Source organism: Anderseniella sp. Alg231-50, from assembly GCF_900149695.1.
GTDB lineage: Bacteria > Pseudomonadota > Alphaproteobacteria > Rhizobiales > Aestuariivirgaceae > Anderseniella.
In genome coordinates this window covers 737088-1659833 of sequence record NZ_LT703003.1, presented here as the reverse complement: position 1 = coordinate 1659833, position 922746 = coordinate 737088, and the positions used below count along the sequence as shown (strand labels likewise).

821 protein-coding genes, 11 tRNA genes, 3 rRNA genes, 4 pseudogenes and 1 riboswitch (2 of these 840 running past the window's edge) are annotated in these 922746 nt (G+C 58.3%); of the genes and pseudogenes, 421 read left to right on the top strand and 418 right to left on the bottom strand.

Features of this window, described 5'->3' with window-relative positions; translation table 11 throughout:
- On the top strand, positions 1-1205 hold the 3' portion of the coding sequence (gene paaK / locus DHN55_RS07770; RefSeq protein WP_108880737.1) for a phenylacetate--CoA ligase PaaK. The gene continues 103 nt to the left of window position 1, outside the view; only the last 1205 of its 1308 coding nucleotides appear in the window; its start codon lies off the left edge, out of view; its stop codon occupies positions 1203-1205.
- Between the two features lie 20 nt (positions 1206-1225).
- Here the strand turns inward: paaK and DHN55_RS07765 are convergent, their stop codons facing one another.
- Positions 1226-1873: a hypothetical protein gene (locus DHN55_RS07765; protein WP_108880736.1), complete on the bottom strand. Its 648-nt coding sequence runs from the start codon at positions 1871-1873 to the stop codon at positions 1226-1228.
- A gap of 13 nt (positions 1874-1886) precedes the next feature.
- Entirely contained in the window at positions 1887-3020 is a 1134-nt protein-coding gene (locus tag DHN55_RS07760; protein ID WP_108880735.1) for an SRPBCC family protein, read from the bottom strand.
- A 110-nt stretch (positions 3021-3130) separates the two neighbouring features.
- Between DHN55_RS07760 and DHN55_RS07755 the strand changes: the two genes are divergently transcribed.
- Both DHN55_RS07755 and DHN55_RS07750 read left to right on the top strand, forming a co-directional pair.
- Positions 3131-3634 (top strand): flavin reductase, encoded by a 504-nt coding sequence (locus tag DHN55_RS07755; RefSeq protein WP_108880734.1) that lies wholly within the window; start codon positions 3131-3133, stop codon positions 3632-3634.
- 25 nt (positions 3635-3659) lie between these two features.
- Positions 3660-4781, top strand: coding sequence for a serine/threonine protein kinase (locus DHN55_RS07750; RefSeq protein ID WP_108881773.1), 1122 nt, complete (start codon positions 3660-3662; stop codon positions 4779-4781).
- Positions 4782-4789: 8 nt separating this feature from the next.
- On the opposite strand, the gene DHN55_RS07745 is transcribed toward DHN55_RS07750, so the two are convergent.
- From DHN55_RS07745 to DHN55_RS07725, 5 genes are all read right to left on the bottom strand, one after another.
- The gene (locus tag DHN55_RS07745; protein ID WP_108880733.1) at positions 4790-6862 is read right to left on the bottom strand and encodes an oxidoreductase; all 2073 of its coding nucleotides are present in this window, start codon (positions 6860-6862) and stop codon (positions 4790-4792) included.
- On the bottom strand, positions 6852-7853 hold the full coding sequence (locus tag DHN55_RS07740; RefSeq protein WP_337660041.1) for a LysR substrate-binding domain-containing protein: 1002 nt from the start codon (positions 7851-7853) through the stop codon (positions 6852-6854). The genes DHN55_RS07745 and DHN55_RS07740 overlap by 11 nt, the downstream gene beginning before the upstream one ends.
- The gene (locus tag DHN55_RS07735) at positions 7850-8524 is read right to left on the bottom strand and encodes a DUF1028 domain-containing protein (protein ID WP_108880732.1); all 675 of its coding nucleotides are present in this window, start codon (positions 8522-8524) and stop codon (positions 7850-7852) included. The genes DHN55_RS07740 and DHN55_RS07735 overlap by 4 nt, the downstream gene beginning before the upstream one ends.
- A gap of 83 nt (positions 8525-8607) precedes the next feature.
- On the bottom strand, positions 8608-9753 hold the full coding sequence (locus tag DHN55_RS22265) for a LysR substrate-binding domain-containing protein (RefSeq protein WP_337660040.1): 1146 nt from the start codon (positions 9751-9753) through the stop codon (positions 8608-8610).
- Positions 9754-9777: 24 nt separating this feature from the next.
- Positions 9778-11298, bottom strand: coding sequence for a 4-hydroxyphenylacetate 3-hydroxylase N-terminal domain-containing protein (locus DHN55_RS07725; protein ID WP_108880731.1), 1521 nt, complete (start codon positions 11296-11298; stop codon positions 9778-9780).
- Between the two features lie 343 nt (positions 11299-11641).
- On the opposite strand from DHN55_RS07725, the gene recQ reads away from it, so the two are divergent.
- Entirely contained in the window at positions 11642-13444 is a 1803-nt protein-coding gene (recQ, locus tag DHN55_RS07720) for a DNA helicase RecQ (RefSeq protein WP_337660039.1), read from the top strand.
- A 21-nt stretch (positions 13445-13465) separates the two neighbouring features.
- On the opposite strand, the gene DHN55_RS07715 is transcribed toward recQ, so the two are convergent.
- Complete coding sequence (locus DHN55_RS07715) at positions 13466-14098, bottom strand: LysE family transporter (protein ID WP_108880729.1); 633 nt, start codon at positions 14096-14098, stop codon at positions 13466-13468.
- Positions 14099-14354: 256 nt separating this feature from the next.
- Here DHN55_RS07715 and DHN55_RS07710 point away from each other — a divergent pair, with 256 nt between their 5' ends.
- Entirely contained in the window at positions 14355-16085 is a 1731-nt protein-coding gene (locus DHN55_RS07710; protein WP_108880728.1) for an ATP-binding cassette domain-containing protein, read from the top strand.
- 149 nt (positions 16086-16234) lie between these two features.
- Positions 16235-17218 carry an NAD-dependent epimerase/dehydratase family protein gene (locus DHN55_RS07705; protein WP_108880727.1) on the top strand — a complete coding sequence of 328 codons (984 nt, stop codon included), beginning with the start codon at positions 16235-16237 and terminating at the stop codon, positions 17216-17218.
- A 33-nt stretch (positions 17219-17251) separates the two neighbouring features.
- Here DHN55_RS07705 and DHN55_RS07700 read toward each other — a convergent pair whose 3' ends face one another.
- Together DHN55_RS07700 and DHN55_RS07695 are read right to left on the bottom strand one after the other, a co-directional pair.
- Positions 17252-17980: a sulfotransferase family protein gene (locus DHN55_RS07700; protein WP_337660038.1), complete on the bottom strand. Its 729-nt coding sequence runs from the start codon at positions 17978-17980 to the stop codon at positions 17252-17254.
- Positions 17981-17985: 5 nt separating this feature from the next.
- Entirely contained in the window at positions 17986-19902 is a 1917-nt protein-coding gene (locus DHN55_RS07695; protein ID WP_108880726.1) for a glycosyltransferase, read from the bottom strand.
- A gap of 466 nt (positions 19903-20368) precedes the next feature.
- Between DHN55_RS07695 and DHN55_RS07690 the strand changes: the two genes are divergently transcribed.
- The 11 genes from DHN55_RS07690 (at position 20369) to DHN55_RS07635 (ending at position 33780) form a co-directional block, all read left to right on the top strand.
- A complete protein-coding gene (locus tag DHN55_RS07690; protein WP_108880725.1) occupies positions 20369-21376 on the top strand; it encodes a glycosyltransferase in 1008 nt (335 codons plus the stop codon).
- 356 nt (positions 21377-21732) lie between these two features.
- Positions 21733-21969: a DUF2493 domain-containing protein gene (locus DHN55_RS22605; RefSeq protein ID WP_108880724.1), complete on the top strand. Its 237-nt coding sequence runs from the start codon at positions 21733-21735 to the stop codon at positions 21967-21969.
- 885 nt (positions 21970-22854) lie between these two features.
- Entirely contained in the window at positions 22855-23205 is a 351-nt protein-coding gene (locus DHN55_RS07675; protein WP_108880722.1) for a hypothetical protein, read from the top strand.
- A 4-nt stretch (positions 23206-23209) separates the two neighbouring features.
- Complete coding sequence (locus DHN55_RS07670) at positions 23210-24457, top strand: hypothetical protein (protein WP_337660037.1); 1248 nt, start codon at positions 23210-23212, stop codon at positions 24455-24457.
- Positions 24458-24516: 59 nt separating this feature from the next.
- Positions 24517-25101: a hypothetical protein gene (locus DHN55_RS07665; RefSeq protein ID WP_108880720.1), complete on the top strand. Its 585-nt coding sequence runs from the start codon at positions 24517-24519 to the stop codon at positions 25099-25101.
- A gap of 126 nt (positions 25102-25227) precedes the next feature.
- Positions 25228-25833 (top strand): hypothetical protein, encoded by a 606-nt coding sequence (locus DHN55_RS07660; protein ID WP_337660036.1) that lies wholly within the window; start codon positions 25228-25230, stop codon positions 25831-25833.
- Positions 25830-28280 (top strand): hypothetical protein, encoded by a 2451-nt coding sequence (locus DHN55_RS07655; RefSeq protein ID WP_108880718.1) that lies wholly within the window; start codon positions 25830-25832, stop codon positions 28278-28280. Before DHN55_RS07660 ends, DHN55_RS07655 begins: the two co-directional genes overlap by 4 nt.
- 552 nt (positions 28281-28832) lie before the next feature.
- Positions 28833-30302: a tyrosinase family protein gene (locus DHN55_RS07650; protein WP_337660035.1), complete on the top strand. Its 1470-nt coding sequence runs from the start codon at positions 28833-28835 to the stop codon at positions 30300-30302.
- A gap of 193 nt (positions 30303-30495) precedes the next feature.
- The gene (locus DHN55_RS22600) at positions 30496-31089 is read left to right on the top strand and encodes a copper chaperone (RefSeq protein WP_443111126.1); all 594 of its coding nucleotides are present in this window, start codon (positions 30496-30498) and stop codon (positions 31087-31089) included.
- Between the two features lie 31 nt (positions 31090-31120).
- A complete protein-coding gene (locus DHN55_RS07640; RefSeq protein ID WP_337660034.1) occupies positions 31121-33091 on the top strand; it encodes a hypothetical protein in 1971 nt (656 codons plus the stop codon).
- 62 nt (positions 33092-33153) lie between these two features.
- On the top strand, positions 33154-33780 hold the full coding sequence (locus tag DHN55_RS07635) for a DJ-1/PfpI family protein (protein ID WP_108880715.1): 627 nt from the start codon (positions 33154-33156) through the stop codon (positions 33778-33780).
- 207 nt (positions 33781-33987) lie between these two features.
- Here the strand turns inward: DHN55_RS07635 and DHN55_RS07630 are convergent.
- The 7 genes from DHN55_RS07630 to DHN55_RS07600 form a co-directional block, all read right to left on the bottom strand.
- Positions 33988-34064: transfer RNA gene (locus tag DHN55_RS07630), tRNA-Met, on the bottom strand.
- A gap of 139 nt (positions 34065-34203) precedes the next feature.
- Entirely contained in the window at positions 34204-34497 is a 294-nt protein-coding gene (locus DHN55_RS07625; RefSeq protein WP_108880714.1) for a hypothetical protein, read from the bottom strand.
- A gap of 253 nt (positions 34498-34750) precedes the next feature.
- Positions 34751-34865 (bottom strand): 5S ribosomal RNA (rrf, locus tag DHN55_RS07620).
- A gap of 167 nt (positions 34866-35032) precedes the next feature.
- Positions 35033-37776, bottom strand: a 23S ribosomal RNA gene (locus DHN55_RS07615).
- A 322-nt stretch (positions 37777-38098) separates the two neighbouring features.
- Positions 38099-38174, bottom strand: a tRNA-Ala gene (locus tag DHN55_RS07610).
- Positions 38175-38266: 92 nt separating this feature from the next.
- Positions 38267-38343, bottom strand: a tRNA-Ile gene (locus DHN55_RS07605).
- A gap of 168 nt (positions 38344-38511) precedes the next feature.
- Positions 38512-39995 (bottom strand): 16S ribosomal RNA (locus DHN55_RS07600).
- Together the 16S, 23S and 5S rRNA genes with 2 tRNA genes alongside form the textbook arrangement of a ribosomal RNA operon.
- Before the next feature lie 612 nt (positions 39996-40607).
- On the opposite strand from DHN55_RS07600, the gene DHN55_RS07595 reads away from it, so the two are divergent.
- The 3 genes from DHN55_RS07595 (at position 40608) to DHN55_RS07585 (ending at position 44893) form a co-directional block, all read left to right on the top strand.
- Positions 40608-41261: a helix-turn-helix domain-containing protein gene (locus DHN55_RS07595; protein WP_108880713.1), complete on the top strand. Its 654-nt coding sequence runs from the start codon at positions 40608-40610 to the stop codon at positions 41259-41261.
- Positions 41258-42754 carry an MFS transporter gene (locus DHN55_RS07590; protein ID WP_337660033.1) on the top strand — a complete coding sequence of 499 codons (1497 nt, stop codon included), beginning with the start codon at positions 41258-41260 and terminating at the stop codon, positions 42752-42754. The genes DHN55_RS07595 and DHN55_RS07590 overlap by 4 nt, the downstream gene beginning before the upstream one ends.
- Before the next feature lie 462 nt (positions 42755-43216).
- Positions 43217-44893: a M23 family metallopeptidase gene (locus DHN55_RS07585; protein WP_337660032.1), complete on the top strand. Its 1677-nt coding sequence runs from the start codon at positions 43217-43219 to the stop codon at positions 44891-44893.
- Between the two features lie 42 nt (positions 44894-44935).
- Here the strand turns inward: DHN55_RS07585 and DHN55_RS07580 are convergent, their stop codons facing one another.
- The 3 genes from DHN55_RS07580 to clpB form a co-directional block, all read right to left on the bottom strand.
- Positions 44936-45901: a S1C family serine protease gene (locus DHN55_RS07580; RefSeq protein ID WP_337660031.1), complete on the bottom strand. Its 966-nt coding sequence runs from the start codon at positions 45899-45901 to the stop codon at positions 44936-44938.
- Positions 45902-45905: 4 nt separating this feature from the next.
- Positions 45906-46538, bottom strand: a complete 633-nt coding sequence (locus tag DHN55_RS07575; RefSeq protein ID WP_108880709.1) for an NUDIX domain-containing protein — start codon at positions 46536-46538, stop codon at positions 45906-45908.
- A 118-nt stretch (positions 46539-46656) separates the two neighbouring features.
- Positions 46657-49311, bottom strand: coding sequence for an ATP-dependent chaperone ClpB (gene clpB, locus DHN55_RS07570; protein WP_108880708.1), 2655 nt, complete (start codon positions 49309-49311; stop codon positions 46657-46659).
- Positions 49312-49539: 228 nt separating this feature from the next.
- Between clpB and DHN55_RS07565 the strand changes: the two genes are divergently transcribed.
- Positions 49540-50313 carry an MOSC domain-containing protein gene (locus DHN55_RS07565; protein WP_108880707.1) on the top strand — a complete coding sequence of 258 codons (774 nt, stop codon included), beginning with the start codon at positions 49540-49542 and terminating at the stop codon, positions 50311-50313.
- Between the two features lie 43 nt (positions 50314-50356).
- Here DHN55_RS07565 and DHN55_RS07560 read toward each other — a convergent pair whose 3' ends face one another.
- From DHN55_RS07560 to DHN55_RS07535, 6 genes are all read right to left on the bottom strand, one after another.
- Complete coding sequence (locus tag DHN55_RS07560) at positions 50357-51157, bottom strand: DUF4167 domain-containing protein (RefSeq protein ID WP_108880706.1); 801 nt, start codon at positions 51155-51157, stop codon at positions 50357-50359.
- Between the two features lie 371 nt (positions 51158-51528).
- Complete coding sequence (gene prmC, locus DHN55_RS07555) at positions 51529-52404, bottom strand: peptide chain release factor N(5)-glutamine methyltransferase (protein ID WP_337660030.1); 876 nt, start codon at positions 52402-52404, stop codon at positions 51529-51531.
- Positions 52388-53470 (bottom strand): peptide chain release factor 1, encoded by a 1083-nt coding sequence (gene prfA / locus DHN55_RS07550; RefSeq protein WP_108880704.1) that lies wholly within the window; start codon positions 53468-53470, stop codon positions 52388-52390. Before prfA ends, prmC begins: the two co-directional genes overlap by 17 nt.
- Before the next feature lie 164 nt (positions 53471-53634).
- Positions 53635-54771: a helix-turn-helix domain-containing protein gene (locus DHN55_RS07545; protein ID WP_337660029.1), complete on the bottom strand. Its 1137-nt coding sequence runs from the start codon at positions 54769-54771 to the stop codon at positions 53635-53637.
- Between the two features lie 250 nt (positions 54772-55021).
- On the bottom strand, positions 55022-57235 hold the full coding sequence (ptsP, locus tag DHN55_RS07540) for a phosphoenolpyruvate--protein phosphotransferase (protein WP_337660028.1): 2214 nt from the start codon (positions 57233-57235) through the stop codon (positions 55022-55024).
- A gap of 126 nt (positions 57236-57361) precedes the next feature.
- Complete coding sequence (locus tag DHN55_RS07535) at positions 57362-58636, bottom strand: aspartate kinase (RefSeq protein ID WP_108880701.1); 1275 nt, start codon at positions 58634-58636, stop codon at positions 57362-57364.
- 210 nt (positions 58637-58846) lie between these two features.
- Between DHN55_RS07535 and ubiG the strand changes: the two genes are divergently transcribed.
- On the top strand, positions 58847-59614 hold the full coding sequence (ubiG, locus tag DHN55_RS07530) for a bifunctional 2-polyprenyl-6-hydroxyphenol methylase/3-demethylubiquinol 3-O-methyltransferase UbiG (protein ID WP_108880700.1): 768 nt from the start codon (positions 58847-58849) through the stop codon (positions 59612-59614).
- A 38-nt stretch (positions 59615-59652) separates the two neighbouring features.
- Here ubiG and DHN55_RS07525 read toward each other — a convergent pair whose 3' ends face one another.
- From DHN55_RS07525 to DHN55_RS07510, 4 genes are all read right to left on the bottom strand, one after another.
- Positions 59653-60093, bottom strand: coding sequence for a DUF1178 family protein (locus DHN55_RS07525; protein WP_108880699.1), 441 nt, complete (start codon positions 60091-60093; stop codon positions 59653-59655).
- Positions 60090-60956, bottom strand: coding sequence for a nitrilase-related carbon-nitrogen hydrolase (locus tag DHN55_RS07520; protein WP_108880698.1), 867 nt, complete (start codon positions 60954-60956; stop codon positions 60090-60092). Before DHN55_RS07520 ends, DHN55_RS07525 begins: the two co-directional genes overlap by 4 nt.
- Positions 60957-61076: 120 nt before the next feature.
- The gene (gene grxC / locus DHN55_RS07515) at positions 61077-61334 is read right to left on the bottom strand and encodes a glutaredoxin 3 (RefSeq protein WP_108880697.1); all 258 of its coding nucleotides are present in this window, start codon (positions 61332-61334) and stop codon (positions 61077-61079) included.
- Between the two features lie 48 nt (positions 61335-61382).
- A complete protein-coding gene (locus DHN55_RS07510) occupies positions 61383-62141 on the bottom strand; it encodes a double zinc ribbon domain-containing protein (RefSeq protein WP_108880696.1) in 759 nt (252 codons plus the stop codon).
- Between the two features lie 110 nt (positions 62142-62251).
- Here DHN55_RS07510 and DHN55_RS07505 point away from each other — a divergent pair, with 110 nt between their 5' ends.
- The 3 genes from DHN55_RS07505 to DHN55_RS07495 all read left to right on the top strand — a co-directional run bounded on the left by DHN55_RS07505 (position 62252) and on the right by DHN55_RS07495 (position 65348).
- The gene (locus tag DHN55_RS07505) at positions 62252-63136 is read left to right on the top strand and encodes an SAM-dependent methyltransferase (protein WP_337660027.1); all 885 of its coding nucleotides are present in this window, start codon (positions 62252-62254) and stop codon (positions 63134-63136) included.
- A 269-nt stretch (positions 63137-63405) separates the two neighbouring features.
- Positions 63406-64395, top strand: coding sequence for a hypothetical protein (locus DHN55_RS07500; RefSeq protein ID WP_108880694.1), 990 nt, complete (start codon positions 63406-63408; stop codon positions 64393-64395).
- Positions 64396-64670: 275 nt separating this feature from the next.
- On the top strand, positions 64671-65348 hold the full coding sequence (locus DHN55_RS07495; protein ID WP_337660026.1) for a hypothetical protein: 678 nt from the start codon (positions 64671-64673) through the stop codon (positions 65346-65348).
- 101 nt (positions 65349-65449) lie between these two features.
- Here DHN55_RS07495 and DHN55_RS22260 read toward each other — a convergent pair whose 3' ends face one another.
- The 4 genes from DHN55_RS22260 to DHN55_RS07480 all read right to left on the bottom strand — a co-directional run bounded on the left by DHN55_RS22260 (position 65450) and on the right by DHN55_RS07480 (position 68566).
- Entirely contained in the window at positions 65450-65587 is a 138-nt protein-coding gene (locus DHN55_RS22260; RefSeq protein ID WP_337660025.1) for a hypothetical protein, read from the bottom strand.
- A 100-nt stretch (positions 65588-65687) separates the two neighbouring features.
- Complete coding sequence (locus tag DHN55_RS07490; RefSeq protein WP_108880692.1) at positions 65688-66095, bottom strand: NUDIX domain-containing protein; 408 nt, start codon at positions 66093-66095, stop codon at positions 65688-65690.
- Positions 66096-66310: 215 nt separating this feature from the next.
- Positions 66311-67555, bottom strand: coding sequence for a bifunctional glutamate N-acetyltransferase/amino-acid acetyltransferase ArgJ (gene argJ, locus DHN55_RS07485; protein WP_108880691.1), 1245 nt, complete (start codon positions 67553-67555; stop codon positions 66311-66313).
- A 162-nt stretch (positions 67556-67717) separates the two neighbouring features.
- Entirely contained in the window at positions 67718-68566 is an 849-nt protein-coding gene (locus tag DHN55_RS07480; RefSeq protein ID WP_337660024.1) for a peptidylprolyl isomerase, read from the bottom strand.
- A 608-nt stretch (positions 68567-69174) separates the two neighbouring features.
- On the opposite strand from DHN55_RS07480, the gene secA reads away from it, so the two are divergent.
- The 3 genes from secA to DHN55_RS07465 are packed head-to-tail and all read left to right on the top strand — an operon-like array spanning position 69175 to position 74935.
- The gene (gene secA / locus DHN55_RS07475) at positions 69175-71901 is read left to right on the top strand and encodes a preprotein translocase subunit SecA (protein WP_108880689.1); all 2727 of its coding nucleotides are present in this window, start codon (positions 69175-69177) and stop codon (positions 71899-71901) included.
- The gene (locus DHN55_RS07470) at positions 71898-73082 is read left to right on the top strand and encodes a L,D-transpeptidase family protein (RefSeq protein ID WP_337660023.1); all 1185 of its coding nucleotides are present in this window, start codon (positions 71898-71900) and stop codon (positions 73080-73082) included. Before secA ends, DHN55_RS07470 begins: the two co-directional genes overlap by 4 nt.
- 59 nt (positions 73083-73141) lie before the next feature.
- Complete coding sequence (locus DHN55_RS07465; RefSeq protein WP_108880687.1) at positions 73142-74935, top strand: SLC13 family permease; 1794 nt, start codon at positions 73142-73144, stop codon at positions 74933-74935.
- A gap of 37 nt (positions 74936-74972) precedes the next feature.
- Here the strand turns inward: DHN55_RS07465 and DHN55_RS07460 are convergent, their stop codons facing one another.
- The 4 genes from DHN55_RS07460 to DHN55_RS07445 all read right to left on the bottom strand — a co-directional run bounded on the left by DHN55_RS07460 (position 74973) and on the right by DHN55_RS07445 (position 78800).
- Positions 74973-75803 (bottom strand): L,D-transpeptidase family protein, encoded by an 831-nt coding sequence (locus DHN55_RS07460; RefSeq protein ID WP_108880686.1) that lies wholly within the window; start codon positions 75801-75803, stop codon positions 74973-74975.
- A 67-nt stretch (positions 75804-75870) separates the two neighbouring features.
- On the bottom strand, positions 75871-76596 hold the full coding sequence (locus DHN55_RS07455; RefSeq protein WP_108880685.1) for a murein L,D-transpeptidase family protein: 726 nt from the start codon (positions 76594-76596) through the stop codon (positions 75871-75873).
- Positions 76597-76730: 134 nt separating this feature from the next.
- Positions 76731-77690 carry an acetyl-CoA carboxylase carboxyltransferase subunit alpha gene (locus DHN55_RS07450; RefSeq protein ID WP_108880684.1) on the bottom strand — a complete coding sequence of 320 codons (960 nt, stop codon included), beginning with the start codon at positions 77688-77690 and terminating at the stop codon, positions 76731-76733.
- A 129-nt stretch (positions 77691-77819) separates the two neighbouring features.
- A complete protein-coding gene (locus DHN55_RS07445) occupies positions 77820-78800 on the bottom strand; it encodes a tyrosine recombinase (protein ID WP_108880683.1) in 981 nt (326 codons plus the stop codon).
- A 427-nt stretch (positions 78801-79227) separates the two neighbouring features.
- Here DHN55_RS07445 and DHN55_RS07435 point away from each other — a divergent pair, with 427 nt between their 5' ends.
- From DHN55_RS07435 to DHN55_RS07425, 3 genes are read left to right on the top strand one after another with little or no spacing between them, the layout of a single operon-like run.
- Positions 79228-79818 carry a shikimate kinase gene (locus DHN55_RS07435; protein WP_337660022.1) on the top strand — a complete coding sequence of 197 codons (591 nt, stop codon included), beginning with the start codon at positions 79228-79230 and terminating at the stop codon, positions 79816-79818.
- Entirely contained in the window at positions 79815-80960 is a 1146-nt protein-coding gene (gene aroB, locus DHN55_RS07430) for a 3-dehydroquinate synthase (protein ID WP_108880680.1), read from the top strand. Before DHN55_RS07435 ends, aroB begins: the two co-directional genes overlap by 4 nt.
- The gene (locus DHN55_RS07425; RefSeq protein WP_108880679.1) at positions 80957-82231 is read left to right on the top strand and encodes a CNNM domain-containing protein; all 1275 of its coding nucleotides are present in this window, start codon (positions 80957-80959) and stop codon (positions 82229-82231) included. Before aroB ends, DHN55_RS07425 begins: the two co-directional genes overlap by 4 nt.
- A 6-nt stretch (positions 82232-82237) precedes the next feature.
- Here DHN55_RS07425 and DHN55_RS07420 read toward each other — a convergent pair whose 3' ends face one another.
- Complete coding sequence (locus tag DHN55_RS07420) at positions 82238-82513, bottom strand: BolA/IbaG family iron-sulfur metabolism protein (RefSeq protein ID WP_108881769.1); 276 nt, start codon at positions 82511-82513, stop codon at positions 82238-82240.
- A 436-nt stretch (positions 82514-82949) separates the two neighbouring features.
- Between DHN55_RS07420 and DHN55_RS07415 the strand changes: the two genes are divergently transcribed.
- From DHN55_RS07415 to DHN55_RS07400, 4 genes are all read left to right on the top strand, one after another.
- Entirely contained in the window at positions 82950-83585 is a 636-nt protein-coding gene (locus tag DHN55_RS07415; RefSeq protein WP_108880678.1) for a DnaJ domain-containing protein, read from the top strand.
- A 126-nt stretch (positions 83586-83711) separates the two neighbouring features.
- A complete protein-coding gene (cobS, locus tag DHN55_RS07410; RefSeq protein WP_337660021.1) occupies positions 83712-84701 on the top strand; it encodes a cobaltochelatase subunit CobS in 990 nt (329 codons plus the stop codon).
- 22 nt (positions 84702-84723) lie between these two features.
- Positions 84724-86607 carry a cobaltochelatase subunit CobT gene (cobT, locus tag DHN55_RS07405; protein WP_108880677.1) on the top strand — a complete coding sequence of 628 codons (1884 nt, stop codon included), beginning with the start codon at positions 84724-84726 and terminating at the stop codon, positions 86605-86607.
- Positions 86608-86666: 59 nt separating this feature from the next.
- Entirely contained in the window at positions 86667-87638 is a 972-nt protein-coding gene (locus DHN55_RS07400) for an esterase-like activity of phytase family protein (protein ID WP_337660244.1), read from the top strand.
- 42 nt (positions 87639-87680) lie between these two features.
- Here the strand turns inward: DHN55_RS07400 and DHN55_RS07395 are convergent, their stop codons facing one another.
- From DHN55_RS07395 to rpmB, 3 genes are all read right to left on the bottom strand, one after another.
- Entirely contained in the window at positions 87681-88238 is a 558-nt protein-coding gene (locus tag DHN55_RS07395; protein WP_108881767.1) for a pyridoxamine 5'-phosphate oxidase family protein, read from the bottom strand.
- Positions 88239-88308: 70 nt separating this feature from the next.
- Positions 88309-88983: an antibiotic acetyltransferase gene (locus DHN55_RS07390; protein ID WP_108880675.1), complete on the bottom strand. Its 675-nt coding sequence runs from the start codon at positions 88981-88983 to the stop codon at positions 88309-88311.
- Positions 88984-89072: 89 nt separating this feature from the next.
- A complete protein-coding gene (gene rpmB / locus DHN55_RS07385; protein WP_108880674.1) occupies positions 89073-89366 on the bottom strand; it encodes a 50S ribosomal protein L28 in 294 nt (97 codons plus the stop codon).
- A gap of 405 nt (positions 89367-89771) precedes the next feature.
- Between rpmB and DHN55_RS07380 the strand changes: the two genes are divergently transcribed.
- The 7 genes from DHN55_RS07380 (at position 89772) to DHN55_RS07345 (ending at position 96540) form a co-directional block, all read left to right on the top strand.
- Complete coding sequence (locus DHN55_RS07380; RefSeq protein WP_108880673.1) at positions 89772-90614, top strand: DUF3108 domain-containing protein; 843 nt, start codon at positions 89772-89774, stop codon at positions 90612-90614.
- A 261-nt stretch (positions 90615-90875) separates the two neighbouring features.
- Positions 90876-93848 (top strand): helicase-related protein, encoded by a 2973-nt coding sequence (locus DHN55_RS07370; protein WP_108880671.1) that lies wholly within the window; start codon positions 90876-90878, stop codon positions 93846-93848.
- 1 nt (position 93849) lies between these two features.
- Positions 93850-94164 (top strand): S4 domain-containing protein, encoded by a 315-nt coding sequence (locus DHN55_RS07365; protein ID WP_108880670.1) that lies wholly within the window; start codon positions 93850-93852, stop codon positions 94162-94164.
- A gap of 96 nt (positions 94165-94260) precedes the next feature.
- Positions 94261-94599 carry a ferredoxin FdxA gene (fdxA, locus tag DHN55_RS07360; RefSeq protein WP_108880669.1) on the top strand — a complete coding sequence of 113 codons (339 nt, stop codon included), beginning with the start codon at positions 94261-94263 and terminating at the stop codon, positions 94597-94599.
- A gap of 518 nt (positions 94600-95117) precedes the next feature.
- A complete protein-coding gene (locus tag DHN55_RS07355) occupies positions 95118-95687 on the top strand; it encodes a CarD family transcriptional regulator (RefSeq protein WP_108880668.1) in 570 nt (189 codons plus the stop codon).
- Positions 95688-95847: 160 nt separating this feature from the next.
- Positions 95848-95924 (top strand) — tRNA-Arg (locus DHN55_RS07350).
- Between the two features lie 58 nt (positions 95925-95982).
- Positions 95983-96540 carry a 2OG-Fe(II) oxygenase gene (locus DHN55_RS07345; protein WP_108880667.1) on the top strand — a complete coding sequence of 186 codons (558 nt, stop codon included), beginning with the start codon at positions 95983-95985 and terminating at the stop codon, positions 96538-96540.
- 128 nt (positions 96541-96668) lie between these two features.
- On the opposite strand, the gene DHN55_RS22255 is transcribed toward DHN55_RS07345, so the two are convergent.
- Positions 96669-96827, bottom strand: coding sequence for a hypothetical protein (locus DHN55_RS22255; protein WP_337660020.1), 159 nt, complete (start codon positions 96825-96827; stop codon positions 96669-96671).
- A gap of 294 nt (positions 96828-97121) precedes the next feature.
- Between DHN55_RS22255 and DHN55_RS07340 the strand changes: the two genes are divergently transcribed.
- From DHN55_RS07340 to DHN55_RS07315, 6 genes are all read left to right on the top strand, one after another.
- Positions 97122-98237 (top strand): twin-arginine translocation signal domain-containing protein, encoded by a 1116-nt coding sequence (locus DHN55_RS07340; protein WP_108880666.1) that lies wholly within the window; start codon positions 97122-97124, stop codon positions 98235-98237.
- A 220-nt stretch (positions 98238-98457) separates the two neighbouring features.
- Positions 98458-99033 (top strand): TRAP transporter small permease subunit, encoded by a 576-nt coding sequence (locus tag DHN55_RS07335; protein ID WP_108880665.1) that lies wholly within the window; start codon positions 98458-98460, stop codon positions 99031-99033.
- 307 nt (positions 99034-99340) lie between these two features.
- Positions 99341-100708: a TRAP transporter large permease subunit gene (locus tag DHN55_RS07330; RefSeq protein ID WP_108880664.1), complete on the top strand. Its 1368-nt coding sequence runs from the start codon at positions 99341-99343 to the stop codon at positions 100706-100708.
- Positions 100709-100733: 25 nt separating this feature from the next.
- Entirely contained in the window at positions 100734-102062 is a 1329-nt protein-coding gene (locus tag DHN55_RS07325) for an amidase family protein (protein ID WP_108880663.1), read from the top strand.
- A gap of 45 nt (positions 102063-102107) precedes the next feature.
- On the top strand, positions 102108-102299 hold the full coding sequence (locus DHN55_RS07320; protein WP_108881766.1) for a hypothetical protein: 192 nt from the start codon (positions 102108-102110) through the stop codon (positions 102297-102299).
- A 36-nt stretch (positions 102300-102335) separates the two neighbouring features.
- Complete coding sequence (locus tag DHN55_RS07315; protein ID WP_108880662.1) at positions 102336-103298, top strand: NAD(P)-dependent oxidoreductase; 963 nt, start codon at positions 102336-102338, stop codon at positions 103296-103298.
- 26 nt (positions 103299-103324) lie between these two features.
- On the opposite strand, the gene DHN55_RS07310 is transcribed toward DHN55_RS07315, so the two are convergent.
- From DHN55_RS07310 to DHN55_RS07295, 4 genes are read right to left on the bottom strand one after another with little or no spacing between them, the layout of a single operon-like run.
- Positions 103325-104227, bottom strand: coding sequence for an NAD(P)-binding domain-containing protein (locus DHN55_RS07310; RefSeq protein ID WP_108880661.1), 903 nt, complete (start codon positions 104225-104227; stop codon positions 103325-103327).
- Positions 104224-104760, bottom strand: coding sequence for a gluconokinase, GntK/IdnK-type (locus DHN55_RS07305; RefSeq protein ID WP_108880660.1), 537 nt, complete (start codon positions 104758-104760; stop codon positions 104224-104226). The genes DHN55_RS07310 and DHN55_RS07305 overlap by 4 nt, the downstream gene beginning before the upstream one ends.
- Positions 104757-106085, bottom strand: coding sequence for an NADP-dependent phosphogluconate dehydrogenase (gndA, locus tag DHN55_RS07300; RefSeq protein ID WP_108880659.1), 1329 nt, complete (start codon positions 106083-106085; stop codon positions 104757-104759). Before gndA ends, DHN55_RS07305 begins: the two co-directional genes overlap by 4 nt.
- Positions 106082-106852 (bottom strand): FCD domain-containing protein, encoded by a 771-nt coding sequence (locus DHN55_RS07295; protein WP_108880658.1) that lies wholly within the window; start codon positions 106850-106852, stop codon positions 106082-106084. The genes gndA and DHN55_RS07295 overlap by 4 nt, the downstream gene beginning before the upstream one ends.
- Positions 106853-107132: 280 nt before the next feature.
- Here DHN55_RS07295 and DHN55_RS07290 point away from each other — a divergent pair, with 280 nt between their 5' ends.
- The 6 genes from DHN55_RS07290 to DHN55_RS07265 all read left to right on the top strand — a co-directional run bounded on the left by DHN55_RS07290 (position 107133) and on the right by DHN55_RS07265 (position 113595).
- Positions 107133-108155: a TRAP transporter substrate-binding protein gene (locus tag DHN55_RS07290; RefSeq protein WP_337660019.1), complete on the top strand. Its 1023-nt coding sequence runs from the start codon at positions 107133-107135 to the stop codon at positions 108153-108155.
- Positions 108156-108281: 126 nt separating this feature from the next.
- Positions 108282-109079 carry a TRAP transporter small permease subunit gene (locus DHN55_RS07285; protein ID WP_108880657.1) on the top strand — a complete coding sequence of 266 codons (798 nt, stop codon included), beginning with the start codon at positions 108282-108284 and terminating at the stop codon, positions 109077-109079.
- Between the two features lie 13 nt (positions 109080-109092).
- Positions 109093-110721: a TRAP transporter large permease subunit gene (locus DHN55_RS07280; RefSeq protein WP_108880656.1), complete on the top strand. Its 1629-nt coding sequence runs from the start codon at positions 109093-109095 to the stop codon at positions 110719-110721.
- Between the two features lie 49 nt (positions 110722-110770).
- The gene (locus DHN55_RS07275) at positions 110771-111844 is read left to right on the top strand and encodes an enolase C-terminal domain-like protein (RefSeq protein ID WP_108880655.1); all 1074 of its coding nucleotides are present in this window, start codon (positions 110771-110773) and stop codon (positions 111842-111844) included.
- 19 nt (positions 111845-111863) lie between these two features.
- Positions 111864-112748 carry a phytanoyl-CoA dioxygenase family protein gene (locus DHN55_RS07270; RefSeq protein WP_108881764.1) on the top strand — a complete coding sequence of 295 codons (885 nt, stop codon included), beginning with the start codon at positions 111864-111866 and terminating at the stop codon, positions 112746-112748.
- A gap of 10 nt (positions 112749-112758) precedes the next feature.
- Positions 112759-113595: a shikimate dehydrogenase gene (locus tag DHN55_RS07265; RefSeq protein WP_108880654.1), complete on the top strand. Its 837-nt coding sequence runs from the start codon at positions 112759-112761 to the stop codon at positions 113593-113595.
- Here the strand turns inward: DHN55_RS07265 and DHN55_RS07260 are convergent.
- Positions 113592-114362 carry an SDR family oxidoreductase gene (locus DHN55_RS07260; protein WP_108880653.1) on the bottom strand — a complete coding sequence of 257 codons (771 nt, stop codon included), beginning with the start codon at positions 114360-114362 and terminating at the stop codon, positions 113592-113594. The two genes, DHN55_RS07265 and DHN55_RS07260, sit on opposite strands and share 4 nt — an antisense overlap.
- Before the next feature lie 80 nt (positions 114363-114442).
- On the opposite strand from DHN55_RS07260, the gene DHN55_RS07255 reads away from it, so the two are divergent.
- Positions 114443-115480 carry an alcohol dehydrogenase catalytic domain-containing protein gene (locus DHN55_RS07255; RefSeq protein WP_108881763.1) on the top strand — a complete coding sequence of 346 codons (1038 nt, stop codon included), beginning with the start codon at positions 114443-114445 and terminating at the stop codon, positions 115478-115480.
- 26 nt (positions 115481-115506) lie between these two features.
- Here the strand turns inward: DHN55_RS07255 and DHN55_RS07250 are convergent, their stop codons facing one another.
- The 4 genes from DHN55_RS07250 to DHN55_RS07235 all read right to left on the bottom strand — a co-directional run bounded on the left by DHN55_RS07250 (position 115507) and on the right by DHN55_RS07235 (position 120807).
- Positions 115507-116136 (bottom strand): glutathione S-transferase N-terminal domain-containing protein, encoded by a 630-nt coding sequence (locus tag DHN55_RS07250; protein WP_108880652.1) that lies wholly within the window; start codon positions 116134-116136, stop codon positions 115507-115509.
- Between the two features lie 77 nt (positions 116137-116213).
- Positions 116214-117473, bottom strand: a complete 1260-nt coding sequence (locus DHN55_RS07245; protein ID WP_337660018.1) for an NAD(P)/FAD-dependent oxidoreductase — start codon at positions 117471-117473, stop codon at positions 116214-116216.
- Between the two features lie 4 nt (positions 117474-117477).
- Entirely contained in the window at positions 117478-119697 is a 2220-nt protein-coding gene (locus tag DHN55_RS07240) for a TRAP transporter fused permease subunit (RefSeq protein ID WP_108880650.1), read from the bottom strand.
- Between the two features lie 96 nt (positions 119698-119793).
- The gene (locus DHN55_RS07235; RefSeq protein WP_337660017.1) at positions 119794-120807 is read right to left on the bottom strand and encodes a TAXI family TRAP transporter solute-binding subunit; all 1014 of its coding nucleotides are present in this window, start codon (positions 120805-120807) and stop codon (positions 119794-119796) included.
- 119 nt (positions 120808-120926) lie between these two features.
- Here DHN55_RS07235 and DHN55_RS07230 point away from each other — a divergent pair, with 119 nt between their 5' ends.
- Positions 120927-121865: a LysR family transcriptional regulator gene (locus tag DHN55_RS07230; RefSeq protein ID WP_337660016.1), complete on the top strand. Its 939-nt coding sequence runs from the start codon at positions 120927-120929 to the stop codon at positions 121863-121865.
- A gap of 14 nt (positions 121866-121879) precedes the next feature.
- On the opposite strand, the gene DHN55_RS07225 is transcribed toward DHN55_RS07230, so the two are convergent.
- From DHN55_RS07225 to DHN55_RS07200, 6 genes are all read right to left on the bottom strand, one after another.
- Positions 121880-123100 (bottom strand): hypothetical protein, encoded by a 1221-nt coding sequence (locus DHN55_RS07225; RefSeq protein WP_337660015.1) that lies wholly within the window; start codon positions 123098-123100, stop codon positions 121880-121882.
- Positions 123097-123933 (bottom strand): hypothetical protein, encoded by an 837-nt coding sequence (locus DHN55_RS07220; protein WP_108880647.1) that lies wholly within the window; start codon positions 123931-123933, stop codon positions 123097-123099. Before DHN55_RS07220 ends, DHN55_RS07225 begins: the two co-directional genes overlap by 4 nt.
- A 131-nt stretch (positions 123934-124064) precedes the next feature.
- Positions 124065-125105, bottom strand: coding sequence for a hypothetical protein (locus DHN55_RS07215; RefSeq protein WP_108880646.1), 1041 nt, complete (start codon positions 125103-125105; stop codon positions 124065-124067).
- Between the two features lie 312 nt (positions 125106-125417).
- The gene (locus DHN55_RS07210; protein WP_108880645.1) at positions 125418-126209 is read right to left on the bottom strand and encodes an SDR family NAD(P)-dependent oxidoreductase; all 792 of its coding nucleotides are present in this window, start codon (positions 126207-126209) and stop codon (positions 125418-125420) included.
- A gap of 98 nt (positions 126210-126307) precedes the next feature.
- Positions 126308-127906, bottom strand: a complete 1599-nt coding sequence (gene ggt / locus DHN55_RS07205; RefSeq protein WP_108880644.1) for a gamma-glutamyltransferase — start codon at positions 127904-127906, stop codon at positions 126308-126310.
- A 40-nt stretch (positions 127907-127946) separates the two neighbouring features.
- On the bottom strand, positions 127947-128780 hold the full coding sequence (locus DHN55_RS07200) for an aspartate dehydrogenase (RefSeq protein ID WP_108880643.1): 834 nt from the start codon (positions 128778-128780) through the stop codon (positions 127947-127949).
- A 136-nt stretch (positions 128781-128916) separates the two neighbouring features.
- Between DHN55_RS07200 and DHN55_RS07195 the strand changes: the two genes are divergently transcribed.
- From DHN55_RS07195 to DHN55_RS07170, 6 genes are all read left to right on the top strand, one after another.
- Entirely contained in the window at positions 128917-129885 is a 969-nt protein-coding gene (locus tag DHN55_RS07195) for a tripartite tricarboxylate transporter substrate-binding protein (RefSeq protein WP_108880642.1), read from the top strand.
- A gap of 94 nt (positions 129886-129979) precedes the next feature.
- Positions 129980-130477, top strand: a complete 498-nt coding sequence (locus DHN55_RS07190; protein ID WP_108880641.1) for a tripartite tricarboxylate transporter TctB family protein — start codon at positions 129980-129982, stop codon at positions 130475-130477.
- 19 nt (positions 130478-130496) lie between these two features.
- On the top strand, positions 130497-132161 hold the full coding sequence (locus DHN55_RS07185) for a tripartite tricarboxylate transporter permease (protein ID WP_108880640.1): 1665 nt from the start codon (positions 130497-130499) through the stop codon (positions 132159-132161).
- Positions 132161-133048 carry a DUF1932 domain-containing protein gene (locus tag DHN55_RS07180; RefSeq protein ID WP_108880639.1) on the top strand — a complete coding sequence of 296 codons (888 nt, stop codon included), beginning with the start codon at positions 132161-132163 and terminating at the stop codon, positions 133046-133048. Before DHN55_RS07185 ends, DHN55_RS07180 begins: the two co-directional genes overlap by 1 nt.
- A 3-nt stretch (positions 133049-133051) precedes the next feature.
- A complete protein-coding gene (locus DHN55_RS07175) occupies positions 133052-134044 on the top strand; it encodes an aldo/keto reductase (protein ID WP_108880638.1) in 993 nt (330 codons plus the stop codon).
- Between the two features lie 28 nt (positions 134045-134072).
- Complete coding sequence (locus DHN55_RS07170; RefSeq protein ID WP_108880637.1) at positions 134073-135023, top strand: NAD(P)-dependent oxidoreductase; 951 nt, start codon at positions 134073-134075, stop codon at positions 135021-135023.
- Positions 135024-135029: 6 nt separating this feature from the next.
- Here the strand turns inward: DHN55_RS07170 and DHN55_RS07165 are convergent, their stop codons facing one another.
- On the bottom strand, positions 135030-135698 hold the full coding sequence (locus tag DHN55_RS07165; protein ID WP_108881761.1) for an FCD domain-containing protein: 669 nt from the start codon (positions 135696-135698) through the stop codon (positions 135030-135032).
- 175 nt (positions 135699-135873) lie between these two features.
- On the opposite strand from DHN55_RS07165, the gene dctP reads away from it, so the two are divergent.
- The 6 genes from dctP to DHN55_RS07135 all read left to right on the top strand — a co-directional run bounded on the left by dctP (position 135874) and on the right by DHN55_RS07135 (position 143394).
- The gene (gene dctP, locus DHN55_RS07160) at positions 135874-136863 is read left to right on the top strand and encodes a TRAP transporter substrate-binding protein DctP (RefSeq protein ID WP_108880636.1); all 990 of its coding nucleotides are present in this window, start codon (positions 135874-135876) and stop codon (positions 136861-136863) included.
- 93 nt (positions 136864-136956) lie between these two features.
- The gene (locus DHN55_RS07155) at positions 136957-137514 is read left to right on the top strand and encodes a TRAP transporter small permease subunit (RefSeq protein ID WP_108880635.1); all 558 of its coding nucleotides are present in this window, start codon (positions 136957-136959) and stop codon (positions 137512-137514) included.
- Entirely contained in the window at positions 137514-138830 is a 1317-nt protein-coding gene (locus tag DHN55_RS07150) for a TRAP transporter large permease subunit (protein ID WP_108880634.1), read from the top strand. Before DHN55_RS07155 ends, DHN55_RS07150 begins: the two co-directional genes overlap by 1 nt.
- The gene (locus tag DHN55_RS07145) at positions 138827-140167 is read left to right on the top strand and encodes a malonyl-CoA decarboxylase domain-containing protein (protein WP_108880633.1); all 1341 of its coding nucleotides are present in this window, start codon (positions 138827-138829) and stop codon (positions 140165-140167) included. Before DHN55_RS07150 ends, DHN55_RS07145 begins: the two co-directional genes overlap by 4 nt.
- Positions 140160-141686, top strand: a complete 1527-nt coding sequence (locus tag DHN55_RS07140; protein ID WP_108880632.1) for an AMP-binding protein — start codon at positions 140160-140162, stop codon at positions 141684-141686. Before DHN55_RS07145 ends, DHN55_RS07140 begins: the two co-directional genes overlap by 8 nt.
- Before the next feature lie 109 nt (positions 141687-141795).
- The gene (locus DHN55_RS07135; RefSeq protein WP_108880631.1) at positions 141796-143394 is read left to right on the top strand and encodes an MBL fold metallo-hydrolase RNA specificity domain-containing protein; all 1599 of its coding nucleotides are present in this window, start codon (positions 141796-141798) and stop codon (positions 143392-143394) included.
- Here the strand turns inward: DHN55_RS07135 and DHN55_RS07130 are convergent.
- On the bottom strand, positions 143357-144358 hold the full coding sequence (locus DHN55_RS07130; protein ID WP_108880630.1) for a GRP family sugar transporter: 1002 nt from the start codon (positions 144356-144358) through the stop codon (positions 143357-143359). The two genes, DHN55_RS07135 and DHN55_RS07130, sit on opposite strands and share 38 nt — an antisense overlap.
- Positions 144359-144424: 66 nt before the next feature.
- On the opposite strand from DHN55_RS07130, the gene DHN55_RS07125 reads away from it, so the two are divergent.
- Positions 144425-145198, top strand: a complete 774-nt coding sequence (locus tag DHN55_RS07125; RefSeq protein WP_108880629.1) for a TIGR00730 family Rossman fold protein — start codon at positions 144425-144427, stop codon at positions 145196-145198.
- A gap of 132 nt (positions 145199-145330) precedes the next feature.
- Positions 145331-146707: a sigma 54-interacting transcriptional regulator gene (locus DHN55_RS07120; RefSeq protein WP_108880628.1), complete on the top strand. Its 1377-nt coding sequence runs from the start codon at positions 145331-145333 to the stop codon at positions 146705-146707.
- 8 nt (positions 146708-146715) lie between these two features.
- On the opposite strand, the gene DHN55_RS07115 is transcribed toward DHN55_RS07120, so the two are convergent.
- Both DHN55_RS07115 and DHN55_RS22250 read right to left on the bottom strand, forming a co-directional pair.
- Positions 146716-147129 (bottom strand): phosphomannose isomerase type II C-terminal cupin domain, encoded by a 414-nt coding sequence (locus DHN55_RS07115; RefSeq protein ID WP_337660014.1) that lies wholly within the window; start codon positions 147127-147129, stop codon positions 146716-146718.
- 300 nt (positions 147130-147429) lie between these two features.
- On the bottom strand, positions 147430-147552 hold the full coding sequence (locus tag DHN55_RS22250) for a hypothetical protein (protein WP_337660013.1): 123 nt from the start codon (positions 147550-147552) through the stop codon (positions 147430-147432).
- A 218-nt stretch (positions 147553-147770) separates the two neighbouring features.
- Here DHN55_RS22250 and DHN55_RS07110 point away from each other — a divergent pair, with 218 nt between their 5' ends.
- The 3 genes from DHN55_RS07110 to DHN55_RS07100 all read left to right on the top strand — a co-directional run bounded on the left by DHN55_RS07110 (position 147771) and on the right by DHN55_RS07100 (position 150881).
- A complete protein-coding gene (locus DHN55_RS07110; protein WP_108880626.1) occupies positions 147771-149393 on the top strand; it encodes an AMP-binding protein in 1623 nt (540 codons plus the stop codon).
- 95 nt (positions 149394-149488) lie between these two features.
- Positions 149489-149944, top strand: coding sequence for a cytochrome c (locus DHN55_RS07105; RefSeq protein WP_108880625.1), 456 nt, complete (start codon positions 149489-149491; stop codon positions 149942-149944).
- Positions 149945-149966: 22 nt separating this feature from the next.
- Entirely contained in the window at positions 149967-150881 is a 915-nt protein-coding gene (locus DHN55_RS07100; protein ID WP_108880624.1) for a c-type cytochrome, read from the top strand.
- A 14-nt stretch (positions 150882-150895) separates the two neighbouring features.
- Here DHN55_RS07100 and DHN55_RS07095 read toward each other — a convergent pair whose 3' ends face one another.
- From DHN55_RS07095 to mtgA, 8 genes are all read right to left on the bottom strand, one after another.
- Complete coding sequence (locus DHN55_RS07095; protein ID WP_108880623.1) at positions 150896-151432, bottom strand: DUF924 family protein; 537 nt, start codon at positions 151430-151432, stop codon at positions 150896-150898.
- Entirely contained in the window at positions 151429-151839 is a 411-nt protein-coding gene (locus tag DHN55_RS07090) for a hypothetical protein (RefSeq protein ID WP_108880622.1), read from the bottom strand. The genes DHN55_RS07095 and DHN55_RS07090 overlap by 4 nt, the downstream gene beginning before the upstream one ends.
- Before the next feature lie 152 nt (positions 151840-151991).
- Positions 151992-152177: a 50S ribosomal protein L32 gene (rpmF, locus tag DHN55_RS07085; protein ID WP_108880621.1), complete on the bottom strand. Its 186-nt coding sequence runs from the start codon at positions 152175-152177 to the stop codon at positions 151992-151994.
- A 207-nt stretch (positions 152178-152384) separates the two neighbouring features.
- Positions 152385-153158 (bottom strand): aldolase/citrate lyase family protein, encoded by a 774-nt coding sequence (locus tag DHN55_RS07080; RefSeq protein ID WP_108880620.1) that lies wholly within the window; start codon positions 153156-153158, stop codon positions 152385-152387.
- Positions 153155-154366, bottom strand: a complete 1212-nt coding sequence (locus DHN55_RS07075) for an NAD(P)/FAD-dependent oxidoreductase (RefSeq protein ID WP_337660012.1) — start codon at positions 154364-154366, stop codon at positions 153155-153157. Before DHN55_RS07075 ends, DHN55_RS07080 begins: the two co-directional genes overlap by 4 nt.
- An 81-nt stretch (positions 154367-154447) precedes the next feature.
- Positions 154448-155302: a universal stress protein gene (locus DHN55_RS07070; protein ID WP_108880619.1), complete on the bottom strand. Its 855-nt coding sequence runs from the start codon at positions 155300-155302 to the stop codon at positions 154448-154450.
- Positions 155303-155317: 15 nt separating this feature from the next.
- On the bottom strand, positions 155318-156802 hold the full coding sequence (locus DHN55_RS07065; protein ID WP_108881759.1) for a SulP family inorganic anion transporter: 1485 nt from the start codon (positions 156800-156802) through the stop codon (positions 155318-155320).
- Positions 156803-156947: 145 nt separating this feature from the next.
- A complete protein-coding gene (gene mtgA, locus DHN55_RS07060; RefSeq protein WP_108880618.1) occupies positions 156948-157652 on the bottom strand; it encodes a monofunctional biosynthetic peptidoglycan transglycosylase in 705 nt (234 codons plus the stop codon).
- A 114-nt stretch (positions 157653-157766) separates the two neighbouring features.
- Here mtgA and DHN55_RS07055 point away from each other — a divergent pair, with 114 nt between their 5' ends.
- Positions 157767-158654 carry a polyprenyl synthetase family protein gene (locus tag DHN55_RS07055; RefSeq protein ID WP_337660011.1) on the top strand — a complete coding sequence of 296 codons (888 nt, stop codon included), beginning with the start codon at positions 157767-157769 and terminating at the stop codon, positions 158652-158654.
- Positions 158655-158816: 162 nt separating this feature from the next.
- Complete coding sequence (locus DHN55_RS07050; protein WP_108880616.1) at positions 158817-159026, top strand: hypothetical protein; 210 nt, start codon at positions 158817-158819, stop codon at positions 159024-159026.
- A 169-nt stretch (positions 159027-159195) separates the two neighbouring features.
- On the opposite strand, the gene ispG is transcribed toward DHN55_RS07050, so the two are convergent.
- Entirely contained in the window at positions 159196-160446 is a 1251-nt protein-coding gene (gene ispG / locus DHN55_RS07045; RefSeq protein ID WP_108880615.1) for a flavodoxin-dependent (E)-4-hydroxy-3-methylbut-2-enyl-diphosphate synthase, read from the bottom strand.
- Positions 160447-160604: 158 nt separating this feature from the next.
- Here ispG and DHN55_RS07040 point away from each other — a divergent pair, with 158 nt between their 5' ends.
- Complete coding sequence (locus DHN55_RS07040) at positions 160605-161402, top strand: maleate cis-trans isomerase family protein (protein ID WP_337660010.1); 798 nt, start codon at positions 160605-160607, stop codon at positions 161400-161402.
- A gap of 214 nt (positions 161403-161616) precedes the next feature.
- Positions 161617-162054, top strand: a complete 438-nt coding sequence (locus DHN55_RS07035; RefSeq protein WP_337660009.1) for a tellurite resistance TerB family protein — start codon at positions 161617-161619, stop codon at positions 162052-162054.
- Here DHN55_RS07035 and DHN55_RS07030 read toward each other — a convergent pair.
- Genes DHN55_RS07030 through DHN55_RS07015 form a run of 4 tightly spaced genes read right to left on the bottom strand, consistent with a single transcriptional unit; the run spans position 162038 to position 166254 of the window.
- On the bottom strand, positions 162038-163846 hold the full coding sequence (locus DHN55_RS07030) for a TRAP transporter fused permease subunit (protein ID WP_108880613.1): 1809 nt from the start codon (positions 163844-163846) through the stop codon (positions 162038-162040). The two genes, DHN55_RS07035 and DHN55_RS07030, sit on opposite strands and share 17 nt — an antisense overlap.
- Positions 163847-163872: 26 nt before the next feature.
- Positions 163873-164832: a TAXI family TRAP transporter solute-binding subunit gene (locus DHN55_RS07025; RefSeq protein WP_108880612.1), complete on the bottom strand. Its 960-nt coding sequence runs from the start codon at positions 164830-164832 to the stop codon at positions 163873-163875.
- A 45-nt stretch (positions 164833-164877) separates the two neighbouring features.
- Positions 164878-165837 carry an agmatinase gene (gene speB / locus DHN55_RS07020; RefSeq protein ID WP_108880611.1) on the bottom strand — a complete coding sequence of 320 codons (960 nt, stop codon included), beginning with the start codon at positions 165835-165837 and terminating at the stop codon, positions 164878-164880.
- A gap of 33 nt (positions 165838-165870) precedes the next feature.
- Positions 165871-166254, bottom strand: coding sequence for a hypothetical protein (locus tag DHN55_RS07015; RefSeq protein WP_337660008.1), 384 nt, complete (start codon positions 166252-166254; stop codon positions 165871-165873).
- A 104-nt stretch (positions 166255-166358) separates the two neighbouring features.
- On the opposite strand from DHN55_RS07015, the gene DHN55_RS07010 reads away from it, so the two are divergent.
- Together DHN55_RS07010 and DHN55_RS07005 are read left to right on the top strand one after the other, a co-directional pair.
- The gene (locus DHN55_RS07010; protein ID WP_108880609.1) at positions 166359-167885 is read left to right on the top strand and encodes an AMP-binding protein; all 1527 of its coding nucleotides are present in this window, start codon (positions 166359-166361) and stop codon (positions 167883-167885) included.
- Complete coding sequence (locus DHN55_RS07005) at positions 167885-168442, top strand: VOC family protein (protein ID WP_108880608.1); 558 nt, start codon at positions 167885-167887, stop codon at positions 168440-168442. The genes DHN55_RS07010 and DHN55_RS07005 overlap by 1 nt, the downstream gene beginning before the upstream one ends.
- A 24-nt stretch (positions 168443-168466) precedes the next feature.
- On the opposite strand, the gene DHN55_RS07000 is transcribed toward DHN55_RS07005, so the two are convergent.
- The gene (locus DHN55_RS07000) at positions 168467-169567 is read right to left on the bottom strand and encodes a TRAP transporter substrate-binding protein DctP (protein WP_108880607.1); all 1101 of its coding nucleotides are present in this window, start codon (positions 169565-169567) and stop codon (positions 168467-168469) included.
- A gap of 374 nt (positions 169568-169941) precedes the next feature.
- On the opposite strand from DHN55_RS07000, the gene DHN55_RS06995 reads away from it, so the two are divergent.
- Positions 169942-171087, top strand: coding sequence for a TAXI family TRAP transporter solute-binding subunit (locus DHN55_RS06995; protein WP_337660007.1), 1146 nt, complete (start codon positions 169942-169944; stop codon positions 171085-171087).
- 228 nt (positions 171088-171315) lie between these two features.
- Positions 171316-172200: an EamA family transporter gene (locus DHN55_RS06990; RefSeq protein ID WP_108880605.1), complete on the top strand. Its 885-nt coding sequence runs from the start codon at positions 171316-171318 to the stop codon at positions 172198-172200.
- 43 nt (positions 172201-172243) lie between these two features.
- Here DHN55_RS06990 and DHN55_RS06985 read toward each other — a convergent pair whose 3' ends face one another.
- Entirely contained in the window at positions 172244-172711 is a 468-nt protein-coding gene (locus DHN55_RS06985) for a cupin domain-containing protein (protein WP_337660006.1), read from the bottom strand.
- 63 nt (positions 172712-172774) lie between these two features.
- Entirely contained in the window at positions 172775-173254 is a 480-nt protein-coding gene (locus tag DHN55_RS06980; RefSeq protein WP_108880603.1) for an ester cyclase, read from the bottom strand.
- A 130-nt stretch (positions 173255-173384) separates the two neighbouring features.
- Here DHN55_RS06980 and DHN55_RS06975 point away from each other — a divergent pair, with 130 nt between their 5' ends.
- Positions 173385-174260: a LysR substrate-binding domain-containing protein gene (locus DHN55_RS06975; RefSeq protein ID WP_108880602.1), complete on the top strand. Its 876-nt coding sequence runs from the start codon at positions 173385-173387 to the stop codon at positions 174258-174260.
- Between the two features lie 11 nt (positions 174261-174271).
- Here the strand turns inward: DHN55_RS06975 and DHN55_RS06970 are convergent, their stop codons facing one another.
- Positions 174272-174886: a TetR family transcriptional regulator gene (locus DHN55_RS06970; RefSeq protein WP_108880601.1), complete on the bottom strand. Its 615-nt coding sequence runs from the start codon at positions 174884-174886 to the stop codon at positions 174272-174274.
- 90 nt (positions 174887-174976) lie between these two features.
- On the opposite strand from DHN55_RS06970, the gene DHN55_RS06965 reads away from it, so the two are divergent.
- Positions 174977-175357 (top strand): hypothetical protein, encoded by a 381-nt coding sequence (locus DHN55_RS06965; protein ID WP_108881757.1) that lies wholly within the window; start codon positions 174977-174979, stop codon positions 175355-175357.
- 13 nt (positions 175358-175370) lie between these two features.
- Here the strand turns inward: DHN55_RS06965 and DHN55_RS06960 are convergent, their stop codons facing one another.
- A complete protein-coding gene (locus DHN55_RS06960) occupies positions 175371-176039 on the bottom strand; it encodes a DNA-3-methyladenine glycosylase I (protein WP_108880600.1) in 669 nt (222 codons plus the stop codon).
- 4 nt (positions 176040-176043) lie between these two features.
- Positions 176044-177225 (bottom strand): ectoine hydrolase DoeA, encoded by a 1182-nt coding sequence (gene doeA / locus DHN55_RS06955; protein WP_108880599.1) that lies wholly within the window; start codon positions 177223-177225, stop codon positions 176044-176046.
- A gap of 81 nt (positions 177226-177306) precedes the next feature.
- On the opposite strand from doeA, the gene DHN55_RS06950 reads away from it, so the two are divergent.
- The 6 genes from DHN55_RS06950 (at position 177307) to DHN55_RS06925 (ending at position 183268) form a co-directional block, all read left to right on the top strand.
- Positions 177307-178419: an FAD-dependent oxidoreductase gene (locus DHN55_RS06950; RefSeq protein WP_108880598.1), complete on the top strand. Its 1113-nt coding sequence runs from the start codon at positions 177307-177309 to the stop codon at positions 178417-178419.
- Between the two features lie 19 nt (positions 178420-178438).
- The gene (locus DHN55_RS06945; protein WP_337660005.1) at positions 178439-180037 is read left to right on the top strand and encodes a 5-guanidino-2-oxopentanoate decarboxylase; all 1599 of its coding nucleotides are present in this window, start codon (positions 178439-178441) and stop codon (positions 180035-180037) included.
- A 5-nt stretch (positions 180038-180042) separates the two neighbouring features.
- Positions 180043-180741 carry an HAD-IA family hydrolase gene (locus tag DHN55_RS06940; protein ID WP_108880596.1) on the top strand — a complete coding sequence of 233 codons (699 nt, stop codon included), beginning with the start codon at positions 180043-180045 and terminating at the stop codon, positions 180739-180741.
- Positions 180738-182015 carry an aconitase X gene (locus DHN55_RS06935; RefSeq protein WP_108880595.1) on the top strand — a complete coding sequence of 426 codons (1278 nt, stop codon included), beginning with the start codon at positions 180738-180740 and terminating at the stop codon, positions 182013-182015. The genes DHN55_RS06940 and DHN55_RS06935 overlap by 4 nt, the downstream gene beginning before the upstream one ends.
- The gene (locus DHN55_RS06930) at positions 182015-182440 is read left to right on the top strand and encodes an aconitase X swivel domain-containing protein (RefSeq protein ID WP_337660004.1); all 426 of its coding nucleotides are present in this window, start codon (positions 182015-182017) and stop codon (positions 182438-182440) included. Before DHN55_RS06935 ends, DHN55_RS06930 begins: the two co-directional genes overlap by 1 nt.
- A 291-nt stretch (positions 182441-182731) precedes the next feature.
- On the top strand, positions 182732-183268 hold the full coding sequence (locus DHN55_RS06925) for a DUF6714 family protein (protein ID WP_108880593.1): 537 nt from the start codon (positions 182732-182734) through the stop codon (positions 183266-183268).
- Positions 183269-183372: 104 nt separating this feature from the next.
- Here the strand turns inward: DHN55_RS06925 and DHN55_RS06920 are convergent, their stop codons facing one another.
- Complete coding sequence (locus DHN55_RS06920) at positions 183373-184917, bottom strand: trimethylamine methyltransferase family protein (RefSeq protein ID WP_337660003.1); 1545 nt, start codon at positions 184915-184917, stop codon at positions 183373-183375.
- Positions 184918-185031: 114 nt separating this feature from the next.
- Between DHN55_RS06920 and DHN55_RS22245 the strand changes: the two genes are divergently transcribed.
- Genes DHN55_RS22245 through DHN55_RS06910 form a run of 3 tightly spaced genes read left to right on the top strand, consistent with a single transcriptional unit; the run spans position 185032 to position 188182 of the window.
- Positions 185032-185271 carry a hypothetical protein gene (locus DHN55_RS22245; RefSeq protein WP_337660002.1) on the top strand — a complete coding sequence of 80 codons (240 nt, stop codon included), beginning with the start codon at positions 185032-185034 and terminating at the stop codon, positions 185269-185271.
- Entirely contained in the window at positions 185271-187175 is a 1905-nt protein-coding gene (cysN, locus tag DHN55_RS06915) for a sulfate adenylyltransferase subunit CysN (protein WP_108880591.1), read from the top strand. Before DHN55_RS22245 ends, cysN begins: the two co-directional genes overlap by 1 nt.
- The gene (locus DHN55_RS06910; protein ID WP_108880590.1) at positions 187172-188182 is read left to right on the top strand and encodes an ornithine cyclodeaminase family protein; all 1011 of its coding nucleotides are present in this window, start codon (positions 187172-187174) and stop codon (positions 188180-188182) included. Before cysN ends, DHN55_RS06910 begins: the two co-directional genes overlap by 4 nt.
- On the opposite strand, the gene DHN55_RS06905 is transcribed toward DHN55_RS06910, so the two are convergent.
- The 6 genes from DHN55_RS06905 to denD all read right to left on the bottom strand — a co-directional run bounded on the left by DHN55_RS06905 (position 188173) and on the right by denD (position 195796).
- Positions 188173-190074 carry a thioesterase, FlK family gene (locus DHN55_RS06905; protein WP_108880589.1) on the bottom strand — a complete coding sequence of 634 codons (1902 nt, stop codon included), beginning with the start codon at positions 190072-190074 and terminating at the stop codon, positions 188173-188175. The genes DHN55_RS06910 and DHN55_RS06905 overlap by 10 nt on opposite strands.
- Positions 190071-190829, bottom strand: a complete 759-nt coding sequence (locus DHN55_RS06900; RefSeq protein ID WP_108880588.1) for a cyclic nucleotide-binding domain-containing protein — start codon at positions 190827-190829, stop codon at positions 190071-190073. Before DHN55_RS06900 ends, DHN55_RS06905 begins: the two co-directional genes overlap by 4 nt.
- A gap of 51 nt (positions 190830-190880) precedes the next feature.
- Positions 190881-191915 (bottom strand): Gfo/Idh/MocA family oxidoreductase, encoded by a 1035-nt coding sequence (locus DHN55_RS06895; protein WP_108880587.1) that lies wholly within the window; start codon positions 191913-191915, stop codon positions 190881-190883.
- Positions 191915-192922, bottom strand: coding sequence for an SMP-30/gluconolactonase/LRE family protein (locus tag DHN55_RS06890; protein WP_337660001.1), 1008 nt, complete (start codon positions 192920-192922; stop codon positions 191915-191917). Before DHN55_RS06890 ends, DHN55_RS06895 begins: the two co-directional genes overlap by 1 nt.
- Before the next feature lie 116 nt (positions 192923-193038).
- Positions 193039-194817, bottom strand: coding sequence for a dihydroxy-acid dehydratase (locus tag DHN55_RS06885; RefSeq protein WP_108881756.1), 1779 nt, complete (start codon positions 194815-194817; stop codon positions 193039-193041).
- Positions 194810-195796 (bottom strand): D-erythronate dehydrogenase, encoded by a 987-nt coding sequence (denD, locus tag DHN55_RS06880; protein WP_108880585.1) that lies wholly within the window; start codon positions 195794-195796, stop codon positions 194810-194812. Before denD ends, DHN55_RS06885 begins: the two co-directional genes overlap by 8 nt.
- 116 nt (positions 195797-195912) lie before the next feature.
- Here denD and DHN55_RS06875 point away from each other — a divergent pair, with 116 nt between their 5' ends.
- Positions 195913-196668 (top strand): SDR family oxidoreductase, encoded by a 756-nt coding sequence (locus DHN55_RS06875; RefSeq protein WP_108880584.1) that lies wholly within the window; start codon positions 195913-195915, stop codon positions 196666-196668.
- On the opposite strand, the gene ggt (DHN55_RS06870) is transcribed toward DHN55_RS06875, so the two are convergent.
- Both ggt (DHN55_RS06870) and DHN55_RS06865 read right to left on the bottom strand, forming a co-directional pair.
- Positions 196669-198285 carry a gamma-glutamyltransferase gene (gene ggt, locus DHN55_RS06870; RefSeq protein ID WP_337660000.1) on the bottom strand — a complete coding sequence of 539 codons (1617 nt, stop codon included), beginning with the start codon at positions 198283-198285 and terminating at the stop codon, positions 196669-196671.
- Positions 198286-198312: 27 nt separating this feature from the next.
- Positions 198313-200130 carry an ATP-binding cassette domain-containing protein gene (locus DHN55_RS06865; RefSeq protein ID WP_108881754.1) on the bottom strand — a complete coding sequence of 606 codons (1818 nt, stop codon included), beginning with the start codon at positions 200128-200130 and terminating at the stop codon, positions 198313-198315.
- A 280-nt stretch (positions 200131-200410) separates the two neighbouring features.
- Between DHN55_RS06865 and DHN55_RS06860 the strand changes: the two genes are divergently transcribed.
- Complete coding sequence (locus tag DHN55_RS06860; RefSeq protein ID WP_108880583.1) at positions 200411-200803, top strand: helix-turn-helix domain-containing protein; 393 nt, start codon at positions 200411-200413, stop codon at positions 200801-200803.
- A gap of 8 nt (positions 200804-200811) precedes the next feature.
- Here the strand turns inward: DHN55_RS06860 and DHN55_RS06855 are convergent, their stop codons facing one another.
- Together DHN55_RS06855 and DHN55_RS06850 are read right to left on the bottom strand one after the other, a co-directional pair.
- Positions 200812-201909, bottom strand: coding sequence for an isocitrate/isopropylmalate family dehydrogenase (locus tag DHN55_RS06855; RefSeq protein WP_108880582.1), 1098 nt, complete (start codon positions 201907-201909; stop codon positions 200812-200814).
- On the bottom strand, positions 201909-202220 hold the full coding sequence (locus DHN55_RS06850; protein WP_337659999.1) for a putative quinol monooxygenase: 312 nt from the start codon (positions 202218-202220) through the stop codon (positions 201909-201911). The genes DHN55_RS06855 and DHN55_RS06850 overlap by 1 nt, the downstream gene beginning before the upstream one ends.
- Positions 202221-202446: 226 nt before the next feature.
- Between DHN55_RS06850 and DHN55_RS06845 the strand changes: the two genes are divergently transcribed.
- From DHN55_RS06845 to DHN55_RS06835, 3 genes are read left to right on the top strand one after another with little or no spacing between them, the layout of a single operon-like run.
- On the top strand, positions 202447-203373 hold the full coding sequence (locus tag DHN55_RS06845) for a hypothetical protein (protein WP_108880580.1): 927 nt from the start codon (positions 202447-202449) through the stop codon (positions 203371-203373).
- The gene (locus DHN55_RS06840) at positions 203370-203660 is read left to right on the top strand and encodes a PqqD family peptide modification chaperone (RefSeq protein ID WP_108880579.1); all 291 of its coding nucleotides are present in this window, start codon (positions 203370-203372) and stop codon (positions 203658-203660) included. The genes DHN55_RS06845 and DHN55_RS06840 overlap by 4 nt, the downstream gene beginning before the upstream one ends.
- Positions 203644-204096 (top strand): lasso peptide biosynthesis B2 protein, encoded by a 453-nt coding sequence (locus tag DHN55_RS06835; RefSeq protein ID WP_108880578.1) that lies wholly within the window; start codon positions 203644-203646, stop codon positions 204094-204096. Before DHN55_RS06840 ends, DHN55_RS06835 begins: the two co-directional genes overlap by 17 nt.
- A 557-nt stretch (positions 204097-204653) precedes the next feature.
- Here the strand turns inward: DHN55_RS06835 and DHN55_RS06830 are convergent.
- Entirely contained in the window at positions 204654-210710 is a 6057-nt protein-coding gene (locus DHN55_RS06830) for an Ig-like domain-containing protein (protein WP_108880577.1), read from the bottom strand.
- Positions 210711-210872: 162 nt separating this feature from the next.
- A complete protein-coding gene (locus DHN55_RS06825) occupies positions 210873-211649 on the bottom strand; it encodes an ElyC/SanA/YdcF family protein (protein ID WP_108880576.1) in 777 nt (258 codons plus the stop codon).
- A 299-nt stretch (positions 211650-211948) separates the two neighbouring features.
- Between DHN55_RS06825 and DHN55_RS06820 the strand changes: the two genes are divergently transcribed.
- Positions 211949-224194 (top strand): VCBS domain-containing protein, encoded by a 12246-nt coding sequence (locus tag DHN55_RS06820; RefSeq protein WP_108880575.1) that lies wholly within the window; start codon positions 211949-211951, stop codon positions 224192-224194.
- 352 nt (positions 224195-224546) lie between these two features.
- Here DHN55_RS06820 and DHN55_RS06815 read toward each other — a convergent pair whose 3' ends face one another.
- From DHN55_RS06815 to DHN55_RS06785, 7 genes are all read right to left on the bottom strand, one after another.
- A complete protein-coding gene (locus DHN55_RS06815; protein WP_108880574.1) occupies positions 224547-226310 on the bottom strand; it encodes an ATP-binding cassette domain-containing protein in 1764 nt (587 codons plus the stop codon).
- 152 nt (positions 226311-226462) lie between these two features.
- Entirely contained in the window at positions 226463-227437 is a 975-nt protein-coding gene (locus DHN55_RS06810; RefSeq protein ID WP_108880573.1) for an NAD-dependent epimerase/dehydratase family protein, read from the bottom strand.
- Positions 227438-227502: 65 nt separating this feature from the next.
- On the bottom strand, positions 227503-228510 hold the full coding sequence (locus DHN55_RS06805; RefSeq protein WP_108880572.1) for an NAD-dependent epimerase/dehydratase family protein: 1008 nt from the start codon (positions 228508-228510) through the stop codon (positions 227503-227505).
- A 183-nt stretch (positions 228511-228693) separates the two neighbouring features.
- The gene (locus DHN55_RS06800; protein WP_108880571.1) at positions 228694-230652 is read right to left on the bottom strand and encodes an asparagine synthase-related protein; all 1959 of its coding nucleotides are present in this window, start codon (positions 230650-230652) and stop codon (positions 228694-228696) included.
- Between the two features lie 144 nt (positions 230653-230796).
- Positions 230797-231972: a nucleotidyltransferase family protein gene (locus tag DHN55_RS06795; protein ID WP_108880570.1), complete on the bottom strand. Its 1176-nt coding sequence runs from the start codon at positions 231970-231972 to the stop codon at positions 230797-230799.
- 81 nt (positions 231973-232053) lie between these two features.
- Positions 232054-233403: a nucleotide sugar dehydrogenase gene (locus DHN55_RS06790; protein ID WP_108880569.1), complete on the bottom strand. Its 1350-nt coding sequence runs from the start codon at positions 233401-233403 to the stop codon at positions 232054-232056.
- Positions 233404-233498: 95 nt separating this feature from the next.
- Positions 233499-234281: a glycosyltransferase family 2 protein gene (locus tag DHN55_RS06785; protein WP_337659998.1), complete on the bottom strand. Its 783-nt coding sequence runs from the start codon at positions 234279-234281 to the stop codon at positions 233499-233501.
- A 159-nt stretch (positions 234282-234440) separates the two neighbouring features.
- Between DHN55_RS06785 and DHN55_RS06780 the strand changes: the two genes are divergently transcribed.
- Both DHN55_RS06780 and DHN55_RS06775 read left to right on the top strand, forming a co-directional pair.
- Positions 234441-237719 (top strand): CAP domain-containing protein, encoded by a 3279-nt coding sequence (locus DHN55_RS06780; protein WP_108880567.1) that lies wholly within the window; start codon positions 234441-234443, stop codon positions 237717-237719.
- 323 nt (positions 237720-238042) lie between these two features.
- Complete coding sequence (locus tag DHN55_RS06775; protein ID WP_337659997.1) at positions 238043-241162, top strand: M10 family metallopeptidase C-terminal domain-containing protein; 3120 nt, start codon at positions 238043-238045, stop codon at positions 241160-241162.
- 25 nt (positions 241163-241187) lie between these two features.
- On the opposite strand, the gene DHN55_RS06770 is transcribed toward DHN55_RS06775, so the two are convergent.
- The 28 genes from DHN55_RS06770 to DHN55_RS06635 all read right to left on the bottom strand — a co-directional run bounded on the left by DHN55_RS06770 (position 241188) and on the right by DHN55_RS06635 (position 268024).
- A complete protein-coding gene (locus DHN55_RS06770; protein ID WP_108880565.1) occupies positions 241188-242120 on the bottom strand; it encodes a glycosyltransferase in 933 nt (310 codons plus the stop codon).
- The gene (locus DHN55_RS06765) at positions 242120-242767 is read right to left on the bottom strand and encodes a methyltransferase domain-containing protein (protein ID WP_108880564.1); all 648 of its coding nucleotides are present in this window, start codon (positions 242765-242767) and stop codon (positions 242120-242122) included. The genes DHN55_RS06770 and DHN55_RS06765 overlap by 1 nt, the downstream gene beginning before the upstream one ends.
- A 9-nt stretch (positions 242768-242776) precedes the next feature.
- Positions 242777-243310, bottom strand: coding sequence for an acetyltransferase (locus DHN55_RS22595; RefSeq protein ID WP_108880563.1), 534 nt, complete (start codon positions 243308-243310; stop codon positions 242777-242779).
- A 26-nt stretch (positions 243311-243336) separates the two neighbouring features.
- The gene (locus tag DHN55_RS06755) at positions 243337-244488 is read right to left on the bottom strand and encodes a glycosyltransferase (RefSeq protein ID WP_108880562.1); all 1152 of its coding nucleotides are present in this window, start codon (positions 244486-244488) and stop codon (positions 243337-243339) included.
- A 25-nt stretch (positions 244489-244513) separates the two neighbouring features.
- Positions 244514-245122 (bottom strand): class I SAM-dependent methyltransferase, encoded by a 609-nt coding sequence (locus DHN55_RS06750; RefSeq protein ID WP_337659996.1) that lies wholly within the window; start codon positions 245120-245122, stop codon positions 244514-244516.
- Between the two features lie 119 nt (positions 245123-245241).
- A complete protein-coding gene (locus DHN55_RS06745) occupies positions 245242-245763 on the bottom strand; it encodes a DapH/DapD/GlmU-related protein (RefSeq protein ID WP_108880560.1) in 522 nt (173 codons plus the stop codon).
- A 117-nt stretch (positions 245764-245880) separates the two neighbouring features.
- Positions 245881-247086, bottom strand: coding sequence for a hypothetical protein (locus tag DHN55_RS06740; RefSeq protein WP_108880559.1), 1206 nt, complete (start codon positions 247084-247086; stop codon positions 245881-245883).
- Between the two features lie 4 nt (positions 247087-247090).
- A complete protein-coding gene (locus DHN55_RS06735) occupies positions 247091-248386 on the bottom strand; it encodes an O-antigen polymerase (protein WP_337659995.1) in 1296 nt (431 codons plus the stop codon).
- Between the two features lie 212 nt (positions 248387-248598).
- Positions 248599-249564: a GDP-L-fucose synthase gene (gene fcl / locus DHN55_RS06730; RefSeq protein WP_108880557.1), complete on the bottom strand. Its 966-nt coding sequence runs from the start codon at positions 249562-249564 to the stop codon at positions 248599-248601.
- On the bottom strand, positions 249557-250624 hold the full coding sequence (gmd, locus tag DHN55_RS06725) for a GDP-mannose 4,6-dehydratase (RefSeq protein ID WP_108881753.1): 1068 nt from the start codon (positions 250622-250624) through the stop codon (positions 249557-249559). The genes fcl and gmd overlap by 8 nt, the downstream gene beginning before the upstream one ends.
- A 49-nt stretch (positions 250625-250673) precedes the next feature.
- Positions 250674-251093, bottom strand: a complete 420-nt coding sequence (locus DHN55_RS06720; RefSeq protein WP_108880556.1) for a hypothetical protein — start codon at positions 251091-251093, stop codon at positions 250674-250676.
- 41 nt (positions 251094-251134) lie between these two features.
- Entirely contained in the window at positions 251135-252490 is a 1356-nt protein-coding gene (locus tag DHN55_RS06715; RefSeq protein ID WP_108880555.1) for a nucleotide sugar dehydrogenase, read from the bottom strand.
- 19 nt (positions 252491-252509) lie between these two features.
- On the bottom strand, positions 252510-253829 hold the full coding sequence (locus DHN55_RS06710) for a sugar transferase (protein WP_337659994.1): 1320 nt from the start codon (positions 253827-253829) through the stop codon (positions 252510-252512).
- Positions 253826-255346 (bottom strand): mannose-1-phosphate guanylyltransferase/mannose-6-phosphate isomerase, encoded by a 1521-nt coding sequence (locus DHN55_RS06705; protein WP_108880554.1) that lies wholly within the window; start codon positions 255344-255346, stop codon positions 253826-253828. The genes DHN55_RS06710 and DHN55_RS06705 overlap by 4 nt, the downstream gene beginning before the upstream one ends.
- Positions 255347-255502: 156 nt before the next feature.
- Positions 255503-256018 (bottom strand): transcription termination/antitermination protein NusG, encoded by a 516-nt coding sequence (nusG, locus tag DHN55_RS06700; protein WP_337659993.1) that lies wholly within the window; start codon positions 256016-256018, stop codon positions 255503-255505.
- A gap of 159 nt (positions 256019-256177) precedes the next feature.
- Positions 256178-257563, bottom strand: a complete 1386-nt coding sequence (locus DHN55_RS06695; protein WP_108880552.1) for an O-antigen ligase family protein — start codon at positions 257561-257563, stop codon at positions 256178-256180.
- Positions 257564-257609: 46 nt separating this feature from the next.
- Positions 257610-258269 carry a hypothetical protein gene (locus tag DHN55_RS06690; RefSeq protein WP_337659992.1) on the bottom strand — a complete coding sequence of 220 codons (660 nt, stop codon included), beginning with the start codon at positions 258267-258269 and terminating at the stop codon, positions 257610-257612.
- Positions 258253-260592 (bottom strand): GumC family protein, encoded by a 2340-nt coding sequence (locus DHN55_RS06685; protein WP_337659991.1) that lies wholly within the window; start codon positions 260590-260592, stop codon positions 258253-258255. Before DHN55_RS06685 ends, DHN55_RS06690 begins: the two co-directional genes overlap by 17 nt.
- A complete protein-coding gene (locus tag DHN55_RS06680) occupies positions 260573-261700 on the bottom strand; it encodes an outer membrane beta-barrel protein (protein ID WP_337659990.1) in 1128 nt (375 codons plus the stop codon). Before DHN55_RS06680 ends, DHN55_RS06685 begins: the two co-directional genes overlap by 20 nt.
- 164 nt (positions 261701-261864) lie before the next feature.
- Complete coding sequence (locus DHN55_RS06675) at positions 261865-262329, bottom strand: hypothetical protein (RefSeq protein ID WP_108880548.1); 465 nt, start codon at positions 262327-262329, stop codon at positions 261865-261867.
- Positions 262330-262508: 179 nt separating this feature from the next.
- Positions 262509-263162 carry a polysaccharide biosynthesis/export family protein gene (locus tag DHN55_RS06670; protein WP_337659989.1) on the bottom strand — a complete coding sequence of 218 codons (654 nt, stop codon included), beginning with the start codon at positions 263160-263162 and terminating at the stop codon, positions 262509-262511.
- Positions 263163-263329: 167 nt separating this feature from the next.
- On the bottom strand, positions 263330-264103 hold the full coding sequence (locus tag DHN55_RS06665; protein ID WP_108880547.1) for a metallophosphoesterase: 774 nt from the start codon (positions 264101-264103) through the stop codon (positions 263330-263332).
- A 166-nt stretch (positions 264104-264269) separates the two neighbouring features.
- Positions 264270-264755 carry a hypothetical protein gene (locus DHN55_RS06660; protein WP_337659988.1) on the bottom strand — a complete coding sequence of 162 codons (486 nt, stop codon included), beginning with the start codon at positions 264753-264755 and terminating at the stop codon, positions 264270-264272.
- 106 nt (positions 264756-264861) lie between these two features.
- Positions 264862-265128, bottom strand: coding sequence for a hypothetical protein (locus DHN55_RS06655; protein WP_108880545.1), 267 nt, complete (start codon positions 265126-265128; stop codon positions 264862-264864).
- 134 nt (positions 265129-265262) lie between these two features.
- The gene (locus tag DHN55_RS06650) at positions 265263-266507 is read right to left on the bottom strand and encodes a D-amino acid dehydrogenase (RefSeq protein ID WP_108880544.1); all 1245 of its coding nucleotides are present in this window, start codon (positions 266505-266507) and stop codon (positions 265263-265265) included.
- Between the two features lie 17 nt (positions 266508-266524).
- Positions 266525-266878, bottom strand: a complete 354-nt coding sequence (locus DHN55_RS06645) for a Rid family hydrolase (RefSeq protein ID WP_108880543.1) — start codon at positions 266876-266878, stop codon at positions 266525-266527.
- A gap of 31 nt (positions 266879-266909) precedes the next feature.
- Positions 266910-267476, bottom strand: a complete 567-nt coding sequence (locus DHN55_RS06640) for a thiamine pyrophosphate-dependent enzyme (protein WP_108880542.1) — start codon at positions 267474-267476, stop codon at positions 266910-266912.
- Positions 267477-267490: 14 nt separating this feature from the next.
- Positions 267491-268024, bottom strand: a complete 534-nt coding sequence (locus DHN55_RS06635) for a thiamine pyrophosphate-binding protein (RefSeq protein ID WP_108880541.1) — start codon at positions 268022-268024, stop codon at positions 267491-267493.
- A 100-nt stretch (positions 268025-268124) separates the two neighbouring features.
- On the opposite strand from DHN55_RS06635, the gene DHN55_RS06630 reads away from it, so the two are divergent.
- On the top strand, positions 268125-268958 hold the full coding sequence (locus tag DHN55_RS06630; RefSeq protein ID WP_108880540.1) for an aldo/keto reductase: 834 nt from the start codon (positions 268125-268127) through the stop codon (positions 268956-268958).
- A 13-nt stretch (positions 268959-268971) separates the two neighbouring features.
- On the opposite strand, the gene DHN55_RS06625 is transcribed toward DHN55_RS06630, so the two are convergent.
- The gene (locus tag DHN55_RS06625; protein ID WP_108880539.1) at positions 268972-269604 is read right to left on the bottom strand and encodes a thiamine diphosphokinase; all 633 of its coding nucleotides are present in this window, start codon (positions 269602-269604) and stop codon (positions 268972-268974) included.
- 59 nt (positions 269605-269663) lie between these two features.
- A riboswitch (TPP riboswitch) is annotated at positions 269664-269777 on the top strand.
- Positions 269778-269802: 25 nt separating this feature from the next.
- Here DHN55_RS06625 and thiB point away from each other — a divergent pair.
- From thiB to DHN55_RS06600, 5 genes are all read left to right on the top strand, one after another.
- Entirely contained in the window at positions 269803-270828 is a 1026-nt protein-coding gene (gene thiB, locus DHN55_RS06620; protein ID WP_443111089.1) for a thiamine ABC transporter substrate binding subunit, read from the top strand.
- A 15-nt stretch (positions 270829-270843) separates the two neighbouring features.
- Positions 270844-272466: a thiamine/thiamine pyrophosphate ABC transporter permease gene (gene thiP / locus DHN55_RS06615; RefSeq protein WP_108880537.1), complete on the top strand. Its 1623-nt coding sequence runs from the start codon at positions 270844-270846 to the stop codon at positions 272464-272466.
- The gene (locus tag DHN55_RS06610) at positions 272463-273176 is read left to right on the top strand and encodes an ATP-binding cassette domain-containing protein (protein WP_108880536.1); all 714 of its coding nucleotides are present in this window, start codon (positions 272463-272465) and stop codon (positions 273174-273176) included. The genes thiP and DHN55_RS06610 overlap by 4 nt, the downstream gene beginning before the upstream one ends.
- 78 nt (positions 273177-273254) lie before the next feature.
- Positions 273255-274436, top strand: a complete 1182-nt coding sequence (locus DHN55_RS06605) for an aminotransferase class V-fold PLP-dependent enzyme (RefSeq protein WP_108880535.1) — start codon at positions 273255-273257, stop codon at positions 274434-274436.
- 5 nt (positions 274437-274441) lie between these two features.
- Positions 274442-276103 (top strand): amidohydrolase family protein, encoded by a 1662-nt coding sequence (locus DHN55_RS06600; RefSeq protein WP_108881750.1) that lies wholly within the window; start codon positions 274442-274444, stop codon positions 276101-276103.
- 3 nt (positions 276104-276106) lie between these two features.
- On the opposite strand, the gene DHN55_RS06595 is transcribed toward DHN55_RS06600, so the two are convergent.
- Complete coding sequence (locus tag DHN55_RS06595) at positions 276107-277054, bottom strand: glutathione S-transferase C-terminal domain-containing protein (RefSeq protein WP_108880534.1); 948 nt, start codon at positions 277052-277054, stop codon at positions 276107-276109.
- Between the two features lie 86 nt (positions 277055-277140).
- On the opposite strand from DHN55_RS06595, the gene DHN55_RS06590 reads away from it, so the two are divergent.
- A complete protein-coding gene (locus tag DHN55_RS06590; protein ID WP_108880533.1) occupies positions 277141-277950 on the top strand; it encodes an enoyl-CoA hydratase/isomerase family protein in 810 nt (269 codons plus the stop codon).
- A 4-nt stretch (positions 277951-277954) separates the two neighbouring features.
- On the opposite strand, the gene DHN55_RS06585 is transcribed toward DHN55_RS06590, so the two are convergent.
- The gene (locus tag DHN55_RS06585) at positions 277955-278872 is read right to left on the bottom strand and encodes an EamA family transporter (protein WP_108880532.1); all 918 of its coding nucleotides are present in this window, start codon (positions 278870-278872) and stop codon (positions 277955-277957) included.
- Positions 278869-279975, bottom strand: a complete 1107-nt coding sequence (locus DHN55_RS06580) for a pyridoxal phosphate-dependent aminotransferase (protein WP_108880531.1) — start codon at positions 279973-279975, stop codon at positions 278869-278871. The genes DHN55_RS06585 and DHN55_RS06580 overlap by 4 nt, the downstream gene beginning before the upstream one ends.
- Before the next feature lie 167 nt (positions 279976-280142).
- Here DHN55_RS06580 and DHN55_RS06575 point away from each other — a divergent pair, with 167 nt between their 5' ends.
- A complete protein-coding gene (locus DHN55_RS06575) occupies positions 280143-281660 on the top strand; it encodes an AMP-binding protein (protein WP_108880530.1) in 1518 nt (505 codons plus the stop codon).
- A gap of 79 nt (positions 281661-281739) precedes the next feature.
- On the opposite strand, the gene DHN55_RS06570 is transcribed toward DHN55_RS06575, so the two are convergent.
- The 3 genes from DHN55_RS06570 to DHN55_RS06560 all read right to left on the bottom strand — a co-directional run bounded on the left by DHN55_RS06570 (position 281740) and on the right by DHN55_RS06560 (position 286260).
- The gene (locus DHN55_RS06570; RefSeq protein WP_337659987.1) at positions 281740-282741 is read right to left on the bottom strand and encodes a hypothetical protein; all 1002 of its coding nucleotides are present in this window, start codon (positions 282739-282741) and stop codon (positions 281740-281742) included.
- 214 nt (positions 282742-282955) lie between these two features.
- Positions 282956-284137 carry an acetyl-CoA C-acyltransferase gene (locus DHN55_RS06565; RefSeq protein WP_108880528.1) on the bottom strand — a complete coding sequence of 394 codons (1182 nt, stop codon included), beginning with the start codon at positions 284135-284137 and terminating at the stop codon, positions 282956-282958.
- Positions 284137-286260, bottom strand: coding sequence for a 3-hydroxyacyl-CoA dehydrogenase NAD-binding domain-containing protein (locus DHN55_RS06560; protein WP_108880527.1), 2124 nt, complete (start codon positions 286258-286260; stop codon positions 284137-284139). The genes DHN55_RS06565 and DHN55_RS06560 overlap by 1 nt, the downstream gene beginning before the upstream one ends.
- Before the next feature lie 347 nt (positions 286261-286607).
- Between DHN55_RS06560 and DHN55_RS06555 the strand changes: the two genes are divergently transcribed.
- From DHN55_RS06555 to idi, 5 genes are read left to right on the top strand one after another with little or no spacing between them, the layout of a single operon-like run.
- Complete coding sequence (locus tag DHN55_RS06555; RefSeq protein WP_108880526.1) at positions 286608-287471, top strand: FAD binding domain-containing protein; 864 nt, start codon at positions 286608-286610, stop codon at positions 287469-287471.
- A 12-nt stretch (positions 287472-287483) separates the two neighbouring features.
- On the top strand, positions 287484-288002 hold the full coding sequence (locus DHN55_RS06550; protein WP_108880525.1) for a 2Fe-2S iron-sulfur cluster-binding protein: 519 nt from the start codon (positions 287484-287486) through the stop codon (positions 288000-288002).
- The gene (locus tag DHN55_RS06545) at positions 287999-290251 is read left to right on the top strand and encodes a molybdopterin cofactor-binding domain-containing protein (RefSeq protein ID WP_108880524.1); all 2253 of its coding nucleotides are present in this window, start codon (positions 287999-288001) and stop codon (positions 290249-290251) included. Before DHN55_RS06550 ends, DHN55_RS06545 begins: the two co-directional genes overlap by 4 nt.
- Positions 290252-290266: 15 nt before the next feature.
- A complete protein-coding gene (locus DHN55_RS06540) occupies positions 290267-290512 on the top strand; it encodes a MoaD/ThiS family protein (RefSeq protein ID WP_108880523.1) in 246 nt (81 codons plus the stop codon).
- Between the two features lie 4 nt (positions 290513-290516).
- A complete protein-coding gene (gene idi, locus DHN55_RS06535) occupies positions 290517-291044 on the top strand; it encodes an isopentenyl-diphosphate Delta-isomerase (RefSeq protein WP_108880522.1) in 528 nt (175 codons plus the stop codon).
- 45 nt (positions 291045-291089) lie between these two features.
- Here the strand turns inward: idi and DHN55_RS06530 are convergent, their stop codons facing one another.
- From DHN55_RS06530 to DHN55_RS06505, 7 genes and pseudogenes are all read right to left on the bottom strand, one after another.
- Positions 291090-291299, bottom strand: a complete 210-nt coding sequence (locus DHN55_RS06530) for a hypothetical protein (RefSeq protein WP_108880521.1) — start codon at positions 291297-291299, stop codon at positions 291090-291092.
- A 208-nt stretch (positions 291300-291507) separates the two neighbouring features.
- Positions 291508-292257, bottom strand: a complete 750-nt coding sequence (locus tag DHN55_RS06525; protein WP_337659986.1) for an ABC transporter ATP-binding protein — start codon at positions 292255-292257, stop codon at positions 291508-291510.
- Positions 292254-292388, bottom strand: coding sequence for a hypothetical protein (locus tag DHN55_RS22590; protein WP_443111125.1), 135 nt, complete (start codon positions 292386-292388; stop codon positions 292254-292256). Before DHN55_RS22590 ends, DHN55_RS06525 begins: the two co-directional genes overlap by 4 nt.
- A 105-nt stretch (positions 292389-292493) precedes the next feature.
- Positions 292494-293012 (bottom strand): annotated as a pseudogene (locus DHN55_RS06520) (ABC transporter ATP-binding protein); the annotation flags it as partial.
- A gap of 12 nt (positions 293013-293024) precedes the next feature.
- Positions 293025-294224, bottom strand: coding sequence for an ABC transporter permease subunit (locus DHN55_RS06515; protein ID WP_108880519.1), 1200 nt, complete (start codon positions 294222-294224; stop codon positions 293025-293027).
- 4 nt (positions 294225-294228) lie between these two features.
- Positions 294229-295251 carry an ABC transporter permease subunit gene (locus DHN55_RS06510; RefSeq protein ID WP_108880518.1) on the bottom strand — a complete coding sequence of 341 codons (1023 nt, stop codon included), beginning with the start codon at positions 295249-295251 and terminating at the stop codon, positions 294229-294231.
- Between the two features lie 115 nt (positions 295252-295366).
- Positions 295367-296716 carry an ABC transporter substrate-binding protein gene (locus tag DHN55_RS06505; RefSeq protein WP_108880517.1) on the bottom strand — a complete coding sequence of 450 codons (1350 nt, stop codon included), beginning with the start codon at positions 296714-296716 and terminating at the stop codon, positions 295367-295369.
- A 339-nt stretch (positions 296717-297055) separates the two neighbouring features.
- Between DHN55_RS06505 and DHN55_RS06500 the strand changes: the two genes are divergently transcribed.
- The gene (locus DHN55_RS06500; protein WP_108881748.1) at positions 297056-297799 is read left to right on the top strand and encodes a helix-turn-helix domain-containing protein; all 744 of its coding nucleotides are present in this window, start codon (positions 297056-297058) and stop codon (positions 297797-297799) included.
- 6 nt (positions 297800-297805) lie between these two features.
- On the opposite strand, the gene DHN55_RS06495 is transcribed toward DHN55_RS06500, so the two are convergent.
- Positions 297806-298294, bottom strand: coding sequence for a hemerythrin domain-containing protein (locus DHN55_RS06495; RefSeq protein ID WP_108880516.1), 489 nt, complete (start codon positions 298292-298294; stop codon positions 297806-297808).
- Between the two features lie 190 nt (positions 298295-298484).
- Between DHN55_RS06495 and ccoN the strand changes: the two genes are divergently transcribed.
- Genes ccoN through ccoS form a run of 8 tightly spaced genes read left to right on the top strand, consistent with a single transcriptional unit; the run spans position 298485 to position 306454 of the window.
- Entirely contained in the window at positions 298485-300113 is a 1629-nt protein-coding gene (ccoN, locus tag DHN55_RS06490; protein WP_108880515.1) for a cytochrome-c oxidase, cbb3-type subunit I, read from the top strand.
- A 12-nt stretch (positions 300114-300125) separates the two neighbouring features.
- Positions 300126-300866 carry a cytochrome-c oxidase, cbb3-type subunit II gene (gene ccoO, locus DHN55_RS06485; protein WP_108880514.1) on the top strand — a complete coding sequence of 247 codons (741 nt, stop codon included), beginning with the start codon at positions 300126-300128 and terminating at the stop codon, positions 300864-300866.
- A 12-nt stretch (positions 300867-300878) separates the two neighbouring features.
- Positions 300879-301046, top strand: coding sequence for a CcoQ/FixQ family Cbb3-type cytochrome c oxidase assembly chaperone (locus DHN55_RS06480; protein ID WP_108880513.1), 168 nt, complete (start codon positions 300879-300881; stop codon positions 301044-301046).
- Entirely contained in the window at positions 301033-301914 is an 882-nt protein-coding gene (gene ccoP / locus DHN55_RS06475; protein ID WP_108880512.1) for a cytochrome-c oxidase, cbb3-type subunit III, read from the top strand. Before DHN55_RS06480 ends, ccoP begins: the two co-directional genes overlap by 14 nt.
- A 24-nt stretch (positions 301915-301938) precedes the next feature.
- Positions 301939-303498, top strand: coding sequence for a cytochrome c oxidase accessory protein CcoG (gene ccoG / locus DHN55_RS06470; protein WP_108880511.1), 1560 nt, complete (start codon positions 301939-301941; stop codon positions 303496-303498).
- Between the two features lie 3 nt (positions 303499-303501).
- Positions 303502-303996: a FixH family protein gene (locus tag DHN55_RS06465; protein ID WP_108880510.1), complete on the top strand. Its 495-nt coding sequence runs from the start codon at positions 303502-303504 to the stop codon at positions 303994-303996.
- A complete protein-coding gene (locus tag DHN55_RS06460; protein ID WP_108880509.1) occupies positions 303993-306317 on the top strand; it encodes a copper-translocating P-type ATPase in 2325 nt (774 codons plus the stop codon). Before DHN55_RS06465 ends, DHN55_RS06460 begins: the two co-directional genes overlap by 4 nt.
- Complete coding sequence (gene ccoS, locus DHN55_RS06455) at positions 306314-306454, top strand: cbb3-type cytochrome oxidase assembly protein CcoS (RefSeq protein ID WP_108880508.1); 141 nt, start codon at positions 306314-306316, stop codon at positions 306452-306454. The genes DHN55_RS06460 and ccoS overlap by 4 nt, the downstream gene beginning before the upstream one ends.
- Positions 306455-306568: 114 nt before the next feature.
- Here the strand turns inward: ccoS and DHN55_RS06450 are convergent, their stop codons facing one another.
- The 12 genes from DHN55_RS06450 to DHN55_RS06395 all read right to left on the bottom strand — a co-directional run bounded on the left by DHN55_RS06450 (position 306569) and on the right by DHN55_RS06395 (position 321905).
- On the bottom strand, positions 306569-307777 hold the full coding sequence (locus DHN55_RS06450) for an MFS transporter (RefSeq protein WP_108880507.1): 1209 nt from the start codon (positions 307775-307777) through the stop codon (positions 306569-306571).
- Positions 307767-309485: a dihydroxy-acid dehydratase gene (locus tag DHN55_RS06445; protein ID WP_108880506.1), complete on the bottom strand. Its 1719-nt coding sequence runs from the start codon at positions 309483-309485 to the stop codon at positions 307767-307769. Before DHN55_RS06445 ends, DHN55_RS06450 begins: the two co-directional genes overlap by 11 nt.
- An 18-nt stretch (positions 309486-309503) precedes the next feature.
- Positions 309504-310940, bottom strand: a complete 1437-nt coding sequence (locus tag DHN55_RS06440; RefSeq protein ID WP_108880505.1) for an aldehyde dehydrogenase family protein — start codon at positions 310938-310940, stop codon at positions 309504-309506.
- 15 nt (positions 310941-310955) lie between these two features.
- A complete protein-coding gene (locus DHN55_RS06435) occupies positions 310956-312854 on the bottom strand; it encodes a thiamine pyrophosphate-dependent enzyme (protein ID WP_337659985.1) in 1899 nt (632 codons plus the stop codon).
- A gap of 5 nt (positions 312855-312859) precedes the next feature.
- A complete protein-coding gene (locus DHN55_RS06430; RefSeq protein ID WP_108880504.1) occupies positions 312860-314392 on the bottom strand; it encodes a tripartite tricarboxylate transporter permease in 1533 nt (510 codons plus the stop codon).
- Positions 314393-314401: 9 nt separating this feature from the next.
- A complete protein-coding gene (locus tag DHN55_RS06425; RefSeq protein ID WP_108880503.1) occupies positions 314402-314899 on the bottom strand; it encodes a tripartite tricarboxylate transporter TctB family protein in 498 nt (165 codons plus the stop codon).
- A 10-nt stretch (positions 314900-314909) separates the two neighbouring features.
- Positions 314910-315881: a Bug family tripartite tricarboxylate transporter substrate binding protein gene (locus tag DHN55_RS06420; protein ID WP_337659984.1), complete on the bottom strand. Its 972-nt coding sequence runs from the start codon at positions 315879-315881 to the stop codon at positions 314910-314912.
- 79 nt (positions 315882-315960) lie between these two features.
- Positions 315961-316977: a xanthine dehydrogenase family protein molybdopterin-binding subunit gene (locus tag DHN55_RS06415; protein WP_337659983.1), complete on the bottom strand. Its 1017-nt coding sequence runs from the start codon at positions 316975-316977 to the stop codon at positions 315961-315963.
- The gene (locus tag DHN55_RS06410; RefSeq protein ID WP_108880501.1) at positions 316974-318872 is read right to left on the bottom strand and encodes a molybdopterin cofactor-binding domain-containing protein; all 1899 of its coding nucleotides are present in this window, start codon (positions 318870-318872) and stop codon (positions 316974-316976) included. The genes DHN55_RS06415 and DHN55_RS06410 overlap by 4 nt, the downstream gene beginning before the upstream one ends.
- On the bottom strand, positions 318865-319782 hold the full coding sequence (locus DHN55_RS06405; RefSeq protein WP_108880500.1) for an FAD binding domain-containing protein: 918 nt from the start codon (positions 319780-319782) through the stop codon (positions 318865-318867). The genes DHN55_RS06410 and DHN55_RS06405 overlap by 8 nt, the downstream gene beginning before the upstream one ends.
- 34 nt (positions 319783-319816) lie before the next feature.
- The gene (locus DHN55_RS06400) at positions 319817-320980 is read right to left on the bottom strand and encodes a zinc-binding dehydrogenase (RefSeq protein ID WP_108880499.1); all 1164 of its coding nucleotides are present in this window, start codon (positions 320978-320980) and stop codon (positions 319817-319819) included.
- 55 nt (positions 320981-321035) lie between these two features.
- Positions 321036-321905: an IclR family transcriptional regulator domain-containing protein gene (locus DHN55_RS06395; protein WP_108880498.1), complete on the bottom strand. Its 870-nt coding sequence runs from the start codon at positions 321903-321905 to the stop codon at positions 321036-321038.
- A gap of 250 nt (positions 321906-322155) precedes the next feature.
- On the opposite strand from DHN55_RS06395, the gene DHN55_RS06390 reads away from it, so the two are divergent.
- Positions 322156-322638, top strand: coding sequence for a BLUF domain-containing protein (locus DHN55_RS06390; RefSeq protein ID WP_337659982.1), 483 nt, complete (start codon positions 322156-322158; stop codon positions 322636-322638).
- A 33-nt stretch (positions 322639-322671) separates the two neighbouring features.
- Here the strand turns inward: DHN55_RS06390 and DHN55_RS06385 are convergent, their stop codons facing one another.
- The 3 genes from DHN55_RS06385 to DHN55_RS06375 all read right to left on the bottom strand — a co-directional run bounded on the left by DHN55_RS06385 (position 322672) and on the right by DHN55_RS06375 (position 324948).
- The gene (locus DHN55_RS06385) at positions 322672-322944 is read right to left on the bottom strand and encodes a hypothetical protein (RefSeq protein WP_108880496.1); all 273 of its coding nucleotides are present in this window, start codon (positions 322942-322944) and stop codon (positions 322672-322674) included.
- Positions 322945-323120: 176 nt separating this feature from the next.
- The gene (locus DHN55_RS06380) at positions 323121-324080 is read right to left on the bottom strand and encodes a Gfo/Idh/MocA family oxidoreductase (RefSeq protein WP_108880495.1); all 960 of its coding nucleotides are present in this window, start codon (positions 324078-324080) and stop codon (positions 323121-323123) included.
- Positions 324081-324168: 88 nt separating this feature from the next.
- Positions 324169-324948 (bottom strand): formylglycine-generating enzyme family protein, encoded by a 780-nt coding sequence (locus DHN55_RS06375; protein WP_337659981.1) that lies wholly within the window; start codon positions 324946-324948, stop codon positions 324169-324171.
- A gap of 249 nt (positions 324949-325197) precedes the next feature.
- Here DHN55_RS06375 and DHN55_RS06370 point away from each other — a divergent pair, with 249 nt between their 5' ends.
- A complete protein-coding gene (locus DHN55_RS06370; RefSeq protein ID WP_108880493.1) occupies positions 325198-325815 on the top strand; it encodes a dioxygenase family protein in 618 nt (205 codons plus the stop codon).
- A 222-nt stretch (positions 325816-326037) separates the two neighbouring features.
- Here the strand turns inward: DHN55_RS06370 and DHN55_RS06365 are convergent, their stop codons facing one another.
- A complete protein-coding gene (locus DHN55_RS06365) occupies positions 326038-326328 on the bottom strand; it encodes a hypothetical protein (protein ID WP_337659980.1) in 291 nt (96 codons plus the stop codon).
- Between the two features lie 142 nt (positions 326329-326470).
- On the opposite strand from DHN55_RS06365, the gene DHN55_RS06360 reads away from it, so the two are divergent.
- Positions 326471-326776 carry a hypothetical protein gene (locus tag DHN55_RS06360; RefSeq protein WP_108880491.1) on the top strand — a complete coding sequence of 102 codons (306 nt, stop codon included), beginning with the start codon at positions 326471-326473 and terminating at the stop codon, positions 326774-326776.
- 35 nt (positions 326777-326811) lie between these two features.
- Here the strand turns inward: DHN55_RS06360 and DHN55_RS06355 are convergent, their stop codons facing one another.
- Complete coding sequence (locus DHN55_RS06355) at positions 326812-327162, bottom strand: thiamine-binding protein (RefSeq protein WP_108880490.1); 351 nt, start codon at positions 327160-327162, stop codon at positions 326812-326814.
- Positions 327163-327225: 63 nt separating this feature from the next.
- Positions 327226-327315 (bottom strand) — tRNA-Ser (locus DHN55_RS06350).
- Between the two features lie 294 nt (positions 327316-327609).
- Between DHN55_RS06350 and rplU the strand changes: the two genes are divergently transcribed.
- From rplU to DHN55_RS06315, 7 genes are all read left to right on the top strand, one after another.
- Complete coding sequence (gene rplU, locus DHN55_RS06345) at positions 327610-328143, top strand: 50S ribosomal protein L21 (RefSeq protein WP_108880489.1); 534 nt, start codon at positions 327610-327612, stop codon at positions 328141-328143.
- Positions 328144-328174: 31 nt separating this feature from the next.
- Positions 328175-328444 carry a 50S ribosomal protein L27 gene (rpmA, locus tag DHN55_RS06340; RefSeq protein WP_108880488.1) on the top strand — a complete coding sequence of 90 codons (270 nt, stop codon included), beginning with the start codon at positions 328175-328177 and terminating at the stop codon, positions 328442-328444.
- 138 nt (positions 328445-328582) lie between these two features.
- Positions 328583-329146 carry a GNAT family N-acetyltransferase gene (locus tag DHN55_RS06335; protein WP_108880487.1) on the top strand — a complete coding sequence of 188 codons (564 nt, stop codon included), beginning with the start codon at positions 328583-328585 and terminating at the stop codon, positions 329144-329146.
- Positions 329143-330222, top strand: a complete 1080-nt coding sequence (obgE, locus tag DHN55_RS06330) for a GTPase ObgE (RefSeq protein WP_108880486.1) — start codon at positions 329143-329145, stop codon at positions 330220-330222. Before DHN55_RS06335 ends, obgE begins: the two co-directional genes overlap by 4 nt.
- Complete coding sequence (gene proB, locus DHN55_RS06325; protein ID WP_108880485.1) at positions 330210-331343, top strand: glutamate 5-kinase; 1134 nt, start codon at positions 330210-330212, stop codon at positions 331341-331343. Before obgE ends, proB begins: the two co-directional genes overlap by 13 nt.
- On the top strand, positions 331340-332632 hold the full coding sequence (locus DHN55_RS06320) for a glutamate-5-semialdehyde dehydrogenase (RefSeq protein ID WP_443111087.1): 1293 nt from the start codon (positions 331340-331342) through the stop codon (positions 332630-332632). Before proB ends, DHN55_RS06320 begins: the two co-directional genes overlap by 4 nt.
- Positions 332633-332642: 10 nt before the next feature.
- Positions 332643-333257: a nicotinate-nucleotide adenylyltransferase gene (locus DHN55_RS06315; RefSeq protein ID WP_108880483.1), complete on the top strand. Its 615-nt coding sequence runs from the start codon at positions 332643-332645 to the stop codon at positions 333255-333257.
- A gap of 92 nt (positions 333258-333349) precedes the next feature.
- Here the strand turns inward: DHN55_RS06315 and DHN55_RS06310 are convergent, their stop codons facing one another.
- The gene (locus DHN55_RS06310; protein WP_337659979.1) at positions 333350-334294 is read right to left on the bottom strand and encodes a hypothetical protein; all 945 of its coding nucleotides are present in this window, start codon (positions 334292-334294) and stop codon (positions 333350-333352) included.
- A 414-nt stretch (positions 334295-334708) separates the two neighbouring features.
- Between DHN55_RS06310 and rsfS the strand changes: the two genes are divergently transcribed.
- From rsfS to DHN55_RS06280, 6 genes are all read left to right on the top strand, one after another.
- On the top strand, positions 334709-335110 hold the full coding sequence (gene rsfS, locus DHN55_RS06305) for a ribosome silencing factor (RefSeq protein ID WP_108880481.1): 402 nt from the start codon (positions 334709-334711) through the stop codon (positions 335108-335110).
- 11 nt (positions 335111-335121) lie between these two features.
- Positions 335122-335604, top strand: coding sequence for a 23S rRNA (pseudouridine(1915)-N(3))-methyltransferase RlmH (rlmH, locus tag DHN55_RS06300; RefSeq protein ID WP_108880480.1), 483 nt, complete (start codon positions 335122-335124; stop codon positions 335602-335604).
- Between the two features lie 74 nt (positions 335605-335678).
- Complete coding sequence (locus tag DHN55_RS06295) at positions 335679-337367, top strand: peptidoglycan DD-metalloendopeptidase family protein (RefSeq protein ID WP_108880479.1); 1689 nt, start codon at positions 335679-335681, stop codon at positions 337365-337367.
- An 89-nt stretch (positions 337368-337456) separates the two neighbouring features.
- Positions 337457-338797: a S41 family peptidase gene (locus DHN55_RS06290; RefSeq protein ID WP_108880478.1), complete on the top strand. Its 1341-nt coding sequence runs from the start codon at positions 337457-337459 to the stop codon at positions 338795-338797.
- A gap of 320 nt (positions 338798-339117) precedes the next feature.
- Positions 339118-340419, top strand: coding sequence for a divergent polysaccharide deacetylase family protein (locus tag DHN55_RS06285; protein WP_108880477.1), 1302 nt, complete (start codon positions 339118-339120; stop codon positions 340417-340419).
- A gap of 22 nt (positions 340420-340441) precedes the next feature.
- A complete protein-coding gene (locus DHN55_RS06280; RefSeq protein WP_108880476.1) occupies positions 340442-340945 on the top strand; it encodes an RNA pyrophosphohydrolase in 504 nt (167 codons plus the stop codon).
- Between the two features lie 38 nt (positions 340946-340983).
- On the opposite strand, the gene DHN55_RS06275 is transcribed toward DHN55_RS06280, so the two are convergent.
- The 6 genes from DHN55_RS06275 to DHN55_RS06250 form a co-directional block, all read right to left on the bottom strand.
- Positions 340984-341592, bottom strand: a complete 609-nt coding sequence (locus DHN55_RS06275) for a DUF938 domain-containing protein (protein WP_337659978.1) — start codon at positions 341590-341592, stop codon at positions 340984-340986.
- Positions 341593-341670: 78 nt separating this feature from the next.
- A complete protein-coding gene (locus tag DHN55_RS06270; RefSeq protein ID WP_108880474.1) occupies positions 341671-342069 on the bottom strand; it encodes a F0F1 ATP synthase subunit epsilon in 399 nt (132 codons plus the stop codon).
- A gap of 32 nt (positions 342070-342101) precedes the next feature.
- The gene (atpD, locus tag DHN55_RS06265) at positions 342102-343613 is read right to left on the bottom strand and encodes a F0F1 ATP synthase subunit beta (protein ID WP_108880473.1); all 1512 of its coding nucleotides are present in this window, start codon (positions 343611-343613) and stop codon (positions 342102-342104) included.
- 29 nt (positions 343614-343642) lie between these two features.
- The gene (locus DHN55_RS06260; RefSeq protein ID WP_108880472.1) at positions 343643-344536 is read right to left on the bottom strand and encodes a F0F1 ATP synthase subunit gamma; all 894 of its coding nucleotides are present in this window, start codon (positions 344534-344536) and stop codon (positions 343643-343645) included.
- Positions 344537-344579: 43 nt separating this feature from the next.
- Entirely contained in the window at positions 344580-346112 is a 1533-nt protein-coding gene (atpA, locus tag DHN55_RS06255; protein WP_108880471.1) for a F0F1 ATP synthase subunit alpha, read from the bottom strand.
- Entirely contained in the window at positions 346112-346672 is a 561-nt protein-coding gene (locus DHN55_RS06250) for a F0F1 ATP synthase subunit delta (RefSeq protein ID WP_337659977.1), read from the bottom strand. Before DHN55_RS06250 ends, atpA begins: the two co-directional genes overlap by 1 nt.
- A gap of 472 nt (positions 346673-347144) precedes the next feature.
- Between DHN55_RS06250 and DHN55_RS06245 the strand changes: the two genes are divergently transcribed.
- Entirely contained in the window at positions 347145-347744 is a 600-nt protein-coding gene (locus tag DHN55_RS06245; RefSeq protein ID WP_337659976.1) for a lytic transglycosylase domain-containing protein, read from the top strand.
- Between the two features lie 61 nt (positions 347745-347805).
- Here DHN55_RS06245 and DHN55_RS06240 read toward each other — a convergent pair whose 3' ends face one another.
- Complete coding sequence (locus tag DHN55_RS06240) at positions 347806-349971, bottom strand: primosomal protein N' (protein WP_108880468.1); 2166 nt, start codon at positions 349969-349971, stop codon at positions 347806-347808.
- A 129-nt stretch (positions 349972-350100) separates the two neighbouring features.
- Between DHN55_RS06240 and fsa the strand changes: the two genes are divergently transcribed.
- Positions 350101-350754: a fructose-6-phosphate aldolase gene (fsa, locus tag DHN55_RS06235; RefSeq protein WP_108880467.1), complete on the top strand. Its 654-nt coding sequence runs from the start codon at positions 350101-350103 to the stop codon at positions 350752-350754.
- 63 nt (positions 350755-350817) lie between these two features.
- On the opposite strand, the gene DHN55_RS06230 is transcribed toward fsa, so the two are convergent.
- Positions 350818-351666: a methyltransferase domain-containing protein gene (locus DHN55_RS06230; protein ID WP_108880466.1), complete on the bottom strand. Its 849-nt coding sequence runs from the start codon at positions 351664-351666 to the stop codon at positions 350818-350820.
- Positions 351659-351991: a hypothetical protein gene (locus DHN55_RS06225; protein ID WP_337659975.1), complete on the bottom strand. Its 333-nt coding sequence runs from the start codon at positions 351989-351991 to the stop codon at positions 351659-351661. The genes DHN55_RS06230 and DHN55_RS06225 overlap by 8 nt, the downstream gene beginning before the upstream one ends.
- Here DHN55_RS06225 and DHN55_RS06220 point away from each other — a divergent pair.
- The 3 genes from DHN55_RS06220 (at position 351966) to DHN55_RS06210 (ending at position 356571) form a co-directional block, all read left to right on the top strand.
- Positions 351966-353855, top strand: a complete 1890-nt coding sequence (locus tag DHN55_RS06220; RefSeq protein ID WP_337659974.1) for a DEAD/DEAH box helicase — start codon at positions 351966-351968, stop codon at positions 353853-353855. The two genes, DHN55_RS06225 and DHN55_RS06220, sit on opposite strands and share 26 nt — an antisense overlap.
- A 97-nt stretch (positions 353856-353952) precedes the next feature.
- A complete protein-coding gene (locus DHN55_RS06215) occupies positions 353953-354915 on the top strand; it encodes a tyrosine-type recombinase/integrase (RefSeq protein ID WP_108880463.1) in 963 nt (320 codons plus the stop codon).
- A 324-nt stretch (positions 354916-355239) separates the two neighbouring features.
- The gene (locus tag DHN55_RS06210; RefSeq protein ID WP_108880462.1) at positions 355240-356571 is read left to right on the top strand and encodes an FAD-dependent oxidoreductase; all 1332 of its coding nucleotides are present in this window, start codon (positions 355240-355242) and stop codon (positions 356569-356571) included.
- Positions 356572-356745: 174 nt separating this feature from the next.
- Here DHN55_RS06210 and lpdA read toward each other — a convergent pair whose 3' ends face one another.
- From lpdA to DHN55_RS06160, 10 genes are all read right to left on the bottom strand, one after another.
- Positions 356746-358143 (bottom strand): dihydrolipoyl dehydrogenase, encoded by a 1398-nt coding sequence (gene lpdA / locus DHN55_RS06205; protein WP_108880461.1) that lies wholly within the window; start codon positions 358141-358143, stop codon positions 356746-356748.
- 26 nt (positions 358144-358169) lie between these two features.
- Complete coding sequence (gene odhB, locus DHN55_RS06200) at positions 358170-359381, bottom strand: 2-oxoglutarate dehydrogenase complex dihydrolipoyllysine-residue succinyltransferase (protein ID WP_108880460.1); 1212 nt, start codon at positions 359379-359381, stop codon at positions 358170-358172.
- A gap of 102 nt (positions 359382-359483) precedes the next feature.
- A complete protein-coding gene (locus tag DHN55_RS06195; RefSeq protein ID WP_108881745.1) occupies positions 359484-362450 on the bottom strand; it encodes a 2-oxoglutarate dehydrogenase E1 component in 2967 nt (988 codons plus the stop codon).
- 99 nt (positions 362451-362549) lie between these two features.
- A complete protein-coding gene (gene sucD, locus DHN55_RS06190; protein WP_108880459.1) occupies positions 362550-363452 on the bottom strand; it encodes a succinate--CoA ligase subunit alpha in 903 nt (300 codons plus the stop codon).
- Positions 363453-363501: 49 nt separating this feature from the next.
- Positions 363502-364098, bottom strand: a complete 597-nt coding sequence (locus DHN55_RS06185; RefSeq protein ID WP_337659973.1) for a hypothetical protein — start codon at positions 364096-364098, stop codon at positions 363502-363504.
- Positions 364099-364106: 8 nt separating this feature from the next.
- Positions 364107-365300, bottom strand: coding sequence for an ADP-forming succinate--CoA ligase subunit beta (gene sucC / locus DHN55_RS06180; RefSeq protein WP_108880457.1), 1194 nt, complete (start codon positions 365298-365300; stop codon positions 364107-364109).
- A 139-nt stretch (positions 365301-365439) separates the two neighbouring features.
- Positions 365440-366402, bottom strand: a complete 963-nt coding sequence (gene mdh / locus DHN55_RS06175; RefSeq protein ID WP_108880456.1) for a malate dehydrogenase — start codon at positions 366400-366402, stop codon at positions 365440-365442.
- A 183-nt stretch (positions 366403-366585) separates the two neighbouring features.
- Positions 366586-367722, bottom strand: coding sequence for a cell division protein ZapE (zapE, locus tag DHN55_RS06170; RefSeq protein ID WP_108880455.1), 1137 nt, complete (start codon positions 367720-367722; stop codon positions 366586-366588).
- Positions 367723-367799: 77 nt separating this feature from the next.
- Positions 367800-369020: a site-2 protease family protein gene (locus DHN55_RS06165; protein ID WP_108880454.1), complete on the bottom strand. Its 1221-nt coding sequence runs from the start codon at positions 369018-369020 to the stop codon at positions 367800-367802.
- A 211-nt stretch (positions 369021-369231) separates the two neighbouring features.
- Positions 369232-370731 (bottom strand): CoA-acylating methylmalonate-semialdehyde dehydrogenase, encoded by a 1500-nt coding sequence (locus tag DHN55_RS06160; RefSeq protein ID WP_108881744.1) that lies wholly within the window; start codon positions 370729-370731, stop codon positions 369232-369234.
- A gap of 255 nt (positions 370732-370986) precedes the next feature.
- Here DHN55_RS06160 and DHN55_RS06155 point away from each other — a divergent pair, with 255 nt between their 5' ends.
- Complete coding sequence (locus tag DHN55_RS06155) at positions 370987-371580, top strand: GNAT family N-acetyltransferase (RefSeq protein WP_108880453.1); 594 nt, start codon at positions 370987-370989, stop codon at positions 371578-371580.
- A gap of 342 nt (positions 371581-371922) precedes the next feature.
- Here DHN55_RS06155 and DHN55_RS06145 read toward each other — a convergent pair whose 3' ends face one another.
- The 9 genes from DHN55_RS06145 to DHN55_RS06105 form a co-directional block, all read right to left on the bottom strand.
- Complete coding sequence (locus DHN55_RS06145; protein ID WP_337659972.1) at positions 371923-372363, bottom strand: hypothetical protein; 441 nt, start codon at positions 372361-372363, stop codon at positions 371923-371925.
- Between the two features lie 36 nt (positions 372364-372399).
- Entirely contained in the window at positions 372400-372828 is a 429-nt protein-coding gene (locus DHN55_RS06140) for a hypothetical protein (RefSeq protein ID WP_108880451.1), read from the bottom strand.
- A gap of 111 nt (positions 372829-372939) precedes the next feature.
- Entirely contained in the window at positions 372940-373926 is a 987-nt protein-coding gene (locus DHN55_RS06135; RefSeq protein WP_108880450.1) for a lysozyme inhibitor LprI family protein, read from the bottom strand.
- Between the two features lie 67 nt (positions 373927-373993).
- Positions 373994-374773: a succinate dehydrogenase iron-sulfur subunit gene (locus tag DHN55_RS06130; protein ID WP_108880449.1), complete on the bottom strand. Its 780-nt coding sequence runs from the start codon at positions 374771-374773 to the stop codon at positions 373994-373996.
- Positions 374774-374798: 25 nt separating this feature from the next.
- The gene (gene sdhA / locus DHN55_RS06125) at positions 374799-376631 is read right to left on the bottom strand and encodes a succinate dehydrogenase flavoprotein subunit (protein ID WP_108880448.1); all 1833 of its coding nucleotides are present in this window, start codon (positions 376629-376631) and stop codon (positions 374799-374801) included.
- A gap of 7 nt (positions 376632-376638) precedes the next feature.
- On the bottom strand, positions 376639-377019 hold the full coding sequence (sdhD, locus tag DHN55_RS06120) for a succinate dehydrogenase, hydrophobic membrane anchor protein (protein WP_108880447.1): 381 nt from the start codon (positions 377017-377019) through the stop codon (positions 376639-376641).
- Between the two features lie 6 nt (positions 377020-377025).
- A complete protein-coding gene (sdhC, locus tag DHN55_RS06115) occupies positions 377026-377421 on the bottom strand; it encodes a succinate dehydrogenase, cytochrome b556 subunit (protein ID WP_108880446.1) in 396 nt (131 codons plus the stop codon).
- A 113-nt stretch (positions 377422-377534) separates the two neighbouring features.
- A complete protein-coding gene (locus tag DHN55_RS06110; protein WP_108881742.1) occupies positions 377535-378584 on the bottom strand; it encodes a MaoC/PaaZ C-terminal domain-containing protein in 1050 nt (349 codons plus the stop codon).
- Positions 378585-378586: 2 nt separating this feature from the next.
- Complete coding sequence (locus DHN55_RS06105) at positions 378587-379465, bottom strand: aldolase/citrate lyase family protein (RefSeq protein WP_108880445.1); 879 nt, start codon at positions 379463-379465, stop codon at positions 378587-378589.
- Positions 379466-379628: 163 nt separating this feature from the next.
- On the opposite strand from DHN55_RS06105, the gene pdxY reads away from it, so the two are divergent.
- The 5 genes from pdxY (at position 379629) to DHN55_RS06080 (ending at position 383508) form a co-directional block, all read left to right on the top strand.
- On the top strand, positions 379629-380468 hold the full coding sequence (pdxY, locus tag DHN55_RS06100; protein WP_108880444.1) for a pyridoxal kinase: 840 nt from the start codon (positions 379629-379631) through the stop codon (positions 380466-380468).
- Positions 380461-381159 carry a DUF429 domain-containing protein gene (locus tag DHN55_RS06095; RefSeq protein WP_108880443.1) on the top strand — a complete coding sequence of 233 codons (699 nt, stop codon included), beginning with the start codon at positions 380461-380463 and terminating at the stop codon, positions 381157-381159. Before pdxY ends, DHN55_RS06095 begins: the two co-directional genes overlap by 8 nt.
- Positions 381160-381235: 76 nt before the next feature.
- A complete protein-coding gene (locus DHN55_RS06090) occupies positions 381236-382153 on the top strand; it encodes a tetrahydrofolate dehydrogenase/cyclohydrolase catalytic domain-containing protein (protein WP_108880442.1) in 918 nt (305 codons plus the stop codon).
- 30 nt (positions 382154-382183) lie between these two features.
- Positions 382184-383110 carry a serine/threonine dehydratase gene (locus tag DHN55_RS06085; protein ID WP_108880441.1) on the top strand — a complete coding sequence of 309 codons (927 nt, stop codon included), beginning with the start codon at positions 382184-382186 and terminating at the stop codon, positions 383108-383110.
- Between the two features lie 110 nt (positions 383111-383220).
- Positions 383221-383508 (top strand): DUF1330 domain-containing protein, encoded by a 288-nt coding sequence (locus tag DHN55_RS06080; protein ID WP_108880440.1) that lies wholly within the window; start codon positions 383221-383223, stop codon positions 383506-383508.
- Positions 383509-383527: 19 nt separating this feature from the next.
- On the opposite strand, the gene DHN55_RS06075 is transcribed toward DHN55_RS06080, so the two are convergent.
- Complete coding sequence (locus DHN55_RS06075) at positions 383528-384298, bottom strand: DUF1223 domain-containing protein (protein ID WP_108880439.1); 771 nt, start codon at positions 384296-384298, stop codon at positions 383528-383530.
- 120 nt (positions 384299-384418) lie between these two features.
- A complete protein-coding gene (gene acnA / locus DHN55_RS06070; protein ID WP_108880438.1) occupies positions 384419-387118 on the bottom strand; it encodes an aconitate hydratase AcnA in 2700 nt (899 codons plus the stop codon).
- Between the two features lie 126 nt (positions 387119-387244).
- On the opposite strand from acnA, the gene ccmA reads away from it, so the two are divergent.
- From ccmA to DHN55_RS06045, 5 genes are all read left to right on the top strand, one after another.
- Positions 387245-387862: a heme ABC exporter ATP-binding protein CcmA gene (gene ccmA / locus DHN55_RS06065; RefSeq protein ID WP_108880437.1), complete on the top strand. Its 618-nt coding sequence runs from the start codon at positions 387245-387247 to the stop codon at positions 387860-387862.
- 1 nt (position 387863) lies between these two features.
- On the top strand, positions 387864-388535 hold the full coding sequence (gene ccmB, locus DHN55_RS06060; protein WP_108880436.1) for a heme exporter protein CcmB: 672 nt from the start codon (positions 387864-387866) through the stop codon (positions 388533-388535).
- Between the two features lie 73 nt (positions 388536-388608).
- On the top strand, positions 388609-389343 hold the full coding sequence (locus tag DHN55_RS06055) for a heme ABC transporter permease CcmC (protein WP_108880435.1): 735 nt from the start codon (positions 388609-388611) through the stop codon (positions 389341-389343).
- 15 nt (positions 389344-389358) lie between these two features.
- Positions 389359-389538, top strand: a complete 180-nt coding sequence (gene ccmD, locus DHN55_RS06050) for a heme exporter protein CcmD (RefSeq protein WP_337659971.1) — start codon at positions 389359-389361, stop codon at positions 389536-389538.
- Positions 389535-390125 carry a DsbE family thiol:disulfide interchange protein gene (locus tag DHN55_RS06045; RefSeq protein ID WP_108880434.1) on the top strand — a complete coding sequence of 197 codons (591 nt, stop codon included), beginning with the start codon at positions 389535-389537 and terminating at the stop codon, positions 390123-390125. The genes ccmD and DHN55_RS06045 overlap by 4 nt, the downstream gene beginning before the upstream one ends.
- Before the next feature lie 60 nt (positions 390126-390185).
- Here DHN55_RS06045 and DHN55_RS06040 read toward each other — a convergent pair whose 3' ends face one another.
- The 5 genes from DHN55_RS06040 to dapF all read right to left on the bottom strand — a co-directional run bounded on the left by DHN55_RS06040 (position 390186) and on the right by dapF (position 395153).
- The gene (locus DHN55_RS06040; protein ID WP_108880433.1) at positions 390186-390653 is read right to left on the bottom strand and encodes a MarR family transcriptional regulator; all 468 of its coding nucleotides are present in this window, start codon (positions 390651-390653) and stop codon (positions 390186-390188) included.
- A 145-nt stretch (positions 390654-390798) separates the two neighbouring features.
- Positions 390799-391428 carry a septation protein A gene (locus DHN55_RS06035; protein ID WP_337659970.1) on the bottom strand — a complete coding sequence of 210 codons (630 nt, stop codon included), beginning with the start codon at positions 391426-391428 and terminating at the stop codon, positions 390799-390801.
- Positions 391421-393025, bottom strand: coding sequence for a signal recognition particle-docking protein FtsY (gene ftsY, locus DHN55_RS06030; RefSeq protein WP_108880431.1), 1605 nt, complete (start codon positions 393023-393025; stop codon positions 391421-391423). Before ftsY ends, DHN55_RS06035 begins: the two co-directional genes overlap by 8 nt.
- The gene (gene mtaB / locus DHN55_RS06025; RefSeq protein WP_108880430.1) at positions 393022-394296 is read right to left on the bottom strand and encodes a tRNA (N(6)-L-threonylcarbamoyladenosine(37)-C(2))-methylthiotransferase MtaB; all 1275 of its coding nucleotides are present in this window, start codon (positions 394294-394296) and stop codon (positions 393022-393024) included. Before mtaB ends, ftsY begins: the two co-directional genes overlap by 4 nt.
- The gene (gene dapF / locus DHN55_RS06020; RefSeq protein ID WP_108880429.1) at positions 394293-395153 is read right to left on the bottom strand and encodes a diaminopimelate epimerase; all 861 of its coding nucleotides are present in this window, start codon (positions 395151-395153) and stop codon (positions 394293-394295) included. The genes mtaB and dapF overlap by 4 nt, the downstream gene beginning before the upstream one ends.
- Before the next feature lie 351 nt (positions 395154-395504).
- On the opposite strand from dapF, the gene ffh reads away from it, so the two are divergent.
- From ffh to DHN55_RS05990, 6 genes and pseudogenes are all read left to right on the top strand, one after another.
- On the top strand, positions 395505-397094 hold the full coding sequence (ffh, locus tag DHN55_RS06015; RefSeq protein ID WP_108880428.1) for a signal recognition particle protein: 1590 nt from the start codon (positions 395505-395507) through the stop codon (positions 397092-397094).
- 55 nt (positions 397095-397149) lie between these two features.
- Entirely contained in the window at positions 397150-397614 is a 465-nt protein-coding gene (gene rpsP / locus DHN55_RS06010; protein ID WP_108880427.1) for a 30S ribosomal protein S16, read from the top strand.
- 15 nt (positions 397615-397629) lie between these two features.
- A complete protein-coding gene (rimM, locus tag DHN55_RS06005; RefSeq protein ID WP_108880426.1) occupies positions 397630-398151 on the top strand; it encodes a ribosome maturation factor RimM in 522 nt (173 codons plus the stop codon).
- A 63-nt stretch (positions 398152-398214) separates the two neighbouring features.
- Positions 398215-398904, top strand: coding sequence for a tRNA (guanosine(37)-N1)-methyltransferase TrmD (trmD, locus tag DHN55_RS06000; RefSeq protein WP_108880425.1), 690 nt, complete (start codon positions 398215-398217; stop codon positions 398902-398904).
- A gap of 192 nt (positions 398905-399096) precedes the next feature.
- Positions 399097-399507, top strand: a pseudogene (gene rplS, locus DHN55_RS22240) (50S ribosomal protein L19); the annotation flags it as partial.
- Between the two features lie 655 nt (positions 399508-400162).
- On the top strand, positions 400163-400441 hold the full coding sequence (locus tag DHN55_RS05990) for a hypothetical protein (protein ID WP_108880423.1): 279 nt from the start codon (positions 400163-400165) through the stop codon (positions 400439-400441).
- An 88-nt stretch (positions 400442-400529) separates the two neighbouring features.
- Here the strand turns inward: DHN55_RS05990 and DHN55_RS05985 are convergent, their stop codons facing one another.
- The gene (locus DHN55_RS05985; protein WP_108880422.1) at positions 400530-401333 is read right to left on the bottom strand and encodes a methyltransferase domain-containing protein; all 804 of its coding nucleotides are present in this window, start codon (positions 401331-401333) and stop codon (positions 400530-400532) included.
- A 77-nt stretch (positions 401334-401410) separates the two neighbouring features.
- On the opposite strand from DHN55_RS05985, the gene DHN55_RS05980 reads away from it, so the two are divergent.
- Complete coding sequence (locus DHN55_RS05980; RefSeq protein WP_108880421.1) at positions 401411-402130, top strand: DUF599 family protein; 720 nt, start codon at positions 401411-401413, stop codon at positions 402128-402130.
- A gap of 61 nt (positions 402131-402191) precedes the next feature.
- On the opposite strand, the gene DHN55_RS05975 is transcribed toward DHN55_RS05980, so the two are convergent.
- Both DHN55_RS05975 and DHN55_RS05970 read right to left on the bottom strand, forming a co-directional pair.
- The gene (locus tag DHN55_RS05975; protein WP_108880420.1) at positions 402192-402404 is read right to left on the bottom strand and encodes a cold shock domain-containing protein; all 213 of its coding nucleotides are present in this window, start codon (positions 402402-402404) and stop codon (positions 402192-402194) included.
- A gap of 244 nt (positions 402405-402648) precedes the next feature.
- Positions 402649-402885, bottom strand: coding sequence for a hypothetical protein (locus DHN55_RS05970; protein ID WP_337659969.1), 237 nt, complete (start codon positions 402883-402885; stop codon positions 402649-402651).
- A 231-nt stretch (positions 402886-403116) separates the two neighbouring features.
- Here DHN55_RS05970 and DHN55_RS05965 point away from each other — a divergent pair, with 231 nt between their 5' ends.
- Together DHN55_RS05965 and DHN55_RS05960 are read left to right on the top strand one after the other, a co-directional pair.
- The gene (locus DHN55_RS05965; RefSeq protein WP_108880418.1) at positions 403117-403554 is read left to right on the top strand and encodes a universal stress protein; all 438 of its coding nucleotides are present in this window, start codon (positions 403117-403119) and stop codon (positions 403552-403554) included.
- Positions 403555-403565: 11 nt separating this feature from the next.
- Positions 403566-405113, top strand: coding sequence for an amino acid carrier protein (locus tag DHN55_RS05960; RefSeq protein WP_108880417.1), 1548 nt, complete (start codon positions 403566-403568; stop codon positions 405111-405113).
- 106 nt (positions 405114-405219) lie between these two features.
- Here the strand turns inward: DHN55_RS05960 and DHN55_RS05955 are convergent, their stop codons facing one another.
- On the bottom strand, positions 405220-405714 hold the full coding sequence (locus DHN55_RS05955) for an anthrone oxygenase family protein (RefSeq protein WP_337659968.1): 495 nt from the start codon (positions 405712-405714) through the stop codon (positions 405220-405222).
- 161 nt (positions 405715-405875) lie between these two features.
- Here DHN55_RS05955 and DHN55_RS05950 point away from each other — a divergent pair, with 161 nt between their 5' ends.
- Positions 405876-406475, top strand: a complete 600-nt coding sequence (locus DHN55_RS05950; RefSeq protein ID WP_108880416.1) for a TetR family transcriptional regulator — start codon at positions 405876-405878, stop codon at positions 406473-406475.
- Between the two features lie 57 nt (positions 406476-406532).
- Here the strand turns inward: DHN55_RS05950 and DHN55_RS05945 are convergent, their stop codons facing one another.
- Both DHN55_RS05945 and DHN55_RS22235 read right to left on the bottom strand, forming a co-directional pair.
- Positions 406533-407246, bottom strand: coding sequence for a hypothetical protein (locus tag DHN55_RS05945; protein ID WP_108880415.1), 714 nt, complete (start codon positions 407244-407246; stop codon positions 406533-406535).
- A 127-nt stretch (positions 407247-407373) separates the two neighbouring features.
- Positions 407374-407547 (bottom strand): hypothetical protein, encoded by a 174-nt coding sequence (locus tag DHN55_RS22235; RefSeq protein WP_337659967.1) that lies wholly within the window; start codon positions 407545-407547, stop codon positions 407374-407376.
- Positions 407548-407705: 158 nt separating this feature from the next.
- Between DHN55_RS22235 and leuC the strand changes: the two genes are divergently transcribed.
- The 6 genes from leuC to DHN55_RS05915 all read left to right on the top strand — a co-directional run bounded on the left by leuC (position 407706) and on the right by DHN55_RS05915 (position 412830).
- Positions 407706-409115, top strand: a complete 1410-nt coding sequence (gene leuC, locus DHN55_RS05940) for a 3-isopropylmalate dehydratase large subunit (protein WP_108880414.1) — start codon at positions 407706-407708, stop codon at positions 409113-409115.
- A 392-nt stretch (positions 409116-409507) separates the two neighbouring features.
- A complete protein-coding gene (locus tag DHN55_RS05935) occupies positions 409508-409933 on the top strand; it encodes a metallopeptidase family protein (protein WP_337659966.1) in 426 nt (141 codons plus the stop codon).
- Entirely contained in the window at positions 409933-410157 is a 225-nt protein-coding gene (locus DHN55_RS05930; RefSeq protein WP_108880412.1) for a hypothetical protein, read from the top strand. Before DHN55_RS05935 ends, DHN55_RS05930 begins: the two co-directional genes overlap by 1 nt.
- A 13-nt stretch (positions 410158-410170) precedes the next feature.
- Positions 410171-410956, top strand: coding sequence for an SDR family oxidoreductase (locus DHN55_RS05925; protein ID WP_108880411.1), 786 nt, complete (start codon positions 410171-410173; stop codon positions 410954-410956).
- Positions 410957-411020: 64 nt separating this feature from the next.
- Positions 411021-411626: a 3-isopropylmalate dehydratase small subunit gene (leuD, locus tag DHN55_RS05920; protein WP_108881739.1), complete on the top strand. Its 606-nt coding sequence runs from the start codon at positions 411021-411023 to the stop codon at positions 411624-411626.
- Positions 411627-411648: 22 nt separating this feature from the next.
- The gene (locus DHN55_RS05915) at positions 411649-412830 is read left to right on the top strand and encodes a lytic murein transglycosylase (protein WP_337659965.1); all 1182 of its coding nucleotides are present in this window, start codon (positions 411649-411651) and stop codon (positions 412828-412830) included.
- Between the two features lie 306 nt (positions 412831-413136).
- Here the strand turns inward: DHN55_RS05915 and DHN55_RS05910 are convergent, their stop codons facing one another.
- Positions 413137-413421 (bottom strand): hypothetical protein, encoded by a 285-nt coding sequence (locus tag DHN55_RS05910; protein WP_108880410.1) that lies wholly within the window; start codon positions 413419-413421, stop codon positions 413137-413139.
- An 831-nt stretch (positions 413422-414252) separates the two neighbouring features.
- Between DHN55_RS05910 and leuB the strand changes: the two genes are divergently transcribed.
- Both leuB and DHN55_RS05900 read left to right on the top strand, forming a co-directional pair.
- Positions 414253-415362: a 3-isopropylmalate dehydrogenase gene (gene leuB, locus DHN55_RS05905; protein WP_108880409.1), complete on the top strand. Its 1110-nt coding sequence runs from the start codon at positions 414253-414255 to the stop codon at positions 415360-415362.
- Positions 415363-415681: 319 nt separating this feature from the next.
- A complete protein-coding gene (locus DHN55_RS05900; RefSeq protein WP_108880408.1) occupies positions 415682-416722 on the top strand; it encodes an aspartate-semialdehyde dehydrogenase in 1041 nt (346 codons plus the stop codon).
- Between the two features lie 67 nt (positions 416723-416789).
- Here the strand turns inward: DHN55_RS05900 and DHN55_RS05895 are convergent, their stop codons facing one another.
- The gene (locus DHN55_RS05895; protein ID WP_108880407.1) at positions 416790-418370 is read right to left on the bottom strand and encodes an alkaline phosphatase D family protein; all 1581 of its coding nucleotides are present in this window, start codon (positions 418368-418370) and stop codon (positions 416790-416792) included.
- Positions 418371-418474: 104 nt separating this feature from the next.
- Positions 418475-420358 carry a molecular chaperone HtpG gene (gene htpG / locus DHN55_RS05890; RefSeq protein ID WP_108881737.1) on the bottom strand — a complete coding sequence of 628 codons (1884 nt, stop codon included), beginning with the start codon at positions 420356-420358 and terminating at the stop codon, positions 418475-418477.
- 528 nt (positions 420359-420886) lie between these two features.
- On the opposite strand from htpG, the gene DHN55_RS05885 reads away from it, so the two are divergent.
- Positions 420887-421288: a DUF2794 domain-containing protein gene (locus DHN55_RS05885; protein WP_108880406.1), complete on the top strand. Its 402-nt coding sequence runs from the start codon at positions 420887-420889 to the stop codon at positions 421286-421288.
- 103 nt (positions 421289-421391) lie between these two features.
- Here the strand turns inward: DHN55_RS05885 and DHN55_RS05880 are convergent, their stop codons facing one another.
- Both DHN55_RS05880 and DHN55_RS05875 read right to left on the bottom strand, forming a co-directional pair.
- Positions 421392-422117 (bottom strand): Bax inhibitor-1 family protein, encoded by a 726-nt coding sequence (locus DHN55_RS05880; RefSeq protein WP_108880405.1) that lies wholly within the window; start codon positions 422115-422117, stop codon positions 421392-421394.
- A gap of 100 nt (positions 422118-422217) precedes the next feature.
- The gene (locus DHN55_RS05875) at positions 422218-422514 is read right to left on the bottom strand and encodes a 4a-hydroxytetrahydrobiopterin dehydratase (protein ID WP_108880404.1); all 297 of its coding nucleotides are present in this window, start codon (positions 422512-422514) and stop codon (positions 422218-422220) included.
- A gap of 47 nt (positions 422515-422561) precedes the next feature.
- Between DHN55_RS05875 and DHN55_RS05870 the strand changes: the two genes are divergently transcribed.
- On the top strand, positions 422562-423041 hold the full coding sequence (locus DHN55_RS05870) for an arsenate reductase/protein-tyrosine-phosphatase family protein (RefSeq protein WP_108881736.1): 480 nt from the start codon (positions 422562-422564) through the stop codon (positions 423039-423041).
- Here the strand turns inward: DHN55_RS05870 and thpR are convergent.
- The gene (gene thpR / locus DHN55_RS05865) at positions 423038-423616 is read right to left on the bottom strand and encodes an RNA 2',3'-cyclic phosphodiesterase (RefSeq protein ID WP_108880403.1); all 579 of its coding nucleotides are present in this window, start codon (positions 423614-423616) and stop codon (positions 423038-423040) included. The genes DHN55_RS05870 and thpR overlap by 4 nt on opposite strands.
- A gap of 76 nt (positions 423617-423692) precedes the next feature.
- On the bottom strand, positions 423693-424337 hold the full coding sequence (locus tag DHN55_RS05860) for an arylesterase (protein ID WP_443111086.1): 645 nt from the start codon (positions 424335-424337) through the stop codon (positions 423693-423695).
- 220 nt (positions 424338-424557) lie between these two features.
- On the opposite strand from DHN55_RS05860, the gene DHN55_RS05855 reads away from it, so the two are divergent.
- From DHN55_RS05855 to DHN55_RS05820, 8 genes are all read left to right on the top strand, one after another.
- A complete protein-coding gene (locus DHN55_RS05855; protein WP_108880402.1) occupies positions 424558-425295 on the top strand; it encodes an ATP-binding cassette domain-containing protein in 738 nt (245 codons plus the stop codon).
- The gene (locus DHN55_RS05850) at positions 425292-427823 is read left to right on the top strand and encodes an FtsX-like permease family protein (RefSeq protein WP_108880401.1); all 2532 of its coding nucleotides are present in this window, start codon (positions 425292-425294) and stop codon (positions 427821-427823) included. Before DHN55_RS05855 ends, DHN55_RS05850 begins: the two co-directional genes overlap by 4 nt.
- A gap of 68 nt (positions 427824-427891) precedes the next feature.
- Complete coding sequence (locus DHN55_RS05845; RefSeq protein WP_108880400.1) at positions 427892-428479, top strand: cob(I)yrinic acid a,c-diamide adenosyltransferase; 588 nt, start codon at positions 427892-427894, stop codon at positions 428477-428479.
- Between the two features lie 14 nt (positions 428480-428493).
- Positions 428494-429183 carry a rhomboid family intramembrane serine protease gene (locus tag DHN55_RS05840; RefSeq protein WP_108880399.1) on the top strand — a complete coding sequence of 230 codons (690 nt, stop codon included), beginning with the start codon at positions 428494-428496 and terminating at the stop codon, positions 429181-429183.
- A gap of 207 nt (positions 429184-429390) precedes the next feature.
- Positions 429391-430140 (top strand): electron transfer flavoprotein subunit beta/FixA family protein, encoded by a 750-nt coding sequence (locus DHN55_RS05835; protein WP_108880398.1) that lies wholly within the window; start codon positions 429391-429393, stop codon positions 430138-430140.
- A gap of 2 nt (positions 430141-430142) precedes the next feature.
- A complete protein-coding gene (locus tag DHN55_RS05830) occupies positions 430143-431084 on the top strand; it encodes an FAD-binding protein (RefSeq protein WP_108880397.1) in 942 nt (313 codons plus the stop codon).
- Positions 431085-431348: 264 nt separating this feature from the next.
- Positions 431349-432224 (top strand): 3-hydroxybutyryl-CoA dehydrogenase, encoded by an 876-nt coding sequence (locus DHN55_RS05825; protein WP_108880396.1) that lies wholly within the window; start codon positions 431349-431351, stop codon positions 432222-432224.
- 65 nt (positions 432225-432289) lie between these two features.
- On the top strand, positions 432290-432928 hold the full coding sequence (locus DHN55_RS05820; RefSeq protein ID WP_108880395.1) for a hypothetical protein: 639 nt from the start codon (positions 432290-432292) through the stop codon (positions 432926-432928).
- Positions 432929-432983: 55 nt separating this feature from the next.
- Here the strand turns inward: DHN55_RS05820 and DHN55_RS05815 are convergent, their stop codons facing one another.
- Positions 432984-433664 carry a redoxin family protein gene (locus tag DHN55_RS05815; protein ID WP_108880394.1) on the bottom strand — a complete coding sequence of 227 codons (681 nt, stop codon included), beginning with the start codon at positions 433662-433664 and terminating at the stop codon, positions 432984-432986.
- Positions 433665-433715: 51 nt separating this feature from the next.
- Here DHN55_RS05815 and argH point away from each other — a divergent pair, with 51 nt between their 5' ends.
- Positions 433716-435095, top strand: a complete 1380-nt coding sequence (argH, locus tag DHN55_RS05810) for an argininosuccinate lyase (protein ID WP_108880393.1) — start codon at positions 433716-433718, stop codon at positions 435093-435095.
- Positions 435096-435112: 17 nt separating this feature from the next.
- Here the strand turns inward: argH and DHN55_RS05805 are convergent, their stop codons facing one another.
- Complete coding sequence (locus DHN55_RS05805; protein ID WP_108880392.1) at positions 435113-436030, bottom strand: metallophosphoesterase; 918 nt, start codon at positions 436028-436030, stop codon at positions 435113-435115.
- 180 nt (positions 436031-436210) lie between these two features.
- On the opposite strand from DHN55_RS05805, the gene DHN55_RS05800 reads away from it, so the two are divergent.
- The 4 genes from DHN55_RS05800 (at position 436211) to DHN55_RS05785 (ending at position 441231) form a co-directional block, all read left to right on the top strand.
- Positions 436211-436837: a hypothetical protein gene (locus tag DHN55_RS05800; RefSeq protein WP_108880391.1), complete on the top strand. Its 627-nt coding sequence runs from the start codon at positions 436211-436213 to the stop codon at positions 436835-436837.
- A gap of 142 nt (positions 436838-436979) precedes the next feature.
- Positions 436980-437129 (top strand): LPS translocon maturation chaperone LptM, encoded by a 150-nt coding sequence (lptM, locus tag DHN55_RS05795; protein WP_108880390.1) that lies wholly within the window; start codon positions 436980-436982, stop codon positions 437127-437129.
- A 130-nt stretch (positions 437130-437259) separates the two neighbouring features.
- Positions 437260-438528, top strand: a complete 1269-nt coding sequence (gene lysA, locus DHN55_RS05790; RefSeq protein WP_108880389.1) for a diaminopimelate decarboxylase — start codon at positions 437260-437262, stop codon at positions 438526-438528.
- Positions 438529-438630: 102 nt separating this feature from the next.
- Positions 438631-441231: a TIGR02302 family protein gene (locus DHN55_RS05785; RefSeq protein WP_108880388.1), complete on the top strand. Its 2601-nt coding sequence runs from the start codon at positions 438631-438633 to the stop codon at positions 441229-441231.
- 425 nt (positions 441232-441656) lie between these two features.
- Here DHN55_RS05785 and hpt read toward each other — a convergent pair whose 3' ends face one another.
- Both hpt and DHN55_RS05775 read right to left on the bottom strand, forming a co-directional pair.
- Complete coding sequence (gene hpt, locus DHN55_RS05780) at positions 441657-442208, bottom strand: hypoxanthine phosphoribosyltransferase (RefSeq protein WP_108880387.1); 552 nt, start codon at positions 442206-442208, stop codon at positions 441657-441659.
- Positions 442209-442396: 188 nt separating this feature from the next.
- Complete coding sequence (locus tag DHN55_RS05775) at positions 442397-443110, bottom strand: MJ0042-type zinc finger domain-containing protein (RefSeq protein ID WP_108880386.1); 714 nt, start codon at positions 443108-443110, stop codon at positions 442397-442399.
- Positions 443111-443306: 196 nt separating this feature from the next.
- On the opposite strand from DHN55_RS05775, the gene ftsE reads away from it, so the two are divergent.
- From ftsE to DHN55_RS05745, 6 genes are all read left to right on the top strand, one after another.
- Positions 443307-443963, top strand: a complete 657-nt coding sequence (ftsE, locus tag DHN55_RS05770; RefSeq protein ID WP_108881734.1) for a cell division ATP-binding protein FtsE — start codon at positions 443307-443309, stop codon at positions 443961-443963.
- A complete protein-coding gene (locus tag DHN55_RS05765) occupies positions 443960-444931 on the top strand; it encodes a cell division protein FtsX (RefSeq protein WP_337659964.1) in 972 nt (323 codons plus the stop codon). The genes ftsE and DHN55_RS05765 overlap by 4 nt, the downstream gene beginning before the upstream one ends.
- 87 nt (positions 444932-445018) lie before the next feature.
- Positions 445019-445642, top strand: coding sequence for an ElyC/SanA/YdcF family protein (locus DHN55_RS05760; protein WP_108880384.1), 624 nt, complete (start codon positions 445019-445021; stop codon positions 445640-445642).
- Between the two features lie 41 nt (positions 445643-445683).
- Positions 445684-446403, top strand: coding sequence for a lysophospholipid acyltransferase family protein (locus DHN55_RS05755; protein WP_337659963.1), 720 nt, complete (start codon positions 445684-445686; stop codon positions 446401-446403).
- Positions 446404-446449: 46 nt separating this feature from the next.
- The gene (locus DHN55_RS05750) at positions 446450-448822 is read left to right on the top strand and encodes an adenosylcobalamin-dependent ribonucleoside-diphosphate reductase (RefSeq protein ID WP_337659962.1); all 2373 of its coding nucleotides are present in this window, start codon (positions 446450-446452) and stop codon (positions 448820-448822) included.
- A gap of 75 nt (positions 448823-448897) precedes the next feature.
- Positions 448898-449326, top strand: coding sequence for a hypothetical protein (locus DHN55_RS05745; RefSeq protein WP_108880383.1), 429 nt, complete (start codon positions 448898-448900; stop codon positions 449324-449326).
- Between the two features lie 24 nt (positions 449327-449350).
- Here the strand turns inward: DHN55_RS05745 and DHN55_RS05740 are convergent, their stop codons facing one another.
- The gene (locus DHN55_RS05740; protein ID WP_108880382.1) at positions 449351-449890 is read right to left on the bottom strand and encodes a gamma-glutamylcyclotransferase; all 540 of its coding nucleotides are present in this window, start codon (positions 449888-449890) and stop codon (positions 449351-449353) included.
- Between the two features lie 124 nt (positions 449891-450014).
- Between DHN55_RS05740 and DHN55_RS05735 the strand changes: the two genes are divergently transcribed.
- Positions 450015-450827, top strand: a complete 813-nt coding sequence (locus tag DHN55_RS05735; protein WP_108880381.1) for a DUF2125 domain-containing protein — start codon at positions 450015-450017, stop codon at positions 450825-450827.
- 25 nt (positions 450828-450852) lie between these two features.
- Here the strand turns inward: DHN55_RS05735 and DHN55_RS05730 are convergent, their stop codons facing one another.
- From DHN55_RS05730 to DHN55_RS05715, 4 genes are all read right to left on the bottom strand, one after another.
- Positions 450853-451806: a prephenate/arogenate dehydrogenase family protein gene (locus DHN55_RS05730; RefSeq protein WP_108880380.1), complete on the bottom strand. Its 954-nt coding sequence runs from the start codon at positions 451804-451806 to the stop codon at positions 450853-450855.
- A gap of 6 nt (positions 451807-451812) precedes the next feature.
- On the bottom strand, positions 451813-452916 hold the full coding sequence (gene hisC / locus DHN55_RS05725; protein ID WP_108880379.1) for a histidinol-phosphate transaminase: 1104 nt from the start codon (positions 452914-452916) through the stop codon (positions 451813-451815).
- Positions 452913-453737, bottom strand: a complete 825-nt coding sequence (locus DHN55_RS05720; protein ID WP_108880378.1) for a chorismate mutase — start codon at positions 453735-453737, stop codon at positions 452913-452915. Before DHN55_RS05720 ends, hisC begins: the two co-directional genes overlap by 4 nt.
- 94 nt (positions 453738-453831) lie before the next feature.
- The gene (locus DHN55_RS05715; protein WP_108880377.1) at positions 453832-454587 is read right to left on the bottom strand and encodes a methyltransferase domain-containing protein; all 756 of its coding nucleotides are present in this window, start codon (positions 454585-454587) and stop codon (positions 453832-453834) included.
- A gap of 47 nt (positions 454588-454634) precedes the next feature.
- On the opposite strand from DHN55_RS05715, the gene gloB reads away from it, so the two are divergent.
- Positions 454635-455363, top strand: a complete 729-nt coding sequence (gene gloB, locus DHN55_RS05710; protein WP_108880376.1) for a hydroxyacylglutathione hydrolase — start codon at positions 454635-454637, stop codon at positions 455361-455363.
- 1 nt (position 455364) lies between these two features.
- Here gloB and DHN55_RS05705 read toward each other — a convergent pair whose 3' ends face one another.
- From DHN55_RS05705 to DHN55_RS05695, 3 genes are all read right to left on the bottom strand, one after another.
- Positions 455365-456306: a calcium/sodium antiporter gene (locus DHN55_RS05705; protein ID WP_108880375.1), complete on the bottom strand. Its 942-nt coding sequence runs from the start codon at positions 456304-456306 to the stop codon at positions 455365-455367.
- A 156-nt stretch (positions 456307-456462) separates the two neighbouring features.
- On the bottom strand, positions 456463-457188 hold the full coding sequence (phbB, locus tag DHN55_RS05700; protein WP_108880374.1) for an acetoacetyl-CoA reductase: 726 nt from the start codon (positions 457186-457188) through the stop codon (positions 456463-456465).
- A 31-nt stretch (positions 457189-457219) separates the two neighbouring features.
- Positions 457220-458407 carry an acetyl-CoA C-acyltransferase gene (locus DHN55_RS05695; protein WP_108881731.1) on the bottom strand — a complete coding sequence of 396 codons (1188 nt, stop codon included), beginning with the start codon at positions 458405-458407 and terminating at the stop codon, positions 457220-457222.
- 288 nt (positions 458408-458695) lie between these two features.
- Between DHN55_RS05695 and phaR the strand changes: the two genes are divergently transcribed.
- Positions 458696-459310, top strand: a complete 615-nt coding sequence (phaR, locus tag DHN55_RS05690) for a polyhydroxyalkanoate synthesis repressor PhaR (RefSeq protein ID WP_108880373.1) — start codon at positions 458696-458698, stop codon at positions 459308-459310.
- A gap of 39 nt (positions 459311-459349) precedes the next feature.
- On the opposite strand, the gene ggt (DHN55_RS05685) is transcribed toward phaR, so the two are convergent.
- Positions 459350-460936 carry a gamma-glutamyltransferase gene (gene ggt, locus DHN55_RS05685; protein WP_108881730.1) on the bottom strand — a complete coding sequence of 529 codons (1587 nt, stop codon included), beginning with the start codon at positions 460934-460936 and terminating at the stop codon, positions 459350-459352.
- 218 nt (positions 460937-461154) lie between these two features.
- Between ggt (DHN55_RS05685) and DHN55_RS05680 the strand changes: the two genes are divergently transcribed.
- On the top strand, positions 461155-462834 hold the full coding sequence (locus DHN55_RS05680; RefSeq protein ID WP_108880372.1) for a formate--tetrahydrofolate ligase: 1680 nt from the start codon (positions 461155-461157) through the stop codon (positions 462832-462834).
- An 87-nt stretch (positions 462835-462921) separates the two neighbouring features.
- On the opposite strand, the gene DHN55_RS05675 is transcribed toward DHN55_RS05680, so the two are convergent.
- From DHN55_RS05675 to DHN55_RS05630, 10 genes are all read right to left on the bottom strand, one after another.
- The gene (locus tag DHN55_RS05675; RefSeq protein WP_108880371.1) at positions 462922-463446 is read right to left on the bottom strand and encodes a redoxin domain-containing protein; all 525 of its coding nucleotides are present in this window, start codon (positions 463444-463446) and stop codon (positions 462922-462924) included.
- A gap of 91 nt (positions 463447-463537) precedes the next feature.
- Positions 463538-466051: an FAD-dependent oxidoreductase gene (locus tag DHN55_RS05670; RefSeq protein ID WP_108880370.1), complete on the bottom strand. Its 2514-nt coding sequence runs from the start codon at positions 466049-466051 to the stop codon at positions 463538-463540.
- 116 nt (positions 466052-466167) lie between these two features.
- On the bottom strand, positions 466168-466776 hold the full coding sequence (locus tag DHN55_RS05665) for an HAD-IA family hydrolase (protein WP_108880369.1): 609 nt from the start codon (positions 466774-466776) through the stop codon (positions 466168-466170).
- Positions 466776-468038 (bottom strand): molybdenum cofactor synthesis domain-containing protein, encoded by a 1263-nt coding sequence (locus DHN55_RS05660; protein WP_108880368.1) that lies wholly within the window; start codon positions 468036-468038, stop codon positions 466776-466778. Before DHN55_RS05660 ends, DHN55_RS05665 begins: the two co-directional genes overlap by 1 nt.
- 4 nt (positions 468039-468042) lie before the next feature.
- Positions 468043-468555, bottom strand: coding sequence for a molybdopterin-guanine dinucleotide biosynthesis protein B (gene mobB / locus DHN55_RS05655; protein ID WP_108880367.1), 513 nt, complete (start codon positions 468553-468555; stop codon positions 468043-468045).
- A complete protein-coding gene (gene mobA / locus DHN55_RS05650) occupies positions 468552-469205 on the bottom strand; it encodes a molybdenum cofactor guanylyltransferase MobA (protein ID WP_108880366.1) in 654 nt (217 codons plus the stop codon). The genes mobB and mobA overlap by 4 nt, the downstream gene beginning before the upstream one ends.
- Complete coding sequence (locus DHN55_RS05645; protein ID WP_108880365.1) at positions 469162-470052, bottom strand: formate dehydrogenase accessory sulfurtransferase FdhD; 891 nt, start codon at positions 470050-470052, stop codon at positions 469162-469164. Before DHN55_RS05645 ends, mobA begins: the two co-directional genes overlap by 44 nt.
- Complete coding sequence (locus tag DHN55_RS05640) at positions 470049-470630, bottom strand: MOSC domain-containing protein (protein WP_337659960.1); 582 nt, start codon at positions 470628-470630, stop codon at positions 470049-470051. Before DHN55_RS05640 ends, DHN55_RS05645 begins: the two co-directional genes overlap by 4 nt.
- A 76-nt stretch (positions 470631-470706) precedes the next feature.
- Positions 470707-473496, bottom strand: coding sequence for a formate dehydrogenase subunit alpha (fdhF, locus tag DHN55_RS05635; RefSeq protein WP_108880363.1), 2790 nt, complete (start codon positions 473494-473496; stop codon positions 470707-470709).
- A complete protein-coding gene (locus DHN55_RS05630) occupies positions 473496-475208 on the bottom strand; it encodes an NAD(P)H-dependent oxidoreductase subunit E (RefSeq protein WP_108881729.1) in 1713 nt (570 codons plus the stop codon). The genes fdhF and DHN55_RS05630 overlap by 1 nt, the downstream gene beginning before the upstream one ends.
- A gap of 185 nt (positions 475209-475393) precedes the next feature.
- Between DHN55_RS05630 and DHN55_RS05625 the strand changes: the two genes are divergently transcribed.
- Positions 475394-475633 (top strand): sulfurtransferase TusA family protein, encoded by a 240-nt coding sequence (locus DHN55_RS05625; RefSeq protein ID WP_108880362.1) that lies wholly within the window; start codon positions 475394-475396, stop codon positions 475631-475633.
- Between the two features lie 50 nt (positions 475634-475683).
- On the opposite strand, the gene DHN55_RS05620 is transcribed toward DHN55_RS05625, so the two are convergent.
- The 4 genes from DHN55_RS05620 to DHN55_RS05605 form a co-directional block, all read right to left on the bottom strand.
- A complete protein-coding gene (locus tag DHN55_RS05620) occupies positions 475684-476028 on the bottom strand; it encodes a Spx/MgsR family RNA polymerase-binding regulatory protein (protein WP_108880361.1) in 345 nt (114 codons plus the stop codon).
- Complete coding sequence (locus DHN55_RS05615) at positions 476028-477206, bottom strand: GTP-binding protein (RefSeq protein ID WP_108880360.1); 1179 nt, start codon at positions 477204-477206, stop codon at positions 476028-476030. The genes DHN55_RS05620 and DHN55_RS05615 overlap by 1 nt, the downstream gene beginning before the upstream one ends.
- Positions 477207-477314: 108 nt before the next feature.
- On the bottom strand, positions 477315-478577 hold the full coding sequence (locus DHN55_RS05610; protein ID WP_337659959.1) for a D-alanyl-D-alanine carboxypeptidase family protein: 1263 nt from the start codon (positions 478575-478577) through the stop codon (positions 477315-477317).
- Between the two features lie 171 nt (positions 478578-478748).
- Positions 478749-478835 (bottom strand) — tRNA-Leu (locus tag DHN55_RS05605).
- Between the two features lie 167 nt (positions 478836-479002).
- Here DHN55_RS05605 and DHN55_RS05600 point away from each other — a divergent pair.
- Positions 479003-479557: a YqaA family protein gene (locus DHN55_RS05600; RefSeq protein ID WP_337659958.1), complete on the top strand. Its 555-nt coding sequence runs from the start codon at positions 479003-479005 to the stop codon at positions 479555-479557.
- A 19-nt stretch (positions 479558-479576) separates the two neighbouring features.
- Positions 479577-480086: a disulfide bond formation protein B gene (locus tag DHN55_RS05595; RefSeq protein WP_337659957.1), complete on the top strand. Its 510-nt coding sequence runs from the start codon at positions 479577-479579 to the stop codon at positions 480084-480086.
- On the opposite strand, the gene DHN55_RS05590 is transcribed toward DHN55_RS05595, so the two are convergent.
- Both DHN55_RS05590 and DHN55_RS05585 read right to left on the bottom strand, forming a co-directional pair.
- Positions 480059-480616 (bottom strand): HNH endonuclease, encoded by a 558-nt coding sequence (locus DHN55_RS05590; RefSeq protein WP_108881728.1) that lies wholly within the window; start codon positions 480614-480616, stop codon positions 480059-480061. The genes DHN55_RS05595 and DHN55_RS05590 overlap by 28 nt on opposite strands.
- A 132-nt stretch (positions 480617-480748) precedes the next feature.
- Complete coding sequence (locus DHN55_RS05585) at positions 480749-481399, bottom strand: DNA-3-methyladenine glycosylase (RefSeq protein ID WP_108880356.1); 651 nt, start codon at positions 481397-481399, stop codon at positions 480749-480751.
- Between the two features lie 73 nt (positions 481400-481472).
- On the opposite strand from DHN55_RS05585, the gene gluQRS reads away from it, so the two are divergent.
- Positions 481473-482321 (top strand): tRNA glutamyl-Q(34) synthetase GluQRS, encoded by an 849-nt coding sequence (gluQRS, locus tag DHN55_RS05580; RefSeq protein WP_108881727.1) that lies wholly within the window; start codon positions 481473-481475, stop codon positions 482319-482321.
- A 16-nt stretch (positions 482322-482337) separates the two neighbouring features.
- On the opposite strand, the gene DHN55_RS05575 is transcribed toward gluQRS, so the two are convergent.
- The gene (locus DHN55_RS05575) at positions 482338-483270 is read right to left on the bottom strand and encodes an AEC family transporter (RefSeq protein ID WP_337660243.1); all 933 of its coding nucleotides are present in this window, start codon (positions 483268-483270) and stop codon (positions 482338-482340) included.
- 75 nt (positions 483271-483345) lie between these two features.
- Here DHN55_RS05575 and DHN55_RS05570 point away from each other — a divergent pair, with 75 nt between their 5' ends.
- Both DHN55_RS05570 and DHN55_RS05565 read left to right on the top strand, forming a co-directional pair.
- Positions 483346-484005, top strand: coding sequence for a class I SAM-dependent DNA methyltransferase (locus tag DHN55_RS05570; RefSeq protein ID WP_337659956.1), 660 nt, complete (start codon positions 483346-483348; stop codon positions 484003-484005).
- Complete coding sequence (locus DHN55_RS05565) at positions 483992-484621, top strand: class I SAM-dependent DNA methyltransferase (RefSeq protein ID WP_337659955.1); 630 nt, start codon at positions 483992-483994, stop codon at positions 484619-484621. Before DHN55_RS05570 ends, DHN55_RS05565 begins: the two co-directional genes overlap by 14 nt.
- Positions 484622-484636: 15 nt before the next feature.
- Here DHN55_RS05565 and DHN55_RS05560 read toward each other — a convergent pair whose 3' ends face one another.
- The 3 genes from DHN55_RS05560 to DHN55_RS05550 form a co-directional block, all read right to left on the bottom strand.
- On the bottom strand, positions 484637-485092 hold the full coding sequence (locus DHN55_RS05560) for a GNAT family N-acetyltransferase (protein WP_108880352.1): 456 nt from the start codon (positions 485090-485092) through the stop codon (positions 484637-484639).
- A gap of 33 nt (positions 485093-485125) precedes the next feature.
- A complete protein-coding gene (locus DHN55_RS05555) occupies positions 485126-487117 on the bottom strand; it encodes a protein meaA (RefSeq protein ID WP_337659954.1) in 1992 nt (663 codons plus the stop codon).
- A gap of 193 nt (positions 487118-487310) precedes the next feature.
- Positions 487311-487649, bottom strand: coding sequence for a hypothetical protein (locus tag DHN55_RS05550; RefSeq protein ID WP_108880351.1), 339 nt, complete (start codon positions 487647-487649; stop codon positions 487311-487313).
- 166 nt (positions 487650-487815) lie between these two features.
- Here DHN55_RS05550 and ccrA point away from each other — a divergent pair, with 166 nt between their 5' ends.
- Positions 487816-489117: a crotonyl-CoA carboxylase/reductase gene (gene ccrA / locus DHN55_RS05545; protein ID WP_108880350.1), complete on the top strand. Its 1302-nt coding sequence runs from the start codon at positions 487816-487818 to the stop codon at positions 489115-489117.
- A 71-nt stretch (positions 489118-489188) separates the two neighbouring features.
- On the opposite strand, the gene DHN55_RS05540 is transcribed toward ccrA, so the two are convergent.
- The gene (locus DHN55_RS05540; RefSeq protein WP_108880349.1) at positions 489189-489926 is read right to left on the bottom strand and encodes a DUF533 domain-containing protein; all 738 of its coding nucleotides are present in this window, start codon (positions 489924-489926) and stop codon (positions 489189-489191) included.
- Between the two features lie 166 nt (positions 489927-490092).
- Between DHN55_RS05540 and DHN55_RS22585 the strand changes: the two are divergent.
- The 5 genes and pseudogenes from DHN55_RS22585 to DHN55_RS05520 all read left to right on the top strand — a co-directional run.
- Positions 490093-490536: pseudogene (locus DHN55_RS22585) on the top strand (DMT family transporter); the annotation flags it as partial.
- Between the two features lie 78 nt (positions 490537-490614).
- On the top strand, positions 490615-491004 hold the full coding sequence (locus tag DHN55_RS22580; RefSeq protein WP_443111124.1) for a DMT family transporter: 390 nt from the start codon (positions 490615-490617) through the stop codon (positions 491002-491004).
- A 102-nt stretch (positions 491005-491106) separates the two neighbouring features.
- Positions 491107-492795, top strand: a complete 1689-nt coding sequence (locus DHN55_RS05530; protein WP_443111085.1) for an acyl-CoA dehydrogenase family protein — start codon at positions 491107-491109, stop codon at positions 492793-492795.
- Between the two features lie 6 nt (positions 492796-492801).
- A complete protein-coding gene (locus DHN55_RS05525) occupies positions 492802-493692 on the top strand; it encodes an SDR family NAD(P)-dependent oxidoreductase (RefSeq protein ID WP_108880347.1) in 891 nt (296 codons plus the stop codon).
- 75 nt (positions 493693-493767) lie between these two features.
- Positions 493768-493956, top strand: coding sequence for a twin transmembrane helix small protein (locus tag DHN55_RS05520; protein ID WP_108880346.1), 189 nt, complete (start codon positions 493768-493770; stop codon positions 493954-493956).
- A 14-nt stretch (positions 493957-493970) separates the two neighbouring features.
- Here the strand turns inward: DHN55_RS05520 and DHN55_RS05515 are convergent, their stop codons facing one another.
- Positions 493971-494756 (bottom strand): SDR family NAD(P)-dependent oxidoreductase, encoded by a 786-nt coding sequence (locus tag DHN55_RS05515; RefSeq protein ID WP_108880345.1) that lies wholly within the window; start codon positions 494754-494756, stop codon positions 493971-493973.
- A gap of 209 nt (positions 494757-494965) precedes the next feature.
- Here DHN55_RS05515 and DHN55_RS05510 point away from each other — a divergent pair, with 209 nt between their 5' ends.
- On the top strand, positions 494966-495367 hold the full coding sequence (locus DHN55_RS05510; protein WP_337659953.1) for a YkvA family protein: 402 nt from the start codon (positions 494966-494968) through the stop codon (positions 495365-495367).
- A 5-nt stretch (positions 495368-495372) separates the two neighbouring features.
- Here the strand turns inward: DHN55_RS05510 and DHN55_RS05505 are convergent, their stop codons facing one another.
- Positions 495373-496470: a glycine cleavage T C-terminal barrel domain-containing protein gene (locus DHN55_RS05505; RefSeq protein ID WP_108881723.1), complete on the bottom strand. Its 1098-nt coding sequence runs from the start codon at positions 496468-496470 to the stop codon at positions 495373-495375.
- 182 nt (positions 496471-496652) lie between these two features.
- Between DHN55_RS05505 and DHN55_RS05500 the strand changes: the two genes are divergently transcribed.
- On the top strand, positions 496653-497519 hold the full coding sequence (locus DHN55_RS05500) for a LysR substrate-binding domain-containing protein (RefSeq protein ID WP_108880344.1): 867 nt from the start codon (positions 496653-496655) through the stop codon (positions 497517-497519).
- A 51-nt stretch (positions 497520-497570) separates the two neighbouring features.
- On the opposite strand, the gene DHN55_RS05495 is transcribed toward DHN55_RS05500, so the two are convergent.
- Positions 497571-498545 carry a zinc-binding dehydrogenase gene (locus DHN55_RS05495; protein WP_108880343.1) on the bottom strand — a complete coding sequence of 325 codons (975 nt, stop codon included), beginning with the start codon at positions 498543-498545 and terminating at the stop codon, positions 497571-497573.
- A 287-nt stretch (positions 498546-498832) separates the two neighbouring features.
- On the opposite strand from DHN55_RS05495, the gene DHN55_RS05490 reads away from it, so the two are divergent.
- Together DHN55_RS05490 and rlmN are read left to right on the top strand one after the other, a co-directional pair.
- Positions 498833-499294 (top strand): invasion associated locus B family protein, encoded by a 462-nt coding sequence (locus DHN55_RS05490; protein ID WP_337659952.1) that lies wholly within the window; start codon positions 498833-498835, stop codon positions 499292-499294.
- Positions 499295-499440: 146 nt separating this feature from the next.
- Positions 499441-500658 carry a 23S rRNA (adenine(2503)-C(2))-methyltransferase RlmN gene (gene rlmN, locus DHN55_RS05485; protein WP_108880341.1) on the top strand — a complete coding sequence of 406 codons (1218 nt, stop codon included), beginning with the start codon at positions 499441-499443 and terminating at the stop codon, positions 500656-500658.
- Positions 500659-500670: 12 nt separating this feature from the next.
- Here the strand turns inward: rlmN and DHN55_RS05480 are convergent, their stop codons facing one another.
- The 8 genes from DHN55_RS05480 to tsaD form a co-directional block, all read right to left on the bottom strand.
- Positions 500671-501276, bottom strand: a complete 606-nt coding sequence (locus DHN55_RS05480) for a DsbA family protein (protein WP_108880340.1) — start codon at positions 501274-501276, stop codon at positions 500671-500673.
- A gap of 313 nt (positions 501277-501589) precedes the next feature.
- Positions 501590-502201 carry a L,D-transpeptidase gene (locus tag DHN55_RS05475; RefSeq protein ID WP_337659951.1) on the bottom strand — a complete coding sequence of 204 codons (612 nt, stop codon included), beginning with the start codon at positions 502199-502201 and terminating at the stop codon, positions 501590-501592.
- Between the two features lie 100 nt (positions 502202-502301).
- Positions 502302-502682 carry a hypothetical protein gene (locus tag DHN55_RS05470; RefSeq protein WP_337659950.1) on the bottom strand — a complete coding sequence of 127 codons (381 nt, stop codon included), beginning with the start codon at positions 502680-502682 and terminating at the stop codon, positions 502302-502304.
- 162 nt (positions 502683-502844) lie between these two features.
- Positions 502845-504794 (bottom strand): acetate--CoA ligase, encoded by a 1950-nt coding sequence (gene acs / locus DHN55_RS05465; RefSeq protein WP_108880337.1) that lies wholly within the window; start codon positions 504792-504794, stop codon positions 502845-502847.
- A gap of 118 nt (positions 504795-504912) precedes the next feature.
- Positions 504913-505617 (bottom strand): class I SAM-dependent methyltransferase, encoded by a 705-nt coding sequence (locus DHN55_RS05460; protein ID WP_108880336.1) that lies wholly within the window; start codon positions 505615-505617, stop codon positions 504913-504915.
- Positions 505563-505997 carry an EVE domain-containing protein gene (locus DHN55_RS05455; RefSeq protein WP_337659949.1) on the bottom strand — a complete coding sequence of 145 codons (435 nt, stop codon included), beginning with the start codon at positions 505995-505997 and terminating at the stop codon, positions 505563-505565. Before DHN55_RS05455 ends, DHN55_RS05460 begins: the two co-directional genes overlap by 55 nt.
- Before the next feature lie 309 nt (positions 505998-506306).
- Entirely contained in the window at positions 506307-507311 is a 1005-nt protein-coding gene (locus tag DHN55_RS05445) for an NAD(P)H-dependent glycerol-3-phosphate dehydrogenase (protein ID WP_108880333.1), read from the bottom strand.
- Positions 507308-508372, bottom strand: a complete 1065-nt coding sequence (tsaD, locus tag DHN55_RS05440) for a tRNA (adenosine(37)-N6)-threonylcarbamoyltransferase complex transferase subunit TsaD (protein ID WP_108880332.1) — start codon at positions 508370-508372, stop codon at positions 507308-507310. Before tsaD ends, DHN55_RS05445 begins: the two co-directional genes overlap by 4 nt.
- Positions 508373-508484: 112 nt before the next feature.
- On the opposite strand from tsaD, the gene hemC reads away from it, so the two are divergent.
- From hemC to DHN55_RS05415, 5 genes are all read left to right on the top strand, one after another.
- Positions 508485-509405: a hydroxymethylbilane synthase gene (hemC, locus tag DHN55_RS05435; protein ID WP_108880331.1), complete on the top strand. Its 921-nt coding sequence runs from the start codon at positions 508485-508487 to the stop codon at positions 509403-509405.
- On the top strand, positions 509405-511657 hold the full coding sequence (locus tag DHN55_RS05430; protein ID WP_108880330.1) for a uroporphyrinogen-III synthase: 2253 nt from the start codon (positions 509405-509407) through the stop codon (positions 511655-511657). Before hemC ends, DHN55_RS05430 begins: the two co-directional genes overlap by 1 nt.
- Before the next feature lie 21 nt (positions 511658-511678).
- Positions 511679-513469, top strand: a complete 1791-nt coding sequence (locus DHN55_RS05425; protein ID WP_108880329.1) for a heme biosynthesis HemY N-terminal domain-containing protein — start codon at positions 511679-511681, stop codon at positions 513467-513469.
- A gap of 56 nt (positions 513470-513525) precedes the next feature.
- Positions 513526-513601: transfer RNA gene (locus tag DHN55_RS05420), tRNA-Thr, on the top strand.
- Positions 513602-514171: 570 nt separating this feature from the next.
- A complete protein-coding gene (locus DHN55_RS05415; RefSeq protein ID WP_108880328.1) occupies positions 514172-515104 on the top strand; it encodes a hypothetical protein in 933 nt (310 codons plus the stop codon).
- A gap of 559 nt (positions 515105-515663) precedes the next feature.
- On the opposite strand, the gene DHN55_RS05410 is transcribed toward DHN55_RS05415, so the two are convergent.
- Both DHN55_RS05410 and DHN55_RS05405 read right to left on the bottom strand, forming a co-directional pair.
- Positions 515664-517259 carry a tetratricopeptide repeat-containing sulfotransferase family protein gene (locus tag DHN55_RS05410; RefSeq protein WP_337659948.1) on the bottom strand — a complete coding sequence of 532 codons (1596 nt, stop codon included), beginning with the start codon at positions 517257-517259 and terminating at the stop codon, positions 515664-515666.
- 101 nt (positions 517260-517360) lie between these two features.
- Positions 517361-518062, bottom strand: a complete 702-nt coding sequence (locus tag DHN55_RS05405) for an outer membrane beta-barrel protein (protein ID WP_108880326.1) — start codon at positions 518060-518062, stop codon at positions 517361-517363.
- 524 nt (positions 518063-518586) lie between these two features.
- On the opposite strand from DHN55_RS05405, the gene DHN55_RS05400 reads away from it, so the two are divergent.
- The 3 genes from DHN55_RS05400 to DHN55_RS05390 all read left to right on the top strand — a co-directional run bounded on the left by DHN55_RS05400 (position 518587) and on the right by DHN55_RS05390 (position 521233).
- Entirely contained in the window at positions 518587-519510 is a 924-nt protein-coding gene (locus tag DHN55_RS05400) for a glycosyltransferase 61 family protein (protein WP_108880325.1), read from the top strand.
- A gap of 158 nt (positions 519511-519668) precedes the next feature.
- Positions 519669-520358, top strand: coding sequence for a sulfotransferase family 2 domain-containing protein (locus DHN55_RS05395; RefSeq protein ID WP_108880324.1), 690 nt, complete (start codon positions 519669-519671; stop codon positions 520356-520358).
- Between the two features lie 218 nt (positions 520359-520576).
- The gene (locus DHN55_RS05390) at positions 520577-521233 is read left to right on the top strand and encodes an outer membrane beta-barrel protein (RefSeq protein WP_108880323.1); all 657 of its coding nucleotides are present in this window, start codon (positions 520577-520579) and stop codon (positions 521231-521233) included.
- A gap of 55 nt (positions 521234-521288) precedes the next feature.
- On the opposite strand, the gene DHN55_RS05385 is transcribed toward DHN55_RS05390, so the two are convergent.
- The 4 genes from DHN55_RS05385 to DHN55_RS05370 all read right to left on the bottom strand — a co-directional run bounded on the left by DHN55_RS05385 (position 521289) and on the right by DHN55_RS05370 (position 524925).
- Positions 521289-521549, bottom strand: coding sequence for an acyl carrier protein (locus DHN55_RS05385; protein ID WP_337659947.1), 261 nt, complete (start codon positions 521547-521549; stop codon positions 521289-521291).
- A complete protein-coding gene (locus tag DHN55_RS05380; RefSeq protein WP_337659946.1) occupies positions 521546-522082 on the bottom strand; it encodes a GNAT family N-acetyltransferase in 537 nt (178 codons plus the stop codon). Before DHN55_RS05380 ends, DHN55_RS05385 begins: the two co-directional genes overlap by 4 nt.
- 73 nt (positions 522083-522155) lie before the next feature.
- Positions 522156-523688, bottom strand: coding sequence for a radical SAM protein (locus tag DHN55_RS05375; protein ID WP_108880320.1), 1533 nt, complete (start codon positions 523686-523688; stop codon positions 522156-522158).
- A gap of 64 nt (positions 523689-523752) precedes the next feature.
- Positions 523753-524925 carry an NAD(P)/FAD-dependent oxidoreductase gene (locus DHN55_RS05370; protein ID WP_337659945.1) on the bottom strand — a complete coding sequence of 391 codons (1173 nt, stop codon included), beginning with the start codon at positions 524923-524925 and terminating at the stop codon, positions 523753-523755.
- A gap of 53 nt (positions 524926-524978) precedes the next feature.
- Here DHN55_RS05370 and mnmD point away from each other — a divergent pair, with 53 nt between their 5' ends.
- Positions 524979-525704, top strand: a complete 726-nt coding sequence (mnmD, locus tag DHN55_RS05365; protein ID WP_337659944.1) for a tRNA (5-methylaminomethyl-2-thiouridine)(34)-methyltransferase MnmD — start codon at positions 524979-524981, stop codon at positions 525702-525704.
- A gap of 3 nt (positions 525705-525707) precedes the next feature.
- On the opposite strand, the gene DHN55_RS05360 is transcribed toward mnmD, so the two are convergent.
- The 5 genes from DHN55_RS05360 to DHN55_RS05340 all read right to left on the bottom strand — a co-directional run bounded on the left by DHN55_RS05360 (position 525708) and on the right by DHN55_RS05340 (position 531242).
- Entirely contained in the window at positions 525708-526733 is a 1026-nt protein-coding gene (locus DHN55_RS05360) for an oligopeptide/dipeptide ABC transporter ATP-binding protein (RefSeq protein WP_108880319.1), read from the bottom strand.
- Positions 526730-527707, bottom strand: coding sequence for an oligopeptide/dipeptide ABC transporter ATP-binding protein (locus tag DHN55_RS05355; RefSeq protein WP_108880318.1), 978 nt, complete (start codon positions 527705-527707; stop codon positions 526730-526732). The genes DHN55_RS05360 and DHN55_RS05355 overlap by 4 nt, the downstream gene beginning before the upstream one ends.
- Positions 527704-528621 carry an ABC transporter permease subunit gene (locus DHN55_RS05350; RefSeq protein ID WP_108880317.1) on the bottom strand — a complete coding sequence of 306 codons (918 nt, stop codon included), beginning with the start codon at positions 528619-528621 and terminating at the stop codon, positions 527704-527706. The genes DHN55_RS05355 and DHN55_RS05350 overlap by 4 nt, the downstream gene beginning before the upstream one ends.
- Entirely contained in the window at positions 528618-529592 is a 975-nt protein-coding gene (locus DHN55_RS05345) for an ABC transporter permease subunit (protein ID WP_108880316.1), read from the bottom strand. The genes DHN55_RS05350 and DHN55_RS05345 overlap by 4 nt, the downstream gene beginning before the upstream one ends.
- 66 nt (positions 529593-529658) lie before the next feature.
- Positions 529659-531242 carry an ABC transporter substrate-binding protein gene (locus DHN55_RS05340; protein WP_108881720.1) on the bottom strand — a complete coding sequence of 528 codons (1584 nt, stop codon included), beginning with the start codon at positions 531240-531242 and terminating at the stop codon, positions 529659-529661.
- Between the two features lie 152 nt (positions 531243-531394).
- Between DHN55_RS05340 and DHN55_RS05335 the strand changes: the two genes are divergently transcribed.
- The 6 genes from DHN55_RS05335 to DHN55_RS05310 all read left to right on the top strand — a co-directional run bounded on the left by DHN55_RS05335 (position 531395) and on the right by DHN55_RS05310 (position 536336).
- On the top strand, positions 531395-531973 hold the full coding sequence (locus DHN55_RS05335; protein ID WP_337659943.1) for a MarR family winged helix-turn-helix transcriptional regulator: 579 nt from the start codon (positions 531395-531397) through the stop codon (positions 531971-531973).
- Positions 531960-532676, top strand: coding sequence for a creatininase family protein (locus DHN55_RS05330; RefSeq protein ID WP_108880315.1), 717 nt, complete (start codon positions 531960-531962; stop codon positions 532674-532676). Before DHN55_RS05335 ends, DHN55_RS05330 begins: the two co-directional genes overlap by 14 nt.
- 5 nt (positions 532677-532681) lie before the next feature.
- Entirely contained in the window at positions 532682-533701 is a 1020-nt protein-coding gene (locus DHN55_RS05325; RefSeq protein ID WP_108880314.1) for a 2-dehydropantoate 2-reductase N-terminal domain-containing protein, read from the top strand.
- Positions 533692-534438 carry an SDR family oxidoreductase gene (locus tag DHN55_RS05320; protein WP_108880313.1) on the top strand — a complete coding sequence of 249 codons (747 nt, stop codon included), beginning with the start codon at positions 533692-533694 and terminating at the stop codon, positions 534436-534438. Before DHN55_RS05325 ends, DHN55_RS05320 begins: the two co-directional genes overlap by 10 nt.
- Positions 534435-535811, top strand: a complete 1377-nt coding sequence (locus DHN55_RS05315) for a dipeptidase (RefSeq protein ID WP_108880312.1) — start codon at positions 534435-534437, stop codon at positions 535809-535811. The genes DHN55_RS05320 and DHN55_RS05315 overlap by 4 nt, the downstream gene beginning before the upstream one ends.
- A gap of 99 nt (positions 535812-535910) precedes the next feature.
- Complete coding sequence (locus DHN55_RS05310) at positions 535911-536336, top strand: cupin domain-containing protein (RefSeq protein ID WP_108880311.1); 426 nt, start codon at positions 535911-535913, stop codon at positions 536334-536336.
- Here DHN55_RS05310 and DHN55_RS05305 read toward each other — a convergent pair.
- Positions 536333-536767 carry a heme-binding protein gene (locus DHN55_RS05305; RefSeq protein ID WP_108880310.1) on the bottom strand — a complete coding sequence of 145 codons (435 nt, stop codon included), beginning with the start codon at positions 536765-536767 and terminating at the stop codon, positions 536333-536335. The genes DHN55_RS05310 and DHN55_RS05305 overlap by 4 nt on opposite strands.
- A gap of 169 nt (positions 536768-536936) precedes the next feature.
- Between DHN55_RS05305 and DHN55_RS05300 the strand changes: the two genes are divergently transcribed.
- Both DHN55_RS05300 and DHN55_RS05295 read left to right on the top strand, forming a co-directional pair.
- Positions 536937-537689, top strand: a complete 753-nt coding sequence (locus tag DHN55_RS05300) for an SDR family oxidoreductase (protein ID WP_108880309.1) — start codon at positions 536937-536939, stop codon at positions 537687-537689.
- A 54-nt stretch (positions 537690-537743) separates the two neighbouring features.
- Positions 537744-538472, top strand: coding sequence for a glutamine amidotransferase (locus DHN55_RS05295; RefSeq protein ID WP_108880308.1), 729 nt, complete (start codon positions 537744-537746; stop codon positions 538470-538472).
- Positions 538473-538687: 215 nt separating this feature from the next.
- Here the strand turns inward: DHN55_RS05295 and DHN55_RS05290 are convergent, their stop codons facing one another.
- The 3 genes from DHN55_RS05290 to DHN55_RS05280 are packed head-to-tail and all read right to left on the bottom strand — an operon-like array spanning position 538688 to position 542789.
- Positions 538688-540628 (bottom strand): CHASE2 domain-containing protein, encoded by a 1941-nt coding sequence (locus DHN55_RS05290; RefSeq protein ID WP_108880307.1) that lies wholly within the window; start codon positions 540626-540628, stop codon positions 538688-538690.
- Between the two features lie 3 nt (positions 540629-540631).
- Positions 540632-541456 carry a FecR domain-containing protein gene (locus tag DHN55_RS05285; RefSeq protein ID WP_108880306.1) on the bottom strand — a complete coding sequence of 275 codons (825 nt, stop codon included), beginning with the start codon at positions 541454-541456 and terminating at the stop codon, positions 540632-540634.
- 19 nt (positions 541457-541475) lie between these two features.
- Positions 541476-542789 (bottom strand): tetratricopeptide repeat protein, encoded by a 1314-nt coding sequence (locus DHN55_RS05280; protein ID WP_108880305.1) that lies wholly within the window; start codon positions 542787-542789, stop codon positions 541476-541478.
- A 253-nt stretch (positions 542790-543042) separates the two neighbouring features.
- Here DHN55_RS05280 and DHN55_RS05275 point away from each other — a divergent pair, with 253 nt between their 5' ends.
- Both DHN55_RS05275 and folD read left to right on the top strand, forming a co-directional pair.
- Positions 543043-543321, top strand: coding sequence for a YggT family protein (locus tag DHN55_RS05275; protein WP_108880304.1), 279 nt, complete (start codon positions 543043-543045; stop codon positions 543319-543321).
- A 118-nt stretch (positions 543322-543439) separates the two neighbouring features.
- Entirely contained in the window at positions 543440-544324 is an 885-nt protein-coding gene (gene folD, locus DHN55_RS05270) for a bifunctional methylenetetrahydrofolate dehydrogenase/methenyltetrahydrofolate cyclohydrolase FolD (protein ID WP_108880303.1), read from the top strand.
- A gap of 20 nt (positions 544325-544344) precedes the next feature.
- Here the strand turns inward: folD and ppa are convergent, their stop codons facing one another.
- Positions 544345-544875: an inorganic diphosphatase gene (gene ppa, locus DHN55_RS05265; RefSeq protein WP_108880302.1), complete on the bottom strand. Its 531-nt coding sequence runs from the start codon at positions 544873-544875 to the stop codon at positions 544345-544347.
- 74 nt (positions 544876-544949) lie between these two features.
- Here ppa and DHN55_RS05260 point away from each other — a divergent pair, with 74 nt between their 5' ends.
- Positions 544950-545540 carry a hypothetical protein gene (locus tag DHN55_RS05260; RefSeq protein ID WP_108880301.1) on the top strand — a complete coding sequence of 197 codons (591 nt, stop codon included), beginning with the start codon at positions 544950-544952 and terminating at the stop codon, positions 545538-545540.
- A gap of 10 nt (positions 545541-545550) precedes the next feature.
- Here DHN55_RS05260 and DHN55_RS05255 read toward each other — a convergent pair whose 3' ends face one another.
- The gene (locus DHN55_RS05255) at positions 545551-547611 is read right to left on the bottom strand and encodes a M3 family metallopeptidase (RefSeq protein ID WP_108880300.1); all 2061 of its coding nucleotides are present in this window, start codon (positions 547609-547611) and stop codon (positions 545551-545553) included.
- A gap of 137 nt (positions 547612-547748) precedes the next feature.
- Positions 547749-549575: a translational GTPase TypA gene (gene typA / locus DHN55_RS05250; RefSeq protein WP_108880299.1), complete on the bottom strand. Its 1827-nt coding sequence runs from the start codon at positions 549573-549575 to the stop codon at positions 547749-547751.
- Positions 549576-549885: 310 nt separating this feature from the next.
- On the opposite strand from typA, the gene DHN55_RS05245 reads away from it, so the two are divergent.
- Positions 549886-550215, top strand: coding sequence for a DUF6881 domain-containing protein (locus tag DHN55_RS05245; protein ID WP_108880298.1), 330 nt, complete (start codon positions 549886-549888; stop codon positions 550213-550215).
- A gap of 34 nt (positions 550216-550249) precedes the next feature.
- Here the strand turns inward: DHN55_RS05245 and DHN55_RS05240 are convergent, their stop codons facing one another.
- From DHN55_RS05240 to DHN55_RS05230, 3 genes are all read right to left on the bottom strand, one after another.
- Positions 550250-551536 (bottom strand): ankyrin repeat domain-containing protein, encoded by a 1287-nt coding sequence (locus tag DHN55_RS05240; protein ID WP_337659942.1) that lies wholly within the window; start codon positions 551534-551536, stop codon positions 550250-550252.
- Between the two features lie 89 nt (positions 551537-551625).
- Complete coding sequence (locus tag DHN55_RS05235; RefSeq protein WP_108880296.1) at positions 551626-552849, bottom strand: argininosuccinate synthase; 1224 nt, start codon at positions 552847-552849, stop codon at positions 551626-551628.
- A 94-nt stretch (positions 552850-552943) separates the two neighbouring features.
- Positions 552944-553129, bottom strand: a complete 186-nt coding sequence (locus tag DHN55_RS05230; RefSeq protein WP_108880295.1) for a DUF1674 domain-containing protein — start codon at positions 553127-553129, stop codon at positions 552944-552946.
- Between the two features lie 116 nt (positions 553130-553245).
- Here DHN55_RS05230 and htpX point away from each other — a divergent pair, with 116 nt between their 5' ends.
- From htpX to DHN55_RS05205, 5 genes are all read left to right on the top strand, one after another.
- Positions 553246-554202, top strand: a complete 957-nt coding sequence (gene htpX, locus DHN55_RS05225; RefSeq protein ID WP_108880294.1) for a zinc metalloprotease HtpX — start codon at positions 553246-553248, stop codon at positions 554200-554202.
- Positions 554193-555545, top strand: a complete 1353-nt coding sequence (locus DHN55_RS05220; protein WP_108880293.1) for a transcription antitermination factor NusB — start codon at positions 554193-554195, stop codon at positions 555543-555545. Before htpX ends, DHN55_RS05220 begins: the two co-directional genes overlap by 10 nt.
- 126 nt (positions 555546-555671) lie before the next feature.
- Positions 555672-557426 (top strand): heparinase II/III domain-containing protein, encoded by a 1755-nt coding sequence (locus DHN55_RS05215; RefSeq protein WP_108880292.1) that lies wholly within the window; start codon positions 555672-555674, stop codon positions 557424-557426.
- A gap of 101 nt (positions 557427-557527) precedes the next feature.
- Complete coding sequence (gene purH / locus DHN55_RS05210) at positions 557528-559108, top strand: bifunctional phosphoribosylaminoimidazolecarboxamide formyltransferase/IMP cyclohydrolase (protein ID WP_108880291.1); 1581 nt, start codon at positions 557528-557530, stop codon at positions 559106-559108.
- A 40-nt stretch (positions 559109-559148) separates the two neighbouring features.
- A complete protein-coding gene (locus DHN55_RS05205; RefSeq protein WP_108880290.1) occupies positions 559149-559469 on the top strand; it encodes a heavy metal-binding domain-containing protein in 321 nt (106 codons plus the stop codon).
- 1 nt (position 559470) lies between these two features.
- Here the strand turns inward: DHN55_RS05205 and DHN55_RS05200 are convergent, their stop codons facing one another.
- Positions 559471-564234: an NAD-glutamate dehydrogenase gene (locus tag DHN55_RS05200; protein ID WP_337659941.1), complete on the bottom strand. Its 4764-nt coding sequence runs from the start codon at positions 564232-564234 to the stop codon at positions 559471-559473.
- A 144-nt stretch (positions 564235-564378) separates the two neighbouring features.
- On the opposite strand from DHN55_RS05200, the gene DHN55_RS05195 reads away from it, so the two are divergent.
- Positions 564379-564954 (top strand): peroxidase-related enzyme, encoded by a 576-nt coding sequence (locus tag DHN55_RS05195; protein ID WP_108880288.1) that lies wholly within the window; start codon positions 564379-564381, stop codon positions 564952-564954.
- A gap of 102 nt (positions 564955-565056) precedes the next feature.
- Positions 565057-566631 (top strand): peptide chain release factor 3, encoded by a 1575-nt coding sequence (locus tag DHN55_RS05190; RefSeq protein WP_108880287.1) that lies wholly within the window; start codon positions 565057-565059, stop codon positions 566629-566631.
- Positions 566632-566665: 34 nt separating this feature from the next.
- Here DHN55_RS05190 and DHN55_RS05185 read toward each other — a convergent pair whose 3' ends face one another.
- The 3 genes from DHN55_RS05185 to DHN55_RS05175 all read right to left on the bottom strand — a co-directional run bounded on the left by DHN55_RS05185 (position 566666) and on the right by DHN55_RS05175 (position 571009).
- Entirely contained in the window at positions 566666-566905 is a 240-nt protein-coding gene (locus DHN55_RS05185) for a phosphopantetheine-binding protein (protein ID WP_108880286.1), read from the bottom strand.
- 66 nt (positions 566906-566971) lie between these two features.
- Positions 566972-568489: an MBOAT family O-acyltransferase gene (locus tag DHN55_RS05180; RefSeq protein WP_108880285.1), complete on the bottom strand. Its 1518-nt coding sequence runs from the start codon at positions 568487-568489 to the stop codon at positions 566972-566974.
- Between the two features lie 78 nt (positions 568490-568567).
- Positions 568568-571009: a hypothetical protein gene (locus DHN55_RS05175; protein WP_108880284.1), complete on the bottom strand. Its 2442-nt coding sequence runs from the start codon at positions 571007-571009 to the stop codon at positions 568568-568570.
- Between the two features lie 242 nt (positions 571010-571251).
- On the opposite strand from DHN55_RS05175, the gene DHN55_RS05170 reads away from it, so the two are divergent.
- The 3 genes from DHN55_RS05170 (at position 571252) to DHN55_RS05160 (ending at position 576050) form a co-directional block, all read left to right on the top strand.
- A complete protein-coding gene (locus DHN55_RS05170; RefSeq protein WP_108880283.1) occupies positions 571252-573237 on the top strand; it encodes a PAS-domain containing protein in 1986 nt (661 codons plus the stop codon).
- 14 nt (positions 573238-573251) lie between these two features.
- The gene (locus tag DHN55_RS05165; RefSeq protein ID WP_337659940.1) at positions 573252-573683 is read left to right on the top strand and encodes a response regulator; all 432 of its coding nucleotides are present in this window, start codon (positions 573252-573254) and stop codon (positions 573681-573683) included.
- Between the two features lie 345 nt (positions 573684-574028).
- Positions 574029-576050 carry an EAL domain-containing protein gene (locus DHN55_RS05160; protein WP_108880281.1) on the top strand — a complete coding sequence of 674 codons (2022 nt, stop codon included), beginning with the start codon at positions 574029-574031 and terminating at the stop codon, positions 576048-576050.
- Between the two features lie 240 nt (positions 576051-576290).
- Here DHN55_RS05160 and DHN55_RS05155 read toward each other — a convergent pair whose 3' ends face one another.
- The 5 genes from DHN55_RS05155 to DHN55_RS05135 form a co-directional block, all read right to left on the bottom strand.
- On the bottom strand, positions 576291-578495 hold the full coding sequence (locus tag DHN55_RS05155) for an amino acid adenylation domain-containing protein (RefSeq protein ID WP_108880280.1): 2205 nt from the start codon (positions 578493-578495) through the stop codon (positions 576291-576293).
- Between the two features lie 388 nt (positions 578496-578883).
- Complete coding sequence (locus DHN55_RS05150; RefSeq protein ID WP_108880279.1) at positions 578884-579969, bottom strand: nucleotidyltransferase family protein; 1086 nt, start codon at positions 579967-579969, stop codon at positions 578884-578886.
- Positions 579969-580676 carry a glycosyltransferase gene (locus tag DHN55_RS05145; protein WP_108880278.1) on the bottom strand — a complete coding sequence of 236 codons (708 nt, stop codon included), beginning with the start codon at positions 580674-580676 and terminating at the stop codon, positions 579969-579971. The genes DHN55_RS05150 and DHN55_RS05145 overlap by 1 nt, the downstream gene beginning before the upstream one ends.
- 3 nt (positions 580677-580679) lie before the next feature.
- The gene (locus tag DHN55_RS05140) at positions 580680-581420 is read right to left on the bottom strand and encodes a glycosyltransferase (RefSeq protein ID WP_108880277.1); all 741 of its coding nucleotides are present in this window, start codon (positions 581418-581420) and stop codon (positions 580680-580682) included.
- Entirely contained in the window at positions 581417-582112 is a 696-nt protein-coding gene (locus DHN55_RS05135; protein ID WP_337659939.1) for a hypothetical protein, read from the bottom strand. The genes DHN55_RS05140 and DHN55_RS05135 overlap by 4 nt, the downstream gene beginning before the upstream one ends.
- Before the next feature lie 69 nt (positions 582113-582181).
- On the opposite strand from DHN55_RS05135, the gene DHN55_RS22230 reads away from it, so the two are divergent.
- Positions 582182-582433 (top strand): hypothetical protein, encoded by a 252-nt coding sequence (locus tag DHN55_RS22230; RefSeq protein WP_337659938.1) that lies wholly within the window; start codon positions 582182-582184, stop codon positions 582431-582433.
- Between the two features lie 83 nt (positions 582434-582516).
- Here the strand turns inward: DHN55_RS22230 and DHN55_RS05130 are convergent, their stop codons facing one another.
- Both DHN55_RS05130 and DHN55_RS05125 read right to left on the bottom strand, forming a co-directional pair.
- On the bottom strand, positions 582517-582942 hold the full coding sequence (locus DHN55_RS05130; RefSeq protein ID WP_108880275.1) for a PqqD family peptide modification chaperone: 426 nt from the start codon (positions 582940-582942) through the stop codon (positions 582517-582519).
- A gap of 194 nt (positions 582943-583136) precedes the next feature.
- Positions 583137-584423 carry a twitch domain-containing radical SAM protein gene (locus tag DHN55_RS05125; protein WP_108880274.1) on the bottom strand — a complete coding sequence of 429 codons (1287 nt, stop codon included), beginning with the start codon at positions 584421-584423 and terminating at the stop codon, positions 583137-583139.
- Between the two features lie 273 nt (positions 584424-584696).
- Between DHN55_RS05125 and DHN55_RS05120 the strand changes: the two genes are divergently transcribed.
- Positions 584697-585293: a class I SAM-dependent methyltransferase gene (locus DHN55_RS05120; RefSeq protein WP_337659937.1), complete on the top strand. Its 597-nt coding sequence runs from the start codon at positions 584697-584699 to the stop codon at positions 585291-585293.
- A gap of 195 nt (positions 585294-585488) precedes the next feature.
- Here DHN55_RS05120 and DHN55_RS05115 read toward each other — a convergent pair whose 3' ends face one another.
- The gene (locus DHN55_RS05115) at positions 585489-586451 is read right to left on the bottom strand and encodes an FkbM family methyltransferase (protein WP_108880272.1); all 963 of its coding nucleotides are present in this window, start codon (positions 586449-586451) and stop codon (positions 585489-585491) included.
- A 74-nt stretch (positions 586452-586525) separates the two neighbouring features.
- Positions 586526-586600, bottom strand: a tRNA-Gly gene (locus DHN55_RS05110).
- Positions 586601-586705: 105 nt separating this feature from the next.
- Between DHN55_RS05110 and DHN55_RS05105 the strand changes: the two genes are divergently transcribed.
- From DHN55_RS05105 to DHN55_RS05085, 5 genes are all read left to right on the top strand, one after another.
- Entirely contained in the window at positions 586706-587221 is a 516-nt protein-coding gene (locus tag DHN55_RS05105) for a prolyl-tRNA synthetase associated domain-containing protein (protein WP_443111123.1), read from the top strand.
- A gap of 81 nt (positions 587222-587302) precedes the next feature.
- Entirely contained in the window at positions 587303-588259 is a 957-nt protein-coding gene (trxA, locus tag DHN55_RS05100; protein ID WP_337659936.1) for a thioredoxin, read from the top strand.
- Positions 588260-588274: 15 nt separating this feature from the next.
- Positions 588275-588964, top strand: coding sequence for an LON peptidase substrate-binding domain-containing protein (locus DHN55_RS05095; protein ID WP_337660240.1), 690 nt, complete (start codon positions 588275-588277; stop codon positions 588962-588964).
- Positions 588961-589194, top strand: coding sequence for a Trm112 family protein (locus tag DHN55_RS05090; RefSeq protein ID WP_108880268.1), 234 nt, complete (start codon positions 588961-588963; stop codon positions 589192-589194). The genes DHN55_RS05095 and DHN55_RS05090 overlap by 4 nt, the downstream gene beginning before the upstream one ends.
- Entirely contained in the window at positions 589187-589561 is a 375-nt protein-coding gene (locus DHN55_RS05085) for a gamma-butyrobetaine hydroxylase-like domain-containing protein (protein ID WP_108880267.1), read from the top strand. Before DHN55_RS05090 ends, DHN55_RS05085 begins: the two co-directional genes overlap by 8 nt.
- A 9-nt stretch (positions 589562-589570) precedes the next feature.
- Here DHN55_RS05085 and DHN55_RS05080 read toward each other — a convergent pair whose 3' ends face one another.
- Positions 589571-590815, bottom strand: coding sequence for an FAD-dependent monooxygenase (locus tag DHN55_RS05080; protein ID WP_108880266.1), 1245 nt, complete (start codon positions 590813-590815; stop codon positions 589571-589573).
- Positions 590816-590860: 45 nt separating this feature from the next.
- Here DHN55_RS05080 and DHN55_RS05075 point away from each other — a divergent pair, with 45 nt between their 5' ends.
- The 6 genes from DHN55_RS05075 to DHN55_RS05050 all read left to right on the top strand — a co-directional run bounded on the left by DHN55_RS05075 (position 590861) and on the right by DHN55_RS05050 (position 598008).
- Positions 590861-591727 carry an acyl-CoA thioesterase domain-containing protein gene (locus DHN55_RS05075; protein WP_108880265.1) on the top strand — a complete coding sequence of 289 codons (867 nt, stop codon included), beginning with the start codon at positions 590861-590863 and terminating at the stop codon, positions 591725-591727.
- Between the two features lie 191 nt (positions 591728-591918).
- Entirely contained in the window at positions 591919-592257 is a 339-nt protein-coding gene (locus tag DHN55_RS05070; protein ID WP_108880264.1) for a P-II family nitrogen regulator, read from the top strand.
- A gap of 11 nt (positions 592258-592268) precedes the next feature.
- Positions 592269-593594, top strand: a complete 1326-nt coding sequence (gene amt / locus DHN55_RS05065; RefSeq protein ID WP_108880263.1) for an ammonium transporter — start codon at positions 592269-592271, stop codon at positions 593592-593594.
- Positions 593595-593880: 286 nt separating this feature from the next.
- Positions 593881-596415: a DNA translocase FtsK gene (locus DHN55_RS05060; RefSeq protein ID WP_337659935.1), complete on the top strand. Its 2535-nt coding sequence runs from the start codon at positions 593881-593883 to the stop codon at positions 596413-596415.
- Between the two features lie 115 nt (positions 596416-596530).
- A complete protein-coding gene (locus DHN55_RS05055; protein ID WP_337659934.1) occupies positions 596531-597193 on the top strand; it encodes a LolA family protein in 663 nt (220 codons plus the stop codon).
- Between the two features lie 20 nt (positions 597194-597213).
- On the top strand, positions 597214-598008 hold the full coding sequence (locus DHN55_RS05050) for an exodeoxyribonuclease III (protein WP_337659933.1): 795 nt from the start codon (positions 597214-597216) through the stop codon (positions 598006-598008).
- Between the two features lie 19 nt (positions 598009-598027).
- Here DHN55_RS05050 and DHN55_RS05045 read toward each other — a convergent pair whose 3' ends face one another.
- On the bottom strand, positions 598028-598510 hold the full coding sequence (locus tag DHN55_RS05045) for a cyclic nucleotide-binding domain-containing protein (protein ID WP_108880259.1): 483 nt from the start codon (positions 598508-598510) through the stop codon (positions 598028-598030).
- Positions 598511-598665: 155 nt separating this feature from the next.
- Positions 598666-599352, bottom strand: a complete 687-nt coding sequence (locus DHN55_RS05040; protein WP_108880258.1) for a response regulator — start codon at positions 599350-599352, stop codon at positions 598666-598668.
- Positions 599353-599438: 86 nt separating this feature from the next.
- On the opposite strand from DHN55_RS05040, the gene DHN55_RS05035 reads away from it, so the two are divergent.
- Complete coding sequence (locus DHN55_RS05035; RefSeq protein WP_337659932.1) at positions 599439-599966, top strand: L,D-transpeptidase family protein; 528 nt, start codon at positions 599439-599441, stop codon at positions 599964-599966.
- A gap of 3 nt (positions 599967-599969) precedes the next feature.
- On the opposite strand, the gene DHN55_RS05030 is transcribed toward DHN55_RS05035, so the two are convergent.
- Positions 599970-600644, bottom strand: coding sequence for a YggS family pyridoxal phosphate-dependent enzyme (locus DHN55_RS05030; protein WP_108881717.1), 675 nt, complete (start codon positions 600642-600644; stop codon positions 599970-599972).
- A gap of 94 nt (positions 600645-600738) precedes the next feature.
- Here DHN55_RS05030 and leuS point away from each other — a divergent pair, with 94 nt between their 5' ends.
- From leuS to holA, 3 genes are read left to right on the top strand one after another with little or no spacing between them, the layout of a single operon-like run.
- Complete coding sequence (gene leuS, locus DHN55_RS05025) at positions 600739-603348, top strand: leucine--tRNA ligase (RefSeq protein WP_108880257.1); 2610 nt, start codon at positions 600739-600741, stop codon at positions 603346-603348.
- A 20-nt stretch (positions 603349-603368) separates the two neighbouring features.
- Positions 603369-603857, top strand: coding sequence for a hypothetical protein (locus DHN55_RS05020; protein WP_337659931.1), 489 nt, complete (start codon positions 603369-603371; stop codon positions 603855-603857).
- Entirely contained in the window at positions 603858-604883 is a 1026-nt protein-coding gene (gene holA / locus DHN55_RS05015) for a DNA polymerase III subunit delta (protein WP_108880255.1), read from the top strand.
- Positions 604884-604903: 20 nt separating this feature from the next.
- On the opposite strand, the gene DHN55_RS05010 is transcribed toward holA, so the two are convergent.
- The 5 genes from DHN55_RS05010 to mnmE all read right to left on the bottom strand — a co-directional run bounded on the left by DHN55_RS05010 (position 604904) and on the right by mnmE (position 610613).
- Entirely contained in the window at positions 604904-605785 is an 882-nt protein-coding gene (locus tag DHN55_RS05010; RefSeq protein WP_108880254.1) for a ParB/RepB/Spo0J family partition protein, read from the bottom strand.
- A gap of 29 nt (positions 605786-605814) precedes the next feature.
- The gene (locus DHN55_RS05005) at positions 605815-606645 is read right to left on the bottom strand and encodes a ParA family protein (protein ID WP_337659930.1); all 831 of its coding nucleotides are present in this window, start codon (positions 606643-606645) and stop codon (positions 605815-605817) included.
- Positions 606614-607300, bottom strand: a complete 687-nt coding sequence (rsmG, locus tag DHN55_RS05000) for a 16S rRNA (guanine(527)-N(7))-methyltransferase RsmG (protein WP_108880252.1) — start codon at positions 607298-607300, stop codon at positions 606614-606616. Before rsmG ends, DHN55_RS05005 begins: the two co-directional genes overlap by 32 nt.
- 6 nt (positions 607301-607306) lie before the next feature.
- Positions 607307-609187 (bottom strand): tRNA uridine-5-carboxymethylaminomethyl(34) synthesis enzyme MnmG, encoded by a 1881-nt coding sequence (gene mnmG / locus DHN55_RS04995; RefSeq protein ID WP_108880251.1) that lies wholly within the window; start codon positions 609185-609187, stop codon positions 607307-607309.
- A gap of 106 nt (positions 609188-609293) precedes the next feature.
- A complete protein-coding gene (gene mnmE / locus DHN55_RS04990) occupies positions 609294-610613 on the bottom strand; it encodes a tRNA uridine-5-carboxymethylaminomethyl(34) synthesis GTPase MnmE (protein ID WP_108880250.1) in 1320 nt (439 codons plus the stop codon).
- 35 nt (positions 610614-610648) lie between these two features.
- Between mnmE and DHN55_RS04985 the strand changes: the two genes are divergently transcribed.
- Complete coding sequence (locus tag DHN55_RS04985) at positions 610649-612679, top strand: DUF255 domain-containing protein (RefSeq protein WP_108880249.1); 2031 nt, start codon at positions 610649-610651, stop codon at positions 612677-612679.
- On the opposite strand, the gene rho is transcribed toward DHN55_RS04985, so the two are convergent.
- The 3 genes from rho to hemE form a co-directional block, all read right to left on the bottom strand.
- The gene (gene rho / locus DHN55_RS04980) at positions 612665-613948 is read right to left on the bottom strand and encodes a transcription termination factor Rho (protein WP_108880248.1); all 1284 of its coding nucleotides are present in this window, start codon (positions 613946-613948) and stop codon (positions 612665-612667) included. The two genes, DHN55_RS04985 and rho, sit on opposite strands and share 15 nt — an antisense overlap.
- A 169-nt stretch (positions 613949-614117) precedes the next feature.
- Positions 614118-614552 carry a CopD family protein gene (locus DHN55_RS04975; protein WP_108880247.1) on the bottom strand — a complete coding sequence of 145 codons (435 nt, stop codon included), beginning with the start codon at positions 614550-614552 and terminating at the stop codon, positions 614118-614120.
- Positions 614549-615598, bottom strand: a complete 1050-nt coding sequence (gene hemE, locus DHN55_RS04970) for a uroporphyrinogen decarboxylase (RefSeq protein WP_337659929.1) — start codon at positions 615596-615598, stop codon at positions 614549-614551. Before hemE ends, DHN55_RS04975 begins: the two co-directional genes overlap by 4 nt.
- Before the next feature lie 382 nt (positions 615599-615980).
- Here hemE and DHN55_RS04965 point away from each other — a divergent pair, with 382 nt between their 5' ends.
- Genes DHN55_RS04965 through dnaQ form a run of 5 tightly spaced genes read left to right on the top strand, consistent with a single transcriptional unit; the run spans position 615981 to position 619576 of the window.
- Complete coding sequence (locus tag DHN55_RS04965; protein ID WP_108880246.1) at positions 615981-616814, top strand: pyruvate, phosphate dikinase/phosphoenolpyruvate synthase regulator; 834 nt, start codon at positions 615981-615983, stop codon at positions 616812-616814.
- 16 nt (positions 616815-616830) lie between these two features.
- On the top strand, positions 616831-617421 hold the full coding sequence (locus DHN55_RS04960) for a Maf family protein (protein ID WP_108880245.1): 591 nt from the start codon (positions 616831-616833) through the stop codon (positions 617419-617421).
- Positions 617418-618266: a shikimate dehydrogenase gene (locus DHN55_RS04955; protein WP_108880244.1), complete on the top strand. Its 849-nt coding sequence runs from the start codon at positions 617418-617420 to the stop codon at positions 618264-618266. Before DHN55_RS04960 ends, DHN55_RS04955 begins: the two co-directional genes overlap by 4 nt.
- Entirely contained in the window at positions 618259-618876 is a 618-nt protein-coding gene (coaE, locus tag DHN55_RS04950) for a dephospho-CoA kinase (RefSeq protein ID WP_108880243.1), read from the top strand. The genes DHN55_RS04955 and coaE overlap by 8 nt, the downstream gene beginning before the upstream one ends.
- Position 618877: 1 nt before the next feature.
- Positions 618878-619576: a DNA polymerase III subunit epsilon gene (dnaQ, locus tag DHN55_RS04945; protein ID WP_108880242.1), complete on the top strand. Its 699-nt coding sequence runs from the start codon at positions 618878-618880 to the stop codon at positions 619574-619576.
- A gap of 41 nt (positions 619577-619617) precedes the next feature.
- Here the strand turns inward: dnaQ and secB are convergent, their stop codons facing one another.
- On the bottom strand, positions 619618-620151 hold the full coding sequence (secB, locus tag DHN55_RS04940; protein ID WP_108880241.1) for a protein-export chaperone SecB: 534 nt from the start codon (positions 620149-620151) through the stop codon (positions 619618-619620).
- A gap of 125 nt (positions 620152-620276) precedes the next feature.
- A complete protein-coding gene (locus tag DHN55_RS04935; RefSeq protein ID WP_108880240.1) occupies positions 620277-620783 on the bottom strand; it encodes an FxsA family protein in 507 nt (168 codons plus the stop codon).
- 182 nt (positions 620784-620965) lie between these two features.
- Here DHN55_RS04935 and DHN55_RS04930 point away from each other — a divergent pair, with 182 nt between their 5' ends.
- Genes DHN55_RS04930 through DHN55_RS04915 form a run of 4 tightly spaced genes read left to right on the top strand, consistent with a single transcriptional unit; the run spans position 620966 to position 623890 of the window.
- Positions 620966-621700 (top strand): Tim44/TimA family putative adaptor protein, encoded by a 735-nt coding sequence (locus DHN55_RS04930; RefSeq protein ID WP_108880239.1) that lies wholly within the window; start codon positions 620966-620968, stop codon positions 621698-621700.
- 20 nt (positions 621701-621720) lie between these two features.
- Positions 621721-622884, top strand: coding sequence for a murein transglycosylase A (gene mltA, locus DHN55_RS04925; protein WP_337659928.1), 1164 nt, complete (start codon positions 621721-621723; stop codon positions 622882-622884).
- Positions 622881-623519 (top strand): Smr/MutS family protein, encoded by a 639-nt coding sequence (locus tag DHN55_RS04920; RefSeq protein WP_108880237.1) that lies wholly within the window; start codon positions 622881-622883, stop codon positions 623517-623519. Before mltA ends, DHN55_RS04920 begins: the two co-directional genes overlap by 4 nt.
- Positions 623516-623890: a helix-turn-helix domain-containing protein gene (locus DHN55_RS04915; RefSeq protein WP_108880236.1), complete on the top strand. Its 375-nt coding sequence runs from the start codon at positions 623516-623518 to the stop codon at positions 623888-623890. The genes DHN55_RS04920 and DHN55_RS04915 overlap by 4 nt, the downstream gene beginning before the upstream one ends.
- A gap of 98 nt (positions 623891-623988) precedes the next feature.
- Here DHN55_RS04915 and hslU read toward each other — a convergent pair whose 3' ends face one another.
- Entirely contained in the window at positions 623989-625296 is a 1308-nt protein-coding gene (gene hslU / locus DHN55_RS04910; RefSeq protein ID WP_108880235.1) for an ATP-dependent protease ATPase subunit HslU, read from the bottom strand.
- A 14-nt stretch (positions 625297-625310) separates the two neighbouring features.
- Positions 625311-625871, bottom strand: a complete 561-nt coding sequence (hslV, locus tag DHN55_RS04905; RefSeq protein WP_108880234.1) for an ATP-dependent protease subunit HslV — start codon at positions 625869-625871, stop codon at positions 625311-625313.
- 158 nt (positions 625872-626029) lie between these two features.
- Between hslV and hisB the strand changes: the two genes are divergently transcribed.
- Genes hisB through coaA form a run of 7 tightly spaced genes read left to right on the top strand, consistent with a single transcriptional unit; the run spans position 626030 to position 630536 of the window.
- Positions 626030-626629, top strand: coding sequence for an imidazoleglycerol-phosphate dehydratase HisB (gene hisB, locus DHN55_RS04900; protein WP_108880233.1), 600 nt, complete (start codon positions 626030-626032; stop codon positions 626627-626629).
- A 4-nt stretch (positions 626630-626633) separates the two neighbouring features.
- Positions 626634-627032: a DUF2628 domain-containing protein gene (locus tag DHN55_RS04895; RefSeq protein ID WP_108880232.1), complete on the top strand. Its 399-nt coding sequence runs from the start codon at positions 626634-626636 to the stop codon at positions 627030-627032.
- A 7-nt stretch (positions 627033-627039) separates the two neighbouring features.
- Positions 627040-627690 (top strand): imidazole glycerol phosphate synthase subunit HisH, encoded by a 651-nt coding sequence (hisH, locus tag DHN55_RS04890; protein WP_108880231.1) that lies wholly within the window; start codon positions 627040-627042, stop codon positions 627688-627690.
- Positions 627691-627705: 15 nt separating this feature from the next.
- Positions 627706-628443, top strand: a complete 738-nt coding sequence (hisA, locus tag DHN55_RS04885) for a 1-(5-phosphoribosyl)-5-[(5-phosphoribosylamino)methylideneamino]imidazole-4-carboxamide isomerase (RefSeq protein ID WP_108880230.1) — start codon at positions 627706-627708, stop codon at positions 628441-628443.
- Positions 628436-629209, top strand: coding sequence for an imidazole glycerol phosphate synthase subunit HisF (gene hisF, locus DHN55_RS04880; protein WP_108880229.1), 774 nt, complete (start codon positions 628436-628438; stop codon positions 629207-629209). Before hisA ends, hisF begins: the two co-directional genes overlap by 8 nt.
- A 27-nt stretch (positions 629210-629236) precedes the next feature.
- A complete protein-coding gene (locus tag DHN55_RS04875) occupies positions 629237-629575 on the top strand; it encodes a phosphoribosyl-ATP diphosphatase (RefSeq protein ID WP_108880228.1) in 339 nt (112 codons plus the stop codon).
- 10 nt (positions 629576-629585) lie between these two features.
- Positions 629586-630536 (top strand): type I pantothenate kinase, encoded by a 951-nt coding sequence (gene coaA / locus DHN55_RS04870; protein ID WP_337659927.1) that lies wholly within the window; start codon positions 629586-629588, stop codon positions 630534-630536.
- Here coaA and DHN55_RS04865 read toward each other — a convergent pair.
- The gene (locus DHN55_RS04865; RefSeq protein WP_108880227.1) at positions 630533-631510 is read right to left on the bottom strand and encodes a PfkB family carbohydrate kinase; all 978 of its coding nucleotides are present in this window, start codon (positions 631508-631510) and stop codon (positions 630533-630535) included. The genes coaA and DHN55_RS04865 overlap by 4 nt on opposite strands.
- Before the next feature lie 141 nt (positions 631511-631651).
- Between DHN55_RS04865 and DHN55_RS04860 the strand changes: the two genes are divergently transcribed.
- Entirely contained in the window at positions 631652-632320 is a 669-nt protein-coding gene (locus tag DHN55_RS04860) for an EI24 domain-containing protein (RefSeq protein ID WP_337659926.1), read from the top strand.
- A 5-nt stretch (positions 632321-632325) separates the two neighbouring features.
- On the opposite strand, the gene nth is transcribed toward DHN55_RS04860, so the two are convergent.
- Complete coding sequence (gene nth, locus DHN55_RS04855; protein ID WP_108880226.1) at positions 632326-632976, bottom strand: endonuclease III; 651 nt, start codon at positions 632974-632976, stop codon at positions 632326-632328.
- Between the two features lie 113 nt (positions 632977-633089).
- On the opposite strand from nth, the gene DHN55_RS04850 reads away from it, so the two are divergent.
- Together DHN55_RS04850 and DHN55_RS04845 are read left to right on the top strand one after the other, a co-directional pair.
- Positions 633090-633557 (top strand): DUF2244 domain-containing protein, encoded by a 468-nt coding sequence (locus DHN55_RS04850; RefSeq protein WP_337659925.1) that lies wholly within the window; start codon positions 633090-633092, stop codon positions 633555-633557.
- An 88-nt stretch (positions 633558-633645) separates the two neighbouring features.
- Positions 633646-634500, top strand: coding sequence for a methylated-DNA--[protein]-cysteine S-methyltransferase (locus DHN55_RS04845; RefSeq protein WP_108880224.1), 855 nt, complete (start codon positions 633646-633648; stop codon positions 634498-634500).
- A gap of 22 nt (positions 634501-634522) precedes the next feature.
- Here the strand turns inward: DHN55_RS04845 and DHN55_RS04840 are convergent, their stop codons facing one another.
- Positions 634523-635143: a 2,3-bisphosphoglycerate-dependent phosphoglycerate mutase gene (locus DHN55_RS04840; protein WP_108880223.1), complete on the bottom strand. Its 621-nt coding sequence runs from the start codon at positions 635141-635143 to the stop codon at positions 634523-634525.
- Positions 635144-635179: 36 nt separating this feature from the next.
- The gene (dapB, locus tag DHN55_RS04835; RefSeq protein WP_108880222.1) at positions 635180-635983 is read right to left on the bottom strand and encodes a 4-hydroxy-tetrahydrodipicolinate reductase; all 804 of its coding nucleotides are present in this window, start codon (positions 635981-635983) and stop codon (positions 635180-635182) included.
- Between the two features lie 239 nt (positions 635984-636222).
- Between dapB and DHN55_RS04830 the strand changes: the two genes are divergently transcribed.
- Positions 636223-636645: an SRPBCC family protein gene (locus tag DHN55_RS04830; RefSeq protein ID WP_108880221.1), complete on the top strand. Its 423-nt coding sequence runs from the start codon at positions 636223-636225 to the stop codon at positions 636643-636645.
- A 107-nt stretch (positions 636646-636752) separates the two neighbouring features.
- Here DHN55_RS04830 and DHN55_RS04825 read toward each other — a convergent pair whose 3' ends face one another.
- The 3 genes from DHN55_RS04825 to dnaK form a co-directional block, all read right to left on the bottom strand.
- Complete coding sequence (locus DHN55_RS04825; RefSeq protein WP_108880220.1) at positions 636753-637040, bottom strand: DUF1330 domain-containing protein; 288 nt, start codon at positions 637038-637040, stop codon at positions 636753-636755.
- A gap of 67 nt (positions 637041-637107) precedes the next feature.
- On the bottom strand, positions 637108-638262 hold the full coding sequence (dnaJ, locus tag DHN55_RS04820) for a molecular chaperone DnaJ (protein ID WP_108881713.1): 1155 nt from the start codon (positions 638260-638262) through the stop codon (positions 637108-637110).
- A 140-nt stretch (positions 638263-638402) separates the two neighbouring features.
- The gene (gene dnaK, locus DHN55_RS04815; protein ID WP_108881712.1) at positions 638403-640328 is read right to left on the bottom strand and encodes a molecular chaperone DnaK; all 1926 of its coding nucleotides are present in this window, start codon (positions 640326-640328) and stop codon (positions 638403-638405) included.
- Positions 640329-640525: 197 nt separating this feature from the next.
- Here dnaK and DHN55_RS04810 point away from each other — a divergent pair, with 197 nt between their 5' ends.
- Positions 640526-641134, top strand: a complete 609-nt coding sequence (locus tag DHN55_RS04810) for an alpha-ketoglutarate-dependent dioxygenase AlkB (protein WP_108880219.1) — start codon at positions 640526-640528, stop codon at positions 641132-641134.
- Positions 641135-641176: 42 nt separating this feature from the next.
- On the opposite strand, the gene grpE is transcribed toward DHN55_RS04810, so the two are convergent.
- Positions 641177-641806 (bottom strand): nucleotide exchange factor GrpE, encoded by a 630-nt coding sequence (gene grpE / locus DHN55_RS04805; protein WP_108880218.1) that lies wholly within the window; start codon positions 641804-641806, stop codon positions 641177-641179.
- A gap of 69 nt (positions 641807-641875) precedes the next feature.
- Positions 641876-642949: a heat-inducible transcriptional repressor HrcA gene (hrcA, locus tag DHN55_RS04800; RefSeq protein ID WP_108880217.1), complete on the bottom strand. Its 1074-nt coding sequence runs from the start codon at positions 642947-642949 to the stop codon at positions 641876-641878.
- A 183-nt stretch (positions 642950-643132) separates the two neighbouring features.
- On the opposite strand from hrcA, the gene rph reads away from it, so the two are divergent.
- The 3 genes from rph to hemW are packed head-to-tail and all read left to right on the top strand — an operon-like array spanning position 643133 to position 645647.
- Positions 643133-643846, top strand: a complete 714-nt coding sequence (rph, locus tag DHN55_RS04795; protein ID WP_108880216.1) for a ribonuclease PH — start codon at positions 643133-643135, stop codon at positions 643844-643846.
- 2 nt (positions 643847-643848) lie between these two features.
- A complete protein-coding gene (gene rdgB, locus DHN55_RS04790; RefSeq protein WP_108880215.1) occupies positions 643849-644469 on the top strand; it encodes an RdgB/HAM1 family non-canonical purine NTP pyrophosphatase in 621 nt (206 codons plus the stop codon).
- 11 nt (positions 644470-644480) lie between these two features.
- Complete coding sequence (gene hemW / locus DHN55_RS04785) at positions 644481-645647, top strand: radical SAM family heme chaperone HemW (RefSeq protein WP_108880214.1); 1167 nt, start codon at positions 644481-644483, stop codon at positions 645645-645647.
- On the opposite strand, the gene DHN55_RS04780 is transcribed toward hemW, so the two are convergent.
- Positions 645631-646875, bottom strand: a complete 1245-nt coding sequence (locus DHN55_RS04780) for a penicillin-binding protein activator (RefSeq protein WP_108880213.1) — start codon at positions 646873-646875, stop codon at positions 645631-645633. The two genes, hemW and DHN55_RS04780, sit on opposite strands and share 17 nt — an antisense overlap.
- A 126-nt stretch (positions 646876-647001) precedes the next feature.
- Between DHN55_RS04780 and rsmI the strand changes: the two genes are divergently transcribed.
- From rsmI to metK, 20 genes are all read left to right on the top strand, one after another.
- Positions 647002-647901 carry a 16S rRNA (cytidine(1402)-2'-O)-methyltransferase gene (gene rsmI / locus DHN55_RS04775; protein ID WP_108880212.1) on the top strand — a complete coding sequence of 300 codons (900 nt, stop codon included), beginning with the start codon at positions 647002-647004 and terminating at the stop codon, positions 647899-647901.
- Entirely contained in the window at positions 647898-648290 is a 393-nt protein-coding gene (locus DHN55_RS04770) for a YraN family protein (RefSeq protein WP_108880211.1), read from the top strand. Before rsmI ends, DHN55_RS04770 begins: the two co-directional genes overlap by 4 nt.
- A gap of 22 nt (positions 648291-648312) precedes the next feature.
- The gene (gshB, locus tag DHN55_RS04765) at positions 648313-649254 is read left to right on the top strand and encodes a glutathione synthase (protein WP_108880210.1); all 942 of its coding nucleotides are present in this window, start codon (positions 648313-648315) and stop codon (positions 649252-649254) included.
- 110 nt (positions 649255-649364) lie between these two features.
- Positions 649365-649907 carry a DUF1993 family protein gene (locus DHN55_RS04760; RefSeq protein WP_108880209.1) on the top strand — a complete coding sequence of 181 codons (543 nt, stop codon included), beginning with the start codon at positions 649365-649367 and terminating at the stop codon, positions 649905-649907.
- Between the two features lie 81 nt (positions 649908-649988).
- A complete protein-coding gene (locus DHN55_RS04755; protein ID WP_108880208.1) occupies positions 649989-651521 on the top strand; it encodes a YifB family Mg chelatase-like AAA ATPase in 1533 nt (510 codons plus the stop codon).
- A gap of 384 nt (positions 651522-651905) precedes the next feature.
- The gene (gene gcvA, locus DHN55_RS04750; protein WP_108880207.1) at positions 651906-652826 is read left to right on the top strand and encodes a transcriptional regulator GcvA; all 921 of its coding nucleotides are present in this window, start codon (positions 651906-651908) and stop codon (positions 652824-652826) included.
- Between the two features lie 96 nt (positions 652827-652922).
- Positions 652923-654815 (top strand): ATP-binding protein, encoded by a 1893-nt coding sequence (locus DHN55_RS04745; RefSeq protein ID WP_337659924.1) that lies wholly within the window; start codon positions 652923-652925, stop codon positions 654813-654815.
- A 73-nt stretch (positions 654816-654888) separates the two neighbouring features.
- On the top strand, positions 654889-657639 hold the full coding sequence (gene mutS, locus DHN55_RS04740) for a DNA mismatch repair protein MutS (protein ID WP_337659923.1): 2751 nt from the start codon (positions 654889-654891) through the stop codon (positions 657637-657639).
- A 50-nt stretch (positions 657640-657689) separates the two neighbouring features.
- Positions 657690-660485, top strand: a complete 2796-nt coding sequence (locus tag DHN55_RS04735; protein ID WP_108880205.1) for a [protein-PII] uridylyltransferase — start codon at positions 657690-657692, stop codon at positions 660483-660485.
- 145 nt (positions 660486-660630) lie between these two features.
- The gene (murJ, locus tag DHN55_RS04730) at positions 660631-662193 is read left to right on the top strand and encodes a murein biosynthesis integral membrane protein MurJ (RefSeq protein WP_108881710.1); all 1563 of its coding nucleotides are present in this window, start codon (positions 660631-660633) and stop codon (positions 662191-662193) included.
- A gap of 83 nt (positions 662194-662276) precedes the next feature.
- Positions 662277-663323, top strand: coding sequence for a tryptophan--tRNA ligase (gene trpS / locus DHN55_RS04725; RefSeq protein ID WP_108881709.1), 1047 nt, complete (start codon positions 662277-662279; stop codon positions 663321-663323).
- Between the two features lie 144 nt (positions 663324-663467).
- Positions 663468-664025 carry a NifU N-terminal domain-containing protein gene (locus DHN55_RS04720; protein ID WP_108880204.1) on the top strand — a complete coding sequence of 186 codons (558 nt, stop codon included), beginning with the start codon at positions 663468-663470 and terminating at the stop codon, positions 664023-664025.
- Positions 664026-664063: 38 nt separating this feature from the next.
- Positions 664064-665236, top strand: coding sequence for a tRNA (adenosine(37)-N6)-threonylcarbamoyltransferase complex dimerization subunit type 1 TsaB (gene tsaB, locus DHN55_RS04715; RefSeq protein WP_108880203.1), 1173 nt, complete (start codon positions 664064-664066; stop codon positions 665234-665236).
- An 80-nt stretch (positions 665237-665316) separates the two neighbouring features.
- Complete coding sequence (gene miaB, locus DHN55_RS04710; protein WP_108880202.1) at positions 665317-666687, top strand: tRNA (N6-isopentenyl adenosine(37)-C2)-methylthiotransferase MiaB; 1371 nt, start codon at positions 665317-665319, stop codon at positions 666685-666687.
- Positions 666688-666841: 154 nt separating this feature from the next.
- The gene (locus DHN55_RS04705; protein WP_443111083.1) at positions 666842-667879 is read left to right on the top strand and encodes a PhoH family protein; all 1038 of its coding nucleotides are present in this window, start codon (positions 666842-666844) and stop codon (positions 667877-667879) included.
- Positions 667876-668343 (top strand): rRNA maturation RNase YbeY, encoded by a 468-nt coding sequence (gene ybeY, locus DHN55_RS04700; protein WP_337659922.1) that lies wholly within the window; start codon positions 667876-667878, stop codon positions 668341-668343. The genes DHN55_RS04705 and ybeY overlap by 4 nt, the downstream gene beginning before the upstream one ends.
- Positions 668344-668403: 60 nt before the next feature.
- Positions 668404-669459 (top strand): transporter associated domain-containing protein, encoded by a 1056-nt coding sequence (locus DHN55_RS04695; protein WP_108880201.1) that lies wholly within the window; start codon positions 668404-668406, stop codon positions 669457-669459.
- Between the two features lie 5 nt (positions 669460-669464).
- Positions 669465-671084, top strand: a complete 1620-nt coding sequence (gene lnt, locus DHN55_RS04690; protein ID WP_108880200.1) for an apolipoprotein N-acyltransferase — start codon at positions 669465-669467, stop codon at positions 671082-671084.
- A gap of 154 nt (positions 671085-671238) precedes the next feature.
- Positions 671239-671664, top strand: coding sequence for a helix-turn-helix domain-containing protein (locus DHN55_RS04685; protein ID WP_108880199.1), 426 nt, complete (start codon positions 671239-671241; stop codon positions 671662-671664).
- 162 nt (positions 671665-671826) lie between these two features.
- Positions 671827-673128: a methionine adenosyltransferase gene (metK, locus tag DHN55_RS04680; RefSeq protein ID WP_108881706.1), complete on the top strand. Its 1302-nt coding sequence runs from the start codon at positions 671827-671829 to the stop codon at positions 673126-673128.
- 58 nt (positions 673129-673186) lie between these two features.
- Here metK and DHN55_RS04675 read toward each other — a convergent pair whose 3' ends face one another.
- Both DHN55_RS04675 and DHN55_RS04670 read right to left on the bottom strand, forming a co-directional pair.
- Positions 673187-673732, bottom strand: a complete 546-nt coding sequence (locus DHN55_RS04675; RefSeq protein WP_108881705.1) for a redoxin domain-containing protein — start codon at positions 673730-673732, stop codon at positions 673187-673189.
- A 132-nt stretch (positions 673733-673864) separates the two neighbouring features.
- Entirely contained in the window at positions 673865-674431 is a 567-nt protein-coding gene (locus DHN55_RS04670) for a carboxymuconolactone decarboxylase family protein (protein WP_108880198.1), read from the bottom strand.
- 171 nt (positions 674432-674602) lie between these two features.
- Here DHN55_RS04670 and DHN55_RS04665 point away from each other — a divergent pair, with 171 nt between their 5' ends.
- From DHN55_RS04665 to pnp, 10 genes are all read left to right on the top strand, one after another.
- The gene (locus tag DHN55_RS04665) at positions 674603-675184 is read left to right on the top strand and encodes a TetR family transcriptional regulator C-terminal domain-containing protein (RefSeq protein ID WP_108880197.1); all 582 of its coding nucleotides are present in this window, start codon (positions 674603-674605) and stop codon (positions 675182-675184) included.
- A gap of 103 nt (positions 675185-675287) precedes the next feature.
- Complete coding sequence (locus DHN55_RS04660; RefSeq protein ID WP_108880196.1) at positions 675288-675989, top strand: tRNA (guanine(46)-N(7))-methyltransferase TrmB; 702 nt, start codon at positions 675288-675290, stop codon at positions 675987-675989.
- 237 nt (positions 675990-676226) lie between these two features.
- Positions 676227-676832 (top strand): ribosome maturation factor RimP, encoded by a 606-nt coding sequence (gene rimP / locus DHN55_RS04655; protein WP_108880195.1) that lies wholly within the window; start codon positions 676227-676229, stop codon positions 676830-676832.
- Positions 676833-676837: 5 nt separating this feature from the next.
- Entirely contained in the window at positions 676838-678472 is a 1635-nt protein-coding gene (gene nusA / locus DHN55_RS04650) for a transcription termination factor NusA (RefSeq protein ID WP_108881704.1), read from the top strand.
- A 17-nt stretch (positions 678473-678489) separates the two neighbouring features.
- Positions 678490-679122 (top strand): RNA-binding protein, encoded by a 633-nt coding sequence (locus DHN55_RS04645; RefSeq protein ID WP_108880194.1) that lies wholly within the window; start codon positions 678490-678492, stop codon positions 679120-679122.
- Positions 679123-679128: 6 nt separating this feature from the next.
- Positions 679129-681783 carry a translation initiation factor IF-2 gene (gene infB, locus DHN55_RS04640; RefSeq protein WP_108880193.1) on the top strand — a complete coding sequence of 885 codons (2655 nt, stop codon included), beginning with the start codon at positions 679129-679131 and terminating at the stop codon, positions 681781-681783.
- A gap of 78 nt (positions 681784-681861) precedes the next feature.
- A complete protein-coding gene (gene rbfA, locus DHN55_RS04635) occupies positions 681862-682269 on the top strand; it encodes a 30S ribosome-binding factor RbfA (RefSeq protein WP_108880192.1) in 408 nt (135 codons plus the stop codon).
- A 15-nt stretch (positions 682270-682284) separates the two neighbouring features.
- Positions 682285-683208: a tRNA pseudouridine(55) synthase TruB gene (gene truB / locus DHN55_RS04630; RefSeq protein WP_108880191.1), complete on the top strand. Its 924-nt coding sequence runs from the start codon at positions 682285-682287 to the stop codon at positions 683206-683208.
- 152 nt (positions 683209-683360) lie between these two features.
- Positions 683361-683630: a 30S ribosomal protein S15 gene (gene rpsO, locus DHN55_RS04625; RefSeq protein WP_108880190.1), complete on the top strand. Its 270-nt coding sequence runs from the start codon at positions 683361-683363 to the stop codon at positions 683628-683630.
- 219 nt (positions 683631-683849) lie between these two features.
- The gene (pnp, locus tag DHN55_RS04620) at positions 683850-685973 is read left to right on the top strand and encodes a polyribonucleotide nucleotidyltransferase (protein ID WP_108880189.1); all 2124 of its coding nucleotides are present in this window, start codon (positions 683850-683852) and stop codon (positions 685971-685973) included.
- A 226-nt stretch (positions 685974-686199) separates the two neighbouring features.
- Here pnp and DHN55_RS04615 read toward each other — a convergent pair whose 3' ends face one another.
- A complete protein-coding gene (locus DHN55_RS04615) occupies positions 686200-687189 on the bottom strand; it encodes an NAD(P)-dependent oxidoreductase (RefSeq protein WP_108880188.1) in 990 nt (329 codons plus the stop codon).
- Between the two features lie 317 nt (positions 687190-687506).
- Here DHN55_RS04615 and DHN55_RS04610 point away from each other — a divergent pair, with 317 nt between their 5' ends.
- Complete coding sequence (locus DHN55_RS04610; protein ID WP_337659921.1) at positions 687507-688082, top strand: SH3 domain-containing protein; 576 nt, start codon at positions 687507-687509, stop codon at positions 688080-688082.
- A gap of 27 nt (positions 688083-688109) precedes the next feature.
- On the opposite strand, the gene irrA is transcribed toward DHN55_RS04610, so the two are convergent.
- The gene (gene irrA / locus DHN55_RS04605) at positions 688110-688505 is read right to left on the bottom strand and encodes an iron response transcriptional regulator IrrA (RefSeq protein WP_337659920.1); all 396 of its coding nucleotides are present in this window, start codon (positions 688503-688505) and stop codon (positions 688110-688112) included.
- A gap of 255 nt (positions 688506-688760) precedes the next feature.
- Here irrA and fabA point away from each other — a divergent pair, with 255 nt between their 5' ends.
- From fabA to fabI, 3 genes are all read left to right on the top strand, one after another.
- Positions 688761-689279, top strand: coding sequence for a 3-hydroxyacyl-[acyl-carrier-protein] dehydratase FabA (gene fabA / locus DHN55_RS04600; protein ID WP_108880186.1), 519 nt, complete (start codon positions 688761-688763; stop codon positions 689277-689279).
- A 43-nt stretch (positions 689280-689322) separates the two neighbouring features.
- A complete protein-coding gene (gene fabB, locus DHN55_RS04595; protein WP_108880185.1) occupies positions 689323-690540 on the top strand; it encodes a beta-ketoacyl-ACP synthase I in 1218 nt (405 codons plus the stop codon).
- 86 nt (positions 690541-690626) lie between these two features.
- The gene (fabI, locus tag DHN55_RS04590; RefSeq protein ID WP_337659919.1) at positions 690627-691442 is read left to right on the top strand and encodes an enoyl-ACP reductase FabI; all 816 of its coding nucleotides are present in this window, start codon (positions 690627-690629) and stop codon (positions 691440-691442) included.
- Between the two features lie 34 nt (positions 691443-691476).
- Here the strand turns inward: fabI and DHN55_RS04585 are convergent, their stop codons facing one another.
- Genes DHN55_RS04585 through ubiE form a run of 5 tightly spaced genes read right to left on the bottom strand, consistent with a single transcriptional unit; the run spans position 691477 to position 696374 of the window.
- On the bottom strand, positions 691477-692286 hold the full coding sequence (locus tag DHN55_RS04585) for a molybdopterin-synthase adenylyltransferase MoeB (protein ID WP_108880184.1): 810 nt from the start codon (positions 692284-692286) through the stop codon (positions 691477-691479).
- 2 nt (positions 692287-692288) lie between these two features.
- Entirely contained in the window at positions 692289-692750 is a 462-nt protein-coding gene (dut, locus tag DHN55_RS04580) for a dUTP diphosphatase (RefSeq protein WP_108880183.1), read from the bottom strand.
- Positions 692747-693994, bottom strand: coding sequence for a bifunctional phosphopantothenoylcysteine decarboxylase/phosphopantothenate--cysteine ligase CoaBC (coaBC, locus tag DHN55_RS04575; RefSeq protein WP_108880182.1), 1248 nt, complete (start codon positions 693992-693994; stop codon positions 692747-692749). The genes dut and coaBC overlap by 4 nt, the downstream gene beginning before the upstream one ends.
- Positions 693995-694008: 14 nt before the next feature.
- A complete protein-coding gene (gene ubiB, locus DHN55_RS04570; RefSeq protein WP_108880181.1) occupies positions 694009-695586 on the bottom strand; it encodes a 2-polyprenylphenol 6-hydroxylase in 1578 nt (525 codons plus the stop codon).
- Between the two features lie 11 nt (positions 695587-695597).
- Positions 695598-696374: a bifunctional demethylmenaquinone methyltransferase/2-methoxy-6-polyprenyl-1,4-benzoquinol methylase UbiE gene (gene ubiE / locus DHN55_RS04565; RefSeq protein WP_108881701.1), complete on the bottom strand. Its 777-nt coding sequence runs from the start codon at positions 696372-696374 to the stop codon at positions 695598-695600.
- Between the two features lie 101 nt (positions 696375-696475).
- On the opposite strand from ubiE, the gene mutM reads away from it, so the two are divergent.
- From mutM to DHN55_RS04525, 8 genes are all read left to right on the top strand, one after another.
- Positions 696476-697369: a bifunctional DNA-formamidopyrimidine glycosylase/DNA-(apurinic or apyrimidinic site) lyase gene (gene mutM / locus DHN55_RS04560; protein ID WP_108880180.1), complete on the top strand. Its 894-nt coding sequence runs from the start codon at positions 696476-696478 to the stop codon at positions 697367-697369.
- Positions 697370-697430: 61 nt separating this feature from the next.
- Positions 697431-698204: an enoyl-CoA hydratase gene (locus DHN55_RS04555; protein ID WP_108880179.1), complete on the top strand. Its 774-nt coding sequence runs from the start codon at positions 697431-697433 to the stop codon at positions 698202-698204.
- Between the two features lie 210 nt (positions 698205-698414).
- Positions 698415-698681: a 30S ribosomal protein S20 gene (gene rpsT / locus DHN55_RS04550; protein ID WP_108880178.1), complete on the top strand. Its 267-nt coding sequence runs from the start codon at positions 698415-698417 to the stop codon at positions 698679-698681.
- Between the two features lie 779 nt (positions 698682-699460).
- Entirely contained in the window at positions 699461-700906 is a 1446-nt protein-coding gene (dnaA, locus tag DHN55_RS04545; protein WP_108880177.1) for a chromosomal replication initiator protein DnaA, read from the top strand.
- A gap of 165 nt (positions 700907-701071) precedes the next feature.
- Positions 701072-702181: a DNA polymerase III subunit beta gene (dnaN, locus tag DHN55_RS04540; protein ID WP_108880176.1), complete on the top strand. Its 1110-nt coding sequence runs from the start codon at positions 701072-701074 to the stop codon at positions 702179-702181.
- A gap of 57 nt (positions 702182-702238) precedes the next feature.
- Complete coding sequence (gene recF, locus DHN55_RS04535; RefSeq protein WP_337659918.1) at positions 702239-703471, top strand: DNA replication/repair protein RecF; 1233 nt, start codon at positions 702239-702241, stop codon at positions 703469-703471.
- Between the two features lie 103 nt (positions 703472-703574).
- Positions 703575-706004 (top strand): DNA topoisomerase (ATP-hydrolyzing) subunit B, encoded by a 2430-nt coding sequence (gyrB, locus tag DHN55_RS04530; protein WP_108880175.1) that lies wholly within the window; start codon positions 703575-703577, stop codon positions 706002-706004.
- A gap of 367 nt (positions 706005-706371) precedes the next feature.
- On the top strand, positions 706372-708351 hold the full coding sequence (locus tag DHN55_RS04525) for a transglycosylase domain-containing protein (protein WP_337659917.1): 1980 nt from the start codon (positions 706372-706374) through the stop codon (positions 708349-708351).
- Positions 708352-708382: 31 nt separating this feature from the next.
- On the opposite strand, the gene DHN55_RS04520 is transcribed toward DHN55_RS04525, so the two are convergent.
- From DHN55_RS04520 to DHN55_RS04510, 3 genes are all read right to left on the bottom strand, one after another.
- Complete coding sequence (locus DHN55_RS04520; protein ID WP_108880173.1) at positions 708383-709144, bottom strand: YgjP-like metallopeptidase domain-containing protein; 762 nt, start codon at positions 709142-709144, stop codon at positions 708383-708385.
- Positions 709145-709238: 94 nt separating this feature from the next.
- Positions 709239-710483 carry a polyhydroxyalkanoate depolymerase gene (locus DHN55_RS04515; RefSeq protein WP_108880172.1) on the bottom strand — a complete coding sequence of 415 codons (1245 nt, stop codon included), beginning with the start codon at positions 710481-710483 and terminating at the stop codon, positions 709239-709241.
- A gap of 133 nt (positions 710484-710616) precedes the next feature.
- A complete protein-coding gene (locus DHN55_RS04510; protein ID WP_108880171.1) occupies positions 710617-711330 on the bottom strand; it encodes an SCO family protein in 714 nt (237 codons plus the stop codon).
- Between the two features lie 138 nt (positions 711331-711468).
- Here DHN55_RS04510 and DHN55_RS04505 point away from each other — a divergent pair, with 138 nt between their 5' ends.
- Both DHN55_RS04505 and DHN55_RS04500 read left to right on the top strand, forming a co-directional pair.
- On the top strand, positions 711469-712863 hold the full coding sequence (locus tag DHN55_RS04505) for an ActS/PrrB/RegB family redox-sensitive histidine kinase (protein ID WP_108880170.1): 1395 nt from the start codon (positions 711469-711471) through the stop codon (positions 712861-712863).
- 95 nt (positions 712864-712958) lie between these two features.
- Entirely contained in the window at positions 712959-713504 is a 546-nt protein-coding gene (locus tag DHN55_RS04500) for an ActR/PrrA/RegA family redox response regulator transcription factor (RefSeq protein WP_108880169.1), read from the top strand.
- 30 nt (positions 713505-713534) lie between these two features.
- Here the strand turns inward: DHN55_RS04500 and DHN55_RS04495 are convergent, their stop codons facing one another.
- The 3 genes from DHN55_RS04495 to DHN55_RS04485 are packed head-to-tail and all read right to left on the bottom strand — an operon-like array spanning position 713535 to position 715763.
- On the bottom strand, positions 713535-713999 hold the full coding sequence (locus DHN55_RS04495; protein WP_337660239.1) for an MmcB family DNA repair protein: 465 nt from the start codon (positions 713997-713999) through the stop codon (positions 713535-713537).
- A gap of 46 nt (positions 714000-714045) precedes the next feature.
- Positions 714046-714840, bottom strand: a complete 795-nt coding sequence (locus tag DHN55_RS04490; protein ID WP_108880167.1) for an ABC transporter permease — start codon at positions 714838-714840, stop codon at positions 714046-714048.
- Positions 714837-715763, bottom strand: a complete 927-nt coding sequence (locus DHN55_RS04485) for an ATP-binding cassette domain-containing protein (RefSeq protein ID WP_108880166.1) — start codon at positions 715761-715763, stop codon at positions 714837-714839. The genes DHN55_RS04490 and DHN55_RS04485 overlap by 4 nt, the downstream gene beginning before the upstream one ends.
- Before the next feature lie 303 nt (positions 715764-716066).
- Here DHN55_RS04485 and crtI point away from each other — a divergent pair, with 303 nt between their 5' ends.
- The 3 genes from crtI to DHN55_RS04470 all read left to right on the top strand — a co-directional run bounded on the left by crtI (position 716067) and on the right by DHN55_RS04470 (position 719591).
- Complete coding sequence (gene crtI, locus DHN55_RS04480; protein ID WP_108880165.1) at positions 716067-717557, top strand: phytoene desaturase family protein; 1491 nt, start codon at positions 716067-716069, stop codon at positions 717555-717557.
- 93 nt (positions 717558-717650) lie between these two features.
- Positions 717651-718457 carry a 1-acyl-sn-glycerol-3-phosphate acyltransferase gene (locus tag DHN55_RS04475; RefSeq protein WP_108880164.1) on the top strand — a complete coding sequence of 269 codons (807 nt, stop codon included), beginning with the start codon at positions 717651-717653 and terminating at the stop codon, positions 718455-718457.
- A gap of 6 nt (positions 718458-718463) precedes the next feature.
- Positions 718464-719591: a glycosyltransferase gene (locus DHN55_RS04470; protein ID WP_108880163.1), complete on the top strand. Its 1128-nt coding sequence runs from the start codon at positions 718464-718466 to the stop codon at positions 719589-719591.
- A gap of 61 nt (positions 719592-719652) precedes the next feature.
- On the opposite strand, the gene DHN55_RS04465 is transcribed toward DHN55_RS04470, so the two are convergent.
- The gene (locus DHN55_RS04465; protein WP_108880162.1) at positions 719653-720780 is read right to left on the bottom strand and encodes a glycosyltransferase; all 1128 of its coding nucleotides are present in this window, start codon (positions 720778-720780) and stop codon (positions 719653-719655) included.
- 259 nt (positions 720781-721039) lie between these two features.
- Here DHN55_RS04465 and pobA point away from each other — a divergent pair, with 259 nt between their 5' ends.
- Positions 721040-722221: a 4-hydroxybenzoate 3-monooxygenase gene (pobA, locus tag DHN55_RS04460; RefSeq protein ID WP_108880161.1), complete on the top strand. Its 1182-nt coding sequence runs from the start codon at positions 721040-721042 to the stop codon at positions 722219-722221.
- Between the two features lie 4 nt (positions 722222-722225).
- Here the strand turns inward: pobA and pyrC are convergent, their stop codons facing one another.
- From pyrC to DHN55_RS04430, 6 genes are all read right to left on the bottom strand, one after another.
- Complete coding sequence (gene pyrC, locus DHN55_RS04455) at positions 722226-723272, bottom strand: dihydroorotase (RefSeq protein WP_108880160.1); 1047 nt, start codon at positions 723270-723272, stop codon at positions 722226-722228.
- 102 nt (positions 723273-723374) lie between these two features.
- Positions 723375-724583 (bottom strand): ABC transporter substrate-binding protein, encoded by a 1209-nt coding sequence (locus DHN55_RS04450; protein ID WP_108880159.1) that lies wholly within the window; start codon positions 724581-724583, stop codon positions 723375-723377.
- A 62-nt stretch (positions 724584-724645) separates the two neighbouring features.
- Positions 724646-725617, bottom strand: a complete 972-nt coding sequence (locus DHN55_RS04445) for an ABC transporter permease subunit (RefSeq protein ID WP_108880158.1) — start codon at positions 725615-725617, stop codon at positions 724646-724648.
- Positions 725617-726522 carry an ABC transporter permease subunit gene (locus tag DHN55_RS04440; protein ID WP_108880157.1) on the bottom strand — a complete coding sequence of 302 codons (906 nt, stop codon included), beginning with the start codon at positions 726520-726522 and terminating at the stop codon, positions 725617-725619. Before DHN55_RS04440 ends, DHN55_RS04445 begins: the two co-directional genes overlap by 1 nt.
- Positions 726523-726525: 3 nt before the next feature.
- Complete coding sequence (locus DHN55_RS04435) at positions 726526-727308, bottom strand: ATP-binding cassette domain-containing protein (RefSeq protein WP_108880156.1); 783 nt, start codon at positions 727306-727308, stop codon at positions 726526-726528.
- Positions 727308-728075 (bottom strand): ATP-binding cassette domain-containing protein, encoded by a 768-nt coding sequence (locus DHN55_RS04430; RefSeq protein WP_108880155.1) that lies wholly within the window; start codon positions 728073-728075, stop codon positions 727308-727310. Before DHN55_RS04430 ends, DHN55_RS04435 begins: the two co-directional genes overlap by 1 nt.
- A 170-nt stretch (positions 728076-728245) precedes the next feature.
- On the opposite strand from DHN55_RS04430, the gene DHN55_RS04425 reads away from it, so the two are divergent.
- The 4 genes from DHN55_RS04425 (at position 728246) to rpe (ending at position 731440) form a co-directional block, all read left to right on the top strand.
- On the top strand, positions 728246-729025 hold the full coding sequence (locus DHN55_RS04425; protein WP_108881699.1) for a methyltransferase domain-containing protein: 780 nt from the start codon (positions 728246-728248) through the stop codon (positions 729023-729025).
- Complete coding sequence (locus DHN55_RS04420; protein WP_108880154.1) at positions 729022-729669, top strand: TetR family transcriptional regulator C-terminal domain-containing protein; 648 nt, start codon at positions 729022-729024, stop codon at positions 729667-729669. The genes DHN55_RS04425 and DHN55_RS04420 overlap by 4 nt, the downstream gene beginning before the upstream one ends.
- 82 nt (positions 729670-729751) lie before the next feature.
- A complete protein-coding gene (gap, locus tag DHN55_RS04415) occupies positions 729752-730759 on the top strand; it encodes a type I glyceraldehyde-3-phosphate dehydrogenase (RefSeq protein ID WP_108880153.1) in 1008 nt (335 codons plus the stop codon).
- 6 nt (positions 730760-730765) lie between these two features.
- Positions 730766-731440, top strand: a complete 675-nt coding sequence (gene rpe / locus DHN55_RS04410) for a ribulose-phosphate 3-epimerase (protein ID WP_108880152.1) — start codon at positions 730766-730768, stop codon at positions 731438-731440.
- A 774-nt stretch (positions 731441-732214) separates the two neighbouring features.
- Here the strand turns inward: rpe and hisG are convergent.
- From hisG to hisS, 3 genes are read right to left on the bottom strand one after another with little or no spacing between them, the layout of a single operon-like run.
- Positions 732215-732907: an ATP phosphoribosyltransferase gene (gene hisG, locus DHN55_RS04405; RefSeq protein WP_108880151.1), complete on the bottom strand. Its 693-nt coding sequence runs from the start codon at positions 732905-732907 to the stop codon at positions 732215-732217.
- Entirely contained in the window at positions 732904-734073 is a 1170-nt protein-coding gene (locus DHN55_RS04400; RefSeq protein ID WP_108880150.1) for an ATP phosphoribosyltransferase regulatory subunit, read from the bottom strand. The genes hisG and DHN55_RS04400 overlap by 4 nt, the downstream gene beginning before the upstream one ends.
- A 9-nt stretch (positions 734074-734082) precedes the next feature.
- Positions 734083-735543, bottom strand: a complete 1461-nt coding sequence (gene hisS / locus DHN55_RS04395) for a histidine--tRNA ligase (RefSeq protein WP_108880149.1) — start codon at positions 735541-735543, stop codon at positions 734083-734085.
- A 160-nt stretch (positions 735544-735703) separates the two neighbouring features.
- Between hisS and DHN55_RS04390 the strand changes: the two genes are divergently transcribed.
- The 5 genes from DHN55_RS04390 (at position 735704) to DHN55_RS04370 (ending at position 740221) form a co-directional block, all read left to right on the top strand.
- Positions 735704-736063 carry a nuclear transport factor 2 family protein gene (locus tag DHN55_RS04390; RefSeq protein ID WP_337659916.1) on the top strand — a complete coding sequence of 120 codons (360 nt, stop codon included), beginning with the start codon at positions 735704-735706 and terminating at the stop codon, positions 736061-736063.
- A 135-nt stretch (positions 736064-736198) separates the two neighbouring features.
- Positions 736199-737734: a benzoate-CoA ligase family protein gene (locus DHN55_RS04385; RefSeq protein WP_108880147.1), complete on the top strand. Its 1536-nt coding sequence runs from the start codon at positions 736199-736201 to the stop codon at positions 737732-737734.
- Positions 737731-738507, top strand: coding sequence for an alpha/beta fold hydrolase (locus DHN55_RS04380; protein ID WP_108880146.1), 777 nt, complete (start codon positions 737731-737733; stop codon positions 738505-738507). The genes DHN55_RS04385 and DHN55_RS04380 overlap by 4 nt, the downstream gene beginning before the upstream one ends.
- A gap of 2 nt (positions 738508-738509) precedes the next feature.
- Positions 738510-739070: a CAP domain-containing protein gene (locus DHN55_RS04375; protein ID WP_108880145.1), complete on the top strand. Its 561-nt coding sequence runs from the start codon at positions 738510-738512 to the stop codon at positions 739068-739070.
- Positions 738992-740221, top strand: a complete 1230-nt coding sequence (locus tag DHN55_RS04370) for a tetratricopeptide repeat protein (RefSeq protein WP_337659915.1) — start codon at positions 738992-738994, stop codon at positions 740219-740221. Before DHN55_RS04375 ends, DHN55_RS04370 begins: the two co-directional genes overlap by 79 nt.
- 26 nt (positions 740222-740247) lie before the next feature.
- Here DHN55_RS04370 and DHN55_RS04365 read toward each other — a convergent pair whose 3' ends face one another.
- Genes DHN55_RS04365 through DHN55_RS04350 form a run of 4 tightly spaced genes read right to left on the bottom strand, consistent with a single transcriptional unit; the run spans position 740248 to position 745479 of the window.
- Positions 740248-741522 (bottom strand): tetratricopeptide repeat protein, encoded by a 1275-nt coding sequence (locus DHN55_RS04365; protein WP_108880143.1) that lies wholly within the window; start codon positions 741520-741522, stop codon positions 740248-740250.
- Positions 741523-741558: 36 nt separating this feature from the next.
- Entirely contained in the window at positions 741559-742182 is a 624-nt protein-coding gene (locus DHN55_RS04360) for a glutathione binding-like protein (RefSeq protein WP_108880142.1), read from the bottom strand.
- Between the two features lie 25 nt (positions 742183-742207).
- Complete coding sequence (locus DHN55_RS04355; RefSeq protein WP_108880141.1) at positions 742208-742633, bottom strand: TerB family tellurite resistance protein; 426 nt, start codon at positions 742631-742633, stop codon at positions 742208-742210.
- Between the two features lie 2 nt (positions 742634-742635).
- Complete coding sequence (locus DHN55_RS04350) at positions 742636-745479, bottom strand: helicase C-terminal domain-containing protein (protein WP_108880140.1); 2844 nt, start codon at positions 745477-745479, stop codon at positions 742636-742638.
- 108 nt (positions 745480-745587) lie between these two features.
- Here DHN55_RS04350 and DHN55_RS04345 point away from each other — a divergent pair, with 108 nt between their 5' ends.
- Genes DHN55_RS04345 through DHN55_RS04335 form a run of 3 tightly spaced genes read left to right on the top strand, consistent with a single transcriptional unit; the run spans position 745588 to position 749611 of the window.
- The gene (locus DHN55_RS04345; RefSeq protein ID WP_108881698.1) at positions 745588-747231 is read left to right on the top strand and encodes a lysine--tRNA ligase; all 1644 of its coding nucleotides are present in this window, start codon (positions 745588-745590) and stop codon (positions 747229-747231) included.
- Positions 747231-748394, top strand: a complete 1164-nt coding sequence (locus tag DHN55_RS04340) for a M24 family metallopeptidase (RefSeq protein ID WP_108880139.1) — start codon at positions 747231-747233, stop codon at positions 748392-748394. The genes DHN55_RS04345 and DHN55_RS04340 overlap by 1 nt, the downstream gene beginning before the upstream one ends.
- Before the next feature lie 41 nt (positions 748395-748435).
- On the top strand, positions 748436-749611 hold the full coding sequence (locus tag DHN55_RS04335; RefSeq protein WP_337659914.1) for an NAD(P)/FAD-dependent oxidoreductase: 1176 nt from the start codon (positions 748436-748438) through the stop codon (positions 749609-749611).
- A gap of 5 nt (positions 749612-749616) precedes the next feature.
- Here DHN55_RS04335 and DHN55_RS04330 read toward each other — a convergent pair whose 3' ends face one another.
- Genes DHN55_RS04330 through DHN55_RS04320 form a run of 3 tightly spaced genes read right to left on the bottom strand, consistent with a single transcriptional unit; the run spans position 749617 to position 752552 of the window.
- Positions 749617-750840 (bottom strand): multidrug effflux MFS transporter, encoded by a 1224-nt coding sequence (locus DHN55_RS04330; protein WP_337660238.1) that lies wholly within the window; start codon positions 750838-750840, stop codon positions 749617-749619.
- Between the two features lie 43 nt (positions 750841-750883).
- Positions 750884-751891: a metal-dependent hydrolase gene (locus DHN55_RS04325; protein ID WP_108880138.1), complete on the bottom strand. Its 1008-nt coding sequence runs from the start codon at positions 751889-751891 to the stop codon at positions 750884-750886.
- Between the two features lie 43 nt (positions 751892-751934).
- Positions 751935-752552 carry a S24 family peptidase gene (locus tag DHN55_RS04320; protein WP_108880137.1) on the bottom strand — a complete coding sequence of 206 codons (618 nt, stop codon included), beginning with the start codon at positions 752550-752552 and terminating at the stop codon, positions 751935-751937.
- Positions 752553-752716: 164 nt separating this feature from the next.
- On the opposite strand from DHN55_RS04320, the gene DHN55_RS04315 reads away from it, so the two are divergent.
- Together DHN55_RS04315 and DHN55_RS04310 are read left to right on the top strand one after the other, a co-directional pair.
- Complete coding sequence (locus DHN55_RS04315) at positions 752717-753061, top strand: DUF952 domain-containing protein (RefSeq protein WP_108880136.1); 345 nt, start codon at positions 752717-752719, stop codon at positions 753059-753061.
- A complete protein-coding gene (locus DHN55_RS04310; protein WP_108880135.1) occupies positions 753058-754152 on the top strand; it encodes a quinone-dependent dihydroorotate dehydrogenase in 1095 nt (364 codons plus the stop codon). The genes DHN55_RS04315 and DHN55_RS04310 overlap by 4 nt, the downstream gene beginning before the upstream one ends.
- A 25-nt stretch (positions 754153-754177) precedes the next feature.
- Here DHN55_RS04310 and DHN55_RS04305 read toward each other — a convergent pair whose 3' ends face one another.
- The 3 genes from DHN55_RS04305 to DHN55_RS04295 are packed head-to-tail and all read right to left on the bottom strand — an operon-like array spanning position 754178 to position 756450.
- Complete coding sequence (locus tag DHN55_RS04305) at positions 754178-755026, bottom strand: fumarylacetoacetate hydrolase family protein (RefSeq protein ID WP_108880134.1); 849 nt, start codon at positions 755024-755026, stop codon at positions 754178-754180.
- A gap of 19 nt (positions 755027-755045) precedes the next feature.
- Complete coding sequence (locus tag DHN55_RS04300; RefSeq protein ID WP_108880133.1) at positions 755046-755675, bottom strand: hypothetical protein; 630 nt, start codon at positions 755673-755675, stop codon at positions 755046-755048.
- A gap of 7 nt (positions 755676-755682) precedes the next feature.
- On the bottom strand, positions 755683-756450 hold the full coding sequence (locus DHN55_RS04295; RefSeq protein ID WP_108880132.1) for an FCD domain-containing protein: 768 nt from the start codon (positions 756448-756450) through the stop codon (positions 755683-755685).
- A gap of 274 nt (positions 756451-756724) precedes the next feature.
- Here DHN55_RS04295 and DHN55_RS04290 point away from each other — a divergent pair, with 274 nt between their 5' ends.
- The 3 genes from DHN55_RS04290 to DHN55_RS04280 all read left to right on the top strand — a co-directional run bounded on the left by DHN55_RS04290 (position 756725) and on the right by DHN55_RS04280 (position 759917).
- On the top strand, positions 756725-757765 hold the full coding sequence (locus DHN55_RS04290; protein WP_108880131.1) for a TRAP transporter substrate-binding protein DctP: 1041 nt from the start codon (positions 756725-756727) through the stop codon (positions 757763-757765).
- A 179-nt stretch (positions 757766-757944) separates the two neighbouring features.
- The gene (locus DHN55_RS04285; RefSeq protein ID WP_108880130.1) at positions 757945-758442 is read left to right on the top strand and encodes a TRAP transporter small permease subunit; all 498 of its coding nucleotides are present in this window, start codon (positions 757945-757947) and stop codon (positions 758440-758442) included.
- 2 nt (positions 758443-758444) lie between these two features.
- Complete coding sequence (locus DHN55_RS04280) at positions 758445-759917, top strand: TRAP transporter large permease subunit (RefSeq protein ID WP_108880129.1); 1473 nt, start codon at positions 758445-758447, stop codon at positions 759915-759917.
- Between the two features lie 74 nt (positions 759918-759991).
- Here DHN55_RS04280 and DHN55_RS04275 read toward each other — a convergent pair whose 3' ends face one another.
- Entirely contained in the window at positions 759992-760375 is a 384-nt protein-coding gene (locus tag DHN55_RS04275) for a c-type cytochrome (RefSeq protein WP_108880128.1), read from the bottom strand.
- A gap of 231 nt (positions 760376-760606) precedes the next feature.
- Here DHN55_RS04275 and DHN55_RS04270 point away from each other — a divergent pair, with 231 nt between their 5' ends.
- From DHN55_RS04270 to DHN55_RS04230, 9 genes are all read left to right on the top strand, one after another.
- Positions 760607-762778: a malate synthase G gene (locus DHN55_RS04270; RefSeq protein ID WP_108880127.1), complete on the top strand. Its 2172-nt coding sequence runs from the start codon at positions 760607-760609 to the stop codon at positions 762776-762778.
- Positions 762775-763665 (top strand): NAD(P)-binding domain-containing protein, encoded by an 891-nt coding sequence (locus DHN55_RS04265; RefSeq protein WP_108880126.1) that lies wholly within the window; start codon positions 762775-762777, stop codon positions 763663-763665. Before DHN55_RS04270 ends, DHN55_RS04265 begins: the two co-directional genes overlap by 4 nt.
- Positions 763666-763670: 5 nt before the next feature.
- Positions 763671-764621 (top strand): agmatinase, encoded by a 951-nt coding sequence (gene speB / locus DHN55_RS04260; protein WP_108880125.1) that lies wholly within the window; start codon positions 763671-763673, stop codon positions 764619-764621.
- Between the two features lie 123 nt (positions 764622-764744).
- Positions 764745-765368: an ethylbenzene dehydrogenase-related protein gene (locus DHN55_RS04255; RefSeq protein ID WP_337660237.1), complete on the top strand. Its 624-nt coding sequence runs from the start codon at positions 764745-764747 to the stop codon at positions 765366-765368.
- Between the two features lie 16 nt (positions 765369-765384).
- Entirely contained in the window at positions 765385-766476 is a 1092-nt protein-coding gene (locus tag DHN55_RS04250) for a 4Fe-4S dicluster domain-containing protein (RefSeq protein WP_337659913.1), read from the top strand.
- Positions 766473-769397, top strand: a complete 2925-nt coding sequence (locus DHN55_RS04245) for a molybdopterin-dependent oxidoreductase (RefSeq protein ID WP_108880123.1) — start codon at positions 766473-766475, stop codon at positions 769395-769397. The genes DHN55_RS04250 and DHN55_RS04245 overlap by 4 nt, the downstream gene beginning before the upstream one ends.
- Complete coding sequence (locus tag DHN55_RS22225; RefSeq protein WP_337659912.1) at positions 769384-769905, top strand: molecular chaperone TorD family protein; 522 nt, start codon at positions 769384-769386, stop codon at positions 769903-769905. The genes DHN55_RS04245 and DHN55_RS22225 overlap by 14 nt, the downstream gene beginning before the upstream one ends.
- A gap of 267 nt (positions 769906-770172) precedes the next feature.
- On the top strand, positions 770173-771429 hold the full coding sequence (locus DHN55_RS04235; RefSeq protein ID WP_108880121.1) for an acetamidase/formamidase family protein: 1257 nt from the start codon (positions 770173-770175) through the stop codon (positions 771427-771429).
- Positions 771426-771968 (top strand): hypothetical protein, encoded by a 543-nt coding sequence (locus DHN55_RS04230; protein ID WP_108880120.1) that lies wholly within the window; start codon positions 771426-771428, stop codon positions 771966-771968. The genes DHN55_RS04235 and DHN55_RS04230 overlap by 4 nt, the downstream gene beginning before the upstream one ends.
- A 61-nt stretch (positions 771969-772029) precedes the next feature.
- On the opposite strand, the gene DHN55_RS04225 is transcribed toward DHN55_RS04230, so the two are convergent.
- The 3 genes from DHN55_RS04225 to DHN55_RS04215 all read right to left on the bottom strand — a co-directional run bounded on the left by DHN55_RS04225 (position 772030) and on the right by DHN55_RS04215 (position 774404).
- Positions 772030-772509, bottom strand: a complete 480-nt coding sequence (locus DHN55_RS04225) for a BLUF domain-containing protein (RefSeq protein ID WP_108880119.1) — start codon at positions 772507-772509, stop codon at positions 772030-772032.
- A gap of 233 nt (positions 772510-772742) precedes the next feature.
- Positions 772743-773564: a hypothetical protein gene (locus DHN55_RS04220; protein ID WP_337659911.1), complete on the bottom strand. Its 822-nt coding sequence runs from the start codon at positions 773562-773564 to the stop codon at positions 772743-772745.
- A gap of 501 nt (positions 773565-774065) precedes the next feature.
- Positions 774066-774404 carry a hypothetical protein gene (locus tag DHN55_RS04215; RefSeq protein ID WP_108880117.1) on the bottom strand — a complete coding sequence of 113 codons (339 nt, stop codon included), beginning with the start codon at positions 774402-774404 and terminating at the stop codon, positions 774066-774068.
- Between the two features lie 312 nt (positions 774405-774716).
- Between DHN55_RS04215 and DHN55_RS04210 the strand changes: the two genes are divergently transcribed.
- Positions 774717-775112 (top strand): GFA family protein, encoded by a 396-nt coding sequence (locus DHN55_RS04210; RefSeq protein WP_108880116.1) that lies wholly within the window; start codon positions 774717-774719, stop codon positions 775110-775112.
- Between the two features lie 492 nt (positions 775113-775604).
- Here the strand turns inward: DHN55_RS04210 and DHN55_RS04205 are convergent, their stop codons facing one another.
- From DHN55_RS04205 to DHN55_RS04190, 4 genes and pseudogenes are all read right to left on the bottom strand, one after another.
- Positions 775605-776207 (bottom strand): sarcosine oxidase subunit gamma, encoded by a 603-nt coding sequence (locus DHN55_RS04205; RefSeq protein WP_337659910.1) that lies wholly within the window; start codon positions 776205-776207, stop codon positions 775605-775607.
- Positions 776200-779154: a sarcosine oxidase subunit alpha family protein gene (locus tag DHN55_RS04200; RefSeq protein WP_108880114.1), complete on the bottom strand. Its 2955-nt coding sequence runs from the start codon at positions 779152-779154 to the stop codon at positions 776200-776202. Before DHN55_RS04200 ends, DHN55_RS04205 begins: the two co-directional genes overlap by 8 nt.
- Before the next feature lie 92 nt (positions 779155-779246).
- Positions 779247-779528, bottom strand: a pseudogene (locus tag DHN55_RS04195) (sarcosine oxidase subunit delta); the annotation flags it as partial.
- Positions 779529-779539: 11 nt separating this feature from the next.
- Complete coding sequence (locus DHN55_RS04190) at positions 779540-780790, bottom strand: sarcosine oxidase subunit beta family protein (RefSeq protein WP_108881694.1); 1251 nt, start codon at positions 780788-780790, stop codon at positions 779540-779542.
- 105 nt (positions 780791-780895) lie between these two features.
- Between DHN55_RS04190 and DHN55_RS04185 the strand changes: the two genes are divergently transcribed.
- A complete protein-coding gene (locus DHN55_RS04185; protein WP_108880112.1) occupies positions 780896-781891 on the top strand; it encodes a helix-turn-helix domain-containing protein in 996 nt (331 codons plus the stop codon).
- A 10-nt stretch (positions 781892-781901) separates the two neighbouring features.
- Here DHN55_RS04185 and DHN55_RS04180 read toward each other — a convergent pair whose 3' ends face one another.
- The 5 genes from DHN55_RS04180 to DHN55_RS04160 form a co-directional block, all read right to left on the bottom strand.
- Positions 781902-782210 (bottom strand): hypothetical protein, encoded by a 309-nt coding sequence (locus tag DHN55_RS04180; protein ID WP_337659909.1) that lies wholly within the window; start codon positions 782208-782210, stop codon positions 781902-781904.
- Between the two features lie 79 nt (positions 782211-782289).
- Positions 782290-783372: a glycosyltransferase gene (locus DHN55_RS04175; RefSeq protein WP_108880110.1), complete on the bottom strand. Its 1083-nt coding sequence runs from the start codon at positions 783370-783372 to the stop codon at positions 782290-782292.
- Complete coding sequence (locus DHN55_RS04170; protein ID WP_108880109.1) at positions 783329-784165, bottom strand: metallophosphoesterase; 837 nt, start codon at positions 784163-784165, stop codon at positions 783329-783331. The genes DHN55_RS04175 and DHN55_RS04170 overlap by 44 nt, the downstream gene beginning before the upstream one ends.
- Entirely contained in the window at positions 784162-784911 is a 750-nt protein-coding gene (locus tag DHN55_RS04165) for a methyltransferase domain-containing protein (RefSeq protein WP_108880108.1), read from the bottom strand. Before DHN55_RS04165 ends, DHN55_RS04170 begins: the two co-directional genes overlap by 4 nt.
- A complete protein-coding gene (locus DHN55_RS04160; RefSeq protein WP_108880107.1) occupies positions 784908-786173 on the bottom strand; it encodes a DUF3419 family protein in 1266 nt (421 codons plus the stop codon). The genes DHN55_RS04165 and DHN55_RS04160 overlap by 4 nt, the downstream gene beginning before the upstream one ends.
- A gap of 261 nt (positions 786174-786434) precedes the next feature.
- Between DHN55_RS04160 and DHN55_RS04155 the strand changes: the two genes are divergently transcribed.
- The 4 genes from DHN55_RS04155 to DHN55_RS04140 are packed head-to-tail and all read left to right on the top strand — an operon-like array spanning position 786435 to position 795380.
- Positions 786435-789707 (top strand): helicase-related protein, encoded by a 3273-nt coding sequence (locus tag DHN55_RS04155; RefSeq protein WP_108880106.1) that lies wholly within the window; start codon positions 786435-786437, stop codon positions 789705-789707.
- Positions 789704-790405: a DUF4391 domain-containing protein gene (locus DHN55_RS04150; RefSeq protein ID WP_337659908.1), complete on the top strand. Its 702-nt coding sequence runs from the start codon at positions 789704-789706 to the stop codon at positions 790403-790405. The genes DHN55_RS04155 and DHN55_RS04150 overlap by 4 nt, the downstream gene beginning before the upstream one ends.
- Positions 790402-792321 (top strand): site-specific DNA-methyltransferase, encoded by a 1920-nt coding sequence (locus DHN55_RS04145; RefSeq protein WP_337659907.1) that lies wholly within the window; start codon positions 790402-790404, stop codon positions 792319-792321. The genes DHN55_RS04150 and DHN55_RS04145 overlap by 4 nt, the downstream gene beginning before the upstream one ends.
- Before the next feature lie 2 nt (positions 792322-792323).
- Complete coding sequence (locus DHN55_RS04140; protein WP_108880104.1) at positions 792324-795380, top strand: restriction endonuclease; 3057 nt, start codon at positions 792324-792326, stop codon at positions 795378-795380.
- Positions 795381-795427: 47 nt separating this feature from the next.
- Here DHN55_RS04140 and DHN55_RS04135 read toward each other — a convergent pair.
- The 4 genes from DHN55_RS04135 to DHN55_RS22220 form a co-directional block, all read right to left on the bottom strand.
- Positions 795428-795504 (bottom strand) — tRNA-Arg (locus DHN55_RS04135).
- Between the two features lie 82 nt (positions 795505-795586).
- Positions 795587-797596: a TRAP transporter permease gene (locus DHN55_RS04130; protein ID WP_337659906.1), complete on the bottom strand. Its 2010-nt coding sequence runs from the start codon at positions 797594-797596 to the stop codon at positions 795587-795589.
- 107 nt (positions 797597-797703) lie between these two features.
- Positions 797704-798873 (bottom strand): TAXI family TRAP transporter solute-binding subunit, encoded by a 1170-nt coding sequence (locus DHN55_RS04125; protein WP_108880103.1) that lies wholly within the window; start codon positions 798871-798873, stop codon positions 797704-797706.
- Between the two features lie 76 nt (positions 798874-798949).
- The gene (locus DHN55_RS22220) at positions 798950-799156 is read right to left on the bottom strand and encodes a hypothetical protein (protein WP_337659905.1); all 207 of its coding nucleotides are present in this window, start codon (positions 799154-799156) and stop codon (positions 798950-798952) included.
- A 33-nt stretch (positions 799157-799189) separates the two neighbouring features.
- Here DHN55_RS22220 and hemA point away from each other — a divergent pair, with 33 nt between their 5' ends.
- The 8 genes from hemA to DHN55_RS04085 all read left to right on the top strand — a co-directional run bounded on the left by hemA (position 799190) and on the right by DHN55_RS04085 (position 810164).
- Positions 799190-800407, top strand: a complete 1218-nt coding sequence (gene hemA, locus DHN55_RS04120) for a 5-aminolevulinate synthase (protein ID WP_108880102.1) — start codon at positions 799190-799192, stop codon at positions 800405-800407.
- 73 nt (positions 800408-800480) lie between these two features.
- Positions 800481-802151: a thiamine pyrophosphate-dependent enzyme gene (locus DHN55_RS04115; protein WP_108880101.1), complete on the top strand. Its 1671-nt coding sequence runs from the start codon at positions 800481-800483 to the stop codon at positions 802149-802151.
- Between the two features lie 100 nt (positions 802152-802251).
- On the top strand, positions 802252-803424 hold the full coding sequence (locus tag DHN55_RS04110; protein WP_108880100.1) for an amidohydrolase: 1173 nt from the start codon (positions 802252-802254) through the stop codon (positions 803422-803424).
- A gap of 20 nt (positions 803425-803444) precedes the next feature.
- Positions 803445-804695 (top strand): amidohydrolase family protein, encoded by a 1251-nt coding sequence (locus DHN55_RS04105; protein WP_108880099.1) that lies wholly within the window; start codon positions 803445-803447, stop codon positions 804693-804695.
- Positions 804696-804798: 103 nt separating this feature from the next.
- On the top strand, positions 804799-806397 hold the full coding sequence (locus tag DHN55_RS04100; protein WP_108880098.1) for an ABC transporter substrate-binding protein: 1599 nt from the start codon (positions 804799-804801) through the stop codon (positions 806395-806397).
- A gap of 92 nt (positions 806398-806489) precedes the next feature.
- The gene (locus DHN55_RS04095; protein ID WP_108880097.1) at positions 806490-807470 is read left to right on the top strand and encodes an ABC transporter permease subunit; all 981 of its coding nucleotides are present in this window, start codon (positions 806490-806492) and stop codon (positions 807468-807470) included.
- A 16-nt stretch (positions 807471-807486) separates the two neighbouring features.
- On the top strand, positions 807487-808428 hold the full coding sequence (locus DHN55_RS04090) for an ABC transporter permease subunit (protein WP_108880096.1): 942 nt from the start codon (positions 807487-807489) through the stop codon (positions 808426-808428).
- Positions 808425-810164, top strand: coding sequence for a dipeptide ABC transporter ATP-binding protein (locus DHN55_RS04085; protein ID WP_108880095.1), 1740 nt, complete (start codon positions 808425-808427; stop codon positions 810162-810164). The genes DHN55_RS04090 and DHN55_RS04085 overlap by 4 nt, the downstream gene beginning before the upstream one ends.
- A 1-nt stretch (position 810165) precedes the next feature.
- Here the strand turns inward: DHN55_RS04085 and DHN55_RS04080 are convergent, their stop codons facing one another.
- Genes DHN55_RS04080 through DHN55_RS04070 form a run of 3 tightly spaced genes read right to left on the bottom strand, consistent with a single transcriptional unit; the run spans position 810166 to position 812544 of the window.
- Positions 810166-810546, bottom strand: coding sequence for a carboxymuconolactone decarboxylase family protein (locus tag DHN55_RS04080; RefSeq protein WP_108880094.1), 381 nt, complete (start codon positions 810544-810546; stop codon positions 810166-810168).
- Positions 810539-811630 (bottom strand): SRPBCC family protein, encoded by a 1092-nt coding sequence (locus tag DHN55_RS04075; RefSeq protein ID WP_108880093.1) that lies wholly within the window; start codon positions 811628-811630, stop codon positions 810539-810541. Before DHN55_RS04075 ends, DHN55_RS04080 begins: the two co-directional genes overlap by 8 nt.
- Positions 811631-811632: 2 nt before the next feature.
- The gene (locus DHN55_RS04070) at positions 811633-812544 is read right to left on the bottom strand and encodes an SIS domain-containing protein (RefSeq protein ID WP_108881691.1); all 912 of its coding nucleotides are present in this window, start codon (positions 812542-812544) and stop codon (positions 811633-811635) included.
- A 69-nt stretch (positions 812545-812613) separates the two neighbouring features.
- Between DHN55_RS04070 and DHN55_RS04065 the strand changes: the two genes are divergently transcribed.
- From DHN55_RS04065 to DHN55_RS04045, 5 genes are read left to right on the top strand one after another with little or no spacing between them, the layout of a single operon-like run.
- Positions 812614-815064 (top strand): FAD-dependent oxidoreductase, encoded by a 2451-nt coding sequence (locus tag DHN55_RS04065; protein ID WP_108880092.1) that lies wholly within the window; start codon positions 812614-812616, stop codon positions 815062-815064.
- Positions 815061-816146, top strand: a complete 1086-nt coding sequence (locus DHN55_RS04060) for an alcohol dehydrogenase family protein (protein WP_337659904.1) — start codon at positions 815061-815063, stop codon at positions 816144-816146. Before DHN55_RS04065 ends, DHN55_RS04060 begins: the two co-directional genes overlap by 4 nt.
- On the top strand, positions 816143-817249 hold the full coding sequence (locus tag DHN55_RS04055; RefSeq protein ID WP_108880091.1) for an enolase C-terminal domain-like protein: 1107 nt from the start codon (positions 816143-816145) through the stop codon (positions 817247-817249). Before DHN55_RS04060 ends, DHN55_RS04055 begins: the two co-directional genes overlap by 4 nt.
- Positions 817250-817255: 6 nt before the next feature.
- Positions 817256-818359: an enolase C-terminal domain-like protein gene (locus DHN55_RS04050; protein ID WP_108880090.1), complete on the top strand. Its 1104-nt coding sequence runs from the start codon at positions 817256-817258 to the stop codon at positions 818357-818359.
- Positions 818360-818369: 10 nt separating this feature from the next.
- Positions 818370-819635: an aminotransferase class III-fold pyridoxal phosphate-dependent enzyme gene (locus DHN55_RS04045; protein WP_108880089.1), complete on the top strand. Its 1266-nt coding sequence runs from the start codon at positions 818370-818372 to the stop codon at positions 819633-819635.
- On the opposite strand, the gene DHN55_RS04040 is transcribed toward DHN55_RS04045, so the two are convergent.
- Positions 819632-822769, bottom strand: coding sequence for an efflux RND transporter permease subunit (locus tag DHN55_RS04040; RefSeq protein ID WP_108880088.1), 3138 nt, complete (start codon positions 822767-822769; stop codon positions 819632-819634). The genes DHN55_RS04045 and DHN55_RS04040 overlap by 4 nt on opposite strands.
- Positions 822770-822776: 7 nt before the next feature.
- Positions 822777-823946, bottom strand: coding sequence for an efflux RND transporter periplasmic adaptor subunit (locus DHN55_RS04035; protein WP_108880087.1), 1170 nt, complete (start codon positions 823944-823946; stop codon positions 822777-822779).
- Between the two features lie 116 nt (positions 823947-824062).
- Here DHN55_RS04035 and DHN55_RS04030 point away from each other — a divergent pair, with 116 nt between their 5' ends.
- The gene (locus DHN55_RS04030) at positions 824063-824686 is read left to right on the top strand and encodes a TetR/AcrR family transcriptional regulator (RefSeq protein WP_337659903.1); all 624 of its coding nucleotides are present in this window, start codon (positions 824063-824065) and stop codon (positions 824684-824686) included.
- Here DHN55_RS04030 and DHN55_RS04025 read toward each other — a convergent pair.
- Both DHN55_RS04025 and DHN55_RS04020 read right to left on the bottom strand, forming a co-directional pair.
- A complete protein-coding gene (locus tag DHN55_RS04025; protein WP_108880085.1) occupies positions 824679-825497 on the bottom strand; it encodes an AAC(3) family N-acetyltransferase in 819 nt (272 codons plus the stop codon). The two genes, DHN55_RS04030 and DHN55_RS04025, sit on opposite strands and share 8 nt — an antisense overlap.
- A gap of 3 nt (positions 825498-825500) precedes the next feature.
- Positions 825501-825800: a hypothetical protein gene (locus DHN55_RS04020; protein WP_337659902.1), complete on the bottom strand. Its 300-nt coding sequence runs from the start codon at positions 825798-825800 to the stop codon at positions 825501-825503.
- A 138-nt stretch (positions 825801-825938) separates the two neighbouring features.
- Between DHN55_RS04020 and DHN55_RS04015 the strand changes: the two genes are divergently transcribed.
- A tRNA-Asn gene (locus DHN55_RS04015) sits at positions 825939-826013 on the top strand.
- 344 nt (positions 826014-826357) lie between these two features.
- On the opposite strand, the gene DHN55_RS04010 is transcribed toward DHN55_RS04015, so the two are convergent.
- Positions 826358-827281, bottom strand: coding sequence for a hypothetical protein (locus tag DHN55_RS04010; protein ID WP_108880084.1), 924 nt, complete (start codon positions 827279-827281; stop codon positions 826358-826360).
- 606 nt (positions 827282-827887) lie between these two features.
- Here DHN55_RS04010 and DHN55_RS04005 point away from each other — a divergent pair.
- Entirely contained in the window at positions 827888-828097 is a 210-nt protein-coding gene (locus tag DHN55_RS04005) for a hypothetical protein (RefSeq protein WP_337659901.1), read from the top strand.
- 20 nt (positions 828098-828117) lie between these two features.
- Here the strand turns inward: DHN55_RS04005 and DHN55_RS04000 are convergent, their stop codons facing one another.
- From DHN55_RS04000 to DHN55_RS03980, 5 genes are all read right to left on the bottom strand, one after another.
- Complete coding sequence (locus tag DHN55_RS04000) at positions 828118-829662, bottom strand: AMP-binding protein (RefSeq protein ID WP_108880082.1); 1545 nt, start codon at positions 829660-829662, stop codon at positions 828118-828120.
- Entirely contained in the window at positions 829659-831092 is a 1434-nt protein-coding gene (gene sauS, locus DHN55_RS03995) for an acylating sulfoacetaldehyde dehydrogenase (protein ID WP_108880081.1), read from the bottom strand. Before sauS ends, DHN55_RS04000 begins: the two co-directional genes overlap by 4 nt.
- A 101-nt stretch (positions 831093-831193) precedes the next feature.
- Positions 831194-832162, bottom strand: a complete 969-nt coding sequence (locus DHN55_RS03990; RefSeq protein WP_108880080.1) for a tripartite tricarboxylate transporter substrate-binding protein — start codon at positions 832160-832162, stop codon at positions 831194-831196.
- A 58-nt stretch (positions 832163-832220) separates the two neighbouring features.
- A complete protein-coding gene (locus DHN55_RS03985) occupies positions 832221-832682 on the bottom strand; it encodes a tripartite tricarboxylate transporter TctB family protein (RefSeq protein WP_108880079.1) in 462 nt (153 codons plus the stop codon).
- Positions 832679-834202 carry a tripartite tricarboxylate transporter permease gene (locus DHN55_RS03980; protein ID WP_108880078.1) on the bottom strand — a complete coding sequence of 508 codons (1524 nt, stop codon included), beginning with the start codon at positions 834200-834202 and terminating at the stop codon, positions 832679-832681. Before DHN55_RS03980 ends, DHN55_RS03985 begins: the two co-directional genes overlap by 4 nt.
- Before the next feature lie 134 nt (positions 834203-834336).
- On the opposite strand from DHN55_RS03980, the gene DHN55_RS03975 reads away from it, so the two are divergent.
- Both DHN55_RS03975 and yghU read left to right on the top strand, forming a co-directional pair.
- Entirely contained in the window at positions 834337-835368 is a 1032-nt protein-coding gene (locus DHN55_RS03975; RefSeq protein ID WP_108880077.1) for a substrate-binding domain-containing protein, read from the top strand.
- Between the two features lie 121 nt (positions 835369-835489).
- The gene (yghU, locus tag DHN55_RS03970; protein WP_108880076.1) at positions 835490-836365 is read left to right on the top strand and encodes a glutathione-dependent disulfide-bond oxidoreductase; all 876 of its coding nucleotides are present in this window, start codon (positions 835490-835492) and stop codon (positions 836363-836365) included.
- A gap of 12 nt (positions 836366-836377) precedes the next feature.
- Here yghU and DHN55_RS03965 read toward each other — a convergent pair whose 3' ends face one another.
- Both DHN55_RS03965 and DHN55_RS03960 read right to left on the bottom strand, forming a co-directional pair.
- Complete coding sequence (locus DHN55_RS03965; protein ID WP_108880075.1) at positions 836378-837883, bottom strand: M81 family metallopeptidase; 1506 nt, start codon at positions 837881-837883, stop codon at positions 836378-836380.
- A 6-nt stretch (positions 837884-837889) separates the two neighbouring features.
- Positions 837890-839308: an amidase gene (locus tag DHN55_RS03960; protein WP_108880074.1), complete on the bottom strand. Its 1419-nt coding sequence runs from the start codon at positions 839306-839308 to the stop codon at positions 837890-837892.
- A 304-nt stretch (positions 839309-839612) separates the two neighbouring features.
- Here DHN55_RS03960 and DHN55_RS03955 point away from each other — a divergent pair, with 304 nt between their 5' ends.
- From DHN55_RS03955 to DHN55_RS03925, 7 genes are all read left to right on the top strand, one after another.
- The gene (locus DHN55_RS03955; RefSeq protein ID WP_337659900.1) at positions 839613-841094 is read left to right on the top strand and encodes an ABC transporter substrate-binding protein; all 1482 of its coding nucleotides are present in this window, start codon (positions 839613-839615) and stop codon (positions 841092-841094) included.
- An 88-nt stretch (positions 841095-841182) separates the two neighbouring features.
- Positions 841183-842127, top strand: a complete 945-nt coding sequence (locus tag DHN55_RS03950) for an ABC transporter permease subunit (protein ID WP_108880072.1) — start codon at positions 841183-841185, stop codon at positions 842125-842127.
- 86 nt (positions 842128-842213) lie between these two features.
- Positions 842214-843023 (top strand): ABC transporter permease, encoded by an 810-nt coding sequence (locus DHN55_RS03945; RefSeq protein WP_337660236.1) that lies wholly within the window; start codon positions 842214-842216, stop codon positions 843021-843023.
- Positions 843023-844651, top strand: a complete 1629-nt coding sequence (locus DHN55_RS03940; RefSeq protein WP_108880070.1) for a dipeptide ABC transporter ATP-binding protein — start codon at positions 843023-843025, stop codon at positions 844649-844651. The genes DHN55_RS03945 and DHN55_RS03940 overlap by 1 nt, the downstream gene beginning before the upstream one ends.
- Positions 844652-844792: 141 nt before the next feature.
- Positions 844793-845923, top strand: coding sequence for a cyclic nucleotide-binding domain-containing protein (locus DHN55_RS03935; protein ID WP_108880069.1), 1131 nt, complete (start codon positions 844793-844795; stop codon positions 845921-845923).
- A gap of 143 nt (positions 845924-846066) precedes the next feature.
- Positions 846067-846909: a hypothetical protein gene (locus DHN55_RS03930; protein WP_108880068.1), complete on the top strand. Its 843-nt coding sequence runs from the start codon at positions 846067-846069 to the stop codon at positions 846907-846909.
- Positions 846899-847417 carry a hypothetical protein gene (locus DHN55_RS03925; RefSeq protein WP_108880067.1) on the top strand — a complete coding sequence of 173 codons (519 nt, stop codon included), beginning with the start codon at positions 846899-846901 and terminating at the stop codon, positions 847415-847417. The genes DHN55_RS03930 and DHN55_RS03925 overlap by 11 nt, the downstream gene beginning before the upstream one ends.
- 31 nt (positions 847418-847448) lie before the next feature.
- On the opposite strand, the gene DHN55_RS03920 is transcribed toward DHN55_RS03925, so the two are convergent.
- The 4 genes from DHN55_RS03920 to DHN55_RS03905 all read right to left on the bottom strand — a co-directional run bounded on the left by DHN55_RS03920 (position 847449) and on the right by DHN55_RS03905 (position 851227).
- Positions 847449-848324, bottom strand: coding sequence for an isocitrate lyase/phosphoenolpyruvate mutase family protein (locus tag DHN55_RS03920; protein WP_108880066.1), 876 nt, complete (start codon positions 848322-848324; stop codon positions 847449-847451).
- 16 nt (positions 848325-848340) lie between these two features.
- Positions 848341-849615, bottom strand: coding sequence for a TRAP transporter large permease subunit (locus tag DHN55_RS03915; RefSeq protein ID WP_108880065.1), 1275 nt, complete (start codon positions 849613-849615; stop codon positions 848341-848343).
- Positions 849616-850119, bottom strand: coding sequence for a TRAP transporter small permease subunit (locus DHN55_RS03910; protein WP_108880064.1), 504 nt, complete (start codon positions 850117-850119; stop codon positions 849616-849618). It lies immediately after the preceding gene.
- Between the two features lie 112 nt (positions 850120-850231).
- Positions 850232-851227 (bottom strand): TRAP transporter substrate-binding protein DctP, encoded by a 996-nt coding sequence (locus DHN55_RS03905; RefSeq protein WP_108880063.1) that lies wholly within the window; start codon positions 851225-851227, stop codon positions 850232-850234.
- A 119-nt stretch (positions 851228-851346) separates the two neighbouring features.
- Between DHN55_RS03905 and DHN55_RS03900 the strand changes: the two genes are divergently transcribed.
- The 6 genes from DHN55_RS03900 (at position 851347) to DHN55_RS03875 (ending at position 857598) form a co-directional block, all read left to right on the top strand.
- Complete coding sequence (locus tag DHN55_RS03900) at positions 851347-852531, top strand: enolase C-terminal domain-like protein (protein WP_108880062.1); 1185 nt, start codon at positions 851347-851349, stop codon at positions 852529-852531.
- Positions 852532-852765: 234 nt separating this feature from the next.
- The gene (locus DHN55_RS03895) at positions 852766-853332 is read left to right on the top strand and encodes a hypothetical protein (protein WP_108880061.1); all 567 of its coding nucleotides are present in this window, start codon (positions 852766-852768) and stop codon (positions 853330-853332) included.
- Between the two features lie 13 nt (positions 853333-853345).
- Positions 853346-854620, top strand: a complete 1275-nt coding sequence (locus DHN55_RS03890) for an imelysin family protein (RefSeq protein WP_108880060.1) — start codon at positions 853346-853348, stop codon at positions 854618-854620.
- Between the two features lie 17 nt (positions 854621-854637).
- Positions 854638-855825: a DUF2325 domain-containing protein gene (locus tag DHN55_RS03885; RefSeq protein ID WP_337659899.1), complete on the top strand. Its 1188-nt coding sequence runs from the start codon at positions 854638-854640 to the stop codon at positions 855823-855825.
- A 5-nt stretch (positions 855826-855830) separates the two neighbouring features.
- Positions 855831-857282, top strand: coding sequence for a di-heme oxidoredictase family protein (locus tag DHN55_RS03880; RefSeq protein ID WP_108880058.1), 1452 nt, complete (start codon positions 855831-855833; stop codon positions 857280-857282).
- Between the two features lie 16 nt (positions 857283-857298).
- A complete protein-coding gene (locus tag DHN55_RS03875; RefSeq protein WP_108880057.1) occupies positions 857299-857598 on the top strand; it encodes a DUF1513 domain-containing protein in 300 nt (99 codons plus the stop codon).
- An 8-nt stretch (positions 857599-857606) separates the two neighbouring features.
- On the opposite strand, the gene DHN55_RS03870 is transcribed toward DHN55_RS03875, so the two are convergent.
- The 7 genes from DHN55_RS03870 to DHN55_RS03835 all read right to left on the bottom strand — a co-directional run bounded on the left by DHN55_RS03870 (position 857607) and on the right by DHN55_RS03835 (position 865358).
- Entirely contained in the window at positions 857607-859337 is a 1731-nt protein-coding gene (locus DHN55_RS03870) for an adenylate/guanylate cyclase domain-containing protein (protein ID WP_337659898.1), read from the bottom strand.
- Between the two features lie 57 nt (positions 859338-859394).
- Positions 859395-859796 (bottom strand): hypothetical protein, encoded by a 402-nt coding sequence (locus DHN55_RS03865; RefSeq protein WP_108880055.1) that lies wholly within the window; start codon positions 859794-859796, stop codon positions 859395-859397.
- Between the two features lie 88 nt (positions 859797-859884).
- Positions 859885-860523: a hypothetical protein gene (locus DHN55_RS22215; RefSeq protein WP_337659897.1), complete on the bottom strand. Its 639-nt coding sequence runs from the start codon at positions 860521-860523 to the stop codon at positions 859885-859887.
- Positions 860524-860710: 187 nt separating this feature from the next.
- Positions 860711-862015: a hypothetical protein gene (locus tag DHN55_RS03850; protein ID WP_108880053.1), complete on the bottom strand. Its 1305-nt coding sequence runs from the start codon at positions 862013-862015 to the stop codon at positions 860711-860713.
- Positions 862016-862063: 48 nt separating this feature from the next.
- Entirely contained in the window at positions 862064-863428 is a 1365-nt protein-coding gene (locus tag DHN55_RS03845) for a TfuA-like protein (protein WP_108880052.1), read from the bottom strand.
- Positions 863425-864639: a YcaO-like family protein gene (locus DHN55_RS03840; RefSeq protein WP_108880051.1), complete on the bottom strand. Its 1215-nt coding sequence runs from the start codon at positions 864637-864639 to the stop codon at positions 863425-863427. Before DHN55_RS03840 ends, DHN55_RS03845 begins: the two co-directional genes overlap by 4 nt.
- 14 nt (positions 864640-864653) lie before the next feature.
- Positions 864654-865358 carry a Crp/Fnr family transcriptional regulator gene (locus tag DHN55_RS03835; RefSeq protein ID WP_337659896.1) on the bottom strand — a complete coding sequence of 235 codons (705 nt, stop codon included), beginning with the start codon at positions 865356-865358 and terminating at the stop codon, positions 864654-864656.
- A gap of 373 nt (positions 865359-865731) precedes the next feature.
- Between DHN55_RS03835 and DHN55_RS03830 the strand changes: the two genes are divergently transcribed.
- From DHN55_RS03830 to DHN55_RS03810, 5 genes are all read left to right on the top strand, one after another.
- The gene (locus DHN55_RS03830; protein ID WP_108880049.1) at positions 865732-867516 is read left to right on the top strand and encodes a tetratricopeptide repeat protein; all 1785 of its coding nucleotides are present in this window, start codon (positions 865732-865734) and stop codon (positions 867514-867516) included.
- 163 nt (positions 867517-867679) lie between these two features.
- On the top strand, positions 867680-868894 hold the full coding sequence (locus tag DHN55_RS03825; protein WP_337659895.1) for a phosphatase PAP2 family protein: 1215 nt from the start codon (positions 867680-867682) through the stop codon (positions 868892-868894).
- A gap of 23 nt (positions 868895-868917) precedes the next feature.
- Positions 868918-871056 (top strand): hypothetical protein, encoded by a 2139-nt coding sequence (locus tag DHN55_RS03820; RefSeq protein WP_108880047.1) that lies wholly within the window; start codon positions 868918-868920, stop codon positions 871054-871056.
- A 119-nt stretch (positions 871057-871175) separates the two neighbouring features.
- The gene (locus DHN55_RS03815) at positions 871176-871874 is read left to right on the top strand and encodes a cyclic nucleotide-binding domain-containing protein (RefSeq protein ID WP_108880046.1); all 699 of its coding nucleotides are present in this window, start codon (positions 871176-871178) and stop codon (positions 871872-871874) included.
- 169 nt (positions 871875-872043) lie between these two features.
- Complete coding sequence (locus DHN55_RS03810) at positions 872044-873066, top strand: hypothetical protein (RefSeq protein WP_337659894.1); 1023 nt, start codon at positions 872044-872046, stop codon at positions 873064-873066.
- 333 nt (positions 873067-873399) lie between these two features.
- Here the strand turns inward: DHN55_RS03810 and DHN55_RS03805 are convergent.
- Together DHN55_RS03805 and DHN55_RS03800 are read right to left on the bottom strand one after the other, a co-directional pair.
- Positions 873400-873476: transfer RNA gene (locus DHN55_RS03805), tRNA-Arg, on the bottom strand.
- A 118-nt stretch (positions 873477-873594) separates the two neighbouring features.
- Positions 873595-874602, bottom strand: a complete 1008-nt coding sequence (locus tag DHN55_RS03800) for a P1 family peptidase (RefSeq protein WP_108881689.1) — start codon at positions 874600-874602, stop codon at positions 873595-873597.
- A 133-nt stretch (positions 874603-874735) separates the two neighbouring features.
- Between DHN55_RS03800 and ggt (DHN55_RS03795) the strand changes: the two genes are divergently transcribed.
- Positions 874736-876490 (top strand): gamma-glutamyltransferase, encoded by a 1755-nt coding sequence (ggt, locus tag DHN55_RS03795; protein WP_337659893.1) that lies wholly within the window; start codon positions 874736-874738, stop codon positions 876488-876490.
- 239 nt (positions 876491-876729) lie between these two features.
- Here the strand turns inward: ggt (DHN55_RS03795) and DHN55_RS03790 are convergent, their stop codons facing one another.
- The 3 genes from DHN55_RS03790 to DHN55_RS03780 all read right to left on the bottom strand — a co-directional run bounded on the left by DHN55_RS03790 (position 876730) and on the right by DHN55_RS03780 (position 880604).
- Positions 876730-878223, bottom strand: a complete 1494-nt coding sequence (locus DHN55_RS03790; protein WP_108880043.1) for an ATP-binding protein — start codon at positions 878221-878223, stop codon at positions 876730-876732.
- Positions 878224-878270: 47 nt separating this feature from the next.
- A complete protein-coding gene (locus DHN55_RS03785; protein ID WP_108880042.1) occupies positions 878271-879701 on the bottom strand; it encodes an FAD-dependent oxidoreductase in 1431 nt (476 codons plus the stop codon).
- An 87-nt stretch (positions 879702-879788) separates the two neighbouring features.
- Positions 879789-880604 (bottom strand): VTT domain-containing protein, encoded by an 816-nt coding sequence (locus tag DHN55_RS03780; RefSeq protein WP_108881688.1) that lies wholly within the window; start codon positions 880602-880604, stop codon positions 879789-879791.
- A gap of 373 nt (positions 880605-880977) precedes the next feature.
- On the opposite strand from DHN55_RS03780, the gene rpmH reads away from it, so the two are divergent.
- The 10 genes from rpmH (at position 880978) to DHN55_RS03730 (ending at position 888983) form a co-directional block, all read left to right on the top strand.
- Positions 880978-881112, top strand: a complete 135-nt coding sequence (rpmH, locus tag DHN55_RS03775; protein WP_108880041.1) for a 50S ribosomal protein L34 — start codon at positions 880978-880980, stop codon at positions 881110-881112.
- A gap of 77 nt (positions 881113-881189) precedes the next feature.
- Positions 881190-881585: a ribonuclease P protein component gene (gene rnpA, locus DHN55_RS03770; protein WP_337659892.1), complete on the top strand. Its 396-nt coding sequence runs from the start codon at positions 881190-881192 to the stop codon at positions 881583-881585.
- Positions 881586-881649: 64 nt separating this feature from the next.
- Positions 881650-883491 (top strand): membrane protein insertase YidC, encoded by a 1842-nt coding sequence (gene yidC, locus DHN55_RS03765; RefSeq protein ID WP_108880040.1) that lies wholly within the window; start codon positions 881650-881652, stop codon positions 883489-883491.
- 21 nt (positions 883492-883512) lie between these two features.
- On the top strand, positions 883513-884148 hold the full coding sequence (gene yihA / locus DHN55_RS03760; RefSeq protein WP_108880039.1) for a ribosome biogenesis GTP-binding protein YihA/YsxC: 636 nt from the start codon (positions 883513-883515) through the stop codon (positions 884146-884148).
- 115 nt (positions 884149-884263) lie between these two features.
- A complete protein-coding gene (gene argB, locus DHN55_RS03755) occupies positions 884264-885163 on the top strand; it encodes an acetylglutamate kinase (RefSeq protein WP_108880038.1) in 900 nt (299 codons plus the stop codon).
- A gap of 7 nt (positions 885164-885170) precedes the next feature.
- Positions 885171-885863 (top strand): pyrimidine 5'-nucleotidase, encoded by a 693-nt coding sequence (locus DHN55_RS03750; RefSeq protein WP_337659891.1) that lies wholly within the window; start codon positions 885171-885173, stop codon positions 885861-885863.
- Positions 885864-885878: 15 nt separating this feature from the next.
- Positions 885879-886724, top strand: coding sequence for a 2,3,4,5-tetrahydropyridine-2,6-dicarboxylate N-succinyltransferase (dapD, locus tag DHN55_RS03745; protein ID WP_108880036.1), 846 nt, complete (start codon positions 885879-885881; stop codon positions 886722-886724).
- Between the two features lie 77 nt (positions 886725-886801).
- Positions 886802-887173, top strand: a complete 372-nt coding sequence (locus tag DHN55_RS03740) for a DUF805 domain-containing protein (RefSeq protein WP_337659890.1) — start codon at positions 886802-886804, stop codon at positions 887171-887173.
- Positions 887174-887258: 85 nt separating this feature from the next.
- Positions 887259-888431: a succinyl-diaminopimelate desuccinylase gene (gene dapE, locus DHN55_RS03735; RefSeq protein WP_108880035.1), complete on the top strand. Its 1173-nt coding sequence runs from the start codon at positions 887259-887261 to the stop codon at positions 888429-888431.
- Positions 888432-888983 (top strand): hypothetical protein, encoded by a 552-nt coding sequence (locus DHN55_RS03730; RefSeq protein WP_108880034.1) that lies wholly within the window; start codon positions 888432-888434, stop codon positions 888981-888983. It begins immediately after the preceding gene.
- Here DHN55_RS03730 and truA read toward each other — a convergent pair.
- From truA to mscL, 5 genes are all read right to left on the bottom strand, one after another.
- Positions 888969-889718 (bottom strand): tRNA pseudouridine(38-40) synthase TruA, encoded by a 750-nt coding sequence (gene truA / locus DHN55_RS03725; protein ID WP_108880033.1) that lies wholly within the window; start codon positions 889716-889718, stop codon positions 888969-888971. The genes DHN55_RS03730 and truA overlap by 15 nt on opposite strands.
- A 5-nt stretch (positions 889719-889723) precedes the next feature.
- A complete protein-coding gene (fmt, locus tag DHN55_RS03720) occupies positions 889724-890665 on the bottom strand; it encodes a methionyl-tRNA formyltransferase (RefSeq protein WP_108880032.1) in 942 nt (313 codons plus the stop codon).
- Positions 890662-891183 carry a peptide deformylase gene (gene def, locus DHN55_RS03715; protein WP_108880031.1) on the bottom strand — a complete coding sequence of 174 codons (522 nt, stop codon included), beginning with the start codon at positions 891181-891183 and terminating at the stop codon, positions 890662-890664. Before def ends, fmt begins: the two co-directional genes overlap by 4 nt.
- 81 nt (positions 891184-891264) lie before the next feature.
- Positions 891265-892464 carry a pyridoxal phosphate-dependent aminotransferase gene (locus DHN55_RS03710; RefSeq protein ID WP_337659889.1) on the bottom strand — a complete coding sequence of 400 codons (1200 nt, stop codon included), beginning with the start codon at positions 892462-892464 and terminating at the stop codon, positions 891265-891267.
- Positions 892465-892590: 126 nt separating this feature from the next.
- Entirely contained in the window at positions 892591-893001 is a 411-nt protein-coding gene (mscL, locus tag DHN55_RS03705) for a large conductance mechanosensitive channel protein MscL (protein WP_108880029.1), read from the bottom strand.
- Between the two features lie 335 nt (positions 893002-893336).
- Between mscL and DHN55_RS03700 the strand changes: the two genes are divergently transcribed.
- Positions 893337-896831, top strand: coding sequence for a NahK/ErcS family hybrid sensor histidine kinase/response regulator (locus DHN55_RS03700; protein WP_108880028.1), 3495 nt, complete (start codon positions 893337-893339; stop codon positions 896829-896831).
- Positions 896832-896845: 14 nt separating this feature from the next.
- On the opposite strand, the gene DHN55_RS03695 is transcribed toward DHN55_RS03700, so the two are convergent.
- The 4 genes from DHN55_RS03695 to DHN55_RS03680 form a co-directional block, all read right to left on the bottom strand.
- On the bottom strand, positions 896846-897514 hold the full coding sequence (locus DHN55_RS03695) for a response regulator (protein WP_108880027.1): 669 nt from the start codon (positions 897512-897514) through the stop codon (positions 896846-896848).
- Between the two features lie 478 nt (positions 897515-897992).
- A complete protein-coding gene (locus DHN55_RS03690; protein WP_108880026.1) occupies positions 897993-898550 on the bottom strand; it encodes an NAD(P)H-dependent oxidoreductase in 558 nt (185 codons plus the stop codon).
- A gap of 56 nt (positions 898551-898606) precedes the next feature.
- Positions 898607-899353 (bottom strand): SDR family oxidoreductase, encoded by a 747-nt coding sequence (locus DHN55_RS03685; protein WP_108880025.1) that lies wholly within the window; start codon positions 899351-899353, stop codon positions 898607-898609.
- 31 nt (positions 899354-899384) lie between these two features.
- Entirely contained in the window at positions 899385-900083 is a 699-nt protein-coding gene (locus DHN55_RS03680) for a pirin family protein (protein ID WP_108880024.1), read from the bottom strand.
- A 137-nt stretch (positions 900084-900220) separates the two neighbouring features.
- Between DHN55_RS03680 and DHN55_RS03675 the strand changes: the two genes are divergently transcribed.
- Entirely contained in the window at positions 900221-901126 is a 906-nt protein-coding gene (locus DHN55_RS03675; protein WP_337659888.1) for a LysR family transcriptional regulator, read from the top strand.
- Between the two features lie 3 nt (positions 901127-901129).
- On the opposite strand, the gene DHN55_RS03670 is transcribed toward DHN55_RS03675, so the two are convergent.
- From DHN55_RS03670 to DHN55_RS03640, 7 genes are all read right to left on the bottom strand, one after another.
- Positions 901130-902587 carry an FAD-binding domain-containing protein gene (locus DHN55_RS03670; RefSeq protein ID WP_108880023.1) on the bottom strand — a complete coding sequence of 486 codons (1458 nt, stop codon included), beginning with the start codon at positions 902585-902587 and terminating at the stop codon, positions 901130-901132.
- Between the two features lie 66 nt (positions 902588-902653).
- Positions 902654-904309, bottom strand: coding sequence for a nickel ABC transporter ATP-binding protein NikE (locus tag DHN55_RS03665; RefSeq protein WP_108880022.1), 1656 nt, complete (start codon positions 904307-904309; stop codon positions 902654-902656).
- Positions 904299-905219 carry an ABC transporter permease subunit gene (locus DHN55_RS03660; RefSeq protein WP_108880021.1) on the bottom strand — a complete coding sequence of 307 codons (921 nt, stop codon included), beginning with the start codon at positions 905217-905219 and terminating at the stop codon, positions 904299-904301. Before DHN55_RS03660 ends, DHN55_RS03665 begins: the two co-directional genes overlap by 11 nt.
- On the bottom strand, positions 905216-906187 hold the full coding sequence (locus DHN55_RS03655; protein WP_108880020.1) for an ABC transporter permease subunit: 972 nt from the start codon (positions 906185-906187) through the stop codon (positions 905216-905218). Before DHN55_RS03655 ends, DHN55_RS03660 begins: the two co-directional genes overlap by 4 nt.
- A gap of 398 nt (positions 906188-906585) precedes the next feature.
- A complete protein-coding gene (locus DHN55_RS03650; RefSeq protein WP_108880019.1) occupies positions 906586-908172 on the bottom strand; it encodes a cisplatin damage response ATP-dependent DNA ligase in 1587 nt (528 codons plus the stop codon).
- 4 nt (positions 908173-908176) lie between these two features.
- Entirely contained in the window at positions 908177-909187 is a 1011-nt protein-coding gene (locus DHN55_RS03645) for a ligase-associated DNA damage response exonuclease (protein WP_108880018.1), read from the bottom strand.
- 32 nt (positions 909188-909219) lie between these two features.
- Entirely contained in the window at positions 909220-910530 is a 1311-nt protein-coding gene (locus tag DHN55_RS03640; protein WP_337659887.1) for an MATE family efflux transporter, read from the bottom strand.
- 71 nt (positions 910531-910601) lie between these two features.
- Here DHN55_RS03640 and DHN55_RS03635 point away from each other — a divergent pair, with 71 nt between their 5' ends.
- Both DHN55_RS03635 and pdeM read left to right on the top strand, forming a co-directional pair.
- Positions 910602-913130 (top strand): ligase-associated DNA damage response DEXH box helicase, encoded by a 2529-nt coding sequence (locus DHN55_RS03635; RefSeq protein ID WP_108880017.1) that lies wholly within the window; start codon positions 910602-910604, stop codon positions 913128-913130.
- A 4-nt stretch (positions 913131-913134) separates the two neighbouring features.
- On the top strand, positions 913135-913800 hold the full coding sequence (gene pdeM / locus DHN55_RS03630) for a ligase-associated DNA damage response endonuclease PdeM (RefSeq protein ID WP_108880016.1): 666 nt from the start codon (positions 913135-913137) through the stop codon (positions 913798-913800).
- On the opposite strand, the gene DHN55_RS03625 is transcribed toward pdeM, so the two are convergent.
- Complete coding sequence (locus tag DHN55_RS03625) at positions 913797-914267, bottom strand: DUF3429 family protein (RefSeq protein ID WP_108880015.1); 471 nt, start codon at positions 914265-914267, stop codon at positions 913797-913799. The genes pdeM and DHN55_RS03625 overlap by 4 nt on opposite strands.
- A 259-nt stretch (positions 914268-914526) precedes the next feature.
- Between DHN55_RS03625 and DHN55_RS03620 the strand changes: the two genes are divergently transcribed.
- Both DHN55_RS03620 and DHN55_RS03615 read left to right on the top strand, forming a co-directional pair.
- Complete coding sequence (locus DHN55_RS03620) at positions 914527-915291, top strand: nuclear transport factor 2 family protein (protein WP_108880014.1); 765 nt, start codon at positions 914527-914529, stop codon at positions 915289-915291.
- A gap of 161 nt (positions 915292-915452) precedes the next feature.
- Positions 915453-916190, top strand: a complete 738-nt coding sequence (locus DHN55_RS03615) for a methyltransferase domain-containing protein (protein ID WP_108880013.1) — start codon at positions 915453-915455, stop codon at positions 916188-916190.
- On the opposite strand, the gene DHN55_RS03610 is transcribed toward DHN55_RS03615, so the two are convergent.
- Complete coding sequence (locus DHN55_RS03610; protein ID WP_108880012.1) at positions 916187-919699, bottom strand: peptidoglycan-binding protein; 3513 nt, start codon at positions 919697-919699, stop codon at positions 916187-916189. The two genes, DHN55_RS03615 and DHN55_RS03610, sit on opposite strands and share 4 nt — an antisense overlap.
- Before the next feature lie 438 nt (positions 919700-920137).
- On the opposite strand from DHN55_RS03610, the gene DHN55_RS03605 reads away from it, so the two are divergent.
- The gene (locus DHN55_RS03605) at positions 920138-920575 is read left to right on the top strand and encodes a MerR family transcriptional regulator (RefSeq protein WP_108880011.1); all 438 of its coding nucleotides are present in this window, start codon (positions 920138-920140) and stop codon (positions 920573-920575) included.
- Positions 920576-920722: 147 nt separating this feature from the next.
- Entirely contained in the window at positions 920723-921880 is a 1158-nt protein-coding gene (locus tag DHN55_RS03600; protein WP_108880010.1) for an acyl-CoA dehydrogenase family protein, read from the top strand.
- A 16-nt stretch (positions 921881-921896) separates the two neighbouring features.
- Here DHN55_RS03600 and DHN55_RS03595 read toward each other — a convergent pair whose 3' ends face one another.
- On the bottom strand, positions 921897-922746 hold the 3' portion of the coding sequence (locus DHN55_RS03595; protein ID WP_108880009.1) for a serine hydrolase. It continues 365 nt past the right edge of the window; only the last 850 of its 1215 coding nucleotides appear in the window; the start codon falls outside the window, past its right edge; it ends in the stop codon at positions 921897-921899.

The following is a 922746-nucleotide window of genomic DNA, read 5'->3' as shown; positions in this document are numbered from 1 at the left end:
CGCAGGCTTATGAAAATGTTGCCCACTACAAGCAGGCATTTGACAAGGCCGGCGTCAAACCAGGTGACTTGAAGGAACTGTCGGACCTGGCGAAATTTCCCTTCACCGTCAAATCCGACCTGCGTGACAACTACCCGTTCGGCATGTTTGCCGTGCCGCAGGATCAGGTTGCCCGCATTCACGCCTCATCCGGCACCACCGGAAAACCCACCGTCGTGGGCTATACCCAGGCCGATGTCGACATGTGGGCCGATGTGATGGCTCGTTCAATCCGCGCCGCCGGCGGCCGGCCAGGCATGAAATGCCACATATCCTATGGCTATGGACTGTTCACCGGCGGGCTCGGCGCGCATTATGGCGCAGAGCGCCTCGGGCTTTCGGTTATCCCGATTTCCGGCGGCATGACCGAACGCCAGGTCCAGCTCATCCAGGATTTCAAGCCCGAGGTCATCATGATCACCCCCAGCTACATGCTGGCAGTGCTCGACGAATTCCGCAGGCAGGGCATTGATCCGCGCAAGTCATCGTTGAAAATCGGCATATTCGGTGCCGAACCATGGACCAATTCCATGCGCGAAGAAATCGAACAGGCTTTTGATATGGACGCCATAGACATCTACGGCCTGTCGGAGGTGATCGGCCCCGGCGTCGCGCAGGAATGCGTTGAGACCAAGGACGGCCTGCACATCTGGGAAGACCATTTCTACCCCGAGATCGTCAATCCGGAGACCGGTGAAGTGCTGCCGGACGGCGAACAGGGCGAACTGGTGTTTACCTCGCTGACCAAACAGGCCTTGCCGATCATCCGCTATCGCACCCGCGACCTGACCAGGCTGTTGCCGGGAACGGCGCGCAGTATGCGGCGCATGGAAAAGGTGACCGGGCGCTCAGACGACATGATGATCATTCGCGGTGTCAACGTGTTCCCCACCCAGATCGAGGAACTGATCCTGCGTACGGAAGGCTTGAGCCCGCACTTCTACATCGAACTGACCAAGTCGGACCGTATGGACGCCATGACCATCAACGTCGAGGCCCTGCCCGGGTCAGCCGCCGAAGAGGTCCGTATCGGCCTGGCGGCGGAACTGCAGACCTTGATCAAGAACAATATCGGTGTGACGTCGATCGTTCATGTTGTCGAACCCGAAACAATCGAGCGCTCCATGGGCAAGGCAAAACGCATTATAGACAACCGCGTCAAGTAACTCAGCCGAACCGTTCGGGGTCAGGCGTTTTCGTTCAGGATGTCCAGCGCCCGCAAAACGCCGAGCCGGGGTGAGCTGAGAACCGGCAGGCCGGTATCGGCCAGCAACGGCTCGGCGACCGCCATGGATCCCTGCGCCAGGACTATGCAGTCTACACTATCATTGCCGAGGCCTGCCTTGACGGTTTCGGCAATCGACCGGGCATAGGCGTCCATATCACCTGCCTCAAAATGCTGCCATGCCGGTTGGCACATGACGACAACCGGTGCCGCATCCATGCCTTGCCCTCCGGCAACATCGCCCAGCAAGTCCAGCGTGGGCGCCTTTGTGCTTTCAAGGCACATGGCCACCAGCGGACGGAGCCCATGTGAAAGGGCCGCCTGCATCAGGGCGCGGTCAATTCTGATCGTCGGTGCGCCGTGGATGCCAGCGGCTTCGGCAACCCCGCCGATCGTCGAGCACGTGCAAACCCCTACCCCGCCGGCTGCCAGCTGGCGCATCGCATCGGTAATCGTATCGGACAGTTCCGGCGACATGCCATTGTCGCGAGCGGTCTCAAGCCAGCTTTCCTCGACCCGGTGCTGGCGCGGCATGCCGGGTGACAATTCATCCAGCAACGCATCAAAGGTCGCCACGTGAACCGGGCTGGTGTGCAGAAACGAAATCATGCCCGCGGGCGTATCACGGAATGCGCGATGAAAGATACTGCGCAAAGTCATAATTCGGGCGTTCCAGATGGGACAGGTGTCCCGGCCTGGCAAAACCGGAACACAGGCCCTTGTAGACCTTTTCCGTGCAGCCGCGATCCTCGACGTTTACATCGTCCAGCAGTTCTTTCAATTGCCCGAAGTGCGCTTGTGCTTCCGGATCATTGACGAATTCCGGCGACATGCCGCCGCCAAAAATGATGCTGACCTGACCGGTTCCCTTCGGATGCAGGGACAGGTACCAGAAATATCCCGGTGTCAGCGTGATCAGCAGGCTCGGGTATATGGCCAGCAGTGTCGTGGTACGCCGCCAATGGCCTTCAAGGCGGGTATTGGACGGATGCGCCAGGGCGATTTTCAGGCTGTCGTCCTTCAGGATGAAATGATAGTTGAAGGCCTCCTTGCCGGGCGGGCAGTCCATCTCCTCCAGCTTCGACAAGCCGCCGATTGTGCCGGCATGGCAGACGGGAAGATGATAGCTCTCCATGAAATTCTCGGCCAGGACCTTCCAGTTGGTGTCCCAGACGTGGGTTTCATGGAACGTTTCGGTATAGTGCTCCATGCCGTACTGGCCGACCAGGTCTTCAACTTCCACCAGACCCTCCGAAGCCGGCTTCGCATCCGGATTCAGCGACATCATGATCCATCCCAGCCATTCCTCGCACCGGACCTGGGGCAGGCAGTAGCCGTCTTTCTTGAACCCCTCGTTCAGGGTCATGGCCGGTGCGCCACGCAGGCTGCCGTCCAGATTATAGGTCCAGGCATGATAGGGGCACACGATGGACCGGGTATTGCCGGCCCCTTCAAGCAGCGTCGACATGCGGTGCAGGCAGACATTCGACTGGGCCCGCAGCTTGCCTTCCGCATCCCGCACAACCATGACCGGCTGGCCTGCCAGTTCAAGCGTGATGTAATCGCCGGGCTGTTTCAGGGAGCTGGCGCGGCCGGCGCAAAACCAGTCTTTCGCGAACACATGCTCGATTTCCTCGGCCAGGAACTCTTCGGATGTGTAGACGCTTTTCGGCATCGCGCGCGCGCGTTCAAACGGCAGCGATGCATTGGCTTTAAGCTCGGCGGTGGCGGATACCGGTTTGCTGTGAACATTCATGGTACATGTCTCTATTGTGTATGACCCAAAGTCTGCTAGATCGTGGGCTCACTTGCAATGTTGATTAGCTGAACCAAATCCTAACCTCATCCGATCCAACAGGAAATCCCATGCCGACTGACACAGGCGAAAGCCCGCTCAGACAACCGTTTCTGGATGCCATGAGCCAGCTTACCAATTCGGTATGCGTGGTCACAACCGATGGCGGGGGCGGCCGTGCCGGCACCACAGTTACCGCCATGTCGCCGGTATCGGCTGACAGCGAAACACCATCACTGCTGGTATGCCTGCATGCCGACAGCCTGACAGCCAAGGCCATAGCGCAAAATGCCGTGTTCGCGGTCAATGTGCTGGCTGAAGGCCAATCCGGCCTCGCGGACGGGTTTGCGGGCCGGCACGGGGCAACGGGCCCGGACAAGTATGACAGTGTGACACATTCATCGGGCGCAACTGGCTCTGCGCACCTGGATGGCGCAGTGGCCATATTCGACTGCCGGTTAAAACTGCAGCAGGCTTGGGGAACCCACATCATTTTTATTGGCGAGGTAGCCGATGTTGTGCTCAATGCGCCGTCGCAAGTTTTGACATACACAAAAAGAAGATATCTGGGCTGAGCACAGCCTGACTGAGGAAATGGCAATGAACTGGACTGCTGAGAAAACCACCGTCAACAGCTGGAATGAATGGGATCCCCTGAAACACGTCATTGTCGGTCTGGCAACCGATTGCCACATCCCGCCGGCAGAGCCTGCCCTGGATGCCAAGGTGCCGGAAGATTCCGATATGCGCGGCCAGTGGGGCAAGCGCCCGCAGGAGATGATCGATCGCGGCAACGAGTTGCTGGACAATTTTGCCCTCCAGTTGCAAAAGCGCGGCATCAGGGTGGACCGCCCGACCCCGACGGATTTCTCACTGCCTGCAACAACACCCGACTTTCACACCGACAGCCAGTTTGGCTGCATGCCGCCGCGCGATGTGCTGCTCACTGTCGGCAGCGAAATCCTCGAAGCAACCATGTCCTATCGCTGCCGCTGGTTTGAATACCTGTGCTACCGGCCATTGATGCAGCAATACTTCAACGAAGACCCCAACTTCAGGCACGAGGCCGCACCCAAGCCGCGGCTTACCGATGCCGATTACCGGGCCGATTACCTGTCGGAGAAAATCGGCATTGAAAAACGGCTTGAATGGACGGCGGACAAGTTCTTCGTCACCACCGAGGAAGAGCCGTTGTTTGATGCAGCGGACGTCCTGCGCATGGGCAAGGACCTTGTCGTGCAGCATGGTTTCACCACCAACCTCAAGGGCATTGAGTGGCTGCGCCGGCATTTCCCCGACCACCGGGTCCATGCGGTGAACTTTCCCGGCGACCCGTACCCGATCCACATCGACGCCACCTTCACCCCGGTTCGACCCGGCCTGATCCTCAACAATCCGAACCGGCGCCTGCCCGATGACCAGCGCGAGTTCTTCCACCGCAATGGCTGGGAAATTGTCGATGCAGCGCAACCGGCACACAATTCGCCGCCACCGCTTTGTTACTCCTCGACGTGGCTCAGCATGAATGTACTGGTGCTCGATCCCAAGACCGTGTGCGTCGAAAAATCCGAAGTCTACCAGGCCGAGCAGTTCGACAAGCTGGGTATCGAAGTCGTCGAAGTGGAATTGCGCGATGCCTATGCCTTTGGCGGCGGCCTGCACTGCTGCACCGCGGACGTCTATCGTGAGAGCAGTTTTGAGGACTACTTCCCGAAAGGCTGATTGCCGGCTCAGTCCGGCGAAAGCCGGGCAATTTCACGCCGGAACGGTATCTCATCACCGGTATCCGGCATGTCCAGCTCACGCGCATAGCGGTGCCCGGCATAGGTGGCCCAGGCTATGGGACCGGGCGCCTGTGCATCTCCGATCACCTTGACGGACGCGATGCCGGCGTCCGCCCAGTCCGGCTCGCGCGCCTGCAGGTCACGCCACAGGCCGTCATTCGCCACCTGTGATGCGACCATCACAACACTGCTTGCCGGCAGCGCCTCTGTCTGCCCGGCATAAACGCAATCGGTCACAACATGATCTGCGGCTATCGACTGCAGACCGCGATTGAGCTGGATTTTCACGCCCAATTCCACCAGACGTTTGTGAATACTGGCCTGCTCCAGCGTGTTGTTGGTCCAGTCCGACACATAAGCCGACGGTGTCACCAGGGTCACTGCGGCCCCGGCCCGCACCAGCAGTTCTGCCAGCACACCGCCCATATAGTAGTGGTCATCGTCATACACGACGACATCACCCGCGGGCACGTTTCCAGCCATCAGGTCATCCGGAGTATAAACCGGCATGTTGTCATCAATCGGCATCGGCACCACGTGCTGGCGCGCAACACCGTCCCTGCGCCAGGTCGAACCGGTTGCGATGGCGATAGTGTCAAAACCAAACTCCAGCACATCCTGAAGCCCCAGTTCACTGTTCAGGTAGGTTTCGACATTGCCCATCTGTGACAACTGGTATTCACGGTAGTCGCGTACCCTGCCCCACGCAGACAGGCCCGGCAGCTTGCATTCCAGGGCAACCCGGCCACCCAGTTCAGTGCCTGCCTCGGCCAGTGCAACATCATAACCGCGTTTAGCCAGTGCATGGGCTGCCTCCAGCCCGGCCGGACCCGCGCCGACCACAAGCACATTCTGCGATTGCCCCTTCTCCTGCATGCGCTCGGGATGCCATCCCTTTCGCCATTCCTCCATGAATGTCGGGTTCTGCGTGCAGCGCGATATCGACATTGTCATGTCACCGGTGATGCAGATATTGCATCCGATACACTCTCGAATGTCCTCTATGCGGCCTTCTTCCACTTTTTTCGGCAGGAACGGGTCGGCTATCGACGGCCTGGCGCAGCCGATCAGGTCCAGCAGCCCGGAATTGATCTGCCTGACCATCACGTCGGGCGACGTGAACCGGCCAACGCCGACCACAGGCCTGGACGTCAATGACTTGATCCCCTGCACCAGGTCCTGCTGCGCTGCCTCCTCCTTGAAGCGCGACGGGCCTGAACAGTCCTCCCAGGCCCCGTGCGCCAGGTCCCACAGGTCGGGCAGGTCCTTGTGCATTTCGACAAAGTCACGCACTTCCGAATTGGCAAACCCGAGATCACCGATCATCTCGTCCAGCGACAGCCGCAGGGTGATGCCCATGCTGTCACCAATGGTGTTGTGCGCATCTTCGACCACTTCACGAACGAACCGGGCCCGGTTTTCCAGGCTGCCGCCATATTCGTCTGTGCGCTGGTTGGTGGCGCGAGACAGGAAGTGCTGGAAAATCCCGAAACCATGTGCGCCATACAGGCATACCAGGTCAAACCCGGCCGTGCGCGATCGCTTCATGGCATTGACGAACCAGCGCCGCAGGTCACGGATGTCCTGCTTGTCCATTGCCCGCGCCTGGACCGGGTCGTTGGTGAAGGTACGGATTGGCAGGGCGGACGGTGCCAGCGGAACTTCTTTGGTATAAAGATTGGGTCCGTTTATGCCGGAATAGGCAAGCTGTATGCCGGCAAGCCCGCCATACTCCTTCATCCGCCCGGCCATTTTGGCCAGCTGCGGAATGTCCTCGTCATCCCACAATCGCAGTTCGATATAGGGCGTAATCTCCGAGCTGTGGTGCATCTCGCACTGTTCGGTAAAGATGACGCCCCAGCCGCCTTCGGCCTTGCTGCCGCGCATGGCGGCAACGGCAGACGGGTCCCGGTAACCGCCGCCATTGCAGTGCGGCACCTGGTAAAATCGGTTCTTCGCTGTCACGGGACCGATTTTCACCGGCTCGAACAGAACATCGTAGCGCGGGTCACGTGCCATCTTTTTCTCCCACGGTCATGCCGGGAATGCCTGTATCGGTAATCAGGGTCCGGCAGTGCTGTTCGAAAACCGTCAGGATCATCGGCTTGCGTTCCTGGGCCAGTGTCGAAATGCCAATCCGCATTGGCTTGTGGTCTCCGGCCAGCTTCACCGGCACCAGCTTGCGGCCATCCAGTGCCGCAGGATTTCGTGGCCGGACATTTGCTATGGTGAAGCCGTAATTGTTGGCAACCATCGTACGCACCACTTCCTGATTGGCCGCACGCGCAATGATGTTCGGTTGCAGACCTTTGCTCTCAAACAGCGAGATGAAGTATTCCCGGCTTCTGGGCAGGTCCAGCAAGACCATCGGTTCACCGGTGAGCTCTTCAAGATCAACCGACGTCTGGCGGGCGAAACGATGGTTCCGGGACACCAGCACATGCGGCGGCAGGGTTGCCAGTGGTTCAAACTGGATGTCGTCGGGCACCTGAAGGTCGTAGGAAATTGCAACATCGATTTCGACCTGGCGCAGTTTGTCCAGCAGGTCCTGATGACTGCCGTCTGTCATTCTCAAGGTCACGCCGGGGTGCTGGCTGCTGAATGCATGTGCCAGTTCCGGTGCAATCATTGGCGCCAGGGTGACCATGCAGCCGACCGACAGGCGGCCCCGCATCTCGTTGTTCAGTTCGCCCGCCATCGTGTACAGGCCCTGGGCCTGCCTGAGCATGAGCTTGGCCTCGCGCAGCATTGTCTTGCCGGCAGATGTCAACGCCAGGCCCTGGGCATGATGGCGCACGAACAGCTGCACGCCGAATTCCCGCTCGAGATGCGAAATGGCCGACGAGATCGACGGCTGGGAAATGTTGATGCGTGATGCGGCAAGTTTGATGCTGCCCATTTCACCGGCGGCAACAAAATACTCCAGCTGCTTCAAGGTGATGCGCATCTGCTTACCGACAACAGCCGCGCAGGCCCCGGCGGCCGGCAAGGGTCTGGAAGTTGTACTCACTCATCGCCGGGCACACCGTAACTTGGCGCTTCACGCGGATCGATCGCGCGCTGCAGATAGGCGTCAAGCTGTGGCTTGTAAACCTGCCACGCGGTTGCAATGTTCTCGATCGGGCAGTCTTCACTCCAGTCACAGCGCAATTCAGCCACCGGCCAGGCGACCTTGTCGACAATCTTCATACCGGCCGAATGGACCGGGCCCTCCTCGCCGCCTTCTGCGACCCCTGCCCGCATCGCCGCGATCAGACGATCACCAATATGGCCCGACGTATTCAGAAAACCGTCGACAATGGCCTGCGGCACCTGTTTGCTTGCCAGCAGGTTGCCGCCACTGGCCACATTTGTCGTCTTGGCTTCGGCCCAGGAACCCAGCGTGTTGGGCCCGGAGTGGATGGCGGTCTCTCCGTTTGTATCGACCGCCAGAACCTGACGGTACTCGATAAAGGCGCTTGAGTTTCTCAGGACCTCGATGGCCTGCGCAGCGCTCGCTCCGGTTTCCATCAGCGTGAGCGCGCGCGTGCCCAGTTGCGGGTCGGTGACATTCTGACTGGCAACGGCACCGACGCCTGCCTGCGCATAAGCGCACCTGGCGGCAACCGCCGGTGACGAAGATGAGACGGCCACACCAAACATGCCGGTTTCAGCACAACGTGCCACCAATGAAAATGTCATTTCCTGCTCCTGTAAGTCCCGCGGGACAATCTTGTTTCCTGGCCAAACGAACGATCGCCAACAGATTGCTCTTGCTTTGTCTGTCAGTCCATATCCAGCCCGAAAATTTGCACGCAGTGCCAGACAAAGGCTTCCGCGGACTTGGTAAGCTCAACATCACGCCGTTGCGACAGCACCAGGCGGCTGGTTTCAACCCTGTCCACCAGCGGTCGCGTCACCAGCGCCTTGCCGTCATAACTCATCGCCGATGCAGGCTTGGTTGCGAGCAGGCTGTAACCCAGGCCGTGCGCCACCATGCCTCTGACCATTTCAAATGTACCGGTGCGATAAGCCACGTGCGGGTCGCCGATACCAGCAAACAGGGACAGGAAATAATCCCGGCTCGGCGATGCATCCAGCAGCACCATGGGCCTGGCAACCAGGTCTGCCAGCGCAACCGCGCCTTGCGCGGCAAGCGGGTCATTTTCCGCCAGCAGCACATAGGTCGGCAGTTCGGAAACCGTCAATGCCGTGACATCTGACCCGAGATCGAAATCATAAACGAACGCAAGGTCGATGGTGCCGGCACGCAGCAGTTCCAGAAGCTCGCGCTGGTCGCCTTCATGCAGGTCCAGATCAATCGGCCCCACTTCATCTTCCAGCTTGCGAATGATGCTTGGCAGCAGGTAGGGACCAAACGTGTGCAGCGTCCCGATCCTGAGGGTGTCCGTTTCGGCGCGCTGCTTGCGCGGTGGCGAGATCGTCACCGGCGAACCGTACATGCGGTTGGCAAAAATCAGCGGGCTGCCGCCCGTCGCCACAAAGATGTCCTGCACTTCACCGATGAACACAAAATGTGTGCCGACGCGCTCGCTGCTTTTCACCGTGCAGTCAAAGGCCGTCAGCGGATCCCTGACCCGCGGTGCGCCGGTTTTCATCGCCACCCAGTCGACGCAGGAAAACTTGTCGCCGTCTTCCGTTTTCAGCCGCCCCGCGAACGTATCGGATATGAAGGACTGGTCATCGCGCAGGATATTGGTGCAAAAACAGCCGTTGTCCAGAATGGTCTGGGCCGCAGCCGACAGGTGGTGCACACACACCAGCATGGTCGGTGCGTCGCCGTCAGCCGAGACGGACGCCATTGCGGAAACGGTCACCCCGGCGCGCCCGGCGGCGCCATCGGTCGTCACCACGTTGACCGTATTGGCGGCGCAGCTCATGGCTTGCAGGAACTGCCCCCTGATATCCATGTCGGCACCGGCTTCCATCAAGGCCTACTCGGCTGCCTTGAGAACGGCGTTGTCCGAGTACCATTTGTTGACCGCGCCATCACCGGCGGCACGGCCGGTTTCCGGCCGCACCCGGTCAGACAGATCAGCCGCTTTCTTCACGAAGTCCAGCGGACCGTCCCAGTCAAAATTACGGTAAATCGCACCCATCTGGTTAAAGCGCGGACTTTGCGCGAACATCTGGAAGGCAAGCCGGTGACCTGCATAATCCGAAGAAATCAGGTCGCGCGCGAAGGCCAGCAGCTTGCGCCGGTCTTCCGCCAGCCAGTCGTCGTTGAGCGTGTAGTATTTTTCCAGCCACGGCTTTGTTTCAGGCGCTTCGAACGCCGCCACATCCGGGGTTACGCAAATCTGGCCGCCGCACAGGTCACGGGTGGTGTTGATGGCCTCATAAAGGTTGGAACAGGCATGCACCCGGCCCGTCATCAGCAATGACTGATTCGGCATCATCAGGCCTGCCGGAGACCGTTCGCCGAGCGTAATGGCAGCGGTCAGGTGCGCGTTGATGGTCTCGCGGTACATGGCAATCTCGGCCAGCTTTTCCTGGACGGCGGGCTGTTTGTCGAGACCGGTCTGGCGCGTATTGTAAAGAGCCGCACCGATCAGCATGTCGGCAAACTTGAGATTGCGCTGTACGAAGGCAAACGCCGAATAGCGGTGCAGGGTCGCGCGAATGAAGGCTGCCGCCTTGGTGTGCCGATAGAACAGCACGTTTTCCCAGGGGATCAGCACATTATCGAAAATCACCAGTGTGTCGACTTCGTCGAACTTGTTGGCCAGCGGATAGTCGCGCGCATCGGCCCGGCCGGAAAACCCGGTCCGGCAGATGAATTTCAGGTTCGGTGATCCAAGGTCGCATATGAAGCCGACCGCATAATCGGAATAGGCGTCGTTGCCCCAGTTGGCGATGGTCGGCTTGGTGAAGGCCTGGTTGGCATAGGCAGCCGCCGTTTCATATTTGGCACCGCGAACAATAATGCCGGCATCGGTCTCCTTGACCACATGCAGCAGCATGTCGGGATCCTGGTCCTGCGGGGCCTTGGAACGGTCTCCTTTCGGGTCGGTGTTGGCCGACACATGGAACGGATCACGGGCCAGGACCGAGTGGATATGGGTTTCGATGTTCTTGGCCCATTGCGGGTCAATCTCAGACAGCACGTCCTGGCCATCGTACAAGGACCACATCTCGCCGACGGTTTCATCACCGACACGGGTTGCAATGCCGCCTATATCTTCCAGGATCGTGTCGGTGGCCCGGCGTTTGGCCCACCAGTCGTCCTGGGTATAGGGCAGTGCGTTGCCGATTGCCTGGCGCTCACCGTCCTTCTCGACGGTCATGATATCGCTGAAGGCCGCGTCGTGCTGCATGTCGTAGATGCGCGCCCTTACATCCACAATCGCCTTGAAGCTCGGATGAGAGGTGACGTCGGCAACCTTTTCGCCATCAATATACACCTCGCGGGTGTCGCGAATTGAGTCCTTGTACTGTTCGCCGGTGCGGATCATGGGCAATATCCTCTGTGGGTTTCGCAGGACAAAACTGTACCCGACTCACCGTCATGAGCCGACCAACCTCATCCCGCCAAGCTGGAACGGAGCATTATCTTGCCCATCAATCCAAGTTTGGCAAATTATTGTTTGTTGAGTTTTTGATTCAAAAAAACCGAATTCACGTTGAATTCGACAGTTTGTCGACGAGCGCCGCAGCAAACAGCCTCGACATGCTCCGCCGCCGGTCTTTGCGGCAGTCTGAGCAATGGTGTCTGCAAGCGATATTGTGTACCTAGGGAATCATCTCGGTAATCCAGTTTTGAGTCGCTTTTTCCACCGCCAGCACGGACCTTGTGATTTGACCCAGACAGCAGCAGCAATTCTCCGGGACGTGTTCGGATTTGATGGTTTCCGACCCGACCAGGAAGCCGTCATTGATCTGTTGTCTCGCGGTGAAAACGCCCTTGTGGTCATGCCCACCGGAGCCGGCAAGTCGCTGTGCTACCAGGTGCCGGCGCTGTTGCTGGATCGTCCCACCATTGTTGTGTCGCCGCTGATCGCGCTGATGGACAACCAGATTGCCGGCCTGCGCGTCAACGGTGTTGCGGCGGCTGCCATCCATTCAGGGCTGTCGCGCGCCCAGCAGGTCGAGAACTGGCGGGCTTTCGCATCTGGTGCCTGCCGGTTGCTTTACCTGTCGCCCGAACGCCTGATGACGGAGCGCATGCTGGAGGCAATCGAGAAACTTGACCCAGCCCTGATTGTTGTCGACGAAGCCCACTGCATTTCCAAATGGGGGGTGAGTTTCCGGCCCGAATACGAGCAGTTGTCGGTCTTGTGCGAGCGCTTTCCGAATGCCGCCATCGGCGCCTTTACCGCAACCGCAGACGATGCAACCCGCAAGGACATTGCACAGAAACTGTTTCGCGGCCGGGGAAAAATCCTGGTGCAGGGCTTCGACCGCCCCAACCTGACGCTGGCGGTTTCCTCCAAGCGCAACTGGAAAACGCAATTGCTGGAGTTTCTCGAGGACAAGAAGGATGCATCCGGCATTGTCTACTGCCTGTCGCGCAAGTTCTGTGAGGAGGTCGCCGAGTTCCTGAGCCAGGACGGGTTCAAGGCCATCGCCTATCACGCCGGGCAGGACGCCGACCTGCGGGTGGCCAACCAGAACAGGTTCATGAGCGAGGAAGCCGTCATCATGGTGGCCACCATCGCGTTCGGGATGGGTATCGACAAGCCCGATATCCGGTATGTATGCCACCTCAACCTGCCGGCTAATATGGAGTCCTATTATCAGGAGATCGGCCGCGCCGGCCGTGACGGCATGCCGGCCGAAACCCTGATGCTCTACGACCTGTCGGACATGCGGATGCGGCGGCAGTTTGTCGAGCAGGATGGTGAGGACGAGGCTCACAAGGTACGCGAGCACAAGCGCCTTGATGCGCTGCTGGCCTACTGCGAGGCTTCCCAGTGCCGACGCCAGGCGCTGCTGTCATACTTCGACGAACCTGCCAGTGCATGCGGCAACTGCGACAATTGCCTGCAGCCTCCCGAACTGGAGGATGGCACAGCCGATGCAAAGCTGCTGTTTACGGCCATCAGGCAGACCGGCCAGATGTTCGGCGGCGCCCACATCATTGATGTGCTGCGCGGTGCCGGGACCCAGAAGATTGCCGATCGCGCTCATGACGCGCTGGATTGCTATGGTGCGGGGTCAGGCCACTCCAAGGAATACTGGAATGCCTTTATCCGGCAAGCCGTTGCCGGCACGTATCTCACCATCAACATCCAGAAATACGGAGCGCTGCAATTGACGCGCCGCGCCGAAGACATTGCAGCAGGTGCCGGAAGGTTCTCCTTGCGCCGGATCGAAGCGCTCAAACCGGCGCGATCAAAAAAACCGGCCAAAGCCAAGGCCGGGGCGATAGAAGTGGCGGATGCGGACCGGGACCTGCTGACGTCGCTGAAGGCCCTGCGGCTCACCCTTGCCCAGGAACGCAAGGTGCCGGCCTTCGTCATACTGCACGATGCCACACTGAACGAAATCGCCCGGACCCGGCCCACGACGCTCGACCAGATGGCAACCATCGGCGGCATCGGGCCACGCAAGCTCGAACAGTTTGGCCAGGCCTTCATGGAGATCGTGACGACCCATTGACTGCACAGGTCAGCGGCACGTTCAGGGCGCTATGGGGTTCCTGCTGTCCGCCAGTATCTTGCCGCCTATGGCGACGAAGCAGACACCGGCTGCCCGCTCAATCCAGTGCTGGGCATTGCGGAAACGCGATATCACCGGGCGCGACGACATGAACACGGCAACGATGGTGTACCATGTCAGCGCACTTGCCATCACCAGACCTATCGTCACCATCATGCCCCACACGGGCATTGTGTCGGTGATCGCGGTGGCAAATACGCTGGTGAACAGAACGATTGCCTTGGGATTTGTGAGGGTAACAAGGAACCCGAAGACAAGCGGATTGCCGCCGTCTTTCACCACTGTGTCATCAATGGCGACAGCCACCGGCCTGGTCAGAATGAGTTTCAGTCCCAGATAGGCCAGGTACAGCCCGCCGCACACCCGGACCGCCCACGCCAGCCATTGGTATTCAAGCAGGATGGCGGACAGGCCGAGCAGGCTTAGGGCGGCATACAAGCCCAGTCCGATTGTCACGCCGACGGTTGTCAGCAGTCCGGCCGCGGTACCTCGCGATATGGACGAGCGCACGACCGCCACAAAATCAGGGCCCGGCAACATCAAGGCGGGAATGAAAATCGCAAACACGCCCACCAGTATTATCGTCCACTCCATCGATACGCCTTTCTGATTGCCAAAAGGTCAGCATGGATCATTTTTGCAGTAGGGGTAAAGTGCGGATGTACGCAGGCGGACAAATCGTATAGACAGGTTCACAATATGTGCATGCCAGACTGGTACAGCGTCGCCTGCAGTGTTCACGGCAGAATATCTTTTTGCGGAATGGGCACCGGCGGAATTCAAAACAAGAGACGCTGGAACAAATGTTTGCAGGGGCTGTAAACCCGCAGAGTCAGGGGGGACTGGGTCAATGAAGGTTATCAAGTCCAGCCAGTTGCTCGAAATCTTTTTCAACGCTCCTGGCGCGAAACCCTGGTCCGTCACGACGTGCATGATGATCGCCGGTGTGCTGGACATGATGAGCATGGGCGCAATCCTGCCGGCCATTGGACAGCTTGGCGGTGAAGGTGTCGCCAGTGATTCAAAACTCAACGAAATCATCACCGGACTTGTGACCTCGATAGGTATTTCGCCGACACTTACCAACTTCATCATGTTGGTCGCAGCCCTGCTGACTCTGAAATCCCTCATCTCCCTGACAGCCATGGGGTATGTCGCCTCGTCTGTGGCGCAGGTGCAGGCTGAAATCCGGCGCAGGCTGTTGTTCGGAGTCATGCGGGCGCGTTGGAACTACTTTGTTGACCTGCGCCCGGGTCACATCGCCAATTCAATCTCCGGGCAAACACTCCATGCAGGCGAAGCCTACTATGCCAGCGCCATGGTGATCGTATCCAGCATTAAGGCAATTGCCCTTATGCTGGCAGCCACGCTGGTATCAGGTTACATGGTGATCCTGACGATAATTGCCGCGATCATCATCTCAATCCCGATGTACAAGCTTATCATGTTCGCGCGCGAGAGCGGCAAACAGCAATGGGAACGCGCCGGTCTTTTGGGATCGAAAGTCCAGGATGCTGTAGGCAACATGAAGGCCATCAAATCGATGAACCGGAGCGACACGTTCTCGACCCTGTTCGACGGACTGGTCGGCGAACTGCGCAAAGCCTATTTCGCCCTGGTATTGTCCCGGCATGCGTTGGGTTACGGGCAGGACATCATGGTGGCAGTCAGTGTCACGGCGGGATTTTATGTCGGCACCCAGATTGTCAAGGTGCCGTTGTCCGACATGCTGGTTCTGGGCATCATCTACTATCAGGTCATCACCCTGGTTAAAAAAATCCAGGAACAGTTGCAGCAACAAGCCATCATGCAAACGGCATATTTCGGGCTGATGGAGATGATCGAGAAGGCAGAGGGCAATCAAGAGCGTGTTGCCGGCGGCAGCGCACCGGGTCTCACTCAGGGCTGCAGGTTCGAACAGGTAGATTTTGCCTATGACAACAAGGCCGTCCTCGAGCAGGTTGACATTGAGATTCCAGCCGGCGGAATTACCGTACTGCTTGGCCCGTCCGGCGCTGGCAAGACCACGATAATTGATCTGCTGACGGGACTGCTGACCCCGAACAATGGCACGATGACAATAGACGGCATTCCTCTCACGGATATTGACGTCAGCAAATGGCGCGACGATATCGGGTATGTACCGCAGGAACTAACCCTGCTGCATGGTACGGTCTATGACAATGTGACACTGGGCGATGACAGTATTCCGCGTGAAGATGTGTGGCAGGCGCTGAAGGCTGCCGGGGCGGACGGCTTTATTGGCGAGTTGCCAAAACAGCTGGACACGGAAGTCGGCAATATGGGCGCAAGGCTCTCCGGCGGCCAGCGCCAGCGCCTGTCACTGGCCCGCGCCCTGGCAAGCAAGCCGAAATTGCTGATTCTCGATGAAGTAACCAGTGCGCTGGACGAAGAGACGGAGGCCGAGATCTGCCGAAACATCACCGGTCTTGGCGGCGACTATACCATTGTAGCTATTACACACCGTCCGGCGTGGAAGGAAATTGCGTCGAAACTGTATCTGGTGAAAGAGGGACATGCAGAACTCGTGGAACCGCCTGTATCCGATGCAGCACAATAGCCTCGTGAACCGAGGTTGTTCTCGTTGTCCAAAAACATCCGTCGGCAAATCCGGGAGCAACAAACTCCTCGCCTCAGTTTGAGAATTAAAGTAAAGTACACGGAACATCTGGCACGTTAACATTCAATATATTTCGGGAAGTTGTGAGTATGAAGACTGCATTGGTTATGGGCGCAGGCGGGTTCATTGGAAGTCATCTGGTGACCCGCCTGAAAGAAGAGGGGTTTTGGGTTCGAGGCGTCGATAGAAAGTATCCCGAGTTCAGCCCTACAACAGCCGATGAATTCATGATCGCTGATCTCAGGCTGCCCGAGCAGGTCGACGCCTGCTTTGACAGGGATATCGATGAAGTCTACCAGCTCGCGGCCGAAATGGGCGGTGCCGGGTACATCTTCACCGGCGAGAACGATTTCGACATCATGTCGAACTCTGCACTGATAAACCTCAACACTGCCCGCTCAGCATCCCGCGGCAGTATCGGGCGGCTGTTCTACACATCGTCGGCCTGCGTCTACAATCAGGATACCCAGAACGATACGGAAAATTACACCTGCAGGGAGAGCACCGCATATCCCGCAAATCCCGACAGCGACTATGGTTGGGAAAAGCTGTTCTCGGAACGATTGTTCCAGGCGGTATCACGCAACAACAAGATACCGACCAGAATAGGTCGGCTTCACAATGTCTTCGGTCCGCAGGGCTCCTGGTGTTGCGGACGGGAAAAGGCACCGGCTGCAATCTGCAGGAAGGTCGCCGAAGCCGTTGATGGCGGTGAAATCGAAATGTGGGGTGACGGCAAGCAGGTGCGTTCATTCCTGTATGTTGATGAATGCCTTGACGGCATACTGCGTCTGATGCGCTCAGATTGTGAGCAACCGCTGAATATCGGATCGGATTTTCCGGTCAGCATTCGCGAACTTGCCGAAATGGTGATCAGCCTTTCAAACAAGCGCCTGACCATCAAGGCGATCCCCGGCCCGCAAGGCGTCCGCGCCCGCAGTTCAGACAATGATCTCATCGAGCAGCAACTGGGCTGGCGACCCACACAACCCCTGCAGGACGGCCTTGAAAAGACCTATGCCTGGATATCCGATCAGGTCCAGGCAACCATGCAGTCCAGGGCATCTGCGTAGGCACGACTTTTCAGTCCGTGATTACGTGTCTACTTACCGGCTGGCGGTGTATGCGAAATTTTCAAAATCCTTGGCAAATATGTCATTTACCAGCTGTCGCGTCGTGGCGTTGTAATACTGGTCCAACTTTGACTGGGCACCCGTAGCTGCGAAACCAACGTCCTTTTGCGACGGAAACTCTCTGTCGCAACCTATCTCTTTTAGAATTCGTGCTGCATCCACGGCCAGGTTTTCGAAGCGACCAATAAAGTCGAAACTGACCTCCGGTTGGTGCAGCAGCACGGATTGCGATGTCCAGTGTTCGTCTTGCGTGTAGACTGACCCCCCTTGCTGCAACCAACGCAAGAACACCTCGAAGTCGATTCGGGGAAACTGCCTTGCGCCCAGTTTCTTGCGTCTGAATGCATCAATGTCCCGAACCACTGTATGAAAATGGTCCTCAAACGGCGCCTCGATTCGGGGCGCTAACCGGCTTTCCACCTTGTTCAGATAAGCTGACAGGACGCGACTGTAGGGATCCCGCACCATCGCGTACTTGCGAATATTCGGGCACGACAGCAGATCGGCATCCGCGCCAGTCAGGTCCAGATAACGCAAACCTCCAGCAACCTTGTCGTGAACGAGTTTTTGGTTCAACCAGTCTTGATGCCCGGCCATGTAACGCAAGAGCGATTTCCAATTGGTGCACGCGACTTTGGGCACGTAGGCAAAGATGATTTCGCTATCTTCGTTGTAGATGAAATTTCTATGGATTATCGCCACCCTACCTAGAAATCCTTCCCACTCATTTCGACCTCTATATTCTGTGCAGACAACCGAATGGCCAATTCCGAAAAAGAACTCCATGTTGAACCCAGCAACAATGGTGCCCTGCCAAGCAGCAACGCATCAGCCAAGGCATACATAAGTTGCTCAGAGGAACGGTCATACAGCTCGCGCGGGAGAAACGCGACACGGCCCCCATATCGCTCCTGAAACTCGACATACGTTTCCAGCTGGTCTGCTGCAAGAAAGATGCGCTCCGCCTGCTTTTCACTTGCCAATCTATCAATGCGCTTCATGAAATTGGAAAAATGGCTTTTTTGCCTCCAGTGGCCAATTTTCTTGTGGCTGCGCTTGTTCCAGTTGTCGCTTGTTTCATACGCAAGGTGTTCGAAACCAGCACCGCCGGTCATGCGCACATGGGCGGCCACGTCATTTGGACTACGGACGCTCGACACAAGATCCAGAACAGCTTCCACAGGCTGCAAACGTTGCAGGAATACGTTTTCTGCTTCATCACTGGTGTAAGGTGAATTCAGCACATAGGCTGTTCGGGCATAAAAATCCGCACCTTCCCTCAGGCGTATGGGTTTATGTTTCCTGGCATTTGCCTCCAGTTCCATGTACGTCACAAAGTTCACTCCACGCGCAGCAGCTTCATCGGCAAAACTCCTGCCCATTACAGCCCCTTCATAGTCGTACAGGTCACCGAATTGACACTCACAGTGCGAATCGGACTCCCAGACTATGACCAGTTCCCGCTCAGTTGCCTCAGCAATGGCGGCACCGGATGCAATCGCCCTCAAACGGTTTCCAAGGCCATGTTGTGCATCAATGTACAGTTTCGGCCTGGGCACGCTGATAGATGGTTTGCCAAGCCTCGCGTTTGCGACTGTCGGCTGCAACCACCGCCACTGAAACTTGTGGTACAGCCAAGCCTTGACCGATTGTTTCGACAGAGTTTCGACAAACGCTTCCAGGTCGCTGAAACTGCCGGACATCAATGAAAAGAATGTGGTGCGGTCAGTGCTTGCCGAAAGTCCATGATTCCAGTTGACCATGTCCTTGAGCGCAAAGTAATCAGCCTCGTCCTTGACGGTTTGCGGAACTTCGTTGCCGCCGGCATCGAGCCGTTTCATCGTTTGATGACCATCTTGTTGGTCAACGACAGAAAAGCTGGCCATCTGGTGGTGCCGGGACCATGCTGGCATCAAAGCGGCAATGTAGTAATTGCGCCGGATTCCAAACTGCGGCGATTTGCGAATTAGTTCACCAACCGTCGCAACCTTATCGGCTTCATCGCTTTTGAAAACCTGTGACCTGGCTTCATCATCGTGAGGAAGGTGATGTATGGTGTCCGGATCAATGTCGCGTCGTTTTAGTCCATTTGCAGTCAAACGGTCGTACAGATCATCATCATCCCAACCATAGGCTGTGATGAACTCATTGAAACCGCCCGCATCTGCCAGATCCGATTTGCGGGTAAGAAAAAAGCCGTTTATGTGGGCCTGATCTTCCGGCACAATTCGCCAGTTTCCCGCCAGGAACTCACCTTTGCGCAGTTTGTTTGTCTGGAAGAAATCCGGGTTCAGCACAATATCGGCGTCAGCTTTCAATATGCATTCATGCGATGCGCAGCGAAATCCGGTATTGTAGGCGTAAGTCAGGATCCAGGATTTTTCTTCTTCGACACGGACAACCCTTATCCGCTCGTCAACGTCGATAAAGTCCTCGAGATCGCGTCTCAACGGAACATCCGACGACCAATCGACAATCACTATTTCACTGATGTCTTCATGCTTCAGCCAGCTTGACAGCGCTGTTTTCAGGTTGTCCGACCTGTTCCGGCAGCATGTGACCAGGCTGACCCCAGGTTCACCATCTCCGGTTAGGCTTTTCAGCGTTGTTTTTAACGGCCTCACCCAATTCGCTCCCGACTATGGCCACGTGGCGACGTCAGACATCCGGGCAAGACATGAAACTTGTCGGCACGGTGAAACCGATAAACAGGTTTCCCCGAAATTGTAACAGGTTCAACAAGCCGGGTTCTGCTACCTGTCGCCGGTCTTCGCAGGTTTGTCCGCGATCGCGCGGTGGAAGGGTCCGGCATGCAAGCGCAATGGAACTGCCCCCCCGTTGGCGGTGATGCATTTTCGTTCGGTTTGCGTTCAGAGCTGTCTGGCGACCGGACCGTGCTGTTGCGATCACTGGTCTGACCTGCTGCAAACCCTGCCTTGCACCAACAATCTGCCGCACAGACAACATCGACACGCCTAACTGCCACAGGTCACTCCCCCAAACACTTCTTGAGCATTATTCGGTATACAAACTTGTAAGTCGAGATAATTTGCTCACACTCTCAATAATTCAACCTTTTCAGCTTTGAATATGCCAAGAGCGATACAACAATCCGGGCAGGTTGAACTCCCACGAACCCACAAGCCTGTCAGGGTAGCGGTAATGCGAATTGTCATAGTCGTTTGTACCCACAATCAGCCTGACAATATGGTTGCAACTCTGGCGTCAGTGGGGCGCCTCACCGTGACATCATCAGTAGCTTGTAGTTTTACTGTCGTAAACAATGCTGCCGCAAACATGTGTTCAAGCGAACTTGAAGCGCATGTCAAAACACTGCCGACCAGCGTGCTGCATGAACCGACACCAGGCCTCTCGATCGCCCGCAACACAGGCGTCTCTCAAATTGACGCCGACTACGTGATCTTCACCGACGACGACGTGACGGTTCCGGCGGACTGGCTTGCCAGATACGCAGCGGCGTTCCGGCGTTATCCGGACGCCGTGTTTTTCGGGTCTGATGTTGTGCCCGTGTTTGCTGATGCGGATGCATCATGGGCCCGGGCGCTGTCCAGGTCGGCCGGAAGCTGCTTCGCCCGCTTCAGGGTCGGTGCGCGGGACCGGAAGATAGACACGCAGACCAATCCCAGGTTCTACCCGTTCGGCGCCAACATGGCATTCCGGCTTGATATGCTCAGGCAGTTCCGGTTTGACGAAAGCCTGGGCCGCCAGCCCGACGGCCTGGTGCTCAGTGGCGAGGAAACCAAGCTGATCGGTGAAATGGTTGCTGCCGGACACCGTGGCTACCTGATAGCGGACAACCCGGTCAACCACTGCATCGCGCCGTCCAGGCAGACCCTGGAGTATGTAAGGCGGTACTATTATGGCCAGGGCTGGCTGCAGGCTTCGATTGCCGTGAGGACACAGGGCTGGACCATGAAGGCCGACCGGGTGTTGTCACCGGTAGTTGCGTACCTGTTCCGGCAGGCCCAGACTGTCGCCGGCAACCTGCCCGGCAAGAACCTGCGCATATGGATTGAGCGCCAGCACGGCCATTTCAGCGGCCGGACCGCGGTGTTTCGCGATCTGCCGCGAACCTAGGTTTCAGCCAGCACGGCAATTTCAGCTGCATGGAAAACCTGAAATTTGCGCTGTGGATACAACGCCTTGCGTCCAGCAGAGCATCACTCCGGAAACCTGCTGGCTCTATCGACATCTTTCAGAGGAAAAATTGGTTGCGGGGGCAGGATTTGCTCAAGCTCCTAGCTGTCCGAAAATAAGAATAAAGGTGTAGATTTTCGGTTAATCTAACAATGTCTGAACTGTCACAAAGACGGGCAACAACTCTCGCAGAAGCTGGATGGTGTTAAAGTTTGATGCTACTCCACTTTGACAAGGCAACTCACCCGAGCCCGGCGTTCGGCGCTCTAAACCGTAAGAAGTTAGGGGGTCATTAAATGAAGGTACTCGTTTGTGGTGGCCGAGATTACGCGGATGCGCGGTTTCTTTTCGACCACTTGGATCGCGTGCATCGTCAAATTGGCATTGCCGAAATCATACATGTAGCCGCGCGAGGTGCCGACACTCTTGTTGGTAATTTGGAAGTGCAAGAAAGATTGCCGTACGCAAATTTCCTGCAGATTGGGAAACACATGGACGAGCTGCGGGGTCCATCAGAAACAAGCAGATGCTAGATGAAGGAAGGCCAGACCTGATAATCGCCTTTCCAGGTGGTCGAGGAACTGCGAACATGGTCCCAAAGGCAAAACAAGCTAACGTTACGGTTGAAGTGGTTCATGCAACCGGTGAAAGCGGCGAGAATTCAAATAAAGCCGGCTGGATTGAAGGCCATAGATTCGCTTGCTGATACCCTAGCCAACGGTATCCAGGTCTCCAAAACTGTAGCCGGACAGTTCAGAAACAACCGCTGAAACGCCTGAAATCACGGGTGCGGCTGAGTTTCGGAAAGCCAAATTTTTCCCATGGGCGCCACAAGCGCTCGTGCAGCCAGCTTATTGGATCGGGCCCAATTGCTCATAGGTTGGAAGGTCGAGGTTTTCAGCTAGCGAATTCCACCCATATGGGATTTTATTTTTGGCATATAGAGGGAACCGACAGCTATGCATCACCAGATGCTGAAGGCTTCAGATATATCGCGGGGTATAATCCGAATGGCGAGTCGCAAGTCGCCGTAATGCCAAGAAACAGTCTCAGCGAACGTACAAATTCGGCATTGCATGTTCGATTGATAGAAGATCAGATCGCGACGCAATTTGGACTGTAATAGCTACCCGCACTTAATCACGTAGCGCTAACTCGTGCCGTTGTTTCCCTGAGAACGAAGATCTTAAAATTTACGGGTGACTGGAATCAGACAATATTATTGAAAACAAATAATCATTGTAATATTTTTTGAGAAAATCACATACTCAATTTTCTTTGCTTTAGGAGTGTATTTCATATGTCACGATCACCAGATCTCAAATAAAAAATTTCATGCCACAATTTTGTAGCGTGGGATATTATTGTTTTTGTATGCATTGCGAACCTTTAGAACTAAAAAGGAGAAAATTGAAAAAATGAAGATTGACCTTGCAACTCTTGAACATGCGAAAGCCGACAACGTCAACGCAGAGCTTGCACACCTGTGGTCGCTACTTCGAAATGATGAAATCACTCGTGAAATCGCCCGTAAAGAGGGCATAGACCTCAGGTCGATTGACGAGATTGGCGATCTGCCATTCGCGGCGACACCCTTGCAGGACGGCAATCGCGCGGATGTCGTGACAACAATTCTTGTTGGCTTAGCGATCAGCTTTGGAACGGACGCCCTAACGGCGGCGGCTAAAGCCGCATGGGCACACATCCTCAAGCCTGAGATTGAGAAGAGGTTCGGAAAAAGCAAAGATTCCTGTGCCGAGGGCACCTGAGCACATGCCCACAGTTGCTTTTGATCCAACCAAACAGCTCGACCTTCCGGCGCGCAAGCTCTTGGCAGCGCGTCTTCTCCGCCTCGTTCATCACGCCAGTATGGAAGCCGAACGTAACGAGTTGAGCAAAGACGATAGGAACTATTTGGATACTGTGAACAATCAAATCGCCGCCACGGTCGAAGAAGACGACGAGACCGACGATTTTTGGAGTCTGCACTCCTTTCTAGAGAAATTTGGGCGCCGCGTTAACAGATTTACAAAGCCCTACAATCATTCGCATATTGTTCGCACTCGAGCTGCCATGATTGGGGAGTTTCGACGCTTCGACTGCGAATCGTGTGGAAATCGGGACGTGATCTGCAAAAACGGGCCTGGTGATAGGTTACTCTTCGGCCACCCAGAGGGTGCACGTTGCCTGCTATTTCTTGCCGAAATGATGAAGATCTTCGTGGATCTCGCCGATGAGCAGTATCGAATGATCGCCGGTGATCGCGCGCCTAAAACTGTCGTGCCCGATATCTCTCTTGAGACACATCGAAAAATTCGCTCGGACGGCACACTGCCCATAGATGGTGAGTTCGTGCAGCCGCCGAACAACGGTAGCGCAGTTGTTCGCGTCTTTTGGCCCATGAACGAGGAGCTCGACCAAGCGATCCTTTCGCTACCCTACCTGGTTTTTCATGAGGTTTTTGTTCACGGGGCACAAGGCGCAGCGCGCAGTGGAGTTCGCTTTTCTGTGGAACCGGACTGCGCGTTCACTGAGGGGACGGTTGATGCAGTGGCCTGCGGGGTTCTCCTCGACAAAGTTCTGCCAAATGATCAAAATTTGCCGGAGGTATTGAGGCCCCTTGCCGAAGGTTTCTATCGCGAGTGCAAAAACTATCACCACGAGCGATTCGATCCACCCGATCCAAAAACCGACGAACCCGGCGACGACATCCGCCGCGCCCGTGCGCGTGGCAGGGATATTGTTGAACGCTTAATGAAGGGTATTGCCGTAAAGGCCAAGAAAGATGACCAATGGGCGCAGCGTGTTGTCTTGTTGCTGAATCTCTATCTTGATGCGCCTTCTCGAATGGAGCTCTACCAGTTGTTCAACCGTGTAAAAGGGCGTTCAGCCATGCATTTGGTCCTTGCTGATCCCTTGAATCAGTTCACACATGACCACGATGCAGACGCCTTAATGGCCCGTTTGCGGTGTTTTGTTAATAATAAAAATGCAAATGACTTAAAAATAATTGACTTTTGATGCAAGTGAATTTATAAATTATGTGTGGGCAGATTTATATGTGAATTGTGAGACGCGTTATGAGCGGTGAAAAATTTAAAATAATAGCGGGAATGCTAGCTCTGCAGCGCTTCACCGGCGCTGAATTGGCTGAAGCATCAGGCGTTAATCCACACACAGTCAACTCGTGGCTTCGACGCAAGGCGCGTGATGGAAAGTTCATATGCGAGGAAAGCAGGCAAGCGATAAAAAAGGGGCGGCCACGAATTGTCTGGAAAGTGCGTGAAGAACATTTGGAAATGTTGCGCGATGAGATCGCGATCCTCAGCGCAATGCCGCACACTCAAAGGGAAGCCTCCACACAAGAAGAAGCCGCCGCCGCATTCGAGGATAACGAGATAAGGGACGGCATCCGCTATCATTTAAAGCGGGCGGCCAAGGCGGAAGATGCTAGCGAACGGGAACGCGAACTGAAAAAGGCATCACTGTGGTATCGGCACGAGAAGGAGCGTTTGCTGGACTGGATCAACATGGGTTTTAACTGCCCCGACGACATTCGGGAGGATATGATTGAGCTTCGCCAAGTGTTGCAGGGTCTAAGCGTGAATGTTGACAAGCTGGGGCTTGACCACAAATTCAGGCGAGCTGAAGGTTTTGCCAAGTGACTCGACGCTGCCATTAACAATTGGTTCACTGCTGAATATCCATCTAGCGAGGCATTTGCGCCTCTAAGTGTCGAACTTACAGAGGGTGGTGATCGGCGCTTATGTTTTGTCCGAAATCTTCTCATTTTGTTGGAAACCGCTGAGAACGTAGCGACCTTGCCGCGCGATCAGCTGCTTTGCGCGCTTCTGATTGTCATACCTCGGCTGAGGGAGCCCGAGGCATTTCAGTCGATCTGCGATGTTTTCGACGAGATTGGTTATGACGCTTTGGCAGCGGCCATCGAATATCGCATGGCCAATACACGCGACGCGAAACGCCAGAAAGCGTTCATCTATCAGGCTTTGGCAGGGCTAAATCAGTATCCCGCTCTGTTGCGAAACCACAGAATTGGGTCTTGGGTCGACAGCCTTTTCACCCATCGATTGTATTCGCCGTTGCACATCGTGCCGCTGCTAGGTTGCCTTGAGCATCGACCCCACTCCGATCCTGAACGAATTTCCACTGAGAAGATCTCCGATTTGAAGCATGCCAAAGACCTCATTGCAACAAACGATGAGAGCTGGCAGCGGGCAATTGATGGGTTCGAACACGCTACCGAGGCCATCAAAACTGATACCGACAAGCTGATTGAGCGGGCAACTATGTTCTCCCGAGTTAGTGAAGAAAGTGCGCATGGCGATCCCGTCGGATGGTTTTCCGCAATGTTTGTACCTTCATTGAGAGCAGCGTGAACCAGCAACACGAACTTGCGGAAGCGCCCGCTTCGGATCCTCATAAGGAGGAACAGGTGCGACAGCGCACAGGGCGATATCTGAGCGGCGCGATCGACCTTCAAAATTCCATTCATTTCAATCGAGAAGACCACATTTTCGCTAACGAACGACATGGCGAGATTCGATACATATTTGATGCCAACGTGGTTAGGTTCTTTTTGAATCCGTTCCGACCTGAGGAGTATGGAAAAGTCGCGCCTTTTGATCGGAACGAACATGAGACATTGCAAGCCCTAGCGGCTGTAACAGCCGAATATCTCATGTCGCGAGAGCTACCTGGTCAATGGGGCGCAGCGCCGCTCATCTCCGAGGGACACGCTCACGAAGTGGCAGCCCGCGGGCGGGCGTTGGGAGATCGGACGCGCGCCGCGTTCGAGAACGATCGCGAGGAGCAGTTGGAGCAGTTTGTCGCCAAGCTGATCGCAGGTGCGAAGAATGTTCGGCGGCTTCGCACGGCAATTGATGAAGTCGCGCAGCCGCTTGCAGGACTAGGCGATCTGCTAAAAGACGAAACCTTCGAGGTTAGCGAATTCGCTCGCATGATCAACGAGAACCTGGTGCGCCCAATGCATCTTGACCCGTTGGCGATGCCAGCCGTCTTGAAGGTACCAGAGCAGGACATGGACGAAATCATGTTTTGGTTGAAACTGCACCGAAATGAAGCGGACCCGACCGATCCGCACAGGTTGAAATCGATCAGACGTGACGCTGAAACGCTGAGCCAGGTCGTTAGATTGAATGAGGCAACCGCAGAGTACAGAAATCGACACAGAACGCTTCGGGAGATTCGATATGTTTTAGTAACGGCCGACAAGAACATCTTCAACGGCGCAATTGATTGGTTAAACAGGGAGGCCAAGGGCAGGTTAGATTTTTTTCCGGTGCGGCGTCTTGGACAGTTTATTCCATATCTAAATATGGTTGACACACCGAACCCAATCAAACCGGAGCAAGTTTTCAAAGATATCCGTGCTACGGTTGCGGCCTTTCTGTCAACTGTGGGAGGCACGTCAAATGCGCCGCCTCCACGTCCTCTCCCTGCCTGGGACCGCAAACTTACTGGCGATACAAACTCCCCTTTCCACGAGCAGATGAGCCATTTTGCAGCCCGGATGTTCGAGCATGCGACTAAGGATGACAACTATCGCATGACGATCGATGAGCTAAACAATTTGTGGTTTCAGCTTTGTCGCGAAACAGTGTTCGTTAATGCGCGGCTCCTTGGCCGCAGAATCAACGCGTTCACATCGCTTTCAACATTCCTAACTGAAGCGCGAGATATCCGCGCTGCAGTGCTTGATATCATTGAGCGCACAGTCGCGAGCGTCGATCGTGCCCATGTCAAGTTCAGTATTCAACACCACCTGGCGGCAATGATCAGAGATTTCGAGGCGCGCGAAGGAGCCCCTGCGCCGCGTCGCGGTATGGCCGTACCTATTACCCGGTTTAGAGATTTGATCGAAGCGCCCCTATCCGAATTTCTAACCGGGCTGGTGAACAATCCCAATAGCATCGAAATGAGCGAACTTCTAAAGAGGATTGAAAAATGCGAAGCCCATAGGGCATTTTATTTTTCGGCTGCCGTAGCTTTCTGGGCATCGCGTTGGGAGAATGCTCAATTTTTCATCGAGCGGGCACTGGAAACATTTCCGCAAGGCAGCGACTCAACGCAGAAGCACGAGAAACCTGATCTGGAGTATTTTTCGGCCGTTGTGAACCGGTACGTTGCAGCAGATCTAAATGTCAAGGGAGCTGAGCGGATTAATGCACTCTGCAACCTCATTGAGCCGGCTCGGAATCTACTTTCTCACGCCCAGAATGCCCGCGTCCCGTTTCTAATCTGCCGTGCTGAGATGGAGCAATGTCTTGTTCATATCCACATTGCTTATTGTAGGCATATTGTCGATGACGAAGTGGACGAAGCTGCGGCCCAGCAGGACTTTCGCCGAGCAAAAGAACACATAATACGTTCATTCGAAGCATTGGTGGATCTTCGTGGAAATCTCGATCCTGATGTGGAGCGGCTGTTGATGATAGAAGCAATGGTAGCTGTGTCAGCATGCCTATTTTATGGCCTATTCTATGTTGAAGAACTCCCCGACGACGAGTTCGACGACTTGCGCCCTTTCACTGCAAATGTGGAAGTGCTCTTTGAAAATACAGGTGATATGCTCCCCAAGATTTACAGACTCGTACCTGATCTTCTCAAAATTGTGTTCACTGAATCTCCAACCGAGAAGAGAGATATCTTCAAAAAGGTCATTGGTAAGATGAACACCTTTACCGGTGAGAGTGAACATACAACCCGCATGGACAATCAAGGCATAGTGGTATTTCAGCGCAAACTCCGCGATTTCGTCAAACGGTCTGAGTTCTCTGTCCGTCCTTCGTTTCATCTGGACTAGGCGATCCAATCCATCCTAATCGAACGGTTGTAAGTAATAATGACGAGAGCGTTGGGACCTGCACCTGAGGGGCAACACAATCTCGCATCGGTATCCGCTAATATAAGACTCATTCAACTGGCGCCGCTGTAGAATTTCGGCACTGCAGACAGTACTCAGCATCTACGAGATTCTTTAACCTATCGCAATTGTTGGTTTTTTGGAAGATCGGCGTACTTATTGGTAGTGCGAGGGTTTGCTTTGGACATATACCTTGAATCAGTTAAACGCAATGAAGCGACTTCTAGAGGTTAAATTGAGCCACAACATCGAAGATGAACTTAGATTTTCACGTGAGCCAGATTTGGCAAATCTTGCACCATCTGCAATTTAGAAAATCCGTTCGATTTCGATCGGTGCTTTAATTCAATCAGCATAATATTCTTTACTTGCAATTCATCGAGGCAGATAGATAATAATTATGATCATATATATTGAATAGATATTTTTGTTTTAAATTTGCGTCAAGTGCCGTCTACGAAGCCAACACGCGATTTGAAGGGAGAAATCATAATGGATAGACAAGACGTCCACCAACTTGGACCAGGGTGGAACAGCACAATGCACCATTTTGCCATGGCAATGGGCGCACTCGATCAACTCGAGGTTTCTAATCGCAACAGTTGGCGGTTTCTCGCGGGAGTTCATGGATGTGATGCTGATAGTTGGGTCAGTGCCGGGGTGGTTTCAAGCGCGGACGAAATTCCGAACGAGATCAAACGCACCGACGGGCCCTATGGCCGCCAGTGCCAGCACGGCAGTTGGCACTTTCTTTCCTGGCATCGGGGCTATCTCTTCGCCTTTGAAGCGATTGTTGCCGCCAAGGTCCGGGAATTGACTGGGGAGGACTGGGCCCTGCCCTATTGGAACTATCTCGACGAGGAGAATCCAAACGCGCGCAAAGTGCCTGACGCCCTGTTGGCACCTTTGCAGCCGGATGGAACACCCAACCCGCTGATTAGGTATCGGAATACGAGTGTAAATGAATTGCCCAGTCCGCCAACGGGAGGCATCAATCTCGAGGCTATGACTGAGGATGACTTTCTTGTTGGAGGTGACGGAACTATCGGTTTTGGAGGATACATCGTCGACGGGTTCGCACATTTTGATCGCTGGCCCGGAGATTTGGAGTTTAACCCTCACAACACCGTGCACCGACAGATTGGTGGCGCTATGGCAGACCCGAATTTTGCGGCGCTCGACCCGATTTTCTGGATGCACCATTGCAACATTGACCGCCTCTGGGAGGCGTGGATGCAGACACCAGGTAAAACGATGGTGAGCGATCCACGCTGGCTTGAGGGGCCCTTTGATCGCACGTTCTTGATGCCAAAGGTGGGCGGGGATGATCCCGGTGAGTCATTTGTGGCGCGTGACACGTTAGCAGGGGGAAAATTCCATCCGAGTTATGATAATCTAACACGAGGAACAGGAGTTACTCCGGGAGTAGTCGACGTGGCACGTGTGAACATGGGTCCGGCATCGCGGCAGAAAGTCGACCCTATTGGCGACAACGGTGCAGAACTGACGCTCGCCGACGCATCGGTTGGGACCCAAGTATCGCTTAACCCTGCAGCAACCCGCGACGCTGTCAGAACAATGGGCGCTGCCCAACCCGGAGAAGATGTGTCTCGGGTCTATGTGGCGCTTGAGGGCGTCCGCGGGAAAGACCCATCCCCTGCAATTGGCGTCTATCTGGGCTTGGGTGAAGACGAGAAGCCTGAAGATCATCCTGAGGCATTTGCCGGCGAGTTGGTGTTCTTTGGGCTGAATGTCGCCAGCGATCCTGAGGGTGTCGAGGCTGGTAACGGCTTAAGTGGCCGGCTTGATGTTACAGATTTGGTTCAGCGGCTGCAGGCTGGCGGTGGGCTTGATAGTGATAGAGTCTCGGTCAAACTATTGCGCGAGGCCGGTGACAACGACCCGCAGCCAATCCAAATTCGAGCAGTGGTATTCTACCGACGTTCCGGCGTCGTAGGGTAAACACGCCTTGCTACGCGCGACGTTTTCTATAAGCAGCACGAGGCTGGCGCTTGCTTGCGCCAGCATCTCGGCGTTTGTTGTCTGGGTTAATGAAGATGGTGCAACACGTCTTGCCGTCCTTTGTTCCGACGCGTCCGCTTATGGTCCGTTTCTAAGAGATCCGGTTGGTGTATTCGCGTGGATTGTGCAGACGATGTCCCCCAGCGCCCTGCTTCTCAATTGGATGCTTATGCTAGGAGTGATGATGCCAATCTTGATCATCGCTCCGGTCCGATATGTCTGGCGTGCGTCTGCACCGCATCGACGCTTCATCCACGCGCTGCTGTTCGTGCTCGGGTATGGCGCGATGTGGGTGGCAACCGCACCCCTTTTCCTCGCACTTGCACTAGCCATCCGCGCGGCATTTCAAATGGACTATCCAGTCCTGATGGCTCTCGTCATCGCCCTTCTTTGGAGCGCATCACCCTTACAAAGACGAACGCTTAACGCGGCCCACCGCGCCCCTAGGCTTGCTCTTACCGGCTTGCGTGGGGCGCGCGACTGCTTTTCCTTCGGGGTTTGCCATTCAGTACTCTGTGTGACCACGTGTTGGGCCTGGATGCTTGTACCCATGATGGTCGCACCAGGCACGCCGCATATCGTGACGATGGTGTTAGTCGGTGCCGTTCTAGTTACTGAACGGGTGGCACCCACTGCCCCGGCTCTTTGGCGCGCTCCTGAAGTCCTTGCCGTCTCTCCTTGGTTGCGCAGCTTTTCTATCCTACGCTTTGGGGTGCGTTATGGGTAGGCGCGTATGTCTTTCTATCGGCGTCGGGTTCGTGAAACCGATTGGCCCAACATCGGCCAAATTTGCTTACCTGGACGGCGCGATCATCTCCGCACAGGCAATTGGACAATGGGCACTGAAATCCGGTTTTGGGGACGATAACGTACGAATTCTATCTGATGACAAAGGTGGCGTCGTGACCGGTGACGCAATCGCTCAAGCTGTTGCCGAACTCTTTCCGGCCGGAGCCGAACAGGTCGACCATATGATCCTTGCTTTCTGCGGCCATGGGCTCACAGACGACCAGGTGGGAGCCGTGTCATGGCTTATGACGGACACGTTCGAAAACAAATACCGCATCAAAGCGGACGCGTTCTACGACGAAATCATGCGCCACGGAATCGAGCGCTTGACAGTGATTTCAGATGCGTGCCGGGAGGCGCCTGTTGACTTTGACATGACGCGTTGGGAGGGACGTCGCGGGATCGCGGTCCATGGCGAAAAAGTTGATTTCCCCAAGATTGACCTTCTGATGTCCTGTCAGGATGGGATGCTTGGCTACATGGTTGGCGACCCGACCACAGCGCTTCCCGGTAAATGCGTGTTCTCCGGTGTTGTCAGCGATGTGCTGTGGGGGCGCGAACCCGACGCAATTAAAGATGGCGAAATCACCGTCGCAGGCTTTGGGAGTTATGTGCGCAAGCGAACTCACCAGCGCGCTAAGGGCTATAAGCTAGATCTACGCCCGGAAGTCAGTGTCGATCCTGAAACAGCCATCATTTACGACGCAGATAGCCCGCCGGAGGGACTCCCTCCGCATCATCCATGGCCCGATGTTGCGACGGCTACGAACTTGGGACCGGAGGATGGGACGCGCGGGCGAGAGCCCCGTGACGCGGTAAGAGGACTCGTGGAGAACGATCAGTTCAGGCGTGCGATGGAGCGTGTTGGATCTGACGCGATCAATTCCATTTCCCCGACCCTTGAAGGTATTGAGCTGATTCCGGAGCCCATTCAGAACACGATTCGTGAAATCGTAGACCTCAAAACCGCGCAGCCTGATGGTCCACTTTTAGATGACACAGCCAAGACACGCGAGGCTCACATCCAACATCGCGTTAGCCAACTAGAAACGGCCGCCTATCAAATGGAACGGCAATCCGAAGCGACTCGCATGCGCCGCTCGTTGAGTCAGGTCGACACAACCAGTGCAGGTTTGAACCTTCACATCATGGATCCAAAAGCCCGGATCTGGTCGCTCGGTGAAGAGGTTACAATGGACGACGGTACGCGGGCACGTGCGAGTTTTTCCGTGCCGCCGAACCCGTCAGGCCGTCCTCTCCTCATCGAATTCAGTGATGGGTACTTTGCGCCGTTCGTGCCTTACGAACAGAGTGTTGCTGTGGTGCGACGCGATGAACAGGGACGTGTTTTCCAGGTCTACGGATCGCGCGCCGATCAGGAAGCCTTCCGAACCACGCTGGAGATGATCTCGAAATACGCTGAGGGCAAACTTGGTCCGGAAGACCTGCAAAGCGTAGGGGCGATATTGCGCTCCGGCAAGAGCGCGGACCCCACACGGGGTGTGCTATCGGCATATCTCTATCAAGTTCTGGCAGATACGGCTTCTGTCCAGCGCACAGCGTTTTTCTACGCGCAAGTGGGGCAACCTGTTCCCTACGACATCGTGCTGCTGGGCGACATGGCCGTCACCGACGACGGAACGGGTCAACTAAGCGTCGAAATTCCTGCGGTCCGCGCTCGACCCGATCATGGGCAATCTGAATTGCCTGATTATGTGACCCAGGCAACCAATGCGACGACAGCAGCCGTTGGGGGGCGTTGCCCGTGGATTGGCTTGGGATGGGACTATGTCAACCTTGTCAGAGAGATTGCGCAACCGCTTATATCGGATCTTGAAGAGATAAGTCGACGGGTGCGTCGCGACGGCTTCACATTGCTTACCCGAGAGGATGGACGTCGTTTGGCTGATGTGTGGGGCCTTTCAAGTCCTCAAGAATGAAGATGCATTGCGGATAACGAAGTAAATTTTGCTTCAACAATAGATAGGGATGGATTTGCAACATGGGCACAATTAGGACGGTTGGCGTAGTGGTATTTGACGGAATCGAGCGATTGGATTTCGAGGGTCCACTGGGTGTCCTGGGATGGGCTGCAAGACACTCTAGGGATCCCACCACGGTGTTGCTGATGTCCAAAGATGGTCAACCGGTGAAAGATCATTTAGCCGGCACAACGATCGAGGCTGAGGGAAGCCTGGTCGACTCCCACAGGTTCGACTTGCTGGTGGTCCCTGGGGGAGATTCACGCCAATTCGCAGACGACGAAGAGCTGATCGCCGGGGTGGGCAAGCAAGGCGCAGACAGCCGAATTGTGGCGAGCGTTTGTACAGGCGCATTCCTTGTGGCTGGAGCGGGCCTTGCAAATGGCAAGTCAATCGCGACACATTGGATGGCACACGCAGGGTTTGAGACCAGATATCCAAATGTCCACCTGGCCAAAGACAAACGCTACATCCGTGATGGCAACCTTTGGTCTTCGGCGGGTATTTCTGCCGGAATCGACATGACGCTCAACTTGGTCACAGCTGAATACGGCGAGATCGTTTCAAAGAAGTGTCAAGGACTACTCGAATATTTCCCGAAGCCACCGTGGACGCGCGAAGAGGTGCGCAAAGCACTACAAGATTGAGCTGCACAAACAACCTATTTATAGAATTTTGACTTGAATTCAGGTCTATGCAATGTGAATTTGGCCACCTAGAATCGTGTGTTTTGCGTGTTCGGTTTGGCCTATGGCGACCTACACATCCGTCTGTGCAAAATTGTGCAAGGTTTGGGTAAGTCCAAGAGGCCGCGAATCTGCAGTCAAGCTTAGCGCTTATTTCATTGGAATTATTGGTTGCGGGGGCAGGATTTGAACCTGCGACCTTCAGGTTATGAGCCTGACGAGCTACCGGGCTGCTCCACCCCGCGCCAACAAATCGAAAGCGAGGGCACCAGCCCTCGCTTCTTGAGAAGTATGTAGCAATTCGGTGACCGGAATGAAAGGGGAAAATGTCACAAAATCAGCACCGCCAGGCACAATGTCTCCCGGCGATGCCTAAGCCCCTGTTCAGGTTTCCTTGACGACCCTCAGTTGCGGCCTGATCCGTTCGCCGGATGCCGATACTGGCGGCTGTGGCGGGTGAACGCCGCCTCTGGCATTCAACGCCTGGGCATTCTTTATGGACCGCACCAGCCCCAGCAACAGATCCTCTGCTGCATCGGACAAATGGGCATGTTCGGGAGTTTCCAGCAGTGAAGACTGTATTTCCAGCATCAGTCCCACGATCGCATCTGGACTCAATGTCACGGCGGACGAACCGGTCGGAATCAAGCCAATTTCTGTTGCAGTGTCTTCAGCCATAATCGTACGCACCCCCGATCTGCCTTGAAATCTTATTTTTCTCACAATTCAGGCTGACATGCCATCCAAGCTGCTTCTGTGAGAAATGTCACACAAGGCCATATATATTCCGCATTCGTCTGTTTCCCAAACACAGGTTCTGGCAACGCAAAACCGCTCCGGCCCATGACAGGTCGAAGCGGTTTCGAGAAAATTGTGAAAGAAGGGAACTGCACATGCTCCTGTTTCAGGAGCCACTTCATGTTTTTTGCAGGCCTGGCAGCGACCTACTCTCCCGTGCCTTAAGACAAAGTACCATTGGCGCAGAGGCGGTTAACGACCGAGTTCGGAATGGGATCGGGTGGGGTCACCTCGCTATAACCACCAGGCCGGCAAAAAACATAAAGACATAACTGGAACTTTTTAGTCACCTAGAGCGATACAGGTTCTGACGAAGTCAAAACCGCGCTCCACAACTTTACTGTCGCATGTCTTTGGTCGCAAAACCGATTACACTTTTGCGAGACATGCTTAAGGTGAGCATTGATTAATGAGAATAATCAAGCCTATCGAGCGATTAGTATTGGTAAGCTTCATGCATTGCTGCACTTCCACACCCAACCTATCAACGTCGTAGTCTACAACGGCTCTCAAGGGAAAACTGGTTTCGAGGTGGGTTTCCCGCTTAGATGCCTTCAGCGGTTATCCCTTCCGTACATAGCTACCCTGCAATGCTGCTGGCGCAACAACAGGTCCACCAGAGGTACGTCCACCCCGGTCCTCTCGTACTAAGGGCAGATCCTCTCAATTTTCCTACACCCACGGCAGATAGGGACCGAACTGTCTCACGACGTTCTGAACCCAGCTCACGTACCGCTTTAATTGGCGAACAGCCAAACCCTTGGGACCTGCTCCAGCCCCAGGATGCGATGAGCCGACATCGAGGTGCCAAACAACCCCGTCGATATGGACTCTTGGGGGTCATCAGCCTGTTATCCCCGGCGTACCTTTTATCCGTTGAGCGATGGCCCTCCTCACGTGGGACCACCGGATCACTATGACCGACTTTCGTCTCTGCTCGACATGTATGTCTCGCAGTCAGGCAGGCTTATGCCATTGCACTCAACGAGCGATTTCCGACCGCTCTGAGCCCACCATCGCGCGCCTCCGTTACTCTTTGGGAGGCGACCGCCCCAGTCAAACTACCCACCACACACTGTCCCGGATCCGGATAACGGACCGCGGTTAGACATCCATGTAGATAAGGGTGGTATTTCATCTTGCGGCTCCACATCAGCTGGCGCCAACGCTTCAAAGCCTACCACCTATCCTACACATGCCGACACGAATGCCAGTGTGAAGTTGTAGTAAAGGTGCACGGGGTCTTTCCGTCTGACCGCAGGAACCCCGCATCTTCACGGGGAATTCAATTTCACTGAGTCTATGCTGGAGACAGTGGGGAAGTCGTTACGCCATTCGTGCAGGTCGGAACTTACCCGACAAGGAATTTCGCTACCTTAGGACCGTTATAGTTACGGCCGCCGTTTACCGGGGCTTCAATTCAAAGCTCTCACCTCTCCTTTTAACCTTCCGGCACCGGGCAGGCGTCAGACCCTATACGTCGTCTTGCGACTTCGCAGAGCCCTGTGTTTTTGTTAAACAGTCGCCACCCCCTGGTCTGTGCCCCCCACACCTGCTTGCGCAAGCATGGGGCTCCCTTCTCGCGAACTTACGGGAGCAATTTGCCGAGTTCCTTCAGCATAGTTCTCTCAAGCGCCTTGGTATACTCTACCTATCCACCTGTGTCGGTTTCGGGTACGGTCTAATGTGGGAGCTATTTCCTGGAACGTCTTCGCAGCATCTCCAATCCGATAAGGAGATACAACTTACAACATCCGTCACTACCCACTGGTGCAGGAATATTAACCTGCTTCCCATCGACTACGCATTTCTGCCTCGCCTTAGGGGCCGACTAACCCTGCGCAGATTAGCTTTACGCAGGAACCCTTGGATTTTCGGCGACAGTGTTTCTCACACTGTTTATCGTTACTCATGTCAGCATTCGCACTTCTGATATCTCCAGGTGTCCTCACAGATCACCCTTCGCAGACTTACAGAACGCTCCGCTACCGCGCATATTGCTATGCACCCGTAGTTTCGGTGCTTGGCTTTAGCCCCGTTACATTTTCGGCGCAAAGACCCTTATTTAGACCAGTGAGCTGTTACGCTTTCTTTAAAGGATGGCTGCTTCTAAGCCAACCTCCTGGTTGTTTTGGGATCCTCACATCCTTTCCCACTTAGCCAAGACTTGGGGACCTTAACTGACGGTCAGGGTTGTTTCCCTCTCCACGACGGACGTTAGCACCCGCCGTGTGTCTCCCGCGCATTACTTCCAGGTATTCGGAGTTTGGTTAGGTTTGGTAATCCGTTATGGACCCCTAGCCCATCCAGTGCTCTACCCCCTGGAGTATTCACGCGAGGCGCTACCTAAATAGCTTTCGCGGAGAACCAGCTATTTCCAGCCTTGATTGGCCTTTCACCCCTAGCCACAAGTCATCCCCGGCCTTTTCAACGGACGTGGGTTCGGCCCTCCAGTGCATGTTACTGCACCTTCAGCCTGCTCATGGCTAGATCGACTGGTTTCGGGTCTAATCCAACGAACTAAGACGCCCTATTAAGACTCGGTTTCCCTGCGCATACACCTATCGGTTTAAGCTTGCTCGCTAAATTAAGTCGCTGACCCATTATACAAAAGGTACGTGGTCACCATTGCAGGCTCCCACTGTTTGTAGGCATTCGGTTTCAGGTACTATTTCACTCCCCTTGTCGGGGTGCTTTTCACCTTTCCCTCACGGTACTGGTTCACTATCGGTCGCTGAGGAGTACTTAGGCTTGGAAGGTGGTCCTCCCATGTTCGAACAGGATTTCACGTGTCCCGTCCTACTCAAGTCTGCATACGATTTCTACCCATACGGGGCTATCACCCTCTATGGCGTGCCTTCCCAGACACTTCCGGTTTAATCATACACAGCACAGGCCTGGTCCGCGTTCGCTCGCCGCTACTAGCAGAGTCTCGGTTGATGTCCTTTCCTCCGGGTACTTAGATGTTTCAGTTCCCCGGGTTCGCCTCTTACACCTATGTATTCAGTGCAAGATACAGCCGAAGCTGTGGGTTTCCCCATTCGGAAATGCGTGGATCAAAGCTTATTCGCAGCTCCCCACGCCTTATCGCAGCGTATCACGTCCTTCATCGCCTCTCAGCGCCAAGGCATTCACCAAATGCCCTTAAGTCGCTTGATCATTCTCATTATCAATGCTCACCCGTCACGCCAACTCGCTTGGAACTCTTTTGAGCCGGCAGGTAAACATTGAGAAAGACCAGTTATGTGCAAGATTTGTTTGACAGTTTGCGGTCAAGCTCACTGACTTGGGTTACAAGTAGACCGTCCAAGCGTTGATGTATACGCTATGTAGGCAGGACAGCCCAAACAAATCCCTTCTTTACAATGTCAAAAGAACAGAGCCGAACAGCTCGAAGCTGATCGGAAACTTTTATATTCTCTGAGGGTCTTAAGCACCACGCGTGTCGCGCCTGGATGGCGAAACAAAACAAACCGAAAAATGGTGGAGGCGGACGGGATCGAACCGACGACCTGAAGCTTGCAAAGCTACCGCTCTCCCAACTGAGCTACGCCCCCGGTATTTTCCGAAAACCGCTGCTTGTGCTGTGTTGCCGCTAATCGAGCACTTAAATGCCGTTAGTAACCACCAAAACCCATCATGTGAAGCATGGTGGGCCTGGGTAGACTCGAACTACCGACCTTACGCTTATCAGGCGTACGCTCTAACCACCTGAGCTACAGGCCCCTTTAACAAAGGAAAAAGGCTCGTGCTCTCGTGTGCGACCCTCGAGAAAGAGAAACGTAGACGGCGAATGTCCCGCATAATACGAGGCTTGAGACCCCGTTTTTTGTTCTATGACGAACCGATATGAAGTCTGGCGGAATGCCAGGTTCGATGAAGGTTCATCCTTAGAAAGGAGGTGATCCAGCCGCAGGTTCCCCTACGGCTACCTTGTTACGACTTCACCCCAGTCGCTGACCCTACCGTGGCCGGCTGCCTCCCGAAGGTTAGCACACCGTCTTAAGGTAAAACCAACTCCCATGGTGTGACGGGCGGTGTGTACAAGGCCCGGGAACGTATTCACCGTAGCATGCTGTTCTACGATTACTAGCGATTCCAACTTCATGCACTCGAGTTGCAGAGTGCAATCCGAACTGAGACGGTTTTTTGGGATTAGCATCTTCTCGCGAAGTAGCTGCCCACTGTCACCGCCATTGTAGCACGTGTGTAGCCCTACCCGTAAGGGCCATGAGGACTTGACGTCATCCCCACCTTCCTCCGGCTTATCACCGGCAGTCCCTCTAGAGTGCCCAACTAAATGCTGGCAACTAAAGGCGAGGGTTGCGCTCGTTGCGGGACTTAACCCAACATCTCACGACACGAGCTGACGACAGCCATGCAGCACCTGTCACCGATCCAGCCTAACTGAAGGAATTCATCTCTGAAAACCGCGATCGGGATGTCAAGGGTAGGTAAGGTTCTGCGCGTTGCTTCGAATTAAACCACATGCTCCACCGCTTGTGCGGGCCCCCGTCAATTCCTTTGAGTTTTAATCTTGCGACCGTACTCCCCAGGCGGAATGTTTAATGCGTTAGCTGCGCCACCGAACAGTATACTGCCCGACGGCTAACATTCATCGTTTACGGCGTGGACTACCAGGGTATCTAATCCTGTTTGCTCCCCACGCTTTCGCACCTCAGCGTCAGTACCGGACCAGTTAGCCGCCTTCGCCACTGGTGTTCTTCCCAATATCTACGAATTTCACCTCTACACTGGGAATTCCACTAACCTCTTCCGGACTCAAGATCTCCAGTATCAAAGGCAGTTCTGGAGTTGAGCTCCAGGATTTCACCTCTGACTTAAAGACCCGCCTACGCGCGCTTTACGCCCAGTAATTCCGAACAACGCTTGCCCCCTCCGTATTACCGCGGCTGCTGGCACGGAGTTAGCCGGGGCTTCTTCTGTGGTTACCGTCATTATCTTCACCACTGAAAGAGCTTTACAACCCTAGGGCCGTCATCACTCACGCGGCATGGCTGGATCAGGCTTGCGCCCATTGTCCAATATTCCCCACTGCTGCCTCCCGTAGGAGTCTGGGCCGTGTCTAAGTCCCAGTGTGGCTGATCATCCTCTCAGACCAGCTATGGATCGTCGCCTTGGTGAGCCATTACCTCACCAACAAGCTAATCCAACGCGGGCCCCTCTATCGGCGATAAATCTTTCTCCCGAAGGACGTATACGGTATTAGCAGTCGTTTCCAACTGTTGTTCCGTACCGAAAGGTAGGTTCCCACGCGTTACTCACCCGTCTGCCACTCCCCCGAAGGGGCGTTCGACTTGCATGTGTTAAGCCTGCCGCCAGCGTTCGTTCTGAGCCAGGATCAAACTCTCAAGTTTGAAACGTTTTGCTCAGTTAACGATTGCTCGTCGACTGTTCAATTATTTGCGTTTGCGTAATTGACGAGTTACCATGTTTTATCACGCCCAATTGCTTGGACGATCAAAGCTTGGCTTCTCTAAACGCAAGTTTAGCGTCTCTTTTGTGTTCCGCTCCACTCCCTTAGATAGGGTGCTTCATCACGAAACCGCCAGGACACGCGCCGCCTGCGTTTCTCTTTCTCTGTTCAACAATGTCAAAGAGCGACGGAAGACCTTGCGGACCTCCACCCCTGAAAACCGGCGGCAGGCGTCTGCGGTTTGCATTAAACCGCTTAATCTGTCGTTAGTCTCAGGAGACAACAAAGAACGCTCGCCAACGAGTGGCGCCCGCTCTTCAGTGAGGCGGTTTATAGTTGCGAGGCAGCCTGACTGTCAAGCGGATTGTCGCAAAAAGTTCGTAAAAGATTCAACAAAATCGAAAACCGCCCGAAAACCCTCTAAAACAACCGTTTTCCGGTTGCTTCTGCACACCTGCAAACAGGCTGGCCGGCCTGCCCTGCACGCTTGCATTTATTAAAGAAACTATTTAGTATCTTTATTTCGGTTTTCAATAGCCTGCCGGAGCCTAAAATGAACGATAGCCGCCAGCAATTGCTGCACATCCTGAAAACACTCGGTCCGCGATCCACATCAAGCCTGGCAAACCGGCTTGAAATGACCCTGGCAGGTGCTCGCAAGCACCTCAAGCTCCTGGAACAGGAAAAGCTGGTTGCGTCGAGCGGCATTGCCGGTGGGGTCGGCAGGCCTGACATGGTGTGGCGGTTGACAAAGACCGGCCACGACCGGTTTCCCGACACTCATGACAGCCTGACACTCGACCTGATCGGCTCGATCCGCTCCGTCTTCGGCGAGGCCGGCCTGGACAAACTGATCGCTGCCCGCGAAAGCGAAACCACAAAGCGCTATGCCCATGCTCTTGGCTCCGCCGGTTCGCTGCGCCAGAAAGTCGAACGCCTGGCCGAGCTGCGCAGCGAGGAAGGATATATGGCGCAGGCCGAACAGATCGATGACCGGACATGGCGGCTGGCGGAAAATCATTGCCCGGTGTGCGCTGCAGCCAGCGTCTGTCAGGGCCTGTGCCGGTCCGAACTGGCCGTCTTCAGGCAAGTGCTCGGTAAATCGGTCACGGTGGAACGCGACGAGTACCTGCTGGATGGCGCGCGGCGCTGCTCCTATCTCATCCGGTCGCTCGTTGCGGCCCCTGCACGGGCTGCGGGCTCGTGACCAAAGTCAACCGTCAAGGCCCGTCACCGGCACAGGCGTCAACAGCGAAGACACCGGCTGCGCGGCCAAACTGGCGCGCATTGTTGCAGTCCGGGGTGCTGTTGCGGTTTATTTTCCTCGGGCTTGGCATCTGGCTGCACGCTGCCGATGAACTGATCATCTCAACTCTGATCACCGATATCGTCGGTGACATCGGCGGCATTGAACTTTTGGGATGGAACCTGGCTCTATACGAACTCGGATCAATTCTGGCCGGCGCCGCCATGGGCCTGCAGATCGCCCGCACGGGATTGCGCACAGGTTTCGCCATGTCGGCCCTCGCCTATGCGGCCGGCTGCACGATATCGGCGCTGGCTCCTGCCATGGAGGTCATGCTACTTGGCCGGCTCGCCCAGGGCTTTGGCGGCGGCGGGCTCGTGGCGGTGGCGTTCATTGCAGTGGAGAAGCTGTTCGACAGGTCCATCTGGCCGCAATTGTTTGCCCTGCTGTCGGCGATATGGGGGGTATCGGCATTCCTCGGCCCGCTGATCGGCGGCCTGTTCGCGCAGGCGGACTGGTGGCGCGGCGCGTTCTGGTTTTTCGGTATCCAGGCAGCAGCACTGGCTGCCGCCGCCTACATTATAATACCTGCACAACACGTTACCGGCGCACCGGACAACAATGGCAGCGCACCGGGGGCCGGCCTCTCATCCGCTCAAAACGGCTCCGCACCCGGCGTTTTTCCGGCCCGCCGGCTGGCCGTTCTGGCCGTCTCGATCATCGCAATTGCCTGGTCCGGCATCACCGATAATCTGACAGCGGCGATCGTGGCCGGGTGTGCTGGTCTGGCCGGTGTGTTTGCCTTCCTGGCGATCGACCAGAATCGCGCTGCCGGTCATATTCTTCCATCCGCAATCCGGACCCGAGGCAGCACCGCCCGCAACTCGCTTGTGATGGTTTTCTGCCTGGCCGCATCGACGGTCTCATTCGCCGTTTTCGGACCTGTACTGCTGCGCGTCCTGCATCAACTCTCAGCCCTGGAAACAGGTTATGTTATTGCTTTGGAATCAATAGGTTGGTCAGTTGCCGCCATTGCGCTGGCGAACCAGCCCGAGCACCGGGAAAAGCTGATCATCAGAACCGGCGCGAGCCTGGTGCTCATCGCGCTGACGGGATTTGCCGTGACGATGGTTTCAGGCCCCGTCTGGTTGATCTGCATGTTTGCTGTCTTGATGGGCGCGGGCTTCGGCATGTTCTGGAGTTTCATCATCCGGCGGCTGGTCGAGGCCGTTGACGAAGACGAACGCTCCATTGCGGCGGCGTCAATTCCGCTGGTGCAGCGAATCGCGTATGCCCTGGGCGCGGCCGTTGCAGGACTTGTTGCCAACTCTGCGGGCTTTTCCGGCGGGCTTTCGGCCCAGACTTCGCAGATTGTCGCCATCTGGGTTTTTGTCGCGTTTATTCCAGTTGCCATAATTGGGGTTTTTGCAGGCTTCAAAATGTCTGCAAGATGACTGATTTGTGTCATAAAAAAGGCACACCTGCGAAACCATGCCATTTATGGCCAAGTTAACCGCCGATAAACCATATTCTTCCAGTATGAGGTTCTACAAGGTTGTCTAAAATTTGCCTTACAACCTCACAGCCGCCAACGTCAACTCATTGTGCAAGCTCAGGTTTTCAGCTTCACGAGGTCTCGAAAGGTTGACACGAAGCGCACTGACAGGCATTGTCCCGTCAGTTGGTGGGGACGGCTGACCAGCAGTTTTACGACTGCGTTCAGCATAGCGTTTGTCAGGTTTGGGTGACTGCGTGACGACAAAGCAGCGCAGGATGGGTGTGTTCGCATCAATCCGGCGTCCAAAACGGGATTTGCAATCTACCGGGCAGGTGGCGTTTGTGATCCGGTCAGGTCAAGGGGTTCTACGGGTTTGAAGTCATTGTTCAAAAAGATGCGGCCGCACAAGGCAGGCTCTTTGACAGAGACCGCTCGTAAACTAAGCATCGATGATCTGGCTGTCGACAACACCGATTTTTTCCTGGTCCCAAAACAGAAATCCAATAATTTCCAGCTGGTTAGCCTGGTGGCGTTTACACTGTTCGGTGGAGCCGCCGCTGCCGGTCTTGCATTGAGCTGGCCGTCTACCACGCAAGGCGTGATCGCCAACAGCTGGCAGATGCAGGGAGCTCAGTCGGCAAATCATTCAGCCCAGCCTGCAAGCCTCATCCAGACATCCACCAAGGGCGATTTCAACGGTGCCATCGCCAAGGCGGTTTCCGCCAGTCCGATGCAGCCATTGTCGGTGGCCTATATCCAGGGCCAGCCGGACACAAGTGGCATCAACGCAACCGGCGATTTGCTGTCGCAGAACAGCTATCCGGCTCCAGGCAACACTGCGCTGACCTATGGCGAGCCAATCATTCTTGAAAACAGCATCGAGCTTGCCTCTTTGCCCGATGCAAGCAATTCCACCAGCGTCTCCAAGACATTGCCGCCGGAACCGGTGGATGAAGAAGTTGTTCTGCGCCGGGGCGACACGCTGATCGGCCGCATGGTCAATCTCGGTGTTACCATCGAAAGTGCCCGCGCGGTCGCAGCGGCAATCGAACCGGTTTTCCCCGGCCGCCTGGTTCGCACTGGCCAGAGGTTCTCCGTAACGCTCGACAAGCAGCAGGATTTCTACGGCAATGAAGTTATCGCGCCGGTGCGGGTATCGTTTACACCGCCGGGTGGCGAGGAACTGATCGTTGAGTCCGACGATGACGGTCGTTACATCGCAACCATTGGCGGCAAGAAAGCCAAGCCGCTGTCGCGTATCGCCAATGCGCCGCACTATCGCGCCAAGGCAAAGGTATCGTCTTCGGTTTACGCGGCTGCTCGCGACAACGGTGTTCCGGGTTATGTAATCAACGCCGCCATGAAGGTGCTTGGTCACAATATCGACCTGCAGCGCCAGATTCATTCCGGTGATCAGATTGACCTGTTCTACGGAAATCCGCTCAGCGGCTCGTCGACAAAGCGTAAAGTTCTGCATTATGCCAAGTTGCGCACATCCGGCCGCGACCACATCTACTACCGGTTCACCGACGCAAAGGGCCACACGTCGTACTATGACGAAAACGGCGTGGGTTCCAACAAATCACTGATGCGCACACCCATTTCCGGCGGCCGCATAACGTCCGGTTTTGGCATGCGGCGTCATCCGCTGCTCGGCTATAACAAGCTCCACACCGGCATCGATTTTGGCGCTGCCCGCGGCACGCCGATCAAGGCAGCCGGTGATGGTGTCGTGGTACATGCCGGCTGGCGTGGCTCCTATGGCCGTACCGTCGTCATCAAGCACGCCAAGAAGTATTCGACCCTGTATGCCCATATGAGCAAGACCGCCAAGCTGAAAAAGGGCCAGAAGGTCCGCCAGGGTCAGGTTATCGGCTATGTCGGTACAACCGGCCGGTCCACCGGTCCTCACCTGCACTATGAAGTGCGCAAACGCGGGCGCCCGATCAATCCTCGCCGCGTGCAGGTGGCATCATCCGGCCGCAAGTTGAAGGGCAAGGATCTGCGGGCATTCAAGCAGCAGAAGAGGAAAGTCCTGGCTCTCATGCAGGAAGCGCCATCCTCGATCCAGATCGCCCAGGTCAACGGCCAGTAGAGCCCGCACCCTCTGACCCGTCTTCCCGCCTAAGCTGAAAAGCTATTCACCCATGGTCCATTGCAACGGTTTGCCGTCGCGCAGGCCCGACAGCTCAACCTGCTCGCCGGGCCGCCTGCCGGCCATGACCGACAGCCAGTCGTGGGGTTTGCGGATACGCCTGCCATTTGCCAGATAGACGGTATCACCCGCCTTGAGCCCTGACTTGTCGCCGGCCAGTCCCGGCACGATTTTCACCACCAGCGCGCCCTGCCGGCCTGCCTCGCCTTTGCGCGGCACAGCGCGCAGCAGCACGCCCGTCCTGGCCGGGACAAACCGGCCGGTACCGGCAAGAGCGTCGGCAATGACCTCGACCAGTCTCGCATCAACCGCAAAGTTCACCCCTATGTTGGCATCCGCCCGCTTGGTGAAGATGGCAGACAGCATGCCTGTAAAACGGCCCTGCATGTCCACCAGCGCGCCGCCCGACATGCCCGGGTTCACGGCAGCATCCGTCTGGATGAAATCTTCAATGGCGTTGAACCCGACGCCAGCGCGATGCACCGCAGATATCCGGCCGCAACTGAGAGACAGGCCGACGCCGAACGCGTTTCCGATGGCGCATACTTCATCACCCAGGCCCGGTTCGCTGCCGCGTCCGGCAATTGCCGGCAATTTCTGATCGATCCTGAGCACGGCAAGGTCACTTGCCTTGTGGCGTGCAACCACGCGGGCACGATAGCTGGTTCCATCATCATCACGCACCAGCACCGGTACCTGGTCCTGAACCGGCCCCAGCACATGATCCGCGGTCACGATTGTGCTGCCATCGCCAATGACAACACCGCTTCCTTCCGGCTCGTCCATATTGGCTGGCCTTCCCGGCCAGACCGGCAGCACTGTCACCACCGACTTGCGCGCTATCTCCATGGGCGAAAGGTCTCGTGCACCGGCGGTTGGTGCGATCAGGCCCAGCGCAAGCATTGCCAGCATCGGCGCAACAAGCTGTTTCTTCATCTCCAGGACCATGTTCTCAACTCCGCGTAAATTCAGGTTGTCCAAGATCACCGACCCGGGTTGACCGGCCATGCAGGCAGACTTCGCGAAACTGGTACAAAAGCGCTGCGGTTGGCGCATACATGCGGTGTCCTATAGTTGGAAACACCGCCGACATGACCGGCTTGCCGCCGGTCTTGTCAGGAACCATTTCAGGAATTGTCGAAACGTCCAGCTCTTGCAGCGGAACCCGATAAAGTTGCGCCACTTCACCAGGATCCGGTTTGAAACCGGGACCGGACCCCGCCCACGCCACCACCGGCGTGATGACGAAGCCGGAGCGGGTCACCATATCGTCCAGCAACCCCAGGACCGACGTCTTTTCAAGCAGGAGCCCAACTTCCTCGTGGGTTTCGCGCAGGGCCGCGTCGATAACGTTTTCACCTTCGTCAAGCCGCCCGCCCGGCAGCGCATACTGGCCGCCATGCCGGTTCAGCCTGCTTGCCCTCAGCGTCACCACGACGTCGCTTGGCGCATCTTGCGACGCGGCACTGATTACCACGGCCACAGCAGCCTTGCGCAGGGATCCGTCGGTAACGGTAACCCGGTCGTGCATTGCAAGATTTTGAATGATGGCTTCACGCAGACCAGCGTTGAGAGAATAGTTCATTCACGCATGGTAGCGTCATTGCAAGTCTGGAAAAAGCAGATACCGGCATTGATCGCGTCAAAACCCGTTTGGTACGCGACGCCAAAGTCAGGCGTCGCGTACCGGATGTGCAGGTTTGTCAGTGAACACTGGCGGGATTGGCAGCATCGTCGCCCGTATTCGGGGCGATGATGGCAGCCTCCAGATCAGCTGCGGTTTCCCCGTTGAAGGTCAGTCCGAGCTTGCCGGCGTCGATGTTGACGGTCTGCTCGTCGTGAATCCGGCCTTCAAGTATCGCTTCGGCCAGCGGATCCTGCACCAGCTTCTGGATCACCCGTTTTAGCGGGCGTGCCCCGTAGGCCGGATCGTAACCCTGAGTTGCCAGGTGTTCCCGCGCCTTGGTCGTAAGATCCAGAACGATCTTGCGATCTTCCAGCAGGTTGGCCAGCCGGGCCAGCTGGATGTCCACAATGGCACCCATGTTCTCCCGCTTGAGCCGGTGGAACAGAATGATCTCGTCAAGCCGGTTGAGAAATTCCGGCCGGAAGTGTGAACGCACCAGGTCCATGACCTGCCCGCGCGCAGCTTCCGCGGCTTCATCTTCCTTGAGCGCAACCAGAAACTCCGACCCGATGTTGGAGGTCATGATGATCAGCGTGTTGCGGAAGTCCACCGTGCGGCCCTGGCCGTCGGTCAGGCGGCCATCGTCAAGCACCTGCAGGAGAACATTGAACACATCGGGATGCGCCTTTTCGATCTCGTCAAACAGGATAACCTGATAAGGCCGGCGGCGCACGGCTTCAGTCAACGCACCGCCTTCATCATACCCGACATAGCCCGGGGGCGCGCCGATCAGCCGGGCAACGGAGTGCTTCTCCATGTACTCCGACATGTCGACACGGACCATCGCCTGTTCATCATCGAACAGGAACGCCGCCAGCGCCTTGGTCAACTCGGTCTTACCGACACCGGTTGGCCCCAGGAACATGAACGAGCCAATCGGCCGGTTCGGATCCTGAAGACCGGCACGCGCACGGCGCACCGCGGTTGAAACAGAGCGGACCGCATCTGCCTGTCCGACGACCCGCTTGGCCAGTTCAGCTTCCATGGTGAGCAGTTTCTCGCGCTCACCTTCCAGCATCTTGTCCACCGGAATGCCGGTCCAGCGCGATACGACGCCGGCGATGTGGCTCTCGCTGACCGCTTCTTCCATCAACGGATTGGCGGGTTTGCAGATCGCTTCGGTGTCGGCCAGTTTCTTCTCCAGTTGCGGAATCGCGCCATAGGCAAGCTCGCCCGCCTTGGCCAGGTCACCGCCGCGCTGCGCCTGTTCAAGCTCGAGCCGGGCCTGATCAAGTTCTTCCTTGATCTTCTGGGCCTCATTGAGCTTCTGCTTTTCCGACTGCCAGGTCTGGGTCAGGGCCGACGATCTTTCTTCAAGATCAGCCAGGTCCTTTTCCAGCTTGCCGAGCCGGGTCTTGGACGCTTTGTCATCTTCCTTCTTCAAGGCCTCGCGCTCAATCTTCAACTGAATGATGCGCCGGTCGAGTTCGTCCAGCTCTTCAGGTTTTGAGTCAACCTGCATGCGCAGGCGCGAGCCCGCCTCATCCATCAGGTCGATGGCCTTGTCAGGCAGAAACCGGTCCGTGATATAGCGATTCGAAAGGTTGGCCGCTGCCACCAGTGCTGCATCGGTGATGCGTACACCATGGTGCAACTCGTACTTTTCCTTCAGGCCACGCAGGATCGAAACCGTATCCTCGACGGTAGGCTCGCTTATGAACACCGGCTGGAAACGCCGTGCCAGGGCAGCATCCTTTTCCACGTGCTTGCGGTACTCATCCAGCGTTGTGGCGCCGACGCAGTGCAGTTCACCGCGTGCCAGGGCAGGCTTGAGCAGGTTTGACGCATCCATTGCGCCGTCCGCCTTGCCTGCTCCCACGAGGGTATGCATTTCGTCGATAAACAGGATGATGTTGCCGGCAGCCGCCTGCACTTCCGACAGCACGGACTTGAGCCGTTCCTCGAACTCGCCGCGATACTTTGCGCCGGCAATCAGCGCACCCATGTCCAGCGCCATCAGTTTCTTGTCGCGCAGGCTTTCAGGCACATCGCCATTGATGATGCGAAGCGCCAGGCCTTCGGCAATTGCCGTCTTGCCGACACCGGGCTCACCGATCAGAACCGGGTTGTTCTTGGTGCGTCGTGACAATACCTGAATTGCGCGGCGGATCTCTTCATCGCGTCCGATGACCGGATCAAGCTTTCCCTCCCGGGCAGCTTCAGTCAGGTCGCGGGCAAACTTCTTCAAGGCATCATAGCCTTCTTCGGCAGACGCTGAGTCTGCGGTACGGCCCTGGCGCAACTCGTCAATCGCCTTGTTCAATCCGGTCGGCGTGACGCCACCTGCTTTCAGCGCATCCTGCGCGCCCGATTTTTCAATCGTCAGCGCCTGCAGCAGGCGCTCAGCCGTAACGAAACTATCACCAGCCTTGCTGGAGATCTGCTGGGCCGTTTCAAACAGCCGGGCGGTTTCCGGCGCCAGATAAAGTTTGCCGGCACCCGAGCCGTCCACTTTCGGAAATTTTGCAAGGCGTGCGCTGGTATCGGCGAGAACCGCCTTGGCATCACCACCGGCAGACTTGATCAGACCCGACGCAAGACCCTGGTCGTCATCGAGCAGCACTTTCAGAACATGCTCGGCAGAAAACTGCTGGTGATTTTCGCGTAGTGCCAGGTTCTGGGCGGCTTGAACAAAGCCCTTGGCACGCTCGGTGTATTTTTCAAAATCCATTACAACCTCCTTCTGGCATATCCGGTTGCACAACCCGCAATTGCAGCGCTGAAATCTGGATATCCGGTTCTGGATTCAGGGCGGTGAGCCCTACCTTTTTGTTGTTTCCCGCCCGGCCAGTGAAGGATGCCGCTATCAGCCAACATTCATGAACCACTGGTCAAACAGGATGCTTCCTGCCAGATATAGTGATCGTTTTTTCCATAACAAGATTCGGGCAGCCCAAATATGGCCAGCATGATTACCATCTGCGCACTGAACACCTATCCCGTGAAGGGCATGACGGTTCAGACCCATGAGTCAATTCAGGTCAGTGCCGGAGAAACTTTTCCATTTGACCGAAGTTGGGCAATCGAAGCCGGCGCGAGGAAATTCGATGTGGCCGCACCGGCGTACCTGCCCAAAATTGCGTTCACCCAGTTGATGAGTCATGAGAAGATTGCCGGCCTTGAAACCAATATGGATGTATCCGGCGGCAACCCGGTTTTCACCATAAACCGCGGCGGCAAGCAGGTTGCGCGCGGTGACCTGTCAACGCCGGTCGGGCGACAGATCATTGAGCAGTTCATGGCCGCCTACATGAAGGACGAACTGCGCGGCAGTCCGCGCGTTGTGCATGCCGATGGTCACCATTTCACCGATGTGCCGGCAAAATTCATCTCGATCCTCAACCTGGCAAGTGTGAGAGAAATCGAACGCGTGGTAGGAAAGCCACTGGATCCATTGCGGTTTCGCGCCAACATTCACATAGACGGCGCACAACCGTGGGAAGAATTCAGCTGGCTGGGCAAGACACTACAGATAGATGGAGCACCGGTATTCCGGGTCGCTGAACGCATTCAACGGTGTGCTGCCACAAGTGTAAATCCGCAAACAGCCGAGCGCGACATGAACCTGCCACGCACCTTGATGTCCGCCTTCCAGCACGATGACTGCGGGATTTATGTCAGCGCATCAGCGGACCACGTTCTGGAAACCGGTCATGAGGTCACTGTCGAATAGGCAACAAGGCGCTTTCGGCGCGCGGCTGAAAAGGTCAGGCCGCCTAGGCGGCACTGATATCCTCAGCCGCTTCATCCTGAGCCGATGCTTCCGCAGATGCCGCAGATGCTTCGTCGCCGGATGAGCCTGCATCGTCTGCCGCATCAGCCGGTTTTGCCTTGCGTGCGCGGGGCTGGCGTTTCGGCTTGGCCTCGACAGGCGCATCGTCGCCATCGCTGCCGGCATTGCCGTCACGATCTCCCGTCTCACGGCGCAGGAAGTCAGGCGCCTGTGCCTGCCAGTTTTCGTCACCTTCCGACGACGAAGCAGGCTGTGCCTCTTCACTGCGATTTGCGGCAGTTTCAGCATCTGCAGCAGGGCGCTGACGGCCATTGCCGCGTTGCCCGCGATTGCTTCTGCGGTTGCTATTCCGGCCGCTGTTATCCTGCCCGCCGTCTTCGCTTGCAGTTGCTTGCTTGCCGTCCGCTTCACCGTCATTGGCGGAAGCTGTTTCAGCTTCGCCGTCACCGTCATCACGGCGCTGCTGGGCTTGTTGAGCCTGCTGAGCCTGTTGGTTTTGCTGATTGAACGCCTGGGCCGCTGCCACGATCCGCAGGTAGTGTTCTGCATGCTGGAAATAGTTTTCCGCGTTTACGTTTTCACCGGACGACACCGCATCACGGGCCAGCTGCAGGTATTTGTCGGCAATTGTCTGGGCATTGCCGCGAACTTTCACGTCCGGGCCATTGCTTTCAAACACGCGATTAAGCGGGTTGGACTGGCGCCCGCCACCGCCGCCGCCACGATTTCCGCCGCCGCCACGTCCGCGTGACCTGTTCTTATTGTGCTGTTGTCCTTGTCTCATTCCGTAATGTCACCTGCAAAATTTACAACAAACCCAGCCTGCCAGCCCTTTCGGGCACAGGAAAACTTTCAAGAAATAGCTTTCAAAGCAAATATGCCTTGCATAACCCCTGCGATATTTAAGCCCCGGACGCCCTGCCCGCCAACAATCCGCAAATGCCACCTTCCAAGCCTCAATGCTCTGGATATCAGTATGGTTTTAAGGTGCCTTGACAAGATCGGCGCATATCTGCCCGCGCCAGCGATCATTCGCTCCAAGAAGTCCTGCGCTCAATGTGATACCACATCGCCGCGCCACATGACTTCGCTGGAATTGAAAATAGCCGCTTGTGCCCGTGTTTCCAAGTAGTTTTTTTCATATGGCAAATTGAATCAACAAACTTTGAAAACCGCACACCGGATTATACTGGCCAGATCTCTTATGAGACCCGCACTGCCGTCTGCCAGCACAAGCCCATCGCGCGCCGCAATCTGCACAACCGCTTCGTGCTGGCCCTGGCCAAATTCAACCAGCATATGGCCGTCAGTTCGCATCAGTCCGGCAGCATCTGAAAAAATCGCCCGATAGGCATCCAGTCCATCCGTCCCCCCGTCCAGAGCCAGGCCGGGATCATAGTTGCGGACATTTGCTTCAAGGCCGGCGATCTCGCCGCTGGCAATATAGGGCGGATTCGCAACCACCAGGTCAAACTTGCCGGTGACACCGTCTGCCCAGTTGGTACAAACAGTTTCAAGGCGGTCATCAACTCCCAGCGCAATGGCATTGCTGCGGCAAACCCCGAGCGCCTCATCCGAAATGTCCGTGGCAACTCCGCTTGCAGACACAACCTCTGCCAGCAGCGAAATGACTATGGCACCGGTGCCGGTGCCGATATCGAGCACCCGTGCCGGCCGATCGCCGCGCAACCCCCGCAGCAGCCGCACACCGGTCTCCACCAGAACCTCGGTGTCCGGCCGCGGATCAAGTGTCGCCGGTGCAACCGAGAATCCACGCCCGAAAAACTGCTTGCATCCGATCAGCCGCGACACCGGTTCGCCCGCCTGGCGGCGATCGATCATCTCTTCAATCACAAGGACATGTTCGTCACACACAGGCGTTTGCGGTCTGGCAATCAGGTCCACATCACTCAAACCTGTCACGTGGCAAATAATCAACCGCCCGTCGAGCATGGCTGTATCGATACCCGCAGCCTTCAATCTGGCGGCAATGGCGCGATGCAACTCCGCAACCTTACGCGGCATATTCATCGCCATCAGCTGCCAGAAGCGTAGCCTGATGATCAGCCACAAGGGCGTCGATGATTTCGTCGAGCCCTTCACCGGCAATTATGGTGTCGAGCTTGTACAGCGTAAGGTTGATACGATGGTCGCTCACCCGGCCTTGCGGATAGTTGTAGGTGCGGATGCGCTCGGAGCGGTCACCGGACCCAACCTGGCCTTTGCGGGCGTCGGAGCGCTCCTGGTCGACCCTGGTTCTTTCCATGTCGTAAAGCCGCGCCAGCAATTCCTTCATGGCGCTGGCCCGGTTCTGATGTTGGCTCTTTTCTGCCCGGACCACCACGATGCCACTGGGAACATGAGTTATACGAACTGCGGAATCAGTCGTGTTGACATGCTGCCCTCCGGCACCTGATGCACGCATTGTATCGATGCGTATATCTTCATTTCGAACTTCGACATCGACCTCTTCGGCTTCCGGTAAAACCGCAACCGTTGCAGCCGAGGTATGTATCCGGCCCTGCGCTTCGGTTTCAGGCACCCTTTGCACACGGTGCACCCCGGATTCGAATTTGAGTTTGGCATAAACACCGGCGCCGGAAATACTGGCTATGATTTCCTTGTAGCCGCCGTGTTCTGCCTCGCTTGCTGACATTATCTCGACCTTCCAGCCGTGCAGGCTGGCATGGCGCTGGTACATGCGGAACAGGTCGCCGACAAACAGCGCCGCTTCATCACCACCGGTGCCTGCCCGTATTTCAAGTATGACATCTCTTTGATCTGCTGCATCTTTAGGCAGCAACTGCAGCCGCAGGTCGTGCTCAAGCGTTTCCAGGCTTTGCTTCAGGCCGTCATGCTCAGCCCGCGCCAACTCTTCCATTTCAGCATCGCCGGAGCGCATCATTTCTTCCACGCCGGACAGTTCTTCGACGGTGGAACGCAAGGAACGGATGACTGAAACCGTTGCTTCAAGTTCGGCATATTCCTTGGACAGCCGCACGAAATCGTCCCCGACAACGCCCGAACCAAGCTCCGCCTCGATAGCGTCGAAGCGTTGCAGGATCTTATCTATTTGCGGACTATCGGAAAGCGACATAATGGCAGTATTGCTTGTGGAACCTGACCTACTTCTACAGCAGCATGAGCAAAAGTATAGGCAGTTTTATCATCTGCAGCACCCTTCGACAGGGGGACAACAGCATGACGATGCAACCGGGCAATGCGGGCCTGGTTGCATCATTCAGGTCCGGAGCGGGAGTATCAGCTGCCGCGGTTGAGCAATTTGTTGATGTCGAGCGTGCGGTTGACAAGAACCTCACCCGGATTGCCGAGGGTTCCGCCGGGCTTTCCGTCGATCTCGAAGGCCAGCAAACCGCCGTCGCGAGCAATCACCACAAGGCCTTCCTGATTGGGCACCTTGAAACGATCGCCAGGGTTCAGGGTGTCGACAAGAATGGTCTTGCCCTTGCCGTCCTCAATGCGCACCCAGACCCGTTCAGATGCACTAAGCACCAACCGGGCGTCGGTGTTGTCGGCACCGAAGATGCGGCCCTTGCCGTCCCGTGTCACAGGTTTGTCGACAGACTTGACGGGCGTGGTGGTTGCCGTTGTCATATTGTCGGCGACGGTTTCTATCTGACCATTGTTCGCGATCAACTTGTCGAGACCACCCAGGCTGTCAGCCGCGCGGTCGGCCTCCGCCGCAAGCAGCGCGCCGATCGGATCGGTTGCCGGATCAATCGCCTCTGCGGTTTTGGACGCTGGAGCAGGCGCATCGCTGAGCGATTGTTCCGCTTTGCTCACATCGGCTGCCACTTCGTTCTTGCTGCCTGTACTGTTGCTGGTTGTATCGCCAGACCCGGCAATCGGAGCCTCTGCAACGGTCTGGCTGGAATCGGACCCGTCGCCGGGCAGCAGCGCGTAACTCACACCACCGAACAGCACGACCGCCGCCAGCACGGAGGCAACGACACCGCCCCCACCGCCGGCGATTTCCTTAAGGCGGCGGCTCAATGGAAAATCTATGATACGGGCGCTGCCGAGCGGCTCCGGCTTGCGTGATCCTTGTGGCCTTGGCGCACTCGATCTCGGCAACAGCTGGGCATAATGCATCATCATCGGTTGTGGATCGAAACCCAGAAACTCGGCATAAGCACCCACCATGCCAATGGCATCGGAGCGATGCGGCATGCGGGTCAGGTCACCACGCTCGATGGCGTCGAGATGGATGGGATGTACTCTTATTGCGCGAGCCACATCACGGAGACTGACCTTGCGGCGTTCACGCTCGCGCTGCAAAAACCAGCCTGCCTCGCCTGCGGGATCTTCGGAACCGTCCGGCTTGGTCCGGTAGCTCTGGAAACTATGATCAAAGTTGCCGTGCGTATGCTGGTTCATCGCCGGGTACTCCTGCTTGATCCGGCGCCTGTGTGCAGCGTGCGCGACCTTCGTGAAGGCACAAAGGTCAAAGCAACTCATACTGACATCCGGAACACTCTAGCCCCGACACAAAATCCGTTCGAAGCTAATGACTATTCGATACCCAGAATGAACAAACAGGGTTAGCAATTCGTGAACGCCACGATACTTTGAGCAAATTTCTGACAACCGCCCGGCAATTTTAACTCACAGGAAGCCGGTTCTCACGCTAAAGCGGTATTCTGTGCTGCCGTGCAAAGCCCACAAGCGGTTCACGCAGCGATGGCGCTTCACTTTCGAAATGATCGCGCAGGAAGGCCCCTGCTTTCACCGAATCGAGTTTCAGGAGCATCTGCTTCACCGGCCCAATCGAAGTCGGCGCCATCGAAATCGACCGGAACCCCAGCGCAATCAGCGCCATGGCCTCAAGCGAACTGCCCGCCATTTCGCCGCACAAGGTCAGCGCCGTGGAATGGCGTTCGCAACTTTCGCGAATGGTATCCATGACCCTGAGAGCCGCCGGCGACAAAACATCATAGCGCCCGGCAAGCTTGGGGTGCTGACGATCGGCGGCAAACATGAACTGCATCAGGTCATTGGATCCGATCGAGACAAAATCCGTGTGCGGCAACAACTGATCAAGCTGCCAGACGAGCGCCGGCACTTCGATCATCGCACCAATCTTGATCTCGCTGGGCAGCTCATACCCGCGATCTGCAAGAAACCGGCATTCCAGGTCCACCAGTTCACGGGCACGCACCATTTCCGATGTTTCCGAGATCATCGGGAACATGACCCGCAGCACCTTGCCTGCCGCGGCTGACAACAAGGCGCGCAACTGCAATCTCAGAAGGGCCGGCCGGTCGAGAGCCATGCGAATGGCCCGCCATCCGATCGCTGGATTCTCTTCCTTTACCGATGTCAGATAAGGCAGCACCTTGTCTGACCCGATATCAAGGGTGCGAAACACAACCGGCCTGTCGCCGGCGCCTTCCAGAATGCTCTCATAGAAGCGTTTCTGTTCGCCAAATCTCGGGAAGCGCCGCGCCAGCATGAACTGCAGTTCGGTGCGAAACAGGCCGATACCCTGCGCACCTGCGGCCTCCAGATGCGGCAGGTCCACAATCAGGCCGGCATTGATCGACAGGTCAATATGACGTCCATCCAGAGTAACAGCCGGTATGTCGCGCATCTTTGCGTATTGTGCCTGGCGTTTCGCATACAGCCGGACCTTTTCGGTGTAAACCTGCTGCACGTCCTGCGATGGGCGCACGTGCACGTCACCCGACCCGCCATCGATGATGATTTCCTGGCCGTCTTCAGCCAGGTCCGACACCGATCTCGCCGACCCGACAGTGGTCACCCCCAGGGCCCGCGCCACGATCGCCACGTGAGAGGTTGAGCCGGCAACTTCCAGCACCAGGCCGCGCAACCTGGACGGGTCATAGTCAAGCAGTTCCGCCGGGCCCATGGTCCGCGCAACAATGATGGAATCTTTGGGCAATTCGGTACGCGAGGCTTTTTCTTCAGCACCTGTCAGAATGCGCAGCAGCCGGTTGGCAATATCATCCAGGTCGTGCAGGCGTTCGCGCAGGTACGGATCGGACTGCCGCGCCATGCGCGCGCGCGTATCTGATTGCACCCGTTCAACCGCTGCTTCCGCGGTCAGGCCCGTGGCAACCGCTTCACGCAGTTTGCGCAGCCAGCCCCGGTCACGGGCGAACATCCGCACCGTTTCAAGCACGTCCTCGAAGTCACTGCTGAACTGGCCGGGCCGCCGGTCTGCAAGCTGATCGACCTGTGCCTGCAACTGGTCTATCGCGACATCAAGCCTGCCGCGTTCTGCTTCGATGTCTTCGGCAATAAACCGGGTCACAATCACCCGCGGCTCATGCAGCACCACATGCCCCAGTGCTACCCCGTCAACCAGACCCTCACCAGTGATGTGATAGGAACCCGTCAGGTGCGCACCGTTGTCAGCCGCTTCAAGTTCGGATTGCACATCGGGCGTGGCTATGACTTCCGCCAGCACCATGGCGACGGTCTGCAGCGCTTCTTCTTCCTCTTCGGTATAACTGCGCTTGACCTGGTTCTGTACAACCAGAACACCGGAAACGACGCCATGGCGCATGATCGGCACACCAAGGAACGAGGAATAAATTTCCTCGCCTGTCTCGGGCAGGTATTTGAAGGCCGGATGGGCCTGGGCATCGGACAATGACAGCGGTTCTGCCTGGTGCGCAATGAAGCCCACCAGGCCTTCACCGGCAAGCAGTGTGGATTTGTGAACCGCGCTGGACTTCAGGCCTTCGGACGCAAACAGTTCCAGATCATTGTTACCCGGGCGTATGACATAGATCGAGCATACCTCGGCCACCATATTGGCCGCGATGAGCGAAACGATCTTGTCGAGTCTTGCCTGCGCAGCTTCCGGTCGTGCCATGACCTCGCGCATGCGTCTGAGCAAAACTCGCGGGCCCTGGACTGGAAGTACCATTAGCGCGCGGTCTCACCTTTCAGCTGTTTTCGCCAATTCATCATCATATTCAAACCTGTAACCATACCAGCTTCATGCCGCTTCCATGCCGTAGGCTTCGTGCAAAACCCGCACGGCAAGTTCAGTATAGTCTTCATCGATCAGCACGGAAATCTTGATTTCCGATGTGGTGATCGCCTGAATGTTGATCCCCTTGTCGGCAAGCGTCTTGAACATGACCGCTGCAACGCCCGCATGGCTTCGCATGCCGATGCCGATTACCGACACCTTGGACACGCCCTTTGACGCTTCAAGCTCCAGAAAACCGATGTCCTGCTTGGCCCCCTCGATCACCTCCATCGCCCGTTCGATGTCCTTGTTGGCGACAGTAAAGGTGATGTTGGCGGTATCTCCGTCTGCCGACACGTTCTGGACAATCATGTCGACGCTGACACCGGCTTCGGCAAGAGGCCCGAACACGGCCGCTGAAACACCCGGCTTGTCCTTGACCCGGCGTATCGACACCTTGGCCTCGTCGCGCGAATAGGCAATTCCGCTGACAACCTGTTGTTCCACAATGTCCTCCTCATCGCAAACTAGTGTGCCGGGGCCGGTACCGTCTTCGCGATTCTGGTTTTCCGACTCAGGGCTTTCAAAACTGGATCGTACCTGCAATGGCACCTTGTGTACCATGGCCAGTTCGACCGACCTGGTCTGTAACACCTTGGCGCCTTGCGAAGCCAGCTCAAGCATCTCTTCATACGAGATGCGACCGACCTTGCGTGCCTTGGGTTCGATACGCGGATCTGTCGTGTAAACCCCGTCCACATCCGTATAGATATCACACTTCGCCTCAAGTGCTGCCGCCAGAGCGACCGCGCTTGTGTCGGATCCGCCACGGCCCAAAGTTGTAATCCGCCCGTTCGACGACAGGCCCTGGAACCCGGCCATGACGGCAACCTGTCCATCCGCCATCGCAGCAATCATGTCGCTGCAGTCAGCGTCAAGAATGCGAGCCGCACCATGTGCGTCACTTGTCAGCATCGGTACTTGCCATCCGGCCCACGAACGCGCTTTCAGTCCCATGGACTGCAGCACGATTGCCAGCAGCCCCGCCGTTACCTGTTCGCCGGATGCCACGACCGCATCATACTCTTTCATATCCTTGGAAACGGTGTTGGCACCGCCGCTGGCAGCAGCTTCGTTGACCCAGCCGACAAGCTGGTCGGTCGTTCCAGACATTGCGGATACAACAACTGCAACCTCATGCCCCGCAGCAGCCTCACGCGCAACATGGCGCGCAACATTGCGGATCCGCTCTATGTCGGCGACAGAGGTTCCACCAAATTTCAGTACAAGCCGGCCCAAGTTCACCCTGCCTTTTCAAAACAAAACCCGCTCGGACCCGGTTGCAGATAACCCGGCACAGCAGCCATTCGACCATCGGTTAGTAGGTAGGGTCAGGACCCTAGTCGCCACCTGACGTGAGAAACTCATACTCGCAAACACTGCCATTGTGCAATATTGACGTTTTGTGCAAGTAACATGACCACAAATTGATCGATAATCGGAATTTCAATGACCAACCCGAAAACAGCAGAAAAACCGCCCGCAGCGTCTGTAGACAGTGCCGAGGTGGAACGCTTTTCGGCCCTGGCTGCCGAATGGTGGAATCCGGACGGCAAGTTTGCTGTGTTGCACAAATTCAATCCCGTCCGCCTCGACTATATCCGGGAACAGGTGACGGCGAGATTGCGCATAGATCCGCATCAGCGCACGCCGTTTTCCGGCTTGAAGTTTCTTGATATCGGCTGTGGCGGCGGCCTGTTGTCTGAACCCATGGCGCGTCTCGGGGCTGCGGTGACGGCAGTGGATCCGTCTGAAAAAAACATCAAGACCGCCTCGGTTCATGCACAGGAACAGGGCCTGGACATCAATTATCGCGCATCGACGGCTGAGCAGCTCGCCTCCGAGGGCGCCCGCTTTGACGTCATCTTGAACATGGAAGTGATTGAGCACGTTAATGACCCGGCCGCTTTTACGGCGACCTGCGCCTCCATGCTGAACCCCGGCGGCATCATGTTCGTCGCAACCCTGAACCGCACGCTGAAAGCCTTTGGCCTTGCGATATTAGGAGCGGAATACGTGCTCGGCTGGTTGCCGAAAGGCACCCATCAATGGGAAAAATTCATCACGCCGGCAGAACTGCATGCCTGGCTGGCAGCCGGTGACTGTCCGGCGCTGGAAACCGTCGGTGTCACCTATTCGCCAATCTCCGGCACCTGGCGCAAAGCGGCAGACACCGATGTGAACTATATGATCGTGGCTCAGAAACCGGCCGGTTGAACAGGCATCTATCGTCTGGAGCTCAACTCCACAACGTTCTAGTTGCCGTCTTCCGGCAGCTTGGGTAGCGGCAGGACTTCCACCCCTTCGTCATGCAACTCGCGCGCCTCATCGATTGTGGCCTCGCCGTATATGCCGCGCTGTTCATCTTCGCCGTAATGAATACGCCGGGCCTGCTCGGCAAACTTGTCACCGACATAATCGGCATTCTCTTCAACATGCGATCGCAATTTGCGAACCATCTCCGCCATTGCCTGTGCCTTGGGGTCGGTCGGCGCATGCAATGCCGGAACCGGTTCATCTTTACGGTTTCCCCTGGCGGGCACACCAGGTGTCATCAACGCTTTCGCAACCTTGTGCGAGCCGCACACCGGGCACTGGACCAGTTGACGCGCCACCTGCTCGTCAAAACTGTCGCTGCTGGCAAACCAGCCGTCAAACCGGTGTTCGGCTTCACATAATATGTCGTAACGGATCATTCTGCGGCTGCCTGTGACACGTCATCAGCAACGCTGAGCACCTTGTCATGCGTGAGTGCCGGCACGCGGCCACGCGCCTGTATCACTTTCGCCGCGTCTATTTCCGCCATGACAATGCCGGTTGTCACCTCACCGGCATCAGCCAGCACCTCGCCCCACGGCGAAACGATGAGACTGTGGCCATATGTTTTCCGTCCCTCTTCATGAGTTCCCGACTGGGCTGGCGCAAACACGAAGCACCCGGTTTCGATTGCCCGGGCACGCAGCAGCACATGCCAGTGGGCTGTTCCGGTCGGCACGGTAAACGCCGCGGGAACCGAAATAAAGCTGCAGCCCTGCTGGGCCAGCGTCCGGTACTGGTAGGCAAACCGCACGTCATAGCAGATGGTCAGGCCCAGCCTGCCCCACGGCAGGTCGGCGAAAACCGCCTTGTCACCGGCAGCAAACGTCGATGACTCGCGATATCTCTCACCGTTCGGCAGGTCGACATCAAACATATGGGCCTTGTCGTAGCGCGCCATCACGGTTCCATCCGGCGCAAACAGCAGTGATCTGTTGGCCAGCTTGCCGCCATCTGCCTGGACCCCCAGAGAACCAGCCAGGATATGCTTTCCGGTCTCGGCAGCCAGCCTGGCGAAGGCAGCAACGCCGTGGCAGTCTTCTTCTGCGGCAACCTTTGCCGCAACTGCTGCGCGAGGGCTGTCGATGATGTTGGTCATCTCCGGTGTCATGATCAGGTCTGCACCGTCGCCGGCAGCCTGGCGCACCAGCCTGCTGGCCACATCGATATTGGCCTGCGGATCGCGGCCCGAACACATTTGAATGCAGGCTGCGGTAAACGACGTTTCCATTTGCTCGCTCATAAGCATCAATATCCCGGAACTCAGGCGTGACCGGCTAAAACCATCAACCGGAACGTTTCCAGTCCATTGTAGCAACTTTTCCCGTTGCCACGAAGCCATCTTACCACAGACCGGTTAATGTCAGCCCTTCAGCATCGGGTCCAGTTTCCCGGCCTGCTCAAGCGCATGCAGCTCGTCGCAACCACCTACATGGGCTTCACCGATGAATATCTGCGGCACTGAGCGTTTTCCGCCCGCGCGCCTGGTCATGTCGGAGCGCTTGCCCGGCGCAAAGGTCACGTCGATCTCATCGTACTTTACGCCCTTGCGGGACAAAAGGTTCTTTGCGGCACTGCAGTAGGGGCACATCATTGTCGAGTAGATCGTCACGGGCTTCATGTCAGTTGATTCCGGTAGTGTTGCGCTCAAGTTCCGGTAGATATGATATCAACCTGCATGGCTGACAAGCGCGAAAACAAGCACATCCACGTGAACGGCACCAGCACGTTTCAGGACTCCAGCGCATTCATTGGCAGTTGCGCCTGACGTCAGCACGTCGTCCACCAGCAATACTCTTTGCCCCAGAACATCTCGAACCCGGGTTTCAGGCACCGAAAAGGCACCCTTTACATTGCGGCTGCGCTGACCTTCTCCAAGGCCCACCTGTGAACGGGTATTGCGCAGTCTTTTGACCAGGTCGGCCATCGTGTCCACACCGGCAATTGCGCCAATTTCACCGGCAAGCAGCGCTGCCTGGTTATATCGTCGCGACCACAACCGCCAGCGATGCAGCGGCACCGGCGCAATCACATCGGCTTCCGGGATCACGTCACGCCCCGCATGGACCATCATTCGCGCCATTGAACGCACCACCTCATGCCGGTCGCGGTATTTCAGGGCGTGCACCAGATGTTGCGAGCAATCATTGAACAAGACGGCGCCACGCGCCCTGTTCCATACCGGCGGATCAGCGATTGCCCGCGCAGATACCGCCCCGTCGCCTTCCTCAAATACAAATGGGGTTCCATACGCGTCACATACCGGCTGCGATATCATCTCCAGTTCCGCCCAACAGGCCTCACACAGTCCGCCTGCACCTGAGACAGGGCGCTCGCAGACCGAACATGTCACCGGCAGCACCATGTCCAGCATGTCAGCGGCAAACCGCCTGCCGGCACGGGCGATATGGGTGACTGCATCTTGCATGGCTCTTGTACCTGACCTCCAGCGTCCGATGCGTTGCCTGAACGGTGATCCCACTTTGACTTCAATTTGCGCACTTGCGCAAACCGCAGCGCTCGACTTATCTGACGCCCATGACAATGCCGGTTTCCGACATACCCGACCTGTTTGACCAGGCAGCGCTGCATCGCAATCTGGCCCGTGCAGCAGCGAAAGGCAATCTGCCAGGGTTTCTGGACGATGTTGCCGCTGCAGAGTTGATTGACCGGTTTGAAAGCATTTCGCGCAGGTTCTCGCAGATTGCGGTCATCAGCCATGATGCATCTCGCATAATTGACGCCATCAAGCCGCACTTGCCCGATGACTGCATCATAACCGTTATTCCCATGTTGACTGAAAATCGGGTGTTTCTGGACAGTCCCGACCTGCCCCGGGAGGCATTTGACTGTATCTTCGCCTGCCCGGGCCTTGAATGGGCCAACGACCTGCCCGGCAGCCTCACCCGCTTGCGCCAGGCCCTGAAGCCGGACGGCGTGCTGCTAGCCGCGATGCTGGGCGGAGAAAGCCTGCATGAACTGCGCGCCAGCTGGCTGCAGGCGGAAACGATGATGATGGCAGGAGCATCACCGCGGGTCGCCCCGTTTTGCGATGTCCGCGATGCCGGCGGCCTGTTGCAGCGGGCCGGTTTCGCCCTGCCCGTCGTCGATACCGACCGGCTCAAGGTTCGTTATGACAATGGCCTTGCGCTGATGAACGACCTGAAGGCGCTTGGACTGTCAAACATCATGGCTGAACGCCATCGCTCGCTGGTGACCCCAGGTCTCATGGCAATGGTATGCGCCCACTATGACCAGACCTTCGCGGACCCCGACAGCCGCGTGCGCGCCACCTTCCAGATGATCTACCTCACCGGCTGGTCGCCGCACGAAAGCCAGCCCAAGCCCCTGCGACCCGGTTCAGCCAAGACCCGACTCGCTGATGCCCTGAAAGTGGACGAGAGAAAGCTGCCGCGGGACTAGAGTGTGCACTCACGAGGCTGGATATCTCCGGCCGCGATTAAATCCATGCTTTCCCTCAATTATTCTATGTCGACGGGAATGGTGACTTCTCAAGTATACTGCGGGATATCAAATATAACTGTGGAATGGCCATACACTTTTGCCGTGGACCATTGCAGCCGTTTGCAATCCAACGTAGAAGTTCGCCATCTGCCAACGTCCTGATTTTCTGCAACGACGTCCCGCCATCGGCAGGAACGGCAACCACAAAATGATGTCACGGTAACAATATGCGCGCCCTTGTCACCACGACCATCAATCCGCCGACAAGTGCAATCCTCGCGTTTGCTGAATTCGTGACCCGCAACAAAGACTGGGTTTTCATAATTGTCGGCGACACGCGAACACCTCATGATGAGTATCGTTCGCTTGCCAGCGAGAACCAACGGCTTGTGTATCTGGACCCGGACAGGCAGGCGGACCTTCTTCCCGAACTGTCTGACATCATTGGGTGGCGGAGCATCCAGCGGCGCAATCTGGGCTTTATATGCGCCTATCATCTGGGGGCTGAACTGGTTGCAACAGTGGATGATGACAACGTGCCGCTGGAAGACTGGGGCCGCGACATCTTCGTTGGTCAGGATGTTGAATTCGACGCATATCGGAACACATCGGCAGACTGTTTCGATCCCCTGTCCATCGCCGGATATGAAGGTGTCTGGCATCGCGGCTATCCGCTCGAATACCGCGACCGGCGGACGGACATCGAATTCCTGGGCAAAAGGACCAAACGCTGTCTTGTGCAGGCTGACCTCTGGAACGGCGACCCGGACATTGACGCGCTGGTTCGCATTGCCCGGGCGCCGGAAGTTGATCTCAGCTCGATGCCCCGGCTCTACGGCTCAGCGCAGATATCCCCGTTCAACTCGCAAAACACATTCATTCACCGCGCGGCAATTCCCCATTATACAGTATTTCCCGGGGTTGGCAGGATGGACGACATCTGGGGTGCCTATGCGCTTCAAGCGGTGTTTCCTGACAGCGTCCTGTACCACCGCTCAACCGTATACCATGCGAGAAACGAACAGAATCTGGTGGCTAACCTTGAAGACGAACTACTTGGCTATCGGCAAACCGGGAACTTCATAAAGGCAGGGACGGAATTCAGCTCGTTGCTGCCCGAGAAGACGCAGCAGTTCTGGCGCCTTTACCGCGAAGCTTATGCTGATGAGTTGTTGAAGGGTTCCATAGTATCGGCGCTGTCCGGCCGGAAACCTTGATGACCGAAGCAACGCTCATAGTTGTCTTATGTGAAACTCGTTCTCATGCGAAAACATTTGCGGGCTTCAAACGGAACCTTCTGGACGTCTTTGACGCCGACCTCGCACTTTGCGTTGCTGAAAATGAACGTGAGGATAAGGGAAACCCGTTCTACAAGCATGCACGATACGTCTGGACCTGCTCCGAACATGAAGATTGGGGCACTGGGTTTGAACAACTCATGCCGGACCTTCATCCGCGTTGGCGCGAATGCGCCAGGATCGGGACACAGTGGATGGGTGGCATCAAGAGCGAACCCATCCAGCCCGGATCTGGTGGAATCATCCTGTTTTTCCGGGTGTTCCTGTCCCGGATGCTGCAACAGTACGGGTTGCTGGACCAGTATGACCGGATCATCGTCACCCGGTCGGATTTCATGTTCGAGGTTCCGCACCCGCCTGCGGAGCTTCTGGACAACCGGTTCATATGGATACCGGATGGAGAGTACTACGGCGGTTACACAGACAGGCATATCAGCTGCCCGTCGTGCCACATCCTTGAGGTTCTCTCGGCTGCCGACCTCTTCAAGGAGGACCCTGACGACGTCGCCCGCCGCATGAAGATTGGTCAATGGAATGTCGAAAAATTACTCAAAGAGCATTTTGAAAGGGCCGGCCTGTCAAAATGGATCCGCATCATGCCCTATGTCATGTTCGCCGTCCGGGAGGAAGGCGGCCATACCTCATGGAGCAAGGGCCGCTATGACGCGCCGATGGGCGTTTATGTAAAATACCCGGAGGAGCTCAGAAAATCGAAGCTCGCAGCGACCTTGCTGGCTGCCGGTGGTTGGAACGTCGCAGTGTTCAACGACCTGCTTCGCCGCGAAAAGCTTCTTCGTACCATACGTAGAATCGTGCGGTCCGTCAGGTGGATTGGCCAGCAGCTTCACAAGCGGCTGGTGCCTACAAAGTGAACAGTTTGTGCCTTGGGCAACCCCGGCGCCTGAACAGGGCCGGGACCGGTGCTACTGCCACAAGCAGGCACCAAATGGACCATCGTTCATCCGAAACCGGATCACATGCTGCCCAGGGTGCCGCCTATGACCGCAAGAGTTGCAATAACCGCAGCTGACATGCCAAGTGCAAGAATCGTGTAATCGCGCATGATTGGCCGGCGGTCAGCCGAAGCTGAATCTGTTTTTGAATTGAACATCTGACTTACTTCCCGTTACTCACTGTACTCACCACATTTGCCCGCCTTGTCCGACGGATCGGTTGTGTTGGAACATTAACGGGTTGCTACCGGTCCCGCGTCACAGCAGGTCGATCAAATGAGCAATCAACGGCTCATCCGCCGGCGGCATGGGAAACTCGCGTAACCTGTTCGGCCTGACCCAGCGAATATCGCTGTGTTCACGCCTTTCAACCTCGCCATTCCACCTGCGGCATACATATACCGGCATGAGCAGGTGGAAATCGTCATAGGCGTGGCTGGCAAACGTTACAGGTGCCAGACAGGCTTGCGTCACGTCGATACCCAACTCTTCCTTCAATTCACGTATCAACGCGACTTCAGGCTGTTCTCCGGGTTCGACCTTGCCGCCGGGAAATTCCCATAGTCCGGCAAGTGTCTTGCCCTGAGGACGCTGGGCTATCAGGACTCTACCGTCCGGATCGACCAGTGCACAGGCAACGACGAGAACGAGCTTCTTTCCGTTCATGTCCGGGAACCACCTTGGCGGATAAGGGTTAACAGGGTTGTTTGGATTTTAGGTTTCGAGGGCTCGGAAATACTGTTTGTGCTGGCAGGGTTACCAAATTGCAAACCAGATCAGGAAGTTTTTTGGTTGCAACAACCAAAAAGCTTAAACCTGATCGTTTTCATAGTATAAGAGCAACTTTATGGGTTCTGCTGAACCCATGTTGCTCTGCCCTCTCAGCTTCGATACGATCCGTTAATATCAATGTAGCCATGGCTCAGATCGCAGGTCCACACGGTTGCCGTGCCTTTGCCGACCCCGACATCGACCGCAATGTCGATTTTCTGGCCCTTCATGTGCGGTACCAACTTGTCTTCGTCATAACCGGGATGAACACTACCCCTGGAAGCGACCAGAATGCCGCCTATCCGGATTTTCAACCTGTCTCGGTCCGCTTTCTCGCCGGACTTGCCGACTGCCATGACAATACGCCCCCAATTGGCATCCTCACCGGCAATAGCCGTCTTGACCAGCGGTGAGTTTGCGATGGCAAGGCCGATACGCCGTGCAGCTGTGTCATTTTCAGCACCTGCCACCGTTATCGACACAAACTTGCTGGCACCTTCACCATCGCGCACCGTCTGATGCGCCAGATCCTGCAACACCTTGTCGAGCGCGCTCCTGAATGATTTGAGGGCGGCATCATCTATGGTGCGGATGCCTTTCGGAGCAGTGCCCGACTTGCCGGTCGCACACAGCAAAAGCGTATCGGATGTGGACGTGTCTCCATCAACCGTAATCGAGTTGAAACTGCGGTCCGCCGCATCCGACAGCATTTTCTGCATCAGCGCGCGCGGCAATCCGGCATCGGTGAACACGAAGGAAAGCATGGTTGCCATATCGGGCGCGATCATGCCGGAGCCCTTGGCAATACCGTTGACGGTCACCGTTTTGCCGCCCAGCCGGGCTGTGGCAGTGGCGAGTTTCGGAAACGTGTCGGTCGTCATGATGGCCCGGGCGGCCGCCATCCACGCCCCGCCCGCCGCTGCATCATTCAGGTCCGAAAGCCTTGCTGTAATCGGCGCCGGATCAAGCGGCTCGCCAATGACACCCGTTGATGCCAGATAAACCTCCGACGCGTCGCAGCCGACAACCTTGCAAGCTTCAGCGACAGTTGCCTCAACTGTCCGCCGGCCTGCCTTTCCGGTAAACGCATTGGCATTGCTGGCATTGACCACTATGGCGCGCACCTTGCCTTTTTGCAGGTTGGCACGGCACAGATCCACCGGCGCGGAACATGTTTTTGAGGTCGTCAGCACCCCGGCGACGGTTGTTCCCCTGTCCAGCACGCACAATAACAGGTCATCCCTGCCCTTGTATTTGACCCCGGTTGCCGCAGTGGCCAGGCGCACTCCTTCAATCGCCGGCAAATCGGCAAAACTCTTCGGCGCAAGTGGTGACTGGGGGAGTGCTTTGGCCATGGCAAGTCGTCCTGTGGAAGCGCTGTTCAGGCGCAAATGGAGTAGTTGAACTAATTACACCAAAGGTATTACCGGCCAGCTTCGGTTGGCAACAAACAAAAAGTCCGCAAAACCTGGCGTGGTTTTGCGGACGTAAAAATCGAATCCGGACAGGTTGTGCACCTATTGGGCGTCACCCTTGTTGGACTTGCCGCCTGTCGACTGCGAAGCGGCCCCGCCAGTGGTAGCCGGCACCTGACCGGAGGCATCAAGTGCCTGGCGCTTCTTTTCCGCTTCTGCCTGCAGGCGTTTGAGGTCCGGGTCGAGAATTTCGATCTGGCCCTTACCGCGCAATTCAAGAACCTTGTCCTGAACCGCTTTGCGCAGCAATACCAGCCGTATCGGGTTTCTGACCTGGTCAAACGGCTGCGCGCCGCCTTCCTGGAGGTCTTCCAGCTTGATGATGTGCCAGCCGAAGTCGGTCTTGACCGGCTTTGAAACTTCACCCTTTTTCAGCGCAAACACGGCTTTGGAAAAAGCCGGTACCATTTCGGCAGCAGTAAAGAAGCCCAGGTCACCGCCATAGTCCCGCGACCCGTCCAGAGACATCTGCTTTGCGACCTCTTCAAATCTCTCGCCCTTCTCGAGACGGCCCATTGCCTTGTTCGCGTCTTCTTCGGAATTAACCAGAATGTGACGCGCGCGCGCGCGCTTTTCCGTGGTGACTTTTGCCGCTTCTTTTTCGTAAGCGGCTTTCACAGCGTCTTCTGTCACCGACGTGGCAAGATTATCTGTGAAGTACGCGTCGCGCAGCGCCTTTGCCTGATAGTATTTCAGCCGCTGGGTATATTCCTCGGTATCAATCGTCTTCGCCTTCACCGCTTCCTGGGCCAGCAGGTGACGCTCAATCAGGTATTCAACCACAAACGCAAATCTGAAATTTGCCGGAACCTTCTCCAACTGCGGGCGCAGATCATCAGATGCCAGCGCGATTTCCTTCGCAGTAATATTGTAGCCATTGACTTTGGCCACGATCTTATCAGTTTCTTGCGCGCCGGCAGCCGTCGAACCCACTACAAATGCAGTTGTTACCAACGCTACGACCAGCTTCAAACAATACGTTCTCATATTACCCAACCAACCTCTTGGACTGCCTGCCGCCTGAACGGCAGAAACAGGATCGTCGTAAATCCAGATCAATTTCACCTGATCATGACAGGTCAATGCTCGCCAATTCGGGCGACATTAAGCCAACTCGACATGACCTCAATACGTCTCGCACTCGCCAAACGCCGTCGATGCGCTGCACAATGCGTTCATTCCTCGCCATATTCAAGAGTGCTGTTGATCCATGAGATGCCTCACCAAATCTTGTTCAGATCGATATTTTCGCCTTGAAACAGCCGCTTATCCACACTATCTGCCGCTGACGCAACCTCTGATGCCGTTTAGTCTGATGTTTCCATACAACATTTTTCTTGCAGACGTTACCCATTTGCCACACCTGTTGCGGCGTGCAGACAAGTTGATTAAACATTACGGCATGGTTCTCGCTTGATAATGGCTACGTAAAAAATGACGGTCGAGGAGCTGAAAACAGCTTTTAGCGGCCTAACAAGACGCAATTCTAAGGACACCAAATGTTCGGACTGGGCTCGATAGCTGCCAAGGTTTTTGGCAGCTCAAATGACCGCAAGGTCAAGAAATACCAAACCCGCGTAGACGCAATCAACGCTCTTGAGCCTGAACTCGCCGCGCTTGGCGATGACGAAATTCGCGCACGCACTGAAACATTCCGGCAGCAGTTTGCCGACGGAACCTCGCTGGATGACCTGCTGGTCCCAGCCTTCGCAACAGTCCGCGAAGCGTCAAAGCGCGCACTCGGCCTGCGTCACTTTGACGTCCAGCTGGTCGGCGGCATGGTCCTGAATGACAACTCGATTGCCGAGATGAGAACCGGTGAAGGCAAGACACTGGTGGCGACGCTGCCGGTCTACCTCAATGCCATCTCCGGCAAGTCAGTGCATGTCGTCACCGTCAATGACTATCTGGCCCAGCGCGATGCGGCCTGGATGGGCAAGGTGTATGAGTTTCTCGGGCTTCGGGTCGGCGTCATTGTGCATGGCCTGGAAGACGACGAGCGCCGTGACCAGTATGCCTGCGATGTGACATATGCCACCAACAACGAGCTCGGCTTCGACTATCTTCGCGACAACATGAAATATGCCGTCGAGGACATGGTGCAGCGCGGACATTACTATTCGATTGTCGATGAGGTTGACTCAATCCTGATTGACGAAGCCCGCACCCCGCTGATCATTTCCGGTGCGCTGGAAGACCGCTCCGACCTGTATACCGACATCGACAAAATCATCCCGCAACTGGTCGAGGAAGATTACGAACTTGATGAGAAGACCAAGTCCGTCACCTTGACCGAAACCGGCAACGAACACATCGAGGAACTGTTGCAGGCGTCCGGATTGATGAGCGAAGGCTCCCTCTATGATGTGGAAAACGTCGCTCTGGTCCATCACGTCAACCAGTCGCTTCGCGCCCACAAGGTTTTCGTCAAGGATCGCGATTATATCGTCAAGGACGACGAGGTGATAATCATCGACGAATTCACCGGGCGCATGATGCCGGGCCGGCGCTACTCCGAAGGCCAGCATCAGGCCATCGAGGCCAAGGAGCACGTCCGCATTCAGCCGGAAAACCAGACGCTTGCCTCGATAACCTTCCAGAACTATTTCCGCCTGTACGAGAAACTCGCCGGGATGACCGGTACGGCAGTTACCGAAGCTGACGAATTTCTGGATATCTACAAGCTGGACGTGGTGGAAGTGCCGACGAATGTCGCCGTCCAGCGTGTCGATGAAGATGACGAGGTTTACCGCAGCGTCCGTGAGAAATTCGACGCCATCGTCGTGGCCGTCAAGGATGCCCGCGAACGCGGCCAGCCGATACTGGTCGGCACGACCTCAATCGACAAATCCGAATACCTTGCCCAGCACCTGAAAGAACTCGGAATTCCACACAATGTTCTGAACGCACGCTACCATGAACAGGAAGCCCAGATCATTTCGCAGGCCGGTGTACCGGGTGCGGTGACCATTGCCACCAACATGGCAGGCCGCGGCACCGACATTCAGCTTGGCGGCAATGCCGACATGCGCATCGAAAATGAGCTTGGCGATATGGCGGAAGGCAAAAAACGCGAAACCGCCATCGAAAAGATCAACGCCGAAATTGCCGGACACAAGCAAAAGGCGCTTGAGGCCGGCGGATTGTTTGTGATTGCCACGGAACGTCATGAAAGCCGCCGTATCGACAACCAGCTGCGCGGCCGCTCCGGTCGCCAGGGTGACCCGGGCCGGTCACGGTTCTACCTGTCCCTGGAAGACGATCTGATGCGCATATTCGGTTCGGAACGCATGGACTCGATGTTGCAGAAGCTCGGTCTCGAAGAAGGCGAGGCGATTGTCCATCCGTGGATCAACAAGGCACTGGAAAAGGCCCAGCAGAAGGTTGAGGCGCGCAATTTCGATGCCCGCAAGAACATCCTGAAGTTTGATGATGTGATGAACGACCAGCGCAAGGTGATCTTTGAACAGCGCATCGACATCATGAACGGCAACGAGATTTCCGGCACCGTGGACGATATGCGCCATGAAGTTGTTGAAACGACCGTCCAGGAATTCATTCCGCCAAGTGCCTATCCCGAACAATGGCGTTCAACCGAACTGCGCGAAAAACTGCGCGAAGTCGTTGCCATTGATTTCCCTGTCGAGGACTGGGCGGACGAAGAAGGTATTGCGGATGAGGAAATCCGTGAACGGGTGATGGAAGCCGCCGACAATCTCTATGGTGAGAAGCGCGAGAAGTACGGCGCAGAAATCATGGAGTACATCGAAAAGGAAGTGCTGCTGCGCTCGCTGGACCAGTTGTGGCGCGAACACATCATTACCCTTGAGCATCTGCGCCAGGCGGTGCAGTTGCGCGGCTACGGCCAGCGCGACCCGCTCAACGAGTACAAAACCGAAGGGTTCACCCTGTTTGAACAGATGATCGTGCGCTTGCGCGCGATCGTGACCGGACAACTCCTGCGGGTCGAGGTCAGCCAGGACGGCGCCGACGAGATGTTCCCCGATGACGAGGAGCTTCCTGACATGTTCATCGAGGATTTCGACGAACATGGTAATGAATTGCCGCCGGGTACTGTTTTGTCTGCCGCCGTCTCCCCGTCGCCGGATCAGCCGGATGGGTTCAATGCGGAAGACCCCGCAACCTGGGGACCCGTGGGGCGCAATCAGGCATGTCCATGCGGATCAGGCAAAAAGTTCAAGCACTGCCACGGGGCCTTTGTTTGAGTAAGCCATCAGGCATAAGCAGGCGGCGCCTTGTTACAGGCGTCACCGCCAGCGCTTGCCTGATGTTGACGGCCGGAACAGCTTTTGCCGCCAGTTCCCCTTCCCACCGCAAGCGGCTGCTGGCAGCGAACCCGAAGCCGGTACCGCCGTTTACCCCGATCCAGGCACCTGCCACAGCTGAAACGCTGCAGGTGCTGATTTCCATCAAGCAGCAGTCCATGCAGGTCTTCTCGGGCCAGCGCCAGATCGGCTTCAGCCCGATTTCATCCGGCAAACCCGGCAAGGAAACCCCGCACGGCATTTTTTCGGTGTTGCGCAAGCACAAGTTTCGCTGGTCCAATCTGTATGTCCGCGAACCCATGCCGTTCATGCAGCGTCTGACCTGGAGCGGTATTGCGCTGCATGCCGGGGAACTGCCTGGGTACCCGGCTTCGCACGGCTGCATACGGATGCCCGACGAATTCGCCAAGCAGTTGTTTGACCTGGAAACCAGCGACCGGCACGTCATCATTGCCGACATACCGGCAAAACCGGTCGCCCTGAAGCATGCCGGCCTGTTGAAGCCGGCGTCCAGGGTGGAAACACGCAAATATGCAACGCTGTCATCAACACCGCCATTGCGGGTTCTTCTCACCCGCCTGACCGGCCGCGAAAAAACCCTCAATGGGCAAAAAATCCTGAACAAGCTCGGTTTCGGGGCCGGTAAACCGGATGGTTATGTGGGGCGCAAGACCTGGCGGGCCATTCACAACTTCCAGAAATCCATTGATTTGCCGGCAAATGGTGTTCTCAACGATGCCACCTATCACGCGCTGCGGTCATCCAACGGCGCGGAAGACTACCCAGAAGGCCATTTGTACGTGCGCCAGGGCTACAAACCGCTGTTCGATATCGCCATCCCGCTCAAAAACGCCGAACAACCTCTGGGCGCGCATTTGCTCACCTTGCCGGAAGAACACGGGGACAGGAGCAAACCGGAATGGCTGTCGGTCAGCCTCGAGCACGACACGTCGAAGGCCGGGCTGGATGCGTTTTTGCGGTTCACCATTCCCGACGATGTGCGCCACCGCATTGAATACCGCCTCGGACCGCATTCTTCCGTTGCCATTTCCGACACTGGTCTCGGGCCGGAAACCGGCAAGGGCACCGATTTCATCGTTGTAACCAAGCACTACAGCTGATGCGCAGATTGATTTAGCTGCTTGGCAAATACGCCACAGTTGGTAACGTGCAGCGAATCATGACCACCGAACAGATAATCCTCTTCATCATCATGGGCAGCGTACTCGGGCTACTGGTCTGGGGCCGCATCCGTTATGACCTCGTGGCGTTTTCAGCTCTGGCGCTGGCCGTCATTCTCGGCGTGGTCGAAAAAGACACCGCCTTTTCAGGCTTTGGCCACCCGGCCGTCATCATTATTGCCCTGGTCCTGATCGTGTCGCGGGCCTTGTCGCAATCCGGGGCCGTTGACCTGTTGACGCGCAATATCATCTCCGCCCAGCGCGGCATGAAGGCACACATTGCCATCATGGGCCTGGTTGGTGGCGCGCTGTCCGCCTTCATGAACAATGTCGCTGCGCTCGCCTTGCTGATGCCGGTGGACATGCAGGCAGCGGACAAGGCGAAAAGAGCGCGGGCAGCGACACTGATGCCATTGTCGTTCGCCACCATTCTCGGCGGCATGGTCACTCTCATCGGCACGCCGACCAACATCGTCATCGCCCAGTTCAGGGGCACCGCTACCTATAACGGCGAACCCATTGGCCCGTCATATTCCATGTTCGACTTCGCGCCCGTCGGGCTGGCCTGTGCCGCTGTAGGCCTCATCTACATTTCATTCATAGGTTGGCGTTTCATCCCGCAGGACAAGGCCCGTTCGGAATCAGCTGCCGAGCTTGAGAACCTGGAAGGCTATGTGATGGAAGTGCAGGTTCCTGAAAGCTCGCCAGCGGTAGGCCAGAAGGTTCGAGAACTGCTGCCGGTGGCCGATGAAAACGAAGTCTACATTCTGGGCCTGATCCGGCGCGGGGAACGCCTGCCGGGGTCTGCACGCGGCGTTGAAATCCGCAAAGGTGATATTCTGGTTGTGGAAGGTGGCCCGGAAAGCCTCGAGCAGTTTGCCAACGCCTTGAAGCTCTCCTATTCATCGTCGTCCCGGCACAAGGGCGTGCTGACCGGTACGCTTGCCATGACCGAAGCCGTCGTCGTTTCCGGCTCCAGGCTGGAAGGCCGCTCGGCCCGCGACGCCAGGCTCCTGAACCGGCAGCAGACCATGTTGCTGGGGGTTGCCCGCGAGGGCCGTCCGTTTCGCGACAGGGTCAGACAGCTTGAACTCAAGGCAGGCGACGTGCTGCTGCTGATGGGCAACAAGGAAGCCTTGCCGGAGGTTGTGCAATGGCTCGGATGCCTGCCTCTGGCGGAACGTGGACTGCAGGTCACACAGCGCGAAAAAGCCGGCTTTTCCATTGCTATATTCGCCATTGCCATCATTGCGGCCAGCCTTGGCCTGGTGTACCTGCCGGTTGCGCTGGCGGCCTGCGTGGCGATTTATGCCCTGCTCAAGGTCGTAACCCTGTCGCAGATCTACGATTCCATTGAATGGCCGGTGATCGTACTGCTGGCATCGCTGATTCCGATCGGTGCTGCGATAGAGACCTCGGGCGGAACGGTACTGATTGCCAATGCCATCGTTGACGTTACCGGCGGCTGGCCGGCATGGGCGGTGCTGCTGCTGCTGATGGCGGTCACCATGACCTTGTCGGACGTGCTGAACAACGTAGCGACCGTGCTGGTGGCCGCTCCGGTGGCGATCAAGATTGCCGAGCAGTTGAACGTCAATCCGGATGCCATGCTGATGGGTGTTGCGGTATCCGCCAGCTGTGCCTTCCTGACCCCGATAGGCCACAAGAACAACACCATTATCATGGGCCCTGGCGGCTATCGTTTTGGCGACTACTGGCCGATGGGCCTGCCACTGGAAATCATTATCCTGGCAGTATCCCTGCCGATGATCCTGATTGTCTGGCCGCTTTAGTCCGCAGCGAACCCGCACAAATCATGCGTACGCGGCCCTACTTCCACTCACCGGCCCGCCAGCCGCGAATGAGCTGCGGCGCGAGCGGGTCTGCGGATGCCTGCTTCACCTCGAATTCCGGCGGCACGTTGATATTGTGCGGCATGAACACATAGCGCTGCTGCTTCACTCCGACCGTTGGCGGCTGGCGCGTCTGCTCGAAATAGTCATAGCCGACTTTCAGGTCGCGCCAGTAAGGTTCGTGCGGGTGACCGGCATAGCGCAGCAGGTTCTGTTCGGTCATGCGAAACGGGAACGCGTGCACCGGAAACTCTTTCTGGCCATACAGGAAGGCTTCACGCGCAAGCGAGAACAGTTCCTTGATATGGTCGTCGGTAATCGCATAACAGCCTGCCGAACGGCACCCGCCATGCACCATCAGGTGAGTACCGGTCCGCCCGAGTGACTTGTCAAACGCGTTGGGGAAACCAAGGTTGAAGGACAGGTAATACTCTGATTTCGGATTCATCTGGCGCTGCGACACCATGTAGAAGCCTTCCGGTGCCTGCCGGTCGCCTTCCTTGTACTTCGGACCCAGTACGCCGGAGCGGCTGCAGATGTTGTAGGTGCGGAACAGCACATGGGGTCCATAGGCCTGCTGCAGCCAGACTTCCATCTGGTTTTCTTCCTTGAACACGCGGACAAACAGCGGCGCGCCGACCTTCAGATTGTTTCTCTGCAGGTCAGCCATGACCTTGGGAGACAAGGGCTCCAGTGCCTTGTCGGTGCTGCTGCATGCAGACAGCGCGACCAGCGACGTAAGGCTCAGGCCGGTGGCACAGAAGCCACGACGCGTCAGTCCAGTCCTGAATGTCGTGTCACTACTCATTTTTGACAAACCCAACTTCCGAAACCGTCCTCGCAATTCCCTATTGTGCAGCACAACACGCTAACGCTCAATTAACCACATAGGATTTGTTTGCAACCCGCACGCGCGGCACTTCGCGCGCCCGTTCAAACGCATCATATCCGGGCTTCAGCATTGACCAGAAATCGTGCCACTTTGCGCCCTTGTGCCGGTCAAGCGCCGTTTGTTCCAGCCGGAACGGGAAAGCATGCACACGCACCGCCTGCTGGCCATTATCAAGAGCTGCTTCAACAAGCCGGTAGATCACTTCGACCTGATGGTCTCGCACCGCATAACAGCCAATGGACGAACACCCGCCATGCACCATCAAAAATGACCCGGTCCGGCCAAGCGAGCGGTCATACCGGTTGGGGAAACCGAGATTGAACGAGAGATGATGCCGGCTGTTCGGGTTCAGCCGGCCCTTGGTGACCGTGTAGAATCCTTCCGGCGATTGCTTGTCGCCTTCTTTCAGTTTCGGTCCCAGGCCTCCCGACCAGTTGCAGATTTCAACCGTCCGGTACAATTCCCATCCCTTTGTACCCCTCAACCACAACTCAAGCTCCGAGCTTTGTTTGAAAATGCGAATGAACACCGGCATGCCGGGCTTGAGTTGCCGGGCATCCAGTTCGGCCCAGGCCTGTTTCCTGAATGTTTGCGGATCAGGATAGCGGAATCGCTCCGCGATACGGTTCATCTCGCCGGTGCGATACAGCGCATAGCCGGTAGATGCCATGATCGCCAGCACCAGAACCAATTTGAATAATCGCCGCATAAATCCACACCGGCCACTGTCATTGTTTCAGGGCCAAGATCGCCGAGCAAAACGGCAAGTTTGCGGCGATTTTGTGCGAACACGGACCTATGTGACGAAGCAACATGTGTCCGGCCACCCGGCAGGGTAAACATTCACGAGCCGAGTGTGCGCCCGATCGCCAGGAATTTGTCGCGCCGCTGCTGGCGCACTTCATCTTCCGACATGTGCTTGAACGGCAACAGCGCCGCTGAAACCGCTTCCCTGACCGACTGTATCGCAGCCTCGCGTGCCCGGTGTGCGCCACCGACCGGCTCCGGCACGATCGTGTCAATGACCCCGAGCTCCTTCAGGTGGGCCGCAGTGATACGCATGGCGGTGGCGGCTTCACTGGCGCGCGCTGAATCGTGCCACAAAATGGATGCAGCACCTTCCGGCGAGATGACCGAATAGATCGAATGCTCAAGCATCAGGACAGAATTTGCCGTTGCAATGGCGACAGCCCCGCCTGACCCACCCTCGCCGATAATGGTCGAGATGATCGGCGTACCAAGGCCGAGACAACAATCGGTTGAACGCGCGATTGCTTCCGCCTGACCACGCTCTTCCGCGCCGATACCGGGATAGGCGCCTGCCGTATCGACGAAAGTCAGCACCGGCAGGCTGAAACGCTGCGCCAGTTCCATCAGCCGGACCGCCTTGCGATAACCTTCCGGACGCGCCATGCCGAAATTGTGCTTCAGGCGGGATTTCGTATCAGCTCCCTTTTCCTGGCCGATGACCACAACCGGGTCTCCGTCAAACCGCCCCAACCCGCCGAGAACGGCATCATCCTCGGCAAACTTCCGGTCACCGGCAAGCGGCGTGAACTCGGTGATCAGGGCATCCAGGTAATCCTGAGTATGCGGCCGGTCCGGGTGCCGTGCAACCTGGGTTTTCTGCCAGGGTTCAAGGTCTGCATAAAGGTCGGCGAGCGACTTCGATAGCTTGCCTTCCAGCTGCGTCACCTCATCGGCAATCGATACGGAGCCATCATCGTCGTTGATGGACTTCAACTCGGCGATCTTGCCGGCAAGCTCGGCAATGCGTGTTTCAAAATCAAGAAATGTCTGCATGTTTCACATGATGGACAACTGCTGGAATCGCAGTGCCTGCCCTCGCCTGAGCCCGATTGGATATAGGCTGCAAACTGGCGTTACGCCGATTGGATGTCAACCTGCTAATTGTTGTGTGCAAAGCGCAACTTACCGGTTGAGCGGGTGATGACTTTCAACCGCCTCGCGCAATTTTTCCGGCATGACATGTGTATAGATCTGGGTTGTTGAAATATCCGCGTGACCCAGCATCTGCTGAACCGACCTCAGATCAGCACCGCCCTGCAACAGATGGCTGGCGAATGCATGCCGTACAACGTGAGGTGACACGGTGTCTGCATCGAGGCCGGCAAGCCCCGCCAGGTGCTTCAGCATCAGCGCGAAATGCTGGCGCGTCAGGTGTCTCTGCTTGCCGCTTGAGGCAAACAGGTATTGCGTCGGCGCAAGGTGTACGACGTCCGCTGCCTGTTTCACCGCATCCAGATAAGCACTGATAGCCGCGCGTGCAGCAGGTGAAAGCGGAACCAGCCGTTCGCGTCCGCCCTTGCCGCGCACCGTGATAAACCTGTCATCTGCCGAAACCACGCCCACCGTCAGGCTGACCAGTTCCGACACCCGCAATCCAGTTGCGTACAGAACCTCCATGAGGCACACCATGCGCAGTGCTTTCAGGTGTGTCTTGCCGCGCGCTTTTATTGCCTGCTCGCGCGCTGCCACCAGCAATTTCTCTGCCTGTCGCACACTCATGGTCTTCGGCAGGGTTCGCGCCTTGCGCGGCGCAGCAATGCCGCCTGCCGGATCGTCGTCCACAATGCCTTCGGCGTAGGCAAACTTGTGCAATTGGCGGGCTGCGGACAGCCTGCGGGCAATGGTGGACTTGGCCAGGCCTTCTGCCTGCAGTTCGCCCAGCCATGCCCGGACTTCACCGCTGCCGGCGGCATCCAGCGCACAGCCGCGCCTTTTCAGGAAACCGGTATAGTGTTCAAGGTCACGGGCATAGGCTGAAAGGGTGTTTCGGGATGCGCCGCGTTCGGCGCTCATCATCTCCAGAAACAACGCAACTGTGCGGTCACTGCTGACAGTTGCATTTGAGCCTGGACCGTTATCCGTGTCAGTTCTCGAAGACACCATTGGAAAGCTGCTTCACCACTTCTTGCTGTTCGGGCGGAAAATTTGCCAGACCCCAGACTGCGCCATACCCGGCACCAGCCAAGCACAGTACGATTAACAGAAAGCGAAGACTGTCGGGCATAGCGGCTAATATGTTCCTCAAACAGATGGTTTTGATTTGCTCTTTGCGATCTGCAATGTGCAACAATCCCGCTTAAATCGCAAAGTGTTTGCGCGCTGCTGGATTGCTGTCGCAACGGCTCTGCATGATCTGGCCGGCAGCATCCTCTGATCCGGACGAACAGGTGCCGGGGCCCGTCCGGGCAGCCATCTCCCCAACACTAATCCGAAATCGCGCATGTTCTATGGCATCAACTGTCATTTTCTCCTAAAACAGGAAAAACAGAGCGCCACGCAAGCTCAATATCTGAATTGGGTTCAAACACCAGTGAACGAAACCAGCAAGTCCAACGGAAACATCACCTCCATCTTATCGCAACTCAACGGTCGCAGCATTGTGCTGATCGGATTGATGGGCGCCGGTAAGACCACCATAGGCAGGCGCCTGGCGAAAAAGCTGAAATTGCCGTTCGCCGACGCCGACACTGAAATCGAGAAAGCGGCCGGCAAGACCGTTCCGGAAATTTTCGAGGAGCACGGTGAGCAGTATTTCCGCGACGGCGAGCGCAGGGTCATTGAGCGCCTGTTGAATGAGCAGCCCCGGGTGCTGGCCACCGGAGGCGGTGCCTATATGAGTGAAGAAACCCGTACGACAATTGCCGACAGGGGAATTTCCGTGTGGCTCAAGGCGGATTTCGACCTGTTGATGAAACGGGTGCGCAAAAGATCGAACAGGCCATTGCTGCAAACCGATGACCCTGAAGCGGTCATGCGCAAACTGATCGCCGAGCGCTATCCCGTCTATGGCCGGTCCAACATCACGGTAGAAAGCAGGGACGTGCCCCACGACCAGATTGTTGTTGCCTGCATTGAAACCCTGGCCGATCACCTGCGCCAGGAAGAAACGGCAGGCGCATGAACCAGACCACCCCAGCACCGGTTGACACAACCAGGGCCGAAGTCAGTGTCGCTCTGGGTGAGCGCAGCTATGACATTACGATTTCCGACGGGCTTCTCGCCCATGCCGGACGCACGATCGCCCCGCTGCTGGCCCGCCCGGTGACAGCGATTGTGACAGACGAGAACGTCGCACGCCATCATCTGAAAGCATTGACCGACAGCCTCGATCAGGCCGGCATCAGATACACTTCCATCATTGTTCCGGCAGGCGAGCAGACCAAGAGTTACGCCCGGCTTGCACAGGTGTGTGATGATATCATCGCGGCCGGCATCGAGCGCAACGATCACATAATTGCCTTTGGTGGCGGCGTCATCGGAGATCTTGCAGGCTTTGCCGCCGCCATCGTCCGCCGCGGTATCGGCTTCATCCAGATACCGACCTCGCTGCTGGCCCAGGTCGACAGTTCCGTCGGCGGCAAGACCGGCATCAACTCCAGCCATGGCAAAAACCTTGTCGGCGCTTTTCACCAGCCTGTCGCCGTACTGGCGGATATCAATGTCCTGAACACCCTGCCCGCGCGCGAACTGGCCGCCGGTTACGCTGAAGTCGCCAAGTACGGCCTGCTCGGCGATGCGGAATTCTTCGGCTGGCTGGAGGACAATGCCGCTCGGGTTTTTGCCGGTGACCCGCAAGCCCGCATCCGCGCCATCCGAACATCCTGCCAGGCAAAGGCAGCCATTGTGGCGCGTGATGAACGTGAAGCCGGCGATCGTGCATTGCTGAACCTGGGCCACACATTCGGTCATGCGCTGGAAAGCGCTACCGGGTATTCAGACAAGCTTCTGCACGGAGAAGGCGTGGCAATCGGCATGGCGCAGGCGTTCCGGTTTTCCGAGCAACTCGGCATCTGCAAGCAGGGCGCCGCGGCACGAATGGAAAAACACCTCAAGTCGGTTGGCTTGCCGACAGATGTGTCAGGAATCCATGCCCATCTTCCCGGCGCGGGTGAACTGGTGAACATCATGCGCCAGGACAAGAAGGCAGAGGCAGGTCGCATTAACTTTATTCTGGTAAAAGATGTCGGCAATGCCTACATCGACAGAACCATAGAAGAGGACGGCCTGGTCAAATTTCTTGAGGCCGAATTAAAACTGAAATGACGCTTGCACTCGGCATTATGGCCGGCGCGGCCTTCGGGCTGGTTCTTCTGTCTGCCTTTTTTTCCGGATCCGAAACAGCGCTGACAACGTCCTCGCGACCCAGGCTCTACGAACTGGAGAAGCGCGGCGACCGGCGCGCGCGCACGGTACTGAACCTGAAAGAGCAGCCTGAACGCCTGATTGGCGGCATTCTGCTTGGCAATAACCTGGTCAACATCCTGGCCTCGGCACTGGCAACATCGGTGTTCTTGACGCTGTTCGGCGAAAGCGGGGTAATCTGGGCGACCCTGGTGATGACGGCACTGGTCCTGGTGTTCGGAGAGGTGCTGCCCAAGACCTATGCAATCGTCTATCCGGAGCGGTTTTCTCTCGCCGTCAGCTCGGTCATATCCCTGTTTGTCAGGATTTTCGGCCCGGTGGTGATCGGCGTCGAGGTCATCGTCAAATACGTATTGTCACTGGCCGGTGTGGACCTGGCCAACGCCGGCAACATCCTGTCTCCGCAAGAAGAGATCCGCGGCGCCATTGACCTGCACCACAAGGAAGGTGCCGTGGTCAAGAACGACCGCGACATGCTCGGCGGTGTCCTGGATCTGTCAGAACTGGAACTGTCGGACCTGATGGTTCACCGGACCAAGATGTTTTCCATCGATGTCGACATGCCAAACGACGAAATCATATCCGAATTGCTCAAATCCGGCTTTTCCCGCGCACCTGTATGGCAGGAAAACTCGGACAACATCATCGGCGTGCTGCATGCCAAGGACGTATTGTCGGCCTTGCAGGCAAGCCAGGGCGATGCATCAAAACTGGACATCAAGGCAATCTGCTCGAATGCCTGGTTTGTGCCGGACACGACGACGGTAAACTACCAGCTGTCGGCATTCCTGCGCCGCAAGTCGCATTTTGCACTGGTCGTGGACGAATATGGCGAGGTGATGGGCCTGGTCACCCTGGAAGACATCCTGGAAGAGATTGTCGGCGAGATCGCCGATGAGCATGACGTCATCAGCGCGGATATTTCACGCGAAGCGTCCGGCTCCATGGTGGTCAACGGGTCACTGCAAATTCGTGACCTGAACCGCACCAATGACTGGGAACTGCCCGATGAGGAAGCCAACACTATCGCCGGCCTTGTCATCCATGAAGCCCAGATGATCCCCGAAAAGGGTCAGGCCTTCACGTTTCACGGCTTCCGCTTTGAAGTCGCCGGCAAGAAGCGCAACCAGATCACCCGATTGCGCATAACGCCGCTGAACAACACCGGCTAAAAGTGGTCAGGCCGGCGGAGCGCTGGCGGAAATCGCCAGGGCATGGACCGGTCCGTTCAACTCTTCTGCCAGAACTTCATTGACCATGCGGTGGCGTTGGATCAGCGACTTGCCGGCAAACGCGTCAGCCTGAATCTTGACCCTGAAATGGGTTTCTCCTTCCGGCCGGGCACCTGAGTGGCCGGCATGAAGATGTGATTCGTCGATCACCTCCAGCGCCTGCGGCACCAGCGCCTGGGAAAGCTTTTCCGTGATTGTCTGTCCGACCTGACCGAGTTGCATGACATATATTTCCTTTTTCCTGCGCAAAACGCGAAGCGCAGGTCCACATTGATGACTTGTTCGTAATTTATGAGCTAACAAGGATCAGGACACACTAATTTTATGCGATTCTGTTTGAAAGAAAACATTCGAATGATGGTGAAAAAGCGCAAGACAAGGCTTTTTGCCTTTTCGAGCATTTTTTGACTTCAGGCGAGTGTTTTCTTTCAAACCCGAAGGGCGGGGTCTATTTTGCCTCTCACGGCGTTGAAAAGTCTTGAAAACCGTATGGTTTCCTGCGACCTTTCGCCTTGTCAGAAGCAAAATATCCTCCCGCAGAATGGATAAAATTAGTTTGTCCTGACCCTTAGATTCCAAATGTCCACCATATTGGGTTATAGTGCTGCGCTGCCAAGGCGGCCTTCACTCTTCACGCACGACAAAAACCAGGCGACAGATGAAACTGAATTCGAAATACTTCGACGGCATCCGCATCAAAAAGGGCGGCAAGGCGGAACCTGAGACATTCACCTGCGAATGGCCGGACTGTGAAGCTGTGGGCAATCACCGGGCACCCAAGGGCCGCAATGCGGAAGGCGAGTACTTCCGCTTCTGCGTCAACCATGTGAAGGCCTATAACAAGTCCTACAATTATTTCGACGGCATGGCGGACAATGATATCGGCGCCTGGATCAAGGCATCGCAAACCGGCCATCGCCCGACCTGGAAACTGGGCGACAGCTCATGGGCAGAGAACAAGCGTGCGCGCGCAACAAAGCCCGGTTCGGGAAAAAGCAAGCGCAGTGGTTACCGCCATGACAGCGACGTCAATGATCCGCATTCGATTTTCGAGGAGGCTGTCGGCACCCAGAGGGCGGCAACATCCAGGCGCCGGGTCGGCAATGCCGAACGCAAGGCACTCGACACACTTGGGCTCGACCCCGGTGTCACCGCGGACGAAATCAAGGCCCAGTACAAACTGCTGGTAAAGCGCTTCCACCCGGACGCAAATGGCGGCAGCCGCGAGACCGAAGACAGGCTTCGCGACATCATCACCGCCTATAATTATCTCCGCGATGCAGGTGTGTGCTGAATTGCAGCAAAGCTGCCCCTTGCTAGGCCCGCATTAGTCGGACTAAAACCTCTTTGTATATGACCCTTGAGCCCCGGTTTTCCATGTGCGAAGACCGGGTATTGATTTCCCGGAGACCGGTTTCCAATGAACGCAAATACAAAGATCGAAGCACCAGGCATGCCTGACAAGACTATTCCGGTGCGGAAGGTCTTCGACATAGACACGGATCTGACAGTTCCAGCCTATTCAAAGAGCAATGAATACGTGCCGGAAATCGATAAGGATTACCTGTTCAACCCGGAAACCACGCTGGCCATCCTGGCCGGGTTCGCCCACAATCGCCGGGTCATGGTGTCAGGTTTCCACGGCACCGGTAAGTCAACGCACATCGAACAGGTCGCCGCCCGGCTGAACTGGCCGCTGGTGCGTATTAACCTCGACAGCCATATTTCGCGTATCGACCTCGTCGGCAAGGATGCCATTGTCATCAAGGACGGCAAGCAGATTACCGAGTTTCGCGAGGGCATTTTGCCATGGGCCTACCAGAACAATGTCGCGCTGGTGTTTGACGAGTATGATGCCGGGCGTCCTGATGTCATGTTCGTTATCCAGCGCGTGCTGGAAAGTTCCGGCCGCCTGACACTGCTTGACCAGGCACGCGTGCTGAAGCCGCACCCGGCATTCAGACTGTTTGCAACCGCCAATACCGTCGGCCTTGGAGATACAACCGGCCTTTATCACGGGACCCAGCAGATCAACCAGGCCCAGATGGACCGGTGGTCGATCATCGTGCAGTTGAACTATCTCAGCCATGAGCAGGAGTGCGGCATTGTTCTGTCCAAGAACAAGCAGTTCGATGATGCTGCCGGCAAGAAGGTGATATCAAACATGGTGCGTCTGGCGGACCTGACCAGAAACGCCTTCATGGTGGGCGATCTTTCAACCGTCATGAGCCCACGCACGGTTATTACATGGGCTGAAAACGCAACCATCTTCAATGATGTCGGCATGGCGTTCCGGATGACCTTCCTGAACAAATGCGACGAACTGGAGCGTGCTCTGGTGGCTGAATTCTACCAGCGCTGCTTCGGCGAGGAATTACCGGAATCGTCTGCTGCCCTGGCCGTGAGCTGAACCGGCGGACGTAAACAAACCAATGGCAAATGATCGTGACGCACCGGCAGAGAACTTCAAGCGCGCACTGACGCTCGCCATGAAGACGATTGCACAGGAGCCGGAACTGACCTGCTCGTTTGGTGCCGAACATCCCGGCATCACCGACAAGCGCGCCCGGTTGCCGCAGGTCACACGCGATGCAACCGCGTCTGACCTGGCGGTTACGCGTGGTTTGTCCGACGCCATGGCAATGCGGCTCGCCAATCATTCGACCAGCGTTCATTCACGCTATCTGCCGCAGGGCCAGCAGGCGCGCACTGTCTATGAGGCAATTGAACAGGCCCGCGTCGAAGCACTCGGCGCGCGTGCCATGCCCGGCATGGCGACCAACCTGAACGCCATGCTGGACAAGCGCTTTGACGAAAAGGTCACAGGTCCCCTGCACAAGCGCGAAGACGCGCCACTGGAAGATGCCCTTGCCCTGATGGTGCGTGAGCGCCTGACCGGGGAAGCTCCGCCGGACTCGGCAAAAAAGCTGGTTGATTTGTGGCGTCCCTGGATTGAAGAAAAGGCCAGTGAGAAACTGGACAGCCTGGATGACTGCATCCATGACCAGATAGCTTTCTCGCGCCTGTCCCGCGACCTGCTGGCGCGCCTGGAAATGTCTGATGAGCTCGGCGACGACCCCGACGATGCCGAAGACAATGACGACGACACCGACGACGATGCCGAGGGCGAACAGGAACAGACTGAAACCGGGCAGGAAGATGCTGAAACTTCCGCCTCCGAAGACATGGAACAAGGTGAAGCCGACCAGGACGAAACCATGGAAGACGCCATGGAAATGGACGGTTCCGAAGACATGGACGACATGCAGGGCGAAGAAGAGCCCGACGGCGACCAGCCCTGGCGGCCGGAACTGCCGTTTGCCTCCATGTCGAACGACAAGTTTTATCAGGTCTACACCAACCAGTTTGACGAGACGGTGGAAGCAGATGAGCTGTGTGACCCGGAAGAACTGACCCGGCTGCGCAACTATCTGGACAAGCAGCTGGCCAGCCTTCAGGGCGTCGTGGCCAGGCTCGCAAACCGGATGCAGCGCCGCTTGATGGCGCAGCAGAACCGTTCCTGGGACTTTGATCTCGAAGAGGGTATCCTGGACGCAGCAAGGCTGTACCGGGTGGTCATCGATCCGATGAGCGCGCTGTCGTTCAAGGTCGAACAGGACACCCAGTTCCGCGACACGGTCGTGACACTGTTGCTGGACAATTCCGGCTCCATGCGCGGCAGGCCGATCACGGTCGCTGCCACCTGTGCGGATATTCTGGCGCGCACCCTGGAACGGTGCGGGGTCAAGGTGGAAATTCTCGGGTTTACAACCCGCGCCTGGAAGGGCGGACAGGCCCGCGAGAAATGGCTGGCAGACGGCAAGCCCGCCATGCCGGGCAGGCTCAATGACCTGCGCCACATCATCTACAAGTCCGCCGATCAGCCATGGCGCCGTGCCCGGCGCAATCTGGGCCTGATGATGCGCGAAGGGCTGTTGAAGGAAAACATCGACGGTGAAGCGCTGATCTGGGCCCATAACAGGCTGCTGGCGCGCCCTGAACAGCGCCGCATCATGATGGTGATCTCCGACGGCGCGCCGGTGGACGATTCAACCCTGTCAGTCAATTCCGGCAATTATCTCGAAAAGCACCTGCGCCAGGTGATCGCCGACATTGAAAACCGCTCGCCGGTTGAACTGATCGCCATTGGCATCGGTCATGACGTGACCCGCTATTACCAGCGCGCCGTCACCATTGTTGATGCCGAGGAACTGGGCGGCGCCATGACTGAGAAACTGGCTGAACTGTTTGAAGAGCGCGCCGTGGCGCCGCCTCCGACCAGCAGGGGCGGTGGCAGGTTGCGCAAAGCCGGTTGAACTGTTTGAAAGAGAAGGCGATGAAGAGCTGCGGATGGGTAATCGGATGTTGCTTGTCTGTGGCTTTGCTGCTGCCGGTCCAACAGGCCGCTGCCGACAAAACCGGCATTTCGGTCAGCACGTCCCCCAGAGGTTTCGGGCGGTTTGGCAATGGCGGCCTGCCTGAGGGCCTGACGTTCCTGGGTGGACTGACCCTGACCAGCGACAACGAGAATTTCGGCGGTTTTTCCGGGCTTGAAATATCGCGCAACGGGAAACGCTTTGTCAGCGTCAGTGATCGCGGACACTGGCTCACCGGCCGCCTGGTCTACGAAGAAGGCCGCCTGAAGGGCGTTGCGGATACCCGCCTTGCCCCGATCTTGAACCGCAAGGGCAGGATCGACGGGCGCAAGTCACGCTCGGACGCCGAGGCCGTTGCCGCCTGGAGTTCCAAAGGCCTGAAGGGCAAGATGATTGTCGGCTATGAACGGCGCGAACGGGTCGAGCTGTTCAATATCTCCAGGCACGGTTTCAAGGCAAAGGCCAGTCGGGTAAGAACCCCGAAAGCCCTCTCCCAGGGACAGAACAATGGTGAACTCGAAGCGCTGGGACGATTTACACAGGGACCGCTGAAAGGCTGGCTGGTGGCGGTATCGGAACGCAATCATGCCAAGGACGACAGCCTTCGCGGCTGGCTCTGGCGCAAGGGCAAGACCAGGGAGTTTCATATCCCGCGCCATGAAGACTACCTGGTTACCGGCCTTGCCATCCTGCCCGGTGGCAAGGAGATCATCACCGTTGAACGCAGTTTCAAGGCACCGGTCCTGGTCGGCATGGCATTGCGCCGGTTCTCGGTACAAGACCTGCAGAAACGCAATACCGGGCCGGGCCAGCTCCTGTTCTCCGGCAAACTGACCTCTTACCAGATTGACAATATGGAAGGCGTTGCCGCCCACGAGGACGAGCGTGGGACGATCATTACGGTGATTTCAGACGACAATTTCAACAAGTCGGTGCAATCCACCGTGATGTTTCAGTTTCGCCTGAACTGACGCGGCCCGCCCGCGCGCACCTCTGGCCGCTGCATGCACATTTCATTCCGGTTCGGCCACAACGGTACCGGTATTTTTTCCGTCAATGCTGACCGCGTTCTTTCTGGCCCAGTAGCGTTCCACGCCATCCGGTCCCATCTCCTGATAAAACGGCAGCAATTCTTCCGGCCCGCGCTGGTCCTGATAGGTCATGACCGGAACCCCTGTGCCACACGACGTCTGGACGAGATCAATGCTCATGTCGAAGATCTGGCGGCTGCCGGCCATCTCCGGAAACAGCCCGGCAAGGTCATTCCAGCCGGCATCACGCGGATGCAGGGTCTGCGCCGTTCCATAGGTCCTCAGGATCAGTGCATTGCCTTCAAACGCGCAGAACATCAAGGTCATGCGGTTTGCTTCACGAAGATGCGCTGCGGTTTCATTGCCGCTGCCCGACAGGCTCATCCAGACAATGCGGTTGGGGCCTAATACGCGCAGGCTGTCGAGGCCTTTCGGTGAAACATTGACACGCCCGTCAGGCGCTGCCGTGGCCACGAAGAACAAGGGTTGGCGTTCTATGAACTTGATGAAACTTCCCGTTAGTTTGCTGCCTGTAGCCATGACCGGACCCTTGTTGTTGAACACACCAACAGTGCCACATTCCTACTGACAACTACCTGTCAGGAGATATTCAGATCTCGATGCCACCATCATGTTTGTCCAGGAACGCCGCGACGTCGAGCCGTGCCATGTCATCCACCGCATCTGCCAGCTGGTCATGGCTCCAGTTCCACCACGCCAGCTTCAGCAGCCGCTGTGCGATGTCAGGGTCGAAGCGCCAACGCACAAATCGCGCCGGCGTACCGGCGACAATGGCATAAGGCTCGACATCGTGTGTCACAACCGCGCCGGCACCGATGACGGCACCTGTGCCGATCGATACCGCCGGCAACACGATGGCGCCATGTCCGACCCAGACATCGTGGCCCAGCACAACCCGGCCTTCATCCAGGCGCTGTTCACGAAACGCATGGTCCAGTTTCTTGCCGACAAAATACTCGTTCGCGCGATAGGTGAACTTGTGCTGGCTCACCCTGTCAATCGGATGGTTGAGCGCATTGAGACGCACGTCGGCGGCAATGGCGCAGAACCTGCCTGTCTGCGTGTAGATCAGTTCTGAATGGCGCTCGACGTAACTGTAGTCACCCAGCGTGGACGAGCGCATGAGGACGCGCTCCTTGACTTCGCAGAAGCGCCCGACCTTGCAATCGCGCAGCGAAGCCGATGGATGGATGGCAGGCTCCCCGTCGCGGCTGGCGCTGGGGGAATGGCGCAACGGCCCATTGTTTCCGGTTTTTTCAGTCATTTCCGAAACCCACCAACAAAAAGGCCGCCCCCTTAAGGAGCGGCCGGAACCTTGTACCAGGTTGAAAGCGTCAGGCGCCGGATGCCGCTTCAGGCAGCAGCGCTGGCCAGTTTCTTTTCAACCTGACGCTTTACCCGCCTGGCCGACAGCGACAACTCCGTGTCACGGGCCTTGAGCAGGTAGGCATCAAGACCGCCGCGATGCTCGACAGAGCGCAATGCGGCAGCTGACACCTTGAATGCGAAATCGCGACCAAGGCTCTCGCTCATCAGGTGCACCTGGCACAGATTGGGCAGAAAGCGGCGGCGGGACTTGTTGTTGGCATGGCTGACATTGTTACCTGCCAGAACACCCTTGCCGGTCAACTCACAACGACGGGCCATGTTAAATACTCCAGTTTGTTCAGTATTTCCGGTTGCCGTACGGGCCTGGATTCAAAGTGGACTTGGCGCAGGCCCCTACAGGGTCCATAAACACAAAGTCCGGCGCCAGCGGGCCGGATCAAATTCATCGCGTGTCTATAGGCAAGCATGCATCAGCCGTCAAGCCCGGTTTTGCCGCACTAGCCCACATGGACCCGGGATTTAAGATCAAACAGAACAGGCAATCCGCTTCAATACCTTGTGAACTGGCCAAGCCATACCATATTCACGGCACAAACAGGCCCTAGGGCCTCAGCAGTTACTGCGTTCATTCAGCAACCGTTCAGGCACGATCATGCAAAAACAGGTCAGACTGGCACGAGCGACAAAAATCGGGGTACAACACGCACCATGAAAACAGCCGTCATGAACACGATCGCAGCGGCAGCGGTCGCAGCAACCACATTCACCGTGGCCTTCACCGCATCGCCCGGTGCTGCGTCAGCAGCGGACACGCTCAAGGTCCGCTATGATCTCTATACCCGCGGGGTCAGGGCCTTTGCACTGAACTATACGGCTGATATCAACCAGAATTCATTCAACGCGTCCGCGAAACTGCGCCCCAAGGGCCTGGCCTCGCTGTTTATCGATCTAAAGATGGACATGGTGTCATCAGGAGCTCTCACCCGCAAGGGCGCCCGCTCGGACAGCTTCACCATGAACGTGACCGAAAAAGGCAGAAAGGGCAGATACGCAGTCAGCTTCGATGGCTTGCAACCTGTCTCCACCAAGCGCAAACCGGCCGTGAATGGCGACACCGAGGCAAAAATCCAGACGGCATCCGCCGCCGGCGCCCGTGACACGCTGGCATCCATCATGGATATAGCTGTAACACCCGCCAAGAACCCCTGCGATGCCAGTTATCGCATCTACAACGGCAAGGAAGTGTTCAAGCTTGCCTTGCAGAAAATCAAGGACGATACATTCGGCAAGAAGGATGGCGGTGTTTATCGCGGCCCGGCCATTGTCTGCAGCATGACCTATTCCACCCTTGCAGGCCTGTCAGCCAGAACCGAAGCGAAGTATCGAAAAAATCCGCCCGTGTTCAGGGTCTGGTTCGCCCCGGTCAGGTCGAAGGCGCTGGGCCGCGACATGAACGTGCTCGTCGCCGTGACAGGCAAGCTCAAGGGGAAGGACTTTGTGGCTTACGCCAATAGGGCAACTCTGTCCGGCAGGCCGCTCAATTCAAAATCCCTGGCCAAAAGGTAGACGCCGACAATTGGTCTCACTTGTGCCCGATGATCACCCGGAACGCCATATATAGGGGGTGAACACAACATGAATCTGATGTGATTCATGATTCGGTCATGACATGTTCCTGTTTGAATCCGATGCCGGCTTGCCCGTCCGTACATCCGGGCAGACTTTCCCGGCACCTGCAAACAGCGATGTTTTGGACCAGATACACGCAATGGATGACATGATACCCTATTCCTTGCTCACCTTTACCGGACCCTCAGCAGAACCTCCATGGATGCCCGCAGAAACGTAACGGCCCTTCTAGGGCCAACCAATACTGGCAAAACCCATCATGCCGTCGAGCGGATGCTTGGTCATCCCAGCGGCATGATCGGCCTGCCGCTGCGCCTGCTGGCGCGGGAGGTTTATGATCGCATCGTTGCCAGCGCGGGCCAGATGTCGGTTGCACTGGTCACCGGCGAGGAAAAACTGATACCGCCGGCACCGCGTTACTGGGTCTGCACTGTTGAAGCCATGCCCAACGATATCCCGGTGTCGTTCATGGCCATCGACGAAATCCAGCTCGCCGCCGACAGCGAGCGCGGCCACGTGTTTACCGACAGGCTGCTGCACGCGCGCGGGCTCAACGAAACCCTGCTGCTGGGTGCTGCAACCATCAAACCGATGCTCGAGCGGTTGCTCAAGGGCGTGAACTATGTGTCCCGCCCCAGGTTTTCAAAGCTCAGCTTCGCCGGCCAGAAAAAAATCACGCGCCTGCCCAAGCGCACCGCAATCGTCGGGTTTTCTGCCGGCATGGTGTACGCCGTCGCAGAACTGATCCGGCGGCAAAGGGGTGGCGCGGCGGTGGTGCTGGGCGCGCTCAGTCCGCGCACCCGCAATGCACAGGTTGAATTGTACCAGTCCGGTGACGTGGATCATATCGTGGCTACCGATGCCATCGGTATGGGGCTCAACATGGACATAGACCATGTCGCCTTTGCCGCAACACGCAAGTTTGACGGGTTTCAGTTCCGCAACCTCACTGCGGCTGAGATGGGCCAGATCGCCGGGCGCGCCGGGCGCTACATGAACGATGGCACGTTCGGCCTGACCGCCGATGCCGGCAGTATTGACGCAGAAACCATCGAACAGCTCGAAGATCACCGCTTTGAGCCGCTGCGTGTCCTGCAGTGGCGCAACCGCAACCTGAATTTCGGATCGGTGGACCGGTTGCTCGGCTCGCTGAACGCCCTGCCCAATCGCGAAGGATTGACCCGTACAAGACCCGGCGCGGACATTGAGACCCTGACGCTGGTCGCGCGCGATCTGGATGTGATTGACCGCGCATCAGGCCGCGCAAGCGTCGAACTGTTGTGGGAAACCTGCCAGTTGCCGGACTACCGCAACATCACCGGCAGCGAGCATGCCAACCTTGTCGCCACCATTTTCAGGTACGTCGCCGACACCGGGCGCATAGACACACAATGGTTTGCCCGGCAGTTGGCGTATTGCGACAATACCAATGGCGATATAGATACCTTATCAAATCGCATTGCCCATGTGCGAACCTGGACCTTCGTTGCCAACCGGCAGGACTGGCTGGACGACCCCGGCCACTGGCAGGAACAGACACGGGCAATGGAAGACAGATTATCGGATGCCTTGCATGAAAGGCTGACCCAGCGGTTCATCGACCGGCGCACCAGCGTGCTGATGAAACGGCTGCGTGAAAGGGAAGAATTGATGTCGAGTGTCGATCAGGAAGGTGCCGTCCTTGTGGAAGGCGAATATGCGGGCCGCATTGAAGGCCTGCGTTTCATTGCTGAACCATCGGACGGCGAGCACTCCAAGGTGCTGATCTCCGCTGCTCTGCAAACCGTCAGCGAGACCCTGGTCGGGCGGGCGCAATCCGTGGTCGCTGCGCCGGATCCGGATTTCAGCCTTGATGCAGCCGGCAACATCATCTGGAAGTCCCATGCCGTCGGCCGGCTTACCGGCAGCGAGAACCTGTTGAAGCCGCGCGTCGAGACCCTGGCTGACGAACAGGTGACGGCACCCGACCGCGAGGCGGTTCAGATGCGCCTGTCGAAATTTGTCTCGCGCCATATTGCCGGCCTGCTGGCACCGCTGGTTTCACTCAGTGAAGCTGAAGACATCACCGGCATCGCCCGCGGCATTGCCTTCCAGATCATCGAGACGCTTGGCGTCCTGCCCAGGGATCAGGTCGCCGAAGAGGTCAAGTCGCTTGGCCAGGATGAACGCGGCGTCCTGCGCAAGCATGGCGTGCGGTTCGGTGCATTTCATATTTTCATTCCAACCATCCTGAAACCTGCGCCAACCTCGCTGCGACTGCTGTTGTGGGCCTTGCATGATGCCGACAAGCGCGGACTGGATGCATCCGCGCTGCCTGATGCCATGCCGCAGCAGGGCCTCACATCGGTGCCGTTCGACAAGACCACACCGCGCGGGTTTTACCAGGTTGTCGGATTTCGTGTCTGCGGCGAGCGCGCCGTGCGCGTCGACATGCTGGAGCGGCTCGGTGACATGATCCGCACCCGCGTGTTCTGGCGCGCGCAACGCGAAGGCGAAGAGCGCCCCGACGGATCGGTCGACGGCGGCGGCTTTACCGTTGTGCCGGACATGATGTCCCTTGTCGGGTGTTCGGGTGACGAGTTTTCGTCGATCCTGAAATCACTAGGGTTTTCCGCTCAAAAGCGAAAGGCCCCGGAAAAGCCCAAGCCCGAAGCAGAAACGGCCGCCGACACTGCAACCGAAGCACCGGCTGAAGCGGCATCCGAAGCACCTGCAGAAACTGCCGTGACCGAAGCACCTGGAGATACCGCGACAGCCGAGGCTGCACCGGTCCAGGCCCCACCAGCCGAGACGGTACCCGAAGTACCAGCGGAAACCGAACCTGCCGATGTTCCTGCACCAGGGTCTTCCGATGACGCCGCAACGACCGGAGTTGCCGCACCTGAAACCGCAGCAGCACAGGACGCCGAACCGGCGGAACCTGAAATGATCGAGGTCTGGTGGCCCAAGGACACAGGCCCGTTCCGCCATCAAAAACAACAGGCGGGCAATCGCTCAAAGGGTGCAAAGGCCAATGCCGGCAAGCCTGATCGCAACCGGCACAAGAAGGCAGGCGCCGGCAAGAAACCCTCAGGACAGCGCCCGCCGGCAAAACGCCGCGAAAAACCCATGGATCCGAACAGCCCGTTTGCGGTCCTGGGTCAGCTGAAACAGGGCTTGACCAAGAAGTAGCATGGCAGATGACGCCGGCAGAGCAGTTCAACGGGTTGATCGGTGGCTGTGGTTTGCCCGCTTCGTCAAGACCAGGGCACTGGCTCAGCGCCTGGTTGTCAAAGGCAAGGTGCGGGTAAACCGCACCAAGATCACCAAGCCGTCCCAAACGGTTTCACCAGGCGATGTGGTGAGTTTCATGAACCGCGATCACATTAAAGTGGTCGAAGTCCTCGCCATCGGTGTACGCCGGGGCCCCGCCCCTGAAGCCCGATTGCTGTATTGCGAGATAAATCCCGACACTTCCGGCTCAGCCACTCGCTCACCCGATGCCTGACATACCTACAAGTACGCTTGACGATCCGCCAAGAAAATGCAAGTTCACCGGCAACCCCGCGACCAAGGCAACAGTTGAGAGTTTGAGAGCCCGCATATGACCTATATCGTCATTGAGAACTGCATCAAGTGCAAGTACATGGACTGTGTTGAAGTATGTCCGGTGGACTGCTTTTACGAAGGCGACAACATGCTCGTCATCCACCCGGACGAATGCATTGACTGCGGTGTGTGCGAACCGGAGTGTCCGGCCGAAGCGATCAAGCCGGACACCGAGCCCGGCCTTGAAAAATGGCTGGAGCTGAACACCAAGTTCGCCGACATCTGGCCGAACATTACCCAGAAGGGTGAATCCCCCGACGATGCCGAAAAGCATGACGGTGAACAGGGCAAGTTCGAAAAGTACTTCTCCGAAGAACCCGGCGAAGGCGACTAGGTCACACCCGGACCGGCATTTGCTGGTAAAGAAATATCACCGCCCTGCGCGAAATTCTTACTCTTTAACGTAATTGCGCGTTAACCATTTCTTTACACTTTGGCCGCATTCGAGCGAATCCGGCACCGGTAAGGCGTTGCGAGGCTTTAACAATAGGTAAATTTGTGTTATACACCTTGTTAATGACATGAAATTCACAGCAACACTTTGAGAACCCGGGCCTGAACAGCTCGGACTTTTTTTCGCCTGATCCAGTTTTTGACACGAAAGCAAGCAATTCACCCGGACCTGACAATCAGCGCAATGTCGCTTAACGCAGGTAATAACCGAACTGCACTTCCTGATCGTATCATCAGCCACTGGCCATCAGCTACGCACCCCTCCACCGGCATAAGGTGGTTTTGCCTTCCGGCAGGGAAGGTCAACCTGGTTGGCGCTTAACGGCAACAGGCGGGATGCGGCGAATTAGGTGTTGCTGAATGAAGCGTTGAACAGGCGAGTTATAAGGGAATTACAAAATGGCCACAGAAAAAAAGACAGCATCGCGGAAGCTCAAGTACAAGATCGGCGAGTTTGTCGTGTACCCGGCCCATGGCGTAGGCAAGATCGTTGCCCTGGAAGACCAGGAAATTGCCGGTGCCAAGCTTGAGCTGTTCGTCATCGATTTTGAAAAGGACAAGATGCGCCTGCGGGTTCCGCTGAACAAGTGCGACAGCGTCGGCATGCGCAAGCTGTCGGACAAGAACATGGCCGAAGACGCCATGAAGGTGCTGACCGGCAAGGCTCGCGTCAAGCGCACCATGTGGTCGCGCCGCGCCCAGGAATACGAAGCCAAGATCAATTCCGGCGACCTGATCTCGGTGGCCGAGGTTGTGCGCGACCTGTACCGCTCCGACCGCCAGCCGGAACAGTCTTATTCCGAACGCCAGCTGTATGAATCAGCTCTTGACCGCATGGCCCGCGAAATCGCCTGCGTGAAGAAGCTCGACGATGCAGGCGCAGTCAGCGAGATCGAAGCCGTGCTGGAAAAGTCATCGCACCGCGGTGAAAAGGCTGCCGCTGCCAGCGCAGAAGAAAAAGCCGCGTAAATCAGGCAACCCGACGGTCCGGAACCCGGACAGTCTGCAATGATATCCACGACCCTGCCCGAGGCCTGCCTCCGGCAGGGTTGTTTTTCGATTGCCCGGAAGCGAATTCCGGTTTGAGTACATCGCTGAAATGGCGCTATAAAGCGTGCGCACCAGCAATGGTCCCGTAGCTCAGCTGGATAGAGCACCAGATTCCTAATCTGGGGGTCACAGGTTCGAATCCTGTCGGGATCACCACTAACCTCTTTAAAGACATGACAGACTGTTTTTTGAATTGGATCGGAAACCAGCAACGATGCAATCCAGTCATTCCAACGCCCAGGCTGTGCAGCTGTTCAGCGATGAAGAATGTGACCGCATAGTTTCCCTCGCACAACGTGTACCAGCATCGTCGGCCGCATCGCCTGGTGCGGGCCGTATCCGTCGCCTCACACAGCGATTGTGCAAGGTAACCCACTTCCCGCAAGATGCCGATAACAAGTGGATCTATGACCGCTTGCGCGACAAGGCCATGGAACTGAACGACGAAGTCTGGAAATTTGAGCTGGACAGCGTCGAGACCCTGCAGTTTGTCTCCTACGGGTTCCTGAACCACTTCGCCAGGCACATGGATTCAGGCGTGCCGAAGTTCAGCCAGCGAAAACTGACGGTCAGCGTGCAGTTGTCCCGGTCATCGGATTATGGCGGTGGCAGCCTCTATGTCTGGTCGCGCAACAAGGACAGGACCGCCCCTCGCACGCGCGGTGCCGCGATGTTTTTTCCATCTCATTTGTGGCACCGGGCCAATCCGATACTGTGGGGCAGAAGACTGGCGCTGGTGGGATGGCTGAAAGGCAAGCACGCACTTCGTTAGCGGTGCTATGTATTTTCGGGTGTGGTCTCAGCTTCTCAGTCCGGGCATCAAGGCTTCGCATCCTGACGGGATTACCATCGTATCCAATCATTTGCCCGACGTGATGCCGCTTCGCAGTCACACGTGACCTATGAGCCGAACCCAACAGGGTTCACCCCGATATCGCGCATGGTGCGCGCATCTATGTGGCTGCTGGCGAGCAGGCCGTGAGGCTTGTTGGTACGCAACAGACGACGTGCGGAGCCCACGATGGTCCTGGTGAAGCTGGTGTGATGTTGCGTGGTCATGGCTTTATTCCTTTGAAGAGAGGATCTGTTCTTGTGCGCCGTTGTGATGACCTTGCGGCAGAACGCGGATTTAAGATGTGCATTTTGTCACCCTGCACGCATTGCGGGTACGGTCCGGAAACGCCGAAGGCTGCCGGCATCGCGACGCGCGATTTGTCCAAATGCCCTGTTTTCAGCCACAAGGCGACAATTTGATCACAATGTGGAAACTTGTCTTGCATGCCGGGGCATACCTTCTAGTCTGAGCCCACTGCCCGTGGGATTGAGTTAGACCGGGCGTTTAGGGAGATCATAATGACTGATATTTCGAAGGCGAAAACCGCCGTCGCGTCGCGCCGCAAGTTCCTGACCGGAGCCGGTGTGGCAACTGTTGCCGGCCTTGCTGCCCCCAGCATTGCGCGTGCAGAACCCAAGGTAATCAAGATGCAGGCCGCCTGGGGCGGTGGTATTTTCCTTGAAAATGCCCAGTCCTACGTCAATCGCGTCAACGCGATGGCCGCCAAGGACCTGAAAATCGACCTGCTGCCGGTGAACTCGGTGGTCAAGACCAGCCAGATGCAGGACGCGGTGCACCGCGGCGTGCTCGATGCTGCCCACTATGTGCCGGCCTACTGGTACTCCAAGTCCAAGTCCGCTTCCCTGTTCGGCACCGGCCCGTGCTTCGGCTGGTCGTCCCAGGAAGTGCTCGGCTGGGTCCACTATGGTGGCGGCCAGGAACTGTTTGACGAACTGATGGGCTCGCTTGGCCTGAACGTCGTGTCGTTCTTCAACTCGGCCATGCCGGCCCAGCCGCTCGGCTGGTTCAAGGAAGAAATCAAGGACGCTTCGCAGATGAAGGGTCTGAAATATCGCACGGTTGGCCTGGCCGCCGACGTTCTGCTCGAAATGGGCATGTCGGTTGTGCAGTTGCCCGGCGGCGAAATTCAGCCTGCCATGAAGTCCGGCCTGATCGATGCGGCCGAGTTCAACAACCCGACGTCTGACCGTGACTTCGGCATGCAGGACGTGTCCAAGCACTATCACCTGGCCAGCTTCCATCAGAGCCAGGAGTTCTTCGAGGTTACCTTCAACAAGAAAATGTTCGAAGGCCTGCCGGATGAACTGAAGGCTATTCTGAAACACGCTTCGGAAGCTGAGAACTCCAACTTCTACTGGAACAACACCAAGCGTTATGCAGACGACCTGGTGAAGTTGCGTGACGACCAGGGTGTCAATGTCTACCGCACACCGGATTCGGTGATGACGGAGCAGTTGAAAGCCTGGGATATCGTGGTTGACCGCATTTCCAAGGAAGATGCGTTCTTCGCCAAGGTAATTGAGTCCCAGAAGGCATACGCCAAGAACGTGATGAATTATCTGAACCTGAACCAGCCTGACTACAAGCTGGCATACAAGCATCACTTCAGCTGATCACACTATGTTCCCGCATCCTTGAAAAAGGGATGCGGGGGCAGCTTCGGCGATTTGAGATTTGCGGCGGGCCTGTAAACAGCTCTCCGAAATACATAATTCTGCGTATGGCATTTCCCGGAACAGTGGGCACCGGATCTTGCGACACAATGCAAAAATGAAAGCAATGAGCGTGGTTCTGGCCTGGCCGGAACCTGTATCGCTGTAGGGAGGCGAACCTGTGATATCAATTATCCACACCATCGAGAGCCTGAGTATTTGGGTCGGCCGCGCCTTCGGCTGGTGCATCCTGATCCTGACCTTCTCGGTGTCCTATGAAGTGTTCGTGCGCTATGTGCTGAATGCACCGACGGTGTGGGCGTTTGACATGATGGTGCAGATGTACGGCGCCCTGTTCCTGATGGCAGGCCCCTACGCACTGGCCCAGGACACCCATGTACGCGGTGATGTCTTGTACCGCCTGCTGCCGGTCAAGACCCAGGCGACGCTGGATTTCGTGCTTTATGTCGTGTTCTTCTTCCCCGGCATGCTCGCCCTGTTCTGGTTTGGCGCGGAAATCGCCAAGGACAGCTGGCGCTATCTGGAAGTCAGCTGGAACTCCCCTGCCCGCATCCAGATATACTTCTTCAAGACGCTCATTCCCCTGGCCGGTTTCCTGATGATCATTCAGGGCATTGCCGAGATATTGCGCTGCTGGAAAGCGATGCGCGAAGGCGTCTGGCTGGAACGGCTGGAAGACGTGCGCGAAACCGAAGACCTGCTCGCTGCACCGGACCCGGTTGCCGACAAATCCTGATCAATCCCTATACCAAAGGAACTAACTATTGACCCTTTTGACCGGTTTTTCGCGTTTGTCGGCTAGGCATGCTTCACGCCTTGGTCTGGCTGACCACAAGTGGAGCATAACGACGTCCGGCGGACGCGAAAAACCGGCCTTCGGTGGGCCAAATCCGTCCATCTGGTGCGTTGCCGCGCTTGCTCGATGCACCACATCGCGCTGCGCACAGCGCCTGCCAGAGTGGTCGGATTTGACTCCATCAAAAAGGTCAATAGTTAGTCCCTTTGGTATAACTCGCGCTGTTGCCGCTGGAGTTCAATAGAAAATGACGAACCCTGAAGTCGCCATCCTCATGCTGTCCCTGTTCATCGTTCTGGTGCTGCTGGGCTTTCCGATTGCGTTTACCCTGATAGCCATGGGGGTCGGCTTTGGCTATTACGCCTATTACAAAGCCGATGCGATCACCACTTTCGGTGACTTTTTCCAGAACCAGATTTTCTATCTGCTGAACCAGAACACCTATTCGGTGATGGAAAACGACACCCTCGTCGCCATCCCGCTGTTCCTGTTCATGGGCTATGTGGTTGAACGCGCAAATATCATCAACAAGCTGTTCTACTCGCTGCAGATGGCAGCCCGGAACCTGCCCGGGTCCATGGCCATAGCGGCCCTGGTCACCTGTGCGGTGTTCTCGACCGCCACCGGTATCGTTGGCGCGGTTGTCACATTGATGGGCCTGCTGGCGTTTCCAGCCATGGCCAACGCCCAGTACAACAAGGAGTTTGCCTCCGGTGTCATCTGCGCCGGCGGCACGCTCGGCATCCTGATCCCGCCGTCCATCATGCTGATTGTGTATGCGGCAATCGCCGAACTGTCGCCACTCAGGCTTTATGCGGCTGCCGTTTTCCCCGGGCTCATGCTGGCCGGATTCTACATCGTTTACGTGATCATCCGTGTCGCCATCAACCCGAACATCGCGCCGAAACCGAAACAGGAAGATATCCCGCCGGTCCGTGAGATATACATGAACCTGCTGATATCGTTCGTCCCGCTGACCGTTTTGATCATGCTTGTACTGGGCTCCATTCTGGGTGGCCTGGCGACCCCGGCTGAAGCCGCCGCCATGGGCTCGCTCGGCGGTCTGGTGCTGGCGCTGATCTACGGCGCGCTCAACTGGTCGATGGTCAAGCAATCGGTTTACCTCACCGCCAAGGCGACGGCCATGGTGTGCTGGCTGTTTGTCGGATCGTGGACCTTTGCATCGGTGTTTTCCTATCTGGGCGGTCACGATGTGATTGCTGAATGGGTCGCCTCGTTCAATCTTGCGCCATGGCAGTTCCTGGTGATGGCACAAGCCATCATCTTCCTGCTGGGCTGGCCGCTGGAATGGTCGGAAATCGTCATTATTTTCGTACCGATCTTCCTGCCTCTGCTCGATCAGTTCGGGGTCAATCCTTATTTCTTCGCCATGTTGGTGGCGCTGAACCTGCAGACGTCGTTCCTGACCCCGCCCATGGCCATGTCGGCGTACTACCTAAAAGGGGTGCTAAAGGGACAGATCGAACTGATGCAGATTTTCCGGGGCATCATGCCGTATCTGGGCATTGTGATATTCACCATGGTGCTGATGTACCAGTTCCCCGGCATCGCCTTGTGGTTCCCTGACTACCTGTTCGGCCCATACCAGAAATAAAGCCTGAAAGGCCTTGAAGCAGGATATGTTGTGTCAACTGACAGCCAGTGAAGCCAGGCGGCAGATCGCCGAAGGCCTTATCACCTCGCAGCAACTGGTCGAGGCCTGCCTGGAACGGATCACCGAAACCGACGCCGGTATTGGCGCATGGGCGCATCTCGATGCCGAGGGCGCCCTGGCCCAAGCCCGCGAACTGGACGACCTGCGCCGCAAGGGCCGCACACTCGGGTTGCTGCACGGCGTGCCTGTCGGGCTGAAAGACATATTCGATGTCAACGGCTTACCTACCGAATGCGGCAGCCCGGCCCGAAAGGGAACCATCGCTGAAATCGATTGTGCGGTGACCGCAAAACTGCGTGAGGCAGGCGCGGTTATCATGGGCAAGACGGTCACCACCGAATTCGCCTTCCTCAACCCGGCCGATACCTCAAACCCGCACAACAATGCCCACACGCCCGGCGGCTCGTCCAGCGGGTCAGCCGCCGCCGTTGCCGCAGGCCATGTACCGCTGGCCATCGGCAGTCAAACCAACGGCTCCACCATTAGGCCCGCCTCGTTCTGTGGTATTTTCGGATTCAAGCCGACCCGCGGCATGATCTCCCGCACCGGCGTGCTGCAAACGTCCGTCACCCTCGATCAGGTCGGCGTGTTCGGCCGTTCGCTGGAAGACGTCTGCCTGCTGGCAGATGCGTTGGCCGGTTATGATCCGCGCGACCCGGCGGGCTTGCCGCGTCCCTTGCCGTCTGCCGCGTCTGGCCTCAACCGCCAGCCGCTGGTCGAACCTGACCTGGTATGGCTTGACATGCCCTATCACGACCGCCTCACCGATGACGCTCGCAGCGGCCTGGAAGAGATAATGACTGCACTCGGCGACCGGGTCGAACGGATACAGTCACCCAAATCCGTCGCCACCCTGGTGGACCACCAGAAAACCGTCCACGAGTATGAAATCGCCCGCCACCTTGCCGATGACTTCGACCGGCACTGGGATATGATCAGCGATACGCTGAAACCCGTCGTGGAACGCGGCCGGGCATATTCGGACGCGCAGTACGCCGAAGCCCTGTCCATGGTCGCCGGCGCGGAAACCTTTTTCGAAGAATTCTTCCATGACTATGATGGCATTATCGCACCGTCTGCGTCCGGTGAAGCACCATTGAAAACCGACGGCACCGGCGATCCGGTGTTTTGTACGGTGTGGACGACAGCAGGCCTGCCGGCCCTGAACCTGCCCTTACTGTCCGGCTCTGCCGGTTTGCCCATTGGCGTGCAGCTGATAGGCTCCGGTGAACAGGATGATCGCCTCATGACCACCGCGCAATGGCTGGTCGGTTCGCTGGCGGCAAGTGAATGAACAAGCATCTCGGCAGATGCGGCACGGAGTAAGACAAAGATGGACATGAAGAATATCAGAAAAATCACCGGCCTTGTCGGCCTGGGCCTGCTGTTCACTTTCATTCTCGGGCTGGCACACAGTATTTCAACCGGCTTTGCCGGGTTCTGGGGCGGCCTGCCGTTCCTGGTAATCGCCATCTCGGTGCTGTCCATGGTGGCTTACGACTACTGGGATGAATGCATCCGCAAGCGCTGACCGACATCTCCTCGCATCCAGTGAATTGAAACATCCATGTCCAAACCGACTGTCTGGATTTCCAGAAAACTATCCGACAACACCCAGGCCCGTGCCGCGCGCGACTATGACGTCATCCTCAATGATGACGATGTGATTTCCAGCGCCGACGATATCGTCGCCATGAGCGCGCGCGCAGATGCGATCCTGCCGTGCCATTCAGAGCTGTTTACCGCCGATGTGGTGGCCAGGCTCTCTGAGCGCACCAAGATCATCGCCAATCATTCCGTGGGTGTGGATCATTGCGACCTCGACGCGTTCAGGCAGAAAGGCATCGTCGTCACCAACACGCCGGACGTGTTGTCTGATGCCACCGCCGAGATCGCCATGTTGCTGATGCTGGGGGCTGCGCGCCGCGCCCCGGAAGGCGACCACATGGTGCGCACGGGCAGCTGGAAGTCATGGAGCCCGTCCTTCATGGTCGGCACCCAGGTGACCGGCAAGCGCGTCGGCATCATCGGCATGGGACGTGTCGGTCAGGTGATGGCGCAGCGTTGCCGCGGCTTCGGCATGGAAGTCCATTACCACAATCGCTCGCAGCTCCCGTCCGAACTGGAACACGGGGCCACATATCATCCGACAGTCGAGACCCTGTTGCCGGTGTCGGATTTTGTATCGCTGCACTGTCCTGCAACGCCGGAAACCACCGGGTTGATGAACGCAGACCGCCTTGCCCTGCTGCCGGCAGGTGCTATTGTCGTGAACACCGCGCGCGGCGCACTGATTGTCGAGGCCGATCTGGTGGCAGCCATCAGGTCAGGCCACATTGCAGCAGCCGGGCTGGACTGTTTCGTGAACGAGCCCGGCGGCAATCCTGCCTTTGCAAACCATGCCAACATTTTCATGCTGCCGCATATCGGCAGCGCGACCCGGGAAACCCGCGATGCCATGGGGTTCAGGGCGCTGGACAATCTGGACGCCTTCTTTGCCGGTTCTGAGCCGCGCGACCGGCTGGTCTAGGACCAGCCAGCCGCTGTCGTTGGTTGCTATTTGTCGAACTTGATGCCGTTCAGTTCGCCAACCACATCCGACATCATCGGCATATGACGTTCACCGTCGCCCTTGGCGACCGCCATCGCATAGGACTGTTTCACCGCCGGCGCGACCATGGCTGCCATGCCCGATGCCTCGATCATGTTGTTGAAATAGCGCTGGTCCTTGAGGCAGTTGCGAATGGCGAATTCATGCGCCTTGGGGTCGCGGCCGATAACCCACTTGCTCATGTTCTCGAAGTTGCCGCAGTACATGCCGCCGGCCTTCACCACGTCGTACAGCGTCTTTTGGTCAACACCGGTCTTGGTGCACGCCGTATAGGCTTCAGCCCACACAGCCGAATACGACATGGCAATGAAGTTGTTGATCAGCTTGATCTTGTGACCGTTACCAAGCGGACCGACATGAATGATGTTTTCAGCCCATGTCTCGATCAGCGGGCGAAGCTCCTTGAGGGTCTTGGCATCGGACCCGACGAATGTGTTCAGGCGGCCTTCCTCGGCTTCCTTCGGCGTGCGCCCGAGCGGGGCGTCGATCAGCTTGACACCAACTGCCTTCAGCTCCCCCGCCAGCTCCAGCGTCGATGTTGGGTCGGATGTCGAGGTATCGACAACTATGGTTCCCTTGGCAGCGCCCGCCGCAATGCCGGACTTGCCGCGAACCAGTTCCTCGACCTGTGCCGATGATGAAACGCACAGAAAAATGACATCGCTGGCCTTGGCCAGCGCGGCGGCGTTCTTTGCTTCCTTGGCGCCGCGTTTGACCAGGTCGGTAACCGGCTTGCGGTTCTTGTGTCCCATGATGGTCAGCTTGTAGCCGGATGCCAGGATATTCTTGGCCATGCCGTGGCCCATCAGGCCGACGCCGATAAATCCGACACGTGGTTTGGTGCTCATGATTGAGTTTCCTTTTGCTTGTTTGAATTTGAAGATGCAGAAAATTTCAGGAATGCAAGCGCGCGCCCGACGATGGCGTCCGGCTGTTCGGCGATATCCAGGTTGACGGCCGCTTCATCCGCCTCGGGCACCTCAAGGGTGGCAAGCTGGCTGTCCAGCAGGCCTGCCGGCATGAAGTGGCCACGCCGTTCGCTCATACGCGTCTCGAGCAGCGATCTGCTGCCGGTCAGGTGCACCAGTTTCAGGTCCCCGCCGCCGTTGCGCAGCCTGTCCCGGTAGACCCGCTTCAATGCGGAACATGACACTACGACACACGGCACACCGGATGAGACCTGCGCCGCCTGCACTGCAATGGCATCAAGCCACGGTTCGCGATCCTCATCGTTGAGCGGAACACCGGCGGCCATCTTTTCCTTGTTGCCGGCGGGATGCAGCTCGTCACCTTCAATGAAAGCGGCATCAAGCCTTGCGGCCAGCATGCGGCCAATTGTGGTCTTGCCGCAACCGCATACGCCCATCACCACCACGATCATGTTTCGCCCTCGTGCCAGGGCCCGTGAAAGGGTTCTCCGGTTTCCCGGTGTTTGAGGCCGTGTGCGCCGAACCTGTCGCGCTGCAACTGCACCAGGGCCGTCGGCAGCTGGTCGGCGGCGCAGGAATCCAGATACGCAAGGCTGGCGGACATTACCGGTACCGGCACGGCCGCTGCCGAGGCTGCAGCCACGGACCGGCGCAGTCCGCTGGATTGCTCCGATGCCGTATCAAACAGGGCCGCAGGATCAGCAAACTTGTCCAGCATGGCCATGCGCAGGATCGAGCCCTGCCGCCACACCCGTGCAGCCTCGGAAAGCTGTACCTTCCAGTCATACTCCTGGCTTGCCACAGTAAGCAGGTGTGCACCCTGGGCCAGGGCCAGCGCCACGGCGCACACCAGTGCGTCATGAACAGCTTCCGTCGTGATCCCGGCATCGGTTTCCGGCCTGTCCTGGGGAAGAACCCGCAACACTTCATGCGACGAAACCTGGCGCATGGTGACAGCCGCCATGATCGACGGCACCGGCACACCAAGGTTGACGGCTTCACTGATACACCAGCCTCCGGTTCCCTTCTGTCCTGCGGCATCATCCACGAGATCAACCAGCAGGCTCCCGGAGGCAATGTCATTGGCTTGCAGGACGTCGCCGGAAATCTCCATCAGGTATCCGGCAAGGGGTCCGCGGGACCAGATCTCAAGTTGTCGGCCGGCGGCAAAGGTTGTCAGACCGGACAGTTCAAGCAATTGCCAGCTTTCGGCAATCGCCTGCATGATGGCGTATTCGATACCGTTGTGAACCATCTTGACGAAGTGTCCTGCTCCGCCTTCCCCAAACCAGCCCAGACAAGAATTCCCGTCATGCCTGGCTGCCACATTGGCCAGCAGCGGTTCCAGCATGATGCGCATTTCAGCAGCGCACCCTAACATCATGGATGGTCCGCTGCGCGCTCCTTCGGCGCCGCCCGATACGCCAAGACCCGCGAAATTGATGCCGTGTTCGCGGCACGCCAGGACATTGGTCTCGGTGTCCAGGTAGTTTGAATTTCCGCCGTCAATGATGACGTCACCTTTTTCCAGCAACCCGGTCAATTGCTCGGTCAATTCGACAACCGGGCGGCCCGACTTGACCATCAGCAAGACAATGCTGGGAACCGGCAGGCTGTTCACCAGCATTTCCATTGTGTCGCACACCTCAACCCCCTCGACACTCCAGCTGCGCGCCTGCGGCCACGGATCCCAGACAACGCACTGGTGGCCGGCATCGCGAAAATTCAGGGCAAGGTTGCGGCCCATGACGCCTAAGCCGATGATCGCCAGTTTCATGATGCTGCCACCTGTTTTGCCGGCGCAGCCCGGTTTGCCGCCCTGAAGAATGCTGTTATGTGCCGCTCAAGGGCCGTGGCACAGCCATCTCCGTCCCTGGCCAGGGCGGCATCGAGTATCGCCTTATGCTCTTCGATGATGCGCAAGCCCCTGAACCCCACTGCGCGGTATTCCAGCGCGACCACTTTTCTGAATTGGTCGAAAGCCGCCTTGTGAAGCTTCGTGTGCAGCTTTGAGCCGCAACCGGAAACCAGCGCTTCGTGAAACTCCCAGTCACACTGGCGCCAGAGCTCGTAGTTTGTCACCGAGCCGGATTTCATTCTGAATTCGATATGCGCCAGGCGATGATGGGCCGCGACCAGGGCGCTTTCCCAGTCCACACCGCCATTGGCGATGGATTTTCGGGCACCATCGGTTTCCAGCAGGATCCTGAACCGGGCAACTTCTTCCAGCCCCTCACCGGCCACCCCGGCGCTCAACATGCCGCTGTGATCAAGGGTCATTGACGCATGGGGGTCCAGTATGACTGCACCGCAGTTCACCCTCACATCAACCAGCCCGAAGACTTCCAGCGCCACAATCGCCTCGCGCACGGTGGCACGCGACACGTTGAACTGTTGCGCGAGCTTGTGTTCGGATGGCAGGCGGTCACCGGGCTTCATGTCCTGCTCCGCCACGAAAGCCGCAATTTGGCGCGCCACGACCGCATACAGGCGCTTTACTTCTGTGCGCTGAACAAGTGATTGATATTGCTTGGATTGGTTCATATTGTCAGACAATTTCCACTACGGCTAACTGTGCACATGCGCCAACCATGTCCGCAACAATGAAAGATTAGTTGGGTTGCCGCCGGAATGCAATTATCGAAAAACCATCAGATTGTCTGACAATCCTATATTGCCAGCCCCCGCTATGCACCCTATCGTTGAAATCAAGAGGGAACCGGCCTAGCCGGTCAACTTCGGCGTTCAGGCATCAAAGATCTGAAATCACGCACAATCAAGATGGCCAGCCAGAGGGGCGGCCATACACATGGAGGAAGTACTTATGTTGATGAAAAAAGCCCTTGCCGGCGTCGCCACAGCGGCCCTGCTGGCCACCGGTCTCAGTGCTGTTGCCAGCGCAGCGGAAACCAAACTGCGTATCCAGACGCACTATGCGCCTGAGACACCATCGGGCAAGCTTGCGGCCCAATATGTTGACGATGTCCAGAAGATGTCGAACGGCGAAATCCAGATCGAGATGTTCTATTCGTCTTCTGTCGTCAAATCGGTTGAAACCTTCGATGCTGCAGCAACGGGTATCCTTGATTGCGACATGACCGGCGGTTCCTACCAGACCGGTAAGAACCCGGCATTCCAGTTTGTCGGCGACATCATGGGTGGCTACGAAACCCCCTACCAGCAGCTGTCCTGGCTGTATTATGGCGGCGGCCTGGACGCTGCGCAGAAGCTGTACAACAAGTTCGACATGGAGCTGATCGGCTGGTGGGTTTACGGGCAGGAGTCATTTGCGTCCGGCAAGCCGATCACCCAGGTATCCGACTTCAAGGACTGGAAATTCCGCTCACCTCCCGGCATGGAAACCAAGATTTTTGAAAAGCTCGGTGCCAAGCCCATCGTGATGGACTTCACTGAAATCTTTACCGCCCTTGAATCAGGCATCATTGACGGCGCGGATGCATCCGGTCTCGCCAACAATGTCGGCCTTGGTCTGTATGATATCGTGAAGTACGCCAACTACCCCGGCTTCCACTCCATGCCGTCGGATCACCTGGCCTGCAACAAGGCCAAGTTCGACGCCATGCCGGCACACCACCAGCGCATCATGAAAGTAGGCATGGAAGCACTGGCGCTGCGCACTGCCCTGACATTCGAAAAGAAGAATGCCGAAGCAGCAGCAAGCCTTAAGGAAAAGGGCGTTACGCTGTCGCAGTGGGCACCGGAGGAACTGCAGAAGTTCCGTGATGCGGCCCAGGCAACCTGGCCCGAGTTTGCGACCACGCCGGAAGCCAAGGACCTGGTTGAAGCGCACCTGAAATACCTGCGCCAGCTCGGCCTGGCCAAGTAACCTGAAACACCGCGGGGCGGCTCCTCTTGGGAGCCGCCTCAATTTCATCTTTCCAACCACCATTGCCGATTGCTTGGCGCTGGTGGTTTGAAAGGGGAAATTCGGGGTTGATGGGAGTTTGGGCAAATGATCGAACATGAACGGACAGGTCCGCTGGACCTGCTCACCTGGAGTTTCAGCCGCATCGCCATGTGGGCTCCGTTCTTCATCGTTCTCATCATCCTGTACGAAGTGGTCATGCGCTATTTCTTTGCCGCCGCCACGCTGTGGGTGAACGAGATGTCGCTGTGGGTCGCCGGCGGTATCTACCTGTCTGCCGGCCTGTATGCCATGCAGCAACGCAGCCACATCCGCATCTTCATCATTTACGACATGGCGCCGCTCTGGCTGCGCCGGGCATTTGACGTTCTGTCAACCGTTTGCGTATCGGTCTTTGCATTTGCGGTCGTGTGGGGCGGGTTCGGTGAATCGAAAGCCAAGTTCCTGCGCTGGGAAACCTTCGGCACCGCCTACGACCCGCCGATCCCGGCAACCATCAAGCCGCTGGTACTCACCATGCTGCTGTTCTTGGCGCTGCAGGCCTGTTCCAACCTCATCCGGGACTGGCCCTCGGCCGCCTGGGTGCGCAAGTCTTTTGATATTTTCGTAACCGTCCTGATAACCGGACTTGCGCTGACAGCTGCCTACAACCTGTTCATAGATCCGCCCGAAGGGCATGTCGTGCCGCTGAAATGGCAGTTCGGTATTGCAGTATTCCTGTTCATGTCCGTGGTCATCGTGTGGCTCGGACTGTTTCGCGATTTCAACAAGACGCCGGTTCCGCATGTGGAACTGGATGAAGTTGCCGAGGAAGCAGCTCAACTCAAAAAGGTGAATCTGCCCGACGAGATACTGTCCGGTAACCCACCGAAGCCGAAAGACTAGGGGCGCTTTATTCATGGATATCGGGACAATCTCGCTGATTCTGCTGCTGGGCATGCTGTTCCTGCTGGCCATCGGCATGCCGCTGGGTTTTGCCTCCGGCTTTCTGGCCGTCGTGGTCATGGTATTGAAATTCGAACCGACCCTGATAACCGATCCGTTCAGCTTCGGCTCCGGCATACTGACCGGCAATTTCGGCAGCGGGCCGATGAACATCCTGGCACAGCGATTGTACGGCATCACGACCAATTATGTGCTGGTTTCGGTACCCTTGTTCATATTTATGGCGACCCTGCTGGAGCGCTCCGGCATCGCCAAGGACATGTACTCGTGCCTCAGCCAGTGGATGTCACGCACCCGTGGCGGTATCGCAGTTGTGACCGCCATCATGGCCATCGTCATGGCGGCAATGTCCGGCATTATCGGTGGCGAGGTTGTCCTGCTCGGCCTGATAGCGCTGCCGCAGATGCTTCGCCTGGGCTACAACCAAAACCTCGCCATCGGGACCATCTGCGCATCCGGCTCGCTCGGCACCATGATCCCTCCGTCAATTGTTCTGATCTTCTATGGCCTGATCACCGAAACCTCGATCCACGCCCTGTTCAAGGCGGCCTTCCTGCCCGGTTTCATGCTGGCCGGGTGTTACATCATCTACATTCTGGTGCGCACCCGCATGAACCCGGAGCTGGCCCCGTTGCCCGACCCCTCCCCCGATGACATGACCGGCAAGGAAAAAGCGCTTTATGGCAGTTCACTTTTGTTTCTGCTGGCCGGTGTCGGTTCTGCCCTGATCGTGGCAAGATGGCTGTACCTGACCATCGGCAGCCAGTTCAACGAGAAGATGATCGACGGCAACACCCGCCTGATCGACAACGCCACCCTTTATCAGTATCTCGCCATCACTCTTGTCTCCGCTGGATTCATCTACTTCGTCGTGGGCATCAATGTCGCAAAAACCGCCTGGGAAAAGGGCAAGGGCATGGTCGCTCCCATGATGGTTGTCTTTGTCGTGCTCGGGTCGATCTATGGCGGCATAACCGGTATTACCGAAGCGGCCGCCATGGGCGCGCTTGCTGTCCTGTTCCTGATCTGGATCCGCGGAGAGTTCTCGATCAACCTGTTGCGCGAAGCCTCCATGCGCACCTTCAAGTCCACCGGCACCATCATCTGGGTAACGTTTGGCGCCACCGCACTTGCCGGCGCCTACACCATTGCCGGCGGGCCGACCTATGTCGCCAACCTGATTGTCGGTTATGACCTTCCAACCATGGGCGTACTGCTGGTCATGATGGTGATCTTCCTGTTCCTCGGCGCGTTCATGGACTGGACCGGCATCGTGCTGCTGGTGATGCCGGTGTTCCTGCCCATCGTCCTGAAACTGCCGATTGAAGAACTCGGCCTGACCGGAGGGCTGGACTCCAGTACCATGGTGCGCGTCTGGTTCGGCATATTGTTCTGCGTCAACATGCAGGTCAGTTTCCTGTCACCACCCTTCGGCCCGGCCGCGTTCTATCTCAAGTCCGTGGCGCCGCCGCATATCACGCTGCCGGACATTTTCCGTGGCTTCCTGCCGTTCATCGTCATGCAGATATTCATTTTGATGATCATCCTGCTGGTCCCGGAAATTACCACGGTGTTCCTGTAAACCGCTTAGCCGTTCGGAGATATTGTTGGAACCAACGTCAATCAGTGCAATGGAAACCGGTCACTACCTGATCAAGCTTGATCAGGTGCTGACCGACAGCATGCACGGCGAAATGCACGGCTTTGAAATCGTCACCGTCAGGTTGTCATCCGCCGATGGCGCGGAAGGCGTCGGCTACACGTTCACCTGCGGGCGTAATGGCGGCGCCATCGCCGACATCCTGCGGCGAGAAATTGCCGGCCTGGTAACCGGCGAAGACCCGGACCGTATCGAGCACCTGTGGAACAAGTTGTGGTGGGACCTTCACTATGGCGGACGTGGCGGGCCTACCGTGCTGGCCATTTCCGCGCTCGACATGGCGTTGTGGGACTTAAAGGCAAAACGCGCGCGCCTTCCCTTGTGGCGTCTGCTCGGTGGCAACGATCCGAAGGTGCCGTGCTACGCAGGCGGCATCGATCTTGAGCTTACCGCGGATGAATTGATCCGGCAGACCGAAGGCAATCTGGCCAAGGGTTTCCGCGCCATCAAGATGAAGGTGGGGCGTGAAAAGCTGAGCGAGGACGTCGCCAAGATTGCCGCCATGCGTGACTTCCTCGGCGAAGAATTCCCGCTCATGGTCGACGCCAACATGAAGTGGAGCGTTGACCAGGCCATCCGGGCGGCGCGTGCCTTTGAACCCTATCATCCGGTCTGGCTGGAAGAACCCATCTCACCCGACGATGTTGCAGGTCACGCCCGCGTGGTGCGCGAAGGCGGGTTGCCCATTGCGGCGGGTGAAAACCTGCGCACCGTCTGGGATTTCCGCCACCTGATTGCCTCCGGCGGCGTTACCTATCCCGAACCTGACGTCACCAATTGCGGCGGCATCACCAGCTTCATGAAGATTGCGCACCTGGCCGAGGCGTTCAACCTGCCGGTCACGTCGCACGGTGCCCATGATGTTACGGTACATCTCATGGCGGCGGCGCCAAACCGCTCCTATCTTGAAGCACACGGGTTTGGACTGGACGAATACCTTGCCCATCCGCTGGTGATCGAGGATGGATTTGCCATTGCACCAGAACGGGTGGGACACGGCATGGAATTTGACTGGAAGGGTTTGAGCAAAATCAGCGTCTCGTAAGGTGAGAGAAAGTGATGTCATGGAAACTCTGAACAAAACCCAGGTGCAGTTTTACCGCGACAACGGTTACCTGATGCTGGAGTCAAGGATTCCCGAGGCCGAGATCGAAAAGTGCATCGCCGAAATCGAAAATTTCCGCGAAGAGGCAAGCCATCTGGATGCATCAAACGACCGGCTCGACCTTGAAGACACCCATACGCAAGACAATCCCAGATTGCGCCGGATCAAGCTGCCGCACACAATCTCAGACGTGTTTGCCGGCCTGATGCGATCAGACCATGTGCTGGCGCCGGTCCGCGACCTCATTGGTCAGAACCTGCGCCTGCACACATCCAAGCTGAACATGAAATCGGCCGAATATGGCGCAGCCGTTGAATGGCACCAGGACTGGGCCTTCTACCCGCACACCAATGACGATGTGCTGGCAGTGGGCATCGTACTCAACGACGTTGGCCCGGATAATGGTCCGCTGATGGTGTTCCCGGGGACCCATCAGGGAGAGGTATTCGACCATCACTCAAATGGCGTCTTTGCAGGTGCCATGGACCTTGCAAAATCCGGCCTCGACCTGAAAGACGCGGTCAAGCTGACCGGGCCGCGCGGTTCCATGTCGATCCATCACGCGCGCACGGTACATGGCTCCGATCTCAACCGCTCGGATCGCGACAGGATGCTGTTGTTGTATGAAATCATGGCGGCAGACGCCTATCCGGTCATGGGTGCCATGACGCCGTGGCCGTCGCTGGCCGAGTACGACGAGAAGCTGCTGTGCGGGTCCGGCACCATAACGCCCAGGCTTGCCGACGTGCCGGTCCGCATCCCCCAACCGCAGCCGGCAAAAACCGGGTCCATCTACGAAATACAGTCGACAGCGCACAAGCGCGCATTCGACACGGTCATGTGACGACCGCTCCATGGACACACTGACCGCCGGCCTGATCGGCTCTCATATTCAGAAAACCCGCCTGCCCCGCGCGCTGGGATTGTTGTGCGATGAAGCCGGCATCCGGCTGCAGTTCGAACTGATTGATACCGACGGCGTTGCCGGTTTTGACTTCGATGCGACCGTAGACGATCTGAAGATCCGCGACTGGTCCGGCGTCACTGTTACCCATCCGCACAAGACGAACGCCGCCCGGTACGCCGGTGAAAGCCTGTGCCCGGAAATCGCTCGGCTGGGCGCTAGCAATACACTGGTCTTCGGGCCGCCCTTGCGGGGCCACAACACTGACTTTACCGGCTTTGTATCTGCCTGGCACACCGGCATGGGCAATACGTCGCCCGGCAAGGTTGCCTTGGCCGGTGCCGGCGGCGTTGCGCGCGCCCTGGCGTTTGCGCTGGCAGACCTCGGCGCAACCGGCATCTCGATCTGGGATATTGAGCCCGGCAAGGCACAACAGCTTGCAGATGAATGCGGGCACCCTGCGCAGGCCATTTCACCGACCAAGGCCAACTCGGCGGTCAGCACTGCCGACGGGCTCATCAATGCAACTGCGCTTGGCATGGAACACGCACCCGGCATGGCGTTTCAGCCGGATCACATAGGACCACAGAGCTGGGCATTCGATGCCGTCTACACACCGACCAACACAACGTTCCTGAAAACCTGCCATGCCGCGGGCCTTGAGTGCCTGACCGGCTTTGACCTGTTCTGTCACATGGCCATCGGCAGTTTCGAAGCCTATACCGGCATCGCGGTCGACAAACAGTCAGCTCTGCGAAAGTTGGCGGCCCTGCGCCCTGAAGACTAAAGGCAGGCGGTTATGCCGCCATCCACATACAGAATATGACCGTTCACGAAACTCGCTGACCCCGACGACAGGAACACCGCCGCACCCACCAGTTCATCGACCTTGCCCCAGCGCCCGGCAGGCGTGCGGTTTGACAGCCAGGCGGAAAACTCCTCATCCGCGACCAGCGCTTCGGTAAGCTCGGTTTCAAAATACCCCGGCGCCAGACCGTTCACCTGCAGGCCGTGCTTGGCCCAGTCCGTGCACATGCCCTTGGTGAGGTTTGCAACCGCGCCTTTCGATGCCACGTAAGGCGCAATGCCGGGCCGCGCCAGCGCGGTCTGCACTGAGCAGATATTGATGATCTTGCCCTGTTTGCGCTCAATCATGTGCCTGGCGACCGCCTTGCCGACATTGAACACCGAGTTCAGGTTGGTGCGCATGAGCGTGTCCCAGGCATCATCGGGAAACTCTTCCAGCGGGGTGCGGTGCTGCATGCCGGCATTGTTGATAAGAATGTCTATCGCGCCGGTCTCCGCCTCGATCTTTTCGACCCCGGCCCTGACTGCATCAGGAACGGTGACATCAAACACCGCTGTCGAGACAGTTGCGCCGGTTTCCCGAAGCGCTGCGGCAGCCTGATCCAGTGTTTCAGCATTTCGCCCGTTGATGACGATTTCCGCGCCTGCGCCTGACAGACCTCTGGCCAGGGCATACCCGATCCCCTTGCTGGAGCCGGTTATCAGTGCCCGTTTGCCGGAAAGGCCAAAAAGGTCTTGTACATTCATCTGCTGTGCCCCTTAGACTTGCATGAGACTTACTAATGACTGCTGTGCACAGGCACGGCAACCCCGGAGGCCGCGCCCAAGTGCAAACACTCACAATTCATTCCGCCAGGGACCTGAGAATAGAAGAGGCCGAGGCAGGCGTGCCGGGCCAGGGCCAGGTGCGCATTGCCATGGCGGCAGGCGGCATTTGCGGCTCCGACCTGCACTATTACAATCACGGTGGTTTCGGCCCTGTCCGGCTGCGCGAACCAATGGTGCTGGGTCATGAAGTTTCCGGTCATGTGGACGCTGTCGGGCCTGGTGTCAGCAAGGTGAAGCAAGGCGACCTGATCGCCGTCAATCCCAGCAGGCCATGCGGGGATTGCGGGTACTGCGACAAGGGTCATTTCAATCACTGCCTGAACATGCGGTTTTACGGATCCGCCATGCCGTTTCCCCACATCCAGGGCGCATTCCGCCAGCAATTGCTGGTCGATGAGGCCCAATGCGAGATTGCCGGGCCCGGTGTGAGCGCCGGCGAGGCTGCCATGGCGGAGCCGCTCAGCGTTTGCCTGCACGCGGTAAAACAGGCGGGCGGGATTGCAGGCGCCCGTGTCCTGATAACCGGCTGCGGACCGATCGGCGCGCTGTGTATCCTGGCCGCCAGACAGGCAGGCGCCACCGAAATAGTCGTGTGTGACCTGACCGATCAGGCGCTTGAATTTGCCGCCCGGCTCGGGGCTGACAAGACAGTCAACGTGTCGGGCGGGCCGGACGCGCTGGCGCAGTTCACAGCAGACAAGGGATACTTCGACACCTGCATCGAAGCCTCCGGCAGTGAACAGGCCCTGCACTCAGGTCTGACAGTGGTACATCCGCGCGGCACCATTGTGCAGCTGGGCCTGGGCGGCGATATGAGCGTGCCGATGAACATGGTGGTCGCCAAGGAATTGCAACTTGTCGGCAGTTTCCGCTTCCACGAGGAGTTTTCTTTAGCCGTGCAGTTGATCAGTTCAGGAGCGGTGGATGTAAAGCCACTGATCTCCGCTACACTGCCGCTTTCCGATGCGGTAGAGGCGTTCGACCTGGCCAATGACCGTTCGCGTGCCATGAAGGTCCAGCTGTCGTTTCAGGATTGAACCCAGCATGCCCCGGCGACGGGGGCTCAGGCCGGGTCTGTGCCGTACACAAGTTGAACGCTGGGCCGTTTCGAAACTGTGCTGGCGATCCGGTGCACATTTGCAAATTCCTCGACACGGGGATGCTCATGTGCCGGTGACAGCCACGTGGTCAGCATGAACAGGTAGATGTCTGCAGCACTGAGGTCTTCGCCGAGCATCCAGTCATTGTCGCCAATGGCATCGTCAACCACCCGCCAGAGTTCGCGCAATCGGGTGATCGAACGGCGTTTCACGCTGGCCTCATCCGCAGCTGTGTCACAAAACCGGTCAGAGTAATAACTCATCTGGTAGGCGTTCTGCACTGAGCTGGAAAAGAAGAACAGCCATTGCAGGAAACGTCCGCGCGCCGGATCGTCAACGCCAGGCGCGAGGCCGGCGTCCGGATGGCGGTCACAAAGCCAGGTGGTAATCGCGCCGCATTCGTAGATTGCGGCACCGTCGCTTATCAGTACCGGTATCCAGCCATTGGGATTGAGAGCCAGCAGTTCCGGCGGCCGCGGTGTATCCATGTCAATGCTTGTTCCAATGAGATCGTATGGCTGGCGCATTTCCTCGAGCAAAACGCGCACGCCCATGGCGGCACTGTTTTCAGCGTAATACAGGGAATATGTCATGTCTGTTGTGTTCCGGGATTGATCGCTTGCTCGAAGACAAGCCCCTTTTGTCACAGCCTGCCCGCACAGGGCAACTGTCAGCCAAACCGGTCCGGTGCATAGGCTGAAGTTTCCGCATTGCTGGACGACCCGTCGATCATGCCGGCAATCAGCCTGCCGGTCACAGGCGCCATGCCCAGGCCGTAGTGGCTGTGTCCGAAAGCGGCGAACAATCCGGCATGACCCCGCAGTTCGCCGATCGCCGGCAGGTTGTCCGGAAACGAAGGGCGTACGCCCATCCACCGCTCATTGGGTTCAATATTGAGCGCCGGCAGCAACCTCCGTGTTTGCGGACCCAGCATGTCGGCCCGCTGGTAACGCGGCGGGGCGCTGTGATGCGCAAATTCCGCCGTACCGGCTGATCGCAACCCGCCTTCCATGCTGCTGACCACGAACCTGCCCTGCACATCCGCCACCGAGTGGTTGAGTGATACGCCCGGATCTGAAAATTCCAGGTGGTAGCCACGCTCCGAGATCAGTGGCAGTTTGACGCCCAAAGACTTGAGCAGGTCCGCCGACCAGATACCTGCTGCAAGAACCAGGCGCGGCGCCGGGAGCCTGTCTTCCGGCGTCACCAGAACAAAACCTCCCTCCGGAGCCTTCTCGATACCCCGCACTTCAGCTTGCACAAACCGTGCACCCTGGGCACGCGCCTTGTCGGCCAGAACCTTGCACAGCCTGCCGGGAGCTGCCGCGCGTGCCTGATCCTTGATAATCACCGCCGTATGATAGTCTTCACTGATGGCGGGCTCGATGTCCCGGATCTGCCCGCCTTTGACGATCTCGACCGGCGCACCTTTTTCGGTACGCAACTTCCACGCAAGGTCGCTCAGCGCCGGATTGGCCTTGCCGCAAAACACATTGACGTACCAGCTGTCACGCAGCAGGTTTTCATGTCCGGTGCCGTTCAGGAAGCGGCGGTAGATGTCGACATTGTCATGCACCAGCCCGGCCATCGCCCGGGAAATCTCCTCAACCTTCGAAGCCCGCGTATTGGCCAGGAAACGCAACGCCCAGGGTATTGTGGTGAGCAGGTCGCGCCAGCGGATACTGACCGGACCGTCGGCACTCAAAAGCCAGCCGGGAATCTGCCGCGCGGTGCCCGGCATGCACTGCGGCACACATGACCAGGGTGAGATCACACCCGCATTGCCATAACTCGCCGCCTCGCCCGGCGGCTGGCGGTCAATCAGCGTGACCGCATAGCCCTTCTCCTGCAGGCTCAGCGCACAGCATACGCCGACAATGCCAGCCCCGAGTATGGTAACCTCTCCGCTTGCCGCAGTTCTCCTGCCCACCGGACTATCCAGCCTCGGCCGGCGCCTGCACATTGCGGCGCTTGGTTATCTGAATGATCAGCGTCGGCGCGGCGATGGCCAACGCCACCAAATCGGCCTGGAAGCTCGGAGCGATCATCACCACACCCGACAGTGCAAACAGCAGGCGCTCCGGCACGCTCATTGGCGTCAGGAAGAAACCGACAACCGCCGCCGACAGGAACAGGACGCCGAGGATACAACTGGTTGCCGTGTAGCTGAAGGTCAGGAGGTCAAAGCCGGTCGATGAGACAATCAGCAAGACCGGGGCATAGACGAACGCCATCGGCGCCACCACTTTGCCAAGCCCGAGCGTGAACGCGGAAATGCCGGTCCGGAACGGGTTGGCGTTGGCTATCGCGGCAGCCGCGTAGGCAGAGGTGCACACCGGTGGGGTGATCTCCGACACCACGCCGTAGTACAGGACGAACATGTGACTGGCGATCGGCGGAACACCAAGTTGCGCCAGCGCCGGCTGTGCTACCGACACCAGCATGATGTACAGTGCGGTGGTCGGAATCCCCGCCCCCATCAAAATGCAGGCGACGGCGACGAACACCAGCGACAGGAACAACTGCAGGTCAGTGACCGCGAACAGTTCCAGTCCACCGACTGTAATCAGGTCATAAAGGCTTGATGCCATTGCGCCGGCGCCCTGGGTGACCATGAAACCAATGCGGAACCCGATACCGGTGGTGTTGATGACACCTACGACAATACCGACCGCGGCGGAGGCGGCACCAACCGCCAGGGCATATTTCACCCCGAGCTGCACCGATTCACTCATTTCAGGGATCATCACCCGCGGCTGTGGATTGAAGGTCCCGACGATCGAAATGGTGATCAGTATGGCGCTCATGACCAGATCGAAGCCGCCGTTTGAATACTTCCACAGCACGAAGGCGATAAACGCTGCCGGCAGCACCAGCGTGACCGGCGCCCGGTGACGTGCCATGCCGACGATCACCGACAGCGAGATACCGCAGAACGCCGACATGAACGGCGTGTAGCCGGAGAACAGGACAATCAGCAGGCCGACCAGCGGGATGATGTTCGCCCAGCCATCACGCCAGACCTCGGCGAATTTGGGCAGCATGTCTTTCGACAAACCCTGCAGGTTCAGCTTGCGGGCCATCAGGTGCACCACGGCGAACACCCCGACATAATGCAGCATGGCGGGAAAGATCGCCGCAATCACAATTGTTGTGTAGGGAAGTTCCAGGAACTCCGCCATGATGAAGGCGGCAGCGCCCATGATCGGCGGGGTAATCTGCCCGCCTGCCGATGCCGCCGCCTCGACCCCGCCGGCAAAATGAGCCGGATATCCGAGCCGCTTCATATTGGGGATGGTCAGCGCACCGGTGGAAACCGTATTGGCCACCGATGAGCCTGAAATGGTGCCGAAAAACGCCGACGAGACCACCGACACCTTGGCCGGGCCGCCCGTATAGCGGCCGGCGAGGATCGTGGCGTTGTCGATAAACAGCGCACCGAGACCGGTGCGCTGGGCAATCACGCCGAACAGCACGAAATGAAACACGATGGTCGACACGACCCACAGCGTCACCCCGAAGATGCCTTCCTGCGGGAAGTACATGCTGGACACGAAGGTGTTAAACTTCACCCCAGGATGCTGCAGGATTCCAGGGAAATAGGGCCCGAGCAGCGCATAGGATATGAACACGCAGATGATCAGCGGCAGCACCCATCCCAGGGTACGCCGCGCCAGATCAAGCACCAGCACGATGATGATCACGCCGAAGAAAATGTCGTAGGAGTTGGGATTGCCCATCCTGAAGGTCTGTTCTTCGATGCCGAGCGCGGGAATGCCGCGCCACGCCACGCCGACATAGAGCGACGCTGCTACGCCCAAAATCATGAAGACCAGGTCGTAGAGCGGAATATTGCCGATCCGCAACCGGCTGACTTTCATGGCCAGCAGGCTTTTGGTCCGGAAGATCGGGAACAGGGCATAGGTGAGAATGAACAGGCCTGTCAGGTGCCAGCCCATGTGCCAGTGATCAGCCGGCAGGCCGAAGCCTGCGGTCAGGTAGTGGTACAGCGCGAAAACCAGAGCCACCACCTTGAGCACCTTGCCCACCGACGGCGAAACCTGTCGCGTCTGGGACGCTTCGTCATACTTTTCCTCGATAGCCGCCAGCTCCTCGGCTGACAATTCGCGATCAGTATCGTTTGATGTGCTCATGATGGCCTCCCCTGCGCAGGTCTTTTGGGTGGCAGGCGACGCTAACTTAAGCGTCGCCTGCCGTTTTTCAGTTCCAGGCTTTAGAGAAAAGCCGCCTTACTTGAGCAGGCCGACTTCCTTGTAGAACTTCTCAGCTCCAGGATGCAGCGGCACACCCAGTGCAGCTACACCGTCAAGAGCCGTTTCCGACGTAATCTGCTTGCCCTTGGCATGACCGTTGTCGAGCAGTTTGCGGGTATTGTCGTTCCACAGGGCTTTGGTGATGCCGTAGACGAGTTCTTCGGACTGGTCTGAAGACACTACCAGCAACGCACTTACAGCCGGTGTCAGCGTTTCAGCATCGACACCTTCATAAACACCTGCCGGGATTTTCGACGGGATGTAGGCCGGAATGATGCCATTGATCTTTTTCAGGTCATCATCGCTGAATGAATGCAGGCTCATGCCCTTGGTCGATGACAGTTGCACCATGGCTGCGACCGGCCAGCCGGCGGCATAGAAATAGGCATCAAGCTGACCGTCTGCCAGGCGTTCCGCACTCTGGCTGTTGTTCAGTTCAGCTTCTTCCATATTGTCACGATTTACGCCCCATGCATCCAGCATCTGGAGCACGGCAACCTGGGTGCCGGAACCGGCCTGTGCGATGCCGACGCGCTTGCCTTTCAGGTCTCCGAGATTGTTGATCTTGGCGCCCTTTGGCATCACCAGATGAAGGTCTTCCGGATACAGGTTGGCAATGATGCGCAGTTTCGGATGGGCTTTACCTTCAAATTTGCCTTCACCCATATACATCGAGCGGGTGACGTCGGCAGCAGCAAGACCTGCCTCCAGCTCGCCATTTTGCACCGCGGCATTGTTGAACACCGACGCGGTGGTCGACTGGGCAATGGCGATCAGGCCGGGCACACCGCACTGACCACCCTTGTCACAGGCACGCGCACCTGGAGGGGCAGAAATACCATTGGCGATTGTGCCGCCGATGGGGAAATATGTACCACCGGCACCACCTGTACCGATGCGGAAAAACTGCGGTGACTGCGCATGCGCAATACCGGCCGCCAATAGCGTACCGGCCGCCATGACAGCCATAAGTGTCTTGTGGAACTTCATACTTTTTCTCCCTTGAACCGGCTTCCCTGTGAAACCTTGAAGCAAAGGTTACGCCGTACAACTCATTTGCACAAATTTTCAATTTCTTTAAAGTCATAGAAAAAATTTGTAGGTGTATCGTGAATTTAAATCAGATGCGCGCCTTCCATGAGGTGATGCTGACCGGCTCGATTTCGCAGACCGCGCGCAATCTCAACCGGACGCAGCCATCGATCAGCGCCACCATCGCCAACCTCGAAAACGACCTTGGCATGAAGCTGTTCGATCGCAAGGGCGGCAGGCTGCACGCGGTTCCCGAAGCCAGGTATCTGTTCGAAGAATGTGGTGAGCTTCTGAAACGGGTCGAGTCGATCACCCAGAACATGCGCCGCATCAGGGCGCTTGAAAGCGGAGAATTGCGCATTGCCTCCATGCCCGGCCCATCGGTGTTCGTGTTGCCGGAAATCGTGTCGAAATATGCCAAGAACAAATCCGACATCAAGACGACACTCGTGTCGCGCTCGACCGAGGCCGTCATCCAGTTGCTGGCTGCCCAGCAATACGATGTCGGCATTTGCGACAATCATTCCAACCTGTCGCGGGAAAGCGGACTGATCGACTCCGAGCTGGTGAAGTTTTCCTGCCTGTGCGCCGTGCCGGCGCAAAGCCCGCTGGCCGCACACAAAGTCATCACCATCGACCATCTGCATGCTGAGCCGATTGGAATACTGATCGACGAGCATCCCGTCAGCATCCAGTTGCAGGACGCATTTGCCGCAACCGCAACGTCCATGAACGTGGCATTCTCGACCCAGTACTTCATTCCCCTGTTGACCTACGTGGAAAACGGCCTGGCCTGTGCCGTGGTCGATCCCGTGACAGCGGAAAGTTACAGGCTCTATCGCAGCGGACAGAGTGCCGGTGTCGTATTCAAGCCGTTTCACCCGGACATCGTTTTCGATCTGGCCATCCTGCGGCCCAACCACCGTCCGATATCACTACTGGCAAAGGACTTTGCGGGCACTCTCATCGAGCATTTTCGCACCATGGCCGCCAATCAGGCGAAACAGGCAACCTGATCCGGGTTGACAGTTCAGGTTCGGGCCAGCCGCTGTGCAACCTCGCTCGGCCACCGCGCGGTTTCGGAACTGCTTTCTGCCAGAAACCAACCGTCCAGGCATGAACGTGTTGCCGGATCGTCTACAGTGGCTTTGTAGGCTTCCGCATCGAAAACACTGCCGGGGATGATGCGTCCGGCAGCTGCTTCGCCCTGCACCGCATCAAGCAGCTCCGCCAATGGCCCGTCGTGGCGCAGAAAGAAACTCTGCATCACCGGGAGCCCGGTCCGCCGTTGCGCCGCACGACCTGCCAACAGCAGCCCTGTGGAACTGTTCGGCCGGAAGTTGAGATCGAAAACCACCGGCTGCCGGTCCGGCACCTCGCCTATGTCAAACCCGGCAATTCCCCTGAAACCGGTCCGGCCCGCGCGTGTTGCAATATCCGCTGCAAGTTGGGTTATGTCGGCAGGAACGTCGTCCGGCAAAAGCAGATTGCCCGTCTGCTGAGCCGGTGCCCTGAACAACTGGACCGAAGCCCCCAGGCTCTCCACCTTGCCGTCCAGAATACAGACCCCGACACACCAGCTTTGTTTGACGCTGCAGTCCTTCTCCAGAACGACCGTATCGTGACAGGTCAGGCGTCGCCTGAATTCCAGCGCCACGGCATCCAGGTCTGATTGTTCGGCACAATACCTGACTGCCGCGCCGCCGCCGGCCGACGCATCTCCTGCAAGTTTCACGAAGACCGGGCCTGCCCAGGGTTTTAAGCTGAGTTCTGAAAGTTCGCCGACCGGGTACACAGCGCGCTGCGGCAGGTGTTGCGGGTCGACAAGGCTCGGCAGGTTTGCCTTGTCATTCATGCGCGCGAACTGCTTCAGCGGCGTTTGCAGGCCTTCGGGAGCCTCCAGTTCTGGCAGAACACCGAAATTGTAGGCCATCTTCCCGCCCTGCCCGATCAGGTCCAGTGCCAGGGAGGCGGCTTCAGCCGCGGTCCGGTATCTGAAAACGCGGCCCGGGCGGGGAAGACCACACAATGCCATGAAATCCGTGATCTCCGGGGTGCTGGCCGCTTCGTGTGCGACAAACGGCATCTGTCCGGCGAACCCCAGCAGCTGGGCCGGTGTGGCGTCCAGCCGGTATGCAGGCAGTTTGCCGACGTCTCTCACGTTCCAGCGCATCATTTCACGCGTCGTTCGTGCGCAGAAAAAGCAGTCGTCGGGATACAGCTGATCCAGTGTCCTGACAGGCAAACTCACGCGATCAGACCTTCAAGTCCGTCGGCGAGGCCGCGCACATAAGCGCCGGGCTGGCCCGATTTGTTCAGGAACACGGTCGGTGTCTTGTTGACGTCAAAGACCAGCGGCTTGCCGTCATGCATCACAAAATCGATCTTGCCGAAGTCCAGGCCGAGTGTCCGGCGGATCTCGCGCACCTGCTCGGGTATATCGTCGACCAGGTCGACACTCACCAGTTTTCGGCTCTTGACGATCGGCAGCTCGCTGCAAACCCGCATGCAGTATTCCTTGTTGCCGAAGAACATCCATAGCCTCAGGACATACAGGTCCCCATCGCGTTCCGGCATGAACCTTTCCACGACGAACCGGTCATCTTGCCATACCCAGCCCGGCACCTGATCAATGCTGTCCAGTATCGGATATTGGCGCAGCGGCAGATCCCCGGTCCACTGCCACGGGATTACCCTGCCTGCCAGTATCTTCAACAGCCTCGGCACATCAAGCCGGTGGTAGGCATATTCTTCGCCGGCATGCGCATTGGCGTTGGTTTTGACGATCACCGGCCCGGTCCACGTGCTGTCGCGGGTAATCAGCATCTGGCTGACCGCTGTCTTCAGGATATTGCGGGCCTTGCTGTTGATCACCGGCAGTCCTCTTTCGACCTTGCTGAAGAAGTCATCCCCGACGACCGAATAATCCGTATGTGAAATCACCACGTCCGTCTGCGGCGGCGGGCGCTCACCGAAAGATATCGAACTGCCGGTCTCGCGCCAGATCGCCGCCAGCACATTCATCAGGTGTATGCGCTGCAAGCGCTCGCCTTTCGATGTCAGAATGTGGATATGCTTGGCCATGAAAATGTCCGGGCAGGCGGTACAGCCGTGAATCGGGAATTGCAGCCCCCGTATTGGATTTGGCAAAAATGCAACTATGCGATGTGATACTAATCAAGAGTTGACCATAGGACCAGTGGCGCTCGCCGTCATCACATTGCGGCCCTGTGTATTTTTCCATCGGCTGGTTGGGCGAACTGCCCGCTTGTCCAGCACAACCACTGCTCCGGGTTTTCCCTGATTTCTGACATCTGACGCTGCGTGGAAAGCAAGGCCATCCGCCTGATATCATCATCTCTTGAAAGGTTCATGTCCGCTTCAAGCGGCTTGTGAAACCGCACGGAAAACCTTTGAAAGGGCTCTGTTTCCAGCACTGTCAGCGGAACAACCGCTGCGTTGTAGGTCCGTGTCATCGTCAATGGTGCGGTTGCCTGCACGAAACATAACTGGTCGTCCAGCCGCGTGCAGGCGAAACGCCGTCCGATGAAGGCATTGTTGGTCATGAAAAGCGCCGTGTGGGTACGGGCTGATTTGGCAAGTTTTCGAATTGCGTTGAAGTGAGTTGTCGGTCCGCTGACTATTCGAGATGCAGTGTAGCGGTTTTCCAATGCGAAGTTCATTCGCTGCGCTGTGAGTTTTCCCAGCCAGGTATGACCGTCGCCATGCACGTGATCGGAGAACTGGGTTGATCTGACACCTAACTGGTGCAATGCCATGCGTCCTAAAAACTCGGCGAAAACTGTATTGTCCGCCCAGTAAACAATCGGTCTTTTTTCGGCCTGCAGAACGGCGTGTGGAACAGCTCCGGTAACCTCAACTTCAGGCTTCCAGCGCGGGTATCGCATCATGACGGCTTTGAGTTGGCGGTCCCGAGCATAGCAATTGATGGCCCTGGCCCGCACCGCTTGCAGTAAAGCCTCGTCCCGTTCCGCCAGTACCGAAGCAGCAAGATCAATGAATTTTCGTGCCGCGCCGCTGACGTAATCGGCCGAGGGAGAAACAGCACCAGCCAAATGCCTTTGGTGCCACTTGCCGGGGTCCGGACCGCCCGACTGAAGCATCCAGCCCAGGAATCGCACAAGGCTCTTGTTTGCACTGACAGAGGTGACATACGGGCGCGTCAGACGGCGAGGCCCGGCCGTTGCAAACGCGACATCCGTCAATTCTAACGTGCGGGTTTCGATACTGGACATATGGAGCAATCTTACCAACACATACCAAAACAAAAGAACCCCGCAGGCTACGGGGTTCCCAAAACGCAGACCGGACCGGGTTACTCTCCCTGCCGGACAAGTGCCTACAGATCAAAAGGCGCAGGCGGTGGCTTTGGCTCAGGTGAACGAGTGTACATGTTGCCCTCCAGCTATGTATTGCGCTTCAAGCGTACCATGATCAACCCGCCGCCACAAATCCATACGCGATGAGCAGTGGATTACTTTGACGATCGCCTGCAGCGCTCGGCAGACACGCACATGAAACCAATGTTCACGTACAACTTGAGACCACTACCTTGTTGTATTGGCCAGAACATCTTCGATCACGCCCATGAGTTTTCCGGATTTCTCCGGGTCAAGCGCATCGGAATGAGGTTCGCCAAACCGGCCGGCATCATTGTCGAAATACTTGCCCGAAGCGGTCGCGAATTCATCCGACAATGCCGCGCGCACCAGAATGTCCGCACCGATGCTCAGATCGTTGCCGGCAACCCCGAAGCCTTCCTGGACCATCTTGCTGGCAAGAAGTGATCCCGGATTTACCGCCACAACGACCGGTCCGTCTGGCAGTTCCTTCGCCAGTTCGCGCGACCATATGGTGATTGCAAGCTTGCTTTGCGCATAGGCATCCATGTCGGACAGCCGGACCTGCCCTGCAAGGGCGTCCAGGTTGACAGGCGCCTGCGCCGCCGATGACAGGTTGATGATGCGCCCGGAGGTATCCATCACCGGCAACAAGCGCCGCGTCAGCACGTAAGGCGCAAGCGTATTGACCACAAAGCGGACATCGAGCCCGATAGCGGTGATCTCATCAGGCACTTTGAAAACACCCGCATTATTGATCAGTACGTCTATTTTCCCGTGCTTCGCGGCCACCGATTTTGCCAGCTCTTCTACATCCGCCATCTCCGACAAGTCGGCGACATACCCCTCCACATCGCCGCCAAGCGTGCGTTTCGCCGCCTCCAGCTTCGCCGGATTGCGTCCGTGCAGCAGGATGTTGTGTCCTTCCGCAGACAGCTTTCTCGCCGTTTCAAGCCCAATGCCGTCGGTCGATCCGGTGATTAGAATGAGCTTCTGCATGTTTCGCCTCCTAAGGCCGCCAGATGTACGTTCGCCGGTGCATGCCAGTCATCGAACCTAACTTGGCCGGTGACATACACCCAGTCACTGTCTCAGGCTCAGTATCCGATAGCGCAGCCGTCCTTGCGCGGGTCGGAACCACCCATCAGCACCCCTTCATCCCAGTCGATCCAGATTGCCTGTGATCCGCCGATCGGTTTGGCCGGGCGCACCAGCTTGTGCCCTTTCGATTCCAGCCCGGCCAGTATGTCTGCCGGAATGGTTCCCTCAACCTCGACCTCGCCGGTGAACGGGTCGGGGAAGAAACGCGGCGCGTCCTGGGCTTGCTGCACGTCCAGGCCATAGTCACACAACCGGGTGAGAAACTGCATGTGGCCGAAGGCCTGGTACTCGCCGCCCATGACGCCATACGGCATCACCACCCGCCCCCCGCTGGCCACCATGCCGGGGATGATCGTGTGCAGCGGGCGCTTGCCCGGCGCGATGCAATTGGGATGGTCTGGATCGAGCACGAAACCCTGGCCGCGATTGTGCAGCATGACGCCGGATTTCGGCGCCATCAGCCCGGACCCGAAATTGTGGAACAGCGTATTGATGAAGCTGCACACATTGCGATCCTTGTCGACGACGGAAATATAGACTGTCGACTTGTGCTGCGGACCGGAAAAGTCCGGCAGCGGATCAAGCGCGCGGGCATCATCAATGACAGCACGGGTTTCAGCCGCGTGCTCTTCCGACAGGAACCAGTCGACCGGCACGTCCGATTGCCCCGGATCAGCCAGAAAAAGATTGCGGTCGCGATAGGCAAGCCTGCCCGCCTCGATCTCGCGATGCACCCGTTCCAGCGTGACCGGGCCGCCCTCGCCCGCCTCGATGCCGCTCATCACATTAAGCAGCATCAGCGCGATCACGCCCTGCCCGTTGGGCGGGCATTGATAAACCGTGTTGCCGCGAAATTCCGTGCTGATCGGTGTGACGTACTCGCCTTTCATGCCGGCAAAGTCGTCCAGCGTATGCAACCCTCCCTTGGACTGCAGGTGGCTGACAATGTCTTCCGCGACGGAGCCGGTGTAAAACCCGTCACGTCCCGTCTCGCCTATGTGCTGCATCGTATCGGCCAGTGCCGGCTGCCTGTGCAACTGGCCATGCGCATATGGCTCGCCATCTTCACGCAGGAAGACCTTTGCCGCGTTTTCATCATGACGAAGATGCTCCCGCTGGCTGGCGAAATCCACGCTGACCCGGGAGGCGATCGGATAGCCGTTGCGGGCAAAATCAATCGCCGGCGCCAGCAGCTCGGCCAGTGGCCTGCTGCCGTGATCGCGCACCAGCGTATCCCAGGCATCAATGGCGCCCGGAATGGTGACCGAATGCGGGCTTTGCTGCTCGATCTCGGTAATGCCGTTGTCGGCATACCATTGCGCGGTGGCGGCACCCGGTGCACGGCCGGACCCGTTATAGGCGACAATGTCCGTGGATGCTTTCGGTGCATACAGGCAGAAGCAGTCACCGCCGATACCTGTTGATTCAGGTTCCACCACACACTGCACGGCGCACGCGGCAACCGCTGCATCGAGCGCGTTGCCGCCATCCTGCAGAACCTTCACGGCAGCTTGCGTCGACAGAGGATGCGACGTCGCAGCCATGCCGTTTGTTGACAGGACCGGCGAACGGCCGGGTTGTTCGAGATCTCTCATGTGGAACGTGCCTTTTCGGACAGGAAACTTGCTGATGCCTTCAGGTGCCGACCACCAGCGGCGATGTCAACCGTTGCAGGGTGGCCAAAGCACTCAGTGCAGTGATTTTTCCGGTAGGTGGGTTTTCAGCCGTGGGAATGTTTTGGATGGTCATGGTGAAATCCGATGAATCCGATTTGGCGGTGATCGAATGCGTATTGTGCTGCACGGTCGGATCGGCCCAGATTTCAACCATGGTGCGATCCGGCCCGATACCGGCAAGACCAAGGGCGGCGGCCACGTTCACATTGGCGGGAAATCCCCTGGCCGCTTCGCGGGCGGTTCCCGAGAACACTTTTAAAGGCTCGCTGACGCTGTCCAGGTCAACCCCGGTTGCTGCTATGTGCGGCGCGCCTTTCAGCCCGCGCGGCGGCTTGCGCGTTTCCATGGTAATGCTGGTGACATTGCCCTGGGCAATTGCCTTGACCGCATCAAGCCCGATCAGGGCGCCGGTCGGCACCATGATCTTTGCACCTGTTGCACGCGCCTGCTCGACCAGTTCAGGCCGGTCCAGCAGGGCGCCCACCGACAGCGGGATGAAGATGCAGCCATTGCTGATCGCCGATGTTGCCAGCTCGTCGAACACCGATCTGGGCGCGCATTCCAGCACCACGTCACAATGGCCTCCAATCTCACCGATCGGCACGATGTCGGGCCGGTGCGTGAAACCGGAGATGTTGTCGGCAGCCTTGCCGGTATCACGCGCCGACACCGCCGATACCACCATGTCGCCTGCTTCACCGGCATCCACGCGCCTGGCCACGGCCAGCCCGATGGTGCCGAGACCGGCAATGCCCAGGCGCAGTCTTCGTGCCGAAGTCACGTTATTGTTCATGCAGCTCTCCCGCCCTGCGGGACTGAATGACGCCCCGTGCGATTGACTCAACCAGCGATACCCTTAGTCTTTTTCGCTCACTCGGGGCAAATGCCACGAGACCAATAATTCAATAGTATCTTACAGGGAGAAGTTCATGCGTTTCGCCAAATCACTTCTGGGCGGCATTGCCATTGCAGCAGCCGCCATCGGAATGTCTGCCCCGGCGCAGGCACTTGATATGGGATGCACCACTGCCAAGCTGATCGTGCCGTGGAAGGCCGGCGGCGGCACTCACATCATCTTTTCACAAATGGAAAAGACCATTCAGGAAATGGATGTGCCGGTAAAGTTTCAGGTTGTGACCGTGCCGGGACAGGGCGGCAACAAGGGCGCCAAGGAAGCCCGCAAGGCCAAGGCTGACGGCTGCACGCTGTTCGCCATTCACCAGAGCGCCATTGTCGGCTACCTGAACGGCCGTGTGGACTTTACCTGGGACGGCTTTGACATGGTGGCACAGGTCACCTCGACGCCCGAAATCATGGGCGCAGCCGGCACAGTGCCCTTCAACTCTGTTGAAGAACTTGTAGCTGCCGCCAAGGCCTCGCCGGAAAGCATCGAGCTTGGCGCAACCTTCGGCTCAACCAGCCAGTTCATGTGGCTGCTGTTTGAAGACCTGACCGGGACAAAGTTCAAATACGTACCGTTCGACGGCACCAAGGAACGCGTAACGGCACTGCTGGCCGATACCATCAAGCTCGGCACCATCAACATCCCGACGGCCAAGAAACATCTGGCGACAGGCGACCTCAAGGCCATGGCGATCGCTTCCGACGAACGCTCGCCCCTGCTGCCGGATCTGCCAACCCTGAAGGAACTCGGTGTCGACATGACCTACTCGCTTGACCGCGGCATCGTTGCTCCAAAGGGCACACCGAAAGAGGTCATCGATTACTGGGCGGGTGTCATCAAGAAGGCTGCGGAAAATGCAGATTTCAAGGCATCGCTTGAAGCCAAGGGTACCCAGATCAAGTACCGCAATGCTGAAGAGTATGCCGCCTGGTTCAAGAACGAGTATGACGCTCATGAAAAGGTCGCCATCAAGGTCGGCATGTACAAGAAGTAGCTTGTCGTAAGTACCAAAAGGACCGGATGCCGATCTGGCGTCCGGTCCGTCTTATATCGTCCCCATCTCACCTACCAGGGTGGCTCCGGCATCCATGCGCGCGCTCAACAAAGACACCATAATCGCAATCCTGCTGCTGCTGTTCTGCGGCCTGCTGGCCTGGTCGTCCCTGCACATCCGGTTGCCGGGATACGGCACGCTCAAGCCCTCCACATGGCCACAGATCATTGTCGCGGTTCTTGCCCTGTTCAGCGCCATCTATTTTGTCCAGTCCCTCAGTTACCCGGCTTCGGACGGCACCAAGCCAGATGACCGCAAACCCGGGCTGCGCGGATTCATCGAGTATTTCCGCAACCCCATCATCTGTTTCGCCATCTACTTCGTGTTCCTTGCCACCCTACCCTGGGCCGGCGCGCTGATCGGCGGTATCCTGCTTGTGTTCGCCCTGCTTACTGTACTGGGTGGCTGGTCGCCGCGCGATCTCCTGCGGCATGCGATTTATGCCACCGTGTCCATGGGTTTCATGTGGACCCTGTTCACCTTTGGCCTGCGAGTGATTTTGCCTGAGGGCGAAATCTTCTCAATCCGATAGAGCCCCGGGGGACCTCGCCATGGAACACATTCTCGCCGCCCTCGCCGAAATCGCCACCGTTCATACCCTGCTGCTGATGAGCGCCGGTGCCATCGCCGGCCTGCTGGCAGGCGCCATTCCGGGATTCACCATCGCCATGGCGGTGGTCCTGACCTTGCCGTTTACCTTCTCCATGACCGCTTCACAGGGCATTGCCACCATGATCGGCGTGTTTGTCGGCGGCTTGTCCGGCGGGTTGATGTCGGGAATCCTGATCGGCATTCCCGGCACGCCGTCATCGGTTGCCACCACATTTGACGGTTTCCCCATGGCCCGTCAGGGCCGCCCCGGCCTGGCGCTCGGCCTCGGGGTATGGTCGTCCTTTTTCGGCGGTGTCATTTCCGCCATCTGCCTGATCGCCATCGCACCGCAACTGGCCCGTATCGGGCTTGAGTTTCAGCCGTGGGATTACTTTGCCCTGGTGTTCTTCGCGCTGACCATCACCGCCAGCCTGGCCGGCAAGAACCTGATCAAGGGACTGATCTCTGGAGCGCTTGGCCTGCTGGTCGCCACGGTCGGTGAAGAAGACATAAATGGCGTGTCGCGCTTTGACTTCGGGTCGGATTACCTGCAGGAGGGCTTTGCGTTCCTGCCGGTTCTGATCGGCCTGTTCGCCTTCAGCCAGTTGATGGGCGACATCCGCAACCCCGGCGAGGCCAGACGCTCTCTGGTCCAGACCGGCGACATCGACATTCGCATCGAACACATGAAGGCAGCCAGGATCGTCCTGTCCCGATGGGTCAACCTGGTGCGCTCCTCGATCATCGGCATCTTCACCGGCATCCTGCCCGCTGCCGGGTCATCGATTTCCAACATCCTGGCTTATGACCAGGCCAAGAAGGCATCCCCGACACCGGAAAAGTTCGGCACCGGAACCGAGGACGGTATCATCGCGCCGGAGGCGTCCAACAACGCTACGGCCGGCGGATCGCTGATCACCATGATGGCGCTTGGGATCCCCGGCGACATTGTCACTGCCGTCATGCTGGGCGCACTGTTGATTCACGACGTGGTGCCCAGCCCGAGCTTCATAACCGAAGCGCCGGTACTGGCATATTCGATCTTCATCGCCTTCTTCTTCGCCAATTTCCTGGTGCTGTTCTTCCAGTCGGTTGCGCTGAAACTGTTCGTGCTGGTGACCAAGGTGAAGATGTATGTGCTGGCCGGCATAATACTGGCCTATTGCGGCATTGGCGTTTTCGCGCTGAACAACATCGTCAACGACATGTGGACCCTGCTGATATTCGGCGTCGTCGGCTACATGATGCGCAATCTCGGTTTCCCGCTGGCGCCGATGATCCTCGGCGTCGTGCTGGGCCCGATTGCCGAGCGCTGGCTGGCGCGCGCCGTCGCCCTTTCTACCGACATGAGCAATTTCATCACCCATCCGTGGTCGGTGTTCTTCCTGACCCTGAGCCTGTTCTCCATGGGCTTCGGGATGTATCAGCGTGACCGCGGCAAGAAAGTGTGGCCGTTCTACTATACGCCCCTGATGGTTCTGGCCCTTGCCCCTGCCATGTTCATGATGGAAGGCTTTATCCGCCCCGGCATCGGCATAATGATGGTGGCCGGTGGCCTGTACACGCTCTACCGGGCCCATCAGAAAGCCGTCTATTTCAAAACTGCCGCCGGAGAAAGCACCTGATGAGCCTGCCTGTTATTGCCATCCTGATGCCTGGTGACATGGGCCATGGTGTCGGGGCCGCCCTGACCGGTGCCGGTCACACCGTGCTGACCTGTCTGGCCGGACGCAGCGAAGCGACCCGTGAGCTGGCAAGCCGGGCCGGAATGCAGGACACCCCAACACTGGAGGATATGGTCGGGCGCGCCGATATCATTCTGTCCATCCTGCCTCCGTCGGCGGCGGTTGGCCTGGCGACGGAAATAGCCGATGCCATGCAGCAAGCCGGCAAGACCCCCGTTTACGTGGATTGCAATGCCATCTCTCCCGCAACGGCACGCGAGGCTGGTGCCGCCATTTCAGCAGCAGGTGCAACCTTCATTGATGCCGGCATCATAGGCCTGGCGCCCGGCAAGGGAGGCGGCACCAGGTTTTACGTATCAGGTGCAGATGTTTCCGCCATGCAGGCTTTGGACGGCAAGGGGTTTCAGGTCATCAGCCTGGGTGAAGAGGTCGGGCGCGCCTCGGCCATGAAAATGGTCTATGCCGCGCTCACCAAGGGAACCTGGACCCTCCAGACAGCCGTCATGCTGGCTGCGGAAAAACTGGGTCTTACCGAAGAATTGACCGCGGAGTTCGACTTCAGCCAGAAACCTGCACTGGATGCCATGCGAGCCCGTATCCCGCGGTTGCCGGCTGATTCCGGACGCTGGATCGGCGAGATGGAGGAAATTGCTGCAACATTTGCGGATGCCGGTGTTACATCCGGTTTCCATGACGGTGCCGCAGACATCTTCCGGGTGCTGGCACAAACCCCGTTTGCCGCTGAAACCCGTGAAACCATTGATGCAAACCGCACTATGGAAGACGCACTCAAGGTCTATGCGCAGATAGAAAACAAGAAGGACTGAACCATGCATAAACGCCAACTGGGCGCCGGCGGCCCGGAAGTATCAGCTGTCGGCGTTGGCTGCTGGAGTTTCGCAGGCGCCTACGGACCGACCACCGAAGCTGAAAGCCATGATACGCTGGCCGCGGCACTTGACCTCGGCATCGACTTTCTCGACACCGCGAATGTCTATGGTGCCGGGGTGTCGGAAAAGGTAATCGGCTCGTTCATCAAGGATCACCCGCACAAGTTCACGATCGCCACCAAGGCGGGGATTTACCGCGACCCCGACACCAATGTGCGTGGTTTCAACAACTCTCCGGAACACCTGCGCGAGGCACTTGAAAAATCCCTGCGCAATCTCGGCGTGGACCATGTCGCGCTGTATTACATTCACCGCCGCGAGGCGGACCGTCCCATTGAGGATGTCATGGAGACGCTGGTGCGCCTCAAGGAGGAAGGCAAGATCGGCGGTATCGGGTTTTCCGAAATTGCACCGTTCTCGCTGCGCCGCGCCCATGCGGTACATCCGGTCATGGCTGTGCAAAGTGAATACTCGCTGTGGACCCGCAGCCCGGAGCTTGGCGTCATACAGGCATGTGAGGAACTGGGTGTCGCCTTCGTGCCGTTCTCGCCGCTGGGGCGCGGCATGTTCGTTGATACGCTGCCGGACCCCGGCACTTTCGCTGACGGCGATTTCCGAAACGGCAATCCACGTTTTGTAGAGCCGAACTTTTCCTGCAACGTCAGGGCACTGGATGCGTTCCGGGCATTTTGCAGAGCCCGCGGCGTATCTCCGGCGACGGTTGCCATTGCCTGGGTGCTGGAACGGGGGCCGCATCTTCTGCCTATTCCCGGCACCCGTTCACGCCAGCACCTGGAACAACTGGCCGCCGGTGAAAGCCTGAATCCGACAGCCGGTGATCTGGCAGAGATTGCCAAATGCCTGCCGCCCGGTTTCGCATACGGCGACAGGTACACTGAAGCGCAATGGCCCGGTGCCGAACGCTATTGCTGAACATGACCTACACCCGAGGACAAGACAAATGACTGACATACTATTGGTCTCCAACATGATGCCGCATATCCAGGAAGCGCTGGAAGCCCGCCACACGCTGCACCGGCTCTATGAAGCTGATGACAAGGACGCTTTCCTGGCATCTGTTGCAGACAAGATCGAAGGCGTCGCCACCATGGGCAAGGCCGACGCCGCCCTGATTGACTCACTTCCCAACCTGAAAATGATTGCAAGTTTCGGGGTTGGCTATGACGGCGTGGATGCGGCTCATGCAGCATCGCGCAATGTTGTCGCCACCAACACGCCCGACGTGCTCAATGATGACGTCGCCAACATGGCCGTCACGTTCGTGCTGACCTGTTCACGCCGCTTCAGTGAGTGGGAAAGGTTTGCCCGTGACGGGCGCTGGCAAAACGAGGGCGATCCGCCGCTTGCCCGCGCCATCAATGGCCGCAAGGTTGGCATTCTCGGTCTTGGCCGCATCGGCAAGGATATTGCGCGCAAGCTGGAAGTGTTCGGATGCGTGATCGGCTATCATGGCCGGAGCCAGCAGGCCGACCAGGCTTATGAGTTTTACGACAGCCTGACTGACATGGCCCGCGACTGCGATTTCCTGATCGCCATTTGCCCAGGCGGCGAGGCCACCAGGGGCATCGTGAACCAGCAGGTTCTCGAAGCGCTCGGGCCGGACGGCACCTTCATCAATGTCGCGCGTGGCTCGGTCCATGACGAGGATGCCCTGGTTGACGCGCTTGCAAGCGGCAGGCTGGGCCATGCCGGTCTGGATGTGTTTGCAGCCGAACCGAAAATCCCGGAACGCCTACGCGCCCTCGACAATGTCACCCTGCAGCCCCACCAGGGCTCGGCAACCGTCGAGACCCGTCGCGCCATGGGCGATCTGGTGGCCAACAATCTGTTGAACTTCTTTGATGGCAAGGGCGCGATCACGCCGGTGGCCGAGTGCGCTGATATCAGGTAGGTCGCTTTAACCGGTCTTCCGCGCGGATGTTTCATCGAGGCCGCGCATCAGGTCGAAGAACTTTTCGCCCTGCACCGTCACGTGCTGGCGCAGCAGCGTTTCGGCGGCATCGCCGTCTCCGTCCTCAACCGCCTGCAGGATTTGCCGGTGCTCATCGAGCGACTGCCTGATGCGGCCACGCACCCATAACTGCAGGCGCCGGAACGGCTGCAGGCGTTTTTGCAATTGCAGGGCCTGGGATTGCAGGAACCCGTTACCGCTCGCCTGGTACAGGACCTGGTGAAAAGTTTCGTTCTCGCGGTAATAGGCATCGCGGTCGCCGGCTTCCTCGGCCTGTTCGCATTTGAGGCAGGCTGAGGAAAACGCCTTGAGCTGCGCATCGCTTATGCGCTTGGCGGCCAGCCTGCCGCACATGCTCTCCAGCTCGCCCATGACTTCGAACATTTCCACAACTTCCACGAAACCGGGCATGCGCACAAACGCCCCTCGGCGCGGCTTCATTTCCAAAAGGCCCGACGCGGTCAGCTGATGCAGGGCTTCACGAACCGGCGTCCGCGACACACCGAAACGGGTGCACAGACGCACCTCATCAAGGCGTGCGCCATCCTCGAACTCACCGGTCAAAATCGCCTGTTCGAGAGTTTCGCGTATACGGTCTGCTGTTCTTTCCGTCATGGTGCCATCGACAGTAACCGCATTCTGATGCATCCAACAAGCAAATTCTTGTATACAATCTGGTTGACTCTTGTACGCAAAGACGTAGGCTGCAGAGGCTGACCGGTTTCGTCAGTCAACGAATTCAACATGAGAAACGTCCGGTTGAGTTACAAGGCCGGACCGGGAGGAATACATGAAACTCAAACTGACATCACTGATAGCCGGCCTTGCCATGGCAACAGCCCTGTCGGGTACCGCCTACGCCAAGGAACTGCGCCTGTCACACCAATGGTCAACCAAGGACGTGCGCCACAAGGTGGCCCAGATCGTGGCCGACGAAGTGGCTGCCGCCAATGTTGACCTGACCATCAAGATTTTCCCGTCCAAGTCACTGTTCAAGCCGCGCGAGCAATACAAGCCCCTGTCGGCCGGGCAACTCGACATGAGCGTATTTCCACTGTCCTATGCCGGTGGCCTGCGCGGCGAATACAACCTGACACTGATGCCCGGCCTGGTGAAAAACCACGACCATGCAGCCCGCCTGAACAATTCGGATTTCATGAAAAAAATTGAATCCATCATGGCCGAAGACGATGTGCGCGTCGTGGTGCACGGCTATCTGGCAGGCGGGTTCGTCGGCAAGGAGAAATGCATTACCTCGCCTGACGATGTGAAGGGCCAGCAGACCCGCGCTGCGGGCAAGGCGTTCGAGCAGATGCTGGCAACGGCAGGCGCATCGATCACCTCCATGGCATCGTCTGAAATCTACTCAGCCATGCAGTCCGGTGTTCTGACAGCGGCGAATACGTCATCGTCATCATTCGTCTCCTACCGCATTTACGAGCAGGTAAAATGCTACACACCGGCCGGCGATGTGGCCTTGTGGTTCATGTACCAGCCAATGCTGATGAACAAGTCCGCCTATGATGGCCTTGACGACAAGCAGAAGGCGGCTCTTGATAACGCCGCCGCCAAGGCTGAAGCCTACTACCTGGCGGAAGCCAAGAAGCAGGATGCCGCCTCGGTTGAAGTCTTTGAAAAAGCCGGTGTCGAAATCAAGAACATGACGCCGGAAGAGTTCAACAAATGGCGCGATATCGCCAAGGCGTCTTCCTACAAGAACTTCGTGGAAAATGTGCCGGGCGGCCAGGAACTGCTCGACATGGCGCTTTCCGTCGAATAATCGAAGCGACATTCTGACCGGAGGCGGTTGACCGCCTCCGGTGACCTATCCAAAACTACTCTTTTTCACCCACATATCTGAGGCGGGCAAGGCATGGCGGCTGACGCAAATTCGAATTTGTCAGGTCCCGGTGAGCGAACCGGCTGGCTGAAAACAGTCGACCGGATTTCCACCGTGTGCGGCTGGGTGTCGGCGGCCATGATCGTGGTGTCCGTCTTCATCACATGCCAGATGATCTTCGTGCGCTTCGTGCTCAACCAATCCACTATCTGGCAAACCGAGGCCGTCACCTTCCTCATGGTGGCCGCCACATTGCTCGGCCTGCCTTACGTCCAGAAACTGCGCGGCCATGTGAACGTCGACCTGATACCACTGATGATGAAACCCGCTGCCCGCAAGACGCTGGCACTGTTCACTCTGTCGGTGTCGATTATCATTGTCGCGCTGATGCTGGTGTACGGATTTGAGTTCTGGCACACCGCATGGACGCGTAACTGGAAGTCGGACACCGTCTGGGGCGTGCGCCTGTGGATCCCCTACCTGGCGATGCCGGTTGGCTTCGGCCTGTTGCTGCTGCAGCTGATTGCCGATCTGGCAGCTGTCATAACCGGTCTCGACAAGCCGTTTAACATCAACAAGGAGAGCCGCTGATGGATCCGCTTTCCCTGGGTGTCATTCTGGCCGTCGTCACGGTTCTCGTGTTGTTTTCCGGCGTGTCGGTGGCCGTTGGCCTGCTGATCGTCTCCGCCGGTTTCCTGCTGATCTTCGACGGTGCCCGCTCGCTGCAGCTGTTGCCGGAAATCTTTTTCGGCAAGCTTGACAATTTCGCCCTGCTATCGATCCCGATGTTCATCATCATGGGCGCCTCCATTGCCTCCACCCGCGCCGGCGCCGACCTATACGAGGCGCTTGACCGCTGGCTGACCCGCGTGCCCGGCGGCCTGGTCATCTCCAACCTCGGCGCCTGCGCCCTGTTTGCCGCCATGTCGGGCTCGTCGCCGGCCACCTGCGCGGCCATCGGCAAGATGGGCATCCCGGAAATGCGCAAGCGCGGCTATCCGGACGGTGTTGCCACCGGCTCCATCGCGGCCGGCGGCACGCTCGGCATCCTGATCCCGCCATCGGTCACCATGATCGTTTACGGCATCGCCACCGAGACCTCGATCGGGCGCCTGTTCCTGGCAGGGGTGATTCCGGGGCTGCTGCTGGTTGGTCTTTTCATGCTGTGGTCCCTGTATGACACATGGCGCTCGGGCTCGGCCGACGCCCTATCGGGCCGGACCTTCTCCTGGAAGGAGCGCTTTGAAATCCTGCCACGCGTGCTGCCGTTCATCGCCATCATCCTGGGCGTGCTGTATGCCATGTATGGCGGACTGGCGACACCGTCGGAAACAGCGGCCATCGGCGCCCTGCTCTGCCTGATGGTTGCCATCATCATCTACAAGCTGTGGAGCCCCAAACTGCTGTGGAACGTGCTTCGCGATTCAACCCGTGAAAGCGTGATGATCCTGTTCATCATTGCAGCTGCCGGGGTGTTCTCCTACATGCTGTCGTCACTGTTCATCACCCAGTCGATTGCCGAATGGATCGGCACGCTCGACGTAAATCCCTGGGTGCTGATGTTCGCCATCAATATTTTCCTGCTGGTGGCGGGCTTCTTCCTGCCCCCGGTCGCGGTGATCCTGATGGCGGCCCCGATCCTGCTGCCCATCGTGATCAGCGCCGGTTTTGACCCATACTGGTTTGCGGTCATCTTGACCATCAACATGGAAATCGGCCTGATCACCCCGCCGGTCGGGCTGAACCTGTACGTGATCAACGGTATCGCACCGGAAATTTCACTGCGCACCATCCTTGTCGGGTCATTGCCCTTTGTAGCCTGCATGGTGATCGCTATATTGCTGTTGTGCTTGTTTCCTGATCTTGCAACCTGGTTGCCGGACAAAGTCATGGGTAAAGCCGTATGAGCCGCATCACATATTTTCAGGACCTTTTGTCGAGCCTGTTTGAGCGCCGGACATCCAGTTCGGCCAAGCCAGATGCACGTGACATCCTGGCCCTGTGCAACTCGCTGCTGGCCGACACCGGCGAAGTGACCGGCCTGCAAACCGGGTCCGCCCTGCTGGCCAAATATGCGCAGGCTGATCAGGAACACAAGCTGGAGTTCTTTCAGAGCCTGGCCAGCGATTTTGACATCGACACCGAAGCACTCGCTGACCGCACCGGTGAGTATGCAAGTGATCGCAGTGCCAGGAATCTCACCAGCCTGCTCGAGGTCGCCGAACCGCGCCGGCAGGAACTGTTGCGCCGCCTGAACGGCGTACCCGGAGGCACCGAAACACTAGTCCGCATGCGTGAAGACCTGTTGGAGATCCTCAATAAGGACGCAGACCTGGCTCGCGTCGATGTTGACTTCGAACACCTGTTTTCGTCCTGGTTCAACCGGGGTTTCCTTGTTCTGCGCCCGATTGACTGGACAACACCGGCCCACATTCTTGAGAAAATCATCAAGTATGAAGCCGTTCATGCCATAGATAGCTGGGACGATCTGCGTCGCCGCCTGCAGCCGGCGGACAGGCGCTGTTTTGCCTACTTCCACCCGGCCATGCCCAATGAACCGCTGATCTTCGTGGAGGTCGCGCTGACGGCGGCCATCGCCGGTTCCATTCAGGCGGTGCTGGCGGAAAGCCGTGATCCAGTGCTGCCGGAAGATGCTGCCGCCGCCATTTTCTACTCGATCTCGAACTGCCAGAAAGGCCTGCGCGGTGTCTCGTTCGGCAACTTCCTGATCAAGCAGGTGGCAACCGACCTGGCCTCCAGCCTGCCCAACATCAAGACTTTCATCACCCTGTCGCCGATACCGGGCTTCATGACCTGGCTGAAGGGCCAGTCGGAAGCAGACCCTGACGGCGCCGCGGCGGCGCTGTACACCGTAGCCAGCGAACTGACACCGGAAAACGCTGACGAGGCAACGCCGGACGAGATTGCCGGGCTGAAATCACTGGCGGCGCGTTACTTCCTGCAGGAACAGCGGGCAAAGGGTGGGCCGGTCGACCCAGTCGCCCGCTTCCACCTGGGCAACGGCGCCAGTCTCAGGACAATCCACTGGCTGGGTGACCGGTCAGAGAACGGCTTGCGCAACTCCGCCGGTATGATGGTCAACTATCACTATGATCTGAAATCCGTCGATGCCAATCACGAAGCCTATTCAAAGGACGGCAAGGTAATCGCGTCGCGCGAAGTTACCTCTCTTCTTGACGCCAGATTCGACGCGCCAACTCCGGGGAAACAGGCCAATGGCTAATCACCTGTTCGACGGCTTGCTGAAGAACGCCAATCCCGAGCGCGCCTTTGCCCAGCTCGATGACGGGCGCTGGTACACCTACAACCACGTCATGGAAGTATCCGGGCGGTTTGCCAACATGCTGGTGAGGTGCGGTCTGCAGCCTGGTGACCGGGTTGCCGCGCAGATTCCAAAATCCATCGAAGCACTGATGCTGTATCTGGGGACGGTTCGCGCCGGCGGCGTGTTTCTGCCGTTGAACAATGCCTACACCGCCAGCGAGGTGGAGTACTTCCTCGATAATGCGAGCCCGAGACTGTTTGTCTGCGACCCCGCGCGCAGGCCTGAGTTTGCAGAGTTGACGGACAGGCTCGGCGTCAGGCTGGAGACCATGGGCGTGTGGAAAAACCCTGAAACCAGCGCCGGATCAATGCTGGATGCAGGTGTAGTCGCGTCGACGGACTTCACCAATGTGGACCGTGGCCCGGATGACCTGGCCGCCATACTCTATACGTCCGGCACCACCGGGCGCTCCAAGGGCGCCATGCTGACCCACGACAACCTGCTGTCCAACGCAATTGTGCTGAAAGACCTGTGGGGCTTCACCGAAGACGACGTGTTGCTGCATGCGCTTCCCATATTCCACACCCACGGACTGTTCGTGGCCACCAACACGCTCATGGTCGCCGGTGGCCAGATGGTGTTTCTGCCCGGCTTCAAGGTCGACCAGGTCATCGAATGCCTGCCGGGCGTGACCGCGATGATGGGGGTGCCGACCTTTTACACCAGGCTGCTGGATGACGACCGGTTCACCCGCGAACTGACCGCCCACATGCGCCTGTTCGTGTCCGGCTCGGCACCTTTGCTGGCCGAAACGCACATCGAGTTTGAAGAGCGCACCGGCCATCGCATTCTGGAACGCTACGGCATGACGGAAACCAACATGAACACTTCCAATCCGTATGACGGTGACCGCCGCGCCGGCACGGTCGGCTTCCCGCTGCCGGGTGTCGACCTGCGGGTCTGCGATCCGGATACGGGAGAGAAACTGGCGCAGGACGAGATCGGCGTTATCGAGGTCAAGGGCCCCAATGTGTTTGCCGGCTACTGGCAGATGCCGGAAAAGACCCGCGAGGAATTCCGCGATGACGGCTTCTTCATTTCTGGCGACCTGGGCAAGATGGACGCAGACGGCTATGTACACATCGTCGGACGCGCCAAAGACCTGATCATCTCCGGCGGCTACAATATATATCCGAAGGAAGTCGAACTGCTGCTGGACGAGCAGGACGGTGTTCTTGAGTCAGCCGTTATCGGCGTGAACCATCCTGACTTCGGCGAAGGCGTGGTCGGCGTGTTGGTACCGGCCAACGGGCAGGACATCAGCGAAGATGCCATCCTGAGCGCCATTGCCGACAAGATCGCCCGGTTCAAGCAGCCTAAGAAAATCTATGTGGTGGACGAGTTGCCCCGCAACACCATGGGCAAGGTGCAAAAGAACGTCCTGCGCGACACCTACGGCAATACCTTCACTGCATAAACCTTGCAGTTTGCTTCATGTATTGTGACACTCATTTCTGACAGTCGGAGCACGGCACCACGAAAGCTGTGAGCGATAATTTGGATTATGCCGCCGGGGAGACCACAGAATGAGCATCGAACTTTCCTTTCACGGGGCCGCCCGAACTGTGACCGGCTCCTGTTTCAGGCTGAAAACACCACACTCCTCCGTTTTGATCGATTGCGGCCTGTTCCAAGGCTCCAAGACCTTGCGGGAACTGAACTACCAGCCGCTGCCCTTCAAACCTGAAAGCATTGACGCGGTGCTCCTGACCCACGCCCATATCGACCATGCCGGTATATTGCCCAAGCTTGTCCGGCACGGATTCAAGGGAAAAATTCACGCCACCGAGCCCAGCATGGACTTGTCATCCGTCATGCTGCCGGACTCCGGCCACATCCAGGAAAACGAGATTGAACGGCTGAACCGGCGCAACCGGCAACGCGGCCGCAAGGAACTTGAACCCATCTACACGATGGATGACGCGCTGCAGACGGTTCAGCAGTTTTCACCCGTGGACTACGAAACCTGGACTCAGGCCACCAGGGACATCCGCGCCAGGTACTGGAATGCCGGCCACATGCTCGGCTCCACCTCCATCGAGGTTGAAGTTTCGCAAGGCGACGGCGAGCAACCTTTAAGGCTGTTCTTCTCCGGCGACATCGGACCCGACCACAAATTGCTGCAACACGACCCGGACGCGCCGTCTGGTTATGACTACCTGCTGTGTGAAGCGACCTTCGGCGCAACCGACCGGGTTGAAACCAACCCGGACGAACGCCGTGCCCTGCTGGCCAAACATGTCAACGACGCCGCAGGCAAACGCGGCGTCCTACTGATCCCGTCCTTTGCGGTTGAACGAACCCAGGAAGTGCTTACCGACCTGATGATGATCATGGCTAACGGGGAAGCGCCGTCAGCCCCGGTGTTCATCGACAGCCCGCTTGCCAGGCGCGCCACGGCGATCTTTGAAAAACACGCCGACCTGCTGGCCAATGCAAAAGCTCTCAAGGCGGCATTGAAGTCTCCTGACCTGAGAATTTCCGAGACCGTGGACGATTCCAAGGCAATCGGAAAGCTGAGTGGCTTTCACGTCGTATTGTCTGCCAGCGGCATGTGCGATGCCGGGCGCATCAAGCACCACCTGAAAAACCATCTGCACCGCCGCAACGCCACCGTGCTGATGGTCGGCTACCAGGCCAACGGAACGCTTGGCCGGGTGTTGCTGAACGGCGCCAAGAAAGTGCGTATTCATGGCGAGGAAATTCAGGTCAATGCAGCCATCGAGCGTATAAACGGCTATTCCGGCCACGCCGACGCGCCGGAACTTGAACGCTGGATTTCCGAGCGCCTGCCGGTTCACCGCAACATGTTCCTGATCCATGGCGAGGAAGAAGGCATGGCCGGTCTCACGTCGCGCATCGCCAAAAAGCTGATGCCCGCTTCGCGCATCCTGCAGCCGGAAATCGACGAGACCTTCCGCCTCGACGGCAAGAAGGCGGTGAAAGTCCACAGTGACCAGCGCCGCTCCATTGACCCGCCCGAAGCGTCCCGCAAGCCTGATTACAACAATGAACTCACACAACTGGTGCTGGACATCAACGAGGCGGTGGAAAAAGTCGCCGGCAACAAGAACCGGTCCAAGCTTATCAGACGCCTGCGCCGGGCACTCGAGAGGGCAAAGTAGCCTCATCCGGCTTCAACACAGATTGCTGCTTGCGTTCACGATGCGCGATGTAGGTGCTGGCCGCCAGGATGACGGCACCACCTGCAAACACCCACACATCAGGTGTCTCGGAGAACAGCAGAAACCCGAACATGGCCGACCAGACCAGTTGCAGGAATGTGACCGGCTGAACAACGGTAATCTCGGCTGCCGCGTAGGATCGGGTCAGGCAGTAATGTCCGGCTGTCGCTGCAATGGTGGCGCACACCAGCCACAACAATTGCGCTCCATCAGGTGTTTTCCAGGTCAGTACGGCAATCGGGGCCAGTACCGCGAGGCAGATAAAATTCAGCATGATCACGATCATCGCCGCACTGTCGGTCTGCGTCAGGCGCTTGACCAGCAACATGGCAGCTGCAAACAGCGGCGTTGCGGCAAGCTGGGCCAGTTGACCGCTCGACAGGGTTTCAAAGCCCGGCCGCAGGATGATGAACACTCCGGCCAGCCCGGCAATGATGGCCCCCATTCTTCGCAACTGGATTTTCTCGGCGAAGAACATCACGGCACCGATTGTCATGAATATCGGTGCCGTGTAGCTGATGGCCGTTACCTCGGCCATCGGAATGCGCGCCATTGCATAAAACCACAACAACACGCCAAGACCGTGAAAAGTCCCGCGCCAGATGTGCAGTTTCAGGTTACGGCCGCGTGGAAACCGGAAATCGGCCTTCATCAGCATCGGCGCCAGCAGAACAATGCCAAACGCGTACCGGATTGCGGCAGACACAGCTGCCGGCAGGTCAGGTCCGACATTGCGGACAGAAATCATCACGGCGGTAAAACACAATCCCGACACCACCATCCAGGCCATGCCATGAACGTTGGAGTTAACTGTTTGTGCGCTGGACGCTGGCATGATCGTGATTTGAAGCCGTGGCAAATTGATCTGGATGGTCGGCGTGAGATCGTATAGGGGATACGCCATTCACACCACGCCAGATACTGCATGGCGCCCATGACGGTACGTCCGTCACCCGTTAGAGGAACTTACATGAGCGAACAGAAGACACCGCATGAGCAAGTGGCATCACCGTCCTTTACCTTGCCGACACTGGACCAGGACTTTCTGCTGGGAGATTCAACCCGCGGCATCCGGTTCATGCTGGAATACATGAAGGCCGAGGAACACCTGCGCGAATGGGGCGTGCGTACAACCATCGTGGCGTTTGGATCAGCCCGCGTGAAGGAAGACGATGAAGGCAAGCGCGGGCACTGGTATCGCTCTGCAAAGGAGATCGGCCGCATCGTGTCGGAACGCGGCGGCGCGCTGGAACACGATGCTGAACTGCGCGACAATGTCATTGCAACCGGCGGCGGTCCCGGCATCATGGAAGCCGCCAACAAGGGTGCCTTCGAAGCAGGCGCACCAACGATCGGGTTCAACATCACCCTGCCCCACGAGCAGGACCCCAATGCCTGGTCAACCCCGGACCTGACATTCAACTTTCACTATTTCGCCATGCGCAAGATGCACCTGGCCATGCGCGCCAACGGGCTCGTGGTGTTTCCCGGCGGTTTCGGCACGATGGACGAACTGTTCGAAATCCTCACCCTCGTTCAGACCGGCAAGATGTCACCCATCCCGATTGTCCTGTTCGACAGGGAGTTCTGGACCAATGTGGTCAATCTGGATGTGTTCGTGGAAGCGGGCACCATCTCGCCCGGCGACATAAACCTGTTTCACTATGCCGAAACGGCCGAAGAAGCCTGGGATCATCTGGTCAAGGGCGGGATTTTGCATGAAACTCCCCGGCAGGCGGACTGAACCGGCACAAAAACCCGCTGATCTAAACTTCTTGTTCACCATATTCCGGCAATCTGGCGGTTCATGAGTTCGGTGCCATGCCACGGCTCGCACAAAGGTGTGAGCGCTGCATGAGTTTAGTCAGGCGTAACAATGTCAGTTTCTGTACCAAGGCGTAATCAGGTCCTGATTGTCGAGGACAAGCCGTCACTTGCCAGTGTGTATCGCGCCCATCTTGAAAAGGATGGGTTCGCCTGCGAGCTGGCGGCTGGCCAGCCCGCTGCGGCTGCCCATCTTGAAAACAGCCATGTTGATGCGATTGTCCTGTCCCTGGAGCTGGACGGTCCGGATTGTATCTCCCTCATCGAGAAATGGTCCGCCGGCAATCCGTCAGCTTCCATCATCGTCATTGCAGCCAACGCTTCGATAAACGACGCCGTTGATGCGGTGCGTGCCGGAGCCTGGGACTACCTGGTCAAACCGGTATCGCGCAACCGCCTGATCACCACATTGGCCAATGCCTGCCGGTCTCCTGCACAGCAGGATGCAACGCGGCCGGCCGGCCCTTCCCTTCCGGTAACCAGCGCACCTGACACGATGATCGGTTCTTCGCGCGCCATGGCTGATACCCGCAGCCAGATCGAGGCCATAGCGTCCTCCAGCGCACCGGCTTTCATTACCGGCGAAAGCGGCACCGGCAAGGAACTGTGCGCCCAGGCCATTCATGATTTCTCGCCTCGAGCAGACCAGCCGTTCATCGCGCTCAATTGCGGTGCCATCCCGCATGACCTGATGGAATCAGAAATTTTCGGACACCTGAAAGGAGCCTTCACCGGCGCCATATCCGACCGCGAAGGCGCTGCTGCGGCAGCCGACGGCGGCACCTTGTTTCTGGACGAAATCTGCGAGATGGAATTGTCCCTGCAGATCAAGTTGTTGCGTTTCCTGCAGACCGGCACCATTCAACCGGTCGGGTCAACCCACACCCGCAAGGTGGATATCCGCATAATCTGCGCCACCAACCGCACTCCGCAAAAAGAAGTGGCCGAAGGCCGCTTCCGGGAAGACCTGTACTTCCGCCTGCACGTCCTGCCGGTGCAACTGAAACCGTTGCGCGAGCGTGATCGCGATGTCGCGGAACTGGCGTCCTGTTTCCTGGATACCTACACCCGCGAAGAGGCGCGCTCGTTCAGCCGCATCGACAATGATGCCGTCGACACCCTGCTGGCCTATCACTGGCCGGGCAATATCCGGGAGTTGCAGAACGTTATTCGCCAGTCCGTGGTCCTGCACGACGGTGAGGCGCTCGAAACCCATATGCTGCCCGATCACATCACCAACGCCAAACCCGCGTGTTCGTCGCCGGTAACCGGCCAGAACGGGCGGTTGCTGTGGCAGATTGAACGGGATGTGATCGAAGCCGCCATTTCCGGTTTCGCGGGCTCCATCCCAAAGGCCGCCGATGCGCTGGGCATCAGCCCTTCAACCATTTACCGCAAGCGCGAAACCTGGGCGGAAAAATCCGCCTGAAGTGCTCGTCACTCCGCTTTGACCATGTCGTCCGCGTCGGAAACCGTATCGCCGAAATGCACTGCCACGATTTTCACGCCGCAGTCACCGGCGGTTTTCAGACCGTGAACGGTGCCGGCAGGAATATAAAGGCTGTCATCCGGCGCGACAATCAGCACATCGTCACCCAGCTGCACTTCCGCTTCGCCTTCCACGATCGTCCAGTGTTCGGAGCGGTGGTCATGATAATGGGCGGGCAGTTCCTTGCCGCGCTTCACGGAAATACGCTCGATCCGGTGTCCGCCGCTGCATGACATGACCTCGACACTGCCCCAGCGGTGCCGTTTGGGTTTTGCCGTTGCCGTGTCGGGATGATGATCGACCAGGCGTGAACCGGCCTCCGGTTTCTGCTTGATCGGAATTTCAGGTACGATACCTGCCATGACACACTGCTCCCTGTTGTTCTGAGGGGCAGTCCTGCATGAGCCTTTACCGGCCTCTTTGAGGTACAAGGCCCCCGGCCTCTGGGGTACAGGCAGCAAATTCCAGGCCATGATGGCGCAGTGTGCGGCAATCATCGATAAATGGCTGTTTGCGGGATTTTGTCAGGTAGCCGGGGTCAGGAAGTTGCAAGCTCGGCAGGGCCGGTTTCCTGCAAGGTGCAAATCATTCTTTGCAAATTGCAAAAATCCATCGTGGCGGGTGTCCCCACCGTCAGCCCGCACGTTGAAACCGGTTTGGACTCAGGAGCCTTTGAGGCCCTGGCCGCTTTCCAGCATCTTCAACAGGTGCATGACTTCTTTCAGTTCAGGAGAAACATCCTGATGCTGTTTTGCAGGTTTGGGTGCGGATTTCTCAGCAGCCATATGAAACTCTTGCTCGCCTGCGCGATTTGCGCTGTACATGTGTCCCAGCCTTTTGCTCAATCAACATGGGTAGTCTACGCCTGTGCTTCCTAACGAAGACCTAAAATTGCATCCTAACGAAGACCTAACATCCACCCGAGAATTTGGCCGCCGTAATAAATCGGCGGTTGATCTAGTCGCGCTTCAAGGCGGAAATTGGACACGGAGAAGACAAAACCATGCTTGAACCAGCGGAAACCTATGAGCAGATTGTCACAGGCTTCAAATGGCAGATACCGGACCGTTTCAATATTGCCCGGGCGGTCTGCACCCGCTGGGCACTTGAGACACCGGACCGGATTGCCATCATTGAGCATATGGTGGACGGTCCGGTCCGCCGGACCTCGTTCTCAGAGCTTGAAGAGATGTCAAACCGGTTTGCCAACCTGCTGGTCAATTCGGGCATCGGGCGCGGCGACAGGGTGGCATTGTTGTTGCCGCAAGCCCGCGAAACCGCCGCAGCCCATATTGCAATCTACAAGATCGGGGCTATCGCTGTGCCGCTGGCAATGCTGTTCGGCGTGGAAGCGGTGCAGTACAGACTGCAGAATTCCGGCGCTAGCGCCCTGATCATGTCCACGGCCTCGCGTGACACCGTATCGGAGATACTGCCCGGTCTTGACGCTCTGCAGGTGGTATTCTGTATCGACGGCAAACTGGATATCGCGCCGCACATTCATGATGAGAGCGGAGCGCTTCCCGCCACCTTCGAGGCCGTCGACACCACGCCTGATGATGCCGCCTTGATGATCTATACTTCCGGCACGACCGGGCCTCCGAAGGGCGCTCTGCACGGACATCGCGTGTTGCTTGGCCATATTCCCGGCATCCAGTTCGCTCACGAGTTCTTTCCGCAGCCCGATGACCTGATGTGGACACCGTCTGACTGGGCATGGGCCGGCGGATTGCTGAACGCGCTTTTGCCGGCGCTTTACTTCGGCGTACCGGTGCTGGCCTACAAGTATACCAAGTTTGATCCGGCAAATGCCTGGGACCTGATGGCCCTGCATAACGTGCGCAATGTGTTCATTCCGCCAACTGCGCTGAAGCTTATGCGCGCCAGCACCCCCACTGATGTCGACAGGCTGACCTTGCGGACCATCTTTTCCGGTGGCGAAGCCGTTGGTGGTGCGCTGCAGGAATGGGCCATCGACAGCCTCGGCATGAAAATCAACGAAGTCTACGGGCAGACCGAATGCAATCTCGTGCTGGAAAGCTGCAATGCCATCGGCGTGTGGAAGAAAGGCGCCATCGGCAAGCCTGTGCCGGGTCACACAGTCGCCATCGTGGACGATGCCGGCAATGCACTGCCCGACGGCGAGGCAGGCAATATAGCCGTGCAGCGCCCCGACCCGGTGATGTTTCTGGAATACTGGGGCAAGCCCGAAGCAACCAGGAACAAGTATGCTGGTGACTGGCTGTTGACCGGCGACCAGGGTTTCCGGGATGCAGAAGGGTATTTTCATTTTGTCGGGCGTGATGATGACGTCATTACCTCATCCGGCTATCGCATTGGTCCCGGTGAGATAGAGGACTGCCTGTCACGCCATCCGGCCGTGAAACTGGCGGCCGTCATCGGGGTGCCGGACCCCGTTCGGACCGAGATCGTCAAGGCGTTTGTGGTTCTGAACGACGGATTTGAGGCCACCGAAGCCGTCCACGCTGAAATACAGGCACATGTCCGCAATCGCCTGTCAGCTCACGAGTACCCGCGCGAGATCGAATTCCGGGACGAGTTGCCGCTGACGACGACAGGCAAGGTAATCCGCCGGTTGCTGCGCGATGGGCCGTCTTCAAATTGACGTGTTCGGCGTCAATTATCCTGACACTGGGGCAATCAGGCACTAGTCTTGCCGTTTGCCCTTGGCACAACCGAAGGAAATTCAGGAGATTACGCATGTACTCTAGGCTCGTTTCATCATCCAGGACTGCAGTCATCGGCCTGGTAGCCGTCATAGGCGTGACAGGCGCCGCATTTGCCGGCCCGATCGAAGACCGTCAGGCCAACATGAAAAACGTCGGCAAAGCCATGGGTGCACTTGCTGCCATTGCCAAAAAGGAAGCACCGTTCGACGCAGGCGTGGTGAAAACCAATGCAACCACCCTGGCGGACAATGTAAAGGAAGCCAAGGCGCATTTCCCTGACGGAAGTGCCAGCGGCGACAAGGAAACCTGGGCCAAGGCTGAAATCTGGCAGAACAAGGCTGACTTTGTTGCCAAGGCCGACAAGTCCGTCGAAGCTGCAATGCAGATGGCCTCGGTAACCGAGGAAGCGAATTTCGGTGCCGCGCTGGGCGCACTTGGTGCCACCTGCAAGGCGTGCCACGAAGACTATCGCCGCCCGAAACAGTAACCGCTGAACAGTAGTAGACGGCATGAAACGGGTATTGGGCGCAGGGATCATGGCAGGTGGCCTGGCCGCCGCTGCCGGTTGGGTTGTGGCAGCGCCCGATCCGCTTCCTGCGTCTGCACTGAAGGCCCACACGGCCAATATTGAAAACGGCAAGCGGCTGTACACAGCAGCCGGTTGCCTGTCATGCCACCTGCCTGCCAAGGACAACAAACAAGCCGATATGTCCTTGCCTTCGGGTGGGAGGGTGCTGAAAACGCCCGCCGGAGCGTTTTATCCGCCCAATATCACGCCGGACGCCAATACCGGCATCGGCGGCTGGAGTGATATTCAGTTCATCAATGCGGTGAAGCGCGGTATTTCTCCGCAAGGCAGGCATTACCTGCCGGCTTTCCCGTACACCTCCTATGCCAGGATGAGTGACGGGGACGTGCTGGATATCAAGGCTTACATGGACACCCTGACGCCCGTCCAGGCGGAGAACATAAGTCCCGACCTGCCGCTCGGCCTGCCTGTCGAAACAGTGATGCGCCGCGGCTTGGGCATATGGAAAATCGCAGCCGGTTTTGGTCCGGTCACGTTCGTCAAGGACGCCTCGAAAGACGATGCCTGGAACCTGGGCGCCTATCTGGTACAGGGACCGGGTCATTGCGGCGAATGCCACACGCCGCGCAACTGGGCCATGGCAATGGACACTTCGAACTGGCTGGCCGGCGGTCCGCATCCTGAAGGTGACGGCAAGGTGCCGTCCTTGCGCGAGCTGAAGTCGCGGGGTCGTTTCAAGGACGCAAAAGATCTGGCGACCGGTCTCGAATTCGGCGAGACGCTGGGCTACGACAAGATGTCATCCGGCGGCATGGGTGCAGTGCAGACAAACATGTCGAAACTGCCTGCTGAAGATCGTGCGGCGATCGCCACTTATATCATGAGCCTTGAATAACCAGCCGGGCCTGTTCAGCCGGAAAACCCGCCTGCATCCAGAAAAGCCTGTTCTTCGCTGCTCGTATCACGTCCCAACATGGCATTGCGATGCGGAAACCGGCCGAACTGGTTGATGATGTCGCGGTGGGTTATGGCAAACGGCAGTGTCTTTTCAAGCCCCGGCTGGCCGCACAGCTCGACGCATCTTTCCTGGTCCGCCAGCGCTTCCGAATGCATCAACGGCATATAATACCAGCGCTTCACAGATACCTCACAGTCCCGGTCATCGCCCGCAGCTATTGCTTTTGCAGCGAGCGCCAGCGCCTTTGCATCGGCAGCAAACATCGCCGCCGTGCCGCGCAGCATATTGCGGCTCATCTGGTCCAGCAGCAGGATCAGAGCCAGCCTGCCGTCACGGGTATCTTCCCACTGGTCCAGCTCGCCGGATACGGCGCGATCATGCGCAGCACCGAATTTCTCGCGCAAACGGTCATCAAACCCCGCATCAGCCACAAAATAGGCTTCTTCCGGCAGCGCCAGCCAGAAATCAATGACGTCGCGCGGCGTCATACCGGTCCGCCGCCGCTGAAGGCCACATCACGGCGGGCTGACCGGATTGAAATGGAATACCCGGCAACGACATCAATGAGGGAGATGGCCAGCAGTGTCACAAACGGGGCCGTTCCGGCCTTCTCCACCAGCAGGAACTCAACCAGTGCGACGATGAACACCGCCGTCGACATGATGTGATCGATAATGGTGAGACTGCCGACACGGGCTGCCTTCAGCACTTCTATGAACAGCAGGAACAGTGCTGACATGATCAGCATGTCGGCCCACTGCAACGACAATGATGCGCCCGACAGCATGTTGAAGCGCATGGCTTCCGCCCACAGCCAGCCCGGATCGGTAAACACCATGACATTGTAGGCAATCAGCACCAGGGCAATCAGCGGAAACGCCAGCAGGTATCTCATTGGATTAATGTCCCCTCGTGAATCAATTCCCGGATTTGCCGGAAAGTTATCACATCAGCGCCAAACGATTAAGGGCCAGTGATGCGGTTGCATCACCAGCCCTGATTTTTGTGTGAACAATGCGCCTGTTACAGCACAGCAAATTGTTCAGATCAGAATTCACCCTTTGGATCGAGAACCTGACGGCCTTTGTACATGCCGGTCTTCAGGTCGATGTGGTGCGGACGGTGCAGTTCACCGGTCTGCTTGTTCTCGACATAAGTGGCTTCCGCCATCTTGTAACCGGACTGGCGCATGCCGCGCTTTGACGGCGTGGTTTTTCGCTTTGGAACAGCCATGACAAACTCCGTAAATGTGGGGCCGCGAAAAGGTCAGTTGCCCTGCAGCCACCTGGAAAAAACGTTCGGATAAACCGGGATGGCGCGGCTTATAGCTCGTGTTGGGCCAAAACACCAGAGTTGTTTTACGTAACATGTTTTAATTGGACATCGGGGGAAAATCTGCAGCGCGGATAGCCCTGCCGATTCACCAACCAGTGACCGATGTCATGCAAGCCCGTCCTTGACCCCGGCCAGCAGGCTGGCGGCACCCTTGGTGAGCAGGGCAATGTCTGAGCCGCAGGCCACGAAGGTAAAGCCGTCATTGAGCAGCTGGGCCGCGAATTTTGCATCAAACACCAGGGTGCCAACCGGCACGCCCTTCGCCATCAGTTTTTTCGCCACCGGCATGACGTGCTCCCACACGGCAGGGTGCATGGGTTGTCCCACATGGCCCAGGTCGGCGCCGATGTCGGCCGGGCCGAAAAACACGCCGGTAATCCCGTCAACCGCGGCAATTTCCTCTGCCTGGTCCATCGCCTGTCTGGTCTCAAGCTGCACCAGCACGGCGGTTTCATCTTCCACCCGGTCGAAATAGTCGCTCACCCTGCCAAATGAATTGGCCCGTGTGGCCCCGCTGACACCGCGAATGCCACGCGGCGGATAGCGCGTTGCCGCGACCGCCTGTTCAGCTTCGGAGACCGATTGAACCATCGGGAACAACAATCCCGGCGCGCCTATGTCCAGCAGGCGTTTGACCTTGACGGCGTCATTCCAGTCCGGGCGCACGATGGCCGTTGTGGAACTGGCCGCCAGCGCCTGCAGTTGCCCCATGACCAGCGGAATTTCATTGGGCGAATGCTCCATGTCCAGCAGCATCCAGTCATAACCCGCAGTTGCCAGCACCTCTGCAGAATAATTGTTGCTCAGACTGGCCCACAGACCGATCTGCTTTTTGCCCTCACGAATGGCCTGCGTGAAGGTGTTGGTCTGCATTTTCATATGACTGCCTTTTCCACAAACGCTTCATTGCGTTCAATCCGGTCATAGTTGAACGGCGACAGGTCGAGCGACCGGTACTCGCCATAGGTAATCAGCTCTGATGTGCCGCGGCCCATGGCAGGCGACTGCTGGAAGCCATGGCCTGAAAACCCGTTTACGAAAACGAAATTCTCGACCTGCGTATGGCGGCCGAGAATGGCGTTCTGGTCAAGCGTGTTGAAGGCATAATGCCCGGCCCAGGAGTTGATCAGCTTGATGGCCTCGAACTGCGGAATGCGGTTGGCGATGGCCGGCCAGGCCTTTTCTTCCCAGATACTGTGGTCTTCCACGAAGTCATCATAGTCCACCGCAGGATCTTCATCGGGCGGGCAGCCGGCCAGGTAATACTGACCGTCCGTGCGCATGTGCACTCCGCTGGGATCAATGGTCAGCGGCAGATCCTGGTCGAGCGGGTTTTCCGCTGCAAAGATAAACGTATAGCGCTTGCGCGGTTCGACCGGAATTTCGATGCCCGCCATGCGCGAGGTCAGCACCGCGCGCGGACCCGATGCATTGACCACGGTGCCGCACGAAATCACCTCGCCGGACTTCAGCGTAACGCTTTCAACCCGTGTACCAGCGGCATTCCTGGTCATGGCCACGACTTCATTGGCAATGTACTCAACGCCCTTCTCGCGCGCCGACCGCTTCCACCAGTCAAACAGGGTGGCCCCGTCAAAATAGCCTTCATCGACCAGGTTGTGATTTGCACCGACAATCCCGTCAAGATTGTAGAACGGATAAGCTGCCGCGATCTCGTCCGCCGTCAGGTGTTTCGTACCGGCCCCGCAGGCCGCCTGGATTTGCTGGTTCTCCTTCAATATACCGGCAAACTCTTCATTGTCCGCCATGTACATGTAACCGTAGCTTTGCAGCACAGGCTGCGGCACACGCGGATCGTTGCCCATGTACTCGCGGAAATTCTTGACGAACTCGGCACCGAATTGCGACACGCGCACATTGATCTCGTTGGAGAACTGCTGACGAATGCAGCTATTGGTGTGCGAGGTGGAGCAGAACTCATAAGTGGGGTCGCGCTCGACGACCAGGATCGAGCCGTCAAAGTCGGGATTATTGGCCAGCCACCAGGACACCGAAGAGCCGTACATGGCTCCGCCCACAATGATCACGTCGTAACTGGCGTTAACCGGAGTTTCCAAAACCTGCATCCTTCCACCGTCTGAACTGGTTGTTGATTGCAGGGATAATGCTGAATTTCAGATGCCATAAGCAAGCACGATTTCTGTCCGTCAACGCACCAGCAGGACCGGTGCCCGCACGGTGCGCAGCACGGTTGTCGTGGTGCTGCCGAAAATCAGGGTTCGCAGTGCAGAATGACCATAGGCGCCCATGACGAGGATCGCATCGCGGCGCGCCGACATGTAGTCGCCGAGCACCTGCTGCGGCGCGCCGTCGGCAATGTGGATAATGCACGACGGTGACCGGTCCACAACCTTCGAATAGGCCTTCACGAACCAGGATTTGTCGGCGGTGCCCTTGGGCCCGGCCGCCACCAGGTGCAGCTGCATGCCAGTGAACAGCGGTGACCCGACAACGAAATCCAGCGCTTTCAATGCAGCCGAACTGCCGTCAAGCGCGACAACGAGAATACCCGGCGGCTGGATTTTTCGCGACGCAATCAGCACCGGTTTGACACTTGCGCGAACCACTCGTTCGATTCTGGATCCGATATGATCACTGTCGAACTCGCTGGTCGCACCGCGCTTTCCGATAACCACCAGGTCAGCCTCTGCTTCGCGTTCAATGATGGTGTCGACAACACTGCCATGACGGTGCAGCCGGTTCACATCGCTGACACCACCGGCAAGCAGCAGTTTTTCCGCCTGCGCCAGCAACACCCGGCCATCACCGATCGCGAGTTTGCCTTCGGCCTCGTCGATCTGCGTCAGTTCCTCCAGCAACTCGCTTTTGACGCCAAGCCCGATGGCGCCGCTGAGATCATTGCGGGCAGCGACCGCGTCCTTGCGCTGGACAACATGCAGCAGCTCGACACTGGCCGACAGGCGCGTCGCCGCCCAGGCGGCCAGCTCGCACACACTGGACGCGTAGGAAGATGCATCAATACAGGCAAGAATGCGTTTCATGATGGCTGTCTCCAATCAGTGACCAGCAGGGAGTTGCGTGGCCCGGGTTGCGTCGTGGGTGGCAAACCGGCCGACCATGCTGGCGCTTGGCTCGTTCATCCCGACAACTTCAACCGATGCTCCTTCACGGCGGAACTTCAGCACGGCCTGGTCGAGAATGGCGACGGCGGAGATATCCCAGAAGTGAGCATCCGACATATCGATAACCACGCGGTCAAGCACTTCCTTGAAGTCGAACGCATCGGTGAACAGTTCCGTTGAGGCAAAAAACACCTGCCCCGAGAACCTGTAGGTCCGGCATGAACCGTCCGCGGACAGATGCGAGGTAACCGTAAACAGGCTTTTGACCTTGCTGGCAAAGAACAGCCCGCTGAGCACCACGCCAGCCAGCACACCCTGCGCCAGGTCATGGGTCCACACAACGACGACAACGGTCGCCACCATGACCACGGATGACTGCCAGGGATGGGTTTTCAGATTCCTGATGGATTTCCAGCTGAACGTGCCGATCGACACCATGATCATCACCGCAACCAGCGACGGCATGGGTATCTGGCTGACCAGCGGCCCCAGAACAACAATCAGGAACAGCAGGAAACTGCCCGCTACAAGGGTGGACAACCGGGTACTGCCACCGGATTTCACGTTGATGACCGACTGGCCGATCATCGCGCAACCACCCATGCCGCCAAGGAACCCGGTGGCAAAATTGGCAATGCCCTGCCCCTTGCACTCGCGGCGCTTGTTGCTTGGCGTGTCGGTTAGCTCATCGACAATGTGGGCTGTCATCATCGATTCCAGCAGGCCGACAATCGCCATGGTCAGGGAGTACGGGAAAATGATGCGAAGCGTCTCAAGCGTCAGCGGCACATCGGGGATGAGCAGATAGGGCATGCTGGCAGGAAGCTGTCCCATGTCTCCGACAGTGTTGACGCCAAGCCCGCCGTAAATCGACACGATGGTCAAGACCACGATGGCCACCAGGGGTGACGGCACCACCCTGGTCAGGCGCGGCAGCAGGTAGATGATGGCAAGTCCCGCCGCCACCATCGCGTATGTCACCCAGGTCACATTGACGAGCTGCGGCAACTGGGCAACGAATATCAGGATGGCCAGGGCATTGACGAACCCGGTCACCACCGATGTGGAGACATACTGCATTAAAAGGTCAAGCCGCGCGAACCCGGCGATGACCTGCAACACGCCCATCAAAATGGTGGCGGCAAACAGGTATTCGACACCGTGATCGCGGATCAGCGGCACCACCAGCACCGCAATTGCAGCTGTCGCGGCAGAGATCATGCCTGGCCGCCCACCCACCAGCGCAGCAATGACGGCGATGGAAAACGACGCATAGAGGCCGACTTTGGGGTCGACACCGGCAATGATCGAAAAGCCGATTGCTTCCGGTATCAGGGCGAGGGCCACAACGATACCGGCAAGAATATCGCCGCGCGGATTGGACAACCATTCGCGACGCAGCGTGGCGATTGAAAACATAAACAGGCCTGTAGAGAAATTGAACTTCGTGCCGGCAACACAGATGTCAGACACCGCACTCCGGCATGAGAACTTGATTTGATTGGTATCCGCCAGTTAGCGGACAAAGCCGGCGCACCGCAAGCGACAACTGGACGCGGGCGCCTCAATCCAGTTTCAGGCAGGCCAGGTACGGCACCGTTGAATTCACCCGCCTGCGGATCGTGCGCGCCTGCTTGCGGACCTTCGGGCCGGGTTTGCCGGCGTTGCGCACAGCCGGATTCGGCAGTGCGGCGGCCAGTTGTGCGGCGTGGGCTTTTGTCAGCGCCTTGCCGGATTTGCCGAAGTGATGGCGCGCGGCGGCTTCCGCGCCATAAACACCGGGCGCCCACTCGGCCGTATTGATGTAAACTTCAACAATCCGGCGTTTCGACCAGACCAGGTCGATCCACAGGGCAAGCGGCAGTTCCAGTGCCTTTCGTACGTAAGAGCGCGACGGCCACAAGAACAGGTTTTTCGCCACCTGCTGGGTGATGGTCGACCCACCGCGTTTTGGCCCACCCTCGTTTTCCAGCGCCTCCATGGCCACGGTCTGAAAAACCTCCCAGTCAATACCGGCATGCTCGCATATGCGCGCATCTTCGGCCGTCACCACCGAACGCACCAGATTTTGCGATGTATCGGCAAGCGGACGCCAGCGATAATCGATCGAGTTTCCCTCAAACGTCTTCCACACCATCATGGTCGTCACCGGAGGCGGCACCACCGTATAGACCAGTGTCAACAGGTATGGCAGCGCCAGCAGGCCGAACAGCATGTACAGCCCATAGCGCAGCCTTGAACGTTTCTTGTATTTTATGAAAGGTGCCATCGCTTGCCGGTTGCGCTCTGTTGCCGCCGGAATTAGAAGATGGCGGTAACAAGACCATTACCCCAGCCGGGCGCAATGCGAAACCGGCATAATGACAGGAGCGGGCGAAGCCAAATGACATTCCAGGCGGCACTGAAGAACACTGCCAATGAAATCGAAGTCATGCTCGACGAGCTTTTGTCGGTCGAGACATCGCTTGCACCGCGTGTGACCGAAGCCATGCGCTATTCCGCATTAGCACAGGGCAAGCGCCTGCGGCCGTTCTTCGTATCGGAAAGCGCCCGCATACTGGGCGCTGATCACCAACAGGCGCTGCGCGTCGGCGCTGCTCTTGAATGCATTCACTGTTATTCGCTGGTGCATGACGATCTGCCTGCAATGGATGATGACGACCTGCGCCGCGGCAAGCCGACCTGCCACATTGCCTATGACGAGGCGACCGCAATACTGGCCGGCGATGGCCTGCTGACGGTGGCGTTTGAGATTATTGCCGACCCGGCCACCCACGCAGATGGCTCGGTTCGCGCCGAACTGACCCTTGAGCTTGCCCGGTCAGCAGGTCACAACGGCATGGTAGGCGGCCAGATGCTCGATCTTGCCGCGGAACAAAAGCACTCCCATGATCTTGATGAGATCATCGCCATTCAAAGCCTGAAAACCGGAGAATTATTCCGCTTCTCGCTGGAAGGCGGCGCCATCCTTGCCCAGGCCGGTTCCGAAGACAGGGCCGCCATGCGGACTTTTGCCGACAGGGTTGGTCTGGCATTCCAGATTGCCGACGATATTCTTGACATCGAAAGTTCGCCGGAACAGCTCGGCAAGGCGACCCAGAAGGACGCAGAGGCCGGCAAGGCAACCTTCATCGACCTGTTTGGCCTGGACGGTGCCAAGCAAAAGGCCCGCGCGCTGGCTGACGAGGCCTGCGACCTGCTGGCGCCCTACGGAGACAAGGCGGAGACCCTGCGCGACGCCGCCCGCTTCATTGTCGAGCGCAAGAACTGATCGTTTCCCAAGCTGTTTCCATCACACCGTCTGCCCTGACAGTTCGTCATGTGAGATTCTACACATCACCGTGATGGGGCATGTGCGAGTGTCGTTTTCATCGAGAGGGCACATCGGGCCCGCAAAGGACAAGCACAGCACAAGAAACGAAGGAAAAGACCAATGAAGTCCCTCCTCATCGCAGCCATCATCGCATCAGGTTTCGCCACCGTCGGCACAGTCACAGCAAACGCAGGCGGCGGAAACAAGAGCTACGCCTACGAATACTGCCACTACTACAAGGCTCGCGCACTGGGCGCGCACAGCCTGGAACGCAAAGATTACATGTGGGCAAAATACCGTGCCTGCCTGCGCGAATACGGCGCCTACTAGGCACCGCGCAAAAAACCGAACGTCGAATAGTTCCGGGACGGCTGGAGCTGGAGCGGGGTGAGCACAGCGAACACAATGGCTTCGCACTCATCCCGTTCAACGCGTTTGGAAGCACCAGACCAAGGTCCGGAGTTCACGTGGCTCCACACTCACTGCAGGCAGGCGAAGATCACTCCGCTGCCTGATTGGCGCCACCGCCCCATTTGTTCACCACATAATCATCAACGATCTGCTTGAACTGATCGCCAATGTCCTCGCCGCGCAGGGTCTTGACCTTCTTGCCGTCAATGAAGACCGGGGCTGCCGGCACTTCGCCGGTACCGGGAAGCGAAATGCCGATATGGGCATGCTTGGATTCTCCCGGTCCGTTGACGATACAGCCCATGACGGCGACCTGAAGCTCCTCAAAGCCCGGATAGGCCTTTTTCCATTCCGGCTGCTGGGCCCGCAGGTAACCCTGGATGTCCTGGGCCAGGTGCTGGAACACCGTCGAGGTGGTGCGGCCGCAGCCCGGGCAGGCAATGACCATCGGTGTAAAATTGCGAATGCCCATGGTCTGCAGGATTTCCTGCGCCACAATAACTTCCTTCGACCGGTCTCCACCGGGATCAGGGGTCAGGGAAATGCGGATCGTGTCGCCGACACCTTCCTGCAGCAGCACGCCGAGACCGGCTGCTGACGCCACAATGCCCTTGGATCCCATTCCGGCCTCGGTAAGACCGAGGTGCAGGGCATAGTCACTGCGGGCTGAAATCTGGCGATAGCATGCGATCAGGTCCTGCACTTCCGATACTTTCACCGAAATGACGATCTTGTCGCGCGGCAAGCCGATTTCCTCGGCGCGCGCGGCAGACTGCAGGCCGGACTCGACCATGGTATCGTGCATCACAAGACGCACATCCCTGGGTTCTGCCAGCTTGGCGTTCTCGTCCATGTACTTTGCCAGCATGGCCTGGTCCAGCGAACCCCAGTTCACGCCGATCCGGACCGGTTTGTTGAACTCGATGGCACGTTCGATCATCATCGAGTAATTGCGGTCCTGCTTTTCCTTGAAACCGACATTGCCCGGATTGATGCGGTATTTTCCGAGCGCTTCGGCACACGCAGGATGATCGCGCAGCAAGGTGTGGCCGATATAGTGAAAATCACCGATCAGCGGTGTATCGACCCCCATCTGATCCAGCCGGTCACGAATATGCGGCACAGCCTTGGCCGCTTCTTCCTTGTCCACGGTGATGCGCACCAGTTCCGAACCTGCGCGGGCAAGTGCTGCAACCTGCTGGGCAGTACCCTCGATATCCGCGGTATCGGTATTGGTCATCGATTGTACAACGACCGGCGCACCGCCGCCGATTTGAATCTTGTCGCCAACCTTCACACCAACAGACTTGCGGCGCGGCTGAACGGCCGAATAGGCCATGGGCTGAACTCCTGAATTGGATAAAATACGTTGTCGGCTTGTTATTGGCATGGGTTGGCCTGCAATTTCAAGCGGCGCATCGGCGCAGCAACACCTTATGATGGAAAGTCCGCCGGTATATGGTAATCTGACGGCACAAAGGCTCAGGAGTAAATGTCATGGATGCAAAGGTTGTGGATGAGAACTCTGGCCAGGCCATGAAGCTGATCGAGAACCTGCCGTTCGAAACCGACAACGGCATTGCCGCACGAGGCCGCGTCGGCCTGATTGTGCTGGCCAGCGACTATACGATTGAGCATGAATGGCGCCAGATATTTGCGCAATTGCCCGGGCTCGCCCTGTATCAAAGCCGGATTTTCAACGACGACCAGATAACGCCCGAGACCCTTCGCGCCATGGAACCGCGCATTCGCGATTGTGCCGACGTGTTTCTGCCCGGCGCGACGATGGATGTCATTGCCTATGGCTGCACTTCGGCCTCGATGGCCATTGGCGAAGACAAAGTGTTCCAGCGCATCCGCGAAGCGCGTCCCGGGGTTGCGTGCACGACCCCGATTACGGCTGCTTTCGCGGCATTCGATGCATTCAAGGCCAAAAGAATCGGCGTATTGACGCCCTATCGTGCAGACGTGAACCGGATTGTCGCCGACTATATTCGGGCACGTGGTTTCGACGTTCCCGTGTTCGGATCATTTAACGAAGAGTCTGATGCAGTGGTTGCGGGTATTTCTCCGGAATCCATTCGCAACGGAGTAAAACGTGTACTGACAGAAACCGAGGTAGATGCTATCTTCGTGTCTTGTACGTCAGTCAGGCTCGTTGAAGAGGCTGCCAGCATTGAACGAGAAACCGGGATTCCGATTACCTCCAGCAACCATGCCATGGCATGGCACACAGCACGGCTGGCAGGAGTGACGGACCAACTCCCTCAGTTTGGCAAGTTGTTTACTCTTTAAAATTCCGACCTGTACAACGACCTCAGTCCGGAGTGGCGAGGCTGACTGTTCATTTACTATTGCAAATGGCGATCACACGTGCTTTTTCGGGCGCGTACAGAACATAACGTAAGGTCATTTTGCCTTTGCTTGACAGAAAATAATGGTGGGGGGCAATTTGTCAGGACCGAACAGACAGAAACGTGCCAGCAAAAAAAGACGTATCAGGCAACTCATGGATTCCATGTACCGGCTTGATGCGATCTATCCCGAGTTGCGTGAGAACGACAACGCCTTTGCCTCACTGATCGCGATCGTGTGGTTGTTTCTGGTCGACAAGCGCATCCATCCGACCGACACCAGGATGCTCAAGCGCCTCTATGATCCCTATATCAAGCTGCGCGGCGACGATATCACGTTTGTCAGCGAAAGACTGACGCTCAATCCGATGGACCAAAGCCACATCGAGTGGCTGGCGTCATTTCTGACGACCAGCATTACCCCTGAACGCAGGGCCGGGTTTATCCGGAAAATGTGGACCATCGCTTACTCCGACCGTGACCTGCACGAAGCTGAACTGGAGGTAATCCGCAAAGCATCGCGCATATTCGCCCTGACGGATCAGGAAGCAGAACAGCTTCACGAAGAAGGCAAGGCTATGGCTGGCCGGTAAACACCGACCACAGCGAAGGACCGAACATCACGGCCAGGCCCGCCAGGCACAGCGCACTTCTGGCCAAAACCGGCATTTCCCGGACTATCAGGCCGGTGCTGACCAGATACAGTGCAAAGGCAATCCTGACAAACGCCAGCAATGCCGGCAGGAGGCTTTGAGACGGCTCGATGAGTGCTGTGTCGGCCACCATTGCAAGCGGGATCAGGTAGAGCCCGACACCCAGCGCCATGGCATGGCCCGCCACCCTCAGCCAGGGCGCGCCGGTCATCCCGGCAGCAATGAAAACCGTGCCGCATACCGGCGGTGTAATGGTGGACAGCAGCGCATACCAGAACACGAACAGATGCGCCGCCAGAAGCGGCACACCAAGCTGTTGCAGGGCAGGCCCGGCCACGGAGATACAAATCACATAGGCCGCCGTGGTCGGTACTTCCATGCCGAGGATCAGGCAGGCAAGCGCGGTCAGCAGCAGGGCCGCCGGCAGCCAGCCGCCCGACAGGTCGACAATCAGTGACGTGATCTTGACGCCCAGGCCGGTCTGCCCGAGCACACCGACGATCAGGCTGGCACACAGGATGATCGAGGCGATCAGCGCAATCTGGCGGCCGCTGGTCACAATCGCCGACGAGAAGCGCTCGACAATCAGCTGTCTACCGGCAACACCGTGGCTGGTGAACATGAGCAGCACGGCAGCGGAAAGGATCGCCAGGGCGGCTGCAAACTGGGCCGTGTACCCGCCGTGGAAAAGGCGTTCCATCAGAACGGTGAACGGCACCAGGAAAAACCCGCCGGTGATCAGCAGCGTTCTGGCGGGAATACGTGCTTCATCCCCCATGCCTTTCAGTTCATACCGGTTGGCAAATCCGTCAACACCAAACCACACGGCACAAAAGAACAGCACCGCCGGCAGGATCGCTGCCGCCATGATGGACGTGTAAGGTGTCGATGTCAGCTCTACCATGACGAAAGCACCTGCGCCCATCAGCGGCGGCATGATCTGCCCACCGCTGGAAGCAACTGCCTCGACCGCACCTGCAAAAGCCGGCGGATAGCCAAGCCTGCGCATCGCCGGCAGCGTGAAGGATCCGGTCGAGGCGACATTGGCAGACGCGGAACCGGAAATGGAACCGAACAGGGCTGAAGCCAGAACCGATACTTTTGCGGCACCGGCCTTGAGCCTGCCGGCACTGGCAAGCGCCAGGTTCATGAACCCCTGACCTGCTTCACCGGCATTCAGAACCGCGCCGAAAATGACGAACACGGCCACCACGGAAACCGACACGCCGGTCAATTGTCCCCACAGGCCGCCTTCGGCAATCACCAGCGTGCCAAGGAAACTTTCCACGGGCAGGCCCGGATGTCCGAGCTCGCCGGGTACATGCTCGCCGAAAAGGCCATACAACAGGGCCACTGCCGCCACGCACGGCAACGGCCAGCCAATGGCGCGCCGGGCCATTTCAAGAACGCACACGATGACGACGGCGCTCGCCGCCAGTTGCCCGTTTCCTGCCAGCGAACCGTACTGATCCGACAGGGACGCTTCATTGAACGCAATCCACAGGCAAACCGCGATGGCACCCAGTCCCAGGCACCAGCCAGTGAGCGTGTCAACCCGCCGGCGCCCGGCAACCAGCATGATCCAGGGCACAGCCAGGGCCATGTGCAGCGGACGCGACACCAGGTTGGGGATCAGGCCGGAAAAAATCAGCCACAGGTGGAACGCGATGGATGCTGCCCCGAGAACCAGCCAGACTGGTCTGATCGCCGGGACAGCGTCTGGTTTTTCCATGAGAACTATCTAGATTCCATGGATCTTCAGCGCAGCGTATCCGGCACCTTTATGGCCTTTTCATCATAGTACTTCAGCGCGCCGGGATGCAGTTTCCCAACCATTGCCGACAGGTATTCAGGTGTTACCCCGTTCCACCATTTTGCGGTCTCGCCCATGCCCGCCTTGCCTTCCCAATAGGTTTTGGTCAGTTCATAGGCTGTTGCCTCGTCCATGGCAGTGTTGGTGTAGGCCATCACCGGCAATGTGGTGGTTGTGACATTCTTGTCCACACCCGCATAGGTGCCCGCCGGAATGGTCAGCTTGTCACGCTTGGTCATGGCAAACTGCTCATCACTCAAAGACAGCACATTGACCGGCGTGGAGGCAGCCGCTTCAAGCACATTCGGCGCCGGATAGGAGCCTGCCGTGGCGAAACCGTCGATCTGCTTGTTCTTCAGGGCAGACACGGCTGATGACAATTCAACTTCGGCCAGCTTGACCTTGCCTTCCAGGCCGAACAGCTTGATGTATTTTGCCGCTTCCCGGGCCCCGAAGCTGCCCTTGCCGATCAGGAAGGTCTTGCCGTTAAGGCCGGCAAAATCGCTTACGCCCGAATCCTGGCGTACGACAAAGTGCATGGTCAGTGACGGGATCGGGAACAGGCCCCTGATCTCGTCGAATTTTGCATTCTTGGGCTCAAACATCTTCTTGCCGGCCTGGGCGAGTTTGACCAGCACGGGTGGCGTCGTGAACACGTAATTGCCACCTCGAGAGGCGGCTTCCTTGACGTTCTGCACGGAGCCCTGTGACTCTTCCACCGTCAGGATGATATTGCCGCCGGAGCCTTTCTTGACTGCCTCGGCAAGCTGCACGCCCATCTGGTAATAGGACGATGTGGACTTGGCGGACTTGTAGGTAACGCGGGTTTCGGCATTCACCGTGACCGGCAGCGCGGCTGCGGCAGTGAGGGTGAAAGCGAAAGCAAGTTTGTTGAAGCGAGACATGGACGTCCTTCCCTGTACGTTTTGGTCGTTGTTGATTGACTGAAATTAAACACGCTCTGCCATGATGCACAACAATTCAAACATCATGGTAACACCGGCAAGCGCTGTATAGCCGGATGCGTCAAACGGCGGTGACACCTCGACGACATCTGCGCCAATGATATTGAGACCGCGCAGCTGGCGCAGCATGGCCTGGGCTTCCCTTGTGGTGAACCCGCCTGCCTCGGGAGTGCCGGTTCCCGGCGCAAAGGCGGGATCCAGGCAGTCAATGTCAAAGGTAACGTAAGTCTCGTCATCACCGACGATATCGCGTGCCCGTTTCATGGTGTCGTCGAGCCCGTTGGCAACGGCTTCCTCGATATCGATCATGGTCACGCCATGCTTTTCACCGAACTCGCGGTCCGACCAGTCGTAGACGCCGCCGCGAAGCCCGATCTGCACGGTCCGCTTGGGGTCAAGAACGCCTTCCTCGATGGCGCGTGCGAACGGTGTGCCATGGGTGAATTTCGATCCGTGGAAATAGCTGTCCCAGAGATCTGAATGGGCATCAAACTGGATCATGCCCACCGGCTTGTTGCGGCCCAGCGAGCGCAGGATCGGCAGTGAGCACAGATGGTCGCCACCGGCTGATAGTGGCCGGACACCTGCTGCCACGACCTGGTCGTAGAATTTTTCGATGCGCGACAGGGCGTCCATCAGGTCTGCCGGATTGACCGGCGCATCGCCGATATCGGCGACATTTGCCAGTTTGAACGGTTCGATCTTCAGATGGTGGTGAACCTTCCGGATCATCGCCGAAGCATCCCGCATCTGGCGCGGACCGTGGCGCGGACCGGGACGGTTGGTGGTTCCGCCGTCCCACGGCACGCCGATCAGCCCGATATCCACCTCGCCTGCGTCTTCGAGCCTGACCTGCGGCAGGCGCATGAAGCTGGCAACACCGGCAAAGCGCGGCACTTCAAGCCCCGGAACGGGTTGGTAGAAATCATTGTTGGGTCTGGACATGTGCGAAACTCCTTCTGCGTCAGGCAGCGGAGACTATCTCGCAATCAGCCTGCCGACCAGTGTCTTGCCGAGCCACCACAGCGCCAGCACATGAATGGCGGAATTCAGCCAGAACATTGGTGACGTATACAGGCCGCTGGACCAGGCATACGGCCACAATGCAAACGGATACATGGCAAGATCACCGGGAATGCCGATCAGGTGCTGCACGCCGTCGCTCAGTCCGAAGCCGCGGCACGCGGTCCACGGCAGGGGTTCCGGCCACAACCATCCGGCAACGCATTTTGGCGGATCGGTAGCCGCCTGCACCAGACCGGCAAACACGCCATAACCCAATTGCCATATCCAGCAGGCGGCAATGATGGCAAAGCAGATAAAGCCGCTGCCGCGCTCCGCTTTTGCATTTGCTTTTGCCATTGTTTCCACCGGATTATGGTTTCCCCGCACGACACCTACTTGAACCCGCACAGCTGATTGGGCAAGTCTTTGATCCATCACTTTTCAGGGAACCGTATCACCACATGAACCTCGCCCACTGGATCGAACGCAATGCACTGGAACACCCCGATGGCTCTGCCGTAGGCAAAGGCAGGGACATCATTCTCACCCATGGTGAGCTGCGCGACCGGGTCGAGCGGCTGGCGGCGGGCCTGCTGGGCCTCGGCCTGATCCGTGGTGACAGGGTCGCACTGGCGATGAAAAACGTGCCTGAATATTTCGAGGTGCTGTTTGCGATCTGGCATGCCGGCCTGGCCGCAGTTCCGATGAACGCAAAGCTGCATGCCTCGGAGTTTACCTACATTCTGGAGAACTCGGGCTGCAAGGCCTGCTTCGTCACCCCTGCTTTGGGCGAGACGATCACAGCTGCAGACGCCAATGGCGTCGACCACATCATTGATGTCACCAGCGAAACCTATGCGGACCTGCTGGGCAGCGAGCCGGTGAAAATCTGCTTTGTCGAGCCGGACGAACTGGCCTGGCTGTTCTACACATCCGGTACCACCGGCCGGCCCAAGGGGGCCATGCTGTCGCATCGCAACATTGTCGCGATGACGCTGAACTATTTCGTCGATTTCGACCGGGTCATGCCACACGACTGCATTATTCACCCGGCGCCCTTGAGCCATGGCTCCGGCATGTGGATGTTTCCCCATGTGTGCGCCGGCGCCTGCAACATCGTGCCTGCGTCAGGCGGGTTTGACCCGGTTGAAATTTATGATCTGCTTGCCCACTGGACCGGCGTGTCAATGTTTGCCGCACCGACCATGGTGCGCCGCCTGACGACCTGGGCAGGCGATGCGGCCATTACCAACCTCAAGCTGATCATCTATGGCGGTGCGCCGATGTATGTCGAAGACTGTATTGCGGCGCTGGACCGGTTCGGCCCGAAACTGGCGCAGCTTTACGGACAGGGCGAAAGCCCGATGACCATCACCCATCTGTCGCGCGAAGACATCGCCGGCCGCGATCATCCGAAATGGCGGCACCGGCTCGGCACCGCCGGTGTGGCGGATGCTTGCGTGCATGTGCGGGTTGTTGGCGAGGACGGGGCTGAAGTTCCGGTTGGCGAGAAAGGCGAAATTGTCTGCCGGGGTGACTCGGTCATGCTGGGCTACTGGAACAATCCTGAAGCTACTGCATCGGCCCTGCGCGACGGTTGGTTGTGGACCGGTGACGTCGGTGTGTTCGATGAAGACGGTTACCTGACGCTGACCGACCGGTCGAAAGACCTGATTATTTCGGGCGGCACCAATGTCTATCCGCGCGAGATAGAAGAAGTGCTTTTGCAGATGCCGGAACTGGCGGAGGTTTGCGTTATCGGCAGGCCGCACCCGGAATGGGGTGAGATTGTCATCGCCTACCTGGTCCGCGAACCCGGCCGGGATTTGCAGGACGAACAGGTCGATGCCTATTGCCTGGCCAACATGGCGCGCTTCAAGCGGCCGAAGGCCTATCGATTTGTTGATGTGCTGCCGAAGAGTAATTATGGCAAGATACTGAAAACGGAAGTCCGTGAGATCGAAAACACCCGCGATTGGATAGACTGATGGCCGTTATTCAGACCCAGGGGGTCCACCATATCACGCTGAACGGCGCCGACCGACAAACCTCGATTGATTTCTGGGAAGGCGTTCTCGGCATGCCGTTCGTTTTTGAACAGCCCAATCTTGATGCGCCCGACACCAACCACCTGTATTTCGACCCCGGCGACGGCAGGCTGATCACCATTTTCACCAACGAAGACTGGCCGGTGGACGCAGGCCCCAACCCAAACGGTGTCGGCAACCTGCATCACCTGGCCTTCATCGTGTCGCGCGCCACCTACACACAGGCAGCAGAACGCCTGGAAGCTGCAGGGTTTTCCAATTCGGGCAATGTCGACCGGGGCTTCATGGACTCTTTGTATTTTCGCGACCCGCTGGGCCAGCTCATGGAACTTGCCTGCTACAAGTTTGATCCGCCGCACGGCTTCACCCACGCCGACGTGCTGCACAGGGCCCACAAGATCCGCATCAAGGCCAAGGACTACAACATCGCCGACAAACACATCGCCGATGCGCTTGCAGTGCTGACACGGAAATCATCCGGGACGCTGAGTGACTAGGCGCGCGAGAGGTCCTTGGCATTCCTACCGTTTGTTGTAGGAGTACAGAAACCGTGACGCGGTAAAGGTTGTTTCCGACAGGCTTGTCCACGCAACCGCTTCGCTGCGGAAATTCTGGATATTGTCGAGAACCTTCCGGCTGAGGGAATCGTTGGAGGCCAGGTCATTCACTACCTGTTCGGACAGGCCCGCAAACCCGCTCAAAACCGACTTGGGGAACTGTTTCAGAATAACGCCGTGATCCTTGATGAGCGTTCTCAGGGAAGAGTTGTTCTTTGCCACAAACTCGCTGAGCACCAGTTGATTGACGGCAACATTGGCCGCCTCAACAACTGACTTGAGATCTGCGGGAAGCTTCTCCCACTCGTTCAGGTTGATGAAATTATCCAGTGTCGTTCCCGGCTCATGCCAGCCCGGATAATAATAGTACTTGGCCTTCTTGTACAAACCGAATGCCAGGTCGTTATAGGGACCAACCCATTCGGTCGCATCGATCTTGCCTGATTCAAGCGCACCGAGAATTTCAGATCCGGGCAGGTTTATCGCCTCGCCGCCGGCAGCCTTGATCACCTCACCGCCAAGACCCGGTATTCTCATCTTCAGGCCGCGATAGGCTTCCAGGTCGTTGACTTCCTTGTTGAACCATCCGCCCATCTGCACGCCCGAATTGCCGGACACGAAGAACTTGCAGCCAAGCTCGCTGTACATTTCATCGGCCAGCTGCTGGCCGCCGCCATACTGGATCCAGCTGTTTTGTTCCTGCGCCGTCATCCCGAAGGGGTAGGCGGACAAAAAGGCAATCGCGGGAATCTTGCCGTGCCAGTAATAGGGCGTTCCGTGGCCCATTTCGACCTCGCCCTTCCTGACCGCATCGAGTGAATCAAACGGCTTTACCAGCTCGCCACCGCCATAAACCTTGACACGCAACTTGCCTTCACTGCCCTGCTCGATGAATTTCGCGAGTAATTCTGCTCCGGTACCGAGGCCCGGGAAATTTTTTGGCCACGTGGTCACCATGCGCCATTCCCTCAGGCCCTGGGAGATAGCTGGAGTTGCCAAGCCTGCTGTACTTACCCCTGCAGCACCCGTTACCGCCGCATTTTTCAGAAAATCACGTCTTTTCATGAGACAGAGCACCTCTATTTAGCTTCGTACCCGGCAGAACGGTACTTTACATATGGTTTTCACGAAATTACTGGCCAGAAGCGCCCGTAATTACGTACCATGCAGTCAAACATCGGGAATTTACTTGATATTTCACCCTGGCATTCCCGTTCCGCCACATTTCTGGTGTGCAAAGGCCCGAAACGACAAATTCTGCAGGGCAACACAAATACTGCTGCCCGATAATTGCCATAGGCAGGACAAAATCTTTTGCACCCATGCATGGCCATCCAACGGCGTAAATGTGGTCAAAGTTGGTAAAGGGTAATCGGGGGCTTCGATTGGGAGCTACATAAATGACTTGTGTCAAAATCTGCCGAACTGCACTCACTCGAATGTTCGTAGCCTTGTTTGGGATCTGCTTTGCGTTTCTGTCTCTCGGGCTGCCTGCCCAGGGACAACAGGTCCTGGAAAAGGTTCGCCGTGACTCCAACGCAGGTACAGTCAGGATCATGACATCAGGCGTCGAGGGCGCGCGCATGATCGATGAGATCGCCTTCACCGTAAACGAACCCGGGAGAATGCGGGTACTGCCGATGATCGGCGATGGCGGTGTTCAGAACGTCAACGACATACTGTTCCTGCGTGGCATCGATATGGGGGTCGTGCACCACGATACCCTTGCTCTCCTGCGCAAGGAGAAAACCTACGGCAGGATAGAAAAGCGACTGCGCTTCGTGGCCAAACTGTTTGATGAGGAAATTCACCTTATTTCGCGCAGTGGTATCAATGATGTGTCCCAGCTGGCGGGGCGGAAGGTAAACTTCGGCAAGGTGGGCTCGGGCACGTATGCGCGCGCGGCCCGGATTTTCAAGGCGATGGGTGTGGAAGTGGTTCCCGTCAATTTCGACCCGACGCAGGGACTTGAAAAGGTTGCCACAGGGGAAATTGCGGCAGCGCTTTATGTAGCGGCAAGGCCATCACCGATCCTGCAGCAGATTGGCGCCGGTTCAGGCCTTCGTGTGCTCTCAATCCCCGCTGTCGGCGAGCTCGAAAAAGCATATCGCAAATCGACCCTGAGTAATCGCGACTACCCCAACCTGATAACCAGCGACCGGCAGGTGGAAACCATTGCCGTTGAATCGGTTCTGGTGGGTTACCTGTGGACTTCCCCCAATGAGAGGTCCGGCAAAATAGCCAATTTCGTGACAGCTTTTTTTGACCGGATCGGTGACATTCAAAAACCTTACAGGTCGGCCAAATGGCAGGAGATTGATGTGCTGGCGGATGTTCCGGGCTGGCGCCGGTTGCAGATCGCACAGGACTGGGTCTCCACCAGGTATGCCGAGAAACGCAAGGCCGACGAATTGCTCGTGGCGTCCTCCACCGAGGCTCTGGAGGAGCAGTTCAGCAACTTTCTTACCACTATCGAGCAAAGCGGCAGTCTTCAACAGGTGCTTCAGGAACCCCCGTCCGAAGAAAAGATGGAAGACCTGTTTCGCGATTTCCTGCAGTGGCGCAGCACTGTGGCCCAGGAATAGGTAACCTTGAAGGGTGATGGCCGCGCCGGGTTGGATTCAACCATGCCGGCCGCTCTTTGCGGCGCCTGGAAGCTGACCTTGACATCGTAGGGCATAGCGGAAATTCTCGTTAAGAACCCGCCCGCTGTCGGCATCGCAAACAACTGAGCGATCCAGGACGGCGTGACGCAAGGCACACAGCGTTGACCCGTCACGGAGGACATCCCCCTGAAAGCCTTGCCATTGGCCATGTTCTGGTTGCTCGGGATCATCTGGGGCAGCAGCTTCATCTACATGAAGATGGCATCGCAACTGGTGTCTCCCATGCAGATCGTACTGCTCAGGGTCGTGTTCGGACTGGTGCCCATAGCGCTTTACGCCCAGTACAAAGGTGCCTTCAAGCGGGCCCACGTGAAACATGCAGGCCACCTTGCGGTCATGGCTGTTGTCGGCACCATCGCCTATTATTATGGGTTCGCCAAAGGCTCGTCCCTGTTGCTGTCAGGTGTTGCAGGCGCATTGAGCGGGCTGACCCCCATCCTGTCTTTCCTTCTTGCGCTGATGTTTCTGGGTGGCGAAAAGGCGTCCGCTTTCAGGGTGCTTGGAATCGTGATTGGATTTCTTGGCGTGCTTTTGATCGCCCAGCCATCCGGCACTGACATCGCAGCCACGAATATCGAAGGCGTACTTTACAACGTTGTCGGATCATTCAGTGTTGGCGCATCGTTTGTCTATGCGAAGAAATACGTCATCCCGCTCGGTATACCGGTCTCAGCCCTCATTACCTACCAGTTGGGGCTGAGTCTCGTTATTCTGCTCGTGGTCACGGACATGAATGGAATTGGTGAAATCTGGAGCAATGCTTATGTTGCAGCCGGCCTGATTCTGGGGCTGGGTGTGCTGGGAACCGGGATAGCATTCATAATTTACTACTACATAATCGATGAACTGGGGGCCGTCTCCGCGGCTTCAGTCGCCTACATCCCGCCCGTCGTTGCCATCATTATCGGAGTCTTCCTGGTTGGCGAAAAAATCGACCTGCGGGAATACCTGGGTGCCGCTCTCATCCTGGTTGGCGTGGCGCTGGTGAACAGGAAACAGGCAGTCAGAACAGCAACTACACACGGCAAATAGAGCGCTGACGGGTATTCGTTTCCCGACACCGCTTATCGCTGACCTAGCTGCGCCCGGGAACATCGCCAAGATTGATGATGTCGTATTTCCGGGCCAGTTCCTCCATTCTGACCGGGTCATCGAGCTCCTCGGCACTCATCTCACCAAGCTCTGCGAGGTAGAGGTCAAACCCGGCCGGCTGGAAGATCATCAGCATCCGTGCGGTGACGCTCGCGTCGTTCACGACACAGGCGTGCGGGACACCGGGCGGGATATGAAGGCAGCTTCCCGGTCCGGCCGTCACCCAGTCCCCGTCCACATGAAAGTCCAGGGCGCCTTCCAGTATGTAGAATGTCTCCGCGTGGTGGTCGTGGCGATGCAGACCCAGCGCGAACGTGGATCTCAGATTGTCTTCCATCAAGGTGAAATGACCATCGGAATCGTGCGCGGACACTTTCACGTAAGTATGATCGGCCGACCATTCGTAGTCAGTGCCGCCGAGCGGATTTACAAAGGAGTACCGTTTCGTCATCCTGTTTGTTCCCTTTTGGAAAACAGCGGCCGGACGCATGCACGCCCGGCCGGTTCGCAAGGTTCATTTGGTTTTCAGTTGGCGCAGTGCACCGGCCCAGTCCTCAACATGGTATGTCCGGACGATCTTGCCGTCTTCAATCGTGTGGATATCGATGGTCAGGATATCAAAGCTCCTGCCCTCGCCATCCACGCCGAACAACGGCCCGGCCGGCGTTCCTGTGGCCCGGCTCCGCACCACGACGCGGTCACCTTCCTGGATCATTTCCTCCACGGCCCATTTCAGGTCGGGAATAAGCTTGCCGAAGCCGCCGACCTGGCCAACGAAGGCATCACGGGTTTTGATTTTCCCTGAATAGTCCCCGATGCTTCCCCAATCGGCTGTGGTTGCCGATTTGAATGCGTCGGCATGTGCATCGGATGCCGGATTGCTCAGGTAATCGTAAAACGTCTGAACAAGCGCCTTGTCATCGGCCATCGCGGCATTGGCCATGGGCATGATCAACAGTGCAAGAGCAGCAAATATCGTCCTGAATTTCATCATCGTGTTCTCCTGGTTTCCTGGATCCGCCGGTCAGAAACGCTCTGATACGGCTTCCTTGCTACACAAGATGGACGAATGCATTTTAGATGATAAGATAGAATAATATGAATTCACTGTTCGGAAATTTTGCATGATAGATCAATTGCGCCAGATGGCGATATTCGCCAGGACTATCGATCACGGTTCATTCCGGGCTGCTGCCAGGGCCATGCGGCTGTCTCCGTCGGTTGTCAGTCACCAGGTATCGGAACTGGAAAAACGGCTTGGCACGGCTCTGATCTATCGCTCGACACGCAGCCTGTCTCTGACACGTGACGGCGAGCGTCTGCTTGCATCCGCGCGCACCATGATCGAGGCGGCAGAAGACGGGCTCCAGTCGGTCTCCGACCAGGCCCGGGAACCATCCGGGGAACTGCGCCTGACAATGCCCGCGGTCCTGGCGCGCTCAAAGCTGGTTGAACAGATCGCCGGATTCACCGTGATCAATCGAAAAGTACAACTGACGATGGACTTTTCAGATAGCCGCAAGAGTCTGATCGGTGATGGTTTCGACCTGGCGATCCGCATGGGCTGGCTCAAGGACAGCGCCCTCATCGCCCGCAAGCTCAGCAGTGTGAAGCGCCGGCTTGTGGCGGCCAAATCCTACCTCGAGAACCGGACGAGACCGGGGTCGCCTGCAGATTTGAACGACTGGGACTGGCTTGAGCTTTCTCCGGTCAGGGCCAAGCAGCCGAAATTTCAAAAAGCCGGACACAAGACCACGACCCTGAAACCGGCTTCCCGCATAAGCGTGAACGACGCACATGCGCTGTACCAGTTTGCCCGCGCCGGGGCAGGGTTGGCTTTCATTCCCGATTTTCTCGCCGAAGACGATGTAACAGCCGGCGTGATGGAATACGTACTCCCCGACTGGCAGGTAGAAGACATCGGGATATATGCCGTCTGGCCCCAGAACGCGCCCAAGCATGGTTTGACTAAGTACCTGGTTGACCATCTTGCAGATTGAGAGGGCGGTGGTCAGTTTACGTCTTCGCCCACCTTCAGCAATATCAGCAAGTTGTCCAGCGCCACAGCCGCACGCCGGTCCGTGCCCGCTTGCGTCAACACCGGCACAGCACCCAGCACCCGCCTGATCTGCAGGTCACCGACCAGCAGGTCCAGATAAAGCCCCACTGCCTCGCCGGCATCGTCAAATGCCAGGATGCCGGCGCCCCGGGCCTTGATGAAAACATCCGCAATCAGGGGCGCGACGGTATCCCTGCCCGCCTGGGTCAGTTCGCGCGCCAGTTCACCTGATGGGTCCGCAGCAGCCGCCCTGTTGAGGGTGATGGCCTTGTCACTGACCAGCAGTCCCAACAGCAGGGGCCCAAGCGCCTTCAAGGTCGCCTCCGGTGGCCGTTCCTGAGCCAGGTCGTTTTCCAGCAATGCTTTCACTTCACCGGCATTGGCCTCGACGAGTGACCTGAACAGTCCCTGCTTGTTGCCGTACCAGTTGTACAGCGTTTCGTTCGAAGCCCTGGCGCGCTTCGCCACCGACAACATCGACGTGGCCAGGTAACCCTTCTCGGCCAACAACTCCAGAGCCGCCGCCTCGATACGCTGCTTGCGCGCTGTCTTGTTTTCATCCCGCACTGTTCAGGTCTCCCGGAGCTGTTGACAATAAACGTACACATCGTTACGGATAATGCAACCGTACATATAATTACGTTTATGGAGATCGCCATGACAACCACACCCCGGACCCGCCAGGCTAACGCGGCCCTGACCGCCCTGATTGTGCTGCAACTGACCATGCTGGGCGCGCTGTTTGCGCAATCCGCCCCGCATCCGCCCGCAACCATACCGCTGTTTGGCATTGCGCCGTTTCTGGCTGCCGCCCTGTCGGCAGCAGCCGCCGCCATCATCATCGGCCCGCTGGAGAGCGCTCCAGGCAAGGTCCTGTCTGTGCTGGCAGCCCTGATGGCGCTGCTGTCTTACGGGCCGCAAAAATACCTGGATGCGCAGTTCGCCCTGATCTGGCCTGCCGTGATTTCCGGTCAGATCGCCGCTTTTGCGGTCATTGTGCTGGTCGGCTCTGCCGCGATGGCGCGTTCAGAAACCTGATCTAGAGCATGCTCTAGCCCACACTCATCGCCAGAATCCGGCTTAGATGGGTGTAGGGTCGGCCGGTTTCCTCATGCCACTGGTTGAAGGCGGCCTGCACCGCAGTCATGTCTTTTTTTGACGACGGAATTTTGGCGACGACCCCCTCACGCATAAGCGCGTTGGTGACATCCGCCGACAGGATAAACCCGTCCTTGCCGATGAAGCGCAGCGCATACTGACCGGTGTTTCCGCCCAGCCGCGACCCCTGTTTCTTCATCAGTTCCAGCAGTCCGATCTGGTCTGACGCGGGCCAGGCGCCGAGGAACTTTGCCGCGGTGCCGTGTTGCCGCGCCAGCTCGACCAGCCAGATGGCATTGTCGCGCACCGACATGATTTTCGCGCCGTGACGGACAATGCGGGTGTCCTTGAGCAGTGCCTCATATTCCTCGTCCGGCAACATCGCCAGGAAATTGGGATTGAAGCCGTGAAACGCCTCCTCAAAGCCCGGCCATTTCTTCTCGATGACCTTCCAGTTGAAGCCGGAATTGAAAATGCAGCGGGCAAAATTGGCCAGCCAGCGGTCATCCGGCAGTGCCATCACTTCCGACTGGTCCGGCACTGTTTGCAGCAGGGCCTGCATGGCGGCTTCTCCGCCCTTGTTGTTGGCGGCGAGGGTCTCGATCTCAGCAAAGTGACGCATATGTTTATCCCTTCACAAACAGCTTGCGCGGCGTGTTGCACAGGCACTCCACGCCGGTATCGGTAATCAGGATCGGCTCGGTGATTTCCAGGCCCCCGTCATCGAGCCACAGCGCCGGCATGAAATGGAAGATCATGCCGGGTTCAAGCACCGTCTTGTCGCCACGCCGGAACGACATGGTGCGCTCGCCCCAGTCCGGCGGATAGCTCAGTCCGATGGAGTAGCCGGTCCGCGAATCCTTGGAAAACCCGTGCCGCTCCAGCGTATCGTAAAACGCAATGGCGATATCCTCACAAGTGTTCCCCGGTTTTGCCTGCTCCAATCCCTTGTCCACGGCCTCCAGCACCGCCTTTTCGGCATCCAGGTACTTTTGCGGCACCTGACCCAGAAACAACGTGCGCGACTGCGGGCAGTTGTACCGCCTGTAACAACCGGCGATTTCAAAGAACGTGCTCTCGCCGGATTTGAACGGCTGGTCATTCCAGGTCAGGTGCGGCGCGGTTGCATCCATGCCCGACGGCAGCATCGGCACGATGGCCGGATAATCACCCCAGTGGCCATTGGCTCCCTCAATCGACACCTTGTACAACTCCGCCACCAGCGCGTTCTTGGGCAGCCCCGGTTCCGCCATGTCGACGATGGTTGCATGCATGCGCTCGACAATACCGGCGGCACGGCGCATGAACCCGGTCTCGGCGGGCGACTTGACGGCACGCTGCCAGTTCACCAGCCCGTTGGCGTCGCTGAAGGTGGCATCGGGCAAATGCGATTTCAGGCTTTCCCACGCGGCTGCGGTAAACCAGTAATTGTCCATCTCAACGCCTATGCGCGCACCCTGCCAGCCGCGCCCGGCAATGACGCCGGACAGGTGATCCATCGGATGACGCTCTGAAGACTGCACGAAATGATCAGGGTATCCGATGATGTTGTCGTGTGCCATGAACGCGGTCCTGTAGGCACCGTTGGCATCCATCGAGCGTCCCCACCACACCGGCTCGCCCTCAAGGCCAAGCAAAACCGCCTGGTGCACGTAAAACGACCAGCCGTCATACCCCGTCAGCCAGCCCATGTTGGACGGGTCCGACACAATGACAAGGTCAAGCCCGCGCGCACTCATTTCAGCGCGGGTTTTCGCAATGCGCGCCTGATACTCGTCATGTGAAAAATGCAATACTGCTTCACTCATTTTGATTGCCCCTCGACGGCGAACGAATTGTCGGACAAGAATGCCGTCAGAAATCGTCCAAACGCAATGCAAGTTGATAGTATGAGCAGAATTTTTGACATCGTGGTAGTTGGCGGCGGCATGGCCGGATTTTCAGCAGCCGCCGAACTTGCCGAAACCCACAAGGTCTGCGTGATCGAGCGCGAACCGCAGGCGGGCTATCATTCAACCGGCAGGTCAGCGGCAACCTTTGTCCCAAGCTATGGCCCGCCGGCCATCCAGGCGCTGGCAAAGGCAAGCGAGGCATTTTTTGAAGCTGCCCCCAATGACTTTGCCGCTGCACCGCTTCTGTCACCGCGCGGCGAGATAATGATGGTCGGACCCGGTGACGAGGCCCACATGGCGGAAGGCGAAGCACTGGGCCTGCGCCCGTTGCCGCTCGACGAGCTGAAACACAGGGTTCCGCTGATGAAAACCGATGCGCTGATCGCAGCCTTGAGCGACGATCATGCCCGCGACCTGGATGTGGACCTGCTGCTGCAGGGCTACATGAAACTGTTCAGGGCGCGCGGCGGCACCGTGGCGACCAAAACTGAAGTAACAGGTTTTACCCGGCACTATGGCGCCTGGCAGGTGCAGACCACCGATGGCGATCTGAGCTGCGCCATGGTTGTAAACGCAACCGGTGCATGGGCCACACCGGTTGCCGAACTGGCAAAAGCACAGTCGATTGAGGTCACCCCCAAGCGCCGCTCTGCTGTCCTGCTTGACCTGCCGCAAAGCGCCGGTGTCGATCAGTGGCCATTGTGCTTTGGCGCCGGTGAAACCTTTTACTTCAAGCCCATGGGCGGCAAGCTGATGCTGTCACCGGCCGATGCGACACCGGTAGAACCGCATGATGCCTGGGCTGATGACATGGCACTGGCCGAAGCGGTCGAGAAATTCCACAACGTGATCGACTTTGAGGTCACCCATATCGGTCATACCTGGGGCGGCCTGCGCAGTTTTGCAGAAGATGGCAACCCGGTCGTGGGCTTTGACGATGAGGTCGACAATTTCTTCTGGCTGGCCGGCCAGGGCGGCTACGGCATTCAGACGGCACCGGCGTTATCCAGACTGTCCGCTGCGCTGATCGACGGGAGACAAATACCCGATGATATTGCCGCTCAGGGGCTTGAACCCGCAACCATATCGCCTGCAAGGTTCGGCACTTGAACAAAAGGAAAATTGCAAAATGAGAGATGGTGGTGTCAGCGTCGGTGAAGCGCTGGTTGGATTGCTGGAAGCTTATGGCGTAACCGACGTGTTCGGCATCCCCGGCGTACACAATGTCGAGATGTACCGGGCCCTGCCGCGCTCTGGCATCACCCACGTCCTGACCCGGCACGAGCAGGGCGCCGGCTTCATGGCCGACGGCTATGCCCGCGCATCCGGCAAGCCCGGCGTGTGCTTTACCATTACCGGTCCCGGCCTCACCAACATCATGACGCCGATGGGCCAGGCCTATTCGGACTCGGTGCCGATGCTGGTGATCTCCTCGACCCTGGACGTGAAGAACTGGGGCCAGGGCCGAGGCAGGCTGCATGAAATGCGCTCGCAACTCAACGCGGCTGCAACCGTGTCGCAGATCGCAGCCACCTGTTACTCAGCCAGGGACGTTCAGGACCGGGTTGCCGAAGCGTTCTCACTGTTTGCTTCCGCCAGGCCCCGGCCGGTGTATCTGGAGATTCCGCTCGACGTGCTCAAGCAGCCGGCCGGTAGAGGCTGGAAACCGCGCGCACTGGCGTCAAAACCCCGGGCCACGCCCGACGAGATCGCAAGTGCCGTTGCCCGGCTGTCGGCTGCGGCCAGGCCGGTCATCATTCTGGGCGGCGGCGCCCGCCGTGCCGGTACTGCCGCAGCCAAGATCGCCGAAAAGACCGGCGCCGTGATCTTCACCACTATAGCTGCCAAGGGCGCCATTGCGGACGACCATCCGTTGCTGGCCGGCTCGTTGCTGCCAAATCCTCTGGCCACAAAAGTCATCATGGCCGCAGACGCCATTCTGGCGGTTGGCACGGAACTGTCTGAAACAGACCTGTGGTACCAGACATTCGACATCACCACGGGTCTCATCCGGGTGGACATCGATCCAGCCTCGCTGGCCCGGCCCTATCCGGCCGACCTGCCGATCACCGGCGATGCGGAAGCAGTATTGTCAGACATCGCGGACAGCCTGCCGGACCAGAATAAGGCCGACGCCCGCGCCGGCCAGGTCAGGGAATTGCGGATTGCCTGTGCTGACGGTCATGATGATCTGCGCCAGACCATCACCACGGTGCTGGACACGGTTCGCGCCGCCGTACCGGCTGACACGATCATCGCGTCCGACATGACGCAGATCGCCTATGCAGCCAATGAAGTGTTGCGGTTTTCGCAACCTGACTGCTACCTGCATCCAGCCGGTTTCGGCACTTTAGGCTATGCGCTGCCGGCAGCCGTCGGGGCACGCGTCGCCTGTCCAGACCGCCCCGTGATTGCCATGGCCGGAGACTATGGCGTGCAGTACACCATCAATGAACTGGGCACTGCTGCTGAGCTGGGCAAGCCCCTGGTTGTCCTGTTGTGGAACAATGATGCACTGGGCCAGATCCGCGATGACATGGTCCACAAGGGCATCCAGCCGAACGCCGTCACCCTGATCAACCCGGATTTCGCCGCCTTGGCCAAAGCCTATAACTGCGACGCCATCAGGCCGCAGACACTGGACGAGTTGTCATCGGCCCTAAAGACCGGCCTGGCTGCTGAAGGACCGGTACTGATCGAGGTCCGTCCCGCAATCGTGAAGGGCTGACGGAGATGACCGCAACCCACAATTGCGCGGTCATTTTTGACGTGGATGGTCCGCTCCTGCATTTGCGGAAGCCGGAGGAAGACGCGTTTTTTACGCCTCTGGAACAGGTATTCGGCATTACCGGCCTGTCGCGCGACTGGGACAGTTACCGGGTTCGCAATGATCACGACATCATTCACCAGGTGCTGAGCGAACACCTTGGCGACAGGTTCGAGCGGGCTCATTACGACGCCTATGTCGACGCCTATGATGCCGAATTGAAAGACGGCTTTGCCAGCGGCAGGCTTGAAGTCAGCATTGTCCCGAAGGCGCCTGACATCGTCACCGCACTTGCCGCCACGCCGGGGATGGCGCTAGGCATCGCAACCGCAAACCTGAGATGTGCCGCGGAAATACGTCTTCGCCAAGCCGGATTGTGGGACAATCTGAGCGCCTATCCCGGCACAGCAGACAAGAGCGGCCACAAGCATCAAGTGCTGGCCCGCGTCATCTCGGACCTGGCGCTGCCTGCCGATCGTGTTGTGTACATCGGCGATAACCTGAACGATCTTGAAGCAGGCCGGAAAAACGGCACCCACTTTATTGGTTTTCATGTGCATGCCGACCGCCGGCAACGGCTGACGGACAATGGTGCCGAGTTTGTCACCGGCGACCACAAAGAGACGCTTGCACTGATAACCAGGATGCTGACACTCGCCCGATGAGCGCAAGCCTGAACCTGAACGATGACTGCGCGGCGATGCTCTCCGGTGACCAGGGTCCGGCGCTGCAGTTCGCCATGCAACTGGTGAAGCGCGCGGCCAACGTTATGGGCGCAAGCGAGCTTGTCCCGGTCACATTCGCCCATATTGACGCCTGCTTTTACGCCGGCCGCGCCCATGTGGACTTTGCCCGCTTCATGCTCGAGGCAGGCGCAAAGTTCAAAATCCCGGCCTGGACCAATAACGGCCTGGTCAGCCTTGCCGATGAAAACATCCGTGATCCGAAAACCGACATGGCCCGTGGCGCCAAGGAACTGATGCAGCTTTATGCCGAGCTTGGCTGCCGTACCGTGTGGACCTGTGCGCCGTACCAGCTTCCCGGCGGACCGGTTTTGGGCGATCACATCGTAGTCGGTGAAAGCAATGCGGTGAGTTTCTACAACGCTGCCGTCGGCGCGCGCACCAACAAGTACGGCGACTATCTCGACGTCGCCTGCGGGCTGACCGGCTACGCTCCCCTGTCCGGCCTGCACACCGATGCAGGACGCCGTGCGCAGATACTGTTTGATACGTCTGCGGTTCCCGACAGCCTGAAACGGCAGGACATCTACTTCCATCTGCTCGGCACCGTCGTGGGCCAGCAGGCCGGCAAGAAGGTTCCGGCAATTGACGCCCTTGACCCGGATGTAAGTGAAGATGCCTTGAAAGCGGTTTCCGCTGCTGCTGCCGCCGCCGGTGGTGTCGAGCACTGGCACGGCATTGGCCGCACACCGGAAGCGCCGGACAGGCAGACGGCGTTTGCCGGTCGCGACCCTGTCAAAACCGTGGCTGTCACTCTCGACACGCTCAGCGCCGCCCGGCGCAGCCTGACCAGCGCCGGCGACGGCCCGGTTGAAATGGTGGCTCTCGGCACGCCGCATTTTTCGTTTACGGAGTTCGCTGACCTCATACCGATGTTGCAGGGGCGCAAAATCAACCCGGCCACGAAACTGTATATTTCCACCAGCCGTCACGTGCGCGATCTTGCGGCGCAGAAAGGCTGGATAGAAGCGCTTGAGGACGCCGGGGCCGAGATCATTGTCGATACCTGCACCTATTTTTCGCCCGCCGTGCGCGGCTGCAAAGGCCGCGTCATGACCAACGCCGCCAAGTGGGCCTGGTATGCGCCCGGCATGCTGGGTGTCGAAGTGTGCTTCGGCTCACTTGCCGAATGCGCCGAAACCGCTGTCAGAGGCGATGTCTGGCGCGATCAAGCCCTGTGGCAGGGGCTGGACTGATGGCAAGGCTGCAGGCAAGGGTGTTGTACGAGGGCGCAGCGGAGGGACCCGTCCTGTGGCTCGACGAGCCGTTGAGTTTCTGGGGCGGTTTTGATCCTGCCACCGGCATCATCGTGGACAATAATCACCCGCAGAGCGGCGTATGCATCAAGGACACAATTCTGGTGCTTCCATCCACCCGTGGATCCGGCGGCACGCCGGGCGGCGTGGCGGAGGCCATTCGCCTCGGCACCGCACCCGGAGCCATCGTCATGGCCACAGGCGATGCAAATGTAATGATCGGCGCTGCGGTGGCCGAGAAGCTGTATGGCTTGGTTTGTCCCGTGCTGGAGCTGACAGGCGACGGGCTCGCTTCACTGCAGCATGCTGAACGCGTGAGTGTCACGCCAGCCGGGCAGATACAGCTTGGGGCCAACACCCGCTGATGATCAGCAATTGCAAATTCTCATCTTCACAAATCGAGACGATTCCAAAAATCTCGCCTGCAGTGCGCTGCCTCCAAAACCTTGTCCGTCAGACTCTGCGTTGGAGATTTCGTCTTTATTGCATCAGTGGTGCTAGCCTCAGGTGGCGACGGCTTCAACATTCCCAGAAAAACCTAAGTTACCAAGGCCGTTTCGATCTCAAGGTTCTTATTAGTTTCCACAAGTTGGGATAGTTTTAGCCATTATTGCGCAGGGCAGTTGAGCCAACTTGGTTTGCACAGGATCGAATTCATGAAAAACTCACGTCACCTCGATGAACATCTGATTGATAAAGTCGAACGTGCATTCGCGGAGGTCGAATATCCCGGTGATGATGACCTGACTGACTCTTCTTATGGTGAAGAACCCCGGGCTCTCGTAAACGACTTTCGCGGAAAGACCGATTGGAAGCAATTGGACGTGGCGTTTCTCAATCAAGCGCCGGACGGGTGGGGAACCGCACTGTCCTTTTTCTCGGATAATGCTCTTCGGTTTTACCTGCCTGCGTACATAATTGCTGACATTCGGGGTGATTTAGACAGTTACGATCCGGTAGCACGCTTGTGTTCATCCCTGACGCCGCAGGGCGAGCGCAAGAAAATAGCAAAGATGTGGGGTGGAGGTACGATGGGCTCGCGGGCAAGGGCTTGCTTCGCAAAGTTCAGTCCTCAGCAACTATCTGCCGTTGTGGCTTACCTCCGGTGGAAACTGGATGCCAGGGCTGGGCACGATCCAACGATAGAACAGGCCCTCGAGAACTATTGGCTTGAGCACGACGTGGTCCCGTAGGGTTGAAACCGCCACATATTATTAGTGTCGTTGGAGCTTGCAGACCGAATGGCAAACAGAGGCTAAAGCGGCCCTTGTGAAGTTCACGACTTGATGGGTCTACCCTAGGGCTGCACATCCTTGAGTTCATGCTTGCGGCGGTTCATGTAATCCTTGAGCGCTTCATCCACCGCCTCATCCATAGGTGGTTCTTCGTAAGCTTCCAGCATTTGCTTCCAGACAACATTGGCGCGCTCGGTGGCGGTTTTCGAACCGGCCTCCTCCCAGTTCTCGAAATTGCGCCAGTCGGACACCATCGGCTGGTAGAACGCCGTTTCAAACCGCGCCAGCGTGTGCTGCTCACCGAAAAAGTGCCCGCCCGGCTCAACCCCGGCAATGGCCTCGACCCCGAGCGCCTCGTCGCTCATGTCCATTGGCGCCAGCGACGCTATCCATTGCCGGATCATTTCAGCGTCGATCACGCATTTCTCCATGGATGCCGACAGGCCGCCCTCCAGCCAGCCGAGGCCGTGATGCACGACATTGGCGTGGCCCATGATCACCGCCCACAGGGACATGGCTGTCTCATAGGTCGACTGCGCATCCACGCAATTCGATGCGTTCACGTTCGACGACCGGTACGGCAGCTTGAAGTACCGCGCGATCTGGCCGCCGATCAGCACCGCCTTGACATATTCCGGCGTGCCGAAGGCAGGCGCACCGGATTTCATGTCCACATTGGAGGTAAACCCGCCGAACAGCACCGGCGCGCCGGGGTTAGCCATTTGTGACAGGGCGATCACGGCAAGCGCTTCCGCAGTCTGCTGCACCAGTGCACCGGCAACCGTCACCGGGCTCATGGCGCCGGCCAGCGTGAACGGCGTCACCGCGACCGCCTGGCCATATTCACCGAAACACAACAGGCCTTCGAGCAGTTCCTCGTCCACCCGGCGAGGGCTGTTGACGTTGAACGACGTCAGCAGCGAGCATTCGGACTTGAGCTGGTCCAGGCCGACATCACGCGCAATGGCCACCATCTCGATGGCGTCCATCGCGCGGAATTCCGACACCGTGCGCACAAACGCCGACCGGTCGGTGTATTTCAAGATGGCATAGGCATTGTCCAGGTGCCGGGTCGGCACCGGCAGGTCCATCGGTTCGACGATGGAACCGCCCATCGTATGACACACGCCGAGCGCATGGTTCAGTTTCACCAGGTCGACAAGCGCCTGGTAGGTGCCCGGACGCCGGCCATCATCCAGGTCATTGATGTTGGGCGGCGAGCCGACGGTATTGAAGTTGATGTAATTGCCGCCCATGACCGTATTACGCTCCGGGTTGCGGCCGTGCACGGCAAAGCTTTCAGGCGCGAGGCCGACAAAGTGCTCCACCGTTGCGCGATCCATCCGCGCCACCCCGGTCTCGCGATCAACTTTGCAGCCGTTCTTCTCCAGTATGTCCAGGCATCTGGCGGACAGGAACTCCAGCCCGGATTCCTGCAACACCCGGAAGGCTGCATCAATCAGCCGGTTGAGATCATCCTGGCCCAGCAGTTCGACCGGCGGCAGCGGATTGCGGAACACCCCGATCGGTTCCGGCAATTGTCCCGAAGACCGGTCCGGCCGGCTGCCGCGCCTCGCTCTGCGTCTTCCACCTTCGCGTGTTGACATGACAGTGTCCTTGTGCTGACAAACAGGGGTGTCGTTCACCTCCTGAACGCTAGGCCTACACCACATTGCCAACATGACCAGTGAGGACAAATTCTTGGCATTGCAGGACAATGATTGACAATTTCTCCAAACCAAGATGAAACCAGCCCACGGCATGACCAACCTGATTTTTCCGAGAGCCGAATGACCCAATTATCCAGACCAAGTCATCTGCAACAACTGAAAGCTGAAAGCATTCACATCATGCGCGAGGTCGCGGCGCAAAGGCCGGTTGTGAAATGTGGGGCTGGCCGGGTCATGGACCGCGACCAGCCCGAATCGATGGAAAACAACAAGCAGGAAGGTTATTTCTGATGCAGACCCCTGACCTCACTGCCGACAATATCGAAGCCTACCTGGCCGGGCAGTCGGCCAAGGACAGGCTGCGCTTCATCACCTGCGGATCGGCGGGTGACGGCAAGTCCACCCTGATCGGCCGGTTGTTGTATGATTCGAAACTGGTCTCTGACGACCAGTTATCGGCCCTTGAAGCAAGCTCCGGACGCATCGGCACGCAGGGTGACAATGTTGACTTCGCATTGCTGGTTGACGGGCTTGCCGCCGAGCGTCAACAGGGCACGACCATTGATGTCGCCTACCGTGCGTTCACCACGCCCGGCCGCAAGTTCATCGTGGCCGACACGCAGGGCCATGAACAATACACCCGCAACATGGTCACCGGTGCGTCAACCGCTGACCTTGCAGTGCTGCTGGTCGATGCCACCAAGGGCATCCTGACCCAGACCCGCCGCCATGCCTACATCGTGACACTGCTCGGCATCCGGCAACTGGTGCTTGCGGTCAACAAGATGGACCTGGTGGACAATGACGAAGCCACCTATCGCGCCATCGAAGCGGACTTTCTCGCGTTCGCCAAGGAGATCGGCACAGACCACGTGACCTGCATTCCGGTGTCCGCACTGACCGGTTGCAATGTTACCAAAAACAGCCCTGAAACACCCTGGTATGACGGTCCGTGCCTGCTGCAGCATCTCGAAACCGTGGATATGGCGCAGCCCGATCATGACCAGCCCGCCCGCCTGCCGGTTCAGTTGGCAAGCCATCCCGACAGCACCTTCCGGGGCTTTGCCGGGACCCTGGTATCAGGCACGCTTAAGCCGGGTGACAAGGTGAAAGTGCTGCCGTCAGCACGTGAAAGCACCATTGCCCGCATCGTTACCCACGGTGGCGATCTGGAGCAGGCGCAAGCCGGTCAGGCCATCATGGTGACGCTTGCTGACGAAGTCGACGCCGGCCGCGGCAGCGTCATTTGCTCTGCCGATGACCCGGTGGAAGTTGCCGACCAGTTCGAGGCCCAGATACTGTGGATGGGTGATGAGCCCATGCTGCCAGGCAGGCCCTACCTGGTAAAGCAGGGCGCCCGCACGGTGTCGGCGCAATTCGCGCAACCCAAATACGAGGTCAACGTCAACACGCTGGAACACACCGCCGCAAAGACGCTGGAACTCAACCAGATCGGCATGTGCAATATCAGCCTTGATGAGCAGCTGCCGTTTACCGCCTATGCCGACAACCGCGATCTTGGCGGCTTCATCATCATTGACCGCATCAGCAATACAACCGTCGGTCTGGGGTTGATCAACTTTGCCTTGCGCCGGGCCAGCAATATTCACTGGCAGGCGCTTGATATCCACAAGGGAACCCGCGCGGCCACCAAGAACCAGCAACCCACGGTGCTGTGGTTTACCGGCCTGTCGGGCTCCGGCAAGTCGACCGTCGCCAACATTGTCGAAAAGCGCCTCACCGCCATGGGCCACCACACCTACCTGCTCGATGGCGACAATGTACGCCACGGCCTCAATCATGACCTTGGTTTCACCGATGCCGACCGGGTGGAAAACATCCGCCGCGTCTCCGAGGTCTCTAAACTGATGGCGGACGCCGGTCTGATCGTCCTGGTATCGTTCATCTCGCCGTTCCGGGCAGAGCGCCGCATGGCACGCGACATGCTGGAGGACGGTGAATTCATTGAAATCCACGTCGACACACCGCTCGAGGTTTGCGAAACACGCGATGTGAAGGGCCTGTATGCCAAGGCCCGCGCCGGAGAGATCAAGAATTTCACCGGTATAGACAGCGACTATGAAGCGCCGGAGAACGCGGAAATCACCATCAACACGGCCGAAAAATCGCCTGAGACAACCGCCGGTGAAATTGTCGACCACCTGGAAAACAGCGGAAGACTGAAACCGGCATGAACAATGAACCTGTGAAGCTGACCTGGCTGAACGGTCCGGACATCGACCGGCTGGCGATGACCGACGAAGAAATCATCGCCGCCGTCGAACAGGGCCTCATTGCCCAGGGCACGCCGGACGGCGCGGTGATTGAACCACGCATGCATTTGACGCCGAACCCTGCCTTCAACGGCCATTTCAATGTCCTGCGCGGCTATGTGGCGCCGCTGGACCTGGCCGGTGTCAAAATCGTCGGTGACTATGTCGACAACTACAAAAAGGGCCTGCCGTCGGAAATGGCCCTGCTCAACCTGTTTGATCCGCAAACCGGCATGCCGCGCGCCATTCTCGACGCGACCCTGATCACCGACGCCCGCACCGGCGCGCTGACCGCCATCGGCGCAAAACACCTGGCACGCAAGGGATCAAAAATCCTCGGCCATGTCGGCGCCCGCGGCACCGCATACTGGAATGTGAGGCTGCTCGATCACCTGTATGATTTCGACGAGATCAGGGTGCATTCGCGCCGTCCGGAAAGCCGCGAGGCCTTTGCAGCAAAACTGGAAACCGATCTCGGCAAGAAGATAACCGTGACCGACAACTGGCGCGACTGTCTGGAAGGCGCCGATATCATGGTGGAAGCCTCCCGGCTGGCTGAACGTGAGGAACTGTTCAGGGCAGACTGGGTGAAGCCGGGCACTTGCGTCATTCCCTACGGTACCGTGTCCGCACTGGACATACGGATGACGGACATCATGGACAAGGTGGTCATCGATGATTTCAGCCAGTTCCGCGCCGGAAATCTCGGGGCACTGCGCCCGCACATCGATGCAGGTCTGATATCGGAAGACACCGTGCATGGCGAGCTTTGCCAGATTGTCACCGGGGCAAAACCGGGCCGTGAACGCGACGACGAAACCATCCTGTTCTGGCACCGTGGCCTGTCATTGTCCGACATTGCCCTTGGCGCAGCTATGCTCGAAAAGGCTGAAAAACTCGGCATCGGACAAAAGCTGGTCTATCGGTAAACCTGCTTCGCCAGCCTACCCATCAGGACCAGTTCGCAGGCAACAGCTTCGACCTCCCGGCCAATGGGCCGGTCGTCGTCAAGAAACCCCGACAGGGCCCTTACCTGCTCATGGGCAGTTGCAATGCGCGGCGCCACGCCCGCCGGACCGGCAAGGTCCAGCGCCTGGGCACCGGCCAGCAGTTCATAGGCCAGCAGATAGCTCAGTTGTTCGCAAAGCTGCATCAGTTTCGATGCCGCCAGCGGCGTGAACGTGGCTGCATCCTCGACTCCACCGGCATTGAAGCTCGGAATGACGGGCACCGGATTGGCAAGGTGAATGATATTGGCCCGTACCGCTTCGACCGGCTTGAGCAACGGCCCGAAACCGGCCCGGTCGGTTGCCGCAGATGACAGCAACGGGGCAAGACCCGACATCTCCGGCGTACACAGCCGGTGGATGCGGGCCACCGCGTCATTGGCCAGGACCGCCAGCGACCGCGCAGTTACATCAAGGGCCTGGCTCAGCCAGGGCGTGTGGTAGTTGCCGGTCGAGACAATCCGGTTTTCGCCCACCAGCACCGCAGGATTGTCGGGTGCATGGTTGATCTCGACGTCAAGCGCGGCCTCCAGCACATCCAGGGCCGCATGCACGGCGCCATGGGTCTGGATGACTGAGCGCAGCGAAATCGGATCCTGCAGCCGGCGCGCAGCACCGTCCTGCATCAGGGCGCTGCCTTCCAGCAGGTCGCGAAAAGCCTTGGCGGTTTCAACCTGGCCGGCCTGCGGCCTGATACCGGCGGCAGCGGAGCTGAGCGGTGAAACATTGGCCCGAAAGCCCTCCATGACCAGGGCTGCGGATATGTTGGCAGCATCCAGCGCGGCGCGGGCAGAGAGCGCCGCAAGGCAGGCTAACGAAGCTGAATGCGCCTGATTGTTGCACAAGACCAGCCCGTCTTTCGGTCCGAGCATCAGCGGTTCCAGGCCTGCCTTTTTCAGGGCATCTGATCCCGGCATGCGTCCGCCGTCGAAAAACGCATCCCCTTCTCCCATCAGGGCATGCGGGACAGCGGCCATAATCACCAAGTCTCCGGCACCAATGGACCCGGTTGCGGGCATGACCGGTGTAACGCCCGAATTCAGCGCATCGCGCAGCGCGTCAGCAACGGCAAGACTGGCACCTGCCGCACCGCTCAACACGGTGTTCAGACGCACCAGCATGGCGGCACGCACCGCCGGCACCGGCAAAGGCTGGCCGATTGCCTGTGCCCGGCCGCGAACCATTTTAGCTGAGAATTCTGCCGCTTCTTCGACCGACAGCATGTCTGTTGCGCGCACGCCCAGACCAGTATTCAAACCGTAAGCGGGGGTGTTGTCGGCAAAATAGCGCTCCACAATGGCTCGCCCGTCGGCCATGCGCTCACGGCACTCGTCGGCGATCTCCACCCGGCGTCCATCGACGGCAACGGCCTCCACGTCGGAAATTTTCAATCCCCGGCCGGTCAGACGCAACGCTGTGTCCGGCGCGTCCGGAACAGCTGTCCCGGCAATGAGCCGGGCCAGATTGACCACCGCGCGCTGATGCGTCCCGGTCATGATCTGCTTGCCGGCCTGGGTCGCTTCCACGGTAAAAGTCAATCTGCGCCCGTCGACCCTGATCAGTTCAGCAGCGAGATCCACAGGCAGGTCCGGCGTGGCGGCACCGACATGCTGCATGTCGAAGCCCACACCCACACTAGCCTCACCTTCCTCAAACAACTGGTCCATTGCATAACAGCAGGCCATCTCGAGATAACCGATGGTGGCAGGCGACGAGACGACGTCGACGCCGGTATTGCCCAGGGCGGATGCCAGGTCTGATGGTTTTGAGTGCACCTGCCCCGTGTATGAGATGCCGGGCGCGGCCGGTTTCATGAAACACTGGCTCCGGGCTTGGGCTCGTCCTTCTTGACCGGATCGCCCGGCGGTGACGGGCTGATTACGCCGCCTGAGTCCTGGATGAACTTGTTCGACCGCACCAGCTTGTCGCGCATGTTGCGGGCGAAGCTGCCTTCGAGCGCCACACCGATTTCGGTATTCTTCCTGACCAGTTCGCGCAGCTGGTCTGCCTCGATGGCCCAGTACCGCGCAGCCTTGTTGACCTTCACGGTTGCACTTGCCGGTTCACCGCGCAAAGCCGTCATCTCGCCGATGAACGCGCCGGGTTCACAAACCGCCACTGCACGCCCGCCGGAGATCACCAGCGCCTGACCGGTTGCAAGATATACAAGATGCCGGACCGGCTGGCCTTCCGTTGTCAGTTCCGTGCCGGTTTCGCCGGATATCCAGATGCCGCGATTGAGCAGTTTTCGGCGATCGGACAATGACAGGCTGGGCAGATGGTTTTTCATGAAAACCGTTTCTTCCTCGGAAAACCGCGCCGACCGGTTCTGGTGCCAGGTGATGGCAAGCTGGACCGCATTGACCACGACCAGCAGGCTTTCCCAGAAGACGCCTATGGGGTCTTTCAGCCAGAACAGTGCATAGGCTATGGCGATGGAGGCTGACAGAATGACGAATATCCGCAGCAGAAACATGCGCCGCATGAGCATCGACACGACCAGCAGCAAATAGGCAAAGTGTCCCACCATTCCGCCGGTGGAGAAGGCTGATTCAAGTGTCAATTCCACGAAACTTACCAGTCAAAGTTACTCTGAACCCAATCAAACGACGATCATCAGTTATAGACAAGACGCCACGTCAATCCAGCACCGTTTTTCCGTTGACTGATAGGCCGCACGCTCGGCTGCCTGCACCACGAGATAATCCGACGCCTCGTTTTCCAGCCCTGTACCGTCCAGCATATGGTCAGCGACATGGGCACACAGGTTGTACACGCAGTCGCCGCCAAACACTGTGTCCACGAAATCACATGGCACTTGTGTCTCTGTCATGCTGCCGTGGCTGCGCAGCCAAAGTTCACCCTGGCCGGAAAGCCGCAAGGTTGCATCCGCCCCCTCGATCAGCATTTCACCCATCGTGCGCCGTGTGTTGTCAGCCGCATGGTCAGCCAGCCGGTTGCCGTCCAGCACGCCACGCACCCCGTCCGGCAGGTCGAATATGACAATACCGGCATCTTCTCCGGCGATGACCGGATTGAGACGCCGCAGGTCCGCAAACACCGCCGTCGGGTCACCGAACAGGTAGCGGAAAGTGTCTATCCAGTGCACTCCGGTCTCATGGATCAGCAGTTTCGGCATCTTCTGGAAATATGGTTGCCGCGCCAGATAGGCATCCGGCCCCTGCCCGTCACCAGGACGCAGGCGATAGGTAATCTGGTAAACCTGGCCGAGCGCGTTTTCATCAAGCAGGTGCCTGGCTTTGCGGTACCAGGGCTGGAAGCGGAAGTTTTCATGCACGGCAATGAAGCAACCGGCCTTCTGCGACAGGGCAACCGCCTCGCTTGCTTCCTCCGGGGTTTGGCAGAACGGCTTCTGGCAGATCACCGCGGTTCTTTCGTCCATGCAGGTCCGGATAAGCTCGAGATGGGACGGAGGCGGCGTGACAATGTCCACCAGGTCGGGCCGGGCGGCGGCCAGCATGTCGGCCACGTCCGAGTAGGCCGCGACACCATTGGCTTGCGCAGCCGCTTCAGCTGCCTCGGCATTCGTGTCGCAAATACCGACCAGCTCGACACGATCCATGCGCGTCCATGCTTCATGGTGCAGTTGCGCGAAATATCCCGCGCCGACCACGGCCACCTTCAAACTGTTCATTACGCCAGGTCCTTGGCCTGCAGCAGGGGCGCGATATCCGCCTGCCAGTGTGGCAGCGGATGGCCGGCAACCGGCATGTCAAACGATGCGACACTGTCACCCAGCAGACATCCGAGATAGGCGGTTTTCAGGTCCGCGCCGCCAAACGCCAGATTGGAGATATTACCCAACACCTGTGATTTGACTCCGTCGAGATGCGGCCGGCCCATATCATTTGCCTGATAGGCTTCTTCAACCCAGGCCAGGTGATCGGGATCAACGTCTTCAAGCCAGATGGTCTGCTCCCCGTCCGCGGCAATGCGGACCAGGCAATTGGAGACAATGGACGTCACCCACGCATTGCCGTCTGCATCAAATGCCAGGCCGTCGGGAAAGATCCCGGCACCGAACTCGCATACTGTTTCGCGCTTGCCGAGCTTGCCCCTGCCCGTCACCTTGAACCGCGACATCCTGCGAACGAAGGTTTCGTTGACATAGAGCCAGCGCCCGGACGGGTGCAGCATGCATTCATTGGTGTATCCGAGGCCATCGGCAGCGATACGGGGCGCGCCGCGGTAGGGAATATGCACGATGAAGCCGTCGTCCACGTCCTTGCGATAGCCGAGCGCGCGCGGCACGCGGCGTGTCGAAACCGTCAGGAACAGCCCGCTTCCACCATCCGAGATCACAAAATTGCAGGGTGGCAGCTTTTCACCATCAACTTCGTCCAGGACGGTTTCGGTCGTCGCGTCCGGTCGCAACCGGAAAAGGCCGCCGGTTTCATCACCAAGATGGGCCAGCAGAATGTTGCCGCCGTCTTCCAGGGCAATCCCGTTCGGCCTCAGTGGATCGCTTTCCGGACGATCCCCGGCAAGATGCCGGATGGACACGCCATGTGGTGCAACAAGACTGACGCCACCGGCACCGGTCCAGTCCGGCACGATCAGCAATCCGGACGAATGTGCCAACACACACTCCGGCCGCTTGAGACCGGAACCCAAAAAGTCGATGTCGGCAAGATCAATCATGCTGGTGCCCTGAACCTGGATCAGTATGGTTTTCGACTGGAACAATCAAAACCATAAAACTGACCGCTTTCAAAGCCTTATAGCAACTTTACGAGATCAACTGAACCCATATTGCGCTAATGGCTTTCGCGCGGGATTTCCGCGCCTGACTTGCCAACCAGAAAATCCAGGTCACAACCGGTGTCGGCCTGCATGACATGGTCTTCATGCAGTTTGGCATAGCCGCGCGCCGGACTTTCCAGCGGCTGCCATTCGGTTTTGCGGGCGGCGAGTTCCTCATCGGACACATCAAGGTGCAGCCTGCGCCCTTTCACATCCAGTTCGATCATGTCTCCCTCGCGCACCAGCGCCAGCGGGCCGCCCGCGGCAGCTTCCGGCGCAACATGCAGCACAACGGTGCCGTAAGCGGTGCCGGACATGCGGGCATCGGAAATCCGCACCATGTCGGTGACGCCCTTTTTGAGCAGTTTTGCCGGCAGCGCCATATTGCCTACTTCGGAAAATCCCGGATATCCCTTGGGACCGCAGTTCTTCAACACCATGATCGAGTTTTCATCGATGTCGAGCTTGGGGTCATCAACCCGTGCCTTGTAGTCGTCGATGTCTTCAAACACCACTGCTCGGCCCTTGTGCTGCATCAGACCGGCGGTCGCGGCAGACGGCTTCAGTACCGCGCCGGACGGCGACAGGTTGCCACGCAACACGGCGATACCGCCGTTTTCCTTGAACGGCTTCTTGAAGGTATGAATTACATCGCGGTTATAGCAGGTCGCGTCCTTGATATTTGCCCATTGCGATTTGCCGTTCACGGTCTTGGCCGACTTGTGCAAAAGCCCGTTTTCCGCCAGTTCCTTCATCACCACCGGCAAGCCACCTGCATAGAAGAAATCCTCCATCAGGTATTTGCCGGACGGCATCAGGTTGACCAGGCACGGTACGTCCTGGCCGAACCTGTCCCAGTCATCCAGCGAGACCTTCACGCCCATGCGTCCGGCAATCGCCAGCAGGTGGACAACGGCATTTGTCGATCCGCCAATCGCACCATTGACCCGGATGGCGTTTTCAAACGCCTTGCGGGTGAGAATCTTCGACATGCGCAGATCTTCATCCACCATCTCGACAATGCGCCGGCCAACCATGTGAGCCAGCACATTGCGCCGCGAGTCAGCCGCCGGAATGGCCGCATTGGACGGCAATCCGAGGCCCAGCGATTCCACCATTGAGGCCATCGTCGACGCCGTTCCCATGGTCATGCAGTGTCCGACCGAACGCGACATGCAGGCTTCCGCCTCGGTCATCTGGTCAAATGTCATGGTACCGGCCTTCTGGCGCTCGACGAACTTCCAGACATGGGTCCCTGAACCAATGGTTTCATCCCCATAACGGCCATTGAGCATCGGCCCGCCCGACAGCACCAGGGTCGGCAGGTTGCAAGATGCCGCCCCCATGATCAGCGCCGGTGTGGTCTTGTCACAGCCGACCAGCAGCACCACACCATCGATCGGGTTGGCGCGGATCGATTCTTCAACATCCATTGAAACCAGGTTTCGGAACATCATCGTGGTCGGCCGCATCAGCGTTTCACCAAGCGAGGTGACCGGGAACTCCACCGGAAAACCGCCGGCTTCATAAATGCCACGCTTCACCCGTTCAGCCAGCACCCGGAAATGCGCATTGCATGGCGTCAGCTCCGACCATGTGTTGCAGATGCCGATCACCGGCCGGCCATCAAACAGGTGATGCGGCAGGCCCTGGTTCTTCATCCAGCTGCGATGATGGAACCCGTCCATGCCCTTCTGGCCGAACCAGTGTTTCGACCGGCCTTTGGGTGCCAGGGGATCCTTGTCAGACTTGGCGGCCAGCGACTTGCCCCGATAAACCGTTTTCCTAGCCATGATCATAATCCTCGATGTAATGACGCACGATGTCGTCCAGTGACTGATCCTTTGGCAGACCAAGCGCCAGCGCGCGGGCATCGTCGGTTGCCACCGGCCATGACCGGACAATAGCCTCGATGAACGGATCAGGCTCCACCGTGATCTCGCCGAGCTTGCGGTTATGGGCCACACGCTTGAGCGCATCCACCATGTCTGCAACGGTCACGTCCATGGACGGCAGTGACACCGCCCGGTCATCGCCCAGCCTGTCTGACGGCAATTCATGCAATGCCAGTATGCCTTCAACAATGTTGCGGTACCCGAGAACCGGCATTACGGTTTCCAGAGTAACCGGCAAGGCACACGGTTCACCTTTCAGCGGTTCCCGGAACACACCGGAAGCAAACGAAGACGCCGCCGCATTGGGTGCGCCGGGACGCACGATGACCGTCGGCAAGCGCGCCGAGCGGCCATCCAGGAACCCTTTTCGCGTGTAATCGTTGATCAGCAGCTCGCAACACGCCTTGGTCACGCCGTAGGTGGTCTGTGGTGTCTGCTTGCCCTCGTCGCCCACCACGCCCGGCATATGGTCGCCCCCGAACACCGCAATGGATGACGCAAACACCAGCCGTGGCGTGGAAGCCCTGGCACGAAGTGCTTCGAAAATGTTCATCCCGCCGGTCAGGTTGACCCGGATCGCCAAATCGAAATCCTTTTCGCCGCCCCCGGACACCACCGAAGCCAGGTGAAACACCGAAATGTCATCGCGGTCGATCAACCCGTCAATGGTTGCCTTGTCGGAAATATCTCCGGTCACCAGTGTCACCTGGCCATCGAGCTGCATCGGCAGGGGATCGGGCGCCATGACGTCAAACAGCACAACTTCATCCACCGGTGTTTGCGTCCCGTCCGGCCCGGCAAGCGTGCCCTTGTCAATAATTCGCCGCGCCAGTCGCGCACCAACAAAGCCGGTGCCGCCGGTGATAACAACTTTCATATGACGTTTGCCTCCAACCGCTCTTTATTCCAGACGAATTGTGTTTTATGCGGATGCAGAAACCTGCCACATTGTTGGCAAGGCTCAAACCACAAATCCCGCAGGGAGGGAATAAAATGGCAGGTAAACTCAAGGGAAAGACCGCTTTGGTCACAGCGGCCGGCCAGGGCATCGGCAAGGCGGCCGCCATCGCCATGGCACGTGAAGGCGCGAAAGTATTTGCAACCGATATCAACAAGGACGCGCTGGCCCAGGTGAAACAGGAACAGCGCGGTATCCGCACCTACCTGCTGGACGTCACCAAGCCCCGGCAGGTGGCGAAAGTCGTCGAGCGTGTCGGACCTGTCGACATCCTGTTCAACTGCTCCGGCTTCGTGCACCACGGCAATATTCTGGAATGTGACGATGCCGCGTGGGATTTCTCCTTCGACCTCAACGTGAAATCCCAGTACCGGATGGCCAGGGCGGTACTGCCCGGCATGCTGGAAAACGGCGGCGGCTCGATCATCAACATGGCCTCGGTGGCATCATCCATCAAAGGCGCCCCGTCGCGCTTCGTCTACGGCGCAACCAAGGCTGCCGTGATCGGCATGACCCGGTCCATCGCCATCGACTTCATCAAGCAGAATATCCGCTGCAACGCCGTTTGTCCCGGCACCATCGACACACCGTCGTTGCGCCAGAGGGTCGAGAAACTGGGGGAGGACATGGGCGGCTATGACAAGGCGCGCGAATGGTTTCTGGCGCGCCAGCCGACCGGCGCACTTGCCACGGCCGAAGACGTGGCCGGACTGGTTGTCTACCTGGCGTCCGATGATGCCACGTTCGTGACCGGGCAGAACCATATCATCGACGGCGGTTGGTCGATCTGATCACACGGCGAGCGCGACCCCGTCATGGCCGGGGTCGGCGCCGCCGTCCATGACCCCGTCAACGATCCGGATGCCGTGCACCGCCGCAATGCCGAATGTCAGGGCAGACCGGATAACCTCGTATCCGTCGTTCTGCAACGGCTCCACGACATAGCCGGGAATGCGGCTGGTAATGTCAATGGCATCGGATGTGGATGAAAACCGCGGTGCGGAAACCGCCTGTTCCATGGTCATGCCGAAGTCCAGCACGTTGATGAGCCCCTGCAGCACGCCCATGGCAATCTGGGTGCCGCCGGGGGCGCCGATGACCACATGCGGCTTGCCGTCCTTGAAGGCGATGGTCGGACACACGGATGAGAACCGGCTTTTGCCGGGCGCGATTGACCCTGCCCTGCCGGGACGCGGATCAAACACACCCATGCAGCCATTGTACATGAACCCCAGACCGTCGGTGATGACGCCGGACGGCATGCCCAGCGAATGGGTCATGGTCACGCAATTGCCGTGCCTGTCCACGACTGCAACGTGGGTGGTGTCTTTCGGTTCCGGCGGCAGGTCCATCCGCTCCACGGACATGCGTTCACCCGCCTTGATGCGGTCGGCAATGGCGGCTGCATGCTGCCCGGATATCAGCCGGTCGAGAGGGACTTCATAAAATGCCGGATCGCCGACAAAATTGTCCTTGTCCGAAGTCGCCGCCTTCATTGCCTCGCACACAATGCGGATATACTCGGTTGTGTTGTGGCCGATCCCGGCCAGGTCGAAATTCTCAAGAATGTTCAACATCTCGACCACCATGACGCCGCCGCCCGGCGGATGGTTGGTGGCGATGTCAAAACCGCGATAACTGCCGCGCAACGGATCGGTGCGCACTGTCTCATAGGCCTTGAGATCGGCAAGCGTCATCAGCCCGCCATGGGCCTTGAAGTCATCTTCTATCTGCTCGGCCATTTCACCGGAGTAAAAAATTTCAGCCCCATGCCGCGCCACCCGCTCCAGGGTGATGGCAAGGTCGGGGTTGGCAACATGATCTCCTATCCGCTTCACCGAGCCGTCGGGACGGAAATAGGCCCGCGCGCCGGTCTTTGAAAACCGCAGCCGGTCGGCAACATCGACCCGGCCGAATTCCGCACCATGGGTCCACCAGTGGTGCACGTGCGGGCGCACATGGAAGCCTGCCCTGGCCTGTGCAATTGCCGGTGCGCAGATATCAGCCCAGTCCATGGTGCCGAATTCGTTGGCCGCTTGCGAATAGGCTTTCAGCGATCCCGGCGTGGTGACCGCCTGATATCCCAGGTCATTGACATTGCCCTCAAGCACGAACCCGAAACCGTCACGGGTTTCGCCTTCCAGCAGGTCAAGCCACATATCCGGTGTTGCCGACAGCGGCGTATTGCCGTGGAAATCAATGTTGGTGTGAACGCCCTTGCCCGGCATGTAGATCTGGCAGGATCCAAAACCGGCAATACCGCACATTTGCGGGTCGACCACGCCCTGGACCAGGGCCGCGGCCATGGCGGCGTCAATGGCGTTGCCGCCGCGCATCAGGACCCGCGCGCCTGCTTCGGACGCTTCTGGCTGCGCGGTGACGATCATTGCCTGTTCGGTCCCGGCCATGGCCTGCTCCCTGTCTGGCGGCACGTCTTATTCTGCGGCATTTGCCTCCACAGCATCTGCACCGGCAATAAAACCACCAGACTGGCGTGCCCAAAGGCTGGCGTAAAGCCCCTTTGCGGCAAGCAGTTCGGCATGGGTGCCCTCTTCTACTATGACACCCTTGTCCATGACGACGAGACGGTCCATGGCTGCGATCGTCGACAGTCTGTGGGCAATGGCCAGAACGGTCTTGCCCTGCATCAGGCCTTCGAAACTCTCCTGGATCACAGCTTCCACTTCTGAGTCCAGTGCACTTGTCGCCTCGTCCAGAATCAGGATCGGCGCGTCTTTCAGCAACACCCGTGCAATGGCGATACGCTGGCGTTGCCCGCCGGACAGTTTGACCCCGCGCTCACCCACATGGCTGTCATATCCGGCGCGCCCGTGCATGTCCTCAAGTCCTGGGATGAAGCCGTCAGCGGCGGCACGGCGAGCCGCCTCCTCGACCTCGTGCAGCGGCGCATCGGGCCGGCCATAGCGGATGTTGTCCGCAATCGAGCGGTGCAGCAGCGAGGTATCCTGGGTCACCATGCCGATATTCGCCCTGAGCGAACTTTGGGCAACCTCGGCAATGTCCTGGCCGTCAATCAGGATACGCCCGCTTCCCAGATCGTAAAACCGCAGCAACAGGGACACCAGGGTCGACTTGCCCGCGCCCGAACGCCCGACGATGCCGAGTTTCTCACCGGGCTTCACCGTCAGCGACAGGTCGTCGATGATGCCTTGGTCAAGTTCTTCGCGGTCCTTGCCGTAATGGAACCCGATACCGTCAAACCTGATTTCCCCCGAATTGACCTGAAGCTTCGGCGCGCCGGGCTGGTCCACGACAGACACGGTTCGCGAGATGGTTTCTATGCCGTCCTGCACCACGCCGATGTTTTCAAACAGACCGGACACTTCCCACATGATCCAGTGCGCCATACCTTTCAGGCGCAACACCAGGCCAATGGCAAAGGCGATGGCGCCCGCCGTGATGGCACCGGTTGACCACAGCCACAGGGAAACCACGCTGACCCCGAACAGGTTGATGGAGTTGAGCACGTTGAGCGTGGTGATCAACAGGGTCGACAGGCGCATCTGCCGGTGCACATTGTCCAGAAACGGCTCCATGCCGGCACGTGCATAGCGGTCTTCAAACTCTGTGTGGGCGAACATTTTCACAGTTGGAATGTTTGTATAACTGTCCACGATCCTGCCCGTGACCACCGAACGCGCATCTGCCTGGGCCTTGGACACCCGCTTCAGCTTCGGAACGAAATAATAAAGCGCTGCGAGATAGCCGATCAGCCATACGACCATGGGCATCGCGAGCCGCCAGTCGCTGGCTGCAAACAGGACCAGCGCCGCCGTGAAATACACAATGACAAAGACAAAAACGTCGGCGGTTTTAAGCACCACTTCGCGCACCGCCAGCGCCGACTGCATCACCTTGGTGGCAACGCGCCCGGCAAAGTCGTTTTGGAAAAACTCCAGCGACTGGCGCAGCACATAGCGATGTGCCTGCCAGCGGATGAGCATCGGGTAGTTGCCCATCAGTGTCTGGTGAATGATCAGCTCGTACAGAAAGTTGAGCACCGGATGCAGTACCAGCACCAGCACCGCAAGCAGGCTGAGCTGCCACCAGTAATCCTGAAACACCGCATCGGGCGTTGTCTTGGCCAGCCAGTCGACAACCGACCCCAGAAACGCAAACAGCGAGACTTCAATCGTTGCCACAACAGCAGCCAGCACCGACGTGGTCAGCACCCACGGCCAGAACGGTTTGGTGTAGTGCCAGACAAAACCGCTCAGTGTCGCAGGCGGCATCTCCGCTTCCTGATCAGGAAACGGCTGCGTCCTCGCCTCAAACCATTTGAACAATCCGTCCAGCACAATTATTCTTTCTACGAATTTTTCAGCCGGTATTGCCTATCAATACAGGCAGAACCTTGACCATGTCTCTTATATTACATTGTTCGGCGAATGCTGCATGACAGCCATGCGTCACTGCGACTGTTGAACAAGCTGCCCCAGGCGTTACAACGCCCCTTCACCTAACGATTACGCCATTAACAGCAAATCCTGAAACCAGGGAAAGCGAGCCCGCATGGATACCATCGGCAAGCGCATCACGCACGCGCGCGAAAGCAAGAATTATGATGTCAACCAGCTGTCGGACCGGGTCGGTGTAAAAGCCGAAACCATCCTCGCCTGGGAAGCCGACGAGCGCGACCCCCGGGCCAACCGGCTGCTGCGGCTGGCAGGCGCGCTGGATGTCAGCTTTGCCTGGCTCATGGTCGGCGAAGAATATGAACCCGAAGATGCAACAAACGGTGGCAGGCTGTCCTCGGTTGAGGGCAAGTTGCAGCGCATCCGCCAGTTATATGCCGAGCTCGGCGGGCTGATCACCAGTCTCGAACAGGACACCCAGTTCATGATGGCACGTGATGAGGAACTGGAGGAGCTGGCAGAAGTCGACGAGGCTCCGGTGAGCCACTGAATTTCTGATCAGTTCTTGAGGATACCGAGAACCCGGTCCGATACCTCGCGCAATCCGGCACTGCCGCCCACTTCGAAAGGCACAAGATTGCCGTCGGAAAATGCTGCACGCACGGCATTGCGGAAGGTTTCCCCGGCGCCGGTCAGTTCCGGCGAGTTCATCGTTTCGCCGAGCCAGTCCAGCATCATGGCGCCTGACAGCAGCATGGCGGACGGGTTGGCCTTGCCGGTTCCCATAATGTCCGGCGCGGTGCCGTGGCACGGCTGAAACAGGCCGTGCCTGTCGCCGATGTCGGCAGACGGCGCCATCCCCATGCCGCCCATCAGGGCAGCGGCCTGGTCAGACAGGATATCACCAAACATGTTTTCGGTGATCATCACGTCAAACACCCAGGGGTTGCGCACCAGCGCCAGCGACGTTGCATCCACATAGGCGTGATCAGCTTTGAGCCCGGAAAATTTCTCGGCACGTTCGTAGAACACCTTGCGCATGAAGGCGAAACTGCCGAACACATTGGCCTTGTCGACACAGGTGACGCGGCCCTGCCCGCGGCCTTGCGCCGTGCGCCGTTCCGCCAGCCTGAGAGCGAAGTCCGACAGCCGTTCGGTGCCCTTGCGGGTGATCACCATGGTGTCGCGGGCTTCATCGTCGCCGGTCATTTCGCAGGCGCCGCGAGACGCAAACAGCCCCTCGGTGTTCTCGCGGATCAATACGAAATCAAGCTGCGCGGCACGCGGGTCTTTCAGCGGTACCGGAGAGCCTGGAAATGTTTCAACCGGCCGGACACCAGCATAAAGATCGAAGATTTCACGCAGTTCTATCTGGGGTGTGATTTCCCTGCCGTCTTCATACCTGATATCGGGCAGGCCCATGGCGCCCAGCAACATGACGTCTGCGGCACCGGCCTTTTTCACGACATCGTCGGGCAGCGCGACGCCGGTGTCGCGGAATACGCCGGCGCCGGCTTCAAGGGTCTCGTAGGTGAACGAGAAACCGCCGGACCGTGCCGCCAGCACGTCGAGGCATTCAAGACACGGCTCCATGACCTCGCGGCCGATGCCGTCGCCGGGAAGAACTGCAACATGAATGGAATTCGAAGAGGTCATTAACGGTTTCCTTTGGTATCAGATGAAATGCGATCAAACCGGCGCACCGACTTGGCCGCCACGAGGTCGGACGTGGTTTCCGAAAATGCCAGGTAATGGGATGTTTCCATGTGCAGGTCGAACGCTGCCTCGTCCTCGTAGGCCTCGTAAAGGAATACAACGTCCTCGCTGTCATTGTGCTCGATGCAGACATCAAACACGAGGCATCCCGGTTCATTGGAGAGCGACTTTTCAGCCTGGATCAGCATCAAGGGCATGAACGCGTTCAGCATATCCCGCTTCAGGCGAAATTCCGCCGTGATAACAAACATGAATTTCAGCCCCAATTTCCGGATCGAACGACTATCGCTGGGGGGTTCTGGCATACTGCCCCGGCAGCAAGCCAGTGAAAAAAACTTTGCGCTCGGGTAAAACTGGCTTGTGAAGAAAGCCTCGACGGCGCTTGTACACTATCCCGGCACAGCTTAAACACCGCAGAACACTTCCGGTTTCCCATCACCACAGCGACATGGTGGTTTTACAGGAACACCTGACCAGATGCCTCAATACTGTGTCCACGGCCTCCTGCTCGAATCAGGCTTTGACATTCCTGAACTGCCTCCCAGACAGGCGCAGCAGGTACTGGATAAGACGCCTGTTGAGATGGTGATGCGGGACCTGCCCGCCACGATCGACCACCATACCGTCACCAAAGACGGATATCTGGTGGGCAGCAATGAAATCCTGATTGCACTGGACAACGGCATTCGTTGCCATATTGAAGCTGGAAACCGGGTCAGCATCGATCCCGGCGGCGCCCACAATGAACCGGCAGCCCGACTGTTTGCTCTTTCGGCCGGCCTCGGATGCCTGCTGCATCAACGCGATTATATTCCGCTGCATTGTGCAGCCGTGGACACACCCAAGGGCAGCGTGGCGTTTTGCGGCAACGCCGGCGACGGCAAGTCCACCCTTGCAGCCAGTTTCCAGATGGCGGGCTTCGGCCTGTTCACCGACGACAGGCTGACCATTCACTCAACAGCTGAACATCCCTACCTGGCTGCACCGTCGATACCGGCATTGCACCTGTATCAGCAATCCGGCGAAATGACGGGGCTTGGTGATGACCACCTGGCAGTGGACTCATACCGGTTCGGCAAGCATATTCACCTGGTGCCTGACGCCTACAGCCTGCTCCCCCGCCCGATGGCCGGACTGTATTTCACCGACTGGCACGACGACGAGACGGCGGAACCGGTCATCACACCCATGGGCCAGCTCAATGCCATGATGCGCCTGCGGCGGGATGTGTCGCTTACCCATCTGATCGAGGCATTGGGCCGGGAACAGCAATTCATGACATGGGCGGCAGGCCTGTGTGGCAGCGTACCGGCCTTCCATCTGGTCAGGCCGCGCAACAAAGACCGTCATGAGCACTGCATGAACTTGATTATTTCACACGTCCGGGACACCTTTGGCACATGAGCCAGCAAAACATAAAATCTGACAGCATCCTGATCCGCACCAGCCAGCTGCCTGCAGCGGAGCTGGGGCCCGATGATACCGTGCTGCTCGACGCCGAGCGCGGGGTGTATTACGGACTGGAGGGCCCGGCCCGGCAGATATGGGAAAAGCTGAGCGAGGAGGTCACGCTTGACGATATTTGCACCTCGCTGGTCAAGGAATACGACGTTGAGCGTGAACAGTGCGAAAGCGACACCCGCGATTTTATTGCCGAGCTGATTGAGAACGGCCTTGTCAAAGTCCGCTGACGGGCTCTGGCAACGCGCAGGCCGCCTGTCCGCCATGCAGTGGAAGGCACTGCTGACGGCGACCTGGCTATTGGCGAGGGCGCGCGGTGAACACCGCCGCAAGCCCATCAAGGCCGTGCTGCAGCGCTTTCAAACAACCAGGTCCGCGTCCGCTGCGACAGCCGCGGAAACCGATCTTATCGGGTGGGCCATAAGTTCAGCCGGCTCACGCGTGCCGTGGCGGTCGGACTGCCTGCTGCAGGCAATGGCGGGGTCGATGTGGCTGGACCGCATCGAACGAAGCTACAAACTCAACATCGGTGTCCGGAAAAATGCCACAGGTGAGCTTGAAGCACACGCCTGGCTGACCAGCGGCGATCTTGTCGTCACCGGCAAGCTGCCCGATCTGGAAGCGTTTTCACCCATGCCGCTGGAGAGCGGCATATCAAGGCTTTAGGCAGCCGAATCGATCAGCCGTACCCGGAGTAGAAAAGGGCGGCCGAGCAACAGCGACAATGACTTCCTGTTATTTTCCCAGCACGACGCAAAAACTGTAAATATATGATATTATGAAATAAACTATGGTTTCAGGGGATCTTGAAAGTAAATCAAGGCTGTACAAAGTGTGGCGCAACAGGTAGAAATCGACTGCTTGAACAGGCATTCAAGACATCCCGGGCAAAGGCAAACCTTCGGCTCTGGAAGCGCTTGTTAGGCGGAATTTCCGGTTTGTATCAATATGAGTTCCAGGCTCACCAACGGATGTGAGCATGCAATGTACACACGCAACGCCGGGTGCGTTGAGGATTGGCACATGAGAGCTTTGAACCGTTTCCGGTTACCGACAGAAAATGCACCGATAGTACGGCAGGTATTTGAACCACGTGAATGGTCCCGGCCGTGCCTTCATATCAATAACATTGCTGCGATCACCCAAGGCGGGTTTGCGTCGGCAGGAGTCGATAACTGCTTCACTCCTGATGGATTCCGTTGCGACCCGTAAGGACGCCAGACTCAAAGAACAAAGTCATTGGCGTGAAGCTGGCTTATGTTGCTAATTCCCCAGAACTGAACACTGTTGTTCGCATCAAGCTGAAGCACCACGTGGCCGTCGACGACACTCATCGCTGATTGCAGCGTGACGAAATCAGCAAATCCATAGTCGGACACATCTACAACATCTCCCAGGCCAGCCCCTGCCGCAAAGTCCATTATTCTGTCATCGCCATCAGCATTGTTGAAGGTGAAAATGTCATTGCCCTCGCCGCCCTGGAGAAGGTCATTGCCGCCGCGACCAACTATGACGTCGTCGCCATAAGAGCCGATAATCGTATTGTCGTTGTTGTCGCCATGGAGATTGTCGTCAAAACTGGATCCCCAAAGCCCTTCAATACTGATGAAACTGTCACCAGCCGCATCTCCGGTATTAGCTCCGGCATTCAGCAGATCGACGGTCACGCCAACAGCAGACTCCATGTACGAGGCGACGTCTCGACCGCTGCCGCCATCGAGCGCATCGGCGCCGGCGCCTCCTTCCAGCATATCGCTACCTGCTTCTCCAAACAGAAAGTCGTTGCCGTCATTGCCGAACAGCCTGTCCAGGCCGTCTCCGCCCTGCATGGTGTCCGAAGCGACTGTGCCCAACCCGATGTCATGGGTGGCTGAACCGGTATACGGGCCCGTGTTCAGGCGCAAGTCGAAGCTGTAAGTCTGATCGACGACCCCGCCATTGCCGTCGTCCACACGGACGATGACTGTACGGCTGGTTATTGTACCGGACACCAGTGAAGCGTCGGCGCGGACCACCAGTTCGTTGTTGACGATCGCCAGATCCGGATCCGTGACAGGACTACCCGTACCATCCACGAAACTGAATGTGTGGGAGTCGTTCACATCACCATCAACCACATTGTCCAGGTCCACCAGCACGGAGCCAGCCAGAACATCAAAACTGCTCCAGATTCCGCAATTGATCAGGGCTTCGCGATACGACTCGGCGTATGATTCCGTGATTTCTGTCGGGATATCATTTTCCCCGTTGATGGTAATAGTGACGGTTGCTGTGTCGGACCCTCCATTGCCGTCAGACACCACGTAGCTGAACGTGTCGGTTGCAGTCTCACTCGCTGCAGTGTCCTCGAACGCGCCGTTCGGATCATAATCATAGCTGCCATCGGAATTCAGGGTCAGCAGCGCGCCGGAGGACAGGGTAATCTGGTTGCCCACGTCACCGGCGCTGCCGTTGACTTCAGTTACCGTCAGCGGCGTATCACCATCAATATCCGTGTCGTTGGTGATAACATTGCCGGAGCTGGCAACGGTGTCATCCTCACCGACTGTCAGGGTGTCGGCGTTGCCCACAGGGTCATCATTTTCCCCGTCGATGGTCACAGTAACGGTTGCCGTATCAGACCCACCATTACCATCGGACACCACATAGCTGAACGTGTCGGTTGCAGTGTCACCGAGAGCTGTGTCCTCGAACGCGCCGTTCGGATCATAATCATAGCTGCCATCGGAATTCAGCGTCAGCAGCGCGCCAGAGGCCAGGGTAACCTGGTTGCCCACGTCACCGGCGTTGCCATTGACTTCAGTCACCGTCAGCGGCGTATCACCGTCAATGTCTGTGTCATTGGTGATGACATTGCCGGAAGTGGCAACGGTATCATCCTCACCAACTGTCAGCGTATCGGCATTTGCCACAGGGTCATCATTTATGGGATTGAGCGTGATGTCCACCGAGCCGGTCACGGACGCGATACCGTCGCTGACCGTATAAGTGAAATCACCTGGATCATCGGTGCCATTGTAGTCAGCCGGCGCATCATACTGCAGGCCGGCAAGCTGGGTCTGGGACAATGTCTGGCCGTCGGAAACAGGCGACCCGTCAGCCAGTGTCACTGTGCCGAGCGTAGGCAGACCGGAAACAGTGATGGTCAGCGGATTGCCGTTGGGATCACTTGCAGACAGGCCAAGAGACGTATCTGCTGTTTCTTCATCAACGGTAATGGAATTCGATGCCACAACAGGCCAGTCATTTACATTGTTGACGGTAATGACCGAGGTGGCGACATTTGAATCAAGACCACCGTCATTGACAGTCACTTCAATTGCGCGATCCGTATAGACATTCGAATAGGTCGAGAACTGAATCTGTTCGATTGCCTGCTCGTAATCAGCGAGAGTAGCAGTGCCGCTCAGCGTCAATTCGCCGGTCGATGCATTATAGGCAGACGCGGTGATGCCGCCCGGCAGCGAGCCAGAAACGGCAAGCAGATCACCCACTTGCGCATTGGTGATGACGATATTGGCGGATTCGATCTGCGTGTCATTCGGGTCCTGGACATCCACATCCGGACTGGCTATGGCAACCTGCGCATTGGTGTTGTCGACGCTTGCCGCAAAATCAACAGGAGGCGTAAATGTTGTCGATATGTCGACATTGTCGATCCAGACCTTGTCACCGCCGTTGTTGAAGTTTCCGGAGGTCTCGAACCGCACGGCAAAATCTGGAGAAACATACGCGCTGATGTCGGCCGTAAAGGTCTGATAGGCACTATCGTTCGCCGGACCGGACAGGACACCAATCTCGACAAAATTTATGCCGTCCGACGACACCATCACGCGAACGAAGTCGTTGCTGTCGTCAAAACCGTCGCGCCGATAGTCAAAGCTGAGAGAAGCCGTTTCAGCTCCCGTCAGGTCTGCGGAGCGGGTCGCCCTGGCACCATCGTCCTTCAGTGTGAGTGAGTTGTCACCGGCGTCCGCTTCGACATTGATATCGCTGCCGTTCGCGCCGCCTATGGATGACTCGGTCCAGTCAGATGTCCAGTTGGACCCGCTGCTCGGGTAGCTGCCGCCTTCAAAATCATCTGACGGGGACACCGGAGCGGCGTTGTCCGCCGCATTGAGGTCAAGACTCGGGGCTTCATTGGTTCCATTGACGACGATGGTCACCGTCACGGTATCCGTAAGGCCGCTTTCGTCGTCAATGGTATAGGTGAATGAATCGGTAATCGAACTGCCCAGCTGTACCTGCTCGAATGACCCGTTCGGATCATAGCTGTAGGTACCGTCCGAGTTGAGTGTCACCAGCGCGCCGGAATCAAGCGTTACCTGATTACCAATGTCGGCAGCAGCACCGTTGATCTCGATGACCGTCAGCACGTCGCCTTCAGGATCATAATCGGGCGAACCGTCGGTAAGGACGTTGCCGGTCGTCGGTTCAGTATCATTGGAGTCTACCGTCAGCAGGTCCGGATTTGCGACCGGAGCATCATTGGCGCCGTTGATCGTGATGGTTATGTCGTGGCTCGTCCCGTCCACCGAAGTGACGCTGATGACGTCGGTCAGTGTTTCACCTGCGTCCAGCGCATCGATCACGGGATTGAGATTGCTCGCCGTGTATGTCCAGCCACCCAGTGGATTGATGGTGACATCGCCGTACGTACCGCCATAGGTGCTGGAGATGAACTGGGCCTGGCCATTGTCAGGATCTGCTATGGTCAGTGTACCGCCGGTGGTCAGGCTGAACGGAGCGGAGTCTTCGGTGACAGATCCCGTATCGGTTCCGCCAATCGTCGCGTTTGGTGATGCAACGTGAACGATGGCTTCACCGACATTGGAGTTGCCGGTGCCATCATTGACAAAAATATCGAATTCACGGTTGCCGAGCGTCGCTGTCGGGCTCGCATTGTCGTAGGTGATTGATGCAATAAGTGCTTCCCAGGCTGCCTGGGAAGCCGTACCGCCGCCCTGCACAGTAATGGAGAAGGCATCTGGTGTACCGCTGACATCATAATCCACCAGGAAATTGACGCCATCGGCAGTAACAAGCGTGCCGGTAACGCCCGTGACCAGTGCAAAATTCACCCCGCCAATGTTCAAGACCTCATCGTTGCCATCCACCACATCGGACACGTTGATGGTCATGGAAGTCAGATTCGGTGAGTTCAGGTCGGTTATGTCAACATCGCTGTCGGCAATGTTTACTGCATCGCCTGTGCTGGTATTGAAAAAGGCGTCAAACCCGCGATTGTCGAACCCGCCGCCGGAATTGTCCGGATCGAGGTTCAGCAACGGCGCTCCATTGGTGTTCATTCCGACGAGGCCGACTGCGGTCTGTCCATCCGGGTCTGTTATCTCGTATGTGAACGTGTCATGCGAGAGGGCATTGCCGTCCGGATCGACGGTCAGTGTCTTGTCGTTATTGAGGGTAACGAGGACCCCTGAGGGCAGAGCAACCTGTTGACCCACAATCACGTCCACACCATTGATTTTCGTGATGGTCAGGTCGGCTGCGGTGTAGGTTTCGCTGAAATCATTGTCCAGCGGGGAAATGACCACACTTGTATTCGGCGTTGTCACGACCTCGTCCTCGAAGGCGGCAAGCACGCTCTCAAAGCTGTTTTCCCGGACAATCAGCCAGGAATCATAAATTGCGTCACCGGTATCTGCGATGCCGATCTTGATGTCTGTCGCGACCCCGATCTGCAGGTTTATGTTGACCGAAATCGTGGTTGTATAGCCATCCATCTGGGTTGGCTCGGTGGTACGGGTAACGTGCAGCGACTGGTTGGCTGATTCATATACACCGTCCGTGGGATCGTGGGTCGAGTTCGGATCGTTTGCATCATCGCTTTGGTTGCTGGTCGGATTAATGGTTCCGGCACTGTTGATCGTGTCGATGCCGACCTGCTGGCCGTCCGTCGTCACGGCATAGTTGACGCCATTGATCCAGATGCCGATGGAATCGTTGAACCCTGCATAGACGTACTCATTGTATTCGTCCGAGCCGAACACAAACTGCAGGGTCAGCACGCCCGTAGTAGACGTGATATTCGCTTCCAGGAAAGAGGCATCGAACGTACTGATACCGTTTTCGAGGGAATTGAAGTCCGGGTCGCCATCAGTGGCACCGGGATCGGTTATGTCTGTGCCGAAATTGCCCGCATCGGCAGTTCCGACAATGCCATTGGCGTTGCCTGTCGAGAAAATCACCCCGGAATCAAACCCGAGAAACTCGGAACCCAACCCATCCAGGGCGCCGGAAAATGTTGCTGCCTGGGATGCTGCGCCGGTATAGGAGGCCGAATTGATGGTGACGCCCGCACCAAAAATGTTCTGCGCCAGAGTATCTGCCTGGTTGGTTGCCGGAACCACGACTTCAGACTGGTCCAGTTCCAGCAGGCCGTCGAACTCTTCAACGGAAATGGTTTCTGTCTCGACACTACCCGTCGACACTTCGAGTTCCCAGTCACCACCAAGCGCGGCAGAACCGGTATCATCATCGGACGCCGCAACATCGGCACCGGTGGCCTCGGACAGGGCTTCGATCGTCAGGCTTCCAAGCCGGCCTTCACCAAAATCACAGCCATAGACCAGTATATCGCCGGTATCTGCCAGGCTGCCGCCAATCTGGGCCCAGGACTGCGCCTGGCCGCCGGCAATACTGTGAGCATCCACCATGGTGCTGCCAAGTTGCAGCTGGCCGGACTGGCCGTGTGAAACGATGTGCACGGCGTCAATGCCGGAGCGGCCTTCCAGAACAGACGCCATGAAGGCAACGCCGTCCTGGTCTGCCTCAATGATGTGAACTTCAAAAGACGGATCAATGCCGTCGATCAGTTGCTGCACGTTGTCTGCGCTGGCGTCGACAAACACCACTTGCAGGCCGGCATCGCCTGCTGCATCAAGCAGCTCAGCCGACACTGCGGCGCTTGTTTGAACGGCCACTGGGTTGGAAGCATTCGAACCGGTTCCCGGCGTCAATTCCGCCTGCTCGATTGATGCAACAGCGGTATCGAGGCGAATCCAGGCATCGTTTACCCCGTGTTCACCAACCGAACGGTTTTCACCGGTCTGAACGTCTACTACTATAGGTTGTCCTGCCGGCGTATCGCTTGCCAGGGTAAATGTCACGGTTTCCCCGGACCCTTCCCCCATAGCGGGAAAGACCACTTCAACCTGCGTCCCTGCTGTCAGGTCCAGGTTTGGAACAAGTGCTATTTCGTCAATGAATTCAGGCGTTTCGCCCAAATCAAAAACATTAAAACCAACGCCGTCACTCATACTAACTCTCCCGCAGCACACGACAATTCGTGCACAGCCATGCGAGCAGTGAATCCTGACCGGGTTAATTTATGTCAAATTTGTTTGAGTGCTAATGTCAATTTGGTTGAAAGAACCTTACAGCAACCTGGCAACCCCATGCCGCGCGCAAACGAGCATCAGTCAGGCCCACCCGCGCAACTGATATACCAGCATACCAATCCACTCCTTGATCGACTGTGTTGAGAAGTCCAGTGCCTTGGAGTTCGGCAGGAAGGCAAAGACCGTCCTTCCCTCGATTGATGATGACAAAGGGTCTATTGAAGCCGGTGAGAATGTAACCCCTGCTTTACGGAACACGGCCGCTGCGCGCGGCATGTGCAGGGCAGATGTAACCAGAATAGCGGATGAGAAGCCGTCCTCCCGCATGCGAGCGAGGCTGTTGACCGCATTTTCGCGGGTGTTTCGAGACTCGCTTTCCAGCACGATATCCGCGTCATCAACACCAAATTCCCGCAGAAATCCGGCAATGACTTCAGCTTCAGACCTGGAATCAAGCCGCGAAACAGGGCGCCCGCTGCTGACCAGTATTCGGTCCACTTTTCCTGCCTTGAGCAGACGCGCTGCATGCAGGATACGATCTGCGCCGGATTTCAGGTCAGTATAAGGGTTGGAGCCCTGCGCCTGAACGGTCACACCACCCAGAACAATCGCTACATCCGCTTTCGGCAGCGTATCGATATTTACAATCGGATATTGTTCTTCGAGCGAATTAATCAGCTTCAACGCCACTATGGGAGTAGCCGCCAGCCAAAGATACAGCGTCGCGAGCGTGACCCAGACCATCGCCTTGCGGCGTCTGCCCAACGCAAATGAAAACAGGCACGCCAGTCCCGCCAGAACGGCAAAGCCGACAGGGTAGACAAACAACGGGATAATCTTGTCGAGAAACAAGGACATGGTAAATCGCAGTTTGGCGCGTGTCGCGTCGATTTGTCGAGCGATTGTTTAAGGCCTGGTGAGTATCGGTATATGCACCACGGATCCGGCATAAATTGGGCTTGCAGGACACGGACTTTCTCAATTTCGATTCCTCTGTAAAGACTCTTTTAGGGCTCTCCCGGTAGTTTTGCGCGGCTGGGATTCCGTTCATGCGGGTTCCTGAGTGCGTAAACCCACTGGAGCGACGGGTAGTTGGTCATGTGTATTGAGTCAGTAAATCGGCGTATCGGAGCCGGTCACAACCGAGATGTCCGATAATGAGTATAGACGGCGACGGCAACGACAATATCCTCGATGGAACATCCGGTAACGACACGATTAACGGATTTGCCGGGGATGACACCATCAATGGCAATGACGGCAACGACATCATCAATGGTGGCGATGACAATGACTGGATCGATGGTGGTCTCGGCGACGACATAATCGACGCCGGCGACGGCGATGACATCGTCATTTACGATGCCAATGACACCACACTGGCGGTTGGCGGCGCCGGCAGCGACATCCTGGCGTACAATGACGGCGAGTTTGACGACACCCGTGATGTTTCCCTGCAGGGTTTCGAATTTTCAGCGGAGCGATACACCGACGGCACGGACGATGTCTATGATGTCTACGATCTGTCCTTCAATTACGTCGAAGAACGCCGATACCACAATGACGGCACATACACACTTACCGTATTCGATTTTGACGACACCCAGACCTGGTCTGAATGGATCCGTATTTTCGATGCTGCCGGCAATGTAACGTACGAGGAATTCGTCGATGACAACAATGGCGGTGGCGGCAATCCCAATACCGCGCCTGAGGATTTTGCCGGGGTCACCGAAGACCTCGTCCTGACCGTTACGGGTAACCTGTTTACCGATGATCTCATCAACAATCCGGCAGGCGTCTATGTGCTCACCGAGGTTGCTGGCGTTGCGGTACCAGGCACCGGCACGGTGTTCATAGTCGGGACGTACGGAACCCTGGAAGTCGCGGCAAACGGCGATTACTCATATATTCTGGACAATTCTCTGGTTCAGGATTTCACAGCAGACGATATCATTCCGGATACCTTTGCCTACAACTTCACTGAAGACGGCAACCCCCTGAATACTGACCTGATTGTCGAAATTACAGGCAACAATGACGCTCCGGTTGCCAGCGACAACACCGCCACCGTGCAGGAAAACATCACACTGTCGGCTACCGGCAACGTTATCACCGATGACGACGGGTTCGGCGTAGACAGCGACATCGAGAACCAGCCCATCGGCATTGTCGAAGTCAACAGCATCAACCTTAATCCGACCGGCACAACACTGGTTGCCGGAACATACGGCACCCTGACCATTGATGGTGTCACCGGCGACTACACTTATGATCTGGACAACAACCTTCCTGCAGTCCAGGCACTGGATTTTGGCGATACGCTGGTTGATTCCTTCACCTACAGCCTTACTGACGGCAGTGTTGTGACGACAGCGGACCTTGATGTCACGATCGAGGGCTCGGACGTAAGTGTTCAGGCTTTCGCAGATGTCAACTCTGTCACGGAAGATGACGTGGTAGCGGCCACCGGCAACGTGCTCGACAACGACTCTGGTGTCGGCATTACCGTCATCAATGTCGACTCTACCGCGGTAGCAACGTCCGGCGATACGGTGATTGCAGGTGCTTATGGTACTTTGACCATCAGCGCCGATGGCAATTATTCGTATCTGGTCGATCCCGCTTCCAGCGCGGCTCAGGAACTCAAGGACGGTGAAACTCTTACTGAGACGTTCACCTACACTGCTGAAAACACCTTTAACAATACCGAAAACTCAAACCTGACCATCACCATCAACGGCGTGAACGATGTCGCTGTCGTGACAGGCGATGACACGGCTGAAGTAACCGAAGATCTCGGTAATCCGCCGTTCGATCTGGGTATCCTGGTCGTAAATGACGCCGATGCCGGAGAATCATCATTCCAGGCCGGAAACTACAACGGCACTTACGGTGTCGTCGCCCTCACCGCCGCTGGCAGTTACACCTATACCCTGAACAACTCCGACCTGCTCGTGCAGTCCCTGGGTGCAGGCATCACTGCAACAGATACGGTTACCGTTCAGGCATTTGACGGATCGACGCATAACGTTACGGTCACCATAACCGGCGTCAATGACGTGGCGGTCGTCGGCGGCGATGACCAGGCAAGTGTTACCGAGGATGACGACCCGCTTACCCTCACCGATTCCGGGGTCTTGACGGTTGCTGATGTCGACACCGGCGAAGCCGAGTTCAACCCCGAAACAATAGCCGGCACTTATGGTTCTCTGACCATAGATGCGCTGGGCAACTGGACCTATTCTGCCGATAATACGCCGCTGGTCATCCAGCAGCTTGGCGCCACCGCAACCCTGACCGAGACCATCACTGTCTCGACCCTCGATGGTACGACCCACAATATCGACGTCGTGATCAACGGTACCAATGATGCCGCGATTATCGGCGGTGTGGATACCGGCAGTGTCAAGGAAGAAGACGACCCGGTAACGCTGACGACGACCGGCACACTGACCATTTCCGACATTGACCTCGGCGAAGAAGTCTTCAATGCCAACACGACCCCGGGCTCATATGGCTCTTTGACCATAGATGCCCTGGGCAACTGGACCTATTCCGCAGACAACACCCTGCCGGCCATCCAGGCACTTGGTGAGGGTTCGTCCCTGATCGACACCATCACAATCCAGTCGATTGACGGCACGACCCACGATGTAACCGTCACCATCAACGGTACCAACGATGCTGCGGTTATCAGCGTCGGCGTTCTGCCGGAAGTGACCGAAGACGACGCGCCTGTAACGTTGACAGGGCTTGGCACGATCAACATTACCGATGTTGACACCGGCGAAGCACAGTTCACGCCCGGAAACCTCAACGGTTTGTACGGAGTACTGACGCTGGATGCTGCCGGCAACGCATCTTACGCCGCAGATAACACACAAACGGTCATCCAGTCACTTGGTGCGGGAAGCACCTTGACCGATACCATCACTGTTACCTCCGTCGACGGTACGACCTTCGATGTGAATGTAGTGATCAATGGCACCAATGATGCTGCCATTATCGCCGGTGTGGACACCGGTGACGTGACCGAAGACGGTGGCTTGGCTGAAGTTGCATCCGGCACCCTGACCATCTCCGATGTCGACACTGGTGAAGAGCTGTTTACGACAGGCGCTGCCGCCGGCACCTATGGCTCTTTGACCATAGACGCTACAGGAAACTGGACCTACACGCTCGACAACGCCAACACCGCCGTGCAGGCACTGCCCGCCGGCGCCACCATTAACGATACCGTGACGGTAGCCGCCATTGACGGCACGACCCATGACATCATCGTCACCATCACCGGCACCAATGACGCTGCCGTTATCGCCGGTGTGGACACCGGTGACGTCACCGAGGACGGTGGTGTGCTTCAGGTCACATCGGGCACCTTGACAATCTCGGACGTGGACACCGGTGAAGAACTGTTCAAGCCCGGCACCTATAGTCCTGGAATCGTTGAATATAATGGCGAGACCCAGCTTTCTGTAAACCAGGACAACGCCTATCAGTTCAGCGATGGCGTCAATCCGCCTGTCGTCCTGACCCAGAGCGGGACCGAGGTCGGCCCTGACCGCTATGCCGGCTGGTCTGCCCTGCAGGTTGAAGCGACGGACACCGGATTTGACGTGCTGTGGCAGGGCCCTAACGACGTCTACGCAGTCTGGCAGACCGATGCCGCAGGCGTCTATATAACGTCCACCCCGTACTCACCCGCGTCCCTGCCCAGCCTGGAGCCGCAGTTTTCTGCCGATCTTGATGGTGACGGCTTTATCGAAGGCGAGACAGCTCCCCAGTTGCATGCCGGTGCCTATGGCTCTGTAACCATCGACGCCTCGGGCGCCTGGACCTACACGCTCGACAATGCCAATGCGACCGTTCAGGCTTTGCCGGTTGGCGCCACACTGAATGACACCGTTACGGTGTTTGCCGTCGATGGCACCGCCCATGACATCACTGTCACCATCACCGGCACCAATGATGCCGCCGTGATCGCCGGCGCAGACACTGGCAACGTCACCGAGGACGGTGGTGTGCTTCAGGTCACATCGGGCACCTTGACAATCTCGGACGTGGACACCGGTGAGGAACTGTTCAAGCCCGGCACCTATGGTCCGATGACGGTTGAATCCAACGGCGAGATCCAGCTTTCCGTCAACCAGGCCAACGCCTATGAGTTCAGCGACGGCGTCAATCCGCCTGTCGTCCTGACATCGAGCGGGACCGACGTCGGGCCTGACCGCTGGGTCGGCTGGTCGGCCTTGCAGGTTGAAGCGACGGATACCGGGTTTACCGTCCTCTGGCAGGGGCCCAACGACGTTTATACAGTCTGGCAGGTCGACGCCACAGGCGCATTTATATCTTCCAGCACCCTGTCACCGGCAGCCCTGCCCGGCCTGGAACCGGTCTTTGCCGCCGACCTTGACGGCGACGGGTTCATCGAAGGTGAAGCGGCTCCCCAGTTGCATGCCGGCACTTATGGCTCGCTGACCATCGACGCTGCAGGTGCGTGGACCTACACGCTCGACAATGACAACGCCACCGTGCAGGCCCTGCCGCTCGGTGCAACCTTGAATGACACCATCACCGTCATGGCCGTGGATGGCACTACCCACGACATCACCGTCACCGTCACTGGTACAAATGATGCCGCGGTGATCGCCGGTGTGGATACCGGCAACGTCACCGAGGACGGCGGCGTGGCCGAGGTCACATCCGGCACCTTGACCATATCGGACGTCGACACCGGTGAAGAGCTGTTCAGCAACGGCAATGCAGCCGGCACCTACGGGTCCCTGACCATCGATGCAGCAGGCAACTGGACCTACACGCTCGACAATGCCAATGCAGCCGTGCAGGCGTTGCCACTCAATGCCACCATGAACGATGTGGTCACGGTAACCGCCATCGACGGCACCACCCATGACATTACCGTCACCATAACCGGTACCAATGACGCCGCAGTGATCGCCGGCGTGGACACCGGCAATGTAACCGAAGACGGTGGTGTGCTTCAGGTTACATCCGGCACCTTGACCATTTCCGACATCGATACCGGTGAGGAACTGTTCACGGCAGGTGGTGCAACCGGCACATTTGGTTCTGTAACCATCGATGCCAACGGCAATTGGACCTACACACTCGACAATGCCAACGCAGCCGTGCAGGCGCTGCCGCTAAACGCCACCATGAACGATGTTGTCACGGTAACCGCCATTGACGGCACCACCCATGACATCACCATCACCATCACCGGCATCAATGATGCTGCCGTCATTGGCGGTGACGACCAGGGCGCGGTCACGGAAGACAACGACCCGCTGACCCTGACTGACACAGGCTTGCTGTCAATTTCGGATGTCGACACCGGCGAAGCCGTGTTCACAGCCGAAACCATTGTCGGCACGCTCGGGTCCCTGACGATAGACGCTGCAGGAAGCTGGACATATACGGCAGACAATACCCAAACTGCGATCCAGTCTCTGGGTCAGGGTGAAACGGCTACCGATACCATCACGGTAAGCGCAGTTGACGGCACCACACACAATATCGATGTTGTGATAACCGGCATCAATGACGCACCGGAAACCGGTGTCGATGACATTGGTACGATAGTCTCGACCGGAACCACGATCCTCATTTCGACCTTGCTGGCCAACGATACGGACGCCGAAGGCGATACCCTGTCGCTGACCGAGATTGACGGCAGTGCCATCGCGCCCGGCGGCAGTGTTGTCGTTCGCGACGGCACGGTCACCATGTCTGCGGATGGGACGACGCTCACATTCGTACCGACACCGAGTTACTCCGGGCCGACCAGCTTCAACTATACCGCGTCTGACGGCATCGATACCGGCGAGGGCACTGTGACGACAGTGGTTGAAGCCGTTGCCGGCGATGACAGCCTGGTGGTCAGCGAAGACGCCTTTGGTACAGTAAATGTGCTGGCCAACGACGACGTGATCATCGAATTCGTCACCGGATTCACCATCACGACGCAACCTGCAAACGGCTCACTGGTCGTAAATCCAGACCTGAGCGTCACCTATACGCCTGATCCAGATTACAATGGTCCGGATCAGTTTGAATACCAGTTCACCGGCATGTCGGCCGGTCTCGAATATGAGTTCTACAGACGCGCGCCTGATGACGATACGGTCCACAACATTACCGACGAAAATCTCACCGCCACCGGGATTGCGACCGAATTCAATGTCAGCGAAATAGCTTTTGATTTCCAGAACAACACCAACACATACGGCTTCAGGTACACAGGCCACATCTACATTGAGACACCGGGCCTCTACACCTTCTCGACCACATCGGATGACGGCAGCAATCTGTCGATTGACGGCAATGAGATCGTTGACAATGACGGCGTACATGGTGCTGTGACCGAGTCCGGCCAGCTGAATGTAGTTGCCCCCGGGTATTATCCCATTGAAATACTGTTCTTCCAGGACAGAGGTGATGACCTTCTGGAAGTCACCGTTTCCGGGCCCGATACCGGTAATGTGGAAATGGACCTGTTCGCTTCCGGCCTGGTGGGTCATTCGCTGCGCACGGACACGGCAACCATCGACATCACGGTAAATCCTGTGAATGACGCCGCAGCGATTGCCGGTGTAGTCGACGGTTCGGTGATCGAGGACGAGACGGCACCGGACTTGACCACATCGGGCACCCTGACTATCTCCGATATTGATGATCCGTCAGAAGAAACCTTTGTTGCAGGTACTTTCAATGGCACGGTCGGCGACATTACAATCGACGCTGCTGGCAACTGGACCTACACCGCGCAGTCCGACAATTCTGCAATCCAGGCACTTGGTGCCGGTGAAACCCTGATAGACACCGTCACGGTGTCATCGGTGGACGGTACCCAGCAGGACATCATCATTACAATTACCGGTACCAATGATGCTGCTGTCATCGGCGGCGGTGATACCGGCGGCGTCATTGAGGACGGCGGTGCGGCTGAAGCCGTATCCGGCGCCTTGACCATATCAGACGTTGATACGGGTGAAGAGCTGTTCACCAACGGCACTGTGGCCGGGACTTATGGGTCGTTGACAATAGATGCCAATGGCAACTGGACCTACACGCTCGATAATGCCGATGCAGCCGTTCAGGCCCTGCCGCTCGGCACCACATTGAATGACACCGTCACGGTATCTGCCATCGATGGCACGACCCACGACATCAACATCACCATCACCGGCACCAATGATGCCGCTGTGATAACCGGCGTGGACACCGGCAACGTAACCGAAGACGGCGGCGTGCTTCAGGTCACATCAGGCACTCTGGCCATTTCCGATGTCGATACCGCGGAAGCGTTCTTCGTAGCCGGTCCGCCCATCGGCACAATCGTGGAGGCCAACGGCGAGATTCAGCTCTCCGTCAACCAGGCCAACGCCTACGAATTTAGCGACGGCGTCGGTGCGCCGGTCACCCTGACATCGGGCGGAACCGACGTCGGGCCTGACCGCTGGGTCGGCTGGTCGGCCCTGCAGGTTGAAGCGACGGATACCGGGTTTACCGTGCTGTGGCAGGGACCCAACGACGTCTACACCGTCTGGCAGGTCGACGCCTCGGGCGCATTCATATCTTCCAGCACCTACTCACCGACAGCCCTTCCTGGATTCGAGCCGGTCTTTGCGGCCGACTTTGATGGTGACGGGCTTGCCGGAACCGAACTTGCAACCCACCATTATGCCGGCAGTTACGGGTTGCTGGTCATTGATTCAGCAGGAGCGTGGACCTACACGCTCGACAATGACAATGCCGCCGTGCAGGCCCTGCCCGCCGGCACCACCATGAACGACATAGTCACGGTATCTGCCAAGGACGGTACGACCCATGACATCACCGTAACCATTACCGGCACCAATGACGCTGCCGTTGTTGGCGGTGTAGACACCGGTGACGTTACCGAAGACGGTGGCGTGGCTGAAGTCACCTCCGGCACCCTGACCATCTCCGATGTCGACACCGGTGAAGAGCTGTTTACGGCAGGCGCTGCTGTCGGCACCTATGGCGCTTTGACCATAGACGCTGCAGGTAACTGGACCTACACGCTCGACAATGCCAATGCAGCCGTTCAGGCCCTGCCTCTCAACGCCACCATGAACGATACCGTCACGGTAGCTGCCATTGACGGCACGACCCACGACATCATCGTCACCATCACCGGCACCAATGATGCCGCCATGGTTGGCGGTGTGGACACCGGAGACGTCACCGAAGACGGCGGCGTGCTTCAGGCCGCATCCGGCACCCTGACCATCTCCGACATCGATACCGGTGAAGAGCTGTTCACTGTCGGCACTACCGCCGGCACCTATGGTTCTGTCGCGATAGACGCTGCAGGCAACTGGACCTATACGCTCGACAATGCCAATGCCACCGTACAGGCCCTGCCGCACGGTACTACACTGAATGACACCGTGACGGTAACCGCCGTTGACGGCACGACCCACGACATCACCATCACCATCACCGGCACCAATGATGCCGCCGTGATCGCCGGCGTGGATACCGGCAATGTCACCGAAGACGGTGGTGTGCTTCAGGTGACCTCCGGCATCCTGACTATTTCCGACGTCGATACCGGCGAGGAACTGTTCAAACCCGGCACCTATAGCCCCACGATTATTGAGTACAATGGCGAGACCCAGCTTTCCGTCAACCAGGACAACGCCTATGAGTTCAGCGATGGCGTCAATCCGCCGGTCGTCCTGACCCAGAGCGGAACCAATGTCGGGCCTGACCGCTATGTCGGCTGGTCTGCCCTTCAGGTTGAAGCGACGGATACCGGGTTTGACGTGCTGTGGCAGGGCCCGAATGACGTCTATACGGTCTGGCAGACCGACGCGGCGGGCGTCTATATAACATCCACTCCATACTCGCCGGCATCCCTCCCCGGCCTGGAACCGGATTTTGCAGCCGACCTTGACGGCGACGGGTTCATCGAAGGCGAAGCTGCTCCCCAGCTGCAGGCCGGAACTTATGGTTCAGTGACCATCGACACTGCAGGTGCATGGACCTACACACTCGACAATACCAATGCCGCCGTGCAGGCCCTGCCGCTCGGCGCCACCATGAATGACACTGTCACGGTTATGGCCATTGACGGCACCACCCATGACATCACCGTCACCATCACCGGCACCAATGACGCTGCCGTTGTTGGTGGTGTGGATACCGGAGACGTCACCGAAGACGGTGGTGTGGCTGAAGTCACAACCGGCACCTTGACCATATCGGACGTCGACACCGGTGAAGAGCTGTTCACCGGCGGCAATGTAGCCGGCACCTACGGCTCCCTGGCCATCGATACGGCAGGCAACTGGACCTACACGCTCGACAATGCCAATGCAGCCGTGCAGGCCCTGGCTGCCAACGCCACCTTGAACGATGTGGTCACGGTAACAGCTGTTGACGGCACCACCCACGACATAACCGTAACCATAAACGGCGCCAATGATGCTGCGGTAGCTGCAGATGAAGCACCTGTGGTTGTCGCGCCCGGCCAGACAGTCAATATCGACGTGCTGGCCAATGATACAGACCCGGACGATGTCAGCCTGGCGGTCACCGGCATAATCGACCCGGCAGATCCGGCGATCGTGTTGCAGTTTGACGGCTCGTCGCAGGTGACACTGGCATCAGGCACAGTCATCGAACTGATGGGCGACGGCACCCTGAACGTCACCGAAGGCGTCATCCCGGCTGACATCGAAACCTTCCAGTATCAACTCACTTCAGGTGACGGTGATATTGCACAAGCCACCGTGACACTGCACATCGACTCCGATGGCGACACGATTGCAAACCTGGTCGATATCGACGATGACAATGACGGCATTATCGACATCAACGAGGCCGTGCAGTCTACCGGTTCCGACAGCGGGATCGACGGGGCGCTTTTGTCCGGTGATGTCTCATTCGGTATTTCAAGCGCCGACCTGAACGACCAGGACGGCGATCATGTTCTGACCTCGGTCACGGTAAACGGCAAGACATTTACCGACTTCGTGCTGCCGGACAGCTATGGCCACAACTTCACCGCCAGCGTTGACCTGACCTACCAGAAAGATGGATCGACCGAAGCGTCGTTCTCCGGATCTGCCGACTGGAACGCAGACATTCTGCCCGCCTTCCAGTCCACTGACCTGAACGATTATCAGGAATCCAGTTCCGACTTTAACGCCGGCGACTATTACGAACTGAACTACAACACACCCCTGTTCGTCACCGCAGGCACTTTTGTCGGCGTAACCGAGCGTGGCGGCAACAACCCGGTCGAAATCAGGGCCTATGATGATCAGGGCAATCCCCTTGGCGACAAGATCCTGGTCAGCGGTACGGATTACCTGGACACCGGGGCCCGGCAGAACAGCACCCAGAATGCCGAGATGGCGATCTATGCACTGGATGACCTGGCTCCTGTGGGTTCGGACATTGCGTCCATCCGGGTATTCATTCCTGACAATTCCGGCGGACCTGACGGCAAGGTTTTTGTCTTCGGTGATGGTGTCGCCTTCGGCGGCGGCAATCGCCTCGACATTGATTCAGACAATGACGGCATCACCGACAATGTCGAAGCACAGGCAACAGACAACTATATCGCCCCGTCCGGCGTGGACCTGGATCAGGATGGCCTTGATGATGCCTATGACGCCAATGTCGGTTCAACCGACGCGGGCCTGAGTGCAGGCCTCACGCCGGTTGATACCGACGGAGACGGGTTTGCGGACTATGTCGATTTCAACTCCGATAATGATGCACTGAACGACGCTGAAGAACGCGGCGACGGCGGACCGACGTCATCCACCTCGACAGCAGATGCCGACGGTGACGGCCTGCTCGATGTCTTCGAGGGCAGCGACGTCAATGACGGCTTCGACGTCAACGATGAAAACATTGACGACGTCAGCGGTGATTTCAACCTGGGCGGCGTTCCCAACCTGCTACCGGACGGTTCCAACGCGGATGCCTCGATCGACCTGTCGTTCCGCGATGTGAACGACGCACCAGTTGCGGAAGACAATGCGGCAGGCGTGAGCGAGGATACAAACCTTGATCACACCGGAAACGTCCTGACCGACGATGACGGTGCCGGTGTCGACAGTGATGTTGAAGGCGACAGCCTGATTGTCACCAATGCCGGCCAGAACCCGGTTCCCCTGTTTGGGTCGCTAACCATCGTTGGTGTATACGGCACACTGCAGATCACCAGAAGCGGCAGCTACACCTATACGCTGGACAATGCCAATGTCGCAGTGCAGGCCCTGGCAGCCGGTGAGACGTTCACCGAGGTCTTCGATTACGAGATCAGCGATGGATCGCTGACCTCTACGGCCAACCTGACCATCACCATCAACGGCACCGCAGATGCGCCGGTGATCACCCAGGGCGACGGCAACGACAACGACTTGTTCGGTGCCGACAACAACGACATCATCGACGGGCTGGACAGCAATGACACCATCACCGGGTTCGGCGGCGACGATACACTGAACGGTGACGGCGGCGACGACATGCTGAACGGTGGCGCAGGCGCCGACACACTCAATGGCGGCAGCGGATCCGATACACTCATCGGCGGCGCCGGTGCCGACGATTTGGACGGCGGCAGTGACTTCGACTGGGTGTCCTACCGCACCGCAACCGAAGCGGTCACCGTCAATCTGGCGGATACCAGCCTGAATACCGGTGATGCTGCCGGCGACCAGTATACCGCAGTGGAAATGTTTGAAGGTTCTGCTTTCGACGACACCCTGACCGGAGATGATACAACCAACTTCCTGGCAGGCGGCGAAGGGGACGACATCCTTATCGGAGGCGCCGGAAACGACGCCCTGATTGGTGGACTTGGCGCCGATGTTCTCAATGGCGGTGAGGGTTTTGACAACATTTCCTACGTGTTCGCCGCATCAGGAGTGACGGTGGACCTCTCCAATTCAGCCAACAATACCGGTGAAGCCTTCGGTGACACCTTCATCGACGTGGAGATGGTTCAAGGCTCCGCCTTCGGCGACACCATTACAGGTGACGCGGGTGTCAACTGGATTCATGGCCATACCGGAAATGACGTCATCGATGGCGGCGCCGGCGCAGATATCCTGTTCGGCAATGATGGATCGGACACTTTGACTGGCGGCACCGGAGCCGACACGTTCTACTTCTTCACAGACGAAACCGGCACCGACACGATTACAGACTTTGAAGACGACGTGGACCAACTCAATCTGCAGTATCTCGGGTTGTTCTCCACAACCCAGCAGGTTCTGGACGCTGCTTCAAGCAACGGCGCTGACACGGTGATTGATCTGGGCGGCGGTGATTCCATCGTCCTGCAGAACTTCGCATTCTCCAACTTCAATGAAACCGACTTTCTTGTATAGGTGAAGATCAGGGTTTTGGCGGGTACAGCTCTTGTTGACTACACATTAAAGGTACCCGCCGCCTGACTTTAATCGTCGATTAACCAGAATCATCAAATCCTTGCCTCACCTTAAAAATCTGGCTTGGAATATTTATCGTGGCTTTCAAGACGAACACCCCAAAGGTTTGGGTCAGACCCAGACTTATGTGCATCAACATTGCCGAACTCACAAAATTCTCTTGCGGCAGTGGGACGGATACAATCAATCCCGGCGCCAGCCAGCCACCAAATTGCTAACTGGCCACCTGACAAGACCGGCAACCAACAACGCTTGCCAATCCCTCAACCAAACGGATACACGCATCCGGCTTTCACGATCGCATCCCGCTGACCAGGTCCGGTTTTTCACCGGCGGTTGATTGCGACGGGACATGGGCTGACAGGCAGCCGTCCTGCAGTGTGTAGAGCTTGTCGGTCCACGACAGCGATGACAGGCGATGCGCGACGACGACAATTGTCGTGTGCGGGCGCAGCCCCTGAAGCGTGGCAACGATAGCCGCTTCATCGGCAGGATTGAGCGCACTTGTGGCTTCATCCAGAAACAGCACGCCGGGTTTCAGGTAAAGCGCCCTGGCCAGCGAAATTCGCTGGCGCTGGCCGCGCGACAGGCGACTGCCACGATCACCCAGCAAGGTATCAAGCCCACCGGGAAGCTTGCGCACAATTTCGGCGGCCCCGGCCATTTCAAGCGCGGCCCAGATCTCCGCGTCACCGGGATCGTCGTCAAACGGCGCGACATTGAACCTGACATTTTCATTGACCAGCTGAGCATCCTGCAAAACGTAGGCTACCGTCTGCCGCCATGCCTTGCGGCGCGTGTCGTCGAGCACCTCGCCATCGACACTAATTCGCCCGCCAGTCGGCATCAGCAGTCCCGACATCAGGTCAAGCAGGGTGGTCTTGCCCGCACCCGACAGGCCGACAAGCCCGGTTGCAGAGCCTGCCGGCAGTTCGATGCAGATGTCCTGCAGAACCTGTGTTTCGCTGTTGGGGTAAACATAAGCCACGTTCTCAAGCACAAGTGAGTCGCGAAACGGCACTGAAATCATGGCACCGGCCGGCAGGTTTTCACCGTGAGCTTGCGCTGCTTCGCGCAAGTCATGAATGCGCCTCCATCCCGGCATCATCGCCAGCAGGTCACGCACCGCGCGCTGCAACTCCCCGGCACGCGGAAACAGGCGGGCAAAGATGATGATGAGCGCCACCGGTTCGACACTCAGTGTTTGTGAATAGGAACTCACCAGCCAGATCAGTGCGGCCAGCATGAAAACCGCCGCGAGATCATGCACCAGGCCTGCCTGGGCACCGTTTTTGGCCCGCAGGATCATCGCCTCAACATATCGCTGCGACAGATCATCGAACCGTTTGTCAGCCTGTTCCTCACCGGCTGCTGACTTGATTGACTTGAGATCGTCAAGTTGATGGCGAAACCGCTTGAACAGGTTTTCCAGCAGTGAAACCGAACGCTCGCTGAGGCGGTAGGCCCTGAAATCAAATCCCAGTATCGGCAGGGCCATTGCCAGTGCCAGTGCCGTAACGATGAGTGTCAGGCGCGCATCGATCAGCAGAGCCGTTGCCAGGCTGATCGCTACGGCAAACAGGCTGGACGCAAGCCGGGCCAGGGCACCGACACCGAATGCCGCGTTTTCCGACTGTATCGACAGCGAATGGTTGAGCACGCCGCTGTCCTGCATGGCAAGAAACGGCCAGTTGGCCCGCGTAACCGCGCGATGTGTTGACGCCCGCAATTCATGGAGAAAACTGTACTGCAGCCGGGCAGCCGCGAGGTTGTATGCAAAACCGACGGCCGCCCGGGCAACCATCAGCCCCACAAAAACCAGCAATACCGAGCGCAGCGACAGATCAAGACCAAGCCGGTCAAACGCGGAACTGAGAACGCCTGTGAACCAGCTCGTCTCTCCCTGCGCGGCAACGCCAACCAGGGCCAGGAGCGGCACCAGCAGGATGAGGCCAAGCCCTTCGGCAAGGGTTCGCACGACAAGCAGCACCACATTCAGGGCCAGCAGGCCCGGGCGGAATTTCCAAAGACTCAAGATGAAGCTTATGAATGACATCCCAGGAACAGTCCGCTGCGAAATAGTCAGGCAAATTCGAAACACCGGCCACCAGCCGATTCGATTGCAATACAGCCTATAGCAACATGCGGTCACACGAACTCATAAAGTTGCTCCAACACACCGCAACCCCTCCGGCCGTACACTGCGGCTCATCGGCTATCGGCAAGTTCCGGCAGCAGCGCCTTGAAATAGTCAATCGTCCAGCCAAGGCCCTTTTCCAGGTCGACCGCCGGTTGCCAGTCGAGGGTCCGTCTCGCCAGCGCAATATCCGGCTGGCGTTGTTTGGGGTCGTCCCGCGGCAATTCGCGATAGACGATGTCCGATTTCGACCCGGTCATCTCGATGGCTTTTTCCGCCAGTTCCTTGATGGTGAACTCGGCCGGATTGCCGAGATTGACAGGTCCGGTGATTTCCGGCCCGGTTGCCATCAGGCGCAGAAGTCCTTCGACCAGGTCATCAACATAGCAGAAAGACCGGGTTTGCGATCCGTCACCGAAAATGCTGATGGGTTCGTCGCGCAGGGCCTGCATGATGAAGTTTGAAACCACCCTGCCGTCGGCAGGATGCATGCGGGGACCGTAGGTGTTGAAGATACGGGCAACCTTGATCTCAAGCCCGTGCTGGCGGTGATAATCGAAGAACAGCGTTTCCGCACAGCGTTTGCCTTCATCGTAACATGATCGCGGCCCGATCGGATTGACATTGCCCCAGTACTCTTCCGGCTGCGGATGCACGACCGGGTCGCCATAGACTTCACTCGTCGAAGCCTGGAACACCTTGCATCCAAGTCGTTTGGCAAGTCCCAGCACATTGATGGCGCCGTGCACGGAGGTCTTGGTGGTCTGAACCGGGTCGTGCTGGTAGTGCACCGGTGATGCCGGACAGGCGAGATTGTAAATCTCGTCCACCTCCACATAGAGAGGGAATGTCACGTCATGACGCATGAACTCGAAACGCGAATGATTGTGAAACTGATCGATGTTGCGCTTGGTGCCGGTAAAAAGGTTGTCGATACACAACACATCGTGGCCCTGTTCCAGCAACCGGTCGATAAGATGGGAACCGATGAAACCGGCTCCTCCGGTCACCAGGATACGCTTGCGGTTGTCATACAGTCTGGCCAATTGGGTTTCTTCTCTTGAAGTTCAGGTTTCCGGATCAGGCTTGCGGGGCCATTGATCCTGTGCCGTTACAGGCCGAAATAATCACGATACCAGCGGGCAAAATACGCGATACCATCGTCAACACCCACCTTCGGTTTGTAGCCGGTCAGCTCTGACAAAGCCGAAACATCACCCCAGGTATCGCGCACATCGCCGGCTGCCATGCCGGTAAAGTTGATCTGCGCCTTAACGCCCAGCGAGTTTTCGAGGCACTTGATATAGTCCATGAGCTCAACCCGTGTGCCGGATGCGATATTGACCAGCCTGTGCGGTGCAACCGGGCTCGTGCCAAGCTGCGCCGCCTGGCCGTCAACGACTGCCACCGGTTCGGGTGTTGTCGGCATCAGCCCCACCACAGCGTCAACCACATCGCTGACATGAGTGAAATCACGGGTCATCTTGCCATGATTATAGACTTCAATAGGTTCATCCTTGAGCATGGCGTCGGCAAACTTGAAAAACGCCATGTCAGGACGGCCCCATTCGCCGTAGACCGTGAAAAACCGCATGCCTGTCATCGGCAGCCTGAACAGGTCCGAATAGGAATGAGCCATCATCTCATTGGATTTCTTGGTTGCCGCGTAGAACGACACCGGATGTTCCACCGGGTGACTTTCCGACCACGGCAGCGTGGTATTGGCCCCATAGACGGAACTTGTTGAGGCGTACAGGAAGTGCATCGGCTTTGCGGCACGCACCAGCTCCAGCATATTGCTGAACCCCACCAGATTGCTGTCTATGTAGGCTTGCGGATTTTCAAGACTGTAGCGGACCCCGGCCTGCGCCGCCAAATGCACCACGATCTCCGGATCGGCTTTCTGCCAGACGTCCTGCAACGCAGCGCTGTCACACAGATCGGCTTCTGCGACCGGAACACCGGCCGTGCGCAGATTCTCCAGGCGCGCGCGCTTCAGCGCGATGTCATAGTAGGGCGACATGTTGTCGAAACCTGTCACCTCATGGCCGTCCGCCTTCAGGCGGCGGGCCAGATGAAACCCGATGAACCCTGCAGTACCGGTAACCAGGACGCGCAATGAAAAACCCTCCTAAAAAATTCCAGCCCCTGCAAACACGACAGGAATGGAACGCGGTCGCGAGTGCTTATAGCGCTCGTTTGGCGGCGTGTCCTGCGTTGTTTTCGAGCAGCCCACGGGTTTAGGGCGCCGGATCCATTAATTATCCATTCTGCGGGAGGACAAGTTTAATGAGTCCTGCCCCTAGCGGTTGGATCCCTTGGTACGCCGTACCAGGCGGCCCGCCGCAATCGCCGAACAGATGCCGACAGGTATGAACGCATAGCCGCGGTCCTTTGAACCGAACGGTGTTTCAGCAGGCCAGTCATCCAGGTATGCCTGGATGAGTTTGACATCGATAAATCTGGCTGTGTCCGGGTCATCCGAGAGTGCTTCCAGCTCTTCGCGAAGGCGCGGCAGGTCCCAGGTTAGACGCGCATGCCAGTCGATTACCTGTTCACCACCACCCGGGTTGTCGAGAACCGATGCAGGCAGCTTGTCTTGCATCATCCGGCGGATCATCCAGCGGTTTTGTCCGAAACGCCGCGACTGGGCCTCCGGCAATCCAAGCGACCACTCGATAAGCCGGCGGTCTGAAAACGGGTCTCTGGTCTCGACATTGTACATGGCACGCAACGCCTGGTGAATATCGGCTCGCTCGTGCGAAAAGCTGCCGGTAAAGAGCTCCCCTCTGACGCGCCGGGTATCGCGCACGGGTGTTGAAAAGAAATCCCAACCATAGTGCGCCATGCGATCTTCGACATGCATTTCCCGGGCAAAGTCGGGATTGATCACCGACCGCCGCCGCCACAGCGGCAAAGAACCCCGATCACCCCTGAGCTGTGCATAACGTCGATGCACCCAGTCCGGTGCAATCCGGAACAGCAGCATGTGAGTGAGCCTGCGGTAGACACCTTTTGCACCTCCGGGGCCTGCAAAAACATCACGCAGCAGGTTCGCGTAATCTCCGTTTTGCCAGCGTTCGAGCAGAACCCCCTCGCCGCTCCAGCTCAACGACATGTTACCCATGCCGCCATCGAGCAGAACATTCAGGCCCTGGTCCCGCGCAGCCATGTTGATGTCGTGGATCCAGCACAGGTTGATCGCGTTGCGCGGGGCGACACCGGAATAGTCCAGAAAATCGTCGAGCTGGTGAAACAGCCCGTGACCTTCCGATCGGACAAAATGCGGCTTGATGCGCGGGTGCAAATTGCAAATATCCTCGATGAACGGGGTTTCATCTCCGTAGGATCCGTCCCGGCAGCGACCGTCCCAGTCCCTGGAAGGCACCCAGGTAAACGCCGGCAAGGCCTGGTTGTCAGACAAATGATCCAGTGCAGTTACCGCAACCGACGATGAATCAAGCCCACCGCTCAGGAACGTGCCGACCCGCGGCTCGCCTGCCACCTGCGACCTGACCGCCTCATTGAACAGTTCAAGACCGGCCTCCACATAATCTTCATCGCGCGCATAGCGCACGTCCGGCACCTCATCGAGACTCCAGTATCTCGTGCTCTCCGTCTTTGCCGGACTGACGCGAAACAAATGCCCCGGCAGGACGCGCCTGATGTCCTTGTAATAGGTGCGTTCTCCGTCATGGAACAGCTGCACAAGCTGGTCGGCAATCTTTTGCTCGTCTATCGCACGCTCGACATCGGGCAGCGAGAGCACGGCTCGCGGCGCCGATGCGACGACAACACGCTGTGGCGTTTCGTGATAACACAGTGCTCTCAGACCGATGTGATCGCGGCATGCCAGAAGGGTCTCCTCATGGGCATCCCAGCATATGAAGGAAAACTCCCCGGACCATTTTTTTACAGCAGCATCGCCGCCCATAAGCCAGGACTGAAATGCCAGATCGGCATCAGATACCCTATCTGACCGGAAGCTCGATCCGCCCAGATCCCGGGCAATTTCCGCCCGGTTGGCCAGTCGGCCATCAAACACAAACAAATGCCGGCCGTCGTTTGCCTGCAGCGGCTGGCTTGCCTTGTCGTCCATGCCGGTTGTGCCGCGCAAGGCAAACACAACACCGCATGAGCCGGACGTGCGGACAGTCTGCGCTGTCCGGCCGTATGGACGCAGTCCCTGGCCCAAACGTTCAATCACTGCGCGTTCGGCAGGCCGTCCATCCTTCCAGAAAATCGCCCCTATCCCGCTCAAGCAATCATCCTCATGGCAGCACTGTTCACTGCTTCTGCAAACCGGCGTCTGCAGGCACAGTAATTCTTGTAGCAGTTGATTCGGGCTTCGCCTGCCTGGTTTTCACCGGAAGATTCCGCAATAAACCAGCAGCGAGCACACCCATTACGGGCGGGTCAGGTAGCGCCACGCCGAAAACGGCAGGCCCAGCACAGCGTACAGCGGCTGCCAGGCCAGCCCCAGGCCCAGCGCGCGGGCATCGCGCGGGTCTGCAAGAACCTGGAAAACATCGTGCCAGGCAGCCTTCAGGGAGCCGCCCAGAACAGCCCTGCGAACCGTTCCGGCAATTTCCCGCGGCAGGTCCGCCAGGCGGCGGGTGTCGTCGCCAAAATCTGCCTCCTCGATCCGGGCTATTGCCCGGGCAACCCCGGCGCTAAGGCGGCGTTCCTGTATCGGCAATCCGGTTTCACCCTCAATACCCGCATACAGGGCGCCAACCAGCTCCTTTGTACGATCAACTGCGGTGACGGCGCCCAGCTCGGACGGTAACCAGTCCGGATCCGGTATCATCTGCTCTGCTCTGGTGACAGCCTTGGCGGCATCATCGATCCATTTCAGGACGAAATAGCTGTGATCAACAGCGTGACAACACATGTAGGCAGCCATGTCAGCCGGGCCGAGTGTGCGGATATTGCCGACCTGCAGGGCAACCTTCTCGGCGGCCTGCCACAACCGGTCAAACCGGACATCAAACCAATATGGATTGTGGGTCAGGCGATGATGCAATTCGACCGCCAGCCCCATGTCAGGCGATACCCATGTGAACGCGTGTGCCAGGTACATCAGTGTCGGTTGCGCCCGCGAGTTCACCTCGAAACCCGGCCAGTCCTTGCGGTAGCCGGCAGCGGCAAGTGCGGCTTCGGCGGATGCCATGTCCTCTGCCGCCACCAGAATGTCGATATCGCTGGACACGCGCTGGTTATGCACATCGCCATGCAGCAGGCGGCCCGCCGCAACTCCCTTGAACGCCAGGGCGCGAACGCCTGCCGCCGCAAGCAACTGGATCACCTGCACTGTGCCCACTTCCTGGGCGAGGTTTCGGGTGACGATGTCACGCCGGTAGCAGTCCAGCATGAGCATTGTTTCTTCCGGCACCATGGCCAGACCTGCCCGGCTGATCCTCGTGGCTGCCAGCGCACCGAGCTTGTGTGCCCGTGCCAGCGAACCGAACCGCTGCCAGTCAATCCGGTCACGCAACCGGTCATGAGCCGCAACAAAGGCCATATCCGATTCACAGGCCGCCATCAGCAGGCTAAGTTCGCAGGAAAGTTGAACCGGCATGGGTTTAGAACACTTTCGCGTTGGTATCCCCAGGTCTGCCGTTCAACCCTTGAACAACATGGAATCCCGGGGTCTGCCTCGTCATGCTTTCACGATATGCGCGCCCGCCAGCCCGCGTCTGGCAAAGGCATTTCGTGCATCCACAATGAGTTTGGCACTGTTCGCGACAAGTTGGTAGTCAATGGCATCATGATCTGTTGAAACCAGCACGGCATTGTACTGCGCAACAGCTTCCGCGGTGAGGTCTGACGACTTGCGCCCGGCCAGATCAGCATGTTCCCGGGTCATGGGTATTTCACCAACGTGGGGATCGTGAAACTCAACCTTGCAGCCATGTTTTTCAAGCAACTCGATGAGCGCAAATGACGGGCTCTCCCTGATATCGGACACGTTTTTCTTGTAGGCTAGGCCGAGTACAAGAATAGCCGCTGCGCCAAGCGCGACGGACTGTTGCTGATCCAGCTCGTCCCGCAGCCTGCCGACCACATACTTCGGCATGGCGACATTGATTTCACCTGCCAGTTCGATGAACCGGGTCGGCAATCCATATTCACGCGACTTCCAGGTGAGGTAAAACGGATCTATCGGGATACAATGGCCACCCAGGCCCGGACCCGGATAAAACGGCATGAAGCCAAACGGCTTTGTCGAGGCCGCGTCAATGACCTCCCAGACATCAATGCCCATCGCGTCGTAGATCACCTTCAGTTCGTTGACCAGCGCTATGTTGACCGCCCTGAACACGTTCTCGGTGATCTTGACGGCTTCGGCAACAGACGGAGTTGACACCGGTACAACCGTATCGACCACCGCACCGTATAGTGCCTTCATCAGGTCTGAGGCCTGCTCACCGTCACCGGCCACCACTTTCGGAATACTGGCGGTATGATACCGGTCGTTGCCCGGATCTTCCCGCTCGGGCGAGAAACCCAACCAGAAATCCGCACCGGAACGCAGGCCGCCTGCTTCCAGGATCGGCTTCAGAACTTCAAGGGTAGTGCCTGGATAGGTCGTCGATTCAAGCACGATCAGGTGCCCCGGCCTAAGCCTGTCAGCTATCTGTTCGGCGGTGCCGGAAACATAGGACAGGTCTGGTTCGCGGTGCTTGGACAATGGCGTCGGGACACATATGACGACAGCGTCACAGTGCTTCAGATGTGCAAAGTCGGAAGTCGCCTCAAAACGCCTGGCGGACACATGACCGGCAAGTTCCTCGGAAGCAACGGCGTCAATATACGATAGCCCCTTGCCAAGTGCCGTGGTCTTGGCTTCATCGATATCGAAACCTGTAACCTTGAACCCGGCACGCGCACACGCGGCGGCCAGCGGCAGTCCGACATATCCGAGCCCGATGACACCGACGGTCGCGGTCCGGTCGGACAACCTGTTGAGGAGTGTCTCAAATACCGGTTCTGGAACAGGCTGGTTCAAGCGTGAAAATCTCCCGAGGAATTTACCGGAGCATTACAGGGACCGGTTGCCGATCGCAAGGCGCAAGGTCACAAAGGCATGGTTGCGCACCGGCATCACTTCGCCCTGAATTGACCCAGCTTGCTCAGGTTCTTCCACACCAGTGCACCTATGCCTCCAACGGCGTTGGACTGCAACGCCCGATAATCTTCACGACTTTTCCGCAAAACCCGTTCAACCGACCGGTTGCTTTCACCGCCCACCCGCATCTTGACGAAAACTTCCGGGACATACGTCGCCTGGATTCCGCCTTTGCCGAACCAGCGCAGAATGGCATCGTAGTCCGCAGCAATCTGGTAGCTGGTGTCATACCCGCCCCAGCGGTCAATCACGGACTTGCGCACATACAGAGAAGGATGCGGCGGCATCCACCCACGTTTCAGCTTCGAGGCCGAGAATTCACCGGCCGTCCAGTGGCGGATTACCCTGTCGGGATCTTTTGCGGATACATATTGCAAATCGCCGTAGACTGCATCCACATCGGCATTCTCAAAGGCACCCGCAACGAGTTCAAGAACTGATGCCGACGCAAATACATCATCAGAATGCATCAGCCCGATCACATCGCCGGTGGCCCGCTTCATCCCCTTGTTGAGCGCATCATAGATGCCGTCATCGGGTTCACTGGTCAGCGACATTCTCGGATCGGCAAGCTGGTTCAAAACCTCCAGGGAGCCATCTGTTGAGCCGGCATCCATGACCACATGTTCGAAATTCTCATGGGTTTGCGCCTGCAGCGACTTCACCGCATCCGCCAGCGTATCGCGGCGATTGTAAACGGCGGTAATGACGGAAATCTTCATGGCTCTGGGGTAAACGATTCTGTCGGGAAGATGCAAGCCGCCCGTTCCTGTGCAGCATCGCCGTCAGTCCAGATTTCGTAAAATTTTAATTACCGGAACCGGCTGAATTTTCATTTTCAGTGCCACGGAACTTTAGGCCGTGTGAGTCATTTTGTACGCCGACGACGACAGATCAATACTTCCGACGAGGCGACAATGTCCGAACCATCGGCTTACGAACAATATGCTCTGGAGCTAATGAATGCGCACCGGCTCAATCCGCAAAGCGCAGTTGATGCCTATGGAAACCCTTCAGGCACATTTTCCGCTACTCAGCTGCAACCGCTGGCGTTCAACCTGCTGCTGAACGATGCGGCTGAAGATCACAGCGCCTGGATACTGCAGACCAACCGGTTTTCCCATACCGGACAGGGCAACAGCAGCCCGGAAGAGCGGATGCAGGACGCCGGCTATCAGTTTACCGGAGATTCCGCGTCCGAAGAAAACCTCGCCTTGAGTCGCACGACCGGCTTTCTGAACGCATTGTCCGCACTGGAAGACAGCATTGAAGCGCTGTTCCTCAACGCAACGACCCGGGCCAGAACATTCGACCCGCAATTCCGCGAGATCGGCCTCGGTTTTGAGCTGGGCCGCTACAGACAATACAATGCAGCCGTATTGAACGAAAACTTTGCTGTATCAGGCGATGACAAGTTCATCACGGGCGTTGTCTACAACGACACCGATGCCAACGATCAGTTCTCGTACAATGAAGGTGTTGGTGGCGCAACGATCCGCATCCAGCCCCAGGGCGGATCGCAGGAAGACTTCGCAAACTATGCATCAGGTGGTTATTCCGCCTCAACCACTGCCTCCGGCCTCGTCAACGTTGAGTTTTCGCTCAATGGGACGACGACCAGCGTGGTCATCGAAATGGGTATCGACAATGTCAAGATCGACTTGCGTGACACCAATTTCATCACGTCATCTGCATCCGCATTCCTTGGAGAAGGCGCGGTTGGCCTTGAACTGCTTGGCATCAACGATACCAATGCAACAGGCAACGATGGTGAAAACACCCTGATTGGCAACTCGGGCGACAACCGCATCGCCGGTGGCGAGGCATCCGACACACTGACCGGTAACGGCGGCAGTGACACGTTCGTATTCGACAATTGCCATGACGGCGTTGACCAGGTGACCGATTTCGTATCCGGCACCGACATCATCGAGATCGGGCGCCTTGGCTTTGCACAAGCCATGCAGCTTGGTGAACTCGGCGCAGATAGTCTCGTGTTCGGTACAACTGCCACCCAGAACCAGGCACAATTCCTGTACGATCAGACGACGGGAAACCTGAGCATCGATGTGGATGGCACCGGCCTCGCAGAAGCGCTGCTGTTTGTCAATCTCGGCGCGGGAACTTCCCTGACGTACAGCGACATCGTCATAACTGCCGGCGGTCGTGCCCACTCGATCGTCAATGAAAATATCGTCGTGATCGAGAGCAACGGGGCTTATGAACTGGCCGTCGATCAGGATGGACGGTATCAGGTCAGCAATGGCGTTGGCATACTTGTCACATTGAGCCAGGGCGGCTCCGATGTCGGACCGGCGCGCTATGCCGGATGGTCCGCCCTGCAGGCTGAGGCAACCGCCACCGGCTTCACCGTGTTGTGGGAAGGTCCCAACGGCATTTATTCGCTCTGGCAGACCGACGCGACCGGCGCTCATCTGTCTTCGCAGGCGATGTCAGCGGCAGAACTTCCCCTGCTGGAACCGATCTTCCTGGCAGACATTAACGGTGACGGGAAAATCGGGGTCGCCGAAACCATTGAGGAAAACGGCGCCCTCCATCTCACCGTCAATCCAACAAATGCCTATCAGATCGGTGATGGCGTCGACACACCTATCACCCTTACGCACGGCGGAACAGCTGTCGGACCCGCGGCATATGCCGGCTGGTATGCCCGGCAGGCCGAAGCGACAGACACCGGATACACAGTGTTGTGGCAGGATTCCAACGGTGACTATTCACTCTGGCAGACAGATGCAACCGGTGCCTATCAGACTTCCAGGGCAGTGACGTCAGTCGAACTTCCCGGGCTGGAAACGGTCTTTGAGGCGGATCTTGATGGTGATGGCCAGATCGGCATTTCCGCTATGATCGAGGACAATGGCGCCTACCAACTCACTGTGAATCAGGCCAACGCATACGAGATCAACGACGGCCTTGGCACACAAGTCACCCTCAGCCAGGGCGGCACCAATGTCGGACCGGCGCGCTATGCCGGATGGTCCGTGCTGCAGGCCGAGGCGACGGATACCGGATACACAGTATTGTGGCAGGACCCCAATGGCGGTTACGCGCTGTGGCAAACTGATGCCACAGGTGCCTATCTGTCCTCCAAGCCGATGACGGCAGCCGCACTTCCCGGGCTGGAAACCACTTTCTCTGCCGACCTTGACGGCAATGGCCAGATCGGCCTTCCGGAAATCACCGAGGACAACGGCGCATACCAGCTCACCGTCAGTCAGGACAACGCCTATCAAATCAGTGACGGGGTCGGCGCACCGATTACCTTGTCGCAATCCGGCGCTGACGTCGGACCGGCTCGTTACGCTGGTTGGTCCGCCCTGCAAGCCGAGGCCACCGATACCGGATTTACCGTGTTGTGGCAGGATCCCAATGGCGGGTACGCGGTCTGGCAAACAGATGCCGATGGCGTCTACCAGTCTTCCAAGCCGATCACGGCAGCTGCACTTCCAGGGCTGGAAACAATTTTCGCCGCAGACCTGGACGGCAATGGCGAGATCGGGCTTCCCGACATCATCGAGGACGATGGTTCTTATCAGCTCACTGTCAGCACGGACAACGCATATCAATTCAGTGACGGGGTCAGCGCGCCGATTACGCTGACGCAGTCCGGTGCTGACGTCGGACCGGCACGCTATGCCGGCTGGTCTGCCCTGCAGGTCGAGGCGACAGACACCGGGTTTACCGTGTTGTGGCAAGACCCCAATGGCGGGTACGCACTCTGGGAGACGGATGCCGAAGGCGTCTATCAGTCCTCCAAGCCGATAACGGCAGCCGCACTTCCAGGGCTGGAAACCTTTTTTGCCTCAGACCTTGATGGCAGTGGCCAGATCGGGCTTCCGGACATCATCGAGGACAATGGCGCTTATCAGCTCACAGTCAACCAGAACGAGGCTTATGAGTTCAGCGACGGGATCGGCGCATCAATCACCCTGATGCAAGGTGGACTGGATGTCGGCCCCACACGCTATGCGGGCTGGTCTGCATTGCAGGTTGAAGCAAAAGGCGCTGGATTTGCCGTGCTGTGGCAGGACCCCAATGGCGGCTATTCGGTCTGGCAGACTGATGCTGAAGGCAACTATCAGGGGGGTTACGGCCTGTCAGCAGACGGACTGGCCGGTGTCGAGGCATTGTTCGCTGCAGACCTCAATGGCGACGGTGGCATAGGACTGGTTTAGCTTTTGATCTGCTCTTGTGGTGTGCAAATACAAGGCAGCCCTTGCGCCAGCCGATCAGACAGGTTTGGCCGTGGCCGGGTCTGTAGCAGCCAGGCGTTTGGCTATGTTTTTGGGCCGCGCCCGACGCTTCCCGCCCACGCCCGCAGCATGGCGCGCGTGGCCACCCGGGGTCACGATTCATTCAAATTTGAACAAATAACATCGGATCAAATTAAATCTCGCATGCCTACTATCCGGCAGGCGTACAGAGTGGTCCGGCCTCGGATTTCAGGGAAATGACTTAAGATATGTGTCAACACTGTTTCGAATACACAAGCGGGTCCATGACAATCTCAAACCTGCTTGACCAGCTGGGTGAGTGGTTGTCCGACAATCCCTCCCCTTTTGGCCAGCCTGGCGAACAGGGGTGGCAACAAGTCGAATTGCCCGGTACCGGATCGTTTGGCCTTGCGTCCCTGTCTGAACTGGACAATTCCTCCAATACCCCGCAGCAAGCCGGCACGGGCGAAGGCGGAACGGCTAACGGGGTTTCGGAAGGCTTCAACCAGGCTCTGGTCGACCAGCTCGACAGTGACTATGATTACGGCGGAGGGTTCACCGCGCCCAATGAATGGCGTGAATTCTCCGGTGAGACCGCGCAGACTATTACCTACGGATTCCCGACAAGCGCCAGTTTCGCATCCGGATTCGGTGAAGCGTCGGGCTGGAGTGAATTCACAGAGGCGCAAAAAACGGCCGCCCGCCTTGCCATGAACATGTGGGATGATCTGGTTGCAACCGAATTGGTTGAAGCCACCGGCAGTGCTGCCAATTCTGCGGATATAAAGCTGTCTAACACCACCACCAGTATCGGCTATGCCCACGCTTGGGGAACCGGCTATGTCGGCTATGAAGGCGGCACCTATGGGGCCATCGACGGATCGGTATGGTTCAATTCCGCCTTCGACAGTTCACAGCAGTCCAATGACCTGATGACACCGACCCTGAACAGTCACGGCTTTGCGACCTTTGTCCATGAAATCGGTCACGCCCTTGGTCTCGCTCACGGCGGAGATTACAACGGCGGCAATCCGCAATACGGCAATACGTCAACCGGATGGGAGTTTGCCGAAGACAGTCAGCAATATACCATCATGTCTTATTTTGATGCTGACAACACTGGTGCCGACTGGGGAAATAACAACACCTGGGCTCCCTATATCTGGGAAAATTCAGCCCAGACCCCAATGGTCTACGACATTCTTGCCATTCAACAGATGTATGGTGCCGATTACACAACCCGCGCGGATGATACGGTTTACGGCTTCAACTCAACCGTTGGCGGCGCCATTTACGATTTCAACAACAACCAGACACCGATCCTGACCATCTGGGACGGAGACGGTGTTGACACGATAGACCTGTCAGGCTGGTCTCTGTCATCGACCCTGTCGCTGGTAGCCGGGTCTTACTCGAGCACCAACGGTCTCGATTACAACCTGGCCATTGCCTATGACGTGGACATCGAAAACGCCATTGGCGGCTCAGGTTACGATGTCTTGACCGGTAATGACCTGGACAATGTCCTGACCGGCAATGGCGGCAATGATACGCTGATCGGCAATCGCGGCGATGACACACTTTATGGCGGCGAAGGAGCCGATAACCTTTCCGGCGGCGAGGGCAATGACTGGCTCGATGGCGGCAGCGGCGGTGACATCATCGATGGCGGAGCCGACAACGACACTATTGTGTTCGATGCCGCAGATAATTTCGCCGATCTGAATGGCGGCGATGGCTGGGACACCCTGTTCTTCTATGACAACTGGCAGGATCTCGATCTCGCTGCCCGGAATTTTGAGCAGTCCCAGGTGCAGGTCACCGACAATGGTGCCGAAGCCTGGGCGACGATCACCGATACCTATGACCTCAATGATAACCTGATTGAACGCCTTACAGTGAACGATGACGGCACGAGTTCACTGACCGTCTATGACTTCTATAATGTGGAGACCTGGACGGAGTGGACCCGCCATTATGACGGCGACGGGGCCCTGCTTTCCGAAGTGTTTGCCAATGACGCAAACACTGTTGAGAGCAATGGTGCCCACCAGCTTTCCATCACTCCATCCAATGCCTACGAAATCAGCGACGGGACCGGCACACCGGTCATCCTGACACAAGGCGGATCCGAGGTCGGACCAGAACGCTATGCCGGCTGGTCAGCGCTGCAGGCCGAGGCAACGGACACCGGTTTTACCGTGCTGTGGCAAGGGCCGAACGGCATCTACACCGTGTGGCAGACGGACGCCAATGGCGCTTACCTGTCTTCCAGCACCCATTCATCTGCCGCACTTGCCGGACTGGAACCGATTTTCGATGCAGATCTTGATGGCAATGGACAGGTCGGGGCCTTCCAGACCGTCGAGGACAATGGCGCCTACCAGCTGTCCGTCACGCCGGACAACGCTTATGAAATCAGCAACGGTATCGGTGCGCCGGTCATCCTGACTCAAGGTGGAACAGACGTCGGTCCTGCGCGCTATGCAGGCTGGTCAGCCCTGCAGGCCGAGGCAACGGACACCGGCTTTTCCGTACTGTGGCAAGGGCCCAACGACATCTACACCGTGTGGCAGACAGACGCCAATGGCGCTTACCTATCTTCCAGCACCCACTCCTCTGCCGCACTCGCCGGAATGGAAACGGTTTTCGCTGCGGACCTTGATGGCAATGGACAGATCGGAAGCTTCCAGGCAGTCGAGGACAATGGCGCCTACCAGCTGTCCATCACGCCGGCCAATGCTTATGAAATCAGCGACGGGGTCGGCACACCGGTCACCCTGACACAAGGCGGAACAGACGTCGGTCCTGCGCGTTATGCCGGCTGGTCTGCGCTGCAGGTCGAGGCGACGGACACCGGCTTTACCGTGTTGTGGCAGGGACCCGATGACATCTATTCACTCTGGCAGACGGACGCTGCCGGCGCCTATCAGTCTTCCAGCATCAAGTCAGCTGCTGCACTTTCCGAACTGGAGACCACTTTTGCTGCTGATCTTGACGGCAACGGGCACATCGGGGCCTTCGAAGTCATCGAGGACAACGGAGACCACCAACTGTCCGTCACTGCTGCCAATGTCTATGAAATCAGTGATGGAGGCGCCACGTCAGTCGCACTGACGCAAAGCGGAACAGACGTCGGTCCTGCGCGTTATGCCGGCTGGTCAGCGCTGCAGGCCGAGGCCACAGACACCGGATATACCGTACTGTGGGAGGGCCCCAGCGACGTCTACTCTGTCTGGGAGACGGACGCGAACGGTGCCTATCTCTCTTCCAGCACCCACTCATCAAACGACCTTGTCGGACTGGAGTCGCTATTCGCAGCAGACCTTGATGGCGACGGCATGATTGGAGTTGACCAAACTCCCCAATTGTCCATCGGACAGGACGACGATTTTCTTGTCTGACGCCGTCGCCTGACGGCGGTCAGCATCAAGGCCTGCCATTCTTGGAAGATTGATCAAGTGTCTGTTTCAGCTTGACAAACAACACCTTGTCAATTGCCGTCACAGCGTCAACATCATGGTTTTTCATATATGTTTTCACCTCCAGTAATTTGGTATCGACCAGGAAGCGATACCAGAAACCCTGCAGGACATGAAATGCCGTTGCTTCGCGCCCGTCCAGAAATCCCAGGCAAATCACATAGCGGTAAAAGAAGTATACAAATGCGCGCATGCCGGCGGGTAGACGGGCATAGACCTTCTCCTTCAGGAACCGCTTCACGCCGACCTGCCGGCCACCTTGAAGACTGGCCACCGTGTCATGCGGCATGAAGTGATATTCGAGATTGAGAAGATCAATTACCTCCCGGCTGGCATATGAATTGTGTTTGTCGGTCCACCAGGTAAGCGGGTTCAGATTATCATCAATGATGTCGCCCTTGAAGTCAGCGGTCTGTCCATCGACCTTGATATGCTCGTCCATCCAGCGGTCTTCACAACGCCCTTTTCCAAATCGGAAAAGTCTCAGGACCCTGATCGGAAAAACGCCGCCGTGCCGGACAGGTTTCTGAAGGAAGGTCATGCGGCGCGATACATACACCCCTTCAACATCCTCGCTAAGCCCGCCAAGTGCCTGCTTGATTTCCGTCGCCAGTCCGGGCGTTACAAACTCGTCGGCATCAAGGCGCAGCACCCATTCGCTGTCATCCGCCAACTGGTCGAGCGCCCAATTGAACTGGGTGGCATAGTTGACCCACTTGTTCTCGTGAACCACCGCGCCGAGAGAGCGCGCGATCTCGCGGGTTTTGTCGACCGAGCCGGAATCCACCACCACGACACGTTCGGCTATGTCCTTGACCGAACCGATCGCCCGCGCCAGATGCTGCTCCTCATTGGCGGTAAGAATGACGACGGTTAACATTACGGCTTACTCGCTATTGCTATCATCGACTTGGCCAGGGGAGGAATTCGCCCGACCCGCAGGAAGCGCACATCGACAAAGCCGACTTCATTCAGGAGTTCCGTCAGGGTTCGCATAGACCAGAATTTGATGTGCCCATGATCCCACAGGGCAGTGAAATGCTTGTCCATGGCCCCGGTGGCGGCCAGCGCCAGGTTTTTCAGATATCCGTGGTACGGCGTGGACACAATGGCCGTCCCGCCGGGCTCCAGCAAGTCGATCAAGGTGGAGGCATAATCTCGCGGCGCATAGACATGTTCCACGACTTCGAGGCTTATCACGACCGGATATCGGCCATGTTCCTTTGCCAGATCGTCATAGGCCGATCCAGACGATAGTTTGAGGTCCGGATAGCTCTTGCGAGCTTCGGCAATGCCCTCAACTGAAGGGTCCACTCCCGTCACATCCCAGCCCCGGGCCTCCATGACCTGGGCGACGCTGCCATTTCCACATCCGAGATCGAAGACGCGTGGCGGCTGGTCGTTGCTTGATGAAGCGGCCTTCAACCGGTCGAGCTCTGCAAGCACTGCCGGCAAAATGTATCCGTGCGAGCAGTTCTGCTCAGGATCATCATATTTGTATCCAGAAATTTCCGATGTGTTTTTCATGATTCCAAATCAGTCCAAGTGGTTGATTTCCCTCGCTGGATTGCCAGCAACGATCGCTTTCGCCGATACATTTTTGATAACCACGGCACGCGCACCGACAATTGCACCATCACCGATACTCACATTCGGGCCAACAAAGGCATCTGCGCAAATCCAGACGCTGTCCCCAATTGTGATCGGTGGTTTTGTAAGCGGCCTGTCGGCGCGGCTGTAGTCATGGCTGCCGGCGCACAGGTGAGAATTTTGCGATACTGTTGTTGCACGACCCAGTGCAATTGGACCCAGGGCATACAATATCACCCTGTCACCTACTGCGCTTCCATCCTCTATCGACAGATTCCACGGTATCGATATCCGGACCGTTGGATATACATGAACATCATTTCCGATTCTGGCCTTGAACAAACGAAGCAACGCCCTGCGCCATCCCCAGAACGGCCTTGGGCTCCACGCAAACAGTGGATGTGCCAGTGCCCACAGCACCCGGCCTGCATTTTCCCGCCTCGTCCACTTTTGGGCGGCCCGGTTAGATTGTACATCCATGGCAGTTACATTCTTGAGTTAGCCAGTTAAGTGATCCTGACACAGGAAGGCGGATCACCGCCCTCCCGGAGCCAGCCATAAGCGTCGATCAGTTTCCGTCCGATGGTTTCCCATCCAAACTCGCTCTTCATCCAGGCGCGGCCACGCTGCCCCATCGCGTCAATTTCGTCTTCCGATGTTTCCATGGCCGCACAAAGCTGAGCGGTAAGGCGGTCTATGCCATGATCGATCCACCAACCGCACTTCTGGGTTTCCAGCCCGCTCCACGGGGCCCCTTTGGTACAGATGACCGGCGTGCCTGCCATGAGGCTTTCCGCCACCGTCATCCCGAAGTTTTCATTGAGGGTCGCCAGCACAAACAGGCTTGAGTCTGCATACAGGCGCTGCTTTTCCGCCCCGAATACGGGGCCCCTCACCTCCACTGTAGTCAGGGACAGCTGTTCGACCAGGCCGGTGAGTTCTTCAGAATGGCCTTTTTCACTTGGCCCGGCGATGACCAGCCGCCATTCCGGAAATCGCTTGGTGACTTCAGCCCATGACTTTATCAACCGGTCCAGGCCCTTTTTGGCATGAACCCGGCCGATCGAAATCACGACCTTGTCGCGCCCGGTTCGCCCGGGTGATCTGGCCGGCACATCGTCGTGAATACCATTTGGCACAACCGCGATCGGTTGACGGTACCCAAGCGCGCGTATCTCATCAGCCTCCGATTCCGCCGTGGCATGGAACATGTCCACCGCATCAAGTGCCCGGTTCTGGAACATGTGCCCGAATACCTTTTTGCGTATCGGGGAAAAGTTCAGGGACGTCGCAGACAGCATGCCACGCGGGGCCGTGACCAGCTTGACGTCCCGGTTCTTCCTGCGGGCCAGGGAGCCATATATGTTCGGCATCATCCAAAGCCCGTGATTGTGGATTATGTCAGCTCCGGGCTCTGCGACACGCTTCTTCAATTCTGAGGAAATATACAGCCTCTGCAAAACCGGTATCGAGCTCAGGTCACGTGGCATTGTTTCAAACACAACGCCACTGTCGTGCGCCTTGCCAGGTGTCCCGACCGACAACAGGGCAACGTCACTGCCCAACCCGGCCTGGGCTTTCGCCAGAGACGGCACGGAGTAGGACAGACCTGACGCTTCGGATTCGATTGAGGTCACAATATGGGAAATTTTCAGCATGTTTTCAGGTGCAGGCCGTGTCTGATTATTTGGCCAGTGTTCCAATTATGTTTGATCTGAAGGAGCGCAGGAGATCTGTTGAATTCACCGTTCGTTCATACGCAACTCCCAACAGCAACGGGACCGGATGAAACTGCAGGTAGGACGGGTTCGGTTCGATAAACTCTATATCGATACCGGAAAAACCGACAGCACCGGCTTCGGTCTCAATAGCCGCTCGCGTGTTCAGGCGGTAAAACGTCGGCCAGGGTTCATGAGCATCCTCTGGCAACTGACGGATGCGGTTGGCGATGAACTCATGAAATGATTGGGGCGTGATCCACGATATCAACGCCACGTAATGAAACAGGTTCGGCGTGCGGAAAAAGTACTTGCCGCCGGGTTTGAGCATCCTCAGCGTTTCGGTGAGGAACTCGCGCGGATTTTCGACATGTTCGATCACGAAGTCAGAGTAGATCAGATCAAAGTGATCGCTTGGAAAATCCACCTTGCCGTCTTCAATCAACACCGCCTTGTCCAGTTCATCATTGGATAACACAACAGGGTCAATGTCAGCGCCGCAAACCTCGCGCACCGATCCTTTGAACTGTCTGATGGCCGCCCGGGTTGCCGGTCCGGCACCAAGATTCAACATGACTGTATCAGGCTTGGTATCAGTTCTGATCAAATCGTAGAAACGTTTGGTTCCATTGTATTTTTCATCGCTGTAAAAATACTCTACCAGTTTTTGAGAGATGGACACTTTGGCTTAATTCACTTCTTGCTGGTTGTGTTGGACTTTACAAACCCGACCTGACGCGCCGGATTCCCGGCCCAGACCGTGTGTTCTGGAATGTTCTTGGTAACGACGGAACCCGCGCCGATCACAGCCCCTGCGCCAATTTCGCTGCAACTCGGCAGGATGATTGCCCGGGCTCCGATCCACACATTCTGACCTATGCATTTCGGGTATCCGGTAGGCCGGGCTCTCGGGTCGAAACCGTGATCATGTGTGTAGACGACAACCGAGTCGGAGATGAGCGCACCTGATCCGATCTCCAGTTCCGCGGAATTGTCGAGAACCACATTGCCGTTGATCTGCACCCCGTCGCCCAGCACAAGAGATGATCCGGCGATCTCGGCGCCAACAATAACCCCTGCTTCGATCACACAATCGGAACCGATGCTGACTACACCGGGCTCGGCAAACCTCACCCGGCGCATGATCCGGGTGCGTGCGCCGACCGCGCGACATGCCAGACGGTGGTATACGGTGGCCGAAATGTCGGCAAGCATCGTAAAAATTTTTCTGGCAAGTCGTGGCACAAAATATACAGGCCCACCCGAATACCTCAAAACAACCTCCAGTCAGCGATCAATTTCTGCAATCTCAATCCATCAAGTCTTCAGTTTTCAGGCGGGCCTGGCATTGCGGAAACTCACCACCGAGATCAAGATTCTGATCATGTAGCAAAGCACATAGGCCGCCGTGATGAAAAACAGCAGGTCGGAGTAGCCAAGCAATACGACCCCGAGCAACACGACCACAAAGGCGATCAAGCTGACCAGGGGCGCGGCCGCGTAGGCGCGGGTTGTCTTGCGCGCTGCAAGGCTTAGCGAGACGAAGCCGGCTGTCGCCACCGGCAGCATGGCAATTGCGGTAATCTCCAGATAGGGAACCGCCTCTGCTGCCTGTTTTCCGATCAGGAGTTCCAGAACGAAGACCGGGGCCACCACAACCCCGACCAGGAACAGCAACGATATGAAAGCACCGATCAGCACGCCACGAACGAGATGCCGGTTCTGGCCTTGCACCTGGTTTTCCCTGGTCAGGCTGGCCGCCTGCGACAGGAACTTGAAACCAAACGCCGATGTCAGCAGCTGAAACGGCCCGTACAGGATATGGGCCAGACCCACAAAGGCAAACTCGACCGTTGGCAGGTAGAAAAACGCTGCATAGCGAAAACTGTTGAACTGCAGATTATCCAGAAGCGGGAAAAACGCCGGCAATGAAGAATGCCTCAGGGCGAAGACAAGTTTCCTGATACCCTCGGTCCACGGCAGTTTTGAACCGGACTGTTTCAGCAGGGGCATCAGGTCAAAATACGCGACAAGCGGAGCGACAATTGCCAGCGTGACGACAGCGGCGGAGAACACGTCAACTCCCCAGAAAGTCAGAGCCAGAAACGGCAGTGCTCCAGCTACCCCTCTCAGCGCAAATGACCTGCCCACCCGATCAAATCTTGCATCACGCTGATAGAACCCGATGGCGGCGTCGGAAAGCTGGTCCACTGCTCTGAGGGCAAGCAGGGCGGATGCGGCGACAGCCGCGGCAACATTGTCTGCCAGAAAACACACGCAGGTCACTGTTATTGCAAACGCACCGCCCACAACGATCGAGCGGAGCAGAATGACGCTTGCAGGAGAGTACTGGGCCTCGTCACCCACCACGACAAAGGTCCGCAGGTTAAAGCTGCCTGCCAGGCACAAAGGTGCGAATATTGACAGGGCGAAACTATAGAATCCTATGATGGAAAACTGCGACTGATGAGACAGGACCAGCACCACAACGGTTTGGCAGATCGCCCATATGATTTGTCCTGTTAAGACCTGCGGCATACGATCAGTGTTGCGGTTGCGTTACATGATTTACCCGTCGAAATCTGAATTTCATCAGGACCTTGACCATGAAATACGAGACAACAAGGCAGACAATCAAAGCGAACAGGTTCGATATTCGCAGGTTTGATATTTTGAAGTTGATGAAAATACTCATCATCAATACGAGGCGGAATGTTGAATTGGGATTTTTCTGGAAGAAAAGGTAGGCAATGGAAAACACCATTCCCTGAATAATCCCGAAAATCACAATCATCGGAATGCCACCGTTCATGTAGGCAGTGCCGAAAGTTTCTCCCGGCCACGATGCAAGCCCTCGCAGGGTGACCGCAGGTGTCCCCGGTTCAAGGTATCCACCCAAAGACGCAGCGCGTATGTAAAGGCCGTCATCCACCGGCGGTTTCAACGGAAAATAGGCGCTGGGGACAAACGCATACAGCAGATCCCTGAAGGTAGCTCCGTAATAGAAGTTGCTGCTGTTGAAAAACTCGACAACGAATATGTACGTATCCAGGTAACTGACTGAGATAAAAATATAGGAAAATGAGTTTACCGACTCATGCAGCAGCGTAGGCAGGTCCTGGATAAACTCATCAAAATTCGAAACTTTCCTGTATGTCAGAACCAGGAAGAAATACACGATTATGACAAAGTAACTGAATGAGATACTCAGGATGGAATTCGGTTTGAATTTCAGAAAATCGTCCCGGTAGACCGAGTAGACGATAAGGCAATAAATGAACAGGTGAATGGCAAATTTCCTGCCGCCAAACAGGGAAGCGAAAAAGACAGACAAGACGAATATGACAACCAGCACCCAGAAGTCGGTCTTGTGACGGGTAAGTGCATGCCTCTTCGCGGCGATGACGCAGGCCAACAGCAGGAAAGTGTCGACAAAATAGTTTAACGGCCCCAGGCCTCTTTGCAGAGAGACCCTGAGGTTTACGTTTTCAAGAATGTACGACAGGCCACCGACAGATTGCAGCTTGAACAGGAACCCCAGCGAGGCGAGTGCAAACAGGATGTATATGATCGATTTGTCTTCCGGCCGCAGTTGAACCTGCTGACTGGATCTACCGGCATACAGGCCGTTAACGAAGGTGTTCGTGCTATAATAGGTAGCAATAATGACTGCATTCAAAATACTGAAAATGAGGAACGTTGATATCAGGGCGGAAGGTATGCCGTCTGCACTGAGCACCCTGACGTCCCGGTGAATCAGTTCCGGGTTGTGTGCAGCAAGAATCGCACCCGGAGCAATCAGCAGCACCTGAAGTGCCGACCAGACTTTTATCGGCACGAATATCTGCTTACTGCCCTCAACAAACCACGGTATCATCGTGATTGTGCAAAACAGCAGCAGTGCTAAATGCGATAGATATACATCAATCATCGTGGATCGTATCTATCTTGCCGGTCGTGTTGGAAATTTGAAATTTGAGTGTGAGGATGGGTTTCTAGAGGTTCGTATCAGGTTGTTCTTCAGAACACGCCAGCCTGACCTTTCGCAGATCAGCGCTGCTGGAAATCTGGCAATCCATTGTCACTGCCCAGTTCCCGGTAGGTACTTTCAAGGCCCTCCTCGAGAGACCGCGCGCTTTGCCAACCCAGTTGGGTCAGCCGCGACACGTCGGCAAGTTTGCGGGGCGTACCGTCAGGCTTGGACGCATCAAACTCCAGTTCACCCTCAAATCCCACAACCTGGCAGACGGCTTCGGCCAATTCCCGGATCGAGACTTCCTCGCCAGAACCTACATTGATGTGGCGGTCACCTGAATAGTGTTTGGCCAGAAACACCACCGCATCGGCAAGATCGTCGACATGAAGGAATTCCCGCAGCGGAGTGCCCGACCCCCAAACACTCAGTGTTTTTGCGCCCGACACCTTGGCTTCGTGTGCTTTTCGCAGCAATGCGGGCAGGACATGGGATGTCGCCAGGTCATAATTGTCACCTGGGCCGTAAAGGTTCGTGGGTTGTGCAGCGATAAAATCGCTACCGTGTTGCCTGCGATAAGCCTGGCACAGCTTGATGCCCGCAATCTTGGCAATAGCATACCACTCGTTGGTCGGTTCCAGCGACCCGGTCAGCAGAGCCTCTTCAGGGATCGGTTGCGGTGCCAGTTTCGGATAGATGCAGGTTGAACCCAGGAACACCAGCTTCTCAACGCCAGCCTTGAACGCAGCGTGGATAATGTTGGCCTCGATCATCAGGTTCTCATACAGGAACTGGGCCGGGTACGTGTTGTTCGCGTGTATGCCACCGACTTTGGCTGCTGCCAGAAACACCACCTGCGGCCGGTTGGCGTTCATCCAATTCTCTACGTCTTCCTGGCGGACAAGGTCCGCATCGTCACGACTGGCGGTCAGGACGGAGCATTTCTCCGACTGCAGCCTGCGGACCAGCGCAGAGCCGACCATTCCACGATGACCGGCCACCCACACGGACTTGCCCGCAAGAGGAAAGACCGGCTCACTCATGCCGGTTGCGGCGATGTTCCTCCGCCACCTGTTTCATGTCTTCCCGGACCATTTCCGAGACAAGCTCGGACAGCGGCGTCGTGGCGCTCCAGCCAAGCTTCTCCTTGGCCTTGCGCGGATCACCGATCAGAATGTCAACTTCCGTGGGTCGGAAGTAACGTGGGTCGACACGCACCAGGATCCGACCCGATGCCTTGTCCGTGCCGGTTTCCTCGACACCTTCGCCGTGCCATTCAATATCGATGCCCACTTCCTTGAAACCCGCATCAACGAATGACCGGACCGTTTGGGTTTCGCCTGTCGCCAGTACAAAATCATCCGGTTCATCATGCTGCACAATACGCCACATGCCTTCCACATAGTCCCGGGCATGTCCCCAGTCTCGCTTGGCATCCAGGTTGCCGAGATACAGAGTGTCCTGAAGTCCGTGATGGATTGCCGCCACCGCCCGGGTAATCTTGCGGGTAACGAAAGTTTCGCCGCGAATGGGGCTTTCATGATTGAACAGGATGCCGTTTGAGGCATGAAAACCGTACGCCTCCCGGTAATTTACCGTGATCCAGTAGGCATAGAGCTTTGCCGCGGCATAAGGCGAGCGTGGATAAAACGGTGTCGTCTCGGACTGCGGTATCTCCTGGACCTTGCCGTAAAGCTCCGACGTTGATGCCTGGTAGAACCGGGTTTTCTCGCCCAGTTTCAACAGTCGCATTGCTTCAAGAATCCGCAAGGCTCCGATCCCGTCGGCATTCGCGGTGTATTCTGCGGTATCAAAACTCACCTGTACATGCGATTGGGCCGCGAGATTGTAAACCTCGTCCGGCTGCACCTCCTGCATCAGGCGGATGAGGTTGGTCGCATCGGTCATGTCACCGAAATGCAGGAACATCTTTACACCCTGCTCGTGAGGGTCGTGATAAAGATGATCAATACGTCCGGTGTTGAATGACGACGACCGCCGTTTAACACCATGTACTTCGTAACCTTTGGCGAGGAGAAGTTCGGCCAGATAGGCCCCGTCCTGGCCTGTAATGCCAGTAATCAGTGCGCGCTTCGTAGTCACGTAAGACCTTTCAAAAGCATGGGTTTTCAGTCGGATTGATGCCGGGGTATCAGGCTGCTCTGGCCAAAACAGGCCGAAGGAACTCAAAGTCCGCTCGCTTCAACATCACAACAAACAGGGCGGCAAGCAAGATGCCCGACCCATTGGCGGCGATATCAGTAATCGACGCCTCGCGAGAGGTTGTCATCCATTGCGCCAGCTCCAGGCCGATGCCCAGCAAAAATATGCCCGACCCTGCCCGAAGCATGGGCCGAAACAACATGAAGACGGGTATCGAAAGACTGCAAAAGGCAAGGCAATGCAGAACCAGATCAAAGCGCGACAGCTCGTGCAGAAGTAACGACAATGGCGGCCTGGAGATGAGTCCGAAATGGACAATGATGCTGAGGTTCACGATTACCAAGGCCCACAAACACGCCATGAACACCTTTGTACGCGGACGCATTTTGTAACCAAGGGACGAATTCACAAGCTCGGCTCACTTCCGGAAGGGGCGATTGCCCCTCCAGGTCAGCTCGACCGAATCAGGGCAATCCTGTCTGTATCATTGGTTTGATCATGTTGTGCTCTGCCTAATGAATGGTAAACAAGCCCACTGTTCTCGACATCCTGCAGCGAAAACAGGTTGCGAAAGTCGACCATCACAGGCGCGCGCATGGTTTTTGCGAGCTGCGCAAAATCCAGGCCGCGAAACTCGTTCCATTCGGTGAGGATGACCACCGCACTGGCATCCAGCGCGGCTGAATAGGCATCTGCACACCACTGCACATCGGCAAACTGGCTTCGTCCATTGTCCATGGCAGCCGGATCATAGGCCGCCACAACGGCGCCACCTGCCTGAAGTTCAGGGATCAGGACCAATGATGCCGCATCACGGATATCATCCGTATCTGCCTTGAATGCAATTCCCAGAACGGCAATGCGTTTACCCCGCAAAGAGCCGCCAACTGCGCTGGTGACCCGTTCAGTCAGGCTGCGCTTGCGCCGCTCATTTGCCTCAATGACTTCCTCCACGACCGTGAATGGCGCCTTTTGTTCCCGGGCCGTCACCATAAGGGCCCTGGTATCCTTCGGGAAACAGGAGCCGCCGAACCCTGGTCCGGGTTGCAGGTAGTGCTGGCCAATTCTCTTGTCGAGACCCATTCCCCTGGTCACGTGAGTGATGTCGGCATCAACCTTTTCACACAGGTCTGCCAGCTGGTTCACGAACCCGATCCGGGTAGCAAGATAGGTGTTGGCGGCATACTTGATGACTTCAGCCGCCTGGCAGGAGGTAAAGACAATCGGCACGTCCTTCTGGGTCAGCGGACGGTACAACTGGCGCAACGGCGCTTCAGCCCGCTCTGAACTCACCCCTATCACGATGCGGTCCGGGCGCAGGAAGTCTTCAACAGCAGAGCCTTCCCTCAGAAACTCCGGATTCGATGCCACTTCAAAGTCCGCTTTCGGGCGCGTTTTCAGGATCAGGTTTTTTAACTTCTCCGCCGTGCCTACCGGCACAGTCGACTTGGTGACCACAACGGTGAAGCCGTCCATGGCGTCGGCAATCTCGGCACCGGCTCCGAACACATAAGACAGGTCTGCGGCATCTTCACCACGCCGTGTCGGCGTTCCCACCGCAATAAACACCACATCTGCATCTGCGACTGCCGACTGCAGGTCGGTGGAGAAAGTGAGACGGCCTGCTTCAAAATTGCTATGGACGATTTGCTCCAGGCCCGGTTCATAGATCGGGATCCGGCCTGCTTCGAGCGCGGAAATTTTCTCGACTTCCTTGTCGATGCAGGTGACGGAAAAACCGAACTCCGCAAAGCACGCCGCCGAGACCAGCCCGACATATCCAGCACCGATGACTGCCAGTTTCATGAAAATACTCTTCCTTGTCTCACTTCGATCCGAACCCGGTCAGAACGGTCCAGATTGTTTTCGCTGTGATAAGCGCATCGAGCCATGGTGAAAAGTGCTTAATGTAATAAAAATCATAGTGCAGTTTGTGGGTTGCCTGTTCGACCTGCGCCACATTGCCCTGGTGCACCTGGGCCCAGCCGGAAAGTCCGGGGCGCACAATATGCCTGTAGCTGTAAAACGGGATGTCACGCTGATACCAGTCAGACAATTCCAGGGCCTCCGGACGAGGCCCGATCCAACTCATCTGGCCTGCAAAGATATTGATGATCTGCGGGAACTCATCGATACGGTATTTGCGCAGGAAACGACCCAGCCGCGTAATGCGGGGATCATTATCTTCGGTAAAGTTGCCGCCTGTCTTGTGCGCGTCCACCTTCATGGTTCTGAGCTTGATCATCCTGAACGGCTTGCCTCTGAAGCCCATGCGCGGTTGCAGGAAAAACGCAGGCCCCTTCGAGTCGAGTTTCACGGCAATCGCCGTGAGCCCAACAATGATCAAGAACAGTGGCGCCAGGATGACAGCCAGTCCAAGATCAACGAGACGTTTCAGCCTGAGATACAACAGCGACGGCAATACCGACCCGAGACTGTTTTCAGACAAATGCTCGATCTCGACCTTGCCGGTCAGCGCCTCGGCCATCTGCTTGACATGGTAAATCGGAATACCTTTCAGCGCACTGGCGGCCAGAAACCTGTTCCAGTCGTCTGACAGGTCGGCCCTGAGGTCGACGACAATTCCGTCCAGCCGCTGATCCGGAAAGGCCGGTGCCTGCAGGCTGAACCATTCCACGGTGTCCAGATCCCGCAGACCCTTGGTATCGCCCACTTCCGCCAGGGCGAAATTCTGCAGAAGGGCCCGCCTTGCCAGGAAAAAGCACGCATAGAACCAGACGATCGCCACTATGAAACTGGCGCCAAACTGGTAGCGCGAATAATCTATTCGCAGGAAAAAGAACATCATGATGATGATCGAATAGGAAATGGCAAAGGCCGGCGCAATGTACTGCGTGGCCTGCACACCGGGATAGGCAATCATCTGGCGCAGCGCCCAGTAACCCAGAAACAGCGCGAGCATGGAGCCCAGCATCGCAGATTGCAGGGATACCATGCCCGACCCCGGAACCAGGCTCGCGGCCGGCCAGCGGGCCAGCCCGGGCACGATGACGGCGAACACCAGCCCGCCGATCAACTGAAACCTTATCCGGGTTACCAGTCGCAGAGGCTGGCGATCTTCGATGCCCTTTCCTCTGGTGGCAACCTGCGCCCGCTCACTCGCTACTCTTGGTGGAGAAATCACTTTTGCCCCCCCTTCCCGGCCGATGTTTGCGCCGGTTTGGATTTTCCTTGCGGTTTTGCCGCAGACGATGCCGGTTTCGCAGAACCTGGTTCGGCTTCGCGGCCGTAAACGTCTTCAACTCTCACGATATCGTCCTCACCCAGATAGGATCCGGACTGCACTTCGATCAGTTCCAGTGTTGTCTTGCCGGGATTTTCAAGCCTGTGAACAGCTCCCAGCGGGATGTAGGTCGACTCGTTTTCACGCAGCAGAAAGGTTTCATCGCCCCGCGTAACCTTGGCGACGCCCTTGACCACTATCCAGTGCTCGGCCCGGTGATGATGGTATTGCAGCGATAGCTGGGCGCCCGGTTTTACGGTGATGCGCTTGACCTGGTAGCGGTCACCCCGGTCAATTCCTTCAAACGTTCCCCATGGACGGGCAACCTTGCGATGATCGGTAAGTTCACTGCGCTCAGCGGTTCTGAGATCGTCCACAACGGTCTTGACCTGCTCCACCTGTTCCCTGCTGGTGACCAGCAGGGCGTCGGGTGTATCCACCACAACAATGTCCTGCAGTCCCAGCACGACCGCGAGTTTGCCGGGGCTGTGAACGAAACAGTTTTGCGAACTGGAAAACCATGCATCTCCTTCTGACCGGTTGCCATCGTCATCAGCTTCATGCACACCCGCAACTGCGTCCCAGGACCCCAGGTCCGACCAGTCACCGTCATAGGGCACAACGGCGACCTCGGGTTCCTTTTCCAGAACGGCATAGTCGATGGAGATCGACGGGCTTGAAGAAAACGCCTCCGGCTGTAACCGGTGAAACTCGTTGTCGACGGTGATGCCTGCAACCGCCTGCTGCACGGCATCATGAATGTCCGGGGCGTGCTTGGCGACGAGATCGGCCGCGGTGCCGGCCTTGACGACAAAAATGCCGGCATTCCAGACGCATCCTGCGCGGATCAGTTCCTCGGCTTTTTTGACATCCGGTTTTTCCAGGAACTGCGACACCCGGGCCGCAGAGCCATGATCCGCAATCACCGGTCCAGGCTCAATGTAACCATACGCAGAAGAGGTTTTTGTCGGGCGTATACCCAGCGTCACCCACCAGTCTTCCTGCGCAAGTTTCGCGGCATCGCTGATGGCGGCGGCAAACTTGCCGGCATCCGAGACAAAATGATCCGACGGCAGGATCACCATGACCGCGTCAGGAGTTGTCTGGGCGATCTGCAAGGCTGCAGCACATAATGCCGGCGCTGTATTCCTGGCCATCGGCTCCAGCAGTATCGAACCCGGCACACCCGCATTGTGCAGCGCTTCTGCAACCATGAAGCGATAGTCCTCCCCGGTCACCGCCAGGCAGGACGCCACTCCGTCAAGCCCGTTGATCCGGGCGAGGGTAAGGTCGAGAAGCGATTTCCGCTCCACCTCAACGGCAAACTGCTTGGGAAACGCCTGGCGGCTCAATGGCCACAGCCGTGTCCCGGCTCCACCGCATAAAACAACTGGCACGAGGTAAGGTTTGGTGTTCATCTGTCTATCGGACACACTTGTTGATCTAACAAATCAGGCAATAGCTACCGCACTCCGGGTGAAATGACTTCCGCCACGGCAGATACGACACATATCTTTTTTCAGCACCAGGTATCGGCGCCTTTCTACTCAATTACCGTAAAGCTACTTTGCCGGTCAGGCTGGCATCAACACCTTGGCGCTGGATGTCACCCTGATTTCCTGCCCCATGACCTCGAGCAGGACTTCCACACGACCGCGCGCATCGCAACGGTTCAGTCGCCCGATCAAACCCGACAGGGGTCCGGACACCATTTGCACACTCATGCCGGGTTGCAGATCAGGAGTAAAATCCACCAACCCATTGCTTTTTGACAACTCGATTATCAACTCAATCACACCCGCCGGAATAAAGGCCGGGCGCTCGCCGGCCATTACAAGGCAGGACACTCCATAGGTCGAGTTGATGCAGCGCCACTGATCCTTTGACAAATCGAGTTCAACAAACAGATAGCCGGGAAACAGAGCAGAGCGAACCTGTCGTATCTTCCTGGCATGGCACACAGACTTTTCGATCAGAGGCAGAAAGGTTCGAAACTGTTGCCGGTCAAGCTGATGTTTTGCGCGTTGCTCCCGGTTGGGCTGCGTGCGCACAGCAAACCATCTCTTGCCGACTACGTCGCCTTTAGTCATCCGAATCATGGCCCCTCAACTTTCAGACAGACTAACTATGTACCCAATGCGCCGCAACACTTGATGTACCATAAACCTGTAGTCAGCCAATATTGAGGACGTTAGGTAAAGTCTTGATTTCAGGCTATTTAATCCCGATCAGCATTCACGACGCGGCATTTAGGCCCGGGTGCTCCACGATTGCGCCAGCCCCACTCCCAACAGCAATGCAAATGCGAGCGCGTTTGCCTGAATCTGCAGGCTGAAATCAACCAGAGAATGCAGCCCGACCAGCACACAGGCCGCTGCCGAAATCGCGGCATAATGTGTGTCGCGGTGCCGCGCAAAAAACCCTCTGGTCACCTTGGAAAACAAGCTGGCAAAGCTCATCAGCACAAGTGCCGCCGCCGGCAGACCCAACCCGAGCAGCAGCTCCAGGTAATCATTGTGTGCCTTGTCCCAGACCTTGCGACCCGCAGACAATTCAAGCCGGTAAGCTGTAAACACATCCTGAAAAGTGCCCAGTCCACTGCCCAGGAACAAGTAATCCCGGACAGCGAGCCATGTTTGCGCATAGACTTCAAACCGTGCACCTGCTTCAAGTCCCTGATCGAGCAATCGGCCGGTGAGCCGGGCGCCTGACAACTCAAAGACCCCCAGCATCAACGCTGCAATGACCAATATGATTGCTATCCACGCAAGCCCGCCCCCGGCAGACCGGCCTCGCATTGTCGCCTTCACGCCGTATAGCAGCAACATGAAAAACAGCGCCAGTATCGTAAAGCTGATGCCGCCGCGGGACCCGGTCGCCAACAGGCAGACAAACATCAGCACAAACAGGACGAGATCGAATCCGAGCATGCCTGCCATGGCCAGAGACAGTTTTCTGACCACTTCACGGCCACTGTCATGCGACGTTGACTGCAATACCGTGCGAACCTTCTGGATCACAAGGCCAAGGCTCGCCAGGCATGCCATTCCGAAATAGGTCGCAGCGCTGTTGCGGTTGATGAAGCCCGACGTGAGATACCCTGTGTCAGGTTCATCAAACCACAGGATTTTGTCCAGCGAGAGAGACAATCGCGTCAATCCGTAAAGCGCCGCAAGCCCGGTCAGAATTACAAATGTCCGCAAGATGGTTTGAGCATTCTGAGCCGAACGCGCGAGAACATAAACACACAACAAGACCGATGCGGCGGTGAGATAGCGCACGATGGCCCAAAGTGTCTCGGATGGATTGATGGATATGGTCGACGGCATGTCACGACCCAGGGCCTCGCCTGCCACCTGCCATGCCGGGTGGCCTGCTGTCGCAGACCCCAATGGGATGATCTGCGCTACTGCCCAGCACATCCCCAGGCCGAACATCACGATAGCTGCCCAGAGCCTTGAAATCATCAGTGCCGGATGGCGTCGCGCTTCCAGCTGAAGTGACAGACAGGTGAACATCAAAAGCCCGCCCACCATGACGGCATTCACACTCCATGCAAGCGGCCTGTTGGAGCCAAGCCAGAAGCTACTAAAGCCGACGACAATCGCAATCAGCACCGATGCAACCGCGCTCATAACACACCCCGGGAACGAGCGGACAAGGATCTATCATCCAGGATCATCAGAGCTTTGCTCCGGCTTTGTGAAGGTATTGACGAAGTTCCGCAGCACGGTCGGGAAAAGTCTGATCAACAATCCTCACGTCATGCCGGACTATGTTTCTGAGGCGGTTACTCAGCAGCGGCCACGCAATACTCATCATCTGCAGCCGCTCCAGCACCAAATCCACTTCCTTGGGTGAATAGGCAAATGACAGTTCAACATGGTGGCCGGTCGTGGCATCAAAACCGAACAGGGTGTTGCGCAGCTTGGCTGACAGAAACCAGAGCTCACCAAGTGCCGGCGCTTTCGCAAGTGCCAATCCCGACGCCTGCAAAATCAACATCTGCAGACGCCGCCGATCTGCAAAACTCAAGCCCATCGCTTCAAAATATCCGGGCCGCGCAATCGCGAGGACCGCGTCACGCCGTTGTGGCAGTGTCATGCTGACAAACCGGTCTGAAAGCCTGGCGGCGTTTTCACGATCTGCCGGATCCAGCGTCGCAAGCCAGACCTGCAGGGTGCCGGGAGAAACTGAGTACAAAACTTCCCTGCGCAGGTGCGTATCGTCCAGCCGGTAAAGCTGATAACCGCCCAGACCGGTCAGGCAAATACCCAGAGAAAGCAGCAGTCCCATGGCGAACGGACTGACACCTCGCGCCACCTTAACCCGATCCGCCATAATAGTACGGGTACTTTTTGGTGTAGTATCCCGACTTGTAATAGTCGTAATACCGCGCTCTCGAGGCAACCACATCGTTCATGACAACGCCGGTCAGCTTGCCATGCGAACCCAGCGACTGCTTCAACGCGGCATCAACGGCATCACGCGCAGTAGTCTCCCATTTCACCACCAGCACCAGGGAATCGACCACGTCGATCAGGGCGCGGCCATCGGTAACCGGCAGCAACGGCGAGGTATCAACAACAATGAGGTCATAAAACCCGCTCAGATGGGTAAACAGATCTTTCATCCGCTTCGACCCCAACAATTCGGCCGTGTGGGTCAGGTCCTTGCGGCGCGGCGCCGGCAATATGTGCAGTCCCGACGCGGCGTCTTTCACGATCACCTGCTTGAGATCGACCTCTCCAAGCAACAGTTCCACCGCCCCGTGCTTGGCATCCGGCGCATACAACGACGTGAGCACCGGGTGGCGCAGGTCGAGATCAATGATCAGCACCCGCTCTCCCGAAGCTGCCGCATGCAGCGCCAGGTTGCTCGCGATAGTGGACTTGCCTTCGCCTGGCAGGGCAGAAGCGAGCAGTACAATTTTCTGCGGGCGATCGACATCTGCAAACTTGATACCCATTCTGAGCGCCCGAACAGCCTCGGTAAAACTCGACAGTGGCCTTTGAACCACCAGCCGGCTGATACTGACCCGGTCGCTTTTTTTCATGCGCCGTTCTGACTTGTCGCCCTTGCTGAACAACCCGGCCAGCAGACTGAACGGATTGTATTTTCGGGCTGTGCGCCCGATTCCGCTGCCGGGCAGCTCATTGTCTGAACGCGGTATGCTGGCAAGTACCGGTACGCCCAATTGTTTTTCAATCTGGATAGTTGTGCGATAGCCGGCATCCAGTTGCTCTATCAGGAAGGCAATTCCAGCCCCCAGTCCCAACCCCAGCATGGCCGCAAGTATCACAAGCGATTTCTTGTTCGGAGCGCTGGGGACGGTTGGCGCAGAAGCTCGTTCAATGACACGTGAATTGTTCGTATTGAGTTTTTCCTGCTCGCTGGTCTGCTTGAACCGCGACAGAAAGGACTCAAACAGAGCCTTGTTGGCTGCCGATTCCCTCTCCAGTTCTCTGAGGATGACCTCTGCCTGGCTGTCTCTTGAAGCTGTTCCCTTGACTTCGGCAAGGCTTGCAGCAATGGATTCTTCGCGGCTGCTGGCAACCCGCAAGGCATTTTCCGTAGAGGTCAGAATGCGCTTGGCCTCGGAACTGATCGAACGCCTGACATCTTGCAGCTGCGCCCGCGCGGAAACCACGGACGGGTGCCGGTTACCGTATTTGGCACTCAGGTTCGCAAGCTCACGGCGTATTTCCGAGGCTTTTCCTTTCAGCGCCGCCAGTGCACTGGATTGCAGGGCATCTGCAAAGGCCGTGATATCCCCGCCCCTTTTGCGGACAGCCTGAACCTGGTCATACTTGGCCTGCGCCTGAGCCGACTCGGCGCGGGCCAGGATCAACTGCTCATTCAGCTTTGCAACCTGCTGGTCGCTCAGGGTGGAGCCGTTGGTCTCGACAATATTGTTCTCCACCTTGAACAGTTCGACGGCACGCTCCGATTCACGAACCTTTTTTCTCAACGCGCCGAGACGCTCACTGAGCCAGTCATTGGCACGGCGGGTAACTTCATAGTTCGCTTCAAGCTGATCAACCAGATATTCGTCCGCAAATGCATTCGCCACCTGCGCCGCCTTGGTCGGACTGTCGGAGGTGTACTTGATGTCAACCACATAGGTCCACCCCTTGCGGTCGACGCTGATGGACTTGGACAGGGAGCGTATGATCCTGTCGGTGCGATTTTCGTTGAAAACCGGTTCAGGGGCAGGCTCACGGCTGAACACCAGAGAAAGCAGTTGCCGGACCGCTGAAATCTTTGCCGGTTCAGCTTTCGACTTGTCATCAAGCTTGAGCTTGCGGACAACCCGCTTGGCCACATCATAGGACCGGATTAGCTCAAGTTCACTTTCCAGTGCAGAGTTGTCTCGTCCAATCCCGGAAACGATGGCTTCGGCATTAATTATGTTCTTCTGATTCGTATCAATCAGCAGTGTGGCCTTCGCGGTGTACACGGGAGTGAGCTGCAGAGCATAGATTGCGCCCAGCAAAGCGGTCAGAAAACCGATCACCGCAACCATCGGGCCACGGCGCCGCGCGATCCGGAAAAGTTCCCTTAAATCAATACCTTCGGACCCACCAAACTCGAAAGGAGATGATGAGTCAGGGTACCCCTCTCGGCCAGCCGGAGGACTGTTATCAGAAGCGCGCTTTAGCATAGACGCCCACAAGGTGACGGTCCCAATCGGTAAGGCCGGGACCTGTGACATCACTGTAGGAGTATTTGTACCTGCTGCCAACAGACATGAAGCGGTTCACCCGGTATTCGAGCTCCGCGCCAGCCTCAATTCTGAAGTCGTCCAGAGATGAATTCTCATAATTATTGTAGGCGAAACCAACCGATGGCGAGAACACCAGCTCGCGCAGTACTTCATAGTCAACGACCAGCTTGGCCGAGTCCTGGACACGCCCGGCCTGATTGAACGTACTGTCTTCAATAGTACGGTCGGCATTGAGCTTGACTGTCATCAACGGTGTCGGATTCCACGTCAGTGCACCATGGTAACTGAATGCGGATGTGGTCGGCGAACCGGCGAAATCATAAGTCTGTTCGTTGTAGCCGATCCCGAGTTCACCTGAAATCAGGCGGGTCACTTCAAATTCAACGCCTGCAAGGGCGCGCCAGCCTTCTGAGTCGACGATGGTACCGCCATTGTAATCGCGCCAATTGTAGCGGAAATCACCGAATATGCGGTAACCGGGCGAGGCAAGATATGAAACACGCCCGCCGGCCGTGGTAACATTGCCGTCTCTGAAGTCCTGGTCGACACCGTCGACATCGTCATAGTCGAAAAAGTCAAAAGCCCCACCCACCGAGACGGACAGCCTGTTGAACGTGTGCTTGATAGAGGCCCAGGAATCGAATTTATAGTACTCGCCGGGCGATGTCGGCACGCCAACAGTCGGGTATTCGAGATCTCCAGGCTCCTGGTTGAACTTCCCGCCTTTCAGGCCGCCCCTAAGCACAGTGTCGCTTGTCACTTCGTACAGGGCATCCAGTTCACCATCAAAATCGGTGCGGCTTTGCGAAGAGAAATCCAGGTATTCGTAGTGATCGAGCCCGGCCTTCAGATTCAACTGGTGGCGGCCAAAATCCGATCTCAATGTCACCGAAGGCGAGACATAGATACCTGAGTCGGCATTTTCGCCGGCTGATTCGCCGAACACGTTGCTATCGTAGAAATATCCGGTTTCAACATCCGGCAGAACCCAGAACTGGCCGGCCCGCAAGCCCAGGCCTTCGAACCGGTCACGGACGGTAGGCATGTTACCTGAACCCGAGCGCGACAGTTCCTGCGCAGATGCCCCCGCTGACGCACCTGCACATGCACAAAGCACCGCAATTATTAATTTTGCCCGCATTTCAGCCGTCACGCCCCATTTCAACTTCGTCTCGTCGCCCGCACGATTAGAAAACCTGTCAGGTCAAATCAGTTTCTGCTAACGCCGTTACCGCCCCCGTCAACATTGATGCTGAACACATCTGGCGGCGACCCCCCACTCTCACCGCGCCATGCGCTTGAACACATGTCACGCTCCAGTGCGCCAATCCCATTTGCAAAGGAGCTCAGGACCTGACCCGGCGTCCTCTCGCAAGTGCACACGGTTAATTTTATACTGCTAGCCCCTGCAGAATCGTTAACCGACAGCAAATACTGATGCGCTCCGGCCAGACCGGCCCCGACATAGACCTGCACCGGCTCGGATGCATCGTCTGCAGCCCGGCAAAACGCTTCCGCTTCCGGATGGTTCGCGCTGACCGCGTCTGAAACGGCAATTGAAAGTGCAGGGTCCTGATTATAGCTGGCAACGAAGGCCTCGACGCTTTGCGCGTGTACGAGACCTGAAAACAGCGCGATTCCCATCGCGCTTGAAATTGCCAGTTTGAATGACATCGCCGTCCACCTTTATTCCAGCCGAATTACAGCCTTGAAACTTGCGCCTGCTAAATTGCGTCAATGCCCAATAGTACCTAATGGTAACTAATGAATTATTTACAACTTAGTCCGCATACGCCTTACTGGAAACAAACGATGAGCACTGGCCGCTGGCGCGGTACCGCTCGCAAACACCATCAGAAAAACCGCTCCGGCACCCGGATTATGTCCCCGGGATTGATCGCAACGCGTTGATTTGTCTGAATTTCCACTTCCCGATCCTGACCCGCACGGCGTACAAAGGCCTTGCCCGTGTTGGCCCGGTAGGTATATCCGCCAGCGATTGCGACAGCATTTTGTATGGTCAGCCCGGCTTTGTAGGGATATTCACCGCCCTTGCCCACTTCGCCTTGAATAAAGAAGGGACGATAGTTCAGGACCGACACCGATACTTTCGGGTCTTTCAGATAACCGCCTGAATATCTCGCCACGACCGCATTCTGAAACTGGGTTACGGTCTGGCCCCGCGCCTGCACCGCGCCGATAAGCGGCAGGTCTATGCGGCCATTGTCCCCGACCAGGAATTCTCCGGACAGATCAGCTTCGCCAAATACATTGACTTTGACCTTGTCACCGGACCCCAGCCGGTATGCCGCCACTGAACTTGTTGCAGCAGCCGCCGGTTGCTGCACCGTTGCGGCATAGCTCGTCGGCGCCGCCGACGGTCCGGAGGACTCAACGCCACCGGAAGAAGACGCGCACGCAGCCAGCAACTGCGCAATCAGGATCATTGCTGCAACTACGCTGAACCGGTTCTGAAAGCCCCCGAGGATCATGATGACCTCTACCATCCGTTTTCTCAGGCAGATCCGGAACTCAGCGGTTCGCCCAAAGAAGTATTAAGCCGTCAACAGCGAATCAGTACGTCATATACGCACCTGACATCACCGTTTCGAAACAACACTAGGTCAGCATTGATTGCCAAATGGTTAACAAGTCGTAAATCTCGGGCATTTCACTAGGTTGAGAGAAACCGCACATCGCTGCCTTCCAGCACCGCGCAGGTCAGACGCCCGGTAATGTAGGCGCCGGTATCTATGCCGATCCGGTGCGCCTCGATCTCAGGCTTTTCCGCCGGTGTGTGGCCGTGGACAATTATTTTCGGCAACGCACTGCCATGGCTCAGAAAGGGTTCGCGAATCCAAAGCAGGTCTTCGGCAACCTGATCATCCAGCGGAATCTGCGGATTTACCCCGGCATGCGCAAAGAAATATTTGCCGGCGCCGGCTGACAGAATACAGTTTTCCAGGAAAACCCGATGGCTCGGCGGCAGAACGTCCAACAAGCCTTTTTGAATATCGGCCCACTGGTCTTCTCCCATCGGCATTCGAAACTTCAGGCCATAGGAATGCAATGTTTCCAGGCCGCCATACTGCCCCCACGCACTGATCACGCCGGGGTCACTGAGAAAGTCCTGCAGATACAATTCGTGATTGCCACGCAGTGTAATCCGTTTGTTACAAACACTGTGGCCCTTCACCATCCATTCCAGCACCTCCCGGGAAGAGGGCCCACGATCAATATAGTCTCCGAGGAAAACCTCCACGCAATGAGCAATCGGCCGTTCATTGCGATCAGCTTCTATCATTGCATACAGGCGCTCCAGCAGGTCGATCCTGCCATGGATGTCGCCGATGACATAAACCCTCACACCATCTGGAAGACGAGGCTCTTCATCCTGCTGCCCGCCCTTGTTTTTCGAAACGAGCTTTTTGAAAATCTGGGTAATCATGTCGACACAAGGCGTCCTGGTTCGGTTGCGGACTCTGCTGCGGTTTCCAGTCAGACGGATACATCAAGCTGGAGAAAACATACATTAGCCCGACATGTTTGAGTAATTCCGTTAGCTACTATGAACGCCTGCCGCTGTTGAACACTTGCCGGACAGTTGTCCCGCTTCAGCGTCCGTCGATAAATTGTCTGCAGGCATCAAAAGTGTCAAACGCCTGCATACCACGCCGTGTATGCACTGCCACACTGCCGTCTGCGTAGTGAAGCACGCGGCGTCCGCGGTAACGTGCACGGCCCACAATCAGGTGCACGCTGTCTCGCAGCAATTGCCTGTATTCCCGTTCCGCCATTTGTTCCCTGATCCGGGGAACGACAACAAGCACCAGCAAGCAACTCAGAGAACCGATCGTTGCCATCAACACCATAACGGTGACGCTCAGACCAAATGCTTCAGTCAACGCCACAGTGGCAACCGTTACACCCAGTAAAGCAAGGATAAAGATCAGGCTTTTTTTCATGACGGCGCCCAATGCAAACGAAAAAGCTGGCATAAAACAACAGATTAATCCTGATTCGGCCAGCCGTGATGTAGTCTGAAGCATATCCCGCGGCGGCACCTGCACGGCACCCGATCCGGCAACAACGAGCTGCATTGCAAACATACCGGAACTGGATTTGCAGGAGTGGATTCCGCAAGGGCAGCAGTGCTCGCTGTTTATCGCCGATAATTAAGCTCGTGACCATCACGAACATCCCGCGCTAGCGGTCGATATACTGCCGATACAGGTCAAAGCTCTCAAATGATTTGAATCCGAAACGGGTTTCGGCCAGAACAGATCCATCACTGTAGTGCATCACGCGATGACCACGATATCTGGCGCGACTGACTTGCCGCGCACCCGACGGCAGATCACTGTCATCATTCCAGCGCTTGTTTTTGCGCATCTGCAGCAGCGTTTGCACAATAATCAAAGTCGCGAGAATCGCTGAAACGCCCGCGAACCAATTCGTCGCTACATCCGACATATCGTCAAGCTCACCCTCGCGCTTAACTACCCCCGTGATCAGGCGCCAATCGATCTTTCAACAGCTTATGGAGCTTTTTTGACGCAAAGCAAGCCCTACATGCCTTTCAACACACAGGTTTGCGTACTTGAAGCCTAAAGCGTCATCCCGTCGAGGGGAATCGCCGGCTTGCGTCCGGCAATAATGTCTGCAACCAGCCTGCCGGTGCCATGGCTCATGGTCCAGCCCATATGGCCCTGACCGGTATTCATCCAGAGGTTCTTGAAGCTTGTAGCGCCCAGGATCGGAGTTCCTTCAGGCGTCATCGGGCGCAGGCCTGCCCAGTATTCTGCCCTGGTGTAATCGGCACCATCGGGAAACAGCCCCTTCACCACGCTCGTCATGTGCCGGAAATCCGCCGGCGAATGCCCGACCCCATAACCTGAGAATTCCGCCGTCGCCGTCACCCGCAGCCGATTCCCCATCGGCGTATAGGCAACCAGGCTCTCTTCGTCGATACCACCGATAGCGGGCGCATTATTGCGCCCCGACACCGGAACAGTCATCGAATACCCCTTGACCGGATAGATCGGCAAATCAATCCCGACCGGCTTTGCCAGATGCGGCGAATACACTCCCAGCGACAATACGATGATGTCCGCAGACAGGTTTTCCTGATCAGTCACGACGCTGCTGACCCGATCCCCATCGGTCTCCAGCGCCTTGACCGTCACCCCCCATCTGAAGTCAACACCGCGCTCGCCGAGCCAACTTGCCAGGTTGCGGGTAAACATCCGGCAGTCACCGGTCTCGTCCCGGCCGCCAAACAGCGCACCGGCAAACTGGTCCCTGCAACCGGCAAGCGCCGGATCTTTCCGCGCTATGCCATCAGCATCGAGAACGCCAATATCAGAGCCTTCCCGGCGCAATATCTCAGCTTTCGTATTCGCCGCTTCAAATGCCGCCTGCGACCGGAACAGATACAGGATGCCGCCGTCATTTGCGTCGTGCGAAACACCTGTATCGGCACGTGTTTCGTGAAACACTGACTGCGCGTAATTGCACAATCTGACTTTCCGCCTGGTGTTGACGGCCGCTCGTTCTGCACTGCACTGGCCCCAGAACTTCCACATCCACCTCAAGAACGCCGGGTCCAATGACGGCTTCAATCGCAGCGCCTGATCATTACGCCATAATGACTTGAGCAGAATTTTCGGTGAAGCCGGAGACGCCCAGGCATAAGCGTGTCCCGGCGCAATCATGCCGGCATTGCCGAAGCTGGTGAATTCAGCCGCACCAGTCTCACGGTCAATGACGGTCACCTCATGACCGTCCCGCCACAGCTCGTACGCCATGGTGACCCCGACAATACCGGCTCCAAGCACCAGCGCCCTTGCCATGGCTGCGGCTCCTCGACCTAGATGGCAGCTTCCACCTGGATTTCCACATCCAGACCCGGTGCGGCCAGCTTGGGTGAATGTACTGCGGCACGGCACGGTGTTTCACCTGCAACAACCCAGTCATCCCACACAGTGTTCATTTCTGCCCAGGTATCCATGTCGGTAAGCCAGATAGTGGCCCTGATAACCTTTGTCTTGTCGGAGCCTGCCTGCGCCAGCATGGCGTCTATCTGCGCCAGAATGTCAGCTGTTTGTGCAGCGACGCTACCCCCGGCTGCCTCGTTCGCCACGAAGCCGGACATGTAAACCTTGTCACCGTGAATGATCGCACTTGTCATCCGGTTGCCAGCGCCAATTCTCTTCAAAGCCATTTGCTTTCTCCATGTTGTCAGGGCCGCGCCCCTACAGTGTTGCAGTTGTCTTGAACCTGTTTCTGATAATGTGCCCGTCGCGTTCCGGCAAAACTCTCGGCAGCTCATCGGATCCCGTCTTGATCACCCCCAACACAGGTCCGGTATCTTCAAGCACGAGTTGTTTTACAGCGCCAAGGTCAGCCTGCTTGTGCGCCGTCGCCACCTGCCTGAATCCACAGGCCAGCGCTACCGCGGCCAGATTGGTGGTCTTTCCGGTGTGGCTGGTCTGCCCACCGGTTTCACCGAAGGCCTCATTGTCGATAACCAGTATGGCAAGGTTGTCCGGTGCCTTGGCCCCCAGCGTCGCGAGAGACCCCAGGCCCATCAGCATTTCACCGTCGCCGGTGACAACCAGGACACGCGCATCGGGCCGCGCCAGTGCAAGCCCCAGTCCCATGGCGGCGGCGCCGCCCATGGCGCCCCATAGATAAAAATTCTGCGCAACATCTCCGGCTGCAGCCACGTCATAGGTTGGTGAACCAAGCCCGCTGATCACCAGAAGGTTGTCGGGCCGGTCCTTCAACACCTCTGCAATAGCCTCGCGTCTTGCAATCATCTCAACAATCCATCCTAGAAATCTTTTGCGCCGATCAGGCGCTGTGACAACAAAACGGCAACCGGGCAATTGCTGTCGTAGGCCAGTCGCATCGCCGATCCGGTCATGGCTGCTGCATCTTCGCCGGTATCGGCCCGATAGACGACGAACCCGGATCGCTTGAACGTGTCTTCCGTTGCTTGTCCCATCGGCATCTGCCACGGATTGAACTCCCCCCATTCACCCCGCATCGTCACCAGGGTGACAAATGGAAATCCGCATGATTTGAGCAACGAGAACATGTTGACGCAATTACCCACACCGGACGACTGCATCAGCATGACACCACGCTGCCCGCCGAGTTCGGCGCCCGCCAACAGGGCAACACCTTCTTCTTCGGTGGTAAGGACTGTGCAGTTGATATCACTGTCAGCCAGGCACGCATTGATCAGGCTGGCATGACCCGCATCCGGCACATAAGCCATCTGCCGCACATCCTGCCGTTTCAATGCGGCGAATATGCCTGCTCGCCAGTCATCTGCCGCAAAGGAAATAGAGTCAGCTTTCATTATTCCCGTCATTATCAATCGTTGTTTACCGCTTGAAACGCACCTTGCGTTTACACCGCATCCTGCGTCAAGCTGCCGAAATGGAATACTGGAGTTGCGTATGAAGCATGTATCCCTTCCCGGCGGAGAAAAAATACCCGCCCTTGGCCTCGGTACCTGGCGCATGGGCGAAAATGCGGAGCTGCTGCAGTCGGAGGCCGATGTGCTGCGACATGGACTGGACCGAGGGCTGCAGCTTATAGACACGGCGGAAATGTATGGTGAAGGAGGCGCCGAGCTTGTCGTTGCCGAAGCGCTGGGAAAACGCCGCGATGACGCTTACATTGTTTCGAAAGCCTACCCTCACAACGCATCTTATGACGGCGTTATAGCCGCTTGTGAACGTTCTCTTGGACGACTGCAGACGGACCGGATCGACCTCTACCTGCTGCACTGGCGTGGCCAGTATCCGCTGGACGAAACCGTTTCCGGTTTCGAGCGTCTCAAGACCGACGGGAAAATCCGCGACTGGGGTGTCAGTAATCTCGACGCCGACGATATGGACGAACTTCTTGGTGTACGCGACGGGCGCAAGTGCGCGGTTGATCAGGTGCTTTACAATTTGTCGGATCGGGGCATCGAATGGGACCTGAAACCGAAGCTGGCCGACAACAGCATCCCGGTCATGGCCTATTGCCCGCTGGGGGAAGGCAGGCTGTTGCGCGACGCAAGTCTCGCAACTCTCGCGGACCGTCACGGGTGTACACCGGCCTCGATTGCATTGGCCTGGCTGATAGCTCAACAACACACAATTGCCATCCCGAAGACATCCCGCGTGGAGCGCATAGACCCGATTGTTTCAGCTCTCGACATCGAGCTGGATGACGATGACCTGGCATTGCTGGACCATGAATTCCCGGCCCCGGACGGACCCTCGGCGCTGTCCATCGTCTAGCTGCTTGATCTACCTAAACCGGATAGGCCAGCACGATTGCCTTGCCGGCGGCAACCGACACGCGCGCAGGTGGCTTCTCCACTTCGTTTGACAGTGTCAGTGTGGAACCCAGCACGACATCCCGGTCCTTCAACGGCCAGCGCACACCTTCAATGGTGATGCGCTCCAGATCGGTAACCGGCAGAATCGACAGGCGCGAGGCCGGCGGCACATCAACTTCCACAGCATCATCCAGCAGAGGCCAGGCTTCCTCATGACCGCTGGACAACATCACCTTCATCCCGCGTGCCTTTAACCGCAGCAGCAGCATTAGGTGGGCGAATGCATGGTCGGCCTGACCGCCAAAACCACCTGCCAGCAACAATTCGGTAGCGCCGAGCCGGATCGCCTCATCGACCGCCAGTTCGCCGTCCGTGGCATTCTTGGCAACCGGATGAGACTGGCGCGGCACGTCGGCGTACCGGGAAACCAGCGCCTCGCCGCTGGAATCAAAGTCACCAAGCCACAGTTCCGGCACTACCCCAAGCATGGACGCATGTGCCATGCCACCATCTGCAGCAATGACCCTGCTGCCGCCAATCTGACTTCTGAGGCGGTCCGTTACGGTCAGCTCGCCCGCCAGCAGTATTGTAAATTTCTGCGTCATGGCCGCTGCAATACCACACAATCTTTCTTGTACAAGTGCTCTGTCGTACCCTATATCTGTAATTGCTCTCGGGGTGCCCGTAATTTTGAAGGGCTGAGAGGCAAGTGTCCTTGCCAACCCTCTGAACCTGATCCGGATCATGCCGGCGGAGGGATACGAGCCAGTTCTCGACGTTTTCCCGTAACCCCCGGCAGCAAGTTGTCATCTTCCAGGAGGAGATTGAAAATGCTGCGACTTTTCACCTTGTGCCTTGCCGTTCTCACTGTTCTGGCTTTACCGGCTGCGGCCAAGGACAAACTCACCATCTATACTTATGACAGCTTCGTTTCCGACTGGGGTCCTGGCCCGAAGATCAAGGCGGGCTTCGAAGCTACCTGCGATTGTGAACTTGAATGGGTAGCCGTTGCGGATGCGGTTGCCACCTTGAACCGCATCAAGCTGGAAGGCGCCGGCAGCAAGGCCGATATTCTGCTCGGCATTGACACCAGCCTGACCGCAGAAGCCGCTGCAACCGGATTGTTTGAAGAACACGCCATCAAGACAGACAACGTCCGCCTGCCTGTAACGTGGACGGACAAGACGTTCGTACCGTACGACTATGGCCATTTCGCCGTCATCTATGACAGCGAGAAGATCAAAACGCCGCCGGCAAGTCTGGATGAACTGGTGACCGGCGATCCCGAGCAAAAGATCGTCATTCAGGATCCGCGCACGTCCAGTCCCGGTCTCGGCCTGCTGTTGTGGATCAAGGCGGTATACGGCGACAAGGCCGATGCAGCATGGACGAAACTGTCAAAGCGGGTCCTGACCGTCACGCCCGGCTGGTCTGAAGCCTATGGCATGTTCACCAAGGGTGAAGCACCGATGGTGCTGTCATATACGACATCGCCTGCCTATCACATGGTGGCTGAAAGCACCGACCGCTACCGCGCCGCTGCCTTCACTGAGGGCCACTATATGCAGATCGAGGTCGCCGGCATGCTGAAATCATCGCAGAACAAGGCGCTTGCCCGCCGCTTCCTCGCTTTCATGACCGGTCCCGGTTTCCAGAACCACATCCCGACAAACAACTGGATGTGGCCAGCCGGCAAGACCTCCGATGCCTTGCCCGACGCATTTGACAAGCTGGTTAAACCGGCAAAGTCACTGCTGCTGTCCGCCGATGAGGTCAAGGCCAGCCGCAAGGCCTGGATAGACGAGTGGCTCAAGGCCACCACCAGGTAATCCGGCTGCAGCAAGATGAAAACCCAGGGAACAGCCGGACCAAAACCAGCCGTCCTTGCCGGTCTTTTCGCATTGGGCTTCATCGGCTTAGCCGTTGTAACTCCGATGCTCGCCCTGATTGTGATTGCGCCTGCCATGCCGGACCTGAGTGCAGATTATCTGGGCTTTGTCTGGTCGATCACCAAATTCACCGTGCTTCAGGCAGGGTTGTCCACATTGCTGTCGGTTCTGACCGCAATCCCGCTGGCCAGGGCACTGGCGCGCCAGGCATCGTTTCCCGGCAGGAACATCATTTTGCGACTGCTCGCCTTGCCCCTGGCGCTTCCGGCGCTGGTGGTTGTGCTGGGCATTGTCGAAGTGTGGGGCCGGCAGGGCTGGGTCAGCACGGTGCTGCAGGGCGCAGGACTTTCCGGGCCTTTGAACATCTATGGCCTTGCCGGCATTCTGATAGCTCATGTGTTTTTCAACATGGCACTGGCCGCCCGCCTGCTGGTGGCCGCGCTGGAACAGATACCGCCGGAGAACTGGCGGCTTGCCGCGCAGTTGAGTTTCACCTCCGGCCACGTGTTTCGCCATATCGAATGGCCGGTGATCCGGTCGGTGCTGCCGGGCATCGCCAGCCTGGTCTTCATGCTGTGCATTGCAAGCTTTGCCGTTGTGCTGGTGCTCGGCGGCGGCCCCGGCGCCACCACGCTTGAAGTGGCAATCTATCAGTCACTGCGGTTTGACTTTGACCCGCCGCGCGCCGTGCTGCTGGCCGTGTTGCAGCTTGCCCTGTGCGCCGGCCTGTTTGTGCTGGGCGGGCGCATGGCCACCGACATTGCAGTCCTGTCAGGCGTCGGCAAGCAGGTCCGGCGCCCCGACCAGGCAACATCGAGGCGCACCGACGGGTTAGTCATAGCTGCTGGCCTGGTCTTCATAGCGCTGCCGATGCTGGCCATTGTCCTGTCCGGCATTACGGCTCCGTTTGGCAGTATCGTTTCGCAATCGGTTTTCTGGCGCGCGCTGGTAACGTCGCTGGTTCTGGCACTTACTGCCGCCAGCCTGTCTCTGGTGATGGCCTGGAGCCTGCTTGCGGCACAGCGCACTATTATGCGCCGTCGCAGACTATCACGCGCAGCTTCAGCGTTTGTATCCAGCATGCAGGCATCAGGTTCCCTGATCCTGGTCGTGCCGCCGATCGTGATAGGAGCGGGATGGTTTGTGGTGCTGCACAGGACTGGACTGGCCACCTCAGCGGCACCCGTCATCGTGGCAATCGTCAACGCGCTCATGGCGCTTCCGTTTGCATTGCGCATCCTGAGCCCTGCCGTGGTCGGCCAGGCACAGATCCATGACCGGTTGTGTGCCAGCCTAGGCCTCGCCGGATACCAGAGATGGCGCCTGATAGACCTGCCGGTGCTGGTCCGGTCACTGGCGCTGGCATTTGCACTTGCAGCCGCCCTGTCAATCGGAGACCTGGGAGCAGCAGCTTTGTTCGGCTCTGCAGACTTCATAACGCTGCCGCTTCTCCTGCTGCAGAAAATGGGCAGTTACCGATCTGTCGAGGCTGCCGGAATTGCGTTGTTGCTGGCCGGATTCTGTCTGGGGCTGATCTGGCTGGCCGAACAGCTGAAACCAGGGGTGCAAACCTCATGACTGGTGCGGCCATTCAGCTCGACGCAGTGGACTTCGCCTATCCGGGCGGGGAACCACTGCATTTTTCGACCACTTTCGAGGCAGGCAGTTTTACCGGTCTCATTGGCCCGTCAGGATCCGGCAAGACCACGCTGATCAACCTGATCGCAGGTTTTGAGGAACCTGCCTCCGGCAGCATATGCTTTGACGGCGCCGACGCGGCCGGAACCGAACCGGCGGACCGCCCGGTGACCATGGTGTTCCAGGACAACAATCTGTTTGCCCATCTGGATGTCTTCACCAACATCGCACTCGGGGTGTCGGCCTCCCTGGACTTGTCCGGTGACGACAGGAACCTGATCGCGACCGCGATGGAAGAGACCGGGCTTTCGGGGCTTGGCCAGAGACTGCCGCGTGAGCTGTCCGGCGGCCAGCGGCAGCGGGTTGCAATCGCCCGGGCACTGGTGCGCGACCGGCCGGTATTGCTGCTGGATGAACCGTTTGCCGCACTTGGCCCCGCCCTGAGACGTGACATGCTGCGGCTCGTCAGTAGCATTCACCAGCAGCGCAAGATGACGGTCATACTGGTCTCGCACGACCCCGCAGACGTGAAGTTTGCTGCAACCCATGCGGCGTTCCTGGATGCCGGGCGGGTTATCGCCAACCGCCCGGTCGATGCTCTTTTCAGCGCATCAGACATTCCCGGTTTGCAGGGCTATCTGGGTACCTGACGTCTTGCCATTGTCCGCAAGCGGTGGAACAGTGTCGCGGTCTAATCTCGTGACAATTTCAATCAACGGACCAGTTTCATGACGCTCGCCAATGGCCACCGGCATCTTGCCATTCCCGGCCCCACGAACATGCCCGATGAAGTGCTCAATGCCCTGCACCAGGCTTCAGTCGACATTTATGGCGGCAGTTCGGAAATCGCATCCCGTGCCTGCATGCAAGACCTGAAAGAGGTTTTTCGCACCAGAGGCAGCATGTACATCTATGCTGCCAACGGTCATGGCGCGTGGGAGGCCGCCCTGACCAATACATTGTCGAAAGGCGACAAGGTGCTGGTGCTTGCATCGGGCCTGTTCCCGATTGTGTGGGGTGAGAATGCGGCCGGTCTCGGCATCGAAACCGAGGTACTCGAGGAGCGGCGCGGGCGCGCCGTCGACCTTGAAGCAGTCGAGGCCCGGCTCGCAGCAGACACGGGACACGAGTTCAAGGCGATACTGATGGTACAGGCAGATACCGCAACCGGCGTTGTCAACGACGTCAAGGGCGTGCGCACGGCCCTGGACCAAGCCAGCCACCCCGCCATGCTGATGGTCGACACCATCGCCTCGCTCGGCTGCATGGAGTTCGACATGGACGGCTGGGGTGTCGATGTAACCGTGGCCGGTGCGCAGAAGGGCCTGATGACACCGCCGGGCCTGAGTTTTACGGCCGTCAGCGCCAAAGCCAAGCAGGCACATAAGACCGCTGGTCTGGTCACAAACTACTGGGACTGGACGTTTCGCGACGGCAAGGACCATTACATGTGGTACGCCGGAACACCACCGGTGCAGATGGTGTTCGCGCTTCGCAAGGCGCTTGAAATGCTGCTCGAAGAAGGTCTCGAAAACGCCATCCATCGTCATGCCGTGCTGGCCGGTGCCACCCGCGCGGCCGTGGAGACCTGGACCTCAAAGGGCGCGACCGGGTTTGCCGTGTCAGAGCCCGCTGAACGCAGCAATTCGGTTACCTGCATGCTGATGCCTAAAGGCGAAAGCTCGCGCGTACTGGAATACTGTGAGCACAAGCTCGGTGTCACCGTAGGCCGCGGCATCGGTCCGCTCGACAACAGGGCAATCCGCATTGCCCACATGGGCCATGTCAATGCCTACAACCAGCTGGGAACGCTGGGCGCAATCGAAACCGCAATGGCAGCACTTGACATCGAGCATGGACCAGGCGGTGTGCAGTCGGCCATTGAGTATATCGCCATCCATGTAAAGTGATTGCCATGACACACGCTGATCTCATTATCCGCAACGCCCGCATCATGACGATGGATGATGGGTGTCCTGCGGCTGAGAGCCTGGCGGTTTCAGGCCACACAATCACAGCAGTTGGCAGCACTGCAGATGTCGCCAGCCTGGCAGGCCCGGCAACCCGCACCATTGATGCCGGCGGGGCCAGCGTCCTGCCCGGCTTCATAGAAAGCCACCTGCATATTTTTTCCGGGGCGGCATCCCTGTCCCGTCTCGATTTGACCGGGGTTGATGGCCAGGACGCGCTTCGAAACGCCGTGATGGCCTGGAGTGTGCGGCAGCCCAATGGTGTCATATTTGCCAATCAGGCCCATTACACAATTCTCGGCTCCGGTACCGTAACCCGCCAGATGCTGGATGAAGTCTGTCCCGACCGGCCGTTTGCCATGATGGCACCGGACGCTCATACGGTCTGGGCGAACACACCGGCGCTGGCAGCAGCCGGCATCCTCAACGGCAGGCAACTAAATCCAGGCAGCGAAATTGTCATGGCGGCGGACGGCAGTGCATCCGGGGAACTGCGCGAAACCGATGCATTTGCCCCGGTTATCGCGCTGACCGAAAATCAGGGCCGGGAAGCGCTTGGCTACACCACCGCGCGCGATCCCGTTCCGGCACCAACGACACAGCAGCGCGCCGCAGACATTGCCACCCTGCAACAGGGCATTGAATGCTGTGCCTCGCTCGGCATCACGTCGATGCACAATATGGACGGCAATCTGTACCAGTGCGAACTGCTGCAGGAAATCCACCAGTCAGGCGGCCTCGACTGCCGCATAGAAGTGCCGTTCCACTACAAGAACGACAAGCAGCTGTCCGATCTGGAAGAAGCGGAAGTGATGCGCCGCACCTGGAACAGCGATCACCTGTGGTGCAACAGGGTCAAGCTGTTCATGGACGGCGTGCTGGATTCCGGCACGGCTTTCGTGCTGGACGGATATCCCGATGACCCCGCTTCAACCGGCGATCCCCTGTTCAGCGCAGAAGACTTCAACGAGATCGCGTCGCAATGCGACAAGCGCGGTTTCCAGATCGCCGTTCACGCCATTGGAGACGCGGCAGTGCGCCGAACGCTGGACGGGTATCAGGCGGCGCGGCAGGCCAATGGCAGGAAAGACAGCCGCCATCGCATTGAACACATTGAAATCATTGATGAAGCCGACATCGGTCGATTTGCCGAACTAGGCGTGATTGCCTCCATGCAGCCCCTGCATGCTCTGGGCACCGGGTCTTATCCAATGGAACCGACGCGCTCGAAAATCGGCGAGGCAAAACTCTCCCGCGCCTTTGCCTGGAACACCTTGCGCGATGCTGGGGCACAATTGTGCTTTGCCAGCGACTGGCCGGTGTCGCCGGTTGATCCGCTCATGTCGATCAAGGCTGCCATGATACGGGAAAAACTGCATCCGTCGCATCCCGACCAGCGTCAGTCACTGCATCAGGCCGTGCACGGCTATACGGCTGGCGGTGCCTATGCCGAGTTCAACGAAGATCGCAAGGGCACCCTGAAGACCGGAACGCTCGCCGACATCGTGATACTGGACGGCAATATCGAAACCACCGATCCCGGCGCAATTGACGAGATGAAGGTCACCACAACCATTTGTGGCGGCGATATCACTTACGAAGCCTGACCCTCACCCGCGCCCATGCGGCGCCATATAGTCTGGCCTCGGCCCGACTGCGACAATCCGGGTCGGGTTCACCGTCTCATGGCTGGCATAATAGTGGTTGCGGATATGCCCGAAGTCCACGGTCCCGGCCACACCGGGCATCTGATAGATTTCACGTGTGTACGCCCACAGGTTCGGATAGTCGACAATGCGGGCGCGGTTGCACTTGAAATGCCCGTGATACACAGGATCGAAACGGATCAGCGTCGGGAACGCCCTGATGTCGGCTTCGGTAAACCGGTCGCCGGCCAGCCAGCGCTGCCGGGACAGAATGTCCTCCATCCAGTCCAGGGTATCAAACAGCGGCAACACCGCCGCCTCGTATGCCTGCTGGCTCCGGGCAAAGCCGGATTTGTAGACGCCGTTGTTCAAGGTGCTGTAGACACGCACATTGACCGTATCGATGTCCCCACGCAGGTCTGCCGGGTAATAGTCACCGGGCTCGGCACCGATCCCGTCAAATGCCGAGTTGAACATGCGGATGATCTCGGCGCTTTCATTCGAGACAATCTGCTTCGTGCTGGTGTCAAGCAGCACCGGTACGGTTACCCGGCCGGTATAGTCGGGTTTTGCAGACGCATAGACATCACGCAGGTGACCGGCGCCAAACACCGGGTCAGCCACAACCCCGTCGCCATCCTCGAATGACCAGCCGTTCTCCCCCATGAACCAGTTGACGACCGAAACGGAGATTTGATCCTGCAGGCCCTTCAACTTGCGCATGATCAGGGTCCGGTGCGCCCACGGGCACGCCAGCGAGACATAAAGATGATAGCGCCCCGCCTGTGCGGGAAATTCGCCATCCGCTGTAACCCAGTTGCGAAAACTGGTTTCACTGCGTTTGAAACTGCCGCCGTCGGCAAGCTCTGCAATAGATTGCATGTGCCACTTGCCATCAATCATCACACCCATGCACTATCCACCTTCTTCTCAAGACCGTTTCGCTGTCACATAGTGACAAGCCATATCATTATCAAAACAACAATTGTTGAGTGACCATGAAAGACCGCTACGCGCACTATTCCTCCCTGAAGTTCAACCGGCCGGCAGACGGCATTCTCGAGGTCATCCTGTCGGCGCCGAAAAAACTCAATGCGCTTGACGCAGGCGGCCATCGCGAGCTTGCGGAGGTGTGGCGTGACATAGACCGCGACCCGGACACCAATGTCGTCTTGTTGCGCGGTGAAAACGGCAACCTGTCGGCAGGAGGGGATCTTGGCCTTGTCGAAGACATGACCAACGACTTCGCCACTCGCGCCCGGGTCTGGAAGGAGGCATCGGATCTTGTCTACAACGTCATCAACTGCTCGAAACCGACGGTTGCCGCCATCGAGGGCGTCAGCGTCGGGGCCGGCTTGGCGGCAGCCATGGTGTGCGACATCACCATTGCAGGCCGCACCGCGCGCATTATTGACGGCCACACCCGGCTGGGCGTCGCCGCCGGTGACCACGCCGCCATCGTCTGGCCCCTGCTCATCGGCATGGCCAAGGCGAAATACTATCTGATGCTGTGCGAACCGCTGGCCGGTGAAGAGGCCGAACGTATCGGCCTCGTGTCACAGGTCGCCGACGATGGCGAGGTCCACGACGCCGCGCTGAAAGTATGCCGCAAGCTCGCCGCAGGCGCACCGACCGCCATTCGCTGGACCAAGCATTCACTGAACAACTGGCTGCGTATGGCAGGTCCGAGCTTCGATGCCTCACTGGCGCTGGAGTTCATGGGCTTTTCAGGGCCGGAGGTGCAGGAGGGACTGTCCTCGATCCGCGAAAAACGCAAGCCGGATTTCCCCACAAAGTCACCATTTTAGGCGGTTAGCCGCCTGCACTTGCGCCGCGCCGCCGGGCGATCAACCGGCCCAGACTGCCGCTTTGCGATACCAGGACGCCGGAAGCGATGATCACCGCAATGCCGACAAAGGTAATCGCGTCCGGTATGTCGGCAAAAAACAGCAGGCCCCAACCAACCGCAGCGACAATTTCGGTATAGGTGAACGGCGCCAGCGCAGGTGCTGATGCACGGGCAAACGCGCTGATAATCAGCAGATGCGACACCGCGTTGATCGCCCCCATGACAAACAGCACGGCGGCCTGATTGAGCGACACCGGCTGCCACCAGGCCCAGGCCAGCGGTGATATCAGCGCAATGGCCACCAGCGCCATGTAGGTGTTGGAAACAAGGGCCGGTGCCGCATTGGCCAGCTTGCGGGTGACAATAATATGAAACGCGTAGAACACGCCGGTGGCGACCGCTGCAATCGTACCGACATTGATCACGCCCAAATCGGGCCGCATGACAATCAGGATGCCGAGAAATCCGCACACCACCCCGAACCAGATGGCCGGGCTTGCGCGTTCTCCCAGCAGCCACGGCGACAGCAATGCCACCACGAACGGATAGATGTAGAGTATGGCCACGGTATTGGCCAAAGGCAGGTAGCGGACGGAAAACACGAAACTCAGCGTGGCGCCCAGGATCAGTGTCGCCCGCAGGAACTGGGTTGCCGCCGCCGGCGGTGCAACCACCTGGCGCCCGTACCGCCAAGCCGCGATCGGCAGCAACACGACCAGGTACCCGGCATAACGGCCGAATGTCATGACCGCGACATTCAGCTCTGCCGCCATCAGTTTCAGGAACGCGCCGGACAGGCTGGCTGTGGCCAGCCCCGCGACCAGCAACAAGACAGCTACGGGCAAGCTTGCCCGGTCAGCATCATCGTTTGCAGATGTCATCTGCCGGCGTCGGCAAGGGCCACCGGCAAGGCCGATTCAAAACAGTCCAGATCATCTTCGCGTCCGGCTGATACGCGAATGCACCGGTTGAGCGGTTCCACACCGGGCATGCGCACAAACACACCCTGGGCCAGCAGCCCCTCCATGACCGCCTTGGCAAAGGCCCCGTCCCGGCCGCAGTCGATCGCAACGAAGTTGGTTGCAGAAGCCAGTGTCTCCAGCCCGTTGTCATGGGCAATCCGGGTAATCCGGTCACGGGCACTGTGAACCCGCATGACCACCGATTCCAGCCAGTCATTGTCCGCCAGCGCCGCCAGCGCACCGGCCTGCGCAATCCGGTTGACACCGAAGTGGTTACGGATCTTGTCGAACGCCTTGATGATTTCCGCTTCACCGATGATGTAGCCGATCCGGCAACCCGCCATGCCATAGGCTTTTGAAAATGTGCGGAACCGCAGCACCTGCGGGTTGTGAACATCCAGGTCCGGCATCGTGCCGGCAGGTGCAAACTCGCCATATGCTTCATCCAGGCACAACACGATCCCTTCCGGCAGGTCCTTGATCATCGCGTCAATCTCGGTGCCCCGCCACCATGTTCCCATGGGATTGTCCGGGTTGGCGAGGTAGATCATCTTCGCATTTTCCCGCTTGGCCAGCGCCAGCAGTGAGGCCGGATCCTCGCGGTCCTCGACATAGGCCGTGGCGACAATGTCACCGCCCGCGCCGGCAACCTGATAGTTGAATGTCGGGTATGCTCCGGTAGAGGTCGCCACCTTGTCACCCGGTTCGACGAACAGCCTGGCAGTAACGCCGAACAGGCCGTCAATGCCTTCACCTATCAGGATGTTGTCAGGTGATACACCATGCCATGCGGCAAGCGCCTGTTTGAGATCATGGCTTTCCGGATCACAGTATTTCCAGGCCTCCATTGCTTCTGCCTGCATGGCTTGAACCACCATGTCGGACGGTCCGAACACGCTTTCATTGGCGCCGATGCGGGCCTTGAATGCGTCTCCGCGGGCCCGTTCCTGCGCTTCCGGCCCGACAAACGGCACGGTTGAAGGCAAGTCAGCCACCAGAGATGAAAGGGGTGGGCGCATCATGACCTGAAACTCCTTGCTTTACTGGCTGGCGGACGAGCGCTCAGCCGTCTAGATCAGTATGATTTTCAATTGAACCAGTTAAAAACAATAAAACTGATCGTGTTCAAAATTTTGGGACAACTTTATAGGTTCAACTGAACCGATGTTGCTCTAGTCTGGATGGCAAGATGACATCGTTTTCACGGATACACCACCTGCTTGAACATCAGGCTGCCCATGCGCCTGACGCAATTGCCCTGACCACGGCCCAGACCGGAGATGTCACGTTTGCCGACTGGCTGGCCGCTGCAAGAAACCTTGCCGACGAGTTGCGGAAAGCAGGCGTCAGACCGGGTCATCGGGTGATGCTGGTGGCCGAGAACTCGTTCAGCGCCGCTACCGGACTGATTGCCGCAAGCCTGCTTGATGCCTGGTCGGTACCGGTGAATGCACGTCTGTCGGCAACTGAGATCGACCGCATCCGCGATCATGCACAACCGGCCGCCACTGTGTTCACTCATACCGCGTCCAACGCAGCACTCGACCATGCACAAACAGCCGACGGACACGAAATAAAAGTCGGGGCCGAGCCGGCCATGCTGGCAATTCAGCCGGGAACCGCCGCTGAGCCCCGTAGCGAAGATGCGGATCAGGTTGCCACCCTGCTGTACACCACCGGCACCACCGGCGATCCCAAAGGTGTCATGCTGACCCACGCCAACCTGATCTACGGCGGGCAGACATCTGCATCGCATCGCGAAATCACATCAGCCGATTATATATATGCGGTGCTGCCCCTGACCCATGTGTTCGGGCTGTCATCGGCATTCATGGCCGGGTTAGCGGTGGGTGCCCGTCTTGAACTGGTGCCGCGCTTTGATGCGGGAGTGACATTTGCCGCCCTGCAGTCGCGGGTCTCCATATTCCCGGCCGTGCCACAAATGCACGCATTGCTGATGGCCCACGCCAGCCAGTGCGGTCTGGAAAAACTCAAGGCGGAACGCCTCAGGTACATATCGTCCGGCGGCGCCCCGCTTGACCTTGCCTGGAAGCAGAAGGTGGAGGCGTTCTTCGGACTACCGCTGTTCAACGGCTACGGCATGACCGAGGGGACTGCCGGTATTGCCGCAACCCGACCCGGTGCCACCCGGGCCGACACGTCAGTCGGCAGAATGCTGGCAGACCAGGAAGTCCGCATTGAACGGCCCGGCCAGGATGGCATAGGTGAAATAGTCATTCACGGCCCGAACATCATGACCGGTTACTATCGCAACCAGGCCGCCACCGATGAGGTTCTTGGCCGCGATGGCTGGCTGCGAACCGGTGACCTGGGCTATCTCGATGACCAAAACAACCTGCACATCACCGGGCGTGCCAAGGAACTGATCATCCGATCGGGTTTCAATGTCTATCCGCTGGAAGTGGAAGCAGCGTTGAACCAGCATCCGCAAGTGGTACAGGCCGCCGTAATCGGCCACAGCGCCAACGGCAATGAAGACATTGTGGCCTTCATCCAGCCACTCAACGTAAGTGGCCTGGTGCCGGATCAATTGAAGGATCACCTGAAAGACCGGCTCGCGGCGTACAAGCACCCGACACGCTGGATCATCTCGGATCAGCTGCCTGCAGCCCCGTCCGGCAAGATACTCAAGGCAAGACTGGCAACGGTCTTCGCTGACGAACTGGCCGCAGTCAGCGAAGGCTGACTTCCACACTGGCCCCTGACGCAAAAAGGCCTTCCAATCCGGAAGGCCTTTTCGGTTCGCAATATCTGCAAGATCAGTATCAGTCGAGGTTTTCGCCGCTTGCCACCCAGCGCCCGAAGTTGGGCAGGTCAAGCGTCGCGCCGACACGGTCGAACTGTTTCATGTTGTCGCCACCGAATGACCAGCGCGTGCCGACCATGATGGTGTGATCAAAATATTCCTCGGTTGAACCCTGACCAGCTTCACCGCCGCCGCCGCCATTGGGATTGCCGGGCGTGTCTTCATTCTCGAATCTGGCGCCTCGGTATCTCACGAAGACTGGTGTGTCACCAATGATCGGCAGACCGGCCAGTACCGTGTCATAGCGGACACCCCACTCCAGGACCGTGTGACTGTCGGGCTCGGTATCCGCATCGCCGTCGGCATAGGACAATTCCAGTTCCAGCCTCGAGCTTTCGCTCATGAACCAGCGCGCGACACCGCGTACAAAGGCTGCGTCGCGGAAGGTGTCGTCCTGATTTTGATTGTTGGTACGTTCACCATCAAGATAACCGGCCTGAACATACAGGGTGAGATCCTCAAGATAGCCCTGCACTTCACCACCGAGAAAATAGTACTCCACGCTGTCGGGATTTTGATTGTTGCCGCCATTGCCATCGGTGTTGCCACCACCCCAGCCGCCGAAGGCACCAATGAGGCCCATGCCCGGATCGCGGAAACTCAGATGGGTGCCCATCTGGTAGGAGTAGATGTAATTGTTGCCGGTCTCGTCCTCGTAGGCGTTGCCTGTGATCTCAAGGTCAACATCCTGCTGAATCGAGAGGCTGTCACCCAGCGGCAAGCTGAGCCGGCCACTGGTCCCGGACACCAGGTAATCGTCATGTGACAAGACGTTTGCCGCAGCGCCACTGGCGGGCGAGTAACCGTCAACGAAGGTATATCCGTTCCAGGATTCCACCACGCCGGAAATCGCAAGTTCCATGGCTCTTTCATAGTCCATGTCGGTCGCGTTCGCAGTGCCGGTCACGGCAACACATGCCACAGCCATACAGCCAATAGCTGATGAATAGAGAGTCTTCATTTTAATAGCCCCTAGCCCCCAAAAAAAAGCCCGCATTTGATTCTTGACCCTAACGGTAGCACGAACGTGGTTAATCGATAAAGCCTCTGCCAACACATTTCGAACACAAAAAAAACATTTTGTACTGACGGTTTCGGCCTTCGTTTCGCCGGGCTGACCAAATTCGCCGCGCGTCCGGGCCCAATCTCACGCAGCATAAGGGTCTGTTTTTACCTCAAAAAATCTCAATCAACCCGGCCGCCCCCTGACCACCGCCGATGCACATGGTCACGACGGCCTTCTTGGCCCCGCGCCGCTTGCCTTCCAGCAGCACATGGCCCACCTGGCGTGCGCCGGTCATGCCGTACGGATGCCCGATGGCGATGGACCCGCCATTGACGTTCAGGATTTCGTCCGGAATGCCCAGCGTGTCGCGGCTGTACAGGACCTGTGACGCAAATGCCTCGTTGAGCTCCCACAGATCGATATCGTCCATCTTGTGGCCCGTGCGCTCCAGCAGGCGGGGCACAGCAAATACCGGCCCGATGCCCATTTCATCCGGCTCGCAACCGGCTACCGTAAAGCCCCTGAATGCGCCCAGCGGGTCAAGGCCCTTGCGCTCGGCTTCCTTGGCTTCCATCACCACCAGGCAAGCCGCGCCGTCGGACAACTGCGAAGCATTGCCGGCGGTAATGTACTTACCCTCACCGCGCACCGGTTGCAGGCCGGCAAGACCCTCCAGCGTCGTGGACGGCCGGTTGCACTCGTCCGCCTCAATAGTCACTTCATGCGTGGTTATTTCACCGGTTTCCTTGTTCTTCATGCCCATTGTGGTGGTAACCGGGATGATCTCGTCGGCAAACCTGCCTGCTGCCTGTGCGTCTGCCGTGCGTTGCTGGCTGGCCAGCGCATATTCGTCCTGCGCCTCGCGCGACACGCCGTAGCGGTCCGCCACGATATCGGCGGTATCAATCATCGCCATGTAGAGTTCGGGCTTGTTTTCCGTAAGCCAGGCTTCGCGGGCAGCACCCTGCGAGGCTGCATCCTGGACCAGCGAAATGGATTCCAGCCCGCCCGCCAGAACCGCCGGCGTTGCTTCTTCGGTAATCCGGTGTGCCGCCAGGGCCAGGGCCTGCAGCCCGGATGAACAGAACCGGTTGATGGTCATGCCGCATGCCGTCACCGGCAGGCCCGACCGTATCGCAATCTGGCGGGCAATGTTGGACCCGGTCGCGCCTTCGGGAAACCCGCATCCCATGATGCAGTCCTCGATCATGTCCGGATCGACACCGGAGCGCGCAATGGCAACCGCCGCTGCAGCACCGCCCATGGTCGCGCCATGGGTCATGTTGAACGAACCGCGAAACGCCTTGCCGATGGCCGTGCGGGCGGTGGAGACAATAACGGCTTCACGCATCACGAAATTTCCTTCTTGTTCAGGCTGTCGAAGGTCTCGCCCCTTTCGACAAGGTCAACCAGCAATTGCGCCGGTTTCCAGAACCAGGCGTCTTCGCTTTCAAACTTGCGGATCGAGCTTAAGATCTTGTCGAGACCCTGCATGTCGGCATATTTCATCGGCCCGCCGCGCCAGCGCGGATGGCCGTAGCCGAACAGCTGCACCATGTCGATGTCCACGGGGCGCAGCGCAATGCCTTCTTCCAGAACCTTGGCGCCTTCGTTGATCATGGCCGCCATGTAACGTTCCATGATTTCGTCTGCGGTAAAGTTGCGGGCATTGATGCCCTTTTCGCGGCGCACTTCCTCGATAATCTTAAGCGTTTCCGGTTCGTGTTCACCCTTTCTTGCGCCTTCCGGATAAGTATAGGTCCCCCGCCCGGTCTTCTGGCCGTAATGGCCCTGCTCGCAGATCCGGTCCATCCAGTCAGATGCATATCGCTCGTTGGGATCACGTGTCGCCGCCTTGCGCTTGCGCGTGGCCCAGCCAATGTCCATGCCGGCAAGGTCCGACATGGAAAACGGGCCCATGGGGTAGCCAAACCCGACGACGGCTTCATCGACCTCATACGGCGTGGCGCCGTCTTCGACCAGCATCTGGGCGACGCGCAGATACTTGCCCATCACCCGGTTGCCGATGAAGCCGTCACATACGCCGGACCGGATACCCACCTTTTTGGCCTTTTTGGCCACCGCAAACGCCGTTGCCACCACATCCGGATCCGATTTCTCCGCCACCACGATTTCCAGCAGCCGCATGATATTGGCCGGCGAGAAGAAATGCATGCCGATCACGTCCTGCGGCCGTTCGGTCATCGCCGCGATTTCGTTGACATCCAGATAAGACGTGTTGGACGCCAGCACGCAGCCAGGCTTGCAGATCTTGTCCAACTGGCCAAACACATCCTTCTTGACGTCCATGCTTTCAAACACCGCCTCGATCACCAGGTCGACCTGCGCCAGGGCATTCATGCTGGTGGTGCCGTGAAACTGGTCCGCCAGCATCCGGTCCCGCTGTTCGCCGGAAACCTTGCCCCGTGCGACACCGCCTTCCAGGGTTTTTTCCACCCTGGCTTTGCCGGCGGCAATGGCATCGTCATCGCGTTCAACCATGGTCACGTGGTAGCCTGCGGTCAGCAGCGCAATGCTGATGCCGGACCCCATGGTACCGCCACCTATGACACCGACCCTGGCCACCTCGCGCGGGTTGCCGGTTTCCAGTTCCGGCACTTTGCCGACAGCCCGCTCGCCAAAGAATGCATGGATCAGGGCTTCGCGCTGGTCCGACGCCATCAGCGTATCGAACAGCCTGCGCTCTTCGGCGAGACCGGCATCAAAGTCCTTGGCCGTTACCGCGGCCTCGATGGCGTCAATGCACACCAGCGGGGACAGTTGGCCGCGCGCCTTTTTTGCCGCTGCTGCCCTGAGCCCGTCAAACAGGCCGTCCTGCTTGCGCGCCTCGTCGAGCTTGTCATTCAGGTCACGGGTCGGGCGTGGCCCCATGTCATTGCCGGTGATCAGTCCGGCAAACGCGACACCGGCGGCGGTCGGATCGGTATCATTGGACACTTCATCTATCAGGCCCAGATCAAGGGCTTCCTGCGCACCGACATGCCGGCCCGATGTGATCAGGCCCGCGGCAGCCTCGACACCGGCCAGCCTGGGGGTACGCTGGGTGCCGCCGGCACCGGGAATGATACCCAGATTGACTTCCGGCAGGCCTACCTTGGCTGACGCGACAGCCACCCGGTAGTGGCATCCAAGTGCCACTTCAAATCCGCCGCCAAGAGCCGTACCGTGCAGCGCCGCGATGACCGGTTTTGAACACGCTTCGATCTCGTTGACCACACCGGGCAGCCCCGGTGCCGCCAGGGGCTTGCCGAATTCCTTGATGTCGGCACCGGCAAAGAATGTCCGCCCGGACCCGACAATCACCGCGGCCTTCGCCTTGCTGTCACCTTCAAACCGCGCGATCGCCTTGCTCAATCCTTCGCGGACCGGTTGCGAAAGAGCGTTGACCGGCGGGTTGTCCACCGTGATCACGGCAATGGCGCCATCATGCGAGTAGGAAATGGGTGAAGACATGGAAACTCCTTGAGGAAACAAACCTGAAACCGGCATCATCCATGCCGCACAATGATTATTGCTGATAGGCGATGACCCTAGTCAGCCGGAACAGCGCTGGCAATCATCTGGGACCGGCATAATCCTTCACAATGTGGAAACCTGATATGCCGTTTCGACAACACAGCCTGTCGCAGGACGGTCTCGACTAACATGCGGCTGATAGAGTAGCTTGGCTGGGGCTAGATCAGTATGACTTTTGATTGAAACAATCAAAAATCATGAAACTGATCGCTTTCAAAGTGCAAGAGCAATTTTACGGGTTGAGTTGAACCCATATTGCTCTAGAGATTTCAGGGAGACTACCGATGCAATATCACGCACCGGCCACTGTAAAAGATGCCGTAAAACTGCTGGCCGGTTCCAAGGGCAGCACGCAAATTCTTGCTGGCGGCACCGATCTGCTGGTTCGCATGCGGTCAGGCTTTTCCGAGCCCGATACCATCATAGACATCAAGCGGATATCGCCGATGTGCAAGATCGCGCGCGACGGCAAGGGCTTCTCCATCGGCGCGGCGGTATCGTCGGCGGAAATGAGTGAAAACGCGGCACTCGCCAAAGCCTGGCCCGGCGTGGTTGAATCAGCCGCATTGATCGGATCGACGCAAGTGCAGGGCCGCGCCACCATCGCCGGCAATCTGTGCAATGCCTCACCTGCCGCAGACAGCGTGCCTGCCATGATTGCAGCGGGTGCGAAAGCATTGATCCGCGGACCGAAAGGCAAGCGCAAGTTGGCCGTTGAGAAAATCTGCAAGAGCCCCGGCAAGACAATCCTGAAAAAGGGCGAACTCATCGAGGCCATTGTGCTGCCGGCAAAACCTGCCAGAACCGGCGATGCCTATCTGCGCTTTATCCCGCGCACTGAAATGGACATTGCCGTGGCCGGTGCAGGCATCTGCGTGACCCTGGATGCCAAGGGCGTGTGCACAGCTGCGCGCGTTTCTCTCGGGGCGATTGCACCAACCGTCCTGCTGGTCGCCAAGGCGGCCAAGGCACTGATCGGCACCAGGATCGACGATGAGGCGCTGGATGCGCTCGCGGCTGCCTGCTCTGCCGCAGCCCGTCCGATTGACGACAAGCGCGGCACCAAGGAGTTCCGCATTCATGTTGCCGGCGTATTGGCCCGGCGTGCCGCCATCATTGCGCGCGACCGCGCACTCGGAAAATCTTGAGGAAAAATACTGATGTTTCAAATCCAGGTTTCAACATCCATCAACGGTGATGACACGGAATTCTCCTGCGAGGCAGACGAGACCCTTCTCGATGTCCTGCGCGACCGCCTCGGCATGACCGGCTCCAAGGAAGGCTGCGGCACAGGCGATTGCGGGGCCTGCTCGGTGATCGTAGACGGCAGGCTGGTGTGTTCCTGCCTGATGCTGGGAGCAGAAGCACAAGACCGGGAAATCCAGACCATCGAAGGCATGGCCGACGGCACCGAACTGCATCCGCTGCAACAGAAGTTCCTGGATCATGCAGCGCTTCAATGCGGCGTCTGCACGCCCGGCTTCCTGGTTGCGGCAAAGTCGCTGCTGGAACGCAATGACGACCCCACGGAAGAAGAAGTCCGCTACTGGCTGGCCGGCAATCTGTGCCGCTGCACCGGCTATGACAAGATCGTTCGTGCCGTTCTCGACACCGCCAAGGACATGAGAAAACCGGCAAAAACAAAGAAACCTGCTGCGAAGAAGAGGGTAAAGGCATGAATTTTCAACCTGGCAAAGACACCCTGAAGCGCAACTTCAAGACAGTCGGGACCCGGACCCCGCGCCCCGATGGTCTGGACAAGATCACCGGACGCGCCCAGTTCGGCGCTGACGTGACGGCGCCCGGCATGTTGTGGGGCCTGGTACTGCGCAGCCCGCATGCCCATGCCCGCATCAAGAAGATCGACACTTCAAAGGCAGAAGCGGTCAACGGCGTCCACGCCGTGGTCACGGCAGCCGATTTCGGGCCCTGCCCGGACGATGTCCTTGATATCCGCGAAAACGTCATGGCCCGCGAAAAGGCTCTGTACGACGGCCATGCCGTGGCAGCCGTAGCCGCCACAAGTCGCGCGGCGGCCAAGCAGGCCCTCAAGCTGATCAAGGTCGACTATGAGGTTTTGCCGCACGTGACCGACGTGGACGAGGCAATGAAACCGTCTGCGCCGATCATCAACAACAAGCTGTTCACCAAGGGTCTCGACAAGACACCGAGAAAACCGTCCAACGTGGCGGAACGCTTTGAGTTCGGCCATGGCGACGTGGAAGCTGGCCTCAAGCAGGCCGATCTTGTCATCGAGCGCACCTTCAAGACCGAAGCCACACACCAGGGTTACATAGAACCTCATGCCTGCCTGGCAAGCATGGGTTCAGACGGCATGGGTGACATCTGGTGCTGTACGCAAGGCCACTTCATGGTGCGCCAGGTCTGTTCGGCCCTGCTCGGCATGGATGCATCGGCCCTGCGCGTGACCGCATCTGAAATCGGCGGCGGTTTTGGCGGCAAGACCACGGTGTTCATCGAACCGGTGGCACTGGCCCTGTCGCTGAAGTCAAACCGTCCGGTAAAAGTTGTCATGTCGCGCTCTGAAGTGCTGCGCGCCAGCGGACCGACCTCGTCAACCTCCATAGATGTCAAGATCGGCATGAAGAAGGACGGCACCATTACCGCTGGCGATGCGACGCTGCGCTACCAGGGCGGCGCGTTTCCCGGTTCGGCGGTTCCCTACGGCGCCATGGCGGCGTTTGCCTGTTATGACCTGAAGGCGGTACGCGCCGTTGGCTATGACGTCATCGCCAATCGCCCGAAACAGGCAGCCTACCGGGCGCCCGGCGCGCCGATGGCTGCCTATGCGGTTGAAAGTGTGGTTGACGAACTGTGCAAGGAACTCAGCCTGGATCCACTCGATGTGCGCCTGAAGAACGCGTCCTCTGACGGCTCCAGGGCGTCATACGGTCCAAACTTTGATGTGATCGGGCTGCGCGCCACGCTGGAAGCGGCCAAGGCCCATCCCCACTACAAGGCAAAGCTGGGTCGCAACCAGGGCCGCGGCGTGGCCTGTGGCTTCTGGTTCAACTTTGGTGGCGAGACCTCGGTATCTCTCAATGTGAGCGCTGACGGCACCATCGGTTTGTCTGTCGGTACACCCGACATTGGCGGGTCGCGGGCCTCCATCGGCAATATGGCAGCGGAAGAACTCGGTGTCCCGCACGACAAAGTACGCTGCATCATCGCCGACACCGCCTCGCTGGGATATAATGACGTCACCGACGGCAGCCGCGTCACGTTCGCGTCCGGCCTTGCCGCCATCAACGCCGCACGCGATGCGATCGGCAAGATGTGCGAACGCGCAGCCGGCATCTGGGGCATACCGGTTGAAGCTGTCACATGGGAAGATGGCGCTGCGCGCCCGTCCAGTCCCAATGCCGGCAAGCATGAACCGCTGACCCTGGCCGATATCGCGGACCAGGCCGGTGCCACCGGTGGTCCCATTTCCGGTCACTGCGAAATCAACGCCGAAGGCGCCGGTGTCAGCTTTGCCACCCACCTGGTCGATACCGAGATCGATCCGGAGACCGGCTACGTCAAGGTCTTGCGCTATACCGTGTTCCAGGATGCCGGCAAGGCGGTTCACCCGTCTTACGTGGAAGGACAGTTCCAGGGCGGCGCCGTGCAGGGCATTGGCTGGGCGCTGAACGAGGAATACATCTATGGCAAGGACGGCACCCTGCAGAATGCCGGCTTCCTGGACTACCGTATCCCGGTTGCCTCAGATCTGCCCATGATCGATGCCGTGATCGTTGAAGTTCCCAATCCGGGCCATCCTTACGGTGTGCGCGGTGTTGGCGAAACCTCGATCGTTCCGCCTCTGGCCGCCATCTCCAACTCGGTTTCAAGCGCTGCCGGGGTCCGCATGACGCAATTGCCCATGTCGCCGCCAAAGGTGCTGAAGGCACTGGGCCGAATCTAGGGTCAGGAAGCCGCTATGGTCAAGGTTCAGGTCTGGGGCTCACTCAAGCCCGCTCTTGAAGGGGCAGACGAGATCGAACTGCAGGCAGCCAGCATCCGCGAGGTGCTGGACCAGCTTTCGGACACCTATCCGGCCATGAAACAGGCCATTACGCGCGGCGTTTCAGTGTCGGTAGACGGGCGCATGTATGCCAACGCCATCATGGTACCGCTGAAACCGGACTCTGAGGTTTTCGTGCTGCCGAAACTGGTTGGGGGCTAGGCCTGTGACATCTGAAATCATCATTCCCGCAATTGCCGAAGACGGCTCGCTGTTTCCCATCGAGAAGATGGAAGCCCACCGCACAGATCAACAGCATCTCGCCATTTCGGTGTTCGTGTTTTCAGGCAGCAGGCTGCTGATCCAGCAGCGTGCGGCGTCCAAGTATCATTGCCCCGGCAAATGGGCCAATACCTGCTGTTCCCACCCACACTGGGGCGAAGCCGTGGAAGATGCCGCATCACGCCGCATCGGCGAGGAACTGGGCATCAGCGTGCCGCTGAGCAAGACAAGCATTTTTGAGTATCGTGCCGATGTGGGCGGCGGGCTGGTTGAGAACGAGCGTGTGCACGTGTTTACCGGTCACGCGGACGAGACCGGTCTGGTGATATCTCTCAATGCAGAAGAAGTCAGTGCAACCAGGTGGGTGGAAGTATCGGAGCTGGCAGGGCTTTTGGAGCAGCAGCCGGACAGCCTGTGTCCGTGGTTCGCCATCTATATCAGCCATTGGAACGAGCTGAAGCTGGGTCAGTAGGCCAGCCGGGTAATTGTGCTGGCGTCGTGTGCTTAGGTATCGCTGTTAGGCTTCAACACAGGCGTGAAGGCTGCACGGATCAACTGAAATCCGGCCCTTGACCGGCCAGTGCACATCAGACTTGTAGATAACCGTTACGTTGGATCCTGCGATTTCGGCAGCTTTGCTGTTAGCAATAGACGCCGCCGCCACGGTCGCAGTTACGCTTGTTGCGGCAATCAGGCCTGCTATCAGTACTTTTGAAAAACTGGTCATCACTCTTGCCTCCGGATACTCGTGAGGGTGTCTTGCTGTTCGTTTGATGAACACAACATGCCAAATAGGCATCCGGAGTGATGTGCAATTGATCACATCATGATTTTCATTTTAAAATCAATAATTTAAAGAGATGAGACTGGACGCGTCGTGGACCGGAACCCTTTCAGATCACTGTGAACAGTCAGTTGTGGCCGGCTTGAGCGCCCTAAATGGCAAGATACTCATGCCGCAGTTGCTTGTTATCGAGCACTTCCTGGGCCGTGCCGTCATAAACGACAGTTCCGGTATCAAGAATGACAGCGCGATCAGCCAGATTGAGTGCAGCAACCGCGTTCTGCTCGACGATGATCGTCGTGATGCCCTGTTCACGGATAAGATGCAGGGTTTTCTCAATTTCCTGCACGATAACCGGTGCCAGACCCTCATAAGGCTCATCAAGCAACAACAGCTTGATGTCACGCGCCAGCGCACGGCCGATCGCCAGCATTTGCTGCTCACCGCCGGAAAGTGTCGTGCCTTCCTGCTTGCGGCGTTCACCAAGGCGCGGGAACAATTCATAAATCCGCTCAATCGACCAGCCGATCGGCTTTTCGATCTGCGCCAGCTTGATATTCTCTTCAACTGTGAGGCCCTGAATGATGCGCCGGTCCTCCGGCACCAGTCCAACTCCGCATTGGGCCGCCTCATAGGACCGCATCAGGTGCAGCGGCTGATGGTCGAGCCAGACTTCGCCATGTGTGAGCATCGGATCGTCGAGCCGCGCAATGGCCCGCAGTGTGGATGTCTTGCCGGCGCCGTTGCGGCCAAGCAGTGCCAGGATCTCGCCCTCGTGGACGTTCAGGCTGACATCCTGGACAATATAGCTTTCGCCGTAATAGGCCTTGATCTCATGGGCTGCAAAATACACCGGCGCATGCGACGCCATATTCGGATTCTGCTTTGTAACCTGCGTCATTCGTGTGCCCCTCCAAGATATGCTTCCTGGACTTTCGGATTGCCTTTGATCTTAGACGGCACGTCCTCAACGATCGGTGTGCCTTGCGCCAGCACCGTGATCTTGTTGGCAAGCGAGAACACGACGTGCATGTCGTGCTCGATGATCACCATGGTAATACCGCGTTTTTCTTCAATTTCCTTGAGCAGTTCAATCGTGTTGTTGGTATCTGCCCGCGCCATGCCCGCCGTCGGCTCGTCAAGCAACAGGAGTTTTGGGTCCTGGGCCAGGCACATGGCCATTTCCAGCCGGCGCTTGTCGCCGCGTGACATGGACGCCGCAATGTCATGGCGCTTGTCGGCCATGTTAACGTCGAGCAGCATCTGCTCGACCTTGTCGTGAATATCCTTTTCGCCCTTGATACTGGTCAGGGGATTGAGCTGGAACGCCCCGTCGCGTTTTGCAAAACAGGCGATCATGACGTTTTCAAACACCGAAAGCGTCGAGAATATCTCCGGTGTCTGAAACACGCGGCTGATGCCGAGCTGGTTGATCTGGTGCGGCTTGAGACCCAGAATTGACTTCCCCTCAAAAGTGACAGAGCCGGTGTCCGGCTCAAGCTTGCCGACCAGCACGTTAAGTAGTGTTGACTTGCCGGCACCGTTGGGACCGATGATGGCGTGAACAGTGCCTTCTTCAACGCTGAGATTGACATCACCGAGAGCCTGCAGTCCGCCGAACCGCTTGTTGATGTCCTTGATTTCAAGAATTCCCATAGACTTAAGGCCTCACTCAGCGGGTTTCGGGTCTGCGATCGGCTCGTCCTGCGTCCGGTTTTTACCGGTTATCCTGTTCCAGATACGCTGGCCGCCATCGACCAGGCCGCCCGGTAGGAATATCACGATCAGCATAAACATCAGGCCGAGAGTGAGGTGCCAACCCTTGCCCACAAACGGATAAATGATCGCAACCAGGAAGTTGTCAATGCTCTCCGGCATGAACGAAAACCAGCCGTGTAGTACGGTATCGTTGATCTTGGAGAAAATATTCTCGAAGTACTTGATGAACGCGGCACCGAGGATCGGCCCGAGCAGAGTGCCGGCTCCCCCCAAAATGGTCATCAGCACGACTTCGCCCGACGCAGTCCACTGCATGCGCTCTGCGCCAGCAAGCGGATCCGTCGCAGCAAGCAGACCGCCTGCCAGCCCGGCGTACATGCCAGATATCACGAAGGCGGCCAGCGTATAGGGTCGTGAATTGAGGCCGGTATAATTCAACCGTGTCTGGTTGGTTTTGATGGCGCGCAACATCAGGCCGAACGGCGAGCGGAATATACGCATGGCGATATAGAATGCGACAATCATAAAGACTGCGCACACGTAAAAGCCCGTATTGAACTGGAAGGCCCAGGCACCAAATTCAAGTGTCGACGTAGCATTCATTTCAAGGCCGAACAGGTGGGTAACGTCTGGTCCATTGCCTTTCAGATACTGCGGATCGCTGGCGTAGACCTGCAATCCAGTTTCCCCGTTTGTCAGGTTGAAGCTGGGGTTTGACAGGACCGAATAGGCCATTGCGAAGCTCATTTGAGCAAACGCAAGCGTCAGGATCGAAAAATAGATGCCCGATCTGCGCAGGCAGATATATCCGATAGCGAGCGAGAACACGCCTGCCACAACGATGGACAGGGCAATCGCCGGGATGATGTTGAAGCTCAACAGTTTGAACATCCACACAGCCGCATACGAACCGACGCCCAGAAACGCCGCATGGCCAAATGACAGATAGCCGGTCAGGCCAAACAGTATGTTGAAACCGATGGCAAAGATGCCAAAAATCACAAAGCGCTGCATCAAATCGGGATAGCCGGCATTGAACTGTGCCAATGCGGATTCGGTGGGAAACGGGTTCAGCAGAAATGGTGCCAGCAGCGTGATGGCAATCACGAACAAGAACATTGTCGTGTCTTTTTTATCAAGTCCGAACATTGCCTTACTCCTCCATCACGCCTTTGCGTCCCATAAGACCGCGCGGGCGGGCAAGCAGGATGATGATTGCGACAAGATAAATGATGATCTGATTGATACCGGGGATCGTCGTTGTGGCCCAGGTCGTGGACGCGAAACTTTCCAGAATACCCAGCAGGAATCCCGCCAGTACAGCACCCGGCAGCGAACCCATGCCACCGACAACAACAACTACGAAGCTGAGAACGAGGAAATCCATGCCCCAGTGGTAGTTCGGCGGATTGATCGGCGTGTACATGACGCCGGCAAGTCCCGCCACCGCGGCAGCAACGCCGAACATCAGCGTGAAGCGACGGTCAATGTTGATCCCCAGGAGGCCGACGGTTTCCCGATCAGCCATGCCGGCACGCACAACCATGCCAAAGGTCGTGAACTGAAGGAACGCAAAAACACCGGAAATGACAATGGCGGCAAACACGAAATACACGATACGCCATGACGGATAAGGTAGGCTCAGGTCCAGCCACGCGCCCAAATTCCATACCCCCGCTAGAATGTCAGGTGCAGGCGTCTGGATGGGGTTGGCACCAAAAATCGCCTTCACGATCTCCTGCATGACAATCGCGAGACCGAAAGTCACGAGTATCTGGTCTGCGTGGGGTCGTTTGTAAAAGTGGCGTATCAGACCACGTTCCATGACATAGCCGATCAGCAGCATGATCGGAATGGCGGCCAGTATGGCCAGCGGCACCGACCAGTTTATGATCGCCTGGCCGGTGGCTTCGCCGAACCACGCCTCCACGTAAGGTGTCTGAATCTGGAGCGGATTGCCCAGAAAATCCTTTTTCTCCGGATCGAGGGTCACAATTGACAGGTTCAGCACCCGCTGCAGGGTTACTGCAACAAATGCACCGATCATGAAGAGCGCCCCATGGGCGAAATTTACAACGCCCAGCGTTCCAAAGATAAGCGTTAGGCCCAAGGCTATAAGAGCGTAAGCGCTGCCCTTGTCTAGGCCATTCAGAACCTGAAGAAGGAATGCATCCATGTTCCCGGTACCACTGAAAATTTAATAATGAAATTGCCCACCAGATGCTGGATATCAGCATTAAATGTGCACCGGTTCAATCGAACCGGTGCACAACTCTTGAAAAATCGAACGATCAGGCGCCCGAATTACACTTGCCAAGTGTAGCGTCATCACCACCGAACATAGGATGGTTTGGCGGATATGTGACATTGGCAACCGGGGTAATCTCCACGATTTCCAGCGTGTCGAACTTCGTGCTTGGATTTTGAGCACCGCGCACGACGAGAACGTCCTTGAAGCACTGGTGATCTTCCTTGCGGTAGCTCGTTGGACCGTTGCCGAGACCGTCGAACTCGAAGCCTTCCAGAGCCTCGACAACCCCACACGGGTTGAACGTTCCAGCACGTTCGCATGCGTCAGCATAGAGCAGAACCTGAGCATAGCAGGTCTGTGCCGAATTCGACGGCGGACGTCCGTACTTTTCACCGAACGACTTGACGAAGGCCTTGGAGCCGGCATTGTCCAGCTGCCAGTTGTAGTTCATCGAACCCAGCACGCCCTTGATGTTGTCGCCGGCACCTGCCGCCATCAGCTCTGAGTAAAGCGGAACGACAATCTTGAAGTCTTTGCCGTTCACTGCCTTGTCCAGCAGGCCGAACTGAATCGCATTGGTCAGTGAGTTGACCATGTTGCCGCCGTAGTGGTTCAGAACCAGCACGTCTGCACCTGCGTTGATCACGGGAGCGATATAGGATGAGAAGTCGGTCGATGCGAGCGGGGTCTTTACCGTGTTGACGGTTTCCCAACCCATGGCTTCGGTGGAAGCCTTGATCGACTCTTCCTGGGTCCAGCCCCAGTTATAGTCAGCCGTGAGGTGATATGCGCGACGATCCTTGCCCATTTCCTTGGCCAGCACAGGTGCCAGAGCGGCACCGGACATGTAGGCATTGAAGAAGTGGCGGAAGCCGTTTGCCTTGCGGTCCTTGCCGGTGGTGTCGTTGGCGTGGGTCAAACCGGCCATGAAGATGACGCCAGCTTCCTGGCACAGTCCCTGAACAGCCACGGCCACGCCTGAAGAAGAACCACCGTTGATCATGACGGCACCGTCTTTTTCGATCATCGACTTGGCTGATGCGCGGGCAGCGTCGGACTTGGTCTGAGTGTCGCCGGTTACGAACTGCACCTTCTTGCCAAGGATACCGTTGCCCTTGAGCGCCTTCGATGTGAACGTGGCAAGGCAACCGCCGTCGCCTTCACCATTGAGGTGTTCGACAGCAAGCTTCTGTGCCAGCAACTCGTCATTGCCTTCGTCGGCATAAGGTCCGGTCTGGGGCACATTGAACCCGAGCGTGACAGTGCCGCCCTTCGGTTCGTTGGTGTAAGAATACGCTGGACGCGTCAGCAGTGTTGGCATGGCAAGGCCGGCGCCAACTGCAGCGCCCGACTTGATCAGGCCACGACGCGTGAAATTAAGTTTTGACATTCAATCCTCCCGTTAGGAAATGCGGCAAGATTGCTTCCCTTGCCGTTCAAGCTAAATTTTAGCCTTGTACAACCAATAGTAGATTAGCGGGCTCCGCTATTCGACGATGGTATAGCTTGAGACCCGCATTCGTCTCAGAACACAACAAATCCCGGCGAATTGACCTGCTTTGGTGGAGATCGGTCAAAACCACGGGTAAATTCAGACGGTTAACCGTCTTCAGGCATTGGACGCGGAATGGACTTGAATGACCGGCACATTGTCCTGCGTCACAATGGTATATTCAGATTGTTGCATGCACGTGATGAACTGCTTATGTGCATATGCGGAGAACAAATTATGCAATCCACCGACCGGCCACAATTTGAGATTGACGAAGCCAACATCCCGGCCGGATGCAAGGCATGCGGTGCACGGCAATTCGGAATCTGCAGCGCCTTGAAAGCGTCCGAGCTGGCTCACTTCTCTACCGTGACACGCCGGCGCAAAATCGTTCACGGCGAGACAATCAGTTTCGAAGACGATGAAGTCGTGGACTATGCCAACATTGTCTCAGGTGCGGTAAAACTGACCAAACTGCTCAGTGACGGACGCCAGCAGATTGTCGGGCTGCAGTTTGCGCCGGAGTTCATCGGCAAGCCGTTCTCCGAAAAAGTGTCGATTTCCGTAGAAGCTGCAACCGATGTCGAGATCTGCGTGTTCCCCAAGGCCGAACTTGAGAACATGCTCAAACAGCAACCGGATTTTGAACATCGCCTGCTTGAACAGACCCTGGTCCAGCTCGACGATGCCAGAGCCTGGATGGTGACACTCGGGCGTAAAACGGCTCAGGAAAAGGTTGCCAGCTTCCTGCTGCTGCTGGCTGACCATATCGGCAAACCGGCTCCTGACAATCCGACCCACAGCGAGTTCATGCTGCCGCTCAAACGAGCCGATATCGCCGACTTTCTTGGCCTGACCCTGGAAACGGTCAGCCGGCAGATGACCAAGCTGCGCAAGATGGGGGCAATCGATATCAGGAAGAACCTTGAAGTAACGGTTCATGATACCGACAGGCTGGTCGCAATCTCCGGTGGTGATTAAAGCCAGTTACTTGCCCCTGGTCTTGTACTCGATCAGCGGTATCAGGCACTCGTGTTCAAAGGCCACATGCCGCCGGATCGAAGAGAAAAAACCACGCAACATGTAGCCCGCGGACTCAGGGTTTGCAGGCCTTCCCGTACAACCGCAGTCGTGCAGCAGGCACGCAATCTCATCTGCAAAGGAATCGTCTTCCAGATGCTCCTGGCGCAGCCGGTCCAGGCTCGCCTGCAGACGCTTGTCGTCCGGATAAGCCTGCATCAACCGCGGGAACAGTTGGGTCTCTTCCATCATCTGGGCATTTCGGACTGTCGGCAGAACGCACCTCGACAAAGCCAGGCAACTTTGCACGTCAACCTGGTTGGGCAGGCAATCGGCGAAGTCCTCCAGCGCATCGCAAAGCTTCATTTTCAGGCGGTGATGTTGCCGGAACTCGGTGAGGCTCTTGCCAAACTCCTGTACGTCGGTTCCGGACGGTTCAAGCAGATAAATCAGCATCGGACGTCACCAGGCCTCAGGACTATAAGTTGACATTCACGCGCATCAGATGTGCACTCAACGCACACTGAGCATGATGTCGCAGGCCTGCCTTGACACAGATCAATGTCCAGACAACGCACTGCGGCCATGTTCGCGATCGGTACACGCCCGCCATTTTAAGAAGGCGCAATGTCTGGGGGCTCCTGACATGAAATACGGTTACGAACTAGCAGCCATGGTCCTGGCAACATTTCTTGCGCTGATGGGCGCAGCATTTGCCGCAGATCCGCTGTTTCAGGCGCATGCCTGGATCCTGTTCTTCATTCTTTCCGGCAGTTCGATCGTGCTGATGCGCAGGGTGCAGTTTGCACCTGCCGGCCAGCCGAAAATTGCCGAAGATACCTCCGGTTACATGGACGACGTGGTGCGCTATGGCGTTATTGCGACAGTGGTCTGGGGTGTGGTCGGCTTTCTGGTCGGCGTTATCATTGCAGCCCAGCTGGCCTGGCCCGTGTTCAATATCGAACCGTATCTGAATTTTGGCCGCCTGCGCCCTGTTCACACGTCTGCGGTAATCTTTGCATTTGGCGGCAATGCGCTCCTGTGCACCAGCCTGTACGTGGTCCAGCGCACCTGCCGGGCCCGGCTCTGGGGCGGCAATCTCTCCTGGTTCGTTTTCTGGGGCTATCAGCTGTTCATCGTCATGGCGGCAACCGGCTACCTGCTCGGCATCACCCAGTCCAAGGAATACGCCGAACCTGAATGGTACGTCGATATCTGGCTGACCATTGTCTGGGTCGCCTATCTGGCAGTTTTCATCGGCACTATCGTCAAGCGCAAGGAACCTCACATTTACGTGGCCAACTGGTTCTATCTGGCCTTCATCATTACAGTCGCCATGCTGCATGTGGTCAACAACCTGGCCATGCCGGTGTCGTTGCTGGGTGTCAAAAGCTATTCGGCGTTTGCCGGTGTACAGGACGCCCTGACACAGTGGTGGTACGGCCACAACGCCGTCGGTTTCTTCCTCACCGCAGGCTTCCTCGGCATGATGTACTATTTCGTGCCCAAGCAGGCTGAACGCCCGGTGTATTCCTACCGGCTGTCGATCATTCACTTCTGGTCACTGATCTTCCTGTATATCTGGGCCGGCCCGCACCATCTTCACTACACCGCACTGCCGGACTGGGCGCAGACACTCGGCATGGTGTTTTCCATCATGCTGTGGATGCCCTCGTGGGGCGGCATGATCAACGGCCTGATGACCCTGTCGGGCGCCTGGGACAAGCTGCGCACAGACCCCATCCTCCGCATGATGGTGCTGGCGCTGGCATTTTATGGCATGTCGACGTTCGAAGGCCCGATGATGTCGATCAAGGTGGTCAATTCACTGTCCCACTACACCGACTGGACCATCGGCCACGTGCACTCCGGCGCACTCGGCTGGGTCGGCATGATCTCGTTCGGCGCGATTTACTATCTGGTGCCGAAACTGTGGAACCGCGACAGGCTGTATTCGCTGCGGCTGGTGAACTGGCACTTGTGGCTGGCCACCATCGGCATCGTGATCTACGCCGCCGTCTTGTGGGTTGCCGGCATCACCCAGGGCCTGATGTGGCGCGAGTATGACGAACAGGGCTTCCTGGTGAACTCGTTCGTCGAAAGCGTAAGCGCCATTCATCCCGAATACGTCATGCGCACGATTGGCGGTGGCCTGTATCTGATCGGCGGCCTGGTGATGGCCTACAATATCTACCGGACCATTCGTGGTGATGTTCGCAAGGAGGTCCCCATGGGGTCCGCCGGCACGGCATCATCAGCGGTTCCAGCAGAATAAGGGGCATCGAAAATGTCTATACTCAACAAACACGGCGCACTTGAGCGCAACGTCACCCTGCTGGCGGCTGGTTCACTGGTCGTAGTCATGATCGGCGGCATCGTTGAAATCGCACCTTTGTTCTATGTGAAGAACACCATCGAGAAGGTCGAAGGTGTCAGGCCCTATTCTCCGCTGGAGCTTGCCGGCCGCGACATATACATCCGCGAAGGGTGTTACCTGTGTCACAGCCAGATGATCCGGCCATTCCGCGACGAAGTGGAGCGCTACGGCCATTATTCGCTGGCTGCAGAATCCATGTATGACCGGCCGTTCCAGTGGGGCTCGAAACGCACCGGACCGGACCTGGCCCGCGTAGGCGGCAGGTACTCAGACGACTGGCACGTTGCACACCTGAAGGACCCGCGTTCCGTGGTGCCGGAATCCATCATGCCGTCATACGGGTTCCTGCTCACAACCAAGCTCGACACCAGCAACCTTGCCGGCAGCCTGAATGCCAATGCCACGCTCGGCGTGCCCTATACACAGGAGATGATCGACCAGGCCGCCGCCGATGCTGCGGCACAGGCTGATCCCGACAGCGACGGGGCCGATGCAGTCAAGGAGCGGTATCCGAAAGCCGTGGTCAGCAATTTCGACGGCGATGCGTCAACACTGACTGAAATGGACGCGATGGTGGCGTACCTGCAGATGCTGGGCACCCTGGTGGACTTCAAGTCCTACGATGCCAATTCGCAAGCCAACCGGCGCTAGGAGGCGAAACCCATGGATTACAATACTTTCCGTCAATTCGCCGACAGCTGGGGGTTGCTCTACCTGACCATCCTGTTCATCGGCATCGTGCTGTTCACCTTCAGGCCCGGCTCAAAGAAAATCGCGGACGATGTTGCACAGATTCCGTTGAGAGAGGACGACGATCATGGCGAAAAATGAAATTGACGACGTCTCCGGCGTCGAAACGACCGGCCATGAATGGGACGGCATCAAGGAACTTAACAACCCGCTGCCGCGCTGGTGGCTGTGGACCTTTTACGCTTGCATCATCTGGTCTGTCGGCTATGTGATCTATTACCCCGCCATTCCCCTTCTGGAAGGTTCGACCATGGGCATCTCAGGTGTGACCAACAGGTCGCTGCTGCATGAGGAACTGGAAAGGGTCGAAGCGTCCAAGGCCGGTCTCGTGTCCAGGATCGACAGCACCGGCCTGGAAGACATTCGCAGCAACGAGGAACTGTTCCGGTTTGCCGTTGCAGGTGGATCGTCCCTGTACAAGGTCAACTGCTCGCAGTGCCATGGCTCAGGCGCCCAGGGCGCACCCGGATATCCGAACCTGAACGATGATGACTGGCTGTGGGGCGGTGACCTGGAGTCGATCTACCTCACCATCAAGCACGGCGTGCGCAATATTGATGATGATGACGCCCGGCAGTCGGAAATGCCGGCTTTTGGAGACGATGTTCTGGAACCGGCGCAGATTGCGGACGTGACTCAGTATGTGCTGCAGTTGTCATCACAGGAACATGATGCCACTGCGGCAAAGAGCGGCGCTGCCATCTACGCCGAAAATTGTGCAGTATGCCATGGCGATGACGGCAAGGGCGGACGCGAATTCGGTGCGCCCAACCTGGCCGATGCCTTGTCGCTTTATGGGAATACGGCAGGCCTGATTTCCGCCCAGATCGCCAAGCCGAAGCATGGTGTCATGCCGGCCTGGGGACTGAAACTCAGCGAGGCTGAAGTCAAGCAGTTGACCGTTTACGTACATAGCCTTGGTGGCGGTGAACAGGCCGCGAGCCAATAACCTGCATATAGGGCATTAGCCGAAATGGCATCTGACACGAACGTCGAAACCTTTGATGCTGAAGCCGTAAACGCCCAGCACAACCGTGAGCTGTACGCGGCACGCCAGAAAATCCACCCGAAACGGGCGAGCGGTTCATTCCGCTCGCTCAAATGGGTGATCATGGCGGTTACGCTCGGCATCTACTACATCACCCCGTGGCTGCGCTGGGACCGTGGTGAGTTTGCCCCCGACCAGGCCGTCCTGATCGACATGGCAAGCCGGCGATTCTACTTCTTTTTCATCGACATCTGGCCGCATGAATTCTTTTTCGTGGCCGGCATGCTGGTGATGGCGGGTATCGGCCTGTTCCTGGTGACCTCCACCGTGGGCCGGGCCTGGTGCGGCTATACCTGCCCGCAGACCGTCTGGGTCGACCTGTTCCTGGTGGTCGAGCGGTTTTTTGAAGGCGACCGCAATGCCCGCATCAAGCTTGATGCCGCCCCCTGGAGCGGCGCCAAAATAGTCAAGCGGGCCTCAAAGCATGTTGTCTGGCTGCTGATTGCGGTGGCGACCGGCGGTGCGTGGATCTTCTACTTTGCCGACGCGCCCACCCTGCTGAAGGATTTTGTGACCGGTAACGCCGCCTTCGTGGCCTACGCCACCGTCGGCGTTTTAGCGGCGACCACCTACATATTCGGCGGCCTGATGCGCGAACAGGTATGCACCTACATGTGCCCGTGGCCACGCATCCAGGCGGCCATGCTTGATGAACACTCATTGACCGTCACCTATAATGACTGGCGCGGCGAACCGCGTACCCGCCATGCCAAGAAAGCCATCGCCGCCGGCGAATTTGTCGGCGATTGCGTTGACTGCAATGCCTGCGTGGCGGTCTGCCCAATGGGCATCGACATTCGCGATGGCCAGCAGCTTGAGTGCATCACCTGCGCCTTGTGTATCGATGCCTGTGACGGCGTGATGGAAAAAATCGGCCGCGACAGGGGGCTGATCTCCTATTCGACGCTTGCCACCTACGAACACAACATGGCGCTGGCGACAGGCGGAACACGGGCTGCAGCAATCCAGCCGCAGCTGGTGCGTCCCGAAGGCCGGCTCATCGATGCCGTGCAACACTTCAACTGGCGCAACGTGATCCGCGTGCGCACCGCGATCTACACGGCAATCTACGCGGCCATCGGCCTCGGCCTGATAGCCGCACTGCTGATGCGCAGTCCGCTGGATGTGAATGTCCTGCATGACCGCAATCCGCAATTCGTGCAGCTCAGTGACGGATCTATCCGCAACGGCTACCAGATCAAGATCCTCAACATGCGAACAGAACCACGCTCGTTTCGTATTGCGCTGGACGGACTGACGGGAGCAACGCTCAAGCTGGAAGCCAGTGACCGGGGTCAAGGCGATGGCGGCACGCTTGATGTTAAAGCAAACCAGTTGCGCAATGTCCGCGCCTTTGTCACCCTGTCGAAGGACGCCATTGCCGCCAAGACAACCGACTTTGCTTTTAAGGTTGTTGACACAAGCAGCGCTGACACGGTGACCGCGAATGTGCGGTTTGAAGCGCCTTCAGGCACAGGACAATAGACCATGCAGACACCGACAACACAGCCCAAGCAGTTCACAGGACGCCATATGCTGTTTGCCATGCTGGCGTTCTTCGGTGTCATCATCATCGTCAACCTGACAATGGCCGCCTTTGCCACCAGGAGCTGGACCGGGCTGGTGGTCAAGAATTCCTATGTGGCTTCACAAGCATTCAACCGCGAACTGGAGCAGGCCAAATTGCAGGCTGCGCGCGGATGGACCGGCGACATCACCTACAGCAATGGTGCAGTTGTCCTGTCGTTGACGGACAAGGCGGGCCAGCCGGTTGTGCTGGACGCATCAGTTGCCCGGATCGGCCGTCCGGCATTTGAACAGGCGGATCACCGGGTGGTGATGGTGCACCAGGGCAATGGCATCTATCACGCCAGGGACAAATTGCAGCCCGGTATCTGGCAGGTATCGGTGCGCGGCACCAGCAGCCACGGCGATTACCGCCTGGACAGCCGCCTGATCGTCAAGCCGGACGCCGGACAATGACCTGTTGCAGCGCAAGCTCGGTGCCGTCATCAGTTGCGTTGAAACACCGGCTTGATCATGAACGCATGCTGGCAGCGTCTCACACCATGCCTGATGGCAGCGTGCAGACGGATTTCATTGTACCCGCCATGCACTGTGTCGGCTGCATTCGCACAATCGAGCGTGGCCTGGCGGAATTGCCGGACGTGAAGAACGCCCGTGCCAACCTGTCCACCAAGCGCGTAACCGTGCAGTGGCAACCGCAGGCCGATCACCACGTGAGCTTTCTGCAGACCCTGTCCGACCTGGGCTTCGAGGCGTCACTGTTCGATCTGGAGGATGTTTCGAACTCGGCGCGCCAAACCGGCCGGCAGTTGCTGGTCTGTCTGGCCGTTGCTGGCTTTGCCGCCGCCAACGTCATGCTGTTGTCCGTATCGGTGTGGTCCGGGGCGGATGCTGAAACCGAGAAACTGTTCCAGCTGATATCCGGACTGATTGCCGTACCTGCATGCCTGTTTGCCGTGCGCCCGTTCCTGCTGTCGGCACTGGGTGCGCTGCGCAACCGGCGCCTCAACATGGATGTCCCCATTTCACTGGCGGTACTGATGGCGCTGGGCATGAGTGTCCACGAAAGCCTCATCGGGCATCACGAAGCCTATTTCGATGCGTCGGTGACCCTGCTGTTCTTTCTGCTGATTGGCCGCTATCTCGACCACATGATGCGCGAACGCGCCCATAGCGCCATAATGCAACTGTCGCGGCTGGTCCCTTCGGGCGCGGTTCGCCTGAGCGCCGATGGCGCACAGTCATATGTATCTCTGGGAGACCTCTGCGAAGGCGACGAGATCATGGTGGCGGCCGGTGAACGCATACCGGTCGACGCCAGCGTCATCGACGGTTTCAGTGACCTTGACCGATCGCTGGTAACCGGTGAAAGCGCAAGCGTGGCAGCCTCGCCGGGACTTGAAATCGAGGCCGGCGTGCTCAACCTGTCAGGGCCGTTGACCCTGCGGGTTGTCCGAAGCGCTGACAAGTCGTTCGTGGCCGAAGTCATGGCCATGATGGAAGCTGCCGAGCACAGCAAGTCCGGCTATGTCCGCATCGCCGACCGGGCCGCGCGTATCTATGCACCCGTTGTCCACATTCTGGCAGCGCTGAGTTTTGCCGGCTGGATGGTTGCAACCGGCGGCGACTGGCACACCTCGATTTACGTATCGATTGCCGTATTGATCATCACCTGCCCGTGCGCGCTCGGCCTGGCGGTTCCGATTGCCCAGGTCGTCGCCGCCAACCGGCTGTACCGGTCGGGCGTGATGGTGAAGGACGGCGCAGCACTTGAGAAACTGGCCGAAGTCGACACCGCTGTATTCGACAAGACCGGAACGCTGACGCTTGGCATGCCGCATATTTCCAGTGTCGAAGGTGGCGGTGATACCGATCACGCACTGGCGAGCCTGCTGGCAGGCCTGTCATCACACCCGGCTGCCAAGGCAGTTGCTGGCTTGCGTGAAAACCGGTCCGGCCTGCTGTTGTCAGATGTGGCGGAACATGCAGGCTTTGGTCTGGAAGCTGTGTGGAAAGCCAAGAAGATTCGCCTTGGCCGGCGCGACTGGGTGGCGGAGATTGCCGCCCCACAGGAGCCTGCTACCGATCATGAATTCAGTGAAGTGTGCTTCGCAGTTGCCGGCGGTGACCTGGTCAGTTTCCGGTTGTCCGATACCCTGCGCGCCGATGCGCCATCTACCATTGCCGCCTTGCGGGCTGCCGGTCTCGACCTGGAAGTATTGTCAGGCGATGCCGACACACCTGTACAAAGCGCGGCAGCGACACTTGGTATTTCAAGGGCCCGTGCTGCCTTGAAACCCGCCGACAAGCTTGCACGCATCGAAGAGCTGCAGCGCGCGGGCCACAAGGTGTTGTATGCCGGCGACGGCCTCAACGATGCCCCCGCTCTGAGTGCGGCCCATGTCTCGATTGCACCTGCCTCCGGGTCTGATGTCGGGCGCGCCTCGTCCGATCTGGTGTTTACCGGCAAGGGGCTGGGTTCGATCATGATCGCACTATCCGTCGCGCGGCGGACCGGCAGGACGGTCCGGCAGAATTTCGCGCTGGCGATCAGCTATAACTGCATCGCCATCCCGTTTGCCGTGCTGGGCCATGTCACCCCGCTCATCGCCGCCATTGCCATGTCGGCATCATCCATCGTGGTGGTTGCCAACAGCCTGCGGTTGAACCTGGTGAACCGTGATGAGATCCTCCCGGCTACAACCGCCAGTGCAGCCCGGCAAGAAACCATGGAGCGCGGACCACGCGCACCGGCCAGGCTGGAGGTCATGAAATGAACCTTCTGATGTTCCTGATCCCCATAGCCCTGTTTCTCGGATGCCTGGGACTGGCAGCTTTCATCTGGAGCCTGCGCAACGGCCAGTACGACGACCTCGACGGCGCGGCAGAACGCATACTGGACGACGAAGACTGACAGCAGTCTTCACCAGGCCGGTCTAGAGCAACATGGGGTCAACTGAACCCATAAAGTTGCTCTAACACTTTAAAAGCGATCAGGTTTATGATTTTTGGTTGATTCAACCAAAAATCATCCTGATCTAGGCCTGGCTGGCTGAATTGCCTGTACCAGCACGCACAACAGCAGCGCTACACACGCCAGCACATAAAGCGAGACATCGTACCCGCCGGTGCGGTCATGCAGGAGGCCGAACATCACCGGTCCCATGACACCGCCGACCTCGGCGAACGAGAAGAAAATCCCGCCCGCTATTCCCGCCCGCTCCGGGCCGACATAGTCCTGCTCTATCAGGGTGAGAATGCTGATCGTCATCATGGCGCCGGAAGAGGCACCGACCAGCACCAGCCCGGCAACAAGCAACGGGTAGGACCATCCCTGCAGCGCAATGCAGCCCATTGCCGACATCACGAACATGGAGATCAGCACCTTGCGCCGTCGCCGGGCCACGGCCATTGCCGGAAACAGCAGGGCACCGGCCACCCCGCACACGACCGCGATGGAGGCCAGATAGCCGGCCTGCGCGGCTGTAAGGCCACTGGCTACCAATATCTCGGGCAACCAGTTGCGAAGCCCGTGGTCTATGGTGAACACGCCCATGCCGACGGCTAGCAGCAACCAGGTGTTGCGATGGGAAAACAGGCCCGCCGCATCGGCCAGCCTGTATGCGCGAGGAGTCTCGCTGCGGGTCGCCTGCTTACGGTCAATTCGCCTGCCCGCCAACCAGATCAGCAACCAGATGACGCCGGCCACCGCTGCACACAGCGCCCACAGCCGAAGCACGGCTCGCCAGTCACCGAGTGCCGGCAGCAGCGTGCTCTGGGTCAGGGAATACGTCACTATGCCGGCGATCGGAGGAGCGGTTATGTAAATGCCCATGGCCAGGCCGCGCTGGTTGCCGGTGAACCATTTTGAAACCGTCTGCGGCACACCGGCAGAAACCACCGGGCCTCCCAGGCCAAAAACAGCAACGGCGGCCAGAAGCGACCAGTGGCTTTCGGCCAGGGACCGGCTGATGCCGGATGCAGCTATAATCACTGCAGCCAGTATCAACATCTTTCCGGCGCCCAGGCGCTGCAGCGCAAAGCCGACCGGAATGGCGAGGAAAATGTAGACAAACTGCCAGGCGCCCAGCACCATCCCCATGTCGGCCCGGCTTAAACTGAGTTCACTTGTGATTTCACCGACCAGCGGCGCAAGGCTGGTGACACTCAAGCCAAACACGAAGTACAGCAACCAGCAGCCGAAAAGCACGACCCACCTGAAGCTGTCATCGGTCATCCTGCACCGGTTTCATGAATGCGAAATCGCAACCTTCATCTGCCTGCAGCACCTGCTCGGCATAGAGCTTGTCGTAGCCACGCAAAGTCGCTGCGTCACGCGCACTGGACTGATAGCTTGCCCGGCGCCGTTCCAGTTCCTCCTCGTCCACCAGCAGGTCAATCGTCTTGTTTTCGACGGACAGGCGAATGCGGTCACCATTCTGCACCAGCGCCAATGGCCCGGCCTGTGCCGCCTCCGGTGTCACATGCAACACAATCGTACCGAAAGCCGTGCCTGACATCCTTGCATCCGATATCCGCACCATGTCCTTGACCCCTTGCGAGGAAAGTTTCTTCGGGATCGGCAGGTAGCCTGCCTCAGGCATGCCCGACGGGCTTGTCGGCCCGGCGTTCTGCAGCACCAGAAAGTCATCCGCCGTCACGTCCAGGTCCGGATCATCGATGCGGGCGGCCAGATCTTCCAGCGAACTGAACACCACGGCGCGGCCTTCCTTCTCGAACAGCGTGTTATCGGCAGCCGACCGTTTCAGAATCGCCCCCCTCGGTGCCAGTGAGCCGAACAGCGCCACCAGGCCGCCCTTGGCTTCGAGCGGTGATCGTGCACTGGAGATAACCTTGCGATCAGCAGGTTCCGCAGGCTGGTCAAGTCTCTCTCCCAGTGTATCACCGGTCACGGTCGCGCAATCCAGGTTCAGCAACGGTTTCAGTTCACGCAGTACCGCGCCAAGGCCACCGGCATAAAAGAAGTCCTCCATGTAGTGCGATCCGACCGGCTTCAGGTTGACCAGCACAGGTGTTGTCTCGGATAGCTCGTTCAACCAGGTCAGCGGGATGTCGATGCCCGCCCTGCCCGCAATGGCCGTGAGGTGGACAATGGCATTTGTCGAGCCGCCCAGCGCCAGCAACACCCGCAATGCGTTCTCTACGCTGTCGCGGGTGATGATCTCGGAAGGCCTGACCGGCCGAGCCATCAGGTTGACTGCCGCAATACCGGTCGCCTCCGCCGCGCGCAGCCTGTCGGCATGCACTGCCGGAATGGCGGCGGTTCCGGGAAACGACATGCCAAGCGCCTCAGCGATACACGCCATCGTCGACGCCGTGCCCATGACGGCGCAGGTCCCGGCGGTTGTCGCAAGCCGCATTTCGACCGTGTTGATCTCATCCGTATCGATCTCGCCGGCACGGTACTTGCCCCAGAAGCGGCGGCAGTCGGTACAGGCCCCGAGGCGCTCCTCGCCGTGGCGCGACGTCATCATCGGGCCGGCAACAATCTGCACCGCCGGCAGGTCGGCAGACACGGCACCCATCAACTGTGCCGGCACCGTCTTGTCGCACCCGCCCATGAGCACCACCGCATCCATTGGTTGCGCCCGGATCATCTCCTCTGTGTCCATGGACATCAGATTGCGGAACTTCAGGCTGGTCGGGTTGAGGAATACTTCACCGAGCGAAATGGTGGGAAACTCCACCGGCAACGCACCGGCAGTCAGGACACCACGTTTGACCGCCTCCAGCATTTCCGGAAAATGCCGGTGGCAGTTGTTGTAGCCGGACGGTGTGTAGGCGATGCCGACGATCTTCTTCGACAGCATGTCGCGCGAATACCCCATCGAGCTGGCGAAAGACCGGCGCAGGTAGATCGAAAAATCACGATCACCATAGTTGGTCAGTCCCTTGGCGAGACCGAATTCTTTGCTGTCTGACATGTTATCGGGGCAACCCTGTTAAAGCTTCATCTTGACATACTTTGGCTCAAGATAGTCATGAATGCCAAGCGATCCGCCTTCGCGCCCCATGCCGCTTTCCTTGATACCGCCAAATGGTGCTTCTGCGGTTGCCAGCAGCATTTCATTGACGCCGACCATGCCAACCTCCATGTCTTCCGACGCGCGGGTCGCCGTGCCCAGATCGTGGGTGAACAGGTATCCGGCCAGACCAAACGGCAATGAGTTGGCCCGGGTCATGACATCATCGTACTCGGTGAATGTCGTCAGCGGCGCAACCGGCCCGAACGGCTCTTCAGTCATCACCATGGCATCGTCCGGCACCCGGCCCAGCACTGTGGGCTCATAGTAGAAGCCGCGATTGAAATCCTTCGGCTGCTGGCCCCCGGCCAGGATTTCCGCGCCCTTGTCGACGGCATCGGCAACCATCGTCTTGATGGTCTCCAGCCCGCGTGAATTGGCCATCGGGCCCATCTGCGTCCCTTCGTCCATGCCGCGTCCCACCTTGATGGATCTGGCGACCTGGGCAAACTTGGCGGCAAAGGCATCATATCTGGCTTCATGGACGTAAAACCGCGTCGGTGAAATGCACACCTGGCCGCAATTCCTGAACTTGGTGCCGGCGCATACTTCCGCAGCTTTTTCAGCGTCGGCATCTTCGAACACGATGACCGGGCCGTGCCCGCCCAGTTCCATGGATACCTTTTTGACGCCATCCGCCGCCAGGTGCAGGATTTCCTTGCCAACCGGCACCGATCCGGTCACCGAAACCTTGCGCACCACCGGCGATGAGATCAGATGCTTTGCGATCATGCTTGAATTGCCGGTAACGAAATTCACCACACCTTTCGGAATCCCCGCATCATGACAGGCCTGGACGATCAGGGCGCAGGAACCGGGTGCTTCCCCGGCCGGCTTGATGATCACCGAACACCCGGCGGCGAGTGCTGCCGCAATCTTGCGCGCCGGCAGCAGGGCCGGGAAGTTCCAGGCCGAAAACGCAGCCACAACACCGACCGGTTGGTAGATCACCGCCAGGCGGCTGTCATGGGTACGCGAGCCGATCAGCTGGCCGTAAATCCGCTTGGTCTCTTCCGAATACCATTCGAACTGGTCAGCCGCACCATTGGTCTCGCCCTTGGCTTCGGCCAGCGGTTTGCCGGTCTCGATAGACATGATCGTGGCAATGGTGTTCAGCCGTTCCCGGATCAGGTCGGCAACCTTGCGGATCTTTGCGGCCCGTTCCCAGGTGCCGGCCTGTTTCCATTCTGCAAAACCCGCCTCCGCAGCGGACAACGCCCGGTCCAGGTCATCGCTGCCGGCATCTGAAATCTTGCCTATCTCGTCTTCGTTTGCCGGGTCAAATACCTGCTTGGTCGCGCCGCCTTTTGCCGAAACCCATTCGCCGTCGATATAAAGCTGAAAGTCCTGATACACGTTGGTTTTCCCTGGTCAGATTTTCTGTTTCAGATAACGGGCCTGCACATCGCCAACCCAGTTACCCACATTCCATGATCCGTAAGCCCCCATGCCGCCAATGGCATCTGTGCCGGCATAGACCGGCACATGCACCAGCGACAGGCCGTCATGCTGGCCTGCCTCGTCCAGTGCCCTGCGCAGGCTGTCCTGGTCATATCCGGCAAACACCGCCTTTACGCCGGCGACCGATGACGCCATCTGCACATAGTCAACCGGCACCTGGTCGTTGGTCCGGAATTCCTCGCCGTATTGCGCTTGCTGCAGGCCGGTAATGGCAGCCATCCGGCGATTGTCAAACAGCACGATCATGCCTTTGACACCATGCTCCACACCGTCAATCAGGATTTGCGGGTTCATCATGAACGATCCGTCACCGGTGAACGCCACGCCGTAACGCGGCTCGTCGGCCGCGCCCGAGGCCAGCAGTGCCGAGACGGAAAATCCCATATAGGACGCGCCGGTCTCGGTGTAGGTATCTCCCGTCCGGTTATCTTCTACGACCTGGAAGCCGTTGGCCTGAACGTCGCCGGCATCGAAAAACTTCGCTGCATCCAGCGCTGCGGCATGGTCTGCCGCAATCTTGATGGCCAGCGGCTGGGTCAGCACGTCCCGTCCCCAAGCCTCGTCTGCAATCGGTTCGGCCGCAAACCGTTCCGCCTTGAACCTGATCCAGGCCTGTTTTTGCGCCGCACAGGCATCAAGCCAATCCGACCTGGCGGCCGGATCGATCGAGTTTGAACCAGTCATCTGTTCCAGCAATTTCGACGTCACTGCGGAAATATCGCCCGGCAGGCCAACCGTGTTGGCATAGTGCATCAGGTCGGACAGGTCGCCGTTGATATTGATCACCGCCTGGGCATTCGGATAGCCGACACCGGAGCAGTCTGCCTGGCACACCGCGCGCGTGCCCATGGCAATCAGCAGGTCGGCATTGTCCATGGCATAGTTGCCGGAAATCGATCCCTTGGAACCACCCACATGCATGTTCTGCGGGTGCGCATCGGGCAGTACGCCGGTTGATCCGGGCGACTGCACCACCACCGCCCCGATGCGTTCGGCCAGCTGCCGCACCACGTCGTCATGCCCGCGCGTGCCGCCGCCTGCCTTGATCACCGGGCGTTTCGAGGCGGCAAGCCTGTCAAGCGCATCGGCATAAGCGATATCGTCGGCAGGTGCCGTGGCCGGAACAGTGAGCGCACCGGGCAAGGTCGCCAGGTTCACCTGGGTCAGTTGCGGCTGGGTGTTCAGCGGCAGCAACACGTAATACGGCCCGGCCTTGTAAGGATGATGCACGCACGCCGTGCCGCGCCGCATGCAGTCACGCAGCGCACCGGGCGTATGCAGCACGTAGGATTGCCCCATCAGTGCACCGATCTGACCGAACAGGCCCTGCTGCTCCTTGGGTATCTGCTGCATGTTGTAGCCTTCGCCCTGCGTCGTCTCGTCACCATAGATGTGGTAGACGCCGACACCATTGGACGCTGCCGCCAGTGAGCCGGCCATGGCCTGCAGGGCGCCGGGGCCGATTGAGGTGACGACGGCGCAGGTTTCACCGTACTGCCAGGAAAGTGCAGTGGCGGCATGGGCCATCTCCACCTCATTGCGGCAATTGACGGTCCGGGTGACGCCTTCTTCATCATAAATGCGCAACACCTCGCCAAGGTCCGTCGAGCCGTGGCCGAAAATCGCGAAGTATTTCCGCACGCCCTGTCTGAGCAGACCCAGAACGAGACCTTCCGACAATGACACCTCGACCATGTCGTCGATGACGCCATCGGCCAGGGCCTTGTCGAGCCCGCCGGCCTTGCTGATCGCCTTGGCCCGCAGCCTTGCCGCATCACCCATATCTGCCTCTTTCGACGTATCGAGCATCTGCTTCAGCCTGCCCCCTGTTGTTGTGCTTTCTTGCCGTTTACCGCATCCCGCGTTTTCTTGGCGTCGCGCATCTGGCCGTAGAAATGGAACCCGATGACGGCGATGGTCAACGCGTAAAAAATGACAGCCGTGGCAGATGAAAAGAATACCCCGAAACTGCCTTCGGACATGATCACTGCGGTGCGGAACTCGCGCTCCAGCGTCGGTCCCAGCACCAGGCCGAGAATGATCGGCGTCACCGGAATGCGCGCCCGCATCAGCAGATAACCGATCAGGCCCACACCGACCATCATGTAGACATCGAGAAACGAATTGCGGATGGCAAACGTCCCGACGCCACACATGATGAGAATGCCCACCGCCATCAGGTGCGGCGGTACTTTCAGCAGTTTCACGAAACCGCGAATGCCGAAATACTGGAACACCACCACCGTGATGTACGAGACCAGTATCGCCAGGTAGATCAGGTAGACTTCCGCTTTGTTGTGGGTGAACAGCATCGGCCCCGGCACCAGTCCGTGGATCAGGAACCCGCCAAGCATGACGGCCGTTGCAGGATCACCCGGTATGCCGAGTGACAGAAGCGGGATCATGGCGCCGCCGGTGACGGCATTGTTGGCCGATTCAGGTGCCATCACGCCGTCCAGCTTGCCCTTGCCGAACCGTTGCGGTTCTTTCGAAAACCGTTTTGCGTGATCGTACGCCAGGAAAGCCGCGATTGGCCCGCCGGTACCGGGGATCGAGCCGACGCCGGTTCCCAGTGCCGAGCAGCGCAACATCAGCCAGAATGAATTGCGCAACTGCTTGAAAGTGGGCAGTTCGCTGCGCACACCCGATGCGTTCAGCCTGAACGCCCGGTCGAGCTTGTAGTCGATCAGCGTCTTCATGATCTGCGGCACGGCGAACAGCCCGACCATGGCCACCAGCAGGTCTACGCCCTGCAGCAAGGGTGTCCACCCGAACGTCATGCGCGCCACACCGTCCATGTCGTCCAGGCCAATGGTCATCAGCAGCAGACCGATGACACCGGCAATCATGCCGCGCACCAGCGATTTTCCAGCCAGTCCGCAGATCGTCGACAGGCCGAACAGCACCAGCGCGAAAATCTCCACCGGCCCGAACTGAATGGCCAGGCGGGCCACCAGATCAACCGAGACGATCATCACCAGCAGGCTGAAGATGCCACCGAACCCGCTGGCCAGAACCGCACCGCCCAGCGCCAGCCCGGCGCGTCCGTTGCGGGTCATCTTGTAGCCGTCAAGCACGGTCGCAGCCGCAGACGGCGTGCCTGGTATGCCAAGCAGGATCGCAGATACAGAACCGCCCGTCATGCCGCCTATGTAAGTCCCCAGCAACATGCCGACGGCGGCGCTGGTGTCAAACTTGAAGGTGATCGGCAGCACCAGTGCCAGTGCCATGGAATAAGTCAGCCCCGGCACGGAGCCGAACACGATACCGATGATCGCGCCGGCCACGATGGCAAGCAGCGTGAACGGGTCTGAAACGGCCCCCAGGGCGCTGGCGAATGCATCCATGCCGCGCTCCTAGAATGCCAGGTTGATAAGTTTGCCGTACGGCAGGTAGACACCGAGCAGCTTGCCGAAAACCAGATAGATGCCCAGTGACAGACCGACCGACATGCCTGCGATCAGCCTCGGCCGCCAGATGCCCAGTACCGGCCCGACAGCCGCTGCCACGACCAGCGCGGTTGCAATCATGAAGCCGGTGTATTCAAGCAGCACCGCGTATCCGACCAGAAGCCCGACCGTGGCGGTGATTGCCCAGACTTCAACACCACTGCTGATGTCCGACGGCTCGGCTTCATCGCCGGCGGTCTCTGCAGATACGGGCCGCAGGCTTTGCAGCAGAATGACCAGGCTCAATCCGCCCAGCAGCAGGCCAAGGCCCAGGGGAAACCCCCTGGCGCCAAGGCGCGAGCCGTCTTCGGCACCGGGAATGGTGGTGACCACTCCCCAGCACCAAAGTGCCGATACCACAAGCAGTATGGTACTCAGTATGATATCGGAGCGACGCGAGACCATGCCGGGCGGCCTATTTCTTCAGGCCCAGCTTGCCCATCAGGTCACTGATCGCGGCATCATCCGAGGCGATAAGCGAACCGAACTCGTCTGCCGGCAGGAACGACGCCTCAAAGCCGATCTTGTCGGCGGCTGACTGGAACTCGTCCGATGCAATCGCTGCCTTGGCTGCATCCTGCAGCTTGGCAACCACATCGGCAGGTGTACCCGCAGGTGCCGCCAGACCGCGCCACATGGTGATGTTCAGGTCCGTCGCACCGGCCTCGGCACATGACGGTGTGTCCTTGAGCTGTGGAATGCGGTCCTTGCCGGTCACGCACAGGATCGACAGCTTGCCGGCCTGCTGGTGCGGGATGAACTGCCCCGGCCACTGCACGGCGGCATCGACACGCTTGGCAAGCAGTTCAACCGGCGCCTTGCCCTTGCCGTACGGCACGTAGACCACCTTGTCGGCAATGCCCATCTTGTCGAACAGGGCTGCAGACGTCAGGTGGGTGAACGAGCCGTTACCGGAAATGCCCACTTTCAGCTTGCTGTCGCCGGCCTTGACGGCATCGGCCATCTCTTTAAGCGATTTCCAGCCGGAATCGGCGCTGACCGCCAGCGCCGGTGTTTCGACGCTCACCCGGGCGATGGGGGTGAACGCTTCATAGTTGAATTTCATGTTGCCGCGATAATGCGACGTGCTCACCGAATTGGAGTTCCACACCATGTTGTAGCCGTCGGCATCTGTCGACTGGACATGCGAGTACCCGACCGCGCCGCCGCCGCCAGTGCGGCTGACTGCAACCACGGGGTTGGCCAGGTTTTTCGACATCAGGTCCGCCAGCAACTGGCCGATGGTCTGTGCCGTGCCACCGAACAACACGGTCATCTCAACCGGTTTTTCAGGGAATTCCGCACGCGCCTGGACATTCAGTCCGGCCAGCAGAAAGACAGATGCAGTTGCCCCCAGCAACAACGATTTCAGGTTCATGTTTCTCATGGTTTCCTCCCAGGGTTACCGAGCCCGCTACGGGCCCGTTGGATATGCCGGTGCATTTTGTCTTCCGGCGGTTTTCACTTCATTCAGCAGCTTCCAGTTGACCGGAAGCCGCTTTGGCTTCCAGCGCCGCCAGCACTTTTTCAGGCGTTGCCGGCAGTGACGTAATGCGCACGCCGACAGCGTCATGGATTGCGTTCATGATGGCCGGTGCGGTCGGCACCAGTGCCGGTTCTCCGATGCCCTTCGCGCCCAGCGGACTCTTCGGATCGGGGTCTTCCACGATAACCGTATTGATTTCGGGAATATCCAGCGCGGTCGGCAGGATGTACTTTGCAAACCCGTGCGTCTTGGTATGTCCGTCCTCGAGCTGGTAATCTTCCATCAGGGCCTGCCCGAGCCCCTGCACGACACCACCTTCGATCTGGCCTTCCACGCCGCGCGGATTGATAGCCCTGCCCACGTCATGCGAGGCCCAGATGCCCAGCACCTGCACTTCACCGGTTACCGTATCAACTTCAACCTCCGCCACCTGGGTGCCGAACACATAGGCCTGCCACGGGCTGCCGGAGCCATCGACCGGATCAAGCCCGGTGCCATGGGCGGTGAACGATCCCGATCCCACCGGCACGACGCCGCGCTTCTTGCAGATGTCCACTGCTTCTTCCATGGACATTTTCAGGTTCGAGTCTTTTGACCAGATTTCACCGTCAAACGCTTCAATACTGTCGGCCTCCACGTCCCAGTGATCGGCCAGTTCCTTGTCCAGCTTGGCGCGCGCATCACGGCATGCCAGTGCAACCGAGTTGCCGATCATGTAGGTTTGCCGGGTGGCGCCGGCATGGGCTGCCTCCGGCGAGCGCGCCGTGTCATTGTCGCCGATGGTAATATCTTCCGGCTTGATGCCCATTTCCTCTGCCGCCACCTGGGCCAGCAGGGTCAGGATGCCTTCACCGATTTCAGTAACGCCGGTGACGATCTTTGCCGTGCCGCCGTCATCAAGCTCTGCCCAGGCCCCGGCCCGGTCGATGGTCGCTGTGCGTGCTATGCCATACCAGCTTGCCGCCATGCCGCGGCCGCGCATTTTACGTTCCATCATGCCACCTCCTGGCGATCATCATCACCCGCTTTGCGGAACCGTGCCCCCAGTGTGCAGGGTGGACGTGTATCATCACCGCCAAGATCAGTGCGCTCCTGGCCGCGCATCCCGGCCGGCCCCGCGTCCCAGCGGCTCGCCTTTTCAGCCTCGTCAAGCACGCGGCCCATCGAAACGGATCCCAGTTTCTGCTGCGTATGGGTGACCGCGCCGTCATGCATCATGTTGATGCGCCGGATTTCGAACGGGTCCAGGCCGAGCTTTTCCGCGCAGATATCCATGTGGGACTCCGTGGCAAACTGCGACTGCATCGCGCCGAATGTACGGAAGGCGCCTGACGGCGTGTTGTTGGTGTAGATGCCGTACACGTCGATCTGGACATTGGGCACATTGTACGGTCCGCACGACAGGATGGCGGCCTTGCGCATGACGCCTTCGGTCGAAAGCCCGTAGGCGCCGCCGTCGCAGACCATCCTGAAGGACACGGCGGTTATGCGGCCATCCTGCTTCAACCCCATCTTGTAGGTGATGCGTGCCGGGTGGCGTTTGGCGGTTGAAATGATGGATTCTTCCCGCGTGTAAACCAGCCGCACAGGTGCGCCCGTCTTCATCGCCGCCAGCGCCAGCATGCCCTGGTAGATCATGTCTTCCTTGCCGCCGAAACCGCCGCCGACGGGGCTCATGATGAACCGGACCTTGTTGATCGGCCTGTCGATGATCTTGGCCAGCATGTGCCGGTGATGGGTGATGTTCTGGCTCGGCGACACGACCGTGACCACGTCGTCATGATCGACATAGGCGATACCCGCTTCCGGCTCCAGGTAAGCGTGTTCAACCGCCTGGGTGTCATAACTCTGCTCGACCACCAGGTCGGCGTCCGCGAAACCCTGTTCAAGATCACCCTTGCGAATGGGAATGTGCTTTACGACATTGTCCGGCGCATACTCATGCACCACCGGCGCCCCGTTCTGCATGGCCTCTTCCGCGTCAAACACCGCTGCAACCGGTTCATACTCGACCTTGATAAGGGATACCGCACGCGCCGCCGTCAGCACGTCATCGGCAGCAACGGCGGCAATGGCTTCACCTACATACCGCACCCGGCCACGCGCCATGATCGGCTGGTCGTGCACAAACACGCCGAAGCCGTCTTCTCCGGGCACGTCGTCAGCGGTAACGACACAGGCCACGCCGGGCAGGCTTTCGGCCTCGCTTGTGTCGATGGACTTTATCAGCGCATGGGCATGCGGACTTCTGAGCACCTGCATGTGCAGCATGCCCGGCATCACCATGTCGCCCGCATAACGCAACCGGCCGGCAACCTTGCTCGGCGCATCCAGGCGGCGGACATTGTTGCCGATATAGGATTTACCCGCACCGTCGGCTTCCAAAACGGTTGGGTTGCTCTCGCCCGACAGCACGTCACGGGCCATTTCGACAGCTTCGAAAATCTTGGTGTAGCCGGTGCAGCGGCAGATATTGCCGCCTAGGCGTTCCTTGATTTCCTCGATGTCGGCTTTCGGGTTTTCGCGCAGGGCCGAGGTTGCCGCCATCACCATGCCGGGAATGCAGTAACCGCACTGGCTGGCGCCGGTCTTGTGAAACGCCTTCTGCACCGGCGTCAGGTCTCCACCCCATCCGGTGAGGCCTTCGATCGTCTCAATTGTCGCCTCGTTGATCTTGGCCACCGGCATCAGGCAGGACTTGACCAGCTTGCCGTCGACGAACACCGAGCAGGTGCCGCATTCACCGGCGCCGCAGCCTTCCTTGGCACCGGTCAGGGCAAGGTCGTCACGGATGAAGTCCAGCAGGCGCTGGTGCGGCTTTGCCCGCCGCTTCATGTTGCGCCCGTTGATCCTGAATTCCAGTTGCAGGTCGGTTTGGGTTTGTTCAGACATTTGCTGTCTCCCTGGTTTCGGCATTTGGCAGGGCTGCTCCGCAGTCAGCCAGCGCATCCTCGATGGCAGCCTCTACAAACCCTCGAACCACAACACGCCGGTATTCGCGGCGGGTGCGCGAGGCCACCAGGTCTGCAGGTGACCGGCTTGCTTCGACAATCATCTCGCGTGTCAGCCGCTTGCCTGTGAGCGCTTGTTCAACACTGCTCAGGCGTAGCGGCACCGGGCTGATGCCGCCGAGCGCCAGGCGGATATCGGCAACGGTTCCGGTCGCTTCGTCCAGCTTGATACAGGCAACCGCACACACCGAGGAGATCACCAGCGAGCGACGCTGGCCGACCTTCTGGAACGATCCGCCATAGCCTTCCAGCGTGTCACAGGTAACGGCAGTGACAATTTCCCCCGGCTTGAGGTCGGTCGCACCTGGCCCCTTGATGAAATCACCGATGGCAACACTGCGACTGGCGACATCGCCGTCGTCAAGACGGGCAATTTCAATCTCGCCGTTCAGCGCCAGGATCGGCGGGGTACCGTCTGCCGCCGGTGAGGCATTGACGATATTGCCGGCCAGGGTCGCCTGTTCGCGAATCTGGTCGTCGGCAAACCACACCGCGCAATAGGGCATGCACGGCAGCAATTTACGCAGCTTTTCATCGCTCAGGAACTGCTGGTAGACGACGTTGGCGCCCAGTCGGATGCGGCCGTCTTTGACCGTATAACCATCCAGTTCAGGCACGCGGGAGAGGTCTATCATGGCCGGCAGGTGAACATCCCCGGCGCGGCCTTCCCGCGCCCACGGCAGAATGTCGGTGGCGCCGGCTACAAGCCTTGTGCCGTCTGCAGCGTCCTGCCACATGGCAAGTGCGTCGGCCAGGCTGGTCGGCATATGGTACTGGTCACATGTCAGCATCGGGCGTCTCCGCTGTTGTACACTGCAGTCGGTGCTACTCCGCCGCTGCGCGCTGGCTTTGCGCATGATCGTTCTTCACCACCACCTTGATGGCATCTTCCACCCGGTCCTTGGCGTAACGCAGCGCTTCAGGCAAATCGCCCATGTCGAACGTGTGGGTGTGGATCAGCGTCGCGTCGAAGCGTTTCTGCCGCATATAGGCTTCGGCCCGGTGGGTGGCGCTTTTGCCCTCGCCACGGATGGAGAAGATATAGATGTTGTTACGCACCAGGTGGGCTACATCCACTGCAGGCGATTCATGCGGGAACGCTGCCAGGCAGATACGGCCACCGCGATTGACCATCTGTGCCGCCTCGTTGATGCCGTTGGGCGCCGCCGAACACTCGACCACATAGTCGACGCCCTTGCCGCCCATGATCTTGTGCACCGCCTCGACCGGGTCTTCCTTGCGCACATTGATGACGTGGTCGGCACCAAGCTGCTTGCCGATTTCAAGCCGGTTGTCGCGCGTACCGGTCAGGATCACCGGTTGAGCGCCCATGGCCTTTGCCACAGCCACGCCCATCAGGCCGATCGGACCGGGTCCGGTCACGACCACGCTTTCACCGGCGACAAGCCCGCCCAGTTCGGTGAGCCCGTACATGGCTGTGCCGGCGGTCACGACGAGGGTTGCCTCTTCGTCCGACATGTTGTCGTCGACGTGCACCAGCGTGTTGATGTTGTTGACCTGGTATTCGCAGAAACCGCCATCGGTGGTGAAACCGTTGGCCCGGTGGCCCTTGTTCACGTCACCATAGTTTTTCCCGTAATTGTGGCACGAGGTGTACATGCCTTCGCGGCAGCGCTTGCACTGGCCACAACCTGCATGAATTTCCACGGTAACCCGTTCACCGATTGCATACTCGTCAACGCCGGGGCCGAGCGCGACCACGGTTCCCATATATTCATGGCCAGGCGTGAAATTCTGGTTGAACGGCAGTTGGCCGTTGATCTGCGCCGGCGGGCCGTGATGGATGATCTCAAGGTCGGTTGCGCAAATGGCCACCGCGTCGATGCGCACCAGCACTTCCGCCCTGGCAGGGGCCGGAACCGGTTTGTCCTGCAAGGAGATGTCGCCGGGATTGCCCAACACCCAGGCTTTCATGGTTTCCGGGATCGGATAGTCGGTGCTGGTCTTTACATCAATCGGCATTGCCATTTTTACGTCTCCTCGTTCGTGTTTTTTCCAGCGCATTTTGTTGCGCTTGCTGTTTTCAGGTGTGGGTTGGCTCCGGTTCCGGGTTGCCGAACCGCGATGAGATTCGCGCCGCGCAGTCCTGCACGGCGTGTTTGACCTTGACCATGTGATCGCCGTCAGCCCGCATGCGCGGCATGGACCCGCTGACCGAGCCGATCACCGCACCGGCGTGATCACGAATGGCGGCACCGACACACACGACGCCGGCCTGGAACTCCTCATTGTCGAGTGAATAGCCGTTGCGGCGCACCAGCCGCAGATCTTCCATCAGCTCCGAGATCGTCAAAATTGTCTTGTCGGTAAACCGTTTCAGCCCGCCCTGCGCAATCACCCGGGCAATTTCAGGCTCCGGCAGCCAGGCGAGGATGGCCTTGCCGGTCGCCGTGGCGTGCGCCGCATCAGCCTTCATGCCGTCATCCGATCCAACCCGGATCGGCAGCTTGGAATCGAGTTTGGCAAAGGTCACCAGTGATGTGCCTTGCAGAACCGCCAGGTGCACGCTTTCCAGCGTCGTGTCGTTCAGGCGCCTGAGTTCCGGCATGGCGATTTCGGACAGGTTGAACTGTTTCAGCCGGCTGTCCGACAGGTCGGTGATGCGGGGGCCGAGAAAATAGCTGCGGGTGCGCGAGGTCTGGCCGGCATAGCCGCGCTTTACCAGGGTGGCCAGGAGATGATGGCAGGTCGACGAATTCAGCTGCGCGCCGGCGGCAAGCTCGTTGAGCGCCAGTTCGCCATCGGCATCCGCCAGGATTTCCAGAATGTCCAGTGCGCGTTCAACCGACTGGATGGTGCGAGGCATTTTCTCCGGCGGCACCGTGTCCGGGCCGTCAGGCGCGCCTGTCTCAACAGGCTCAGTGTTCACTGCCGATTTTGCGCCGGTTGCCATTCGTCAATCCAGTTCACCTTGTCGAAGAAGCTGACACATTCAATCTCAGACGGCCCATCAGAGTCAATAGTATTTCGCATTCTCAAATCAAATTTGATAATGTGAAATAGATAATTGTTCGACAATAGCGACACGATTGACATGGCCATGTTGATCCGCAGGCCGGCCTAACCCGTTACACAGCACTTGTGCCACGCCCACAGATGCGTATATGCCTGCCGGTAATCCACCGGTGCCTGTGCATGGCACGATGTCGATTGAACTACGCATGAAGGCGATAATACCCATGTACCACCTGATTTATGTCAGCCAGGCCGCCCGTCCCATGAGCGAGGACGATCTCACCGCCATCCTGAAAAAAAGCCGTGATTACAATACCGAAGACGGCATCACCGGGCTGCTGATCTACAAGTTCACCCCGTCGGAAAACCGGGCAAACTTCATGCAGCTGCTGGAGGGACCGGAAGATAAAGTACTCGCCGCCTTCGCCAGGATCGAGGCCGACAAGCGCCACCACACCAAGGTCGTGCTGGAACAGGGCGAGATTTCAGAACGGAATTTTCCAGACTGGTCCATGGGTTTCCGCAACGCAGACGCGGCCGATCTGGCAAAATTCGAAGGCTATTCCGACCTCGGCTCCGCGGATTTCTGGACCCGCGCCAGAGGCGGCGACCTGTCCGACGCCCTGGAAATCATGATGTCGTTCTATTCCGACGAATTTGCTGACGACTAGGGTTTCAGTGTTTTTGCAACTACCAGCCGACTGTCATATTGAAACCGCCTGCCGGTGTTCAGCGGTGTAGTAGGGATTGTGTCCGTATATGAACAGCGTGCCGCTGCCGACCCGGTCAAGATGGCTGGTGCGTCCCGGTGCCTCCGCGTTCAGGGACGATGACAGGATCTCGTCGGTACTCAGGTTCATGCACACCAGCCGTTGCAGGACTGATTCAACACGTTTGTTTGACATGTTGCCCGGCAGTACCTTTTCCCATTTCAGGGCATTGCTCTCGTATTTCCTGATTATCCATTTGGTGGCCATATCCTCACCTCGACTGCGGCCTGTTCACAAGCCGCGCAGCAGTGCCGTCACCATTCGATATCTCAACCTTGCGCCACACGGGCAGTTACAATCTTGCCTTTTGTGATGCGCGTGGCAATGCCGGAGTGTGTAAAGCGGTGGACAGTGGAAAACACAATTCCTTAATCAGGGACGCCTCAGCATCCGGCCAGCATGGCTTCGACCAGCTTCTGCACCCTCAGCGCCTCCTGAAGCGTTGCCAGCCGGTTTGGCTGTCCGTCGACAAGCAGTAACAGATCATCAAGCTGCGCTTTCAGGCTCACTGCCCGGGGGTCTCCGGGCTCGGCGGCTACGGCTGAAAACTCGCCGCCGTCCGACATCGCATCGCGATAAAACTCCGTGACCCGGCGGCTGGCGCCAGTCCCCTTGATGGTCAGTTCCTGCCGGTCAGGCTGGGCACCGCCGACACTGGCCATGACCGTGACCGGACGCCCGTCTGCGGTTTCCAGCCGGGCCAGCATGTGGGTTTCGCATAAGGTGCCGTCAGCAGGATATGACGGCTGCGCCCAGACCAGCGACAAGGGTCCGAGAACCCGTTCCGAGAAAAACAGGAAGTGCGAAATGACTTCCCGCGTCATGCCGCCCTCGACCCGGAACCGCAGCCAGTCGGCTGACCTTTGCCACTTCCGCGGCCAGTTGGCATAGGTCACGACAATATCGACACCGACCAGGTCTCCCAGGTCCCCGGCGTCGGCAGCGGTGGAAATCTGGGTCAGGGCGGCCCCTGCGGCCTGGGTGAAGTTGACTGCCACCGGGATCCCGGCATCGGTCAGTTGCCGGACCAGGTCAGTGCTTTCATCGACATCAACCCCCAGTGGTTTCTCCAGAAACACCGCCTTGCCTGCCGCAGCTGCCGCCAGCGCGAAGGCCTTGCGCGGCACCGGCGGGCAGGCAAGATAGACGAGGTCGGCAGCCTCGATGGCGGCGTCGGCACTGGCCATGATCTCACTGTCCGGCGCGATCTCCGCCGCCAGCCGGCAGCTCTCGGCATCCGGGTCCCACAGATACGCCGGTGCAAACCCGTCATGCAGCAGCATGTGCTCCAGCATCCTGCGTCCCATGATCCCAAGCCCGATGATTGCCGTCCTGATCGCCATGCTGCATTCCTTAGGTTTTTAGGATTTCAGTTCAGTGGCAGGAAATATGACCCGTTAATGTATTGCAACTGAAGAAATCAGTGCGCGTTCAATCGGCAGCGCATCTGAACCCCACCATGTCGAGGCCGATATCGGGCGGGTTGCCGTGCCTATAGGCGGCTCGCAGGCAATAGGGGTTGTTGCCCCAGCCACCGCCGCGGATGACACGCATGCCGGGCGAACCCGGAAACCGGCTCGACGTCCACTCCCAGACATTGCCGGCCATGTCATCCAGGCCGAAGGGCGAGCGGCCACGCGGAAAGGAACCGACCGGCGCGGTGCGCAAAAACCCGTCCGCGTCTGACGCGGCACAACACGCATAGGTCCCGGCATTGGACCGTTCAGCTAGGGAAGCAGGCGTCAGCCTGTTTCCCCACGGGTATCGAAGTCCCTGCGGCCCCCTCGCGGCATATTCCCATTCCTCTTCGCTCGGCAGGCGCAGGCCATGGTGCTTGCAGAAAGCCTCCGCATCCCTGGCCGATACCTGCACCACGGGGTGATCCGCAAGGCCGTCAAGACTGCTCTGCGGGCCTTGCGGACGGCGCCAGTTCGCGCCTGATTTCTGGTCCCAGCGGGTCCACCAGACATGCGCCTTGCCTGCCTGTTCGACGGTGGTACGGTATCCACTGGCCAGGAAGAAACGCGAAAATTGCCGGTTGGTCACCTCCGTGCGCATCAGCCGGAAGGCCGGAATTTTGACAGACCGCAGGACCTCGTTGGCATCGCCGCTCCGATCACCAAGCTGAGCCGTGCCGGCAGGAATGGCGACAAGATCAAACTCTTGTGCGGCTTTCGCAGTGCCAGAGGCAAACGCTGCGAGCAGAATCAATATAACTTTCAGACTCGGGTGCATGACTGGCTACAATCGCAAAACGGTCACTCGTTCGGTCCATGGTTTCCGGTATTCCGGCGCGAGCGCAAATCACGTTCCTGACACTTGTGACTGTGCCCGGATCAATCGCTGCCAGCCGGAAAACGAAAAGTTTACCGGCAATCAAGTCGCGCAGAGGTTCAGTCCGGATGCAGGGATACCTACATACTATCCAGCGCGGCACAACCTGATGCGGGAGTACACCAAATGGGCAAAGGCACACGCAGGACATTTCTGAAAACGTCAACGGCAGGCGTTGCAGCGGCTGTGATGCCGCAGGCGGCCCAGGCCCTGGTCGCCACACCGGGCGCAACGGAAGGCCCTTATTATCCGGAACCTGACATGCGGTTCGATGATGCCGACAACGATCTTGTGCGCACAGAAGGCCAGGTGCGCGAGGCCGGCGGCGAGATCATCTACCTGACCGGACAAGTGACGGATGGAGATGGAAATCCGGTATCAGGCGCACGGGTGGAAATCTGGCAGTGCGACGCCAATGGCCGGTACCTGCACACCGGCGATGATCGCGACACACCGCGCGACAGCGCATTTCAGGGGTTCGGCCATCACGTCACCGGCAAGGACGGCCAATACCGGTTCCGCACCATCCGGCCGGTACCCTATCCGGGCCGCACGCCACACATCCACGTCAAGGTGATTACCGGTCAGCGTACCCTGACCACGCAGCTCTACCTTGCCGGTGAACCCGGCAATGAGAACGATGTTCTGTACCGGCGACTGTCGACAACCGAGCGTCAGGCGGTGGAAATGCGGTTTGAAACACGCGACGGCGCGCCCACAACCAAAGTGAATTTGATAGTTTAGGCGTCTGGTAAGCTGCCGTCCGTCGAAGCTTTCCGCGACCGCGTTCTTGTCTGGTTTGCCCGGACGGATGAAGTGAAGTCCAATACTGGTTCTTTTTGCCCGGTGAAACATCGCGATAAACGTGAAATCTGCTCTACTGTCACACTCAATGCCTGGCGGCCTCTATTCAAGAGGCCTCAACGCGTTTCGGCAACTGATCTGCGATGCAAAAAGTGCCCGTGCTCAGAAGCTCACACCGCGTCCCGAGTGCTTGTGGCAACGTGGCGTTCCGCTGCGGCGAAATTCACCACGGCGCTTGGCCCGGTTCAGCTTGCGATTACAACGGCGCTTGGCCCTGCGGCAGGCGGTGGACATTCTGCGTGCTGACCCCTGGGTGGCAACGGCCCAGGTTCCGCCATTGGTGGCTACAAAGATGCATTGGGCACGCGCTTCGGCTGGAGTTGCGGAAAAACCACTGGCTATCATGAACGCGGCAGCTGCAAGACCCAGCATCGTGACCGGTTTGGTATTCATTGTTTTATCCTCACATTCGGGCATCCGTATTCTTGTTTGCTTATCTGCCGGGATGCCTCATTGATTTAAGGGGAAGGTAGCGATGTGAGTCTGAACTCGAAATGAATGCAGTGTTCATAATAAGTGCCAGTTCCAGCCGCTGGTGAACTGGTCCCGGAGCACGGGTGAAGCAATCGCAAGGAGCCGGAGCGCCGAAGCCGGCATCCGGTGCCACTACCGGTTCCGCGCCATCCGCACGGTGCCCTATCCCGGCCGCGCTCCCCACATCCACGTCAAGGTGATTACCGGCACGCGTACACTCACCACACAGTTCTGCCTTGCCGGTGAACCCGGCAATGAGCGCGATGTGTTGTACTGGCGACTGTCGGCAGCCGAACGCAAGGCAGTGGAAATGCGGTTTGAAACACGCGACGGCGTACCCACAACCGCCGTGATTTTGGTTGCGTAGGCGTTTGGTAAGCTGCAGTCCCCGGTTTTGGGAGTTCAGGTCGAACCGTTGTCGACAAACATGTGATTGGCAGGCGTGACGCCGCGATCATAGGTGCAGAATGTATCGGTCGCGTCAGGCGTCTTGTTGTGAATCTTGATATTGGTAATGACTTCGACGGCGCCATTATCAAGACACACTTGCTGCGCGTGCTTGGCGATGTCCAGAAGCTGATCCAGATCACCCTTCATGGTGGTTTCCATGGCGCCCACCTGAAACGGCACACCGGCCTGCTTAACGACCTCGATTGCCTTGTCCACAATCTCGAAATTGTTCCCCTCGCGCACCCGGGGGATGACCTGGAAGGCCACGAAAACTTCATTGCCTGCCTGTTTGGTTTTTGCCATGCTATTGCACTCCTGTCGTTCGCCGCCAAGTGGCCTTCAGAACACACACTTGCATGAAACAACTGGCGGAGAGAGGGGGATTCGAACCCCCGGAACGCTTGCACGCTCAACGGTTTTCGAGACCGCCCCATTCAACCACTCTGGCACCTCTCCTAAGATGCGTTGGCAGGGCGCTGTCGGAAACCTGGTTTCTTAAGGCTTTTTCCCTGCCAGGGCAGCGCTCTGATACAGTAACCGGCGGTTACCTTCAAGCCCGCTTTTGCTTGACTTGCAGGGCCCTTGGATATACCAAACCGCCAGTCGTGAGCGGCAATTGGTGCCGGCTTGCGAGAAATGCGCTGCCTGAGGTTCAATAAAAACCATAAAAATTCAAGCCTGACAGAGGTTTAGACAAACCCCTTTCAGCACCGCAAGGCGCGGCGAGAAAAAAGATAAGGACCTAAAAGAATGTACGCAGTCATCAAGACCGGCGGCAAACAGTATCGTGTTGCTGCTGAAGACGTCATCGAAATCGAGCGCACAGGCGCTGAAGAAGGTGACATTGTAGAATTTCCCGTGCTCATGGTTGCCGGTGACGGCAATGTCGAAATCGGCACGCCGATGATCGACGGCGCCACCGTTGCCGGCCAGGTCATGGCCCTGTCGCGCGGCCCGAAGATCATCATCTTCAAGAAGAAGCGCCGCAAGCACTACCGCCGCAAGAACGGTCATCGCCAGGACCTGATGCAGGTCCAGATCACCGAAATCCTGACCGGCGGCAAGAAGCCATCCAAGAAGGCCGCAGCACCTGCAGCCAAGAAGGCAGCGCCGGCCAAGGAAGAAAAGTCGAAGGAAGACGCCAAGCCTGCGGCCAAGAAGGCAGCGCCGGCCAAAAAGGCTGAAGCCAAGGCAGAGGCCAAGCCGGCCGCCAAGAAAGCGGCTGCTAAAAAAGCGCCGGCCAAGAAGGCTGCTGCCAAGAAAGCCGACACGGACAAGAAGTAAACCGAACACGATTTGTTAAAGGAGCAAACTCATGGCTCATAAAAAAGCAGGCGGTTCATCCCGCAACGGACGTGACTCCGCAGGCCGCCGCCTCGGCGTCAAGAAATTCGGTGGCGAACGCGTCATCCCCGGCAACATCATCATCCGCCAGCGCGGCACCAAATGGCATCCCGGCGACAATGTCGGTATCGGCAAGGACCACACCATCTTCGCTACATCCGAAGGTCACGTGGAATTCCGCGCCCGTGCCAACGGACGCACCTTCGTGTCCGTTGTCCCGATGCCGGCAGCTGCAGAGTAAAGCAACCGGACAACGGGTTTTGCCCGAACCACCGGTGCCCATCGCCCCGGTGAGATGACATCATGAACACCGACGGGGAGATGGAAATTCACCATCTCCCCGTTTGCCGTTTAGGGGGCATTTCAAGGATTGCACGACATGGACCAGATAGAGACAGAAAGGCTGCTGCTTCGCCCGTTGCGCGAGACGGATGCCCCGCGTCTGGTGAAGTTGGCGAACCGCCCCGAGATTGCCCACATGCTGGCATCCATGCCGCATCCATACTCGCTGTCTGATGCAGAAGACTTCCTGGGCGCCGTGCGCAAGCTGCCGGCAAATGCGGCAAATTTCGCCATAACCCTGAAAGGTGCCCCCGACGAGCTGATCGGCGGCACCGGCTACGGACCCGCCAACCGCGACGACAAGCCATCGCACGAGATCGACTTCGGCTACTGGCTCGGTCTCGATTACTGGGGCAAGGGCTATGCAACCGAAGCCGCAACAGCCGTGATCCGGCACGCGTTCGAGGTCAACACAACTGAGCAGATCGATACCGAACACCTGACCATCAACCCTGCGTCCGGGCGCGTCCTGACCAAGACGGGCTTTGTCGACAAGGGCGAGATCACCTGTTATTCGCAAGGTTCCGGCCTGACCAGGCCATCGCGCAAGATGGTGCTGACCAGGGCCCGCTATCTGGAGCAGAAGGCTCAAAGCAAATGAAGTTTCTCGACCAGGCAAAGGTCTACGTGAAATCCGGCAATGGCGGCGCGGGCTGCGTGTCGTTCCGGCGCGAAAAATACATTCAGCACGGCGGACCCGACGGTGGCGACGGCGGTCGCGGCGGGCATGTCTTCGTCGAAGCGGTCAACGGTCTCAACACGCTGATCGACTATCGCTTCCGGCAGCATTTCAAGGCCAAGGTCGGCACCCACGGCATGGGCCGCAACCGCACCGGCGCCATGGGCGAAGATGTCATACTCAAGGTACCGGTCGGCACCCAGGTGCTGGAAGAGGACGGCGAAACCCTGATTGCCGACCTGACCGAGGAAGGCCAGCAGGTGCGCCTGCTGCGCGGCGGCAATGGCGGCTGGGGCAATTCGCGCTTCAAGTCTTCGGTCAACCAGGCGCCCCGGCGCGCCAATCCGGGCGAGGACGGCGCCGACATGTGGGTCTGGCTGCGCCTGAAACTGATCGCCGATGCCGGTCTGGTCGGCATGCCCAATGCCGGCAAGTCGACCCTGTTGTCGGTGGTCTCCGCTGCCAAGCCGAAGATCGCCGATTATCCGTTCACCACGCTGGTGCCCAATCTCGGCGTCGTCGAAGTGGACACCGCCACGTTTGTGCTGGCCGATATTCCCGGCCTCATCGAAGGCGCCCATGAAGGCGTCGGCCTGGGCGATCGTTTCCTCGGCCATGTGGAACGCTGTGCCTGCCTGCTGCACATTGTGGATGCGTCTGAGGAAGACCCTGCCGAGGCCTACCGGGTCGTGCGCGGCGAGATTGAAGCCTACGCCGCCGACCTGGCCGAAAAGCCGGAACTGATCGTCTTCAACAAGGCCGATATCATCGGCGAGGACGAACTGGCGAAAAAACGGAAAAACTTTGAAAAGGTCACCGGACAGGTGCCGTTGCTGATGTCTGCCGCCACCGGCCAGGGCGTGCGCCCTGCCATGGCTGCCCTCTTGCACTTGATCCGCAAGGCCCGTGGCCAGGAAGAACGCGACCAGCAGGAACAGTCTGTTGTGCTTGACGAGAACGGTGAACCCGCCACGGAAGACACGTCATGGCGGCCCTGACCTCACAACTGGAAAACGCCGGCCGGCTGGTCATCAAGATCGGCTCGGCCATGCTGGTCAACGCGGACGGATCGCTGCGCCGGACGTGGGTTGAGGGTTTGGCGCGCGATATTGCCGAGGCGCGTGCCCGCGGCACCCAGGTGCTGCTGGTCTCGTCCGGCGCCATTGCCCTTGGCCGCCGCCGTCTCGGGCTCGGCAGGACCCGGTTGAAACTGGAGGAGAGCCAGGCCGCCGCAGCCGTCGGCCAGATCGCCCTGGCGCAGGGCTGGCAGGCAGCGCTTGCCGATCATGACCTCGTCTCGGCGCAGGTGCTGCTGACGCTTACCGATACCGAAGTGCGCCGCCGCTATCTCAATGCACGCGCCACGCTCAACACCCTGCTGGCGCGAGGTGCCGTGCCGGTGATCAATGAAAACGACACCGTCGCCACATCTGAAATCCGCTATGGCGACAATGATCGCCTCGCCGCCCGCGTCAGTTCCATGATGTCAGCCACCTGCCTGGTGCTGCTGTCTGACGTGGACGGGCTTTACACCGCGCCACCGGACACCGACGGCGCCGAGTTCGTGGCCCAGGTCGACGAGATCACGCCTGATATTGTCGCCATGGCCGGTGCGCCGGTGTCGGGCATGGGATCCGGCGGCATGATCACCAAGATCGAGGCCGCCCGCATAGCCACCAGCGCCGGTGCCTCCATGGTGATTACCTCCGGCCATGAAGACAGGCCGCTGACCCGCGTCCTGAACGGCAGTCGCGCCACCTGGTTCAGGTCCGCCGCAACGCCTGCCACGGCCCGCAAGCGCTGGATTGCAGGTTCGCTTGAACCGGCAGGCAGGCTGATTGTCGACGACGGGGCAGCAATCGCGCTCGGCAAGGGCCGCAGCCTGCTGCCTGCCGGTGTACGCCAGGTCACCGGGCGCTTCTCGCGCGGTGACACTGTCGCCATCACGACGCAAAACGGCCGGGAGATCGCCCGGGGCCTGAGCGCCTATGATGCCTCGGATGCGGAAATCATCGCCGGGCGCAAGTCGTCGGAAATTGAGGCATTGCTGGGTTTGGCCGGGCGTGATGAAATGGTGCATCGCGATGACCTGGTGATGACCGGAAAGGACACCGCATGAACATGGCTGAAACCATCGCCGCCGCTGCAGTTGACCTGGAGCGCGACATGCTGGCCCTTGGCAATCGCGCCCGCGATGCCGCAACCATACTGGCAACTGCGCCGACAGCCGACAAACAGGCTGCCCTGCAGGCCATGGCATCGCGAATCCGGGCCTCGCAGGCACGGTTGCTGGAAGCCAATCAATCAGATGTTGCACGCGCTGAAGCCACCGGCAAACCGGCCTCGTTTATCGACCGGCTGACACTGACGGTCGAGCGTATAGAGGCAATGGCACAAGGCCTGGAAGCTGTCGCAGCCCTGCCCGATCCGGTCGGCGCCGTCATGGCCAACTGGCAACGGCCCAACGGACTGGACTTCACCCGGGTGCGCGTCCCCATCGGCGTCATTGGCATTATCTACGAGAGCCGGCCCAACGTCACCGCAGATGCCGGCGCGCTGGCCATGATGTCTGGCAATGCCGCGATTTTGCGTGGCGGCTCGGACAGTCATGACAGCTCCGGCCTGATCGTCGAGTGCCTGCAGGCAGGTCTTGAGGAAGCAGGGCTTCCCAAAGCGGCGATCCAGATGGTGCCCACGCCTGACCGTGCCGCGGTCGGCATGATGCTGCAGGGCCTTGGCGGCACCGTCGATCTCATTGTGCCGCGCGGCGGCAAGTCACTGGTCGGCCGCGTTCAGGACGAAGCGCGTGTGCCGGTGTTTGCCCACCTTGAAGGCATCTGCCACGTCTATGTCGACAAGGCGGCTGATCCCGTCATGGCGGTGGACATCATCACCAACGCGAAAATGCGCCGCACCGGTGTATGTGGCGCAGCCGAATGTGTGCTGGTGCATGAGGATGTGGTGGCCAGCCATGCGCCCGCCATCATCAATGCTCTGAGGGCGAAGGGCTGCGAAGTACATGCAGATCAGGCGGTCAATGCCGTATCGCAGGCCAGCGTGCCGGCAAGTGACGCCGACTGGGGCATGGAGTTCCTCGACGCCGTCATCGCCATGAAATCGGTGACGGGGCTGGATGACGCCATGGACCATATTGCCCGCTTCGGGTCGCAGCACACCGACTGCATCATCACCGACGACGCCGATACCGCCGTGCGTTTCCTGAACGAGGTGGACAGCGCCATTGTCATGCACAATGCCTCGACCCAGTTTGCCGACGGCGGCGAGTTCGGCTTTGGCGCGGAAATCGGCATCGCCACCGGCAAGCTGCACGCCCGTGGCCCGGTCGGACTCGAACAGCTCACCACGTTCAAGTACCAGGTGCGCGGTTCCGGACAGACCCGGCCGTGACGGACGCTCGATGATTTCCGGCCTGTATTCCGTTTCCGCCATATCGGCCCAGCGCATCGGCCTGTTTGGCGGGTCCTTCAACCCGGCCCATGACGGTCATGTCGCGGTGTCGGAAGAAGCCCTGAAACGGCTGCAGCTGGACCAGGTCTGGTGGCTGGTGTCGCCGCAGAACCCGCTCAAGGACGCCCGAGATACCGGAGATTTCGACGACCGCCTGGCCCTCGCCAAAAGCCTCGCGGCAAATCCACGGCTGGTTGTGACCGGCATGGAAGCAGAACTCGGCACCCGCACCACAGCGCAGACCTTTAACGCCCTGGCGCCGATGTTCCGGCACTCCCGGTTTGTCTGGATCATGGGCGCGGACAGTTTTGCAGGGTTACATCACTGGAACGACTGGCGGCAAATCCCGGCGACCCTGCCACTGGCCGTGTTTGCCCGGCCCGGCTGGACCCGAAAGGCGCTCAGTTCACCGGCCGCGCGCCTGTTGGCAGGCCACCGTCTGGACGCAGCTGATGCCGGTCAGTTGGCCGACAGGGCGGCACCCGCCTGGTGCTTCCTGAACATGCCCCTGCGTCCTGAAAGCTCGACAGCCATCCGCAACGGCAATGCCACCAGTGGCGGCTAGACTCAAAACGCAACGATCTTAGAAAATCACAGGTCGGCTATGCGGACAAAGCTGCCACTGCTGGCTGTTCCCGAGATGTCGGAAACTACCCACTACGGGCACTGAAAGTGTTGTCTGGGTTGCTGACCGCGTTCCCATTGCCAGAGTGTATTGTCGCCCGACAATGCCACGCTGCCGCTCTGGTCCGCCGCCGCTGCAACGACCTTATCCATGATCTTTTCCGGATCGAGGCCGATATCACGTCCCCAACGCCACAATGAGCCATCTCGTCGAATTGCCAAACTGTGGCTGGAACCCGTGGCAATCGCATCAGCGTCCTGAAATATTGAACCCCAGACAATGGCTTTATCGCCGATACCATGCCGTCCGAGAGGACCGTATATGTTTCCACCGGTTCCCATGACGGTGCCATCTCGTTTCAGCAATATGGCATGACCCGTATGAGCCTTGACGGCGGCCACGTCGCCTGCAACGGCAACAAACACTTCGGAAGGCTCCAGCTTTCCATCACCATACTGCCCGCGATGCGCAAACCCCTTTACGAACAGAGTGCCATCGCCGGTTACCAGGTAATTGGCGCTGTCACCTATGCTCGCGGTCACTATGGAACCATCAACCGTTTTTGTTTGGACCAGCTCGCCTTCTCCGAACCAACTCTTAGTTCGGGCCAAATACATCAGGTTCCCGTCTGAACGCGCCGCAATCACGCCGGTGCGACCGGCCGCAAACCAGGTGACCTGATCAAGTATTTCCTGCTTCTCGTCCAATTCTTCACGCCAGGTCAGAAGTCGGCCCGATGTAGTCAGCACATAACTCGCATCACGACCGACGCCGACTTGGACAACGTCCTCTGCTGCGAGCTGCGGGGGGTCGCTCCCTCTCCATTGATAAGCCGTTTGGTCACAAAGCAGCATTTTCAGGTCATAGTATGCGGCCAAACGTGGCGACGTGCTGTCCGCATGGCCCGGTGCTCCACCCAAAACCGAGCACAAAACAGTAAGGACTGCTGTTATTATATTTAAGTTGGATTTCGCCATGCCTTCATGATTTTTTTGAGTGCATTCATCAATTTAATGTAGCACCGGCAGACAGTCAGAGGTAGAGCACGACGTGAATACAGATCGTCTCCTGATGGCAGCTGCTGGAAATGATGTCACGACGAACCGAAGTCCACTTTAGACTCAGAACCGACATCCGGCGTTCTCTCTCGGCTAGTGGGCCCCGGCCCCAAACCCGTCAAAAAGGCGCAAAAGTCATCGTCACGTCACACTGAACCGCTTGAATCGCGACAGAATCGGGCGTAACCTGTTGACTGTTAACGTCCACTCGTTCAACGGAATAGGTCAAGAAGCACATCGTGCAGCCAAACCGTCAGAAACAGATTACTGCAAGGCAGCAAGCCCGCATGCCTTCCAGCCATCAAGAGGACCCGAACCCTGACAAGTCAATCTATGCGTAGCGGCTCGCAAAGCACAGCCGTTAAACCAGCGCCTGCGTCTCGCCGCAAGGCCACGCCACCCCTCCCCAAGATCATCAAGTCATGCCTTAACGATGCCAAGGCCGAAGATGTCGTTTCAATCGACCTCAATGGCAAGGCGGCACTGGCTGACACCATGGTTGTGGCATCGGGGCGGTCGAACCGCCATGTCTCGGCCATTACCGACCAGCTGTCCGACGCCCTGAAGGAAGCCGGCTACAAGAATGTCCGCGTTGAAGGGCTGCCCCATTGTGACTGGGTGGTCATGGACGCAGGCGATGTGATCGTTCACATCTTCCGGCCGGAAGTCCGCACCTTCTACAATATCGAGAAACTCTGGTCGCCGGACGCACCGGCTGACACCGCCGCGTCTTAAAGAGACTTCGGGTGAAACTGACCATAGCCGCCATCGGCCGGATGAAGGCCGGACCAATGGCAGAGCTTGTCGACACTTATGCAAAGCGCACCCGCCAGGCGGGCAGGCAGGCCGGAATAACCGAACTCAACGTTGTTGATTTCCCCGAATCCCGCAAACCCAAGGCCTCCGCGCGAGCCGGTGAAGAAGCTGAATTGCTGGCAAATGCGGCGCCCTCGGGGGCCGCGCTCGTCGTGCTTGATGAGCGTGGCAAGGCGATCAACACGGCCGAATTTGCCGGCATCATCAAGACAGAGCTGGAATCAGGCACCCGGGATCTGGTTTTCGCTGTCGGCGGCCCGGACGGCCATGCGGCGGAAATCCGCAAAAAAGCCCGATATGTAGTGTCATTTGGTCATATGACCTGGCCGCACATGCTGGCGCGTGTGCTTTTGGCGGAACAGATTTACCGGGTGGTCACCATTTTGGTTAATCATCCGTATCACCGGGACTAACGATTCGGCGGATGGCGGGCCGAAAAATCTCCTGATCCGGTGCCTTGGACCATCGAAAATGCTGGAAAGCTCATTTGCTGATACGTGCGTTCCATAATGCAATTCTGCTGTCTGCAACCGCTTTGTGGCTGGCGACAGGCTCTGCCCATGCGCAAGACACCTCGAACCAGGGCAATCTGGATGAGGAAACCGACCGCCTGCGCACCATTGAACGCCAAATCGGGCAGGCAAAGACACGGTCGGCCGCGCTGGATCGCGAACGTGAAGTGCTGGCGGAGGAAATGGCCAGCGTGTCGGACCGGCTCGTCGCACTGGCCGGCAACATCCAGTCACGCGAAGCCCGCATTGCTGAAAGCGAGAAAAAACTGCTTTCGCTGGCGCTGAAGGAAAACACGCTGCGCTCCAGGCTGCGCTCCAGGCGCGGCGTGCTCGCCGAACTGCTTGCCGGATTGCAGAAGCTGGAACGCAATCCGCCGCCGCCACTGGCGGTTGAGCCTGACGATGCAACCCGCGCGGTGCGCGGTGCCCTGCTGTTCGGTGCCATCGTGCCCGACCTGAAAGGCCAGGCTGCCAGCCTCACCCGCGAACTGGCGGAGCTTGAAGCCGTTCGCCAGCGCATAGTGGCGGCCCGGGATGAACTGGACACACATATTACCAATCTCGGACCTGCACGCACCGAGCTGGAGGCATTACTGGTCCGCAAGCAGGCCCTGCTGGCGAAAACCGCCCGCGAACTGGCAGCCGAACAGAAGCGCGCCCTGAAACTGGCGCAACGGGCCAAGGATATTCGCCAGTTGCTGGCAAGCCTTGCCGAGGCGCGCCGCAAGGCCCAGGCCAAGGCGGCCGAAGAAGAGGCACGCAGGATAGCGGAGCAAGAAGCCCGTGAAGCCGAAGCCAGGCGGATTGCCGAGGCGAAAGAAGCCGCTGAGAGAAAGGCACAAGCCGAAAGGATTGCCCGGGCAGCTGCGGAGAAAGCGCGCCTGCTTGCTGAACAAAAAGCCCTCGAAGCTGAAGCAAGACGGTTGGCTGAGCTGAAAGCCGAGCAGGAAAAGAAGGCCGAAGCCGAACGGATCGCCAGGCTTGCCGCTGAAAAGGCGCGCCAGATTGCTGAACAAGAGGCACGCGAGGCAGAAGCAAAACGGCTTGCCGAGTTGAAAATCGCCGAGGAAAAAGCCGCCGAGGCGGAACGGGTAGCCAGGGCAGCAGAAGAAAAGGCCCGCCGCCAGGCTGCTCTTGAGCTGAAACAAAAGCAGGAAGCGGCCGCCGAACGCAGGCGCCGGAAACCTGCTGTGCGGTTTGCTTCGTCCATTGGCAAGCTGGCCTATCCGGCACAAGGCGAACGTGTGCGCAATTTCAACGACAAGGACGGTTATGGCGGGCGCTCGGAGGGCCTGCATATTGCCACCGGGAAACTGGCTCAGATCACCACACCGGCGGACGGTGACGTGGAATTTGCCGGCGAGTTTCGCAGTTATGGCAAGTTGATCATCATAAATGCCGGCGACGGCTACCATTTGTTGCTTGCAGGTCTGGACAAGATCACCGTTTCTGCCGGACAATCACTCGCCGCCGGTGAGCCTGTCGGGACGATGGGCGAACATACGGCTCGCGGAACTTTGATCGGAGACCGCATAGACGATCCAAGGCCAATCCTGTACGTAGAAGTAAGAAAAGGCGCCAATGCAATCGATTCATCCCGCTGGTGGGTGGATCGCGGACAAAAAGCGGTGCTTCGCCGCAATAATGGCGGAAATGAAGGCTAGCGAGAAGTGCGACAGCGCGCTAATCTTTACATTGAATGCTCAGCTAATCAGGATCGTTGATCCAACCCTTGATGGAAAGCCGACACGTAATGCACAAAACAAACCTGAAGATCGCCGGCGCCTTCGTGGTCGGCTTTATCGCAGCCACCGGCGCCTGGCAATCGCTGAACTATGCGAACGCATCCAATCAGGAAACCTATCGCTATCTGAATTTGTTTGGCGACGTGTTTGATCGTGTCCGGGCCGATTATGTCGAAGAGCCTGATTCTGAAAAGCTGATCGACACGGCCATCAACGGCATGCTGTCCGGTCTTGATCCGCATTCCAGTTATATGAACCCGAAACGTTTCAAGGACATGCAGGTTCAGACCCGCGGCGAATTCGGCGGTCTCGGCATCGAAGTGACCATGGAAAAGGAAGTGGTCAAGGTGGTTGCCCCCATCGACGAAACACCGGCTCAGAAAGCCGGCATTCTGTCCAATGACCTGATCACCCGGATCGACGGCAAGGAAATTCGCGGCCTGACCCTGAATGAAGCCGTCGACAAGATGCGCGGCAAGGTCGGTGAGCCGATCACACTTACAATCGTACGCAAGGGCAAGGATGCGCCGTTTGACGTAACCATCAAGCGCGCCATCATCAAGATTCGCGCTGTGCGCTTCAACGTTGAACGCGATGACATCGGCTATATCCGTATTTCGTCCTTCAACGACCAGACCCAGGACAACCTCGAAAAGGCAGTCGAAAAGATCAAGACCCAGCTTGGTGACAAGCTGAAAGGCTACATTATTGACCTGCGCAACAATCCCGGCGGCCTGCTCAATCAGGCCATCTCGGTGTCCGACAGCTTCCTCAACAAGGGGGTTATCGTATCCACCCGGGGCCGCAACGGCTCTGAAACCGACCGCTCGACGGCAACCAATGGCGACCTCAGCGACGGCAAGAAAATCGTCGTCCTGATCAATGGCGGCTCGGCGTCGGCGTCTGAAATCGTTGCTGGCGCCTTGCAGGATCATAAGCGCGCCACCATTCTCGGCACCCGTTCGTTCGGCAAGGGATCTGTTCAAACCATTATTCCGCTCGGATCGGAAGGTGCCATTCGCCTGACGACTGCGCGCTACTACACGCCGTCCAACACCTCGATCCAGGCCAAGGGCATCAAGCCGGACATCAAGATCGAGCAGGAACTGCCGGAAGAACTGAAGGCCCAGGCCAGCCGCACCACCTCGGAAGCCTCCCTGCGTGGCCACCTGACCGGTGAGGGCGAAGGTGAAGAATCCACCGGCTCGTCGTCCTATGTACCGGCAGACAAGGAAAAGGACCTGCAGCTCAAGGCAGCCATCGACCTGCTTGACGGCAAGACGGTCGAACAGACACCGAAGAAGGCTGAAGCGCCGACAACTGCCCAGTCCGGCACCTCAGCAAACTAGACCGGGCCGCTCAGGGAACCGCGAAAGCCCAGACCGGTTTTATACCGGTCCCGATACAGACCGGCGCGAGCAATGCTCGCGCCGCTTTCGTCTGATTTTTGAGTCCTGCGGTTTCTTGATCGCAACGCGTTGCGCCGGCCTGGTGGATGATAGCGCCATCAAAAACAAATCTGACGTTGACTGTGCCCGCGTCCCGGCAACTTCAAATTGTACTTTACTTCGGTACGAATCAGCAATTTCGCGAGTATAGTTTCCGCGCTTGGCCAATAGATTAAGGCAAGTGCTCACAGCAACTCACAGGGAGTTTGGGTAGGCTGTAAATGGAAAATGACCTTCGCCAGCCGTTGAAACGGCGTTCATTGCCGGCACGCATGTTTTCAGCGCGCCCGTCTGCCCTGCGTGCAACATCACTTGCCTGCATAACTGTTCTGGGCGGCATGGCGGGCTGGCTCGTGGTCAGCCATGAACCTTATGGCGGCGAGCCCGTCGTTCACATGCGCATCGACACATCTGATCCGATCATTACGTCGTCTGTCAAAAAACCTGCCGCAACATCGCTGCAGGATGCCGATGCAGGCGATGAAGAACTGTCTCAGGACACCGGTGCCGATACTCCGGTGCTCGATCTCTCCGACCTTGGCAGCAGGCAGCAGGCAGGTGGAGAAACTGACCTGGACAAGCGCCGGCAGCAATTGGCAAACCGCAACACATCTTCAGGCGACGTGGAAAGCCCGCCGGGCGCCCTGTCCATGGACGACCTGGCGCCATCCCGCAATCAACAGGCCCTGATCCCGTCGCGAGCCAGCCTGGCACTGGTGCCGGCACCGGTAGCCAAGATAACCGGCAAGGGCCCGCACGGACCATTGCCCCGGCGTGCCAAGGACGGGTCAAGACCGTCAACCATCTACGCCCGCCCGGTTTCCCGTGAACAGTTGGCATCGGACATGCCAAAAGTGGCACTGCTGATTGGCGGCATGGGCCTGAACGAGAGTTTGACCAGAACGGCAATCAACAGGCTGCCGCCGGAAGTATCACTGGGATTCGCACCCTATGGTGAAAACCTGCAGCAGCAGGCCAATGACGCCAGGTCCCGTGGTCACGAACTGTATATCCATTTACCGATGGAACCGTTCGGCTATCCGTCCATCGACCCCGGCCCGCACACCCTGCTGACCTCGGTCCCGCCGCAGAAAAACCTCGACTCTCTGCGCTGGCATCTTGGACGGTTTGCCGGATACGCCGGCGTGACCAACTACCTGGGCGCCCAGTTTGCCAGCAACAATGATGCCATAAGCCCGGTCCTGAAAGAGCTCGGCAAACGTGGCCTGATCTATGTCGACGACGGCAGCAAGGGCCTGTCACGCGCCACCCAGCTTGCAGGAATTCTGGGCCTGGACGCACGCTCTGCGGTTGTCAGCCTTGACGGAGACGGCTCGCCGGCATCGGTTCTGGCGGCCTTGCAAAGGCTGGAGGCACAGGCCCGCCACAGCGGCATCGCCATCGCAACCGGATCCGGATTGCCGTCCACGATCGAAGCAATCGACCAGTGGGCACAGGGACTTGCCGGGCGCAATATTCTACTGGTGCCGGTGTCTGCCGCTTTCGCTGCCCGCCGCAGTTAGCCGGTTTCTCGAGCACGCTCTCATGACCACCGCACCACTTGACAATCTGCCCTACCGTCCATGCGTCGGTGTCATGCTGCTGAATTCACATGGAAAAGTATGGATCGGCCATCGCATCGTCCAGGAAAACGATGATGAAGCCGCAGGTGTGGGCATGTGGTGGCAGATGCCGCAAGGTGGCATTGATGAGGGCGAGGATGTCCGCTCAGCCGCCATGCGCGAACTGACGGAAGAAACCGGCGTGCACTCGGCGGAGGTGTTGGCGGAAACCGATGACTGGCTCACCTACGATTTGCCCGACCACCTGGTCGGTGTTGCCTGGAAAGGCCGCTATCGGGGACAGAAACAGAAATGGGTCGCTTGCCGGTTTACCGGCGCAGACTCTGAAATCGATATTTCGGGCATTGGCCACAAGCCGGAATTCGACGAGTGGCGCTGGGCCGACATGGACGAGCTTGAAGACCTGATCGTGCCGTTCAAGCGCCAGGTGTACAGCCAGGTCATCAGCGCGTTCAGGCATCTTTAGCCAAACAGGTTCGATCCCACGCCGGTTCGCGCGGTGTCCTAATCCCGTTTGAATACCACAATCAGGTTGTTGGCCGGCACCGGCAGGATGTCAGACAATGACAGCTGGTGCCGCGATGCCTCTTCGGCGACCTCTTCCAGAACCCTGATGCCATAGGCCGGATCCTGGTTTTTCAGCCACACCTCGAAAGCCTCGTTACTCTCAACCGTCTCCACATCACGCTGCCGGAACGGACCGTAGAAGACCAGCAGGCCGCCGGCGCCTAACTTGCGCCCGGCACCTCTCAGCAGCCCGGTGCACGCCTGCCACGGTGTAATATGGATCATGTTGATGTTGACAATAACGTCGGCGCGCCCTGGTTTCACCGTGTCTTCCCACGCGCTGTCCAGCACATCAAGCTGCTGCGCCGGCATCAGGTTGCCGGATGAGGCATCAGCGGCGTAGGCAGCAATGCTGGCCAGCCTGTCCGGGTCGAACTCGGTCGGCCACCAGCGCAGGTGCGGCATTGCCGGCGCACAATGCGCCCCGTGCTGGCCGGTGCCGGATGATACTTCCAGCAGGTCACGCGCCGTTTCCGGTACAATCTTGAGCAACCAGTCACGCACGATGTCCATGTTGCGGTCTGCCGATGGTGATGTCTGTTTCATGTGGGCACAATCCCTTTTCACAAACAAAAAGCCGGGCATTTGACCGCCCGGCTTGAATTCAGTGTCTGCAAGTTCGCCTTAAAGCGCTGACTGCAATTGCGTCAGATGATCGAGAGTTTCCTGCGCCCGGCGCTTTTTCTCAGGATCATTGGCGTCGTTCACGTCTTCCTGCGCATTCTGGATTTTCTGCGCCAGGTCGTCTGCTGAAAGATCGCTCACCGCAACAGCTTCTTCAGCCAGGATGGTCAGGCCGGCAGGATTTACTTCCGCAAATCCGCCACGCACGAAAATCCGTTCTGCATTACCGCTTTCATCGGTGACGGTTACAACGCCGGGCTTGAGTGTCGACAAGACCGGGGCGTGATTGACCAGAACGGTAAACTCGCCTTCGGTGCCTGGCACGACAACCTGCTGCACGTCGCCTGACGACAACAGCCGCTCAGGTGATACCAGTTCAAACTTCAAGAGATCGGCCATAAGGCTCTCCGTTAATCAGTCTTGCAACCGGATCAGGCAGCTTCCGCAGCCAGACGCTCGGCCTTTTCGACGGCTTCGTCGATAGAGCCAACCATGTAGAACGCAGCTTCCGGCAGGTGGTCATATTCACCCGACACCAGGCCCTTGAAGCCCTTGATGGTGTCTTCCAGAGGAACCAGCTTGCCCGGGGAACCGGTGAACACCTCGGCCACGAAGAACGGCTGTGACAGGAAGCGTTCGATCTTGCGGGCACGGGCCACGGCAACCTTGTCTTCTTCCGACAGCTCATCCATGCCGAGAATGGCGATGATGTCCTGCAGTGCCTTGTAGCGCTGCAGCACTTCCTGCACCTGGCGCGCAATGGCGTAGTGCTCGTCACCGACAACCTGCGGGTCCAGCATGCGTGACGTGGAGTCGAGAGGATCCACAGCCGGATAAATACCCTTTTCAGCAATGGAACGTGACAACACGGTCGTTGCATCAAGGTGGGCGAAGGTCGAAGCAGGCGCCGGGTCGGTCAGGTCATCGGCAGGCACATAAACCGCCTGCACCGAGGTAATCGACCCCTTGGTGGTGGTGGTGATGCGTTCCTGCATGGTTCCCATGTCGGTACCAAGCGTCGGCTGGTAGCCCACGGCCGACGGGATACGGCCCAACAGCGCCGACACTTCCGAACCTGCCTGGGTGAAGCGGAAAATGTTGTCCACGAAGAACAGAACGTCCTGGCCTTCGTCGCGGAAATGTTCTGCAACCGTCAGGCCTGAAAGTGCAACACGGGCACGGGCTCCGGGAGGCTCGTTCATCTGGCCATAAACCAGGGCGGCTTTGGACGTTCCGCCGCCGCCTTCCTCGTTCACCTTGGAATCGATCATTTCCCAGTACAGGTCATTGCCTTCACGGGTGCGTTCACCCACGCCGGCAAACACCGAGTAACCACCATGCGCCTTGGCGATGTTGTTGATCAGTTCCATGATCAGAACCGTCTTGCCCACACCGGCGCCACCGAACAGGCCGATCTTGCCGCCCTTTGCATAAGGGGCGAGCAGGTCAACGACCTTGATGCCGGTCACGAGGATTTCGGCTTCAGTGGACTGTTCCACGAACTCTGGTGCGTCCTGGTGAATGCCGCGCTTTGCCTTGGTCTTGATCGGGCCGGCTTCGTCAACCGGCTCACCGATCACGTTCATGATGCGGCCCAGAGTTTCTTCCCCGACCGGCACTTCGATTGAACCGCCGGTATCGGTGACCGGCTGGCCACGCATCAGGCCTTCGGACGAGTCCATGGCGATGGTGCGCACGGTACCTTCACCGAGATGCTGGGCAACTTCGAGGACCAGGCGGTTGCCGCCATTATCGGTTTCCAGCGAGTTGAGAATTTCAGGCAGATGTCCGTCGAACTGCACGTCGACGACGGCGCCCATAACCTGAACGACCTTGCCGGTTTTTCCGCCAACAGCCGATGCTGTCTTGGCAGGCGCCTTCTTGGCAGCAGATTTGGTGGCCGCCTTCTTCGCAGGCGCTTTCTTGGCTGGTGCTTTGGCCATGTTTCGGGTCCTTCCCTTAAGCCTTGTATCTAGACCGCTTCCGCGCCCGAGATGATTTCAATCAGTTCCTTGGTGATCTGAGCCTGGCGCTGACGGTTGTAGCTCATTGTCAGCTTGTCGATCATTTCACCTGCATTACGGGTCGCATTGTCCATCGCGGACATACGCGCACCTTGTTCAGACGCTGCATTTTCCAGCAGGGCCCGGAAAATCTGCACGCCGATATTACGCGGCAGCAATTCTTCCAGAATTTCGCTTTCTTCCGGTTCGTAATCGTAAATCGCACCGCCCAGATCAGCCGCTTCCCCGTTACCGTCTTCTGAAGCAGCCACATTTGCAGGAATGATCTGCAAGGCGGTCGGAATTTGCGAGATCACCGACTTGAACTCGGAATAAAACAGTGTTGCGACGTCGTATTCGCCATCGTCGAACATCGACAACACCTTGCCGGCGATATCATGCGCATTGCCAAAGGCAACCTGTTTGACTTCACGCAGATCCACACGGTCAACGATCAGGTGATCATACTTGCGGCGCAGGACATCGTAGCCCTTCTTGCCGACGCAGATGATCTTGACGGTCTTGCCTTCACCGACCAGCTCATCGGCATGCTCGCGGGCAAGCTTTGCGATGTTTGAATTGAAGCCACCACACAGGCCACGTTCCGCCGTGCACACGATCAGCAGGTGCGTGTCCCGCCTGCCGGTGCCGGCCATCAGCGCGGATCCGCCTTCACGGCCTTCCATGGCGGCTGACAGGTTCGCCAGCACGCCGCCCATGCGTGATGCATAAGGGCGCGCTGCTTCAGCGGCTTCCTGCGCCTTACGCAGTTTCGCAGCCGCCACCATCTGCATAGCCTTGGTGATCTTCTGCGTTGCCTTAACCGATGCGATCCGGTTTCTTAGGTCCTTGAGGCTGGCCATAGTCCCTGATTTTCCCTCAGTTGATCTCTACGAACAGCGCCAATCAGGCTGCGAATGCCTTGGCATAATCGTCAACGATGGACTTCAGCTTGTCGCCGATTTCATCGGTAACTTCCTTCTTCGTCCGCAGCGATTCCAGCAGGTCAGCATGACTGTCGCGCACCAGGCGCAGCAAGCCGTCTTCGAACTCACCGACCTGGTTGACCGCAATGTCGTCGAGGTAGCCGTTTACACCGGCATAGATCACGACAACCTGCTCTTCCGTCTTCAGCGGCGAGAACTGGGGCTGCTTGAGCAGCTCGGTCAAACGTGCACCACGGTTCAGCAAACGCTGGGTAGATGCATCAAGGTCAGAACCGAACTGGGCAAACGCCGCCATCTCGCGGTACTGGGCCAGTTCGCCCTTGATCTTGCCGGCAACCTGTTTCATCGCCTTGATCTGGGCCGAGGAACCCACGCGTGACACCGACAGACCCACGTTCACCGCAGGACGGATACCCTGATAGAACAGGTCGGTTTCCAGGAAGATCTGACCGTCGGTGATCGAAATCACGTTGGTCGGAATATAGGCAGACACGTCGTTGGCCTGGGTTTCAATGATCGGCAGCGCGGTGAGCGAGCCTGATCCATTGTCTTCGTTCAGCTTGGCCGACCGTTCCAGCAGGCGTGAATGGAGATAGAAAACGTCACCGGGATAAGCTTCACGTCCAGGTGGACGGCGCAGCAGCAGTGACATCTGACGATAGGCAACAGCCTGTTTGGACAGATCGTCATACCCGATCAGGGCGTGCATGCCGTTGTCACGGAAATACTCCCCCATGGTGCAGCCGGCAAATGGCGCCAGGAACTGCAGCGGGGCGGGATCGGACGCGGTCGCGGCAACGATGATGGAATATTCCAGCGCACCATTGTCTTCGAGAATTTTCACAAACTGGGCAACCGTGGAGCGCTTCTGGCCACAGGCCACATACACACAGTACAGCTTGTCTTCTTCAGGGCCGTTTACGTGGATCGGCTTCTGGTTGAGCATGGTGTCGAGCAGAATGGCGGTCTTGCCGGTCTGACGGTCACCAATCACCAGTTCACGCTGGCCACGGCCGACCGGGATCAGCGCGTCAACAGCCTTGAGGCCGGTTGCCATTGGCTCATGCACGGATTTGCGCGGGATGATACCCGGCGCCTTGACGTCCACGCGCTGGCGCTGTTTCGCCTTGATCGGGCCTTTGCCGTCAATCGGATTGCCGAGCGGATCAACCACACGTCCCAGCAATTCCTTGCCGACCGGCACTTCCACGATGGCGCCGGTCCGCTTGACGGTGTCGCCTTCTTTGATGTCGCGGTCGGACCCGAAAATAACGATACCGACATTGTCGACTTCCAGGTTCAGGGCCATGCCCATGATGCCGCCCGGGAATTCGACCATTTCACCGGCCTGAACATTGTCCAGACCGTAGACACGGGCGATACCGTCACCAACGGACAAAACCTGACCGATCTCGGAGACCTGGGCTTCTTTGCCGAAGTCCTTGATCTGCTTTTTGAGTATTGAGGAAATCTCGGCGGCGCGGATATCCATCAGCTGACCCCTTTCATGGAAACCTTGAGGTTCTGGAGTTTGGTACGAAGTGAGTTATCGACCATACGGGAACCGACTTTGACGATAAGTCCGCCGAGTATCGACGGATCAACGGTAGTGGCCAGCTCTACATCAGAGCCAACCGAAGCCTTGAGTTCTGCCTTCAGCTTGGAAAGCTGTGCAGCAGTGAGTTTTTCAGCGGAAACGACTTCAGCGGCAATTTCGCCGCGCGCTTCAGCGACCAGGGACCTGTATGCCCCGATCATGTTCCTGACAGCAAAAAGCCGGCGGTTGTTGGCCGCCAGCCTGATAAAATTCGCTGCAATGGATTTGATCCCGGCCTGTGCGAAAACCGCATCCAGCGCCGCAATCTGTTCACCGGCACCAAACACCGGGCTGCGGACCAGCCGGGTCAGATCTTCGGATGAATCCAACATGGCAGCAAAACTATCCAGATCAGCCGAAACCTGGCCGACCGAGTTGGATTCCTGTGCCAATTCAAACAGAGCGGTGGCGTAACGCCCCGGCATGCCTGTTGCTTTTTGTTCTTGAGCCGTCACGTGGAGGTGTACTCACTTTGGCGGTTTTGCGGACTTCAGGCACCACCGAAAACAGTGCAAATACCTGACTTATTTTGGTAATTCCCCGCAACCGGTTTTACCCGGCAAGCCGTGCTTTCCCAGTTGCGCGCTCGATCTAGCACAGGCATATGCGTGGCGCAACTGTGACATGGCGGCGGATTGCCGCAATCTCAGACACATTGTTGCCTTGAAACTGTCCATACAGGTTCCAAATAAAGCCCAAGCTTCTCATTAGAGCTTGCGCCAGACGGCCAGGGACAGTCACGCGGCGGCATTTCCAAGTGACTGTAACCATTGATCAACAAGGGAATTTTTTGCCGACCAACCGTCGGCATGCGTAACCACGGGTGCCTTGTGCGCCCCGACACGGCGAAACTACCGGAGTACATTTTACATGACATCGAGGAAATTGTTCAGCGCGATCGCGCTGGCGGCATCAGTTTGCTTGCCAATGACTGTCACAGCCAAACCACAGGAGTCTGCCAGGGACGTCTCCGCTGCTGCTTCACAGCGTTCTGCAGCGGCACAACTCGTTTACAACCGGATAACCGAAAAGCCAGCCAAAAAGGCTGCCAAGACCATTGCCGGGACACAGCGCACGAAGATAAAGCGGCCACGCCCGGTGATCCTGGCAAAGATTCACGTTCATGCCGAAGGAGCCGATGTACCTATTGATACCGCCCTGGCGGTGGTGCTCCAGGAATCAAGCTTTCGCGCGAACGTTACCGGTGCAGCCGGCGAGATCGGCCTGATGCAGCTCAAATGCCAGACCGCCCGCGGCATCGGCTACAAGGGCACCTGCGATGACCTGTATGATCCCGACACCAACCTGCACTACGGCCTGCGCTATCTGCGCAAAGCCCTGAACCGCGGGTCGGTCGCTTATTACAACGCCGGTATCTACGCCAAGAAGCTGCCCGAAGCGGCCAAGAACTATGCAGACTCTGTCGAGGTCAAGCGCAGCAATTCAGACAAATATCGCCGCGACCGGTTCAGGTCGTCAGCCCCGGGCTTCGGTTACACGGGTCCGTCTGGTCCGGTGTTGCTCTAGAGCCCATCAAAAACGATCAGTTTTATAGTTTCTGACTGATTCAATCGGAAACTATACTGATCTACAGAAAACTGTACGGGTCGACATCGATCGCCAGCCTGAGCGAGCCCCTGGGCTTGATGCCGCCAAGCCACTGGCGCAGATAGGCCTGGATGTCCACATCGCGTGCGCACATCACCAGGTAGCGGAACCGGTGACGGCCACGCACCATGGACAATGGCGCCGGTGCCGGCCCAAGCACCTGCACATCCTTGGCGTCCGGCACGGTTCGCAACAGGCTCTGGGCAAACCGGCCGGTTTCATCCCGGTCACTGCCCGATATGATAATGCCGGCCATGCGCCCGAACGGCGGCAACATGGCGCGCTCGCGAATATCACTTTCATGGGCCAGGAAACCGTCACGGTCACCGGCGGCCAATGCCTGCATCAAGGGGTGGTCCGGCATATAGGTCTGCACCAGGGCACGGCCGGTCTTGTCGCCGCGCCCTGCCCGGCCGGACACCTGGGCCAGCATCTGCCAGGTCCGTTCACCGGCACGCGGATCGGTGGTTTCCAGCGCCAGGTCAGCGTCGATGACGCCGGCAAGGGTCAGTTGCGGGAAGTGATGCCCCTTGGCCACCAGTTGCGTCCCGATGATGAGGTTGTAGTCGCCGCGCGCAATGGCCTGCAGGGTATCCCTCAGCAGCACACCGCGTGACAGGTCCGACGACAGGATTGCAATCTTCGCATCGGGAAATCGTTGGGTTGCTTCTTCCGCCAGCCGCTCGACACCAGGTCCGCATGGCACCAGGGTGTTTTCGCTGCCGCATGACGGACACGCATCCGGTACCGGTTCCTCATGTCCGCAATGGTGACACGCGAGCCTGCCCCTGAACCTGTGCTCCACCAGCCAGCTTGCGCACTGTGGACAGGCCAGCCGGAACCCGCAGGTCCGGCACAGGGTCAGTGGTGCATAGCCGCGCCGGTTCAAAAACAGCAGCGCCTGGTCACCCTTGCCCAGCGTTTCAGCCACGGCCTGCGTCAGGGCCGGCGCCATCCATTCACCGGACGGCATTTTTTCAGCCCGCATGTCGAGCAGGCTGATGTCAGGCAACTGCGCCTTGCCGTAACGCGCTTCAAGCCGGACATGGCCATAGCGTCCCTTGCCGGCATTCCACAGCGATTCCATCGACGGCGTGGCCGAGGCCAGTATCACCGGGAACCCGCCCAGGGAGCCATACAGCACAGCCATGTCACGGGCATGGTAGTTGACGCCTTCGGCCTGCTTGAAGGCAGGCTCGTGCTCCTCGTCCACCACGATCAGGCCGGGCCGCTGCCACGGCAGGAACAGGGCCGAGCGCGCGCCGACCACGATGCGCGCCTCGCCGCTGGCCACACCGCGCCAGACCCGCTCGCGCTCTCGCGGGCGAACTGCTGAGTGCCACTCCGCCGGCGGCACACCAAAGCGCTCTTCCACCCGGCGCAGGAACGGCCCCGTCAGCGCAATTTCCGGCAACAGCAGCAATACCTGCCTGCCTTGCGCCAGGGCTGCTGCCATGGCCTCGAAATAAACTTCCGTCTTGCCGGAACCCGTCACCCCATCCAGCAGTGACACTGAAAATCCGCGCCCTGTGACCTGCTTGCGCAAATCCGCTGCCGCCAGCGTCTGGCTGTCCGACAGCTCGACCCGGTTATGGTTCAATTCCGGTTCTGCAAAAGCTGCCATGGCAGGTAGTGTGACGGCTTCCAGTGCACCTGCCTTGACCAGCCCCTTCACCACTGATGCGCCGACGCCTGCTTCCTGGGCAAGTTCCGGCGTGCGCCGCGCCAGCCCGTCGCTTGCCACTTCGAGAACCCGTGTGCGCTGTGCGGTCATTTTTTGCGGCTGCTGTCCGGATGCGCGGTAGGCGATTTGCTGGCGCGGCGCACCGAGCGCCTCGGGAACCCGCAACGCCATGCGCAGGACAGAACCCGGCTGCTCTAGATAGTACTGCGCTACCCAGTTGATGAACTGCCGGTGCAACTCCGGCATGGCAGGCGTTTCGTATTTTTCGCTGACCGCACGAAGCCTGGCCGTATCCGGTACCTCGCCGCCCGTGTCCCAGACCACGCCGATGACCAGACGCGGGCCCAGGGGCACGCGCACATAGTCGCCGGGGGCGAGCGTCATGCCGTCCGGCACCAGGTAGGTGTAGGCATCATCCAGTGCCAGCGGCAGTAATACCTGAACTGTCGAATCCGTCGTCATATGAAGCCCAAGCTGGCGCAAACGGGTGCGCGGATCAACCACAACACTGTGCGCATCACTTCGCCATTGGCTTGCCTGTACACCGGTGCTAGGTTCGCGCCAACCATCATCATTTAACGGACCCGATCCATGAAATTCTTTGCCGATACTGCCGACCTTGACGAGATTCGCGAACTGGCTTCCATGGGTCTGCTCGACGGTGTTACCACCAACCCGTCACTGGTGGCCAAGTCCGGCGGTGATTTCAAGGAAACCATCGCCGAAATCTGCAAGATGATCCCCGGTCCGGTGTCGGCGGAAGTAGTCGCACTCGACGCCGACGGCATGATTGCCGAAGGCCGCCACCTGGCGAAAATCGCCAGCAACGTCACAGTCAAGGTGCCGCTCACCTGGGATGGGCTGAAAGCCTGCAGCACGCTGACCGGCGAAGGCACCATGGTCAATGTCACCTTGTGCTTCAACGCCAACCAGGCCCTGCTGGCAGCCAAGTCCGGTGCCACCTTCATTTCTCCGTTCATCGGTCGCCTTGATGATATCGGCCTGGACGGCATGGAACTGATCGAGGAAATCCGCGAAATCTACGACAATTACGATTTCCGCACCGAAATCCTGGCCGCTTCGATCCGCACGGTAAACCACGTCAAGCAGGCTGCCCTTGCCGGCGCAGATGTCTCAACCGTGCCGCCGGCCACCCTGAAAGCCCTGGTCAAGCACCCGCTGACCGACAAGGGCCTTGAAGCCTTCACGGCAGACTGGGCCAAGACCGGCCAGAAAATACTTTGAACGCGTGTATCCATAAACCGACACGGCAAACTGTGTCCCCATTGGCGCTGACGCCAGACAAAGTCAGATAGTTTGGTTTGGTACGGTCCCTTCTGCGCAACACACCGTGTACCACAAGACCGCTGAAGAATGCGCTTTCCAGTGCTGAAGCCCGTCCATGCCAGTGTCGAAAGACTCCTCATCCAGGAATGCTTCAGACAGCATTGCGTCTTTGGCTCCCTCAAGGGCACCAATCAGATTGTCAGCGACAGCCTGAAACCTTTCATTTCCTGCGCAGCCCCCAAAAAACACGCAAGTGTTGCGAATGGAGGTTAGCCCGGCATCTCGAAGCAACGAGACGAGGCGACGACCGACATACGGGTCATTGCCAAGCCTCTCATACGAACGTACGTACGCCTGCCAAAGGGCGTGGAAACCGCGAGGTTCGGGCCACGGACGAAAGTTGTCATGATCATCATCAGAGACAAAAATTCTTCCGCCAGGGCGAACCGAACGAACCATCTGTTCAATGACCAGTGCCGGGCGGGGAATATGCTCCAGAAGAAAGCGGGCATGAGCAACGTCGAACGTTCCCAGTTCCGACCCACTCAACGGGAGCTCCAGCGCATCGCCTTTGCGAAACTCCGCAAGCTCCGTTTCCCCCGAACTGTCCGCGAGGCTTTTCGCTTGCATTATTTGATGGCGATCCCGCTCAATTCCGACTACATGCCCCTCGCTGCCCACTGTCCGTGCAATCAGACGGGTAAACTGACCAAGGCCACTGCCAAGATCCAGGACTTTCTCTCCCGGCTGGAGATTGAGCTCTCTCAGGCACGACTCATTCAAAATACCATTAAGCAGGGACAACCGGTGTTGTTCCTCCGGCGAACTGCCATGAATATATTCAGACGACCGTGACACATCATCATTCATAAGCTTCTTTCTCCGCCATACTCAGCAGCACCTGGCTCCCGACCGTCTTGTCCGGACGCGAAGCACAATCGATTTTCGAGCGAATGTACAGAACAACGTCGTCGGCATCCTTACGCTTCAAAAACGCCCTTGATGAGGGTAGGCGGTAGTACAACACCTGACTGGCGATAACTGGACCCTGTACATTCCCTGTGATCGGCGCTATTTGCAGCATATCGCGGCGCTTGGAACCTGGGTGCGCATTGCGGTAATCACGGCTCGCCTTGACTTCAGGTTGGTGAGCCATTTCACCCAGACGATTGCGACAAGTGAACACCATGATCAAGACCCTCGCCGCCGCGCTTGAACAGCGCGGATACACCGACCTTACACCCGTACAGCAGGAAGTCGCCAAACCGGAATTCGACGATGCCGACCTGCTGGTCTCGGCACAGACGGGATCGGGCAAGACCGTCGGTTTCGGCCTGGCCATCGCGCCCACGCTGCTGGGCGACGCCGAGCATTTCGAACCGGCTTCTGATCCATTGGCCCTGGTCATCGCGCCGACACGCGAGCTGGCCTTGCAGGTCAAGCGCGAGCTTGCGTGGCTGTACGGGAAAACCGGCGCCGTCGTCGCGTCATGTGTCGGCGGCATGGACATGCGCAGCGAACGCCAGGCGCTCAACAGGGGCGCCCATATCGTTGTCGCAACACCCGGACGGCTGTGCGATCACATCAAGCGTGGCTCGCTCACCACCGGCAGCCTGCGCGCCATCGTGCTCGATGAGGCCGACGAGATGCTGGATCTCGGTTTTCGCGAAGATCTGGAGTTCATTCTGGGAGAGGCCCCTGCGCAGCGGCGCACGCTGATGTTTTCCGCCACCGTGCCGCGCGCCATCGCGGCGCTGGCAAAGAAATACCAGCGCAACGCAGTGCGCGTGACCACCACCGCCGAAAAGACCCAGCATGCCGACATCGAATACCGCGCGCTAAATGTCAGCCCGCGCGATATAGAAAATGCAGTGATCAACGTTCTGCGCTTTTACGAGGCCCAGAACGCGCTGGTGTTCTGCAATACGCGGGCCGCCGTCAACCGGCTCACGACACGGTTTTCAAACCGGGGATTCTCTGTCGTGGCGCTCTCCGGCGAACTGACCCAGAACGAGCGTACCCATGCGCTGCAGGCCATGCGCGACGGGCGCGCGCGGGTCTGCGTGGCCACTGATGTGGCCGCGCGCGGCATCGACCTGCCCAAGCTGGAACTGGTGATCCACGCCGACCTGCCGTCGAATTCAGAAACCCTGCTGCACCGTTCCGGGCGCACCGGGCGGGCCGGACGCAAGGGCGTCAGCGCGCTGATTGTGCCCGCCAAACTGCGCCGCAAGGCCGAACGGCTGTTACAGGGCGCCAAGGTGCGTGCCGAGTGGAGCGAGCCACCATCGGCAGGCGATGTCCTGGCCCGGGATGAAGAGCGGCTGCTGTCCAATCCTGTCTGGGAAGAAGAGGTCACCGACGCCGAACGCGGTTTCGTCACCAAGCTGGTCGACAGGCACAGCGTCGAGCAGATCGCCGCCGCCTACTTGCGGCTGCACAATGCGAAGGTATCTGCGCCGGAAGAATTGTCCGCGGCCACACCGCATGCGCCGGAACGCGAACGGAAGCCGCGTTCCTCAGAGCCGTTCGGACCAAGTGTCTGGTTCTCGATCTCGATCGGGCGGTCGAAGAATGCCGAGCCGCGCTGGCTGCTGCCGATGCTGTGCCGGGTGGGCAGCATTTCAAGCAAGCAGATTGGCGCAATCCGCATCCAGCAGGATGTAAGCTTTGTCGAGATTTCGGCAGCCAGCGCAGACAGGTTTCTCGAAGGCGTCGGGCCCGATATGACGCTTGAAGCCGGTGCCGTGCTCAAACGCCTTGACGCTGAGCCAGACTTTGACTCGACCCCGAATGATCCTAGACCGCCGCATAGCACCAAGAAGCCTCATGATCGCGCCGCGTCGAAACCAAAACCGAGAGGGAAAAACAAAGAGAAGTGGCGATCCGGGCAAACCACATCCGATTCGTCCAAACCGTCGCGCAGTAAGAACAAAAACAAAAACAAAAACAAAAACAAAAACAAAAACAAAAACAAAAATGCAAAACCGACCGCAAAGTCGAAAGGTAAATCGCCCAAGCAAGGAGCGCCAAATACGTCATCGCCACACAAGAATTAGATCATCTCGGTTTGGCAGGCCGTTTTTGGTGCAGCAAGGCTGCGAGTTCACACACGACATCAGTAACGCATTAACCAGAATCAGCTAGACTGGCCGCATGTCATCCGCCGACCAGCCTATCCAGTTCAATGCTGCTGACGATGCCGCTGCAAAGATAGCCGCATGGGTCGGCCATCTGGGCATTGAGAAACAGGTCAGCCCGCACACCCTGGATGCCTACATCCGCGACATCACCCAGTTCACCCGTTTCCTGGCAGATCACCTGGGCCGCCCCGCCTCCTTGCGTGACCTGGAAACCCTCAAGCCCCTAGACTTCCGCGCCTTCATGGCAGCAAGGCGCAATACCGGTGTTGAAAGCCGAACCATGGCGCGGCAACTGTCCGCCATCCGCACCTTGTACCGCTGGTTCGACAATGAAGGCATTCTGCGCAACCCGGCCGTTGCCACCCTGCGCTCGCCCAAGCTGCCCCATGCCATTCCAAAACCGCTGCATACGGAAGCTGCGAAACAGACGGTGAATCTGGTCGAAAGCAATATGTCCGGTGCTGCAGAAGCCTGGATCATTGCCCGCGACACGGCTGTCCTGATGTTATTGTACGGCTGCGGACTGCGCATATCGGAAGCCTTGAACCTGGACCGGCATGAGGCGCCAGTACCACCCAATGACGACGTGCTGCGTATTCTCGGCAAGGGCAGCAAGACCCGGCTTGTGCCCGTTTTGCCCGCTGCGGCCGACGCGATAAAGAATTATATCGACCTGACGCCTGGCCTTGATCCGGAAGGCCCGCTGTTTGTCGGTAAACGCGGCGGCAGGCTCAACGCCCGCAATATCCAGCTCCTGATGCAGAAACTTCGCTCGGCACTGGGCTTGCCCGAAACCGCGACACCCCACGCCCTGCGCCACTCGTTTGCCACCCATCTGCTAGGCGGCGGTGCCGATCTGCGCACCATTCAGGAACTGCTCGGCCATGCCAGCCTGTCCACCACACAAGTCTATACCGGCGTCGACCGCGAGCACCTGTTATCGCAATACGACAAGGCTCACCCACGCGCCGGTTGACGGCAGTTTAGAGCCTTTGAGATCTAAATAGAAATTCTTGATGGCACCAAATCAGTTTACTCGGCTAGGCGAAAAGCGAAGCGCGATGTGGTGCATCGGGCGAGCTTTTCAACGACGCCGATGGACTGATTTGGTCCACCGAAGGCCGGTTTTTTGCGTCCACTGGACGGCGTTACGGCTCTCTTGTGGTCAACCAGACCACGGCGAGACCCGTGCCTAGCCAGCGAACGCAAAAAAAAATTCGGTCAAGCGTTTCTATTTAGATCTCAAAGGCTCTAATTCCACTTGGCAAGCAAGCCGCGCCGACCATATGCTCGCGCCATCATGCTTCCTTTACCTGAATTCATCGAGTCCGACACAGACCTTCCCGAAGCCGTTGATGTAGTTGTCATCGGCGGCGGCATCATCGGGACCTGCACCGCACTGGAGCTTGCCGAACGCGGCCTGAAAGTCGCCCTGTTCGAGAAGGGCCGCATTGCCGGGGAACAGTCGGGCCGCAACTGGGGCTGGTGCCGTCAGATGGGCCGCGACAGCCGCGAAATGCCGCTGATCGTGGAATCACTGCGGTTGTGGCGCAATTTGAACGACCGCGCAGGCTCTGACACCGGCTTCAAGCAGTGCGGCATCGCCTACATGGAGCTTGACGAAAAGGGCCTGCAGCAGCGTGAGGCATGGGCGGCAAAGAACGCGCAACCGTTCCAGGTCAATTCCCGTATTATCCGCGGTGAGGAACTCGACAAACTGGTACCCGGCGCCAGTGCAAGGTTCGCAGGCGCCCTTTACACCGACAGCGATGGACGGGCCGAACCGCAACGCGCCGCGCCGGCTATCGCCCAGGCCGCCAGGAACATGGGCGCGCAGATTTTCACCGGCTGGGCTGTCCGCGGCATTGAAACCGAGGCAGGAAAAGTGTCAGGCGTCATGACGGAGCGCGGCCCGGTCAGGTGTACGTCCGTTGTGTATGCCGGTGGCGCCTGGTCACGGCGCTTCCTGGGCAATCTCGGACTGGACCTGCCGCAACTCATCACCTTGTCCAGCGTGCAGGCAACCGAGCCGTTGGACCTGCCCTATGCGACGTCGTTTGCAGGCGGCAAATACGCGGTCCGCAAGCGTGCGGACGGCGGCTACACCATTGCCCACAATGCGGTCACCGTATCTGACATCATCCCGGCATCCTTCAAATACCTGAGAGCATTCCTGCCGGCGCTGCGGTCTGAATGGCCGTACCTGAAACTGCGCATCGGCAAACGCTTCATTTCCGAAGCCATGCTGGCTTCGCGCTGGTCTCTTGATGAGATGTCACCGTTTGAGAAGGTTCGCGTGCTGGACCCGAAGCCGGTCGACTGGGTGCTGGATGAATGCCTGAACGAACTGGCCGCCGATCATCCTGAATTCAAGGGGGTCAGGATCACCAACAAGTGGGCCGGCGTCATCGACGTGACACCGGACGCGGTTCCGGTGATTTCCGGTATTGACCGGGTACCCGGCCTGTTTCTGGCAACCGGATTTTCCGGGCACGGGTTCGGCATCGGCCCCGGCGCTGGCGAGCTGATGGCCGATCTTGTTACCGGCAAGACGCCCGTGGTCGACCCTGCCCCGTTCAGCTACACCCGCATGATCGACGGCAGCAGGCTGAAGCCAGAATCGGAAATCTGATTTAAGCGCCCGCGCTGGGATGACGTTGGTGATGAATTCCCTTCCGAAGCACGAAAATGCTGAGGCAAGGCCGACCGGCCGCCGCACGAAGTGCGCCCTCGCGGAGCGCAGCCGCCAGGCTGCTGCGTGAGCGATATAAAACAGCCAGTTGTATGTACCGGCAGGCAGTCTGTCCTATGAATGGATGGCGCGCTTGTCGACGGCAAGGGCTGCTTCCTTGACCGCTTCCGACAGGGTCGGATGCGCATGGCAGGTGCGCGCCAGGTCTTCCGACGACCCGCCGAATTCCATCAGCACAGCACATTCATGGATCAGTTCGCCGGCCTGAGGGCCAAGAATGTGCACGCCCAGCACCTGGTCTGTCTTGGCATCCGCCAGCACTTTCACAAACCCGTCGGTTGTCTGGTTGGCCTTGGCGCGGCCATTGGCCATGAACGGGAATGAGCCCGACGTGTAGGCCACGCCCTCACCCTTCAGTTCGTCCTCGGTTTTGCCTACCGATGCCACTTCCGGATAGGTGTAGACGACGCCGGGAATGATGCCGTAGTTCACATGGCCCGCCTGGCCGGCCAGCAGCTCCGCCAGTGCGACGCCTTCTTCCTCTGCCTTGTGGGCCAGCATAGCGCCGCGCACCACGTCTCCGATGGCGAAAATACCCGGGACATTGGTGGCAAAATGGTCATTCACGATCACGCGTTTGCGCTCATCGAGCGCAACGCCGGCGTCTTCCAGCCCCAGTCCGTCGGTGTAGGGTACGCGCCCGATGGCCACCAGCACGATGTCGGCGTCCAGTGTTTCAGCATCACCGCCCTTGGCCGGTTCGATGGTCACCTTGACCCCAGATTTTGATGTCTTGGCACCGGTCACCTTGGAACCCAGCTTGAACTGGAAACCCTGCCTGCCCAGCATGACCCTGAACTTCTTGGCTACTTCGCTGTCCGTTCCCGGCAGAATGTGATCAAGGAACTCTACCACGGTCACCTTGGCACCGAGCCTGCGCCACACCGAACCCAGTTCGAGCCCGATGACACCTGCGCCCACCACCACCATGTGACCCGGCACCTTGGTCAGTTCCAGCGCGCCGGTGGAAGACACGACCTGCTTTTCGTCAATGTCGATGCCCGGCAGCTGCGCCACGTCAGACCCGGTCGCAATGCAGATGTTCTTGGTCTCGAGAACCTGGGCGTCACCTTTTTCAGGGGTCACCTGGACCTTGCCCGCGCCGAGGATTTTACCAGTGCCGTGGAACGCATCGATCTTGTTTTTCTTGAGCAGAAACTCGATGCCCTTGGTATTGCCGTCAATGGCGTCCTGCTTGAATTTCAGCATCTGCTTCATGTCGACCTTGGGTGCCGACACCTTGATGCCCATGTTCTTGAAAGCGTGCCCGGCCTCCTCGAAAAGTTCCGATGCATGCAGCAGAGCCTTGGACGGTATACAGCCGACATTCAGGCAGGTGCCGCCATGGGCGGCGCGTTTTTCAACGACGGCAACCTTCATGCCCAGCTGGGCAGCACGGATGGCTCCCACATAGCCGCCGGGGCCTGTGCCGATTACAACAAGATCATACATGAGATTTATCCCTTAAACCGAGGGTATTACAGGTCAAGCACCAGGCGCTCGGGGTCTTCCAGCGAATCTTTTACCCGCACCAGGAAAGTCACGGCTTCCTTGCCGTCAACAATGCGGTGATCATAGGACAGGGCAAGATACATCATCGGACATATCTTCACCTCGCCGTTCACCGCCATCGGTCGTTCCTGGATCTTGTGCATGCCGAGGATACCCGACTGCGGGGCATTCAGAATGGGCGTCGACATCAGTGAGCCGTAAACCCCTCCATTGGAAATAGTGAACGTGCCGCCCTGCATGTCCGCCATGGAAAGCTGGCCATCGCGCGCCAGGCCACCAAGCCGTGCAATGTCCTTTTCAACTTCGGCAATCGACATGTCGTCGGCATTGCGCACCACCGGCACAACAAGGCCCTTGGCGGTACCGACCGCCACGCCGACATGACAGAAATTCTTGTAGACGATGTCGGTGCCGTCGATCTCGGCATTGACGGCCGGGACTTCCTTCAACGCATGGCACACAGCCTTGGTGAAGAAACCCATGAAACCAAGTTTCACACCGTGCTTTTTCTCAAACAGTTCCTTGTAGCGCTTGCGCAGGTCCATGACCGCGCTCATGTCCACCTCGTTGAAGGTGGTCAGCATGGCCGCAGTGTCCTGGGCATCTTTCAACCGCCGCGCAATTGTCTGGCGCAACCGGGTCATCTTCACCCGTTCTTCGCGCGGTGCATCGTCGGCTGAAGACGGCGCGCGCGCAGCCGGTGCCGACGCCGGGGCCTTGGCGCCCTTCTCAAGCGCTTCCAGCACATCGCCCTTCAATACCTGTCCGCGCTTGCCGGAACCAGCGACCTGGTCAGCCGACATGTTGTTTTCTGCCAGCATCTTGGCGGCTGATGGTGCTGCTGCTGCAGCCGGTGCGCCGCCGCCGCCGACTTCCGTGCCGGCTGCCGCCGCTGCAGCAGGTTTTTCCGCTGCCGCGGGCTTGGCCGGTGCTGCGCCGTCACCTTCCGCAACTGTCCCGAGCAGGGCACCGACCTCGACCGTGTCGCCTTCCTGGACGAGTATTTCGCCCATGACACCGGCTGCGGGAGCAGGTACCTCGACGGTCACCTTGTCGGTTTCAAGTTCCACCAATGGTTCATCGGCGGTAATTGCCTCGCCTGGTTTTTTAAACCACTGGCCAATTGTGGCTTCGGTTACTGACTCACCCAGTGTTGGCACCCGGATTTCATTCGACATCACGTCCGTCCTTTAAAGACTGTTGCTGCCCGGTCGGAACATGACCGCAACAAAGATACACAAATCAAACTGTCAGGGAGATCAACTTCGCCAAGCCTCACCCTAACCTGCTTTGCCGTTACCAAGCGCCGTTTCAAGGAACGCGGCCAGTTCCTTCAAATGACGGCTCATCAACCCGGTCGCCGTAGACGCTGATGCGGGCCTGCCCGCATAGCTCGGCCGGCGATGCTTCGCTTCAATCCGGTTCAGCACCCATTCCATGTAAGGCTGGATGAATGTCCACGACCCCATGTTGTGCGGTTCTTCCTGACACCACATGATCTCGGCATCCTTGAAGCGCGAAAGTTCATTGACCAGCGCTTTCGCCGGGAATGGATACAACTGCTCGACACGCATCAGGTAAATGTCATTGATGCCACGCTTCTCGCGTTCTTCCAGCAGATCGTAATAGACCTTGCCGGTGCACAGGACGACCCGGCGGATCTTCTCGTCCTTCACCAGCTTGATGGGTGAGTCTTTTTTATACTCGGCATCGTCCCACAGAACCCGGTGGAACGATGAATCAGGCCCCATCTCCTCCAGCGAAGCAACGCACTTCTTGTGGCGCAACAGGGATTTCGGCGTCATCAGGATGAGTGGTTTGCGGAAATCCCGGTGCATCTGGCGGCGCAGAATGTGGAAGTAGTTGGCCGGCGTCGTACAGTTTGCAACCTGCATGTTGTCTTCGGCACACATCTGCAGAAAACGTTCAAGCCGAGCCGAGGAGTGCTCAGGCCCCTGGCCCTCATAGCCGTGCGGCAGCAGGCAGACGAGACCCGACATGCGCAGCCATTTGCGTTCACCGGACGACAGGAACTGGTCAAAAATCACCTGTGCCCCATTGGCGAAATCGCCAAACTGGGCTTCCCACAATACCAGGGTGCGCGGTTCCGCCAGCGTGTAACCGTACTCAAAGCCTAGCACCGCTTCTTCCGACAGCATTGAATTGATGATTTCAAATTCGTTGCTCTTTTCGCCGGTCAGATGTTTCAGCGGCGCATAACGGCGTTCGGTTTCCTGGTCAATCCAGACCGCATGGCGTTGCGAGAATGTGCCGCGCTCGACATCCTGTCCGGACAGCCTGACCCGGCTGCCGTCTTCGAGCAGTGTTGCAAATGCCAGCGATTCAGCCGTCGCCCAGTCCAGGCCAACACCGGCTTTCATCACTTTCAACCGGCCGTCAATCACCCGCTTCAGGGTACGGTGGATGTTAAAGTCAGCCGGCACCGTATACATCTGCTCGCCAAGTTTTTTCAGCGCCTTGGTATCCACGCCGGTCTGGCCCTTGCGCGGATCATCATCAATCTTGGTCGTCTTGAGCCCGGACCAGCGCCCGTCCAGCCAGTCTGCCTTGTTGGGCTTGTAATTGTCAGCCGCTTCGAAATCACCTTCCATCCTGCTGCGGAAAGCCGCTTTCATGTCGGCATAGTCGGCGTCGGTTATGGAACCTTCATCCACCAGCCGTTGCGCGTAAAGCTGTGTGACCGGCACGTGTTTTGAAATCCGCCGGTACATGACGGGCTGGGTAAAGGCCGGTTCATCGGCCTCATTGTGGCCAAAGCGGCGATAGCAGAACATGTCGAGCACAACGGGATGGCCGAAGGTCTGGCGGAACTCTGTAGCGATCTTGGCGGCATAGACGACCGCTTCCGGATCATCGCCGTTAACGTGGAAAATCGGCGCCTCAATCATCTTGGCCACATCGGACGGATACGGCGATGAACGCGCCCAGATCGGGCTGGTCGTGAAACCGATCTGGTTGTTGATGATGAAGTGAATGGACCCGCCCGAGCGGTGGCCCTTCAGGCCCGACAGGCCGAAGCACTCCGCCACCACGCCCTGGCCCGCAAAAGCTGCGTCGCCATGGATCAGCAGCGGCATGACCTTGGACCGGTCCCGGCCAAGCTGGTCCTGTTTGGCGCGTGCCTTGCCCAGCACAACCGGATCAACGATCTCAAGGTGAGACGGATTGGCGGTCAGCGACAGGTGAACCTTGTTGTTGTCAAATTCCCGGTCGGAGGATGAACCGAGGTGATATTTCACATCACCGGATCCTTCGACTTCTTCCGGCGTGGACGACCCGCCCTTGAACTCGTGGAAGATCGCCGTGTACGGCTTGCCCATCACATTGGCCAGCACGTTCAGCCGGCCACGATGCGCCATGCCCAGCACGATGTCACTGACACCCATATTGCCGCCGCGCTTGATGATCTGTTCGAGCGCCGGAACGATCGATTCACCGCCGTCGAGGCCGAAGCGCTTGGTGCCGGTATACTTCACATTGAGGTAGGCCTCGAAGCCTTCCGCCTCGATGAGCTTGTTGAGAATGGCTTTCTTGCCGGAAATCGTGAACTCGATGGACTTGTCCGGTCCTTCAATGCGCTCCTGCAACCATGCCTTGTGGCGTGGATCGGACATGTGCATGAACTCGACGGCCATGGTCGAGCAGTAGGTCGACTTCAGAATGGCCACGATCCGGTTGATGGTGGCACGCTCCAGACCCAGCACGTTATCGATGAAGATCTCGCGATCAAGGTCATCCGGCCCGAACCCGTATGATGCGGGGTCCAGTTCTGGATGCGGTTGTTTTTCACGCAGGTTCAGCGGGTCAAGATCTGCAATCAGGTGCCCGCGCATGCGGTAGGCGCGGATCATCATCAGGGCGCGCACTGAATCCAGCGTCGCCTTGCGCAGTTCCTCGATGTCGAGTGTGTCGCCGGATTTGACGGCTTTTCCCGCCAGCTTGCCGCCGATAGACTGCTCAACTGCGGTCCAGTCACCGTCCAGCACCGACACCATTTCGCCGTTGAGCGGCTGCGGCCAATCCGGACGGGCCCAGCTTGGGCCATCGGCTTTCGCTGTGACGTCCGCCGGATCATCTCCGAGATTTGCAAAGAAGTCCTGCCATCCGGGATCTACCGAATTCGGATCGCGCTCATAAGCAGCTTGCAGTTGTTCGATGAATTGGGCGTTTCCGCCGTAAAGAAATGACGTTTGTTCGAACACGTCGTTCGCGTCTGTCTTGGCCATGTTACCTACTCTGCCGGATGAAACCTGCAGTGAGCCTTTATGAATCTGCCTTGGCGTGAACTCAAAAAAATCCACGCCAATTCAACATAGCCGTTTTTGCTAGGCTTTCAACCGCTGAGCGAGTGTTTTGCCTAACGTGGCCGGAGAATCTGCAATTGCGATACCTGCGCTGCGCATTGCCTCGATCTTGTCTTCGGCACCACCCTTGCCGCCGGAAATCACTGCACCGGCATGGCCCATGGTGCGGCCGGGAGGCGCCGTGCGTCCCGCGATAAAACCTGCAACGGGTTTTGCACGGCCCTTCTTCGCTTCGTCTGCAATGAACTGGGCGGCATCTTCTTCCGCAGAACCGCCGATTTCACCGATCATGATGATTGACTTGGTTTCATCGTCAGCCAGGAACATCTCAAGCACGTCAATGAACTCCGTGCCCTTCACCGGGTCACCGCCAATGCCGACCGCCGTCGTCTGGCCAAGGCCTTCATTGGTGGTCTGGAACACTGCCTCATAGGTCAGCGTGCCGGACCGCGACACAACCCCGACGGATCCCTTTGAGAAGATGTTGCCGGGCATGATGCCGATCTTGCATTCATCAGGTGTCAGGATGCCCGGGCAGTTGGGCCCGACGAGACGCGAATTCGACTTTTCAAGCCGCGCCTTCACCTTCACCATGTCCATCACCGGCACGCCTTCGGTGATGCAGACGATGAGCGGGATTTCGGCATCGATCGCCTCGATTATCGCAGCGCCTGCCCCTGCCGGCGGCACGTACACGACCGACGCGTCAGCACCGGTTACCTGCTTGCCTTCCGCCACGCTTGCAAAAACCGGCAGTGTCTCACCGCCCTGGCCCGTCCATGTCTCGCCACCCTTTTTCGGATGGATACCACCCACCATCTGCGTACCATGATAGGCAAGCGCCTGTTCGGTGTGGAACGTCCCGGTCTTGCCGGTCAGCCCCTGCACGAGAACTTTGGTGGTCTTGTCGATAAGAATGGACATCGCTTCACTTCTTTCTGTCATTCGGCGCTTCCCGCAGAAGCACCAGGCATTACTTTGCCTTTGCCAAAATCGTCACGTTCAACAATCCGGTTTCCCCGGCCGCCGCCGCCTTGGAAATCAGGAACACCTTGAAATTCTCGTTACCGCCGGCCCACGTGGTGGTTCTGAACTCTCCGTCCGGCACATCCTTGCTGGCGGGCTCCTTGCCGGCCAGCTTCTGCATGCCTTCCGACACCTTTGCAGCATCACTGCCGCCATCAAGCACCAGCGTGCATGACGTTGCAGTGCCGTCGGCAAAGTCAGGGAATGTCTGTTTGAACTTGTCGCTGACCGCGGTTCGCACCAGCCCCAGCCGGAAGAATTTCTTGCCGACCTGAACATCCCAGCCTTCCAGCACTTCAGGGTTCGGATCAGGTGAGAACGGTTTCAGGTCGGTCTTTTCCAGTGCCTGCCAGGCCAGCCTGGTTGCCATATCGCGAATGGCGCCGATCGACGGCACCTGGGAATAACAGACCTTGTTGAACACGAAAACCGGGTCGGCTTCATCATCAACCGGACCCTGTGCGTGCACCTGTGACCCGACCGCCTGCACCGCGGCCACGCCAATGGCCGCCGCCAGCGCAAGCCTGCGTAACTTGAATGTCATGTCCGCGATCAACCCTTCACTGCCTTGACGATCTTCTGGGCGGCATCGTCGAGATCATCAGCAGCGATAACATTCAGCCCGCTCTGGTTGATGATGTCCTTGCCCTTTTTCACGTTGGTGCCTTCAAGCCGGACAACCAGCGGTACCTGCAGGCCGACTTCCTTGACGGCGGTGACAACACCTTCCGCAATCACGTCGCAGCGCATGATGCCGCCGAAAATGTTTACCAGAATGCCCTTCACCTGCGGGTCGGACGTGATGATCTTAAAGGCAGCCGTCACCTTTTCAGTGGTGGCACCGCCGCCCACGTCCAGGAAGTTTGCAGGAGATGCGCCATACAGCTTGATGATGTCCATGGTTGCCATGGCAAGGCCTGCGCCGTTCACCATGCAGCCGATGTCACCGTCCAGCGCAATATAGGCAAGGTCGTGTTTCGAGGCCTCGACTTCCTTGGCGTCTTCTTCGGTCAGGTCACGAAGCTCGGCCAGGTCGGGATGGCGGAATTCCGCATTGCCGTCGAACGACACCTTGGCATCGAGCACCCGCAGGTGCCCATCCCCGAGCACCACCAGCGGATTGACCTCGAGCAGGCTCATGTCGGTTTCGGTAAATGCGTTGTACAGGGTTGGAAACAGCGTCTGGCCGTCTTCGCGCGCGGCCCCTTCCAGTTTCAGGCCATCACACAGTTTTGCAACATCCGCATCGGTGATGCCGGCAATCGGGTCAATGGCGACATTGATGATTTTTTCGGGCGTCTCTTCCGCCACCGCCTCGATGTCCATGCCGCCCTCGGTCGACACCACGAAGGCAACCTGGCCAACCGTGCGGTCCACCAGGATCGACAAGTAGAGCTCGCGCGCAATGTCGGCACCGTCTTCGATGTAAAGCCGGTTGACCTGCTTGCCCGCCGGGCCGGTCTGCTTGGTGACCAGGGTATTGCCCAGCATTTCAGATGCGTTCTTCACCACATCCTCGACCGACTTCACCACCCGGACACCGCCGGCGGCATCAGCGCCCAGTTCCTTGAAGCGGCCCTTGCCGCGACCACCGGCATGGATCTGCGACTTGACCACCCACACAGGTCCGGGAAGCGATTTGGCAGCTGCTTCGGCTTCTTCCGGCTTCATGATCGGCACACCGTCGGAGACCGATACGCCAAATGATTTCAACAGCGCCTTGGCCTGATATTCATGAATATTCATCTTGTTTCAGTCCCGTTTGAGTGTCTGGTCGTAAACTGGATCAGTATTGTGGAGCCTAGTGAACAACGAAAACGCAACGCCGCAAAGCCTTTTGGCATTCCGTCTGCCAAAATGGTCGCGGCGTTGCGCCAAAACGTCGTCAGGCCAGATCGGGTGCAATCTGCTTGGCGGCATCCATCAGACCATGCACCGCAGTGATGGAGTTCTTGAGCTCCGCCTTTTCTGCAGCATCGAGCTTGATTTCCACGATCCTCTCGATTCCGCCCGCGCCGATCACCGTGGGCACACCGACATAGAGGTCTGTCAACCCGTACTGGCCGGTCAGGTGGGCCGCACACGGCAGCACACGTTTTTTGTCTTTCAGGAAGCTTTCCGCCATCGCGATCGCAGATGCAGCCGGCGCATAATAGGCGGATCCGGTCTTGAGCAGGCCGACAATCTCGGCACCGCCGTCACGGGTACGCTGGACAATCGTGTCGATCTGTTTCTGGGTCGTCCATTTCATCTTGATCAGGTCCGGCACCGGAATACCGGCCACGGTTGAATAGCGCACCAGCGGCACCATTGTGTCGCCGTGCCCGCCCAGCACAAAGGCGGTTACGTCTTCAACCGACACCTTGAATTCCTCAGCCAGGAAATACCGGAAGCGGGCGGAATCAAGTACTCCGGCCATGCCCACTACCATGTTGGCCGGCAATCCTGAGTATTTCTGCAAGGCCCAGACCATGACATCGAGAGGGTTGGTGATGCAGATCACAAAGGCCTTTGGTGCGTATTTCTTGATGCCTGCACCGACCTGGCTCATCACTTTCAGGTTGATTTCCAGCAGGTCGTCACGGCTCATGCCGGGCTTGCGCGGCACACCGGCAGTCACGATCACCACGTCGGCGCCCTTGATACCTTCATATTTGTTGACGCCGGTCATGTGGGCATCGAAACCGTCAACCGGCGAGCTTTCCGCCAGGTCGAGCGCCTTGCCCTGCGGCATGCCTTCGACAATGTCGAAAATCACCACGTCACCAAGTTCCTTGAGGCCGGCCATGTGGGCCAGCGTTCCGCCGATCATACCACCGCCGATAAGAGCAATTTTGTTACGCGCCATTGTGCGTTCCCCTGTGAGTTGTGCGAATGGGCACCCGATTTTAGTCACACCGGTTCGGTGACCGCAGTGCGAAGAGGCCATTTCGCTAGTGCGAAAGATCGCAGTTTACTAAACCGTACCTGACCTCACCGCAAGTAACTAGCACCTCACAATTGGTATACATTGCCCGGATTGCCCGAAAAGTCAGTCGGCAACCGCGTTTGGGGCCTGTTGCCACCATTGTGCAGACTGCATTTCCGTCAGCCTGGAAACGGTACGGGCAAACTCAATCGGTGTATCGGCATAGCGGTATATGCCGTTAGGCGGCGTATCCGCGCTGATCACCACCCGGGCATGTGCATCATACAGCGTATCGATCAGGTTGATGAAGCGCCGCGCCGCGTTGCCCTGGGCCTCGCCCAGTTCACGCACGCCTTCTATGAACACAACCTTGTAGGCATCCGCGATCACCAGGTAGTCGGCAGCGCCCAGCGGGTTGTCGCACAGCTCGGAAAACGTGAACCAGGCGGCTCCCCGGGCTGTCTGCGGCACCTCCAGCACCCGCCCCTGTACCTGCAATTCACCCGGCGCACCGTTGTCCTGGCCTGTCACCTTGCGCCACAACAGCTTGAGCCGTGCCAGTGAACCGGGTCCCAGCGGACAGAAATAAACCTCTTCACCGGACAGTTTGTCCAGCCGGTAGTCTGACGGCCCGTCCAGTTGGACAATGTCGAAGCGGGACTTGATGAATTCGATAGATGGCTCGAACAGTTTGCGGTTCAGCCCATTGCGATAAAGCTCGTCCGGAGGAATGTTGGAAGTCGCCACGATAACGCACCCGGCCTTGTGCAGGGCCTCGAAAAGGCGCCCCAGTATCATGGCGTCTGTGATGTCCTTGACCTGGAATTCATCCAGGCACAAGACGCCTGCCTCGCCGGCAATGGTTCTGGCAACCGCGGCGATGGGATCTGCATCGGCATCAATCAGCCCCTTGTCCTGGTCCTTGCGGTAGGCGTGGATGTCACGGTGCACTTCCTGCATGAACGCGTGAAAATGAATGCGGCGCTTGGTCTTTGGCGTAATGGCATCATGGAACAGGTCCATGACCAGCGTCTTTCCACGGCCCACGTCTCCCCAGATATAGACGCTGTGCGGAGCAGCACCGGACGACTTGCGCTTGAACAGCCATGCAAGGCCGTTTGCGGGCGCGGGCGGACCATAGCCATCCAGCTGCTGGGCCAGTGCATCCAGCCGCTTGAGCACATCAAGCTGACCAGCATCTGTTTCCAGCCTGCCGTCTTCAATCAGGTTGTTATAGCGGGTAGATGGTCGCCTGGGCATTGTGGTCCGCGGTGGATTACGAAAGCACACCACTGGTAACGTGCTCGTTCAAGCTGTTCAACCCTGCGTAGGAAAAATCATCCAAGGCTCGGCCAGAAGGTGACCGCCGCGGCGCCATGCAACACCACCAGCGACAGGTAGGCCGCGCACATGACGGAGGCCCTGTAGGGTTTCATCAGCGCAACACCGTCCCTTGCCGGGCCCAGCCGGGTACTCTGGAAAAACGCCACCACGGCAATGGCAACCAGTACCGGATTCTGCAGAAACACCCCGCCGATTGCCACGATACCCGCTACCGTGAACATTGCGTTGCGTACATGCTTCGGCAGAAACGACTGCATCACCGCACGCAGCACGCGCCCGCCGTCAAGCGGGAATACGGGCAACAGGTTCAACAGGTTGAGCCCGCCCGCAATGGCAGCCATAACATAGGCCAGTTGCACAACTCCCGGCGATGTAACCTGCCACGCATTGACGATGACAGCCGGCACCAGGGCAATCACAGACAATCCCGCACCCATGATCGCGCAGAACGCATCATCTGCAAGCCGCAGATGCGGCACGCGGGACACCGCCACGCCTCCCAGAAACGGGATGAAGATAATCTTGCCCCATGGCTGGCCGATCATCCGGAACGATATCAGATGGCCGAGTTCGTGCAGCACCAGCAGCCCGACAAAGATCGCACCGATTTCCCAACCCAGCAGCAGCGAAAATGCGGCCGCTGTGGCCAGCAGAGAGGCACACGATATTACCGCCGACGTCCAGCCGTTTGATCCCTTTGGATTGGCATTTCCGGTTTCAACCCAGCTTTTCAGCCGGGCAAGCATCGCCGCGGCATCCATGTGCACCAGGGCAAAACCGGTTATCGTGCGCGGTCCCCAGACTTCGCGAAATGTTACCCTGGTCCCGTTTTCCTGCGGCTCAAGGTTAATCTCCCGCTCCAGCAGACGGTCATTTTTCGACAAATCCTCGATATCGGTGCGCCGCACCTTGATGAACTTGCCGACATTGCGCTCGAGTATTTCAAACTGCAGGTTCCAGCCGACCTTGCTGCCGTCATCGCGCTTCAGCGAATAAACCATCCGGACGTGGCCGTTATCAACCGTTTCGGCATGCTCAAAATGCTGCTGCCATGAAAAATCGCCGGACAGATAGTCGATGGAGGTCCATATCTCCTCCGCAGGCCGGTTTATCAGGACACTGCGGTTCAGCCTGACCGGCCGTCGCCAATTGAACACAAGCAGCATCGACAGTGCCGCCACTACGGCAACAAGAATAAAAACCCAGCTCGCCATGTCTTTTTCGTCCCCAAACCCGGAAATTCAGGAACTGAGCGTCGCATGACGGGTGTTAACGATACGTCACAAAGTTCGCTCCAACCCGCTCTACAAAGCCGCCGGGCGTGTACTGAATTAAAGACATGATAAACAAAGCTTTAAACAAGACAGCCGCGAACTGTTGTCCGCGGCTGTTGTACCGGCAACTGCAATCTCAAGCAGTTCTGCTCTAGTTCATGGTCGGAATGGAGAACTCCGCACCGTCCTTGATGCCGGACGGCCAGCGCGAGGTGACGGTCTTGGTGCGCGTATAAAATCGCACCGAGTCCGGGCCATGCTGGTTCAGGTCCCCGAACGATGACTTTTTCCAGCCGCCGAACGTGTAATAGGCCAACGGCACCGGGATCGGCACATTGACGCCGACCATGCCGATATTGATGCGGTCGGCAAAGTCACGCGCCGCGTCGCCGTCGCGGGTATAGATGGCTACACCATTGCCGTATTCATGGCTCATCGGCAGATCAAGTGCTTCTTCATAATTCTTGGCCCGCACCACCGACAATACCGGACCGAAAATCTCTTCCTTGTAGATGCGCATGTCCTTGGTCACATTGTCGAACAGGCAGCCGCCCATGAAGTAGCCGTTTTCATAACCCTGCATCTTGAAGTCACGGCCGTCCACGGCAAGCGTTGCACCTTCACCGATACCGACTTCGACATAATCGCGAATCCGGTCCAGCGCCTGGCCGGTGACCACGGGCCCGTAATCGGCTTCCCGGTCGGTTGACGGACCAATGCGCAGGTTCTCAACCCGCGGCATCAGCTTGCTGACCAGCCTGTTTGCAGTTTCTTCACCCACCGGAACCGCGACGGAAATCGCCATGCAGCGCTCACCGGCCGAGCCGTAACCGGCACCGATCAGCGCATCGACCGCCTGGTCCATGTCCGCATCCGGCATGATGATCATGTGGTTTTTCGCACCGCCGAAGCACTGCACCCGTTTTCCGGCGGCACAGCCGCGCGAATAGACATATTCGGCAATTGCCGTTGAGCCGACAAACCCGACGGCCTGAATGTCTTCATCGTCAAGGATCGCATCAACCGATGCCTTGTCGCCGTTGACCACGTTCAGGATACCGGCGGGAAGACCCGCTTCCATCATCAGTTCAGCCAGCCGCATCGGTACCGACGGGTCGCGCTCGGACGGTTTCAGGATAAACGCGTTGCCGCATGCGATGGCCGGCGCGAACTTCCACATCGGGATCATCGCGGGGAAATTGAACGGTGTGATGCCGGCGGTGACGCCGAGCGCCTGACGCATGGAGTAAATGTCGATGCCGGGGCCTGCATTCTGGGTGTACTCGCCCTTCAGCAGGTGCGGAATGCCGGTGGCAAACTCACACACCTCGATGCCGCGCTGAATATCGCCGTGGCTGTCGGGTATGGTCTTGCCGTGTTCGGAAGACAGCATCTGGGCAAGCTCTTCCTTTTCGGCGTTCACCAGTTCGACAAACTTTGCCATGACGCGGGCGCGCCGCTGCGGGTTCGTCGCCGCCCATGCCGGCTGTGCCGCCTTGGCGTCTGCAACAGCCGTTTTCAGCTCGGCTTCACTGGCCAGGGCGACTTTCGCCTGAACCTCTCCCGTGTTCGGGTCGAAAACATCGGCAAACCGCCCTGATGTCCCCGCAACCAGTTTACCGCCAATGAAGTGACCGATTTCCTTGACCATACTCAGCACATACCCGTCCGCTGTCGGCGGACAGCTCCCTTGAATTTGTTGTTCCAATCCGGGCGAAACCTAATCAGCCTGATAGGCTTAGGCAAGCATCAGTTTGCGTGCCGTTGCAGCATTATGATTGTGGCGGCTTCGTCATCACTTTTTGTTGCAACGCAGCATTTTGGCCTTCACCATGCTGCAATGCAACACTACATTATCCTGCAGTAGACTTGGTTTTTCAAACGGGGGGCTGAAAAGGATAATACCATGACAATGCATTCCACCGTGTTGGAGACGGCAACCGCCATTACAATCCGCAGGCTTTGGAGTAGCGAGCAGGACTTGTTCAGAAGCCATTTCGACCGGCTTGATCCGGCTTCACGGGCCATGCGCTTCGGCAGCTGCGTCCATGACAGTTTTCTTGATATTTATGCGCGTTCGGCATTCTCGAACGGCAATATGGTGTTCGGCGCCTTCGTAGACGGCGAATTGCTGGGTGTCGGCGAGATAAAGCTGCTTGCAAACAGTTTGCCGGTGCGTGCGGAAGCGGCATTTTCCGTGGTGCCGGAATGGCAGGACAAGGGCGTCGGCGATGCCCTGTTTGCCCGCATCATCGCAGCTTTGCAAAATCGCGGCGTCAGTTCGGTCATGCTGTGGTGCAGGTCGTCGAACCGTCGCATGCGGCATCTGGCCGACAAGCACAATGCCGACCTGAACTTCGTCGACGGCGACGAAGCCTGCGGCGAGGTTCGCCTGCCGTGGCCGATGCCATCCTCCATCATCGAGGAAGTCTATGGCGAGGCCATCTGCTACACGAATTCCCTTTTGCGGAATAAATGGCTCAAGTCAGGCTCGATGTGAGGCGGTACATGCCAAGTTTGCCGTTTATCTAACTCATGAGGATTGATAACCGGCCAGATCGCGATGAATTCAGATTCAATGTCTTTTGAAGAATGCCTCCACTCTACTTTCCTGGACTTTGAAAGTTGGGGCATTGCAATACTCGGCCTTGTCCTTGCTCTTGTACTGAGAAAACTTGGCCGAACAGACGCGGCGATAGTGGCGGCCGTTGCGGCAATCTTTGGTGGCCTGACATGGGCATACGTTTACTACGAGCTCAATTGCGTAGAGTTGAATCTTGGTTAGACGCTGAGAGCTCGGAGTTGCACGACAGTGCTTTCACCCGCTCCATGAACCCCACCCCTAAATCGCCACTCCCGGCACCCAGGCGTAACCGTCGTCATCAAGGATAACCGCCTCGCGCAGCCCGTGCGGCTTATCCATGGCGCCGGCCAGTACCGTCCATCCGCCGGCGCGCGCGGCCGTTTCCGCATTGTCCGGATCCACGCCATAGGCTCTCAGCTCCGCACCGGCGCCGCGGCCCTGCGCCTGGGTGGCAATGCCGTAAAGGACATTGGTCTTGTAGGTATGGTCGGCATGCACCATCCATATCGACCCGCTCAGCGAGAACACCGAAAAATCGTCACTGTGATGCACAACCTTTGCCCCCAGCACCGCAACGGCAAAATCGCGGTGTTTCGAGGTGTCGCTGACCAGCAGGTTGAAGCCGATGCCCGGTCCGAGCGAGTGCCCGAACTCCACTGCATCCATGAACGGTTCTTGCGGAATACTTTCGTCAGTCATTGCCTGACAAGACCACAGATCGCCGGCAAATGCGAATTAGCCGGCCGCGCTGACCCGGCCGCCGTCTTCCGTGCCGTCATAACACACCTCGCAGGGACCAATCTGGTCCGGTGAGGCAACACCGCTCTTGCGCAGTGAAAGCAGGAACAACACCGCCGCATTGGCAACAATATCAGACAGGTCTGCTGACGCAATTTCGCTTTCAAAAGCGCGTGACAGACGCCCTGCCGCACGGCGGCAATAGTCGGCCGCATCCACATCGGAAATCGTCTTGCAGGCCTCCCATTCGCGGTTCAACTGGTCGCGCGGCACTTCCGCCAGCAGGCAATCTTCGATCAATAACGGCACACTGCCCCGCCCGACAATGCTGGAATAGGGGCTGTTTTCACACTGCGCGGATGGGTAGGCCACCGTCACAGGCGGTGTCGGCTTGGCTGTATCTACGGATAAAGCGGCATTTTGCATGGGTTTCGTGTCCTTGACTGACTGACTGCATCAATCCCGAGTCGCGTTGAACTCCTGTTGGGTAAAATTGCAGCAACCAGATTGACATTCAGTTAACCATGCCCGTTTTCATCATTGCGGCAGGTGTTGCGCGGCTTTGGACAGCTTGCGCAACACGGCCAGCGGTAGCCGGCATTCAAAGCTGCCGGCGGCATAAGGCGCCAGTTCATAAGGTGAAAAATGCACCCTGGCCCCGTCTGCCCTGAAGGTCCACGCAGACAGATTGCCAATCGCCGTGAGAACGGTCTTCTCATGCTCAGGAAAAAACATCTCCTTGAGTTGCGCCTTGCCGACAGCCTTGTCCGTGTCATGGCCGTAAAGCCGGTTTTCGCACACATCAGCGAGCTTCGCCTTCGCGTCCGGTGAAAACAGCCTGTCATAGGTCAGCTCGCCGGTGTCGGGACTGACATTAATGGAGGAAAAGACATAATTGCCGTGCGCGCCGCCGTCATAGCGCCATGTCTGCACCAGCGCCGACACCAGGTTGGGCGCGGCATATTCCAGGGTGATGGATTGATTGTAGCTGAGCTGACCTGCCGTCTCGAAATCGATCTTTTCGGTGAACGGCGCCTGGCTGACCAGATCATCCACCACCTTGTTGAATGACGCTTTCCCGGCTTCGGCGGGAGTGGCAAACCGCACCCCGGCGATTTCAACCTCATAGGCCGTCTTTGATCCTGCCTGGGCCCTGGCGAACGGCACCATGGCGGCATCGGATCCCGGCCCGGTCTTCGCTTTCGCCGCAATGATCAATGTGCGCTGTGTGGTTTGCTGCGCCAGACAGGCAATCCGTTCCGCATCACTGCCGTACCCGCAGCGTGCGTCGCGGGTCTTCAGCCAGGCCCGCTGGTTCTGCCGCAGCAGCTTGAACTCCGCCTCGCCGACCAGCCCGCGTGCCTTGCGCCACGCCCGGCCAAGATCATCGTCTGCCTGCTTGAGGCCATCGTCGGAACAGATCAGTTTTTCTGTCTCGGTACTTGCCTTGGCGCAATCAAATGCCTGTGCAGGCGATGATGCCACTATCAACAGGGACAGAAAAAGACTTGAGAGGCATCGCATTTCCGGCACACTCCAGCAAACCAGTGAAGCCGTCAATCTACCGCAGTTTCAGCAAAACCGGAAATGTCTACACCCGGCGCTCGACCATCATTTTCTTGATCTCCGCAATGGCCTTTGCCGGGTTCAAACCCTTCGGGCAGGCCTTGGAGCAGTTCATGATGGTGTGGCACCTGTACAACCGGAATGGGTCTTCCAGATCATCAAGCCGCTCACCGGTCGCCTCGTCACGTGAATCAATCAGCCAGCGGTACGCCTGCAGCAGGATGGCAGGCCCGAGATAGCGATCGCCATTCCACCAGTAGGACGGGCACGACGTCGAACAGCACGCGCACAGAATGCACTCGTACAGGCCATCGAGCTTTTCACGGTCCTGGTGCGACTGCTTCCATTCGGTCCTGGGCTCAGGCGTTTCGGTCTTGAGCCACGGTTCGATCGAGCGGTGCTGCGCATAAAACCGTGACAGGTCCGGCACCAGGTCCTTGACCACCGGCATGTGCGGCAGCGGATAAACCCGAACGTCACCGTCCACTTCATCAATGCCACGGGTGCAGGCCAGCGTGTTGGTGCCGTCAATGTTCATGGCACATGATCCGCAAATGCCTTCCCGGCACGAGCGCCGGAAGGTCAGCGTCGGATCAATCTCGTTCTTGATCTTGATCAGCGCGTCGAGGACCATCGGCCCGCAATCGTCCAGGTCAATCGTATAGGTATCAACCTGCGGGTTGGAGTCGTCATCCGGGCTCCAGCGATACACCTTGAACTCGCGGGTACGGTTTGCACCATCAGGCTTCGGCCACACTTTGCCTTCGCCGACCTGGGAGTTTTTTGGAAGTGTCAGTTCAACCATGTTTTCCTGTCCCGTACCCTGTGACCTAGTAAACCCGCGCTTTTGGCGCGATTTTCTTCGGGTCGATACCGCCTTCGGCCGGTGTCGTCAGGGGCTCGGTGTGCACCGGACGATAATCCAGCTTGACCTTGCCCTTGTCATCAACCCACGACAGCGTGTGCTTGCGCCAGTTCTTGTCGTCACGCCCGTCATAGGGGCCTGCCTTGTAATCCTCGCGCGCATGCGCGCCACGGCTTTCCTTGCGCGCTTCGGCGGAATAAACGGTGGTGATGGCGCTTGCCATCAGGTTTTCCAGTTCCAGCGTTTCCACCAGGTCTGAATTCCAGATCATTGATCTGTCGGTCACCTTCAGGTCGGACATCTTCTTCCATGCCGCATCAAGCCGCTTGCAGCCTTGTGCCAGCGTGTCCTGGGTTCGGAAAACAGCCGCGTCTTCCTGCATGGCGCGCTGCATTTCAAGACGCAGGTTTGCCGTCGGCACCGCACCCGACGCCTGACGAAGGCGATCAAACCGGCCCATGATCTTGTCGACACCGGCTTCATTGATGGCCGGTACAGGTTCGTCACGGTCGACCACCTTGCCGGCCCGTATCGCAGCTGCACGGCCGAACACCACCAGGTCGATAAGCGAATTTGACCCCAGTCGGTTGGCGCCGTGCACCGATGCACATCCAGCCTCACCTACCGCCATCAGGCCCGGCTGGATAGCGTCGGGATCCTTCTTGGTAGGGTTGAGAACCTCGCCCCAGTAGTTGGTAGGAATACCGCCCATATTGTAGTGCACCGTCGGCAGAACCGGGATCGGTTCACGGGTCAGGTCGACGCCGGCAAAAATCTTGGCGCTCTCGGAAATACCGGGCAGACGCTCGTGCAGAACAGCCGGATCAAGATGGTCCAGGTGCAGGTGGATATGGTCCTTGTCCTTGCCGACCCCGCGGCCATCGCGAATTTCCATGGTCATGCAGCGCGACACCACATCACGCGATGCAAGGTCCTTGGCGTTGGGTGCATAACGCTCCATGAAACGCTCGCCCTCGGAATTGGTCAGGTAACCGCCCTCGCCGCGCGCGCCCTCGGTGATCAGGCAGCCGGCACCGTAAATCCCGGTCGGATGGAACTGCACGAACTCCATGTCCTGCAGCGGCAGACCGGCCCGCGCCGCCATGCCGTTGCCGTCGCCGGTACAGGTATGGGCGGATGTCGCGGAAAAGTACGAGCGGCCATAGCCGCCTGTCGCCAGCACCACCATCTTGGCGGCAAACCGGTGCATGGTGCCGTCTTCCAGGTTCCACGCCACCACGCCGGTGCAGACACTGTCGTCGGACATGATCAGGTCGATGGCGAAATACTCGATGAAGAATTCCGCATGGTGTTTCAGGCTTTGCCCGTAAAGCGTGTGCAGGATGGCATGCCCGGTCCGGTCAGCCGCAGCGCAGGTACGTTGCACCGGCGGACCGTCCCCAAAATTCTGCATGTGCCCGCCGAACGGGCGCTGGTAGATCTTGCCCTCTTCGGTCCGGCTGAACGGCACGCCATAGTGCTCAAGTTCATAAACCGCCGCCGGTGCCTCGCGTGCCAGGTATTCCATGGCGTCGGTGTCACCCAGCCAGTCGGATCCTTTCACCGTGTCATACATGTGCCACTGCCAGTGGTCGGGCCCCATATTGTGCAGGCTGGCGGCAATGCCGCCCTGCGCCGCCACCGTATGCGACCGGGTCGGGAACACCTTGGAGATACAGGCCGTCCTGAGGCCCTGCTCGGCCATGCCAAGCGTGGCGCGAAGACCGGCGCCGCCGGCGCCGACGACAACCACGTCAAACTGGTGATCGGTAAACTCGTATGCGTTCGTCGCAGCCATGTGCCGGTCAGCCTCCGAAGGAAATCTTGAGTACGGCGAACAGGCCGGTCAGGGCCACCGCCAGCGAGAAGAACGTATTGCCGAGCAGGCAGATCAGCTTGCTGCCCTCGCCATGCACATAATCTTCAATGACCACCTGCATGCCGAGCCGCATGTGCCAGGTGATCGAGATAATGGTGAACACCAGCATCAGCGCGACCAGCGGGTTGGACAGCGCCTGCGCCATTTCCGCACGATCAGCACCCACCTTGGAAACGCAGAACCAGGCCAGGAAGATCACCAGCGGAATATTGGCAATTGCGGTCAGCCGCTGCTGCCAGAAATGCTCCGTGCCGGACTTGGCCGATCCCAGCCCGCGCACTTTGCCCAATGGTGTTCTCATGCTCATGTCTTGTTACCTCGCCGCATAGGCTGCAATCCAGATCAGCAGCGTCAGGGTGACCGAGCCGGCAATGGTTGCCCGCGCCATCCATTCTATTTTTTCCAGGTCGAAGCCGCGCCCGGTATCCCAGAGCAGATGCCGAAGCCCGCCAAGTGCATGGTGCACCAGCGCCCACGTGAAACCGAACAGTACCAGGCGCCCGAACCACGAGCCGATGAAGCCTTGCACAAAGTCAAAATAGCTTTGTGAATGCGCCGCCGAAAACAACCACCACACGAACAGTGCCATGCCGAAATACAAGCCCGCCCCGGTGATACGATGCACAATCGACATCATCATGGTGAGCATCGGTTTGTAGATACTCAGATGCGGAGAGAGCGGCCGCTCTTTCATTGGTGAATTCGCCATTCGAAATGTCCCTGATGATGTCGTCTGGGCAGGATCGTCCCTGTCATACTATGTGCAGCGTAACGCATGCAATGCGCTGTTGGTTTAATTTCGCTCCGTGTCGGCGCATCCCATTATGATCTGACCGGCATCAGCGCCCAGTAATCGAGATCAAGAATAACGCCGTCGTCGCCGGTTTCCGGGTATGAACTGCACGGTGCATCCTTGGTCGCGACAGTGCGCAAGCGCAGGGCGGCGACATCATCGCGGCCGTCCAGTCTTGCGGTGTCGCGCACCTCGGACCAGCTGAAAACCGTTTCACCGGCAAACAATGGTGCCACGTGCGCACCGCCGTTGATGGCTGCAATATGGAACGCGTTGGCCAAGCCGTTGAACGACAGCGCACGGGCCAGCGAAATCACATGCCCGCCATAGATCAGCCTGCGGCCAAACCGGCCCTGGCCCTCGGTGAACTGGTTGAAATGCACTTTCGCGGTGTTCTGATAGAGCCTTGTTGCCAGCATGTGTTCGGCTTCTTCCACCGTCATGCCGTCGACATGATCAATGCGCTCACCGGTTTCATAATCGTCCCAGAAATGCGCCGAACCGGAAAGACCGGCATCCCACAGTGCCGGATCAATCACCGGACACGCTGAACCCAGATCGGTGGGCGATACATGGTCCGGCAATTCCGGCACGACCGGATCAGGCGCGTTCGATGCCGCATCACGCTTGCGCACCATGACCCAGCGCACAAACTCCAGCACCGGTTCACCGTTCTGGTTCGTCCCCGTCGAACGCACATAGACCACGCCGGTCTTGCCGTTTGAATTCTGCTTCACGCCGATGACCTCGGACTGCGAATGCAGCGTGTCTCCTGCAAACACCGGTTTCAGAAAGCGGCAATCGGCATATCCCAGATTGGCGACGGCATTGAGGGAAATATCCGGCACGGTCTTGCCGAATACAATATGGAACACCAGCATGTCGTCCAGCGGGGCTTCGGCATACCCGATTGCCCTGGCGAAGGCATCCGACGACTGCACGGCGCAGCGCATGCCGTACAGCCCGGTATAAAGCGCGCGTTCGCCCTCGCCCACCGTACGCGGGACCGCATGCCGGATGACCTGGCCGACGGAAAAATCCTCAAAGAAGTTACCAGACGTGGTTTTGGCCGATGCCATGCTCATGATGCTGCCTCCAGTGCCGAGATCGCCTCGCTCATGGCAACCGTCTTTTTCGCGATGTCACAATGTAACAGTTCGACCATCCGGCCATTGAGATTGATGGCGCCAAGGCCGGCATTCTCCGGCAGGGCAAACGCCGCAATGATGTCATTGGCCGCTGCTATCTGCTCCGGCGATGGCGCAAAGGCCGCATTGGCCGGCGCGATCTGGCCCGGGTGGATCAGTGTCTTGCCGTCCATGCCGATCAGGCGGCCCTGCTCGCATTCGCTGGCACAGCCTTCATCATTCCTGAAATCGTTGTAGACGCCGTCGACAATCACCAGGCCATAGGCGCGCGCTGCCGCCACGCAGGTCATCAGCCATGGCAGCATGGCAACCCGATCGCCGCCCAGGCCAGCGCCGGTTTCCTTGGCGAGGTCATTGGTGCCCATCACCATGCACTCAAAGCGGGCATATTCAGACGTCGCAGATGCGATTTCGCGCGCGTTCAGCATGGCCAGCGGTGTTTCCATCATGGCCCAGATGGATAGCGTTTCCGGCGCATCCGCCATTGCCTTGTCGACGGTTGCTATATCAAACGGTGTGGAAACTTTCGGCACCAGGATGGCATCCGGGCCAGCCTGCACAGCGGCTGACAGATCATCCAGGCCCCATTCGGATGTCAGCGAATTGATACGGATGACCAGTTCGCGCCTGCCATAGCCGCCCACCTTCACCGCCTCACACACGAAGCCGCGCGCTTCAGCCTTGGCCGACGGCGCAACCGCATCTTCCAGGTCAAGGATCAGCGTATCGGCGGCAAGCGTCTTTGCCTTTTCCAGCGCGCGGGTATTGGACCCCGGCATATACAAAACACTGCGGCGCGGCCTGACAGTCATGTAAGCTATTCCCCTGCACAATCTCCATGTGCGCCGTTCATAATATATTGCAGCGCACAATAACAAGGGTGGATTGATCAAAGCCATCTAGCCACCCTGCAACCATTCGGACATACTGACAGCTCACAAGTTTCCCGACACCGTTTGAAACCGCACAAACCCCATGGCCATCGTCTCCATCTCCTCGCGCATTTCACGCGGTTATATCGGCAACACGGCGTCCGCCTTTGCCGCGCGCCGTTTAGGCGTAGATGTTTGGGAAGTGCCCACCGTCACCTGGGCGCATCACCCAGGTCATGGCAAACCATCGGGCATGATCACCCCGGCCCAGGCCGTCACCGATATGCTGGCAAGCTTTGAACGGTCGGAGTGGCGCCGTGAGATCGACCTGGTGATGACCGGGTATTTCCGTGACGCGGACCAGGTTACGGCAACGGCCGATTTCATCAAGCGCCTGCAGGATGCCCGCCAGCAGTTTCAGGTCCTCGTCGATCCGGTGTGTGCTGATTCATACGGCACATATGTAGCGGACGAGGTTATCGCAGCGATCAAGACGCATCTTCTGCCGCTTGCCGACATCGCCATGCCGAACCGGTTTGAACTTGATGTGCTGACCGGTGACAAAAGCAGCGACAACACCTCTATGGTGCATGCGGCACGCTCCCTCGGGGCCGACACGGCTATCGTGACATCGGCCTTCCCGGACACGCTCGGCATCGGCAATCTGCTGGTCGAGGCCGGGTCTGCAACCTTGCATGAAACTCTCGCCTTTCCCGACCCGCCACACGGCACCGGCGACCTGTTTGCCGGCATATTCGCGGCCCGGATTCTCAAATCGTCGCCCAGGGATGCACTGCTGCATGCCGGCAACACTGCATTCCGGGTCGTTGAAGCCACGGCGCTGTCTGCAGGCGACGAGCTTGACCTCGCCGCCTGGAACGACCTGATCGACCAGCCGCCTCACACCGGCAACATAACCTCGGTGCGCTCCACCAATGCCTGAGAATTTGTTCGTTGGACTGGATGGCTGCAAGGCGGGGTGGGTGATGGTGTCGTGGTCCGGCAAGGCCGATGCAACACCGCGCGCCAGCATCATTCCGGACATTCGCACTGCACTGGACACTGACGCCACTCACATCGGCGTGGACATGCCGATCGGTTTTCCTTCCGACAGAACGCGGTCCTGCGAGGCTCTGGCGCGCCGGTATATCGGTCCACGCCGATCATCGGTCTTTCCGGTCCCCTGCCGCGATGCCGTCATGACCGATGATTACCGCGACGCCTGCGAAATCAACACCCGGATACTGGGCCGGAAGTTCCCCAAGCAGGCATTCATGCTGTTCCCCAAAATGCGTGAGGTCGATGCAGCCATCACACCGCAATCGCAGTCCCGGGTGTTCGAAATCCATCCTGAAGTGGCGTTTTGCGCCATGAATAACGGGTACGCAGTACAGCACGCCAAGAAAACCGCTGACGGCGCTGCGCTTCGCCGCGCGCTGCTGATGGCCGGCGGATTTCCCCTGGCCAGGCTGCAGCACCCGCAGTGGAAGAAGTCACAGGCCGCAGACGACGACATTCTCGATGCCTGCGCCTGCGCATGGTCGGCATGCCGTATCGCCAGTGGTCATAACATTGTTTTTCCTGCCATACCCGAGCTGGATGCCCGCGGTCTTCGCATGGAGATCAATGCATGACGCTCATGAGCAAGAAGCATGTACACCAAACACCTAATGTCTGTATTCAGTACGCCCCATTCTGACAGGAACCTTCATGACTGCCTTAGCCGCAACCGCCACTCCCGCCCCGCACAATGTCCTGCGCGGCAAGCCTGTAGCAGATGAAATCCTGAGCGAAGTCAGCTCAGGTGTCAGCGAGCTGGCCTCTGCCGGCTGGCCGGTCAAGCTGGTGTCCATGACCATCGGCGACGTGCCGGAAGCGGCACTTTATGTACGCAACCAGGCCCGGGTCGCGGAACGCGCCGGCATCCAGTTCGAGGAACGCAACTTTTCCGCTTCGATCAGCGCTGAGGAAATCACTGCAGCGATCAATGCCTGCAATACCGACCCGCGCATAACCGGCCTCATCCTGCAGCGCCCGGTACCGGAACACTTCAACATGCGCGCCCTGCAGACCGCCATCCATCCCATGAAAGACGTTGAAGGCATGCACCCCGCCTCCATCGGCAATATCGTGTATCGCGATCTGTCGCTGGGTCCGTGCACCGCCATGGCGTCGGTTGAACTGCTGCGCCGCACCGGTTTGAAACTGGAAGGCCTTGAAGCGGTTGTCATCGGCCATTCGGAAATTGTCGGCAAGCCGATCGCGTTCCTGTTGATGGCCGAAGGTGCCACCGTCACCGTGTGCCATCACATGACCCGTTCGGTGGCCATGCATGCACGGCGCGCCGACGCGGTGTTTGTAGCTGTCGGCAAGCCGAAGCTGGTGACCGCGGACATGATCAAACCGGGAGCCGCGCTCATAGACATCGGCATCAACCAGGTTGAGGTGGACGGTGAAATCAAAACTGTTGGCGATGTGGACTTCGATGCCTGCCTTGAAACAGCCGGCTGGATCACGCCCGTTCCCGGCGGTGTCGGCCCTGTCACGGTTGCAATCCTGATGCGCAATGCACTGGTTGCCGCGCGCGCACAAAAGAGCCACTATGACACCGGCTTCTCCACGCTATAGCAATCCTCCTCATCCAATCGCACACAGAACATGATCACCCAAAAAGACATTGAGCTCGCCTACGCACGCATTGCATCGCGCATCTGCCGCACACCTGTCATGCAGGTTGCACTGCCGGACATCGAACAGCCGGTCATCCTGAAACTCGAATGCTTTCAGTATTCCGGTTCGTTCAAGACGCGCGGCGCATTCAATTCGCTGATCGGCAATGATGCGGCGAAAACCGCAGGTGTTGCCGCAGCCTCCGGTGGTAATCACGGGGCTGCGGTTGCCTATGTGGCCCAGGCCCTGGGACTTGAGGCACACATCTTCGTGCCCTCGATATCTGCGCCGGCCAAGGTCGCCCGGATAAAGTCCTATGGCGCTGAAGTCATACAGGAAGGCGCAAACTACGCAGAAGCGCTTGCCTTGTGTGAAGCCCACATCGCCCGCACCGGTGCGGTCTCGGTTCATGCCTACAACGCCGAACCGACCCTTGCCGGCCAGGGCACGCTCGGCCTTGAACTGGAAGACCAGTGCCCCGGTCTCGATACGGTTCTCGTCGCCGTGGGCGGTGGCGGCCTGATCGGCGGCATTGCTGCCTGGTATGGCGAGCGCGCCAACATCATCTCCGTCGAGCCGGAAACCTGCACTGCCCTGCATGCCGCACGTGCAGCAGGCGCGCCTGCCAGGGTCGACGTTTCGGGTATCGCTGCCGATTCGCTCGGCGCATCGGAGATCGGCGCCATGGCTTTTGACATCGCGCAGGTTCATGTCGATGACAGCCTGCTGGTGTCCGATGAAGCTATTGCAGCTGCCCAGATGTGGCTTTGGCACAATCACCGCATCATGACCGAACCCGGCGGCGCAACGGTGCTGGCTGCCTTGCTGGGCGGAATTTACAGACCGAAAGACAATGAAAAAATCTGTGCCGTGATATGCGGCGCAAATGTTGATCCTGCGAAGTTCGCCGTTTAGATCAGTATGGTTTTTGATTAAACCAATCAAAAATCATAAAACTGATCGCTGTCAAAGTTGCTCCAGAGAAATTCACGCGACCCGGTTTTACCCAAAGAGGAGACGTCCAGATGGCTGCCTATATCATCGCGCGCATCGATGTAACCAATGCCGACCAGTATGAAAACTACAAGGCCGCGGCGCCTGCCGCGATTGCCAAGTACGGCGGCACCTATCTTGCCCGCGGTGGCGCGGTTGAAACCGTCGAGGGCGACGACGAAAGCCGCCGGGTTGTTATCCTGCAGTTTCCCGACATGGATGCCGCACGCACCTTCTACAACTCGCCGGAATATACCGCAGCACGCCAGCAACGCGCCGGCGCGGCCAACGGCCAGTTCGTCATTGTCGAAGGACTTTAAGGCGAAAACGCTCCGGCGTTCAGGCTGACATTTCCATCTTGGCACAGCCCAGGATGGGGCCGCCGCCGTCCACCTGAAGAACCACCACACACATGCTGTTCTGCTTGTTGACGATCTGCGCCTTGGGCAGGTTGAACGAGGCTGCCTCGCCCCGCCACATGCCAATCGGTGTCATCTGGCGAACCACGTTATAGTAATCGATGTTCCGGCCGGTGTTTTCACCACGCCTGATGGCCACCGAGACTTTCGGTTCGACCGACATCACCCAAACTGTCGATGACTGGATGATACGGTCCGTCGGGCCGCCGGCCACGTCGACATGCAGTTCGCCGCCTTTTGACGAGACCTTGATCGGCACAAAATAGGTATCGGGAACGCCGGCTTGCTGTTCAACTTCCCGCATCACCGCCTGCTTGTGCGAGCCGACCGCATGGGCGCGGCCATTGATCACCATTTGTGGCGTGTACACCCGGCCGTCACCACGCCGGACGGCGTATTCTCTCTGGCGCCGTGAAAATGCTGCCGAACCCAGGGTGTCGCGCCATCCGAGATAGTCCCAGTAATCGACGTTCATCGACACGCCGATCACGCCCGGGCGCTGGATCAGCTCACCCATGAAGGCGTCGGCAGGCGGGCATGAAGAACACCCTTGCGAGGTGAAAAGTTCCACGAAAACCGGGGTCTCGCGCGATGCCAGAGCCGGTCCGGATACACCTGTCGCAGCGGTCGCTGCGATGGCCGCACCACCGGCAAGCAACCCGCGGCGGGAGATATGTGTCAATTTGTCCATGCGGTGACTTATGACCCAACTACCATTCAACTGCTACTCACGAGTGAGTGAGTAGTTATCGATATTCCTCAAACCGGCGGCGTGACGCGATCATCACGCCGCAAACTCATGCACCTGCGGTCACGCTGCCAACTGGCGCAGCACATAAGGCAGGATGCCTCCATTGGTAAAATAGTCCAGTTCATCTGCAGTATCGATCCGGCTCTTGACCGTAACGGTTCTGGTCTTGCCGCCAGCTGTGATTTCCACGTCGTAAGTCTGCTGTGGCTTCATTTTGCCGTCAAGCCCGTTGATGGTAACGGTCTCGTCGCCCTTCAGGCCTAGCGCTTCCCAGCTGTCGTCGCCCTGGAACTGCAGCGGCAGCACTCCCATGCCGATCAGGTTTGAGCGGTGAATTCGCTCAAACGACTGCGCTATCACGGCCCGCACGCCCAAAAGGCGCGTGCCCTTGGCCGCCCAGTCCCGTGACGAGCCGGTGCCGTATTCCTTGCCGGCAAACACCACCAATGGCACCTCTTCGGCCTTGTACTTCATGGCCGCATCATAGATCGCCATCTGCTTGCCGGATGGATAATGTTTCGTATAACCGCCCTCGACGCCGGACAGCATCAGGTTCTTGATGCGGATATTGGCGAACGTGCCGCGCATCATCACCTGATGGTTGCCGCGCCGGGCGCCGTAGGAATTGAAGTCGATGGGACGGATCTGGTGTTCTGTCAGGTAATCACCGGCCGGGCCTTCCGCCTTGATCGATCCGGCGGGGGAAATGTGGTCGGTGGTGATGGAATCCTTGAACAGGCCCAGAATACGGGCATTCACCACATTCTGGATCGCATCCGGCTCCATCTTCATGCCTTCGAAGTATGGTGGGTTCTGGACGTAGGTAGACGTTGATTCCCAGCCATATGTCATGCCGCCGTCAACCTTGATTTTGCGCCATTGGGCGTCGCCCTTGAACACGTCCTTGTAGCGGCTCTGATAAGCCTTGCGGGTCACGTTCTTGCGCACGAATTCGGCCACTTCCTTGGCATCCGGCCAGATGTCGGCCAGATACACCGGTTCACCTTTCGCTGTATGACCGAGCGGGTCGGTTGTCAGGTTGATGTTCATTGATCCGGCAAGCGCATAGGCAACCACCAGCGGCGGCGAGGCAAGGTAGTTGGCGCGCACGTCCGGGTTTACCCGGCCTTCGAAATTGCGGTTGCCCGACAATACCGAACAGGCCACGAGGTTATTGTCCTTGATGGCCTCGGAAATGTTTTCCGGCAGCGGACCGGAATTGCCGATACAGGTGGTGCAGCCATAGCCCACCAGGTCAAATCCCATCTTGTCCAGGTCCTTCTGCAGGCCGGAAGATTTCAGATATTCCGTCACCACCTGGGATCCCGGCGCCAGCGACGTCTTCACCCATGGCTTCACCTTGAGGCCGAACTTAGCGGCATTGCGGGCCAGCAGTCCGGCGCCGATCATCACCGACGGGTTGGAGGTGTTGGTGCAGGAGGTGATCGCAGCGATAACCACGTCGCCATGGCCGAGATCATAGTTCGCACCGGACACCTCATGGCGCTTTGCCATTTCATCAGCCTGCTTGAACTCGGTTTCCATGGCCGTGGCAAATGCTGATGTTGCTTCCGACAGGATGACCCGGTCCTGTGGCCGCTTGGGCCCGGAAATCGCGGGCACCACATCGCCGAGGTTCAGGTCAAGAGTTGAAGTGAACACCGGGTCCGGCGTGGACTTGGTGCGGAACATGCCCTGTGTCTTGGCGTATTTTTCAACCAGGTCGACCTGGGCCTTGGCCCGCCCGGTGCCCTTCAGGTATTCCAGTGTTTCATTGGATGCAGTGAAGAAACCGCATGTCGCACCGTATTCCGGGGCCATGTTGGCGATGGTTGCCTGGTCTTCCAGCGACAGGTTGCTCAGGCCGGGGCCATAGAACTCGACAAATTTTCCGACCACGCCCTTCATGCGCAGCATTTCGACAACCCGCAGCACCAGGTCTGTCGCGGTGGTGCCCTTGGCCAGCTTGCCGGTCAGCTTGAAACCCACCACTTCCGGGATCAGCATGGAAATCGGCTGTCCCAGCATGGCGGCTTCAGCCTCGATGCCGCCCACGCCCCAACCGAGCACGCCCAGGCCGTTGACCATGGTTGTATGTGAATCAGTGCCCACCAGCGTGTCGGGATAGGCAACTGTTGCCGCCTTGCCGTTGACCTTCTGCTTCTTGGTCCACACGGTTTTTGCCAGGTATTCCAGGTTCACCTGGTGACAGATACCGGTTCCGGGCGGGACAACCCTGAAATTGTCAAATGCGTCCTGGCCCCATTTCAGGAACTTGTAGCGCTCGCCATTGCGGTCATATTCCATGTTGACGTTTTTCTTGAACGCCCCTGCAGTGCCGAAGAAGTCCACCATCACCGAATGGTCGATGACCAGGTCCACCGGCGCCAGTGGATTGATTTTCTTCGGGTTGCCGCCGAGATCAACCATGGCATCACGCATCGCTGCCAGGTCAACGACGGCGGGAACGCCGGTAAAGTCCTGCATCAGGACACGGGCCGGGCGGAATGCGATCTCGCGTTTGGATTTTCCCTTGGCCTTGACCCATTTGGCCATCGCCTCGATATCGGTCTTGGTAACCGTGCGCCCGTCTTCGTGGCGCAGCAGATTCTCCAGCAATACCTTCAGGGACGAGGGCAGCGAGGAAATGCCGTCCAGACCGTTTTTCTCAGCCGCCTTGAGCGAATAATACACATACGCCTTGTTTCCCACCTTGAGGGTCTTGCGGCATTTGAAACTGTCAAGCGACTGATCGGTCATCTGGTATTGGCTCCGTGGAATTTTTGTGATGGCCGTCTTCTAGACAAATCTTTCGTCAAGTACCAGTGGCTCATACCAAAGGACGACACTTTCAACTGCGGTTTGTTTGCGCTACACACCGCTCGCATGAAGATCGTGGGGCAACAACTGGCATGTGAGCGCGGCGGGCGACTGGTGTTTGCCGGTCTGGATTTTGCCGCCAGTGCGGGCCGCATGCTGGTGTTGCGCGGGCCCAACGGTGCCGGCAAGACATCGCTGCTGCGTCTTGTCGCCGGCCTGGCCGAGCCTGCCGGCGGATCTCTGGCTCTTGAACAGTCCACCCTGCCCGCAGATGCACTGCTTGGCGAACATGTTCATTTCATTGCCCACCAGGATGCCATCAAGCTGCACCTTTCGGTCGCGGAGAACCTCAACTTCTGGGCCGGGTTTTTCGGCGGCGGTGATGTGGCCGGCGCAATGACTGCGATGAACCTCAGCGCACTGGGCGAGTTTCAGGCCCAGCGCCTGTCGGCCGGTCAAAAACGCCGGTTGGGCCTGGCCCGGCTTGCCCTGGTTGAAAAGCCCGTGTGGCTGCTTGACGAGCCGACAGTCGGCCTGGACACCGCATCACAGGAACTGCTGGCCGGGATGATGGTCCGGCATCTGGACGCCGGGGGCATCATCATTGCCTCCACGCACATAGAACTGCCGGTCAAGTCCAGCGATATTCTGGATTTTGCGAACCTGCCGAAACGGGCCGGATGAAATGACGTCAGCCTTCAAATCAGTCATTGCCCGTGATTTCACGCTTGCCGTCCGGCAGGGCGGCAGCATCGGCACGGCTATCGGCTTCTTTCTGACCGTCATTGTCCTGCTGCCGCTGGGCCTGGGCCCGGACCAGCAGCTTCTGCAGCGCATTGCACCTGGTGCCTTGTGGATCGCCCTGCTGCTGTCGGTGCTGTTGTCGGCTGACCGGTTGTACCAGGCTGACCATGATGACGGGTCCCTGGAAATCATGGCGCTTTCATCGACACCGCTGGAGATCGTCGTTCTGGCCAAAGCGTCCATTCACTGGCTCACGTCCGGACTGCCGCTGGCAATCGCGGCCCCGGTTCTGGGTTTCCTGCTCAACCTCGATACGGCGCTCATCGCGCCGCTGGGGATTGCCATGGTGACCGGTTCGCTGGCGCTGTCGCTGCTGGCCAGCCTGGGTGCCGCCATCACGGTCGGCCTGCGTCAGGGTGGATTGCTGGTCTCGCTTCTGGTGCTGCCGCTTTATGTGCCGGTGATGATATTCGGCGTTCTGGCCTCGTCGGGCGCCCAGTCCGGCATCGACAATACCGGCACAGCCCTTATCATCCTGATTGCCATTGTCTTGGCGGCTTTGGTTGTTACGCCGTTTGCCTCTGCTGCGGCGCTGCGCAGCTACATGCGCTGATCACCGCTGATTGACCGGCATGTGACCATGTCGCCATTGCGCGCTCTATCGGCTGGTATTACAGATTGTTGTTATGAGTTCGATAGAGAGATTTGCCAATCCTACCCGCTTCATGCGCCTGCAGAACACAGTCCAGCCGTGGGTGTGGATGATCACTTTCGCATTGTTCGGTGTCGGTCTGTTCCTCGGCCTGACACGGGCGCCCGCCGATTATCAGCAGGGTGAAACCGTGCGCATCATGTATGTTCACGTACCCGCGGCATGGTCAGCCCTGATGGTGTACACGGTGATGGCCGTTGCCAGTATCATCGGTATCGTCTTTCGTCATCCGCTTGCCGATATTGCGGCCAAGGCAGCCGCCCCGATTGGCGCGGCATTCTGCTTTCTCGCCCTTGCTACCGGATCACTATGGGGCAAGCCGATGTGGGGCACATGGTGGGTCTGGGATGCCCGCCTCACCTCCATGTTTGTGCTGTTTTTGCTGTATCTGGGCTATATTGCCATATGGCAGGCGATCGATGATCCGCGCAGCGCGTCCCGCATTGCCGCCATCGTCGCTATTGTCGGTTTTATCAATGTGCCAATCGTCAAGTTCTCGGTTGACTGGTGGTATTCACTGCATCAGCCGGCGAGCGTGTTCCGCACCGACGGCCCCACCATTCACCCGTCCATCCTGACTCCGCTGCTGGTGATGGGGCTGGCCTACAGTTTCCTGTTCCTGGCCCTGCACCTGATTTCCATTCGTTCCGAAATCGGCGCCCGCCGCATCCGCCAGACCGAGCTGGCCCGAACCGGCGCGTTGCAGTAAGGAGGTTCGGGACACATGGATTTTTCTGCTCCCCATATGGGCTTCGTTATTTCGTCCTATGCTGTCACGATTGTCGTACTTGGCGCGTTGGCATTGTGGATTTTCTCGCGCGCGCGCTCTGTAACCAGGCGTCTGCAGCAGCTCGAAGACGAAGGTGCTGACCGGCGCCGCAAATCAGGACAGGTTGAGCGATGAGCAATCAGGTCTCCGAAAATCCGCAAAAGCAAGGCCGTTCCTGGGTACTTGTGCCTGTTATGGTGTTTGCTGGCCTTGCAGCCATCTTCATGACGGGCCTGCAAAGCGGCGATCCCTCCAAATTGCCCTCTGCCCTGATCAACCAGCCGGCACCCTCGTTTGACCTTCCGGCCCTGGAAGGCCTTACGATCGACGGAACCGCGGTTCCCGGTCTCGCTTCAAAGAGCCTGGCTCAGGGCAAGATTACTCTGGTCAATGTCTGGGCATCCTGGTGCGGACCTTGCCGTGAAGAACACCCGCAACTCATGGAGATGGCAAAGCGCGACGACATCGATCTCACCGGTCTCAATTACAAGGACCAGCGTGAAAACGCCTTGCGGTTTCTCAATGCCCTGGGCAATCCGTACACAAGTGTCGGTGTTGATGCCAACGGCCGCACGTCCGTTGACTGGGGTGTCTACGGTGTGCCTGAAACTTTTGTGATCAATGGCGAGGGCACGATTGTCTATAAATTTACCGGACCGATCACCGAACGTGCCATGCGTGAGGATGTTATTCCGGCAATAGAAAAGGCCCGCCAGCCATAACTGGCCAGCGGGCCCCTCCATCTTCGCCCCGAGCGTCTCTGTTCACGAAAATGTGAACGGTTATTCAGCTTCGTCAAGCTTTTCCGACAGTAACTGAAGCGATGCAACGAACGCTTTGCGATTGCGTTCCGGCAGCGCTTCCACGAGTGCCTGATCCACCAGCGACACCTGTGGCTGCGCATTGATCAGCATGTCGCGGCCGGCTTCCGTCAACGAAACGAAGTTGACCCGGGCGTCCTTGTCACTGCGCTTGCGGGACAAATAACCATGGGTTTCCAGTCGATTCACCAGGTCAGCCAGCGTTGATCGATCAATGCCGGTTTCCTTCACCAGAGTAGTCTGGCTCTGGCCTTCATTGTGAAAAACTGCTTCTAAAACCGTGAATTGGCGCTGAGTCAGGCCGGATTTTCCACGGCGATCTGAATATAAATCAGCTGAGTATTGAGCGGCACGCTTTAACCAGAAGCTGACGGGCGCAGTGCCGTCCCTGTCATTGGATACATTACTAGAATCTGGACGATCATCCATAATATTAGCCCCCCGGCTTTGTTTAATAGTCACACTACTTTTTCACATGTGCACAATCTGTACACACTTCCTCTTGCATATACTATTCTTATCCGTATGTCTCACATTTTATTGTAAATCTTACCTTACGTAATGTGAAAAACCTTCAAATTTGCTCATCTTCGGGGTCTGGAAGCATGTGTTTCTGCATCAAAGGCAACTGCGCCAGCGCAAAAATCATGGTCAGCGGCATTGTTCCCCACACCTTGAACGCAACCCAGAAATCGGTGGATTGCGTACGCCAGACAAATTCGTTCAGGCCGGCAAGAACAAAGAAGAAAACACCCCATCGAAGCGTCAGCTTTCGCCAGCCCTGATTGTCGAGCGCAAAGGCAGCGTCGAACACATAGGCCAGCAGAGAACGCCCGAACGCCAGGCCGACCAGAAGGACCGCGCCGAAGAACACATTGACGATTGTCGGCTTGACCTTGATGAACGTGTCGTCCTGCAGCCATAGCGTCAGCCCACCCATCACAAGCACAACCACACCGGTGATCAACGGCATGATGGCCAGGTGTCTGCTGAGAATCCAGCTGGCCGCAATCGATGCCAGCATCACCACCATGAACACGGCCGTTGCCAGAAAAATCGGCTGCGGAAACAGGTTTTCAAGCCCGAAGCGCTCGATCAGCGCAGCGCCCTTGGCATTCACAAAAAAGAAAACCACCAGCGGCCCGAGTTCCAGCGCCAGTTTCAGCACCGGATTTATTTTCGGCTTGTCGGCAATCTCACTCAATGTCTTGTCCTTCCTCAGCCCCGGCAATGGCGCGGGCAAAGCCTTCAGCGTCAAACGGCTGCAGATCCTCGATTTTTTCACCAACCCCGATGGCATGAACCGGCAGGCCGAATTTTTCCGCAATCGCCACCAGGATGCCGCCGCGTGCGGTGCCATCAAGCTTTGTCATGATGATGCCGGTTACACCTGCGACCTTGGTGAACACTTCGGCCTGCGACACCGCATTTTGCCCGGTGGTGGCGTCCAGCACCAGCAGCACGGCATGCGGAGCTGCTTCATCCTTCTTCTTGATGACCCGCACGATCTTGTCCAGTTCGCTCATCAGGTCTGCCTTGTTCTGTAGCCTGCCAGCCGTATCGATCATCAATATGTCAGTGCCGTCTGCCTGGGCCTGTTCGAGCGCGTCATAAGCCAGGCCGGCAGCGTCGGCACCGGTCGGGCGTGACAGCACCTTGGCGCCGACCCGTTCGCCCCAGACCGTCAACTGTTCGATGGCGGCGGCGCGGAACGTATCACACGCGGCAATCATCACCTTGAAGCCCTCAGCCTGCGCAATCGCGCCCAGCTTGCCGATGGTCGTGGTCTTGCCCGCGCCGTTCACACCCACCACCAGAATGACGAATGGTTGTGTGTCTGCGTCGAAATTGAACGGTATCTCGACCGGTTTCAGAACCTTGACGATCTCGTCAGCCATGATCCGGCGCACCTCGCCGGGGTCAATCTCCTTGTCATAGCGCCCACGCGACACCTCCTCGGTGATGCGGGTTGCCATTGCCACACCAAGGTCTGCCTGGATGAGCACGTCCTCCAGATCCTGCAATGTGTCCGCATCCAGCTTGCGCTTGGTGAAGATGCTGGTGATGTTTGTCGTGAGCGATTTCGATGACTTCGACAATCCCTCGCGCAACCGGCCAAACCAGCCCTTGGGCTGTTCAGGCTCAGGCTCAGGCTCAGGCTCAGGCTCAGGCTCAGGCTCAGGCTCAGGCTCAGGCTCAGGCTCAGGCTCAGGCTCAGGCTCAGGCTCAGGCTCAGGCTCAGGAATTATTTTTGATTCGACTTCCGCCGCAACATCCAATTCCGGCTCCGGTTCAGTCTCGGCAGCCGGGTCAGGTTCTGTTTCAGGTTCAGCTACGGTTTCCGCTTGAACGATCTCTGGTTCAGGCTCTGCAGCAGGAACCTTCTTGGCTGGTTTTTTCTTGTCAGGCTTCGCCCTGCCCGTCGCTTTCTTGACCGGCGCCTTTACCTTCGGCTCTTCCGCTGTTTCCGGTTTCGCCGCCGGTTCAGGTGCCGCTTCCGGTTCAGGCGTGACCTCCGGTTCAGGTGTCGCCTCCGGTTCAGGCGCAGCCTCTTCCCTGGCGCCTGTAAAGCTTTCCTTCAGACGGCCCAGCAAGCCTTTTTTCTTTGGTGCGGCGTCAACTGCGGCTGCCTCGGCAACCGGTTCCGGCTCAGGCTCAGGCTCCGGGACAACCTCAGGAACCGGTTCCGGTTCAACAACCGGCTCGGGAGCAGGCAATTGCTCCTGCTCTACCTCTTCCGGGGGCTTTTCCTCGTCCTTCTTGCCGCCAATACGATTGAAAAGTTTCTTGAAAAAGCTCAAACAACCAGCTCCCCGGCCAGATCATGTCCGGCTGTCTGCAAAAGGCGCACCGATGCGATCTCGCCGGGTTTCATGCTGCGCCCGGCAATATCGACATTGAGATAATGCGGCGTGCGGCCGCGCGATTCGGTTTCAAACAGGACATCCCTGGTTTGTCCGACCTGTGACGTCACAAAGCCCGACAAGCGTTTTTCACCTGCAGAACGCAATGCTTTGGCGCGCGCCTTGATGTCGGCCCCGTTGACTTGCGGCATCTTTGCCGCCGGGGTGCCGGGCCGGACGGAATAGGGGAAAACATGCAGGAAGGTCAGCCCGCAGTCCTCTACCAGCCTGATCGAGTTTTCAAACATCGCATCGGTTTCGGTCGGAAAGCCGGCAATGATATCCGCGCCGAAGACCACATCCGGCCGCCTGCGCCGAACATCGTCGCAAAACCGGATGGCGTCGTCGCGCAGGTGCCGACGTTTCATGCGCTTCAGGATCATGTCGTCGCCCGCCTGCAGGGACAAATGCAGATGCGGCATCAGGCGCTCTTCTTCTTCGATCGCGATCAGCAGGTCCTCGTCAGCTTCAACCGAGTCGATTGACGAAATCCGCAAGCGCTGCAGCTCCGGCACGGTTTTCAGTATCCGCCGCACCAGGTTGCCCAGGCTGGGCTGGCCAGGAAGGTCTTTGCCGTACGACGTGATATCAACTCCCGACAGCACCACTTCAGGACAGCCCGACGCCACCAGCGTGCGGATCTGGGTCACCACTTCACCGGCACCCACCGAGCGCGAATTGCCACGCCCAAACGGGATAATGCAGAATGTGCAGCGATGGTCGCATCCCGTCTGCACTTGCACGAATGCCCGCGTGCGCTCGCCAAAACCATCCAGCATGTGCAGCGCGGTTTCCCTGACCTCCATGATGTCATTGACCCGTACCGGCGTTTCGCCGGCCAGGCCGAAATCCATGGCGCTTTTGCGCCAGGTGTCTGCCTGGAGCTTTTCCTCGTTGCCGACGACGAGGTCCACCTCGTCCATGGCCGCAAATGCCGGTCCGTCCACCTGGGCGGCACACCCGGTCACGATAATGCGTGCACCCGGCCTGTCCCTGCGGGCCCGCCTGATGGCCTGCCGGGCCTGGCGCTGGGCTTCGGCTGTCACCGCGCAGGTATTGATCACGACTGCGTTGTCCAGACCGGCCGCATCGGTATGAGACCGCATGACTTCCGCCTCGTAGGCATTCAGCCGGCAGCCGAAGTTGACAATGTCGACCGGCTTGTTCACGGCGCTGCATCTTCCAGCACAGACAGGTCACCTTCGAAATCATAACTGACCGGCCCGGTCATCAGGATATGATCGCGCTCATCCCATTCAATCAGCAGGTCGCCGCCCGGCAGCGTAATGGTGACTTCACGGCCGCTCCGCTTGGTGCGCGCCGCCGACACCGCAACCGCGCAGGCAGCCGTGCCGCAGGCGCGGGTCAAACCGACGCCGCGCTCCCAGACCTTCACCTCGATTTGGGCGGGCGACAGCACACGGGCCAAAGAGATATTGGCCCGTTCGGGAAACATCGGGTGATTTTCCAGCAGCGGCCCGGTCTTTGACAGGTCCGTCACGTCGATATCATCCACCCAGAAAATCGCATGCGGATTGCCGACATTGACGACAGACGGCGTATGCAGGATGGGTGCATCAATCGGCCCGATCTGCAGTTCGATGCCGCGGGTATCATGAAATTCTTCGGCCAGCGGGATATCCTGCCAGCCGAATTTCGGCACGCCCATGTCGACGCTCACCAGGCCCGCATCCGCCTTGCGGCAGGCCAGGAACCCGCCCTTGGTGTCAATGGTGGCCGTATCGGCGCCGGTCTCGGAAAACAGGATATCAGCCACGCAGCGCGAGGCATTGCCGCAGCTTTCCACTTCATGGCCTTCGGCATTGTAGATCCGCATGCGCAAATCAGCCACGTCGGACTGTTCCATGACGATGAACTGGTCACAGCCGATACCGGTCTGCCGGTGCGACCAGGCATGAACCTGTTCAGGCGTGAAACGGCGCACCTCGGACCGGCCGTCAACAATGATGAAATCATTGCCCAGCCCGTTCATCTTGCGAAACGGAATATGTGTGTTCGTGCTCATTAAGCGCCTTATATGGTGAAAAGCACCCAACTTGCCAGAGGCAAGACGCCGTGGGCGCTTCATAACGGTGTGAGGCGCGTGCGCAGTGCTTAGTCGCCTACCAGCAAACAGAACGGCGCGAAGCACGAAGTGCTGAGCAAAGCCGTTCGCCGGGATATACAGGATAAGATTGACCTTTGACTGCAATTACCCTATTGAACCGGCCACTCCAGATGCCAAAATGAATTGGCAGGCTTACTGACACATGGAACGGTTTCAACCGCATCCGGGAGGTCAGGGGTCCACATCCGTCCGCGAAGGTTCGTGCACGGGTGCCATTTCGCTTTGCGTAACCGGTTTGGGAAACAACAGATGTTTGAAACACTTCAAGATCGCCTCGGCGGTATATTCGACAAGCTGACAGGCCGTGGTGCCTTGTCGGAGGCTGACGTCGACACCGCCATGCGTGAAGTGCGCCGCGCCCTGATCGAGGCAGACGTCGCGCTTGAAGTGGTTCGCAACTTTATCGAGCAGGTCAGGGAACGGGCAATCGGCAAGGAAGTCATCAAGTCGGTGACGCCGGGTCAGATGGTCGTCAAGATCGTCAATGACGCCATTGTCGACATGCTGGGCAAGGAGCCCGAACCCCTTAACCTGAAGGCGGCACCGCCGGTGCCGATCCTCATGGTCGGCCTGCAAGGCTCCGGTAAGACCACCACAACCGCCAAAATAGCCAAGCGGCTTCTTGAGCGTGACAAGCAGAAGGTCATCATGGCCTCGCTGGACACGAGGCGGCCTGCCGCGCAGGAACAGCTTGCCATCCTGGGCGAGCAGATCTCGGTCGACACGCTGCCCATCGTGAAGGGCGAGGACCCGGCGGCCATCACCAAACGCGCCATGTCGGAAGCCAAGAAGGGCGGCTATGACGTCGTCATGCTGGACACCGCCGGGCGTCTCTTCATCGATGAAGAGCTCATGGCGGAAGTGCAGACGGTTCGCGATATTGCCAAGCCTGCCGAAACCCTGCTGGTTGCCGATGCCCTGACCGGCCAGGACGCGGTCAACCTGGCACGCTCCTTTGATGAACAGGTCGGCATTTCCGGCCTGGTCCTGACCCGTATTGACGGTGACGGCCGCGGTGGCGCGGCATTGTCGATGCGCGCCGTTACCGGCAAGCCGATCAAGCTGCTGGGTACCGGCGAAAAACTCGACGGCCTGGAAGACTTCCACCCCGAGCGTATCGCATCGCGCATTCTCGGCATGGGCGACGTGGTCTCGCTGGTTGAAAAAGCCGCCCAGACCATAGATCACGACAAGGCAGCCAAGATGGCTGCCCGCATGAAGAAAGGGGTTTTCGATCTCGAAGACCTCGCTGATCAGCTCAAGCAGATGCAGAAAATGGGCGGCATGTCGGGCCTGATGGGCATGATGCCCGGCCTCGGCAAGATGAAGAAGCAGCTTGAAGATGCCGATCTCGACAATTCGGTGCTCAAGCGCCAGCTCGCGATAATCTCGTCGATGACGGCAAAGGAAAAACGCAACCCGAAACTCATGAATGCCTCGCGCAAGAAGCGTGTTGCCAAGGGTTCCGGCGTTGAAGTCCAGGAAATCAATCGTCTGCTCAAAATGCATATCCAGATGGCCGGCATGATGAAGAAGATGGGCAAGGGCAAAGGCGGCATGCTCGGCAAGATGATGGGCATGGGCGGCGGTGCCGGCATGCCGTCAGCCGAAGAAATGGAAAAAATGCAGGCCGAGCTTGCCCAGATGGATCCCGATGCAGTGCCGCCGGAGCTGAAGGAACTCGCCAGCGGCAAGATGCCGAAAATGCCGGCTGGACTGCCCGGCATGGGCGGCGGCATGCCCGGGCTTCCGGGCCTCGGCGGCAAGGGCGGATTGCCCGGCCTCGGCGGTGGTGGCGGTTTCAAGGGCCTGCCCGGTTTTGCCAAGAAAAAGAAATGACGACGAATTCGAAAAAATTCAACCAGACATGTGAACACCCAAGGAGAATTTGGACATGGCATTGAAAATCAGACTGGCCCGTGGCGGCTCAAAAAAGCGTCCTTACTACCGTATCGTAGTAGCCGACGTGAATGCACCGCGCGATGGCCGCTTCATCGAGAAGATCGGCACCTACAACCCGTTGCTGCCGAAGGACTCGGAAGATCGCGTCAGTATCGATGTTGATCGTGCAAAACACTGGATGAGCGTCGGCGCCAAGCCAACCGACCGCGTGCTGCGCTTCCTGGATGCGCTCGGTCTCGAAAAGCGCGAGCCTCGCAACAACCCGAACAAGGCCAAGCCGGGCAAGAAGCGTGTGGAACGTGAAGCAGCCGAAGCCGAAGCAGCGACCGCTGCCAAGGAAGCTGCTGAAGCCGAAGCTGCTGCTGCCAAGGAAGCTGCCGCAGCTCCTGCTCCTGCGGAAGAAGTTGTGGCCGAAGCGCCAGCTGAAGAAGCACCGGCCGAAGAAGCAGCCTCTTAAGGGGATGGTGCCTGAATGCCTGAGCATTCACGCATTGTGCTTGGCGTCATAACCGGCGTGCATGGTATTCAGGGCGAGGTGAAGCTGAAAAGCTTCACCGCCGAGCCTGAAGCCATTGCGTCCTATGGCCCGCTGGATACTTCAAACGGCACAGTGCTCAAGATAAAATCACTCAAGGTCCACAAGGACCAGTTTCGTGCCCGCATCGAAGGTGTAACCGATCGCAACACGGCCGAGACCCTGAGGGGACTTGAACTGTCCATTGCGCGCGACCGGTTGCCGGAGCCGGAAGACGACGAAGTCTACCATGCAGACCTGATCGGCCTTTCCGTACTGGATCAGACCGGCACCCGGATCGCGACGGTGGTGGACATCGTCGACTTTGGTGCCGGCGAGCTGCTCGAACTGAAGCTGCACGATGTAAAATCCACCGTGCTGATGCCGTTCAGCCGGCAGACCGTGCCGGACATCAGCCTTGACGCCGGTACCCTGACTATCGATCCTCCGGACGGACTGCTGGGCGACGATACCGAATAACCCGGGCCGGCAACCATCCTCGTGGTTTCCGCAAGAACTCTTGAAGAAGGCCACCGCCTGAACATGCCATTCCTAGCGACAGTGCTGACGCTTTACCCGGACATGTTTCCCGGGCCGCTCGGCCTGTCCATGGCAGGCCGGGGCCTGGAGGACGGTATCTGGTCGCTTGAGGCGCGCGATATCCGCCGGCATGCAACCGACAAGCATGCGTCGGTGGACGACACTCCGGCAGGCGGCGGTCCGGGCATGGTGTTGAAACCCGATGTGCTGGCTCGTGCCATCGACGCGGCAACCACGGCCGAAGATACCCGGCCCCGGCTGCTGATGAGCCCGCGTGGCAGACCGCTGACGCAAGACTATGTACGGGAACTTTCCGCCGGCAGCGGCGTCATGATCGTGTGCGGCCGGTTCGAAGGGGTCGATGAGCGGGTTATCGAGGCGCGCGGCCTGACCGAAGTGTCGGTGGGAGATTACGTGCTGTCAGGCGGAGAGCCGGCAGCCCATGTCGTTCTGGATGCAATCGTGCGCCTGCTGCCCGGCATTATGGGCAATGCCGCATCCGGCCATGACGAAAGCTTCGAGCGCGGACGCCTTGAACATCCGCAATACACCAGGCCTCGTGAATGGGAGGGCCTAGAAATACCGCCGGTTTTACTGTCCGGCGACCATGCCGCCATCACGCGCTGGAAGCAGGAACAGTCGGAAAAACTGACCAAGGCGCGCAGACCGGACCTCATTCGGCCAAAAGACTAGAAACAAATAACCCAAATATGCGGATAGACATTGACTTTTGCACCTTCACACGGGTAAAGACCCGCATCGCAAGATCATCCGGCGGTCCGGCTCAGGCCATCAGATTGCCGAAACATGATTGTATCTGAAAATGTTGGAGCGACTTGTCTGCATTGAAATCGATGCGGGCCGCACCAAAAAGGAATTCGTCCGATGAACATTATCCAGCAGCTCGAGCTCGAGCAGGCGCAAGCCATTACTGCCAAACGCGAGATTCCGGAATTCGGCCCCGGCGACACTGTCGTTGTCGCTGTGCGTGTGACCGAAGGTGAACGTTCGCGTATCCAGAACTATGAAGGCGTCGTGATCGCCCGGGCAGGTGCCGGCATCAATGAAAACTTCACCGTGCGCAAGCTGAGCTATGGCGAAGGTGTGGAGCGGGTGTTCCCGATCTACTCGCCGCTGGTTGAAGGCGTAAAGGTTCTGCGCCGCGGCAAGGTTCGCCGCGCAAAGCTGTATTACCTGCGTGGCCGCACCGGCAAGCGCGCACGTATTGCTGAAAAGAAGCGGTCAATCGTGATCCCGGGCGCCGCTGAAGCAGCAGCAGCCAAGGCTGAGGCAGCAAATGCACCCCAGGTGGTTGATGATGTATCGCTGATTTCCGGCGTTGGTGACGTGCTCGCTGAAAAGCTGGCCGGCGAAGGCGTGACCAGCCTGACCCAGATCGCCAAGTGGAAGAAGGACGACATTGCCGATTACGACGAAAAGCTGTCGCTCGGCGGTCGCATCGAGCGCGACGAATGGATTGTTCAGGCCAAGGAACTGCTGGAAGGCAAGGCACCGCGTGCCAAGGTTGACCAGGAAGCTGCCGAAAAGTCCGCCGACGCAGAATAAGCAGCAGCACTGAGGAATTATAAAGGGCCGGGACCTGTTCCCGGCCTTTTCTGTTGGCCCCTTCAAGCACACAACAAAGCCCGCCAGGCATTTTCTGGCATGGAGAACGGCCTGCCGTAGGCAGATAAGCTGTTCGACCGATTACGTCCTAACGGCCTGCCGTAGGCAGATAAGCTGTTCGACCAGCTACAACCCAAACAGCCCGCCGAAGGCGGGTAAGCTGTTCGACCAGCTAGAGTCCACAACCCCTACCGCAGGCAGATAAGCCGTTCCGATGCCCAAAACCGTCCAAAAATACCCTATTTCAGCCCACGCATCGGCATATTGGAATGTTGGAATACATCATTGAAAGGGCTTGGGGGCCATGAGTAATGGAGTTTTTATCATGGCCACAGATTATCAAAACGAGCATCGCTCATCACACGCACCTGATTATCGCACCCGCTCCGGCGGCTCAAACGGATGGCTCATCGGTCTGGCAGTGGCAATCCTGCTTGCAATGATCGCCTTCTTCTCGTTTGCAGGCTCTGATCGCCCGGCGATAACGACCGGCGCGACCACTGGAACAACCAGTGAGCAGGTCATCGTGCCGCCCGCAACGGAAAGCGCGCCTGCCGCTCAGGAACAGGCTGCACCGCCGGCTACAACCGCACCGGCGCAGTAACCTCTTAAACAGGGCGCGGCGCGCTCTGTGCAGCAGGACGGGTTTGCATAAACCCGCATTGCCTGGTGCGCGCCGCCCCGACCAACGGTCATTTCTTGCGCCACAGCATGTACATCCCCAGCGGTGGCGTGGCTTCGGCGTGCTCAAGGTCGGCGCAGAAGTTTGATATGTTGTGCCCGACCTCGTGCATATGCTGCAGTTCAAGTCCAACCCTGACAGCTGCATTGACGATATCCGACATCTTGTGGGTAAAGGAGTAGTGTGGTTTCGAGGCGTATTGCTCGTGGCCGAAATAATCCAGGCCCGTGGTTTCCACGAATGGGTCGGCCTGAAAGTAGGAATGCTCAAGCCTGGACGGCCCGCCGTTCTCATCCGGCTCATACATGAACAAGACCGGGTGCATTTCTTCCATGACCCAGTGCCCGCCGGGAACAATCAGATCTGAAACCGCAGAGAAAAACCCGTCCAGGTCCGGCATCCATCCGAGCACACCGATTGTGGTCATCACAATATCGAAGCGGCCTTTCAGGTCTGCCGGCAACGCATAGACATCCGCTGCCGCAAAGCTCACATCACTTGCGTGCCCGGCGATTTCAGCCAGCTCGCGCGCCTGTTCCAGAAAGACATCTGCCTGGTCAATCCCGAGGCATGCGCCTGCTCCCATGTTCTTCAACGACAACAGGTCCTTGCCATTATTGCACGCGACCTGAACCGCCGATCTGCCGGTGACGCCGATCCGCTCCAGCATGCTGATGACTTCATCTGCCAGGCAATTGTATCCGCCTTGCGCAAAGCGCTCGCGCAGCTGCGCCTGGTTGTGGGCCGCATGACGCGGAGCCGCCTCGTTCCAGGCCGCTTTGTTGGAGGCAACGAATTTTTCTCGATCACTCATGTGAAAGATCCTTGTCAATTCAGGAGGTGGTCCAAAGCCCCTTCCCCTGTGCCGTGTTCCGCTGTAGCACACACTCCATGTCCTTACCGCCTGATCTTACCAGTCTTCACCTTGTCGCCTTTGCCCTGCTGTTTGCGGCCTGGTGGCTTTATTCGCCAATTCTGTCCTTGTTCGGGCGCGGTACACTGAACGCGCAACTGGGTATCGTACGCCTGCGCTGGATGCGATTGTCCACCCGGCGCGCGCAACGGCCGTTTGATGCCATATTGCTCAACCAGATCATCAGTTCGGTGGCATTTTTCGGCTCTGCGTCACTGATCGTACTGGCGGCACTGCTCGGCACCTTTGCCAATGTCACATCGGTTCACGCCATCCTGTCACAACTGCATTTTGTGGCACCCATGAGCACTGAACTGCTGGCGGCGAACCTGTCCGTCGTCGTGCTGATCCTGGGGATCAGTTTCTTTGCCTTCACCTATTCGCTGCGCAAACTCATCTACACGGTCGCGCTAAGCGGCGGATTGCCGGACCAGGCGGAAGAAACCCCGCAATTCGCCATTCAGATCGACGCCACGGCCACCGTGCTGACGGAAGCCGTCCGCAGTTTCAACAATGGCATCCGCGGCTACTATTACGCGGTGGCCGCCCTGTTCCTGCTGCTGGGGCCGGTGCCGTGCATCGTTGCGACGTGCACCGTCATGGCAATGCTGTTCTACCGACAGACACTGACCACCACGGCGCGTGCCATCGGCACCTATGTGGATGCCGTGAACGAAGAAGAAAAACTGCGCAAATAAAAAACCCCGCAGGCCACGGGGGCCTGCAGGGTCTCGAAAACGTAACTGAAAGTCGCTGGACTTAAGAAGCGTCTTCCAGGTTGTCAGCAGACATCTTGCCGCTGCGCTGGTCGGTAACCAGCTCGAACTTGACCTTCTGGCCTTCGTTCAAGGTGCCCATGCCTGCGCGCTCAACTGCGGAGATATGGACAAAGGCATCCTTGGAACCGTCTTCCGGCTCAATGAAGCCGTAGCCCTTGGTTGTGTTGAAAAATTTTACTGTGCCTGTTGGCATGGTCGTAGTCCCTTCAAGGAGAAACCCGCTCATTCACACCTTGTGACGGCTGGGTCAGTACATTGCTCACATTGTCAGGAATAACGAAGTTAAACGGCGTACCGCATATCGAGGCATCATCAGACAAGTTCGGTCTATACACATCCGTATATGGTCGATTTTCACGTAAATTGCAATTGCTGTCCGAGAATAAACCTGAAAATGGCTAACACCGGAAACAGTTGCGAGCGTGTCCGGAGTTGGTCTAGGCAGCCACTTCGGCGGCTGCCTGTTCCAGAATCATGATCTCTACAATCGCTGTCTTGGCAATCATTGATTCACGGCCATCCTGGTGCCTGAACTCCAATATCGGGCTGTCACCGCTGAGAGCACGCTTGATGTCGCTGCTCATGGGCAGCAGCAGTGTACCGTTCACCGACCGCCCGTCACTGAGCACCAACTGAACATCGAAAGATTTTCTATCGCTTTCATTATTAAACATCGTACCGCATCCCTGTTGTTTTGCGGCCAGCTATACCAGCAGATGTTTTAAGCAACATTGAGCAAATTACTGGCGATTTTATCGATTTCATCAGTACTGCGCATATTTGTGTATTGGGTGGCCGGTACTTGTGCCGACGATGCCCAATACTCTCCGTAGCATGAATAGAACTTCCAGCCTGCGACAAATTGTGCCTTACTGGACGGGCACAAAACAAAAACGGAGGGTGCAATGTCTGCCAAAATAGTAATTGGCCTTGACGGGAGCGGTTCAGGGGAACGTGCCGTTGCCTTCGCCAAGAAGCAAGCAAAGCAAATAGGGACGTGCGAATTAATAGCTGTGTACGTGATCGAATGGTCACCCTACAGCTTCCAGACACCGGAGGAAAACGAACAACGCCACAAACGGCGAGAGGAAGAAATTGCCGCCGCCAACACCCGTGTTGTCTCGCCGGCTGTCGATGCCTTGAAGGCCGACGGCTTTTCCGCGCGCGGCGTGGTGAAGCACGGAGACGTTGCAGACCTGCTGAATGCCGTGGCTGTCGAAGAAGGCGCAGATCAGATTGTCGTTGCACGATCATCTGAAGGCGGGTTTGCAAGCCGCCTGTTTGGCTCATCAACTGCCAATCTCGTCATGACAGCAACTGTACCGGTAACGGTTGTCGGATAAGGAAACGTCTCATGAAAAAACTTACATTGACGACCCTCGCGCTCAGCGCAGCAGGGTCTACATCGGCTTTTGCACAAGAAGCCAGAAGCATTGACCAGGCTGTAAATGAAACCTTCGCCGCCATAACCGGCCCGTTCGTGAGTTTCATTTTCTCGCCCTTTCCAGGCACCAGTTTTCCATGGATCGTGATGTGGCTTGTGATAGCTGCATCATTGTTCACGGTCTACTTCGGATTCATCCAGGTCAGGGGTTTCCGGCATTCCATCCAGCTCGTAAAGGGTGATTATGCAGACCCCAATGACGCGGGCGAAGTCAGTCACTTCCAGGCGCTGACAACCGCCCTGTCCGGCACCGTCGGCCTCGGCAATATTGCCGGTGTGGCCGTGGCCGTCGGCATTGGTGGGCCCGGCGCTACATTCTGGATGATCATGGCAGGCCTTTTGGGCATGGCATCGAAATTCACCGAATGTACGCTTGGCGTCAAATACCGCAACGAATATGAAGACGGCACCGTTTCCGGTGGCCCGATGTATTACATGTCAAAGGGTTTTGCGGAACGCGGCCTGCCGGGCGGCAAGATTCTGGCCGTGGTGTTTGCGATATTCTGCATCCTCGGCGCGCTTGGCGGTGGCAACATGTTCCAGGCCAATCAGGCACACGCCCAGATCTCCAGCATCACGGGTGCCTATCCCGGCTGGATCACCGGCATCGTGTTTGCCCTGGTTGTGTACGCGGTGATCGTCGGCGGTATCAAATCCATCGCCAACGTGACTGAAAAGGTCGTTCCCTTCATGGGCGTCCTTTATGTCGGAACCGCTCTGGTTATCCTGTTGCTCAATTTCGACAAGATCGGCTGGGCCTTCGGCCAGATTTTCGAAGGTGCCTTTACCGGCCTTGGTGTAGCGGGTGGCTTTGTGGGCGCCCTTATCCAGGGCTTCAAGCGCGCCGCCTTCTCGAATGAGGCAGGTGTTGGTTCTGCGGCAATCGCCCACTCGGCGGTTCGCACAAAGGAGCCGATCACCGAGGGGCTTGTATCCCTTTTGGAGCCGTTCATCGACACCGTCGTGATCTGCACCATGACAGCCCTGGTCATCACCATTTCCGGACTGCTGATCGTTGATCCGGCAACCGGTAACTTCGTTCTTAATGGTGAAGGCAATGCCATCTCGACAGTCGGAGGTGTTTCAGGCGTATCGCTGACCTCAGCAGCATTCGCGACCGGCTTCAGCTGGTTCCCGTACGTGCTCGCAATTGCAGTGGTACTGTTTGCTTTCTCAACCATGATCTCCTGGTCATATTACGGTTTGAAAGCCTGGACCTACCTGTTCGGCGAAGGCAAGACCACGGAGCTGGTGTTCAAGATCATCTTCTGCGTCTTCGTCGTCATCGGCGCCTCGGCCAGCCTGGGCCCTGTGATCGACTTCTCCGACGCGGCAATCTTTGCCATGGCAGTGGTCAACATCACGGCGCTCTACTTCCTGATGCCGGTTGTGAAGCGGGAAATGAACTCCTACATGGATCGCCTGAAGTCCGGCGAGATCAAGCGCTTCAAGCACTAGCCATAGCGTATGCACAAACACTGATGCCGGAGCGGTTCCACCGCTCCGGCATTTTCTGTTCGGCAGCATGTTTTGCCGGCTTCCGGGATGATGCTGCAGGCGCGGTTCAACCACCGCCAAGCGCGAGGCAACCGATCAGAAAGCAGGCGGCCGAAGCCGCGGACGCAACTGTCCGGACATGATTCCACAGCGTCCATGAAGACGCATAGACCGTCCAGTAGGACGCCGTTTCAGTGCTTTCATGGTTCATGGCATCAAGCCGCCGGTTCATGGGCACATTGAACACCACGGTTACGATAAACATCCCGACTGCATACAGCACACTTGCCGAGATGATCCAGGCGGATGCGGGGCCTGTCATGTACATCGATGCATAAAAAGCAAGCGCCGCCGAGACCGCCAGCATGGCAACCAGAAGGAACAGGAAAACCGACCCGTATACCTTGCGGTTGATCAGTTGCATGGCCTCGATGCCGCCGGCCGGACTGGCGGCAGCAAGTGACTTCATCAAAAAATCCGAAAACGCCAGAAACACGCCTGCTATGAGACCGCTCGCGATAACAGCAACGCAGCAGGCTATCAGCACAAAATCCATTGTCATACCGGCTCTCCCGTAACGCTCATCATGAGGCTGCAGCACTTGCGCCCGTTCGCTGTGCATGGAGATCCGGCCCCGGGGTGAGCGACCCGGATGAAAATTCGGTTTGCCATGATCGGTTCCTTTCTGCTTGACACCGTGTCAAGTATAAGATACTTTACACCATGTCAAGTGACAATGTCGAAACCCGAATCCGCATTCTGAATGCGACATGGAAACTGCTGGAAGCCAATCAGGGCCAGGGTGTCCGCATGAGCGATATTGCCAGACAGGCCGGCATCAGCCGCCAGGCCGTGTATCTTCACTTCCCGACACGGTCGGAATTGCTCATTGCCACCACCCGGTATCTCGATGACATCAAGGGGATAGACGCACGCCTGGCATCGAGCCGGAATACCGCCACTGGTGTCGACCGCCTCGACGCCTTCATCGAAGCCTGGGGAAACTACATTCCCGAAATCCACGGCATCGCAAAAGCCCTGCTGGCCATGAAAGACACTGACGAGGCTGCCGAGCTTGCCTGGGATGATCGCATGCAGGCTGTTCGCCATGGCTGCGTGGCGGCGATCAATGCAGCCAACAATGACGGCAGCCTGGCGTCCGACCTGCCGGTGAAACAGGCCACGGATATTCTGTGGACACTGCTGTCGGTGCGGAACTGGGAGCAGCTGACCCGGGACTGCGGCCAGTCACAGACGCAATACATTGAAACCCTAAAGCGAACCGCGCATCGCACTTTGCTGGATGGTCCCGTCCGCAGTTAGAGTGCCCGGCTAGCAAACTCGGCCCGCTTCGCGCCGGCATGGGTCATCGGCAATCCGTCAATGCCGCAGGTGCGCAAGCCCCCCGGCGGCGTCAGCCTCACGTCTTGCGCCGATCACCGAGCCTTCCCTCAGAACGGCCATCTGCTCGTCCCAGCTCATTGCAGCCAGCTCCGGTTCAACCGATTGTTTTGCAGCAAGCAGCTGGATGCTTCTTATGCAGTTCATGAATGCAAACAGGCCCAGCCATGCCGCCAGAATGCAAACCATATAAACCGCCAGGATTGATGATACCGGCGTGATGTAGTTCAGGCCGGCCGCCTTACCCAGCACAAACGGCAGCGACCAGGACACCAGTGAGACACTGCCCAGAAATGTCATGCCGGCGATCTGGCGGGTGGTTGTACCGTCAAACAACCTGCTTCCCTTTGATCGGGCCAACAGCGGCAGGATGAGTTTATGCACCGCGATACCATTGATCGTTAACATCACGACCACGAAAATCTTGGCCCAGACTTTGGGATTTTGCATGAAGTCCGGCTGAAGCTGGAGCTTGACCATGATCAGGGCGAAGCCACTGACCCAGAGAACACACAGCCCGATTGCAACGATGTGCGAAAGCAACCTGGTCTGAAAAATCGTATACTCGTCGACAGGGCGGATGACACCGCGCGAGAAGATGGTGTAGTCCGCCAGCAAAGCTCCGCCCAGGCCCATGATGAGCCCGAAAAGGTGTACCAGCCGCAATATGGTAAGGACAGTGAGCGTGGTCATGCAGCAGTTCCTCTCGTGCACAAGGGAGGGTTTCGATTTTCAACATCCTGTGCCGTCGCCTTGCTGCATCTGAAACGGGCAGACCGGTATCGGATCTTCAATCCGAAGAATGATGAACTTCCGTCTTTCATTCCGCTTCCACCTGCACCAGCCATACCGGCTGCGCCTGGTTCAACGGAAAAATCGACCGTTCATCTGAATTGCCCGCAATGATGGGAACTCCTGCGAAGTTCTGAGTTAGCAAACACCAGCGGCGGAAATCAGCGCCAATTATGGTGGATGATGGGTCAAATTTCGGCATTTCAGCTTCTGCTGCCGTGATTCAACGAACCGGCTTGTCGATGCGGGATCGCCCATTTGTTGAATCGTACCGCCGCAAACCGTTTCCAGATGACAAATGCGCCCGGCCTCGCTAGTTTGCCGCAAATTCAGAACACTTCTAAATGACTTGAGGATTTTATGGCTGGCCCACGCACCCTGTACGACAAAATCTGGGACGATCACCTGGTTCATGAGGCTGATGACGGCACCTGCCTGCTCTATATCGACCGCCACCTGGTACATGAAGTGACCAGTCCGCAGGCGTTTGAAGGCCTGCGCATGACAGGCCGCAGTGTACGCGCACCGGAAAAAACCCTGGCCGTGGTTGACCACAACGTGCCAACCACCGACCGCTCGAAAGGCATTGCGGAAGAAGAAAGCCGCATCCAGGTCGAGACACTGGCGAAAAACGCCGCCGAATTCGGCGTGCAGTACTTCTCCGAGACCGACGCGCGGCAAGGTATCGTGCACATTATCGGCCCGGAACAGGGCTTCACCCTGCCCGGCACCACCATTGTGTGCGGCGACAGTCATACTTCAACCCATGGCGCGTTTGGCGCACTGGCGCACGGCATCGGCACCTCGGAGGTGGAACACGTTCTGGCAACCCAGACACTGATCCAGAAAAAAGCCCTCAACATGAAAGTGCAGGTTGACGGCAAGCTGGCCAGGGGCGCGACGGCAAAGGACATCATCCTGGCGGTTATCGGTGAAATCGGCACCGCCGGCGGCACCGGCCACGTGATCGAGTTTACCGGCGAGGCCTTCCGCGACCTGTCCATGGAAGGCCGCATGACCGTATGCAACATGACCATCGAAGGTGGTGCGCGTGCCGGCATGATCGCCCCTGACGAAAAGGCGTACGAATACCTGAAAGGCCGCCCCATGACGCCATCAGGCGCCAACTGGGACGCTGCCATGGCATACTGGGAAACCCTGTTCTCCGATGACGGCGCGCATTTCGACGAGATCATTACCCTGGATGCTGCCGCACTGCCGCCGATCGTGTCATGGGGCACGTCACCGGAAGACGTTATCTCCGTGGCCGGCGCCGTGCCGAACCCGGACGACATTGCCGACGAGGCAAAGCGGACCTCCAAACAGCGTGCACTGGACTATATGGGCCTGGCGCCCGGCACCAGGATCACAGATATCGGCCTTGATGTCGTGTGGATCGGTTCGTGCACCAATGGCCGCATCGAGGATTTGCGCGAAGCCGCCCGCATCATCGAAGGCAAGAAGATCTCCGAGCGGCTGGATTATGCCATGATCGTACCCGGTTCCGGCGTGGTGAAGGCGCAGGCTGAAGCCGAAGGCCTGGACCGGATATTCACCGCTGCAGGCTTTGAATGGCGCGAGCCGGGTTGTTCCATGTGTCTTGGCATGAACCCCGACCAGCTGAAGCCCGGCCAGCGCTGTGCATCCACGTCGAACCGCAACTTTGAAGGCCGTCAGGGTTTCAAGGGCAGAACCCATCTTGTATCCCCCGCAATGGCCGCTGCGGCTGCGATTGCCGGGCATTTTGTGGACGTCCGCACACTAACTTAAGATAACTTGCGCTTCGCCCTTGCGGATCGTTCGCGAATATGTTGCAAACCTTGTTAATCCGGTTTGGGGCACATGCCGGTCAGCACGAATTTGCGTATTCCTTGTGAGCCAGTTCGTCTTATTTTGAGTATTGGGGGACTTATGTCCACGACGACACCTGCTGCCGACACGCGATTCCTTCGCCGTGTGCTGGTTTTTCTTGTTGTAGCAACACTTGCATCCGGCGCCATGATGGCCTATGCCGCTGCAAGCATGTCCTGATTGTTCCTGACGCTTTAAGTATCACTTGCGGTGCTGGAACAGTCGCAACAGTAAACCATACAGCATGATGTAACGATCAGGCCGGACAATCGTTCTGGTAATACGTGCGCCGTGCTGGCATCATCGAACCCATGAATTCACCGTTCCACAATGACAGCCGCTGGTCGCACATGCGTGCGCCGTCAGCCAAGGACCTTTCGCATCTCGCGCGCAAGACCTGGGAACAGGTGCCGCAGACCCTGCGCAAGATGACCGGCGAGATCGCCATCACCGTCGACGAATTTCCCGACGATGAGACCATGGACGAGATCGGCAGTGAGACCCCGTTCGATATTATGGGCCTGTTGCGGGAATCGGACGCCGGTCATCCGGTACTGGTTCTGTATCGCAGGGCGGTTCTGGATTACTGGGTTGAACAGGGCGACGAACTGTCTGCGGTCCTGACCCAGGTCATGGTTCATGAAGCAGCCCACCAGCTGGAACTGTCCGAAGAGCTGGTGGCCCAACTTGAAGCCGAGATAGAGGCTTCAACACCGCAGCCGCGCACGGTACAGTGATGGCGCGCAAACCTGACCGCAATGACGAAGCCGTTCGCAAGGCGCAGGCTGATCTCAAGCGTCTCGGCGAGCAATCGGAAAAACTCCTCGGCACAGGCACCGTTACCGATGAGGAATCCGAAGACAACATAGAAATGTGGGGCAAACGCATCGGACGCACTGTTGCCTACATGCTTGGCGCCTACCTGATCTACTACTTCCTGCGCCGCTACGGCATCATCTAGCCCGGAACGATCAATGACATCTGCAACGTCTCAAGTCTGCCTCGTGACCGGTGCTGCCCGCGGCATTGGCCTGGCCACAGCCAGGCTGTTCCTGGAAAACGGCTGGCGCGTCGCCCTGATCGACAACAATCGCGAAACGCTTTCGGCTGCCGAGAAAACAATCCCCGGCGATACAGGATTATGCATCGATTGCGATGTATCCGACCCGGACCAGGTGCAGCGCGCCATCGATCAGACCGCAGCCCATTTCGGCCGTCTGGACGGCCTCGTCAACAATGCCGGCATTGCCGATTTCGGGCCCATCGCCCAGACCGGCTTTGATATCTGGCAGGCGATCATGGCCACCAACCTGTCCGGCCCGTTCCTGACTGTTCAGTCTGCAGTGCCGGTCATGCTGCGATCCGGCGGTGGAGCGATCGTCAACATCGCATCGATCTCCGGCCACCGCGCCTCGACCTTGCGGGTAGCCTACGGCACCTCCAAGGCCGGTGTCATTCACCTCACCAAGCAGCAGGCGGCGGAGTATGGCAATCAGGGCATCAGGGTAAACTGCGTTTGCCCGGGCCCGGTCGACACCGAAATGGCGAAAAAAGTCCACGACGCGGTTATCCGGCAGAGTTATCACGACTCCATTCCGCTCAACCGCTATGGTGAAGAACGTGAAATCGCAGAAGCGATATATTTCCTGATTTCAGACAAGGCCAGCTACATCAACGGCCAGGTGCTGTCGGTGGACGGCGGTTTTGAAACGACCGGTATCGGCCTTGCAGACCTGCGCGCAAAGCAAGGCAATACTTGACCTTGCCCAAATCACACGGCACACATCACTTAAGCCATTCGATTTCACCAGAAGGACCAGCCTGATGGACAAGTTCACCACACTGACCGGTGTCGCGGCTCCGTTGCCGACCACCAATGTCGATACCGACATGATCATTCCGAAACAGTTTCTGAAAACCATCAAGCGCACCGGCCTCGGCAAATCCTTGTTCTATGAGATGCGCTACAATGACGATGGCTCGGAAAACCCTGATTTCACCCTGAACCAGCCGGCCTGGCGCGATGCCCAGATCCTGGTGGCGGGCGATAATTTCGGTTGCGGCTCGTCGCGTGAACACGCCCCGTGGGCACTGCTCGACTTCGGCATCCGCTGTGTGATCTCAACCTCGTTTGCCGACATTTTCTATAACAACTGTTTCAAGAACGGCATCCTGCCCATCAAGCTGCCCCAGGAAGACGTGGACAAGCTGATGGACGATGCCCGGCGCGGCGCCAACGCCACTGTGACCGTTGATCTGGAGGCGCAGGAAATCCGCGGACCCGATGGCGGTGTGGTCAAGTTTGACCTCGATCCGTTCCGCAAGCACTGCCTGCTCAACGGACTGGATGACATTGGCCTGACGTTTGAGAAAAAGGCCTCAATTGATGCCTATGAAGCAAACATGGCCGAAGCCCGCCCCTGGGCCTGATCATCCTCAGGAGACATCTTACATGATGCGAATTCTACCCGCTGCCCTGGCCCTTACCCTGCTGGCAGGGGTGACCGCTCCAGCCCACGCCAAGGTCTCGAAATCCTGCATTGCCGGCATAAAGAAAACCGTCAAGCGTGCCGGCGTGAAACCGTCACTCGTGGACAAGGCGCTGGACGGCGCCAAGTTCAATGAGAAAGTCGTACGCTTTTCCCGCTCGCAACCGGAATTCAGAACCAGAATCTGGGACTACATGGCCTTCCTGGTGGACCCGGCCCGTATTGCCGACGGCAAGGCGAAAATGTCAAAGCACGCTTCGACGCTGGCTGCCGTGGAGAAAAAGTATGGCGTTGACCGCTACATAATTGCCGCCCTGTGGGGAATTGAGAGCGACTATGGCCAGATAAGAGGTGAGTTTTTCCTGCCCCATGCTATGGCCAACCTGATTTGCGCCAATCGCAAGAAGCGGCTGTTTACCCGCCAGCTGATTGCCGGTTTGAAATTGGTGCAGAAAGGCGACGTGCGCCTTGATGACCTGTATTCATCCTGGGCATCCGCGTTCGGCCAGACCCAGTTCATTCCTGAAACTTACCGGCGGCTAGCCGTCGACTTCGACCGTGACGGCCGCCGCGACCTGGTCAATTCCATACCGGATGCGCTGGCTTCCACCGCCAATTTCATGGTGAAGGCCGGATGGCGGTCCAATGAACCATGGGGTTTCGAGGTTAAACTGCCCAAAGGATACAGGGGCCCCAGCGGCCGCAAGCGCCGCGCATCGGTTCAGACCTGGGCAAAACGCGGCCTCACCAATGTCGATGGTTCACCGCTCAGGAGCAATTACTCCGCCGGCCTGCTGCTGCCGGCAGGCAAATCCGGACCGGCGTTCCTAGTGACGCGCAATTTCAACGCGCTGTATTCCTATAACGCCGCTGAATCCTACGCACTTGCCATCGGGCATCTGTCCGACCGCCTGAAGGGCAAGGGCCCTCTGGTAAAGCGCTGGCCGACAAATGACCCCGGCCTCACCCGGGCCCAGCGTTTGCAGCTGCAGAAGCTGCTGCTGGCCGCGGGCTACGACATTGGCGAGGCAGACGGCAAAATCGGCCCCATAACCACACGCGCCATCAAGAAAGTGCAGGCCAAGGCCGGCATGAAACAGAACGGCAGGCCGTCAATGGCCGTGCTGAAGGCTTTGGGCGGGTAGAGTTGATTTAGCACGACGTGTTTTTTATCGCTCACGCAAGCAGCCTTCGGCTGCGCTCCGCGGGGGCGCACTTCGTGCGACGGCCAGTCGGCCTTGCCTCAGCACTTCGTGCTTCGGAGGAATTCATCACTACGGTTGTGAAGATTTTCCACTAGGCCCGACCGGGCCTCGGGCCGGTCAGGCCCGCCCTAGCGGAGCGGTTGGCGCAAGCCAACTCGCGTGAGCGATATAAACTAATCCCCACGCACAAAAAACACCGCCGGAAATCTCCGACGGCGTCTTCATGTGATCTTCAGCTGGGGTCAATCAGTACCCGCGGCGGTACATGCAGCGCTCCCAGCGGAATGTGTGCCAGCCGAACCGGCGTGCGCAGCGGCGTGCTGAGCGGCGGTAGTGACGTCCGCCACGATAGCCATGGCCGTAGCCATCATAATATCCACCGTGGGCATGAGCACCAGCGATGGCAAAGGCAGTGCCAAGGCCAAGGCCGAGAGCAAACTTGCCCTTCTTGGAAAGGGCCTGTGCAGGTGAAGCCGATGCAGCAGCGATGGTCAGGGCGGCAATGGCGGCAATGGCGGTTTTCTTCAACATGTCTCGTCTCCTAAAGTCTGGTTTGCAGTTCTTGTTTCGTGTGGCGCCCCGTCGCCGGAGCAGCTGGTCTTCAAATCAACTGTCCCCAATCTAGCGACAAGGCCCTGAACCGAACCTGAGCCGGGCGTTCATATGCGGTTCATGTGACATTTATGCTGTTCGAACAGCTTTCTTCGCTTCGCTCAGGCCGTTCTCCGATCCTGAATTGTTGTCTGTTTTTCGAATCGGGATCTGGTTTATATCGCTCACGCCAGCAGCCTGGCGGCTGCGCTCCGCTGGGGCGCACTTCGTGCGACGGCCGGTCGGCCTTGCCTCGGCACTAACGTGCAAGGGTTTATTCCGCTCACGCCAGCAGCCTTCGGCTGCGCTCCGCTGGGCGCACTTCGTGCGGCGGCCGGTCGGCCTTGCCTCAGCACTAACGTGCAAGGGTTTATACCGCTCTCGCCAACAGCCTTCGGCTGCGCTCCGCTGGGCGCACTTCGTGCGGCGCGCAGTCGCGCTTGCCTCAGCACGTTCCGTGCTTCGGAGGAGTTCACCGCTACGGTTGTTCGAGGTCGGAGAACGGCGCGAAGCACGTAGTGCTGAGTAAAGCTGTTCGACCAGAATAACGTCTAAAAGCTCGCATCTGCTTGTATGCTGAACTCTGGAACTAGGCCCGACGGGCCTCGGGCCGGTCAGGCCCGCCCCCGCGGAGCGCAGCCGAAGGCTGCTGGCGTGAGCGATATGGAACCACCTGCCCCCAATTCCATTTGCTTGCCTCTTGCCAATCCCGCCGTCACACAGTACCCAATCGCCAGCAGTTAAATCCCTATCCAGAGGCTCAAGATTATCATGGCAACCCACAAGCTTTTCCTTCTTCCTGGCGACGGCATCGGCCCTGAGGTCATGGGCGAAGTCCGCCGGGTCATTCAATGGTTCCAGGACAAGGGCGTCGCGTCTTTTGAACTGGATGAAGGACTTGTCGGCGGAGCCGCCTATGATGCCCATGGCGAAAGCATTTCAGATGCCGACATGGAAAAGGCCATGGCCGCCGATGCCATTATTTTCGGTGCCGTGGGCGGGCCCAAATGGGACACGGTTCCATATGACCAGCGGCCCGAGGCGGGTCTGCTGCGCTTGCGCAAGGACCTGGCCCTGTATGCCAATCTGCGCCCGGCCATCGTGTATCCGGCCCTGGCTGATGCATCGTCACTGAAAAAGGAACTGGTTGAAGGCCTCGACATTCTCATCCTGCGTGAGCTGACTGGTGGTGTGTATTTCGGCGAACCCAAGGAAATCACAGAGCTGGGCAACGGTCAGAAGCGGGCTGTCGATACCCAGGTTTACGAAAGCTATGAGATCGACCGCATTTCACGCGTGGCCTTTGAACTGGCCCGCACCCGCAACAATGCGGTGTGCTCCATGGAAAAGCGCAATGTCATGAAGTCCGGTGTGTTGTGGAACGAGATTGTCACCCAGACACACAAGGACGGGTTTGAAGACGTCGACCTGTCGCACATGCTGGCCGACGCCGGCGCCATGCAGCTGGTGCGCACGCCGAAACAGTTCGACGTCATTCTGACGGACAATCTGTTTGGCGATATCCTGTCTGACGTCGCCGCCATGCTGACCGGGTCGCTTGGCATGCTGCCATCGGCTTCACTGGGCGCGGCCGATGAGAAAACCGGCCTGCGCAAGGCGCTTTACGAGCCGGTACACGGCTCCGCGCCCGACATTGCCGGCCAGGGTCTTGCCAATCCGATTGCCATGATTGCGTCATTTGCCATGTGCCTGCGCTATTCATTCGGCATGGGCGAATGGGCCGGCAAGATTGAAACCGCCATCGCGGCAACGCTCGACAAGGGCCTGCGCACCGGCGACATCATGCAGGACGGCATGAAGCAGGTAGGCACGGTTGAAATGGGTGACGCCATCCTGGCTGAACTGGACGCCGTCGCTTAAGCAAACACGATACTTCGCATTGACTGTTTTGCGAAAACTGCTACAAGCCGGGACGTCCTCGACGGGACACTTCGCAAGGAAATGATCTGGCTATGCAGATGCAGGTTAAAACAGACGTCACCACACCCGCCGTCACCGGCGGCACGATGACGGCTGCTCCGACCAAAACAGTCAAATCGAAAACCGTCAAAACAACGACATAACCTTGCGTTAACTCCCGGCCTTTATCTCCCGTGGGAGATAACGCCGGAAGCCAAGACCCGAAAAGGCCTCTCAAATACCTGGGGCGGGAGCAGGGTCATCCTGGAGACAAGTTCAGATGAGCTATAATATCGCTATCGTTGGTGCCACCGGCAATGTTGGCATGGAGATGATGAATATACTGGCGGAACGTGAGTTCCCCGTCGGAGAGGTCCACGCCATCGCCTCGCGCCGGTCTGTTGGCCGTGAGGTGTCGTTCGGCGACAAAACCCTGAAATGCCAGGATCTGGAAACATTTGATTTCTCGAAAGTCGATTTTGTCCTGATGTCCGCCGGTGGCGAGACGTCAAAGCTGTGGTCGCCCAGGATCGGCAAGATGGGCCCGATCGTCATCGATAACTCGTCTGCCTTCCGCTATGACCCCGAAGTGCCGCTGATCGTCCCGGAAGTCAACGCACACGCGCTGGAAGACTATATGGCGCGCAATGACCGCAAGAATATCATCGCCAACCCGAACTGTTCGACGGCCCAGCTTGTTGTGGCGCTGAAGCCGCTGCATGATGCGGCAAAGATCAAGCGTGTGGTGGTGGCCACCTACCAGTCGGTATCCGGCGGCGGCAAGGCGGCCATGGACGAACTGTGGACCCAGACCAAGGGCATTTTCGTCACTGATGCGCCCACACCTGAAAAATTCACCAAGCAGATCGCCTTCAATGTCATTCCGCACATCGATGTGTTCATGGATTCCGGTGACACCAAGGAAGAGTGGAAGATGGTGGCCGAGACCAAGAAAATTCTCGACCCCAAGATCAAGCTTACCGCAACCTGTGTCCGGGTGCCGGTGTTTGTCGGCCACTCCGAAGCGGTCAATATCGAGTTCGAACGCGAGATCAGCGCCGATGAGGCCCGCAGCATCCTGCGTGAAGCACCCGGCCTGCTGGTGGTCGACAAGCGCGAGGACGGCGGCTATGTGACACCGGTTGAGTGCGTCGGTGATTATGCCACCTTCGTTTCGCGCATTCGCGAGGACGCCACCATCGACAACGGCCTGAACCTGTGGTGTGTGTCGGACAACCTGCGCAAGGGCGCTGCATTGAACACGGTGCAGATTGCAGAAACGCTGGTCAATCGCGGCCTGATGCAGCAACAGGCAGCTTGACGTCTGAAGATTTCTTGACCTGATCAACAGGCCCCGAAGCACAAGGCTTTCGGGGCCTGTCTTGTGTTCAGATTGCCTTCGAGCGCTTTGGTGCCAGGTCCACGGACCACAGTGACGCATCATCCGCATCACGCAGGGTCACCGTCATGACCTCCGATTTACCGTCGATCCTGACGTGGCCAAAGAACTGCAGCCCGAAAGACGGCGGCAGGTTGACCTGGCCTTCTTCCGGTGCCTTCACATACTTCACTTCCGGTCCGAACGTGTTGTCCAGCTTGTTGGGGCCGAAGCTGCCGGCATGCAACGGGCCGGACACGAATTCCCAGAACGGCATGAAGTCCTGAAACTGGGCCTTGCCCGGGTCGTAGTAGTGGGCTGCCGTATAATGGACATCCGCTGTCAGCCAGACCGTGTTCTGGATGTCGTTTGCCCTGATGAATGACAGCACCTCGGCAATATCGAACTCGCGGCCGCGAGCCGGGCCGTCGCCATTGGCACCGTTCTCGAAATTATCGCCGTCGCCGACCACAAGGCCGATCGGCATGTCGGAGGCGACAACCTTCCAGGTGGCTTTTGAAGCCTGCATTTCCCGCTTCAGCCAGTCAAGTTGCTCACGGCCCAGGAAGCTGGTGTCAGGACCGCGTTCAGCCTGGTCATTCTTCGAGTTCCTGCCCCGGTAGGTGCGCATGTCGATCATGAAGACGTCGAGCATCGGACCGTAGGACATCTTGCGATACACCCGATAAGGTTCGTGCGGGTTCACCGCAATCGGGTTCATCTCGTGAAATGCCCGGGTGGCCCGGGCCGCCAGCAGCGACGCCGACTTCACCTTGTAGCGGTCATCGGATGTCAGCAGTTCACCCGGATACCAGTTGTTGGTAACCTCGTGATCGTCCCACTGCACAAACATCGGGACTTCTGCGTTGAATGCCCGGACATGCTCGTCCATCAGGTTATATTTGTACTGGCCGCGGAACTCATTGAGGGTCTCGGCGACCTTGGCTTTTTCCTCGATGGTGACCGATTTCCAGATACCGCCGTCAGGCATTTCCTTTTCCGCTGTAACCGGCCCGTCGGCATAGATGGTATCGCCGGAATGGATGAAGAAATCAGGCGTGTGTCCAGCCATGGTGCGATAGGTCTTCATACCGCCGCGATCCACATCGATACCCCAGCCCTGTCCGGCGGTGTCACCAGACCAGACAAACGAAACGTCACGCTTGTTCACGGGCGCGGTACGGAATTTGCCGACCATCGCCTCACCCCTGGTGGAAAAGTCCGCCAGGTCAAGCATCTCAACCTTGTAGAAAATGTCCTGGTCAGACGGCAAACCTGTCAGCGGCAGCTTGCCGGCAAAATCTGTTCCATCGATCAGGTCGAGCGGCTGAACTGCCGTGGAACTGGCAAAGCTCTCGGTTGTGGACCATTCCACCTTCATGCGCGCAGGCCTGTCAGCGCGTGCCCAGACGACACCTGACGAGCCGGTAACGTCGCCTGACTGCAGCCCGTGGCTTATGACCGGCCTTGATGATGCCCGGCTTATGGAAGGTGCAAACAGCCCGCCTGCGACAAGGCTGGCTGATGCAGCCGCGCCAGTACGCAGCACGTTGCGGCGGGTGAGGGAAAGACGATCAATCTTGATGGACATGGGTTTAGCCTCTTTCGTGGAACAAGATGCTCAAACCTGCCTCGCAATCATCTCAGTTGTTCAACCGGTCTGTGACAACTCCATGATGACTGCATGAAGCAATCTCATTCATATACCTGCTGCATCAGTTTCGACAGGCGCTCGGCAAATCCGGCTGCATCTGCCGGCACCTCGCCTTCCAGGATGACCGCCTGGTCGAGCAGCAACTTCGCAGCCTCGCCCATGTCCTCACCCTTGCCGGCACGTTCGGCCAGCTTGGCAATCAGCGCATGGTCCGGATTGATCTCCAGCACCGGCGCGGAAATCGACGTCTTGCCCTCCTGTTGCGCCAGGTACTTCTCCAGGGTGCGGTCAAAGCCCTGGTCACCGGCCACGATACACACGGGAGACGATGTCAGCCGGTTTGACTTTGCCACGTCCTGTACCGTGTCCCCCAGTGCCGTTTTAAGAGCCGTGACAAGGCTGGCGGTCGCCGCGTCGTCGGTCTGGTCCTTGTTGTCTTTCTTGTCTTCCAGCGGCACCTCATCCAGGTCAGCGCCGCCCTGGGTCACCGACTTGAACGATTTGCCGTCATAGCCCAGCGAGGTGCGTACCCAGAATGCATCTACCGGGTCGGTCAGCAGCAGGACCTCGATACCACGTGCCCTGAAACCTTCAAGCTGCGGGCTGACTTCGGCTTTGGCGGCATCGTCACCGGTAAGGTAGTAAATCCCTGACTGGTTTTCTTTCATCCGCGAGACGTAATCCGCCAGCCCCACTGTTTCCTTGCCGTCGCTGGTGGTGGACCGGAACCGGCAGATGTCATAAAGCTGATCACGGCGCTCCATGTCTTCATACAGGCCTTCCTTGATCACCGGACCGAATGCCGACCAGATGTTTGCAAACACCTCCGGCTTCTTGTCAGCGCATTTCTTGAGTTCGTTGAGCACGCGCTTGGTGACCGCCTTGCGGATCGTGTGAACCGTCGGATTGTCCTGGAGCATTTCGCGGGAGATGTTCAGGGGCATGTCTTCGCTGTCAATCACACCGCGCACGAACCGCAAGTACGACGGCAGCATCTCCGCTTCATCGGTAATGAAAACCCGGCGCACATACAGCTTCTGCTTTCCCTTGCGCTCGGGATCAAACAGGTCAAAGGGCTTTTCACCGGGCACATACAGCAATACCGAGTATTCGTTTCGGCCTTCGGCCCTGTAGTGAATTGTCATGGCCGGATCACCGATGACACCGGCGACATGGCCAAAGAACTCACGATGCTGCTCCTCAGTAACGTCGGACTTGCCGCGCGCCCAGATTGCGCTGCCGGAATTGACCTGCTCTTCGCCGAGATAGATCGGGTGGCTGACGTGGTCGGAGTAGGTGCGTACGATGTACTGCAGGCGCTGGTCTTCCAGGAATTCCTTTGCATCCTTGCGCAGTTTCAACCGGATCGATGTTCCACGTTCCGGTGCATCATCGCCCTTGTAGTCGGAAACCGTATAGGTGCCGGTGCCGTCGGAACTCCAGACGGTGGCTTTCTTCGCGCCTGCCTTGCGCGACACCACGTCAACCTGTTCGGCGACCATGAACGAGGAATAGAACCCGACGCCGAACTGGCCGATCAGGTTGACGTCCTTGTCTTCCTTCTTTTTCTTGGCCGTCTCCAGCTGCTCCATGAAGGCTTGCGTGCCGGAGCGCGCGATGGTGCCGAGATTGTCCGCCAGCTCCTTTGCATCCATGCCGATACCGGTATCGGCAATGATCAGTGTCTTGCTCTTTTTGTCCAGGCTGATGGTGATGCGCAGGTCACCGCCAGCCTGCATCAGCTTTTCGTTCTTCAGCGCCTCATAGCGAAGCTTGTCGCAGGCGTCTGAAGCGTTGGAGATTAGCTCACGCAGGAACACCTCTCGCTCGGAATAAACCGAATGCACCATCAGGTGCAGGAGCTTGGCAACTTCGGCCTGGAATTCCTTAGGCTTGGCGCCCGACTGTGTTGTGCTGCTGGACATGTTGAACAATTGCCTCCCGGTTGAACACACCAATGCACTGCACTCCCGACCGGTCTCCCGGTCAGAGTTGCAGAAATGAGTCTTCGGTGTAGCAGAATATTGGAATATTGCGAGTTCAGATCAAGCCCGGCACAAAACTTATGCGGGCAAAAGAAAACAGCGGCCCCATCAGGTGCCGCCGGATCTTACTAAACTTTACTGACTAACTAGCCTTACAAGGCTGAAAACAAACACAACTCACAAACTCACTAACTTAAAAAACAGGCCCGGCTCCGAATTCGCCACGGGGGGCTGGGGGGCTGAGATATCCGAAACGATCTGGAGCCGGGCCTTGAGGCAACAAGTGAATACTGTTCCGCGTTCCTGACGATTCTTGGGTCTATTTGTGTCTGGAATTGGGCAGTTTCATTATCTTTGCATGACAGATCGACCGGTTTCAGCACCCAATTCCATCAAACGGTCTTGACTGAATTTACATTCGCGCCAAAGATATTACAGCCTTAATACAAACAGTTAAGCGGAGGTTGGATGAGCGAAGAGCCAGAGATTGTTGCGCTGGGGGCGGCTTTTGCCAGCCCGCAGGCGAACGATGATACGCAAGAAAAGCAACCCCTACATGCAAAAAAGGCCACCCAGATCGCATTTAACAGGATGGAACTTGCAACAATCCTGAATCTCTACGGAAGCAAGGTAGCAGCGGGAGAATGGCGTGATTACGCCATGGATTTCACCAGGGACCGTGCCGTGTTTGCCGTGTTTCGCCGCAGCTCCGAACAACCGCTCTACCGCATCGAAAAGAACCCCAAACTCGCCCGCAAACAAGGTGCGTATTCGGTTACAGCACCCGGCGGCCTGATCCTGCGCCGCGGTCATGATCTCGGGCAGGTTCTCAAAGTCCTGCTGAAACGTCCAAAGCTGGTCGGCGCCTGATCTTCCGGCTTGCTGCAAGGCTTGCAATACCCGGACAGCAAAACCCCCGCCGTGCAGCAGCACGACGGGGGTTTATAGTTTTTGCTTGATCAGCTTGCCGGCGTCAGTCCGAGTTCATGATCCCGAGAATGTTCAGGATATGGATGAACATGGTGATAAAGCTGCCGTACAGCATGAAGGCACCGAAGATCGACTTGCCGCGGGCTGCGACGGTACCATCGCCTTCCACGTACATTTCCTTGATCATCTGGGTTTCATAAGCAGTGATACCGGCAAACAGCAGCACCGTAATGATAGAAACAACCAGGCTGAACCCGATCGATCCGATGAACAGCGCGTTCACGACCATGGCGATAATGATGCCGATGGTGGCGATCATGAAGAAAGTGCCAAGACCGGACAGGTTACGCTTGGTGACGTAGCCAAACAGGCTGGTGGCGCCAAACGTGGCAGCGGCGATACCGAAGGCCTGGACGACCATACCGGGGCTGACCCCCATATAGTGGCCGACCATCGGCGCGATGCCCATGCCCCACAGGGCGCAGTAGGCCCAGAAGGCACCATGGGCAACAGCCGCACTGTTTGAGAAAATCAGGCGCGGAGCAAGGAAACCCAGGCCCAGAATGCCGATGAAGAACACCCACTTCAGTGAACTGGCCACCGCAAGCAGTGCAGGTGAAGACGCCACGAACAATGTTATGATGGCCGTAGCCGCCACGCCGAGCGCCATGTAATTGTAGACGCCGAGCATGTAGGACCGCAGGCCCTCGTCAATCTCTTGCGCCCGCCTGCCTGCAGGTGCCTGGGATTGGTATTTAAGGTCTGCCATTTTCAACTCCCTTGGAGAACGGATTTATACAAGGTTGAATATGAGGATAAACTGCATGCCTGACAAGTCCGGTCAGGATTAAGTTTTATTTAGGGTGAATTCACCGGATGGTTACGCATTTATCCATGAAATGTGCCAATTTGACATCAAGATCAGTTACCCCGCCTGCATCGTGCGTTGCAAGCGTTACTTCAACGGTTTTGTAGACATTACTCCATTCCGGATGATGATCGAGTTTTTCCGCCTGCATGGCGACACGGCTCATCCAGCCGAAAGCCTCGTTGAAATTGCTGAATACGAAGGTTTTCGAGATGGCATCGCGTCCGGCCACTTCCGTCCATCCAGTCAGGTCCGCCAACGCCTTGTCCCGATCCGGGCCTTGAAGTTTTTCTGCCATTGCTGATGATCCTCTCACATAATCACACAAGGGTATCGAAAATTCCCATGAAAAGCATCCTTCTCGTCTGTCTCGGCAACATTTGCCGCTCGCCCATGGCGCAAGGCGCTGTGCGCCTGGCTCTCGATGAGGCCGGTATGGCCGGCGTAAAAACAGACAGCGCCGGCACCAGCGGCTGGCATGTCGGTGGCCCGCCTGATCCGCGCGCCGTCAAGGCCGCCCTGATGCGCGATATGGACATATCCGGCCAGCGCGCCCGGCAAGTCGAGGCTGCAGACTTCGACAGGTTCGACATCATTGCCGCCATGGACCGGGACAATTACGCCCGCCTGCGCGAATTACAGCCCGATGGCTCAGCAGGCAGGGTGCACCTGTTCCTTGAATTCGCCGGAGAACTGCCGGTGCGTGAAGTGCCTGACCCCTATTATGGCGGTGAGGACGGCTTTGACCACGCACTCGACCTGATAGAACTGGCTGCCCGCGGCCTTGTCACTCACATAGCGGCCCGTTCGAGATCAGGTTCCTAAAGTGTTCGAGCAACTTTATGGGTTCCACCGAACCCATGTTGCTCGAGAGGATAAACCTCTTCCCGCCCGTAGGGCCCGCCGCCGCGCGATGAACGGGCTGAAAACAGCACGAACTGGCTGACATCGAAAATCCGCGAACGATACAGGTTATGCGCTCCGACATAAGCCTGCACCTGGCGCGGTATGGCTCCGCGCAGGCGGGCAATTGTCACGTGCGGGGTGAATTTGCGCTGCTCCGGCGGCATGCCCAGTGACTGACACACACGCTCATGTATTGCCTGCAGACGCCTGAGATCCGGGCTTTCCTCGACTTTCACATAGAGGGAATGGGGCTTTTTGGTTCCAAATACCCCCATGCCGGCAAGCCCGATATTGAATGCAGGCATGGCAACGACCCGTTGCAGTTCGCCCGTCAGTTCATCAGCCGCCCGGTCGGGAATATCCCCAATAAACCGCAAGGTGAGATGGTAGTTGTCCGGATCAATCCAGCGCGCACCTTCAATGCCGCCTTTCATGATTGCCAGGTCCTGGCCCACATCTGGTGGTAGTTCTACGCCAGTGAACAGTCGAGGCATGGTAAGTCCCTCCTGTGCTATCGCCGAATCAGTGTACGCATCCCAAGGCTAAACCTCCCCACATGACAATCTCAAGTCACGATGCCAGCAAGCGTACCAGCTTGTCGACAGTTGGAGACAATCGCTCGACAATCACGGTAGTACCGGCCGCATTGGGATGAATACCGTCTGCCTGGTTGAGTTTCGGGTCCGCCACGACCCCATCCAGAAAAAACGGATACAGCTCCACACCGTGCTTTTCTGCCAGTTTCGGGTAAATCGCGTTAAACGCAGCCTCGTAATCCTTGCCCATGTTCGGCGGCGCCAGCATGCCGGTCAGCAGCACACCGATGCCACGCTGCTTGAGACGGGCGATAATCGCATCCAGGTTTTTGGCGGTTTCTGCCGGCGAGATGCCGCGCAGCGCATCATTTGCGCCCAGTTCGACAATCACCAGGCCGGAACCATCCGGCACCGACCAGTCAATGCGCGCCAGCCCGCCCTTGCTTGTGTCTCCTGACACACCAGCATTGACAACCTCGACATTCAGCCCGTTTGCCTTCAGGCGCTGTTCCAGGCGCGTGGTAAACGCATCTTCCGGCGGCAGGCCATACCCGGCGGTCAGGCTGTCGCCCAGGGCAACGATAGAGAAGGTCTGCTCCGCCATTGCAGGCGTGACCAGCGGTATCAGGGAGGCTGCCGCCAGCAGTTTTACGGCCTGCCGTCGAGAATGTGATTGCATGATGCGTCGGAATCCCTTGCATGATTACGTCTGGTACACACATAGATCAGGATGACTTTTGATTATTTCAATCAAAAAGTCATAAGCCTGATCGACGACAATAATCTGAAGCGGGATGCGGGCGCAAAACCGCGCGCACTTTTGCTCATCCCGCTTCGGAAACGAAACCTACCTGCAACAAGACGTGGTCTGAACCGGACACACAAACGTTAGGAAGCTCATGGACGCTCGTGTAGACAAAACCGAACCTGGCATTTCAGGACTTGCCGACAAAGGTGGTGCCGTGCGCCTTGACGCCGTGAAGGTCACGCTTTCGTCACGGGCTGGACCCGTCGAAATCCTAAAGGGTATCGATGTCGCCATCGCAGACGGTGAGGCTGTTTCCATTATCGGCCCGTCAGGTTCAGGCAAAACCACGCTTCTCATGGTGATTGCAGGTCTCGAGGCGGCGACCGGTGGTACCGTGCAGGTGGCATCACAGACCCTGAACGGGCTCAATGAGGACCAGTTGGCGGTGTTTCGCCGTGACAATATCGGTATCGTGTTCCAGTCGTTCCACCTGATCCCCGCCATGACCGCGCTGGAAAACGTTGCTGTGCCGCTGGAACTGCGCGGCACCGGCGATGCCTTCGATATGGCCCGCCGGCAACTCAAGCGCGTCGGCCTCGATCATCGCCTGGATCACTATCCCGGCCAGTTGTCTGGCGGTGAGCAGCAGCGCGTGGCGATAGCCCGCGCCCTGGCAGCCGGAGCCAACATTATCCTGGCAGACGAACCCACCGGCAACCTTGATCAGGAAACCGGCCATACCATCATGGACCTGTTGTTCGATCTGCAGGCAACCGGTGAAACCACACTGGTGCTGGTAACCCATGATCCCAACCTGGCGGCACGATGTTCAAGGACCATCGAAATCAGGGATGGCCTGATCCACTCAGACAGCGCTACGCGGTCATGATGCATATTCTGTCAACGGCGCTGCGCCTCGCTTTGCGTGAACTGCGGTCCGGCCTTCAGGGGTTCCGGATATTCCTGGCCTGCCTGATCCTTGGCGTCAGCGCCATTGCCGTGGTTGGCGCGCTGTCGTCGGCGCTCAACACCGGCATTGCCGATGAAGGCCGCTCCCTGATGGGCGGAGACATAGAATTTTCCACGCTTTACGACACTCCAAGCAGCGACCAGCGCAGTTTTATCGCTGCCGCCGGACGGGTCAGCAAGGTGGCCACGCTGCGTGCCATGGCGGCTGTTCCCGACCAGTCATCCGCCCTCGTCGAGGTCAAGGTGGTGGACGGCGCCTACCCGCTTTACGGCAAGTTGCAGCTCAAACCGGAAATGCCGCTCAGCGATGCCTTGCAGCGCGATGCGTCGGGCCGGGCCGGCACCGTGGTCGAAACAGCCCTGCTTGCGCGTCTCGATGTGAAGGTTGGCGACATTGTGCGGGTGGGCACGTCGGATCTGGTGATCAACGCGGCCATCGTCCGCGAACCGGACCGCATATCAGACGGGTTCGTGCTTGGCCCGCGCCTGATGATCTCAACCGACGCCCTGGCCCCGACAGGCCTCTCGCGCCCCGGCAGCCTGATCAACTGGCGCTACCGGGTGGCGCTGCCGCAACCGGCAAACGATACCATGGTGAAACAGCTTGTCGACCAGGCAGGTCCCCTTCTGCAGGACCAGGGATGGAAAGTGCGTTCCCGCGAGAACGCGGCACCCGGCGTACGCCGTTTCATAGACCGGCTCACCTTCTTCCTGTCTCTTGTCGGCCTGACATCGCTTATTGTCGGCGGTGTCGGCGTGGCAAATGCGGTCAAGGCGTTTCTGGAACGGCGCACCAAAAACATTGCAACACTGAAATGCCTTGGCGCATCTGCGCGTCTGGTGTTCTGGACCTATTTCATGGAGGTGCTCATCGTCGCCACCGGCGGGATCATCATCGGCGTGCTGGCCGGTCTCGCCACGCCACCGCTGGCAGCGGCATTGCTGTCGGGCCTGCTGCCGATCCCGGTATCAGTCGGCATCGAGTTCTGGCCGGTCATGCGCGCAGCCTTGTTCGGTTATCTGATCGTGATCGCATTCGCGGTATGGCCGCTGGCGCGCGCCGGGCGCATCCCGCCCAGCGCCCTGTTCCGCGACATGCTGACCAGCAGGATCGCCTGGCCAGGACCTGCGTCATGGCTGGTTATTGCCACCGCGCTTGTGTGCATCTTCATCCTCACACTCACGGCTTTCCCGGATCCACGCGTCACCTATGGCTATGCTGCCGGCATCGTCGCCAGCTTCGCCATTTTGACCGGCATGGCACGATTGATGATGTGGATTGCAGCGCGCACCACGCGCGCCAGATCAGCAGTGATGCGCCTCGCCATAGCAAACCTGCACCGGCCCGGCACCCCGACGCCGTCCGTCGTGCTGTCACTTGGCCTGGGCCTGACCCTGTTTGTCAGCCTGGCGCTCGTCGACAGCAATATTTCCAAGGAGCTGCGGGACAACCTGCCTGATCGGGCCCCCAGTTTCTTCTTCCTGGATGTCCATTCCAGCGAAGCCGACCAATTCGGCAAGACGCTGGTACAGTCAGGCGCTTCAACAGTCAGCCGGGCTCCCATGCTGCGCGGCCGCATCGTCAAGGTGAACGGCGTGCCGGCCGGTGAAGTCAAGGTCAGCGCTGATGCGGCCTGGGCCTTGCGCGGTGATCGCGGCATCACCTATTCGGCCACAGCACCCGAAGGCGGCCAATTGACCGAAGGCGAATGGTGGCCGGCGGATTATTCAGGCAAACCGCTGGTGTCATTTTCCGCCGACATCGCAGAGGGTGTCGGGCTCGAAATCGGTGACACCGTCAGCGTCAACGTGCTGGGCCGGGAAATCACAGCGGAAGTGGCAAATTTCCGTGCCGTTGACTGGCGCTCCCTCCAGATCAACTTCGTCATGATGTTTTCGCCAAATACCTTCGCAGGCGCGCCGCACATGTTTGTGGTGACGGCACAGGCAGATCCAGCACGTGAACTGGATATCCTCAATGCGGTTTCCAGGCCCTACCCGACCATCACGTCGATCCGGGTTCGTGACGCGCTGGATGCGATAAACTCGCTCATGGGCAAGCTCATCACCGCAATCCGTGGCGCCAATGCCGTTACCGTGCTGGCCGGCATTCTGGTCCTCGGCGGCGCACTGGCAACCGGCCTGTCCGGCCGCATCTATGACGCGGTTGTGCTGAAGACCTACGGCGCCACCCGCTCGCAATTGTTGCGGGCGCTGGTCATCGAATATGCGCTGCTCGGCCTGGCAACAGCGGGTTTCGCCATTATCGCGGGCGGCCTGAGCGCCTGGGCGGTTATCACCCAGATACTGGGCCTTGAATGGCAATTTTCCGGCCTGATTGCCATTGCAACTGCTCTGGTGGCACTGGTTGTCACGGTAGCTGCGGGACTGATCACGACCTGGTCGGCATTGCGTGCCAATCCGGCCCGTGTTCTGCGGGTAGACTGACCTGATCCAGATGCGTACAGTCCGGCCAAACTGCACAACGACAATCCGACAGGCAGGATGCTGGCATCATGGTGGTTCTGAACAAGATTTATACCAAGACCGGGGACGACGGGACCACGGGGCTGTCCACCGGCCAGCGGCTGCCCAAGTTCCACGCCCGGATCGCCAGTTACGGCACGGTAGATGAGGCCAACTCTGTGCTCGGCGTCGTGCGGCTGCACACTGCCGGCGACGAGATGAGCGAACTTGATGTCATGCTGGCACGCATCCAGAATGACATGTTCGACCTCGGGGCCGATCTGTGCACACCGGATAACGGCGAGGAACTCGCCTGGGAACCGTTGCGTATCAAGCAGACCCAGGTCGATCGCCTGGAAGCCGAAATTGACCAGCTGAACGACAAGCTGGAGCCATTGCGGTCATTCGTCCTGCCCGGCGGTCACCCGGCGGCAGCCTACCTGCATCAGGCCCGAACCGTGTGCCGCCGCGCTGAACGCCATATTGTCGAACTTGCCTCCATTCCCGGAGAGCAGGTATCGCTGGAAGCTTCTACCTATCTCAACAGGCTGTCTGATTTCATGTTCGTGGCCAGCCGCTGGGTCAATGCCCGTCATAATGGCGATGTGTTGTGGCAACCCGGAGCAACGCAAGACTAACCGGAACCAACCACATGTTTCTGCCACTGCACGACAATACGCCTCTGACGATCATACGCTTCCAGTTTGTAACCGGCGCGCTGATCCTGGCCAATGTAGGCGTCTTTCTGATGATGCAGTACGGCAATCTCGGCATGAGCCAGCTTGCCTTTGCAACATCACTTGGCCTGGTGCCCGGCGAAATCGGCGATCTGTCATTCAGCGAAATGTCGCTGGCCAATATTCCCGAACCGCTGACGCTGATCACCTACACGTTCATTCATGGCGGCTGGATGCACCTTCTGGCCAACATGGCGTTCCTGTGGGTATTTGCCGACAATGTTGAAGATGCATTCGGCCATTTCGGATTTCTGGTGCTGTACTTCGTGTGCGGCATCGTTGCCGCGTCGGCCCATGTGATCGCCAATCCTGATTCGGCCGCACCGCTGGTCGGCGCGTCGGGTGCCGTTTCGGGGATTTTGGGAGCCTATCTGGTACTGTTTCCAAAGGCGCGCGTGTGGGTGCTGCTGTTCATGAAAATCCCGCTGCGCATATCCGCCGGCTGGGCGCTGGCAGCCTGGATCGGCTTTCAGTTCCTGTCGCTTTACCTGGACGAGTCCAAGGGCGAGGTAATCGTGGCCTGGTGGGCGCATATAGGCGGGTTTGCAACCGGATTCCTGATAACCGCCCTGTTCAGGAGCACCCTGGGCGCACGGGCAGCGTGACCGTCAGGCGCTGTCATGCCAATTATGCCGAAAAATTGTGACCAGACGTCGCAATTGACCCCAAATTGACGAATATCGCATTGACGGACCCGATAACTCGCCAATAGGGTCCCGTCCACGCCTCGCACATTTTTGCTTGTGGCGGCTGAATTCACGGGCGCTACCCAATTGGGCGGCTGTCACCATTAATGAAAGAGATTGCCTCAGATGAAAGTACTGGTCGCTGTCAAGCGGGTGGTTGACTATAATGTCAAGATCCGCGTCAAGGCCGATGGTTCGGGTGTCGAACTGGCCAATGTCAAAATGTCGATGAACCCCTTCGACGAAATCGCCGTGGAAGAAGCCCTTCGCCTCAGGGAAGCCGGTACTGCAACAGAGGTTATTGCGGTCTCGGTCGGCCCCCAGCAGGCCCAGGAAACCATCCGCACCGCACTTGCAATGGGCGCTGACCGCGGCATCCTGATCAAGCATGACGAGTATGTTGAACCGCTCGGTGTCGCCAAATTGCTCAAGGCCGTCATCGAAGAGGAAAAGCCCGACCTGGTCATCCTCGGCAAACAGGCCATTGACGACGACTGCAACCAGACCGGCCAGATGCTGTCCGCTCTGATGGGCTGGTCGCAGGCCACGTTCGCCTCCAAGATCGAACTGAACGGCGACAGTGCCGACATTACCCGCGAAATCGACGGTGGCCTGCAGACCATCAAGGTCAAGATGCCGATGATCGTCACCACTGACCTGCGTCTCAACCAGCCGCGTTACGCGTCGCTGCCGAACATCATGAAGGCCAAGAAAAAGCCGCTTGATGAAAAGGTCGCCGCTGACATGGGTGTTGATCTCGCACCGAAACTGAATGTTGTAACGACCGTTGAACCACCGGCACGCCAGGGCGGCAAGAAAGTGGCATCGGTTGCCGAGCTTGTTGACAAGCTGAAGAACGAAGCAGGAGTAATCTGATCATGGCCATTCTCCTCATAGCCGAGCACGACAATGCCGGTCTCAAGGACGCAACCCACAAGGCACTGACCGCCGCCACCCAGATGGGCGGTGATATCAATGTGCTGGTGGCGGGACACAATGCTGACGGTGCCGCCAAGGAAGCCGCAGCACTTGCCGGCGTGGCCAAAGTTCTGCATTGCGATGACGCAATGTTTGAACGGCCACTGGCTGAACCAATGGCGGCGCTCATCGTCGGCCTGATGGCAAGTCACGATGCCATGGTCGCACCGGCAACAACCAGCGGCAAAAACGTTTCCCCGCGCGTTGCAGCCCTGCTCGACGAAATGCAGGTTTCCGGCATCATTGCGGTGAAAAGCGCCGATACGTTCGAACGTCCGATCTATGCCGGCAACGCCGTGCAGACCGTGCAGGCAACAGGTGCCAAGAAGATCGTTACGGTCCTGACAGCCTCATTTGACTCCGCCGGCACCGGTGGTTCCGCGGCAATCGAAAAGATCGATGCACCTGCAGATCCGGGTCTTACATCCTACGTCAGTGAAAACCTGTCCAAGTCGGACCGGCCGGAACTGACCTCTGCCGGCATCATCGTGTCCGGCGGGCGCGGCATGCAGAACGGTGAAAACTTTGCCATGCTGGAAAAAGTCGCCGACAAGCTCAATGCCGCCGTTGGTGCGTCACGCGCCGCGGTCGACGCCGGCTATGTGCCGAACGACTACCAGGTTGGCCAGACCGGCAAGGTGGTTGCGCCGGACCTGTACATTGCCGTCGGTATCTCCGGCGCCATTCAGCACCTTGCAGGCATGAAGGACTCCAAGGTCATCGTGGCGATCAACAAGGACGAAGAAGCACCGATCTTCCAGGTCGCTGATTACGGCCTGGTTGCGGACCTGTTCGAAGCCGTGCCGGCTTTCGACGATGAATTGGCAAAAGCCGGTTACTAGAGCGACATGGGTTCAATTGAACCCATAAAGTTGCTCTAGCACTTTGGAAACGATCGGCTTTGTGGTTTTTGATTGAGCAAATCAAAAACCATGCTGATCTATTGGGTAAGACCCGAGCCGGGAAAGTCTCAAAAAAACACACTTCAACCCGTCTGATGGAAACGTCAGGCGGGTTTTATATTGCACTGCGATAAACTCTCTTGCCGCGCGGCAACACCCGCGATAGGCTCCCGAACTTCGCGGTATGAAGAGACATAGAAAAATATGACGATCAGAAAAATCGGGGTTATCGGTGCGGGCCAGATGGGCTCTGGCATCGCACATGTTTGCGCGTTGTCGGGCTATGATGTGGGTTTGTACGACGTTTCGACAGACAAGATCGAAGAAGGCCTTGCAACCATCAACGGCAACATGGCCCGCCAGGTCAAATCGGAAAAAATAACGGAAGCCGACCGCAAGTCGGCGCTTGAACGGATCGCGCCCTATGGCAGTTTCGACCAGTTTGGTGATGTTGATCTGGTTATTGAATCAGCGGTTGAAGACGAAGACGTAAAACGCAAGATTTTCAACGATCTTTGCCCACATCTCAAACCGGAAGCCATGATCGGCTCCAACACGTCGTCAATTTCCATCACCCGGCTGGCTGCCGGAACGGACCGCCCGGAGCGGTTCATGGGCATCCACTTCATGAACCCGGTACCGGTGATGGAACTGGTAGAACTTATTCGGGGCATTGCCACGGTCGACGAAATTTTCCAGGAGGTGCGCGAGTTTGTCGGCACCATGGACAAGTCGGTAGCTGTTGCGGAGGATTTCCCGGCATTCATCGTTAATCGGGTCTTGCTGCCCATGATCAACGAAGCCGTTTACACGCTATATGAAGGGGTCGGATCGGTGGAAGCCATCGACAAGGCCATGAAACTCGGCGCCAATCACCCGATGGGACCGCTGGAACTGGCCGATTTTATCGGGCTTGATACCTGCCTGTCCATCATGCAGGTGTTGTTCGACGGACTTGCCGACAGCAAGTACCGGCCTTGTCCGTTACTGGTGAAATATGTTGAGGCTGGATGGCTTGGCCGCAAAACCAATCGTGGGTTCTATGACTATCGTGGCGAGACGCCCGTTCCAACCAGATGACGAATTGCCCAAAAGGCAGTTTTGTGGTCAACTGGCTGTGAGGGATTTGGTACGGGGGTACATATATGTCTGAAGAAGTGACAACCGGCCGCGGTATCGCCGGTCTTGTGGGGGCGTTGGGATGGCTGGCCGTGCTCGGTGGCGGCGGTCTTCTGGGTTACGGCGTTTATCTTTTGATGCAGAGTGATTTCGGCGTCGCTGCCGGCGGACCGTTGATGGCCGGTGGTGCTGCAACGCTTACTCTCGGCCTGCTGTGCGTCATCAATGCGACGATGGCGAAGGCGATGATCATAACCGCCAATAACACGGCAAAACTGTTGGACAGCAGTCCGGTTGCAGGCAGTGCGATGATGGTCGCCCCGACCGGTGATGACGATCTGCCGCCAATGAAACCGATACCGGATGCGGATGGCGAAGCGGCGGCGCCTGAACCCGATGGCACTGAAGACCAGAGCGCCGGGGCGGATGAGGCATCTGCGCAAAAGGCGTTTGAACCCGCACCCTACGCTCCACCGCCGGCCCCGATCATTCCGGATACGTCTGATCCGCGCGGATGGCCGCTTGCCATAGATGAATTCAATATTGACGGGCATCTGGCCATGACGCTGGAAGACGGCACGGTTGCGGTTGAAACGCCGCTCGGCTGGCGCCGCCTGCAAAACCTGGACGCAGCGCATGGCTGGCTCGCACAACAACCCCGCTAGGACGGCACAGGGGTTCAATTGAACCGATAACGTGTTTCTGGCACTCTGGAGATGATCAGGATTGCGGATTTTCCGCAATCGCTGCTTCTATCAACCGCTTGGCTTCTTCTCCCGCCCAGTCAGCCGGGCCGAGCAAGCGGCCGATTTCCCTGCCGTCACGATCAACCAGGACCGTCAGGGGCAATCCGTACGCACCCAGTTTTTTCATCGCCTTGGTAGTCTGGTCGACATAAAGCGCAAGATTGTCGGCCTTGATCTCCTTCAGGAATGCAGATGACGCTTCTGCACCTTTCAGATCAACGCTGAGCGCCACGACTTCAAACTGATCGCTGCCGTAAAGTTCCTGGAGCTTGGCCAGGTGGGGCATTTCTGCACGGCACGGCCCGCACCAGGTCGCCCACAGGTTGACCAGCGCAACCCGGCCTTTCCAGTTGCTCATGTCGATTGTGTTGCCGTCGGCATCCTTGAACTCGCCGGTCACGACCTCGGGCCGGTCTTTCTTGAACACAAATGCCGCCATTGCACCGGCGGACAGGGACTTGTCCAGTTGCGACGGTGCGCTGCCCGGCGCGGCTGGCGCAGTCACCGCGACAGCTTTTTGGCTAACCTCTTCATTGCCATTGCTGCCCAACATCGCGTAAACCCCGGCTACGGCAACAGCAAGACCGGCCGCGACAACGCCGAGCATCTTGCTGCGTGATGATGAAGATTGCGGCTTGGGGTTGTTACTGGTCATGGTTTTCCGGGCTCTGGGTTTTTGAACATGCAAACTGATGGCAGGTCATAGATGACAAATAAGATGTGGGGCGGCAGGTTCAACACCGGTCCCGATGAGATAATGGAAAAGATCAATGCCTCGATCAGCTTTGATCAACGTCTTTTTGCACAGGATATCGCAGGATCGATAGCCCATGCCACCATGTTGGGGGAATGCGGCATCATTGCCAAATCAGATGTCCGTGACATCGTGCGCGGGCTCAAGGCCATCGGCAAGGATATTGAAGCGGGCCGGTTTACGTTCTCCGCAGCGCTCGAAGACATTCACATGAACGTGGAAGCCGCCCTGAAGGACCGCATTGGCGATGCTGCCGGCAGGCTGCACACGGCGCGCTCGCGCAATGACCAGGTGGCGACGGATTTCAAGCTTTATGTCCGTGACTGCATGGACATGTTCGATGAGCAGCTGTCGGGCCTGCAGCGCGCACTTGCCGAAAAGGCGCTGGCCCACGCCGATGCCGTGATGCCGGGCTTCACCCACCTGCAGACCGCGCAACCGGTCACTTTCGGTCATCACCTGCTGGCCTATGTGGAGATGATTGCGCGTGACCGCTCACGGTTCGCCGACGCCCGCAGGAGAATGAACGAAAGCCCGCTCGGCGCAGCGGCACTGGCAGGCACATCGTTTCCGATTGATCGGGCCATGACCGCAAAGGCGCTCGGGTTTGACCGCCCGACACGCAACTCGCTCGACAGTGTGGCAGACCGTGATTTTGTGCTGGAAACCCTTGCCGCGGCCTCGATCTGCGCCATGCACCTGTCGCGATTTGCCGAGGAGCTGGTTATCTGGTCGACACCGCAGTTCGGCTTTATCAGACTGTCGGACCGCTTCACCACCGGTTCATCCATCATGCCGCAAAAGAAGAACCCCGATGCAGCCGAACTCATTCGCGCCAAACCGGGCCGCATTCTGGGCGCATTCACCAGCCTCCTGCTGGTCATGAAGGGCCTGCCGCTGGCGTATTCCAAGGACATGCAGGAAGACAAGGAACCGGCTTTCGACGCCATTGACGCACTTTCGCTGGCAATTGCCGCCATGACCGGCATGGCGTCAGACATGGAACCTGTGACCGCCAGGCTCGCAGACGCTGCCGGTTCCGGATATTCAACCGCAACCGATCTTGCCGACTGGCTGGTTCGGGTTCTCGCCATGCCTTTCCGGGATGCCCATCATGTCACCGGCACGCTGGTTGCGATGGCGGAAAAACGCGGTGTGGCGCTGGACGAACTGAGCCTTCAGGACATGCAGGCAGTAGAACAGCGCATGACTTCAGATGTATTCAAGGTCCTGACGCCGGGTGCATCTGCGGGTTCTCGCAAGAGTTTCGGCGGCACGGCACCGGCAAACGTAAGGCGCGAGGCCAAGCGCTGGTTGAAAATCCTGGCCTGACCGGCTGGGCCTGCCGGTCACACTGCGGCGCTCTCACCCAGCTCCAGCATGACGATCTCGGGCGGAGAACCAAATCGTACCGGTGCAATTGAGCACCCGAGCCCGCCGGAAACGACCAGGTGGCGGCCATTTTCAACAACATGGCCATAGGCATAACGGTTCTTGTACCGCGACGGCACCACAGGTGAATAACCGAACAGCCGAACCTGCCCGCCGTGAGTGTGGCCTGACATTGTGACAGATACGCGATCCGGAACAGTGGGGAAAACGTCCGGCTCGTGCGCCATCAGCAATACCGGCGCGGTGTCGGTTACCTTGGCCAGGGTGCCCTCAAGATCATCCATTCCCTGCCAGTGATGCCGGCCATATTTTTTATGTGGCAGCAAAGCCAGTTGATCTCCCAGGCCGGCGATCCAGAAGGCCTTGTCGTCCTTAAGGAGCCTGACGGCGTCATTTTCCAGAACCGGAATTCCTTGCCCTTGCAAGGCGAGCTGGCCGAAAGTGGGCCCGTGACCGGCGCGTTGCGCGCTTTTGTCCTCCCACCAGTCATGATTTCCCAGAACGGAGTAAACCCCCAAAGACGCTTTCAGCTTACCCAGGACCGGTGCCCACGCACTGGAATGCACGTACTCCGTCACCAGGCGCATGCCGGCACTGTAGTCCCCCAGCAGCAGGATTACGTCGGGTCTGAGATCGTTCGTCCTTGCAACAATCTCCTCGATGCGCTCGATGGTCATCCAGGGTTTGCAGGCATGGATATCGGCAATCAGTGCCACCCGCAGTTTCAGCCCGGCAGACCAGTTTGGCGGTGTAAACCTGTATGTCGCGAGACGCAGCCGGTACATTGGCTCAATTGCAAATGCATAGGTGCTCAAGGCGGCCGAAGCTATGAAACCGCCTCCCACAAGCCTGAGGAATTGCCTTCGTGAAATCATTCTCACAATCCAGAAACCCCAAAATACCCGTTATCACAAAGATATCATCAATGACGGGTTTTCAAACATGTTCGCCATGAAGGATGTTTGGCCGCACTTTACATGAATTGCATACCGAACGGTAAGTGATTAAGTGATTGGTACCGAGCAGCAACTTATTTGCCGGGAAAGAGGTAACGCATGCGCTGGCTGATAATTTATCTGCTGCTGATCGCTGTAATCTGGCTGTTTGTCACCAATACGGTGTGGCGGCGTGGCCTGCTGGCATTCTCCACCATTGTGTTTGGCGTGTTCATGCTGATATTCACGCTCACCCAGCGGGATATCGAAGCAGATATCAAAACCGCTGACCGGTTCTCCGAGGTGCGCAAGCAGGAAAGCGTGACCTTTGGCGCGGTGAAATCAACCGACATCGCTATCGGCAAGACAAGTTTGACCAATCCGAGCCGGACTGTTTTTGACAGCGCCGGCAGGGAGCGTGTTGAAGCTGACCTGTTCAAATGGCAGTTGCGGACACTGCTCACCAACCGCTCGACGGAATTCACGGTCACCAGCCTGACCCTGCAGGTCACATTGTATTCCTGCCCGGTATTTTATGATGTGGTGCAGGCCGATATCGACCCTGGCAAACTCAACGCCAATTGCACCGTGATCGGCACACGCACGGTCGGCTTTGACCCGATACAGCTGAAACCCGCTGGAAACTACCAGGGCGAGCAGATTGTCACCTTCCCCAACCAGCCCGAACCCCGCAATCCACGCTATTGGATCAAAGTACAGACGGTTACCGCAAAACTGGGGGATTAGACCGGGATGATTTTGGGTGTAATCGCCAGAAATCATAAACCTGACCACTTATGAGGTTTCAGAGCAACTTGCCGCTTTGCCTGTACCCCCGGTTTAGGGTACAAGAAACGAACTGAAAGAAATATCGTCTGGAATCGGATCCATGGAACTGCGCAAACTTATCGTTCTTGCCCTGCTGGCAATTTCGCTGTCGGCATGCGGTATCCGCGGTCCATTGGAACCACCGCCCGGTGTTGCAGCTCCCGATCCGGATGAGCCTGCCGCCATTGACCCGCTAATAAAACCGAACTGAACATCGGACCCCATCATTCGTGTTCATGCGGTTTCTCCAGCCATGACACATATGTAGGGCGACATGCATTCGGACGAGCGCACGATGTTGCCCCCACACTTTTTGATCCAGCAGTTTGACCGGTTGTTCCATGCATCATTTTTCCTATCGAAACGGCACCCTTCACGCGGAAGACATTGATCTGGCCGAACTGGCTGAGGACGTGGAAACCCCGTTTTACTGCTATTCGACGGCAACGCTCACCCGGCATCTTGAAGTCCTGAAGGCGGCTTTTCACGACCTCGACCTGACCATCTGCTATGCCATGAAGGCAAACTCCAACCAGGCCGTGATCAAGACGCTTGCAGACCTTGGTGCCGGCATGGACGTGGTGTCGGAAGGCGAATTGCGCCGTGCCCGTGCCGCCGGCGTGCCGGCCCGCAAGATCGTTTTTTCCGGCGTTGGCAAAACCGCAGCAGAAATGTCCTATGCGTTGCGTGAGGGGATTGCCTGCTTCAATGTCGAAAGTGAACCCGAGCTGGAGCTTTTGTCTGAAGTTGCCCGTCGCCTGGGCGAAACGGCAACCATCTCCATCAGGGTAAACCCGGATGTTGATGCCAAGACCCACGCAAAAATAACCACTGGCAAATCGGAAAACAAGTTCGGCATCTCCATGAGCCGGGCACGGGAAATCTATGCCCGCGCGGCATCGTTGCCGGGCCTGCGGATCAGTGGCGTCGATGTACATATCGGATCCCAGATCACAACCCTTGAGCCTTATCACGAAGCCTACACCCTGCTGGGTGAACTGGTGCAGCAACTGCGCGAAGATGGCCATACCATCACCCACATTGATTTCGGCGGCGGCCTGGGCGTCCCCTATCGCGGCACCAATGACGTACCGCCGCATCCGGACGAGTATGCTTCCGTCGTGCGTGACACCCTGGGCCATCTTGACTGCAAGTTTGTCATGGAGCCCGGCCGCATGATTGCCGGCAATGCCGGTATTCTGGTCACTCGCGTCATTCACGTGAAAGAGGAAGAAGGCAAGAAGTTCATCATCGTGGACGCGGCGATGAACGATCTGATCAGGCCGACACTGTATGATGCCTGGCATGACATCATCACCGTTGCAGAACCGGACCAGTCAGGTGCGACATCAATCGCCGATGTGGTGGGCCCCGTATGTGAATCCGGCGACTATCTCGCCCAGAACCGTCAGATGCCCCCGGTGAAGGCCGGTGACCTGATTGCGGTCATGACGGCCGGTGCCTACGGTGCCGTACAGGCCGGAACCTATAATTCAAGGTTGCTGGTGCCGGAAGTCCTGGTCAATGGCGAGCGGTTTGCCATTGTCCGGCCCCGGCAATCCTACGAAGCATTGATCGGCATGGACAGGCTTGCCGGATGGCAGCAATAATCCCGGCTCGCAATCCGCACTGATCACTTTTGCGTTTACCGCAGTGCCAATTGGCCAATAACGGCCCTTGCTTTCGCCTTGTTATGCTAGAATGATCAGGCAATGAAATTTGATCCGGCACAGATAATTGCCCGCAAGCTCTCGCTGGCCAAGGTCTCGATCTTTTGGGAACGGCTGCTGGAGCGGCTTTTTCCCGCAATGATGATTGCAGGAATTGTGCTGCTGTGCGTGTTGTCCGGCGTACTGAACCTGTTGCCTGTCTGGTTGAAATTGACCCTGTTTGGCGCAGCCGGTGCAGGGTTTTTATACTCATTGAAAAGCCTGGGCAGCCTGTCCTGGCCTTCGCAAGCAGCAGCCCTTTCACGCATTGAACGCAGGTCGGGCAAAAAGCACCGCCCGGCCTCTGGCTGGACCGACACCCTGGCTGATGAGCCTTCTGCCAGTTCTGAACAGAAAGCACTGTGGCGAGCCCACCGTCAGCGCATGGCGAAACAATTGCATGATCTGAAGGCCGGGGCGCCGCGATCACCATTGCCGCGCATCGATCAGAACGCCCTGCGCAACGCACTGGCGATTGCATTGATCGCGGCAGGCGTCCTGACCGCAGGTACCTGGCGCGAGAAAGTTGCAGAAGCTGTTGCCGTGACCGCGCCGGCTCCTGTCAACGCAATAGCAATGGATGCGTGGCTCAATCCGCCTTCCTACACCGCCAAGCCGCCTGTCCTGCTGACACGCCGTGCGCAGGCTGCTTCAGGTGCCAGCGAAGTCGCGGTGATTTCTGTTCCGCAAGGCTCAGAACTGGTGGTCCGGCTCAACGGTGCGGACGATCTCAAGGTTACCCTGTCTGATCCCGCAGCAACCACCGGAGCACCTGCCGTCTTTGACACTCTTGAAGCCCAAACACCCAGGGCCGACGCGGCAGACAAGAAAGCGGCACCTCCGTCTGCGACACAGGAGTTGCGCACAAAAGTCCAGAAATCAGCAATTGTATCCGTTAGCGGAGCAGGCCGTGAGTTGGGCATGTGGACCGTAAACGTCATCCCCGACCTGCCGCCTGTCGTGACCGTACCCGAGCAGATACAGATCACCCCGTCCGGTGCATTCTCGCTGCCGTGGAAAGTGGCAGACGATTATGGTGTGACGTCTTTGTCCGGCAAGGTTTCACTGAGGCGAGACGGCCTGGATGTCGACAAGATCGATATTGACAGTCCGTTCCTGTCGCAAGCACCGGAATTCGCCATTTCGATGCGCAAGGTCAATCCCAGGCAGGCCGAAGGCAAGAGCTTCCAGGACCTGACAGCGCATCCCTGGGCGGGTTTGCCGGTTGAAATTGTCATCGAGGGCATGGATCAGGCAGGCCAGTCCGGCCGCAGTGATGTGGTGAAGCTTGCCTTGCCGGAACGCCAGTTTTCCAAGCCGCTTGCCCAGGCCCTGGTCGAGCAGCGCAAGAATATCTTCTTCCAGCCGGACAATCAGCGTGACGTCGTACGCGCACTGTCCGCCATCCTGGTATGGCCGAAAGGCGTGGTCGAGAAGTCAGGCGTCTATCTCGGGATCCGGCATGCGGCGGCCAAGCTGTACCGCGCACGCACCCATGAAGAATCCCAACAGGTTGCCGACACTCTCTGGGAAATTGCACTGACCATAGAAAGCGGCAATCTGCATGACTCGCTGAAAAAGCTGCAGGCGATCAAGAAAGAACTTGAAAAAGCCCTGGCGGAAGGCGCGCCGGAAGAAAAAATCGCAGACCTGATGAAGCAGTTGCGCGAAGCCATGAACGAGTACCTGCAGGCCATGCAGCAGCAGATGCAGGAAAACCAGCGCAACAATCCGCAGGCGCAGAACCAGCAGCAGCAAAACCGCGCCCAGCAGGAAGTGCGTTCGCAGGACCTGCAGCGCATGATGGACATGATCGAGAATCTCGCCAAGTCGGGCGCGCGCGATGCCGCACAGCAAATGCTGTCCGAACTGGAAAACATCCTCCAGAACCTGCAGCCCGGCCGGCGCCAGGCCAATCCGCAGCGCACATCGCCGATGGCGAAAATGCTCGACCAGCTGTCCGAGATGATGCGCCGCCAGCAGCAGCTGATGGACCAGACCTTCCAGATGCCGCAAAACGGCCAGCAGCGTTCGGGCGACCAGAACCAGTCCCAGCAGCAGGGCGAGCAGGGCCAGGAACCGGGCGGGCGTGGCCAGTCCGAACAGCAAGTGCCCGGCAACGGCCAGCTGTCGCAACAGCAGGGCGATCTGGGCAAAATGCTTGAACGCCTCATGGAACAGATGCAGCAGCAGGGCCTGCAGTCACCTGACGGTCTGGGACGGGCCGAACAGCAAATGGGCGAGGCAGCCGGTGAATTGGGCCAGGGCCAGCGTGATGAGGCGCTGGGCAGCCAGGGCGAAGCCATGCGCGGACTTCGCGAGGGCGCACGCAACATGGCCCAGCAACTGATGCAGCAGGGCACCGGCAACGAAGGCAATGTCGGTCGCCACGGTGAAGGCCGCGGCGAGCAGCGCGATCCCCTGGGCAGGCCGCTGCCCTCGCAAGGAGAAGAATACGGCCAGCGCGACAACATGGTGCCCCAGGAAGCCGAAGTGGAGCGCGCCAGGCGAATCCTGGATGCTCTGCGCTCGCGCGCCAATGAGGCCGGGCGGCCGAAACTGGAACTGGACTATATCGACCGCCTGCTCAAGGGCCTGTACTAGAGCCAGCGGGTATTTCAACCCGTAAACCTGATGAATTTCAACATCTTAAGCAAACCGCCATGCGCTCTTGCAGCCTGTGTGACCGTTGCCCGGCACCAGCCCCGGCCATGTGATTTCATCTCAGGTTTGCACCGGTTTCAGAGCACCATGTCTGCGATGTGATAAAATGCACATCTGCAGAAGCAGCGTGTTCCTATGGTCATTACCAACAGAAACGCGAACAGCTCTTGCCCCTCAAGCGACAGCGTTTCTTAACCCTCTCTCCGGTTTCCCCTGGCCGGACAGAAAATGAAGGTCCCGGCAGGTTGCCCCTCTCCTGCTGGTCCCAAAACGGAAAAGGCAGCTTGTCCTCCACGGAAAAGCTGCCTTTTTCTGTTTTGCCGCGGCCTGTGCCTCAACAGGTCCCGCGCCGGCCTTTCAGGCCATTATTTGGGATTTGTGACATAGCCGACAAACGGCAGTTCGCGGAACGCATGCGCCATGTCCATGCCGTAACCGACGACAAACTTGTCCGGGCATTCAAATCCGGTGAAATCGGCATCAAGTTCCGCTGCCCGGTGACCCGGCTTGTCAAGCAGCACGGCGGTCAGCACCTGGCTGGCTCCACGTGCGGCCAGCAGGTCCTTGGCAAAGGCCAGTGTCCTGCCGGATTCGAGTATGTCGTCTATCAACAACACATCGCGTTCCGTCACGTCTGTCTGAATGTCGCGCAACACCTCGACCTGCCCGGACGACGAGGTTTGCGCGCGATAGCTCGCAAGCATCATGAAATCCACTTCCGGTGACAGCCCGGCGCCATGCATGGCACGCAGCAGGTCGGCGGCAAAAATGAAGCTGCCTTTCAGTACCGGAACAACGAGAAGCCGTTCAGGGTCCCGGTCGGCAACCGCATGGGCAATTTCCGCGACCCGGGCTGCGATCTCGGTTTCGCTGAACAAGATCTCGATTGAATGCCCGTCAATTGTAATACCGGTCATGGCTGCTCATCCCGCAATCAGAAGTTGTCTCATCTGACCACAGACAAGATCGTTGCAAATATTCTAGAGCGTCACGGGCTCAATTGAACCCATAAAATTGCTCCAGAACTTGGGAAACGATCAGTTTAATGGTTTTGGTTGTTCCGGTTAAAACCATGCTGATCCAGGTCAGAATCCCGGACGGCAGTTCAGCCGATTTCGCCAGGTCTGGCAAAGCGAATCTCGACACTCTCCACACCTGCCGGCGGCGCAGCGAGCCGGGTCACGAACGTCGACACCACGCCTGCCCCAATCGGACCCTTGCCCACGCTGTTCAGGGTCCAGGTATGGAGCTGTTTGCCGTTTGCGTTCCGGAGCACGAATCGCAGCGGCGGCACACGTCGGTCCTGCTCGGTGATATTTGCAATACGCCCGCGCAGCGCCAGCACCGGCTGGCCATTGACGATCATGTACTGCTGCTGGATCGATGAGATATTCAGGCCGTAGACATTCACCGTCTTGCCGGCAAGCGAGTACAGTTTTGCTGCCGCAGGTGCCGCCTGCACGATACGTTCGGGCATCGCGACCACAGCTCCAAGCACCAGGCATATGCCGGCCGCGAGTCCGGTCCAGCCCCGCATCTGTGCGTTTCGGCGATGGCGTGCAGTCCTGGCCTTGTGCTCCGCAACCTGCGCTGCCCGGGCGATCTTGCGCGCTTCGGCGATGATCCGGTCTTCGGCATCTTCATCAGCGACATCAGGTTTACTGGGCTGCGCGTGAACCGGCACAAGGTCGCTTACATCGGTCGCATGCGCCTCGATCCAGCCATGCCCGCAGCTTCCGCATCGCATCACGGTCGCATCAGAGCCTGATTCATTTGGCATTTCAAACTTGGTTGCGCATGAGGGGCAGGAGACTATCATCTGTTACGTCCGGTTCCGGTGATTCGGCTCATTCTGGTATAAGGCGCCAGTGATTGCGGCTTTTTCGCCTGACCAGAGAAACCTTGCTTCTCGATACTGACAGTAAAACGGAAATACGGTTAATTCGGCGTAAATGCCTATCCGGTATCAAACCATTGTAGAAATGGCAGCCTGATCTTGAGGAACCCGCTTGTCGATCGTTCGATTTGAAAATGTCGGTTTGCGTTATGGCAATGGACCGGAGATCCTGAAAGATCTCAACCTGACACTTGAAACGGGGTCGTTCAATTTTCTGACCGGCGCATCGGGTGCCGGCAAGACGTCGCTCATGCGCATGCTGTTTCTGGCACTCAAGCCGACCCGCGGCATGATCTCGCTGTTCGGAGAAAACACCAACGGGCTGCGGCGCGGGAAAGTGCCCGATGTACGCAGGCGGATCGGCGTCGTGTTTCAGGAGTTCCGGCTGCTGGATCACCTGACTACATTCGAGAATGTTGCGCTTCCCTTGCGGGTTCGCGGCAACAAGCTCAAAGACTATCGCGACAATGTGCTTGAGCTGCTCGACTGGGTCGGCCTCGACCAGCACACCAATGCCTACCCGGCTGTGTTATCCGGCGGCGAAAAGCAACGCGCGGCCATCGCACGGGCGGTCATTTCCAGCCCCGAACTGCTGCTTGCAGACGAGCCGACCGGCAATGTGGACCCTGCCCTGGCACTGCGTCTGATGCGCCTGTTCCAGCAGCTCAACCAGTTTGGCACGACGGTTTTGATCGCAACCCACGACACTCATTTGCTGGACACCATCAAGGCTCCCGTTCTGCGGCTCGAAGACGGCAGGACGACATGGCAATGAACAAGAACGCCGGTGCAGAGAAATTCGAGGGCCATGCGTCCGGTTTCAGTGACGGCGACAACCGGAAATTGCAGGTGGTCGGCAAAGGGCGCTCCAAGGTCATTCCGCAGGCAACAGCGCCGCACATGACACTGATGACGGCAATGGCGGCGATGTGTTACCTCGCCGTGCTGGCAATCGGCGCCCTGCTGATGACGGATGCCGCCGTCAACAGCTGGACGTCACAAATCGCCAGCCAGGTCACTGTGCAGATCACCGCGGCAGATGGGGTCGACGTTGACGGCGACGCCGCAAAAGTTGCCGACATCCTGACCGCCACAAAGGGTATTGCCGGCATTGATGTCGTCAGCCCGGATGCGGCACGCAAGCTGCTTGAGCCGTGGCTTGGCGAAGGCGGCATCCTGGATGATCTGCCAATACCGCGCCTGATCAATGTCAGTATCGATCAGTCGTCGCCGCCTGATCTTGAATTGCTGCGCGCCACACTCGCCACCGAAGTTCCGTCCGCCACCCTCGACACGCATCGGCGCTGGCAGGCCGAGCTGATCAGCATGGCCGGTTCGCTTACATGGCTGGCCATCGCGGTGCTCAGCCTGATTGCAACAGCGGCAATTGTACTTGTCATTTACGCGACACGCGCCGCGATGGAGGCAAACCGGGAGGTCATCGAAGTCCTGTATCTGGCAGGCGCACGCGACAGCTTCATATCGCGCGAGGTTTTGTGGCGCTTCTGCCTGACCGGGTTGAAAGCCGGCCTGATCGGATCCCTGTTGGGTTTTGCGACCTTCGTTGTCCTGGGTTTGGGCAGCGGCCGGCTGTCGGAGCCGGTCAAGGCATTCCTGTATCACCCGCTGGACAGCGGCAGCGCGAACTACGCCGCCTTTATTGTCGTGCCGGTTGTTGCTACAATGATCTCACTTATCACGGCGCGTATTTCCATATCACGGGTCTTGAAGGCCATGTTCTGACACGGCATAAACCTGTGCTGCGCCGTGAATGACCATGGAGCAGCAGGCCAGGGCCTGGAACGTTATTTCACCCGGTGATGTTTTTTGATGTCTGACCCTTCCGGAAAATCCAGTGCCGAGACGCATGACAGCGACACGCAGCGACGGCGTGGCAATAGCTGGTGGGTCGGACTGGGTATCGTTGTGTGCATGCTTCTTGCTGCAACAGCAGGGTTTGCGTCATTTTCCGAAAAGTCGCGCAAGATTGCCGGACCGGCCAACCTGTCGGTGGATGGAATTGTGGTTCTCACCGGCGGGCCGGAACGTATTTCCGCAGCGGTTCGCCTGCTTGAACAGAAAACCGCCAGACGCCTGTTGATTTCAGGTGTTTACCCGGCAACCACGGCCCGGCAGCTGAGCCGGATTACACAGGCCGAAGCCAGTTTGTTCAACTGCTGCGTGGATCTGGACAAACGCGCTCCCGACACCCGCGGCAATGCAGCAGAAGCAGCCGACTGGGCAACCAGGCATAAATTCAGAAAAATTGCGGTCGTAACAAGCGACTATCATATTCTGCGCGCCATCGTTGAGTTTTCGCGTGCCATGCCCGACGTTGAACTGGTGCCCTATCCGGTTGCCAGTGATGACACCGGGAAGACTGCACGTTCGTTTTCAATGCTGCGCCTGTGGATCAGCGAATATGTCAAATACCTGCTTGCGCTGCTGCTCTGAAACTGCGGCGACAATCAGGATGCGGTACGGGAGAATTGGGTGTGCTGGCGTTTCGGTCCTTACTGTTCAATCTGGTTTTCTACATCAATCTGGTGCTGTTTCTGGTGCTCGGGTTCTGGTTCATGTTCACGCCGAGAAGCTGGTCCATAGCCGCCCTGAGGGTCTGGGCGAGAACGTCATTGTGGTGGATGAAGCTGATCACCGGCACCAGGATGGAAGTCCGTGGCCGCGAGCACATACCGCAAACAGGCGGCCTGCTGGCCGGCAAGCACCAGTCAGCCTGGGACATATTTGCCCTGCTTCCCCTGCTGGCAGACCCTGCCCTGGTGCTGAAGCGCGAGTTGACCTTCATCCCCGTGTTCGGCTGGTTCTGCCTCAAGTTCAAGATGATCTCGGTGAACCGGTCGGCAGGTCCGTCTGCCCTGAAAAAGATGATTGCCGATGCAAAACAGGCCATTGCCGCTGGACGCCAGGTCCTGATATTTCCCGAAGGCACGCGAATGGGTCCGGATGCCGAGCCGGACTACAAACCGGGCGCAACCGCGCTCTACATGCAACTTGGCGTGCCATGCACACCATTTGCGCTGAATTCCGGCCTGTACTGGCCCAGACGCCGGTTCATCCGGCACCCGGGCACCATCATCGTGGAGTTCCTGCCGCCGATCGAAGCCGGTCTCACCCGCAAGCAGTTTTCAGCCCGCCTGCAGGACGTCGTTGAAGAAGCAACCAGCCGGCTGGTCGCCGAAGGGCGCGCAGGTTAACCGGCTGGCAATACCTTTTGGCTAGAACAAACCATGAATATGTGTGATGATGTTCCGTCCATCACACCAGTTGTGGGTAACCATCGTGGCTACAGACACCGCACTTGATCCGATTTCCCGCGAAATCTGGGACATGAAGTACCGCTTCAAGTCGCCGGACGGCTCAGCCATTGATCAGACGATCGACGACACATGGGCCCGTGTCGCCAAGGCACTGGCGGCACCTGAAAAGGCAAAAGTCCGAACACGCTGGGAGAAGGCCTTTGCCGAGGTCATGTCCGGCTACAAGTTCCTGCCGGCAGGACGCATCATTGCCGGTGCCGGCACCAACCGTTCGGTGACGCTGTTCAACTGCTTTGTCATGGGCACCATCGAGGATGACATGGGCGCGATCTTCAATGGATTGCGCGAGGCCGCACTGACCATGCAGCAGGGTGGTGGCATAGGCCATGACTTTTCAACGCTTCGGCCCAAGGGCGCGCCGGTCAGGGGCGTCGGCGCGGACGCCTCCGGGCCACTGAGTTTCATGGACGTCTGGGACGCCATGTGCCGCACCATCATGTCGGCGGGCTCGCGGCGCGGCGCCATGATGGCGACCATGCGCTGCGACCATCCCGACATTGAAGATTTCATTACAGCGAAACATGAAGCCCAGCGCCTGCGCATGTTCAACCTGTCGGTGCTGGTCACCGATCCGTTCATGGCGGCCGTGAAGGCCGACGGGGACTGGCCGCTGGTGTTCGGCGGCACCGTTTTCAAAACCGTACGGGCCCGTGACCTGTGGAACCGGATCATGCAGGCGACCTATGCCTATGCCGAACCCGGCGTGATTTTCATCGACCGGATCAATTCGCGCAACAATCTTTCCTATTGCGAGACCATTCACGCCACCAACCCGTGCGGGGAACAACCGCTGCCGCCCTATGGCGCCTGCCTGCTCGGCTCGATCAACCTGGCCAGCCTGGTGACAACCCCGTTTTCAGATGCAGCTCACCTGGACATGGAAGAGCTTGTGCGCATAACCGGCATCGCCGTGCGCATGCTGGACAATGTGGTGGATGTGTCAAACTACCCGCTGGAAGCCCAGGCTGCCGAGGCCCGCGCCAAGCGGCGCATCGGCCTGGGGGTTACCGGTCTCGCCAATGCACTCGCCATGTGCGGGCTGCGCTATGGCTCTGAAGACGCCGCAGCGGCTGCAAAAATCTGGATGCAGGCAATCGAGCGCGCTGCCTACCTGGCGAGCTCCGGACTTGCTGCGGAAAAAGGCTCCTTCCCGCTGTTCGATGCTGAGGAATACCCGGCGTCGGGTCATGTCCGCGACCTTGATGATGACGTGCGCGGCGCAATTCGCGAAAACGGCATCCGCAACGCCCTTCTCACGTCGATTGCGCCGACCGGCACCATCTCCCTGTTTGCCGGAAATGTGTCGTCCGGCGTCGAACCGGTGTTTTCGCTGAACTACAACCGCAAGGTCCTGCAGCCGGACGGCAGTCACCGGATCGAGCAGGTTGAAGATTACGCGCTGCGGGCTTTTCGCGCGCTGCGCGGCGACGAAGCCGACCTGCCGGATGCATTGGTAACCACGGCAGACCTGTCACCGCACGATCACCTTGTCATGCAGGCCGCCCTGCAGGGCCATGTCGACAGTTCCATTTCCAAAACCGTCAATTGCCCGGAAAACATCTCGTTCGAGGACTTCGGCAATGTCTATATGGAAGCCTGGGAGCTCGGGCTGAAGGGATGCACGACCTACAGGCCCAATGACATCACCGGATCAGTGCTGTCCGAGGCGCTGGCTGACGAAGGGGCCGAAGCGCAAGCCGCCCTGCCGCTCGAAGCCCCTGCCGCACCGGTTGGGCAAACCGAAGCGGGCATTGTCTACATGCGCCAGCCGCTCGACCGCGATCCTGTGCTGCCGGGCTTTACCTACAAGCTGAAATGGGGTGACAGCGATCACGCCATATACATCACGCTCAACGACATCATCGAGAACGACCGCAGGCGGCCGTTTGAGATCTTCATCAATTCAAAGAACATGGAACACTATGCCTGGACCGTGGCGCTGACCCGCATGATCTCTGCCGTGTTCAGGCGCGGCGGCGATGTGTCCTTTGTGGTCGAGGAACTGAAAGCCGTGTTTGACCCGCGCGGCGGTCACTGGATGGAAGGCAAGTATGTCCCCTCGCTGCTGGCTGCCATTGGCGGTGTTATCGAAAAGCACATGCTGGCGACCGGGTTCCTGAAGAATGTGGAAAACCTGTCTGCGGCTGATCCGGCTTCGGTTGACGCGAAACGCCTGGCCGTCGGGGATGATGCGGGGCCCGCCGGTCCGCAATGCCCCAAATGCAACGAGTTTTCCCTGGTTTTTCAGGAAGGATGCGCCACTTGCATGTCCTGCGGATACTCGAAATGCGGTTGAACCGGCAATTTTCATCTTGACCTCAGAGATTTTTTGTTCTACTTTTGTTCTCATCAAGAGAGCAGGAGAAAAGTCATGGGATTTAGCGTAAGTGCCGAGCTGGAAAACGAGTTCAGTGACAGATTCTGGTTCTGGACCGGCGTGTCCGGCAAGCGTTACATCCATTCGGTCTACAGCACTGAAAACTGCCCGCCCTTGCCGGGTGCCATTTATGTAATGGTCCGCCGGCTTGAGAGCGGTGCGCGGGCGCCTGTTCGCATGGGGCGGTTTTCACCCTTGTGGGATTTCCCGCTGCCAACAGAAATGACCGACGGTGCCTGTGAAATTCATGTGCACCTGCTGGCAGGCGATGAAAGCCAGGCATTGCGTGTTTACGACGATCTCGCTGCGTCCCTTGAGCTGGATGCAGCCGATGCGCCGGCCATTTGCCGCCCCTTGCCTGCGCGCGACACGGGCCGCTTTGTTCAGCCCGTGCTTCCTCTGTTTTCAGAAATGGCAGCCTAGTTCAAAGCCGTTTTCCAAGGTTGGCTATAATCGCTGGTTTCGGGCAAGCGTCATGACTTCCGAAAGATGCCTGTCCTTGAAACCCAGTTCCTCAATGTGATCCAGCGTTGAGGCAATATAGTCGATGCACGGCCCCCCCTTGCCGTGTCCCTGCAGGACAAACGGCAACAGGTCTTCGGCAGACCGCTTGCCGGCATATTGCACATGGTCCTGATCAACCAGGTACACAAGTGCATTCACCTTGTGAGGTGTGCCGTCACGGTCGACGAACATTTCGCGCCACCGTTCCTTGTAGATCATGGTTACCTGTTCGCGTTCGCGCAGATAGGCAATCGTATCATCCCGTCTGCCGACAGCCACACGATATCCGATACCCCTGCACGAACCACCCCGATCAAGGCCCAGGACCATGCCGGGTTTTTCCGGTGTACCGCGATGCACGTGCGAATAGATACACAGCCGGCGATGAACGCCGTGCATAATGGCGCCACAGCGTTCCTCGAACTCAAACCCCGGCCGCCACATCAGCGAACCGTAACCAAATACCCAAAAATCCAAGTTCATCCGCTTACCAAATGTTTATCGGTTTGAATGCATAGCAGACACATTCATTCCGCTTCAACAAACACCATGATAAATTGACCGAGAATCAAACGCCCAACCAATCAACCGTCCCGGTCCTGCAACCATGAGCAACCCTCTCGAAGTCAAACGCACCTCGCCGTTAAAGACGATGGCACCGCTGATTGTGTTTCTATGCATTGCATTGGCCTGGAGTGTCTACTGGTACATTGCCCTGGGCAAAGCCAAACAGAAACTGGCCGCACTGGAAGCCGCACATGTCACATTGAAATGCGACCAGCGCAGCTGGGGCGGTTATCCTTTCCGTGTCCATTTTGACTGTACCGGCGTGAGCGCCGACCTGTCGGGAACCGACCTTACAGCCGACAAACTTCGCCTGATCGGCCAGGCCTGGAACCCCAGCCATATCATCGGCGCCCTGTTCGGCCCGGTAAACATCAACGGTCTCAAGATCAGCGGAGACCCGGTGCGGTTCAGTTATCGCTCCAAGAACGGCAGCCTGGCGCTCGCCTCGCTGCTGGCCGAAAAACAATCCATTGCGCTGAGTGCAGACAAACAGCTGACAATCGCAAAAACCGAAGCTCATCTGCGACCGGCAGCAGACACGCCGCGGCTCGACCTGTCCATCACCTTGTCCAACCTGTCCACCGGCGAAGCTCAACTGGACAGTTTCACTGTCACCGGCGCCCTGGATCAGACAATACCCAGAGAAGGAAGTTTCGAGCTCCTGTCGGAACCGTCCAATTATTTCGACGCAGTATGGATTGCCCGATACCTGGGAGACCTGGATGATGCCGAAATGAATGCGGCTCAGGCGGTTATCAACCCGCTGCTGAAAGCCAACGACAACAAACTGCCCATCCAGTTGAAAGACCAGACCTGGTATTGGGGACCCTTTGCCGTCGCAACATCAAAGTGAGGCTTCAGGGCAAAAAGCCCGGTTATCAATCCTGGCCGTCTTTGGTAGCGATCGCCTCGCCATGCTGGCCACTGCGCCCGAAATCCGGCTCGTCGGTATCCTGACCAGCCTCGATAATGCGCTGACGAATACCCCGCGCCCGGGTAAACGTGTCAAACAGCATGTCGCCGTCGCCCCAGCGGATCGCTCTTTGCAGGGCCGACATGTCTTCCGAAAACCGGCCAAGCAGTTCCAGCACGGCCTGTTTGTTGTTCAGGTAAACATCCCGCCACATGGTCGGGTCTGATGCCGCAAGACGGGTAAAATCCCTGAATCCACCGGCCGAGTACTTGATGACCTCCTGCTGGGTCACTTCTTCAAGGTCTGCCGCCGTTGTCACGATGTTGAAGGCAATCAGTTGCGGCAGGTGAGAAGTGATGCTCAACACCCTGTCATGATGATCGGCGTCCATTATGTCGACATCGCTACCACAAGCCTGCCAGAACGCGGTCAATCGCGCTGTGGCGCCATCATCGGCTCCGCTGAGGGGTGTCAGGATACACCAGCGGTTTTCAAACAGGGAAGCAAAACCGGAGTCCGGACCTGAATACTCGGTACCGGCAATCGGATGTCCTGGGACAAAATGGACATTGTCCGGAATATGCGACGACACTGCACTGATAACCGCCGCCTTGACCGATCCCACGTCAGTGACAATCGCACCCGGTTTCAGCGCCGCACTGATGGCCTTTGCCACCGGCCCGCATGCACCGACCGGCACGCAAAGCACCACCAGGTCAGCATCGCGCACAGCGTCTGCAGGGTCCTCATGCATGGTATCAGCCAGGCCCAGCTGCATGGCGCGGTCGCGGGTTTCAGCAGACCGTGCATGCCCCGATATCGCCTTCGCCAGATTTTCCCGCCGCATGATGTGAGACAGCGATGAGCCAATCAGGCCCAATCCGATCAGGGCGACTTTTTCAAACGGGTCAAATGCCATGCCTGCTCAATCCGCCACAAAGGACTGAAGCGCGTCGATAAACGCGCCGCACCCGGCCTCATCACCGATGGATACCCGCAACGCACCAGGTAACCCGTAAGCGTCCATGCGCCGCACGATCACATTGTTTGCCGCCAGAAACGCGTCAGCTTCCGCAGCGGTCTTTGTGCCGTCCTGCGGAAATTGAACCAGCACAAAATTGCCGACACTCGGTATTACATTCAGGCCCATCGCCTCGACCGCAGCCGTGACCTTCGGCAACCAGATGTCGTTGTGCTCAACCGCTTTCGCCAGATGGCCGGCATCGCGAATGGCCGCCGCACCGGCGGCAATGGCCGGCATGGCCACATTGAACGGCCCGCGAATGCGGTTCAGCACATCGGCCACATTGGCCGGGCAGTAAGCCCAGCCCAGGCGCAGGCCCGCCAGCCCGTAAGCTTTTGAAAAGGTGCGGGTCATAACCACATTCTTCGACGTTGATACCAGCTCCAGCCCGGCTTCGTAGTCGTTGCGGCGGACATATTCCGCATAGGCCGCATCCAGCACCAGCAAACAGTCTGCCGGCAGGCCGACGTGCAGCCGCTTGACCTCGTCAAAGCTGACATAGGTCCCCGTCGGGTTATTCGGGTTGGCCAGAAACACCATGCGCGTGCGAGGTGTGACCGCGCCAAGAATTGCGTCTATGTCAGCCGTGAGATTGCGCTCGGCCACCACCACCGGCGTCGCCCCGTTGGCCCGAATGACGATCGGATAAACCAGAAACCCGTGCTCTGTGTGAATAGCCTCATCACCCGGCTGCAGGTAGCCGCTCGCCAGCAGTTGCAGCAGTTCGTCAGACCCGGCACCGCAGACAATGTTTGCCGGATTGATTCCATGAGTCTCGGCCAGTGCCTCACGAAGCGCGCCCGAACCGCCATCAGGATACAGCGCCAGGTTCTGCGTGCATTCGGCATAGGCCTGCATCGCTTCCGGGCTGGGGCCCAGCGGCGACTCGTTCGATGACAGTTTATGAACCTTGCCTTTCCCTGACCCGCCGGACTTGCCGGGCACATAGGCTGCAATCTCCAAAATACCATCGCGTGGCCGGGGCATGTCCGCTGCATTGCTCATGGTTTGCTCAGCTCCATCGCACTGGGGTATCTGCCGGCGATCCTGAGCCCCAGGCCGGTATTGCCCTTCAGGCTGACCAGTGGCTGTTCCGACATGTCCAGGTAACCCGGTATCGACGTCAGGTACACATCATCGGCAAGCTTCAGATGCCAAATGGGTTTGGGGACAAAATCACGCGGCAGTTTGCCAGTCGTCACCAGAAGCGTTTCATCTTCTCCGGTCGGTTCACTGGCCGCATGGCCAAGCACTGCCAGTGACCGTCCCGGTTTGTCGGAACCGGCAGCCAGAACCGCAACCACGCGCGCCGGTTTGCCCTCGGGCGTCTGCTCCAGCACACTGCGCCAGTCGAGTTTCATCGGCACCACCACCAGCACCTGCTCACCATCCGAGAGCGCGGCGAGCGCGGCTTTCATCGAGCTCGCCTTCTCCACCGGCAACAGCGACGCGAACAGGTCTGTCGCCTGTCTGTAGCGCAGGTCGCTCATCACTTCAGGAATGGTGACAATACGGACGTCCGCCTGGGCCAGAATGGAAGCGGAAATAACCGTGCGCCAGACCCGCTCGATAACTGCGACAGGAACTTGACCGGCAGCGACCTCAACCAGTCGGCGAAGTATGACGGCTTCGCGGCCCGGCCGGTATGGCATTGCGCCGGTCAGCAGGTCTGACGTCTTGGCAAGCCGCACTTTTTCGCTGGCCGCAAACCGGGCGCACAACAGTTCGACGATCTGCTCGTCGATGCTGTCGATCTCCTGCCTGATACCGCTAAGCTCAGGTGTTTGAATGTCCGGTTTTTCCATCAGGGAGAACTGCCCGTGCACGTTACATTCCACGTCGGGGGTTCAACCCCGCCATGCAGATATGCTCTAGAGAGTCCTTGGCAAAAAATCAAAGACAAACAAGTTTCACAAAACATCAGGTCTGGGACTGGGATCGCACATTCAGTCCCGTGCGCGCCGGTTGCGGGATGATATTCGGCCGCAATGACGGCACCAGCTGGCGTTTCTGCTTGCCCCCGGTAACCGCGTAAACCTGCTTGATTGCCTCAACCATGATCAGCCCCGAAAACCCCGGACCGATCCACGATCCCATCCGTTCACACAGTGTGGCGCTGCGTACCATGAAACGGCGTTCGCTTGGCGGCATGAACAGCATCGAGGTCCACCCGGCCGGCGAAAACTGCGCATTGCGCAAAAGCGTTGTCAGCTGGCCGCGTGAAAACGGCCTGCCGTGACCAAACGGCGTGTTGTCAAAGCGGGCCCAAAGGCCGCGCCTGTTCGGAACGACAAACACCGCGCGCCCCTGCGGCGCCAGCACGCGCCATAGTTCGCGCAGCATGTCCGGCAGCTGATCGGTGAGTTCCAGCCCATGCACCACCAGCACGAAGTCCATGCTGCCGTCTGCCAGGGGCAGGCAGGCTTCATCCACCAGGGCGCTGGCGCTGTTGCCCCTGGCCGGCCAGTGCACGACCCCCTGACGTGCCGGCATCATCGCCATCACATTGCGCCCTTCATCGAACAGGCCGTCCAGATAGGGTGTGCAATATCCGAGCCCCAGCACGCGCGCGCCCTTTACGCCGCGCAACCGCGCACGAAGCCGTGACACGATAATGCGACGCGTTGCAAGCCCAAGCCTGCTGGCGTAAAACTCTTTGAGATCGACAACATCCATAGTCTTTTCAACCTATCCGAAATTCACCCCGTTACAACAGGATCAACATGTCCAGTCTCCAGTATCATCTGTTCCCGGCCCTCAGCGACAATTACGGCGTGCTGATGCATTGTCCCGATAGCGGGCAAACCGCGTCCATTGACGCACCGGAAGCAGCCGCGGTAGAAAAGGCATTGGCGGATACCGGTTGGCAGCTCACTCATATACTGGTCACCCATCATCATCATGACCATGTCGGCGGCGTGCTTGAACTCAAGGACAAATGGAACTGCGCTGTTGTCGGCTCTTCCGAAGAGCCCAATGCCCTGCCCGGCCTGACCGACACAGTGACACCTGGCGGTACATACGATTTTGCCGGTCATGTCGCCCGGATCATCCATACACCCGGACACACGCTCGGCCATATCACCTGGCATTTCGCAGATGACGGAATTGTATTTGCCGGAGACACGCTGTTCACACTGGGTTGCGGCAGGGTGTTTGAAGGTACCATGGAACAGATGTGGTCGTCCTTGCAGGTTTTCGAGGCCATGCCGCCTGAAACAATCGTATACAGCGGCCACGAATACACCGCAGCCAATGCGGAATTCGCATTGAGCGTCGAACCTGACAACACGGCATTGCGCGCCCGTGCCGGGGAGATTGCTAAACTCCGGGCCGACGGCAAACCGACCGTTCCGACAACCATTGCCGAGGAAATGCAGACCAATCCGTTCCTGCGTGCCGGCTCTGCCGCCCGTTTTGCGGAAGTGAGAAGGGCCAAGGACAGTTTTTAGATCATGCGACAACAGCATAGATGAAGGCGGCATAGCCTGCCAGGAAGGCGAAGCCGACGCGCTTGCCGAACCGCTTTACCACCACGGCGAGGAAGAACAGCACCAGCGACACACCGATCATCACCGGTATGTCGACCTTGAGCATTTCATCTGAAACCGGGATCGGCGAAATCACCGCAGTGATCCCGGCAATGCCAAGAACATTGTAGATGTTTGACCCCAGCACGTTGCCCAGCGCGATGTCCGAGTGCTTTCGCATGGCGGCAATGATGGATGTCGCCAGTTCCGGCAGCGACGTACCTATGGCAACCAGCGTCAGGCCGACAACTTCATCAGACACTTCAAAAGACTTGGCAACTACAATGGCATTCTCGACGAGAAGCTTGCCGCCGAACAAAACGGCTGCGGTGCCGCAGGCCACGAACATGATGTCCAGCCAGAGCGCCTTGGATGGTTTCGGCAGGTCATCGTCCGGTTCCACCGGCTGCTTGCCGTTCTTGCGGCGGTCGGAATACAACAGGAAACCCATGTATGTGACCAGAATCGCAATGAAGATCAGCCCCCAGTGCAGGGACAAGACGCCGGAATAACACGCCACGCCAAGCAATGCCGCGGTGAAGATCATGAAAAAGCCGTCCCGGAACACAGCCGCCTTCGAACATACGATCGGGTAGATCGCCGCGCCAACGCCGAGGATCAGCAGTATGTTGGCAATGTTCGATCCCACGACATTGCCCATGGCGATACCGGGGGCGCCGGCGAGCGCGGCCTGGATCGAGGCAACCAGTTCCGGCACGGAGGTGCCGAACCCGACAATGATGATACCGACCACCAGATTGGACAGGCCGAGACGAAGGGCAAGCGCGGCAGCACCACGCACCAGAAATTCACCACCGGCCAGCAGCAGAACGAACCCCGCCAGCAATCCGAGAAATATTATCATGAGCCCCTTGCCTGCATGCCCCTGAAATCGGAGCAACGTGAGGGGCTGCACCCCTCACGTTGCTCTTGGTGTTATCTAGGTAACCTGCTGCCAAATTAAAAGGGCGGCAGATCCAAATCTGCCGCCCTCGATCGTTCCACCGAACCGCCTGGCCGGTTACAACATGTACTGGCCGCCATTGGCGGAGATGGTCGAACCGGTGATGAAACCGGCATCGTCTCCCACCAGGAACAACACGCACTTGGCAATTTCTTCCGGCTCACCCAGCCGACCCACCGGAATATGCGGCAGGATCGCCTTGTCCAGCACATCCTGCGGAATGGCACGAACCATTTCCGTGCCGATATAGCCGGGGCATATCGCATTGACGGTAATACCCTTCCTGGCGCCTTCCTGGGCCAGTGCCTTGACGAAACCGATATCGCCCGCCTTGGCAGCGGAATAATTTGACTGGCCCATCTGGCCCTTCTGGCCGTTGATCGAGGAAATGCACACCACTCTGCCGAAGCCACGCTCACGCATGCCTTCCCAGACCGGGCGCGTCATGTTGAACAGTGAATTGAGGTTGGTATTTATGACGGCATTCCAGTTTTCCGGTGTCATCTTGTGGAACATCGCGTCACGTGTGATGCCGGCATTGTTGACCAGAATGTCAACCGGGCCGAAATCGTTCTCGATGGTTTTCAGTGCGGTTTCGCAGGCACCATAATCACCAACGTCCCACTTCATCACCTCAATGCCGGTCTGTGCCTTGAAATTGGTGGCTGCTTCATCATTGCCGGCATAACTGGCAACAACCTTGTAACCGGCATCCTTCAGCGCTGTGGCAATGGCTGCACCAATACCCCGGGTTCCCCCGGTCACGACTGCTATACGTGACATGTCATCATACTCCCTGTTCTATTGAATTGTCTCAGTCGCGCTCGACACACATGGCAACACCCATGCCGCCACCGATGCAAAGCGTGGCGAGGCCCTTCTTGGCGTCACGCTTCTGCATTTCATGCAGCAGGGTCACGAACACGCGCGCGCCCGAAGCCCCGATTGGATGGCCAATCGCAATGGCACCGCCATTGACGTTCACGATGTCCGGGTTCCAGCCCATGTCCTTGTTCACTGCACACGCCTGCGCTGCAAATGCTTCATTGGCTTCTACCAGGTCGAGATCCTCGACCTTCCAACCGGCTTTTTTGAGCGCCGCGCGTGATGCCGGGATCGGACCTGTTCCCATGATAGCCGGGTCAACACCGACATTTGCCCACGATGCGATCCGGGCCAGCGGTGTCAGGCCGCGCTTCTTGGCTTCCGCCGCACTCATCAGGATAACCGCGGCAGCGCCATCATTGATGCCGGACGCATTGGCGGCCGTAACCGAACCTTCCTTGTCAAAGGCCGGTCGCAGTTTGCCGACTGACTCTTTCGTTGTGCCGTGCTTGATGTATTCATCCTGGTCAACCACGATGTCGCCCTTGCGGGTCTTGATCGTAACCGGGCAGATTTCATCCGTGAACTTGCCGGCCTTCTGGGCTGCTTCCGCCTTGTTCTGCGAAGCCACGGCAAAATCGTCCTGCTGTTCGCGGGTGATCTGCCACTGCTTGGCGACGTTCTCGGCGGTCGTGCCCATGTGGTAGCCGTTGAAGGCATCCCACAAGCCGTCCTTGATCATGGTGTCGATCATCTTGTAGTCGCCCATCTTCACGCCATTGCGAAGATGCTGGCAGTGCGGTGCCTGGCTCATCGACTCCTGGCCCCCGGCGGCAACCACGTTCGCATCGCCATTGGCAATCTGCTGCATGCCCAGTGCAACCGCCCTGAGACCGGAGCCGCACAACTGGTTCATGCCCCATGCCGGGCTTTCGACCGGGATGCCGGCATTGACCGAAGCCTGGCGGGCCGGGTTCTGGCCTGCGCCTGCAGTCAGGATCTGGCCCAGGATCACTTCATCGACGTCCTTGCCTTCGAGACCGGCACGTTCCATAGCGGCCTTCAGCGCCGTGGTGCCAAGTTCAGACGCCAGCACCGGGCTCAGCGCTCCATTGAAAGAACCGACCGGGGTGCGGGCGGCCGAGACAATAACAACATCATTATCGGAAGTGGACATGGGCATCATCCTTTTCAACTACGTAAAACATGCTTTCAGGGTTGCGGTACACTTGCCCCAACGAAACCCATTGTGCAATGCACAATTGGTCGCGGTCTGTGCGGCATATGAGCCGCCGCGAGGGCCAAGCAAAAACACAGCACACACGATTTACCCCAATCCAGTCAATGGAAAGTCGTCATCGCGTTGCTCGACAAGCTTGCAATGGCGTGTATATGCTGCAATGCAAAGACAGCTTCGAACAGGAACCGGCTGTCCCCTTCATCTCAAGACCACAGAGTAGCAAATATGTCCGACGACAAGAGCGACCCGATTGTCATAAAAAAATACGCAAACAGACGTCTCTACAACACCGCAAGTTCGGCCTATGTGACGCTTGATGATCTCTCGCAGATGGTCAAGGACGGCAGTGATTTTGTCGTGCATGACGCCAAGAGCGGTGAAAACATCACCCGTCAGGTACTGACCCAGATCATCTTTGAAGAAGAAGCAAAGGGCGAGAATCTTCTGCCGATCGACTTCCTGCGCCAGTTGATCCGGTTTTACGGCGACAGCATGCAGGCGTTTGTACCCAGCTACCTGCAGTTCTCCATGGAACACCTGACCCGCGAGCATGAGCGGCTTCGCGAAGAGATGGTGGGCACCGCGGGAACCGAGATGATAAAATCCATGGAGGACCAGGCGCGCAAGAACATGGCCATGTTCCAGGACGCCATGCAGTTGTTCAATCCGTTTGCCGCCATGCAGAATGTAAACGGCGCTGCGCCCGAGGCTGCGGAAGAATCTGCCAAGCCGGAGACCGAGGCCGAACCGGAGGCATCGTCCGAAACGGATCTCAAGGAACTGCAGAACCAGATCAAGACAATGCAGTCGCAGATCGAGAAGCTGGCCGGCAAGGACTGACCTGGCGGCCTCTGCCTGAGTGAAGCTGCCGGTTCCGGGTCAATACCCGACAGCAAAACCGTCCTTGCGCGGTTCAGAGCCTGCACACAGCATATTGCTGGCAGGGTCGATCGCAATGATCTGGCCGCCACCATAGGGTTCTTCCGGGCGATGCACCCTATGGCCAAGCGCGGTCAGCCCGTCTGCCACGTGCTGCGGCACACCCTGTTCGAGCCCCACCTGCCCGTCCTCGTGAAACGCCCTGGGAAACTCCAGCGCTTGCTGCGGGTCCATGCCATAGACATAGCGGTTCACCATCATCGCCACATGCCCCATCGGCTGGTACGCGCCGCCCATCACGCCAAACGACTGCACGATGCTGCCGTTTTCGCGCACCATGGCGGGAATGATCGTGTGCAGCGGCCGCTTGCCGGGACCGATACAGTTGGGATGGCCCGGCACGGCGGAAAACCCCGCACCCCGGTTCTGCATGGTGATGCCGGTTTTCGGCGTGACGACACCTGAGCCGAAGCCGTGATAGATCGAGTTGATGAACGACACCGCCATGCGGTCCTTGTCCACGATACTCAGATAGACGGTATCGGAGCCTGGCAGCGGTACGACATCTTCAGGTTCGGGGATGACGCGATCCATGGCAATCTGCGCCGCCAGCTTGTCCGTCATGGCGTCGGAGAGAAGCTCTTCGACGGGAATGTCTGAGAAATCCTGGTCGGCAATGTGGCGATTGCGAATGACCCAGGCCAGCCGGATGGCTTCAATTTCCAGGTGACGCCGCTCAACGCTTTCAGGCGCGTACTGCGCCAGATCGAACCGGCTGAGAATATTGAGCGCCACAAGAGCCGTCAGCCCGGTGCCGTTCGGTGGAATCTCCAGAATTTCACGGCCCTGATACACGGTGCTGATCGGCGTGACCCACGAGGCTTTTGTTGCTGCCAGGTCTTCCATGGTGATCAGGCTGCCCTTGGCCTGAAGCGTTGCAACAATGTCTTCAGCCACTGTACCTGTATAAAACCCGGTGCGCCCCTCAGCGGCGATGATTTCCAGTGTATCGGCCAGTGCCGGCTGTTTCACCAGTTGTCCCGCTGCCGGTGCCTTGCCGTCGGGCAGGTAATGCATGCGACCGCCTTCATCCAGCCCGATGAAGTCCGCAAGCCCGGCCCAGTCGTGCGCCGTTCTCGGGCCGACAGGATGTCCTTCGCGGGCCAGCGCGATGGCAGGCTGCAGCATGTCGCCCAGCGGCCTTGAGCCGAACCGTTGCAGCAGCGCCGCCCAGCCATCCACGGCGCCGGGCACCGTAATGGCGTGCACATTGTCTGCTGCGATTTCTTCCAGACCTGACGACTTCAGCCAGGCATCGTCCGCATGCATGCTGGAACGCCCGGATCCATTGAGGCCTGTCACCTCACCGTCAGGCGTACCGATCAGAGCAAAACAGTCGCCGCCGATCGCCGTCATTTGTGGCTCGGTTATGCACAACACCGCCGATGCTGCGATGGCGGCATCGGCTGCATTGCCGCCCGTCCGCAAAACATCAAGCGCCGCCAGTGACGCCTGTGGCGACGATGTAGCCACACAAGCCTCGGCCGCATACACCGCAGACCGTCCAGGTACATGAAAATTTCTCATATCAAGTGCCTTTTCATCATCTATTGGCAGCAACCGTGACTTACGCGTATTAAAGATGCCTCAAACTAGGCGTCTCATCGGCATGGTCAAGTTCGTTAACAACGGTTTCACGCTCCGGGACACGCTTTAGCCAAGCGCGCACATTCATTATCAACCGCAGAATAGCGGTAAATCACGTCAAAACAGCCACGACAGCCGGAATTCAGGAGGACTACCAAATGGCATCGGTGAAATCAGATATCGAGATCGCCCGCGAAGCAACCATGAAACCAATCATGGAAATTGGCGCCAAGATCGGCATCAACGATCAGCATCTCATTCCTTACGGTCATACCAAGGCAAAAATCTCGGCAGAATTCATCAAGTCCGTCCAGGGCAATGACGATGGCAACCTGATCCTGGTCACCGCCATCAACCCGACACCGGCCGGTGAAGGCAAGACCACCACCACGGTCGGCCTGGGCGACGGCTTGAACGCCATCGGCAAGAAGGCCATGATCTGTATTCGCGAAGCATCGCTGGGTCCATGCTTCGGCATGAAGGGTGGCGCGGCCGGCGGCGGTTACGCGCAGGTGGTTCCCATGGAAGACATGAACCTGCACTTCACCGGCGATTTCCACGCCATCACGTCGGCCCACAACCTGCTGTCAGCCATGCTCGACAATCATGTCTACTGGGGCAACAAGCTCGACATCGATGTGCGCCGGGTTTCCTGGCGCCGGGTCATGGACATGAACGATCGCGCCCTGCGCCAGATCGTGTGCAATCTGGGCGGCGTGGCCAATGGCTTCCCGCGCGAAGCCGGTTTCGACATCACCGTGGCATCAGAGGTCATGGCCATCCTGTGCCTGGCAACCGACATTGAAGACCTGCAGCGCAGGCTGGGCGATATCATCGTCGCCTACAAGCGTGACCGGTCACCGGTTTACTGCCGCGACATCAAGGCCGACGGCGCCATGACCGTTCTGCTCAAAGATGCCATCCAGCCGAACCTGGTGCAGACACTGGAAAACAATCCGGCCTTTGTGCACGGCGGCCCGTTCGCCAACATCGCCCATGGCTGCAACTCGGTGATGGCAACCACCACGGCTCTGAAGATCGCCGACTATGTGGTGACCGAAGCAGGCTTCGGCGCAGACCTTGGTGCGGAGAAATTCTTCGACATCAAGTGCCGCAAGGCAGGCCTGAAACCAAAGGCCGTTGTGATCGTGGCAACTGTTCGCGCCATGAAGATGAACGGTGGCGTTGCCAAGAACGATCTCGGTGCAGAGAACGTCGATGCCGTGAAGGCAGGCTGCGCCAACCTTGGCCGTCATATCGAGAACATCAAGAAGTTCGGTGTCCCGGCTGTTGTCGGCATCAACCATTTCATCACCGATACCGATGCCGAAGTCGAAGCCCTGAGCGAGTTCGTAAAATCACAGGGCGCTGAAGCGGTTCTGTGCAAGCACTGGGCGCACGGCTCGGACGGCACAAAGGACCTTGCCAACAAGGTGGTGGAGATGGTCGAAGGCGGCACCGCCGACTTCAAGCCGCTGTACGGCGACGATCTGAGCCTGTTCGACAAGATGGAAGCCATCGCAAAGGGCATCTACCGTGCCGACGGTGTTGTCGCCGACGCCAAGATCATGAACCAGCTGAAAGCCTGGGAAGACCAGGGCTATGGCAAGCTGCCGGTGTGCATGGCCAAGACCCAGTATTCTTTCACCACCGATCCGAACATGCGCGGTGCGCCGACCGGGTTCACCTTGCCGGTGCGCGAAGTGCGTTTGTCTGCAGGAGCCGGTTTCGTGGTTGCCGTGTGCGGTGAGATCATGACCATGCCGGGCCTGCCGTCGGTACCGGCCGCGGAATCGATCATGCTCAATGACGATGGTCAGATCGAGGGTCTGTTCTGATCAGCATCGCCCTCGTGGTTTGACAAATTAAAGGGCGCGCAAGGTTTCACACCTTGCGCGCCCTTCCTGTTTTCAGATGATGCGTCTTCAGGCCGCCAGCGTGCCGCGCACCGGATAATCGTTGTCGATCACGTATTTCAGAACACCGGCAAGTTCCGCCGCCTTGGCCCGGCCGAACGGAGCGGTCTGGACCGACCAGTGATACAGGGTGCCGTCCGGGCGCACGATGGCCATGCCGGGTTCGGAAAACACATCCGGCTCGCCTTCCCTGATCGACGATGACAGGAACAGGCCCCAGGTCCGGGCCTGGTCCCTGGTCAACCCGTAACCGAGCTTCAGTCCGGATACGTCCCAGTCGCGCGCTGTCTGTTCCGCCAGTTCCTGTGTGTTCATACTGAGGGCAACGACATCAATGCCGAGACCTGAAAATTCATGCAGCCTGGCGCGAAAGTCCGTCAGCTGTCCCTTGCAGATCGGGCAATGCAGGCCACGGTAGAAAATGACAATGGTGAAGTTTTCCGGCTTGTCCGCGTTCAGCGTGAACTCACCGCCGCCGACCAGCGGCACTGTAAGGGCTGGTACGGGCTGTCCGGGAACGAGTGTCGAGTGCATGAGTTTGTCTCCAGCAAAAAGGGCAATGTCCGTTTAACTGGACACTGCCCTCAAAAGGATCAACACACAACCGTGTGAGACGCCTGTGAGCTTAAGCCCTCAGGCACTCGTTGTCGGCATCAAACGGGCTTTCTGCAATGACCGTCGCCTGGAACATCTCACCGAGGATTTTCACCTGCAGCTTGCTGCCCTCGGCGGAATTCGCCGGCTTGACCATGGCCAGCGCCAGCGACTTGCCGACCCGCCAGCCATAGGAACCCGTGGTCACCCGCCCGACCAGCGTGCCCGATGCATCATAGACCGCTTCCGACCCGCGCGCGTCGCAGTCCTTGATGTCGTGCACATCCAGCGTGACATAGGTCCATTCGTCACCGGCAGCATGGCGTTTGACAAGCTCGTCACGGCCAATGAAATCTCCCTTGTTAGGGTGCACGAACCGATCAAGACCGGATTCATAGGCCGAATACTCAACCGACAGTTCGCGGCCGACGAGACGGTAGGATTTTTCCACCGCCATTGCGCCCATGGCCCGGATCCCGAACGGCTTGATGCCGAACTCCTCACCGGCTTCCATGACCAGGTCAAAGATCAGGTTCTGCATCTCGATCGGGTGATGTAGTTCCCAGCCAAGCTCGCCGACGAAGTTCACCCGCAAGGCATGCGCCTGGGCAATCCCGACATTGATGAACTTGCCGGTCAGCCACTTGAAACTGTCATTGGACAGGTCGGTGTCGGTCAGCTTCTGCAGCACGTCACGTGATTTCGGACCGGCCAGGACCAGCACGCCCATCTGTGTCGTAATCTTTTGCAGCTCGACACCTGTGTCAGGTTTCAGCTTGGTCAGGTAATCCCAGTCATGGCGTTCATAAGCGCCGGGACCAACCAGGTAGAAATCGTTTTCGCCGCGCTTGTAGACAGTGAACTCAGACCGCACGCCGCCCAGCTTGGTGAGCAGGTGGCACAGGCCGACACGGCCGATTGTCTTCGGAATCCGGTTCGCCAGTATCGAATCCAGCCATTCCGCCGCGTTCGGTCCGGTCACCTCGTACTTGGCGAATGCCGACATGTCCAGCAGGCCGCAATTCTCGGTGACATTCTTCACCTCGTTGCCGACATGCTCAAAGTAGTTGGACCGGCGGAACGACCATAGTTCCTTGACCTTTTCACCGGGTTTGACCGGCGCATGATTATCTTTGGCAATCACATCAGGGCGCACGATTTCATCGGGTTCAAAACCATAATCGGCACTTGGCGCAAACCAGTTCGGGCGCTCCCAGCCATAAACGGAACCGAACACCGCACCGAGCGCCTTCATCCGGTCGTAGCACGGCGACGTCTTGAGCGGGCGCGCATCCCAGCGCTCTTCATCGGGGAAGTGCGGCGTGAAGACATTGCGGTAGGCTTCTTCGTTCTTGCGCTTGAGATAACCACGCGATGCGTAAGGCCCGAAGCGGCGCGGGTCCACGCCGAGCATGTCGATCGAGCTTTCACCTTCGACAATCCATTCAGCCAGTTGCCATCCGGCACCGCCTGCTGCGGTGACGCCGAACGAATGGCCTTCATTGAGCCACAGGTTCTTCTTGCCCCATGCCGGACCGATGATCGGCGAGCCGTCCGGCGTATAGCAGATCGCGCCGTTATAGACTTTCTTGATGCCGACCTCGCCGAAGGCGGGCACGCGATGGAACGTGCTTTCAATGTGCGGTGCGATCCGGTCCAGGTCTTCCTGGAAGAGCTCGTATTCAGCGTCCTCATCGGGACCGTCCACATAACAGACCGGCGCGCCGGCTTCATACGGACCGAGGATCAGGCCGCCTGCCTCTTCGCGCATGTACCAGGCGGAGTCCGCATCACGCAGCACACCCATTTCAGGCAGGCCGTCTGCATGACGCTGTTTGATCTCCGGATGGGCTTCGGTGACGATGTACTGATGCTCGACCGGGATAACGGGAATGTCGAGACCCAGCATGTCTCCGGTCTGGCGGACGAAATTGCCGGTTGCCGTTACCAGGTGCTCGCAGGTGATGTCGCCCTTGTCGGTTTTCACCAGCCATTCGTCATTGGCCTTCTGCTCGATGGCGATCACACGGGTGTTGCGATAAATCTCTGCACCCTTGTCGCGCGCGCCCTTGGCCATGGCCTGGGTCAGGTCGGCCGGTTGCACATAGCCGTCGGTCGGGTGCTGAATTGCACCCAGCAGGCCTTCGGTATTGCATAACGGCCAGATTTCCTTGACCTGTTCCGGCGTCAGCAGGTTGACGTGAATGCCGATGGTTTCAGCAACACCGGCATAGTACATGAACTCGTCCCAGCGATCCTCGGTCTGGGCCAGCCGGATGTTCGACACCTGACGCAGGCCGACATGCTGGCCGGTTTCTTCCTCGAGCTTGGAATACAGGTCAAGCGAGTATTGATGCACCTTGCCGACCGAGTAGGACATGTTGAACAGCGGCAGCAACCCGGCAGCATGCCACGTCGAGCCGGACGTCAATTCGTTGCGCTCAACCAGCACAACATCCGACCAGCCCTTTTTGGTCAGCGCATAAAGCGTGCCGACACCGACAACACCGCCACCAATAACAACAACACGTGCATGCGACTTCATAATCCAACCCTCCGGGTCCAGAGCGACACTTTATGACCCGAACCATAGTGAAAACAACTCAACACGTGTGAAGTCAAACGACCGGGCAGCGCAGAATTACGACACATGGACGTGTCTCAGACAATCACGTCATGCGAGCGCAGATCGTGTCTCAAACGGTCAGGATTGCTGAATTGCACCGAATGCCAGCCGGCATTTTGCGCTGCCTCGACATTTGCGGCCACATCATCGATGAACAGGGTCGCCTCGGGCACAAGGCCGAAAGCCGTAACGTGATGCCGGAAAATGTCCGCTTCCGGCTTCAGCATGCCGACCCGGCCGGACACCGTAATACCCCGGAACAGCTTGAGGAAATCGAAGCGCTGCACGGCCTCATCAAAGGTTTCGCCATTGAAATTGGTCAGGGCGGTTACATCCAGACCGGTGCCGGACAACTGTTCAAGTATCCCGACACTGTCTGCGATGGCATTCGGCACCATGTCATGCCAGCGCTCACGAAACGACCGGATCAGAGCTTCCCTGTCCGGATATCGTGCAATCAACTCTGCTTCGCCCGGTGCCCAGGCGTGAACCCGGTCCTGCGCGGTTATCCAGGCGCGCGAACAGACATCGCGCAGGAATGCATGCCGTTCCACCTGATCCGGTATCTGATCCAGGTAGGCCAGTTCGGGATCAAAATTCAAAAGCACATTGCCGATATCAAAGACGACGTGCCGGATTGCCATCAACTGATGCCGAATTCGCTGAACGGTATAAACCCGAGCAGGTCGCCGTGGTTTACCGATGAGGTTTCTTCAGGCACCTCGATGAGCCCGGTTGCCTGCCGCAACCCCGATATCAGTCCGGAGCCGTCACGCTGGAACTTCTGCAACACTGGACCCTCGTCCGTATTGTCCACCCAGCCGCGCCAGAATTCGCGGCGGTCGGTTTTCTTCTTTGCAATGGAAAACCCGGCCGGCAGCGGATAGCGCTGCGGCATGTGCCATGCGGCTCCCTGCAGACGCGCCAGCATCGGCTGCGCATACAGAAGGAAGGTCACGAAGGCCGCCACCGGATTGCCCGGCAGGCCGAAGAAAACAGTGTCTGCGATCTGCCCCATTGCCAGCGGCCTGCCGGGTTTCACCGCAAGCTGCCAGGCGTGAAGTGCACCCATTGACTGGATTGTCTCGACAATGAAATCCGCTTCGCCGCGGCTTGCGCCGCCGGTTGTGAGGATGACGTCGCACTCATGGGCCGCCGATCGCACGACCCGTTCGACCCTGACCCGGTCATCGGGTATCACGCCATAGTCCACCGGTTCGGCCCCGACCGTGCTCAGCAGCCCGCGCAACAAATGATGGTTGCTGTCATATACCTGACCGTCGCCCAGAAGGATGCCGGGCCGGACAATCTCGTCCCCGGTTGAAATCAGGCCCACCTTGAGACGGTTGAACACCCTGACACTGCCGGCGCCGCCCGATGCAATCGCTGCAACGTCCTGTGGCCGCAATCGCTCGCCGCACGGCAGCATGACCTCGCCCTGGCTGACATCTTCACCGGCAAGGCGCGTATTGGCGCCGGGCTTCAGGCCTTTGGGCACAACCAGCTTGGTCCCGTCAACACTGGCATCCTCCTGCATCATGCAGGTATCGGCACCTTTCGGCATGACGGCACCAGTGAAAATACGGGCTGCCTCGCCCTTCCTCAGCGCCCGTTGCGGCGTGTGGCCTGCCGCAACACGGATGACGACCTTGAACTGCGTATCGCCGTCCGGCTTGAGAGCCTTGCCGGCAAAGGCATAACCGTCCACGGCCGCATTGTTGAAAGCGGGGATGTCGCGAGGGGCGGCATATTGTTCGGCCAGCACGCGGCCATGCGCCTGGGAAAGCGGGATCGTCTCTACACCGGCGACCCGCGACATGCGTTCCAGGATGAGTGCCACCGCATCGTCATGGCGCATCCGGTCCTTGTCATGCAGAAAACAGTCATCGAGCAATTTGCGGGACATGGCCTCAAGGTACCTCGACCAGACCGGTACGCCCACAGATAAAATCAGCCAGTGCAAAAATATTGTCCCGGTCATAGACCGGAACCGGGCAACCGGTAACCTCGCCATTGGCGGCAACGGCTACGATGGTTTCATCCTCATCGCTCAGGTTCGGGTTGGTGTTTTCGAGGTTGCGTACCTCGATCTTGTCGTGGCCATCCCGCTTGTAGCCTTCGACAATCACCAGGTCGCACGGATCCAGCTTGGCCAGCATCTCATCAAGCGGCGGTTCCGCATCATCGCGCAATTCGGAAATTACCGCCCAGCGATGCCGGGACACCACTGCCACCTGCGCAGCACCCGCCGCGCGGTGGCGAAAGCTGTCCCGCCCTTCATGGTCGATATCAAAGGAATGGTGCGCGTGCTTGATTGTCGAGACCCGGTAGCCGCGGCCGGTGAGCTCGGTCACCAGCCGTTCCACCAGCGTCGTCTTGCCTGAGTTCTTGAACCCGGCCACCCCGATGACCCGCTGTGTCATGCCGCCAGTCCTTTGGCAATGCGTTCGGCTTCCGACACGTCGTCGGGCCGGTTCACATTGAAAAACGGATCAAATCCGCTGGCCGTAAATTCGACCGCGACCAGCTTGTGCCGTGCCGTCCACAGATCAACCTTGCGGATATCTTCGTCGACCAGCGCTGATTGCAGGTCATCTTTCAGGCGCACCGGCCACAAGCCGAAAACCGGATGATTGCGCCCGTGCGAGGCGGCACACGCCATATCGGCGCCCTGATCCTCAATCGCGGCCAGCAGGCGGGTAACAAAATCGGCCGGGAAGAACGGCGTATCTGTTGCAGCCGTCGCCACCCAGTCGGCATCGGGTGCGTGTTCCTGAGCCCATGACAATCCGGCCAGCACGCCTGCAAGCGGTCCTGCAAAGCCCTCAACCGTATCGGGCATGACCGGCAGGCCATAATCGGCAAACCGGGCAGGGTCACCGTTTGCATTGAGTATGACATTGCCGACCTGGGCGCCGAACCGGTCAATGACGTGATCCAGCACCGGTCGCCCGGCAAGTTCGATCAGGCCCTTGTCGCCGCCGCCCATGCGCCGGGCAAGGCCGCCGGCGAGTATGCACCCGACTACCTTATTCACCGCTGGCCCCTTTGCGGCGATGCTTGCGATCTTCATCCTCGATCTGCGAGACATCGGCATCAAACTCGATACGCTCCGCACCCGACAGCGCCAGGAAGCGCTTGCCGCGGGCCCGGCCGATGACGGTCATGCCCACCTGGCGGGCAAGGTCAACACCCCACGCGGTAAACCCCGAACGCGACACCAGGATCGGAATGCGCATGGCGGCGCACTTGAGGATCATTTCCGATGTCAGCCTGCCGGTGGTGTAGAACAGCTTGTCGTCCGGAGACACCTTGTGCAGGAACATCCATCCGGCAATCTTGTCGACGGCATTGTGCCGGCCTACGTCTTCCAGATAGACCAGCGGCGTGTCGCCCTTGCACAGTACGCAACCGTGAATAGCACCGGCCTTGAGGTAAAGTGACGGCGCGGTATTGATCTTTTTCGTCAGCGCATAAAGCCATGACGTCTTGATCCGGGCATCCGGAGACAACTTAATGGTTTCAAAGTTTTCCATCATGTCCCCGAACACCGTGCCCTGCGCACAGCCCGAGGTCCGGGTCTTCTTCTTCATCTTTTCTTCGAAGTTGGTTTCGCGCACGGTGCGCACCACAATCACTTCAAGCTCGTCATCATAGTCGATGCCGGTAATCTCGTCGTCGTGCTGTAGCATGCCCTGGTTGAGCAGGTACCCCACCGCCAGCCAGTCCGGGTGATCGCCAATGGTCATTGACGTCACGATTTCCTGGGCATTGAGGTAAATGGTCAGCGGGCGCTCGTGCACCACGTGGGTATCGGTTTGCGCACCGGTCTGGTCGATACCGGTGACCGCGCGCGAAAGACGCTCATCGTCCGGATCAGGCACGATGGCAAATTCCGATATGTCGCGCGGCGTATTCATGCGTGTTTGTAGATCCTTTGCGGAGGCATGTGCAGAACGATTTCGTCACCCACCGAAATGCCGCCTTCGCGCTCCACCCATGCCACCAGTCCGCGCTTGTTGCGCGCCAGTTTCGGAAACGCCATGCCCTGGTCGGGATGATGTTTTTCGATAACGTCACCAACATAACGGCACGGCGCATTTTCACCGTCGACCACCAGTGTTGCGCCTGACGCAAACATCATGCGGGTTGATGGCGGCAGGAAGGTAAGGTCGGGAATGCCCGAGGTGACCAGGTTCGCGCCGACCCATTCCGGTTTCAGGTCCGGGATTCCGAGCAGGCCGGCCACTTCGCGCAACTGCTCGACCGACAGAATCGACACCTGGCGCGTGTTTGCCACCGGCGTGCCGCGCTTGTATTGCGCCAGCATGCGGCTGTCCGACTCGTATCCGCGACCGGCATGGCAATCGCCGACAATGCCGTCAAACACCATGTCCATCCGGTTTACATGGGCTTTTTCCAGCCCTGTTTCACGGTCAGGACTGGACAACAGTGCAGTGACCCTGCCGGTCAGTTTCGATTTCTCAAGTACTGCCATGATACGCCCTTTTCGATTGCGGGCCTGTGTATAGCACCTTCGCGCGTCAGCGAAACCATTAAGCAGAGCATACCAGCTACTCGGCTGCCACGCTCTGCGGGCTCCCGGCAGGCTCAACCCTGGCAGCGCAGAACTTGAACTCTGGAATTTTGCCATAAGGGTCAAGTGAAGCATTGGTCAGCAGGTTCGCGGCAGCTTCAACAAAGGCAAACGGGATGAAGATGGCGCCAACCGGCACCTGATCGTCCTGCCGCACCATGATCTCCACTTCACCACGGCGCGTTGTGACACGCACCTTGTCGCCTGCCTGAATGCCGAGCTTGGTAATGTCCGCCACATTCATCTGGACCACCGGCTCCGGGTTCACCGCATCCAGCACGAAGGACCGCCGGGTCATGGCGCCGGTGTGCCAGTGTTCAAGCTGGCGGCCGGTTGACAGAATGTAGGGATAGTCCGCATCGGGCGTTTCATCCGGCGGCAACACCTTGGCCGGCACCATCTTGCCGAGGCCGGTCGCCGTCGGGAACCGGTCGGAAAACACGATGTCCTCGCCGGGATGATCGGGCGCAGGACATGGATAGGCAACCACGTCTTCACTGATCAGCCGGTTCCAGGTGATATTGTCCAGCGACGGCATGGCCAGTTTCATCTCGGCAAACACATCGGCCGGGCTGTCATAGGTCCAGTCAAGGTCGAGCCGGTTGGCGAGATCGCAGGTAATGGCCCAGTCCTCGCGCGCCTCACCCGGCGCCTCGAGCGCCTTGCGGCCCATCTGAACCTGGCGGTTGGTGTTCGACACTGTGCCGTTCTTTTCCGGCCACGCCGATGCCGGCAGGATGACATCTGCAAACATCGCCGTTTCGGTCAGGAAGATGTCCTGCACCACCAGGTGGTCCAGCTTGGCAAGTGCAGCGCGGGCATGGTTCACATCCGGGTCCGACATGGCCGGGTTTTCACCCAGAATGTACATGCCGTTGATCGCGCCGTCGTGGATGGCATGCACAATCTCGACGACTGTCAGGCCGGGTTCCGGGTCCAGTTTCGCATCCCAGAGTTTTTCGAACTTGGTCAGGTTTTCCTCTTCGACGACTTTCGAATAGTCCGGGAACACCATCGGGATCAGGCCCGCATCGGATGCGCCCTGCACATTGTTCTGGCCGCGCAGCGGGTGCAGGCCGGTACCGGCACGCCCGGTCTGGCCGCACATCAGAGCCAGTGAAATCAGGCACCGGGCATTGTCGGTGCCGTGGGTATGCTGCGATACGCCCATACCCCAGAAAATGATCGCCGCATTGGCCTTGGCGTACTTGCGCGCCACGGTACGGATTTCGTCTGCCGCAATGCCGCAGATGTCCTGCATGGCTTCCGGGCTGTAGTCCGCCAGATGGTCTTTCAGCTTGTCGAAGCCTTCGGCATGGGCCTGGATATACTGTTCGTCATACAGGCCTTCTTCCACGATCACGTTCATCATGGCGTTGAGCAGCGACACGTCGGCGCCGTTCTTGAACTGCAGCATGTGGCTGGCATAGCGCTTCATCGCCGTGCCGCGCGGATCAAGGATGATCAGTTCCGCACCACGCTGGGCCGCCTGCTTGAAGAACGTTGCGGCAACCGGATGGTTCTCGGTCGGATTGGCCCCGATAACTACGATGACGTCGGAATCACGAACCGCGGTGAACGGCGCGGTCACCGCACCGGACCCGATTGTTTCCATCAGCGCCGCTACGGAAGAGGCGTGGCAAAGCCTTGTGCAGTGATCGACATTGTTCGACCCGAAACCGACCCGCACCAGCTTCTGGAACAGGTAGGCTTCCTCATTGGAGCATTTGGCCGAGCCGAAGCCCGCCAGCGCTTTTGGACCATTGGCGTCGCGGATGTCCTTCAGGCCGTTGGCGGCCACATCAAGCGCTTCTTCCCAGCTCGCTTCGCGGAAGTGCGTCATGGGATTGGCCGGGTCCATGTTCAGGCCCTTGGGCAGGCCCGGCTTGCGAATAAGCGGCTTGGTCAGGCGTTCAGGCGAGGTGATGTAGTCGAAGCCGAAGCGGCCCTTCACGCACAGCCGGTTTTCATTGGCCGGCCCGCCCTTGCCCTCGACAAAGGCAATATGATCCTGGCCGGTCTTCTCATCCTTGCGGATGTTGTAGGTGATCTGGCACCCGACACCGCAATACGGGCAGATGCTGTCAACCTGGCGATCCGCCTTGCGGCTGCCGCGCCCTTTTTCATCAACGATGGTAGAAGGCATCAGCGCGCCCGTCGGGCACGCCTGAACACATTCGCCGCACGCCACACAGGTCGACGCGCCCATGGGATCGTCAAAATCGAAAACCACCTTTTCATGTGGGCCCCGGAACGCCATGCCGATCACGTCGTTGACCTGTACTTCACGGCACGCCCGGACACACAGGTTACAGTGAATGCAGGCATCCAGGTTGACCGCCATGGCCGGGTGCGACACATCCGGTACCGGTGATGTGTCACGCGGGAAGCGCGATACATCCACCTCCATCGCGTCGGCCCATTTCAGGAATGACGACTGGTCATCATGGGCATCAGCGCGTTCAGGCTGGTCTGCCATCAGCAGCTCGATCACCATTTTGCGGGCATTGGCCGAGCGCTCGTTCTGCGAGTTGACAACCATGCCTTCAGAAGGTGTCCGCACACACGACGCCGCCAGGACGCGTTCGCCTTCGACTTCGACCATGCAGGCGCGGCAGTTGCCGTCCGCGCGGTACCCCGGCGCGTCCTTCCAGCACAGGTGCGGAATGGTGGTGCCTTCACGCTTGGCGACTTGCCAGATGGTTTCGCCGTCCTGGGCCTCGACTTCGCGTCCGTCGAGGGTGAACTTGATTGTGCTACCGGACATCAGGAAACGTCCTCCTTGAAGTGCGTCATGACAGTACGAATCGGGTTTGGCGCAGCCTGGCCGAGGCCGCAAATGGATGCATCGGCCATGGCGGTCGTCAGTTCTCCCAGCAGGGCTTCGTCCCACGGGCCTTTCTGCATCAGCTTGACGGCTTTCTCGCATCCGACCCGGCACGGCGTGCACTGGCCGCAGGATTCATCTTCGAAAAACTTCAGCAGGTTGACCGCCGCATCGCGCATGGAGTCCTTGTCGGACATCACCACGATTGCGTGCGAGCCCACGAAACAGCCAAGCTCGGCAAGCTCTCCGCCGAAGTCCAGCGGCACATCGCCTTTCGAGGCCGGCAGGATACCGCCGGACGCACCGCCGGGCAGGTATCCCTTGAACGTGTGGCCGTCGGCCATGCCGCCGCACATGTCGATCAGTTCGTTGACCGATGCGCCTGCCGGAGCCAGCACCACGCCGGGGTTCTTCAGGCGCCCGGACACGGAGTATGACCGTGGTCCCTTGTGGCCGTCCTTGCCCTGTGAAGCGAACCAGTCCGGCCCCTTTTCCAAGATCGGCGGCATCCAGTACACCGTCTCGATATTGTGCACCAGCGTCGGACACCCGAACACACCGACCTGCGCCACGTAAGGCGGCCGGTGTCGCGGCAGGCCGCGCTTGCCTTCGATGGATTCGATCATCGCGCTTTCTTCACCGCAGATATAGGCACCCGCACCGCGGCGCACATGCACATAGCCTTCCGGCACGATACCGTCAGCCTCCAGCTTGCCGATCTCGTCTTTCAGCAACTGCACCACTGCCGGGTATTCGTCGCGCATGTAGATATAGGCCGCAGATGCATCTACGCCCCAGGCTGCGATCAGCATGCCTTCAAGAAACTGGTGCGGACGGGTGTGCAGGTAATAACGATCCTTGAACGTACCCGGCTCGCCTTCATCACCGTTGATGCACAGATAGCGCGGGCCGGCACCGGCACGGACGAATTTCCACTTCTGGCCGGACGGGAAGCCTGCACCACCGAGTCCCTTGAGACCGGCTTCAAGCAGTGTGTCGATAACCTGCTCCGGTGTCTTCGAGCCGCTTCGCAATGCGGTCAACTGCTCGTAGCCGCCTTCAGCCTTGTAATCGTCCAATGACTGGTAAGCCGGCATCTCAGGGCTGGTTTCCTTGTTCCTGGCCATGATGGTCAGCCTTTCAACGCTGACATTGCCGACATAATTGTGGCCCACGGCGGCTGCCGGCGCCACGTCGCACAATCCCATGCACGGTCCGTGCACTACCCGCACATTGTCCGGCGCGTTGTCGCCCAGCGCCTTGATGATGTCCTGGGCACCGGCCATTTCGCACGACAGTGAATCGCACACCCGGATGGTAATCTCCGCCGGTGCGGTCTCTCCTTCTTTCACCACATCGAAATGATGATAGAAAGTCGCGACCTCGTAGACTTCCGCCATCGGCAGCCGCATGACGCTCGCCAGTGCGGCCAGGTGGCCGGCGGAAAGATGCCCCCATTTGTCCTGTACCAGATGCAGGTACTCGATCAGCATGTCGCGCTGCAGCGGCTGATGCGCCTCGAGCAGGTCTGCAACCTCCTGATTGGCAACCGGATCGAGTTGGCGACCCTTCGGAAACGCCCTGCCCTTGCCCTTGCCGCCCCGCCCGGGGCGGATCGGTTTGAAACCGTCACTGCCTGCGTGCTTGTTCATGTTCGCCATACCTTTTGCGAATTGTTGCTGGACCAGCGCTTCGAGGCCCTTTACACCGCCATCATGCCGAATTTGAGCGCCGCATTCACCGGCACATCAAACCTTGGCATTGACCGGAGAGCGCAACTACACTGGTCAAATCTGCCAGTCAGAAATAAATGTTATACCTGAAGGTGTCCAGTTTAATGCAGGATTTCGACTATGAAATTGATGTAAAGGGGTTGCAATGCCCGCTTCCGGTATTGAAGGCCAGGAAGCGGTTGATGTCTCTCAACTATGGAGAATCATTGAAAATTCTTGCGACAGATCCGGCTGCAGCCATTGATTTCCCGCACTATTGCGCCGAGAGCGGCAACGAGCTGGTGAGCCACTATGAAGAAGCCGGGGTCCTTGTTTTTATCATCAGGAAAACTCATGCCAAGTGAGCTTTCTGCATTACTCGGCGTTCATGTGCGCCATCTGAAATAACTGTTCTTTAGCGCGCCAGCGCTGTTTGCACGTCAGCCGTAAACCCGACCAGCACATCACTGCCAACAACAAAAACCGGCCGCTTGATCAGCGCCGGATGCGCCGTCATCAACCTTACCGCGCTGGTCTCGTCGACACTCTCCTTGTCCGCTTCCGGCAAACCGCGCCACGTCGTACCGCGCCGGTTGAGCAGCGTTTCCCAACCCGCCTTGCCGGCCCAGCCGGCAATCACCTTTTCATCAAGGTCTGCTTTGCGAATGTCATGAAATTCGTGCTCGATTGCCTCAGCCGCCAGCCACTTGCGCGCCTTGCGGCATGTGTCGCAGTTGTTCAACCCGTATACGTCAATCATCAGCCACCTCTGCGCAAAGACAATGTATCATCGGAAAACGCTTCCGCGCCGCCGGTGATCGGATCCGTGAACGCCTTCAGAAGTCCATCCAGTTCATCACGGCGGATATCTCGGGTGATGAACACCAGCCGGGTCCGGTGATCTTCGTCAGGCCACCGTTCCAGCCGCTCCGGCGGATGCAGCACATGCTGCACACCGTGCACAACCACCGGACGGTCCTCATCGTCTGCAAGCTTGACGATACCCTTCATGCGTAAAAGGTTCGGCCCGTGATAGCTCTGCAGCAGTTCCAGAAACAGCTCGAACTGCATCGTCCCGATGGCCTTGTCGGTAGCGATGGAAAAGGAGCTTATGTGCTCATCATGCCGGTTCACATCGTGTGAGTGGGCATGGTCGTGCGAATGATCATGACCGCCACCATGGGAGTGGTCATCACCTGTTTCCGCCGCGCCGCGCCGCGACCGGCGCCGGCCTGCCCGCTCAGGCGCTTCGAATGCTTCAGCACCCAGCCATCGCCGTATCTGGTCGGGCCTGGCCTCACCGTCTGCCGCTGACGCCTCAAAAAGCCGCTGCGCGGTTGCCTCGCCATTGTGTGTCGTCAGGATACGGGCCGCCGGCGCCAGTTTACGCAGCCGCGCAATGATCTCATGCAGGGCGTCTTCGCCGTCTGCCCCCGACAACAGGTCCGCCTTCGACAGGACCAGCTTGTCGGCAACCGCGACCTGCCGGACCGCCTCGTCGTGCTGATCCAGTGTCGAAGGCCCGTTCACCGCATCGACCAGGGTCACCACCCCTTCCAGCCGGTAGCGCTGCAGAAGCTCCGGGTGCGACATCAGCGTTTGCAGGACCGGTGCCGGGTCCGCAAGCCCGGTGGTCTCTATGATAACTCGGTCAAACGCCTTGATAGTGCCGCCATCACGCCGCGCCATCAGGTCAAGCAGCGTATCGACAAGATCGCCGCGAATGGTGCAGCACAGACAGCCTGACGCCATCTCGAACACATTGCTGTCGGCGGTCTCCACCAGCAGGTGATCAAGCCCGATCTCACCGAACTCGTTGATGATGACGGCTGCGTTCGACAGGGCCGGATCCTTGAGCAGCCGGTTCAGCAGGGTGGTTTTCCCGGCGCCCAGAAAACCTGTGAGAACCGAAACCGGAATGGATGGAAGTGTTGCCATTTTTGTGAACTCGTTTGAGGCGATGTCTGCGTTACATCGGCAGACACTATCGCGTTCGAGATGCCGGTAGCAATGCCGCCGCACTTTCGGCCGTACGTTCGGCAGGCATTATTTGTCGGAGGCCGGCTTGCGGCGCTTGCGGCGCTTCTTCTTTGCGGTCTTGCGTGCAGATTTGCCGCCCTTGGCCTTTTCACGTCCGGACAGGCTGGCAAAGGATGCAAACACCGATGGTGTTACCACTTCGCACTTGCCGCCGGCTCCCTTGACCTGCTGGCACAATGACTGGCTGGTGCTTTTCGAGATATTATACGTGACCGGCACGAAATCCTTGGTGAACGGTATCCGCACCACGCCGCTTCCGGCTTTGCTGAAGGCGTTTACCTTGACCGCCTGGATGCCGTTGATGACGGCTTCGGCTTCAGCCGCGCTCTTGAATTTGCCGAAGGTCGCGCCCCAGCCGGAAAACTTGTCGGCACTTACCATGCGCAGGCCGGTGCCGCCGCAAACCCTCTTGCGCAGGTTCGGCGGCGTACCGCCCTCATTCTGCAGTGCCGTTATCGAAGTTGTCGCCGGATAGCCTGCCGCGGTCTCCATGACAACCTTGGCCTTGTGCGCCCGCGCCCGGCCGCTGCGGGTGCCGAACACCACGCCGACCACCAGCCGGCCGTTTACCTTGGCAGTGGCGACCAGGTTGAAACCGGACGGGCAGATGAAGCCGGTCTTCATGCCGTCGGCCTTGTCCCATATGCGCAGCAGGTAGTTGCGGTTGCGGAGCCTTTTCTTGCCGAGCTTCAGGTGCGGCGCGGAATAGTATTTGCGCGCCTGCGGGTATTTGTTCAGCAGCGCATAGGACAGGATCGCCATGTCGCGGGCGGTCGTGTACTGCTCCTTGTGGTACAGGCCGTGCGGATTGACGAAGTGCGAACCGGTCATGCCGAGGTCGCGGGCCGTGGCGTTCATCAGCCGGGCGAAGTCTGCCTGCGTGCCGGAAACGATTTCAGCCAGAAGGGACGCCATGTCATTGGCCGAGTAGATCAGCAGCGCCTTCAGCGCCAGATCAACCGACACCTTCTTGCCCGGCCTGAACCCGATCTTGCTGGGCGGAGGCGCCGAAGACGTCTTGGTGACGGTACCCTTGGTCTTGGCTGTGATCTTGCCCTGTTCGATGGCCTGAAAAACGATATAGGCCGTCATCAGCTTTGTCAGGGAAGCGGGGAACCACGGTTTGCCGGCATCCTTGGCAACCATGACCTTGCCGGTCTTGCCGTCATAGACCACAACCGGATTTGCGTTAACCGCCGTCAGGCTGGCCAGGAGGATCAATCCGGATGCCAGCAAAACCCGGATCATGGTCGTGAATGAAGTTGCCAAAACATGTTCCTGTAAACTCACCGCGCCCCCGGGGTCAGTTATGCCTAACACCTCGACGGCAGGTGGATCAATGGGACAATTCACTGCTCATCCAATTGTTACACAGCTCAGGCAGCGCGCCAGGAAAAATCAGCACGCAACCGCGACAGTCAATCATTTCATCGAAAACTTTGGTGCCCCCAGCCGGACTCGAACCGGCACGCCCTCACGGACAACAGATTTTGAGTCTATCGCGTCTACCAGTTCCGCCACAGGGGCCTCAAATCGAGCCGGATAATAGGCAACAGCAGTCACCCGTCAATATCAAACATCGCCACAACCGAAATGAGTCATCCCCACGGCAGTCAATTCACAAGTTCGATGGACAAATCGCAGCTCCCGGCGTATTGCCTTCGCCCATGTTAAGACGACTCTATGACTGGTTGATGAGACTTGCCGGCCACCGCCATGCGCAATGGTACCTGTCGGTTGTGTCTTTCGTTGAAAGTTCAGTATTCCCGGTACCCCCGGATGCAATGCTGATCCCGATGACACTGGCAAAGCCTGCAAATGCATGGCGCTATGCCACCATCTGCACCATCGCCTCGGTACTTGGCGGGCTGATGGGGTATTACATCGGCTATGCGCTGTTTGACACACTCGGACAGTGGATCCTGAGCGTCTATAACCTTGACGACAAGTTTTTTGACTTCCAGCAGAAGTTCAACGAGTGGGGTTTGCCGATCGTGTTCTTTGCGGGCCTGACACCGTTTCCCTACAAGGTCATCACCTTGATGAGCGGTGTTACTGAAATGGCATTGCCGGTATTTATTGCAGCGTCCGTGGTTTCGCGCGGCCTTCGGTTTTATCTGGTTTGCGGCCTGCTGTACTGGCTGGGAGAGCCGATGCGCGAGTTCATCGAGAAGTATCTCGGCTGGCTGACGCTGGCTGCCGGCACTGCCCTTGTGGGCGGTTTCGTTGCCGTCAAGTTCCTGCTGTGAAGCAATCGAGGAGGCCCCAGTGATCAAGACCAATTCTGTTCGGGAACTCGCGCTTAACGCATTCCTGATCGCGCTGGCAACCATTACCGCCGCGTGGGCGTTCGAAATCATTGGCGGTTACAAGCCTTGCGCCCTGTGTCTGCAGCAGCGCTGGGCCTACTACTTCTCGCTACCGGTCCTGGGCCTGATCTGGATTCGCATGACAACGCAGCAGGCGGACCTCGACGTCGTGCGCTGGGGTCTGATTGCCGTTACCATTGCCATGGCGATCAATGCCGGCATGGGGTTTTATCATTCCGGTGTCGAATGGGGCTGGTTTGAAGGCCCTGCCGCATGTTCATCCGGTGCCGGTCTGTCCGGTGGCCTGCCGGATCTCAGCAAGGCGACCGTCATTAACTGTTCCGACGTGCAGTGGCGCATGCTTGGCTTGTCGTTCGCCGGCTGGAACATGGTCATTTCCGCTCTGATCGCCGGCGTCGCAGCGCTCGGCGTCAAGCGGACCTACGGATCAAGTTCGGTATCCCAGTAGAGATAATCCTGCCAGCTTTCGTGCAGGTAGTTGGGCGGGAAATGCCGGCCATTGGCATGCAGCTGATGCACCGTCGGCTTGATCGGATGCATCGCGGGATGCATGCCGCAGTCCCGGGCCATCTTGTTGGCCTTGCGCAGATTGCACGGGCTGCAGGCAGCCACGACATTGTCCCAGGTTGTCTGCCCGCCCTTTGACCGCGGGATCAGGTGATCAAACGTCAGGTCTTCGCCCTCGCCGCAATACTGGCACATGAACTTGTCGCGCAGGAACACGTTGAAGCGGGTGAACGCCGGGTAGCGCGCCGGCTTCACATAGGTCTTGAGAGACACCACCGACGGAAGCCGCACTTCAAAACTGGGCGAGCGCACAACCGTATCGTATTCTGAAACGATGTGGACGCGTTCCAGAAACACCGCCTTGACCACATCCTGCCAGCCCCACAGCGACAGCGGATAATAACTCAGCGGCCGGTAGTCTGCATTCAGCACAAGAGCCGGGCAACTGTCCGGCGCAACATTCGGGTGCAGCACGTCCTGTCCTTCCAGGTTGGTTACAACAGATGCGAGCAACGATTCGTATCTACTATATCTTGTGCGACGGGCGTGTGAAGGGTGCAAATTTGCGACTTACCCGCCCGTCAGCCGTGACATGCCAGGGTATCAGATCCCCACCTCGCGCTGGCGGTTGCTCGCATAAAGACCCCATAGATAACACGCCGCAACCGCGCGCCAGGGCCGCCAGCGTTCCGCATGAACCGGCATGTCGGCGATGGATGGTACATCACCAAGTTGTTCAAAAAGCTGCACCCCGACCCGCACCGCAAGATCGCCGGCCGGCCAGGCATCACAACGGCCAAGGCAGGTCACCAGGTAGATGTCGGCAGTCCATTGGCCGACACCACGCAGCTTCTTGAGTTCCGCCGCAGCGCCGTCGTCGTCGAGCCCCGCAAGCAGTTCGAAGCTGAAAGCGCCTTCATTTTCAGCTCTTGCCGCATTGATGATGGCCGTCGCCTTGGCGCGGGTCAGGCCATGGCTGGCCAGGTCGGATACCTGCATTTCGCTGATGCGCGCCACGTCGAAGGGCGACAGTGCGGTTTCAACCCTTGCCCAGATCGAATTGGCGGCCTTTGTGGAGATCAGCTGCCCGACCACGATGTGGGCAAGACCGGCCAGTCCGCCTTCACGCCTGCGCAGCCTCGGCAATCCGTTCTGCTCGTGCAGCACTCGAAACCGGGGATCAAGCTCGAACAGGGCTTCCGCTCCGGCGGCAAGGTCATCTATCGTATTGATGGTAAAGGCGGGTTGTCTCATGAAGGCCAGTATAGATCCTTGCTGATGTCTGGCCAGACGGTTGGCGTGAAAATCGAGTTATGAAAGTTGAATGATGGCAGGATCGTTTTTTCGCTTTGCCCCCAGTCCCAATGGCAGGTTGCATCTGGGCCATGCCTATTCAGCCCTGTTTACAGCGCAGCAGGCCAAGGATCACGGCGCTCAATTCCTGGTGCGCATCGAAGACATCGACCGGGCACGATGCAAGCCCGAATTTGCCGAGCAGGCCCTGGCCGACCTGGAATGGCTCGGCCTGGACTGGCCGCAACCGGTGCGCCACCAGTCCCGGCACATGCACGACTACACCGTGATCATCGATCGGCTGGAAAGGCTGGGGCTGCTGTATCCGTGTTTCTGCACCAGGGCAAAACTATCAAAGGCGCCGGGCCCGAAAGATCCCGACGGCACCACTGTATACCCCGGCTACTGCCGGTTGATGACGAAAATGGAGCGCAACCGGCGCATGACGGCCGGTGAGCCCTATGCACTGCGCCTCGATATGGCAAAGGCCATTGTCGCTGCCGGGCCTGACCTCAGTTTTTACGAATCCGGCTGCGGCCCGGACGGCGAAACCGGCATCGTCACCTGCACCCCGCAAGCCTGGGGAGACGTTGTGCTGGCCCGCAAGGACATCGCAACGAGCTACCACATCGCCGTCGTTCACGATGATGCCATCCAGCAGATCACCCACATTACCCGCGGCATCGACCTGTTTCACGCCACCGCCATTCACCGGGTCCTGCAGTCCATACTGGAGCTTCCGGCACCAGCCTATATTCACCACAGGCTGATCCCCGATGATACCGGGCGCAAGCTGTCCAAGAGCGCGCGCGACCGGTCCCTCGCAGCCCTGCGGGAAGACGGCGTCACCCCAGAAATGATCCGCGAGCAGTTTGGATTTTAGAGCGCGTCGGACGCACTCAAATGTGCGGCACCAGCGCCAGCACGACACTCAAGGTGACAATCGACAGGGCAGTACCTGCCGCCACGCTGGCTGACAGGGCTGCTTCTGCGGCGCCGTGGCGTTCTGCAAAGATGTAGGCGTTGGCACCTGTCGGCAGGGCTGCGAACAGTACCACGATACCCGCTTGCACCACGGTCAGGTCAAACACACCGAACGCCAATATCGCTGCCACTGCCGGCATGACGGCGAGCTTGAGCAGCATCAGGACACCTGCCGCGAGCCCGCTGCCCGTCAGGCCAAAGCGCGCCAGCGACAGTCCGAGCGCAAACAGCGCCGCCGGCACAGCGGCCTGGGCCAGCATGGACACGACTTTTTCCGCCATCGGGTTGAGGCCGAAACCGGCAAGGTTCCACACGCTTCCCGCCAGCAGCGCCAGCACGATCGGATTGGTGAACAGGTCTTTCAGCAAGGTGCGCAGCAAAATCGGAAGCCCCTGTTTTTCAGCCTGTGAACCCCATTGCGCCAGCAAGGTGGCGGCAAACCATTGCACCGGCAGGTGAATGGATATGATCAACGCCATGGGCAACAGCGCATCCGCGCCGAAATAAGCAACACCCAGCGGCAGGCCCAGCATCACCGTATTGCCGAAACCTGCGCCAAGCGCCGCTGATGCGCCCCCGGCACCTTCCAGCCCCGTCACGAACCGCGATGCGAAGATTGCCAACAACCACACGATAGCCACGGCGGTGAAGAACGCCCCCCACAAGCCCCATGGCGGGCTCGCCGGTATGCCCAGCGTGACCATGGCCTTGAACAGCATGGCAGGAATCGCGAATGTAAATACAAACGTCGACAACCCGCGCGCGGAACCTTCAACAAAGAAACCGAACCGCCCGGCGCCAAATCCCAGCACGATCAGTACAAACACCGGCACCACAGTTGTAATCACACTTTGCAAGCGAACCCCTGCCCCTCGGTTGAGGATGGATATTGTCTCCGCATGCCGATTGGATACACTGAGTGCATGGCAAGCTCCAGCAGAATACCGCCGAATGTCGACAGCAAGTCCGCCGAGTTGCTCGAGCGGGCCTACAAGCTGTCAACTGATGCAGATACCCACGACCTTTATCGCGACTGGGCGGAAACCTACGACAAGACCATGCTGGACGGGTTGGGGTATCTGTCTCCTCGCCTGGTGAGCCGGCTGCTGGCCGATCATGTGTCGAACAAGACCATACCGGTGCTGGATGTGGGCGCCGGAACCGGCCTCGCCGGACTGGAACTGGCGAGCCTCGGTTTCACCGCCATCGATGCCATCGACTATTCAGCAGACATGCTGGCAGTGGCAGCACAACGCGGCATATATGGCAGCTTGCTTGAGGGTGATCTTACCAAACCACTCGACATCACTGACGCCACCTATGGCGCGGCTGTGTGTACCGGCACTTTCACTCACGGCCATGTCGGCCCTTCATGCCTTGCAGAACTGTTTCGCACTATCCGGCCGGGCGGGCTGTTTGCGTTTTCGATCAACACCGGTGTCTGGGTCGATGCCGGTTTCGAGCGCGAACTGGATCGCCTTGAGACATCCCGCGCTGTCCGCCTGGTCACACGTCAGGCCGGTGTCAATTACGAAACATCGTCTGGCGAAGACTCATGGCTCAACCTGTATGAACGGCGATAGCGAAAAAGCCCGCCGCAATCTGCGGCGCGCCCGGGCAATCACCGGCAGTGACGATGCACGTTCGGTTTATGCCGAATGGGCGATCAGCTATGATCGTGATGTGTTCTCCACGCTCAAGGTCACCGGCACCGACACGATTGCTGATCTGCTGTGTGAACATACCGCAGACATTCCAGGCGCCCGGGTTCTCGATGCCGGCTGCGGCACCGGTGCGGTTGCGGCCCGGTTGAAGATTCACGGCTTTGACCAGATTGACGGCGTGGACCTGTCTCCGGACATGCTTAAGATCGCAAGATCCAAAGCGCTTTACCGAACTTTGATCGAGGCTGACCTGAACAGGTCGTTCGACCTGCCGCACAGCCCGTACACCGCCATTGTCAGCGCCGGCACCTTCACCACCGGGCATGTCGGTGCCGCGGGATTTCAAAACCTGTTCGCTCACCTGGCAGCAAACGGCCTGATGGCCTGTGTCATTGCAAACCCGGTCTGGGCGCGCGACCAGTTCGATGCATTGATTGATACTCTGCCGGCTGAGGTGCTGAGCAACCAGGTCAAGGCCACGATCCCCGACGGTGAGCCGGACGCCCACATGCTGGTACTGCGCAGGAGCCGGTAGATGATCGCGATCCGGTTACAGCTTCAGCTTGTAGCCGATATGGCTGGCGACAAATCCCAGACGGTCGTAAAACCGATGCGCATCTTCGCGGGTCTTGTCGGTCGTCAGTTGCACCAGGCTGCAGCCGCGTGACCGGCTTTCCTGGATGGCAAACTCGAACATGCGTTGCCCCAGTCCACTGCCGCGATGCGATGCCGCGACACGCACCGCCTCGATCTGGCAGCGCCAGGCTCCCTTGCGGCTGACACCGGCTATGAAGGTGAGCTGCATGGTCGCGGCAATGACTTCGCCTTCCTGGGCCACCACAAGAAACTGGTTCGGGTCTCCGTCCAGCGCCTCAAACGCGGAAACGTAAGCTTCGTCCAGCGGCATCCGGGCATCCTCGCGGCCATTACCGAGACCATCGTCAGCCAGCAGCGCCACGATAGCCGGAAGGTCCTCTTTGCATGCCTGTCGCAGGACCACTTCCATCACTCACTCCTCAGGATCAGGGATCATCTCGGCCTATGCTGCAGCATCATCAAGACGGCCATCGATCTCTTTCACGATCTCACCCATCATGCCGGTCATGCGGAAATCCTTCGGCGTGTAGACCTTGGCAACGCCCATCTGTTTCAACACATTGGCGTCTTCTTCCGGAATAATACCGCCCACAACCACCGGCACCTTGTCCATGCCCGCAGAGCGCATCCGGTTCATCACGTCGCGCACCAGCGGCACATGGCTGCCGGACAGGATGGACAGGCCAACCACATGTACCTGCTGTTCGATGGCCGCCGACACGATCTCTTCCGGGGTCAGGCGAATGCCTTCATAGATGACCTCCATGCCCACTTCACCGGCCCGCACCGCAATCTGTTCCGCTCCGTTGGAGTGCCCGTCCAGACCGGGCTTGCCGACCAGGAACTTGACCGGGACACCCAGCCGCTCTGACAGGGCTGCAACCTGTTCGCGCACGGTTTCAGAATTCTCCGGTGCCGCCAGGGTGACAACCGTGCCGACACCGGTGGGTGCCCGGTACTCGCCGAACACATCGCGCAGGGTCTGCCCCCATTCGCCGGTTGTCACGCCGGTTTTCGCGCAGGCAATAGAGGGATTCATAATGTTGCTGCCGTTGCGCGCAGCTTCTTTCAGATCGGAAAGGGCGGTCTCAACAGCCGCAGCGTCACGCTCCTTGCGCCATTTTTTAAGGCGGTCGATCTGTTCCTGTTCAACGTGCTCCGGCACCGTCAGGATACTGTCGCCATCGCCGCCGGACAAAGGGGACGGCTCGCTGCTCTCATAGGCGTTGACCCCTACAACGGTTTCGCGGCCCTCCTCGATCGCCTTGATGCGTGCAGAGTTGGACTTGACCAGTTCGGCCTTCATGTAGCCGCTGTCAACGGCCGCCACCGCGCCGCCCATCTTCTCGATAACCGCCAGTTCTTGCAGGGCCGCCGACTTCAGGGCGTCAACCTTGGCACCGATAACTTCCGAACCGTCAAAGATGTCACCGTTTTCAAGCAGGTCGGTTTCGAACGCCATGATCTGCTGCATGCGCAGCGACCATTGCTGGTCCCATGCCCGCGGCAGTCCGAGCGCCTCGTTCCATGCCGGCAATTGCACGGCCCGGGCACGCGCGTTCTTTGACAGCACCACTGCCAGCATCTCGATCAGGATGCGATAGACGTTGTTTTCCGGCTGCTGTTCCGTCAGCCCGAGCGAATTGACCTGAACGCCATAGCGGAACCGGCGCAGTTTTTCGTCCTCGACGCCGTAGCGGGTTCGGCAGATGTCGTCCCACAATTCGGTAAATGCCCGCATTTTCGACAGTTCGGTGATGAATTTGATGCCGGCGTTCACGAAAAAGCTGATGCGGCCCACGATCATCGGAAAATCGTCATGCGGCACCTGTCCGGACGCTTTCACGCCATCCAGAACGGCAATGGCGGTTGCCAGCGCAAAGGCCAGCTCCTGCGCCGGCGTGGCGCCTGCTTCCTGCAGGTGGTAGGAACACACATTCATCGGATTCCACTTGGGGCATTCAATGCGCGACCAGGTGATTGTATCCGTTATCAATCGCATGGACGGCTGCGGCGGAAACACATAAGTGCCGCGCGACAGATATTCCTTGATGATATCGTTCTGCGTGGTGCCTGTGAGACTGGCACGCGATGCACCCTGCTCTTCAGCAACCGCAACGTAAAGCGCCAGCAGCCAGGCGGCCGTTGCATTGATCGTCATCGACGTGTTCATCCGCTCCAGCGGGATGTCCTGGAACAGCGTCCGCATGTCGCCAATGTGCGAAACCGGCACACCGACCTTGCCAACCTCGCCCCGCGCCAGCAGGTGATCGCTGTCATAACCGGTCTGGGTCGGCAGATCGAAAGCCACCGACAAGCCGGTCTGGCCCTTGTCGAGGTTGCGACGGTAAAGTTCATTGCTGGCTTTGGCTGTGGAATGCCCGGCATAGGTGCGGAAAATCCACGGGCGATCACGCTTTGTCTGGTCACTCATCGAACTGCTGATCCGGTTGCTCGTTATCTCATGGGCTTGCATTGAAAAACGCAACGCTCGCAGCACTGCACTTAATCAGGCAATTGCCGATAATCGAAGCATGAAGTTTATTGCAGCGCAACCAGACTTTGAGATTAGTAGGGACAGACGCCTGCCGTCACCAGCAATATTCGCGCAAAATCGGGAACAATGCCTAGCCGGTGGAATTACGGTAGTAAAACAGCAGCATCAGCGCGGCCACGGCCATGCCGATATTGGCCGCCACGGCAATCATCACCATGGAGTCAATACCCGGAATATGATAACTGCGCGCAAAGACATTGGCGACATAGGCACCGGCAAAGAGTCCGGCAAAGTTCATTATCGTATTGAAAAGAGAACTGAATTTTAGATATGAATTGATGATGGTAGTCCCTACCAGGCACATTGCGCACACGATCAGCAACGGTGTCGTGCCAAGATCGCCACTTGTGAACGGCAAGTACGAATTCCAGTGAATGTAAACGCCAAAGAGGCTCAGAAAGTCATTCATGCTCGCTGCCTGATTTCGTCAATTCAGATATGGAACAGAGATAATAGGCCATCGAGGTTGCCAACTGGTAAACGGATTATGGAAAACTTTAATTAGACAAATTCTTTGTTGCAATGCAGCATTATCTACCCGATGCTATGCCGGAAATTTATGCAGGAGATCAATTATGGCTGTATCAGCAATACGCGAAACGGCAGAACCGGCCGCAAATTCCGGAGCTGCGCGCAAGGACCTCTATGAGATCGGAGAGATTCCGCCGCTCGGTCATGTTCCCAAGGAAATGTACGCCTGGACCATTCGGCAGGAACGCCACGGTGAACCTGATACCGCCATGCAGGTCGAAGTGGTGCCCACATGGGAAATTGATTCCGACGAAGTGCTGGTGCTGGTGATGGCCGCAGGTGTTAATTACAACGGTGTGTGGGCTTCGCTTGGCATACCGCTGTCACCAATCGACGGCCACAAGAACCCTTACCACATTGCCGGATCCGATGCGTCGGGCATCGTCTGGGCCGTTGGCCGCAAAGTGACCCGCTGGAAAGTTGGCGACGAGGTGGTCATTCACTGCAACCAGGACGCCGGCGATGATGAAGAGTGTAATGGCGGCGATCCCATGTTCTCTACTTCGCAGCGCATCTGGGGATATGAAACACCTGATGGCTCGTTTGCACAGTTCTGCCGGGCCCAGGCCCGCCAGCTCATGCCGCGGCCGCAGCATCTTACATGGGAAGAAGGTGCCTGCTACACGCTTACCCTGGCCACTGCCTACCGCATGTTGTTCGGCCACCGCCCGCATACCCTCAAACCAGGTCAGAACGTGCTGGTGTGGGGTGCATCCGGCGGCCTCGGATCGATGGCCGTGCAGTTGATCGCCACCTCCGGCGCCAATGCCATTGGCGTCATCTCCGAAGACGACAAAACCGATTTCGTCCTGGGTCTCGGTGCGAAAGGCGTCATCAACCGAAAGAAGTTCGACTGCTGGGGCCAGCTGCCGACCGTCGGCACACCCGAATACAATGCATGGGCCAAGTCGGCGCGCGAATTCGGCAAGGCGATCTGGGACATCACCGGCAAGGGCAACAATGTCGACATGGTGTTTGAGCACCCCGGTGAGGCAACCTTCCCGGTCTCGACACTGGTCTGCAAGCGCGGCGGCATGGTCGTATTCTGCGCCGGCACGACCGGCTATAATATTACCATGGACGCACGCTATGTCTGGATGCATCAAAAGCGCATTCAGGGATCGCATTTTGCCCACCTCATGCAGGCGAGCCAGGCCAACCGGCTGGTCATTAACCGCCGGATCGATCCGTGCATGTCAGAAGTCTATGACTGGAACGACATCCCCAAGGGCCACATGCGCATGCGCGAGAACAAGCATTTGCCCGGAAACATGGCAGTGCTGGTCAATGCGCCGACCACCGGCCTGCGCACCTTTGAAGACGTTCTCGAAGCGTGCGGCAGCTAGGTTCTCAAGCCCCTGGTAAAAACAGTAGCTGAATGGGATGTGGGCGTTTCAACGCCCACATCAATTCCTGTTCAGGCCGGCAGTTTTGCAACTTCTGCTTCAATGTTCCCCTTGAGCTCCGGCGCGAGCTTGAGGCGGGCAGACAGCATTGCAAGGTAGGCCTGTTCGGCGGGGTCGTCCGGATCAATCGCCAGGCAGGACGCCGCATAGACTTCAACCGCCTGTTCGGTGTTGTCGGCCAGCGCGACAATGGCGTCTATGTCTAGAGGCTTGCGCAACTCGTCCATCAGAAAAGCCTTTTCCTCCATGCCGAGGCCGGCCTCGTCAAACTTGCCGAAAATGCGTTGCTGCTCTTCCGCGTCAATGTGCCCGTCGGCTTTCGCCGCCGCGATCATCGCCTGGATGATCTTCACGCCCAGCGCATTGCGTTCTTCTTCGGGTGCGGGAAGGAAGGCCGTGCCTTCAGCTTCCGGTGTTATGTCCTTCATCGGCGCATGCGGTGCCGGACCGGCCGACGACGGGCCGCCGGCAGGACCGCCCGCCTTGGACGATTGCCAGTCATTGTAAGCCTTGTAGGCAAGCCCGCCGAGAACGGCCACACCGCCGATTTTGGCTGCCTTGCCGGCCATTTTGCGGCCCTTCTTGGTTCCAAGCAGCAATCCTGCCAGTCCACCGGCAGCCAGTCCGCCGCCAAACCCCTTGAAGCTGTCGGGGATACCGCCACCGCCGGAACGGGCCGGGGCGTCTCCGTTTTGGGTCTGGGTGTTTGAGCCCAGGAACTGATCAAGAAGTTTCTGCGTGTCGAACATGTAAGCGTGCCTTTCGTACCGAACGGGAAATGTCTGCCTTCTATTGGTAGATGGAATGTGAAATGCACAAGACAAGTGTACGGACTGAAAAACTTTGCGTTTACCCAGCCAAACAGGCTACCCAACGAAGACAGCAACCTGAACGCGGCAGACTCATCAGACCCTCATGACATCCCCCAGCCAGGACAATGCCCAAGGCACCATCGGCGCCGCGCCCAAATGGCTCGGCCTGATACCCGCCGTCTTTGTGATGTTCTGGGCCACAGGTTTTATCGGCTCCAGGCTGTCAGCGCCCTATGCCGAACCGCTGAGCTTCCTGTCGATCCGGTTTGCCATTGTTGCTGTGCTGCTGGCTGTGGTCGCACTGGTCATGCGGGCATCCTGGCCGGACAGACGCACCACGGTGCAGTGCCTGATAACCGGCGCGCTGATCCATGGCGGTTACCTGGGTTTTGTATTCTGGTCGATCTGGAAAGGCATGCCGGCGGGCGTTTCGGCGCTTATCGTCGGCCTGCAGCCGCTGATGACGGCCATACTGGCGGGCCTCATGCTGTCTGAACGTATCACCGCGCGCCACTGGACCGGACTGTTTATCGGGCTGGCTGGTGTGGCCCTGGTGGTCTGGCCCAAGTTCACTCTCGACGCCGCCGGCATTACCCCCCTTACACTGGGCGCAAATGTCCTGGCCATGCTGTCGATCACCTTTGGATCGATCTACCAGAAACGGTTTATGACCAATGTCGACATGCGGACCGGCAACGCCTGGCAGTTTACCGGCGCCGCCATTGTCACCGGCATCGGCGCACTGGCCACCGAAAGCTATCTGATCACCTGGAACGGGCCGGTGATCTTCGCCATGGTGTGGCTCGTTTTCGTTCTGTCGATCGGGGCTATTTCGATGCTGTACATCATGATCCGGCATGGCGAGATTTCGCGGGTCACGACCCTGTTCTACCTGGTGCCGGGTGTGACGGCGGTCATTGCCTGGCTGATGTTTGACGAGCGCCTGCTTCCCGTCCAGATCGCCGGCATGGTTGTGTGCGCAGGTGCGGTCATGCTGGCCACCCGAAAGTCGTAACTCTGGTTATATTGCACCGCAGCAATTCACCGCTATACTGTCGCAGAAAACACGCCGCATCAATTAGTCGCCGTTCGAACCGGCAGCTCCAGAGGATACCCAATGAGCCTAGCTGAAGACATCCGCCCCGCATCCGCCGTCCTGCCAGGTCTGGGCGACATGATGACTTCAGCCGTCAAGGAAGTGGACACACTGTTCGCGCATGCGCGCGCCAACCTGGTTGAGCGCGTGGTGGCCGACGGACGGGTGTCGTCTGCCGCGGTCGAACTGGAACAGCATGCCGTGCACGGTCTTGCCTGGCTGGCAACATATGCCGAAACCTTGCGAAACATCTGCACCTGGCACGATGCGCTTGCAGGCGAGGGACGCCTCACGGAACTTGAACAGCTGATTGCCCAGGTCGTGTTCGGCGAATATCTCAATCACATCGCCGGCGGAATCCCGATGAACGGGCAGGAATTCATCCGTCTGCATGAACTGGGCATTGCGGCAACTGCTGTGGCAAAATTGCAGGATGGACCGTGCGGTGACCTGCTGCACTCCGGGTCCGCGCCCGCCAGCCGTGCGCGTCTGGTCGAACTGATGATCGACAGTCGCGCCAACCTGACCACGGGAGACTGCGGTCTCGACGGCATGCTTGATGAAATGCGCTCGCAGATGAACCGCTTCATCGAAGAAAACGTCGCACCGCATGCCCACGACTGGCACTGCAACAACGAGTATGTGCCGCTTGAGATCATCGCCAAGCTGGCGGATCTTGGCGTGTTTGCCCTCACGTTGCCGGAAGAATTCGGCGGCATGGGTCTGGGCAAGGAATCCATGTGCGTGGTGTCCGAAGAACTGTCGCGTGGCTGGATAGCCATCGGCTCGCTGGGCACCAGGCCCGAAATAGCCGCCGAACTGATTATCGCCGGTGGTACTGACGCCCAGAAGGAAAAGTGGCTGCCCGCCATTGCGTCCGGCGAGGTCCTGCCGACCGCGGTCTTCACCGAACCCAACACCGGGTCCGACCTGGCCTCACTGCGCACCCGCGCGGTGAAGGACGGCGATGTCTACAAGGTGACCGGCAACAAGACCTGGATTACCCATCCGGTCCGTGCCGACGTCATGACATTGCTGGTCCGCACCAATCCGGATGAACCGGGCTACAAGGGTTTGTCCATGCTGCTGGCCGAGAAACCGCGCGGTGATGACGCCGACCCGTTTCCGGCAGACGGCATGTCCGGCGGTGAAATCGAAGTGCTCGGATACCGCGGCATGAAGGAGTATGAGATCCGCTTTGAAGACTTTGAGGTCAAGGCAGAGAACCTGCTCGGGGGCGAGGAAGGCCAGGGCTTCAAGCAGCTCATGCAGACCTTTGAATCCGCCCGCATCCAGACCGCCGCACGCGCCATCGGCGTTGCCCAGAACGCACTTGACCTGGGCCTGCAGTATGCCACTGACCGGGTGCAGTTCGCCAAACCCATCGTGTCTTTCCCGCGCATTGCCGACAAACTGGCCCTGATGGCAGCGGAAATCATGGCAGCCCGGCAGTTGTCATATTTCTCGGCCCGCGAAAAGGACGCTGACCGCCGCTGTGACGTGGAAGCCGGCATGGCCAAGCTGCTGGGCGCGCGCGTTGCCTGGACTTGCGCCGACAATGCACTGCAAATCCACGGTGGCAACGGCTTCGCCCTGGAATATCAGATCAGCCGCGTGCTGTGCGATGCCCGGATTCTCAACATCTTTGAAGGCGCCGGCGAGATCCAGGCCCAGGTCATTGCCCGCCGCCTGCTGGAACAGGGTAACTGATCTCACATGACGGCGCGTACCATCCTCATCACCGGATGTTCGTCCGGCATCGGCTACACCTGTGCGATCGGCATGCAGCAGCGCGGCTGGCGGGTGATTGCCACCGCACGCAAGCCCGATGACATCGCAATGCTCAAGACGAAGGGCCTCGAAGTGCTTCAGCTCGACTACACTGATGCCTCTTCAATCGCAGCCTGCGCGCAACAGGCGCTGAAGCTTGCCGACGGCAAGCTCGACGCAGTGTTCAACAACGGTGCCTACGGGCAGCCGGGTCTGGTTGAAGACCTCAGTGTCGGAGTTCTGCGTGAACAGTTCGAGGCAAACTTCTTTGGCTGGCATGACCTGACAACCCGCCTGATCCCGGCCATGCGGGACCGCGGTTCAGGGCGTATCGTGCAGTGTTCCTCGGTGCTCGGTATCATCGCCGCGCCTTATCGGGGCGCCTACAATGCTTCGAAGTTCGCGCTGGAGGGTCTCACCGACACACTCCGGCTCGAACTGCACGGTTCCGGTATCAAGGTCAGCTCCATTCTGCCCGGTCCGATACGCTCGCGCTTCACGCTGCATGCCCTCAATGCCCTGCGCGACAAAGTCGATACGGCCGGTTCACGCCATCATGCGCTCTATGCAAAACGCATTGCGGAACTGGAAGCCACAGCAGGTGCTGAACCGGCCCCGCTGGAAACGCCCGAAGAGTCGCGGAAAAGCACAGGAAACGGATTGCTGCCGCAATACCGGCTCGGTCCTGACGCGGTCCTGGATTGCCTGATACATGCGACGGAAAGCGCCAACCCCAAACCGCATTATCATGTTACCTATACGACCAGGATGGCGGCGCTGGCCCGCCGGCTTCTACCTGACCGCTGGCAGGAAAAACTGGCTCTCAGGTCATCGTAAACCAAGGGTTTGTCCCTTCAATCTGGCGCTCCGGATGCACAAACCAGTGCGGCGGGAGCAAGCCCGAGAGGCATCATGTCGTTCGTCGATTATCTGGTTCCGATTTCCGTATTTGCAGTTGCCGTTGTTCTCGGTCTCGGGCTGCTCAACATGATGCGCGGGGGTGACAGCAACACGTCGCAAAAACTGATGCGGGCCCGTGTACTGCTGCAGTTTGTGGCCGTTATCGTCATCATGGGCGTGATTTACATCACAGGCAGATAGATCATCAGACCAATCTAGCGCGGCGCCATGCGCAGTGCGCCGTCGAGCCTGATACACTCACCGTTCAGCATGTCATTGTCGACGATGGCCAGGGCCAGCTTTGCGTACTCTGACGCGTCTCCCAGCCGCGCCGGAAACGGCACATTGGCGGCAAGGGCTGCGCGCACCTCTTCCGGCAATCCGGCAACCATCGGTGTGTGGAACAGGCCGGGCATGATGGTGCAGCACCGCACTCCGTCCCGCATCAGATCGCGCGCAACCGGCAGTGTCAGACCGATGACACCGCCCTTGGAAGCCGCATAGGCAACCTGCCCGATCTGACCGTCGGTACCGGCAATTGAGGCCGTGTTGATAATCACCCCGCGCCCGCCGTCATCTGTTACCGGTTCGCTGGCGATCATGCCGGCGGCACATTTGGAAATCATGTTGAAAGTGCCGATGAGATTCACGGCAATGGTTTTCTGGAAGCTGGCCAGCGCGTGAAACCTCGCTTCGCCGGTCTTCTTGTCGATGGCCGCAGTTTTCTCTCCAATGGCAATACCGGCACAATTGACCAGCACCCGTTCCTGGCCATGGGCGGCGCGGGCTTCTTCAAGGCCGGCGGCAACATTGTCGTCGGATGTCACATCCGCCTTCACGAAAACCCCGGCAATGTCGGAGGCAACCTGTTCACCGCGTTCGGCGTTCATATCGAATACCGAGACCCTGGCGCCTGCGGCAGCCAGCGCCCTTGCAGTTGCCTCACCAAGGCCCGATGCGCCGCCTGTTACAACGGCCGCCATGCCCTCAACAATATTCATTCCGCTTCCTTCCTCAATTACGCAGCCTGCCGCGATATCTTGTAACCTGACCTGGCAGTTTCCATATGCAAGTCAGCACCTAGATCAGTATGATTTTTTGATTGAAACAATCAAAAACCATAAAACTGATCGCTTTCAAAGTGCTAGAGCAACTTTATGGGTTCAATTGAACCCATGTTGCTCTAGTTTCAACACCGGGGGAGTGGATCGTGACTGAACAACAGCAATATCCGGACATTGAGGGCGATGATATCCTCATGCCGGGCACATATGATCGCAATGAAGAAACCGTTCGCAAGGGCTTCTGGTCCAAGCTGAAACGCAATCTTGCCCGCGTGCCGCTGGCAGATCAGGTCGTGGCCGCCTACTATGCCGCGTTTGACCCCGCCACCCCGTTTCGCACCAAGGCCATGCTGCTGGCCGCACTGGCCTATTTCGTGATGCCGTTCGATGTGGTTCCCGATTTCATTCTGGGCTTCGGGTTTACCGATGACATGACGGTACTGCTGACGGCTTTCGGCCTGATCCGCTCACACGTAACCGACGCCCACCTTGAACGCGCCAGGGAAACGGTTGAAAAACTGCGCGCCGAAGCAAAAACCAGCGAATAGCGTAATCAGCCTTGATGGGTCCGCTGCTTTTCAGGGTCGTAGATCGGCATGGCAACCACGGTTGCGGTCGTGTCGATATCACCGCCCGCCACGCCCAGCTTCGTACCGGGCTGTGCAGCGCCCGGCGCGACGTGGGCCAGGGCCAGTGACTTGTCCAGCCGGTGCGAAAAGCACGGGCTGTTGACGACGCCGGCCACCGAGCCATCCGCAGTCAGCTCCTCGCCTCCATTGACCATGTCATCATGATCGATCACCAGGCAGACATTGTTGACTTTCTCGCCGCCCTTGGCGCCAGCCAGCGCTTCACATCCCCGGTATCCGGTTTTTGACTTGCTGACGGTGAAGCCCAGACCCACTTCGTAAGGCGTGTGATCGGTGGTCATGTCATACCCGTAAAACAATAGTCCCGCCTCAATGCGAACCTTGTCCAGGGCCGTAAAGGAACACGGCATCACACCGGCTTCAGCCAACCGGTCCCAGATGTCGCCGATGACGGCTGCATCGGCAAAAATTTCATAACCCCGCTCACCGGAATACCCGGTGCGCGAAATGCGGCACGGATGATCAAACAGATCTGTTGCAATGTGTTGGAAGTAAGCCAGACTTTCCAGCCCGGCACTGCAGTGGGCATCCAGAATTCGCAACGCACCGGGACCCTGCACCGACAGGTCATGCAGGTCATCGGTAAACTGCACGGTGACGGATTTACCGGCCGCCGAAGCTTCCAGCAGGCTCATCGTATCGCCGGAGCCGTGCACAATCATCCATTCACCGCCACCGTTGTTGTAGACGATTGCATCGTCGGCCATGGTGCCGGCATCAGTAAGCACCGACAGATAGGCCGCCTCGCCTTCTCCGACGCGGCTCATGTCACGGGTGGTAAGATGGTCCAGGACCACCGCCGCATCGGCGCCGGAAACCATGACCTTTTTCAGCGGCGACATGTCGAACATGCCGGCGCGTTCGCGCACCGCATCGTGCTCGTCATTCGGGTCTGTGTTGTAGGTCCACGCGGTCCCCATGCCGTTCCAATCCTCGAGACCCGAGCCAAGGGCAGTATGACGTGATGCAAGAGCAGACGTGCGGCTGAGTTCTTCAGTCATTGGTATCTCCGATTTCGTTTCATCCTGTTCGCCCGGCCTGGCCATATCTGCGTCCAACCAGGCTGATCCCAAAATCGAGCATCAACCAGTCAAACAACGCCGATTGACAGTTTCTCTCCGGAAAATCCATCTGAAAATCGAATAGTTTTGCACTGAGCGGCTAACAGAATTATACGTTGGCAATGAGGTTCCGGCATTTCGACAACCTGCGCGTCTTCAACATCGTGGCAGAACACGGCAGCTTTTCTTCCGCTGCAGAAGAACTGCACTTGACCAAGGGAGCCGTCAGCCACCAGATCAGGCAACTGGAAGCAGTGTTGGGGTTTGACCTGTTCAAGCGCCTGCCGCGCGGCATCTCGCTCACACCAAAAGGCCGCGATCTACTGGCGGCAACGCAGTCGGCGTTTGAAGGCGTGGAGAAAAAAATCAGCGAACTGCAGCTGTCGAAGTCACGCACATTGACCATTGGCGTAACGACCTACTTCGCGTCGCGCTGGCTGTCTCCCCGGCTGATGGACTTCATGCGCGCGCATCCCGACATCCGTTTGCGCGTGCAGCCGATGATTGATCTGCATAACCTCAAGGCAGAAGGCGTGGACCTTGCCATCCGCTGGGGCAACGGCGCCTGGAGCGACGTCAGGATCGAGAAACTGTTTACCTGTCCGGCCTGGCCGTGCGGAGATGCCGATGCACTCAGCCAGGTCCGCGAACTGGGTCTGGAGGCCGCGTTTGAAAACTACACGCTGCTGCGTGACCGGGAAGACAGCACCGCCTGGTCACAGTGGTTCGAGGCCGCCGGCCTGGCTTATATGCGCCGCACCGACACCCTGATCATCCCGGATCCCAATGTCCGGGTACAGGCGGTGATCGACGGCCAGGGCGTGGCGCTCAATGACGCGCTGGTGGAAACCGAAATCGAGGCCGGCCGACTTCACCGCTTGTCCGACGTCGAGCTTTCCGACTTCGGTTACTATCTGGCCTATCCTTCCGACGCCGCCTCCAACCCGGATGTGGAGGCCTTTGCAGATTGGCTGAAACAGGTTGTCTAGAGGCTGGTCACGCTGCGCAGACCTGCCTTCATGAGCCTCATAACCGTAATCTTACGGCGTCACGATCACCTTGCCGCGCACTTCGCGCCGGGCGATCGCCATTAGGGCATCACTGGTTTCCTCAAGCGGATAGACCTTGTGAATGTGCGGCTTGATTTTTCCGTCCACGACCCAGTCCAGGAGTTGCGACATGTTTGCCCGGTGCCGGTCAGGCTCGCGTACCAGGTGATCGCCCCAGAAGACGCCGACAATCTGGCAACCCTTCAACAAGGCGAGGTTCAGCGGAATTTTTGGAATACCGCCACCGGCAAAGCCCACCACCAGGAACCGGCCCTTCCAGCCAATTGCCCGCAGGGCAGGTTCGGCCAGCTCTGCTCCGACGGGATCATAGATCACGTCGACGCCGCTGCCGCCGGTCAATTCCTTCAGGCGGACTTTCAGGTCTTCATCCGAGTAATTCAGCGTCTCGTCCGCACCGAGCCCGCGGCAGAATTCAAGCTTGTCGTCGGACGAGGCACACGCGATCACCCTTGCGCCCATGGCCTTGCCGATCTCAACCGCCGCCTGCCCGACACCACCTGATGCGCCCAGCACGGCAAGTGTCTCGCCCGGCTGCATGTCGGCACGGTCCTTCAGTGCGTGCAGCGAGGTACCGTAAGTAACGATGAGACCAGCGGCGGTAACGAAATCAAGCGCGTCCGGCATCGGAATAACGGCTTCCTGTGAGATCGCGATCTCAGCCCGCACTCCACCCCACACCGAATAGGCCATGACCCGGTCGCCGACCTTAAGGCCCTCAACACCATCGCCGAGGGATTTCACCTCACCGGCAATCTCGGCTCCCGGAGAGAACGGCAGGTCGGGTTTGAACTGGTACTTGTTCTGAATGATCAGCGTATCGAAAAAGTTCAGTCCCGCAGCCCTGACGGCAACAACAACTTCTCCGGGTCCGGCAACGGGGCTTTCGATATCGGCCACTTCAAGGGTTTCCGGGCCTCCAAATTGCGTACACAGAACAGCTTTCATCGGGTCTCTCTCATAGTGGTTTCGTCGAGTTCGGTTACATTACAATTTCATTGCCGGATGCCAGCTGCCAAATTACTGTCCAATTTGCCAAGCAGTTGTGAAGTCATTGACGGTCAGTGCTGGAAATTTCCAAATTTTGCATTTAGGTTACGGCAGGTTGTGCGCAGTTCGTCAAGCTGCGAGAACGGACGACGAGGCATTTCGAATCCATGAAGGTAAACATGTTGCAGAGCAGTTTTTTTAAAAATTCCACTATGCTGGCTATTTCCGGTGCCATGTGCGGCCTTATGTTAAGTCCGGCACTCGCCGAGGATCCGAAGTTCATTGAAGAGTTCAATGACTGGTCGGCTTACTCCTACAAGGCCGGCGGCGGCCAGGTTTGCTATGTCGTCTCGCAGCCCAAGGACTCAGAACCGAAGAATGTCCGGCGCGACAAGGTCTTCTTCCTGGTCCAGCATCGCCCCAAGGACAAGGTCAGATCCGAGGTTTCGACCATCATCGGGTACAAGTTCAAGTCCGGCAGCATGGCCAAGGTCGACATTGACGGCAACGAGCTGACACTGTTCACAAACGGTGACGGAGCCTGGGCAGAATCCGGATCGGTTGACCGCAAGATTGTGGCAGCCATGAAGGCTGGCAAATCCATGGTGGTGACCGGCACTTCGTCGCGCGGCACCAAAACCACCGACCGCTATTCCCTGTCCGGCATTACCGCTGCCATGGGCAAGATCGACAGCATCTGCAAATAGGCTGGTTGCTGTCAAAGCGCCGGACCTGTTTTATGGGTTCACCTGAACCCGTATTGTTGTAAGGCGCTGGCACAGCAATCGCCGCTTACGTGAAACCCGCTGCAGGGTCTCGCGCCCGTCATCGGTATGTGCTATTGACCCGCGCCATGAGTATATCGCTGGACATAGATCATCGCGCAACAAACGCTGCCGCTGACGGCACGCCTGTCATGGGGCTGCCCGCCCGCAAACCGCTCATTGGTCTGACCCAGCACGATCTGCTGCAGGCACTGTCGGAAACCGCCATCCCGGAGAAGCAGCTGCGCATGCGGGCGTCCCAGTTGTGGAACTGGCTCTATGTCCGTGGCGCCAGTGAATTTGCCGACATGACGAGCATTTCAAAAGAGTTGCGCAGCGACCTGGCGCATATGTTCGACATTTCACGGCTCGAGATTGTCACCGAGCAGATATCCAGCGACGGCACCCGGAAATGGCTGTTGCGGCTACCTGCCGATGACCTGGGCCGCCGGCACGAGATTGAAACGGTTTACATCCCCGAGGAAGACCGCGGGACCTTGTGTATTTCCAGCCAGGTCGGCTGCACGCTTACCTGCACGTTTTGCCATACCGGCACCCAGACGCTGGTCAGGAACCTGACGGCGGGCGAGATCGCCGGGCAGATACTGGTGGCCCGCGACCGTCTCGGAGAATGGCCGCACCTGATTGAAGATGCAGAGAATGCGCCTGCCAGCGGCCGTTTCATTACCAATGTGGTTCTCATGGGCATGGGTGAACCCTTGTACAATTTCGACAATGTACGGGACGCGGTGGACGTGATTTCCCACGGCGAGGGACTTTCCGTTTCCAAGCGCAGGATTACCCTGTCCACGTCGGGAGTGGTGCCGGAAATCGTCCGCGCCGGAGACGAGATCGGCACCATGCTGGCCATTTCGCTGCACGGCACGACGGATCAGATCCGCAATGAACTGGTGCCGCTCAACAAGAAATATCCGATCAGCCAGCTGCTGGACGCCTGCCGCAACTATCCCGGCCTGTCCAATGCCAGGCGCATTACATTCGAGTATGTGATGATCAAGGGGGTCAACGACACCGCGGAAGATGCCCGCCGGCTGGTTCAGCTGCTGAAAGGCATCCCAGCCAAGGTCAATCTGATACCGTTCAATCCATGGCCCGGGACCGACTATGAGTGCTCGGACTGGGAACAGATTGAAGTGTTCGCGCGTATCGTGCTCAAGGCCGGTTATGCCAGCCCCGTGCGCACACCGCGCGGGCGTGATATTCTTGCCGCCTGCGGCCAGCTCAAGTCAGCCTCGCAGAGACTGAAGAAATCCGAGCGCGACGCCCTCAAGGCAGCGGCCAACTAGTCCGGGCCGGCATTACCGCCGCCTCAGGATCCACTCGATCGCCTGTTCCAGCCTGTCGTCACCCCAGAACAATTCACCATCGGGAGTAATGAATGTAGGCGCTCCGAAAATGCCCTTGCGTTCGGCTTCCACACCGCGCTCGACAAGCGCCTTCTTGTTCTTGACCGTCACGGCGCGCTTCACCCAGTAGGCGGGATTGTCGACAAGTCCTTCGAGCACATTGAGAACGGTTTGCCTGTCGGAAATGTCCTGGCCGAGACCGAATTCCTTGTGAAAAACCCGCCTGCAGAATGCCGGCAGCCAGTCCTCGTCACGCCCGACCATCGCCACCCTGGTGGCAAGCAGGCTATGCTGCGGAAACTCGTCCGGCCGGTTGAAACAGAGATTATGGCGTTTGCACAGTCGCTCGACATCGCGCCACATGTACTTGCCCTTGAGCGGATACAGGTTGAACGGCGATGTCGACCAGCCGTGTTTCTGAAAAACAGGGCCAAGCAGGAACGGCATCCAGCGAACCTTGATACCGGCCGAATTCATCCAGTCTTCAAGCCGCCCGGCCGACAGATACGCATACGGACTGGCAAAATCAAACCAGAACTCCAGTTCAGAGGAAGTCATGAAACAGCGCCTCAGCTATGGCATGTCTCGCAAAGCTATGTGCGGTTTTGCGATCGAAGACATGCATAAACAAGAAATTGGAATGCGTTCAACATGTTACGGCAACCGCTTGGCTTCACCGAAACCATGTTGCCCAGCAACAGGCCAAGCAACGTGTTCACTGAACACAAGATGCGCATCCCGCTTCGAACCTTGTACAGCAACCAGATCTCATGCCGACTACGTGTCATGACATCAAAGCACAAAGGCAGCCCTGTTCAAGGGCTGCCTTCTCGATGTCTTCAACCGGCCATGGGACCTGATAACCGGTCAGTCAGCTGACGATTACCTTGGCGCCGATTTTGACCCGCTTGTGCAGATCAATGACCTCTTCGTTCAGCATGCGAATACATCCGGAAGACTGCGCGGTTCCAATGCTGGCTGGTGCGTTGGTACCGTGAATCCGGTACAGCGTGTCCCTGCCGCCCTGGAACAGGTACAAGGCCCGTGCACCAAGCGGATTGTTTGGTCCGCCTTCCATGCGCGCCGGCAAGGTACGGCCGTATTTCTTCTTTTCACGCTCGATCATTTCTTTCGGCGGATGCCAGGCCGGCCACTCAGCCTTGCGTGCAATACGCGCGGCACCGGTCCATGTGAAGCCCTGGCGGCCAACGCCCACGCCATACTCTATGGCCTTGTTGTCGGCGAGCACGAAGTACAGCTTGCGTTTGCGCGTGCTGACAATGATCGTGCCCGGTTTTTCAGTTGTCCTGTAACTGACGGTCTGTTTGCCGCGATACCTTGCGCGGCTGAAGAAACTCCCGCCCGTGCTGCTGCGGCGCCCGCCATTGTTGTTGAAATTGAAATGTGTCCGGCTTTCAGCAAGTGCGCCGGTAGTGGTGGCAGCAAGGGCTGCCAGGCTTGATATGAATGTGCGGCGATCCATTTTCATGGTCTCCTGTTTGCATGTTCAGATGAACAGTGATTCGATTGAAGACCACTCTACAAGTTCGAGAGTGGCGTGACAAAGGGTCAAGCAGCAGTTTTCAAAGCAAAAAACGGCTTAGAACTGCCAATCGCTCGCGCACATTGGGAGCTACAAGTTGGGATGAGAAATCCGTTGTAACCTGGTGTGACAGATACGGCAGCGAGATGACCAGTTGCGCCTTGAGTCCGGCCCAGTCGTCACCGTCGGACGCGAAAGTGCTGGCGGGCAACACAAACGCGTCGTTTTCTTCAACACGCGCACTCAGGCATATGTCCGTGCACGCAGATTCGCTGTTCTCGCTGACTGCATTGTCATCCGACACAGCTATCGAAATATCGGATGCATGTACCGTATCGACCAGAAGCCCCAGGCACGGCTTTGCAATCACTGCTATGAGCAGCGCAGCAACCAGCATGCGGGATAGAAGGCCTCGATACATGTGAGAAAAACTCCTCAACTTCTCGCCGCGTAATATCCTTGAATTTGCCATGCAAATCAACAGTCGGCAGTTCACCAGAACGTGAACGGAATTGACGCAGGCCAGCTGGCCATCATCGGGTGGACGACACCCGATGACTGCCACTTCTGCTTTTCACGCCGGTTATGTGCGATTCTGCCGGTTCTCGATCAGATCATCCACCACTGCAGGTTCCGCCAGCGTGGACGTGTCGCCCAGGCTTGAGAAATCATCCTCGGCAATCTTGCGCAGAATTCGCCGCATGATCTTGCCGGACCTGGTCTTCGGCAATCCGGGTGAAAACTGAATCTTGTCGGGTGATGCGATTGGCCCGATTTCCGAACGTACGTGACCGACCAACTGTTTTTTCAGGTCATCCGACGGTGCCTGTCCCGCCATCAGGGTTACGTAGCAGTAGATGCCCTGCCCCTTGATATCGTGCGGGTAACCAACCACTGCGGCTTCCGAAACCGCGTCATGGGCAACCAGTGCCGATTCGACTTCCGCCGTGCCCATACGGTGTCCGGACACGTTGATCACGTCATCCACACGACCGGTGATCCAGTAGTAACCGTCCTTGTCGCGCCGGCATCCGTCACCAGTGAAGTACTTGCCCTTGTAGGTGGAGAAATAGGTTTGAATGAAGCGTTTGTGATCGCCATAGATGGTGCGCATCTGGCCGGGCCATGAATCGGTCAGGCACAGATTGCCGTCCGTCACCCCGTCCAGAACACCGCCCTCATTGTCGACCAGTTGCGGCTGCACGCCGAAGAACGGCCGTGTGGCCGAGCCCGGCTTCAGATTGGTTGCGCCCGCCAGCGGCGTAATCATGATGCCGCCGGTTTCAGTTTGCCACCAGGTATCCACGATCGGGCATTTCTTCTTGCCGACGGCGTTATAGTACCATTCCCATGCTTCCGGGTTTATCGGTTCTCCTACCGAGCCGAGCAGCCGCAGGTCTTTCAGCGATGCCCGGTTTACAAAATCGTCGCCTGCCCCCATGAGCGCCCGAATTGCGGTTGGCGCGGTATAAAAGATATTGACCTTGTGCTTGTCGCAGATATCCCAGAACCGGCCGGCGTCGGGATAGGTCGGCACACCTTCAAACATCAGCGAAATCGCACCATTGGCCAGCGGCCCGTAGACAACATAGCTGTGTCCGGTAACCCAGCCGATATCGGCGGTGCACCAGTAGACGTCATCCTTGTGGTAATCGAAGACATACTCGTGGGTCATCGAGGCCCACACGAGATAACCCCCGGTCGTATGCAAGACACCCTTGGGCTGGCCGGTAGAACCTGACGTATAGAGAATGAACAGCGGGTCTTCCGCCTTCATTTTTTCTGGCGGGCAAACAGGCTTGGCCGCCACCACGGCCGAATGATACCAGACATCGCGGCCTTCAACCCAGCCGATCTGGCCGCCTGTGCGGCGTACCACCAGCACTTTTTTGACCTTGACGCCGCCCTTGGTGGCAATCTCGATGGCCTTGTCAGTGTTGGCTTTCAGCGGGACCGGCTTGCCGCCGCGCAGGCCCTCATCCGCAGTAATTACAAACGTCGACTTGCAGTCGACAATTCTGCCGGCCAGCGCATCCGGCGAAAACCCGGCAAACACAATTGAATGAATGGCCCCGATACGTGCGCAGGCCAGCATGGCGTAGGCTGCTTCCGGGATCATCGGCATGTAAATGGTGACGCGGTCACCCTTTTTCACGCCGTTCGCCTTCATCACGTTGGACAGCCGGCAGACCTGCTCGTAGAGCTCGTTATAGGTGATCTTCTTGTCGTCGAACGGATTGTCGCCTTCCCAGATGATAGCCGTCTGGTTGCCCCGCTTCTTCAGGTGCCGGTCAACGCAGTTATAGCAGACATTGGTGACGCCATCCTCGAACCACTTGATCGACACGTTGCCGGTATAGCTGGTGTTCTTGACCTTCTTGAACGGCTTGAACCAGTCGATGCGCTTGCCGTGCCTGCCCCAGAACTTGTCAGGGTCCTTGACCGACTGCTTGTACATTTTCAGATAGCCGTCATTGTCAACGAGGGCATTCTTTTTCCAGGCGGCCTGGACCTTGTATGTTTTTCCGGACATGAGCGCTGTTCTCCCTACCAAGTCATATGCGTGCGCGAAATTTTCTGCATTATGCGAAGTACATTGCTTGAGGGCAATGCGTCTTCCGTTCTAGATGAACCGGAGGCGGGACCTTGTATCAGGCAAATCGCCAGACCTTGCTGTTCTTGATCTCCGCATCCTCGAGATCGCGGGTGACGGGCACATCATAAGACGCGCAGGAAACCAGCCTGTCTCGCGGCAGATACGACCTGCCCGGATCGCCGATCAGGACATCAACCCCCTGTTCAGTCGCCGTTTCGAGCCAGCTCGCCAGCCTGCTGGCCACGGACTTCTCGTAAAACAGGTCGCCGACAAGAATGGCGTCAACATCCGGCGGCGATGCGTCCAGCATGTCATCACCACACGATGTGACAGCAGCCTTGTTGGCTGCAGCGTTGATGCTGATTGCTGCCAGTGCGAAACCATCAATGTCAGCCGCAGTCACGCTCGCAGCTCCCGCCTTCATGGCGGCAATACCGACCAGGCCCGAGCCCGACGCAAGGTCCAGTACCGTCTTGCCATGCACGGTTTCAGGATTGTCCAGAATATAGCGGGCAAGCGCCTGACCTCCCGCCCAGGCAAACGCCCAGAATGGCGGCGGCAGGCCCATCTCGCCCAGTTCTTCTTCAGTCTTGTGCCATAAAGGCACCGCCTCATGGGCGACATGCAGGGCGATTTCCGGCACCAGCGGCACCGGCATCAGTCTGGTATTGGCGACAATGAAATCGTGCCGGTGAGCAATACCGGTCACTTGCTGAGCGGTGGCGACGTCAACCCGCCCATGCGGCACACCTCCAGCCATTCATCGTGAAGAACCGGCTGAACCGACAGCCGCATTGATGTCACCAGGGACATTTTCTCAAGCTTGGGATTGGCCTTCACATCAGCCAGGGAAACCGGGTTCGGCATGTCCATGACCGCCTTGACATCCACACACTCCCAGCGCTCGTCGTCGGTGGTGGAATCAGGATGTATCAATGCACAGACTTCGCAAATGCCGACGACGTTCAGGCCCTCGTTGGAATGGTAGAAAAAGCCCAGGTCACCCAACTGCATGGCGCGCATGTTGTTGCGCGCCTGATAGTTGCGGATACCGTCCCATTCTTCACCCGCATCACCTACCGCCTTCAGCATCTCCCATGAAAATTTGAACGGTTCGGATTTGAACAACCAGTAAGCCATGATCCCTCATTTCATTTGTCAGACATTATTCTCAGGGTCGCGACCCTAGAGCATGAACCACCTAAATTGAAACATTTGACCGATTTTTCGCGTTTGCTGGTAAGGCACGGTTCCCGCCGTGGTCTGGTTGACCACAAGGGGACCGTAACGCAATCCGGCGAGCGTGAAAAACCGGCCTTTGGTGGGCCAGATCAGCCCATCGGCGTTGTTGCAAAGCTTGCCCGATGCACAGCATCGCGCCGCACTTTGCGCCTATCCGAATGAGCTGATTTGGCTCCATCAAATGCTCCAATTTAGGTGGATCATGCTCTAGTCGTGTTCGGCCCGCAACGGACGGGACATGAGTTGAATTATTTCATCATCCACATTTGCGCTGCCGGATACAATCCTCGCCACGGCTTCACAAACCGGCATTTCAATATTGTGGGCAGCAGCAATGGCGCACACGACGCCTGCCGTGTGCACGCCCTCCGACACCGCAGTGCGCGACGCAAGAATGGTCTGAAGATCAACACCCTTGCCCAGTTCGACACCAAGTGAAAAATTACGCGACTGGGTGCTTGAGCTCGTCAGCACCAGGTCACCTAGCCCTGACAGGCCGAACAGGGTTTCAGATTGCGCACCGAGCGCTTCCGCCAGCCTTCGCAATTCGGCAAATGACCGCGCAAGCAACGCCGCCTGTGCGGATGCGCCGAGACCCTTGCCGGCGCAGATACCGACCGCTATCGCCAGCACGTTCTTCACTGCGCCGCCGATCTGCACGCCCTTCATGTCGGCGGACACATAGATCCTGAATGACCGGGTGCTGAGCGCATGGGCAATGGCCGAAGTCTGGCGGGTATCTTCACCCGCCAGCGTGATGGCCGTCGGCAGTCCGGCGACGACGTCGGCGGCAAAGCTGGGACCTGACAACACGAATGGCTGCAGGCCGGAACCCTCCTGGACCACGTCTGTCAGAAACTTGTTGCTGTCGCGCTCAAGCCCCTTTGCCGTGACGATTAACGGGGCTGGTTCGCTGATGTGCCTGCGCAGCTTTGCCACAACCTCGCGGGTCGCTTGTGCAGGTGTTGCAAGGATCAGCAGTTCACCGCCGGTCACGCCGGACAAGTCCGCTGTAACCAGCAATTCGTCCGGCAAATGATGGCCCGGCAGGTAATTCTTGTTCTCCCGGTCAGCGGTAATGGCGTCTGCCAGTTCGGCGGACCGGCACCACAAGGTGGTTTGCAGGCCGGCACGTACGCACATGGTTGCCAGCGCGGTCCCCCATGCACCGGCACCAATCACCCATGCTGTCGAAAACTGTTTTGTTGTCATGCCTTGACCCCGGCGAACGGTTGCGGCTCGGCATCCGCATCCAGCGGCCAGCGCGCCCGCGCCGACAGTGCAAACGCGTCAGGATCCCGCCTGACGGCATTCTCAAGCCCGGCCCAGGCGATCATCGCCGCATTGTCGGTACACAGGTCAACCGGCGGCACGCTCAGGCTGAAACGCGCCTCGGCGCAGCAGCGGTCGAGGCACTCGCGCAATGCCAGATTGGCTGCGACACCTCCGGATGCGACCAGCACGCGATGCTGCAAACCGCCGTGCATTTCCTCAAACCGGACCATCGCGCGCTGCACACGGTCAGCCACTGCTGCACAGGCCGCCTCTTGAAAGGCAGCGCAGATATCCGCCACATCTGCTGCAGCAAGCGGTTGTATCGACGTAGCTGCCTGGCGAACAGCCGTCTTGAGGCCGGAGAATGAAAAATTGCAGTCGTCCCGGCCCTTCATCGGCACAGGAAACTTGAACCGCCGTGGATTACCGTGAGCAGCAGCGGCCTCCACTGCCGGGCCACCGGGATATCCCAGGTCGAGCAATTTTGCCGTCTTGTCGAAAGCCTCTCCAAGGGCGTCATCTATGGTGGTTCCAAGGCGAGTGTACTGCCCGACATCGTCGACACTCACCAGCTGGGTATGCCCCCCTGAAACCAGCAGCATCAGGTAAGGTGGACGCAGGCCTTCGGTCAGGCCGGGCGTCAGGGCGTGGCCTTCCAGGTGATTGATGCCGTAAAACGGCTTGCCGGTCGCAAGGGCGAGCGCCTTTGCCGTCATCAGGCCGGTCAGCACGCCGCCTATCAGGCCCGGCCCTGCTGTCGCGGCAATGCCGGACAGATCGTCATAGCTGCAGTCTGCCTCGCTCATCGCCTGTTCAACCAGCCGGTCAAGATGTGCCAGATGCGAACGGGCGGCGATTTCAGGCACAACACCACCGTAAGGCGCATGCAGCGCCGTCTGGGACAACACCACACTCGACACGATCTCACCCGAACCGTCCGGTTTGCGGGCGACAACAGATGCCGCAGTTTCGTCACACGAAGTTTCGATACCAAGCATTAAGTGCGTTTGTTGATTGTTGACGCCAGCCAAGCTACAGACCTTCCCTGAACTGTCCCGGGTTTTGTATATTGCCCGATCAAACCTGCCTGTAACACCGAAAGTAATCCGCTTGCAAACCGGTCGCATCAAAATTGGTACAAGAGGCTCGCCACTCGCCCTGGCGCAGGCCCACGAGACACGTGACAGATTATGCCAGGTGCATGATCTCGATCCGGCATTGATCGATATCATTGTCATCTCGACGACCGGAGACCAGATTCAGAACCGGTCGCTGGCGGAAATCGGCGGCAAAGGCCTGTTCACAAAGGAAATTGAGGAGCAGTTGCACGACGGCAGCATCGATATGGCGGTTCATTCCATGAAAGACATGCCGGCCGAATTGCCGGACGGCCTGGAGATCTGCTGCCTGCTGGAGCGGGAAGATCCGCGTGATGCCTTCATGTCGCCTGTCGCCAAGTCCATTGCTGATCTGCCCGAAGGCGCAGTCGTCGGATCTTCATCTGTACGCCGGGCGGCGCAATTGCTGAACATTCGCCCCGATCTTCAGATCGTGCAGTTCCGGGGAAATGTCCAGACACGGCTGCGCAAGCTGGAGGACGGCGTGGCGGCCGCGACTTTCCTGGCCTGCGCCGGGCTCAACCGGCTCGGCATGACGCACCTCATAACCAGTGCCATTGCGCCTGAAATCATGCTGCCGGCCGTCGCGCAAGGTGCTATCGGCATAGAGATCGCGTCCGGCAATGAGCGCTCGCGCGCCTTGCTGGAACCGCTCAACCACCGGCACACCAGCATCTGTATAGAAGCAGAACGCGCCTTCTTGACGGAGCTGGACGGCTCCTGCCGCACTCCGCTGGCCGGTCACGCCACGCTGGCGGGCAATGTGGTTTCATTCAACGCCATGGCACTGACGCTGGACGGGCAGAAAGTGTTTCGTGCCAGCCGCTCCGGTCAGGCCGGCGAAGCAGGCAGGATGGGGCTTGATGCTGCCAAGGAAATCAGGGCGCTGGCCGGTGCAGACCTGGTGTCGTAATGCATCTGATCGTTACCAGACCGCAATCGGACGGTGAAAAACTGAAGGCCCGGCTGACCGCAAACGGCCACACAGCATCTGTTGTACCGCTGTTGACCATCCAGACTGACGATGACGCCGCCGCACCCGACAAGTCCTGGCAGGCGATCGCAGTGACCAGCGCCAATGCCCTGACTGCGCTGGCCGGCATCGGCATCCCGGAGAAACTGAAGGTTACCCCTGTGTTTGCAGTGGGCCCGGCATCGGCCAGGTTGGCAGGTGAACTGGGTTTCACCGACATTCGGCAGTCCGACGGCGATCTGATCGCGTTGCAGGGCCTTGTGAAACAGGATCTGAAACCGGCGGATGGGCCGATACTCTACCTGACGGGAAAAATTCGGTCCGGCGATCTTGCAGCAGACCTGCGCGCGGACGGCTTCAGCGTCGAGCGGGTTGAGCTTTATGAGGCCGTCGCCGCCAGACAACTTCCGGCAAACGCCAATAAGATCATCCGCTCGGGAAAAGCCGAGGCGGTTGTGCTGTATTCGGCACGCACCGCGGATATCTGGGGGCAACTCATCAAGCAGTCGGAATTACAGGCCGAAGCAGCAAAACTCACCCATTTTTGCCTTTCTCCGGCAGTGGCTGAAAAGATCCGCTCCGCTCTCGGCCCCGATGTTTCAGTTGTAGTATCCGGTAAACCCAATGATGATAGTATGCTGGAAATCATCGACGATACCGCAGCAAACCAATCGACCAACAATGCTACGCCGGGGAAAGGCGCAACCATGGCAACTCGAAAAACTCCGTCGCGCAAAGCCAAGAAATCCACGCGTCCTACCGTGATTGATGCCAAGGCCACGGAAGTCAAGTCCACCGATACGATCAAGCCAACACCGAAAGACGGCGCAGCTCCCGACGCAACGGTAACCGGCAAGACAACGGAGAAATCCAAACCGGCCGATAAGGACAAAGGCACCGGCACCGCTTCCACGCGTGAGACGTCAAAAGGAAAACCTGCCGATGCGCAGGCAACAGGCGCGTCTGCGCCTGCCAGAAAACCGTCCGGCAAGGGAAAACTCATCACCGGTGCCCTGGTTGCGACGTTGCTCGCAGGCATCGCTGTCGGCGGCTATCTTTACCGTGAACACGGTGCGGGACTGTTTGGCGGCACCGCACCTGCGATCGACGTCGGCGCTATTGAAGGCCAGGCACTGGAAGCGATTGGTACAGCAAAGTCAGCCTCGGAAACCGCCGCAAGCGCACTTGACCAGACCAAATCGCTCACCGACAGGATCAGTGGCCTTGAGCAGCAATTGGCCGACGCCGGAAACCAGACTGCTGCACCTGATGCAGACACGCTGGCAACCATCAAGGCTGCCTCGGAGGCGGCCAGTTCCGCCAGGTCCGGGGTTGAGGCACTGTCGGCAAAGACCGGAGAAATCGAAACCGGCATGGCTGACGTCCGCAAATCCGTCGACAACCTCAAGACAGCGCTGCAGACAGCCGCAAGCAGCGGCGGCGGCGCCGGACAGGCGGACGTTAACCTGAAATTAGATGAACTGGCGCAGCGGATCGGGAAGCTGGAAACGGCACAGGCACAGCCAGCCGACGACAGGGTTGCCGGCGAGGTCGCCGCGCTGCGCGACCAGCTCGCCGCGGCAACGGCGCGAATGGAAAAGCTGGAGGACCAGCTCAAGGCGGCGATTGCAGCCCCGAAACCTGCTCCCCGGCAGTCGCCAGGGATTGACACGACCGGGATCGCCACCCAGCTGGCAGCACTGTCGGACATGGTCAACCAGGGCAAACCCTACCAGGCGGAGTTGAGCGCGCTGGAAGAAACCGCCGGTCTGACACTCAGCCTGCCGTCACTTTCCGCAAACGCGGCTTCCGGCATCAAGACTGTCGACCAGTTGAAGCAGGACCTTGCCGGGCTCAAGGCAGGCCTCGATGCGGCCGCGACATCCGAAAGTTCCGCGGCAGAGGGCACGTCGGGATGGTGGAACACCATTACCGGCAAGCTGTCGTCGGTTGTGAAAGTCCGCAAGATAGACGGCACCGGGAATTGGGCAGAGCATCTGGCATCTGCTGTTACGGCATTGGACGCCGGCGGCCCGGGTGCCGCCATCACTGCACTCGACGCCGGCGGCACATCTGCACCGGAACCGGTTGCGGCCTGGATTGTTGATGCCCGCAAGCGCCAGAGTGCCGACCAGGAACTGCAGAAACTTCCACAAATCATCCTGGGCCGCCTGCCGGCCCCGGCTCAATAATCCGCGGCGAGGCTTAAACACATGATTTCTTTGCTGGTGCGCTTTGTCCTTCTGATCATTGTGGCGACCATTTTTGCCTGGCTGGCCGACCAGCCGGGCGATCTGAAACTGCGCTGGCTGGGTTATGAAATAGAAACCTCCCTGATGGCTGCGTTCATCCTGATTGCGGGCCTGACACTGATTGTCTGGATCACCTGGTCGCTGCTGATGTGGCTGCTCGACAGGCCGGGCGCATTCGGCGGCTGGTTCAAATCGCGCCGGCAGCGCAAGGGCAAGCAGGCCCTGTCCAGCGGGCTGATCGCCGTTGCATCCGGTGACAGTGAAGCCGCCCAGGCCCATGCCCGGACAGCCGCTGCGATCATTGGCGATGACCCGATGGTGAAATTGCTGGACGCCCAGGCAGCCCAGATGCGCGGTGACAATGTGCGGGTACGGCAATTGTTTGAGGAAATGGCCGAGCAACCCGAAACCCGGCTGCTTGGATTGCGTGGACTGCACACCGATGCGGTTCGCCAGTCGGACATGGCGCGTGCCCGTGCGCTTGCCGAAGAGGCCGTACGCATCAATCCCAAAGTGTCCTGGGCCGGCAAGGCAGTGCTGTCCTATCAGTCGACCAGTGAAGACTGGGCAGCTATCTCGCGCACCATCGACGTGCAGAAATCTGCATCACTGATCGACAGGACAACAGCTAACCTGAAACATGCCGTCGTGCTGACCGCGCAGGCAGCCGAAGCCGAAAACAACAATGCAGAAGACGGGTATGATCTCGCCTTGCGGGCGCACAAGCTCGACCCGTCACTTGTCCCTGCCGCAGTGATCGCAGCGCGTCATGCGACCGCGTCAGGCAGCCTGCGCAAGGCTGCCCGGATAATCGAAAAGACCTGGAACCTGACCCCGCACCCGGACCTGGCCGACGCCTATGCTCATATCCGCAGCGGGGATTCCGCCCTGGACAGGCTGAAGCGCATAAAATCCCTGGTGGCCAAGTCAGGCGGCATCGAAGGCGCTGTCGCGCTGGCGACCGCAGCTATTGACGCGCTGGAGTGGAAGGCCGCACGCGAAGCGCTGAGCGCTTACGCCCATGACCGCCCGCAGGCCCGCATCTGCGGTCTGATGGCGGAGATCGAGGAAGGCGAGTTTGGCGACAAGGGACGCGCCCGCGAATGGCTGGCCCGCGCGGTCAGGGCACCGCGCGATCCGGCCTGGACCGCCGACGGGTTTATTTCCAGAACCTGGTTGCCGGTATCGCCGGTATCGGGTGAACTTGGCGGTTTCAAATGGAAGGTGCCGGTCGAGGGCATCGCATATGAAGAACCCGAAGCCGCGGAGGAGGAACACGACGATACCGTGCCGGGCGACGACGCCATCGCCATCACCACGCCTGAGGCGCCGGACGTGGCGGATGATCCCGAGCCGGAAGAAGACGTGGTTGTTCAAAAAGCCGACGAACCTGTCGAGGATATCCCGGCCGGGGCGGACGACGTTGTCGAGGTTTCTGAAGAAGAGCCCGTCAAGGACGCTGAAGTGAAAACTTCGCCGGAGCCTGAAGAAAAAACTATCGAAGAAACAACGGAAAGGTCCGCTGGAAAAGCGGAAGTTGAATCACCGGCGCCTGACACCGAGACCCAGGACAAGGAAGACCCGCCGGCAAGCCCGGTTGAGCCGGACAAGACCGACAAGACTGACAAGAAAGCCGAAAAGACCGATAAGGATGTCGAGGCACGCGAAGAAGCATCCGTGTTCGCGCGCCAGCCCGATGATCCGGGCCCGATGGACCAGGCGGGCAAGAAGCCGGAAAAGACTTGGCTTTGATGTTGAAAGATTAGCCTCTTCGCGCTATTTGTCGCGCAAGATCAGAAAACTGACATGCCGCTTTAGCTCAGTTGGTAGAGCACATCATTCGTAATGATGGGGTCAGGTGTTCGAATCACCTAAGCGGCACCATTCCTCTCCAGAGGGGCCCCATTCACCCCCCGGGGCACCGGAAATCCACCACCGTAGCGGTGCTTTTTCAGGCCAAACATCGCACAAGTTCATGCTCGTCCAAGCAACTACATCCAGCCCTTAGTTGTCATTGGTGGCCATGTCTTTGTTCGAATCATCTTTTCCGGATGGAGTGACCACTACTACTACGCGGACATCCGGGAAATCTTATTACTTTTTTAGACGGCACCAAATTCGGGCGGCGATTCTGCTCCAATGGTTTTCATGTATGGTGAATTTATGTTGATGTATCAAAATTGTAATCTCTAAATATTGTATATTTGTTCTTCGAATCTCGTTGGCGTTGTATCTGAAGGAAATTTCATTTTGCACAAGCTTCCAGATAAAGAATCTGACCGCTGTGAGAAAACCCACATACCCAACTGAGAATTTACGGATTTTATAAGCTCACGCATGGGTAGCCAGGGTAATGTCTGGCCGCAGAAGCAGAGAGACGTATTCGCTCTTTCCTTGCATCTACGCGACTTTACCGTAGCGCAGGTGCACCGATTGATGTCCGAATGAGAAAGCATGATTAACAAACACGACCTCAAAATACTTGCACTTTCCGTGCTTGGCCTTCACGCATCGGTAGTAAATGCTCAGGCACAAGGGGCGGGCCTGCAATGCTTGTCGGGCAAAAGCTTTGGCAGTGTTCAGGTCGATCAGAATTTCATCAGCGGACTGGTAGGCTCGAATGGTGGGACACTTCTTGATTGGGATCATCCCCTGTCAGTGACTCCCGCAACCGCGTTGACGAACTTCTCAGGGTTTCGGAACTGCGATCAGGTCTGGGTCATGACTGGGACTTGGGAGCGTTATAATTTTAGGCTACTCGAGGGGACGCGTTGCTCTCAAGGTGCAGCATGCTGGAGCGGCTTTCGACAACTCGCCCATTGGCAGGGCACCTCAGCAACCCGAGTTAGTGCTACCGCGCAAGGTGTCGAAGTACCCGGTGGGCTCTTGACGCTCAGCGCCACCGGAGCGCGCGATGCAACTGCGGCCTCCGGGCGGACCGTGCCTGGCAGCCTGAAAAACAATGCCGGCAGCGTTGACCTAACAATCCGAAGTCATCTCATCGCCAGCACCGTAAATACTCTTGGCCACAGATACGCGGAAACCGAAATGAGCATCGACTCGCCATTAGGAGCCAGATGGCTGACCGTGGGACCCGCAGAACTCGTCTCAACATGGGCCTCTGGTTGCGGCGGCTTCGCTTATTTGACAACAACGGCGATGCGTCACGCGATCCTCACGGCCAGCAACGAGACGCGGCTGGACGGCAATGTATTCGCCCAAGCGTCGTCGAAACCCGGAACCGCAGCGCGTGCGCTGCTCCTGCTCGGGTGGCGCCTTGGGGAGCACTATCAAGAATCTATGTCCGAAGACTGCGAGCAGGCTCTGCTAAATCCAAACCTAGTACCGTCCGAAATTCCCGGCGACGGCCAAACGCAGAACCCCTAATAACACGCAAGAGCAACCCTCACGGGTCAGCAACTATTATTACAGCGATTTTTTTTGACCGCCACAGCCACGATCTTCGCGGCAACCAGTCTTATTCGAAAGGATCACATATGCTAGACTTAAACAACCGTGATCAATCAAGCAGCCGGAGCAAGAGGCACTGGTTTTCCGGACCCCCATGGATTCGAAAAAGTTGAAGACGGACGCCGTCTAACGCTTGGTAGATAGGGCACAGATTCATCTTCAACAATGTGCATATCTGCCAAAAGCCCGCTGGGACTTAGTACAGAATGAGTACGGTGTACGATACAAAGCCTGCCAACTCGGTACAAATCCCTACAAACCGGGTACGCGTAATTCGTAATGATGGGGTCAGGTGTTCGAATCACCTAAGCGGCACCAGTTTTTCAATTGGCTCCCGAATCTCCTAGAATACATCTGCAAATCACCGGCCTGGCAGGATGTCCCGGCATTGGTGCTTTGATTCAAACCCGGCTGACGTACGCCTGGCGGCGCTTCATGACCGTTTCGGATCAGTCAACGCATTCACGGCCAGGCGTCACTCGGTGACAAACAAGTCTCCGAGTGACTTTTTCAGGGGCCCGAGATGCGGTTCGAACCGGCGCCAGCGCTGGACGGACGAGTTGTAGATGGGCTGGCGCACCTGCCACCGGCTCGGCGTACTGACGGCGCGTTCGGTAAGATGGAAACTGGTGCACGCATCCTCCCAGTCCAGCCCGAGAAAGTCGATCAGCCGGCGCGTCGTGGCCTCCTGATCGGCCACCATCTGCTCATACTGCAGATCAAATATCTGCGACGGCAGTACCTTCGCCCAGTGCGCCATCAGCCTGGCATACTCGCGATAATACAGCCCCAGGTTGGAGAAGTCGGCATTGTAGCCGTGTGCGTCGGTGAAATTGTGCGTGAAACACGATATGCAGGTATCAATCGGATTGCGCCTGCAATGCACGATACGGGCGTTGGGAAACAACAGTGCGATCAATCCCAGCAGCTCAAAATTATGCGGCATCTTGTCCACCACGCGCTCGGCAACGCGTGAATGGCGCTTGAGCGTATTCAGGTAGACGTCTGCATGGCCTCGCGACTGATCGGCGGAGAGCCCGGCGATGGTACTGAAATAGGCATCGGTTTCGCGTTTTGTTTCGGTAATGCGGCGTTCAATCCGTTGCAGGTCGACCAACTCACCGGCACCCTTGATTTTCGAATGGCTCGCCAGAATCTGCTCTGTAAGGGTCGTGCCGGAGCGTGGCATTCCCACGATGAAAACCGGCCGCTCCGACCTGTTGCCGTGGTGGGTCCTTTCAAGAAAGAACGGCACGGTGAACAGTTGGCAGGTCTTGTCGATAAAGCGCCGGTAATCGGCGATGCTGAACTGTCTGCCGGCAATCTCCTTGGCTTTGGCGAAATGAACAAAGGCCTCGTCATATTGCTTGAGGTCGTTGTATATCTTCCCCGCCGCATGATGCAGCGCGGTTTGCTGGGAAAGGTCACCAAACCCCCGATCCAGCAGCGCCAGTACCGCATCAATATCCCGGTCGTCAGCGGTGAATTTATGAGCTGCGACCAGTCCGGTGAAAGCCTCGACTGATTCCGGTGCATCGGCGATAACAGCCCTGAAGACACCGGTCGCTTCATCCATGCGGCCAAGGTCAGTCAGAACCTCACCCAGTCCAATTCTGGCCGGCAGGGACCCCGGTTCAAACGCCAGCATCCGCTGATAGGTCTGCACGGCTTCCTCGCCCTTGCCCATGGCCCGGTAGGCGCGCGCCAGATTGTACAGCGCTTCTGACATTTTCGGATTGCCGGCAAGCACTCTTCTGAGCTGCGGCAGCGCCTCATCCGGCCGGCTGCTGCGGATGTAGCAATTGGCCAGATTGTTCCGGTAAATCAGGTTTTTCGGTGCAACCTTGACGACCTTCTGGAAGAGCTCGATGGCCGCGGTGAACTTCCCCGCCTCAACCGCCAGTGTGGCAAGCAGGTTGAGTGCATCGGGATGTTTCGGGTCATCGCGCAAGACAAGCTGATAGCAGTACTCTGCTTCCTTGCCCTTGCCGCGACCCTGCAGCGCCATGCCGCGCTGCAACAACTCTGCATGGCGCTGGTGGTTGTTTGGCTGGAGTTTTGCGGAGGGCATTTTGCGGCGTGGCTGCATCCGCAGGATTCTACTGATTCGACTGCAAAAGTAAAAGGCTGAAGCACGCGGCTCCAGCCTTTCAGATCAGTGCGGAAAACCGTCTACATGCCGTTCATGTTTATGGTCACGCCCGCTTGCACAAAGTGACCGTAGATGTCGGTGCTGGCGTTGAGCTGATCCGGATCGTCTGAAGGCAGGTTGACATCCAGGATGCCTCGGAACCGGTAACCCACATCGGCCGCAATCATGTCGGTCAGCGCATATTTCAACCCGGCACCGACCTGAAACGCAAACCCCACATCCGAGCCGGTAAGCTCATTGTAGTCGTCCGGCGGATTTGGACGGAACGCTCTGGCATCGACAAATCCGACGCCGGCGCCGCCGCCGATATAGGGTATAAACCCGCCGCCCATGTCAAAGTCGTGCCAGACGTTCAACAGGAGGTTTACCGAACTGACATGGCCACTGGCTGAAAAACTGGCTGGAGTGTACGGATACTCCAGCTGGCTCACGCTGTTTTCGAAGTATGAAACTTCAACTTCAGCGCGCATGTTCGGATTGATATGCATACCGATCGCGCCGCCGACTATGAAGCCTGCATCCGTTTCGGTCTCGGACAGGCCGGCGGTGCCGGAGTTCGAGTAAGTGATTTCAACGTCATCAAGAAATGATGCCCCCCCGAACAGGCTTACATACCAGCCTGGGGTCTGCGCCACCGGCTCATACAGATCAGCGGCCTGAACGCTCGACACACCGAGCATGATCGACGCGGCGCACGCGCCGGCAAGAAGTAGTTTATTCATCGTATATCGTCCCCAACCGGTTCCGCCAGCGGCGGCAAGATTTCTTGAGTGCCACAATCGTCATGGCCCCCGCGCAATTTCCACTTTGTCGCTCCCAGCTGGTCAGCCATCCAGTTTCCAAAGTGTTAACCATGAATACAGGCAAACTGTTAACCAATTCTTATGGGAAGCGGCGCCTTTAAATCCGTGTACTGACCCGCAAGATTTCATGCTCGCTGGCAGGCCGGGGATGCTGGGGGCAAAGACGCTGATCCCGGCAATCCGGGCACAGATGGCGCTTGTCGTCGGGCTGTTTGTGCGGCACCGGTTGCCCCCGCCGTGAGTGAGGTAGGTATACCGTTCGGCACCGGAATGCCTCAGCGTACAAATCTGAATTCGCCAACTGGTGGGAACCCATATTTTTCCGGTCGCAAATGAAGCAGATGAAGTAAGTTCGGCTCAGGTTCAGTGAAACTGATTTGACAAACCGGCTTATCCTCACTTCAAACAAATTTTGATCAGCAACATCGCACTACAAGCAGGGCATGCACGAAAAATCCCAAATCGACAGGTCGGTATTGCTGTTCCCGATGAATGACGGAAGGGCGGGCCACTTTTACCACTATATGCTGGGCTATCTGATGCCGATTGTCATCTCACCGCACCGGCATGCCGGAAGAGTGAGCGTGGTATCGGTCGGGTTACTGGATCGCATCACGCACGAAGTGCTCGCTGATGACGTGAATATCATTCAGGAGCCGGATATAACCAAGACCGGTTATCCGAACCTGAGAAACCGGATAAGCAAGTTTTTCGGAAACTCCGCATTCAGGCCGTTTGCAACCAGGACGATTGTGAAATGGGCCCTGAGCCTGGCGCTCAGGACTTACAAGCTCGATCGCTTGCTGGTGCTGGATTCATTTGATGATCCCCTGCTCTACCAACGCGATCGTATTTCCGTGTTTCGGGATTTCGTGGAGAAGCGCTTGGCCGGCAAAATCAAAGCACTGAAGATGCCGAAAGACAAGCCCGATGTTGTGCTGATCGAACGGGGACAACCGCACGGATACTACGCCGAAGTTGGACGCACGTCAGGTGGTCAGAGACGCAGCATCCCCAATATTGATAGCCTGCATGAACGCCTGAAGACGCATCACAAGACCGAAATATTCAATCTGGAAGACCAGGACCTGGCAATGCAGATCGCCGTTTTCCGTGACGCAAAGGTCGTGATTGCCCAGCACGGGGCAGCGTTGACCAACATCATCTGGATGCGTCCCGGTTCATTGGTGATAGAAATCGTACCACCGGACAAGGTACCTGAAAAATCGGGCCAGGAGTTTTTCAGCCGCCTCGCCCGGGAAATGAACATCAGGCATCAATATATCTTTCAGGAACACGAGCATGCAGAACTGACACAGTCACAGATGCATCAGATAGAAGCTGTTCTGGTCCAGGAGATCGATTGATGACTGTCCGTCGAGCGGTTTTGCCGATACTGCTGCATTTGCCGACAGGCAAAAACACCATTACTACGACACTGCGCTGAATTGCGCACGCTCAGACGATCTCAAGCCACACTTAACCGATAACTTGCACCCCATGCACAGATGCACGCGGAACAACGATGATCATATCTCACAAGCATAAGTTTATCTTTCTGAAGACGCGCAAGACGGCCAGCACAAGTACCGAATGTGCCCTGAATGAAATTTGCGGGCCAGACGATATAGCAACACCGGTTGGGGACCTGGACGAGGAACTCAGGCTGGGCCTCAGGCCGCGGAACTATCAATACCGGCCTCCACTGTGGTCAACCGAATGGCCCAACCTGTTCAGCAGGTATCTTCGAAACGGCAAGATGCAGCTGGACTACTACGACCATGTGCCCGCCTGGCGGGTGAAGAAGAGGTTGGGAAAAAGAGTCTGGAACAGCTATTTCAAGTTTGCCTTTGACAGAAACCCCTGGGATCGCGAGGTGTCGTGGTACAGCCATCAGTTTGCGCAAGGCCGCTTTACGGGAAACTTCGCCGAGCACATGAGGCGGTTACCCGGTCATACCGTTGAAAATTTCGAAATTTACTCCTGCAACGGAGAGGTTTCAGTGGATTTTCTGGGGCGATATGAAAGCCTGGAGACAGATCTTGCAAAAGTCATGGATGTTCTGGGTGTTGAAGCCAGATTGAAACTGCCGAGAGCCAACAGCAGAACTCGAGGAAACCCCCGTCCGTACCGGGAGATGTATGATGACAACACACGGGACATAGTCGCGAAAACCTACAAACGTGAGATTGAGTTGCTGGATTACAGCTTTTGAGAAAGCCCCGCAGCTCGCCGTAACTCAAACGCCAGTTACGATTTTTGAAAAGTGTTGCAGATTTACAACACTTTTTGGCGAACTTCGTGACACAAACGGTGTTTTCGGGCCTTTCGCAGCAATACCCCAAAAATTTATCGATTGGAGAACGAACGCATGGGGACTAATGTCTCCTTAGGTCATATACCTCACCAAAAGCAATAAACAGGGCGATCAGAATGTCGGGGCAACTGAAAACAGCAGCGTTGGGTCTTTCACTATTGGCAATGGGAAGCGTGTCGGCAGTCGCCGACGATGCTTACATGTCGCCGCTGGGCGACTGGAACGGTTTCTACGTCGGCGGACATGCCGGATATATCAATGCCAAGACTTCTGGCGACGAATTCGAGCTGTTCGATTTTGACAACAGGGAATTTGACTCCGGTTCAAGCGGCGGTGGCATATTCGGCGCTCAGATCGGTTACAATATCCAGGCCGGCGAGTTCCTGATCGGCATTGAGGCCGATGGCAGTTTCGTGGATGTAAGCGCCGTCGAACTTGATCTGAAAGATACATATTCTGCCGACTATGACTGGTTTGCCACCGTAAGGGGAAGAGCCGGGCTTATACTGAACGAGAATACACTGATTTATGCCACTGGCGGCCTGGCCTTTTCCGAACTTGATCTGGGAGAAGACGGCAGCTTCGACATGACAGGCTTTGTTCTCGGTGGAGGCGTGGAACACATGTTTACTGCGCAGTGGAGTGCCAAGGTCGAGTACCTGTACGCCAATTTCGGGGAAGTGGAAGGGCCGTTTGAATTTGACACATTAACCCAGGCAGACTTTCAACCTGAGTTCCATATCATCAGGGCCGGTGTCAATTTCCATTTCTGAGACAGTCGCTGATCACGGCGCCGTATTCGAACACTTGCAGCAGATATGCCCTGGCTCAAGTCTTGTGCTGCGCCAGGGCGATTGCCAAATCTGACACCGTATCGATTGACACCATCATCAGCGGGTCCAGATCCCGATCAAGGTGATCCTCTACACTGGCAACGAGCCGTTCATAGGCGAGACTGTCAAACCCCGGCAATTCCACAATTTGCGATTGCGGCTCGATCTTGTCTTCGTCCAGTTCAAGAGCCGCCGCCAGCAGTTTTCTGGCCAGAATCAATCCGTCCTTGTCGGTTACGTCGCTGACTTTATTCACTTCGCTTTCCATTCACTCTTGAGCAGGCCAAACACGATCTGGTCTATTCTGGATCCGTCACGAAACGATCTGATTTCTCCGCGCAGCACCCCTTCCATCTTCAACCCCATGAACTTGGCAGACCCGATCATCCGGTGATTGTCCATCGCGATCTGGCAGCGCAGTTTCTCAATTCCCTTCTGCTCGAACAGGTAGGCCTGAAATGCCTTGCCAAGCGGATGCATTCGCCTGTCGCCCCAGTACTGACGATTACCCACAAAAAGGCTGAACCGCGCACTTCTGTGTTCCGCGTTGATGTCCACAATAATGATGCCGATCAACTTGCCTTCCGCTTCATCGAACAGCCCCAGCAGATGCCTTGCCTTGTTGTCAAACTGGTTGATGTGGTCCTGCAACTGGGAAATCGTCATCCTGCGCGCCGGCATGTTCAGCGGATTCATCAATTCAGCGTCGGCAATCCACGCCAGATAGTCAGAACAGGCGTCGCCCGGCAGCATCGTCCTGACCAGGAAACCGCCTTCGCGCAGTTGCATCGCAGGCCTCCTCATGGCGGAGAATTTTGTCTTTGGTTTTTGCAATTTGAGCGGTTTTGCCGGATTCATTCTGTCATGCTGCTGCATACGGTGCATTCTGATCCACCCCCGCAGGATTCCATACCCCTGCGGTTTCCAGCATGTATCGGGCCTGGCAGTAGAATGTCAAAGCATATCCCAGGTTGGAAACAAGGTCAGGACGGACTTTGGCGAGTTCCTGCAGTCCGCTGATGGCCGCCCGCTCCTTGCTGCCCTTGCTGGCCAACCGCTTGGCCAGCAGTATTTCGCTGAACATGAACTTTCGACTGCTGCTGTTGGCTGCTGCCGGAGGAGTGAGTTCCACATAGCGTCTAAGCCGGTTCAGCCAGTTGATCGGATCATAGACCTGATGCATGAGCCAGACATAGCCGTTTCGAAGTTGCTCGCGCGTCATTTGTTTGGGCACGATATTCGTGCGCAGAAAATGCGCGCCGCCGATTTTTACATTTTCCACCAGTCGGTCTTCCTCTTTCAGGCGTGCATGCAGAGGTGTTGCATGCGGCGCCACCAACATGGCAATACTGACATTTGGCATCGGCAAACGGTCGACAAAGCGGGCTTGTATCCCAAAGATATCGGGCCCGTCATTATCGAAGCCGACGATCATGCCACCCATGGGCATGATCCCTGCCTTGGCGATCTTCTCCACTTCAGCGACCAGGTCAATCCGCATGTTCTGCCGTTTGCCGGTTTCCTGCAGCGACATTTCGTTTGGTGTTTCAATGCCGATAAAGCATCGTTCAAGCCCGGCTTCGCTGGCCAGGTTCAGCAGGTCCGGTGTTCTGGCTATGTCGATCGACAGTTGCGTGGTAAAGGCGACCCGCTCTGCTGCCTTGTCTTCATTCCACCGGCGGATGGCGGTAAGCAGCTCTGTGGCCCGTTTTCGCATGACGGTGAAATTGTCATCGGCCAGAAATACTTCCCGATACCCGATACCATGCAGGAGTTCCAGCTCTCGCAGCACCTGATCCGGCAGCTTCCAGCGCTGCTTGCGGCCCAGATACTGGATGACATCGCAAAACTCACAGTCAAACGGGCATCCTCGGGAAGTCTGCACTTGCGCAACCAGTCCCATCCCTTCCGGATAGAGCTCCCATTTGGGTACCGGCGAGTTGGCAATATCAGGTTTGCCGCAAACATACTCGGTTTGAAATGTGCCTTTCTCCAGCGCATCAAAAATCTTCAGCGCCTCTTCCTCGATCTCTCCTCTGACCAGTACATCCGCGTGAGGGCGTACGTCATCAGGGTCAAGGCTCGCGTGGGCCCCGCCGATCACGACTGTCGTGCCGCGCTTTCTGAATTCCTCGGAAATCGCAAACATTCGTTCTCGTTGCGAAATTTTCCCGGTCAGGGCGACATAATCACATGGGTGTCCGTAATCGACGTTCTCCACACGCTCGTCGCACAACCGGATTGACCAGTCTTCCGGGACAAAGGCCGCGACTGTAACGATGTTGAGATCTGCCAATATCGGTCTTGGCCCGGCCTCCCATGCCCGCAGGACTTCGCTGCCATAGTGTGAAGGCGAATTTTCACCCGGGTTGATGATGTATATGGATTTTGTCATCTCCCTCCCGATTTCACCCTTCAAAGTTGCCAAAATCAAACTGTCGCAGGTGTAAGGTCATATATCAATATCGGTCTGAACTCCTGCAATTTGCAATATGCTGCTGCACGGTAAAACTATCAGGCAACTCGCATGGCGCATCCATTGCAAAAGCCAGCGCGGCATCTGCCATTCGGTGCGCAATACCCAGGGTTATCTTGAAGCCGCCGGACGCCAAGATGACACGCGATGCATCGGGCAACGGCCCGATAAGCGGATCGCGCCCGGCAGCGCGCGGGCGGATACCCGCCCATTGCTCCACAATGGCGGCACCATCCAGGCCCGGACAGAGCTCAACCGCACGCTGGACCAGTTTTTGCGACACGGCTTCGTCAACATCGCCGTCTGTGAAAGCCCGCTGCGACGTCGAGCCGACCGCCACCAGGCCATCGTCATGCGCGATCACATAGATACCGCTGCTGTAGATGATCGGCATGTTGGCAAACGACCGATCCTTGGGCCGCAACAATACCGCCTGTCCCTTGACGCCCCAACCAAGGCTGCAATGCAGAACCGGTTGCAACAGGTCGAAGCTTTCATGTCCCGCCGCCACAATGACCCGGCCGGGCGACAGGCGTGTACCGTCTGCCAGCAAGACCTCGCCGTCGTTGGAGATCGTGACTGCCAGGCAATTCTCGACAACAACAACTTCAGGCTGAACGCTGCTTGCAAGCGCCGACAGCAACCGGCGTGGATTGATCCGCGCACTCAGCGTATCAAAGCTGTAAGCCACAAAGGCCGGTTTCAGCGTCGGCCACGCCGGGTCTGGCGCGCCGCGCATGATCTCCCATGAAATCGGTTTTCCGGTGCGCGACACTGCCGGCCAGAACCTGGTTGACCCTGCCTGCCATTGTTCGTGTTCCGCCAGGAACGCGTCTGAATCGACGGGCATGATCCGGCCGCATCTGCTGTATCCGCACGATATCCCGGTTACCGCTTCAAGGTCTGCGATTTCCGTTTCAAGCGACAGTAACGCCTCAAGCTGAAAGGTCTGGACATCCTCCCAGCTGACAGGCCGATGCGGCATCAGCGCACCCAGGACACCACCGCTGGCACCCTGCCCGATCCGACCCTTGTCGACAACAACGGCACTCAAACCCTGCTGCTTCGCCTTCAGCGCGCACCACAAGCCGACCACGCCTGCGCCAATGATCACAACGTCCGGTGTTGCAGGTATGCTGGTTGTATGTGTTGCCATTGCCGGACTATATGGCAAATCTTCTTTTTGAACCTGAAAACCTGGTGCAAGAAATGTCCCGTTTCCACGACGCAAAAATGCCAGGAGCCAAGCACCATGTAAGCTGGGAAACCGACGATGTACCCAGGTCATCGGTTTTCGATGACACATTCTATACAAAGGAAAATGGCCAGGCTGAAACCGCCTACGTGTTCATCGACGGCAACGGCCTGCCGGAGCGCTGGCCTGATGCCGAACGTTTTTCGATCGGCGAGCTTGGCTTCGGCACCGGGCTTAACTTCCTGGAAACCTGGCGCCACTGGATCACCGCGCGGTCTCCGTCACAGCAGCTTGTGTTCACCTCGTTCGAAGCTTATCCGATCAGTGCAGACGACATGGCCCGCGCGCTGGCACCGTGGCAAAGCCTGAAACCGCTCTCCGAGGCTCTGGTGTCGCGATGGCAAGAACCGTCAACGCAACCGGCACCCTGGCATATGGACGAACAGACCGTGCTGCAGGTTATTCCCGGCAAGGCGTCAGGCTCGGTTGCTCAATGGGGCGGAATGGCTGACGCATGGTACCTGGACGGCTTCTCGCCCGCGAAGAACCCGGAGATGTGGGGCCCGGAACTGATGCAGCAGGTCTATGAGCACACAAGCCTGAGTGGCAGTTTTGCAACCTACACAGCCGCCGCTCAGGTGCGCAGGAACCTGCAGGCAGCTGGATTTGCCGTGACCAGACGCGAAGGCTTTGCCGGCAAGCGGGAAATGTTGCTGGGGCGAAAGCAACCAGGAACCTGAAGGTCATTCCGCAAAGTGGCAGGCGGCCAGATGACCGGGTCGCACAGGCCGCAGTTCTGGGTCATCGCGCACGCAGCGTTCTTGCGACAAGGGACAGCGGGGATTGAAATTGCAACCCTGCGGCGGTGACAGGGGCGATGGTATCTCGCCTTCGATGGCATCCAGCTTCACCAACTCCGTCGCATCAAGCACGAGACGCGGAACACTGGCGAGCAACCCTTTCGTATAGGGGTGTGCAGGCGTGGAATAGACCTGTTCGGCAGGCCCTTCCTCGACAATCCGGCCGAGATACATGACCGCCACCCGGTCAGACAGGTGGCGGACCACGGACAGGTCGTGGCTGATGAAAATCAGCGTCAGGCCGAGGTCACGCTGCAGGGCGAGAAACAGATTGATGATCTGAGCCTGAATGGAGACATCAAGCGACGCCACCGGCTCGTCGCAAACCAGCACTTCCGGCTGCATGGCCAGTGCCCGGGCGATAGCGATCCTCTGGCGCTGACCGCCGGAGAACTGGTGCGGAAACCGCCGTGCCAGGCCTGGATCAAGTCCGGCGCGCTCCAGGTAACCCGCCACATAGCCGGCCTGTTCGCTGTTGCCGGTCAGCCCGTGCGCCAGTGGTCCTTCTGCAATGATGTCACCGACCCGCATGCGCGGGTCGAGGGAGGCGAACGGGTCCTGGAAAATCATCTGCACCCTTGTGTCGATCTTCTGCCCGTCTGCCATGACAGGCGCGCCGTCGACCGCAACATGCCCGGAACTCGGTGTCAGGATGCCGGCGACCATGCGGCCAAGCGTGGACTTGCCGCACCCGCTCTCACCGACCAGCCCAAGGGTCTCACCACGCACGATATCAAGACTAACGCCGTCCACGGCACGCACCGACCGGGTTTCGACGCCGGCGCCCAGTGTCGCGGCAATCCTGTCGCCGAGCGTCAGTTTCGGGCCGAAATGCTTGTGCACATCGCGAACATGAACAAAACCCGGCGGCTGCAACACATCGTTACCGATCTCGGCAGGATCACTCATGCGCCTGTTGCTCCCAGCAATGGATGGAAGCAGCGCACCCCGCGCTCACCGCTGGTCTCCAGCGGCGGATCCTCCACGCACGCGTCACTGGCATGTTCGCAGCGCGGACGGAACGGACACCCCGGCGGCGGGTCGAGCAGCGATGGTGTTGTGCCCGGTATCTGAAACAGGTCCTCGCCCGGTGCCGCAGTGGCCGGCAGGGATCGCAGCAGGCCCGCCGTGTAAGGGTGCCGCGGATCACGCAGCACCGTGGCAACAGGTCCCTGCTCCACAATGCGCCCGGCATACATGACCAGCAGCCGGCTTGCCAGCGTCGAAACCGTCGCCAGGTCATGACTGATCCACACCAGCGCTGTCCCGGTCTCCGCAGCCAGGTCCCGCATTTCGGTGAGTATCTGTGCCTGGATGGAGACATCCAGCGCCGTCGTCGGCTCATCGGCAACCAGCACCTGCGAGCCGTGCAGCAGCGCGATTGCGATGGCGACACGCTGCCTCATGCCGCCGGAGAATTCATGCGGATAGGCACTCAACCGCGACTGCGCCTCGGGAATCCCGACCCGGGTCAGCACCTCTGCAGCCCGTGCATCCGCGGCCCGGCTTGAGGTCTTGTCATGTGCCGCGATGGCCAGTCGCATCTGGGTGCCGATTGTGAGCACCGGGTTGAGCGTTGCCATCGGGTCCTGAAACACCATGGCAATGCGTGATCCCCTGAGCGCCCGCAACTGGTCCCAGGACAGGCCGATCAGTTCTTCGCCATCCAGCCTGACCGACCCGGATACGATCCGCCCCGGCGGGTCGACCAGTCCCATCAGCGAAAACCCGGTAACCGATTTTCCGGATCCGGATTCGCCGACCAGTCCGACAATTTCGCCACGCCCGACCGAAAACGACACGCCATCTACCGCTTTCACTACACCGGCGCGCGTGAAGAAGTGGGTTTTCAGATCGCTGACTTCGAGAATGGCCGCACTCATTTGTCGAGCCTCGGATTGAGAATGTCGCGCAGGTGATCGCCGACCATGTTGATCGCGACAATGAGGATGATGAGCATGATGCCGGGATAGACGGATATCCACGTCCTGCCGCTCATCATGTATTTCACACCGTTGGAGATCAGCATGCCCAGCGACGGTTCGGTGACCGGCAGGCCCAGGCCCAGGAACGACAGGGTCGCCTCCAGGGCGATGGCATAAGCGATCTGCACCGTGGCGACCACAATGAGCGCCGGCATGGCGTTGGGCAGGATATGACGGAACACGATGCGGCGTGCCGACAGCGGCGTGGCGGCCGCTGCCTCAATGTAATCCTTCGAGCGCTCGGCAGACGCGGCACCAAAGGCGGTACGCGCGAAATAGGCATATTGCGCGGCAACCAGCGCCGTCACCAGCTGCGCCTGGCCCTGACCCAGCAGCGCAACCAGCACCAGCGCCAGCAGAATGGGTGGGAACGACAACTGCAGGTCGACAATGCGCATCAGGGTCGCTTCGATGAACCCGCGCGCATAGGCCGCCGCAATGCCGATTGTCGTGCCGATGACCAGCGCCACTGCGCCCGCGGTAATCCCGATCTGCAACGACACGCGCAGGCCATAGAGTATGGCGGACAACAGATCACGGCCCTGCGCGTCGGTTCCCAGGATGTGTGTGTAGCCGCCTGAACCGACAAACCCCGGCGGCCGCCGGGCATCGCGCAATGACAGGCCGGACAGGTCGTAGGGGTTTTGCGGTGAGATCAGTGGCGCAAACAGCGCCATCATCACCAGCACCACAACGACGCCAAATGCAAACAGTGCCACCCGGTCTTCGCAAAACCGCCACCACAGATCGCGCCATGGTGATATGGCCTTGGATGCAACGTTCGGCGATGACTTCATGGCGGGATCGCTCATGCCGCCCTCCCTCTTCGCAGGCGCGGATCGAGCAGTGCATAGACCAGGTCGACAACCAGATTGATTGTCACGAACAGTCCCGCCGTCAGCATCAGGTAGGCCATCATCACCGGGCGGTCGAGGTTCTTGATCGAATCGATGATCAGCTTGCCGACGCCGGGCCAGGAGAAGATCGTCTCGGTGACCACCGCGAAGGCCAGCGTCGAGCCCAGCTCGAGTCCGAACACGGTGACGATGGGGATCGAGATCAGCTTGAGCACATGGCGGGACATGATGGTCCATTCCGAAAGGCCCGCAGCACGGGCGAATTTCACGGTATCGCCCAGCATGACCTCGCGGGTACCCGCCCGCGCCAGCCGGATCATGATGGCGAGCTTGAACAGCGCCAGGTTGATGGCCGGCAATGCCAGGTGCGACCAGCCGTTCAGTGTCAGGAAACTCCACGCGGTGCCGAAGAGTTCAGCCGTATCGCCACGCCCGCCGGACGGCAGCCAGCCGAGTTCGACGGCAAAGGTAAGTATCAGGATCAGGCCGACCCAGAACGTCGGCACCGAAAACCCGAGGATCGAGACAGTCATGATGATCCGCGACGACAGGGCTTCGGGCCGGTAACCGGCCAGCATGCCCAGCGGCACCCCGACGAACAGGGCGCCAAGCACGGAGACAAGCACAAGCTCTATGGTTGCGGGCAGGCGGCCTGATATCAGCTGCAGCACCGGCTCGTTGTAGATGTAGGAACGGCCGAGATCGCCCTGCAGCAGGTTGCGGATATAGTAGAAGTATTGTTCGACCACCGGCCGGTCGAGGCCGAAACGGGCGATGGTGCGTTCGCGCACGTCCTGCGTCGCTTCGGGCGGCAGCAGGATTTCCAGAGGGTTGCCGATGGAGTAGATGCCGGCGAATACGATCACCGACATCACCGCCATTACAATAACAGCCTGCAGCAGTCGCTGGATGATGAAACCTGACATCGATGCCGCAATATCCGTGTCTGGGACAAGCGGGACACTCCTGCCGGAGCATCCCGTTCATTCGTGCTACTTCGCGGGCTTGATGAAGTAAGCCAGCGTTTCCTCGTCTGCACGCGGCGTGACGACGACCTTGTCGGCACGGCCTGCCCAGACGGACTGAAGAACCACAATAGAGATGTAGGCGCGATCTGCCATGGTTTTCTCCATTGCCTGTTCAAACAGGGAGCGGCGCTTGTCGGCATCCGCTTCCTGCACGCCTGCCTGCAACAGCTTGTCGACATCGTCGTTGTGATAGCCGATGCGGTTGAAGGCACCCATCTTCACTTCCTTGTTGGGTGAATGGGCCAGTGATCCCAGTGTGTAGGATGCCTCTCCGGTGAGCGTGCCCCAGCCGTTCATGAACACCGAGTATTCCTTGCGCGCCTGGGTCGGGAAATACACCGTCTTGGAGATTGCATTGACATTGGTATCAATGCCGATCTGGGCAAACATCTGGCCCAGGCCCTCGCAGATCGCGCCGTCGCCCGGCAACCGGTCATTGGTGCAGTGCAGGTCGATCTGGAAACCGTCAGGATAGCCGGCCTCTTTCAGCAGGGCCTTGGCCTTGTCCACACTGTACTCGGGCGTCGGGATTTTTTCAGACGATCCGAAGAAGCCCAGCGGCATCATCTGGTTTGCCGGCTTGCCAAGTCCTTCCAGAACAACCTCTACCATGGTCTGGCGATCAATGGCGATATCGATGGCTTCACGCACCCGCGCATCGCGCAACGGGTTCTTGTCCAGCTTGCTGCCGTCCTTGGCGCGTACCTTTGGCGTGACCTCGCGCTGGTCGAGCTGCAGGTTCATCACATAAACTGAATCGCCCAGGAACGTGTTGATTTTCGCATCCGTGCCGAGCGACAGGTAATCCGCCGAAGACACATAGTTGATGACATCGACATCTCCTGCCTTGAGTGCAGCCAGCCGCGACGAGTCATCGGAAATTTCCCGGCGAACCACTTTCTCCCAGGGCGCGGCCCCACGCCAGTAATCATCAAAGCGCTCCATTACCAGGCTGCCCTTGGGCTCCCAGGAGACATATTTGAACGGTCCGGTGCCAATCGTTGCCTTGCCGGAATTGAAGCCTTCGGCACTTGTCTCGGCGGTTGAATAATCCTTGGCGGCGGCGGACGACACGATGAAAAGCCGCACGAAATCATACGGCAGTGTCGCTGCGGTGCCGTTGGTATGGATATGGATCGTATAGGGATCCACGATCTCAACCTGCTTCACGCGGCGCACATAGATTTCGGTGGTCGTCGGACCGGTTACCTTGGGAATCCGGTCTATGGAGAATTTCACATCCTCCGCGTCAAAGGTGGAACCGTCGTGAAACTTCACCCCCTCGCGCAATTTGAATTCCCAGGTGTCGGCGTCAACTGCCTTCCATGACGTCGCCAGACCCGGTTCGAGCTGAAGGTCGTCGCCGGTCCATACCAGCGGGTCGAAAATGTGTTTTACCGCATCTGCCTGTGGTCCCAGCGCGGAGTAGTGCGGGTCCATCGATTCAGGGCCCCCACGCACCCCGACAGTGAGTGTTTGAGCACTGGCGGCAACGGCGGATACGCCCATCACACTGGCCAGAACGAGTGAATAGATCGTCTTTTTCATGGAGTGATCCCCTTGATTCGGATACAAATTCAACCTCGCAAGCACCAAAAATAAATACTTCAATTTGGAACTTGTTTCATAAAAGGTGCTGCGCCATGCTGTCCGCGTCAAGAGAAAAATGGACAGCCTGCTCATTTCACATGGATCGACAGATGCTCAAATCCGACCTGAAACAATGTACTTCCGGTGAGGTTGCCGGATCGCCCGGCGACGGTGCGCATGACGAGATGACAAGGGTCAAGCTGTGGCAGAACCCGTGCTGGTTCACCTACCGGCTGAACTACCTGGCCCTGCGCTACAACGTTCCTCTCTATGCCTGGGTGGAAGAGCGTTACGGGCTGTCACGACCTGAATTCGTGGTCATTTTCTCGCTCGGCCTGCTCGACGGTGCCTATGCCCGCGACATCAGCGCATCCTCGGGGTTTCCACAAAACACGCTCAGTCGTGCCATCCACAAACTCAACCGGTTGAAACTGATATCGCGGACGCCGGACAGCGAAGACGGACGGCGTTTCATGCTGTCACTGACACCGGCAGGGCGCACCCTGTTCGATGAGGCCTTGCCGCGCTTTGTTTCGTTTGAGCACACGATGCTCGATGCGCTGGACCATGACGAGCAACGCCAGCTCTCCACCCTGATGGCCAAGATGGTGCTGGCGTCTCCGCAATGGCCAAACACGCTCGACGATCAAGAACGCAAGCAAGGGGGAGAGACCGATGCGCGTCGCTGATATGAACTGGTCCGATATGGAAAAGCAGGTTGCACGCGATGACCGCTGCGTGCTGCCCATCGGCTCGACCGAGCAGCATGCGCAGCTATCGCTGTGCGTTGATGCCATTCTGGCAGAACGGGTGGCAGCTGAAGCTGCCGAAGCTCCCGGTGTGCCGGTGTTCCCCGTCATGCCGTACGGGCTTGCGCCCTACTTTGCGGATTTCCCGGGTACGGTAACCCTGCGGGTGGAAACCCTGCTCGCCGTGGTGCGTGATGTAATCGCCTCGTTTTCGCGCATGGGGTTCCGCCGCGTGCTGATTGTCAACGGTCACGGTGGCAACCAGCCCGCCGGCGCCGTTGCCAATGAACTGATGATCGACTACCCGGACATGAACATCAAATTTCACAACTGGTGGAACTCGCCGCAAGTGTGGGCACATGCGCAGGAGATCGATCCGTCCGGCAGCCATGCCAACTGGATGGAGAATTTTCCGTGGACACGGCTTGCCCATGCCGCTGCCCCCCAGCACATCAAGGAAGCCATGGACCTGACGGCCCTGAAGGCCGCCTCGCCGGCAACCGCAAAACAGATGCTCGGCGACGGCAGTTTTGGCGGCGCCTACCAAAAGGACGACAAGACCATGCAGGCACTGTGGCAGACCGGCGTTGATGAAGTTCGCGAGGCGCTCGACGGGCCTTGGCCGAAACTTCAGCAGGGGTGACGCAGATGGGTGATCCCATCCTCATCTGGGGTGCGGGCGCCATTGGCGGCACACTCGGTGCCTGGTGGGCGCGGGCAGGCGAAGAAGTCCTGATGGTCGACATCGTCCCGGAGCATGTACAGGCCTGCCGGACCACCGGAGTGTCGATCAGCGGTCCGGTTGAGACTTTCACCCGGGTCGTACCGTCGGTTACGCCGGAGGAACTTGAGGGGCGCTTTTCACGCATCGTCCTGGCCGTCAAGGCGCAGGCGACCGAAGCAGCGGCACAGGCCCTGGCCCCTCACCTGGCGGACGACGGCTACGTGCTGTCGGCCCAGAACGGCCTCAACGAACTGACCATCGCCGGCATCATCGGCGAAGACCGAACCATGGGCGCTTTCGTCAATTTCGGTGCTGACTGGCACGGACCCGGCGACATTCTGTTCGGCAATCGCGGCGCGGTTGTTGTGGGCGAGGTGGATGGCAGTGTCCGTGACAGGACGCGCGACATGCACCGTTTGCTCTCGATCTTTGAGCCTGATGCAGTGCTGACGCCCGACATCTGGTCATACCTGTGGGGCAAGCTTGGCTATGGCGCGATGCTGTTTGCCACCGCGCTGACGCCGCAGTCCATGACGGAGAATTTTGCCGACCCGGCCCGGGTTCCGGCCTTCATCACGCTGGGGCGCGAAGTGATGGCCGTGGCAACAGCCCGCGGTGTCAGGCCGACCGGCTTCAACGGCTTCGAGCCTGATGCCTTCATGGCGGATGCAAACGACACCCAGGCCCGCGCCTGCATCGCCAGGCTGGCTGAATTCAACAGCACGACCGCCAAGACCCACTCAGGCATCTGGCGTGACCTTGCCGTGCGCAAGCGGCGAACCGAGGTTGATCCGCAGATCGGCATCATTTGTGAACTGGGCCGGGCTGCCGGCGTACCGACACCGGCGCTTGATGCCGTCAAGCAGTTGATCAATGACATCGAGGCCGGACACCGGAAACAATCAGCTGAAACGTTTCAGGAACTGGCAGACAGATGCAGGTAGACTTCAGCAACAAGACCGTGCTGGTTACCGGCGCCGCCCAGGGCATTGGCCGGGCAATCGCAGCAGCTTTTGCAACGTCTGGCGCTTCGGTGATTGTGACCGACATCGATGACGGGGGCCTCGCAAACACTGCCGAACAGCTTGACGTCACCGCGCACGCCCTTGATCTGTCCGACAGGTCTGCCGTGCACAGCTTCATCGCTTCGCTGGACCATGCGCCGGACATTGTCGTTCACGCAGCCGGCGGCACACGCGGACAGGCCGGCCGCCCCATCGAGGAAATTGACGAGACAGACTGGCACAGCATCTTTGCAGCCAACACGGATGCGTTTTTCTGGCTGGCCCAGGCGTGTGCACCAGCCATGAAATCCAGGGGCGAGGGCCGGTTGATTGCCATCGCCTCAGGTGCCGGACTGCGTCCGTCCCTGACCGGCATCCAGGCCTATGCCGGGGCCAAGCATGCCCTGGTCGGCATCGTCCGGCAGCTTTCCTGGGAGCTCGGCCCGGCCGGTATCACGGTCAACTCCGTCGCTCCGGGCTTCGTTCGCTCCAACCCGACCACCGAGCGGCAGTGGCAGGCCATGGGCAAGGACGGCCAACAACGGTTGATCGAAACCATCCATACCCACCGGCTCGGCAGCGCCGACGACATTGCCGCCGCGACGCTGTTTCTGGCCAGCGAGCAGGCCGGCTGGATTTCCGGACAGGTGCTCAGCGTTGACGGGGGCCGCTCGTGAGCGACCCTGTGCTGGATCACCTGCTGGGCGATCATGACGGCATCCTCGACCGCCTCATCGAGTATGCGAGGATACCCTCGGTCAGCACAGATGCCGCCTATGCCGACGGCATGGCGGCAGCGCGAAAACTGCTTGCTGGCCGCCTCGAGGCCGCAGGCTTCAACAATGTGAAACAGATCGCTAAAGGCGGACATCCTGCCGTCTATGGCGAGTGGCTCGGCTTGTCCGGCGCACCGACTTATCTGGTTTACGGACACTACGATGTTCAGCCGCCCGATCCACTGGACAAATGGCACTCGCCACCGTTTGACCCGCAAATACGTGAAGGGCGGCTCTATGGCCGTGGCGTGTCGGATGACAAGGGACCCGCTTCCATCGCCCTGGAAGTCCTGTTCGCCTATCTGTCCGTCGAGGGTCGCCTGCCCGTCAACATCAAGCTATTGCTGGAAGGCGAAGAAGAAGTCGGCAGCGCGACCCTGCCGGCCATTCTGGAACACAATGCCAAACTGTTGCAGGCCGACGCGGTGATTTCCGCCGACGGCGCCCGCTGGCGGGCCGATTTGCCCAGCGTCAATGTTGGGTCACGCGGCAACATGGCGTTTGAACTTGCCTTGCGCACAGCATCGAAGGACCTGCATTCAGGCCGTTTCGGCGGTGCCGTGCCCAACGCTGCGCATGTACTCGCCGGTCTTGTTGCCGACCTGCATTCACCCGATGGCCGGGTGTCTGTGGACGGTTTCTATGACGGTGTCGGCGATCCGGATGAAACCATCGGCATCGACATTGCGAGCCTGCCGTTTGATGAGGAAGCCTTCTTTGCTGCGATTGGATCTGCTCCGTTTGGCGAAAAAGGGTTTTCGACACTGGAGCGCCTCTGGTTGCGTCCGACACTGGAGATCAACGGCATGTGGTCCGGCTATACCGGCGAGGGCGGCAAGACCGTTACACCGGCAGAGGCCTTTGCCAAGATCACAACGCGGCTGGTGCCGGGCCAGGACCCGGCCCATGTGGCGCAAGCCCTGCAACGCCATTTCGGGCACGCCTGCCCTGCCGGAGCCTCCATCGAATTCGCGCCGCGTGACGACGGCAACGCAGCCTATCTGGTGCCCCCCGACCTGCCATTGCTGCTGGCGGTCGAAGACGCCATTGAGGATGCACTTGGAGCCAGGCCGGTACGGGTCCGGGTCGGCAGCACTTTACCGCTGTCGGACATGATCAAGCGCGCCCTCGGCATCGATACGGTAACGCTGTCGTTTTCAACGGCGGATGAGGATTTTCATTCCCCCAACGAATTCTTCCGGCTTTCGGCAATCGAGGAGGGAATGACCGCGTGGACGTCTTTATTGCGCAGGCTGGGTCGCGTAACTGAGTAGAACGGTCTGCCAACTTGCCGATCGCCAGCCGTCAGGGGTCAATTTTCAAGTCGACGTCTGGTAGTCTAATCGTAATCTCAAAAGCAGGAACACCGGATAATGGATGCAGCCCGGATTATTGAAATTCTTGATCTCGAACCTCATCCTGAAGGTGGTCACTTCAGCGAAACCTGGCGGGCACCGGCGGAGCCGGGCGACCGCAGTGCGGGGACCGCGATCTACTACCTGCTGCAGGCAGGTGAGGTAAGCCACTGGCACCGGGTCGACGCAGCCGAGGCCTGGCACTGGTATGCAGGAGCCGCGCTGGAACTCACTCTGTCACCGGATGGCCGCGGCGTGACCCGTCATCAACTCAGCGCCGACCTGACCGGCAATGCACGGCCACAGCTGGTTATCCCGGCAGGCGCCTGGCAATCCGCCAGAAGCCTCGGGGACTGGACCCTTGTCGGATGTACGGTAGCGCCGGGCTTTGAATTTTCCGGCTTCGAGATGGCGCCGGATGGCTGGCAGCCCGGCCCGGATTAAGCGCCCGTATCTGGCTGCAAGCCTGCCGCTTCAATACCGGCAACTGCGCAGATTTCGTCATTGTCGGACGTGTCGCCTGTTACACCGACCGCCCCTATTATCGCCCCCTTGCGGTCCCGCACCAGCACGCCGCCGGGTACCGGAACCAGGTTGCCGTCAGCCAGGGCATTTACTGCCTGAATGAAATAGGCCTGCTCGTTGGCCCGGGCAAATATCGCACGGGCACCGATACCAAGTCCGATACAGCCATTGGCCTTGCCGAAGGCAATCTTGAACCGCAGTGTCGAACTGCCGTCCTGGCTCTCACATGCCTTCACGGTACCGCGTGCGTCGAGCACCACAACCGTCATTGGCTTGGTCAGCCCGATCTCCTGGGCCTTCTTCAGTGCAACCGAAACAATTTTGCGGCTCTTGGCAAGCGTGATGCTCATCTGGTCTTGTCTCCTCATAAAGGGTCTGTTGTTTGTGATTGCAGTGTTCATGCCCACAATCGGCCGTTCCGGTCAAACCATATTGCGGGATAGTCTTTACACCTCTTTCAGGCACAAACTTGCCAGCCCGGCACATCACCGTCATTGTCGGCAAACTGGAGACAACCGAATGAGACTTGCAGGCAAGAAGGCCCTGATAACCGGAGCAGCCAGAGGCATCGGCCTGGGTTGTGCCAAACTCATGGTCGCGCAGGGATGCGACGTGGTGATCACCGACATCGATGTTGGCGAAGCCGACCGGGCGGCAGGCGGAGTTTCCCGCCATCCCGCCATCGAGCTTGATGTCACCAGCAGGCAATCGTGGAACGCCGCGATCACACAAGCCGAAGACCTGATGCACGGCATCAATGTCCTCATCAACAATGCCGGCATTATCATTCCCGGCACGGTTGAGGATCTTGATGAGACCGGTTGGGACCGCACAATGGATGTCGACCTGAAATCCGTCTATCTGGGCTGTCAGGCCGCCTTGCCCGTCCTGTCACGCAATGCACCGGCATCGATCATCAACATTGCGTCGATCTCCTCGATGATCGCGAGTGCCAATTTCGCCGCCTACAACGCGGCCAAGGCCGGTGTGCACATGCTGACAAAATCCGTCGCCCTGCACGCAGCGCGCGCCTATGCGGACGTGAGGTGCAATTCTGTACATCCTGCCTTCGTCGATACAGATATGGTTGATCAGGTCACGAAAGCTGACGATCCTGAAGTCGGCAGAAGCAAGCTGGCCAGGCAAATACCGCTGGGCCGGATAGCAACTGTTGATGATGTGGCATGGGCTGTGGTTTACTTGGCCAGCAACGAGTCGTCATTCATGACAGGATCCGAACTAAAACTGGATGGTGGTGTATCCGCAATGTAATCCGGCCTGACCGGTTCATTGTGCTTGAAAACGAAACCGCACCCGTAAGGAAAAATGAAAAAACGCATCGTCATAGTGCTGCACCAGGAAACCTCGACGCCGGGCCGCGTCGGGATGAAGCTGATACAGAAGGGCTATGAGCTCGATATCCGCAAGCCTGCATTGGGCGAAGCCCTGCCGGACAACATTGAAGACTATGCGGGCGCGATCATTTTCGGCGGCCCGATGAGCGCCAATGACGACTGCGAGCACGATTATGTCCGCACCGAAATCGACTGGATCTCAAAGCCGCTCGATACAGGTGTTCCGTTCCTGGGCATTTGTCTCGGCGGCCAGATGCTGGCCCGGCACCTGGGCGGCAAAGTGTTCGGGTTTCCCGATGACCGGGCCGAGATAGGTTATTACGGCATTTCCGAAACTGCCGAAGGTGCTGCCTATGGCCCCTGGCCGCAAAAGGTCTACCAGTGGCATCGCGAAGGGTTTGAACTGGTTGACGGTGCGGTTTGCCTGGCCACGTCGCAGGGCCACTTCCCGCATCAGGCCTTCCGTTATGGCGATACCGCATTTGCCATCCAGTTTCATCCCGAGGTCACGCAGAAAATGATGAACCGCTGGCTGGTCAAGGCAGAGGAAAGACTGGCATTGCCCGGCGCCCGGCCTCGCGACAGTCATTTCAGCGACCGTTTCGTGCATGACCCGTCGGTTGATGTATGGCTGGACAGGTTTCTTGACGACTGGCTGGCAACCGCACAAGCGCCCGTATCAGTGCTGGCCGCTGAATAGACCGGCATTGCATTTTGCAAAACCGGCCTGTGCAACCTGCAAACATGCCCTGACGGCTTTCTTCGCCACAATGCTCCATATTGCGGCCAGCAAGTTGTTGCACACTACATTTAGCTGGAAACTGGTTTGGCACGATGATTGCGTGACCCTCAGCAGCGTTGAGATCATTGTATAGCGTACTCAACCAGATTACACAGAAAGCGGAAGGCTTGCGTTCAGGCCTTTCGCTTTTTCTTTGCAGCCTGCCTGCCGGCTGACGGTTTGGCCGGCGGTTTCAGACCGATCGGCGCGAACACCTGCACCGGATTGGCAAAGCCGGACAGCTCAATTCGGTCAACCGGTTCGATGTCGTCAACATGGCGCTGGGCGAAACCAGGCCCCAGCAATACAGGGCAACCGGTCGCCTTGGTTGCTGATTCAAGCCGCGCCGACATGTTCACGCTGGACCCGATCGCGGTATAATCGAACCTGATATCCGATCCGAAATTACCAACCGAGCAGATGCCGGTCTCAATCCCGGCCCCCACCCGTATCGGCGGCTTGCCGTCTTTTTCCCGCTGTACGTTCTCGACCTCAAGCGAAGCGCGGATGGCCAGCACCGATTCCAGGGCCCGGTCGGTGTGATCTGCCTGATCCACCGGGGCATTCCAGAATGCCAGGATGGCATCGCCCATGAATTTGTCGATGGTGCCGTCGCGCTTGAATATCTCCTGGCTGGCCAATGTCAGGAAACGGTTCACCGTTGCATTTATTTCATCTGCGGGCAGGCTTTCGCTGCTTGAGGTAAAGCCGCGCATGTCCATCATCAGGACAGTAATCTCGCGCTTCTCGGCGCTGGTGGTCAGATCGCGCCGGGATTCGCTCAACATGGCAACAATGTTCGGTGACAGGTATTGCGAAAACTGCCGTGACAATTGCTGACGCCGGGCATCTGATTCGCGAAACAGGCTGTAGACCTCCGCCAGCGCAACCGCCGCCAGTCCGACCGCCGGCTGGACCGGTTCATACAATTGCGCGGTCTGCAGATAAGCCGCATAGCCCGCCAGCAACGGCGCCAGGCACAACGCCAGCCCGGCTGCCAGCAGCAGCCATATCCGGCTGGCGAAAAAGTAGGATGCCGTCAGCAACAGCAGGGCCGATACCAGAAACCACAGGCGCTCAACCCGCTTTGCATCACCCGGCTCGGACAAAAACCTGCCATCCAGAATCTGGTTTGCGAGTACAGCGTGGATTTCTGCACCCGACCGCGCCGCCACCGTAGGTGTTGTATGAAACTTGTCCACACCGAGCGCGTTCACCGACAGAATGGCGATTTTGCCCTTGAGAGTATCACCGGCCTTGCCGGCCATGACATCGAGTGCAGACACTCTCGGTATTGGCTTGGACTGTTCCCAGAGCCAAACGGCCCCTCCATTTGACAGAGGAATGACCGTATCGCCGAGTTTCAGCGCTTCAAATCCGGACGGGCGGACCCGCAGGGCATATCCGGTGCCTGACTTGTAGACCCTGGCAAGTTCCAGGCTGAAGGCGGGCCACAGGGCCAACTGATCCGCCGTCTTTGACGCCCAGACCAGCGGAACCGTGCGCACCACGCCATCGCTGTCAGAAACAGACCGGACAATGCCCAGGCCCGCGGCACCTGCCCGCACGGTGGCGGTCGAGGTGATGATGCCCGGTTGCCATGGCAGGGCTTGTGCATTGCCGTTTCCCACAACCGCCCAGCCGACACTGGTGTCGGGTATGCTGGATCCGGGAAAATCACCGATACTGGTTGCAAGTATTGTCGCAGACGATGCAATGGATTTGGCCAGCTGGTCGTCACGGGCAACCCCACCGGGACTCTCGTCCGGTTCTGAAAACAGGACATCAATGCCAAGTACCGAAACGCCCGATGCATGAATTGCGGTAATAAGATCTGCAATGCGATTGCGCGGCCACGGCCAGCGTCCTTCGACGCCTATGGTTTCATCGTCAACACCGACCACCACCACTTTGTCGGCGGTGGCGGTTCTCGGGCTCAGGGTCTGGTAGAAATCGAATGACTTTCCGCGCAGCTCATCCAGACTTGTGTTGAAAACAACGTGCGACGCAACCAGCAATCCGATCAGACCGAGAACCCCCAGTCGCGTACGGAAGCGGTCATACAGTTTGTTCACAAATCATTGGTCGCGAAAGTTGGACAGGTCCGGGCTGCCGCCATAGCCGTCATCAGGTCCGGTCCGGATAATCGGACCAATACCGCCGGGATCTCTGCCGGTGGTGCCGGGATTGGGCAATTGTCCGTTCTGGCTCTGACAGGCCGGTATCAGGCTGGCGCCGGCTCCCGCACAACCGGCATCGACTTCAAGGCCCGGCCCCTTGTTACCCGGCGCATTGGTGCCTGCGATACGGGCCGGGCTGTCAAGAATGTCCAGGACGTTCGGAAGCTTGATCACGCTGATCGAATCGCCATTGGAAACGCAGGCAAAGCCGGGTTTGGTGATCACACGGGTCTCACCTTCAATAACACATGTCAGTTTGCCGGCGCGCAGGATACCGATCGTCTCACCACCTTCGATCTTGGCGTCCACAATGCCGCCGCGCACCCCGAGGATGACATGTGGCGTCGTGATTTTCATCTTGCCCTTCTTGGACACCTGGCCACCGAAAAACCGCGACACGCCGCGATCCATGCTGATGCCGAAATTACCGTTGCTGCCGGGGCTGTAGACAAACTCGTCAATAGTCAGGTTCGAATTCGGTCCCAGCTTCACGCTCGACTGGTCCTGGAAGACAATCAGGCCAAGGCCGGTCGCATTGCTGCGCAGCCGGTCACCCAGCGCCACACCCGCACCAACGCCGATGACACCGGTTCCGGCCTTTCTGACCTGGGTCTGCACTGCCGTCAGCTTGCCGACCGATTCGGCAAATGCGCCTACCGGCGCCAGCACGCACAGCACCGCAGCGCAGGCGAGACTGGCAATTCTACGTGTATTGTTTTTCATTTCATCGGCCTTTTTGGCGTTAGAAGCTTTTCGTAAAGCTCATGCTCAATGTATGCGACATGGAACCAGGGTCGAAATCAAATGGCCCAATACCGTCATACTCGTTCTCGCGTACCAAATACCCCAGATTAATTCTGTTGTAGCCGTCCAGATGGAAGGCATGATCCCAGCTTGCCCGCCAGTATGTGCCAGTTCCGGCAGTAGCAAATGCCGGATTGAAAGCACCATCCCTGGTACTGAAATCCCCATATGCCCCGGCAACCTGTTGTGTCCACAGTGCCCCGAAAACCTGATAGGGCAACACACCGGCATAGCTCAATTCAATCTCACGCTGCCGGTTAACCGTAGTGCCGCCGTCAGTTATTTCGCGCTGATAGCGCGCCGCCATGCCAACTGTGTGTTCTGCCGTCAGTCGTCTGCTGGCGCCGACCTCGGCTCCGAACCGGTGTTCGGCGCTCAGATTGTTCGACTGGCTCAGATTGGCATAGGAAACCTCGCCATAAAACGATGTGTCAACGGACGGTTGCACGATTGCACGCACTGATGTGCCCAATGCAACCTCGGTCACGCTCGGGTTGTATGTGCGGAACTGCCCGAACGCGGAGATCTGGATACGCATCGCATCCAGTTCCACCACCGGTATGCCCTTGTCCAGCGTTGCGGCGATCCGGCCGCGATGATGCGCATAGATGCCGTCGGTCAAGCTGAACCCGTCAAACGGATCGCCTGCACCCTGGTTGATGTCTTCGTAGCGGCGTTCCACCAGCCCGGACGCTGAAATCACCAGCACATCATCCAACGGCGTATCCAGGTCGATTTTCAGCGCCGTGTTGACGGCAGCAAACGGGTTCCAGTCCTGCCGGTCTCGCCATTCGTTGTTCCGGTCTTCGACATCGATCCATTTCGACCGGATGCCGACGGTCAGATCGAGCACCCACTCAAATCCACTCAGCGCGCCCTTTACCTTACCGGCAAGTTCCTCGGCCTGTTTGGTCTCTTCAGGTGTCAGGTCACCAACCGAAAGCGCAACTTCCAGGTTCCGCGCGGCGAGCTCCCATGATCCGACATTGGTGTATATGCTGGCAAGGTTCAGCCGCGCCCTGGCATCACGCGGATATTTCACCAGGTGCTGTTCAAGTGTGGAGATTGCCTGGTCGTACTGTCCGACCTCGACCGCTTTCGACACAAACCGTCCCAGCACGCCAACATCTTCAGGAGAATCATACCTTTCCCGGAAAACATCATCATAGTCGCTAGCCGACACTGCTGCAGGAAAACCAATGCTGGCAAACCCAAGCATGATCACGGCAATTGATTTCGATCTGTTGAACATTGCAATTGGGCCCGGCATGTTGAATGTCGTTTCGTGAGCGACGAATCCTTACCATGTCGTCACGTTAGTTTAAAGTCAGTGTAGGACGATTCTGCAAAAGTGTTGCAATTCGGCCACACCAGCCCATTTTATCAACCTTGTGTTAATAAATTCCTCTAACGCCTTTAAATATCACCGCAAGCGCCTTTGCTTGCGCATTTAGAACACCCCGGCTAAACCATGCACTCCAGTTTGCACCAACAAGGCCCGCATCATGCTTTCTCTCCTCTGGCTGTTTGACCAGCTCGTCTACATAATTTTCTGGATCATCATCATTATGGTGGTGATGAGCTGGCTGATCGCGTTCAACGTGTTGAACAATTCAAACAACATCGTGCGCCAGATCAACTACACCCTGCATCGCCTGACCGAACCGATGCTCGGACCCATCAGGCGGTTCATGCCTGATCTTGGCGGTATCGATCTGTCACCACTGGTCCTGCTGCTGGGACTGATGTTCCTGCAAAGACTGTTGCACGAGTATCTGGTCTGATTTCCTGCCCATTTGTCGTCATTGGAACCAACTTTGACGCGGGCGGAACAGGTCTTCGCCGGAAGCTCACGCAAAATACCGCAATAGTTTTGAACATACGAGAAGGCATCAAAATCCCATGTGCGCAGCCAAAGTCATCGACGGAAAAAAGTTTGCTGAAGGTCTTCGCGGACGCATCGCAACTGCAATTGCCGGCCTGAAATCCGACCATGACCTGGAGCCGGGGCTGGCTGTTGTGCTGGTGGGCGAAGATCCCGCCAGCCAGGTTTATGTACGCAACAAGGCGAAACAGACCGTTGAAGTCGGCATGAAATCCGTCGAACACAAGCTGGACGCCTCGACATCCGAGGCAGACCTGCTGGCGGTGGTCGAGCAACTCAACAACGACCCGACCATTCACGGCATTCTGGTGCAGTTGCCCCTGCCGGACCATATCGACGAAAACAAGGTCATCAACTCGATCAATCCGGACAAGGATGTGGACGGGTTCCATGTGATCAACACCGGGCGCCTGGCGACCGGCCAGGACTCACTGGTGCCGTGCACGCCGGTCGGCAGCGTCATGCTGGCAAAGGACGCACTCGGTTCCCTGTCCGGCCTCGAAGCGGTGGTGATCGGCAGGTCGAACATTGTCGGCAAGCCGGTGGCCCAGTTGCTGCTGCAGGAAAACTGCACGGTGACAATTGCTCACAGCCGCACAAAGGACCTGCCCGGCGTGGTCGGACGGGCGGACCTGGTCATTGCCGCCGTTGGCCGTGCTGAAATGGTCAAGGGCGACTGGCTGAAACCCGGCGCCTGTGTCATCGATGTCGGCATCAACCGCATCGAGCGCGATGGCAAGAACCGCATTGTCGGCGATTGCGACTATGAAGACTGTGCGAAAACTGCCGGATCGATCACCCCGGTACCCGGCGGCGTCGGTCCGATGACCATTGCCTGCCTGCTGCACAACACTGTCCATGCCGCATGTGCTATCAAGGGTGTTCCTGTTCCCGAGATGTAGAGGGGCGTGTAACCACCGGGTTACCCGGCCCTGGCCCGCTCGATGGCCTCGACAATCAGGGCGCGCGCCTCCTCGGCATTTCCCCAGCCGTCGGTGCGGGCCCACTTGCCTGCTTCGAGATCCTTGTAGTGCTGGAAGAAATGCTCGATCTGGCTGACCTGTATTTCGGGAAGGTCGGTGTAGTCATTCACCTTTTCATAGCGCTTGGTAATGCGGCTGACCGGAACACCAATAATTTTCTCATCCCCGCCTGCCTCGTCGACCATTTTCATGACCCCGACGGGACGTACCGCAATGACGGCTCCCGGCACCAGCATGCGCTGTGAAATCACCAGCAGGTCCACCGGATCGCCGTCTTCCGACAAGGTATGTGGAATGAAGCCGTAATTGCCGGGATAACGCATCGACGTATACAGGAACCGGTCCACCACCATGGTGCCGGCGGATTTGTCCATTTCATACTTGATGGGCTCGCCGCCAATCGGCACTTCAATGATGACATTGACTTCTTCTGGCGGATTTGCCCCGATGGATATGGCGTCTATGCGCATCTGATTTCCTTCATATTCGGGTGTAGCAGGCTGAAACCGGAAAGCTGCAGCTTTTGTATGGAGACCCTAATAGCATGAGAACACTGCTTTTGACTGCCTGTACTCTCGTCGCACTCGTATTACCTGTTCAGGCTGGCCAGATAAGCAGCGTCTACAGCAAGCTGGACTTCAAGAAGACCTGCAAAGTGCTCAAGGAAGTCGAAGAAGGCGGATCGGTGTCCATGCTATGCGACGGTTATGAGGGTTATGCGGTCCACTTCGCCGAAGGTGACCTGCGCCATTCCGTACAGTTCGGATATGTCGAAACAGACGGAAACGGTATCTGGCAGAGCTTTACCCAGTGGAACCGGGTGGCGGAAACCGTTGAGTGGCGGCTGCAGGACGGCACGCCTGTCGCTGCGATCCTGCGCTGGTTCATCGAGAACACCGATGACGCCGGTTCGGCTGATCCAGCCCGGGTCGGACAGGTGCTTGTGGTGTCGCGCGTCGGCCGGCAAGCCGACAAAGGCGCCTGCGTGGTCGGCTATGTCGACGCGCTGGCCAACAGGAATGCCAACGTGCTGGCCCGCCAGGTAGCCGACAGCCTGACGCAGGACTTTGTGTGCGGCACCGACAGGGCCGAATTCCACGGAAAGCGCGGCCGCCTGTCAGGCGATCCCAGCTAGCCCCGCCCCGTCAGGCGGCCAGCCCGCGCTTGCGCAACATCGCGTCTGCCGTCGGCATTTTCCCGCGAAACGCCGTGTAAGCCGCTTCCGGGTCAACCGAATCTCCGGATGAGTAGATGTGTTGCTCAAGCCGTTTTGCCAGAGCCGGGTCAAACGGATCGCTTGCCTCTTCAAAAGCGTTGAACGCATCTGCATCCAGCACCTCCGACCACATATAGCTGTAATAGCCTGCCGCATACCCGTCGCCATAGAACACGTGCAGGAAATGCGGTGTGCGGTGCCGCATGATGATGGCCTCCGGCATGCCGAGTTCCGCCAGCACATCCGCTTCAAAGCCAAGAGGATTTGCACTTGCCTTGTCATCGGACGAGGCCTGGTGGAAACGCATGTCGACAATGGCGGATGACGTGTACTCGATCGCATCAAACCCTGCATTGAAGGTTCGAGCGGCCAGCACCTTGTCCAGCAATTCCTGTGGCATGGGTTTGCCGGTCTCCACGTGAACCGCATGTTTTTCGAGAATCTCGGGCACCGTCAGCCAGTGCTCGTACAATTGCGACGGCAGCTCGACAAAATCCCGCGAAACAGATGTGCCGGAGACCGACGGATAGGTCACATTGGACAACATTCCGTGCATGGCGTGGCCGAACTCGTGGAACAGCGTCCGCGCATCATCCAGCGACAGCAGGGCCGGTGACCCCTGTGCCGGCTTGGCGAAATTCATCACGTTGAACACAATGGGGATCTGGCCACCGTCCAGGCCGTGCTGCTTCTGCAACAGGCTCATCCACGCGCCGGAGCGCTTGGACGAGCGGGCAAAATAGTCGCCGATGAACACGCCGCTGACGTCACCGGACCTGTTGCGCACCTCAAACACCCGGGCATCCGCGTGCGGACCTGCCACATTGGCCAGTTCGCTGAACGACAGGCCGAACAGCCGGCCGGCCACGTCAAACGCTGCCTGGATCATGTTTTCCAGCTGGAAGTACGGTTTGACCACCGCTTCGTCCAGATCGAACTCCCGTTCCCGCAGCTTTGCCGTGTAGTAGCGCCAGTCGGAAGCCTTGAGAGGTTCGTTATGGCCTTCCTCGACCGCTATTTCCGCAAGCATCGCCGCATGGTCCGCGGCACTGGCCTTCGCCGCCGGCCAGACCTTGCCGAGCAGGTCTTCCACGGCCGTCGGGCGCTTGGCCATGGTGCCGTCCAGCTTCAGCGCAGCAAAGTTCTCATAGCCCAGAAGCCGCGCTTTCTCGTCACGCAGTTTCAGCGTTTCGGCAATAGTTTCCGTGTTGTCGCTGTCACCGCCGTTTTCACCGCGCGCCGCCCAGGCCTCGAACGCAGCCTGTCGCAAATCTGGTCGTGATGACGAAATCAGAAACGGTTCAATGATCGACCGTGACAGGGTAACCGCATGCTTGCCGTCATGGCCGCGCTGGGCGGCGGCTTCCGCCATGGAGGCTATCAGGCTGTCCGGCAATCCGGCCAGGTCATCCTCGTTTTCCAGCACCAGCACCCAGTCTTTCTCGTCCGCCAGTACGTTCTGGCCGAACTGCGCAGCCAGCGCCGCGAGCCGCTGATCGATGTCCGCCAGCCGTTTTTTCTCGGCCGCCGCCAGTTTTGCGCCCTGCTTCACGAAACTCTTGTAGTGCTGCTCCAGCACCCGGATCTGTTCGGACGAAAGATCGCTTTCGGTGCGGCTGTCATGCAGTGCGTCAATGCGGGCAAACAAGTGGTCATTCATGAATATGGCCGACTGGTGCTTTGCCAGTTCCGGGCCGATCTCGCGCTCCAGCGCCTGAATGGCCGGTGTGCTGTCGGTACCGGCACGATGCCAGAACAATGCCTGCACTTTACGCAATGCCTTGCCTGACAGTTCCAGCGCAGCAATCGTATTGTCAAAATCGGCCGGTTGCGGATTGTCGGCGATCGCCTCTATCTCGGCCAGGTGAAGCGCCATGGCCGGCGCAAAGGCAGTCTTGAAATCAGCGTCCTCGATCGCTTTGAAATCAGGCAGTCCGTGACTGCCGGCCCAGCTCACCAGTGCCGGCTTGATGTCCTGTTCGTTCGCCATGATCGAAAAACCTTGCTGTTGTTGATTGGGTCAGGATGATGCTGATCAGCCTAACAAAAAATGCCCTGATCATCACGTCACATATGTGAGGGAAGATCAGGGCAAAATCGTGTAATCAGGTGATCTGAATCCGGTCCTTAGGCACTCAGCGCTTCATCATCGCGCCGTGACGCACGCTTGCGTTCATGGACGTCGAGAATGGCCTTGCGCAGGCGGATCGACTTGGGCGTAACCTCCACCAGTTCATCATCGGTGATGTAGCTCAGGGCCCGTTCAAGCGTCATGCGGATTGGCGGGGTCAGCAACACCGCGTCATCCTTGCCGGACGCGCGCATATTGGTCAGTTGCTTGGCTTTCAGCACGTTGATCTCAAGGTCATTGCCGCGCGTGTGCTCACCGACAATCATGCCGTTATAGACCTTCATGCCCGGCTCCACGAACATCGGGCCGCGATCTTCCAGTTTCCACAGGGCGTACGCCACCGCTTCACCTTCGCCATTGGACAGAAGGACACCGGTATGGCGCGACGGGATAATGCCCATGTGCGAGGCATAACCGTGGAACAGCCGGTTCATGATGGCGGTGCCGCGGGTGTCGGTCAGAAGTTCGCTCTGGTAGCCGATCAGGCCACGGGTCGGTGCATGGAACACCAGCCGCTGGCGTCCTGCGCCTGACGGGCGCATATCCTTCAGTTCAGCCCGGCGTTCCGACAGCTTCTGCACCACCGCACCGGAGAACTCCTCATCAACGTCGATGATGACCTCTTCCACCGGCTCCTGGCGCTGGCCGGTCGCCTCGTCCACCTGCATCACCACGCGCGGGCGCCCGACAGTGAGTTCAAAGCCTTCACGCCGCATGGTCTCGATCAGGATGGCCAGCTGCAGTTCACCACGGCCCGACACCTCGTAGGCCTCGCCGTCGAGGTCCTTGATCTGAAGCGCCACATTGCCTTCGGCTTCCTTCAGCAGGCGGTCGCGGATGACACGGCTTTGCACCTTGTCGCCTTCCTTGCCGGCCAGCGGCCCGTCATTGACGCGAAACGTCATCGACAGTGTCGGCGGGTCGATCGGCTGGGCTTCAATCGCTTCGCTCACATCCGTCGCACACAGGGTATCTGCCACGGTCGCCTTGGACAGGCCGGCCAGTGCAACGATGTCGCCGGCCTTGGCTTCCTCGACCGGGGTCCGTTCAAGGCCCCGGAACGCCAGCACCTTGGACACCCGGCCCTGCTCGATCAGCTTGCCGTCGCGGTTCAGCGCCTTGATCGACTGGTTGGGTTTTACTGTGCCCGAGCGGATGCGACCGGTGAGGATGCGGCCCAGATAGGGGTTGGCCTCGATGGTCGTGGACAGCATGCGGAACGGGCCGTCTTCCACGACGGGTTCCGGCACATGTTTCACCACCAGGTCAAACAGCTGGGTCATGTCGTCCTTTGGGCCTTCCGGCTCTGTCGCCATCCAGCCCTGCTTGGCGGAGCCGTACAGGATCGGGAAGTCGAGCTGGTCATTGTCGGCATCAAGTGCGGCAAACAGGTCGAACACCTCGTTGATGACTTCCTGGTGGCGTTCTTCATCCTTGTCGATCTTGTTGATCGCCACGATCGGACGCAGGCCGATCTTCAGGGCTTTCTGCAGCACGAATTTGGTCTGCGGCATCGGACCCTCGGCGGCATCGACCAGCAGGATGGCGCCGTCGACCATGTTCAGGATGCGCTCCACTTCGCCGCCGAAGTCGGCATGGCCCGGGGTATCGACAATGTTGATGCGATCACCCTGCCAGTCGACGGACGTGACTTTCGCCAGGATCGTGATGCCGCGCTCGCGCTCCAGATCATTGGAATCCATGGCGCGCTCGGCCATGCGCTGGTTGTCACGCATGGTGCCCGACTGCGCCAGCAGACGGTCGATCAGGGTGGTCTTGCCATGATCGACGTGCGCGATGATGGCGATGTTTCTAAGAGACATAGCGTTTCCGAACTTAAAAAAGCTGTTGAATTGACCGCGCGTGTAACACAGCAATCGCTAACAAGGTATGGGCATATTGAAGCGGGTGTAATCAACAGGCGCACGACATCAGGACCGAACTTCGGATATCAGCCAGACAATAAGGCTGTTCTGGCGCCGGATGTATTGGGAGATCAGACCCAGGACGTTGCGAACCATAGCACCGGGCAGCGGCCGTGGACTTCAAGTCGGAGTTGGAATTCAACCACACAGACCTTCGTACCGGTTGAATGCGAATTGCGGTCGTGTTCAGGCCGCGTTATCAATGCGAATGACGTTTAACTACTATCGATGTGATTGGGTGCATCAGCTTGATGATGAGCCGGTAACAATTTTCTATCAGGTAGATGCAGAAGGACGCGTACCAAGACGGATTGATGTGTTTGCTGATGGCAGACGAGCATGTGTCTCCACTAAGGATTTCTGCGGAAGGGAGAACGAATTACCGGGTTTTGAAAGCCTTGTCGAAGGTTCGTTTTATGACGATCTCGACGGTTTGCTTGATTGCGGTCCTGTTGTTGACAAGGACGGCAGCATCAATCTCCTCACTTCAGACAGCGATACGTTCGAGGCCGACTGGCGGACATACCGGCTGAAATAGAAAGCTCCGCTTTGCGTCGCAGGCAACCCTCCGCTCACTCCCCAAGCAACCGGTAGACCGGATCCGTCTCGCTACGCTCGGCGGCATAATCCTTCGCTGTTCGTCCCGACCTGTCGCGGTGGTCGCGGTCGACCTTGCGCGCCAGCAGCAGCCGGACGATATCGATATGGTTCCTGAAAGCCGCCAGTATCAACGGGGTGACCTGCTCGCCATCGACCCAGCCCGGAGTGGCGCCGGCATCGATGAGCAGATTTGCCATCTCTGCCTGTCCGTCCCGCGCCGCGAATATCAGGGCTGTGTTGCGGCTTGCATCGAACCCGTCCGGATCGGCGCCGTCTCGCAGAAGCTGCGCCACCGCGGCGATATCGTTTTTCACCACCGCATCGATCAGTGGCGTGCGTTTGCGGATGATCTGGGAGAGCGGGATGATGTGCAGCCCGTCGCCCCAGGTTCCCGCCAGTAGCCTGTCGCCTGCAATCTGCAGGCGCACAACCGCCTTGCCTTTTAAAAGCCGTTGCCGTACCCGGCCCCCGGGGGCTACCACGGCAATACCATTGCTCCACGACGCGGCCAGAATGGTGTCATTGTCGGGCATCAGGACGTCGGCAAGTTTCTCGCCCTTCAGGGTCTGCCGCCACGGCCCGTGCTCGGCGATGTAGAGCCCGCTATTTCCGGCAACAGCACGGCGATGAGAGGCAGCTGCAAAAGCCGAGGCCTTGTCGTCAGCAAATATCTTCTTCCATTCGCCGTCGCGTCTGCGGAACACTCCGCTTTCCAGCGAACTGGCGTAAAGCGCATCACCGTAAGTGCTGAGCGACCAGAAGAACTCCTTGTTTGGCCCAATCGGGGTCCAGGTTTTCGCTTCATCCGTGCTGACAAGGATGCCATGGCGTGGCGTGGCCGCGTATATGCTGTCGCCCGCAACCTGCAGATCGCGAATATCGGCGCCGGGAAAACCGGTCACGCGGATAAAGCTGCCGCCGCCATCGCGCGACACATAAAGCCCGTGTTTCCACGTCCCGGCCAGAAGCAGGTCCGCCGAAACCGCGGCAACAGCCTGCACGTCTGTTGCTTCTGGCGAGAGCGGCGCGTTGCCGTTCTGGGTGCGCCAGCTTTCAGTTCCGTCCAGGCTTTTGAACACAAGCGCTGACCCGGCTCCCTTGGCCTTCTGGCCGACCAGCACATGCCCGGTGTCCCCCGGTTCGGCGGCCAGCGCCCTGATAATGCGATCCTTTAGCTTGTGGCCACGATCTGACTGCTGCGCCGAAGCGGGCGCCGCCAGTACGGTGAAGCAAGCCAGAATGAAAATGAACCTGATCATGCCCGTCATATTGCACGGAATGAGCAACACCCGTTTTCACAACCTTGCGAGATCGTGCTGTGATCCTGTTTCGCCGGCGTCCTGTGGCCCTAGCTGTTGCGTTTCCTCGCAGCCAGTGTCCGCAGGCGCAGGGCGTTGAGCCGGATGAAGCCTTCGGCATCCTTCTGGTCATAGGCGCCGCGATCATCCTCGAACGTCACCAGTTCGTCCGAGTAAAGTGACTTCGGCGAAGCGCGCCCGATGACCGTGACATTGCCCTTGTAAAGCTTCAGCCTGACCGTGCCTTCGACATGCTCCTGGCTCTTGTCGATCAGCGCCTGCAGCATTTCGCGTTCCGGCGCGAACCAGAAGCCGTTATAGATCATCTTGGCATACTGCGGCATCAGGCTGTCTTTCAGGTGAGCCGCCTCACGATCCAGCGTGATGGATTCCATGGCCCGGTGAGCCGCCAGCAGGATTGTGCCGCCCGGTGTTTCATAGACCCCGCGCGACTTCATGCCGACAAACCGGTTTTCGACAAGGTCAAGCCGGCCGATGCCGTTGTCGCGGCCCAGGTCATTGAGCGTCGCCAGCACGGTTGCCGGAGACAATGCCTTGCCGTCGATGGAAACCGCGTCCCCTTTCTCGAAGCCGATCTCGATGATCGTAGCGCTGTCAGGTGCGTCCTCGGGACTGACGGAGCGCTGGAACACATACTCCGGCGGTTCCACGTTCGGATCTTCCAGCACTTTGCCTTCTGATGACGAGTGCAGCAGGTTGGCATCCACTGAAAACGGCGCTTCGCCCTGCTTGTCCTTCGGCACCGGAATCTGGTTCAATTCGGCAAAGTTGATCAGATCGGTGCGGGACTTGAACGACCAGTCGCGCCACGGCGCGATCACCTTGATATCCGGGTTGAGCGCATAAGCGGCAAGTTCGAACCTGACCTGGTCATTGCCCTTGCCGGTGGCGCCATGGGCAATGGCGTCCGCCCCGGTCTCGGCTGCAATCTCCACCAGCCGCTTGGTGATCAGCGGCCGGGCAATGGACGTGCCGAGCAGGTAGGTTCCTTCATAAACGGTATTGGCCCGGAACATCGGAAACACGAAGTCACGCACAAACTCTTCTCGCACATCCTCGATGTAGATTTCCTTGATGCCCATCATCTCGGCCTTGGCACGTGCCGGTTCCAGTTCCTCGCCCTGTCCGAGGTCGGCAGTGAATGTCACGACCTCTGCATCGAGTTCGGTTTCCAGCCACTTCAGGATGATGGACGTATCAAGGCCGCCGGAATATGCCAGCACGACCTTTTTCACTGAGCCCTTGATGCCCATTGTAATTCTCTCCTGTCGATGAAAGCTTGAAAGCTCGCGCGGGTCCTACAGTACGTTGCAACGGCCCCGCAAGGGGGCAGGTTGTATCAGGGTGTCAGAAATCGCTGGTGATACCCTTTTTTTCCCAGTCTCCGAACCTGGTCGGCTCCGGCCCGTCGCGTCCGTCAATCTCGACAGGAAGCTCCTCGGAACCTGCTTCTGCACGTCTCTTGCGGGCTTCCGCAAGCGCCCGTTTGGCAGCATCGCTGAGAGGCGGTTTTTCTGGTGGTTGCTCCGGCATGACTGGCTTTTCATTGAATTATGGCGCGTCAGCAAACATATACTGTTCATTACAGGTTATTGGCAATGTGTCGACGTGTCCGCCCCAAAATGGCGGGCACGCTTTCAGGTGTAGCAATGAATTATATGAAAACAGCAATGTTGCTGGCGGGCATGACGGCCCTGTTCCTGGTCATCGGCTTCATGCTGGGCGGCCAGACGGGCATGGTGATCGCGCTGGTTTTTGCAGCGGGCACCAATGTGTATGCCTACTGGAACTCCGACAAGGCGGTGCTGTCGATGCACGGCGCCGAACTGGCGAGCGAAACCCAGAACCCAGAGCTTTACAAGATGGTTGCCCGGCTTGCCGACAATGCCGGCCTGCCGATGCCGAAGGTCTATGTGATGAACAACCCGCAGCCGAACGCGTTTGCCACCGGCCGTGATCCGGAAAACGCCGCGGTTGCCGCCACTACAGGGCTGATGCAGCAGCTCAATTATGATGAAATTGAAGGCGTGATGGCGCATGAGCTGGCCCATATCCAGAACCGCGATACCCTGATCATGACGGTCACCGCGACCATCGCCGGTGCTATTTCAATGCTGGCAAACTTCGCCATGTTCTTCGGTGGCCGTGACCGCAACAATCCGCTCGGCCTGATCGGGACCATCGCCATGATGTTGCTCGCTCCCATAGCCGCCATGCTTGTGCAGATGGCCATCAGCAGGACCCGCGAGTACGCCGCCGACCGGCGCGGCGCTGAAATCTGCGGCAAGCCACAGGCACTGGCTGACGCGTTGCGCAAAATCGCCTCTGGCGCACAGCGGATTGAAAATGATACTGCAGAAGCAAATCCGGCTACGGCTCACATGTTCATTATCAATCCACTGTCAGGCGCACGTATGGACAATCTGTTTTCAACCCACCCCAACACCGACAACCGCATAGAGGCGCTGGAGCAAATGTCGGATTCCGGTCCTCAGGTGTTTTCTGATGATACCCCCGGACGCACCGATGCGTTTGCCGCCGGGCCCTGGTCAAAGGCCGGTAGAGGTTCTGCATCCCGCAAGAGGACCAACGGTCCGTGGGGGTAAAAAAGAAAAAGCGGGCCCGCAAGTTCGTACCTCCCCCGATAGAAGTCGAGGGCCTCGGCCTTCGCGCCGCCGCGCTCAACGCCGTCTCGCTTGTACTGTACGAGAGACGGTTCCTTGAAGAGGCGCTCAGCGACAGCCTTGACGGTATTGACGATCCGCGCGATCGCGCTTTTGCGCACGCGCTGGCAGCCACTGCGCTGCGCCGAAAAGGTCAGATCGAGGCTGTTCTGGAAAACTACATCGAGCAGAAACTGCGCGCCCGCACCGGCAGGGCGCCGGCGATCCTGCTGTGTGGCGTTGCCCAGTTGCTGTTCATGGAAACCGAGCCGCACGCGGCGATCTCGACAAGCGTCGCACTTGCGGCCAGGGACGAAAAGGCCCAGCGGCTCAAGGGCCTGATCAACGCGGTGCTGCGCAATATCAGCCGCGACCGGGACGCCATAATGGCCGCACTGCCAACCGCCGACACCAACTTGCCGAAATGGCTGAACACCAGGCTGCGGGCAGACTACGGTCCTGAGACAACCGAGCACATCGCCGACGCACACACACAGCAGGCCGACGTCGACCTGACCTTCCGGACCGGCGCGCCCGACGAAGCCTTGCTGGCTCTGGGTGTTAAACTGCCCACCGGCAGCGTGCGCTTGAACAGTCCGCATCCGGCCGTTCCGGACTTGCCGGGTTTTGCGGACGGCAACTGGTGGGTGCAGGATGTTGCCGCCTCGCTGCCGGCCATGCTGTTCGACGATTTACAGGGCAAAACCGCACTGGACATGTGCAGCGCGCCGGGCGGCAAGACACTGCAATTGTGCGCCGCAGGCGCGACCGTCACCGCGCTGGATACATCCGCTTTCCGTCTTGAAAAAGTGACCGAAAACCTTGCCCGGACAAAGCTTGAGGCCAGCTGCGTCGCCATTGATGCGCTGGAGTTCGAAGCCGAACAGCTGTTTGACGTAATCCTGCTCGATGCGCCGTGTTCGGCCACCGGTACCATACGCCGTCATCCCGACATGCCCTATGTCAGGGGCAATGACGATGTCAAACTGCTGCTCGCACTGCAGCGCAAACTGCTGCGCAAGGCCGCCACCTTGCTGAAGCCGGACGGTACACTTGTCTATGCGGTGTGTTCATTGCTTGCCGATGAAGGCCCCAAGCAGATATCCCAGTTCCTCAACGAGCACGGCGATTTCAAGCGGCATCCGATTGCAGCAGGCGAGAAACACATCCCCGCCGATCTCATAAGCAAGGCCGGTGATTTCAGAACACTTCCGCACCACATGATCGGCGATGTCCGTGGCATGGACGGTTTTTTTGCCGCCCGGCTCGTTAAAGCCGCAATCTGATACAGCTTGTTATCAATTCGTTAACGAACTTCAGGCTTCAATGTGCACCGAGATCCTGCAGGATAACGCTGCCCTTGAGGCAACCTGCCGGCAACATGCACAGTCCGGAAACCGCGCCCGAGCCCCATGAATTCCGCATCGACAGTTCTGACCGGCCTGGCCAGCCTGAGCAGCAAGCAGCTGGTCAACAGGCTCGTGCGCGCGACGTCCCCGCAAATCCCCAGCCTGACCATGGCCAGGTGCACCGGCCTCGGCCTGCCGCTTGCCGCCATCATCAAGGGCGATGCGTCACGTGCACCGGGCCTGTATCGCGGCATATTCGAGCTTGCCGGTTGCCGGGCCGTTCTGGCGGGAACCTCCATATTCGAATTGCCGGACGCCCGTCCGGCGGCATTTGACGATGCGCTGAACGGCTTTGGCTGGCTGCATGACCTGCATGCCGGAAACACCCAGCTCTACCGGATTTTCGCCCGCGGCATTGTCGCGGAATGGCTGGAACTGAAAGTCTACAAAAGTACCAGCGCCCGGCGCCCTCAAACGCTGGCAACCCGCCTGATCAACTGGATACAGTGCGCACCGTTCCTGCTGCAGGGTGCCAGCCGCAGCTTTGAGGCGTCGTTCATGAACAGCCTGACCCGGCAAACCCGCCTGCTGGCGCGGCGCGGTGTCAATCACTTCATTCCGACAAACAGGCTCATGTCCGCGATAGCCATGGTCTACGCGACCTTCGGCACAACCGGCCTGGAAAGCCTGCAGAAAACCGCCCTGTGCCGTCTGTCGCACGAACTGGACCAGCAGATCCTGGCCGACGGCGGCCACGTGTCCCGCAACGGACAGACCCTGCTGGATCTCCTGGTCCTGCTGGTTCCGTTACGCGAGGCGCTCAACAAGGCCCTGATAGAAATACCGGGTCCGTTCAACGCTGCTATAGAACGGATGCTGCCAATGCTGCGGTTTCTGTCGCACAATGATGGTGGGCTTGCCGTTTTCAATGGCGTTTCCAGGACCAGCGCAGGCAGGATCAAGGCTGTGCTGGAAAGAGACCAGATCCACGGCCGCCCGCTGACCATTGCACCGCTGACCGGTTATTGCCGCATTGCACATGGCAGGGCATCGATCATCATGGACACCGGCATGCCGCCTGCGCCGGGCCGCAATGCGAACGCGACCTGCTCGCCGCTGGCATTCGAGTTGTGCGACGGCCCGCACCGCATTGTCGTAAACTGCGGCAGCCGGCAAGGCGCCGATGCGCAATGGCAGGCGGCATCACGGCGCACATCGGCGCACTCGACCCTGACATTGGGTGAAATTGATACCAGCACCGTCATAGATAATTTCTTCACCAGCCGCCTGTTCGACACTCCCGCGCTGATAACCGACGGCCATGCCGACGCCGAAGTGCGCAGTGAGGACCACGGCAGCATCATTTCCGCCCGGCACACCGCGTATGCCAGAACCTTCGGGCTGGTTCACGAAAGACAACTGTTTCTGGATAGCAATGGCGCGGACCTGCGCGGCGAGGACCGGCTGCTGCCCGATGCTCCGGTTGCGGATGCGGAACTCGATCCGGCCTTCGCTATCCGCTTCCATCTGCACCCATCGGTCAAGGCGACCCTGTCCCGTGACGGGGCCTGTGTCATGTTGCTGTTGCCCAACAAGGTTGGCTGGCGCTTCTCGGCGCGCGGCGGCAGACTGTCCCTGGAGACAAGCATCTACCTGCCCGACAGCAAGTCCGCCCGGCCCACCCAGCAGATCGTCATTTCCGGCGTGGCCGGACGGCCCGATCGCGTTCTGTGGGCGTTCAAGCGGATGAAAACCGCCGCAAAACCCCGCCCCCAGGAAGCTCTGTGCGAGCCTGAACTGCCATTGAATGCGGGATAATCAATTCATTTGGTATAATTGTTCTCTTGCCTGTTCAGCATCTGACGCCTTCGTGTTAACGCTTGGCCTCATTTTGCAATTGGCAATGGAGAAATTGGCCGATGAGCCCTATTCGTCGCGCCCTGCTGTCGGTATCCGACAAAACGGGACTTGTTGAGTTTGCCACTGATCTGGCTGACCTTGGAGTTGACCTGATTTCGACCGGCGGCACGGCACGCACGCTGAGCGAAGCCGGGCTGAAGGTTACTGACATTTCCAGCTGGACAGGGTTTCCGGAAATCATGGACGGGCGGGTGAAAACCCTGCACCCGAAAGTTCATGGCGGATTGCTGGCCGTACGCGCAAACCCGGATCACCAGGCCGCGATGCAGGAAAACGACATCGGCGCGATCGATCTGCTGGCGGTAAACCTGTACCCGTTCGAACAGACACTGGCTGGTGGCGGCACTTACGAAGACCTGGTCGAGAACATAGATATCGGCGGACCGGCAATGACCCGGGCCGCTGCCAAGAACCACAACGACGTCACCACCATTGTCGATCCGGCCGATTACTCCGCAGTGATCGGGGAAATGCGCACGCACGCCGGCTCCACCCTGCAGCCGACCCGCACCAGACTGGCGGCAAAGGCGTTTGCCCGCACTGCGGCTTATGATTCAATTGTCAGCACCTGGCTGCTTGGAGAGGCAGGCGAGGGCCTGGGCACCAGCCGGTCACTTGGCGGAACCCTGATACAGACCCTGCGCTATGGCGAAAACCCGCACCAGTCGGCAGGTTTTTACCGCACCGGCGAGATCCGCGAAGGGGTGGCAACCGCGCGTCAGTTGCAGGGCAAGGAGTTATCCTACAACAACATCAACGATACCGACGCGGCGTTCGAATGCGTCAGTGAATTTGATCCGGCCGACTATGCAGCCTGCGTTATCGTGAAACACGCTAATCCGTGCGGCGTTGCCACCGCTGAAACCGCGCTGGAGGCCTATCGGCTCGCCTTGCGCTGCGATCCGGTCAGCGCCTTCGGCGGTATCGTTGCGTTCAACCGGCCGATCGACGAGGCAACCGCGGAAGTGGTTTGTGACGTGTTCACCGAAGTCATCATTGCGCCGGGTGTCAGCGAGGCTGCCCAAGCCGTTTTCGCCGCCAAGAAAAACCTGCGCCTGCTCACAACTGAAGGCCTGGCCGATCCGGATCAGCCCGGCATCGCCTTCAAGACGGTTGCCGGCGGCTTTCTTGCCCAGTCGCGGGACAATGGCCGGGTTCATGCCGACGACCTGAAGGTGGTCACCAAGCGCCACCCCAGCGTACAGGAAATGGCCGACATGCTGTTTGCCTTCCGTGTCGCCAAGCACGTCAAGTCAAATGCCATCATCTATGCCAAGGACGGTGCCACCGTAGGGGTCGGCGCCGGCCAGATGTCACGTATCGACTCAAGCCGCGTTGCGGCCCACAAGGCACGTGACGCCGCAGACGCCGCCGGTATTGCAGAAACCCTGACCACCGGAAGCGTGGTCGCGTCTGATGCGTTTTTCCCGTTTGCCGACGGCCTGCTGCAGGCCGCATCCGCCGGTGCCACCGCCATCATTCAGCCCGGCGGCTCGATGCGTGATGACGATGTCATCGCCGCAGCTGACGAGAAGGGGCTGGCAATGATCTTCACCGGAATGCGACACTTCAGGCATTAGTTCAAACAGATCAACACTCTTAACCAATCGGAGGCAGTTCATGCTCGTTACCACCACCAACACAATCGATGGCCGCCGGATTTCTGCCTACAAGGGTCTCGTGGCCGGTGAAGCCATTCTGGGCGCAAACCTGTTTCGCGACTTGTTTGCCTCTATCCGCGATATTGTCGGCGGGCGCTCGGGTGCCTACGAGAAGGTCCTCAACGATGCCCGCGAAACCGCAATTGCCGAAATGACCGACAAGGCATCCGCACTGGGTGCAAATGCGGTCATCGGCGTTGATATCGACTACGAAACCGTTGGTCAGAACGGTTCCATGCTGATGGTCACTGCCGCCGGCACCGCAGTGGTCGTAGAGTAGTCTACGCTTTGGCCAGCACGCCCAGCTGGCTCGCAATCACGGCGAACTTGGCCAGTGAGAAGTCGGCTTCCCTGGAGATGCGGGACAGTTCGTCCCCGGTATGGGTGACCAGTTCCTGCCGTGCCGGTGACAGGGTCGCCTTGACACCGTCGGCAGCAATGCTGCGCACCGACCGCTGCACCGTCTGCCGGATACCCGCAATTGCCTGGCGGTCATAGTCGCTCTCACTGGGCAGGTTCTGTGCGCTGGCCAGAATATGATCGATGCCAAGTGTTCCGCTCAGGCCGAAGTAGGTCTTGGCGATTTCCTTGACCGGCCGGTTTGCCGGGCGCGCGATCTGCACAACGTCCAGTCCCCGCACCAGGTATCTCAGACCGGCAATTTTCAATGCGGTTTTCGCATCCAGCCCTAGTGCTGAAATCTCCTCGACATCGCTTGCAAGCTGGGTCTTCTGGTTTTCCGGCAGAATGTCGGACAAGGCACCGGCAAGCGATGCGATACCGTCCTTGTAAACCGGCACAAGTTGCGACAGGTCCGAAGTGGTCGTTTCATTGGCCGCAAACCAGGCAACCGCATCTGCCATGCCGTCCTGCAGGCGTGCATACAGGGACATCTGCTGTTCGCTGGATATCCGGTTATCAAGCCTGTCGACCGCTTCGTTCATATCTACAAAGCCGAAGCTGTCGCGGCTCGCTACGTAGAACCTTGCAAGGTTTCCGGCCTGTATGCCTGTGTCATTCGACAGGTCGAACAGGAACAACGGGCCGCAGCGGTTGACGATGGAGTTGGCGATCAAGGTACTGATGATCTCGGGGCGCAATCGGTGGCCGGAGATTTCGGAGTTGTAGGTTTTTGACATCCGGTTGGGGAAATACCGCATCAGCTCGTTTTCAAGATACGGGTCGGACGCAAATCCCTGCGCCATCAGGTCATTGAAGACAACAATTTTGGCATAAGAAACCAACACGGCCATTTCGGGCCTGGACAGATCACCGCCCGACTTCAGGCGATCATCAAGCTCCTCGCCGAACGGCAGAAACTCGATTGCGCGATCCAGGCCACCGCGGTTTTCCAGTTCCCTGAACAAGCGTGACAACCCGGCCCTGTCCCGAGACAGGGTCCCTTCCATCAGCGACACACACAGGGTCTGCAGATAATTGTTGCGCAACACAAGGTCGGCGACATCGTCGGTCATGGCGGCCAGCAGCTTGTTGCGGGCAGCCCGTTTCAGCTTGCCGGCGGATTCAGCTTCGCCAAGTGCAATCTTGAGATTGACCTCGACGTCTGAGGAGTTCACGCCCGCCGAATTGTCGATGGCATCGGTATTGATGCGCCCGCCATTGAGCGCAAACTCGACCCGTGCAAGCTGGGTCATGCCGAGATTGGCGCCCTCACCCACCGCCTTGACCTTAAGTTCCCGGGCCGTGACACGGATACTGTCATTGGCCTTGTCGCCGGCATCTGCATCAGTTTCATTTTGCCCGCGAACATAGGTGCCGATACCGCCGAACCACAGAAGGTCGGCATCACACTTGATAATCGCCCGCATCAGTTCATTGGGCGTTACCTTGGACGCGGTCAATCCGGTCACAGCCATGATTTCGGGCGACAGGCTGATCTGCTTTTCGGACCGCGAGAAGATGCCGCCGCCCTTGCTGATCAGCTTGCGCTCATAGTCCTGCCAGCTCGACCGCGGCAGGTCGAACAACCGTTTGCGCTCGGCAAAACTCGTCGCCACATCCGGGTCCGGATCGATAAATATGTCGCGATGATCGAACGCGGCGAGCAGTTTGGTCTGCTCGGACAGCAACATTCCATTGCCGAACACGTCGCCTGACATGTCGCCGACGCCAACAGCCGTGAACGGCGTGGTCTGGATGTCACGGTCCAGTTCCCGGAAATGGCGCTTGACGGCCTCCCAGCCACCGCGCGCGGTAATGCCCATCTTCTTGTGGTCATAACCTGCCGACCCGCCGGACGCGAACGCGTCATCAAGCCAGAATCCGGCGTCCGAGGAAATTGCATTGGCGACATCTGAAAACGCCGCCGTTCCCTTGTCGGCGGCAACCACCAGGTACGGATCGTCACCATCCTGGCGTACCATTTTCGGCGGCGGGATGATCTTGCCGCCCTTGGTATTGTCGGTCAGGGACAACAAGCTTGAAATGAACGACTGATAGGCCAGCGTTCCAGCCTGGTACACCTCATCGCGGCTGCCGCCCGCAGGAAGCTGTCTGGGGATAAATCCGCCCTTGGCCCCGACCGGCACGATAACCGCATTCTTGACGTTCTGGGCCTTTGCCAGGCCCAGCACTTCGGTGCGGAAGTCTTCCGCCCTGTCGGACCAGCGCAATCCACCGCGCGCAATCATGCCGCCGCGCAGATGCACGCCCTCGACAAGTGTGGAATGGACGAAGATTTCCGCGAACGGGACCGGCGCCGGAATGCCGGGCACGTCCTTGCTGTGTATCTTCATTGCCAGGGCAATCGGAAGGCCGCCCTGCAGGTTTTCCAGGTTGAAGAAATTGGTCCGCTGCGTGGCTGTAATGACACCTACCATGTGGCGAATGATCCGGTCGTCATCGAGGCTGGGAACATCGGCCAGAAGATCTTCGATTCTCTGCAGCAGCTTGTTCTGAAGCTTCTCACGATCCGCCAGTGTGTCCGCCTTGGCGTGGCCGGGCTGGAACCTCGCCTTGAACAGGTCCACCAGCAGTCGTGTCACATCTCCGTAACGCACCAGCGTTCCGGCTATCACTGACAGCGCAAATGAAAAGCCGGTCTGGCGCAGATAGCGCGCAAGCGCCCGCAACACGGTCACTTCCTGCCAGGTAAGCGAAGCAGACAATACCAGCCCGTTCAACGGGTCGCTGTCGGCCTTGCCTGTCCAGACAGCCAGGAAACAGTCCTGCAGCTGCTGGTAACTTTGCTCATCGATCGCGGCATCATTGTCGCGACTGAGCGCAACCTCATGGATGTAGACAGCGTCGACTTCCTGTCCCGATCCCGGTTTGCCGGACGGCTGGACGATATAGGTGTTTTCATCCAGCGCCCTGAGCCCCATGTCTTCCAGCAGGGGAAGTCGGGCCGACAACGGTACCGGGGATGCCAGGTTGAACAGCTTCAGCCACACCGCACCGTGATTTCCAACCGGCGGCGCAAACTCGGCTGCCGTGCGCGTTTCGGTGTTCAGCGCCTCCATGATCGCTATGTCGTGCTGTGCTTCGGTGATCCGGTTGGCCTCGCGATACGCCGCCGGGAACGCGTTGGCATAACGCCTCGCCAGCGACCGGCCCGCCGACCCGTCCGTACTGGCCGTCACCGCATCTGCAAGCTCATCACCCCAGCTGCGCGTCGCCTCGACGATTTCTCTTTCAACCAGATCCGGGTCCGGCAGGTTCTTCGCCGACACGCCCAGCGACACGATGAACCGGACGCGAACCAGCGTGCCTTCGCCGAAATTGGGCATGAACTCCAGGGTCTTGCCCTGGTAGTGCTTCTCCAGGATGGCGCCGGCTTTCTCCCTGAGGTCGGACGAAAACCTGTCGCGTGGAAAGAACACGAACGCAATTGCGTATCTCTCGAACCGGTCCAGCCGCAGGAACACGCGCGTGCGCGGCCGCTCATGCAGGCGCCACATGCCCATTGCCAGCGGCGCCAGTTGTTCCGACTCGATCTGGAACAGATCATCGCGCGACATGGTTTCAAGAATGTTCAGCAGGCCCTTGCCCGAATGGCCGCTCGGTGTAAATCCGCTCAGCGCCATCACCGCGTCTATGCGGCGGCGCAACAGCGGAATGCCGCTGGCGGCTTCGGTATAGGCGGTCGAGGCAAAGAGGCCGACCACGCGCAGTTCGCCGACAACATTTCCTGCCTGGTCAAAATCGTAAAGCCCTACATAGTCCATGACGGCAGACCTGTGTACCCGGGATACCAGGTCGGATTTTTCCACGACAATCGCGTAACCGGATTTGTAGCTGGACAGGTTCCGTTTCGCCGCGTTCTGGATCACCTGGTGGCGTTGCAGCCGCAACACGCCCAGCGAGGATTTCTCGTCGGCAATCATCTGTTTCTTGCCGCCCTTTTTCCCCAGCCTGTACTGGCACATGCCCAGGAAGGTGAACTTGTTGTTTAGCAGCCAGCTCAGGAAATCGATGGTTTCGCTGACAATGGCAGTCGGCAGCGGTGAGGCCTTGGTCCTGAGTTGTTCAATTCTGCCCTGTATCACATGTTGCATCGGCTGCCAGTCGACCACGGCGGCTCGAATTTCATCCAGTATGTCGCGCAGTTCGGCGACCAGCTCATCCTGTTCGCGCTTGGAATTCATCGCTTCGAGATGGATATGCAGGTAGCTTTCGCGCAGGAAATCACCCGACTGTTTCTTCGAATTGTCCAGGGATTTCAACTTGCCCTTGCTGTCGCGCTCGCTGGCAAACACGGGATGCAGCACCGTGCGGACAGTGTGCCCTTTTACCGACAGGGCATTGATCACCGAGTCGACCAGAAACGGCATGTCGTCATTCAGGATTTCCAGAATACTGCGCTGTGCCAGAGCGCCTTCACTCACACCTGAATCCGTAATCCGGATCTTCACGCGGCCCGGAGCTTTGGCATCCAGAAACTCACGGGCTCTTTCAACCAGCAGGTCGACGTCGGCGTTTGTCAGTCCGGCAACGTCTTCCTCCACGGCCTCCCGAAACAGCTGTTTACGCAGCGTCTTGTCCAGCGTGCTCCTGCCTGTCTTTTTTGCTGAACGTTTCTGCACGGAGCCTGTTTTGGATTTTTCTGACACGACGTTCCACCCTTTTTGCAACTGCCCAATATTTCAGCATAGGACAGCTTTCCGATAATGGCCATGCATTCAAAACATCTATATTATCCCCCTTCAATTTCCAGCGGAGACAAATAGATGACGACTTCCGGCAAGCCCGCCACAGCCTTGACCATCGACAAGGTTGATGAACTGACAGAGCGCCAGCAGGCCTATTTCGACAAATGCACCGAGAAGCTTGGCTTCATTCCGAACGTGCTGAAGGCGTACGCGTTTTCATCCGTCAAGCTGCAGGCGTTTGCTGATCTGTACAATGATCTCATGCTGGGCGATTCAAACCTGTCCAAGCTGGAACGCGAAATGATCGCTGTCGCCGTGTCTGCCGTGAACCAGTGCTATTACTGCCTGACCGCGCACGGCGCGGCCGTCCGGCAGTTGTCCGGCGACGCAGCGCTCGGCGAGCAGATGGTGATGAATTTCCGCGCCGCAGACCTCGATGCCCGGCAGACCGCCATGCTGGAATTTGCCGACAAGCTCACCCGCACACCCAATGCAATGGTCGAAGACGATCGCCAGGCCTTGCGGGCAGTCGGCTTTTCCGACCGCGACATCTGGGACATTTCAAGCGTCGCCAGTTTCTTCAACATGTCGAACCGGATGGCATCTGCAGTGGACATGCGGCCCAATGATGAGTATCACGCGCAAGCCCGCTGACGGGTCCGGAATGGCAATTCGGCAAACCATGCATTCATCAACGCACCTGGTTCCGTAACCAGTCTGCTCAAAGACAAGTATCTCACAAGGCCTTAAACTCCCATGGCTTTAGACCACGCTTCACGGCGCACGTTCGCGATCATTTCGCATCCCGATGCCGGCAAGACCACGCTGACGGAAAAACTGCTGCTGGCCGGCGGCGCCATTCGCCTGGCCGGTGCCGTACGGACCCGTGGCGACCAGCGTCGCGCCCGCTCCGACTGGATGAAGATCGAGCAGGACCGCGGCATCTCGGTGACCAGTTCCGTCATGACCTTCGACTATGACGGCCATACCTGCAACCTGCTCGACACGCCGGGCCATGAAGACTTTTCCGAAGACACCTACCGCACGCTGACCGCGGTCGATTCCGCCATCATGGTCATCGACGCAGCCAAGGGCATTGAAAGCCAGACCCGCAAACTGTTCGAGGTCTGCCGCCTGCGCGACATCCCCATCATCACCTTCGTCAACAAGGTCGACCGCGAAGGCCGTGACGGCTTTGAGCTGCTTGACGAGATCCAGGAAATGCTGGCGCTGGACGTGTCACCGATGATCTGGCCCATCGGCATGGGATCGGATTTTTACGGCTGCTATGACCTGCGCGACGGCTCGTTCTCGCGTGCATCACGGCGTGGCGGGCACTTCGACGAGACCCTCAAGGTGCCGTCTCCCGAAAAGCTCGGCGAAATGGCAGATGTACCCGATCACATCGTGACGGCGTCATCCGAGGCGATCGAACTGGCACAGGCAGGATATGCGCCGTTCGACCAGGCTTCATTTCTGGAAGGCCACCTGACCCCGGTGATTTTCGGCAGCGCACTGAACGAGTTCTCGGTGCAGCCCCTGCTTGACCTGATCATCGGGCATGCGCCGTCTCCAAGGCCCAGCCCGGCAGAACCCAGAGAAGTCAAGCCCGACGAAGACAAGGTCACCGGCTTCATTTTCAAGGTGCAGGCCAATATGGACAAGAACCATCGCGACCGCGTGGCGTTCATGCGGGTGTGCTCAGGCCACTTCAAACGCGGTATGAAGCTGAAGCAGGTGCGCACCAGCAAGGATATCCTGGTGCACAGCCCGATCTTCTTTCTGGCCCAGGATCGCGAGATCGCCGAGGACGCCCAGGCCGGCGATGTCATCGGCATACCCAACCACGGCACCGTGCGGGTCGGCGACACCTTCACCGAAGGTGAGGCCTTGCGGTTCACCGGCCTGCCCGCCTTTGCGCCGGAAGCACTGCGTCGTGTACGTCTGGGGGATATGACCAGGGTCAAGCAGATGCGCGCCGCCCTGGAAGACCTGGCGGAGGAAGGCCTGATCCAGGTGTTCCAGCCCGAAGTCGGATCGCAGTGGATTGTCGGTGTTGTCGGCGTGCTGCAGCTCGATGTGCTGGCCTCACGCGCCAAGCAGGAATACGGCGTGACGCTGGAGTTTGAAGCCTCGCCTTATGAGATGGCGCGCTGGGTCACGTCGGAGGATGCTGCCGCCCTGGCAACCTTCCGTGAGCGCAACCGGCTGGCCATGGCGACAGATCGCGACGGCAGTTACGTGTTTCTCGCCAAAGGGTCGTGGGAACTGGACTACGCAGCCAAAACGTATGAAGACATCCGCTTTCTGCGCACCAAGGAACTGCAATAGAAGAACAAGCTGCGGACGCTGCCGCCGTCTTGTTTCAGGCAGCCTGTTCCAGCGTGACGCCTTTTTCAACAAGCAGCGTACGCATGTCACCAAGGTCCTGCATGGAGACCATTTCGGACATGGAGAATGTCACGCCAAAGGCTGTTTCCACAGCAAGTATCAGCTCGATGTGACGCAGCGAGTCCCAGTTCTCGGTGTTACGTCCGTTGGACTCGTTGGTCAGTGAATTTGCGTCGATGTTAAGAACGCTTGCTACAGTTTCGAAAAGTCTCATTGTCGGTCCCTCTTTTTCATCAAATTACGAGCCGCCTGTTACTGAACGACTAACAAGGCGGGTGTTTTAGAATTGATAATAAAGAAATGATGAATCCGATCCGATCATGGAAAACGAAACGACGAATACGCCGGCAATGGCCAGGCCCCACCGGGCCTGCGGCATCCAGAGTATCTTCTCGGCAAACCTGCCGATCGACTTTGGCTTGTCATTCGTTGAGATCCAGGTGTTCGAAACGATTTCCTGCGAATTCGGCATCAGCAGCACGATTGCGCCGAACAGCACAATCATCGGCACAACATCGGCCACGGCAAGTTGCACAACCTCAATTCCCTGCGGCACAATGAACTGACTTGCCCCGAACATGGTTGCCAGGATCGTCACGGCGGTGGGTACGTCAGGCGCGCGGAATACAACCAGGCCACAGACAACCACCAGCATTGTCAGGAACCAGCCTGTGACCGGTGCCGGCTTTGGCATGTTGAAATGCCTCCATGCATTGTTGATGGCAATTGCAAAACCGTGGATCAGACCGTAGATCACGAACACCCAGCCTGAACCGTGCCAGATGCCTGCCACCAGCATGGTAAAGACAATCGGCCAGGCGCCGGAAGCGACAAACTTGCGCGCAGGCCCGTACTTGCCGGCGACTGCTTTGCGCATGCCTTTCATGGCCATTGGCGAAAAGACGTAGTTTGTGAAAAACCGGGTCATCGTCATATGCCAGCGCTGCCAGAAGTCTGAAATGCTGGTTGCCTTGAACGGCGAATTGAAATTAAGCGGCAACATGATTCCGAAGATTGCACCGAGGCCAAGCGCCATGTCGGTATAACCGGAAAAATCGAAGTACAGCTGGAATGAATAGGCAAGGGCGCCAAGCCAGGCGGTCATGACCTCAAGCCCCTGCCCGGCGGCAACACCATTGAAGACCGTATCGGAATAGCTGGCAATACCGTCTGCGAAGACCACTTTTTTGAACAGGCCGATCGTGAACAGGGTAAGCCCGGCCGCTATTCGCGTCATGTCCAGGAACGCATCCTTGCGATCTTCCATCTGCTGGAAAATCTCACGCTGGAGAACCAGCGGACCGGCTGTCACACAGGGAAACAGGGAAGCGAAAGTGAAGTACTTGACGAAGGATTTTTCCTTGACCATGCCATTATAGGCGTCAATCAGGTATCCGATCTGGATAAAGCTATAAAATGAAATGCCGATCGGCAGAATGATGCTGAGATGGCTGAAGCCGGTCCCGGTTGTCTGGTTTACGACATCAATGAAGAAGTTTGTGTACTTGAAATAGCCCAGCGCTCCCAGGTTGCCGAGCACTCCGATCGCCAGCAGGGATCGGGAGTGAAGCCTGTTCTCCCTGGAGCGTATAATGATACTTCCGATTACATAGTTGGAGATGATCGAAACCAGCAGAATGCCGAGGAATTCAGGGCCCCAGTTTGCATAGAATGCCAGGGACGCCAGTCCCAACACGGCAAACGCCATGTTCCATCCACCGATACCATGAGCAAGCGCTACGGCTGCGAATGCAATTGGCAAGAAGATGACAATGAATTCGTATGAGTTAAAAATCATGGCTTCGTCCTACAACTTAATTTTGCCGCGCCGGGAATCCGCGACTCTGATCTTTTCAATGCTCGTCTGCGGGCCGGTTCAGTGCTTCTTCAGTTGGCTCGTGCGGGAAGTTTTTTCAGCAGATGTCCGGCCATTCACAACATCATACTGAGCGAGCAGCGCGCCCAGGCATGCCGGATCGCCGTGTTCAGCATCAATGTACTGGTCTGCCCGGCAACCGACTGCATCCGGTGAAAATCCACCGATCACTGCAAAGCCATATTTTTTGGCCCAGTCCTGGGTGATCTGTTCGATTCTGCCCAATCCGTCCACATACGGGCTGCCTTGAACAGCCTCCCAAAAGACCGGATTGAACTGCGGGTGGGCCAGCGTCACCTTGACGCCCTGCTTTTTGAGAAAATCAAACAGCGCTTCCATGTGCACCAGACCCTTGGGGTCAATCTTCGGTGGGTCATTGCGCCGGGCCTTGGCAAAATTCAACGCTTCATCGCGGGCACGTTGCGCAGTGAAGATGCGTTGATGCTCACCCGACCAGAGGATGGACCCTCCCGGGAGCAGTGTGTCCAGGCCGTCAAAGTTCCGCGCATCCGTGGCATGCGGCATGACATCGGATTGCAGCTGATGTTTCCCTTGCGACCAAAGCAGCGGCAATGAAACCAGTTCACGCCAGGTCTGGTAAGGCAGCGTCTCCCACCAGGCATGCGGCTTGAACCCGATCCGGTCAGCGAAATCCCGGTAGTATTTGATGCCCGGATACCAGAGGAAGTCGGTACGCTCGGAAACCGGGGTGAACAGGTTGTCCCGAATGGTAATGATCATCTCTTTGGGCAATTTGTCATGGCGAACCCACATCTCGGTTACCGCCATCATGTCCTCGTAATAGTCGCGATGAACGTGGGAGTTGTAGAAATTATACTGCGGAAGCAGGTCTACATGCGCCTCCTGCCAATGACTTGCACCAAGCACCACGAGATCAGGTGTGCCCGTCATACGCTCTATGGTTTCATCGCGCAGATCGCGAATATTGATGTTGAGATCAAACACACCATAGTTGCGCCCTTGAGTGTGCGCTTCGGCAACCTCGACTAACATCTCGTCATTGAACAGCATCGGATAGAAGTATCTGTTGCCTTGCCAGATCGCAGCGAGCCCCACTGTGGCAAGCACCGCGAAGACTGCAAGATAACGACCGGGGTGCCCGATGATTTTGGCGGTCGTTTCGTGCATCTCGGTTTCGAGCCTGACAAGCAGTGCACGCGCATCCACCATGCGTTTTCTGATTTCCATCCTGATCTGTAGTTCAGAAAGAGGCGCCTGGTCTGGATTCGCTGGACTGCTAACCGCCTGGCTTTGCGCTTCTGCACTGACTGCGAGAGCTGCATTGCCATCATATGCCAACCCGGCAGACTCGGGCGAGTGTGCGGTGTTCTGGATCATAGCTGGTCTCTCTCTTTCTGATATTGTCTGCTGCAGGCTCGCGACCAATGAATTGAGTTGCTGCAGTGATTGTCTGACTTTTTCGGTCGGATCCGGACTGTCTGGTATGGGATCCGGTAACGGTTTTGAGGATGCGTGTTGATCGCCCGGCTGATCAGATTTCTGCGATCTGCCGATGAACAGATCGAAGAACAGCGGTGCGCAGAACATGGGGATCTGGCAAACGCCCACGTAAACAGCAACTTCGGGACCGGCAATTGATCCCACCAGCCCAAAGGTCAAACCGACATTGCGGAAACTCGCCAGCACCGTTGCCGTAGCCGCGGCACGGGGCCCAAAGCGGCTCATGACTGCGCGGGTTAAAACAGCCACGCCCGCCGCAGTTACAGTGCCGATAAACAGGTAGTTGATCACTTCCTGCACATTTGCGGCGATGTGCATGTTGACCTCGTCTTCCAGCGCAAAACAGAAGACAACCAACGACAAGACGGAGCCCCATCTGCCGACGCGATCCACCTGGTCTTTCTTGGCTTCGGACCAATTCCCGACAACCATGCGGGCAACAACAAAGATGCAAACAGGAACCAGCAGAAACCAGAACAGCCGCTCGCCGAATTTCCACAAATCCAGATCAACCGGACCTGTGTGAAGAATACTGAAGAAGAGGTAGATAAACCCGGGCGCTGCAAGTGTGGACAGCACCACTGTTTGCACCGCAATGCGCTGATCAAGGCCCATGAGTTGCACCAGGGTTGGAGATGCGAACAGCGATCCGCTGGTAAGCGTCAGGACGATGAAGAAGATGATCTGGGTGTCCAGACCAATCTGCCGCCCAACAACGATTGTCCCGATCGGCAACAGCAACTGCTGCCATAAAATCAGTGGAACTACGATGGGATGAAGGTGCAGGAGCTTGTCCGCACGAATCCGGGCAAACGGCAGGAGTGAAAACACCATGACGAAAAACAGCGACGGCAGCAGATAAGGTGCGAAGAAAGGCGATAGCTCCGGAAAGTAGAGAGCCAGGACCACGCCTAGCGCAAGTAATAATCCGGCAAGGGTTTTTTCGTCGTCTGCCTGCATCCGCCCACTCAATATCAAATGGCTGCAAGCAGGCATGTGCCATGCCGGTTTTGCGCCTGGGTTCTATTCCGCCGTCCCGCGGTACGCACTTCGGTACCGTAATTTTCTGAATCAACTCTTAAGTGCATTGTACAGATGCACTGCACGTTGCCAGTGGATTCGGGGACAGCGCGCCGCAATGAAACAAACCAAGCGTTAACGTCCTTGTGCTAGTTGAGCGTCGGGAATTGGGGATTGGCAAAATGAAATCTAAGACTTCGAACTCCGGGGCAGCACCAGAGCCGGCAAATTCTGATGGGCAGAAAATGCAGGACCGGGAGATGCTGGATGCGGTCGACGCCGGTGTGGCGATATTCGATCCAGATCTGAACCTCGTCAGTTTCAACCAGAAATACAAGGACTTGTGTGGCTATCACGATCGTGAACTGCACGAAGGCCGGAACCTGCGTGAACTGATCAGGATATCGATGTCCGGTCAGTCGCTTGAACATGATGAAATCGAGCAGGCCATCAAAACTTCAACGTCCCGCCTGCTCCAGGGCAAGCAGAAATTCAATTTCAGGACCCGCAACGGCAACACGATTACCATCAGCCGCAATCCGAGGCCGGACGGTTCGGTTGTCGAAACCGTCCACAATTTGCACCTCGAGCTCGGCAACACCGATGTAAGCGCGCTGGAGCAGATCGCCCGGCTCGCCCATGCGCGGATGATGTTGGCATTGGATGCGATTGGTGATGGGTTCGTGGTCTACGACGCCAATGACTGCCTGACGGTCTACAACCAGCAATTTGTTGAGCTGAACCCGCATATCAGTGACCTGATCAAACCAGGTGCGCACTATGCAACCATGTTGCGTACAGGGATTTCGCGGGGAGGATTGCAGGGCGACGGACAGTCGGAAGAAGAGATCTTCGAACAGGAAATGGAACGCCATCGCAATCCCGGCGTTCCCTACGAACGCCAGCTTGAAGACGGCCGCTGGATCAGGATCATGGAGAAAGCCACCGAGGACGGTGGCACGGCCGGCATTCGCACAGACATCACGGAATTGAAAAATCGCGAGCTGGAAGTGGCGAATATCTCCAGCGAGTTAACCGCGACAAGTTCCCACCTGGATACTGCGCTTAACAACATGGTTCAGGGCCTGTGCATGTTCGATTCCGAACAGCGTCTGATTTTATGCAACCGTCAATACCTTGAAATGTATGGCTTTTCGCCAGAAAAGGTTAAGCCGGGCATGCTTCTCTCAGATATCATGAAATACAGTATCTCGCTGGGCAATTACCGCGATGAAGATGCTGAAATGGCATTGAAAGCGCGCGATAATCCAAGCCGTCTGGCGCATCGCTCAACGATCAAACAGTACCTGCGCGATGGCCGCGTGATGGCCGTGATGAACCAGCCGATGACAGGCGGCGGCTCCATCGCGACTTACCAGGACATTACTCAACTTGAGCGCCACGAAGAACGCCTGCGCGCCTACAATGACAAGCTGGCCCGCTCAAACAAGGAACTGCAGGAATTCGCCTACGTCGCTTCCCACGATCTGCAGGAACCCCTTCGCAAGATTGAGGCATTCGGTGACCGCCTGGTCAAAAAGCACGGCGAAAGCCTGCCGGACGAAGGCAAGGTGTTTGTTGAGCGCATGCAGAATGCCTCGTTCAGGATGCGTGAGCTTATCAATGACCTGCTCGGCTATTCGCGCGTGACCACCAACGCGAAGCCTTTTGAGAAAGTGTCTCTGTGTGAGGTTATCGAGGGTGTAAGATCGGACCTGCAGATTCAGCTACAGGAATCCGGTGGCACGATTGAGTTCGGTGAGTTGCCGGCACTGGATGCCGATCCGATTCAGATGCGCCAACTCTTCCAGAATCTCATCTCAAATGCATTGAAGTTCCGGAAGCCGGACCTGGATCCGGTAATCAGGGTTTCGGCAGAAGAGCATTCGGTCAAAAGCAACGCCAAAGGCAAGGTCAGATACTGGCGCATCAAACTGGCCGACAACGGTATCGGCTTTGACAATCAATACAAGGATCAGATCTTTACAATCTTCCAGCGTTTGCATGGCCGTCTTGAGTATGGGGGAACCGGTATTGGCCTGGCGACATGCCGAAAGATCGTCGAACGCCACAATGGTGTGATTGACGCGGACGGCACTCCCGATGTTGGAGCAACTTTCATTATCGATCTTCCTGTTGAACAGGAAAAAAGTGAGGATTTGCAATGAGTAGGAACGACACTGTGAGAATCTTGATTGCTGATGACGACGAAGACGATCTTATGCTGATTGCCGACGCCTTCAAGGAGTCCCGGCTCATGAATCCCATTGACTTTGTCAAGGACGGTGAGGAGCTGATGCACTACCTTCGCAAAGAGGGCCAATATGCAGATACTGGCGACATCCCCCTGCCCGGCATCATCTTGCTGGACTTGAACATGCCAAAGAAGGATGGCCGCACGGCGCTTAAGGAAATCAGGGAAGATCCAAAGCTTCGCAACATTCCAATTGTTGTGCTGACCACATCAAAATCCGAAGAGGATATCCTCAAAACATACGACCTGGGTGTAAACTCCTTCATTACCAAGCCGGTCACCTTTGACCGTCTTGTCGATGTGGTGAAGGTGCTTAGACAATACTGGATCGAGATTGTTGCAATTCCGGCAAACGCCTAGCGCGTGATGCACCTGAACCAGATGCTGCAGGTCGACAAAACCTGCGAAACAAGAAGCCCCGTCATGAAATCCATGGCGGGGCTTTTTGATTGCAATGGATTTGGTCTGAAACATCGGCCCGGTTGAGCGAAGTGCCGCCCGGGCGCGTTTCCTGTGCATTGGTTTCCCGGCAACGAAATAGTTTAGCATCCGGTGCAACACATTGTTCATCAAGGCAGTTGAAAGTTACCTTGAAACAGCCGGTTTCAGACTGACGTTAAGGGAATAAAGCTGCCTTCACGCTACACCCGATGATTGCATGCGGTCTTCGCACTATTCCTACTGCTTGCAACTAAGGGGCGTGAAATGAAGAACAAGACCCGTGTCTTGATCCTTGATGACGACGATGATGATATTTTCCTCATCCAGGAATTGATAAATGATATCGATGCGTCGAGCTACGTGGTCGAATCGACGAACCTGCCCGCTGAAGCAGCAAAAATTCTGAGCGGGGCGAAGACTGATATTGTCCTGTGCGACTACCGCATGGGAGGCGTTACCGGGATCGATTTCATCAAGGAGCAGCGGGAACGCGGCGATGATACCCCCATCATTCTGCTGACCGGACTGAATGACCGGTCTACAGATGAAGCTGCGCTGAATGCGGGCGCTTCCGACTTCATCTCCAAGATCAACCTTCGGTCTGACACACTGGACCGTTCAATCCGCTATGCATTGGCCAACACCCAACGCCAGCGCGTATTCCAGTCAGTGCTGGAAAACGTGAATGCCGGGGTTGTGATGGTAGACGAGAACCTTGTTCCAAGCGTCTGGAATCCGGAATTCGAACTGATCGTCGAATATGCTACCGGCAAGCGAAGTGATGAATCGACCAGGGCTTTCCTTAAAATGATGCTGGCCGAGAAGCAAAAGCTGACCGTCGGGAACCGGGTATATGAAAAAAAGGTCTCTTACACGGCCGACAAGGCAATGGTCTTGCTGCTTCACGATGTAACCCAGCACATTGAAGCGCTTCGCGAACGCGAAGCCGCCAAGAACAAGGCAGCACACCTGGCGATGAACTGTTCACTGACCGGCTTGCCGAACCGCAACTCGTTCGTTGAACGGATCGAAGCGGAAATCGAGAATGCAGAGCGGCACGGTTATGAATTCTTCATGCTGATCCTTGACCTGAACAAGTTCAAGGAAGTCAATGATGTCTACGGTCATCACACGGGCGACGTGCTTCTGAAAGAGGTCACGAGCAGGTTCAAAAAGGCATGCCGCAAGGGTGATTTCCTTGCCCGGCTTGGCGGAGATGAATTTGTTGCAATTCAACGCTGCGGCCCTGGTGCCAAGGATCGGATACCGGAGCTGGCACACCGGCTTATCGAGTGTGTTGGACGGGTTATGCATATCGACGGAATTGAGCTCCAGGTCGGGCTCAGCATCGGTGTCGCCCAATATCCGCAACACGGCCGCAATGCCGAGGAACTGTTGTCCAATGCAGACACGGCAATGTACCGGGCGAAACGCCAGACAAGCGGCCAGATCCAGGCTTTCAATGAGGAGATGGACCGGAAAATCCGTGAGGCACGGATGCTGGGACAGGAACTGAGGGTCGCTGTTGATTCCGGAGATATAGATGTCCATTTCCAGACCCAGGCTGATGTGGAAACCGGCAAGATCACAGGACATGAAGCCCTGGCGCGATGGACCCATCCCAAACTTGGCATCATATCGCCTTCCACATTCATTCCGATAGCCGAGGAACGCGGCTTGATCACCAAGCTGGGTCAGGTTGTCCTGGAAAATGCCTGCAAGATCGCATCCCATTGGCCGAAACCCCTGACCGTCGCTGTAAACGTTTCTCCTGTCCAAATTCGCGATAGCAATATCATTGAGGTTGTGCATCGGGCACTGGTCGATTCAGGTCTGCAGCCAGAGCGGCTGGAGCTGGAAGTGACCGAAAGCGTCCTGATTGATGACAAGGTCCGCGCGCTGCATGTTTTGCGCGGCCTGAAAAATCTTGGTGTTTCAATTGCCCTTGATGATTTCGGTACCGGCTTCTCGTCTCTTTCAACGCTGATTGCCTTCCCGTTTGACAAGATCAAGATCGACAGGTCGTTCATCGAGGATTGCAACCGCAATGAGCAGGCAGCTCTTGTCACCCGCACGATCATCAACATGGGTTTGCAGATGGGCTGCAAAATCATTGCTGAAGGCGTGCAGACCGAAGAGCACATCACATTTCTTCGTCAGGAAGGATGCCAGTCCATGCAGGGTTACCTGATCGGCAAGCCTTGCAGTAACGAAGATCTTCTCATCAGGATGTTACGGGACATCAGCGGCAAGCGTGCGGCTCTGGCACGACGTTTGACCGCATAAGTTTTTGTTTTCAAGCCAGTATTCTATTTAACTGGTTGTCTTGCAAACACATTGCGCCCTGCCGGGCAGCACAGTCAGCACATCGCTCAGGGTAGCCAACAACGTGTCCGGACACACCGGGCGCTACAGCAATCATGCACCATATCCCGAATCCTGTTCATGCAGATTTGTTCACAAGAAAAACCCGGGGCTGCATGGCAGGCCCGGGTTTCGTCGCTGGGTCGGTTTTCACTTCGTTCGTTACAGGCGAGGCACCTCGGAAAGAAGCTTTCTGTTGATCTTCCCCGAAACCGTGAGGGGCATCTCGCCAAGGAACCGGATTTCCCGCGGCACATAGTACGAAGGCCGGCTCTCAGCGACCAGCGCTTTCAGTGCTTCTGCGACATCCGCAGTGGGTTCAGAGGAAACAACATAGGCAATCAGGTTCTTATTTCCGTTGATGTCCTCAGCAACAACAACAACATCCTTGGTTTTCTCGTCGCTGCGGATCACTGTCTCGATCTCGCCGAGTTCCATGCGCACGCCGTTGATTTTCACCTGGAAGTCATTCCGGCCCATGTAGACGATTTCACCATCACGGCGGAAATAGGCCAGGTCACCGGTCTTGTACAGGCGCTTGTACCGGATGTCTGGCAGCTCGGTGGTCACAAAGCGCTCTGCGGTCAGTTCCTCGCGCGCCCAGTAGCCACGTGCGAGTTGAATGCCGCCGATATGAAGCTCGCCGGGCACCCCGATTGGCGAGGGCTGGCCATTCTCATCCAGAACATACAGGCCGGTATTGGACACCGGCTTGCCGATCGGGATCATGCCATCTGACGACTTGCGCTGGCAGTGATAATAGCTCACATCCACTGCAGCTTCCGTAGGTCCATACAGATTATGGACTTCAGCATGCGCGTTGGCTTTTTGGTAGAATGTCTCCACGCTGTCAAAGCCGAGCGCCTCTCCTGAGCAGAAGAGCTTCTTGATCGGCAGCTTGTCGAGGTCCGGCAGCATCAGGAAAAGCCGCAGAATCGAGGGCACAAAGTGAAGGTATGTCACCTGGTGCACGTCCATCAGCGTGTACAGATAGCGCATCGCCACGTGGCCGCCTGGTTCGGCAACCACCAGCGTAGAGCCAACGGCAAAGGACCAGAAGAACTCCCAGACCGATACATCGAACGTGTACGGGGTCTTTTGCATGACCCGGTCTTCAGGGAGCAGTCCGTACTCCTCGTGCATCCACACAACACGGTTGTGTATTGCTTCATGCTCCACCGTGACGCCTTTCGGTTTCCCGGTCGAACCAGAGGTGTAAATCATGTAGGCCAGAGCATCGGGTTCAGGCGCAAAGCCCAGATTGTCCTCATTTCGCTCTGCTATATCGACTGCCCCGTCACCGATTACGGTCGCATCCGCGTCCAGCGGCAGGCAATCGGCCAGGTGCGGCTGTGTCAGCACCGCTTTCGGCTGGCAATCTTCGATGATCTCCGTAATCCGCGATCGCGGATCCTCGGTGTTTAAAGGAACATAGGCGCCGCCGGCTTTTACCGTGGCCCAGATGGCGACCACCATCTCGATGCTCCGTTCCATGCAGATGCAGACAAAATCATCCTTGCCGACACCAGCCTCGACAAGTTGGCGTGCCAGGCGGTTTACCCTGCCGTTGAACTCGCCAAAGGAAACCGCCTGGTCCTTGAAGATGATTGCCGGATGATCTGGATTACGCTCGGCTGCCTTTTCCATCATTGCAACAAGACCGCCATCATAGCCGTAGTTGATGCTGGTCTCGTTCCACTGGTTGATTACGGTTTTGCGTTCGGCCGGTGACATCACCTCATGAAGTCCGAGGGGCCCGGAAGGATTTCTCGCAATATCGCCGGCAAGCGTCAGCAGTCGGCTGTAAACGCGGTCTGCATATTCCGGTTCAACATAGCCGGCTGTACGGATATCAACCTGTCCGTCCTCGTGGACATGAAAATGAATATCTGCGTCGACATCAACCGCCGGCAGCGATCCCATGCTCACGATGAGGTCAGAAACACTGTCCCGGTGGTAATAGTTGTGGGCGGCGGCACTGACCAGAGAAATGCTTTGCTGAACGCCCACCCGGCTCGCAAAGCCTGCAAATGCTTCGCGGGCTTCAATGCCCAGCTGGACGATGGATTCGATACCTGCCTGCGCGGGCAGGACTCCGTTAACCAGCTTGAATGTCGCTTCCTGGTCTTCGGAGGTTCTGCACAGGTATACCCCCAGCACCGAGAGCACCAATGTGGTACGGGCCATATCAGGGAATGACTGCGCCAGAGCGTCGATTTGCGACTGCCAGTCACTGTCGCTGGCAATCTGAGCTGTCCCGGCACCCTTTGAAACACGCCGGTACAGATCGATATCCGACAGTTTTGTGAATTCGACATCACTGGTGTCCGCAACGCCGTTAAAGTGCTTTTGAGCTAAGTTATTCATCCGCCAATCCCTGCTTAAGTCCGTTATTTTGTATCGGTTGAGGCAATTCGGACATATGCCTGCATAGGTTGAAATAACCGGTTTTCAATAAGGAACGCTTACGGCGTTTGGTATACTTTTGATAACCGGAAACGGCACAATTCAGGCGTTTTTTGATACGGTTTCTTAAGCAGACGGATCAGTTCAGCATTCTGTGTTTCTGCTGCATAGTTGCGTCCTATGCAGAATGTGACTTCATCCGAAGCAATCGAGATGTTACGGGACCGCGAAATTGCCAGGCAGGCGCACGCGACCGGGAAACGTGACGGGCAGGTCATCGCGAAACAGCATGACGGCAATTACATGCTTCTCTCCATAGACACCGGGGAGCTGCACTCGCCGACCACGGCTACCAATCCTTTGACGCGTGGTACCCGGTTTCTGCGAACACCTTCTGACGGTTGAGTAGCACCAGTTCGCGTAATGGCAGGTTGAAAATCTTTGTGACACCATATGTCGGCGCCTGCGCGTAAAACATCACTGCTTCATCGAGGCCGGTCGCCTGTCCTGCGAGCAGGCTGAGCACCTGGTCGGGAACATCGATACGCAGTTCGTGTTTCAGGTAACTCAGGCAACTGAGCAATGCCCACGAGCCCTTGCACATTGCGGCGACTTCCAGGACACGTGCCCAGTCGAGATCGTCGCTGTCAACTATCTCAGCCAGATCGAAGGCCCACATGCCGCTGGACATATGGCTGGGAACAAACCGGCGTATACCCTGCATTGCGGTGAACACAAGCAACTCCGCCGGCGCCGATACCAGCACATCACGCCCGCGAAAGTTGGCTGCGATCCCTCGTTCCCAGATTCCGGCAATCACCTCATCATCAAGAAACGGCATATGCACAGGCTGATGATGCACGTCCACATCCGAGTTATCCCGGTTCTGCTCACTGCCGCGCTGCAGGTTGATGCCGGCATGATACCTGCACCTTTGCAGAGCCGTCTCCACATCTTCAGCACCGCCCCAGCCATGCTCACATAACGAGGATACGACGAGACGAAGGTCTTTGCGCTTCACCATCAGGTCTATATCCGAGGTCACGCGACGGGTCAGCTTGGTCATTTCGAGGGCTTCAAGAGCAGCCGACTTCATCAGGTAAACGGGGACATCCCTTTTGGTCAGAATGTCGAGTGCGGCAGCTGACCGGTTTAGCTGCATTTGAGACTTCGTCCAAAGCGCCTTCGCCATGCCATGCAATCGGGGTATCTCCGGACACTCCGGATCTACTTTCGGCAACCTCCCGGAAAACCGGGCCAGTATTTTGAACTGCGGCCAGGTACAGTCATCAATGTCATTGGCGGCTTTCCAGTTGCGCCAGTAAGTCCGCGCCTCATCAATAGGAAGCAGTGTTGCCTTGATAAGCTGATCTGTGTTCGGGTCAGGCCAGGCTTGCAGCGCAAACCAGTTTTTCAACCGGTAGTTCAACGACATCACACAGGGTTGCCCCTCTTCTTGTGTTTCTGTGCAATGGCACGGCGAGCCACCTCGAGAACATACGGACTCATGGAATCCTCGGCACCCGAAACCTTGCGTGCACCGAGGGTACCCGGCCTGATACGGCGCTTCATTACGGTTTCCGGGATGATTTTTTCCACGATGCCGCCAACACGGGCGTTGCGAAACCACTCGACCAGATGAGCGTTCCTCAACGTCTCATCAAACTTGAACTCTTCCGATGCCACCCAGCGCCGGCGAATGAGCAGACAGCCGTTCAGGTAGCCGGGCCGACCTCCTTTGACATAACTCAGTGTCGCAAACCGCTCAGGCGGAATGGAAGGGCATTCAAAAGTGTCGTAATGGCCGACAACAACGCCTATGGCCGGATCACTGTTCAGGGCAGCAATCTGCAGTCGGGTTTTATCAACCTCCCACAAATCGTCGGCATCCAGGATGGCAATCGCATCACCGGTCGATGCCGCAATACCGGTATTGAGAGCGCTGGGAACACCACGATTTTCGGTCTGGATGAGCTGTATCTTGTGCGGGTGTTCCGCCACGACCTTCGCGGTGTCATCCGTCGAACCATCGTCAACAACAATCACCTCATCCGGCTTAACTGTCTGCGCAGCAATGCTGTCAAGTGTCTCATGCAGCGTGTCTGCGGCGTTCCACGCAGCAACAATGGCACTGACTTTCATTCTCTAAAATCCCACCACATCCGCAAACGGCGTCAACGGCTCGGTAATTCCGGCAGCTTTGCGACGCTTGAGGGAGTTGATCAGGGAGCGGTGAAAATCCCGCTTCTCCGTCGTTGTCAAAGTCGTGGTCATGGAGTTGTCATGACGTCTGTAATACAGGGTGATCTCATTCATGATGGTGAACGGCAAGGACGCTTCACGAATACGTAACATTAGGTCAACATCCTCGGAATACGTGAACGTTTCATCAAACAGTCCGACTTCGTCAAACACATTCCGCCTGTAGATCGTGGCTCCCAGGTGGACGTGGAATATCTCGCTGGTGCGCGCATCGCTTGCCGGTTCGAGGCCATTTTCAATCTGCTTGTCAAAATACAGCACGAAGCCGGAAACCATACTGACATCCGGTTTGGCAACCAGGCGTGCGACCTGTGTCTGCAGCTTACCGGCCGGCCACAGGTCATCGCTATCCAGAAACGCGATCACCTCTCCGGTTGCCCGCCTCAGCCCCACATTGCGTGCCGGACCCGGTCCTTTCTGCGGACCGTCATGAACAATGATTGAACTGTCAGTTCTGGCCAGCGCCGAGACGATTTCAGCGGTGGCATCTGTAGACCCGTCATTTATCACATGAATTTCCGTCACCGCGACGGACTGTGTCTGGATTGATTTTATCGCATCCGCCACAAACAGTTCGCCATTGCGCACCGGCATGATGACACTGATGTTCGGATTGGCGTTCATGACCTGCTCTGCTGCTGTAGAAATTCCTGAAGCACGCTCAGGCCTTCCCTGGGGTTGGTTCCGACGAGCAACTTGTAAGTGGGTAGAGCCCTGGCAATCAAGCTGCAATGTTTCAAGGTCTCCGGCATGGCCGTGCGCAATATGTTCATTGTCGATGGCGCCAGCGCAGCTACTGCATCAACTTTGGAAAGATCTTCAATCTTACTGGTCTCGACACCTGTTAACTGCAGGGAAAAAATAGCTTCCACCGGGAGCTGACGCACAAAATTCTTTCCTGCTGTCTTTGATATCGGGATCAATGCCTTTTCCCCTTCTGTCCGACTTTGATTTGTCGCCATGGCAACCTGATCGGTAAACATCTCCTCGGCCATGCCTGTTAGTTTCAAAACATCGAAGATCGGAAAGCTCACAGCGTCCGGTTGCGTGCCGACAAGGACAAAATCATCGCCTGTTGTTTGCCAGCCGCTAGAAATGGCAGCTGCTGTCATCGTCGACTTGCCGCTGCCCCCGACCCCGGTCAGCATAATGCCACGCTGATCCAGACCAATAACAGCACCATGGATCATTGCGATATCTGACTGCAGGCATGTCCAGTGGATGAAGTGCCGAAGCGGAGAGCCGAATTCCCAGTACGGCAATTTGTCATCGCCGCGCAGCCAGTAGAGCCCGGTCATGGACTTCAGATCAAACAAGTGCCAGATGCCACGTTCATCATCAGACGAAAGCGCCAGGCCATCGTTCGGCCGCCAGCATATGCGCTGATGATCCTGCGTGTTTTCTACCGGAAACGGCCAGTGGCCGGGCGGCGGCGCAACCCCGGTCTGATCGGATACCAGGACATACACCACCGCATCCGGTGCGGCATTGCCTTCGGTTTGTTCAGCATGTTCCAGAACGGGGCACACCACCGCTTGCGCATGGCCTGCTATGAACCGAACCGCCATGGTGACATGGCCAAACCGGAATACACGCTGCCTGCCACCAAGTTCAGACCACAACGTCTGGGCACATGAAATGTTGGCTCGCAAGAACTCTTCGATTGAGGATGCCTCAACATTCATCATCTGGCTCCCCGCGGTCACGAACAGGTCTGTTGTCAGGATTCCGGACGTCGGACCGGCCAGCCATGGTCGGGATCTGCATCGTGTACCGGGTCAAGCATGATAAGTTCCTGCAAATCGCTGTGCACTTCCAGGTTGGGTGCTTCGAAGGGGGTCATCTCAGCATCATTCGCGACAGCAATCTGCTCATTGGCTTCAATTTCGAGCAACAGTTTTTCGTCATCGAGAATCTTGACAAAGCCTTCGACCATCTGCCGGATATCGTGTTCACCGGGCAAATAGCGTTTCTGAAGTTCCAGCACCAGTTCGTCTATCGAATGCGGCCGGATCAAAAGCTGCCATATTGCAAGAGCACTGCCGCTCAGGCCGTAATACTTGCCGGTTTCAAAATTGACTGCGACCATTTCCCCGCCAAAATCCTCATAAGACAGACCGACCGGATTCAGATAAAACAACTTCATTGTGGTGATTCAATCAACTTCTTGCGGATCAATGAAACCGGACACCTCCGGTTGTGATAATCGATACAGGCATGCCGCACTTGCAGTCAATAATTACCGAACCCACGGCTGTCACGTTGGAAGTTCGCAGAAACTCAATCACCTGACAGTAGATTTGTTGCGATTGGAGATGCGGCGAAACTGACGTTTGAACATCACGTGCTCCAGCCTAGAAGGGACCGTAACCTGGTGAATGGATTGAACTGCGGCACATCATCCAGCACCGGTTGCAGGCTGGGTAAGGTCGCCCCACTGTCCTGAGAACGCAACTCATCGAGTTTTTTCATCATTTCACGAAACAGCGGCAGTTTGCGTGTCAGGTCTTCAGAATTCATGTACCTGACCATGCCCGTCAGGTGTCGCGAAAACTCGCTTGCCTTGTCGGGATCCGGTTCATGTTCGCAAAGCACATTTTGGATGTAGTCCTCGATCTGCTTTGCCGCCTTCCGCTTGAGTTTTCCCGGCAATACCTGGGTCCGGTAAAAATCCGGTTCCTGCAGGGAATGCAGTTGAATCTTGCTGGGCACCGCATCGCATTCTTCCGTCAGCGCCCCAAATAGCTGCGGAAGAGACAGAATATTAAATACCGACACCGTCACACCAAAGCAGATATCCGCATGGGGGCACTGTTGCCTCAACTCTGCGACATTACTCACAAACTCATCCCAGTTGAACCCGTTGCGCACCAGCGCGCCTTCGCCATGGCTCGCGTCAACGCTTGCAAAAACAACCACTGTGTCAAATTTCGACCACAGGTCGAAAACCGATTTGCCGGCAAGGCCGGTTCGTGACATGTTTGTGTTGTAGCGCAGGCGAACATCTGTTCTTCCGCGCTCGATGAGCAAATTCAGCAATGCGTAGTGTTCCTCCATCATCAGGGGTTCACCGCCTGCAAAATACAACTCCTCCAGTTTATCGATACCATCGCCAATTTGCTCGACGACATCATCAATTTTCCCGAAGCTCCTGATTTCCGCCTTGCCGCCCAAGGTCACACCGATTGCCTTACCGTCCTTGAACCAGCTCGAGCTGGACCCGTGCCAGCAACTGCGGCAGCTGAAATTACACAGATTGGAGAATCGCAGGTCCAGCATGACTGGAAATTCGGGCGTGACCGATGCAAGATTGTCGGCAGCCCTTGTCAGTTTATCATTCCATTCAGAAAGCCCGTCTCGCGCATCCAGTCGCATGCTGGATCCTTCCCGCTTTTCACGGTCAATGCACTTCCAGCAAGCTTTCAAGGGTTTTCCAGCGATGAAAGCTGCGCGAACCTTGGCCAGTTTCTCGCTGTTCCATGCTGCGTTCAGCGTGGTATCCCTGAGGTTGCCAACCTCACCATCAAACTCGCAGCACGGCGCAATTTTTCCATCTGTGGCGACATAACTGTTAATCCAGGGATACAGACAGAACCCTTCGGGCAGGGTTTTTTCATTGTCGGACATCAACCGCCTCTCCAGTTAACAGGCTACCAGCGTTATCACAGGTTAGCTCTTCCGCTTCCCGATTAACAACACGAACTACAGTTCAACTGGCATCTGTACTGTCAAAAGTGCCGGCCCACAGCGGGTAGAAATTGATCATCTCTATACATTTCAGCATCACCAACATAATATTCGCACGTACCAGATCGGCGGCGGCGTACGTCCGCAGGCAGGCTTGTGTCGAACCGGTCAGCAACAACCCCGACCTATTATCGATTGAGGCGTCAAATCAGCGTGTTGGCAGGAAAAATCCGTAGCCTGTTTGCAGGCAAGCAGGCTGATAGCCCGAGTTCACCTGTCTTTCAGGAAGACTGGTTCTCAGAGAATGAGGAATCGTTTGAACAACTCCTGGGTGATTTGGCCGGCCAGCCTTGTCAGCTTCTGGAAATCGGCACCCACGAAGGCCGATGTGCCGTCTGGCTGCTTGAAAACATTGCCACGCACCCTGGCGCCAGGCTGGATTCGATAGATGTGGAACTGCAGCCCAGCTTTTGGAGCAACATTCAGTCAACCGGAGCCAGGGACAAGGTCACGCTGCATCTGGATATTTCTGCCAGAGTACTGCGGAAATTGCCACTCTGGGCATTTGATTTTGCCTATATTGATGGCAGTCATTGGACAATCGATGTTCTGGAAGACGCTGTACTGGTTTTCAGGCTGGTGAAGCCGGGAGGCATCATCGCATTTGACGATTACGAGTGGGACGATCCCGAATTCAATGAACACGGAGTTCCCAAACCCGCCATTGATGCATTTTTGAACCTGTATCGCGAGAAACTGGAGATACTCACAATTGGCAGTCAGGTCTGGGTGAAGAAATTGTCCGACTAAAGCCGTTCAGGTTTGGGCCGGGTCAAGTTCAGGCTTCAGAATTGTCGCTGCGCGCCCGGGCCTGCAGCACTTCAGTTCCCCGCGCATGACCGAAAGGCAGGTTGTGTGGTTCTCATTTCAGACATGAAACCGGTGCAAAAGCGCAGCTTGTCAGCCTTGCGCATGCTGGCCCGTCACGCCTTTCAATTCAATCAACTACCGGCCCGATGCGAGCTTCAGCCAGTTGCGCAGGAGCGATGCGGCGGTTGAACGTTTTCTCGCAAGCAGTCCGAGGGTTTCATAGTGCGTTTGCTGGTCGGCATGCCAGAAAAAAGAGTTTACCCCGGTTGGTAACTTCAGTACCGGCTCCAGTACATCGCCATTACGCGTCGCAAACCGGTACCCCATGTCCTGCAGCACCTTCAGCATCTCCGTGCGGAACTGAGCTGCTTCTATCAGGAGAAGCGGTTTGTGATGGAGCAGCGTTTCACGGGCGCCGGCCACAACTTCCGGTTCAAGGCCTTCAACATCAATCTTGATCGCGCATATGTTGTTGCCTTGCAGGTTCAGGCCCTGTGACTTGAGAGCATCATCCAGCTTCATTACCGGCGCCTGGATGAGCGCCAGGTCGATATCTACCGGGCGATGGCTCCGGTAAGCCTCAATGTCGCCGAAGCGGATTGTGTTTTCGGCAAGTGATTGCCAGTGAATGTCGTTCCACGCCGTTGCCAATGCCGTGATGGCGATGCCATTGACCACGGGGGTAACGAATTCCAGAATGGCCGATGAATTGCCCAGCCCCATAATCCGGTAGTCAAACCTGTCGCCGTAAACCTTCTTGAGGGTCGCCAGGTTTGGATCGTGCAGGTTGAGTGCTTCAAAGCTTAATACGCGGGCGCCGCTGCCACTTGCCCAGATTGATTCAGCCGAATAGCCGCAATTGGCCCCGATATCGACGATCAGGTCGCTGTCATCGGTAAAATGTCTGAACACCCGGTAGTCCGCGTCATGCATTGCAAAAGGCGGTTCTGGCGCGGGTCTGTCGGCCGTGTCGGCAACAAAACGGCTGGCCTTGGAGCGGTGATCAGGGTTGCCCGGCAAGGCGTCATAGAGCGCTTTCAGGTGACGCATGACATCGTCAACATGACGGGCGATCAGGTCTCCGTCGTCGTCTCGCATCCGGCCTCATTCCAATCGGTACGCAAAAAGCGCCCGGAGGACGCTTGTTCAGTATATCACTGTTTTGCAGTAATTGGAGCGGGCGATGAGATTCGAACTCACGACCCCAACCTTGGCAAGGTTGTGCTCTACCCCTGAGCTACGCCCGCATCCATGGGGCTTGGCGGCAAACAAGGTCGCCGCAAGCGCCGCTATATTGCGCAAGCGGGAACTAAATGCAATAGCACACCGGTGACAAAATAAATTCTTCTTCTCTGCCAGTTACCGGAGCCCCCATGTCCACCACGCCCGAGCAATTGCTGCAACATCTGACCGACCTCGGCATCAAGACCGAGACAACCGAGCACGAAGCGGTATTTACCGTTGAACAGGCCCGCGCACTGCGCGGCGAGATTCCGGGCGGGCATTGCAAGAACCTGTTTCTGAAAGACAAGAAGGGCGCGCTCTGGCTCGTCGTCTGCCTTGAAGACGCGGCGATCGATCTCAAAGGCCTGCCGTCCCTTATCGGTGCGGCGAGAATTTCCTTCGGCAAGGCTGAGCTGTTAGGTGAGGCCCTCGGCGTCGAGCCGGGTTCGGTAACGCCGTTCGCCCTGATCAATGATACAGACCGCAGGGTCAATGTCGTGCTTGACGAGAAAATGATGCAGCACGACGTCGTCAGCTATCATCCGCTGGTCAATACCGCTACGGTTACGTTGACACCGGATGATCTTCTGAAGTTCATTTCTTCTTGTGGTCATGAACCGCAGATAATCACACTTTATGACTGAGCTTGCGGCTGATTTGCAAAATGCCGGCTGCGAGACCATGTTATCGACATCATATTTAAGGCTGTATCCAGGAAGGCCAAGATGACAAACCAAACATTCTCGATGGGAACATCATTCAATGCCGGCGGCACCACCCCGGCGCCGGAAACCGGCCCGTCGGCGGCACAGCTCATCAAGGAGTCTGATACCGCGAACTTCATGACCGACGTCATCGAGGCGTCAAAGTCGGTTCCCGTTCTGGTGGATTTCTGGGCACCCTGGTGCGGGCCGTGCAAGCAGCTCGGCCCCCTGTTGGAAAAGATTGTAACGGAAGCCGGCGGCAAGGTACGCCTGGTCAAGGTCGACATCGACGCCAATCAGCAACTGGCGCAACAAATGCGCATCCAGTCGATCCCGGCCGTGTTTGCCTTTGCCGACGGACAGCCGGTTGACGGTTTCATGGGCGCGCTGCCTGAGTCTGAACTCCGGACCTTCATCGACAAGATTGTCTCCAGTCATGGCGGCCAGGCCGAACAGGTCGAGAAGGCACTGGAAGCCGCCGAAGCCGCCCTGGAGGCTGAGGCAGCCGATGAAGCCATGGCGATGTTTGAACAGGTTTTGCAGCTTGAGCCGGAAAACGGCCGTGCCATTGCCGGCATGGCCAAGGCATTCATCGCGGTCGACAATCTCGAAGGCGCGCGCGAACTGCTTGCCGTGATCCCGCCGGCCCTGGTGAACGACGCCCATGTTTCAGGTGCGCTTGCCGCGCTGACCGTGGCTGAAACACCAGTTGATGACGGCGAAATCACCCGGTTGAATGAAGCCGTGGCAGCTGATGAAACCGACTTCCAGTCTCGTCTCGACCTGTCGGTTGCATTGAACGCCGCAGGCCAGGAGGAAGCAGCACTTGATCATCTGATGTGGCTGATCGAAAAAGACAGGGCCTGGAACGACGATGCGGCGCGAAAACAGCTGCTGGTATTTTTCGAAGCCTGGGGTCCGACCCACGAATTGACACTTTCGGGCCGTAGGCGGTTGTCCTCGATATTGTTTGCCTGAGTAAAGGTGATGGTTTTGAAAGCCAATGACGAGCGCTACCAGTCAGCCGCAGACCTGCCGGAAACACTGCCGATATTCCCCTTGCCCGGCGCGTTGCTGTTGCCTGGCGGCGATCTGCCCCTGAACATTTTTGAACCAAGATACCTGGAGATGGTTGCAACGGCACTGGCCGGAAACCGCCTCATCGGCATGATCCAGCCGCGCAACATGGAAACAGAGCGCGACCTGGACCCGGAAGGCGCCGTGCCGCAGTCCGAACTGTACGAGGTCGGGTGTGCCGGCAGGATCACCTCGTTCATGGAAGTTGAAAACAACCAGGTGCAAATCATTCTGACAGGCATTTGCCGCTTCAAGATTTCTGAGGAAGTGCCGTCGCAAAGCCCGTTCCGCATGGTACGTGCAGACTATGACGAGTTCCTGGTTGATCTCACCGACGAGAATGAAACCATCGGCGAGGATCGCGAAAAGCTGCTGGACAGCCTCCGGCGGTTTCTCGATGCCCGCTCCATGCAGGCCGACTGGGACGAAATTCGCGAAGTTTCCACATCCACGCTGATCAACACGCTGTCCATGATCGGGTCCTTCACTGCCGGTGAAAAGCAGGCATTGCTGGAAGCGCCGAACCTCAAGCAGCGCACCAGGACACTGATGGCCCTGGCCGACATGTCGACCGGGTCCGACAGTGGCGAACGGGTCGTGCAATGACAGACAATACAAGCCCGCAAGGCCCGGCCGACACAGACAACAGCCGCCAGACTTATCGGCGCGCCAGCGCGCAGTTGCTGGAAATGCTGGTGTGCCCCCTCACGCACGCAACTTTGAAATATGACATCGAGACCCAGGAACTGATCTCGGAGCGCGCCCGGCTCGCCTATCCGATCCGCGACGGCATTCCGATCATGCTCGTTGAAGAGGCGCGAATTCTGGATGACTGAGACAAGCAATAATACCACGGTCTGGGTTGAGGAAATCCGCCTGAGCGATGCTGGCCGTTCGCTGAATGTCACATTTGATGATGGTGAAAAACACTCACTGTCGGCCGAGTATCTGCGCGTTGAAAGCCCCAGCGCCGAAGTACAGGGCCACAGCGCGGACCAGAAAACCTGCGTCGGCGGCAAGGCCGGTGTGGCCATCATCAAGATTGATCCGGTGGGAAACTATGCGGTCCGGCTGACATTCGACGACATGCATTCAACCGGCATATTCAGCTGGGACTACCTTTTGAAACTGGGACGTGACCGCGATGTTATCTGGTCTGCATACCTGGAGCGGCTGGAAGCTGAAGGCAAGTCCAGAACATAATAACCGCAGCTAGTCCGGCTCGCCGCGCAGCAGGCGCGGCTGTTTTCCGGCAATCCCGGCGGCCTGATCCATGAAAAATGCCTTCAATGGCGGCAGCCGGTCGACAAGTTTCAGCCCGGCCTGCCTCAAGGTTGCAACCGGCAATGCGGCGTTGGAGAACAACCGGTTCAACCCGTCACAGGCCGCCGCCACCATAATCGTATCTGCCCGGCGCCATTCTTCGTAGGCCTTCAGGCAGCTCTGCCCTCCCGGATCCAGGCCACGCCTGACATGATCTCCAAGACAATCGCTCAGGGCGGCGATGTCACGCAGACCCAGGTTGAAACCGAGGCCCGCTATGGGATGAATAACATGCGCGGCATCTCCGATCAGCGCCAGCCTCTGTCCGATGAACGTCCTGGCGATCTGAACCGACAGGGGCCAGGCGGCATGGTCTGACGCCAGTTTCACCTCACCCAGATGACTGCCGAACCTTTGCTTGAACTCATCCAGGAATTCAGGCTCCGGCAACTGCATGAGGCGCTCGGCATCTTTGCTCTGTTCGGTCCACACAATCGAGGACCTGTTGCCACTCAATGGCAGGATCGCAAACGGCCCGGCTTCACGGAAATGCTCTTCTGCCCGGCCGTGATGGGGCAGTTCGTGTTCCACCGTCATGGCGATACCGGACTGGTCATAGTCCCACCTGACCGTATCGATACCGGCGGCCTGGCGGGCTCTTGAATTCCTCCCGTCCGCGGCGATGATCAGCGGCGCTGAAAATGTGCGTCCGTCTGTTGTCGTGACACGCGCCGGCGATGCGGAGAAATCAAATGTGTCAATCGCGGTATTGCCCATGAAGCTGATTTGCTCGGTCTGTTGAACCTTTCCGATCAGGGCGGACAGCAAGGTGGCGTTTTCAACCATCCAGGCCGATGCCGATCCAGCTTCCCCGGCTTCAAGAAAACTCAGCAGGGCCGGCCTGTTGTCGGCATCGTTCTTGCCGTCGGTAACAATGATCTTCTCAAACGCTTGAGCCTGCTCTGCAACGGCGTCCCAGACACCTAGTGTCTGCAGCATGGTGCGCGAACTCTTGGTTATCGCAGAACCGCGCGCATCGGCAGTGGTATTTCTGGAAGCGAGTTCGGGACCGGCATCCACAATCAGGGTTTTCAGGGGTATGGACAAATAATCCCCTGACAGGGCAAGACCACAGGTCAGGCCGGCAAGTCCACCGCCGATTATAATAGCGTCATATGGCTGCTGTGATTTCACAAGGTTCCTTTTTGGCCGGATACGGCCTTGCAGAAAGAATACTGAATGTCCGAATACGATGAAGTGGTTGCCAGTTTCAATCTTGAACGGCTGGATGACAACCGGTTCCGTAGCCGCAGTCCGCAATTCGGCTGGCGGCGCATTTACGGCGGACTTTTGTTGTCGCACGGTTTAAGGGCCGCGCAAATGACCATGGATGACCCGCAGCGCAACCCGCATTCTGTGCACGGTTACTTCCTGCGGCCGGGATTGATTGATCAGCCGCTCGAACTGCAGGTAGAGCGCTTGCTGGACGGGCGCTCCATCGCCAATCGCCGGGTCACCATACTGCAGGGCGGCAAGCCGGCCTTCTGCCTGCAGGCCTCGTTTCGAAAACCCGGCTCCGGCTTGCTGCACCACCCGGCAATGCCGGATGCAGATCCACCGGAAGAGTTGCCCGACGAGACCGAGATTGCCGCACTTTACGCATCGGTATTACCTGCCGGAGCGCAAAAATACCTGGCCCGCGAAAAGGTGTTCGAGTTGCGCCCGGTCAACCATCAGTTGTTTGTTCATCCGGACCCCGACCGTCCTGAATCCAGCCTGACCTGGGCAAGGCTTCGAACAACACAGCAACCGGCCGGTGACATGTCATGGGCCCTGCTGGCCTATCTGTCCGACATGACGGTTCTGAACGGCAGTCTTCATCCGCATGGACGTAACTTCTTTGATGCCGATATTACCATGGCCAGCCTTGATCATGCCCTGTGGGTACACAATCCGCCTGACTTTTCAGACTGGCTGCTGATGAGCCACGAAGCGATGGGCAATGAAGCCGGTATGGGGCTGGGCAGGCTCAGCCTGTTCAACCGGACTGGAACCCTGACAGCCAGCGTCGCACAGCAGGGATTCATCAAAATCAATAACGCCTGATTATTAGGCATTATATCAATACTGTGTAATTTTTAGGCAAATTATCCCAATTAAAATTCCCTGCACCTTGTTTTTCATAAGCTTATTCAAAAGGTTACGAAAATCACGCTGTTTGGCACGGTGCTTGAAATGCATCTCCATTGACGCTGTCGGTTCGAAGCCGGCAGCGATGGGTAACATGGGAGATGCAAATGAAATACATCATCTCGATCATCAAGCCTCATCGGCTGGAGGAAGTGCGCACCGCATTGTCCGCCATTGGTGTTGAGGGCATGACCGTGAGTGAGGTCAAGGGGCATGGGCGCCAGAAAGGTCACACGGAAATCTACCGTGGGGCCGAGTATGAAGTGTCTTACCTGCCCAAGATTAAAATCGAGCTTGCACTTGAAGACAAGATTGCAGCCAAGGCTGTGGAAACCATTACCGAAGCCGGCCGTACCGGCCAGATCGGTGATGGAAAGATATTCGTTCTGGATCTGGACGGTGCCGTGCGTATCCGCACCGGCGAGTCCGGCGAAGAAGCACTGTGAGGGCAACAGATATGAAGCTTTATCAAAAATTCGCGCTGGCGGCGACGCTGGCAATCGGTGCCGTCGCGGGAAGCGACGTCGCGTTTGCGCAGGCAAGTACCGAGGCCACCGCAGATGTAAAATACATCCTGTCGTCGCTGCTGTTTCTCATTGGCGGCTTTCTGGTCATGTTCATGGCGGCCGGTTTCGCCATGCTGGAGGCAGGCCTGGTCCGCTCGAAGAACGTATCCATGCAATGCCTGAAGAACATCGCGCTGTATTCGGTTGCGGGCCTGATGTTCTGGGTGGTGGGTTACAACCTCATGTATGACGGTGTTGTCGCCGGGAGTGGCTGGATGGGCACCCCGACCCCGAAAGTCATACCGGCGACCGACGCCGATGCCGGCAGTTATGCCGCAGGTTCCGACTGGTTCTTCCAGATGGTGTTCTGTGCCGCCACGGCCTCCATCGTGTCAGGCACCATTGCTGAGCGCATCAAGTTCTGGCCGTTCATCATTTTCACGGCCATCCTGACCGGCATTATCTATCCGATCCAGGGCAGCTGGGAGTGGGGTGCCGGCTGGCTCGACGGCATAGGTTTTTCAGACTTTGCCGGGTCGACACTGGTGCATTCAACCGGCGGCTGGGCAGCGCTCATGGGCGCCATCATTCTCGGCGCACGGGCCGGCAAGTACGGTGAAAACGGCCGTATCAACCCGATTCCCGGCTCCAGCATCCCGCTTGCCACGCTCGGCACATTCATCCTGTGGTTCGGCTGGTTCGGCTTTAATGGCGGATCCCAGCTTGCCATGGGCACGATCTCCGACGTCTCTTCGGTGTCGCGCATCTTTGTAAACACCAACCTGGCCGCAGCGGCCGGTGTGGTTGTCGCAATTGTGCTGACCCAGATCGTCTACAAGAAGATGGACGTCACCATGGCGCTCAATGGCGCACTGGCAGGCCTGGTGGCCATCACCGCCGAGCCACTGACACCGTCGCCGATCATGGCCATCATGATTGGTGGTATCGGTGGTGTCATCGTGGTGTTTGCGGTTCCGATGCTCGACAAGCTGAAGATCGACGACGTGGTTGGCGCCATTCCGGTTCACCTGCTGGCAGGCATCTGGGGCACCATGGCCGTACCGCTGACCAATTCTGATGCCACCTTCTATGCACAGGCGGTCGGCGTCATAGCGGTGGGGCTGTTCGTGTCTGCCTCAAGTGCCGCGGTCTGGATGATCCTGAAAACCACCATCGGCATCAGGGTCAGCCCCGAGGAAGAACTGGAAGGTCTCGACAAGGGAGAAGTCGGTGTCGAAGCCTATCCGGAATTTGCGCGCGGCGGATCTGCAATCTAGTCCTTGCAAAGAGCGTCGGTGGATGCCGCCGGCGCCCGGTATTCAGCCCCGGAAGCAGCACTGCTTCCGGGGTTTTTCATTGCCTGCAGCCTGTCAAAACTTAACGACACCTTAACCATGTCCGGACCACAATCGCACTGATACCCATTTATCGCGGCTGAAACCTGCTTTTCAGCCTGTTGACCCGTGCACGACCGGAAGTTCCAATATGCCTCGAAGCCGTACCGCAAAACCCGCACAAGCAACAATACCCCAGGGATTGAAGCTGTTTGTCCGCAGGCGACTGATGGAGCTGCAGGGCCTGGTGTTGCTGGGCTGCCTTGTTGCCCTCACCGTCACGCTGGCGACCTGGTCATCCAGTGATCCGTCATGGAGCAATGCCGTTGAAACCCACGTCCGCAATGCGCTCGGCTATCCCGGAGCGATCATTTCCGACAAGCTGATCAGCTGGTTTGCACTGTCCAACTCGGTGATCATCGCAATCCCGGCGTTCTGGGCGATTACCCTGATATTCCACAACCGGCTCGGCAACTGGCAGACACGCGCACCCTCCTGGCTTGCCGCCATAGTGTCATCCGCCATTGTGCTGGCGTTCCTGCCAATCTCGGACAACTGGCCGATCGGACCGGGTTTTGGCGGCGTTGTCGGGGACAGCGGCGCCATGTTGCTGACGTCCCTGCCCCGTGTGCTTGGATTTGGCTCGGTTGCCACCATCGCCGGTTTCACCGTCGCAATGACCGTTTTCATGTGGACCGCGCTGCTGGCGCTGGGCAGCTCCCCGTCACAGGCCTGGCGCGCCCTGAAATCATTCAAGAAGCCAACCGTCATGATCGGCTCAAAGGCGATCAGCGCATCTACCCGCCTTGCTCATACTGTGGGCAGCCTGCGCGACCGCTACCAGGCCGACGACGAAGACGAGCCGGTGAGACCTCGGCGCCGGCTGTCTGAAAACCTGCGGCGTGAACCTGAGGCCGAGACAGAAACCAGCCTGCTGAGCCGGTTGAAAAGCCGCAAGCAGGCAGGCCAGGATGAAGCAGCCGGCCCGGATCCGGAGGCAAAGCCCATTCCAGCCTTTCTGGCGAGACGGGCGCCGTTGAGCGACAACCGCATCGAGCCCCGGCTCAGCCGCACCGACGAGACCGATCAGCCGGCCGCTGTCCGCGAACCTGCCCTGGACGCCCCGGTGACACCTGCCGGCATCGCAGCGCCGGCAAAAGCCGGCACCCGGGTGCAGGCGGCGGCAAAACCGGTCAAGCAGGGCTCCCGGATTGCCAAGGACATGCAGCCCGACATGCTGCCCAACAATGGCGAGTTCCAGTTGCCGCCGCTCAGCCTGTTGATGGAGCCTGATGCGGCCAATCAGACCAACCAGCTGTCTGCCGACGCGCTGGAGCAAAACGCCCGCATGCTGGAAGGCGTGCTGGAGGACTTCGGCATTCGCGGAGAAATCATAAATGTCCGTCCCGGTCCGGTGGTAACCCTGTACGAACTTGAGCCGGCGCCCGGGATCAAGTCATCCCGCGTCATCGGGCTGGCAGATGATATTGCGCGTTCAATGTGCGCCATTTCGGTTCGCGTTGCGGTGGTGCCGGGACGTAACGCGATCGGTATCGAAATGCCGAATTCAAATCGCGAGACGGTTTATCTTCGCGAACTGCTGGCCTCGCGGGATTTCGAAAAGACCAAGCAGAAACTCGCAATGGCGCTGGGCAAGGACATTGGTGGTGAACCGACATTCGCCGACCTGGCCCGCATGCCGCATCTGCTGATCGCGGGCACCACCGGCTCAGGCAAGTCGGTTGGCATCAACACCATGATACTGTCGCTGCTGTTCAGGCTGCCGCCGGATAAGTGCAAGCTGATCATGATCGACCCGAAAATGCTGGAACTGTCGGTTTATGAAGGCATTCCGCATCTGCTCGCCCCGGTTGTGACGGACCCGCACAAGGCCGTTGTGTCACTCAAATGGGCTGTCCGCGAAATGGAAGAGCGCTACCGCAAGATGTCCAAGCTGGGCGTGCGCAACATCGACGGCTATAACGCCCGCGCCGAGCAGGCGCAGAAGAAGGGCGAGGTGTTTACCCGCCAGATACAGACCGGGTTTGATCCCGAATCCGGTGCCCCGATCTATGAAGAAGAGCAGATGGACCTGTCTCCGATGCCATACATCGTCGTCATCATCGACGAGATGGCCGACCTGATGATGGTCGCGGGCAAGGACATCGAAGGGGCCGTGCAACGACTGGCACAAATGGCACGTGCGGCAGGCATCCACGTGATCATGGCCACGCAGCGCCCATCGGTGGATGTCATTACCGGCACCATCAAGGCCAATTTCCCGACCCGCATCAGTTTCCAGGTAACCTCCAAGATCGACAGCCGCACCATTCTGGGTGAACAGGGTGCCGAGCAGTTGCTCGGACAGGGTGACAATCTGTTCATGGCCGGCGGCGGCCGCATTTCCAGGCTGCATGCCCCGTTTGTGTCCGACGATGAGGTCGAACAGATCGTCGCCTACCTGAAAACCCAGGCCGCACCGGATTATGTCGACGCCGTCACCGAAGACACCGGTGAAGACAGCGGCGGTGGCGGTTTCGATTCAGGCGCTCCCGGCGGCAATTCCGGTGATGAGCAATACGACAAGGCGGTCGCAGTCGTGCTGCGTGACAGGAAGGTTTCCACCAGTTACATTCAACGCAGACTGTCCATCGGGTACAACAAGGCGGCAAGCCTGATTGAACGCATGGAAGAAGAAGGCCTGATTTCAGCTGCGAATCATGCCGGAAAGCGCGAGATACTGGTCGGTGAGGACATGGGCTGATTGGGGCCGGAACACGTTATTCTTACCTATTCTGCCCAATTGTCGCCGTGTTACGCGCCGATGAAGAAACCACACGTTCCGGCAAACTGTTGCCGAACCATCTGGAGGATACCCGTTGACTAAGAAATCCGCACGCCTTGCTTTTTTCATGGGCCTTTGCCTGCTGGTCCCGGCGATGAGCGTTGTACCGGGCAATCCGGGTGTCGCACAAGCCGCAGCGCAGCTGTCCGAAGATGACAATGCGGCGGTCACTCTTCTCAACACCTACCTGAATGAAATTGTGAACATGAAGGGCGAGTTTACCCAGACCAGCCCGCGCGGGCAGATTGCCAACGGCGTGTTCTATATTTCCAAGCCCGGCAAGATGCGGTTTGAATATGCGCCGCCGAGCCCCCTGCTGGTTGTGTCCGACGGCCGCTGGGTCACGGTAAAAAACACCAAACGCAAGAAGGACGACCAGTACCCTCTGTCCGCAACGCCGCTCAAGCTCGTGCTTGCCGGCCAGGTCAACCTGTTTGAACAGGCCATCATCCTGAAGGTCGAATCCCAGGACAATCTCGTTGCCGTCACCATGGAAGAAAAGGACCAGCTTGTCGCCGGCCAGCTCACCATGGTGTTCGACCGCGAAGCCAATGATCTGGTGCAATGGATCATTCTGGATGGCAAGGGCCAGCGCACCACGGTGCAGTTGTCCAATGTGGACAAGGAAGTTCAGCCGGATCCAAAACTTTTTGTGGTCAAACGCAGCAAGGAGCGCAAAACTGGTTCCGATCGTTAACTCACCGAATCGGATCAGTCTTGAGAATTGCTACCTGGAATATCAACTCGGTACGGTTGCGGGCCGGGCTTATAAATCGTCTGCTCGAGCAACACCAGCCCGACATTGTCTGCCTGCAGGAAACCAAGTGCCCGCCGGGCCAGTTTCCGGCATCCGAATTTGCGCCGCTTGGTTATGAATTTATTGCCGAGAACGGTTTGTCTGGCCATCACGGTGTAGCGATCATCTCCCGTGTCCCGTTCGATCAGATGGACATTCATTCGTTCTGCGGACAAAACGACGGCAGGCATGTCAGCATTCGCCTGGCAGACAGCAACCTGACTGTTCACAGTCTTTACATTCCCGCCGGCGGTGATGAACCGAACCCGGACACCAATCCGAAATTCAGCCACAAGCTGGCCTTCCTCGACGAAATGAAGAGCTGGACTTCCACCCACATTTCAAACGGCAATGGCGATCATGTGTTTACCGGCGATTTCAATGTCGCGCCGCTTGAAAGCGATGTCTGGTCGCACAAGCAATTGCTGAAGATCGTGTCACACACCCCGCAGGAAACCGAACGGCTGCTGGACATTCAGAGCAGCAGCAACCTGCATGATCCGATCCGGGCTGAAATACCCGAACCAAGCAAGATCTATTCATGGTGGAGCTACAGGTCGCGCGACTGGCAGGCGTCAGACCGCGGCCGGCGGCTTGACCATATCTGGGTGTCTGAAGGCCTGGCCGGAAAATGCAGCAACGCAGCGATTCTCAAGGACGTGCGCGGCTGGGAACGCCCGTCCGATCACGTGCCGGTTCTGGTGGACATCACCTGATACTTCAGGTGCACAAGCGTCACTCTTCTTCGCGAAGCAGGTCTTCCAGTGGTGAAAGTTCGAACTGCGACTGCACTTCGCTTAACTCGTTGGAGCATACTGCAAGTTGACGGTTGAGCACATCGAGCACCTGCATGCCGACCTCCGGAAACTCCGAGCACAGCCTCAGGAACACCGATTGTTCGATGACAATGGCTTCGATTTCAGTCTTTGCGTTCAAGGTGACCTGGCGCGGTATCCCGGCAATCAGGGACTGCTCACCAAACATCGCGCCGGGTCCCGCCAGCGCCAGCACACCGCCGGTCTCGGGATCAATAACCACACCATCACCCTGTTTGATAATCAGCGCATTGGTTGAAGGATCGCCGGCTTCGAACACCGTGCGACCCGGCGGCACGATCAGTTCATCTGACGAAAACACCAGCGTTTGCAGATGTGCTTCATCGACAGCTGCAAACAACGGCAGCTGTTTCAACAGATCAACTGCGGAGCGTACGCCCATAAATCAGCCTGTCAGTAATTGATCCCGCCCGGGCCAGGATGCCTTTGTGGCTTATGATACGCAAAACCACACACCTGACCGTTCGCAGACAGGTATAGCAACTTAATGGCTCAATATGAACCCATGTGACGATCCGTGTACTTAAGGTACAGACCCTAGGGGACGAGCTTGTAGCCACCGGCTTCGGTCACCAGCAATTGCGCATGGGACGGGTCTGCCTCGATCTTCTGGCGCAGCCGGTAAATGTGGGTTTCCAGCGTGTGTGTCGTCACACCGGCATTGTATCCCCAGACTTCATGCAGCAGCACATCACGGCCAATGACCTGGTCTCCGGCGCGATACAGGAACTTCAGGATCGAGGTTTCCTTTTCGGTCAACCGGATCTTCTTGTTGTCATCCTGCATCAGAAGTTTTGCGCTCGGCTTGAACGTATAGGGTCCGATCTTGAAGACCGCATCTTCGCTCTGCTCGTGCTGGCGAAGCTGCGAACGGATGCGGGCCAGCAGGACCGCGAATTTGAACGGTTTGATCACATAGTCATTGGCGCCGGCATCGAGGCCAAGAATCGTATCGGCATCGGAACTTTCCGCGGTCAGCATGATAACCGGGCCGCGATATCCGTTCTTGCGCATGATCTTGCAGGCTTCGCGCCCGTCAAGGTCCGGCATGTTCACGTCCAGAATAACCAGGTCAACCAGTTCGGATTTCAAATGATTGACTGCAGGCAGCCCGCCATTTACAGCCGTCACTGAGAAATCGTCATGCAGGGAGAACTGCTCGGCTATGGTTTCGCGCAGGGCATCATCGTCATCGACGACGAGAATTTTCTTTTTGGTACTCATTTGTCATGTAGTCCTGATGGAAATATCAATTGCAAATGACTTTAGTTTGATGCCGTCTGCTTTGCAAAGGGCAACAGAGATCACGCATGGGAACTTTTGATCAGGATATCGCGATCAGGCATATAGCTGCAAACGGTCATATTGCCTCTTTAACCATGGGTGAAATGGCATTTTCCTGCAGTATCGGACCGGCCGGTATCACCTACAACAAATCCGAAGGCGATGGCGCGACGCCGGCCGGACGCTGGCCGCTTCGATATGTCATGTACAGGCCTGACCGGATTGCCCGCCCGCTTACCGGATTGCCGGTCGAACCGATTCGTCCCTGTTCAGGCTGGTGCGATGATCCTGCTTCGCGCGACTACAACAGGCCCGTTCGCCTGCCCTGCCCTGACAACCATGAGAAACTGTGGCGCGATGATCATCTGTACGACCTGGTTGTCGTGCTTGGCCACAACGACACACCGCCGGTACCGGGAAAAGGCAGTGCCATATTCATGCACCTGCGCGCGCCCGGCGGCACGCCAACCCAAGGCTGCATTGCCCTTGAACAAAAGCACCTGTGCCATGTGCTGTCACGTTCCGGCCCTGAAACGATTTTACATATCCGCTAGAAGTCAGACCTGCTGGGTCCTGCTGCCGAAAATCGCGCTGCCGACCCGCACATGGGTGGCACCCAATTCAATGGCCGTTTCAAAGTCACCGCTCATGCCCATGCTGAGTTTGGCGAGGCCGTTGCGTTCGGCGATTTCCGCCAACAGGCGAAAATGCGCGACGGGGTCTTCATCAAACGGCGGAATGCACATCATGCCGGTAACCGTCAGGTCGTAGGTTCCGGTGCACAGTTTCAGGAATGCGTCGGCATCGTCCGGCAGGATACCAGCCTTTTGCGGTTCGTTTCCGGTGTTTACCTGAATGAACAGTTCCGGGCTGTTGCCGGCAGACTGGATTTCCTTCGCCAGTGTCCGCGCCAGCTTTTCCCGGTCGAGCGTTTCAATGGCGTCGAACAGGGCCACTGCCTCGCGCACCTTGTTGGTTTGCAGTGGGCCGATCAGGTGCAGACAGGTGTCCGTATAGGCTTGTTTCAATGCCGGCCACTTGCCCTGGGATTCCTGCACCCGGTTTTCACCGAACACGCGATGACCGAGCTTGAGGGCAGGCTCTATGTCACCGGCAGTGAAAGTCTTGGATACTGCGACAAGTGTGACGTCGGCGGCGGACCGGTTGGATTTCATGGCCGCAGCCTCGATTCGGGCCGTCACATCATTATAGCGCTGGGTAATTGTATTCATCTTTATATGACCGTCTTGCTTGCCCGTCAGGTTGCTTCCTGATACTGCACTTGCGGACATAAATCAGGATCAACGAACAGGCATACCACAAGAAATGTCGAGCGAGCGATACAATCCCCGCGGTGTAGAAACCAAGTGGCAGAAAACCTGGACGGACGCCGGCAGCTTTCTGGCCAGCAACACATCCGACAAGCCGAAATACTACGTGCTTGAGATGTTCCCCTATCCGTCCGGCCGCATCCATATGGGCCATGTCCGCAACTACACCATGGGCGATGTGATCGCCCGCTTCCGCAAGGCAAGCGGCTATAATGTCCTGCACCCGATGGGGTGGGATGCCTTTGGCATGCCGGCTGAAAATGCCGCAATTGAGCGCAAGGTCCATCCCAAGTCATGGACTTATGAAAACATTGCCACCATGCGTGGACAGCTCAAGTCGATGGGACTTGCCATCGACTGGACGCGGGAGTTTGCGACCTGTGATCCCGAGTATTACGGCCACGAGCAACGCATGTTCATTGAGTTCCACAATGCCGGACTGGTTGAGCGCAAGGTCTCGGTGGTAAACTGGGATCCGGTTGACCAGACGGTACTGGCCAATGAACAGGTCATCGATGGACGCGGCTGGCGCTCCGGCGCTGAAGTCGAAAAGCGCGAACTTGCACAGTGGTTCCTGAAGATTTCGGATATGTCCGAGGAGTTGCTGTCTGCCCTGGACACCCTGACAGACTGGCCGGAGAAAGTCCGGCTGATGCAGCGCAACTGGATCGGCAAGTCGGAAGGCTTGCGGTTTTCGTTCGTGCTTGAAGACGAAGATGGCAACGAGCTCGACGACAAGCTGACCGTATACACCACCCGGCACGACACAATTTTCGGCGCCAGCTTCTGCGCTATCTCGGCAGACCATGCCCTGACCCGGAAGGCCGCCGCCGGGTCCAACATGATCACGGCGTTCCAGAAGGAATGTGCGGCTCTGGGCACCAGCGAGGAAGCAATTGAACGGGCCGAGAAAAAAGGTGTGCCGCTGGGCATATATGCGCGCCATCCGTTTGATGCAGCAAAGCGCTTGCCGGTTTATGCGGCCAACTTCGTGCTGATCGGCTATGGCGAAGGTGCGGTGTTCGGCTGCCCCGCTCACGACCAGCGCGACCTGGATTTTGCCCGCAAGTATGACCTGGATGTGATCCCGGTGGTTGCACCAAAAGGAACCGAAGCCGCATCTGTTGAAGTCGGCACCGAGGCATTGCTGGAAAAGGACACCTCGACTGTTCACATGATCAATTCCGGATTTCTTGACGGCATGTCGGTCGAGGACGCCAAGGCGGAAGTTGCAAGGCGAATGGCGGATGCCGGCATTGGTGAACGCAAGACCAATTACCGCCTGCGCGACTGGGGTGTGTCCCGGCAACGCTACTGGGGCTGCCCGATCCCGTTTATACATTGTGATGCGTGCGGCGTGGTCGATGTCCCGCTCGCAGACCTTCCCGTCGTACTGCCGGAAGACATCAACTTCGACAAGCCCGGTAATCCGCTTGAGCGCCACGAAGAGTGGAAGTCTGTTTCGTGCCCGAAATGCAACGCGCCGGCGCAACGTGAGACAGACACGTTTGACACGTTTATCGATTCGTCCTGGTACTTCGCCCGCTTCTGCTCGCCGCATTCCGACCAGCCGGTGGACACTGACGCGGCCAGCTACTGGATGCCGGTGGACCAGTATATCGGTGGTATTGAACACGCCATCCTGCATCTGCTGTATTCGCGTTTCTTCGTGCGCGCCATGAGGAAGGTCGGGCACCTCGATTTTGACGAACCGTTCAAATCGCTGTTCACGCAGGGCATGGTGATCCATGAAACCTACCGCTCGAAATCCGGCGAGTGGATCGTTCCCACCCAGGTTGCGAAAGACGGTGATAACCTGATCGACACGGTATCCGGCGAAAGCGTGACGCTGGGCCCGGCGGAAAAGATGTCCAAGTCGAAAAGGAATGTCATTGATCCTGATGACATCATCGAGCAGTACGGCGCCGATACCGCACGCTGGTTCATGTTGTCGGACACACCGCCGGAGCGTGACATTGAGTGGACCGAAGCCGGAGTGGTGGGCGCCTGGCGGTTTGTCCAGCGCATCTGGCGGCTCGTCGGACAGGTCGCGGGTGACGATGTTTCGATCGTGCCGGATGTGTTGCACAAGGCCAGCGCGGCAAATGTAGCCGAGCTGCGCAAGGCCACGCACATGGCTATCGCGTCTGTCGGTGACGACATTTCCAACCTGCGCTTTAACCGCGCCATCGCCCGCATCTACGAACTGGTCAATGCACTGGCGGCGTCGCTGTCGTCGGATGATTCGCCGGACGTGCTGAAAATGGCGCAGCGTGAAGCCGCAGTTTCGCTAGTTCAGCTGTTTGCTCCCATGATGCCGCATCTCGCCGAGGAGTGCTGGCAAACTCTGGGATGCGACGGGCTGGCATGCGATGCCCAATGGCCGAATCACGACGCAAGCCTTCTTGTCAGTGACAAAGTCACCTTTGTGGTCCAGATTAACGGCAAGAAACGCGCCGAACTGGAATTTGCCAAGAATGTCGAGCGCGATGCGATAGAAGAGGCATGCCTTCGCCACGAGAATGTGGTACGTAGTCTGGACGGTTTATCGGTTCGCAAGGTTATTGTTGTACCGAACAAATTGGTGAATATAGTTGCGGGATGATGATGTTCGCGAAACACGCAGTGAAATCGTTTGTTTTGGTTGGCTTGCTGGCTTTGTCTGCCTGCGGGTATCAGCCGCTATATGCAACCCGGGACGACGGGTCTTCGGTTTCGCAGGAACTCGCTGAGGTCAACGTTTCCCAGCAGTCGACCCGCGTTGGTCAGCTGGTGCGCAATGAGATCGTCCGGTCTACCAGGCCGGTAGGTACCCAGGCCCAGGACCGCTACTATCTCAATTTCGACGCCAAGGGCAGTGCAGAAACGCTGATCGATACGGAAGATACCGTTCGCCGCAGGCTGGCCTACAACCTGACAAGCAAATTCCAACTGGTTGATGCCGCAACCCGGAATGTTGTGTTTTCCGGGCGGGCATTCAGCAGGGTTCCTTACGACCGGCTTGATGCCTCGTTCGCAAATGTTCAGGCGCGTGTGAATGCCGAGGAACAGGCGGCCAAGCAGGTCGGCCAGGAAATGCGGACACGTCTGGCGGCATTTCTCGCCACCAATTAGATGGCGGTGATCAAGCCTCAGGGCTTTGATGCGGCTTTCGGCTCCCCATCGAGTAATTACAAAGGCGCGCTTCTTTGCGGTCCCAACTGGGAATTGCTGAACCGTTTGAAAAATCAGGCGGTAAAGAATTTCAGCTCAGGCCATCCCGATGGCGAGGTCGTGCGATTGTCGGATACCGACCTTGCAGCCGATACCGGACGGTTACTGGAGGAATTGCAGTCAATCTCCATGTTCGGCGCGGACAAGCTGGTATTGGTTGATGCGGCATCCAGCACAATTCACAAGGCATGCATTGGCGCAATCAGTGTCGGGTGGTCGGGTTGCCTGCTGCTTGTCACCGCCGGCGATCTGAAAAAATCCTCCCCGCTGCGCAAGGAGTTTGAAGCCTCGCCTGACCTGGCAATTACAATCTGCTTTGACCAGAGCGTCGGTGAGTTGCTGGAGTTTGCCGCCTCCTTCATGTCGGGGCTCGGCGTCACCATTGATCGTGAAGCCATTGAACTCGTGGTCGACGCTGTGGGAGGCAATGCCGCGCTGCTGCAGTCGGAACTTGTGAAACTGGCCAGCTATGCAGGCGATGACAGTTCGTTGTCTGTTTCGGATGTGAGCGAAATTGTTGCCGGCAACGAAGCTGCATCCATGGAAGGTCTGATTGATGCTGTTTTTGCCGGCAGGCCGGACGCCGCCGTTCAGGCAATCACAACCCTGCAGCAACAGGGCCAGCAGCCCGCCTCGGCACTGATAGCCCTGACTAATCACTGCGCCCTGCTGGTGGAAATGGCAGCTGCGATGGAAAGCGGACGTCGGCCCGATGCAATCGTCAAGGAATGGCGGCCACCGATTTTCTTCAAGCGCCACAATGCCATCGCTGGGCAACTCAGATTGTGCGGACTGCCGCAATTGCTGATTGCAGCAGAACGCCTGCGCATTGCCAATTCAGAGGTTCGCAGAAAACCGCTCATCAACTGGCCAATCGCCGAGCGCTTCGTTATATCAGCGGCAAGCTCGTTTCGCCGCGCCGGCTGACTTGCCCGCAGCGCTGAAAATCACGATTTGATGCCAAGCTTGGAACAAACCGTGTCAAGTTGATCTAAGTCATTGTAATGTATGGTTAATTTGCCTTTTTCGGCACTTTTTGCCGCGATAGAAACTTTCAATCCCAGTGCTTCCGCCAGCAATTTTTCAACTGCAGCAATGTTGGTATCTGTTGCCTCTTTGGCAGGCTTGCTCGCGGTTCCGGTGCCGGTATCGCGCGCCAGCGCCTCGGCCTGGCGAACTGACAATCCCAGGGCAATTATCTTCTGGGCGAGAGACTGCGGGTCTTGCGTTGCAATCAGGGCCCGTGCATGGCCGGCGGTCAGCTTGCCGGTCTGCAACGCTTCAAGCACCGAGGCCGGCAGCGCCATCAGGCGCAGCGTGTTGGCGATATGACTGCGGCTCTTGCCGATCGATTCAGCCAGTTGCTGCTGTGTGTAGTCGAACTGGTCGATCAGCTGCTGGTAGCCGTGCGCCTCTTCGACCGGATTGAGGTCGGCACGCTGGACGTTTTCGATCAGCGCGATTTCCAGCACTTCCTTGTCGGTCAGTTCGCGAACCAGCGCCGGAATGTGATGCAGGCCGGCCTTTTGAGCCGCGCGCCAGCGACGCTCGCCAGCCACGATCTGGTAGTTCTCCTCTTCGCCGACGGGCCTGACCACGACGGGTTGCAGAATACCCTTCTCGGCAACCGATCTGACCAGGTCTTCCAGGTCTTCCTCGTTGAACACCTTGCGCGGGTTCAGGGTATTGCTTTGAACCAGCTCGATAGGCAGTTCCCGCAACCCGTTGGCGCGGCCCGGCACCTGCTCGGTCGCAGCTTCTGCCGGCGCACCGTCGCCGATCAACGCGGCCAGTCCGCGGCCCAATCTTTTCTTTGGTAGTGCCGTCATGATTTTTTCTCAGATTTCATTGTTATGCTCTATGCCGCGCGAAGGGAACGCTCCCGGCGGATTATCTCGGATGCCAGTCGAATGTACGCCTGCGACCCGGCACATGTATTGTCGTACAAGAGGACCGGCTTGCCATACGAAGGTGCTTCCGACACCCGGACATTGCGCGGTATGACCGTTTCATAAACCTTGGCGCCCAGCACTCCGCGGACATCCTGTGCAACCTGCTCCGACAGCGAATTTCTGCGATCGAACATGGTCAGCACAATGCCCTGAATTTCCAGGGACGGATTGAGGTTCGCCTTGACCCGCTCGACGGTGTTGAGCAGCTGGCTCAGTCCTTCCAGTGCAAAGAATTCACATTGCAACGGGACAAGTATGGCGTCTGCGGCCGATAGCGAATTTATGGTCAGCAGGTTCAATGACGGCGGACAGTCCACCAGGATATAGGTATAGGGACTGGCCTCGCTGAACACGATCAGCTTCTCGATGGCGTCCTTCAGCCGGTATGTCTTGCGGTTGTACTCTGCCAGTTCAAGTTCGGCTCCCAGGAGATCCATCGAAGACGGCACGCAATCCAGGCCGGGTATTTCCGAACCCTGTACCGCCTCGTGCAGATCGGCCTCGCCAACCAGCACCTCATAGGTCGACACCTGCTCCTGCGAGCGCTCGATGCCGAGGCCGGTGCTGGCATTGCCCTGCGGGTCCAGATCGATAACCAGAACCTTCTCGCCGACAGCCGCCAGGGCCGTGCCCAGGTTGATGGCGGTCGTGGTCTTGCCGACCCCGCCTTTCTGATTGGCAACCGCCAGGATACGCGGAGTTGGACTAGTCGGGTGTTTCAGTATTTTTGCTGACACGTTCGGCCTCATGAATTTCAAGAATGCAGCCATTTTGCTGGGTGCGACTTGAGTGTTTGCAGAACGAAATATTCCAACATTTAGTAGCCTCGGTCAATTCAGCATCTACATCTTGTCCCTTTAGGAACAACATTCGTTGTGGATGAACCGGTAATTGCGCTGTCAGTTCCAGTAATTCGGGCAATGGCGCCAAAGCCCTGGCCACACACACATCCGCAACCTGCTGCAAATCCGATTTGCCGAGCAATTCTACCCGGGCATTGATGATTCGGGTGTTTAAACTGCACACCCTGCTCACCTGTTTCAGGAACGCCGCCTTCTTGGCATTGGCCTCGATCATCACGACCTCGGCGGCGGTATTCTTCTCTGCAAGCCATATTGCCAGCGGGACACCCGGTATCCCGGCGCCGGAACCGATGTCGAGGATCAGGCGTTCGTCTCCACGGAGATGATCACACAACTGCAAGCCGTCACAAATATGACGGTGCCAGACCTGGCTGATCGTCGATGGCGCTATCAGGTTGATCCTGGCCTGCCAGTGCAGCAGTTCCGTGACATACAAACGAAGTTTTTCCAGTGATTCACGTGAAACATTGAATGTTTCAGGCAAGTCCTCGGGCGTAACAGTCTCGGGAATTAACCATGCCTGCGACATCAGTCCTCAACCCGCCAGCCTGGCGCCTGAATGTTTCCGCATATGCGCGATGACCAGCACCAGTGCACCAGGAGTTACCCCGTCTATGCGGGCCGCATGGCCGATTGTCTGCGGCCGCCGCTCCATCAGTTTCTGGCGTACCTCATTGGACAGCCCGGCAATCAGTCCATAGTCGATGTCGTCGGGAATGATGATCTTCGCGTCCTGGTTGAACGCGTCTATTTCAGCTTTTTGCCGATCGACATAGGTTGCATAAATCGCTTCGGCCTCAATCAGCTCCTGCAAGTCAGCTCCGGTGTGCAGCAGCTCAGGCCACACGTCACACAAGCGGGCGAAATCAATATCCGGATATGAAAGGTACTCATACGCAGACCTGATCCTGCCGTCCTTGTTGGCTGGCAGGCCGGCGGTCTCAGCGGCGTGCGGGCTGAGCGTGAACCCCTGCAGCTTGTCACGCAGGCCGCTCAGGTCGTTCATCTTGGTTTCGAACTGCCGCTTCCTTTCGGTTGAGCACAACCCGTTGTCGATACCCAGCGGCGTCAGACGCTGGTCTGCATTGTCGGCGCGCAGCAGCAGCCGGTATTCGGCGCGCGAGGTGAACATCCGGTAAGGTTCACTCACCCCCCTGGTGACAAGGTCATCGATCATGACGCCGATATAGCCTTGCGACCTGTCGATCTTCAGCTCATCCAGCCGGCACGCCCGCGCCGCGGCATTCGCACCGGCAACAAGGCCCTGCGCTGCAGCCTCCTCGTATCCGGTCGTGCCATTGATCTGGCCGGCCAGGAACAGGCCCGGCAGCTTCCTGAGTTCAAGCGAGATATCCAGTTCACGTGGGTCGACATAGTCGTATTCGATGGCATAGCCCGGCTGCAGGATTGTTACGTTCTCCAGGCCGGCAATCGAGTGCACATACGCCTCCTGCACGTCTTCCGGAAGCGAGGTCGAAATCCCGTTGGGATAGACGGTGATGTCGTCTACCCCTTCAGGCTCCAGGAATATCTGGTGAGAGTTGCGATCGGCAAACTTCACCACCTTGTCTTCGATGGAAGGGCAATAGCGGGGGCCGGTTCCCTCGATGAAGCCGGCATACATTGCTGATTTCTCCAGGTTGCCGGAGATGATCTTGTGGGTGTCCGTGTTGGTGTGAGTGATGTGGCAGCTGATCTGGGGCGCATGGGTGCAGGTGGTCAGGGTCGAGAAATAGAACGGATGGTCGTCGCCGGCCTGCTCTTCAAGCCCGGAATAGTCGATCGTGGATGCATCAAGTCGTGGCGGTGTCCCGGTTTTAAGGCGGCCGATCTGCAATCCGGTATCGCGCAGAACCCGGGACAGTCCATTGCTTGGTTCCTCCCCGACACGGCCTGCGGGAATTTTCCGGTCTCCGATATGTATCAGCCCACCAAGAAATGTGCCTGTGGTGAGCACAACTGCGACGCAGGATATCTCGCGGCCGTCCTCACCGACAACACCGCAAATCCTGCCGTCGCTCATCGCGAAGCTTCCCACGGCAGCTTCGATCACGGTCAGGTTGTCATGGTTGAAAATTTCCGCCTGCATGGCGTCACGGTAAAGCTTCCTGTCAATCTGTGCCCGCGGACCTCGAACTGCAGGCCCTTTCGAGCGGTTGAGCAGCCGGTACTGGATTGCCGCCTTGTCGCTTGTAATGCCGATCAGGCCGTCAAGCGCATCGATCTCGCGGATGAGATGCCCCTTCCCCAAACCGCCCATCGCCGGATTGCAGGACATTTCTCCGATGGTCGATTTGCGGTGTGTCACCAGGGCTGTGCGTGCGCCACGGCGCGCTGCGGCACTTGCCGCCTCGCAACCCGCATGGCCGCCACCGACCACCACAACATCGTAATCTGTTTTCAGGATCTGGTTCATCGTGCCCGCTCCATACACGAACTGTGGAAAAACATCAAAAAAGACTTCGTTTCACGTGAAACAAATACCGCTGATTCACGTGAAACAATCCTGAAGCGAAACAGGTCTATTTCCCGATGCAGAACTTCGAGAAGATGCTGTCCAGCAGGTCTTCGGTTCCGACATCGCCGATCAGCTTGCCGATATTGCGGGCCGCTCTCCTGAGTTCTTCAGCCAGCAACTCAATAGGCAACTCCGGCTCCAGCGCAGTTTCCAGGTGGCCAAGCGCCGACTTAACCGCCTGCACCTGGCGCTCACGCACCAGCAGCGCCGGTTCGCCATTGCCGGCAAGCTCCCCCGCCATCACGGCCAGCCGGTCCATCAGCTTCCCCATGCCTTCGCCGGTCAGCGCCGATACCTGCAGGTCGGCAGCTTCTGCAGGCCCGGATTTGCTGATGTCAGCCTTGTTCCAAATTCGTAACGTTGGTGAATCGACACCGGTTTTCTGCCAATTTGCCTCGGAAGATGCGACACTGACCACGATATCGGCGTGTGACAGGCGCTCATGGGTGCGATCAATGCCCAATTGTTCCACATGTGAATCGACTCTGTCGCGAAGACCGGCAGTATCACTGATGATCATCGCCGTGCCGCCAAGGTCGAGCGATACCTCCACGACATCGCGTGTCGTACCCGCTTCACTGCTGACTATGGCCACGTCGCGCGCTGCAATGGCATTCAGCAGGCTGGACTTTCCGACATTCGGTGACCCGGCCAATACAACCCGTACCCCTGCCCGGTTAAGATGCCCGCGTTCACTGTCCTTGAGGTTCTCCGCCATGGTCGCAATCAGCCGCACCACGCCGTCGCGCACCTTAGGCAGCGCCGCATCGGCCACGCCTTCCTCGTCGGTGAAATCGATACACGCCTCCGCCAGCGCACTGGCTTCGATCAGCTCGTCCCGCCACCGGTAGAATATGTCGGACGCACGGCCGTCCACGTGAAACAACGCCTGCTTTACCTGCGTAGCGGTTTCGGCCGCCAGCATGTCATTCAACCCCTCGACACCTACCAGGTCGATCTTGTCATTTGACAGGGCGCGCCTGGTGAACTCGCCAGGCTCAGCGGGCCTGCATCCAGGCAGCGATCCCAGCTCGGCAAGGAAAAGCCGGACAATACCCAGGCTGCCATGCAGGTGAAACTCCGCAACATCTTCTCCGGTAAAGCTGCCGGGTCCGGGAAACCACAGGGCTATCGCCTCATCCAGCTTGACGGACCCTTGCGACACACACACCGGTACCCGTTCGGCAACGCGCGCCGCCGGCACCCGCCCGCATGAAATGCGCAATGCTGTTCCGGCTTGCGGGCCGGACACGCGCACAATTGCCACACCTGCCTTGCCCGAGCCCGACGACAATGCGTAAATCGTATCAACAGAATCCGGCATATGACTTCAATCCAGTAACAAGGTAGCTTCAACCCATGTCGAACCCGACTGCCACAAAGAACCGGCTGGCAAAGGAAACCAGCCCGTATCTGCTTCAGCATGACACCAATCCCGTTGACTGGTTTGCATGGGGTGATGAAGCGTTTAACGAAGCCCGTACTAAAAACAAGCCAATCCTTCTGTCAATCGGATACGCGGCCTGCCACTGGTGTCATGTGATGGCACATGAAAGCTTTGAAGATGAGGCTGTTGCAGAGCTGATGAATGAGCACTTCATCAATATCAAGGTCGACAGGGAGGAACGGCCTGACATCGATCGCGTTTACATGGACGCGCTTCACGTGATGGGAGAGCAGGGCGGCTGGCCACTGACCATGTTCCTGACACCCGACCTGAAACCGTTCTGGGGCGGTACCTATTTTCCGCCAGAGTCGAAATACGGACGGCCGTCGTTTTCGCATGTCCTGCGCGAGCTTGCCCGCATATGGCAGACCGAGCCGGAAAAAATCACCACCAATACCGATGCATTGCTTGATCGTCTCAGCGCACCACCGCCAGCCAGCACCAATCCCGATCCTGACCACGCACTTCTTGAGCAGATGATCCGGCAGGTGCTCGGGGCAGTTGATCAGCAAAACGGCGGCATAGGCCGCGCGCCCAAATTTCCGCAGGGGCCCCTTTTCCAGTTGCTGTGGTCAGTACACCAGTCACACCCGGGCAGGGGGTATGACGCACCTGTCTGGCTCACCATGAACAAGATCAGCCAGGGCGGTATCTATGACCATCTGGGCGGCGGCATCGCCAGATATGCAGTTGATGAAAAATGGCTGGTGCCGCACTTCGAAAAGATGCTGTACGACAATGCCCAATACATAACCTTGCTGTGCAAGATGCAAAACTCGGCGCCCAATCAACTGTTCCGCCAGCGAATCGAACAGTCGGTGGCCTGGCTGCTGTCCGACATGCAAACGCCTGAAGGCCTGTTCGCATCCAGCTATGATGCCGATTCCGAAGGGGTTGAAGGCAAATATTATTGCTGGGCCGAATCGGAAATTAACCATTTGTTAACCAATTCGGCACGAGAGCTTTTTCTCAGGGTTTACGACGTTTCGGAGCAGGGCAATTGGGAACATACCAACATCTTGAACCGCACCGATCATCCCGATCAGCTATCTGATGACGACGAAGCGCTGCTGGCGCAGGCACGTGAAACACTGCTGAGCCATCGGCGCAAGCGGATTGCGCCTGGCTGGGACGACAAGGCGCTTACCGACTGGAATGCCCTGACAGTAATCGCGCTTCTCAATGCGTCCGCCACACTTGAAGATCCGGCGCTGGAACAAGCAGCCCTCACAACGCTTGAAAACATGCAGGCCCATTTGCGGGTAAACGGGCGGTTCTATCACAGCTTCAGGGATAACCAGGTCAGAAGCCATGCCACCGCAGATGATTATGCCTTGCTGATTTCAGCCAACATCGCGGCTTACGAAACGACCCTGGACTGGGCATGGGTGGAACAGGCCGGCAACCTGATGGACGAGGCCATGGAACATTATCACGATCAGAGCGATGGTGCATTTTCCATGGCGCCCAAAGACGCGACGGATCTTATCATTCGCGACAAATATGCAAATGATGATGTGACGCCAAACGCCAACGCCACAATGGCAATCAATCTGTGGAAGCTTTCGGTCTACCTGGACAACCAGGCTTATCAGCAGACCGCGGAAGCCGTTTTCAACTGGCTCAAACCGCACATGACCAGAAACCCGTTTGCCTGCCCAACGGCCTGGCTCGCATTTACAGCATTGTCCGAACAGACCCAGCTTGTGCTGGTTGGTGATCCGGAAGATAAGAACTTCGCCGGGCTGCACCAGGCCTGCCTGAAAATTTCGTCTCCGAATCGATTGCTCATGCAGGTTGGCAGGGACGCGGATCTACCCGCCGGTCACCCGGCATCGGGAAAAGCCGGTCTTGATAAGGCTGCTGTATTCCTGTGCCGCAATCAGACCTGTGACCTGCCCGTAACGGATCCGGGAGACCTGCTGAAGTCAGGCATTCATTGAATCGAAGAAATCGTCATTGGATTTGGTCTGGCGCAGTTTGTCCAACAGGAATTCAACCGCATCGACGGTTCCCATCGGGTTGAGAATCCGGCGCAATACATAGGTCTTCTTGAGATTGCCCGGATCAACCAGAAGCTCTTCCTTGCGCGTGCCGGAGCGCAGGATGTCCATGGCAGGGAAGACCCGCTTGTCGGCAACCTTGCGATCGAGAACAACTTCAGAGTTGCCGGTTCCCTTGAATTCTTCAAAGATGACTTCATCCATGCGGCTGCCGGTATCAATCAGTGCAGTGGCGATGATGGTCAGCGAGCCGCCTTCTTCGATATTCCGCGCCGCGCCGAAGAAACGTTTCGGACGCTGCAGTGCATTGGCGTCGACACCACCGGTGAGAACCTTGCCTGACGACGGCACAACAGTATTGTAGGCACGTCCAAGCCGGGTAATGGAATCCAGCAGGATCACCACATCACGGCCATGCTCAACAAGGCGCTTGGCTTTTTCAATCACCATCTCGGCAACCTGAACGTGCCGGCTGGCCGGTTCATCAAAAGTCGAGCTCACGACTTCGCCTTTCACGGAACGACGCATGTCGGTTACTTCTTCTGGTCGCTCATCAATCAACAGGACAATGAGGTAACACTCGGGATGGTTGGTTGCCACCGATTGGGCAATATTCTGCAACAAGACAGTTTTACCGGTCCTGGGAGGTGCCACGATCAACGCACGCTGGCCCTTGCCAAATGGCGCCACCAGGTCGATGACACGGCTTGAGTAATCCTTCTTTGTCGGATCGTTCACTTCCATGAACAGGCGCTCATCAGGATATAACGGCGTCAGGTTATCGAAGTGGATTTTGTGACGAACCTTTTCCGGTTCCTGGAAGTTGACCGAGTTTACCTTCAACAGCGCAAAATACCGTTCACCGTCTTTGGGGCTGCGGATATCACCTTCAACGGTATCACCGGTCTTGAGTGCAAACTTCCGGATCTGGCTGGGGCTGACATAAATATCATCGGGTCCGGCAAGATAATTGGCATCAGGTGAACGCAGGAAACCGAACCCGTCCGGCATTACCTCCACAACACCTTCACCGATGATGTTCACATCCTTGGCAGCCAGGCTTTTCAAGATCGCAAACATCAGTTCCTGCTTGCGCAACACGCTGGCATTTTCAACTTCAAGCTCTTCAGCCGCACTCAGGAGCTCAGCTGGAGATTTCTGCTTAAGATCAAAAAGTTTGATCTGCTCGAGTTCGTCAAGGTTGGTCATCGGTTATCGACCCATATGTTTGATCAGGAAAATTGGCGGTCAGCTCACATGTCGGATTGAGTGATTACCAAATAGGGGAGGCGACGGCAGTCTATGAAAGCGTTGCCGTACTGCTCAGTCTATAGCAGCTTCGACAAGTTTAGAAAACATCAAAATACTCACAATCGCATTACAGAAACGGTTTCACGACCACGAGGCAGATAATGCCGATCATCAGCAGGGTCGGGACTTCGTTGATAAAACGAAAAGCCCTGGCCGCCATGACATTCTTGTCCGCTGCAAAGATCTTGACCTGGCCGGCCAGCCAGAAATGTGCACCTGACATCGCCAGTACCAATATGATTTTCAACACGAACCAGAACGGCAACTCGCTCCACAATCCCTGCAGCGCACCCAGCCATATGCCGAAGACCCAGCTGACAATCATGGCCGGTGTCATAATCGCTTTCAGCAATCGCCGTTCCATCACCTTGAGTGTCTCGGACAACTCACCGCCTTTTCCCGCATCGGCATGATAGACCATCAGCCGCGGCAGGTAGAGCAGGCCGGCCATCCATGAAATCACGGCCAGCAGGTGAACAACCTTGACCCATTCGTAGGTCATGCTTTAGCGGCCCCGTCGAATTCACGAATAAAGGACACAAGTTCACCGACATGCTCCGGGGGAGTTTCCTTTCTTATCCCGTGGCCAAGATTGAAAATGTGCCTGTCCATCGGCAGGTCCTGCAAAATCAGCCGCGTTGCATTCAACATGCCATCACCGCCGCCAATCAGCGAGAGGGGGTCGAGATTGCCCTGCACAATGCAATGTTCAATCAGGTTGTCCCTGGCCCATTTTGTATTGACCGGCCATTCGATGCTGACGCCGTCAACCTCACTGGCTGCAATAAAATCTGTCTGGGACACTCCGACGCCACGAGCAAAACCGATCACCGGTACATGAGGATATCGCTTCTTCAGTTCAGACCGGATCGCTGCAATCGGAGCGAAACAATATCGCTGCAGCAAGTCACCGCTCAGATCCCCCGACCAGGTATCAAAAATCTGCAGGACCTCGGCCCCGGCTTCCACCTGGCATGACAGGTATTCAATGGAGGAAACCACCAGCTTGTCGATCAGTTCGTTCAGCCAGGCCTCATCTGCAAAAGCTGCCAACCGTGATGCAGCCCGCTCCACCGATGTACCGCCTTCAATCATATAGGTGGCAACCGTCCACGGCGCCCCGCAAAACCCGATCAGCGTCTTGTCACTGTCAAGGCTTGACCTGATTGCAGACACTGCATCATAGACCGGAGACAGCGTCTTGTTGAGTTCATCGATGTCACTCGCCAGCTGGCCAACGTCGGATACCGAACCGATCTTTCTCAGAACCGGTCCCTCGTTCTCGCGGAAGTCCAGGTCACAACCCATCGCCTGCGGGATCAGCAGGATATCTGCAAACAGGATTGCCGCATCCAGATCAAAACGGCGCAATGGCTGCAATGTCACTTCGCAAGCCAACTCCGGCGTGTAGCAGAGGTTCAGAAAACCGCCTGCTGATTGCCTGACTTCCCGATACTCCGGCAGATAGCGTCCTGCCTGCCTCATAAGCCAGACAGGACGGCGTGATGGAGACAAACCTGTAAGGGTATCCAGTAACGGCTTGCTCAATCTCTTAATCCTTCTCTCAAACAATCTATATCTTTAGGTGTTGATGATGTTGTGCTGTGGATAGCAAAAATGAATCTTCTTCAACAGCGGTCACGTAGACACAGTTATTCGTCTACGCAAATCACATAAATTTTTTCCATCATTTCCATATATTTAACTAGCTGATATCAAAGCATAAATAGAAGCAGAAAATATTTTCTGCACAATTTGATCACCATCAAAATCGATAAGCCTGATGTTATCCTCACTGCTATTCACAGTTGACAATTGTCTGCACTGCAATCGGTATCCTGAACAAAACAACCGGTATGTGGACCAAACCAGCCGGCCGGGAATTCAGCTTCCCCTTTTCCACAATTCATAAACACGCTATGCCCGGCTTATGAAAACCACAGCCAAACAATATTTCCATATGCATATGGTTTCCGATGCGACCGGCGAAACCCTCAACACCGTGGCCCGGGCCGCCACCGCCTATTATGCCGGCTACCAGCCGATCGAACACATCTACACCCTGGTCCGGACATCCAAGCAGCTGGACCGGATGATTGTCGAGGTGGAAAAACAACCCGGCATCGTGCTGTACACGATTGCCGACGCCAGGCTGAAAGCTGAAATAGAACAACGTTGCGAAGCGCTGTCCATTCCGTGCATCTCGATCCTCGATCCGGTTATCGCCAGTCTCGCAACTTACCTGAACGCGAAGTCCAAACCTCACATCGGCGGGCAGCATGTTCTCAACGCGGAGTACTTCCAGCGGATTGATGCACTGAACTATACCATGGCGCATGATGACGGCCAGATGACACAGGATCTGGACTCCGCAGATGTTGTGTTGCTGGGCGTAAGCCGGTCGTCGAAGACACCGACCAGTATCTACCTGGCCAATCGTGGCATCAAGACGGCCAATATACCCCTTGTGCCGGGTATCCCGACGCCGCCGGGATTGAGCAAGCTGAAACATCCCTTGATTGTCGGGCTGATCGCCAGTGCCGACCGCATTTCCCAGATTCGCCGCCATCGGCTGCTGACGCTGAATGAAGGCCGCGATACATCTTATGTAGATCGCAAGGCGATCACCGAGGAACTGCTGGCAATGCGAAAACTATGCAGTGCGAACAACTGGCCCATTATCGATGTCACACGCCGGTCCATTGAAGAAACAGCCGCAGCTGTCATGAACCTGATGGCAGAGCCGACCACCAGTACAGAATGAACCGGGGTCGAGACAAATGAAACTGATCCTGGCATCAAACAGTGCGGCACGCCGGCAGATGCTGGCCAATGCGGGCTATGACTTTGAGGCAACGGCTGCCGGCATCGATGAGGCCGTGCTTAAAACAGCCCACCTGGAATCAGGCTTGCCCGTCGATGACCTGGCCCTTGTGCTGGCCAACGCCAAAGCACAGGCGGTCAGTGAAAACCACCCCGCCGACCTGGTGATTGGGTCGGACCAGGTCTTGGTGTGTGACGGCAAGGTTTTCACAAAGGTAAATGACTTGCCTCAGGCTGCGCAGCAACTCGCGACACTACAGGGAAAAACCCACATGCTGATGTCAGCCGTAGCATGCTGGCGGAATAGCAGGCAGGTATTCGAGACGTCAGAGACCGCCAGTATGAGCATGTTTCGACTCACTGCTGAGGATATAGAGGCCTATCTGGCCGCTGCCGGGTCATCAATCCTGGGATCTGTGGGATGTTATCAGATAGAAGGCCAAGGTATCCGGTTGTTTGAAGACATCCGCGGATCTCATTTCACCATTATGGGGATGCCACTGACCCCGCTCGTTAAATTTCTCAAGACTCAGGCCAACTTGCAATGAACCCGACAACAACCAACGGTGTCTGTATTCTGGGACACGGCATCACTTATTCTCGATCGCCAATGATTCATAACTACTGGATCAAAAAGTATGGAGTCGATTCCAGGTACGGTATCTGCGACATGCCCGCAGAAGACCTGCCTGACTTTCTTGATGCCATCCGGCAGGGAAAATCAGCCGGGTGCAATGTCACCACGCCGTACAAGCAGGCGGTCATTCCATTTCTAGATGCCATTGATGACACCGCCTCGGCCATTGGCAGCGTCAATACCATTTATCGCCGCGACGGCCAGCTCAGGGGAACCTCGACCGATGGTGCCGGGTATGTTGGTCATCTCAAAAACATTCACCCGGACCTGCAGTTGAAAGGCGCCGAAGTGCTTATCCTGGGTGCCGGCGGCGCCGCCCGCGCCATTGCCGACGCGTTGCTGCAGAGCGGATGCTCGGTGATCTACATCGCCAATCGGACATTACAGAAGGCGCGCGAGATAGCCGCCTTTCAACCAGACACAATCAAGCCGGTTGCATGGGATGATGTACAGTCAACCGCCGGGCTTGTGGATGTACTTGTGAACACCACCTCGCTCGGAATGGTCGGCCGGCAGCCGCTGGTGTTTCCGCTTGACGGGACCCGGCCGGGCTGCGTTGTCAGCGACATAGTCTATGCGCCGCTGGAAACCGAATTGCTGGCTCAGGCCCGACGTCTTGGGCGGCCGGTTCTGGACGGGCTTGGCATGTTGCTGCACCAGGCAGTGCCGGGGTTTCAGTTGTGGTTCGGTATCGAACCCCAGGTGACCGGCGAATTGCGGGCGCTGATTGAACAGGACTTGAAGTCTCATGGCTGACGGGTCCGTTTTCAAGGCAGCACTTACAGGCTCGATCGCCATGGGCAAGTCGACAGTTGCGGTCATGCTGCGCGACGCAGGTGTTGCGGTATTTGATGCCGATGCCGTCGTCCATCGGCTGTATGCCAAAAATGGCGGAGCCGTTGAACCCGTGGGCCGGTTGTTTCCATCGGTTGTCAGGAATGGTGCGATCGATCGTGTGGCGCTTTCAAAACAGGTACTCAACAACACGCAGGCAATGAAACAGCTGGAAGCGATTGTTCATCCCCTGGTTCGCCGCGAGCAGGACGCATTCCTGGAAACAGTAAAATCTTCTGAAAAGAGCATCGCCGTGTTTGACATACCGCTGCTGTTTGAAACCGGGCGGGCGGCAGAATTTGACGCTGTCCTGGTTGTCTCAGCGCCTTATGAAGTCCAGCGTGCCCGGGCGTTGGCCAGGCCGGACATGAGCGAAGAAAAATTTGAAGCCATACTGGCCAGGCAGGTTCCCGATGAGGAAAAACGCGCTGCTGCCAGCCACATAATTTCCACAGATGTGCCGATGGATGATACACGCGCCCGGGTTCTTGCTATTGTGAGTGAGCTTCAATCACTTGCCGGAGAGCGATGATATGCGTGAAATCGTGATGGATACCGAAACCACGGGCCTCGATCCGTTCACCGGTCATCGCATTGTGGAAATCGGAGCTGTTGAACTTCTCAATCATATCCCGACCGGCACTGTCTATCATCAGTACATCAATCCGCAGCGGGATATGCCCGAAGAGGCGTTCAATGTGCACGGGTTGTCAGAGGAGTTTCTGGGTTCAAAGCCGGTCTTCGCAGACATCGCGCAGGATTTTCTCAAATTCATCGATGACGGCATTCTGATCATTCACAATGCGCCGTTCGACATGAAATTCCTCAATGCCGAATTTTCCTGGATTGATACCGAACAGCTTTCAATGGACCGGGTGATCGATACGCTGGCCCTTGCCCGCAAACGCTATCCGATGGGCCCGAACAGCCTTGATGCACTGTGCCGGCGCTACGGCATCGACAACTCCAGGCGCGACAAGCACGGCGCGCTACTGGATTCCGAACTGCTGGCCGACGTCTACATGGAGCTGATCGGTGGTCGCCAGACCATGTTGGGCCTGACCAGTGATACCGATCAGGTCGAAAAGAAGGTTGAAGTTGGCCAAACCCAGGTAAGCGCCCGTTCGGCACCGCTTCCCGGTCGGCTGAGCCAGGCAGAAATTGATGCCCACAACGAAATGGTTGCCGGTCTTGGGGAAAAGGCGTTGTGGCGAAGTGCCGGCAGCAACTAGCGCGCGACACATCTCACCACAGCAATAAGATTTACCTTGATCTAGGCATCCGCATTTGCAGCTTCCGCCGCAATGCGCTGCTGATACATGGCTGCAAAGTCAATCGGATCCAGCATCAGTGGCGGAAAGCCGCCATTGCGGGTCACGTCGGCGACGATCTGCCTGGCAAACGGGAAGATCATGCGCGGACATTCAACCAGGACAATCGGGTGCAGGGCATCCTGCGGGATGTTCTCCAGCCGGAAAATGCCCGCATAAAGCAGCTCGGTGGCGAAAACCACCTTGTCCTTGTTCATCGCCTTGGCATCGAGATGCAGTTCAACTTCAAAGTCTGTTTCGGCCAGGGGCTTGGCATTCACATTTACGGATATGTTGATTTCCGGTTGGCCTTCCTGGCCGGCCAGCGAGCGCGGTGCGTCCGGGTTTTCAAACGAAAGATCCTTCACATACTGGCCAAGTATCTTCATCGATGGCGCAGCGCCTTGCGTGGACCCATTGCTGCCGCTAGCTTCCGGTAATGCTGTTTGCGCTGCAGGTGCCGCCTTCTTGCTTGCCTTCTTTGCCGCTTTTGCCATGTTCAATCTGCCCTCTGAGTCATAAAGTCGAATTTGTTACAGACCGCGTGGCTATCACGGCATCTGCATTCGTGCAAGTTATCATGCTGCCCGGCAAAAGTCCGGTGTGGTCTTTATCGCGGGCATTATTGTTTACGTAACGTATTGCCGGGTTTTTCCGCGCCGTTTCCAGTCGCCTCGTCGATCTCCACCGCTTCAATATCAATAACGGTTCCGCCCGGCTGGTTGCTGCCGCCGCTCGTATGTGTGGATGACCACTGTGTCGATGTGACAACATTGGGTTCGATCAATTTCCAGATTTTCGCTGCCAGCAGCTCTCGAACCGGAGGTATCAGCAGGGCAAACCCGAGTGTATCTGTCGCAAATCCGGGCGTAAGCAATAGCACACCCGCGATCAGGACAAACAGGCCCTGCGCCAACGCAGCCACCGGCATTTCTCCGCGATTGGCTGAATTCTGCACTTTACGAATAACATCAATGCCCTGGCTGCGTACAAGCATGGTGCCTGCAATGGCGGTCAGTATGATAAGCCCCAGCGTCGCGGCCACCCCAATATAGGAGCCGACCTGCAAAAACAGCCCGATCTCCACAATCGGGACTACAACAAAGGCTAGAAACAGAATAAATCGCATTGGTAATCACACTTGATCGCTATGAACCGCAAATTCCGGTGTTTGGTGGACTGTCAGGCATGATCACAATGCCGCAGCATTGTACCTTTGTACAATCAGCACTTATATATAACAGTATGTAAATCATTTGCAGGCGTCATTGCCGCCGGCACACCAACCAACGACAGGAACTGGCAAACGCTATGAATCAGGTCTTTGACCCTTTCAATATTATCATTCTCGCAGTGGCTGTAATCATCTTCTTCCGTCTGCGCGCCGTGCTCGGTACCCGGACCGGCAACGAAAAGCCGTTCGACCCGTTCGCCGGTGAAAACGATGATGCACAAGCCTCATCCCAGGATAATGTGGTGCCGTTGCCAGGCCGAAACAAGCCGACCGCGATCAATCCACCCGATTCTGATCACGACGACGATGACGATGAAGACGAGCGCAAGCCTGTCTGGCAGGGCTTTGCCAGAAAGGGTTCAGCTGTCGCAAAAGGCATTGAGAACCTGGTCAAGGCCGACAATGACTTCTCGCCCGGTGAATTTCTCGGCGGCGCGCGCATGGCCTATGAAATGATCGTCAATGCTTTTGCCGAAGGCGACAAGCAGGCCTTGAAACCCCTGTTGTCCAGGGAGGTTTATGACGGGTTTGCAGCCGCGATTGACGACCGCAAGAAGTTGCAGCACACGCTGGAATCGAAATTTGTCGGTATCAACAAGGCTGACATCAGCAAAATCAGTATTGCCGGCGGCGACGCGCAGGTCAGTATCAAGTTCGTCAGCGACCTGATTACCGCGACACTTGATGAGGAGGGCAGGGTGATCGACGGTGACCCATCCGAGATCCAGGAAATCACAGACGTGTGGACCTTTGAGCGCCCTGTCAATTCACGCGATCCAAACTGGCGCCTGGTCGCCACTGAGGCTGACTGAGAATTGGGATGCGTGCCGCAATGCGCTGCAAACAGCTTGTCATTGCCCTGTTGGCCATCATGATGTCCGTCGCGGGCGCACAGCCGGCGCTGGCGTTGCGGCTTGAACAGGTGTCGTTCGACAATCTGCCGGGATGGCAGCAGGACGATCACAGCGCCGCTCTTCAGGTGTTTGTAGCTGCATGCGGTGAATTGACCACCAGCGCTATCGGATTTGCCCGCAAGGCGCAATTGTCCGGCAGTCGCCGGGACTGGCTGACCGTGTGCAGGCAGGCAAAGCGGGCAGGCTTCTCGCCAGGGGCTGCCCGAAGGTTTTTCGAGGACAACCTGGTTGCGTTGAACGTCAGTGACGTCAATGGCCAGTTTACCGGCTATTTCGAACCTGAAGTTGAAGGCAGCAGGTCCAGAAGCCGGGAGTTCAGCGTTCCGGTTCTCGCCAGGCCGGACGATCTGGTCAAACTCTCCAAATCCGCCGCCGCCAGGCTGGGCGTTGCGTATGGCCGGGTTGCCAATGGCGTGGCGCAGCCATACTTCACCCGTCGACAGATTGAACAGGGTCAGCTGGCATCGCGAAACCTTGAATTGCTGTATCTGAAATCCTGGGCCGACCTGTTCTTCATGCAGATACAGGGATCCGGCCGGGTACGGCTGCGCGAAGGCGGTAGTGCGCGTCTTGGCTACGCGGCGAAGACCGGCTTGCCCTATACGGCAATCGGCAAGGTTCTCATCGACCGACGGCAAATGACCCGCGAAGAGATGTCCATGCAGGCATTACGGGCCTGGCTGAAAAACAACCCCGACCAGGCGCGCCAGGTCATGTGGGAAAACAAGTCCTATGTGTTTTTCCGGGAATTGCCGGACACCGGCTCCGGACCGATTGGTGCCCAGCAATTGCCGCTCACGCCATTACGGTCGCTGGCAGTCGATCGGCGCTTCTGGGCGCTTGGCGTTCCGCTATGGGTGTCGACGACGGTCTATGCCAATGGACGCCTTGTAGTTTTCGACCGGCTGATGGTCGCCCAGGATACCGGATCGGCCATCAGGGGAGCAGCCCGCGGCGACGTGTTCATGGGAAGCGGGCGCCAGGCGGGCCTTGATGCGGGCGGGATGGATCAGGCCGGAGACCTGACGGCTCTCGTGCCGCGTGCTTTGGCAACCCGGCTGCTACGGAAACACGGCAGATGAAAAAATCCGGCAGGACCACACACGGCTCCCGCGCCGGCCAGTTGAGAGACGATGATCACGAGGTCTGGGAACAGGTTACCCGGACCGTCAAGCCACTCAACAGACTGCCCTATGTAAGGCCGGTGACGGAAGCCAAGCCGGCACTACCGGTTGCACAATATGAGCGAACCGGAAAGCCTGTATCCAAACCCGCAGATCCGGTCCGCAAGGCCGCCCGCGCCATTGCCAGGCAGGCAATTCAGTCGCAATTGCACAACAACCTGGACAGGCGGCACAAACAGAAACTGTCGCGCGGCAATGTCGATATTGATGCGCGACTGGATTTGCACGGTCACTCCGTGGAGCGGGCGCGGATGGCGCTGTTGGGGTTTTTGCAGTCATCGCGTGAGCGTGGTGATCGTAATGTGCTGGTCATTACCGGCAAGGGTGCATCTCCGTTCACCCGGCATACATTGCATTCGGCGGACGTCTTTCAGGCGCCGGAACGTCAGGGGCGGTTGCGAGCCGAGTTTCCACGCTGGATGCAGCAGCGGGAATTTTCATCCCACATTGTCGGGTTTCAGCCGGCGCATCCACGCCACGGCGGCGGCGGTGCTTTTTATGTCCGCCTGAAGCGGAAGGCTGGCCGGTCATGACGCCGTTTGGACAAAAGATTCGCGCCTTGCGAAAAGAACGCGGCGTCACCATGAAGCAGATGGCGCAGGCCATCGGTGTCAGTGCGCCGTATCTGTCGGCACTTGAAAACGGCAAGCGCGGCCTGCCCAGCTGGTACCTGGTTCAGCGTATCATTGCCTATTTCAACATCATCTGGGACGAGGCGGAAGATATTGCCGAACTGGCGCGCCTGTCACACCCGCGTGCCGTCATTGACACATCCGGCCTGTCGCCCAGGGCAACCGAGCTCGCCAACCGTCTTGCAGACAGCATTTCGCGGCTGAGCGAAGACGACCTGCAACGGCATTTGCTATTGCTCGACCAGGCCGATCCCTCAGACGAAAAATCCTAGATCAGTATGGTTATTGATTGAAGCAATCAAAAACCATGAAACTGATCGCTTCCAAAGTGCTGGAGCAACTTTATGGGTTCAATTGAACCCATGTTGTTCTAGAGAATAAACTTCGACAAATCCGTGTCGCGGGCCAGATCGCCGATGTTCTTTTCGACAAAGGCGCGATCAAGAACGACGGTCTCTCCACCCCGGTCGGTGGCCGTGTAGCTTATCTCTTCAAGCACCCGTTCCATGATCGTCTGCAGGCGGCGTGCACCGATGTTTTCCACTGACGAGTTTACTTCCGCCGCGATGTCGGCCAGTGCCTCCACCCCGTCATCGCTGACTTCCAGGGTCAGGTTTTCCGTGGCCATCAGCGCAATGTACTGTTTGACCAGGCTAGCCTCGGGTTCCACCAGAATGCGCACGAAATCATCGCGGTTCAGCGCCTTCAGTTCCACCCGGATCGGCAGCCTGCCCTGCAGTTCCGGCAGCAGGTCAGACGGCTTGGCGACATGAAACGCGCCTGAGGCGATGAACAGGATATGGTCGGTCTTGACCGGCCCGTGCTTGGTGCTGACGGTAGTGCCTTCAATGAGTGGCAGCAGATCGCGCTGCACCCCTTCGCGACTGACATCCGCTCCCTGCCGGTCTGCCCTGGCCGTGACCTTGTCGATCTCGTCCAGGAACACGATGCCGTTGTTCTCAACGGCTTCGATGGCCTCACTGGTGATCTGCTCCTGGTCAATGAGCTTGTCGGATTCTTCCGGCATCAGGATGTCATGGCTTTCACGTACGGTAGTACGCCGGGTTTTGGTCCGTCCACCCAGTGCCTTGCCCAGCATGTCGGAAAGATTGACCATGCCGACCGATGAACCCGGCATGCCGGGGATGTCCATTGTCGGCATGCCGGAACTGTTGTCGACGACCTCGAGCTCGATTTCCTTGTCGTCCAGCTCGCCGCTGCGCAGTTTGGCCCGGAAACTGTCGCGCGTGCCCTTTGAGGCATTCGGTCCCACCAGTGCATCAAGCACCCGGTTTTCAGCGTTGGCCTGGGCGTTTGCCTCAACATCCTTGCGCCGTGTTTCGCGTGCAAGGCCGATGCCGACTTCAACAAGGTCACGGACAATCTGTTCAACGTCGCGGCCGACATAGCCCACTTCGGTAAACTTGGTGGCCTCCACCTTGATGAACGGCGCATTGGCCAGCTTTGCCAGGCGTCTTGCAATCTCGGTCTTGCCGACGCCGGTAGGGCCGATCATCAGAATGTTCTTCGGCATTACTTCGTCGCGCAGGTCGGCATCTAGCTGCTTGCGGCGCCAGCGATTGCGCAACGCGATGGCAACCATGCGCTTTGCGTCCTGCTGACCGACAATATGCCGGTCAAGCTCCGATACGATCTCGCGTGGAGAGAAGTCAGTCATGGTGTTGAAATTTCCTACTTGTCTTTGCCGAGTGTCTCGACCGTCACGTTTTCATTGGTGAAAACACAAATATCGGCAGCAATTTTCATGGCCCGCCGGGCAATTTGTTCGGCATCCATGTCGCTGTCTGCAAGCGCGCGTGCGGCGGCCAGGGCATAATTGCCGCCGGAGCCGATAGCGATGATGCCGTTTTCCGGTTCAAGCACGTCGCCGGTACCGGTGAGCACCAGGCTGGTTTCCCGGTCAGCGACGATCATCATGGCTTCCAGCCGGCGCAGATACCTGTCGGTACGCCAGTCCTTGGCCAGTTCCACGCACGCCCTGGTCAACTGGTTGGGGTACTGTTCGAGTTTGGCCTCAAGCCGTTCGAACAACGTCATGGCATCGGCCGTTGCACCGGCAAACCCGGCAATGACGTCTCCCTTGCCCAATGGCCGCACCTTGCGGGCATTTGACTTGATCACCGTGTTGGACAGGCTGACCTGGCCGTCGCCGGCAACCACCACCAAATCGCCCTTGCGGACGGTAACAATTGTGGTTCCATGCCACAGGCTGGCATCAGTGTTATGTGTCATAAATCAACTTTCAGTTGCATGTCTGGTAGTTATCTGGGAACTGCTTATGGCCAATAAAAGACCCTGCCCGGTTAATCAAGCCATGGTTGGGGCCTTGCGTCGCTGTCGCAGCCTGCTAAAAGTCAGCGCGAACAGGCGCACCACGACGGAAGTTAACCATGCGAAAAGCCAGTATAGCACGCAAGACCAATGAGACCGATGTCAGCGTTGAGGTTAACCTTGATGGAACCGGTAAACGTTCGATTGCGACCGGCATAGGCTTTCTCGATCACATGCTCGACCAGCTGTCGCGTCATTCGTTGATCGATATGACCATCAAGACTGTCGGTGACCTGCATATCGACATGCATCACACCGCCGAAGATACCGGTATTGCGCTGGGCCAGGCCATATCGAAGGCTTTGGGCGACCGCCGCGGTATCCGCCGGTATGGCCACTGCTATCTGGCTATGGACGAGGCACTGTCACGCGCCAGCATCGATGTCTCTGGCAGGCCGTTTCTGGTATGGCGTACCGAGTTCAGCGCCGACAAGGTCGGCGAAGTGGACACCGAACTGTTCCGCGAGTTCTTCCAGGCTTTTGCCCACAATGCCGGTATGACCTTGCACGTTGAAACCCTGTATGGTGTCAACAATCACCATATTGCGGAAAGCTGCTTCAAGGCTGTTGCGCGTGCGCTGCGGGACTGCCTTGAAATTGACCCGCGCATGCCCGACGTTGTTCCTTCGACCAAGGGAACGCTGGGCGGAGAAGAGTGATGCCATGCTGACTTATACTGCCCACAGTAAACAGGACCCGCCGCAACAGGACCACGCGGAAGACACCAAGGGCGTTGTCTTCGTCAAGGACGGGTTTTCCTGGCCAGCGTTCTTCATACCGTTTTTCTGGATGTTGTGGCATCGCCTGTGGTTGCCGCTTGTCGGCTACCTGGTCGCAGTCGGCCTGGTTGTGCTGGCCGGATATGCATTTTCCTGGCCTGACAACCTGACCAGCGGCATGGGCATTCTGGTCAATCTGTTTGCCGGTCTTGAAGGCAACAATTTCCGGCGCCGGGCGCTGGCCAAACGGGGCTTCGAAGAAGTTGCCGATATTGTCGCTGGCAACGGAGAAGAAGCTTCCTACCGGTTTTTCACTGCACGGCTTTCAGATCAGAACGGATAGATGAGGCATGCGGGTTGCTATCATTGATTACGGCTCAGGTAACCTGCGCTCGGCCCAGAAGTCGTTCGAGCGGGCAGCGTCTACGCTTGATAACTCTGCCAGCATTGAACTGGTTGACACACCGGAACAACTGGCCGGTGCCGACAGGGTAGTGCTGCCGGGCGTCGGCGCCTACCGCGATTGCCACGACGGCATTCATGCCATTGACGGCATGTGGCAGGCCATTGAGGAACACTGCACCGCTAGAGCCCGGCCCTTCCTTGGGATTTGCGTCGGCATGCAGTTGATGGCCACGCGCGGTCTTGAACATACTGTGACACCGGGTTTCGGCTGGATAAAGGGCGAGGTTGACCGGATTGACGTTGGCGACGCCGACCTCAAGATTCCGCACATGGGCTGGAACACGCTGGATGTTACGCAACCGCACGCGCTGTTGAGCGGTATCGAAACCGGCTCCGGCGGCCAGCACGCCTATTTCGTGCATTCCTACCACCTGCGCGCCGACAAGGATGCGGATGTTGTTGCGACAGCCCGGTACGGAGAGCCGATCACGGCAGTGGTTGCAAACGGCAATATGGCGGGAACGCAGTTCCATCCGGAAAAGAGCCAGACGCTTGGCCTGGCCTTTATCTCCAATTTTCTCACCTGGGCTCCTTAGAGGAACACCTGATCGATGATTCTTTTTCCTGCGATTGACCTCAAGGATGGCCAGTGTGTCCGCCTGAAACTGGGCGATATGGAACAGGCGACGGTATTTGCCGACGATCCCGCCGCCCAGGCCCGGACGTTCCAGGCGCAAGGGTTCGAATACCTGCATCTGGTGGACCTTAACGGTGCTTTTGCCGGCACCTCGGTCAACGGTGACGCCGTTGAGGCGATATTGGACGCCGTTTCCATTCCGGTTCAGCTTGGCGGCGGCATCCGTGATCTGGATGCGATTGCCGGCTGGCTTGACAAGGGTATTGCCCGGGTCATTCTGGGCACGCTCGCGGTTCGTGATCCTGAACTGGTGCGTCGGGCCTGCAGGGAATTTCCCGGACGCGTTGCGGTCGGTATTGACGCCAAGGGTGGTCACGTCGCGGTTGAGGGCTGGGCGGAAAGTTCCACCTTGAGTGTTCTCGACCTGGCGTCCAAGTTTGAGGACGCCGGTGTTGCCGCCATCATCTACACCGACATCGATCGTGACGGCATTCTGGCTGGTTTGAACATAACGTCCACGCTGGAACTGGCGGCCGCAACCAGCATTCCGGTCATTGCCAGCGGTGGATTGGCGTCCATGGAAGATATCAACCGTTTGACACAGGAAGATTGTGCCGTGCTGGAAGGCGCGATCAGCGGGCGTGCCTTGTATGACGGCCGCATTGACCCTGCACTGGCATTGCAGACCCTGAAAGGTGCAGCTCATGCTTAAGGCCCGCATTATCCCCTGCCTCGACGTGAAGGACGGCCGGGTTGTCAAAGGGGTCAATTTTGTCGATCTGCGCGATGCCGGCGATCCGGTGCAGATCGCCAGGGCCTACGACGCGGCCGGCGCCGATGAATTGTGTTTTCTGGACATCACCGCCAGCCATGAAAACCGGAGCATTATTTTTGATGTTGTGCGGCAGACCGCTGAACAGTGTTTCATGCCGCTGACCGTGGGCGGCGGTGTTCGTACAACCGATGACATCCGCAAACTGCTGCTGGCCGGCGCCGACAAGGTGTCGATCAACACCGCGGCGGTGAAGGATCCGGATTTTGTCGCCGAAGCAGCCCGCAAGTTCGGCTCGCAGTGCATTGTAGTGGCCGTTGATGCCAAACGGGTGAGCGCCGACGACGAACCGCTGCGCTGGGAAATCTTCACCCATGGCGGGCGCGAACCGACCGGCATCGATGCGATTGAGTTTTGCCGCAAAGTGGTCGCGCTGGGCGCCGGCGAGATCCTGCTGACCTCGATGGACCGGGACGGCACCGGTGACGGATTTGACATCGAACTCACCCGGGCCGTGTCGCGTGCCGTCAATGTGCCGGTTATCGCGTCCGGCGGTGTCGGATCCCTGCAGCATCTGGTTGACGGCATCAAGCAGGCCGAGGCCAGTGCCGTGCTTGCCGCCTCGATTTTTCATTTCGGAACCCACACGATTTCCGAAGCCAAGCAATTCATGGCACAACAGGGAGTGCCGGTGCGACTGGCATAGACGCCCGCACGGGAACTGGAGATGACAATGCAGACGCTGGACAAGTTGCAGACACTGGCCCGCCTGGAGGCAATCATTGCGTCACGGGCTGCTGCGGCCGATGGAGAAAACTCCTACACTGCGGGACTGCTGGCCGCCGGACCGGAAAAATGCGCCCGCAAATTCGGTGAAGAAGCCATTGAACTGATACTTGCATCGCAAGGCAGGGATGCAAATCACACAACAGCGGAAGCAGCCGATGTGGTGTATCATATGCTCGTGCTCTTGAAGGCGACGGGCATTTCGCTGGAACAGGTGATGGACGAACTGGATAGCCGGTTCTCGCAAAGCGGTCTGGAAGAAAAGGCATCCCGCAATCCGGGTTGATATGATTGCCATGGATCAGAACACATCACGGCTTTCTCCGTATCGGATCTTTACACGAACCGAATGGGCGAAACTCCGCGCCGATACGCCGCTGACCCTGACGGCTGCCGAGGTCGAGGAACTGCGCGGTGTAAATGATCGCGTGAACCTGGATGAAGTGGTGGCCATCTACCTGCCGTTGTCGCGCTTGCTGAACCTCTATGTCGCGGCCAGCCAGGACCTGTTTTCGGTGACGCAGAACTTTCTCGGCGGCAACAATCACAAGGTTCCCTATATTATCGGCATTGCCGGCAGTGTGGCCGGCGGCAAGAGCACGACCGCCAGGATCCTGCGCGGGCTGCTGGCGCGCTGGCCCAATCATCCGAAAGTGGCGCTCCTGCCGACAGACGGGTTTCTGCTGCCCAATGCCGTGCTGGAACGTGAAGGCCTGATGAACCGTAAAGGCTTTCCCGAAAGCTATGACCTGCCTGTTCTCTTGAAGTTCCTGTCGGACATCAAGGCCGGCAACCACAATGTGCGCGCACCGGTCTACTCGCACTTCAGCTATGACATTGAACCGGGCAAGCACATTACCATTGACCAGCCGGACATACTGATTGTCGAGGGTCTCAACGTATTGCAGACAGGCCGGCCACCACGTGACGGCAAGGCCATACCGTACGTGTCGGACTATTTTGACTTCTCGATCTTCATCGATGCCGATGAAAACGATTTGCGCACCTGGTACGTCAACAGGTTCTTCTCGTTTCGTGAAACCGCATTTGCGGATCCCAAGTCATACTTTCACAGGTATTCGAAACTGTCGGATGTGGAAGCCCAGGAAACCGCCACCCGCATCTGGGAAACCGTCAACCTGGCAAACTTGCGCGAAAATGTGCTGCCGACGCGACAGCGTGCCGACCTGATATTGCGCAAGGGCCCGGATCACCTGATCAATTCTGTCTACCTGCGCAAGCTCTAGACCAGGGATCTGAGGTCCACCTGCGGTCTCGCGCCGATATGCGAGATGATTTCAGCTGCTGCCACATGTCCAAGCCGGGCACATTCTGCCACCGGTTTGTTGTGAGCCTGCCCGAACAGAAACCCGGAAGCGTACAGGTCACCGGCACCGGTGGTATCCACTACCTGGCTGACCGGTTGTGCGGCGACTTCCGTTACCGTGCTTCCGCTCACAATGGCGCTGCCTTTTTCCGACCGCGTGATGGCCGCCAGCGAGCAATCCTGCGCCACCGCCGACATGGCCTCCTGCAGGCTTGATGTTTCGTACAGCGAGAGGATTTCCGCCTCGTTGGCGAACAGGATATCGACGCCGTCGCGGATCAGGGACAGGAAGCTTTCGCGATGCCGGTCCACGCAAAACGAATCCGACAGGGTAAGAGCCACCTGGCGCTGGTTTTCCGAAGCCAGTTGTGCGGCCTTTCTGAACGCATCCTTGGCGTTGGGCCGGTCCCAGAGATAGCCTTCCAGGTAGGTGATGGTGGCGGACGCCACTTCGTTTTCGCTGACATCGTCCGGACCCAGCATGGCACAGGCGCCCAGATAGGTGGACATGGTTCGTTGCCCGTCCGGCGTCACGATCACGATACAGCGCGCCGTCTGCGGTCCGCCATCGAGAGCAGGTGTGTCGAAACTTACCCCGGCTGCGCGAATGTCATGGGCGAACACATCACCGATCTGGTCGGTCGCGACCTTGCCGATGTATCCGGCCGATCCGCCCAGTGAGGTAACGCCTGCAATCGTGTTTGCAGCGGACCCGCCGGAAATCTCGGTGGCCGGTCCGATCTTGTCATACAGGGACAGGGCGCCATCTTCATCGATCAGCAGCATCGAACCCTTTTCCAGGGCGTTGTCGTCGAGAAATGCGTCGTCATGGCGGGCGATCACATCGACAATCGCGTTGCCAATTCCAAGGACATCTACATTTTTCTGCGGCATGGGTGGGTTCCTGATTCAGGTGGGATAAAGCTCGCAAGTGCATACACAAGTTTCTTGCTGCGTTGCAATCGGCACTTGCATCGCCAGCGCGATCTTCTTATTTGCCAGACACACCCGCATCTGATTTTGGATACCCGATACATGATTGCCTCAACATTCCGTGCCATGCGTGATGTTCTTTCACCTGAGTTTCGTTCGATCCTGTGGAAGGCCATTGGATTGACGCTGCTGGTGTTCGTCGGTGTGCTGGCGGCGTTATGGGTCGGCAGTGCGGCATTGCTGGTATTGCCCTGGCCGTGGCTCGACGAGGTTATTGCCGGCGCGGCAAGTCTTGTTCTGCTGGTGGTGTTTTTCTTCCTGATGGCGCCGGTAACGGCAATCTTTGCCGGACTGTTTCTGGATACCGCCGCAGACATAGTTGAAGTCCACCATTATTCCGGCGACCCCAAGGGCAATCCGCCGTCCGCATGGTCGTCGGCCCTGATGGGTCTGCAGTTCGGATTGCTGGTCCTGGCGGTCAACATACTGGTGCTGCCAACCGTGTTCTTCGGTATCGGTGTGGCCATCATGCTGATGGCCAATGCCTACCTGCTGGGACGGGAATATTTCACCATGGTCGCCATGCGGCATATGCCGAGACGGCAGGCTGCAAATTTGAGGAAGATCAATGCAGGCCGTGTCTGGGCTGCGGGGCTGGTGCCTGCCGGTCTTGCCCTGGTCCCGTTCCTGAATATCCTGGTCCCGTTGTTTTCAACGTCTTATTTCGTCCATATTTTCAAGAAGATAGCGATGGACCAGAGGACCGCATGAGTAATCTAGATACTCTTGCCCGGAAACAGGCAGAGGTCTGAAATCAGACATCTCTCACATTCAGGTTTGCGCGCCTTGCAGATATAGCGTCCATGCAGGATCAGCCAGTGATGGGCATGCAGCATGTAGGCTTTCGGCACCCGCTTTAGCAGGCCCTGCTCAACGGCAAGCACTGTCTTTCCCGGCGCCAGGCCGACCCGGTTGGCCAGCCTGAACAAATGCGTGTCGATCGCGATGGTGGGTTGTCCGAAACAATTGTTCAAAACCACGTTGGCGGTTTTTCTGCCGACCCCGGGCAGGGCTTCCAGCGCTTCCCGGTTATCCGGAACCTGGCTGTCATGCTTCTCCACCAGGTCGCGCGACAGCGCGATGACGTTCTTTGCCTTGTTTCGATAAAGCCCGATGGTGCGAATGTGCTCGCGCACTTTGTCTTCGCCAAGCGCCAGCATTTTTTCAGGTGTGTCGGCAGCCTGGAAAAGGCCGCGGGTGGCCTTGTTGACACCCTCGTCCGTGGCTTGTGCCGACAGCACCACCGCCACCAGGAAGGTGAAGGTGTTGACCGACATCAGTTCACCCACGGGATCCGGGTTGTCTTCGGCGAACCGCTGGAATACCTGCTCCATTTCTGCGGCATTGAGTTTCTTGCGCCGTGCCATCAAAAAATGCTCTCCTTGTGTTGCATGAAACGCGTCCGGTCATGATTGATCCAAAGCCACGCTCACATCGTGAGACATGCAGCACCTCAATTGAACTCAACCGGGAAACACCAGTGCAGTCAGCTCCTATTACCATTGAACTGTATCCTTATCGATCCCTGTCGCGGAAGGGTTTCATCATTTTGATGTCCTGTATCGCCGCGGTCAGTTTCATTGCCGGGCTGGCCTTCCTGCTGATGGGCGCGTGGCCGGTGTTCGGTTTCTTCGGGCTTGACGTGGCGCTGATCTGGTGGGCGATAAAGCGCAATTACCGTGATGCGGAATGCCAGGAGAATATCTGCATCAGCGATGCGGAAGTGACCATTACCAGGATGAAGGCGCGCAAACCCGATCAGACCCAGAAGCTTGTCCGGGCATGGGCAAAGGTTCGCCTGGAGGAGGATGCCGAGCGCGAGCTGATCGGTCGCCTGTTTCTGTCGTCACGCGAAATGGTGACGGAGGTCGGCAGTTTTCTGGCCCCTTACGACCGGAAGTCCCTGGCGATAACACTGAAAGAAATACTCGCCCGGCCGCGTATTTGACCCTGATCGTCCGTAAAACGGGTGGCTGCGCGGGTCCGGAAGACCTATTATCGCTGACAGTGAAATAATAACTTCAGGATCGCTTGTCATGTTACAGACCGTCCAGACCAATGATTATGAGCTTGTCCGCCGCACCATCGAGTTTGTGTCGGAACACTGGATCGATCATCCCTCGCTGGATGAGATCGCCGGCAATGTCGGAGCCAGCCCCGATTCGGTTCAGCGCAGTTTCTCGCGCTGGGCAGGCTTGACGCCGAAATCGTTCATGCAGGCCATTACCATCGACCGCGCCAGGCAGCTGTTGCAGGACTCGGCAACCGTGCTGGATACGGCATACGAGGTTGGCCTGTCCGGTGCCGGAAGGCTGCACGACCTGTTCGTAACTCATGAGGGCATGCCGCCGGGAGTGTACCGGGCCAAGGGCGCCGGCCTGACCATCACCTGGGGGTGCCATGCGTCACCGTTCGGGACCGCAGTGGTGCTGACCACCTTGCATGGCCTGGCAGGCCTGGCATTTGCAGATGAAGGTGGAGAAATGACGGCCTTCGAGGATATGGCCAGGCGCTGGCCGAACGCCGAATATGTGCGCGATGACAAGGCAACCGCCGCCATGGCCAAGCGCATCTTCGACCGCAATGAATGGCGCCCGGATCAACCCTTGCGCATTGTCATGATCGGCACTGATTTCGAGGTGCGTGTCTGGGAAACCCTGTTGCGTATTCCGCTGGGCTCGGCGACCACCTATTCCGACGTGGCCGACACAATCGGCAAGCCCAAGGCGGTTCGCGCCGTCGGCACCGCGGTCGGCAAGAATCCGATATCATTTGTGGTTCCGTGTCATCGGGTGCTGGGCAAGTCAGGCGGCCTGTGCGGCTATCACTGGGGTCTGACGCGCAAGAAGGCGATCCTCGGCTGGGAAGCCGGCGCGGCCGGCAACGCCTGACCCAAAGCCGTTGGCGATGGCGTCAGTGTTCCAGCACTTGTGAACTGGCAATGGTGCCGTTGGCGTTCAGCCTGTAGATGATCGGCACGCCTGTTGCGATCTCGCGCTTCAGGATTGTCTCCGGGCTCAGGCCTTCCAGCGCCATCACCAGCGCCCGCAGGGAATTGCCGTGTGCGGCGACGATGATGGTTTTGCCGTCAAGCACGTGCGGCTGGATTGCCTTCATGTAATAGGGCAGGGAGCGCGCCAGGGTATCGCGCAGGCTCTCGCCGCCGGGTGGCTGAACATCATAAGACCGGCGCCAGATGTGCACCTGCTCCTCACCCCACTTCTTGCGCGCGTCATCCTTGTTCAGTCCTGTCAGGTCACCGTAGTCGCGCTCGTTCAGGGCCTGGTCGCGGGTGGTCGGCAAGTCGGTCTGCCCCAGTTCTTCCAGCATGATGTCAAGCGTGCGCTGGGCCCGGTCCAGGACGCTGGTGAAGGCAAGGTCGAACACCAGCCCTTCAGCCTTCAGGTTGCGGCCTGCCGTATGGGCTTCCTCGACACCCTTGTCCGTCAGGCCGGGGTTTTCCCAGCCGGTGAACAGGTTCTTCAGGTTCCATTCGCTTTGTCCGTGCCGGACGAGCACAAGAGTTCCACTCATGTGAAGTATCGCCTTCTGGTTGGGGTCTGGTTGAAATCAGTCAATGCCGAGTACATCCGTCATCGAGTATAGCCCGGGTTTCTGATCATGGGCCCATAACGCCGCCTTGATGGCGCCATTGGCAAAAATCTCGCGCGATTCGGCCTTGTGGGACAACTCAATGCGTTCGGACTGCCCGGCAAAAACCACGGAGTGATCTCCGACCACACTGCCGCCGCGCAAGGTGGCAAATCCGATGTCACCGTCCTTGCGGGCACCTGTGTGGCCGTCACGGCTGCGCACCGAGTGTCCGGCAAGGTCAATCTTTCGGCCCTCCGCCGCGGCGTTGCCAAGCAGCAGGGCGGTTCCAGACGGCGCATCGACCTTGTGGCGATGGTGCATCTCGACAACTTCGATATCGAAACTCTCGTCAAGCGATGCGGCGACCTGCCTGACGATAGCTGCCAGCAGGTTCACGCCGAGGCTCATATTACCGGACTTGACGATGCGCGCGTGCCGCGATGCCGCCTCTATGGCCGCCTCATCCGTCGTGCTGAGGCCGGTGGTGCCGATGACGTGGACGATCCGGGCCTGTGCCGCGACACCGGCCAGTGCAACGCTCGCTGCGGGTAAGGTGAAGTCGATTATCGCATCGGCCTTCACCAGTACCGAAAGCGGGTCATCGGAGATCAGCGTGCCGATGTCGCCCAATCCGGCGACGGCGCCCTGGTCCTTGCCGACAACAGGCGAGCCCTTTGGTTCGAGGCCGCCGGCGACTTCACAGGAAGGGTGCGCATGGATGAGCCGGGTCAGTGTCTGGCCCATGCGCCCGCCGGCACCTGCAACAACAAGCTTGAGCATTTTTCTATAGGCCCGTTCATTGGAATTGGACTGTCTGCAATGTGATAACAGCGAACGGAGCGGGTGCCTAGGGCCTGGTGAAAATCGAAACGGGTAAAACGGCGCGCTATGTTGCATCCAGTGCTGATCTATCGTCCTAAATCGGCCTGTTCGGCGCTAAGCTGTTGTTTGCCCAATGGACAATGACGGTGCCAGCGGGCAGACTTGCGTTATCTGATCGCTAAGGGGAATTGATTGTTATGCTGAACGTTCACGAATCTGCTGTGTTGAGTACCGGTGCTGCCGAGGTTTGGGCCGCAATCAGTGAATTCGGAAATCTTGCCGAGTGGCATCCTGCGGCTGTGACTTCGACGATTGAGACACGCGGCGACGATACCGTACGTGTCATCAACATTTCAGGTGGCGGTGTTTTGACGGAAAAGCTGGAAGCTCACGATGATGCGGCGATGAGCCAGAGCTATTCAATCATCGACGGTCCCTTGCCGGTTGCCGATTATCATTCGACCATCAAGGTGACAGCCGGTAACGACGGCAAATGTACTGTTGACTGGACCGGCAAGTTCAACGCTGACGGGGCGGACGATGAAACGGCGTCAAAGGTAATTTCCGGCATCTATACGGCCGGCCTGTCGGCACTGACAAAGCGTTTCGGGCAGGCATAGATCAGGATGATTTTTGGTTGAATCAACCAAAAAACATAAACCTGATCGCTTTTGAAGTGTTGGAGCAACTTTATGGTTTCAGGTGAAACCATGTTGCTCTAGGCGTTCTAGACGCCTTCGACGATCACAATATCCGCTTCACCGGCTCCCAGGCGCTTGGCACGGGCGGCCTGGTATTCGTCGCTGTTGAAGCAGTCGATCGCATCCTGGTAGCTGTCGAATTCAATGACTACATTTCGAGCCTTGCCGGTGCCTTCCATCTGGGAGTGCTGACCGCCGCGGGCCAGCATGCGGGCATTGTATTTCTTGAACGCCTCAGGAGCCGCGTCGGCATAGTGCTTGTACTGGTCAGGGTCGCTGACGGTGACGTGTGCAATCCAGTATGCCTTGGCCATGAAGGCTTCTCCTTGATAGGTTCAGGTTTGATCAAATCGGGATCGGCGGTTGTCCAGGCTTCAGGCCCTAGCTGCCGAAACTATCCCAGAATGAACGCGCTTTGGTAAAAAACCCTGCCGACTGCGGAGAGTTGTCCTTGCCCTGGCTTTCGAAATCCCGCAGCAGATCCTTTTGCTTGCGGGACAGGTTTACCGGTGTTTCGACGCTCACCTGAATATACATGTCGCCATGCTGGCTTGAACGCAGCACCGGCATGCCCTTGCCCTTGAGGCGGAACTGCTTGCCGCCCTGGGTGCCTTCGGGAATGGTCACGCGCGCCTTCTTGCCGTCAATGGTCGGCACTTCGATTTCACCGCCAAGAGCAGCTGATGTCATGGAGATCGGTACGCGCGAAAACAGGTCGGCCCCGTCACGCTGGAAGAACTCGTGCTGCTTGATTGCCAGGAAGATGTAGAGGTCACCGGCAGGACCGCCCCGCACGCCACTTTCGCCTTCATTGGCGAGGCGGATGCGCGTGCCGTCTTCCACACCGGCGGGAATGTTCACCGACAGGGTGCGCTCTTTCTGAACCCGGCCCTGGCCGGAGCAATTGGTGCATGGATCGGATATGACAGTTCCCCGGCCCTGGCATGTCGGGCAGGCACGCTCCACCGTAAAGAAACCGGATGATGACCTGACGGCGCCCTGGCCGTTACAGGTCGAACAGGTGCTTGGGTTGGTGCCCGGCTTGGCCCCGCTGCCGGAGCAGGTCTCGCACGACACCGAGGTCGGCACCCGGATTTGCGCCGACTTGCCGGCATAGGCATCGGTCAGCGAGATTTCCATGTCGTAGCGCAGGTCCGAACCGCGCGCGGCACTGCTGCCGCCACGCCCGCCGGGACGCCTGCCGCCACCGCCGCCGCCCATGAACTCGCCGAACAGGTCCTCGAAAATATCGGACATGGAGGATGAAAACTCCGGGCCGAACCCGGGACCGCCCGCACCACCGCGGCCGTCTTCGAAAGCGGCGTGGCCGAAGCGGTCATAGGCAGCACGCTTTTGCGGCTCCTTCAGGACCTCGTAGGCTTCGCTGGCTTCCTTGAATTTTTGTTCCGCCGAACTGTCATCCGGATTGGCGTCGGGATGATACTGCTTCGCCATTTTGCGAAAAGCGCTTTTCAGCTCCTTGTCATCGGCGGTTTTGCCGACGCCCAGTACCTCGTAATAATCTCGTTTCGCCATTTTATACTCAGCCTGCTTGCTGCTTGTCAGGAGGACCATCGCGGGACTGTGCTGATAAAGCAACTACCGCGGCGCGTCATCCCAAATGCACTCTGGAGCCAAGCGGGGCTCCAGAGCGATTTATTATGACTTTGCCGTCTTTAGGACGCCTTCTTGTCGTCCTCGTCGTCCTGGACTTCTTCAAAGTCCGCGTCGACGATATCTTCTTCCGGCGTGCCACCGTCTTCACCGGCCTCGCTGTCACCTTCTGCAGCTGCCTCGGCCTGAGCCTGGTACATGGCTTCACCAAGCTTCATGGCAGCCTGCGACAGTGAATTGGTCTTGGTCTGGATGTCCTCGACACTATCGCCTTCCAGCGCTGACTTGAGATCGTCGATGGCCGCGGTGACGGCAGACTTGTCGGCGTCCGAGATCTTGTCGCCGTGTTCGGACAAGGATTTCTCGGTGGAGTGGATCAGGGCTTCGCCATGATTCTTGGCTTCCACCATTTCCTTGTTCTTCTTGTCTTCCTCGGCGTGGCTTTCGGCATCCTGGACCATTTGTTCGACTTCATCATCCGACAGGCCGCCAGATGCCTGAATGCGAATCTGCTGTTCCTTGTTGGTTGCCTTGTCCTTGGCCGACACATTGACGATACCGTTGGCATCGATGTCGAATGTCACCTCGATCTGCGGTACGCCGCGCGGTGCGGTCGGAATGCCCATCAGGTCGAAATTGCCCAGCATCTTGTTGTGCTGCGCCATTTCGCGTTCACCCTGGAACACCCGGATGGTCACGGCAGTCTGGTTGTCGTCTGCGGTCGAGAACACCTGGCTCTTCTTGGTCGGGATCGTCGTATTGCGATCAATCAGTCGCGTGAACACGCCGCCCAGGGTTTCGATGCCCAGCGACAATGGCGTCACGTCGAGCAGCAATACGTCCTTGACTTCACCCTGCAGCACGCCCGCCTGAATGGCGGCGCCGATAGCCACAACTTCATCCGGGTTCACACCCTTGTGCGGCTCCTTGCCGAAGAACGACTTAACAGTGTCGATGACTTTCGGCATGCGGGTCATACCGCCGACAAGCACCACTTCATCAATGTCGGAAGCTTTCAGGCCGGCATCCTTGAGAGCCGACTTGCACGGTTCAACGGTGCGCTGGATGAGGTCATCCACAAGCGATTCCAGCTTGGCGCGGGTCATTTTCAGGGTCAGGTGCTTCGGACCGGATGCATCTGCGGTGATGAACGGCAGGTTGATTTCGGTCTGGGTACCGGACGAAAGCTCGATCTTGGCTTTTTCAGCCGCTTCCTTCAGACGCTGGAGCGCCAGCTTGTCGGAGCGCAGATCAATGCTGTTTTCTTTTTTGAATTCGTCGGCGAGGTAGTCGACGATGCGCATGTCAAAGTCTTCACCGCCAAGGAATGTGTCACCATTGGTGGACTTTACCTCGAACACGCCGTCACCGATTTCCAGGATGGATACGTCGAACGTGCCGCCGCCAAGGTCATACACGGCAATGATGCCGGCATCTTTTTTGTCGAGACCGTAAGCAAGTGCTGCAGCGGTCGGCTCGTTGATGATGCGCAGGACTTCAAGCCCGGCGATCTTGCCGGCATCCTTCGTGGCCTGGCGCTGGCTGTCATTGAAGTAGGCAGGGCACGTGATAACGGCCTGGGTAACGCTTTCGCCCAGATGGCGCTCAGCGGTTTCCTTCATTTTCTGAAGCGTCATGGCGGAAATCTGCGAGGGTGCGAATTTCTTGCCCAGGGACTCAACCCACGCATCGCCATTGTCAGCCTTGACGATGCTGTAGGGAACCAGCTTCTTGTCCTTTTCGACCATCGGGTCATCCATGCGCCGTCCGATCAGGCGCTTGATGGCGAAGAATGTATTTTCCGGGTTTGTAACACCCTGGCGCTTGGCCGGCTGGCCTACAAGCGTCTCGTCATCACCAGTGAAGGCAACGATGGAAGGTGTGGTACGCGCACCTTCTGCATTTTCTACTACTTTCGGGCTTCCGCCCTCCATGACCGCAACACACGAATTTGTGGTTCCAAGGTCAATTCCGATTACCTTACCCATTATGCCCTCCATTAGGCCGTCTGTTGCCATGCCCTTTATAATCGGCGCATGGGTATCCGGTCGCGCCGGTAACAGACTCCAGTTGCTCCTGACTTTCCGGACGTCGCCAGCCTTGCGGCAATCACGGCGTTACGTTCGGCGTTCGAAACGCTATATAGTGAGGCTTGGCGCAGTCATCAAGACGATGTTGTAACAAGATGCAAATAGATGGGTTTCAGATATACCCGGATTATCTCGACCGGAGCGCGCAAACAGAGCTGATTTCGTCCCTGCGCGGGTTGGTTGCAGAGTGCCCGTTTTATACACCGGCGATGCCGCGCACCGGCAAGCCGATGTCGGTTCGCATGACAAATTTCGGCCCATTGGGCTGGGTAACCGACAAGGCAGGCTATCGATACCAGCCCTGCCATCCCGAAACCGGCAAGCCGTGGCCGGCCATACCGGCACAATTGCTGGATATGTGGAAAACCCTGGCGCACTACCCGCATCCGCCGGAAGCCTGCCTCGTAAACCATTACACCGGCAAGGCGCGCATGGGGATGCATCAGGACAGGGACGAAATGGACTTCGAGGCACCGGTCGTGTCGGTTTCACTGGGCGACACGGCGGTGTTCAGAATCGGCGGTAATTCGCGGAAAGACCCGACGCGCTCGATCAAACTGCACTCGGGAGATGTGCTGGTGATGGGCGGACCCGCCCGGATGAATTTTCATGGCGTGGACAGGGTGTTACCTGCCACATCGACATTGCTGAACGGCGGTGGCCGGCTGAACCTCACACTGCGCAGAGTGAATTTGCCGTCATAGCAACACGGGTTCACCTGAACCCTTCAGCCACTTCCGGACCGGTTATTTCTTCTTGTTTTTCTTTTCCTTGTCGGCCTCGGCCTGCTTGGCGACGCCGACCAGGGCCGGACGCAGGATCCGCTCGCCGATCTTGAAGCCGGTCTGGACCACCTGGACAACGGTACCGTTGGGCTGGTCCGAGCCGGGCACCTCAAACATGGCCTGGTGATAGTGCGGGTCAAACTTCTCATCCAGGGGGTTAACCTCGGCTATACCATGTTTCTGGAAAGAATTGAGCAGCTCACGGCGAGTCAGTTCGATACCTTCAATCAGGTTGCGTGTGGCTTCGTCGGCGGTTTTGCGGGCGTCATCAGGCATCATTTCCAGTGCCTTGGCCATGTTGTCGCTGACCGACAGAAGATCGCGGGCAAAATTGGTGGCTGCGTAAAGGGTTGCTTCCGCTTTTTCGCGTTCGGCGCGTTTGCGCAGGTTTTCAGTCTCCGCCATGGCCCGCAGGACGCGGTCTTTCAGGTCGGCGTTTTCGGTCGCCAACTCCTCATAGGTGTCCATTTCGAAGGCATCTTCACCGGTGTCTTCATCAAGCAGCGCATCGGCGGCAGCCTCAAGCTGTTCCTTGGTCAGGGTTTCTTCCGGGACATTGTCGTTTTCAGGTACAGGCTTGTTTTCGGTCATGGCATTTGATCCGCAAATTCGTGAGTGTTCTGATTTATGCAACGCATATCAGCTTTTCGGCGCCAAGAATCAAGAGATGAGACGACCTATTGCCTGCGCTGTATAGTCCACCATGGGAACAATACGTGAATAGTTCAATCGCGTTGGCCCGACAACCCCAAGCACGCCAACAATATTATCCTTGGCATCATGGTAGGGAGCGACCACCAGCGATGACCCTGACAGGGAAAAAAGTTTGGTCTCCGAGCCGATGAAAATCCGCACGCCTTCGCCGCCTTCGGCAAGGCCCAGGAGATTCATCACCTCCTTCTTGTTTTCAAGATCGTCAAACAGTTTCCGGATGCGTTCAATGTCATCGACATGCGCTGCTTCATCGATCAGGTGCGAACGGCCGCGCACAATAAGCGATTTCTTGCCGTCACCGGCATCATCCGACCAGACGGCAAGGCCAGCCTCGATAACGCGGGCCGCCAGCGCGTCCAGTTCCTGTTCAACTGTTTGCAGCTGGCTGTCCAACTGGTCCTTGAGCTCGCTGATGGTCAGGCCCTGGCAGCGGCTGTTCAGGAAATTGCTGACCTCCGCCAGCGTCGACGGCGGCAGTCCGCGCGGCACCTCGATGGTGCGGTTTTCAACATTGCCGTCATCCGAAACGATGATGACAAGCGCCTTCGAAGCGCTGATGCTGACAAACTCGATATGCCGCATCCGCGCATTGGCCTTGCTCGACAGCACCAGCCCGGCGCACGATGACAGTCCGGACAACAGGTTGGTGGCGTCAGCCAGGATGTCGTCGGTGGTCTTTTCCCGGTTGAGGCCGGCAATCTGCGCATCAATCTGCGAACGTTCTTCAGTGGTCAGCCGGCCCACTTCCATCAGCGCATCGACGAAAAACCTCAATCCGGTTTCCGTTGGCATGCGCCCGGCGCTGGTGTGAGGCGAATAGATCAGCCCTGCCTGCTCCAGGTCGGACATCACATTGCGGATCGACGCCGGCGACAGGCCGACCGGCAAGTGGCGTGAAATAGTCCGCGATCCTACCGGCCCCCCGGTTTCCAGAAAGGTTTCCACCAGACGCCGGAAAATATCGCGCGAGCGCGTGTCCAGGACAGACAGCTCGGTCAGACGATCATCAATGGCTTTCATGGGTATCCGGGCTTTGATCAGGTTGCATCATCTTATATCCTAGAACTTAGGTGCGACCCCGGACAGCGTCAATTGCCGTCACACGCGGTTGTGAACGCTTTGGCTGTTTGGCGTTGCGAAAATCCTCCTTTGGTATAAACCACGCCCATCAAATCAGACATTCAGCAAAGTCAGGAAAATTACATGAGGCCATCAGGCAGAAAAACCGGGGAATTGCGCAAGGTTACCATGGAGCGCGGTTTCTCCCTGCATGCAGAAGGCTCTTGCCTGATCAAGTTCGGCGACACTCATGTTCTGTGCACCGCCAGCCTGGAAGACCGGGTTCCGCCCTGGCTTCGCGGTGGCGGCAAGGGTTGGGTTACGGCGGAATACGGCATGCTGCCGCGCTCGACCGGCGGCCGCATGCGCCGTGAATCGACCGCCGGCAAGCAGTCCGGCCGCACCCAGGAAATCCAGCGCCTCATCGGGCGCTCACTGCGCGCGGTCGTCGACATGGAAGCACTGGGCGAGCGCCAGATCACCGTGGACTGCGATGTCATCCAGGCCGACGGCGGCACGCGCACGGCGTCCATAACAGGGGCCTGGGTCGCGCTGCACGATTGCATGGCCCACATGGTCAAGCAGGGCATGATCGAGACCACGGCGCTGACCGATCACATTGCGGCCCTGTCATGCGGGATTTACCAGGGCCAGCCGGTTGCCGACCTCGATTACGCGGAAGATTCAAACGCTGAAACCGATGCGAATTTTGTCATGACCGGATCGGGCGGCATCGTTGAGGTGCAGGGCACTGCCGAAGGCGTACCGTTCTCGCAGGATGAACTGCTCAAGTTGCTTGACCTGGCCACCAACGGCATCGGCGAGCTGGTTGCCCTGCAAAAGGCAACCGTGGCTTGACCATGCAACTGGAAATTCCGGACAGCAAGCTGGTTGTTGCAAGCCACAACCAGGGCAAGGTGCGTGAAATTTCCGCCTTGCTGGCACCGCTCGGTCTCAACGTGGTGTCGGCCGGCGAACTTGACTTGCCGGAGCCGGAAGAAACCGAGACGACCTTCGAGGGCAATGCCCGCCTGAAGGCGGAAGCTGCCATGACCGCATCCGGCCTGGCGGCACTGTCGGACGATTCAGGTCTTTGTGTCGACGCACTTGACGGGGCGCCGGGCATTTACTCGGCGCGCTGGGCCGGGCCGACCAAGGATTTTGCCGTGGCCATGCGCAAGGTTGAAGATGAGTTGATCAGCGCCGGTGCAATGGCACCGGCAGCCCGTTCGGCGCATTTTGTCTGTGCCTTGTGTCTGGCATTGCCGGGCGGGACGTCACAGGTGTTTACCGGCAAGGTGCATGGTGAAATGGTATGGCCACCCAGGGGCGAGCACGGCTTCGGTTATGATCCGGTGTTCAAGCCGGCTGGTCACGATATCACGTTCGGGGAAATGGACCCGGATGCCAAGCATGCCATGTCGCATCGCGCCCATGCCTTCGCCCAGCTTGTTGAAGCCCTGTCACCGTCCGGAATCTAGGTGCAAGCCAAATGACCCAACGCAATCTGGGTATTTACGTTCACTGGCCGTTTTGCAAGGCCAAGTGCCCGTATTGCGATTTCAATTCCCATGTCCGCCATCACGGTGTCGACCCGGCCAGCTTCGGTGACGCTCTTGCAGATGAGCTGAGCTGGTTTGCTCGCCAGACGCCGGGCCGCACGGTAACAAGTGTGTTTTTCGGCGGCGGTACGCCGTCACTGATGCCTCCTGCCATTGTCGGCCAGGTCATCGACACGGTGGCTGACCTGTGGCCGATGGCCGATGATGTGGAAATCACCCTGGAATCCAACCCCACCAGCGCGGAAGCGGCCAATTTCGCCGGTTATCGCAGCGCCGGCGTAAGCCGGGTGTCGGTGGGCATCCAGGCACTCAACGAGGCTGACCTCAAATACCTCGGCAGGCAGCACTCGGTAGAAGAAGGCCTCGCCGCTTTCCAGATGGCGGCGCGGATTTTCCCGCGTACGTCATTTGACCTGATCTACGCACGGCCCGGCCAGACCCCGGACCGGTGGGAGTCCGAACTCAGGCAGGCATTGGCCGAGCAGGCAGGCCACATGTCGCTGTACCAGTTGACCATCGAACCGGAAACGGCGTTCTTCAGGCTGCACGAGGCGGGCCAGCTGGCGACACCGCACGAAGATCATGCAGCCGAGATGTATGAGATTACCCGGGACCTGACGTCGGCAGCCGGTCTTCCGGCCTACGAGGTTTCCAACCACGCCCGCACCGGACACGAATGCCGGCACAATATGCTGTACTGGACCTATGGCGAGTATGCAGGTGTCGGGCCGGGCGCCCATTCAAGGCTGGTTGCCGACGACGGCTCAAGGCGGGCCCTGGCAACCGAGAAGCATCCCGAGACCTGGCTGGGCAGTGTTTCAGCCGACCGCAATGGTGTGGTGGAAGACACTGTGGTGGCTGGCGAGGATGCCGCGCACGAATGTCTGTTGATGGGGATGCGCACCACGCAAGGCGTCAGCCTGAGGCGCATTGAACGGATGAGCGGCAGGCGCCTCGACAGGTCACAACTTGACCACCTGGTTGCAGACGGCCTGGTGTGCCTGATGCAGGACGAGGACAGCATTGTTGCCACGCCTGCGGGGCGTCAGGTGCTGAATTCAGTCATAGAGTATATTGCGGTTAAAACGCTGCGCTGAACCGGTCAGGTGCGGGTGAAACCTCACGCGGCCCGGTCGGCGTTACTTCCAGGATGGACAGGCCACGTTCCACCAGACCGTTGCGGCGGAAGCGGAACAGGCCGTTGACCCCCTTGAAGCCTTCCGGATTGGTGATGTCTTGCGCAGATGCACGGCCGCCGGGCGCGTTCCTGGTCACGATGACCGCGAGACTGACCGCATCATAGGCCAGGCTGGCAAGCCTTGGCGGCGTGTTTCCGTAGGCTTTTTGATAGCGGCCGGAGAAGCGTGCAATCAGGTCCGGTGACACGCCGGCATACCAGCCGCCACTGACCAGTTTCACGTTGGATGTGGAGCGCTCGTCCCACAGGCCCGTTCCCAGCATGCGGACCTTGCCGGATGTAACGCCTGCAGCGCCCAGCCCGTTGGCAGCATTGGCCAGCATCGAACCGCCTTCCGGCAGGAACAGTCCCTGGATGTTATTGGTGGAGTTGGCGATCTTGCCGGCAACCGCCTTGCTGGTACTGGCAACACCGGTTGCCGAGCGCGGATACCTGTCGAGCGCCACGATTTTCGCGCCATTGGCCGCCGCCGCCTGGTTCAGGGCATTTTCCGCACTGCCGCCATAGGCGCTTTGCGGCACCATGGCAGCGATGTTGCGAATGCCCTGCGTGGCGGCATAACGCACCAGGTTGGACACTTCCTCGCTGGGCAGGAAGCTCATCAGGTAGACGCCGTTACCTGCAACCCCGGCAACCGAGGAAAACGCGATGACCGATACATTTCGCTGGCGCGCAATGGGAGATATGGCCTGCACCTCGGCCGACAGCAACGGACCCAGTATCAGTGTCGCGCCCTCATTGAGCGCGGCATTGGCGGCCGAGCGGGCGCCGTCGGCATTGCCCTGGGTGTCCTTGGTGATCAGCTGGATGTTCTGGCTGCCGGAATCAAGCAGGGCGGCTTCTGCGGCGTTTTTCAGTGCCTTGCCGATCGATGCCGTCTGCCCCGGTGCCGACAGCGGCAACAGGATTGCAACCTTGACCGGGCCGCCGGGGGCAGCGCCGAACGGCGAGGTACCCTGTGCCTGCTGTCCGGTGTTGCCGGCCTCCGGCTTGTCATCGGAGAACAGGCTGCCGACACTGACCCCGCCGGTGGAGCAGGCAGAAACCAGCAGCACCGTCATCAGCATGGCTGCCAGCGTGACAATCCGGCGTGCAATCGAGTTGCGTCGAGGCAGTACAGTGATCATGATGTCCCCACATCGACCGGGCAAATAGTCGAAAGAAAGTTGGCCCGGACCTCTGCGATCCAGTTTCTAATCTTAGCTTTAGCCATTTTTGCGGCTCGTTTCAAACTTTCACCATCCTTAAAAAACATGCGTATTCAGACAACCAGCCCGACCTACACTATTCAGGATCACGAATTTCAGGCTCCTGCACTGACTGCGGGTCTGCATCTTGTTGCCACCCCGCTGGGTAATCTGGCTGATGTAAGCTTGCGGTCTCTCGCTGTTCTGGCTGCTGCAGACATCGTGCTGTGCGAGGATACCAGAATCACAAGCAGGCTGTTGCAGCGCTATTCCATTGGAACACGACTAAAGCCTTATCATGACCATAACGCGGCCAGTATCCGGCCCATGTTGCTGGAACAGCTGGGTGCAGGTGCCGCCATTGCGCTGGTGTCTGATGCCGGCATGCCGATGGTGTCGGACCCGGGCTACAAGCTGGTCCGCGACTGTGTCGAGCACGATATCGCGGTGGACGTTGTACCCGGCCCGACCGCGCCGGTAACCGCACTGGCCCTGTCCGGCCTGCCCAGTGACCGGTTTCTGTTTGCAGGCTTCCTTTCGGCCAAGCAGGGCGCCAGGCAGCGCCAGTTGCAGGAGCTGTCCAAAATCCCCGCCACGCTGTTGCTGTTTGAAAGCGCGACCAGGATAGTCTCCAGCCTCAAAAGCATTGCCGAAGTCATGGGCACCCGTCCGGTGGCGGTGGCCCGCGAAATGACCAAACTGCACCAGGAAGTCTTGCGTGGTGACGCTGCCGGCATTCTGGCGCAGCTGTCCGGCAGGCCTGCGCTCAAGGGTGAAATCAGCATTGTCATCGGACCGCCGGAGGGCGAAGGTGACCTGTCTGATGAAGACCTGTGTGCCCGGCTGTCGGACCTGTTGCGCGACCATCCCGCCAGCAAGGCGGCAACCATCCTGGCAAAGCAGACCGGCCGGCCCAAGGCCGCCCTCTACGATCTGGCGGTATCCCTGAAAAACGGGGGCGCATGACAAGGCCACCCGCCACAAAGCCCGCCGCGCGCCGGCAGCAGGCTGAACGCCTTGGCCGCATGGCGGAAGCCAAGGCCGCGATGCTGCTGCGCCTGAAGGGCTACCGGATTTGCGCGCAACGCTGGAAATCACCGGCAGGTGAAATCGACCTGATCGCCCGGCGCGGGTCTGCGGTTGCCTTTGTCGAGGTCAAGGCGCGCAGCCATGCCGATGAAGCACTGGCCTCTCTCGGGGCCCATCAGCGTCGCCGCATCGTCCAGGCAGCCCGTCACTGGTTGGCGGCAAACCCGGACGCGGCGCAATGCGATTGCCGCTTTGACATCGTATTGGTGACGCCGTACCAGTGGCCGCAGCACATCGCCAATGCGTTCGCAGCGGATGATCAATAAAAAGCCTGGAGTTTGAAAATTCATGACGCTCAAGATTGCAGTTCAGATGGATCCCATCGAGGCCATCGATGTTGCCGGTGATTCCACGTTCGCCCTCATGCTGGAAGCGCAAGCGCGCGGCCATCAGCTGTTTGAATATCATGCCGACACCCTGGCGCTGCGCGCCGGCAAGCTGTCTGCCACCGGTGCGGATGTGAAAGTGCGCGACGAGGCCGGCAGCCACTTCGAGAAATCGGAAAACCGTAACGTTCAGCTGGACGAGTATGACGCGGTGCTGATGCGCCAGGACCCGCCGTTCGACATGAACTACATCACCTATACCCACATGCTCGAGGCCATTCATCCGAAGACGCTGGTGGTCAATGATCCGGCCGAAGTGCGCAATGCGCCGGAAAAGCTCTATGTGCTGCAGTACAACGAATTCATCCCGCCGACGCTGATTTCGCGTGATCCGCAGCGCCTGTCGGACTTCCGCGATGAATACGGCGACATCATTCTGAAACCGCTGTACGGCAATGGCGGCGCAGGGGTGTTTCGCCTCGCCCATGGCGATGAGAATTTTGCCTCGCTGATGGAAATGTTCACCCAGTCGTTCCGCGAACCGTTCATCGCCCAGCAATACCTGTCTGATGTGAAACAGGGCGACAAGCGCATCATCCTCGTCGACGGCGAGCCGGTCGGCGCCATCAACCGGGTGCCGGCAGCCGGTGAAACCCGCTCCAATATGCACGTGGGCGGCAGGCCGGAACCGACCGAGTTGACCGATCGCGAACGCGAGATCTGCGCCCGCATCGGCCCTGACCTGAAAAAGCGCGGCCTGATCTTTGTTGGCATCGATGTCATCGGCGACTACATGACCGAAATCAACGTCACCTCGCCGACCGGCATTCGCGAAGTCAAGAAATTCGGCGGCGCCGATATTGCAGCACTTGTGATGGATGCTGTTGAGGCGCGCCGCGGATAGTTCGGGTTGCAAGGCCTGGTGCCACCGTCACGGTAGAATTCTGTACAAGGATGTTATATCACGTCCTTGGCAGTTCAGTTTGTTGGTCTACCGGTCCGTTGAGAGGTATCATGTCACTTCATACGCTTGTTGTTCCCGGCTACGCGCAGATGTTGCGCGGGCTTTCCGCGCAATTGGAAAAGGGGGCGGCATGGGCGATTGCAGCGGATGTTTCCGAGGCGGATTTCCTGGCGGCCCGGCTTGCGCCGGATATGAACCCGCTTTCCGATCAGGTGCGGTTTATCTGTATTCAGGCGCGTGAAGTAATACGCCGGCTGACGGACAGGCATGTTCCGGAACCTGAAGATGAAGCTGTTTCACTCGACCAGCTGAAATCGCTGATCGCAGACACGCTTGCGCTCCTGGATGAGGTTTCTGAAGCCGATTTCGAAGGTGCCGAAGACCGCCAAATCGAAATAGTGCTGGCCGACGGCATGACGTTCGATCTGACCGGTTTCCAGTATGTGAGGGACTGGGCGCTGGCCCAGTTCTATTTTCATGCGGTGACGGCCTACGCCATCATGCGGCACCAGGGCGTCGAGCTTGGCAAGGCTGACTACGTAAATCACATGTTCGCCTATCTGCGACGGCCAGAAGCCGGGATTGCAGAGTGACAATCTACGTGTTCCCTAAATGTTCTTGACGGTAGTATTTGTGCCTGTATGCTGATCGAGAGACAATAAGGGGCACCTCCCATGGTATCGCGTGTCGCGACAGTTGCGTTCAAGGGCATTGAGGCCGTGCCGGTCGATGTGCAGGTGCACATGGCGTCCGGCATGGTGGCGTTTTCCATTGTGGGCCTGGGTGACAAGGCGGTTGCCGAAAGCAAGGAACGGGTGCGTGCGGCCCTGTCTGCCATCGGGCTTGCCATGCCGGCCAGGCGCATTACCGTCAACCTGGCGCCGGCCGATCTGCCCAAGGAGGGCAGTCATTTTGACCTGCCGATTGCCATTGCCCTGATGGCGGCCATGGGGTTGTTGCCGGCAGACTTCATCAGTCGCTATGTGGTGCTGGGCGAGCTGTCGCTTGACGGCTCGGTAGAACCGGTATCCGGCGCATTGCCGGCGGCAATGGCGGCCAATGCCCGCGATCTCGGGCTGATCTGTCCCAAGGCGTGCGGCCCGGAAGCCGCCTGGGCATCGGACGACATGGACATACTGGCGGTCAATTCGCTGGTCCAGGTGCTTAATCACATGAAGGGCACACAAGTTTTGTCGAGGCCGAAGCCGGGTATTGCCGAGGCCGGTGGCGACCTTGCCGACTTCCGCGATGTCAAAGGCCAGGAAACTGCAAAGCGCGCCCTGGAGGTTGCCGCTGCCGGAGGCCACCATATGCTGATGGTAGGTCCGCCAGGCGCCGGCAAGTCAATGCTGGCCTCGCGCCTGCCGTCGATACTGCCGCCAATGGATGCGCCGGAGATGCTGGAGGTCTCGACCATTGCCTCTGTCGCCGGTGAATTGCGGTCCCGTGGCGTGTCGACGCTCAGGCCCTACCGCAACCCGCATCATTCAGCATCGCAGGCCGCCCTGATCGGCGGCGGCCATCGCGCCTTGCCCGGTGAAATGGTGCTGGCCCACAACGGTATCCTGTTTCTGGACGAACTGCCGGAGTTTCAGCCGCGCGCGCTTGAGGCACTGCGCCAGCCCATGGAAACCGGCGAGGCCGTGGTCGCACGCGCCAATCACCACATTACCTATCCTGCCCGTTTCCAGCTGGTCGCCGCCATGAACCCGTGCAAGTGCGGTATGGCCGGTGAACCCGGCCATGTCTGCAAGCGCGGTGCGAAATGCGCCATCGATTATCAGGCGCGCATTTCAGGCCCGCTGCTGGACCGCATCGACATACAGATCGAACTGGCCGCCGTGCGTGCCTCAGACCTGACCTTGCCGCCGCCTGCCGAAGGCTCTGCGGATATTGCAGCCCGCGTGGCCGGCGCGCGCGCCATACAGGCTGCAAGGTTCGACAATCTGGGCCTGGCGACACTGCGGACCAATGCCCGGCTGGACGGCGCCTTGCTGGAAGAGGTGGCCCGTCCGGACGCTCAAGGGCTGGTCCTGCTGCAGGACGCCGCCAACGCCATGAACCTGTCGGCGCGCGGCTATCACCGGGTGCTGCGGCTGGCCAGAACCCTGGCCGACCTTGATGGTGAGGAGACGGTCACCCGCCTGAACGTGGCGGAAGCCCTCAGCTATCGCCAGAAACTGGCGAGTTTTCAGCTAGCGGCCTGATCTGGAGCAACATGGGTTCATTTGAACCCATAAAGTTGCTCCAGCGCTTCAGAAACGATCAGGTTTGTGATTACTGGTTGAATCAATCAGTAGTCACCCTGATCTAGCGCAACAAGTTTTCGACCACACAGACCACGCGGAAAATGGCCCGACTCATGCCGTAGCCAAACCTGCTTCCGGTGGGATTGGTCTGCGCCGAGCGGTAGTCGACGGGAACGGCGGGGTGCAGAAGATTGGGGAATGCATAAGGGTTCATAATGTAAGTCCTTTTAGAAATTCTGTTGCAACTGCAACGTCTGTCCCGCAATATCTGCTTGATTTCCTGCTCTGACAAACGAATTGCTTTCAAGTGATAAGTTAGAAAATATAATCTATAGAAATATCATGCGATCCCGATTGCCACCATTGAATGCCTTGCGCGCCTTTGAGGCGGCGGGCCGCCATGCCAGCATGAGTGCCGCTGCAGAAGAACTGGCGGTGACACCGGCTGCCATAAGCCACCAGATCAAGACGCTGGAGGAGCATTTCCGGTTTCCGCTGTTTCACCGCACCGTGCGCTCCATCCGGCTGACCGACCGCGGCGCGGCCCTGTTGCCGTACCTGACGGAGGGCCTGGACCTGTGGCGGCAGGGCTGCCGCAACCTGGAAACCCTTGATGAAGATGCGCCGCTGGTGATTTCGTCCGCGCCGGTGTTTGCCGGCAAATGGCTGGTCAGGCGGCTGGCGGAGTTCAATGCGCTTCATCCTGAAATCAGCGTGCGGCTGGACGGGTCGCTGTCCATTGCCAATTTTGCCGGTGACGGTGTGGATGCGGCCATTCGCTTCGGCACCGGACCTTACCCGGATTTACATGCCGAGGCACTGGTGAGCGAAGACGTCATACCGGTCTGCTCACCGGACCTGCTGCACGGCGACCATCCCCTGCAGACCCCGCAGGATCTGGCCCACCACACCCTGCTCCACGTGGACTGGTTTGCCGCGGCAGGCACACAGCCTGACTGGGCAATGTGGCTGAAAACCGCCGGCGTTAACGTGGCAAACAGTAACAGGGGGCCTGTGATGACCAGCGACTCGCTCGCCGTGGAAGCCGCCATCAATGCCGGCGGAGTGGCGCTTGTCAGCGAGTTTCTGGTGCGCCAGGACCTGGAGAGCGGGCGTCTGATCAAGCCTTTCGACCTGGTTCTGCCGTCTGACCACTGGTACTGGTTTGTTTGCCCGGCCGAACACCTGGAACGCCCCGGGGTGCGGGCCTTTCGCGACTGGCTGGTTGCCGCCGTACGCGATGACCCGGCAGATGAAGGTTAACCCGATAGATAAAATTCTACCGATCCGGCTAGTCCGGTTCTAAGCATTGCGATGCCATAACCGGTGCAGAGATGCTGCAATCGGGGAAAGCGTGTGGTGCAGGAATCGACGGATATCAGTTCCGAACGGCGACGGCGGCCAAGATCGATGGGATCGGCCACGCTGAAGCGTCGTGTCGGCATTCTGGTGCGGATTGGCGCTGCATTGTCGGTGCTGGCCGTACTCGTCAACATTGTCGCGATCAGCGTGCAGGCAGACCAGATAGAGGTCTTGTCGCGTATCCTGTTTGCAGTTCTGGTCGTGTTCCTGCTGATGGCATTTCAGTATGTCTGGGCAATGACAAACCGGCAGCTTGTCGAACTGGAGCGGGCTCTTAAGGAATTGCGCACCGCCCGCCAGCATGCTGATGAGGCCAATAATGCAAAATCCAGTTTTCTGGCCGCTGTGTCACATGAACTAAGGACGCCAATGAACGGCGTGATCGGCATGACCAGCCTGTTGCTCGACACCAAGTTGTCTCACGAACAGCGCAGCTATGCTGAAGCAGTGGAAATGTCGGGGCGCTCGCTGCTGTCCATTATTGATGAACTGCTGGATGCGGCGAAAGCGGAGTCCGGCGAGATGACCATCGTGCCGGCGCCGTTCAACCTGTGTGAACTGGTTGAGACATCCGTTGAACTCCTGGCGGCGCGTGCACATGCAAATTCCATCGAGATCAGCTGCTACATCGACCCCGGTCTGCCGCACCAGGTGACCGGCGATGCCCAGCGGCTGCGCCAGATCATCCTGAATATCGCAGGCAATGCCATCAAGTTCACGCCGCAGGGCAGCGTACTGGTCAGGGTTGAGCGCGGTGCGCGCAAAAACCAGGTGGCCTTCAGTATTGCCGACACCGGATGCGGCATACCGGAAGCCGAGCATGAGGCGGTATTTGAAAGGTTCGTCCAGTCGTCGATAACCGAAATACAGGCGTCCGGCGGCACCGGCCTGGGGCTGGCAATCTCGCGTCACCTGGTTGAACTGATGGACGGTGAGATCACGTTTGAAAGTGAAGTTGGCAAGGGTACGACATTCCGGTTTGATGCCTGCCTGCCGTCAGCCGATGAAGCCGCCGTTGACGGCAATGCCGGGGCGTTGTCGGATTGCACCGTGTTTCTGACCAGTCCGGAGGGCGCAACCCATACCGTCCTGCATGATTACCTGTCCGGATTTGGCGCTCAATGCATTTCCGCCGGTTCGCTCAACGGCCTGGCCGGGACGATTGCGTCCATGGACAAGACGGCGGATGCCGGACGGATCATGGTCATCCTGGATCCGGCAGCGGCGAAGAACCGCGACCAGTTGTTCAAAGCGGCCGACGAACTGTCGGAGATCGCAGGCGTGTGGGCTTTGCTCCAGCCTGAGGAACGACGTTCCTACAGGAAACTCATGGATGACGTCAGGATCGGGTACCTGCTGAAACCGACCCGCCGGGCGACGTTGCTGGCCCAGCTGACCGCCAATCCCGACCCGATGCGCAAGCCCGTCACCTCGTTGCGAAAAACCGCGCGCCAGCTACGCCGGGTCAAGGACAATGCCGGGCTCAAGGTGCTGCTGGTTGAGGACAACAAAATCAACATGTTGCTGGCTACGAAAATGCTGAAGGCGGCAGGTCATAGCGTGACCCATCTCTATGATGGCGCCGAAGCCGTCACCGAGATCAGGCGTCAGCTGAAATCGAAAAAATCCATCGCCCACGACATTATCCTGATGGATGTCTTCATGCCGAAAATCGACGGCGTGCAAACCACGAGGCAAATCCGCCAGCTGGAACGTGAACATGGTATCCGGACCCGTGTTCCGATCCTCGCACTGACGGCAAATCTGCGCGAGGACAGCCAGCGTGCGTGTCTGAACGCCGGCATGGACGGTTACCTGACCAAGCCGTTTGACCGCGCTGACCTTGAAGAGGCCGTGGCTGGCCTCATGCAACCGGACAACGCGGCCTGACCCAATCCCCCTGTGGATGGTGACAATTGTGCCAGCGACGAAACCGTCTGCAATGGAGTAGTCTGCCGGCACGATGAACAGACCGCACCAGCAACCTGCCGCCTCCCGCGCTGCCGCCAATGACCAGGCCGGCAGGATGACGCCGATGATGGCGCAATATACCGAGATCAAGCAGGCCCATCCCGAAAGCCTGTTGTTCTATCGCATGGGTGACTTCTACGAGTTGTTCTTCAAGGACGCGGAAGTGGCGTCAGCCGCCCTCGGAATCGCGCTGACCAAGCGCGGCAAACACCTGGGTGAAGATATCCCGATGTGCGGTGTGCCGGTTCACGCCGCCGACGATTACCTGCAAAGGCTGATCCGGCTTGGCCACAAGGTTGCGGTCTGTGAGCAGACCGAAGACCCGGCGGAAGCGAAAAAGCGCGGCTCAAAGTCGGTGGTGCGCCGCGACGTGGTGCGCCTTGTGACGCCGGGCACCATCACCGAAGACAACCTGTTGCAGGCAGGGCGCAGCAATTACCTGGCCTGCCTGGCGCGCATCAAGGCCGACGGCAAAATGGCGCTGTCCTGGCTCGACATGTCGAGTGGCGAATTTGCGGTAACGTCGGTGACCGGCCCGGCGCTGATGTCGGAACTGGCCCGCATCGACCCGTCCGAAATGCTGGTGTCCGATGCGCTGCTGGGTGATGGCGAGCTATCGCTGCTGCTTGACGAGGTTGCAACGACCATCACACCGCTGCCTGCATCCAGGTTCGATTCAACCTCGGCCCGCAACCGGTTGCAGGAATATTACCAGGTGGCATCGCTGGATGCGTTTGGCAGCTTTGACCGGGCGTCGACAGCCGCTGCCGGTGTCCTGCTCGACTATGTGATGCTGACCCAGGTCGGCAAGATGCCGAGCCTGCGTATCCCGACGGTGGTCGAGCCTGGCCATATCGTGCTGATTGATGCAGCGACGCGCGCCAATCTTGAACTGGTCAGGACCCTGTCGGGGGAGCGCAGCGGCAGTTTGCTGCAGACCATCGATCTCAGCGTCACAGGTCCAGGTGGCAGGTTGCTGGCTGACCGGCTGGCAGCCCCTGTAACCGGTGTCGACGAGATTGTGGCGCGCCATGACGCGGTGGAGGCGCTGACATCCGACACCGCATCGTGTGGGGACATCAGGGACGTATTGCGCCATGCGCCCGACATGAACCGGGCGCTGGCACGATTGAGCCTGAAACGGGGATCGCCGCGAGACCTGGCCGCCGTAAAAGACGGTGTCATGTTGTGTGCCGGGCTTGCTGAAACGCATAAGGAGCGCGCCGGCATCGACCCCTGGCCGGACAGGTTGTCCGGCATCTGGCAGGCACTCAGCCAGGCAGATACGGAATTTGCCGGACACCTTGACAGCCTGCTGTCCGAGGAATTGCCGGCCACGACCCGCGACGGCGGTTTCATAAAGCCGGGCGCCAACGCCGAGCTTGATGAAAACCGGGCACTGCGCGACGAGAGCCGCAAGGTCATTGCCGGCCTGCAAACCAGGTATGCCGAAGAAACCGGCCTGAAAGCCCTCAAGATCAAGCACAACAACATGCTGGGTTATTTCATTGAACTGAACCAGCAGGGCGGCGAGCAGTTGCTGGGCCCCGATCATGCCGCCCGGTTCATTCATCGCCAGACCATGGCAAACGCCATGCGGTTCACCACCACCGAACTCACCGGGCTGGAGCAGAAAATTTCCCTCGCCGGTGACCGGGCGCGCAGCATCGAGATCGAGATATTCGAGCAACTGGCCGATGAAGCCTGTAAGCGTGCCGCCATGCTGCATGCCATTTCAGATGCGCTTGCAGAACTGGATGTCTATTGCGCGCTGGCGGAACTGGCGGTTCGACATGAGTATTCCAGACCACACATCGATGCATCGCGCAGTTTCGAAATCGAGGCCGGGCGGCACCCGGTGGTGGAAGCCTCGTTGCGGCATCAGGCCGGGTCTCCATTTGTGCCCAATGACTGCATGCTGTCGGCAGGCGAGCTGGATGATGATGGTGCAGCATCGCGCCACATAACCCTTCTGACCGGTCCCAACATGGCCGGTAAGTCGACCTATCTGCGGCAGAACGCCATCATTGCCCTGCTGGCCCAGATGGGCAGTTTCGTGCCGGCGAAGTCTGCCCGCATCGGTGTCGTGGACCGCATTTTCAGCAGGGTGGGCGCGGCAGATGACCTGGCGCGCGGGCGCTCGACCTTCATGGTGGAAATGGTGGAAACGGCGACCATCCTCAATCTGGCAACCGAGCGGTCGCTGGTTATTCTGGACGAGATCGGCCGGGGTACGGCCACCTATGATGGCCTGTCGATTGCCTGGGCCTGCGTCGAACACCTGCACGAGGTGAACCGGTGCCGGTCGCTGTTCGCCACGCATTTTCACGAATTGACCGCCTTGTCCGGCAAGCTGGATCGCGTCAAGAACGCCACTGTAAAAGTGCGCGAGTGGCAGGGCGAAGTGATCTTTCTGCATGAAGTAGCGCCCGGTGCGGCGGACAGGTCATACGGAATTCAGGTCGCCAGATTGGCCGGGCTTCCCGGCGGTGTCATTGAACGCGCGTCGGAAGTCCTGCATCTGCTGGAAGAAAGCGAGCGCGCCCAGTCGCGCAGTGACATCATTGATGACCTGCCATTGTTCTCGGTGCCGGTGGCCAGGCCCGCAGCGGTGCCGGATGCCGGGCCATCAAAATTGCTTGAGAAACTCGAAGACACCCTGCCGGACGACCTTAGTCCCCGCGAAGCGCTGGATCTGGTCTACCAGTTGAAAAAACTGGCTGTATCCGACGACAACGGCTAGACCATGCCGGTATCGTTTGCCGTGTTGCGCCATTTGATGAGCCTGAGATCATGCCAGTCGTACCCTTGCCAGCCAGAAATGACGTGTGCGCGCCGGAGTTCTGCGCCGATCACATTCTGCTCCAGCTGACCGCTCTGGCCGACAAGCACGGGCCGGACGGGCTCGAGTTTCGGCCTGCGGCCCTGAATTATCTGAAAGACCTGATCAAGACATCGCGCGCGGAAGAGGAGGTCCGGCTCACCGAAACCGGCAAGGGGCGCGATTGCGCCCACCGGCTGTCTGCCCTGCAGGACCACCTGATCACCGCAATTTATGAATTTGCATCGTCGATTGTGTATGCCGCCAGCAATCCGTCGACATCTGAGCGCATATCGCTGGTTGCGGTGGGCGGCTATGGCCGCGGTGCGCTGGCGCCGGGCTCCGACATCGACCTGCTGTTGCTGCTGCCCTACAAGCAGACCGCCTGGGGCGAGAGTGTCGTCGAATACGTTTTGTACCTGTTGTGGGACCTGGGCTTCAAGGTCGGCCATGCCACGCGCTCGGTGGATGACTGTATCCGGCTGGTTCGCACCGACACCACCATCATGACATCGGTTCTGGAGGCCCGCTTCATCTGCGGTCATAGGCCGCTGTTCGACGAGCTGCAAAGCCGTTACGGCAAGGACATTCTGGCCCGCGACCAGCGCCAGTTCGTTGCTGACAAGCTCGAGGAACGCGATGAGCGTCACCGCCGCGCCGGCGAGTCGCGCTATCTGGTCGAGCCTGACGTCAAGGACGGCAAGGGCGGCATGCGTGATCTTCATACGATGTTCTGGATCGCCAAGTTCGTCTACGGCACCCGCTCCGCCCGTGAACTCGCCAAGTCCGGCCTGTTTACCCGCAAGGAACAGAACCGTTTCATCAGCTGCGAGGATTTTCTCTGGGCTGTGCGCTGTCACCTGCATTTCATGACCGGGCGCGGTGACGACCGGTTGAGTTTCGACAAGCAGTCGGAAATGGCGACCAGGCTCGGCTATGAAGCCCTTGGCGGCCTGAAGTCGGTCGAGCGTTTCATGAAGCACTATTTTCTGGTCGCCAAGGATGTCGGTGACCTGACCCGCATCATGTCGGCTGTCCTGGAGGCACAGCAGATCAAGCAGGCGCCGAGCATGAGCGAATTGTTCGGGCGCTTCAGCTGGCGTTCGATCAAGCTGGACGATGATGGTGTGTTCAAGATCGAGGCAGGCCGTATCAAGTCCGTGGATGAAGACCTGTTCGTAACCGATCCGGTTTCGATCATGCGTCTGTTCCGGGTGGCCGAACACAACAACCTGTCCATTCATCCCGCAACCCTGAGGCTTGTGCGCCGCAGCCGCCGCGCCATCGACAAGCAGATGCGGGCAGACCCGGTGGCCAACGAGCTGTTTCTCGATATTCTGACCAAGTCGCGCGATCCGGAAGCCGTGTTGCGAAAGATGAGTGAAGCCGGCGTGCTGGGCAGGTTCATACCTGAATTCGGGCGCATCACCGCATTGATGCAGTTCAACATGTATCACCACTATACGGTCGATGAGCATCTGATACGGGCGGTCGGTGTCTTGTCGAAGATCGACCAGGGCCTGCTGACGCAGGACCATCCGCTTGCCTCCGGCATCATCCAGGGGGTGGTTTCAAGACGCGTGCTGTATGTTGCCGTGCTGCTGCATGACATCGCCAAGGGACGCAAGGAGGATCATTCCATTGCCGGTGCCAAAGTTGCCAAAACCCTTTGCCCGCGGCTCGGCCTGAGCAAGTCTGAAACCGAAACCGTTGAGTGGCTGGTGCGTCATCATCTGGTCATGAGCGAGACGGCGCAGATGCGTGACCTGTCCGACTACAAGACCATCACTGATTTTGCCGAGATTGTACAAAGTCCGGAACGGTTGCGGCTGTTGCTGGTATTGACGGTTGTCGATATTCGCGCGGTCGGACCGGGCGTCTGGAACGGCTGGAAAGGCCAGCTGTTGCGCACACTGTACGCGGAAACCGAACCGCATCTGTCAGGCGGACATACCTCGATCTCGCGCGTTGACCGCATTGAGGCTGCCAAGATGGCTCTTGCCGGCGCATTGTCCGACTGGGACGCGGATGACGTGTCGGCCTATCTGGAACGCCACTACGACGCGTACTGGTATACGGTGGACCTTGATCATCAGGTGATGGATGCGAAATTGCTGGCCCGCGCGGGCGAGACCGAAAACCCGGTGGCGTTTGACGTGCGCACCGACAACTTCAAGTCGATTACCGAAATCACCGTCTATGTGCCGGATCATCCGCGACTGCTTGCCTTGCTGACCGGCGCCTGCGCAGCCGGTGGCGCCAATATTGTGGGCGCCAAGATTTTCACCACCACTGACGGCATGGCGCTCGATACGCTGCTCATCCAGCGCGAGTTTGAGGACCCGGACGACGAACACCGACGGATTGACCGTATCCTCGATCTGATGCGCCAGGCGTTTGCCGGCAAGATCCAGTTGCGCAAGGCCGTTGCCGAGGCGTCGCGCCCGAAAGGCCGTATCAAGGCTTTTACCGTGGAGCCCCAGGTCATCGTGTCCAATGACACGTCAAACCGGTTCACGGTGGTTGAAGTGGCAGGGCTTGATCGCCTCGGCCTGCTGTTCAAATTGACCGACAGCCTGTTCCGGCTGAATCTCAACATCGCCTCGGCGCAGATCACGACGTTCGGCGAGCGCGCCGTCGATGTGTTTTACGTGACGGATCTGATTGGCCAGAAAATCACCAGCAAGACCAGGCTGCAATCCATAGAGGAAAGCCTGCTTGACGTTCTGGAATCCGGAACAAAACAGGCAGTTGCCAAGGCCGGCTAGCGTCCGGGCGTACAAGTCTGCGCTGCTTGCTGAACTACAACCGCTTGTCTACAAGTTTACACGACGGCTGATTCTCGTTTCATCATGACGGGGATTTGTGACAAGCCGCGACCCTGATACCGCACGCAAGGCACATCGCACAACAATGGCCCTATTACGATCCGCTTCGACAGTTGCCGCCATGACGATGATCTCTCGGGTGCTGGGTTTTGTCCGCGACGTGCTGATGGCAAGCGTTATCGGAACCGGCCTCATTGCCGATGCCTTCGTTGTCGCCTTCAGGTTTCCGAACCTGTTTCGCCGCCTGTTTGCCGAAGGGGCTTTCAACGCCGCTTTCGTGCCGCTGTTCGCCCGCCGTCTGGAAGGTGAGGGTCAGCCCGCCGCCACCCGCTTTGCCGAGGAAGTACTGGCCTGCCTGCTGGTTTTCCTGATTTCGCTGTCCGCACTGGCCATGCTGGCCATGCCGCTCATCATCTACGTCCTGGCGCCCGGCTTCATTGACAATCCGGAAAAGCTCGATTTGACGGTTCAGCTGACCCGCATCGCGTTTCCCTATCTGACCTTCATGTCTCTGGTCGCCCTGGTTGGCGGTATCCTGAACTCCCTGCACCGGTTTACCGCCGCTGCCGCAGCACCGATCATCCTGAACATTGTGCTGATAGGGGTGCTGGCGTTCGTGTTGCTGTCGGGATGGGATGCGGAGCCGCGAACCGGTTTTGCCCTGGTCTGGGGGGTGAGCGCTGCGGGCCTGTTACAATTCATCATGCTGTGGATTGCCATGACCCGGGCCGGTGTCTCCCTGAAACTTAAACGCCCGACCATCACGCCGGGGGTCAGGCGCCTGGTCAGCCTTGGCATTCCGGGCCTGATTGCCGGCGGCATAACCCAGATCAACCTGCTGGTTTCCACCATGATCGCGTCGCTGCAGGATTCCGCGCCGTCGTGGCTCTACTATGCCGACCGCATCTATCAGTTGCCGCTGGGCGTTATCGGCATCGCCATCGGCGTGGTGCTGCTGCCGGAACTGTCGCGCCGCCTGCGCGCCGATGATAGCGAGGGCGTGCATTCAAGCCAGAACCGGGCGCTCGAGATATCGCTGCTTCTGACGATACCGTCGGCCGTCGCTTTGATGGCCATGCCGCATCCGATCATTCACGTGCTGTTTGAGCGAGGCGCGTTCGATGCGGATGATGCCCGCGCCACCTCGATAGCACTTGCAGCCTTTGCCGCGGGGCTTCCGGCATTCGTGATGATCAAGGTGTTTTCACCGGCCTACTTCGCGCGTGAGGACACCCGCACGCCGATGTGGTTTGCATTGATTTCTGTCGTCATCAACATAACCGGTGCGCTGGCCCTGTTTCCGTTCCTGGCCTATGTCGGTGTAGCATTGGCAACGACGGCTGCCGGGTGGGTCAATGCCCTGCTGCTGGGTTACACTTTGTCGAAGCGCGGTGACTTCACCCTCGATGGTCGTCTGCGCAAGGCACTGCCCAGGATCATCGCCGCAAGCCTGGTCATGGGCTTTGTACTCCTTGGCGTAATGCAGTTTGTGAGTCCGCTGTTCAGTGCTGACACCTTGTTCATTGTGCGCCTGGCGATGCTGGCCGCCATGGTCGGGTTCGGGGCGGCTGTGTACTTTGCAATTGCATGGTGGACGGGTGCGCTGGATGTCGCCGCGCTGAAGCAATCTTTTGCCCGCAAGAGCTGATGGCGCTTGGCAGCGCGTGCGCATTGCGGCATATACCCGGCCAGCCAACCGAAAACATCCTGATCCAGCGGAGCTTTCATAAAATGTCCCAAGCCAGCCAACGCGTATTCTCCGGCGTGCAGCCAACCGGCAACCTGCATCTGGGCAACTATCTGGGGGCCATCAAGCGCTTTGTCGCAATGCAGTCGTCGCATGAATGCATCTATTGCGTGGTCGACCTGCATGCGATTACCCAGGACAGGTCGGTGTGGGGCGGTCCGGAAGAACTGGCCCGCAGTACGCGCGAAGTCACCGCCGCCTACCTTGCATCCGGTATCGATCCGGCCGCACACATTGTCTTCAACCAGAGCCAGGTCGCGGCCCACTCCGAACTTGCCTGGATATTCAATTGCGTGGCCCGTGTGGGATGGCTGAACCGGATGACCCAGTTCAAGGACAAGGCCGGCAAGAATCGCGAGAATGCCTCGGTTGGCCTGTATGCCTATCCCAACCTGATGGCAGCCGACATACTGGCCTATCGCGCCACTCACGTGCCGGTCGGCGAAGACCAGAAACAACACCTTGAGCTGACCCGTGACATTGCCCAGAAGTTCAACATCGACATGGCCGACGCGTGCACCGAGGCCGGGTATCCCGACGGGTTTTTCCCGTTGCCGGAACCGTTGATCACCGGTCCCGCCACACGTGTCATGTCGCTGCGTGACGGCGACAAGAAGATGTCGAAGTCCGATCCGTCGGATTTGTCGCGCATAAACCTGACCGATGATGCGGATACCATCGCGAAGAAAATCCGCAAGGCGAAAACCGACCCGGATGCGCTGCCCGAATCCATGGAAGCCCTAAAGGGCAGGCCCGAGGCAGCCAACCTGCTGGGTCTTTTTGCGGCACTTCAGGACGCGACCCTTGAAACCGTGCTGCCGCAGTTCGCCGGTCGGCAGTTTTCCGAGCTGAAGCAGGCTCTGGCTGACCTCGCAGTGGAAAAACTGTCGCCTATTGCCGGTGAAATGCAGAAACTGATGGCGTCGCAGGATCACATTGACGCGATACTGAAGGACGGAGCCGAGCGCGCAAACGCCATTGCGGAGCCGGTTATGGCCGATGTACGGCGCATTATGGGTTTTGTTCGCTAGAAAGACGTTTCCATGCGCCATGCGGTGCCGGTAAAATTCTGACATGCTAATCTGGAATTATTCCAGAAAACCTATATATATAGGATAACATTCACCCGGCTACGCAGATCACAAGCACGCGTTACCGCAGGAGCTCAGACGGATATGTTCATTCAGACCGAAGCCACGCCAAATCCAAGTACCCTGAAGTTTATTCCCGGCAAGCCTGTCGTAGAAGGTGATCCGCGGGATTTCCGTTCGGCCGATGAGGCGACCATTTCACCGCTGGCTGAAAAACTGTTCGCCGTCAGGGGTGTTGAGGGTGTTTTCCTCGGTGCCGATTTCATCACGGTGACCAAGGATGACGGCGAATGGCAGCATCTCAAGCCGGCTGTGCTGGGTGCCATCATGGAACATTTCATGTCGGGCGCCCCGGTTATTCGCAATGGCGAATCGGAAGTGGTTGCCGATGAGGGAGAGTTTGCCGAAGCTGACCAGCAGATCGTCACGACCATCAAGGAACTGCTCGACACGCGGGTGCGCCCGGCTGTTGCTCAGGATGGCGGCGACATAACCTTCCACGGTTTCAAGGAAGGCGTCGTCTATCTGCAAATGAAAGGCGCGTGCGCCGGCTGTCCCAGCTCGACCGCAACGCTGAAGCACGGCATCGAAAACCTGCTGCGCCACTTCATCCCGGAAGTGAGTGAAGTTCGCCCGGTCTGACCGGATCGCCAATTGGATTGCGTACTGGCTCCAAGGCCATGATTGTTCTCAGTGTAGACACCGCGCATGCGGCCTGCTCGGCCTGTGTTTTCGACACAGGCAGGAATGAGGTGTTGTCACATGTCAGCGAGCCGATGCAGCGCGGACATGCCGAACGTCTGACCGATATGGTCGACGAGGCTGTTGTTTCTGCCGGCATTTCATTTGCAGACATTGACCGGCTGGCTGCGTGTTCGGGCCCCGGAACGTTCACAGGTGTGCGCATCGGATTGGCGTTTGTGCGCGGCCTCTCGCTGGTGCTGAAAGTACCTGTGGTCGGCATCACGACTTTTGCAGCGCTGGCGCAGGGCTGCCGGGCTGACGCAGCCGGCCGCGACATCTGGGTCATACAGGATGCGCGTCGCGGCGAGGTTTACCTGCAGGGTTTTGACGGCGACGGCAGCCCGATGCACGCCGCGGCGGTGCTTGCAGTATCCGATGCAGGCAAGTTGCTCAGTGACAAGTCAGGCCTGGCGGTTGGATCGGGCACAGGCCTGGTTGACCTGCCGGATGGTCTGGCCGTGTCGGATGTCAGCAACATTCCCGACGCGGCAACAATCGCCGGGCTCGCAGGCCAGGTCGCAGACACCGGCACCGCCGCCGTTCCGTTTTATCTGCGCGCGCCGGACGCCAAGGCACAGCAGCCACTGGTCACTCATCGTGAAAGCTCACAGTTGATCGAACCCGCAGGTGCGGAGTACGCCGGTGTTCTTGCGGCTCTTCATGCGCCGTGTTTTGAAGACGCCTGGGACAGCACCGCGATGGCGGCACTACTGGTGACACCCGGCACGACTGCCCTGCTTGCGACGCAGGATAAGGCTGGCGAAAAGCTTCCCTGCGGGTTTGTGCTGCTGCGCACCGCCGCAGATGAAATGGAAATACTGACACTGGCTGTAATGCCGCATACCCGGCGCCGCGGCGTGGCTCGGGCCCTCATGCAGGCTGTACGCCGGCATGCCCGGCAATCCGGAACCAGGAAGATATTCATCGAATATGCACAGGACAACCAGGCGGCTCACGCGCTTTACGAAAGCGTCGGCTATACCCGGAACGGGGTTCGTCCGAACTATTACAGGAACCCGGACGGCACCGCCAGTGACGCGGTGACAGCTAGCCTGATCCTGGATGAGACGGAGCATTTCGATTGTCAGCAACCCAATGAGCGACTATAGGCTCTACCACTTTAGCAACGATCAGGTTCGCTGTTTTGGGATGAACCACCCAAGAACATCCTGATCCGGGAGTGTCATCAATGCCGCCAACGCTGCAAGAAACATCACCGGCCGCGCCATCAAAGGTGTTCATCAAGACCTATGGTTGCCAGATGAACGTCTATGACAGCGAGCGCATGGGCGAGGTACTGAGTGAACGCGGCTACGTCACCACGCAAGCCGTCGAGGAAGCCGATCTTGTCATCCTCAACACGTGCCATATCCGCGAAAAGGCTGCCGAGAAAGTATACTCGGAGCTCGGCCGGTTGCGCCGGTTGAAGTCGCGCGGCGGCCGCGACATGAAAATCGCCGTGGCCGGTTGCGTGGCCCAGGCGGAAGGCGAGGAGATTGTCCGCCGCGCACCTGTGGTTGACCTGGTGTTCGGTCCGCAGACCTATCATCGCCTTCCCGATCTGCTTGACCGTCACGGTGAAACCGGCGCCGCCGTGATTGAAACGGAACTGCCCGTCGATGAAAAATTTGAAATCCTGGATGCACCTGCAACAAAACCTGTCAGGCGCGGCGTTGCGGCTTTCCTGACGGTGCAAGAAGGCTGTGACAAGTTCTGCACGTTTTGCGTGGTGCCTTATACTCGCGGTGCCGAGTTTTCCCGCCCCGCCGATCGTATTCTGGCTGAAGCGCGCAAGCTGGTGGATGCAGGTGTTCGTGAAATCACGCTGCTGGGCCAGAATGTGAACGCCTGGCATGGTGACGGACTTGCCGGTCATGACTGGACGCTGGGTCACCTGCTCAATGCGCTGTCGGATATCGATGGCCTCGAACGGTTGCGCTACACAACCAGTCATCCGCGCGACATGGACAATGAACTGATCACGGCACATGGGGTAAACCCGAAGCTGATGCCGTATCTGCATTTGCCGGTCCAGTCCGGCAGCGATCGTATTCTGAAGGCCATGAACCGCAAGCACACCGCCGCCGAATACATCGAGCTTGTCGGCCGCATCCGCGATGCCCGGCCGGACATCGCCATGTCGTCGGATTTCATCGTCGGGTTTCCGGGAGAGACCGATGCCGATTTTGCAGCCACCATGGATCTCGTGCGCCAGGTGACATACGCACAGGCCTTTTCCTTCAAGTACTCACCGCGTCCCGGCACACCGGCATCCACGGAAGCCAGCCAGGTGCCGGAAGAGGTCAAGACCGCGCGGCTTGCCGAACTGCAGGCCCTGCTGGGCGAGCAGCAGGCATCGTTCAATGAAGCCTGCAAGGGGCGCGTGCTCGATGTGTTGCTGGAAAAGCCCGGCCGCCAGGAAGGCCAGCTGATCGGACGTTCGCCTTACCTGCAGTCGGTATTCATCAATGCTGGTGACCACGCTATCGGTGACACCGTGAAGGTTGCCATAGAAACTGTCGGGCCGAATTCATTAACCGGTCACATGGTTGAAGCATAAGGCCGAATGTGATGTGCTTTCACCATCATGCTAGAGAGACATGGGCATACTTGGACCCGTAAAGCTGCTCTAGCACTTTGAAAACGATCAGTTTTATGATTTTGATTGGTTCAGTCAAAACATACTGATCTAGCGAATCAGGAGAACTGCCCCGTTGACGTCACGCACCGCCCAGCCAAGGCCCGCATCCCGGCAAAAAAAGGCCGCCGCAGACACAGCGCAAAGCAGTATCACCCTAGGTTTCGATGACAACCGTTTGCTGATGCTGGTGTTCGGCGAACACGATGAGCATCTGCTGCTGATTGAAGACCGGCTCGGCGTGGACATCACGCCGCGCGGCAACAAGGTTGCCATTCGCGGTTCTGAAGCAGGTCATGAAATGGCCAGGCAGGTTCTGGTGGAGCTCTACGAGCGTGCCCTGGAGGGGCTTGACCTTGGCCGGGGTGATGTCGAGGGCGCCATTCGCATGGCCATGAGCCCGGTTGCCGTTGCCAAGGGCGCATCGGAAGTTGCCGCAATCCGCACCCGGCGCAAGACGGTAACGGCCAGGTCGCCGGGCCAGAAAATCTATCTTGAAGAAATTGCCGCCAACGAGCTTGTGTTCGGTGTCGGGCCGGCAGGTACCGGCAAGACATACCTGGCCGTTGTATGCGCCGCTGCAGAACTGATGGCCGGGCGGGTCGACCGTATCATCCTGTCGCGTCCCGCTGTGGAGGCAGGCGAGCGTCTCGGATTCCTGCCCGGTGACATGAAAGAAAAGGTAGATCCCTATCTCAGGCCGCTTTACGACGCGCTTTATGATGTCATGCCGCCGGAAGCCGTAATCAAGGGTCTCGCCGACAATACCATTGAAATCGCGCCCCTGGCCTTCATGCGCGGCCGGACCCTGTCATCGGCCTTCATCATTCTGGATGAGGCGCAAAACACCACGCCACAACAGATGAAAATGTTCCTGACCAGGCTCGGTGAAGGCTCGCGCATGGTTATTACCGGTGATCCGACGCAGGTCGATTTGCCACCGGGAACGACGTCCGGTCTGACCCAGGCGCTGGATTATCTGAAAGGTGTAAAGGGCATCTCGCAGGTGAAGTTCGACAAATCCGATATTGTCCGCCATCAGCTTGTGTCGCGCATTGTTGATGCCTATGAGCGCGCCGGCTGGGAGCCGGCAACGAAGCCGCGAACGCCGTGATACTCGAAATTGAAGTCGACAGGACCGCCTGGCAGGAACTGTCCGATCCCGAAATCCTGTTACGCCAGGCTGCACAGGCGACCGAAGCTGCTCTCGACACGGATTTGTCGCAGACGGTGCTGACTGTTTCGCTGGCAACCGATGACGAAGTGGCAGGGCTCAATCAGCAATGGCGCAACAAGGCGGGGCCGACCAATGTACTGTCGTTTCCTGCCGCCCGGGACATGCCGTTGCCGCCCGGTGAGCCGCGTCCGCTGGGTGATATCATGCTGGCGGCAGGTGTGGTAAAACGCGAAGCAGCCGAGCAAGGTAAATCACTTGAGCATCATTTGGTTCACCTTGCTGTGCATGGCATCTTGCACATAATGGATTATGATCACATAAATGAAGCCGAGGCGACCGAAATGGAAAGCCTTGAGGTAGACATACTGAACGTGCTCGGCATTGCCAATCCGTATACATGAAACGTATTAGGATCATTGTAGAGACAGGACAGAGGACGCCGGTGAAAGCCGGCCGGTCAAATGGACGAAGACCAATCTAGCAGGTCCCTCGACGGGACCAGCCCCACTTCTGAAAACTCACGAAACGACAATACCGGCCTGTGGTCCCGGATCAAGCGGGCCCTGGGCGGCGGCAGGACGGACGAGACCCTGCGCGAAAGCCTGGAAGGCGTGCTTGACCGGCATGCCGAAGAAGAAGGTACGGCTGCATTTCGCGCAGATGCCAAATCGATGATGCTCAACCTGATCGAGTTTTCCGATTTGCGTCTGGATGATGTCATGGTGCCGCGTGCCGAGATTATCGCGATCGATGCCGCAAGCTCCGTCTCGGAACTGCTCGACTGTTTTCTCAAGGCGGGCCATTCCCGGCTGCCGATCTATCACGACACGCTGGATGAGCCGCTTGGCATGATCCACATTAAGGACTTTCTGGAATGGCTGAACTCCAATGACAAGCGGGTTCAGGAAAAGCCGCGCGCAAAGAAGGCTGTGCCGATCCTCTCCCTGTCGGCAACCGACCTTAAAACCCCGGTGAGTGAACTTGGCATCATGCGTGAACTGCTCTACGTGCCACCCTCCATGCCAGCTGCGGACCTGCTGGTGAAAATGCAGTCGACCCATGTTCACATGGCGGTTGTGGTGGATGAATATGGCGGCACCGACGGCCTGGCTACCATCGAGGACCTTGTCGAGGAAATCGTTGGCGACATTGCCGATGAACATGATGAGAAGGATGAACTGATCACCCGTGCATCCGATACCAGTTGGCTGGCCGAGGCACGGCTGGAAATCGAGGATGCCGAGAGTGTGCTCGGCCTCAAGCTGCTGCCGGCGGATGAGGAAGAAGAAGCCGATACGCTTGGCGGTCTGATATTCCACATGCTTGGCCGGGTGCCGGTTCGCGGTGAACTGATCAAGCATGACTCCGGAATCGAGTTCGAGATTGTGGCGGCCGATCCGCGCCGGGTCCGGCGTCTTGCCATCCACACCAAGCCGCGCAAGGCGCGCCAGCCTTCCAGCACGGCCAAGCCCGCAGCGAAAACCTCCGAAGAGCCATCTCCGCAGGTGCAGAACTGACCGGCATGCTGGCAACACTGGCGACCGGGCCGCTTTGGCGCGGCTGCCTTGTGGCCGTGCTGGCGGGCGGGCTGGCCTGTTTGTCCCTGCCGCCATTTGACGTCTGGCCAGTCCTGTTTGTCAGCTACACGGTACTGGTCTGGCTGCTGGATGGCGCTTGCCACGGGCGGGCGCATAAACGGCACCGCTTCGGAGCCGGCTTCGCCATCGGATGGTGTTTTGCTTTTGGGTATTTTGTGCCCTCACTGTGGTGGATTTCGGAAGCCTTCTGGCTGGAGCCGGAAAAGTTCGCAGCCCTGATTCCGTTCGCGGTTGCCGGTTTGCCGGCATATCTGTCGCTTTACTGGGGGCTTGCGCTCGGTGTCGCGGCCGTATTGTGGATTAAAGGTTGGCCGCGGGTCCTGCTGCTGGCAGGGCTGGTTGGTGCGGGAGAATGGCTCAGAGGCCATCTGTTGACCGGGTTTCCCTGGAATCTGCCCGGTTATGGAGCCGGTTCACTGGATGGATTTTCACAGACCGCCAGCCTGATAGGCATATACGGCCTGACCGTTGTGGTTGTCATCGTGGCTGCGGCACCGGCTGTAGTTTGGGATCTGCGAAGATCCGCACCGAGTTTCCCGGTGCGTTTGGTGTTCCCGGCCATTGTCGTGGCCGGAGCGGTGGCTCTGCACGTTTGGGGCAATAACCGTGTCGCAGCCTACGATGCTCTTCTTGCCAAAAGCACGGGCAACGCAACCCTGGTTCGCATCGTTCAGCCGAACATTTCCCAGAAGGACAAGTGGGACCCGGCCCATGCCAGCCGCATCATCGATACTTACCTGAAACTGAGCGGGATGCCTTTTGCCAGTTCTCCGAAGGCGCCGCCGATTATCGTTTGGCCTGAAAGCGCTTTACCGCGGCTGATCGGTGAGGAAGATGCGTTGCGCGCGACAATAATGGCCAGCCTGCCGTCAGGCTCTCCGTTGCTGACCGGCGGTCTGCATCGCGTTAGGGATGAGACGGGCACGGTCTCGATTTTCAACTCACTGCTGGCCATCCCTGCACACGGTCAGATCGCAGCCCGGCATGACAAGGTGCGGCTGGTTCCCTTCGGAGAATTCTTGCCGTTCCAGTGGCTGCTGGAGCCAATTGGCTTGCGGCAGATCGTAAACCTGCCGCCGGGGTTCTCAGCCGGCAGCAAAGACCGGGTTATCCGGTTTGACGGGGTGCCGGCCTTTGCCGGTTTCATTTGTTACGAGGCGGTGTTCCCGCGATCGGTGCCGTATGCATCACGGCCTGAAATGCTCGTAAATGCGACCAACGACGCCTGGTTCGGTACATCGGGCGGTCCGCATCAGCATCTGGGCCATGCGCGCTTCCGCGCAATCGAGCAGGGCGTGCCCATGATACGCGCTGCCAATACCGGGATTTCGGCAATGATTGATTCGGCAGGCCGTGTGACGGCGAAGCTGCCGCTGGGCACTGCCGGTCACCTGGATGTTGCCATGCCTGCGGTTATGGCCGCAACGCCGTACGCGGCCATTGGAGATTTTGGCTTCCTGGGACTGCTGGTTTCAATCTCGTTCGGTTATTTAATTTGTAGACGGATGAAGAAGTTTTGTGTACCAGATGTGCATGAGAACTGATTGTAGGCGTGAATCGGCAACACATATTTCCGTCTATGGCCCCTTAAAACAACTTCACAACGGTGTGCCGGCGCGGCAACTGATCAGCCAATTGGAATTGTTGCGAGCAGGCAGGTTTTTGCCGTTTCGCGACCTCGTGCGGGACAGGTGACTGATGACAATGAAAATGCCAAATCCGATTGATGTACATGTTGGCAGCAGGCTGCGGATGCGCAGGATGCTGGTCGGCATGAGCCAGGAAAAACTGGGCGAGAGCCTCGACCTGACTTTTCAGCAGATACAGAAGTATGAAAAGGGCTCCAATCGTATCAGTGCCAGCAGGCTGTATGACATGTCGCGTATTCTTGACGTGCCGGTGCAGTTTTTCTTCGATGACATGGCCTGCAGCGACGTTGCCAACCGGGAAAAGGCTGGCAAGGCATCCGGTTCCTTTGAGATGATCGAATTCCTGTCCAGTCCCGACGGTGCCCAGCTTGTCCGGACATTTTCCGAAATCGAAAGCTCTGAAGTCCGTCGCAATATTCTCGATCTCGTCAAGTCGGTATCTGGCATCGGCGCCGTTGCGTCTGACCAGACCTGAGGATTTTACGCCGCCAGAGTTGCAGTTAATTGTTTGCGTTGGGCAAAGTTGGCTTGACGTGATGCGCGCAGCCTGACAAAAGGGCGTCCACACGGCTGCCATTGCATATAAAGAAATCTGCATATGGCGATCATCCTGTCCTACGCGCGGAGTTTGCAAGCCATGGCACGCCAGAATTATCTTTTCACTAGTGAATCAGTTTCCGAGGGTCACCCGGACAAGGTGTGTGACCGAATCTCCGACGAGATCGTTGACCTTGTGTACAAGGAAGCCCGCAAGACAGGTACCGATCCTTGGACTGTTCGCGTTGCCTGTGAAACGCTGACCACAACCAATCGTGTGGTTATTGCCGGCGAAGTTCGGGTTCCCGATACGCTGTTCAAGAAGGACAAGGCAGGCAACGTGGTTCACGATGCTGCGGGCAAGCCGGTGATCGCACCGGGCAGGTTCCGTTCCGCGGCCCGCCGTGCCATCCGCGCCATCGGTTACGAGCAGGCAGGTTTCCATTGGAAAACCGCGAAAGTCGATGTCCTGCTGCATGCCCAGTCGACGGACATCGCCCAGGGCGTGGACAATGCTGCCGACCGCCAGGGTGAAGAAGGCGCCGGTGATCAGGGCATCATGTTCGGCTATGCCTGCCGCGAAACACCGGACTTCATGCCGGCACCGATCTACTACTCCCACAAGATTCTCGAACTGATGGCGACAGCACGTCACAAGGGTGAAGGCGATGCCGCCAGGCTTGGGCCTGATGCCAAGAGCCAGGTCACCATCCGCTATGTCGACGGCAAACCATCGGAAGTCACATCGATTGTTGTTTCGACCCAGCATCTCGATGAAAGCTGGGATTCGGCAAAAGTACGCTCGGTCATTGAGCCCTATGTGCGTGAAGCACTGGGCGATTTGCCGACTGCTGCTGATTGCAAATGGTACATCAATCCCACCGGCAAGTTTGTCATCGGTGGTCCCGACGGTGATGCCGGCCTGACTGGCCGCAAGATCATCGTCGACACCTACGGCGGTGCTGCGCCGCATGGCGGCGGCGCATTCTCCGGCAAGGACACAACCAAGGTTGACCGGTCGGCTGCCTACGCCGCGCGCTACATGGCTAAGAATGTTGTGGCTGCAAAACTCGCCGACCGCTGCACGATCCAGCTGTCCTACGCCATCGGTGTCGCACAGCCCCTGTCTGTTTATGTCGACACCCATGGCACCGGAATGGTGCATGAAAGTGTGCTTGAGCAGGCCCTGCGCAAGTGCATGGATCTGTCACCTTCGGGTATTCGTCGTCATCTTGACCTTAACAAGCCGATTTACGCCCGCACCGCTGCCTACGGCCACTTTGGCCGCAAGCCGCGCCGTGACGGGTCGTTCTCCTGGGAAAAAACCGATATGACCACGGCACTCAAGCAAGCCGTGAAGGCGGCGTCGCAGGAACCGCAGGAGCTCTCACGGGCGTCGTAATGGCGGCCTGCCGCTCCGCAGCGCGCGATACCGGACGACTGTCAAATCGAGTATGCGGCTAGCGCCACTTGATCGAGCAGCCCATGCTCGGTGTTTGCTGGCGCGGGCCCTCGCAGGTCTCTGCGATCTGGCGCATGGCGTTGACGAGTTCGCGCGTCCGGTTTGCCGGGTCGCCCATTTTGGCATCGTCGAGCCGGCCGCGATATTGCAACTCTCCATCCTTGTTGAACCCAAAGAAGTCAGGCGTGCAAACAGCACCGTAGGCTTTACCGACCGATTGGTCTTCGTCGATAAGGTAAGGGAATGGAAAGCCGTGGCGTTCGGCAAACCGTTTCATGTTTGCCGGGCTGTCGGCCTGAACATTGTGATAGTCGTTTGACATCACCGCCAATATGTTGATGCCGTCGTCCATCAGGTCCGTTGTGTCCTTTGCGAACCGGTCGGCGATGGCCTGGACGTAGGGGCAGTGGTTGCAGATGAAGGCGATCAGAAGTCCCTTTTCTCCCAGCTGTTCAGACAGGGTGAAACTGTTGCCGTCAGGGTCCTTCAATGTGAATTCGGTTGCTGTCCAACCGAAATCGCAAATGGGAGTGTCGAGTAACATGGCATTGCTTTCCTTTGGTTCTGGTGATCGCCAGAAAAGCACTTCTGACTTTGTTAAGGTAACTTTATTGCATAGTGGGACTACCCTGCAGGCCCGACGCTTTTGCCGGACCTGCAGCGATTGTTCTGTTTTTCAGGCCGCAGCCACCTGCTCGGCGCTCCATGTGTTAGGAGCGAAGGCACTGTCAACGTCGGTTTCGGCAATGTGGTTGGTGTAGTTGGACATCACCTTCAGGCTGGTGCCGAGAACGACTTCCAGGACTGTCTGGCGGCTGTAGCCGGCCGCGATTAGTGCCTCGACGGCTGTCTGGGACGGCCAGCCGCGGGTTTCGTTGATAACGACAGCGAACTGGCGCAGGGCTTCCAGCTTGGCGTCTGCAATCGGGGTGTTGTTGCGCAGGGCCTCGATGACACCGGCGTCGACCCCGGCCATTTGCGAAATGGTCGTGTGTGCGGCCATGCAGTAAACACAGCCATTCAGCCGGTTGTTCGTCATCAGAATGATCTGGCGTTCGGTTTCCGACAGGTCCGTCTTGTCGAAGATGCCGGCCAGCGTCATGTAGCCTTCGAGCAGGGAGGGCGCCTCGGCCATGGTGCCGAGAAGGTTGGGTACGAAGCCGTAGGCGGTCTTGGCACCTTCAAGCAGTGGCTTGGAGGCTTGTGGCGCAGTTTCAATAGTATGAGTGCTGAAGTCGGTCATCGGTCATTTCCTCTTGGGTTTGGTTGGTGATCGAAATTGTTTATAACGATCGGTATAGGTTCAGATAGGTTGTTTAAACCAATCGGTCAAGACCTTCATGCGATTTTATTGAACGATCGGTACAAACTCTCTATATTGAAACCAGCGGCAGTACCGAATTGGAGCAAGAACATGCCCTGGGAAAAAACATTTGATCTGGACGAGGCTACCGACAAGGCGATCTCGGTGTTCTGGCAGAAGGGCTATGAGGCAACGTCGATTTCCGATCTGGTCGAGGGCATGGAGATCAACAAGGGCAGCCTCTACAATGCCTTCGGCAGCAAGAAGGCCCTGTTTGACCGCGCCTTGCTGCGATACGACCAGAAGAACCGACAGAAGTCATTGCGCGAACTTGAGGCAATGGCAGACCCGGCTCTGGCCATCGCTGCGCTGTTCGACGGCCTGATTGCGGAAGCAAAGACTGATGTCGGGAACAGGGGCTGCCTGCTGGTCAACACGGCACTGGAATTTCCCAATCAAAGCGCTGATGTGCAAAACCTGGTGACGAGCGCGCTTCATGAGTTCGAGGCATTTTTCAAGCGCATGATTGTTCAGGGACAGAAACAGGGAGGCATTCCGGCTGACGTCGACGCGGACGCGGCGGCGAGGTCAATGCTGGCTCTGGTTGTCGGTCTTCGCGTACTTGCGCGCGGAACCTATGATGCCGAGGCGCTGCGGGTGCTTAAAGCCGGTGCAATGAAACTCATAAGCTAGGCACCGGGCGGGCTGAACGAGCCAGGGAACGCTTGTCAAGAAACCGTACATAACTGACACTGTAAGATCATCATCTTGGTAACCGATCAGGGCATTTCCAATCATGTCACAGCCGCCGGACCGGCCCCGGTTTGCAGAAAAATTTTTCGGACGTCGCTCAGGGCAGGCCTTGCGTGACAATCAAGTCCGGCTCGTGGAAAACCTGCTGCCGAAACTGCGGGTACCTGACCGGGCCGACAGTCTGCGTGATCCCGGTTCATTGTTCGAAAGCCCGGTATCCGAGATCTGGCTGGAAATCGGTTTCGGCGGTGGTGAACACCTGGCCTGGCAGGCAGCCGCCAATCCGCATGTCGGTTTCATCGGCGGCGAACCGTTCATAAACGGTGTTGCCAAGCTGCTCAGCCTGGTGGAAAGCGGCGCGCTTGCAAACGTTCGCATTATCGACAATGACATTCGCCCGCGTATGGACCAGCTTGGCGATCAGACAATATCACGCGCCTTCCTGCTGTTTCCCGATCCGTGGCCAAAGCTGCGCCATCACAAGCGCCGGTTTGTAAACCGGACCAACCTGGACAGGTTGCATCGCATCATGAAGCCCGGTGCGGAATTTCGCGTGGCCAGCGATATCGATCATTACATTCAATGGAGCCTGCACGAGGTTGCCGCGCATGGCGGGTTCCGGCTGCTGTCGGACAACCCGGCCGACCGGCGCCGGCGTCCGGCCGACTGGCCGCAGACCAGGTATGAGGCAAAGGCCGTGCGCGAAGGCAGGACCTCCGAATATCTGCGAATTATTCGCGTATAGTAGCAAAGCAGCCAATTAGTTCCCCTGGCATAAGCGTTTTGCTTGAAGTCCGCGCATTCTCGGCGTATATGTAGCTCATCAAGTTCATTCTCATAGGTTTTCAAGGACGACTGAAAACCACGGTTCATGAGGGTGGGTCCTGCGGGACCCGCTTTTTTTGTTGCCTGAACGGGGATGATGTTTGCTTTGGTCAGCCGGATCTCTTGCGCCCGGCTGGTGCGGACAGGGAGATAACTGATGGTGGCCGACATGGCCAAGAGGATGCAGGTCGAAACCGGCGTGGCCGCCAAGGTGGCCCGGCTGGTCGAACCTGCCATCGACGAGCTGGGTTTCCGGCTGGTGCGCGTGCGCCTGTCCGGCACCACGCTGCAGATCATGGCAGAGCGTCCCGACGGCACAATGACGGTTGGCGGTTGCCAGGATATTTCTCGCACCATTTCGCCGTTGCTGGATGTGAATGACCCCATATCCGGCAAGTACAGTCTCGAAGTGTCGTCGCCCGGTGTGGACCGGCCCCTGATGCGCCCTGAAGATTTTGAGCGCTGGGCCGGTTTTGAAGCGAAGATTGAGCTGGTGACGCCGCTGGCAGGCCGCAAACGGTTTCGCGGCAGGCTGGAAGGTTTTGATGACGGCGAAGTGCGCCTGTTCATCGCGCCGCCTGAAAAGGGCGGTGAAGATATCCTGATCGGACTGGATATTACCGCAATAGGTGATGCCCGCCTGGTGATGACTGACGAATTGCTGAAAGCTGCCGGCGTGCGCGCCAAGGCAGGTGAGGTCGGCGATGGTGCCGACTGGACGCAGGACAATGAAATTGAATCTAACGACATTAAAGCGGAGTGAACGAAATGGCTGATGTCGCCGTAAGTGCAAACAGGCTGGAATTGCTGCAGATCGCAGATGCGGTTGCACGTGAAAAATCCATCGACAAGGCTGTCGTGATCGATGCGATGGAGGACGCGATCCAGCGTGCCGCCCGTTCACGCTATGGCGCCGAAAACGATATCCGTGCGGAAATCGACCCGCAAACCGGCGAAACCAAACTGTACCGCCTGCTGGAAGTGGTCGAGGAAGTCGAAAACGATTCGACCCAGATCACCATGAAGGAAGCACTGGACCGTAATCCTGGCGCACGCATGGGTGACTTCCTGTCCGAGCCGCTCCCACCGGTCGACTTCGGCCGCATTGCTGCCCAGAACGCCAAGCAGGTGATCGTGCAGAAGGTCCGCGATGCCGAACGCGAGCGTCAGTTCGAAGAATACAAGGATCGCATCGGCGAGATCGTTTCCGGTGTCGTCAAGCGTGTTGAGTACGGCAATATCATCGTCGACCTTGGCCGTGGTGAAGGCATAGTGCGCCGCGACGAGGGTTTGCCGCGCGAAGCATTCCGCAACGGCGACCGGGTGCGGGCCTATATTTTCGACGTGCGTCGCGAACTGCGCGGTCCGCAGATATTCCTGTCGCGCTCGCGTCCGGAGTTCATGGCCAAGCTGTTCCAGCAGGAAGTACCGGAAATCTACGACGGTATCGTTGAAGTCGTGGCCGTGGCTCGTGATGCCGGGTCACGCGCGAAGATTTCCGTGCGCTCCAAGGACAGTTCAATCGATCCGGTTGGCGCTTGTGTCGGCATGCGCGGCAGTCGTGTCCAGGCCGTGGTCAATGAGCTGCAGGGCGAAAAGATCGACATCATTCCCTGGACACCCGATGCGGCCAGTTTCATCGTCAACGCGCTGGCGCCTGCCGAGGTTGCCAAGGTGGTGCTTGATGAGGATGCCCAGCGCATCGAGGTCGTTGTGCCCGACGAACAGCTTTCGCTGGCAATCGGCCGTCGCGGGCAGAACGTTCGTCTTGCCTCGCAGCTGTCCGGCTGGGATATCGACATCATGACGGAGGCCGAGGAATCCGAACGCCGCCAGAAAGAATTTGCAGATCGTACCCAGCGCTTCACCGAGGCGCTTGATGTGGATGAAATGCTGGCTCAGCTGCTTGCATCGGAAGGTTTCGATTCCATTGAGGAAGTTGCTTACGTGGCTCCTGAGGAAATTGCGTCCATTGAGGGACTGGATGATGAAACGGCATCTGAAATCCAGGCCCGTGCGACCGAGTTCCTAGATCGTCAGGCGTCGGAACTGGAGGCCAAGCGCAAGGAACTTGGAGTGGCTGATGACCTGGCCGGCTTTGCCGGGCTGTCACCGGCCATGCTGGTGATGCTTGGAGAAGACGGCGTGTTCACCCTTGAAGATTTTGCCGGCTGTGTGCCGGATGATCTGGTTGGCTGGAGCGAGCGTGGCGAAGGCGAGACCATCCGCCATGAAGGTGCGCTGTCCGCAACCGACATGACCGCGGCCGAAGCCGAAACCCTGATCATGACGGCTCGTTTGCAACTGGGCTGGATTGAGCCGGAGCCCGAGCCGGATCCGGAAGCAGACGCAGAAGCAGAAGGCAGCGAGGAAGCTGCCGCCACAACCAGTAACGAAGAGTAAGGTGAACACCCGGCAACATGACAGGTCTGGCACAACAAACCATCCTCGAGGATGACCCGAATGTCCGCATGTGTGCGCTAACGCGTACACAGCGGCCGCGCGGAGAACTGTTGCGCTTCGTTGCTTCACCGGACGGAGACCTGGTGCCGGACCTGAAGGAAAATTTGCCGGGCCGCGGTGTGTGGTTGAGCCTGTCGCGTGCAGGTGTTGGCGAGGCCGTCAGGCGCAAGGTGTTTGCACGGGCGCTGAAAGCTCCGGTCAGGCTGCCGGAGAATCTCGCCGATCTGATCGCACGCCTGTTGCTTAAAGACGCCATGTCGTGTCTGTCTCTGGCATCGAAGGCAGGCCAGCTTGTTGCCGGGTTTGAGAAGACCGAAGCCATGCTTGCACATGGCCGGGCCGCGGTTCTCATCGCAGCCTCGGACGGTGCCGAAGACGGTCGCCGGAAATTGTCCGGAAAACTGCGGGCCGCCGATCAGGCCGACCGGCTGGTCGAATGTTTTGCTTCTGCTGATTTGGATTTGGCATTGGGGCGTACAAATGTGATACATGCTGCCATCAACCCCGGCGGTCTGGCGCAGAAATTCCTGGCCTGCGCAAGACGATATGAATTTTTTGAGTTAAACGGAGCCGCACAAGCGGAAAGCTGATACGCAATGAGTGATACGAACGACAACGATAATGGTAACGAACGTCCTGGCGGACGCACACTCGGCTTGCGCGGTGGTGGCCAGAGCAGGGTGCGCCAGAATTTTTCACACGGGCGGTCAAAAACCGTTGTGGTGGAAACCAAGCGCAAACGCATTATTGGAGCACCGGGTGCCAAACCTGCCGCTCCCGCGGCCCCCGCCTCTGCAGAGGCGCCCGCGCCGGCGCCTGCTGCGGCACCGGATCCCAAGCCGGCAGTCGCGACACCGGAAGCTTCGGCTCCGGCACCGGCTGCTCCTGCCGCGCCCAAGCCTGCCGCGCCTGCGCCGGCTGCGGCTGCACCTGCCGCCGCGGCGGCACCGGCACCTGCAGCGCCCGCCGCTCCAAAGCGGCCACCGATCAAGACGGTTGGAGCGCCCAAGGTATTGCGCACCCTGACAGCCGAGGAAGCCGAAGCACGTGAGCGTGCGCTGGTTGAAGCACGCCAGCGTGACATCGAGGACAAGAAGCGCGCCGAAATTGAAGCGGTTGAGCGTGTTGAACGTGAAGCGCGTGAAGCCGCCGAGCGGGTCGAGAAGGAAGCCGAAGAAGCCCGCCGCGCCGCAAAGCGCGCTGCGGACGCGGAAGCCAAGCAGGCCGCAGCAGAAGCCAAGGCCAGCAAGGCAGCAGCTGCAGCCGAAACCGAAACCGATGCCGGGCGCTCGAAATCCCGCCGTCCTGCCGGTGGTGCGGACAAGCCTGCGACGCCGCCCAAGCCGCGCAATGATGCTGACCGGCGCCGTGGCAAGCTGACCATTTCCAACGCGCTTAATGACGATGGTGGGCGGGCTCGTTCACTGGCTGCATTCCGGCGCCGCCAGGAACGCCAGAAGAAGCAGGCCATGGGCGGTTCGGTGACCAAGGAGAAGGTTGCCCGTGAAGTGACCATTCCTGAAGTGATCACCATTCAGGAACTGGCCAACCGCATGAGTGAACGCGCCGTCGACGTCATCAAGTTCCTGATGAAGCAGGGCGAGATGCACACCATCAACGATATCGTCGATACCGATACCGCCCAGCTGATCGCGGAAGACTTCGGCCATACCGTCAAGCGGGTATCTGAATCTGATGTTGAAGAAGGCCTGGCAGGTGATGACGACCCGGCGGATAAAATGAAGCCACGTGCGCCGATTGTCACCGTCATGGGCCATGTCGATCACGGCAAGACATCACTGCTGGACGCGCTTCGCAACGCATCTGTGGTGTCCGGCGAGGCCGGCGGTATCACCCAGCACATCGGCGCCTACCAGGTTGAAACGGACAATGGCCTGGCAACCTTCATCGATACACCGGGCCATGCTGCCTTTACCGCCATGCGGGCACGCGGCGCCAAGGCGACGGATATCGTGGTGCTGGTCGTGGCGGCGGACGATGGCGTCATGCCGCAAACGATCGAGGCCATCAGCCACGCCCGCGAAGCAGGTGTTCCGCTGATTGTCGCCATCAACAAGATGGACAAGCCGGACGCAGATCCAAGCCGTGTCCGGACGGACCTTCTGAACCATGAAGTGATTGTCGAAAGCATGAGCGGTGACGTGCTCGAAGTGGAGATATCCGCGCTCAAGGGCACCAATCTCGACAAACTGCTCGAGGCAATCCTGCTGCAGGCTGAACTGCTCAACCTTCAGGCCAACCCGGATCGTGCCGCTGACGGTATCGTGGTCGAGGCACAGCTCGACAAGGGTCGTGGTCCCGTGGCCACAGTCCTGGTGCGCCGCGGCACTTTGCGGGTCGGCGATATTGTCGTGGCCGGCGTTGCCTGGGGCAAGGTACGCGCGCTGATCAATGACAAGGGCGCCAACATCTCCGAAGCGGGCCCTTCGGTTCCCGTCGAGGTTCTGGGCATGAGTTCGGCGCCGGATGCCGGAGACCAGATCGTGGTGGTCGAGAACGAAGGCCGTGCCCGCGAAGTCACCGAGTATCGTGAACGTAAATTGCGCGATACGCGCGGAGCCCCGAGTGCCAGGTCATCTCTGGAACAGATGATGAGCCAGCTCAAGGAAAGCGGCATGCAGGAGTTCCCGATCCTCATCAAGGCTGATGTGCAGGGCTCGGCGGAAGCCATCGTGCAGGCGCTCGACAAGCTCGGCACCGATGAAGTTGCGGCCCGTGTCGTGCATTACGCGGTCGGTGGTATTTCGGAATCCGACGTGCAGTTGGCGCAAGCCTCCAATGCCATTGTCATCGGCTTCAATGTCCGCGCCAACAAGCAGGCACGCGATGCAGCCGAGGCCAGCGGCATTGAAATCCGCTACTACAACATCATCTATGACTTGGTCGACGACGTGAAGGCGGCCATGTCCGGCCTGTTGTCGCCGGATCTGCGCGAGACTTTCCTCGGCAATGCCGAAATCCTGGAAGTCTTCAACATCACCAAGGTCGGCAAGGTTGCCGGTTGCCGTGTCGTGGAAGGCAATGTCCAGCGTGGTGCCAAGGTGCGCCTGGTGCGCGACAGTGTTGTGGTCCATGAAGGCACTCTGTCGACGCTCAAGCGCTTCAAGGACGAGGTCAAGGAAGTTCAGGTCGGCCAGGAATGCGGCATGGCCTTTGAGAACTACCAGGACATGCGTGCAGGTGATGTGATCGAGTGCTTTACCGTGGAGAGCATTCAGCGCTCGCTTTAAGGCGCGGGCCCGATAAGGAATGAGGAGCGGGCCGGCAACGGCTCGCCCGTCGCGTCCGCCCGATGGAGTGACTTGACGATGAAACCAAGAACAAAAGCTGCCAAGGGCCCGTCGCAGCGCCAGTTGCGCGTGGGCGAGCTGATCCGGCACGAACTGTCGGCGCTGTTCATGCGCGGCGACGTGATGGATCCGATTGTCGAAAAGACCGGGGTTACGGTACTGGAAGTGGCAGCCACACCCGACCTCAGGACGGCCACTGCTTATGTCCGTCCGTTCCAGCCGTCAGGCGACGGCGAAGTGCTGGTCGAAGCCCTGATGCGCCACCGCAGGTTCATCAAGGGCGAACTGGCGCCGAAGCTGCAGTTGAAATTCATGCCGGAGATCAAGTTCCGCATCGATAACTCGATCGACTACGCCTCCAGTATTGATGCCCTGCTTGCCGACCCGAAGGTCAGGGGCGATCTCGGGCCGGACCGCGAAGACTGAAAGCGCAGGTCCTGATTGGCTCGTCGTAAAAAGGGAAACCGTGTTCACGGTTGGGTGTTTCTCGACAAGCCCTTAGGCATGGGATCCACACAGGCCGTGTCCATGGTGCGGCGCGCATTCAATGCGCAAAAGGCCGGCCACGCCGGAACCCTCGATCCCCTTGCAACCGGCCTGCTGGCCATCGCGCTGGGAGAAGCCACCAAGACGGTCCCCTATATGACCGATGCACAGAAGACTTACACCTTCACCGTTCGCTGGGGCGAGGCGACCGAGACCTGTGATGCGGAAGGCGAGGTCTGCGCCACCAGTCCGAGGCGGCCGATACGCCGCGAAATTACCGATGTATTGCCGGATCTTACCGGACAGATCGAGCAGGCCCCGCCTGCCTACTCTGCCATAAAGATTGACGGTCAGCGCGCCTACGACCTGGCCCGGGCCGGTGAACAGGTCGAGATGGCAAAACGGCCGGTGCAGGTGGAAAGCCTGAAACTGACCGGTTGCCCGGACGAAGATCATGCCGGCTTTGAAGTGTGCTGTGGCAAGGGCACCTATGTCCGCTCGCTGGCCCGCGACATGGCTGTTGCACTTGGCACCCAAGGCCATGTCACCGCTCTTCGCCGCATCGCCACCGGCGGTGTGTCGATTGACCAGTGCGTTGCCGCCGGCGCCTTTGACGATGCCGATGCGGACGATCTTTCCGGTCTGTTACATCCTCTGGAGGCGGTGCTGGGTCATTTGCCGGTGATCGAGCTGGAGGAAGTAGCGGCCAGCAAGGTGGCTCATGGCAACCCGGTGCAAGTGGCGAAGCACACCATTGCCGGAGATCAGTTTTGCAATGGGGCCGAATTGCTGCTGACCCGGTCCGGTACGCCAATGGCCATTGCCAGGTATATGGATGGCGCGCTGCAACCGGTGCGGGTTTTTCAGCTCGATGACTGACATTGGTGTCGTTGCCTTTTGGTCTGGTATTCAGGCTCTGTTTCCGCTATACGCTGCCCCAACACCGGGTTGACCCGGTGTTTTTTCATGGCCTTCGCTGGACGACATCCCGGCTTTAGGCGTCCTGTTCCTCATTTTGAAAGGATTTCCCGATGTCGATTACGCCTGAGCGCAAGCTGGAGCTTGTGAAGGAATACGCCACTGTTGAAGGCGATACCGGTTCTCCCGAAGTGCAGGTCGCAATCCTGACCGAGCGGATCAAGAACCTGACGGGTCACTTCCAGACCCACAAGAAAGACAACCATTCACGCCGTGGTCTGCTCAAGCTGGTTAGCCAGCGCCGCAAACTGCTTGACTATGTCAAGGTACGTGATGAGCCCCGCTACAAGAGCATTATTCAACGCCTCGGTATCCGGCGGTAATTTCGATAACAATGAGCGGGTGGTTTTCTGGACCGGAAAGCCGCTCGTTTCCCCTTTTATGGCACGTACGGCAATGGGGCCGGGTGCTGATGGCCCGATCGGGGAAAGCCGCAAAAGTAGAAAATAGATGGCGGCAAGGGCCGGAGCTGAGCCAGGAGATGCGGAAACAGGGTTTCCCGTCCAAATTCAGCTCTACCATACATGTAAGGAAATAATTTTATGTTTGACATTCATGTCGAAGAAATTGAATGGGCCGGACGCACGCTGCGGCTGGAAACCGGCCGCGTTGCCCGCCAGGCTGATGGCGCCGTTCTGGCGACCTATGGCGAGACAACAGTGCTGGCAACCGTGGTTGCCGACCGTCAACCCAAGCCCGGCCTGGACTTCTTTCCGCTGACCGTGAACTACCAGGAAAAAACCTATGCCGCGGGCAAGATCCCCGGCGGGTTTTTCAAGCGCGAAGCAAGACCGTCAGAAAAGGAAACCCTGGTTTCCCGGCTGATTGACCGTCCTATCCGCCCACTGTTTGCCAAAGGCTTCAAGTGCGAAACGCAGGTTATCCTCACCGTGCTCAGCCACGATCTTGAGAACGATCCCGATATCGTTGCCATGGTCGGTGCATCTGCAGCCCTGTGCCTGTCCGGCGCCCCGTTCCTCGGACCGATCGGTGCAGCACGTGTCGGTTACATCGACGGCGAGTATGTGGTGAACCCGACCCTCGACCAGATGCCGGATTCAGTTCTTGACCTGGTTGTTGCAGGTACCACGGACGCAGTGCTGATGGTTGAATCTGAAGCCCAGGAACTGTCCGAGGAAATCATGCTCGGTGCGGTGATGAAGGGCCATGAAGACTTCCAGCCGGTTATCGAGGCGATTATCCGCCTGGCCGAACGTGGCGCGCGCGAGCCTCGCGACCACAATCCGGAAGACACGTCAGACCTGCTTGCTGCCGCGAAGAAGCTGGCTGAAAAAGATCTGCAGTCGGCCTATTCAATTGCCGGCAAGGAAGAGCGTCGCGACGCCATTTCTGCCGCCAAGGCGAAGGTCGTTGAAGAACTCTGCGATCCCGAAGATGACGACGCACCGGCACCCAACAAGGTTGGCGAAGTATTCAAGTCACTGGAAGCAGGCATTGTTCGCGGCCAGATCATTGATACCGGTTCACGTATTGATGGCCGGGGACTGTCAGATGTCCGCCAGATCAAGTGTGAAGTCGGCGTTCTGCCGCGCACCCATGGTTCCGCCCTGTTCACCCGCGGCGAAACCCAGGCGCTGGTTGTAACCACGCTCGGCACCGGTGACGACGAGCAGTTCATCGATGCACTGGAAGGCACCTACAAGGAAAACTTCCTGCTGCATTACAACTTCCCGCCATACTCGGTTGGCGAAACCGGCCGCTCTGGTTTCACCAGCCGCCGCGAAATCGGACACGGCAAGCTGGCCTGGCGCGCCGTGCACCCGATGCTGCCGAAGAAGGAAGAGTTCCCGTACACAATTCGCGTCGTGTCGGAAATCACCGAGTCCAACGGTTCATCTTCGATGGCCAGTGTGTGCGGTGCATCGCTTGCCATGATGGATGCAGGCGTTCCGCTCACCCGCCCGATCGCAGGCATTGCCATGGGCCTCATCCTTGAAGGCGAAAAGTTTGCCGTGTTGTCAGATATCCTCGGTGACGAAGATCATCTCGGCGATATGGACTTCAAGGTAGCCGGTACCGAAGAAGGCGTTACATCGCTTCAGATGGACATCAAGATCACCGGCATTACCCAGGAGATCATGTCAACGGCCCTGTACCAGGCCAAGGACGGCCGCATGCACATTCTGGGCAAGATGTCTGAGGCCATCACCCAGGGTCGTGAAGAACTCGGCGAACATGCGCCGCGCATCGAGGTCATGACCATTCCGGCTGACAAGATCCGTGAAGTTATCGGCACCGGTGGCAAGGTGATCCGCGAAATCGTCGAAAAGACCGGCGCCAAGGTAAACATCAACGATGACGGCGTGATCAACATCGCGTCTGCCGACGGTGCATCGATCAAGGCGGCGAAAGACTGGATTCACTCCATTGTCGCTGAGCCTGAAGAAGGTGTGATTTATGACGGCAAGGTCGTCAAGGTTGTCGACTTCGGTGCTTTCGTGAACTTCTTCGGTGCCAAGGACGGCCTGGTTCATATCTCCGAACTGGCACCCAAGCGTGTCGAGAAAGTCTCCGACATTGTCTCCGAAGGCCAGGATGTGAAGGTCAAGCTGCTTGGCTTCGACCAGCGCGGCAAGGTCCGCCTGTCGATGAAGCAGGTCGACCAGGAAACCGGCGAAGACATCTCGCAGGCCAAGGACGACTGAAACCACGCAAGCTGATTGCAGAAACTGAAAGAGCGCCGGTTAAACGGCGCTCTTTTTTGTTTCAGCATGCCCCGCAAAAGTGTGTGCGGTTTTGCGAGCAAGGGCATGCGCAGATTAGAGCATGTCGCGCAAACGCGTGTGCGGTTTCGCGCGATACGGGCATGCGCAGGTCAGAGCATGTCGCGCAAACGCGTGTGCGGTTTCGCGCGATACGGGCATGCGCAGGTCAGAGCATGGCCGGCACGACCCGGTCCGGCGGTTTGTGACCGTCAACAAATGTCTTGATGTTGATGATGACCTTTTCGCCCATGTCAACACGGCCTTCTATGGTCGCAGACCCCATGTGAGGCATCAAAACCGCCTTCGGGTTCTTCAGCAGGCGCGGATTTACAGCCGGTTCGTGCTCAAACACATCAAGGCCGACGCCGGCGAGTTCATCCTTTTCCAGCATCCGGGCCATGGCGTTTTCGTCAATCACTTCACCGCGTGCGGTATTGACGATGATGGCCGTCGGCTTGAGCAGCTGCATGCGCCGTGCCGACAGCAGGTGATAGGTGCCCGGCGTGTGCGGGCAGTTCACCGAAATGATATCCATGCGGGCCAGCATCTGGTCGAGGCTTTCCCAGTAGGTAGCTTCCAGTTCCTCTTCAATGGAAGCGTGAACCGGTTTGCGGTTATGGTAATGTATCTGTAGCCCGAATGCCTTGGCGCGCCGTGCTACGGCCTGTCCGATGCGGCCCATGCCGATGATGCCAAGACGTTTTCCGTAAATCCGCCGACCCAGCATCCAGGTCGGTGACCAGCCCTGCCAAACCTCTTCATTGCCGATTGCATCGGCACCCTCGATGACCCGCCGGGAAACCGCCAGAATCAATGCAAGTGTCATGTCTGCGGTATCCTCGGTCAGGACACCCGGTGTGTTGGTGACGGTGATACCGCGATTGGTTGCCGTCTCCACGTCGATATTGTCAACGCCGGTGCCGAAGTTTGCGATCAGCTTCAACTGGTCTCCGGCCTGCATGATGACCGACTTGTCTATCCTGTCGGTTACCGTGGGCACCAGCACTTCAGCAGTCTTCACTGCTTCCACCAAATCGCTCTGGCTCATCGGCGCATCGGTTTCATTCAGTGTCGTTGCGAACAGTTCGCGCATGCGTGTTTCAACGACATCCGGCAGTCTGCGGGTGACAATTACGGTTGGTTTGCGCGTTGGCATGGGGGCAACTCCTGGCGAAATCGTAATGCTGGGCTTTAACGGTCGGTTTGCCGGCCCTTGCAAATCATTAATCCATTCTTGTTTATGGTGCGTGAGCCCCCATGTAAACTGTGCTGGTTGATGCAATCGGCGTTTCGGCGCATATTAGGGCACCATGGGTTCACGAGAATCTGTAAAGTTGCTCTGACGGGTTAGATGCGATCAGGTTTTTGCTTTTTGGTTATGACAGCCGGAAATCATCCTGATCCTGTGGTTTTGAGCAGGCTTTCTGCCAGGGTTGGGTAAAGACTTTGGGACGTTTGAGCATAGGACGGCTATTGTTCGCTGCACTGGCTTTTGCCGTTGCCGGCGGCATTGTTTATGCATTTACCGAAAGTCAGAATCCGGCGACACTGAGTTCCGCCAAGGCTGCCAAGGCTGCCCAGGACAACAAGGGTGCTGCCGGACCGTTGGTGAAAACCCAGACGGGACTGCCGCTGCCCAGGTTTGTCAGCCTCAAGTCGGAACGGGTGAATGTGCGCCGGGGACCTTCCAACGAGCATGGTGTAGCCTGGGTATTCACCCGAAAAAGCCTGCCGGTGGAAATCATTGCCGAGTTTGATCACTGGCGCCGCATCCGCGACAGTGAAGGTGCCGAAGGCTGGGTCTATCATTCCCTGCTGGTCGGCAGGCGCACCGTGATTGCAGCACCGTGGTCCAAGGACAAGGTCATGCGGCTTCTGGCCAGCGCTTCTGCATCCGGTGACCTGGTGGCACGGATCGGTTCCGGCGCGCTGGGTGAATTGAAAACCTGTGACGGCAAGTGGTGCTACACTGCATTCGGCGGTTACGAAGGCTACGTTTCACAGGAAACGCTTTTCGGCGTCTATCCAGGTGAAGTCTACAGCAAGTGACCGGTAAGCGGGCGGCGGAGCTGTTGCTCAGCCCTTGTCCTTTTCAAGACGCACAATGATATCGATCCGGCCGATCCGCATGCCTTCAGGCGGCTGCGGCAGTCCGTCGACTGTGAGCTGGTCGTCGTCAATGTCTATCAGGCGACCCTCGTCTTCCAGGTAATAATGGCAGTGGTTGGACGTGTTGGTATCAAAATAGGACTTGTGACCCTCAACCGCCACTTCACGCAGCAACCCGGCTTCGGTGAACTGATTGAGCGTGTTGTAGATCGTGGCGAGTGACACCGCGATACCGGCCTGCACGGTTTCGACATGAAGCTGCTCAGCCGTGATATGCCGGTCTCCGCTGCCGAACAGAAGACTTCCAAGCGACATGCGCTGGCGCGTCGGCCGCATTCCGGCGTCGCGCAGTTTCTGTTCCATGCTCTGGGAATTCATCATCACACTACTTCACATAACCAAATGGCCACCGGCCATGAAAAAACAGGATCAAGCCCCTATATAGCCTTAACCAGTCCTGCTTGCAATCATGCCGGTGCAGGCAGTGACGCAAGGTCGCTGGGCAGGCAACATGTTTGGTTAGTGCTTTCACAGAATGTTTCGATATGTTACGAAAACAACAGTAACAGGGGCAGTGCAGCTTGTTTGCCTGCATGACAAAATCAGGGTTTGAGGGCGATGAGCGAACGTAAAGGGCATTTTGGCTACGAGGAATTGCTGGCTTGTGGCAGAGGCGAGCTTTTCGGTCCTGGCAACGCACAATTGCCGCTGCCGCCAATGCTGATGTTCGACCGAATTACGTCCATTTCCGAGGATGGCGGGTCTGCCGGCAAGGGCCAGATCGTGGCTGAACTTGATGTCAGGCCGGACCTGTGGTTTTTCCCGTGCCATTTTCAGGGGGATCCCGTGATGCCGGGATGTCTGGGGCTGGATGCCTTGTGGCAGTTGACTGGATTTTTCCTGGGCTGGATGGGTGCGCCGGGACGTGGCCGGGCACTGGGTGTCGGCGAGGTCAAGTTCACCGCAATGGTGACGCCGGAAGTCAAGAAGGTCGAATATGTTGTGGATGTGCAGCGGCTCATATTGCGCAAGCTGAACATGGCCATTGCAAACGGTGTGTTGAAGGCTGATGGAGAGGTTATCTACACCACGACCGGTATGCGGGTCGGGACTTTTGTGGATGAGAAACCAGCTTAGTCCTTTTGTGACAAGGCGGACGATGAAAGGCGAATAGGGCAGCATGAGACGTGTGGTAGTCACCGGTATCGGTATCGTATCGAGTATCGGCAGCAATGCTCAGGAAGTTAATGCATCCCTGCGCGAGGCAAAGCCGGGAATTGTCAGCGCGGAAGATTACACGAAGCTGGGCTTTCGGTGTCAGGTGCACGGTGCGCCCACCATCGACCTTGACAGTTCCATTGACCGCCGGGTGCGTCGTTTCATGGGCGATGGTGCCGCCTGGAACTGGATCGCCATGCAGCAGGCAATCACCGATGCAGGGCTTGAAGAAAGTGACGTGAAGAACGAGCGCACCGGCCTGATCATGGGCTCAGGCGGGCCGTCGACCCGTACAATCGTTGCATCGGCAGATACCACGCGCGAAAAAAGCCCCAAGCGCGTCGGCCCGTTTGCGGTGCCTGCCGCCATGTCGTCGACCAATTCCGCGACGCTTGCCGTTCCGTTCGGCATCAGGGGTGTCAACTACTCGATCTCGTCAGCCTGTGCGACGTCCACACACTGCATCGGCAATGCCGCTGAACTCATTCAATGGGGCAAGCAGGACGTGATGTTTGCCGGCGGCGGCGAGGAACTTGACTGGACCTTGTCCGTGCTGTTCGACGCCATGGGCGCCATGTCCTCCCACTTCAACGACACACCTGCAAAGGCCTCACGCGCCTATGACAAGGACCGTGACGGTTTCATCATCGCCGGTGGCGGAGGCACGGTAGTCCTGGAAGAACTGGAACACGCCAAGGCGCGCGGTGCGAAAATTTACTGCGAGCTTGTCGGCTATGGTGCCACGTCCGATGGTATCGACATGGTGCAGCCATCCGGTGAAGGCGCGGCACGCTGCATGAAGCTGGCCATGTCCACGGTCAATGAGAAAATCGACTACATCAATCCCCATGCCACATCGACACCGATTGGCGACTTGCGGGAAATAGAAGCCATACGCGAAGTGTTCGGCAATGATATTCCGCCGATTTCAGCGACAAAATCCCTCACCGGGCACTCACTCGGCGCTGCCGGCGTACAGGAAGCGATCTACTCGATCCTGATGATGCAGAACGGGTTCATTTGCGAAAGCGCCAACATCGAGGAACTGGATCCGGAGTTTGCCGACATTCCGGTTGTTCGCGAACGCCGCGACAATGCGAACCTGGATGTCGTGCTGTCCAACAGCTTCGGCTTCGGCGGCACCAACGGCACTCTGGTTTTCCAGCGCTATAACGGTTAAGCACTTTCCCAGTTGTAATTACGTGCGGCCAGTCCGGACCCAAACCGGGCTGCGGTGCCGTGGCAGGGATGATTTCAGGAACGACAATGATTGAAGTTAAAAGCGATCTGATGAAGGGCCGCCGCGGCCTGATCATGGGAGTGGCGAACGATCACTCAATTGCATGGGGCATTGCCAGGTCATTGCGCGAGCACGGCGCAGAGCTGGCGTTTACCTATCAGGGCGATGCCTTCGGCAAGCGCGTGGCGCCCCTGGCTGAAAAGGCAGGTTCGTCGCTGGTGATGCCGTGTGATGTCGAAGACCCCGCAACGGTTGCTGCCGTCTTCGATACGCTCCAGGCAGAATGGGGCTCTCTGGATTTTGTGGTGCACGCCATTGCCTATTCCGACAAGAACGAACTGAGCGGGCTTTATGCCGATACAACCCGGGAGAACTTTTCACGCACCATGGTGATCTCGTGTTTCTCGTTCACCGAGATTGCCCGGCGAGCGGCCGCCATGATGAATGATGGCGGCTCCATGCTGACATTGACCTATGGTGGTGCCACCCGGGTGATGCCGAATTACAATGTCATGGGCGTGGCCAAGGCGGCGCTGGAAGCTTCGGTGCGGTACCTGGCGGCAGACTATGGACCAAGGGGCATAAGGGTGAATGCCATTTCCGCAGGGCCCATGCGCACCCTGGCCGGCGCCGGCATCGCAGACGCGCGCGCCATGTTCTCTTTCCAGCGCCAGCATTCGCCGTTGCGCCGTCCCGTCAGCCTGGAGGAGGTCGGCGGTGCCGGCCTGTACCTGCTGTCGCCCCTGTCCGGCGGGGTCACCGGCGAAGTGCATTTTGTGGATTCAGGCTACAACATTATCTCCACACCCCGTCCGGAAGACCTGGCCGCGGGATCGGAATAGGCACGTTTACACTGCCAACCGGGCCCGGTTCACCCTACTGGTAAGCTGACAGGTCAGTGATGGCCGGATGGCGGCCATTGAGCGGGTTGTCCGGGTTCCAGCTCAGTCTTGTGACCATGAAACGCGCGGACAGCGCATCGTACATCACCATGCGCCCGGCCAGGCTGTCACCTATTTCCGAAATTTCCTTGATCACTTCCATGGCCTGCATGGAGCCGATGACACCGGTCAGCGCCCCAATGATACCTGCCTCCTCACATGACGGCACCATGCCGTCGGGCGGGATGTCGGTGTGCAGGCACCGGTAGCTGGGATACGGGGTGCCGTCTGCCTGCTCAAGGTGGGGCTTGAACGTGGAAAGTTGTGCATCAAACTGGCCGACGGCGGCGGACACCAGCGTTTTGCCCAGCAGATAACAGGCATCTGACACCAGAAACCGGGTGACGAAATTATCACAGCCGTCGGCAACAATGTCATAGTCTGAAATGATATCGAGCGCATTGGAGGCATCAAGCCGCGTCTGATGCGTGACGACCGACACATTGGGATTGAGGTCATTGATCCGGGCGGCCGCGCTGTCGGTCTTCGCGGTTTTCTCAGCCGCTGCTTTTGTGGTGTGAATAATCTGCCGCTGCAGGTTGGACAGGCTGACGATGTCGTCATCCACCACGCCGATGGTGCCGACACCGGCGCCTGCCAGGTACAACAGCACCGGCGCGCCCAGGCCGCCGGCACCGACCACCAGCACTTTTGCCGCTTTCAGCTTTTGCTGGCCCGGCCCGCCCAGTTCACGTAGCACAATGTGCCGGGCATACCTTTCGATTTCATCATCGCTTAGCGCCATGATCAGCTTTTCCCTGTTGAACCGAAGCCGCCTGAACCCCTGCCGGTGGCATCCAGCACATCGACCTGTGTGATGGTTGCCTGGACCACCGGTGCAATCACCATCTGGGCGATACGTTCACCGCGATTGATGGTGAAAGGGGCATCGCCGAGATTGATCAGGATCACCTTGATCTCACCACGGTAGTCGGCATCGATGGTGCCGGGAGTGTTGAGGCAGGTAATGCCCTGCTTGATGGCAAGCCCGGACCGGGGTCGTATCTGTGCTTCGAAACCAGGCGGCAACGCCATTGCAAAACCGGTCTCGATCAGAGCCCGGGCGCCAGCTTCAAGCACAACCGGATCGTCAGCCGGCACAGCTGCACGAATATCCATTCCAGCCGCCTGTGCGGTTTCATAGGCAGGCGCTTCCAGTCCCTCGCCATGGGGCAGCCAGCTCAGCCGTACTTCCGGGGCCGGCGTCATGTGTTTTCTGCGAGCATGGCCGTAAAGTGGTCCATGAGACGCACGGCCACATCGCGTTTGGACATTTTATCCCAGTCTTCGACCTTGTCCGGTCCGACCAGGTGCACGGTGTTGTCGCGTCCCCCCATGACGCCGCCTTCGTCGCTGACGTCGTTGGCCACAATGATATCCGCATTCTTGGCGGTGAGTTTCTTGCGCGCATTGTCAACCACGTTTTCGGTTTCCGCGGCAAAACCGACCACCAGTGCCGGGCGGTGGTTCTTCAGGTGGCCGACCGATTTCAGGATGTCCGGGTTTTCCGCCAGCTTCAAAGCGGGCGGCTTGCCGCTGCCGTCCTTCTTCATCTTCTGCTGTGCATTGTCCTCGGTTCGCCAGTCAGCCACCGCGGCACAGAAAATGGCCATGTCGCAAGGCAATTCGCCCTGCACTGCTTTCAGCATGTCGCGCGCGGTTTCGACGTTGATCAGCTCAACGCCTTGCGGAATCGGCAGGCCGACAGGACCTGATACCAGTGCGACCTCGGCGCCCAGCGCAATGGCCGCCTCGGCCAGCGCATAGCCCTGCTTTCCGGACGACCTGTTGGCGATGTAGCGCACCGGATCGATCGGTTCGTGCGTGGGCCCTGCGGTGATCAGCACCTTGCGTCCGGCCAATGGACCGGTTTTGCACACATCGGGCCTGGTTTGTGCCGGCAGACCTTGGCCGCCGTAAAATTTTTCGATGGCCGAAAAGATATCTGCGGCTTCGCTCATCCGGCCCGGTCCATACTCGCCGCATGCCATGTCGCCTTCTTCGGGCCCGCACACCAGCACGCCGTCGCTTTTCAGGGTTTCCAGATTGCGCCGGGTTGCGGGATGCTGCCACATGCGCACATTCATGGCGGGCGCCATCAGGACCGGCTTGTCGGTTGCCAGCAGCGCTGTGGTTGCCAGATCATCGGCCTGGCCGGAGGCCATCTTTGCCATCAGGTCAGCCGTTGCCGGCGCCACTACCACAAGGTCGGCAACCCGCGACAATTGAATGTGCCCCATTTCCGCTTCATCGGTCAGGTCGAACAGGTTCGTGTAGGCTTTCTCACCGGCCAGTCCGCCGACCGAAAGCGGCGTTACGAACTGTTCGCCGCCACGGGTCAGAATCGGGGTAACCGCCACGCCTGCCTTCTTGCACAGCCGGATCAGTTCAAGCGTCTTGTAGGCGGCGATGCCGCCCCCGATAATCAGCAATATGCGCTTTTGCTCACTCATGGTCTCAAACCTTACTACAGGGCCAGCGATACAGCGAGTACCACCAGCGCAACGGCACCTACCCATAACGCGCCCCGATTGGAGGCGGAATGACGCGCCTGCGCTGCCGCGATTGCTTCCGTCGTGTCACTGTCCAGCCGGATGCCGCCGGACTGCGCCATTGAAGATACCAGTGCAGATGCCTGTCCCAGCTCGCTGAGCACTTCCGGGAAGGATGCCGCCAGCCTGCCCAGGGTCGCAGCGCCTTCCGCGGCATCTTCAAGCCTGCCCTGCGCGCCGAGTTTCTGCTCCATCCATTCCGCGACCACCGGTTCCGCCGTCACCCACATATTGAGCTTGGGGTTGAAACTGCGCGCAACTCCTTCCACCACAACCATGGTTTTCTGCAGGAGAATGAGCTGCGGCTGGGTTTCCATATTGAACTGGCCGGTGACCTCGAACAGCTGGGTCAGCAGCCGGGCCATGGAAATGTCGGTTGAGTTGCGGCCCATGATCGGTTCGCCGATGGCGCGCAGGGCCTGTGCGAACAGGTCTACATCCTGACCGGCAGGCACATAACCGGCCTCAAAATGAACCGTCGCGATGCGCTTGTAGTCGCGCTTGATGAAACCCCACAGAATTTCGGCAAGAAACCGGCGGTCCTTCATGCTCAGGCGGCCCATAATGCCGAAATCGACCGCCACCAGGTCGTTCCGGGCGTCGATGAACAGATTGCCCTGATGCATGTCGGCATGGAAGAACCCGTCACGCATCGCGTGGCGCAGAAACGACTGGATGACCGTGTCCCCGAGCCCCGGCAGATCGAGCCCTGACGCGGCCAGCGCCTTGTCATCGGTCAGTGCGATACCGTCAATCCATTCGCTTGTCAGTATCCTGCGCGAGGTTTGCTGCCAGAAGATTTCAGGCACCCGGAAGCCGGGATCATCGCGGGTGTTTTCGGCCATCTCGGACATGGCCGCTGCCTCCAGGCGCAGGTCCATTTCAAGTTCGACCGAGCGTTCCAGCGTTGCCACGGCCTTTACGAAGTTCAGCCTGCGGGCTTCTGCGGAAAACCGCTCGGCCAACCTGGCTGCGGTAAAGAATGTCTCCAGGTCGTCCCGGAACCTCGCCTCGACACCGGGTCGCAGCACCTTGACCGCCACGTCCCGCCTGTTTCCGGCCTCGTCGATGACCTGGGCCTTGTGAACCTGCGCAATCGAGGCGGCCGCAACCGGATCGGACAGCGGCTGGAAGATTTCACCCGCCGGTCTGCCCAGGCCGGCCTGAATGGCTTCACGCGCCTCGTTCATGTCGAACGGCTTCATGCGGTCCTGCAGTTGCCGCAGTGCACCTGCCCGTTCGCTGCCGATCATATCCGGCCGGGTGGCCAGGAACTGCCCAAGCTTGATGTAGCTTGGCCCCAGTTCGTTCAGGGCTTCGGCCAGGCCGGAGCGTTGTTCCCGGCTTGACTTGCCGGCGCCTAAAAGCCTGAGAACGGATTTCGCGGCCGATGGCACATTGTCGTCATCCAGGGCGGCATCGAGCCCGCCATGGCGGGCAATGGTGCGGCCGGCGCGGGCAAGCTTGAACAGGTGTCGTAATTTATTGAACATGCGATGTGTGCCTAGACCTTCCAGCCGGAATGGATGGCAACAATACCGCCTGTCAGCATCCGGTGACTGGTGCGCACGAAGCCGGCCTCGCCAATCATGTGTTCAAACACCTGCGGCGCGGGAAACTTCTGGATGCTTTCGACCAGGTACCGGTACGGATCGCCATCACCTGTCACTACCTTGCCGACGGCGGGAATGACGGTCATGGAATAGGCTTCATAAACCTGTTCCATGCCGGGAACATCCACATGCGAGAATTCCAGGCACAGAAAACGCCCGCCGGGCTTCAGGACCCGGTAGGCTTGCGCGAGAGCCCGGTCGATATGGGTGACATTGCGAATGCCGAAGGCGATCGTGTAGGCGTCAAAGGTGTTGTCCGGAAATGCCAGGGTTTCCGCATTGCCCACACTGAACCGGCACTTGCCGCCGTGCAATTCGCCCGGCGCCCGCCGGGCACCTTCGCCGACCATCTCCGGAGATATGTCGGCAACGGTGACTTCCGTGCCACCGCCGCCCGCGCGGGCAATACGAAATGCAATATCTCCGGTGCCGCCGGCGACATCCAGAACCTTGAACGGGCGGTCGGATTTCGGCGGGTTCAGCAGCGCGATGAAGTCGTCTTTCCACAGCCGGTGCAAACCGCCTGACATCAGGTCGTTCATCTGGTCATAGCGGGCTGCAACCTTGCCAAACACCTCGTTGACCAGGCCCTGACGGTCTGCTTCTGCAACGGTTCGGAATCCGAACGAAGTTTCGTCCGCAGGTTTTGTTTTTTCTGTATCGTTCATTGTGGTCGCGACCATAGACCAGCTTGCCAATCATGGCTATCAGTTGTGCCCCAACAAGGTGAACATGCCGCATCGATATTTGCGGCTGCGGGAAGACAAAAATGCCTGAACTGCCGGAAGTGGAAACCGTACGACGAGGGCTTGAGCCTGCACTGGTGGACAGGCGGGTGAAAACCGTCAGGCTGAACCGGCCAGATCTCAGGTTTCCATTCCCCGCCGGTCTGGCGGAAATTGTGTCTGGCAAGCGCGTAATCGCGCTCAGGCGGCGCGCCAAATACATCCTCATCGAGCTGGAAAGCGGGCACACAGTACTGGTTCATCTGGGTATGACCGGCAGGTTTACCGTGTGGCCGCCGGATGGCGCAGCCCGCAACCTCGGAGAGTTCTACTATCTCGAGCAGGCAGGGCATGCCGGTGACGGACCGCATGATCATGTGGTGGTCGATCTCGATGACGGCGCCCGGGTCGTCTACACGGACCCGCGCCGCTTCGGGTTCGTTGACCTGATCGAACCAGGCGGTGCCGACACCAACCGGTTTCTTGCCGGTCTCGGTGTCGAACCGCTCGGCAATGAGCTGCACGCCGATTTCCTGGCCGGCGCCCTTGCCGGACGCAGGTCCCCGTTGAAGGCGGCCCTGCTGGACCAGCGGATCATTGCCGGGCTTGGCAATATTTATGTATGCGAGGCCTTGTACCGGGCGCGGCTGTCGCCAAAACGCCTGTCAGGAACCATTGTCCGCAAACGCGGCGCTTCGCCTCTGGTCGAGCCGCTGGTGCATAGCGTCCGCGCCATCATCGCCGAAGCGATCGAGGCTGGCGGATCGACACTGCGTGACTACGCCCACACCGATGGCGGGTCAGGTGAATTTCAGCAACGGTTTGACGTTTATGACCGCGAAGGCGAGGCATGCCGGACACAAGGCTGCACGTCACGGATCAAGCGAATTGTCCAGTCGGGCCGGTCCAGTTTCTATTGCCCCACTTGCCAGCGCTGAACGGTTTGCTGTTTATTGCCCCAGAATAATTCGTTGACCCGTCCTGCAGGGAGAGTACCCGATGACCTACTCCAGTATATCCGTAGAAACCCGTGATGCCGTCGGCCTGATTACGTTGAACCGGCCGGATGCGCTCAATGCGCTGAACAGTGCATTGATTGACGAGCTCAATGAGGCGCTGGATGCATTTGAGGCAGACGGCGCCATCGGAGCCATTGTGATCACCGGCTCCGAAAAGGCGTTTGCCGCCGGCGCGGATATCAAGGAGATGCAGTCGCAGTCCTACATGGACGTCTATCTGGGTGATTTCATCGGCAAGTGGGAAAAAGTGTCCAGGTGCCGCAAACCGGTCATCGCCGCAGTGGCGGGCTATGCGCTGGGCGGTGGGTGTGAAATGGCAATGATGTGCGATTTCATCCTGGCCGCGGATACGGCAAAGTTCGGCCAGCCCGAAATCAATCTCGGCGCCATGCCCGGCGCTGGCGGCACCCAGCGCCTGACCCGGTTTGTCGGCAAGTCCAAGGCCATGGAAATGTGCCTCACCGGACGCATGATGGATGCCGAGGAAGCCGAGCGTTCAGGCCTGGTCTCGCGGATTGTGCCCGCTGCTGATCTGATCGACGAAGCCGTCAGGACGGCGGCGGTTATCGCGGCCAAGTCCATGCCCATCGCAATGATGACCAAGGAAACCGTGAACCGCGCATATGAAACGACCCTTGCCGAGGGCGTGCGCTTCGAACGCCGCGTGTTTCACTCCATGTTTGCCACCGATGACCAGAAGGAAGGCATGGCGGCCTTTGCGGACAAGAGAAAGCCGAAATTCTCGAATTCGTAAATGATGTGCAGGCGCGGTGCCGGCATACGAGAGGTGTTTGTTGACGCCGCATCAGACTTACTATAAGAAACCGCTCATCTCAGCACACCCGTTGTTCTGTTGACCGTGGCTTGTACCTGTATTTGGGCGCGGCGGTCAGGTGACCGGAACGGGCAGCTTTCGGTTTCAAGATGCTGTCAGCACGGCGGCATAGTCAGGAATAGACAACACATGGCCAATACTCGTTCGGCAAAGAAAGCCGTCCGGCACATCGCCCGGCGCACAGAAATCAACATGAACCGCCGCTCCAGGGTCCGTTCATTCCTCCGCACGGTGGAAGAGGCGATCGCCAAGGGCGATCAGGGGGCCGCAGCAGACGCTCTCAAGGCCGCGCAGCCTGAAATCATGCGCGGTGCTCAAAAGGGCATCATGCACAAGAATACGGCGTCGCGGAAAGTTTCCCGGCTGGCCAAGCGCGTCAAGGCAATATCTGCCTGAACCTTACGTCACCAGATTGTTCAATGACTTCAAGGAGGTCTGCGCAAGCGGCCTCCTTTTTCGATTCGAGTATCGTTTTTTGACACCGTGCAAGTTTGTACTCTTTTTGTTCCTACATTGCAGTTGACACTTTTTTCCATTTAAAAACAATAGCATACAGTGCGCAAATTATTCTGGACGAGGAAATGCAAGTTTTTCGGCCCGAATTTGCGGGCCCGTAAATAATTTTTTTACCATTTCATGACGTGCCCGAAAATCCGGGATTCGTTTAAAAATGCCTATCAGAGTCAACTGTTTGGAGCGGTTCTGCCTGATTACGCTGGGTCGCCTGCAACCTCTGAAAAAGCCCGGCTTGCTGCACTTTTTCTGAGCAGGCCTTGCATGGCCTGCGGGCCGGATTGTAATGTCTTGTCACTGGCCGCATCTCATGTGGCAGTCAATAAGAAGTAAAAACAGTGGTGTAAACGGGTTGCCCTGTGGCGGGGGCTGGGCCGTCCGGGATAATCTCGGTAGTTAGTGGGTTGAGTAACAGGGGTGGTCGGCTCTTATGGGTTGGCCATGGGCGGTGGAATTCGTCTTGTAGAATAGGATGTTGTGGTGACCATGTCTGGTCCCCAAACCCTTTCTGCTGCCTGTTTCCCAGAGTTTTTGATTTTGGGTTGATGCTTGGTGGGTCAACATTATGGACGCAGGAGAATAAAGTGGTGGCGGCTAGAGGTCGGGAACGCAAACCGGTTGAAGATCATTCGCTTGGGGGCGAAGGTCTGTATCAGGGTCAGATGGATGAAGGGGCTCATTCAGGACCAACTCGCACGACACTTGGAGGTGTCTGGACCCGGGTTGCGGCCCGGTTGCGCGCCGAGCTTGGCGAAGACCTCTATACAAGCTGGTTCGCCCGCATGGAGCCGGAAAGCCTGGCTGACGGCACCCTTAACGTGTCGGTGCCGACACGGTTTTTGCGCAGCTGGATCAAATCCCACTATGTCGACCAGCTGACGGCATGCTGTGCCGCTGAGTACAAGGGTGTAAACGTGGTCGAACTGCAGGTACGCACCCGCGGCCTGCCCACGGCGGCTCAGGCCGTCGCGCCTGTCGCAAGTCTTGACGGGTTGTCTGAAGAAGCTGCAGAACCGGTCGCGAAGACGCTGCGCGCAGGCTCCAGGCAGGGCAATGATCGTGGTTCGCAACTGGATCACAACCTGACGTTCGAAACCTATGTGCAAGGCCAGTCGAATGCATTGGCTCACGCTGCCGCCATGCGCGTGGCGGAAGCCCGTCCCGGCGCACCGGTAAGCTTCAACCCGCTGTTCATTCACTCGGCTGCCGGGCTGGGTAAAACCCACCTGATCAATTCCATTGCATGGCGTATTCGCGACCTTAATCCGGACCGCAAGGTTCTCTACATCACCGCGGAACGCTTCATGTACCATTTCATGGCTGCCCTGAAAGTCCGCGATACACTGTCGTTCAAGGACTATTTCCAGTCCATCGACGTGTTGCTGATCGACGATCTGCAATTCCTGCAGGGCAAGGCGATGCAGCAGGAGTTCTGCCATACCTTCAATTCCCTGGTCGATGCAAAACGCCAGGTGGTTATTGCCGCAGACGTACCGCCTCCACAGCTGGAGAGCATTGACCAGCGCATGCGCTCGCGCCTTGCCGGTGGCCTTGTCGTAGACATCGAGGCCCCGGATATCGGCCTCAGGCGGTCAATCCTGCAGTCAAAACTTGCCGCGGCCCAGCGCAAGGATCCAAGCCTCATCGTGGCCGAGGACGTGCTGGAATTCGTCGCCAACCGCATCACCGGTGCCGGGCGTGAACTGGAAGGTGCATTGAACCGCATCATCGCCAGCCAGCACCTGACCAGGCAGCCCATGACGGTGGACATGGCCGCCTTTGCGCTTCGCGATCTGTCGCATACATCCGAGCTCATCCGGGTTCGCGTGGACGACATTCTGCGAATTGTCGGCCGGCATTTCAATGTGACGCGCGCCGACCTGCTCAGCCCGCGCCGCGCCCGCGCCGTGGTGCGCCCGCGCCAGATCGGCATGTATCTGGCCAAGAAACTGACCTCTCGCTCGCTGCCTGAAATCGGCCGCAGGTTCGGCAATCGCGACCATAGTACCGTGTTGCATGCTGTCCGTAAGGTGGAGGAGCTCATGCAGGCTGATGAAAAGCTGGCGCGCGAGGTCACGCTGTTGTCGAGATTGATCGAGCAGGGTTGATTTTTCAGCGATTTTGACGTGGTTTTCCACACTTCGGGGTCCGTCCGGGGCTTCGGGGCGGGAGTTTGCCTTGCGTACCTGAGCGCAACAGCTTAAGTCTCGTTGGGCTGTGCGTATGGTGTAGATCGTACAGCTTGTTTGACAGTTTTCGAGGACGCTCAGGCCATGCGGGTTACCATTGAACGCGGTACGTTTTTGAAGTCGCTGAACCACGTTCAGTCGGTTGTGGAACGTCGCAACACAATACCAATTCTGTCCAACGTGCTGTTGCAGGCTGCCGACGGCGGATTGAAGCTGAACGCAACCGACCTGGACATTGAAATAGTGGAACAGACCGGCGCGGATGTCGCACAGGCAGGCTCCACAACGGTACCGGCCCACATGTTGTATGACATTGTGCGCAAGCTGCCGGACGGGGCACAGCTGCAGCTCGAACAAGGTCCTGATGAGGGCCGTCTCGCCATCATCGCCGGGCGCTCCAGGTTTTCCCTGCAGGCCCTGCCGCCGCAGGATTTTCCTGACCTTGCCAGCGGCGAGGCGACACACTCCTTCACCATGGCGTCGGCTGATCTCAAGCTGATGATCGAGAAGACGCGCTTTGCCATATCCACCGAGGAAACCCGGTACTATCTGAACGGTATTTACCTGCACACGCTGGACACCGGCACCATGCGCGCCGTTGCAACCGACGGTCACCGGCTGGCCCGGGTTGAACTGCCGGCGCCAGAGGGGTCTTCCGGCATGCCCGGTGTCATTGTGCCGCGCAAGACGGTGCTGGAGCTTGCCAAGCTGATCGAGGATGAGGAAGGCGAGGTCGCCATCTCTCTGTCGGCCTCGAAAATCCGTTTCGACCTGAACGGCCTGGTGCTGACGTCCAAACTGATTGACGGAACCTTCCCCGACTATGAGCGGGTCATTCCAACCGGCAATGACAAGGCTCTGGAAGTTGATACCCGGGTGTTCGCCCAGGCTGTTGATCGTGTCTCGACGATTTCCAGCGAGAAGGGCCGCGCGGTCAAACTCAACATTGCACCGGACCGGCTGACCCTGACGGTGAACAATCCCGATTCCGGTTCGGCGGAAGAAGAGATTGCGGCAGATTATGCGGCAGATCCGATTGATGTCGGTTTCAACTCGCGCTACCTGCTCGATATTGCAGGCCAGTTCAAGGGTGATACGGCGACCTTCATGTTGTCGGACTCAGGCTCGCCAACCATCCTGCGCGATGCTGCTGACGACCGGGTGTTGTACGTATTGATGCCGATGCGTGTTTAGGATCCCGGTTAAGATGCGGTATGATGCCTGGCCGCGCATGTGGTGCGCGGGCTGTGCATGTTCAACGCTGTCATGGTCCTGACCCTGAGGCCCGGAGACGCCGCTTTGCCGCTCAAGCCATCCCTGACCATTGTCAGTCTGACCTTATCGTCGTTTCGCAATTATGACAGCGCGCGCATTGAACCGTCTGCCGGGCTGATCGCCCTGTGCGGTCACAACGGGGCCGGCAAGACCAACCTGCTTGAGGCTATTTCATTGCTGACACCGGGTCGTGGCCTGCGCGGGGCCGCGTTCGACGATCTTGTCAGGTCGGGCCGCGACACGGGCTGGGCTGTGTCGGCTGTGCTGGACAGCCCGGTCGGTGAAGTAAGACTGGGAACGGCATGGCAGCCGGGCTCCGGAGAAAACGGCGAACCTGCATCGGGCAATTCCCGTGAGGTGCGTATTGACGGCCAGGTCCAGCGCAGCGCCGGAGCGCTGGCGGAATATGTACGTGCCTTGTGGCTGACACCTGCAATGGACCGCCTGTTTGCCGGGCCTGCTTCTGATCGCCGCCGGTTCCTGGACCGGCTCACGGCGACTTTCGATCCGTCACACGGGACCCGGGTTAACGCGCTTGAACGCTTGCTGCGCGAACGCAATCGGCTCAACAGCGAGGAATTTCAGCAGGCCCGCTGGCTCGACAGTGTCGAGGCACAACTGGCCCAGACGGCAGTGGCGGTCGCCGCGGCCCGCAATGATGCCATAGCGGCGGTGCGCAGCTTCATCACCGATACCAGGCAGCGCGGGTCCGAGCGCCCGTTTCCCTGGGCGGAGGTGATTGTGGACGGTGAACTGGAGCAACAACTAATTGACCGTCCAGCCGTGCAAATTGAGGACGAATATCGTACACTTTTGGCTGATTCGCGTGGTCTTGACCGGGCGGCCGGAAGAACCTTGCGCGGACCGCATCGCGCCGACCTGCTGGTCAGCCACGGTCCGCGGCAAATGGAAGCCCGGCTGTGCTCGACAGGAGAACAGAAAGCGCTGCTGATCGGGTTGGTTCTGGCGCAGGCGCGGGCGGTTCGTGAGACGTTTAACGGTGTCGCGCCACTGTTGCTGCTGGATGAGGTTGCAGCGCATCTGGATGATGTTCGCCGGGCTGCATTGATGGAAGAGTTGCTGGAGCTGGGGAGCCAGGCCTGGATGACGGGAACCGACAGGCAATTGTTTGAAGCAGCGTCGAGCTGTACAGAGATTTATGAGGTCAGCGACGGACATATCTCGCGAGAGCGACATGGGTTCAAATGAACCCGTAAAGTTGCTCTAATACTTTGAAAGCGATCAGGTTTATGATTTTGGTTGAGTCAACCAAAAATCATCCTGATCTAAGCCGACCGGAACAGGAAACCGCATGAACGATACACCACAGGACAAGCAGCCGGAGGAATACGGTGCCGACAGCATCAAGGTTCTGAAAGGGCTCGATGCGGTGCGCAAGCGTCCCGGCATGTATATCGGCGATACCGATGACGGTTCCGGTCTGCATCACATGATCTACGAGGTGGTGGACAACGCAATCGATGAGTCGCTGGCAGGCCATTGCGACCGCGTTGAAGTGCGCCTGAATGCCGATGGATCGTGCTCGGTATCCGACAATGGACGCGGCATTCCAACGGCCATTCACGCCGAAGAGGGCATATCGGCTGCCGAAGTCATCATGACCCAGCTTCATGCCGGCGGAAAGTTTGATCAGAATTCCTACAAGGTCTCCGGCGGCCTGCATGGTGTGGGTGTTTCAGTGGTCAATGCCCTGTCGACCAAGCTGACACTGGACATCTGGCGTGACGGCAAGCACTGGCAGATGACCTTCACCGACGGTGTTTCCGATGGTCCCCTGGCGGCGGTTGGCGATCAGGGAGACAAAAAGGGCACCGAGATCACCTTCCTGCCAAGCCCTGCAACATTCACCATGACCGAGTTTGACTTCAACACGGTGGAGCACCGGCTGCGCGAACTGGCATTCCTGAACTCCGGCGTGTTCATTAATGTGGCCGACAACCGGCCTGCAGAGCCCAAATCCGTAGACCTGCATTACGAAGGTGGTATTTCGGCATTCGTGCAGTATCTCGACCGGGCCAAGCAGGCCATGTTGCCGGAACCGATCTCCATTGAGATCGAGAAGGACGGCGTGACCGTCGAGTGCGCCTTGTGGTGGAACGACAGCTACCACGAGAATGTGCTGTGTTTCACCAATAACATCCCCCAGCGCGACGGCGGCACGCACCTGGCCGGTTTCCGCGGTGCGCTGACCCGCATCATCAACAATTATGCCAACGAATCCGGCATCGCCAAGAAGGAGAAAGTGTCTCTGACCGGCGATGACGCGCGCGAAGGCCTGACCTGCGTCCTGTCGGTCAAGGTGCCGGATCCGAAGTTTTCCTCGCAGACCAAGGACAAGCTGGTGTCGTCCGAAGTGAGGCCCATCGTGGAAAGCTCGGTGGGTGAGGGCCTGTCCACCTGGTTTGAGGAACACCCTGCCGAAGCCCGCGCCATTGTATCCAAGGTGGCCGAGGCGGCAGCGGCACGTGAGGCGGCACGCAAGGCGCGCGAACTGACCCGGCGCAAGGGTGCGCTCGATGTTGCATCACTGCCGGGCAAGCTTGCCGACTGTCAGGAACGTGATCCGGCCAAGTCGGAACTGTTCATCGTCGAGGGCGACTCTGCCGGCGGATCCGCCAAGCAGGCGCGCAACCGGGAAAACCAGGCGGTATTGCCCCTGCGCGGCAAGATTCTCAACGTGGAGCGCGCCCGCTTTGACAAGATGCTGGGCAGCCAGGAGATCGGCACGCTGATTACCGCACTTGGAACAGGCATCGGGCGCGATGATTTCAACATAGACAAGCTGCGCTATCACAAGATCATCATCATGACCGATGCTGATGTGGACGGCGCGCACATTCGCACCCTGCTGCTGACCTTCTTCTACCGGCAGATGCCGGAGGTGATCGAGCGCGGCCACCTGTTCATCGCCCAGCCGCCTTTGTACAAGGTCAAGCGCGGCTCGTCCGAGCAATACCTCAAGGACGATGCCGCTCTGGAAGAGTTTCTTGTCGACCAGGGAATGGAAGATACCGTGCTGATTACTGCGGACGGTGTCGAACACGGCAGTCAGGATTTGCGCAGCATCATCGACAGTGCCCTGCAGGTGCGGTCTGCCCTTGAGAGCCTGCATACGCGCTATTCGCGCAACGTGGTTGAGCAGGCTGCAATTGCAGGGGCATTCAACCCTGAAGTGATCGGCAGTCAGCAGGCAGCCAACGAGGCAGCCGCCTATATCGCGCGCCGGCTCAACACGATTTCCGAAGAGACCGAGCGCGGCTGGGAAGGCGAGGCTGATACAGACGGTGGCCTGACCTTCACCCGTGAATTGCGTGGTGTGCGGGAAGCCCATTCGCTTGATGCCCGCATGATCGGGTCGGCCGAGGCAATTCGCCTGGACCGGCTGGCCGCGCATTTGCAGGAAGTTTATGCCAAGCCGGCAAAACTGCGCCGCAAGGAAACCGAGATCGCGATCTATTCACCCATGGATCTGATCGATGCCGTGTTTGCCCAGGGCCGCAAGGGTATCTCCATGCAGCGCTATAAGGGACTTGGCGAAATGAACCCGGAACAACTGTGGGAAACGACGCTCGACAAGAACGTCCGTTCCCTGCTTCGGGTCAAGGTGTCGGAGCTGGATGAAGCAGACGACCTGTTCACCAAGCTGATGGGTGACGTGGTGGAACCACGCCGTGATTTCATTCGCGAAAATGCCCTGAATGTCGCGAATCTGGACGTATAATCCCGATACTGCATATGTCCGTCTGCCATTGTGCTGACATGATTGAGTCGCAACCCGGATACATAAGGTCAACTGCGCCGCGTCGCCGGGCAGTGTTAACAGCTGGTTAACGCGGAAACGCTAGTGTCCTTTCGGCTTGGAGCGGGATGATCGAAAACCGGCGGTTTATGCCCGGATTTCGCAATTGGCCGTCGCCCGTAAACATCTTGGGGACTTGTTTGGCGTGTTTGGACTAGGCAGAAAAAAGCAGAAGCGACGTGGGCCCCGCCGGCGGGAACCTGTGTTTGCCGGCCCCGGTCCCCGCAGAAAATCGGATGTACGGCCAAACACCAGCGGCCGCAGCCGGAAGACTCCGCGCAAGCGCTCTGTGGTTTTCAAGCTCGCGGCCTGGAGCATGATGGTCGGTCTGTGGGCGATGGTTGCCGTGTTTGCCACCACCGGCTACCTGTTTTTCAACCTGAACAAGCAGGGCCTGTTCAATATTCCCGAACGTGAACCCGGCATCATGCTGCTGGCGTCAGATGGTTCGGTGCTGGCCGAGCGCGGCGCCTTTTTCGGAGACGCTGTGCGCATAGATGAACTGCCGCCCTATGTGCCGCAGGCCATTATCGCAATTGAAGACCGGCGCTTCCGTTCGCATTTCGGCATTGACCCGTTTGGTATTGCACGCGCGCTGTGGGTCAACTATCGCGCCGGAAGTACGATTCAGGGCGGTTCGACGCTGACCCAGCAATTGGCCAAGAACCTGTTTCTGAAGCCTGAGCGCACGCTTGAGAGAAAAGTGCAGGAAGCCATTCTGGCAGTCTGGCTTGAAAGCAAATTCTCCAAGGACGAGATTTTGCAGCTGTACATGAACCGGGTCTACTACGGCGCCGGTGCCACCGGTATCGACAAGGCGGCGCAGAAGTTTTTTGGAAAATCGGCCCGAGACGTGAACCTGTCGGAAGCAGCCGTGCTTGCAGCCGTGTTGAAAGCGCCCAGCCGCTACAACCCGATTGCCAGTACCAAACGGGCCAACGCCCGTGCCCGCGAAGTGCTGTCGGACATGGTGCGTGCCGGGTTCATTACCAAGGCGGAAGCAGATGCAACACGTGGCGTAAGCGCCCGGGCGCCCGGATCAACTTACATTCCGGCCAAGCGCTATGTGGTGGATTGGGTGAGCGAGACGCTGCCGGAACTCATCGGCGAATTGCGCGACAGCGTGGTCGTGGAAACCACCATTGATCCCGTGCTCCAGAAGTCTGCTGAAAGGGCACTGCGCTCCGAGCTTTCAAGAAACGGCCGCAAGTCTCGTGCGTCTGAAGCATCCATGGTTGTTCTGGACACCACCGGCGCGGTTCGGGCCATGGTTGGCGGACGCTCCTATATCAAGAGCCAGTTCAATCGGGCCGTAAAGGCGCAGCGCCAGCCGGGCTCCGCCTTCAAACCGTTTGTGTATCTCACTGCCATTGATGCCGGCATGACGCCCAGGACCCGCAAGATTGATGAGCCTGTGACATTCGGCAACTGGTCACCGGACAATTACAAGCGCCAGTACCAGGGCCCGGTTTCCCTGACCAGGGCGCTGTCATCGTCGATCAATACCGTGGCGGCAAAGCTTGCAGTCGAAGTCGGTCCCGACAATGTGGCGGCAACGGCGCGCCGGCTCGGCATCTCCTATCCTCTGGTTGCCAACGCCTCCATCGCCCTGGGCACTTCGGAAGTCTCATTGCTGCAACTGACGTCCGCCTACGTGCCGTTCGCCAATGGGGGCAGCGGAGTCATACCGCATACGATTAACCGCATTACCACGCGTGACGGCAAGGTGTTGTATGAACGTTCAGGCGGCGGTCCGGGATCAGTCATTTCCTTTGAGTCGCTTGGCGCCATGAACCACATGATGCGTTCCGTGGTGGAGGAAGGGACCGGGAAGGCGGCCCGGATTCCGGGTCACGAAACCGGTGGCAAGACCGGCACGACGCAGGATTATCGCGATGCCTGGTTCATCGGTTACACCTCGCACCTGATTGCCGGTGTGTGGGTCGGCAATGATGACAATTCGTCCACCAAACGGGTGACGGGCGGCTCCATGCCGGCGCGCATTTTTGCCAATGTAATGAACCCGGCCCACCTGCAGCTCGATGCGGTGCCGCTGCCCGGCTTTTATGAACCTGATGGTCCCGCGATTGCCTATGCCGACGAGGACACATTGTACAATCGCGGCGGGTTTGTGGACAGTCTGCGCAGTATTTTCCTGTCCCCTGATCCGGAGCCTGAGCCGGCGCCGGAACAAACGCGTTCACAACGGCGCCAGGTTGAAAAATCCAGGAATCAGCGCCGATTGGAACAGTTGCTGCAAACCAGGTGACCGGTGCAATCCAGCGACCAATGCCATCTGGTCATATCGGCAGTTTGTGCAGGGTGTGCCCCTCACGCTTCAGCCAGTTTCGGGCAAAATCCGTGTGCGGGCAGTGCCGGTAAACCAGTTCCCAGAATTCAGGACCGTGGTTCATTTGCTCAATGTGGGCGACCTCGTGGGCACACACATAATCCAGCACATTTGGCGGCGCCATGATCAGGCGCCACGAGTAAGACAATGTTCCGCTACTTGAACACGATCCCCAGCGGGAAGTGGTGTCACGTACGCTGAGCCGTGCGAAGTCAACCTGCATGGCGTCGGCATACCCGCGTGATGCCTTCTGCAGGTCGCTGCGGGCCTCGCGTTTCAGAAAGTCGGTAATCCGGCGCCGCATGTGTTCCGCATCACCGCGGACCATGAGCCGTGGCGATGGCAGGTCGCGGATATGAACCGGCACGCCGCGCCCGCTTGCGGTTTCAATCACATGCTCGGTGTCGCGAATGGTAATACTGCGCCCGACCAGAATCTCGGCCTGTTGTATCTGCTCCTCGGAAGCGAGCCGTTGCCATATCCAGGCAGCCTGACTGCGGGCAAATTCATGGGCCGCCTGCGCGCCGGTTCCCGGCGGCACGGTCAGCACAATGCCTTGTCCGTCCTTTTCCATTCGCATGATAATGCGCCTGGCCTGTGCATTCCCGCGATAGCGCACCGGCACTTCACGACCGTCGATCAGCAGGCTGTCCGGACCGTCCGGCTGGCCGGGATCGGAAGTGAGCAGGCGTTTCAGGGGTGAAAGTGGCATGTCAGGATAATAACTGATTCGCTCCTGTCGCGTGGCCAGCGAATGTATGCACGCTGCAAGATCCGATCTGATCAGATCGGCGCGCTGCCGGGTATCAGCCTTTGTGATTGTGCTTGTGCATGAACGCTACGATACGCGGCACGATGTGAGCCCGGAACCGGGATCCATTGAACACGCCGTAATGGCCGACCTTTTCCTGCAGGTGATGATCGCGCATTTTCTTCGGCAGGCCGGTGCACAGCTCGTGTGCTGCTTCCGATTGCCCGATACCGGAGATATCGTCTTTTTCCCCCTCAATCGTCATCAGGGCGGTTTCGGTAATCGAGGCAGGCTCTATGAGGGTATCGCGATAGGTAAACTCGCCCTTGGGCAGCGCCTGCTTTACAAACACCCTGTCCACCGTCTGCAGATAGAACTCAGCCGTCAGGTCCATCACGGACAAATACTCGTCATAGAACTCTTCCTGCTTTTCAGCCGAATCCTCATCGCCTTCAACAAGATGTCGGAACAGCTCGCGATGGGCGTCGACATGGCGGTCCATATTCATGGTCATGAAACCCGACAACTGCAGGAAGCCGGGATAGACCCGGCGCATGAATCCGGCATTTGGAAACGGCACTCTTACGATGACATGCCGTTTGAACCAGTCCGTGCCGCGCTCGGTTGCCAGCTTGTTGACCTCGGTTGGATTGCGGCGGGTATCGATCGGACCGCCCATCAGCATCATCGATGCCGGCAGCAGCTTTTCCTTGCGCTGGTGCATGAGGGATATCGCTGCCAGCACCGGGACGGTGGGTTGGCACACCGCCATGACATGCACATTTTCACCGAGGTGCTGGATGATATCGATGACATAGTCGATGTAATCATCCAGGTCGAAACTGCCTTGCGAGGCAGGAACATCGCGTGCATCGGTCCAGTCGGTAATGTACACGTCGCCGTGCGGCAGCATGGACTCGACAGTGCCGCGCAGCAGGGTCGCGTAGTGTCCGGACATCGGCGCAACAATCAGTATTTTCTGATGTTGCTTGGCGTCGGACGGGGCAGTTTCAAACTGACGATCAAAGCGCAGCAGCCGGCAGAACGGTTTTTCCCACACACAGTTTTCCTGCACCGCGCAGCTTTTGCCCTCGACTTCCGTCGATGTAATGGCGAATTCCGGCTTGCCATAGCGCCTTGTCAGACGCTCGAACATGCCAAGCGATGCCGCATATGAACGGCCAAGTTCCGTGTCGGCGACCGGATTGGTCGAATTGGTCCAGAAATGGTGGCCGTATTTTGCGGCCATTCGCAGCGGGGCAATCGCGGCGTGGTTCATTTCATACATCATGTAAAGCATCGAGGGATCACCATGCGCCTGTGCAGGCCTGAACTATATTGCTGCGCTGCAACATAGCACTATAATGTATCCGAGAGCAAACGCTCAGCCGCGCTGTACACCGAAAGTATACCGGATCAAATTTTGAGACTTTTCAACCGCTTGTAATGTCTACAAGGGCTTTCTTTATGTCACCTGCAGAGGTGCCGAACGGGAAGTGGCGAACAAACTTGCCATCCGGGCCCATCAGGTAGGTGATACTGGAATGGTCCATCAGATAGCTGTCCTTGTCGGCGTTCTCGCCGCCGGCCTTGGTATAGTAAACCCGGTATGCGGCAGCCATTTTCCGGATGTCTTCGTTTGAACCGGTCAGACCAATGGTACCCGGCCAGAAGTGGGCCACATACTGCTTCATGATTTCCGGCGTGTCCCGGGCGGGATCAATTGTCACAAACGCCAGATTGAATTTGTCCTGGGCCCCGTCGATCTCGCTTAAGGCGGCAGAGATGACCTGCAATTCAGCCGGGCAGATATCAGGGCAGAACGTGAATCCGAAATAATACAGCGTGTGCTTGCCGAGAAAGTCCTTGTCGCTGACCCGCTTGCCGTCCTGGTTGGTCGCTTCAAACGGCCCGCCGACCAGCGCGGTTCCGGAACTGACCACACCGGTCTTCGATGTGTCCGGTGCGAACAAGAGGGCGCTTGCGCCAATGCCCGTGGCCAGAAGCAGGCAGGAAATGGCAAGGATGGCGGTCGATTTTTTCATGGTGGCATTCATACCCGTGCAGGCCGGCATGGCAAAGCGGCAACAGGTCACAATGTTGTGGGTGTGCCACGGCTGTTCAAGCCCGGGAGCGGTTTCGATCATGGCATTTGCGCGCCCCGCGTTTTGCTTTCGCTGCCGTTTCCGGCAATTCTGATGCCCGTTTCTTCAGAAAATACTCTAATCTGACCGGCAGTCCCTGCCGGGACGGCAGCAAACTTGAACGGAAAGCAACGAAAAACCATGTCCAGTACGGTCTCTGATGTCCTGGCCGGCGCAATCGGCCCCACCTCGCGTGTCGTCGGCACTTTCTTTACCCATGAGGGCTTGCGGCTGCGCACCTCGATCCGCCTGCGCTGGCTTGCGGTTGCCGGACAGACATTTGCAGTATTGTGGGTGTATCTGGGCATGGGTTTTGCCTTGCCGGTCTGGCTTTGCATCATCTTCATCGCCGTGTCGGCATGGGTAAACATCTCCTTGTCACTCAGCTGGGCTGTGACGGCGCGTCTGCACGAACGCTACTCGTCGCTATTGCTGGCCTATGACATTTTCCAACTGGCCGCATTGCTGTACCTGACAGGCGGACTGTCCAATCCGTTTGCGTTCCTGTTCATTGTGCCGGTTACGGTTTCCGCGGCTACCTTGCCGCTGCCGCGCACTGTCCTGCTGGCCGGACTGGCCGTCGCGGTTACGACTTTCCTCGCGGTTTTTCACCTGCCGCTGCCATGGCATCCCGACCAGCCGTTTGCGCTGCCCAGCCTGTACAAGACCGGCCTGTGGGCCGCGCTGGTCTGCGGCATCATTTTTTCAACCCTGTATGTAAACCGGGTCGCCAGCGAAGCCCGTGACATGGCCAACGCGCTGGCGGCCACCGAGGTTGCCCTCGCCCATGAGCAGCAATTGTCGGCACTGGATGGACTGGCGGCTGCCGCTGCCCATGAACTGGGCACGCCGCTGGCCACCATTGTCCTTGTTGCCAAGGAACTCAAACGCGAACTCAAGCTGGATGGCCATCATGGCGAGGATCTTGACCTGCTCGTGTCGCAGTCCGAACGCTGCCGTGAAATCCTGTCGCGGCTGTCACAACGTGACAACCAGTCCGACGCCATGATGCAGACCGTGCGCATGACCGCACTTGCGGAAGAGATCGCCGAACCGCTCAACTCGCCTGACGTCGCCGTTCTGTTTGACGTGCAGCCCAAGTCGGACCGGAACGGCAACCCGCTGACCGAGCCGGTCCTGATGCGCAACACAGCCATAAAATACGCCCTGGTGAACTTGATGGAGAACGCTGTTGATTTCGCAAAGACCAGGGTGACGGTTCGCATTTCCTGGTCGCTCGAGCAGATCAGCCTGACCATCTCGGACGACGGAACAGGGTTTTCCCAGGCGGTCATGGATCGCCTCGGTGATCCTTATGTTACGACCCGCAGCCGGTTTGGCGAGGATGAACGGATCAGGCGGGAAGGCCATGGCGGCATGGGACTTGGTTTCTTTATCGCCAAAACACTGCTGGAACGCTCCGGAGCCCAGGTCAATCTGGCAAACCGGGCCCTGCCTGAAACCGGAGCGGTGGTTCGCATTGTGTGGCCGCGCGAGATCGTGGAGATGGAGCAAACCGGGCAGGCTGACTTGTGATTTTTACCACGCTGGGCCAAATTGCTGTAAGAACCACATCGCAATAGGCACAATATTGCTGTGAGGGTTGCTCACAGTATCAGGGAATTGAATTGATGAGTGAAAACGAAATCGACGGACCGAAGACACTTTTGCTGGTGGATGATGATCGTCCGTTTCTGCAGCGGCTTGGCCGGGCAATGGAATCACGCGGCTTTGACGTGCGCATGGCACAGTCTGTCGCGGAAGCCATGGGTGAAGTGAAACGCGATCCCCCTGCCTACGCAGTTGTCGACTTGCGGCTTGAAGACGGCAACGGCCTTGATGTGGTTGAAGCCCTTCATACTGTCCGCCCTGAGGCTCGTGCCGTGGTTCTCACAGGCTACGGCAATATTGCAACCGCGGTGTCTGCGGTGAAAATCGGCGCTGCCGACTACCTGTCCAAGCCAGCCGATGCCGATGCGGTATATGGTGCACTGATGGCCCAGGCGGATGCACGTGCTGCCCTACCGGAAAACCCGATGTCGGCCGACCGGGTGCGTTGGGAGCATATCCAGCGGGTTTATGAATTGTGTAACCGCAATGTTTCCGAGACCGCGCGGCGCCTGAACATGCATCGCCGGACCCTGCAGCGTATTCTCGCAAAGCGCGCCCCGCGCTAGACCTGCCGGTCAGGCAAGCCCGGACATTGTCTAAAGTCCGTTGGCGTTGGGATCTATTGTTGACTGCAGCCGCATGGATGCCGAGCGCGCCAGCAACAGCGTAACTGCCTTGCGCCGGGCGCCGGAAAGTCTGGCTTCGGACGCTTCGCGAACGATTTCCGCGCCCCATGCGTCCGCGATCATCAGCCCGGCTGCTTCGTCGACCAGCCCCCGGTCCATGTCCGGCGGAATGGCGAAGTAGAACCGGTCGCAATACGCCATGTAGTCATGCCATTTATGGTCGGAGAGATAGTCCGCCGGCGAGGATTTTATTTCGACAATCCAGATTTCCCCCTTCGCGTTGACGGCGATCAGGTCGGCACGGCGACCATTAGCCAGGGACACCTCGGAAATGCTGGCAAATCCCGCGCTGAGCAGCATCCTGCCGGTGCCACGCTGCACAGCCGCCGCTGTGGCAGACTGGCGGCCATCCGGGTTGACAACAGGATCGGATATGTCCGGTGCTTCGCTCAGTTCAGCCTCGCTGATATGCGTCTAAAGCCTATATCGCGCGCGCTTCCCAGCGGAAAAACCGCGCTGCGATGATCGCCGCGCCAATGCCCCACAACGCCATGACGCCCATGTGCGGCAGGATTGTGTAGACGACGCCGTCTGCATCCGGCAGGGCAAACCCGTTGCCCTCATAGGCGTAGTCAAAGGCGCGCTGGAAGGCGATGGAAAAATGCCGCAGTGGAAACAGGTTGCCGATCAGCGGTACCCATTCGGATGTCTCGGTGCTTGGACGCACGAATATGTCCGATACAAAAGCCAGCGGCATGATTGCCGCGCTGCTGGCCGCCTGAACCGTTTCGCTGGACCGGAACAATGCGGTGACCATCATGCCGAGCGATGCAAAGCACAACGCACCGGTTACCGCCACAACTGCCGCCGCCGGTGCCCGTTCCCAGATGATTTCCACACCGAAGGCCAGCGCCCCGGTTGCAATCACCAGTAGCAGGGACATGAAAGCGATCACCGAAACTGCCATGATCCGGGCACAGATATATACCCACGGCGGCATCGGCGTACCACGTACACGTTTCAGAATACCGAGGTCGCGCGCCGTTGCCGTCGATACCGCCAGATAGGTGAAACAGGCCATCACAACACCGAAGACCGCCAGGGCCGGCGTATAAAACTGTGCCGTATTAAGCCCCAGGCCCTGGATTTTCTCATTGCCGAACAACTGTGTCAGGACAATCAGCAACACCAGGGGCATGGCGACCACGAAGAACACCGCGGCCGGGCGTCTGGTAAACAGGCGCAATTGATGTATCGCTTCCTGGACCAGCATCATGGCGTGTCACCTTGCGGCTGGGCCTGGCGCTGTGACACCAGTTGCAGGTAAATATCTTCCAGACTCTGCCTGGTGACCGAAATCGAACTGAGATCGTATCCGCTGGTCTGGGCCCAGGACATCAGAGTGCTTAGCGCAGGTGTGGGATCTTCCACCACGAGTTCGGCATGGCCGTTGTACACTGCGGTATCAGGGGCCAGCTTGGCCGGGAAGCCGGCCGGCAGTTTGTTGTCTGCATCAAACCGGATCGTGGCGTGCGTGCAGTGCTGCCTCTGCAGATCAAGTGGCCGGCCTTCTGCCGCGATCTGTCCATCGACCATGATCGCCATGTGGCTGGCCAGGGCCTGCACCTCGTCCATGTAGTGTGACGACAGCACGATCGTGCATCCGTTAGAGTTGAGGCGTTGGATCAGTGCCCAGATCTTGCGCCGTGCTTCCGGGTCGAGGCCGGTTGTCGGTTCATCCAGGAACACCAGTTCCGGGTCGCCGACTATACCCAGCGCAATTTCCAGCCGCCGCTTCTGGCCACCCGAAAGATTGCCGACCCGGTTGCCCTGCAGATGCGCCAGGTTGACATCAACAAGCACCGCGCCGATGTCGCGCGGATCCTTGTACAGCCGGGCAAAAGCGGTGACGGTTTCCTTGATGGTGAGTTCAGGTTCCAGCGCTGTTGTCTGCAGCACCAGCCCGGTTCTGCGCTTCAGTTCTGCGCCTTCCGTTTCCGGGTTCAGACCAAGAACGGAGACACTGCCGCTGTCGGCCTTTCGGTAGCCTTCCAGAATTTCAATGGTTGTGGTCTTGCCTGCTCCATTCGGGCCGAGCAGCGCAAATGTCTCGCCTTTCTGAACTTCGAATGACAGTTCATTCACAGCCTGGCGGCCGTCATAGGACTTGCAGAGCTGACTGACGGAAATGGCCGACATGGCGCTGGCGATACCCTTGCTGGATCACGATGTTTGCACGGCGCGTCTGGCCGCCGCAATATCGAATAGACAGGTAAACGGTTTGCCGTGAAAAGAAAACCCGAACCTGATCGAACCGGCCCGAAAAGACTTTAGTCTGGGGATAATCTGCAAGCGGCAATTCGTCGTAGAGATTTGGGGGTTCTATTCTTGCGTGCATGGCGTTAATAAGCTCCAGCCGTTCTCTATAACCGGATTGTTCAGGGGTGGGCGTGATCCGGGAATTCATTTATTGCTTAAACAGCACAGGTACAGAGTTCTCCTATGCCAGCTTCAAATCGTCGAATTGTTATTGTCGGTGCCGGGCCGGGTGGCCTGGCGACAGCCATGATCCTCAAGCGCAAGGGCTATGAGGTTACCCTGATTGAACGTCAGGCGAGCGTCGGTGGGCGCACCGGGGCCATCAAGGAGGACGGATATACATTTGATATCGGTCCGACCTTCTTCCTGTATCCGCGCATATTGTCGGAAATCTTCACCTACTGCGGGTATGACCTGTGGCGCGAAATACCCATCAAGCGGGTTGATCCCATGTACCGGGTGGTTCATGAGGCAGGCGGCCATCTCGACGTGGTGTCCGGTGAGGAGGCCATGAAGGCCGAGATTGCGAAACTGTCGCCGTCTGACGCGGCCAATCTGGATCGCTATATGCGAGACAATCGCAAGAAACTGGATGTGTTCCGCGGCGTGCTGGAAAACCCGTTCCTGAGTTTTTCCGACTTCATGCGCCCGAATGTTGTAAAGGCGCTGTCCAAACTGAATCCGCACATGTCGCTCGAAAAGGATCTTGAGCGCTATTTCAAGGACCCTCGGGTACGCAGGGCGTTCTCATTCCAGGCGAAGTACCTGGGCATGTCACCTTTCAAATGTCCGTCCCTGTTCACAATCCTTGCTTTCCTCGAGCATGAGTACGGCATCTGGCACCCTGTCGGCGGCTGCAACGCCGTCATGCAGCGCATGGCGGATATTGCGGTGGAAATGGGTGTGGAACTGCGCCTGGAAGAAGAAGTCACCAGTATCGGCTTTGACGGCAAAAAGGCAATTTCCGTGACCACCAACAAAGAGACAATCGAACTGGATGGTCTGGTGGTCAATGCGGATTTCGCTCACGTCATGCCGAAACTTGTACCCAATGACATGCGCAAGAAATGGAATGACCGCAAGATCGAGACGCAGGAGTTCTCCTGTTCAACCTTCATGCTTTATCTCGGTATTGAAGGCCGGCTGGATCATGTGCCGCATCACACCATTGTCCTGGCGGAGGATTTCGAAGGCAACATTGACGAGATCCAGGTGAAAAAGGTGATACCCAAGGACCCGTCGTTCTACGTGCAGAATGCATCCATTACCGACGACACGCTGGCGCCTGAAGGACATTCAACCGTCTATGTGCTGGTACCGGTGCCGCATCGCACCGACAATATCGACTGGCAGAAGGAAGCAGCCGAATTCCGCGAAAAGACCCTCGACCGGCTCGAACTGGCCGGTTACCCGGATATTCGCGATCGCATCCGCTATGAAAAAGTGGTGACGCCGGATGACTGGGAGGCGGATATGCACATCTACAAGGGTGCCACCTTCAATCTCAGCCACAATCTGACGCAGATGCTGTGTTTCAGGCCGCATAATCGCTATGAGGATCTCGAACGGGTGTATCTGGTCGGTGGCGGCACTCATCCCGGATCAGGCCTGCCGGTGATCTTTGAATCGGCACGGATTTCCAGTGACCTGCTGGCGCAGGATATTGCGGTGTGAGTCGGTTTCCTGCGACCATCCGCCTTGCCAAAAGCAACCGGTCCCGGCGCCTGGACGGATGACATCATGGCGTCGTGATCCTATAAAGCAGGTATGACCAGCCGAAACCAGAAGGCAGCAGACGAGGTGATCCAGCGGCACTCGCCGCGTGTCACCCGTTTTTTCAATGTCTATATCCGGCGCATGCTGGCGAAGAAGTTCAACGGTTTCCGCATCCTCAATGAAACGCCGGCACCGGTCGCAGCCGATCGATCGGTGATTTATTTCTCAAATCATCCGGGCTGGTACGATCCGCTGGTCCTGGTGCTGATGGCGGAAAGCTTCCTGCCTGAACATCTGGCATTCGGGCCGATGGATGCCGATGCGCTGAAGAAGTACAATTTCATGAAGAAGATCGGCATCTTTGGTGTCGAAAAGGATTCAGCGCGTGGTGCAGCCCGTTTCCTGCAGGTCTCCCGCGGCATGTTGGCGACACCCGGCAAGGCCTTGTTGATTACGCCCCAGGGTGAGTTTACCGATCCACGCTCACGCCCGGTCGAGTTCAAGCCCGGTCTTGCACGATTGGCGGCGGATTGCGGTGTGATTGTACAGCCGCTTGCCATGGAGTTTGTCTTCTGGGACGAACCGCGCCCGGAGATACTGGTGAATTTCGGTAATCAGATAGACACCAGCGCTGAAACGCTGGCCCCGGATGCCTGGAAGGCCCGGCTCGAACAGGAGCTTGGCGATGCGCAGGACGAACTTTCGCGCGCGGTCATGGCGCGCGACCCCGAACCCTTCGTTACATTCATTGACGGCAAGCGCGGGGTAAACCCCATCTACGATCGCTGGCGTTATCTGAAGGCATTGGTGCGCGGCGAGAAATTTTCCGCCGCCCACACGGATGTCAGGAAAGATTGAGGCTTTATGCTGGAACTCATTGTGCAGGTTGTCTTCGTGCTGGCGTTGATCCCGGCGGTCCTGGGCAGCATAAATCTGTTGCTGTACCGGCCGATCAAAAAACAGGCCGAAGCGGATTTGCCGAAACTCTCTGTTCTGATCCCGGCTCGTAATGAAGAAGCCCGCATAACACCGGTGCTGCAATCGGTGCTTGCCTGCACCGGTGTGGAGTTCGAGGTCATTGTTGCAGATGACAGTTCCACCGACCGCACGGCACAGATCGTGAAGGACATGGCCAAGTCCGACCCGCGCCTGAAGCTGGCTACGACGCGTGCCTTGCCGGAAGGCTGGCTCGGCAAGAACAATGCCTGTCATTTCCTGTCGACCGAAGCCGGCAATCCCTACGCCGTGTTTCTCGATGCCGACGTGACCCTCGAGCCCGATGCGTTGTTTCGGATCGCATCGGAGTTCACTCGCAGGCCGCAACTCAAGCTTCTGTCCGGGTTCCCGCGCCAGATCACCGGCAGCTTCTGGGAAAAGACGCTTATTCCCCTGATCCATACCGTATTGCTCGGCTATCTGCCGTTTCCCGGTGTGAAGTTTACCAATTCCGCGATGTTCGCGACCGCGTGCGGCCAGCTCATTGCGGTGCAGATGGATGCCTATCGTGACGTGGGTGGTCACGAACGTATTCGCGACTGCATTCATGACGGGGTCATGTTGCCCCGGCATTTTCGCGCCGGCGGCCATCGCACAGACCTGATGGATATCACCGATATCTCCGCCACCCGCATGTACGAAACCGGCCCGGAGGTTTTCTCGGGCCTGATGAAGAACGCCCATGAAGGCATGGCCACACCCGTTGGTCTGCCGGTGTGGACCACGTTGCTTCTCGGCGGTCATGTCCTGCCGCCCGTCATGGCTGTCATTGCCTGGCTGGCGGGTGCAACCGGCGACACGATGCGGCTGGCAATCATTGCCGCAGCCCTGCCGTGGGTGATGCGATTCCTGATGACGGGCATATTTCGCCAGTCCTGGTTCGGTGCCGTCATCCATCCGTTTGGCGTCGCGGTACTTGTAGGGCTGCAGTGGGTCGCGTTCTTCCGCTGGCGATCCGGCAAGAAAGTAAGCTGGCGGGGCCGCGAGATCGGCTGATCGCTTTCAAAGTGACAGAGCAACTTCATGGGTTCACTTGAACCCATCTTGCTCTAGACCCTCATTCGCCGGTTTCCCTCTTACGGTGGATCACCGTCTTCAGGGTCGTAACAATCTGCGCGCACACAGTTGACCACGCAAACGTTGCAATGGTGTGGGACCGGGCCGTTTTTGACATCTTGTCCAGTGATCCGGGCGCTTCTGCGTAGAGATTGATGATGTCGGCAAATCCCTTTGCATCAAGTGCTTCTGCACAATGGCCATTGACGCTGTCCGTGATCACATCCTCGATACCCTCAATCCGTGAGGCGATGGACGGCATGCCGCACAATCCGGCTTCCAGCATGACCACGCCAAAGCCCTCCATGTCACCGTCGACCGGAATATTGGGCATGACGAAAAGATCACCGCCTGAATACAGGCTAGCCAGCTTTTCTTCCGCCACCAGCCCGAGCGAATGGATTCGGGCGCCCAGCCCGGTATCCGTGATGGCCTGCCCGATGGCATCGCTCTCCGGTCCCTTGCCGCCCATCACCAGGTGAACGTTGGAATTCAACAGCGGCATCACATTGCGAACGAACCATTCGTTTCCCTTGCGCTTCACCTGGCGACCGACGGAACACAGCAGCAGGTCGTCGGGCCCGAATTTCGCGGCAAGTCCGGGAAACGCATCCGCCAGTACTTTGCGACGGTCCTGCCGATTGGTGGAGAGGCCCGGGAAGCTGTCGCCAAACCTGTCCGGCTCAATGCCGTTGGGTGTCACGAACAGCCGGTCGGCAGGCAGACCGCGCTGGACGCACTGCTGTCCTGTTGCCCGGCTTACCGGCAACATGGCGTCAAGCCGGGCAAAAACCTTTGCGACAAGCCATTGATATGCGCCGGAATCTGCAATCACGTCATGCCCGTGCGAGATGGCGGCAAGCGGTACGCGGGCGTTTCGTGACGTGCCCGCCAGTATCGAGGCAAGAACAGCGGACGGCATTGCCGAGAACAGCACCGCATCGACTTCGCCACGCTTCATCATCGAACGAGCGGTCGTGAAGGCGCGAAACAGGAACGGCACAAATCCGAAATAGTCATTTTCACGTTCAGATCGCAGTATGACGGTTTCGACATCCACCTCCGGGTGTGCCTCGAGCTGTTTCAACAGATCGATTCCGACACGCTGCATGCCGCCGATCTTGCTCATCGGGGCATCTTTTAGAGGAAAGCAATGTGAAATGAACAACAGACGCAATTGGGGTATCCGAGGCTATTTGCGAACAGGTTGGAAATGCGAGGCTTGATAGAAACAGATCTGTACTCTCGCGTTAACAGGTTCGTGCTATAGGCTTTCGGGCGCCGGTGCAACAGGCTGGGGCATGGTTGAAAATGCAGATGCCGGCTAAGCGGTTTGCGTGTGACTGCGACAATGCAGTCAGCTACGGTGTCTGCCGGGGAGGACGTGTATGTCAGTGAAGTCGACGCAGGTGGTAATCATTGGGTCAGGGCCGGCGGGCCTTATGCTCGCCCAGTTTCTGCATCTCAGTGGCATTGACTGCATCATCCTGGATCGCCAGACGCGATCCCACATAGAAGGCCGCATCAGGGCTGGCGTTCTTGAACATGGGACCGTCGAAGCCCTGCGCGAAGCCGGTGTTGCAGACCGCCTCGACCGGGAAGGCATGGTGCATGACGGCTTTGAGCTGGCCTTCGGGGGCGACCGGCACCGGATCTGTCTCAAGGACCTGACCGGCAAGAGCGTAACGGTTTACGGGCAGACCGAGGTAACCCGTGATCTCATCGAGGCCCGGTTGGCGGCTGGTGGCGAGATCGTGTTCGAGGCAGCCAATGTAACACCTGAAGATGTCACCTCTGCGCGCCCGAAGGTGCGTTACAGTCATGATGGTCATGACCATGAAATCAGTTGCGACTTCATTGCCGGATGTGACGGGTTTCATGGTGTGTCGCGGCAGACAATCCCGGAAGATGTGCGCAAGGAATTCAAACGGATTTACCCGTTTGGATGGCTGGGTGTGCTGTCTGATGTGCCGCCCGTGGCCGACGAATTGATTTACGCCAGTGGCGACCGCGGCTTTGCGTTGTGCTCCATGCGCTCCGGCAGCCGCAGCCGGTACTACATCCAGTGTTCCATGGACGAGGAAGTAGAAGACTGGTCAGATGAGGCCTTCTGGGATGAACTTGCGCTGCGTATCGGACCTGACACGGCCGCCAACCTGGTCCGGGGCCGGTCCATTGAAAAATCAATCGCCCCGTTACGCTCCTACGTTTGTGAACCGATGCGCTACGGCAATCTGCTGCTTGCAGGCGATGCCGCCCACATCGTGCCGCCGACCGGCGCCAAGGGCCTGAACCTGGCCATTGCGGATGTGCGCCTGCTGCATCGCGCGCTTGAGGCCCGGTATCGGAAGAACAGTTCAGATGCACTCGATGCCTATTCCGCATCGGCCCTGGCGCGCGTCTGGAAAGCCGAACGTTTCTCCTGGTACCTGTCGATGATGATGCACCGGTTTCCCGAGCATTCAGCGTTTGAGCAGCGCATGCAGCGGGCGGAATTCGACTATGTCAGAAGTTCCGAGGCGGCATCCCGCGCCATCGCTGAAAACTATGTCGGCCTGCCGCTGGATTGAGCACTCAGGGCCCGACGCGCCAGAACAGGTCAAAACCGGGGTCGAACACGGTGACATTGCCGGCGCCGGTCTCGACAAGTTCAGGATAGCGGACGGGTTCGGATTGCCTGGTCAGCCTCATTTCTTCGGAGTTGACCGGCAGCCTGTAGAAGGCCGGACCATTGCGTGAGGCAAAGCCCTCCAGCCGGGCCAGTGCGCCATCTTCCTCGAATACATGCGCCAGGCAGCTCATGGTGTTTGGCGCGGTGAAAATGCCGGCACAGCCGCACGGCAGCAGTTTTGCAGCATCCGTGTGCGGCGCTGAATCAGTACCAAGGAAAAACCGTTCATCACCGGCACACGCCGCAGCGCGCAAGGCGAGGCGATGTTTCTCGCGCTTGGCCACCGGCAGGCAGTAATAGTGCGGCCGGATGCCGCCGGCCAGAATGTGGTTGCGGTTGATGATCAGGTGGTGGGTGGTAATGGTCGCGGCCAGGTTGCCGCTTGTGTCGGTCTGAACATAGGCCACGGCGTCTGCGGTGGTTACATGTTCCATGACGACCCGCAGACCCGGAACCCGCTTGCGCAGCGGGTCGAGCACACGGTCTATGAATACCGCCTCCCGGTCGAAAATGTCGATGTCCGCATCGGTCACCTCGCCATGCACGCACAACGGCAGGCCGATCTCGGCCATGCGCTCAAGCACGCCTTGTACATTATCGAAATTGCTGACGCCCGATTGTGAATTTGTGGTGGCGCCTGCGGGGTAGAGCTTGACCGCCTTGACCAGTCCCGAAGCATGCGCCTGGGCCACGTCATCCGCCTCGGTCGCCTCGGTGAGATACAGCGTCATCAGCGGTTCAAAAGTCATCGAGGCCGGTAAGGCAGCCAGGATCCGGTCCCTGTAAGCTGCTGCATCAGCACCGGTTACCACTGGCGGCACCAGGTTGGGCATGATGATGGCCCGGGCGAAGTGCTCTGCCGTGTGGGCCACGACGCCCTTAAGCATGTCTCCGTCACGCAGGTGCAGGTGCCAGTCATCGGGGCGAGGAATGGTGAGGGTGTCGGTCATGGCATGCTGTTTCCGGTTATTGGCTCATCTTCAGATAACAAAAAAACCTGCGCAAAACAGCAGCTTTGCGCAGGTTCAGAAGATTGTTGGGTAGAACTTGGCCTATTTCAGCAGTTCCTTGGCCCATTTGCCGTCATCACCGACGACATTGACAGCAAACACGCCGCTGACATCGCCGTTTTCATCAAAGTCGGCACTGCCGGAGGCGCCTTCATAGTTGATGTCCTTTCCGTCGGCGATCAGCTTCTTGGCTTTTGCCCAGTCACCGGGGCGAACCACTTCGCCCTTGCCGTCTGAAATGGCCCGGAGCGCATCCTTGATCTTGGCGCGATCGGCAGCACCGGCTTTCTCGATGGCCAGCGCCATCATGAATGTGGCGTCGTAGCCGTGTGCGGCATACGGAGCTGCCGGGTCTGCGCCGGTTGCCTTGAAGGCTTCAGCAAACGCCTGGTAGGACGCATCCGCGGTATCGGACGATGCCTGGGTGATCTGGATATTGCCTTTCAGGTTGTCGGCGCCGATCTGGTCAATCACCGACTGGTCGAACATGCCGTCGGCAGCAAAGAACTTGCCGAACAGGCCGTTTTCCAGGCTGTTCTTGATGATGGTGATGCCGCTTGAGCCGTAATAGGCGAAGATCGCAATGGCTTCCGGTCCGCCCTGGGTCAGTGTCTGCAGTTCGGAACGGTATGACGCCTTGTTGGGCTCATGGGCCTGGTTGGCGGTGACCTCGCCACCCATCTTCTTGAACTCTTCTTCGAACACCTTGGCAATGCCGGCATTGTAGTCGTCGTTCGAATAGGTCATGGCGACCTTCTTGATACCGGCCTTGTTGACCAGTTGCGCGATCGCCAGGCCCTGATAGGCATCGGACGGGGCGACACGGAACACGGTGTCATTGTCTTTCAGTTCAGTCACCGATGGCGCGGTTGCTGAATCGGACAACACGGCAACACCTGCCGGAATGGTGACGGCCTGCACGGATGCGTTGGTGGCGCCGGAGCAGCTTGGACCGACAATACCGACAACCTGCTCGACATTGACAAGCTTGCCAACGGCGTCAACCGCGGCCTTCGGGTCACAGGCGCTGTCGCCGATAACCATTTCCAGCTTGTCGCCCTTCAAAAGGCCGCCTTCGGCATTGATCTGGTCACGCGCCAGGTCGCGGCCCTTGACGATGGTGGCAACCAGCTCGGCAATCGGTCCGGTTACCCCGCCGGCCGAGCCGACCTTGATGCTGTCAGCATGCGCAGCCGTTGCAAACATTGCTGCCGCACAGGCTGTCACAGCCAGTTGTTTGACAAGTTTCATTTTCACTCACTCCTCCACTGAACAAACAGCCTGTCGGGGCTGTTCCAAAAAAGACGTATACATCATGGCTCATTTTTGCCCGGCGATGAAGGGCGTGTTTCAGGCAGCAGGCCTTGCGGGTTTTTCTGCAGGAAAATCTGCAACAGCAGGCCAATCAGGAAGATGCGCACATAGGCCGAGCGGATTCCGGCGTCAGCCATGCCGATCGCATCCAGCAGTCTCGGCGCCACGATTTCCGAGGCCGACCATAGCGTCCAGACAAGAAACGCCCCGAGTATGGCGCCCTTGTTATTGGCGCTGCCGCCGATGACAAGCATCACGAAGACGATGAAGGTGGCCAATAGCGGGTCCGTGGTCTGCGGGTTCACGAACTTCAGGTAGTGAGCCATCAGCGCACCGGCCAGGGCCATGATCATGCAGCCGATGACAAAACCTTCCATGCGGAATGTCTCGACGTTCTTGCCGGCTGCCTTGGCTGATGTCTCATTGTCACGAATGGCAGTCATGACCCGGCCCCACGGAGACTTGCGCGCGATTTCCATCAGCCAGTAAACCCCTGCCAGTGTTACCAGGACAACGCCAAGAAAGGCGAACTGGTTAATCGGTTCGGGCAGGCCTTCGAACGGCCGCGGTATCTGCGAGATGCCGCGCGGGCCATTGGTGGCCCAGGTCTCGTTGTTGACGATCAGGCGGAAGATTTCCGCAATGCCGATGGTGGCGATGGCAAGATAGTCGCTTCTCAGTTTCAGGCACACCTTGCCGACCAGGAAGGCGATGACACCGGCCACCAGCATGGCGGCAATGGCGGCTACGACGTAAGGCATCTGGAACCCGCCTACGTGACTTGTATGCGGATTGGTCGTCAGGATTGCTGCGGTGTAGGCGCCGATGCCGAAGAAACCGGCAATGCCGGCATTGAACAGGCCGGTAAAGCCCCACTGCACGTTGAGGCCCAAGGTGAGAATGGCATACATGCCGCCGACCGTGAGCAGCGAGATGCCATAGAGCATGTATCCGTAAAGTACCGGGTCCATCAGAAACTCTTTCCTTTGAACAGGCCTGTCGGGCGCCATACCAGTATGGCAATCATGATGGCGAACGCGATGCCCTGCTTGTAGCCGGGATCGAGCAGCGGTCCGTCGCCGAGCCAGGGATATGACGACAGTTCCTCAGCGATCCCGATGACCAGTCCGCCGGCCATTGCACCATAAGGCTTGCCGACACCGCCCAGAATGGCGGCCGCGAACATCGGCAGCAGGATCTTGAAACCCATCATGGTGTCGACCTGCGTATCCACGGCCAGAAACACACCGGCCGCACAAGCCAGGCCGGCCCCCATTATCCAGGTCGCCATGACCACCTTTTCAGTGTTGATGCCGGTCAGGCGGGCCAGTTCCGGCGAGTCCGACATGGCCCGCATCGCCTTGCCGATTTTTGTGTAGGTGAGCACATGATGGACCGCGTACATCAGCAGCAACGCGCCGCCGACAATGAAAACATGCTTGAGCGGGAAACTGAAGAAATCAAGGAACTGCATGCGTGGCTGAATGCCGGGCAGGATGGTCTTCAGCTGCACACCCCAGGAGAACTGGGTCACCGACCTGATCATCAGCATCAGCCCGAACGAGGCGATCACCAGGATGATGACCGGCGATGCCCGCAGCGGTTTGTAGAATGCCTTGTCGATCAGCAGTACGACCATGATGGTCAGCATCATTGAAACCGGCATCAGCACCAGCAGGATCGCCGCCATTGACTTGAAACCGGTCAACTGTACCAGCGTCCAGGCGATGTAGACGCCCAGTGTCATGGTTTCACCGTGTGCGAAATTCGCAAACCGCAGGATGCCGAAGGTCATGGTGATGCCGATGGCGCCGAGCGCATAGATCGAACCGAGCACCAAGCCTGGGAACAGGTAGAAATTGATAAATTCAGCCATCGGTCAAGTCTTCCCGCTCTTGCGCGGCTGCTTTTTTGCGGCAGGTTTTGCTGCCTTTGCAGGTGGTTGCTCCGGCTGCTTGCCGCCGCCAAGGAACATTTCGGCCACTTCCGGGTCGTCGAGCAGGTCCTGGCCGGTACCTTCAAACCGGTTCTTGCCGTCCACCAGTACGTAGCCTCGGTTGGCGATGCCCAGCGCCTGCTTGGCATTCTGTTCCACCATCAGGATGGGCGTACCGGCACTGTTGATCATCTTGACGGTTTCAAAGATCTCGCCGCGGTATTTCGGCGACAGGCCGGCGGTGGGCTCATCCAGCAGCAGGATTTTCGGTTCCAGCATCAGGGCCTTGCCCATGGCGACCATCTGGCGCTGGCCGCCGGACAGTGTGCCGGCAGGCTGCTGGCGCTTTTCCAGCAGCGGCGGAAACATGTCGTAGATTTCGTTCAGCCGCGGCCTGAAATCGTCGCTGCGCACAAACGCTCCCATTTCAAGGTTTTCCTCGACCGTCAGGCTGGGAAATATGTTGCCGGTCTGCGGCACGTAGCACACACCCTGGCGCACCACTTGTTCCGGTGGCGTATTGGTGATGGCATTGCCGTCCAGCAGTACGGCACCGTCGCTCAGTTTGAGCAGGCCGAACACGGCCTTCATGGCGGTTGACTTGCCGGCGCCGTTAGGACCGATTATGACGACGATCTCACCTGTATCGACATGCATTGAAACACCGTGCAGGATCTGCGTATCGCCATACCCGCCCACGACGTTGTCGAGTTCAAGCACACGCATCAGGCTGCTTCCTCGCCACCGCCGAGATAGGCATCCAGCACATCCGAATTGGAGCGCACTTCCTCCATGGTGCCCTGCATCAGCACGGTTCCCTCGGCGAGCACGATGATCGGATCGCACAGGGCGGCAATCAGGTCCATGTCATGCTCGATGACGCAGAAGGTATAGCCGCGCTCTTCGCGCAGCCTGGTGATCATTTCGCGGATTTTCAGCAGCAGGGTGGGATTGACCCCGGCGCCCGGTTCGTCGAGCAGCACCAGCTTGGCGTCGGTCATCATGGTGCGACCCAGTTCCAGAAGCTTCTTCTGGCCGCCGGACAGGTTTCCGGCGCGTTCGTCCCGGAGATGGGATATCGACAGGAACTCGAGCGCGTCTTCCGCCATGTGGCGAACCTCGTCCTCGCGCGCCTTGACCGCGCCCGGGCTCAGCCAGTTATTGAAGATGTGTTCGCCCGGTTGCGCTGACGGTACGACCATCAGGTTTTCCAGCACCGTCATCTTGGCAAATTCGTGTGGAATCTGGAATGTGCGCACGATGCCGAGGTGAAACATCTTGTGGGTCGGCAGCCCGGCAATGTTCTCGCCCTGGAAAATGATCTTGCCGGCGGTCGGTTCCATTTCACCGGCGATCATGTTGAAGGTAGTTGTTTTGCCCGCGCCGTTCGGGCCGATCAATCCGGTGATTGATCCTTCCTCAATTCTGAAACTGCAGTCACGTACAGCCTGCAGCCCGCCAAAGCTTTTGCTCAGCTTTTCTACGCTTAACACGAAATGCCCACCCTGTTATCCCACATGCGAATTGGTCTTTCGCCAAGCATCGCGAGTGCAATATGATCAGTCCGGGCAGAGACTTGCAAGACATGAGCTGAAGTTTCTTGGCACAGGCGGGCATTGATCTGAGAATGCCCGGATTGATGAAGGAGCGGATGAGAGGTGAGATGACGCAGCCAGAAGAGCTTTATCCGGAGCCTGTTATCGGATTTCTGGAAATGCTGTGGGGACGCGGTTGGCTGTCTCCCGGCGGCCCGGATGAACTTGCACGCCTGCTCGAAGGCGAGGATTTGCGCGGCAAGCACGTTCTCGATATCGGCTGTGGTGCCGGGGGTATCGATTGCCTGCTGGTCAGCGAGTACGGCGCGGCGAGAATCACCGGCATTGACGTGGAAGCATCCGTGCTGGAGGCAGCCCGCACGCGCATTCGTGAAGCCGGCATTTCCGAGCACGTGGAGCTGATGCAGGTCGAACCGGGTCCGCTGCCGTTTGCCGCCGATGAATTCGACGTGGTTTTTTCCAAGGATGCCATCGTTCACATTCCGGGCAAGCATGAACTGGGCAGGGACGTGTTTCGTGTTTTGAAACCCGGTGGCCGGTTCGTGGCGTCCGACTGGCTGATGTCGCATGACGGCGAACCGTCGCCCGACATGCAGGCCTATCTGGCATCGGAGGACCTTGATTTCGGGATGGCGTCGCCGCGTCTTTACGCAGACGCCCTTGAACAGGCGGGCTTTGTCGATGTGGCATTGACCAATCGCAATGCCTGGTACCGTGACCAGGCCAGGCGCGAACTGGCTCTCCTCCAGGGGGAGCTGCACGATGCCGCGATTGCGGAGCTGGGTTATGAAATTGTCGACCACAATATCCAGACATGGGGCTTGATGATCAAAGTGCTGGAGACCGGTGAGCACTGCCCGCATCATGTGCGCGGGCGAAAGCCATGACCACGTCTGAACGGCCAAGACCAAGAAAGGCGGCGCGCGATGTGCGCCGCAGGCAGCTTATCGAGGCAACCATCGATGTGCTGGCGACACGCGGCTATTCCAGCCTGACGATCAGTGATGTGTCGCGCCGGGCCGGCCTGTCGATGGGCATTGTGAACTTTCATTTTGAGTCCAAGGCAGCGCTGCTGGCCGATACCCTGAAGCACCTGGCCGTGCAGTACCGTGACAACTGGATGGCAGCGGTCAGCGAAGCCGGCGGCGATCCCGCCGCGCGGCTCTATGCCATGACCAGTGCTGATTTCGGTGAAGATGTCTGCACGCCGCGGACACTGCAGGCATGGGTGAGCTTCTGGGCGGAGGCCCAGTCAAGGCCCGCCTATGATGAAGTCTATGGCGACGAAGAAGCAGAATACCTGCAAACGCTGGAAACCATGTGCGCCGACATTTCCAGCGCCGGAAATTACAACAGGCCGCAATCCGGCAAGCTCGATGCACGGGTGATCAACGCGCTCACCGACGGATTGTGGGTTGCGCTTGCCCACACGCCGCCGGGCATTACCCGGTCACAGGCCCTGAGCACGCTGCACAATTGCCTGGCCGCGTTTTACCCTGCGCATTTTGACGCAAACGGGCCTGTCAATTGACCCTGACCCACATTGGTTTATAAGACGCGGGAACTCGTTTCTTTCCTCATTCGGGCAAAGCCCAAAATTATCGGAGATCACCATGGCGGTACGCGTTGCAATCAACGGATTTGGTCGCATTGGGCGCAATATTTTGCGCGCCATTGCAGAGTCGGGACGCAAGGACGTAAAGGTCGTTGCAATCAATGATCTGGGCCCGGTGGAAACCAATGCCCATCTGCTGCGCTTCGACAGCGTGCACGGCAAGTTCCCCGGTACGGTCAAGGTCAGGGGCGATGAGATCAACTGCGGTACCGGTTGGATCAAGGTGACCGCAGAGCGTGACCCGTCCAAGCTTCCCTGGAAGGAAATCGGTGTTGATGTGGCGATGGAATGCACCGGCATTTTCACCTCGCGCGATGCTGCCGCAGCGCATCTGAAAGCGGGCGCCAAGGAAGTGCTGATTTCAGCACCCGGTGCAAATGCCGACATGACGGTGGTCTACGGCGTGAACCACGATCAGCTGACCGGCAAGCACAAGGTCGTCTCCAATGCCTCATGCACCACCAATTGCCTGGCACCGGTGGCCAAGGTGCTCAATGATGCATTTGGTATTGAACACGGCTTCATGACCACCATCCATGCCTACACCGGCGATCAGCCGACACTGGACACCATGCACAAGGATCTCTACCGGGGCCGGGCGGCGGCAGTGTCGATGATCCCGACCTCCACCGGCGCGGCTAAGGCTGTCGGTCTGGTCCTGCCGGAACTGAACGGCAAGCTCGACGGTGTGTCCATTCGGGTGCCGACACCAAATGTGTCCGTGGTCGACCTGAAGTGCGTCATGTCCAGGTCGGTTACGGTTGAACAGGTCAACCGCGCCATGATCAAGGCGTCCAAGGGTGCCCTGAAGGGTATTCTGGCGGTCACCGATCAACCCAATGTGTCGATTGACTTCAATCATGACCCGCACTCTTCAACTCTTCATCTCGACCAGACCAAGGTGATGGATGGCACGCTGGTGCGTGTGTTGAGCTGGTACGACAATGAGTGGGGCTTCTCAAATCGCATGGCCGACACTGCTGTCGCCCTGCACAAGGCAAAGTAAGTCGCCATGGCGCGCCCAATTCTTATTTCACCGTCGATCCTGTCGGCAGATTTCGCCAGGCTGGGAGACGAGGTGCGCGCCATTGACGAGCAGGGGTGTGACTGGGTGCATGTCGATGTGATGGACGGGCATTTTGCGCCCAACATCACCATCGGCCCGATGGTGGTGAAAGCCATTCGGCCGGTGACCAAAAAGGTGCTCGATGTGCACCTGATGATCACCCCGGCCGATCCGTTCATTGCAGCGTTTGCAGAGGCCGGTTCCGATATCATTACTGTTCACGCAGAAGCAGGCCCGCATCTTGATCGCACGCTGCAGCTGATCAGGTCGCTGGGCAAGAAGGCCGGGGTATCGCTTAACCCGTCGACGCCTGAAAACGTGATCGAATATGTGCTCGACAAGCTCGACCTCATCCTGGTGATGACGGTGAACCCGGGGTTTGGGGGGCAGGCCTTCATTCCGGAAATGGCAGCCAAGATTGCCCGCATCAGGGACATGGTCGGTGGCCGTGACATCCATATTGAAGTGGATGGCGGCATCAGCGAGAAAACCGCCGGCATCGTCGCAGCCGCCGGCGCCGATGTTCTGGTGGCGGGTTCTGCTGTCTACCAGAACAATGACCCGGCCAGGTACGGCGCCAACATGGACGCCATTCGCACAGCCGCGGCTTCTGCGATCTAGGGTGATTTGCTTTTATTCCGCTCACGCAAGCAGCCTGACGGCTGCGCTCCGCGGGGGCGCACTTCGTGCGGCGCGCAGTCGCGCTTGCCTCGGCACTTCGTGCCTCGGAGGCGTTCATCATAGCCGTCGCTGGAATGACTACAATACAACGGTTGTTCAGGGTCGGAGAACGGCGCGAAGCACGAAGTGCTGAGTAAAGCTGTTCGACCAGAATAATGAATAACCGCTCACACTAACCTGTATGTTGAACTCCCGACTAGGCCCGACGGGCCTCGGGCCGGGCAGGCCCGCCCTAGCGGAGCGCAGCCGAAGGCTGCTTGCGCCAGCGAAATAAAATAAAACGAGTGAAATGTCCCGCCAGCAAATCATCTCCACCTGCTCCATGCAGAAGGGCCACCCTGTTGCCAGAGCGGCCCTTCGCCATCAGCAGTGGCCTCAGCTTCAGCAGAACCTGCAAAAAAGCTATCGGAACCGGGGGAAGCCCGACAACCACAGGATGCTTCCAGCTATGTCCACTGCGACAGTCGATTGTTCAAGATAATGTTTTTCAGTCCACCAGACCCCCCAGCAGGACGTGTTTTACAAAGAATAGAAGTCCTCCAGGATTGCAAAATGAGACTTCTCCTCCGGCGGCACTATATAGCGGCGAGCTTCAACTGACCAGATGTAATGTTCAGTAAACGATTAATCCGTCAGGCTTATTTGCAAGCGCCCGGTTCGAAGTTTGACAAGCTTACCTAAGGAAAGAATCATACAAAGTCAAAACCGGACTCGCTAAATAGCCAGCTCAAGGCGATTTTTGAGATTTTGCACCACGGGCCGCGTTAATGCCTCGCGTCTTGCGGCCAGTATCGCCTCGGAACTCAGGATCAGGCCATCGTCCAGTATTTTCAGCCTGTTGGCTCTCAATGTGGAACCGGTGGTGGTGATGTCGACAATGATCTCGGCCGATCCCGATGCAGGCGCACCTTCCGTTGCCCCGAGGCTTTCCACGATGCGGTAACCCGTGACCCCATTGTCGGCGAAGAAGCGTCTGGTCAGCGCCAGGTATTTGGTCGCTACCCGCAATCTGCGACCGTGGGTTTCATAGAACTCGGCCGCCACCTGGTCGAGGTCGCTGACGAAGGCAACGTCCAGCCAGCTTTCAGGCACCGCTATAACGACATCCGCCGGGCCGAATCCCAGCCGCAACACCACATCCGCTATGGGCTCGTCCGGCCCGATTGTCTCGCGCAGCAGGTCTTCTCCGGTGACGCCCAGATCAACAGTGCCGTCGCGCAATGCCTGAGCTATTTCCGAAGCCGACAGGAAAGCGACGTCAACGCCGCTGAGGCCTTTCACTTCACCGCGATAGCCGCGCGCGGACCCGGTGCGCACGATGTCAAAACCGGCGCGCGCAAACATGGTTTCGGCCATCTCCCGCAGGCGGCCCTTGGAGGGAAGCGCAAGAGTGAGGTTGTTGCTCATGATGCTGCCTCGCTGGCCGATACCAGCCTGCTGGCGTAAATCGCACAGCCGACGGCCGGTATCATGGTGCCGGCGCCAATATCCTTCAGCATGGTGTCATAGCGTCCGCCACCGGCAATGGTTTCGTTGGCGCCGTCGGCCAACTGGCGGTCGATCTGGAACACGAAGCCGGTGTAATACTCAAGACTGCGACCGAACACGGCGGCAAACTCCATATCGGCAGTGTCCAGCCCGGCGCATTGTATTGCCTCAAAACGCGCTTCGAACAGTTCCACGGCAGAGGCAAACTCACCGTCGGTTTGCGCACCGAGCTGCTTTAGCTTTGTCACCGCCTGTGACGGTGAACAGCGGATGGACAGATAGTCATCGATAAGTTTGGCATGATCGCTCGACAAGGCAGGTTCGCTGCGGTCCAGGAGTTTTTCGGACAACCTGCCCGCTACCTGTTCAATGCTGCGCCCGGCAATCATTTCCAGGCCGTCAGCCTCGAGTTTCTGTTCGACGAAGGAAACCGCATCCAGCGCGCTGGATGCCATTTCGTCAAGCAGGTCGGAAACGGAAGTTCTGGCCTTCGCTGCCTTGCCGGTCAGCCGGTTGAGCAGATCGCGAAACGCGCGCGGCCGCCAGAACTGGCGCTTCAGGCTGGTGCGCCAGCGCTCCGGCATGTCGATTGCCGACAGCAGAGCCGTAAACAGTCCAAGATCACCAAGCTGGATGCTGTAGCCGGACACGTTTGCTGCATCCAGCGCCGCCAGTGTCAGGGCCAGTGTTTCGGCATCATCATTGGCAACACTGCCGTCGCCGAATAACTCAAGGCCGACCTGGTCGAACTCGCGCAGCGATGTGTCGGCGGCTGTCTTTGAGTGCCGGAAGGCCTTGCCTGCATAGCAGTAGCGCGTTGCAACCCTTGCGTCGCCTGCCTGCTCAAGGTGATAGCGGCAGGCCGGAACCGTCAGGTCCGGCCGCAGGCACAGCTGTGCGCCGGACGGGTCGGTAAACACATAGGTACGTGATCGGATGTGCTCGCCGGAGCGTTCCAGGAACACATCTGCCGGCTGTATGATGTCCGGTTCGATGAATTCCGCGCCGGCGGCCTCGAACACATTTGTCATCGAGGCATTCAGCGCATCGGTGGCGCGCCGCTGGGTTGAGGATTTACCGGTCATCTGCTCAGCTCAAGCCTCGTAGCGCGCAAGGATACTGCGCACTTCCGCGACCAGGTCGGCTTCGGCCACAGAGACCTGCGCCGGTTTCTGCTCGACCCATTCTTCGCGGCTTTCAATGTCCTTGGCTGCTTCTGCCCCGGCGATCAAGTCCTTCAGCTGCACCTGTCCGGCGGCGCGTTCATCCCCGCCCTGGATCACCGCCACCGCCGCACCGCGCCGGTCGGCATATTGCAGCTGTTTGCCGAACTGTTTCGGATTGCCCTGATAAAGTTCGGCCCGGATATTCGCCGCGCGAAGCGCCTGGACCATCTTCTGGTAGCGCCCGAGACTGTCCGCGTCGCGGTCCATCACACACACGATAACAGGCGCAGGCAGGGCCGATGTTTCCAGCTTGCCGAGGTTTTTCAGCGCGGTCATGAGCCGTGACACACCGATGGAGAATCCGGTCGCCGGTACCGCCTGTCCGGTGAAGCGCTGCACCAGTCCGTCATAGCGCCCGCCGCCCGCGACTGAGCCGAACTGAACCGTCTCGCCCTTTTCATTGGTCACGTCGAAGGTGAGTTCGCACTCGTAGACCGGTCCGGTGTAATATTCGAGCCCGCGCACCACGGACGGGTCGATCTTGATGCGGGCCTCGTCATACCCGGCGGAGCGCACCAGGGTTTCGATCAGGTCAAGTTCGGCGACACCGTCATTTCCCTCGATGGGTGCACCCGATATGTAACTCAGCACCTTTTCGATCTGGGTCTCGTCCAGCCCGGCACCTTTGGTGAAGTCGCCCGCGTTTTCCTTGCCGCCTTCCCAGCGCCCGGCACCCAGCAACAGCTTCACGCCCTCAGGGCCGAACTTGTCCAGCTTGTCGATGGCGCGCAGCACTGACAGCCTGGTGCCGGCGTGCTCGTCGCCGCCAAGGCCGATCGTCTCCATGACACCATCGAGCACCTTGCGGTTGTTGACACGGATGACATAGTCACCGCGCGCAATGCCCAGTTTTTCCATCGTATCGGCCATCATCATGCACATTTCGGCATCTGCCGTGACCGATGGTGCTCCGACGGTGTCGGCGTCAAACTGCATGAACTGGCGAAACCTGCCCGGTCCCGGCTTTTCATTGCGGAACACATAGCCTGCCCGGTAGGTCCGGTACGGCAACTGGATGTCATTGATGTTCTGGGCAACGTGCCTGGCCAGCGGCGCGGTCAGGTCATAGCGCAGGCTCATCCACTGCTCGTCATCGTCGGTCAGCGAAAACACGCCCTCATTGGGCCGGTCACTGTCGGGCAGGAACTTGCCCAGTGCATCGGTATACTCAAACAGCGGTGTTTCGACCGGGTCAAAGCCGTACAGTTCGAATACATCTTTGATCTTCGCGACCATCTCGTCGACAGCGCGTATGTCGCTTGCCGAGCGGTCTGTGAAGCCACGTGGCTGCCGGGCTTTCGGCCGGTTTGGTTTTTTGTTTTTTGACATGGACGGTTTCAGCGGCTTTGGGCTGTTCAATAATACAAGGCCTGCCTTCTAGATCATCACCGGCCCGCCTTCAAGGCAGTTACGCATGCACATTTGCCCAAGGAGTGACTTGGCAAGGACACAAGCTTGGGGCAAACTCATCCTTGTTATGAGTGATCTTATGCAGGATGAAGTTATTCTCGAGGCCAATGACGCATTTTATGCGGCATTCCGCCAGCGTGACTATCTTGCAATGGAAGCGCTGTGGTCGCGCCGGGCAGCGGTGTCCTGCTATCATCCGGGCTGGCCGGGCATTACCGGGCGTGAAGAAGTACTGGACAGCTGGTATTCAATACTTGTGCTGGGCGATACGCCCGACATCAAGGTGAGCGACACCAGTATTATCCGCAACGGCAACACGGCACTCGTGTTCTGCACCGAGCACCTGGGACAGGTGTCGCTGATCGCTACCAACACCTTTGTCGTTGAAGGCGACAACTGGCGCCTGGTGCATCACCAGGCTGCGCATCTGCCCAACTGACCGGCCCCCGCCGCCCATGCACTATTCCGCACTTGTTCTGCAACATGATGCAGCGTTAGGGTCCGACCTTTGTTATCTATGGTATTTTCAGCACGCCCGCAAAGAGGCGTGGCAAAGGCCTGAGGGAGATCGTTCATGAGTGATCCATATCCATACAACGCCGCGCTCGACCTGGTGGACAGGCACCTTGATGAAGGCCGCGAATCCAAGCCTGCCTTTATCGATGACACGCGCCAGATCACTTTTGGCGAACTGGCCGTTGCGACCCGCCGGGTGGCGAATGTTCTGGATGGGCTGGGCGTGGCGCGTGAGACCAGGATTGCCGTATTGATGCTCGACACGGTCGACTGGCCTGCGGTGTTCGTGGGCGCCATGCGCACCGGTGTCGTGCCGGTGGCGCTCAACACTCTGCTGACCACGGACCAGTACAAATACATGCTGTCGGACAGCCGCTCGCAGGTCCTGTTCGTATCCGAACCCCTGTTGCAGGTGGTTGAGCCGGTGCTGGCTGAGCTGCCGTTCCTGAAACATGTGATTGTCGTCGGTGGCGATGCGGGCAACCACACATCTTTCGAGACGCTGATGGCGTCTGCAGGAGATACTCATGAGGCGGCGCAAACATCGTCCGATGAAGTCGCGTTCTGGTTGTACTCGTCAGGTTCCACCGGCCAGCCCAAGGGCGTGATGCATGTTCATTCCAGCCTGATGGATACCGCACGGACCTATGGCGCCGGGACGCTCGGCATATCCGAGAGCGATGTATGTTTTTCAGCCGCCAAGTTCTTCTTCGCCTATGGGCTGGGCAATTCCCTGACGTTTCCTTTATCGGTCGGGGCGACAACGGTTTTGTTGTCCGGACGCCCGACACCGCAGGCCGTGCAGGAAAAGCTACATGCCCACGGCGCGACCATGTTTTTCGGGGTGCCGACGCTGTATGCCGCCATGCTGGCCGACAGCTCCTGCACACCCGAAACCGGGTCAGCGAAACTGGCGAAATGCATATCTGCCGGTGAAGCCCTGCCTGCCGAAGTATCAGCCGGCTGGCACAAGCGGTTCGGGGTCGAGATATGGGATGGTATCGGCTCGACGGAAATGCTGCATATTTTCCTCTCCAATGGGCCTGGCGGCCAGAAACGCGGCACCACCGGCAAGGCCGTGCCGGGGTATGAATTGCGACTGGTCGGCGAGAAGGGCGAGGAGCTGCCTGCCGGTGAAATAGGCGAACTTCTGGTGTGCGGCGCGTCGTGCTGCAACGGTTACTGGAACAAGCGTGACAAGACGCGCTCGACATTTGAGGGGCTTTGGGCCCGCACCGGCGACAAGTATATTCGCGACGAGGATGGCTTCTACCAGTATTGCGGGCGCACCGATGACATGTTCAAGGTGTCCGGCATCTGGGTGTCGCCGTTTGAAGTGGAATCCGCGCTGGTAAGCCATGCAGCAGTACTCGAGGCGGCCGTTGTCGCCCATGAAGACGATGAGGGCCTCATCAAGCCCAAGGCTTTTGTGGTGCTCAATGACGGATACTCCGGCGACGGCCTGTTTGACGAACTGAAGGACCACGTCAAGGCGGAAGCCGGGCCCTGGAAATATCCGCGCTGGATCGAATTCCTCACCGATCTGCCGAAGACCGCGACCGGCAAGATCCAGCGCTTCAAGTTGCGTGCATGATTGCGCCGGACGGGGTTCTTGAAGTCGCGGGCACCAGGCTCGAGGCCCGGTTCATGGACGGGCCTGCCGACCGGCCGGTTCTGGTATTGCTGCATGAAGGACTTGGCAGCGTCAGCCAGTGGCGGGATTTTCCCGATCTGCTGGCGACGGCATCGGGCTGCGCGGTTCTTGCCTATTCGCGGGCCGGATATGGTGCCTCCGCGCCGGTCAGCCTGCCGCGCCCGTTGAGCTATATGCACGATGAAGCAGGCGACGTGCTGCCGCATATCATCTCGCAGTTGCAGGGCCGCGATCATGTGCTGGTCGGCCACTCCGACGGCGCCTCCATTGCCGCCATATATGCCGGCAGCAAACCGCATGCGGGCCTGAAAGGCCTGGTCCTGATGGCGCCGCACGTATTCGTCGAGGATATTTCCATTGCAGGCATCAGAACTGCCCGGGACGCATGGGAGACGACAAACCTCAGGGACAGGCTCAAGCGTCACCATGGCGATAATGTCGACACGGCGTTTCTGGGCTGGAATGACAGCTGGCTCAATCCCGGCTTCCGTGACTGGGACATAACCGGCTTCCTGCCATTAATCACTGCACCGGTTTTGGCTGTACAGGGCCGTGATGATGATTATGGAACACTGGCCCAGCTTGACGCGATTGAGCAATCCTGTGGCGCACCCGTAACCAAACTCGTTCTTGATGACTGCGGACATGCGCCACAAAAGGACCAAACAGCCGCCGTACTGGACGCCATCTGCAGTTTCGTGACGGAGCTTTGAACATGTTACTCATCAACAGGCGCGAATTGATCGGCGGGTTGACCACTTGCGCGCTCGTACTTCCGGCACATGTACTGCCGGCACACGCTGCCGGCGGGTATCGCGGCTATGCCGATGCCATGCTGGCATCGCCGCCGCGCGGTGCTAAAATCCGCCCGGATCTTGAAGCCTACCTCGACCTGCTGGCCGCAGAAGCGCGCTACCGCGCCAAGCGCAAGCCGGTCGAAGGGTCAGACTTGTTGCGCAGCATGGCCCGCGCCCAGGCGCTGGAAATGGTCAAGGGCAATTTTGTCGGCCACAAGTCTGCCAGCGGCCACAGTTTCCGCAAGCGCTTTGAAGCCTATGCGGATCCCGACCAGCGCGGCGACTTCGGTGAGAACGCGGCGCGTGACCGCAAGCGCGGCAAGGTCGACAAGGAAAAGGCCCGGCGGCTGTTTACCCAGTGGCTTGACTCTGCCGGCCACAAACGCAACCTGATGAACCGGTGGTATGCCTATGTCTCGACCGGGGCGGCACAGGTGAACCATCACCTGTATGCAGTGCAGATCTTCTGGGAGCGGTAATTCTGTCTGACGGTGGGCAAGGTCTCAAGGACAAGCGCGATGCGGCACTAGCGCACTATCGTGCAGGCCGCTTCGTCGACGCCATCCAGGCGCAAATGGCCGTGGTCAACGAGATCGGCGCCACAAGCGAAGAAAGTGCGGAAGACCAGGTCAGGCTGGCAGCTTTCCTGTTTGCTCACGGCGACCTGCCGTCGGCGGCAAACGTTTTCAAGAACGCCATAAAATTCCGCCCCGACGATGCCGAGGCACTGGCCAATTATGGTGTCGTGCTGTCCAGGTTGCGCCGGCTTGAAGAAGCCCACGAGCTTTTGTCGCGGGCGCTGAAAATTGCCCCGGATGTTCCCAACACCCATGATGCACTGGCCTCGGTATCCTACCGGATGCAACGATTCGATGATGCCCGCCACCATGGCGAGACGTCGCTGGAACTGAAGGACGAAGTTGCTGCGAAAACCGGCAACGCCCATTCGGTCACCGGCCAGCTTGCACAGTTTTCTCCGCAGGATCCGTCACTGAATGTCATCGCGTTTTCGTTGTGGGGTGACGGCGAAAAGTACCTGAACGGTGCGCTGGAAAACGCCCGCCTGGCCCCGGACATCTATCCGGACTGGCGCTGCCGGTTCTACTGCGATGACACGGTGCCTGAAGCCGTGCGTGACCAGTTGAAAACGCTGGGCGCTGAAGTCGTGATGATGAATCGCGTCAATCCGTTCGACGGCCTGTTCTGGCGCTTTCTGCCGGTCAATGACGGACGCACCCGGCACTTTCTGGTGCGTGACGCCGACAGCATCATCAATGTGCGCGAACAGGCGGCGGTCAGCGAATGGCTCCAGTCCGGCAAGGCATTTCACGTCATGCGCGACTGGTGGACCCACACCGAGGTGATGCTGGCCGGCATGTGGGGCGGCACCGGCGGCGTGCTGCCGCCACTGCAGGCCCTGCTGAAGGATTTCAAGCCGTCAGCCCTGGCCAACTGGCATCTCGACCAGTGGTTCCTGCGCTCGCAGGCGTGGCCCACGGTGAGGCAAAGCTGCCTGATCCACGACAGCAAGTTCAAGGCTTTGGGAGCGAAGGATTTCCCCGTCGGCAGTGAGTTACCTGAAGGCCACCACGTTGGTCAGAACGCTGCGGTGCATAAGGCGAAGGCGTGAAGCCGTATTGCCCACCGCTCTTGATATCACAAACCCTGCACCGGATGCGTGTCCGCCAGCACCGGGCGGCGCAGGGTTAGCAGGCGTCGGGCTTCTTCCGTCTTGCCTTGTTTGAGCAGGCATTCCAGCAGCGAGAATTCCAAAAGGTCGCGTTGTGCGCGGCTGCCGCCGAGGCGGGCGTCGTCGGACATACAATGGGTCAACAGGCGTTCGGCCTTGAGCCAGTCCTGGCCGGCGATGGCCGCGAAGGCTTCGGCGGCGTCACGGACAAGCTCTCCGGCAGGGCCTTTCGGGTTGGAGATGATCTTCGACAGCGCGTCGCTGTCGCCAGCCATGGCGTGGGCCAGGGCTGCGTGATAGTCGATGAAACTCAGGCCGGGATTGGGGAAGAACTTGCTGGCATAGGCGCTCACTTCGCGCCATTTTTCCTTCGGTACAGTCTCGCCTGCCAGTTCGGCCCGGTACAGGATGGATGCGGTATCCGACAGAATGTTGATCGGCATGCCGAGCGCGACGCCCGGTTTGACGTCGGCGTCGACGCGCTGCCACATCTGCTCCGTGTCACCCATCTGCAGCGACCATAGCGCCACGTGCCACGACAGGTGGCCGTGCATGACGGCTGAGCGGTCATAGTCTTTCAGCCAGTTGTTGAGGTAGGACACGCCGGTCAGCGTTTCACCAGCTTCATAATCAATGTGCGAGCGGACATGGGCGCCGTGAGCGTTGCGCGGATTGATCGCCATCGAGCGGTCGATGACCGCAGATGCCTTGTCCACCTGGCCGGTTTCGCAAAGCGCAAACGCATACTGGCTTAGAAACCACCAGTCGTCGCCATAGTGCGGTCTGAGCGAGCTGGTGAAGGCCAGCATCTCCGCTTCACGTCCCGGCAGGCCGGAAAACCCGATCAGCCCGAATATGCTGGTGCTGGTCTGGGCGACCATCGCATCGCGCGGGTGGGCAGTGACGTGGTCGGCAACGGCGGTAAACCCATCCTTGGTCTTGCCGCTGGCCAGCAGGTCAAAGACGTTGATATGGCCGGTTTCGCGCTCGGTTGCGTTGCCGGCAAGCTCGCGGGCCTTGCTGATAATTTCACGGGCTTTGGTCGCATTGCCTGTTGCCTGCTGCGCCCGCGCCAGCCCGGCATGGCCCAGCGCGAAGTCCGGGTCTTCCGCGACCACCGCCTCGAAGGCTTCAACTATATGCGGAGCACCCTCGAGCAGCTTGTCAACGGCTGTCACATAGAGGTCCCGGGCCTTGGTCGAGGAGGTTGAAATCGGGTTGTCATATCTGTCGGTCAGCAAATCCGTTCACTCCTCAGATGCAGATATCATCCCGGTCTAACCCTTGCGCGGCATCAGGTCATAAGGGCCTTTCCAGCCCGGCAGTGATGATATGCGCTCGCGCCATTTGAGAATATTGGGATAGTCGTTGAGATCAACACCCAGCTCGTCGTCGTAGAACATGTACCCGGCCAGCGACAGGTCAGCGATGGTCAACCTGTCCAGTGCAATGAAGTTGTGAGCGCCAAGATGCTTGTCGACAATCTGCATGGTCGCCTCGGCGCGGCCGCGCAGGAATTCCGTCACCGGTGTTTCCCCGGAATTGAGAAACGTGATCATGAAGCGCAACGTGGCGTTGTAGCTGGTGAACTTGTGATTGTCGAAATACATCCAGCGCAGGATTTCGTGGCGCTCGTCATCATTGTCCCAGCCGAACTTGCCGAGGGTCGTGGCGAGGTATTCAAGCATCACGCCGGTCTGGATCAGCTTGCGCTCACCGTGCAGCAGCACCGGGACTTCACCCATTTCATTGACCTGCGACCGGTATTCATCCGAACGGGCCTCGCCATTGAAGAAGTCGACGAAGCGGGCTTCCCAGTCCGCGCCGCAAAGTTCCAGCATGAGGGCTGCCTTGTAGGCATTGCCGGATTCGCCAAAGCAATACAGTTGGTATTCTGCCATGTGGTCTCTCTTGGTGATGGGTTGCTCAGGCGCTTTGATAGCGCGCGATTGCCGCATGCTCCAGTGCCGCTGTCTGCAATTTGGTCAGGTCCAGTGCATCGCGCAGCATGGCCAGGAAACGGATTTCCTCCCGTGCAATATTGCGGTCGGCGATCGCCACCTCGACCGCCAGCGCGTAGGCCGTTTCGCGCAGCACTGCCGGCAGCCCGGCCTTGATCAGGGCCAGGGCGGTTTGCAGCCCGGTTTCTTCCTGCAGGATTTCACCACACTCCTGCGCCACGTGGGTCAGGCGTTCGGGATCAAAGCCGGAAAATGCCGGCAGGGTCTGCACCAACCTGCCGATGCGGGCCAGTTCCGCATTGCCGATTTTGGCATCGACGGCAATCATCGTCATCATCACGTAGATGAGTGCCTGATGATGGTTGATGGTTTTGGTTACGGGCTTGTTCATGGTCAGTTTGCTCCAAACTCTTTTACAATCTCAATGGCATCTACAAGGCCGGTGCGCTCAATGGTCAGGCCTGGCGGAAAGGCTGTCGAAAACCGGCTTGCCATACGCGCATCCAGCATCACGAAGCAACCCCTGTCTGTCGCCTGCCGGATCAGGCGCCCGAAAGCCTGCCGCAATCTGAGGCGAACCTGCATGTCCTGCCAGGCCTGGCCGCCAAAGGCACCGCGCCGCGCTCGCTCCAGTATGGTGGGTTGGCCCCACGGTACCCGATCCATGACGATCAGCCTAAGTGATTCTCCGGGCACATCGACGCCGTCGCGCACCGCATCGGTGCCCAGCAGGCAGGCGTTTTTCTCGGCCCTGAACATGTCGACCAGTGTGCCGGTGTCGATCGGGTCGGCATGCTGGGCATACAGCGGCAGTCCCGCTTCCGCCATGGGCTGGACCAGGCGCCGGTGAACTGCCCGCAGCCGGGAGATCGCGGTAAACAGGCCCAACGCCCCGCCATCCGATGCCATGAACAGTTCACGGTAGGCGGCTGCCAGCTGGTCCATGTTCTCCCGACCAACGTCATTGACCACGATCAGGCGCGAATTCTTCAGATAGTCGAACGGCGATTCCCAGCTGTGCCGGATCACCGGGTAGGGCAGGTGAACCGAGCCGGTGCGCATCTCCGCATTGCGCCAGTCGTCCGGCATTTCAGGGGGCCGGTCGCGCAGCGTGGCGGAGGTGATGATGATACCGTCGGCAGGTTGCAGTACCGCACTGGCCAGCGGCACGGTCGGGTCGATCCAGTGGGAATGCAGGCCGGTGTCGATTTCCCGGTCCCAGGCCTGCTCGATGGCGAACCATTCGGAAAATTCCGGCCTGGGTTCATCCACCAGCCGGCTCAGCATTTCAATGAAGCCGCCCAGCATCAGCTCCGAGCGCCGGGTCAGGGACCGCGCCAGTGCCTCGATGCGAGCCCGTTCCGTGCTGGCCAGGTCGGCGGCCTCGTCATCCAGGCGTTTCATCAGTCGTCGCGCCAGCCCGGTCATGGGCCGTTTAAGGTCTATCATGGCGGCCGCAAGCGTACCGGCGGCAGCCTGCAATCCGTCTATGAACGGCCGGCAGTCGGTTTCCAGATTGCCGGTCTGCCTGCTGTCAGCGCGCGCCGTTACCTGCTGCCGCACGAGGCCGAGAAAGGCTTCGGTTTCACCGTCCGCCTGGCCTGCCTGTATGCGCCGCATCCAGCCCGGTCCCGGCAGGCACAGCGCGCCTGACAGAACAGACGCCAGCAGGTTTTCCGCCTCATCGTCGTCACCGGCCAGGTCACCCAGCCTGTCAACCAGCCCGCGACCCCGGCGGCGTTGTGATTCCGGGCCCCTGATCCAGCGCCTCAACTCGGTGGTTTCCTGTCCGGTCAGATGTCCGGAAAAGGCGCTGTCGGCGGCATCAAACAGATGATGGCCCTCGTCGAACACCAGCCGTTTCAGCCCGCCGGCGCGCTCCTGGTCTTCATCCACCTGCGCCTCGCCGATGGCATGGTCCACGGCGATCTGGTGCAGCACCAGTGCGTGATTGGCGATGACAAGGTCAGCCTTGCGGCCGGCGCGCACAGCCTTTTCGATGAAGCATTTACGGTAGTGGGGGCAGGCGGAATAGATGCACTCGCCACGCCGGTCGGTCAGGCCAAGACCCATCGGCGTCATGGCGCGCTCACCTGTGTTGGCATCATAGAACAGGCCCATCAGCCAGGCGGGAAAATCGCCGCCGACCATGTCGCCATCCTTTGAGTGGCGCACCCAGCGTGCAATCAGCCCGGCCATCAGGGCAGAACGCGGATTGGATGCGGTCATGCGCGCAAATGCTTCCTGCATGTTGAGCAGGCAGACATAGTTTTCACGGCCCTTTCGGACCACGACCCTGTGGCGACGCTCTGCCGGGTCCGGCACCAGCCGGGCGGTTTCCTGTTCAAGCTGGCGCTGCAGGTTCTTGGTGTAGGTGGAAATCCATACGGCCTGCTTGTTGCGGGACGCCCAAAGGTAGGACGGCGCCAGGTAGCCAAGCGTCTTGCCCAGGCCGGTGCCGGCTTCCGCCAGCACGATCGAATTGCTGGTGGGTGTTTCACGCGGCACAAACGCTGCAGTCGCCGCCCCGGCGTAATCGACCTGTTGTGGACGCGCTTCCGACGACCCGCCCAGGACACCCGCCAGGAACGTCTGGGCTTCAGCCGCCGTTACCGGTTCATGTGCACCGGGTGGGCGCGGCCCGTCGTCTTCCCATTCATCAATTCTGTCCCAGACATTCAACCCGGTCGCAAATACCGAAGCCGCATCGCCTTTGGGGTCGCGGCCGAGGCGCTCAATGACCAGCTTGGCCCACGGCCATTTGCCGCGATCAAGAAATTGCGCCACCTGGAACGTTTCGCGCGAATTCGGATAGTTTTTTTGGGCAACCCTGTCGAGCAGGGCGTGGGCAAGAGCCAGGATCAACTCGGCATCAGGCAGGTCTGTCTCCAGCCCAATTGCTGCACACAGACCGCGCGGTGTTGGCACTGCCATCACCGCCGGTGCCACGAATGCGAACAGTTCACAGACATCCAGGTGCGACTGCTCACGCGCCGTGCGCACCACGCCCTGCGGCACCTGTGCCGCCAGAGCCAGGCGGTTGACCAGGTAGCCGGCGTGACAGACCACATGCGCACTTTCCCCCAGCGCTTTCAGCGCTGCGGCCGGTTTTACCGTTTCCGGTTCCCGCCCGGTCGTTACGCGCAGCGCCGACACGCCGTCCAGCACCATCACCGGCGGTAAACCCTGGTTGCCGGCAAGCTGTGTTGTGGCGTTTTGATCCTGGCTGTCGTTCATCAAATATCGATTCGGCTCTTTATGTTCGCATCGCAATGTGGCACAGCTTTTCGCCCAACATCAGGGTCATGACCCTACCTTTTTCAAGAAATGAATGCTGAATTGTCTATGTCCAGTCCGTCAAAGCCAACTGTCGATCCCGCACTGCGTGCCGCTGCCCTAGAAAGCAAGGCGTGGCCGTTTGAAGAAGCCCGCAAACTGCTTAAGCGAATCGAGAAGCGCCAGACGCGTCACGACTATATCCTGTTTGAGACAGGATATGGGCCGTCCGGTTTGCCGCACATAGGCACTTTCGGCGAGGTCGCCCGCACCACCATGATCCGGCGCGCATTCGAGCTTATCTCGGACATGCCGACAAAGCTTTTGTGTTTTTCCGACGACATGGACGGCATGCGCAAGGTGCCCGACAACGTGCCCAACCAGGAACTGCTGCAGGAAAACCTGCACCGCCCGCTGACCGTGGTGCCTGATCCTTTCGGGGAATATGAGAGCTTCGGCCATCACAACAACGCCATGCTGCGCCGCTTCCTCGACACTTTCGGCTTCGAGTACGAGTTCGCCAGCGCGACCGAATACTACAAGTCCGGCAAGTTTGACGACATCCTGCTGCGCGCCTGCGAGCGCTACCAGAAAATCATGGACATCATGCTGCCGACACTGGGCGAGGAACGCCGCGCAACCTATTCCTGCTTCCTGCCGATCTCGCCCACATCGGGCCGCGTGCTGTATGTGCCGATGAAGGACGTCAATGCCGCTGACGGCACGGTGACGTTTGCCGACGAGGATGGCACCGACGTAACGCTGCCGGTCACCGGCGGCAATGTGAAGCTGCAATGGAAGCCGGACTTCGGTGCCAGGTGGGCAGCACTCGGCGTCGATTTTGAAATGTACGGCAAGGACCACCAGACCAACACGCCGATCTATGACGGCATCTGCCGGGCGCTGGGAGGTCATGCGCCGGAGCACTATGTCTACGAGCTGTTCCTGGACCAGAACGGTGAGAAGATTTCCAAGTCCAAGGGCAACGGCCTGACCATCGACGAATGGCTGACCTATGCGCCGACCGAGAGCCTGTCGATGTTCATGTTCCAGAAACCGCGCACGGCAAAGCGCATGTATTTCGATGTCATTCCGCGCGCCGTCGATGAGTATTTCCAGTTTCTTGGCGCCTTCCAGCGCCAGGAACTGAAGGACCGGCTGTCGAACCCGGCCTGGCATATCCATGAGGGCAATCCGCCCGTGGCCGACATGCCGGTCAGCTTTGCATTGCTGCTCAATCTGGCGGCCGTGGCCAATGCTGAAACCAAGGACGGCCTGTGGGCCTTCATCCAGCGCTATTCGCCCGACACCACGCCGGAGACGCATCCGCATGTGGATCAGCTGGCAGGCTTTGCACTGCGCTACTTTGAGGACTTTGTCAGGCCGGCAAAGCAATACCGCGAGGCCACTGCCGACGAAGCCACGGCTCTTCGTGATTTGTCCGACACGCTGGCGCAGTTGCCGGCAGGCTCGACGCCGCAGGACATCCAGTCGGCAATCTATGATGTCGGCCGCCGCGAGCCCTACACCAAGCAGAACAAGGACGGCTCCGTCGGCGTATCGCTGGCCTGGTTCAACACGCTCTATGAAATCCTCCTTGGAGAAAAGCAGGGCCCGCGGTTTGGCTCGTTTGTGGCGCTTTACGGCGTCGATGAAACCCGCGCCCTGATCGATCGCGCGCTGGCCGGTGACCTGGTCAGGGGGGCTGCGTGATGACAGCTGCGCGCGGGTTTGAACTTTCAGAGTTTGAGGCGCGCATGGCGCGGGCACAGTCGGAAATGACCGTCCGGCGCCTGGATGCGATCGTCATCACCGCTCCACCCAACTGGCGCTATTTTGCCGGGTTTGCAACCCAGTTCTGGGAAAGCCCGACACGCCCCTGGTTTCTTGTCCTGCCGCGTGCAGGTGAACCAATTGCGGTTATTCCGACCATCGGCGAACCCGGCATCGCCAAAACCTGGGTAAAGGACATCCGCACCTGGCCGGCGCCGCAGCCGGAAGACGATGGCGTGTCGGCAATGGCCAAGGTTTTGGCCGACTGCCCGCGCACCTACGGCCGCATTGGCTGGGAGATGGGCCGCGAGAGTGTCATTCGCATGCCGATTGCCGACTTTGACCGCATCCGGGCTGCCTGCAGCGGCATTGAGTTTGCTGATGCATCACCGCTCATCTGGCGGTTGCGGATGGTCAAGTCACCGGCGGAAATTGCAAAGATTGAACGCGCCTGCCGGATCGGCAGCGATGCTTATGCCGCGCTGCCGGGGCAATTGTCTGACGGCATGAACGAGCATGAAGTCGCCCGCACGTTCCGGGCCGAACTGACCAGGCAAGGCGCTGACGCCATACCGTTCATGGCAGTGACGGCAGGTGCCGGTGGCTATGACCAGATCATCGTTGGCCCAAACGACCGGAATCTCAGTCCGGGCGATGTGATGTTCATCGATCTGGGCGCCACCTTTGACGGCTATTTCTGCGATTTCGACCGCAATTTTGCTTGCGGCGACGTCGACGACGAAACCAGGAAAACGCAAGATATCGTCTGGCGCGCGACCGAAGCCGGCATAGCCGCTGCATGCCCCGGTGCAACGCCGGCAGACCTTGCTGCGGCCATGGTGTCGGTGATGGCTGATGCCGGAGCGACAGGCGGCAATGTCGGCCGCCTCGGCCACGGGCTCGGTCTGCAGTTGACTGAACCGCCATCGAACATGGCCGGTGACGAGACCGTGCTCGAGCCGGGCATGGTGATGACCATCGAGCCCGGCATGGACTATGGCGACGGCAAGATGCTGGTGCATGAGGAAAACGTGGTCATTACCGAAGACGGTTGTCGCCTGCTGACCACGCGCGCGCCACGCGAAATGTGGAAGATCGGTTAGGGATTGAGTTTGCCCGCCCGGCAATGATGGAGTCCGGCAATTTGAAAACCTCAATTGCAATCATCGGTGGCGGAATTATGGGATCTGCAACCGCCTACTTTCTGGCTCGCAGCGGCCAGGCAGGATCAATCACTGTCATTGAACCGGATCCGACCTATGCCGATGCCACCACGCCGCAGGGCGCAGGCGGCATCCGTCAGCAATTCAGCGTGCCTGAGAATATTGCAATGTCGGGTTTCAGCCTGGACTTCTACAAGTCGTTTGCCCGCCAGATGATTGATATCCCGGATATGCCGGATATCAATTTTCGTGAACAGGGATACCTGTTAGTCGTTACTTCGAACGGCGAGGAAACCCTGCGCCGCAATCAGGAACTTCAGTCCGGGTTGGGGGCGAAGGCTGAACTGATCGACTATCCTGAAATCAGGCGGCGCTTTCCGTCCATTCAACGCAGCGATATTGTCCTGGGCTGCCATACGCCCGACGATGGTTGGATCGATCCGAGTGCCGGTTTGTGGGGATTTCGCCGTGCCGCCACCCACTTGGGTGTTGATTACCGCAAGGCCGGGGTTATGGCAATCAACACGTCCGACACCGCTGTGACTTCCCTGCAGCTGGATACCGGTGAAATGGTTGAGGCGGATTTTTTCATCAACACGGCAGGCCCATGGGTCGCCTCGCTTGCTTCCATGACCGGGGCCCATCTGCCGGTTGTGCCCATGTGCCGGGTGCAGCATTTCTGGAAATGCTCCCGGGAGCTCGAGCCGCTCCCGCTGGTCAAGGATGAAAGCGGCATGTTCTTCCGCCCTGAAGGCGCCGGCTTTGCCGGCGGCCGGCCAAGTTTTGATATTGAGCCGGGTTTTGTCGATGACATCTATACCGGCTTCTTCGCCAACTACTTTGAGGAAACCGTGTGGCCGATGCTGGCGTCGCTGGTGCCCAGTTTCGAGGAACTGAGCCTGCTCAGAAGCTGGGCAGGCCATTACGCCCAGAACACGCTGGACGGAAACATGATCATCGGGAAATACTCGCCCGGTCATGACAACATTATCACGGCATGCGGCTTTTCCGGCCACGGGATCATGCATGCGCCCGCAGTCGGCCGTGCGCTGAGTGAGCTTGCGCTAACCGGTAGGTATCAGTCTCTTGACCTGGAACGTATGGAAATCGGCCGGGTGCACCGCAACGAGCCATATGCTGAAGCGGGCATAAAATAACCCGTTCACGGGATGTCGCGCTCTGTCCACCACATGACAACAAGTGATATCGCGCCCAGAATTGCGAAACCCGCGATCAGCGGCACCACCGTATTGTCGAACCAGTGGCCGATTGCCCAGCCCAGCGGCAGCGAGATGAAGGTCGAGACCGACCCTACAAAGGCAGCACCCAGTCCGGCCATGTGGCCCAGTGGTTCCATCGCCATTGCATTGAAATTGCCGAACAGGATGCCGGTCGCGAAGAAAGCTGCCAGCAGCCACACCATGAATGTCCATAGTGGCGGCACCCCGTCGAACTGCCACACGACCGGCAGGAACAGGGCTGACATCAGGGTCACGCCGAAAAGGGCGCGCCAGGTCATGAAGCGCATGCCAAGCCGCATCACGACGCTAGAGTTGAAGATGCTGGCGGCACCGATGGCAAGCGCGGCAACACCGAAGTAGATGGCAAACAGCTTGCCGGTGCCGTAGACGGTCTGGAACACCTGTTGCGCGGAACTCAGATAGCCGAGAAAAGCGCCGAATATGATGCCTGATGCGATCGTATAACCTACCGCGGCACGGAACCCGCAGGCCTCCCGAATGCCGCCGGCAATATTTCGCAACGAAAATTTCCGGCGCTCCGATACGGCCAGGGTTTCAGGCTGACGGGTCGCGAACCAGACCGATGCGATGATCGCCATCAACAGCAGTAGGCCGAAAATCGCCCGCCAGTCGGCAACCAGCAAAACCGCCTCGCCGACGGACGGCGCGATAGCCGGCACCAGGATGAAGATCGCCATGACGATGGACATGATGCGCGCCATGGCCCGGCCTTCGTAGCCGTCACGCACCAGGGCCAGGCTGACAATGCGCGGCGCTGCTGCGCCCAGGCCCTGCAGCACCCTGCCTGCCAGCATGACCTCGAACACTGTCGCCGTCATCGACATGATGCAACCCGCGATGAAAATGACATACCCGCCATAGATGACCGGCTTGCGGCCGAAACTGTCCGACAGCGGCCCGGCTGCGATCTGACCGGCGGCAAAGCCCAGGAACATGCCCGACACGATCAGTTGCGTATCATTGGCATCCGTAACACCGAGGTCGCTGCCGATCTGCTCCAGCGCCGGCAGCATGGCATCAATGGACAGGGCCAGGATCGAGACCATCGTCGCCAGCATGGTGACGAATTCCGCCATGCCCAGGGGTTGTGTCGGTGCTTTCATCGCTGCCGGATAGGACATCACGACGCGCAACACAATTACCTCGTGTGCATAACTGCTATGGTTTTTATGGTGCCAGGTTTACGGAACTGTCCCAGATGCGGTCCCAGAACAGCCACAGGCGGGATGTAACGCGCTTGACCGGCACCCGCTCATTAGCAGGTTTCAGGCTGCCGTCTGCGGCAATGTCGGCAATCTTGAAGCTGAACACATAGGCGTCTTCCACGCCCATTCTGAGATCGGTGATCATCACTTCGGACGGTGAGGGTTGCGATACCCGGTAGAAACCGTGGCTGAACCACTGCAGGCGTTTGACATACCAGTTGTCGGCCAGTGGTTGCAGCAGGTCGGTCCGGCTCTCATAGCGGGTGAACCGGATGTCTTTTGTCTCGTCGAAAACCGAGTAGTACCCCACATAATAACCATCGTCCTGCATGGCCACGAAGCGCCACAACAGTGTGTTGAACGGTGCCGGGGTGGACAGCAGGTGATTGTGGGTGAGCCCCTGCTTTTGCATCGAGCGCTCGGCAATGTCGGTGACATGGGCCTTGGCCGCCATGGTCCAGGCCAGATAGCTGCTCGCCAGTGCCAGACAGATGGCGTTCACCTTGTAGCCAAGCAGGTTTTGCCGGTTCAAGGCAAGAACCGCGATTACCCCTATCGCCAGCCATAGCGTATAGGCCGGATCAATGATGAAAGTAGACGATCCCGACACTGGGTATTCGGTAATCGGCCAGAACAATTGGGTTCCATAGACGGTAAAACTGTCGAGCAGCGGATGGGTGATCAGCACCAGCCAGGCCATCGCTATCCAGAGCCTGAGACTGGCCGCGCCGTGCAGCTTGTGCAGAGCCCAGCCGATCACCGGCGCAGCGGCGCTGAGAACAAGCAATGAGTGGGAAAACCCGCGATGATAGGTGAAGTCCTCAATGGCCCCGCCAAAGGGTACGAGAACATCGAGATCCGGCAGCGTTCCCAGCATGGCGCCGTACAAGGTAGCCTTGCGCCCGATGGCGCGGCCAATGACCAGCTCGGCAACCGAGGCCCCGAGCAACACTTGTGTCAATGAATCCATGTGGTCTTAACGCAGCCTCGGCATCAGCGGATTTGTAATCTGTTTATTGGCTGGTCCAGACGATTCGTGCCATCCATTTAATATCATCGCGCGCAATGACGAGCGTGGGCTGCTGTGGGTTGAAACAGGCAAGCTCAATTGTCGCGCCAGTGTCGCGCAGCAGCCGCCTGGCCAGCAGCTCACCATCGCGTGTTTTGACGACAACGCGATCGCCAGGCCGCACCGATGCTGCCGGTGACACAATGATCGTATCACCGTCGCGATAGACCGGCTTCATGGTGTCGTCGCTGATGTTGAGGGCATAGGCGCTCGGATCATCAATACCGGACAGGTTGGTCCGGTTCCAGCCGTCACCTGCAGGCCTGCCTGCCTCATCGAACAAGTCGCTTGCCCCGGAGCGTGTCATGCTGATGCAGGGAACTGCCCGCTGCGTGCCGTCAACCAGTCCGGCAAACTCGTTCAGGCCGGTGCGGGTTGCCGCAAGGCATTTGGCGATGCTTTCGGTTGTCGGCCATCGCGCTCTGCCGTGCGGTGTTGCGCGTTTTGACTTGTTGAAGGCGGTGGCGTCCAGCCCGGCTGCCCTGGCCAGTCCGGACGCCGACATGCCGTTTGCTTCAGCAAGGCGGTCGATGGCCTGCCAGATCTGCGAATGTGAAAACAAGGCCGTCTCTCCCAGGAAGGCATCCGGTCGCAATTGCTCCCCCCGAAAATGCATCCTGACTGCTTTGACATTGGCGGAAACTGTAGCGTTGCAGCAGTTAATGCACAAGCTTGCCAATTGTCTTCTTGTTTTGCGATTGCCCGGCGAATAGGTTCGCTGCCAGCATGACGGTCATCTACAAAATAATCGACAGGGACGAGTGGGATGCCGCACGCGCATGCGGCCGATATGGCGGTTCTCGCGATGACAAACGAGATGGCTTTATTCATTTTTCCACTGAAGATCAGATGCGCGAAACGGCAGCCAGGCATTTTGCCGGGCAGGATAATCTGGTGCTGCTTGCCGTTGACACCGCGAGCCTGGACCCGGGCCTGAAATGGGAAGCATCAAGGGGTGGTGCCCTGTTTCCGCACCTCTACAAGCCACTGCCGGTGTCATCGGTTGTGCGTTCCTGGCCATTGCCGCTGAATGAGGCAGGCGCCCACGAGTTTCCGGATGACCTGACATGAGCCGCCTGTTTTCCCTGGCGCGCCCCGTCCTGCATGCCTTCAGCCCTGAAACCGCCCACGACCTGACCATAGCCACGCTGAGCTCGGGACTGTTGACCGCAGGTGCCGTCCCGGACGACCCGCGCCTGCAGGTGAATTGCATGGGGCTCGACTTTCCAAACCCGCTTGGCCTTGCCGCCGGTTTCGACAAGAACGCCGAGGTGCCCGACGACATGTTGCGCCTGGGCTTCGGATTTGTGGAAATCGGTTCGGTGACCCCGCGCCCGCAAAAGGGAAATGAAAAACCGCGCCTTTTCCGCCTGCCCGAAGACAAGGCCGTGATCAACCGCATGGGATTCAACAATGACGGTCATCCGCGGGTATTCGGGCGCCTGGCGGATCGCGGCGATCGCGGCGGAATTGTCGGCGTCAATCTCGGCGCCAACAAGGACTCTGAAGACCGCATTGCCGACTACGCGCTGGGCGCGGCTGTTTTCAACAAGCTGGCGAGTTACATCACGGTCAATGTCTCGTCACCCAATACGCCGGGCCTGCGCGCGCTGCAGTCAAAGGGCGAACTGGAAACTCTCATCGGCAGGGTTCGCGATGCCATCGACGCGTCAGCGGACGAAGACGGGTGCCGGGCGCCGCTGGCGCTTAAAATAGCGCCAGACCTGGTGGAAGAAGAACTGAAGGACATTGCCGCGGTTTGCCTGAAGATGAAGGTGGATGCGGTCATTGTATCCAACACGACGATTTCCCGCCCGCCGCTGAAGTCGAAGCACAAGGACGAGGCAGGCGGATTGTCCGGCACACCGCTGTTCCGGCTATCGACGGTGCAGCTGGCCCGCATGCACTCCATGACCAAAGGCAAAGTGGCGTTGATAGGTGCCGGCGGCATTGCGAGCGCCGAAGATGCCTGGCAGAAACTGCGGGCCGGTGCTTCGCTGCTGCAGCTGTATTCGGCGCTGGTCTATCAGGGACCGCAACTTGTCGCGGACATCCTGCAGGGCCTGATCGACCGGATGGAGGAACACGGTGTCTCGCGGTTGCCCGAGGTGACCGGCAGTGGCCGGGACGAATGGCTCAAGGGCGGTCCGCCTCAGGAATAAGCCGAAACGTCCCGCCCGCTTTTCATCAGACCTTGCCGCGTACAACCGTCTGGCGCTGTGAGCCGAGCCCGTCAATACCAAGCTCCATGACGTCACCCGGCTTCACGAACACCGGCGGTTTCATGCCTAGCCCGACACCTGCCGGTGTACCGGTAATGACGATGTCCCCTGGCTGCAAGGTCATGAACTGGGACAGGTAGGACACGATGAACTTGATCGGGAAGATCATGTTTTTCGTGGTGCCGTCCTGCATGCGCTCGCCGTTTATGTCGCACCACAGGTTGAGTTTCTGCGGGTTTGGAACTTCGTCGCGGGTCACCAGCCACGGGCCGATCGGGCCGTACGTGTCGTGTGACTTTCCCTTTACCCACTGCCCGCCGTGTTCGATCTGGTTCTCGCGCTCGGACACGTCATTACACACGAAATACCCGGCCACATGGCTCAGCGCCTTGGCCTGCGAAACGCTCTTGGCCTCGGTCCCGATGACAAACCCGATCTCCACTTCCCAGTCGGTCTTCACCGATTTCCTGGGCAGCACCACATCATCATTGGCGCCGGAAATACAGCTTGTGTGCTTGGAGAAAATGACCGGCTCGGTAGGAATGGGATGGCCGGTTTCCTCGGCATGATCGGTGTAGTTCAGGCCGACACAGACGAAGTTGCCGATGCCGCTCAGCGGTGGACCGAAGCGCGGTTTGCCCTTGACCAGCGGCAGGCGGGCCGGATTGATCTTGGCGAGTTTGGCCAGCGCCTTGTCGGACAGCTGGTCCGGCGTGATGTCGTCAATGCGCGCCGACAGGTCACGCAGTTTTCCATCAGCATCGATCAGGCCCGGCTTTTCCTTGCCGGCCCTGCCATAACGTACAAGCTTCATTTCTGATTGCCTCTTAGAATTAATCTCCGGCGTCCCTGATACTCGGGTGCCAGATCGGTTGATAACCCGCGTGCAAAATGCGCGCGATTGTCGGCGGTGTCAAAACCTCAACGTCGAGATTCAGATCAAGAGGTATGCCGGCGCGGTATCCGGACGCCGTCCAGGGCAGGAATTTCCGGTCACGAATGGCCAGGATGTTGTCATCAATACGAACCATAGCGCCGTCCGGCAAAGTACCGGCCCTGCCGGTCCAGGTGATTTTTGCACCGCCATTCATCCGGCGTTCGGCGGATAATTCCCGGTCCATGTCGGGTGCCGACGGTGGCGCGGTAAGTGTCTTTGAGGATTGCCACGCCGAGCGAAACAATAGCGCATCCTTGCGCCGGCATTCAAAGCACGGCCGGTGGCCGGCGGCCAGTGCGGTCACCTCGTCCATGAAAAACAGTTCCGTATATCCCTTGCCCATCACCTGGCGTTGGCGCGCCTTGAACTGCAGCACGCAAGTGATCCACTGCCTTGAGCTTTGTGTCCTCACCAGGGTTCTGGTCTCAGGGTCATGCAGCTTGCCGCCCCGGTTGCCCATCAGTATCCCGCGCGCCGGCGAGGAGACAATCTCACCATCCGGCCTGACTCTGTTCTGCAAGGGCATTGGCGGCCTACTTCTGGATGTTGTGCCGGTTGAGGCGGCGTTCGGCCGTTTGAATTCTGATCGCCTCCGCATCGCTTTCACGCCACGCCGCGCCAACGGATTTCATATGCGCCCGCACCGCTGCCTCAGCCCGGTCCGGATCGCGCGCCATCACCCCGTCATAGATGGCTCGGTGCTGTTCAAGCAGCGCATCACGCCCGCCCTTGTGTCCGTACAGCAGGTAGCGATTGTAGAAAACACCGTGTTCCAGGAGATTGTAGATGGAGCGCAATGACTGGATCATCACGATGTTATGGCTGGCGTCGCTGACCGCGATGTGCAGCTCGACGTCCAGCTGGGCTTCCTCATCCGGATCTTCCTTCTCGTGCGCGGCTTCCATGCGTGTCATGACTGAGGTCAGGATTTCATGATCTGCGCTGGTGGCGCGCTGGGCTGCCCAGCGGGCTGCCTGGGCCTCAATTCCCTCGCGGAATTCCAGATAATCACCCGTTGCCTTCTCGTGTTTTCCGAACAGGCCGATAATCGGCTCTCCGAAAATGGAATGCATGACATTGGCGATATAGGTGCCGCCGCCCTGTCTTGCCGTGAGCAGTCCTGACGCTTCCAGTTGCCCCAGTGCCTCTCGCAAGGTGGGACGTGAAACACCGAACTCTCCGGCCAGGTCGCGTTCCGCAGGCAGCTTGTCACCGGGGCGAAGCACACCTTCCAGTATCAACCGTTCTATCTGGTGAACGATCTCCGCTGATACCCGTTCCTGCCCCACAGGGTGAAACATTCAACCGACCTCCGGTCTTAATTCGTTAAATTTGACATAGATCAAACAAGGGTCTTGCAAATTGGTCAAGTTAATTGTCCAATTGCTCAGACACCTGAGGTGTTGCCTACCATGACGGCAGGCTTTGTGTTCGCTGCAACCTGAGTTTGATGCGAACGGGAGTATTGCACAGGGTCGGGCTGGATTGAATTTTTGGGAATGCATTTTGACGGATGCCTGTCACTCAAGATCAGGCGGTGTGTGAAGTGTAAACGTGCAAGGGAGGAATCTGCACATGAAGAAGTTACTTACGGCGGCTGTTGTCGGCGCATCCATGGTTGCCATGTCGGCAGTCAGCTCGATGGCTGATCCAATTCGCCTCAAGATGGCGTCGACCTATCCGTCGAGCCTGACCCAGCTGGGTACGCTGGGTAAAAAACTGGAAGCCAACATCAATGGCATGTCCGGCGGTGAAGTGCAGATCAAGTACTTTGAGCCTGGTGCACTGGTACCGGCGCTGGAAGTGTTCGATGCCGTCAAGAACGGTTCGGTTGATGCAGCCTGGTCAACACCCGGCTACTGGCAGGGCAAGGAGCCATCTCTGGCGCTGTTCTCGGCCGTTCCATTTGGACCGGATGCGCGTGAATATGGCGCTTGGCTGCTCCACGGTGACGGCGAAAAGCTGATGCAGAAGGTGTATGCCAAGCACAACATTCACTCCCTCATCTGCGGTGTTATTGCACCGGAAGCTTCGGGCTGGTTCCGTGAGCCGCTCAAGTCCATCGACGACCTGAAGGGCAAGAAGATGCGTTTCTTCGGCCTGGGTGCGAAGGTCATGCAGAAGCTCGGCGTGGACACCCAGTTGCTTGGAGCGGCCGACATCTATCCGGCGCTCGAGCGCGGCACCATTGACGCAACCGAGTTTTCGATGCCTGCCATCGACCTGAATCTCGGCTTCTACCAGATCGCCAAGCACTACTACTTCCCCGGCTGGCATCAGCAGGCGACTTCGTTTGAGCTGATGATCAACATGGACAAGTGGAATTCCATGACTGATCAGCAGAAGAAAATCATTGAGGTCGCATGCCTCGCCAACTACGCGCTCGGTATGGCCGAAGGCGAATACATTCAGGGTGCGGCTCTGGCGGAGCTGAAATCCAAGGGTGTTACGGTTCACACCTGGTCGGATGCCGATCTTGCCAAGCTCAAGGAAACCTGGGAAGGCCTGGTTGTGGAAATCGCCGCCGGCGATCCGGCATTCAAGGAAGCCTGGGACAATCTGCAGAAGTTCCGTGGTGAATATGCAGACTGGAAAAATCTTGGCTACTTGAAGTAGGCTGATACAAGCTGACAAACTGTTGCCGGCCCGGTGCTTATCACGTGAGGTGATGTCATCGGGCCGGTTACCATGTTCGATCAGTGGAGTTGATCCTCAAAAAGGGCAGGGCTGTGGGTGGATTATTCAAACTAAGTGCTGGCATAGACCGGCTTCTTGAAACATGCGCAAAAATTGGCATGTGGTTCGGTTTGGCGTTGGTGATCGTGGTTTGTTACGATGTGCTGACCCGGTATTTTGGTGTACCGAAACCGTTTGGCCTCAATTCGACAATGGTTCAGGAATCCGAGTACTGGCTGCACACATTTCTGTTCGCGCTGCTGATCGGTTACACCTATACCAAGCAGGGTCATGTCCGCATTGACCTGGTCAGGGACAGGCTTCCACTCAAGGCGAAATACGCCATCGAGATGTTCGGCTGCCTGTTCTTCCTGATCTCCTACGCCGTTGTGGCCGGCATTTACTGCTACAGCTATGCGCTGGCCTCTTTTTACGAAGGCGAGGCGTCAAAGTCGGTGATCGGGTTGTCGCATATCTGGTTATTGAAATCCGCCCTGCCGATCCTGTTCCTGTTGCTCGGCCTTGCCGGCGTTTCACAACTCATAAAGTCCACCGCTGGTTTTCTCGGCAAGTTGCCGGATGACAAGATTGCCGAGACGGTTGGGGGAGACATTTAGTCATGACGCTCGCTGAGTCTCTTCCGCTGCTGATGTTCGCAGCGTTGGCAATATTGCTTTTCTCCGGCTATCCGGTGGCGTTCGTGCTGGGCGGCATCGGCCTGGGCTTTGCCTTCCTGGCCATCCTGATCGACCCATGGTTGTTCGACTGGCCGCAGTTCGGTGCCATTCCATCGCGTATTTTCGGGGCCATAGCTGAAAATCTGATCCTCACCGCAATTCCGATGTTCATCTTTATGGGCACCATGCTGGAGCGATCCGGCGTCGCGCGTGACCTTCTGAACTGCCTGCAGGTGCTGCTGCGCCGGGTACCCGGCGGGCTTGCTTTGGCGGTCACCATCATGGGGACCATACTTGCAGCCACCACCGGCATCATCGGCGCCTCTGTCGTCATGATGACACTGCTGGCGCTGCCGGTGATGCAGAAGCGCGGCTACGCACCAACACTGTCAACCGGTACGATTGCGGCATCCGGCACGCTGGGCATTCTGATCCCGCCGTCGATCATGCTGGTCATCATGGCCGACTTGCTGGGCCGGTCGGTCGGCAACCTGTTCGTGGCCGCGGTCATCCCTGGTTTCATGCTGTCGGTCATGTACTGCCTGTACATCATGACGCGCTGCACTGTTAACAAGGAGCTGGCGCCCAAGCTGCCTACCGATATGGGGCCGCAATCCCTGATTGGTGTAGCGATTATGGTGCTGCGCAGCTTCATCCCGCCGCTGGTATTGATCGTGCTGGTCCTGGGATCAATTCTGGGTGGCTTCGCAACGCCGACAGAAGCTGCCGGTGTCGGTGCCATGGGCGCCATCCTGCTGGCCTTCGTCAACCTTGTCGTATTGCCGTCGCTGGGTGTTCCGGAAATGCAGTTTGAAGGCCAGGCGGATGTTGACCTGGGTGACAAGATTGAAGGCATGTCCTTCCGCGAAAGATTGACCGGCTACTGGGGCGTTCTCACCCAGGTCGTCTACCGCGCCGCGCTGACCAACGGCATGCTGTTCGGTATTTTCATCGGTGCCACACTGTTCTCGTTCGTGTTCCGGTCACTGGGTGGCGACGACATCGTCATTCACCTGGTCGACTCCTTGGGACTTGGCTCGTGGGGCCTGCTGTTCCTGCTGATGGCGATCGTCTTCTTCCTCGGCTTCTTCTTCGACTGGATCGAGATCACCCTGATCGTGCTGCCGGTGTTCTCACCGATTATCGGCCTGCTCGACTTTGGCGACCATGTGGCCAAGCAGGATGTGGTGTACTGGTTTGCCATCCTGCTGGCGGTCAACCTGCAGACATCGTTCCTGACCCCGCCGTTCGGGTTCGCCCTGTTCTACATGAAGGCGGTGGCGCCCAAGTCGATCAAGATCGAACAGATCTATCGCGGCATCATTCCGTTTGTGATTCTGCAGCTGATCGGCCTCGGGCTGGTCATGAGCTTCCCGCAATTGGCCATGTGGCTGCCAGGCAAGCTACTCAACTAGAAGTTGAGGATTGGGGGGCGCAAAAAAGCCGGCAGAGTTTTCTGCCGGCTTTTCATTGTAATCGGAAATCGAAGTTACTTGTTCAGGGACGCCAGGTAGGCCGCAACGTCCTTGCGCTGGTCTTCCTTTTTCAGCTTGAAGGTCATCTTTGACTTTCCGCCGATATATTCCTTGGGGTTGGCAAGGTAGTCCGCCAGCTTGGCTTCGTCCCACTCGCCGATTTTTTCAGCAGCTGCGGTAAGGCCCTTGCCGTATTTGTAGCCTTCCACTGATCCTGCCTTACGCCCGATAATGCCGACCAGATGCGGACCGACCTTGTTCTTTGCTTTATCAGCCGCATGGCACGCCTTGCACTTCTTGAAGACTTTTTCGCCTTTGGCCGCATCGCCTTCTGCGAACGCGCCGGTTGACATGGCACCAAGCGCTGCAGCGACGGCGATTACAAACTTAAAACGCATTTCATTCCTCCGGTATCGGTACTTCGATGGGTTGCCCGCTCCCATATAGCTCTTATATGGACTGTCCTCGAATATACCGCAACAGGTTCAGATGGGTAGATACATGATGCCACATCATTAATGCGTGAGAATATGCCGCCAAAACCCGCCACATAGTGGAATGAATCGTTGAAATGACGGCTCTGGCGTGTTGAATGCGCCCATAATCGAGACAAATCAGGAAATCTCTACATGGCTGAGACTGTGAAGCACGGCGGGTTGACCGTCGCGAAAGAACTCTATGAATTCGTGAACACCGAGGCATTGCCGGGAACCGGTGTTGAACCCGACAGCTTCTGGTCGGCAGCAGATGAGATCATTCACAAGTTCTCGCCCAAGATTGCCAGCATGTTGCGCAAGCGGAAATCGCTGCAGAACAAGCTTAACCGCTGGCACCGGCAGCGGGCCGGACAGGCGATTGACCCCGCCGCCTACCGCGGCTACCTGGAAGAAATCGGCTATCTCGTGCCTGACAAGGGCGATTGCAGGATTGCCACGCGCAATACCGATGACGAGATCGCCAAAGTGGCAGGCTCACAGCTCGTTGTGCCCGTCATGAATGCACGCTATGCGCTGAATGCCGCCAACGCACGGTATGGTTCGTTGTATGATGCGCTGTATGGCACGGACGCCATTTCTGAAGAAGACGGTGCCGACCGCGCCGGCAGTTTCAACCCGGTGCGCGGTGAAAAGGTCATCGCCTGGGCGCGCAAGTTTCTTGACGACGCCGCGCCTCTGTTCGGCGGCAGCCATGCCGATGTGACACGTTACTTCATCAAGGGACGCAAGCTGGCCGTGTCGCTGTCATCCGGTTCGGTAACCGGCCTGGTCGACAACGCCCAGTACAAGGGCTTCAAGGGTGACAAGGCCAATCCGACATCGATCCTGCTGGTCAATAACGGCCTGCACATCGAGATCGTCGTCGACCGCAGCCATGTCATCGGCGGCGGAGATGATGCCGGCGTGGCCGATGTCGTCATCGAAAGCGCCATGTCGACCATCATGGATTGCGAGGACTCTGTTGCTGCCGTCGACACCGAAGACAAGCTGGTCGTGTACCGCAACTGGCTTGGCCTGATGAAGGGTGATCTCGCCGACACGTTTGAAAAGGGCGGAAGGGCGATTACCCGCAAGCTGGTTGCAGACCGCGAATACACCGCCGTCAACGGCAAGCCCCTGTCGCTGCACTCACGTTCGCTCATGCTGGTGCGCAATGTCGGTCTGCTGATGACCATCGGCACCATCAAGGACGGTAACGGCAACGATATACCCGAGACCCTGCTCGACGCGCTGGTCAATACGGCAATCGGCCTGCACGATGTGGGCCCCAATGGCGGCTTCAGGAACTCGCGCAAGGGCTCGATCTATGTGGTCGTGCCCAAGATGCACGGGCCCAGGGAAGCCGCCCTGGTCAATCAGCTCTACACTGCGATCGAGAAGGCCTTCGACATGAAGCGCAACACCGTGAAGATGGGCATCATGGACGAAGAGCGCCGCACTACTGTCAATCTCAAGGAGTGCATTCGCGCTGCGCGCTCGCGCGTGTTCTTCATCAACACCGGCTTCCTTGACCGCACCGGCGACGAGATCCATACCTCCATGGAAGCAGGCCCGATGATCCGCAAGGCCGACATGAAGGCCTCGACCTGGATCGACGCCTACGAGCGCTGGAACGTGGATGTGGGTCTTGAATGCGGCCTGCCCGGTGCCGCCCAGATCGGCAAGGGCATGTGGGCCATGCCGGACCTGATGTCGGACATGCTGGACCAGAAGATCGTGCACCCGAAAGCCGGTGCCAACACCGCCTGGGTGCCGTCGCCGACCGCGGCTACGCTGCACGCAACCCACTACCACCAGGTCAACGTCACGGACGTCCAGAAACAGCTGGCCACGCGCGAAAAGGCAACGCTGGAAGACATCCTGTCCGTTCCGCTGGCGCCCAATCCGAACTGGGACCGCAAGGAAATCCAGAACGAGATCGAGAACAACTGCCAGGGCATTCTGGGCTATGTGGTGCGCTGGGTCGACCAGGGCGTTGGTTGCTCGAAGGTGCCGGACATCAACAATGTCGGCCTGATGGAGGATCGCGCCACATTGCGGATTTCAGCCCAGCACCTGGCCAACTGGCTGCGCCACAAGGTTGTCACCCGGGGCAAGGTGATGAAAGCCATGAAGAAGATGGCGGCGATCGTCGACCAGCAGAACGCCGGTGATCCGGCCTACCGGCCCATGGCCGATGACTTTGACAACTCCATCGCCTTCAAGGCAGCCTGTGACCTGGTGTTCGAAGGCCGCAAGCAGCCGTCCGGTTATACCGAACCGGTTCTGCATGCCCGGCGCATAGAGTTGAAGGCACAAGCATGAACATAGGTTTTATCGGTTTGGGCGCCATGGGACTTCCCATGGCGGTCAATCTGGTAAAGGCGGGTCACGAAGTTACCGCGTTCGACTTCAACGAGCGCGCGTTGAAGGCGTTTGCCGGGCACGGCGGCCTGGTGGCCGGCAGCGCGGCGGAAGCCGCGAAAGCCGCAGACTTTTTCGTGCTGATGGTGGTCAATGGCGATCAGGCCGACGATGTCCTGTTCGGCGCCGGCAAGGCGGTGGAAAAGCTGCCGTCAGGTGCCTGTGTCATTGCCTCATGCACCCAGCCACCGGCCCAGGCCAGGGCGCTGGGCGACAAGTTGGGCCAACATCAGCTCACTTTGGTGGATGCGCCTGTTTCAGGCGGTGTTGGCGGTGCCGAGACGGGTACCCTGACCATCATGTCGTCATGCCCGGCGCACGTGTTCGAAAAGGCGAAGCCGGTGCTCGACGTAGTCGGAAGGAACGTGTTTCACGTCGGCGAGGATCATGGCGCGGGCTCCACCGCCAAGCTGGTCAACCAGTTGCTGTGCGGTGTTCACATTGCTGCCGCTGCAGAAGCACTGCAACTGGCTGAGGCCGCAGGCGTCGACCCGAAATCGGTGTTTGATATCGTGTCCGTTTCAGCTGCTTCGAGCTGGATGCTGAATGACCGCGGACCCCGCATGCTGGAAGATGACCCCGAGGTTCGCTCGGCCGTGGATATTTTCGTGAAGGACTTGGGGATTGTGCTGGATCACGGCCGTGCCGCGCGCCACGGGCTGCCCTTGTCGGCAGCAGCGCACCAGATGTTCCTGGCGGCTTCAGGTGCTGGCCTCGGCAGGGCTGATGACAGCCAGGTTATTCAGTCCTATCGTGGCCTGAACGCAAAGGCAGACAAGAAGGACTGACCAACATGGCCCAAGGTTACAACCAGCCGCTGGGTGGCAACGACATGCCGCGCTTTGCCGGACCCGCCACCATGATGCGCCTGCCCACGGCGAAGACGGCCCGCGGCCTGGATGCCTGCTTCGTCGGCGTGCCCATGGACATCGGCGCCTCGAACCGCTCCGGCACAAGGCACGGCCCGCGCCAGATCAGGGCGGAGAGCTGCATGCTGCGGCCCTACAACATGGCGACCGGAGCAGCGCCGTTCGATTCATTGCAGGTTGCCGATATCGGCGATGTGGCGGTCAACACGTTCGACCTGAAGAAGTCGGTAAAAATCATCGAGAAGGCCTATGACCGCATTCTGGCGCAGGATTGCGTGCCGCTGACGCTGGGCGGTGATCACACGCTGACCCTGCCCATCCTGCGCGCCATGCATAAGAAGCACGGGCCAGTGGCCCTGCTGCATATCGATGCCCATGCCGACATCAACGAGCACATGTTCGGCGAAAAAATCGCCCACGGCACACCGTTCCGCCGCGCCGTGGAGGAAGGCCTGCTGGCCAACGACAAGGTGTTCCAGATCGGCCTGCGCGGCACCGGTTACGCCCCGGCGGACTTTGACTGGCCGCGCGAACAGGGCTTCACCGTGGTCACTGCGGAAGAGTGCTGGTACAAGTCCATGGCACCCCTGATGGAGCAGGTGCGAGAAAAAATCGGCGATCAGCCGTGCTATTTCACCTATGATATCGACAGTCTTGATCCGGCCTTTGCGCCGGGCACCGGCACGGTGGAAATGGGTGGGCTGACCACCTGGCAGGCATTGGAGATCGTGCGCGGTGCCAGGGGGCTCAACCTGGTTGGTGGTGACCTGGTGGAAGTCTCGCCACCCTATGACGCAAGCGGCAATACGGCGCTGATCGGGGCCAATATCCTCTATGAAATGCTCTGTGTGCTGCCCGGTGTAAAATACCCTTGAGACCAGTATCACGGGTGAGAGGCACAATGGCGCAGGGGTCCGGAATTCCCTGTGCAACTGGCTGGCCAAACCTTATATGTGACCTGACACACAACCAGTTTTGAGGCAGTGCCCTTGCGGTCCGTGAAAATTACAGCCATCGCCGATTACGCGGCCACCACGGCGGCCGGCTGGCAGCAGGTGGCCACTGAGACCGTCGAGATGGTGCCGGCGCCGGTCGAAATGCAGCCCAACGGCTTTATCCAGGCCAACTGGCAGGACCGTGCGTACGGCCAGCTCTCCAGCTTGGAAGCGCAATCGGTGCATGACGGGACGAGCATTGCGGTGCGGCTGCGCTGGGCCTCTGAAAAACCAGAAACCGGTGGCCGTGAAGGATTTCCCGACGGCGCGGCAATCGCGTTTCCGATCACAGGCGAGCCGGTGCTGTGGACCATGGGCAATGAGGACGAGCCGGTACAGTTCATCCAGTGGCAGGCCATGAAGAACAAGATCCGCTCGGTTGTCGCCTGGGGCATCGGGTCCTCCGTCCCCGGCACGGCTGTCAGCGAGAGCGTGACCGCCGGATGGTCGCAAGGGTATTGGACAATTGTAATGTTGCGCACCCTTGCGGGCGGGCCGGAAGCCGCTACGCTCAAACCCGGCAGCGGCACGAAGATCGGTTTTGCGGTCTGGAACGGCTCCAACGAGGAGCGCGCCGGCATCAAGGCGGTGTCGGTTGACTGGTCGCCACTGACAATAGAGGCCTGAAGGAGCTGAAACTCAAATGAGCAATCGCCAGGTGGCCATGGTCATCGATCTCAACAAGTGCATTGGCTGCCAGACCTGCACCGTTGCCTGCAAGACCTCGTGGACGTCCGGCGAAGGCCAGGAAGGCATGTGGTGGAACCAGGTCTATACCGCGCCCGGCCACGGTACGCCGAAAGACTGGGAGCAGATGGGTGGCGGCTTCAAGGACGGCGAGCCGCAAAAGGGCGTGCGCCCGGCGCAGGGAGACTTCGGCGAGGGCTTTGAACTCAACTACAAGGAAGCGCTGTTCGACGGCGCCGGCAACGAAGCGCTCAAACCCATTGGCGACGAACCGCAATGGGGCATGAACTGGGACGAGGACGTGGGCGCTGGCGACTATCCCAATTCCTACTTCTTCTACATCCCGCGCATCTGCAATCACTGCACCAAGCCCGCCTGCATGGAAGCCTGTCCGCGCGGCGCCATAACCAAGCGCGAGGAAGACGGCATCGTCGTCATCAACGAGGACCATTGCCGGGGCTTGAGGTTCTGCCAGTCGGCGTGCCCCTACAAGGAAATCTACTACAACCACGTCACCGGCCATGCGCAGAAATGCGTGTTTTGCCTGCCGCGCATCGAAAAGGGCGTGGCCACCGCGTGCTCGCGTCAGTGCCCGGGACGGGTGCGTTTCCTGGGCTTCCTGGAAGACGAGGACGGGCCGATCCACAAGCTGGTCAATGTGCACAAGGTGGCCCTGCCGCTGCACCCGGAATACGAGACCGAGCCCAACGTGTTCTACATTCCACCGCTGTCGCCGGAAAAATTCGACGACGACGGCAACCCGACCGGCGAAGACCGCATTCCGCTGGGCTATCTGGAAAGCCTGTTCGGCCCCGAAGTCGGCGCCGCACTTGAGCGCATCAAGCAGGGGCGCGCCGACAAGCAGGCGGGCAAGGGATCGGATCTGATGGACACACTGATCTCGAAAAACTTCCTCGACCTGTTCGGCCCGTTCACCAATCATCCGCGCGAGATCGAGCGCATTGCCACCGAGCTCGAACGCGAGCCGGTGATCGTGCCCCCGGAAATCGACATTGCCTATCGCGGTCCCGGAGGCTCCAGCCAGTGACCAGCGGACTGACACGGCGCAATTTTCTGAAAGCCGGAGCGGCGGTCACCGCATCGCTTGCGCTGCCGGATTTCATTGCCGGTTCCGGCCAATCACTGACCGCACTGGCAGGTTCGCGCCCGCCTGACTACACCAAAATCGTCGACATATACCGCAACAAGTGGACCTGGGACAAAACCGTCCGCGGCACCCACATGATCAATTGCTGGTACCAGGCGCACTGTGCGTTCGATGTCTATGTGCGCGACGGCATCGTGTTCCGCGAGGAACAGGCCGCAGATTATCCGCAGCTCAATGAAGACGTGCCGGACATGAACCCGCGCGGGTGCCAGAAGGGCTGCTCGTTTTCCAAGCGCATGTACGAGGAAAGCCGCATCCGCTATCCGCTCAAGCAGGCCGGCGAACGCGGCTCGGGCAAGTGGGAGCGGGTTACCTGGGACGAGGCGCTCGACGACATCGCCGACAAGTTTCTCGACGTGGTTACCGAGGAAGGCACCGACCGGGTCATCTGGGACATGGGACCGGACATCAATGTCGGTGCTGCCAATGCCGGCCAGGCCCGGTTTGCCCAGCTCACCCATTCCATCTCGCTGGACTCCAACTCGTCGAATGGCGACGGCCATCGCGGCGCGTTCGAGACTTTCGGCAATATCTACATGGACCGCTCCATCGAGGATTATTTCTATTCCGACGTGATCCTGATCTGGGGCTCGAACCCGATCGTCACCTCGATCCCCAATGCGCATTTTTTCACCGAGGCCCGTTATAACGGGTCTGAGATCGTGTGCATTGCGCCGGACTATTCGCCGTCCGCCATCAAGGCGGACCTGTGGGTGCCGCTGGCGCCCGGCACCGATGCGGCGCTGGCTTTGGCGGTCGCCCGCGAGATCGTCTTCGGCGGCCACGTCAATGAAGGCTTCGTGGCCGAGCAGACCGACCTGCCGCTGCTCGTGCGCACCGACACCGGCAAGCTGCTGTCGGAAAAGGACGCCAAGGGCGGACGTACCGACCGCTTTACCGTCATGGACAAGATACGCGGCCCCATGACGGCCCCGGCCAAGTCGCTGAAGCTGGGCACGCTGGAACCGGAGCTGGACGTCGACACGGAAATCGATGTCCTCGGGGGCGGTAAAATCGCGGTCCGCTCGGTCTATTCGCTGCTGAAAGACCGGCTCGAGCCCTACACCTTCGAAGCGGTGTCGAAGATGACCGGCACACCGGTCAAGGTGATCAAAAAATTCGCAAGCCTGTGTATCAGGGCCAAGGCCCTGTCGAACGTGTCCGGCAGCTCCATGAACAAGTATTTTCATGGCAACCTGACCGAGCGCGCCATGATCCTGATCTGGGCGCTGCAGGGCCAGATGGGCCGTCCCGGCGCGGGCTATTCGGCGTTTGCCTTCCTGGCCAATGACGGCTGGGAGGATTATGTCTCCGGGTTCCGCAATGGTGACCGGATGAAGTTCGGCACCGATATCGGGCTGGATCTTCTGACCGACCTTGCCGCCGGTGACACCGCGGAAATGTTCTTCAAGAAACTCGGCAACAACTCGTTCAAGGACATTGGCGGCAACCTGCCGATCTGGACGTCTGCCGCACTGTTCTGGCAGGTTCACGGCGGTGTCATGGAACTGGCGGAGACCGCGGACAAGTGGGTGCCGGACCTGAAAAAGCCGGTACGCGAAGCGGTCAAAGAGTCGCTCGACAACAAGTGGCTGCCGCTGCAACCGCCCGCCGGGACCGACCCGCGCATCCTGTTCCATTACTGCGCCAACCCGTTGCGCTCGGTGCGCGGCTCGCAAAAGCTCACCGAGGTGTTGTGGCCCAAGCTGAAGCTGTCGGTGGTGGTGGATTTCCGCATGTCGTCCACGGCCCAGATGGCCGACTACATCCTGCCGGCGGCTGCCTGGTACGAGACTACCGACCACAAATGGGTCACCCCGCTGGTGCCGTTCAACCACGTCACCAACAAGGCAGTCGAGCCGCTCGGTGAGTCCAAGCCCGACTTCTGGATTTTCACCATGCTGACCAAGCATGTGCAGAAGCGCGCCCGCGAGCGCGGCCTCACCTCGATTGTCTCGCATCTCGGCAAGACCGTGCATCTCGACAACCTGTACGAAGACATGACCATGAGCGGCCGCTTCCTGGAAGACGATACCGATAAGGCCGCCGGCGCCATCATCGATGCCTCCAGTAACCTGTCGCACGTGTCTTGGGAGGAGCAGAAGGAAAAGGGTTACGCACGCTACAATTCCATCGGCATCTCGCCGCTGGCCATCGGCAATGCCGGCAAGCTGGAAGAGGGCAAGCCGTTCATTCCGCTGACCTACCATATCCACGACAAGCTGCCCTATCCGACCCAGACAAAGCGCATTCAGTTCTATATCGACAACGACCTCTATCTGGAACATGACGAGGCATTGCCGCGCTACAAGGCGCCGCCTCCGATCGGCGGCGACTATCCGCTGATGATGACCGGCGGGCATACGCGCTGGTCGATTCACGGCGTGTGGCGCGACAACCGGCTGATGAACCGCTTAAACCGCGGCCAACCCTATATCATGATCGGCATCAAGGACGCCGCCGACCGCGGCATTGCCGACGGCGACTGGGTGCGCTGTCACAATGATGTCGGCGACTTCGAGGTGCGCGTCAAGGTCACCCACGCCATGCGCCCCGGCCAGGTGTTCATGTATCACGCCTGGGAGAATTACCAGTTTGCCGGCACCGGCTCGCCGCGCGAGGTGTCGCCGTCGCCGATCAACCCGGTGGAACTGGCCGGTGATCACGCGCATCTCAAGGTCGGCATGCTGGAAGGCCAGCCCAACAGCTTCGACCGCGATACCCGCATCGAGATCACCAGGATTTCCGGCCCGCAGGCAGGTACAGGCACGGCCACGCAAGGCAGCAATGACGCCGCTTGAACGCTCCGCCGTCTATGGCGGCTTTGCTGCAGCCTTCCGGACGCCGGATGGCGGCACGGATGCGCTGGATGAGGCAATAGTCCCGCCACCACCGCAAGACGCCGCCCGCGCCTTCATGGCAGCCTTCGACCCGTCGATTTCAAAGACGGCTGTCTCCCTGCACGCCTCGGCCCACACCGAACGCGACCAGACCGACCTCTACCAGGAACTGATCAGGTGGTACGACCACTTCGGCCTGAAACGCCGCGACGGCGGCGAACTGCCGGACCATCTGTCGGTGATGCTGGAGTTCCTGCAGTTCCTGACGGCTCAGGAACACGCCAACGCTGGCGATGCGGCGGCGGTGAGCAGTTTGCATGCGGCGCAGAAAGACTTCGTTGACCGGCAGCTATTGCCGCTGGTCGAAACCGTGACCGGCAAGCTCGAAACACAAGAGCCGCGCTACCACGCTTTGCCGCTCGCCTTGCGGGCGTTTCTCGAAGATGAGCTGGCAGCGCTGACACCGTGAGGTTGGCAATGTACCGCCGGGATTCCTGGATAAACTGCTCCGGCACCCTGTCCCGGCTTTAGGCTGTTCATGGCTTTACGGTGGGTGTCCGGGAACGCAGTTGACACGGACCGGCATTGGTAATCCGGGCCCTTTGCAACAGGCTGGCCCCGTTTTCGACCGTTGCACATCATGGAATAACAGCGCGGGGCACCTTGTCACGGACCGATGCCTTCATACACAATTCCGCTCTGGTCTGTGGACGGTGCTCCAACAGGGAGAATTGAGATGAAGGGTTTGCTTAGCTTGATGGCGACTGCCGGTGTTGCACTGGCCGGTGCAATGCCGGTAGCGCTCGCCGACACGACGGATGTTAAATGGCAAAACAAGGTTGTGATTGAAAAGAAAGGCAATCATTGCGTCGATGATGCCAATTGCTTCAATCGCTATCATCCGGCGATTCCGGCTGTTTCCCGTGCGAAGCCCGGCGACATGATCACTTTCCACACCCGCGATGCGCTGGACTCCGATCTCAACCTGACCTCGGTCGCCGACGATCTGGCCGCCATCGACTTGAATCTGGTCCACCCCATGACCGGGCCAGTGCACATAGAAGGTGCAGAACGCGGCGATGTTCTGGCGATCACTTTGGTTGATATTGAACCTGATCAATATGGGTACACCGTGATTGTGCCCGGCTTTGGCTTCCTGCGCGACATCTATACCAAGCCCCATCTGGTCAACTGGAAACTGACCCGGAACCATGCAGTCTCTGAGCAAATGCCCGGCGTAAAGGTGCCATACGAAGCCTTTATGGGGTCGGTGGGCGTGTTGCCCGGTGAGCCTGAGACCAAGGCGTGGCTGGCGCGTGAAGCGGCATTGGGCGCAGCCAAGGGCATCGCCCTTCCGCCGCAGCCGGTTGGCGCACTGCCGAGCGCTGTGTGCGGGCCGAACGGCTCGCACAAGGATGCCTGTTTGCGGACGATCCCGCCGCGCGAAAACGGCGGCAATATGGATGTCCAGCAAATGCAGGTGGGTACAACACTCCTTTTACCCTGCTTTATCGATGGCTGCGGCCTGTTTGTCGGTGACGTGCACTATGCCCAGGGTGACGGAGAGGTTTCCGGCACGGCGATCGAAACCGGTGCGGTTGTTACCGTCAGGACTGAAATCCGAAAAGGTCAGGGCGCCCAGATCACCAGCCCGGAAGTTGAGGGCGGCTCGCAGATCAAGGATATTGAGCCATCCAAATTCTACCAGACGATCGGTCTCCCGATTAAAAAGGCGGGTGAAATCCCGGAGCAGCTGAAATATCTGGAAAGCGAGAAAATCAAGGACCTGGAGAATCTGTCCGAAGATCTCACGCTCGCGGCACGTGACGCATTGATCAAGATGATTGCCTATATCCAGCGCGAGCACGGGCTGTCTGCCGAGCAGGCGTATATTCTTGCCAGTGTCGCGGTGGACTTGCGTGTCGGACAGGTGGTGGACGTGCCCAACTACGTTGTCACCGCTGTCCTCAACCTCGACGTATTCGATAAGTGAACCGGCGGGAATTTCTGTGGGTTCCGGTTCTGCTTGCCAGCTGGCAGACGGCCGGGGCTCACACGCCTTACAGGCAGTGGGTCGTCTATCGCAAAAAGCATCTCCTGATCGGCGCACACCGGGCTGATCCGACGACATATGATCTGGCAAAAAAGCTGGCGGCAGTGCTGGCGCACAGCCTGCCGAAATCCAGATGCCGGGTGGCTCGCGCGCCCACGGCTCAACGTCTTGCAAGTCTCATTGGTACGGACCAGCTCGATGTTGCGGTGCTTGATACAGCCGATGCCATCGCCATGCAGAGCGGATCGGGTCGGTTTGAACCTTATGGGCCGATTTCCATCAGGCAGCTTGCAGGCATCGGCGGGCGCCTCCTGGTCGCCCATGAACGTCTGCCGGCCAGGCACGCGTGGCTCATAGCTGCGACGCTGGATCAGACCCGGACCACAGACAGGCGCAGATTGGATCAGGACCCGGATGTCAGCTGGCATCCCGGCGCCTTGTCATTCCTGCGCGGCAAGCCGCAACCCGGATCGGAATAGTCCGCATCTCCGGACATATCAGGCCGCGGCGTAATACGTGATGCCGTCAGTGCTGCTGTTGTCAGTAGGAGCGGCCGTAGCCGCGCGTGATGTCACGCAACCGGGTCAGCACGTTTTCCTGGTCTTCCGTAACCTGCCAGGGTGCGGCTTCGGAAATGCCGCCGGCGGTTGCGACAAGGGGTGCATCGGGCTGGCCGTGTTCGGCAATCAGCGCCATGGCCCATTTGCCGAACAGGCGCGCAGGCGCATCGCCTGTTTCTACAACCTCGACGCTCTTGTGGCGGGGATCTTTCTTGATCCGCTCGAACAGGGTGTTGATTTCCGTCTCCGTGCCTTCGAGCACCTGGGCGAACCAGTCCTTGTGCTCATACATCATCAAGGCGCCGGTAATGTTCTGCTTGCGATTATTGCTGCGCGCCACACGAAGTATCTCCGACAGACCGGCATCGACATCCCCGGGTTGTTCGGAAAGCAGGCTGCGGCTGCGGTATATCAGGCGATAGCATGGTTCCGCCTTTTGCACGGCGACGGTAGCGCTCATGTCGTCCTCCCGGTTTTTCTCAGGTCGCCGGACAGGGCGAACCGGAGATTTTTGACTCTATGTAAGGCAAGATGCATGCCACATCGAAATTCCGCTTGTTTTGGAGGTTTCTGGGATTTGGGATGATCCCGAACCGACCGATTTTCGGACGTGTGTATCGCTACAATCGTTCGATTGACGCCGGTCGGACGGTCAGACATCCGGCCCGCGACAGGGACCCTGTGCCTGAGCACTCAGTCCACAACAATCCATATCTCCAGCGACCGGATGAGTTCGGACTGCATTTCGCAATAAAGCTTCATATAGTGAGCGGAGAAGCGGGTGGGGGCATGAAATTCAGTGTCTATGCCGCAGGCCGATATATCTTCCGAGAGCGATTCCACAGGGATCGCCGACCTGTGGTCTGCGGGGTTGAACTTCTTCATTTCCGCCAGCGTGGGATGCAGCGTGTCACGCATCTGGCGCCTGATGTCCGGCACAGCCAGGCGGATGTCCCTGGCAGACGGATTTTCGGGCTTCCCGGTCTCGCCGTCGAGACTGACCCACTCCAGTCCGTGCTCGCTGGATACCTTCCACCGGTTCAGCGGCGAATTCGCTCTGGAAATATCAATCCCTGAAATGGATACCGCACGTTCTGACCGCAGGATTTGAAACGCATCATTGTAAAGCGTTGCATCCGGCGGCGCCCCTGCCGGTTTGCCTTCGTTTTCAGTGATGGGTGGTTCATACACATCCAGGGATCGTTCAGGCTTGCCTGTGTCACTAGGTTCCAGCATGGTCTCCAGGTTGAACCGGCGCAACAACCAGTGTTTTTCAACCCGCCCGGACGTCACATCCTGCTTGACCAGAAATTGATGCGTGAGCTGTGAGTTGTAGGTCTCCAGCGTGTCGGTGATGGTCCTGACCAGGAAGACATGGGTCAGCGTCGCGCCCACGGGCCGGTCGTCAATATGTATCGTGCGGTTAGGCCCAGCGTGCGCCGGCAGCGTCCAGATCGCCACTACGCTGAAAATCAGGAAACCGAACAGGGCTGATGTCGAGTGAACGTTTCTCATGGTCTGGTCTTTGTTGCCGTTGACGATCGACAACGGGTATAGCCGATTCCCGGCTGCAATGAACCGCCAAGCGTAACCAGCATGCCTTGAGATTTTGTCAACTGAGTGCCGTTGGAAGCTCACTCACCGTGGAGCAGGGAATCTTTCACATCCCTCAAAAACCGTTGCACCTTGTATGAAAAAGGAGGGTTGGCAGAACCAGCAGCCCCCTCATCCGAACAGCCACAGGCAACCCCAACCATGATGGCCGCAAACAATCCAGACGCAGTCGCAACGGCCAACAAAAAGGCTCTTGGACGAAGTAAAGTAGGGATACGGGCCATTGTCCGGGTCACTCGCTGATCAATACCAGTTCCTGTTCCAGATAATTGGAAAATGAGGCTGGAATAGAGCCTGGACGACATTGCCCCATTACCGTAAGTCCGGGTGAGTTAGGTCAGCCACAGTGCAATGATGAGTGCATTTGGTAAACTGTCACCGTAGTCCTGCAATGATCACAGCCTAGTAGATCGTCATTATCTGGGGTTTGGCATGATCGCTGATAATTGCTGGCGGCCACATGCCTATCCGGACCTGAATTTTCGAACCGGATTGAATGCCATTGTAGATTTCATCGACACCAAAAGAATAACCTATGACCGGAAATTTCAAAATCCGAAGATCCCCGCTATCCGTTTCCAGAACAAATACTTCGGTTACATTTCCCCTGCGACCGCGCCCATCTTCGATCCGCTTGCCAAATACCGTAACTTCCTGGACCTTTGACGTGTAATAAGTGTGTCCGGTCATGCTTGAGATAAAGGCAATCAAAAGCAGGATGTACCATGGACTGTTACGCATTCGAACATCTCCAAATTCATTTGGCCCTTCGAAATGAATTATATGGAGCGGGCATTAATGAACTGTTAGTGGTGTGGCTGAGGCGATAACGGTCAATTTGCTGACGCTGCCACAAAAGTTCACCGATATAATCGTCAACGGCAGCAATGCGGAGTGGGCTCAGAACGCCAATTCATTGCGATGCAGTGCGGGCAGGCTTAAGCGGTTGACGGTTCCCGGCCAGGGGCTGACGTTCGTTTAATCTACATCAAATGGCTGCTTCGAGCCCATACCGTAAGAATCACCAACAATGTCGAGAGAGGAGATAGGTATATGCTGAAAGGAACGTGCCACTGCGGCGCAGTTGGCTGGACACTCGATACGTTGCCGGAGTCGATCACGGCCTGCAATTGCACAATTTGTCGGCGCTACGGCGTCCTGTGGGCCTACGGGTACATTGGCTATGATATTCAAACGACCGGGCAAACGAGTGCTTATCGGCGTCGCGATAGCGGAGATATTGATTTCCACTTCTGCGCCATTTGTGGATGTGTGACGCATTACGTTGCAGGTTTGGAGGACGAAAACGGGCGCAATCGGACTGCCGTGAATGTACGGATGTCTGATCCTTCACCGATCAGCGAGCTTCCAATCCGTCACTTTGAGGGGCACGATAGCTTTAAAGAACTGCCAGGTGACGGTCGGACGGTGAAGGACATGTGGTTTTGAAGCGTTTCCAGAAAGCGGACTTTGACGCGTTGTTTTTTGAACAGCAGCTGCGTTCGTTCTGCTGACCTTCGTTCAAGCTGCCGCGAATGATAACTCTCCGCCCATTGCGGCCAATCGCAGCAACGCGGTAATCACGTGTTTTGTATCGAACAGGTTACTGGCTGGGTTCGGAGCGTTGAACTTCGAGCCTCAGCAAACAGTTACCATCCAAGCAACGTAGTGCTCAGGAGAAGTCACCCAAACAAAAGCTCCGCAATGTGATGAATCACACATTCACCGGCTTGTTTCCGGCCTATGGTCTTCATCAACAACAAGATGACAAACAACAAAAATGGTTCCCCGGCCCCCCTGCCAAACAACCGGTCAACCAGCCATAAAAAGACTACCCGTCATCAGACCCGAGCAACGTACCTTGAGGTCTCTAGCGCCCGATCTTCCGGTCCCCTCCCTGCCGGAAATCGGGCGCAACGCTTTTAGGCGTCAGTTGCCGCCTCAGCGGATCTCGTAACCCCACTCCAGCGCCAGTTCGCATATGCCCTGCCAGAAACCTTCGGCGAAGCTGCGCAGGACGCTGAGCTCGAAACTGTCTGGCCCGGTACACGCGATCAGCACGCCGACATGGCCGATCTGGGTGGCGGCGCACATGCCGGATTTGAAAGATGTCGATCTCAGGTCGACCGCCGTGCCCTTGGTCAGCACATCGCGCGCCCTTGACCCTTCCATGCGCAGCACCGTGCGCCCGTGCGACTGGTCGGAGACCATCGCCAGCGTGCCGAGCTTTTTCTCCAGTTTTGAGGCCAGGCTGCCGGCGGCGGCGCCCGATGCCAGGGCCAGCCATTGGTCCGGCGCGCTTCCGTGAAGGCTCATGCCGCGCGCGGTGGCCGAGCCGCCCATGCCGGGCAGGTCCAGGCCGAAGTCCTTCTTGACTGCGGCAGCGAGCGCACGCGCCTTGCCCTTGGCCGCGATAACCGTGACCACCTCGCACGGATGCACCAGCGTCAGGGCCACGCCGGGACCTTCTTCCAGCGAGCGCCCGTAGCGGCCCGGCACGATCATGTCATCCAGTGCGGAAATCTGTGTCAGCATCTCAGCCATGGGCCTTCTCCTGTGCCGGATCAAAGAAAACGGGATCGCAGACTTCTGCCTCCATGTGGACATCGCGCAGGCCGTCCCACAGCATGACTTTCTGCCCGTGCCGTTCGCGCCCGTGCTTCAGCATGGCCAGCCCGATCCAGCTGTCCAGCATCGGCGAAAAGGCCACGGATGAGACATAACCCTGGTCGGTCTTCAGGCTGGGCTTGTCGCCCGGATTGACCAGGTGGCTGCCCGCCCGGAAGCGGTTGGCCGGGTTGAGCGGCTTGACGCCGACAAGCTGCTCGCGCTCCGGATCGTTAAGCCCGTCGCGCTCGCTCATCATGCGCCCGATATAGTCCTTCTTCTTCGACAGCATGCGCCCCATGCCGACATCGCCCGCCGTCACCCGGCCGTTGATCTCGTTGTGGGTGACAAAGCCCTTTTCGATGCGCATGGCGCTGAGCGCCTCCAGCCCGTACGGGCCGATGCCATACGGTTCACCCACATGCATGATGGCGTTGGCCACCGCCTCGCCATAGCCTGCCGGCACCGCCAGTTCATAGGCCAGTTCGCCGGAGAACGAGATGCGGAACAGCATGGCGGGTATGGAGCCCAGCACCTTGACCTGCCGCGCTGCCAGGAAGCCGAACGCCTCGTTGGAGATATCAGCATCGACGATCTTGCTAAGTACATCGCGCGCCTTGGGACCGGCAATGGCCATCTGCGCCCACTGGTCGGTCACCGAGGCGTACTGCACGTCAAGCTCCGGCCACAGTGCCTGGTGGGCAAACTCGATGTCGCGCATGGTGGCTGCCGCATGGCCGGTGGTCGTGGTCATGAAGTAATGGGTGTCCGACAGGCGGCTGGTGGTGCCGTCATCGCCGACGAAACCGTCCTCGCGCAGCATCAGGCCATAGCGCGCCTTGCCGACCGGCAGCTTGGCGAAGGCGTTGGAGTAAAGCCGGTTGATGAACTCGGTGGCGTCCTTGCCCTTGATGTCGATCTTGCCGAGCGTCGACACGTCACAGATGCCGACATGGGCGCGGGTGTTGAGCACCTCGCGCGTCATCGCCGCCAGCCAGTCGTCGCCTTCACGCGGGAACCAGCTCGAGCGGTACCACAGGCCGGTCTCGACGAACTCCGCGCCCAGGTCCGCCGCCCAGTTGTGCAAGGGCGACATGCGCACCGGCGCGAAATGCTCGCCCACGTGCTGGCCGCCGAGCGCCCCGAACGACACCGGCGTATAGAACGGCCGGAACGTGGTGGTGCCGATCTCGTGGATGTCCTTGCCCGTTGCCTCGGCCAGGATGCCGATGGCGTTGACATTGCCGAGCTTGCCCTGGTCGGTGGCCATGCCGGATGTCGTGTAGCGCTTGGCCAGCTCGATATGGTCATAGCCTTCCTGCGCCGCCAGCGGCAGATCTTTCGCGGTCACGTCGTTCTGGTAGTCGACGAACGGCTTGCCGGTGGACTGTTTGACCCACCATACCGGTGACGAGGTGTGCGAGGCGTCGTCCTTGGCTTTCGGCACAGGTGTCTTCTTCGTCCTGAAGCCGGCCAGCTTCGCCGCCTGTTCACCGCGCGCCGCGCCATCCGCCAGGCACTTGCCCAGCGACCAGACGGCATTTGCCGAACCCGCCGCGATGATCGCCGGATCGGTCTCAGGCGGCATGAAGCAATACTCATCCTCATCCCATGACGGCCTTGCGCCGCGATGACATGCCAGGTGCACCACCGGGCTCCAGCCGCCGGACATGGCCAGCGACTGGCACGGTATGGTTTCATGGCCGCGGCCCCGGTCGACCTCGATGCTCCGCATGCCGTGCTTGCCGCCATTGACATTGGTGACCACTGCACCGGTGAGAACCGGCACGCCGCCAGTCTCTATCTCGGGCGCATCGGGCCGCGCATCGATGATGGCTTCAACGTGCACGCCGTGAGCTTTCATGTCGCGCGCGGTGCGGTAGCCTGAATCGGATGAGGTGAACACGCACGCTGAACGGCCTGCCGCGACGCCGTACTGGTTGGCATAGGTGCGCATGGCCGATGCGGTCATCACGCCGGGCCGGTCATTGCCGCCGAACACGATCGGGCGTTCCTCGGCCCCGGTCGCCATCACGCAGGCCTTCGCCATGATGCGCCACAGCTTTTCCACCGGCACGTCATGGTCGGGCAGGGTCACATGTTTCTGCACCCGTTCCAGCGCGCCGAACACACCCTGGTCATAGGCACCGATCACTGTCGTGCGCGCCATGATGGTAACGTTGGGCATGGCGGCAAGTTCGGCCAGTGTGTCTGCGGCCCATTCATGGCCTTCCTGCCCCGCAATCTCGTCACGCTCGCGCAGCAGGGATCCGCCACAGGTGGCGTGCTCGTCGGCCAGGATGACACTGGCGCCGCTGCGAGCGGCCGACAATGACGCCATCAGGCCCGCCGGGCCGGAACCGACAACCAGCACGTCGCAATGGGCGTAGGCCTTTTCATAGCGGTCCGGATCGTCTTCATGGCTCAGGTGCCCGAGACCGGCGGCGCGCCGGATGATCGGCTCGTAGATGGCTTCCCAGAAGCGCTTCGGCCACATGAAGGTCTTGTAGTAGAAACCGGCCACGAAGAACGACGACGCGATGGAATTGATCGCGCCGAAATCCCGGTCCAGCGTCGGCCAGCGGTTCTGGCTTTTCGCGACCAGCCCGTCATACAGTTCCTGCATGGTGGCGCGGGTATTGGGCTCCAGGCGTCCGCCTTCGCCGATTTCCATCAGCGCATTCGGTTCTGCTGCGCCTGCGGTGATCACCGAGCGCGGCCGGTGGTACTTGAACGACCGGCCCATCAGCAACTGGCCGTTGGCCAGCAGTGCCGAGGCCAGCGTGTCGCCGGCATGGCCGGTCAGGTTCTTGCCATCAAAGCTGAAATCAATCACCGAACTGCGGTCGATCAGGCCGCCTTGATCAAAACGGAACGAGGTCATGCCTTTGCCCCCCGTGCTGTTTTGCGACTAGTCGCCTTGCGGGCAGGCGTTTTGCGTGCCGCAGTCTTGCGACCTGTCGTCTTGCGAGCCGGAGGGGTCGATGACCCCTTCCAGGTGTTGGCCGGGGTGACCGCGTAGATCTCGTGGCTCACCGTGTCGCGCTCGACCACCAGCCATTGCCGGCAGCCGCCGGTGTGGTGCCAGTGTTCGGCCGTGCGGCCGCGGACATTGTCGCGGATGTGCACATAGTCGTGCCACTTGTCCATGGTGCCGTCGCCGATGGTGTCCGGGCGCTGCTTCGAGGCATCGCCCTTGATGTAGAATTCGTCCGTGGTGCGCTGGCCGCAGAAGGGACAATTGATCAGATAAGCCATAACAATTCCCCTTAATGCAGGTTTGCCTGCGCACCGTGCGCGGTTTCGTCCATCACGTAGCCGGTGCGGAACCGGTCCAGCCGCATGGCCGAGTTCAGTTCGTGCGGCGCGTCATTGGCGATGGTGTGGGCAAAACACCAGCCCGATGCCGGGGTTGCCTTGAAGCCGCCATAGCACCAGCCGGCATTGAGATAGAGATTGTCGATATCCGTCTTGTCGATGATTGGCGAGCCGTCCATGGACATGTCCATGATGCCGCCCCACGAGCGCAGCACCCGGGCCCGTGACAGCGACGGCACCATCGCCAGCCCGCACTCGACCACGTGTTCCACCGTCGGCAGGTTGCCGCGCTGGGCATAGGAGTTGTAGCCGTCAATATCGCCGCCGAACACCAGCCCACCCTTGTCGGACTGTGAAATGTAGAAATGCCCGACCCCGTAGGTCACCACATTGTCGAGCCACGGCTTGATGCCTTCCGACACGAACGCCTGCAGCACGTGGCTTTCAATCGGCAGTTCCAGGCCGGCCATTTTCGCCACGGTGGTTGAGTTGCCGGCGGCAGCCAGGCCGATCTTCTTGCAGCCGATGAAGCCCTTGCTGGTTTCAACGCCGATGACTTTGCCTTTTTCGCGCCTGATGCCGGTGACCTCGCAATGCTGGATGACATCGACACCGCGCATGTCGGCGCCGCGGGCAAAGCCCCAGGCCACCGCGTCATGGCGCACCGTGCCGCCGCGCCGTTGCATCAGCCCGCCCATGATCGGGAAGCGGCCATTCTCGAAATTCAGAAACGGCACCAGGTCGCGCAGAGAGTGCTGGTCGAGGATTTCCGCATCCACGCCATGAATGCGCATGGCGTTGCCGCGCCGCACATAGGCGTCGCGCTGGCCGTCGGAGTGGAACAGGTTGATGACGCCGCGCTGCGAAACCATGGCGTTGAAATTAAAATCCTGCTCCAGGCCTTCCCACAACTGCAGTGATTTTTCGTAGAACGGGTTGTTGCCGGGCAACAGGTAGTTGGAGCGGATGATGGTGGTGTTGCGCCCGACATTGCCGCCGCCCAGATAGCCTTTTTCAAGCACTGCGACATTGGTGATGCCGTGCACCTTGGCCAGGTAGTAGGCGGTTGCCAGGCCGTGCCCGCCGCCGCCGACAATGATGACGTCGTATTCCGGCTTCGGATCGGGCGAGCGCCACGCGGGCTGCCAGTTCTTGTGGCCGGACCACGCATTGCGGGCCAGTGAGAAAATCGAATACTTCATGTCAGGCATCCGTTTCGGCTGTCGAGGACGATTTCAGCGAAAGTATAGGGGGCGGAAACGGAAAATCTGTTGTCTCTATGGGCCGTATACTTTACTCATAGCGACATGAGTTTGATGGACGCCTCATCGCCGCAAGTCTTTGCATTCCTGCTGGTGGACGGGTTTGCGCTGATGTCGTTTGCCTCGGCGGTCGAACCGCTGCGGGCCGCCAACACGCTGGCGGGCCGCGAACTGTACAAGACAATCTGCGTTTCCCATGACGGCAATCCGGTCACCTCTTCGGTTGGCACGGTGCAGCCGTGCGAGGCGGCGGTCGGCGACATGATCGACGCCAGCACGCTGTTCGTGTGCGCCGGCGGCAGGCCGTGGTCGTACGGTGACAAGAAGACGTTCGCCTGGCTGCGGCTGTTGTCGCGGCGCGGCGTGCGCATTGGCGGCGTATCGGGCGGGCCTTACGTGCTGGCGCGCTCCGGCATCATGGAAGGCCGCCACATGACCATCCACTGGGAGCATGCGCCGGCCTTGTCGGAGGAATATCCCGACCTGCTGCTGACCCGCTCGCGCTATATCATCGACCGCGACCGGGTCACCTGTGCCGGCGGCATTGCGGCGCTCGACATGATGCACGCCATCATTGCCGAGCAGCACGGCAAGGCGTTTGCCACGCAAGTGTCAGACTGGTTTCTGCATCGCGATGTGGCCCTGGCGACATCGCCGCAGCGCGCATCTTTGACCCAGCGCTACGGCATTCACCGGCAGGACGTGATCTATGCGCTGGAACTGATGGAGAGCAATATCGCGACACCGCTCGACCGCGCCGCCATCGCCAAGCGGGTCGGCCTGTCCACGCGCCAGATCGACAGGCTATTCGCCAGCCTGCTGGGGGCAAGCTTTGCCGATCATTACCGCACTTTGAGGCTTGAACGCGCCCGCAACCTTCTGATGCAGTCCACCTTGCCGATCACCGAGGTGGCACTGGCGTGTGGTTTCGCCAATGCCAGCCATTTCTCGCGTGCCTATTCGGCCAAGTTCGGCATCCCGCCGCGCCGCGACCGGGTGCAGGCCGGCAGGTTGTCAGCTCCGCTGGAGCAGGAGGCCTAATAGCGGAACGTCAGTCGCGGTAGCGCGACCGGTTGTAGCCGCGCGGGTCGCCGATACTGCTGGCATCGATATAGCAGCGTGCTTCACCCGGGCCGCCGCCGCGGCGAACCTGGTACACATCACGCCGGTACACCCGGCGGCAGGTTTCCCAGACATCTTCACCGCGAAACGCCCGCACATATACCCAGATGGCGGTGCGGCCCGCGTCGTTGGAAAACGATCCGGCCTGGGCAGGGGTTGAAGTACCCGGCAGGGCGGTAAAGGCGATTGCACCGGCGATACCTGCAAAGGCGAGGCTGTTTTTTATTGTAGTCATCATGACACTGTTCCTTTCAATTGCATTTTTGTTGTCGGTCAATGTACGAGCCCAATCGGATAACGTACCATTCACAACTATATCAGATTCCGGTGTTGGAAGTGTGTCTGCCTGCAAATGCGCGCCCGGATGCTGCACGCCGATGGTTGGGCGGATTACGGTCAGCCGGCACCAGCGATGCCTCAAACTGCTCGGTGACCCGGTCCCAGGAAAACGTCTTGGCGAAGTCTATGCAGTCCTGCCGGTCAAGCTTCAGTGCAGCGCTGATTGCGGTGGCCAGGTCATCATCGAGGACCCCGGCGCGTGGCGAGGTGATCACGTCGATGGGACCCTCGACCGGGAAGGCGGCCACCGGTACGCCACAGGCCAGCGCTTCCAGCATGACCAGCCCGAACGTGTCGGTCTTGCTGGGAAACACGAACACGTCAGCCGAAGACAATGTCCGGGCAAGATCATCGCCGGTGCGGTATCCGGTGAACACCGTATCCGGGTAGCGCTGTTTCAGCTCGGCAAGCTGCGGGCCGTCGCCGACCACCACCTTGGTTCCAGGCAGGTCTGTCTGCAAAAAAGCCTCGATGTTCTTTTCCACCGCCACCCGTCCGGCGCACAGCATGACCGGGCGGGCAAGGCCTTCAAACACGTCGCCTTGGTGCGGTTTGAACAGGTCGGTATCCACTCCGCGCGTCCAGGTTTTCAGGTTTGAAAACCCCAAATCCCCCAGCCTGCGGGTGACCGTCGGCGTCGGCACCAGTGTCGCGGCGGCAGGTGCATGAAACCGGCGCAGCAACGCATATGCCAGGCGCTCAAGTCCCGGTATAGGCAGCCGGTTGACCAGCATTTCGGGAAACCGCGAGTGAAAGCTGGTGGTGAACGCCATGTTGTGTTTGAGGCAGTGCCGCCGCGCCATCCAGCCGAGCGGGCCTTCGGTGGCGATGTGCACGCAGTCGGGCGCAAAGCCGGAGATCCGGCGGCTGACTTCGGCAGGCGTGACCAGTGCCAGCCGGATTTCAGGGTATGTCGGCATTGGAATGGTGCGGGCGCCGTCCGGCGTCAGGCACATCACCTCGTGGCCCTTGTCTTCCAGGCCCTGCATGGTGCGGGTAAGGGTGCGGACGACGCCGTTAACCTGCGGGTGCCAGGCGTCCGTTACCAGAAGTATGCGCATGTCTCTTCTCCGGTTCGCCCACACATATGGGGTTCGCGGCGCGCCAGTCCAAGAGCTCGAAGGTGCCGTCAAAATGTTCCACCAGCGCTGAACAGCTTTCCACCCAGTCGCCGTCATTGAGATATTCGATACCGTCAATGGTGCGCATTTCCGGCGTGTGCACATGGCCGCAGATGACCCCGTGCGCCTCGCGCCGCCGGGCTTCGCGCACCATGGCGTGCTCGAAATTGGACAGGAACTCGACCGCCTTTTTCACCCGGTTTTTCAGGTAGGCCGACAACGACCAGTACGGCCTGCCCAAAAGGCGCCGGACCTTGTTGAGCACGATATTGGTGGAGATCGCCACCTCGTAGGCATTGTCGCCCAGATAGGCCAGCCACTTGGCATATTTCACCACGCCGTCGAACTCGTCGCCGTGCATGACCAGGTAGCGCTTGCCGGTGGCCGAGATATGCATGTCGGTCAGCCGCACCGCCATGCGGCCGAACTGGGAGCCGGCGAAATCGCGGAAATTCTCGTCGTGGTTGCCGGGAATGTAGATCACGCGCGTGCCCTTACGCGCCTTGCGCAACAGCTTCTGAATGACGTCATTGTGCAGCTGGTCCCACTGCCAGGTTTTCTGCAGCGCCCAGTTGTCGACGATGTCGCCGACCAGGTACAGGGTTTCGGACTCGGTCACCCGCAGGAAGTCCAGGAGTAGCTCCGCCTGGGCCCGCTTGGTGCCGAGGTGGAAATCCGAAATCCAGATGGCGCGGTACCGGGAGGACCGTGGTTTTGGCGAGTGGACGTTCACGGGATCATCGCATGTATGAAATTGATCTCGTCACTGTTGTCCGCTTTCTCAGGGGGCTTTTGGACTGAAGGGACCGGGTCTTTCGACACCACGATCAGCACTGCATAGCCGCCGGCCAGCTTGCGGGCGCTGGCGGTCAGTCCGCGCCGTTTGGCCAGCGTCTCGACGATGCTCGCCATGCCGGCGCGCGGTTCCACATGGAATTTGGCCAGCCATTTCAGCATCAGCGCGCGGGCAAAGCCGGGCCAGCGTTCCATTTCGCCGAAATCGACAATGTGCAGGCGGCCGTCGGGGCTGAGTTGGTCGAGCGCATTCAAAAAGGCGCGCTGCCAGTCCGGCACCATGGACAGGCTGTAGGAGAACAGCACGCGCTGAAAACCGCCGACCTGGAACGCCCGGCGGGCGTCGAACTTCTCCGCGTCCCCCGCCACGGTGAAGATGCGCCCGTCAACCCCGGCTTTTGCCGCCTTGGCGCTTGCCGTCTTCAGCATCTGGGATGAGATATCGAACCCGTAAAACAGTGCCTGCGGGTTGGCGCGCGCCGCCAGCACCAGGTTGCGCCCCGTGCCACAGCCGATTTCCAGCACCCGCGCGCCGTCGGGAATGTCCAGCGTGTCGAGCAGCGTGTCGCGGCCGAACAGATAGTATTTCCGGGTCAGGTCATAGATGTAGCGCTGGTAGCGGTAGACATCGTCCATGGTGCGGGCATGGCGGGTGGCGACAAGCGTCTGGCTGTGCTGCTTCATGGGCGCAACTCGTAGAGGTGAAAGCCGCCATAGATCGCCGAGCGGTCGCGGGCGGTGTGGCGCCTGGAGGCGGCCTTGCCGTAGGCCCAGCGGTCCAGCACGGACGGCGCTACGCGCCCCTCCAGCGGCGAGGTGCGTGCGGCGGTGCGGAAGATGATGCGCGCGCCCGGTGCGGCAGCGCGCGTGGCCGCCGCCCACAGGGCGTTGAGCTGGTCGTTTGACATCCAGTCCTGCGCGTCCAGCAGCACGATCCGATCGACGCTTTGAGGCTGTGCTTCGGCCAGCACGTCGGTCACCGACCGGTTGTGGGCGCTGACCCGGTCAATGCGGTCGCGCAAGGCGCCCCAGTTTTCCGCATCCAGGTAGGGCGGCAGCGCCATGCCATCCTGGCCGCCGGCCGGCGGGCTTGCATAGCTGCGGCCGAACGCCTGGCGGGCGAAATAGTTTTCCGACAGGGGAAAGTCGCAAGCCAGCTTGCCGAGCCGTTCGCGCAGCACGTCGGCCATGTGGCGGCCTTCGGCCAGCTCGGTGTACTGGGCCGGTGGTATGCCGAGGCCGTACAGCGACATCGGCGACGAGGTCAGCCAGCGGATCAGCCGCTTGTCGAACAGCGGTGACAGTTTTTCGGCAAAGAACCAGCGCTGTTCGTCCAGCGTTTTTGAGGCCATGATATCGGCCGGATTGACGCCATGAAGACGCGCCGCCAGGTGCGCGGCGGAGATGAAGCGCCCGAGCAGGCCGTGGCGATAAAAGTTGCCGGCAAACAGTTCTATGCGCGGGCCCGCAAGCGTGCGCTCGCCCGACCAGTAGTGCCGTGCCTCGTCATCCAGCCGGTGCGCCAGCAACTGGTCGTACAGCTCGACGTTCAGCGGGCTGCCGCTGCCGGCGAAAAACCGCGCGAAATCCTCGTGCGCCAGCAGGTGCTTGATCGCCGCCTGTTTGAGTTTCAACAAAGACAGGTGCGCCTGGTTCAGGTCCACCGCGGTAATCCGCGCCGGGTCGGCGGTAAGGTAGGACAGCACATTGCAGCCGCCCGACGTGATCGCCACCACATGATGGCCCGGCTCGATCGCCATGGCGTCCATGTCGACAACCGGGTCTTCCCAGATCTGCGGATAGACCAGCCCCTCAAACACAAACGCAAACAGGCGCTCCAGCACCCCTTGCCGCGAGGCCTTGGAGCTGCGAAACACCGCCTGCTTCAAAGGTGTCGTTGAGGCGGCGCCTGTGTGAGTGGCGGTATCTAAAACGTCGTCCTGCATGACAGCCCCGAAACAGTGTTCCTGAGGCTGCTGGGTAAGCCGAGTCGATAACCGCTACGCTACAGTGTGGTGACAAGTTGATGACGGTGGGGGTGGTTGATCTGCAATTCTCAACGGAGCAAACTTAATTATCAGTTGACTGTTAATCGTGCCAAATGAGACTTCGTGTGGTATTTGATTCTGTTATTCGTTGGTTTTCATTTGCAGACGAAACCGGCTTCAACTGTAAACTAGGCGCGATAATTTGAAATTTTCAAAGACATGCTTGTAATTGATAACATCAATCAAATCTTTGGTGACGATCTCAAAACCAAATTGATTCCAGGTGCTAAGCTAAGAGTCGCAGCCGCAAATTTCTCGATGTTCGCCTATGAAGTTCTTAAGGATGAACTCGAAAAAGTAGATGAATTACAGTTCATTTTCACCTCCTCGACGTTCACACCTTCCCAGCAAACTGATAGTAACAAGCGGGCGCATCGTGAATTCGAAATTCCTAAGTTGAACCGAGAGCGCGGCTTGTACGGAACCGAGTACGAGGTTCATCTCAAAAATCAACTAACGCAGCGCGCGATTGCCCGTGAATGTGCGGACTGGATTAGGCGCAAGGCGAAGTTCAAGAGCAACCGCACACGTTCGACCATGCAGCAATTCGCCTTTACAGAGACAATTGATGGGGCAACAGTCTATTCCGGAATTCAAGGCTTCTCAGTTGCAGATCTTGGGTACACCCAAGGCAATGCAGTTTCCAATTTCGTAAATCGAAACGATGATGCCGCGACAACTGGTGTCTACGTCAAACTGTTCGAGCAAGTTTGGAACGATGCCGATAGGGTCGAGGACGTCACAGAGCGTCTTTGCGAACATATTGCGTCGATCTATCGCGAGAATTCGCCGGAACGAATTTACTTTCTTATGCTCTTCAATGTATTCAATGAGTTCCTTGAGGACATTAATGAAGATGTGCTGCCCAACGAGATGACTGGCTATCAGGACTCGGTTGTCTGGAACACTCTCTACAACTTCCAACGTGATGCAGCTGTTGGGCTGATCAATAAACTTGAAACCTTTAACGGCTGCATACTCGCTGACAGCGTCGGCCTCGGCAAAACCTTCACCGCACTGGCTGTCGTCAAATACTACGAATTGCGAAACAAGTCCGTCCTGGTGCTTTGTCCAAAAAAGTTGGCTGACAACTGGCTCACCTACAACAAGAACCTCAAGACTAATATCCTGGCGGCAGACCGGCTCAACTACGATGTCTTGTGTCACACTGATCTGCAACGCGAAACCGGCGAGTCCTTTGGTATTCGATTGAACGAGGTAAACTGGGGTAATTACGATCTTGTTGTTATCGATGAGTCTCACAATTTCCGAAATAATGATGCCGTAAAAGACCGCGAGACCCGGTACGAGAAGTTGCTCAATCAGGTCGTGCGCGCGGGTGTCAAAACGAAGGTTCTCATGCTTTCCGCTACACCAGTGAATAATCGGTTCAACGATTTAAAGAACCAGCTGGCGCTGGCTTATGAGGACGAACCAGAACGTCTGAACCAGAAGTTGAAAACCAGCAAAGGTATCGACGAGATTTTCCGGCGCTCACAGGCTGCGTTTAACGAGTGGTCAAAGCTGCCCCCAGAAGATCGCACCGCAGAAGCGATACTCGAGGCGCTTGATTTCGACCTCTTCGAACTGCTCGATAGCGTCACCATTGCACGCTCGCGAAAGCACATCACCACCTATTACGATACCGCGGAGATTGGCCAATTTCCTAAGCGCCTTAAGCCGATCTCTCATCACTGCAAGCTGTCAGAGCGACCGGACACACCACAGTTCAATGAAATCTACAAGGACCTCACTCAACTCCACCTCGCGGTCTACGCGCCGATTAAATACGTCCTGCCGAGCCGCCTGCAAAAGTATGAAGAACTCTACGACACAAAGGTGAGTAGCGGCGGTTCTGCACTACGCCAGGCAGATCGCGAGAAAGCCTTGCAGGCTTTGATGACAACGAACTTGCTCAAGCGGCTTGAAAGTTCTGTGGAAGCGTTCCGCATCACGCTGGGTCGTCTGAATGATCTCTATTCAAGCACGCTTGGCCACATCGAAACTTTCGAGAGTTCTGGTGAGGCAGCAAACATTGGTGACCTAACCGATATCATTGAAGGCATGGAGCCGGACGAGGACGATCTCACCGAGATTGATCCATCAACAACCGGCGGGAAGGTTCAGATTGATTTCGCAGATATGGACCTGCCAACTTGGAAGGCGGAACTGTCAGCAGATCAGGCAATCGTTTCGGCGCTTCTCGAAAGTCTTGGCCACATAAAGCCAGAAGATGACTTCAAGTTGCAACATTTGCTACAACGCTTGTCGGAGAAAGTCGATGAACCGATCAATTCCGGTAATCACAAGGTACTTGTTTTTACGGCCTTCGCCGATACGGCAAACTACCTCAACGAACATGTCGCAGAACATATCTCGGTAAAACATCAGCGCCACACGGCTTGCGTCTCTGGTTCCAGCGCACCAAAATCGACTTTGAAAAATCACTATGATTTCCAATCGATTTTGACGCTGTTTTCACCGCAATCCAAAAAGAAAAGCCTGCTGTTGCCGGAGGAACCGGAAGAAATCGATATTCTGATCGGCACCGATTGCATTTCGGAAGGTCAGAACCTTCAAGACTGCGATATGGTGATCAACTATGACATACACTGGAATCCCGTTCGCATCATTCAGCGCTTTGGCCGCGTGGATCGTATTGGTTCTTCTAATGATCAAATCCAGTTGGTGAACTACTGGCCTGACATTTCTCTGGATGAATACATCAATCTCAAGGAGCGGGTCGAAAACCGCATGGTTATTGCGGATGTGTCGGCAACTGGCGATGACAATGTGTTGAGTGCCAAGGCGAACGATATTTCATACAGGCGCGAACAGCTGCGCCGGATGCAGGATGAGGTCATAGAATTGGAAGACGTGCGGCAAGGCATTTCGATCACAGACCTTGGCTTGAATGACTTCCGCATGGACCTCGTGAACTATGTCAAAGCACGAGGCGATATGAACGGCGTCCCAAATGGGATGCACGCCGTCGTTCCCGCAATGCCATCCTTGGGTCTGGAGCCCGGCGTGATCTTCACGCTTCGAAACATCAAGGCAGGCAGCGAGATCAATCGGCAGAACCGGCTTCACCCGTTCTATCTTGTCTACATCAGCGAAGCCGGTGAGATCATTTCAGACCACACCCAAGTCAAGCACCTGCTTGATCTTGCGCGGTCAGCTTGCCGTGGAGTTTCGGAGCCGGTCAAAGCGTTTTACGAGCCGTTTAATAAGGAAACGCAGGACGGACGGCGAATGCAGAAATATTCTGCGCTTCTCGACCAGGCGATACGCTCGATGATCGATGTGAAAGAGGAAAAAGACATTGAAAGTTTGTTTTCCGGTGGAGCCACTACTGCGCTAACGGATACCATCGAAGGTCTAGATGACTTCGAACTCGTTGCCTTTATTGTCGTGAGGACGCTTCAGTGAGCGGATTGTTTCAATATCCGACAAACACGCTTTTCAACAAGGTAGTACCGAAGTCTAGGATAACCGCTAATTCCCGACCCACAGGAACTGTCAGGGAGCAGTTGACCGATCAGGTGGCGCAAATTATCTGGAAACACAAACTATTCCCCAAGGCGCTCAATTTGTCCTCCACCGAAGCTGTACCGGAAATTCAGATATTTGAAGTGGTTTTGAAGGGCGATGAAATATCGGAAGGTGTTTTGAGGCTTGTCGATCGGGCGATTGCTTTCCCCATCATCTTCGAATTGCATCGTGCAGAGCAACTCTGTGTTTCAGCGGCATACAAGCGGCCCAGCGAGGCTGACAGAATGAAATGGATGGTGGGCGATTATTTTCGCGGCGACTGGCTACCGGTTGATACGCAGCGGGCACCGCTGCCAATGGCGCTCAATCTCGGTACGCTCTACCGCGAGATGCTGCAAGTGCTAATGCCGCATGTGCCGTTTCCCGGCGAAACGATGGATGCGTTCGCGGACCGTGTCACTGCGATTGCGGTGAAGGAACGAACTTGTGACAAGCTGAAGGCTGCGATGGCGCGGGAGAAACAATTCAACCGGCGGGTGGAACTCAATAAAAGACTGCGGCAGGCCGAAGCAGAATTGGTAGTGCTGGAAACGCCGCCGGATGAAACAACAAGAAGATTGGAGCGAAGCCTGTGAGCGATGAGATCGAATATGGCGACGAAAGCGGGCTGGAAAAGCTGGACTTGACCACGCCGAACTTCACCGATCAAAACATCCAGCGCATTGCGGACCTGTTTCCTAATGTGGTGACGGAAGGCCGCGACGACGATGGCAATGTGAAACACGTCATCGATTTCGATGCGCTGAAACAGGAATTGTCGGACAATATCGTCGAAGGACCGCAAGAGCGCTATCACCTCAACTGGCCGGGCAAGAAGAAGGCCATGCTGGCCGCCAATGCGCCGATCAACAAGAGCCTGCGCCCCTGCCGCCAGGAGAGCGTCGACTTCGACACTACGAAGAACCTTTTCATCGAAGGCGACAATCTAGATGCCTTAAAGCTCTTGCAAGAAACCTATCTCGGCAAGGTCAAGTTGATCTACATCGATCCGCCCTATAACACCGGCAAGGACTTCATCTACAGGGACAATTTCACGGCTGACAAGGACCAGTATCTTGAAGAAAGCGGTCAGCGGGATGAGGAAGGCGGACGGCTGGTTGCCAATCCTGAAAGTAATGGACGGTACCATTCAGACTGGCTGTCGATGATGTACCCAAGACTGAAGTTGGCGCGAAATTTACTACGAGACGATGGGGTTATTTTCATCTCTATTGATGATGGCGAGGTTTCAGCCCTTCAAAAGATGTGTGAGGAGTTGTTTGGGAGTGGAAATTTTGTGGCAAACATTGTTTGGCAAAAGAAATACTCTCCCCAAAATGACGCTACTTATTTCAGCGATATGCATGATCATATATTGGTTTTTGCGAAAAATAGGCGGGATAAAAAATCTGACACGACAGGTTGGAACATCGATCTACTGCCTCGAACCGAAGAACAGAACGCAAGATATACAAATAGAGATGATGATCCGCGTGGTGTTTGGAAAGCTGGTGACGCATCTGTAAAATCTTACTCAGCTTCCTATGACTACGAAATTATCACACCATCAGGCCGCGTTGTTCGTCCACCAAATGGACGTTGTTGGTTCACCTCCAAAGAAAATATGAAAAACTTGATGGAACAGGGCAGGATATGGTTTGGGGAAGATGGATCAAACGTTCCAGCAATAAAACAATATCTGACGGACGTGAAAGACGGACGAGTTCCCACTACTTGGTGGACCTACGAAGAGTGCGGCCATAATCAGGAGGCCAAAAAAGAAGTAAACTCATTACTACCAGAATATGCTGGAGTCTTTGACACACCAAAGCCGATTCGGCTGATGAAGAGAATTTTGGAGCTTTCAACAAAAGAAGACTCTGACGCGTTGATTATGGACTTTTTTGTTGGCAGCGCTTCGTTGCCACATGCGGTCCAAGAATTCAATTCCATTGATAGTGGCAAGAGGACTTGCATTTCGGTTCAAATCTCCGAAAAGATTCAGGACACCGAATTGGACTCAATTGCTGACCTGTCTAAAGAACGCATACGCCGCGCAGGCACCAAAATTCTCGAAGAATACCCTGACCTAGCCGGCAAACTCGACGTCGGCTTTCGCGCTCTGAAAATCGACTCCTCCAACATGACTGATGTTTGGCATTCGCCTGAAAGAGTTAGCCAGGACGACCTTCTTTCACAAGTCAGCAATATTAAGCCGGATCGCACCAGCGAGGATCTGTTGTTTCAGGTGCTGCTCGATTGGGGTGTCGATCTGACCTTGCCGATTTCCTGTGAGAGCATGCAGAGCAAAGAAGTGTTCTTCGTCGATGACAACGCGCTGGCCGCCTGTTTTGAAACTGGGATTTCCGAGGCTCTGGTGAAGCAAATCGCCGAGCGTGAGCCGCTGCGGGTTGTCTTCCGCGATGGTGGGTTCGATTGTGACGCAACCAAGATCAACGCAGAGCAGTTGTTCAAGCACTTGTCGCCGCACACCGAAGTGAAGGTGATCTGACCATGGGTCGCCAGAACTTCAAGGTTATGGCCTATCAGACCAATGCGGTGAACGCGGCGGTGGGTTGCTTCGAAGGTCAACCACACCGAACCGGATTTGAGTATCGCGTTGACCCCGGTAGGCAGGTCGCTGTGCAAGGCAGGCTTTCGCTCGATGAGGATGTTACGGGTCACCGCAACCCTGCGCTCTCGCTGGATGAGACGGCGATCTTTGACAACATTCAGTTCGTGCAGCGGCGGCAGAATCTGCCGCTTTCCGAAACGCTTGTGAAGAACAGGGTCGCGCCGATCAATCTCGACGTGGAAATGGAAACCGGCACCGGCAAGACATATTGCTATATCAAGACAATGTTCGAAATGAACAGGCGGTACGGCTGGTCAAAGTTTATCGTGGTCGTGCCGAGCATCGCGATTCGTGAAGGTGTGAAGAAAACCTTCGAAGATACCGCCGACCACTTCCTTGCTGACTACGGAAAACGGGCGCGGTTCTTCATCTATTCGTCCAAGAATCTGCACCAGGTCGAAAGCTTTGCGTCCGACGTGGGCATCAACGTGATGATCATCAATGTGCAGGCTTTCAACGCCTCCGGCACCGGCGGAAAGGATGCGCGGCGCATTTTCAGCGAATTGGATGAATTCCAGTCGCGTCGGCCGATTGATGTTATTCGCGCAGTGCGCCCCATTCTCATTCTCGATGAACCTCAAAAAATGGAAGGGGCGGCGACGCAAAGGAAGTTAGAAGAGTTCGACGCCATGATGCTGCTGCGCTACTCGGCCACCCACAATACGACGCATAACCTCATCCACCGCCTAGACGCGCTGGACGCTTATAATCAAAAGCTGGTCAAAAAGATTGCGGTGCGTGGCATCTCCGTTCGAGGGCTGCCCGGAACGGACGCCTATCTCTATTTGGAGAGCATTGAGGTCTCCAAATCCAAGCCACCCGTTGCGCGGTTGGAACTCGAGATAAAGCAGCAGAACGGCATAAGGCGTCAGTTTCGCAAGATTTCTAAGGGCGACAATCTTTTCGTCCTGTCGAACGAACTTGAAGAATACCGTGATCGGTTCATTGTGACGGACATTGATGCGAAAACCAACACGATCACCTTTGAAAATGGCCATGAGATAGACGCTGGTGAAGCGATCAACGACCAAAACGAAATGGCGCTGCGGCGCATTCAAATCCGTGAGACGATCAAGGCGCATTTTGAAAAAGAACGCAGCCTGCACGCCAGGGGCATCAAGGTTTTGTCACTCTTTTTCATCGATGCCGTCGCCAACTATCGCCAGTACGATGAGAATGGTGATCAGGTGAAGGGCGATTACGCAAAAATATTTGAAGAAGAGTATGCCAAGGCCCTGGACGCCGAGGGATTGTTGGCCGACCCCGCCTACAAAGCCTATATCGACAATGTCGGGCGGGACGTTTCCAAGACCCACAACGGCTATTTCTCGATTGACAAGAAGAAACTTGTTGATCCGACCGTAAAGAAGACCGGCGAAATGAAGGGCGAAAGCGACGACACAGACGCTTACGACCTGATTTTGAAGGACAAGGATCGGCTGCTTTCCTTGAATGAGCCGACGCGTTTTCTGTTCTCTCATTCCGCGCTGCGGGAAGGGTGGGACAATCCAAATGTCTTCGTGATCTGCACCTTGAAATATTCCGACAATCAGATCGGACGCCGTCAGGAAGTTGGCCGTGGCTTGCGCATCTGCGTTAATCGCGAAGGCGACCGACAGGATCATCCGGCGATTGTCCACGACATCAATGTGCTGACTGTGGTAGCCAATGAAAGCTACGAGGAATTCGTTAAAGGCTTTCAGAAAGAACTGCGTGAAGGTTTGGCGTCGCGCCCGAGAAAGGCCACGGAAGACTATTTCCTTGGCAAGGTGTTGCTGGATGGCGATGAAGAAATCGCCATCGACGCTGCGATGGCAAAGACACTTTACCGGTACCTTCTTAAAAATGATTACACGGACGACGATGACCACATCACAGATGAGTACCATCGCGCGAAACAAGATGATGACCTGGCCGCACTGCCGGATGCGTTGGCACCTTACGCTGCTCAAGTTTTTGGCCTGGTAGACAGTGTGTTCTTGGACGCTGCCGGACCAGACATCAGCAACGACAGAAAGGGGCAAATCAACAATTTGAACGACAACTTCCATAAAAAGGAATTTCAGGCGCTGTGGGGGCGGATCAACAAAAAAGCCGCCTATAAGGTTGAGTTTGATACCGCCGAGTTGATCGAGAAATGCGTTAAGACGGTTGATAAGGAACTCAACGTTTCAAAGATGCAGTATGTGATTAAAAGCGGCGAACAGGCTGACCAACTCACATATGATAGTGTCCAAGGAGGAACTAGCTTCGGTTTGCGTGAAACGGAATCTGACTATGAGTCAGCGCCGGTCTCAGTTGGCGTCAGATATGATCTGATTGGCAAAATTACAGAAAACACGAAGCTTACCAGACGAACAATAACCGACATTTTGCGTGGTATAAATATTGCTAAGTTCGGTACATACAAATTAAACCCCGAAGCGTTCATCGGTGACGTCTCGCGATTGGTGAATGAACAGAAAGCCACGATGGTGATTCAGCACCTCCGCTACAACATGTTGCATGAAACTTTCGGTGTTGAAATCTTCACGCAAGACAAAACGCCGCGTGATCTTTCCAAGGCGATGTCGGCAAACAACCACGTGTACGACTATGTGGTGACCGATTCGGGCAAAGAACTGGCTTTTGCCGAGAATCTGGACATCAGTTCCGAAGTGGTCGTTTATGCCAAGCTCCCGAATGGGTTTTTCATACCGACGCCGGTAGGGGACTACAATCCGGACTGGGCAGTTGCTTTCAAAGAAGGGGATGTGAAGCACATTTATTTCGTGGCCGAGACCAAAGGTTCAATGTCATCTATGCAGTTGCGGGAAATTGAGAAAAGCAAGATTGAATGTGCTCGGCAGTTCTTTATGGATGTTGTCGATGATGGTGTGAAATACGATGTTGTGGACACCTATGAGCGGTTGCTGGATATCGTAAAAGCAGCTTAGCGCATTGATAGAATGAAAACATGTGCTCAAAACGGACACATGAAACCTGGCGCACCCGAGAGGATTCGAACCTCTGACCTCTGCCTTCGGAGGGCAGCGCTCTATCCAGCTGAGCTACGGGTGCAAATGCCGGTTGAATGGTTTCCTATACCCCAGCTTGTTCAGCGCAGCAACGGTTAAGGTCGTATCGCCTTGTATCACCCCGTTCACCCCTCGCGATGCCGGGTCCGGGCGTAGATGAGCGGCGGCAGGGCCAGCGCTATTGCGGCCATGCTCAGTTGCAGGTGGGTGACACCGATGGTCTCATTGCCTGGGGCGGCGAACAGCAGGCCGGCGGCGAATAAGACCACGCGCATGAACAGGCCCATCGGGCCTTGCCCTAACCCGCCCACATAGCTGACATGGCCCTGCAGGGCGCCTGAAATGAAGGTGATGCCGATCAGGGCTGTCGTTAGCACGAAGGCGATTTCACCGGCTGAGCCGACGCCGACCAGCGCCGGGTTGAGCACGAAGAAGAACGGTGCGATATAGATCACCCCGCCCAGCCGCATGGCCTCCAAACCCGTTTTGAACGGGGTAGCCCCGGCCATGGTCGCCGCCGCAAACGCGCCCAGTGCGACCGGCGGCGTGATATAGCTGACCATGCCCCAGTACAGGATGAACAGGTGCACTGCCAGCCGGTTGAGCCCGGCCTGCTCAAGCGCCGGTGCCAGCACCACGGCCAGGAAGATATAGCACGCCGTCACCGTCATCCCCATGCCGAACACGAACGCCGTCAGCGCGCCCATGATGAGCAGCACGATGACATTGTTGCCGGCCATGAACACCAGGTCGTTGACCAGGGTGCCGGCCAGCCCGGTGGCGGAAAACGCCCCGACAATCAGCCCGACGCCCAGCAGCACCGCAGTCAGTTCGGCCAGCGCCTTGCCGACGCCGAACACCAGGTCGGTGCCGCTGCTCAACGTAAACCGGTGGCGTTTGAGAAACTGGTTGATGACCAGCAGCAAAGCGGTGGCGTAAAACGGCGCCAGCGTATCCTGACGCAGGTGCACCATCATGAAAATCAACAGGCCAAATACGAACAGGTAAAGCCAGCCGTCCCTGACGGCGGCGGACAGCGACGGAAGTTCCTCGCGTGCAATGCCCTTCAGGCCGCGGCGTGCCGCATAGGCGTCGATCTGCGCGAACAGGCCGAAATAATACAGGACCGAGGGGATCGTGGCGGCCAGCGCAATCTCGATATAGGGCCGCTCCAGGAACGACGCCATGACGAACGCCGTCGCCCCCATGATCGGCGGCATCAGCACCCCGCCGGTCGAGGCACAGGCCTCGGTCGCCGCCGCATAGCGCGGCTGGAAGCCGGATTTCTTCATGGCCGGTATCGACACGGCGCCGGTGGTCAGCACGTTGGAGATCACCGAGCCCGACATCGAGCCCATGAACCCGGAGGCGAATATGGCGACCTTTGCCGCGCCGCCCCGGAACCGCCCGACCAGGGCCAGTGCCAGATCGTTGAAAAACTTGCCGCCGCCGGTGCGCTGCAGCACCGCGCCGAACAGGATGAAACCGATCACCAGCGTGCCGAAGGCGCGCATCGGGATGCCGAACGAGCTTTCCGCGGAAATGATGTGATAGGGCACCGTGTCCCAGAACGGCTGCGCGAACCCGTTCAGCGGATTGGGCACCTTGTCGGCAAAGGTCGGATAGACCGAAAACACCGCCACGATGATGAACAGAGTAAAACCGCCGGCCCGGCGCGTGCCTTCCAGGATCAGCCCGTAGACCAGAAGCGAGGCCCAGCGCGCGGTTTCCGGCGCGGCGTATTCCCAGCCTGAATCCAGGCTCTGCTCCGCCGTTGCCGCGAAATACCCCATGGCTGCAAGTGAAAGGCCCGACAATGCCCAGTCATACCATTGCGGCGTTGAGGGTGACGTCCTGAACATCCTGAAACACAAAAACACCTGGGCCAGGAACAGGCCACCCAGCAGATACAGGTACTGACCCTGCAACAGCGTGGTGACGTATCTGCCGAAGCCGAACAGCTGATAAACCGACAGGGCGATGCCCGCCACGGTCAGGATGACCACGGCAGTGCGGGCGGCAGGTCCGATATCGGACCGCGCCAGCGTCGGTTCGGCATTTACCAGCCCGGCAGGCTCTGCCGGTTTCGTTTCAGCCACATTGGTCAGGACAGCGCCCCTTCGCCTTGCATACACGCGGCCCGTTGCGAGCCGCGCGCACTACTCTATCTGAAGTATCAGGAACGGGATGGGTTTTGGTTCACTGAACCAAATCCCATAAACCTGATCGTCCCTAAAGTGCTCTAGAACACTACCTTGAAGCCACCGGCCTCAAGCGCTTCCCGGCGCCTCTTGTCCCAGGCTTTGGCCCAGTCGTCCGGGTTGGCGTCCTTCAGTTGCTGCCAGGCGGCCAGCAGGGCCTGCTGGCGTTTGATCAGGTTGTCATTGTGCGCCTGGGCGGCGTCGGTCCAGGCCCCGATTTCCTTGTAATAGCGGATGGCGCCTTCATGGTAGGGCGCAACCCATTCGAAATTCTGCTTGTCCTTGGACCAGCCGCCAATGCCCGGCGCCTTGCCGTCATATTGCGGGAACAGTTCCACCATCGCCTTGGTCATGTTGTAGACCAGCTCTGCATCCTGTGACGCCATGGCGGTCAGCACCGGGTAGGCATAGCCTGCCGTGGGCACCGGATCGCCGCCGTCAATACCTGCGCCTACCTTTGCGTTCACCGGCGAGAAGAACGGTGCGATTTTCTGCATCCGGGCCAGGCCTTCTTTGTTGGCCGGGTCGATCTCGGGCCAGATCAGGCCACGCGGATTGGATTCCTGCGCGTAAGCCAGGCCGGAATTGGTCGAGGCGAACACCGCATCCACCTCGTTGTTGCCCATGCCTTTCCAGGACGCGCTGAAACCGCCGAAGTCGACGCGTTCCACGTCATCCCAGGTCAGCCCGCCATAGGCGAGATAGGCCTCGTTGTTGACGTTCAGCGCCGGGGCGCCCTTGACCCAGGCCACCCGCATGCCCTTCAGGTCGGAATAACCAAAACCCTTGCAGTCCGGCTTGCCGGCCTTTTCGCACACGTCCTTGGCGACCCCCATCGACAGCCCGACCGCGCCGCCATTGTTGGCCATCAGCACGCGAACCGGCTGCGGCCCCCAGTTTTCGGCACCGAACTGGAACACACCCTCCTGGGCCATGAACGATCCGCCGACGCCGGTGGCGGAAAACTGCACCTTGCCCTGGCGCAGCGGCTCGGTGCGTGCGACATCGTTTTTGCCGGGCAGGACGCGCAAATTGGTGCCGAAGGCGGCCTTCAGCGCTGCGCCGATGGCGACCGACTGGTTGTATCCGGCAGACCCGGTGCCGTAGGCGGTCCAGGCCAGCTGGCCCGGCAGTTTGGCATCGGCAGCATATGCCTGTCCGGCAAAGGCCAGCGCGGTCGCGCCCAGCAGCAGTGTTCTTACGCAGTTCATTCCTGATTTCCTCCTGATCACGGTTCTCCGCCCAGTCGGGCGACTGGCAGGACCGATCTTTTTATCACGGCGCTTTTCACCGTTCGCTTTGCCGTCCCGGCATGGCGGTGCAACCTGATTTGTTGCTGTAAAGAGACTTGTACGAATGAAGTTTGTTGGCAAGGCCAATAATGAAATTCCATTCCAGTGCCGCGCGCTGCTGACGCAAGCGTGACCCGCCAACACCACATTGTGACGCATGCGGCACTTCCACCACTGGAATCTTTCTAAGGTTTTGCGCCATAAATATATCACACATTTGGTGAGGGTAGAGTTGATGGATTACGCAGGCTTTTTTGAACAGCAACTTGGCAGTCTTCGCGATGAAGGCCGTTACCGTGTATTTGCCGACCTGGCGCGCCATCAGGGCCAGTTTCCAAAGGCCGCGCGCTACAAGCCGGACGGTTCGGTCTCGGACGTCACGGTGTGGTGTTCCAACGACTATCTCGGCATGGGCCAGAACCCGGACGTAATCGCCGCCATGACCGCAGCCATCAAGCAGTGCGGCGCCGGCGCCGGCGGCACCCGCAATATCTCCGGCACCAATCACCACCATGTCGAGCTCGAGCGCGAACTGGCCGACCTGCACGGCAAGGAAGCAGCCCTGATCTTTACCTCCGGCTATGTCTCCAACTGGGCCTCGCTCGGGACGCTTGCATCCAAGCTGCCCGGCTGTGCGGTGTTTTCCGACGCCGACAATCACGCCTCGATGATCGAGGGCATCCGGCATTCCAAGGCCGAACGCCATATCTGGAAGCATAACGACCCGGAAGACCTCGACCGCCTGCTGTCCCAGGTTGATCCGGACCGGCCCAAGCTGGTGGCGTTTGAAAGCGTCTACTCCATGGACGGTGATATTTCACCGATCGCGGAAATCTGCGACGTGGCCGAAAAGCACAATGCGCTCACTTACCTGGACGAAGTGCACGCTGTCGGCATGTACGGCCCGCGCGGCGGCGGTGTTGCCGAACGTGAAGGCATCATGGACCGTCTTGACGTGATCGAGGGCACGCTGGGCAAGGCCTTCGGTGTCATGGGCGGTTACATCACCGCGTCAACGCAGCTGTGCGATTTCGTGCGCTCGTTTGCCTCCGGCTTCATCTTCACCACCGCGCTGCCACCTGCCGTTGCAGCAGGCGCAATCTCGTCGATCAGGCACCTGAAGCAATCCGACACCGAGCGCCTCAAGCAGCGCGAAATGGTGGCGGCCCTGCGCACCGGCCTCGACAAGGCCGGCATTCCGCACATGCCCAACGACAGCCACATCGTGCCGGTCATGGTGGGTGATGCGGTGAAGTGCAAATGGATTTCCGACTGGCTGCTGGACAATGCCGGCATTTATGTCCAGCCGATCAACTATCCGACCGTGCCCAAGGGCACAGAGCGGCTGCGTTTTACGCCGACCCCCTTGCATAGCCAGGCCGATATCGAGCACCTTGTCTCCGCACTGAACGAATTGTGGTCCCAGTGTGCCCTGGCGCGCGCGGTTGCCTGACAAAGGTTAGCCAACCGATTGCCCGTCGGGCCTGACAACCACCACGGGATAAAACTGGCAAGGGTTACTTCACATGACAAGAAACGGGGGCCAGCTGCTGGTCGCGTGCCTGAAAGCGCTCGGCGCAAAGACCGCTTACGGGGTGCCGGGCGAAAGCTACCTGGCGGTGCTTGACGCACTGCACGACACTAAAGGCGCACTGGATTTCGTGTTATGCCGCAATGAAGGCGGCGCCGGTTTCATGGCCGCTGCCCATGGCAAGCTCACCGGCGAGCCGGGCATTTGCATGGTGACCCGCGGGCCCGGCGCCACCAATGCCTCCATCGGCGTGCACACGGCCCGGCAGGATTCCTCGCCAATGATCCTGTTCGTCGGCCAGGTCGGCACCGACCAGCGTGACCGCGAGGCATTCCAGGAAATCAACTATCGCCAGTTTCACGGCTCGGTGGCCAAGTGGGCGGTTGAAATCGACCAGGTCGAGCGCATCCCGGAACTGGTGTCGCGCGCCTGGGCAACGGCCCTGTCGGGCAGGCCCGGACCTGTGGTCGTCGCGCTGCCGGAAGACATGCTGACCAGCCTCACCGATGTTGCACCGTGCGCCCCGGTCCTCATTCCCGAAGCCGCACCCGCGCCGGAAGCCATCACGGCGCTTGAGCACGAGCTGTCAAATGCCAAAAAGCCATTGATCATCGCCGGCGGCAGCGGCTGGTCCGATGACGGCGCGCGCGCACTGCAAAGCTTTGCCGAGGCCAGCGACATTCCGGTCCTGGTGACATTCCGCTCGCAGGACCTGATCGACAACCTGTCGGATGTCTATGCCGGTGATGCCGGTGTCGGCATGTTCCCGCAGACCCGGCAATTGATTGTCGAGGCTGACCTGATCATCGCGGTCAACATCCGCTTCGGCGAAATGGTCGCCGACGCCTGGAGCCTGCTGGATGTTCCCAACCCGGCCAAGCGCATCGTGCATGCCCATGCCTCTGATGCCGAGATCGGCAAGATCTATGCAGCCCATGTGCCGGTCCATTCAGGCCCCAACCAGTTTTCCCGCGCGGTCGAGAAACTGTCGGTCAACGGCGATTGGGCAGGTTGGCGCGAGGAAGCTCGTGCCGGATACCTGGCCTATGTGGACGCGCCTGCCCAGCCCGGTTCCGTCGACATGGTCGCGGTCATGGCGCACCTGCGCGAGGTGTTGCCGGATGACGTGATCATCACCAACGGTGCCGGCAATTTCGCCACCTGGCCGGGCCGCTTCCTGCGCTACGGGCCGAAGCAGCGCCTGGTGGCGCCGCAAAGCGGTTCGATGGGGTATGGCGTGCCGGCAGCCATTGCAGCCAAGGTCAATCACCGCGACCGGTTGGTGGTGTGCTTTGCCGGTGACGGCGATTTCCAGATGAACTGCCAGGAGCTCGGCTCGGCGCGCCAGGCAAACGCCCAGCCGGTCATCCTGATCGTCAACAACGGCACTTACGGCACCATCCGCATGCACCAGGAAAAAACCTATCCCGAGCGGGTGTCCGGCACCGAGATCGAAAACCCGGATTTTGCCATGCTGGCCCGGGCGTACGGCTTTCACGGCGAGCGGGTCGAGACGACGGCGGACTTCGCTGCTGCGTTCGAACGCGCCTGTGCGTCTGAAACCGGTGCCGTGCTCGACCTGAACGTGTCGGCGGAATCGCTGTCGCCACGCCAGACCCTGTCGCAAATGCGTGCGGCCGGGATCAAGGTGAGGGATGGAAAATAGTCCGCATAACCACCATGCAGCGGAATTCATAAATCTGTGTGTTGATCTTATCTCAAAACTTGCGCAGTCTTCGCGTCCTGTTGAAACTCCGGAGAAATTTATGCCTACCGTCAATCGTTTTGCCGACTTTCATGATGAGATCACCGCCTGGCGCCGGGACCTGCACGCCAACCCGGAAATCCTGTTTGATGTGCATCGCACTGCCGGCATCGTGGCGGACAAGCTGAAAGAGTTCGGCGTAGACGAAATCGTCACCGGCATCGGCCGCACCGGCGTTGTCGGCGTCATTCACGGCAATACCAACAACTCCGGCAGGGTGATCGGCCTGCGTGCCGACATGGACGCCCTGCCGATCCAGGAGATCCGCGACCTGGAGCACAAGTCCACCATTGACGGTGCCATGCATGCCTGCGGCCATGACGGGCATACGTCCATGCTACTGGGCGCGGCCAAGTATCTTTCCGAGACGCGCAACTTCGACGGCACTGCAATCGTCATCTTCCAGCCGGCCGAAGAAGGTGGCGGCGGTGGCCGCGAAATGGTCGACGAAGGCATGATGGACCGCTTCAACGTCCAGCAGGTGTTCGGCATGCACAATATGCCCGACCTGCCGGTGGGCCAGTTTGCCATTCGTCCCGGTGGCCTGATGGCATCGGCCGACTTTTTCTCCGTCGACATCGAAGGCAAAGGCGGCCATGCAGCGCGCCCCAACGGCTGTATCGACCCGGCCATCGTGGTGGCCCAGATCGTCAACGGTTTCCAGTCCATCGTGTCGCGCAACACCGATCCGATCGAAAGCATGGTCATCTCGACGACCCAGATACACCTGGGCGATGCAGATAATGTGATCCCTCAGACCGCCCGCATGAGCGGTACCGTGCGCACGCTCAAACCCGAGGTTCGTGACCTGGCGGAAGAGCGTATGAAAGCGGTCTGCGAACATATCGGCGCGGCGTTTGAAGCCAAGGTCGAGCTGAATTACGCACGCAATTACCCGGTGACCGTGAATCATCCAGAAGAGACCGCCTTCGCGGCGTCCGTGGCCCGCCAGGTTGTCGGTGCCGGCAATGTCGACGAGAATACACCGCCGGTGATGGGTGGCGAGGACTTCTCGTTCATGCTGGAAGCCCGGCCCGGTGCCTTCATTTTTGTCGGCCAGGGCGACAGTGCCGGGTTGCATCATCCTGAATATGACTTCAACGACGAGATCATTCCCATCGGCTGCTCATACTGGGCCCGACTGGTAGAAACGGCCATGCCGGCAGGCAACTAAAACATAGGGAGCTGGGGCTGATGGGCAGTATCCTGTTTCGCAATGCCACACTGGTTGACGGCACTGTTGATGAAGCCCGCGAAGGCTTTGACGTGCTGGTCGAAGACGACCGCATCAAGGAGATATCGGACAAGCCGCTGACCGCGCCTTCGGGCGCGCAGGAAATCGACCTGAAGGGCAAGACTTTGATGCCTGGCCTGATTGACGCCCATGTCCACGTCAAGGCGACCATGCTCAACCTGGGCCGTCTCAACGACGTGCCGGTCACCTATCTCATCGCCAGCGCCGCGCAGATCATGAAGGCGATGCTGATGCGCGGCTTCACCTCGGTTCGCGATGCCGCCGGCGCCGACCGCGGCATGGCCGACGCGGTGGATCACAACCTGATTGTCGGTCCGCGCCTGTTCGTGTCGGGCCTGGCCCTGTCGCAGACCGGCGGCCATTGCGATTTTCGCGCGCCCACGGAAGTGTCCACAGTCATCACCTGCGCCTGCCAGGTTTCCGCCCAGCAGCTCGGCCGCATCGCAGACGGTGTCGACGAGTGCCGCCGGGCCGCACGTGATGAACTGCGCAAGGGCGCCCACCAGCTCAAGATCATGGCTGGTGGCGGTGTTGCATCGCCCACCGACCCGATCCAGAACACCCAGTATTCGGTAGATGAAATGTGCGCCATCGTCGAGGAGTGCGACGCCTGGCATACCTACGCGACCGCCCATGCCTACACCCCCCATGCAATCAAGCGGGTGGTCGAGTGCGGCGTGCGCTGTGTCGAGCACGGCAACCTGATCGACGAAGAAGCGGCGAATTTGATGGCTGAAAACGACGTCTATCATGTGCCGACCAGCATTACCTACTTTGCCATGAACAAGCACGGCGCCGACTTCGGCATGCCGGAAGTGTCCATGCAGAAGCTGGGTGAAATCGTCGACGCCGGCATGCGTGCCGTTGAAATCAGCAGGAACGCCGGCGTGAAAATCGGCCACGGCAGCGATCTTCTGGGACCTTTGCACAAATACCAGTCCGACGAGTTTTCACTGAAGGCATCGGTGATGGGCAACCATGGTGCCATCAAATCGGCAACGATGACCAATGCGGAAATACTCAGGCAGGATACAGAGCTGGGCCAGTTGAAGGCGGGTTTCAAGGCAGACCTTATCGTGGTCGACGGCAACCCGCTGGATGATATCGGCGTGCTGGAAGGCGACGGGGCGCACATCCCGCTGGTGATGCGTGATGGCATGATTTTCAAGGACGAGATGGCGGCAGCTTAAGCAAGAATTCAAATCCTCAAGTCCGCAATTGCAGATTGTGTCGCTTTAGGGGTAGGCTTCGATCAAACTAAAAATGGTTAGCAACAGGGAGTAGAAAAAGACCATGTTAGGTAAAACACTTAAAGCATTGCTGGTGGGCACAACGATTGTGGCCGGGGCGAGCGCGGCAAATGCCGAAACGTTCAGGTGGGCATTCCAGGGCGACGCCCAGACGCTTGACCCGCACGGGCTTTTTGAAACGCTGACACTTGGTTTCCAGGGCAACATTTATGAAGGCCTGGTCAAGCGCAACGATAAGATGGAAATCGTCGGCGCGCTGGCCGAAAGCTGGGAGAACATCGAGCCGACCGTGTGGCGCTTCAAACTGCGTCCCGGTGTCAAGTTCCACAATGGTAATGACCTGACCGCTGAAGACGTGGTGTTCTCGGTCAACCGGCTGAACACCGAAGGCTCCGACATGAAAGTGGTGGCGGCCCTGATCAAGGAGGCCAAGGCTGTTGATGACCTGACGGTCGACATCATCACCCCGACGCCAAATCCGATCCTGCCGAACCAGTTTGAAATCTTCTACATCATGGACAAGCAGTGGGCCGAGGAGAACAAGGCCACTGAAGCCACCAATGTGAAGGGCGGCGACGAAGGCAACCATGCCAATCTGAACGCCAACGGCACCGGCCCGTTTATCGTCAAGTCGCGCCAGACCGGCGTCAAAACCGTGTTGACCCGTAATCCCGACTATTGGGACAAGGATATGAAGTCCAATGTCACCGAGGCGATCTTTACCCCGATTGCCCAGGATGCAACCCGGGTGGCAGCGCTGATTTCAGGCAATGTCGATCTCGCCTATCCGATGCCGGTGCAGGACTGGAAGCGGCTTGAAAGCGCTGAAGGCGTGAAGCCGCTGGCAGGTCCGGAAGCCCGTACCATCTTCCTCGGCTTCGACCAGCTGCGCGATGAGCTGACAACGTCAAACATCAAGGGCAAGAACCCGTTCAAGGACGTGCGTGTGCGCAAGGCGTTCATGCATGCGATCAACGTCGACGCCATCCAGCAGAAGGTGATGCGCGGTGCGTCCATCCCGGCAGGTCTGATGGTGGCGCCACAGATCAATGGCTACAGCGAAGCCATGAACGCCCGTCCGGCCTATGATGTCGAAGCTGCCAAGAAGCTGATGGAAGAGGCAGGCTATGCCGACGGCTTTGAAGTCACCATGGACTGCCCGAATGATCGTTATGTCAACGACGAGCAGATCTGCCAGGCATCGGCCGCCATGCTGGCCAAGATCAACGTCAAGGTGAACCTCTTGGCCCAGACCAAGTCGAAATATTTCGGCAAGGTGCTTGCCCAGAACGGTTATGACACGAGCTTCTTCCTGCTCGGCTGGACACCGTCGACCTTTGACAGCCATAACGTGATCTCGTCGCTCATCGCCTGCCGTGGTGGTGAAGACAAGATCGGTTCGTTCAATCTCGGCGGCTACTGCAATCCGAAGATCAATGAACTGACTGCCAAGATCCAGTCTGAAACAGATCAGGCAAAGCGTCAGGCAATGATCGACGAGGTGTTCAAGCTCCACCAGGACGAAGTCGGTCACATTCCGCTGCACCAGCAGCCGCTGTCATGGGGTGTGTCGGACAAGGTTGAGGTGGTCCAGCGCCCCGACAACCAGTTCGATCTGCGCTACGCAGTGGTCAAGAAGTAACCACTGATCACCTACAATCCCGGCCGGACCATCCATCAGCTCATCTGACGGATGGTCCGGTCCATAATACGCATTCAGTGTGATTGGATCTTATGCTTACCTTCATTGCAAAACGGCTCGTGCAGTCAATCCTGGTCATGCTGACTGTGGGGCTGATCGCCTTTTCGCTGTTTCGCTATGTAGGTGACCCGATCAACAATATGGTTGGCCAGGACACATCCCTGGAAGAGCGCGTGGAACTGAAGGAGAAGCTTGGCCTGAATGACAGCTTCATTGTTCAGTTCGGCCGGTTTGCCGTCAATGCCGCCCAGGGCAATTTTGGCTTCTCATACCAGCATCGCAGGCCGGTATCCGACTTGATCGCCGAACGCCTGCCGGCAACGCTTGAGCTTTCGATCGTATCTGCGTTTCTGGCCATGGCCATCGGTATCCCCATGGGCGTCTATACGGCCATCCGGCGAAACAGCTGGCTGTCGCATTCCTTCATGACGTTGTCGCTGGTCGGCATATCGCTGCCGACATTCCTGATCGGCATATTGCTGATCCTGCTGTTCGGCGTGGTGTTGCGCTGGCTGCCGACTTTCGGGCGCGGCGATGTGGTTCAGCTCGGTTGGTGGTCGACCGGGCTGCTGACGGCGTCCGGCCTCAAATCGCTGATCATGCCGTCCATTACGCTTGCGCTTTTCCAGATGACACTGATCATGCGGCTGGTGCGCTCTGAAATGCTGGAAGTCATGCGCACCGATTTCGTGAAATTCGCCCGTGCCCGCGGCCTGGCGGAGCGTTATGTGAACTTCGTTGTGGCGCTGAAAAACACCATGGTGCCGGTGATCACCATCACCGGCCTGCAACTGGGATCGATCATTGCGTTCGCCATCATCACCGAAAGCGTGTTCCAGTGGCCGGGCATGGGGCTGCTGTTCATTCAGGCGGTGGGCAATGTCGATATTCCCATCATGGCGGCCTACCTGGTGCTGATTGCGTTTTTCTTCGTGGTGATCAACCTGATCGTCGACATGCTCTATGTGGTCGTTGATCCTCGCCTGCGCGTTGACAGCGCCGGCGGGCACTGAGGATTTGGGGGCGGCAATGACTGACACAACGGCACAAAACATTCAGAAGAGCTGGCTTGCCCGGGCGCTTGACAGTGACCTGTGGTACAGCTTCCGCCGCTCACCGGTGACTATTGTATCCGCCATTTTGACCATCCTGTTTTTCGTGTCTGCGTTATTCGCCAACTGGATTGCGCCGCATAATCCGTTTGACCTGGCTTCGATTTCCATCATGGATGCCAGCCTGCCGCCGGCCTGGATGGAAGGCAGTGATCCGCGGTTCTGGCTCGGCACCGATGATCAGGGCCGTGATATTTTCTCAACCATCATATTCGGCGCCCGGATCTCGCTGTTTGTCGGATTTGCGTCGGTCATATTTTCGATGATCCTCGGCATCTCGCTGGGCCTGATTTCCGGTTATGTCGGTGGCCGGCTGGACGCCTTCATCATGCGCGTGGCCGATATTCAGTTGTCGTTCCCGGCCATCCTGATTGCCCTGCTGATCGACGGTGTCGCACGTGGCGTGCTGCCGCGCGAAATGCACCAGGACCTGGTGTTTTACGTGCTGATCTTCGCCATCGGGATATCCGGCTGGGTGCAGTATGCACGCACCGTCCGCGGCTCAACACTGGTTGAAAAGAACAAGGAATATGTGCAGGCTGCCAGGGTCATCGGCATTGGCCCGCTCATCATTCTGTGGCGGCATATCCTGCCCAATGTCATGGGTCCGGTCCTGGTGATCGCCACCATCCATTTGGCCATTGCGGTCATTACCGAAGCGACCTTGTCGTTCCTCGGTGTCGGCGTGCCGCCGACGACGCCGTCGCTCGGCACCCTGATCCGCATCGGCAACGACTTCCTGTTTTCCGGTGAATGGTGGATCACCATCTTCCCCGGCATAGCCCTGGTGCTGCTGGTGCTGGCCATCAACCTTTTAGGCGACTGGCTGCGTGACGCATTGAACCCCAAACTCAGATGAAGGCCGACGTGGAACATAACAGCCTGCTCACCATTGAAGGCATGAGGGTGGAGTTTCCCAGCCGCCGCGGTCACGTTGTTGCCGTTGAACGGCTGGACCTGACGGTCGAGCCGGGTGAAATCCTCGGTGTTGTCGGTGAATCCGGCGCCGGCAAGTCAACCATCGGCAATGCGGTGATCGGCCTGCTGGAACCGCCCGGCGAAATGACCGAAGGCAGCATCCTGCTGAAGGGCGACCGTATCGACCATCTCGATGATGCTGCCCAGCGCAAGATACGCGGTGCCCGCATCGGCATGATCTTCCAGGATCCGCTGACCTCGCTGGACCCGCTGCAGACCATTGAGCGTCAGCTTGTCGACACCATCCAGCGTCATCTCAACCTGGCCGAAGCCGAAGCCCGTGCCCGTGCGGTTGACCTGCTCGACCAGGTTGGAATTCCTGATCCCGACGTACGTATCGCGCAATACCCGCACCAGTTCTCCGGCGGCATGCGCCAGCGCGTGGTGATTGCCCTGGCGCTGTGTGCCGATCCGGAACTGGTCATTGCCGATGAACCGACAACGGCACTGGACGTATCGGTGCAGGCGCAGATTCTCGATCTGATGAAGGCGCTGTGCCGTGACCGCCAGGTCGGCATGATCCTGATCACCCACGACATGGGCGTGATTTCCGAAACCGCCGACCGGGTGGCCGTGATGTATCGCGGCCGGGTGGTTGAAACCGGCACCACGCAGCAGATCATGTCAAAGCCAACCCATGATTATACCAAGAGCCTAATCTCCGCCGTGCCGCGCCCGGACAAGCGGTTGAAGCGGTTTCCGCTGGTCACCTATATCGAGGATGCCGAGGAGCGGCCTGAAGGCCTGAACCTGGCCACCCACTGGCTCGGCAAGGCGCGCGAGGAGCACAAGCTCACCGGCAACCTGGTCGAGTTGCAGGATGCGCACATGCGCTTCATCACGCGCCACTCGCTGTTTCCTTCGCGACGGTTGTATCTCGATGCCGTGAAAGATGTGTCGTTCGCCATCCAGCCCGGCGAGGTGTTTGGACTGGTGGGCGAGTCAGGCTCCGGCAAGTCGACGATCGCCCGGATGATCACCGGCATTTACAAGCCGTCGGGCGGCACCATCTCGTTCGACGGTACCGACATGACCGCACTGGAATCCCGTGCCGCAGCCGCGCCGTTCCGCCGTCAGATGCAGATGATCTTCCAGGATCCGTTCTCATCGCTCAATCCGCGCATGCGGGTGGAAGACATCATCGAAGAGCCCATCCATTTCCACAAAATGGCCTATGACCAGCAGGAAGCCCGCCAGATCATGCATGACCTGCTGGATGTGGTCGGCCTGGGCGCCCAGGCAGCACGCAAGTTTCCGCACGAGTTCTCCGGCGGCCAGCGCCAGCGCATTTCAATCGCCCGCGCCCTTGCCACGCGGCCCCGGTTCCTGATCTGCGACGAACCGACATCAGCGCTTGATGTATCGATCCAGGCCCAGGTTCTGAACCTGCTGAAGGACCTGCAGTCGGAACTCAACCTGACCATGCTGTTCATCTCCCATGACCTGCCGGTGATCCGTCAGGTCTGCGACCGGGTCGGCGTCATGCGTCATGGCCAGTTACTGGAGGTTGCACCGACGGAAACCCTGTTTACCGATCCGCAGCACGACTACACCAAGCACCTGCTCAAGCTGATGCCGAAGTTTCGCGGCTTCCGCATGCCCGAGCTGGAGGCCTGACCTAGATCAGGTCCAGCTCTTCAAGAACCTTGCGGGCCACCCGGAAGCACTCAACGCCTTGCGGTACGCCGCAATAAATCGAGATGACATGGATAATGGCCCGAATCTCTTCAACGCTGACGCCGTTGGTGATGGCGCCGCGGCAATGGATTTCCCATTCGTGCATCTTGCCCAGGGCGCCGATCATGGCGAGGTTCATCATCGAGCGGGTCTTTGCGTCTATGGTTTCGTCGCCCCAGCCGAAGCCCCAGCACCAGGCGGTCATGGCCTCCTGGAACGGCCGGTTGAAATCATCCGCGGCGGCAAGGTTTTTCTCCACGTACTCGTCGCCCAGTGTCGACTTGCGCTTGGCCAGGCCCTTTTCAAATAAAGTCTTATCCATCTACTGCTTCCCGCATCCATTGTTGAAGTTTTTCGACCGAGTGCTCCGAATTGACGCCGCAGTCGGGATCGACCACCAGCGGGCCGGGCCGGTAACCCGATGATCTCAAACCCCGCTGGACCGATTCAACCAGATGGATGTCTTCTTCCACCGTTGTTTCGCGATCCTGCACGGCAAGCTTGCTGATCACATCGGATTTCGCACCGTCGATCGTGTACCAGCCGCGCCAGACCACCACGTGATCAGCGTCAACAGCGCGCCAGTGGTAGGTGTTGAGCACATTGCCGGGATAGACCTGGAACGAGAACATCGGCCACAGGAACCACGACGAGTATTCGCCTGCGTGTTCGTTCGCCTGCAAATCGATTGCATAGCTCATCCGGTCGAGATTCTGGCATTCGGTGGTGTGGCGCAGGCAATGTCCTTGCGGCTGGATGTCATAGGTTTCCGGCTTCACCACACCTGTTGAAAACGTCTGGTGATTGAGCTTGCAGTGATAGCATTCGGAATAATTTTCTATGGACACTTTCCAGTTGCAGTTTTCGGGAATCTCCACCCATTCGACATGTTTCAGCCTGCCATGATGGGGAACGAATGCGGCAAGCTGTTCGCGCACATCGGGAAACCACGCGTCCATCGGTTCCGCGTCCGGGTCGAGATTGGCGAACAGAAAGCCGCAGAACTCCTCGATGCGCACCGTTGTCAGACAGATGTCCGAGCGGTCAAAACCGGGCACCGACTGGATGTTCGGCCCTGACCGCAACTGGCCGGACAGCTCGTAAGTCCAGGCATGATAGGGACACACCACCAGCCGGGTATTTCCTTCGCCGGTTACGAGTTCATGGGCGCGATGCTGGCAGACATTGTAGTAGGCATTTATCGCACCGTCCTTGCCTCTTATGCAGAACAGGTTTTCACCCGCCATCGAGAAGGTGAAATAATCACCGGTATTCTCCACCTGGGAGACGTGCCCGGCAAATTGCCAGGTGCGCTTGAACAGGCCTTGAGTTTCGATCCGGAAGACCTCCGGATCGGTGTAGTAGCGCGCATCAAGCGATCTGGTGGGGTTTGACTTGCCGGACATGGTCAGCCTGCCTCCTCCTCCACGTAAATGCCCAGCTCGTGACGGCGTTCGTGGAATTTCTTGACGCGCCCGACAATCTCGCTGTCGGCAGATGCGATGACGAATGACAGAAGCGTCTCCAGCAGCGCGATGGTTGACACCGATGACGGGAAGAACTGCGGCGTGTCGGCGGCCACCACGAAACCGTGCTGCGATCCGGCGACGATCGGCGAGGCCGGGCTGTCTGACATGCCGACAATGGTCAGTCCCTGTTCGCGCGCAATGCGAACCGCCTCGACCACCTCGCTGCGATACGGCTTGCAGGTGATCGCGATCAGCACGTCGCGGTCATCGGCGCGCGCCAGGTCATCGACGGCCGTGCTGCCGGGCTTCGGAATCGGGTGGAACTGTTCCATGCCGGTCGATGCCAGGTAGGTGAAGTTGCGGGCGTTTGAATTGTTGACCCCGACACCCAGCACAAACACCTGCCGCGATGCCCAGATGTCGTCGGCGGCTGACTTGAGCGCCGTCTCGTCGATGCCGGCGAAAGTCTCCTCGATGTTGCGCAGGGCGGAATTGACCATGTCGGCGTACAGGCTGCCCAGCTTGCCGGACTGGCTGATCGACTGCAGCCAGCGCGCCCGGTCGGGAAAACTGGCGGTGCCGCGCCTGATCTCATCGCGAAACGGTTCGCGGAAATCCTCATAGCCGTCAAAGCCCAGGACCCTGGCCATGCGCACCAGCGTGTTGGGTTTTACATCCGCTGCCGTGGCGATTTCACGTATCGAGCTGACGCCCACTTCGTTGGGGTTTTCCAGCACGAAGGTAGCCGCCTTGCGCACTTCCGGCGTCAGGCTGGCAAGTTCCGTGGTCAGCCTGCCGAGAAGGTCAGGCGGAGCGAATTGGTCGGATAATGGTACGTTTATATCATTCATGATTGACGAGTGTACAATTGTACGATAGCTGTTGTCCATCGCAAAACAACTCTGCCGGAGTGAAAATCAATGGTGCCGTCTCATGCCCGGGTAGTGATCGTTGGTGGTGGCGTCATGGGCTGCGGCATTGCCTATCACCTGGCCCATGAGGGCTGGAGCGACATTGTCCTGCTGGAAAAGGCTGAACTGACGTCGGGCTCCACCTGGCACGCCGCCGGCCAGATCACCCACTCCACGTCCAGCTTCGGTCTCGGCAAGTGTGTCGATTACAATATCGGCCTGTACGCCGGGAAGCTGGAGGCGGAGACCGGCCATTCGGTGACCTGGCATGGCTGCGGGTCGTTCAGGCTGGCCTACACCGAAGACGAGATGGACTGGCTGCGCCAGACACTGTCTGTCGGACGCTCTCTGGGCTTCAATATCGAGCTGGTCGGTCCGGCCAGGATCGCCGAACTGCACCCGTTCTACAATCTCGACGGTGTCATCGGTGCGCTGTACACGCCGGATGACGGCCATGTCGATCCTTCAGGCGTTACCCAGGCCATGGCGGCAGGCGCCCGCAGGCTGGGTGCGAAGATCATCCGCCACTGCCGCGCCACCGACATAGTGCAATTGCCGGGTGGTGAATGGAAAGTGTCGACGGAACACGGCGATATTGTCTGTGAGCATGTCGTCAATGCAGGCGGCACCTATGCCCGGCAGATGGGGGAGTGGTCAGGCCTGCAACTGCCGATGACCTCGATGACCCATCACTACCTGGTCACCGACACGGTGCCGGAGTTCCTGGAGCTTGAGAGAGAGCTGCCGGTCATCCGTGACGACAAACTGGTATCCGGCTATATCCGCATGGAGCAGAAGTCCGGCCTGATCGGTATCTATGAAAAGGAAAATCCCAATACGGTGTGGGAAGATCATTGCCCGTGGGAAGCCGAAAACGAGCTGTTTGCCGCCGACTATGACCGCATCATGCCATGGCTGGAAAACGCCATGGGCCGCATGCCGGTCTTCGCCGAACTGGGTATCAAGCGCGAAGTGCACGGCGCCATCTCGCATCCCCCCGACGGCAATCCGCTGATCGGTCCGGCACCGGACGTCAAAAACTACTGGTGCTGCTGCGGCACCCAGATCGGCATCGGCTGGGGGCCCGGCCTGTCGCGTGAACTGGCTCGCTGGATGGTGCATGGCGCTGCGGACATCTCCATGCGCGAATACGATCCGCGCCGCTTCGGCGCCTATGCCGGCAAGGACTGGCAGGTGGTCAAGGCAAAGGAGGACTACTGCCTGCGCCACGAAATCCCGTTCCCGCATTTCAACCGGCCGACCGGCCGGCCGGTAAAGCCCGGCCCGCTTTATGAAAAACTGAAGGCCAGGGGCGCGGTGTATGAGGAGGTCTATGGTCATGAGCGCCCGCGCTGGTTCGCAACCGGTGGCATCGAACAGCGTGACTACTACTCCTTCCGGCGCACCGAAATCCATGACCTGCTGGCGGCGGAAGTAAAAGCGGTGCGTGAGCGTGCCGGTATCATGGACATCACCGGTTTCACCAAGGTCGAAGTGTCCGGTGCGGATGCGGAACGCTTCCTTGACGGCCTGGCGCCGAACCGCCTGCCGAAGAACACAGGCGGTATCGCGCTGACCCACCTGCTCAACCGCCGTGGCCGCATCGAGATTGAACTGACCATCGTGCGTCTTGCTGAAGACCGCTTCTACCTGGTGTGTGCCGCCTTCTTCGAACAGCGCCTGCTGGATCATCTCGCACGGCATCGTGACGACGAGGACCTGCAGATCACCAACCGGTCCGATGGCTGGGCGGCCCTGACACTCAACGGGCCAAGGTCACGCGATATCCTGTCAGCCTGCACTGATACCCCGCTGGACAATGCCAGGTTCCGCTGGATGTCGGCGCGTGAGATCGACATTGCCGGACACACCGTGTGGGCATTCCGCATGTCCTACGCGGGAGAACTAGGCTGGGAGTTTCACGGTCCCCGCGACGTCATGCCGGGCATCTATGACGCGTTGTGTACCGCAGGTGAAGCGCACGGACTGGCAGACTACGGTTCGTTCGCCATGAACATCCTGCGCATGGAAAAGATGTTCCAGGGCGCAGGCGAACTGACCAATGAAGTGACCTTGCCGGAAGCCGGTGTCATGCGTTTTGTCAAAATGGAAAAGCAGTTCTTCGGCAGGCAGCAGACGCAGGATAGTCTCGACAGGCCGCTGCCCTGGGTGTGCGCCTATATCGCCATCGAGCCGGATGGCGTCTGGGACGGCAATGGCGGCGAAGCCGTGCTGCACGAGGGCCAGGTCGTCGGCTCGACTGCGTCCGTCGCCTATGGTCATACGGTCGGGAAAATTCTGGCATTTGCCTATATCAAACCGCAGGCCGCCGAGCCCGGCACCAGGCTGGAAGTGGTCATTGCCGGCGAACCGCGTCCCGCGTGTGTGATGGGTGAACCGGCTTATGATCCGCACAGCCTGTTACCTCGAACCGATGCCGCACTGGAGCCAGCCCAATGAACATTCCTGACAAAATGAAAGCCTTCGTGCTCACCGGCCACGGCGACATGGACAAGCTCGTCTACCATACCGACTGGCCGGTACCGGTTCCAGGCACCGGTGAGGTGCTGGTCAAGGTGCATGCCTGCGGCCTCAACAATACCGACGTGAACACCCGCACGGCGTGGTACTCCAAGGGTGTCAGTGAGAACACAACCGGGGGTGCCTTCGACAGCGCCGACGACGACGATGCCACGTGGGGTGGCGCACCGATCACGTTCCCGCGTATCCAGGGCGCCGATGTCTGCGGCACCGTCATTGCCGGGTCTGACAGTCTGATCGGCAAGCGGGTGTTGATTGAGACATGGTTGCGCGATTGGGATGACCCGCTCAACTTGTCAAAAATAGGTTATTTCGGGTCCGAATGCGACGGTGGATATGCCGAGTATTTGAAAATTGACGAGCGCTATGTCCACCCGGTCAACAGCGACCTTTCCGATGCGGAACTGGCGACATTTGCCACCTCCTGGATCACAGCAGAGAACATGCTCAACCGTGCCAATGTTGCGGAAGGTGACACAGTTCTCATTTCCGGCGCATCCGGTGGTGTCGGTTCAGCGCTGATCCAGCTCGCCAACCGGCGTGGGGCGACAAGCATCGCCATGGCCAGTAGATCCAAGCACGATGCGGTATCCGGCTTCGAGCCCCATGCCATACTGGACCGCGCGCCTGGCAATCTGAAACAGGCCCTGAAGCAGGCCATTGGCCGCGACACCGTCAGCGTGGTGGCGGATGTTGTCGGCGGCAGCTACTGGCCGCAACTGATTGACGCGCTCGACCGGGGCGGGCGCTACACCTGCGCCGGTGCCATTGCCGGACCCATGGTGGAAATGGATCTGCGCACATTCTATCTGCGCGACCTGACCTTTACCGGTGCCACCATCGTTCCGCCCGGCGTGTTTGCCGATCTGGTCGGCTACATTGAGCGTGGCGAAGTGAAACCGGCGCTTGCGGCAACGTACCCGCTGGAACAGCTTCACGATGCCCAGCAGGCCTTCATCGACAAGAAACACACCGGCAATATCGTGGTCACCATCATATGAAAATCACCCGCATCTCAGTCTTCCAGAAGGACCTGCCGTTGGCTGACCCGTACTGGCTGTCGGGAGGCCGGCTCAAGTTCGAGGTGCTCGATGCCACCTTCGTCAAGCTTGAAACCGATGCCGGTCTGACCGGTTGGGGTGAAGGCACACCCTGGGGGCACACCTATGTGCCCGCGCACGGGCCCGGCATCCGCGCCGGGATGGAGACCATGGCCCCTGTCATCCTGGGCCGGGATCCGCGCCAGGTGGAGCTTGTCGAGCGGGCCATGGACCTGTGCCTGCCCGGCCATCTCTATGCCAAGGCGCCGGTGGACCTGGCCTGCTGGGACATCATGGGCAAGGCATGCGGCCTGCCCATCGCCGACCTGCTCGGTGGCAAGCGCGATACCGGCACACCGGCGGCATCATCCGTATCATCGGGCGACCCGGATTACATGATGGGCATCATCAACAGGTATCGCGAACAGGGCTATGTGGCGCATTCGGCCAAGGTCGGCGGCAATGTCGATGCGGACATCGAGCGCATCCGCCATATCGAGGCCAACCGCAGACCCGGCGAGGTCGTGCTCTATGACGTTAACCGGGCCTGGACCCGGCGCGAAGCCAACATCGTCATGAACGCGGTTGCCGACCTCGGCGTGACCTTCGAGCAACCCGGCGAGACGCTCGACGACATCGCGGAAATTCGAAAACTGACCACGTCACCGATCAGCGTCGATGAAACCCTGGTGACGCTGCAGGACGCCTGCCGTATCGCCCGTGACGGTATCGCCGAGGTCTTCGGTATCAAGCTCAACCGGGTCGGTGGCCTGACCAAGGCCAGGCGCATGCGCGACGTGGCGCTGGCCCACGGCATCCAGATTTTCGTGATGGCCACCGGCGGCTCGGTGATGGCAGACACCGAAGCGGCCCACCTGGCCCAGTCGATCCCTGAAGAGTTTATCCGCGCCTCCTGGTCGTGCCAGGACATGCTGACGGTGGACGTGGCGCCGGGCCGGGGCTGCCGCACCGAGAACGGCATTCTGACCGTCGATGACACGCCCGGGCTCGGTTGCGATCCGGACGAGGCCATACTCGGCGATCCGGTGGCAGTGTATGAGTAGGGTGCGATGAAGATAACCGCCATCACGGTGTGGCTGGTGCCGCTGACCAGTCACGAGACCTATTACATGGCCGACGGCAAGGCTTGTGACACGGTGGAAACCGCCATTGTGCGGCTTCAGACCGATACCGGGCTTTCCGGCTGGGGCGAGGTGTGCCCGATCCCGCATTACCTGCCGGCCTATGCGCGCGGCGTGGCTCCGGCACTTGCGGAACTGGCGCCGGTTATTCTCGGCGCCGACCCGGTCGGGCCGGAAGCGCTCATGGACCGGATTGATGCCTACCTGCCCGGCCACGACTACGCCAAGTCCGCCGTCGATACTGCTCTTTGGGACCTGACGGCACAGGCAGCGGGCCTGCCGTTGCATGCCCTGCTGGGTGGCGCTCGGCAAGAGACCATGCCGCTCTATCACTCCATAACCTGCGTGTCACCCGACGACATGGCCCGCATGGCGCGCGAGGCGCATAAGACCGGCATCCGGCAGTTCCAGGCCAAGCTGGGGGCGGATGCCGACTGGCGCGCGGATGTCGAACGCCTGATAAAGGTGCGTGAAGCCGTCGGCGACGGGCCGCTGCTCTATGGCGACTGGAACTGTGGCGCGTCGCGCCTGGATGCAACCAGGGTCGGGCGCGCCGTTGCCCATCTCGACATCATGCTCGAACAGCCATGCCGGACCATAGCAGACTGCGCCGCGGTCCGCTCCGCCACCGGCCTGCCCATGAAAATGGATGAATGCGCCCACGATATCGCGTCCCTGCTTGAGGCTCATGAACTGGCGTGCATGGATGCCGTGGCGATCAAGCTGTCCAAGTTCGGCGGCCTGAGTGCCTCGCGCCGGGCGCGTGACCTGTGCCTGCACCTGGGTGCGAAAATGTGTGTTGAAGACACCTGGGGCTCGGATGTTACGACAGCAGCCCTGTTGCATCTTGGCGTATCGACAGTCCCGGCCAGCCTGCTGAATGTCTGCGACCTGTCAGGTTATGTATCACCAAGGCTGGACGAAACCGTCCCGGTGCGGAAAGATGGCCGTATTGCCCCGCCTGAAGGTATAGGTCTTGGGGTGGCGCCTGATCCCGACCGCATGGGGACGCCTGTAGCCCGTTTGAACTAGGAGTATCATCATGAAGTCGCAAACCAGCTGGATTGACCGGGCCAATGCCGTACTGCCGGCAGGCGGTTTCGGCAACTTCGATCCCGGCATCATCATTCGCGAGGGCAGGGGCTCCAGGGTCTGGGATGAAGACGGCAACGAGTATGTCGACTACCTGATCGGTTCAGGTCCGATGCTGCTGGGCCACGGTCACCCGGAAGTGCTTGAAGCAGTGCAGGAGCAACTGCCAAAAGGCCTGACGTTCTTTGCCAACAATGCCGCCGGCATCGAACTGGCGGAACAGATTTGCGATGCCATGGCGTGCGGCGAGCAGGTCCGGTATGTGACCTCCGGTGGCGAGGCCGACATGTACGCCATGCGGCTGGCGCGCGCCTTTACCGGTCGTGACAAGATCATGAAGTTCGAAGGCGGTTATCACGGCATGTCGGCCGAAGCCCAGATGAGCCTGGCGCCGGACAAGCTCACCAATTTCCCGCTCGCCGTGCCGGATTCCGCCGGTATTCCATCCGGCGTGCGCGATGAGATGCTGGTGGCGCCGTTCAACGACATCGAGTTTGCCCGCTCGCTGATCGCAGAGCACGGTCATGAGATCGCCGGCATCATCGTGGAGCCGCTGCAACGGGTCATTCCGCCGGCGCCGGGCTTCCTGCAGGCGCTGCGCGAGGAATGCGACAGGCACGGCATCGTGCTGGTGTTCGACGAGATCGTCACCGGCTTCCGCTTCGCCTATGGCGGTGCCCAGGAGCTTTACGGTGTCACCCCGGATGTGTGCACGCTCGGCAAGATCATCGGCGGCGGCTTCCCGCTGGCCGCCATTGCCGGCAAGGCCGGCATCATGGCGCATTTCGACAAGGCCAAGGTCGGCGCCGACGGGTTCCTGATGCAGCTCGGCACGCTGAGCGGCAACCCCATTGCGGCGGTTGCCGGCATGAAGACCATGGAAATCCTGCGCCGCCCCGGCCAGTACGACAAACTGCGCGCGCTCGGCAAGACACTGATGGACGCCATTTCCGAACATCTCGGCAAGGCCGGTTTTGATCACCAGATCGTCGGCGACCCGACCCTGTTCGACGTGCTGTTTACATCAACGAAAATCAAGGACTATCGCGACGTGTACAAGGCAGATGCCGCCCGCAACCTGCGCTTCAACAAGCTGCTGCGCGACAAGGGCATCTTCAAGTCACCCGGCAAGCTGTATCCGTGCCTGGCCCTGACGGAGGCCGACATCGAGCAGACCGTCGACGCCATTTCGTATGCGGCAGTCAGGTTGGACTAGGTCGCAGGTACTGCCGCCGGGACGGGGTCGGGCTGTTCTGCAGATGACGCAGCGCCGGGCAGCCGGCCGTATCTGGTCAGCAGCGCAAACGCCGGTGGCACGAAGAAGAACGACACCACCGTCGACAGCAGCACCCCGCCGGCGATGGCCATGGCGAACGGCGGCCAGAACCCGCCGCCTTCCAGGATCAGCGGCAGGAAACCGCCGAACGTGGTCAGCGTCGTCGACACGATATGACGGCTCTGTCCGGTCACGACGGCAACCATTTCGCTGATCTCGCCGCGCATGGCACCGGCGTTTGCCTGCAGCGCCGTCAGGATGATGATTGCCGCATTTATCGATACGCCGATTGACCCGATGACGCCGATCACCGCCTGGATGCCGAACGGGTACTGGAATATCGCCAGCGCCAGCAGGCTCAGCCCCATCGACATGATGGAAACCAGGCCCGCGACAAGCGACAGCCGGTAGGAACCGAATGTCAGGAAGATGGCGGCAACGGTAAGCGCGATGATCAGGCCGAGCGGACCCAGCAAATTGCGCAGGGTTTCATCGCGCGCATCGGAATCCCCGCCCAGTTCCAGCCGGTAGCCCGGCGGCAGCGACAGGCCGCTGTCGGCGATGCGCCGCTGCACCGTCTGCAAAGCCTGCTCGGGCAGTACATTGCGCTCGACAAAGCCCTGGATGGTGTTGATGCGTTCGCCGTTGCGCCGGTGGATGGCGGTTTCCGACGGCACCACCTTCATCTCGCCAAGCGCGTCCATCGGGATGCCGGCAATGTTCTGGCCGGTCTGCGGCATGCTCAGGTCGAGACTCGCGATGGCGTCAACCGATCCGCGCCCACTGTCGCTGGCGCGCACCCGGACGGGGAGCTCTTCGCTGGCTTCGATGATCGAACCGCCGGTCGTGCCTTCAAGCCGGGCCTCCAGTTGCTGTGCCACCTGGCCGAGTGTCATGCCGGCAAGGCGAACCTTTTCTTCCGACAGTTCCACCTTGAGCTTGGGTGCACCGGCGCCGATTTCGGTGCGGGTGATCATGATGCCCGGCACCTGCTGCATGATGAGCTGTACCTGTTCACCCAATTCGCGCAGGGTTGCCAGGTTCTGGCCGACAATGCGGATTTCAACGGGCGCATTGACCGGCGGGCCCTGGACCAGGCCGCGCACGATCACCCGGGCCTCCGGCGCTGCCCCATCCAGGTTCTTCTGCAGCCGGTCCAGCATTGCTTCGGTTGCCTGTGGTGACGTGGTGGTGACCAGCGCTTCGGCAAAGCTTGAAACCCCGTCCTGGTTGCCGATCATGTTGTAGTAAAACGCAGGCGCACTCTCCCCGACAACCCAGGTCACTTCGCTGACTTGCGTCTCCGCCTTGATGACCCGCTCGACCTTGCGGGCAACCTGTTGCGTTTCTGAAATGGCGGTGCCGTCGGCAAGCTTGACCTGGACATAGAACTGATTGCGGTCCACGCCGGGGAAGAACTGCGGTTTCAGCGTCTGAAACGATCCGAACCCGATCACCGGCAACATCAGTGAGGCGGCGATCGCGAGGCCTGGATGGCGCAGGGCTGTCCGCAAGATGCTGGCAAACATCCGGCCAATCGGGCCGAACGACATGCCGCCTGCAAATCCGCGCCGCGTCTCGCCGTTTGCGCCCGCAGGCAGCATCCAGCCGGCCAGCGCCGGGGTAAAGGTGAGGGCGAGGCCCAGTGACACCACCAGCATGATGATCACCGCCAGCGCGATCGAGCCGACAAAGTCGCCGGCCGGGCCCGGTAACAGGGCCATCGGCATGAAAGCAAACACGGTGGTTGCGGTGGACGCAATCAGCGGGATCGTCAGGCGCCTGACCGCCTTGTCGACAGCTTCGAGTTTATCCGCGCCTGCCTGCAACCGCTTGCGCACTTCGTCTGTCATGACGATGGCACCGTCGACCAGCAGCCCCAGGGCAACGATCAGGCCGGTGATCGACATCTGGTGGATCGGAATGCCCGCAGCCTGCAGACCGGCAATCGAAACGATGGTGGCAAACGGGATCACCATGGCCACGATGAAGGCGGCGCGCCAGCCCAGGGTGAAGAACAGCACGGCAATGACCAGCGACGTGCCGATCGCCATGTTCTGCAGCACGCCGGACAGGCGGTCCGACGTGTACTGCGCCTGGTCAAACAATTGTTCCAGCTTCATGCCCGCCGGCAAGGTTTCGGAGAACTCCTGCGCGGCTGTCGATATGCGCGCCGACCATGCGTCGACCTGCAGATCGTCTTCCATGCGTGCAGCCACCAGGATGCCGGGATTGCCGTCGATGATGGCGATGCTTGTGGTCGGCCGGCGCAGGCCGCGGGTGACTTTCGCGACGTCGCCGACCTTGACCAGCAGGCCCTGTTCCCCGGTCTTGACGGGGATGGCAAGGATACGGTCCAGCGCCTTGATCTCACCCGCCACCTCGATCAGCAGGTCCATGGCTTTGCCGCGCACCTGGCCTGCCCGAACCTTGGTGTCAGCCTGCGATATGGCGTCTGAAACGGCACTTGCGGTCAGGCCGAGCGCCGTCAGTCGCTGGGTGTCGATGGTGACGGTTATCTCTTCCGGGCTGGCGCCGTAGATTTCCACCAGCTTGGTGCCGGAGACACCTCGCAAACGGTCCTGCAGTGCCTCGCCGATACGCTGGACAATGGCAATCTTGGTGTCGTCCGGAATAACCGGCTGCAGCGCGAAGATTGCGGTGAACGCACCGGTGCGGTCATTGTCGAATTCGGGTTGCGTGGCACCTTGCGGAAACTCGCGCGCGGCATCGGACAGCGCATCGCGGATTTCCGACCAGCTCTGCTCGATCTTTTCATCTGAGATGAATTGTGACAATTCCACCTGAACCACAGATATGCCGGATCTCGAAACCGAGGTAATCTCTGCAATTTCAGGGATTTCCTTCAGTTCGGTTTCGATCTTCTCGGTAACCAGCGCCTCAACGCGCGATGGATCAGCGCCGGGATATGGCGTTACCACAGTGGCAAACAGGTTGGTTATTGTCGGGTCTTCCTGGCGCCCGATGGTCAGCAGGGCTGACAATCCGGTGGCCAGCATCATCACGACGACCAGGGCAAACACACGCCGATTGCGGTACAGCAGGGTGGACATGGCGGTGTCAGCTCCCGGTCAGCGCTACAAGTTGGCCTGACACAACCCTGTGGCCTCCTTTGGACACCACTTGTGCATTGGCCCTGAGCGTGCCGCGGACATATGCCCTTTCGCCTTCGATGTGCAGCACCTCCACCGCTTCAGTCTGGACTTTTGCCTGCCCGTCCTGAGCTGCAACCACAAGAACAGACCACAAGCCCTTGTGACCTTCTTTCAGGGCGGCAAGCGGCAGCCAGGTTCCGCGTTCGCGCACCGGTGTTTCCACGTTGAGTGTAACGATCTGCTGGAAGGCTGCGCCATTTGAAGTAACCATATCGAACAGCACGGGCACCGTCTGGGTGGCCGTTTGCAGGTCCGGCCTCATTGACGACAGGCGGGCGGAAACCGGCCCCGCATCGGTCTCGATCCGGTATCGGGCGTTTCGATCAAGCGACCGGGCCACATCCGGCGGCAGGCCGATACGGGCCTGCGGTTTGCCGGTCTCAAGCAGCGAGACAACCGCTGTTCCGGCCGTGATGACACTGCCGTCATCGATATTGCGTGTGCCCACCACTCCGTCGAAAGGGGCGGTCAGAACGGACTTTCTGATGTCGATGTCCACCAGGTCCATCTGGGCCGTGACCTGGTCAATGGAAGCCGTTATGCGATCGACACTGGCGGTTGCCTCGTCTTCGCTCTGCTGCGGGCTGAAGCCTTTCTTGCGCAGGTTCGACTGGCGTTTCAGCGTCAGTCGCGCCAGTGTGCGTTCTGCTTCCAGTTCGCGCTTGCGTGCCTGCAGCCGTTTGCGGTCGGCCTTCAGCCTGTCCGTGTCCAGTTGTGCAATGACATCACCGGTGCGAACTTTCGAGCCTTCGTCCACGCTGATGGTGAGAACCAGGCCTGCCAGCTCAAAGGCAAGGCTGGTCTGGCGTGCCGGTTCCAGCCGTCCGACATAGCGGGTCTGCGTTACGTACTGCTCCTGCATCCTGACCGGCAATGTCGTAACCGCAAGCGGCGGGTGTTGCAGTGGCTGCGCTTCGGTAGACGCACGATACTGCAGCGCTGCTATGCCGCCGGCAGTCGTAGCGGCAATCACCAGCGCCGTGCTTCCAATCACCAGGCCACGCACAAGCTTGCGTCCAAGTCCGGTCGATTTGCTCTCGGGTTCGTTCCCGGTATAGTTCTGCAGGTCACTCACGAGCGTCTCCTTCGAGCTTTGACCTTGAAAGTTACGTCGACTAACATATGTTAGATCAGCTAACTTTCAAGGAAAAAGTTAGTCGGTCTAACTTTTTGTCGCAGTCAGGAATTAAGATGACGACACAAATCAGGGATGAAGGCGCCGCGGTGCAATCCAAATCCCGCTATCATCATGGCGATCTGAAAGAGGCGATGGTGCTGGCGTCATACGATCTCGTCAGGCGCGATGGTGCGGAAAATTTCAAGCTGTCCGATGCCTGCCATCAGGCAGGGGTCTCGACGGCGGCACCCTACAAGCATTTCCGCGATCGCAATGAGGTGCTTGAACTGGTCATGGGCATGGGATTCGACGAAATGACCCGGCGCTCAACGGCTGCCGTGGAAGAGGCAGGGGTCGCCACCCTTGCCGGTTTGATCGCCATGGGTCATGCCTATGTTCGCTTTGCTGTCGAAGAACAGCGCCTGTTCCGACTGATGTTCGGTCAGCACCCGCTGCTCAAGAAGGCCTCCAGCGTCGAAGATGACGGCATGAAGTGTTTTGGCAGCGTAATCGAGCAGGTTGCTCTTTATTGCGAGCGCCACAATGTGCCGGGCGATCCGAAAACCATAGCGGTCCGGCTCTGGACATTCGTGCACGGTGCAGCATCGCTGCTGATCGATGAGGACTATGCCAAGGTTGCACCCGGCCTTGATGTCGAGGCGCTGATAGCTGACACCACGCCGTCGCTGCTCAGGTAATGCCGTCCTTGCGGTTCTGCCGGTCAATCCAGTCGGCGGCGAATGTAACCAGTGCGCCATAGCCAGTGAGCCTGCTTTCCGCATTGCCGATCTTGCCCGTGGTCACGGCGCCGGTTTCCTCCCAGGCTTCGCCGGCAGGTACGAACAGACGGCCGAGATCATCTTCCACATCGGGCGCCTTGATCCAGGCTCCGTCCGCGCCGTACCTGATATCACGCAGGATGGTGCGACGGTGCTTGGCGGTGCTTTCAGCCGCGTGCAGGGCGGAACATCGGTTCCAGCCCACGCCGATCAGCAATATCTTCATGGCGGGCCGGTCTCTCAGCCGCCCCCACGGGGTTTCGGGACCGGTGGCCCAGTCGAGCGGGTCATGATCGGCCGCCAGTTCGGCGGCATCATGGCCCAGCAGGAGAACGGAGCTTGTGGGATGGTTGCTTCTGGCTACCCCGGGCCAGCGCCGGAAGGCCTCCGGAACCGCCCCGTTCTGCCGCACATCGGAGCGCTCCGGGTCGAAGCCGGGCACCTGGGACCTGAGATGCAGACGCTCTTCTTCGGACAGGCTGACGTCAATCAGAGTGGCGGGATCATAGGCGTCCTGGCTGAAGCCCGGCATGCCGATCAGGCCGCGATCACCAACGGCCTCAATCAGCGCTTCTATCAGGCCTCTCGGGCCGCCGATGACATGGCCGATCCGGGCCAGCGACGTGTGCACGAAAACTCCATCGCCCCGCTTTACTCCCAGTGCCGAGAGTTGCGCCACCAGATCGTCCTTGCCAATGATCAATGTGTCGCTCCCTTGCGGCTGCGGCATGTCCTAAGCCTGCCTATTGTTGTTGCCATTGCCGTTGTTGGCAAGGCCGAGCAACGCGGCAAACCTTGGAAACCGCTTCTTCAGCCAGCCCCCGTGCTTGACTTCAATGCGCCGACGCCAGCGCCTGACAATACTCGAATCGATCGACAGGATAATCAGGCCGAGCGGCACCATCCAGAAGCCCAGTATGGGGAGAAAGCCCAGTATCCCGCCAACCACGAGGCCGGCGCCGAGCAACCGGCGCGCGGTCGGGCTGCCGGGCACTTTCAGTGAATGATTGCCGATGCGAACACGTCTTGTCATCAGCCGCCATCTAACCATTGCATCACCGCGATACAAGGGCGTTGGCCGCTGAATCGAAAGAGTTTTTAAACTTAGTGTCACAATGTGGCAAATTGGGCTTTAACACCGCGAAACTGTCTGCTATAGGCAGGCCATCCTTCCTCGGTAGCTCAGTGGTAGAGCAATCGGCTGTTAACCGATCGGTCGGGGGTTCGAATCCCTCCCGGGGAGCCAATTTTCCTGGCAAACCATTGTTTTGTCTGGTGAATAAGGTTGGTGGCCAAACCACATCCACCAACCGTCACGATTTGCCGCCTGTCAGACGGCAAATACTTGCACCATAAAGAATTGCTCACACCTTCTGGTTCAACCTGGGCCAGCCAGCTTACCGCCTTACACAGCTATGTGCGCACAGCATATGATCAGCAAGGTGTTTGTATTCGGCTGAGTGTACAGGCGGCGGGCGCTTGAAGTCGAAAACCCGTGATGCTTGTTCAACACCCTGGGCGATGCCAGAGGAGTCCCACTCATCAAAAAAGTATTCAGTGCTGACCGGTACGTATCCTGCCTCCGGAGTTTCAGCCCAGGGAGACAAAACAGCCATAGTCGAAGTCCGGCGTGTCCAGCGTCGCACCTTGGCGGTCCACTGTCAGCAAGTCGCCGGAAAACGAGTAAGATGTGCCGATCATGATGGTATGATCATCAACGTCGAATGGATCGCCATTTGAAACAACACATCTGTCACGGAAGGTGCCGCGATAACCGATGTAGATCGGTGTGTCCCCGACAATCGGCAGGCCGGCCAGGGTGAAATCATACCGGGCGCTGACGGAAAATGCTTCCATTTCGCCGAAATCAGACGTGGCGTAGTCGACATTCATATATGTGCCTTCGATCTGAATACGGCTGTCATTGGTCATGAACCACCGGAATACGCCGCGAGCGAACAGGCCGTCAGACAACGCTCTGAAAGATTGGAAGTCTCGAGCAGAAAAATCGACATACCCACCCTGTGCGTACAATGTAACGCTATCCAGGTAGACTTGGGCTTCACCTCCGACAAATGCCACATCACTACGCGGTGGATCGGCGAGGGCGGTTCCAAAATCAGTTGTTCCTGCACCACCGAACACACCAAACAGACCGCCGGACGGGTCGCGCCAGCTCAGATGCACTGCGCCCTGGAATGAGTAACGTGGGCCAAAGGTATCGGTAGAGCCGGCTGGTGATTCGGTTGCCTTGGTATTGTATTCATATTTAGCGTCTGACTGGATTGACAGATTATCACCAAGCGGCAGGTTCAACCGGCCCGCGCCGCCTGTTGCAAACACCGTCTCGTCGCTCTCCACAATCTGAGGGCTGTTGTTGATTATCTGAACGCCTGCCCATTGTTCCACAACGCCGGAGACGATCAGGCCGAGTTGCCGATCCAGGTCAGCCGCACCTGCCGGCGCGTTGAAGGCGCACAAGGCTGCTGCTGCGGCCAGAAGTGATCTATTCATTGACAAAACCCCAGCAACTAGTGCCTGAAACCAGTCTATCGGCGATAAGCATACACAGATTCCACAATGTCAGACCAGCGTAATTCGCCTTCGCTCCAGCCCACCATGCAAACATGACTTGATTACCACAATACACACCCCGCCCGGTGAATGACCGTAAGGCCGTTATCTTTCTACGATCTGGATTGTCGGTGTGAACGTCCAACTGCACTGTAAGGTGTGGGGAGAATAGAAAAACCTGTTCCACATCTCTGTTTAAATACCTGCAGCTTTACCACCCGTGAACCTTTGACGCGTAGTTTGCCTTCTGCTTGGTGGGCAATTCAGTACAGCGTATGTCCAGTTTGCATAGATGCCGGGAGGGGATTTTGGGGCGGCACTCGAAACCCCTCCTTTGGCAATCGCCAGACAGCCTTGCGGCGCATTCATACACCTGAAATTCAACTGAAGTTCATGGGCATGAAATCCCGACTGGCAGGGCTTTGGATCAGTTGTTGAATCAATTGTTCACCATCAAATTTAACCTAACGTCAAAAAAACTGCGCGATATTTGACCCAATGTGTTGAATTGAGCATTGGATGAGGGTGAAAGGCAGTGGGGACGGCATGGCGAATTGGTTGGGTTTTCTGGCAGTAGTGATCTTGTTCGGCGTATTTACATTTACGCTCTGGTGGCTTCTGAAATTGTCTGTGAATGAAATCGGCATCTGGGGGCCGGTTCTGATGGCACCGCCGTGCCTGCTCGTTGCCTGGCTCATCGACCGCAAGATCTTTCGTGCCTGGCAGGCACCGGACGAGGAATCGCTGGAGCGGTAGGCTCATCCTGTCCCATCACATCATCGGCCAAAAAGCTCCTGCAGCTTGATGCGCTGGATCTTGCCCGACGGGCCTTTCGGCAGTTCGGCCATGAAGTGAATCCGGTCCGGTGACTTGAACGCGCCGATCTTCGAGGTACACAGGTTTATCAGGTCCTGCTCGCTGACACCGGACTGGGTGTTGAGCGCGACACCAGCTTCAATGCGCTGGCCATAGCGCTCGCAGGCACACGCAAAGGCAGCTGCCTCAACCACGTCCGGATGGGCGTAAAGCGCCTCGTCCACCTCGCGCGGCGCGATATTCTCACCCCCCTTGATGATCAGCTCCTTGAGCCTGCCGGTGATGAACACATACCCGTCCTCATCCATGCGCCCAAGGTCACCGGTGCGCAGCCATGCATCTTTGGTCAGGGATGCGGCGGTGGCCTCCGGGTTGTCGAGATAGACCCGCATGACATTGGGCCCGCGCACCAGAACCTCGCCTTCCACACCGGCAGCTACCTGGCACTGGTTGTCATCGGCAATCATCACTTCATTGCCGATTGCCAGGCCCGGTGAGCCGATTTTGCGCTCGCCAGGCGGCAGCGGGTTCGACAGGATCTGCGCTGCGGTTTCCGTCAAGCCCATGGTTTCGATGATGGGAAGTCCGAATTTTGTTTCGAACGCTTCATGCACATCCGGTGACAATGGTGCCGATGCCGACCGCCCGAAGCGCAGGCCGGGAATGTCGGCCGGATTGGCTGTCGCCTTTTCCGCATCATGCAGCAGGTAGGAAATCTGCGTCGGCACCACGGAAAACCAGGTGCAGGCGTGATCGCGGATGGTCGACCAGAACGAGGAGACGGAAAATTTCGGCGGCACCACTACCCCGCCACCGGACACCAGGGGTCCCATGACGGTCACGCACAGCCCGTTGATGTGATACAGCGGCAACACGCACAAGGCACGGTCCGACGCCGTCAGCTGATGCGCCAGTACGGCATTAACTCCCCCCGCCAGCACACTTGACTGCCGCAGCACAACACCCTTGGGCCGGCCTGTCGTACCGGAGGTGTACATCAACAGGCCGTCGTCATCATGTGCCAGCGGGGGAAGGTCCGCCGCATCGTGGCAGATTTCAAAAAATCCGTCATCAACCAGAACGGTTTGTGGCGGCTGGTCCAGGGTCTGCAGGGCTTGTGCGACCAGCTCCTGAGTCTGCTGCTGGGCCAGCACAAGGCGTGTCGATGAATGCGACAGCACATAGGAAATCGTGTCATTGCCGGCCACAAGGTTGATGGCCGTGGCCAGGTAACCGCCATACATGATGCCCAGAACAGAGATCGCCGATGCAGGCCCGTTGCTCAGTGCGTAAGCCACCGCCTCACCTGGCTTGATACCGTGCCGGGCGATCCGGGCAGCAACTGCACAACACCGGTCGCGAAGCTCGCGGTAGCTGGTCGCCCTGCCGGTTGCCGGATCGGTGAGAAACACTGCGTCCGGCGTCGCACCGGCCCGCAGGTCGATCAGCCCGCGAACCGAAAGGCCATTGATCTGGTTGGCATCGATGGCGGCGGCCTCATTCATTCGCCGGCCTGTTGCCAGTAATCTGAAAAGATGTCTTCAACCGCCGGTTCGTTCACCGGGATGGTACGGACCACCTTGGTGGTGTTCATGAAGTGGCGATAGTTGAGATTGTCGTCGATGGAGTTGCCGCCCCAGCTGCCGCAGCCCATGGACAGGGAAAACGGCATGCCGTTGTCGAACGATCCGCCGGTGGCGAAACAATGCGCCTGGTTGACGATGACCCGGCAGGTCGGCATTTCAAGCCCCATGCCGAGCGCACGTGCATCGTCGGCCGTGTGCAGTCCGATCGAGTGGCCGGCGCCCTGATGTGCCAGTATCCTGGCGCTGAGCTGTTTCGCGGCATCGAAATCAGCAGCACGATAGACCGAAAGCACCAGGGACAGCTTTTCACCTGACTCCGGATGATCCGGACCGATGCCGTCTGCCGCAACCATCAGGAAGCGCGCACTGGCCGCGTCCTCGACATCCACCTCCGCGACATCGATAACCCGGTCAATGTCATGGGCGATCATGTGCCGGTTCAGTTTGCCGCCCTGGAACAAGGCTGACTTGAGCTTGTCGGCCGTGGCGCCGCGCAGCATGCGGCCGCCGGCGGTTTCCAGTTCGGTAATGAACGCATCATAGATCGCGTCGACCACCACCAAAACGTTTTCCGATGAACACGAAGTGGCATTGTCGAAGGTTTTCGATGCTGCAATCTTGCGCGCTGCTTCAGCCAGGTTTGCGGTCTCATCCACGATCACCGTGACATTGCCGGCCCCGACGCCGATGGCCGGTGTGCCGGAAGAATAGGCCCGGCGCACATTGTCCTGGCTGCCGGTGACAACCAGCAGGTCGGTGGTTTCCATCAGGCGCTGGGTCTTCACCTTGGACGACGGCGCCGGCACCATCTGCACCAGGTCATGATCAAGGCCGACCTTGTCGAACTCGGCGTGAATGTAGCCGAGCAGCTTCTCGCACACCTCGACACCTTTCGGGGACGGCGACAGGATAATGGCATTGCCGCACTTCAGCGCGTTGACGACATTGTTGACCGGTGTCGCCACCGGGTTTGTCGACGGCACGACGGCACCGATGACGCCAATGGGCCGGGCAATTTCTGTTATGCCGCGAGCCGCGTCATCGGACAGGATGCCTTGCGTTTTCGCGTGACTGATGTCGCGCAACAGGCCCAGGGTCTTGCGGTGGTTCTTGGTAATCTTGTCGGCCACATTGCCGAGGCCGGTGGTTGCAACCGCCATGGCGGCCAGCTCCGCATTTCGGTCGGGCTGCATCAGCGCCCAGGCTGCCGCCAGCGCCGCAGTGTCATAACGGGCCTGGTCGGCGCCCGTCTCGTATTTGGCCTGCGCAGCCCGGGCCCGGTCCACAATCGCGTCAATGATGGCTTCCTCATCTGTCGGCGGTGTTGAAAAAGCGACTTGGCTTGACATGACTGCACGGGTCCTGGGTTCGGGTTTGGTCGGTCTGGGTGTTTTCGAAGGCGGAGCGCAACAAGCTCCGCCTTCGAAGGTTGTGGTTGTTGTTGCGGGAATTACAGGCCCTTCAGCAGTTCTTTCAGAACCACTTCGCGGTCTGCCCACATTTTCTGCACTTCCTCCCGGTTCATTATTTTCATCGGCGAACCGCCGGCTTTCATGCGCTTGGCAACACGCGCATGGCCAAACATCATCGGCACCTGCTTGGCCAGCTTGTCGATGACCGCTTGAGGCGTGCCTTTCGGCACCATCAGGCCGCGGAAATTGACGGATGAGTTGTCGACATCAAGACCTGCTTCCTTCAGCGTCGGTACGTCCTTGATGAAATCATTGCGTTCAAGATCAGCAACCCCGAGAATCTTGACGTTCCCGGCCTCGCGGGCGCGGAACGCGTCAGACAGGTTGTTGATGCCGGCCAGCACTTCGCCGCCGATCACTGCCTTCATGGCAGCAGCGCCACCGCCCTTTGTCGGCACGTAAGCCAGCTTGCACTCACAGGCCTTTTCGATCTGCAGTGCCGCAATGTGATGGCCTACAAACAGGCCTGCGCCGGAGGTCGTGGTCTTGCCGGGGTTGGCCTTGGCATAGTCGATCAGCTCCTGCATGGAATTGAACTTGCTGTCCTTGCCGACGACGACCACAGCCGGGTCGGAGCCCCAGTTGGCAATCGGTTCAAACGAGTCTGCGGAATATTTTACCCCGCCCTTGATCGACTGGGCGATGAAGTGGGGAATGTTGTAGGCCGACATGGTGTAGCCGTCTGCCGTGGCTTCGGTTGCAAACCAGTTCCAGCCCTTGCGGCCACCGGCGCCGGGTTTGTTCAGAATGTAGATCGGCTGGCCGAGAATGTCGGCATTGCCGGCCACCATGGTCACGATGCGGGCCTGAAAGTCGGTCGCACCGCCTGCGCCGTAGGACACGGCTACGCCGATGGGACGGTCCGGATAATCACCGGCAAATGATCCGGTTGCCGCAACCGCCAGGGTGGCGGCCGCCAGAGCAGCAGTTTTAAGAAGTTTTTTCATAGTGTCTTCCTCCCAGAAGCTTTCTTGGTTGTTTCAATCAATATGGCATCCACCCATATCAAAAGAGGATTCCCCTTGGTGTGTGGACCTGCAGGACCACGGCGAAAAGGGCATAGATGACGGCCATGAAGGCGGCCGTCACAAGTATCCGCTTTATCCAGTCTTTGACACTGGACCATGAAGCGGGGTCGTAAAAACTGTAGATGGCGAAAAAGGCGAGCGTGGATCCGAGATAGAACCCGAGATGCTTGGCGCCAAAGAATACATACAAGAGCATCACCACCAGGCCCGGTGCCAGGTTCTTCACGGTCTCGACGGGGATGCCGCGGCCAACCTTCGACAAGCCGGTCACCGCCCGGATCAGGTTCCAGGCGGCCAGTATGATGAACACCACCGAAATGACCCTGGGGAACAGGAAGGCTTCCGCCGGTTGCTGGGTGAAACTCAGCCATGTGACGATCGACGCCAGCACGAAGATCGCAACACCGGGAACGATATGCTGCATGCGGTGCGAGGTCATTTCGCGTCCTCCGCAACCGGTTCCGAAGCTGGTGTCTTGCCGCCCGCCAGCATGTTGTTCCAGAACGAATAGGCGATCGAGGCTATAACCAGCGTAATTAGGAAGATGTTCAGCTTGCCGGTGAAGAAGTAGACCCATGGTCCGTCCTGTGCTGCGGCCAGTGTCATGCCCTGGGTAAAGTTGTCTCCGGCGATCGGGCCCAGGATAAGCCCCAGCACCAGCGGTGCAGCGGAGAAGCCGAATTTTTCCAGAATGAACATGCCGACGCCCAGTGCCAGCATGATATGCACGTCGCCGACCGACTGGCCGACCGAGTAGGATCCGAACACCGCCAGTACCAGAACCCCGGCTGCCATGATGGGCGCGGGAGCACGGGCGATCTTGGCAGCCCAGCCGGCAATCATGATGCCGAAGATCACCATCAGGATCTGGCCAACCAGCATCGAGTTGATGAAAGTCCACACGACTTCAGGGTGCTTTTCGAAAATATCGGACCCGGGGAAAATCTCCTTGATCAGCAGGCCGCCGAGCAGCACTGCAGCCGTCGGGCTGCCGGGAATCGACAGGGTCAGCAGCGGGACCAGCGACGGGCCGACCATGGCATTGTTGGCGGATTCCGCAGCCACCACGCCTTCGGGATGGCCGGTGCCGAACTTCTCCCGCTGTGGCGACAGCTTGCGCGACTGGTCGTAAGCTACCAGTCCGGCGATCTGGCCGCCGACACCCGGGATAAGGCCGATGATGGAGCCGATCACCGTACCGATGGACAGGGCCCGGACATACCTGGTGAGCTCGCTGAAGGATTTGGCCAGTTTCTGCCGGGGCACTTCCAGCGCCTCAACAAGGGCATCGACACGGCCCTTCGCCATCATGTCCAGTACCTGCGGAATGGCGAACAGGCCGATGAGTGCCGGGATGATGCCAATGCCGCCACTCAGCGCATCGGCAAATATGAACCGCTCGGTGCCTTGTATCTCATCATAGCCAATGGTCGACAGCCACAAGCCGATACATCCAGACAGCAGGCCTTTGACGAAAGATTTCGAATCCAGTGACCCGATCACCGTCACGCCCAGAATGGCAATCCAGAAAACGTGCGGCGTCTGGATTTTCAACACCCATTGCGCCAGCACCGGCGTCAGGAAGATTAACAGTAAGATACCGATGACCCCGCCAACACCGGAAGACAGAAATGACAGATGCAACGCCCTGGCACCTTCGCCGCGTTTGGCCATTTCATTGCCGTCAAGTGCTGTCGCGATGTTGGCGGGAGCCCCCGGTATCTTGAGCAGGATTGCGCTTACCGCGCCGCCTGCCACCGTGGAAGTATAGGCAGCACCCAGCAGAACGAGTCCGTGGGTTGCCGACATGTGGAAAGTGAACGGGATCAGCAGCGCCACCGCCATTGTCGGCGACAGCCCGGGCGTCGCGCCCAGGATCAGGCCGCCGATGGTGCCGCCGAGCAGCAACATGAACGCCCATGGTTCAAACACGCCGCCAAAATAATTCAGGAACTCCATTGGCCCTGTTTCTTCCCTGTTGTTCCGGTCTCGCAAAACCAGGTGCCGGTTGCATCCGGCTTATCCCCTTGTCAAAACGCTAGCTGATGAAAACAAAAATGCAAACGTTTTCATTTTGTGATAAAATTTGCCTCATGAGGTACTCGAGATCCAGAAAAGGCGCGCCGGGAATTGTCGAGGTTGCAGCCCGGGCCGGGGTCTCCATCGCCACGGTTTCGCGCACCTTCAGCCAGCCCGACAAGGTGCGCGCGCCGACACGGGTGCGCATTGAACAGGCCGCAGATGAGCTCGGTTACATCCGCAATCGCGCCGCCGGCGCCCTGCACAACCGGTTTTCCGGTACACTCGGCCTGGTGGTGCCGACCATCGACAATGCGATTTTTGCCGAACTGATCGAGGCATTCTCGTCCCGCCTGCGGGATTTTGACCGGACCATGCTGATCGCGGCGCATGGCTATGACCTTGATCTGGAGGTGGCCATTGTGCGCTCCCTGCTGGAACGGCGCATTGATGGCATCGCGCTGGTCGGTTTCGACCATGCTGCGGTTTCAATGAATATGCTGCAGCAGCGTGATGTGCCGGTCATATCGGTGTGGAACTTTCGCAATGGCACTGACATTCCCTGCGTCGGGGCAGACAATGTGGCAGCGGCGCGTACCGTGGCCCGGCATTTGCTCGATCTCGGGCATCGCGATATTGCGTTGCTGTTTCCGGATGTGGCGTCAAATGACCGGGCGCGGGACAGGATGAACGGCGTCATGGAAGAGCTGCGCCGGGCCGGGATAAGCACCCCGCCGGACCGGTTGATTTCCTGCCCCTACGATATCGGTGAGGCAAAACGGCTGGTACGCGAGCTGGTGTCGTCCTCCAGGCGCCCCACGGCCATCGTATGCGGAAACGACATCATCGCCCATGGCGCGTGTTATGCCTGTTATGCGGAAGGCGTGCGCATACCGGATGATATCTCGATCGTCGGCATTGGTGATTTTCGCGGCTCCGCTCATCTGGAACCGGGCCTGACCACGATACGAATGCCGGCGCGCAGAATTGGTAACATTGCCGCCGGCAGCCTGGTGCAGATGAGCGACACCGGCATGCCGCCGGAACCGTTCAACCAGAAGGTTGAAATCGAGCTCAAGGATCGTGGTTCGACCATCGCATTGTAACATTTTTGCGAGCCGCCTCATTGCAGCATTGCAATTGTGCGCCGGCACTATCACATGCACTGAAATCTGAAATTTCCCCGCCTCTTTCCATCAGCAAGATCAAGAAACCGGAACAATAATAATGACTGACATATTACCCTACACGCCACCAAAAGTCTGGGCATGGAACACTGAAAGTGGCGGGGACTGGGCGAAAATCAATCGCCCTGTCGCCGGGCCGACCCATGACAAGGAGCTGCCGGTCGGACGCCATCCGCTGCAGTTGTATTCGCTGGCCACGCCCAATGGTGTGAAGGTTGCCGTCATGCTGGAGGAATTGCTGGCGCTTGGTCATGAAGGCGCGGAGTACGATGCGCACCTGATCCGGATCAAGGATGCGGAGCAATTCGGCAGCGGCTTTGTCGGCGTAAATCCCAATTCCAAGATTCCGGCCCTGATGGACCACAGCACCGAAACGCCAACCCGCGTGTTTGAATCAGGCGCCATCCTGCTTTATCTGGCTGAAAAATTCGGTGCCCTCCTGCCAAGCGATCCCGCAAGGCGGGCTGAATGCCTGTCATGGCTGTTCTGGCAAATGGGAAGCGCACCATATCTCGGCGGCGGCTTCGGGCATTTCTACAAGTATGCCCCGGAAAAGTTCGAATATCCCATCGACCGCTTTGCCATGGAAGTGAAACGTCAGCTCGACGTGCTCGACCGCCATCTGGCGACCAGCCGGTACATGTGCGGTGATGAGTACACTATTGCCGATATTGCCATCTGGCCCTGGTATGGCGCGCTGGTCTCCAACACGGTTTATGCGGCGGCTGAATTTCTCTCGGCCCATGAGTACGAGAACCTGAACCGATGGACCAAACTGATCGCCGGACGCGAAACAGTCAGGCGCGGCAGGATGGTCAACAGGACCTGGGGCCCGCTGGAAGAGCAGCTGCATGAACGCCATGACGCCAGTGACTTCCAGCTGCGGACACAGGACAAGGTCGAACTTGCCGCCTGACCGGCTGGCAGGTCAGAAAGCCGGGCCGTTTGGTCCCAGGCGCACGCCCTTGCGCAGCCGGGTGAACGGAATCCGGTCGAGCTGACACGGGTTTGCGCCCGGGCTTTCGGCGAAGATCACCGTTTCGGCAATCGGTTCGTAGTCGGCCAGGAAGTGCACCGCACTTTTCACCACCACGATGGCTTGTTGGGTCGGATCGATCCCCATGTGGGTGAAGATCGCCTGATCGGCGTTCTGGGTGCGGTTTGACCCGACAACGATAGTCACGTCGCAGTCCCGGTCGAGTACCTTCAGCGCCGCCATCGGCCCGAGGCTTGCGTGCGCTCCGCCGTACATCGGTCCGGTGAAGGTGAACTGTCCGTCCGACAGGGCTTCAACCCGGACCCTGGCCTTGAACGGGCCCGTGCCGAGTTGTGGAAACCTGCCGCCGATGGCTACGTCAATTTCAGCGCCTTTGCCAGCGGTGCGGGCGATGCCTGCTGTTTCAGGATCCCACAGCATGCCGATGACCGCCTGTTGTGCGCCGCCATCCACAAGCGCCGCCAGCACGCCGGTAGTATCTCCGGTCGCACCCGCACCCGGATTGTCCTGGGCATCGGCAATCAGCACCGGCTTCGATGCGCTGTCTGCAAGCTGGCCGGCTTTTGCTACCGCATCGGTGGCCGGAACCAGCGGGTTGTGCAGTTCATCTTCTGCCGACTGCAGCGCCGCGATTACTGTGTCGGCAGCTGCGTCCACCGCCTGCTGATCGGTGCCGTAGGCAAACACCGAACAGCCGCAGTCAGTCACATCTGCCGGCGGGAAACCGAACACGAAATCCACCGAACTCACAGCACCGGAGGCCAGTCCCGGCAACATGGCGTACAGCCTGCCGCCAGGTTCCCGCCGGGTCGACTGCGCCTGAATGGGAATGATGTAGTCCAGTTGCCGCCAGGCCTTGGCAAACGGGATGCCACGGGTGAGCTCCTCGCGCAGCAGTTTGCGGGCGCGGGCGCCTGTGTCGGCCATGTCGACATGCGGATAGGTGCGATAGATGGCAACCGACGAGGCGCGCTCGAAGAATTCCCGGGACATGTTGCCGTGCAGGTCGAGGCTGACGGCAATCGGCAGTGCAGGTCCGGTGGCTTCCCTGATGCGGCGTAAAAGTTCAGCCTCGCCGTCTTCGTGGGACTGCGTGACCATGGCGCCGTGCAGGTCGAGATAGACCCCGTCAATGCTGCCTGCCTGTTTCACGCCATCCACGATCATGCCTGCAATGCGGTCAAACGCATCATCGGTGACGTAACCGCCCGGTTCGGCAAAGGTCCACAGGATCGGGATAATGTCGAAATCGTCGCCTTCGTCCAGAAACCCGCCCATGGGCAGGTTGAGACCGGACAGTGTTTCGGTGACCTCAGGCCCAAACTTCATGGCCGGCCATGCACCACCTTCCTTGAAGGTTTCGAACGGAGTCGGGATCGGGGCAAACGTATTGGTTTCATGCTGGAAACCGGCAACAGCAATGCGCGGGCGTTTCATGTAAGCTCATCCTTCGCGGGCAAACAGCTGTTTCGCCATAATGCCGACGCGGCTTTCTATTTCCTCACAGGCATCGAGGATCAGGTCCTCCCGGAAGCGCGGGCCGACGATCTGCACACCAACCGGCAGCCCGTCATTATAGTTGGCGGCGATATTGCCGGCCGGCAGACCTGTGTAATTGAAGGCAATCGAATAAATGCCCGCCTCTAGCGTTTCCCTGACGCCCTCGAGGCCTTGTGCATCACGGTCCCATTCATAAGTGGGCTTCGGCAGGAACGGCGTCAGCACCAGCGGATAGTCCTGGAACATCAGGTTGAACTGGCGGTGATAGTAATTGCGCTTGGCCATGGCCAGCAGCAGATCCTTGCCTTCATGCGGTGTGAACATCTCATAATAGTCGGCAAAGATCTTTTTCAGTGTATCGGAGCCTTGCTTGATGATCTCGTCACCCAGCAGCGCCTTGACCTCGCCAAACAGCGAGCGGGCGCCGTCGCGCGCACATTCGCGCAATTCCGGCATGTCTGCCTCAACCACCTCATAGCCGGCATCGGCCAGGCAGTCTCGCGCAGTATCAAGTGCCGCTTCAACGGCCGGGTGCAGGTCGAACTCGTACATGTTCTTGGTGAAGGCGACTTTTGGCTTGCCCTCCAGTGCCGGGCCTTCGAACGGCATCGGCACCATCCACGGATCATGCGGGTCGTATTCCACCAGGGCGCGCATGCCTGCCCGTACGTCCTTGACCTCTCGCGCCAGCACGCCCTGTACCGACATGATCTGGGCCAGCAGGCCGCGCTCGGCCGTCTGCGACGGGTTCCAGGCAGGCACCCGGCCAAGACCGGGTTTTACCGTCGCTGCACCGGTTGCAGCAGCCGGATAGCGCAGCGAACCACCAATATCGTTGCCGTGTGCGATCGCTCCCATGCCCGACATGACTGCTGATGACGCCCCTCCCGATGACCCTCCGGACGAGGCCCAGTCGTTCCAGGGAGAAAAAGTGCGGCCGTGCAGTTCGTTGGACGTGGTCGCACGGAACGAGAATTCCGGCGTGTTGGTGCGGCCGATGACGATTGCACCTGCCTTTTTGAAGTTGCGCACTACCGGTGAATCATCCGGCGCAATGATGTTCTTGTAGGCTTCGACGCCGTTGGGCGTAGCCCGGCCCGTCTGGTCAATGTTTTCCTTGATGGTGACCGGAACCCCGTGCAGCGGTCCGATGGGCCCGGATTTCGCCAGTTGCTCATCGTGCACCCTGGCTTGCGCAATCGCCTCGTCGCCAAGATCGTCAACGACCGCATTCAGCTTCGGGTTTACCGAGCGCATGCGCTCAACCGTTTGCGTCACCACCTCGCTGGACGGCACGTCACCAGCAGCAATCTTCGCTGCGAGTTCACAGGCACTCAACTGCCAAAGCGGGGATTCGGACATGCATAGTCTCCTCGTTGCAAACAAACCGGCGCGAAATTCAACAACAAGTGCAGGCAGTTGCACAAGAGCATGGCAGCCATGCGCTCGAAGTCAGGAAATTGAACGTCAGCCGTTGACTCGCTTCCCTCAAGGCAGACAGACTGCGTCCCGGGTCACAAGCCTGAATGGCAATGACCGTCAGTATAATGAGGAGGTAAGACTAATGTTACGCTGGACAAGACGACATGTTTTGGCAGCTGCAGCTGTATTTGCAACTGTGGTAGCCGGACCTGCACTGCCTGCGCAGGCGGAAAGTGTACTAAGGGTGATCCCGCACGCGGATCTGAAAAACCTGGATCCGATCTGGACCACGGCCTACATTTCGCGAAATCACGGTTACCTCATCTATGACACCCTGTTTGCGATGAACGAGCAGTTCGTGCCGCAGCCGCAGATGGTCGATACCTATGAAGTGTCTGATGACAAGCTGACCTGGACGTTCAAATTGCGTGATGGCCTGAAGTTCCATGACGGTGCGGACGTGACATCCGACGATGTTATTGCCTCGCTGAAGCGCTGGGGAGCGCGCGACGGCATGGGCCAGCAGCTCATGGGTGCCATGGGCGAAATGGTGGCGGTTGATGCCTCCACGTTCCAGTTCAAGCTCAAGGACCCATATGGCCTGGTGCTGGAATCCATCGGCAAGATTTCATCCAACGTGCCGTTCATCATGCCAAAGCGCGTGGCGGAAACCGATCCGTTCAAGCAGATCGATGACTATACCGGCTCCGGCCCGTTTGTCTTCGTCAAGGAAGAATGGGTGCCCGGTTCAAAAGTGGTCTACAAGAAATTTGCCGACTACAAACCGCGCTCCGAAGCGCCTGATGCAGCATCCGGCGGCAAGATTGCCAAAGTGGATCGCGTCGAGTGGACCTATTTCCCCGACCAGACCACGGCCATGAATGCGCTGATCAATGGTGAAGTGGATTATTTTGAATCGCCTGCCAATGACCTGATGCCGCTGCTCGAAGCAAATGACGGCATTACGGTGGAGATCAACGATCCGCTCGGCAATATCGGCTTTTCCCGCTTCAACCACCTGTTGCCGCCGTTCGACAATGCAGACGTTCGTCGTGCCGCCATCATGGCCATGAAACAGGACGACTACATGCAGGGAGCCGTAGGCGACCAGAAGTTCTGGAAGACCTGCTATTCGGTGTTCCCGTGCGGCACGCCACTGCAGAACGACAATGGGTCCGACGTCATGAAGACCGGCGATCTTGAAAAGGCCAAGGCTGCCCTGACTGCCGCCAACTATGACGGCACACCGGTTGTCATCATGCAGCCGACGGACATTCCGCTGTTGTCGGCGTTCTCGCTGATCACGGCTGAAAAACTGCGTAATATCGGCATGAAGGTTGACGTGCAGGCCATGGACTGGTCGACCCTGACTTCCAGGCGCGCCAAGCGTGACCCGGTTGCAGACGGTGGCTGGAACATTTTCCACACCTGGTGGATCGGTGCCGATGTGATCGACCCGATGGCGATTGCCTTCTCCGGCGATCCTGAAAAGGGCTGGTTCGGCTGGCCTAAGGACGCTGATCTCGAAGCGGCCCGGTCTGCCTATGCAAAGGCAACCACGGCTGAGGAAAAGAAGGCATCTGCCGAAAAGGTGCAGGAGCGTCTCTGGGCGATCGGCGCCTCCGGTCATCTTGGGCAGTTCTTTGTTCCCGTTGCCTACAGGAACAACGTCAAGGGCCTGATCAAGTCACCGGTTCAGTTCTTCTGGAACATGTCGCTCGAGTAAGCCTGATCACATGACTTCAAGCACGGCAGGGTGTACGCTCCCTGCCGTGCTTCACTCTTATATTCTTTAATCGGGAACGGAGCGGCTTGTGGTCTTCTATATTCTCAAGCGAATTCTGGCGACAATACCTGTCATGGGTGTGGTCGCGCTGTTTGTGTTCCTGATGCTGCGCCTGTCGCCCGGTGACCCGGCTGCCGTGATCGCCGGTGACTATGCCACCACCGAGGATATTCTCCGGATCCGGGAAAATCTCGGCCTCAACGATCCCATTGTAGTGCAGTTTACCAAGTGGATCGGCCAGCTTGTCCAGGGCGATCTGGGGATTTCCATTTTCACCAACCTGCCGGTGACCACGCTGATTGCGCAGCGGCTCGAGCCGACCATCATGCTCACGCTGACCACCATCATTTTCACCATTGTTGTTGCAGTGCCGCTCGGTACGCTGGCGGCCTGGAAGCAGGGCAGCCTGATTGACCGGGCCGTCATGCTGTTTTCAGTGGCCGGCTTTTCGGTGCCGGTGTTCGTGCTCGGTTACATCCTGATCTACATCGTGTCGATCCAGCTCAGATGGCTGCCGGTGCAGGGTTACAAGTCGATGTTCACCGACGGTGTCATACCGTTCTTCCGGCACATAATCCTGCCCACCATCACCTTGTCGGTGATCTTTATCGCGCTCATTGCCCGCATGACACGGGCCTCGGTCATGGAGGTGCTGCAGGAAGATTATGTGCGCACCGCGCGCGCCAAGGGCCAGAGCGAATTCAAGGTGCTGATGAAGCATGCGGTGCGCAATGCGGCCGTGCCCATCGTTACCGTCATCGGCCTGGGTATCGCGTTACTGATCGGCGGCGTGGTGGTTACCGAAAGCGTTTACAACATTCCCGGCCTTGGCAGGCTGGTGCTTGATGCGGTCCTGAAGCGCGATTATCCGATTATCCAGGGGCTCATTCTGCTGTTCAGCTTTGTCTACATCGTGATCAACCTGCTGATTGACCTGAGCTACACCTTGTTTGACCCGAGGATCAAATACTGATGAGCACGCAAACAGACAAGGTTGACTTCACCACCTCCGCCGAGGCCACGCTCACGTCGCGCAAGGATGCCTCCCTGGCGTCCCTTATGTGGAAGCATCCGTCGGTTTTCTGGGGCGGGCTGCTGTTGGCGATCATGGTGCTTGTCGCCGTGTTCGGGCCGCTGCTGACGGCTGATCCGGTGGCCATCAATCCAATCAAGCGGCTGAAAGTGCCGTCTGCGGAATTCTGGTTCGGTACCGATTATCTTGGCCGCAATGTGTATTCCCGTGTCATCTACGGAGCACGTGTCTCGCTGGTGGTCGGCCTCGCCGTGGCGATAGTTGCGGTTGTACTCGGCCTGGTCACGGGCCTGATATCCGGTTACATGCGCTGGCTCGATGCCATCATCATGCGGGTGATGGACGGGCTGATGGCGATCCCCGGTATTCTGCTGGCGATCGCCCTGATTTCCCTGTCCGGCGCCACCTTGTTCACCGTCATCATCGCCATTGTCATCCCGGAAATTCCCAGGGTGGTGCGGCTGGTGCGTTCCGTCGTGCTGACCGTGCGTGAAGAACCTTATGTTGAAGCCGCCATTGCCGCCGGCACCCGCACCCACTTGATACTGGTGCGCCATATCCTGCCCAACACCATCGCCCCGCTGATCGTGCAGGCGACCTATATCTGCGGTTCCGCCATGCTGACGGAATCCATACTGGGTTTCCTGGGAGCAGGCATTCCGCCGGAAATTCCGAGCTGGGGAAACATCATGTCGGAAGGCCGGACCTATTTCCAGCTGTCGCCGTGGATCATCTTCTTCCCCGGCATCGCCCTGGCGCTGACCGTGCTGGCGGTAAATACCGTGGGCGATGGTTTGCGAGACACGCTTGATCCACGCATTGCGAGGAAGATGTGATGGCAAAAGAGAACTCCTCACAACCGGTGCTGGATATTCGCGGCCTGTCGGTAACCCTGCCGGAAGGCGCGGACCGGGAGTTTGCCATCGAGGACATTTCGCTCACCGTCGGCCGTGGTGAAATCGTCTGCGTGGTGGGCGAGTCCGGGTCGGGCAAGTCGGTGAGTGCGCAAACCGTCATGGGCCTGATACCGCGCAAGGAACTGAACCCGGTTGCCGGTGAAGTCATGCTGCAGGGAGAGGACCTGCTCAAGAAGTCGGAAATCGAACTGCGCGAGTTGCGCGGCGTGAAAATGGCGATGATCTTCCAGGAACCGATGACGGCGCTCAACCCGGTCATGCAGGTTGGCGACCAGATCGGTGAAATGCTGGAAATCCATACATCCATGTCGGCGTCCGAACGCCACGAGCGCATCATCGAGGTGATGAACGATGTCGGCCTGCCCGATGTAAACCAGATGGTAGACAGCTATCCGCATCAATTGTCCGGCGGCCAGCGCCAGCGCATCATGATCGCCATGGCGCTTGCACTGGAACCGGCATTGCTGATTGCCGATGAGCCGACCACAGCACTTGATGTGACGACGCAGGCGCAGATCCTCGACCTGATCAAGGATATCCAGAAACGCCACGGCACCGGGGTGATGTTCATTACCCATGACTTTGGCGTGGTAGCCGAAATTGCCGACCGGGTCGTGGTCATGCAGAACGGTAATGTGGTTGAACAGGGGACCGCAAAGCAGGTGCTGACGAAGCCCCGCGAGCCATATACCAAGATGCTGATTGGCTCAGTCCCCAGCCTGACGCCGCCCAAGCGAAAGGCCATCACCGCCGGCGAGCCGATACTGGCAACCAAGGGTCTTGAAAAGATTTATGGCGCGCTCGGGTGGTTTGGCGGCGGCCGCGTTGTTCACGCCGCCAAGCAGGTGGAACTGGAAGTCCGGCGCGGCGAGACCCTTGGCGTGGTTGGTGAATCCGGCTCCGGCAAGTCGACCGTGGCCCGCTGTATCGTGCGCCTGATCGATCCGACCAGCGGCGAGGTGCTGATCGATGGCCAGAACATTGCGGAAATGTCCCAGTCGGAACTGCGTTCCTATCGCCGCAATGTTCAGGTGGTATTTCAGGACCCGTATCGCTCGCTGAACCCGCGCCGCACCGTTGGTCAGTCGATCGTCGAGGGCCCGATGAATTTCGGCACCTCGCAGGAAGAGGCCCTGGAGCGGGCCCGTGACCTGATGGAGATCGTCGGTTTGTCACCGCATGCGCTTGACCGGTTCCCGCACCAGTTTTCCGGTGGCCAGCGCCAGCGTATCTGTATTGCCAGGGCACTGGCCATGGAGCCGAAAGTGCTGATTGCCGACGAGGCGGTATCCGCGCTTGACGTGTCGGTTCAGGCCCAGGTGCTGAAACTGCTCGATGATGTGCGCAAGCGCTTTGACCTGGCCATGCTGTTCATTACCCATGACCTCAGGGTGGCGGCACAGATCTGCGACCGGATCATGGTCATGCAGCAGGGCGAAGTTGTCGAGCAGGGACTGACGGCCAGTGTTTATGCCAAGCCATCCCACCCTTACACAAAGCTGCTGCTTGATGCCGCACCGGGACGCGACTCGTTCGCGGCAGGTTGACCTGGACTGGTTGATTCAACAATGGGGCAGGCCGCGCGGCGGCCTGATGGTACCTTGCGGCCTGTGCATCTCATCACATACTGGATGGCATAGGACTGTTAGCCGGTTGCGGGTAAAGTTCAGTTTGATCCTTGAAGTTGAATGCCTGAGAAAGACAACCGCGACATGAAACCGAGCATCCATGAAGCAGTCACCCCGCAACAACGCCGCGATGTGTATCGCTTCCGCTATGACATCTATGTCGAGGAGATGGGCAGGTACCGCTCGGTCGCCGACCATGACCAGCGCATTTTCGCAGAACCTGAGGACGAGACCGCCCGGCTGTACTATGCCACGGACGGCGAGCAGATCGTTGCCACCATGCGCCATAACTGGGGCGGCGATGCACCCTTGTGCGCCCGGCAGATCGAGCAATACGACCTTGCCCGGTTTCTTGAGGAAATCCCGTGCGACCAGATGATTGTTGGCGAGCGCTTCATGGTTGCCCCGAGCCAGCGCGGCACCGACCTGATTTTCCGGCTGTTTCAGACCTACCTGAATTTCGTCAATGAACATCGCATCCAGTTGATATTCGGCGACTGCGAACCTCATTTGCTCAATCTCTATCTGGGCATGGGTTTTCGCACCTATGCCGAGAGGAACGTCAACAGTACCGAAACCGGATACCTCGTCCCGCTGGTCATGGTGCCGGAAGACATCACTTACATGAAGCAGGTGAAGTCGCCGTTCGTGAGCCTATTGCAGGACTATGGTGATGCCGCGAAAGTGCCCGGCTGCCTGCCGGAGTTATTGTCTTCCGGCCGGTTGGTCATGAGCCAGGCGCTGACGCCGCAAAAAGAGTATCAGTCGGAAATCGACCATGCCATCCGGCTGGCTGAAAACCCGACCCACCTGTTTGACGGCCTGAGCGAAGAAGAATGCCAGCGCTGCCTGTCCAAGAGCAATGCGATCGAATGCATGGCCGGTGATCATCTCATCAAGAGTGGCAACGTGGCCCAGAACATGTTTGCGGTATTGTCCGGTACACTGGAAGTTCGCAACCGCGACCGGGTCGTGGACGTGTGCTGCAGCGGTGACATTGTCGGTGAAATGGCATTTCTGCTGGAAAGCCCGCGGGCAGCGGATGTCTATGTTGCGACCGACGGCACTCGGGTCCTGTCGCTGAGCGAGAGCAACCTGAAAAAGCTGGCCGTAAATGAACCGCAACTGGCGGCAAAACTGCTTCTCAACCTGTCAAAGCTGCTGTGTTACAAGCTGCAGCGCGTGGGGTGAGGAACTGTTGCAAGCCGTACCGGAGTGACGCGAGTCGACTGAGGCATGCCCGTCATTCAGGGGCGACCAAGCCATACATTGTGCGTCAAGGTTCCATTTGCTACTAATCTTCATGAACGGGGGGGAAGGGCAGTAACTAGTTCATGACGCAACAATCAACTGCTGCGGCAGTGTTTTCCAGGGTGCTGATACCCCCCGAAGAGGAAACAACGGCCTCGGGATCCGGCCGGTTTGTTCGTCTGGCGCTTGCGACAGCCATGCTTTCTGTCTGTCTCGAGAGTGTTATAAGCTTGCCGGGCGACTGGAATTCGATAAACACGTCGGAATTGGTAGCGTCTGTGGGCCTGCTGGTAACCGTGCCAGCGGTTTTCTTTATCCAGATCAGCCGGCTGGCCATCGCCGCATTTACCGTGTTTCTTACTCTGCATGTTCTCAATGACTGGGACACGCTGGCAAATCATACCTGGCTGGCGGCCTGGACAATACCGGCGGCGGCTTTTGTTTCAAAATGGTGGGAACGGGAAACTTATGCGGATTATCTGCGCATAACTCTGGGCATAGTCATGCTCGCCGCCGCAGGTCAGAAACTCCTGGCCGGTACTTATCTTGATGGCAGCTTTATTGCCTATTTGAGCTATTCCGGAAGCACGACCGAGCAGATGTTCCAGTTCTTCTGTTCTGAGCAAACGTTGCAGAACCCGTGCGGTTGGCACAAATTTCTCGGAACGTTCATAGTCGCCTGGCAGGTGGTGGTCGGCCTGTTGCTGCTGGCTGGCTTGCGGTCCCTGTGGTTCTTGTTCATCGAGGTCGGATTTTTGCTCGGTGCCGGCGTCTATGCCGATGAAATGAACTTCCAGGTTCTGAACATTGCGCTGCTCTGCGTCGCATTCCGCGTGGGCATGTCATACTGGTTGTTTGCAATCTGTGCAGTCCTGCTGGTTGTCGATGTCTTTGGAATCGGGAGGTTGCTGGTGCATGCCTTTTAAACTTCCCTTTTCACAGTCCGATGGTTGGCCGGTCCATAAAATCGGATTTGCCCTGCTGCTTCTGCTGCACTCGATATGGATTGTGGTTCACATGAATCTGGTTTCACGGGAACTGGTCAACCCGTGGAAACTTGGCGGTTACGCAATGTACACCACTGCGAATCCGCGGCCCAAGCTGCAGATTTTCGACATGCGATTTGGACCGACTCCCATGGATTGGGCCTCCTACAATGACAAAGGGTTCTTTGAAGAAAACTATAGATACGCCTTCCGCTGTGCGCAGTTTTCCGAAAAGTCGATGCGCAGGTTCTTCGCAGACAACAGCCTTTTGATCGGTGTTCCCATACAGTTCGTCGTCTGGGAGAAACGGTTACTTCGCGGACCGGTCCGGATCGAGGGTGCCGCGCATGCCTTGCTGGCAATCAGATGGATGGGCTCCGATGAATTTCAGTATGCCGGACAGGTGTGCGGTCAGAAGTACGGTGGGAAGATTAAACTCAAACAGTGAGATTGCTGCCGACCGCGCCCGGTAGTCGTTGTCAGTCCCGGGTGTCAGAATACGCCGCTTCGGCTTCATAATAGGCATCAAATCCAACCGCCTTGCGCAGGTCGGCAAAGTCCAGCAGGCGGTCGGCGGGGTGTTCGCGGCGCGCCATCTCGGCAAGCGATGCCTGGATGGCTTTCATGGCAGCCGACATCAGCGTCAGCGGGTAGGCGGCAAAATTATAGCCCAGTTCGTGCAGGCGGTCAGGATGTAGTATCGGTGTTGCGCCGCCCTCGACCAGGTTGGCCATGTGAATGCCCGCTGCTTCGCTTGTCAGTCGCGCCATTTCGGTTTCAGACTGAGGTGCTTCGACAAACAATATATCCGCGCCCAGGTCCGAAAACCCCTTGGCCCGGTCGATGGCTTCATCCAGACCGTGCCCGTGACGGGCGTCTGTGCGCGCCAGTATCATGATGTCGGCACCGGCCTCGCGCGCATCAACCGCGGCCCTGATCCGGTTGAATGCCTCTTCGCGCGCGACAACCAGCTTCCCCTTGGTGTGGCCGCATCTTTTGGGTGACACCTGATCCTCGATCATGACGGCGCCAAATCCGGCACGGGCATATTGCTCGACCGTGCGTCGCACATTGAGCGCATTTCCGTAACCGGTGTCGCCGTCACCGATCACCGGGATGTCGGTCGCGGCACAGATGTTGCGGCCCTGGTCCAGCATTTCGCCGAATGAGATCAATCCCGTATCAGGCGCGCCGATGCGCGATGCAGACACGGCAAAGCCCGACATGAAGGTGAAGCCAAAGCCCGCGTCGCCGATCATCTTCGCACTCAGCGCATCCCAGCAGCACGGCATCACGTGGCAGGTATCTTCAGCCAGCAGTTGTTTCAGTCGGGCGGCGGGAGACAGGTTGGTCATGGGCAACTCTTCGGGTCTAAAGTTTGAACGGAATGTACATGGCAAGGTCCGGGAACTCGTAGATCAGGAACACGGTGAACAGCATCAGGGCCAGAAACGGCCAAACGCCTTTTGCCACTTCCTGCATGGAGGCCTTGCCGACCGCTTGTATCACATAAAGGTTCAGCCCCACCGGCGGCGTGATCAGGGCGCATTCGATCATGATGACAAAGAACACGCCAAACCAGATCGGGTCTATGCCGAGGCCGAGCAGCGAAGGTGCGAGCACCGGCACCATGATCAGCATCATCGACAGCGCTTCCAGGAACAGACCCATCAATACCAGCACCGCGCCCACGACAAGAATGAACAGCCAGGCTTCGGAAAAATTCTGCGAGATGAAAAACGACACGTCCTGCGGGATGCGGTACAGCGAAATGGCTTTGCCGAACACTTTGGCGCCGGCAACGATCAGCAGGATGGTGACGGTTGTCACCATGGACTGCGTGACCGCTTCTTTCAGGGTTTCCCAGGTCAGGGTGCGCAGGATGAAGCCGGTAATGATCAATGATGCCGCGAAGCCTATTGCCGCAGCTTCAGTAGGTGTGAAAACACCCCAGTAGATGCCCCAGATGATAAGGCCGGCCAGTCCCAATGCAGGCAAGGCGCGCAGGCCCGTATCGCGCCGTTCTGTCCAGCTTGCCTTGGGGGAGGACTGGCACTGTGGCGACAACCATGCATAAATCATCGAAAACCCAATAAACAGCGCCATCAGTATCAGGCCCGGCCCGATACCCGCCAGGAACAGCTTGATGACCGATTCCTCGGTGATGAAGCCGTAGACGATCATCGGAATTGACGGCGGGATCAGGATGCCCAGCGTCCCGCCGGCCGCCAGCAGGCCCAGTACAAACGGCCGCGGATAGCCTCGCTGGCTCATTTCCGGAATGGCGACGGTGCCGATGGTGGCCGCGGTCGCCACGGATGAGCCGGAGATGGCGGCAAAGATGCCGCAGGATATCACCGTGGCTATGGCCAGCCCGCCGGGCAGGTGTCCGACCCAGGCCTGCACCGCGGCAAACAGGTCGCGTCCGACACCGCCTTTCAAAAGCACATTGGACATCAAAAGGAACAGCGGCACGGCCAGCAGCACGAAGTTGTCGATTGTGCCGAGCATACTCTGCGGCGCCATCAGGGGCGAGAACCCGCCCATCAGCAACAGCACCAGGCCGAGGCCGCCAAGCGCAAATGCCACCGGTACCCGCATCAGCAGCAGGGTAAACAGGGCCAGCAGGATCAAGATGGTGGTCATCTAGTGCTCGCCCGTGCCGGCTGGTTTGGCAACTGGCTTGCCGCGTGCCAGCTTGAACAGGTCAGCCGCACACACCAGGACCGACAGGCCGAAACCCAGCGGAATGACCATTTCGGTCCACCAGTTGGGAATGTTCAGCATGGTGCCGGTGGACCGGCCGCGAACGAAACTGTCCCAGGCGATTTCCCAACCGAACCAGAACACGACGATACAGAAAAACCCCGTAAACACGACGCTCACCAGGTCGCAAAACCGCTGCGCCCAGCCCGGCAACCGTTCATACAACAACTCGATATTGATGTTCTTGCGCCGGGCGATGGTATGCGGCAGGGCGATGTACATGCCCCAGATCAGGAACATCTGGGATATTTCAGCAGCCCAGATGGTGGGAGCGGAAAACACATAGCGCGCCACGACTTCCCAGGTCAGCAACATGCCGGTTGCAAAGAACAGCCAGGCTGCAGCAGCACCCAGCCAGTCTATTGTTTTGTCCGAGAAATTCACGCCATGTCCCTGCAAAGACAAATGTCAGATGAGTGTCATTTCGGGCCGGGGTCCCAACCGAAAGCGGTTGTCGGATCCCGACCCGGTACCATGTATCACTACCGCAGCCGGGTTACTTCAGCGACTGTGCTGCCTGCAACACCTTGGCACCAAGCTCGCCGGAGGCGGCCTTGTAACCATCAATGACCGGTTGGGCCGTTTTTCTCCAGGCTGCCACCTCTTCGGCAGTCGGTGTGTAAACGGTCATGCCGTTCTTCTTGGCTTCGACATAGGCGTTCTGTTCGATTTCGCTCACATTGTCACGCACGGCCAGTTCGGCTTTGCGGGCGGCGGCCGAAATCACCTTGCGGGTATCTTCCGGCAGGCCCTGCCAGAATTTCTCGTTGACCAGCACGATGAACTCGATGTCGGCATGGTTGGTCACGGTGATATGGTCCATGACTTCCCACAGTTTGCGCGACTTGACTCCGGACACGCCCGTCATGCCGATGTCGACGGTGCCGCGCTGGTAGGCAAGATATTGTTCGGAACCTGAAATCAGTGTCGGGGACCCGCCGGCGGCTTCGGTAAATGCACCAAGAGTTTTGCCAAAAACCCGCACTTTCTTGTTCTTCATGTCATCCGGTGTCTTTACCGGTGCACCCTTGGACAACAGGATTGCTCCGCCATAAGCCTGCCACCACAATACCCGCGACCCAGTGCCCATTATGGCTTCATCAAGCATCATCCTGACCGGGCTGTCGGGCGCGATTGCCTTGCGTACCAGCTCCTCGGAATTGAACATGAACGGCACGTAGAAAATATCAACCGCCGGTACGTCGCCGACAAACCGGGTCAGTGAGGCGACACCCATTTCAATGGAGCCAGACCCAACTGCCTGCGGCACTTCCTTGTCCTTGTAGAGCTGGGCTGAATCGTAAATCTGGACCTCGACCTTGCCGCCGGAGTTCTTCTCCACCTCTTCCTTGAACAGCACCAGGTTCTGGCCGAGATGGCTCTTCAGCGGCAGCTGTAGCGAGATACGAAGTGTTGTGTCGGCAGCCATTGCGGCCACCGAGGAGACGGCAATCACCAAAGCTGCCATCACGGATGCAAATAGGCGTTTCATGATGTATTTTCCCTGTGAATTGTCATTGATCTTGTTGTCGGCCTCGATTGCGGCTGAGGCAGCGAACTCGCACTATTGCCCAGTCCGCCGGACCGGGCAAGCTTGAAGGAAACCACCTGATGAAAATCACCCGTGTCCGCGCCACGCCCGTTAATGTGCCGCTGGAGGCAGCCTATGTCTGGTCATATGGTGCGTTGCCGGGCTTTACCCAGACCATCATCGAGGTGGAAACCGATGCCGGTCTGACCGGTATCGGCGAAGCGCCTTCCGCCGCTGCAGCGCAGGTAATCAACGCGAGCTTTGCCGAGGCGCTGGCCGGGTGCGATCCGATTGACATCACTGGTTGTGAACTGCGCTGCCTGCCGTCCACGCGTGGCGTACAGTCAGTGTCCGAGCTCGCCATGACGGCGATTTGGGGCGGCGTCGAGATGGCGCTGTGGGACCTGCGCGGCAAGGCTTGGAACCAGCCGGTATATCAGTTGCTGGGCGGTGCGGTGCGCAAGGACATCGCATTCACCGAGTACTTTGCCTATCGCCTTGCCGGGAATGGCAAGGGCGGAGAGGCCAGTGCTGAAGCCGTGGCGGACTACTGCGCGCGCATGAAGCAGGAGCACGGCTCCACACTGTTCGAGGGCAAGGTATCTGATGCCGAGCCTGCCGCTGCCATCAGGCTTGCCACCGCTGTCAGAAAGGCAATCGGCGATGATGCGCTGATGCGGGCTGATTCCAACCACGCCTATTCCGTTGCCACGGCGCGCACGCTGGCCCCGGCATTTGAGGAACTCGGTATCGACTGCTGGGAGGACCCGGTCGGCACCTATGAGGACATGGCCCGTCTGCGGCCGCACACGCGGCTGGCGCTCTCGTCTCACAACACCGACTTTCCCAAGGCGGTGTCGCTAGGCGTGCCGGACAATATCGTCACCAATATTGCCGGTCATGGCGGCTTCACTGCCACGTTGAAATTCATCGGCGCATGCGAAAAAATGGGTATCGGGTTCTGGTGTTATTCCGGCGACAGCGGCGTGGCGACAGCGGCCTACATGCACCTGTGCGCGTCGCAGAGCTGGATCACCAAACCGAACCAGTCGCTGCTCAGGATGCAGCCCCATGATGTGATCGAGGAAGGCCCGTTCCGACCGAAGAACAATGTCGTAAGGGTGCCGGAGGGGCCGGGACTGGGCGTGACCCTGTCACAGGAGAAGCTAAAGTTCCTGCATCAGCACTTCCTCGATAACGGTGCCATGAACAAATATCACAACCCTGCCGATCCCGGCCGGTATGTCAGATTGCCGCTGGCTTAGGCACGTCAGATGGCTGCGTTCCAGCCCGGTGCGGCATTTCATCCAAACATGTCAGGAAGCCGTCATTTACGACCTCTAGCTCATTGTTCTGACTGCGGATTATACATGCGATTGGAATTAGAATAACTCTAATATATTGTTTTAATTACATAAATCGACTCTTTTTTATTGACCCTGCATCTGCATCAATGATACCCGACTAAAACAGTCAGAAATAAATTCACTGGTGCATTCATGGGTATCGATCAGGCTAATTTGGTGAAGGCCGGGGCACAGCGTGTCCTGGACAACAAGCCGGAACGGCTGTTCACCGTCGGCCTGCGCTGCACCATCGAGGGCTTCGATTACAGCGACATAGAGTGCTGGGAAACCGCCTGGCAGACCTACTGCCGGGAAGTTGACGCCGTGTGTGCCCGCCGCCTGTTGGGCGAAGTCCAGTACTTCGTCAGGGTGTTGCGCAAGTACGAACCGCGCAATTACTCGTTGTTCCCCTATGGCTGCCGCAGGCTCAGTCATGACGAAAGCCAGATACTGAACTTCATCGTTTGCATGCAGAAAAACGATGCCGCGGCAGCAGACGTCGCGGTCAGGCTGGTGTTGGGAAATGCCGTGCAATGCCATCCGGAAAACCTCAGACATCTGCTGTCTGCCGGTCAGGCGGTAGCCGATGCGTTTACCGCCCATGCCCTGTTCTTCATACCGCTCGGTCAGGACGTGCTCGACGCGCTGACCGGCAAGTCAAATGCCATCTGCCCGGCATGCCCGTCGGCGGAAATGCTTCAATTTCCCAAGTTAAACTGAAGGAATACACGAGATGAAAAAACGTCTGATCACAGCATCACTTGCAGCCATGGCGGTGTTTGCCCCGGTACAGGCAGCCACGGCTGCCGATGCATCCTCGGTGATCGCAACATATTCTGACATTGCCGCTGCCAAATACGGTGATGCGCTGACAACCGCCCAAACCCTCAAGACGGCTGTCGATGCCTTTGTCGCGGCACCTTCGGCTGAAAGTCTTGCTGCAGCACGTACCGCGTGGCTTGCGGCCCGCGTGCCTTACCAGCAGACCGAAGTGTACCGGTTCGGCAATGCCATCGTCGACGACTGGGAAGGCAAGGTGAACGCATGGCCGCTCGATGAAGGACTGATCGACTATGTCGACCCGGCAGGGTATGGCGACAGTTCGGACGAAAACCCTTTCTACACGGTCAACGTTGTGGCCAACAAGTCTGTCACTGCAGGTGGCAAGACGATTGATGCGACCAAGATCACGCCCGCTGTTCTGGAAAGCCTGCAGGAAGTCGGCGGCGTCGAAGCGAACGTGGCCACCGGCTACCACGCCATCGAGTTCCTGTTATGGGGCCAGGACAACAACGGCACCAAACCCGGTGCCGGCAATCGCCCGCACACCGATTTTGACACCGCCAATTGCACCGGCGGCAACTGCGACCGCCGCGCTGATTATCTCAAAGCTGCCACGGATCTCCTGATCAAGGACCTTGAGGATATGGCTGCAAACTGGTCGGCAGACGGAGCCGCCCGCAAGACCCTGGCCGAAGGCAAGGCAAACGCGGGGCTGAAGGCAGTCCTGACCGGCATGGGATCGCTGTCATACGGTGAACTTGCCGGTGAGCGGATGAAGCTCGGGCTGCTGCTGCATGACCCTGAAGAAGAGCATGACTGTTTTTCCGACAACACCCACAACTCGCACCTGTATGACGTCATCGGTATTGAGAATGTCTACCTGGGCAAGTACCAGCGTACTGACGGGTCAGTTGTCGAGGGTGCCTCCCTGTCCGATCTGGTCAAGGCAAAGGATGCCGCACTGGACACCGAACTGCGTGAAAAAATCGCCGATACCGTATCCAGGATGCAGGTCATGGCCAAGCGTGCCGAAGCCGGTGAAAGCTACGATCAGATGATCGGCGAAGGCAACGAGGAGGGCAATGCGGTCGTCCAGGCCGCAATTGACGCGCTGGTGGCCCAGACCCGCACAATCGAAAAAGTCGTCGCGGCTCTCGATCTCAAGATCGAAGTTGAGGGATCCGACAGCCTGGACAACCCGTCCGCCGTCGATCAGTCGCAGTAATGTGCAACAGCCATCAGATGTCAGCAGGCGATGAGGGGGAAGCCATCGAGAAGGGTAGTTTGCCTAATGCGGTGGCCCAGGCAAAGGGCCGCCGCATTCGCCTGAGTGAAATGGGTCACTGGTGCTGTTCGGTGATCGGCACATGCCTGACCCATGACGATTTGCTGATCATCGCGCGGAAGTGGAATGTACACATTGAGAACGATGCCCGCGTTTTCGATGTACATGGTTTTTTTGCCCGCAAGGCAGGCGAACCGGGCGACATCTCCCGGGCCATCGAGAAGATGCTGGACGGGCGTTATGGCGGACTGGTCCGTCGGGTCGCCAACACCTCGGAAGATGACAGGCTGGTTGATTTCTGGAATACGGCGGTCAATGACGGCTTCGTAGCTGGAGCCTACTGGGCGGTTATTTCCCACCGGCATGTTTCCGACGACTTGCGAAACCGTATTTTCGGTGAGGTCCACATGATGTCTCACCTGCTGGGGGGAACGGCACGAAAGATTGTCGGGGCGGCGGCGGAACTGCAGGCCAAGGTAGACCAGATGGAGCGCCGGCAGGAGCGCTGGTCGAACCAGGTGCGCCATGCGCTCGATGTTCGGGATGGCAAGATCGCAAAGTTGCAGGATGAGCTTGGCAAGTCCCGAACGAAACAGCGGACGCCCTCGGCTGCGGCGCCTGGGGCAGACAAGCTGTCGAAGCTGAATGCAAAGCAGGAGCGCGCGCTGATCGCCGCCCGCACCCGGGCCCGCCAGCTGGCCAATGAGCTGGAGCAGGTGAAGGATCGCTTGTCGGAGGTGCGCAAATCGAAACCGACCAGAGCGCCACAGTCGCCGGTCGCGAGCTTTGACCCGGGCCTTGGTTTATGCGGCAAGGCGGTGCTGTATCTCGGCGGCCGCCAGGCCAGCGTGCCGCAGATTGCCAAGGCGGCCGAAGCCGCAAGGGTTTCGCTGCTGCATCACGATGGCGGGCTGGAACAGTCAACCCACCTGATTGATGACTTGATAAGTCGATGTGACGCTGTGATTTGCCCGGTCGATTGCATCAATCATCAGGCTTGCTTGAAGGCAAAGAAGCTATGCAAGAAAATGCACAAGCCGTTCATGCCGGTATCGTCTCGCGGCACCACAACATTTCAGCGCGCCCTGGCGGAACTCGCATCACGTTTGGACACCGGCGCCACCAGCGCAATGCAACACAGGTAGCAACCATGACATCAGGCCTTCGGCGGAGGTATCTTCCAATCCTGGCGGGCGCGGGAGCCATTGGCTGGCTGCTGCTCTGGCAAGCGCCGGAATTGCAGGCGGGGTCGGCAGCGTTCGTACCGGGTGAAGAAATGCCTGGTGGCGAGGCAACATCCCGCCGGTCGGCCAAAAACGCCAATGCGTTTTCCCACGCATCCGGCAATGCCGGTTTTGACCGCGAGTTTGATTTCAAGATCGGCAATGGCATTTTCCGCAAGCTGTGGGTGTCGGCGCCGGCATCAACGAATTCTTCAGATGGCCTTGGCCCGTTGTATAACGCCCGTGCCTGCCAGCGCTGCCATCTGAAAGATGGCCGGGGTCATCCGCCTGAAAACCTGTCGGACAATGCAGTGTCAATGCTGCTTCGGGTTGGCATTCCGTTATCTGGCGACAAGCCGCCTGTAAAACCTGATCCGGTTTATGGCGGGCAAATACAGGATTTTGCCATTCAGGGCCACAAGCCGGAAGCTCGTATCGAGCTGCGTTACGAGGAGTTTGCGGTCGAACTGTCCGGCGGCGAGACGGTCATGCTGCGGCGCCCGAAAATAGAGCTGGCGGACCTGGCCTATGGGGCCATGCACCCTGACGTCAGGCTGTCGGCGCGCATCGCCAATCAGATGATCGGACTTGGACTGCTGGAAGCGATTTCCGCACCGGACATACTCGCCAATGCCGATCCGGAAGATGCGGACGGTGATGGTATTTCCGGCCGGCCCAACATGGTCATGAACCTGGAGGCCGGTATGGCCGAACCGGGACGTTTCGGCTGGAAGGCGGGCCAGCCCACGGTGCGGCAACAATCGGCTGCTGCCTTTTCCGGCGACATGGGATTGTCTACCAGCCTGATCACGCCGGGTGCGGGGGACTGCACCGAACCGCAGGCTGCCTGCCTGCAGGCAAAGAACGGCGCTGATCCGGCTGAGGGTAATGTGGAAGTGCCCGATGAGATGCTCGATCTTGTTGCTTTCTACGCTCGCAATCTGGCTGTTCCGAAGCGTTCTGACGCACAGTCGGATCAAGTGCTGGCCGGCAAGGCCCTGTTCAGCTCTGCCGGTTGTGCCGCCTGCCATGTGCCGTCTTTCAGGACGCTGGACTCCAGGGACGTGGCGCCGGAACAAAAAGGCCAGACCATCTGGCCGTATACCGATTTGCTGCTGCACGACATGGGTGACGGCCTGGCCGACGGCCTGCCGGAAGGCCAGGCACTGGGCCGGGAGTGGCGCACCGCGCCTTTGTGGGGCATCGGGGCGACCGAGATAGTCAGCGGGCACACGCTGTTCCTGCACGACGGCAGGGCGCGAAACCTCACCGAGGCCATACTCTGGCACGGGGGCGAAGCCCAGGCGGCCCGGGATGCGTTTGCCGCAATGACGCCGAAGGAGCGGGCCGACCTGATCGCGTTTGTGAGCTCCCTGTGAAGGCCTTCCTGACCAGATGGACGATGTGGATCCCGGTTGCCTGGCGCTGACGGTGCCCGGTGTGACCGCGCCCCGGGGCAACCTGTCGACATTCTGGTCGGTTTCAGACGGAAAATTCCTCGCCAGTGCCGCAATTGAGGATGGCTGTGGCGTGTCGGCCACGACAGGCAATGGAGGCTTCCTGGTCAGCAGCGGCACCGGCGGCCTGGTAGCTGCCAATCCGTCTTCGATAACCCGGATATCAAAGGCGGGTGCCGACAATCTCGCCTGGGACAATCATATTTCGGGATTATCCGGCAGGCATCTGTTTCAGTAGCGCAATGATCAGGCCGGCAGTCCGGCTTTCAGCAAACCTTCGGCAAAATGATCGGTTTCTTCCGGATTCATTTCCGGTTGCTTGTTCACCCAGTCATTGACGGAAAAGTCAGGCTGCATCGACAACACCTGCTCCTTGTGAAAGAGCATCTTTTCCTCATTTCCCAGATAGGCATGGCTGGCGGCCAGCAGTCTGCAGCCCATCGCCGGATTTGCCATCCGCTCCAGGGAATTGATCACGTCATTGTAACGTTTCATGGCGAAATAAGCGTCGGCCAGATACCACAGATACCAATCGGGATGGTATGGATTCAGCCGCATGGCCTGGTTGAGCAACTCAACCGCCTCTTCAAGCTGGCCATTATAGGTGATTGCTTCTGCCAGTTCTGCGAGTATGTCGCTGTCATTCGGATTGAGCTCCAGCGCGCTGCGCAGTTCTTTTATGGCAGACGCCACTTCCTTCTTGAACAACAGGTTGAAGCCCAGTTCTGCATGCGCCCGCGCACTTGAGCGGTCCAGAGTGACGGCTTTCTCGGCCCATTTGACCGCGTCGTCCAGCCCCGTCTCGTGCTTGTCGCCCCAGCCAAACTGCCAGTCATAATTGCGCGCGCGGGCATACCCCGCACATGCGGGCGCATAGGTTGAGTCTCGATCGAACGAGGACAGGAACATTTCCTGCGCCTTGGCGTTGTCTTCGGCCGTGTATTTGAGCAGGAACTCGCGTCCGTGCAGCAAATCGCTGTAGGCTTCCAGATTCTGTGTTTCCAATTCATTTCTCCGGGTTGCTTCAGCGAACTTTAACCTGCTTGCCAGAGTCGAAACTATGAGTTTTGTCACATTGTCTTGTAATTCGAAGATATCTTCGAATTTTCTGTCATATTTTTCTGCCCACAGATGATGGCCGGTTTGGCCATCCACGAGCTGCGCGGAGACACGCAACCGCTCACCGGCAAATCTGACACTGCCTTCGAGAATGTACCGTACACCGAGTTCTGTTGCAATTTGCTTTGCAGGGACATTTAAGTCTTTGTAAACAAATGATGAATTCCTGGATATGACAAACAGTTCTTCAAATTTTGACAGGCTGGTGATGATGTCTTCACTCATGCCGTCGGAAAAGAAACCACTGTCTTCGGACCCACCCATATTGACGAAAGGCAGGATGGCTATGGACGGCCTGCTCGGCAATTCGAGCTTTTTTTCAGGTTTTCGCATTGCCGCAGGCATCACGGAAGTGCTTGCGTCCTCGCGAACCTTGTACAGTGTAATGGGTAATTCGACATTTTTGAGTTCACGCGGACCAATACATTCAAAACCGAAGTGCAATTTATGGCGGACCAGTTCATAAACGACTTCGGATACACAAATGCCGCTCGGATCCGCATATTGCTCAATACGCGCCGCGACATTCACGCTATGGCCGTAAACATCGCCGCCTTCATGCATGATCTCGCCGAGATGTACACCAATTCGAAACACCGGGCGCCTGTTTTCGGGAACGTCTTTTACGTGTTCTTTCAACAGCTTCTGGATGTTGATGCCATAAAACACAGCGTCTGTAACCGAGTTGAACTCGATCATTACGCCATCGCCGGTAGATTTGATGAACACACCGCGGTGCTGGTCGATCAGGTTCCTGAACAGGTTCAGGCAACCGGAAGTAAGCTCGTGGGCCTCCTCCTCGTTCTCAGACATCATCCGGGTATACCCTTCAACATCTGAGACCAGTAAAGCCCTCAATTCCTGAACTCTGCGCTTTAAGTCTCCGTTTTGCGTCGTTCCCAACTCAAAATTCCCTTATGGGCAATCGGTTCCCTTGTTATTTTCATGTGGTGATTTGACAATGCAGACACATTTGTCACCTGGGTCACCATCGTCTTTCGGGCATTCCGTCTCGGCATCGTTGAGCTTTACCTTGTAGGTACCGGTCTCTTGCCTGTCTTTGATCCGGAAAACTGCTTCATAGAGTTTGTCGGCCCGTCTTTCAAATGAATCTTCGATCATGTCGACATCATCGCAAGATCCGTCATTTTTGACGAGAGCCATGCTCGACCCGTCCAGAAGCACATTTTCATTCAAGCCCACAATGAGAATGTATTCAGCTGGCTCATCTTCTATCCCCCGAACCATGGTGTTCTTGCAGTCTTCGTTCGGATGGGCGGGACGCTCAATTTTTACAGATTCGATTTCTAATGTCATTTGTCGTTTCTCACTGATTCAGCGTGAATGGAACACACCCTGTTTCTCAAACATCGGTGGATCTATTTTTGTGGCAGACAATTGTAGCTTAACCGCCGCCGACCTTGCCGCCGCCGACCTTGCCGCCACCGACCTTGCCGCCACCGACCTTGCCGCCGCCGACCTTGCCGCCGCCGACCTTGCCACCGCCGACCTTGCCACCGCCGACCTTGCCGCCGCCGACCTTGCCACCGCTGAAGATCGGGTTTTCATCATCCCAAGACAATTCGGCACCCACCAGAAGCTCTTCAAAAGTGCCGGCGGTCACGTCCATCCGGATTGTGAAGTCAGCCTGATCGTAGGCCCATACTCTGATATCGGCAGCAAACGGGAATCTGGGCACAGCTGAACCGGTCAGGACTGCCGAGCTTGGACCGGGGGCAACCTTTGCACCCGTACCCGACATGTATCCCGGTTCCGTTTCCGGCCGTTCACCCTTGCCGTGCACCAGAATGATGGATGGCGGGTCGATCTCGTAGTACTGGCCATCATAGGCAAAACCGTAAATCCTGGCGAAGCGCGCTTTATCGGCTCCCTCGACCAGCAATTGTTGTTGCAGAAACTTGTTGGCGCCTTTGCGCGTCGGCTTTTGCTTGCCGTCCTTGTACAGATTCCTGTCGATTGACAGGTCGTCTAGAACACGTCCGAACAGCAATATGCCGGACGTTCTGAGTAATGTCTCAGCCATGTACCCACCCCTTTTTTGTGTACCCCTATTTGTACCGGCGCAACTTTTCTGGTTACTCCCCCTTCTTCGCAACCAGATTGCTGTTACGCAAAGTCATTCCGGCTGGAAATAGCCTACACTATTTTTTTCGCGGTTGAAAAGCACATTGCGAGCCTTTGGGACTGCAATCCGCTAACTTCATCGTGTGTTATCTGCGTGTATGGCGGCATCCCCGTCTTTTGCCGCCGGGCAATTGCGTGCGGACTGAAAATGCGTGGCTGTTATGGTCCGGTTCGGACAGCCTTGGTCCGACCGCAACATCACCGATTCCCCGCTTCTTGAGGTTGTGGATCAGAATGTTGCGGTAAGAGCCGTTGCAGATCTCCAGCTCAGCCAGCACCAGTGCGTCGGCCACATCCTTGTAGGTAAGCTGCGGGGTCAGTTTTGCAAATGTCGTGGCCAGGATGGTGCCTATGATGTCGCGCGCTTCCATCAAGGCCTGCCGCATCTGGCCCCACTGAGCCTCGTAGATCTGATCGAAGAAATCCTGCATGACGCTCAGGTATTCGTCCTGGTCTTCCAGTGCGTCCGCTATCTCGATTATCTCTTCGGTTACCAGGCCCCAATCCTTCATGCTGTCGTGAAAGATGTCGACGAGAGTATCGAAGATCGCTGCCGTCAGCGGTTGGCCCAGATCATGCTCATCCGTCCAGCCATCGGTGAAATCCCACAAGGTCAGCTCATTCGATGCAATTCTGATCTGCTTGTTCTTGCTCAGCTTGCCGATGCGGTTGAGGCTGTTCAGGGCATACAGATTGCCATGGGTTGTCTCCAGCAGGTGGTCCAGGGCGCTCTCGAAATGCAGGGATGAAATCAGTGCCACCATGTCTGCTGCGGATTCGTGAAACCCGTAATAGTCGTGATGCACCCTTTCGGGATCGGGTAATCCGATGATCGGATAGATGATCGAGTGCCCGACCTCATGGCCGATCACATCGAAATTCAGGCTGAACGGCTGGTAACCGTTTTCATCGATGTCATACCCGCCGATCTCCATGAAGCCGAAGCCCATGGTTGCGTTGGGGAAACGCGGCATGATGACAAGTTCCATGCGCTCGTAGATATCGCCGAAATGCCAATGGATCGGTTGGTCGAAATATCCCTCCCAGATGTCCAGCACAAATCGCGTGCAGCCATAAAGGTGAGCCGCTTCGAACTGCGGCGTGCCGAGTTCCAGATGCGTGAAATGACCGTTCGCGTCGGGCTGTGCCGGTTCATGAATTGTGCCGTACCACGGTGGGGAAAACTGCTCTCCAGCACGGTTGATTTCACTTCCGTAGGTCACCAGCTTGTCGTGCGGGAAGATGGCATACATGCGGTCATCTGCCGGTCCGGGCCCGATCGTGCCTGCTTCAAGGGAGACTTCGATTTCTTCCGGCTCGACAGCTTCCTCCTGCCCGGGAGGCCGTGGATACAGCAGGAATTTGGTTCGCTCGTTACTGGCCCAACTCATGGCGCCCTCCCATTGACGTCAAAGATTATCACCAGTCGGCAACCTTATTCAAACCGGTTTGCCGTCGGCCAGTTGGCGATACTGGTATTCAACCCTCAGCAACTCGAAAAATTCGTCGGCTGAGACCAGGCCGATTGATTGCGCATAGGCGTTGAAGTCCGCCGGCATTTCGCGTTCAAGGCAATCCTCAAAATGCCACGCTGCCAGTTGCAGACGCCCGGCACCGAAGTCTTGCTGGTCTTCATCTTCCTCCTGCGCAAGCATTTGTTCGGCAAAGCGGGTTTTCTCACTTGCCTTGTCGCGCAGTGTCACGAACTGCCCGGTCTCGCGCAATGTCGACAGCATGTGCTCGTCAAGCTCGCCTTCGGCTTCAACCAGCAACTGGTCAACAAGCGCATTGTCATTGGCCATTCGCAGCACGCCGGCATCGTCCGTGTCGTTCCGGGTCAGCCAGGCATCCAGTTTCTTGCGCTTGGTCAGCGCATTCGCGAGACGAAAGTCCCTGACCCTGTCATTCAGTTCCTCGCTGCTTGCCTGGTATCCGCGTCCCCGCTGTTCCTTGAGCGCCAGCAGGCGCAGCAAAGCTTCGCGCTGCACGTTGTAATAGGTATCCGGGTCCAGGCGGAGCTCGTTGAGGATGCCCATGGCGGAAGGCTCGCCTGATTGCTGTGCGGCCAGGGCGGGTTGCGCGTCGGTATCCTCGACAACGGAGTGCCAGAGATGCGTGTACTCAAACGTATAGCTGGCCTCGTTCGGCGGCGGATCGGTGGCGGCAAACTCTTCTATCTCGCGCAGCATCTGAAGGGCATCATCGCGCTTGGCGTCAACCTTGCCGTCCGCAAGCCAGTCCCTGAATGCGCGTATCTGCGAGGCGTGTTTCTTCTTGGCCTTGGCAGAGCTCAGCAAGGTGTCCCAGTTGCGTTCGCGGTAGTAGGTGGCCTTGGCCGCGTCGATCAACCTGCCCGCCAGCTTTGCCGTCAGGACACCGTCGCTGACGGCCTGTTTCAGGGTGGCTCGAATGTTGACCATCGGTTCGGACAGGCCAATGTAGCCCATGTCCTGCGGCCCGTGGATCAGGGCTACTTCATCGTCATCTTCAAGTTCGCCGTCCCGGTAGCTCTCGAAGATCTGCCCGACACCGCGCATGCCGAACTGGTGCAGTTCGGCAGCCCGCAGCGCGCCCATGCTCGAGGAGCCGAAAACATGCACGCCTTGCGACATCGTCCACAGGATTTCCTTGTGCCAGATTGACAGCTCGCCCTGGAAATAGCCGTCGACAATGCCGATTATTTCCGGGTTCAGCTGCAGTGCCCTGTGGATGTCACCACGCCGTGCCGGAGGCAGGCAGACCAGGTCCGGCCGCGTGGCAATTTCACTGGGAGGAAGGGTCGGCCCTGAGAAGATGACGATCACGGCTGGCTTGCCTCGACAACACTGAGCGCACGTGGCCCCGGTATGTAACCATCGTCATCATGCGGTGCCTCCAGGCCCGGGATCACCACCCGTACGACAGGTATTTCGTACTTGGCGCTGGTCATGTCGATCACGGCAACCTCGTCAATGCCCGCTGCGGCCAACCCGGCCAGCACAAATTCGATATCATCTTCCATGGTTGTGGCAAGCTTGCTGAAAATCTCCTGGAAATTACCCTGGCCGTCGCCGCCTTCCATCATGCGCTCGGCATAGCGGTATTTTTCAGCGCGACCGGCTTCCGAGAATTCCGCCGGGGTGAGGTCGTCCCTCGACCCGGCTATATAGGTGGTGCGGGTCTGCACCGCCTCGGTCAGGGCCCGTGAAAGCGCGATTTCCCGTGCCGGATGGCATCCGGCGCCGGCTCCCATGTGGCCGTCGCCGGTGTTTTCGTCCAGCAACAGGCAATAAAATGCCGGCACGCCCGTGTCGGTTGTCATGTTCCAGATGACCGGTTCAAGCTCAGCCTGCGCCAGTATGCGCAGAAGTTCGCCGCAGTACGGATCGTCAATGGTGTCGACGTCGATGCGCGTCGCCCAGCGTTCGTCCGGGTCCAGGTGGTGCCACAATGTTGACGCGTCCCGTTCGATCACCTCGCAGATGGCGTGGCAGGTCGCCTCGAGAATGTGGTTTCCCGAAGCAAGCCCGTTGGTGCTGGCCGGAAAGCAGCCATGCCCCGTTGGCCTTGGGATATTGTAATTGGTGTGCACCATCTCGTAGGGCAGCCACACAGGTTGCCGGTCGAACAGGTTCTTGCCTTCAATCCACAAGATGGGCTGATCGCGATGAAACAGGCTGTCTTCCAGCGGTGGCAGGCGGTCGATCTGAACCACCGGGTGGTCTGCGCTCAGCTCGCGGTAACTGGCCAGTTTCAGCGGCAGCACCAGCCGTTCCGCATGCCAGGTTTCGATCGCTTCCATCAGGCCGGAGGCCTTGGCGGATGCGATGTCCAGGCCTTTGCCCTGCGATACCGCAACAGATCGCGAATTTGGCCTGACGACCATGACAACCGGTATGCCGATGCGGTCAAGACCGGTGACGTCGGCAATGCGTGTGATGCCGAAATCGCTCATGAGCGGCTTTAACCGCTCGACTGTGTCTGCGGGCGCAACGGTTCGGTGGGTACCTGCGAAATAACTCTTCGACGCCGTCATCTGGGTTTTCCGGCTCACAGGTGATCTGAGCTGAACTCGTTCACGATATCGCGCAGCCGGTTGACATCGAGGACAATGATCCGCTTGCGCGACGCCTCGACAATGCCTGCCGCTTCCAGTTGGCTCAGGTGCCGGGACACGGCTTCACGGTGTGTGCTGATGCGAGCGGCGATTTCATAATGGGTGGGGGCTGGTTCGATTTTTGCGGCATTCTCCTGAATCCCGCTCTCCACGCAATACCGCAAAAGTTCCGCGTGCAGCCGGTAGCCGACCGACATGGTGCTGAATTCAAACACCCGGTTGGTGAGGTATCTGAGTTTCTGCACAAGGTGTTCCGCAAAGCGCACCGCAACGGGCGGGTAGTCGTGCAGCACCGACTTGAAATCGGCAGACGACATGCGCGCGATCACCGCGTCTTCCATCGGCTGGATCGAAGCTGACCGGGTCTGGTTGTCAATCGCGGCAAACTCCCCGAACATTTCGCCCTGGCTGATGAAGGTGTAGGTGACCTCCTTGCCGTTCATCGAAAAGCCCTTGGCTGAAACCGAGCCTTCGATGACGAAGAAGATATCCGTGCTGGAATCGCTTTCATCCAGCACTGTCTGGTTCTTGCTGTAGTTGCTCCACTGGCACTTTGCGGCAACGACATTCCGTTCCTCTTCCGCGAGAACACTGAATATCGACACCCGGGTCAGCAGTTCATTCTTGTCCAGATCCATTGTGCTGCATCTCAAGTCGTCAACCAAAAAGGACATCCTACACCAGCCACTGAAAATACCGAATTGATAAACAGGTGCCGTCCCTGTCCCATCATTAGGTTGCATTGCACCCAAAGCCAAGGGTGTTTGTTCAGGAATAGGGAAGTGAATTCTTCATCAATGAAGATTGGCTGGCGATGATCTCGCGCACCGTCGTCTCACAGTGGCGAAGAACATTCAGTCAGGACCCAATTCGTAACATGAATGTGACGACGTGGAGCGGAATCAATACACATGCCTGTTTACACGGAGCTAAATTCTTACGTAGTGTAAACTTTAGGTATTTCAACAAATGAAATGACTGCGAAAGAAAGTCAATTTTAGAGCGGAATCAATGAATACCGGGGCGATGAGAATCCTCAAGACAGTATTCAGAGACAAACGAGCGGTGCTGTTCGTAGACGTTGTTGAATCCACTCGGTTGCTGGATCGTTTTGAGCACCAGACCATTGCGCACATAAGGTCTCTTCGCGACCAGCTCGAAGAGCAGATACTCCCTCTTCACCAGGGTCAGTTTGGCAACAGCCTGGGAGATGGGTTTGTATTGAATTTCATGACGGCCAGAGCTGCTGTCAATGCTGCACTTGAGATTCAATCCCTCAGCACAAGTATGAACAAGGGTTTGACGGTAGATCAGCAACTGCATTTGAGAATGGGGTTGAGCGCCAGTGAGGTGCTGATCGATGAGCATGATGTTTATGGTCGGGAAGTAATGATAGGTGCGCGGTTGACCACTTTGGCTGGGCCAGGCGAGATCGTGGTTACAGCTCCGGTTCGTGAACAACTGATTGCGGAGCTGGATGCAGAGATTACGGATTTGGGAGACTGCTATCTAAAACACCTTTCGATGCCGGTGAGAGCCTACAAGATATGCCGGTCTGATGGTTATCCGAAGTTGCCCTTAATCGATACCCTCAAACCAAAACTGCCAGCTCTTGCAATTGTTCCATTCACTGCCGGATTGGTTGGTGAAGCACACGAAGTAATCGGAGAGGTGATTGCAGATCAGATTATCCGGTCATTTTCCCACGTTTCAACATTCGACGTTATATCTCGTTTGTCGACGGCTGCATTTAGGAACAACACGACGACAGATCCGAAAGAAATCGGCAATGTTCTTTCTGCTGAGTTTGTCATGTCTGGAAGCTACAACATAGCGAACGATCAGCTGATCACAGATGTTGAGCTTGCCGAAACCAAAACCGGTAGCGTGGTCTGGGCAGAGAGATACAGAGATACTGTCCATTGCGTTCTTGATGAAAATCCCGATTTGATCGACAGAATAGTTGGTGACATTAGCCGTGCCATCAGTGTTCGGGAAGTAAAGCGGGTCAAGTCGCAACCGCTGCCAACGTTGGAAAGCTACTCGTTGCTGATTGCGGCAATTTCATTGATGCACCGGCTGTCAAAGGTGGATTTTGTGCTTGCAAGAGATCTGCTTGAAGAGCTGGCCAACAGGGCATCCAGACAATCCCTGCCAAGCGCATGGATGGCTAACTGGCATGTACTGAAGGTTCAGCAAGGTTGGTCAGATAGTCCTGTCGAGGAAGGCAGCAGGGCCCTGGATCTTACCAAGCGGGCGCTTGATATTGACCCGGAATGTTCTCTGAGTTTGACAATTGACGGGATGGTGCACACCAACCTGTTGCGAGAACTGGATGCCGCTGAGGTTCGATACGAAGCTGCTCTGAATGCCAATCCCAACAACTCCCTGGCCTGGTTGTTAAAGGGAACGATGCATGCTTTCCGCGGTGAAGGTGAAGTGGCCGTGGACAATACCGGCAAAGCACTGAAACTCAGCCCCATTGATCCACACAAGTATTTTTACGACTCATTGGCTGCAACTGCAGCGTTGGCGGCCCATCGCTATGATGACGCAATGCGGCTGGCCAAGCGTTCGTTGCGAGCTAACCGCACGCACACGTCTACGTTGAGAGTACTGTCTGCTTCGCTTTGGCGTTTGGGACAATTCGATGAAGCAGAGGAAATTGTTGCGCTTCTGATGTCGCTGGAGCCTGACTTGACCGTCAGTGACTGGTTGGCGAAGTCTCCGAGCCAACCATACCCCATCGGCCAAGAGTGGGCAGACGTACTTGTTGAGGTTGGCGTTCCTAAATGAACTCTTTCACGCCTGTCTCAGTGTTTGGAAAAGTTTGAATCTCGGATTTTTGCCGGCTACTCGATTGGAATTCGTGTTTCAGGGCTGTGTTAGTTGTTTAACAGAAGTCTTGTTTTTGTGCTGCTACCAATTGATCAACATCCAACTCCAGGGAGAAGAAGCAATGAGTACGGAATCCATTAGCGCAGGCATGGCTGGAATGGCTGGAATGGCTGGAATGGCTGGAATGGCGGGTATGGCAGGCATGGCTGGAATGGCTGGAATGGCGGGCATGGCTGGAATGGCGGGCATGGCTGGAATGGGACACGGCTTGGTTGGCCCTGGCGCGCTGATTACCAATCGGGACGGCATCGTAGGTCCGTGGCAAAAACCTGGCACAACTCCCGCGCAGTTGTCGTTTGAAAAATCTGGTAATATGGAGCAGTGGGCACCATGGGTGCGGGCCAGTATTCTGGACTTTGAACTTTCGTCCCGGCTTGGTTTTTCCACGAAAATAACGAAGGTCGGTGCATCTGCTTCATTGCTCCATTTGGCAAACGATCCGGCAGGAACAAAGAAAAATCACAAATACAAGACGCTCATCAAAGTACACCGTCCGGACCCCGAAGCATTCCGGCAGCAGTTGGACTTCCTGAACAGTTACGCAGACTTGCGAATTGACCGTGCACACGAGATTCTTGCACAGATTTCCGGGGCATCAGCCTTCTTCGCGTCGATTGCGGACCTGCAACTTGAGAAGTCGCGCTGGACAGTCGAGTTGCTGGCAGCGGTGCTGAGGACAACGAACATTGTGGAAATGAGGATGAAACATGCCCTTGCCTGCAAGCGGCCAAGTAGTTACTCCCCGCAGGTTCAGCCGATCATATCAACCCCTGGCCACGGTACGTTGCCGAGCGGACACGCGACCGAAGCATTTGTCCTCGCGTATGTGTTGTTGATGTTGATGCGAACCGGGCAGGCCGACAATCCTCAGTTTTCGGAAACAGGCTGGCCGGTACAGTTGATGCGCCAGGCATCCCGGATTGCTGTGAACAGGACGGTCGCGGGAGTTCACTTTCCTATTGACAGCGCGGCTGGTGCTTCATTGGGGCTGACGCTCGGGCAGTACCTGGTTGGTCGGTTCACTCATCAGGCAGAATTCGCCGCATGGAAATTCTTGTGGCCTACCGCAAGTTTCGGCAATCCCAAATTTACGTTTGATGGCGATTTCAGGTGGGCTGACATCTTTGAAGTTGGCACTGCCGATGGCAGCTCACCCCCCCAAATCAAACCCAGCAACTACCTGTTTGAGCAAAAACGCCGGCCGCACGGAGATCATTCCGATCTGCTTGGCTGGATGTGGCAGCGAGCTGCCGAAGAGTGGAAGAACCCCGCCTGATTGAACCTCAAAGGAGAACGTCAATGAGTAAGCAATGGGTTTCTTCGACTTTGGCAGCAGGCAAGGACGCTTATGGAGATTGGAATTTCGGTGACGGCAAGCAATTCTATCCGGTTCCAGGTGCTCCGCTGGTAGATCCTTGGTTTCATGCGATACTCACAATTGCTGATGACAAAAATCTGTCTGATCTCTTCAACCTGCCGGTTCCGCCAAAGGATGCAGATCAAGACCAAGGTGAATTTCGGATACAGCCCTTCTGGCGCTTCGGAGATTCAACTTGGCGTACGGGCGTAAAAGACATACCGGCACTCGTAACGCAGAAGTTTCTCAGCGTCCTGGGTGAAAACGCAGATTGGCGGGCGGTGATTCCTTCGGTGCAGTTGGGCGTTCCTCTCGACGCGTTTCCTGAGGGAACCAAACAGCCGTGCGTCTCTTCGCCGGATCATGTTTCTGAACCGCTTGAGCCTCGTGAATGCCCTGAGGGATCAAAAGTTGTCGTGATGGGTGTGATTGACGATGGCATAGCATTTGGTCATGAGCGCTTTCAGATACCTGGCAAGAATGGTGCTGCCGCACAAACCCGGGTGGAATATGCATGGGTACAGGACGGTATCTGCTGTGACCAGGATGGCGCTTGTGCGAGTGGGAAGTCTCCCGTTACCTACGGTAGGGAGTTCACCAAGAAGATGATTGATGATTTACTGGTCAGATCGCCGACCGATGAAGATTGGTTTTACAAAGAAGTCGGTCTTGGAGATTTCAGCAGAAGAGGCCTCAAATCTGCAATGTTTCGCCAGGCCCATGGCACCCATGTGATGGATTTGTTTGCAGGTGCGCCGAGTGAAGACGGTGTTTGCAACAGACCAATTGTCTGTGTCCAATTGCCTACCTCAACCACCGCCGATACATCGGGAGTCAGTTTCAATCCGAATGTGCTGGATGCTGTCGCATACATACTGGATCGTGCGGAACTTATAGCGGAGGCATACGAACTGAAAGCTGTTCCGGTGGTGATAAATTTCAGTTACGGAATTTTCGCCGGGCCACACGATGGCGCCAGCGCACTGGAACGAGAATTTGATCGGTTAATTCGTGAACGAACACGGGATACCGGACAACCGACGGATATCGTGATTCCAGCCGGAAATGGACATCAGGCGCGTGATCATGCGCGCATCAGGTTCAGCGGAAAAAAGCTAAACCCGCAAACTTTGCGATGGCGCGTTTTGCCAAATGATAGAACATCAAGCTTCATTGAAATCTGGCTTCCCAAAAGGGATGTCAAAGCAGGAAAAAAGGCAAGAGTTAAACTTGCTGTGGTGCCACCTTTCGGCGCAAGCAGTCCAAACCTGAAAGATAAAAAACCCCGAAAATCAATGCGGTGGACGCCCACTGGCAAGGCGGCTCAACCCGCCTTGTGCAAGGTGTCGTATGACGAGCCGCCGATGCTTGATGGTCGAGGCAGGTTTGTCGTTGCAATTACACCTACCGGATTTGAACACGCATCACAGATGCTTTCGCCGGCTGGTGAATGGCAATTGCAACTGACAAATCTGAATCTGGATGAAGATGAGATCATTGAAGCATGGATTCAAAGAGATGACGCACCGAGGGGATTCTGGCAGAGAGGCCGGCAGTCCTATTTCGCAGACTGCTTCTATGAACGTTTTGATCCGGTTTCCGGTCGGATTAAAGAGAACGATACCATTGAAAGTCTGGTAAAACGTGCCGGCATGTTGAATGCAATCGCGACAGGCAGTGAAACCGTTGTCATAGGTGGTTTCCTGGAGAAAGAGCTGGTGGCAACCGAGTACACTGCCAGCGGCCCTGTGCCGGCCGACAATGCCGGCTGGCCTCGCAAAGGTCCCGATGCACTCGCTGTTGCTGATGAGTCAAGGGTACATCGTGGTGTTATGGCTGCGGGAACCAGAAGCGGGTCCCGGGTACTCATTAACGGCACCAGCGTGGCGGTGCCGCAAATCGCAAAACTGCTGGCAGATGCCAGGGCCAACCGTGACATCAGGCCAGGACGGGTGATTGTTTCCGAAATAGCCGAAAAGGAGGAGCTTCGGCTGCCGGTGGAAGACCGCAGGACCAGCCCTGGGCGCTATGGGCACGGGCGTATCAGATCATTGAGCAGGGATGGAATGAATCGTATTTGAGTAATTTGAATGAGATAATCTCAGCAATTCAGTAGAAAAATGCGCCGATAAACTTTCGGTGACGGTCTCTTGTGCACAGTAACTTCGTTGCGTCATAATTGTGACGCAATGGGGGAAGCATGACCGAACCGGAAAATGGCGCACTGATCAAAGGTCGCGGGCTTAAAAACTCCCGGCTTATTGGAGAACTCGGCTCTCCCAGTCTCGAAGCTCTCGGCAACGCCGCAACCAGGCTCATTCTCGATAAAGGTGCAACCCTGTTTTATCAGCAGGACCCGGGCGATGCTCTGTATGTGCTGGAATCAGGCAGTGTCGAAATCAGCATCTTGGGTGAAAGCGGCAAGAAACTGTCGTTGAATGTTATGCGGCCGCCTGATGTTTTTGGAGAAGTTGCCGCTCTGGACGGCGGGCCTCGCACTGCCACTGCTACGACATTGGAACCTTGTGTTCTATGGAAGTTTGAGCAGGCGGATATCGATACCGTGATCCGCAGTCATCCGGAACTGGCATCAGACCTGATTAAGGTCTTGTGTGCTCGGTTACGCTGGGTTTCGCAGCAGGTTGAAGACCTGGCCATGCTGGATATTGAAGCCAGGCTTGCAAGCCGCCTGCTGATCTTGCATGGAAAATTTTCAGACAGTGACGGATGCATCCGGTTGTCGCAAAGCGAGTTGGCTGATTTCCTCGGCGCCACCAGGGAGTCCATCAACAAGACACTGCAGACCTGGCGTGCACAGGACGTTATCAGAATGTCACGCGGCGCCATCTGGATCGAGAATATCGATCTTTTGAACGAGATAGCCACAACGCCGCAATAGGCGTCGTTATTGCTCGGAGTTTGAGCAAGCCGTGTCCTTTCCCAAATAAACTCCCTTAAGTGAAGTGGTTCACAGACGGTGACCCGCCGGCTTGTACTGTCGGGACAGCAGGTGAGTTTCCAGGACGAGCCGCGAATAGTGGGGTTATCCAAATACAGGGGCACAATCAATGAAGGCTAGAACGGTATTTTTCACGGCATTGGCATTTTCATTTTCCGGGTGTGCAACGGTTCCTCAAGTCAGTCGATTTGATGTCCATATCGCCGATGTCGTCGAAAACGTGAGATGCGAACTGCGTGACGCCATGTGGGATCTGCACGGGTTCGAACACATCAACAACTTGAAAGACTCATCACAAAACGTTGAGTTTAAAAACCTCGAGGCCCGCTATTCGTCCTGGTTCAAGAACCAGACAGCCACTATCGTGCTGACCGCAAAGGTCGTGCAAACAGATGCCGCCTCTGCCGATGGTGCTTTCGGCTTTTCACTGCTGACTGCGGGTCTGGCAACGCTTAGTCTGGACGGCGGTCATTCGACAAAAGCGTCCCGCACTGAGACGTTCACTTTCGATGAGACACTTTCCGATCAAGACTGGAAGGCGGGCTTGGTATCTCTGGTCAGTACAGGGCGTGGCCGGCCAACTGTTACGAACAACTATTCGATACGAAGAAGCCTGAAATTTACCGATAAATGCGACAATTATCCTAGCCAGTGGACAGGTAATGGTCTGCTGGGCGGGAAGCTGGGCATTCAGGATTTTCTGGCTCGTATTGACAGAACCGTATCCACCTCCGGTGAGCAAATCGTGGCTCGGGACTTGGTCTATACGGTTGATTTCGTTATCGCATCGAATTCCTCAGTGGGTCCGAAATTCAAAATGATTCCAATTGGTTCCGACGATTTTGGCGGTGGCTTCTCATTGAAGAGTAGTCGAGAAGACACTCATACAATGAAGGTATCTTTCAGCCCGCTTGTAAAACGGAAAAACCTGCTTCCGGTTGAGGCGACGTCGGATTTGGGAAGACCGCTCAGCCCCGCTGCTCAGCGAAAATCAGCGACAGGTGCGAGGCCAAAAACCAGGCGCACCAGGCGCATTCCGGAGTACGGAATCCCGCTCGAAAATCAACGAAAGAACGATGAGTTGATCAACCGCGAACTGCTTCGCGACCTCACCCCCGAACTCCGCCAGTAGGACAAATCACGCTCCACTCCCAACTCGATGAATTTTCCATTTTGAGGCGGCCTGCCGGAGATCCGAGGTTCTTCTTGTGATGGAATTTCTCGTCAGCAATTGTATGAATTCGTTTGTGATTGGCTCCAATTGGTTTTGACGTACAATTTGATCGACAAGCATCAAGGCAACTCGTTACCAGCCGCGGCCAGCGTCCTTCATGGGCAGTGCCTAGAATTCTCGGATGACGAAAAATGCCGTCTGGAAACAATCACGGATCCGAATGGCTTAATGCTCCCGCGCGCGTTTTCAGTGTAAGACGTACCTATATGTCAGGTAACGACCTGAACAATTTGGCGCACCGGGGAGGATTCGAACCCCCGACCCCCAGATTCGTAGTCTGGTGCTCTATCCAGCTGAGCTACCGGTGCCCTTGAGGCGGGATGGCTGTCCCGCGTTCAGCGTCAGAAAATGTGCTGAAGACTGGACGTATCTAACCGGTTGTTCCGGTAAACGCAAGCGCCGGATTTGAGACTTTTGCGAATAGGTTCAGGCAGGCCGCCAGGTATCGCGGCCGTGCAGGGGCTCAGCGCTGACCATGGCCCGCCCGATCGCCCGTGTCAGGCAGTCGGCGGCGGCCGATCCCAACATGGCAAGGGCCTCGCCCGGCTGCTCTGCCAGCGCTGTCCTGCCGGTTGCGAGTGCAAACACAGTATCACCGTCATACGGTGTGTGGATGGGCCGGATGGCGCGGGCCATGCCGTCCGACGCCATTATCGCCAGCCTTTGTGCCTGGGGCTTGGTGAGCGCGGCATCGGTGGCCACCACGGCGATCGTGGTGTTGGCACCCGCTGCACGGGCATCCAGCTTGCTGTCGCCCAATGGCGTCAGGGGTACAGGCGAAACGGGCTCCGCGGGTACGGGCCCGAACTCGCCATCCAGTTCAAACGGCCGCGCCCACAGGTCATTGCTGGCCGGGTTGATGCATGAGCCTACCGGATTGAGCGCCACCAGGGCCCCGACGGTAAACCCGCCAAACACAGCTGATGCGCTGCCAAGCCCGCCCTTCAGCGTTCCGGCCGTTGCGCCATGGCCTGCGCCGGCATTGCCGAGTTCGAAATCAGTGCCGGCATCCTGCGCCGCCGCTATGCCGAGATCACGATAGGGCGGCGTGGCACCCCAGGTCTTGTCCGGCCCGAAGGTCAGGTCAAACAGGATGGCCGACGGCACCAGGGGGATGCGTACCGGCGACTGGCCGAAGCTCATGCCGACGCCTTGTTCTGCCAGGTGAGAGATGACGCCACCGGCCGCATCCAGCCCGAACACCGATCCGCCCGACAGGACAATGCCGTGCACCGCGTCCACCAGGCAGGTCGGATCCAGCGCTGACGTATCCCGCGTGCCGGGCGCCCCGCCGCGCACATCCACCGCAGCCGTCACAGGTTCATCCGGCAGCACAACGGTGACACCGGTTGCATAGTGTGCGTGATGGGCGTTGCCGACCTTAAGGCCTGCAACATCGGTGATCAGATTTTTCGAACCCGGTTTTACTGTCATGTGGGATGCCTTGGTTTCGGTCGTGTTCATCATGTTTGTAAATGTCAGGTGTCCTGACATCTTCGTCAATTGCGAAGATGCAGGCGCCACGGTTAAGGTACAGATCGTTGGTTTGTCAGTCCGGATTGTAACAATGTCATTGCTTGCCCGATGTTTTGCCCTGTGCCTATTGTTTGCGGTTGCCGCGTGCAGTGACGATCCGCGTCAGCACAAGGGCATGGTCGCAACCGCCAACACCCACGCATCTGACGCAGCAGCCGCCATTCTGGCCAAGGGCGGCTCGGCCACCGATGCTGCCATCACTGCGCAACTGGTGCTGACGCTGACCGAGCCACAGTCATCCGGCATTGGCGGCGGCCTGTTCATGCTGCATTACCAGGGCGCGGATGCCTCCATCACCACGTTTGACGGGCGCGAAAAGGCACCGCTGAGCGCCGACGAGACACTGTTTCTGAAACCGGACGGCAAGCCGATGGCGTGGCCTGATGCCGCCCTTGGCGGCAAGCCGGTCGGCACACCGGGCGTCATCTCGGCACTGTGGAAGGCACATCAGAAATTCGGCAAACTGGAATGGGCCGGCCTGTTTGAACCGGCGATCGAGCTGGCCGAACAAGGGTTTGCTGTCAGTCCGCGCCTGCATGCAGCCATCACAAATGCCAGTCATCTGGACAGCGACGACGCGGCAGCGGCGGTCTATTTCCTGGGTGACGGCGATTATGATGAGCCGAATGTGGCCGTGCCGGTCGGGCATATCCTGAAAAACCAGCCCTACGCCGACACACTGAAACTGATCGCGGCAAACGGGCTCGACGGATTCTACAAGGGCAGCGTCGCTCAGGCCATCGTCAATGCGGTTCGCTCGAACGAGGTCAATCCCGGCCTGATGACACTGGCCGACCTGGCCGCCTACGAGGCCATCGAGCGCCAGCCCGTTTGTGCGCCTTACCGGGCTTACAAGGTGTGCGGCATGGGGCCGCCGACGTCCGGCGGGCTGACGTCGCTGATGATCTTAGGCCTGCTGGAACCGTACCAGCTGGCGAAGCTCGAGCCGGACGGCCTGGTGACAGCGCATCTGTTTGCACAGGCCAGCCGGCTGGCTTTTGCAGACCGCAATCGATACATGGCTGACGCTGACTTTGTCGATGTGCCGGTTGCAGGCCTTCTGGACCGGCAGTACCTCAGGTCGCGCAGCCGGTTGATCAATCCGGTTCGCGACATGGGCTCGGCTGCCCCGGGCTTGCCGCCGGGATCAGTTGAAGACACTCTCGCCGCCGATGCCGGGCTTGTGGAACACGGCACCAGTCACCTGGCGATTGTCGACAGGGACGGAAATGCGGTGTCCATGACCATGAGTGTCGAGCGCGCCTTCGGCGCGAGAATTACCGCCGGCGGTTTTGTGCTCAACAACCAGCTGACGGATTTTTCCTTTGTGCCCTCCAAGGCCGGCAAGCCGGTTGCCAACCGTGTGCAGGCGGGCAAGCGGCCCAGGTCTTCCATGTCGCCGTCCCTGGTGTTGAATGGCGACGGCAGCCTGTTTGCGGTTGTCGGCTCGCCGGGCGGCAGCCGTATTATCGGCTATACGGCGCGCGCCCTGATCGGACTGATCGACTGGCAGATGCCGGTGCAGGATGCCGTCTCGCAACTGCACGTCATCAACCGCAATGGGCGAACCGAGCTTGAAGACACCGCTCCAGGCAGCGATCTGGCCGGTACGCTGAACCAGTTCGCCAGGCTGGCTGCGCCGCTGGCGGACCTCGGTCACACGGTCGAAGTGAAACCGCTGACCAGCGGCCTGCACGGCATCCGCATCCTGGAAGACGGCCAGATGGACGGCGGCGCCGACCCGCGCCGTGAAGGCACGGTTGTTGAGGTTGGTGGGAAGAAATAGTGAATGGAGCGGGTTGAGGTGAGTTTACTTCGCTCACGCGAGTTGGCTAACGCCAACCGCTCCGCGGGGGCGAGCCTGACCGGCCCGAGGTCCGGTCGGACCTAGTTCTGGAATTCAGCACAACTGAACTGAAATATTCCTCCGAGGCACGAAGTGCCGAGGCAAGGCCGACCGGCCGCCGCGCGAAGCGCGCCCTAGCGGAGCGCAGCCGCAGGCTGCTTGCGTGAGCGATATACCTCTCACGCACTCCGCTTGCCGCGTCGGCCGGTATCCACTTCCTGCAGCCGGTCGGGAATACTGATCTGGAACACCGTGCCGGGTTCCGGGCTTTCCACCAGTTTTACGTCGCCGCCGTGCGCGCGCACCAGTTCGCTGGCAATCGCCAGTCCAAGCCCGGTGCCGCCCTGGCGTTGTGATCCGCGAAACGCCTCGAACAAATGCTCCCTGGCCTTTTCCGGAACACCGGGGCCGTTGTCGGTCACCTCGATAATGCAATGATTGTCAGCATGCCGGGCCCGCACCCGGACCTGGCCACCGGCACCGCGCGCAATGGATGTCGTGCCCTTGTTTTCGACAGCCTCAGCCGCGTTACGGAGCAGGTTCATCAACACGCGGAACAACTGCTCCCGGTCGGCGTCAGCATCCATGTCTGCGGCCACTTCATTGTAGAAGACCACATCGCTGCCGGCTTCTGTCGTGCTGTGGTCCAGCACATCATCCACGAGCATGCGCAGGTTGAACATTTCGCGCCGTGGCGGCGCTTCCTGCGCACGGCCGAATTTCAGCGTGTCCTGGCAAAACCCGATGGCCCGGTCCAAAGATGCAATCAGCTTGGGCGCGAACTTCTTTACCGTCGGATCGTCAACCATTCCCAGCCGGTCGGAGATCAACTGGGCGGACGCCAGCATGTTGCGCAGGTCATGGCTGACTTTTGAAACCGCAAGTCCTAACGACGCCAGCCGGCTTTTCTGCGACAACAGATCAGACAGCTCGGTCTGCATCTGTTTGAGTTCATGTTCGGCTGCGCCGATCTCATCGACCCGGCCCGTCGGCTCAATAATGCGGGTGCGGTCTTCGGGGTTGAGCGCAAAGGCCTGCATGTTGCCGGACAGGCGCTGCACCGGGCGCACCAGAAGCCGGTTGAGTGCGAAAAACAGCAAGGCCGCCAGAATGAAGGCCAGAAAGATCGACAGGGTGAGGATATTGATGGAATACCGCACCATGGCCTTGAACAGCGGTTTTTCGTCCAGCGCCATTTCGATCAGTGTACCGCTCATGCTGGACGGTTTGTCCATGACCCCGATGACCCGGTTGCCGCCGTGATACAGCGTGGTGAACGCGTCGTAGATGGCCATCATGGGCTTGTTTTCGCGCAGGTCGTATGATGCGTCCACCACCGGGGCCCTGTCGGGCATCAACACCAGCTGGCGGGCGTCATCGGTCCTGACCGCCAGCACCAGCACACCGGCACGGTCCAGCAGTTCCTTGCGCAACAGTGGAGAGATTTCCTGGTTCTGGGCAGCTTCAACCGCCAGTGCAGCAATTTCCGCCGTGGCCGAGCGCTGCTGCAGCCAGTTGATCCGAAAATTGGCGATTGAAGGCAAAAACACCAGCATTTCACCAATCATCAGGAACACGGCTGCCATCACCAGCACTTTGGCGGTCAACTTGCGATACCATGGTGCACGCCGCGTTGACCGCACAAAATCCTGCTTTTCCGTATCGGTACTCATCTCTGCCTTTACTCAGTCGTCAGCAGAAACGGTCCAACTGACGGCGGTCATCCAAAAATTTTCAGCCATCCTATGATACGGCGAACCATGGGTTTGGATGGCAGGTCGGCATAATAACTTGTCGCGGCACGTTTGGAAACTTCGCTTAATGTCGGATATGCCGCGACCATGTCTATCATGGCCTTGATCTTTAGTCCTGATGAAATGGCCATTGCCCACGGTTGAATCAGGTCGCCGGCATTCGGCGCCACGATCGAGCAGCCCAGTATCTCGCCTTTAGCCGAGACAACCGCCTTGATGAGGCCGGTGGTCTTGCGTTCGGCGCGTGCGCGGTCGTTCTCGGCGAAGTGCCAGCGCAGTATCTTGTGACCGGGGTGGCTTTCCTTTGCCTGTGCCTCGGTCAGGCCGATATGGGCAAGTTCAGGGTCCGTGTAGGTAACCCACGGGATGATTTTGGTTTCATTGGTCACCGGCAGGCGGAACAGGACGGACTTTATGACAAGGCCCGCCTGGTAACCGGCAACATGGGTGAACTGCAGCCCGCCGGCCACATCACCGATCGCATAGACCTTGCGATTGGTGCTGCGAAGGCCCTTGTCCACCTTGATGCCGCGCCTGTCATATTCGATACCGGCGGCCTCGAGATTAAGGCCATCCACATTGGCAACACGCCCGGCTGCAACCAGCAGATGCGAGCCTGAAAGTTTTTCCGACTTGCCGTCATCGCCTTCCAGCGTGATTTCAATGGCCTTTGATTTTGCCGCCTTGGCAATGCCGGTGATCTTGGCACCGGCTCGGATATCGATGCCCTCGTCACGCAGGTGGTCGAGCACAATGGCGGTCAGTTCCGGATCATCCTTGCCAAGCGGCTGAAACGCTTCCAGCACGGTAACCTTGGCGCCGAGCCGGCGATGAGCCTGTGCCATTTCCATGCCGATGGGACCGCCGCCGATGATGATCAGGTGCGCCGGCAGCGTGGTATTGTCGAAAATCGTCTCATTGGTGAAATAATCGACACTGTCCAGGCCGGGGATCGGCGGTGCGGATGGTGACGAGCCCGTCGCCACGACAATGCGGCGTGCCTTGATCCGCTTGCCGCCTGCTTCAACGGTTTCAGCATCTACAAACTTTGCTGCATCGCGAATGACCGTCACGCCAAGGCCTTCAAAGCGTTCCTGGCTGTCGTGCGGCGCAATACCGGCAATGACATCCTTTACGTGGGCCATGGTCTTGGCGAAATCCACTTTCGGGACCTGCGCTGCAACCCCGAACTCCACGCCGGAGGAAAACGCATGCGCATGCTTGCCGGCAGCCAACAGGGCCTTGGACGGCACGCAGCCGTAATTCAGGCAGTCTCCGCCCATTTCGCCTTTTTCGATCAGAACGGCTTTTTCGCCGAACTGGCTGGCTGCTGCAGCGACGCTCAAGCCGCCGGAGCCTGCGCCGATCACGCAGATATCGCAGGTAATATCAGTCATGGAAGTACCTTTCGGGCCTCTTTGCAGGCCCTTCTATACATGAATTGTTGGAATTCGTTGAGACTGGTTGCAATGGGCCAGTGGGCTTTACGCTTCGCCACTGGTCGCATTTTTCCGGGCGCGCAGTTTTTTCACCACAACCGGAATCAGCGCCACCACACCCAGTGCGACAAACGCCGCCAGCAGTTGTGGTGTCACCAGTGCGCCGGCATCAAGTGCGAATTCACAATTGGCCGCACCGTTTTCCGCAATGCAGGACTGGTGGGCGTTCTTTTGTTCGGTGATGATTGAATCCAGGCCGGACCCAAGCACCGAAAACGCAAATGTACCTGGGATAATGCCGACAAGAGTTGCCAGCGCGTAGGTTCCAAGTCCAACGCCTGCCACGGCTGGAGCAATATTGACAACAAAGAACGGGAATGCCGGGACCAGTCGCAGAAACAGGAGATAACTGAATGCATTTTCCTGAAATCCACCGGACAATTTCTCCATCCAGGGCCCGGCGCGCTTGGTAAGCGCGTCGCCAAGCGCAGTCTTGACCACCAGAAATATGGCGATCGCGCCGATTGTCGCCGCCAGGACCGTATACACGCCGCCCAACAGCCAGCCGAACAGGAATCCGCCCAGAATGGTCAACAGGGCTGCGCCGGGCAAAGAAAATGCGACTGTCGCTATATAGATCAGCATGTAGGTGCCGACCGCCAGAACAGAATTGTCGGCGACAAAATTCATCAGGGCATCGCGGTTGTCGGCAACGGTTTCAAGTGACAGGTACTTGTGTAAACCTGATGCATAAACTGCGGCAATACCGCCCAGCAGTATCACCAGAGGGGCCCAGCGTTTCAGGTTTGCTGCAACACCGGAGGGACGGGCGGTGCCCGCTTCAGCTACGTTTCCAGACATTTTTTCTTGTTCTTTCTTCATCTGTATGAGTAAGGCGTGATCTGTTCGGGTTTGCAACCAAATGATGTGTTCATGAATTTGCTCGCGCACCAGTTTGAAAGACCACAGGGGTTGGCGCGAAGATGTAGCAGAACGTATTTTGAAAAAAGGGGGTGTAAACTGCTTGTGAAAAGGTATGACTACAGGTGAGGGTTTGGTGTTTGCCACGTCATCGGTGGCCTCAAATAGATGCGCTGCGCGAATTGACTTGTTGCCACGGCACCCGTATAAGCGCGCAGGATTTCATCCGGTGATCAACGATCAGCATGCTTGACGTGGTTTTTTCGTCGCGGCCTGACAGGACCGGAAACATGAAGATTTTGGAGATTTAGCCATGAAACGTACGTTTCAACCCAGCAATCTTGTTCGCAAGCGCCGCCACGGCTTCCGCGCCCGCATGGCAACTGTCGGCGGCCGCAAGGTCATTGCACGCCGCCGTGCGCGTGGCCGTTCCAAGCTGAGCGCCTGACCGGCCGACTCGCTGGTTGACCGTGAATTCCGTTGAGCTTTTCGGTCGCCATAGCGCACTTCGCAGGAACTCCTTCATTGATAGAGCATCTAAAGCGGCGGCAGGATTTCCTCGCCGCCGCCGCTGCACTTGTGTGCGCGCGCAAGGGTTGCGTTGTGCAGGCCAGGGTCCGCGATGACCAGGATGAGCCGCGCATCGGTTTTACCGTTACCCGTAAACTTGGCAACGCTGTGGTGCGAAACCGCATTAAAAGACGGTTACGCGAAGCAGTTCGTGTCGCATCGGGGCTGGACCTTAGGCGCGGGCATGATTATGTGTTCATCGGACGCGCAGCTACGCTGGCTCAGGACTTCAAGGACTTGATGGGTGATATTGTTTCTGCAACGCAAAGGCTGAACGACGGCAAGGGTGATCCGCCACGGCCACGTGGCAGGACACGCAGCGGTCGCGGTCGCGCAGGAACGCTAAAGTAATCAATAACGCTTCGGCGTAAACGGGGATGAGCCGCCGGAGCGGCTAGAGGCAGGACCGGACATCATGAATAGTGAAATCAAGAACTATATTCTGGCGATTGCATTATCGCTGGGCGTGATCGTTCTCTGGCAGATGTATTTCCCTCAACCTGGCCAGCGACAGGCCCAGCAGCAACAGCAACAACAGACTGCCCAGGGCACCACTACGCAAGCTGGTGATACCGGTGTGCCGCAAGCCCCGGCGGCGGGAACCGGCGCCGGCGTGCCGCAGGCAGCCCCGGGTGGATCAGTTGTCCCCGGCGCAGCGCTGGCCTTGCCGCGCGAAGCGGTTCTGGAGCAGAACGCGCGGGTCAAGATCGACACACCGGTCTTGTCCGGCAGCATCAATCTTAAAGGTGCCCGCCTCGATGACCTTCGGCTGAAGAAGTATCATGAAACGGTGGATGACAGCTCGCCAACCATCATCTTGTTGTCCCCGGCAGGAAGCAACGGTGCGTTTTTCACCGAGCAGGGTTGGGTTGCACCAACCGGGCAGACCATAAAGCTGCCGAGTTCGGATACCGTCTGGTCGACATCCGGAAACACAACGCTGACACCGACGGCACCGGTGACGCTGAAATGGGACAATGGCGAAGACCTGCTGTTTGAACAAACCTTCTCGATTGACGACAACTACATGGTGACGGTTCGCCAGGACATCACCAACAACTCCTCTGCAGCGGTCAATGTGTTTCCCTATGCCCGCGTTCAGCGCGTTGGCATTCCGCAGATCACCGGCATCTACGTGCTGCACGAAGGCCTGCTCAGCGTGCTGGATGAAACACTGGAAGAACTGACCTACTCAGATGCCCAGGACAATGGTACCAGCGCCTATTCGTCAAAGAGCACCGGCGGCTGGCTCGGCATTACCGACAAATACTGGGCCGCTACCCTGATCCCGGATCAGAAAATGAACATCACCGGATCGCTGCGTCACCTGACCATCGCAAACAATGACGCCTTCCAGGCAGACTATCTTGCAGCCCAGCCGGTCAGTGCGGCACCGGGAGCCAAGGCAAGCATTGAAAGCCGGGTTTTTGCCGGCGCCAAGAAAAGCTATCTCATCGACAGTTATCAGGAGAAGCTGGGCATCAACAATTTCGAACTGATGATCGACTGGGGCTGGTTCTATTTCATCACCAAGCCGCTGTTCAAGGTGCTGCACTATTTCAACGCCATGGTCGGCAATTTCGGTGTCGCCATCCTCATCGTCACGGTGCTGCTCAAGCTGTTGTTCTTCCCGTTGCAGAACAAGTCATATGCCTCCATGAGCAAGATGAAGAAGCTTGCGCCGGAAATGGAGAAGATCAAGACCCGTTTCCCGGATGATCGCGCCAAGCAGCAACAGGCGATGATGGAGATGTACAAGAACGAGCAGGTCTCGCCATTGTCGGGCTGTTGGCCGATATTGATCCAGATTCCGGTATTCTTTGCGCTCTACAAGGTGATCTACGTCACCATCGAGATGCGGCACGCGCCGTTCATCGGCTGGCTGCGGGATCTGTCGGCGCCTGATCCGACCAGCATTTTCAACCTGTTCGGGCTGTTGCCGTTCACCCCGCCGACATTCCTGCTGATCGGTGTGCTGCCAATTCTCATGGGCATCACCATGTGGATCCAGATGCGTCTCAACCCGGCCCCGCCGGATCCGATCCAGGCGCAGATTTTCAACTGGATGCCGTTGTTCTTTACCTTCCTGCTCGCCTCTTTCCCGGCCGGGCTGGTGCTGTACTGGACATGGAACAACTTCCTGTCGATCCTGCAGCAGTCCTACATCATGAAAAAGCACGGTGTAGAGATTAACCTGCTGGGCAATATCAAGACCTCGCTTGGTCTCGACAAGAAAAAGGACCAGCCGGAGAAATAATCCGGCTGCCCGGTATCGCCGATGCGAGAGTACGAACCGGAAGAACTGGAGCGTGGCCGGCTGCTGTTTGCAGGCCAGACCGAATTTCGCATGGGCGCGGCCAGGCTGTCGCAACTGCCGCCTGAATACCCGGTTGAAGTGGCCTTTGCCGGCAGGTCGAATGTCGGCAAGTCGTCGCTGCTCAACGCGCTCACCGGGCGCAAGGATATCGCCCGCACCTCCAACACGCCCGGCCGCACCCGTGAACTCAATTATTTCGAGCTTGCAGACGGCGCGGTGGCCCTGGTCGACATGCCGGGCTACGGCTATGCGCGGGCAACCAAGACACTGGTCAAGGCATGGCAGTCGATTATCATGGGATACCTGCAGGGTCGGCCAAACCTGCGCCGGGTATTTGTGCTGATCGATTCGCGCCACGGCATCAAACCCATTGATCTGGAGACCCTGGACCAACTCGACGAGGCAGCCGTCAGTTACCAGATCGTGCTGACCAAGGCCGACAAGATCAAGCAGGCAGAACGCGATGCCGTTCTCGCAGCAACAGCCAGGGCGATTGCCAAACGCCCGGCGGCGTTTCCCGACACCATCATCACCTCATCGGCCAAGGGCTGGGGCATGCCGGAACTGCGCGCCGAAATCGCCGGCATGCAGGGTTGAAACCACCGGCTGAGCAGCTGGAACGGTGGCTCAACTGTTTTTCTTAGACAAGTGCCGTTGATCGGCTATAAGGCTGGGCTGGCACCTGAACAGCATCCCCTGGGTCAATAAAATCATGTCGGAAGTTCAACAACCTCAGACCATTGCACGCATTCTGTCGGAAGCGCTGCCGTTCATGCAGCTGTACGACAATCAGGTGATTGTCGTGAAATATGGCGGTCACGCCATGGTGGACCCGGACCTGTCGCGCAAGTTTGCCCGTGACATTGTCCAGATGAAGCAGTCGGGGTTCAACCCGATCGTCGTGCACGGCGGCGGCCCTCAGATCGGCGCCATGCTGGACCGGTTGAAGATCCAGTCCCGGTTTGAAGACGGCTTGCGGGTCACGGACAAGGCGACTATGGAAGTGGTTGAGATGGTGCTCGCCGGTTCGATCAACTCGTCCGTTGTGTCCGACATTCAGGCCGTAGGCGGCAAGGCCATCGGGATTTCCGGCAAGGACGGCAATCTGTGCATTGCAAAGAAGCTCGAGCGCACACGCGTCAATGCCGAGACCGGCAAACAGGAAGCCGTCGACCTCGGGTTTGTCGGTGATCCCGGGCAGATCAATCCGGACATCCTGCACACCATAATTCAGTCCGAGACAGTACCGGTGATCGCGCCGATTGCGACCTCCCGTGATGGTGGAACCTATAACGTCAATGCCGACACTTTTGCCGGCGCCATTGCCATTGCCATGAAGGCCAAGCGCCTGCTGCTGCTGACCGATGTCGCAGGGGTGCTGGACAAGGACAAGAACCTGATACCGGAACTGACCCTGGCCCAGATCAGCGAACTGAGCAGTGACGGCACGATTTCCGGCGGTATGATCCCCAAGCTGGAGAGTTGTGCAACGGTGGTGCGCGGCGGCGTCGAAGGTGTTGTCATCACCGATGGCCGGGTACCACACTGTGTGCTGCTGGAGCTGTTGACGCCGCATGGTGTCGGCACCCGCATCTCCGAACGCAAGGTTTGACAAGAACATGTCCGCACCCGGCTTCCACCATGTCGAAACCTGGATATTCGACCTCGACAATACGCTGTATCCGGCATCATGCCGCCTGTTCGACCAGATCGATGTGCGCATGGGCGAGTTCATCTCCGACCTGTTCCAAGTGGACCGGACAGAGGCACGCCGCATTCAGAAGGACTTTTTCTACAAGTACGGAACCACCCTGCGCGGACTGATGAGCGAACACGGCATCAAGCCTGATGCGTTCCTGGACTATGTGCATGACATCGACCATTCGCCGGTACCTGCCAACGGGCCGCTTGCCGCCAATCTGGAAGCACTGCCGGGCCGCAAGCTGGTGTTCACCAATGGCACCGTTACCCATGCAACCAATGTCATGCATCGCATCGGCATCACTCACCTGTTTGACGGCATTTTCGACATTGTGCACTCTGATTTCATTCCCAAGCCCGAGCGCGGTCCTTATGAGAAGTTCATTGCCGAGCACGGTGTTGATCCCGGTCGGGCGGCCATGTTTGAAGACATAGCCCGCAATCTGGCGGTGCCGCATGATCTCGGCATGACCACGGTTCTGGTGCACGACGCCGCCAATGAAGATGGCAACAAGATAAACAGCATGACAGGTGACGCAGAAGGCGCCCCGCATGTGCATCACACGACATCTGACCTGGCCGGATTTCTGGCCGGAATCAAATCCAACTGATCTAGGAGCGAACCAATGAGCCACGCCGACCTGCAAGCAACCATCGAACAGGCCTGGGAAGACCGCGACGGCATTACGCCGCAAACGCAAGGAGCCGTGCGCGACAGTGTTGACGAGGCTCTCGGACTGCTGGATTCCGGCAAGGCGCGGGTGGCCGAAAAGGGCGCCGACGGCGACTGGTCGGTCAACCAGTGGCTCAAGCAGGCTGTGCTTCTGTCCTTCAGGCTCAACGACATGGCGCCGATCGCCGGTGGACCGGGCACGGCGACCTGGTGGGACAAGGTGCCGTCGAAGTTCGAGGGCTGGGGTGACAATCAATGGCGTGACGCAGGTTTCAGGGCCGTGCCCAACTGCACGGTGCGCCGCTCCGCCTATATCGCGCCATCGGTTGTGCTGATGCCGTCCTTCGTCAATCTGGGAGCTTATGTGGATGAGGGCACCATGGTTGATACCTGGGCAACAGTGGGCTCGTGTGCACAGATCGGCAAGGGCGTGCACCTGTCCGGCGGTGTCGGCATTGGCGGTGTCCTGGAGCCGCTGCAGGCAGGCCCGGTGGTCATTGAAGACAATTGCTTCATCGGTGCCCGGTCGGAAGTTGTCGAAGGCTGCATTGTCCGCGAAGGAGCGGTGCTCGGCATGGGTGTCTATATCGGCAAGTCCACCAAGATCGTCGATCGCGCGACCGGCGACATCATGTACGGCGAAGTGCCGCCATATTCGGTGGTCGTGTCAGGCACTCTGCCCGGCAAGAACCTGCCCAACGGCGAGCCCGGCCCGTCGCTGTACTGCGCGGTCATCGTCAAGCGTGTCGACGAGCGCACCCGTTCCAAGACGTCGATCAACGAGTTGTTGAGGGATTAAGCCTGCAAGCTTCCATTTTATGGCGAATCCGGTCAGTTTCAGGTTACCGGGGCGGCAATAATGGAGTTGATATTCCAATGGAACTTTTTCTGTCAATGAACGGCCGGATTGGTCGCGGTAAATTCTGGATCGGCATTCTGGCGCTTATGGTTGCCGCCTTTCTGCTCTCGTTTCTGCTGGGCATGATCGGACTGATGAGTGTTGATGAAACCGGCATGCCCGTGGGCGCCGGCTACTGGATCGGGCTTCTCATCCTGATGGCTGTTACGATCTGGCCGTCAATCTGCATTTACGGAAAACGGTTTCATGACCGTGACAAGTCAGCCTGGTGGATGCTGATCGGGCTGGTGCCGATTGTTGGTGGCATCTGGCTGCTCGTCGAATGTGGCCTGTTGCAGGGCACTGACGGGCCTAACCGGTTTGGTGCGGACCCGGTTGCAGAGGGCTGATTGAAGCGGACTGACTGCTCAAACAAACTACTGTTAATCACCCGGCCTCTTGGCCGGGTGTTTTGTTTCAGGTAAGGCTTGCAGCATGACCAATACGCCTGATCCGACCCCCATTCTGCAAGCCCTGATCCGCTGTCCGTCCGTCACACCACTGGAGGCCGGCGTTCTGGATTGTCTCGAGGAACTGATGGTGCCGGCAGGCTTTGCCGCCAGCCGCATGCCGTTCAGCGAAGCCGGCACGGCCGATGTCGACAACCTGTTTTTGCGCATCGGTTCTGACGGCCCGCATTTCTGCTTTGCCGGCCATGTGGATGTCGTGCCGCCTGGAGCGGACGAGTTGTGGTCCTATCCGCCGTTCGCTGCGGAAATTCATGATGGTGTCGTCTATGGCCGCGGCGCCTGTGACATGAAGGGATCGGTGTCGGCATTCTGCGCCGCTGCCGCCGGCTTTGCAGCAGACCATGCGGGAAACCCGCCGGGATCGGTCTCCATGCTCATCACCGGTGATGAAGAAGGCATTGCCATCAATGGCACGGTAAAGATGCTGGCCGAACTGAAGCGCCGCAATGAGGTGCCGGATGTCTGCCTCGTGGGAGAGCCGACCTGTCCCGGAGCGCTGGGCGATACGCTCAAGATCGGGCGCCGCGGTTCGATACACTTCGAGGTCACATGGACCGGCGTCCAGGGCCATTCCGCCTATCCCCACAAGGCGCTGAACCCGATCACGCCGCTGGCCCGGCTGATCGACCGTGTCTCGTCTCATGAACTCGACAGGGGCAATGCGCATTTCGGCCCGACAACACTGGCGGTGACCAATTTCGACACCGGCAATCCGGCCAACAACGTCATCCCGGCATCCGCGAATGCCCGCTTCAATATTCGCTACAATACCGAGCATACAGGGCAAACCCTGCAGGACTGGGTGGCGCTTGAATGTGAAACGGTCAAACAGGCATTCGGCGGCACTTTTGCAATCGCCGTGGTGGAGGGGGCTGACGCCTTCATGACCGAACCGGGCAGTTTTGTTGACTGCATGGCAAAGGCGGTTTCAACAGAAACCGGAATTGCGCCGAAACTCGATACCGGAGGTGGCACGTCTGATGCCCGTTTCATCAAGAATTATTGTCCTGTCGTCGAATTCGGCCCCAACAACGCCACCATTCATCAGGCTAATGAATGTATCAAGGTCAGCGAACTGGAAGCCCTGACACGGGTTTACAGGCGGATGCTGGATGACTGGTTTGCGGGGAGCAGATGAGTGAACTTTGCGCTTGAAGCTGTGCGCGGGCTGAAAGCCTGCTGGCGTCTGGTCTGCATGGACGAAGATGGTCTCAATGACCTCGATCTGAGTTCAGATGGTTTCTGGAATTCATTCGCCGCAATATTTTTGGTGGCACCGCTTTACCTGTACTCGTCATCTGTCGGTGCCAGGCTGGCAACACCGCCGCAACCCGAACGGCATTGGTTTAGTGCGCTGGCGCTGCTGGTCTTGTTGTGGGTGATGTGGCCGTGGATCATGGTCACGGTGGCCGGTTTCCTGGACAAGCGGCACCGCTATGTGCGCTACATCGTGGCGTACAACTGGTCGAGTGTGTACGTCATCGCAGCCCTCGTCCCGATACTGCTGCTGCAGCAGGCAGGAATAATAGATGCGGTAATCGGGGCGCTGTTGAGCCTGTGCGTCATTGGCTGGTCGCTGTATTACAGGTGGTATGTCGCCAAGATTGCACTAGAGGTGCCGGCAATGACGGCTTCTATGCTGGTCGTGGGAGATCTTGCCATGTCGATCGTGGTGTCAACCATCGTCTGAGTAATCGACCCTGACCAGATACAGACCCTGCGGCGGTGCCACCGGGCCGCAGGCCGACCGGTCCGCCGCCTGCAACGCCTCTCGGATATCTGCGGCCGACCATTTTCCCTCACCTGCCAGTTTCAGCGTGCCGACCAGTGAGCGTACCTGGTTGTGCAGAAAGGACCTGGCCGATGCCCGCACGATTACATCACGCCCGTCACGGCAGACATCCAGTCTGTCCAGTGTCTTTACCGGTGATTTCGACTGGCACTGGCTGGACCGGAAGGTCGTGAAATCATGATGCCCGGTCAGTTCCTGGGCTGCTGCGTGCATGGCAGCTTCATCCAGCCGGTACGGCACCCACCAGACCCGGTGCCGGTCCAGCGCAGGCGGGGTCCGGCTGTCCCTGATGCGATATTCATAATGCCGCGCCAATGCCGAGAACCGGGCATGAAAGCTGTCGTCGACTTCATGGATGTCAAACACGCTGACGGGGTCGGGGCGCAGTTGCGCATTGATGGCCGCCATGAGTTTTTCCGGCAGCCAGGTCTTCTCAAGATCGATATGGGCAACCTGGCCCAGCCCGTGGACGCCGGCATCGGTCCGTCCGGCACCGAACAGTGTCGGCTCGGATTGCCCGAGACGGGACACGGCATCTTCAATCGCGGCCTGCACCGAAGCCTGACCTGCCTGGCGCTGCCAGCCTGAAAACGGTGAGCCGTCATACTCGATGGTCATGCGGTAGCGCGGCATCTGCTTTATCCCGCCGTGGAGCCGATAACGGGTTTCATGCCGTTCAGGAATGTGCCGAGGTCCATTGGAGCCTTGCCTTCCCGCTGCAGGCGTACCGGGCGAACGGCCTCGTCCTTGCAGGCAATGGCCAGGTGTTCATCCAGCACTGTGCCCGGTGTGCCGGTCAGGCCAGGCACCCGTTCAACCTGGAGCAGCTTTACCCGTACCGGTTTGTCCGGACCTTCAAGCAGACACCAGGCGCCGGGAAACGGCGACAGGCCGTGCACATGGCGCAACACTTCGCTTGCACGTCGTGCAAAATCCGTATGCGCTTCCTGCTTGGTTATCTTGGCTGCGTAGGTAACGCCGTCTTCTGCCTGGGCAACTGCCTGCAGGCTGCCGTCTGCCTCCAGTTGTGCCAGCACGCTGCTCATTGCCTTGGCGCCTGACTGTGCCAGTTCGTCATGCAGTGATTGTGCGGTTGTCCGGTCATCTATGGCTGTGCGCAGCTCCTGTACGACCGGCCCGGTATCAAGGCCTTGTTCCATCTGCATGATGGCAACGCCTGTTTCAGTATCGCCGGCCATGATGGCCCGCTGTATCGGGGCGGCTCCGCGCCAGCGCGGCAACAAGGATGCATGCACATTGAGACAACCATGCCGCGGTGCGTTGAGAACCGGGTTGGGCAGCAACAGTCCGTAGGCCACCACGACCGCCACATCGGCCTGTAAAGCGGCAAACGATGCGTGTTCTTCCGCAGGTTTCAGGGAGACGGGCGTGCGTACCTCAAATCCTTTTGCTTCGGCAAATTCGTGGACCGGTGTCTTGCGCTCTTCCAGGCCGCGCCGTCCGGCAGCACGCGGCGGTTGGCTGTACACCGCTGCAATATCGTGACCGTCATCCGCCAGGCGTGCCAGGGTCGGCACGGAAAAATCCGGCGTCCCCATAAAGACAATCCGCAGGCTCACACGCTTTCTCGCTGCTGGCGGGCCAGCTTGGTGAACTTGCGCACGATCGTGCCGCGTTTGAGCCGCGACAGGTAATCAATGAACAGGACACCGTTCAGATGGTCGATTTCGTGCTGCAGCACGGTGGCCATTAGCCCGTCATAAAGCTCTTCATGCTGTTTGCCGTCCCGGTCCAGGAAAGACACACGCACCTGTGCCGGACGCTCGATATTGTCGAACACATCCGGTATCGACAGGCAGCCTTCTTCATATTCCGACCGTTCGTCACTGCTCCAGACAATCTCCGGGTTGATGAACGCCATGGGCGTTTTCGGTTGTTCGTCCTTGGCGGTGTCCACCACCAGCAGGCGCCGGGGGATGCCGATCTGTACTGCCGCAAGACCGATGCCCGGCGCATCATACATTGTGGCCAGCATGTCATCGACCAGACCGCGCAACTCATCGTCCACGCGCTCGACCGGCTGCGAGATTTTCTTCAGTATGGGGTCAGGCAATTTGACGATTTCACGAATGGCCATGAACAGCTTTGTCCGGTTTATGAATGCGTTTAGTCATCAGATAAGCAATCGTCATGCTGCGGTCAACGCACCACAGATAACTCACGCCTGCCGCAACCATGCCGTCAGCCTGTCCAGCGCTTCGTCAAGACTGTCCGGATCACGCAGGTAGCACATGCGCAGGAAGCCCTCTCCGCCCGGCCCAAACGTTCCGCCCGGAGCCAGGCCGACATTGGCTTCATCGATGATGCGCAGCGTTGCGCCGAGGCTGTCGGTCAGCCCGTCAATGCGGAAGAAGCTGTAAAACGCCCCTTCAGGGTTCTCAAAACTCACATTGTTGAGCCGCCCCAGCGCGTCGGCCACCTTGTCTCGGCAGGTGCGCGCCATCTCGATCTGCATTTCCACGAAGTCTTCGCCGTTCTCGACTGCTGCCAGCGCGCCTTTCTGCATGAAGGCTGCCGTGCCGGACGTATTATACTGGATGATGCGTTCGATGGCCGGGCCCAGTGCCTCAGGTGCCTGCAGCCAGCCGATGCGCCAGCCGGTCATGGCCCAGTTCTTGGAGAATGTATTAATATAGATCACCCGCTCATCTTGTTCGCAGACATCCATGAACGAAGGCGAGCGCGCTGTCCCGGCGGTGTCCGGCCCGTAGTAGAACCGGGAATAGACTTCATCGGCCAGTATCCATACCCCGGCCTCACGGGCCATGTCGCGGATGGCAATCAGGTCGTCGCGCGATGCAACCCATCCGATCGGGTTGGAGGGGGAAATCAGGCAGATTGCCTTGGTTTTGGGGCCCAGGCTGTCGCGCATCCTGTCGAGATCAAGCGACCATTTCTGCTCGTCATACAGCATCGGTACAAACACCGGCTTGACCCCCATCATGCGCATGGGGCCGGGAAAGTTCGGCCATGCGGGTGATGGGATGACAATCTCGTCGCCCTGGTCGGCCAGCAACTGCAATGCGACCTGTATGGCCTGCATGCCGCCGCCGGTAACAAAGAACCGTTCAGCCGAAAACGGTCCGGGCCAGAACTTTTCATGGTAGGCGGCCAGTGCGCTGCGAAGTTGCGGCAGGCCGCGCTGCCAGGTGTAGAATGTCTCGCCGTCGAACATCGCCTTCGATGCTGCCTGACAGATGAATTCAGGTGTCTGGAGCGGGCCTTCCCCTGTCCATAGCGGAATCAGGCCCTTGCGGCCAAAGCCGTGGTTTACCGCGCTCAGGATGCCGCTGTCCGGTTCGTCGCGCTGGCTTTGCCGGATGCCGGAAACCAGCATGTCTGGGGTGAGGGCTGTCATGTCGGTGTTGTCATTTACCTGGAGGATTACTGATGACTGATCAGTATTTCAACACTGCGCGACAGGCAAACAAAAACCCCGGCTTGCGGACGAACGCGAGCCGGGGCCAATCTTGATCTGTTCCGATCAGCTCTTTTTCAGGAGATCTCGGATTTCGGTCAGCAGGGTAACGTCAGCCGGTGGTGCGGCAGGCGCTGCCTCTTCTTCCTCTTTCTTCATTGAGTTCGCTGCGCGCACGATCATGAACAGGATGAAGGCGACGATCAGGAAGTTGACAACCGCCGTCATGAAGTTGCCATAAGCCAGAACCGCACCCTGTTCCCGGGCAGCTTCCAGTGTACTTGCGGTCACGCTGCTTGCCAGCGGTGCAAACATGTTTGAAAAATCGAGACCGCCGAAAATGGCACCCACAATCGGCATGATGATGTCGCCCACCAGCGACTTGACGATCAGGCCGAACGCACCGGCGATAATCACACCGATGGCCAGGTCCAGCACGTTGCCCTTGAAGGCAAACTCTTTGAACTCTTTAAACATGGTATTTCCCCTCTAGATGTTGTTCAAATACTGACGTTGTGGCGACAGCAATTTTGAAACTTTCGACATCAATTATGATGAACCAAAAGTAGGCGCAAAATAAGCCCAATCGCCCGAATTACAACCCAAAATTGCGTTTCCGGTATTCGATTGCCGGTGATCCGACATGTGCCGAATCCGGACGATTTTTTGACTGAAACGGCCAAAAATCATAAACCTGATCGCTTTCAAAGTGTTAGGGCAACTTTATGGGTTCAATTGAATTTCCGTTGCTCTAGACTTGTACACAGGGTGCTCATCTTGAGCGTGCATAGAAAGGCCCGGATACGACCGTCATGCTTTCCACCTGGGGCGTCATACTCATTGCATTGGGCTATGTGGGCGTATTGTTCGCTATTGCGGCCTATGGTGATCGCACGGCGTCCGGCATGCGGCGCGGCGTGGGCCGGCCCTATGTTTACGCCCTGTCGCTTGCGGTGTACTGCACGTCCTGGACATTTTACGGCAGCGTGGGCCTGGCATCGACATCCGGTTACTACTTCCTGCCGATCTATCTCGGACCGATTTTGCTGGTCGGGCTGGGCTGGCCGCTGGTCCGGCGCATTGTCCGCCTGTCCAAGGCCCAGAACATCACATCGATCGCAGACTTCCTGTCAGCGCGCTACGGCAAGAACCAGTTGCTTGGCGGGATAGCGGCCTTCATCGCCGTGATCGGTGTCGTTCCGTACATCTCGTTGCAGTTGAAGGCCGTTTCCCTGTCGCTGAGCGCACTTGGACCATTGGGCGTTGATACCGGTATTCTGGAGACAGGCTTTGGCGATGTTCCCATGTTTGTCGCCATATCCATGGCCATTTTCGCCATCCTGTTCGGCACCCGGCACGCGGATGCCACGGAACACCAGAACGGCCTGATCCTGTCGGTTGCCGCGGAGAGTGTGGTCAAGCTCATTGCCTTCATCCTGGTCGGGGCCTTCATCACGTTTGCGATGATGGGTGGTCCGACGCAATTGTACGAACGCGCGGCTCAAAGCCCCGAGATTGCTGCCCTGTTCTCCGGGCCGATAGACATGCCGCGGTTTACGACCATGACCTTCCTGGCGGTTTGCGCTGTCATCCTGCTGCCGCGCCAGTTTCACCTGGCGGTCGTCGAGAACACCTCGCTGGATGATGTTCGCAAGGCCTCGTGGACGTTTCCGCTGTATCTGGTGATGATCAACATCTTTGTCATTCCGATCGCTGTTGCCGGACTTCTGACGTTCAACGGTCAGGCCGTGGACGGTGATACATTTGTGCTGGCCCTGCCGGTGGCAGACGGTCGGCCACTGCTGGCCATGGTGGCCTTCATCGGCGGCCTGTCTGCCGCGACCGCCATGGTGATCGTGGAAACCGTGGCCCTGTCGATCATGGTGTGCAACTCGATTGTGATGCCCCTGATGCTGCGCCGCGCCAGCGGCCAGATGTGGCAGGGCGACATGACCTCGCGCATCCTGCAGATCAGGCGTGCTGCGATCGGTGTGATCATTGTCCTTGCCTATTCCTATTACCTGATGATCGGCAACAATGCGGCGCTGGCCCAGACCGGGCTGGTGTCGTTCGCTGCCGTGGCGCAGTTTGCACCGGCCTTCTTCCTCGGCCTGATCTGGACCAGGGGCAATGCCCGCGGCGCCATGTTTGGTCTTGTCGCCGGCTTTGTGGTGTGGACGTACACATTGCTGGTGCCGTTGTTTGCCGATGCCGGCTGGTTGCCGGCGGGCCTGATGAGCGACGGTCCTTTCCATATTGAAATGCTGCGGCCAAGGCATTTGTTCGGCAGTGATCTTGATGCGCTCACCCACGGCGTCGTGTGGTCGATGGCGGCAAATATCGGATCCTACATCCTGATATCCCTGTTCACCGGTGTAGACCCGGTCGAGCGTACCCAGGCGCAGGCATTCATGCCGCGCGGGCAAGCCGAAAGCCTGCCGGCGCAGAACCAGCCTGAAGTGTCCATCAAGCAGTTGCAGGCCACAGTTGAGAGATATCTCGGCAAGGAAAGAACCAAACGGTCATTTGACGAATTGAACGCCGCCCGCGCCGGAAAACTGAAACCGCGCAGCATGGCGGACCAGGAAACACTGAAATTTGCCGAGCGTTTGCTGGCCAGCGCCATTGGCACCGCGTCGGCCCGTGTGGTGATGGCGTTGCTGCTGCAGCGCGGTGCCGGACACACTGCCGGCGCCATGCGGCTGCTCGATGATGCCTCCGATGCCATTGTTTACAACCGCGACCTGCTGCAATCGGCAATCGACCACGTCGAGCAGGGCATTGTGGTGTTCGATCATGACCTGGCGCTGGTGTGCTGGAACACGCAGTTCCGCAACCTGCTCAACCTGCCGCCCGAGTTTGGCCGCGTCGGTGTGCCGCTTGGCGATATCGTGCGGCGGCTGGACCAGGAGTTTGTGCTTGGCGATGCGGCCCAGCAGGAAGCCAGCATGCAGCTTCTTCGTTTGCTGGCCAATCAGACCGAAGCCTTCCATTTGCGCGGTCGGCAGGGCAACAAGGTGCTGGAGGTTCGCAGCAACACCATGCCGGATGACGGCCGGGTCATCACCTTCGCCGACATTACCGAGCGTGTTCATGCCTCCGAAGCACTGGAACAGCGGGTGGAGGAACGCACCGCCGAACTGACCAAGCTGAACACCCAGTTGGAGAAGGCCCGCGCCGATGCGGTGGAAATCAACGCCGGCAAGACAAGGTTCATTGCCGCGGCCTCGCACGACATTCTGCAGCCTCTCAACGCAGCCAGGTTGTTCACCTCGTCCCTGATGGAGCGGACCGCCTCCAGGCCCGATGGCCAACTGGTGCGCAATGTAGATCTGTCGCTGGAGGCTGTGGAGGAAATCCTGTCGGCACTGCTCGACATGTCCCGCCTTGACGCCGGTGCGATCAAGCCTGAACTGTCGGCGTTTTCGATCAACGGCATTCTGAACCAGCTGCGCACCGAGTTTTCGGTTGCTGCCGAGGACAAACACCTGGATCTGACCATCATGCCGTGCAGCCGCATGGTGTATTCGGACCGCCGCCTGTTGCGGCGCATTCTGCAGAACCTGCTCAGCAACGCCATAAAATACACTGTATCAGGCAGGGTGTTGATGGGCGCGCGTGTCCGCAACGGCCAGCTTTGTATCGAGGTGCATGACACAGGCCCCGGCATTCCCCATGACAAGCAGCAACTTGTGTATCGCGAGTTCGAGCGCCTGGAATCGGTAGATTCCCCGATTCAGGGCCTGGGGCTGGGCTTGTCGATTGTTGAGCGCATGGCGCGGGTGTTGCAGCATCCCCTGACCCTGAAATCCGACCCGGGTTCCGGTTGCCTGTTCCGGCTCGACCTGCCCTTGACCACCGGCAAGCTGCAGGCGAGCGCGCCGCATGCTCCTGCGCCGGTGCCGGCGTCTGCAAGTCTGGCAGGACTGTCGGTTCTGGTGGTGGACAATGAAGCCGCGATTATCGACGGCATGAAAGCACTGCTTGAAGGCTGGGGCTGTGCCGTCACGACAGCCACGTCAGCCGATGCTGTTCGCAAGCTCGCTGAAAGCCAGGCCATCTGGCCTTATGATGCGGTCTTGATGGACTATCATCTGGGATCGGAAAACGGGCTTGAACTGATAGCCGAATTGCGCGAAGGCGTCGGCGTGACGTTTTCTGCGGCCCTGATCACGGCAGAGCGCTCGGCTGCCGTTCAGGCGGAATCGGAAGCTGACGGGGTGGCGTATTTGCGAAAACCTGTGCGTCCCGCCGTGTTGCGCACGGTGCTGATGATGGCGCAAACCAAATCGGAAGCAGCCGAGTAAGACCTGGCAGCGCCTCAGGCGGAGAAGCCTGCATCCGCGGTATCGGCCTGGTCTCCGTCAATGCGGGATGCCGCAATGACCGCTTGAGTGCGGCTGTCCACATTCAGTTTCTGCAGGATTGCTGAAACATGCGCTTTAACGGTGGCTTCGGAGACTGACAGTTCATAGGCAATCTGCTTGTTGAGCAGGCCCTCACGCAGCATCATCAACACCCGGGTCTGCTGTGGGGTCAGGGTCGACAACCGATGCGCCAGATCATCGATCTCGGCGTTACCCTGCGCGGCGAGGTCCACATTGTCCGGCAGCCAGACGTCACCCTTCAATACGGTGGAAATTGCCGTCTGCATATCCTGAACCGGTGCAGACTTGGGAATGAACCCCAGTGCTCCAAGCGAGATGGCGCGGCTGATGACGCTGGATTCCTCGCTGCCGGACACCACGACCACCGGTACCAGCGGAAATTGTGCCCTCATGAGCATAAGTCCGGAAAACCCCTGAACACCCGGCATTTTCAGATCGAGCAGCACCAGGTCGACATCGTCCGTCGCGGTCAGTATGTCGAGGGTCTCTTTCAGCGAGCCTGCGTCATCAAATGTCACATCTGCCAGCGCATCCTGCACGGCAAGCCGCAAAGCATCCCGAAACAGCGGATGATCGTCTGCAATAACGATGCGATACGGCATTCATTGGCTCCCATATGCCTTGCGGCGGCTTTTTTTGCCGGTACCGAATCATTTCGGATGTCCCGAAATACTCGCGTTCACCGGATACAGGTGAAAAAACCGACCTTTTGACTGATATTCAGGCGTTACGAGTCAGTTGTCCAGCTTGATATTGCAGCTATAAGTGAACTGGCCTCAGAATTGCCTAGGTTTGGCCCATCTGTTGTCGCGAATGACAAGCATTGTGTTTTGCAGCAGAGGGGTCTGCCGAAAACAACTGGGACGAACAACCGCTTCACGCGTTTTCTGGCAATCTTCAAATCCCCTTTCATCTGACGGCGCATCGGAATTTCCAGCGCTGTAACAGATTCGGAATTGGTCGCGTGGCTCCTGTCGCCGTCCCGAGCAGCGCGTACCATGCTCGCCCGTACATCCTGCAAAGGAAGTACGGGCGAGCGACCTTTTGGGGGGTACTTTTTGAGTGCCCCGGTTTTCCGGTTCAGAATCCGCGCCGGACCCAGGCGTCAAAGGCATCCAGCCACAGTTTCAGGAATTTACCGGTCTCTTCGTCGCTAAGGCTGCCATCGTCGGCAAACTTGCTGTGTGCCGATCCGACAAACACTTCCGGTTTCGACATGGTGAGAGCCGACAGGCCCACCAGGTTCTGGCGCAACTGGTATTGCGAGCGCGCCGTGCCAAGCGGGCCGGCGGCAGCGCCTACGACGCCGACTGGTTTGTTTGCGAACGGCTGGTCGTTTACGCGGCTGATCCAGTCATTGGCGTTTTTCAATCCGCCCGGTATGGCGAAATTGTATTCCGGCGTTGCGATTATGACGCCGTCAGCGGCCCGGATCTTCTCGGCCAGGTCAGTTACGATCTGTGGCACACCCGATGCGTCTTCATCGTCACCGTCATACACCGGAATGCCTTTCGGAGTGGCGATGTCGATCGACATGCTCGCGCCAGCAATTTTTTGCATGGCCCGCAACAGGCTGGTGTTGAAGGATTTGCTGCGCAAGCTGCCGGAAATGGCAACAATATTCAAAGTGTCAGACATTTTTATTGTTTCCGGATTTGAGGAAGGAAGATGTTACGGGATGAACCCCACTGGTATCAGTACGTTGCGCGCCCGCCCGACAGATCAAATACCGCGCCGGTGGTGAAGCTGTTCTGCGGCGATACAATCCAGGCAATCATGTTCGCAGCCTCTTCAACCTGCAGGAACCTGTTGCGCGGTATCTTGGACAGCATGTAGTCGATATGCTCCTGTTTCATCTGGTCGAAGATCCTGGTTTTGGCGGCTGCGGGTGTGACGCAGTTGACCGCAATGTCGTGATCAGCCAGTTCTTTTCCAAGTGACTTCGTCAGTGCAATCACCGCTGCCTTCGAGGCTGAATAGGCCGATGCATTGGGATTGCCTTCCTTGCCCGCAATTGATGCAATATTGCAGATGCGGCCGTAACCACGCTCCATCATGCCGGGCACCATGGCCTTGTTGACATAGAAAGTGCCGTTCAGGTTGATGTCGATCACCTGGCGCCAGGCGGCTGGATCGTAGTCTGCAACGGTCGCATTGGGCCCGGCAATCCCGGCGCTGTTGACCAGGATGGAGACCGGTCCCAATGCGTCTTCCGTGGCCGCCAGGGCGGCAGCGATTGCAGCTTCATCGGTGACATCGACCGCAAACCCGGCAGCGTCGCCGCCCAGTTCGTTCGCTGCCTTGTCGGCAAGCGGGCCATCCATGTCCCACAGCGCGGTTTTGGCGCCCGCCTTGGCGAGTGCTTGTGCTACGGCCAGGCCGATGCCCTGGGCACCGCCGGTCACCACGGCCACCTGGCCGGCAAGATCAATCTGCGTCATATCGTCGAACTACCTTTTCTGTGAGAAACAGTCAGGCCATATCGAACAGCAGAAATTCCGCGTCGTCGAGAGCCTTGATGTTGATTTCTGCTTCACCGGATATGGCAAGTCCGTCGCCGGCACGCATTTGCTCGCCGTTCACCAGCAATTCGCCTGCAGCAAGCTGTATCCACTGGCCGCGGCCGGTATCCGGTCTGTGGCTGACGCTTGCATCCTTGTCCAGCAGGCTGGCGTAGACATCGGCCTGCTGGTTGATATGCAGCACGTCGCTGCCCGGTGTTGCCGAAATCACCAGTTTCAAACTGTTGTGGCGTACACTGCGATCAAAATGACGCTGTTCATAGGACGGCTCAATGCCGGTCGTCTCGGGCGTGATCCATATCTGCAGGAAATGCACAGGCTCGGTTTGAGACCCGTTGAACTCCGAGTGCCGGATGCCGGTGCCGGCGGACATGCGCTGCACGTCACCGGGCCGGATCACCGAACCTGACCCGAGTGAATCCTTGTGCTCCAGCGCGCCGTCCAGCACATAGGAGATGATCTCCATGTCGGCGTGGCCGTGGGTATCGAACCCGCCGCCCGCGGCGACCATGTCCTGGTTGATAACCCGGAGCGGACCAAAGCCCATGTGCTCGGGATCGTGATATCCGCCGAAGGAAAAACTGTGTTTTGATCTCAGCCAGCCAAGGTCGGCCTGGCCGCGTTGTTCTGAAAGCCTGAGTTGCAGCATTGTGGTGTCTCCTGTTGCCGGCAGAGTTGAGCCGGGCAATCCATTCGAGTGTTGAGCCCTCAAGATAGGTTCAGGCCTGCGGGAGACAATCGTGCAAAACGTATACGCATTGTTACGTCTGACGCTACAATCATGCGATGGATCGATTCGACAGCATGAAAGCGCTGGTCACCGCCGTTGACGAGGGCGGCTTTGCGGCTGCGGGGCGCAAGCTGGGCTTGTCACGGGTCCAGGTGTCCCGGCTTGTGACCGCACTGGAAGACCATTTGGGCGCGCAATTGCTGGTGCGTACCACGCGTTCCATGGCGCTGACCGAAGCCGGCCAGGTGTTTGTGGAACGCGCCCGTGTCCTGGTCGACGACATGGCCGAGGCCGAAGCAGCCGCCGGTGACCTGACAGGGGAATTGAAGGGCCTGCTGCAGATCAATGCCCCGATGACGTTCGGCGTCAGCCATATTGCGCCCGCCGTCAACGACTTCATGCGCCAGCACCGGGATATCACCGTCTCCCTGAACGTCAATGACCGCTTTGTCGACCCCTACGAGGAAGGCTTCGACATCACCTTGCGCATCGGAGACCTGCAGCCGTCATCGCTGATCGCCAGGAAAATCTGTCCGATCCGCCGGCTGATGTGTGCAAGCCCCGACTATCTGGAAGACTGCGGCCGTCCGCGCACGCCCGCCGATCTGGCTGACCATGCCATCCTGCACTATGGCCACCTGGGCAACGAGCTGCACTGGCCGCTGCGCGGGGTTGGCACCTCGAACCGCCTGCCGGTGTCGCCGGTGCTGTGCTCGAACAATGGTGATGTGCTGAAAATGGCCAGCCTGGCGGGCCAGGGCATTGTCCTGCTGCCGGCCTTCATTGTTGCCGACGAGTTGGCTCAGGGCACCCTGGTGCCCGTCCTGGAAGGCTTTGAACCGGCTCCCATCGCGCTGCATGCGATTTACCCGCCGGACAAGTACCGGCCGGCAAAGACCCGGGCATTTGTAGACTTTCTGACCACGCGTTTCCAACGCCGTCCGCCGGGCGGGCCGGTGTGAAGCTCACACCACCTCAGGCTTCCTGATTGTCTTGTAGGCCGCAAGTGCCGCATCGCGGGTCTGCCCCAGGTCGACGATTGGCCGGGGATAGGTGGTGCCGAGTTTTATCCTTGCTTTCCTGAGTATGTCGTCCGGTGCCTGCCAGGGCTTGTGAATGAACTTGTCCGGCATGGCTGCCAGTTCCGGTACCCACTTGCGGACATAGCCGGCGTGCCTGTCGAATTTCTCACCCTGCAGGACCGGGTTGAAAATCCGGAAATAGGGCGCTGCATCCGCCCCGCATCCGGCCACCCACTGCCAGCTTGCCGAATTCGCGCCGATGTCCGCATCGACCAGGGTGTCCCAGAACCAGTGTTCACCGGCCTGCCATGGGATGCGCAGGTTCTTGATCAGGAAAGACGCCACGATCATGCGGACACGATTGTGCATCCATCCGGTCGTCCACAATTCCCGCATGCCGGCATCCACGATGGGAAATCCGGTCTGGCCTTTCTGCCAACTGGCGAGTTTCTCATCATCCTGCAGCCAGGGAAAGTCCGCAAACTCCGGTTTGAACGGCTCTGTGGGCAGGGTCGGCCAGTAATGCAGCAGATGGTGGGAAAATTCCCGCCACAGGATTTCCTTCTCGAAGGTGTGGCTGCCGCGATCGATATTCTTGCCTGCCGTCGCCACGGCGTGGCTGGTCGCGGCCCAGCATTGCAGCGGGCTGATCTCGCCAAAGTGCAGGTGTGGTGACAGCCGTGACGTGCCCGGTACATCCGGCAGGTTACGGGCCTGGTCATAGTCGCCGACGGCCTGTTCCAGGAAGTGTGTCAGCTTTTGATGCGCACCGACCTCGCCCGGTGACCAGTGCTCGGAAAACCCTGCCGCCCAGTCCGGGTTGCCGGCGTAAAGGTCAAGATCGTCCAGCGTGTCGCCGGTTATCTCCGCTGTGTGGAAGTTGACTTTCCCCGGCGCCGGTCGCGGTTGCCTGGAAATCTCACGGGACAGGCAGTTTCGCGAAAACGGGGTGTATACCTTGTACGGCCCGTCGCTGCCGGTCCTGATGGCTTCCGGTTCATGCAGCAGGAACCCGGAAAACCGCTTGCACTCGACCCCGGCGGCGTCGCATTGCGCGGCAATATTCTTCTCCAGCCCGCCGGACCAGGGCGCGTAGCCGCGTGAAAAATAGACAGCTTTCGCGCCGGTTTCAGCAACCAGTTGCGCCAGCACGCTGCCTGCCTCGCCGCAGCGGATGATCAGCCTGCCGCCGAGGGCTTGCAGGGATGCTGCCAGTGAGGCCAGGGACTGGTGCAGCCACCAGCGTGACGCACCGCCCATGGCGAACTCGCCGGGCGTGATGTCATCGAGAATATAGACGGGCAGGACGGGGTGTCCCGAAGCAACTGCAGCGTGCAGGCACGCATTGTCGCTCAGGCGCAGGTCCTGAGTGAACCAGACGATGATGGGGTGGCCGCTCAAGGGAAGTTCCAGTGCTGTTTTTCAACTGCTCAGGTAACGAACGAACCGGATGTATGGTTCACAGGATCAGTTGCCGGATGCCGCCATGCCGCCGCCGTCAACGCGGGATTCCAGCAGCTGGGTCAGCCAGTCCGGGTCCATTTCGGGAACCGAAGACAGCAACAGCTGGGTATAGTCGGGATGCGGTGGCGACAGGATGTCGTTCTTCATGCCCTGCTCGACCACACGGCCCTGGAACATCACCACGATCTGATCGGAAATCGCCTTCACCGTTGCAATATCGTGGGTGATGAACAGGTAGGTGATGTTGAATTCCTTCTGCAGCCGCAACAGCAGTTTCAAAATGCCTTCCTGCACGATCTGGTCCAGCGCGGATGTGACCTCGTCACAGATGATCAGCTCCGGGTCTGCAGCAAGCGCGCGTGCAATGCATATGCGCTGTTTCTGTCCGCCCGACAGCTCGCTGGGCAGCCGCTCCATGAAACTGTCATCCAGCTCGATCATCTGGAGCAGTTCGGAAATCCGCTCATCCAGTTTTTTGCCGGACAGGCCCAGGTAAAACTCAAGCGGCCGGCCGATAATGTCGCGAACCGTGTGTTTGGGGTTCATGGCGGTATCAGCCATCTGGTAGATCATCTGAATGCGGCGCAGCTGATCCTTCGACCGGTCCTTCAGGGCGAGCGGCAACGGCTCATCGTTAAACAGCACGTCGCCTTTCATGGGTGGCAGAAGGCCGGTGATGACCCGTGCAGTTGTTGATTTGCCGGATCCGGATTCGCCCACAACGGCCACAGTTGATCCGCGCGGAACATCTATGGTGACATCTTCAAGCACCTTGATCGTGCTGCCATAGCTGGCATCAACACCGTTTACCCGCAGGACAATGTCCTCGCTGGTTTCCTGGGGTTTTTCCAGTGACCGAACCGCCCACAGCGATCTTGTGTATGCCTCTTCCGGTTTTTCCAGCATTTTCCGGGCCGGTGCATCCTCAACGGTCTCGCCATAGCGCAACACCTTGATGACATCTGCCATCTGCGCCACCACCGCCAGGTCATGGGTGATGTAAATCGCAGCCGTGTGGAACTGCTCGACAATGTCGCGCATGGCCGCGAGAACTTCCACCTGGGTCGTTACGTCAAGCGCCGTGGTCGGCTCGTCGAATATGATCAGGTCGGGCCGTGACGACATCGCCATGGCGGTCATGGCACGTTGCAACTGGCCGCCGGACACCTGATGCGGATAGCGCTCGCCGATATTGTCGGGATCGGGCAGTTGCAGAGCGGCGAACAGTTCTCTGGCGTCCGTCTTGGCCTCATCCTCGGGGCGCAGGTTATGCCCCACCGTTGCCTCAACGCACTGGTCAATCAGCCGGTGCGCCGGGTTGAACGACGCCGCCGCGCTCTGGGCCACATAGGCAATGCGCGAACCGTGCAGTTCGCGCAATTGAGCGTCATTCATGGCACGCAAATCCATGCCGTCAAACTGGATGGTGCCATTGGTAATGCGGCAACCGGGCTGCGCATATCCCATGGCAGCCTTGCCAAGTGTGGACTTGCCCGCACCGGACTCGCCAATCAGCCCCATGACCTCGCCACGGTGCAGCTTCAGGTCCACTCCCTTGATGATCGGGTGCCAGACATCATCGGAAAAACCATCAATGCGGATATCCCGCATATCCAGCAGCAGATCGCCGGCTGTGCGATCGCCAGATTTACTTTTCATCGCGAATACCACTTGTTTTGTGCAGGAACCAGTCGACCACGAAGTTGACCGCAACGGTCAACAAGGCGATTGCGCCGGCGGGAAGCATAGGAGTCATGGCAGCTTTCATGTCATATTCTGCAAACGAGATGAGCTGGGCGTTCTCGCGTACCATCGATCCCCAGTCTGCCGTAGGTGGCTGAATGCCGACACCCAGGAACGACAGCGACGCGATGGTCAGGAACACGAAACAGAACCGGAGGCCGAACTCCGCAACCATCGGTGGCAGGATGTTTGGCAGAATGTCCCGTCGCATGACCCATCCGAGACTTTCACCGCGCAGCCGCGATGCCTCGACATAATCCATGACAACGACATTCAATGAAACCGCGCGTGCCAGCCTGAACACGCGTGTTGCGTCCAGTACTGCAATGATGATGATCAGGTTGATGACGTTGGAACCGAAGATGGACAACAGCATCAATGAGAAGATCAGGCTCGGGATGGCCATCAGGACATCCACAAACCGGCTTAGTCCCTGGTCCAGCCAGGACCGGTTGATGGCTGCCATAACGCCGAGACTGCCGCCGATCAGGAACGACAGCGCCGTGGTGGCAACCGCAATGCCGATGGTGTTACGCGCGCCGTAGATCAGGCGCGACAGCACATCGCGTCCCAGCTGATCGGTGCCGAACCAGAACTCGGAACTCCATGGTGCATAAGGCGTGTCGAATATCTGGCTTTCACCGTAGGGCGCAATAAGCGGCGCAAACACGGCGAGAACGAAATAGAAGGAAATGACGATCATGCCGAACCAGGCTGTCAGTGGCGCTTTCTTCAGGCCCCGCCAGGTGCGGTCCCACCAGGTTCGCCGTTCTGCAACAGATGCCACCTCACCAGCGGCTGAATATGTCTGGTCATCGGTGCTCATCTTGGGTGCAACAGCCTCGGATTGGTTACAATGGATACAATGTCGGCAAACAGGTTCAGCAGGATGTAGGTAGCTGCAAAGATCAGGGCGCACGCCTGCACAACCGGAATGTCACGTGTTGTCACCGCATCCACCATGAGCTGGCCGACGCCGGGATAGACAAACACCACTTCCACCACCACCACGCCGACAACCAGATAGGCCAGGTTGAAGGCAATCACATTGACGATCGGTGCCCAGGCGTTGGGCAATGCATGCTTGATGATGACGTTGGATTTCGAGACGCCCTTCAGCCGCGCCATTTCAATGTAAGGGCTCGCCAGCAGGTTGATGATGGCTGCCCGGGTCATGCGCATCATGTGCGCAACGATCACCATGGTCAGCGTCAGCGCCGGCAGCGCGGTCATGTATATCCTGTCCGCCATTTCAGTGGACTCGCGGACATTTGCCAGTGACGGGAAGACTTTCCACAACGTCGCCAGTACCAGGATCAGGATGTAGGCGACGAAGAATTCGGGAAACGAGATGGTTGTCAGTGTTGTTGCGTTGACGGCGCGGTCATAAAAAGAGTTGCGATACAGCGCTGCGGTGATGCCGAGTGTCAGCGCCAGCGGAACGGCGATGATCGCTGTCATGGCTGCCAGGAACAAGGTGTTCCACAGGCGCGGGCCGATCAGCTCCATCACTTCACGCTCGCGGCCCTGGCTGCGGCCTGAGAAGGATGATCCGAAGTCTCCCTGCAGCACACCACCAATCCACTGGAAGTAGCGTGTGATTGCGGGCTCGTTCAACCCCAGTTCCCTGCGGAAGGCTGCAACTGTTTCAGGTGTCGCCGCCTGTCCGAGAACCGATGTCGCAAAGTCGCCGGGCAGAAACTGCAGCGAACTGAAAATGATAACGGAAACGACAAAAAGAGTGAGCAGGCCGAGGCCTAATCTCTGCAATACAGTCCGCACGATCGGATGCATGTTCTATGTACTCCCTCACGCAAATCTTAACGCACTTCTTGTTGCCGATGCGTCTGTCTGCGTCTCCCACCTCGCAAAGGTTGGCAAAAAAAACCGGACATGGCCAGCCCTTTTTGTGCCCCAATTCAAACAAGGCAGCTGCACGCCCTGGTTCAGGGAGCCCAACCGCGGTTTATTTCAGGTTGTCATCCGATCAGGAAAACCTTCGGCGGTGTTGAATGAACCAGCCATAATGAGCATGGCTTGAAACAAACTGAACGTGTACGGATTTACAACCAGGAAGGTGCGTAAAATCTCTTGAAATCAGACAGATGGCGCCAGGCAGAAAAAGATGCAGGCGGTCGGTTCTTACCTCTGGAACGATTGAACTTCTTTGCGGTCCTGAGCGTGTCGCAATGCTAACGGGCAATCAGTTTCAGGAGTGCATCCAGATGATCGGCCTCGCCGGCAGGCTTGTCCCAGCGGATGCGGTGGATGCGCGGAAACCGCATGGCAATGCCCGACTTGTGCCGGGTTGACGGCTGCACGGCATCAAATGCCACCTCGAACACCAGTTCAGGTTCGACCGCGCGCACCGGCCCGAACCTGTCGGTCGTGTTGTCGCGGACAAACTTGTCCAGCTTTTTCAGTTCCGCGTCGGTGAAACCGGAATAGGCCTTGCCGACCGGCACCAGTTCCTGCTCGCCATCTTCTCCTGTGCGCCAGGCGCCAAAGGTATAGTCGGAGTAGAACGATGACCGTTTGCCGGACCCGCGCTGGGCATACATCATGACACAATCGGCGGTAAGGGCATCGCGCTTCCACTTGAACCAGTGCCCCCTCGGCCGGCCGGCCAGGTAGGCAGACGCGATGCGCTTCAGCATCAGGCCTTCAATGTTTGCATCGCGTGCGCCGTCACGCAGTACTGTCAGGTCATCAAATGTCTTGAATTCGATGACTTCGCTCAACGACGCGCGGGAAAACGGGTTTGCTGCCAGCAGGTCTTCAAGATGCTTGCGCCGTGCCGTGAAATCGAGCGTGCGAATGTCTTCTGAACCAGAAAATAAAAGATCGTAGAACCGGATGTGCGCCGGGTAATTCTTCACCATCGCGGCACTGACCGTCTTGCGGTTGAGCCGTTGCTGGAGGTCATTGAACGGCGCGATGTTGCCGTCCCGCATGACCAGCAGTTCGCCGTCTGCCACACCGCAAAACCCCAGGAACGCATCAGCGATATCGGGAAATGCCTTCGATATGTCGTCACCGGTGCGCGAGTACAGCCGCAGGTCCCTGCCGTTTCCCGACAGTTGCACCCTTATGCCGTCCCATTTCCATTCGGTGACCCATTCCGAAGGCGCCAGTTTTTCAAGGTCACCGTCTTCCAGCGGGTGGGCCAGCATGACCGGCCTGAACACCGGCGTATCGCCGGGGTCCGGCCGGTCTGCGCTTCCTTCAAGCCAGGCAAACAGGTTTTCATAGGGCAGCTCGATGCTGTGCCAGATCTCTTCGACTTCTGCCACGTCATGGTCGAACGCCTGCGCAATGGCCGTCTTGGCCAGGCGCGCCGACACACCGATGCGAAGCCCGCCGGTGACCAGCTTGAGCAGGGCCCAGCGGCCATTGGGGTCGAGGGCGTCCAGCCAGGCTGACAATACCGGCACGGCGTCTGCCCGTTTGAGCGACTGCAGGGTCTCATGAATTTCGCTCAGTGACGGTACCGGCGCATCACTGTTGTTGACCGGCCACAGGAGTGAGACCGTCTCGGCGGTATCGCCCACATAATCACGCGACAGTTTGTAGAGCACGGGGTCGACATGCGGCTCCAGCAGTTCCGCCACCAGGCGCCGGAACGGCAGGCGCAGGTTCAGCCCGTCAGTCAGGGCGGCCAGCGCAATGCCGCGGTCCGGATCGGGCGTTGTGCGGAAATAGGCCTGCATCAGGTCAAGCTTGGCATTGCGTGAACCGGTGAAGGCGAGACGGTTCATCAGTTCGGCGAAAGCGTGCACGGGGTCAATCTCCCTCGTCTTCAAAACCGACCAGGGCCAGCGCTCTGCCCTTCAGGCCCATGCTGGATATCTGGTGCAGCAGGGCATCTTCCCGGCCGTGGGTTACCCAGATTTCGCTCGCCTGGACATCCGTTATGGTCTGCAGCAGCTCCGGCCAGTCGGCATGATCGGACACGATGATGGGAAATTCCGCGCCGCGCTGGCGGGCCCGCGCCCTGACCCGCATCCAGCCTGAGGCAAACGCCGTCAGCGGATCGCTCATGCGCCGCGACCAGCGATCGGCGATGGCTGACGGCGGGCACAGCACCAGCTGGCCCTGCAAGGCTTCCGGCAGTTCGTCCGCGACAGGCCGCAACTCGCCAAGTTCAACGCCTTGCGACGCATAGTAATCGCATAACCCCTGCAGGGCGCCGTGCAGGTAGATCGGATTGTCATAACCTGCTGCGCGCACAAGCGAAATCATGCGCTGGCATTTGCCCAGGCCGTAGACGCCGAGCAGATGTGTACGGTGATGAGATGCGGCAAGCGATGCGACCAGGCGGGCGGCTTCGGTGCCGGCATTTTCATGCACGAAGACCGGCAGGCCGAAAGTGGCCTCGGTGATGAACAGATCGCACTTGACCACTTCGAACCCGGTACACGTGGGATCGGCGGCGCGTTTGTAATCGCCTGATACAACTGCGCGATAGCCTTGCCAGTCCAGAATGATCTGGGCGGCTCCCAGTATGTGCCCGGCAGGCGCCATGCCGACGCCAACACCGTTGATGGAAATGGTCTCGCCGTAATCGACCGCCTGCAGGTTCTCACCGGCCCGTTCGCCATACCTTACCTGCATGATGTCCAGCGTCTGCCGCGTCGCCATCACCGACGTGTTGCCGGGCCGGGCATGATCGGCATGGCCGTGGGTGATTACGGCCCGCTCGACCGGGCGCGCCGGATCGATGTAAAAGTCTCCCGGCTCGCAAAAAAGGCCCTTTGGGGTCGGGTACAGCCATGTGGCGGGGTCCAGGGTCATGACACTCAAAACGCTACAACGAGGTTACTGGTTCAGGCAAATGCATCGCGCGCCAGCGCCGGCATCCGGGCATACAATGTGAACCCGCGCACGATGAAGAACAACGACAGCGCAAACCACAGTCCATGATTGCCGAACACCGGCATCAGGCCGTATCCGGCTGCCAGGTAGACGACCAGCGATATGATCATCATGTTGCGCATGTCACGGGTACGCGTCGCGCCGATGAAGATGCCGTCAAGCTGGAAACACGCTGCGCCCAGTATCGGGGTCAGCGCGGCCCACCACAGGTATGTACGGGCATAGGAGCGAATGTCCGGGTTGACCGACATGACATCAATCGACCAGGGGCCTGCGAGCAATATGGCAAGGGACAGGACAATACCGGTAACCATGGCCCATTGTGATGAAATCCGGACCGCCGTGTTGTATCGCTGGCGCGATCTGGCGCCCACCGACTGGCCGACCAGGGCTTCGCTGACCGTGGCAAAGCCATCAATCATATAGCTGCCCATGAAGAACAGCTGCATCAGGATAGCGTTTGCCGATACCGCCACATCACTGATTTTCGCACCCTGTGATGCAAACCACGAAAACCCGAATGTCAGGCACAAGGTGCGCACCATGATGTCACCGTTGACCAGCACCATGCGCCGCACCCGGTCGCGGTCCAGTATCCTGGCCAGTGATGGCCGCTCGCCGTCACGACGCAGGAACATCCACACCACGCCAAGGCCGACAAACGCTGAAGAAACCTCCGCGATCAGGGTACCGTAGCCAATCCCCGCAGTGGCCATGTCCAGATGCAGCACGAACAGCGCATCGAGCAGCATGTTGGCCACGTTGAGGTAGACCTGCACGACAAACGCCCAGCGCATCTGCCCGATGCCGATGAGCCAGCCGAGAATGGCATAGTTGGCCAGCGAAAACGGCGCCGACCAGATGCGTATGTCGAAGTAGATTTTCGCCTCGCGTTCAATGTCAGGAGATGCCGCAATCAGCCAGAATGACAGCTTTGAAATCAGCGGCGCGAGAACCAGCAGGACAATACCAATACCTGCCGCGAGCAGCAGGGCCCGGTACAGGACGGCGGCAAGCTCCTTGCCGTCACCTGAACCATAAGCCTGGGCGGCAATGCCGGATGTACCCATGCGCAGGAAGCCGAAGCCCCAGTAAACCAGCGAGAAAATCAGCGCGCCAATGGCAATTGCGCCGATGTAATGCGGCTCCGGCAATTGCCCGATAACAGCCGTATCCACCACGCCCAGCAAGGGTTGCGATACGTTGGCCAGCATGATCGGCACCGCCATGGTGACAACTGATTTATGTGTGACCGGTGTCATGAGCGCATTGGCATTTGTGGCCGCGTGATTGTCAACTGCATTGCGGATCAAACCTCGTATACTACTGACACATGGACACCAGCGTCTCACATAAGCCATCTGCGCAAACCGGGCTGCCCGAAGTCTTCGCTGACTGGTTTGCCGCTCGTGGCTGGCAACCCCGCGGCCATCAGCTGGACATGCTGGGCACCGTTTCTGCCGGTCATTCCGCGCTGCTGATCGCTCCTACCGGCGGCGGCAAGACGCTGGCCGGATTCCTGCCGTCGCTGATCGAGCTGGCGCAGGGTGCCGCCGGCAACGGGCTGCATACGCTTTATGTGTCGCCGCTCAAGGCCCTGGCCGTCGACATCACGCGCAACCTGGAAGCGCCGATCCGGGAAATGGGCCTCGACATCCGCATTGAAGCGCGCACCGGTGACACGCCTGCCCACAAGCGCCAGCGCCAGAAGACCAATCCGCCGGATATTCTCATCACCACGCCGGAACAGGTGTCCCTGCTGATCACTCAGGAAGGTGCTGAACACTACTTCGCCAATCTGCGGGTGGTCATTCTGGACGAGCTTCATTCCATGGCACCGACCAAGCGCGGCTGCCTGCTGGCATTGGCGCTGGCACGGCTGCATCGCTTTGCACCTGCCCTGAGGCGCGTTGGCTTGTCTGCCACCGTGGCAAGTCCTGACACCTTGCGCGCCTGGCTGATGGCGCAGGATGAGCCCGGCGTCGAGCATATGGCCAAGTTTGTAAAGGCACCGGGCGGCGCGGAACCGGATATCGCCATCATGCGCTGTGATGATGAAGTACGGATGCCATGGTCGGGCCACAGCAGTGCCTATGCGCTTCCCGATATTTATGAGGCGGTCAAGTCTGCCGGCATGGCACTGGTGTTCACCAATACCAGGTCACAGGCCGAGCGCATTTTCCATGAATTGTGGACTCTGAACGAAGACGCCTTGCCGATAGCCCTGCATCATGGCTCGCTGGATGTTTCGCAGCGCCGCAAGGTGGAAGCCGCCATGGCGGCAGGCTCGCTTCGGGCCGTGGTGTGCACATCCACACTCGACCTCGGCATCGACTGGGGTGATGTGGACCTCGTCATCAATGTGGGTGCGCCCAAGGGGTCAAGCCGGATCCTGCAGCGTATCGGGCGCGCCAACCACCGCTATGAGGAGCCCTCGCGTGCCCTGCTGGTGCCGTCAAACCGGTTTGAGGTTCTGGAATGCGAGGCGGCACGGGTTGCGGCGTTTGAAGGTGCCCAGGACGGTGAAGGCCCCGCCGAACTGAAACGCGACGTGCTGGCCCAGCATATTATGGGGTCTGCGGTGGCAGCGCCATTTGTGCCGGATCAGCTTTATGCCGAAGTAACGTCCGCATGGCCGTACCGGAACCTGGCCCGTGAAGATTTCGATCAGGCCGTGGATTTCGTGTCGACCGGGGGCTATGCGCTGAAAACCTATGAACGTTTTGCCAGGCTGAAACAGATGCCTGACGGGCGCATGCGGCTTACCCATCCGCGGCTTGCGCAATCCTACCGCATGAATGCCGGTACAATCGTCGAAGCCGAGATGTTGAAGGTCAAGCTTGCCGGCAAACGGCGCTCGTCCGCCGGCAAGCCCCTGAACAAGTGGGGCGGCAAGGTGCTGGGCGAAGTGGAAGAATGGTTCATCGAGCAGTTGCGCATCGGCGACACCTTCCTGTTTGCCGGACAGATATTGCGACTGGAAGCGGTCGAGGAACTCAATGCACTGGTCAGCCGGGCTGATGCAACCGAGCCGATGATCCCGTCTTATCAGGGCGGCAAGTTTCCCTTGTCGACCTACCTGGCGGGCCGGGTGCGTGCCATGCTGGCAGACCCTTCCACTTGGCGATACCTGCCCGAACAGGTGCGTGACTGGCTGAAGGTGCAGCAATGGAAATCGGTCCTGCCGCAACCCCACCAGATGCTGGCCGAGACATTCCCGAAAGCCAACAAGCATTATCTGGTGTGCTACCCGTTCGACGGCAGGCTGGCCCACCAGACATTGGGCATGCTGCTTACCAGAAGGCTTGAGCGTGCCGGCATGCAGCCTTTGGGCTTTGTGTGCAATGACTATGCCCTGTCGGTGTGGTGTGTCCGCGATGTATCTCTTGCCATCGAGACCGGCAGGTTGTCTCTGTCCCAGTTGTTCGACCAGGACATGCTGGGTGACGACCTCGATGCCTGGCTGGCGGAATCCATGCTGATGAAGCGCACCTTCCGCACCTGCGCCATCATCGCCGGACTGATCGAGCGGCGCTGGCCGGGCCAGGAAAAGTCGGGTCGGCAGATGACCGTGTCTGCCGGTTTGATCTACGACGTGCTGCGCACCCATCAGCCCGATCACTGGCTGTTGAAGGCGGCATGGGATGACGCGGCGTCCGGCCTGATCGATGCAAAACGGCTGGCAATGATGCTGGCGCGCATCAAGGGAAACATTGTCCACAAGGCACTGGAACAGGTATCTCCTCTGGCGGTGCCGGTGATGCTTGAGATCGGACGCGAACCGGTTTATGGCGAAGCCCATGACGCTCTGCTTGCCGAAGCTGCCGACGACCTTGTTGACGAAGCCATGCGGCTCGTCTGACGCCATGGCTGTGCGACTTGGCGATATCGAATTTGTCCCGTGCCTGTCGGGCGCGCTTTATGTGCCGGCCTACGACACATTGCTGATCGCCGACCTGCATCTGGAAAAAGGTTCATCGCGCGCACACCTTGGCCAGTTATTGCCGCCATACGATAGCCGTGCCGGCTTACTCGCCCTGCAGGCAGCGATTGCCAAATGGGCACCGGCCAGGGTCATGCTGCTGGGCGACAGCTTTCATGATGCGCAAGGCCCGGATCGCTTGGCGCCGGCCGATCGCACTCTGCTGGACAGGCTGGCAACGCATGCCGACTTCATCTGGCTGTCCGGAAATCATGACCCGTGCCTGCCGGAGCATTTGCCGGGTGCCCGGTCAGTGGAGATTGCTTTGGGTGATGTTACCCTCCGCCATGAACCCGGCGCCGGCGCGGTCAACGAGATCGCCGGTCACCTGCACCCGGTGGCTGCCATCAGGCGGCGCGGGCGCAGGCTGCGGACCAAGTGTTTTGTCGTTTCACCGGCGCGCATCATCCTGCCGGCGTTCGGGGCCTATACAGGTGGTCTGGACGTGCGCCATGAAGCGTTTCGCCCGTTGCTTGCAGGCGACGCTTTCCGGGTGATCATGGTCGGCAAGAGCGCCTTGCATGCGTTGCCGGGACGCGCGGTGCTTTAGGACGTAGATACGGCGCGCACGACAATTGCCGCAACCAGGGCCAGAACAGCGCCTGTGGTCAGCATGGCCCGCAAGGTTGCATACCACGGTGGCAGCTCGCCGCGTTGCGATGACTGCACATCCCACACACCTTGCAGCAGGAAGCCGCCGATCAGCAGGATGAGGCCGACGGTTGCAGGCAGCAGCAGGGCCACAAAGCCTGCCAGCGACGGCAGGACGGACAGCACAAAAAGGGTGGCCTGCAACGGACCGGGCGGCAGTTTGAGGGCGGCGCCCCAGCGGATGCCGCCGAGAAATGACAGGATGACCGCGCCATATCCCATCTGGATCAGCAGGGCGCGCGACGCAGTGCCTTGTTCGGCCTCGCTGCCCAGCAGCAGAAACGGCAGCCAGAACGGCAGCAGACCGGCTACGCCGAGCCACAGGGCCGGGCCTGGAATCCTGGAAATGGCTTCGGACAGTTTCATGGTCTCGTGCGGCCGGTCAGGTTACAACAAAAGGATAGTACCATAAATAACCGTGTTGCTCAGTAATTGCACAGTAAGTTTGAAAGGCGTTTTGGTGGCTGCAGAGCTTCCGATGGCAGTGATGGTTAGCATGCTGACAGGCGCTTGCGAACATATGAAACGGATGAAGTCGGCAATGTGCGGATGCTCCTTCGGCATGCCAGTTTCTTTCTGTTAATGTCCACTCTGAATAATCAGCGGAACGACTGTTGGGACTGACATGTCTGTAGCGAAGAAAGACCAGATTTGTGCCTTGCTGAAAAGCATCGAGACAGGTGACCCGGGACCAGTCGCGGTGGTCAACGAAGCAAGATATGTCCAACACAATCCCCAAACCCATGAGGGCAGCGAAGGACTTGCGGCGTTGTTCGAGCGGCTCTCCAAGACCTCGCCCCGCGTGAACATCGTGCGGGTATTTGAAGATGGTGATTTCGTTTTTGCGCATACCGAGTACGATTTCGCGCGCAGAAACATCGGCTTTGAAGTGTTCAGGTTTGAAGACGGTCAGGCGGTTGAGCACTGGGACAATATCCAACATAGAGCAGATCTCAACCAATCCGGACGCGGCATGGTGGATGGACCAACCGGGGTTGAAGACCATGAACTGACGGAACTCAATCGGGAGCTCGTTCGATCATATATCGAAAACGTGCTGTTGCGAGGCGATCTCGACAGTGTCGAAACCTATGTCGGCGCAGAGACCTATGCTGAACACAATCCCCGGATGGGAGATGGTCTTGCATTGCTCCGCGGTGCGCTTGGCGCAACACACAACGGTCACAGAATAATCGACTATCAGCGTATCCATCGCGTATTGGCTGAAGGGAATTTCGTTCTTTCCGTCAGTGAGGGATATTTCTACGGGGAGCATTCGTCATTCTATGATCTCTTCCGCGTTTCGAACGGCAAAGTTGTTGAGCACTGGGACACGACTGAAAGAATTGCGCCGCGAAGTGAGTGGAAGAACAACAACGGAAAGTTTTAAAGGAAACCCGTCATCGAATCGGCTGACCGGAGAGGTCGTTTGAGTTTCAATATTCGTCCTTGGCCGGGGCCGGCTTTTCGCTGCGTCATGGACCAATAGGAGTCACGCCTCACAAAGCGGAGCTTTTCTGACAAACCCGTCGCACTATGCTACGGAGCACCATGCGCACGTCTTACGATACGATCGGTGTTAATTATTCTGATCTCAGGAAACCCGAGGCCCGGATTGAGGCGGTGATCTCAAATGCCTTGGGGCCAGCCGAAACGGTTTTGAATGTCGGGGCCGGAACCGGGTCGTACGAACCGGCCGGCAGATCGGTTACCGCCGTTGAGCCTTCCGCTGAAATGATCCGGCAGCGCGGGCCATCGGCAGCGCCTGTCATCCAGGGGTACGCCGAAAGCCTGCCGTTCGACGACAATTCCTTTGATGCATCCACGGCGATCCTGACGGTTCATCACTGGACCGACAAGGAACAGGGCCTCAAGGAGATGCGCCGTGTGACGCGCGGCCCCGTGATTGTCCTGACCTACGATCCTTCATTTCGCGCGTTCTGGCTTCTGGATTACTTTCCGGAGCTGGCAGCCCTCGACGAAACACAAATGCCGAAGATAACCGATTACGCAGAGTGGCTGGGACCGGTGGCGGTTTCTCCCGTTCCCATACCGCATGATTGCAGCGATGGTTTCCTGAGCGCTTACTGGCGCCGCCCGGCAGCTTATCTGGATCCCCGGATTCGCGCCGCCATGTCGTCTTTCTGGGCGGTTGGCGATGTCTCCGAGGCGTTGACAAGGCTTGAGCAAGACCTGGCAAGCGGCGCATGGGAACAGCGTCATGTCGAACTGCTGAACCTCGAAGCGTGCGACTGCGGCTACCGCCTCGTCGTAACCGAAAGCCTTTAGATCACGCCTTTTTGCAGATGCTCCAGCAACTGCTTCGACACGATGCCGTTGACCGGCAGGCCGTTGCGCAACTGGTACAGTCTGATGGCATTTGCCGTGCCCGAGCCCATCTGGCCATCAGCGGTGCCGGGATCGAAGCCTTTCTGGGACAGAAGTTCCTGAACCAGCCTGATGCGGTCTTTTGCGGCAACCGGCTGGCCGGCGGTCTGCCCGGCCGACGCACCTGCCGGGCTCCGGCTGCTGCTTTTGGCGATACCCCATGACTGTTCGGTAATGGACACCATATTGGCTTCGCGCTGTGGTGCGGTCGGTTTCCACGATGCGATCGACTGGTCAATTACCGTGAGCGCGACCTTGTCTACGGCTGCGTTCATCTCCTCTGCCTTTTTGACGGCATCGCGATCACCGCTTCTGGCGGCAAGCGAGTACCACTTGTAAGCTTCCTTGATGTTTTTCGGTATGCCCAGGCCGCGTTCGTTCAGGACGGCGAAATTATACTGGCTGTCGGGCAGGCCATGCCGGGCGGCGGCACCGAACCATTTGGCGGCGCGCGCCAGGTCGGGTTTGCCGTTCGCCGTGTCGGCAGACATCACGGCCAGGTTGTGCATTGCCTTGATGTTTCCCTGCTTGGCGGCCCTGGCATACCAGTTCATCGCCCGAAAGCGGTCCTGGGCAACGCCGCTGCCGCGTTCATACAAAGTGCCGATGCGATATTGCGCAGCTGCCAGACCACCCTCGGCGGCGCGAATGTACCATTGCGCGGCCTTGTCATGGTCACGACCGACCTTTCTGCCCTCCAGGTACCTGCTGGCGATGATGAACTGGGCGCTGGGATTGCCGCTCATCGCCGCCTGGCGAAGCTCGGCAGTACCGATTTGCTCAGGCAGTGTTGTTGCTGTGACCGGCACCGCAGAATTGCCCAGGGTGCCGGGAATCTGCGACAATAGCGGGTCGGAGCTATCGGCTGAGCCAACGGAGGCTGTCGTAATCGGATCCGTCCCGATCCGGTCCTTGCGCGCCGTCGTCGCGGGGATTTCAACCGGCCTGCCGGATACAGGCAATTCGATCCTGGCCGTTGCAGGTTGCAGCGCCTGCTCCTTTGCAGGCTCCACCATGCTGGTTGCCACAGGTGCCGCCGGTTCAGATACAGAGCTCTGTTTGCTGGGGCTTGCGCTGAACAGGCCGGACTTGGTGGTATAGGCGGAGACGGCGGCCAGCAGTACAACAGCGGCCAGAATCAGGCGTTTACGGTTGGAGCCGCCGCTGCTTCTGGACTTTTTGCCGTCGGAGCGCTCCTTGCGTGACACGGCAGACGATAACATGTGTTGTTCCTGATCGGCATCATCTGCATGCGGGTCAAAACCGCCAAAGTCAGCGGGCACTGCTCCCAGCGGATCAGGTCCCGCCGTGTCCACGCTGCCGGATGCGGCCTGGCGCGCTGCGGCTATGAAATCAACATGGCTGTCGGCTGCACCGGCAGGACCTGCCGCGGCCATTGTCTGTGGAGACATCGACATTGGCACATCCGAGTTGATGCCGTGGTTGTTGCGCATGTGAGACCGGACAACGGTCAGCCAGTCCGTGTTGCCTGACGGTGCCTCGGCAGGCGCTGGCTGAGTTTCGGCGGCGGGCGCTGCTCCAGGTGCAGCATCAATGCCGGGCACGTCCGCGAGTGCATCTGTATGAGTGGGTTGTTGTACTGCAGTCTCGCCAACATTGTTTTGTGCTGGGGCGTCACCAGCAAGTGGCTGCGCGGCGACCGTCTGCGCTTCCGCAGAGATTGCCGCAGCAGAAGCGGCGACGCTGGCGGTAAGTGCGTCTATTTCGTCGGCGCTGGTATTACCCGCGGCCACACCGGTGGGATGGCCCGCTGCTGTGTTGGTGCTGTCAACTTCGCTGAGCTTGGTGATGATCTGGGCCAGTGTCTCATGAACCGCCTCCAGCGTAGCCTGGGTACGCTGATCCGCAGTTTCGGCATTGGCTCTTACAGCAGCCAGGCCGTCCTGCAGGGCTCGCAGTTCAGCTGACGGTTCGCTTGCCTCGGCAGACGTTCCGGTCTCGGCCAGTGAGCGGGCTTCAGCGCGGCTCTCTTCGAGGCTGGCGAACAGCTGTTGTATGGAATTTTCAATGGTTGTGAGACTGCCCAGCTGATGTTCGGTTACAGTCAGCCTCTGTTCGATTGTCGCCATCTGGTCGCTGATTTGCGGATCTGCACCGGAAGATGAAGCTGCGAACTGGGTGTCCAGCGCCATGACGCGCTGTTCCAGTGCACCGAGTTGCGGTTGGTAGTCAGCTGGTTGTGCAACCTGCTGCAATTGCGCGCTCAAATCTGAAATACGCTGTTCGAGCTGGGCAATCGGCTCCAGGCCGGGGGTTTCATCCACCCTGCTGGACAGCATTTCCAGAGCGCTGCGCAGCGCCTGAACTTCCTGGTCGGAAGCAGCCTGTTGCCGGATTTCCTCAAAGCGGTGGTGCAATTCTGAGATGTCCGACTGTACGGACGCCAGTCCTGCATCGGAAGAACCTGCGCTTTGCAGTTTCTGTTCGGCCTGCTCCACCAGGCCGGCCAGGCGGGCCTCGATGGCGCTTGCCTGCTCTTCAGCGGCTCTGCCGGCGGTCGCTTCGGCTTGCTGGCCGATGGCTTCCGCTGAATGGCGAACCATGTCAATGCGTTCGGCAAGCTCGCGGATACGGGCTTCAAACATGGCTTTCAGCTGTGGGTCCTCGCCGCTGCCCGCAGTCTGTTCCACGCGGGTTGCCAGTTCCTGCATGCGGGCTTCCAGATCGGCCATGATTTCGGGCCTGCCGCCGTCCCGTGACGGAGCCTCGACCTTGCCGTCCAGTTCAACAATCCGGTTTTGCAGCTGGCCTATGGTGTCAAGGGATTGCTTGTCCGACTTTTCAATGTGATCGACAATGTTGCGAACGGCGCCTTCAAGGGCGCTGAAACCGGGGACCTCGCGAGCCGTGATTTCAACTGGGCGCAGCGCGATTTCCTCAAGCCGGTCACCGATCTTGTCGACACGCTTGCCGAGTGTTCTGACACCCTCCTGGGCACGCTGTTCGCCCTGCTCAATGCGGTCCAGCAGCAGGTCCATTGCCTTGCTGCTGTTTTGGTCGCTTGTTGCAGGCGCGGCGGCGGCAAGCACATGCTGTGGTGCTTCTGCAATTGTTTCGCGTTCCTGCATTTCGCTCAGGCGGGCGACCAGGATGTCCAGTTTACGTTCAATTGCACTGTCATCGGATGCGGAGTGATTGTCAGACTTTGTGCCGGTTTTGCCACGCGATGCAGCTGCCGACTTTGAACGGGCAGTGCGCGCGCGCGTGGATGAAGATGGTTTCTTGCGGGTTGCGCGCGTTTTCAGGTCGGCGTCTTCGTCGGCGCTTTCCAGTATTTTCTGGTTCAGCCATTGCCCAAGGGTCTTGCCTTGCGAGGTGGCAGCGTCCTTTGCAATCTCGCGCGCCTTGCCGTCGATGCCCTTAACGCTCCATGGAATGCCTGGCTTCATGACCCAATTCTCTTTTCGCTGTCCTGACCCGTCCCTTTGCAAGACCGGCCAATGCCCGGTGGAAACGAATCCACCCCCTCGATAATGCTAAAAGTTAACGGGTTTGGTTAAGAACGAGTTAAGCTTGTCCCTATTTTGGACATTTGATTTACGTTTTGTATTTGGCAAGATTTGCGGATACCGCCATTTTCGTGTTAATACCTACCGTATACGTATTGACGCAGATGCGTGGTGTGATACACACGCTGCCCAAATCGCTATTAAATGAGACTTTTGGTCACGTCATGAGTGGTTTTATGAGATTGCAACAGGCTAATTCTTGCCGCATTCTATTATTAGGTAAAGTTTTACCCAAGCATGCCATTTGGCAGATGCTAGTTTATCGTGTAATTGCAAATCCATTATTTGCCTGGTCGAAGCCAGGCTGGAAGGTGACTTATGGTTGTTAAATCGGGGGAACATGAAAACCGGGATCGCACATATTCGATTACTGAATTGTGCAAAGAGTTCGAAGTGACACCGCGAACCCTGCGTTTTTATGAACAAAAGGGCTTGCTCAGCCCGGCGCGACGCGGCTGGACGAGATTGTTCTCATACCGCGACCGGGCTCGGCTGAAGCTGATCCTGCGCGGCAAGAAGGTCGGGTTTTCGCTTGAGGAAATCAAGGAACTGCTGGACCTTTACAGCTTGCGTGATGGTCAGTTGACCCAGCTTCGGGTAGCTTCGACCAAAATGCGTGAACGTCTGGACGCACTCCAGGTACAGCGTGTTGAGCTTGACGAAGCGATACTCGATCTTCAGCGCACCGTTGAGATTGTCGACGGAATGTTGAAAGAGCGCACTGAAGGTAATGCGGTCAAGGCAAAAGCCGGCTGATTTGGCCCGCTTTGCCTGTTTGACGGCGTGCACCTGTAATTTGAAATGCCATCGGCCCGGCCGGTGGCATTTTTTTCTTGCCGAGCAGGCAGGGAAAGCCGGATCATGAGCTGGAGTTCTGATGCATCATGAAACGGACCAACCCTTATGAGTGTTTTTGATCTGCCCACACCGGCCTGGATGGCCGAAGACCATGAAATGCTTGTAGAGCAGGCAGGCAGGTTCTTCGAAGCCGAAGTGGCTCCACGTTATGATGATTTCGAAAAGGCCGGCGTATTTGATCGCGACATTTGGAAACAGGCCGGCGCTGCAGGTCTGCTATGTGCCGCGGTGCCTGAAGAATTTGGCGGACCGGGTGGGGATTTCGGTCATGAGGCGATTATTACCTATCAGACAAACCTGCATGGTTGCGACGGTTTCGGCGGACCCTTGCACTCGGCAATTGTTGCTCCATACATCCAGCACTATGGTTCCGACGAGCAGAAGAAACGCTGGCTGCCCAAAATGGCGACCGGCGACTACATCGCGGCGATTGCCATGACGGAGCCGGGAGCCGGTTCCGACCTGCAAGGCGTGAAGACAACCGCAAAGCGGGATGGAAATCATTATGTGATCAATGGCTCAAAAACCTTCATCACCAATGGCCAACTGGCCAATCTGATACTGGTCGTAACCAAGACCGACCCGTCGGCTGGCGCCAAAGGCACGTCGCTGTTTGTTGTCGAGACCGACAAGGTGGACGGCTTCAGGCGCGGACGGAACCTCGACAAGGTGGGTATGAAATCAAATGACACATCGGAGTTGTTTTTCGATGATGTTCGAGTGCCGGCAGATGCACTTCTGGGCCCGGAGGAGGGCCAGGGGTTTGTGCAGCTCATGCAGCAGCTTCCCCAGGAACGGTTGCTGATTGCGGTTTACGCCGTTGCCCGGATTGAGCGCGCGTTGCGCGAAACCCTGGATTATGTCAAGCAGCGCAAGGCATTCGGCAAGTCTGTCATTGACTTCCAGAACTCCCAGTTCGTGCTTGCCGAGTGCAAGACCGAAGCAACCATCGCCAAGGTATTCGTCGATAACTGCATTGAACGCCACATCAATGGCGGTCTCGATGCAACCACCGCCTCGATGGCGAAATACTGGCTTACCGATCTCCAGTGCAAGATCATCGACAGATGCCTGCAACTGCATGGTGGCTATGGTTACATGGATGAATACCCGATTTCGCGCATGTATCGCGACGCCCGTGTCGAGCGGATATACGGCGGATCGAACGAGATCATGAAAGTGCTGATTGCGCGTTCCCTGTAGGTCTGCAGTTCCAGGTTCAGTCCACGATTGCCTGATAGACCAGCGCCCGCAATTCCTTGCGGCTCGGCCAGGTGCTCGACGGCAGCAGCTGGGTCAGGAACACCACCGACAGTTCCTCTTTCGGGTCGCACCAGAAATACGTGCTGGCCATGCCGCCCCAGGAAAAATCGCCGGCACTGGCCGACAGCATCGATTGTGCCGGATTGAGGCTGATGGCAAAGCCCAGGCCGAAGCCAACACCGCTGAACGATGTCTCGCACCACGCACTGGGGCCAAGCGTTGCCAGGTCGACACCGCCGGGAAGGTGGTTTGACGTCATCAGAGACAGGGTATGCCGGCTCAGCAGGCGCACATCGCCAAGCGCGCCGCCGCGCCGCAGCATCTCGGCAAACCGCAGATAGTCGCGGCCGGTTGATATCAATCCCCCGCCGCCGGACATGGTGTCCACCTCACCCTCGCCGAACCCGGTGGGAAACACCGGCATGCCGCCCTCGGGGTCATATGCATAGCATGGCCCCAACCGGCCCATTTTTGATGACGGCACGACAAACGACGTGTCGTGCATCTCGAGGGGCTCGAGAATATTGTCTGCAAAAAACCGGTCCAGCGTCTTGCCGGAGACCACTTCCACAATTCGCCCGACTACATCCGTGGCAACCGAGTAATGCCAGCGTGACCCGGGCTGAAACAGCAGCGGTGTTTCAGCCAGCCGCACAGCGGTCTCTGCAAGCCCGCCGGCACGTTGTCCGAAATCCAGCCGGTTGGCACCGTAGGTCTCGGACAAAAGGTCCTGGTTGAAGCCGTAGGTGAGCCCCGACGTGTGCGTCAACAGGTTGTGTACCGTCATCGGAGCGTGCAGCGGTTCG

What these genes read in the sequence shown, in the direction of transcription:
- cobT (WP_108880677.1), top strand. Translation starts at nt 84,724, where the DNA reads ATGGCAAATGATCGTGACGCACCGGCAGAGAACTTCAAGCGCGCACTG.
- DHN55_RS04315 (WP_108880136.1), top strand. Translation starts at nt 752,717, where the DNA reads ATGACGGTCATCTACAAAATAATCGACAGGGACGAGTGGGATGCCGCA.
- DHN55_RS05705 (WP_108880375.1), bottom strand. Translation starts at nt 456,306, where the DNA reads ATGATAATATTTCTCGGATTGCTGGCGGGGTTCGTTCTGCTGCTGGCC.
- DHN55_RS06855 (WP_108880582.1), bottom strand. Translation starts at nt 201,909, where the DNA reads ATGACCTCTTCGAATTCCATTCATGTTGCAGTTCTTCCCGGCGACGGC.
- DHN55_RS06510 (WP_108880518.1), bottom strand. Translation starts at nt 295,251, where the DNA reads ATGGATGCATTCCTTCTTCAGGTTCTGAATGGCCTAGACAAGGGCAGC.
- DHN55_RS04180 (WP_337659909.1), bottom strand. Translation starts at nt 782,210, where the DNA reads ATGATGACTACAATAAAAAACAGCCTCGCCTTTGCAGGTATCGCCGGT.
- DHN55_RS04185 (WP_108880112.1), top strand. Translation starts at nt 780,896, where the DNA reads ATGAGTTTGATGGACGCCTCATCGCCGCAAGTCTTTGCATTCCTGCTG.
- DHN55_RS03875 (WP_108880057.1), top strand. Translation starts at nt 857,299, where the DNA reads ATGGACGATGTGGATCCCGGTTGCCTGGCGCTGACGGTGCCCGGTGTG.
- DHN55_RS04215 (WP_108880117.1), bottom strand. Translation starts at nt 774,404, where the DNA reads ATGCGTAACAGTCCATGGTACATCCTGCTTTTGATTGCCTTTATCTCA.
- mutS (WP_337659923.1), top strand. Translation starts at nt 654,889, where the DNA reads ATGAACAGACCGCACCAGCAACCTGCCGCCTCCCGCGCTGCCGCCAAT.
- prfA (WP_108880704.1), bottom strand. Translation starts at nt 53,470, where the DNA reads ATGTCGCTTTCCGATAGTCCGCAAATAGATAAGATCCTGCAACGCTTC.
- DHN55_RS06445 (WP_108880506.1), bottom strand. Translation starts at nt 309,485, where the DNA reads ATGTCAGACAGCAAAGAATTCGGTCTCGCCAAGGGACTGACCAACTAT.
- DHN55_RS07460 (WP_108880686.1), bottom strand. Translation starts at nt 75,803, where the DNA reads ATGAGTAGTGACACGACATTCAGGACTGGACTGACGCGTCGTGGCTTC.
- DHN55_RS07745 (WP_108880733.1), bottom strand. Translation starts at nt 6,862, where the DNA reads ATGGCACGTGACCCGCGCTACGATGTTCTGTTCGAGCCGGTGAAAATC.
- DHN55_RS07145 (WP_108880633.1), top strand. Translation starts at nt 138,827, where the DNA reads ATGAGCCGCATCACATATTTTCAGGACCTTTTGTCGAGCCTGTTTGAG.
- DHN55_RS03665 (WP_108880022.1), bottom strand. Translation starts at nt 904,309, where the DNA reads ATGAAAAGTAAATCTGGCGATCGCACAGCCGGCGATCTGCTGCTGGAT.
- mutM (WP_108880180.1), top strand. Translation starts at nt 696,476, where the DNA reads ATGCCTGAACTGCCGGAAGTGGAAACCGTACGACGAGGGCTTGAGCCT.
- DHN55_RS04080 (WP_108880094.1), bottom strand. Translation starts at nt 810,546, where the DNA reads ATGGATAAGACTTTATTTGAAAAGGGCCTGGCCAAGCGCAAGTCGACA.
- DHN55_RS04465 (WP_108880162.1), bottom strand. Translation starts at nt 720,780, where the DNA reads ATGAGCAAGATCGGCGGCATGCAGCGTGTCGGAATCGATCTGTTGAAA.
- dnaA (WP_108880177.1), top strand. Translation starts at nt 699,461, where the DNA reads ATGGATGAAGGGGCTCATTCAGGACCAACTCGCACGACACTTGGAGGT.
- DHN55_RS05455 (WP_337659949.1), bottom strand. Translation starts at nt 505,997, where the DNA reads ATGGCTTACTGGTTGTTCAAATCCGAACCGTTCAAATTTTCATGGGAG.
- rimP (WP_108880195.1), top strand. Translation starts at nt 676,227, where the DNA reads ATGGTGGCCGACATGGCCAAGAGGATGCAGGTCGAAACCGGCGTGGCC.
- sucC (WP_108880457.1), bottom strand. Translation starts at nt 365,300, where the DNA reads ATGAATATTCATGAATATCAGGCCAAGGCGCTGTTGAAATCATTTGGC.
- DHN55_RS03750 (WP_337659891.1), top strand. Translation starts at nt 885,171, where the DNA reads ATGTCCGCACCCGGCTTCCACCATGTCGAAACCTGGATATTCGACCTC.
- DHN55_RS06315 (WP_108880483.1), top strand. Translation starts at nt 332,643, where the DNA reads ATGATTTCCGGCCTGTATTCCGTTTCCGCCATATCGGCCCAGCGCATC.
- DHN55_RS07510 (WP_108880696.1), bottom strand. Translation starts at nt 62,141, where the DNA reads ATGCAAGATGCAGTCACCCATATCGCCCGTGCCGGCAGGCGGTTTGCC.
- DHN55_RS06675 (WP_108880548.1), bottom strand. Translation starts at nt 262,329, where the DNA reads ATGTCATTCAAACTGGCAATTTCAAGCGCGATGGGAATCGCGCTGTTT.
- dapF (WP_108880429.1), bottom strand. Translation starts at nt 395,153, where the DNA reads ATGAGCACGAACACACATATTCCGTTTCGCAAGATGAACGGGCTGGGC.
- gndA (WP_108880659.1), bottom strand. Translation starts at nt 106,085, where the DNA reads ATGAAACTGGCGATCATCGGCTTAGGCGTCATGGGCCGCAACCTTGCC.
- DHN55_RS07115 (WP_337660014.1), bottom strand. Translation starts at nt 147,129, where the DNA reads ATGGCAGGTATCGTACCTGAAATTCCGATCAAGCAGAAACCGGAGGCC.
- DHN55_RS05630 (WP_108881729.1), bottom strand. Translation starts at nt 475,208, where the DNA reads ATGAACAAGCACGCAGGCAGTGACGGTTTCAAACCGATCCGCCCCGGG.
- DHN55_RS06650 (WP_108880544.1), bottom strand. Translation starts at nt 266,507, where the DNA reads ATGGCAAGGGCGCTGGTGCTTGGAGCCGGTATTGTCGGGGTCACCATG.
- DHN55_RS22250 (WP_337660013.1), bottom strand. Translation starts at nt 147,552, where the DNA reads ATGGCTGCTGAGAAATCCGCACCCAAACCTGCAAAACAGCATCAGGAT.
- DHN55_RS06530 (WP_108880521.1), bottom strand. Translation starts at nt 291,299, where the DNA reads ATGACCAGTTTTTCAAAAGTACTGATAGCAGGCCTGATTGCCGCAACA.
- DHN55_RS05910 (WP_108880410.1), bottom strand. Translation starts at nt 413,421, where the DNA reads ATGTTGAAGAAAACCGCCATTGCCGCCATTGCCGCCCTGACCATCGCT.
- DHN55_RS06270 (WP_108880474.1), bottom strand. Translation starts at nt 342,069, where the DNA reads ATGGCCGATCTCTTGAAGTTTGAACTGGTATCACCTGAGCGGCTGTTG.
- DHN55_RS04100 (WP_108880098.1), top strand. Translation starts at nt 804,799, where the DNA reads ATGTTAGGTAAAACACTTAAAGCATTGCTGGTGGGCACAACGATTGTG.
- DHN55_RS05170 (WP_108880283.1), top strand. Translation starts at nt 571,252, where the DNA reads ATGAAATCTAAGACTTCGAACTCCGGGGCAGCACCAGAGCCGGCAAAT.
- DHN55_RS04720 (WP_108880204.1), top strand. Translation starts at nt 663,468, where the DNA reads ATGTTCATTCAGACCGAAGCCACGCCAAATCCAAGTACCCTGAAGTTT.
- DHN55_RS06130 (WP_108880449.1), bottom strand. Translation starts at nt 374,773, where the DNA reads ATGGTTGAACTGACACTTCCAAAAAACTCCCAGGTCGGCGAAGGCAAA.
- DHN55_RS22595 (WP_108880563.1), bottom strand. Translation starts at nt 243,310, where the DNA reads ATGGATGTACAATCTAACCGGGCCGCCCAAAAGTGGACGAGGCGGGAA.
- DHN55_RS04295 (WP_108880132.1), bottom strand. Translation starts at nt 756,450, where the DNA reads ATGTTTCACCCTGTGGGGCAGGAACGGGTATCAGCGGAGATCGTTCAC.
- DHN55_RS05470 (WP_337659950.1), bottom strand. Translation starts at nt 502,682, where the DNA reads ATGTATCGAGGCCTTCTATCCCGCATGCTGGTTGCTGCGCTGCTCATA.
- DHN55_RS07025 (WP_108880612.1), bottom strand. Translation starts at nt 164,832, where the DNA reads ATGTCTCGCTTCAACAAACTTGCTTTCGCTTTCACCCTCACTGCCGCA.
- lysA (WP_108880389.1), top strand. Translation starts at nt 437,260, where the DNA reads ATGCATCATTTTTCCTATCGAAACGGCACCCTTCACGCGGAAGACATT.
- DHN55_RS04210 (WP_108880116.1), top strand. Translation starts at nt 774,717, where the DNA reads ATGCTGAAAGGAACGTGCCACTGCGGCGCAGTTGGCTGGACACTCGAT.
- DHN55_RS06910 (WP_108880590.1), top strand. Translation starts at nt 187,172, where the DNA reads ATGAACAATGAACCTGTGAAGCTGACCTGGCTGAACGGTCCGGACATC.
- mltA (WP_337659928.1), top strand. Translation starts at nt 621,721, where the DNA reads ATGCGCTGCAAACAGCTTGTCATTGCCCTGTTGGCCATCATGATGTCC.
- DHN55_RS05075 (WP_108880265.1), top strand. Translation starts at nt 590,861, where the DNA reads ATGTCCGAATACGATGAAGTGGTTGCCAGTTTCAATCTTGAACGGCTG.
- DHN55_RS05410 (WP_337659948.1), bottom strand. Translation starts at nt 517,259, where the DNA reads ATGCCCTCCGCAAAACTCCAGCCAAACAACCACCAGCGCCATGCAGAG.
- DHN55_RS07190 (WP_108880641.1), top strand. Translation starts at nt 129,980, where the DNA reads ATGCGCGCGCTCAACAAAGACACCATAATCGCAATCCTGCTGCTGCTG.
- DHN55_RS05990 (WP_108880423.1), top strand. Translation starts at nt 400,163, where the DNA reads ATGGCCACAGATTATCAAAACGAGCATCGCTCATCACACGCACCTGAT.
- prmC (WP_337660030.1), bottom strand. Translation starts at nt 52,404, where the DNA reads ATGAATATGCCGCGTAAGGTTGCGGAGTTGCATCGCGCCATTGCCGCC.
- DHN55_RS05980 (WP_108880421.1), top strand. Translation starts at nt 401,411, where the DNA reads ATGTCCTTACCGCCTGATCTTACCAGTCTTCACCTTGTCGCCTTTGCC.
- DHN55_RS06465 (WP_108880510.1), top strand. Translation starts at nt 303,502, where the DNA reads ATGCAGACACCGACAACACAGCCCAAGCAGTTCACAGGACGCCATATG.
- zapE (WP_108880455.1), bottom strand. Translation starts at nt 367,722, where the DNA reads ATGCCCAGGCGACCATCTACCCGCTATAACAACCTGATTGAAGACGGC.
- DHN55_RS06995 (WP_337660007.1), top strand. Translation starts at nt 169,942, where the DNA reads ATGTTCGTAGCCTTGTTTGGGATCTGCTTTGCGTTTCTGTCTCTCGGG.
- proB (WP_108880485.1), top strand. Translation starts at nt 330,210, where the DNA reads ATGGCGGCCCTGACCTCACAACTGGAAAACGCCGGCCGGCTGGTCATC.
- DHN55_RS07175 (WP_108880638.1), top strand. Translation starts at nt 133,052, where the DNA reads ATGCATAAACGCCAACTGGGCGCCGGCGGCCCGGAAGTATCAGCTGTC.
- DHN55_RS06515 (WP_108880519.1), bottom strand. Translation starts at nt 294,224, where the DNA reads ATGTTCGGACTTGATAAAAAAGACACGACAATGTTCTTGTTCGTGATT.
- DHN55_RS07735 (WP_108880732.1), bottom strand. Translation starts at nt 8,524, where the DNA reads ATGACATTTTCATTGGTGGCACGTTGTGCTGAAACCGGCATGTTTGGT.
- DHN55_RS06245 (WP_337659976.1), top strand. Translation starts at nt 347,145, where the DNA reads ATGACTGTCACAGCCAAACCACAGGAGTCTGCCAGGGACGTCTCCGCT.
- rsfS (WP_108880481.1), top strand. Translation starts at nt 334,709, where the DNA reads ATGCGTAGCGGCTCGCAAAGCACAGCCGTTAAACCAGCGCCTGCGTCT.
- DHN55_RS05390 (WP_108880323.1), top strand. Translation starts at nt 520,577, where the DNA reads ATGTCGGGGCAACTGAAAACAGCAGCGTTGGGTCTTTCACTATTGGCA.
- tsaD (WP_108880332.1), bottom strand. Translation starts at nt 508,372, where the DNA reads ATGCTTGGTATCGAAACTTCGTGTGACGAAACTGCGGCATCTGTTGTC.
- DHN55_RS07445 (WP_108880683.1), bottom strand. Translation starts at nt 78,800, where the DNA reads ATGGTGTCTTCGAGAACTGACACGGATAACGGTCCAGGCTCAAATGCA.
- sdhA (WP_108880448.1), bottom strand. Translation starts at nt 376,631, where the DNA reads ATGGCTGCGACGAACGCATACGAGTTTACCGATCACCAGTTTGACGTG.
- DHN55_RS06560 (WP_108880527.1), bottom strand. Translation starts at nt 286,260, where the DNA reads ATGTCTTCACCCATTTCCTACTCGCATGATGGCGCCATTGCCGTGATC.
- DHN55_RS05230 (WP_108880295.1), bottom strand. Translation starts at nt 553,129, where the DNA reads ATGCCGGAGCAACCACCAGAAAAACCGCCTCTCAGCGATGCTGCCAAA.
- DHN55_RS06705 (WP_108880554.1), bottom strand. Translation starts at nt 255,346, where the DNA reads ATGAACACCAAACCTTACCTCGTGCCAGTTGTTTTATGCGGTGGAGCC.
- DHN55_RS06795 (WP_108880570.1), bottom strand. Translation starts at nt 231,972, where the DNA reads ATGCCGGTTCAACTTTCCTGCGAACTTAGCCTGCTGATGGCGGCCTGT.
- DHN55_RS06625 (WP_108880539.1), bottom strand. Translation starts at nt 269,604, where the DNA reads ATGACGCAGAAATTTACAATACTGCTGGCGGGCGAGCTGACCGTAACG.
- DHN55_RS03820 (WP_108880047.1), top strand. Translation starts at nt 868,918, where the DNA reads ATGAGTAAGCAATGGGTTTCTTCGACTTTGGCAGCAGGCAAGGACGCT.
- DHN55_RS05425 (WP_108880329.1), top strand. Translation starts at nt 511,679, where the DNA reads ATGATTTCTTTGCTGGTGCGCTTTGTCCTTCTGATCATTGTGGCGACC.
- DHN55_RS07265 (WP_108880654.1), top strand. Translation starts at nt 112,759, where the DNA reads ATGGACACACTGACCGCCGGCCTGATCGGCTCTCATATTCAGAAAACC.
- DHN55_RS22215 (WP_337659897.1), bottom strand. Translation starts at nt 860,523, where the DNA reads ATGGCTGAGACATTACTCAGAACGTCCGGCATATTGCTGTTCGGACGT.
- DHN55_RS06950 (WP_108880598.1), top strand. Translation starts at nt 177,307, where the DNA reads ATGAGCAGAATTTTTGACATCGTGGTAGTTGGCGGCGGCATGGCCGGA.
- DHN55_RS03710 (WP_337659889.1), bottom strand. Translation starts at nt 892,464, where the DNA reads ATGACAGCCCTCACCCCAGACATGCTGGTTTCCGGCATCCGGCAAAGC.
- DHN55_RS06990 (WP_108880605.1), top strand. Translation starts at nt 171,316, where the DNA reads ATGTTCTGGTTGCTCGGGATCATCTGGGGCAGCAGCTTCATCTACATG.
- ccoS (WP_108880508.1), top strand. Translation starts at nt 306,314, where the DNA reads ATGAACCTTCTGATGTTCCTGATCCCCATAGCCCTGTTTCTCGGATGC.
- DHN55_RS05660 (WP_108880368.1), bottom strand. Translation starts at nt 468,038, where the DNA reads ATGTCCCGCAAATTGCTCGATGACTGTTTTCTGCATGACAAGGACCGG.
- DHN55_RS05785 (WP_108880388.1), top strand. Translation starts at nt 438,631, where the DNA reads ATGAAATTTGATCCGGCACAGATAATTGCCCGCAAGCTCTCGCTGGCC.
- thpR (WP_108880403.1), bottom strand. Translation starts at nt 423,616, where the DNA reads ATGCCTCGACTGTTCACTGGCGTAGAACTACCACCAGATGTGGGCCAG.
- DHN55_RS07765 (WP_108880736.1), bottom strand. Translation starts at nt 1,873, where the DNA reads ATGATTTCGTTTCTGCACACCAGCCCGGTTCACGTGGCGACCTTTGAT.
- DHN55_RS07340 (WP_108880666.1), top strand. Translation starts at nt 97,122, where the DNA reads ATGACTGATATTTCGAAGGCGAAAACCGCCGTCGCGTCGCGCCGCAAG.
- DHN55_RS04475 (WP_108880164.1), top strand. Translation starts at nt 717,651, where the DNA reads ATGACCAGCCGAAACCAGAAGGCAGCAGACGAGGTGATCCAGCGGCAC.
- DHN55_RS06770 (WP_108880565.1), bottom strand. Translation starts at nt 242,120, where the DNA reads ATGTTAACCGTCGTCATTCTTACCGCCAATGAGGAGCAGCATCTGGCG.
- DHN55_RS04085 (WP_108880095.1), top strand. Translation starts at nt 808,425, where the DNA reads ATGAAGGCCGACGTGGAACATAACAGCCTGCTCACCATTGAAGGCATG.
- DHN55_RS07155 (WP_108880635.1), top strand. Translation starts at nt 136,957, where the DNA reads ATGGCGGCTGACGCAAATTCGAATTTGTCAGGTCCCGGTGAGCGAACC.
- DHN55_RS05735 (WP_108880381.1), top strand. Translation starts at nt 450,015, where the DNA reads ATGAGCAACCCTCTCGAAGTCAAACGCACCTCGCCGTTAAAGACGATG.
- hisF (WP_108880229.1), top strand. Translation starts at nt 628,436, where the DNA reads ATGCTTAAGGCCCGCATTATCCCCTGCCTCGACGTGAAGGACGGCCGG.
- DHN55_RS07725 (WP_108880731.1), bottom strand. Translation starts at nt 11,298, where the DNA reads ATGATCCGCACCGGCGAACAGTACAAGGACTCAATTCGCGACACCCGC.
- DHN55_RS04360 (WP_108880142.1), bottom strand. Translation starts at nt 742,182, where the DNA reads ATGGCAGAATACCAACTGTATTGCTTTGGCGAATCCGGCAATGCCTAC.
- DHN55_RS05515 (WP_108880345.1), bottom strand. Translation starts at nt 494,756, where the DNA reads ATGAATATTGTTGAGGGCATGGCGGCCGTTGTAACAGGCGGCGCATCG.
- DHN55_RS06290 (WP_108880478.1), top strand. Translation starts at nt 337,457, where the DNA reads ATGCACAAAACAAACCTGAAGATCGCCGGCGCCTTCGTGGTCGGCTTT.
- DHN55_RS04065 (WP_108880092.1), top strand. Translation starts at nt 812,614, where the DNA reads ATGGTGCCGTCTCATGCCCGGGTAGTGATCGTTGGTGGTGGCGTCATG.
- DHN55_RS05965 (WP_108880418.1), top strand. Translation starts at nt 403,117, where the DNA reads ATGTCTGCCAAAATAGTAATTGGCCTTGACGGGAGCGGTTCAGGGGAA.
- DHN55_RS07690 (WP_108880725.1), top strand. Translation starts at nt 20,369, where the DNA reads ATGCCAAGAGCGATACAACAATCCGGGCAGGTTGAACTCCCACGAACC.
- DHN55_RS07325 (WP_108880663.1), top strand. Translation starts at nt 100,734, where the DNA reads ATGTTGTGTCAACTGACAGCCAGTGAAGCCAGGCGGCAGATCGCCGAA.
- DHN55_RS04060 (WP_337659904.1), top strand. Translation starts at nt 815,061, where the DNA reads ATGAACATTCCTGACAAAATGAAAGCCTTCGTGCTCACCGGCCACGGC.
- ggt (WP_108880644.1), bottom strand. Translation starts at nt 127,906, where the DNA reads ATGAGAGATCTCGAACAACCCGGCCGTTCGCCGGTCCTGTCAACAAAC.
- DHN55_RS05555 (WP_337659954.1), bottom strand. Translation starts at nt 487,117, where the DNA reads ATGAGTGACCAGACAAAGCGTGATCGCCCGTGGATTTTCCGCACCTAT.
- DHN55_RS07240 (WP_108880650.1), bottom strand. Translation starts at nt 119,697, where the DNA reads ATGAGCACATCAAACGATACTGATCGCGAATTGTCAGCCGAGGAGCTG.
- DHN55_RS05505 (WP_108881723.1), bottom strand. Translation starts at nt 496,470, where the DNA reads ATGACTGAAGAACTCAGCCGCACGTCTGCTCTTGCATCACGTCATACT.
- DHN55_RS04305 (WP_108880134.1), bottom strand. Translation starts at nt 755,026, where the DNA reads ATGAAGCTTGTACGTTATGGCAGGGCCGGCAAGGAAAAGCCGGGCCTG.
- DHN55_RS04955 (WP_108880244.1), top strand. Translation starts at nt 617,418, where the DNA reads ATGAACCCGACAACAACCAACGGTGTCTGTATTCTGGGACACGGCATC.
- DHN55_RS07035 (WP_337660009.1), top strand. Translation starts at nt 161,617, where the DNA reads ATGGATTCCATGTACCGGCTTGATGCGATCTATCCCGAGTTGCGTGAG.
- thiP (WP_108880537.1), top strand. Translation starts at nt 270,844, where the DNA reads ATGAAAACCCAGGGAACAGCCGGACCAAAACCAGCCGTCCTTGCCGGT.
- atpA (WP_108880471.1), bottom strand. Translation starts at nt 346,112, where the DNA reads ATGGATATCCGCGCCGCCGAGATTTCCTCAATACTCAAAAAGCAGATC.
- DHN55_RS06875 (WP_108880584.1), top strand. Translation starts at nt 195,913, where the DNA reads ATGGCAGGTAAACTCAAGGGAAAGACCGCTTTGGTCACAGCGGCCGGC.
- DHN55_RS04340 (WP_108880139.1), top strand. Translation starts at nt 747,231, where the DNA reads ATGACAGCTGCGCGCGGGTTTGAACTTTCAGAGTTTGAGGCGCGCATG.
- DHN55_RS05570 (WP_337659956.1), top strand. Translation starts at nt 483,346, where the DNA reads ATGGCAAGCTCCAGCAGAATACCGCCGAATGTCGACAGCAAGTCCGCC.
- DHN55_RS06865 (WP_108881754.1), bottom strand. Translation starts at nt 200,130, where the DNA reads ATGCCGCCTGCGACACTGAGCGGTTTTGTCTGGCACTACACCAAACCG.
- DHN55_RS07675 (WP_108880722.1), top strand. Translation starts at nt 22,855, where the DNA reads ATGAAGATTGACCTTGCAACTCTTGAACATGCGAAAGCCGACAACGTC.
- DHN55_RS05335 (WP_337659943.1), top strand. Translation starts at nt 531,395, where the DNA reads ATGCTCAAATCCGACCTGAAACAATGTACTTCCGGTGAGGTTGCCGGA.
- DHN55_RS04445 (WP_108880158.1), bottom strand. Translation starts at nt 725,617, where the DNA reads ATGGACCCGGTACTTTACGGATACATGCTCTATGGCATCTCGCTGCTC.
- yidC (WP_108880040.1), top strand. Translation starts at nt 881,650, where the DNA reads ATGAATAGTGAAATCAAGAACTATATTCTGGCGATTGCATTATCGCTG.
- DHN55_RS04325 (WP_108880138.1), bottom strand. Translation starts at nt 751,891, where the DNA reads ATGGATTCATTGACACAAGTGTTGCTCGGGGCCTCGGTTGCCGAGCTG.
- DHN55_RS03800 (WP_108881689.1), bottom strand. Translation starts at nt 874,602, where the DNA reads ATGACAGTAAAACCGGGTTCGAAAAATCTGATCACCGATGTTGCAGGC.
- DHN55_RS06685 (WP_337659991.1), bottom strand. Translation starts at nt 260,592, where the DNA reads ATGCTAAAGCGCGCTTCTGATAACAGTCCTCCGGCTGGCCGAGAGGGG.
- hemA (WP_108880102.1), top strand. Translation starts at nt 799,190, where the DNA reads ATGGATTACGCAGGCTTTTTTGAACAGCAACTTGGCAGTCTTCGCGAT.
- DHN55_RS05935 (WP_337659966.1), top strand. Translation starts at nt 409,508, where the DNA reads ATGAATTCACCGTTCCACAATGACAGCCGCTGGTCGCACATGCGTGCG.
- DHN55_RS04555 (WP_108880179.1), top strand. Translation starts at nt 697,431, where the DNA reads ATGACCTACTCCAGTATATCCGTAGAAACCCGTGATGCCGTCGGCCTG.
- DHN55_RS05310 (WP_108880311.1), top strand. Translation starts at nt 535,911, where the DNA reads ATGGATGCAGCCCGGATTATTGAAATTCTTGATCTCGAACCTCATCCT.
- DHN55_RS07270 (WP_108881764.1), top strand. Translation starts at nt 111,864, where the DNA reads ATGGAAACTCTGAACAAAACCCAGGTGCAGTTTTACCGCGACAACGGT.
- hslU (WP_108880235.1), bottom strand. Translation starts at nt 625,296, where the DNA reads ATGACTGACTTCTCTCCACGCGAGATCGTATCGGAGCTTGACCGGCAT.
- DHN55_RS05160 (WP_108880281.1), top strand. Translation starts at nt 574,029, where the DNA reads ATGAAGAACAAGACCCGTGTCTTGATCCTTGATGACGACGATGATGAT.
- DHN55_RS06400 (WP_108880499.1), bottom strand. Translation starts at nt 320,980, where the DNA reads ATGGCAATGCCGATTGATGTAAAGACCAGCACCGACTATCCGATCCCG.
- nusA (WP_108881704.1), top strand. Translation starts at nt 676,838, where the DNA reads ATGGCTGATGTCGCCGTAAGTGCAAACAGGCTGGAATTGCTGCAGATC.
- DHN55_RS03740 (WP_337659890.1), top strand. Translation starts at nt 886,802, where the DNA reads ATGGAACTTTTTCTGTCAATGAACGGCCGGATTGGTCGCGGTAAATTC.
- DHN55_RS05010 (WP_108880254.1), bottom strand. Translation starts at nt 605,785, where the DNA reads ATGACGGCACTACCAAAGAAAAGATTGGGCCGCGGACTGGCCGCGTTG.
- DHN55_RS04050 (WP_108880090.1), top strand. Translation starts at nt 817,256, where the DNA reads ATGAAGATAACCGCCATCACGGTGTGGCTGGTGCCGCTGACCAGTCAC.
- DHN55_RS05805 (WP_108880392.1), bottom strand. Translation starts at nt 436,030, where the DNA reads ATGATTTCACGAAGGCAATTCCTCAGGCTTGTGGGAGGCGGTTTCATA.
- DHN55_RS05525 (WP_108880347.1), top strand. Translation starts at nt 492,802, where the DNA reads ATGACGGCGCGTACCATCCTCATCACCGGATGTTCGTCCGGCATCGGC.
- DHN55_RS03885 (WP_337659899.1), top strand. Translation starts at nt 854,638, where the DNA reads ATGTCAGCAGGCGATGAGGGGGAAGCCATCGAGAAGGGTAGTTTGCCT.
- DHN55_RS05675 (WP_108880371.1), bottom strand. Translation starts at nt 463,446, where the DNA reads ATGCACTCGACACTCGTTCCCGGACAGCCCGTACCAGCCCTTACAGTG.
- DHN55_RS05830 (WP_108880397.1), top strand. Translation starts at nt 430,143, where the DNA reads ATGGCCATTCTCCTCATAGCCGAGCACGACAATGCCGGTCTCAAGGAC.
- DHN55_RS06460 (WP_108880509.1), top strand. Translation starts at nt 303,993, where the DNA reads ATGACCTGTTGCAGCGCAAGCTCGGTGCCGTCATCAGTTGCGTTGAAA.
- DHN55_RS07380 (WP_108880673.1), top strand. Translation starts at nt 89,772, where the DNA reads ATGAACACGATCGCAGCGGCAGCGGTCGCAGCAACCACATTCACCGTG.
- DHN55_RS05150 (WP_108880279.1), bottom strand. Translation starts at nt 579,969, where the DNA reads ATGTCGTTGAACTACCGGTTGAAAAACTGGTTTGCGCTGCAAGCCTGG.
- DHN55_RS06660 (WP_337659988.1), bottom strand. Translation starts at nt 264,755, where the DNA reads ATGCAGCTCGTTGTTGCCGGATCGGGTGCCGTGCAGGTGCCGCCGCGG.
- DHN55_RS05960 (WP_108880417.1), top strand. Translation starts at nt 403,566, where the DNA reads ATGAAAAAACTTACATTGACGACCCTCGCGCTCAGCGCAGCAGGGTCT.
- DHN55_RS05045 (WP_108880259.1), bottom strand. Translation starts at nt 598,510, where the DNA reads ATGGGCGTACGCTCCGCAGTTGATCTGTTGAAACAGCTGCCGTTGTTT.
- DHN55_RS04385 (WP_108880147.1), top strand. Translation starts at nt 736,199, where the DNA reads ATGAGTGATCCATATCCATACAACGCCGCGCTCGACCTGGTGGACAGG.
- DHN55_RS07420 (WP_108881769.1), bottom strand. Translation starts at nt 82,513, where the DNA reads ATGCAACTCGGTCAGGTCGGACAGACAATCACGGAAAAGCTTTCCCAG.
- typA (WP_108880299.1), bottom strand. Translation starts at nt 549,575, where the DNA reads ATGTCTCTTAGAAACATCGCCATCATCGCGCACGTCGATCATGGCAAG.
- DHN55_RS04110 (WP_108880100.1), top strand. Translation starts at nt 802,252, where the DNA reads ATGCCTACCGTCAATCGTTTTGCCGACTTTCATGATGAGATCACCGCC.
- dnaJ (WP_108881713.1), bottom strand. Translation starts at nt 638,262, where the DNA reads ATGGCGAAACGAGATTATTACGAGGTACTGGGCGTCGGCAAAACCGCC.
- DHN55_RS04205 (WP_337659910.1), bottom strand. Translation starts at nt 776,207, where the DNA reads ATGGCTGAGATGCTGACACAGATTTCCGCACTGGATGACATGATCGTG.
- rpsP (WP_108880427.1), top strand. Translation starts at nt 397,150, where the DNA reads ATGGCATTGAAAATCAGACTGGCCCGTGGCGGCTCAAAAAAGCGTCCT.
- DHN55_RS06185 (WP_337659973.1), bottom strand. Translation starts at nt 364,098, where the DNA reads ATGACATTCAAGTTACGCAGGCTTGCGCTGGCGGCGGCCATTGGCGTG.
- DHN55_RS06410 (WP_108880501.1), bottom strand. Translation starts at nt 318,872, where the DNA reads ATGTCTGAACAAACCCAAACCGACCTGCAACTGGAATTCAGGATCAAC.
- hslV (WP_108880234.1), bottom strand. Translation starts at nt 625,871, where the DNA reads ATGACACATAACACTGATGCCAGCCTGTGGCATGGAACCACAATTGTT.
- DHN55_RS03975 (WP_108880077.1), top strand. Translation starts at nt 834,337, where the DNA reads ATGAGGTACTCGAGATCCAGAAAAGGCGCGCCGGGAATTGTCGAGGTT.
- DHN55_RS04660 (WP_108880196.1), top strand. Translation starts at nt 675,288, where the DNA reads ATGTCACAGCCGCCGGACCGGCCCCGGTTTGCAGAAAAATTTTTCGGA.
- DHN55_RS05645 (WP_108880365.1), bottom strand. Translation starts at nt 470,052, where the DNA reads ATGAATACGCCGCGCGACATATCGGAATTTGCCATCGTGCCTGATCCG.
- DHN55_RS06355 (WP_108880490.1), bottom strand. Translation starts at nt 327,162, where the DNA reads ATGGCAAAAACCAAACAGGCAGGCAATGAAGTTTTCGTGGCCTTCCAG.
- DHN55_RS06600 (WP_108881750.1), top strand. Translation starts at nt 274,442, where the DNA reads ATGACACACGCTGATCTCATTATCCGCAACGCCCGCATCATGACGATG.
- DHN55_RS06040 (WP_108880433.1), bottom strand. Translation starts at nt 390,653, where the DNA reads ATGGATGATCGTCCAGATTCTAGTAATGTATCCAATGACAGGGACGGC.
- DHN55_RS05345 (WP_108880316.1), bottom strand. Translation starts at nt 529,592, where the DNA reads ATGTCAGGTTTCATCATCCAGCGACTGCTGCAGGCTGTTATTGTAATG.
- DHN55_RS04425 (WP_108881699.1), top strand. Translation starts at nt 728,246, where the DNA reads ATGACGCAGCCAGAAGAGCTTTATCCGGAGCCTGTTATCGGATTTCTG.
- DHN55_RS07755 (WP_108880734.1), top strand. Translation starts at nt 3,131, where the DNA reads ATGCCGACTGACACAGGCGAAAGCCCGCTCAGACAACCGTTTCTGGAT.
- DHN55_RS03675 (WP_337659888.1), top strand. Translation starts at nt 900,221, where the DNA reads ATGGATCGATTCGACAGCATGAAAGCGCTGGTCACCGCCGTTGACGAG.
- DHN55_RS04030 (WP_337659903.1), top strand. Translation starts at nt 824,063, where the DNA reads ATGACGACACAAATCAGGGATGAAGGCGCCGCGGTGCAATCCAAATCC.
- DHN55_RS04020 (WP_337659902.1), bottom strand. Translation starts at nt 825,800, where the DNA reads ATGACAAGACGTGTTCGCATCGGCAATCATTCACTGAAAGTGCCCGGC.
- DHN55_RS06850 (WP_337659999.1), bottom strand. Translation starts at nt 202,220, where the DNA reads ATGTTTGTTATCACGGCGGAATTTCGCCTGAAGCGGGATATGCTGAAC.
- DHN55_RS07345 (WP_108880667.1), top strand. Translation starts at nt 95,983, where the DNA reads ATGCAATCCAGTCATTCCAACGCCCAGGCTGTGCAGCTGTTCAGCGAT.
- fcl (WP_108880557.1), bottom strand. Translation starts at nt 249,564, where the DNA reads ATGAGTGAGCCGGTCTTTCCTCTTGCGGGCAAGTCCGTGTGGGTGGCC.
- DHN55_RS06370 (WP_108880493.1), top strand. Translation starts at nt 325,198, where the DNA reads ATGGGCAAAGGCACACGCAGGACATTTCTGAAAACGTCAACGGCAGGC.
- DHN55_RS06425 (WP_108880503.1), bottom strand. Translation starts at nt 314,899, where the DNA reads ATGGTCTCGCGTCGCTCCGATATCATACTGAGTACCATACTGCTTGTG.
- DHN55_RS04845 (WP_108880224.1), top strand. Translation starts at nt 633,646, where the DNA reads ATGTTACAGACCGTCCAGACCAATGATTATGAGCTTGTCCGCCGCACC.
- DHN55_RS05775 (WP_108880386.1), bottom strand. Translation starts at nt 443,110, where the DNA reads ATGATAGTCTCCTGCCCCTCATGCGCAACCAAGTTTGAAATGCCAAAT.
- DHN55_RS06885 (WP_108881756.1), bottom strand. Translation starts at nt 194,817, where the DNA reads ATGGCTAGGAAAACGGTTTATCGGGGCAAGTCGCTGGCCGCCAAGTCT.
- DHN55_RS05520 (WP_108880346.1), top strand. Translation starts at nt 493,768, where the DNA reads ATGTCGTTCGTCGATTATCTGGTTCCGATTTCCGTATTTGCAGTTGCC.
- DHN55_RS07525 (WP_108880699.1), bottom strand. Translation starts at nt 60,093, where the DNA reads ATGATCCGTTACGACATATTATGTGAAGCCGAACACCGGTTTGACGGC.
- DHN55_RS04070 (WP_108881691.1), bottom strand. Translation starts at nt 812,544, where the DNA reads ATGAATGATATAAACGTACCATTATCCGACCAATTCGCTCCGCCTGAC.
- DHN55_RS05900 (WP_108880408.1), top strand. Translation starts at nt 415,682, where the DNA reads ATGAGCTATAATATCGCTATCGTTGGTGCCACCGGCAATGTTGGCATG.
- DHN55_RS07450 (WP_108880684.1), bottom strand. Translation starts at nt 77,690, where the DNA reads ATGCAGACATTTCTTGATTTTGAAACACGCATTGCCGAGCTTGCCGGC.
- DHN55_RS06080 (WP_108880440.1), top strand. Translation starts at nt 383,221, where the DNA reads ATGGCTGCCTATATCATCGCGCGCATCGATGTAACCAATGCCGACCAG.
- mnmD (WP_337659944.1), top strand. Translation starts at nt 524,979, where the DNA reads ATGTCCCGTTTCCACGACGCAAAAATGCCAGGAGCCAAGCACCATGTA.
- DHN55_RS07715 (WP_108880729.1), bottom strand. Translation starts at nt 14,098, where the DNA reads ATGGAGTGGACGATAATACTGGTGGGCGTGTTTGCGATTTTCATTCCC.
- DHN55_RS07010 (WP_108880609.1), top strand. Translation starts at nt 166,359, where the DNA reads ATGAACCTCGCCCACTGGATCGAACGCAATGCACTGGAACACCCCGAT.
- fsa (WP_108880467.1), top strand. Translation starts at nt 350,101, where the DNA reads ATGAAATTCTTTGCCGATACTGCCGACCTTGACGAGATTCGCGAACTG.
- hemW (WP_108880214.1), top strand. Translation starts at nt 644,481, where the DNA reads ATGACCCAACGCAATCTGGGTATTTACGTTCACTGGCCGTTTTGCAAG.
- DHN55_RS07135 (WP_108880631.1), top strand. Translation starts at nt 141,796, where the DNA reads ATGAGCATCGAACTTTCCTTTCACGGGGCCGCCCGAACTGTGACCGGC.
- DHN55_RS05620 (WP_108880361.1), bottom strand. Translation starts at nt 476,028, where the DNA reads ATGATTGACGTATACGGGTTGAACAACTGCGACACATGCCGCAAGGCG.
- DHN55_RS03640 (WP_337659887.1), bottom strand. Translation starts at nt 910,530, where the DNA reads ATGACACCGGTCACACATAAATCAGTTGTCACCATGGCGGTGCCGATC.
- argJ (WP_108880691.1), bottom strand. Translation starts at nt 67,555, where the DNA reads ATGGCCAAAGCACTCCCCCAGTCACCACTTGCGCCGAAGAGTTTTGCC.
- DHN55_RS04755 (WP_108880208.1), top strand. Translation starts at nt 649,989, where the DNA reads ATGGTATCGCGTGTCGCGACAGTTGCGTTCAAGGGCATTGAGGCCGTG.
- truA (WP_108880033.1), bottom strand. Translation starts at nt 889,718, where the DNA reads ATGCCGCGCTACCGCATGACCATCGAGTATGACGGCTCACCGTTTTCA.
- DHN55_RS05530 (WP_443111085.1), top strand. Translation starts at nt 491,107, where the DNA reads ATGAGCCTAGCTGAAGACATCCGCCCCGCATCCGCCGTCCTGCCAGGT.
- DHN55_RS04865 (WP_108880227.1), bottom strand. Translation starts at nt 631,510, where the DNA reads ATGCCGCAGAAAAATGTAGATGTCCTTGGAATTGGCAACGCGATTGTC.
- DHN55_RS04040 (WP_108880088.1), bottom strand. Translation starts at nt 822,769, where the DNA reads ATGTCCACCCTGCTGTACCGCAATCGGCGTGTGTTTGCCCTGGTCGTC.
- DHN55_RS03900 (WP_108880062.1), top strand. Translation starts at nt 851,347, where the DNA reads ATGAAAATCACCCGTGTCCGCGCCACGCCCGTTAATGTGCCGCTGGAG.
- DHN55_RS06575 (WP_108880530.1), top strand. Translation starts at nt 280,143, where the DNA reads ATGACATCGTTTTCACGGATACACCACCTGCTTGAACATCAGGCTGCC.
- DHN55_RS07320 (WP_108881766.1), top strand. Translation starts at nt 102,108, where the DNA reads ATGAAGAATATCAGAAAAATCACCGGCCTTGTCGGCCTGGGCCTGCTG.
- DHN55_RS06110 (WP_108881742.1), bottom strand. Translation starts at nt 378,584, where the DNA reads ATGGCATCGGCCAAAACCACGTCTGGTAACTTCTTTGAGGATTTTTCC.
- DHN55_RS07520 (WP_108880698.1), bottom strand. Translation starts at nt 60,956, where the DNA reads ATGAGCGAGCAAATGGAAACGTCGTTTACCGCAGCCTGCATTCAAATG.
- DHN55_RS06895 (WP_108880587.1), bottom strand. Translation starts at nt 191,915, where the DNA reads ATGAACAGTTTGAAGGTGGCCGTGGTCGGCGCGGGATATTTCGCGCAA.
- DHN55_RS06365 (WP_337659980.1), bottom strand. Translation starts at nt 326,328, where the DNA reads ATGAATACCAAACCGGTCACGATGCTGGGTCTTGCAGCTGCCGCGTTC.
- DHN55_RS03610 (WP_108880012.1), bottom strand. Translation starts at nt 919,699, where the DNA reads ATGAAGCCAGGCATTCCATGGAGCGTTAAGGGCATCGACGGCAAGGCG.
- hisS (WP_108880149.1), bottom strand. Translation starts at nt 735,543, where the DNA reads ATGTCAAAAAACAAAAAACCAAACCGGCCGAAAGCCCGGCAGCCACGT.
- DHN55_RS06280 (WP_108880476.1), top strand. Translation starts at nt 340,442, where the DNA reads ATGACCACCGCACCACTTGACAATCTGCCCTACCGTCCATGCGTCGGT.
- DHN55_RS04895 (WP_108880232.1), top strand. Translation starts at nt 626,634, where the DNA reads ATGCTGACTTATACTGCCCACAGTAAACAGGACCCGCCGCAACAGGAC.
- DHN55_RS03920 (WP_108880066.1), bottom strand. Translation starts at nt 848,324, where the DNA reads ATGACCAACCTGTCTCCCGCCGCCCGACTGAAACAACTGCTGGCTGAA.
- DHN55_RS05400 (WP_108880325.1), top strand. Translation starts at nt 518,587, where the DNA reads ATGCACGAAAAATCCCAAATCGACAGGTCGGTATTGCTGTTCCCGATG.
- DHN55_RS05175 (WP_108880284.1), bottom strand. Translation starts at nt 571,009, where the DNA reads ATGCAGGCAGACGACGAAAAAACCCTTGCCGGATTATTACTTGCGCTA.
- DHN55_RS06820 (WP_108880575.1), top strand. Translation starts at nt 211,949, where the DNA reads ATGAGTATAGACGGCGACGGCAACGACAATATCCTCGATGGAACATCC.
- cobS (WP_337660021.1), top strand. Translation starts at nt 83,712, where the DNA reads ATGAACGCAAATACAAAGATCGAAGCACCAGGCATGCCTGACAAGACT.
- DHN55_RS04960 (WP_108880245.1), top strand. Translation starts at nt 616,831, where the DNA reads ATGAAACTGATCCTGGCATCAAACAGTGCGGCACGCCGGCAGATGCTG.
- rdgB (WP_108880215.1), top strand. Translation starts at nt 643,849, where the DNA reads ATGCAACTGGAAATTCCGGACAGCAAGCTGGTTGTTGCAAGCCACAAC.
- DHN55_RS06590 (WP_108880533.1), top strand. Translation starts at nt 277,141, where the DNA reads ATGAAAGACCGCTACGCGCACTATTCCTCCCTGAAGTTCAACCGGCCG.
- DHN55_RS04930 (WP_108880239.1), top strand. Translation starts at nt 620,966, where the DNA reads ATGAATCAGGTCTTTGACCCTTTCAATATTATCATTCTCGCAGTGGCT.
- ccoP (WP_108880512.1), top strand. Translation starts at nt 301,033, where the DNA reads ATGGCGAAAAATGAAATTGACGACGTCTCCGGCGTCGAAACGACCGGC.
- folD (WP_108880303.1), top strand. Translation starts at nt 543,440, where the DNA reads ATGTGCGCAGCCAAAGTCATCGACGGAAAAAAGTTTGCTGAAGGTCTT.
- DHN55_RS06925 (WP_108880593.1), top strand. Translation starts at nt 182,732, where the DNA reads ATGAAAAACTCACGTCACCTCGATGAACATCTGATTGATAAAGTCGAA.
- DHN55_RS07100 (WP_108880624.1), top strand. Translation starts at nt 149,967, where the DNA reads ATGAAACGGGTATTGGGCGCAGGGATCATGGCAGGTGGCCTGGCCGCC.
- DHN55_RS04025 (WP_108880085.1), bottom strand. Translation starts at nt 825,497, where the DNA reads ATGCCGCAGCCGCAAGGGAGCGACACATTGATCATTGGCAAGGACGAT.
- DHN55_RS03880 (WP_108880058.1), top strand. Translation starts at nt 855,831, where the DNA reads ATGACATCAGGCCTTCGGCGGAGGTATCTTCCAATCCTGGCGGGCGCG.
- DHN55_RS05950 (WP_108880416.1), top strand. Translation starts at nt 405,876, where the DNA reads ATGTCAAGTGACAATGTCGAAACCCGAATCCGCATTCTGAATGCGACA.
- DHN55_RS04275 (WP_108880128.1), bottom strand. Translation starts at nt 760,375, where the DNA reads ATGCGTTTTAAGTTTGTAATCGCCGTCGCTGCAGCGCTTGGTGCCATG.
- DHN55_RS04000 (WP_108880082.1), bottom strand. Translation starts at nt 829,662, where the DNA reads ATGAATGAGGCCGCCGCCATCGATGCCAACCAGATCAATGGCCTTTCG.
- grpE (WP_108880218.1), bottom strand. Translation starts at nt 641,806, where the DNA reads ATGACCGAAAACAAGCCTGTACCTGAAAACGACAATGTCCCGGAAGAA.
- DHN55_RS06825 (WP_108880576.1), bottom strand. Translation starts at nt 211,649, where the DNA reads ATGTCCTTGTTTCTCGACAAGATTATCCCGTTGTTTGTCTACCCTGTC.
- DHN55_RS07095 (WP_108880623.1), bottom strand. Translation starts at nt 151,432, where the DNA reads ATGACGCCGCGCGACGTCATTGATTTCTGGCTGGCGCTGCCGGAAGAA.
- secB (WP_108880241.1), bottom strand. Translation starts at nt 620,151, where the DNA reads ATGGCAAAAGCGGCAAAGAAGGCAAGCAAGAAGGCGGCACCTGCAGCG.
- DHN55_RS22225 (WP_337659912.1), top strand. Translation starts at nt 769,384, where the DNA reads ATGACGCCGCTTGAACGCTCCGCCGTCTATGGCGGCTTTGCTGCAGCC.
- DHN55_RS07200 (WP_108880643.1), bottom strand. Translation starts at nt 128,780, where the DNA reads ATGAACAATAACGTGACTTCGGCACGAAGACTGCGCCTGGGCATTGCC.
- DHN55_RS22590 (WP_443111125.1), bottom strand. Translation starts at nt 292,388, where the DNA reads ATGCACGTCGTGTTCTCGCTTGCCAACAAGATCACGGTGCTGGCGCAA.
- rplU (WP_108880489.1), top strand. Translation starts at nt 327,610, where the DNA reads ATGTACGCAGTCATCAAGACCGGCGGCAAACAGTATCGTGTTGCTGCT.
- dapE (WP_108880035.1), top strand. Translation starts at nt 887,259, where the DNA reads ATGACCAATACGCCTGATCCGACCCCCATTCTGCAAGCCCTGATCCGC.
- DHN55_RS07080 (WP_108880620.1), bottom strand. Translation starts at nt 153,158, where the DNA reads ATGAAAATGCAGACCAACACCTTCACGCAGGCCATTCGTGAGGGCAAA.
- DHN55_RS05070 (WP_108880264.1), top strand. Translation starts at nt 591,919, where the DNA reads ATGAAATACATCATCTCGATCATCAAGCCTCATCGGCTGGAGGAAGTG.
- rpmF (WP_108880621.1), bottom strand. Translation starts at nt 152,177, where the DNA reads ATGGCTGTTCCAAAGCGAAAAACCACGCCGTCAAAGCGCGGCATGCGC.
- DHN55_RS05500 (WP_108880344.1), top strand. Translation starts at nt 496,653, where the DNA reads ATGAGGTTCCGGCATTTCGACAACCTGCGCGTCTTCAACATCGTGGCA.
- DHN55_RS05460 (WP_108880336.1), bottom strand. Translation starts at nt 505,617, where the DNA reads ATGGCTGGAGGTGTGCCGCATGGGCGGGTTGACGTCGCCACCGCTCAG.
- secA (WP_108880689.1), top strand. Translation starts at nt 69,175, where the DNA reads ATGTTCGGACTGGGCTCGATAGCTGCCAAGGTTTTTGGCAGCTCAAAT.
- gluQRS (WP_108881727.1), top strand. Translation starts at nt 481,473, where the DNA reads ATGGCAGGATCGTTTTTTCGCTTTGCCCCCAGTCCCAATGGCAGGTTG.
- DHN55_RS05185 (WP_108880286.1), bottom strand. Translation starts at nt 566,905, where the DNA reads ATGAGACTTTTCGAAACTGTAGCAAGCGTTCTTAACATCGACGCAAAT.
- coaBC (WP_108880182.1), bottom strand. Translation starts at nt 693,994, where the DNA reads ATGAGTGAGCAAAAGCGCATATTGCTGATTATCGGGGGCGGCATCGCC.
- DHN55_RS04155 (WP_108880106.1), top strand. Translation starts at nt 786,435, where the DNA reads ATGCTTGTAATTGATAACATCAATCAAATCTTTGGTGACGATCTCAAA.
- rho (WP_108880248.1), bottom strand. Translation starts at nt 613,948, where the DNA reads ATGACCAACCTTGACGAACTCGAGCAGATCAAACTTTTTGATCTTAAG.
- fdxA (WP_108880669.1), top strand. Translation starts at nt 94,261, where the DNA reads ATGACCTATATCGTCATTGAGAACTGCATCAAGTGCAAGTACATGGAC.
- DHN55_RS06230 (WP_108880466.1), bottom strand. Translation starts at nt 351,666, where the DNA reads ATGAATGATGATGTGTCACGGTCGTCTGAATATATTCATGGCAGTTCG.
- DHN55_RS06380 (WP_108880495.1), bottom strand. Translation starts at nt 324,080, where the DNA reads ATGGCGATCAGGACGGCAATCATCGGGCTTGGGATCATGGGACGCAGG.
- DHN55_RS07065 (WP_108881759.1), bottom strand. Translation starts at nt 156,802, where the DNA reads ATGTTTTCAATCGCCACGCTGCGTCGCGAATGGTTGTCCAATCCGCGC.
- DHN55_RS06905 (WP_108880589.1), bottom strand. Translation starts at nt 190,074, where the DNA reads ATGAAACCGGCCGCGCCCGGCATCTCATACACGGGGCAGGTGCACTCA.
- DHN55_RS05325 (WP_108880314.1), top strand. Translation starts at nt 532,682, where the DNA reads ATGGGTGATCCCATCCTCATCTGGGGTGCGGGCGCCATTGGCGGCACA.
- rpmA (WP_108880488.1), top strand. Translation starts at nt 328,175, where the DNA reads ATGGCTCATAAAAAAGCAGGCGGTTCATCCCGCAACGGACGTGACTCC.
- DHN55_RS06740 (WP_108880559.1), bottom strand. Translation starts at nt 247,086, where the DNA reads ATGCCGCAGGTCTTAACAGGACAAATCATATGGGCGATCTGCCAAACC.
- nusG (WP_337659993.1), bottom strand. Translation starts at nt 256,018, where the DNA reads ATGACTAAAGGCGACGTAGTCGGCAAGAGATGGTTTGCTGTGCGCACG.
- DHN55_RS05205 (WP_108880290.1), top strand. Translation starts at nt 559,149, where the DNA reads ATGCTCGTTACCACCACCAACACAATCGATGGCCGCCGGATTTCTGCC.
- DHN55_RS03960 (WP_108880074.1), bottom strand. Translation starts at nt 839,308, where the DNA reads ATGTCCGAATCCCCGCTTTGGCAGTTGAGTGCCTGTGAACTCGCAGCG.
- DHN55_RS06135 (WP_108880450.1), bottom strand. Translation starts at nt 373,926, where the DNA reads ATGCGATGCCTCTCAAGTCTTTTTCTGTCCCTGTTGATAGTGGCATCA.
- DHN55_RS06645 (WP_108880543.1), bottom strand. Translation starts at nt 266,878, where the DNA reads ATGGCTTTGAAGAGAATTGGCGCTGGCAACCGGATGACAAGTGCGATC.
- DHN55_RS04935 (WP_108880240.1), bottom strand. Translation starts at nt 620,783, where the DNA reads ATGCGATTTATTCTGTTTCTAGCCTTTGTTGTAGTCCCGATTGTGGAG.
- DHN55_RS06750 (WP_337659996.1), bottom strand. Translation starts at nt 245,122, where the DNA reads ATGTTGAATCTTGGTGCCGGACCGGCAACCCGGGCGGCCATCAGACAG.
- DHN55_RS07000 (WP_108880607.1), bottom strand. Translation starts at nt 169,567, where the DNA reads ATGAAAAGACGTGATTTTCTGAAAAATGCGGCGGTAACGGGTGCTGCA.
- DHN55_RS06680 (WP_337659990.1), bottom strand. Translation starts at nt 261,700, where the DNA reads ATGCCTACCGTCCGTGACCGGTTCGAAGGCCTGGGCTTGCGGGCCGGC.
- DHN55_RS05565 (WP_337659955.1), top strand. Translation starts at nt 483,992, where the DNA reads ATGAACGGCGATAGCGAAAAAGCCCGCCGCAATCTGCGGCGCGCCCGG.
- DHN55_RS07185 (WP_108880640.1), top strand. Translation starts at nt 130,497, where the DNA reads ATGGAACACATTCTCGCCGCCCTCGCCGAAATCGCCACCGTTCATACC.
- DHN55_RS06965 (WP_108881757.1), top strand. Translation starts at nt 174,977, where the DNA reads ATGACAACCACACCCCGGACCCGCCAGGCTAACGCGGCCCTGACCGCC.
- DHN55_RS03685 (WP_108880025.1), bottom strand. Translation starts at nt 899,353, where the DNA reads ATGACGCAGATTGATCTTGCCGGCCAGGTGGCCGTGGTGACCGGCGGT.
- DHN55_RS06945 (WP_337660005.1), top strand. Translation starts at nt 178,439, where the DNA reads ATGAGAGATGGTGGTGTCAGCGTCGGTGAAGCGCTGGTTGGATTGCTG.
- DHN55_RS05355 (WP_108880318.1), bottom strand. Translation starts at nt 527,707, where the DNA reads ATGAGTGCGGCCATTCTCGAAGTCAGCGATCTGAAAACCCACTTCTTC.
- DHN55_RS05695 (WP_108881731.1), bottom strand. Translation starts at nt 458,407, where the DNA reads ATGTCCACTTCCGATAATGATGTTGTTATTGTCTCGGCCGCCCGCACC.
- trpS (WP_108881709.1), top strand. Translation starts at nt 662,277, where the DNA reads ATGTCCCAAGCCAGCCAACGCGTATTCTCCGGCGTGCAGCCAACCGGC.
- pobA (WP_108880161.1), top strand. Translation starts at nt 721,040, where the DNA reads ATGTCAGTGAAGTCGACGCAGGTGGTAATCATTGGGTCAGGGCCGGCG.
- DHN55_RS07235 (WP_337660017.1), bottom strand. Translation starts at nt 120,807, where the DNA reads ATGAAGTTCCACAAGACACTTATGGCTGTCATGGCGGCCGGTACGCTA.
- DHN55_RS07070 (WP_108880619.1), bottom strand. Translation starts at nt 155,302, where the DNA reads ATGAAACGCATTCTTGCCTGTATTGATGCATCTTCCTACGCGTCCAGT.
- ggt (WP_337659893.1), top strand. Translation starts at nt 874,736, where the DNA reads ATGTCATTGCTTGCCCGATGTTTTGCCCTGTGCCTATTGTTTGCGGTT.
- DHN55_RS06670 (WP_337659989.1), bottom strand. Translation starts at nt 263,162, where the DNA reads ATGGTAGAGGTCATCATGATCCTCGGGGGCTTTCAGAACCGGTTCAGC.
- DHN55_RS06695 (WP_108880552.1), bottom strand. Translation starts at nt 257,563, where the DNA reads ATGAGCGCGGTTGCATCGGTGCTGATTGCGATTGTCGTCGGCTTTAGT.
- DHN55_RS06075 (WP_108880439.1), bottom strand. Translation starts at nt 384,298, where the DNA reads ATGGACAAATTGACACATATCTCCCGCCGCGGGTTGCTTGCCGGTGGT.
- ubiG (WP_108880700.1), top strand. Translation starts at nt 58,847, where the DNA reads ATGACCAACCCGAAAACAGCAGAAAAACCGCCCGCAGCGTCTGTAGAC.
- DHN55_RS04105 (WP_108880099.1), top strand. Translation starts at nt 803,445, where the DNA reads ATGGGCAGTATCCTGTTTCGCAATGCCACACTGGTTGACGGCACTGTT.
- DHN55_RS05480 (WP_108880340.1), bottom strand. Translation starts at nt 501,276, where the DNA reads ATGACTTCCTCTGAACTGGAGTTCTGGTTTGATTTTGCCAGTCCGTAT.
- DHN55_RS07355 (WP_108880668.1), top strand. Translation starts at nt 95,118, where the DNA reads ATGGCCACAGAAAAAAAGACAGCATCGCGGAAGCTCAAGTACAAGATC.
- DHN55_RS04200 (WP_108880114.1), bottom strand. Translation starts at nt 779,154, where the DNA reads ATGACCTCGTTCCGTTTTGATCAAGGCGGCCTGATCGACCGCAGTTCG.
- murJ (WP_108881710.1), top strand. Translation starts at nt 660,631, where the DNA reads ATGGCCCTATTACGATCCGCTTCGACAGTTGCCGCCATGACGATGATC.
- rsmI (WP_108880212.1), top strand. Translation starts at nt 647,002, where the DNA reads ATGCGTATTCAGACAACCAGCCCGACCTACACTATTCAGGATCACGAA.
- DHN55_RS05475 (WP_337659951.1), bottom strand. Translation starts at nt 502,201, where the DNA reads ATGGATCGCCGCACATTCATATCAAGCCTGGCAGCCCTTGCTGCCACC.
- DHN55_RS05880 (WP_108880405.1), bottom strand. Translation starts at nt 422,117, where the DNA reads ATGGCAGACCTTAAATACCAATCCCAGGCACCTGCAGGCAGGCGGGCG.
- dapB (WP_108880222.1), bottom strand. Translation starts at nt 635,983, where the DNA reads ATGCTCAAGCTTGTTGTTGCAGGTGCCGGCGGGCGCATGGGCCAGACA.
- DHN55_RS04280 (WP_108880129.1), top strand. Translation starts at nt 758,445, where the DNA reads ATGACGCTCGCTGAGTCTCTTCCGCTGCTGATGTTCGCAGCGTTGGCA.
- DHN55_RS04055 (WP_108880091.1), top strand. Translation starts at nt 816,143, where the DNA reads ATGAAAATCACCCGCATCTCAGTCTTCCAGAAGGACCTGCCGTTGGCT.
- DHN55_RS05585 (WP_108880356.1), bottom strand. Translation starts at nt 481,399, where the DNA reads ATGAGACAACCCGCCTTTACCATCAATACGATAGATGACCTTGCCGCC.
- DHN55_RS05495 (WP_108880343.1), bottom strand. Translation starts at nt 498,545, where the DNA reads ATGAAAGCTGTTCTGTGTACGCAATTTGGAGGCCCGGAAACCCTTGAA.
- DHN55_RS06830 (WP_108880577.1), bottom strand. Translation starts at nt 210,710, where the DNA reads ATGAGTGACGGCGTTGGTTTTAATGTTTTTGATTTGGGCGAAACGCCT.
- DHN55_RS06105 (WP_108880445.1), bottom strand. Translation starts at nt 379,465, where the DNA reads ATGACTGTCAGGCCGCGCCGCAGTGTTTTGTATATGCCGGGGTCCAAT.
- DHN55_RS22600 (WP_443111126.1), top strand. Translation starts at nt 30,496, where the DNA reads ATGTCCCCCAGCGCCCTGCTTCTCAATTGGATGCTTATGCTAGGAGTG.
- DHN55_RS05845 (WP_108880400.1), top strand. Translation starts at nt 427,892, where the DNA reads ATGGTGGTTCTGAACAAGATTTATACCAAGACCGGGGACGACGGGACC.
- DHN55_RS04390 (WP_337659916.1), top strand. Translation starts at nt 735,704, where the DNA reads ATGCAGGATGAAGTTATTCTCGAGGCCAATGACGCATTTTATGCGGCA.
- DHN55_RS06980 (WP_108880603.1), bottom strand. Translation starts at nt 173,254, where the DNA reads ATGATGAAATTCAGGACGATATTTGCTGCTCTTGCACTGTTGATCATG.
- rsmG (WP_108880252.1), bottom strand. Translation starts at nt 607,300, where the DNA reads ATGTCGCAGGCATGGTTAATTCCCGAGACTGTTACGCCCGAGGACTTG.
- DHN55_RS22265 (WP_337660040.1), bottom strand. Translation starts at nt 9,753, where the DNA reads ATGGATATCAGGGGGCAGTTCCTGCAAGCCATGAGCTGCGCCGCCAAT.
- DHN55_RS05875 (WP_108880404.1), bottom strand. Translation starts at nt 422,514, where the DNA reads ATGGCAGAAAAACTTCAAGGCCCGGATCGGGACAAGGCGTTGGCGGAC.
- DHN55_RS05560 (WP_108880352.1), bottom strand. Translation starts at nt 485,092, where the DNA reads ATGGAAGTGGTCCTGCGACAGGCATGCAAAGAGGACCTTCCGGCTATC.
- DHN55_RS04190 (WP_108881694.1), bottom strand. Translation starts at nt 780,790, where the DNA reads ATGAAGTATTCGATTTTCTCACTGGCCCGCAATGCGTGGTCCGGCCAC.
- hisG (WP_108880151.1), bottom strand. Translation starts at nt 732,907, where the DNA reads ATGAGCAACAACCTCACTCTTGCGCTTCCCTCCAAGGGCCGCCTGCGG.
- rlmN (WP_108880341.1), top strand. Translation starts at nt 499,441, where the DNA reads ATGAGTATATCGCTGGACATAGATCATCGCGCAACAAACGCTGCCGCT.
- DHN55_RS05745 (WP_108880383.1), top strand. Translation starts at nt 448,898, where the DNA reads ATGGGATTTAGCGTAAGTGCCGAGCTGGAAAACGAGTTCAGTGACAGA.
- DHN55_RS06935 (WP_108880595.1), top strand. Translation starts at nt 180,738, where the DNA reads ATGAGCGCAAGCCTGAACCTGAACGATGACTGCGCGGCGATGCTCTCC.
- DHN55_RS05115 (WP_108880272.1), bottom strand. Translation starts at nt 586,451, where the DNA reads ATGCGAGACGACGACGGAGACCTGATCGCCCGTCATGTTGACGATGTC.
- DHN55_RS04350 (WP_108880140.1), bottom strand. Translation starts at nt 745,479, where the DNA reads ATGAACGACAGCCAGGATCAAAACGCCACAACACAGCTTGCCGGCAAC.
- DHN55_RS07250 (WP_108880652.1), bottom strand. Translation starts at nt 116,136, where the DNA reads ATGACATATTCCCTGTATTACGCTGAAAACAGTGCCGCCATGGGCGTG.
- DHN55_RS04975 (WP_108880247.1), bottom strand. Translation starts at nt 614,552, where the DNA reads ATGACCTACGAATGGGTCAAGGTTGTTCACCTGCTGGCCGTGATTTCA.
- atpD (WP_108880473.1), bottom strand. Translation starts at nt 343,613, where the DNA reads ATGGCCAAAGCACCAGCCAAGAAAGCGCCTGCGAAGAAGGCGGCCACC.
- DHN55_RS06845 (WP_108880580.1), top strand. Translation starts at nt 202,447, where the DNA reads ATGCCTCAATACTGTGTCCACGGCCTCCTGCTCGAATCAGGCTTTGAC.
- DHN55_RS06500 (WP_108881748.1), top strand. Translation starts at nt 297,056, where the DNA reads ATGCAATCCACCGACCGGCCACAATTTGAGATTGACGAAGCCAACATC.
- DHN55_RS22220 (WP_337659905.1), bottom strand. Translation starts at nt 799,156, where the DNA reads ATGGCGCAAAACCTTAGAAAGATTCCAGTGGTGGAAGTGCCGCATGCG.
- sdhD (WP_108880447.1), bottom strand. Translation starts at nt 377,019, where the DNA reads ATGAGCATGAGAACACCATTGGGCAAAGTGCGCGGGCTGGGATCGGCC.
- DHN55_RS06860 (WP_108880583.1), top strand. Translation starts at nt 200,411, where the DNA reads ATGGATACCATCGGCAAGCGCATCACGCACGCGCGCGAAAGCAAGAAT.
- DHN55_RS04780 (WP_108880213.1), bottom strand. Translation starts at nt 646,875, where the DNA reads ATGATCACTGTACTGCCTCGACGCAACTCGATTGCACGCCGGATTGTC.
- DHN55_RS03695 (WP_108880027.1), bottom strand. Translation starts at nt 897,514, where the DNA reads ATGCCGTATCGCATCGTTATTGCAGACGATCATCCGCTGTTTCGGGAT.
- DHN55_RS04830 (WP_108880221.1), top strand. Translation starts at nt 636,223, where the DNA reads ATGCTGAACGTTCACGAATCTGCTGTGTTGAGTACCGGTGCTGCCGAG.
- DHN55_RS05155 (WP_108880280.1), bottom strand. Translation starts at nt 578,495, where the DNA reads ATGAATAACTTAGCTCAAAAGCACTTTAACGGCGTTGCGGACACCAGT.
- DHN55_RS03965 (WP_108880075.1), bottom strand. Translation starts at nt 837,883, where the DNA reads ATGAAACGCCCGCGCATTGCTGTTGCCGGTTTCCAGCATGAAACCAAT.
- DHN55_RS04840 (WP_108880223.1), bottom strand. Translation starts at nt 635,143, where the DNA reads ATGAGTGGAACTCTTGTGCTCGTCCGGCACGGACAAAGCGAATGGAAC.
- DHN55_RS03890 (WP_108880060.1), top strand. Translation starts at nt 853,346, where the DNA reads ATGAAAAAACGTCTGATCACAGCATCACTTGCAGCCATGGCGGTGTTT.
- DHN55_RS07275 (WP_108880655.1), top strand. Translation starts at nt 110,771, where the DNA reads ATGGAAACCGGTCACTACCTGATCAAGCTTGATCAGGTGCTGACCGAC.
- DHN55_RS22235 (WP_337659967.1), bottom strand. Translation starts at nt 407,547, where the DNA reads ATGCCGAAATTTGACCCATCATCCACCATAATTGGCGCTGATTTCCGC.
- DHN55_RS05815 (WP_108880394.1), bottom strand. Translation starts at nt 433,664, where the DNA reads ATGACCAGTAACAACCCCAAGCCGCAATCTTCATCATCACGCAGCAAG.
- mobB (WP_108880367.1), bottom strand. Translation starts at nt 468,555, where the DNA reads ATGACACAGCGGGTCATCGGGGTGGCCGGGTTCAAGAACTCAGGCAAG.
- DHN55_RS04380 (WP_108880146.1), top strand. Translation starts at nt 737,731, where the DNA reads ATGATTGCGCCGGACGGGGTTCTTGAAGTCGCGGGCACCAGGCTCGAG.
- ggt (WP_337660000.1), bottom strand. Translation starts at nt 198,285, where the DNA reads ATGGCCGGGACCGAACAGGCAATGATCGTCACCGCGCAGCCAGAAGCG.
- DHN55_RS05405 (WP_108880326.1), bottom strand. Translation starts at nt 518,062, where the DNA reads ATGAATAAACTACTTCTTGCCGGCGCGTGCGCCGCGTCGATCATGCTC.
- ptsP (WP_337660028.1), bottom strand. Translation starts at nt 57,235, where the DNA reads ATGGCACGACCGGAAGCTGCGCAGGCAAGACTCGACAAGATCGTTTCG.
- DHN55_RS06145 (WP_337659972.1), bottom strand. Translation starts at nt 372,363, where the DNA reads ATGACTGACGAAAGTATTCCGCAAGAACCGTTCATGGATGCAGTGGAG.
- miaB (WP_108880202.1), top strand. Translation starts at nt 665,317, where the DNA reads ATGCCGCCAACGCTGCAAGAAACATCACCGGCCGCGCCATCAAAGGTG.
- infB (WP_108880193.1), top strand. Translation starts at nt 679,129, where the DNA reads ATGAGTGATACGAACGACAACGATAATGGTAACGAACGTCCTGGCGGA.
- hisC (WP_108880379.1), bottom strand. Translation starts at nt 452,916, where the DNA reads ATGAGCAATGCAGCGGACATGCCCCGGCCACGCGATGGTATTTTGGAG.
- DHN55_RS05730 (WP_108880380.1), bottom strand. Translation starts at nt 451,806, where the DNA reads ATGGCATTTGACCCGTTTGAAAAAGTCGCCCTGATCGGATTGGGCCTG.
- DHN55_RS04140 (WP_108880104.1), top strand. Translation starts at nt 792,324, where the DNA reads ATGGGTCGCCAGAACTTCAAGGTTATGGCCTATCAGACCAATGCGGTG.
- DHN55_RS06930 (WP_337660004.1), top strand. Translation starts at nt 182,015, where the DNA reads ATGGCAAGGCTGCAGGCAAGGGTGTTGTACGAGGGCGCAGCGGAGGGA.
- odhB (WP_108880460.1), bottom strand. Translation starts at nt 359,381, where the DNA reads ATGTCGAATGAAATCCGGGTGCCAACACTGGGTGAGTCAGTAACCGAA.
- DHN55_RS07130 (WP_108880630.1), bottom strand. Translation starts at nt 144,358, where the DNA reads ATGGCGTATCCCCTATACGATCTCACGCCGACCATCCAGATCAATTTG.
- DHN55_RS04235 (WP_108880121.1), top strand. Translation starts at nt 770,173, where the DNA reads ATGAAGGGTTTGCTTAGCTTGATGGCGACTGCCGGTGTTGCACTGGCC.
- DHN55_RS06565 (WP_108880528.1), bottom strand. Translation starts at nt 284,137, where the DNA reads ATGCGTGAAGCCGTTATTGTCTCCACCGCCCGCACGGCCATCGGCAAG.
- ccoN (WP_108880515.1), top strand. Translation starts at nt 298,485, where the DNA reads ATGAAATACGGTTACGAACTAGCAGCCATGGTCCTGGCAACATTTCTT.
- DHN55_RS22580 (WP_443111124.1), top strand. Translation starts at nt 490,615, where the DNA reads ATGCTGTCGATCACCTTTGGATCGATCTACCAGAAACGGTTTATGACC.
- DHN55_RS05765 (WP_337659964.1), top strand. Translation starts at nt 443,960, where the DNA reads ATGAACAAGAACGCCGGTGCAGAGAAATTCGAGGGCCATGCGTCCGGT.
- gcvA (WP_108880207.1), top strand. Translation starts at nt 651,906, where the DNA reads ATGCGATCCCGATTGCCACCATTGAATGCCTTGCGCGCCTTTGAGGCG.
- DHN55_RS07110 (WP_108880626.1), top strand. Translation starts at nt 147,771, where the DNA reads ATGCTTGAACCAGCGGAAACCTATGAGCAGATTGTCACAGGCTTCAAA.
- DHN55_RS05855 (WP_108880402.1), top strand. Translation starts at nt 424,558, where the DNA reads ATGGACGCTCGTGTAGACAAAACCGAACCTGGCATTTCAGGACTTGCC.
- lnt (WP_108880200.1), top strand. Translation starts at nt 669,465, where the DNA reads ATGCTGGCAACACTGGCGACCGGGCCGCTTTGGCGCGGCTGCCTTGTG.
- DHN55_RS05820 (WP_108880395.1), top strand. Translation starts at nt 432,290, where the DNA reads ATGTCTGAAGAAGTGACAACCGGCCGCGGTATCGCCGGTCTTGTGGGG.
- gyrB (WP_108880175.1), top strand. Translation starts at nt 703,575, where the DNA reads ATGAACGATACACCACAGGACAAGCAGCCGGAGGAATACGGTGCCGAC.
- DHN55_RS06260 (WP_108880472.1), bottom strand. Translation starts at nt 344,536, where the DNA reads ATGGCCAGCCTCAAGGACCTAAGAAACCGGATCGCATCGGTTAAGGCA.
- DHN55_RS03625 (WP_108880015.1), bottom strand. Translation starts at nt 914,267, where the DNA reads ATGAAACTGTCCGAAGCCATTTCCAGGATTCCAGGCCCGGCCCTGTGG.
- DHN55_RS03940 (WP_108880070.1), top strand. Translation starts at nt 843,023, where the DNA reads ATGGCAAAAGAGAACTCCTCACAACCGGTGCTGGATATTCGCGGCCTG.
- DHN55_RS04075 (WP_108880093.1), bottom strand. Translation starts at nt 811,630, where the DNA reads ATGTCCGGCAAGTCAAACCCCACCAGATCGCTTGATGCGCGCTACTAC.
- rimM (WP_108880426.1), top strand. Translation starts at nt 397,630, where the DNA reads ATGCCTGAGCATTCACGCATTGTGCTTGGCGTCATAACCGGCGTGCAT.
- DHN55_RS05190 (WP_108880287.1), top strand. Translation starts at nt 565,057, where the DNA reads ATGGCTTTAGACCACGCTTCACGGCGCACGTTCGCGATCATTTCGCAT.
- DHN55_RS04420 (WP_108880154.1), top strand. Translation starts at nt 729,022, where the DNA reads ATGACCACGTCTGAACGGCCAAGACCAAGAAAGGCGGCGCGCGATGTG.
- doeA (WP_108880599.1), bottom strand. Translation starts at nt 177,225, where the DNA reads ATGAGTGAAGCAGTATTGCATTTTTCACATGACGAGTATCAGGCGCGC.
- DHN55_RS06320 (WP_443111087.1), top strand. Translation starts at nt 331,340, where the DNA reads ATGAACATGGCTGAAACCATCGCCGCCGCTGCAGTTGACCTGGAGCGC.
- DHN55_RS07195 (WP_108880642.1), top strand. Translation starts at nt 128,917, where the DNA reads ATGCGTTTCGCCAAATCACTTCTGGGCGGCATTGCCATTGCAGCAGCC.
- mobA (WP_108880366.1), bottom strand. Translation starts at nt 469,205, where the DNA reads ATGAAGATCGCAAGCATCGCCGCAAAGGGGCCAGCGGTGAATAAGGTA.
- dnaQ (WP_108880242.1), top strand. Translation starts at nt 618,878, where the DNA reads ATGCGTGAAATCGTGATGGATACCGAAACCACGGGCCTCGATCCGTTC.
- DHN55_RS05715 (WP_108880377.1), bottom strand. Translation starts at nt 454,587, where the DNA reads ATGGATGTTGTCGATCTCAAAGAGTTTTACGCCAGCAGGCTTGGGCTT.
- hisH (WP_108880231.1), top strand. Translation starts at nt 627,040, where the DNA reads ATGCGGGTTGCTATCATTGATTACGGCTCAGGTAACCTGCGCTCGGCC.
- DHN55_RS06635 (WP_108880541.1), bottom strand. Translation starts at nt 268,024, where the DNA reads ATGAAAGCTGACTCTATTTCCTTTGCGGCAGATGACTGGCGAGCAGGC.
- hisB (WP_108880233.1), top strand. Translation starts at nt 626,030, where the DNA reads ATGCGAAAAGCCAGTATAGCACGCAAGACCAATGAGACCGATGTCAGC.
- DHN55_RS06160 (WP_108881744.1), bottom strand. Translation starts at nt 370,731, where the DNA reads ATGGTCAAGGAAATCGGTCACTTCATTGGCGGTAAACTGGTTGCGGGG.
- dctP (WP_108880636.1), top strand. Translation starts at nt 135,874, where the DNA reads ATGAAACTCAAACTGACATCACTGATAGCCGGCCTTGCCATGGCAACA.
- dapD (WP_108880036.1), top strand. Translation starts at nt 885,879, where the DNA reads ATGAGCCACGCCGACCTGCAAGCAACCATCGAACAGGCCTGGGAAGAC.
- DHN55_RS03645 (WP_108880018.1), bottom strand. Translation starts at nt 909,187, where the DNA reads ATGACCCTGGACCCCGCCACATGGCTGTACCCGACCCCAAAGGGCCTT.
- DHN55_RS04440 (WP_108880157.1), bottom strand. Translation starts at nt 726,522, where the DNA reads ATGGCTGAATTTATCAATTTCTACCTGTTCCCAGGCTTGGTGCTCGGT.
- DHN55_RS07625 (WP_108880714.1), bottom strand. Translation starts at nt 34,497, where the DNA reads ATGGCTGAAGACACTGCAACAGAAATTGGCTTGATTCCGACCGGTTCG.
- DHN55_RS06570 (WP_337659987.1), bottom strand. Translation starts at nt 282,741, where the DNA reads ATGAAGACTCTCTATTCATCAGCTATTGGCTGTATGGCTGTGGCATGT.
- DHN55_RS04115 (WP_108880101.1), top strand. Translation starts at nt 800,481, where the DNA reads ATGACAAGAAACGGGGGCCAGCTGCTGGTCGCGTGCCTGAAAGCGCTC.
- DHN55_RS07670 (WP_337660037.1), top strand. Translation starts at nt 23,210, where the DNA reads ATGCCCACAGTTGCTTTTGATCCAACCAAACAGCTCGACCTTCCGGCG.
- DHN55_RS03660 (WP_108880021.1), bottom strand. Translation starts at nt 905,219, where the DNA reads ATGAGCACCGATGACCAGACATATTCAGCCGCTGGTGAGGTGGCATCT.
- DHN55_RS03835 (WP_337659896.1), bottom strand. Translation starts at nt 865,358, where the DNA reads ATGGATCTGGACAAGAATGAACTGCTGACCCGGGTGTCGATATTCAGT.
- DHN55_RS04045 (WP_108880089.1), top strand. Translation starts at nt 818,370, where the DNA reads ATGAAGTCGCAAACCAGCTGGATTGACCGGGCCAATGCCGTACTGCCG.
- argB (WP_108880038.1), top strand. Translation starts at nt 884,264, where the DNA reads ATGTCGGAAGTTCAACAACCTCAGACCATTGCACGCATTCTGTCGGAA.
- DHN55_RS03905 (WP_108880063.1), bottom strand. Translation starts at nt 851,227, where the DNA reads ATGAAACGCCTATTTGCATCCGTGATGGCAGCTTTGGTGATTGCCGTC.
- DHN55_RS05260 (WP_108880301.1), top strand. Translation starts at nt 544,950, where the DNA reads ATGAGAACACTGCTTTTGACTGCCTGTACTCTCGTCGCACTCGTATTA.
- grxC (WP_108880697.1), bottom strand. Translation starts at nt 61,334, where the DNA reads ATGAAGCCCGTGACGATCTACTCGACAATGATGTGCCCCTACTGCAGT.
- DHN55_RS07125 (WP_108880629.1), top strand. Translation starts at nt 144,425, where the DNA reads ATGAGCGAACAGAAGACACCGCATGAGCAAGTGGCATCACCGTCCTTT.
- gap (WP_108880153.1), top strand. Translation starts at nt 729,752, where the DNA reads ATGGCGGTACGCGTTGCAATCAACGGATTTGGTCGCATTGGGCGCAAT.
- DHN55_RS06555 (WP_108880526.1), top strand. Translation starts at nt 286,608, where the DNA reads ATGCAATATCACGCACCGGCCACTGTAAAAGATGCCGTAAAACTGCTG.
- DHN55_RS07505 (WP_337660027.1), top strand. Translation starts at nt 62,252, where the DNA reads ATGACAATGCCGGTTTCCGACATACCCGACCTGTTTGACCAGGCAGCG.
- DHN55_RS05255 (WP_108880300.1), bottom strand. Translation starts at nt 547,611, where the DNA reads ATGGCGAACGAACAGGACATCAAGCCGGCACTGGTGAGCTGGGCCGGC.
- DHN55_RS22605 (WP_108880724.1), top strand. Translation starts at nt 21,733, where the DNA reads ATGAAGGTACTCGTTTGTGGTGGCCGAGATTACGCGGATGCGCGGTTT.
- DHN55_RS05885 (WP_108880406.1), top strand. Translation starts at nt 420,887, where the DNA reads ATGAGCGAAGAGCCAGAGATTGTTGCGCTGGGGGCGGCTTTTGCCAGC.
- yihA (WP_108880039.1), top strand. Translation starts at nt 883,513, where the DNA reads ATGCGAGAGTACGAACCGGAAGAACTGGAGCGTGGCCGGCTGCTGTTT.
- DHN55_RS06240 (WP_108880468.1), bottom strand. Translation starts at nt 349,971, where the DNA reads ATGACGACGGATTCGACAGTTCAGGTATTACTGCCGCTGGCACTGGAT.
- DHN55_RS07015 (WP_337660008.1), bottom strand. Translation starts at nt 166,254, where the DNA reads ATGGCAAAAGCAAATGCAAAAGCGGAGCGCGGCAGCGGCTTTATCTGC.
- DHN55_RS07490 (WP_108880692.1), bottom strand. Translation starts at nt 66,095, where the DNA reads ATGAACGGAAAGAAGCTCGTTCTCGTCGTTGCCTGTGCACTGGTCGAT.
- DHN55_RS03785 (WP_108880042.1), bottom strand. Translation starts at nt 879,701, where the DNA reads ATGACTGATATTACCTGCGATATCTGCGTGATCGGCGCAGGCTCCGGC.
- DHN55_RS06890 (WP_337660001.1), bottom strand. Translation starts at nt 192,922, where the DNA reads ATGATTGATCTTGCCGACATCGACTTTTTGGGTTCCGGTCTCAAGCGG.
- DHN55_RS05895 (WP_108880407.1), bottom strand. Translation starts at nt 418,370, where the DNA reads ATGTCCATCAAGATTGATCGTCTTTCCCTCACCCGCCGCAACGTGCTG.
- DHN55_RS07495 (WP_337660026.1), top strand. Translation starts at nt 64,671, where the DNA reads ATGGGTGGCATCAAGAGCGAACCCATCCAGCCCGGATCTGGTGGAATC.
- DHN55_RS04095 (WP_108880097.1), top strand. Translation starts at nt 806,490, where the DNA reads ATGCTTACCTTCATTGCAAAACGGCTCGTGCAGTCAATCCTGGTCATG.
- DHN55_RS07280 (WP_108880656.1), top strand. Translation starts at nt 109,093, where the DNA reads ATGGATATCGGGACAATCTCGCTGATTCTGCTGCTGGGCATGCTGTTC.
- DHN55_RS04695 (WP_108880201.1), top strand. Translation starts at nt 668,404, where the DNA reads ATGGACGAAGACCAATCTAGCAGGTCCCTCGACGGGACCAGCCCCACT.
- DHN55_RS06545 (WP_108880524.1), top strand. Translation starts at nt 287,999, where the DNA reads ATGAATTTTCAACCTGGCAAAGACACCCTGAAGCGCAACTTCAAGACA.
- DHN55_RS05245 (WP_108880298.1), top strand. Translation starts at nt 549,886, where the DNA reads ATGACGTTTAACTACTATCGATGTGATTGGGTGCATCAGCTTGATGAT.
- DHN55_RS06285 (WP_108880477.1), top strand. Translation starts at nt 339,118, where the DNA reads ATGGAAAATGACCTTCGCCAGCCGTTGAAACGGCGTTCATTGCCGGCA.
- DHN55_RS04735 (WP_108880205.1), top strand. Translation starts at nt 657,690, where the DNA reads ATGCCAGTCGTACCCTTGCCAGCCAGAAATGACGTGTGCGCGCCGGAG.
- tsaB (WP_108880203.1), top strand. Translation starts at nt 664,064, where the DNA reads ATGATTGTTCTCAGTGTAGACACCGCGCATGCGGCCTGCTCGGCCTGT.
- mscL (WP_108880029.1), bottom strand. Translation starts at nt 893,001, where the DNA reads ATGTTTAAAGAGTTCAAAGAGTTTGCCTTCAAGGGCAACGTGCTGGAC.
- ccoO (WP_108880514.1), top strand. Translation starts at nt 300,126, where the DNA reads ATGTCTATACTCAACAAACACGGCGCACTTGAGCGCAACGTCACCCTG.
- clpB (WP_108880708.1), bottom strand. Translation starts at nt 49,311, where the DNA reads ATGGATTTTGAAAAATACACCGAGCGTGCCAAGGGCTTTGTTCAAGCC.
- DHN55_RS07310 (WP_108880661.1), bottom strand. Translation starts at nt 104,227, where the DNA reads ATGAGCACCAAACCACGTGTCGGATTTATCGGCGTCGGCCTGATGGGC.
- DHN55_RS22260 (WP_337660025.1), bottom strand. Translation starts at nt 65,587, where the DNA reads ATGTTCAATTCAAAAACAGATTCAGCTTCGGCTGACCGCCGGCCAATC.
- DHN55_RS04520 (WP_108880173.1), bottom strand. Translation starts at nt 709,144, where the DNA reads ATGCCACTTTCACCCCTGAAACGCCTGCTCACTTCCGATCCCGGCCAG.
- DHN55_RS04675 (WP_108881705.1), bottom strand. Translation starts at nt 673,732, where the DNA reads ATGTTACTCGACACTCCCATTTGCGATTTCGGTTGGACAGCAACCGAA.
- DHN55_RS05060 (WP_337659935.1), top strand. Translation starts at nt 593,881, where the DNA reads ATGGAGCTGCAGGGCCTGGTGTTGCTGGGCTGCCTTGTTGCCCTCACC.
- DHN55_RS03790 (WP_108880043.1), bottom strand. Translation starts at nt 878,223, where the DNA reads ATGAGTACCGATACGGAAAAGCAGGATTTTGTGCGGTCAACGCGGCGT.
- DHN55_RS04010 (WP_108880084.1), bottom strand. Translation starts at nt 827,281, where the DNA reads ATGAATAGATCACTTCTGGCCGCAGCAGCAGCCTTGTGCGCCTTCAAC.
- DHN55_RS05215 (WP_108880292.1), top strand. Translation starts at nt 555,672, where the DNA reads ATGAATTCCGCATCGACAGTTCTGACCGGCCTGGCCAGCCTGAGCAGC.
- ccrA (WP_108880350.1), top strand. Translation starts at nt 487,816, where the DNA reads ATGGCTGTATCAGCAATACGCGAAACGGCAGAACCGGCCGCAAATTCC.
- rpmB (WP_108880674.1), bottom strand. Translation starts at nt 89,366, where the DNA reads ATGGCCCGTCGTTGTGAGTTGACCGGCAAGGGTGTTCTGGCAGGTAAC.
- DHN55_RS06085 (WP_108880441.1), top strand. Translation starts at nt 382,184, where the DNA reads ATGATCACCCAAAAAGACATTGAGCTCGCCTACGCACGCATTGCATCG.
- DHN55_RS05430 (WP_108880330.1), top strand. Translation starts at nt 509,405, where the DNA reads ATGCATCTGATCGTTACCAGACCGCAATCGGACGGTGAAAAACTGAAG.
- DHN55_RS04175 (WP_108880110.1), bottom strand. Translation starts at nt 783,372, where the DNA reads ATGCGCATACTTCTGGTAACGGACGCCTGGCACCCGCAGGTTAACGGC.
- DHN55_RS03830 (WP_108880049.1), top strand. Translation starts at nt 865,732, where the DNA reads ATGAATACCGGGGCGATGAGAATCCTCAAGACAGTATTCAGAGACAAA.
- DHN55_RS06585 (WP_108880532.1), bottom strand. Translation starts at nt 278,872, where the DNA reads ATGACATCTGCAAACGATGATGCTGACCGGGCAAGCTTGCCCGTAGCT.
- obgE (WP_108880486.1), top strand. Translation starts at nt 329,143, where the DNA reads ATGAAGTTTCTCGACCAGGCAAAGGTCTACGTGAAATCCGGCAATGGC.
- DHN55_RS07330 (WP_108880664.1), top strand. Translation starts at nt 99,341, where the DNA reads ATGACGAACCCTGAAGTCGCCATCCTCATGCTGTCCCTGTTCATCGTT.
- DHN55_RS06755 (WP_108880562.1), bottom strand. Translation starts at nt 244,488, where the DNA reads ATGCTGAAAATTTCCCATATTGTGACCTCAATCGAATCCGAAGCGTCA.
- DHN55_RS05540 (WP_108880349.1), bottom strand. Translation starts at nt 489,926, where the DNA reads ATGTTCGACACGCAGAAACTTCTTGATCAGTTCCTGGGCTCAAACACC.
- DHN55_RS04500 (WP_108880169.1), top strand. Translation starts at nt 712,959, where the DNA reads ATGAGTGAAAACGAAATCGACGGACCGAAGACACTTTTGCTGGTGGAT.
- DHN55_RS07290 (WP_337660019.1), top strand. Translation starts at nt 107,133, where the DNA reads ATGTTGATGAAAAAAGCCCTTGCCGGCGTCGCCACAGCGGCCCTGCTG.
- DHN55_RS03945 (WP_337660236.1), top strand. Translation starts at nt 842,214, where the DNA reads ATGTGGAAGCATCCGTCGGTTTTCTGGGGCGGGCTGCTGTTGGCGATC.
- DHN55_RS06580 (WP_108880531.1), bottom strand. Translation starts at nt 279,975, where the DNA reads ATGATGCGCCCACCCCTTTCATCTCTGGTGGCTGACTTGCCTTCAACC.
- DHN55_RS07260 (WP_108880653.1), bottom strand. Translation starts at nt 114,362, where the DNA reads ATGAATGTACAAGACCTTTTTGGCCTTTCCGGCAAACGGGCACTGATA.
- DHN55_RS06405 (WP_108880500.1), bottom strand. Translation starts at nt 319,782, where the DNA reads ATGCTGACATGTGACCAGTACCATATGCCGACCAGCCTGGCCGACGCA.
- gloB (WP_108880376.1), top strand. Translation starts at nt 454,635, where the DNA reads ATGTCCAGTCTCCAGTATCATCTGTTCCCGGCCCTCAGCGACAATTAC.
- DHN55_RS07390 (WP_108880675.1), bottom strand. Translation starts at nt 88,983, where the DNA reads ATGACTGAAAAAACCGGAAACAATGGGCCGTTGCGCCATTCCCCCAGC.
- ubiB (WP_108880181.1), bottom strand. Translation starts at nt 695,586, where the DNA reads ATGTTCAATAAATTACGACACCTGTTCAAGCTTGCCCGCGCCGGCCGC.
- DHN55_RS07050 (WP_108880616.1), top strand. Translation starts at nt 158,817, where the DNA reads ATGAAGTCCCTCCTCATCGCAGCCATCATCGCATCAGGTTTCGCCACC.
- DHN55_RS05035 (WP_337659932.1), top strand. Translation starts at nt 599,439, where the DNA reads ATGGGAACTTTTGATCAGGATATCGCGATCAGGCATATAGCTGCAAAC.
- speB (WP_108880611.1), bottom strand. Translation starts at nt 165,837, where the DNA reads ATGTCCAGACCCAACAATGATTTCTACCAACCCGTTCCGGGGCTTGAA.
- dnaK (WP_108881712.1), bottom strand. Translation starts at nt 640,328, where the DNA reads ATGGGTAAGGTAATCGGAATTGACCTTGGAACCACAAATTCGTGTGTT.
- DHN55_RS05925 (WP_108880411.1), top strand. Translation starts at nt 410,171, where the DNA reads ATGACATCTGCAACGTCTCAAGTCTGCCTCGTGACCGGTGCTGCCCGC.
- hrcA (WP_108880217.1), bottom strand. Translation starts at nt 642,949, where the DNA reads ATGAAAGCCATTGATGATCGTCTGACCGAGCTGTCTGTCCTGGACACG.
- DHN55_RS06095 (WP_108880443.1), top strand. Translation starts at nt 380,461, where the DNA reads ATGCCTGAGAATTTGTTCGTTGGACTGGATGGCTGCAAGGCGGGGTGG.
- DHN55_RS05130 (WP_108880275.1), bottom strand. Translation starts at nt 582,942, where the DNA reads ATGAAGTTGTTTTATCTGAATCCGGTCGGTCTGTCTTATGAGGATTTT.
- DHN55_RS04005 (WP_337659901.1), top strand. Translation starts at nt 827,888, where the DNA reads ATGGCGAATTGGTTGGGTTTTCTGGCAGTAGTGATCTTGTTCGGCGTA.
- DHN55_RS07170 (WP_108880637.1), top strand. Translation starts at nt 134,073, where the DNA reads ATGACTGACATACTATTGGTCTCCAACATGATGCCGCATATCCAGGAA.
- DHN55_RS04270 (WP_108880127.1), top strand. Translation starts at nt 760,607, where the DNA reads ATGGCTGAGACTGTGAAGCACGGCGGGTTGACCGTCGCGAAAGAACTC.
- DHN55_RS06715 (WP_108880555.1), bottom strand. Translation starts at nt 252,490, where the DNA reads ATGAAACTGGCAGTCATCGGTGCTGGATATGTCGGGCTGGTCTCGGCG.
- DHN55_RS04515 (WP_108880172.1), bottom strand. Translation starts at nt 710,483, where the DNA reads ATGCTTTACATGATGTATGAAATGAACCACGCCGCGATTGCCCCGCTG.
- DHN55_RS05415 (WP_108880328.1), top strand. Translation starts at nt 514,172, where the DNA reads ATGATTAACAAACACGACCTCAAAATACTTGCACTTTCCGTGCTTGGC.
- DHN55_RS05915 (WP_337659965.1), top strand. Translation starts at nt 411,649, where the DNA reads ATGATGCGAATTCTACCCGCTGCCCTGGCCCTTACCCTGCTGGCAGGG.
- DHN55_RS05340 (WP_108881720.1), bottom strand. Translation starts at nt 531,242, where the DNA reads ATGAAAAAGACGATCTATTCACTCGTTCTGGCCAGTGTGATGGGCGTA.
- DHN55_RS03780 (WP_108881688.1), bottom strand. Translation starts at nt 880,604, where the DNA reads ATGTCTGGAAACGTAGCTGAAGCGGGCACCGCCCGTCCCTCCGGTGTT.
- DHN55_RS06815 (WP_108880574.1), bottom strand. Translation starts at nt 226,310, where the DNA reads ATGTCATTCATAAGCTTCATCTTGAGTCTTTGGAAATTCCGCCCGGGC.
- DHN55_RS07165 (WP_108881761.1), bottom strand. Translation starts at nt 135,698, where the DNA reads ATGACGGAAAGAACAGCAGACCGTATACGCGAAACTCTCGAACAGGCG.
- DHN55_RS06215 (WP_108880463.1), top strand. Translation starts at nt 353,953, where the DNA reads ATGTCATCCGCCGACCAGCCTATCCAGTTCAATGCTGCTGACGATGCC.
- def (WP_108880031.1), bottom strand. Translation starts at nt 891,183, where the DNA reads ATGGCCATTCGTGAAATCGTCAAATTGCCTGACCCCATACTGAAGAAA.
- htpX (WP_108880294.1), top strand. Translation starts at nt 553,246, where the DNA reads ATGAATTATATGAAAACAGCAATGTTGCTGGCGGGCATGACGGCCCTG.
- DHN55_RS06505 (WP_108880517.1), bottom strand. Translation starts at nt 296,716, where the DNA reads ATGTCAAAACTTAATTTCACGCGTCGTGGCCTGATCAAGTCGGGCGCT.
- DHN55_RS06165 (WP_108880454.1), bottom strand. Translation starts at nt 369,020, where the DNA reads ATGGCGAGCTGGGTTTTTATTCTTGTTGCCGTAGTGGCGGCACTGTCG.
- DHN55_RS04470 (WP_108880163.1), top strand. Translation starts at nt 718,464, where the DNA reads ATGCTGGAACTCATTGTGCAGGTTGTCTTCGTGCTGGCGTTGATCCCG.
- trxA (WP_337659936.1), top strand. Translation starts at nt 587,303, where the DNA reads ATGACAAACCAAACATTCTCGATGGGAACATCATTCAATGCCGGCGGC.
- DHN55_RS04915 (WP_108880236.1), top strand. Translation starts at nt 623,516, where the DNA reads ATGACGCCGTTTGGACAAAAGATTCGCGCCTTGCGAAAAGAACGCGGC.
- DHN55_RS06745 (WP_108880560.1), bottom strand. Translation starts at nt 245,763, where the DNA reads ATGCTTGCCGACATTTCGGCCACCGTATACCACCGTCTGGCATGTCGC.
- DHN55_RS06275 (WP_337659978.1), bottom strand. Translation starts at nt 341,592, where the DNA reads ATGAAACAGACATCACCATCGGCAGACCGCAACATGGACATCGTGCGT.
- DHN55_RS07210 (WP_108880645.1), bottom strand. Translation starts at nt 126,209, where the DNA reads ATGCAGAAGCTCATTCTAATCACCGGATCGACCGACGGCATTGGGCTT.
- DHN55_RS05375 (WP_108880320.1), bottom strand. Translation starts at nt 523,688, where the DNA reads ATGACAAAATCCATATACATCATCAACCCGGGTGAAAATTCGCCTTCA.
- DHN55_RS06630 (WP_108880540.1), top strand. Translation starts at nt 268,125, where the DNA reads ATGAAGCATGTATCCCTTCCCGGCGGAGAAAAAATACCCGCCCTTGGC.
- DHN55_RS06690 (WP_337659992.1), bottom strand. Translation starts at nt 258,269, where the DNA reads ATGGCGGATCGGGTTAAGGTGGCGCGAGGTGTCAGTCCGTTCGCCATG.
- DHN55_RS03930 (WP_108880068.1), top strand. Translation starts at nt 846,067, where the DNA reads ATGACGCAACAATCAACTGCTGCGGCAGTGTTTTCCAGGGTGCTGATA.
- DHN55_RS05195 (WP_108880288.1), top strand. Translation starts at nt 564,379, where the DNA reads ATGACGACTTCCGGCAAGCCCGCCACAGCCTTGACCATCGACAAGGTT.
- DHN55_RS06390 (WP_337659982.1), top strand. Translation starts at nt 322,156, where the DNA reads ATGTCGATTGAACTACGCATGAAGGCGATAATACCCATGTACCACCTG.
- DHN55_RS07120 (WP_108880628.1), top strand. Translation starts at nt 145,331, where the DNA reads ATGTCAGTTTCTGTACCAAGGCGTAATCAGGTCCTGATTGTCGAGGAC.
- DHN55_RS05600 (WP_337659958.1), top strand. Translation starts at nt 479,003, where the DNA reads ATGAGACTTGCCGGCCACCGCCATGCGCAATGGTACCTGTCGGTTGTG.
- DHN55_RS04220 (WP_337659911.1), bottom strand. Translation starts at nt 773,564, where the DNA reads ATGAGAAACGTTCACTCGACATCAGCCCTGTTCGGTTTCCTGATTTTC.
- DHN55_RS04345 (WP_108881698.1), top strand. Translation starts at nt 745,588, where the DNA reads ATGTCCAGTCCGTCAAAGCCAACTGTCGATCCCGCACTGCGTGCCGCT.
- pdxY (WP_108880444.1), top strand. Translation starts at nt 379,629, where the DNA reads ATGGCCATCGTCTCCATCTCCTCGCGCATTTCACGCGGTTATATCGGC.
- DHN55_RS04355 (WP_108880141.1), bottom strand. Translation starts at nt 742,633, where the DNA reads ATGAACAAGCCCGTAACCAAAACCATCAACCATCATCAGGCACTCATC.
- DHN55_RS04490 (WP_108880167.1), bottom strand. Translation starts at nt 714,840, where the DNA reads ATGATGCTGGTCCAGGAAGCGATACATCAATTGCGCCTGTTTACCAGA.
- DHN55_RS06430 (WP_108880504.1), bottom strand. Translation starts at nt 314,392, where the DNA reads ATGGATGCATTCGCCAGCGCCCTGGGGGCCGTTTCAGACCCGTTCACG.
- DHN55_RS06335 (WP_108880487.1), top strand. Translation starts at nt 328,583, where the DNA reads ATGGACCAGATAGAGACAGAAAGGCTGCTGCTTCGCCCGTTGCGCGAG.
- DHN55_RS07040 (WP_337660010.1), top strand. Translation starts at nt 160,605, where the DNA reads ATGGATGCAAAGGTTGTGGATGAGAACTCTGGCCAGGCCATGAAGCTG.
- DHN55_RS06595 (WP_108880534.1), bottom strand. Translation starts at nt 277,054, where the DNA reads ATGGGTGTGATGATTGATGGCAAGTGGCACATGCAATCTATTGCAGAG.
- DHN55_RS07180 (WP_108880639.1), top strand. Translation starts at nt 132,161, where the DNA reads ATGAGCCTGCCTGTTATTGCCATCCTGATGCCTGGTGACATGGGCCAT.
- rpsO (WP_108880190.1), top strand. Translation starts at nt 683,361, where the DNA reads ATGTCGATTACGCCTGAGCGCAAGCTGGAGCTTGTGAAGGAATACGCC.
- DHN55_RS06940 (WP_108880596.1), top strand. Translation starts at nt 180,043, where the DNA reads ATGACCGCAACCCACAATTGCGCGGTCATTTTTGACGTGGATGGTCCG.
- DHN55_RS06045 (WP_108880434.1), top strand. Translation starts at nt 389,535, where the DNA reads ATGAGCAATCAGGTCTCCGAAAATCCGCAAAAGCAAGGCCGTTCCTGG.
- DHN55_RS06055 (WP_108880435.1), top strand. Translation starts at nt 388,609, where the DNA reads ATGAGTTCGATAGAGAGATTTGCCAATCCTACCCGCTTCATGCGCCTG.
- DHN55_RS07140 (WP_108880632.1), top strand. Translation starts at nt 140,160, where the DNA reads ATGGCTAATCACCTGTTCGACGGCTTGCTGAAGAACGCCAATCCCGAG.
- DHN55_RS05860 (WP_443111086.1), bottom strand. Translation starts at nt 424,337, where the DNA reads ATGCAATCACATTCTCGACGGCAGGCCGTAAAACTGCTGGCGGCAGCC.
- DHN55_RS04875 (WP_108880228.1), top strand. Translation starts at nt 629,237, where the DNA reads ATGCAGACGCTGGACAAGTTGCAGACACTGGCCCGCCTGGAGGCAATC.
- DHN55_RS05305 (WP_108880310.1), bottom strand. Translation starts at nt 536,767, where the DNA reads ATGAGCATCACGCTTGCCAAGAGCCGCAAAATTGTTTCGGTTGCACTG.
- DHN55_RS06960 (WP_108880600.1), bottom strand. Translation starts at nt 176,039, where the DNA reads ATGCGTCACTTTGCTGAGATCGAGACCCTCGCCGCCAACAACAAGGGC.
- DHN55_RS05870 (WP_108881736.1), top strand. Translation starts at nt 422,562, where the DNA reads ATGAAAAGCATCCTTCTCGTCTGTCTCGGCAACATTTGCCGCTCGCCC.
- phbB (WP_108880374.1), bottom strand. Translation starts at nt 457,188, where the DNA reads ATGTCACGTATAGCAGTCGTGACCGGGGGAACCCGGGGTATTGGTGCA.
- DHN55_RS05350 (WP_108880317.1), bottom strand. Translation starts at nt 528,621, where the DNA reads ATGAGCGATCCCGCCATGAAGTCATCGCCGAACGTTGCATCCAAGGCC.
- DHN55_RS05300 (WP_108880309.1), top strand. Translation starts at nt 536,937, where the DNA reads ATGAGACTTGCAGGCAAGAAGGCCCTGATAACCGGAGCAGCCAGAGGC.
- DHN55_RS04435 (WP_108880156.1), bottom strand. Translation starts at nt 727,308, where the DNA reads ATGCGTGTGCTTGAACTCGACAACGTCGTGGGCGGGTATGGCGATACG.
- DHN55_RS04485 (WP_108880166.1), bottom strand. Translation starts at nt 715,763, where the DNA reads ATGTCGGCCATTTCCGTCAGTCAGCTCTGCAAGTCCTATGACGGCCGC.
- ccmA (WP_108880437.1), top strand. Translation starts at nt 387,245, where the DNA reads ATGAAGATCGTGGGGCAACAACTGGCATGTGAGCGCGGCGGGCGACTG.
- DHN55_RS05180 (WP_108880285.1), bottom strand. Translation starts at nt 568,489, where the DNA reads ATGATTTTTAACTCATACGAATTCATTGTCATCTTCTTGCCAATTGCA.
- fabI (WP_337659919.1), top strand. Translation starts at nt 690,627, where the DNA reads ATGATTGAAGTTAAAAGCGATCTGATGAAGGGCCGCCGCGGCCTGATC.
- DHN55_RS04265 (WP_108880126.1), top strand. Translation starts at nt 762,775, where the DNA reads ATGAACATAGGTTTTATCGGTTTGGGCGCCATGGGACTTCCCATGGCG.
- DHN55_RS03850 (WP_108880053.1), bottom strand. Translation starts at nt 862,015, where the DNA reads ATGAGTTGGGCCAGTAACGAGCGAACCAAATTCCTGCTGTATCCACGG.
- acnA (WP_108880438.1), bottom strand. Translation starts at nt 387,118, where the DNA reads ATGACCGATCAGTCGCTTGACAGTTTCAAATGCCGCAAGACCCTCAAG.
- DHN55_RS05295 (WP_108880308.1), top strand. Translation starts at nt 537,744, where the DNA reads ATGAAAAAACGCATCGTCATAGTGCTGCACCAGGAAACCTCGACGCCG.
- coaA (WP_337659927.1), top strand. Translation starts at nt 629,586, where the DNA reads ATGGATCAGAACACATCACGGCTTTCTCCGTATCGGATCTTTACACGA.
- DHN55_RS03620 (WP_108880014.1), top strand. Translation starts at nt 914,527, where the DNA reads ATGTCTGTAGCGAAGAAAGACCAGATTTGTGCCTTGCTGAAAAGCATC.
- DHN55_RS03655 (WP_108880020.1), bottom strand. Translation starts at nt 906,187, where the DNA reads ATGCATCCGATCGTGCGGACTGTATTGCAGAGATTAGGCCTCGGCCTG.
- DHN55_RS04770 (WP_108880211.1), top strand. Translation starts at nt 647,898, where the DNA reads ATGACAAGGCCACCCGCCACAAAGCCCGCCGCGCGCCGGCAGCAGGCT.
- DHN55_RS07425 (WP_108880679.1), top strand. Translation starts at nt 80,957, where the DNA reads ATGACGCTTGCACTCGGCATTATGGCCGGCGCGGCCTTCGGGCTGGTT.
- DHN55_RS07760 (WP_108880735.1), bottom strand. Translation starts at nt 3,020, where the DNA reads ATGAATGTTCACAGCAAACCGGTATCCGCCACCGCCGAGCTTAAAGCC.
- DHN55_RS06985 (WP_337660006.1), bottom strand. Translation starts at nt 172,711, where the DNA reads ATGACGAAACGGTACTCCTTTGTAAATCCGCTCGGCGGCACTGACTAC.
- recF (WP_337659918.1), top strand. Translation starts at nt 702,239, where the DNA reads ATGTTCAACGCTGTCATGGTCCTGACCCTGAGGCCCGGAGACGCCGCT.
- DHN55_RS22230 (WP_337659938.1), top strand. Translation starts at nt 582,182, where the DNA reads ATGATCCTGCGTGTTTTCTACCGGAAACGGCCAGTGGCCGGGCGGCGG.
- DHN55_RS05760 (WP_108880384.1), top strand. Translation starts at nt 445,019, where the DNA reads ATGTCTGACCCTTCCGGAAAATCCAGTGCCGAGACGCATGACAGCGAC.
- fabA (WP_108880186.1), top strand. Translation starts at nt 688,761, where the DNA reads ATGAGCGAACGTAAAGGGCATTTTGGCTACGAGGAATTGCTGGCTTGT.
- speB (WP_108880125.1), top strand. Translation starts at nt 763,671, where the DNA reads ATGGCCCAAGGTTACAACCAGCCGCTGGGTGGCAACGACATGCCGCGC.
- DHN55_RS05970 (WP_337659969.1), bottom strand. Translation starts at nt 402,885, where the DNA reads ATGTTTAATAATGAAAGCGATAGAAAATCTTTCGATGTTCAGTTGGTG.
- DHN55_RS05445 (WP_108880333.1), bottom strand. Translation starts at nt 507,311, where the DNA reads ATGACAACAAAACAGTTTTCGACAGCATGGGTGATTGGTGCCGGTGCA.
- DHN55_RS04965 (WP_108880246.1), top strand. Translation starts at nt 615,981, where the DNA reads ATGAAAACCACAGCCAAACAATATTTCCATATGCATATGGTTTCCGAT.
- DHN55_RS04290 (WP_108880131.1), top strand. Translation starts at nt 756,725, where the DNA reads ATGAAGAAGTTACTTACGGCGGCTGTTGTCGGCGCATCCATGGTTGCC.
- DHN55_RS05490 (WP_337659952.1), top strand. Translation starts at nt 498,833, where the DNA reads ATGTTAAGTCCGGCACTCGCCGAGGATCCGAAGTTCATTGAAGAGTTC.
- DHN55_RS05380 (WP_337659946.1), bottom strand. Translation starts at nt 522,082, where the DNA reads ATGCAACTGCGCGAAGGCGGTTTCCTGGTCAGGACGATGCTGCCGGGC.
- DHN55_RS07710 (WP_108880728.1), top strand. Translation starts at nt 14,355, where the DNA reads ATGAAGGTTATCAAGTCCAGCCAGTTGCTCGAAATCTTTTTCAACGCT.
- yghU (WP_108880076.1), top strand. Translation starts at nt 835,490, where the DNA reads ATGACTGACATATTACCCTACACGCCACCAAAAGTCTGGGCATGGAAC.
- DHN55_RS05625 (WP_108880362.1), top strand. Translation starts at nt 475,394, where the DNA reads ATGCAGGATTTCGACTATGAAATTGATGTAAAGGGGTTGCAATGCCCG.
- DHN55_RS04860 (WP_337659926.1), top strand. Translation starts at nt 631,652, where the DNA reads ATGATTGCCTCAACATTCCGTGCCATGCGTGATGTTCTTTCACCTGAG.
- mnmE (WP_108880250.1), bottom strand. Translation starts at nt 610,613, where the DNA reads ATGCCGGATTCTGTTGATACGATTTACGCATTGTCGTCGGGCTCGGGC.
- DHN55_RS03840 (WP_108880051.1), bottom strand. Translation starts at nt 864,639, where the DNA reads ATGACGGCGTCGAAGAGTTATTTCGCAGGTACCCACCGAACCGTTGCG.
- DHN55_RS04160 (WP_108880107.1), bottom strand. Translation starts at nt 786,173, where the DNA reads ATGCAGGACGACGTTTTAGATACCGCCACTCACACAGGCGCCGCCTCA.
- cysN (WP_108880591.1), top strand. Translation starts at nt 185,271, where the DNA reads ATGCAGACCCCTGACCTCACTGCCGACAATATCGAAGCCTACCTGGCC.
- DHN55_RS04685 (WP_108880199.1), top strand. Translation starts at nt 671,239, where the DNA reads ATGACAATGAAAATGCCAAATCCGATTGATGTACATGTTGGCAGCAGG.
- DHN55_RS06385 (WP_108880496.1), bottom strand. Translation starts at nt 322,944, where the DNA reads ATGGCCACCAAATGGATAATCAGGAAATACGAGAGCAATGCCCTGAAA.
- DHN55_RS07315 (WP_108880662.1), top strand. Translation starts at nt 102,336, where the DNA reads ATGTCCAAACCGACTGTCTGGATTTCCAGAAAACTATCCGACAACACC.
- rbfA (WP_108880192.1), top strand. Translation starts at nt 681,862, where the DNA reads ATGAAACCAAGAACAAAAGCTGCCAAGGGCCCGTCGCAGCGCCAGTTG.
- DHN55_RS04615 (WP_108880188.1), bottom strand. Translation starts at nt 687,189, where the DNA reads ATGCCAACGCGCAAACCAACCGTAATTGTCACCCGCAGACTGCCGGAT.
- DHN55_RS05030 (WP_108881717.1), bottom strand. Translation starts at nt 600,644, where the DNA reads ATGAATACAATTACCCAGCGCTATAATGATGTGACGGCCCGAATCGAG.
- DHN55_RS05550 (WP_108880351.1), bottom strand. Translation starts at nt 487,649, where the DNA reads ATGAATGACTTTCTGAGCCTCTTTGGCGTTTACATTCACTGGAATTCG.
- DHN55_RS05140 (WP_108880277.1), bottom strand. Translation starts at nt 581,420, where the DNA reads ATGAACGCCAATCCGAACATCAGTGTCATCATGCCGGTGCGCAATGGC.
- DHN55_RS04510 (WP_108880171.1), bottom strand. Translation starts at nt 711,330, where the DNA reads ATGATCGAAACCGCTCCCGGGCTTGAACAGCCGTGGCACACCCACAAC.
- DHN55_RS07750 (WP_108881773.1), top strand. Translation starts at nt 3,660, where the DNA reads ATGAACTGGACTGCTGAGAAAACCACCGTCAACAGCTGGAATGAATGG.
- DHN55_RS05615 (WP_108880360.1), bottom strand. Translation starts at nt 477,206, where the DNA reads ATGGCAACACTTCCATCCATTCCGGTTTCGGTTCTCACAGGTTTTCTG.
- DHN55_RS06605 (WP_108880535.1), top strand. Translation starts at nt 273,255, where the DNA reads ATGACGCTCGCCAATGGCCACCGGCATCTTGCCATTCCCGGCCCCACG.
- DHN55_RS04375 (WP_108880145.1), top strand. Translation starts at nt 738,510, where the DNA reads ATGTTACTCATCAACAGGCGCGAATTGATCGGCGGGTTGACCACTTGC.
- aroB (WP_108880680.1), top strand. Translation starts at nt 79,815, where the DNA reads ATGAACCAGACCACCCCAGCACCGGTTGACACAACCAGGGCCGAAGTC.
- rpsT (WP_108880178.1), top strand. Translation starts at nt 698,415, where the DNA reads ATGGCCAATACTCGTTCGGCAAAGAAAGCCGTCCGGCACATCGCCCGG.
- ggt (WP_108881730.1), bottom strand. Translation starts at nt 460,936, where the DNA reads ATGAGAAATTTTCATGTACCTGGACGGTCTGCGGTGTATGCGGCCGAG.
- DHN55_RS06780 (WP_108880567.1), top strand. Translation starts at nt 234,441, where the DNA reads ATGTCCGAACCATCGGCTTACGAACAATATGCTCTGGAGCTAATGAAT.
- lpdA (WP_108880461.1), bottom strand. Translation starts at nt 358,143, where the DNA reads ATGTATGATCTTGTTGTAATCGGCACAGGCCCCGGCGGCTATGTGGGA.
- DHN55_RS04165 (WP_108880108.1), bottom strand. Translation starts at nt 784,911, where the DNA reads ATGAAGCAGCACAGCCAGACGCTTGTCGCCACCCGCCATGCCCGCACC.
- DHN55_RS07105 (WP_108880625.1), top strand. Translation starts at nt 149,489, where the DNA reads ATGTACTCTAGGCTCGTTTCATCATCCAGGACTGCAGTCATCGGCCTG.
- DHN55_RS03600 (WP_108880010.1), top strand. Translation starts at nt 920,723, where the DNA reads ATGAGTGTTTTTGATCTGCCCACACCGGCCTGGATGGCCGAAGACCAT.
- DHN55_RS04645 (WP_108880194.1), top strand. Translation starts at nt 678,490, where the DNA reads ATGACAGGTCTGGCACAACAAACCATCCTCGAGGATGACCCGAATGTC.
- DHN55_RS06435 (WP_337659985.1), bottom strand. Translation starts at nt 312,854, where the DNA reads ATGCTCGATACGTCGAAAGAGGCAGATATGGGTGATGCGGCAAGGCTG.
- mtgA (WP_108880618.1), bottom strand. Translation starts at nt 157,652, where the DNA reads ATGGCACCTTTCATAAAATACAAGAAACGTTCAAGGCTGCGCTATGGG.
- sdhC (WP_108880446.1), bottom strand. Translation starts at nt 377,421, where the DNA reads ATGGCGAATTCACCAATGAAAGAGCGGCCGCTCTCTCCGCATCTGAGT.
- nth (WP_108880226.1), bottom strand. Translation starts at nt 632,976, where the DNA reads ATGGCACGGCGCAAGAAACTCAATGCCGCAGAAATGGAGCAGGTATTC.
- DHN55_RS05085 (WP_108880267.1), top strand. Translation starts at nt 589,187, where the DNA reads ATGACTGAGACAAGCAATAATACCACGGTCTGGGTTGAGGAAATCCGC.
- mnmG (WP_108880251.1), bottom strand. Translation starts at nt 609,187, where the DNA reads ATGAACCAGATCCTGAAAACAGATTACGATGTTGTGGTGGTCGGTGGC.
- DHN55_RS05240 (WP_337659942.1), bottom strand. Translation starts at nt 551,536, where the DNA reads ATGATCAGGTTCATTTTCATTCTGGCTTGCTTCACCGTACTGGCGGCG.
- DHN55_RS03990 (WP_108880080.1), bottom strand. Translation starts at nt 832,162, where the DNA reads ATGAAAAAACTTCTTAAAACTGCTGCTCTGGCGGCCGCCACCCTGGCG.
- DHN55_RS07215 (WP_108880646.1), bottom strand. Translation starts at nt 125,105, where the DNA reads ATGTCCAGTATCGAAACCCGCACGTTAGAATTGACGGATGTCGCGTTT.
- crtI (WP_108880165.1), top strand. Translation starts at nt 716,067, where the DNA reads ATGCCAGCTTCAAATCGTCGAATTGTTATTGTCGGTGCCGGGCCGGGT.
- DHN55_RS05320 (WP_108880313.1), top strand. Translation starts at nt 533,692, where the DNA reads ATGCAGGTAGACTTCAGCAACAAGACCGTGCTGGTTACCGGCGCCGCC.
- DHN55_RS05955 (WP_337659968.1), bottom strand. Translation starts at nt 405,714, where the DNA reads ATGACAATGGATTTTGTGCTGATAGCCTGCTGCGTTGCTGTTATCGCG.
- DHN55_RS04300 (WP_108880133.1), bottom strand. Translation starts at nt 755,675, where the DNA reads ATGCCCTTGCAGAACAGAGTCAGGCCGGATGGTGAGATTGTCTCCTCG.
- hpt (WP_108880387.1), bottom strand. Translation starts at nt 442,208, where the DNA reads ATGACCGGTATTACAATTGACGGGCATTCAATCGAGATCTTGTTCAGC.
- DHN55_RS05145 (WP_108880278.1), bottom strand. Translation starts at nt 580,676, where the DNA reads ATGAAAGTCAGTGCCATTGTTGCTGCGTGGAACGCCGCAGACACGCTG.
- DHN55_RS06525 (WP_337659986.1), bottom strand. Translation starts at nt 292,257, where the DNA reads ATGACGCAGGTTACAAAGCAGAATCCGAATATGGCGTCGCATGCGCCG.
- DHN55_RS04450 (WP_108880159.1), bottom strand. Translation starts at nt 724,583, where the DNA reads ATGAAACTTGTCAAACAACTGGCTGTGACAGCCTGTGCGGCAGCAATG.
- DHN55_RS05835 (WP_108880398.1), top strand. Translation starts at nt 429,391, where the DNA reads ATGAAAGTACTGGTCGCTGTCAAGCGGGTGGTTGACTATAATGTCAAG.
- acs (WP_108880337.1), bottom strand. Translation starts at nt 504,794, where the DNA reads ATGTCCGGAAAAACATACAAGGTCCAGGCCGCCTGGAAAAAGAATGCC.
- DHN55_RS07650 (WP_337660035.1), top strand. Translation starts at nt 28,833, where the DNA reads ATGGATAGACAAGACGTCCACCAACTTGGACCAGGGTGGAACAGCACA.
- lptM (WP_108880390.1), top strand. Translation starts at nt 436,980, where the DNA reads ATGGAACTGCGCAAACTTATCGTTCTTGCCCTGCTGGCAATTTCGCTG.
- DHN55_RS04310 (WP_108880135.1), top strand. Translation starts at nt 753,058, where the DNA reads ATGAGCCGCCTGTTTTCCCTGGCGCGCCCCGTCCTGCATGCCTTCAGC.
- DHN55_RS07455 (WP_108880685.1), bottom strand. Translation starts at nt 76,596, where the DNA reads ATGCGGCGATTATTCAAATTGGTTCTGGTGCTGGCGATCATGGCATCT.
- sucD (WP_108880459.1), bottom strand. Translation starts at nt 363,452, where the DNA reads ATGTCCATTCTTATCGACAAGACCACCAAAGTTCTCGTGCAGGGGCTG.
- DHN55_RS04585 (WP_108880184.1), bottom strand. Translation starts at nt 692,286, where the DNA reads ATGGCGCTAAGCGATGATGAAATCGAAAGGTATGCCCGGCACATTGTG.
- DHN55_RS06550 (WP_108880525.1), top strand. Translation starts at nt 287,484, where the DNA reads ATGTTTCAAATCCAGGTTTCAACATCCATCAACGGTGATGACACGGAA.
- DHN55_RS05670 (WP_108880370.1), bottom strand. Translation starts at nt 466,051, where the DNA reads ATGAAGTCGCATGCACGTGTTGTTGTTATTGGTGGCGGTGTTGTCGGT.
- DHN55_RS03605 (WP_108880011.1), top strand. Translation starts at nt 920,138, where the DNA reads ATGGTTGTTAAATCGGGGGAACATGAAAACCGGGATCGCACATATTCG.
- ubiE (WP_108881701.1), bottom strand. Translation starts at nt 696,374, where the DNA reads ATGAACGATACAGAAAAAACAAAACCTGCGGACGAAACTTCGTTCGGA.
- DHN55_RS07595 (WP_108880713.1), top strand. Translation starts at nt 40,608, where the DNA reads ATGAACGATAGCCGCCAGCAATTGCTGCACATCCTGAAAACACTCGGT.
- DHN55_RS07285 (WP_108880657.1), top strand. Translation starts at nt 108,282, where the DNA reads ATGATCGAACATGAACGGACAGGTCCGCTGGACCTGCTCACCTGGAGT.
- ffh (WP_108880428.1), top strand. Translation starts at nt 395,505, where the DNA reads ATGTTTGAAACACTTCAAGATCGCCTCGGCGGTATATTCGACAAGCTG.
- dnaN (WP_108880176.1), top strand. Translation starts at nt 701,072, where the DNA reads ATGCGGGTTACCATTGAACGCGGTACGTTTTTGAAGTCGCTGAACCAC.
- DHN55_RS06420 (WP_337659984.1), bottom strand. Translation starts at nt 315,881, where the DNA reads ATGAGAAACATGAACCTGAAATCGTTGTTGCTGGGGGCAACTGCATCT.
- DHN55_RS04670 (WP_108880198.1), bottom strand. Translation starts at nt 674,431, where the DNA reads ATGACCGACTTCAGCACTCATACTATTGAAACTGCGCCACAAGCCTCC.
- DHN55_RS03895 (WP_108880061.1), top strand. Translation starts at nt 852,766, where the DNA reads ATGGGTATCGATCAGGCTAATTTGGTGAAGGCCGGGGCACAGCGTGTC.
- DHN55_RS06665 (WP_108880547.1), bottom strand. Translation starts at nt 264,103, where the DNA reads ATGATTACCCAGATTTTCAAAAAGCTCGTTTCGAAAAACAAGGGCGGG.
- DHN55_RS04225 (WP_108880119.1), bottom strand. Translation starts at nt 772,509, where the DNA reads ATGAGCGCTACCGTCGCCGTGCAAAAGGCGGAACCATGCTATCGCCTG.
- DHN55_RS06920 (WP_337660003.1), bottom strand. Translation starts at nt 184,917, where the DNA reads ATGTCAACACGCGAAGGTGGAAGACGCAGAGCGAGGCGCGGCAGCCGG.
- DHN55_RS07395 (WP_108881767.1), bottom strand. Translation starts at nt 88,238, where the DNA reads ATGGCTACAGGCAGCAAACTAACGGGAAGTTTCATCAAGTTCATAGAA.
- gshB (WP_108880210.1), top strand. Translation starts at nt 648,313, where the DNA reads ATGACGCTCAAGATTGCAGTTCAGATGGATCCCATCGAGGCCATCGAT.
- DHN55_RS07005 (WP_108880608.1), top strand. Translation starts at nt 167,885, where the DNA reads ATGGCCGTTATTCAGACCCAGGGGGTCCACCATATCACGCTGAACGGC.
- DHN55_RS04285 (WP_108880130.1), top strand. Translation starts at nt 757,945, where the DNA reads ATGTGGTTCGGTTTGGCGTTGGTGATCGTGGTTTGTTACGATGTGCTG.
- DHN55_RS03865 (WP_108880055.1), bottom strand. Translation starts at nt 859,796, where the DNA reads ATGACATTAGAAATCGAATCTGTAAAAATTGAGCGTCCCGCCCATCCG.
- DHN55_RS04250 (WP_337659913.1), top strand. Translation starts at nt 765,385, where the DNA reads ATGAGCAATCGCCAGGTGGCCATGGTCATCGATCTCAACAAGTGCATT.
- hisA (WP_108880230.1), top strand. Translation starts at nt 627,706, where the DNA reads ATGATTCTTTTTCCTGCGATTGACCTCAAGGATGGCCAGTGTGTCCGC.
- dut (WP_108880183.1), bottom strand. Translation starts at nt 692,750, where the DNA reads ATGACGCCGGCCCCGGAAGTACGGCTGAGCTGGCTGCCCCATGGCGAG.
- rpmH (WP_108880041.1), top strand. Translation starts at nt 880,978, where the DNA reads ATGAAACGTACGTTTCAACCCAGCAATCTTGTTCGCAAGCGCCGCCAC.
- argH (WP_108880393.1), top strand. Translation starts at nt 433,716, where the DNA reads ATGACAAATAAGATGTGGGGCGGCAGGTTCAACACCGGTCCCGATGAG.
- DHN55_RS04125 (WP_108880103.1), bottom strand. Translation starts at nt 798,873, where the DNA reads ATGAACTGCGTAAGAACACTGCTGCTGGGCGCGACCGCGCTGGCCTTT.
- DHN55_RS07090 (WP_108880622.1), bottom strand. Translation starts at nt 151,839, where the DNA reads ATGAGATACCTGCTGGCGTTTCCGCTGATTGCCCTGGTGCTGATTGCC.
- DHN55_RS06975 (WP_108880602.1), top strand. Translation starts at nt 173,385, where the DNA reads ATGATAGATCAATTGCGCCAGATGGCGATATTCGCCAGGACTATCGAT.
- irrA (WP_337659920.1), bottom strand. Translation starts at nt 688,505, where the DNA reads ATGGAACAGAAACTGCGCGACGCCGGAATGCGGCCGACGCGCCAGCGC.
- DHN55_RS05125 (WP_108880274.1), bottom strand. Translation starts at nt 584,423, where the DNA reads ATGTCCGACAATGAAAAAACCCTGCCCGAAGGGTTCTGTCTGTATCCC.
- DHN55_RS05825 (WP_108880396.1), top strand. Translation starts at nt 431,349, where the DNA reads ATGACGATCAGAAAAATCGGGGTTATCGGTGCGGGCCAGATGGGCTCT.
- sauS (WP_108880081.1), bottom strand. Translation starts at nt 831,092, where the DNA reads ATGTCAAGCCAAGTCGCTTTTTCAACACCGCCGACAGATGAGGAAGCC.
- DHN55_RS06840 (WP_108880579.1), top strand. Translation starts at nt 203,370, where the DNA reads ATGAGCCAGCAAAACATAAAATCTGACAGCATCCTGATCCGCACCAGC.
- DHN55_RS05330 (WP_108880315.1), top strand. Translation starts at nt 531,960, where the DNA reads ATGCGCGTCGCTGATATGAACTGGTCCGATATGGAAAAGCAGGTTGCA.
- mdh (WP_108880456.1), bottom strand. Translation starts at nt 366,402, where the DNA reads ATGGCGCGTAACAAAATTGCTCTTATCGGCGGTGGTATGATCGGCGGA.
- DHN55_RS06210 (WP_108880462.1), top strand. Translation starts at nt 355,240, where the DNA reads ATGCTTCCTTTACCTGAATTCATCGAGTCCGACACAGACCTTCCCGAA.
- DHN55_RS05370 (WP_337659945.1), bottom strand. Translation starts at nt 524,925, where the DNA reads ATGGCAACACATACAACCAGCATACCTGCAACACCGGACGTTGTGATC.
- DHN55_RS07545 (WP_337660029.1), bottom strand. Translation starts at nt 54,771, where the DNA reads ATGAACCAGCATACGCACGGCAACTTTGATCATAGTTTCCAGAGCTAC.
- DHN55_RS05090 (WP_108880268.1), top strand. Translation starts at nt 588,961, where the DNA reads ATGACAGACAATACAAGCCCGCAAGGCCCGGCCGACACAGACAACAGC.
- ccoG (WP_108880511.1), top strand. Translation starts at nt 301,939, where the DNA reads ATGGCATCTGACACGAACGTCGAAACCTTTGATGCTGAAGCCGTAAAC.
- DHN55_RS06610 (WP_108880536.1), top strand. Translation starts at nt 272,463, where the DNA reads ATGACTGGTGCGGCCATTCAGCTCGACGCAGTGGACTTCGCCTATCCG.
- DHN55_RS07635 (WP_108880715.1), top strand. Translation starts at nt 33,154, where the DNA reads ATGGGCACAATTAGGACGGTTGGCGTAGTGGTATTTGACGGAATCGAG.
- metK (WP_108881706.1), top strand. Translation starts at nt 671,827, where the DNA reads ATGGCACGCCAGAATTATCTTTTCACTAGTGAATCAGTTTCCGAGGGT.
- DHN55_RS07565 (WP_108880707.1), top strand. Translation starts at nt 49,540, where the DNA reads ATGGCCAGCATGATTACCATCTGCGCACTGAACACCTATCCCGTGAAG.
- DHN55_RS07500 (WP_108880694.1), top strand. Translation starts at nt 63,406, where the DNA reads ATGCGCGCCCTTGTCACCACGACCATCAATCCGCCGACAAGTGCAATC.
- DHN55_RS06540 (WP_108880523.1), top strand. Translation starts at nt 290,267, where the DNA reads ATGGTCAAGGTTCAGGTCTGGGGCTCACTCAAGCCCGCTCTTGAAGGG.
- DHN55_RS22255 (WP_337660020.1), bottom strand. Translation starts at nt 96,827, where the DNA reads ATGACCACGCAACATCACACCAGCTTCACCAGGACCATCGTGGGCTCC.
- DHN55_RS04665 (WP_108880197.1), top strand. Translation starts at nt 674,603, where the DNA reads ATGCCCTGGGAAAAAACATTTGATCTGGACGAGGCTACCGACAAGGCG.
- DHN55_RS05680 (WP_108880372.1), top strand. Translation starts at nt 461,155, where the DNA reads ATGGCATCGGTGAAATCAGATATCGAGATCGCCCGCGAAGCAACCATG.
- DHN55_RS05985 (WP_108880422.1), bottom strand. Translation starts at nt 401,333, where the DNA reads ATGAGTGATCGAGAAAAATTCGTTGCCTCCAACAAAGCGGCCTGGAAC.
- DHN55_RS07665 (WP_108880720.1), top strand. Translation starts at nt 24,517, where the DNA reads ATGAGCGGTGAAAAATTTAAAATAATAGCGGGAATGCTAGCTCTGCAG.
- leuS (WP_108880257.1), top strand. Translation starts at nt 600,739, where the DNA reads ATGTCGAGCGAGCGATACAATCCCCGCGGTGTAGAAACCAAGTGGCAG.
- DHN55_RS07150 (WP_108880634.1), top strand. Translation starts at nt 137,514, where the DNA reads ATGGATCCGCTTTCCCTGGGTGTCATTCTGGCCGTCGTCACGGTTCTC.
- leuD (WP_108881739.1), top strand. Translation starts at nt 411,021, where the DNA reads ATGGACAAGTTCACCACACTGACCGGTGTCGCGGCTCCGTTGCCGACC.
- DHN55_RS03810 (WP_337659894.1), top strand. Translation starts at nt 872,044, where the DNA reads ATGAAGGCTAGAACGGTATTTTTCACGGCATTGGCATTTTCATTTTCC.
- DHN55_RS04090 (WP_108880096.1), top strand. Translation starts at nt 807,487, where the DNA reads ATGACTGACACAACGGCACAAAACATTCAGAAGAGCTGGCTTGCCCGG.
- DHN55_RS05850 (WP_108880401.1), top strand. Translation starts at nt 425,292, where the DNA reads ATGATGCATATTCTGTCAACGGCGCTGCGCCTCGCTTTGCGTGAACTG.
- DHN55_RS06640 (WP_108880542.1), bottom strand. Translation starts at nt 267,476, where the DNA reads ATGATTGCAAGACGCGAGGCTATTGCAGAGGTGTTGAAGGACCGGCCC.
- denD (WP_108880585.1), bottom strand. Translation starts at nt 195,796, where the DNA reads ATGAAAGTTGTTATCACCGGCGGCACCGGCTTTGTTGGTGCGCGACTG.
- DHN55_RS03980 (WP_108880078.1), bottom strand. Translation starts at nt 834,202, where the DNA reads ATGGAGTTCCTGAATTATTTTGGCGGCGTGTTTGAACCATGGGCGTTC.
- DHN55_RS06655 (WP_108880545.1), bottom strand. Translation starts at nt 265,128, where the DNA reads ATGTCGGATGTAGCGACGAATTGGTTCGCGGGCGTTTCAGCGATTCTC.
- DHN55_RS05740 (WP_108880382.1), bottom strand. Translation starts at nt 449,890, where the DNA reads ATGAACTTGGATTTTTGGGTATTTGGTTACGGTTCGCTGATGTGGCGG.
- DHN55_RS04920 (WP_108880237.1), top strand. Translation starts at nt 622,881, where the DNA reads ATGAAAAAATCCGGCAGGACCACACACGGCTCCCGCGCCGGCCAGTTG.
- DHN55_RS07575 (WP_108880709.1), bottom strand. Translation starts at nt 46,538, where the DNA reads ATGAACTATTCTCTCAACGCTGGTCTGCGTGAAGCCATCATTCAAAAT.
- fdhF (WP_108880363.1), bottom strand. Translation starts at nt 473,496, where the DNA reads ATGTCCGGTAGCACAATCAAGTTCACCCTCGACGGACGCGAAGTCGAG.
- pdeM (WP_108880016.1), top strand. Translation starts at nt 913,135, where the DNA reads ATGGCTGTGCGACTTGGCGATATCGAATTTGTCCCGTGCCTGTCGGGC.
- ccmB (WP_108880436.1), top strand. Translation starts at nt 387,864, where the DNA reads ATGACGTCAGCCTTCAAATCAGTCATTGCCCGTGATTTCACGCTTGCC.
- leuB (WP_108880409.1), top strand. Translation starts at nt 414,253, where the DNA reads ATGGCAACCCACAAGCTTTTCCTTCTTCCTGGCGACGGCATCGGCCCT.
- DHN55_RS05750 (WP_337659962.1), top strand. Translation starts at nt 446,450, where the DNA reads ATGATGTTCCGTCCATCACACCAGTTGTGGGTAACCATCGTGGCTACA.
- DHN55_RS07370 (WP_108880671.1), top strand. Translation starts at nt 90,876, where the DNA reads ATGGATGCCCGCAGAAACGTAACGGCCCTTCTAGGGCCAACCAATACT.
- purH (WP_108880291.1), top strand. Translation starts at nt 557,528, where the DNA reads ATGAGCCCTATTCGTCGCGCCCTGCTGTCGGTATCCGACAAAACGGGA.
- DHN55_RS07560 (WP_108880706.1), bottom strand. Translation starts at nt 51,157, where the DNA reads ATGAGACAAGGACAACAGCACAATAAGAACAGGTCACGCGGACGTGGC.
- DHN55_RS06310 (WP_337659979.1), bottom strand. Translation starts at nt 334,294, where the DNA reads ATGGCGAAATCCAACTTAAATATAATAACAGCAGTCCTTACTGTTTTG.
- amt (WP_108880263.1), top strand. Translation starts at nt 592,269, where the DNA reads ATGAAGCTTTATCAAAAATTCGCGCTGGCGGCGACGCTGGCAATCGGT.
- DHN55_RS05665 (WP_108880369.1), bottom strand. Translation starts at nt 466,776, where the DNA reads ATGGCAATCCGGCACGTCGTCTTTGATATCGGCAATGTGCTTTTGAAT.
- rph (WP_108880216.1), top strand. Translation starts at nt 643,133, where the DNA reads ATGAGGCCATCAGGCAGAAAAACCGGGGAATTGCGCAAGGTTACCATG.
- coaE (WP_108880243.1), top strand. Translation starts at nt 618,259, where the DNA reads ATGGCTGACGGGTCCGTTTTCAAGGCAGCACTTACAGGCTCGATCGCC.
- DHN55_RS07705 (WP_108880727.1), top strand. Translation starts at nt 16,235, where the DNA reads ATGAAGACTGCATTGGTTATGGGCGCAGGCGGGTTCATTGGAAGTCAT.
- DHN55_RS06480 (WP_108880513.1), top strand. Translation starts at nt 300,879, where the DNA reads ATGGATTACAATACTTTCCGTCAATTCGCCGACAGCTGGGGGTTGCTC.
- DHN55_RS07030 (WP_108880613.1), bottom strand. Translation starts at nt 163,846, where the DNA reads ATGGAAAAACCAGACGCTGTCCCGGCGATCAGACCAGTCTGGCTGGTT.
- DHN55_RS07075 (WP_337660012.1), bottom strand. Translation starts at nt 154,366, where the DNA reads ATGCAGGTTTTGGAAACTCCGGTTAACGCCAGTTACGACGTGATCATT.
- DHN55_RS06090 (WP_108880442.1), top strand. Translation starts at nt 381,236, where the DNA reads ATGACTGCCTTAGCCGCAACCGCCACTCCCGCCCCGCACAATGTCCTG.
- DHN55_RS03985 (WP_108880079.1), bottom strand. Translation starts at nt 832,682, where the DNA reads ATGACCTCGCACCGCATGCAGCATATCGTTCCCGGTGTTGCGATCTTC.
- DHN55_RS06495 (WP_108880516.1), bottom strand. Translation starts at nt 298,294, where the DNA reads ATGCTGATTTATCTGCTTGAACCGTCCGGAACCGACGTACAGGAGTTT.
- DHN55_RS05930 (WP_108880412.1), top strand. Translation starts at nt 409,933, where the DNA reads ATGGCGCGCAAACCTGACCGCAATGACGAAGCCGTTCGCAAGGCGCAG.
- fabB (WP_108880185.1), top strand. Translation starts at nt 689,323, where the DNA reads ATGAGACGTGTGGTAGTCACCGGTATCGGTATCGTATCGAGTATCGGC.
- DHN55_RS04505 (WP_108880170.1), top strand. Translation starts at nt 711,469, where the DNA reads ATGTCCAGTACGGTCTCTGATGTCCTGGCCGGCGCAATCGGCCCCACC.
- DHN55_RS05360 (WP_108880319.1), bottom strand. Translation starts at nt 526,733, where the DNA reads ATGAGTGATCCTGCCGAGATCGGTAACGATGTGTTGCAGCCGCCGGGT.
- DHN55_RS06155 (WP_108880453.1), top strand. Translation starts at nt 370,987, where the DNA reads ATGACAATGCATTCCACCGTGTTGGAGACGGCAACCGCCATTACAATC.
- leuC (WP_108880414.1), top strand. Translation starts at nt 407,706, where the DNA reads ATGGCTGGCCCACGCACCCTGTACGACAAAATCTGGGACGATCACCTG.
- htpG (WP_108881737.1), bottom strand. Translation starts at nt 420,358, where the DNA reads ATGTCCAGCAGCACAACACAGTCGGGCGCCAAGCCTAAGGAATTCCAG.
- DHN55_RS05945 (WP_108880415.1), bottom strand. Translation starts at nt 407,246, where the DNA reads ATGACCACGCTCACTGTCCTTACCATATTGCGGCTGGTACACCTTTTC.
- DHN55_RS03635 (WP_108880017.1), top strand. Translation starts at nt 910,602, where the DNA reads ATGGACACCAGCGTCTCACATAAGCCATCTGCGCAAACCGGGCTGCCC.
- DHN55_RS07220 (WP_108880647.1), bottom strand. Translation starts at nt 123,933, where the DNA reads ATGGCCAAGCATATCCACATTCTGACATCGAAAGGCGAGCGCTTGCAG.
- DHN55_RS05280 (WP_108880305.1), bottom strand. Translation starts at nt 542,789, where the DNA reads ATGTTCAACAGATCGAAATCAATTGCCGTGATCATGCTTGGGTTTGCC.
- DHN55_RS05975 (WP_108880420.1), bottom strand. Translation starts at nt 402,404, where the DNA reads ATGCCAACAGGCACAGTAAAATTTTTCAACACAACCAAGGGCTACGGC.
- DHN55_RS06765 (WP_108880564.1), bottom strand. Translation starts at nt 242,767, where the DNA reads ATGAAAAACACATCGGAAATTTCTGGATACAAATATGATGATCCTGAG.
- DHN55_RS06395 (WP_108880498.1), bottom strand. Translation starts at nt 321,905, where the DNA reads ATGGCAACCGGCGCAAAATCGGCAGTGAACACTGAGCCTGTTGAGACA.
- DHN55_RS07055 (WP_337660011.1), top strand. Translation starts at nt 157,767, where the DNA reads ATGACATTCCAGGCGGCACTGAAGAACACTGCCAATGAAATCGAAGTC.
- DHN55_RS06195 (WP_108881745.1), bottom strand. Translation starts at nt 362,450, where the DNA reads ATGGCCAAGACAGACGCGAACGACGTGTTCGAACAAACGTCATTTCTT.
- DHN55_RS07465 (WP_108880687.1), top strand. Translation starts at nt 73,142, where the DNA reads ATGACCACCGAACAGATAATCCTCTTCATCATCATGGGCAGCGTACTC.
- DHN55_RS04400 (WP_108880150.1), bottom strand. Translation starts at nt 734,073, where the DNA reads ATGACCGGTAAATCCTCAACCCAGCGGCGCGCCACCGATGCGCTGAAT.
- DHN55_RS05275 (WP_108880304.1), top strand. Translation starts at nt 543,043, where the DNA reads ATGCTTTCTCTCCTCTGGCTGTTTGACCAGCTCGTCTACATAATTTTC.
- DHN55_RS05640 (WP_337659960.1), bottom strand. Translation starts at nt 470,630, where the DNA reads ATGGCAGTACTTGAGAAATCGAAACTGACCGGCAGGGTCACTGCACTG.
- DHN55_RS07295 (WP_108880658.1), bottom strand. Translation starts at nt 106,852, where the DNA reads ATGAACCAATCCAAGCAATATCAATCACTTGTTCAGCGCACAGAAGTA.
- DHN55_RS03615 (WP_108880013.1), top strand. Translation starts at nt 915,453, where the DNA reads ATGCGCACGTCTTACGATACGATCGGTGTTAATTATTCTGATCTCAGG.
- ppa (WP_108880302.1), bottom strand. Translation starts at nt 544,875, where the DNA reads ATGCGCATAGACGCCATATCCATCGGGGCAAATCCGCCAGAAGAAGTC.
- DHN55_RS03690 (WP_108880026.1), bottom strand. Translation starts at nt 898,550, where the DNA reads ATGTCTGACACTTTGAATATTGTTGCCATTTCCGGCAGCTTGCGCAGC.
- DHN55_RS03680 (WP_108880024.1), bottom strand. Translation starts at nt 900,083, where the DNA reads ATGCTGCAACTCAGGCTTTCAGAACAACGCGGCCAGGCCGACCTTGGC.
- DHN55_RS05800 (WP_108880391.1), top strand. Translation starts at nt 436,211, where the DNA reads ATGCGCTGGCTGATAATTTATCTGCTGCTGATCGCTGTAATCTGGCTG.
- DHN55_RS06140 (WP_108880451.1), bottom strand. Translation starts at nt 372,828, where the DNA reads ATGCAAAATGCCGCTTTATCCGTAGATACAGCCAAGCCGACACCGCCT.
- trmD (WP_108880425.1), top strand. Translation starts at nt 398,215, where the DNA reads ATGCCATTCCTAGCGACAGTGCTGACGCTTTACCCGGACATGTTTCCC.
- DHN55_RS03935 (WP_108880069.1), top strand. Translation starts at nt 844,793, where the DNA reads ATGCCTGAGAAAGACAACCGCGACATGAAACCGAGCATCCATGAAGCA.
- DHN55_RS05040 (WP_108880258.1), bottom strand. Translation starts at nt 599,352, where the DNA reads ATGAGTACCAAAAAGAAAATTCTCGTCGTCGATGACGATGATGCCCTG.
- DHN55_RS04760 (WP_108880209.1), top strand. Translation starts at nt 649,365, where the DNA reads ATGTCACTTCATACGCTTGTTGTTCCCGGCTACGCGCAGATGTTGCGC.
- rpe (WP_108880152.1), top strand. Translation starts at nt 730,766, where the DNA reads ATGGCGCGCCCAATTCTTATTTCACCGTCGATCCTGTCGGCAGATTTC.
- DHN55_RS03915 (WP_108880065.1), bottom strand. Translation starts at nt 849,615, where the DNA reads ATGACCACCATCTTGATCCTGCTGGCCCTGTTTACCCTGCTGCTGATG.
- holA (WP_108880255.1), top strand. Translation starts at nt 603,858, where the DNA reads ATGGCGGTGATCAAGCCTCAGGGCTTTGATGCGGCTTTCGGCTCCCCA.
- DHN55_RS03925 (WP_108880067.1), top strand. Translation starts at nt 846,899, where the DNA reads ATGCCTTTTAAACTTCCCTTTTCACAGTCCGATGGTTGGCCGGTCCAT.
- DHN55_RS07365 (WP_108880670.1), top strand. Translation starts at nt 93,850, where the DNA reads ATGGCAGATGACGCCGGCAGAGCAGTTCAACGGGTTGATCGGTGGCTG.
- DHN55_RS04985 (WP_108880249.1), top strand. Translation starts at nt 610,649, where the DNA reads ATGTCGAACCCGACTGCCACAAAGAACCGGCTGGCAAAGGAAACCAGC.
- DHN55_RS07305 (WP_108880660.1), bottom strand. Translation starts at nt 104,760, where the DNA reads ATGATCGTGGTGGTGATGGGCGTATGCGGTTGCGGCAAGACCACAATT.
- DHN55_RS05285 (WP_108880306.1), bottom strand. Translation starts at nt 541,456, where the DNA reads ATGAAAAACAATACACGTAGAATTGCCAGTCTCGCCTGCGCTGCGGTG.
- DHN55_RS03825 (WP_337659895.1), top strand. Translation starts at nt 867,680, where the DNA reads ATGAGTACGGAATCCATTAGCGCAGGCATGGCTGGAATGGCTGGAATG.
- DHN55_RS04825 (WP_108880220.1), bottom strand. Translation starts at nt 637,040, where the DNA reads ATGGCCAAGGCATACTGGATTGCACACGTCACCGTCAGCGACCCTGAC.
- pnp (WP_108880189.1), top strand. Translation starts at nt 683,850, where the DNA reads ATGTTTGACATTCATGTCGAAGAAATTGAATGGGCCGGACGCACGCTG.
- pyrC (WP_108880160.1), bottom strand. Translation starts at nt 723,272, where the DNA reads ATGACCGACACCCTCACCATTCCTCGCCCCGATGACTGGCACCTGCAC.
- DHN55_RS04810 (WP_108880219.1), top strand. Translation starts at nt 640,526, where the DNA reads ATGCAAATAGATGGGTTTCAGATATACCCGGATTATCTCGACCGGAGC.
- ispG (WP_108880615.1), bottom strand. Translation starts at nt 160,446, where the DNA reads ATGGCCTATTCGGCCGTTCAGCCGCGCCGCAAGTCTGTTGGTGTGAAG.
- DHN55_RS05235 (WP_108880296.1), bottom strand. Translation starts at nt 552,849, where the DNA reads ATGGGCATCAAGGGCTCAGTGAAAAAGGTCGTGCTGGCATATTCCGGC.
- DHN55_RS03815 (WP_108880046.1), top strand. Translation starts at nt 871,176, where the DNA reads ATGACCGAACCGGAAAATGGCGCACTGATCAAAGGTCGCGGGCTTAAA.
- DHN55_RS07580 (WP_337660031.1), bottom strand. Translation starts at nt 45,901, where the DNA reads ATGGTCCTGGAGATGAAGAAACAGCTTGTTGCGCCGATGCTGGCAATG.
- DHN55_RS06775 (WP_337659997.1), top strand. Translation starts at nt 238,043, where the DNA reads ATGACAATCTCAAACCTGCTTGACCAGCTGGGTGAGTGGTTGTCCGAC.
- phaR (WP_108880373.1), top strand. Translation starts at nt 458,696, where the DNA reads ATGTCCGACGACAAGAGCGACCCGATTGTCATAAAAAAATACGCAAAC.
- ccmD (WP_337659971.1), top strand. Translation starts at nt 389,359, where the DNA reads ATGGATTTTTCTGCTCCCCATATGGGCTTCGTTATTTCGTCCTATGCT.
- DHN55_RS06450 (WP_108880507.1), bottom strand. Translation starts at nt 307,777, where the DNA reads ATGACCGATGACAGCTTCAGGTGGGTCGTGCTTTTCGGCTGCTGGTTG.
- DHN55_RS06415 (WP_337659983.1), bottom strand. Translation starts at nt 316,977, where the DNA reads ATGATGGAACGTAAAATGCGCGGCCGCGGCATGGCGGCAAGCTGGTAT.
- DHN55_RS03700 (WP_108880028.1), top strand. Translation starts at nt 893,337, where the DNA reads ATGCTTTCCACCTGGGGCGTCATACTCATTGCATTGGGCTATGTGGGC.
- DHN55_RS05395 (WP_108880324.1), top strand. Translation starts at nt 519,669, where the DNA reads ATGATCATATCTCACAAGCATAAGTTTATCTTTCTGAAGACGCGCAAG.
- DHN55_RS07415 (WP_108880678.1), top strand. Translation starts at nt 82,950, where the DNA reads ATGAAACTGAATTCGAAATACTTCGACGGCATCCGCATCAAAAAGGGC.
- DHN55_RS05840 (WP_108880399.1), top strand. Translation starts at nt 428,494, where the DNA reads ATGTTTCTGCCACTGCACGACAATACGCCTCTGACGATCATACGCTTC.